Origin of the sequence: Micromonospora sp. NBC_01638 (assembly GCF_045209745.1) — a bacterium.
Lineage (GTDB): Bacteria > Actinomycetota > Actinomycetes > Mycobacteriales > Micromonosporaceae > Micromonospora.
This window is the reverse complement of the sequence record NZ_CP109273.1, coordinates 3887727-4810472: the sequence shown is the minus strand read 5'-3', so window position 1 is coordinate 4810472 and position 922746 is coordinate 3887727. Positions and strand designations below refer to the sequence as shown.

Annotated in this window: 844 protein-coding genes, 7 tRNA genes, 3 rRNA genes, 21 pseudogenes and 3 riboswitches (2 of these 878 running past the window's edge); of the genes and pseudogenes, 373 read left to right on the top strand and 502 right to left on the bottom strand. The window is 70.5% G+C overall.

The genetic code is table 11. The features are described 5' to 3' along the window. From OG811_RS22720 to OG811_RS22695, 6 genes are all read right to left on the bottom strand, one after another. Positions 1–267 carry the 5' portion of a hypothetical protein gene (locus OG811_RS22720; protein WP_406068522.1) on the bottom strand. The gene continues 123 nt to the left of window position 1, outside the view, so only the first 267 of its 390 coding nucleotides appear in the window; it begins with the start codon at positions 265–267; the stop codon falls past the left edge of the window. A 68-nt stretch (positions 268–335) separates the two neighbouring features. Continuing rightward, the gene (locus OG811_RS22715) at positions 336–479 is read right to left on the bottom strand and encodes a hypothetical protein (RefSeq protein WP_406068520.1); all 144 of its coding nucleotides are present in this window, start codon (positions 477–479) and stop codon (positions 336–338) included. Between the two features lie 287 nt (positions 480–766). Then, a complete protein-coding gene (locus OG811_RS22710; protein ID WP_406068518.1) occupies positions 767–1591 on the bottom strand; it encodes a transposase in 825 nt (274 codons plus the stop codon). A 41-nt stretch (positions 1592–1632) separates the two neighbouring features. Further along, on the bottom strand, positions 1633–2085 hold the full coding sequence (locus OG811_RS22705; RefSeq protein ID WP_406068516.1) for a transposase: 453 nt from the start codon (positions 2083–2085) through the stop codon (positions 1633–1635). Between the two features lie 164 nt (positions 2086–2249). Continuing rightward, the gene (locus tag OG811_RS22700; RefSeq protein WP_406068515.1) at positions 2250–3161 is read right to left on the bottom strand and encodes a superoxide dismutase; all 912 of its coding nucleotides are present in this window, start codon (positions 3159–3161) and stop codon (positions 2250–2252) included. 290 nt (positions 3162–3451) lie between these two features. Continuing rightward, a complete protein-coding gene (locus OG811_RS22695; protein ID WP_406068513.1) occupies positions 3452–4153 on the bottom strand; it encodes a hypothetical protein in 702 nt (233 codons plus the stop codon). Between the two features lie 10 nt (positions 4154–4163). Here OG811_RS22695 and OG811_RS22690 point away from each other — a divergent pair, with 10 nt between their 5' ends. Beyond that, the gene (locus OG811_RS22690; protein ID WP_406068512.1) at positions 4164–5243 is read left to right on the top strand and encodes an ArsR/SmtB family transcription factor; all 1080 of its coding nucleotides are present in this window, start codon (positions 4164–4166) and stop codon (positions 5241–5243) included. Positions 5244–5684: 441 nt separating this feature from the next. Here OG811_RS22690 and OG811_RS22685 read toward each other — a convergent pair whose 3' ends face one another. Beyond that, on the bottom strand, positions 5685–6275 hold the full coding sequence (locus OG811_RS22685) for a DinB family protein (protein WP_406068511.1): 591 nt from the start codon (positions 6273–6275) through the stop codon (positions 5685–5687). A 294-nt stretch (positions 6276–6569) separates the two neighbouring features. Continuing rightward, on the bottom strand, positions 6570–8495 hold the full coding sequence (locus OG811_RS22680) for a S9 family peptidase (protein ID WP_406068509.1): 1926 nt from the start codon (positions 8493–8495) through the stop codon (positions 6570–6572). Positions 8496–9367: 872 nt separating this feature from the next. Between OG811_RS22680 and OG811_RS22675 the strand changes: the two genes are divergently transcribed. The 4 genes from OG811_RS22675 (at position 9368) to OG811_RS22660 (ending at position 12788) form a co-directional block, all read left to right on the top strand. Further along, positions 9368–9730: a hypothetical protein gene (locus tag OG811_RS22675; protein ID WP_406068507.1), complete on the top strand. Its 363-nt coding sequence runs from the start codon at positions 9368–9370 to the stop codon at positions 9728–9730. 177 nt (positions 9731–9907) lie between these two features. Continuing rightward, positions 9908–10210: a hypothetical protein gene (locus tag OG811_RS22670; RefSeq protein WP_406068506.1), complete on the top strand. Its 303-nt coding sequence runs from the start codon at positions 9908–9910 to the stop codon at positions 10208–10210. Positions 10211–10861: 651 nt separating this feature from the next. Next, a complete protein-coding gene (locus OG811_RS22665; RefSeq protein ID WP_406068505.1) occupies positions 10862–11272 on the top strand; it encodes a hypothetical protein in 411 nt (136 codons plus the stop codon). Between the two features lie 331 nt (positions 11273–11603). Next, positions 11604–12788 carry an IS110 family transposase gene (locus OG811_RS22660; RefSeq protein WP_406068503.1) on the top strand — a complete coding sequence of 395 codons (1185 nt, stop codon included), beginning with the start codon at positions 11604–11606 and terminating at the stop codon, positions 12786–12788. 46 nt (positions 12789–12834) lie between these two features. Here the strand turns inward: OG811_RS22660 and OG811_RS22655 are convergent, their stop codons facing one another. Together OG811_RS22655 and OG811_RS22650 are read right to left on the bottom strand one after the other, a co-directional pair. Then, positions 12835–13185, bottom strand: coding sequence for a hypothetical protein (locus tag OG811_RS22655; RefSeq protein WP_406068502.1), 351 nt, complete (start codon positions 13183–13185; stop codon positions 12835–12837). A 370-nt stretch (positions 13186–13555) separates the two neighbouring features. After that, positions 13556–14041, bottom strand: a complete 486-nt coding sequence (locus OG811_RS22650; protein ID WP_406068501.1) for a hypothetical protein — start codon at positions 14039–14041, stop codon at positions 13556–13558. A 354-nt stretch (positions 14042–14395) separates the two neighbouring features. On the opposite strand from OG811_RS22650, the gene OG811_RS22645 reads away from it, so the two are divergent. Further along, positions 14396–15190: a hypothetical protein gene (locus OG811_RS22645; RefSeq protein WP_406068500.1), complete on the top strand. Its 795-nt coding sequence runs from the start codon at positions 14396–14398 to the stop codon at positions 15188–15190. A 983-nt stretch (positions 15191–16173) separates the two neighbouring features. On the opposite strand, the gene OG811_RS22640 is transcribed toward OG811_RS22645, so the two are convergent. Continuing rightward, positions 16174–16569, bottom strand: a complete 396-nt coding sequence (locus OG811_RS22640) for a hypothetical protein (RefSeq protein ID WP_406068499.1) — start codon at positions 16567–16569, stop codon at positions 16174–16176. 307 nt (positions 16570–16876) lie between these two features. Further along, positions 16877–17635 carry a hypothetical protein gene (locus tag OG811_RS22635; protein ID WP_406068497.1) on the bottom strand — a complete coding sequence of 253 codons (759 nt, stop codon included), beginning with the start codon at positions 17633–17635 and terminating at the stop codon, positions 16877–16879. A 255-nt stretch (positions 17636–17890) separates the two neighbouring features. On the opposite strand from OG811_RS22635, the pseudogene OG811_RS22630 reads away from it, so the two are divergent. After that, positions 17891–18615: pseudogene (locus tag OG811_RS22630) on the top strand (site-specific integrase); the annotation flags it as partial. A gap of 19 nt (positions 18616–18634) precedes the next feature. On the opposite strand, the gene OG811_RS22625 reads toward OG811_RS22630, so the two are convergent. Next, positions 18635–19771: an ISAs1 family transposase gene (locus tag OG811_RS22625; RefSeq protein ID WP_406068496.1), complete on the bottom strand. Its 1137-nt coding sequence runs from the start codon at positions 19769–19771 to the stop codon at positions 18635–18637. A 172-nt stretch (positions 19772–19943) separates the two neighbouring features. Here OG811_RS22625 and OG811_RS22620 point away from each other — a divergent pair. Further along, positions 19944–20237: pseudogene (locus tag OG811_RS22620) on the top strand (tyrosine-type recombinase/integrase); the annotation flags it as partial. A 587-nt stretch (positions 20238–20824) separates the two neighbouring features. On the opposite strand, the gene OG811_RS22615 reads toward OG811_RS22620, so the two are convergent. Beyond that, positions 20825–21076, bottom strand: coding sequence for a hypothetical protein (locus tag OG811_RS22615; protein ID WP_406068494.1), 252 nt, complete (start codon positions 21074–21076; stop codon positions 20825–20827). 7 nt (positions 21077–21083) lie between these two features. Beyond that, positions 21084–21242: an FAD-dependent oxidoreductase gene (locus tag OG811_RS22610; RefSeq protein WP_406068493.1), complete on the bottom strand. Its 159-nt coding sequence runs from the start codon at positions 21240–21242 to the stop codon at positions 21084–21086. Between the two features lie 681 nt (positions 21243–21923). Here OG811_RS22610 and OG811_RS22605 point away from each other — a divergent pair. Continuing rightward, positions 21924–22214, top strand: coding sequence for a DUF3040 domain-containing protein (locus OG811_RS22605; RefSeq protein ID WP_406068492.1), 291 nt, complete (start codon positions 21924–21926; stop codon positions 22212–22214). Between the two features lie 464 nt (positions 22215–22678). On the opposite strand, the gene OG811_RS22600 is transcribed toward OG811_RS22605, so the two are convergent. Next, entirely contained in the window at positions 22679–23809 is a 1131-nt protein-coding gene (locus tag OG811_RS22600; RefSeq protein ID WP_406068490.1) for a PucR family transcriptional regulator, read from the bottom strand. A gap of 138 nt (positions 23810–23947) precedes the next feature. After that, positions 23948–24361 (bottom strand): hypothetical protein, encoded by a 414-nt coding sequence (locus OG811_RS22595; protein ID WP_406068488.1) that lies wholly within the window; start codon positions 24359–24361, stop codon positions 23948–23950. 228 nt (positions 24362–24589) lie between these two features. Between OG811_RS22595 and OG811_RS22590 the strand changes: the two genes are divergently transcribed. From OG811_RS22590 to OG811_RS22555, 8 genes are all read left to right on the top strand, one after another. Beyond that, positions 24590–25714 (top strand): hypothetical protein, encoded by a 1125-nt coding sequence (locus tag OG811_RS22590; RefSeq protein WP_406068487.1) that lies wholly within the window; start codon positions 24590–24592, stop codon positions 25712–25714. A 672-nt stretch (positions 25715–26386) separates the two neighbouring features. Beyond that, positions 26387–26935 carry a universal stress protein gene (locus tag OG811_RS22585; RefSeq protein WP_406068485.1) on the top strand — a complete coding sequence of 183 codons (549 nt, stop codon included), beginning with the start codon at positions 26387–26389 and terminating at the stop codon, positions 26933–26935. 63 nt (positions 26936–26998) lie between these two features. After that, on the top strand, positions 26999–28000 hold the full coding sequence (locus tag OG811_RS22580) for an Acg family FMN-binding oxidoreductase (RefSeq protein ID WP_406068484.1): 1002 nt from the start codon (positions 26999–27001) through the stop codon (positions 27998–28000). A 92-nt stretch (positions 28001–28092) separates the two neighbouring features. Beyond that, positions 28093–30810, top strand: a complete 2718-nt coding sequence (gene aceE, locus OG811_RS22575) for a pyruvate dehydrogenase (acetyl-transferring), homodimeric type (protein WP_406068483.1) — start codon at positions 28093–28095, stop codon at positions 30808–30810. 256 nt (positions 30811–31066) lie between these two features. Next, a complete protein-coding gene (locus OG811_RS22570) occupies positions 31067–31399 on the top strand; it encodes a cupin domain-containing protein (RefSeq protein WP_406068481.1) in 333 nt (110 codons plus the stop codon). A 43-nt stretch (positions 31400–31442) separates the two neighbouring features. Further along, positions 31443–32039, top strand: coding sequence for a transposase (locus OG811_RS22565; RefSeq protein WP_406068480.1), 597 nt, complete (start codon positions 31443–31445; stop codon positions 32037–32039). A 147-nt stretch (positions 32040–32186) separates the two neighbouring features. Further along, positions 32187–32561, top strand: coding sequence for an META domain-containing protein (locus OG811_RS22560; RefSeq protein ID WP_406068479.1), 375 nt, complete (start codon positions 32187–32189; stop codon positions 32559–32561). Positions 32562–32897: 336 nt separating this feature from the next. Next, positions 32898–34127, top strand: a complete 1230-nt coding sequence (locus tag OG811_RS22555) for an ISAs1 family transposase (RefSeq protein WP_406068478.1) — start codon at positions 32898–32900, stop codon at positions 34125–34127. Between the two features lie 222 nt (positions 34128–34349). On the opposite strand, the gene OG811_RS22550 is transcribed toward OG811_RS22555, so the two are convergent. From OG811_RS22550 to OG811_RS22540, 3 genes are all read right to left on the bottom strand, one after another. Then, complete coding sequence (locus OG811_RS22550) at positions 34350–34595, bottom strand: hypothetical protein (protein WP_406068477.1); 246 nt, start codon at positions 34593–34595, stop codon at positions 34350–34352. 151 nt (positions 34596–34746) lie between these two features. Beyond that, a complete protein-coding gene (locus OG811_RS22545) occupies positions 34747–36150 on the bottom strand; it encodes an IS1380 family transposase (protein WP_406068013.1) in 1404 nt (467 codons plus the stop codon). Positions 36151–36253: 103 nt separating this feature from the next. Next, positions 36254–36547: a DUF6228 family protein gene (locus tag OG811_RS22540; RefSeq protein WP_406075869.1), complete on the bottom strand. Its 294-nt coding sequence runs from the start codon at positions 36545–36547 to the stop codon at positions 36254–36256. 39 nt (positions 36548–36586) lie between these two features. Here OG811_RS22540 and OG811_RS22535 point away from each other — a divergent pair, with 39 nt between their 5' ends. Beyond that, positions 36587–36997: a hypothetical protein gene (locus OG811_RS22535; protein ID WP_406068475.1), complete on the top strand. Its 411-nt coding sequence runs from the start codon at positions 36587–36589 to the stop codon at positions 36995–36997. A 173-nt stretch (positions 36998–37170) separates the two neighbouring features. Here OG811_RS22535 and OG811_RS22530 read toward each other — a convergent pair whose 3' ends face one another. Further along, positions 37171–37686 carry a hypothetical protein gene (locus tag OG811_RS22530; RefSeq protein WP_406068474.1) on the bottom strand — a complete coding sequence of 172 codons (516 nt, stop codon included), beginning with the start codon at positions 37684–37686 and terminating at the stop codon, positions 37171–37173. A 135-nt stretch (positions 37687–37821) separates the two neighbouring features. Here OG811_RS22530 and OG811_RS22525 point away from each other — a divergent pair, with 135 nt between their 5' ends. Beyond that, on the top strand, positions 37822–38496 hold the full coding sequence (locus tag OG811_RS22525) for an SMI1/KNR4 family protein (RefSeq protein WP_406068472.1): 675 nt from the start codon (positions 37822–37824) through the stop codon (positions 38494–38496). Positions 38497–38567: 71 nt separating this feature from the next. Then, positions 38568–38942 carry a RusA family crossover junction endodeoxyribonuclease gene (locus tag OG811_RS22520; RefSeq protein WP_406068470.1) on the top strand — a complete coding sequence of 125 codons (375 nt, stop codon included), beginning with the start codon at positions 38568–38570 and terminating at the stop codon, positions 38940–38942. Between the two features lie 195 nt (positions 38943–39137). Here the strand turns inward: OG811_RS22520 and OG811_RS22515 are convergent, their stop codons facing one another. Genes OG811_RS22515 through OG811_RS22505 form a run of 3 tightly spaced genes read right to left on the bottom strand, consistent with a single transcriptional unit; the run spans position 39138 to position 40323 of the window. Continuing rightward, positions 39138–39365: an integrase core domain-containing protein gene (locus tag OG811_RS22515; RefSeq protein ID WP_406068468.1), complete on the bottom strand. Its 228-nt coding sequence runs from the start codon at positions 39363–39365 to the stop codon at positions 39138–39140. A 23-nt stretch (positions 39366–39388) separates the two neighbouring features. Next, the gene (locus tag OG811_RS22510) at positions 39389–40024 is read right to left on the bottom strand and encodes an IS3 family transposase (protein WP_406068466.1); all 636 of its coding nucleotides are present in this window, start codon (positions 40022–40024) and stop codon (positions 39389–39391) included. Next, a complete protein-coding gene (locus OG811_RS22505; RefSeq protein WP_405433550.1) occupies positions 40021–40323 on the bottom strand; it encodes a transposase in 303 nt (100 codons plus the stop codon). Before OG811_RS22505 ends, OG811_RS22510 begins: the two co-directional genes overlap by 4 nt. 998 nt (positions 40324–41321) lie before the next feature. On the opposite strand from OG811_RS22505, the gene OG811_RS22500 reads away from it, so the two are divergent. Next, the gene (locus OG811_RS22500) at positions 41322–41912 is read left to right on the top strand and encodes a hypothetical protein (RefSeq protein WP_406068464.1); all 591 of its coding nucleotides are present in this window, start codon (positions 41322–41324) and stop codon (positions 41910–41912) included. 47 nt (positions 41913–41959) lie between these two features. On the opposite strand, the gene OG811_RS22495 is transcribed toward OG811_RS22500, so the two are convergent. After that, positions 41960–42106, bottom strand: coding sequence for a hypothetical protein (locus tag OG811_RS22495; RefSeq protein WP_406068463.1), 147 nt, complete (start codon positions 42104–42106; stop codon positions 41960–41962). 10 nt (positions 42107–42116) lie between these two features. Further along, positions 42117–43298 (bottom strand): NAD(P)/FAD-dependent oxidoreductase, encoded by a 1182-nt coding sequence (locus OG811_RS22490; RefSeq protein WP_406068461.1) that lies wholly within the window; start codon positions 43296–43298, stop codon positions 42117–42119. A gap of 139 nt (positions 43299–43437) precedes the next feature. Here OG811_RS22490 and OG811_RS22485 point away from each other — a divergent pair, with 139 nt between their 5' ends. After that, positions 43438–44184: a class I SAM-dependent methyltransferase gene (locus tag OG811_RS22485; RefSeq protein WP_406068460.1), complete on the top strand. Its 747-nt coding sequence runs from the start codon at positions 43438–43440 to the stop codon at positions 44182–44184. A 108-nt stretch (positions 44185–44292) separates the two neighbouring features. Then, on the top strand, positions 44293–45357 hold the full coding sequence (locus tag OG811_RS22480) for an integrase core domain-containing protein (protein ID WP_406068459.1): 1065 nt from the start codon (positions 44293–44295) through the stop codon (positions 45355–45357). Between the two features lie 21 nt (positions 45358–45378). Here OG811_RS22480 and OG811_RS22475 read toward each other — a convergent pair whose 3' ends face one another. Further along, positions 45379–45660, bottom strand: a complete 282-nt coding sequence (locus OG811_RS22475) for a hypothetical protein (protein ID WP_406068457.1) — start codon at positions 45658–45660, stop codon at positions 45379–45381. Positions 45661–46353: 693 nt separating this feature from the next. Here OG811_RS22475 and OG811_RS22470 point away from each other — a divergent pair. Beyond that, on the top strand, positions 46354–46545 hold the full coding sequence (locus tag OG811_RS22470; RefSeq protein ID WP_406068455.1) for a hypothetical protein: 192 nt from the start codon (positions 46354–46356) through the stop codon (positions 46543–46545). Positions 46546–46552: 7 nt separating this feature from the next. Then, the gene (locus OG811_RS22465; RefSeq protein ID WP_406068453.1) at positions 46553–47569 is read left to right on the top strand and encodes an HNH endonuclease; all 1017 of its coding nucleotides are present in this window, start codon (positions 46553–46555) and stop codon (positions 47567–47569) included. 400 nt (positions 47570–47969) lie between these two features. Here OG811_RS22465 and OG811_RS22460 read toward each other — a convergent pair whose 3' ends face one another. Beyond that, complete coding sequence (locus tag OG811_RS22460; protein WP_406068452.1) at positions 47970–48371, bottom strand: hypothetical protein; 402 nt, start codon at positions 48369–48371, stop codon at positions 47970–47972. A gap of 515 nt (positions 48372–48886) precedes the next feature. Between OG811_RS22460 and OG811_RS22455 the strand changes: the two genes are divergently transcribed. Further along, complete coding sequence (locus tag OG811_RS22455; RefSeq protein ID WP_406068451.1) at positions 48887–49090, top strand: helix-turn-helix domain-containing protein; 204 nt, start codon at positions 48887–48889, stop codon at positions 49088–49090. Here the strand turns inward: OG811_RS22455 and OG811_RS22450 are convergent, their stop codons facing one another. Beyond that, positions 49091–49330, bottom strand: coding sequence for a hypothetical protein (locus tag OG811_RS22450; protein ID WP_406068449.1), 240 nt, complete (start codon positions 49328–49330; stop codon positions 49091–49093). It lies immediately after the preceding gene. A gap of 207 nt (positions 49331–49537) precedes the next feature. On the opposite strand from OG811_RS22450, the gene OG811_RS22445 reads away from it, so the two are divergent. Next, on the top strand, positions 49538–50719 hold the full coding sequence (locus OG811_RS22445) for a tyrosine-type recombinase/integrase (protein WP_406068448.1): 1182 nt from the start codon (positions 49538–49540) through the stop codon (positions 50717–50719). Positions 50720–50833: 114 nt separating this feature from the next. Here OG811_RS22445 and OG811_RS22440 read toward each other — a convergent pair. The 9 genes from OG811_RS22440 to ald form a co-directional block, all read right to left on the bottom strand. Next, a tRNA-Pro gene (locus OG811_RS22440) sits at positions 50834–50907 on the bottom strand. A 186-nt stretch (positions 50908–51093) separates the two neighbouring features. Further along, positions 51094–52500, bottom strand: a complete 1407-nt coding sequence (gene der, locus OG811_RS22435; protein ID WP_406068447.1) for a ribosome biogenesis GTPase Der — start codon at positions 52498–52500, stop codon at positions 51094–51096. Next, positions 52497–53177, bottom strand: a complete 681-nt coding sequence (gene cmk, locus OG811_RS22430) for a (d)CMP kinase (protein WP_406075867.1) — start codon at positions 53175–53177, stop codon at positions 52497–52499. The genes der and cmk overlap by 4 nt, the downstream gene beginning before the upstream one ends. A 196-nt stretch (positions 53178–53373) precedes the next feature. Next, positions 53374–54144: a pseudouridine synthase gene (locus OG811_RS22425; RefSeq protein ID WP_406068445.1), complete on the bottom strand. Its 771-nt coding sequence runs from the start codon at positions 54142–54144 to the stop codon at positions 53374–53376. Next, positions 54131–55111, bottom strand: coding sequence for an SMC-Scp complex subunit ScpB (gene scpB / locus OG811_RS22420; protein WP_406068443.1), 981 nt, complete (start codon positions 55109–55111; stop codon positions 54131–54133). Before scpB ends, OG811_RS22425 begins: the two co-directional genes overlap by 14 nt. Next, positions 55104–56090, bottom strand: coding sequence for a segregation and condensation protein A (locus OG811_RS22415; RefSeq protein ID WP_406068442.1), 987 nt, complete (start codon positions 56088–56090; stop codon positions 55104–55106). Before OG811_RS22415 ends, scpB begins: the two co-directional genes overlap by 8 nt. A gap of 41 nt (positions 56091–56131) precedes the next feature. Further along, positions 56132–57055: a ParA family protein gene (locus OG811_RS22410; protein ID WP_124817891.1), complete on the bottom strand. Its 924-nt coding sequence runs from the start codon at positions 57053–57055 to the stop codon at positions 56132–56134. A gap of 179 nt (positions 57056–57234) precedes the next feature. After that, positions 57235–58227, bottom strand: a complete 993-nt coding sequence (locus OG811_RS22405) for a site-specific tyrosine recombinase XerD (protein WP_406075866.1) — start codon at positions 58225–58227, stop codon at positions 57235–57237. Positions 58228–58238: 11 nt separating this feature from the next. Beyond that, complete coding sequence (gene ald, locus OG811_RS22400; RefSeq protein WP_406068440.1) at positions 58239–59354, bottom strand: alanine dehydrogenase; 1116 nt, start codon at positions 59352–59354, stop codon at positions 58239–58241. Positions 59355–59581: 227 nt separating this feature from the next. On the opposite strand from ald, the gene OG811_RS22395 reads away from it, so the two are divergent. After that, positions 59582–59905 (top strand): TM2 domain-containing protein, encoded by a 324-nt coding sequence (locus OG811_RS22395; protein WP_406075864.1) that lies wholly within the window; start codon positions 59582–59584, stop codon positions 59903–59905. A gap of 98 nt (positions 59906–60003) precedes the next feature. Here the strand turns inward: OG811_RS22395 and OG811_RS22390 are convergent, their stop codons facing one another. The 9 genes from OG811_RS22390 to recN all read right to left on the bottom strand — a co-directional run bounded on the left by OG811_RS22390 (position 60004) and on the right by recN (position 72765). Next, a complete protein-coding gene (locus OG811_RS22390; protein WP_406068438.1) occupies positions 60004–60609 on the bottom strand; it encodes an NUDIX domain-containing protein in 606 nt (201 codons plus the stop codon). Next, entirely contained in the window at positions 60606–62357 is a 1752-nt protein-coding gene (locus tag OG811_RS22385; protein ID WP_406068436.1) for a CTP synthase, read from the bottom strand. Before OG811_RS22385 ends, OG811_RS22390 begins: the two co-directional genes overlap by 4 nt. A gap of 164 nt (positions 62358–62521) precedes the next feature. After that, complete coding sequence (locus OG811_RS22380) at positions 62522–64921, bottom strand: hypothetical protein (RefSeq protein WP_406068434.1); 2400 nt, start codon at positions 64919–64921, stop codon at positions 62522–62524. Further along, positions 64921–66090, bottom strand: a complete 1170-nt coding sequence (locus OG811_RS22375; RefSeq protein ID WP_406068432.1) for a glycosyltransferase family 4 protein — start codon at positions 66088–66090, stop codon at positions 64921–64923. Before OG811_RS22375 ends, OG811_RS22380 begins: the two co-directional genes overlap by 1 nt. Beyond that, positions 66087–67781: a murein biosynthesis integral membrane protein MurJ gene (gene murJ / locus OG811_RS22370; protein ID WP_406068430.1), complete on the bottom strand. Its 1695-nt coding sequence runs from the start codon at positions 67779–67781 to the stop codon at positions 66087–66089. The genes OG811_RS22375 and murJ overlap by 4 nt, the downstream gene beginning before the upstream one ends. A gap of 1 nt (position 67782) precedes the next feature. After that, entirely contained in the window at positions 67783–68649 is an 867-nt protein-coding gene (locus tag OG811_RS22365; protein ID WP_406068429.1) for a hypothetical protein, read from the bottom strand. Positions 68650–68737: 88 nt separating this feature from the next. Beyond that, positions 68738–69682 (bottom strand): copper transporter, encoded by a 945-nt coding sequence (locus tag OG811_RS22360; protein ID WP_406068427.1) that lies wholly within the window; start codon positions 69680–69682, stop codon positions 68738–68740. Between the two features lie 27 nt (positions 69683–69709). Then, the gene (gene steA / locus OG811_RS22355) at positions 69710–70888 is read right to left on the bottom strand and encodes a putative cytokinetic ring protein SteA (RefSeq protein ID WP_406068426.1); all 1179 of its coding nucleotides are present in this window, start codon (positions 70886–70888) and stop codon (positions 69710–69712) included. A gap of 119 nt (positions 70889–71007) precedes the next feature. After that, positions 71008–72765 (bottom strand): DNA repair protein RecN, encoded by a 1758-nt coding sequence (gene recN, locus OG811_RS22350; protein ID WP_406075863.1) that lies wholly within the window; start codon positions 72763–72765, stop codon positions 71008–71010. An 89-nt stretch (positions 72766–72854) separates the two neighbouring features. Here recN and OG811_RS22345 point away from each other — a divergent pair, with 89 nt between their 5' ends. After that, positions 72855–73874, top strand: coding sequence for a TrmB family transcriptional regulator (locus OG811_RS22345; RefSeq protein ID WP_406068424.1), 1020 nt, complete (start codon positions 72855–72857; stop codon positions 73872–73874). Between the two features lie 78 nt (positions 73875–73952). On the opposite strand, the gene OG811_RS22340 is transcribed toward OG811_RS22345, so the two are convergent. The 5 genes from OG811_RS22340 to OG811_RS22320 form a co-directional block, all read right to left on the bottom strand. After that, positions 73953–77675, bottom strand: a complete 3723-nt coding sequence (locus OG811_RS22340; protein ID WP_406068423.1) for a S8 family serine peptidase — start codon at positions 77673–77675, stop codon at positions 73953–73955. A 158-nt stretch (positions 77676–77833) separates the two neighbouring features. Next, positions 77834–78718: an NAD kinase gene (locus tag OG811_RS22335; RefSeq protein ID WP_406068421.1), complete on the bottom strand. Its 885-nt coding sequence runs from the start codon at positions 78716–78718 to the stop codon at positions 77834–77836. 91 nt (positions 78719–78809) lie between these two features. Further along, on the bottom strand, positions 78810–79673 hold the full coding sequence (locus OG811_RS22330; protein ID WP_406068419.1) for a TlyA family RNA methyltransferase: 864 nt from the start codon (positions 79671–79673) through the stop codon (positions 78810–78812). 38 nt (positions 79674–79711) lie between these two features. After that, a complete protein-coding gene (locus OG811_RS22325; RefSeq protein WP_406068418.1) occupies positions 79712–79951 on the bottom strand; it encodes a hypothetical protein in 240 nt (79 codons plus the stop codon). Next, on the bottom strand, positions 79948–80532 hold the full coding sequence (locus tag OG811_RS22320; protein WP_406068416.1) for a phasin family protein: 585 nt from the start codon (positions 80530–80532) through the stop codon (positions 79948–79950). Before OG811_RS22320 ends, OG811_RS22325 begins: the two co-directional genes overlap by 4 nt. A gap of 112 nt (positions 80533–80644) precedes the next feature. Here OG811_RS22320 and OG811_RS22315 point away from each other — a divergent pair, with 112 nt between their 5' ends. Beyond that, positions 80645–80983, top strand: a complete 339-nt coding sequence (locus OG811_RS22315) for an SCP2 sterol-binding domain-containing protein (RefSeq protein WP_406068414.1) — start codon at positions 80645–80647, stop codon at positions 80981–80983. A gap of 24 nt (positions 80984–81007) precedes the next feature. Here the strand turns inward: OG811_RS22315 and OG811_RS22310 are convergent, their stop codons facing one another. The 7 genes from OG811_RS22310 to tyrS all read right to left on the bottom strand — a co-directional run bounded on the left by OG811_RS22310 (position 81008) and on the right by tyrS (position 92173). After that, a complete protein-coding gene (locus OG811_RS22310; RefSeq protein WP_406068412.1) occupies positions 81008–82039 on the bottom strand; it encodes an HAD-IIA family hydrolase in 1032 nt (343 codons plus the stop codon). After that, positions 82036–83049, bottom strand: coding sequence for a hypothetical protein (locus OG811_RS22305; protein WP_406075861.1), 1014 nt, complete (start codon positions 83047–83049; stop codon positions 82036–82038). Before OG811_RS22305 ends, OG811_RS22310 begins: the two co-directional genes overlap by 4 nt. Before the next feature lie 20 nt (positions 83050–83069). Beyond that, on the bottom strand, positions 83070–84803 hold the full coding sequence (locus OG811_RS22300) for a hypothetical protein (RefSeq protein WP_406076014.1): 1734 nt from the start codon (positions 84801–84803) through the stop codon (positions 83070–83072). Positions 84804–85021: 218 nt separating this feature from the next. After that, positions 85022–85138 (bottom strand): 5S ribosomal RNA (gene rrf, locus OG811_RS22295). 84 nt (positions 85139–85222) lie between these two features. Then, a 23S ribosomal RNA gene (locus tag OG811_RS22290) occupies positions 85223–88334 on the bottom strand. A gap of 384 nt (positions 88335–88718) precedes the next feature. Next, positions 88719–90233 (bottom strand): 16S ribosomal RNA (locus tag OG811_RS22285). The 16S, 23S and 5S rRNA genes sit together here, the layout of an rRNA operon. A 647-nt stretch (positions 90234–90880) precedes the next feature. Further along, complete coding sequence (gene tyrS / locus OG811_RS22280; RefSeq protein ID WP_406075859.1) at positions 90881–92173, bottom strand: tyrosine--tRNA ligase; 1293 nt, start codon at positions 92171–92173, stop codon at positions 90881–90883. Between the two features lie 106 nt (positions 92174–92279). Here tyrS and OG811_RS22275 point away from each other — a divergent pair, with 106 nt between their 5' ends. Then, positions 92280–92663 carry a PaaI family thioesterase gene (locus OG811_RS22275; protein WP_406068410.1) on the top strand — a complete coding sequence of 128 codons (384 nt, stop codon included), beginning with the start codon at positions 92280–92282 and terminating at the stop codon, positions 92661–92663. A gap of 21 nt (positions 92664–92684) precedes the next feature. Here the strand turns inward: OG811_RS22275 and OG811_RS22270 are convergent, their stop codons facing one another. The 5 genes from OG811_RS22270 to OG811_RS22250 all read right to left on the bottom strand — a co-directional run bounded on the left by OG811_RS22270 (position 92685) and on the right by OG811_RS22250 (position 97399). Beyond that, positions 92685–94016, bottom strand: coding sequence for a hemolysin family protein (locus OG811_RS22270; protein WP_406068408.1), 1332 nt, complete (start codon positions 94014–94016; stop codon positions 92685–92687). 151 nt (positions 94017–94167) lie between these two features. Continuing rightward, positions 94168–94809 (bottom strand): hypothetical protein, encoded by a 642-nt coding sequence (locus tag OG811_RS22265; RefSeq protein WP_406068406.1) that lies wholly within the window; start codon positions 94807–94809, stop codon positions 94168–94170. Positions 94810–94818: 9 nt separating this feature from the next. After that, positions 94819–95319 carry a GNAT family N-acetyltransferase gene (locus tag OG811_RS22260; protein WP_406068404.1) on the bottom strand — a complete coding sequence of 167 codons (501 nt, stop codon included), beginning with the start codon at positions 95317–95319 and terminating at the stop codon, positions 94819–94821. 46 nt (positions 95320–95365) lie between these two features. Then, a complete protein-coding gene (locus OG811_RS22255; RefSeq protein WP_406068403.1) occupies positions 95366–96841 on the bottom strand; it encodes a serine hydrolase domain-containing protein in 1476 nt (491 codons plus the stop codon). A gap of 54 nt (positions 96842–96895) precedes the next feature. After that, positions 96896–97399 (bottom strand): ArsR/SmtB family transcription factor, encoded by a 504-nt coding sequence (locus OG811_RS22250; protein ID WP_406068401.1) that lies wholly within the window; start codon positions 97397–97399, stop codon positions 96896–96898. 125 nt (positions 97400–97524) lie between these two features. Here OG811_RS22250 and OG811_RS22245 point away from each other — a divergent pair, with 125 nt between their 5' ends. Further along, positions 97525–98409, top strand: coding sequence for a universal stress protein (locus OG811_RS22245; protein WP_406068400.1), 885 nt, complete (start codon positions 97525–97527; stop codon positions 98407–98409). Here the strand turns inward: OG811_RS22245 and OG811_RS22240 are convergent. The 5 genes from OG811_RS22240 to OG811_RS22220 all read right to left on the bottom strand — a co-directional run bounded on the left by OG811_RS22240 (position 98402) and on the right by OG811_RS22220 (position 102415). Beyond that, on the bottom strand, positions 98402–99034 hold the full coding sequence (locus tag OG811_RS22240) for an FMN reductase (protein WP_406068398.1): 633 nt from the start codon (positions 99032–99034) through the stop codon (positions 98402–98404). The genes OG811_RS22245 and OG811_RS22240 overlap by 8 nt on opposite strands. Next, the gene (locus OG811_RS22235) at positions 99031–100170 is read right to left on the bottom strand and encodes an LLM class flavin-dependent oxidoreductase (RefSeq protein ID WP_406068396.1); all 1140 of its coding nucleotides are present in this window, start codon (positions 100168–100170) and stop codon (positions 99031–99033) included. Before OG811_RS22235 ends, OG811_RS22240 begins: the two co-directional genes overlap by 4 nt. 153 nt (positions 100171–100323) lie before the next feature. Continuing rightward, a complete protein-coding gene (locus OG811_RS22230; RefSeq protein WP_406068395.1) occupies positions 100324–100602 on the bottom strand; it encodes a ubiquitin-like small modifier protein 1 in 279 nt (92 codons plus the stop codon). 2 nt (positions 100603–100604) lie between these two features. Then, a complete protein-coding gene (locus OG811_RS22225) occupies positions 100605–101690 on the bottom strand; it encodes a WD40/YVTN/BNR-like repeat-containing protein (protein ID WP_406068393.1) in 1086 nt (361 codons plus the stop codon). Between the two features lie 83 nt (positions 101691–101773). Continuing rightward, positions 101774–102415 (bottom strand): DNA-3-methyladenine glycosylase, encoded by a 642-nt coding sequence (locus OG811_RS22220; RefSeq protein WP_406068392.1) that lies wholly within the window; start codon positions 102413–102415, stop codon positions 101774–101776. A 100-nt stretch (positions 102416–102515) separates the two neighbouring features. On the opposite strand from OG811_RS22220, the gene OG811_RS22215 reads away from it, so the two are divergent. Together OG811_RS22215 and OG811_RS22210 are read left to right on the top strand one after the other, a co-directional pair. After that, positions 102516–102941, top strand: a complete 426-nt coding sequence (locus OG811_RS22215) for a DNA-binding protein (protein WP_406068390.1) — start codon at positions 102516–102518, stop codon at positions 102939–102941. A 250-nt stretch (positions 102942–103191) separates the two neighbouring features. Continuing rightward, complete coding sequence (locus tag OG811_RS22210) at positions 103192–103545, top strand: MmcQ/YjbR family DNA-binding protein (RefSeq protein ID WP_406068389.1); 354 nt, start codon at positions 103192–103194, stop codon at positions 103543–103545. Positions 103546–103588: 43 nt separating this feature from the next. Here the strand turns inward: OG811_RS22210 and argH are convergent, their stop codons facing one another. The 17 genes from argH to OG811_RS22125 form a co-directional block, all read right to left on the bottom strand. Continuing rightward, complete coding sequence (gene argH / locus OG811_RS22205; protein ID WP_406075857.1) at positions 103589–105052, bottom strand: argininosuccinate lyase; 1464 nt, start codon at positions 105050–105052, stop codon at positions 103589–103591. An 8-nt stretch (positions 105053–105060) separates the two neighbouring features. Further along, a complete protein-coding gene (locus OG811_RS22200; RefSeq protein WP_406068388.1) occupies positions 105061–106272 on the bottom strand; it encodes an argininosuccinate synthase in 1212 nt (403 codons plus the stop codon). Further along, complete coding sequence (locus OG811_RS22195; protein ID WP_406068386.1) at positions 106269–106784, bottom strand: arginine repressor; 516 nt, start codon at positions 106782–106784, stop codon at positions 106269–106271. Before OG811_RS22195 ends, OG811_RS22200 begins: the two co-directional genes overlap by 4 nt. Further along, on the bottom strand, positions 106781–107719 hold the full coding sequence (argF, locus tag OG811_RS22190) for an ornithine carbamoyltransferase (RefSeq protein ID WP_406068385.1): 939 nt from the start codon (positions 107717–107719) through the stop codon (positions 106781–106783). Before argF ends, OG811_RS22195 begins: the two co-directional genes overlap by 4 nt. Beyond that, positions 107716–108945: an acetylornithine transaminase gene (locus tag OG811_RS22185; protein ID WP_406068384.1), complete on the bottom strand. Its 1230-nt coding sequence runs from the start codon at positions 108943–108945 to the stop codon at positions 107716–107718. The genes argF and OG811_RS22185 overlap by 4 nt, the downstream gene beginning before the upstream one ends. Further along, entirely contained in the window at positions 108942–109847 is a 906-nt protein-coding gene (gene argB / locus OG811_RS22180) for an acetylglutamate kinase (protein ID WP_272617687.1), read from the bottom strand. Before argB ends, OG811_RS22185 begins: the two co-directional genes overlap by 4 nt. After that, positions 109844–111016: a bifunctional glutamate N-acetyltransferase/amino-acid acetyltransferase ArgJ gene (argJ, locus tag OG811_RS22175; protein ID WP_406068382.1), complete on the bottom strand. Its 1173-nt coding sequence runs from the start codon at positions 111014–111016 to the stop codon at positions 109844–109846. Before argJ ends, argB begins: the two co-directional genes overlap by 4 nt. After that, positions 111013–112014 carry an N-acetyl-gamma-glutamyl-phosphate reductase gene (argC, locus tag OG811_RS22170; protein ID WP_406068380.1) on the bottom strand — a complete coding sequence of 334 codons (1002 nt, stop codon included), beginning with the start codon at positions 112012–112014 and terminating at the stop codon, positions 111013–111015. Before argC ends, argJ begins: the two co-directional genes overlap by 4 nt. A gap of 199 nt (positions 112015–112213) precedes the next feature. Then, positions 112214–114760, bottom strand: coding sequence for a phenylalanine--tRNA ligase subunit beta (gene pheT, locus OG811_RS22165; RefSeq protein WP_406068378.1), 2547 nt, complete (start codon positions 114758–114760; stop codon positions 112214–112216). Between the two features lie 40 nt (positions 114761–114800). Further along, entirely contained in the window at positions 114801–115880 is a 1080-nt protein-coding gene (pheS, locus tag OG811_RS22160) for a phenylalanine--tRNA ligase subunit alpha (RefSeq protein WP_406068377.1), read from the bottom strand. A gap of 219 nt (positions 115881–116099) precedes the next feature. Beyond that, positions 116100–116897, bottom strand: a complete 798-nt coding sequence (locus tag OG811_RS22155) for a TrmH family RNA methyltransferase (RefSeq protein WP_406068376.1) — start codon at positions 116895–116897, stop codon at positions 116100–116102. 83 nt (positions 116898–116980) lie between these two features. Further along, a complete protein-coding gene (rplT, locus tag OG811_RS22150; RefSeq protein WP_272617677.1) occupies positions 116981–117373 on the bottom strand; it encodes a 50S ribosomal protein L20 in 393 nt (130 codons plus the stop codon). A gap of 34 nt (positions 117374–117407) precedes the next feature. Beyond that, positions 117408–117602: a 50S ribosomal protein L35 gene (rpmI, locus tag OG811_RS22145; protein WP_007458415.1), complete on the bottom strand. Its 195-nt coding sequence runs from the start codon at positions 117600–117602 to the stop codon at positions 117408–117410. 19 nt (positions 117603–117621) lie between these two features. Continuing rightward, positions 117622–118272, bottom strand: a complete 651-nt coding sequence (gene infC, locus OG811_RS22140; RefSeq protein ID WP_355171166.1) for a translation initiation factor IF-3 — start codon at positions 118270–118272, stop codon at positions 117622–117624. 687 nt (positions 118273–118959) lie between these two features. After that, the gene (locus OG811_RS22135; RefSeq protein WP_406068374.1) at positions 118960–119433 is read right to left on the bottom strand and encodes a PH domain-containing protein; all 474 of its coding nucleotides are present in this window, start codon (positions 119431–119433) and stop codon (positions 118960–118962) included. Between the two features lie 767 nt (positions 119434–120200). Continuing rightward, positions 120201–121046, bottom strand: coding sequence for an ATP phosphoribosyltransferase (hisG, locus tag OG811_RS22130; RefSeq protein ID WP_406068373.1), 846 nt, complete (start codon positions 121044–121046; stop codon positions 120201–120203). A gap of 46 nt (positions 121047–121092) precedes the next feature. Next, positions 121093–121374, bottom strand: coding sequence for a phosphoribosyl-ATP diphosphatase (locus tag OG811_RS22125; RefSeq protein WP_336298075.1), 282 nt, complete (start codon positions 121372–121374; stop codon positions 121093–121095). 126 nt (positions 121375–121500) lie between these two features. Between OG811_RS22125 and OG811_RS22120 the strand changes: the two genes are divergently transcribed. From OG811_RS22120 to OG811_RS22110, 3 genes are read left to right on the top strand one after another with little or no spacing between them, the layout of a single operon-like run. Next, a complete protein-coding gene (locus OG811_RS22120; protein ID WP_406068372.1) occupies positions 121501–122364 on the top strand; it encodes an ABC transporter substrate-binding protein in 864 nt (287 codons plus the stop codon). Then, the gene (locus OG811_RS22115; protein WP_406068370.1) at positions 122361–123206 is read left to right on the top strand and encodes an amino acid ABC transporter permease; all 846 of its coding nucleotides are present in this window, start codon (positions 122361–122363) and stop codon (positions 123204–123206) included. The genes OG811_RS22120 and OG811_RS22115 overlap by 4 nt, the downstream gene beginning before the upstream one ends. Before the next feature lie 2 nt (positions 123207–123208). Next, complete coding sequence (locus OG811_RS22110; protein ID WP_406068369.1) at positions 123209–123952, top strand: amino acid ABC transporter ATP-binding protein; 744 nt, start codon at positions 123209–123211, stop codon at positions 123950–123952. A 7-nt stretch (positions 123953–123959) separates the two neighbouring features. Here OG811_RS22110 and ribH read toward each other — a convergent pair whose 3' ends face one another. The 7 genes from ribH to rpe all read right to left on the bottom strand — a co-directional run bounded on the left by ribH (position 123960) and on the right by rpe (position 130252). After that, on the bottom strand, positions 123960–124460 hold the full coding sequence (ribH, locus tag OG811_RS22105) for a 6,7-dimethyl-8-ribityllumazine synthase (RefSeq protein WP_406075855.1): 501 nt from the start codon (positions 124458–124460) through the stop codon (positions 123960–123962). Between the two features lie 2 nt (positions 124461–124462). Beyond that, positions 124463–125728 carry a bifunctional 3,4-dihydroxy-2-butanone-4-phosphate synthase/GTP cyclohydrolase II gene (locus tag OG811_RS22100; RefSeq protein WP_406068368.1) on the bottom strand — a complete coding sequence of 422 codons (1266 nt, stop codon included), beginning with the start codon at positions 125726–125728 and terminating at the stop codon, positions 124463–124465. Positions 125729–125804: 76 nt separating this feature from the next. Then, entirely contained in the window at positions 125805–126491 is a 687-nt protein-coding gene (pnuC, locus tag OG811_RS22095) for a nicotinamide riboside transporter PnuC (protein WP_406068367.1), read from the bottom strand. Beyond that, complete coding sequence (locus OG811_RS22090; RefSeq protein WP_406068366.1) at positions 126491–127135, bottom strand: riboflavin synthase; 645 nt, start codon at positions 127133–127135, stop codon at positions 126491–126493. The genes pnuC and OG811_RS22090 overlap by 1 nt, the downstream gene beginning before the upstream one ends. Before the next feature lies 1 nt (position 127136). Next, positions 127137–128198 (bottom strand): bifunctional diaminohydroxyphosphoribosylaminopyrimidine deaminase/5-amino-6-(5-phosphoribosylamino)uracil reductase RibD, encoded by a 1062-nt coding sequence (ribD, locus tag OG811_RS22085; protein WP_406068365.1) that lies wholly within the window; start codon positions 128196–128198, stop codon positions 127137–127139. A gap of 166 nt (positions 128199–128364) precedes the next feature. Beyond that, positions 128365–128535: riboswitch (FMN riboswitch) on the bottom strand. A gap of 78 nt (positions 128536–128613) precedes the next feature. Beyond that, complete coding sequence (locus OG811_RS22080; RefSeq protein WP_406068364.1) at positions 128614–129642, bottom strand: response regulator; 1029 nt, start codon at positions 129640–129642, stop codon at positions 128614–128616. Then, positions 129572–130252: a ribulose-phosphate 3-epimerase gene (rpe, locus tag OG811_RS22075; protein WP_354993653.1), complete on the bottom strand. Its 681-nt coding sequence runs from the start codon at positions 130250–130252 to the stop codon at positions 129572–129574. Before rpe ends, OG811_RS22080 begins: the two co-directional genes overlap by 71 nt. 254 nt (positions 130253–130506) lie before the next feature. Here rpe and OG811_RS22070 point away from each other — a divergent pair, with 254 nt between their 5' ends. Together OG811_RS22070 and OG811_RS22065 are read left to right on the top strand one after the other, a co-directional pair. After that, the gene (locus OG811_RS22070; protein WP_406068363.1) at positions 130507–131397 is read left to right on the top strand and encodes a septum formation family protein; all 891 of its coding nucleotides are present in this window, start codon (positions 130507–130509) and stop codon (positions 131395–131397) included. An 83-nt stretch (positions 131398–131480) separates the two neighbouring features. Then, a complete protein-coding gene (locus tag OG811_RS22065) occupies positions 131481–132371 on the top strand; it encodes a septum formation family protein (RefSeq protein WP_406075853.1) in 891 nt (296 codons plus the stop codon). A gap of 48 nt (positions 132372–132419) precedes the next feature. Here OG811_RS22065 and OG811_RS22060 read toward each other — a convergent pair whose 3' ends face one another. The 18 genes from OG811_RS22060 to pyrR form a co-directional block, all read right to left on the bottom strand. Further along, positions 132420–133898, bottom strand: a complete 1479-nt coding sequence (locus OG811_RS22060) for an RsmB/NOP family class I SAM-dependent RNA methyltransferase (RefSeq protein WP_406075852.1) — start codon at positions 133896–133898, stop codon at positions 132420–132422. After that, complete coding sequence (gene fmt / locus OG811_RS22055) at positions 133853–134779, bottom strand: methionyl-tRNA formyltransferase (protein ID WP_406068361.1); 927 nt, start codon at positions 134777–134779, stop codon at positions 133853–133855. The genes OG811_RS22060 and fmt overlap by 46 nt, the downstream gene beginning before the upstream one ends. Before the next feature lie 5 nt (positions 134780–134784). Next, positions 134785–135342: a peptide deformylase gene (gene def, locus OG811_RS22050; protein WP_355009186.1), complete on the bottom strand. Its 558-nt coding sequence runs from the start codon at positions 135340–135342 to the stop codon at positions 134785–134787. Positions 135343–135476: 134 nt separating this feature from the next. After that, positions 135477–136460 (bottom strand): AAA family ATPase, encoded by a 984-nt coding sequence (locus OG811_RS22045; protein WP_406068359.1) that lies wholly within the window; start codon positions 136458–136460, stop codon positions 135477–135479. Between the two features lie 258 nt (positions 136461–136718). Continuing rightward, positions 136719–138635, bottom strand: coding sequence for a primosomal protein N' (locus tag OG811_RS22040; RefSeq protein WP_406068358.1), 1917 nt, complete (start codon positions 138633–138635; stop codon positions 136719–136721). 59 nt (positions 138636–138694) lie between these two features. Continuing rightward, entirely contained in the window at positions 138695–139888 is a 1194-nt protein-coding gene (metK, locus tag OG811_RS22035) for a methionine adenosyltransferase (protein ID WP_406068357.1), read from the bottom strand. Positions 139889–139975: 87 nt separating this feature from the next. Beyond that, on the bottom strand, positions 139976–141184 hold the full coding sequence (gene coaBC / locus OG811_RS22030; protein ID WP_406068355.1) for a bifunctional phosphopantothenoylcysteine decarboxylase/phosphopantothenate--cysteine ligase CoaBC: 1209 nt from the start codon (positions 141182–141184) through the stop codon (positions 139976–139978). A 14-nt stretch (positions 141185–141198) separates the two neighbouring features. Further along, a complete protein-coding gene (gene rpoZ / locus OG811_RS22025; protein WP_007075826.1) occupies positions 141199–141462 on the bottom strand; it encodes a DNA-directed RNA polymerase subunit omega in 264 nt (87 codons plus the stop codon). Between the two features lie 64 nt (positions 141463–141526). Then, on the bottom strand, positions 141527–142060 hold the full coding sequence (locus tag OG811_RS22020) for a guanylate kinase (protein ID WP_406068354.1): 534 nt from the start codon (positions 142058–142060) through the stop codon (positions 141527–141529). Between the two features lie 25 nt (positions 142061–142085). Next, entirely contained in the window at positions 142086–142403 is a 318-nt protein-coding gene (gene mihF / locus OG811_RS22015; RefSeq protein WP_124821254.1) for an integration host factor, actinobacterial type, read from the bottom strand. Between the two features lie 177 nt (positions 142404–142580). Continuing rightward, positions 142581–143417, bottom strand: a complete 837-nt coding sequence (gene pyrF / locus OG811_RS22010) for an orotidine-5'-phosphate decarboxylase (RefSeq protein WP_406068352.1) — start codon at positions 143415–143417, stop codon at positions 142581–142583. A 72-nt stretch (positions 143418–143489) separates the two neighbouring features. After that, complete coding sequence (locus OG811_RS22005) at positions 143490–144764, bottom strand: adenosylmethionine--8-amino-7-oxononanoate transaminase (RefSeq protein WP_406068351.1); 1275 nt, start codon at positions 144762–144764, stop codon at positions 143490–143492. 73 nt (positions 144765–144837) lie between these two features. Further along, a complete protein-coding gene (locus OG811_RS22000; RefSeq protein WP_406068350.1) occupies positions 144838–145872 on the bottom strand; it encodes a quinone-dependent dihydroorotate dehydrogenase in 1035 nt (344 codons plus the stop codon). Continuing rightward, positions 145869–149216, bottom strand: coding sequence for a carbamoyl-phosphate synthase large subunit (gene carB / locus OG811_RS21995; protein ID WP_406068349.1), 3348 nt, complete (start codon positions 149214–149216; stop codon positions 145869–145871). Before carB ends, OG811_RS22000 begins: the two co-directional genes overlap by 4 nt. After that, positions 149209–150408: a glutamine-hydrolyzing carbamoyl-phosphate synthase small subunit gene (carA, locus tag OG811_RS21990; RefSeq protein ID WP_406068348.1), complete on the bottom strand. Its 1200-nt coding sequence runs from the start codon at positions 150406–150408 to the stop codon at positions 149209–149211. Before carA ends, carB begins: the two co-directional genes overlap by 8 nt. Further along, a complete protein-coding gene (locus tag OG811_RS21985) occupies positions 150408–151685 on the bottom strand; it encodes a dihydroorotase (protein WP_406068346.1) in 1278 nt (425 codons plus the stop codon). The genes carA and OG811_RS21985 overlap by 1 nt, the downstream gene beginning before the upstream one ends. Further along, complete coding sequence (locus tag OG811_RS21980; protein ID WP_406068344.1) at positions 151682–152608, bottom strand: aspartate carbamoyltransferase catalytic subunit; 927 nt, start codon at positions 152606–152608, stop codon at positions 151682–151684. Before OG811_RS21980 ends, OG811_RS21985 begins: the two co-directional genes overlap by 4 nt. Next, a complete protein-coding gene (gene pyrR / locus OG811_RS21975) occupies positions 152605–153189 on the bottom strand; it encodes a bifunctional pyr operon transcriptional regulator/uracil phosphoribosyltransferase PyrR (protein WP_406068342.1) in 585 nt (194 codons plus the stop codon). The genes OG811_RS21980 and pyrR overlap by 4 nt, the downstream gene beginning before the upstream one ends. Before the next feature lie 290 nt (positions 153190–153479). On the opposite strand from pyrR, the gene OG811_RS21970 reads away from it, so the two are divergent. Then, on the top strand, positions 153480–153968 hold the full coding sequence (locus tag OG811_RS21970; protein WP_007458348.1) for a transcriptional regulator: 489 nt from the start codon (positions 153480–153482) through the stop codon (positions 153966–153968). Between the two features lie 67 nt (positions 153969–154035). Here OG811_RS21970 and nusB read toward each other — a convergent pair whose 3' ends face one another. The 5 genes from nusB to OG811_RS21945 form a co-directional block, all read right to left on the bottom strand. Next, positions 154036–154446 (bottom strand): transcription antitermination factor NusB, encoded by a 411-nt coding sequence (gene nusB / locus OG811_RS21965; RefSeq protein ID WP_184188983.1) that lies wholly within the window; start codon positions 154444–154446, stop codon positions 154036–154038. Between the two features lie 23 nt (positions 154447–154469). Continuing rightward, on the bottom strand, positions 154470–155027 hold the full coding sequence (gene efp, locus OG811_RS21960; protein WP_406068341.1) for an elongation factor P: 558 nt from the start codon (positions 155025–155027) through the stop codon (positions 154470–154472). A gap of 437 nt (positions 155028–155464) precedes the next feature. After that, a complete protein-coding gene (gene aroQ, locus OG811_RS21955) occupies positions 155465–155896 on the bottom strand; it encodes a type II 3-dehydroquinate dehydratase (protein ID WP_406068339.1) in 432 nt (143 codons plus the stop codon). Then, complete coding sequence (gene aroB / locus OG811_RS21950; RefSeq protein WP_406068338.1) at positions 155893–156972, bottom strand: 3-dehydroquinate synthase; 1080 nt, start codon at positions 156970–156972, stop codon at positions 155893–155895. The genes aroQ and aroB overlap by 4 nt, the downstream gene beginning before the upstream one ends. A gap of 10 nt (positions 156973–156982) precedes the next feature. Beyond that, positions 156983–157981, bottom strand: a complete 999-nt coding sequence (locus OG811_RS21945) for a helix-turn-helix transcriptional regulator (RefSeq protein WP_406068336.1) — start codon at positions 157979–157981, stop codon at positions 156983–156985. Between the two features lie 79 nt (positions 157982–158060). Between OG811_RS21945 and OG811_RS21940 the strand changes: the two genes are divergently transcribed. After that, a complete protein-coding gene (locus tag OG811_RS21940) occupies positions 158061–158789 on the top strand; it encodes an alpha/beta fold hydrolase (protein WP_406068335.1) in 729 nt (242 codons plus the stop codon). Between the two features lie 33 nt (positions 158790–158822). Here the strand turns inward: OG811_RS21940 and OG811_RS21935 are convergent, their stop codons facing one another. The 3 genes from OG811_RS21935 to OG811_RS21925 all read right to left on the bottom strand — a co-directional run bounded on the left by OG811_RS21935 (position 158823) and on the right by OG811_RS21925 (position 161018). After that, positions 158823–159326 (bottom strand): shikimate kinase, encoded by a 504-nt coding sequence (locus OG811_RS21935; RefSeq protein WP_406068333.1) that lies wholly within the window; start codon positions 159324–159326, stop codon positions 158823–158825. Then, positions 159326–160504, bottom strand: coding sequence for a chorismate synthase (gene aroC / locus OG811_RS21930; RefSeq protein ID WP_272617592.1), 1179 nt, complete (start codon positions 160502–160504; stop codon positions 159326–159328). The genes OG811_RS21935 and aroC overlap by 1 nt, the downstream gene beginning before the upstream one ends. Positions 160505–160589: 85 nt before the next feature. Then, positions 160590–161018, bottom strand: coding sequence for a hypothetical protein (locus OG811_RS21925; protein WP_406068331.1), 429 nt, complete (start codon positions 161016–161018; stop codon positions 160590–160592). A gap of 292 nt (positions 161019–161310) precedes the next feature. On the opposite strand from OG811_RS21925, the pseudogene OG811_RS21920 reads away from it, so the two are divergent. After that, positions 161311–161801: pseudogene (locus OG811_RS21920) on the top strand (transposase family protein); the annotation flags it as partial. 6 nt (positions 161802–161807) lie between these two features. Here OG811_RS21920 and OG811_RS21915 read toward each other — a convergent pair. Beyond that, positions 161808–163037, bottom strand: coding sequence for an ISAs1 family transposase (locus OG811_RS21915; protein WP_406068330.1), 1230 nt, complete (start codon positions 163035–163037; stop codon positions 161808–161810). Between the two features lie 145 nt (positions 163038–163182). On the opposite strand from OG811_RS21915, the pseudogene OG811_RS21910 reads away from it, so the two are divergent. Next, positions 163183–163482, top strand: a pseudogene (locus OG811_RS21910) (transposase family protein); the annotation flags it as partial. Between the two features lie 107 nt (positions 163483–163589). On the opposite strand, the gene OG811_RS21905 reads toward OG811_RS21910, so the two are convergent. Beyond that, positions 163590–164060 carry a hypothetical protein gene (locus OG811_RS21905; protein WP_406068329.1) on the bottom strand — a complete coding sequence of 157 codons (471 nt, stop codon included), beginning with the start codon at positions 164058–164060 and terminating at the stop codon, positions 163590–163592. Positions 164061–164096: 36 nt separating this feature from the next. Continuing rightward, entirely contained in the window at positions 164097–170087 is a 5991-nt protein-coding gene (locus OG811_RS21900; protein WP_406068327.1) for an RHS repeat-associated core domain-containing protein, read from the bottom strand. Positions 170088–170599: 512 nt separating this feature from the next. Here OG811_RS21900 and OG811_RS21895 point away from each other — a divergent pair. The 3 genes and pseudogenes from OG811_RS21895 (at position 170600) to OG811_RS21885 (ending at position 172851) form a co-directional block, all read left to right on the top strand. After that, positions 170600–170986, top strand: a complete 387-nt coding sequence (locus tag OG811_RS21895) for a hypothetical protein (RefSeq protein WP_406068326.1) — start codon at positions 170600–170602, stop codon at positions 170984–170986. Positions 170987–171236: 250 nt separating this feature from the next. After that, a pseudogene (locus tag OG811_RS21890) lies at positions 171237–171614 on the top strand (transposase); the annotation flags it as partial. An 82-nt stretch (positions 171615–171696) separates the two neighbouring features. Continuing rightward, the gene (locus OG811_RS21885; protein WP_406068324.1) at positions 171697–172851 is read left to right on the top strand and encodes a transposase; all 1155 of its coding nucleotides are present in this window, start codon (positions 171697–171699) and stop codon (positions 172849–172851) included. Positions 172852–173294: 443 nt separating this feature from the next. Here OG811_RS21885 and OG811_RS21880 read toward each other — a convergent pair whose 3' ends face one another. The 19 genes from OG811_RS21880 to OG811_RS21790 form a co-directional block, all read right to left on the bottom strand. Next, the gene (locus OG811_RS21880) at positions 173295–174182 is read right to left on the bottom strand and encodes a sulfotransferase domain-containing protein (protein ID WP_406068322.1); all 888 of its coding nucleotides are present in this window, start codon (positions 174180–174182) and stop codon (positions 173295–173297) included. Between the two features lie 13 nt (positions 174183–174195). Further along, positions 174196–175728 (bottom strand): lipopolysaccharide biosynthesis protein, encoded by a 1533-nt coding sequence (locus tag OG811_RS21875; protein WP_406068321.1) that lies wholly within the window; start codon positions 175726–175728, stop codon positions 174196–174198. Continuing rightward, positions 175725–177137, bottom strand: a complete 1413-nt coding sequence (locus OG811_RS21870; protein WP_355171232.1) for an O-antigen ligase family protein — start codon at positions 177135–177137, stop codon at positions 175725–175727. Before OG811_RS21870 ends, OG811_RS21875 begins: the two co-directional genes overlap by 4 nt. 127 nt (positions 177138–177264) lie before the next feature. Then, positions 177265–178206 (bottom strand): glycosyltransferase family 2 protein, encoded by a 942-nt coding sequence (locus OG811_RS21865; RefSeq protein WP_406068319.1) that lies wholly within the window; start codon positions 178204–178206, stop codon positions 177265–177267. Continuing rightward, positions 178199–179857 (bottom strand): hypothetical protein, encoded by a 1659-nt coding sequence (locus OG811_RS21860; RefSeq protein WP_406068317.1) that lies wholly within the window; start codon positions 179855–179857, stop codon positions 178199–178201. The genes OG811_RS21865 and OG811_RS21860 overlap by 8 nt, the downstream gene beginning before the upstream one ends. Positions 179858–180045: 188 nt before the next feature. Then, complete coding sequence (locus OG811_RS21855; protein ID WP_406068315.1) at positions 180046–181965, bottom strand: delta-60 repeat domain-containing protein; 1920 nt, start codon at positions 181963–181965, stop codon at positions 180046–180048. 223 nt (positions 181966–182188) lie between these two features. Continuing rightward, on the bottom strand, positions 182189–183130 hold the full coding sequence (locus OG811_RS21850) for a glycosyltransferase (RefSeq protein ID WP_406068314.1): 942 nt from the start codon (positions 183128–183130) through the stop codon (positions 182189–182191). A gap of 89 nt (positions 183131–183219) precedes the next feature. Further along, positions 183220–184050 carry a phosphatase PAP2 family protein gene (locus tag OG811_RS21845; protein ID WP_406068312.1) on the bottom strand — a complete coding sequence of 277 codons (831 nt, stop codon included), beginning with the start codon at positions 184048–184050 and terminating at the stop codon, positions 183220–183222. Between the two features lie 328 nt (positions 184051–184378). Beyond that, the gene (locus OG811_RS21840) at positions 184379–185629 is read right to left on the bottom strand and encodes a hypothetical protein (RefSeq protein WP_406068310.1); all 1251 of its coding nucleotides are present in this window, start codon (positions 185627–185629) and stop codon (positions 184379–184381) included. A gap of 107 nt (positions 185630–185736) precedes the next feature. Next, positions 185737–187242 (bottom strand): family 16 glycosylhydrolase, encoded by a 1506-nt coding sequence (locus OG811_RS21835; RefSeq protein WP_406068308.1) that lies wholly within the window; start codon positions 187240–187242, stop codon positions 185737–185739. A 204-nt stretch (positions 187243–187446) separates the two neighbouring features. After that, entirely contained in the window at positions 187447–188268 is an 822-nt protein-coding gene (locus tag OG811_RS21830; protein WP_406075850.1) for a shikimate dehydrogenase, read from the bottom strand. A gap of 160 nt (positions 188269–188428) precedes the next feature. Further along, positions 188429–189625 carry an endolytic transglycosylase MltG gene (mltG, locus tag OG811_RS21825; protein WP_406068306.1) on the bottom strand — a complete coding sequence of 399 codons (1197 nt, stop codon included), beginning with the start codon at positions 189623–189625 and terminating at the stop codon, positions 188429–188431. Then, positions 189625–190083: a Holliday junction resolvase RuvX gene (ruvX, locus tag OG811_RS21820; protein ID WP_406068304.1), complete on the bottom strand. Its 459-nt coding sequence runs from the start codon at positions 190081–190083 to the stop codon at positions 189625–189627. Before ruvX ends, mltG begins: the two co-directional genes overlap by 1 nt. Positions 190084–190155: 72 nt before the next feature. Continuing rightward, positions 190156–192834: an alanine--tRNA ligase gene (gene alaS / locus OG811_RS21815; protein ID WP_406068302.1), complete on the bottom strand. Its 2679-nt coding sequence runs from the start codon at positions 192832–192834 to the stop codon at positions 190156–190158. Continuing rightward, positions 192831–193136 (bottom strand): hypothetical protein, encoded by a 306-nt coding sequence (locus OG811_RS21810; protein WP_406068301.1) that lies wholly within the window; start codon positions 193134–193136, stop codon positions 192831–192833. The genes alaS and OG811_RS21810 overlap by 4 nt, the downstream gene beginning before the upstream one ends. 29 nt (positions 193137–193165) lie before the next feature. Next, positions 193166–193630 (bottom strand): DUF948 domain-containing protein, encoded by a 465-nt coding sequence (locus OG811_RS21805; RefSeq protein WP_406068300.1) that lies wholly within the window; start codon positions 193628–193630, stop codon positions 193166–193168. A gap of 152 nt (positions 193631–193782) precedes the next feature. After that, a complete protein-coding gene (locus tag OG811_RS21800) occupies positions 193783–194478 on the bottom strand; it encodes a hypothetical protein (RefSeq protein ID WP_406075848.1) in 696 nt (231 codons plus the stop codon). 2315 nt (positions 194479–196793) lie between these two features. After that, a complete protein-coding gene (locus OG811_RS21795) occupies positions 196794–198332 on the bottom strand; it encodes a replication-associated recombination protein A (RefSeq protein WP_406068298.1) in 1539 nt (512 codons plus the stop codon). Between the two features lie 74 nt (positions 198333–198406). Beyond that, the gene (locus OG811_RS21790) at positions 198407–198619 is read right to left on the bottom strand and encodes a hypothetical protein (RefSeq protein WP_406068297.1); all 213 of its coding nucleotides are present in this window, start codon (positions 198617–198619) and stop codon (positions 198407–198409) included. A 140-nt stretch (positions 198620–198759) separates the two neighbouring features. Between OG811_RS21790 and OG811_RS21785 the strand changes: the two genes are divergently transcribed. After that, the gene (locus tag OG811_RS21785; RefSeq protein ID WP_406068295.1) at positions 198760–199503 is read left to right on the top strand and encodes a GNAT family N-acetyltransferase; all 744 of its coding nucleotides are present in this window, start codon (positions 198760–198762) and stop codon (positions 199501–199503) included. A gap of 42 nt (positions 199504–199545) precedes the next feature. Here the strand turns inward: OG811_RS21785 and OG811_RS21780 are convergent, their stop codons facing one another. From OG811_RS21780 to aspS, 4 genes are all read right to left on the bottom strand, one after another. Further along, a complete protein-coding gene (locus OG811_RS21780) occupies positions 199546–200832 on the bottom strand; it encodes an MFS transporter (RefSeq protein WP_406068293.1) in 1287 nt (428 codons plus the stop codon). Then, positions 200829–201446: an ArsR/SmtB family transcription factor gene (locus OG811_RS21775; protein WP_406068292.1), complete on the bottom strand. Its 618-nt coding sequence runs from the start codon at positions 201444–201446 to the stop codon at positions 200829–200831. Before OG811_RS21775 ends, OG811_RS21780 begins: the two co-directional genes overlap by 4 nt. A gap of 71 nt (positions 201447–201517) precedes the next feature. Further along, positions 201518–201838, bottom strand: coding sequence for a hypothetical protein (locus tag OG811_RS21770; protein ID WP_406068290.1), 321 nt, complete (start codon positions 201836–201838; stop codon positions 201518–201520). Positions 201839–201934: 96 nt separating this feature from the next. Beyond that, on the bottom strand, positions 201935–203740 hold the full coding sequence (gene aspS, locus OG811_RS21765; RefSeq protein ID WP_406068289.1) for an aspartate--tRNA ligase: 1806 nt from the start codon (positions 203738–203740) through the stop codon (positions 201935–201937). A 155-nt stretch (positions 203741–203895) separates the two neighbouring features. Here aspS and OG811_RS21760 point away from each other — a divergent pair, with 155 nt between their 5' ends. Together OG811_RS21760 and OG811_RS21755 are read left to right on the top strand one after the other, a co-directional pair. Further along, positions 203896–204630 (top strand): DUF998 domain-containing protein, encoded by a 735-nt coding sequence (locus tag OG811_RS21760; protein ID WP_406068288.1) that lies wholly within the window; start codon positions 203896–203898, stop codon positions 204628–204630. 102 nt (positions 204631–204732) lie between these two features. Continuing rightward, positions 204733–205383, top strand: coding sequence for a DUF998 domain-containing protein (locus OG811_RS21755; RefSeq protein WP_406068287.1), 651 nt, complete (start codon positions 204733–204735; stop codon positions 205381–205383). A gap of 158 nt (positions 205384–205541) precedes the next feature. On the opposite strand, the gene OG811_RS21750 is transcribed toward OG811_RS21755, so the two are convergent. Together OG811_RS21750 and OG811_RS21745 are read right to left on the bottom strand one after the other, a co-directional pair. Continuing rightward, positions 205542–206588, bottom strand: coding sequence for a S1 family peptidase (locus OG811_RS21750; protein ID WP_406068285.1), 1047 nt, complete (start codon positions 206586–206588; stop codon positions 205542–205544). A gap of 408 nt (positions 206589–206996) precedes the next feature. Then, positions 206997–207149: a hypothetical protein gene (locus tag OG811_RS21745; RefSeq protein WP_406068283.1), complete on the bottom strand. Its 153-nt coding sequence runs from the start codon at positions 207147–207149 to the stop codon at positions 206997–206999. Positions 207150–207326: 177 nt separating this feature from the next. Between OG811_RS21745 and OG811_RS21740 the strand changes: the two genes are divergently transcribed. Further along, complete coding sequence (locus tag OG811_RS21740; RefSeq protein ID WP_406068282.1) at positions 207327–207581, top strand: PaaI family thioesterase; 255 nt, start codon at positions 207327–207329, stop codon at positions 207579–207581. Between the two features lie 102 nt (positions 207582–207683). Here the strand turns inward: OG811_RS21740 and OG811_RS21735 are convergent, their stop codons facing one another. The 3 genes from OG811_RS21735 to OG811_RS21725 form a co-directional block, all read right to left on the bottom strand. Continuing rightward, on the bottom strand, positions 207684–208619 hold the full coding sequence (locus OG811_RS21735; protein WP_406075847.1) for an acyl-ACP desaturase: 936 nt from the start codon (positions 208617–208619) through the stop codon (positions 207684–207686). A gap of 77 nt (positions 208620–208696) precedes the next feature. Next, positions 208697–210025 carry a histidine--tRNA ligase gene (gene hisS / locus OG811_RS21730; protein ID WP_406068281.1) on the bottom strand — a complete coding sequence of 443 codons (1329 nt, stop codon included), beginning with the start codon at positions 210023–210025 and terminating at the stop codon, positions 208697–208699. A gap of 71 nt (positions 210026–210096) precedes the next feature. Then, positions 210097–210813, bottom strand: coding sequence for an MBL fold metallo-hydrolase (locus tag OG811_RS21725; protein WP_406068280.1), 717 nt, complete (start codon positions 210811–210813; stop codon positions 210097–210099). A 270-nt stretch (positions 210814–211083) separates the two neighbouring features. Here OG811_RS21725 and OG811_RS21720 point away from each other — a divergent pair, with 270 nt between their 5' ends. Then, entirely contained in the window at positions 211084–211968 is an 885-nt protein-coding gene (locus tag OG811_RS21720) for a peptidylprolyl isomerase (protein ID WP_406068279.1), read from the top strand. A gap of 59 nt (positions 211969–212027) precedes the next feature. Further along, the gene (locus OG811_RS21715; protein WP_406068278.1) at positions 212028–212867 is read left to right on the top strand and encodes a peptidylprolyl isomerase; all 840 of its coding nucleotides are present in this window, start codon (positions 212028–212030) and stop codon (positions 212865–212867) included. 79 nt (positions 212868–212946) lie between these two features. On the opposite strand, the gene OG811_RS21710 is transcribed toward OG811_RS21715, so the two are convergent. The 8 genes from OG811_RS21710 to ruvC form a co-directional block, all read right to left on the bottom strand. Beyond that, complete coding sequence (locus tag OG811_RS21710) at positions 212947–215472, bottom strand: RelA/SpoT family protein (RefSeq protein ID WP_406068277.1); 2526 nt, start codon at positions 215470–215472, stop codon at positions 212947–212949. Positions 215473–215670: 198 nt separating this feature from the next. After that, complete coding sequence (locus OG811_RS21705) at positions 215671–216237, bottom strand: adenine phosphoribosyltransferase (protein ID WP_406068276.1); 567 nt, start codon at positions 216235–216237, stop codon at positions 215671–215673. 108 nt (positions 216238–216345) lie between these two features. Further along, entirely contained in the window at positions 216346–217542 is a 1197-nt protein-coding gene (secF, locus tag OG811_RS21700; protein WP_406068275.1) for a protein translocase subunit SecF, read from the bottom strand. 1 nt (position 217543) lies between these two features. Continuing rightward, positions 217544–219463 carry a protein translocase subunit SecD gene (secD, locus tag OG811_RS21695; RefSeq protein ID WP_406068273.1) on the bottom strand — a complete coding sequence of 640 codons (1920 nt, stop codon included), beginning with the start codon at positions 219461–219463 and terminating at the stop codon, positions 217544–217546. Positions 219464–219742: 279 nt separating this feature from the next. Then, positions 219743–220081 carry a preprotein translocase subunit YajC gene (yajC, locus tag OG811_RS21690; RefSeq protein ID WP_406068271.1) on the bottom strand — a complete coding sequence of 113 codons (339 nt, stop codon included), beginning with the start codon at positions 220079–220081 and terminating at the stop codon, positions 219743–219745. Positions 220082–220222: 141 nt separating this feature from the next. After that, positions 220223–221290: a Holliday junction branch migration DNA helicase RuvB gene (ruvB, locus tag OG811_RS21685; RefSeq protein ID WP_406068269.1), complete on the bottom strand. Its 1068-nt coding sequence runs from the start codon at positions 221288–221290 to the stop codon at positions 220223–220225. Between the two features lie 28 nt (positions 221291–221318). Beyond that, positions 221319–221921 carry a Holliday junction branch migration protein RuvA gene (gene ruvA / locus OG811_RS21680; protein ID WP_406068267.1) on the bottom strand — a complete coding sequence of 201 codons (603 nt, stop codon included), beginning with the start codon at positions 221919–221921 and terminating at the stop codon, positions 221319–221321. Continuing rightward, on the bottom strand, positions 221918–222445 hold the full coding sequence (gene ruvC / locus OG811_RS21675; protein ID WP_406068265.1) for a crossover junction endodeoxyribonuclease RuvC: 528 nt from the start codon (positions 222443–222445) through the stop codon (positions 221918–221920). The genes ruvA and ruvC overlap by 4 nt, the downstream gene beginning before the upstream one ends. A gap of 262 nt (positions 222446–222707) precedes the next feature. Between ruvC and OG811_RS21670 the strand changes: the two genes are divergently transcribed. Together OG811_RS21670 and OG811_RS21665 are read left to right on the top strand one after the other, a co-directional pair. Continuing rightward, positions 222708–223490 (top strand): 3-hydroxybutyrate dehydrogenase, encoded by a 783-nt coding sequence (locus OG811_RS21670; protein ID WP_406068263.1) that lies wholly within the window; start codon positions 222708–222710, stop codon positions 223488–223490. Between the two features lie 14 nt (positions 223491–223504). Further along, the gene (locus OG811_RS21665) at positions 223505–225424 is read left to right on the top strand and encodes a helix-turn-helix domain-containing protein (protein ID WP_406068261.1); all 1920 of its coding nucleotides are present in this window, start codon (positions 223505–223507) and stop codon (positions 225422–225424) included. Positions 225425–225579: 155 nt separating this feature from the next. On the opposite strand, the gene OG811_RS21660 is transcribed toward OG811_RS21665, so the two are convergent. The 7 genes from OG811_RS21660 to OG811_RS21630 form a co-directional block, all read right to left on the bottom strand. Next, on the bottom strand, positions 225580–226188 hold the full coding sequence (locus OG811_RS21660; RefSeq protein ID WP_406068259.1) for a TetR/AcrR family transcriptional regulator: 609 nt from the start codon (positions 226186–226188) through the stop codon (positions 225580–225582). 11 nt (positions 226189–226199) lie between these two features. Then, positions 226200–227768, bottom strand: a complete 1569-nt coding sequence (locus tag OG811_RS21655; protein WP_406068257.1) for an MFS transporter — start codon at positions 227766–227768, stop codon at positions 226200–226202. Between the two features lie 374 nt (positions 227769–228142). Further along, complete coding sequence (locus tag OG811_RS21650; protein ID WP_406068255.1) at positions 228143–229156, bottom strand: branched-chain amino acid ABC transporter permease; 1014 nt, start codon at positions 229154–229156, stop codon at positions 228143–228145. Continuing rightward, on the bottom strand, positions 229153–230034 hold the full coding sequence (locus OG811_RS21645) for a branched-chain amino acid ABC transporter permease (protein ID WP_406068253.1): 882 nt from the start codon (positions 230032–230034) through the stop codon (positions 229153–229155). The genes OG811_RS21650 and OG811_RS21645 overlap by 4 nt, the downstream gene beginning before the upstream one ends. Then, the gene (locus OG811_RS21640) at positions 230031–231281 is read right to left on the bottom strand and encodes an ABC transporter substrate-binding protein (protein WP_406068252.1); all 1251 of its coding nucleotides are present in this window, start codon (positions 231279–231281) and stop codon (positions 230031–230033) included. The genes OG811_RS21645 and OG811_RS21640 overlap by 4 nt, the downstream gene beginning before the upstream one ends. 49 nt (positions 231282–231330) lie before the next feature. Next, entirely contained in the window at positions 231331–232023 is a 693-nt protein-coding gene (locus tag OG811_RS21635) for an ABC transporter ATP-binding protein (RefSeq protein WP_406068251.1), read from the bottom strand. Then, positions 232010–232771: an ABC transporter ATP-binding protein gene (locus OG811_RS21630; protein ID WP_406068249.1), complete on the bottom strand. Its 762-nt coding sequence runs from the start codon at positions 232769–232771 to the stop codon at positions 232010–232012. The genes OG811_RS21635 and OG811_RS21630 overlap by 14 nt, the downstream gene beginning before the upstream one ends. Positions 232772–232995: 224 nt before the next feature. On the opposite strand from OG811_RS21630, the gene OG811_RS21625 reads away from it, so the two are divergent. Together OG811_RS21625 and OG811_RS21620 are read left to right on the top strand one after the other, a co-directional pair. Next, complete coding sequence (locus OG811_RS21625) at positions 232996–233853, top strand: SPFH domain-containing protein (RefSeq protein WP_406068247.1); 858 nt, start codon at positions 232996–232998, stop codon at positions 233851–233853. A gap of 104 nt (positions 233854–233957) precedes the next feature. Further along, complete coding sequence (locus OG811_RS21620; protein ID WP_406068246.1) at positions 233958–234200, top strand: hypothetical protein; 243 nt, start codon at positions 233958–233960, stop codon at positions 234198–234200. A gap of 587 nt (positions 234201–234787) precedes the next feature. On the opposite strand, the gene OG811_RS21615 is transcribed toward OG811_RS21620, so the two are convergent. From OG811_RS21615 to OG811_RS21605, 3 genes are read right to left on the bottom strand one after another with little or no spacing between them, the layout of a single operon-like run. Next, a complete protein-coding gene (locus OG811_RS21615; RefSeq protein ID WP_406068245.1) occupies positions 234788–235951 on the bottom strand; it encodes an alcohol dehydrogenase catalytic domain-containing protein in 1164 nt (387 codons plus the stop codon). Next, a complete protein-coding gene (locus OG811_RS21610) occupies positions 235948–237402 on the bottom strand; it encodes an aldehyde dehydrogenase family protein (RefSeq protein WP_406068243.1) in 1455 nt (484 codons plus the stop codon). The genes OG811_RS21615 and OG811_RS21610 overlap by 4 nt, the downstream gene beginning before the upstream one ends. A 57-nt stretch (positions 237403–237459) precedes the next feature. Continuing rightward, complete coding sequence (locus OG811_RS21605; protein WP_406068242.1) at positions 237460–238125, bottom strand: TetR/AcrR family transcriptional regulator C-terminal domain-containing protein; 666 nt, start codon at positions 238123–238125, stop codon at positions 237460–237462. A gap of 98 nt (positions 238126–238223) precedes the next feature. On the opposite strand from OG811_RS21605, the gene OG811_RS21600 reads away from it, so the two are divergent. Continuing rightward, positions 238224–239396: an acyl-CoA dehydrogenase family protein gene (locus OG811_RS21600; protein ID WP_406068239.1), complete on the top strand. Its 1173-nt coding sequence runs from the start codon at positions 238224–238226 to the stop codon at positions 239394–239396. A 7-nt stretch (positions 239397–239403) separates the two neighbouring features. Here the strand turns inward: OG811_RS21600 and OG811_RS21595 are convergent, their stop codons facing one another. Next, a complete protein-coding gene (locus OG811_RS21595) occupies positions 239404–240441 on the bottom strand; it encodes an aminotransferase class V-fold PLP-dependent enzyme (RefSeq protein WP_406068238.1) in 1038 nt (345 codons plus the stop codon). A gap of 384 nt (positions 240442–240825) precedes the next feature. Here OG811_RS21595 and OG811_RS21590 point away from each other — a divergent pair, with 384 nt between their 5' ends. Then, positions 240826–241698 (top strand): DUF4231 domain-containing protein, encoded by an 873-nt coding sequence (locus OG811_RS21590; RefSeq protein ID WP_406068237.1) that lies wholly within the window; start codon positions 240826–240828, stop codon positions 241696–241698. 70 nt (positions 241699–241768) lie between these two features. On the opposite strand, the gene OG811_RS21585 is transcribed toward OG811_RS21590, so the two are convergent. Both OG811_RS21585 and OG811_RS21580 read right to left on the bottom strand, forming a co-directional pair. Then, on the bottom strand, positions 241769–241954 hold the full coding sequence (locus tag OG811_RS21585; protein ID WP_406068235.1) for a hypothetical protein: 186 nt from the start codon (positions 241952–241954) through the stop codon (positions 241769–241771). Positions 241955–242103: 149 nt separating this feature from the next. Next, a complete protein-coding gene (locus OG811_RS21580; protein WP_406068234.1) occupies positions 242104–243315 on the bottom strand; it encodes a helix-turn-helix domain-containing protein in 1212 nt (403 codons plus the stop codon). A gap of 364 nt (positions 243316–243679) precedes the next feature. On the opposite strand from OG811_RS21580, the pseudogene OG811_RS21575 reads away from it, so the two are divergent. Continuing rightward, positions 243680–243856: pseudogene (locus tag OG811_RS21575) on the top strand (response regulator); the annotation flags it as partial. Between the two features lie 135 nt (positions 243857–243991). On the opposite strand, the gene OG811_RS21570 reads toward OG811_RS21575, so the two are convergent. Together OG811_RS21570 and OG811_RS21565 are read right to left on the bottom strand one after the other, a co-directional pair. Then, positions 243992–244306, bottom strand: coding sequence for a helix-turn-helix domain-containing protein (locus OG811_RS21570; protein WP_406068232.1), 315 nt, complete (start codon positions 244304–244306; stop codon positions 243992–243994). Beyond that, positions 244306–244698 (bottom strand): type II toxin-antitoxin system RelE/ParE family toxin, encoded by a 393-nt coding sequence (locus OG811_RS21565; RefSeq protein WP_406068230.1) that lies wholly within the window; start codon positions 244696–244698, stop codon positions 244306–244308. The genes OG811_RS21570 and OG811_RS21565 overlap by 1 nt, the downstream gene beginning before the upstream one ends. A gap of 269 nt (positions 244699–244967) precedes the next feature. On the opposite strand from OG811_RS21565, the gene abc-f reads away from it, so the two are divergent. Continuing rightward, positions 244968–246605 (top strand): ribosomal protection-like ABC-F family protein, encoded by a 1638-nt coding sequence (abc-f, locus tag OG811_RS21560; protein ID WP_406068228.1) that lies wholly within the window; start codon positions 244968–244970, stop codon positions 246603–246605. A gap of 41 nt (positions 246606–246646) precedes the next feature. Here abc-f and OG811_RS21555 read toward each other — a convergent pair whose 3' ends face one another. After that, positions 246647–247855 (bottom strand): beta-propeller fold lactonase family protein, encoded by a 1209-nt coding sequence (locus OG811_RS21555; RefSeq protein ID WP_406068227.1) that lies wholly within the window; start codon positions 247853–247855, stop codon positions 246647–246649. 57 nt (positions 247856–247912) lie between these two features. Continuing rightward, the gene (gene dnaE, locus OG811_RS21550) at positions 247913–251443 is read right to left on the bottom strand and encodes a DNA polymerase III subunit alpha (RefSeq protein WP_406068225.1); all 3531 of its coding nucleotides are present in this window, start codon (positions 251441–251443) and stop codon (positions 247913–247915) included. A 147-nt stretch (positions 251444–251590) separates the two neighbouring features. Here dnaE and OG811_RS21545 point away from each other — a divergent pair, with 147 nt between their 5' ends. From OG811_RS21545 to OG811_RS21515, 7 genes are all read left to right on the top strand, one after another. Beyond that, positions 251591–252211 (top strand): L-threonylcarbamoyladenylate synthase, encoded by a 621-nt coding sequence (locus tag OG811_RS21545; RefSeq protein WP_406068224.1) that lies wholly within the window; start codon positions 251591–251593, stop codon positions 252209–252211. A gap of 185 nt (positions 252212–252396) precedes the next feature. Beyond that, positions 252397–252738, top strand: coding sequence for a PadR family transcriptional regulator (locus OG811_RS21540; protein ID WP_406068222.1), 342 nt, complete (start codon positions 252397–252399; stop codon positions 252736–252738). Continuing rightward, positions 252735–253682 (top strand): permease prefix domain 1-containing protein, encoded by a 948-nt coding sequence (locus OG811_RS21535; RefSeq protein ID WP_406068220.1) that lies wholly within the window; start codon positions 252735–252737, stop codon positions 253680–253682. Before OG811_RS21540 ends, OG811_RS21535 begins: the two co-directional genes overlap by 4 nt. Before the next feature lie 123 nt (positions 253683–253805). After that, positions 253806–255143, top strand: a complete 1338-nt coding sequence (locus tag OG811_RS21530) for a sensor histidine kinase (RefSeq protein ID WP_406068219.1) — start codon at positions 253806–253808, stop codon at positions 255141–255143. After that, a complete protein-coding gene (locus tag OG811_RS21525; protein ID WP_406068217.1) occupies positions 255140–255859 on the top strand; it encodes a response regulator in 720 nt (239 codons plus the stop codon). The genes OG811_RS21530 and OG811_RS21525 overlap by 4 nt, the downstream gene beginning before the upstream one ends. 81 nt (positions 255860–255940) lie before the next feature. Next, positions 255941–256834 carry an ABC transporter ATP-binding protein gene (locus tag OG811_RS21520; protein WP_406068215.1) on the top strand — a complete coding sequence of 298 codons (894 nt, stop codon included), beginning with the start codon at positions 255941–255943 and terminating at the stop codon, positions 256832–256834. Beyond that, entirely contained in the window at positions 256831–257892 is a 1062-nt protein-coding gene (locus OG811_RS21515; protein WP_406068214.1) for an ABC transporter permease, read from the top strand. Before OG811_RS21520 ends, OG811_RS21515 begins: the two co-directional genes overlap by 4 nt. A gap of 313 nt (positions 257893–258205) precedes the next feature. On the opposite strand, the gene OG811_RS21510 is transcribed toward OG811_RS21515, so the two are convergent. Beyond that, the gene (locus tag OG811_RS21510; protein ID WP_406068213.1) at positions 258206–259291 is read right to left on the bottom strand and encodes a peptidoglycan-binding protein; all 1086 of its coding nucleotides are present in this window, start codon (positions 259289–259291) and stop codon (positions 258206–258208) included. Between the two features lie 249 nt (positions 259292–259540). Here OG811_RS21510 and OG811_RS21505 point away from each other — a divergent pair, with 249 nt between their 5' ends. Beyond that, positions 259541–260599, top strand: a complete 1059-nt coding sequence (locus OG811_RS21505) for a helix-turn-helix domain-containing protein (protein WP_406068211.1) — start codon at positions 259541–259543, stop codon at positions 260597–260599. A 131-nt stretch (positions 260600–260730) separates the two neighbouring features. Here the strand turns inward: OG811_RS21505 and OG811_RS21500 are convergent, their stop codons facing one another. From OG811_RS21500 to pgsA, 7 genes are all read right to left on the bottom strand, one after another. Continuing rightward, entirely contained in the window at positions 260731–261483 is a 753-nt protein-coding gene (locus OG811_RS21500; RefSeq protein WP_406068209.1) for a YebC/PmpR family DNA-binding transcriptional regulator, read from the bottom strand. 399 nt (positions 261484–261882) lie between these two features. Further along, on the bottom strand, positions 261883–262491 hold the full coding sequence (pdxT, locus tag OG811_RS21495; protein WP_406068208.1) for a pyridoxal 5'-phosphate synthase glutaminase subunit PdxT: 609 nt from the start codon (positions 262489–262491) through the stop codon (positions 261883–261885). Continuing rightward, positions 262488–263405 carry a pyridoxal 5'-phosphate synthase lyase subunit PdxS gene (gene pdxS, locus OG811_RS21490; RefSeq protein ID WP_406068207.1) on the bottom strand — a complete coding sequence of 306 codons (918 nt, stop codon included), beginning with the start codon at positions 263403–263405 and terminating at the stop codon, positions 262488–262490. The genes pdxT and pdxS overlap by 4 nt, the downstream gene beginning before the upstream one ends. Before the next feature lie 138 nt (positions 263406–263543). Continuing rightward, positions 263544–264047, bottom strand: coding sequence for a hypothetical protein (locus OG811_RS21485; RefSeq protein WP_406068206.1), 504 nt, complete (start codon positions 264045–264047; stop codon positions 263544–263546). An 81-nt stretch (positions 264048–264128) separates the two neighbouring features. Beyond that, a complete protein-coding gene (locus OG811_RS21480; protein ID WP_406068205.1) occupies positions 264129–265289 on the bottom strand; it encodes a glycosyltransferase family 4 protein in 1161 nt (386 codons plus the stop codon). A gap of 58 nt (positions 265290–265347) precedes the next feature. Continuing rightward, the gene (locus tag OG811_RS21475; protein WP_406068204.1) at positions 265348–266280 is read right to left on the bottom strand and encodes a phosphatidylinositol mannoside acyltransferase; all 933 of its coding nucleotides are present in this window, start codon (positions 266278–266280) and stop codon (positions 265348–265350) included. A 46-nt stretch (positions 266281–266326) separates the two neighbouring features. Beyond that, positions 266327–266956: a phosphatidylinositol phosphate synthase gene (gene pgsA, locus OG811_RS21470; RefSeq protein ID WP_406068203.1), complete on the bottom strand. Its 630-nt coding sequence runs from the start codon at positions 266954–266956 to the stop codon at positions 266327–266329. 250 nt (positions 266957–267206) lie between these two features. On the opposite strand from pgsA, the gene OG811_RS21465 reads away from it, so the two are divergent. Continuing rightward, positions 267207–269363 carry an elongation factor G-like protein EF-G2 gene (locus OG811_RS21465; RefSeq protein ID WP_406068202.1) on the top strand — a complete coding sequence of 719 codons (2157 nt, stop codon included), beginning with the start codon at positions 267207–267209 and terminating at the stop codon, positions 269361–269363. A 131-nt stretch (positions 269364–269494) separates the two neighbouring features. Here the strand turns inward: OG811_RS21465 and OG811_RS21460 are convergent, their stop codons facing one another. Further along, complete coding sequence (locus OG811_RS21460) at positions 269495–270544, bottom strand: aldo/keto reductase (RefSeq protein WP_406068201.1); 1050 nt, start codon at positions 270542–270544, stop codon at positions 269495–269497. A 97-nt stretch (positions 270545–270641) separates the two neighbouring features. Here OG811_RS21460 and OG811_RS21455 point away from each other — a divergent pair, with 97 nt between their 5' ends. After that, positions 270642–271124 carry a hypothetical protein gene (locus OG811_RS21455; protein WP_406068199.1) on the top strand — a complete coding sequence of 161 codons (483 nt, stop codon included), beginning with the start codon at positions 270642–270644 and terminating at the stop codon, positions 271122–271124. 49 nt (positions 271125–271173) lie between these two features. On the opposite strand, the gene OG811_RS21450 is transcribed toward OG811_RS21455, so the two are convergent. Further along, a complete protein-coding gene (locus tag OG811_RS21450; RefSeq protein ID WP_406075845.1) occupies positions 271174–271686 on the bottom strand; it encodes an HIT family protein in 513 nt (170 codons plus the stop codon). Positions 271687–271863: 177 nt separating this feature from the next. Between OG811_RS21450 and OG811_RS21445 the strand changes: the two genes are divergently transcribed. Beyond that, positions 271864–272592 carry a D-Ala-D-Ala carboxypeptidase family metallohydrolase gene (locus OG811_RS21445; protein ID WP_406068198.1) on the top strand — a complete coding sequence of 243 codons (729 nt, stop codon included), beginning with the start codon at positions 271864–271866 and terminating at the stop codon, positions 272590–272592. Positions 272593–272742: 150 nt separating this feature from the next. Here the strand turns inward: OG811_RS21445 and thrS are convergent, their stop codons facing one another. Next, positions 272743–274752, bottom strand: coding sequence for a threonine--tRNA ligase (thrS, locus tag OG811_RS21440; RefSeq protein WP_406068196.1), 2010 nt, complete (start codon positions 274750–274752; stop codon positions 272743–272745). 188 nt (positions 274753–274940) lie between these two features. Here thrS and OG811_RS21435 point away from each other — a divergent pair, with 188 nt between their 5' ends. Continuing rightward, positions 274941–275831: a DUF1775 domain-containing protein gene (locus OG811_RS21435; RefSeq protein WP_406068195.1), complete on the top strand. Its 891-nt coding sequence runs from the start codon at positions 274941–274943 to the stop codon at positions 275829–275831. 102 nt (positions 275832–275933) lie between these two features. Here the strand turns inward: OG811_RS21435 and OG811_RS21430 are convergent, their stop codons facing one another. Beyond that, a complete protein-coding gene (locus OG811_RS21430) occupies positions 275934–276854 on the bottom strand; it encodes an ADP-ribosylglycohydrolase family protein (protein ID WP_406068194.1) in 921 nt (306 codons plus the stop codon). Positions 276855–276927: 73 nt separating this feature from the next. Here OG811_RS21430 and OG811_RS21425 point away from each other — a divergent pair, with 73 nt between their 5' ends. Then, entirely contained in the window at positions 276928–277617 is a 690-nt protein-coding gene (locus OG811_RS21425; RefSeq protein WP_030489108.1) for a response regulator transcription factor, read from the top strand. A gap of 29 nt (positions 277618–277646) precedes the next feature. Continuing rightward, complete coding sequence (locus tag OG811_RS21420; RefSeq protein ID WP_406068192.1) at positions 277647–279050, top strand: ATP-binding protein; 1404 nt, start codon at positions 277647–277649, stop codon at positions 279048–279050. A gap of 249 nt (positions 279051–279299) precedes the next feature. Here the strand turns inward: OG811_RS21420 and OG811_RS21415 are convergent, their stop codons facing one another. Both OG811_RS21415 and OG811_RS21410 read right to left on the bottom strand, forming a co-directional pair. Then, entirely contained in the window at positions 279300–280325 is a 1026-nt protein-coding gene (locus tag OG811_RS21415) for an adenosine deaminase (RefSeq protein ID WP_406068191.1), read from the bottom strand. Next, entirely contained in the window at positions 280322–281116 is a 795-nt protein-coding gene (locus tag OG811_RS21410; RefSeq protein WP_406068190.1) for a trans-aconitate 2-methyltransferase, read from the bottom strand. Before OG811_RS21410 ends, OG811_RS21415 begins: the two co-directional genes overlap by 4 nt. Before the next feature lie 83 nt (positions 281117–281199). Here OG811_RS21410 and OG811_RS21405 point away from each other — a divergent pair, with 83 nt between their 5' ends. Next, positions 281200–282183, top strand: coding sequence for an aldo/keto reductase (locus OG811_RS21405; protein ID WP_406068189.1), 984 nt, complete (start codon positions 281200–281202; stop codon positions 282181–282183). Positions 282184–282271: 88 nt separating this feature from the next. After that, positions 282272–282466: a hypothetical protein gene (locus OG811_RS21400; protein ID WP_406068188.1), complete on the top strand. Its 195-nt coding sequence runs from the start codon at positions 282272–282274 to the stop codon at positions 282464–282466. Positions 282467–282597: 131 nt separating this feature from the next. Here OG811_RS21400 and OG811_RS21395 read toward each other — a convergent pair whose 3' ends face one another. The 7 genes from OG811_RS21395 to OG811_RS21365 all read right to left on the bottom strand — a co-directional run bounded on the left by OG811_RS21395 (position 282598) and on the right by OG811_RS21365 (position 287177). Beyond that, complete coding sequence (locus OG811_RS21395) at positions 282598–282801, bottom strand: cold-shock protein (RefSeq protein WP_030338233.1); 204 nt, start codon at positions 282799–282801, stop codon at positions 282598–282600. A gap of 288 nt (positions 282802–283089) precedes the next feature. Continuing rightward, positions 283090–283362, bottom strand: coding sequence for a DUF4235 domain-containing protein (locus tag OG811_RS21390; RefSeq protein WP_406068186.1), 273 nt, complete (start codon positions 283360–283362; stop codon positions 283090–283092). Further along, positions 283359–283766 (bottom strand): DUF3618 domain-containing protein, encoded by a 408-nt coding sequence (locus tag OG811_RS21385; protein WP_406068185.1) that lies wholly within the window; start codon positions 283764–283766, stop codon positions 283359–283361. The genes OG811_RS21390 and OG811_RS21385 overlap by 4 nt, the downstream gene beginning before the upstream one ends. Beyond that, the gene (locus tag OG811_RS21380) at positions 283763–284197 is read right to left on the bottom strand and encodes a phage holin family protein (RefSeq protein WP_406068183.1); all 435 of its coding nucleotides are present in this window, start codon (positions 284195–284197) and stop codon (positions 283763–283765) included. The genes OG811_RS21385 and OG811_RS21380 overlap by 4 nt, the downstream gene beginning before the upstream one ends. A 461-nt stretch (positions 284198–284658) precedes the next feature. After that, positions 284659–285846 carry a mechanosensitive ion channel family protein gene (locus tag OG811_RS21375; RefSeq protein WP_406068182.1) on the bottom strand — a complete coding sequence of 396 codons (1188 nt, stop codon included), beginning with the start codon at positions 285844–285846 and terminating at the stop codon, positions 284659–284661. Between the two features lie 83 nt (positions 285847–285929). Beyond that, complete coding sequence (locus tag OG811_RS21370; protein ID WP_406068181.1) at positions 285930–286751, bottom strand: DUF1206 domain-containing protein; 822 nt, start codon at positions 286749–286751, stop codon at positions 285930–285932. A 60-nt stretch (positions 286752–286811) separates the two neighbouring features. Further along, the gene (locus OG811_RS21365) at positions 286812–287177 is read right to left on the bottom strand and encodes a hypothetical protein (RefSeq protein WP_406068179.1); all 366 of its coding nucleotides are present in this window, start codon (positions 287175–287177) and stop codon (positions 286812–286814) included. 95 nt (positions 287178–287272) lie between these two features. Between OG811_RS21365 and OG811_RS21360 the strand changes: the two genes are divergently transcribed. Both OG811_RS21360 and OG811_RS21355 read left to right on the top strand, forming a co-directional pair. Next, on the top strand, positions 287273–288499 hold the full coding sequence (locus OG811_RS21360; protein WP_406068178.1) for a cysteine desulfurase-like protein: 1227 nt from the start codon (positions 287273–287275) through the stop codon (positions 288497–288499). Next, entirely contained in the window at positions 288496–288783 is a 288-nt protein-coding gene (locus OG811_RS21355) for a GNAT family N-acetyltransferase (protein ID WP_406068177.1), read from the top strand. The genes OG811_RS21360 and OG811_RS21355 overlap by 4 nt, the downstream gene beginning before the upstream one ends. 56 nt (positions 288784–288839) lie before the next feature. Here the strand turns inward: OG811_RS21355 and OG811_RS21350 are convergent, their stop codons facing one another. Next, the gene (locus tag OG811_RS21350; RefSeq protein ID WP_406068176.1) at positions 288840–290345 is read right to left on the bottom strand and encodes a glycoside hydrolase family 3 protein; all 1506 of its coding nucleotides are present in this window, start codon (positions 290343–290345) and stop codon (positions 288840–288842) included. Positions 290346–290485: 140 nt separating this feature from the next. On the opposite strand from OG811_RS21350, the gene OG811_RS21345 reads away from it, so the two are divergent. From OG811_RS21345 to OG811_RS21335, 3 genes are all read left to right on the top strand, one after another. Next, the gene (locus OG811_RS21345) at positions 290486–290611 is read left to right on the top strand and encodes a hypothetical protein (protein WP_255421242.1); all 126 of its coding nucleotides are present in this window, start codon (positions 290486–290488) and stop codon (positions 290609–290611) included. A 68-nt stretch (positions 290612–290679) separates the two neighbouring features. Beyond that, positions 290680–292311 (top strand): RecQ family ATP-dependent DNA helicase, encoded by a 1632-nt coding sequence (locus OG811_RS21340; protein WP_406068175.1) that lies wholly within the window; start codon positions 290680–290682, stop codon positions 292309–292311. 88 nt (positions 292312–292399) lie between these two features. Beyond that, positions 292400–292903, top strand: a complete 504-nt coding sequence (locus OG811_RS21335; RefSeq protein WP_406068173.1) for a hypothetical protein — start codon at positions 292400–292402, stop codon at positions 292901–292903. On the opposite strand, the gene OG811_RS21330 is transcribed toward OG811_RS21335, so the two are convergent. Next, the gene (locus OG811_RS21330) at positions 292893–294485 is read right to left on the bottom strand and encodes an MFS transporter (RefSeq protein ID WP_406068171.1); all 1593 of its coding nucleotides are present in this window, start codon (positions 294483–294485) and stop codon (positions 292893–292895) included. The genes OG811_RS21335 and OG811_RS21330 overlap by 11 nt on opposite strands. An 81-nt stretch (positions 294486–294566) precedes the next feature. On the opposite strand from OG811_RS21330, the gene OG811_RS21325 reads away from it, so the two are divergent. Both OG811_RS21325 and OG811_RS21320 read left to right on the top strand, forming a co-directional pair. Further along, positions 294567–295328 carry a TetR/AcrR family transcriptional regulator gene (locus OG811_RS21325; RefSeq protein WP_406068169.1) on the top strand — a complete coding sequence of 254 codons (762 nt, stop codon included), beginning with the start codon at positions 294567–294569 and terminating at the stop codon, positions 295326–295328. 9 nt (positions 295329–295337) lie between these two features. Continuing rightward, a complete protein-coding gene (locus OG811_RS21320) occupies positions 295338–296372 on the top strand; it encodes a helix-turn-helix domain-containing protein (RefSeq protein WP_406068167.1) in 1035 nt (344 codons plus the stop codon). A 168-nt stretch (positions 296373–296540) separates the two neighbouring features. Here the strand turns inward: OG811_RS21320 and OG811_RS21315 are convergent, their stop codons facing one another. From OG811_RS21315 to OG811_RS21280, 8 genes are read right to left on the bottom strand one after another with little or no spacing between them, the layout of a single operon-like run. Beyond that, on the bottom strand, positions 296541–297524 hold the full coding sequence (locus OG811_RS21315; protein WP_406068165.1) for a DNA topoisomerase IB: 984 nt from the start codon (positions 297522–297524) through the stop codon (positions 296541–296543). After that, on the bottom strand, positions 297508–298461 hold the full coding sequence (locus OG811_RS21310) for a glycosyltransferase family 9 protein (RefSeq protein ID WP_406068164.1): 954 nt from the start codon (positions 298459–298461) through the stop codon (positions 297508–297510). The genes OG811_RS21315 and OG811_RS21310 overlap by 17 nt, the downstream gene beginning before the upstream one ends. Continuing rightward, positions 298458–299159 carry an SDR family oxidoreductase gene (locus OG811_RS21305; RefSeq protein WP_406068163.1) on the bottom strand — a complete coding sequence of 234 codons (702 nt, stop codon included), beginning with the start codon at positions 299157–299159 and terminating at the stop codon, positions 298458–298460. The genes OG811_RS21310 and OG811_RS21305 overlap by 4 nt, the downstream gene beginning before the upstream one ends. Continuing rightward, entirely contained in the window at positions 299156–300580 is a 1425-nt protein-coding gene (locus OG811_RS21300; RefSeq protein WP_406068162.1) for a PfkB family carbohydrate kinase, read from the bottom strand. The genes OG811_RS21305 and OG811_RS21300 overlap by 4 nt, the downstream gene beginning before the upstream one ends. Before the next feature lie 16 nt (positions 300581–300596). After that, complete coding sequence (locus OG811_RS21295; protein ID WP_406075844.1) at positions 300597–301313, bottom strand: SIS domain-containing protein; 717 nt, start codon at positions 301311–301313, stop codon at positions 300597–300599. Further along, a complete protein-coding gene (locus OG811_RS21290) occupies positions 301310–302527 on the bottom strand; it encodes a glycosyltransferase (protein WP_406068160.1) in 1218 nt (405 codons plus the stop codon). Before OG811_RS21290 ends, OG811_RS21295 begins: the two co-directional genes overlap by 4 nt. Continuing rightward, positions 302512–303486: a glycosyltransferase gene (locus OG811_RS21285; RefSeq protein WP_406068159.1), complete on the bottom strand. Its 975-nt coding sequence runs from the start codon at positions 303484–303486 to the stop codon at positions 302512–302514. The genes OG811_RS21290 and OG811_RS21285 overlap by 16 nt, the downstream gene beginning before the upstream one ends. Beyond that, positions 303483–305156: an HAD-IIIA family hydrolase gene (locus tag OG811_RS21280; protein WP_406068158.1), complete on the bottom strand. Its 1674-nt coding sequence runs from the start codon at positions 305154–305156 to the stop codon at positions 303483–303485. The genes OG811_RS21285 and OG811_RS21280 overlap by 4 nt, the downstream gene beginning before the upstream one ends. Before the next feature lie 385 nt (positions 305157–305541). Here OG811_RS21280 and OG811_RS21275 point away from each other — a divergent pair, with 385 nt between their 5' ends. Continuing rightward, on the top strand, positions 305542–306330 hold the full coding sequence (locus tag OG811_RS21275) for a polyprenol monophosphomannose synthase (protein WP_406068157.1): 789 nt from the start codon (positions 305542–305544) through the stop codon (positions 306328–306330). 40 nt (positions 306331–306370) lie between these two features. Here OG811_RS21275 and OG811_RS21270 read toward each other — a convergent pair whose 3' ends face one another. Next, a complete protein-coding gene (locus OG811_RS21270; protein ID WP_406068156.1) occupies positions 306371–307978 on the bottom strand; it encodes a phytoene desaturase family protein in 1608 nt (535 codons plus the stop codon). A gap of 72 nt (positions 307979–308050) precedes the next feature. Here OG811_RS21270 and OG811_RS21265 point away from each other — a divergent pair, with 72 nt between their 5' ends. Further along, on the top strand, positions 308051–309484 hold the full coding sequence (locus tag OG811_RS21265) for an aldehyde dehydrogenase family protein (RefSeq protein ID WP_406068155.1): 1434 nt from the start codon (positions 308051–308053) through the stop codon (positions 309482–309484). A 67-nt stretch (positions 309485–309551) separates the two neighbouring features. Here OG811_RS21265 and OG811_RS21260 read toward each other — a convergent pair whose 3' ends face one another. Beyond that, on the bottom strand, positions 309552–309953 hold the full coding sequence (locus OG811_RS21260) for a ChaB family protein (RefSeq protein ID WP_406068153.1): 402 nt from the start codon (positions 309951–309953) through the stop codon (positions 309552–309554). Between the two features lie 176 nt (positions 309954–310129). Here OG811_RS21260 and OG811_RS21255 point away from each other — a divergent pair, with 176 nt between their 5' ends. The 4 genes from OG811_RS21255 to OG811_RS21240 all read left to right on the top strand — a co-directional run bounded on the left by OG811_RS21255 (position 310130) and on the right by OG811_RS21240 (position 312513). Continuing rightward, complete coding sequence (locus tag OG811_RS21255; RefSeq protein WP_406068152.1) at positions 310130–311113, top strand: YihY/virulence factor BrkB family protein; 984 nt, start codon at positions 310130–310132, stop codon at positions 311111–311113. A 101-nt stretch (positions 311114–311214) separates the two neighbouring features. After that, complete coding sequence (locus OG811_RS21250; protein ID WP_406068150.1) at positions 311215–311631, top strand: DUF2795 domain-containing protein; 417 nt, start codon at positions 311215–311217, stop codon at positions 311629–311631. 50 nt (positions 311632–311681) lie between these two features. Beyond that, a complete protein-coding gene (locus OG811_RS21245; RefSeq protein ID WP_406068149.1) occupies positions 311682–312143 on the top strand; it encodes an SRPBCC family protein in 462 nt (153 codons plus the stop codon). Between the two features lie 112 nt (positions 312144–312255). Next, complete coding sequence (locus OG811_RS21240) at positions 312256–312513, top strand: hypothetical protein (protein WP_406068148.1); 258 nt, start codon at positions 312256–312258, stop codon at positions 312511–312513. Here the strand turns inward: OG811_RS21240 and OG811_RS21235 are convergent. Then, positions 312471–313820 carry an MFS transporter gene (locus tag OG811_RS21235; protein WP_406068146.1) on the bottom strand — a complete coding sequence of 450 codons (1350 nt, stop codon included), beginning with the start codon at positions 313818–313820 and terminating at the stop codon, positions 312471–312473. The two genes, OG811_RS21240 and OG811_RS21235, sit on opposite strands and share 43 nt — an antisense overlap. Before the next feature lie 158 nt (positions 313821–313978). On the opposite strand from OG811_RS21235, the gene OG811_RS21230 reads away from it, so the two are divergent. Continuing rightward, the gene (locus tag OG811_RS21230; protein WP_406068145.1) at positions 313979–314188 is read left to right on the top strand and encodes a hypothetical protein; all 210 of its coding nucleotides are present in this window, start codon (positions 313979–313981) and stop codon (positions 314186–314188) included. On the opposite strand, the gene OG811_RS21225 is transcribed toward OG811_RS21230, so the two are convergent. Next, positions 314185–314634, bottom strand: a complete 450-nt coding sequence (locus OG811_RS21225) for a hypothetical protein (RefSeq protein ID WP_406068143.1) — start codon at positions 314632–314634, stop codon at positions 314185–314187. The genes OG811_RS21230 and OG811_RS21225 overlap by 4 nt on opposite strands. Positions 314635–314797: 163 nt before the next feature. Between OG811_RS21225 and OG811_RS21220 the strand changes: the two genes are divergently transcribed. Beyond that, a complete protein-coding gene (locus tag OG811_RS21220) occupies positions 314798–315151 on the top strand; it encodes a DUF6401 family natural product biosynthesis protein (RefSeq protein ID WP_406068141.1) in 354 nt (117 codons plus the stop codon). Between the two features lie 66 nt (positions 315152–315217). Here OG811_RS21220 and OG811_RS21215 read toward each other — a convergent pair whose 3' ends face one another. After that, the gene (locus OG811_RS21215; RefSeq protein ID WP_406068139.1) at positions 315218–316027 is read right to left on the bottom strand and encodes a mechanosensitive ion channel family protein; all 810 of its coding nucleotides are present in this window, start codon (positions 316025–316027) and stop codon (positions 315218–315220) included. A gap of 200 nt (positions 316028–316227) precedes the next feature. On the opposite strand from OG811_RS21215, the gene OG811_RS21210 reads away from it, so the two are divergent. The 3 genes from OG811_RS21210 to OG811_RS21200 all read left to right on the top strand — a co-directional run bounded on the left by OG811_RS21210 (position 316228) and on the right by OG811_RS21200 (position 320477). Beyond that, entirely contained in the window at positions 316228–318366 is a 2139-nt protein-coding gene (locus OG811_RS21210; protein WP_406068137.1) for a SpoIIE family protein phosphatase, read from the top strand. Positions 318367–318395: 29 nt separating this feature from the next. Further along, positions 318396–319073 carry an HAD family hydrolase gene (locus OG811_RS21205; protein ID WP_406068135.1) on the top strand — a complete coding sequence of 226 codons (678 nt, stop codon included), beginning with the start codon at positions 318396–318398 and terminating at the stop codon, positions 319071–319073. Between the two features lie 108 nt (positions 319074–319181). Then, a complete protein-coding gene (locus OG811_RS21200) occupies positions 319182–320477 on the top strand; it encodes a cation:proton antiporter (protein ID WP_406068134.1) in 1296 nt (431 codons plus the stop codon). 29 nt (positions 320478–320506) lie between these two features. On the opposite strand, the gene OG811_RS21195 is transcribed toward OG811_RS21200, so the two are convergent. Next, positions 320507–321445: an NAD(P)/FAD-dependent oxidoreductase gene (locus tag OG811_RS21195; protein ID WP_406075842.1), complete on the bottom strand. Its 939-nt coding sequence runs from the start codon at positions 321443–321445 to the stop codon at positions 320507–320509. Positions 321446–321748: 303 nt separating this feature from the next. Between OG811_RS21195 and OG811_RS21190 the strand changes: the two genes are divergently transcribed. Then, positions 321749–322336 carry a general stress protein gene (locus OG811_RS21190; protein ID WP_406068132.1) on the top strand — a complete coding sequence of 196 codons (588 nt, stop codon included), beginning with the start codon at positions 321749–321751 and terminating at the stop codon, positions 322334–322336. A 73-nt stretch (positions 322337–322409) separates the two neighbouring features. Here the strand turns inward: OG811_RS21190 and OG811_RS21185 are convergent, their stop codons facing one another. Beyond that, positions 322410–322607, bottom strand: a complete 198-nt coding sequence (locus OG811_RS21185; RefSeq protein ID WP_406068130.1) for a helix-turn-helix transcriptional regulator — start codon at positions 322605–322607, stop codon at positions 322410–322412. Positions 322608–322706: 99 nt separating this feature from the next. Here OG811_RS21185 and OG811_RS21180 point away from each other — a divergent pair, with 99 nt between their 5' ends. Continuing rightward, on the top strand, positions 322707–323015 hold the full coding sequence (locus OG811_RS21180; protein ID WP_406068128.1) for a hypothetical protein: 309 nt from the start codon (positions 322707–322709) through the stop codon (positions 323013–323015). A 25-nt stretch (positions 323016–323040) separates the two neighbouring features. Here the strand turns inward: OG811_RS21180 and OG811_RS21175 are convergent, their stop codons facing one another. Both OG811_RS21175 and OG811_RS21170 read right to left on the bottom strand, forming a co-directional pair. After that, on the bottom strand, positions 323041–323628 hold the full coding sequence (locus tag OG811_RS21175) for a DUF1684 domain-containing protein (protein WP_406068127.1): 588 nt from the start codon (positions 323626–323628) through the stop codon (positions 323041–323043). A gap of 35 nt (positions 323629–323663) precedes the next feature. Further along, on the bottom strand, positions 323664–324233 hold the full coding sequence (locus OG811_RS21170) for a TetR/AcrR family transcriptional regulator (protein WP_406068126.1): 570 nt from the start codon (positions 324231–324233) through the stop codon (positions 323664–323666). 48 nt (positions 324234–324281) lie between these two features. On the opposite strand from OG811_RS21170, the gene OG811_RS21165 reads away from it, so the two are divergent. Then, positions 324282–324770 (top strand): FBP domain-containing protein, encoded by a 489-nt coding sequence (locus tag OG811_RS21165; RefSeq protein ID WP_406068124.1) that lies wholly within the window; start codon positions 324282–324284, stop codon positions 324768–324770. 101 nt (positions 324771–324871) lie between these two features. Here the strand turns inward: OG811_RS21165 and OG811_RS21160 are convergent, their stop codons facing one another. Next, on the bottom strand, positions 324872–325405 hold the full coding sequence (locus tag OG811_RS21160; protein WP_406068122.1) for a GNAT family N-acetyltransferase: 534 nt from the start codon (positions 325403–325405) through the stop codon (positions 324872–324874). Positions 325406–325553: 148 nt separating this feature from the next. Between OG811_RS21160 and OG811_RS21155 the strand changes: the two genes are divergently transcribed. Together OG811_RS21155 and OG811_RS21150 are read left to right on the top strand one after the other, a co-directional pair. Continuing rightward, the gene (locus OG811_RS21155) at positions 325554–326036 is read left to right on the top strand and encodes a MarR family winged helix-turn-helix transcriptional regulator (RefSeq protein WP_406068121.1); all 483 of its coding nucleotides are present in this window, start codon (positions 325554–325556) and stop codon (positions 326034–326036) included. A 9-nt stretch (positions 326037–326045) separates the two neighbouring features. Beyond that, positions 326046–327032, top strand: a complete 987-nt coding sequence (locus OG811_RS21150; RefSeq protein ID WP_406068120.1) for a pirin family protein — start codon at positions 326046–326048, stop codon at positions 327030–327032. Between the two features lie 64 nt (positions 327033–327096). Here OG811_RS21150 and OG811_RS21145 read toward each other — a convergent pair whose 3' ends face one another. Beyond that, positions 327097–327225, bottom strand: coding sequence for a hypothetical protein (locus OG811_RS21145; protein WP_255508778.1), 129 nt, complete (start codon positions 327223–327225; stop codon positions 327097–327099). 133 nt (positions 327226–327358) lie between these two features. Between OG811_RS21145 and OG811_RS21140 the strand changes: the two genes are divergently transcribed. Then, complete coding sequence (locus OG811_RS21140) at positions 327359–328948, top strand: phospholipase D family protein (RefSeq protein ID WP_406068118.1); 1590 nt, start codon at positions 327359–327361, stop codon at positions 328946–328948. Here the strand turns inward: OG811_RS21140 and OG811_RS21135 are convergent. Continuing rightward, a complete protein-coding gene (locus OG811_RS21135) occupies positions 328897–329649 on the bottom strand; it encodes a hypothetical protein (RefSeq protein ID WP_406068117.1) in 753 nt (250 codons plus the stop codon). The genes OG811_RS21140 and OG811_RS21135 overlap by 52 nt on opposite strands. Before the next feature lie 375 nt (positions 329650–330024). On the opposite strand from OG811_RS21135, the gene OG811_RS21130 reads away from it, so the two are divergent. Further along, the gene (locus OG811_RS21130; RefSeq protein ID WP_406068115.1) at positions 330025–330849 is read left to right on the top strand and encodes a SigB/SigF/SigG family RNA polymerase sigma factor; all 825 of its coding nucleotides are present in this window, start codon (positions 330025–330027) and stop codon (positions 330847–330849) included. A 124-nt stretch (positions 330850–330973) separates the two neighbouring features. On the opposite strand, the gene OG811_RS21125 is transcribed toward OG811_RS21130, so the two are convergent. Genes OG811_RS21125 through OG811_RS21115 form a run of 3 tightly spaced genes read right to left on the bottom strand, consistent with a single transcriptional unit; the run spans position 330974 to position 333777 of the window. After that, positions 330974–331564, bottom strand: coding sequence for a GNAT family N-acetyltransferase (locus OG811_RS21125; protein WP_406068113.1), 591 nt, complete (start codon positions 331562–331564; stop codon positions 330974–330976). Continuing rightward, entirely contained in the window at positions 331561–333078 is a 1518-nt protein-coding gene (locus OG811_RS21120; RefSeq protein ID WP_406068112.1) for an APC family permease, read from the bottom strand. The genes OG811_RS21125 and OG811_RS21120 overlap by 4 nt, the downstream gene beginning before the upstream one ends. Positions 333079–333123: 45 nt before the next feature. Next, positions 333124–333777, bottom strand: a complete 654-nt coding sequence (locus OG811_RS21115; RefSeq protein ID WP_406075841.1) for a GPP34 family phosphoprotein — start codon at positions 333775–333777, stop codon at positions 333124–333126. 157 nt (positions 333778–333934) lie between these two features. Between OG811_RS21115 and OG811_RS21110 the strand changes: the two genes are divergently transcribed. From OG811_RS21110 to hrpB, 3 genes are read left to right on the top strand one after another with little or no spacing between them, the layout of a single operon-like run. Continuing rightward, positions 333935–334759: a helix-turn-helix domain-containing protein gene (locus tag OG811_RS21110; protein ID WP_406075839.1), complete on the top strand. Its 825-nt coding sequence runs from the start codon at positions 333935–333937 to the stop codon at positions 334757–334759. A gap of 41 nt (positions 334760–334800) precedes the next feature. After that, on the top strand, positions 334801–335001 hold the full coding sequence (locus tag OG811_RS21105; RefSeq protein WP_406068111.1) for a DUF397 domain-containing protein: 201 nt from the start codon (positions 334801–334803) through the stop codon (positions 334999–335001). A 28-nt stretch (positions 335002–335029) separates the two neighbouring features. Further along, on the top strand, positions 335030–337621 hold the full coding sequence (gene hrpB / locus OG811_RS21100) for an ATP-dependent helicase HrpB (RefSeq protein WP_406075837.1): 2592 nt from the start codon (positions 335030–335032) through the stop codon (positions 337619–337621). A gap of 8 nt (positions 337622–337629) precedes the next feature. On the opposite strand, the gene OG811_RS21095 is transcribed toward hrpB, so the two are convergent. Beyond that, entirely contained in the window at positions 337630–338355 is a 726-nt protein-coding gene (locus OG811_RS21095) for a PP2C family protein-serine/threonine phosphatase (protein ID WP_406068109.1), read from the bottom strand. A 262-nt stretch (positions 338356–338617) separates the two neighbouring features. Between OG811_RS21095 and OG811_RS21090 the strand changes: the two genes are divergently transcribed. Next, positions 338618–341227: a glycoside hydrolase family 9 protein gene (locus OG811_RS21090; protein ID WP_406068107.1), complete on the top strand. Its 2610-nt coding sequence runs from the start codon at positions 338618–338620 to the stop codon at positions 341225–341227. 65 nt (positions 341228–341292) lie between these two features. Here the strand turns inward: OG811_RS21090 and OG811_RS21085 are convergent, their stop codons facing one another. Then, complete coding sequence (locus OG811_RS21085; protein WP_406068106.1) at positions 341293–341949, bottom strand: HAD family hydrolase; 657 nt, start codon at positions 341947–341949, stop codon at positions 341293–341295. A 233-nt stretch (positions 341950–342182) separates the two neighbouring features. Here OG811_RS21085 and OG811_RS21080 point away from each other — a divergent pair, with 233 nt between their 5' ends. The 4 genes from OG811_RS21080 to OG811_RS21065 all read left to right on the top strand — a co-directional run bounded on the left by OG811_RS21080 (position 342183) and on the right by OG811_RS21065 (position 346016). Continuing rightward, a complete protein-coding gene (locus tag OG811_RS21080; protein ID WP_406068104.1) occupies positions 342183–343097 on the top strand; it encodes a hypothetical protein in 915 nt (304 codons plus the stop codon). A 122-nt stretch (positions 343098–343219) separates the two neighbouring features. Then, on the top strand, positions 343220–344470 hold the full coding sequence (locus tag OG811_RS21075; RefSeq protein WP_406068103.1) for a DUF222 domain-containing protein: 1251 nt from the start codon (positions 343220–343222) through the stop codon (positions 344468–344470). 42 nt (positions 344471–344512) lie between these two features. Further along, complete coding sequence (locus OG811_RS21070; RefSeq protein WP_406068101.1) at positions 344513–344650, top strand: hypothetical protein; 138 nt, start codon at positions 344513–344515, stop codon at positions 344648–344650. 88 nt (positions 344651–344738) lie between these two features. Beyond that, positions 344739–346016 carry an MFS transporter gene (locus OG811_RS21065; RefSeq protein WP_406068100.1) on the top strand — a complete coding sequence of 426 codons (1278 nt, stop codon included), beginning with the start codon at positions 344739–344741 and terminating at the stop codon, positions 346014–346016. Here the strand turns inward: OG811_RS21065 and OG811_RS21060 are convergent. From OG811_RS21060 to OG811_RS21040, 5 genes and pseudogenes are all read right to left on the bottom strand, one after another. Next, positions 345992–346249, bottom strand: a complete 258-nt coding sequence (locus tag OG811_RS21060; RefSeq protein ID WP_406068099.1) for a UBP-type zinc finger domain-containing protein — start codon at positions 346247–346249, stop codon at positions 345992–345994. The two genes, OG811_RS21065 and OG811_RS21060, sit on opposite strands and share 25 nt — an antisense overlap. A 236-nt stretch (positions 346250–346485) precedes the next feature. Beyond that, positions 346486–346677 (bottom strand): annotated as a pseudogene (locus OG811_RS21055) (cation:proton antiporter); the annotation flags it as partial. Positions 346678–346761: 84 nt separating this feature from the next. Then, on the bottom strand, positions 346762–347727 hold the full coding sequence (locus tag OG811_RS21050; protein WP_406068097.1) for a TIGR03885 family FMN-dependent LLM class oxidoreductase: 966 nt from the start codon (positions 347725–347727) through the stop codon (positions 346762–346764). 67 nt (positions 347728–347794) lie between these two features. Further along, entirely contained in the window at positions 347795–349210 is a 1416-nt protein-coding gene (locus tag OG811_RS21045; RefSeq protein ID WP_406068096.1) for an NADP-dependent succinic semialdehyde dehydrogenase, read from the bottom strand. Positions 349211–349222: 12 nt separating this feature from the next. Then, positions 349223–349486: a DUF6343 family protein gene (locus OG811_RS21040; protein ID WP_406068094.1), complete on the bottom strand. Its 264-nt coding sequence runs from the start codon at positions 349484–349486 to the stop codon at positions 349223–349225. A gap of 121 nt (positions 349487–349607) precedes the next feature. On the opposite strand from OG811_RS21040, the gene OG811_RS21035 reads away from it, so the two are divergent. Further along, a complete protein-coding gene (locus OG811_RS21035; protein ID WP_406068093.1) occupies positions 349608–350201 on the top strand; it encodes an antibiotic biosynthesis monooxygenase in 594 nt (197 codons plus the stop codon). 120 nt (positions 350202–350321) lie between these two features. After that, positions 350322–351173, top strand: a complete 852-nt coding sequence (locus OG811_RS21030; RefSeq protein WP_406068092.1) for a GDSL-type esterase/lipase family protein — start codon at positions 350322–350324, stop codon at positions 351171–351173. A gap of 17 nt (positions 351174–351190) precedes the next feature. Here OG811_RS21030 and OG811_RS21025 read toward each other — a convergent pair whose 3' ends face one another. The 3 genes from OG811_RS21025 to OG811_RS21015 all read right to left on the bottom strand — a co-directional run bounded on the left by OG811_RS21025 (position 351191) and on the right by OG811_RS21015 (position 353100). After that, positions 351191–351946, bottom strand: coding sequence for an EcsC family protein (locus OG811_RS21025; RefSeq protein WP_406068091.1), 756 nt, complete (start codon positions 351944–351946; stop codon positions 351191–351193). Between the two features lie 49 nt (positions 351947–351995). Then, complete coding sequence (locus tag OG811_RS21020) at positions 351996–352142, bottom strand: hypothetical protein (RefSeq protein ID WP_406068090.1); 147 nt, start codon at positions 352140–352142, stop codon at positions 351996–351998. Between the two features lie 106 nt (positions 352143–352248). Further along, complete coding sequence (locus OG811_RS21015) at positions 352249–353100, bottom strand: peptidase M23 (protein WP_406068089.1); 852 nt, start codon at positions 353098–353100, stop codon at positions 352249–352251. Between the two features lie 420 nt (positions 353101–353520). Between OG811_RS21015 and OG811_RS21010 the strand changes: the two genes are divergently transcribed. The 3 genes from OG811_RS21010 to OG811_RS21000 all read left to right on the top strand — a co-directional run bounded on the left by OG811_RS21010 (position 353521) and on the right by OG811_RS21000 (position 355676). Next, a complete protein-coding gene (locus OG811_RS21010; protein ID WP_406068087.1) occupies positions 353521–354441 on the top strand; it encodes a proteasome assembly chaperone family protein in 921 nt (306 codons plus the stop codon). Between the two features lie 41 nt (positions 354442–354482). Beyond that, complete coding sequence (locus tag OG811_RS21005) at positions 354483–355280, top strand: exodeoxyribonuclease III (RefSeq protein ID WP_406068085.1); 798 nt, start codon at positions 354483–354485, stop codon at positions 355278–355280. A gap of 78 nt (positions 355281–355358) precedes the next feature. After that, complete coding sequence (locus OG811_RS21000) at positions 355359–355676, top strand: antibiotic biosynthesis monooxygenase family protein (RefSeq protein ID WP_406068084.1); 318 nt, start codon at positions 355359–355361, stop codon at positions 355674–355676. 146 nt (positions 355677–355822) lie between these two features. On the opposite strand, the gene OG811_RS20995 is transcribed toward OG811_RS21000, so the two are convergent. Both OG811_RS20995 and OG811_RS20990 read right to left on the bottom strand, forming a co-directional pair. Further along, complete coding sequence (locus OG811_RS20995) at positions 355823–356521, bottom strand: class F sortase (RefSeq protein ID WP_406075836.1); 699 nt, start codon at positions 356519–356521, stop codon at positions 355823–355825. A gap of 187 nt (positions 356522–356708) precedes the next feature. Beyond that, positions 356709–357455 (bottom strand): hypothetical protein, encoded by a 747-nt coding sequence (locus OG811_RS20990; protein WP_406075834.1) that lies wholly within the window; start codon positions 357453–357455, stop codon positions 356709–356711. Between the two features lie 130 nt (positions 357456–357585). On the opposite strand from OG811_RS20990, the gene trmB reads away from it, so the two are divergent. The 4 genes from trmB to OG811_RS20970 all read left to right on the top strand — a co-directional run bounded on the left by trmB (position 357586) and on the right by OG811_RS20970 (position 363193). Next, positions 357586–358293: a tRNA (guanosine(46)-N7)-methyltransferase TrmB gene (gene trmB, locus OG811_RS20985; protein ID WP_406068082.1), complete on the top strand. Its 708-nt coding sequence runs from the start codon at positions 357586–357588 to the stop codon at positions 358291–358293. Positions 358294–358414: 121 nt separating this feature from the next. Beyond that, a complete protein-coding gene (locus OG811_RS20980) occupies positions 358415–360928 on the top strand; it encodes a DEAD/DEAH box helicase (protein WP_406068081.1) in 2514 nt (837 codons plus the stop codon). A gap of 462 nt (positions 360929–361390) precedes the next feature. Next, a complete protein-coding gene (locus OG811_RS20975; protein WP_406068079.1) occupies positions 361391–362035 on the top strand; it encodes a hypothetical protein in 645 nt (214 codons plus the stop codon). Between the two features lie 630 nt (positions 362036–362665). Further along, complete coding sequence (locus tag OG811_RS20970; protein WP_406068078.1) at positions 362666–363193, top strand: hypothetical protein; 528 nt, start codon at positions 362666–362668, stop codon at positions 363191–363193. Between the two features lie 147 nt (positions 363194–363340). Here OG811_RS20970 and OG811_RS20965 read toward each other — a convergent pair whose 3' ends face one another. The 5 genes from OG811_RS20965 to OG811_RS20945 form a co-directional block, all read right to left on the bottom strand. Further along, the gene (locus tag OG811_RS20965) at positions 363341–364288 is read right to left on the bottom strand and encodes an ABC transporter substrate-binding protein (protein ID WP_406068077.1); all 948 of its coding nucleotides are present in this window, start codon (positions 364286–364288) and stop codon (positions 363341–363343) included. Then, positions 364288–365259: an ABC transporter ATP-binding protein gene (locus OG811_RS20960; RefSeq protein ID WP_406068076.1), complete on the bottom strand. Its 972-nt coding sequence runs from the start codon at positions 365257–365259 to the stop codon at positions 364288–364290. The genes OG811_RS20965 and OG811_RS20960 overlap by 1 nt, the downstream gene beginning before the upstream one ends. Positions 365260–365279: 20 nt before the next feature. After that, a complete protein-coding gene (locus tag OG811_RS20955; protein ID WP_406068074.1) occupies positions 365280–366353 on the bottom strand; it encodes a FecCD family ABC transporter permease in 1074 nt (357 codons plus the stop codon). 110 nt (positions 366354–366463) lie between these two features. Continuing rightward, entirely contained in the window at positions 366464–367504 is a 1041-nt protein-coding gene (locus OG811_RS20950) for a FecCD family ABC transporter permease (protein ID WP_406068072.1), read from the bottom strand. A 60-nt stretch (positions 367505–367564) separates the two neighbouring features. Continuing rightward, positions 367565–367729, bottom strand: a complete 165-nt coding sequence (locus OG811_RS20945) for a hypothetical protein (RefSeq protein ID WP_406068071.1) — start codon at positions 367727–367729, stop codon at positions 367565–367567. An 85-nt stretch (positions 367730–367814) separates the two neighbouring features. Between OG811_RS20945 and OG811_RS20940 the strand changes: the two genes are divergently transcribed. Further along, positions 367815–368174: a YciI family protein gene (locus tag OG811_RS20940; RefSeq protein WP_406068070.1), complete on the top strand. Its 360-nt coding sequence runs from the start codon at positions 367815–367817 to the stop codon at positions 368172–368174. 78 nt (positions 368175–368252) lie between these two features. On the opposite strand, the gene OG811_RS20935 is transcribed toward OG811_RS20940, so the two are convergent. Next, entirely contained in the window at positions 368253–368669 is a 417-nt protein-coding gene (locus tag OG811_RS20935; RefSeq protein ID WP_406068069.1) for a cytidine deaminase, read from the bottom strand. An 85-nt stretch (positions 368670–368754) separates the two neighbouring features. Here OG811_RS20935 and hrpA point away from each other — a divergent pair, with 85 nt between their 5' ends. Next, on the top strand, positions 368755–372825 hold the full coding sequence (gene hrpA / locus OG811_RS20930) for an ATP-dependent RNA helicase HrpA (RefSeq protein ID WP_406068067.1): 4071 nt from the start codon (positions 368755–368757) through the stop codon (positions 372823–372825). A gap of 37 nt (positions 372826–372862) precedes the next feature. Here the strand turns inward: hrpA and rfbB are convergent, their stop codons facing one another. Together rfbB and OG811_RS20920 are read right to left on the bottom strand one after the other, a co-directional pair. Then, the gene (rfbB, locus tag OG811_RS20925) at positions 372863–373903 is read right to left on the bottom strand and encodes a dTDP-glucose 4,6-dehydratase (RefSeq protein WP_406068066.1); all 1041 of its coding nucleotides are present in this window, start codon (positions 373901–373903) and stop codon (positions 372863–372865) included. A 247-nt stretch (positions 373904–374150) separates the two neighbouring features. Continuing rightward, positions 374151–375080: a LysR family transcriptional regulator gene (locus tag OG811_RS20920; protein ID WP_406068064.1), complete on the bottom strand. Its 930-nt coding sequence runs from the start codon at positions 375078–375080 to the stop codon at positions 374151–374153. Positions 375081–375115: 35 nt separating this feature from the next. On the opposite strand from OG811_RS20920, the gene OG811_RS20915 reads away from it, so the two are divergent. The 6 genes from OG811_RS20915 to OG811_RS20890 all read left to right on the top strand — a co-directional run bounded on the left by OG811_RS20915 (position 375116) and on the right by OG811_RS20890 (position 383273). Beyond that, positions 375116–375847 carry a succinate dehydrogenase cytochrome b subunit gene (locus OG811_RS20915; RefSeq protein ID WP_406068062.1) on the top strand — a complete coding sequence of 244 codons (732 nt, stop codon included), beginning with the start codon at positions 375116–375118 and terminating at the stop codon, positions 375845–375847. A gap of 1 nt (position 375848) precedes the next feature. After that, positions 375849–377786: a fumarate reductase/succinate dehydrogenase flavoprotein subunit gene (locus OG811_RS20910; protein ID WP_406068061.1), complete on the top strand. Its 1938-nt coding sequence runs from the start codon at positions 375849–375851 to the stop codon at positions 377784–377786. Beyond that, on the top strand, positions 377783–378544 hold the full coding sequence (locus tag OG811_RS20905; RefSeq protein ID WP_406068060.1) for a succinate dehydrogenase/fumarate reductase iron-sulfur subunit: 762 nt from the start codon (positions 377783–377785) through the stop codon (positions 378542–378544). The genes OG811_RS20910 and OG811_RS20905 overlap by 4 nt, the downstream gene beginning before the upstream one ends. Positions 378545–378840: 296 nt before the next feature. Further along, positions 378841–380628: a cellulose binding domain-containing protein gene (locus OG811_RS20900; RefSeq protein WP_406068059.1), complete on the top strand. Its 1788-nt coding sequence runs from the start codon at positions 378841–378843 to the stop codon at positions 380626–380628. Between the two features lie 377 nt (positions 380629–381005). Continuing rightward, positions 381006–382010, top strand: coding sequence for a serine hydrolase (locus tag OG811_RS20895; protein ID WP_406068058.1), 1005 nt, complete (start codon positions 381006–381008; stop codon positions 382008–382010). Positions 382011–382133: 123 nt separating this feature from the next. Next, on the top strand, positions 382134–383273 hold the full coding sequence (locus OG811_RS20890; protein ID WP_406068057.1) for an MBL fold metallo-hydrolase: 1140 nt from the start codon (positions 382134–382136) through the stop codon (positions 383271–383273). A gap of 6 nt (positions 383274–383279) precedes the next feature. On the opposite strand, the gene OG811_RS20885 is transcribed toward OG811_RS20890, so the two are convergent. Continuing rightward, the gene (locus tag OG811_RS20885; RefSeq protein ID WP_406068056.1) at positions 383280–384791 is read right to left on the bottom strand and encodes a deoxyguanosinetriphosphate triphosphohydrolase family protein; all 1512 of its coding nucleotides are present in this window, start codon (positions 384789–384791) and stop codon (positions 383280–383282) included. 109 nt (positions 384792–384900) lie between these two features. On the opposite strand from OG811_RS20885, the gene OG811_RS20880 reads away from it, so the two are divergent. Together OG811_RS20880 and OG811_RS20875 are read left to right on the top strand one after the other, a co-directional pair. Beyond that, on the top strand, positions 384901–387396 hold the full coding sequence (locus tag OG811_RS20880; protein ID WP_406075832.1) for a Tex family protein: 2496 nt from the start codon (positions 384901–384903) through the stop codon (positions 387394–387396). Between the two features lie 419 nt (positions 387397–387815). Next, complete coding sequence (locus tag OG811_RS20875) at positions 387816–388283, top strand: hypothetical protein (protein WP_406068055.1); 468 nt, start codon at positions 387816–387818, stop codon at positions 388281–388283. Here the strand turns inward: OG811_RS20875 and OG811_RS20870 are convergent. Continuing rightward, positions 388213–388374 carry a hypothetical protein gene (locus OG811_RS20870; protein ID WP_406075830.1) on the bottom strand — a complete coding sequence of 54 codons (162 nt, stop codon included), beginning with the start codon at positions 388372–388374 and terminating at the stop codon, positions 388213–388215. The two genes, OG811_RS20875 and OG811_RS20870, sit on opposite strands and share 71 nt — an antisense overlap. Positions 388375–388623: 249 nt before the next feature. On the opposite strand from OG811_RS20870, the gene OG811_RS20865 reads away from it, so the two are divergent. The 6 genes from OG811_RS20865 to OG811_RS20840 all read left to right on the top strand — a co-directional run bounded on the left by OG811_RS20865 (position 388624) and on the right by OG811_RS20840 (position 395207). Then, complete coding sequence (locus tag OG811_RS20865; protein WP_406068053.1) at positions 388624–389688, top strand: GNAT family N-acetyltransferase; 1065 nt, start codon at positions 388624–388626, stop codon at positions 389686–389688. Positions 389689–389730: 42 nt separating this feature from the next. Further along, on the top strand, positions 389731–390366 hold the full coding sequence (locus OG811_RS20860; RefSeq protein WP_406068051.1) for a sugar transferase: 636 nt from the start codon (positions 389731–389733) through the stop codon (positions 390364–390366). Continuing rightward, positions 390351–391148 (top strand): GNAT family N-acetyltransferase, encoded by a 798-nt coding sequence (locus OG811_RS20855; RefSeq protein ID WP_406068050.1) that lies wholly within the window; start codon positions 390351–390353, stop codon positions 391146–391148. The genes OG811_RS20860 and OG811_RS20855 overlap by 16 nt, the downstream gene beginning before the upstream one ends. 134 nt (positions 391149–391282) lie before the next feature. Beyond that, entirely contained in the window at positions 391283–392422 is a 1140-nt protein-coding gene (locus OG811_RS20850; RefSeq protein WP_406068049.1) for a DegT/DnrJ/EryC1/StrS family aminotransferase, read from the top strand. Positions 392423–392530: 108 nt separating this feature from the next. After that, positions 392531–393898, top strand: coding sequence for a glycosyltransferase family 4 protein (locus OG811_RS20845; protein ID WP_406068048.1), 1368 nt, complete (start codon positions 392531–392533; stop codon positions 393896–393898). Further along, positions 393879–395207, top strand: coding sequence for a hypothetical protein (locus OG811_RS20840; RefSeq protein WP_406068047.1), 1329 nt, complete (start codon positions 393879–393881; stop codon positions 395205–395207). The genes OG811_RS20845 and OG811_RS20840 overlap by 20 nt, the downstream gene beginning before the upstream one ends. Before the next feature lie 144 nt (positions 395208–395351). On the opposite strand, the gene wecB is transcribed toward OG811_RS20840, so the two are convergent. The 4 genes from wecB to OG811_RS20820 all read right to left on the bottom strand — a co-directional run bounded on the left by wecB (position 395352) and on the right by OG811_RS20820 (position 400055). After that, complete coding sequence (gene wecB / locus OG811_RS20835; protein ID WP_406068045.1) at positions 395352–396476, bottom strand: non-hydrolyzing UDP-N-acetylglucosamine 2-epimerase; 1125 nt, start codon at positions 396474–396476, stop codon at positions 395352–395354. Between the two features lie 13 nt (positions 396477–396489). Then, positions 396490–397614 carry an NAD-dependent epimerase/dehydratase family protein gene (locus tag OG811_RS20830; protein ID WP_406068043.1) on the bottom strand — a complete coding sequence of 375 codons (1125 nt, stop codon included), beginning with the start codon at positions 397612–397614 and terminating at the stop codon, positions 396490–396492. Continuing rightward, a complete protein-coding gene (locus OG811_RS20825; protein ID WP_406068042.1) occupies positions 397608–398663 on the bottom strand; it encodes a polysaccharide biosynthesis protein in 1056 nt (351 codons plus the stop codon). Before OG811_RS20825 ends, OG811_RS20830 begins: the two co-directional genes overlap by 7 nt. Positions 398664–398759: 96 nt before the next feature. Next, complete coding sequence (locus OG811_RS20820) at positions 398760–400055, bottom strand: glycosyltransferase (protein WP_406068040.1); 1296 nt, start codon at positions 400053–400055, stop codon at positions 398760–398762. 456 nt (positions 400056–400511) lie between these two features. On the opposite strand from OG811_RS20820, the gene OG811_RS20815 reads away from it, so the two are divergent. Beyond that, positions 400512–401690, top strand: coding sequence for an O-antigen ligase family protein (locus tag OG811_RS20815; protein ID WP_406068039.1), 1179 nt, complete (start codon positions 400512–400514; stop codon positions 401688–401690). On the opposite strand, the gene OG811_RS20810 is transcribed toward OG811_RS20815, so the two are convergent. The 3 genes from OG811_RS20810 to OG811_RS20800 all read right to left on the bottom strand — a co-directional run bounded on the left by OG811_RS20810 (position 401592) and on the right by OG811_RS20800 (position 405307). Beyond that, the gene (locus OG811_RS20810) at positions 401592–402527 is read right to left on the bottom strand and encodes an NAD-dependent epimerase/dehydratase family protein (protein ID WP_406075828.1); all 936 of its coding nucleotides are present in this window, start codon (positions 402525–402527) and stop codon (positions 401592–401594) included. The two genes, OG811_RS20815 and OG811_RS20810, sit on opposite strands and share 99 nt — an antisense overlap. Positions 402528–402717: 190 nt before the next feature. Next, entirely contained in the window at positions 402718–403794 is a 1077-nt protein-coding gene (locus OG811_RS20805; protein ID WP_406068038.1) for a glycosyltransferase family 4 protein, read from the bottom strand. 175 nt (positions 403795–403969) lie between these two features. Continuing rightward, a complete protein-coding gene (locus OG811_RS20800) occupies positions 403970–405307 on the bottom strand; it encodes a lipopolysaccharide biosynthesis protein (RefSeq protein WP_406068036.1) in 1338 nt (445 codons plus the stop codon). 537 nt (positions 405308–405844) lie between these two features. Between OG811_RS20800 and OG811_RS20795 the strand changes: the two are divergent. Beyond that, positions 405845–406906: pseudogene (locus OG811_RS20795) on the top strand (glycosyltransferase); the annotation flags it as partial. 20 nt (positions 406907–406926) lie between these two features. Here the strand turns inward: OG811_RS20795 and OG811_RS20790 are convergent. Beyond that, positions 406927–407625 (bottom strand): acyltransferase, encoded by a 699-nt coding sequence (locus OG811_RS20790; protein ID WP_406068035.1) that lies wholly within the window; start codon positions 407623–407625, stop codon positions 406927–406929. Continuing rightward, positions 407625–408167, bottom strand: a complete 543-nt coding sequence (locus OG811_RS20785; RefSeq protein WP_406068033.1) for a DapH/DapD/GlmU-related protein — start codon at positions 408165–408167, stop codon at positions 407625–407627. The genes OG811_RS20790 and OG811_RS20785 overlap by 1 nt, the downstream gene beginning before the upstream one ends. Before the next feature lie 272 nt (positions 408168–408439). Here OG811_RS20785 and OG811_RS20780 point away from each other — a divergent pair, with 272 nt between their 5' ends. After that, positions 408440–411547, top strand: a complete 3108-nt coding sequence (locus OG811_RS20780; protein WP_406068032.1) for a M14 family zinc carboxypeptidase — start codon at positions 408440–408442, stop codon at positions 411545–411547. 102 nt (positions 411548–411649) lie between these two features. Further along, positions 411650–412558 (top strand): NAD(+)/NADH kinase, encoded by a 909-nt coding sequence (locus OG811_RS20775; RefSeq protein WP_406075826.1) that lies wholly within the window; start codon positions 411650–411652, stop codon positions 412556–412558. Positions 412559–412594: 36 nt separating this feature from the next. Here OG811_RS20775 and pgm read toward each other — a convergent pair whose 3' ends face one another. Together pgm and glgC are read right to left on the bottom strand one after the other, a co-directional pair. Next, positions 412595–414238, bottom strand: a complete 1644-nt coding sequence (pgm, locus tag OG811_RS20770; protein WP_406068030.1) for a phosphoglucomutase (alpha-D-glucose-1,6-bisphosphate-dependent) — start codon at positions 414236–414238, stop codon at positions 412595–412597. A gap of 31 nt (positions 414239–414269) precedes the next feature. Beyond that, positions 414270–415502 carry a glucose-1-phosphate adenylyltransferase gene (gene glgC, locus OG811_RS20765; protein ID WP_406068028.1) on the bottom strand — a complete coding sequence of 411 codons (1233 nt, stop codon included), beginning with the start codon at positions 415500–415502 and terminating at the stop codon, positions 414270–414272. A gap of 72 nt (positions 415503–415574) precedes the next feature. Between glgC and glgA the strand changes: the two genes are divergently transcribed. Genes glgA through OG811_RS20750 form a run of 3 tightly spaced genes read left to right on the top strand, consistent with a single transcriptional unit; the run spans position 415575 to position 417506 of the window. Continuing rightward, positions 415575–416780 carry a glycogen synthase gene (gene glgA, locus OG811_RS20760; RefSeq protein WP_406068026.1) on the top strand — a complete coding sequence of 402 codons (1206 nt, stop codon included), beginning with the start codon at positions 415575–415577 and terminating at the stop codon, positions 416778–416780. A gap of 58 nt (positions 416781–416838) precedes the next feature. Next, positions 416839–417084 carry a FitA-like ribbon-helix-helix domain-containing protein gene (locus OG811_RS20755; protein ID WP_406068025.1) on the top strand — a complete coding sequence of 82 codons (246 nt, stop codon included), beginning with the start codon at positions 416839–416841 and terminating at the stop codon, positions 417082–417084. Next, on the top strand, positions 417081–417506 hold the full coding sequence (locus OG811_RS20750) for a type II toxin-antitoxin system VapC family toxin (RefSeq protein ID WP_406068024.1): 426 nt from the start codon (positions 417081–417083) through the stop codon (positions 417504–417506). The genes OG811_RS20755 and OG811_RS20750 overlap by 4 nt, the downstream gene beginning before the upstream one ends. A gap of 92 nt (positions 417507–417598) precedes the next feature. Here OG811_RS20750 and OG811_RS20745 read toward each other — a convergent pair whose 3' ends face one another. After that, positions 417599–418822 carry a helix-turn-helix domain-containing protein gene (locus OG811_RS20745; RefSeq protein ID WP_406068023.1) on the bottom strand — a complete coding sequence of 408 codons (1224 nt, stop codon included), beginning with the start codon at positions 418820–418822 and terminating at the stop codon, positions 417599–417601. A gap of 421 nt (positions 418823–419243) precedes the next feature. Here OG811_RS20745 and OG811_RS20740 point away from each other — a divergent pair, with 421 nt between their 5' ends. Further along, on the top strand, positions 419244–419471 hold the full coding sequence (locus OG811_RS20740; protein WP_406068021.1) for a winged helix-turn-helix domain-containing protein: 228 nt from the start codon (positions 419244–419246) through the stop codon (positions 419469–419471). A 135-nt stretch (positions 419472–419606) separates the two neighbouring features. Here the strand turns inward: OG811_RS20740 and OG811_RS20735 are convergent, their stop codons facing one another. Further along, positions 419607–420062 (bottom strand): type II toxin-antitoxin system VapC family toxin, encoded by a 456-nt coding sequence (locus OG811_RS20735; RefSeq protein WP_406068020.1) that lies wholly within the window; start codon positions 420060–420062, stop codon positions 419607–419609. Next, positions 420052–420291 carry an AbrB/MazE/SpoVT family DNA-binding domain-containing protein gene (locus OG811_RS20730; RefSeq protein WP_406068019.1) on the bottom strand — a complete coding sequence of 80 codons (240 nt, stop codon included), beginning with the start codon at positions 420289–420291 and terminating at the stop codon, positions 420052–420054. The genes OG811_RS20735 and OG811_RS20730 overlap by 11 nt, the downstream gene beginning before the upstream one ends. 135 nt (positions 420292–420426) lie before the next feature. Here OG811_RS20730 and OG811_RS20725 point away from each other — a divergent pair, with 135 nt between their 5' ends. Continuing rightward, positions 420427–422667: a maltotransferase domain-containing protein gene (locus OG811_RS20725; protein ID WP_406068018.1), complete on the top strand. Its 2241-nt coding sequence runs from the start codon at positions 420427–420429 to the stop codon at positions 422665–422667. Further along, positions 422655–424757, top strand: coding sequence for a 1,4-alpha-glucan branching protein GlgB (glgB, locus tag OG811_RS20720; RefSeq protein WP_406068016.1), 2103 nt, complete (start codon positions 422655–422657; stop codon positions 424755–424757). Before OG811_RS20725 ends, glgB begins: the two co-directional genes overlap by 13 nt. A gap of 241 nt (positions 424758–424998) precedes the next feature. Here the strand turns inward: glgB and OG811_RS20715 are convergent, their stop codons facing one another. The 3 genes from OG811_RS20715 to OG811_RS20705 form a co-directional block, all read right to left on the bottom strand. After that, positions 424999–425526 carry a hypothetical protein gene (locus OG811_RS20715; RefSeq protein WP_406068015.1) on the bottom strand — a complete coding sequence of 176 codons (528 nt, stop codon included), beginning with the start codon at positions 425524–425526 and terminating at the stop codon, positions 424999–425001. A 458-nt stretch (positions 425527–425984) separates the two neighbouring features. Then, positions 425985–426353, bottom strand: a complete 369-nt coding sequence (locus OG811_RS20710; RefSeq protein WP_406068014.1) for a transposase — start codon at positions 426351–426353, stop codon at positions 425985–425987. Positions 426354–426608: 255 nt separating this feature from the next. Beyond that, positions 426609–428012, bottom strand: a complete 1404-nt coding sequence (locus OG811_RS20705; RefSeq protein ID WP_406068013.1) for an IS1380 family transposase — start codon at positions 428010–428012, stop codon at positions 426609–426611. Between the two features lie 200 nt (positions 428013–428212). Here OG811_RS20705 and OG811_RS20700 point away from each other — a divergent pair, with 200 nt between their 5' ends. The 5 genes from OG811_RS20700 to OG811_RS20680 are packed head-to-tail and all read left to right on the top strand — an operon-like array spanning position 428213 to position 440977. Beyond that, complete coding sequence (locus OG811_RS20700) at positions 428213–429070, top strand: DUF4132 domain-containing protein (RefSeq protein ID WP_406068012.1); 858 nt, start codon at positions 428213–428215, stop codon at positions 429068–429070. After that, the gene (locus OG811_RS20695) at positions 429067–434118 is read left to right on the top strand and encodes a hypothetical protein (RefSeq protein ID WP_406068011.1); all 5052 of its coding nucleotides are present in this window, start codon (positions 429067–429069) and stop codon (positions 434116–434118) included. The genes OG811_RS20700 and OG811_RS20695 overlap by 4 nt, the downstream gene beginning before the upstream one ends. Before the next feature lie 36 nt (positions 434119–434154). Further along, positions 434155–435345 carry an AAA family ATPase gene (locus OG811_RS20690; RefSeq protein WP_406068009.1) on the top strand — a complete coding sequence of 397 codons (1191 nt, stop codon included), beginning with the start codon at positions 434155–434157 and terminating at the stop codon, positions 435343–435345. Further along, positions 435342–439070, top strand: coding sequence for a vWA domain-containing protein (locus tag OG811_RS20685; protein WP_406068008.1), 3729 nt, complete (start codon positions 435342–435344; stop codon positions 439068–439070). The genes OG811_RS20690 and OG811_RS20685 overlap by 4 nt, the downstream gene beginning before the upstream one ends. Further along, entirely contained in the window at positions 439067–440977 is a 1911-nt protein-coding gene (locus OG811_RS20680; RefSeq protein WP_406068006.1) for a hypothetical protein, read from the top strand. The genes OG811_RS20685 and OG811_RS20680 overlap by 4 nt, the downstream gene beginning before the upstream one ends. Positions 440978–441003: 26 nt before the next feature. Here the strand turns inward: OG811_RS20680 and OG811_RS20675 are convergent, their stop codons facing one another. Next, the gene (locus OG811_RS20675) at positions 441004–442044 is read right to left on the bottom strand and encodes an App1 family protein (protein WP_406068005.1); all 1041 of its coding nucleotides are present in this window, start codon (positions 442042–442044) and stop codon (positions 441004–441006) included. Positions 442045–442164: 120 nt separating this feature from the next. On the opposite strand from OG811_RS20675, the gene OG811_RS20670 reads away from it, so the two are divergent. The 4 genes from OG811_RS20670 to OG811_RS20655 all read left to right on the top strand — a co-directional run bounded on the left by OG811_RS20670 (position 442165) and on the right by OG811_RS20655 (position 446535). Then, complete coding sequence (locus OG811_RS20670; RefSeq protein WP_406068004.1) at positions 442165–443784, top strand: hypothetical protein; 1620 nt, start codon at positions 442165–442167, stop codon at positions 443782–443784. Positions 443785–443849: 65 nt separating this feature from the next. Beyond that, complete coding sequence (gene yaaA / locus OG811_RS20665) at positions 443850–444647, top strand: peroxide stress protein YaaA (RefSeq protein ID WP_406068003.1); 798 nt, start codon at positions 443850–443852, stop codon at positions 444645–444647. Between the two features lie 106 nt (positions 444648–444753). Further along, positions 444754–445491 (top strand): hypothetical protein, encoded by a 738-nt coding sequence (locus OG811_RS20660; RefSeq protein WP_406068001.1) that lies wholly within the window; start codon positions 444754–444756, stop codon positions 445489–445491. 81 nt (positions 445492–445572) lie between these two features. Further along, positions 445573–446535 carry a TAXI family TRAP transporter solute-binding subunit gene (locus tag OG811_RS20655; protein WP_406068000.1) on the top strand — a complete coding sequence of 321 codons (963 nt, stop codon included), beginning with the start codon at positions 445573–445575 and terminating at the stop codon, positions 446533–446535. 12 nt (positions 446536–446547) lie between these two features. Here the strand turns inward: OG811_RS20655 and OG811_RS20650 are convergent, their stop codons facing one another. The 3 genes from OG811_RS20650 to tnpA (OG811_RS20640) all read right to left on the bottom strand — a co-directional run bounded on the left by OG811_RS20650 (position 446548) and on the right by tnpA (OG811_RS20640) (position 449238). Next, complete coding sequence (locus tag OG811_RS20650; RefSeq protein ID WP_406067999.1) at positions 446548–447984, bottom strand: sensor histidine kinase; 1437 nt, start codon at positions 447982–447984, stop codon at positions 446548–446550. A gap of 9 nt (positions 447985–447993) precedes the next feature. After that, positions 447994–448650: a response regulator transcription factor gene (locus OG811_RS20645; protein ID WP_406067998.1), complete on the bottom strand. Its 657-nt coding sequence runs from the start codon at positions 448648–448650 to the stop codon at positions 447994–447996. 171 nt (positions 448651–448821) lie between these two features. After that, complete coding sequence (tnpA, locus tag OG811_RS20640; protein ID WP_406067996.1) at positions 448822–449238, bottom strand: IS200/IS605 family transposase; 417 nt, start codon at positions 449236–449238, stop codon at positions 448822–448824. A 25-nt stretch (positions 449239–449263) separates the two neighbouring features. On the opposite strand from tnpA (OG811_RS20640), the gene OG811_RS20635 reads away from it, so the two are divergent. Beyond that, positions 449264–450493: an RNA-guided endonuclease InsQ/TnpB family protein gene (locus OG811_RS20635; RefSeq protein ID WP_406067995.1), complete on the top strand. Its 1230-nt coding sequence runs from the start codon at positions 449264–449266 to the stop codon at positions 450491–450493. A gap of 13 nt (positions 450494–450506) precedes the next feature. Here the strand turns inward: OG811_RS20635 and OG811_RS20630 are convergent, their stop codons facing one another. Beyond that, positions 450507–450818 (bottom strand): hypothetical protein, encoded by a 312-nt coding sequence (locus OG811_RS20630; protein ID WP_406067994.1) that lies wholly within the window; start codon positions 450816–450818, stop codon positions 450507–450509. A 98-nt stretch (positions 450819–450916) separates the two neighbouring features. On the opposite strand from OG811_RS20630, the pseudogene OG811_RS20625 reads away from it, so the two are divergent. Continuing rightward, a pseudogene (locus OG811_RS20625) lies at positions 450917–451027 on the top strand (DUF952 domain-containing protein); the annotation flags it as partial. 58 nt (positions 451028–451085) lie between these two features. Here the strand turns inward: OG811_RS20625 and OG811_RS20620 are convergent. The 3 genes from OG811_RS20620 to OG811_RS20610 form a co-directional block, all read right to left on the bottom strand. Continuing rightward, on the bottom strand, positions 451086–452843 hold the full coding sequence (locus OG811_RS20620; protein WP_406067992.1) for a CDP-glycerol glycerophosphotransferase family protein: 1758 nt from the start codon (positions 452841–452843) through the stop codon (positions 451086–451088). A gap of 226 nt (positions 452844–453069) precedes the next feature. Beyond that, positions 453070–455193 (bottom strand): DUF6077 domain-containing protein, encoded by a 2124-nt coding sequence (locus OG811_RS20615; protein ID WP_406067990.1) that lies wholly within the window; start codon positions 455191–455193, stop codon positions 453070–453072. Positions 455194–455316: 123 nt separating this feature from the next. Continuing rightward, positions 455317–455955, bottom strand: a complete 639-nt coding sequence (locus OG811_RS20610; protein ID WP_406067989.1) for a TetR/AcrR family transcriptional regulator — start codon at positions 455953–455955, stop codon at positions 455317–455319. A 178-nt stretch (positions 455956–456133) separates the two neighbouring features. On the opposite strand from OG811_RS20610, the gene OG811_RS20605 reads away from it, so the two are divergent. The 4 genes from OG811_RS20605 to OG811_RS20590 all read left to right on the top strand — a co-directional run bounded on the left by OG811_RS20605 (position 456134) and on the right by OG811_RS20590 (position 461223). Continuing rightward, positions 456134–457030: an ABC transporter permease gene (locus OG811_RS20605; RefSeq protein WP_406067987.1), complete on the top strand. Its 897-nt coding sequence runs from the start codon at positions 456134–456136 to the stop codon at positions 457028–457030. A 34-nt stretch (positions 457031–457064) separates the two neighbouring features. Then, on the top strand, positions 457065–457841 hold the full coding sequence (locus tag OG811_RS20600) for an ABC transporter ATP-binding protein (protein ID WP_406075824.1): 777 nt from the start codon (positions 457065–457067) through the stop codon (positions 457839–457841). 145 nt (positions 457842–457986) lie between these two features. After that, positions 457987–459519, top strand: coding sequence for a D-ribitol-5-phosphate cytidylyltransferase (locus OG811_RS20595; protein WP_406067986.1), 1533 nt, complete (start codon positions 457987–457989; stop codon positions 459517–459519). A 33-nt stretch (positions 459520–459552) separates the two neighbouring features. Continuing rightward, on the top strand, positions 459553–461223 hold the full coding sequence (locus tag OG811_RS20590; RefSeq protein ID WP_406067984.1) for a CDP-glycerol glycerophosphotransferase family protein: 1671 nt from the start codon (positions 459553–459555) through the stop codon (positions 461221–461223). A gap of 4 nt (positions 461224–461227) precedes the next feature. On the opposite strand, the gene OG811_RS20585 is transcribed toward OG811_RS20590, so the two are convergent. Beyond that, positions 461228–462019 carry an alpha/beta fold hydrolase gene (locus OG811_RS20585; RefSeq protein ID WP_406067983.1) on the bottom strand — a complete coding sequence of 264 codons (792 nt, stop codon included), beginning with the start codon at positions 462017–462019 and terminating at the stop codon, positions 461228–461230. A 111-nt stretch (positions 462020–462130) separates the two neighbouring features. On the opposite strand from OG811_RS20585, the gene OG811_RS20580 reads away from it, so the two are divergent. Then, positions 462131–463177, top strand: coding sequence for a hypothetical protein (locus OG811_RS20580; protein WP_406067981.1), 1047 nt, complete (start codon positions 462131–462133; stop codon positions 463175–463177). A 70-nt stretch (positions 463178–463247) separates the two neighbouring features. Here the strand turns inward: OG811_RS20580 and OG811_RS20575 are convergent, their stop codons facing one another. From OG811_RS20575 to OG811_RS20555, 5 genes are all read right to left on the bottom strand, one after another. Beyond that, complete coding sequence (locus OG811_RS20575) at positions 463248–464093, bottom strand: C39 family peptidase (protein ID WP_406067980.1); 846 nt, start codon at positions 464091–464093, stop codon at positions 463248–463250. Positions 464094–464330: 237 nt separating this feature from the next. Further along, a riboswitch (cyclic di-AMP (ydaO/yuaA leader) is annotated at positions 464331–464471 on the bottom strand. Between the two features lie 284 nt (positions 464472–464755). Continuing rightward, positions 464756–465526 carry a hypothetical protein gene (locus tag OG811_RS20570; protein ID WP_406067979.1) on the bottom strand — a complete coding sequence of 257 codons (771 nt, stop codon included), beginning with the start codon at positions 465524–465526 and terminating at the stop codon, positions 464756–464758. Positions 465527–465656: 130 nt separating this feature from the next. Continuing rightward, positions 465657–466061, bottom strand: a complete 405-nt coding sequence (locus tag OG811_RS20565; RefSeq protein ID WP_406067977.1) for a hypothetical protein — start codon at positions 466059–466061, stop codon at positions 465657–465659. Between the two features lie 92 nt (positions 466062–466153). Continuing rightward, positions 466154–467410, bottom strand: a complete 1257-nt coding sequence (locus tag OG811_RS20560) for an acyltransferase family protein (RefSeq protein WP_406067975.1) — start codon at positions 467408–467410, stop codon at positions 466154–466156. 219 nt (positions 467411–467629) lie between these two features. Beyond that, positions 467630–468412 (bottom strand): S1 family peptidase, encoded by a 783-nt coding sequence (locus OG811_RS20555; RefSeq protein WP_406067973.1) that lies wholly within the window; start codon positions 468410–468412, stop codon positions 467630–467632. A gap of 259 nt (positions 468413–468671) precedes the next feature. Here OG811_RS20555 and OG811_RS20550 point away from each other — a divergent pair, with 259 nt between their 5' ends. Together OG811_RS20550 and pseI are read left to right on the top strand one after the other, a co-directional pair. Then, positions 468672–469856, top strand: coding sequence for a glycosyltransferase family 2 protein (locus OG811_RS20550; RefSeq protein ID WP_406067971.1), 1185 nt, complete (start codon positions 468672–468674; stop codon positions 469854–469856). 121 nt (positions 469857–469977) lie between these two features. Beyond that, on the top strand, positions 469978–471030 hold the full coding sequence (gene pseI / locus OG811_RS20545) for a pseudaminic acid synthase (protein ID WP_406067970.1): 1053 nt from the start codon (positions 469978–469980) through the stop codon (positions 471028–471030). Positions 471031–471097: 67 nt separating this feature from the next. Here the strand turns inward: pseI and tnpB (OG811_RS20540) are convergent, their stop codons facing one another. The 6 genes from tnpB (OG811_RS20540) to OG811_RS20515 form a co-directional block, all read right to left on the bottom strand. After that, positions 471098–472555: an IS607 family element RNA-guided endonuclease TnpB gene (gene tnpB / locus OG811_RS20540; protein ID WP_406067968.1), complete on the bottom strand. Its 1458-nt coding sequence runs from the start codon at positions 472553–472555 to the stop codon at positions 471098–471100. Continuing rightward, entirely contained in the window at positions 472552–473127 is a 576-nt protein-coding gene (locus OG811_RS20535) for an IS607 family transposase (protein ID WP_406067881.1), read from the bottom strand. The genes tnpB (OG811_RS20540) and OG811_RS20535 overlap by 4 nt, the downstream gene beginning before the upstream one ends. 131 nt (positions 473128–473258) lie before the next feature. Beyond that, entirely contained in the window at positions 473259–473735 is a 477-nt protein-coding gene (locus tag OG811_RS20530) for a hypothetical protein (protein WP_406067967.1), read from the bottom strand. Continuing rightward, the gene (locus OG811_RS20525; RefSeq protein ID WP_406067966.1) at positions 473719–474474 is read right to left on the bottom strand and encodes an SDR family NAD(P)-dependent oxidoreductase; all 756 of its coding nucleotides are present in this window, start codon (positions 474472–474474) and stop codon (positions 473719–473721) included. Before OG811_RS20525 ends, OG811_RS20530 begins: the two co-directional genes overlap by 17 nt. Beyond that, on the bottom strand, positions 474467–475741 hold the full coding sequence (locus OG811_RS20520) for an AMP-binding protein (RefSeq protein WP_406067965.1): 1275 nt from the start codon (positions 475739–475741) through the stop codon (positions 474467–474469). Before OG811_RS20520 ends, OG811_RS20525 begins: the two co-directional genes overlap by 8 nt. Positions 475742–475746: 5 nt before the next feature. Next, entirely contained in the window at positions 475747–475998 is a 252-nt protein-coding gene (locus OG811_RS20515; protein WP_091401397.1) for an acyl carrier protein, read from the bottom strand. Positions 475999–476098: 100 nt separating this feature from the next. Between OG811_RS20515 and OG811_RS20510 the strand changes: the two genes are divergently transcribed. Then, a complete protein-coding gene (locus OG811_RS20510) occupies positions 476099–476608 on the top strand; it encodes a GNAT family N-acetyltransferase (protein WP_406067963.1) in 510 nt (169 codons plus the stop codon). Positions 476609–476710: 102 nt separating this feature from the next. On the opposite strand, the gene OG811_RS20505 is transcribed toward OG811_RS20510, so the two are convergent. Beyond that, positions 476711–478447 carry a hypothetical protein gene (locus tag OG811_RS20505; RefSeq protein WP_406067962.1) on the bottom strand — a complete coding sequence of 579 codons (1737 nt, stop codon included), beginning with the start codon at positions 478445–478447 and terminating at the stop codon, positions 476711–476713. A 362-nt stretch (positions 478448–478809) separates the two neighbouring features. Here OG811_RS20505 and pseB point away from each other — a divergent pair, with 362 nt between their 5' ends. From pseB to OG811_RS20470, 7 genes are read left to right on the top strand one after another with little or no spacing between them, the layout of a single operon-like run. Then, positions 478810–479796, top strand: coding sequence for a UDP-N-acetylglucosamine 4,6-dehydratase (inverting) (gene pseB, locus OG811_RS20500; RefSeq protein WP_272617064.1), 987 nt, complete (start codon positions 478810–478812; stop codon positions 479794–479796). Beyond that, positions 479793–480950 (top strand): DegT/DnrJ/EryC1/StrS family aminotransferase, encoded by a 1158-nt coding sequence (locus tag OG811_RS20495; protein ID WP_406067961.1) that lies wholly within the window; start codon positions 479793–479795, stop codon positions 480948–480950. The genes pseB and OG811_RS20495 overlap by 4 nt, the downstream gene beginning before the upstream one ends. Positions 480951–480960: 10 nt before the next feature. Continuing rightward, the gene (locus tag OG811_RS20490; RefSeq protein ID WP_406067960.1) at positions 480961–481809 is read left to right on the top strand and encodes a hypothetical protein; all 849 of its coding nucleotides are present in this window, start codon (positions 480961–480963) and stop codon (positions 481807–481809) included. Then, positions 481799–483628 carry a class I SAM-dependent methyltransferase gene (locus tag OG811_RS20485; RefSeq protein ID WP_406067959.1) on the top strand — a complete coding sequence of 610 codons (1830 nt, stop codon included), beginning with the start codon at positions 481799–481801 and terminating at the stop codon, positions 483626–483628. The genes OG811_RS20490 and OG811_RS20485 overlap by 11 nt, the downstream gene beginning before the upstream one ends. Before the next feature lie 20 nt (positions 483629–483648). Next, a complete protein-coding gene (locus tag OG811_RS20480; RefSeq protein ID WP_406075823.1) occupies positions 483649–484401 on the top strand; it encodes a cytidylyltransferase domain-containing protein in 753 nt (250 codons plus the stop codon). Beyond that, on the top strand, positions 484398–485456 hold the full coding sequence (locus OG811_RS20475) for a PseG/SpsG family protein (protein WP_406075821.1): 1059 nt from the start codon (positions 484398–484400) through the stop codon (positions 485454–485456). The genes OG811_RS20480 and OG811_RS20475 overlap by 4 nt, the downstream gene beginning before the upstream one ends. A 45-nt stretch (positions 485457–485501) precedes the next feature. Further along, complete coding sequence (locus tag OG811_RS20470; RefSeq protein WP_406067957.1) at positions 485502–486137, top strand: alpha-ketoglutarate-dependent dioxygenase AlkB; 636 nt, start codon at positions 485502–485504, stop codon at positions 486135–486137. 331 nt (positions 486138–486468) lie between these two features. Here the strand turns inward: OG811_RS20470 and OG811_RS20465 are convergent. From OG811_RS20465 to OG811_RS20450, 4 genes and pseudogenes are all read right to left on the bottom strand, one after another. Next, a pseudogene (locus OG811_RS20465) lies at positions 486469–488550 on the bottom strand (DNA gyrase subunit A); the annotation flags it as partial. Between the two features lie 393 nt (positions 488551–488943). Further along, a pseudogene (locus OG811_RS20460) lies at positions 488944–489591 on the bottom strand (LAGLIDADG family homing endonuclease); the annotation flags it as partial. A gap of 27 nt (positions 489592–489618) precedes the next feature. Continuing rightward, positions 489619–490239 (bottom strand): annotated as a pseudogene (locus OG811_RS20455) (DNA gyrase subunit A); the annotation flags it as partial. Between the two features lie 92 nt (positions 490240–490331). Next, complete coding sequence (locus tag OG811_RS20450) at positions 490332–492389, bottom strand: type IIA DNA topoisomerase subunit B (protein ID WP_406067956.1); 2058 nt, start codon at positions 492387–492389, stop codon at positions 490332–490334. A gap of 355 nt (positions 492390–492744) precedes the next feature. Between OG811_RS20450 and OG811_RS20445 the strand changes: the two genes are divergently transcribed. Further along, on the top strand, positions 492745–493500 hold the full coding sequence (locus tag OG811_RS20445) for a hypothetical protein (RefSeq protein WP_406067954.1): 756 nt from the start codon (positions 492745–492747) through the stop codon (positions 493498–493500). 5 nt (positions 493501–493505) lie between these two features. Here the strand turns inward: OG811_RS20445 and OG811_RS20440 are convergent, their stop codons facing one another. After that, positions 493506–493748, bottom strand: a complete 243-nt coding sequence (locus OG811_RS20440) for a hypothetical protein (protein ID WP_406067952.1) — start codon at positions 493746–493748, stop codon at positions 493506–493508. A gap of 134 nt (positions 493749–493882) precedes the next feature. Between OG811_RS20440 and OG811_RS20435 the strand changes: the two genes are divergently transcribed. The 4 genes from OG811_RS20435 to OG811_RS20420 all read left to right on the top strand — a co-directional run bounded on the left by OG811_RS20435 (position 493883) and on the right by OG811_RS20420 (position 497406). After that, entirely contained in the window at positions 493883–495139 is a 1257-nt protein-coding gene (locus OG811_RS20435; protein ID WP_406075819.1) for a hypothetical protein, read from the top strand. Between the two features lie 99 nt (positions 495140–495238). Next, positions 495239–496102, top strand: a complete 864-nt coding sequence (locus OG811_RS20430) for an alpha/beta fold hydrolase (RefSeq protein ID WP_406067950.1) — start codon at positions 495239–495241, stop codon at positions 496100–496102. Between the two features lie 133 nt (positions 496103–496235). After that, positions 496236–496865 carry a hypothetical protein gene (locus OG811_RS20425; RefSeq protein WP_406067948.1) on the top strand — a complete coding sequence of 210 codons (630 nt, stop codon included), beginning with the start codon at positions 496236–496238 and terminating at the stop codon, positions 496863–496865. A 169-nt stretch (positions 496866–497034) separates the two neighbouring features. Then, entirely contained in the window at positions 497035–497406 is a 372-nt protein-coding gene (locus tag OG811_RS20420) for a hypothetical protein (protein WP_406067946.1), read from the top strand. Between the two features lie 35 nt (positions 497407–497441). On the opposite strand, the gene OG811_RS20415 is transcribed toward OG811_RS20420, so the two are convergent. Continuing rightward, positions 497442–498359 carry a DUF72 domain-containing protein gene (locus tag OG811_RS20415; RefSeq protein WP_406067945.1) on the bottom strand — a complete coding sequence of 306 codons (918 nt, stop codon included), beginning with the start codon at positions 498357–498359 and terminating at the stop codon, positions 497442–497444. A gap of 159 nt (positions 498360–498518) precedes the next feature. Here OG811_RS20415 and OG811_RS20410 point away from each other — a divergent pair, with 159 nt between their 5' ends. Next, the gene (locus OG811_RS20410; protein ID WP_406067944.1) at positions 498519–499565 is read left to right on the top strand and encodes an NAD(P)-dependent alcohol dehydrogenase; all 1047 of its coding nucleotides are present in this window, start codon (positions 498519–498521) and stop codon (positions 499563–499565) included. A gap of 19 nt (positions 499566–499584) precedes the next feature. On the opposite strand, the gene OG811_RS20405 is transcribed toward OG811_RS20410, so the two are convergent. After that, positions 499585–500094 (bottom strand): DinB family protein, encoded by a 510-nt coding sequence (locus OG811_RS20405; RefSeq protein ID WP_406075817.1) that lies wholly within the window; start codon positions 500092–500094, stop codon positions 499585–499587. 77 nt (positions 500095–500171) lie between these two features. Here OG811_RS20405 and OG811_RS20400 point away from each other — a divergent pair, with 77 nt between their 5' ends. Both OG811_RS20400 and OG811_RS20395 read left to right on the top strand, forming a co-directional pair. Further along, positions 500172–500687, top strand: a complete 516-nt coding sequence (locus tag OG811_RS20400) for a 2'-5' RNA ligase family protein (RefSeq protein WP_406067943.1) — start codon at positions 500172–500174, stop codon at positions 500685–500687. A gap of 265 nt (positions 500688–500952) precedes the next feature. Beyond that, positions 500953–501138: a hypothetical protein gene (locus tag OG811_RS20395; protein ID WP_406067941.1), complete on the top strand. Its 186-nt coding sequence runs from the start codon at positions 500953–500955 to the stop codon at positions 501136–501138. A gap of 16 nt (positions 501139–501154) precedes the next feature. Here OG811_RS20395 and corA read toward each other — a convergent pair whose 3' ends face one another. Then, a complete protein-coding gene (gene corA / locus OG811_RS20390) occupies positions 501155–502285 on the bottom strand; it encodes a magnesium/cobalt transporter CorA (RefSeq protein WP_406067940.1) in 1131 nt (376 codons plus the stop codon). A 213-nt stretch (positions 502286–502498) separates the two neighbouring features. Then, positions 502499–502609: riboswitch (SAM riboswitch) on the top strand. A gap of 32 nt (positions 502610–502641) precedes the next feature. Between corA and OG811_RS20385 the strand changes: the two genes are divergently transcribed. From OG811_RS20385 to OG811_RS20370, 4 genes are all read left to right on the top strand, one after another. Then, positions 502642–502785, top strand: a complete 144-nt coding sequence (locus tag OG811_RS20385; RefSeq protein ID WP_406067939.1) for a hypothetical protein — start codon at positions 502642–502644, stop codon at positions 502783–502785. Between the two features lie 100 nt (positions 502786–502885). After that, complete coding sequence (locus tag OG811_RS20380; RefSeq protein ID WP_406067938.1) at positions 502886–503746, top strand: ABC transporter substrate-binding protein; 861 nt, start codon at positions 502886–502888, stop codon at positions 503744–503746. A gap of 39 nt (positions 503747–503785) precedes the next feature. After that, positions 503786–504568, top strand: a complete 783-nt coding sequence (locus OG811_RS20375) for an amino acid ABC transporter permease (protein WP_406067937.1) — start codon at positions 503786–503788, stop codon at positions 504566–504568. Further along, positions 504565–505308 carry an amino acid ABC transporter ATP-binding protein gene (locus OG811_RS20370; protein WP_406067936.1) on the top strand — a complete coding sequence of 248 codons (744 nt, stop codon included), beginning with the start codon at positions 504565–504567 and terminating at the stop codon, positions 505306–505308. Before OG811_RS20375 ends, OG811_RS20370 begins: the two co-directional genes overlap by 4 nt. Before the next feature lie 13 nt (positions 505309–505321). On the opposite strand, the gene OG811_RS20365 is transcribed toward OG811_RS20370, so the two are convergent. Together OG811_RS20365 and OG811_RS20360 are read right to left on the bottom strand one after the other, a co-directional pair. Then, positions 505322–506896 carry a Na+/H+ antiporter gene (locus tag OG811_RS20365; RefSeq protein WP_406067934.1) on the bottom strand — a complete coding sequence of 525 codons (1575 nt, stop codon included), beginning with the start codon at positions 506894–506896 and terminating at the stop codon, positions 505322–505324. Between the two features lie 113 nt (positions 506897–507009). Further along, positions 507010–510306 (bottom strand): BTAD domain-containing putative transcriptional regulator, encoded by a 3297-nt coding sequence (locus tag OG811_RS20360; protein ID WP_406067933.1) that lies wholly within the window; start codon positions 510304–510306, stop codon positions 507010–507012. A 145-nt stretch (positions 510307–510451) separates the two neighbouring features. Between OG811_RS20360 and OG811_RS20355 the strand changes: the two genes are divergently transcribed. From OG811_RS20355 to OG811_RS20345, 3 genes are all read left to right on the top strand, one after another. Next, entirely contained in the window at positions 510452–511321 is an 870-nt protein-coding gene (locus OG811_RS20355) for an alpha/beta fold hydrolase (RefSeq protein ID WP_406075815.1), read from the top strand. Positions 511322–511688: 367 nt separating this feature from the next. After that, positions 511689–511934, top strand: coding sequence for a hypothetical protein (locus tag OG811_RS20350; protein WP_406067932.1), 246 nt, complete (start codon positions 511689–511691; stop codon positions 511932–511934). After that, the gene (locus OG811_RS20345; protein ID WP_406067931.1) at positions 511931–512326 is read left to right on the top strand and encodes a hypothetical protein; all 396 of its coding nucleotides are present in this window, start codon (positions 511931–511933) and stop codon (positions 512324–512326) included. Before OG811_RS20350 ends, OG811_RS20345 begins: the two co-directional genes overlap by 4 nt. Positions 512327–512337: 11 nt before the next feature. Here OG811_RS20345 and OG811_RS20340 read toward each other — a convergent pair whose 3' ends face one another. After that, a complete protein-coding gene (locus tag OG811_RS20340) occupies positions 512338–513105 on the bottom strand; it encodes a TetR/AcrR family transcriptional regulator (protein ID WP_406067929.1) in 768 nt (255 codons plus the stop codon). A gap of 190 nt (positions 513106–513295) precedes the next feature. Here OG811_RS20340 and OG811_RS20335 point away from each other — a divergent pair, with 190 nt between their 5' ends. From OG811_RS20335 to OG811_RS20325, 3 genes are all read left to right on the top strand, one after another. Further along, complete coding sequence (locus OG811_RS20335) at positions 513296–514588, top strand: sensor domain-containing protein (protein ID WP_406067928.1); 1293 nt, start codon at positions 513296–513298, stop codon at positions 514586–514588. Continuing rightward, positions 514576–515241, top strand: a complete 666-nt coding sequence (locus OG811_RS20330) for a response regulator (protein WP_406067927.1) — start codon at positions 514576–514578, stop codon at positions 515239–515241. Before OG811_RS20335 ends, OG811_RS20330 begins: the two co-directional genes overlap by 13 nt. 101 nt (positions 515242–515342) lie before the next feature. Continuing rightward, positions 515343–516404, top strand: a complete 1062-nt coding sequence (locus tag OG811_RS20325; protein ID WP_406067926.1) for a Gfo/Idh/MocA family oxidoreductase — start codon at positions 515343–515345, stop codon at positions 516402–516404. A 133-nt stretch (positions 516405–516537) separates the two neighbouring features. Here the strand turns inward: OG811_RS20325 and OG811_RS20320 are convergent, their stop codons facing one another. After that, the gene (locus tag OG811_RS20320) at positions 516538–516759 is read right to left on the bottom strand and encodes a hypothetical protein (RefSeq protein ID WP_406067924.1); all 222 of its coding nucleotides are present in this window, start codon (positions 516757–516759) and stop codon (positions 516538–516540) included. A 123-nt stretch (positions 516760–516882) separates the two neighbouring features. Continuing rightward, complete coding sequence (locus OG811_RS20315) at positions 516883–517113, bottom strand: winged helix-turn-helix domain-containing protein (protein ID WP_406067923.1); 231 nt, start codon at positions 517111–517113, stop codon at positions 516883–516885. A 122-nt stretch (positions 517114–517235) separates the two neighbouring features. On the opposite strand from OG811_RS20315, the gene OG811_RS20310 reads away from it, so the two are divergent. Then, the gene (locus OG811_RS20310) at positions 517236–517478 is read left to right on the top strand and encodes a hypothetical protein (RefSeq protein ID WP_406067921.1); all 243 of its coding nucleotides are present in this window, start codon (positions 517236–517238) and stop codon (positions 517476–517478) included. A gap of 76 nt (positions 517479–517554) precedes the next feature. Here OG811_RS20310 and OG811_RS20305 read toward each other — a convergent pair whose 3' ends face one another. Beyond that, positions 517555–517776 carry a hypothetical protein gene (locus OG811_RS20305; protein WP_030335934.1) on the bottom strand — a complete coding sequence of 74 codons (222 nt, stop codon included), beginning with the start codon at positions 517774–517776 and terminating at the stop codon, positions 517555–517557. Between the two features lie 227 nt (positions 517777–518003). Then, positions 518004–519098 (bottom strand): NYN domain-containing protein, encoded by a 1095-nt coding sequence (locus OG811_RS20300; protein ID WP_406067919.1) that lies wholly within the window; start codon positions 519096–519098, stop codon positions 518004–518006. Between the two features lie 219 nt (positions 519099–519317). Here OG811_RS20300 and OG811_RS20295 point away from each other — a divergent pair, with 219 nt between their 5' ends. Next, a complete protein-coding gene (locus OG811_RS20295) occupies positions 519318–521354 on the top strand; it encodes a glycosyl hydrolase family 28-related protein (protein WP_406067918.1) in 2037 nt (678 codons plus the stop codon). A gap of 58 nt (positions 521355–521412) precedes the next feature. Here OG811_RS20295 and OG811_RS20290 read toward each other — a convergent pair whose 3' ends face one another. The 3 genes from OG811_RS20290 to OG811_RS20280 form a co-directional block, all read right to left on the bottom strand. Beyond that, entirely contained in the window at positions 521413–522069 is a 657-nt protein-coding gene (locus tag OG811_RS20290) for a CG0192-related protein (protein ID WP_406067917.1), read from the bottom strand. Between the two features lie 14 nt (positions 522070–522083). After that, positions 522084–523166 (bottom strand): cellulose binding domain-containing protein, encoded by a 1083-nt coding sequence (locus tag OG811_RS20285; protein ID WP_406067916.1) that lies wholly within the window; start codon positions 523164–523166, stop codon positions 522084–522086. A gap of 85 nt (positions 523167–523251) precedes the next feature. Beyond that, entirely contained in the window at positions 523252–524355 is a 1104-nt protein-coding gene (locus tag OG811_RS20280; protein ID WP_406067914.1) for a hypothetical protein, read from the bottom strand. Positions 524356–524707: 352 nt separating this feature from the next. Between OG811_RS20280 and OG811_RS20275 the strand changes: the two genes are divergently transcribed. The 4 genes from OG811_RS20275 to OG811_RS20260 all read left to right on the top strand — a co-directional run bounded on the left by OG811_RS20275 (position 524708) and on the right by OG811_RS20260 (position 527547). Further along, positions 524708–524980, top strand: a complete 273-nt coding sequence (locus OG811_RS20275; protein WP_406067913.1) for a hypothetical protein — start codon at positions 524708–524710, stop codon at positions 524978–524980. A gap of 271 nt (positions 524981–525251) precedes the next feature. Then, on the top strand, positions 525252–525659 hold the full coding sequence (locus tag OG811_RS20270) for a GntR family transcriptional regulator (protein WP_406067911.1): 408 nt from the start codon (positions 525252–525254) through the stop codon (positions 525657–525659). Positions 525660–525679: 20 nt separating this feature from the next. Continuing rightward, positions 525680–526570 carry an ABC transporter ATP-binding protein gene (locus tag OG811_RS20265; RefSeq protein WP_406067910.1) on the top strand — a complete coding sequence of 297 codons (891 nt, stop codon included), beginning with the start codon at positions 525680–525682 and terminating at the stop codon, positions 526568–526570. Then, positions 526567–527547, top strand: coding sequence for an ABC transporter permease (locus OG811_RS20260; protein WP_406067908.1), 981 nt, complete (start codon positions 526567–526569; stop codon positions 527545–527547). Before OG811_RS20265 ends, OG811_RS20260 begins: the two co-directional genes overlap by 4 nt. Before the next feature lie 47 nt (positions 527548–527594). Here the strand turns inward: OG811_RS20260 and OG811_RS20255 are convergent, their stop codons facing one another. Further along, a complete protein-coding gene (locus OG811_RS20255; protein WP_406067907.1) occupies positions 527595–528683 on the bottom strand; it encodes a DNA glycosylase AlkZ-like family protein in 1089 nt (362 codons plus the stop codon). Positions 528684–528844: 161 nt separating this feature from the next. Here OG811_RS20255 and OG811_RS20250 point away from each other — a divergent pair, with 161 nt between their 5' ends. After that, the gene (locus OG811_RS20250) at positions 528845–530455 is read left to right on the top strand and encodes a hypothetical protein (protein ID WP_406067906.1); all 1611 of its coding nucleotides are present in this window, start codon (positions 528845–528847) and stop codon (positions 530453–530455) included. Positions 530456–530480: 25 nt separating this feature from the next. Here OG811_RS20250 and OG811_RS20245 read toward each other — a convergent pair whose 3' ends face one another. From OG811_RS20245 to mmsA (OG811_RS20220), 6 genes are all read right to left on the bottom strand, one after another. Beyond that, entirely contained in the window at positions 530481–531383 is a 903-nt protein-coding gene (locus OG811_RS20245; protein ID WP_406067905.1) for an SWIM zinc finger family protein, read from the bottom strand. A 10-nt stretch (positions 531384–531393) separates the two neighbouring features. Then, on the bottom strand, positions 531394–534174 hold the full coding sequence (locus OG811_RS20240) for a DEAD/DEAH box helicase (RefSeq protein WP_406067904.1): 2781 nt from the start codon (positions 534172–534174) through the stop codon (positions 531394–531396). Between the two features lie 123 nt (positions 534175–534297). Next, complete coding sequence (locus OG811_RS20235) at positions 534298–535560, bottom strand: ROK family protein (RefSeq protein WP_406067902.1); 1263 nt, start codon at positions 535558–535560, stop codon at positions 534298–534300. A 103-nt stretch (positions 535561–535663) separates the two neighbouring features. Then, on the bottom strand, positions 535664–536767 hold the full coding sequence (locus OG811_RS20230; RefSeq protein WP_406067901.1) for a substrate-binding domain-containing protein: 1104 nt from the start codon (positions 536765–536767) through the stop codon (positions 535664–535666). Between the two features lie 50 nt (positions 536768–536817). Further along, positions 536818–538107 carry a multiple monosaccharide ABC transporter permease gene (gene mmsB, locus OG811_RS20225; RefSeq protein WP_406067900.1) on the bottom strand — a complete coding sequence of 430 codons (1290 nt, stop codon included), beginning with the start codon at positions 538105–538107 and terminating at the stop codon, positions 536818–536820. Then, positions 538104–539651 (bottom strand): multiple monosaccharide ABC transporter ATP-binding protein, encoded by a 1548-nt coding sequence (gene mmsA / locus OG811_RS20220; protein ID WP_406067898.1) that lies wholly within the window; start codon positions 539649–539651, stop codon positions 538104–538106. The genes mmsB (OG811_RS20225) and mmsA (OG811_RS20220) overlap by 4 nt, the downstream gene beginning before the upstream one ends. 595 nt (positions 539652–540246) lie before the next feature. Between mmsA (OG811_RS20220) and OG811_RS20215 the strand changes: the two genes are divergently transcribed. Both OG811_RS20215 and OG811_RS20210 read left to right on the top strand, forming a co-directional pair. Further along, on the top strand, positions 540247–541932 hold the full coding sequence (locus OG811_RS20215; protein ID WP_406067897.1) for an ATP-binding cassette domain-containing protein: 1686 nt from the start codon (positions 540247–540249) through the stop codon (positions 541930–541932). Beyond that, positions 541919–543388, top strand: coding sequence for an aminotransferase class V-fold PLP-dependent enzyme (locus OG811_RS20210; RefSeq protein WP_406067896.1), 1470 nt, complete (start codon positions 541919–541921; stop codon positions 543386–543388). Before OG811_RS20215 ends, OG811_RS20210 begins: the two co-directional genes overlap by 14 nt. Positions 543389–543504: 116 nt before the next feature. Here OG811_RS20210 and OG811_RS20205 read toward each other — a convergent pair whose 3' ends face one another. Continuing rightward, positions 543505–543903, bottom strand: coding sequence for a hypothetical protein (locus tag OG811_RS20205; RefSeq protein WP_406067894.1), 399 nt, complete (start codon positions 543901–543903; stop codon positions 543505–543507). A gap of 369 nt (positions 543904–544272) precedes the next feature. On the opposite strand from OG811_RS20205, the gene OG811_RS20200 reads away from it, so the two are divergent. Then, complete coding sequence (locus tag OG811_RS20200) at positions 544273–545526, top strand: family 16 glycosylhydrolase (RefSeq protein WP_406067893.1); 1254 nt, start codon at positions 544273–544275, stop codon at positions 545524–545526. A 167-nt stretch (positions 545527–545693) separates the two neighbouring features. Continuing rightward, positions 545694–546716: a DUF4331 family protein gene (locus tag OG811_RS20195; RefSeq protein WP_406067892.1), complete on the top strand. Its 1023-nt coding sequence runs from the start codon at positions 545694–545696 to the stop codon at positions 546714–546716. Positions 546717–546803: 87 nt separating this feature from the next. Here OG811_RS20195 and OG811_RS20190 read toward each other — a convergent pair whose 3' ends face one another. From OG811_RS20190 to OG811_RS20180, 3 genes are all read right to left on the bottom strand, one after another. After that, positions 546804–547034, bottom strand: coding sequence for a DUF2188 domain-containing protein (locus OG811_RS20190; protein WP_406067891.1), 231 nt, complete (start codon positions 547032–547034; stop codon positions 546804–546806). Between the two features lie 72 nt (positions 547035–547106). Next, complete coding sequence (locus tag OG811_RS20185; protein WP_406067890.1) at positions 547107–547334, bottom strand: M23 family metallopeptidase; 228 nt, start codon at positions 547332–547334, stop codon at positions 547107–547109. Positions 547335–547701: 367 nt separating this feature from the next. After that, entirely contained in the window at positions 547702–549000 is a 1299-nt protein-coding gene (locus OG811_RS20180) for a DUF1479 domain-containing protein (RefSeq protein WP_406067888.1), read from the bottom strand. A 90-nt stretch (positions 549001–549090) separates the two neighbouring features. Between OG811_RS20180 and OG811_RS20175 the strand changes: the two genes are divergently transcribed. Continuing rightward, a complete protein-coding gene (locus OG811_RS20175; RefSeq protein WP_406067887.1) occupies positions 549091–550263 on the top strand; it encodes an ROK family transcriptional regulator in 1173 nt (390 codons plus the stop codon). Between the two features lie 85 nt (positions 550264–550348). On the opposite strand, the gene OG811_RS20170 is transcribed toward OG811_RS20175, so the two are convergent. Continuing rightward, positions 550349–551005, bottom strand: a complete 657-nt coding sequence (locus OG811_RS20170) for a M23 family metallopeptidase (protein ID WP_406067886.1) — start codon at positions 551003–551005, stop codon at positions 550349–550351. Between the two features lie 120 nt (positions 551006–551125). Between OG811_RS20170 and OG811_RS20165 the strand changes: the two genes are divergently transcribed. From OG811_RS20165 to OG811_RS20155, 3 genes are read left to right on the top strand one after another with little or no spacing between them, the layout of a single operon-like run. Next, positions 551126–553528, top strand: coding sequence for a PEP/pyruvate-binding domain-containing protein (locus OG811_RS20165; protein WP_406067885.1), 2403 nt, complete (start codon positions 551126–551128; stop codon positions 553526–553528). Positions 553529–553555: 27 nt separating this feature from the next. Continuing rightward, entirely contained in the window at positions 553556–554026 is a 471-nt protein-coding gene (locus tag OG811_RS20160; RefSeq protein ID WP_406067884.1) for a hypothetical protein, read from the top strand. A gap of 51 nt (positions 554027–554077) precedes the next feature. Beyond that, positions 554078–554644: a TetR/AcrR family transcriptional regulator gene (locus OG811_RS20155; RefSeq protein ID WP_406067883.1), complete on the top strand. Its 567-nt coding sequence runs from the start codon at positions 554078–554080 to the stop codon at positions 554642–554644. A 312-nt stretch (positions 554645–554956) separates the two neighbouring features. On the opposite strand, the gene OG811_RS20150 is transcribed toward OG811_RS20155, so the two are convergent. Beyond that, positions 554957–555328, bottom strand: a complete 372-nt coding sequence (locus OG811_RS20150) for a TolB family protein (RefSeq protein ID WP_406067882.1) — start codon at positions 555326–555328, stop codon at positions 554957–554959. Positions 555329–555444: 116 nt separating this feature from the next. On the opposite strand from OG811_RS20150, the pseudogene OG811_RS20145 reads away from it, so the two are divergent. The 3 genes and pseudogenes from OG811_RS20145 to tnpB (OG811_RS20135) all read left to right on the top strand — a co-directional run. Further along, positions 555445–555633, top strand: a pseudogene (locus OG811_RS20145) (metallophosphoesterase family protein); the annotation flags it as partial. 124 nt (positions 555634–555757) lie between these two features. Continuing rightward, complete coding sequence (locus OG811_RS20140) at positions 555758–556333, top strand: IS607 family transposase (RefSeq protein ID WP_406067881.1); 576 nt, start codon at positions 555758–555760, stop codon at positions 556331–556333. Then, positions 556330–557787, top strand: coding sequence for an IS607 family element RNA-guided endonuclease TnpB (gene tnpB, locus OG811_RS20135; RefSeq protein WP_406067880.1), 1458 nt, complete (start codon positions 556330–556332; stop codon positions 557785–557787). Before OG811_RS20140 ends, tnpB (OG811_RS20135) begins: the two co-directional genes overlap by 4 nt. Before the next feature lie 238 nt (positions 557788–558025). Here the strand turns inward: tnpB (OG811_RS20135) and mmsB (OG811_RS20130) are convergent, their stop codons facing one another. The 17 genes and pseudogenes from mmsB (OG811_RS20130) to OG811_RS20050 all read right to left on the bottom strand — a co-directional run bounded on the left by mmsB (OG811_RS20130) (position 558026) and on the right by OG811_RS20050 (position 579876). Further along, the gene (gene mmsB, locus OG811_RS20130; RefSeq protein WP_406067878.1) at positions 558026–559276 is read right to left on the bottom strand and encodes a multiple monosaccharide ABC transporter permease; all 1251 of its coding nucleotides are present in this window, start codon (positions 559274–559276) and stop codon (positions 558026–558028) included. Further along, positions 559273–560811, bottom strand: coding sequence for a multiple monosaccharide ABC transporter ATP-binding protein (gene mmsA / locus OG811_RS20125; RefSeq protein WP_406067876.1), 1539 nt, complete (start codon positions 560809–560811; stop codon positions 559273–559275). The genes mmsB (OG811_RS20130) and mmsA (OG811_RS20125) overlap by 4 nt, the downstream gene beginning before the upstream one ends. Positions 560812–560891: 80 nt before the next feature. Continuing rightward, on the bottom strand, positions 560892–562034 hold the full coding sequence (gene chvE, locus OG811_RS20120) for a multiple monosaccharide ABC transporter substrate-binding protein (RefSeq protein ID WP_406067875.1): 1143 nt from the start codon (positions 562032–562034) through the stop codon (positions 560892–560894). 314 nt (positions 562035–562348) lie between these two features. Further along, positions 562349–564004 (bottom strand): glycoside hydrolase family 27 protein, encoded by a 1656-nt coding sequence (locus OG811_RS20115; RefSeq protein ID WP_406067873.1) that lies wholly within the window; start codon positions 564002–564004, stop codon positions 562349–562351. A gap of 242 nt (positions 564005–564246) precedes the next feature. Next, the gene (locus tag OG811_RS20110) at positions 564247–565233 is read right to left on the bottom strand and encodes a LacI family DNA-binding transcriptional regulator (protein ID WP_406067872.1); all 987 of its coding nucleotides are present in this window, start codon (positions 565231–565233) and stop codon (positions 564247–564249) included. 415 nt (positions 565234–565648) lie between these two features. Then, positions 565649–567742 (bottom strand): RICIN domain-containing protein, encoded by a 2094-nt coding sequence (locus OG811_RS20105; protein ID WP_406067871.1) that lies wholly within the window; start codon positions 567740–567742, stop codon positions 565649–565651. Positions 567743–568164: 422 nt separating this feature from the next. After that, positions 568165–569667: an L-arabinose isomerase gene (araA, locus tag OG811_RS20100; protein WP_406075814.1), complete on the bottom strand. Its 1503-nt coding sequence runs from the start codon at positions 569665–569667 to the stop codon at positions 568165–568167. Between the two features lie 26 nt (positions 569668–569693). Continuing rightward, the gene (gene yjfF, locus OG811_RS20095; RefSeq protein ID WP_406067870.1) at positions 569694–570683 is read right to left on the bottom strand and encodes a galactofuranose ABC transporter, permease protein YjfF; all 990 of its coding nucleotides are present in this window, start codon (positions 570681–570683) and stop codon (positions 569694–569696) included. Next, positions 570680–571750 carry an ABC transporter permease gene (locus tag OG811_RS20090; RefSeq protein ID WP_406067869.1) on the bottom strand — a complete coding sequence of 357 codons (1071 nt, stop codon included), beginning with the start codon at positions 571748–571750 and terminating at the stop codon, positions 570680–570682. The genes yjfF and OG811_RS20090 overlap by 4 nt, the downstream gene beginning before the upstream one ends. Next, positions 571747–573288 (bottom strand): sugar ABC transporter ATP-binding protein, encoded by a 1542-nt coding sequence (locus tag OG811_RS20085; protein WP_406067868.1) that lies wholly within the window; start codon positions 573286–573288, stop codon positions 571747–571749. The genes OG811_RS20090 and OG811_RS20085 overlap by 4 nt, the downstream gene beginning before the upstream one ends. 191 nt (positions 573289–573479) lie before the next feature. Continuing rightward, positions 573480–574484, bottom strand: a complete 1005-nt coding sequence (locus OG811_RS20080; protein WP_406067867.1) for an ABC transporter substrate-binding protein — start codon at positions 574482–574484, stop codon at positions 573480–573482. Between the two features lie 131 nt (positions 574485–574615). Beyond that, the gene (locus tag OG811_RS20075; protein WP_406067866.1) at positions 574616–575308 is read right to left on the bottom strand and encodes an L-ribulose-5-phosphate 4-epimerase; all 693 of its coding nucleotides are present in this window, start codon (positions 575306–575308) and stop codon (positions 574616–574618) included. Continuing rightward, positions 575305–576987: a ribulokinase gene (gene araB, locus OG811_RS20070; RefSeq protein ID WP_406067865.1), complete on the bottom strand. Its 1683-nt coding sequence runs from the start codon at positions 576985–576987 to the stop codon at positions 575305–575307. The genes OG811_RS20075 and araB overlap by 4 nt, the downstream gene beginning before the upstream one ends. Positions 576988–577676: 689 nt before the next feature. Next, on the bottom strand, positions 577677–578000 hold the full coding sequence (locus OG811_RS20065) for an ABC transporter permease (protein ID WP_406067863.1): 324 nt from the start codon (positions 577998–578000) through the stop codon (positions 577677–577679). 49 nt (positions 578001–578049) lie between these two features. Then, positions 578050–578399 (bottom strand): annotated as a pseudogene (locus OG811_RS20060) (ATP-binding cassette domain-containing protein); the annotation flags it as partial. Between the two features lie 33 nt (positions 578400–578432). Then, positions 578433–579275 (bottom strand): DUF4097 family beta strand repeat-containing protein, encoded by an 843-nt coding sequence (locus OG811_RS20055; protein ID WP_406067861.1) that lies wholly within the window; start codon positions 579273–579275, stop codon positions 578433–578435. A 73-nt stretch (positions 579276–579348) separates the two neighbouring features. Then, the gene (locus OG811_RS20050) at positions 579349–579876 is read right to left on the bottom strand and encodes a hypothetical protein (RefSeq protein ID WP_406067859.1); all 528 of its coding nucleotides are present in this window, start codon (positions 579874–579876) and stop codon (positions 579349–579351) included. Positions 579877–580093: 217 nt separating this feature from the next. Between OG811_RS20050 and OG811_RS20045 the strand changes: the two genes are divergently transcribed. Further along, positions 580094–582319 carry a hypothetical protein gene (locus OG811_RS20045; RefSeq protein ID WP_406067857.1) on the top strand — a complete coding sequence of 742 codons (2226 nt, stop codon included), beginning with the start codon at positions 580094–580096 and terminating at the stop codon, positions 582317–582319. Between the two features lie 200 nt (positions 582320–582519). After that, a complete protein-coding gene (locus tag OG811_RS20040; protein ID WP_406067855.1) occupies positions 582520–583173 on the top strand; it encodes a class I SAM-dependent methyltransferase in 654 nt (217 codons plus the stop codon). Between the two features lie 39 nt (positions 583174–583212). Here the strand turns inward: OG811_RS20040 and OG811_RS20035 are convergent, their stop codons facing one another. Further along, positions 583213–583752 carry an adenylate kinase gene (locus tag OG811_RS20035; RefSeq protein ID WP_406067854.1) on the bottom strand — a complete coding sequence of 180 codons (540 nt, stop codon included), beginning with the start codon at positions 583750–583752 and terminating at the stop codon, positions 583213–583215. A 171-nt stretch (positions 583753–583923) separates the two neighbouring features. Between OG811_RS20035 and OG811_RS20030 the strand changes: the two genes are divergently transcribed. From OG811_RS20030 to OG811_RS20015, 4 genes are all read left to right on the top strand, one after another. Continuing rightward, a complete protein-coding gene (locus tag OG811_RS20030; RefSeq protein WP_406067853.1) occupies positions 583924–585111 on the top strand; it encodes an RNA ligase RtcB family protein in 1188 nt (395 codons plus the stop codon). Between the two features lie 141 nt (positions 585112–585252). After that, positions 585253–586083 carry a PIG-L family deacetylase gene (locus OG811_RS20025; RefSeq protein ID WP_406067851.1) on the top strand — a complete coding sequence of 277 codons (831 nt, stop codon included), beginning with the start codon at positions 585253–585255 and terminating at the stop codon, positions 586081–586083. A gap of 283 nt (positions 586084–586366) precedes the next feature. Continuing rightward, the gene (locus tag OG811_RS20020; protein ID WP_406067850.1) at positions 586367–587560 is read left to right on the top strand and encodes an endo-1,4-beta-xylanase; all 1194 of its coding nucleotides are present in this window, start codon (positions 586367–586369) and stop codon (positions 587558–587560) included. A gap of 224 nt (positions 587561–587784) precedes the next feature. Next, positions 587785–588126: a helix-turn-helix transcriptional regulator gene (locus tag OG811_RS20015; protein WP_088947102.1), complete on the top strand. Its 342-nt coding sequence runs from the start codon at positions 587785–587787 to the stop codon at positions 588124–588126. 136 nt (positions 588127–588262) lie between these two features. On the opposite strand, the gene OG811_RS20010 is transcribed toward OG811_RS20015, so the two are convergent. After that, positions 588263–589882 carry an IS1634 family transposase gene (locus OG811_RS20010; protein ID WP_406067849.1) on the bottom strand — a complete coding sequence of 540 codons (1620 nt, stop codon included), beginning with the start codon at positions 589880–589882 and terminating at the stop codon, positions 588263–588265. Between the two features lie 901 nt (positions 589883–590783). Between OG811_RS20010 and OG811_RS20005 the strand changes: the two genes are divergently transcribed. The 5 genes from OG811_RS20005 to OG811_RS19985 all read left to right on the top strand — a co-directional run bounded on the left by OG811_RS20005 (position 590784) and on the right by OG811_RS19985 (position 595250). Then, the gene (locus OG811_RS20005) at positions 590784–591272 is read left to right on the top strand and encodes a nitroreductase/quinone reductase family protein (RefSeq protein WP_406067848.1); all 489 of its coding nucleotides are present in this window, start codon (positions 590784–590786) and stop codon (positions 591270–591272) included. Positions 591273–591279: 7 nt separating this feature from the next. Beyond that, a complete protein-coding gene (locus OG811_RS20000; protein ID WP_406067847.1) occupies positions 591280–591945 on the top strand; it encodes a class I SAM-dependent DNA methyltransferase in 666 nt (221 codons plus the stop codon). Positions 591946–592039: 94 nt separating this feature from the next. Continuing rightward, entirely contained in the window at positions 592040–592360 is a 321-nt protein-coding gene (locus OG811_RS19995) for a hypothetical protein (protein ID WP_406067845.1), read from the top strand. Between the two features lie 63 nt (positions 592361–592423). Further along, positions 592424–592816 (top strand): hypothetical protein, encoded by a 393-nt coding sequence (locus OG811_RS19990; RefSeq protein ID WP_406067843.1) that lies wholly within the window; start codon positions 592424–592426, stop codon positions 592814–592816. A 1-nt stretch (position 592817) separates the two neighbouring features. After that, positions 592818–595250 (top strand): DUF4132 domain-containing protein, encoded by a 2433-nt coding sequence (locus tag OG811_RS19985; RefSeq protein WP_406067842.1) that lies wholly within the window; start codon positions 592818–592820, stop codon positions 595248–595250. Between the two features lie 18 nt (positions 595251–595268). On the opposite strand, the gene OG811_RS19980 is transcribed toward OG811_RS19985, so the two are convergent. Further along, complete coding sequence (locus OG811_RS19980; protein WP_406067840.1) at positions 595269–595760, bottom strand: MarR family winged helix-turn-helix transcriptional regulator; 492 nt, start codon at positions 595758–595760, stop codon at positions 595269–595271. A 166-nt stretch (positions 595761–595926) separates the two neighbouring features. On the opposite strand from OG811_RS19980, the gene OG811_RS19975 reads away from it, so the two are divergent. From OG811_RS19975 to sodN, 7 genes are all read left to right on the top strand, one after another. After that, positions 595927–596100 carry a hypothetical protein gene (locus OG811_RS19975; RefSeq protein WP_406067838.1) on the top strand — a complete coding sequence of 58 codons (174 nt, stop codon included), beginning with the start codon at positions 595927–595929 and terminating at the stop codon, positions 596098–596100. Beyond that, positions 596093–597124 (top strand): LLM class flavin-dependent oxidoreductase, encoded by a 1032-nt coding sequence (locus tag OG811_RS19970; protein WP_406067837.1) that lies wholly within the window; start codon positions 596093–596095, stop codon positions 597122–597124. The genes OG811_RS19975 and OG811_RS19970 overlap by 8 nt, the downstream gene beginning before the upstream one ends. 38 nt (positions 597125–597162) lie before the next feature. Then, complete coding sequence (locus OG811_RS19965) at positions 597163–597879, top strand: NADPH-dependent F420 reductase (protein WP_406067835.1); 717 nt, start codon at positions 597163–597165, stop codon at positions 597877–597879. Between the two features lie 247 nt (positions 597880–598126). Then, positions 598127–598576: an iron chaperone gene (locus tag OG811_RS19960; RefSeq protein ID WP_406067833.1), complete on the top strand. Its 450-nt coding sequence runs from the start codon at positions 598127–598129 to the stop codon at positions 598574–598576. Positions 598577–598597: 21 nt separating this feature from the next. Next, positions 598598–599404: an inositol monophosphatase family protein gene (locus OG811_RS19955; RefSeq protein WP_406067832.1), complete on the top strand. Its 807-nt coding sequence runs from the start codon at positions 598598–598600 to the stop codon at positions 599402–599404. Between the two features lie 64 nt (positions 599405–599468). Next, positions 599469–600140 (top strand): HAD family hydrolase, encoded by a 672-nt coding sequence (locus OG811_RS19950; protein WP_406067830.1) that lies wholly within the window; start codon positions 599469–599471, stop codon positions 600138–600140. Between the two features lie 579 nt (positions 600141–600719). Next, on the top strand, positions 600720–601124 hold the full coding sequence (gene sodN, locus OG811_RS19945; protein WP_406067829.1) for a superoxide dismutase, Ni: 405 nt from the start codon (positions 600720–600722) through the stop codon (positions 601122–601124). A gap of 60 nt (positions 601125–601184) precedes the next feature. Here the strand turns inward: sodN and OG811_RS19940 are convergent, their stop codons facing one another. After that, entirely contained in the window at positions 601185–602708 is a 1524-nt protein-coding gene (locus OG811_RS19940; RefSeq protein ID WP_406067827.1) for a polysaccharide lyase family 1 protein, read from the bottom strand. Between the two features lie 496 nt (positions 602709–603204). Between OG811_RS19940 and OG811_RS19935 the strand changes: the two genes are divergently transcribed. Beyond that, entirely contained in the window at positions 603205–604518 is a 1314-nt protein-coding gene (locus OG811_RS19935) for a hypothetical protein (protein WP_406067826.1), read from the top strand. A 74-nt stretch (positions 604519–604592) separates the two neighbouring features. Here the strand turns inward: OG811_RS19935 and OG811_RS19930 are convergent, their stop codons facing one another. From OG811_RS19930 to OG811_RS19895, 8 genes are all read right to left on the bottom strand, one after another. Next, a complete protein-coding gene (locus OG811_RS19930) occupies positions 604593–605672 on the bottom strand; it encodes a hypothetical protein (protein ID WP_406067825.1) in 1080 nt (359 codons plus the stop codon). Between the two features lie 59 nt (positions 605673–605731). Then, positions 605732–606364: a hypothetical protein gene (locus OG811_RS19925; protein ID WP_406067823.1), complete on the bottom strand. Its 633-nt coding sequence runs from the start codon at positions 606362–606364 to the stop codon at positions 605732–605734. 27 nt (positions 606365–606391) lie between these two features. After that, entirely contained in the window at positions 606392–608779 is a 2388-nt protein-coding gene (locus OG811_RS19920) for a family 43 glycosylhydrolase (protein WP_406067822.1), read from the bottom strand. A gap of 239 nt (positions 608780–609018) precedes the next feature. Further along, a complete protein-coding gene (locus OG811_RS19915) occupies positions 609019–611466 on the bottom strand; it encodes a glycoside hydrolase 43 family protein (protein WP_406067820.1) in 2448 nt (815 codons plus the stop codon). Between the two features lie 323 nt (positions 611467–611789). Further along, positions 611790–612944: a serine hydrolase domain-containing protein gene (locus tag OG811_RS19910; protein WP_406067819.1), complete on the bottom strand. Its 1155-nt coding sequence runs from the start codon at positions 612942–612944 to the stop codon at positions 611790–611792. 3 nt (positions 612945–612947) lie between these two features. Further along, the gene (locus OG811_RS19905; protein ID WP_406067818.1) at positions 612948–613772 is read right to left on the bottom strand and encodes a carbohydrate ABC transporter permease; all 825 of its coding nucleotides are present in this window, start codon (positions 613770–613772) and stop codon (positions 612948–612950) included. Beyond that, entirely contained in the window at positions 613769–614740 is a 972-nt protein-coding gene (locus tag OG811_RS19900; protein WP_406067816.1) for a carbohydrate ABC transporter permease, read from the bottom strand. The genes OG811_RS19905 and OG811_RS19900 overlap by 4 nt, the downstream gene beginning before the upstream one ends. After that, positions 614737–616092: an ABC transporter substrate-binding protein gene (locus tag OG811_RS19895; RefSeq protein WP_406067814.1), complete on the bottom strand. Its 1356-nt coding sequence runs from the start codon at positions 616090–616092 to the stop codon at positions 614737–614739. The genes OG811_RS19900 and OG811_RS19895 overlap by 4 nt, the downstream gene beginning before the upstream one ends. A 373-nt stretch (positions 616093–616465) precedes the next feature. Between OG811_RS19895 and OG811_RS19890 the strand changes: the two genes are divergently transcribed. Together OG811_RS19890 and OG811_RS19885 are read left to right on the top strand one after the other, a co-directional pair. Then, entirely contained in the window at positions 616466–617491 is a 1026-nt protein-coding gene (locus tag OG811_RS19890) for a LacI family DNA-binding transcriptional regulator (RefSeq protein ID WP_406067813.1), read from the top strand. Between the two features lie 59 nt (positions 617492–617550). Continuing rightward, positions 617551–618519, top strand: a pseudogene (locus tag OG811_RS19885) (family 43 glycosylhydrolase); the annotation flags it as partial. Between the two features lie 63 nt (positions 618520–618582). Here the strand turns inward: OG811_RS19885 and OG811_RS19880 are convergent. From OG811_RS19880 to OG811_RS19855, 6 genes are all read right to left on the bottom strand, one after another. Then, entirely contained in the window at positions 618583–620976 is a 2394-nt protein-coding gene (locus tag OG811_RS19880; protein WP_406067811.1) for an RICIN domain-containing protein, read from the bottom strand. A gap of 78 nt (positions 620977–621054) precedes the next feature. Further along, positions 621055–621906 carry a sugar phosphate isomerase/epimerase family protein gene (locus tag OG811_RS19875; protein ID WP_406067810.1) on the bottom strand — a complete coding sequence of 284 codons (852 nt, stop codon included), beginning with the start codon at positions 621904–621906 and terminating at the stop codon, positions 621055–621057. A gap of 6 nt (positions 621907–621912) precedes the next feature. Then, positions 621913–623094, bottom strand: coding sequence for a substrate-binding domain-containing protein (locus OG811_RS19870; protein ID WP_406067809.1), 1182 nt, complete (start codon positions 623092–623094; stop codon positions 621913–621915). A 12-nt stretch (positions 623095–623106) separates the two neighbouring features. After that, entirely contained in the window at positions 623107–624090 is a 984-nt protein-coding gene (locus OG811_RS19865) for an ABC transporter permease (protein WP_406067807.1), read from the bottom strand. A 2-nt stretch (positions 624091–624092) separates the two neighbouring features. Continuing rightward, a complete protein-coding gene (locus tag OG811_RS19860; protein WP_406067806.1) occupies positions 624093–625067 on the bottom strand; it encodes an ABC transporter permease in 975 nt (324 codons plus the stop codon). Beyond that, a complete protein-coding gene (locus OG811_RS19855) occupies positions 625064–626575 on the bottom strand; it encodes a sugar ABC transporter ATP-binding protein (RefSeq protein ID WP_406067805.1) in 1512 nt (503 codons plus the stop codon). Before OG811_RS19855 ends, OG811_RS19860 begins: the two co-directional genes overlap by 4 nt. Before the next feature lie 522 nt (positions 626576–627097). On the opposite strand from OG811_RS19855, the gene OG811_RS19850 reads away from it, so the two are divergent. Next, on the top strand, positions 627098–630649 hold the full coding sequence (locus OG811_RS19850; protein WP_406067803.1) for a ThuA domain-containing protein: 3552 nt from the start codon (positions 627098–627100) through the stop codon (positions 630647–630649). A gap of 85 nt (positions 630650–630734) precedes the next feature. Here OG811_RS19850 and OG811_RS19845 read toward each other — a convergent pair whose 3' ends face one another. The 8 genes from OG811_RS19845 to OG811_RS19810 form a co-directional block, all read right to left on the bottom strand. Continuing rightward, positions 630735–631739, bottom strand: coding sequence for an aldo/keto reductase (locus OG811_RS19845; protein WP_406067801.1), 1005 nt, complete (start codon positions 631737–631739; stop codon positions 630735–630737). Next, on the bottom strand, positions 631736–632614 hold the full coding sequence (locus tag OG811_RS19840) for an amidohydrolase family protein (RefSeq protein WP_406067799.1): 879 nt from the start codon (positions 632612–632614) through the stop codon (positions 631736–631738). Before OG811_RS19840 ends, OG811_RS19845 begins: the two co-directional genes overlap by 4 nt. After that, on the bottom strand, positions 632611–633372 hold the full coding sequence (locus OG811_RS19835; RefSeq protein ID WP_406067798.1) for an SDR family oxidoreductase: 762 nt from the start codon (positions 633370–633372) through the stop codon (positions 632611–632613). The genes OG811_RS19840 and OG811_RS19835 overlap by 4 nt, the downstream gene beginning before the upstream one ends. Beyond that, positions 633369–634394 (bottom strand): zinc-binding dehydrogenase, encoded by a 1026-nt coding sequence (locus OG811_RS19830; protein WP_406067796.1) that lies wholly within the window; start codon positions 634392–634394, stop codon positions 633369–633371. The genes OG811_RS19835 and OG811_RS19830 overlap by 4 nt, the downstream gene beginning before the upstream one ends. A gap of 84 nt (positions 634395–634478) precedes the next feature. Further along, the gene (locus tag OG811_RS19825; protein WP_406067794.1) at positions 634479–635702 is read right to left on the bottom strand and encodes a mandelate racemase/muconate lactonizing enzyme family protein; all 1224 of its coding nucleotides are present in this window, start codon (positions 635700–635702) and stop codon (positions 634479–634481) included. 1 nt (position 635703) lies between these two features. Next, a complete protein-coding gene (locus OG811_RS19820) occupies positions 635704–636531 on the bottom strand; it encodes a carbohydrate ABC transporter permease (protein ID WP_406067793.1) in 828 nt (275 codons plus the stop codon). Further along, entirely contained in the window at positions 636531–637511 is a 981-nt protein-coding gene (locus OG811_RS19815; RefSeq protein ID WP_406067791.1) for a carbohydrate ABC transporter permease, read from the bottom strand. The genes OG811_RS19820 and OG811_RS19815 overlap by 1 nt, the downstream gene beginning before the upstream one ends. A gap of 4 nt (positions 637512–637515) precedes the next feature. Continuing rightward, the gene (locus tag OG811_RS19810; protein WP_406067789.1) at positions 637516–638778 is read right to left on the bottom strand and encodes an ABC transporter substrate-binding protein; all 1263 of its coding nucleotides are present in this window, start codon (positions 638776–638778) and stop codon (positions 637516–637518) included. A gap of 147 nt (positions 638779–638925) precedes the next feature. On the opposite strand from OG811_RS19810, the gene OG811_RS19805 reads away from it, so the two are divergent. Continuing rightward, positions 638926–639696 carry a FadR/GntR family transcriptional regulator gene (locus tag OG811_RS19805; protein ID WP_406067787.1) on the top strand — a complete coding sequence of 257 codons (771 nt, stop codon included), beginning with the start codon at positions 638926–638928 and terminating at the stop codon, positions 639694–639696. 90 nt (positions 639697–639786) lie between these two features. Here the strand turns inward: OG811_RS19805 and OG811_RS19800 are convergent, their stop codons facing one another. The 3 genes from OG811_RS19800 to OG811_RS19790 form a co-directional block, all read right to left on the bottom strand. After that, positions 639787–641172 (bottom strand): RICIN domain-containing protein, encoded by a 1386-nt coding sequence (locus tag OG811_RS19800; RefSeq protein ID WP_406067785.1) that lies wholly within the window; start codon positions 641170–641172, stop codon positions 639787–639789. A gap of 424 nt (positions 641173–641596) precedes the next feature. Then, a complete protein-coding gene (locus tag OG811_RS19795; RefSeq protein WP_406067783.1) occupies positions 641597–643063 on the bottom strand; it encodes an endo-1,4-beta-xylanase in 1467 nt (488 codons plus the stop codon). A gap of 455 nt (positions 643064–643518) precedes the next feature. Further along, positions 643519–644526 (bottom strand): PaaX family transcriptional regulator C-terminal domain-containing protein, encoded by a 1008-nt coding sequence (locus OG811_RS19790; RefSeq protein ID WP_406067781.1) that lies wholly within the window; start codon positions 644524–644526, stop codon positions 643519–643521. Positions 644527–644776: 250 nt separating this feature from the next. On the opposite strand from OG811_RS19790, the gene OG811_RS19785 reads away from it, so the two are divergent. Next, entirely contained in the window at positions 644777–646096 is a 1320-nt protein-coding gene (locus OG811_RS19785) for a PHB depolymerase family esterase (protein WP_406067780.1), read from the top strand. Between the two features lie 82 nt (positions 646097–646178). Here the strand turns inward: OG811_RS19785 and OG811_RS19780 are convergent, their stop codons facing one another. Together OG811_RS19780 and OG811_RS19775 are read right to left on the bottom strand one after the other, a co-directional pair. Further along, complete coding sequence (locus tag OG811_RS19780) at positions 646179–647765, bottom strand: arabinofuranosidase catalytic domain-containing protein (RefSeq protein WP_406067778.1); 1587 nt, start codon at positions 647763–647765, stop codon at positions 646179–646181. A gap of 184 nt (positions 647766–647949) precedes the next feature. Next, the gene (locus OG811_RS19775; RefSeq protein ID WP_406067777.1) at positions 647950–649785 is read right to left on the bottom strand and encodes an RICIN domain-containing protein; all 1836 of its coding nucleotides are present in this window, start codon (positions 649783–649785) and stop codon (positions 647950–647952) included. Between the two features lie 113 nt (positions 649786–649898). Between OG811_RS19775 and OG811_RS19770 the strand changes: the two genes are divergently transcribed. The 5 genes from OG811_RS19770 (at position 649899) to OG811_RS19750 (ending at position 654904) form a co-directional block, all read left to right on the top strand. Beyond that, on the top strand, positions 649899–650072 hold the full coding sequence (locus OG811_RS19770) for a hypothetical protein (protein ID WP_406067775.1): 174 nt from the start codon (positions 649899–649901) through the stop codon (positions 650070–650072). Between the two features lie 13 nt (positions 650073–650085). Further along, positions 650086–651324, top strand: a complete 1239-nt coding sequence (locus OG811_RS19765; protein WP_406067773.1) for an extracellular solute-binding protein — start codon at positions 650086–650088, stop codon at positions 651322–651324. Between the two features lie 151 nt (positions 651325–651475). Continuing rightward, complete coding sequence (locus OG811_RS19760) at positions 651476–652315, top strand: carbohydrate ABC transporter permease (RefSeq protein WP_406067772.1); 840 nt, start codon at positions 651476–651478, stop codon at positions 652313–652315. Next, entirely contained in the window at positions 652312–653136 is an 825-nt protein-coding gene (locus OG811_RS19755; RefSeq protein ID WP_406067770.1) for a carbohydrate ABC transporter permease, read from the top strand. The genes OG811_RS19760 and OG811_RS19755 overlap by 4 nt, the downstream gene beginning before the upstream one ends. A 55-nt stretch (positions 653137–653191) precedes the next feature. Beyond that, positions 653192–654904, top strand: coding sequence for an amylo-alpha-1,6-glucosidase (locus OG811_RS19750; RefSeq protein WP_406067768.1), 1713 nt, complete (start codon positions 653192–653194; stop codon positions 654902–654904). Between the two features lie 6 nt (positions 654905–654910). On the opposite strand, the gene OG811_RS19745 is transcribed toward OG811_RS19750, so the two are convergent. Further along, the gene (locus OG811_RS19745) at positions 654911–655924 is read right to left on the bottom strand and encodes a LacI family DNA-binding transcriptional regulator (RefSeq protein WP_406067766.1); all 1014 of its coding nucleotides are present in this window, start codon (positions 655922–655924) and stop codon (positions 654911–654913) included. A 225-nt stretch (positions 655925–656149) separates the two neighbouring features. Here OG811_RS19745 and OG811_RS19740 point away from each other — a divergent pair, with 225 nt between their 5' ends. Further along, positions 656150–657625 (top strand): arabinofuranosidase catalytic domain-containing protein, encoded by a 1476-nt coding sequence (locus OG811_RS19740; protein ID WP_406067764.1) that lies wholly within the window; start codon positions 656150–656152, stop codon positions 657623–657625. 141 nt (positions 657626–657766) lie between these two features. Here OG811_RS19740 and OG811_RS19735 read toward each other — a convergent pair whose 3' ends face one another. Continuing rightward, positions 657767–658321: an alpha/beta fold hydrolase gene (locus OG811_RS19735; RefSeq protein ID WP_406067762.1), complete on the bottom strand. Its 555-nt coding sequence runs from the start codon at positions 658319–658321 to the stop codon at positions 657767–657769. A gap of 111 nt (positions 658322–658432) precedes the next feature. Between OG811_RS19735 and OG811_RS19730 the strand changes: the two genes are divergently transcribed. The 4 genes from OG811_RS19730 (at position 658433) to OG811_RS19715 (ending at position 661419) form a co-directional block, all read left to right on the top strand. Then, a complete protein-coding gene (locus OG811_RS19730; protein ID WP_406067761.1) occupies positions 658433–659047 on the top strand; it encodes a class I SAM-dependent methyltransferase in 615 nt (204 codons plus the stop codon). A gap of 50 nt (positions 659048–659097) precedes the next feature. Continuing rightward, positions 659098–659964: an RNA polymerase sigma-70 factor gene (locus tag OG811_RS19725; RefSeq protein WP_406075813.1), complete on the top strand. Its 867-nt coding sequence runs from the start codon at positions 659098–659100 to the stop codon at positions 659962–659964. A gap of 93 nt (positions 659965–660057) precedes the next feature. After that, complete coding sequence (locus OG811_RS19720; RefSeq protein WP_265010371.1) at positions 660058–660414, top strand: DoxX family protein; 357 nt, start codon at positions 660058–660060, stop codon at positions 660412–660414. A gap of 285 nt (positions 660415–660699) precedes the next feature. Further along, positions 660700–661419 (top strand): VOC family protein, encoded by a 720-nt coding sequence (locus OG811_RS19715; protein WP_406067759.1) that lies wholly within the window; start codon positions 660700–660702, stop codon positions 661417–661419. Positions 661420–661474: 55 nt separating this feature from the next. Here OG811_RS19715 and OG811_RS19710 read toward each other — a convergent pair whose 3' ends face one another. Continuing rightward, positions 661475–662899 (bottom strand): hypothetical protein, encoded by a 1425-nt coding sequence (locus tag OG811_RS19710; protein WP_406067758.1) that lies wholly within the window; start codon positions 662897–662899, stop codon positions 661475–661477. Continuing rightward, entirely contained in the window at positions 662896–663426 is a 531-nt protein-coding gene (locus OG811_RS19705) for a SigE family RNA polymerase sigma factor (protein WP_406067757.1), read from the bottom strand. Before OG811_RS19705 ends, OG811_RS19710 begins: the two co-directional genes overlap by 4 nt. A gap of 210 nt (positions 663427–663636) precedes the next feature. Between OG811_RS19705 and OG811_RS19700 the strand changes: the two are divergent. Together OG811_RS19700 and OG811_RS19695 are read left to right on the top strand one after the other, a co-directional pair. Then, positions 663637–663765 (top strand): annotated as a pseudogene (locus OG811_RS19700) (alkaline phosphatase PhoX); the annotation flags it as partial. Positions 663766–663809: 44 nt separating this feature from the next. Continuing rightward, positions 663810–664025: pseudogene (locus OG811_RS19695) on the top strand (alkaline phosphatase PhoX); the annotation flags it as partial. A gap of 70 nt (positions 664026–664095) precedes the next feature. Here OG811_RS19695 and OG811_RS19690 read toward each other — a convergent pair. Together OG811_RS19690 and OG811_RS19685 are read right to left on the bottom strand one after the other, a co-directional pair. Continuing rightward, positions 664096–664266 carry a hypothetical protein gene (locus tag OG811_RS19690; RefSeq protein ID WP_406076012.1) on the bottom strand — a complete coding sequence of 57 codons (171 nt, stop codon included), beginning with the start codon at positions 664264–664266 and terminating at the stop codon, positions 664096–664098. A 31-nt stretch (positions 664267–664297) separates the two neighbouring features. Beyond that, on the bottom strand, positions 664298–664732 hold the full coding sequence (locus OG811_RS19685; protein ID WP_406067755.1) for a VOC family protein: 435 nt from the start codon (positions 664730–664732) through the stop codon (positions 664298–664300). A gap of 149 nt (positions 664733–664881) precedes the next feature. Between OG811_RS19685 and OG811_RS19680 the strand changes: the two genes are divergently transcribed. After that, positions 664882–665091, top strand: a complete 210-nt coding sequence (locus OG811_RS19680) for a hypothetical protein (RefSeq protein WP_406067754.1) — start codon at positions 664882–664884, stop codon at positions 665089–665091. 554 nt (positions 665092–665645) lie between these two features. On the opposite strand, the gene OG811_RS19675 is transcribed toward OG811_RS19680, so the two are convergent. Beyond that, positions 665646–665975 (bottom strand): TraR/DksA family transcriptional regulator, encoded by a 330-nt coding sequence (locus tag OG811_RS19675; RefSeq protein ID WP_406067753.1) that lies wholly within the window; start codon positions 665973–665975, stop codon positions 665646–665648. Between the two features lie 600 nt (positions 665976–666575). Here OG811_RS19675 and OG811_RS19670 point away from each other — a divergent pair. From OG811_RS19670 to OG811_RS19660, 3 genes are all read left to right on the top strand, one after another. Continuing rightward, complete coding sequence (locus tag OG811_RS19670) at positions 666576–667136, top strand: GNAT family N-acetyltransferase (protein ID WP_406067752.1); 561 nt, start codon at positions 666576–666578, stop codon at positions 667134–667136. A gap of 388 nt (positions 667137–667524) precedes the next feature. After that, positions 667525–668001 (top strand): hypothetical protein, encoded by a 477-nt coding sequence (locus OG811_RS19665; RefSeq protein ID WP_406067751.1) that lies wholly within the window; start codon positions 667525–667527, stop codon positions 667999–668001. A 70-nt stretch (positions 668002–668071) separates the two neighbouring features. Further along, positions 668072–669886, top strand: a complete 1815-nt coding sequence (locus OG811_RS19660) for a glycoside hydrolase family 15 protein (RefSeq protein ID WP_406067749.1) — start codon at positions 668072–668074, stop codon at positions 669884–669886. Positions 669887–670003: 117 nt separating this feature from the next. Here the strand turns inward: OG811_RS19660 and OG811_RS19655 are convergent, their stop codons facing one another. Both OG811_RS19655 and OG811_RS19650 read right to left on the bottom strand, forming a co-directional pair. Beyond that, positions 670004–670480, bottom strand: coding sequence for a hypothetical protein (locus OG811_RS19655; RefSeq protein WP_406067747.1), 477 nt, complete (start codon positions 670478–670480; stop codon positions 670004–670006). Continuing rightward, positions 670477–670878: a DUF6069 family protein gene (locus OG811_RS19650; protein WP_406067745.1), complete on the bottom strand. Its 402-nt coding sequence runs from the start codon at positions 670876–670878 to the stop codon at positions 670477–670479. The genes OG811_RS19655 and OG811_RS19650 overlap by 4 nt, the downstream gene beginning before the upstream one ends. A gap of 130 nt (positions 670879–671008) precedes the next feature. On the opposite strand from OG811_RS19650, the gene OG811_RS19645 reads away from it, so the two are divergent. Then, the gene (locus OG811_RS19645) at positions 671009–672169 is read left to right on the top strand and encodes a sensor histidine kinase (protein WP_406067743.1); all 1161 of its coding nucleotides are present in this window, start codon (positions 671009–671011) and stop codon (positions 672167–672169) included. Further along, positions 672148–672819 (top strand): response regulator, encoded by a 672-nt coding sequence (locus OG811_RS19640; protein WP_406067741.1) that lies wholly within the window; start codon positions 672148–672150, stop codon positions 672817–672819. Before OG811_RS19645 ends, OG811_RS19640 begins: the two co-directional genes overlap by 22 nt. 110 nt (positions 672820–672929) lie before the next feature. On the opposite strand, the gene OG811_RS19635 is transcribed toward OG811_RS19640, so the two are convergent. Further along, complete coding sequence (locus OG811_RS19635) at positions 672930–674006, bottom strand: GNAT family N-acetyltransferase (RefSeq protein WP_406067739.1); 1077 nt, start codon at positions 674004–674006, stop codon at positions 672930–672932. Positions 674007–674037: 31 nt separating this feature from the next. Here OG811_RS19635 and OG811_RS19630 point away from each other — a divergent pair, with 31 nt between their 5' ends. Further along, positions 674038–674556: a MarR family winged helix-turn-helix transcriptional regulator gene (locus OG811_RS19630; RefSeq protein WP_406067737.1), complete on the top strand. Its 519-nt coding sequence runs from the start codon at positions 674038–674040 to the stop codon at positions 674554–674556. A 162-nt stretch (positions 674557–674718) separates the two neighbouring features. On the opposite strand, the gene OG811_RS19625 is transcribed toward OG811_RS19630, so the two are convergent. From OG811_RS19625 to OG811_RS19615, 3 genes are all read right to left on the bottom strand, one after another. Next, entirely contained in the window at positions 674719–675138 is a 420-nt protein-coding gene (locus OG811_RS19625) for a hypothetical protein (RefSeq protein ID WP_406067736.1), read from the bottom strand. Then, positions 675135–675698 (bottom strand): PadR family transcriptional regulator, encoded by a 564-nt coding sequence (locus OG811_RS19620; protein ID WP_406067734.1) that lies wholly within the window; start codon positions 675696–675698, stop codon positions 675135–675137. Before OG811_RS19620 ends, OG811_RS19625 begins: the two co-directional genes overlap by 4 nt. Positions 675699–675862: 164 nt before the next feature. Next, positions 675863–676258, bottom strand: a complete 396-nt coding sequence (locus OG811_RS19615) for a VOC family protein (RefSeq protein ID WP_406067732.1) — start codon at positions 676256–676258, stop codon at positions 675863–675865. Between the two features lie 1002 nt (positions 676259–677260). Between OG811_RS19615 and OG811_RS19610 the strand changes: the two genes are divergently transcribed. The 4 genes from OG811_RS19610 to OG811_RS19595 all read left to right on the top strand — a co-directional run bounded on the left by OG811_RS19610 (position 677261) and on the right by OG811_RS19595 (position 680546). Further along, positions 677261–678274 (top strand): RNA polymerase subunit sigma-70, encoded by a 1014-nt coding sequence (locus tag OG811_RS19610; RefSeq protein ID WP_406067730.1) that lies wholly within the window; start codon positions 677261–677263, stop codon positions 678272–678274. A gap of 162 nt (positions 678275–678436) precedes the next feature. Then, on the top strand, positions 678437–678892 hold the full coding sequence (locus OG811_RS19605; RefSeq protein WP_406067728.1) for a DUF6069 family protein: 456 nt from the start codon (positions 678437–678439) through the stop codon (positions 678890–678892). Between the two features lie 447 nt (positions 678893–679339). Further along, on the top strand, positions 679340–680143 hold the full coding sequence (locus OG811_RS19600; RefSeq protein WP_406067726.1) for an SGNH/GDSL hydrolase family protein: 804 nt from the start codon (positions 679340–679342) through the stop codon (positions 680141–680143). A 184-nt stretch (positions 680144–680327) separates the two neighbouring features. Then, complete coding sequence (locus OG811_RS19595) at positions 680328–680546, top strand: hypothetical protein (protein ID WP_406067724.1); 219 nt, start codon at positions 680328–680330, stop codon at positions 680544–680546. Positions 680547–680628: 82 nt separating this feature from the next. Here the strand turns inward: OG811_RS19595 and OG811_RS19590 are convergent, their stop codons facing one another. After that, positions 680629–681861, bottom strand: a complete 1233-nt coding sequence (locus OG811_RS19590) for an RNA-guided endonuclease InsQ/TnpB family protein (RefSeq protein ID WP_406075811.1) — start codon at positions 681859–681861, stop codon at positions 680629–680631. Positions 681862–681883: 22 nt separating this feature from the next. Between OG811_RS19590 and tnpA (OG811_RS19585) the strand changes: the two genes are divergently transcribed. Continuing rightward, on the top strand, positions 681884–682300 hold the full coding sequence (tnpA, locus tag OG811_RS19585) for an IS200/IS605 family transposase (RefSeq protein WP_406067722.1): 417 nt from the start codon (positions 681884–681886) through the stop codon (positions 682298–682300). A 4-nt stretch (positions 682301–682304) separates the two neighbouring features. On the opposite strand, the gene OG811_RS19580 is transcribed toward tnpA (OG811_RS19585), so the two are convergent. The 3 genes from OG811_RS19580 to OG811_RS19570 all read right to left on the bottom strand — a co-directional run bounded on the left by OG811_RS19580 (position 682305) and on the right by OG811_RS19570 (position 683769). Then, on the bottom strand, positions 682305–682583 hold the full coding sequence (locus tag OG811_RS19580; protein WP_406067720.1) for a LuxR C-terminal-related transcriptional regulator: 279 nt from the start codon (positions 682581–682583) through the stop codon (positions 682305–682307). A 239-nt stretch (positions 682584–682822) separates the two neighbouring features. Further along, positions 682823–683326 carry a DUF1772 domain-containing protein gene (locus OG811_RS19575; protein WP_406067718.1) on the bottom strand — a complete coding sequence of 168 codons (504 nt, stop codon included), beginning with the start codon at positions 683324–683326 and terminating at the stop codon, positions 682823–682825. Beyond that, positions 683323–683769: a hypothetical protein gene (locus tag OG811_RS19570; RefSeq protein ID WP_406067716.1), complete on the bottom strand. Its 447-nt coding sequence runs from the start codon at positions 683767–683769 to the stop codon at positions 683323–683325. The genes OG811_RS19575 and OG811_RS19570 overlap by 4 nt, the downstream gene beginning before the upstream one ends. A gap of 92 nt (positions 683770–683861) precedes the next feature. On the opposite strand from OG811_RS19570, the gene OG811_RS19565 reads away from it, so the two are divergent. From OG811_RS19565 to OG811_RS19555, 3 genes are all read left to right on the top strand, one after another. Next, the gene (locus tag OG811_RS19565) at positions 683862–684047 is read left to right on the top strand and encodes a cupin domain-containing protein (protein ID WP_406067714.1); all 186 of its coding nucleotides are present in this window, start codon (positions 683862–683864) and stop codon (positions 684045–684047) included. A 135-nt stretch (positions 684048–684182) separates the two neighbouring features. Next, positions 684183–684554, top strand: a complete 372-nt coding sequence (locus OG811_RS19560; protein WP_406067712.1) for a hypothetical protein — start codon at positions 684183–684185, stop codon at positions 684552–684554. A gap of 22 nt (positions 684555–684576) precedes the next feature. Next, complete coding sequence (locus tag OG811_RS19555) at positions 684577–685131, top strand: TetR/AcrR family transcriptional regulator (protein ID WP_406067710.1); 555 nt, start codon at positions 684577–684579, stop codon at positions 685129–685131. A gap of 470 nt (positions 685132–685601) precedes the next feature. Here the strand turns inward: OG811_RS19555 and OG811_RS19550 are convergent, their stop codons facing one another. Further along, on the bottom strand, positions 685602–685826 hold the full coding sequence (locus OG811_RS19550) for a hypothetical protein (protein ID WP_406067708.1): 225 nt from the start codon (positions 685824–685826) through the stop codon (positions 685602–685604). Positions 685827–686071: 245 nt separating this feature from the next. On the opposite strand from OG811_RS19550, the gene OG811_RS19545 reads away from it, so the two are divergent. Continuing rightward, a complete protein-coding gene (locus tag OG811_RS19545; protein ID WP_406067706.1) occupies positions 686072–687337 on the top strand; it encodes a prolyl oligopeptidase family serine peptidase in 1266 nt (421 codons plus the stop codon). 478 nt (positions 687338–687815) lie between these two features. Then, positions 687816–689156 carry a carbohydrate-binding protein gene (locus OG811_RS19540; RefSeq protein ID WP_406067704.1) on the top strand — a complete coding sequence of 447 codons (1341 nt, stop codon included), beginning with the start codon at positions 687816–687818 and terminating at the stop codon, positions 689154–689156. Between the two features lie 147 nt (positions 689157–689303). Here the strand turns inward: OG811_RS19540 and OG811_RS19535 are convergent, their stop codons facing one another. The 4 genes from OG811_RS19535 to OG811_RS19520 form a co-directional block, all read right to left on the bottom strand. Continuing rightward, positions 689304–689495 (bottom strand): SDR family oxidoreductase, encoded by a 192-nt coding sequence (locus tag OG811_RS19535; protein ID WP_406067702.1) that lies wholly within the window; start codon positions 689493–689495, stop codon positions 689304–689306. A gap of 339 nt (positions 689496–689834) precedes the next feature. Further along, entirely contained in the window at positions 689835–690743 is a 909-nt protein-coding gene (locus OG811_RS19530; RefSeq protein WP_406067700.1) for a GlxA family transcriptional regulator, read from the bottom strand. Positions 690744–690750: 7 nt separating this feature from the next. Next, on the bottom strand, positions 690751–691308 hold the full coding sequence (locus OG811_RS19525) for a cysteine hydrolase family protein (RefSeq protein WP_406067698.1): 558 nt from the start codon (positions 691306–691308) through the stop codon (positions 690751–690753). Positions 691309–691557: 249 nt separating this feature from the next. Further along, positions 691558–692040: an RrF2 family transcriptional regulator gene (locus tag OG811_RS19520; RefSeq protein WP_406067696.1), complete on the bottom strand. Its 483-nt coding sequence runs from the start codon at positions 692038–692040 to the stop codon at positions 691558–691560. Positions 692041–692120: 80 nt separating this feature from the next. Between OG811_RS19520 and OG811_RS19515 the strand changes: the two genes are divergently transcribed. Further along, the gene (locus OG811_RS19515) at positions 692121–692867 is read left to right on the top strand and encodes a hypothetical protein (protein WP_406067694.1); all 747 of its coding nucleotides are present in this window, start codon (positions 692121–692123) and stop codon (positions 692865–692867) included. A 909-nt stretch (positions 692868–693776) separates the two neighbouring features. On the opposite strand, the gene OG811_RS19510 is transcribed toward OG811_RS19515, so the two are convergent. The 3 genes from OG811_RS19510 to OG811_RS19500 are packed head-to-tail and all read right to left on the bottom strand — an operon-like array spanning position 693777 to position 696063. Continuing rightward, positions 693777–694154 carry a DUF4267 domain-containing protein gene (locus tag OG811_RS19510; RefSeq protein ID WP_406067692.1) on the bottom strand — a complete coding sequence of 126 codons (378 nt, stop codon included), beginning with the start codon at positions 694152–694154 and terminating at the stop codon, positions 693777–693779. A gap of 11 nt (positions 694155–694165) precedes the next feature. Next, positions 694166–695539 carry an FAD-binding oxidoreductase gene (locus OG811_RS19505; protein ID WP_406067690.1) on the bottom strand — a complete coding sequence of 458 codons (1374 nt, stop codon included), beginning with the start codon at positions 695537–695539 and terminating at the stop codon, positions 694166–694168. Then, positions 695536–696063, bottom strand: a complete 528-nt coding sequence (locus OG811_RS19500) for an alpha/beta hydrolase fold domain-containing protein (protein ID WP_406067688.1) — start codon at positions 696061–696063, stop codon at positions 695536–695538. Before OG811_RS19500 ends, OG811_RS19505 begins: the two co-directional genes overlap by 4 nt. A 51-nt stretch (positions 696064–696114) precedes the next feature. On the opposite strand from OG811_RS19500, the gene OG811_RS19495 reads away from it, so the two are divergent. Further along, on the top strand, positions 696115–696663 hold the full coding sequence (locus OG811_RS19495) for a MarR family winged helix-turn-helix transcriptional regulator (protein WP_406067686.1): 549 nt from the start codon (positions 696115–696117) through the stop codon (positions 696661–696663). Between the two features lie 167 nt (positions 696664–696830). Here OG811_RS19495 and OG811_RS19490 read toward each other — a convergent pair whose 3' ends face one another. After that, positions 696831–697424 (bottom strand): hypothetical protein, encoded by a 594-nt coding sequence (locus OG811_RS19490; RefSeq protein WP_406067684.1) that lies wholly within the window; start codon positions 697422–697424, stop codon positions 696831–696833. A gap of 454 nt (positions 697425–697878) precedes the next feature. On the opposite strand from OG811_RS19490, the gene OG811_RS19485 reads away from it, so the two are divergent. Beyond that, entirely contained in the window at positions 697879–698250 is a 372-nt protein-coding gene (locus OG811_RS19485) for an antibiotic biosynthesis monooxygenase family protein (protein WP_406067682.1), read from the top strand. Positions 698251–699260: 1010 nt separating this feature from the next. On the opposite strand, the gene OG811_RS19480 is transcribed toward OG811_RS19485, so the two are convergent. After that, on the bottom strand, positions 699261–699935 hold the full coding sequence (locus OG811_RS19480; RefSeq protein WP_406067680.1) for an anthrone oxygenase family protein: 675 nt from the start codon (positions 699933–699935) through the stop codon (positions 699261–699263). Between the two features lie 60 nt (positions 699936–699995). Here OG811_RS19480 and OG811_RS19475 point away from each other — a divergent pair, with 60 nt between their 5' ends. Both OG811_RS19475 and OG811_RS19470 read left to right on the top strand, forming a co-directional pair. Further along, positions 699996–700286: an antibiotic biosynthesis monooxygenase gene (locus OG811_RS19475; protein ID WP_406067678.1), complete on the top strand. Its 291-nt coding sequence runs from the start codon at positions 699996–699998 to the stop codon at positions 700284–700286. 78 nt (positions 700287–700364) lie between these two features. Then, on the top strand, positions 700365–701180 hold the full coding sequence (locus OG811_RS19470) for an MMPL family transporter (RefSeq protein WP_406067676.1): 816 nt from the start codon (positions 700365–700367) through the stop codon (positions 701178–701180). Here OG811_RS19470 and OG811_RS19465 read toward each other — a convergent pair. Next, the gene (locus tag OG811_RS19465) at positions 701090–701377 is read right to left on the bottom strand and encodes a transposase (protein ID WP_406067674.1); all 288 of its coding nucleotides are present in this window, start codon (positions 701375–701377) and stop codon (positions 701090–701092) included. The two genes, OG811_RS19470 and OG811_RS19465, sit on opposite strands and share 91 nt — an antisense overlap. A gap of 291 nt (positions 701378–701668) precedes the next feature. On the opposite strand from OG811_RS19465, the gene gdhA reads away from it, so the two are divergent. Then, positions 701669–703015: an NADP-specific glutamate dehydrogenase gene (gdhA, locus tag OG811_RS19460; RefSeq protein WP_406067673.1), complete on the top strand. Its 1347-nt coding sequence runs from the start codon at positions 701669–701671 to the stop codon at positions 703013–703015. Here the strand turns inward: gdhA and OG811_RS19455 are convergent. Next, the gene (locus tag OG811_RS19455) at positions 703008–703559 is read right to left on the bottom strand and encodes a transposase (RefSeq protein ID WP_406067672.1); all 552 of its coding nucleotides are present in this window, start codon (positions 703557–703559) and stop codon (positions 703008–703010) included. The genes gdhA and OG811_RS19455 overlap by 8 nt on opposite strands. 301 nt (positions 703560–703860) lie before the next feature. On the opposite strand from OG811_RS19455, the gene OG811_RS19450 reads away from it, so the two are divergent. Both OG811_RS19450 and OG811_RS19445 read left to right on the top strand, forming a co-directional pair. After that, positions 703861–704751: an IS3 family transposase gene (locus OG811_RS19450; RefSeq protein ID WP_406067670.1), complete on the top strand. Its 891-nt coding sequence runs from the start codon at positions 703861–703863 to the stop codon at positions 704749–704751. Positions 704752–704832: 81 nt separating this feature from the next. Next, complete coding sequence (locus OG811_RS19445) at positions 704833–705111, top strand: integrase core domain-containing protein (protein ID WP_406067668.1); 279 nt, start codon at positions 704833–704835, stop codon at positions 705109–705111. Here OG811_RS19445 and OG811_RS19440 read toward each other — a convergent pair. After that, positions 705095–706243 (bottom strand): sensor histidine kinase, encoded by a 1149-nt coding sequence (locus OG811_RS19440; RefSeq protein ID WP_406067667.1) that lies wholly within the window; start codon positions 706241–706243, stop codon positions 705095–705097. The genes OG811_RS19445 and OG811_RS19440 overlap by 17 nt on opposite strands. A gap of 183 nt (positions 706244–706426) precedes the next feature. Here OG811_RS19440 and OG811_RS19435 point away from each other — a divergent pair, with 183 nt between their 5' ends. From OG811_RS19435 to OG811_RS19410, 6 genes are all read left to right on the top strand, one after another. Further along, entirely contained in the window at positions 706427–707077 is a 651-nt protein-coding gene (locus tag OG811_RS19435; RefSeq protein WP_406067665.1) for a hypothetical protein, read from the top strand. A gap of 259 nt (positions 707078–707336) precedes the next feature. Further along, positions 707337–707924 (top strand): hypothetical protein, encoded by a 588-nt coding sequence (locus tag OG811_RS19430; RefSeq protein ID WP_406067663.1) that lies wholly within the window; start codon positions 707337–707339, stop codon positions 707922–707924. 330 nt (positions 707925–708254) lie between these two features. Continuing rightward, positions 708255–708413 (top strand): hypothetical protein, encoded by a 159-nt coding sequence (locus tag OG811_RS19425; protein WP_406067661.1) that lies wholly within the window; start codon positions 708255–708257, stop codon positions 708411–708413. A gap of 183 nt (positions 708414–708596) precedes the next feature. After that, entirely contained in the window at positions 708597–709574 is a 978-nt protein-coding gene (locus tag OG811_RS19420; protein ID WP_406067660.1) for an MvdC/MvdD family ATP grasp protein, read from the top strand. Further along, positions 709571–710635, top strand: coding sequence for a TIGR04500 family putative peptide maturation system protein (locus OG811_RS19415; protein WP_406067658.1), 1065 nt, complete (start codon positions 709571–709573; stop codon positions 710633–710635). Before OG811_RS19420 ends, OG811_RS19415 begins: the two co-directional genes overlap by 4 nt. Next, a complete protein-coding gene (locus OG811_RS19410; protein ID WP_406067656.1) occupies positions 710635–712818 on the top strand; it encodes a peptidase domain-containing ABC transporter in 2184 nt (727 codons plus the stop codon). Before OG811_RS19415 ends, OG811_RS19410 begins: the two co-directional genes overlap by 1 nt. A gap of 204 nt (positions 712819–713022) precedes the next feature. On the opposite strand, the pseudogene OG811_RS19405 reads toward OG811_RS19410, so the two are convergent. Then, positions 713023–713628 (bottom strand): annotated as a pseudogene (locus OG811_RS19405) (YdeI family protein). 830 nt (positions 713629–714458) lie between these two features. On the opposite strand from OG811_RS19405, the gene istA reads away from it, so the two are divergent. Together istA and istB are read left to right on the top strand one after the other, a co-directional pair. Next, positions 714459–715685 (top strand): IS21 family transposase, encoded by a 1227-nt coding sequence (gene istA, locus OG811_RS19400; RefSeq protein WP_406067655.1) that lies wholly within the window; start codon positions 714459–714461, stop codon positions 715683–715685. Then, positions 715685–716473 (top strand): annotated as a pseudogene (istB, locus tag OG811_RS19395) (IS21-like element helper ATPase IstB). Before istA ends, istB begins: the two are co-directional and overlap by 1 nt. A 155-nt stretch (positions 716474–716628) precedes the next feature. Here istB and OG811_RS19390 read toward each other — a convergent pair. The 14 genes from OG811_RS19390 to OG811_RS19325 form a co-directional block, all read right to left on the bottom strand. Next, the gene (locus tag OG811_RS19390) at positions 716629–716787 is read right to left on the bottom strand and encodes a hypothetical protein (protein WP_406067653.1); all 159 of its coding nucleotides are present in this window, start codon (positions 716785–716787) and stop codon (positions 716629–716631) included. Between the two features lie 166 nt (positions 716788–716953). After that, the gene (gene denD / locus OG811_RS19385) at positions 716954–717967 is read right to left on the bottom strand and encodes a D-erythronate dehydrogenase (protein WP_406067651.1); all 1014 of its coding nucleotides are present in this window, start codon (positions 717965–717967) and stop codon (positions 716954–716956) included. Further along, complete coding sequence (locus tag OG811_RS19380) at positions 717964–719430, bottom strand: four-carbon acid sugar kinase family protein (RefSeq protein WP_406067649.1); 1467 nt, start codon at positions 719428–719430, stop codon at positions 717964–717966. The genes denD and OG811_RS19380 overlap by 4 nt, the downstream gene beginning before the upstream one ends. Then, the gene (locus OG811_RS19375) at positions 719427–720602 is read right to left on the bottom strand and encodes a DUF993 family protein (RefSeq protein ID WP_406067648.1); all 1176 of its coding nucleotides are present in this window, start codon (positions 720600–720602) and stop codon (positions 719427–719429) included. The genes OG811_RS19380 and OG811_RS19375 overlap by 4 nt, the downstream gene beginning before the upstream one ends. A gap of 41 nt (positions 720603–720643) precedes the next feature. Next, entirely contained in the window at positions 720644–721900 is a 1257-nt protein-coding gene (locus OG811_RS19370) for a CaiB/BaiF CoA transferase family protein (RefSeq protein ID WP_406067646.1), read from the bottom strand. A gap of 46 nt (positions 721901–721946) precedes the next feature. Continuing rightward, a complete protein-coding gene (locus OG811_RS19365; protein WP_406067644.1) occupies positions 721947–723503 on the bottom strand; it encodes an acyl CoA:acetate/3-ketoacid CoA transferase in 1557 nt (518 codons plus the stop codon). Positions 723504–723564: 61 nt separating this feature from the next. Then, entirely contained in the window at positions 723565–724326 is a 762-nt protein-coding gene (locus OG811_RS19360; protein WP_406067643.1) for an enoyl-CoA hydratase/isomerase family protein, read from the bottom strand. Continuing rightward, positions 724326–725102, bottom strand: coding sequence for an SDR family oxidoreductase (locus OG811_RS19355; RefSeq protein WP_405431166.1), 777 nt, complete (start codon positions 725100–725102; stop codon positions 724326–724328). Before OG811_RS19355 ends, OG811_RS19360 begins: the two co-directional genes overlap by 1 nt. Further along, positions 725099–725932 (bottom strand): ABC transporter ATP-binding protein, encoded by an 834-nt coding sequence (locus OG811_RS19350; RefSeq protein ID WP_406067641.1) that lies wholly within the window; start codon positions 725930–725932, stop codon positions 725099–725101. Before OG811_RS19350 ends, OG811_RS19355 begins: the two co-directional genes overlap by 4 nt. After that, positions 725929–726435, bottom strand: coding sequence for a MaoC/PaaZ C-terminal domain-containing protein (locus OG811_RS19345; RefSeq protein ID WP_405431162.1), 507 nt, complete (start codon positions 726433–726435; stop codon positions 725929–725931). Before OG811_RS19345 ends, OG811_RS19350 begins: the two co-directional genes overlap by 4 nt. Positions 726436–726481: 46 nt before the next feature. Then, entirely contained in the window at positions 726482–727546 is a 1065-nt protein-coding gene (locus OG811_RS19340; RefSeq protein WP_406067639.1) for an ABC transporter substrate-binding protein, read from the bottom strand. Between the two features lie 70 nt (positions 727547–727616). Then, positions 727617–728345 carry an ABC transporter permease gene (locus OG811_RS19335; protein WP_406067637.1) on the bottom strand — a complete coding sequence of 243 codons (729 nt, stop codon included), beginning with the start codon at positions 728343–728345 and terminating at the stop codon, positions 727617–727619. Positions 728346–728490: 145 nt separating this feature from the next. Beyond that, positions 728491–728949, bottom strand: coding sequence for a TIM barrel protein (locus tag OG811_RS19330; protein ID WP_406067636.1), 459 nt, complete (start codon positions 728947–728949; stop codon positions 728491–728493). Further along, positions 728865–729329 (bottom strand): hypothetical protein, encoded by a 465-nt coding sequence (locus OG811_RS19325; protein WP_406076011.1) that lies wholly within the window; start codon positions 729327–729329, stop codon positions 728865–728867. Before OG811_RS19325 ends, OG811_RS19330 begins: the two co-directional genes overlap by 85 nt. Here OG811_RS19325 and OG811_RS19320 point away from each other — a divergent pair. From OG811_RS19320 to OG811_RS19300, 5 genes and pseudogenes are all read left to right on the top strand, one after another. Beyond that, positions 729328–730293 carry an IclR family transcriptional regulator gene (locus OG811_RS19320; protein ID WP_406075809.1) on the top strand — a complete coding sequence of 322 codons (966 nt, stop codon included), beginning with the start codon at positions 729328–729330 and terminating at the stop codon, positions 730291–730293. The two genes, OG811_RS19325 and OG811_RS19320, sit on opposite strands and share 2 nt — an antisense overlap. A 141-nt stretch (positions 730294–730434) precedes the next feature. Further along, positions 730435–730731 (top strand): transposase, encoded by a 297-nt coding sequence (locus OG811_RS19315; RefSeq protein WP_091446604.1) that lies wholly within the window; start codon positions 730435–730437, stop codon positions 730729–730731. Beyond that, a pseudogene (locus OG811_RS19310) lies at positions 730707–731318 on the top strand (IS3 family transposase); the annotation flags it as partial. The gene OG811_RS19315 and the pseudogene OG811_RS19310, both read left to right, overlap by 25 nt. Before the next feature lie 56 nt (positions 731319–731374). Further along, positions 731375–731620, top strand: a complete 246-nt coding sequence (locus tag OG811_RS19305) for an integrase core domain-containing protein (protein WP_406075807.1) — start codon at positions 731375–731377, stop codon at positions 731618–731620. 53 nt (positions 731621–731673) lie between these two features. Next, positions 731674–732492 carry an aminoglycoside phosphotransferase gene (locus OG811_RS19300; RefSeq protein WP_406067635.1) on the top strand — a complete coding sequence of 273 codons (819 nt, stop codon included), beginning with the start codon at positions 731674–731676 and terminating at the stop codon, positions 732490–732492. Positions 732493–732678: 186 nt separating this feature from the next. Here the strand turns inward: OG811_RS19300 and OG811_RS19295 are convergent. Beyond that, positions 732679–732750, bottom strand: a tRNA-Val gene (locus OG811_RS19295). Positions 732751–732800: 50 nt separating this feature from the next. Beyond that, complete coding sequence (locus OG811_RS19290) at positions 732801–733442, bottom strand: TIGR02611 family protein (protein WP_406075806.1); 642 nt, start codon at positions 733440–733442, stop codon at positions 732801–732803. A gap of 294 nt (positions 733443–733736) precedes the next feature. Here OG811_RS19290 and OG811_RS19285 point away from each other — a divergent pair, with 294 nt between their 5' ends. After that, positions 733737–734168, top strand: coding sequence for an SsgA family sporulation/cell division regulator (locus OG811_RS19285; RefSeq protein WP_007457244.1), 432 nt, complete (start codon positions 733737–733739; stop codon positions 734166–734168). Between the two features lie 115 nt (positions 734169–734283). Here the strand turns inward: OG811_RS19285 and OG811_RS19280 are convergent, their stop codons facing one another. Beyond that, the gene (locus tag OG811_RS19280) at positions 734284–735060 is read right to left on the bottom strand and encodes a glucose 1-dehydrogenase (protein ID WP_406067634.1); all 777 of its coding nucleotides are present in this window, start codon (positions 735058–735060) and stop codon (positions 734284–734286) included. Positions 735061–735263: 203 nt separating this feature from the next. Between OG811_RS19280 and OG811_RS19275 the strand changes: the two genes are divergently transcribed. The 3 genes from OG811_RS19275 to OG811_RS19265 all read left to right on the top strand — a co-directional run bounded on the left by OG811_RS19275 (position 735264) and on the right by OG811_RS19265 (position 737034). Next, positions 735264–736253 (top strand): helix-turn-helix transcriptional regulator, encoded by a 990-nt coding sequence (locus OG811_RS19275; RefSeq protein ID WP_406067633.1) that lies wholly within the window; start codon positions 735264–735266, stop codon positions 736251–736253. 7 nt (positions 736254–736260) lie between these two features. Next, complete coding sequence (locus tag OG811_RS19270) at positions 736261–736716, top strand: RrF2 family transcriptional regulator (RefSeq protein ID WP_406067632.1); 456 nt, start codon at positions 736261–736263, stop codon at positions 736714–736716. Positions 736717–736854: 138 nt separating this feature from the next. Further along, the gene (locus tag OG811_RS19265; protein WP_030333600.1) at positions 736855–737034 is read left to right on the top strand and encodes a DUF4236 domain-containing protein; all 180 of its coding nucleotides are present in this window, start codon (positions 736855–736857) and stop codon (positions 737032–737034) included. Positions 737035–737102: 68 nt separating this feature from the next. On the opposite strand, the gene OG811_RS19260 is transcribed toward OG811_RS19265, so the two are convergent. Together OG811_RS19260 and OG811_RS19255 are read right to left on the bottom strand one after the other, a co-directional pair. Further along, positions 737103–737987 (bottom strand): hypothetical protein, encoded by an 885-nt coding sequence (locus OG811_RS19260; RefSeq protein ID WP_406067631.1) that lies wholly within the window; start codon positions 737985–737987, stop codon positions 737103–737105. Positions 737988–738012: 25 nt separating this feature from the next. Then, the gene (locus tag OG811_RS19255; protein ID WP_406067629.1) at positions 738013–738534 is read right to left on the bottom strand and encodes a VOC family protein; all 522 of its coding nucleotides are present in this window, start codon (positions 738532–738534) and stop codon (positions 738013–738015) included. 49 nt (positions 738535–738583) lie between these two features. Here OG811_RS19255 and OG811_RS19250 point away from each other — a divergent pair, with 49 nt between their 5' ends. Continuing rightward, on the top strand, positions 738584–739045 hold the full coding sequence (locus OG811_RS19250; protein ID WP_406067628.1) for a MarR family winged helix-turn-helix transcriptional regulator: 462 nt from the start codon (positions 738584–738586) through the stop codon (positions 739043–739045). 57 nt (positions 739046–739102) lie between these two features. Beyond that, positions 739103–740722 carry a tetratricopeptide repeat protein gene (locus tag OG811_RS19245; RefSeq protein WP_406067626.1) on the top strand — a complete coding sequence of 540 codons (1620 nt, stop codon included), beginning with the start codon at positions 739103–739105 and terminating at the stop codon, positions 740720–740722. 101 nt (positions 740723–740823) lie between these two features. Here OG811_RS19245 and OG811_RS19240 read toward each other — a convergent pair whose 3' ends face one another. Further along, on the bottom strand, positions 740824–742203 hold the full coding sequence (locus tag OG811_RS19240) for a sensor histidine kinase (protein ID WP_406075804.1): 1380 nt from the start codon (positions 742201–742203) through the stop codon (positions 740824–740826). A 74-nt stretch (positions 742204–742277) separates the two neighbouring features. Then, positions 742278–742934 (bottom strand): response regulator transcription factor, encoded by a 657-nt coding sequence (locus OG811_RS19235; RefSeq protein ID WP_406067624.1) that lies wholly within the window; start codon positions 742932–742934, stop codon positions 742278–742280. A gap of 95 nt (positions 742935–743029) precedes the next feature. On the opposite strand from OG811_RS19235, the gene OG811_RS19230 reads away from it, so the two are divergent. After that, on the top strand, positions 743030–744184 hold the full coding sequence (locus OG811_RS19230) for a LolA family protein (RefSeq protein WP_406067623.1): 1155 nt from the start codon (positions 743030–743032) through the stop codon (positions 744182–744184). 71 nt (positions 744185–744255) lie between these two features. On the opposite strand, the gene OG811_RS19225 is transcribed toward OG811_RS19230, so the two are convergent. Continuing rightward, a complete protein-coding gene (locus tag OG811_RS19225) occupies positions 744256–744891 on the bottom strand; it encodes an SGNH/GDSL hydrolase family protein (RefSeq protein WP_406067622.1) in 636 nt (211 codons plus the stop codon). A gap of 147 nt (positions 744892–745038) precedes the next feature. Here OG811_RS19225 and OG811_RS19220 point away from each other — a divergent pair, with 147 nt between their 5' ends. After that, on the top strand, positions 745039–747333 hold the full coding sequence (locus OG811_RS19220) for a HelD family protein (RefSeq protein ID WP_406067621.1): 2295 nt from the start codon (positions 745039–745041) through the stop codon (positions 747331–747333). 78 nt (positions 747334–747411) lie between these two features. Here OG811_RS19220 and OG811_RS19215 read toward each other — a convergent pair whose 3' ends face one another. Then, complete coding sequence (locus OG811_RS19215) at positions 747412–747834, bottom strand: hypothetical protein (RefSeq protein ID WP_406067619.1); 423 nt, start codon at positions 747832–747834, stop codon at positions 747412–747414. 76 nt (positions 747835–747910) lie between these two features. Between OG811_RS19215 and OG811_RS19210 the strand changes: the two genes are divergently transcribed. Together OG811_RS19210 and OG811_RS19205 are read left to right on the top strand one after the other, a co-directional pair. Then, the gene (locus tag OG811_RS19210) at positions 747911–748303 is read left to right on the top strand and encodes a glycerophosphodiester phosphodiesterase family protein (RefSeq protein ID WP_406067618.1); all 393 of its coding nucleotides are present in this window, start codon (positions 747911–747913) and stop codon (positions 748301–748303) included. A gap of 177 nt (positions 748304–748480) precedes the next feature. Beyond that, on the top strand, positions 748481–748861 hold the full coding sequence (locus OG811_RS19205; RefSeq protein ID WP_406067616.1) for a hypothetical protein: 381 nt from the start codon (positions 748481–748483) through the stop codon (positions 748859–748861). Positions 748862–748928: 67 nt separating this feature from the next. On the opposite strand, the gene OG811_RS19200 is transcribed toward OG811_RS19205, so the two are convergent. The 3 genes from OG811_RS19200 to OG811_RS19190 form a co-directional block, all read right to left on the bottom strand. After that, positions 748929–749891 carry a sporulation protein gene (locus OG811_RS19200; RefSeq protein WP_406067614.1) on the bottom strand — a complete coding sequence of 321 codons (963 nt, stop codon included), beginning with the start codon at positions 749889–749891 and terminating at the stop codon, positions 748929–748931. 313 nt (positions 749892–750204) lie between these two features. After that, positions 750205–750423: a DUF397 domain-containing protein gene (locus OG811_RS19195; protein ID WP_406067612.1), complete on the bottom strand. Its 219-nt coding sequence runs from the start codon at positions 750421–750423 to the stop codon at positions 750205–750207. Then, positions 750420–751292 (bottom strand): helix-turn-helix domain-containing protein, encoded by an 873-nt coding sequence (locus OG811_RS19190; RefSeq protein ID WP_406075802.1) that lies wholly within the window; start codon positions 751290–751292, stop codon positions 750420–750422. Before OG811_RS19190 ends, OG811_RS19195 begins: the two co-directional genes overlap by 4 nt. A 441-nt stretch (positions 751293–751733) precedes the next feature. On the opposite strand from OG811_RS19190, the gene OG811_RS19185 reads away from it, so the two are divergent. Both OG811_RS19185 and OG811_RS19180 read left to right on the top strand, forming a co-directional pair. Next, on the top strand, positions 751734–751991 hold the full coding sequence (locus OG811_RS19185; protein WP_406067611.1) for a DivIVA domain-containing protein: 258 nt from the start codon (positions 751734–751736) through the stop codon (positions 751989–751991). A gap of 95 nt (positions 751992–752086) precedes the next feature. Next, positions 752087–752317, top strand: coding sequence for a hypothetical protein (locus OG811_RS19180; RefSeq protein ID WP_406075800.1), 231 nt, complete (start codon positions 752087–752089; stop codon positions 752315–752317). A gap of 55 nt (positions 752318–752372) precedes the next feature. On the opposite strand, the gene OG811_RS19175 is transcribed toward OG811_RS19180, so the two are convergent. Beyond that, a complete protein-coding gene (locus tag OG811_RS19175; protein WP_406067609.1) occupies positions 752373–753149 on the bottom strand; it encodes a DeoR/GlpR family DNA-binding transcription regulator in 777 nt (258 codons plus the stop codon). Between the two features lie 37 nt (positions 753150–753186). Next, positions 753187–755178, bottom strand: coding sequence for a beta-galactosidase (locus tag OG811_RS19170; protein WP_406067607.1), 1992 nt, complete (start codon positions 755176–755178; stop codon positions 753187–753189). A gap of 283 nt (positions 755179–755461) precedes the next feature. Here OG811_RS19170 and OG811_RS19165 point away from each other — a divergent pair, with 283 nt between their 5' ends. The 6 genes from OG811_RS19165 to OG811_RS19140 all read left to right on the top strand — a co-directional run bounded on the left by OG811_RS19165 (position 755462) and on the right by OG811_RS19140 (position 761194). Beyond that, positions 755462–756790 carry an ABC transporter substrate-binding protein gene (locus tag OG811_RS19165; RefSeq protein WP_406067605.1) on the top strand — a complete coding sequence of 443 codons (1329 nt, stop codon included), beginning with the start codon at positions 755462–755464 and terminating at the stop codon, positions 756788–756790. A gap of 21 nt (positions 756791–756811) precedes the next feature. Continuing rightward, on the top strand, positions 756812–757768 hold the full coding sequence (locus tag OG811_RS19160; protein WP_406067603.1) for a carbohydrate ABC transporter permease: 957 nt from the start codon (positions 756812–756814) through the stop codon (positions 757766–757768). Continuing rightward, positions 757765–758646: a carbohydrate ABC transporter permease gene (locus OG811_RS19155; RefSeq protein WP_406067601.1), complete on the top strand. Its 882-nt coding sequence runs from the start codon at positions 757765–757767 to the stop codon at positions 758644–758646. Before OG811_RS19160 ends, OG811_RS19155 begins: the two co-directional genes overlap by 4 nt. Beyond that, a complete protein-coding gene (locus tag OG811_RS19150) occupies positions 758643–760775 on the top strand; it encodes an alpha-galactosidase (RefSeq protein ID WP_406067599.1) in 2133 nt (710 codons plus the stop codon). Before OG811_RS19155 ends, OG811_RS19150 begins: the two co-directional genes overlap by 4 nt. Positions 760776–760859: 84 nt before the next feature. Further along, positions 760860–761024 (top strand): winged helix-turn-helix domain-containing protein, encoded by a 165-nt coding sequence (locus OG811_RS19145; RefSeq protein ID WP_406067597.1) that lies wholly within the window; start codon positions 760860–760862, stop codon positions 761022–761024. After that, positions 761003–761194 (top strand): hypothetical protein, encoded by a 192-nt coding sequence (locus OG811_RS19140; RefSeq protein WP_406067595.1) that lies wholly within the window; start codon positions 761003–761005, stop codon positions 761192–761194. The genes OG811_RS19145 and OG811_RS19140 overlap by 22 nt, the downstream gene beginning before the upstream one ends. A gap of 177 nt (positions 761195–761371) precedes the next feature. Here the strand turns inward: OG811_RS19140 and OG811_RS19135 are convergent, their stop codons facing one another. Together OG811_RS19135 and OG811_RS19130 are read right to left on the bottom strand one after the other, a co-directional pair. After that, positions 761372–762832 (bottom strand): NAD(P)-binding domain-containing protein, encoded by a 1461-nt coding sequence (locus OG811_RS19135; protein ID WP_406067594.1) that lies wholly within the window; start codon positions 762830–762832, stop codon positions 761372–761374. A gap of 245 nt (positions 762833–763077) precedes the next feature. Continuing rightward, complete coding sequence (locus OG811_RS19130; protein ID WP_406067592.1) at positions 763078–763512, bottom strand: hypothetical protein; 435 nt, start codon at positions 763510–763512, stop codon at positions 763078–763080. Between OG811_RS19130 and OG811_RS19125 the strand changes: the two genes are divergently transcribed. Beyond that, positions 763511–763723, top strand: a complete 213-nt coding sequence (locus OG811_RS19125) for a hypothetical protein (protein ID WP_406067591.1) — start codon at positions 763511–763513, stop codon at positions 763721–763723. The genes OG811_RS19130 and OG811_RS19125 overlap by 2 nt on opposite strands. Before the next feature lie 437 nt (positions 763724–764160). Here the strand turns inward: OG811_RS19125 and OG811_RS19120 are convergent, their stop codons facing one another. Continuing rightward, complete coding sequence (locus OG811_RS19120; RefSeq protein WP_406067589.1) at positions 764161–765552, bottom strand: cellulase family glycosylhydrolase; 1392 nt, start codon at positions 765550–765552, stop codon at positions 764161–764163. A gap of 374 nt (positions 765553–765926) precedes the next feature. On the opposite strand from OG811_RS19120, the gene OG811_RS19115 reads away from it, so the two are divergent. Beyond that, complete coding sequence (locus OG811_RS19115) at positions 765927–766889, top strand: TIGR03557 family F420-dependent LLM class oxidoreductase (protein WP_406067587.1); 963 nt, start codon at positions 765927–765929, stop codon at positions 766887–766889. 121 nt (positions 766890–767010) lie between these two features. Here OG811_RS19115 and OG811_RS19110 read toward each other — a convergent pair whose 3' ends face one another. From OG811_RS19110 to OG811_RS19095, 4 genes are all read right to left on the bottom strand, one after another. Then, positions 767011–767826: an endonuclease/exonuclease/phosphatase family protein gene (locus OG811_RS19110; RefSeq protein WP_406067585.1), complete on the bottom strand. Its 816-nt coding sequence runs from the start codon at positions 767824–767826 to the stop codon at positions 767011–767013. Between the two features lie 7 nt (positions 767827–767833). Continuing rightward, the gene (locus tag OG811_RS19105; RefSeq protein WP_406067583.1) at positions 767834–769324 is read right to left on the bottom strand and encodes a phosphatase PAP2 family protein; all 1491 of its coding nucleotides are present in this window, start codon (positions 769322–769324) and stop codon (positions 767834–767836) included. A 70-nt stretch (positions 769325–769394) separates the two neighbouring features. Beyond that, positions 769395–770396, bottom strand: coding sequence for a YihY/virulence factor BrkB family protein (locus tag OG811_RS19100; RefSeq protein WP_406067581.1), 1002 nt, complete (start codon positions 770394–770396; stop codon positions 769395–769397). Next, complete coding sequence (locus tag OG811_RS19095) at positions 770389–771393, bottom strand: diacylglycerol/lipid kinase family protein (RefSeq protein WP_406067580.1); 1005 nt, start codon at positions 771391–771393, stop codon at positions 770389–770391. Before OG811_RS19095 ends, OG811_RS19100 begins: the two co-directional genes overlap by 8 nt. Positions 771394–771652: 259 nt before the next feature. Here OG811_RS19095 and OG811_RS19090 point away from each other — a divergent pair, with 259 nt between their 5' ends. The 3 genes from OG811_RS19090 (at position 771653) to OG811_RS19080 (ending at position 775841) form a co-directional block, all read left to right on the top strand. Next, complete coding sequence (locus OG811_RS19090) at positions 771653–772513, top strand: universal stress protein (protein WP_406067578.1); 861 nt, start codon at positions 771653–771655, stop codon at positions 772511–772513. A gap of 72 nt (positions 772514–772585) precedes the next feature. Further along, positions 772586–774979 (top strand): phosphoketolase, encoded by a 2394-nt coding sequence (locus tag OG811_RS19085; protein WP_406067576.1) that lies wholly within the window; start codon positions 772586–772588, stop codon positions 774977–774979. Positions 774980–774989: 10 nt separating this feature from the next. After that, the gene (locus OG811_RS19080) at positions 774990–775841 is read left to right on the top strand and encodes a universal stress protein (RefSeq protein ID WP_406067574.1); all 852 of its coding nucleotides are present in this window, start codon (positions 774990–774992) and stop codon (positions 775839–775841) included. 46 nt (positions 775842–775887) lie between these two features. On the opposite strand, the gene OG811_RS19075 is transcribed toward OG811_RS19080, so the two are convergent. Next, complete coding sequence (locus tag OG811_RS19075) at positions 775888–778233, bottom strand: heavy metal translocating P-type ATPase (protein WP_406067573.1); 2346 nt, start codon at positions 778231–778233, stop codon at positions 775888–775890. A gap of 232 nt (positions 778234–778465) precedes the next feature. Between OG811_RS19075 and OG811_RS19070 the strand changes: the two genes are divergently transcribed. Both OG811_RS19070 and OG811_RS19065 read left to right on the top strand, forming a co-directional pair. Beyond that, on the top strand, positions 778466–779461 hold the full coding sequence (locus OG811_RS19070) for an Acg family FMN-binding oxidoreductase (RefSeq protein ID WP_406067571.1): 996 nt from the start codon (positions 778466–778468) through the stop codon (positions 779459–779461). Positions 779462–779558: 97 nt separating this feature from the next. Continuing rightward, positions 779559–781235, top strand: a complete 1677-nt coding sequence (locus OG811_RS19065) for a GAF domain-containing protein (RefSeq protein WP_406075799.1) — start codon at positions 779559–779561, stop codon at positions 781233–781235. Between the two features lie 9 nt (positions 781236–781244). Here OG811_RS19065 and OG811_RS19060 read toward each other — a convergent pair whose 3' ends face one another. Continuing rightward, on the bottom strand, positions 781245–781883 hold the full coding sequence (locus OG811_RS19060) for a response regulator transcription factor (RefSeq protein ID WP_272616514.1): 639 nt from the start codon (positions 781881–781883) through the stop codon (positions 781245–781247). A gap of 235 nt (positions 781884–782118) precedes the next feature. Here OG811_RS19060 and OG811_RS19055 point away from each other — a divergent pair, with 235 nt between their 5' ends. Beyond that, entirely contained in the window at positions 782119–783096 is a 978-nt protein-coding gene (locus OG811_RS19055) for an Acg family FMN-binding oxidoreductase (RefSeq protein WP_406067569.1), read from the top strand. 112 nt (positions 783097–783208) lie between these two features. On the opposite strand, the gene OG811_RS19050 is transcribed toward OG811_RS19055, so the two are convergent. Further along, positions 783209–783283, bottom strand: a tRNA-Val gene (locus OG811_RS19050). Between the two features lie 48 nt (positions 783284–783331). Then, a tRNA-Gly gene (locus OG811_RS19045) sits at positions 783332–783404 on the bottom strand. 148 nt (positions 783405–783552) lie between these two features. On the opposite strand from OG811_RS19045, the gene OG811_RS19040 reads away from it, so the two are divergent. Beyond that, positions 783553–783795, top strand: coding sequence for a DUF6458 family protein (locus OG811_RS19040; RefSeq protein WP_406067568.1), 243 nt, complete (start codon positions 783553–783555; stop codon positions 783793–783795). 124 nt (positions 783796–783919) lie between these two features. Here the strand turns inward: OG811_RS19040 and OG811_RS19035 are convergent, their stop codons facing one another. Further along, the gene (locus OG811_RS19035) at positions 783920–784735 is read right to left on the bottom strand and encodes an isocitrate lyase/phosphoenolpyruvate mutase family protein (protein WP_406067567.1); all 816 of its coding nucleotides are present in this window, start codon (positions 784733–784735) and stop codon (positions 783920–783922) included. Between the two features lie 71 nt (positions 784736–784806). Here OG811_RS19035 and OG811_RS19030 point away from each other — a divergent pair, with 71 nt between their 5' ends. Continuing rightward, positions 784807–785787, top strand: a complete 981-nt coding sequence (locus tag OG811_RS19030; RefSeq protein ID WP_406067566.1) for a helix-turn-helix domain-containing protein — start codon at positions 784807–784809, stop codon at positions 785785–785787. An 87-nt stretch (positions 785788–785874) separates the two neighbouring features. On the opposite strand, the gene OG811_RS19025 is transcribed toward OG811_RS19030, so the two are convergent. From OG811_RS19025 to OG811_RS19015, 3 genes are all read right to left on the bottom strand, one after another. Continuing rightward, positions 785875–785949: transfer RNA gene (locus OG811_RS19025), tRNA-Val, on the bottom strand. Between the two features lie 13 nt (positions 785950–785962). Then, positions 785963–786033, bottom strand: a tRNA-Cys gene (locus OG811_RS19020). 34 nt (positions 786034–786067) lie between these two features. After that, positions 786068–786140 (bottom strand) — tRNA-Gly (locus OG811_RS19015). Positions 786141–786531: 391 nt separating this feature from the next. Here OG811_RS19015 and OG811_RS19010 point away from each other — a divergent pair. The 3 genes from OG811_RS19010 (at position 786532) to OG811_RS19000 (ending at position 787967) form a co-directional block, all read left to right on the top strand. Then, positions 786532–787134 (top strand): TetR/AcrR family transcriptional regulator, encoded by a 603-nt coding sequence (locus tag OG811_RS19010; protein ID WP_406067564.1) that lies wholly within the window; start codon positions 786532–786534, stop codon positions 787132–787134. An 82-nt stretch (positions 787135–787216) separates the two neighbouring features. Further along, positions 787217–787798: a TIGR03086 family metal-binding protein gene (locus OG811_RS19005; RefSeq protein WP_406067562.1), complete on the top strand. Its 582-nt coding sequence runs from the start codon at positions 787217–787219 to the stop codon at positions 787796–787798. Positions 787799–787826: 28 nt separating this feature from the next. Next, the gene (locus OG811_RS19000; RefSeq protein ID WP_406067560.1) at positions 787827–787967 is read left to right on the top strand and encodes a hypothetical protein; all 141 of its coding nucleotides are present in this window, start codon (positions 787827–787829) and stop codon (positions 787965–787967) included. 83 nt (positions 787968–788050) lie between these two features. Here the strand turns inward: OG811_RS19000 and OG811_RS18995 are convergent, their stop codons facing one another. Then, complete coding sequence (locus OG811_RS18995; protein WP_406067559.1) at positions 788051–788935, bottom strand: hypothetical protein; 885 nt, start codon at positions 788933–788935, stop codon at positions 788051–788053. A gap of 150 nt (positions 788936–789085) precedes the next feature. Between OG811_RS18995 and OG811_RS18990 the strand changes: the two genes are divergently transcribed. From OG811_RS18990 to OG811_RS18970, 5 genes are all read left to right on the top strand, one after another. Then, complete coding sequence (locus OG811_RS18990) at positions 789086–789754, top strand: class I SAM-dependent methyltransferase (RefSeq protein ID WP_406067557.1); 669 nt, start codon at positions 789086–789088, stop codon at positions 789752–789754. Positions 789755–789763: 9 nt separating this feature from the next. Next, the gene (locus tag OG811_RS18985) at positions 789764–790942 is read left to right on the top strand and encodes a cytochrome P450 (RefSeq protein ID WP_406067555.1); all 1179 of its coding nucleotides are present in this window, start codon (positions 789764–789766) and stop codon (positions 790940–790942) included. 35 nt (positions 790943–790977) lie between these two features. Continuing rightward, positions 790978–791820, top strand: coding sequence for a polysaccharide deacetylase family protein (locus OG811_RS18980; RefSeq protein WP_406067554.1), 843 nt, complete (start codon positions 790978–790980; stop codon positions 791818–791820). A gap of 89 nt (positions 791821–791909) precedes the next feature. After that, positions 791910–792842 carry an ATP-binding cassette domain-containing protein gene (locus OG811_RS18975; protein ID WP_406067552.1) on the top strand — a complete coding sequence of 311 codons (933 nt, stop codon included), beginning with the start codon at positions 791910–791912 and terminating at the stop codon, positions 792840–792842. After that, positions 792839–793609, top strand: coding sequence for an ABC transporter permease subunit (locus OG811_RS18970; protein WP_406067550.1), 771 nt, complete (start codon positions 792839–792841; stop codon positions 793607–793609). Before OG811_RS18975 ends, OG811_RS18970 begins: the two co-directional genes overlap by 4 nt. 37 nt (positions 793610–793646) lie before the next feature. On the opposite strand, the gene OG811_RS18965 is transcribed toward OG811_RS18970, so the two are convergent. From OG811_RS18965 to OG811_RS18950, 4 genes are read right to left on the bottom strand one after another with little or no spacing between them, the layout of a single operon-like run. After that, entirely contained in the window at positions 793647–794324 is a 678-nt protein-coding gene (locus OG811_RS18965) for a response regulator (protein WP_406067548.1), read from the bottom strand. Beyond that, positions 794321–795901, bottom strand: coding sequence for a sensor histidine kinase (locus OG811_RS18960; protein WP_406067546.1), 1581 nt, complete (start codon positions 795899–795901; stop codon positions 794321–794323). The genes OG811_RS18965 and OG811_RS18960 overlap by 4 nt, the downstream gene beginning before the upstream one ends. Positions 795902–795955: 54 nt before the next feature. Further along, positions 795956–796681: a dethiobiotin synthase gene (gene bioD, locus OG811_RS18955; RefSeq protein WP_406067544.1), complete on the bottom strand. Its 726-nt coding sequence runs from the start codon at positions 796679–796681 to the stop codon at positions 795956–795958. Positions 796682–796736: 55 nt separating this feature from the next. Beyond that, positions 796737–797873 carry an 8-amino-7-oxononanoate synthase gene (locus OG811_RS18950; RefSeq protein WP_406067542.1) on the bottom strand — a complete coding sequence of 379 codons (1137 nt, stop codon included), beginning with the start codon at positions 797871–797873 and terminating at the stop codon, positions 796737–796739. 154 nt (positions 797874–798027) lie between these two features. Here OG811_RS18950 and bioB point away from each other — a divergent pair, with 154 nt between their 5' ends. From bioB to OG811_RS18935, 3 genes are read left to right on the top strand one after another with little or no spacing between them, the layout of a single operon-like run. Next, positions 798028–799023: a biotin synthase BioB gene (gene bioB / locus OG811_RS18945; protein ID WP_406067540.1), complete on the top strand. Its 996-nt coding sequence runs from the start codon at positions 798028–798030 to the stop codon at positions 799021–799023. Positions 799024–799030: 7 nt separating this feature from the next. Next, positions 799031–799240, top strand: a complete 210-nt coding sequence (locus OG811_RS18940) for a hypothetical protein (RefSeq protein WP_406067539.1) — start codon at positions 799031–799033, stop codon at positions 799238–799240. Position 799241: 1 nt separating this feature from the next. Beyond that, on the top strand, positions 799242–799748 hold the full coding sequence (locus tag OG811_RS18935; RefSeq protein ID WP_406067537.1) for a GNAT family N-acetyltransferase: 507 nt from the start codon (positions 799242–799244) through the stop codon (positions 799746–799748). Position 799749: 1 nt separating this feature from the next. Here the strand turns inward: OG811_RS18935 and OG811_RS18930 are convergent, their stop codons facing one another. Continuing rightward, the gene (locus OG811_RS18930) at positions 799750–800280 is read right to left on the bottom strand and encodes a DUF488 family protein (RefSeq protein WP_406067535.1); all 531 of its coding nucleotides are present in this window, start codon (positions 800278–800280) and stop codon (positions 799750–799752) included. Between the two features lie 23 nt (positions 800281–800303). After that, positions 800304–801884, bottom strand: a complete 1581-nt coding sequence (locus OG811_RS18925) for an apolipoprotein N-acyltransferase (RefSeq protein WP_406067534.1) — start codon at positions 801882–801884, stop codon at positions 800304–800306. A gap of 205 nt (positions 801885–802089) precedes the next feature. Here OG811_RS18925 and OG811_RS18920 point away from each other — a divergent pair, with 205 nt between their 5' ends. Then, positions 802090–803388, top strand: a complete 1299-nt coding sequence (locus OG811_RS18920; RefSeq protein ID WP_406067533.1) for a sensor histidine kinase — start codon at positions 802090–802092, stop codon at positions 803386–803388. Continuing rightward, positions 803340–803984 (top strand): response regulator, encoded by a 645-nt coding sequence (locus OG811_RS18915; RefSeq protein WP_406067531.1) that lies wholly within the window; start codon positions 803340–803342, stop codon positions 803982–803984. The genes OG811_RS18920 and OG811_RS18915 overlap by 49 nt, the downstream gene beginning before the upstream one ends. A gap of 107 nt (positions 803985–804091) precedes the next feature. On the opposite strand, the gene OG811_RS18910 is transcribed toward OG811_RS18915, so the two are convergent. After that, the gene (locus OG811_RS18910; protein ID WP_406067530.1) at positions 804092–806992 is read right to left on the bottom strand and encodes a glycoside hydrolase family 9 protein; all 2901 of its coding nucleotides are present in this window, start codon (positions 806990–806992) and stop codon (positions 804092–804094) included. 501 nt (positions 806993–807493) lie between these two features. Here OG811_RS18910 and OG811_RS18905 point away from each other — a divergent pair. Continuing rightward, positions 807494–809059 (top strand): aldehyde dehydrogenase family protein, encoded by a 1566-nt coding sequence (locus tag OG811_RS18905; RefSeq protein WP_406067528.1) that lies wholly within the window; start codon positions 807494–807496, stop codon positions 809057–809059. Positions 809060–809187: 128 nt separating this feature from the next. On the opposite strand, the gene OG811_RS18900 is transcribed toward OG811_RS18905, so the two are convergent. Beyond that, positions 809188–809889 (bottom strand): amino acid-binding protein, encoded by a 702-nt coding sequence (locus OG811_RS18900; RefSeq protein WP_406067526.1) that lies wholly within the window; start codon positions 809887–809889, stop codon positions 809188–809190. A gap of 148 nt (positions 809890–810037) precedes the next feature. Here OG811_RS18900 and OG811_RS18895 point away from each other — a divergent pair, with 148 nt between their 5' ends. Both OG811_RS18895 and OG811_RS18890 read left to right on the top strand, forming a co-directional pair. After that, on the top strand, positions 810038–811117 hold the full coding sequence (locus tag OG811_RS18895) for a phosphotransferase family protein (protein WP_406067525.1): 1080 nt from the start codon (positions 810038–810040) through the stop codon (positions 811115–811117). Then, a pseudogene (locus OG811_RS18890) lies at positions 811117–812096 on the top strand (acyl-CoA dehydrogenase family protein). Before OG811_RS18895 ends, OG811_RS18890 begins: the two are co-directional and overlap by 1 nt. Before the next feature lie 32 nt (positions 812097–812128). Here OG811_RS18890 and OG811_RS18885 read toward each other — a convergent pair. Beyond that, on the bottom strand, positions 812129–812707 hold the full coding sequence (locus OG811_RS18885; protein ID WP_406067523.1) for a TetR/AcrR family transcriptional regulator: 579 nt from the start codon (positions 812705–812707) through the stop codon (positions 812129–812131). Positions 812708–812777: 70 nt separating this feature from the next. On the opposite strand from OG811_RS18885, the gene OG811_RS18880 reads away from it, so the two are divergent. Then, the gene (locus OG811_RS18880; protein ID WP_406067521.1) at positions 812778–813980 is read left to right on the top strand and encodes an FAD-dependent monooxygenase; all 1203 of its coding nucleotides are present in this window, start codon (positions 812778–812780) and stop codon (positions 813978–813980) included. Positions 813981–814024: 44 nt separating this feature from the next. Here OG811_RS18880 and OG811_RS18875 read toward each other — a convergent pair whose 3' ends face one another. The 6 genes from OG811_RS18875 to OG811_RS18850 all read right to left on the bottom strand — a co-directional run bounded on the left by OG811_RS18875 (position 814025) and on the right by OG811_RS18850 (position 820559). Continuing rightward, positions 814025–815071, bottom strand: a complete 1047-nt coding sequence (locus OG811_RS18875) for a LacI family DNA-binding transcriptional regulator (protein ID WP_406067519.1) — start codon at positions 815069–815071, stop codon at positions 814025–814027. An 82-nt stretch (positions 815072–815153) separates the two neighbouring features. Further along, on the bottom strand, positions 815154–816575 hold the full coding sequence (locus tag OG811_RS18870; protein ID WP_406067517.1) for a GH1 family beta-glucosidase: 1422 nt from the start codon (positions 816573–816575) through the stop codon (positions 815154–815156). After that, the gene (locus OG811_RS18865) at positions 816572–817414 is read right to left on the bottom strand and encodes a carbohydrate ABC transporter permease (RefSeq protein WP_406067515.1); all 843 of its coding nucleotides are present in this window, start codon (positions 817412–817414) and stop codon (positions 816572–816574) included. Before OG811_RS18865 ends, OG811_RS18870 begins: the two co-directional genes overlap by 4 nt. A 10-nt stretch (positions 817415–817424) precedes the next feature. Beyond that, positions 817425–818396, bottom strand: coding sequence for a carbohydrate ABC transporter permease (locus OG811_RS18860; protein ID WP_406067514.1), 972 nt, complete (start codon positions 818394–818396; stop codon positions 817425–817427). Between the two features lie 109 nt (positions 818397–818505). Continuing rightward, positions 818506–819795, bottom strand: a complete 1290-nt coding sequence (locus OG811_RS18855; RefSeq protein WP_406067513.1) for an ABC transporter substrate-binding protein — start codon at positions 819793–819795, stop codon at positions 818506–818508. A gap of 200 nt (positions 819796–819995) precedes the next feature. Continuing rightward, on the bottom strand, positions 819996–820559 hold the full coding sequence (locus OG811_RS18850; RefSeq protein WP_406067511.1) for a plasmid pRiA4b ORF-3 family protein: 564 nt from the start codon (positions 820557–820559) through the stop codon (positions 819996–819998). 150 nt (positions 820560–820709) lie between these two features. Here OG811_RS18850 and OG811_RS18845 point away from each other — a divergent pair, with 150 nt between their 5' ends. From OG811_RS18845 to OG811_RS18835, 3 genes are read left to right on the top strand one after another with little or no spacing between them, the layout of a single operon-like run. Then, positions 820710–821456 carry a pyrimidine reductase family protein gene (locus OG811_RS18845; RefSeq protein ID WP_406067510.1) on the top strand — a complete coding sequence of 249 codons (747 nt, stop codon included), beginning with the start codon at positions 820710–820712 and terminating at the stop codon, positions 821454–821456. Between the two features lie 37 nt (positions 821457–821493). Continuing rightward, positions 821494–821724 carry a DUF433 domain-containing protein gene (locus OG811_RS18840; RefSeq protein ID WP_406067508.1) on the top strand — a complete coding sequence of 77 codons (231 nt, stop codon included), beginning with the start codon at positions 821494–821496 and terminating at the stop codon, positions 821722–821724. Next, positions 821721–822095, top strand: a complete 375-nt coding sequence (locus OG811_RS18835) for a DUF5615 family PIN-like protein (protein WP_406067507.1) — start codon at positions 821721–821723, stop codon at positions 822093–822095. Before OG811_RS18840 ends, OG811_RS18835 begins: the two co-directional genes overlap by 4 nt. A gap of 65 nt (positions 822096–822160) precedes the next feature. Here OG811_RS18835 and OG811_RS18830 read toward each other — a convergent pair whose 3' ends face one another. Both OG811_RS18830 and OG811_RS18825 read right to left on the bottom strand, forming a co-directional pair. Next, positions 822161–822910 (bottom strand): hypothetical protein, encoded by a 750-nt coding sequence (locus OG811_RS18830; RefSeq protein ID WP_406067505.1) that lies wholly within the window; start codon positions 822908–822910, stop codon positions 822161–822163. Beyond that, positions 822903–823412: a SigE family RNA polymerase sigma factor gene (locus OG811_RS18825; protein WP_406067504.1), complete on the bottom strand. Its 510-nt coding sequence runs from the start codon at positions 823410–823412 to the stop codon at positions 822903–822905. The genes OG811_RS18830 and OG811_RS18825 overlap by 8 nt, the downstream gene beginning before the upstream one ends. A gap of 316 nt (positions 823413–823728) precedes the next feature. On the opposite strand from OG811_RS18825, the gene OG811_RS18820 reads away from it, so the two are divergent. The 11 genes from OG811_RS18820 (at position 823729) to OG811_RS18770 (ending at position 839405) form a co-directional block, all read left to right on the top strand. Continuing rightward, positions 823729–825483: an ATP-binding protein gene (locus OG811_RS18820; protein WP_406067502.1), complete on the top strand. Its 1755-nt coding sequence runs from the start codon at positions 823729–823731 to the stop codon at positions 825481–825483. Between the two features lie 19 nt (positions 825484–825502). Next, positions 825503–826651 (top strand): exonuclease SbcCD subunit D, encoded by a 1149-nt coding sequence (locus OG811_RS18815; protein ID WP_406067500.1) that lies wholly within the window; start codon positions 825503–825505, stop codon positions 826649–826651. Then, complete coding sequence (locus OG811_RS18810) at positions 826651–829125, top strand: AAA family ATPase (protein ID WP_406067499.1); 2475 nt, start codon at positions 826651–826653, stop codon at positions 829123–829125. Before OG811_RS18815 ends, OG811_RS18810 begins: the two co-directional genes overlap by 1 nt. Then, entirely contained in the window at positions 829122–830081 is a 960-nt protein-coding gene (locus tag OG811_RS18805) for a hypothetical protein (RefSeq protein WP_406067497.1), read from the top strand. The genes OG811_RS18810 and OG811_RS18805 overlap by 4 nt, the downstream gene beginning before the upstream one ends. 18 nt (positions 830082–830099) lie before the next feature. After that, positions 830100–830957 carry a spermidine synthase gene (locus OG811_RS18800; RefSeq protein ID WP_406067495.1) on the top strand — a complete coding sequence of 286 codons (858 nt, stop codon included), beginning with the start codon at positions 830100–830102 and terminating at the stop codon, positions 830955–830957. A gap of 128 nt (positions 830958–831085) precedes the next feature. Then, positions 831086–831778, top strand: coding sequence for a sigma-70 family RNA polymerase sigma factor (locus OG811_RS18795; protein ID WP_406067493.1), 693 nt, complete (start codon positions 831086–831088; stop codon positions 831776–831778). Beyond that, positions 831775–832557 (top strand): anti-sigma factor family protein, encoded by a 783-nt coding sequence (locus OG811_RS18790; RefSeq protein WP_406067491.1) that lies wholly within the window; start codon positions 831775–831777, stop codon positions 832555–832557. Before OG811_RS18795 ends, OG811_RS18790 begins: the two co-directional genes overlap by 4 nt. Before the next feature lie 203 nt (positions 832558–832760). Beyond that, positions 832761–833408: a hypothetical protein gene (locus OG811_RS18785; RefSeq protein WP_406067490.1), complete on the top strand. Its 648-nt coding sequence runs from the start codon at positions 832761–832763 to the stop codon at positions 833406–833408. Positions 833409–833806: 398 nt separating this feature from the next. Further along, positions 833807–835588, top strand: a complete 1782-nt coding sequence (locus tag OG811_RS18780; protein WP_406067488.1) for a stealth family protein — start codon at positions 833807–833809, stop codon at positions 835586–835588. Continuing rightward, a complete protein-coding gene (locus OG811_RS18775; protein ID WP_406067487.1) occupies positions 835585–836571 on the top strand; it encodes a hypothetical protein in 987 nt (328 codons plus the stop codon). Before OG811_RS18780 ends, OG811_RS18775 begins: the two co-directional genes overlap by 4 nt. Beyond that, on the top strand, positions 836568–839405 hold the full coding sequence (locus OG811_RS18770) for a Stealth CR1 domain-containing protein (RefSeq protein WP_406067486.1): 2838 nt from the start codon (positions 836568–836570) through the stop codon (positions 839403–839405). The genes OG811_RS18775 and OG811_RS18770 overlap by 4 nt, the downstream gene beginning before the upstream one ends. A gap of 21 nt (positions 839406–839426) precedes the next feature. Here OG811_RS18770 and OG811_RS18765 read toward each other — a convergent pair whose 3' ends face one another. Beyond that, complete coding sequence (locus OG811_RS18765) at positions 839427–841337, bottom strand: stealth family protein (protein WP_406067485.1); 1911 nt, start codon at positions 841335–841337, stop codon at positions 839427–839429. Between the two features lie 429 nt (positions 841338–841766). On the opposite strand from OG811_RS18765, the gene OG811_RS18760 reads away from it, so the two are divergent. Then, positions 841767–842687, top strand: a complete 921-nt coding sequence (locus OG811_RS18760) for a DNA-3-methyladenine glycosylase family protein (protein ID WP_406067484.1) — start codon at positions 841767–841769, stop codon at positions 842685–842687. 14 nt (positions 842688–842701) lie between these two features. Here the strand turns inward: OG811_RS18760 and OG811_RS18755 are convergent, their stop codons facing one another. Further along, the gene (locus OG811_RS18755; RefSeq protein WP_406067483.1) at positions 842702–843205 is read right to left on the bottom strand and encodes a DUF1990 family protein; all 504 of its coding nucleotides are present in this window, start codon (positions 843203–843205) and stop codon (positions 842702–842704) included. A gap of 96 nt (positions 843206–843301) precedes the next feature. Here OG811_RS18755 and OG811_RS18750 point away from each other — a divergent pair, with 96 nt between their 5' ends. Next, on the top strand, positions 843302–843796 hold the full coding sequence (locus tag OG811_RS18750) for a GNAT family N-acetyltransferase (RefSeq protein ID WP_406067481.1): 495 nt from the start codon (positions 843302–843304) through the stop codon (positions 843794–843796). On the opposite strand, the gene OG811_RS18745 is transcribed toward OG811_RS18750, so the two are convergent. Beyond that, positions 843771–844193, bottom strand: a complete 423-nt coding sequence (locus tag OG811_RS18745) for an SRPBCC family protein (protein WP_406067479.1) — start codon at positions 844191–844193, stop codon at positions 843771–843773. The two genes, OG811_RS18750 and OG811_RS18745, sit on opposite strands and share 26 nt — an antisense overlap. Positions 844194–844323: 130 nt before the next feature. Continuing rightward, entirely contained in the window at positions 844324–844536 is a 213-nt protein-coding gene (locus OG811_RS18740) for a hypothetical protein (RefSeq protein ID WP_099851492.1), read from the bottom strand. 135 nt (positions 844537–844671) lie between these two features. Between OG811_RS18740 and OG811_RS18735 the strand changes: the two genes are divergently transcribed. Then, positions 844672–845787 (top strand): ATP-dependent DNA ligase, encoded by a 1116-nt coding sequence (locus tag OG811_RS18735; protein ID WP_406067477.1) that lies wholly within the window; start codon positions 844672–844674, stop codon positions 845785–845787. Between the two features lie 58 nt (positions 845788–845845). Then, on the top strand, positions 845846–847417 hold the full coding sequence (locus OG811_RS18730; protein ID WP_406075798.1) for an alpha/beta hydrolase: 1572 nt from the start codon (positions 845846–845848) through the stop codon (positions 847415–847417). 419 nt (positions 847418–847836) lie between these two features. Here OG811_RS18730 and OG811_RS18725 read toward each other — a convergent pair whose 3' ends face one another. The 5 genes from OG811_RS18725 to OG811_RS18705 form a co-directional block, all read right to left on the bottom strand. Next, the gene (locus tag OG811_RS18725) at positions 847837–848043 is read right to left on the bottom strand and encodes a hypothetical protein (protein WP_406067476.1); all 207 of its coding nucleotides are present in this window, start codon (positions 848041–848043) and stop codon (positions 847837–847839) included. A 164-nt stretch (positions 848044–848207) separates the two neighbouring features. Continuing rightward, a complete protein-coding gene (locus OG811_RS18720; RefSeq protein WP_406067474.1) occupies positions 848208–848735 on the bottom strand; it encodes a polymorphic toxin-type HINT domain-containing protein in 528 nt (175 codons plus the stop codon). Between the two features lie 227 nt (positions 848736–848962). After that, the gene (locus OG811_RS18715; RefSeq protein WP_406067472.1) at positions 848963–849262 is read right to left on the bottom strand and encodes a hypothetical protein; all 300 of its coding nucleotides are present in this window, start codon (positions 849260–849262) and stop codon (positions 848963–848965) included. 24 nt (positions 849263–849286) lie between these two features. Then, the gene (locus OG811_RS18710) at positions 849287–849577 is read right to left on the bottom strand and encodes a hypothetical protein (RefSeq protein WP_406067471.1); all 291 of its coding nucleotides are present in this window, start codon (positions 849575–849577) and stop codon (positions 849287–849289) included. Positions 849578–849730: 153 nt separating this feature from the next. Then, the gene (locus tag OG811_RS18705) at positions 849731–850036 is read right to left on the bottom strand and encodes a hypothetical protein (RefSeq protein ID WP_406067470.1); all 306 of its coding nucleotides are present in this window, start codon (positions 850034–850036) and stop codon (positions 849731–849733) included. Between the two features lie 564 nt (positions 850037–850600). Between OG811_RS18705 and OG811_RS18700 the strand changes: the two genes are divergently transcribed. Together OG811_RS18700 and OG811_RS18695 are read left to right on the top strand one after the other, a co-directional pair. After that, positions 850601–851053 carry a GNAT family N-acetyltransferase gene (locus OG811_RS18700; protein ID WP_406067468.1) on the top strand — a complete coding sequence of 151 codons (453 nt, stop codon included), beginning with the start codon at positions 850601–850603 and terminating at the stop codon, positions 851051–851053. A 184-nt stretch (positions 851054–851237) separates the two neighbouring features. Continuing rightward, positions 851238–852239: a hypothetical protein gene (locus OG811_RS18695; protein ID WP_406067466.1), complete on the top strand. Its 1002-nt coding sequence runs from the start codon at positions 851238–851240 to the stop codon at positions 852237–852239. Between the two features lie 18 nt (positions 852240–852257). Here OG811_RS18695 and OG811_RS18690 read toward each other — a convergent pair whose 3' ends face one another. From OG811_RS18690 to OG811_RS18650, 9 genes are all read right to left on the bottom strand, one after another. Beyond that, positions 852258–852983 carry an ABC transporter ATP-binding protein gene (locus tag OG811_RS18690; protein ID WP_406075796.1) on the bottom strand — a complete coding sequence of 242 codons (726 nt, stop codon included), beginning with the start codon at positions 852981–852983 and terminating at the stop codon, positions 852258–852260. Positions 852984–852994: 11 nt separating this feature from the next. Further along, positions 852995–853990 (bottom strand): ABC transporter ATP-binding protein, encoded by a 996-nt coding sequence (locus OG811_RS18685; RefSeq protein ID WP_406067464.1) that lies wholly within the window; start codon positions 853988–853990, stop codon positions 852995–852997. Position 853991: 1 nt separating this feature from the next. Next, positions 853992–856697, bottom strand: coding sequence for an FtsX-like permease family protein (locus tag OG811_RS18680; protein ID WP_406067462.1), 2706 nt, complete (start codon positions 856695–856697; stop codon positions 853992–853994). Then, positions 856694–859879 carry an FtsX-like permease family protein gene (locus tag OG811_RS18675; RefSeq protein ID WP_406067460.1) on the bottom strand — a complete coding sequence of 1062 codons (3186 nt, stop codon included), beginning with the start codon at positions 859877–859879 and terminating at the stop codon, positions 856694–856696. Before OG811_RS18675 ends, OG811_RS18680 begins: the two co-directional genes overlap by 4 nt. A 125-nt stretch (positions 859880–860004) precedes the next feature. Then, a complete protein-coding gene (locus OG811_RS18670) occupies positions 860005–860220 on the bottom strand; it encodes a helix-turn-helix transcriptional regulator (protein WP_030336216.1) in 216 nt (71 codons plus the stop codon). Further along, positions 860220–860699, bottom strand: coding sequence for a DUF2975 domain-containing protein (locus OG811_RS18665; protein WP_406067458.1), 480 nt, complete (start codon positions 860697–860699; stop codon positions 860220–860222). Before OG811_RS18665 ends, OG811_RS18670 begins: the two co-directional genes overlap by 1 nt. A 40-nt stretch (positions 860700–860739) precedes the next feature. Further along, positions 860740–861375 carry a YdeI family protein gene (locus OG811_RS18660; protein WP_406067456.1) on the bottom strand — a complete coding sequence of 212 codons (636 nt, stop codon included), beginning with the start codon at positions 861373–861375 and terminating at the stop codon, positions 860740–860742. A 157-nt stretch (positions 861376–861532) separates the two neighbouring features. Continuing rightward, complete coding sequence (locus OG811_RS18655) at positions 861533–862783, bottom strand: DUF222 domain-containing protein (RefSeq protein ID WP_406067455.1); 1251 nt, start codon at positions 862781–862783, stop codon at positions 861533–861535. A 75-nt stretch (positions 862784–862858) separates the two neighbouring features. Then, positions 862859–863047: a hypothetical protein gene (locus OG811_RS18650; protein ID WP_406067453.1), complete on the bottom strand. Its 189-nt coding sequence runs from the start codon at positions 863045–863047 to the stop codon at positions 862859–862861. A gap of 88 nt (positions 863048–863135) precedes the next feature. On the opposite strand from OG811_RS18650, the gene OG811_RS18645 reads away from it, so the two are divergent. Next, positions 863136–863444: a hypothetical protein gene (locus tag OG811_RS18645; protein ID WP_406067451.1), complete on the top strand. Its 309-nt coding sequence runs from the start codon at positions 863136–863138 to the stop codon at positions 863442–863444. A gap of 11 nt (positions 863445–863455) precedes the next feature. Here OG811_RS18645 and ligD read toward each other — a convergent pair whose 3' ends face one another. Beyond that, a complete protein-coding gene (ligD, locus tag OG811_RS18640; RefSeq protein WP_406067449.1) occupies positions 863456–864493 on the bottom strand; it encodes a non-homologous end-joining DNA ligase in 1038 nt (345 codons plus the stop codon). Between the two features lie 47 nt (positions 864494–864540). Between ligD and msrB the strand changes: the two genes are divergently transcribed. Beyond that, positions 864541–864945 carry a peptide-methionine (R)-S-oxide reductase MsrB gene (msrB, locus tag OG811_RS18635; protein ID WP_406067447.1) on the top strand — a complete coding sequence of 135 codons (405 nt, stop codon included), beginning with the start codon at positions 864541–864543 and terminating at the stop codon, positions 864943–864945. Positions 864946–864983: 38 nt separating this feature from the next. On the opposite strand, the gene OG811_RS18630 is transcribed toward msrB, so the two are convergent. Together OG811_RS18630 and OG811_RS18625 are read right to left on the bottom strand one after the other, a co-directional pair. Beyond that, the gene (locus OG811_RS18630; protein WP_406067445.1) at positions 864984–865418 is read right to left on the bottom strand and encodes a DUF305 domain-containing protein; all 435 of its coding nucleotides are present in this window, start codon (positions 865416–865418) and stop codon (positions 864984–864986) included. 237 nt (positions 865419–865655) lie between these two features. After that, on the bottom strand, positions 865656–866402 hold the full coding sequence (locus OG811_RS18625; protein WP_406067443.1) for a lytic polysaccharide monooxygenase: 747 nt from the start codon (positions 866400–866402) through the stop codon (positions 865656–865658). Between the two features lie 176 nt (positions 866403–866578). Between OG811_RS18625 and OG811_RS18620 the strand changes: the two genes are divergently transcribed. The 5 genes from OG811_RS18620 to OG811_RS18600 all read left to right on the top strand — a co-directional run bounded on the left by OG811_RS18620 (position 866579) and on the right by OG811_RS18600 (position 870293). Next, a complete protein-coding gene (locus tag OG811_RS18620) occupies positions 866579–866839 on the top strand; it encodes a Prokaryotic metallothionein (RefSeq protein ID WP_272616433.1) in 261 nt (86 codons plus the stop codon). A 180-nt stretch (positions 866840–867019) separates the two neighbouring features. Continuing rightward, complete coding sequence (locus OG811_RS18615) at positions 867020–867964, top strand: DMT family transporter (RefSeq protein WP_406067442.1); 945 nt, start codon at positions 867020–867022, stop codon at positions 867962–867964. 60 nt (positions 867965–868024) lie between these two features. Further along, entirely contained in the window at positions 868025–868480 is a 456-nt protein-coding gene (locus tag OG811_RS18610) for a GNAT family N-acetyltransferase (protein ID WP_406067441.1), read from the top strand. A gap of 118 nt (positions 868481–868598) precedes the next feature. Continuing rightward, entirely contained in the window at positions 868599–869711 is a 1113-nt protein-coding gene (locus OG811_RS18605) for a lytic polysaccharide monooxygenase (protein ID WP_406067439.1), read from the top strand. A 93-nt stretch (positions 869712–869804) separates the two neighbouring features. Then, complete coding sequence (locus OG811_RS18600; RefSeq protein ID WP_406067437.1) at positions 869805–870293, top strand: GNAT family N-acetyltransferase; 489 nt, start codon at positions 869805–869807, stop codon at positions 870291–870293. A 52-nt stretch (positions 870294–870345) separates the two neighbouring features. Here OG811_RS18600 and hemQ read toward each other — a convergent pair whose 3' ends face one another. From hemQ to hemE, 3 genes are read right to left on the bottom strand one after another with little or no spacing between them, the layout of a single operon-like run. Beyond that, positions 870346–871047, bottom strand: coding sequence for a hydrogen peroxide-dependent heme synthase (gene hemQ, locus OG811_RS18595; protein ID WP_406067435.1), 702 nt, complete (start codon positions 871045–871047; stop codon positions 870346–870348). Next, complete coding sequence (gene hemG / locus OG811_RS18590; RefSeq protein ID WP_406067433.1) at positions 871044–872453, bottom strand: protoporphyrinogen oxidase; 1410 nt, start codon at positions 872451–872453, stop codon at positions 871044–871046. Before hemG ends, hemQ begins: the two co-directional genes overlap by 4 nt. Before the next feature lie 6 nt (positions 872454–872459). Next, a complete protein-coding gene (hemE, locus tag OG811_RS18585) occupies positions 872460–873557 on the bottom strand; it encodes a uroporphyrinogen decarboxylase (RefSeq protein WP_406067431.1) in 1098 nt (365 codons plus the stop codon). 149 nt (positions 873558–873706) lie between these two features. Here hemE and OG811_RS18580 point away from each other — a divergent pair, with 149 nt between their 5' ends. From OG811_RS18580 to OG811_RS18560, 5 genes are all read left to right on the top strand, one after another. Next, positions 873707–874279: a DUF3000 domain-containing protein gene (locus OG811_RS18580; RefSeq protein WP_406067430.1), complete on the top strand. Its 573-nt coding sequence runs from the start codon at positions 873707–873709 to the stop codon at positions 874277–874279. A 210-nt stretch (positions 874280–874489) separates the two neighbouring features. Continuing rightward, the gene (locus tag OG811_RS18575; protein WP_406067429.1) at positions 874490–875827 is read left to right on the top strand and encodes a ribonuclease D; all 1338 of its coding nucleotides are present in this window, start codon (positions 874490–874492) and stop codon (positions 875825–875827) included. Positions 875828–876124: 297 nt separating this feature from the next. Further along, complete coding sequence (locus OG811_RS18570) at positions 876125–877321, top strand: thiolase family protein (RefSeq protein ID WP_406067427.1); 1197 nt, start codon at positions 876125–876127, stop codon at positions 877319–877321. After that, a complete protein-coding gene (locus OG811_RS18565; protein WP_406067425.1) occupies positions 877318–879387 on the top strand; it encodes a 3-hydroxyacyl-CoA dehydrogenase NAD-binding domain-containing protein in 2070 nt (689 codons plus the stop codon). The genes OG811_RS18570 and OG811_RS18565 overlap by 4 nt, the downstream gene beginning before the upstream one ends. A gap of 169 nt (positions 879388–879556) precedes the next feature. Further along, positions 879557–880315 carry a hypothetical protein gene (locus OG811_RS18560; protein ID WP_406067423.1) on the top strand — a complete coding sequence of 253 codons (759 nt, stop codon included), beginning with the start codon at positions 879557–879559 and terminating at the stop codon, positions 880313–880315. Positions 880316–880388: 73 nt separating this feature from the next. Here OG811_RS18560 and OG811_RS18555 read toward each other — a convergent pair whose 3' ends face one another. The 5 genes from OG811_RS18555 to OG811_RS18535 all read right to left on the bottom strand — a co-directional run bounded on the left by OG811_RS18555 (position 880389) and on the right by OG811_RS18535 (position 883907). Next, on the bottom strand, positions 880389–880931 hold the full coding sequence (locus OG811_RS18555) for a levansucrase (protein WP_406067422.1): 543 nt from the start codon (positions 880929–880931) through the stop codon (positions 880389–880391). Positions 880932–881081: 150 nt separating this feature from the next. After that, positions 881082–881501, bottom strand: a complete 420-nt coding sequence (locus tag OG811_RS18550; protein ID WP_406067420.1) for a VOC family protein — start codon at positions 881499–881501, stop codon at positions 881082–881084. Next, on the bottom strand, positions 881498–881905 hold the full coding sequence (locus OG811_RS18545; protein WP_406067418.1) for a VOC family protein: 408 nt from the start codon (positions 881903–881905) through the stop codon (positions 881498–881500). Before OG811_RS18545 ends, OG811_RS18550 begins: the two co-directional genes overlap by 4 nt. Before the next feature lie 161 nt (positions 881906–882066). Then, positions 882067–883242 carry a sensor histidine kinase gene (locus tag OG811_RS18540; RefSeq protein WP_406067416.1) on the bottom strand — a complete coding sequence of 392 codons (1176 nt, stop codon included), beginning with the start codon at positions 883240–883242 and terminating at the stop codon, positions 882067–882069. Then, on the bottom strand, positions 883239–883907 hold the full coding sequence (locus OG811_RS18535) for a response regulator transcription factor (RefSeq protein WP_406067414.1): 669 nt from the start codon (positions 883905–883907) through the stop codon (positions 883239–883241). Before OG811_RS18535 ends, OG811_RS18540 begins: the two co-directional genes overlap by 4 nt. A 143-nt stretch (positions 883908–884050) precedes the next feature. Here OG811_RS18535 and OG811_RS18530 point away from each other — a divergent pair, with 143 nt between their 5' ends. Continuing rightward, a complete protein-coding gene (locus OG811_RS18530) occupies positions 884051–885202 on the top strand; it encodes a peptidase C39 family protein (protein ID WP_406067412.1) in 1152 nt (383 codons plus the stop codon). Here OG811_RS18530 and OG811_RS18525 read toward each other — a convergent pair whose 3' ends face one another. Next, entirely contained in the window at positions 885203–886474 is a 1272-nt protein-coding gene (locus OG811_RS18525; protein ID WP_406075794.1) for a PQQ-binding-like beta-propeller repeat protein, read from the bottom strand. 127 nt (positions 886475–886601) lie between these two features. Between OG811_RS18525 and OG811_RS18520 the strand changes: the two genes are divergently transcribed. Continuing rightward, the gene (locus OG811_RS18520) at positions 886602–888491 is read left to right on the top strand and encodes a hypothetical protein (protein WP_406075792.1); all 1890 of its coding nucleotides are present in this window, start codon (positions 886602–886604) and stop codon (positions 888489–888491) included. 12 nt (positions 888492–888503) lie between these two features. Here OG811_RS18520 and OG811_RS18515 read toward each other — a convergent pair whose 3' ends face one another. Then, positions 888504–890297, bottom strand: coding sequence for a hypothetical protein (locus OG811_RS18515; protein ID WP_406067410.1), 1794 nt, complete (start codon positions 890295–890297; stop codon positions 888504–888506). Next, entirely contained in the window at positions 890297–892120 is a 1824-nt protein-coding gene (locus tag OG811_RS18510) for a hypothetical protein (RefSeq protein WP_406075791.1), read from the bottom strand. The genes OG811_RS18515 and OG811_RS18510 overlap by 1 nt, the downstream gene beginning before the upstream one ends. A gap of 323 nt (positions 892121–892443) precedes the next feature. Here OG811_RS18510 and OG811_RS18505 point away from each other — a divergent pair, with 323 nt between their 5' ends. After that, a complete protein-coding gene (locus tag OG811_RS18505) occupies positions 892444–893637 on the top strand; it encodes a hypothetical protein (protein ID WP_406067408.1) in 1194 nt (397 codons plus the stop codon). A gap of 209 nt (positions 893638–893846) precedes the next feature. On the opposite strand, the gene dxs is transcribed toward OG811_RS18505, so the two are convergent. The 4 genes from dxs to OG811_RS18485 all read right to left on the bottom strand — a co-directional run bounded on the left by dxs (position 893847) and on the right by OG811_RS18485 (position 900480). Next, positions 893847–895793: a 1-deoxy-D-xylulose-5-phosphate synthase gene (gene dxs, locus OG811_RS18500; RefSeq protein WP_406067407.1), complete on the bottom strand. Its 1947-nt coding sequence runs from the start codon at positions 895791–895793 to the stop codon at positions 893847–893849. 161 nt (positions 895794–895954) lie between these two features. Next, positions 895955–897115: an anhydro-N-acetylmuramic acid kinase gene (locus OG811_RS18495; RefSeq protein ID WP_406067405.1), complete on the bottom strand. Its 1161-nt coding sequence runs from the start codon at positions 897113–897115 to the stop codon at positions 895955–895957. A 13-nt stretch (positions 897116–897128) separates the two neighbouring features. Continuing rightward, positions 897129–898406 (bottom strand): class I SAM-dependent RNA methyltransferase, encoded by a 1278-nt coding sequence (locus OG811_RS18490; protein WP_406067404.1) that lies wholly within the window; start codon positions 898404–898406, stop codon positions 897129–897131. Beyond that, positions 898399–900480, bottom strand: coding sequence for an APC family permease (locus OG811_RS18485; RefSeq protein ID WP_406067403.1), 2082 nt, complete (start codon positions 900478–900480; stop codon positions 898399–898401). The genes OG811_RS18490 and OG811_RS18485 overlap by 8 nt, the downstream gene beginning before the upstream one ends. Before the next feature lie 163 nt (positions 900481–900643). Between OG811_RS18485 and OG811_RS18480 the strand changes: the two genes are divergently transcribed. Together OG811_RS18480 and OG811_RS18475 are read left to right on the top strand one after the other, a co-directional pair. After that, on the top strand, positions 900644–901309 hold the full coding sequence (locus OG811_RS18480; protein WP_406067401.1) for a potassium channel family protein: 666 nt from the start codon (positions 900644–900646) through the stop codon (positions 901307–901309). Positions 901310–901312: 3 nt separating this feature from the next. Continuing rightward, positions 901313–902002 carry a potassium channel family protein gene (locus OG811_RS18475; RefSeq protein ID WP_406067400.1) on the top strand — a complete coding sequence of 230 codons (690 nt, stop codon included), beginning with the start codon at positions 901313–901315 and terminating at the stop codon, positions 902000–902002. Between the two features lie 25 nt (positions 902003–902027). Here the strand turns inward: OG811_RS18475 and OG811_RS18470 are convergent, their stop codons facing one another. From OG811_RS18470 to dut, 4 genes are all read right to left on the bottom strand, one after another. Beyond that, positions 902028–902711, bottom strand: coding sequence for a DUF3159 domain-containing protein (locus OG811_RS18470; RefSeq protein WP_406067398.1), 684 nt, complete (start codon positions 902709–902711; stop codon positions 902028–902030). Between the two features lie 25 nt (positions 902712–902736). Beyond that, the gene (locus tag OG811_RS18465; RefSeq protein WP_406067397.1) at positions 902737–903111 is read right to left on the bottom strand and encodes an OB-fold nucleic acid binding domain-containing protein; all 375 of its coding nucleotides are present in this window, start codon (positions 903109–903111) and stop codon (positions 902737–902739) included. Positions 903112–903225: 114 nt separating this feature from the next. Continuing rightward, on the bottom strand, positions 903226–903888 hold the full coding sequence (locus OG811_RS18460) for a DUF3710 domain-containing protein (protein WP_406067395.1): 663 nt from the start codon (positions 903886–903888) through the stop codon (positions 903226–903228). Positions 903889–903913: 25 nt separating this feature from the next. Beyond that, positions 903914–904450 (bottom strand): dUTP diphosphatase, encoded by a 537-nt coding sequence (dut, locus tag OG811_RS18455; RefSeq protein WP_406067393.1) that lies wholly within the window; start codon positions 904448–904450, stop codon positions 903914–903916. Between the two features lie 84 nt (positions 904451–904534). On the opposite strand from dut, the gene OG811_RS18450 reads away from it, so the two are divergent. Beyond that, complete coding sequence (locus tag OG811_RS18450; protein WP_406067391.1) at positions 904535–905071, top strand: DUF3093 domain-containing protein; 537 nt, start codon at positions 904535–904537, stop codon at positions 905069–905071. Between the two features lie 22 nt (positions 905072–905093). Here the strand turns inward: OG811_RS18450 and OG811_RS18445 are convergent, their stop codons facing one another. Both OG811_RS18445 and OG811_RS18440 read right to left on the bottom strand, forming a co-directional pair. Beyond that, positions 905094–905891 (bottom strand): hypothetical protein, encoded by a 798-nt coding sequence (locus OG811_RS18445; protein ID WP_406067390.1) that lies wholly within the window; start codon positions 905889–905891, stop codon positions 905094–905096. A 116-nt stretch (positions 905892–906007) separates the two neighbouring features. Further along, positions 906008–906304 carry a DUF4193 domain-containing protein gene (locus tag OG811_RS18440; protein ID WP_007075406.1) on the bottom strand — a complete coding sequence of 99 codons (297 nt, stop codon included), beginning with the start codon at positions 906302–906304 and terminating at the stop codon, positions 906008–906010. 433 nt (positions 906305–906737) lie between these two features. Between OG811_RS18440 and OG811_RS18435 the strand changes: the two genes are divergently transcribed. Further along, positions 906738–907253 carry a LytR C-terminal domain-containing protein gene (locus OG811_RS18435; RefSeq protein WP_406075790.1) on the top strand — a complete coding sequence of 172 codons (516 nt, stop codon included), beginning with the start codon at positions 906738–906740 and terminating at the stop codon, positions 907251–907253. 36 nt (positions 907254–907289) lie between these two features. Here OG811_RS18435 and OG811_RS18430 read toward each other — a convergent pair whose 3' ends face one another. Then, positions 907290–908111: an inositol monophosphatase family protein gene (locus OG811_RS18430; RefSeq protein WP_406067388.1), complete on the bottom strand. Its 822-nt coding sequence runs from the start codon at positions 908109–908111 to the stop codon at positions 907290–907292. A gap of 289 nt (positions 908112–908400) precedes the next feature. Between OG811_RS18430 and OG811_RS18425 the strand changes: the two genes are divergently transcribed. Together OG811_RS18425 and OG811_RS18420 are read left to right on the top strand one after the other, a co-directional pair. Then, positions 908401–909996, top strand: coding sequence for an RNA polymerase sigma factor (locus OG811_RS18425; protein ID WP_406067386.1), 1596 nt, complete (start codon positions 908401–908403; stop codon positions 909994–909996). A gap of 245 nt (positions 909997–910241) precedes the next feature. Next, a complete protein-coding gene (locus OG811_RS18420; protein WP_272616373.1) occupies positions 910242–910475 on the top strand; it encodes a hypothetical protein in 234 nt (77 codons plus the stop codon). A gap of 114 nt (positions 910476–910589) precedes the next feature. Here the strand turns inward: OG811_RS18420 and OG811_RS18415 are convergent, their stop codons facing one another. The 3 genes from OG811_RS18415 to OG811_RS18405 form a co-directional block, all read right to left on the bottom strand. Next, positions 910590–912323, bottom strand: a complete 1734-nt coding sequence (locus OG811_RS18415; RefSeq protein WP_406067385.1) for a DEAD/DEAH box helicase — start codon at positions 912321–912323, stop codon at positions 910590–910592. Positions 912324–912491: 168 nt separating this feature from the next. Beyond that, positions 912492–913154, bottom strand: coding sequence for a trimeric intracellular cation channel family protein (locus OG811_RS18410; protein WP_406067383.1), 663 nt, complete (start codon positions 913152–913154; stop codon positions 912492–912494). A gap of 39 nt (positions 913155–913193) precedes the next feature. Continuing rightward, positions 913194–913412: a DUF3039 domain-containing protein gene (locus tag OG811_RS18405; protein ID WP_088946800.1), complete on the bottom strand. Its 219-nt coding sequence runs from the start codon at positions 913410–913412 to the stop codon at positions 913194–913196. Between the two features lie 90 nt (positions 913413–913502). Between OG811_RS18405 and OG811_RS18400 the strand changes: the two genes are divergently transcribed. Continuing rightward, positions 913503–914438 (top strand): pseudouridine-5'-phosphate glycosidase, encoded by a 936-nt coding sequence (locus OG811_RS18400; RefSeq protein WP_406067381.1) that lies wholly within the window; start codon positions 913503–913505, stop codon positions 914436–914438. Next, positions 914435–915334 carry a carbohydrate kinase family protein gene (locus OG811_RS18395; protein ID WP_406067380.1) on the top strand — a complete coding sequence of 300 codons (900 nt, stop codon included), beginning with the start codon at positions 914435–914437 and terminating at the stop codon, positions 915332–915334. Before OG811_RS18400 ends, OG811_RS18395 begins: the two co-directional genes overlap by 4 nt. Positions 915335–915387: 53 nt before the next feature. Here OG811_RS18395 and OG811_RS18390 read toward each other — a convergent pair whose 3' ends face one another. After that, positions 915388–915747 carry a DUF3099 domain-containing protein gene (locus OG811_RS18390; RefSeq protein WP_406067379.1) on the bottom strand — a complete coding sequence of 120 codons (360 nt, stop codon included), beginning with the start codon at positions 915745–915747 and terminating at the stop codon, positions 915388–915390. Positions 915748–915851: 104 nt separating this feature from the next. On the opposite strand from OG811_RS18390, the gene OG811_RS18385 reads away from it, so the two are divergent. Next, complete coding sequence (locus OG811_RS18385; protein WP_406067377.1) at positions 915852–916139, top strand: hypothetical protein; 288 nt, start codon at positions 915852–915854, stop codon at positions 916137–916139. 13 nt (positions 916140–916152) lie between these two features. Beyond that, positions 916153–916464, top strand: coding sequence for a hypothetical protein (locus OG811_RS18380; protein WP_406075788.1), 312 nt, complete (start codon positions 916153–916155; stop codon positions 916462–916464). Positions 916465–916473: 9 nt separating this feature from the next. Here OG811_RS18380 and OG811_RS18375 read toward each other — a convergent pair whose 3' ends face one another. After that, the gene (locus OG811_RS18375; RefSeq protein ID WP_406067375.1) at positions 916474–917064 is read right to left on the bottom strand and encodes an HhH-GPD-type base excision DNA repair protein; all 591 of its coding nucleotides are present in this window, start codon (positions 917062–917064) and stop codon (positions 916474–916476) included. Positions 917065–917159: 95 nt separating this feature from the next. Here OG811_RS18375 and OG811_RS18370 point away from each other — a divergent pair, with 95 nt between their 5' ends. Both OG811_RS18370 and dtd read left to right on the top strand, forming a co-directional pair. Next, positions 917160–918644 carry a methyltransferase gene (locus tag OG811_RS18370; RefSeq protein WP_406067373.1) on the top strand — a complete coding sequence of 495 codons (1485 nt, stop codon included), beginning with the start codon at positions 917160–917162 and terminating at the stop codon, positions 918642–918644. A gap of 43 nt (positions 918645–918687) precedes the next feature. Further along, positions 918688–919110: a D-aminoacyl-tRNA deacylase gene (dtd, locus tag OG811_RS18365; RefSeq protein ID WP_406067372.1), complete on the top strand. Its 423-nt coding sequence runs from the start codon at positions 918688–918690 to the stop codon at positions 919108–919110. 192 nt (positions 919111–919302) lie between these two features. Here the strand turns inward: dtd and OG811_RS18360 are convergent, their stop codons facing one another. Further along, complete coding sequence (locus tag OG811_RS18360) at positions 919303–920091, bottom strand: sporulation protein (RefSeq protein ID WP_406075786.1); 789 nt, start codon at positions 920089–920091, stop codon at positions 919303–919305. A 229-nt stretch (positions 920092–920320) separates the two neighbouring features. Between OG811_RS18360 and sigB the strand changes: the two genes are divergently transcribed. Next, on the top strand, positions 920321–921337 hold the full coding sequence (sigB, locus tag OG811_RS18355) for an RNA polymerase sigma factor SigB (protein WP_406067371.1): 1017 nt from the start codon (positions 920321–920323) through the stop codon (positions 921335–921337). Positions 921338–921460: 123 nt separating this feature from the next. Here sigB and OG811_RS18350 read toward each other — a convergent pair whose 3' ends face one another. Then, a protein-coding gene (locus tag OG811_RS18350; protein WP_406067369.1) for a GNAT family N-acetyltransferase crosses the window boundary here: on the bottom strand, positions 921461–922746 show its 3' portion. Its footprint extends 1270 nt past the window's final position; the window shows 1286 of its 2556 coding nt (coding positions 1271–2556); its start codon lies beyond the right edge, outside the window — the gene reads right to left on this strand; it ends in the stop codon at positions 921461–921463.

Here is a 922746-nt window from a genome sequence, read left to right as displayed (position 1 = left end):
GACGAGCATCAGCTGCGCCAGCGATTCCTCGATCGTGACCAGCCGATCCGCCGCCGCCGCGTCGAGCCGGGCCCGAACGAGCTGGCGTACCTCCTCCCGCAGGGCTGGTTCCCGGTAGGCGGCGGTGACGAGTGCGAACAGTGCTGCGTCGGCGACCCAGTCCTCGACGCCGAAGGCGAGGTCCACCAGGACCTGACGCCGGGTCGAGGTGGGCCCCGGCTCCTCCTTGACGTGGTGCAGGATGCCGAGGCCCACCCATGGCTGCATCAGCCGATACCAGTACGTCGGCGTCGACTTGTCCAGGTGCTGCCAGCGCGCGTATCCGGCGCTCCAGGCTAATGTGCCAGCCGCCCGAGCAGGTCATCCAGGGGCAGCTCACCCAGCGGCGCGGCCTGCAGGTACGCGGACAGCAGCGACGGCCACGGCTCCCCCGCGACCTGGTGCAGCGCCTGGACCGCAGCAGCCGACGGCGCCGGCACGGCGGGCAGCGGCTCGGTCCCGTCGTACCCGCCAGACCACGTACCGGCCGGGCCGCACGGGCAGCCGGATGTCGGGGTGCGGGAAACTCGGCGATGCCGATCTCGACCGGACCGACGGTCCTGCGGCAGGCGGTCACGGCACTGGCCGGCTCCGCCGCAGACAGGCCGAGACCGGTGACCTAAAGCTGCTCGCCGCGCGCCCGACGCCCACCGAAGTCGCTGGCGATGTTGCAGATCGCCTCGCTCGGCATTGGTACCCAGCTCGGAGCAGGGACAGCGGATCCTGCTCATTGCGAACGTGCCGGTACGCGGACGGTCGGATTCCCAGCGGTGAGGTGGCGTTCATGTCTGCGGCCGGCGCGGTCGCGTTCGCCGACGTTGACGGCACCGACGGCACGGCGATCGCCATGGTCAACGGCAGCGGGTGGACTCCGACCTCGGTCTACGCGCAGTTCCAGGGGTCCGACTGGCAACCGGCCGGGGCGAGCGCCTCGGGCCACGCCGTGCCCGTGGTCACCCAGCCGTACGGCTCGGTGGTTTTCGACAGCACCTCGTGGCTGAAGCTCGGCTCCCGGGAGGAAGCCGTCGCCGTCGGCGACCTGGCCGGCGATACAAGTGGCTTGGGCGCCGGCCTCTGCGAGGATGCGCAGCGGTCGTAGCAGGGCCCAGATTTCGCGGGCGAGGAGTCGTTTCAGGCAGCGGATGACCTCGGCTTTGGTCTTGCCTTCAGCGGTGCGGCGGGCGACGTAGGCGCGGGTGGGTTCGTGGTGTTGCATGCGGACAATGACGGCGCGGTAGAGCGCGGCGTTGGCCTGGCGGTGGCCGCCGCGGTTGAGCCTGTGCCGGTTGGTCATGCCGGAGGAGGCGGGGATCGGTGCAACCCCGCACAGCCGGGCCCAGGCCGGTTCGGAGCGGACCCGGTCGATGTTGTCGCTGGCGACGAAGAGCATCTCGGCCGCGGTGTCGGCGCCGACGCCGAAGGCGGCGACCAACTGCGGCACGAGCTGGCCGGTGAGTTCCCCCAGCAGCGCCTCGTGGGTTTTGATCTCGTCGTTGAGCTGCTGCCAGCGACGTGCGATGGAGCGCAGCGTGTGCTTGGTCGCGGCGAGCACGGTGGTGACCGGGCCGGGACGCAGGCCGGCGCACCGCTCGATCAGGGCCATCTTCGACAGGGGTCTTTGGCAACCTTGATTTGGCGGATCATCTCCACCGTGCCGTCGTTGGTCTTCGGGACGCTGGTGGAGTTGCCGGCCAGCACCGAGCGGGCGGCGTTCTCGGCGTCGAGGGTGTCGCTCTTGCCACGTAGCCGCCGATCCCGGCGGTCGGTGCACAGGACCTCGATCACCCCGAGACCACGCCGTCGGACGGCGGAGATCAACCCTGCCCCGTAGGAGCCGGTGCCCTCGATCGCGAAGATGAGCTCCTTGGCGCCGAAGCCGGCGGCCCAATCGAACAACTGCTCGTAGCCGCCTTTGTCCGCGGGAAACGAGCGGGCGTCAAGGCGGCCGCCGATGTCGTCCAGGGCGACGGCGACGTGAACATGCTTGTGGGTGTCGACGCCGATGACAACTCGACGTCGACGCGGGTCGGGGCTCCTGCTTGACATCGCGGGCTCCAGCTCAGACCAGGGCGACAGGGGTTCGTGACGCTGGCCGGCCGGGTGGACGGGACTGTGATGGGACCTGCTGCGGCCGTGGCAGCGTTCGGGCCTTCCCGTCGGCTGCTGGTGTAGTAGTGGGCGCGTCGGTCGCGCCCACCACACGGCTTTCGTCAGGCGTTCAACCGAAGAATCGTGTACGCCGTGGTCGGCGTCGGCTCGACGTCGAACCGAGCGTTGACCGCGTACACATAGGGGCCGAAGAGATCGATGGTGGCCGGGACCGCCAGCCGCGCATCGGTGATCTCGTCGACGAGCACCGCGGATGCGGCATCTGGGGCCAGCTGGAACTTGGCGATGATGTTGTCGGAGTTGCGGCAGACGTGCAGGATCCTGCCGCGGCGTACGAGCCCGTCGCCGTTGAGGACGCTCGCGTTGCCGATGTCGACCTGCGCCGCAGTGCCCGTCTGTGGGTCGAAGGTGAACAGGCGACCGGCGAGCATCTGGACGATGATCAGCCGTCCGTCCATAGTGGTTTCAATGCCGTTGTTGAACGCATCAGCATCGCCAAGGCCACCGGGCAGGGTGATCGCCCGTACGGCGGACTGATCGGGCAGCCTGGCGCCAGCCCGCAAGGGTACGACGTACAGCTGGTCGGAGGGGGAATCGGTGAAATACACCGCCTTGGGCGTGGCGACCGCGTCGTTGACGAAGCCGCCACCGAAGGCGTACTCGGCCAGCTTCTCGCCGGTGCGGCCGTCGTAGACGATCGCACCGCCGCCCTCGCCGCCGCACGCCCAGATCCGGCCGCGGGTATCGACCTCCAGGCCGACGAGCTGGCCGCCGGCCCGGCCCGGTACGAAGATGCCGCCTTCCCCGGTCCGAAGGTCTCCGCGGTAGATCGCCCCGTCGGCGAGGGAGCCGACATAGAACGTGGTGCCCCGGCCGAGCGCGAGCCCTTCCGGGTTGAAACCGTCGGGCAGGCCGATGACCTCCGGCAGGGTGGCCGCCTGGGCCGGTGCCGCCGCGAGCAGGCTGGCGAACGGTGCGGCCGCGAGAGCCGCCACCATGGTCCTTCTGCGCATCGCTGTCCTCCTTAGACGGACCCCGTGCCCGCTGAGATAGAAACAACCCAGAACGGGACTGAGGTTGCCGCTTGCGCGGCGATGACTGTCCGAAGTCCACTTCGATGTCAGCCACGGGCGTGATTGTTCGGCTTTAGCTTGTTCTTTAGTCTCGGGTGTCTGCAGGTGGTGCCCCTGCCGAAAACCCCATCTGCCCTGGTCGGACCCGGTGCGTGGGGTGGACGGAATCTGGACACCTACTCCACGCCCTGCACGAATATGGGCGGCCGGAGCCGATCCCGCTTCGTCGGCTATTGGTCGTTGTATCTGCTGGTCCAGGACGAACACGACCAACCCTGCACGCAAACCCGCCAGCGTAGCTGGCTGCCTTTGAGGCCATAGAAGTTAGTGCTGCTGTGCTCGTAGTAGTCCTTGTTGCAAACGCCCCAGGCGAACTCGCTCAGAGTGTTGAGGTAACAACGCCCGGTGCGGTACAGCTCCCAATGAGAGCCGCCAAAAAAGGGGCCCGGAGCCAGTAGGTAATTTTCCCAATCGACGTAGACCTTCTCGCCGTACAAAGCATTCTGCGTCACCCACCACTCGTCGCCGTACCGCTTGAAGCAACCACCGGCGAACCTGGAGGTGGGGAGGCCCACCGACTCGCAGATCGCATCCGGCGGCTGGGGTCCCCGCACCGACGTCGCGGTGTTCTCCTCACCGTATGAGGGTGCAGCGTGTGCGGTGACCGTGGTGATCAGTGTCAGGGACATCACGGCGAGCGCTACGGTGCACACTCTTCGTACGGTTCTGGCCACTGTCATCAGTGCCACCTCCATCATCGACTGACTGGTATCGAAGTCCCGGCCCGGCCCACTGCCGGGGAGCGATCTACGACTATGGTTGGTCGTTGTTCCGGGGCGGGCAACACCTTTCGGTTCTGCCCGAAGGGTGCGCTCCGGGACTGCGCCGGGCGGAATCCCTTCGGTCGAGTACACCTCGACCGAAGCGCTCATCGGGGGGATCATGTTCCGTATCCATTTCACTGCGGACGACCTGGCCCGGGTCCGGCTGACCAGGGGGTGGGGGCCGTTGGTCGAGACGCACCTCAGCCTCGTCCGGTTGGGGCGGCGCGATCCGCGAGACGCGCTCGGGGGCTGGTCGGCGCGGGCCGGCCGGACGTCGCCAGGCCTGGCGCACCCGTGCGCCCCACTGTTGGACGACGGGTGGCTCGATCTGTTGACCGTCACCGGTCCCGTCGGGTCTCTCGAGGAAGGGCTGACGGCGCTGCTCGCGGTGCGCCCGGAACAATTCCGGGCCGAACTCGCCGCTGCGGCCGCCGCCGGAGGGTGGCACGGGGACCGGCTCCGCCGGCTAGCTGCGGCAGGCGACCCGGCCGGGAACCGGACCGATCGGCGGCGGCTGGTCACGTTCCTGCACGACCACCACCGCGTCGCCGTGGCGCCGTACTGGTCCCGGATCCAGGCCCGGCTGAACGCCGAGCACTCCGTCCTCGCCCAGGTGCTGAGCTCTCAGGGCGTGGAGGGCCTGCTGGCCCAGCTCGCACCGTTCGCCCACTGGCGATCTCCGGTGCTGGAGTTGGGCCACGGTCCGACGGCCAACGACATACGGCTCGACGGGCGGGGGCTGACGCTCGTACCGTCGCTTTTCTTCGACTCGGGGCCGGCCGTGTGGATCAACGGCATGGATGACCAGGCGCCGGTGGTGCTGCTGCTGCCGGCAACGCGGGGGCCCGGCGACCTCGCCGCTGTCCTGGTCGACCCGTGCGCGGCGGATCGGTTGGCCGCGCTGGTCAACCTCCTCGGCCGCACCAGGGCCTACGCCCTGGACAGCATCGCCGCCGATCCCTGCACCACCGGGGAACTCGCCCGTCGGCTGGCCATCTCCGCGGCCAGCGCGAGCGAACACGCCACCGTGCTCCGCGACGCTGGTCTGGTCACCACGACCCGGCAGGGGCGGGCGGTGCGGCATCACCTGACCGCGATGGGCGAACGACTGCTCGACGGAAGCCTCGGACCACCATTCCGCCCGGATCAGTCTGACCCGGGCGCAGGTGCGGCGCTTGCGGGCGCGATGGCGCGCTGACTGAGCCGGGCCTCCGCCTCCAAGGCGTGGAACCTCGCCGGCCTCAAGGTGGCGCTCGCTGTCGCGACGTCCGGCCTGGTCAGAGGATGGTTCGGGAGCCCATTTGTCCGTTGTGGGTTTGGCTGGTGGTTCGGGGTCCTGCTCGCTGGGCTACCGGGACGGCGTTGGCGGGGCGAGGATGAACAGGCCGGTTCGACCAGGATGTGGCGGGCGACGAGGCGTTTGAGCTTGGCGCGCAGGCCGATCGCGGTATCGCGACATTCTTCGGGGTGATTCCGCCACCTTCCTGAACGCGTCGCCCAGTTGAAGGGTTACACGGGCCTTGAGCATGCTGGATACGGACCGTGACGCCGACTGTCCACGACGGCTGGTATGCCAGTCATCCGCTTCTGCCGCAGATCGGATGCTGAACTCACCGACTGTACCGACGGGACCGGGCGGCTATCCGAAGCGGTCGGCCAGCTTCGTCAGCTTGGTGACGTACGCCGGCCAGTCATAGTCGTGAGGGATGTTGGTGTTTTCCCGCCGCAGGCCGATCGCCGTGTCGTGCTGCTCGCGCATGATGTCGGCGTGACCGGCGTGACGAGCGAGGTCGCAGGTCACGTGGACGATGATCCTTTGCAGCGTCACGGCCTGTCCACCTGGCCGCCACCACGACACCCGCCCCGGCGCGTCGAGCGGTAGCTGTTCGATCGTCTGATCCGCGAACACCCCGACACGGCGATACAGGTCGATCAGCCCATCCTTCGTCTCCTCCTCCCGCGCGTACCAGTCTGCCTGCGGGTCCTCCTCGAACGCCTGCATGGGGACCAGTTCCTCAGGCGTCGGGAACTCACGCCCGAAGGTAGGCCCGAAGTAGCCGGCTTCGACATTGAGGCAATGCTTAAGGACTCCCAGCAGGTTGTTGCCGGTCGCGGTGCGGGGCAGTCTGGCTTCGCGTTCGCTCAGCCCGTCGAGCTTCCAGATCAGGTCTTCGCGAGTCGCCCGGAGGTAGTGGTGCAGCGCAGCCTTCGCATCGCCCAAGTCAGCCATGCCCGCCAGTCTTCCCTATGCGCCGAGCCATCGTGCGAGGTGTCGTCTGCAAGATCAGCGCCCGGCTGAAGCGGTCGGCATCCTCATCTGCCGCGCGATGCTCGTTACACAGCGTTACCGCACGTGGTGCCGCCGGCGCCCGGATCTAGCCGAGCGGAGTGCGTGGCTGCTGTGGAACTTGGACGACGATCAGCAGCTGCGTCAACGCTTGCCGCTGCTTGCCGCTCTGCTTTTGGAATAGGTGGTCTGGCCTGCCGCGGTCGGTCGTGGCGGTCGTGGCGGTCGGATGTTGGGTCATAGGAGCCACCGGTCGAACCATGCGCGGGTGCGGCGGAGTACGTCGAGTTGGTGGTTGCGTTCGCGGATCGAGTGGTTCTCTCGGGGATAGACGACGTACTCGTGCTCGACTTCGAAGCTGCGTAGCGCGCGGTGGAAGAACTCCGCCTGTGATACCGGAACGTTCGTGTCGTTTTCGCCGTGCAGGATCAGCACCGGCGTGCGGACCTTGGAGGCGTACGAGATCGGGCTGAGCCGGTCGTGGCGGTGTGGGCCCGGTCCTTCCCAGCCGCTGCTGCTGCCGAGGGCAGCCTCGAACGGCCCCTGTTCTCCGGTTGCGGCGAGCATTCCCCAGTCGCTGATTCCGGCTCCCATCACGGCGGCCTTGAACCGGTCGGTCTGCCCGACCGCCCATGCGGCCAGGAAACCGCCGTGGCTCCAGCCGCCGATGCCCAGCCGGTCCGGGTCGGCGACGCCGTCGGCGATGAGCAGGTCGATGCCGGCGCTGATGTCGGTCCACTCGTCGAGGCCGACCGCACCGGCGACGCGTACTGCGAAGTCGTGGCCGTGCCCTTGGCCGCCGCGCGGGTTCGGCAGAAACACGGCGTAGCCCGCGGTCGCCAGCCACTGGCCGGACGGGTGCCAGCCGAGCATGAGCCGGTCGGCGTGCCGGTCGTACGGGCCGCCGTGAACCAGTGTCACTAGCGGAAACGGCCCGTCCTTGCGGGAGCGGCCGGCGGGCAGGATCAGCAGGCCGTCCAGCGTCAGCCCGTCAGATGCCTCGTACGACAGGCGTTCCTGGACACCCCACCGGATGTCGCGGAGTTCGGGCCTGAGATCGGTCAGGCTCGTCAGCGGCCCGCAAGTGGGGCCGGCGTGGACGTTCCCGGGCTCGTAGGACGTGCTCACCACCGCCGCGATGGCGTCACCGTGCCGGTTCGTGGTCAACGACGTCGCGAGGCCGTCGACCCGGGACACCTCGACGAGGTTGGGCCCGACCGGATCGAGCCGGTGGATTGCGGTATCGAGCCCGTCGGCGACCAGCACCAGTGGCAGACCGGCGTCGACCTGGACCAGGTTGCTCGGGCAGACGGTCGTGCCGGCGGTCAGGTTACGGTGCTCGCCCACCGGCCCGCTCGCTGGCACGGCGACATCGAGAACCGCGTGTCCGCCCACCAGAGCGGGCGGAGTCTTCGCGACATATGCCAGGTGCCAGCCGTCGTCGGCGGGCCACCAGACGAGCGACGACGCGTCCGCCGCGGCCGGGCCGAGGTCCCGCGTCACGCCGCTGTCCGGATCGATGAGGTGGAGACCGGGCTCCACAAGGCCCGGGTCCACGTCGGGGGTCGACCAGGTCAGTACCGCCAGGATTCCATCGTCGGGCCGCTGGGCCACCTCGACGACATGGCGATCGCCGAACGCATCCGGTGTCCGGATCTCGCGGCTCGGTACGTCGAGCAGCCGCAGCCGGTCCGGGCGCACGCGTTCGCCCCACACCCGAGCGTCGTCGCGCTCCCTGTCCCGACGTTCGTCCTCAGCGGACGGTTCATCGGCTGCGATCACGACGACCAGGTCGGGATCGGCCAGCGGGAGGTGACCGGACACCCCACCGGCCCAGGACGTGACCGCCTCCACGACACCGTCGACCAGCCCCACCCGGTGCAGTTGCGCCGTGCCACGCTCGGCCCGGTCGGAGAGAAAGTAGATCAACAGCGAATCCGCAGCCCACCGCGGCGCTGAATCGTACGCCTCACCCGAAGTCAATCGTCGCAGCGACCCGGTCCCGTCGACGGCGGCGACCCAGAGTTCGCTGACCGGGTGAACACCAGCCCGCCCGACCGGGGCGACCACGTAGGCGACCCACTTGCCCTCCGGCGACAGCGCCAATGCCTGCGGAACACGACCGTCAACCACCAACTCGGCGGTGAGCTGTGCACGGGCCACCGATGCACAGTAGCGATCAACCACCACGGCGGCCAACCGCTGCCGCAACGGTCAAAGAAGTTCCTGGTCTCTTCCCATACAAGGGCAGACAGCCTCACGGCGCAGCCGGGATAGCTCGTTGACCGCCGCCTGATGTTCATCGATCAGGATGGCTTTGCGGGCTCTATCACCGCCAAAAATCGTCGAGCCCGCCGACCTAGCGACACCTGGCAGCATCTGCAGCACTTAACGCGAAATCAAAGAAGCAACATGCCGATCCATCCGCGATCAGCGCAAAGCCGCAGGCCGGGGCGGGCGACGGCGCGGGAACCGGCGGCCGGCCAGTGGCGCGGTTACTGCCATCAAAGATCATCCGTTACCGGATGTTACCGCCGTTACCTGGGAAGATCTCCATCTCCCCAGGTCAACCGGTCGGGACGGCCGGATTCGAACCGACGACCCCTTGACCCCCAGGACGATTCGCCACACGTCCATGCACGTCACACACGCTATGCCCATGATCAAGGCGTGCTCCCGACGGCGCACCGCTTAGCATCGCGCACCACGTGTGGTCCCCGCCTGGTCCCCAGATGTCGAAACCTGGCGACGGCAGCCCCCGGTTTAGGAAGTGTCGATACGCTGCCGCATCGCGGGTCCATCACCAGGCTTGGCCTGCGCTACCCGCCCTGGTCCCCTGCACCGAACCTGACCGCAGCTGACTCCCGCCGACCGCCCAACCGGGCACGGCCCCGGCCCCGGCCTTGCAAAGATCAAGACTGCTGTCTGCCTGCGTCGGTGACTGCCGCTGACCTGCCCGCCGCGTCGCCCACCGTCGACCCTGGACCGTCTCGGTCGACGGGCTTGGCTGTACGGATGGCTGTACAGTCCCGGGCGTGGGCATGGACGTGGATCTGCTTCTCGGGATGGCCGGTCCAGATACGCCGCCCTCACTGGAGCGGTTCGCGCCGGAGGTCGCAGAGGTGCTCGGCGTCGAACTCGTCGAAGTGCCCAGCAGCCGGCGGACATTCTTTGGCCAGAGCGAGGAATTTCGGGCTTGGCTCGCCTTCCATCCGGAAAGTGAGGAGCCCAGCCTGAGCCACCCCTTCGTCTTGGAGCTTGGGGCCGAGATGGGCGCGGAGGTCGAGGTCGGCACGAGGGTGTTCCAGGAGCTGGCTGACAGCGGACGCTTCCGTGTGGTGCTTCTGTTGGACCATGACTGCGTGCGGTCGACGCACTTCCCGTGCGAGGACTGGTGACCTGGCGGTCCTGGTAGGGCCGTCTGACGGGATCGGACCGTTCGACCTACGCATTACGAGATCAAGTTACCCGACTCGCCTACCTGGCCCAACGTTGGTTGAGCTGCGGATTTGCCTTCCGGCATCTCTCACTGGCGGTGGTGGCGGCTCGGCGTCTTGAGGACTGGATGAGGACCGGTGGACATCGCCGATGTTGGTACGGTCGCGCTCGTGCATGCGGTGAACGTCGTCAGCAAGTTCGGTGATGACGGCTATCTTGAACGGTCGTGGGTCCTGCCGCTGGAAGTGATCGAACCGTTGAGATCCCACGTCCGCATGACGAGCGAGGGCTGGATCGTCAACGAGTGGGCGATCACCGACGCGACAGCCGCCATCGTTCAGCCGTGGGTAGACCAGGCGATCGACGTGGCATCTGACGCGTGGTGGGTTGGATCAGAGCAAGCTGATCCCTCGCACGTCTGGGCCATCCGTGTCCGCTAATCTCCGCACCGGAACGGCGGCAGTGGCCTTGGGATTAGAAGAAGATCGCGGATGGCTGGTCGGGTGAGGACTTCCCTGGCCAGGCAGTCCGTCGTCGTCCGTTGGTGTCGGCGGTTGGCGGCGGTCTTGGCTGTACCGATGGCTGTACGGCCACACGGTTTAGGAAGTGTGGACACGGATGGAAGTCATTCGGCAGTGACCCGAATTGACCTGCATCGCCATGCCGGCAGTCACGTCCAGGAGCTGACCGGCGTCACCCCTCGGGTCCCGTGCCTACGGGCACCATCGGGCACGACGATCGAAGCGTTAGCAGTACCGGTTTGGGGCGGACAGTACCGGGCGAATGTGCGCCGTACCGTGCGCGTCATGACGTTGCCGCTCCGGCCCACCGTGCCGGCCGTCGCCGATCCTCCAGTCGCCAGTACGGGTGCTACCAGAAGGGGAGGCGGCCGCCGACTTGCCATGCCCGATGCTCGTCTCCCGCAGACGCCCCCTGCGAGGGGCCGTTGGCGGCTCCTGGTCGCCGCGACGCTAGCAGTCGCACTGTGCGCTGGGTATCTGTCGGCCACCCTCGGCCATCGCCTCGATCACGGCAGCTCGTGGTGGCACGGGGCTGACGCGGAGTCCCGCACGGAAGGGCCGAGGACGGAGGTGCGGTTCTCGTTCAATCCGGGAGGGCAGATCACGTTCGGCGCGTCCATCCGCAATCCCGGTCCGTCGCCGGTCACGATCACCGGCATCGCGGTCGATGACGGTCCTGCCGATCAGCACGTGTTCAAGGTCGCGCGCTTGGCGGCAAACCATGCCGTCGACGACTCCACTGCCGTCGTGTTTTACCCGGCTACGGCGGCACCGTTCCGGTCGATCAGGGTGGGAGCGGGCATGGAACTGCCGGTCTTCGTAACGATCACGATCCCGGACGTAGAGCAGTCTCCCGGAGGAGGGCTGTTCTTCGATGACATCGCGGTCGACTACGACGTGCTCGGCCTGCCTCGCCACCAGCGGGTGCCGATGGGCTTCCGCTTGTTTGTCCACTCTCCAAAGGGCTACGTCTCCGACTGACCGGCGAAGGCCGGAAACCGCCCTGGGAGGTGGCAGGGTGATTGCGGCCTAAAGCGGATCTCCTCGTCGGGCAGTCGTAGACCGTCCAGCCTCCCCGGACGGGGCCAAGGTCGTTCCTTAGGGTTTCTGCGTCTGGATGGTGTTCCGGGCCGCCGGGTTGGTTGGGTGTGGCTCAAGGTCGTTTGCCGTCAGGTGGCCATGGACGAGCGGCCGCCCAGCCAGCCCAGGGCGCCTTGACCGCTGATTGAGATCTGCGAGTCGTCGCTTGCTAAGGAACTGCCGGCGGGGTGGTCCGAGGTGACCTGGACCTGGGTTGCATTGGGAGGATGACTTGGCGCAGGTATGGGTAGGCGTCGACGCGGGCAAGCAGGCTCACCACGCCGCGGCGGTGGATGTGTCCGGCCGGGTGCTGTGGTCGACGCGGGTGGCCAACGATCAGCAGGCGATTGCGGATTTGGTCGGCCGGGTCAGCGCGGATGACGAGGTGGTGTGGGCGGTCGACCTGGTCGGCTGCGAGACAGCGCTGCTGCGGGCGATGTTGGCGCTGGCGGGGCAACAGGCGGTTTATATCCCGGGCCGCACGGTCAAGACGATGTCCGCTGGGTTCGCCGGCGAGGCCAAGACCGACGCGCGTGACGCGGTGGTCATCGCGAACACCGCGCGGATGCGGCATGACTTCCTGCCGGTCGAGGCACCGACGGAACTGATCGCGAAGCTGGCGCTGCTGGTGGCGCACCGTGCCGACCTGGTCGAGGACTGGGTCCGCACCGTGAATCGGCTGCGCCGCCTGATGCTCGGAATCTCCCCGGTGTTGGAACGTGCGTTGACTTTCACCAACGTCGCGACGCTGATTTTGATCAGCGCTTATCAGAGGCCGGAGCAGATCCGTGCCGCCGGTCGCGACCAGCTCGTCGCTCATCTGCGCCGGCATCGGGCAGTGAACGCCGTCAAGGTCGCCGACCAGGCGTTGGCCGCCGCGGCTGAGCAGGATCTCACCCTGCCGGGACAGGACACCGCTGCTGAGCTCGCCGGTGAGTTGGCCGCTCACCTGCTGCAACTGCACCGACGGATGCGGGACACCGACAAAGCGATCGAGGCGGCCTTCAGCAGCCACCCGCAGGCTGTCATCATCCGTAGCCTGCCCGGAATGGGGGCGTTGGCGGCGGCGGAGTTCATCGTCGCGGTCGGGGACCTGTCGACCTTCGCCAGCCCTGATCACCTGGCCGCCTACGCGGGCCTGGCGCCGGTGGCCCGTGACTCCGGCAAGCGCGTCGCCAACCTACGCCGGCCGCAGCGCTACAACCGACGGCTGCGCCATGTGTTCTACATGTCATCGCTGAGCACCCTGCGGATGAACGGGCCTAACCGGGACTACTACCAGCGCAAACGCGCCGAGGGACGAAAACACCAGCAGGCGTTGATCGCTCTCGCCCGCCGACGCGTGAACGTGCTGTGGGCCCTGCTGCGCGACAACCGCTGCTTCCAACTCCAACCGCCAGTTGCGGCCCCCAGCTGAGCCCGCGCACGTTCCCCAGACCGGACACCGATGTGGTCGGCGAAGGTCAGCCCGGGGACGAGCTGTCCATCTCGTCGGCTCGACGCCTGAGTTCTTCGGCGTGATCGTCCCAGTCCGGCCCGTGAGAGTAGAGGTCCACGCCGGCCGCGCGGAGCAGTTCCGCGTCGTGGGGTCGCTGAAGGCATGCCAGACGATAGGCGAGGTTCCGCGCCCAGACCGGAAGATCCCCGGTGAGGTCCGGGATCGTCTCGTCGATCATCGCCATGATCGCGTCAGCGTCTGCGAAGGTCAGCACCTCGATGAAGTCCCGAGTGGCCTCGTTGAGGTGACTGCCCGGTCGCTCCGGATATTGAGGGTCAAGACAGAGATCTAGAGCGAGTTCCGTAAGACTCTTCACGAAAGGATCATCCCTCCACCCACCCTCAGCGGGGCGCTGCCCCGCACCCCCACCCTCCCTCGGAGACGGCAACGGGTCTCCTCGCCCGGACACCACAAGGGCTGCCCGAGAACCCCGGTCGGGAACACGCCTGCCCGACCGAGGAGACCCGCCCAGCTGTCAGCGCCCGCACAGCCGCACAGTCCGCTTGACAGCCGCCATTGAGACTCGTCCGGTCGGGCGCTCCACCTTGTCCCCGTCCGGGGAGGTCGGTAGCCCTTGTGGTGCCCGGCGAGGGGATCTGCGGCTGATCTCCTCTTCACTTGTCCGGTGCTGCGTCGACCCCGTCCAACTCCGTTGCTGTCACTCGTTGCTGTCACTGCGTCGTTCGTCAGTTGGCTTGGCTGACCCAATCGCCCAACCTCAAGTACGAAGTCAACGACGGCGGGATGGCGCCCTGTGCCAGAACCCACTCATCGCCGAGCGAGGCGACGACCAGGTCAAGGCGCTCAAATCTCATCAGGACACCGCCCACCGAAGGCATCGGCGTGTACCCCTGGATCAGCGCGGCGTTGAGCAGTCGTCGTCCCGGCAGATCGGCCAGCACGTCCGGCGCTGCCGGGGGCCCGATTCGCGTCTCCCCCTGGTCCTCCATGTCGTACGACCCGTACGGCTCGCTGAAACTCAATGACAGGTGCTCACCCACCCCGTGCATCATCAGCGGCGGGTTGCCTTCGAAGTGCAGCCAGAAGTGAAGCAGACTCTCGGCGTCGCCGTCCCTCACACCCTCGTGCCAGTAGCGGGCCTCGGTAACAGCCTCCAGGCTTCGGCCAACAACTCGCCGCTGGAGCTCTGCCGTCGCCGCTGGGCCATCCACGCTCGAGCACTACTGGCCCGTCCCGAGCCGCCCGCACGCTCAGTTTGGAAGAACGCGCTCAAGCGGTCGTGATGCCCGAAACGCCTGCGGCCGGCGGCGGAGGTTGCTACCTCTCATGCCCCCTCATGACCGCTGCGCGCCACCATTACTGGCCCATGGATGGCCCGTCACGGCCACCGGCTTGTATGGGCGACTGTCAGCTTGGGAATTGCGGATCTCCGGCAGGCCACCGGCTCGGCGGCCTGATCTCGGCAGTCTCCCGTGGCCTCGGCTGGCCCCTGATGTCCTCACGCTGGGCACTAGGGATGGATCGCGCAGGCTACGCTGTGCCGCACTGTGACAGGGGGTGGGCCGGTGGGACATCGGCTGCGGCACGTCGCGATGTTGCTGCTCGGCGCGGTGCTGCTGGGCACGGCCGGCCTGGGCGTCGGCTCCTGGTACGGCGGCCGGGGCACCATGCCGCTCAGCCCCGACCGACCTGAGAGCGTGGCGGAAGAGCTGCTCCCTGAGGCCGAGCCAACCGGCTCGGTGATCGTGCGCGGCTATCGGTACGGCGTCTTTCTGGCTACCGACGACTTCGGCGGGAGTCACCTGGACTTCCAGTACGGCAAAGGTGCCGACTGCACGCTCTCGGAGCAGCTGCGGCGCACCGCCGCGACGCGGGGGTGGCAGGAGCTCCGTCGCGTGCCGGGTGCCCCGTGCGACGGCTGGCGGGCCGAGAGAGACGGGCTGACGGTTACGCTCACCCACCGGGCGTACGGGTCGAGGCTGAGCATCGCACCGGCCGCGCCCGACGGGTTTCTCGCCGCCACGGTCACTGGCACCCTCCTCAGCGCCGCCGCCGGTGCGGCGCTGTTCTGGCTGCTGGCGCGGCGACGTCCGCCCGTACCCCGGCTGGTCGGCACGCTGGTGACGGTCGCCCTACTCCCGGGCGTCGCCCTCACCTGGACGGACCTGGCCGCGAACAGGCTCACCGAGCCGGTGTGGCCCATCTGGCAGTCACTCGCTCCCCTACTGGTGCCGCTGTGGCTTGTGCTCCTTCTGGTGGGATTGATCGTTCTCGCGAGGCGACAGAACCCGACCATCCCCGCCACCGACGCGAGGCCTACCGCGCGGGGAAGTAGCCCAAATGCCAGCAGGGGTGGCTAGCCGGCCGTGGACCGCCCGTCGAGCCGGGCGCGGACCGGGACCATTGCGTCCTAAGGGGCTGTGCGGCTCTCCTCGTCAGCAGTCATAGACCGTCCAGCCTCCCCGGACGGTCACCGGGCCGCATCGAGGGCACGTCTGGAACATCAGCGGCGAAGGCGCTACTCCGTTCGGAGCGGAGTTCGGTTCACCACTGCGGACCCGGGATTCGCTGGATGAGTCAAACACTGGGCCGCAAACGCCACTCTGCCTCCATCCCCCGGATAGGTGCTAAAGACTGCGGCGCCCGCTCGGGGTCAAGGGTGGCCGTAGGCCATCGGCGTGCCGACGCGCAGCGCCCTTGACGCCGAGCGGGTAACGTAGAGGATCGGGCACCCGGGGGATGGGCGCGCCCTGGTCCTCGTCGCCATCGAACCGCGGGCAGTCCACAGGAAACTCGGAGGCAAGCAGCTCCGCTGCGCGGCAGCGATCGCCCCAACCTCGATGGCGAGCAGCCCCGACCGCGATCGGCCCGCCTCAGCCTCGGTGCTCTTGGTGTTCCGTCAACTGTGGCCGGTCGGCCCGGCCGATGCCGGCCGGAGGTAGCCAGCAGGCCGGGGCCGGGCCGGCGCGGCCCGCTTGCGGGCCGCCTTGATACAGCAAGAGAAGAATTCGGCAATCAACCACACTGGCCGCACTGGCCGCACTGGCCGCTGAAGCTTGACCGGCGGTCAAGGAGCGCTACCGGACGACGCACTTGACCGGCGTGGTCCCCGGGAAGCCAGAATGGCCGACCCGATGTCTCGGACCAGCCCCCTGACCTGCTGTTTCACCTTGTCGGGACGGCCGGATTCGAACCGACGACCCCTTGACCCCCAGACCTCGGCAATGCGGTCTCGTTCGATCCGCTGCGCTCGCCGACGGCATAGAGACACCTTGTGCGGTCTCGTCAGGTGCCGTCGGTTGCTGTACTCCCCTGCTGTACTGGCGCACTTCCCGGCTGGCGCCTACTTGAAGAGCCCGACGACACTCACAACGGTCCCGACAACGAAGCTGAGCGTGGCCAGCTTGGCCTGGCCCCCCGTCCAAAGCCCTTCGCTCTTCTGGCGCCAGCCGAGAGACCACCAGTCGCGCCCAAACTTCTGCCACTTGTGCTGGCGTAGGTGGCATCCCAAGATCAGTCCGGTCGAGTTGTTCCGGCAGAACTCGACCAGGCTGCCTCGTCTACGGTTGATCGCTCCGCAATAGACCGGAGCCGTAAAGAGAACGAAGACGAGTAGCAGACCCAGCAGCACCAGGTAGACAGCGGGACCAAACCTCGCGCTACCAAGCGACAGTAGGAGCACTGCCAGAACGCCATAGCCCCAGTACTGCCACAGCTTCGACTTGCTACGCGACGCCATGGGCGCAAAGAGTACCGACATGAACGCGGAACGTGAAGATCTTGCCCTCGTCGCCGATCCGACAGTCATTCCACTTCCAGCGGTATTGATCGAGCCGATGGATGCAGTCGACCAAACCGGACGACCGCGGGTTTGAGCTGCTGCTATGCCCGACATGGATGGGATCCCGGTTGCGCCGAATCTGTGCCCGATGATCTTGTTGGAGCGGTCAGCAGTCCGCGCCTGGACCGCCAGCCTCGGCCGGGGCAGGTTGCTGCCGGTCCCCCGGCGACCCCGCTGGCCGCTCCAACCGACACGGCCCCTGGGGTCAGTGGAACTGGCTTAGCTGCTGAGTCGCCCGCTCCAAGCGTTCCACTAGGCGTGGCAAGACCTCGGCGGCCGTGGTGACGCTGCGGTCGAAACTTTGCGACTGGAAGACCTCGGCAGCGTAGGCCGCAGCGCTAGCGCTCTGATCGAAGGCACTCGCGCCAAACACCTCAGCCGCATAGGCCAAGGCCCGAGCGGTCTGCCCGCTGACTCCGTCCCCGACTGACAAGGTCGCGATGATTCCTCTGAGTTCGGCAACGGTCTCGGAGTTAGCAGTGCCGGTCTCCTCCAACCGTTTGGTTACCGCCTCAAGCCGCTGCAACGGAGGTTCGGCGAGTCCCGTCAACATCTTGCCGAGCGTTTCAGCGTCAGGCACACGCAGCCTGGCGAGCACCGCGCCGGCCTCGCCTTCGTGGCGAGCCTTCCAGGACTTCAACACCTCGGGCGTGTAACGGGTCTCGTCGCCATCCACCTCCTTGTGATGGGCAAGGCAGAGCAGGAGCAGGTTGGCGAAGGTGTCGCGTTCCCCTGCCGGCATTTCGCCCTGGAACCTAGCGGCATTCGGCCGAACGCCGTAGATGTGAGCTACTTGCGAGTTTTTCTGATACACGCCCGGACGAACCTCTAGCACTACCGGCATAGGGCAGTTCGGGGCGTAGCACTGCCCGTTGCTGACAGTCCAAAGGGCGGCCAACATTGCCGGAGGAAGATCTTTGCGCTCGCCAGCGCCCTCGGCGCGCGGCTTGGGTGTGGTAGTCATCGTGACACCTTGTCATCGGTGTACGACAGATAGCTACAGCCACTGGTGTAGATCCACTGTCTTCCAACCGACATGCGGCCTGCCCGTTTCCCGTGACTCTTTAGCCATCCCGTCGGCCTTCGTCCGCACATCGTGGAGCAGGTGTGGCCTGCCCGGTCAAGGTGGAGCACCCCACTGTCTGAACGACCTTGACCGGGCAGGCCACACCTGCTCGGCTTTGCCCGGACGGAGGTTGTCGGGATGGTGCCGCCATCCCAGACGCTGAGCCGGCTGTACATCGTTCCCGGCATCGGCGCCAAGCGACTCGACGGGCGGCTGTCAGTACGAGACGTTCAGACCTGGCTCAACAAGGTCGCAAAGACCTGCCAGTGCTGCGCGCAGGGGAAAGACGAACGCCGGCCGCCGAAGACCCGCAAGTGCTGCGCGGTCGGCCGATGCTGCCAGGACCTCCCCGCGGCTCGCACCGTCAAGGGAATCCGCGCCGTCCTCCGCTCGGCGCTCTCTCAAGCCGAAGTAGAGGAACTGGTCGCAAAGAACGTCGCTGCCTTGTGAAGCTCCCACCGATCCGTAGCCGCAAGGGCAAATCGTGGAGCAGTGAGGAAGCTCGGGCGTTCCTGGAAGCCTCCCGCGACGACGACGATTACCTCTACGCCGCCTACGTCCTGGTCCTCGTGCTCGGCTTACGAAAGGGCGAGGTCCTCGGTCTCACCTGGGAGCACATCAACTGGGATGGCTGGCAGAAGCCATGCACCACCCACGGCGAGACGTTCTGCGAGCACTGCCGCGACAACCACGACATCAGCCTCGTCATCGACAAGCAACTCCAGCGAGTACGCGGCCAACTGCTACACCGGGCCACCAAGACCGAGGAATCCGACGCTCCCCTACCGCTACCGGCCATCTGCATCGCCGCACTGCGGCACCGCCACCACCAACAGCAGGCCGCACGACAGAAGGCGGGCGACGCCTGGCACGACACCCAGGGCCCCGGCAAAGTCGTCAGGTGATGCCGAGTAGGGCCAGCGGGCGGGTGCTGTCGCGGGCGTGATGCCGGTTGGCGGCGGCGATGTTGGTGACGCCGGTGCTGCGGAGTGCGCCGATGGCGGCGTTGCGTAGGGCGGCCATGACTTGGGGTCCGGTGCCGGTGCGGATCTGGGAACGATCCTCGTCGTAGGTGACGTCGCGGACCCAGTGGACCTTGTTCTCAATCGACCAGTGACCGCGGACCCAGCTCGCGAGTTGCGCCGGCCTGGCCTGGTGGACGCGGAGGTCGGTGATCGCGTAGACGGTCTCGGTGGTGAACCGTTTCGGCTGGTCGAGGCGGCGTCTGCGGCGGCGGATCTGCAGGGCCTGGGCGGCATGCGGGAAGTCGATCCCGGTGGAGACGGTGAGGATCTTGCAGGTGCGGATCTCGCGGCGGCCGTGTCCGCGGTCGGTGTCGCGTGCGGCGTCCGGGACGGCCCGCCAGGGCAGGCCGGCGAGTTGGGCGTGCAGGCTGGGCTGGTTGGCCTTGACGGTCAGGATCCAGTGGGCGCCGCGTTCGGCGAGGTAGGCGACGTGCTCACGTTGGCAGTGCAGGGCGTCGGCGGTGATCACGGTGTCGCGGAGGTCGCTGATCTGGTCGAGCAGCGGCTGGAATCGGGTGATCTCGTTGGTCTTGCCGTCCACGTCGGTGCTGGCCAGGACCACGCCGGTAGCCTGGTCGCAGGCCGCGAGGACATGCTGGGCGGCGGTGTCGGACGTGCGGGAGCCGCGGAGTGTCTTGCCGTCCACGGCGATCGCCCGCCGCTCGGCTGGCGATGTCGCCATGGCCCGGGTGGACAGCCACCCGCTGACGGCCGCGGTGAGCAGGTCCGGGTCCAGGGCCTGCAACAACCGGCGGATCATCGCCTCCGACGGGCGCCGGTCCGGGGCGATACCTAACGCGACGACGGTCGCAGCGGGGACGTCAGCGATCCACTCGGCGATCGCGGTGTAGGAGCGGTAGCCGGCCACCACGGCACAGACCGCTGCGGTCACCACCACGGTCAACCGGTGCCGGACACCGCGACGGGCGCGAGGATCCGGCAGACCCGTCAACGCCGCGGGCAGCCCAGCAGCGGCTTCGTGCACGGTGACAGCCGGTGCGTCGGACACAGACGAGATCAGCGATGATGGCAGAGCGGGCATGACTCACTTCGGACGATCAATAAGGCGTAGGAACCTCGATGATCATCTGAACCGGTCATGCCCGCCCTGCTACCACCAGCAAGGGCGCGTCTACACCAACCACATCAAGCCGGGCACCCCCGCGACTTTGCCGGGGCCCTGGCACGACACCGGCATGATCTTCACGACCCGCTACGGACTGCCGGTCGAACCCCGCAACTTCAACCGCTCCTACGACAGCCGCATCGCCCGCACCGGAATCCCAAAGATCACCGTTCACGACGCCCGCCGCACCTGCGGTTCGCTGCTCGTCGACCTGGACGTGCACCCCCGGGTCGCGATGGCGATCCTGCGGCACGCGGACTTCTCGATCACGATGGAGATCTACAGCCAGGTCTCGTCCAAGACGACCCGTGAGGCTCTGCGGAGGCTCGGCGAAAGCCTCGATCAATGAGCCGTTGCTGTACTTCGCTGCTGTACAAGATCAGAAATGGCCATCCGGAAGATTCCGAATGGCCTCTGACCTGCGTCGGGACGGCCGGATTCGAACCGACGACCCCTTGTTACCAAACGTAGCCATCCCGACCTTGTCATTGACTGCCAGAAGTAGGCGCTGAGCTGCACAGACACGCTCAAGCATCGATCGCTTCTTGTCACTGATTGTCAACCTCGGGCAGGGGTTTTCGGGGGGGTAAACGGGGGGAGGCTGACAGGACGTCACCCGGTCCACCGCGCCCACTCGCCCGCCATCGGAACCTCTCGTCCGGACGAGAGCGACGTCTTCCTACCTATCGTGACCCGCCTACAGCAGGCATTGGGGGACGATGTCGATCGGTCGACATGAATCTCTGCCAAATGCCGATTGCCCCTCGTCGGCGCCATCCCGCTCGGTTGACCGTCAGCCAGCCTTGACGGGGCCCGAGCCCAGCCATCCGGACCCGTCTTGGCACGTGAGCCTCTCAGCCGGATGCGCCTCAGCAACCCGATCACGTGCACGCTCATGTCGATGACAGCGCATCTCCACACCTGGGACAACGGCTCCTACTGAGCTATGCGGACCGGCTCCCAGAGAGCCTCCTGCCAGGCGCGCTGCAGCAGACTGGTAAGTGCTTCGTCGCCGGGGAACGCTGTCTCGTCCACGGCAGCGATCGGCTGCGCTGAGCAGTGCGAGTTGGTCGCGGCAGCGGCTCTCATGCCGTTCAGTGATTCGCGCGTCAAGCGCCGTGTCTCGTCGGGAATGCCGAGCCTTCGCAGGCCCAGCCGAAGCACCTGCATGGTGATGCCGGCCAGCATCGGGGCTTCAGGCCAGATGACCCGGTCGCCGTCCCTGGTCCCGCTCGTAGCCGGTGACGCCCGCGCCGGCCCCCTGCAGGAACCAGGCGGTGGACAGGCCCACCATCCCCGCCCCGATGACGGCAACGTCGTCCGTAGGAACGTGCCCTTGATATGCGGATGGCATGCCGTTCCTCATCTCTGCGTTAGGCCACATCCACCATCTCCAGGCGCGCAGGCGAGCCGACAGGGTAGGCACCGGCGAACCTGCGGGCTCGCTTCCTGCTGGCGGCCGGCAACCAACTGTCAGGGCAAGCTGGGGAGCAGTGGTTGTTGCGGCCGTGGTCACGGCCTGCCTGTCGATGCCGCAGACACCTGGGATGGCTATCCGAACCGCAGGTCGTCGTCCCGGGCACCTTGTGTGGTGCGGTACCCCAGGACGTGGCCGGCCAGTTGCTCGAGCAGCCCAGGGCCCGGCGCGCTGGTCGCGTTCGTATCCGAGAAGCCGCCCCGCAGCGCCCGGCAGTGACGATCACCGCGGTGGTCTGTTCACAATGCTCACCGAGGTCGTCGCGCTTGGTTCAAACAGTGCCGGTGCGGACAGGCTGGTCGGCGAAAGCCCTCGGACCGCCTTACCGGAGCTCGGCAAATTACGACCATCGGATTGACCGTCCCATCGACTGTTCACCAGAGCTCGCAGCGTGAAAACTGCCGTTAGACAACGACGACTCGTGACCGATGGGCTTGTGTCCAGCGCCACCTCGTGATGCTGAACGCGTAGGAGACATAGACGCGTGCGCGGTCGGCGACGGGCAACCACCGCTTACGCCGCACGCGGTCACCCAGTGGGGAAAGGCAGGGCGACATCATGCTGAGCGACGCCGAGCAGCGAAAGCTGACCGAAATCGAGTTGAACCTGCAGACCGAGGATCCCCTCTTCGTGAGGAGCTTCAGTGATCGGAGTCGGTGGCGGTTGAGGCGGTGCGGCATGACTGGGCGCGGCTGGCTTATCATGAGTGCGCTGATCATGTGCCTCGCCGTGTTGATGATCAACGCATGGGTGGCCGCCTTGGCAGCGGCCATCGCCGTTATTGGTGCCGGTCTGCGGCTCAATGACTCCTGGCGACTCAGAATTCGGCGGCTCTCGGCGCGTCCTTGAACGCATCGAGAATTTTATGATCATCGCGAACGAACTCCGACCTACGCACAAGTTGCACGTTGCGGACGACCGGCAACTAAAGCACACTCAGGTGGTCGCTACGAGCCCATGCGCCTTCGAGGACAGCGGTCGCACAAGGAACGCGTCAGTGCCATAAAGTTGGCCATAACCGATCGCCGTCAGTCATACAAAGAAGTATAATTTTCGAAGTAATCTGCAACGGAACAGAAGGAGCGCGACAATGCCACTAACGTTTGGACACGACGAGGAACATCAGACCTTCTTGATCGGTGACCACGCGTTCGAGGCTTGTCCGCGTCCCGCGCGGACCGATACATTCTCCCAAGATTCAGTCGACGACGTCGTCGACGTGTGGGGTAAGGATTCCTTTCCAGCAAGCGATCCGCCGTCGAACTGGTGAGCCCCCGTAGCTGCGGTACGCAACGTTCTCGTTCCAGCTCTAGCTAGCCCGGCGTCGGTAGCTCTTGTTGCGGCCAGTTGAGGGCACGTGCCCCGAGCAGGGCTGCCTGCAAAGTAAAGCGGTGGGCCGGGTCGAACGGGTTGTATCCGGTGAGCATTTTGATACGTTGGAGACGATACGTCACCGTACGCACCGACACGTGTATGCGTTTTGCCGACTCCGTCGCCACGCCGCCCGTATCGAAATACGCCTCCAGTGTTGCCAGTAGTGACTCTCCCGCGCCTCGTGCTTGTGTGAGAGGGCTGAGCACCGCATGCACCAATTCAACGATTGCCGGCTGATCGCGCAGTAACACCCGATAGATGAGCAGGTCTCGTGCACTGACAACCGGGCTGCCCACCCGCAGTCGCGCCGCCATGGTCAAGGCCTCACGAGCCTCCTCGTAGGAACGAGCGATGCCGTACAGCCCTGGATGCGGACGGCCGACGGCTACCTGCCACGGCTGGCCGCGCGGCAGACGGCGCAGTTGGTCGTGCATCAAACGGCCGAGCTCCGTGGTCGCATCCCGACCCGACGGCATCCGCACCGCATCGATGGCGTCCGCGGGAGCCAAGACCACCAGGAGGCCATTCTTGGTGGCGACAAGCACGTCACGATCACCCAGCCGGTCGAAGATGACCGACTCGAGCGCCGTGATAGCGGCGTCGGTGTCGGGAAGCCGGCGACTTGGTGCGGCCAATGCCACTTGATGGACGCGAGCCAGGTCGAGACCGAACGGTTCAGCCCGATCGACCAGCGCACCCAGGTCGGGGTCGCCGCGAAGTAGGTCGTCGATCAGCTCGCGACGAAGGGTCTCTTCGCGACGGACGAGGTCCCGGCGAGCCGTCGCATAGCCCTCGGCAAGAGTCGCCACCGCATCGTCGATGACGTACAGCACGGCGGCCGCAGCCGCCCGGACCGCTTCACGGTCGCGGCTACGCACGACAATCGGCAAATCCTGCCACAGCCGACGTGCCGCCGACAGATAGAGCTGAACCACCCGCCCAGCCGAAACGCCCTGCTCCGCAGCCCTGCGTCCCAAGACCTCCACAGCATCCAGTTCAGACCGCTTCGGTCTCCGCCCCGTTATCGCCGCATCTGCCAACAGGCCGAGATAATCGCCGAGCAGTTCCACCGAGACACCTCCCGCGTCTTGGCTCGCCCCTGCTGCGACCTCGCGGAGCCAGTGGTCGTCCGATTCGGCCACCGAGGCTGCCGATGCGCTGTTCCGAAATCCAGATGCCATCACATTCCGCACTTTCTCGAGCGTCTGTCAGGCTTCGCTCACATCAACAACCAGGTCATCGACCCGGGCAATGAACTCACCGCTGCACGTATGTTCGGCATACGCACGAGATGTCGCCACCTGCCACCGGCGAACATCGACCAGCCGCCGCACACCGGCATCGACCAGCAGGCCCGTCCACTCCTCCTCGGTTACCGTGCCGTGTCCGACGGTAAGCAGTCGCACCGTCATAGCAAGCTCCTCGAACGCGCATACCCGACGGGCCGGTGACGCGCGACCGGCAGGCTCGCTGCCTCCCACCGAAGCGAATTCCTGAGCTCGCAGTCCACCTCCAGCGATGTCGTCGGACTCCACCTTGCCGCGCGGCGTCAGGTCTCTGTCAGAGCGGTCGACGGCGACGAGCGACTGTTCAGGTTGCCGACCTTCAGCAACGAAGAGCATGACGGAAGGAGACCCTATAACGAACTAGATCGATGTTGCAGCGTCTGTGTCGATCAAAGATTTCCTAGGGTCGGCAGTGTAGGTCTGCTTTATCTGGCCGTCACACGCCTGTTTCCCGTCCGGACCACCGGTGACGATGGGCGAACGCACAGAGTCCGGCAGCCGCCCACCGCCGGGGCACGTCCCGGACTCTCTTCGTACCGGTGCACGACCTGATGAGAGGCTGGGATGGATCTTTTCAAGAGGGCGGATCTGCTGAGGCTGGCGGACGACAGCGGTGGCGTACGGGTCTCGATGTTCCTGCCGACCCATCGCGGCGGGCCACAGAGCGACCGCAACCGCATCCGGCTTAAGAATCTGGTGCGCCACGCCCAGCAGGTGCTTCGCCACGAAGGTACACCCAGCACCGAGGTCGACGCGATCCTTGCACCGGCACGCGACCTCCTGCACCGCATGTGGTTGTGGCAGCGGCCGAGCGACGGACTTGCGTTGTTCCTCAGCGCCGGCTCGCTTCAGCCTGTCAGGGTTCCGATCCGGCTACCGGAATTGGTTACGGTCGGTGACCGGTTCGCCGTACGACCGCTGCTATCCCTACTCACAGCCGGCGGCCACTTCTACATCCTGGCCCTGAATCAAGAAGAGATCCGCCTCTTCCGTGGGTCACGCTTCGACGTTGACGAGGTGACGCTCGACGGTCTGCCGTTGGCCATGTGGCTGACCATGCCGCGCCGTCAGCCGATAAGGGCCCACGGGTTCCTTGTCGATCGCGGCGGCCCACACGCAGGGTTCCACGGCAATGACGCCGAATCGGCGCCGTTGATAATCGAACATTTTCGCCGCGTTGATCGAGCTCTGGCGGAAGTGCTCGCCGACGAGGACGCTCCCCTCGTGCTGGCGGGCGTACGATCCACGCAACAGCTTTACCGGCAGGTCAACACCCATCCCCGGCTCCTGGACACGGGAATCGACGCAAGCCCCTGGGACTTCAGCGCCGCGCAGCTACACCGACGTGCCTGGCCGCTCGTGGAGCCGACGTTACGCAGCGGTGAGGTTGCTGCCGTGGCGGCGTACCGGGCATTGCTCGGCAGCGACCGCACCCGTACCGAACCGGCCGAAATTCTCGCCTTCGCAGAGCAGGGACGCATCGAGACGTTGTTTCTCTGCGCCGACAGGGCCGGCGGCGGTACCTCGTTCCCCGCAGGACCGTCGGTCCGACTCACCTCGGCTTCGTTCCACGAAGAGCGTCTCGATCTCGCCGCCGTGGCGACACTTCGCCACGGCGGTGCGGTATATATGGTTTCACGATCACGGATGCCTGATGTCACGTCAGCCGCCGCGATGCTGCGATATTGAGGTCGCAGACCAGCACGGTGTGCCGGCCGGCCAGAGCGTGAATCGGACAGTTGAGCAGGTGCGTGCTCTCTGCGCTGATGTGGGGCGCGAAGCCGAGGTGATCGCGCACGTCGGAGATGCTCTCGCCCGGCTGGCTCGTCCGCGTCCGCGCGGCCGGCCGGGACCCGGTAGCGGGCGGTGCGCAGGCCGGCGTCCACGAGCTTGTCCAGGTGGAAGGCCGCGAGCCAGGTGGCGGCCTCGTTGAAGAGGCAGGGGCGCGGTCGGCACCGACCGTCGCCAGCGACAGCAGGCAAAGTCGTCCGCCGCTACCGTCAGTAGTTTCAGGACAACGCCGCTCGCTGCCGACGCCCGGCAAGAATCCCTGGTCACCGATGCAACGCCTCGAAGGCGAGTCGACTGCCCGTGCTGACCGGATCGACTTTGCCGATCCTCGGCAGATTCGTCTACCCGTATTGGTCATCGGTGGCTCTACCCACCGATCCGGGGGACGCGGATGCTGAATTCGAGGATCGGCCGAGGAACCCGAGGCCAAGGTGGTCGTGGGCGCTCGTGGGCTTGGGCCATCTGCCTCAAGCAGCGCGATAGATCAAAGAGCGTGCGCCAAAACAGCACGCTCCGTTCCTAACGCGCCAGGCATGGCAGCCGGACACCGGCCCCCAGGACAGGAGGCGCATGATGATCCACAACCGCAGTCCGCAGCAGCCGGAACAACGACCGATCGTCGTCGGCGTTGACGGTTCACCAGGTTCGAAAGCCGCTCTGCGATGGGCCTTGGACCAGGCGGAACGAACGACGGCCACCGTTGAGACGGTCATCGTGTGGGCACCGGAGGCAGCGTTCTACTACGGCTACGAGTGCGCATCGATGGCCGCCGCCGGCGAGGATCTGGCCGCCGCCGCGGACACAGTGCTGATGGACACCCTCGTGGAGGTCACCGACGAGCGCGGACGATCGGCACCGATAAAGCCGCGCGTACTGCAAGGTCGTCCGGTCGCGGAACTCCTGCATGCTGCCGGCTCAGCTCAGCTGCTCGTTCTGGGCGGACCCACCCACGGAAGGATCGCGGGGTTGGTACGGGGCTCGGTAAGTCACGAATGCCTACAACACGCCCCATGCCCGGTGCTGATCGTGCCGGCGACACCAGGCGTGCTTGCGGCGAGCGCCCACGCCGACAAACCGGGCAGGGCAGCTGCGCATCCGGCCGAAGGAATGACGCTCTAGCCGAGCCCGCCCCTGCCCCAGGGCATCGACCGCTGGAGATGACGCCACCACGAAGGACAAGAGATGAACTCCTCGACCTCGTACACCGAGCAACTGACCGATGCACTTGTCGACGCGGCGATTCAGGCCGTCCGCCATGCGCCGTCCGTGCTCAACACGCAGCCATGGCGCTGGCGCGTGCATCCTGCACGGTTGGAACTGTTCGCCGATCGCAGCCGTCAACTGAGCGCCATGGACCCGGACGGCAGGCTGCTGATGCTCAGTTGCGGAGTGGTCCTTGATCACGTCCGCGTCTCCCTCGCTGCTCAGGGCTGGGTATCGCACGTCCGTCGAACGTCGAGTACATCGACGCCTGAACTGCTCGCCACGCTGACATCCTTCGATCGCGTCGAGATCACTCCAAAGGCGCAACATCAGGCGCACGCCATGCGCAGGCGGTACACCGACCGGCGGCCCGTCAGCGAACAACCCCTCTCCCCAGCTGTCATCCGCGCCGTCGCCGCATCGGCCGGTGAGCGCGTACGACTGCACGTGCTATCCCCCGATCAGGTGTTTGACCTGTCGGCGGCCGCCTCAAGGGCCGTCACCGCGGCAGCGAAGGACGCATTCGCGCGCGCCGAACTGGAGTACTGGACCAGCAGAACGATGCCCGAGGGCTCAGGATTACCCGCTGCTGTACTGCCAGACCACTGTCCGCAGACGACGGTGCCAGGCTGTCGCTTCGGTCACCTAGGGACGCTACCCACCGGGTCAGGGCATGACCGCGCGGCGACCTACGCGTTGCTCTACGGCGACGAAGATGATGCCGAGCGCTGGCTGGAGGCCGGTGAAGCCCTGTCGACGGTGTGGCTCACCGCCACCGCGCTGAATGTGTCGGTGCTGCCGCTCAGCGATGTCGTCTCGGTGCCTGCCACCCGGGAAGCCCTGCGACGCATGCTGCGGACCTTCGACCATCCCTATCTGGCATTGCGGCTCGGCATTGCCGAACCGCAGTCCGGTACGCCGCCGCGTACGCCTCGCCTCCCGGCCGCTCAGCTCATCGACGCAGTCCCCTGGACGGCGTGACGCCCCACCGCAACAGCACTTTCTGATCCACCAGAGCCGATCGAGCGGGTCGCGTGCAGATGAGCCCGGCCGACGTCTAGAACAGGATGACGATGAACCACACGCCGAAACGGCGCCCGGTGATCAGCGACGGCCTGCCGAGCCAACTTCCGGACATCGACCCCGAGGAAACCCGCGAGTGGGTCGAGTCGCTCGACGGAGTCATCGACGAAGGTGGCGCCAAGCGCGCCCGCTACGTAATGTTGCGCCTGCTCGAACGGGCCCGGGAGCGACGGGTCGGGGTGCCGCCGCTGACGTCGACGGATTACATCAACACGATCTCGCCGGAGCAGGAGCCCTGGTTCCCCGGTGACGAGTTCGTCGAGCGGCGGATCCGGGCGTACATCCGGTGGAACGCCGCGATGCTGGTGCACCGCGCGCAGCGCCCGGAGATCGGTGTCGGCGGGCACATCTCCACGTACGCGTCGTCGGCAAGCCTCTACGAGGTCGGCATGAACCACTTTTTCCGCGGCAAGGACCACCCGGGCGGCGGCGACCACATCTTCTTCCAGGGCCACGCGTCCCCGGGCATGTACGCCCGCGCGTACCTGGAGGGCCGGCTCGGCGAGAACGACCTGGACGGCTTCCGCCAGGAGCTCTCGCACCCGGGTGGCGCCCTGCCGTCGTACCCGCACCCCCGGCTCATGCCGAACTTCTGGGAGTTCCCGACGGTCAGCATGGGTCTCGGCCCGCTGAACGCGATCTACCAGGCGCGCTACAACCGCTACCTGCACAACCGCGGCATCAAGGACACCAGCCAGCAGCACGTCTGGGCGTTCCTGGGCGACGGTGAGATGGACGAGGTTGAGTCGCTCGGCGCGATCGGGGTGGCGGCCCGCGAAGAGCTCGACAATCTGACCTTTGTGGTCAACTGCAACCTGCAGCGCCTCGACGGTCCGGTCCGCGGCAACGGCAAGGTCATCCAGGAGCTGGAGGCGTTCTTCCGCGGCGCCGGCTGGAACGTCATCAAGGTCGTCTGGGGCCGCGAGTGGGACCCGCTGCTCGCCGCGGACACCGACGGCGCGCTGGTCAACCTCATGAACACCACCACCGACGGCGACTACCAGACGTACAAGGGCGAGTCCGGCGCGTACGTGCGGGAGAACTTCTTCGGCCGTGACCAGCGCACTCGCAAGCTGGTCGAGAACATGACCGACGACGAGGTGTGGAACCTCAAGCGCGGCGGGCACGACTACAAGAAGCTGTACGCGGCGTACAAGGCAGCGACCGAGCACACCGGCCAGCCGACGGTGATCCTGGCCAAGACCATCAAGGGCTGGACGCTGGGCTCGCACTTCGAGGCCCGCAACGCCGCGCACCAGATGAAGAAGCTGACCCTGGACGACCTGAAGGGCTTCCGGGACCGGCTGCACCTTGAGATCAGCGACAAGCAACTGAAGGAGAACCCGAACCTTCCGCCATACTTTCACCCGGGCGAGAGGTCCGGCGAGTGGCAGTACATGATGGAGCGGCGCCGTGCGCTGGGCGGCTTCGTTCCCACCCGCACGGTGACAAGTCGACCGCTCAGCATGCCCGGTGGGGCCGCCTACGCGAGCGTGAAACGCGGATCAGGCAACCAGCCGGTAGCCACGACCATGGCACTGGTCCGGCTGCTCAAGGACCTGATGAAAGACCCTGAGATCGGCCACCGATTCGTGCCGATCATCCCGGACGAGGCTCGTACGTTCGGACTGGACGCTCTGTTCCCGACCAAGAAGATCTACTCACCGCACGGGCAGACGTACGCGTCGGTGGACAGGGATCTGCTGCTGAGCTACCGCGAGTCCCGCAGCGGCGTACTCCTGCATGAGGGGATCACCGAAGCCGGTTCCACCGCGTCGTGGACAGCCGTCGGCACGTCCTACGCGACCCACGGCGAACCAATGATCCCGCTGTACATTTTCTATTCGATGTTCGGGTTTCAGCGCACCGGCGACGGCTTCTGGGCGGCCGCCGACCAGATGACCCGCGGCTTCCTGCTCGGCGCCACCGCCGGCCGGACCACGCTCAACGGTGAGGGCCTGCAACACCAGGACGGCCACTCACTGCTGATCGCCTCCACCAACCCGGCCTGCCTGGCCTACGACGCGGCCTACGCGTACGAACTCGGCCACATCGTCCGCGACGGCCTGCGCCGCATGTACGGCGAGCCGCAGGAAAACGTCTTCTACTACCTCACCCTCTACAACGAGCCGATCCTGCAACCGGCCGAACCGGAGAACGTCGACGTAGAAGGGATCTTGGCCGGAATGCATCGCATCTGCGGCGCCGACGACGCCGATGGCCCGACGGCGCATATCCTGGCTTCAGGCATCACCGTTTCGGCAGCGCTGGCAGCACAACGCTTACTCCACGACGAGTGGGACATCCACACCGACGTCTGGTCAGTCACGTCCTGGACCGAGCTACGCCGCGACGCCCTGGACACCGACCAATGGAACCTCCTGCATCCCGACGAACCGATCCGTGTCCCTTACCTGTCCCGTCGCCTCCAGGAACACCCCGCCCCCGTGGTGGCCGTATCCGACTGGATGCGCGCGGTGCCGGATCAGATCGCTCGGTTCGTCCCCGACCGGTGGGCGTCGCTGGGCACCGACGGCTTCGGCATGTCCGACACCCGCGAGGCGCTGCGCCGCCACTTCCGTATCGATGGGCCTTCAATCGCGCTACGCGTGATCCAGGAGCTGACGGCGAGTGGAACACTGGAATCAGACACGCTCCGCAAGGCGTCCGCAACATTCGGCCCAATCCCCGACGACGACGCGGTATGAGCTTGCGGTTTCCCCGACTGTCAACGCCTTGTCAACAGTACGGACCGCGGTTGGGCAGCCGGCATGGCGGACGTGTCGGTACGCAGCGACAGAACGGATTCGTCGGTGTCGCACTGCGCAGCCTCGAGTTGCCCGAAGGGCAGGTTTCGCCGCCTCAGTACCGTCCAAGGCTACAGCGGACTGGTCAAGGTCACGACGCTACTGTCAGCCGGCGTGCTACTGCTCACCTGCTGAAAGACGGAGGAAGGCGTACCCCATGCAATCGGCCCACCTCGACACACTCGCAAACGAGCTTCTCGCCGCAGCGCGCGGCGCGCACAGCGGCCGCAGCGCTCACACCCTGTTCGGCCGCCACGAGCACAAGCTCCGCCAAACCGTCATCGCGCTGATCGCCGGTCAACGCCTCGCCGAACACAACAGCCCCGGCGAAGCCACCTTGCAGGTACTGCGGGGTCGAGCCCAGTTGACCACGCCCACACAGCAATGGACGGGCCAAGCGGGAGACCACGTCATCATCCCCCGCGAACGCCATGAACTGCTCGCCGTCGAGGACACCGCCGTGCTGCTGACAGTCGTCAGCGCACCGTGAACGCACCCGCAGAAAAGGAAGGTCTCCCGGATGCGCCACCGCGTTGAAAGGACCCGTCAAAGGCGTCTGGTTCAAATGCCACGTCATCATTGATATTTACTCCCGGTATGTGACCGGCTGGCTCGTCGCGGCCGCCGAGGACGCGATCGTGGCCCGCGATTTCTTGGCTGACGCGGTCACCGCCAACGGGATCGAGCCGCACACCATCCACGCCGATCGCGGCGGCGCCATGACCTCGAAACCGGTGTCGGAAATGCTCGTCGACCTCGGTGTCCTGCGCTCGCATTCCCGGCCACGCACGTCAAACGACAACCCGTACTCCGAAGCCCAGTTCAAAACGATGAAGTACATGCCCGACTTCCCCGCCCGGTTCGGATCCCTCACCGACGCCCGCACGTTCTGCGACGCATTCTTCACCGCCTACAATCACGAGCACCGCCACTCCGGGATCGGCTGGCACACGCCCGCGTCGGTGCACTACGGCACCGCCGACCAGATCCGCCGGCACCGCCAGACCACCCTGAACGCCGCCTACACGCAGCACCCTGACCGGTTCACCCGCCGGCCCCGCGCACCCCAGCTCCCCGAGAAAGCCTGGATCAACCAGCCAACAACCGAGGCACAAACCGTCTCAGTTTGACTTGACAAATTCCGGACCGCATACCAGTTCGACGGGGCGGGATTGCCCGTACTCCTGGACGGACGAGGGCAAGCGGTCGCCCGGCTGATCCCCGGGGCGACACCTACCCCCGAGCCCGACAAGGCCGACTCCGTGCTGGAGCCGCCGATGGTCACCGACGAAGCGCGACGGGCCCTGACACCGGCCGTCGCACTACCGGCGACGCTCGTCCCCGCCGATGAGCGCCAGTTGATAGGCCGTTGGGCGCCCAAGAGCGGACACAAGGCGGCCTACCTGGAGTTCACGGCCGACGGCGAGTGGCACGGATCCGACGGCTGTAACGACCACAGCGGTCGGTGGATCACCGCTGCCGGCGGCACCCTGCTCGCCACCGCAAGAGCAGCCACGCTCGCGTTCTGCGCCGACAGCGTGCCGATCGAACAATGGGTCACGACGGCCAGACGAGCTGGGTTCGACGGAAAAGTCCTCGTGCTTCTGAACGCCCACGGCTCCGAGACAGGCCGGCTATCCCCCACGAGCTGAACACCGTCCTGCAACCGCCGTTGCCACGGCTTCACCGGCCGCTTGCCATGGTGCCGATTCACCGCGCGCCTGGACCAGCTACTCCAGCGGCGAGCACGGCATAGCGGCGATCGCACCAGACCCGACGGCGCCGACCACGCGGTCGTCACGGCCTCAGCGTCGCTCGGCCTCGTTGTAGGTAGCCCCAGGGCTATTGCGTAGTCGGTTGAAGGGTGTTTGAGCTGGGGTTTGATGTGGGACCGGTCGAGGGTGGGTCCATGTAGGACGGGTACGGCCCGTTGGTGATCATGGTGTTTGCGAAGACCACATGACCCAGAAGAAGGACCGCACCCGCCGATGTCATCATCACCCACCGAGATCCTGCTCCCGCACCGACCCACCGGCACACTCCCCGCCGTGGTCACTGAAGGTGATCGTCAGGGCTTGTTCGAGGTGTTGTCCACGATCCCTGACCCGCGTGATCCGCGTGGCTGCCGTTACTCGCTGGTGAGCATCCTGGCGGTGGCGGTCTGCGCGGTGCTGGCCGGGGCGTGCACGTTCGCGTCGGTGACCGATTGGGTGCGTAATCAGGACCAGGAGGTCTGGGATCGGCTCGGTTTCAGCGACCGGGTACCGGCGGCCACGACGGTGTGGCGGCTGCTGATCCGCATCGACGCCGATGTGCTCTCACGGGTGCTGGCCCGGTGGCTGTTGGCCCGAACAGCGCCGGTCACCATGGCCGGGCGGCGGTGGCGGCTCGTGATCGCCGTCGACGGCAAGGTCGAACGGGGCGCCCGGCTCGCTGACGGGCGGCAAGTTCATCTGCTGTCGGCGTACGACACCTCCACTGGTGTCGTGCTCGCCCAGGTGCGGATCGACGCGAAGTCCAATGAGATCCCGGCGTTCACTCCGCTGATGCGTCTGGTCGCCGCCCAGTTGGGATCGTTGCAAGACGTCCTGGTCGTCGCGGACGCGCTGCACGCCCAGACCGGGCACGCGGAACTCCTCGCAGCCGACGGCGGGCACCTGATGGTCACGGTCAAGGGGAACCAGCCGACCCTGCACAACCAGCTCAAATCCCTTCCGTGGGCGCAGATCCCGATCGGTTCCCAGACCCTCGAGACCGGCCACGGCCGCAAGGAAACCCGCACCGTCAAAACCGTCACCGTGGCCACTCCCGGCGAGATGGCGTTTCCCCACGCGCAGCAGGCCGTCCGAATCACCCGGACCCGCACGATCAAGGGCAACACCAGCCGCGAAGCGGCATACCTGACCGTGTCCCTGCCCGCCGAGCAGGCTCAACCCGCCGACCTCGGCACCTGGGCGCGGTCTGAATGGCACATCGAGAACCGCCTGCATTACGTCAGAGATGTGACACTACGTGAAGACGCTCACCAAGCCCGGACGGGCAACGGCCCCGCCGTCTTCGCGACACTCCGTAACACCTCGATCGGTTACCACCGCACAAACGGCGCCACGAACATCGCCGAAGCCACCCGACGCGCCAACCACCGCCCACACGACCTGATCGACGCCGTGACCACCAGCAATCCTGCCTTGACCAGGGGCAACCCCACTACGCAATAGCCCTGGGAGCGACCCGTCGTACTGGAAGGTTGGCGGGTCGTCCTTGCCGTCACAACGAACATAGCGCTACTGCACGAGTGGGCAGGGGTGCACGCGGGCACCGAGATAGGCGCCGCTCTGCGGCAGGATGATGACCTGCGGAAGGAGCCCGTTCTCGTCAACCTCGATCGGGGTGATGCGGCCGTCGGCCGCTCCACCGAGCGCCGGCCGCCTTTGCGGCCCCTAGTCCCTGATCGATTCCGTGTCGGTTTGTAGGCGCAGAAGTCGAGACTGGCTGATCACCTTAACGGCGGCCATTAGGTTTTCGTCTAATGCCACCGTTGGTTCTTCGCCGGCTGCGGCCGCGGTTTGCATTTCGACGAGCACTACGGTCGCAAGCCTCTCAGAAGTGCCCATGAGGTCTGGCGGCGGCGGTGCGGCGAGGGGATCTTGCTGATTCAGTTCGGCTCGGTGCTTCTGCCAGTCCATGACTAGCCTCGGTCTTTCACTTGGACGTCAGCCGATAGCCGGGATTCGATGAGTTCGATTCGCGTGGTTGATGGCGTTTTGTTGGTACGCCAAGAGTCCGGCGCGAGGCCGGGTTCCTCCGTGCTGCTGGTCGAGGCGTGAGTTGTAAGGGTCAGCCGGTGGGCCGGGGCAACGCCATAAGCTTGCTGAATGCGCTGGTCAGGGCATCGGTCCAGGGCCAGTTCGCGGCGATAGCGACCCGGGTCCGCCGAGCGGTGCGGGTGATCCGGGCAGCGACGTGCAGCAGCCGGTAGCGCAGCTTCTTCGGTTCGGCGGTGGCCAGATCGCCGTCCAGTAGCAGAGCCTGGGTCCAGGCGAGCAGGTCGATGCCGGTCAGCGCGAGTTGGAGCCAGGCCTGGTTGATCGCGAAGATCCGGGACGGGAACCGGCCGAAGCCGGTGTTCTTGCCGGTGCGGATGCGGTCTTCGACGCGGGCGTGTGCCCGATGCCGGGCCTCCAGGTGCTGGATACTCCCGGTGCCGGGCGGGGTGTCGGTGGCCACGACCTGGTGCCGCCAGCCTTCGATGGTGTCGAACAAGCTCAGTTGGGCGCCGGGGTGCGGGCGTTCCCGGCGGACCAGGAACCGGGTGCCTTCAGGCCAGCCTGCGGCGTCGAACAGGCCGGTGATCTCGCAGACCTCGGCATGTTCACGCAGGTCACCACTGGTATCAACGGCGGGGACCCAGCCGGTCGCGGCCCGGATCGCAGCCCTGACTGGTTCGGTGATCGCGGCACCGACACTGAATCGGATGTCGAGGTGGTGTTCGCGTAAGGACCTGATGTGGGCGAGGAAGCCGTGACTGGAGCCGGCCGAATCGGCGCGGAGCAGGATCGGGGTGCCGTGCCGCTGAGCGTCGGGGATCTGGGCGAGGGCTTGGTCGAGGACGGTGATGTGGTCGGTGGTGGTGTTCGAGCCGGCCCGGCCCTCGCGCAGCAGGCCGGCGAGGGCTTCGCCGGTGTTGTCCAGGAAACACAGCAGCGGATGGAAGCCGAAGGTCTTCTTCCACGTGCGGGTGGCCGATTCCTTGTCGGAGTGGCAGATCACGATGGTCGCGTCGATGTCGAGGACCAGGCCGTCGACCGGTTGGCCGGCGACTGTCGGTTGTGGCAGGTCGCCGCGGGTGTCGGCGTGCTGGGCCCAGGCGATCTCGCGGGCATGAGCTCGGGCGGCCCGCAGCTCGGCCAGCATCGTGGCGTCGAGCTGCGATAACAGTCGCCACGCGGTCGGGTCGGACGCGATCGGCCCGAACAGGGCCGCCTGGTCACGCAGTACCGCCAGATCGGCGATGGCCTCGCCCCCGTCAGCGAGCACCACGGCGAGGTCGACCGCGATCCGGCCCGGGTCGTGCCCGCGCTGCCGCTGCCGCTGCCGTAGCCCGGCCAACGCTTGGCTGAATGCGCTGGTCAAACCAGTCGCGTCAGCGAGATCGGCGATCAGCCGGGCACCGGCGTGACCGACCACGCCCCGCCCGTCCCCGGTCACCGTGATCTTCGGACGTGTTGCGGTAGCCTTCACCCAGCAAGTGCCTTCCGTGACGGGTTAACAGGACTCTCGACAAGCCCTATTTTCCCTGATCAGAAGGCACTTCTGCGTTTCCGGCCCACTCCTTGGACAACCCTTAACGAAGGGCCGAGGCTAGTGACTCCCACGCTCGCACGTCGTCCCACCCCGCGTACGACTCAGCGAGCTCGGCTGCCCACGACAAGATCCCGTCACCATTGAGCGTCCGAACCCGGGCCAGAGCATTGACGCCGTCATCGGCCAACTCGCACCGCAGGTCAAGTACCTCGTCGTCCCACGGTCGCCCGGCGCAACGAAGACGGACCGACCCAAGCCCGGCCTCGGCGGTGATCTCGACTCCGTCGTCCAACTGCCTCAACACCGGAAGAGCATGCCACTGGCGCTTGCCCATGGCGAAGGCTCGCAGCAGCGGTGATCGAAGATATGAGGCATGAGCCACCAGCATCACACCTTTCACAATCCTCCGTCGGCTACGCCAGCCGATGTGCGGACTGCTCTCGATCGCGAAGACATCAGCGCTGCCCTGAATGCCATGGTGGGGTGCGCGTTATACGGCGACGGCGATTGGAAAGAGTCGCAGGATCTCTACCTGGCCCTGCTGGATCACAATGACCACCAGGTGCAGACGCTCGCCGCCACCTGCCTCGGACACCTGGCCAGGGTCTACGGTCGACTTGACGAAGGGCTGGTCGTCGCCGCCTTGCGTGAACGGCGTGTCCGCCCTCATGTTAAGGGTACTGCCACCGACGCCTTGGAGGACATCGAACTCTTCTTGCACCCTCAGCGTGCGCGCTGGCGTGGACGGCTGTGGCGACTCGCCCGCCCGTGGACTTGGTTCTGAAGCCGCCGACCAGAGGCGTGCTGAGCGCCCCATGCCGCGCCGCTCCACCGCACCCGTACCCACTGGACTTGGTCACCGCGCAACCACGACTCACAAGCTGCCAGCCTCGCCAGCTGTTATCCCCGGGTGCCACAGTCCGTCGTTACGCGTGCGGCGCCTTTCGTGCGTACTCGTCAGTACGCCCAAGGCGAGGGGCCTTGCTTCAAGACGTACACGCGGCGGTCTGCATCGGTCGGCCACATAGTGATTTGGTACTCCAGATGGTCACCCACACCTTCCAGATCAAACCTGGCTGGCCGGCGGTCTGTCTGCGCGTAGGCGACCCGAACCCGGTATCGACCTGCCGGCAGCGGCATAGGTTCAACCTCGCTCGGAAGCTCCGTGGCACCGGTCACTGCCATCTTCCCCGAGGGCACCAGAATGTCTGCTTCGACGACGTGGTCGAAGGCGTCGAGAGATTCATCCTCGGGAGGCGTATCCAGCAGTACCAGCCTCACCGGTACGTAGTCATAGCGGGCCGTTCCGACCACGATGGAGTGACGCTCTACAGAGATGCGCCAGGTGTCATCGGCCTTGTCCCAGGTGTCTCCGTCAAAGATGTCCTCGGTCGCCTCCGCGTCCGAAATGACAAAGGCCAGATGATCGGCGTAGGGCTCGAAACAGCGAACGACCGTGCGGTCATCAGTCACGGCCGAACGCTACCAAGATCGGTACCGATCGCGAAGGGTACTCTGCGTGAGTCAGGCCGCATCCGGATCTGCCGCAAGTCGCGCGCTGGTCCGGGGACCGGTGTCGGGAGTCGGCAACAGTGGCACACTTCGCTCGTGAACGCGACGGTGGCAGTCGGCCGGCTCTCGGAGATCCTGGATTCTCTCGCGGCGCAGGGCTTCGACACCCGACCGCTGGTGGTCGATTCGCCGGCTTCGCCGGGCGAGGTCGATGCGGTAGAGGGCCAACTGGGGTGCAAGCTGCCGACGTCGTTGCGCCACTGCCTGACGACCGTCGCCAGCCGGGTGGAGTTCGCCTGGTTCGCGCCGGCTGAGCACACCTTCCCCGGTCCGTTCCGCGAGATCTTTTCCGGAAACCTGTGTTGGTCACTCAACGGTCTGCCCGATCTGATGACAGCAGTCCGAGGATGGGTTGACGACGTGTTCCCGGACCCGAGTGACTCCTACGACAGGGTCTGGCATCACAAGTTGCCGTTTATGGAGGTCGGCAACGGCGACTACCTAGCGCTGGACTTGGACGATGACGCGCACGGCCGAGTCGTCTACCTCAGCCACGACGACGGTGAAGGCCACGGCCGGACCATGGCCACCTCCTTCGAGGACTTGCTCATCCGCTGGATCCCCCTGGCCTGTCCGGGAGCCGAAGATTGGCAGTGGCTGCCGTTCTGCGCACGATCAGACGGGGGCCTCGACCCCTCGTCCGCGATAGCCCGGGAATGGACTGCGCTCGTACGACTCAAGAGCGGCCCACTCGCAGTCGAGGGACTGTGAACGTCCGGATTTGCCGCGACGAGGGCGGGAGCCTTTCGTTGCAGGGGCTGCGGTGGCCATCATGGTCTCTCATGAGGTTCGAGACGCTCGTCATCGTGGACGTGGTGGGCCGACCGGCGAGCTACTCGTCGGCAGCCGAGGCTGCGTGGAAGGCCGCGGTCCGCGAGGCATTCACCAGGACTGGCCTGGGTCCGTGGGCGGAACGCTTCTCGGTTCTCGTCGAGTTTCGTACGCCTGAAGCGCGCAACGCCAACGAGGTGTGGGACCTCGACAACCTGATCAAGCCGACGCTGGATGCGATGGAGGGCGTCTTCGGGCGCCGAGAATGGGCCGGGCCAGCCCAAGCGGCAGACCACCGCGTCGATCATCTCGACGCGACCAAGCGCACCGTTCGGAGCGACGAAGTACCCGGCGCCCGGACCGAGGTTCGGCGCTTGGTTCAGTAACGCGAGGACGCGCACTCAAGTAGCCGCAGGCCGTGCATCATGATCGCAGCCGCGTGGCGAGTGGCGACGCGCGTACGTGCCGACGAGCGTGCGCAAGGGGACCGGAGGTCTTCAAGCCGGATTGTCATTGCGGGACGTGTCGAAGACTGATAGCGCTAGCCCTGAGGTTCCACCCCGGGACCGGACACCAGGGTTTCATGCCGCGAGGGCGTGGGTTTGACGGTAGCAGGCGCGCGTCTCGTGGGGCGTGTGGTGGTTGGGTGTCGAGTGTAGACGGTTGTGGTTGTAGTAGGTGAGGTAGGCGAAGACGTCTCGTCGGGCGTCGGCTCGGGTGGCCCAGACGCGGGTGCCGATCTCGGCTTTGAGGGTGGCGAAGAACGATTCGGCGACGGCGTTGTCGTAGCAGGAGCCGACCCGTCCCATCGACGGCCGCAAGTTCAGCCTGGTCAGGGTGGTGCGGAACTCGGTAGAGGTGTACTGGGGGATCCGCGGTCGGAGTGGAAGATCGCTTTCGGGTCGACCAGGCCGCGTTGGTGGGCGAGGGTGACGGCGTCGGCGACGAGGTCCGCGCGCATGTGTGCGGCCATGGCGTGGCCGATGACTTCGCGGGTGTGCAGGTCGATGGTGGTGGCCAGGTAGAGCCAGCCCTCAGCGGTGGGTAGGTAGGTGATGTCCCCGACGAGGCGTTGCCCGGGGGCGTCGGCGGTGAAGTCCCGCCCGATCAGGTCCGGCGCCGGCGCTGCCGTCTGGTCCTGCCGGGTCAGCGAGCGGCGTCGGCGGCGGGTGATCCCGACGATGCCCCGCTCGCGCATGATCCGCTCGACCCGTTTGCGGTTGACCCGCCGGCCACGGCGGCGCAGCTCGACGGCCACTCCCGGGGAGCCGTAGGCGCCACGGTGCCCGCCGTGGATGGCGGCGATCTCGGCGGCGAGCTGGTCCTCGGCCGCGGCACGCTGCTCACGGGCCGGCAGGGCGGTCAGCCACTCGTAGAAGCCGGGACGTCGTACCGCCAGGACGCGGCACAGCCGCTGCACGCCGTAGTCGGCGCGGTGCTCGGAGATGAACCGGTAGCGGAGGGTCATCGACCCATCTCCTTGGCAAAATAGGCGGCCGCCTTGCGCAGGATCTCCTTCTCGACCTGCAACTCGGCGACCTGCTTACGCAGCCGACGCAGCTCCTCACGCTCGTCGGCGCTCACCGGCACCTCGCCGCGACCGCGACCGCCGGCCTCGGCGGTCTTCGCGGCGTTCACCCAATTCCGCAGCGTCTCATGATTGACGCCGAGTTCCTGACCGACCTCACGCAGCGATCGACCCGACGAGCGGACCAGCTCAACAGCGTCCCTACGGAACTGCTCAGGGTACTTCGATGGACGTGGCACCAGGCCATCCTTCCCCAGACCACTGTCTGGGCTCAGGGTGTCCGGTCCGCAGGGGGAACCTCACCCAATCCCCTCCCCCATACAGGTCATAGGCCAGACTCCGCCGTTCGGTCTGCCATCGAAAGCCGCTGCGGCCAGCGTGACGGGACGCAGCGGGCTTCGGCGCCGATGGTGTCGACGAGTACCGACAGTCGCTTTCCGGGGCGGATGGTCAGACCAGCCTCCACGATCATTTCGATAAGGGGGCCCACCGGAACGAGCCGACGATCATCCATCCGCCGAATCGTGGCTCTTGGCGAATGCCTGGCCGCAAACGGGGTAGATCCGATCAACTGGGGCAAGGGGGCATGATGGCGGGATGGTGGCTGACGGGATCCTTGGCCGACGGCATCACTGACTGGCCAAGGGCAGTGCTCGTCGCCGTCAGGGCGGACAATGGCGCTGGTGACAGCGGCGTGTGCAGCGAGCTGTTGTTGACCGAACTGCGGCGGCTGGCAGACACCGACAGTTGTTGCCGTCGTAGCTGCCATCCTGCAGAACCGACACCGGCCGGACCCCAGCGCCTATGTCGCCACCCTCGCCCCTGCGGTCCGTCGGCTGAGGCTCGATGACATGGCCGCTACCTTGACCGACACCATCGCTTTCGTGCGTCACCTTCCGCACGAACTGGTCGACGCCGCGGCGCCGGACGCACTGATCCCACTTGCCACTGTGCACACCGTGCTGGGTGAGATCAGGCCGCGGGACGTACCGGAGCTCTTGCTGATGAACAACACGGACATTGCACCTCGCGACCGATCGACTGCATCGCGACGTGCCTGTCCGCACGCTCTACCAAGTCTCGCCGCCAACCGGCGCCGGCTTTGAAGAGCGCGGGCGGCCGTGACAGCACCGGTCAGCACGATCACGCAGAGCCCGGCGGGCATCGTCATGAGGAGTGGAGCGACATGACAGGCTCTCCTGCCCGGTACATATTGCGTCGGAGACGACCGCCGGCGATGACCGGAGGTCGTTCGCGGCGCGGTCGTCGCAATCGAAGCACCACAGAGCCCGCGGGGCGCCGCCCCCTGACGCGGCTGACCGTCGCCAGCCTGGCGGCACACGTCGTCTTCGAGCTGGGAGCTGGCGTCGGTCTGCCGCTCGCCTCGGTATTCGGTCCATACGCCGCCACGGGTTTCTGGACACTCGTTACCGGCGGCGTCTGGGTAGCGAGCGGTCGCGATGCGTCCGCTGACAAACTGTTGGCGGCGGCGAACGGCTTCGGGCTGGCCGCGAACTCGGCTCACCTGCTCGGCTGGCCGACTCGTGGCACAAAGGCAGGTCTGCCCTGGTTGGAGGATTGCGAGGGCCTGGGGCCCGAGCTGATGCCCTTCTACAACCCGATCCTCTACTTTTCCGGCGCGACGGGCCTGCTCGCCATCGTCCGTGAGAACCGCACCGCGCGCGTGCACATACCGATGGCAATGCTCGGACTCGTGCCGGTACTCATCGCGTTCCAGCATTGGGAGCACCGGCGATTGCGGAGGCAGGCCCACACCCGTCCCGCGTGGTGGAGCCGCCGGCTGCGGCGGCTGGCCTCCACACCATGACCCGGAACGCCCTCATTGTCGCGGCGCTTAACCACCGGTAAGTCCAGTCACCGACGATGGGGGCCGACGGCGATCTCGCTGACCGACGGGCCCCGGATCGGCAATGCCATGGGCAGCGCGTCGGCGGCAAGCCGGGTCAGAAGATCGCCGCGCTCCCAGCATCGGCGCGACGTGGCGATCACGTCGGCCGGCATGGTACACGTGCTAGCTCAGGCTGCGCTGAGCTGCGAAGGGCGTCGGTTCGGCCGGCGTGAACTGAGTCGCGAACCAGTTCGCCGCCGCACTGCGCCGGACAGCCGCACTGATGGCGCGCGTGGATGCCATCGCGAGCCGCCGGTGTCGGCTGGGTAGCGCGTCCGTGGCTAGGTCGTTCCAGTACAACCCCCACGCACCGGCGACCACCCGGTCAATTCCCGGCACCGACAGTACCCGCGATGTGACCGACACCGCGAGCGGATGCTTGACCATGCCAGCGTGCACCGGCGCGTTCGCGCGATGGTGGCGCACGGCGTTGTCGAGGTAGGTGAGGTAGTGGCGGCTGGCGTCGCGCGGTCCGGCCGCCAGGATGGCGTTCGCGGCGGCGCACCCGCTGGCCATGGCCTGAGCGATTCCCTCTCCCTGCAACGGGTTGATGAGACCGGCCGCGTCACCGACGAGAAGTACTCCCCGACCGGCCGGTACCGTGCCCAGCACACCCATCTTCAGCCAGCCGCCGGTACGGGAGCGCACGTCGGACCGGGGTACCAGCCCTTGGCGCGTGAGATGGGCGAGGAAGTCATCCAACTGCTCGCCGGCACGCCGGCTCGCCCCGCGATCGTTCCCGAACGCCAGGCCGAGGCCCACGTTTGCCCCGTTGCCCGACGTCGGAAAGACCCAGCCGTAGCCGGGGAAGAGGCGCCAGGGTCGAGGCTCCCACAGCACGATGTGCGGCAGGTCCACCTCCGCGTCCAGGTAGCCGCGCAGCGCGAACCCCCACAGCGCCTTCGCGGAGTCGACCAGCCCCGCCTGCTGTGCGACCGAACTGGTGGCGCCGTCCGCGCCCACGACCACGTCCCCCCGGATTGCAGCGCCGCCGCTCAACTGCACGCCGTCGACCACATCCTGCTCGTACAGGAGCCCGGTGACGCGCTTGTGCACGGCGTGGGCGCCAGCCGCGATCGCCATGTCGAACAGGCACGCATCGAACACTTCGCGCGTCACGGCCATGGCGTGGTCGGCGTAGTTGCTTCCAGGCAGGGCGGGCAGCAGCACCCGCTGGTTGTTCGGCGCAACGACGATCATGTCCCCGAGCGGCCGCGCGCCCGGAATCGAGACGCCCAACTCGTTGAGCAGGTGGACGCCGCGGGGGCCGACCAGGTCGCCGCAGGCTTTTTCCCGAGGAAACACCCGCCGGTCGACCAGCGCGACCTCGCCCCAGCGCGGGCCAGGACGAGCGCGACGATGCTACCGGCTGGGCCCGCGCCGACCACTATGGCGTCGTGACGTCGCATACAGTGAGTCATACCCCCGTGAGGGAGGAGGCGGTATGGACAGCCTACAGCGATCCCGCACCGAGCCGAACGTGTTCGCGAGGGAACTCTTCCAGGGACTGCCTGCCCGATACGACCTGCTCGCCGAGGTGCTCTCGTTCGGGCAGAACCATCGCTGGCAACGTGCGATGGTCGACGCCGTGCTGCGGATGAACGGCTCCTCGGGGCGGGTGCTGGACGTCGCCGCCGGTACCGCCGGCGTCTCGCTGATGCTCACCGACCGCAGCGATGTGACGACGACCGGCATCGATGTCAGCGCGGAGATGCTGCTCCGCGGTCAACGCCGCGTCAGCCGGCGCGAGCGGGACAACCGGATCCGTCTCGTGCTGGGAAGGGCCGAGCAACTGCCGTTCCCGGATGACAGCTTCGACGCCCTGACCTTCACCTACCTGCTGCGGTATGTCGCCGACCCGGCCGCCACGTTGCAGGAGCTGTTCCGCGTGGTGCGGCCCGGCGGGGCAGTCGCCAGCCTGGAGTTTCTTGTCCCCAGCAATCCGGTGTGGAAGGCCGGCTGGATCGGGTACACCCGCGCCGTGCTGCCCGTCGCGGGCTTCGTCACGGGTGGGCGCGAGTGGGCCGAGGTGGGCCGTTTCCTCGGGCCTTCGATCAGCGAGCACTATCGCCGCTACCCCGTCGAGTGGACGGTCGCGGCCTGGAAAGCGGCCGGGGCCGAGGACGTGACCGTACGCCGGATGAGCCTGGGCGGCGGGCTGGTGATGTGGGGAAGGAAATCCGGTGATTGACGAGCCACCCGCAGCGGACGCTCCGGACGTTGAAGGCGTGTACGGTGCCAATACCTGTCGCACCTGCTGTGAGCTGGGGCTTCGCGGGAATGAGGCACCTTCGTGGTCATGGTCTTCCAACTGATCTATCTGGTCGCGATCCGCCTGTTCGACGCTCTGCTCCTCGCGGCTCGCAGCGACCGCGCGGTGCTCGCGGAGCTGCTGGCCCTGCGCCACGAGGTCGCGGTGCTGCGCCGTCAGATCCACGGCCGACCACGACTGTCCTGGCCAGACCGGGCGATCCTGTCCGCGCTTACCCGCCGCCTGCCCCGCGCGGTCCGCATCCACCGGATCGTGACCCCGGCGACCCTGCTGGCCTGGCACCGCCGGCTGGTCCAACGCCGCTGGACCTACCCCCACCGCGGCGGCCGACCACCCGTCAGCGACGAGATCCGCGAGCTCATCCGCCGGATGGCCCGGGACAATCCCCGCTGGGGCCACAAGAGAATTCAGGGCGAGCTGCTCGGACTGGGCCACCGCGTCGGCCTCGGCACCATCCGCCGAATCCTGGCACGTGGCCGCCTCGGCCCCGCACCCCGCCAGACCGACACCTCCTGGCGAACGTTCCTGCGCGCCCAGGCCACCGGCCTGCTGGCCACCGACTTCTTCCACGTCGATACCGTGTGGCTGCGCCGGCTGTACGTGCTGGTCGTCATGGAGATCGCCACCCGCCGGGTACACCTGCTCGGCGTGACCGAGCACCCGACCCAGGCATGGGTGATCCAGCAGGCCCGCAACCTGCTCATGGACCTCGGAGAGCGCACCAGCGACTTCCGGTTCCTAATCCGCGACCGCGACACCAAGTACGGGCGGAGCTTCGACGCGGTCCTGACCGCAGACGGCATACGGGTGGTGAAGACGCCGCCGCGCACACCGAGGGCGAACTGCTTCGTGGAGCGCTGGGGCCGCAGCATGCGCGAGGAGTGCACAGACCACCTCCTCATCTACAGCGAACGGCACGCCAGGACGGTACTGACCGAGTACGTCCGACACTTCAATGATCACCGGCCGCACCAAGGCCACGGACAGATGCCACCCAACCATGACCCGGACGTCGTCGTGCCAATCGACGGCGTCGTCCGACGCCGACGGCGGCTGGGAGGAATCATCAACGAGTACCGCCGAGCCGCCTGAACGAATCCTTAAAACCGCTGGTCAGCAGCCGGAATCTAGTTTTGGCACCGTACAGGCGAACAGCTCGTGTTGCAGGTCGCGCAGGTCACTGTTCACACCGCCGGGCGCCTGGCCGGCAGACGCGGCGGCGACGGCGGCCTTCGCCGCGTAGCCCGTTGGAGTCAGCTGTGCAGCCGCTGCCGCCGCCTCGATCGAGGCCTTCTCTTCGTCGGAGAGCCGGAGCAGCACCGCATGCGGGCGGGCCGGCCGATTGTGCGCACGGTGCCGCGCCTTCCGGGGCCAGGCGGGCTGATCGCTGTCCATTGCCGCCACAGTGCACCCTGGGCGTTGCCGGCGACGTGAGCATCCGGGGCTACCGGCACCTGCCGGACTGTTGACGTACGGGTCGCATGCCCAACCCCGTACGACTGGACGGCCCTCAATCCGCCGTGCCCGCCCACGCCCCCCAAATCAAGAAGACCTCGACGTGGATCAGTGGTGCGGGGCCTGGCGTCGTGGCCCTGGAGGCCAAGCTGGCGCTCGCACGACCTGCCGGCGTCGATGCGGTTCTCGGCGAGCGCCCCGGTAGTGATTCGGGACCAAGCCGACCCGCACCGCAGCCGCGCAGCGGCGAGGAGCGGAAGCGGCGCGGTAGTAGGGGTTGTCCGGCTGCCTTCACGGCAGCGACGTGCACCAGGCTGAGGCTCAGGTGGCCTCGTTCATCCGTACCTACCTGGTCACGTGCTCCCGTACGCCGACGCGGGCACGGCCTCGCCTCCATTGCCGATCTGCGACCGCGCCCGGTCGCAGATCGATAAGCAATGGCCATATCTTGCTCCAACCACGGCGAGTTTCACCGGATGAACAGACGCCGTCGTACGCATGTTCAGTTCAGCATGGGACGGCTGCGGTCTCCGCGGCTTGTTAGTCGCGCCGGCGACCTGCAGCGTTGTGAGCCGGTCGGCGCGCTCAGCGATACCGCAGAGCAGGCGCTCGGCTTTGGCTATCATGCTCCGCATGCGCGTTCCCGGTTGGCTGAACGACACCCGGACTTCCGACGACACCGTGGCGGTTAGCTACGCCGGCCTGCTGCGGGACGCCCTCACCAGCGAGCCGTTCCAGCGGGCATCCAGGCACTCTTCGCCGAGCTGGTGCACGCTCAGGGAAACGGGCCGGTCGCCGATGCCGGCCGCGGTCCGGGCCGGATAACCGCCTAATGACCGCCCGCCGCCGCGCCCCGCGTGTCCGCTACGGCGGCGGCGACGACCGCCTGCTCAGGCTGGCGTTGCTGCAGGAGTGGGGTTGGCGCTGCTACTGGCGGAACGAGCCACTCACTGTCACCACCGCCCAGATCGACCACATCATCGCGCGCACCGTGAGTCCAGCTCGTCTCGCGGAGCTGATCGGCCTTCACAATCTGCCCGCCGGCTTCGACCTGCACACGCCCGAGAACCTCGCGCCGATCTGCGCCTCCTGCAACAACGAGAAGCGCGACGATGACTACCTCGAAGTGCCTGCCGTGTCCAGGTACCTCGAGAAGGCGCGACGGTGCGCTCCCCTAGTGGTCCGCCGGGTGCAGGACCACACTACGACCGTCGCCGTCGGTCGCGCTCTCACCGAAGCCGCGACCGCGGACCTGACGAGGCCGCAGGCCCGGCAGGAGTTCCTGGACCACGCTCCAGCGATCGTGCAGACCCTGGCCCTGCTTGATGAGGACAAAGCCGCCGACTACCTGGTTGACCGGAGCTTCGACATCAACGACACGACTGTGCCGCTCTCCCTCGACGCCCGTGGCCGCGCCGCCGAGGCCATCATTGCGTCGCTCTGCGGCGGCAATCTGGCCCACGCCGTGTCCACCGGCATGAATCAGTTGCTGGACGAGCTCACCGACAAGGTGACCCAACGGTTCCACCAGAGAGGGTCGGAGGACGCCGACTGGATGCCCGCCACCACAGACCGGCTCACGGTCTCTCTCGAACTCACCGACCACGCCCGTGACGGCCATCTCTTCCACGTGGACCTCACCGGGACCCTGTCCGCCGATTTCACTGCGACCGCCGTCCAAAGCGACCAGTGGGGCGACAGCCTGATACAACTTGACGCCTGGGCCGTCGAAGACTGCACCTTCATCCTTTCCCTCGTCTGGGACCTCCGGTTCACGGACGACCCAGACGGCGAGGTCACCATTGACTTCACCGAGCTCTATAGCGACTACACCGTCTCCCAATCCTGATCCCGCGCGACACAGCCCTAACCGGTCCTCGAACCCATTCTTCGAACGGATCCCGATCGAGGCCTGGACCGGCGCCGAACTTCATCACCTGGTCCAGCCCGAACCGGTCCTCCCGCCGGGCCTGCCACAACGCCACACCAGCAGAACGATCAACTCGTCCGGTCGTCGACGCGCAACTCGACCCTCCAGATCCGGCGCTTGCGCAGGTCATCGCGGAGTTCGCCGGGCTCGTACGACATGGCGTCCATACACCGGGCGTCCACGGCGCGGTGCCGCCGATCCAAAGATCGGATGGCGGCCGGAACGTCGTCCAGCCCGAGCCGTGGATGGGCATTACGCCGGCCAGGAAGACATCGATCGGCATCCCTAGAGTCGCCGCGCGACCGGCGGCCGCGGAGCCTCAACTAGGCGGGATGGTGAGCCGCCAGTTCACCGTCCGCTTGCTGTCGTTGCCGCTCTGCGCTAACCAACCGGTGAAGAACAGCCGATCCATCGATCCGGAAACCACTGTCGAAACAAACCGGTCGAACTTTAACGACCAGCTCTGAGGGTCTTCCTCGGTGCGCATGACCCCGGACAGGTGATGCTCGTACCACACGTCCGGCCGGAAGTAGAGCAGCTGGCCGCTCTCGTCGGCGGCAGCAGAAAGCCCCTCGCAAACGAAGTACATGGCGTCGTCGCCCTCGAACGCAATCCGTGTGTATTCAACCCAGTCCTCAGGGGCGACGAACACGGCGTCGACCAGGTGGCACCACCCCTCGTCGTCCTCCACCATGTCGGTGCCCTCGAAGTGCTCGACCATGTCCGCTCTTCCTCGCTCTCGCTGTCGCAGCACTCGGTCTCCCCGGTCGGCCGAGCACCTTTGCCAGAAGGGCTCGACCGGAAGGGGTCAAAATTCAGCCCGGAACCACGGGGTCAGTTTCAGGCGGAGCCAACAACCTCACCCTCGCGGGGGAGATCGTGTCGCTCGGCGAGATCGCGAGAGTAGGTGATCCTCGCCGACCGCCACATCACCCGACCTGGCGCAATCAAGCTGCCGAGCTGCCATCCCGTGAATCTGCGGCCAAGCCGGTTGCGCTGCCGTCAATGCTCTCGGTAGTGACGGTTGCCGGATGACGAGGCGCTACCAGCGCTCTGGCCTACGAGCCGAGGAGAGGTAGCGCCACAAGCAACACGCAGACCGGATGGTCGTGTCGAGGCATGCCAGACCGTAACTCTCCAGCCGGACGCCCCGGCGTCCGCTCCCCTCGACCTAAGGAGCAGGGTGATGACCGTCAGCACTCTCAACACCGGGACGAGCTACTCCAACTACCCGCGATGGTCGATCTCGCGACCGCCGCTCGCGCTCTCGGCGTCGGCCGCACGAAGGCATACGAACTGGCGAAGAGCGGCGCCTTCCCCTGCCCGGTGCTACGGATCGGAACCACCTACCGCGTACGCACGGCGGACCTGCTCAGGCTCGTCGGCATCGAACGGCAGCAGCCCGGCCGCGAGGACCCTCCAGCCCGGACGGACACCTGACTACGTCTCTCGCTGACGGCCCGCCTCGTCGGGCGCAGCGGCCGCCCACGCCGGCCGGTACCGCCCGGCGAGCACGTCGTCGACGAGCAGCGCGACAATCCCGGACGGCGTGAGGTCAGGCCGCATCACCGCCAGCCTTTCCATCTCGGAAGGTGTGAGCCGGATCTTGACCTGCTGATCCCGCTTCTCGCGCGCCGGCAACGGCGGCAGGTTCTCGGCGACAGGACGCTGTCGCGGCATGCCTCAACTCCTCGGCGAGCACAAACGGCTGGATGACGAGTTGAGGTTCCCACATCTCACATCGCCTATCACCAACCGCCAACGCGCGTGCTATCTCAGGCCCGCTATTTGGTACCGCTTTTAGGTACCATTGCATCAAGCTCGCTGTCGCCTCAAACACTGAAGGCAGGGCGCCAGCCCCAGCCCAGAGAAAGGAACAAGACCGACGTGAGCACCTCGGACCCGATCAAGAAGGTCACTCTTCGCAGCGGCAAGACCCGTTACCGGTTCGTCGTTGACGTCGGGCGCAAGCCGGACGGACGACGAGACCAGCGGACCTACACCTTCGACACCAGGAAGAAGGCCAAGGCGGAGTACGCGAGGATCAAGCACGAGACCGACCGCGGCACGTACGTCAAGCCCGGCAAGATCACCGTTGACGAGTTTCTCGACGAGTGGTTGACGTCCGCCACCCGCGATGTCGAGAAGGCCACCGCAGCGAACTACCGCGACGCGCTCCTCCCGGTTCGAGCCCGTCTCGGCAGTAAGCCGCTCCAGGACGTCACCGAGGCCGACATCGAGGCGCTGATCGACTGGATGCTGACGGAGGGGCGGCGCCGCGGCGGCAAGCCGGGAACCGGGCTGGGTGTCCGATCGGTGCGCCTGACTCTCGGTCGGCTCCGAACGGCACTGAACGTCGCGGTTCGCCGCCAGCTCGTGGTGCGGAACGTCGCAGCGTTCGTGGCTATCCCGAGGGCAGCGGCGAAGGCTGCTACTGAGGCACGGGCGGAGCGCAAGCCCTGGACCCAGGAGGAGGTGAAGGCGTTCCTAACCGGCATCACCGGCGAACGCCTGTACGCACCCTGCCTGCTGTCACTGATGGGCCTGCGACCCGCTGAAGTATGTGGCCTGCGCTGGTCCGATGTCGACTTCGAGGCCGGCACGATCGCGGCCGGGGAGAACACGCGGACGCTCGTCGACGGCGAGATCGAGGAGAAGGCGGCCAAGTCCGCAGCCGGCAAGCGCGGGCTACCAATGCCGGCGACGGTCACCAAGGCGCTGAAGTCGTTCCAGACCTTGCAGAAGAAGGAGCGCCTGAAGGCGGGCGACGTCTACGTCGACAGCGGCTACGTCTTGGTCAACGAACTCGGTCAGCCGCAACGTACCGACTGGCTCCGCCGCCGGGTGTACGAGCTGATGGCAAAGGTCGGGGTCCGCAAGGTCCGGCCGTACGACGCCCGGCACGCCTGCCTGACCTACCTCGCTGGCGCCGGAGTACCGGACGTCGTGCTGGCGGCCTGGGCCGGTCACGCGGACGGCGGCACGCTGGCCAAGCGGGTCTACGTCCACCCGGACAGCAGCCACCTGAAGGTGGCGGCCGAGCACCTCGAATCGGGCCTGTTCGGCTGACTCCCGTGACACGAAACTTAGCAGTACGCGCGTACGTGATGAATTGTGAGACGGAACAGCAAGAAGGCCTCGACCCACCGAAGTGAATCAAGGCCCTGACATGCTTTTTTACTGTCGGGACGGCCGGATTCGAACCGACGACCCCTTGACCCCCAGTCAAGTGCGCTACCAAGCTGCGCCACGTCCCGCCCTCGCGCGGTTTCCCCCGCGACAACCGCTACAGCTTAGCGCAGCAGCCCCAGGTCGTCCGCACAGGCCCCACCCGGATCGAGAGTCGCCCGAACCACCGCACAACCCCTACAGCATCCTAGGAGAGTGGGGTAGGAAATGCCGGATGGGCGCGAGGGCCCATCCGGCATTTTCCGACGTACGGGTCAGCCGTGCGCCTTGCCTCGACCGCCAGGGCCGACCTTCTTGCGGGGACGGACTGAGATCTCGATGGGGCTGCCCTCGTACCCGAATTCCTCGCGGAGCTTGCGCTCGACGAAGCGCTGGTAGCCGGCGTCGAGCGGGCCGGTGGTGAAGAGCACGAACCGGGGCGGCGCCACCCCGGCCTGCGTCGCGAACAGGATCCGCGGCGCGCGCCCACCACGCACGGGGTGGGGGGTGGCCTGCACCAGCGCGGTCAGCCACTGGTTGAGATGCGCGGTGGGCACCCGGGTTTCCCAGCTGGCCAGGGCCTTGTTCAGCGCCGGAGCCAGCTTGTCCACCGCACGCCCGGTCATCGCCGACAGGTTCAAGCGGATCGCCCAGGGGATGCGGCGCAACTCCCGGTCGATCTCCTTGTCCAGGTAGTACCGGCGGTCGGCGTCGACCAGGTCCCACTTGTTGAACGCGATGACCAGCGCCCGACCCGACTCGGTCACCATCGACAGGATCCGCTGGTCCTGCTCGCTGATCGGCTCGCTGGAGTCCAGCAGCACCACGGCCACCTCGGCGGCCTCGATCGCGCCGGCGGTACGCAGGCTGGCGTAGTACTCGGTGCCGCTGGCCTTACCGACCCGCTTGCGCAACCCGGCCGTGTCCACCAACTGCCAGGTCTGACCGCCGATGTCGACCAGGCTGTCCACCGGGTCCACAGTGGTGCCGGCCACCGAGTCGACGACCGCCCGCTCCTCACCGGAGAACCGGTTGAGCAGGCTGGACTTGCCCACGTTCGGCCGCCCGACCAGCGCCACCCGACGCGGTCCGCGCGGCCGGTTCTCCACGATCGTCGGCGCTTCCGGCAGCCCGGCGAGGATGGCGTCCAGCAGGTCGCCGGAGCCCCGCCCGTGCAGCGCGGAGACCGGGAAAGGCTCCCCGAGACCGAGCGACCAGAGCGAGGTCGCCTCCATCTCGATGGAGGTGTTGTCGGCCTTGTTCGCCACCAGGATCACCGGCTTGGCGCTGCGCCGCAGCATCTTCACCGCGGCTTCGTCCACGTCGGTGGAGCCGACCATCGCGTCGACCACGAAGAGAACCACGTCGGCGGTGACGACCGCCGTCTCGGCCTGCGCCGCGATGGCCGCGGCCCGGTCCTTGGCGTCCGGCTCCCAGCCGCCGGTGTCCACCACGGTGAACGCCCGGCCGTTCCACTGCGCGTCGTACGGCACCCGGTCCCGGGTCACACCGGGTACGTCCTCGACGACCGCCTGCCGGCGGCCGATGATCCGGTTGACCAGGGTGGACTTGCCCACGTTGGGGCGGCCGACCACGGCCACCACCGGCTGCGGGCCGGTCGGCTCCTCGACGGCGACGTCGGGCTCACGCAACTCGATCCACCCGGCACCCTCGCTACTCATGCGACACCCCGCTCGGTGAGCAGGTCGCGCAGCCGCGCCACGACCTCGTCGATGCCCAGCTCGGTGGTGTCCAGCACCACCGCGTCGGGCGCCTGCGCCAGCGGATTGACCTTGCGGGTCGAGTCGAGACGGTCTCGCCGCGCCAGGTCAGCGGCGGTGGCCGCCACATCGGCGGCGTCCTCGGCGCTGCGCCGGGCCGCACGGGCCGCCTCGGAGGCGGTCAGGAAGACCTTCAGGTCGGCGTCCGGCGCCACGACCGCGCCGATGTCACGCCCCTCGACCACCATCCGACCGGCGTTGACGATCATCTCGCGCTGGCGGGCGACCAGCAGCTCGCGGACCGCCGGCACCGCGGCGACGGCGGAGACCGCCCCGGTCACCTCTGTGCCACGGATCTCCGCGTCCACGCCCACGCCGTCGACGGTCACGCCGTACCCCTGCGGGTCGGTGCCGATGCGCAGGTCGGCCTCGCTGGCGACCTTGGCCACCGACGCGGCGTCGGCGAGATCCACGCCGGAGCGCAGCACGGCCCACGTGATCGCCCGGTACATCGCCCCGGTGTCCAGGTAACGCGCACCGATGCCGGCGGCGAGCCGCCGCGACACGGTGGACTTACCCGAACCGGACGGCCCGTCCACAGCGACCACACATCGCCCGGCCCGTACGTTTTCCTCCACCGTGTCCTCCTCAGCCCGTACCTCGCGGATCGCCCGGTGATCTGGCGCCGCAAGCGGTTGTCCATCGTCATCAATCATGCCCGGGTCCTCTGCTGGACCCGCGCGCGACACCGCCGGAGGCGACCCACGCCACCTCCAGCGGCCGCGTCTCGGCCGTCACGGAGCCTACCGGCAGCCGTACCCCGAACCCGTGGGCTCAGTCACTCACCGCTTCGAACAGGGCGGCGACCTCGGCGTTGGTCAACCGCCGGATCCGTCCGGTCCGCAGCTCGCCCAGCCGGATGGGCCCGATCGAGGTACGCACCAGCCGGGTGACCGGGTGACCGACCTCGTCCATCAGACGCCGGACGATGTGTTTGCGCCCCTCGTGCAGGCTCAGCTCCACCTGGGCGCTCTTGCCCAGGGTGTCCACCACCTTGAACGAGTCGACCTTGACCGGCCCGTCCTCCAGCTCGACGCCGGCCAGCAGCCGCTTGCTCAGGTTGCGCGGGATCGGCCCGACCACCTCGGCGAGGTAGGTCTTCAGCACCTCGTATGACGGGTGCATGAGCTTGTGCGCGAGGGTGCCGTCGTTGGTGAGCAGCAGCAGGCCCTCGCTGTCCGCGTCGAGCCGCCCCACGTGATAGACCCGCTGCTCCACCCGGTTGCCGATGAATTCGGCCAGCTCGTTGCGTCCCTTATCGTCCGCCATGGTGGTAACCACCCCGCGCGGCTTGTTCATCGCCACGTAGACCAGGCGAGTGTCGACCTGGAGGCGCTCGCCGTCCACGTGGATCACGGCGGTGGCCGGGTCGACCTTGTCGCCGAGCTTGGCGACGCGCCCGTCCACCGTGACCCGGCGACGGAAGATCAGGTCCTCGCAGGCGCGCCGGGAGCCCACGCCGGCGGCGGCGAGCACCTTCTGCAGGCGCTCAGCCCCCTCGTAGACAGGGGCGTCGGGTTTGGGGGAACGATTATCGGGTCGCATCAGCAAGCTCTTCTACGTCGTCGGGCAGGAAGGGTGCGAGGGGCGGCAGCTCGTCAACGGTGTTCAGCCCGAGCTTCTCCAGGAACAACGTGGTGGTCCGGTACAGGAACGCCCCGCTGTCCGTTTCGGTGCCGCACTCCTCGACGAGGCCGCGGGTGACCAGCGTACGGATGACGCCGTCGCAGTTCACACCCCGGATGGCTGAGATTCGCGAACGGGTCACCGGCTGCTTGTAGGCGACCACGGCGAGCGTCTCCAACGCCGCCTGGGTCAGCCGTACGGACTGCCCGTCCAACACGAACCGCTCAACGTACGTAGCGTATTCCGGCCGGGTGTACAGCCGCCACCCGCCGGCCGCCCGACGCAACTCGAACCCGTGCCCGGCCGAGGTGTAGCCGGCGGCGATCTCGTCGAGCATCGGCCCGACCCGTTCGGCTGGCTGCTCCAGCACCTGAGCCAGAACCAACTCGCTGACCGGCTCGTCGACCACCAGCAGGATCGCCTCCAGGGCGCCGCGCAACTCGGCGTCGGAAAGCTCGGGCGCGGGCTCCGGCACGACGGGCACCCGCCGCCGGACCGCCGGCTGTCGACGGGGTACGGCCTGAGCGCCCGCCGCCTCCACAGCGCTGCCGGCCGGGTCCCCACCGGCACCGCCCAGCTCAACGAGCTCGTCCGCCTCAAGCGACTCGACCGCTTCAGTCGGTTCACCCGGCTCGTCCGAAGATTCCGGCCCCTGCAGGGGCGGCTTCCCCCCGAGATCTGCCCCAACGGCGGGCGCGGCGGTAGCGGGCGTGGCGGTAACGGGCGGGTCCGTGACGGACGGGTCCGGCGGCACTTCGGCGCCGCTGTCGTCGTTGGCTTCGGCGGCGGTGGAAGCGGGCCGGCGGGGACGCTCCCACGGGGGGATCCAGGCGGCGGCCTGATCGGCCAGGGAATCCCCGGAGTCCCGGCGTTCCTCGTCACTCATCCTGAGCACCCTCCGTCGTTCCCATCGCGACCGATCCCCCGGCCTCCCCCACCGACACGCCGCCCACCTCCGACTCAGCCACCAAAGACTCAGCCACCACCACCGGCTCGGCCTCGCTGGTGGGCTCTTCGTCGGCCGGGGTGCCGGCGTACTCGTCGACGTGCAACTCGGTGTCGCCGTCGACCGGGCCCGTCCAGCGCACGGTCAGCTCCTCCAGGGCCTGCTCCTGCACGAACGACACCAGGCCCTCCCGATACAGCTCCAGCAGCGCGAGGAAGCGCGCCACCACCTCCAGCGTCGCCTCGCAGTCGGCGCAGAGCAGGGAGAACGTGGCCGTGCCGGCCCGGCGCAGCCGGGCGGTGAGGATCGCCGCATGTTCTCGGACGCTGACCCGGACCATGTGCACGTGGGCGATCGAGACCTCCGGCACCGGCTTCGGGGTCATCGCCTTCACGGCCAGCTTCAGCAGCCGTTGGGGGCCGATGCCGAGCACCAGGTCGGGCAGCGCTTCGGCGTACCGGGGTTCGAGGCTGACCGCCCGCGGATACCGCCGGCCGCCGACGGCCTCCAGCTCGGCGATGTGCGCCGCCGCTTCCTTGTACGCCTTGTATTGGAGCAGCCGGGCGAAGAGCAGGTCCCGTGCCTCCAGCAGGGCGAGGTCCGCCTCGTCCTCGACCTCGGCGGAGGGCAGCAGCCGGGCCGCCTTCAGGTCGAGCAGGGTTGCGGCGATGAGCAAGAACTCGCTGGCCTCGTCCAGGTCCCAGTTGTCGCCCATGGCCCGGATGTAGGCGATGAACTCGTCGGTGACCGTGTGCAGGGCCACCTCGGTGACGTCGAGTTTGTGCTTGCCGATCAGTTGCAGCAGCAGATCGAACGGGCCGGTGAAGTTTGCCAGCCGCACCGTGAAACCAGCTGGCTGCACGCCATCGACCACGGCCGGAGCAGCGGCCTCGGGCGGGTCGAGGGGTGGCGCGGTCACCGGACGACCGTAGTCCACGAGGCGGGCACCGGGCGGTCCGGCTACCGCTCCGACTGGGCGGCGATCACCTCGCGGGCCAGCTGACGGTAGTTGCGTGCCCCGGAGGACGCCGGGTCCATCGTCGTGATCGGGGCACCGGCCACGGTGGACTCGGGGAACTTCACCGTCTTGGTGATGACCGTCTGGTAGACCTTGTCACCGAACGCCTCGACGACCCGCTGGAGCACCTGCCGACAGTGTGTGGTGCGGCTGTCGTACATGGTGGCGAGGATGCCCTCAAGCTCCAGGTCGAAGTTGAGCCGCTCACGCACCTTGTCGATGGTGTCCAGCAGCAGCGCCACGCCACGCAGGCTGAAGAACTCGCACTCGAGTGGGATGAGCACACCGTGCGCGACGGTCAGCGCGTTGATCGCCAGCAGGCCGAGCGACGGCTGGCAGTCGATCAGGATGTAGTCGTACTCCTTGCGGACCGTGCGCAGCACCCGGGCCAGGGCCATCTCCCGGGCCACCTCGTTGACGAGCTGGATCTCGGCGGCGGAGAGGTCGATGTTGGCCGGCAGCAGGTGCAGCCCCGCGACGTCGGTCTTGATGACGACGTCCTCGGCGAGGATGTCGTCCTGCATGAGCAGGTTGTAGATGGACAGGTCGAGGTTGTGCGGGTTGACTCCCAGACCCACCGAGAGCGCGCCCTGCGGGTCGAAGTCGACCAGCAGCACCTTGCGACCGTACTCAGCAAGGGCCGCGCCCAGGTTGATGGTGGTGGTGGTCTTGCCGACGCCGCCCTTCTGGTTGGCCATCGCGATGATGCGCGCCGGGCCGTGCCGATCGGTGGGCATCGGCTCGGGGATAGGCTTGCGCATCGTGTAGGCAGCCGGGTCCGCAGGACCGAGGTCCGCGCCAAGCGTGGCCTGCTGCTCGCGGAGCTCCGACGTCCAGGTCTCGGCACGGTCACCGTTGCCAGCCATGTGCTCGTTGCCCCCTCCCGACGACCCACCCGGCGTCGGAGCCGTCCGACGTCCTTCGCGGCGCCGCTGCGCACCCCAGTCGTGTCGCCCCAGGAGGTCCGCGCCGATGCCGACTGTACGCCACCGACCAGCAGGGGGTTCGGCACCGGCCCGGCGTGTCGGCACCGACCGTGACCGGTTCAGCCCCGGGCGCGCGGGTGGGCGGTGGCGTACACCTCGCGCAGCCGCTCGACGGTGACCAGGGTATAGACCTGCGTGGTGGTCACCGACGCGTGGCCGAGCAGTTCCTGCACCACCCGCACATCGGCGCCGCCGTCGAGCAGATGGGTGGCGTACGAGTGGCGCAGGGTGTGCGGGGAAACGGCGGCGGGCCCGTCGACGGGCAGCCCGGCCCGGCCCGCGCCACGGCGCAGGATGCCCCAGGCGCCCTGGCGGGACAGCGCGCCGCCGCGGGCGTTGAGGAAGACCGCCGGGGTGCCTCGCCCGGCGGCGGCCAGCCCGGGGCGGGCCCGGACCAGGTAGGCGCGGACCGCGTCGACGGCGTACCCACCGATCGGCACCAGCCGCACCCGGCCGCCCTTGCCACGCAGCAGCACGGTGCCCTCGTCGGTGTCGAGGTCGTCCACGGCGGCGCCGACCGCTTCGGAGATCCGCGCGCCGGTGCCGTACAGAAACTCCAGCAGCGCCCGGTCCCGCAGCGCGAGGGGCGCGTCGTCGCCGGTCGCGGTGATCGGGCCGGCGGTCTCCAGCAGCCGGACCACGTCGTCGACCGGTAACGCCCGGGGCAGCCGGCGTGGCGGGGTGGGCGGGCGGACGTCGCGGCTGGGGTCGGCGCCGGCCAGCCCTTCGCGCAGGGCGAAGCGGTGCAGGCCGCGTACCGCGCTGGCCGCGCGGGCGGCGGAGGAGACCGCCAGCGGCGGGTGTGCGTCGTCGCCCGCGCGCAGCCGCGCCAGGTGCGATTCGACGAGGCCGGCGCCGACCGACGCGAGGTCGGCGACACCAGCCTCGGCCAGGGTCGCGAGATAGCGGTCCAGATCCCGACGGTACGAGGCCAGCGTGTTCGCGGACAGACCACGTTCGACGGTGAGGTGGTCGAGGTAGCCGCGGACGGCACGGCGCAGGGCCGGCGTGGGCTGTTCGCCCCCGCCGGCGGAGTCCGGATCGCCGGTCAGCCCGCCACCGCTCAGGCCAGCGCCTCGGCCAGCGGGAGCACGTCCATGCCGTGCGCCTCGGCGACCGGGCCGTAGGTGACGTGGCCGTCGTGGGTGTTCAGGCCCAGCCCCAGCGCCGGGTCGCGGCGCAGTGCCTCACGCCAGCCGTGGTTGGCCAACTCCAGGGCGTACGGCAGGGTGACGTTGGTCAGGGCGTGCGTGCTGGTGTTCGGCACCGCGCCGGGCATGTTCGCGACGCAGTAGAAGATCGACTCGTGCACCTTGTACACCGGGTCGGCGTGCGTGGTGGGGCGCGAGTCCTCGAAGCAGCCGCCCTGGTCGATGGCGATGTCGACGAGCACGCTGCCCGGCTTCATCCGGGAGACCAACTCGTTGGAGATCAGCTTCGGTGCCTTGGCGCCGGGCACCAGCACCGCGCCGATGACCAGGTCGGCGTCGAGCACGGCCCGTTCGACCTCGTACGCGTTGGAGGCGACGGTCTGCAGGTGGCCGCGGTAGATGGCGTCGGCCGAGCGCAGCCGGGCGACGTTCTTGTCCAGCAGCAGCACCTCGGACTGCAGGCCCAACGCGATCGCGGCGGCGTTCAGGCCGGAGACCCCGGCGCCGATGACCACGGTCTTGGCCGCGTACACCCCGGAAACACCGCCCGGGAGCACGCCGCGCCCACCGCCGGTACGCATCATGTAGAAGGCGCCGACCTGCGGGGCGAGCCGACCAGCCACCTCGGACATCGGGGCGAGCAGCGGCAACGACCGGTCGGGCAGCTCGACGGTCTCGTACGCGATGCCGGTGACCTTGCGGTTGATCAGCGCGTCGGTGCATTCCCTGGAGGCAGCCAGGTGCAGGTACGTGAAGAGCACCTGGCCTTCGCGCATCCGGTGGTGCTCCTCGGCGACCGGCTCCTTGACCTTGAGCACCAGCTCGGCGGTCTCCCACACCTCGTCGGCGGTGGTCAGGATCTTCGCGCCGGCGACGGCGAACTCCTCGTCGGTGATGCTGGAGCCGAGCCCGGCGCCGGACTCGATGAAGACCTCGTGGCCGCCGCAGGTGAACTCGTTGACGCCCGCTGGCGTGATCGCCACGCGGTATTCGTGGTTCTTGACCTCGCGGGGGATTCCGACCTTCACGATGCAGACACCTCTCTTCGGGGCTGCTCTCCCCCGACTGTCGGTGCCGCGATGGCCCCAGTGCCACCACGGTCCGCCGGTCCCCCCGGCGGCAGTCTAGGCGCGCCCGGTGCCGCCGCGAGCCAGCACAGTGGCATCCGGTAGCCGGGTGTCCTGACGGAATGTCAGGGCGACCGACCGGGCCCGACGGTGGGAGGCAACCTCAGCCGACAGGACAGTGTTAGCCCATTATCGTCCCATCTGGCGGATGCCGGTGCGGACAAAAGACGAGTGGATCACTAGCGTGTCCGCCCATGACCACTCCTCCTTACCAGCCGGGGTACGCCCCCGGTTACTCCGACAAGAGCAAGGTCGTCGCGGGCATCCTCGGCATCCTGCTCGGCACCTTCGGCGCCGGTCGGTTCTACACCGGACACACCAAGATCGCTGTGCTTCAGCTCGTGGTGAGCCTCGTGACCTGTGGTGTCGGCGCGCTCTGGGGCATCATCGACGGCATTTTGATCCTGGTGAACGGCGGCACCGACGCCCAGGGCCGGCCGCTGCGCGACTGACCTGACCGGACCAACAGCAAGGGGCCACGCGGCATGCCGCGTGGCCCTTTTGCGCGTACTCCTCGTCGATGCCACCTGTGCGGCCCCGGCGGCGACTCTCAGCGCGGCAGCGGCACGTCCGCGTGGCGCAGCGCCGACCAGCCGGTGTCCCGGGCGCGGGCCGCGGCCAGCAGCCCGGCCACCGCGGAGGCGTTGGTGATCTCGCCGGTCAGGACCATGCCGACCGCCTCGTCCAGGTCGATCCGGACGATCTGGAGGTCGGCCTCCTCGTCGCTGCGCTCGTGGCGCTCGTCGGCCGGCACGTCGGCCAACTCCCGGGCCAGGTAGACCCGGACCAGCTCGTTGGTGAACCCGGGCGAGCTGTGCAGGTCGACCAACACGTCGATGCGGCCGGCGGTGAGATCAGCCTCCTCGGCCAGCTCCCGCAACGCGGCGGCCGGCAACTCCTCACCGGAGACGTCCGTCAGCCCGGCCGGCAGCTCCCACAGGTGCCGCCCGACCGGGTGCCGGTACTGCCGGATCAGCACCACCTGGCCGGCGTCGTCGAGCGCCACCACGGCCACCGCCCCGACGTGCCGGACGAGGTCCCGCCGCGCGGTCCCGCCGCCCGGCATGGTCACCTCCTCGGTGACCACGTCGAAGATCCGCCCCCGGTAGCGCTCCTCGCGGGAACGCACCTCGTAGCGGTGCTCGACCTCGGTCACGACGCGGACGCCGCCTTCGTCGCGGCGCCGTTGCGGGCGGCCTTGTGCGTCGTCGGGGCCTCCGTCGCCGCGTCCAGGTCGACGGGCAGCTGGTCGGCCTGCGAGTACGCCACCGCGGCCTTGACGAACGAGGCGAACAGCGGGTGCGGGCGCGTGGGGCGGCTCTTCAGCTCCGGGTGCGCCTGGGTGGCCACGAAGAACGGGTGCAGGCTCCGGTCCAGCTCGATGAACTCGACGAGCCGGCCGTCCGGCGAGGTGCCGGAGAAGCGCAGACCCGCCTGGGTCAGCGCGTCCCGGTAGGCGTTGTTCACCTCGTAACGGTGCCGGTGCCGCTCGCTGATGTCGGTGCTGCCGTACGCCTCGGCGACGATCGAGCCCTCGGTCAGCGTCGCCGGGTACGCCCCGAGCCGCATGGTGCCGCCCAGGTCGCCCTTGCCGGCGACGATGTCCTCCTGGTCGGCCATCGTGGCGATGACCGGGTGCGCGGCCTGCTCGTCGAACTCCAACGAGTTGGCGCCGTCCAGGCCGGCCAGATGCCGGGCCACCTCGATGGTCATGCACTGCAGACCGAGGCAGAGGCCGAGCAGCGGGATGCCGTTCTCCCGGGCGTACCGGGCGGTGCCGATCTTGCCCTCGATGCCGCGGACGCCGAAGCCGCCGGGGATGAGGATGCCGTCCACACCGGCCAGGGCAGCAACGGCACCGGCCGGGGTGACGCACTCGTCGCTGGGCACCCAGCGCAGCTGCACCCGGGCCCGGTGGCCGAAACCTGCCGCCCGGATCGCCTCACTCACCGACAGGTACGCGTCGGGCAGGTCGACGTACTTGCCGACCACCGCGACGGTGACCGTGTGCCGGGGCCGGTGCACCCGCTCCAGCAGGTCGTCCCAGCTGGCCCAGTCCACGTCCCGGAAGGAGAGCCCGAGCCGACGCACCACGTACGCGTCGAGCCCCTCACGGTGCAGCACCTTCGGGATGTCGTAGATGCTCGGCGCGTCCGGCGCGGCGACGACCGCCTCGGTGTCCACGTCGCAGTAGAGCGACAGCTTCTCCTTGAGCTTCACCGGGATCTCCCGGTCGCTGCGCAGCACGATGGCGTCCGGCTGGATACCGATGTTGCGCAGTTGCGCCACCGAGTGCTGGGTCGGCTTGGTCTTCAGCTCACCCGACGGCGCCAGGTACGGCACCAGCGAGACGTGCAGGTAGAAGCAGTTGTCCCGACCGAGGTCGTGGCGGACCTGGCGGATCGCCTCCAGGAACGGCAACGACTCGATGTCGCCGACCGTGCCGCCGACCTCGGTGATCACCACGTCGGGAAGCTGGCCGTCCTCGTCCGGGTCGGCCATCGCCAGGATCCGGGACTTGATCTCGTTGGTGATGTGCGGGATGACCTGAACGGTGTCGCCCAGGTACTCGCCGCGCCGCTCCTTGGCGATCACGTCGGAGTAGATCTGGCCGGTGGTGACGTTCGCCTTCCCGGACAGCGCCCGGTCCAGGAAACGCTCGTAGTGCCCGACGTCGAGGTCGGTCTCGGCGCCATCCTCGGTGACGAAGACCTCACCGTGCTGGAACGGGTTCATCGTCCCCGGGTCGACGTTCAGGTAGGGGTCGAGCTTCTGCATCACCACGCGCAACCCGCGCGCGGTCAGCAGGTTGCCGAGGCTGGAGGCGGTGAGGCCCTTACCCAGCGAGGAGGCAACGCCCCCGGTGACGAAAATGTGCCTGGTCGTCCGTGCTGATGGGGCCAAGGCCTGCTCCCGTGTCGTCTGTCGGCGGTCATGCAGACCGCCGTGCTTGATCAGCTAAGTGATCACGCGATCCACGGGATTCGACGGTAACACCTCCCGGGTGGGTACCCGCAGGCCGCACCCCGCCTGCGGCACCTCCGGGTCATCCGGACGAGGCCCGGCGCTCAGGACGCGGCAACCTCGGTCGATGACCGGGTGACCTGCCGGGGCGGTACGACCACCGTCGGCGCGGCATCGGGCGTCGACCCGCTCGCGGTCGGCTCCGCCGGGTCGTCGGCGCCAGCGGAGGGGTCCGCGGGCGGCGCGACCGGCGCGGGTGCGCTCGCGGGCGGACCACTGATCGGACGCGGATGGACCGCCCCCAGAGGCCCACCACCGCCGGTCGGGCCGCCACCCCCACCGGCCGGGCCGATCCCGCCGGACCCCGAGTCGTCGTCGGCGCCGTCCGCGCGGAAGCGGCCCGGGACCGGGCGGGTCCGGTCGGCGGCGTGCCCGAGCACCCGCAGCGACGCCAGGGCGGCCAGCGGCACCACCAGCGCGGCGGCAGCACCCAGCACGTCCAGCGCCGCGCCGTCGAGCACACCACCGATCACCGCGGCGACCACGGTGCCGGCCAACGCGGCCCGGACCGCCGGGTAGATGCCGAACAGCCGCATCAGCCCGCCCCACGGCTGCAACAGGGCGAACCACACCAGCAACCCACCGGCCAGCGCCAGCACGGTCAGCGGGCTGTTGACCAACGTCTCGAAATTCTCCGTGCTGGATCGGTGCACCGTGAACCCGCCGGTGCCGTCGCCGAGCGCGGAGAGGAACCGACCCAGGCTGCCCCGCTCCACCGGCGGACGGCGCAGGTCCACCACGGCGAAGCCGATGCCGACCGCCAGAGCGGCCATGGTGGCCCAGGCCAGCCGGGTGATCGTCAACCAGCCGCCGGCGCTGATCACGGCGGCGACGCTCACCCCGGCGGTGAGCGCGATCGCGCCGACCTGGTCGGCACCCAGATACGGGCTGCCGACCACCACCACGGCGAGGCCACCCACGGCCACCATCACCGCCGGCCGCCAGCCACGGTGCACCCGTTGCGCGAGCCAGCCCCCGGTGAGCAACGCGCCGGCGAGGAACACTCCCAGCCCCACCGTGCTCAGCCCGGCGTATCGGCCACCCTGCAACGCGGAGTAGCCGACCACGCCGTTGAGCTGGAGGCTGGCCCCGGTGAGCACGTCCAGCCCGACGACAAGTGTGGTGAGACCGGCCACCGCGCCGACCGGGCCGAGGCTGCCCGCGTACCCGGGGGCGAACCGCACCGCCGTGGTGCCGGCGGCCACCAGCAGCGCGGTGATCCCGGCGAAGATCCACCCAGGGTGCTCGCCGCGCCACCAGGGCACCGCGTCGGCCAGCAGCGCCGCCGGCACCGTCAGCGCCGCGGCGACCAGCAGCAGCTCCACCACTGCCACGATCCGCCCGGAGACGGGGGTCGGGCCGCTGGGCCCGGCGTGCGGGCGGGCCCGGCGCAGCAGCGGCAGCATGGCGAGCGCCAGCAGCACCTGCACACCGGCGAGCAGCGTGAAGAACCGGCCGGAGACGTTCCGCTGGGCGGCCGCCTCCCGATCGGCGTCCGCCGGGACGTTGATCGCGTTGACCAGGTCGGCCGGACGGCCGCCGCTGCTGATCGCCGGACGCCCGAGGAAGAGTCGCTCCGGCATCGGCCGGCCCAGTGCCGCCAGCGCGGTCGGCGCCAGGTCGACGAGTTGCAGGTATCCGTCCCGGCCGGTGCTGGCCGAGGTGAGCCACCCCCGCTCCCAGCCCGGCCCGTCGGCCACCGCCACGTGCAGCCGCGACGTCTGGTCGGTGTCGGAGATCCCCGCGACCAGCACCAACGACCGAGGTGGCCGGGCGGCCAGCACCCGGGCCAGCTGGGCGTCCGCCGCTCGGGCCTCCTCGGCGCGGGTCGCCGGATCTGTCCCCGCGACCGTTCCGAGGTCGACGATGCTCAGCACGCACGAGCCGAGCAGCACCCGGGGATCAGCCGGCAACGCCGAGGCGTACCGGTCGACGCGGCCGAACGGTCGGGCGGCGGCCACCGCCGCACCCGGGCCCACGGCGACGGAGCAACGCACCGACTCCGACAGCGATCCGGGCACGGCACCCCAGGGCAGGCGCTGCTGGTTGTACTGGACCACGCTCTCCTGGTCGGGCAGGTTCGCGCCGATGCCGTCCGGTTGCTCCACGGCCACCCCGGTCGCTGGACAGCCACCGGCCGCCCGGCTGCCGTTCCACGCGGCGAAGCTGCCCGCCCCCAGGGTCAGCCAGCCGTCCACCGGGCAGGTGGGTCGGTGCGCGGAGCGCACCGACAGCGAGCCGATCGACCCCTCCTGGGCCATCCGCCACAACGTCGGGGTGCTCTGCGGACCCACGTCCTCCCACCGCAGCCCGGCGACCCCGGCGAGCACCACGAAGTCGGCGGTGCGTTGCGGGATGCCCTGGGGTGGGCGGGCGGCGAGCGCGGTGACGCCCAGCGCCACCACGAGCACGGTCAACAGGGCCGGAGCGATTCGGCGCAGCATCACCGGTGTCCCGTTCTCGGGGCGTCGGAGCCTGGGCCGGCCGCCGGACCGGTGGGGTCCGCGGCCAGCTCGGCGTAAAGGGCGACCAGCGCGGCGACGGTGTCCGTCTCGGTCGGCCACGTCGCCGCCCGTTCGGCACCGCGCCGGCCCAACTCGGCCCGAGCCACCGGGTCGTCCAGCAGCGCGCGCACCGCCGTGTCGACCGCGTCCACATCACCGGCGGGGACCAGCGTGGCAGCGTCGCCGACCAGCTCCGGCAGCCCGCCGACCGCGGTGGCGACAAGCGGTACGCCAGCGCGCAGCGCCTCCTGGGCGAACAGCTGCCGGGCCTCCCAGTCGCTGGTCACCACCGCGAGGTCGGCGCCGGCGAGCAGGTCGGCCACGTCGGTGCGGTGCCCCAGCAGGGTCACCGGCGCGCGGGCCGCGGAGGTCCGGGCAGCCAGCGGCAGATAGGCCGGCCCGCTGCCCGCGATCACCACGACCGGCGGCGGGGTACGCGTACGCCAGCGGGCCGCCGCGTCGATCAGCACGTCGTACCGCTTCTGCGGGTGCAGCCGACCAACCGAGACGATCAACGGCTGGTCCGGGCGGACCCCGAACTCGGCGCGTACCGCTGCCGGGCGTCGACGCGGCGTGGGCAGCGTCGGTGCGGCGACCGGGGCGAGCCGGGCGTCGGCGGCACCCAACGCGGCGGCCCGTTGCACCAGGTCCGTGGAGGCGCCGAGGGCCACCCGGGCACCCCGGGCCACCATCCGTTCGACGAGTCGGGACACCCCGCCGCGCAACCCGCCCGCGAGCACCGCGTTGTGCCAGGTGACGATCAGCGGGGCGGCGGGACGGGCCAACACGGCGACCAACCCGGCACGCAGGCCGTGGGCGTGCACCACATCGACCCGGGCGGCGGTGAGCACCCGCCGCAGGGCGAGCACCGCCCGGGCGTCGGCCGGGGTCGGGCTGGCCGGGATCTCCACCGGCTCGAAACGCGCACCGACACCGGTGAAGTCGAACTGTTCCTGGGTCGCCGCGGGCCCGCAGACCAGGACGGTGGCGCCGCCCGCGACGAGGCCACGTGCCACCGAGCGGACGTGCTGGCCGACCCCGCCGGTGCTGGACGCGAGCACCAACGCGACGGTGCCCGACCAGCCGGCAGGCAGAGCTGGCTCACTCATCGGGTTGCCGTCTCCTTCCCGTCGCCCCGCTCTGGCGGAACCGCGTCCGGCGTCGACGCACCACCGGGGCCCCGTGGCCCCCGCCGGCCCAGACGCCGCAGCACCCCGGCGAGCAGTGGCTGTACGTCCCGCCGGTCGACGAACCAGACCACGGCGAGGAACACAACCCCGACCAGAACCCCGGACAGCATGCCCTGACCGAGTGCCGCCGCCATCGTCGGGGTGCCGCCGCCCGGCGTGTCAAGCCATCGGGTGAGGCCCAACCCGGCGAGCGCGGCGAGCACACCGGCGAGGCCACCGGCCGCCCCGGCCCGTGCCGCGCCGGCCAGTGCGGGACGGCCGGCGCTGCGCAGCACCGCCAGGAGCAGCAACGCCCCGAGCACCAGCATCCCCACCGAGTTGGCGGACGTTACCGCGAGCACCCGGTCCCGCAACGGCAGCAGCGCACCGAACAGCAGGACGACGGCTGGCACCACCAGGAAGCCGACGGCGGTGGCGGCCGTCGCCGCCCGGGTCTCGCCCCGGGCATAGAGGGCACGGGTGAGCAGCGCGAAGAGGCCGTAGCCGACCAGACCCGGGGCGTATCCGATGATCGCGGCGGCGGCGGTCGAGGCCGTGGACGCGGGGAAGAAGAAGTGCCCCACCGGGCCCGCCGTCCCGATCAACGCGGCTGTGCCGAGGCAACTGAACAGGAGCACCCCGCGAACGGCCGGTGCCAGGGTCGCCCGGTAGGTGTCCTCGTCGGCGGCGGCCCGGGCCGCCGCCAGGGTCGGGTAGGCCGCGATGGCCAACGGCACCGCCAGCACCGCCCACGGCAGCAGGTAGATGCTCTGCGCCAGGTTGTAGACGCCCGGGTTGCTCCGCGCACCGGCGGTGACCTGGTTCAGGCTGACGATCAGGGCGATCTGCTGGGTGGTGACGGTGACCGCGCCGGCCACCGCCAACCCGCCGACCCGGGCCCGCGCGTCGGCGGGGAATCCGAACCCGGGCCGCAACCCCAGGCGCAGCTGGCGGACCGGGATCAGTAACGACAACGACAGCACCACCACGCCGAGGGTGGTGCCGGCGGAGAGCAGCAACTCGCCGCCGGGGCTGACCCCGCCGACGGTGGCGTACCGACCCTGCGTGGCGGTGAAGCCGAGGTAGACGACGATGACGGTGAGACTGGACAGCAACGGGGCGAGCACCGGCCAGGCGAAGCGGCGGTGCGCCTGGAGCACCCCGGTGAGCACGATGCCGACCCCGTACAGCGGTAGTTGCGGCGCGAAGACCCGCAGCATTCGGACGCCGCTCTGCTGCTGGGCGGTGGTCAGGTGGTAGCCCAGCGACTCGACCACCGGCCCCGCGAACAGCACCACGAGCAGCGCGAGCGGGACCAGTAGGGCCAGCGTCCAGGTCAGCAGGGCGCCGGTGGTCCGGGCGACGGCCGCCCGGTCGCCGGCCGCGACCGCACCGGCCAGCAGCGGTACGACGAGGCTGGCCAGCGCTCCCCCGGCGACGATCTCGAAAATGAAGTTCGGCACCGCGTTGGCCACCACGTAGGCGCCGCCGAGGTCGGTGGGTGCCAGGCTCCAGGTGAACACGGCGGTACGGCCGAAACCGGCGAGGCGGCTGGCCACGGTGAGGACGGCGATGAGCGCGGCTGCCCCGGCCAGCCGGCCGGCGCCGGCGAGGGGTGCCGGTCTGGTCACGTCAGTCGGCGCGCCGGCCCAGTGCGTCAAGCTCCCGTAGCCCCGGGGTCCGCTGGATCACGGAGGTGAAGCTGACCTTCTCGCTGGCGGCGGTGAGGCCGGCGAGCACCGCGAGCAGACCGGCCCGGCCGAGCGGGCCGGTCCGGGCGGCGAGCGCGACGCCGAGCAGCGCCCCGAGCGCGTTCGCGCCGCTGTCGCCGAGCATCACGTCCTCGGACAGGTCGTCGCGGAGCAGGCCGGCGGCGGCGCCGGCCGCACCGGCGGCGATCCCGCCGTGCGGGCCGCCGGTCAGCGGCGCGCCCATCAGCAGGCCAGCCTTGATGGCCCGGCCGGGCCGCAGGTCGAGCAGGTTGATCAGGTTGGCCGTGCCGGCGATCACCCCGGCGCCGAGCAGCACGTCGACGCCACGGCCGAACACGCCGTGCCGCTGGCGGCGCGGGTGCGCGGCGACCCGGGGATCGGCGGCGAGCAGCGCGGCGGCGCCCAGCCCGGCGGCGCCCACCCCGACGACCTTGACCAGGCCGGCGGTGACCCGCCCTTCGCGCAGCGCGGCGAGGTGGCCGGCGAAGCCCTTGGCCGTCTTCTGCTCCGGCCGAGCGCCGACCACGTCGTCGTACAGCCCGACGCCGCCAGCGCCGAGGCCGGCGACCAGGGCCGCGCCACCGGAGGCGGCACTGGTGGCACCGAACGCGCCGGCCGCACTCGCACCGACGGCGAGCGCCGGCCCGGCGGCCAGGGTCACCGTCCGGCCACGGAAGTTGGTGCGCTCCAGCGCCGGACCGGCAGGGGAGGTACGAGCCTCACGCAGCGCGTACCGGGCGGCTGCGGCACCGGCGCCCGCGATCAGCAGCCGGCTCAGCGCCCTCACGCCGCCACCTCGCTGTGCCTCAGGTTCGTTCGCTGCGCTCGCTCACGCGCCGCCTTGTTGGATCCGGACACGGGAGTACGTCGTTCGCTCACTGGGGCAGTCTAGGCAACAGGCCGGAGGCGGCGTTGTCGCCGACGCCGTATTGACCGGCCTTCTTCTCGGTGAGCTGCTGCACCAGGGCGAGGGTGGCGACCAGCTGGCCCTGCACGGTGTTGGCGTTGTCGACCGTGGAGATGGTCTGGGCGAGCACCGGGTCACCGCGGACCACGGACACCAGGTTGCCACCGACGGAGCCGTTGCCGGCCACCACGATCGCTGCGGTGCGGTCGAACTGCTCGGCGATCTTGACGACCGACTCGTCCCGCTTCTCGGAGTCCTTGTCGACGTACGGCTGACCGCTGACCACGACGATCGCCTCAGCCGAGCCGGTGACCTTGTTGTTGTCGGTGGTCAGGTAGCCGGCGTTGTTGTACGCGGCGAGCACCGCCCGCCGATCGGCGTCGCTGACCGGCTCGGTGCCCTGGGCCCGGTCCAGCAGGACGCTGGCCAGCATGGCACTGGAGGTCTCCACGCCGTGCCCGTTGCCCGGCAGGCCGGTGGTCTGCGCCGTCGGGCGGGCGGCGGTGACGGCCAACTCCAGCAGGTTGGAGTTGTTGTCCGGGTTGATGAACTTGTCCTGCAGCTCGACCCGGCCGGTGATGGTCGCCCCGGCGCGCTGGAGCTTCTTGAGCACGCCCTCGGTGTGGTCGCGCCCGTTGGGCAGGCTGAGCACCAGCACACGGCGCCCGGTGAGGGTGTTGGGCAGGAGGAGCTGGGAGGTCGCCTCGGCGAATTCCTCTTCCAGCGCGAGTTGCTTCTCCATGTTGCTGACCTGCTGGCGCCAATTCTGGTTGTCCTTGCGCAGCCCGGTGACCTGCCCCTGAAGCGAGTCGGCGACCGGGCCGTTGAGGGCGGCTGTGCCGACCACCAGGCCGATCGCCAGAGCCAGGAAGACCGCGGTGAGGGACACCACGTGGTAGCGGAAGTTGATCACGCTTGCAGCCTCTTGATCGGTCGGGAACTAGAAGAGCCGGTACAGCTGGAACACGAAATTGTCCCACCATTCGGCGACCACGCCCAGGTACGCCTTCCCGACGGTCGAAACGGCCACCGCGGACGCCATCGCCGCGATCGCCGACAACACCAGCAACAACAGCGACGAACCGGAGATGCTCTGCCGGTAGAGCCGGCTCACACCCTTGGCATCAACCAGCTTGCCGCCGACCTTCAGGCGGGTCAGGAACGTCGAGGCCATCCCGCCGCGGCCCTTGTCGAGGAACTCGACCAGCGTGGCGTGGGTGCCGACCGCGACCAGCAGCGAGGCGCCCTTTTCGTCGGCGAGCAGCATGGCCAGATCCTCGCTGGTCGCCGCGGCCGGGAAGAGAACCGCCGGCACACCGAGGCCGTTGACCCGGGGCAAACCGGGCGCCCGCCCGTCCGGGTATGCGTGCACGATCACCTCAGCGCCGCAGCGCAGCACGTCGTCGGTGACCGAATCCATGTCACCGATGATCAGGTCAGGGGTGTACCCGGCCTCGACCAGCGCGTCCGCGCCGCCGTCGACGCCGATGAGCACCGGCTTGAACTCCCGGATGTACGGGCGCAGCACGTCCAGGTCGGCCTTGTAGTCGTAGCCGCGCACCACGATCAGGCAGTGCCGACCCTGCATCTGGGTCTCGATGTCCGGCACGCCCACACCGTCGAGCAGCAGGTCGCGCTCTTGACGGAGGTAGTCCATCGTGTTGGCGGCGAACGCCTCCAACTGCACCGACAGACCCTCCCGGGCGTCGGCCATCGCCTTGGCGACCGACTCGGCGTCCTGCAGGCTGCCGTGGGCCACCGGCTCGTCACCGGCGAAGACCGTGTTGCCCTCGATGCGCACACGGTCGCCCTCGCGGAGCTGCTCGAAGACGCCCTCCCCCAGGTCGTCGAGGAGCGGAATGCCGGCGGCGATCAACACCTCCGGGCCGAGGTTCGGGTAACGGCCGGAGACCGACGGCTTGGCATTGAGCACGGCCGCGACACCGACAGCGACCAGCGAGTCGGCCGCCACCCGGTCCAGGTCGACGTGGTCGATGACCGCGATGTCACCAGGGCGCAGCCGACCGACCAGGCGTTTTGTCCGGCGATCAAGGCGCGCGGTGCCGAGGACTCTGCCCGGTTCGGAGTTTCGATTCCGGCGCAACGTGGGTAGACGCATCGTGACCATCCTGGCATGTGAGGCAGGCTTTTCTGTCGCGACATGCCTGAGCAGGGCCGCCTACCCAGGGAAGCACACGTCGGCACAAGCCGATGTGCTTGCGCTCACAATACGCGGCGTCACAACCGCCTTTCCTTGGCGGCCACTGCCAGAAGCTCCTCGGCGTGGGCGATACCCAGATCCGAATCGGGCAAACCTGCCAGCATCCGGGCCAACTCCCGGGCCCGCTCGGTGTCCTCCACGACCCGCACCCCGCTGGTCGTCACCGCGCCACCAGTGTCCTTCGCCACCACCAGATGCCGGTCGGCGAACGCGGCCACCTGCGGCAGGTGTGTGACGACCAGCACCTGGTGGCTGCGGGCCAGCCGAGCCAACCGCCGGCCGATCTCCACCGCCGCCTGACCGCCGACCCCCGCGTCGACCTCGTCGAAAACCAACGTGGGCGGGCCGCCCGAGCCGGCGAAGACCACCTCGATGGCGAGCATCACCCGGGACAACTCACCACCGGAGGCGCCGCGTTGCAACGGCAACGACGGCGCGCCCGGGTGGGCCAGCAACCGCAGCTCCACCTCGTCACCACCGTCGGGGGTGACGCCCACCTCGACGCCGTTGACCGACAGCGTCGGCTCGGCGCGCCCGGCCGGGCGGGGCAGCACCGCCACCTCGATCCGCGCGTGTGGCATGGCCAACCCGGCCAGCTCGACGGTGACCTGGTCGGCGAACCGGATCGCCGCCTCCTGCCGGGAGGCGGACACCCGCCCGGCCAGGTCGGCCACCTCGACGGCGAGCCGCTGGCCCTCCCGCTCCAACTCGTCGAGCAGATCGTCGGACATGTCCAGGTCCGACAGTCGGGTGCGAGCCCGATCGGCCCAGGCGATCACCCCGTCGACGTCGTCGGCGTACTTGCGGGTCAGGGCGCGCAGCGCCGCCCGCCGCTCGTAGACATGCTGCAACCGGGCCGGGTCCGCGTCGAGCCCCGCCAGATACGACGACAGCTCCGCCGACACGTCGGTGACCAGCGTGGCCGCCTCCTCCAGGCGGGCCGCCAGCTCACCCAGCGCCGGATCGGTGCCGGCCTGCGCCTCCAGTGTCCGACGGGCGGTGCCGAGCAGCACCGCGGCGTCGGGCGCCTCGTCGGCGGCCTCCGCGCCGCCCGCCACGCACTGCTGGGCGATCTGCGCGGCCGTACGCAGGCCCTCGGCGTGTTCCAGCCGCTGCGCCTCGGTCTTCAGCTCGTCGTCCTCACCGGGCTGCGGATCGACCCGGGTGATCTCGTCGAGGCCGAGCCGCAGCAGGTCGGCCTCCTGGCTGCGTTCGCGGGCGTTGCGCCGCCGGTCCGCCAGGTCGTCGACCACCCGCCGCCACCCGGTGTACGCCTCACGAAGCGCGTCGAGCAGCTTCTCGTGGGCCGGGCCGGCGAACCGGTCGAGTGCGGCCCGCTGCTCGGCCGGACGCAGCAGCCGCAGCTGGTCGGACTGGCCGTGCACGGCGACCGCCTGCTCGCCGACCTCACCGAGCATCGACACCGGCATGCTCCGGCCGCCGACGTGGGCGCGTGACCGCCCCTCCACCGTCACCGTGCGGCTCAGCAGCACCGTGCCGTCCTCGTCGGGCTCGCCACCGGCCTCGGTGATCCGGGCGTGCACCGCGTCGGCGACCCGCCCGGACAGGCGCAGCCGCCCCTCCACCACCGCCCGGCCGGGTTGGGCGCGGACCCTCCCGGCGTCGGCCCGGCCGCCGAAGAGCAGGCCGAGGCCGGTGACCACCATCGTCTTGCCGGCACCGGTCTCGCCGGTGATGACGTTCATCCCGCCGGTCAACGGCAGCGTGGTGTCGTCGATGACGCCCAGTCCGGTGATGCGCAGCTCTTCCAGCACAGCCACCGACAGTAGACGCGAGGCCCGACAGTTGACCAGCCGACGGGCCCGGGTGCGTCCGGCACCCGGCCGACGTACAGTTCTGCCCCGTGTTGGACGTGATCGGCCTGACCTCGGCTGAGGAGGAGCTCTACCGCTGCCTGCTCCAGCTCACCACGGCCCGCATCGACGAGTTGGTCCGTCGTCTGCACCGGCCTCGCGAGCAGGTCGTCGCCCAGGTCGAGGCGCTGCGTAGCAAGGGCCTAGTGCAGCCCACCGACACCGACCCGGACGCGCCGCTGCGCCCGACCGCCCCGGACGTCGCCCTCGGCGGGACGCTGCTGCGTCGGCAGGAGGACCTGGAGGCGGCCCGCCGACGGGTCACCCAACTGGCCGAGGAGTATCGGTCCGGGCTGCGAAGGCAGCACGTCGACCACCTCGTCGAGGTGATCACCGGCGCCCGGGTGCTCCGGGACCGCCTCCGCGATCTGCAGAATGCGGCGCGTACCGAGGTGCTCTGGTTCTGCCGGGCGAACCCCCTCGCCATGGCCGGCCCGGAGAACGTCGAGGAGTTCGACGCTCTGGCCCGCGGGGTGAGCTACCGGGCCATCTACGAGCGTGACCTGCTGCTGGAACCAGGCGCCCTGGCCGACCTGGCCAAGGGGGTCGCCGCAGGCGAGCAGGCCCGGGTCCTGGACCGGCTGCCGGTCCGACTGGCCATCGTGGACGCCCGCACCGCCATCTGCCCGTTGGTGGCGGACCGCGACGGCGGTGAACCGAGCGCCGCCGTGATCGGCCGCAGTCAACTGCTCGACGCGCTGCTCGCCCTCTTCGAAAGTCACTGGCGGGTGGCCACCCGGCTGCGACTCGACGACGCCGGCGTCGTTGCGGCGGCCGAGGGCCGGCGGCCGGACCCCGAGGGCCATCCGGGCGACGGTTACCAGCCGGACGCCGACGAGGCGCGGCTGCTGTCGCTGTTCGTGGCGGGCGTACCGGACAAGTCCATCGCCTCTCAGTTCGGCGTGAGCCGGCGGACCGTGCAACGGCGGATCGCCGACCTGATGGACGTCGCGGGCGTGGACACCCGGCCCGGGCTGGCGTTCCAGGTCGCCCGACGCGGCTGGCTCTGACGCCGAAAGGTCCCCCGTCGGCCGACGGGGGACCCTACCGGGGCGGGCGGGACGGCCTGGCCGCCCCGCCTGCCCAGGTCAGCGCAGCCCGTACGCCTGGAGCACCGTCTGGTCGATGGTGTTCCCGGCCCGGTCGGCGGCGTGCACCCGCAGCGATACCGTTCCGCGCCCGGCGGGCACGGTCGCGGTGTACCGGGTGCCCGACCCCGAGGTCTGCGCGTTGCGCCAGGTCACGCCTCCGTCGAAGGAGACCTGCACGCGGACGCTGGTGCCGGTCGGCGCGGACACGCCGGCCGGCTGACGCAGGGTCAGCCCCAGCTGGTGCGGGTGGTTGCCGCGTACCGTGCCGAGCAGGTCGACCGGCACCCGGTAGTCCACCTGCAACAGCGACAACGGCTCGGCGGCGTCGCCCGCCGGTCGGGCCGAGGTGAACTCCCAGGCCGTGTCGGTACGGGTGGCGTAGCGCCACTCGGCCGAGGATCGCTGCGTGGTCAGGTCCAGCCGGTACCGGGCCGACCCCGGGATGCTCGGCACCGGCGCCCACCCGCTGGACAGGTCGGCGATCTGCTTCCCGTTCCGACTGACCCGAGCCTCGACGGTGTCCGACTCCTCACTGTCGCCGCGCACGCTGTAGTGGCCGTCGGCGTCCACGAACTCGGGCACCCGCAGGTCCAGCTCGTCACCAGTCCGCGTGGGCACCGACGCCCCGCTGGCCGGCACGGCCGGGCGGACCACCGGCGCGTGCCAGGTCTCGGTCTCCCGGTCGTCGGCGGCGTACCGCCGGGGCTCCTGGATCAGGCCGCCGGTCAGCTGCCCCCACTGCTTGAACGTCGACTTGTGCAACACCCGGTGCTGCCACCAGTTGTCCCCGGCGCTGACGAGCTCCTGACGGGTGGTGCCGTTGCGGACCAACCGCTGGTCGTCGTTCCAGGAGTACTCCTGCCACGGACGCCAGCCGAACCGCTGCTCGGTGGCCCAGCCGGCGCCCGTGTCACCGTAGCTCGCGGTCACCTCGGCGGTGTTCTTCGCGGTCACGGTGTGCACGACGCGTTCCGGCACCCGTCCCTTCGACACCTGCCACACGTCGTAGAGGTAGGGGCTGTCCACGGTCAACGTCAGGTCCAACGTCGCCCGGCCCTTCCTGGCCGCTGCGATCAACCGCTGCCCGTCGTCGTACGCGACCACCATCGACGGGATCGGAAGCCGGTCTCCGGTCGGGCGCCACACCGTCCACGCGCTGAAGTCCGCCGGCCGGACGATCAGCACCTCGGCGGCGCCAGCGGCCGCGGCGGCGGCGACCTGCTCGTCCTCCGAGCGGTCCGGGTCGGCGGTCAGCAGCGCGGCGGCGTCCCGCACCCGGGTCAGCTCGGCGGGGGTCCCGGTGCCGGCCCAGACCAGCGGCAGCTTCCGCCGACCGGTCGGCGCCGGCGACGTGCCCATCAGGTTGATGTCCAGCGAACCGGACACTCCGCTGATCTTCGCGTCCACCATGGGTGCGACGAGCTGCCAACGCGAGGCGAATTCGAACTCGCCCTGACGCACCGGTCGGGTCGGCGTGACGTTGACCTGCTGAACAGTGCTGTAGGTCATCACGCCGTGGTCGACCTGTCGGCCGTTTCCGAAGACCCGGTGCTCGTAGAAACTGATCGTCGACCGCTGCTCGGAGGGCTTCGGCGTCTCGATCCGCACCGGGGTGCCCTTGCGCGGGTCGAGCACCACGGTGACGTCCCGGTCGACCATCAGCTCCGGGTCGGTGACCAGGGTGATCTGCTCGTCCAGCGGAGCGCCGTGCTCGATCAACGCCTGGACCAGGTACGGGCCCTCCTCGACCTGCACGTGAACCTCGCCGGCGACCCAGCCGAGCCAGTCGGACTCGGGCTGCTCGCCGAAGAGGGTGAGCACCGACGCGACACCCGGCTGCCCCTGCATGTCCAGCGCCCGCACGGTCACGGTGTGCAGCGGGCCGCTGAGGGTGAGCGCGACCGCGGTGCGCACCGCGACACCGTCCGCGCCGGTGGCCACCAACCACCCGCTGTGCAGGCCGCGGTCCAACTTCGCCGGGTCCGCACGTAGCGGAACGGCGACGCTGCCGCCGGCCGGCACGGTCACCTCCGCGCCGCCCACCGAGACCCCGTCGGTCTCGGCCCTGCGGGTGTCCAGGTTGCGCAGCTCCAGGGCCAGCCGCAGGGTCTGCGAGGCCGAAGTGCCGTTGGTGTACGTCACGGTTCGCTCGGCCGTCGCCGCACCGGCGCTGAGCCGGCCGAAGTCGGCGGTGCCCGACCCGTACACCCGCTGGCCAAGTGCCCGGGCCACGTCGACCCGGCCAGCGCCCTGTTCGAAGACGGTCAGGGCCGGGTTCGCCTTCGTTGTGCTGACCAGCGCGTTTTTGAGCTTCCCGGCGGCCCAGTCCGGGTGTTCCTGGGCGAGGATCGCCGCCGCGCCGGCCACGTGCGGGGTGGCCATCGACGTGCCGGACGCGGTCGTGTAGGCGTCGCCCACCGGCGTACCCATGGTGGTGCCCGCGGCCCGCGCGGCGACGATGCCGACGCCCGGCGCGGTGATTTCCGGCTTCAGTCCGTTGTCGCCGAGGCGCGGGCCCCGGCTGGAGAACTCCGCCAGGTTGTCGTTGCGGTCCACCGCGCCGACGGTGAGCGCGGCGGCAGCCGCGCCCGGTGCACCGACGGTACGCGCCGCGCCCTCGTTGCCGGCGGCGACCACGAAGAGGGCGCCGGTCTCGGCGGTCAGTTCGTTGACCGCCAGGCTCATCGGATCGGTGCCGTCGGTCGCGGAGCCACCGAGGCTCATGCTGACCACCTTCGCGCCGGCGCGGGCGGCCCACTCCATGCCCTCGATGATGGACGAGCTGTAGCCGGAGCCACCGTCGTCGAGCACCTTGCCGATCAGCAACTGCGCGCCCGGGGCGACTCCCTTACGCAGCCCGTTGGACGCGGCGCCGCTGCCGGCGATGGTCGCCGCCACGTGGGTGCCGTGGCCATGCCCGTCGCGGGCGCTGCCGCTGCTGGAGAAGTCCTGCGCCTCGGCGATCCGGCCGGCCAGGTCGGAGTGGGTGGCGTCGACGCCGGTGTCGAGCACCGCAACCTTCACGCCGGTACCGTCCCGACCGGCCGCCCAGGCGATCGGGGCACCGATGTGCGGCACGCTGTGCTCCAGCGTCGGGCGGACCTTCCCGTCCAGCCAGATCCGGGCGACACCGGCGCCGAGCGTGGCCGACGAGCCGGCGGCCACACGCTGCCCAGGCGTGCCCCGCAGCGACGTCCACAGACCACCGAGGTCACCCTTGCCGACCCGTAGCGCGGCGCCGTTGATGCTCTCCAACGGTCGCGTGTCGGTTGCGCCGGCAAGCGCCCTGACCCGCCCGGCGGCCGGCTCCTGATAGCGGACGATCAGCGGCAACGCGCCCTGCGCACCGTCGCCGTACCCGTCAGCGGCCAGCTCCTGCACGTCGAACAGGTCGGGGTCGAGCACCCCCGCGGAGAGGTACGGCACGACGTCGCTCGGCAGCACCAGCACCCCGCCGTCGACCTCGACGGTCTGGAAGGTGATCCGGTTCCGGCCAGGGCCGGGGCGGACGGTGGCGGTGACCCGGCCGGGCGCAGCCTGCACCAGGTCGACCTGGTCGCCGGTGATCAGGGTGATGCGAACGGGCGCGGCGCCCGGGGCGGGCGTGCCCGATTTCGGGCCGGTAGGCCGGGCGGGCGGGTCGGCGGACGCCGGTGCGGCGAGGCCGACCACCAACGCGCCGACCGCGCCGACGGCGAGCCAGCGTGGGGACCAGTGCATGCGATGTGCTCCTCTACTCCTCCAGGCCCGCCATCCGTGGATGAGGGCCGATCGGAGTCTGCGACGGAGCCTGTCACCAGGTCACTAGTCGCCAGCCGCCGCAGCGGCGACATGTCGTCAGGTGGACAACCGACGTCCACCGACGGTGTGCGCCACGGTCACCGGCGGCTGCCGCGCCAACCATGCACGGGAAGGTCGAACTTGGCGACCAGCCGGTCGGTGAACGGGCGGGGCCGCAGCCGCACGATGCGCACCGGCAGAGCACCCCGACGCACCGTCACCCGAGCGCCGGGTGGAAGGTCGTAGACCCGCCGCCCGTCGCAGGAGAGCACGGCGAGGGTGGTGAACGGGTCCACAGTGATCACGAAGGTGGACGTCGGGGCCGTGACCAACGGGCGGCTGAACAACGCATGCGCGCTGATCGGCACCAGCAGCAACGCCTCCACCTCCGGCCAGACCACGGGGCCCCCACCGGAGAACGCGTACGCGGTGGAGCCGGTGGGGGTGGCGCAGACGACACCGTCGCAGCCGTAGCGGGACAGCGGTCGCCCGTCCACGTCGACGAGCAGCTCGAGCATCTGCGCCCGCTCGCCCTTCTCGATGCTGATCTCGTTGAGCGCCCAGGACTCGATGGTCGGCCCGCCGTCGAACTCGGCGGTGACGTCCAGGGTGAGCCGCTCATCCACGGTGTAATGACGACCGACGACGTCACGGACCGCGGTGTCCAGGTCGTCGATCTCCGCCTCGGCCAGGAAGCCCACCTTGCCGAGGTTGATGCCGAGCAGCGGCGCCTTCGCCGGCCGGGCCAGCTCGGCGGCGCGCAGGAAGGTGCCGTCCCCACCGAGCGCGAAGACGATCTCGGTGCCCTCGGCGGCCTGCAGGCCGGCAACCGGCACCACCCCGGGCAGGTCCAGGTCCTCGGCCTCGTCGGCGACCACCCGTACCTCGAAACCCGCGGCGATCAGGTCGGCGGCGACCGACCGCGCGTGCTCCGTGCTGCGCCGACGGCCGGTGTGGGTCACCAGCAGCGCGGTCCGACTCATCGGGCCGCCCGCTCGTCCGGGACCGGGCGGCGTTGTCCCACCGTCGCCCCGCTACAACCGCGTGTCGTTCCGGTGCCCTCGCTGCACGCGTTCACCCTGCGATCTCCTCCGCCGCCGCCACGTCCGGCACGTCGCCGGCCGTCGTCGGGCCGTCCGGCCCGGCCGCCACCACGGCCCGCACCCGCTGCGGGTCGGCCGGTGGTGCGCCCCGGCGCAACCATACGAAGAACTCCACGTTGCCGCTCGGCCCGGGCAGCGGGCTGGCCGCCACGTCGGCAAGGCCAAGGCCGAGCCGCGCGGCCGCCGCGGCAACGTCCAGCACCGCTTCGGCGCGCAGCTCCGGATCGCGGACCACGCCGCCGGCACCGACCCGGTCCTTGCCGACCTCGAACTGCGGCTTCACCATCAACGCCAGGTCACCGTCGTCGCGGGTGCAGCCCGCCAACGCCGGCAGCACCAACCGCAGCGAGATGAACGACAGGTCGGCCACCGTGAGGTCGACCGGCCCATCGATCGCATCAGGATCGAGGGTACGGACATTGGTGCGTTCCAGAACGCGGACCCGCTCGTCGGTGCGCAGCGACCAGGCGAGCTGCCCATAGCCGACGTCCACGGCCACCACCTCTGCGGCGTCGGCGCGCAGCAGCACGTCGGTGAAGCCACCGGTCGACGCGCCGGCGTCCAGGCAGCGCCGCCCGGCGACGTGCAGCCCACCGGGGCCGAACGCGGCCAGCGCGCCCGCGAGCTTGTGCCCGCCCCGGGAGACGTACTCCTCGGTCGGGTTTTCGCCGGTGACCAGCAGCGGATCGGCGGGGTCGACCATCGCGGCGGCCTTGCGCGCGACCACCCCGCGCAGCTGGACCCGGCCGGCCTCCACCAACGCGGCGGCCTGCTCCCGGGAGCGGGCCAGACCGCGGCGGACGAGTTCGGCGTCCAGCCGGTTGCGACGTGCCATGGGGGGTTCTCCGGTCTGCTCAGGCCTGGTCGTGCCGCTCAGGTCTGGTCAATGGTGGCGAGGGTTTCCCGCAGCGTCTCGTAGGCCGCCTCGTACTGCGCGATCTGGTCGGCCGGGGCGAGCGTCGCCGCGTTGGCCATGGCCTGCACGGCGGCGTCCACCGCCGGGTGCCGCGCCTCGTCGGCCCCGACGTCCGGCAGTGGGTCGGGGCGGACACCCAGCGGAGGACCGGGCCGGCCCGGGAACGACCCGCCGGCCGGCGGACCGGGCCGGCTCATTCGGCGCCGTCCGGCGGCTGCTTGCGGACCGCCTTCTTGGCGGGCATGGCCGCTGGGGTCGGGGCATCGTCGGCGGTCCGGCTGATCGTCGCCGGCGGCTTCTTCACGATCGCCTTCTTGGCGACGGCCTTCTTCGCGACGGCCTTCTTCGCCACCGGCGCGGAGACCGGGGCAGCCGCCGAGGCGTCCGACGGCACGAGACCAGCTCCGGGCTGCGCGGCGAGGGTCGGGTCGGGTTGCTCCGTAGGCCCGGCGGTCGGCGCGTTCGCCGGCTCGGCGGCGCGCGCCTCGCGTAGCTGCCGTTCCAGGTCGTGCACCCGTCGGGTCAGCTCGGCCACCTCGTCAGAGGTGGCCAGGCCGACCGCGCCGAGGGCCCGATCGACCTCGAAGCGAACCAACTTGGTCAGCGCTTCCCGGTTGGCGGCGCCGGTGGTGATCAGCTCCTCGCCGAGGGCTTGGAGTTGGGCGGCGGTCGCGCCGCCGGAGCCGACGAGGCGACGGGCCACGTCCTGGGCCTTCTTTCGGGGCGCCTCCGCAAGGCCCATGGCCAGCTCGAGGTAGGCGCGCCACGCGTCCTGCATGCCTGAGTCCTTCCACGGGGGCGAGGTGTGTAGGTGTCACGCTACCGGGCACCCCGGACCATCCCGTGCGGTACGGTGCCGAGGACGGCGTGGCGATCAGCGAGGGGGAGATGTGGCCAGCGTGGACGAGTGCCGGCAGGCGCTACAGGAGCTGGCCGCCCGGCTGGATCGCAACGCCGAGACGGTGCGCGAACGGATCGACCTGGACCGCACGCTGGCCTGCCGGATCACCGATCTGGACACCGCGTTCCACGGCCGGATCACCGGTGGCCGCCTGGTCGAGCTGACCGACGGCGACGACCCCAAGGCGAAGATCGCGCTGAGCACGTCCAGCGACGATCTGCTCGCCCTGGTCCGCGGCGACCTGGACGTCACCGGCGCGGTGACGTCCCGCCGAGTGTCGATCAAGGCCACCCCGTTCGACCTGCTGAAGTTACGCAAGCTGCTCTGACGAACGTCGGTCAGGTGGTCCGGGTCACGCAGCGGCAGTCAGACCGAAGCTTTCCAACGCGTGGGCCGCATCCGGGCCGATCGGGCGAATCTTCGGCAGCGCCGGCGCCGGCGCCGACCAGGCCGCCGCGCAGAGCGCGGCCAGCGCGTCCAGTGGCCGACCTGACCCGGCCAGCTCCAGCGTGCCGTCGCGGTCGGTCACGGACCAGCCGCCGGTTGCCGCCGTGCCCGGGACCCGCACGGCCGCAGCCGGGTCGAAGAGCCCCGCCAGGTCCCTCGCGACGTACGTGGGACGACGCCGCGCTTCGGCAGCCAGCAGATCCGGTACGCCGCTGACGCCGGTGAGCACGAGCAGGCTGTCCAGCCCGGCCCGGCGGGCGCCCTCGATGTCGGTGTCCAGCCGGTCGCCCACGACAAGGCTCCGGCCACCGCCACTGCGCCGAGCGGCAGTCTCGAACAGCGCCGACTCGGGCTTGCCGACCACCACGTCGGGGTCCCGCTCCAGCGCCGTACGCAGCACAGCGACCAGCGAACCGTTGCCTGGCAACGGTCCCCGCCCGCTGGGCAGGGTCCGGTCGGTGTTGGTGGCGATCCAGAGCGCACCGGCCCGCACCGCGATTGAGGCTTCGGCCAGCTCGGCCCAACCGACCTGCGGGCCGTACCCCTGCACCACCGCGGCCGGGTTCTCGTCGGCTCGGGTCACCGGGGTCAATCCGACCGCGCGCAGCTCCGCGCGCAGCGCCTCCGCCCCGACCACCAGCACCGGCGCGCCGGCGGGCAGTCGGTCACGAAGCAGCTCGGCCGAGGCGGCGGCGGAGGTGAGCACCTCCTCCGGTCGGGCCGGCACGCCCATCCCGGTCAGCAGGTCGGCCACGTCGCTGGACCGGCGGGACGCGTTGTTGGTGGCGTACGCCACCGTCCGTCCCTCGGCGTGCAGCCGGGCCACCGCCTCGACGGCGCCGGGGATCGGCCGATCGATCAGGTAGATCACCCCGTCCAGGTCGAAGACCACCAGGGTGTACCCGTCGACCAGCCGCTCCCCCGCGCCCGCGTTCACCGCTGCGTCGACCCCGACTCGTCGTTCCGGGACTGAGCGGTCCCGTCGGCGTTCACCGCGTCGTCGGACGTCACGCTGCTGTCGGCAGCGGTGTCAGCGCCGGCGTTGCCGCCCTCGTCCGGGCGACGGTCCTCGTCTTCGTCTTCGTCGTCGTCTTCGTCTTCGTCGTCGTCGTCGTCGTCGTCTTCGTCGTCGTCTTCGTCTTCGTCGTCGTCTTCGTCTTCGTCGTCGTCTTCGTCGTCGTCTTCGTCGTCGTCGTCGTCTTCGTCGTCGTCGTCTTCGTCGTCGTCGTCTTCGTCGTCGTCGTCGTCTTCGTCGTCTTCGTCGTCGTCTTCGTCGTCGGCGGCCAGGTCGGCGTCAGGTTGGGCCGGCACCGCGCCGGGAGCGCCCGGGCCTGCGGCGATCTCCTCGGCGGCTTCGTCCTCGTCGTCGCCTTCGATGACCACGCCGTCGAGTTCCAGCAGCCGCTCGGCGGCGTCGGTCTCGCCCTCGGTGTCCACGTCAGCAGCGCGGGAGAACCACTCACGAGCCTCCTCGCGCCGGCCCACGGCGAGCAGTGCGTCGGCGTACGCGTAACGCAGCCGGGCCGTCCACGGCACCGTGGCCTCGCTCGTGAGGTCCGGGACCTGGAGCATCGCGACCGCCGCGTCCTTCTGACCGAGGTCACCCCGGGCGCCGGCGGCGACGATCAGCAGCTCGATCGCCACGGCCTGGTCCAACTTCTCCCGGTCAGCGCCGCGGAACAGGTCGATGGCCCGCTCCGGCCGCCCGAGAGCCCGCTCGCAGTCCGCGAGTACGGCCAGGTGGCTCTGCAGCCCGCTCATCCGGTGGTACGTGCGCAGCTCCGCGATCGCCGACTGCCACTCACCCGCGTGGTAGGCGGCCAGGCCGACCGCCTCACGGACGGCGGAGATACGCGAAGCGAGCCGCCGGGCGGCCAGCGCGTGCGCCAACGCCTCGGCTGGGTCCTCGTCGATCAGCTGACCGGTGGCAACCAGGTGCCGGGCCACCGTCTCGGCGACCGGCTTGTTCAGCGAGAGCAGCTCAGCGCGAACGTCCTTGTCCAGGTCGGTCGCGACGATGTCGTCCGGCAGCGCCGGGGCCGAGCTACGCCCGCCCTCGAACGACTCTGAGCCGCCAGCGCGGTCGTCGCGGCGGAACTCTCCCTCGCGACGCGGCCGCTCGTCGGCCCGGGGCGCACCCGCACGGTCGCCACCGCGGTAGCCACCGTCGCGGTCACCGCCACGGTAGCCACCGCTCTCACGCGGCCCACTCGGCCGGGAGCTGCCTCGGTCGCCGCCACGGAAGCCGCCCTCGCGGTCCCCACCACGGAAACCACCCTCACGCGGAGCGCTGGAACGGTCCCGGTCACCGCCACGGAAGCCACCCTCACGACGGTCACCACCGCGGTAACTGCCGTCGCGGTCACCGCCGCGGAAGCCACCCTCACGCGGAGCGCTTGAGCGCGAGCCGTCACGGTCACCGCCGCGGAAGCCGCCGCCCTCGCGGGGCGCACCAGGCCGAGATCCGTCGCGGAAGCCACCTTCACGACGATCGCCGCCACGGAAGCCACCCTCGCGGTCACCGCCACGGAAGCCACCCTCACGACGATCGCCGAAACCGCCCTCGCGCGGAGCGCTGGAACGGTCCCGGTCACCACCGCGGAAACCGCCCTCACGCGGAGCGCTGGAACGGTCCCGGTCGCCACCGCGGAAACCGCCCTCACGCGGAGCGCTGGAACGGTCCCGGTCGCCACCGCGGAAACCGCCCTCACGCGGAGCGCTGGAACGGTCCCGGTCACCACCGCGGAAACCGCCCTCACGCGGAGCGCTGGAACGGTCCCGGTCGCCACCGCGGAAACCGCCCTCACGCGGAGCGCTGGAACGGTCCCGGTCGCCACCGCGGAAACCGCCCTCACGCGGAGCGCTGGAACGGTCCCGGTCGCCACCGCGGAAGCCACCCTCACGCGGAGCGCTGGAACGGTCCCGGTCGCCACCGCGGAAGCCACCCTCACGCGGAGCGCTGGAACGGTCCCGGTCGCCACCGCGGAAGCCACCCTCACGCGGAGCGCTGGAACGGTCCCGGTCACCACCACGGAAGCCGCCGCCCTCACGCGGAGCGCTGGAACGGTCCCGGTCACCACCGCGGAAGCCACCCTCACGACGATCGCCGAAGCCACCCTCGCGCGGAGCGCTCGAACGGTCCCGGTCACCACCGCGGAAACCGCCCTCACGACGATCGCCGAAGCCACCCTCGCGCGGAGCGCTGGAACGGTCCCGGTCACCACCGCGGAAACCACCCTCACGCGGAGCGCTCGAACGGTCCCGGTCACCACCACGGAAACCACCCTCACGACGGTCACCGCCGCGGAAACCACCGTCGCGCGGAGCGCTGGAACGGTCCCGGTCACCACCACGGAAACCACCGCCCTCACGCGGAGCGCTGGAACGGTCCCGGTCACCACCACGGAAACCACCGTCGCGCGGAGCGCTGGAACGGTCCCGGTCGCCACCACGGAAGCCGCCGCCCTCACGCGGAGCGCTGGAACGGTCCCGGTCACCACCACGGAAACCACCGTCGCGCGGAGCGCTGGAACGGTCCCGGTCACCACCACGGAAGCCGCCGCCCTCACGCGGAGCGCTCGAACGGTCCCGGTCACCACCGCGGAAGCCGCCGCCCTCACGCGGAGCGCTCGAACGGTCCCGGTCACCACCACGGGAACCAGAGTCGCGGCCGCCGGCGTAGCCGCCACGGGCACCGCCACCGCTGTCACGGTCTCCCCGGTACGGGGGCCGGTCTCGGTCATCGCGGCGCGGGCCGCCGTCGCGTCCGCCCGCGCCGTCAGTACGGTCTTCGTAGCGACGGGGACGGTCTCCGCCCTGCGGTCCTGAACTCACAGGTACATCCTTCCTGATTGCGCCACCAATGGCGCTACGCAGTCGAGGGCCGACCCGGATGGGGCGGCCCTCGACTGGAAAGATTGTCCGGCGGCGTCCTACTCTCCCACACCCTCACGAGTGCAGTACCATCGGCGCTGGAGGGCTTAGCTTCCGGGTTCGGAATGTGACCGGGCGTTTCCCCTCCGCCATGACCGCCGTAACTCTATCGACATATCAAACAACACCACACACGTGGTCTGTTGTTCGTTTATCGAGAGTTGCACAGTGGACGCGTAGCAGCTTAGTAGTCAAGTCCTCGGCCTATTAGTACCGGTCAACTGAACCCGTTACCGGGCTTACATTTCCGGCCTATCAACCCAGTCGTCTAGCTGGGGGCCTTACCCCACCAAGGTGGGTGGGATACCTCATCTTGAAGCAGGCTTCCCGCTTAGATGCTTTCAGCGGTTATCCCTTCCGAACGTAGCTAACCAGCCGTGCCCTTGGCAGGACAACTGGCACACCAGAGGTTCGTCCGTCCCGGTCCTCTCGTACTAGGGACAGCCCTTCTCAAGTATCCTACGCGCGCGGCGGATAGGGACCGAACTGTCTCACGACGTTCTAAACCCAGCTCGCGTGCCGCTTTAATGGGCGAACAGCCCAACCCTTGGGACCTGCTACAGCCCCAGGATGCGACGAGCCGACATCGAGGTGCCAAACCATCCCGTCGATATGGACTCTTGGGGAAGATCAGCCTGTTATCCCCGGGGTACCTTTTATCCGTTGAGCGACACCGCTTCCACTCGCAAGTGCCGGATCACTAGTCCCGACTTTCGTCCCTGCTCGACCTGTCAGTCTCACAGTCAAGCTCCCTTGTGTACTTGCACTCAACACCTGATTGCCAACCAGGCTGAGGGAACCTTTGGGCGCCTCCGTTACCTTTTAGGAGGCAACCGCCCCAGTTAAACTACCCACCAGACACTGTCCCTGAACCGGATAACGGTCCGAAGTTAGATACCCAAATCAACCAGAGTGGTATTTCAAGATTGCCTCCACCCATACTGGCGTATGGACTTCACCGGCTCCCACCTATCCTACACAAGCTAATTCGAGTACCAATGTCAAGCTATAGTAAAGGTCCCGGGGTCTTTCCGTCCTGCCGCGCGTAACGAGCATCTTTACTCGTACTGCAATTTCGCCGGGCCTGTGGTTGAGACAGTGGGGAAGTCGTTACGCCATTCGTGCAGGTCGGAACTTACCCGACAAGGAATTTCGCTACCTTAGGATGGTTATAGTTACCACCGCCGTTTACTGGCGCTTAAGTTCTCCGCTTCGCCCCCGAAAGAGCTAACAGGTCCCCTTAACGTTCCAGCACCGGGCAGGCGTCAGTCCATATACATCGAATTACTTCTTCGCATGGACCTGTGTTTTTAGTAAACAGTCGCTTCCCCCTGCTCTCTGCGGCCATACAACGCTCCACCCGCGCGGGGCTTCACGTCTCCGGCCCCCCTTCTCCCTAAGTTACGGGGGCAATTTGCCGAGTTCCTTAACCACAGTTCGCCCGATCGCCTCGGTATTCTCTACCTGACCACCTGTGTCGGTTTGGGGTACGGGCCGCTAAGAACTCGCTAGAGGCTTTTCTCGGCAGCATAGGATCACTGACTTCACCTGAATCGGCTCGGCATCACGTCTCAGCCAACATGTGTTGCGGATTTGCCTACAACACGGCCTACACGCTTACCCCGGCACAACCACCGGCCGGGCTCAGCTACCTTCCTGCGTCACCCCATCGCTTGACTACTACCCATCAGGTTCCCACGCTCCCCACCATCAGTCCGAAGACATCAAGCAGCTCGGGTGGTTAGCACAACGAGGTTCATCAGGGACGCTCTTTCGCGGGTACGGGAATATCAACCCGTTGTCCATCGACTACGCCTCTCGGCCTCGCCTTAGGTCCCGACTCACCCAGGGCGGATTAGCCTGGCCCTGGAACCCTTGGTCATCCGGCGGAAGGGTTTCTCACCCTTCTTTCGCTACTCATGCCTGCATTCTCACTCGTGCCGCGTCCACAACTGGGTCACCCCGCTGCTTCACTCGCGGCACGACGCTCCCCTACCCATCCACACACCTGCACAAGGAATCAAGTCCAAGCAAGGTTAAAATGTGAATGCCACAGCTTCGGCGGTGTGCTTGAGCCCCGCTACATTGTCGGCGCGGAACCACTTGACCAGTGAGCTATTACGCACTCTTTAAAGGATGGCTGCTTCTAAGCCAACCTCCTGGTTGTCTGTGCGACCCCACATCCTTTTCCACTTAGCACACGCTTAGGGGCCTTAGCTGGTGATCTGGGCTGTTTCCCTCTCGACTACGAAGCTTATCCCCCGCAGTCTCACTGCCGCGCTCTCACTTACCGGCATTCGGAGTTTGGCTGATTTCGGTAAGCTTGTGGGCCCCCTAGACCATCCAGTGCTCTACCTCCGGCAAGAAACACGCGACGCTGCACCTAAATGCATTTCGGGGAGAACCAGCTATCACGGAGTTTGATTGGCCTTTCACCCCTAACCACAGGTCATCCCCCAACTTTTCAACGTTGGTGGGTTCGGCCCTCCACGCGGTCTTACCCGCGCTTCAGCCTGCCCATGGCTAGATCACTCCGCTTCGGGTCTAGGACACGCGACTGAATCGCCCTATTCAGACTCGCTTTCGCTACGGCTCCCCCACACGGGTTAACCTCGCCACATGCCACTAACTCGCAGGCTCATTCTTCAAAAGGCACGCCGTCACCCCGTAAGGCTCCGACGGATTGTAGGCGAACGGTTTCAGGTACTATTTCACTCCCCTCCCGGGGTACTTTTCACCATTCCCTCACGGTACTTGTCCGCTATCGGTCACCAGGAAGTATTTAGGCTTACCAGGTGGTCCTGGCAGATTCACGGCAGATTTCAGGGGTCCGCCGCTACTCGGGAACACCCACAGAAGGTCAGCAACTTTCACCTACCGGACTTTCACCGTCTACGGTCAGCCATTCCAGACTGTTCGACTAGCCACTAACTTTGTAACTTCTCGAACAAGTGTCAGCTTGTTCAGCAGGGTCCCACAACCCCGACCACGCAACCCCTGACAGGTATCACACGCAGCCGGTTTAGCCTCGATCCGCTTTCGCTCGCCACTACTCACGGAATCACTAAATTGTTTTCTCTTCCTGCGGGTACTGAGATGTTTCACTTCCCCGCGTTCCCTCCACACACCCTATGTGTTCAGGTGTGGGTGACACCACATGACTGGTGCCAGGTTTCCCCATTCGGACACCCTGGGATCACAGCTTGGTTGACAGCTCCCCCAGGCCTATCGCGGCCTCCCACGTCCTTCATCGGCTCCTGGTGCCAAGGCATTCACCGTTCGCCCTTGACAACTTGACCACAAAGATGCTCGCGTCCACTGTGCAATTCTCAACAAACGACCAACCCACAACCCGATCCGCCCCACACCAAGACCCGGCCAACCGCCGGCGGTATATGAGGCCAGGCCATGCCTGGCAACCTCGCAAAGCTATTACGCTTCACTCAAGGCTCTGAAACAACAACACAACGGTTGTTCCTTCAGGACCCAACAGGGTGCTTAGCGCCTCCACCCAGCCGCACCAAGACCAACCCGTTCCCACCACCCCAAAGAGTGGCTGTACTAGGAAGTCTCAGCCGTTGCCGAGGAAAAACTTGCCAGTGTCTCCGCCATCTGAGCACCCCAACCCAACACTATGTGGGCCGCGGGCTCCATACCGGCTTTCACCGGATGGTGCTCCTTAGAAAGGAGGTGATCCAGCCGCACCTTCCGGTACGGCTACCTTGTTACGACTTCGTCCCAATCGCCAGCCCCACCTTCGACGGCTCCCTCCACAAGGGTTGGGCCACCGGCTTCGGGTGTTGCCGACTTTCGTGACGTGACGGGCGGTGTGTACAAGGCCCGGGAACGTATTCACCGCAGCGTTGCTGATCTGCGATTACTAGCGACTCCGACTTCACGGGGTCGAGTTGCAGACCCCGATCCGAACTGAGACCGGCTTTTTGGGATTCGCTCCACCTCACGGTATCGCAGCCCATTGTACCGGCCATTGTAGCATGCGTGAAGCCCTGGACATAAGGGGCATGATGACTTGACGTCATCCCCACCTTCCTCCGAGTTGACCCCGGCAGTCTTCGATGAGTCCCCGCCATAACGCGCTGGCAACATCGAACGAGGGTTGCGCTCGTTGCGGGACTTAACCCAACATCTCACGACACGAGCTGACGACAGCCATGCACCACCTGTGACCGCCCCCGAAGGACCTCACATCTCTGCGAGTTTTGCGGCCATGTCAAACCCAGGTAAGGTTCTTCGCGTTGCATCGAATTAATCCGCATGCTCCGCCGCTTGTGCGGGCCCCCGTCAATTCCTTTGAGTTTTAGCCTTGCGGCCGTACTCCCCAGGCGGGGCGCTTAATGCGTTAGCTGCGGCACAGGAAACCGGAGAGGCCCCCCACACCTAGCGCCCAACGTTTACAGCGTGGACTACCAGGGTATCTAATCCTGTTCGCTCCCCACGCTTTCGCTCCTCAGCGTCAGTTTCGGCCCAGAGACCCGCCTTCGCCACCGGTGTTCCTCCTGATATCTGCGCATTTCACCGCTACACCAGGAATTCCAGTCTCCCCTACCGAACTCTAGCCTGCCCGTATCGCCCGCAGGCTTGGAGTTGAGCCCCAAGTTTTCACGGTCGACGCGACAAGCCGCCTACGAGCTCTTTACGCCCAATAAATCCGGACAACGCTCGCACCCTACGTCTTACCGCGGCTGCTGGCACGTAGTTGGCCGGTGCTTCTTCTGCAGGTACCGTCACTCTCGCTTCGTCCCTGCTGAAAGAGGTTTACAACCCGAAGGCCGTCATCCCTCACGCGGCGTCGCTGCATCAGGCTTCCGCCCATTGTGCAATATTCCCCACTGCTGCCTCCCGTAGGAGTCTGGGCCGTGTCTCAGTCCCAGTGTGGCCGGTCGCCCTCTCAGGCCGGCTACCCGTCGTCGCCTTGGTAGGCCATTACCCCACCAACAAGCTGATAGGCCGCGAGCCCATCCTAGGCCGAAAAACTTTCCACCCAACCTCATGCGAGACCAAGTAATATTCGGTATTAGCCCCCGTTTCCGAGGGTTATCCCAAAGCCTAGGGCAGGTTGCTCACGTGTTACTCACCCGTTCGCCGCTCGAGTACCCCGAAGGGCCTTTCCGCTCGACTTGCATGTGTTAAGCACGCCGCCAGCGTTCGTCCTGAGCCAGGATCAAACTCTCCAACAAAAAATTAGTTGAACAGCATCCTGACAACAAACAAATGTTGCCAAAGGAATCCCAACCAGCCAGACCCGAAGGCCCAACCAGTCCGGGGTATAAATCATAATTGGCACTGGCTTTTAAAGCACCCTGTTGAGTTCTCAAAGAACAACCACACACCGATCAGAAGCCCCACCACAGTGGAACCCCATCCCGGGGCCTTCCGCGCTGTGCCCCCGGCGCTTTCCAGCGCCAGGCACTTTTACTACGTTACCCGCTCGTTTCCGCCGTGTCAAACCGATGTTTCGCGGTTCGTCATGCTTCACCCGATAATGCAGGCACCATGTCTCGACCGGCTTGCGCCGCTCTCGTCACGGATTAGGCAGGCCGGCCGTCGCGACTTTCCGCGACCCGTCCGGTGCCCTGCCGGTTGCTAACCCTACCCGGTCGGTTTCGCCGCACCAAATCCGCCTCGCGGCGTTTCTGGCGGCACCTCCCGGTCCGGGATCCGGTGGGCATGCCCGCCTGACCCCGAGGCCGTTGGCCTGCGCTCCGGCCATTTCAGGCTTTCGCCTGTTTCGTCCGTCCCGCGCTGGCAGAGAGAAAGTTACGCGTCCGGCGGGATGATCGTCAAATCCACCGGACGCGTCCCCCGTCACATCGTCGACAGGCGGCTATTCCCCCAGCTCAACGCCAGCGAACGAACGTTTTCCGCGACGCAGCACCAGGTATCGTCCATGGAGCAGATCGGCCGGCGAGACCCCGGCGTCCACCTCGGTCACCCGATTGTTGTTGACGTAGGCACCGCCCTCGGCGATCACCCGGCGAGCCTCCTTGAGACCACTCACGAGCCCGGAGTCCCGCAGCAGGCCCGCCACATCCGGCAATTCGCCGGCGAGGCGCACCAGACCGGCCTCGGCCAGCGCCGCGCGCAGCGTCTCCGGGGCCAGGTCGTCCAACGATCCACGGCCGAAGAGCGCCTGACTGGCGGCGATCGCCTGTCGGGTCTCCTCGGGGCCGTGCACCAGGGTGGTCAGCTCCTCGGCGAGCGCCCGCTGTGCCAGACGGGCCGCAGGCCGCTCGGCGGTCGCCCTCGCCAGTTCCTCCAGGTCGTCACGCGTACGGAAGCTGAAGTAGCGCAGGTACCGGTCGACCTCTCGGTCGTCGACGTTGAGCCAGAACTGGTAGAACGCGTACGGGCTGGTCATCGTCGGGTCGAGCCAGACGGCGCCACCCTCGGTCTTGCCGAACTTCGTGCCGTCGGACTTGGTGACGAGCGGTGTGGTGAACGCCTGCACCGGCCCCGCACCCCGTCGGCGTACGTAGTCGACGCCGGCGGTGATGTTGCCCCACTGGTCGGACCCGCCAAACTGAAGTTGGCAGCCGTGCCGGCGGTGCAGCTCGAAGAAGTCGTTGGCCTGCAGCAGTTGGTAGCTGAACTCGGTGAAGCTGATGCCCGTCTCCAACCGCACCCGCACCACCTCCCGCGCGAGCATCTTGTTGACCGGGAAGTGCTTGCCCACGTCGCGGAGGAACTCGACCACCGACATCTCGCCGGTCCAGTCCAGGTTGTTGACCAGCTGTGCCGCGTTCTCGCCGGTGTACGACACGAACGGCGCCAACTGGTCGCGGATGCGCTCGACCCAGCCGGCGATCACGTCGGGCGGGTTGAGTGTCCGCTCGGCGTTCTCCTTCGGGTCACCGATCTGCCCGGTCGCCCCGCCGACCAGCAGCAACGGGCGGTGGCCGGCGAGTTGCAGCCGGCGGGCCATGGTGACCTGCATGAGCGAGCCGACGTGCAGGCTCGGCGCGGTGGGGTCGAAACCCACGTAGTAGGTGGCGGCACTCCCACCGTCGAGCAGCTCGCGCAGCTCGTCGAGGCCGGTCGAGTCCTGGATTAGGCCACGCCAGAGCAGGTCGTCGGTCAGGGAGTCCCGCCGGGTCGGCGGGAGGCTGCTGTCGGTCACGGTCACCGATTCTCCCCCATCGCCGGCACGGACCCGTACCGGGTTTGGCGCAACCCGCCCCGGTTAGGCTTGCGCCCCGTTGATCGAGGAGGGGTTTGCTGTGGAGATGCCGGACCTGACGGGTGGTTTCGTCACCCTGCTCGGCCTGAAGTTCGAGGAGGCGACCGCCGACCGGGTGGTCATCAGCTGGCACGTCCGACCGGAGTTGCACCAGCCGTTCGGCATCCAGCACGGCGGGGTGCACTGCTCCGTCGTGGAGACCGCGGCCAGCGTGGGTGGTTCGCTCTGGCTGGCCGACCGGGGCACGGTGGTCGGGGTGTCGAACCAGACCGACTTCCTGCGGGCCGTTCGGGACGGCGAGCTGACCGCGGTCGGCACGCCGGTGCACCGGGGCCGCAGTCAGCAGCTCTGGCAGGTGGAGATCACCGACGCCGACGAGCGGCTGGTTGCCCGCGGTCAGGTCCGGCTGCAGAACCTCTCGCGCGACTGAGTGGCGCGCGGTCCGGACGGCTCAGCTGCGGGCTTCGTCCAGCACCGGCTCCGCGGCCTGATCGGCGTCGGTGTCGGATGCATCGGGTACGCGGCTGAGCCGTACCTCGGTGATCGCCCGGTGGTCGATGCCGGCCACGACCAGCGCCCAGCCGTCCAGCGTGACGTCCTCACCGGCGACGGTGGGGATGTGCCCGAGTCGGGCCAGCACCAGCCCGGCGACGGTGGTGTAGTCACCGGTCGGGCGCGACGGCAGCTCGACGCCGATGTCCGGAAGGTCGTGCACCGGGAAGGTGCCCGGTAGCAGCAGGGCGCCGTCGGGGTCGTGGCGCACCGAAGACACGTCCCGGTCGGTCTCGTCGTAGATCTCTCCGACGATCTCCTCCAGGATGTCCTCCAGCGTCACGATGCCGTCGACGGCGCCGCGCTCGTCCACGACGAGCGCGATGTGCTGGCGCTCGGCCTTGAACTGTCGCAGCGCGTCCACCACGGGCAGCGAGTCGGGCAGGAGCATGGGGGGCCGGCCGATCTCGTCGACCGGGCGGTCGTCGGGCACCCCCACCAGGTCGCGCAGGTGGATCACGCCGACCGTGTCGTCCAGACCGCCGTGGCGCACCACCGGAGCGCGGGAGTGCCCGGTGGCGGCCAGCACGAGCCGCGCGGCCTCCGCGGTGGTCCCGCTGTCGAGCGTGAAGACCTGCAACCGGGGTACGAGGACCGCCCGCAACCGCCGGTCGGCGATCTCCACCGCGCCCGCGATGATGACGCGCTGCTCTTTGGTGAAGCCGTGGTTGCCGGCGACGATGTCGCGCAGCTCGTCCGGGCTGATCTCCTCCGGCTGGTGCTTGGGGTTCAGCCCGACGAGGCGGACCACCAGGTCGCTGGTGGCGCCGAGCGCCCAGACGGCCGGCCGGGTGAACATGGCGAGCAGGTCGAGTGGGCGGGCCACCAGCAGCGCCCACCGCTCGGCGGACTGCATGGCGATCCGCTTGGGCGCCAGCTCGCCGAAGACCAGGGTGACGAAGGTCAGCGCGAGGGTGACCACCACGATCGCCACTGTCTCGGCGGCGCTGCCGAACATCCCGAGCAGCGGTACGAGGGGCTTGGCCAGGGAGACCGCCGCGGCGGCGGAGGCCAGGAAGCCGGCGAGGGTGATGCCGATCTGGATGGTGGCCAGGAAACGGTTCGGGTCCTTGGCGAGCCGGGCCAGGACCCGCCCGGCCCGGCTGGTGCGCTCCAACCGCTGGATCTGGCTGTCCCGCAGTGACACCAACGCCATCTCGCTGCCGGCGAAGAGCGCATTGATCACGACCAGGATTCCGACCAGGGCCAGTTGGCTCCCGTAGCTCTGCACGCCCGGTTCGCTCCCTCGTGGTGGTGGCACCAGCCGGTGTGCCCGGCGCCCGCCGGTCGGCGAGCCCGCCCGGCGTAGGCGTGTCTTTGCCCCGTCCGGCGCCGGCCGAATCCTGCCCCACGACGCTACGCCGGATCGGTCGCCGGTGACGCTACACCGGATCGACGACCGGTGATGTCGGCAGGTCGAGGATGTACGAGTCACCCTCCGGGCGGAAGCCGAGCCGGTGGTAGTAGGGGGCGACCATTCGGGGCGGGCTGACCACCCGGTGGAAGCCCCGTTCGGTGAACAGGTGGCTGCGCCGGTAGACGAACTCGCCCGGGGTGAAGTCACGGAACTTCGGGGTCACGTAGTCCAGGTCGATCTGGGCGACTCCGCGCGCCTCGGCGTGCGACAGCACCACCCCGACCAGCTCATCAGCCGTGACCACCAGGAACGCGGAACGTCCCGACGCGTCCGGGTCCCAGTGGAAGTCGGGGTTGAACCGGGCGATGTCGGCCGCGTGCACCCGCAGCGTGTGCGCGAGGAACTGGTCGCCGACGCCGACCTCCACCACCTGGTAGGTCTTCTCGTCGTGCCGGGTGGCGAGCATCCCCCGCAGGTACCAGAGGTTGATCACCGTAAGCACGATGTTGAGCCCGACCATGGGCCAGACCTCGATCGCGGCGTTGTAGCCGATCAACACGAGGCAGCCGACGAGATTGAGCGCGCGCAGCCGCAGGATGCGCGACTGCAGCAGCGACCAGACCAGCACCGCGGAGCCGGCCCAGCCGACCAGATCCAACCAATTCACTCCGCGAGACTAGTGCCCGGCCAGGCCAGGACCGTCGGCGGGCAGTTCCAGCAACCACTCCTCGACGTCCTCGCCGCGGCCGTTGGCGTACCCCGAGTCTTCACCGACCACCACGAAGCCGCACTTGCGGAGCACCGCGAGGGAGGCGGCGTTGTCCTTGGCGACGCGGGCGTGCACCGGTCGGGGCAGCTCGCGCAGCAGGGCGTCCAGGGCCGCCGTGGCGTGACCCCGACCCCAGCGGGCCGGGTCGATCCAGTAACTGACCTCGGTCTGGTCGTCGACCGGAAAGGCGCTCACGTAGCCGACCACGTCGCCGTCGACCTCGACGGTGCGGACCACGTTCGCCGGGTCGGTGAGCACCCGGGCCCAGTGCCGGGCGAACTCCCGGTGGTCGGACGGGTCCTTGGGGCCGAACGCGGCCATCCGGTTGGCCTCCGGGTCCTGCTGGTGCAGAAAGAACTCGACGAGGTCGTCCTCCAGGACCGGACGCAGCCGCAGATCAGAAGTCATCGGGCGAGGGTACGCAACGGGGGTGTCAAAAAAGGGGGAGGCGGACTCAGCCGGCGACGGCCGCGACCGCCAGCACGGCGGCGACCAGGGAACTCGCCACCGACAGCAGTCGACGCCACGGCACCCGCGCGTCGACCACCGGCAGGGCACGCCACCGGGTCGCCGCCAGGGCCACCCCCGCCGCAAAGAGCCCGGCCCCGAGCGGCCACAGCCAGGCCGGCACCACCGACCAGTCCCCCATGCGGTGCGCCAAGCCGAGATAGGCGAACGCCCACACCGCCGCCGCCAGCAGCGTCACCCGGTCCAGTTCGCGGCGCCGGGCGGTGCCGAGCAGCGACAGGCCGCCGAGGAAGGTGAAGGCCAGTGCGAGGCCGGCGCCGGTCCACACCGGCGCCACCGGCGCCACCGCTCCGGCCGCCTCCTTCTCCGGCAACCCGAGCAGGCGCAGACCGATCGGCTCGACGCCCCGGTCGGTGTTGCCGAGCACCACCACCGCCCTGCCGGTGGCCCGTTCGAAGCCGATGTAGGACCGAAATCCGCTGGTCGCGCCGTTGTGCCAGACCACCTCGCGGTCGCCGTGTCGGGTGGTGAACCAGCCGTACCCGATGCGGGTGTCGTCGTCCTCGCGGAAGCGGGCGGTGGCGGCGTCGGCGCCGGGCGCGGTGCCGGCGAGGGTCGCGGCGAGCAACCTGCCCAGGTCCTCCGCCGTCGACCAGGGGCCGACGCCGGCCGGGGCGTACCCGGCTCCCATCCAGGGGTCGAGCGGCCGGCCGCTGGCCCGGCTGCCCTGGGCGCGACCGGCCGGCAGGTCGTCGTCGCGGGTGGCGACGACGGTGGCGGTCATGCCGAGCGGCCGGAGCAGCCGCGCGTGCAGCAGCTCGGGGTACGGAACGCCGGCCTTCGCGGCGAGCGCGTGGCCGAGCACGGACGGCCCGAGGTTGGAGTAGTGGACCGCGCCGCGCCCGTCGTCGGGGCTGACCCGGTCGGCGGCGCTGCGAATGGTGTCGACGCCCTGCCCGGCGTACGGGTTGCCGCCGGAGACGTTGGCCCAGAGGATGCGTGCCCAGCCCAGTACGGAGGCCGGGGCGAGGCGGGGCAGTCCGGCGCGGTGGCTGGCCAACTCGGCAAGCGTGCTGTCGCCGGCCGGGCCGGTGACCTCGGGCCAGGTGGTGCCGAGCCGGTCGTCGGGGCCGACGACACCGGCGGCGACCTGGTCGGCGAGGAGCATGCCGGTGAGCGCCTTGGTGACCGAGCCGATCTCGAACGGGGTGCCGGGCTCGACGGGTCGACCGGCGAGGTCCCGGTCGCCCAGGCCGGCGGTGCGGATCCGGCCGTCCTCGACCAGGGCGACGGCGAGCCCGCGGTGCCCCGACGGATCGGGCGTGGCCGACCGTGCGGCAGCGGCCAGGTCGCGATCGCCGGTGGTCTGCGCGCCGAGTCGGGGCACCCGGGGCATCAGCGCCACCCCGACCAGGCCGGCGATCAGCGCGACGACGAGGGCGGTGACGGTCGTCCGGCGCATGGTGGCTCCTCCGTGGGGGGTCGTCGGATGCGCGGCTGAGCCGCGGGGTGTGGGTCAGCGGCCAGCGGCGGTGAGGATGGCCAGCAGCGGCACCACGCGTTCGGCCGGGACCGCGTACCGACCTCGGCCGACGCTGCGCAGCCAACCGGCGGAGGTGATCTGGCGCAGGTGGTGATGGAGTTGACCGGTGGTGCCCAGCTCCTCGATCTCGGCGAGCTCGCTGGTGCTCTGCCGACCGCCGAGGACCTCCCGCAGCAGCCGCAGCCGGACCGGGTGTGCCAGCGCGGAGAGCGTGCTGGCCAGCTCCGTCCAGTCGACGGCGAGCAGGTCGTCCACGGTACGGCCGTACTGCCAGTCGTAGTGCTGGTCGGCGACGCGGACGGTGCCGGTGTAGAGGACCGCGCCCGTGCCGTCGGGCGGCAGTCGCTGCTTGAGGCCGTCGAGAGCCCAGAAGGTGCCCTCGGACGCGGGCGGTGCTGGCGGTGCCGCCGTCGGGCGCTCGCTCAACGCGGCGACCTGTGTCTCCAGCGCGGCCAGCCGCTCTTCTACGGTGCTCACACGTCGATAATACGAATGTACGTACTTCCGTGCAAAATCTATTGGCAGCCCATTGGTCGATCCGCGACGAGACTGATGCCTCAGAGGCAGCAAGATGACTCTGAGGCAGCAAACCGACCCAGGGAGTGCCGATGAACCGACCTGTCGTGGTGGGAGTGGACGGATCGCCATCCAGCCTCGTCGCCGCGGAGCACGCGGCCCGCGCCGCACTGCTCCGGTCCCGGCCGCTGCTCCTGGTGCACGGCTACCTGCATCCGCTCGGCTACGGCGTGCCGCTCAACCCGTACGACGTCGGGGTGCCGGTGCCCTCCGATGAGGCGCTGAAGATGTTGGAACGCACCGCGGCCGACCTGGCCGGCCGCTGGCCCGGTCTGGTCGTCGAGGTGCGCCAGGTCGCCGGCGGTCCCGGCATCACCATGATCGAGGAGTCCCGCCGGGCGGAGCTGGTCGTGGTGGGCAGTCGAGGGCTGGGCGGATTCGCCGGGCTCCTGCTCGGCTCGGTCGGCGCGCAGGTGGCCGCGCACGCGCACTGCCCGGTGCTGGTGGTCCGCCCGGAGGAGCAGCCGATCCCGGTGGACGCCCCGGTGCTGGTCGGCGTCGACGGCTCCGAGTCGTCCCAGCTCGCCGCAGGCTACGGCGCCGACGAGGCAGCGCTGCGGGACGTGCCGCTGGTGCTGGCGCACATTGGTCCACCCGACGGCGACCGGACGATGCCGGAGGAGATCGAGGAGTCGCGGGCCGCGTACCAGGCCGAGGCGGTGCGGCTGCTGGCCGACGCCTCCGCCGCGGTTCGCTCCGCGCACCCCGACCTGGTGGTGCGGGAGCATCCGGTCCGGGCGGCCGGCGCGGCCCAGGGGCTCATCGAGGCCAGCGGCACGGCGTCGCTGCTGGTCGTGGGCACCCGGGGCCGGGCCGGATTCATTGGGATGCTGCTCGGCTCGGTCAGTCAGGCGGCGATCCAGCACGCGCACTGCCCGGTGCTGGTCGCCCACCCGTACCCGGTCAGTTGACCGGACCGTCACCCCGACCGAGCATCTGCAGGAAGTCGGTGGTGAGGGCGAACGGATCGGCGGGGCCGCTGGCCGGCGGCCGACGCTCGACCTGATCGGCCAACTCCCCTGCCGCACGCCGGATCCGGGCCCGCAACGCGCCATCCGCGGTGCCATCGGACCAGTCCTCCGGGGCGGCGAAGACCGAGGTGGGGACCACCACGGCCCGCAGGTAGCTGAACATCGGACGGACGGCGTGCTCCAGTGCCAACGAGTGCCGGGCGGTGCCGCCGGTGGCCCCGATCAGCACCGGCCGGTCGACCAGCGACTCGGCGTCCAGCACGTCGAAAAAGGACTTGAACAGCCCGTTGTACGAGGCGCTGAAGATCGGGGTGACGGCGATGATCCCGTCCGCCCCGGTCACCGCGTCGATGGCGCCGCGCAGCGCGGCCGGCGGGAACCCGGTGAGCATGTTGTTCACCACGTCGTGGGCGTACTCCCGCAGGTCGACGACGCGCAGCTCCACCTCGGAGCCGCGCCGGACCAACTCGTCGCGGGTAGCCGCGGCGAGCTGGTCGGCGAGCAGCCGGGTCGACGAGGGCTGACTCAGCCCTGCGGAGACCACGGCCAGGGTGCGGTGGGTCATCGGGCCACCTCCGGCGCCTTGCCCGTGACGTCGTCGACGGCGTGCACGGTGCTGTCCTTGGCGCCGCCCGCTGCGGCGACCAGCGAGGCGTGCGTGGGCGCCTCCGGCACGTGCGCCGGACGCAGCCCGGCGAACTCCTTGCGCAGCACCGGCACGACCTCCTCGCCGAGCAGGTCGAGCTGCTCCAGGACCGTCTTCAGGGGCAGGCCCGCGTGGTCCAGCAGGAACAACTGTCGCTGGTAGTCACCGACGTACTCCCGGAAGCCCAGCGTGCGGTCGATGACCTGCTGCGGGCTGCCCACGGTCAGTGGGGTCTCCCGGGTGAACTCCTCCATCGACGGCCCGTGGCCGTAGACCGGGGCGTTATCGAAGTACGGCCGGAACTCCCGGACCGCGTCCTGCGAGTTGCGCCGCATGAACACCTGCCCGCCGAGGCCGACGATGGCCTGGTCGGCCGAGCCGTGGCCATAGTGCGCGTACCGCTCGCGGTAGAGCCCGACCATCCGCTGGGTGTGCTCCTTGGGCCAGAAGATGTGGTTGGCGAAGAAGCCGTCGCCGTAGTAGGCGGCCTGCTCGGCGATCTCCGGGCTGCGGATCGAGCCGTGCCAGACGAACGGGGGCACCCCGTCGAGCGGGCGGGGCGTCGAGGTGAACGACTGCAGCGGCGTGCGGTACTTGCCCTTCCAGTCGACCACGTCCTCACGCCACAGCCGACGCAACAGGTCGTAGTTCTCGATCGCGAGGGGAATGCCGGCGCGGATGTCCTTGCCGAACCACGGGTAGACCGGGCCGGTGTTGCCGCGGCCCATCATCAGGTCCACCCGGCCGTCGGAGAGGTGCTGGAGCATCGCGTAGTCCTCGGCGATCTTCACCGGGTCGTTGGTGGTGATCAGCGTGGTCGCGGTGGACAGCAGCAGCCGCTCGGTGCGCGCCGCGATGTGGCCGAGCATGGTGGTCGGCGACGAGGGCACGAACGGCGGGTTGTGGTGCTCGCCAGTGGCGAAGACGTCCAGGCCGACCTCTTCGGCCTTGAGCGCGATGGCGACCATCGCCTTGATCCGCTCATGCTCGGTCGGCTCCCGACCGGTGGTCGGGTCGACCGTGACGTCGCCGACGGTAAAGACTCCGAACTGCATGACCAGCTCCTCGCGTGTCAAACCGGGTCTTCCGTGATACCCCGGATGCACCTCTCAACTTATTTGACGAGTCAACTATTCCGTCAGCGATACGCCTCGCAGTGGCGTCGATCACCCCTCAGCACGCCGCGTTCGGTCGGTGTCCGGTCTCGCTCAGCCGCCCGCGACCGACGGCAGCACCTGCACCTCAGCGCCGTCGCCGACCGGGGTGGCCAGACCGCCGGAGTGCCGGCAATCCTCCCCGTCGACGAAGACGTTGACGTAACGGCGCAGCTCTCCGCGTTCGTCGCGGATCCGCCGGGACAACCGCGGATGACTGGCGGCCAGCTCGTCGAGGACCGCCCGCAGCGTCCCAGCGGCGGCGGTGACGCTCAGCCGACTGGCACCGCCGGCCTCGCCGCGCAGCGGGCCGGGCAGCAGCACGGTGACCACGCTCAGACCGCCGCAGCCCGAACGCAGAGCACGTCGGGCAGGTGCGCCGCCACCAAGGACCAGGAGTCGCCCTCGTCGCGGCTTGCGTAGACCTCGCCGGAGCGGGTGCCGAAGTAGACCCCGCCCGGGGTGGCGTCGTCGGCGCACATCGCGTCGCGCAGCACCGCCGGGTAGAACGGGCCCTCGGGCAGCCCCACCGACAGCGGCTCCCACTTGCCGCCGGCGTCCGTCGAGCGAAAGACCCGACAGCGGTGGTCGGTGGGGAACCGCTCGCTGTCGGCCACCAGCGGGAACGTCCAGACCGTGCCGCCGCGCCCGGGGTGGGACACCATCGCGAAGCCGAAGTCGCTCGGCAGCCCGTCGGCGATCGAGGACCAGGTGCAGCCGTCGTCGTCGGAGCGGTAGACGCCGTGGTGGTTCTGCGCGTAGAGCCGCTCGGGGTTGCCGGCGTCCCGGGCGACCTTGTGCACGCACTGGCCGAACTCCGGCCACTCGTCGGGCATGAAGTAGGCACGGATGCCGGTGTTGCCCGGCGCCCAGCTCGCCCCGGCGTCCTCCGAGCGGTAGACCCCGCCGGTGGACATGGCGACCAGCAGCCGGGCCGGGTCACGCGGGTGGGGCAGCACGGTGTGCACGGCCTGGCCACCGAACCCGGCCCCCCACTCGGGGCGGTGCGGGTGGTCCCACAGGGACCGAACCAGCTCGAAGCTGCGGCCGCCGTCGGTGGACCGGAACAGCGCCGACGGCTCGGTGCCGGCCCAGACCACGTCCGGCTCGTCGGGACCGGCCGGCATCAACTGCCAGACCCGCCCGAGGGTCGCGCCCGTGTCGGCCGGGAAGGCGACCGGGGCCTCGTCGGGCTCGTCCCACGAGGCGCCGAGGTCGTCGCTGGTGGCGACGCTGGGCCCAAAGTGTGAGCTGGTCACCCCGGCGAGCAGCCGCGGGGTGGGGCGCCGGGTGTCGACCGCGATCGCGTAGACACCGGTCATCGGGAAGTGCGGACCGGTGATCTCCCAGCTGCGCCGGTCATCGCCGCTGGTGGCGAGAAACAACCCCTTCGCCGTGCCGATCGCGAGCAGTGTTGCCATGACGTCCTCCGAATCGTCGGTGAGCAGGTGCGGCGATTATGGCCACACCCCCCGACACGTTCGCAGAACACACGCCCGGAGGGTCAGGGCCGGATGCGGGGCACGTGTCGCCGGTACGCGCTGACCGTCGGGTCGCCGTCGAGCCAGAACCGCCACGGCAGGTCGAGAGCGCCGGTCACGCCGACCCGTGGACCGGCGACCACCGCCTCCGGCGGCACCGGCCGCGTCGGCGGGCACAACCGGACCGGCCCGTCGCCCAGCAGGTACCCGCCGTACGCCGAACGGTCGATGCCGAGCGTGGCACAGAGCCGGGCCGGGCCGCGGGCCAGATCCACATCCCGGCGTACGGCCGGTCGGCGCTCCCGAGCCGCGGCCAGGCCGTCCACCACTTCCCCGGCGCGCACCAGCACCGCGGCAGCCTCACCCTCCACCCCGGTGACCACGTTCATGCACCAGTGCATCCCGTAGGTGAAGTAGACGTAGGTGTGCCCGGCCGGCCCGAACATCACCGCGTTGCGCAGGGTGCGCCCCCGGTGCGCGTGCGAGGCCGGGTCACCGGCCGTGCCGGCGTACGCCTCGACCTCGGTGATCCGGACAGTGACGCCGCCCGCGTGCAGTTGGCAGCCCAGCAGGCCGCGCGCGGCCGGCAGCAGCGGCCCGGCGAGCAGGTCCGCCAGCTCCGCCAGGCCGGCGTCGGTGGGGCGGTCACCGGGCAACAGGTCCATGACCCGACGGTACCCAGGCAATTCGCGAACCCCACGTGCGGGCACCCCCATCCTTCAACATTGTGTTGACAATCAATCGTTGATGAGGTGTGCTCGGGGCATGACGACGGACGATCCGTTCACGGCGCCCCACCCGGCCCGCGCCCGCGCCCACCGCACCCACGAGGCACTGCAGCGCATCAGTCAGCGGCACGCCGGCACCGACACCCGACGCGGGCGCTGGGCCCACCCGTACGTGCTGGATCCCTGGGAGGCGGTGGCGCTGGTCACCGCGCTGGCCGCGGGCGGAGCCGAGCGGGAGCCGGCCGAGGAACCGGTCGACGCCGCCGACCTCACCGCCGCGCTGACCCTGCTGCCGCACGTCCGCGCCGAACTGGATGCGCTGGAGGCCGGGCTGCTGACACTGGCCCGCGACCGGGGGCTGACCTGGCAGGCCATCGCGTACGGGCTGGGCCTGGGCAGCGCGCAGGCGGCCCGGCAGCGCTACGAGCGGGTCGCCGCCCGCTCGGCCGGGCCAACCGACTGACCGGCACGCCCCCGCTCGTACATGGAAGATCGTGCTCGAACATGGAAGTAGGGGCCTCACGCGGGGCCAAGGCCACTAGATCCTGGATCGAGCACGATCTTGCGGGGCGTCGCGCGGCGTGACGGGGGTGCGGCCAGGGGCGGGCGGCGCGGCGGGGGGCGGTGGCTCGGTGGTCCTGCCAAGCGGACCGGCACGCCGCGTGCCGGCGGGCGGTTGTCCGGGCACACTGTGCGCACGACGAGGAGGCACCATGGAGCGCGCGGAGATGCTGGCGTACTGCCTGGCCAAGCCGGGAGCGTGGCTGGACCGGCCGTGGGAGGGCGACGAGGTGGTGAAGGTGGGCAGCCGGATCTTCGCGTTCCTCGGCAACGGCGGGGGGAAGCCGACGGTCGGCATCAAGTGCGGGCCGACCCGGGAGGTGGCCGACGAGTGGCTGCACCGGCACCCCGACGACGCCCGGGTGATGGCCTACATCGGCCGGTCCGGGTGGAACACGCTGCGCCTGGACGGCGCAATCGACGACGAGGAGCTGACCGAGGCGGTCGACGCGTCGTACGACATGGTGGTGGCGAAGCTCCCGAAGCGGGAGCGCCCGACGGTCTGAACCGGCCGTGGCGCCGGCGGCATGCGCCGACGCCACGGTGAGGTCAGCGCGGGACGACCCGCTCGATGGCCCACTCCCGCCAGGCGGCCAACCGGTCCGCCGCAGCGGCGAGCTGGTCGGCGACCGGGCCAGGGCCGGTGGAGCCGGGGGTGGTCCGGGCTGCGAGGGCCGAACGGACCGAGAGCACGTCGCGCACCGACGGGTCGAGGTGACCGCTGACCGCGGCCAGGTCGTCGTCGGAGACGTCCTCCAGCTCGCACTCCCGAGCCGCGCAGAGCGCCACCAGCCGGCCGGTGATCTCGTGCGCGTCACGGAACGGCACGTGGCGCCGCACCAGCCAGTCGGCAACCTCGGTGGCGAGGGAGAACCCGACCGGGGCGGCGGCGACGAGCCGGTCCACCCGAACCGTCATCGTGGAGATCATTCCCGCGAGGGCCGGCAGCAGCAGCTCCAGGGTGTCGACCGCGTCGAAGGCCGGCTCCTTGTCCTCCTGCATGTCCCGGTCGTAGGCCATCGGCAGACCCTTGAGCATGGTGAGCACGGTCATCAGGCCGCCGACCAGGCGGCCGGACTTGCCGCGCGCCAACTCGGCGATGTCCGCGTTCTTCTTCTGCGGCATGATCGACGACCCGGTCGCGAAGGAGTCGTCGAGCTCCACCCAACCGAACTCGTGCGAGGTCCAGAGCACCACCTCCTCGCCGAGCCGGGACAGGTGCACCCCGATCAGGGCGGTGGTGAAGAGGAACTCGGCGACGAAATCCCGGTCGGCGACGGCGTCCATCGAGTTGGCGAACGACGTACGGAAACCCAGCTCCTTCGCCACGGCCAGCGGGTCTAACGGCAGCCCGGAGCCGGCCAGCGCGCCCGCGCCGAGCGGGCTGATCGCCGCCCGGTGGTCCCAGTCACGCAGCCGCTCCAGGTCACGCAGCAACGGCTGCACGTGCGCGAGCAACCAGTGCCCGAAGGTGACCGGCTGGGCGTGCTGGAGGTGGGTCATGCCGGGCGCGGCGGTGTCGATGTGCCGCTCGGCCTGCTCGACCAGCGCATCGGCCAGCTCCACCAGCCGGCTGGCCACGCCCCGGGCGTGGTCGCGCAGGTAGAGCCGCAGGTCGGTGGCGACCTGGTCGTTGCGGGACCTGCCGGCACGCAGCTTGCCACCGAGGCTGCCGAGGCGCTCCAGCAGACCGCGCTCCAGCGCGGTGTGCACATCCTCGTCGTCGATGGTCGGGCGGAACGCCCCGGAGGCGCAGGCGGCCTCCAGGTCGTCCAACGCGGCCAGGATCCGGCCCAGCTCCTCGGGGTCGAGCAGGCCAGCACCGGCGAGGACCCGGGCGTGCGCCCGGGAGCCAGCGATGTCGTACGGGGCCAGGCGCCAGTCGAACTGCACGCTCACCGACAGGCGGGCGAGCGCCTCGGCGGGGCCGCCGGCGAAGCGGCCACCCCACAGGCTCGTACGGTTGGTGGCGGCACTGTTCTCGGTCAGGCTCTTGTCGTCCACGCCGCCCATTGTGGGGGTCACTGCGCGGAACCGCCGAGCCGGGCGTCCCGAGCGGCGGCCATCCGACTCGGAAGCCCCCACAACTGCACGAAGCCCTTCGCCAGGGACTGGTCGAAGGTGTCGCCGGTGTCGTAGGTTGCCATCCCGAAGTCGTAGAGGCTCGCCTCAGAGCGCCGGCCGGTGACGGTGGCCCGGCCGCCGTGCAGAATCAGCCGCACCTCACCGCTCACGTGCCGCTGCGCGTCGTCGATGAACGCGTCCAGCGAGTCCTTCAACGGCGAGAACCACAGGCCGTCATAGACCAGCTCACCCCAGCGCTGGTCGACGCTCCTCTTGAACCGGGCCAGGTCGCGCTCCACGGTCACCGCCTCCAGCTCCTGGTGGGCGGTGATCAGCGCGATCGCGCCGGGAGCCTCGTACACCTCGCGGCTCTTGATGCCGACGAGCCGGTCCTCGACCATGTCGAGCCGGCCGATGCCCTGCGCGCCGGCGCGCCGGTTCAGCTCCAGGATCGCCTGGTACGGGGTCACCGTCTCACCGTCGATCGCCACCGGCACGCCGCAGTCGAAGGTGATCACGACCTCGTCGGCGTCGCGGTCCTGCGCCGGATCGGCAGTGTACGAGTAGAGGTCCTCGATGGGGGCGTTCCAGATGTCCTCCAGGAAGCCGGTCTCCACCGCCCGACCCCACAGGTTCTGGTCGATCGAATAGGGCGACCTGGCCGACACGTCGATCGGCAGCCCCTTCTCCTCGGCGAAGGCGATCGCCTTGTCCCGGGTCCAGGCGAAGTCCCGGGCCGGCGCGATGATCTTCAGGTCGGGGGCGAGCGCGTTCAGGCCCACCTCGAACCGGACCTGGTCGTTGCCCTTGCCGGTGCAGCCGTGCGACACGATCGTGCCACCGTGCTTGCGCGCCGCGGTCACCAGGTGCTTGACGATCAGCGGCCGGGACAGCGCCGACACCAGCGGGTAGCGGTCCATGTAGAGGGCGTTGGCCCGGATGGCCGGCAGACAGTAGTCGGCGGCGAACTCGTCGCGCGCGTCGACCACCTCGGACTCGGCGGCGCCACAGTCCAGGGCGCGCTGCCGGATCGCGTCCAGGTCCTCGCCGCCCTGCCCGACGTCGACCGCCACCGCGATCACCTCGGCGCCGGTCTGCTCGGCCAGATACGGAATGGCGACGGAGGTGTCCAACCCCCCGGAGTACGCAAGCACGACCCGTTCGGTCATGACGTGGTGTTCCCTTCAACGGTGTCTTCCCGGCGGGCCCAGCCGGCGAGCTTCTCGCCGAGCGCAGCCCCGCCGACGGCCTCGCGGGCCACGACGAGGATGGTGTCGTCGCCTGCAATGGTGCCGACGATCTCGGGCAGGCCCGCTCGGTCCAACGCACTGGCCAGGTACTGGGCTGCGCCCGGCGGGGTACGCAGCACGGCGATGTTGCCGCTGGAGTCGACCCCGTTGAGCAGCTCGTGCAGCAGCCGCACCAGCCGGGCCGGCGCGGCCTCGGCGTCGCGCAACGGCCGTTGGCCGTCCTCGGGGATCAGGTAGACGGCCGGGCCGTCGCCGCCGCGTACCTTGACCGCGCCCAACTCCTCCAGGTCCCGCGAGAGGGTGGCCTGGGTGACGCCGACGCCGTCGGAGGCGAGCAGGTCGGCCAGCTCGGTCTGCGACCGGATCGCCTTGTCGCGGATCAGCTCCACGATCCGGGCGTGCCGGGCCGCGCGGGTCAGCTGCGCGGTCATCGGGACTCCCCGATCCCGGTGCCCAGCAGGAACGTCAGCAGCGCCTTCTGCACGTGCAGCCGGTTCTCCGCCTGGTCGAAGACCGCGCTCTGCGGGCCGTCGAGCACCTCGTCGGTGATCTCCTCGCCACGGTGCGCGGGCAGGCAGTGCAGCACGATCGCGTCCGGTGCGGCCTGGCCGAGCAGTTCCTTGTTGACCTGGTACGGCAGGAACGGGGTGATCCGGTCCAGCCCGTCGGACTCCTGACCCATCGACGTCCAGGTGTCGGTGGCCAGCACGTCGGCGTCACGTACCGCCTGGGCCGGGTCGGTCAGCACCCGCACCGACCCGCCGGTGTCGGCGGCGATCTGGGCCGCCCGGGCCACCACGGCCGCATCCGGTGCGAAACCGGCCGGCCCGGCGATCCGGACGTGCATCCCGGCCAGCGCCCCGGCCAGCAGGTACGACTGCGCCATGTTGTTCGCGCCGTCTCCCACGTACGCCAGGGTGCGCCCGGCCGTGCCGCCGCACCGCTCGCGCACGGTCAGCAGGTCGGCCAGCAGTTGGCACGGGTGGAACCCGTCGGTGAGCGCGTTGATCACCGGCACGCTGGCACCCGCCGCCACCTCGGCGATCCGGTCGTCGCCGTGGGTACGCAGCACGATGGCCGCGACGTAGCGGGACAGCACGCGCCCCGCGTCGGCCAGCGACTCGCCGCGGCCGAAGTGGGTGACCTGCGTGTCCACGACCAGGGGATGTCCGCCCAGCTCGGCGATGCCGGCGTCGAACGAGATCCTGGTCCGCAGGCTCTGCTTGTCGAAGAGCACCGCCACCGAGCGGGGGCCGACCAGCGGCCGGTGGCCGAACCGATCCTCCTTCATCCGCGCCGCCAGGTCGAGGACCGTGGACTGCTCGGCGGGCGAGAGGTCGTCGTCGCGCAGGAAATGCCGGGTCATGGCGTCGTCCCCGTCGTGGTGGGCAGCCTGGGTGATTCGAGCTCCGCGCCGGCGGCTGCGGGGGCCGTCGCGTCCAGGGCGGCGGGCAGCGCCGCGAGGAAGGCATCCGCCTGGGCGGCGGTGAGGATCAGTGGCGGGGCCAGCCGCACGACACCCGACTGCACCGGGTTGACGAGGAAGCCGGTCTCCCGCAGGGCCTCGGCGAGCACCGACGCCACCGGCGCGGTGAGCGCCACGCCGAGCAGCAGACCGGCGCCGCGGACCCCGGCGATCAGCGGGTGGCCCAGCGCCTCGATGCCGTGCCGCAGCCGCTCACCGACCCGCGTGACGTTGTCGAGCAGGCCCTCGTTGGCGATTGTCGCCACCACGGCGAGCGCCGCCGCGCAGCTGACCGGGTTGCCGCCGAACGTGGTGCCGTGCGAGCCGGGGGTGAGCAGGTCCGCGGCGCGGCCGAAGGCCAGCGTGGCCCCGATGGGCAGCCCACCACCCAGCCCCTTGGCCAGGGTGATCACGTCCGGCTCCACGCCCTCGGCCTGGTGCGCGAACCAGTGCCCGGTGCGACCGATGCCGGTCTGCACCTCGTCGAGGACCAGCAGCGCGCCGTGCCGGGCGGTGATCCGCCGGGCCGCGGCGAGGTAGCCGGCCGGCGGCACGAGCACGCCGTTCTCACCCTGGATCGGCTCCAGGATCACCATGGCGGTGGCGTCGGACACGGCCGCCTCCAGGGCGGCGACATCGCCGTAGTCGACGTGGGTCACCTCGCCGGGCAGCGGCCGGAACGGGTCGGCCTTCGCCGGCTGGCCGGTCAGCGCGAGGGCACCCATGGTGCGGCCGTGGAAGCCGCCGTTGGTGGCCACCACGTGGCTGCGGCCGGTGCGCCGGGAGAGCTTGAACGCCGTCTCGTTCGCCTCCGCGCCGGAGTTGGCGAAGAAGACCCGGCCGGGCCGGCCGGCGAGCGCCAACAGCAGCTCGGCCAGGGCGACCGGCGGCTCGGCGACGTAGAGGTTGGAGACGTGCCCGAGGGTCGCGACCTGCTTCGACACCGCGGCCACCACGGCCGGATGGGCGTGGCCGAGGGCGTTCACCGCGATGCCACCCACCAGGTCGAGGTACTCCCGGCCGGCGTCGTCGACCACCACCGCACCGGCGCCGGAGACCAGCGCCAGCGGCGGCGTGCCGTAGTTGTCCATCATGGACTGGTTCCAGCGCTGCACCAGAGTGCTCATGCCCCGACCGTCCCGTCTCCCGGCACCACCATCGTTCCGAACCCTTCCGAGGTGAAGACCTCAAGCAACGTGGAGTGCGCCACCCGACCATCGACGACGTGCGCGGCGGGCACGCCCCCGCCCACCGCCCGCAGGCAGGCCTCCATCTTCGGCACCATCCCCGACTCGAGGCTGGGCAGCAGCTTCGCCAGGTCGTCGGTGGTGATCTCGGAGATCAGGCTGGTGGTGTCCGGCCAGTCGGCGTACAGGCCGGCCACGTCGGTGAGCACGACCAGCTTGCGGGCCCGTAACGCGACAGCCAGCGCGGCGGCGGCGGTGTCCGCGTTGAGGTTGTGCAACACCCCGTCGACGTCCGGCGCCACCGTGGAGATCACCGGAATCCGGCCGGCCTCGATCAGGTCGGTCACCGCGGACACGTCGACCGACTCGACATCCCCGACCTGGCCCACGTCGACCGGCAGCCCGTCCACGTACGCCGGGCGGCGCACCGCGGTGAACAGTCGGGCGTCCTCGCCGGAGAGGCCGACGGCGTACGGACCGTGCGAATTGATCAGCCCGACCAGCTCGCGGCCCACCTGCCCGACCAGCACCATCCGGACCACGTCCATCGCCTCGGCGGTGGTCACCCGCAGGCCACCCCGGAACTCGCTGGCGATACCGAGCCGGCCCAGCATGGCGGAGATCTGCGGGCCGCCGCCGTGCACCACCACGGGCTTGAGGCCGGCGTACCGCAGAAAGACCATGTCCGCGGCGAACGCCCGCTGCAATTCGGGATCGGTCATGGCGTTGCCGCCGTACTTGACCACCACCGTGGAGCCGGAGAAACGCGCCAGCCAGGGCAGCGCCTCGATCAGCGTCTCCGCCTTGACCTGGGCGCGGGTGAGGTCGGAGCTGAGGCTCATGAGGAGTACGCCGAGTTCTCGTGCACGTACGCGTGGGACAGGTCGTTGGTCCAGATCGTCGCGGCCGACGTACCGGCGTGCAGGTCGATCCGGATGGTCACGTCCCGCCCGGTCAGGTCGACCTTCGAGCGGTCCTCGGCGGCGGCGCCGCGCCGGCACACCCACACCCCGTTGACCGCCACGTCCACCTCGTCCGGCTCGAACGCGGCGGCGGTGGTGCCGACGGCGGCGAGGATCCGACCCCAGTTGGGGTCGTTGCCGAACAGCGCGGTCTTGACCAGGTTGTTGCGGGCCACCGAGCGGCCCACCTCGACCGCGGCGTCCTCGACCGCGGCGCCGACCACGTCGATGGCGATCTGCTTGGTGGCGCCCTCGGCGTCGGCCACCAACTGCTGGGCCAGGTCGTGACACGCCGCGGTGACGGCAGCGGCCAGCTCGGCCGGAGTCGGCTCGATGCCGCTCGCACCGCTGGCCAGCAGCAACACGGTGTCGTTGGTGGACATGCAGCCGTCGGAGTCGACCCGGTCGAAGCTGACCCGGGTGGCCGCGCGCAGCGCCTCGTCCAGCGTCGCCGGCCCGGCCACCGCGTCGGTGGTCAGCACGCAGAGCATGGTGGCCATCCCCGGCGCGAGCATCCCGGCGCCCTTGGCCATGCCGCCGACCGTCCAGCCGCTGCCCCGGGCCACCGTGGTCTTCGGCCGGGTGTCCGTGGTCATGATCGCCTCGGCGGCAGCCGGGCCGCCGTCACGGGACAGCCTCCGGATCGCCGAGCGGACGCCCGGAAGCAGCTTCGGCATCGGCAGCCGCTCACCGATCAACCCGGTGGAGCAGACCGCGACCTCACCGGCGCCGAGGATCAGCCGTGGGCTGACCGAGGTCAGCGCGGCGGCGGTGTGCTCGGCGGTGGCGTGGGTGTCCTGGAAGCCGGCCGGGCCGGTGCAGGCGTTGGCGCCACCGGAGTTGAGCACCACGGCGCGGACCACACCGCCCTGCACGACCTGCTGGGTCCAGCGCACCGGCGCGGCCTTGACCCGGTTGGTGGTGAAGACACCGGCCACACCGGCGTCCGGGCCGTCGTTGACCACCAGAGCGACGTCCGCCCCACCGCCGGCCTTGAGGCCGGCGGCGACTCCGGCCGCCCGGAACCCCCGTGGGGTGGTCACACTCATGGGCTGACTCCCCAGATCGACAGGCCCGTCGTCTCGCGCAGGCCGAGCATCAGGTTGGCGTTCTGGACGGCCTGACCGGCTGCGCCCTTGCCCAGGTTGTCCACGGCGCTGAGCACGATCAGACGACCCGAGTCGACGTCGACGGTGGCCTGCAGGTGGCAGGAATTCGAGCCCAGGGTGGCGGCGGTGTGCGGCCAGCGGCCCTCCGGCAGCACATGCACGAACGGCGTGTCCGCGTACGCCTGCGCCAGCACCTGCTGCGGGTCGACGCCGCGCGCCGGCACCGCGGTGACCGTGGCCAGGATGCCGCGCGGCATCGGGGCCAGGACCGGCGTGAACGACAGGCCGGTCGCGCCGGTGGCCTGCTTGATCTCGGGTACGTGCTGGTGGGTGCCCACCCGGTACGGCGACAGGTCCCCCAGCACCTCGCTGGCCAGCAGGTGCGGCTTCAACGCCCGCCCCGCGCCGGAGGTGCCGGAGGCGGCGACCACCACGACGTCGGCGGGGCTGGCCGCGCCGTCGGCGATCAGCGGCGCGAGCGCCAGGGTGATCGCGGCGGCGTAACAGCCGGTGTTCGCCACCCGGGTGGAGCCGGCGATCAACTCCCGCTGACCGGGCAGCTCGGGCAGGCCGTAGGTCCACTGCCCGGCGTGCGTGCCGCCGTAGTACTGCGCCCAGGCGTACGGGTCGGCCAGCCGGTGGTCAGCGCCCAAGTCGACGATTCGCACCTCGGCCGGGAGTTGGGCCGCGAGGGCCGCCGACTGGCCGTGCGGCAGGGCCAGGAAGACCAGGTCCGCGTCGGCCAGGGTCGTCGGATCGGTCTCGCCGAGCACCAGGTCGAGCCCGGTGAGCTGCGGGTGCACCACATCGACGCGGTGCCCGGCCTGGCTGTGCGCGGTGGCGGCGACCAGATCGAACTCCGGGTGCCCGGCGACCAGGCGCAGCAGCTCGCCCCCCGCATAACCGCTCGCACCGGCGACCGCGACTCGGATCCCCATACTCACCTCCGCATGACTATGCAGCGAAGGCTAGCAGCGGCGGCCGGATCACTGCAAGTTCATACAGAGCGCTGCATGGTGATGAGCACCCGCGCCAGCCCCCGCGATCTTGCACTTACTGTCCTCGCATGGCCGATAAAAGGTGCATATCGGCGACACGAACTGCAAGATCGCGGGGGTGGGGCGGCCCCGGTAAGCCTCAGGCGCCGCGCAGGGTCGCGCCGACACGCTCCGCCGCGACGGCGACCGCCGCGTCCCGTGCCGCAACCGCCTCCTCGACGGTGAGCGTCCGGTCCGGTGCCCGGAAGGTGAACTTGTACGCCAGTGACCGGCGGCCGGCGCCGAGCTGCGCGCCCGCGTACACGTCGAACAGCCGCACGTCCTCCAGCAGCTCACCGGCGCCCGCCTCCAGCGCCCGGCGCACCTGCTCCGCCGGCACCGAGTCGTCCACCACCAGGGCCACGTCGATCAGCGCCGGCGGGAAGCCGGAGACCGCCGGGGCGGGCGTCACCGGAGCCGCCGGCAGCGCGTCCAGGTCCAGCTCCATCGCGCAGGTACGGCGGGGCAGCTCCAACGCCGCGACCACCACCGGGTGCAGTTCACCCGCATGCCCGACGACCGAGCCGTCGACCCGCAGCTCAGCACAGCGGCCCGGGTGCCACGGGGCGTACTCGGCCGCCCGCACCTCGACCCGCTCGCCCGAGACACCGGCGGCGTCCAGCACGTCACGCACCGCCTCGATCGCGTCCGCCCAGCCGGCCGCTCGACCCGGCCCCCACCATCCGGCGGGGTCGAGGTCGCCGGACAGCACCACCGCGACGTGCACCGGCTGCGCCGGCACCACCGCGTCGGCGGCCGCGAACTCCGCGTCGGTGGGGCGCCGGTCCACGCCCATCGCCGGCGGGCTGCCGGCACCGATGCGCGGGTGGAAGACCGCGCCGATCTCGTAGAGGGCGAGGTCGCGGTGACCCCGGCCGAGGTTGCGCTTGAGGATGCCGAGCAGCGGGCCGAGCAGCGTGGTGCGCAGCAACGGCTCCTCCTCGGACAGCGGGTTGGCCAGCCGCACCGCCGACCGACGCGGGTCGTCGCCCGGCAGGCCGAGCAGGTCGGCCAACTCCGGCGACACGAACGGGTGCGCGAGCACCTCCACGTACCCCCGCTCCGCCAGCGAGACGGCGACCGCCCGGCGCCGACGCTGCCGCGGGGTGAGGCCACGGCCGGGGGGCGCGGTCGGCAGCACCGACGGCACCCGGTCGTACCCGTCGAGGCGGACCACCTCCTCGACCAGGTCGGCCGGATCGGTCAGGTCGGGCCGCCAGCTCGGCGGGGTGACACTCAGCACCGCCCCGGCGCCGCTGGCCACGCCGACCGCGCCCGGGTCCTCGGACAACCGGTCCGTGCCCTGCGCGACCGTGCAGCCGACCCGCTCCAGCAGGGCGACCACCCGCGCCGGCGGGTACTCGACCCCGACCCGCCGGGTCGGCAGGTCCGCCGGAAGGCTGATCGGGGTACGCGGCCGGACGTGGTCGATGTCCAGGATCTCCGCGCTCGGGGTACCCCCGCCGTGCTCGGTGAGCAGCCGCACGGCACGCTCCAACGCGACCAGCGCCACGGCCGGGTCGACGCCCCGCTCCCAGCGCTTCGCGGCCTCGCTGAACAGCTTGTGCCGGCGGGCCGTGCGCCCGACCATCGCCGGGTCCCAGTGCGCCGCCTCGAAGAGCACGTTGGTGGTGTCGGCGACGACCTCGCTGGTCTCGCCGCCCATCACCGCGGCCAGCGAGATCGGCCCGGTGGCGTCGCAGATGACCATGTCGTCGGCGGTGAGCACCCGGTTGACCCCGTCGAGGGTGGTCAGCTTCTCCCCCACCTCGGCGCGACGGACGACCAGCGCCCCGGCGATCCGGTCGGCGTCGAAGGCGTGCATCGGCTGACCCAGCTCCACCATCACGTAGTTGGTGATGTCGACCGGCAGCGAGATGCTGCGGATGCCGGCGGCGACGAGCCGCTGCTGCATCCAGGACGGCGTGGGCGCGCTCGGGTCGACCCCGCGGACGAGGCGGGCGGTGAACCGGTCGCAGCCGACCGTGTCACGGACCTCCACCGGGTACGCCGGCGACTCGGTGCCGCCCGGTGCGGGCACCAGGGCCGGGTCGCGCAGCGGCACGTCGAACGCGTGCGACAGCTCCCGGGCCAGGCCCCGCAGGCTCAGCGCGTACCCCCGGTCGGGGGTGATCTCCAGCTCGAGCAGGACATCGTCGAGGCCGACCACCGGGCGCGCGTCGTCGCCCGGCTTGGCCGTCACGTCCGGCCCCAGCACGATGATGCCGGAATGGTCGTCGCCCAGGCCCAGCTCCTTCGCCGAGCAGATCATGCCCGCGGAGTTGTGCCCGTACGTCTTGCGGGCGCCGATGGCGAAGCCGCCGGGCAGCACACCACCGGGCAGGATCACCACCACCCGGTCCCCCGGGGCGAAGTTGCGCGCCCCGCAGACGATCTCCTGCGGCTCACCGGTGCCGTTGGCGGCACCCACGTCGACCCGGCAGAACCGGATCGGCTTCTTGAAGCCGGTGAGCTCCTCGATCTCACGCACCTCACCGACGACGAGTTGGCCGGTGACGGTCTCGGCCAGGTCCACCACCGACTCGACCTCGATACCGAGGTCGACCAGGGCCTGCTCCAGGTCACCGGTGGGCAGGTCGGCGGGCAGGTCGACGTACTCCCGCAGCCAACTGACAGAAACTCGCATGACTTCAGACCACCGTTCCCGTGTCTCGTACCCGCATCGCCTACGCCCCGGTCCCGAGCGCCCGGCTGAACCGCACGTCGCCCTCGAAGAGATGGCGGATGTCGCTGACCCCGTGCCGGACCATCAGGGTCCGGTCGATGCCCATGCCGAAGGCGAATCCGGAGTAGACCTCCGGGTCGACGCCGCAGGCGCGCAGCACCCGCGGGTTGACCATCCCGCAGCCGCCCCACTCGACCCACTGCGGGCCGTCGCGGTGCTCCGGGAACCACACGTCGAACTCGGCCGACGGCTCGGTGAACGGGAAGTAGTGCGGCCGCCACCGGGTCTTCGCCTCCGGGCCGAACATCGCCCGGGCGAAGTGGTCGAGCGTGCCCCGCAGGTGCGCCATCGTGATGCCCTTGTCGACCACCAGGCCCTCGGCCTGGTGGAACACCGGGCTGTGGGTGGCGTCGATCTCGTCGGTGCGGTAGACGCGGCCGGGCACGATCACGTAGATCGGCGGCTTGCGGCTGAGCATCGTGCGGGTCTGCACCGTCGAGGTGTGCGTGCGGAGAACAAGGCCCGAGCCCGCGGAGCCATCGGCGGATGCGATGTGGAAGGTGTCCATCAACCCGCGCGCCGGGTGGTCGGCGGGAATGTTCAGCGCGTCGAAGTTGACCCACTCCAGGTCGACCTCTGGCCCCTCGGCCACCTCGTAGCCCATCCCGACGAAGAGGTCGCTGATCGACTCCATCAGGGTGCTCAGCGGGTGCCGGGCACCACGCGGACGCCGATCGTAGGGCAGGGTGACGTCCACCCGCTCCTCGACCAGCACCCGCTCGGCCTGCTCCCGCTCCACCACCTCGGCGCGGTCGGCGTACGCGGTCTCGATCGCCCGGCGGGCCTCGTTGACCCGCTTACCGGCGTCGGACTTCGCGGCCGGCGGCAACGCGCCGATCTCCCGGCGGGCCAGCGAAACCGGTGACCGGTCACCGAGATGCACCGAGCGCAGCGCGGTCAGCGCGTCCGGGTCGGTGGCCGCCGTGAACGCCTTCGTGGCGTCCGCGACAGCCTCGTCCAGGGCGGCGGGGTCGAGCAGGGCGACCTGCTTCGGGTCGTACGGATCGTTGCGGTAGCTCATGGCGTACGGGCACTCCCTCACGGCGGCGCCAGCCCTCAGCGGGGCGGCTAAGCGAGTCTACGGACGCGCGGCTGCGCCGCAGCCCGCCGGTAGGAGTTGTGCAGGGAGCAGGTCAGGCCCGCCGCCCGCCGACACCGGCGGGCTGGCTAAACGAACGCCGTGGCGCGTTCATGGACGGACGCTCTCCCCTGCTGTCAGTCGCGCCGGGTGCGGTCACCCTCAGCGCTGTGCTCTCGCTGAAGCGTACAGGCAGACGGCGGCGGCAGCAGCCAGGTTGAGGCTCTCCGCGCGCCCGTGCAACGGCACCCGCACCTGGGCGTCGGCCGCGGCGGTCAGCTCCTCAGGCAACCCGTGCGCCTCAGAGCCGAACAACCACGCCGTGGGCTGGGCGAGCCGTCCGGCGTCGGCGAGGTCGTCGAGGTCGCTGTCGCCGTACCCCGTGGTGGCGAAGATCGTCAGCCCGGCGGCACGGAGCGCTTCGACCGCCTGGACCGGGTCGGGGGCGCGGACCACATCGACGTGGAAGAGGCTGCCGGCCGAGGCCCGCACACACTTTCCGTTGTACGGGTCGACGGCGTCGCCGGCGAAGACCACCGCACCCGCCCCGGCCGCGTCGGCGGTGCGCAGCACCGTGCCGGCATTACCCGGGTCGCGGATCTCGGCGAGCACCGCCACCAGGCGCGGCCCATTCGCCAGGGCCTGCTCCAGCGGCACGTCCACGTGCCGGCAGACCGCGACCAGCCCCTGCGGGGCGACGGTCTCGGCCAACGCGGCCAACCCGTCGTCGGTCACCTCGGAGACCGGCACGTCGGCGTGCGCCGCCGCGGCGGGCAACTCCGGGTGTCGGTCGAGGGCGGTGGGCGTACCGAAAAGCTCGGTGACCACCCCCGGCCGTGCGAGGGCCTCGCGGACCGCCTGCGGGCCCTCGGCCAGGAACAGGCCGGTGGCCTCGCGGTCCCGGCGGCGCTGCAACCGGCGGGCGGCGACAACCCTGGGGGTACGCGGGGTGAAAGCCATGATGGGTGGTCCTCCGACACGATTGAGGCGCCCCCCGGACGGCGGTGCCGACACGGGAGACGCCTCGCTCTGGTGCGTGGGGATCAGGCGGCCTGAGCCGCCGCGCCACCGGTGCCCTCGGCCGTGACCGCGGCCCGGGCCAGCTCGACGATCGCCGCGAAAGAAGCGGCGTCGTTGACAGCCATGTCGGCCAGGATCTTGCGGTCGACCTCGATGCCGGCCAGACGCATGCCCTGGATCAGGCGGTTGTAGGTCATCCCGTTCGCCCGGGCGCCCGCGTTGATCCGCTGAATCCACAGCTGCCGGAAGTCGCCCTTGCGGTCGCGACGGTCCCGGTAGGCGTACTGCATCGAGTGCAGCACCTGCTCCTTGGCCTTGCGGTACAGCCGGGAGCGCTGACCGCGGTAACCACTCGCGGACTCCAGCAGGGTACGACGCTTCTTGTGGGCGTTTACAGCCCGCTTGACGCGTGCCATCTCAACTCCTAATTACGTGTAAAGGTGGCGCGCGTCAGCGGCCGAGCAGCTTCTTGATGCGCTTGACGTCGGCCTTGGCCAGCACGACCGTGCCGGTCAGCCGGCGGGTCTGGGTGGAGGGCTTCTTCTCCAGGTTGTGGCGGAGGCCGGCCTGCTGGGCAACGATCTTGCCCTTGCCGGTCACCTTGACCCGCTTACCCATACCCGTGTGGCTCTTCATCTTCGGCATGTGGAACGTCTCTCCCCTGTTACTCGCCGCTGGTATCGGCGGCGAGGCCGGTGTCACCGGCTGCTGCGGTCTCGCCGACCGCCGCGGTCTCATCGGCTTCCGGAGCGTCGGACTCGTCCGCTGCCCGGTCCCGAGGTGCACCGCGGGACGCCGTAGCGGCGACCGCGGAGGCCTTGACGGCCCGATGCGGAGCGAGAACCATGATCATGTTTCGGCCGTCCTGCTTCGGAGCGGCCTCGACGTATCCCAGTTCCGTGATCTCGGATTCGAGCCGGCGCAGGAGCCGGTAACCCAGCTCCGGGCGGCTCTGCTCGCGACCGCGGAACATGATCGTCACCTTGACCTTGTCGCCCGCCTTGAGGAACCGCACCACGTGACCTTTTTTGGTCTCGTAGTCGTGCGGGTCGATCTTCGGCCGAAGCTTCATTTCCTTGATGACGGTCTGCTGCTGGTTACGCCGCGCTTCGCGCGCCTTCAGTGCGCTCTCATACTTGAACTTGCCGAAGTCCATGAGCTTGCACACCGGCGGGCGCGCCATCGGCGCAACCTCGACCAGGTCCAGATCGACGTCCGCGGCCAGCTGAAGAGCGCGCTCCAGCGGGACGATGCCCACCTGCTCACCCTCTGGGCCGACCAGTCGGACCTCACGTGCCCGGATCTGCTCGTTCACGCGTGGTTCGACGCTGATGGGGCCTCCTCGAGTCGCTTCTGCTCTGTTGCCGACCCCTGCGGCCCCCGGGCGGGAACCGACCCCGAAAAGCAGAAGGCCCCGGCGCATGCCAGGGCCCGCTCGACCGGTCGGCACGATCACAGGATCGCGCATCCAGCGCCGGGACATGCCCGGAACCAGTGACCGGACCCGGACGCCGTAGCGGCGACTCGGGTGGGAGCAGGCGCTCCGCTTTACAAGGCTGCCTGCTCGCACGCGGAGACAGCCTGGTCGACTCGACAACAGTACACCGGTGCCTCGGCCGCCCTCAAACCGGGCACGACCAGGGGCTGAGGCACGGGCCTCCCGGGTCACCGTCGCGCCGTCACCCCGCCAAGATCCGCGCACCTTCCCCGAGTCGCGCCGTCACCCCGCAAGATCCGCATACTTTCCCCGAATCTGCTGCCTCCGGGCGCGCTGAGGCAACAGATTCGGGGAGGGTGTCCGGATCTTGGCGTGGCGCGCGGGGCTGGGGCGCGGGGCGGCGTGGCGCGCGGGGGCTGGGGCGGCGTGGCGCGCGGGGGCTGGGGCGGCGTGGCGCGCGGGGGCTGGGGCGCGGGGCGGCGTGGCGCGCGGGGCTGGGGCGCGGCGGCGCGCGCGGGGCGCGGGCCCGGGCGCGGCGCGCGGGTAAGCAGGTGCGGGGACGGGTTAGCGGCCGACGGCGCGCTCGGCGAGGCGGGCCTGGTGTGCCTCGTGCAGTCGCCGCAGCGCGCGGACCCCTTCGACGGCCAGTTCCTTGTCCGCGGCCTGCAGGGCGATCATCGGCAGCAGGTCGTCGTCGTGCAGCTCCAGGCTGGCCCACGGCGCGCCCCGGTCGAAGCGGACGCCCCGGACGACCTCCCAGGGCAGCTCGTAGGAGCTGATCACGTTACGCACGCGAATGCCACGCGCGTCGGCCTCGACCCGTGGGCGGGTGAACATCAGGAAGCCCAGTGCACCGAAGATGCCCAGGCCGATCATGGCGATCTGGTCACCGCGCTGGAAGCTGCCGTAGCCGTCGCCGGTCGGCCCACTCAACGAGGTGGCGACCAGACCGAACACCACCACCAGCGCGATCGCCGCCGACCAGCAGACCAGCCGGATGCGGCGGGGCTTCAGGCGGATCAGCTCGGTTTCACTCACCCCACCAGTCTGCCACCCGCACCCGCCCGTCGAACGCACCACCCGCCGAGCCACCGCCCACCCGGCGAGCCGAGCCACACCACGCCGACGCCCGTCCAACCCGCAAGATCGTGCTTGTTCCGGGATCTAGTGGCCTCGGCCGCACCTGGAGGCCCCTACTTCCATGTCAATGCCGTTGGGTTAGTCCTTGCTGCTTCGCTCCGCGAAGCGGCCCTAATCGGGAGGAAGTAGGTCTACTTCCGAGTTAGGCGGAGCGGCTGTCCGTCAACCCGTACCGCCTCGTCGATCATGGAGTTGTGGTGGGCGACACCGTTAAAGGCCAAGACCAGGCGCCACAACTCCATGATCGACGGGTCCGGGCTGCCCCTTTCTCGCGATCTTGCACTTTCTGCCTCGACTTAGGGGGCATTCCACGCATCTCGGCGATCGAAACTGCAAGATCGCCCGCGGCGGGGCGCTCTGGAGTGGCGAACCTGGGTGTCCGGAGTTCACCGTGCCCCGCTGGCCCAGCAACCGAACGCTAAACGCAACGGTGTTGACATCCGGGATCGTCAGGCGCGCTGCCTGCGCGGCCAGGCCCAGCAGACGGTAGATCCACTCCAGATCAACGAGGTGGGGGTGTCCTTGCGAGCGGACACCCCCACCTCGGCAATCCCGAGTTGATCAAGCGGTCAGACCCGCCACGGACGAGCCGCCAGCGGGCGCGGGTGCCGGCCCACAGCGGGCACGAGCACGAGCTGCCAGCGGGGTGCGGGTGGGATTTGCGGTTAGAGCCGGCAGGCGTGGATGTTGGTGACGAGGATGGCGCGGGCGCCCAACTCGTACAGCTCGTCCATGATGCGGTGGACGTCGTCGCGGAGCACCATCGCCTGCACCGCCACCCAGCCCTCGCGGTGCAGCGGCGACACGGTGGGCGATTCGATGCCCGGGGTGAGGCCGCTGGCCCGGTCCAGCAGACCGGCCGGCACGTCATAGGCGAGCATCACGTAGCGGCGGGCCACCAGCACACCGTGCAGGCGGCGCAGTAACTGCTCGGCCTGCGGGTGTGCGGGCGCGCTGGCGCGCCGGACCAGTACCGCCGACGAGCGCAGCAGCGGCTCGCCGAAGACCACCAGGCCCGCCTGGCGCAGGGTCGCGCCGGTCTCCACCACGTCCGCGATCACGTCGGCGACGCCGAGGCGTACGGCGTTCTCCACCGCGCCGTCGAGGCGGATGACGTCGGCCTTGACGCCCACCTCACCGAGGTGCCGCTCGACCAGCCCCGGGTACGCGGTGGCGATCCGGTGCCCGCCCAGGTCCTGCACGGAGGCGATGTCGTCGGGGCTTGCGGCGAAGCGGAAGGTGGCCTGACCGAAGGCGAGGTCGACGACCTCCTCGGCCGGCGCAGCCGAGTCGATCAGCAGGTCCCGGCCGGTGATCCCGAGGTCGAGGTCACCGGAGCCGACGTAGGTGGCGATGTCCTTGGGGCGCAGGTAGAAGAATTCGACGTCGTTGGCCTCGTCCCGGCAGACGAGGTCCTTGGGGTCGGTGCGCTGGCGGTAGCCCGCCTCGCGCAGCATCTGGGCGGCCGGCTCGGCCAGAGTGCCCTTGTTGGGAATGGCGACACGCAGCATGACGGAGTGCTCCTTCGATCCGGATGGCGATCAACGGGTGGGGCACTCACAAATGTCGGTAGACGTCCTTGAGCTCGAGACCGCTGGCGAGCATCAGCACCTGGACCTGGTAGAGCAGCTGGGAGATCTCCTCGGCGGTGCGCTCCGGCCCCTCGTGCTCGGCGGCCATCCACGACTCGGCCGCCTCCTCGACGACCTTCTTGCCGATGAAGTGCACCCCCTTGTCCAGGGCGGCGACGGTGCCCGAGCCCGGGGTGCCGGCGGCGGCCTTGGCCTGCAGCTCGGCGAACAACTCCTCGAACGTCTTCACGGAAGACGATTCTTCCAGCCGGCCGACCGACGCCCCGCGTCCGGGTCCGCCGGTACCCACCCAGCGGACATCGACGCGGCAATTCCCTATCGAGATGGTGGGACAATTGTCGATCGATGCCCATGGAGCTCTACGCTGTCCGCCATGGCCAGCAGCTCACGTCTTCTCGCGCTCACCCTCGCCGGTGCCGTCGTCGTAGCCACCGCCGGATGCGCGCCGGAGGAAAAGGGACCGACCCCCACTGTCACCGCATCGCCGTCCTGCGCCAAGGACAGCCTGCCTACTCGTACGCCGGGCAAACTCACCATCGCCACCGATCAGCCCGCGTACGAGCCGTGGTTCTCCAAGGACAAGCCGGACAACGGCGAGGGCTTCGAATCCGCCGTCGCGTACGCGGTGGCCGAGAAGCTCGGCTATGCCCGCGCAGACGTCACCTGGGCTCGGGTCAAGTTCGACACCGCGATCGCACCCGGGCCGAAGACCTTCGACTTCGACATCAACCAGTTCTCCATCACCGAGGAGCGCAAGCAGGCGGTTGACTTCTCCGCGCCGTACTACCTGGTACGGCAGACCGTCATCGCGTTGAAGTCCTCGAAGATCGCTGGCAGGACGTCGTTGGCCGACCTTCGCGACGCCCGGCTCGGCGCCCAGGTCGGCACCACCAGCTACCAGGCGATCACCGACGTGATCAAGCCAACCGCCAAGCCGCAGGTCTACAACAGCAATGACGACGCCAAGAAGGCGCTGCAGAACAGGCAGTTGGACGGTCTCGTGGTGGACCTGCCGACCGCGTTCTACATCACCGGAGCGGAGATCACCGACGCGACGATCGTCGGGCAGGTGCCGCAGGTCGGCACGCCCGAGGCGTTCGGGTTGCTGCTGGACAAGAACTCACCGCTGACCTCCTGCGTGACCGGTGCGGTCGGTCAGCTCAGTGAGGCGGGCACGCTGCAGCAGCTGGAGCAGAAGTGGCTCGCGCAGGTGGCGGGGGCGGCCGAGCTGCGGTGACCCTTCTGGCTCACGTTCCTTCCGAGGCGCAGCTGCGACGGTCCGCGTACCGGCGTCGGCAGACCGTCTACAGCGTGCTGGTCGCGGCCGTCTCGACGGCGGCACTCGGCACGCTGCTGGTCGTCGCGGTGACCGGTGCGCCGGGCTGGGACCGGGTCCGGCAGTCGTTCCTGGACCCGGCGATCGCCCGGGACGCGCTGCCGGCGGTGCTGAGTGGGCTCTGGCTCAACGTACGGCTGCTGGTCTGCTGTGCGGCCGGCGCGCTGGTGCTCGGGCTGGTGGTCGCGGTGCTGCGGACGCTGCGCGGCCCGATCTTCTTCCCGGTCCGGGCGCTGGCTGCCGGCTACACCTACACCTTCCGCGGCCTGCCGCTGATCATCGTGCTCTACCTGCTCACCCTCGGCGTGCCCGGGCTGCGTCTGCAGGGCATGCCGCCGGTGCTGGTGCTCGGTGGGCTCGCGTTGGTCCTCACCTACGGCGGCTACCTCGCCGAGGTGTTCCGGGCCGGCATTGAGTCGGTGCATCCCAGTCAGCTCGCCGCGGCCCGCTCGCTGGGCCTGACCTACCGGCAGACGATGCGGCACGTGGTGCTGCCTCAGGCCGTCCGCCGGGTGGCGCCACCCCTGCTCAACGACGTGGTGGCCTTGCAGAAGGACGTGGGGCTGGTCTCGCTCGCCGGGCCGATCGACGCGGTCCGCGCCGCCCAGATCGCCACCGCCCAGTCGTTCAACTACACGCCGTACATCGTGGCGGGGGTGCTCTTCGTGCTGCTCGCGATCCCGCTGATCGCGGTCACCGACTGGGTGACGCTGCGCGCGGCCCGTCGACAGTCGGGAGGCTGAGCATGGCACTGCTGCGCTGCCGGGGCCTGCGCAAGGAGTTCGCCGGCCACGTCGTGCTCGACCAACTCGATCTGACCGTCGCCGAACACCGGGTGGTGGCGCTGATCGGTGCGTCCGGGTCCGGCAAGTCCACCCTGCTGCGGTGTGTGAACCTGCTGGAGGAACTCGACGACGGCACCATCGAGTTGGACGGGGAGGACATCTCCGATCCCCGCGCGGACCCGGACCGGGTCCGTCGGCGGATCGGCATGGTGTTCCAGGCGTACAACCTCTTCCCGCACCTGAGCGTGTTGGAGAACATCACCCTCGCGCCGCGCCGCGTACACCGGCGGGCCCGGGCCCAGGCCGAGGCCCAGGCCCGGGACCTGCTCGACCGGGTGGGGCTCGGCGCCAAGGCGGACGCCTACCCGGACCGGCTCTCCGGCGGGCAGCAGCAGCGGGTGGCGATCGTCCGGGCGCTGGCGAACTCGCCTCGACTGATGCTGCTGGACGAGGTGACCTCTGCGCTGGACCCGGAACTCGTCGGTGAGGTGCTGACGATGATCCGGGACCTGAAGGCCGACGGCATGACCATGGTGCTGGCCACCCACGAGATGGGCTTCGCCCGGGAGGTCGCCGACGAGGTCTGCTTCCTCGACGCGGGGCGGGTCATCGAGAGCGGCCCGCCGGAGCAGGTGCTCGGCGAGCCGACCCAGCCGCGCACCCGGCAGTTCCTGCACCGGATCATCGAGGCCGGTCGCCTATGAAGAAGGGTCAGCCGCCGAAGCCGACCCGCTGGACGTTGCCGGCGGCCACACGTCGGACGGCCAGCGCGGCGTCGAGCGCGGCGACGGTGGCCGACCAGCCCTTGTCCTCCGCCGAGCCGGGCAGACCGGCCCGGTCGCGGGCCTGCTCGATGGTCTCCACGGTGAGCACCCCGTGCGCGACCGGCTTGCCCTCGTCCAGCGCCACCCGGGTCAGCCCGTCGGTGACCGAGCGGCAGACGTAGTCGAAGTGGGCGGTGGCACCGCGGACCACCACGCCGAGGGCGACCACCACGTCGCAGCGGCGCGCGAGGGCCTGGGCGACCACCGGCAGCTCAACCGAGCCGGCGACCCGGGCGACCACGGAGCGAGCCCCGCACGCCTCGGCGGCCGCCACCGCACGCTCCAGCATGTGGTCGGTCAACTCACCGTGCCACCGGGCGGCGACCACCCCGACGGTCAGCCCCGCGGCGTCCACCGCGTCGACTCCCGGCTCCCCGAAACCCGCCATCGTCATGCTCCGATCTCGTTGTTGGCGACCGGACGCCCCGACGGCGCCTCGGACACCTCGTCCAGCTCGTCCAGCAGGTGACCCATCCGGTCCCGCTTGGTGCGCAGGTAACGCAGGTTCTCCGGGTGCGCGCCGGCCGGCAACCCCTCCCGGCCGGTGATGGTCAACCCGTACCCCTCCAGCCCGGCCCGCTTGGCCGGGTTGTTGGTCAGCAGCCGCATCGAGCGCACGCCCAGGTCGTAGAGGATCTGCGCGCCGGTGCCGTAGTCGCGGGCGTCGGCCGGCAGGCCCAGGTCGAGGTTGGCGTCGACGGTGTCGCGGCCCAGGTCCTGCAACTGGTACGCCTGGAGCTTGTGCAGCAGCCCGATGCCGCGGCCCTCGTGTCCGCGTACGTAGAGCACGACGCCCCGGCCCTCCTTCGCGACCCGGGCCAGCGCGGCGTCCAACTGCGGTCCACAGTCGCAGCGCAGGGAGCCGAACACGTCCCCGGTCAGGCACTCGGAGTGCACCCGGACCAGCACGTCCTGGCCGTCGCCAAGGTCGCCCAGCACCATCGCGATGTGTTCGGCGGGGTCGTGCTCGGCGCGGTAGCCCAGCGCCCGGAACACCCCGTGCCGCGTCGGCATCCGGGCGTCGGCGACCAGCTCGACCTGCTTCTCGGTACGCCGCCGGTAGGCGATCAGGTCGGCGATGGTGATCAGCGTGAGGCCGTGCTCGGCGCAGAACTTCTCCAGGTCCGGCAACCGCATCATGGTGCCGTCGTCGTTAATCAGCTCGCAGAGCACGCCCGCCGGGCGCAACCCGGCCAGCCGGGTCAGGTCCACCGACGCCTCGGTGTGCCCCGGTCGGCGCAGCACCCCGCCCTCCCGAGCGCGCAGCGGCACCACGTGCCCGGGACGCGCCAGGTCGGTCGGGTCGGTATCGGCGCCCGCGAGCAACCGGATGGTGTGGGCGCGGTCGGCCGCGGAGATGCCGGTGCTGATCCCCTCCCGGGCGTCCACGGTCACCGTGTACGCGGTGCCACGCCGGTCCTGGTTGGTGTGGTGCATCGGCGGCAGGTCGAGCCGGTCGGCCTCACTCTCGGTCAACGGCACGCAGACGTATCCGGAGGTGTAGCGGACCATGAACGCCAGCAGTTCCGGGGTGGCCAACTCGGCCGCGAAGATCAGGTCGCCCTCGTTCTCCCGGTCCGCGTCGTCGACCACGACGACCGGCCGACCGGCCGCGATCTCCGCGACCGCCTGCTCGATACTCGCAAAGCTGCTCATGCCGCCACTCCACTCTGCTCCGTGACGTCATGAGGCACCATGGCGCTGGACCTGATGATTCGCTCGCTGCGCTCGCTCACGCGACGGCCTCCGTGTAGATGGCAGTTTGGGGGGCCGGCCTGGTGGCGCGCGACGTGCGCCACCAGGCGGCGAAGCCCCAGGCGCAGAAGGCGCCGTAGATCAGGTACATGACCGCCGACGGGTAGAACCCGCCGCGCAGCAGCAGCGGTACGCCGACCGCGTCCACCGCGATCCAGAGCAGCCAGAACTCCACCCAGCCGCGAGCCATGCCATACGTGGCCAGCAGGCTGCCGGTGAGGATCCAGGCGTCGGGGAGGGGACCCCACGACCCCAGTGCCGCGAGCACCGGGTACGCCGCAGCGGTGCCGACCACGGCGGCCAGCAGGATCACCAGTCGCTCCCGACCGGTGGCCCAGCGCGGGACGACCGCCGCCTGCCCGGCGTCAGCACGACGGTTGCGCTGCCAGCGCCACCAGCCGTAGACGCTGACCGCGAAGAAGAACGCCTGCCGGCCGGCCTGCCCGTACAGGTCGTGCTCCTGCGGGGTGGCGAACACCCCGCCGAGGAAGACGGTGAGGAGCAACGCGTTACCGATCATGCCGACCGGCCATGCCCAGACCAGTCGGCGCAATCCGAGCAGCGCGGAGCCCAGCCCGAACACGTTGCCGACGATCTCCCGGGCCAGGACCGGCGAGCCGGCCACGTGCACCTGGGCGTCCAGCAGCCAGCTGAGTGGGCCCATCAGGCCATCCCGCCCGTGCTCGAGGCCACCCCGTGACCGTCGGTGTCGGTGAGCCGGGCGCCGAGCAGCCGCTCGACGTACTTCGCCACGACGTCGACCTCCAGGTTGACCGGGTCGCCGACACCCTTCGCACCGAGCGTGGTCAGCTTGAGCGTGGTCGGGATCAGCCCGACGGCGAACTCGTCCGCGCCCACCTCGGCCACGGTCAGCGACACACCGTCGATGGTGATCGAGCCCTTCTCCACCACGTACCGGGACAGGGCGGCGGGCAGCCGGAACCGGACGGTCTCCCACTGCTCGGCCGGCTCTCGGGAGATCAGCTCGCCGACCCCGTCCACGTGGCCCTGCACCAGGTGCCCGCCGAGGCGGCTGCCGAGCGCGGCGGCCCGCTCCAGGTTGACCGGGTCACCGGGGCGCAGCGCGCCCAGCGCGGAGCGGCGCAGTGTCTCCCCCATCACGTCGGCGGTGAAGACCCCGTCGGCCACCTCCACGACGGTCAGGCAGACGCCGTTGACCGCGATGGAGTCGCCGTGCCGGGCGTCGGACGTGACCAGCGGACCGCGTACGCCGAGCAGCGCCGAATCGCCTGCCGTCGCCGTAACCCGGACGATCTCGCCCAACTCCTCGATAATGCCGGTGAACATGTCAGCCCTCCCTTTTGCGGGGCAGAGCGGTGATCCGGAAGTCCGGACCGATCTGCGTAACGTCGACGAACTCCAGATCGATGGCCTCAGCGATGGTGGTCACTCCCGCGTCGACCAGGGCGGCCGGGCCGGCGCCGAGCAACCGGGGCGCGACGTACCCGACGATCTTGTCGACCAGACCGGCTTCCAGGAACGCGCCGGCCAGCCGAGGGCCGCCCTCCAGCAGCACCGCGCGGACCCCGCGCTGGCGCAGCGCCGCGAGCAACGCCGGAAGGTCGACCCGGCCGTCCGGGCCGGCACCGACCTCGTCGGCGGTCGCGATCCACGTCGGTGCGGCGCCGTCGCGGACCTGGGCGTCGGCCGGGGTACGCCCCGAGCTGTCCACCACCACCCGCAGCGGCTGCCGGATGGCCAGGCTGCCGTCGCGCAGGTTGCGGGCGGTCAGCCGGGGGTCGTCGGCGAGCACGGTGCCCACCCCGGCGAGCACCGCGTCGACCGTGCCGCGCAACGCGTGCACGTCGATCCGGGCCGCCTCCGAGGTGATCCACATGCTGGTGCCGTCCGCCGCGGCGGAGCGCCCGTCGAGCGTGGCGGCGTACTTCCAGATCACGTACGGCCAGCCCCGGCGCATCGAGGTCAGCCAGGCGACGTTGCCGGCCTCGGCCTCCTCGCCGCGTACCCCCAGGTCGACCCGGACCCCGGCGGCGCGCAAGGTGGCGGCGCCGCCGGAAGCGACCGGGTTGGGATCGGGTACGGCAATGACCACCCGGTCCACCCCGGCCTGGACGAGCGCGGAACTGCAGGGGCCGGTGCGACCAATGTGATTGCACGGTTCCAGAGTGACGACCGCGGTGCCGCCCTTGGCCCGTTGTCCGGCCTGCGCCAGGGCGACGATCTCGGCGTGCGGCCCGCCGGCGTACGCGTGGAAGCCCTCACCGACGACCTGGCCGTCCTCGTCGAGCAGCACGCAACCGACCACCGGGTTGGGGCTGGTGGTGCCGAGCCCGCGCGCCGCCAACTCGATCGCACGCCGCATCGCCTCATCGACGGAGACGCTGGCCATCGCCCTGCCCCTGCCTCTCACTCGCCGGTCCGCGCGCGGGCGGTCAGGGAGGCTGCGGCCATGGGGCCACGGGCAGGCGGAGGCGGATCCCGGGAACGGCACAGCCGCCCCGGGCGGCTCGACACGGCGCGCCGAAGACAGCGGCCGGCTCGGACCCGTCCGTCCCGCGCGCTGTCTCCCATCCGGACTGTCTGGGCGCGGACGAACCGCCCCCAACCGTCGGCCCCGGATTTTCACCAGGTCCACCGGGCGGCAGAGCCGTCCGGGTCGCGGGCTGACCACGGTTGGACCGTGGATCACCGCCGGTTCGGAATTTCACCGAGTCCCGCCAGCGCGTGGTGGGTATACCGGCAGTCTTACACGCCGATCCGGGTGCACCGCCACCTAGGCGAGCTACTTCACAGCGTTATCACGCTCAGGTGACGCCGCGACGCCGGTCCACGGCCACATACGAGCCCGGTTGACTCTTGGCCACCGTCTTCATCTCCGAGGCCACCGCGATCACCTCAAGGGGGTCGGTGAACCGCTTGCCTTCGTCGGAGAGGGACACCCCGATGGAGAGTGTGACCAGGGCGGCGCGACGGATGTTGCCGCGCCGGTCCTTCAGCTCGACGAAGCCGCGCTCCCGGTCGGTCGCGTCGTAGAGCGTGTCGGCGGCCTTCTCGAAGTCCACCACCGCTCGGGACGTCAGTGAGCGGACCTGGTCCGGGGCACAGACGATGACGAAGTCGTCGCCGCCGACGTGGCCGAGGAAGGCCGGCGGCAGCCCCACCGCCACCACCGCCCGGTGCAGGCTGCGGGCCAGCGCGGAGATGAAGTCGTCGCCGCGGACGAAGCCGTACCGGTCGTTGACGCTCTTGAACCGGTCGATGTCGACGTAGCCGACCGCGTAGTCCACGCCCTGCCGGACCCGGTCGCTGATCTCCCGGCGGATCCGGCTGTTGCCGGGCAGCCCGGTCAGCGGGGAGACCTCCCGGAACTCCTTGTTCCGGCGCAGAGTGGACGAGACCCGGGCCACCAGCTCGGCGGTGTCGAACGGTTTCACCAGGTAGTCGTCGGCACCGGCGCTGAGCCCGTGCACCTTGTCGACGGTCATTCCCTTGGCGGTCAGCATGATCACTGGCAGGGCGGAGGTCATCGGGTCGGCGCGCAGCCGCCGGGTCAGCTCCAGACCATCGATCCGGGGCATCATGAGATCGACCACCGCGAGGTCCGGCCGCTGCCGCTCGATGACCTCCAGTGCCTCCTGGCCGTCGCTGGCGTGGATCACCTCGAAGCCGCGCAGGCGCAGGTTGAACTCGACGAAACGGGCGATGTCCTCGTCGTCGTCGACGACGAGGATGATGTCCTTACGGTCGCCGTCGGGGTCCACCTCAGGCCTCAGGCGCCGCGCGTTCCGCCAGCGCCCGCAGGTGCCGTACCGCCTCCGCCGGGTCGGCGGCACCGTACACGGCGGTGCCGGCCACGAACGCGTCGGCGCCCGCAGCGGCCGCCTGCTCGATGGTGTCGGCGGCGATCCCGCCGTCCACCTCGATACGCAACTCCAGGTGCCCGGCCGAGACGTGCCGGCGGGCAGTGCGCACCTTGTCCAGCAACTGCGGGACGAACCGCTGCCCACCGAACCCGGCCTTGATCGTCATGATCAGCAGAGTGTCGAAGCTGGGCAGCAGGTCCAGGTACGGCTCGATCGGGGTGTCCCGGTCGATGGCCAGGCCAGCCTTCGCACCGGCCGAGCGCAGGTCCTTGGCCAGCGCCACCGGGTCGTCGGACGCCTCCGCGTGGAAGGTGACGTTGTACGCCCCGGCGTCGGCGTAACCGGGGGCCCACCGACGCGGATCCTCGATCATCAGGTGCACGTCGAACGGCATCGCGGTGACAGCCCGCAGGCTCTGCACCACGGGCAGCCCAATGGTCAGGTTCGGCACGAAATGGTTGTCCATCACATCGACGTGCAACCAGTCCGCGGCGTCCTCGACGGCACGGACCTCTTCGGCGAGGCGGGCGAAATCGGCGGCCAGGATGCTCGGCGCGACGATCGGCGGCGGTACGGTCACGGGGCCAGTGTACGAACGTGGCCACCCGCCACCAGCACCGCGGCACCAACGGGGACGCGCTGTGAACCAGCAGTGACCAATGGTGCAGAATTGGCCGGTCCGGGCCCCTCAATCCGGACGAACAGACATCAGTAGCTGGCCGATCGACCGAAACGCGACGACACTCCAAGCGGGACGGTGTCATAGGCTGCACGCCCGCCGGGTTCTCGCCGCGGGACGCGGTGACCGGCCGCCAGCTCCCGAAAGGGCGGACGATGCGACGGTGGCTTCCAGCGCTGGTGCTGGCCGGCGTCACGACGGTGCTGCTGGCCGGCTGCACGCCGGCGCGCGGCGCGGACGGTGATCTCACCGACGACTGGCCGGCGCTGCGGGTCCCGAAGCCGTTCACCCCGGCCACCGACACCTGCCTGCCCCGGATCACCTCGGTCGTGCAGGCCGGCACATACGAAACGGTGGACTGCGCGCGCAACCACCTGGCCGAGACCATCCACGTCGGCACCTTCGTCGGGCCTGACGCGCTGACCGAGACCCGGCCCGGGGCCGGCGAGTCGGCGCTGCGCACGGCCCGCGCCGAGTGCGACCAACGGGCCCGGGAGGTGCTGGGCGGTGACTGGCACACGGCCCGACTCACCCTGTCCCTCGCGCTGCCCTCCGCACCCGCCTGGGCCGGCGGCGCGCGCTGGTTCCGCTGCGACCTCAGCGAGACCGGCAGCATCGACAACACGCGCCCGGTGAACCGCACCGGCAGCCTGCGCGGCGCGTTGATCGGCGACAACCCACTGACCCACCGCTGCTTCGACCCCAAGCTGATCGGCGACAACCTCAACTACATGGCGCCGGTGCTCTGCACCGAGCCGCACCGCGCCGAGTTCGTGGGCGTCTACGCGGAAAGCGACCTGAGCTGGGCGGCGTTCAGCAACTCGACCGAGCAGGCGCACAAACGCTGCATGGCGTTGATCGCCGAGTACGCGGCCGTGCCGAACAACAGCGACCTGCAGTACCGGGCCGGGTCCATCTACTACCCGCCGTCGCAACGGGAGTGGGAGGAGGGTGACCGTGGAGTGCGCTGTTTCCTGTGGAGCGACGACCGCAAGCTGACCCGCTCGATGCGCGGCGCCGGCCCGGAGGGACTACCCGCGATCTGAACATCGGTGCCGTATGCTGCTGCGCCGTGGCCATACCGACCGGCGGGGTCCGGCTGGAGGCCACCAGCGGCGGGAGGTCGGGGATGCGACGGTGGTTGGCGGCGTTCGCCGGGGGTGCGGCTCTGGCCCTGGCGCTGGCCGGGTGCGGCGCACCCGCCGGACTCGACCGTGACCTCATCGACGACTGGCCGGCGCCCGTCGCGGCGCAGCAGTTCGTCCCCGCCGCCGACGTCTGCCACCACTCCTCCCAGCAGGTCGGTTTCCTGAGCGGCTACAACCCGATGACGTGCGCCGAGGCGCACCGGGTGGAGACGATGCACGTCGGCACGCTCACCGGCCCGGGCGCCGAGGGCGGCACACCCCCGCAGCCCGGCTCGGTGGGCATGCGGGCCGCTCAGACCGCGTGCGACTCGGAGGTCAGCAAGGCGGTGGGCGCCGACTGGCGGTCCGGGCGGCTCGGCCTGACCGTCGTACTGCCGTCGCCGCAGGCCTGGGCGGGCGGGGCCCGCTGGTACCGCTGCGACGTCACCGAGATCGCCAGCATCGACGACACGGCGGTCGACCTGCGCACCGGCAGCCTCCGGGGTGCGCTGACCGGCGCGTCACCGCTGGCGTACCGCTGCTTCAACCCGAAGCTGGTCAAGGACAAGATCGACGAGATGGTGCCGGTCGCCTGCACCACCAAGCACCACGCCGAGTTCGTCGGGGTCTGGCAGGCTCCGGACGTCAGTTACGACGAGTTCTCCCGCACCGTCAAGCGGACCCACCGGGCCTGCCAGACGATGATCGCCAAATACGCCAAGGTGCCGGACAACTCCCAGCTCGACTTCCGCGCCGGGACGATCTACTACCAGCCGTACGAGGAAGAGTGGAAGAACGGCAACCGTGGTGTGCAGTGCTTCCTCTGGATCTCCGATCGGAACCTGACCCGTTCGATGAAGAACGCCGGCACCAAGGGCCTCCCGGTCACCTGACCGCCTCCGCATCCGGCCGGCCGCATGACCGGCCGGATGCGGGGCCCATCAGCCTCGGCGCAGAACGGCGAGGAACATCGCGTCGGTGCCGTGCCGGTGTGGCCAGAGCTGAACGGTCGGCCCGTCACCCAGACCGGGCATGCCGGCCGGCAGCAGCGGACGGGCGTCCACGAAATCCACCGGAACACCGCTACGGCGGGCCGCCTCGGTCACCGTCACGTGCGTCTCGACGGTGTGCGGCGAGCAGGTGACATAGGCGACCAGGCCACCCGGGCGAACCGCCCGCAGCGCCGCGCCGAGCAGCTCCCGTTGCAGCCGGGTCAGCGGCGGCAGGTCGGACGGTTGGCGGCGCCAACGCGACTCCGGCCGGCGCCGCAGCGAGCCCAGCCCCGTGCACGGGGCGTCCACCAGCACCCGGTCGAAATGCTGCTCCGGCAGCTTCGGGTCGGCGCCGACCTCACGGCCGTCCATCGTCAGCACGGCCACCGGCAGGCCCCGGGTCGCCAGTGAGACCAACCGGGCCCGGTGCTCGGCCACCTCCACCGCGGTCACCCGGGCACCACGCTGCGCGGCCAGCGCGCCGAGCAACCCGGCCTTGCCACCCGGGCCGGCGCACAGGTCCAGCCAACGCCCGTCCGGGCCGTCCAACGGCGCGTCGGCGAGTGCGGAGGCCACCAACTGGGAGCCCTCGTCCTGCACATGGGCACGGCCGTCAACCACCGCCGGGATGTCGCCCGGCGCGCCGCCGGGCAGATAGACGGCGTACGGCGAGAAGGCACCGGGCGCCCCACCGACCTGGTCGGCCAGCTCGATCGGGTCGATCAGCCCGGGCCGGGCGCACAGGTGCACCGGCGGGCGCTCGTTGTCCTCGATCAGGAGGCGGGCCGTCTCACCCAGGTCGCCGTTGAGCGCCTCGGAGAAGGCCCGCACGATCCACTGCGGATGGCTGTACGCCAGGGAAAGGTGCCCGACCGGGTCGGTCTCCATCGGTGGGGCGAGCTTCGCCACCCAGGCGTCCGAGTCACGGCTGGACACCTCGCGCAGCACCGCGTTGGCGAAGCCGGTGGCGCCCGGCGCGACCGAGCGGACCAGGTCCACCGTCGACGAGACCGCGGCGTGCGCCGGCACCCGGGTGTGCAGCAACTGGTACGCCCCGAGCCGCAGCGCGTCACGTACCGGCGGGTCGATCCGGGCCACGTCCCGGCCGGCCGCATCAGTCAGGATCGCGTCCAACGTGCCCAGGTGACGCAGGGTGCCGTAGGTCAGCTCGGTGGCGAAGGCGGCGTCCCGGCCGAACAGCCCCTCCTCCCGCAGGATGATGGGCAGCACCAGGTTGGCGAACGCGTCGTCGCGGTGCACCGCGGCCACCGCCTCGTACGCCGCGCGGCGCGGTCGGTCCATCGGTGGCCGGACCGGCCGACGGTCCCCGCCACGATCGGTCCACGAGCCGGAGCGCGTCGGGCGCGTACCCTCCGGGGCCGTCACGCGAAGTCCTCGCCGGTGCCGACGCGAACGCCGCGGGCCCAGTCGGTCGCGCCCATGGCCCGCTTGCCCGCGGCGCGGACCTCGCCGAGGCGCACCGGCATGGTCGCCGTGCCGGCCAGCACCCGGGACTTCTCCACCAGCAACTCCCCCGGTTTCAACTCTGGGCCGTCGGGCGCCGGCACGACCGGGCCGAGCTTCACCCGCTCGCCCCGGAACGTGGTCCAGCTGCCCGGCGCCGGGGTGCAGGCGCGGATCCGGCGGTCCACGGCGAAGGCCGGATCATTCCAGCGCACCCGGGCGTCGTCCACGGTCAGCTTCGGCGCCAGCGACACCCCGTCGGCGGGCTGCGGCTCGGCCCTGGCGGTGCCGTCGGCGATCGCGTCGAGCACCGCCACCAGCAACCCCGCACCGGATTCGGCGAGCCGCCCCAGCAGGTCACCGGAGGTGTCGGCGGCGCGGATCTCGTCGGTCAGCGTGCCGAAGACCGGGCCGGTGTCCAGGCCCTCCTCCAGGTGGAAGACGCTGGCCCCGGTCAGCTCGTCACCGTGCAGCACGGCGTGCTGCACGGGCGCGGCGCCGCGCCACGCGGGCAGCAGCGAGAAGTGCAGGTTGACCCAGCCGTACCGGGGGATCTCCAGGGCAGCCGGCGGCACCAGCGCGCCGTAGGCGACCACCGGCACGCAGTCCGGTGCGAGCTCGCGCAGCCGGTCGAGGAACTCGGGGTCGCGGGGGCGGGCCGGCGTGAGCACCTCGACACCGTGCTCGTCGGCCCACTCGCCGACCGGGGAGCGGGACAGACCGCGCCCGCGCCCGGCGGGTGCGTCGGGCCGGGTGACCACGGCGGCCAACTCGTGCCGGGAGGCGGCGACGGCGGCCAGGGCGGGAACGGCGACAGCCGGCGTACCGGCGAAGATCACGCGCATCCGGGTCACCGCCCCAGACCGAAGGGGTCGCTGATGTGCGGGCTGAGCTTGACCGTCGGCGGGGCCGCCCCGTCGTACCACTCGGCCTGGCGGATCGCCTTCATGGCTTCCTTGCGCCCCTCCGGATCCAACCGGTCCAGGAAGAGCACCCCGTCGAGGTGGTCGGTCTCGTGCTGCACGCAGCGCGCCATCAGGCCGGTGCCGACGATCTGCATCGGATCGCCGAACGAGCTGAAGCCCTTGGCGATGACGTTCTGCCGACGCTTGGTGTCGAAGTAGAGCCCAGGGATCGACAGGCAGCCCTCCGGGCCGTCCTGCTCCTCCTCGTCGGGAAACTCGAGCACCGGGTTGATCAGGTGCCCGAGCACGTCGTCGACGTCGAAGGTGAACACCCGCAGGCTCACACCGAGTTGCGGCGCGGCCAGGCCGGCGCCGTTCTGCTCACGCATCGTGTCGGTGAGGTCGGCGACGAGCCGACGCAGCTCGGCGTCGAAGTTGACCACCGGATCGGCCGGCGTGCGCAGCACCGGATCCCCAAAAAGACGGATGGGCTGGACGGTCACGCGGGACGGCTCCTTCTACAGGTGGGACGAGCGGTGCCGTACCAGTCTACGGAGTGCCCGGTTGCGCGCCGGCCGGCGTACCTCGATCGGCCGCCGCCGGTGTGCCCAGCGTCACCGGACGGCTAACGAACCCGTCAGGCGCTGGCGCTCGGGTCGCCGGCGAGCACCGCGTCGCCGCGGAGCAGTGCGGGCTCGGGCAGCGGCAGGCGGATCTTGTGGGCCGCCTCCCAGTCGTAGACCAGGCCGGGGCGCACCTGGGCGGCGAAGTAGTCGATCGCGGTCATCCCACCCACCACCGGCTCGTCGACCTCGGCGACCAGTTGGGCGGTGACCAGGGAGAATCCGCTCTGCAGGGCGGCGCTGAGCCGCCGGTGACCGTCGACGACGAAGAAATACTCGCCGGTGAACCCGATCTTCAGCGGCTCCAGCGCCTCGACGCCGGCCTCGGCCACGCCGCCGGCGAAATCGGTGTCCCACAGACCGCGCAGGGTGGCGATGTCCTCGGTCGGGTAGACCCGGGCCGGGTCCAGCAGCAGCAACGGCGGGCCATCGCGCAACACCTCGGCGCCGAGCGTGCCCTCGTACGCGGCGATGATCTGCTCGATCACCTCGGCGGCCGGGGCTCGGGTGGTGTCGCAGATCAGGTCGTAGTTGCGCAGTCGGGCCTTGTCCACCCCGTAGCGGATGATGAATCGGCTGCGCTCGCTCGCGCTGCGCTCACGGAGCTTGTCCTTGGCCTCCTCCAGGGAGGCATAGCTCTCCGCCGGCCCGGAGGGTCGGGCGAGCACCCGGCGGGCCGCCTCGCCCGGCTCGGTGATCATGTGAACCTTCAGCGCGTCGGTGAAGAAGTGCCAGGCCAGCCGGGAGTCCATGATCAGGGGCTCACCGGAGGCGGCGATGTCCCGCTGGAGCTGGTCGACGTAACCGTCGACGGCCTGGTCGAGCTCGGCGTGCAGGTTGAGCTGCAGAGCGGTCATCTGCCGCTGCTGAGCCATCTCCCGGTAGAGATCGCCCACACTGACCCGGCGCATCCCGAGCCGCTTGGCGATCTCCACCGACACGGTGCTCTTGCCGCTGCCGAGGTCGCCGTTGAAGACGATCGATTGTCGAACGGTCACGACTGGTCCACCCCTGATAACCGGCTGTTTGACATCATCGACATCGCGTCCGACCGCCACGTTCCCGCCACCGTCGCGCCATCCTGCGGCGACTTCAGCTCGGCCCGCCCGTCTGACGCGGTGCCGTGACCTGAGTCCGTCGTACGCCCGAGCATGACGGGCGATGCTACCACCCTGGCGCCAGCGTTCTGTCGGACGCGGTGTGCGAGGTCACCGCCGCGGGCCAGGGTTGCCGGGTGTCGGCACCAGCCGAAACAGTCAGAACAGGCTCAACGGATCGACCTGGAGACGGACCGGGTCCGCGGCCTTACGGGCGGCGCGAGCGCCAGCGGCCGAGTGCAGCGCCTCGGCGAGCGCGGCAGCCCGGGCCCGGGGCACCCGGACCAGCATCCGCTCCCGCCCCTCCTCAGCCGGCACCGGCCCCAGCACCTCGGCGTCGTCGGGCAGCCGGGCCGCGGCGAGCAGATCCGCCACCGCTGCGGCCGGGCCGGTGAGGCTCGCCATCCGTACGGCCGGCGGGAAGCCCAGCTCCCGGCGCTCGGCCAACTCCCGGCCGGCGAACCAGGCGGCGTCCCACCGCAGCAGCGCCTGCACCGGAGCGAGCGCGCCGTCGGCGACCACCACCACCCGACCGGCCGGTGCCGGACGGGCCAGGGCCGCCGCCGCCAGCCAGCGGCGCAGCGCCTCCTCGCCGGCACGCAGGTCCGCCCGGGTCAGCAGAGCCCACGAGTCGAGCAGCAGCACCGCGCCGTAACCGCCCTCGGCGACCGGCTCGGCACCGGGCGTGGCCACCACCAGGGCCGCACCGCCGGGCACGTCGGTCAGCACCTCCTCACGCCCCGAGGTGCGCACCGGCACGCCGGGGAACGCTCGGCCCAACTCCTCGGCGGTCCGCCGGGCGCCGGTCACCGCGGCCCGCAGGCGCCGCCCACCGCACTGCGGGCAGGCGTACGCGGCGGCCACCCGAGCGCACCACCGGCAGGCCGGGGTGCCGCCGGCCGAGGGCAGCGCGAGCGGGCCCGCGCAGTGCTCGCACCGTGCCGGGGTGCGGCACTGGTCGCAGGAGATCGACGGCAGGTAGCCGCGTCGGGGCACCTGCACCAGCACCGGCAGGTCCTGCCGGATGGCGTCGCGGGCAGCCGTCCAGGCCAGGCTGGGCAGCCGGGCGGTGGCCGCCCCGGGGTCGCGGGCCAGTTGTGGGTCGTCGCCGGTCGGCGCGATGGCCGGGATTCGAGCCCGCACGGTCGCCCGGTCGGCCACCACCTCCCGAGCCCAGCCGGTCTCCAGCAGCAGCTGCGCCTCGGCGGTACGGGCGTACCCGCCGACCAGCGCGCCCGCCTCGGCGAGCTGCACCCGGGTGAGCAGCACGTCGCGGGCGTGCGGGTAGGGAGCCCGGGGCTCGGAGTGCAGGTCGTCGCCGTCGTCCCAGACGGCGACCAGGCCGAGCCGGTCCACCGGGGCGAACATCGCCGCCCGGGTGCCGATCACCACCGGCACCTGCCCACGGCGGGCGGCGAGGAACGCCCGGTAGCGGCGGGCCGGCCCGAGCGCGGCGGAGAGGCTGACATGCCGCCCCGACCCGAGCACGGCGGTGAGCGCGGCGTCCAGCCGGTCGAGGTCTCGAGCGTCGGGCACCACGACCACCGCGCCGCGCCCGCCGGCGACGGTGGCGGCCACCGCGTCGGCGTAGCGGGCCGCCCAGTCCTCGCCGGGCAGCGCCGACCAGACCGCGCGGGGGGCCCGACCGTCGGTGAGCGCGCGCAGCAGCGCCGGGCCGGTCGGGTAGTCCCGCCACCCGCGCGGGTCGACCGCCTCGGCCTCGGCGGCGGCCGCTGGGCTGGGCTGGTCCTCGCGGGGTTCCTTCTCCACCCGCGCGTGCCGGGGCGGCACGGCGAGCCGGAGCACGTCGGCGAGGCTGCCCGCGTACCGGTCGGCGACCGCCCGGGCCAACCGGGCGACCTCGGGTGCCAGCACCGGCTCCGGCGAGACCACCTTCTCCAGGTACGCGAGGCGGCCGGTGTGCCCCGAGTCGTCGGCGCGGGACAGCAACCACCCGCCGACGAGCTGACCGGCGAAGCGCACCTTCACCCGGGTTCCGGGCACCGCCACCTCGTCCAGCTCCGCCGGCACCAGGTAGTCGAACGGCCGGTCCAGGTGTGCCAGCGGGACATCCACGCAGACGCGCGCGACCGGCGACCCCTCAGCGGGTCGCCGGTCGCTACGCCTGGTGGCGGTCAGGCTCCCGCGGCCGACTTGAGGTCGGCGGCCCGGTCGGTGCTCTCCCAGGTCAGGTCCGGCAGCTCCCGGCCGAAGTGGCCGTACGCGGCGGTCTGCTGGTAGATCGGGCGGAGCAGGTTGAGGTCCCGGATGATCGCGGCCGGACGCAGGTCGAACACCTCGGCGACGGCCTTCTCGATCGAGGCGACCGGCACGGTCTCGGTGCCGAACGTCTCGATGAACAGGCTCACCGGGTGGGCCTTGCCGATGGCGTACGCGACCTGCGCCTCGCACCGCTCGGCCAGACCGGCGGCGACCACGTTCTTGGCCACCCAACGCATCGCGTACGCGGCCGAACGGTCCACCTTGGACGGGTCCTTGCCGGAGAACGCGCCACCACCGTGCCGGGCGTACCCGCCGTAGGTGTCGACGATGATCTTGCGGCCGGTCAGCCCGGCGTCACCCATCGGGCCACCGATCTCGAACCGGCCGGTCGGGTTGACCAGCAGCCGGTAGCCGTCGGTGTCCAGACCGAGGCTCTCCAGTTCCGGGGAGATCACGTGGTCGCGCACGTCCGGGGTGAGCAGCGAGTCGAGCGAGATGTCCGCGGCGTGCTGGCTGGACACGACCACGGTGTTCAGCCGGACCGGGCGCAGCCCCTCGTACTCGATGGTCACCTGGGTCTTGCCATCCGGCCGCAGGTAGGGAATCGTGCCGTCCTTGCGCGCCCCGGCGAGGCGGCGGGCCAGCCGGTGGGCGAGGGCGATCGGCAGCGGCATCAGCTCGGGCGTCTCCGAGCAGGCGAAGCCGAACATCATGCCCTGGTCGCCGGCGCCCTGCGCGTCCAGCGCGCTCTCCGACGCCCCGGTACGCAGCTCGAAGGCATTGTCCACGCCCTGCGCGATGTCCTCGGACTGTGCACCGATGGAGACGCTGACCCCGCAGGAGGCGCCGTCGAAGCCCTTCTTCGACGAGTCGTAGCCGATGTCGAGGATGGTCCGACGGACGATCGTCGGGATGTCGGCGTACGCCTTGGTGGTCACCTCACCGGCGATGTGCACCTGGCCGGTGGTGATCATGGTCTCCACCGCCACGCGGCTGTGGGGGTCCTCAGTCAGCAACGCGTCGAGGATGCCATCGCTGATCTGGTCGGCGATCTTGTCCGGGTGGCCTTCCGTGACCGATTCGGACGTGAAGAGGCGGCGTGTCACGGCACTCCTAAGCATTTGAGGTCGTTCCGCGGCAGTGTAATCACCACTGCGGTCGGTGTCGGGATCGGTCGCGACCTTTACCACCCGTCAGGAGACGCCGGTCAGCCGCGCCACGACGAGATCCCAGACGGTGTCGGCCACCGCCTCCTTGGCCTGCTCGGGCAATCGGCTGACCGAGCCGTCCGCGCCGATGACCGTCACCGTGTTGGTGTCGGCCCCGAAGACCAGGTCCTGACCGACCTCGTTGATCACGATGAGGTCGGCCCGCTTCCGGGCGAGTTTCGCTCGGCCGTTGGCCTCGGCGTCGCCGGTCTCGGCGGCGAACACCACCAGCAGCTGCTCCGGTCGTTTGCGCTGGCCGAGCTCAGCCGCGATGTCCGGGTTCGTGACGAGCTCGATGGTGGGCGCGACGCCATCGTCCGACTTCTTGATTTTGCCAGGCGCGTACGTCGCCGGCCGGAAATCGGCCGGAGCCGCCGCCATCACCACCGCGTCGGCCTCGACGGCGGCCTTCAGCGTCGCCTCCCGCAGCTCGGCGGTGGTGCCCACCCGGATCAGGTCGACGCCGGCGGGGTCGGAGAGGGAGACGTTGGCCGCGATCAGGGTGACCCGGGCGCCCCGGGCGACCGCCGCGCGGGCGAACGCGTAACCCTGCTTGCCCGAGGAGCGGTTACCCAGGAAGCGGACCGGGTCCAACGGCTCCCGGGTGCCACCTGCGGTGACGACCACCCGGCGGCCGGCCAGGTCGGTGGGGGCGGAGCCACCCCGGGCCAGGACCCGACGGGCGACGGCGAAGATCTCGGCCGGGTCGGGCAGCCGCCCCTTGCCGGTGTCCACGCCGGTGAGCCGGCCGACGGCGGGCTCGATGACCAGGACACCCCGGGCCCGCAGCGTGGCGACGTTGGCCACGGTGGCCGGGTGCTCCCACATCTCGGTGTGCATGGCCGGGGCCAGCAACACCGGACAGCGGGCGGTCAGCAGGGTGTTGGTCAACAGGTCGTCGGCGAGCCCGTGCGCGGCCTTGGCGAGCAGGTCGGTGGTGGTCGGCGCGACCACCACCAGATCGGCCTGCTTACCGAGCCGGACGTGCGGCACCTCGTGGACGTCGGTCCAGACGTCGTCGGCCACCGGCTGACCGGAGAGCGCCGCCCAGGTCGGCGCCCCGACGAACCGGAGCGCCGACGCGGTCGGCACGACCCGAACCCGGTGACCCGATTCGGTGAAGAGTCGCAGCAGCTCGCACGCCTTGTAGGCGGCGATGCCGCCGCCGACCCCGAGGACGATCGAGGTGGACATCGGCCAGCGAGGGCTTACGGCTGGTCGGTCGGCTCGGCGGTGAGCAGGCCCGCGTTGATCTCGCGCATCGCGATGGAGAGGGGCTTCTCCTGCGGGGTGGTCTCGACGAGCGGGCCGACGTACTCCAGAAGGCCCTCACCGAGCTGGCTGTAGTAGGCGTTCACCTGGCGCGCGCGCTTGGCGGCGAAGATGACCAGCGCGTACTTCGACGTCGTCTTCTCGAGGAGCTCGTCGATCGGCGGGTTGGTGATGCCTTCGGGGTTGGCGATGGATCCCACGAATTAACCTCTGCGTCTTTCGAGCCGCGCGGACGCGGTGCTGAGTCTCAACGGCGGCCAGCCGTCAGCCGCGTACGCGCGACCAGGCCGGATCCGGATAAGAAGAACCGAGTAAGCCTACCAGCTCGTCGACCACCCGCTCGGTGAGGTCGTGGGTCAGCGTGCGCTCGACGGCGGCCGCCACGCTGGCGTCGGGTTGATACCCAGGTGGGCTCAGCAGCACCAGCCGGCAATCGGGCAGTCGCGCACGGACCAGCCGAGCGCCGCGCAGGTCGAGCGGGAGCAGCACCGGCTGCCCGGCGGTGAGCCGGGCACGCAGCGGTGGGTATGGAGTGCCCCGGCGGTACGAGCCGATCCGGGACCACTCCAACAGCTCGCCGGCCGCGAGCCGGCGATCGAACTCGGCGGGGGCGAGGAAGACGCGGTCGACCCCGTCGATCTCCGACTCCCGCCGCGGCCTGGTGATCGCCGGCACCGGGATCCACACGGACGGAAAACGCGCCCGGACGAGCTCGACGACACTCTCCCTGCCGGAACCCGAAGGTCCAGCCAGGACAGTGAGCCGAGCCGCCGGGCGCGCCTCGTCATCCGTGCTCACTGCTTGTTTCTACACGCTGCCAGGTTCAGTTGGCGGCGAACTCTCCAAGCAGTGCCTTGCGCTGCTGCTCACCAAGGCCGCGCAGGCGACGGCTGTCGGCGATCTTGAGCTTCTCCATGATCTGGGTAGCCCGGATCTTGCCGATGCCCGGCATGGCCTGCAGGACGGCCGAAACCTTGAGCTTGCCAACGACGTCGTCGCCCTCGGCGCGCTCGAGGACGGCACCGAGGGTGGTCTTGCCCTGCTTGAGCTGCTCCTTCAGCTGAGCACGGGCCTTGCGGATCTCCGCGGCCTTCTCGAGCGCGGCAGCGCGTTGTTCGGGGGTTAGTGACGGGAGCGGCACCAGTTCTCCTCAGGTCCCTATCGCGGCGGGCGGGACGCACCACCGCAGCTGTGAAACGTGGTGTCGCTGTGAACCAAGGGGTACATGGTTCCCAGCGCGGGGAAAACTAGCGGCCAACGGAGCTTTCGGCAACGTGGGGCCGCATGATCACCGTAGAGTGACCGAGCCGTCAGTCAGTCACCGGGCAGGCAGGACGGCCCGGCAGTCGACCAACACGCGGTCCGCGGCGGCCCGCAGGGCGGCGACATCGGGGCCTGCCGAGAGCACCTCCCGGGAGTACGACGGGAGCACCGAGGCGAGGCTCGAACCGAAGACGGTACGCAGATCGGCTGCCCCAGCACCTTGCGCGCCGAGCCCCGGTGCGAGCAGCGGACCCCCCACACCGGAGAGGTCGTGACCGGTGTCGCCAATGGTCGCGCCCACCACCAGACCGAAGCTCCCGAGCGGAGTCGCACCACTGTTGAGCTGCGAAATCTCGTCGATCACGGTCTGCGCCACGGTGCGGCCGTCGGCCGTGCGGGCCTGCTGCACGGCCGCGCCCTCGGGGTTGGAGGTGAGGGCCAGCACGAACACGCCGCCGCCGTGCTTGGCGGCCAGTTCGAACATCGGCGTCAGCGAACCGACCCCGAGGTAGGGGCTCGCGGTGACCGCGTCGACATACAGCGGGCTGGATGGATCGAGATACGCGGAGGCGTACGCGCTCACCGTCGAGCCGATATCGCCACGCTTGACGTCAAGCAGAACGAGCGAGCCAGCATCCCGCAACTGTCGGATAGTTGACTCAAGAAGCGCCACACCTCGGGACCCGAAACGCTCGAAAAAGGCCGACTGAGGCTTGACCACCGCAACCCGGTCACCGAGCGCTTCCACGACGGTCCGGGTAAACCGGTCAAGTCCCTGAACGTCGTCCGCGAGGCCCCAACGGGCCAACAGACCGGGATGCGGGTCGATGCCCACACAGAGTGGCCCCCGCTCGGTGATCGCCCGGTGCAGCCGAGTACCGAAGCTTTCCATCGGAGTGTTCCCCTCTCCTCGTCCGGACGGCAGCCCCGCCCGGGTAACCGTCGACCCGGTGACCGGGCCGACTCAGCCGGCCGCCACCGCCGCCGCCACCCCGGCCGCGATCCGGGCCAGGTCGACGTCGTCGGTGACGTACGGCGGCATCGTGTAGATCAGGTCGCGGAACGGGCGCAGCCACACCCCCTGGTCGACCGCGGCCGAGGTGGCCGCGCCGAGGTCGACCTCGTGATCGAGCTGGACCACCCCGATCGCGCCGAGGACCCGCACGTCGGCCACACCGGGCGTACCGCGCAGGGGCTCCAGGCCGGCGCGCAGACCGGCGCCGACCCTGGACACCTGTGCCGACCAGTCCCCGGCCCGCAGCAGCCCGATGGAGGCGTTGGCCACCGCACAGGCCAACGGGTTGCCCATGAACGTGGGCCCGTGCGCCAGTACGCCGCCGGCGGAGATGCCCCGGGCGACCTCCGGGGTGCAGAGCGCCGCCGCGAGCGTCAGGTAGCCGCCGGTGAGCGCCTTGCCCACGCACAGCACGTCCGGCGTCACCCCGGCGTGCTCGGCGGCGAACATCGCACCGGTGCGGCCGAACCCGGTGGCGATCTCGTCGAAGATCAGCAGCACCCCGTGCGCGCGGGTCACCTCGCGCAGCACCCGTAGGTAACCCGGGTGGTGGAAACGCATCCCACCGGCGCCCTGGACGACGGGCTCGACGATCACGGCGGCCAGTTCGTCGGCGTGGCGCTGCACCGTGTCCACCAACGCCGCCACGTACGCGTCGTCGGGTGGGTCGGTGAAGCCTCCCGGTGGGACCGGGGCGAACACCTGCCGGGGCAGCACGTCACCCCAGAGGTGGTGCATCCCGCCCTCCGGATCGCAGACGCTCATCGGGTGGAACGTGTCGCCGTGGTAGCCGCCCCGCCAGGTCGCCAGCCGGCGCCGCTGAGGCCGACCGATGGCCCGCTGGTACTGCAGGCACATCTTCACCGCCACCTCGACGCTGACCGAGCCGGAGTCGGCCAGAAACACGTGCTCCAGGCCGTCCGGGGTCAACTCGACCAGGGTCCGGGCGAGCTGCACGGCGGGCTCGTGGGTGAGCCCGCCGAACATCACGTGGCTCATCCGGCCGAGCTGATCGGTCACCGCGGCGTCCAGCACGGGGTGTCGGTACCCGTGGATCGCCGCCCACCAGGACGACATCCCGTCCACCAACTCCCGCCCGTCGGCCAGCCGCAGCCGCACCCCCTCGGCGCTCTCCACCACGTACGGCGGGTGCGCCAACGGCATCGCCGCGTACGGATGCCAAACATGCGCCCCGTCTGCAGCCAGGATCTCCTCGGGTGTCACGCGTGCGTCGTCCCTCTCCGCGTCGATCTAGGGCATCTTGTCGCTACTGGATCTCCAATCACGACGATCTGCCCTAGATCGACGCGGGAGGGGTCGACGCGGCGCGGCCGGCGGCGGCGCGGACCAGGGCGGGGCCCCGGTAGATGAAGCCGGTGTAGAGCTGGACCAGGGCGGCGCCGGCGTCGAACATCCGCGCTGCGTCGTCCGGGTTCAGCACGCCGCCTACGCCGATGATGGGCAGCCGGCCGTTGGTTTCCCGGTGCACGAAGGACACCACCTCCCGGGCCCGCTCGGTGAGCGGCCGACCGGAGAGACCACCGGCCTGGGCACCGCGCTCGGCGTCCACCGTGGCCAGCCCGGTACGGGCCAGCGTGGTGTTGGTGGCGATCACCCCGGCAGCGCCTCGGGCCAGACAGACCTCCAGCAGCTCGGCGATCGCCGCCTCGGTCAGATCCGGCGCGATCTTGACCAGCACCGGTTTCTCCCCCACCAGCGCGGCGAGCAGCGCGTCCAGGTGGGCGCGGTCCTGCAACGAGCGCAGCCCCGCGGTGTTCGGTGAGGACACGTTCACCGCGAAGTAGTCGCCATGCCCGCGCAGCGCCCGGTACGAGGCGAGATAGTCCTCGACCGCGTCGTCGAGCGGGGTCACCTTGGATTTGCCCAGCGAGATGCCCAGCGGCACCCCGAGCGGGCGCGGCAGCGCCGTCAGCCGGACGGCCAGCGCGGCGGCCCCGGCGTTGTTGAAGCCCATCCGGTTGACCACGGCCTCGCTGGCCGGCAGGCGGAACAGCCGCGGCCGGGGGTTGCCCGGCTGGGCGTGCGCGGTGACCGTGCCGACCTCGACGAAACCGAAGCCGAGCGCCGGCCAGGCCGGCAGCGCCACGCCGTCCTTGTCCATCCCCGCCGCAAGACCGACCGGGTTGGGGAACCGCACACCGAACACCGTGCGCGGCGCGCTGACCGCGTACCGGGCCCGCAGCGCCGCCAGCGCGGCCGGCTGCCGCGAAACGGCGCTCAACCGCCGCAGTGTCCACTCGTGCGCCGCCTCGGCGTCCCCGCCGCCGAGCCGGAACAGCCACGGCCGCACCGCCTGCTCGAACAGGGTCACTGGGCGGCCCGGAGGGTGGCGTGCAGGTCCTGCAGGGGGCGTACCTGCATGTCGCCGCGGATCCGCGCCTCGATGCCCATCACGGCCGCGGCGGCGCCGGGGACCGTGGTGATGCAGGGGATGTCCGCGGTGACGGCCGCGCTGCGGATCTCGTAGCCGTCGGAGCGGGCGCTGGCACCCGAACCCTGCGGCGTGTTGATCACCAGGGCCACGTGGCCGCCGCCGATCAGCGACACCGCGTCGTCCCCCTCACCAGCCTGGTAGTGCTTGCGGACCTGCTCGCAGGCGATGCCGTGCCGGCGCAGCACCTCGGCCGTACCGGTGGTCGCCACGATCTCGAAGCCCAGATCGGCCAGACGCTTGATCGGGAAAATCATGCCGCGCTTGTCCCGGTTGGCCACCGACACGAAGATCTTCCCGGCGGTCGGCAGCGAGCCGTACGCCGCCGACTGGCTCTTGGCGAAGGCGTGCCCGAAGTTGGTGTCGATGCCCATCACCTCACCGGTCGACTTCATCTCCGGCCCGAGCAGCGAGTCGATCCCCTTGCCGGCGCGGGTCCGGAAGCGCTTGAACGGCAGCACCGCCTCCTTGACCGCGATCGGCGCGTCGGCGGGCATTGTCCCCCCGTCCCCCGTCGGCGGCAGCAGGCCCTCGGCGCGCAACTCGGCGATTTTCGCCCCGAGCGCGATCCGGGCCGCCGCCTTGGCCAGCGGCACCGCCGTGGCCTTGGAGACGAACGGAACGGTCCGCGACGCCCGAGGGTTGGCCTCCAGGACGTAGAGCACGTCGTCCTTGAGCGCGTACTGCACGTTGAGCAGACCGCGGACGCCGACGCCCCGGGCGATGGCCTCGGTGTAGCGGCGGACCTCGGCCAGGTGCGAGCCCGCGAGGGTGATCGGGGGCAGGGCGCAGGACGAGTCGCCGGAGTGGATGCCGGCCTCCTCGATGTGCTCCATCACGCCGCCGATGTAGACCTCGCCGTCGGCGTCGCACAGCGCGTCCACGTCGATCTCGATGGCGTCGTCGAGGAACCGGTCCACCAGCACGGGGTGATTCGGGGAGATGTCGGTGGCCCGCCCGATGTAGTCGCGCAGCGTCGGGTCGTCGTAGACGATCTCCATGCCTCGCCCGCCCAGCACGTACGACGGCCGGACCAGCACCGGGTAGCCGATCTCGTCGGCGATCGCCTTGGCCTCGTCGTACGAGGTGGCCATGCCGTGCGCCGGCGCGCGCAGCCCGGCCCGGGCCAGCACCGCGCCGAACGCCCCCCGCTCCTCGGCCAGGTGGATCGACTCCGGGGAGGTGCCGACCACCGGCACACCGGCGTTCTTGAGCCGCTGCGCCAACCCGAGCGGGGTCTGCCCGCCGAGTTGCACGACCACTCCGACCACGCCCGGCCCGCCGGCCGCCCGGCCGGACGAGTCCTCGGCGTGCCAGACCTCCAGGACGTCCTCGAAGGTCAGCGGCTCGAAGTAGAGCCGGTCGGCGGTGTCGTAGTCGGTGGAGACCGTCTCCGGGTTGCAGTTGACCATGACCGTCTCGTAACCGGCCGCCCGCAACGCCTGCACCGCGTGCACGCAGGAATAGTCGAACTCGATGCCCTGCCCGATGCGGTTCGGGCCGGAGCCCAGGATCAGCACCTTCGGCCGGTCCGACGGCACAACCTCGGTCTCCAGGTCGTACGTCGAGTAGTGGTACGGCGTCGTCGCCTCGAACTCGGCCGCGCAGGTGTCCACGGTCTTGTAGACCGGGCGCACGTCGAGGCGGTGCCGCAGGGTCCGTACGCCGTCCTCGGCGGCCAGCTCGGGGCGCAGCGCGGCGAGCTGCCGGTCGGACAGGCCGGCCCGCTTGGCGCGGCGCAGCAGGTCGGCGTCGAGCACCGGCGCGTCCACGATCTCCGCGCGCAGCTCGATCAGCGCGGCGATCTGGTCCAGGAACCACGGGTCGATCCCGCCGGAGGCCTCGGCGACCTCGGCGATCGACGCGCCGAGGCGCAGCGCCCGCTCGACGGTGTACAGCCGGCCGTCGTGCGGGATCCGCAACGCGGCGAGAGTGTCCGCGAGGGTGGCGCCCGCCGGGTCCGGCACACTCCAGAAACCGGCTGACTTGGTTTCCATCGAGCGCATCGCCTTGTTCAGCGCCTCGGTGAAGTTGCGCCCGAGGCTCATCGCCTCGCCCACCGACTTCATCGTGGTGGTCAGCTCCGGGTCCGCGCCGGGGAACTTCTCGAACGCGAACCGGGGAATCTTCACCACGACGTAGTCCAGACTCGGCTCGAACGCCGCCGGGGTCTTCAACGTGATGTCGTTGGGGATCTCGTCGAGGGTGTAGCCGATGGCCAGCTTCGCGGCGATCTTCGCGATCGGGAAACCGGTCGCCTTGGAGGCCAGCGCCGAGGAGCGGGACACCCGGGGGTTCATCTCGATCACGACGATCCGGCCGTCGGCCGGGTTGACCGCGAACTGGATGTTGCAGCCGCCAGTGTCCACCCCGACCTCGCGCAGCACCGCGATGCCCAGGTCACGCAGGCGCTGGTACTCCCGGTCGGTGAGCGTCATGGCCGGGGCCACGGTGACGCTGTCGCCGGTGTGCACGCCCATGGGGTCGATGTTCTCGATCGAGCAGACCACCACCACGTTGTCGTTCCGGTCGCGCATCAGCTCAAGCTCGTACTCCTTCCAGCCGAGCACGCTCTCCTCGATGAGCACCTCGTGCACGGGGCTGGCGGACAGGCCGTCGCCGGCGATGCGGGCCAGGTCCTCCGGGGTGTGCGCCATGCCGGAGCCCAGGCCGCCCATGGTGAACGACGGCCGGATCACCACCGGCAGGCCCAGCTCGACGGCTGTCGCCTCGACCTCGTCCATCGAGTGGCAGACCCGGGAGCGGGGCACCAGGCCGGTCGGGTCGTCGACACCCAGGCGTACGCCGGCCTTCGCGACGATGTCCTTGAACAGCTGGCGGTCCTCGCCCCGGTTGATCGCGTCGATGTTCGCGCCGATCAACTCCACGCCGTACTTCTCCAGGACGCCGTTCTGATGCAGGGCGACCGCGGTGTTCAGCGCGGTCTGTCCGCCGAGGGTCGCCAGGATTGCGTCCGGACGCTCCTTGGCGATGACCAGCTCCACGAACTCCGGTGTGATCGGCTCGACGTAGGTCGCGTCGGCGAACTCCGGGTCCGTCATGATCGTCGCCGGGTTGGAGTTGACCAGGCTGACCCGGATCCCCTCACTGCGCAGCACCCGGCAGGCCTGGGTGCCGGAGTAGTCGAACTCGCAGGCCTGCCCGATGACGATCGGCCCGGAGCCGATCACCAGGATGTGCTTGAGATCGGTCCGCTTAGGCATTGCTGCGCCCCTTGCTGTGGGTCCGGCCTTCGATCAGATCGGCGAATCGGTCGAAGAGGTAGTCGGCGTCGTGCGGGCCGGCCGCCGCCTCCGGGTGGTACTGAACCGTGAATGCGGGCACGTCCACGGCCCGCAGCCCCTCGACCACGTTGTCATTGAGGCAGACGTGCGACACCCGAACGCCACCGAAGTCGGTGTCGATCACCTGGTCGGGGACCACCGCGCCGCCACCCGCACCGGGCACCTGCACCGCGCCGAGCCGCCGTTCGCGGCTCGACACGTCGACCGCGAAGCCATGGTTGTGGCTGGTCACCTCCACCTTGCCGGTGGCCCGGTCGAGCACCGGCTGGTTGATCCCCCGGTGGCCGTAACCCAGCTTGTAGGTGCCGAAGCCGAGCGCCCGACCGAGGATCTGGCTGCCGAAGCAGATGCCGAACAGCGGCACCTGCCGCCGCAGCGCCTCCCGGGCCAGCGCCACCGGAGCGTCGGCGGTGGCCGGGTCACCGGGGCCGGGCGACAGGAAGATCGCGTCGGCACCGGTGGCGAGCAGCTGATCGATGCTCGATGAGGCCGGCAGCACGTGGGTGGTCACCCCGCGCGTGGCGAGCCGACGGGGAACGTTGCGCTTGATGCCCAGGTCCAGGGCGGCCACCGTGAACCGGTGCTCGCCGAGGGCCTCGACGACGTACGGCTCGGCGGTGGTCACCTCGGCGGACAGGTCCGCGCCGGTCATCTGCGGCGCCTGGCGGACCCGGGCCAGCAGGCTCTGCGGGTCGTTGTCGACGCTGGAGATGCCGACCCGCATGGCCCCGCGCTCACGCAGGTGCCGGGTCAACGCCCGGGTGTCCACCCCGCTGATGCCCACCACACCCTCGGTGGCGAGGCGGTCCTCGAGACCGCCGGTGGCCCGCCAGTTCGAGCCGATCCGGGCCGGGTCGCGCACGACGTAGCCCGCCACCCAGATCCGGCCGGACTCGTCGTCCTCGTCGTTGACGCCGGTGTTGCCGATGTGCGGCGCGGTCTGCACCACCACCTGTCGGTGGTAGGACGGGTCGGTGAGGGTCTCCTGGTAGCCGGTCATGCCGGTGTTGAAGACCGCTTCGCCGAAGGTTTCCCCGACGCTGCCGTACGCCTCACCGGGGAACGTGCGCCCGTCCTCGAGCACAAGGATTGCGGGTCTGCGCTTGACCATTACTTGACAGCCTTTCCGTCCAGGACCGTCGGCTCGCCGCGCAGGAAGGTCGCCACGATGCGACCGGGCAGCGTCATGCGGGCGTACGGGGTGTTGCGACTGCGGCTGGCCAGCTCCGCCGGCTCGATGGTGCGGCGGGCGGCCGGGTCGATCAGGGTCAGGTTGGCCGGCACACCGGGCGCCGGGTCGACGCCGTGCCCGGTGAGCCCGGCGATCCGGGCCGGGGTGCGGGACATCCGCTCGGCGATCAGGTCCCACTCGGGACCGAGCACGTCCAGCGCGATGGAGAGGGCCGTTTCCAGGCCGAGCATCCCCGGCCGGGCGTACGCCCACTCGCACTCCTTGTCCTCGACGGCGTGCGGGGCGTGGTCGGTGGCGATCACGTCGACCACACCGTCGGCGAGGGCGGCCCGCAGCGCGGCGATGTCCGCGGCCGTCCGCAGCGGCGGGTTGACCTTGAAGACCGGGTCGTAGGTTTCCGCCCGCTCGTCGGTGAGCAGCAGGTGGTGCGGGGTGACCTCGGCGGTGACCCGTACGCCGCGCGCCTTTGCCTGACGCAGCACCTCGACGCTGCCGGCGGTGGAGACGTGGCAGACGTGCAGTCGGCTGCCCACGTGCTCGGCGAGCAGCACGTCCCGGGCGATGATCGCCTCCTCGGCGACGGCCGGCCAGCCGATCAGGCCGAGCCGGGTGGAGACCTCACCCTCGTGCATCTGGGCGCCCTCGGTGAGCCGGGGTTCCTCGGCGTGCTGGGCGATGATCCCGTCGAATGCCTTGACGTACTCCAGGGCCCGGCGCATCAGCTTCGGGTCGGCGACGCAGTGCCCGTCGTCGGAGAAGATCCGCACCCGGGCCGCGGAGTCGGCCATCGCGCCCAGCTCGGCCAGCCGCTCGCCGGCCAGCCCGACGGTGACCGCGCCGATCGGCTGCACGTCGACCAGGCCGGCCTCCCGGCCGAGCCGCCAGACCTGCTCCACCACACCGGCGGTGTCCGCGACCGGGGAGGTGTTGGCCATCGCGCAGACCGCCGTGTAGCCACCCAGTGCCGCCGCGCGGGAACCCGACTCGACGGTCTCGGCGTCCTCCCGACCGGGCTCGCGCAGGTGGGTGTGCAGGTCGACGAGGCCGGGCAGGGCGACCAGCCCGGTGCCGTCGATCAGGGTGGCGTCCGGCGCGGACAGGCCGGGGCCCACCCCGGCGACCACGCCGTCGCGGATCAGCAGGTCGGTCGGCGGGCCGCCGACGACACTCACGCTGGTGATGAGGTACGCGGTCACCGGTTGTTCCCTCCGAGCAGCAGGTACAGGACGGCCATCCGCACGGAAACCCCGTTGGTGACCTGTTCGACGATGGTGGAGCGGGGTGAGTCGGCGACCTCGGGGGTGATCTCCATCCCCCGGTTCATCGGGCCGGGGTGCATGACGATCGCGTGCTCGGGCAGCCGGCGCATCCGCGGGCCGTCCAGCCCGTAGCGGCGGGCGTACTCGCGCGCGGAGGGGAAGTAGGAGTCGTTCATCCGCTCCCGCTGCACCCGCAGCATCATCACGACGTCGACGTTGGGCAGCACCGAGTCGAGGTCGTAGGAGACGTCGGTGGCCGGCGCCAACGCTCCCGCGATGTCGACCGGGATGAGGGTCGGGGGGCCGACCAGGGTGACCTTGGCGCCGAGGGTGGAGAGCAGCAGCACGTTGGAGCGGGCGACCCGGGAGTGCAGCACGTCCCCGACCACCGCGACCGACAGGCCGGCGAGCCGGCCCAGCCGGGCCCGCATGGTGTACGCGTCCAGCAGCGCCTGGGTGGGGTGCTCGTGGGTGCCGTCGCCGGCGTTGACGACCGACCCGTCGACCCAGTTGGCCAGCCGGTGCGGCGCGCCGGAGGCGGGGTGCCGAACGACGACGGCGTCGGCGCCCATGGCCTGCAGGGTCAACGCGGTGTCCTTCAGGCTCTCGCCCTTGGTGACGCTGGACCCCTTCGCGGAAAAGTTGATCACGTCGGCGCTGAGCCGCTTCGCCGCCGCCTCGAAGGAGATCCGGGTGCGGGTGGAGTCCTCGTAGAAGAGGTTCACCACGGTCCGGCCGCGCAGCGCGGGCAGCTTCTTGATCTCCCGGCCGGCGACCGTGGCCATCTCGGCGGCGGTGTCCAGGATCTCGGTGGCGGTGGCGGCGTCCAGGTCCGCACCGGAGAGCAGGTGCTTGATCATGCGGTGGTCCCTCCGTACAGCCTGACCTCGTCGGCGCCGTCGGTCTCGGCGAGCGTCACCTTCACGCTCTCAACGAGCGAGGTCGGGATGTTCTTGCCGACGTAGTCGGCGCGGATCGGCAGCTCCCGGTGGCCGCGGTCGACCAGGACGGCGAGTTGCACGGAGGCCGGGCGGCCCACGTCGTTGAGCGCGTCGAGCGCGGCCCGGACGGTGCGGCCGGAGAAGAGGACGTCGTCGACCAGGATGACCCGCTTGCCGTCGATGCCGCCGGACGGCAGCTCGGTCGGGCCCACCGCGCGGGTGGCCTGCCGGCGAAGGTCGTCGCGGTACAGAGTGATGTCGAGCACACCGACCGGAACGGCGACGTCCTCGAAGGTGCTGATCCGGTCGGCGAGTCGCCGAGCGAGGGGGGTGCCACGGGTGGGAATCCCAAGAAGCACCGTGTCGGCGGCGCCCTGGGTCTTCTCCAGGATCTGGTGAGCGATGCGATCGACCACGCGTTGCACGTCGGCGCTGGCGAGGATCACCTTCACCGAGGGTTGTCGCGGTGGTGACGAGCGGGCAGCCGGTGGGTATGCCACGGCGGACCTCCTTCCCCGCCTCACGGGACGGGTCGTTAAAGGATGTCGGGCACCTCCGGCCGGACCGCGCAGCGGACCTGGGCCGGGGCTTTACGCCACGTTACCAGTGGTCACCGGGGCCGATGGACGGCGGCCGCTGACCACCGGATCAGGCCCACGAAATAGGGACAACTTCCCGGACGCTCCTCAACGGTAGTGTCACGACCACTTGACCAGGTGTCGCATTCCCCGTACCGTCACGCTCCGTAGCGATCGACGGGAGAACCCCGAGCAGCACTGGGAGTGTCCGAATGCCCTCTGAATACGCCAAGTCGCTGGGCGCCCGCCTGCGCTCCATCCGCCAGCAGCAGGGTCTTTCCCTGCAGGGTGTGGAGGAGAAGTCGAACGGGCGGTGGAAGGCCGTGGTGGTCGGCTCGTACGAGCGCGGCGACCGGGCCGTGACGGTGTCCCGTCTGGCCGAGTTGGCCGAGTTCTACCGCGTCCCCGTCTCGGAGCTGCTGCCCGACGGCAGTGGTGTCCGTCACGAGCCCACCAGCAAGATCGTCCTGGACCTGGAGCGGCTCTACGACGAGGCCTCCGAGGATCTGGCCTACGTCGCCCGCTACGCCCGCGCCATCCAGCAGCAGCGCGGCGACTACAACGGCCGGGTGCTCTCCATCCGCGCCGACGACCTGCGGGCGCTCGCGATCGTGTACGACGCCTCACCGTCGGGCCTGATCGAGCGGCTCACCGAGCACGGTGTGCTGGTGGCCGACCCCCGGGCGTTCTTCGCCTCCTGAACTGTCGCTCCACCGAAAGGGCCCGTGCCATCCGGCACGGGCCCTTTTCGTGTGCAGGAGCGTGAACTCAGCGGGTGGCGTACTCGGCGATCCGGCCGAGCACCCCGTTGAGGAAGCGCGGCGAATCGTCGGTCGACATCTGCCGGGCCAGCTCCACGGCCTCGCTGATCGCGACCGCGTCGTCGATCTCGTCGACGTAGAGCAACTCGTAGACGGCGATCCGGGCCAGATTACGGTCGACGACCGGCATCCGCTCCAGCGTCCAACCCTCGGCGTAGCTGGCGATCAGCTCGTCGATCCGGTTGAGGTGCTCGGCAACGCCCTCGACCAGGCCCACCGCGTAACCCAGGTGCTCCGGTCGGGGCTGCTCGATCCGCTGCACGTAGCCGGCCAGCACCTCCACCGGAGGCTTGTCCCGCAGGTCGGCCTCGTAGAGCACGTCCAGCGCCCGCTTGCGCGCCTTGCGGCGTGCCGGCATCTGCTGCTTGGAACCCTCAGCCATCAGGCGCGGCCGAGGTAACGGCCGTCGCGGGTGTCGACCTTGATCTTCTCGCCGGTGGTGATGAACAGCGGCACCGGCACGGTGGCGCCGGTCTCCACGGTCGCCGGCTTGGTGCCGCCGGTCGAGCGGTCGCCCTGCAGGCCCGGCTCGGTGTAGGTGATTTCCAGCACGACGCTGGTGGGCAGCTCGATGTAGAGCGGCACACCCTCGTGCTGGGCGACGGTCGCCTCCGCCTCGGGCAACAGGTAGTTGGCTGCCTCGCCGACGGTGCCGCCGGGCACGGTGATCTGGTCGTAGGTCTCCAGATCCATGAAGACGAAGTCCTCGCCGTCGGCGTACAGGTATTGCATCGTGCGCTTGTCCACGGTCGCGGTGTCGACCTTGGTGCCCGCGTTGAAGGTCTTGTCGACCACCTTCCCGGACAGCACGTTCTTCAGCGTGGTGCGCACGAAGGCACCACCCTTACCGGGCTTGACGTGCTGGAACTCGACGACGGCCCAGAGCTCGCCGTCCAGGTTGAGTACCAGGCCGTTCTTGAGGTCGTTGGTGGAGGCCATTTCCTGCCTTGATCATCAATTGGCGGACAGACCTTGAGAGTCTACTAGCTGCGTCGCGGTGCGTTTCCCGCCGCGGTTCGGGTGCCGGTCCACGACGGGCATTCCCGGCCTGACAACGGTGACAGAAAGTCACGTTCTGCCCACTAAGCGACCCCCACCCCAGCCCTTTGTTCTGCTTCAACCGGCGCAACAGCCACGCTCCGTACTCTGCGCACGAAGCCCTCCACCTCTGACGCACATCACATATCCGCAGCTCACTACCAGTGTCGCGTGCGTTAAAGCAGAGCAAAGGACCCGTGCAGGAGTGGTCTGCCCCCTTTGGGATGCCCTCGTCATGACGGCCGACGGTGGCGGTCAGCAATGAGGGCCACCGTCACGCTGAGTAACGTCAATTTGCTGGGGCGCAGGGCGACACGAGAGGCGGAATGCCCTGCTGCTCAGCCGGTCAAAGTGGCCAGGTGGTGCAGGGCGAGGCGATAACCGTTGACACCGAGACCGCAGATCACCCCGGTCGCCACCGCGGAGACCACCGAGTGGTGCCGGAACTCCTCGCGGGCGTGGATGTTGGAGAGGTGCACCTCCACCAGCGGCCCCCGCAGCATGGCGCAGGCATCCCGCACGGCGTACGAGTAGTGCGACCAGGCAGCCGGGTTGAGCACCACCGCGGCACCCTCGTCAGCGGCAGTGTGCAGCCAGCCGAGCAGTTCGTGCTCGGCGTCGGTCTGCCGGACCGTCACGTCCAGCCCCAACTGCTCGCCCGTGGACTCGCAGAGCGCCACCAGGTCGGCGTAGGTGGTCGCGCCGTACACGTCGGGCTCGCGGGTGCCCAGCCGGCCCAGATTCGGCCCGTTGAGGACGTAGACCCTCACGCCGCGGCCACCTCCTGGTAGGCGGCCTCCAGCAACGCGTCGTCCGGGCCCTCCAGCATCGCCGGGCGGGCCAGCCCGTCGAGCACCACGAAACGCAGCCGACTGCCCCGGGCCTTCTTGTCCACCCGCATCGCAGCCAACAGTTGCGGCCAGGCGTCGGCGGGGTAGCTCACCGGCAGGCCGAGCGCGGTCAGGGTGACCCGATGCCGGTCGGCGGTCGGGGCGTCCAGCCGCCCGGCGAGCCGGGCCAGCGCGGCGGCGTACACCAGACCGACGGCGACGGCATGGCCGTGCCGCCAGCGGTAGCCCTCGTTCTGCTCGATCGCGTGGGCGAGGGTGTGCCCGTAGTTGAGCACTTCCCGCACGCCCGACTCGCGCAGGTCACCGGAGACCACGTCGGCCTTGACCCGGATCGCCCGCTCGATCAGCTCCCGGCTCACCGGCCCACGGGGATCGGTGGCAGCCTCCGGGTCATTTTCGATGAGATCCAGGATCATCGGGTCGGCGATGAAACCGCACTTGACCACCTCGGCCAACCCGGCCGCCAGGTCGACCGCGGGCAGGCTGTCCAGGGTGGCCAGGTCGGCCAGCACACCGACCGGCGGATGGAACGCGCCCACCAGGTTCTTGCCGGCGGCCGTGTTGATGCCCGTCTTGCCGCCCACCGCGGCGTCCACCATGCCCAGCAGCGAGGTTGCCACCGGCACCCAGCGCACCCCGCGCAACCAGCAGGCCGCGACGAAGCCGGCCAGGTCGGTCACCGCGCCGCCGCCCACCCCGACCACCGCGTCGGTGCGGGTGAAGCCCGCCGCTCCGAGTCGGTCCCAGCAGGCGGCGGCCACGTCGATCTGTTTGCCCGACTCGGCGTCGGGCACCTCGATCGGCAGCGGCTCGACGCCGGCGGCGCGCAGCCGTTCGCCAAGCGCGTCCGCCAGAGCCTTGAGCGGGGGCGCGTGCAGCACCGCCGCCCGCGTCGCGCCGGGCAGCAGGCCAGGCAGCGCGCCCAGCAGGTCACGTCCCACCAAGACGTCGTACGGCCGCTCGCCGCCGACCGGAATCCGGGTCACCTCGTCCATCGCCGGCAGCCTAGTCGAGCGGGCGGCGTGGTGCGGGCGGCTGCCCACCTGCTGGCCGGGCCGCCCACTCGGCGAGCAGGCGGGCGTGCTCGGCCACCGCGGCACGCAGCGCGTCCGGGTGTCGCACGGTGAACGGGCAGCCCAGACCGGCAAGCAGCGCGGCCATACCGGGCAGGCTCTCCGCCCGGGCCCGCAGCAGCACCCCGTCGGTGGTGGCGGTCAACTCGGCCACGCTGGGCGGGATGCGGCGCCGGGCGGCGACCAGGTCGGTCTCCAGCAACACCTCGACCTCGTGCGTGTACGGCACGCCGGCCAGTGACCGGGTCACCCGGGCCACCGGGTCGAAGCCCTCCGGCACGGTGAACGTCGCCACGCCCGGCGTCACGGCGCCGATGCGGTCCAGCCGGAACGTGCGGATCTCCCCGCGCCGGTGGTCGTGGCCGGTGACGTACCAGCGGCCGGCGTGGAAGACCAGGCCGTACGGGTCGAGCTCCCGCTGTGACTGCTCGCCCCGCCAGGATCGGTAGTCCAGTGCCACCCGCTGCCGGTGCCGGGCCGCCGCGGCCAGGGTGAGCAGAGTGCCCGACGCCGGCCGCAACTCCGCCTCGGGGCGTCGCAGAGTGAAGCCGAGGTGTTCCTGCACGGCCGCGAGCCGGTCGGCGAGCGCCGCCGGCAACACCCGACGGATCTTCGCGAGTGCCGTGGCCGTGGCCGGCTGCTCGGTGGCCAGCCCGACCCGCTCGGCGACGACCAGGCCGAGCAGCACGGCCACCGCCTCGTCGTCGGTGAGCATAAGCGGCGGCAATCTGAAGCCGGGGTGCAGTCGGTACCCGCCGTAGCGGCCACGGTCGGCGGTTACCGGGATGCCCAGCTCGACCAGGGTGGCCGCGTACCGGCGCACGGTCCGTTCGTCGACGCCGAGCCGGCCGGCCAACTCGGCGGCAGTCGCGCGGTGCCGGGCCTGAAGCAACTCCAGCAGGGCCAGCACCCGACCAGCAGGATGTGACACGGGACACTCCTTCAAACCGGGCGGATCCTGTCCGGATTCGATCCTACGGTCTGTCGGTAACCGAGAGAAGGAGCGACAGATGGCGACGTTCGTGCTGGTACCGGGGTTCTGGTTGGGTGCCTGGGCATGGCGTGAGGTGACCGCGACCCTGCGTGCTCAGGGTCACGACGTGTACCCGATGACGCTGACCGGGCTGGCCGAGCGCGACCATCTCGCCGGACCGGAGGTGGGCCTGGACACGCACACCACCGACATCGTCCGGCTGATCGAGGTCGAGGCCCTCCGCGACGTGCTGCTGGTCGGGCACTCCGGCGGAGGGATGCCGGTCGCCCAGGCGGCGGACCGCATTCCGGACCGGATCGCCCGGGTGGTCTACGTGGAGAGTGGCCCCTTGCCGGACGGCACGGCGCAGTTCGACACGGTGCCGCCGGAAGAGCAGCAGCGGCTGCGCGCCGCGATCGGCACCGGGCACCTGCTGCCGCCGCCAGCGTGGGATCCGGCCGCCGACCCGACCAACCTGGCCGGGCTGGACGAGCCGACGCTGGCCCTGCTGCGTGCCCGGGCCACCCCGCAGCCGCTGCGGGCCGCCACCGACCCGGTGCGGCGTACCGGCGGTCGCCCGGTGCCGACCGCGCTGGTCGCCAGCACGTTCCCGCTGGCAATGGTGGAGCAGATGATCGGCGAGGGGCACCCGTACTTCACGGCGCTGGCCGGTGGTCAGCTGTTCGAGCTGCCCACCGGGCACTGGCCGATGCTCAGCGAGCCGAAAGCTCTGGCTGCCGTCCTCGACGCCGCCGCCCGAGGCTGAGGGGACACCCCGGGAACGGGCAACAGGCCAACGTCAGCGGGGTAGCAGGGCGGCGATCTCGGCGGTGATCGCCGCCGGGGTCCGGCCGTCGGTGACCACCGTCTCGGTGGCCACCTCGGTGTAGAGCGGCCGGCGCTGGTCCATCAGGTGCTTCAGGGTGGCCCGCGGGTTGATCGCCAGCAACGGCCGGCCGGCGCCGAGCCCGACCCGTTTCACCGCGTCGGGCAGCTCGACCGAAAGGTGCACCACCCGGTGCCCGACCAGCGCGGCCCGGGTCTCCTCCGCCAGGATCGCGCCGCCGCCGAGGGCGAGCACGCCCGTGCCGGCAGCCAGCGCCGCGGCCACCGCGGCCCGCTCCAAGGTACGGAAGTGCGCCTCACCCTCGTCGATGAAGATCTCCGGGATCGGCTTGCCGGCCATCTGTTCGATGTCGGCGTCGGTGTCGCGGAACTCCACCCCGAGGGTGGCGGCGAGCGCCCGTCCGACCGTGGTCTTGCCGCAGCCGGGCGCGCCGACCAGCACGACGACCGGTGCCATCAGCGGATGACCAGCGCGTCGAGGTAACCGGCCAGGTTGCGGCGGATCTCGGCGATCGAGTCTCCGCCGAACTTCTCGGTGGCCGCCTCGGCGAGCACCAGCGCCACCATCGCCTCGGCGACCACCGCCGCGGCGGGCACCGCGCAGACGTCGGAACGCTGGTTGATCGCGGTGGCCGGCTCGCCGGTGGTGACGTCCACGGTGGCCAGCGCCCGGTTCAGCGAGGAGATCGGCTTCATCGCGGCGCGGACCCGCAGCGGCTCACCGGTGGTGATGCCACCCTCCAGCCCGCCGGCCCGGTCGGTGACCCGGCGAACGCCGGTGGCCGACGGAATGATCTCGTCGTGCGCCTCCGAGCCGCGGGAACGGGCCTGCTGCCAGCCGTCGCCGATCTCCACGCCCTTGATCGCCTGAATGGACATCAGCGCGGTGGCCAGTCGGGCGTCGAGCTTACGATCCCACTGCACGTGACTGCCCAGCCCCGGCGGCACCCCGTACGCCAGCACCTCGACCACGCCCCCGAGGGTGTCGGCGGCCTTCTTCGCGGCGTCGACCTCGGCGACCATCAGGGCGCTGGCCTCCGGGTCGAGGCAGCGCAGCGGGTCCGCGTCGATCTGGGCGGCGTCGGACGGGGTGGGGCGCAGCCCGGGCTTCGCGGCCACCGGCCCCAGCTCGACGACGTGCGAGACGATCTCGATACCGAGCGCCTGACGGATCAGCGCCTTGGCGACCGCGCCGACCGCGACCCGGGCGGCGGTCTCCCGTGCGCTGGCGCGCTCCAGGATCGGCCGGGCGTCGGTGTGGCCGTACTTCTGCATGCCGGCCAGGTCGGCGTGGCCCGGCCGGGGCCGGGTCAGCGGGGCGTTACGGGCCTGCCGGGCCAGCTCGTCGGGGTCGACCGGGTCAGCGGCCATCACCGTCTGCCACTTCGGCCACTCGGAGTTGCCCACCCGGATCGCCACCGGGCTGCCCAGGGTGACGCCGTGCCGCAGGCCGCCGAGCACCTCGACCTCGTCCCGCTCGAACGCCATCCGGGCACCACGGCCGTAGCCCAGCCGTCGGCGGGCCAGGTCGTCGGCGATCTCGGTGGTGGTCACCTCGATGCCGGCCGGCACCCCCTCCAGCATCGCGACGAGGGCGGGGCCGTGCGATTCACCTGCAGTCAACCAGCGCAACACAGCGGTCAGTCTGTCACGGCGGGCCACCGACGCGGCGCGCTGCCCGCCGCGTCCCGCCCTGCGGACTCGGACGTCCGCAGGGCGGTCACCGGGACCGCGCCTGTTCCTGCCAACGCCGTACGTCGGCCAGCAGTTCTCGCAGCCGAACCACGTGCGCCGCGACGGGAAACCACGAGTACACGCGGGACGCGGTCAGCGGCGCCTCCCGTCCGTCCCGGAGCGTCAGGACCAGACAGTGACCGTCAAGGAAGCCACCAGGCTGGCCGAGATGCACCTCGGCCACCTCCGTTCGCTCGCACGTGCGCCGCGCGAAGAGCCGGACATCGGTGACCGAGGAGTCGGTGATGGAAACCCTGACGACGGCCGCCCGCCACGCCAGCAGCGCGAGAACCATGGCCGCCCCGACCCCCAGCGACCTTTCCAGTGCGTCCTCAGCCATCACTGCCGACGCGGTAGAGGCGACGGCGAGAACGAGCAGGAGCCCGACCTTGTACGGCTGCTCGGGTGAACGCAACTGCCTGGCCCCTAACTCGAAAATCGGACCGCACGTAGACGCGCGGCAGCATCTGGGCCAGCAGCCGGGCACCGGCGTGACCGACCACGCCCCGACCCCCACCAGAGACCACAAGCTTGGGACGCATACCGGTACGCTGCACCTTGAAAGTGCCCTTCCGTGATGGATGAGCCATTTTCATCGTGACGGCGCAGGTCACGGTAGTGGTCGATCCTGATGTCCACATGAGACGAGGCGGTCCCGGTAAGACAGCAGTCGACCAAGATCCGATGCCCCAACCGGGAGCCTCGCTGTGCTGTCTTACCCTGCCGCGATTCCGTTGTCCACCCGCAACCTGAACCACCTCAGCGGCCTCATCCGAGCCCACCGTGAGCAGCGACGATCCCGATGGCGGCGTCTCGACCCGGGCCGGCAAGCTCTGCTCGCCCTGGCCCACCTGCGTAACGGCGACACCCCGACCCGGCTGGCCGCCGGCTTCGAGATCGGCGTCACAACGGCCTGGCGATACGTCCAAGAGGCCATTGACCTGCTCGCCAAGACCGCCGACGACTTGGCCACGGCGATGAACAGGGTCCGGCTGCTCGCGTACGCGATCCTCGACGGCACCCTGATCCCGATCGACCGGGTCGCCGAGCAGAAGCCCTACTACTCAGGCAAGCATCGCCGACACGGCGTGAACAGGTCATCGCCGACCCGGCAGGCCGGCTCATCTGGACATCAACAGCCCTGCCCGGAGCCGTCCATGACCTGACCGCGGCCCGCACCCATCACATCATCGACGCCCCAGGGCTATTGCGTAGTGGGGTTGCCCCTGGTCAAGGTAGGATTGCTGGTGGTCACGGCGTCGATCAGGTCGTGTGGGCGGTGGTTGGCGCGTCGGGTGGCTTCGGCGATGTTCGTGGCGCCGTTTGTGCGGTGGTAACCGATCGAGGTGTTACGGAGTGTCGCGAAGACGGTGGGGCCGTTGCCCGTCCGGGCTTGGTGAGCGTCTTCACGTAGTGTCACATCTCTGACGTAATGCAGGCGGTTCTCGATGTGCCATTCAGACCGCGCCCAGGTGCCGAGGTCGGCGGGTTGAGCCTGCTCGGCGGGCAGGGACACGGTCAGGTATGCCGCTTCGCGGCTGGTCTTGCCCTTGATCGTGCGGGTCCGGGTGATTCGGACGGCCTGCTGCGCGTGGGGAAACGCCATCCCGCCGGGAGTGGCCACGGCGACGGCTTTGACGGTGCGGGTTTCCTTGCGGCCGTGGCCGGTCTCGCGGGTCTGGGAACCGATCGGGATCTGCGCCCACGGAAGGGATTTGAGCTGGTTGTGCAGGGTCGGCTGGTTCCCCTTGACCGTAACCATCAGGTGCTCGCCGTCGGCTGCGAGGAGTTCCGCGTGCCCGGTCTGGGCGTGCAGCGCGTCCGCGACGACCAGGACGTCTTGCAACGATCCCAACTGGGCGGCGACCAGACGCATCAGCGGAGTGAACGCCGGGATCTCATTGGACTTCGCGTCGATCCGCACCTGGGCGAGCACGACACCAGTGGAGGTGTCGTACGCCGACAGCAGATGAACTTGCCGCCCGTCAGCGAGCCGGGCGCCCCGTTCGACCTTGCCGTCGACGGCGATCACGAGCCGCCACCGCCGCCCGGCCATGGTGACCGGCGCTGTTCGGGCCAACAGCCACCGGGCCAGCACCCGTGAGAGCACATCGGCGTCGATGCGGATCAGCAGCCGCCACACCGTCGTGGCCGCCGGTACCCGGTCGCTGAAACCGAGCCGATCCCAGACCTCCTGGTCCTGATTACGCACCCAATCGGTCACCGACGCGAACGTGCACGCCCCGGCCAGCACCGCGCAGACCGCCACCGCCAGGATGCTCACCAGCGAGTAACGGCAGCCACGCGGATCACGCGGGTCAGGGATCGTGGACAACACCTCGAACAAGCCCTGACGATCACCTTCAGTGACCACGGCGGGGAGTGTGCCGGTGGGTCGGTGCGGGAGCAGGATCTCGGTGGGTGATGATGACATCGGCGGGTGCGGTCCTTCTTCTGGGTCATGTGGTCTTCGCAAACACCATGATCACCAACGGGTACCCGTCCTACATGGACCCACCCTCGACCGGTCCCACATCAAACCCCAGCTCAAACACCCTTCAACCGACTACGCAATAGCCCTGATCGACGCCCTGAACAGGGAAAAGGTGGTGACGTTCGCCGACAAGGCCTACCAAGGCACCCGCGGCAGCATCCGGACCCCGTTCAAACGCCACCGCTACCGGCCGAATCTCACCGCTTCGCAGAAGAAGGTCAACCGCGCCCACGCCCGCATCCGCGCCATCGGCGAACGCGCCAACGCCACCCTCAAAACCTGGAAAATCCTGAACAGGCTGCGCTGCAGCCCACACCAGGCGACCCCAATCGTGCAGGCCATCCTGGTCCTACACCACGTCGAGAACCCGGCCTACGCAGGATGAAAAAGGCTCGATGGATGAGACCCTAGACAAGTCACATCGTTCCAGATCAGAAGGCACTTTCGCGTCCCCGGGACAACCGCCACGCAGCCCTTAACCAAGGGCCGAGGTTAGATTCTTCTATCAACTTTGATTGTTACAGCGCCGGGCCGATTAATATTCACAAGGCGCTCCCCAAAATCTCTGCTAATGGCGCACATCACAAGGATGTCACCCTGCACGAACGGCATACCGCGCCGTCTGAAAATTAATATCGCAACAGGGTAGAGAAGCATGAGGAATGCAGCCGAGAGGAAGGCGGCGGCGCCAAGAAGTATGTGCCACGTCGACGCCTCGGAAATTGTGATCGCAAGAAACGCTACTTGCAGGACGAGCACAACCGGGATAGTTGACCGCCGAATTCTTTCCAGCCTGGATGTCTGCTGAATCATTTCGATTTGCAATGGATTCAGGGATACCCGGCTCCGAAGCGGCAGGAGTGGATCGATCAGCTCTGCGGGCATCATCGTCCGCGAGGATTGGTCGTGGGGGGCGGGGGCAGGCCACGTCAGCAACTCAAGATGCCTCAGCTTGATTTCCACGCGCACGCCCTCGCCCCACCACGACCTAAACATTACCTACCTCTTCTTTTTCTTATTACAGTCGGCACTGAAGCTGTATTTTGTCCTTTTTCCCGCCTTCTTGCGGACACCCACCTTATACCAGATGCCACTGGCTTCACAACGATCACTGTAGATCACAGTCGCGAATCCAAGCACACCCAAAAGAACGATGCTGTATACGACCAGTAGTAGGGAAAGTCCCACGCTCGGCAACGTTAAGATCGTGCCGACAGCCCCGGCTGCTGCAGCAGCAGCCCCCCCTATAGTCTGAGCCGCGCGCACTTCCCAGTTCTTTATAGTACAACGGACTGATATGTCGAAGTTGAGGCCGTACGGCCACCAAGTCCACCAGAACTTCTTTTTGCTGAATTTGCAACTAACCGCCCCTGAGGTGTCGACGCAGTTGATAGCGTCGCCTCTGCAGTACTCGTAGGCGTTGGCGTTGCCGCCATATACCGGATCCGATGACAAGAACCGCCCGGTTTCGGGATTGAATAGTCGGACGCCCATCAGCACCAAACCAGCAGGAGCATCGGCGGCGCGCTGAGTTGTGCCGAGCCAGCCGTAACGGCGTGTGCCAGAATCGCCGCTGTTCCGCGGTTTTCCGTACTCCGTGTATTCACTCGTGTACGCCAACCCCGTCCCGGACTCTGCAATGCCCGCGACGAAGTCGCCATGCAAGTTCGTGATCACCCAAGACGTGCCGCTTATGTTAGTGAAGATGCCCGCGATCCCAGCTAGGCCAACAACGGGTCGAGAGCTATTCCCGTTCCCTTCATCAGTCCAGGCGGGTTGATCGCTGTCGTCGCGGTAGTGGTTACGCTTCGTTACATTATTGGCCGAGTCGTCCCAGGACCGGAAACGGTTAGAAATAACATCCAAAGTGTAGGTCGACACGCGCGTTCCTTGCTGAATTGATCGCGTCATGTCATTAACGTAGTAGCCAATTTGAGCTCCGCTGGCTCCCGAGGCGGAATCTGCGGCTGGCTGAGTCAGCGTACGGCCAAGCGGGTCATATTGATAACCCTCGTCAGCGACGCGGTCCGCGGCGTCGTACGTCCAGTTCCTCGTCGTTTGCACGGTGCCCTGCTGACATGCCCCGCCAACGTTCGGCGCGTAGGTCGACAAGTCCGTCCTGTTCGTGGACTGGTCATAGCCATAGCTTCGGGTCGTGCACTCGCCGGAAACAGTATCTCGGACGCTTGTCAAACGGGCGGCCGCATCGTAACTAAAAGCCTGACCAGACAGGCTTGAGGTTCGAGAAGAGCGCTCATCGTGGGCGTTCAACAAGATGCTATCGGCATAGACGGTACAGTCACCCTGTCCGCACCCAGGCTTGGAGTAGTTGATTCCGACCGGGATGCTGACTTCATTCAGAGTAACGGTGCTGACTAAACCATTGGGCCATTCCTGCGTCAGGAGGCTGCCATCCGCGTTGTAACTGCCCACGAAGTTTCCGGTCTGGCTGTCCAGAACCTGCGTGGGGAGACCACGTCGCTCAGATCCTCCGTCGTACGAGAAAGTTTGCGTGCCTTTCCCATCAGTCACGACTGACTCTCGGGAAAGCAGGTCGTAGGACGTCGTAGAGACATTGCCATCTGCGTCCGTGTAGCTCGTAATCCTACCGAGAGTGTCAAAGACACGGGACACTTGAGAGGTCACTACACCGGAGCCATTGATCGTCTCTGTCCGGATCGGCTGCCCAGTTGACGGCTCATACACGTTGCGCCGTTTCTCCAACGGCTGCCCCACCCCAGCAGGCCCGAACACAGTGGTTTCAAGCTGACGTCCGGCATTGTCGTACATTAGCGTAGAGGTCCGTTGTATACCCGCACTGTTTTTCTCGACTGACGTCCGCTGTTGGCCATAGATATCATAGGTCGTGACTGTCGAAACCAAAGGCTGCCCAACCTCTGGCTGCCCTGCAGGCTGAGTGCGGCAAACGGCATCCGCCCATTCTGGTCTACTGCCACACTCAGGGAAAGTCGAGTTTGAGGCAGTCGAGTAGTAAACGGTCGAACGAGTTGCTGGCGTTGTTGCGGTCTCACCACCGCCCGGTGCAGTGATGGAGGTGATCGCACCGGATGAATCGTAGGCGGTTCTGGTGGTGAGGTTTGCGCCTTCGGGGTCGATCGTGACCTCGGTAGGCTGCTTAAGCGTCCAGTCGTACTTCGTGGTTGTCGTGCGTGTATCCGCGTCGATTGTCTGGCCGGCGTTGACGTAACTGACTGAGGTTCGCTCAGTCGTAGCGAGGTTGAAGGGCTCTGCGGCGGCCGTAGGAGCACCTTCGTCGTAACTGTAACGGGTATGGCTCCGGCCCCGAACTACCGATCCACTTGACAAAACAATGTCGTGTTCGGGTCCGAAAGTCTCCAGCAACTTCTGTCCGTCGGGCGAGAAGACGGCTGAGTTAGCCAGCTTTTCCGCAATTTGCGCTTCCGCCGACGCATTATCGGTGCCGGAAGCCTCCAAGGCCCGCTTGCGGTTGTCGGGGCTCAACTCACTGAGGACGTTTCCATAGTTGTCGTATGACGTCGCGGAGATGTGTCCGCCGGGTTGAGCAACGTTGACTGTTCGTGCGTTGGCGTCCAGGTAGAGGAGTGTGGAGCGTTCGTAGGAACCTGGCAGGACACCGGCCGATGGATCGCCCGTTGGAACCTGGTTCGGGGGGAAAATTGCGGTCGAGTCGGTCGGAGGTTCAGCCTGCGCCCACCTCGCGGTTTGGCTGCCTGAGAGGTCGTAGGGTGCGCCGGAACCGGTGAGAGGGATCCGGTATACCACGGTTTCCACGGCGGTTCCGGCACTCAACGCCGACCGAGTTACCTTATGCAGGCGCCCCTTACCAGGATCGTCGGGGAGGGTCGTGTACGCGAACTGCCATGGCTGCTGTCCGGGTGGAGTCATCGATGTGATGACGCCGTCACCGTTGTAGTAGTAGACCGATCGAATGGTACGAGGCCCGGTGCCGTCTGTATAGTCCAGACGCGGATCAGAGAAAGTCCGCAGTCGGCCGGTGCTGTCGTAGGAATAGCGGGCCACGGCGATGGTTCGCATTGCCGGCGTTGCCAGGTCCGGGTCCCATGCAGTGTAAGAGATTCCTGATACCCGGCCAGCGTAATTGCCCCACGAGCCGTCGGCCGTCCCCGTTGCGGTGGTGGTAGTGGCATAGCTGAAGGTGAGTGCGCGGCATCCCCTCACCAAGGTGGTACAGGTGACTCCCGTGGGAACCGGGGCAAGCATGCGAGTGGGGCGCATAACTTCCGTAGCGCCGACCGAGGCTTTCTCCCAGGAATAGGTGGCGGTGTCTCCTGAGCCAGGCACGATCGCTGCGGTTGGGCTATAAACGCCGACTGGGTCCGTTGAGTTTCGGGTGAACGTAACTACATTGCCCTCACCATCGGTTAGGGTGAACGCGTTGTTTGCCGAGTTGAATTTCAGTTTGTAAAGCTCGGCGCCTACCTGGGGTTGATAATCAGTCCCAGCGCTAGTTAGCTTGGTAAATCCGATTGTCGAGTCGTCCGGCAGCTTTACCTGCGCGAGGTTCCCATAGAGCGCCAATCTAGTGTAGGGCGCGTCTGCCTGAGAGATAATGAGCCCGGATACCCATCCGGGTCCGAACAGCGGATCGGCACCACCGGGCTTCCGACTATTGGTTGTACGCGAGATCGCCAGGCCAGGGACGGCGACATCCGTTTCACCAATCTTGTAGTTTCCTGTGATCGGGTTTACCGCGCCCGGACCTACCATTTCGGTGTCTGCTGAGGCAAGGTCGCGGTCGAAGGTGATGCGGTTGGTTCGCTCCCCGGCGTTGTTGAACTGCCCGCGGATCTCTAGAGGGCCATCTCTAGGGATGCCCAGTGAGTCGGCGGCTGCCAGAGTCGCCGCCACGTCCCAGCTCAATTTGGGGACAATACCATTCGAAACAGTGATGGGCCAAGCGGCAACTGGGCCACCCCCGACCGCATAAGTAACGTCGGAGAGCGGGATTGTCGTCCAAGCGTCTGCACCAGAGCGTCGCCACTGATACCGCACCTCGGTGATACTTGACGATGCAGTGGAGTTGATGGCAACTTTCGCGCCGGTGATGTCACCGCCCTTGGGAGAAGTGACCGCTGCGGATCCGACCTTGAACGGGTACGACCGCAGAGCAGATAGGTTGCCAGCTGCATCACGGCTTTGCGCGAACACCGTATGCCAGCCCGCCGTAGAGGGCGTCAGCGCGACGGTGGCAGGAGCCCCCGGAGCGGAGGCATTAACGACCTTGTTCGGAGGCTGAACATCAAGGCTATAAACGTAAGCAGCGACATCGGCGCTTCCATTTGGGTCGAAGGTGAAGTCACCGGCGACAGCGGCTTCTCCCCCCCACTCGTTCATCGGATACTTCGTTGAACTAATGCTCGGCGAGTTCACGAAAGCGGTGTCGATGGAGAACTCACAAAATGAGGACCAGGCGCCGTCAATTGAGCCGTCGTTGCCGCGCACCCGCCATCTATACGTCGCGCCGTTGGAGAAGGCACCCGCTGGAACGGTACCGACGAAATTATTGCCTGAGGGCCCAGTTGCGGTGACTACGCTGCCAAGTTTGGTGGTTCCGGTAAGGGTCCACCATTCGAACTCGGCCCTTACAGGTGAAGCCTCCCCGTCCGTGACGACTGACTTCAGCTGCGGCGTTAGGCTATTGATCAGCGGGCGGTTGCTGCCGGTGACGCAGTCCGAGTTCGGAGTTGTCGAACGGACGCCAACCGATGGGTACGAATTGTAGGTCACTACGGCGTAAGGGACCTGGCTGGAGTCGACCGCGTTGCGGGACCGCAGTTGCTTAAAGCTGTTGCCGTTGGTTTCATCGGTGCCTCGCACGCCCATGTAGGCGGTCGACTTTCCAGCGGTGGCAGCTCGCTGGAAGAAATTCGTTCCGCTGATGCTGACCCATCCGTCGTCACAGGTTGAGGAGAAACCCTTAGTCTGGGTCGAGGTAGCTTCTTTTTGGACCCAGGTGGGTTGCGTTCCCCAGCGAGTGGCCGAGGAAGCCTCTTCGGTTGTCCAGATTTCCCACGAATTGGAGGCACACGTGTTAGACCAAAAATTCCAGAAATAGACGTTTGCGACAGTGACTTGCTTGCCCGCTAGCCCCGCTACGGGCCAATTCAGAAAAGCTCTTGACTTCGCGGCTGGGGAGCCGGCAAGAAGCCCGATTTGCAGGTCAGTCGCACCACTGCGGCCAACACTGTCACCCTCCTTTACGTAAGTGTCGAAGGATGTGTAAAGAGGGTTGATTTGCGGGTCAATAGTAACCGGGAATTGTGTCGCAGGATTCTTCAGCCAGTTAATGTCCGGCTGAAGTCGCATCGTGATGCTATCGGCGGGGGTGCCAGTCCGCTTTGCTGTCCGCTCGGACTTGGCCACGACCACTCTTCGCCGGGTTGGCTCGCCCGAACCAGGCGCCCGTTGAGCGTCCCACATCTCAGGCGCTGGTACGGCTGCAATCGGAAGCCCCTGCGAGTTCTTTAGCGTCAGTTCGCCGTTACTGCCCTGACTGAACGACGACAAACTCTTAGCCGCCAGTGGCAAGGCCAAGTCCGGCAGATTATCGACCGCCTCGCGGTTCTTGACCGTGACAAATTGCGCGAATCCCGTTCGGGTGGCCTCAACTACTAAGTCAATTCCTGGCGCGACATCTGGGTACGTCGCTCGGTTGCCGGAGAGAATCGGCGCAGGTAACGCACCTTGCCAACCCATCGAGAGACGATTGTCGCCGGCTCCGACCGCGGCCAACTCCCCGCCGACGCCACGGGCACCGGAGATTTTCAGATCGAGAGGGTGCGCTGCAGAACGAATAGAGCCGTCCGGCGAGTTTCGAAGCGTTAAGTCGATTGGAATCCACTTGCTGCCGGTAAGCATCCTAACTGGTCCGGCATGGACTCTCGCTTCGACCTGGCCATTGGGAAGGGCTGTGTACTCAGCAGATTCGCTTGTTAGACCGGTAATTAGGACTTTCCGGCCGGTCATTCGGGCAGTAATTAGCGCGGCCATTTGGTCCGGTCGCTCTAGTGCCTTAGCCACGACTTTAGGCAGTGAGGCATGAGCTGGCCGGCTGGGGATTTCCTGCGTGCCCGTAAAGGCGATTACCGTTGCCAGGCTGGTGGTTAGGAGATGCCCGGGCCAGGATCGAAGGTATCTCTGGTAACCGACGAATTGGCCGGTTTTTAGACGCGCGGGAGCCACGAACGGCCCTCCCCCCGTTGTTGGAACATTTGAGTGAGGGGAAAGGTACGGCTGAGCGACGTCAAGGTCAATCGTAACTTTCTGCAATCTAGGGTCTTAATGTCCACATTGTGCACCTTGGTGTCATAGTTCAGGTCGACACAATGGACCTTTTGTCGAACTTGCTTCATTTGGTCGCTGCTCAGGTACTGGCGATCGTTGTATTGAGTCGAGCAACGGACACGGGAGATGGCCGCGCGGTTGCGTCAGAACCTGGTGGGCTTCGGGGGACGCACGACGCGGCAAGTACGGAGACCGTGAGCTGGGACGCGTTCAGCCCGTTCACCGGCCGGTCCAGCACCTATCTGCGACGTCTGGTGGCGACCAGGTTGCAACAGGTCCCGTCGCTGCGCGAGCAGATCGAACGGTTCGTCGGCCGGCGCAGCGAAGCCGTGGTGCTGGAGTACGACCGGCTCGACATCGCCCTGCGCCGGCGGATCGGCGAACTCCTGGAGGACCGCTTCACCGGTCTGGTCCGGGAGCACCGCGTTCTCTTCGAACTGCTGACCCTGCTGGAGTACAAGGCGCTTCCGGCACGAGTCGTAGCGTCTGCTGGCAACTACAAGGCTCGGGTCAGAGGCGGCCGACCGTCCGCTACGTCCGACCATGACCGCCACGGCTGGACAGGTCCCGCCCTCCCATGACCTCAAACGCAGATTGGGGGCATGGTCCTCCGTCCAGGGTGCGCAGACAGGTTGCCGGCGGTTACGGAGGGCACCAGCCCAGGCGGACGTGGCGCCGGCCGACGCCTTTTGACGTCCAGGGACAGGCATTGGTCTATTTCGGGCCGTCCTCCTGCTGCCTTGCCACCGCCGCTAGGTGACTGGTGTTAAACGATGGTTGCCATCGGCGTGGCGGCCATCGTTCTGCATCTATTTCAGGTAGTTTGCTGGGATGACGTTGGGCAGAGCGCCGCAGCAGCTGGACCTTCTCGATCCGGTCAGCCGGTTCTGCGCTGAGGCCCTTCCGGCGAACTCGATCTACGCGTTCCTGCATGATCACCGCGACCGGTTGTTCCCGGACAGCTTGTTCGCTGATCTGTTCGCGCAGGTGGGGCGGCGGTCGGTGCCGCCGTCGGTGGTAGCGACGGTGATGGTGCTGCAGCGTTGGGAAGGGCTGTCGGACCGCGAGGCCGTCGACCGGTTCGCGTTCGATGTCCGCTGGCGGTACGCGGCCGGGGCCGGTGGCTGGGACGGTGCTTCGCGGGCCGGGTTCGCGCACACGGTCCTGGTTGACATGCGCGAACGGCTGCGCCGCTCGGCGAACCCGGACCGGATTTTCGAGGTTGCTCTCGCGGCGGCGCGAGAGGCCGGGCTGCTGGGGCGGCGCCGGGTGCTTGACTCGACCCCTTTGTATGACGCGGTCGCCACGATGGGACACGATCACGCTGATCCGCTCGGCGGTCCGCGGGCTGCTCACCGCGGCCGGCCGCGACCTGGCCATCGAACTGCGGGCCGTGTTGACCAGCGGCGACGACTACGCCAGCACGGCGAAGCCGGTCGTGGACTGGGACGACAAGACCGCCCGGGAAGCATTGATCGACTCAAGGGCCCGGGACGGGTATGCCCTGCTCGCCGCCCTCGACGGCCGCAAGAAGCTGCCCGAGGCGGTCACCGAGGCGATGCGGCTGCTGGCCACGGTGCTGGGCCAGGACCTGGAAACCGGCGACGACGGGGTGCTGCGGATCGCTCGCAAAGTCGCCGCGGACCGAGTGATCTCCACCGTCGACCCGCAGGCCCGGCACGGGCACAAGACCAGCCACCGCGGCTTCGACGGCTACAAAGGGCATATCGCCGTCGATCCGGACAGCGAGATCATCACCGCCACCGAGGTCACTGCCGGTAACACCGGCGACGCCGGCCCGGCCGCCGACCTGATCGCCGACCTCACCACCCGGGCCAGCGATCAGGACACGCCCGGAGCCGACGCGGCGGTCTACGGCAATTCGGCCTACGGCGCCGGTGAAGTACTCGAATGCCTGCATACTGCCGGGATCGACGCCAAGACCAAGGTCCAGCCACCGGTCGCGCCGGGTGGCAAGTTCACCAAGGACCGGTTCACCATCGACCTCGCCGCCGGCACGGTCACCTGCCCGAACCAGGTCACGATCGCGATCCGCCCGATCACCGGTCACGACCGTCACGCCGGGAAAGCCGACTTCGGCCGGGCCTGCACCGACTGCCCGCTCCGCACGCAGTGCACCGAGTCGAAGGCCGGCCGGCAGATCACCATCAGCCGCTGGGAAACCCACCTCACTGCCGCCCGGACCCGGCAGACCGACCCGGCCTGGCGGGCCGACTACCGCGCCACCCGCCCCAAAGTCGAACGCAAGATCGCCCACCTCATGCGCCGCCGCCACGGCCGCCGCCACGGCGGCCGCCGCGCCCGCATGCGCGGCCTGCTCCGCGTCGCCGCCGACTTCAAACTCCTGGCCGCCGCCACCAACCTGGCCCGGCTCGCCACCCTCGGCCTCACCGGCAGCAGCCAGCTCGGCCGGGCCCCCGCCTGACCACCAGCAAGGACCCCGACCAAGCGTTATCCAGCCCGGCAACAGCCACTGAGCCCCACAGCCGCCCGCCGAACCACCGACCAGCCAGCCCAGCGACTACCCCCTTCACGCCAGCCAACGAGCCGTCAAACACACGGGTTGACCGGACCACCGATCAACCCGCGTTTAACACCAGTCACCTAGCGAATCTTCCCCAGTTGACCAAAGAAATCCCTGTGTGCGCGCGCACATGCCACTGCGGTCCCCCGTGTCTCAGGCTGAAAGGTGAGCCGGACACTACGGTCGACGATGACAGTGGTCAATAAGGACTTTGGGCGACGACCCAGGGCCCGGAGGAGCGGCCTACACCAGATGAAACGTGGTCGCAAACGGACTGGCAGTCACCCTCGGTGACGAACCGATCGACCACTCGCACATGTCCCTGAGCTGTGGTGCGGCAGTCGTCAGGACCAGTCGAATCGCATTCGGAGGCGTTCGGCCAGGGCCGCGTTGTGCGGGGCGAAGTAGGCGCACAGCTCGGCGCGAACGCCAGGGTCCATCGATCCGCTACGCCGGTGGTTGTGGGCCTCGTACGCCGCCAGCCGATGCGGCGGAAGTCCCAGAAACTCCAGCACGCGGGCATGGCTGGCAGCAGGCTCCGCATACAGCGTCTCGCTGGGCAGGATGAGCAGCTGCGCCGGATCGAAGCTCTCCAGCCACGGCTCCAGGTGCTCAAGATAGCGGCCACGGGCACGGTAGGTGTACCAGTCGTACGCCTCGCTGAAGTAGGTCGGATCGGCGATCAGCCTCTCCCGCTCCCCCGCCGTGCGCTCCTCCTCCCGGTCCAGCGCCACGGCGAAGTCCAGCGGCTCCTTTCCCTCGGTCCGGCGCTCCTTCCAGTGCGAGTACGCCCGCTCCACCGGGTCGCGGAGCAGGAAGACCAGCCGTACGTCGGGCAGCAGGTCGGCCACCCGCTGCGGGACGAGGGGATGGAACATGTAGAGCGGGGCCGCCTCGCCGACCCGGACCGGTCCACCGTGCCGCCGTTCCAGCGCTCGCCGGTGCCGCTCCGTCGGGAAGTGCGAGCGGTACCAGGCTTCGCCCCGGCCCCAGTTCTCCTCGAAGTAGTGGGAGGTCTTGGTGTTCCAGGCCGGGAAGAGTCTCGGCACCAGGGGGTGCTCCAGCAGGTACCGCCAGAGCGACGTGGTGCCCCCGCGCTTGGTGCCGGTGATCAGGAAATCGGGCAGCGGCCGCCGGTCGCTGGTCCGCTCCCCGTACCGGGTGAGGGAGCTGCGGACCTGGGTGGTGACCTGGTGCGGCACCGCCGCCTTGAGCCGGTCGCGGATCGTCATGCTCTTCCTCTCGTCACGCCGGTCTCGGCCTGATCATGGTCACGGCGGAACGGACCAGCCCCCGCACCCGGCGGTCCAGTAGTAGCCCGGCGACAGCCAGCACCAACACCACCAGGGCCAGGACGAGACCGGCGACACCCCGCCCAGCCAGTACCGCGCACAGCACCGCGACCACCGCGGTGCCCCCACCAGCCCCGGCCGCGGCCAGCCCCATCGACCGATTCAGCAGCGGCTCCCCGACCGCGACCCGGGCCGCCACCGCGGCCAGCACGTTCTCCGCGACTATGCCGGCGGTCCAGGCGTACGCGGCACCGAGAGCGCCGTGGGCGGGGATCAGCAACGCGCCGAGCCCGAGGGTGAGCGCCAGCCCGACGAGGGTAGCCAAGAGATGGCGGCGGCTGTTGCCGCTCATGAGCAGCATGGTCTGGACGATGCCGACCCCGGAGTTGACCATCATCGCCCCCGCCAGTACGGCCAACGGGGCCGCTCCGCCCGCGAACCCGCCGCCGAAGAGGCTCAGGAATCCCGGTGCGAAGACGGCCAGCAGCAGGTACGCCGGCCAGGACAGGATGATGATCACGATGGTGACCCGCCGGTAGACCAGCACCGCGTCCCCGGTACGCCCCTGCCCGAGCAGCCGGGACAGCTGCGGGGCCACCGCCACCCGGAGGCCCTGCATGATCAGCAGCCCGGCCAGGGCGTACCGGCCCGCCGCGGCGAAGATCCCGGACTGCGTCGCCCCGGCGAGCGCCGAGCAGAGCAGCACCCCGACCCACATGCTGCTGGCATCGATCGCCGCCGAGGCCGCCCGGGGCAGCGCGAACCCCCAGAGCACACGCCAGTCCTCGCCGGTCGGCCGCAGTCTCGCCCCTGCCGCCAGGCCAAGCGGACGAATCAGCAGCACGGCGGCGGCGACCACCGCGATGGCGACGGGCAGCAGCCACCCGCCGAAGCCGACCACCACGCCGGCACCGGCCGCCACGGCCGCCAGCAATAGCACGGGCCGGGCCAGCGGCATCAGGACGTACTGGATGCCGACGACCGCCCACATCGGCCGCAGCGCCCGGACGGCGGCCAGCAGTACGGTCATCGCGACCGTCACCGGCAGGGCGAGAAAGGCCAGGCGAAGCAGCGCCGGCCCGTCGGCTGAATCGAGCAGGACCGGCGCGAGCCACTCGGCAGCCAACGCACCAGCCGCAGCTACAACGACGCTGAGCAGCAGGGCGGGCAGCAGCGCCACCGGCAGCAGCCGGGCCGCGTCACCCCCGGCGCCGTTACGGCGCCGGGGCAGCGCCCAGACCAGCGCGGTGTCGGCCCCGAGACAGCAAACCGCACCGAGAATCGAGATCACTCCGATCGCGGCAAAGAGCACGCCCGAGCCGGCGGCACCGAACCCCCGAACGATCACCACGGTCAGCACGAAGCCCAGCACGCCGTTGACCCCGGCTCCGGCAAGCCCGACCAGCCCGTTGCGGGCGCTCCGGCGTACCTCCCGCTCCCCGGCCGACGGGTCGGCCGCCGCGACCGGCGCGGCTGGGCCGGTCATGCCGCCCCTCCCCGACCCGACGGTTCGATCAGCCGCTGCGGCGTCCCGGTGGACGGTTGCCGCGCCGCGGCTCCGTCGGTCGGCGGTGCGGTGCGCAATGGGACCGACGCGACGCCGGTGCCGACCGCGCTCGGCGGCCCGGCGGGCGGCACCGGCGCCCGGCCCACCCCCCGTGTACGCCAGGGCGCCAGCGGCGCAGGCTGCGACATGGTGGACGGGCCGACCGCGACCCGGTTGACTGGCCCGCTCACCGCAGCCAGCCCGACGCCGACGGCGAAGAAGATCACCGACAGGTTGGGGTCGATGTAGGCGTAGACCGGGATGACCACCAGCGCGATCACCGGCACTGTGCTCAGCCAGTACCCGGCCGGCGAGACCGCCGCGGCCAGCCTCCGGGCGACCAGCACCAGCCAGGCGAGGAAGACCAGCAGGGCGGGGATGCCGTGGCTGTAGAGGATCTGCCAGATCAGCCCTTGGGTGCCCAGCGGCTCCTCGGCGAGGGTGGTGTCCACGCTCTTCGGCGCGCCGTAGCCCAGCAGTGGGGACCGCTCCACCGCCTGCCAGGTCCGCACGTACAGGTCCACCCGGTCAACGTTGGTGTCGGTGCTGCTCACCCGGGCATCGATCATCTCCTGGACCGGCACGACCAGGCTGACCACCCAGACCAGCACCACCAGCCCGGCGATCGAGATGATCAGCCGCGCGTTGCCCCGGATCAGCGCGCGCAGCCCCAAATAGACCATGCCGGCGCCGAGGCCGAGGAACATCCCCCGGTTGAGGGTCATGAACGCCGGCACCACCGACAGCGGCAGCGACACCCAGAGTGCCACCCGGAACCGCCCGGTCCGCACCGAGGTCAGGTACGCCAGCACGCACGGCACCAGCAGGGCGTAGGCGGTGCCCCAGTTGTTGGTGTACGGATACGGCGCGGCGGTGCGGTAGATCGGCGCGCGCGACACCGGATTGAACTCGTTGGCCCGTACGTGGGTGAGTGCCTGGATGAACCGCTCGCCGGAGATCCCACCGGGCAGCGCCAACTCCACCGGGGTGGTCAGAGCGAAGGTGGGCATCAGCACGGCCAGCCAGCCCAGCGCCACGACGCCCAACCAGTACCAGCCCAGCGGGCGCAGCACCCGTTCCCAGGGCGTGCCCTCTCGGACCAAGGTGTAGACGTAGATGCAGACCACCAGCGCGGTGACCAGGAAACCGAACCGCAGGCCGAAGGTGAGGTAGGCGGTGGCCCGGTCCAGCCGGGTCGCGCTGAGCAGCACCAGCACCAGGAAGACCAGCCAGCAGGCGGTGCCGGCGGGCAGCGGCACCCGGCCCCGGGCCACCAGCAGGGCGAGCAGGGCCAGCCCGAACACCGACCAGCCGAGATAGAAGCCACCCAGCGCCCACCAGAGCGGCATCAGGCCGAACATCGCCGTCAGCGGCCAGACGGGCAGCGGCAGCGAACCCGAGGGTGGACGGGCCGCATGCCCCGGCCGCGCTTTGCTGCTTCCCGACCCCGTCCGCGCGGCGGCGCCGGGCCCTCGGTCAGACACCCCGCCCCGTCCGCTGGGCCAGCCGCAGCACCCGCTCGCCGGAGAGCAGGCCGAGCACCACCGGCACGGTGACCAACACCCGCTTCTCCCGTGGATTGAGCCGGAGCACCCGGCCGAGTTCCCGAACCGCCTCCCGGCGGCGCCGGCCAGCGGCCAGCGCGAAGGCGATCTGGCCGTGCAGCCGGGCCAAGCCGGTCCGGCTGCCCGCCAGCTCGGGATGCTTGTCGAGCAGGTAGCGGGTGGCCTCGACGATCACCGCCCAGCGGCCGAAGAAGAACGACCCGCCGTGCCAGTCGACCACCACCAGCACCTCGGGCACGATCACCACCGGACCGTACGCGGCCACCCGCAGCAGCCACTCGTAGTCCTCGCCGTACCCGCCGGGCAGCTCCTCGTCGACCGGCCCGACCGCGTCCCAGGTGGCGCGGCGGACCAAGACGGTGCTGGAATGCACCTCCATCACCCGGTCCTCCACGAAGTCGGGCAGCCGCACCTCGGCCCGGTCGAGCTGCCGGTCCTTGGCGATCCCCGGGCCCTCCAGCCGGATGCCGCAGCTCGCGGCGGCGGCGTCGGGCCGGCTCGCCAGCAGCTCGACCTGGCGGCGCAGCTTGGCCGGCAGCCAGAAGTCGTCGTCGTCGCAGAACGCGATCAGCTCACCGGTCGCTTCGTCGGCGCCGGTGTTGCGGCCGCCGGGCAGCCCCTTGGCGTGGGTGTTGACGGCGTACCGCAGCGAGCGGCCGGCTGGCACGTCGAGGTCGAGCGGGCGGATGTCGATGTGGTCGTAGACCACCACGCACTCCACCGGGCCGGGATAGTCCTGGTCGAGCACGGCCCGTACGGCCCGCTCCAGCAGGCCGGGCCGGTCCCTGGTGGCGACCACCACAGTGACCGGCGGGTATCCGGCGCGGGCCGCCGGGCGGTCGCGGTCAGTCACGTCCCTCTCCCGTCACCACGAACCCGATCGGCTCGGCGCCGACGGCGCGCAGCCGCTCGACCAGTTGGCCGAGTTGGGCGGTCCGGGTCCGGTCCCGGGCCGCGACCAGCATCGCCCGCCCTTCCCTGGCGGCCCGTACGCCCCGTTCGTCGTGCAGGGCGGGTGGCGCGTCGAGCACGGTGAGCCCCTCGGCCACCGGGGCGGTCAGGTCGACCAGGCGCACCGATCCGGTGCCGATCCGCAGCTCCGACCCGTCGGTCGCGGCGCCCTCCCCGGACGGCCGGGCCACCGGGATCACCTCGGTCTTGTCCGCCGTGGTGGTGGAGCGGTAGACCCCGCCGTTCTTCGCGTCCGAGGTGGGGAACGGCCGGGGCTTGCGGACCGCCGGGATCACCATGGTGTCCTCCGGGCCCCCGCTGGCCGGCCGGCCGGCCGCCGGGGCGGCAGGGGTGGCTGCGGGGGTGGCTGCGGGCGCCGGGGTGGCCACCGGCCGGGGCCGGGGGCGGACCGGCTCGACCGCCGGGTTGCGCCGCTGCGCCTCCAGCAGCAGTGCCTGGATCCGGTCCCGCATCTCCGGCGTTACACCGAGCCGCACGTCGTGGCCGTTCTGCGCCAGCGCCGCAGCCAGCCCGACGCTGATCTGTTCGCGTCCCTCATTCGTGCTGGCGGAGAGCAGCACCAGCGGGGTGCGCTGGGGCCCGTCCACCCACCGGCCCAGGGCCAGGGCCAGGTAGCGCAGGTCGGCGTCGTCCGGTCGACCGCCACGCAGCCGGCGCACCGTGCCGAGCAGGGGCGCGCCGACCACGGCGGCGGCCTCGCCGGAGGTTCGCACCCGCCGGTCCATCGACTCCCGGACGAAGGCCACCAGGCCGCCGAGCAGCAGGCCGCCGAGCAGCCCTGCGGCCAGCAGCAGCGGCGCGGCGTCGCGGCTGGAGGGCACCGGGGTACGGGCAGCGCTGGTGATCGCGCCTGGGCTCAGGTCGGCCGAGGCGACCTTGGAGCGCTGCTCGGCGAGGGTCGCGAGCTGGTCGTTGAGCGCCCGCAACTGGTCCAGCAGGGCGCTGGTGCGCGGGGACGGGTTGGTCGAGCTCTCGTTGGTCGGAAGCGACTTCTGGGTCGTCGCGCGCTGGGTGGTGACCAGGGCGATGGTGTCGTCGTACGACTTGAGCACCGCGGCCCGCTGGTTCTCGTAGATCCCGCGCCGCAGGTCGAGGTACGCCTGCGCGGCGCCGTTCGCGCCGTCGACCGCCTCGCCCTCGCTGTGCCCGGCGTAGCCGAAGCGCATCAGCTGACCACCGACCGGCGTCTCCACCTCGAGAGCGTCGGCAACGTCCTCAGTGTTCCGGCCGGTGATCGCGGCGACCTTGTCGATGACGTCGTTGCTGATCGCGATGCCGCTCTCGGCGGTCATGTTGACCGCCCGGTCGGCGCCACCGGAGGGCACCGAGAACGGGTCGGTGACCACGGCGCGGACCACCACGGCCGTCGTCGCGGTGTACGTGGCGGGGATGAGCGCGAGATAGCCCGCCACCGCTAGCAGCACCAGCGCGGCGCTGCCGGCCACCGTCCGCCACCGGCGCAATGGGATGCGCGCCAGCTCGACCAGGCCGACCGGGCGTTGCCGGGCGGGAGCGACGTCGGTCAGGTCCATCAGTCAGGTCCTCTTGCAATGCGAGTGGCGGGTCGGCGCGGGTCGGACGACCGCGACGCCGGGGACCGGTCGTCATCCCATTGTCGCCGACCGTTCACCGTCCGGTCGACAGCCGTCCGGTCCTTGGCGGACGGGCGGTCCGCCGGTGTCGCGGGGACACCAGTGGACCGCCCGGGCCGGTTCGTGGCTCAGGAGGTGGCGAACCACAGGGTCTTGCCGGACCAGTTCACGCCGGCGCCGGCCGCCGCGATCTCGACCGAGGCGGCGCCGTCGACGGCCGTCTCGTCGAACGGCACCGCGCGCAGCGAGCCGTCCGTGTTGCCATACACGATCTTGCCGGCGACCCAGGCCATGCCCCGTACGGTGCCCCAGGCCAGGCCCTGGCTGGGCAGCGTGAACTCGGTGCAGCCGACGATGTAGCCATCCGGCTCCAGGTAGCGGTAGAACAGCTTGTTGGTGCCGGCCTTGGTGTAGTACATCCGGCCGTCGAGGTAGAACGCTCCACTCATCGAGGCGGCGTTGAACCAGTTGTTGTAGCCGCTGCTGACCCAGGGCGCGCCGACCGAGCCGCCGGTGAAGATCGACACGTCCAGGTAGCTGCCGCTCGGCGCGCTCGCGTCCGTCTTCGACCAGTAGAGCTTGTTGCCGATCGAGAAGGCCGCGCCGGCCGCGGTGAGGCTGGGCTGGCTGGAGGCGACCGGGGCGCCCACCGTGGTGCCGTTGAAGGACACCTTGGTGGCCTGCCCGTCGGCGGTGCCGAGGTAGAGGTAGCCCGACGCCGCCGTCGGCGCGTTCACCGCCGGCACCGTCCGCCCACCGGCCAGCGGGAACAGACCGAGCCGGCCGTGGTACTCGTTGCCCAGGCCGTCGGAGTCGAAGCCGGCGTACAGGCCGGTGCTGCCCCGCCACAGCTCCCACATGATCGGGCCCCAGTCGGTGGTGCCCGCCGGCGCGCCGGAGCGAGTCGGGTTCCACACCAGCGGCAGCCCGTTGATCGGGTCGAGCGCGCCCAGGCCGAACCGGTTGATCGCCCCGGCCCCGGCGCTGTCGTTGCCGTTGGCGTTACTCAGCCAGCGGAAGTGCCCGCCGACGTAGACCACGTTGTCGGCCACCTCCACCGAGGTCACCGAGTCGGTGCCGGTGTAGTTGACCCAGGTGGCGTCGAGCGCGGCACCCCGGGTGGCGGTCTCGAACCGGGCGATGGCGTCGCAGTACGCGCCGTCGCCCCGGCCTCCGTCGGCGATGATGACGAAGTAGCTGCCGTCGTCGGAGAAGTCCACGTCACGGGCGTAGAACGGGAACGACCAGTTGTAGCAGGGTGCCACGTAGCGCTGGGTGCTCCAGTCGGCGACCGTCGGCGTGCCGGCGAGCTCGACGACCACCACCTGGTTGCGAGGCTGGCCGTTGACCTCGGTGAAGTTGCCGACCGCGACCAGGGTGTTGCCGTCCGGCGACACGGCCAAGCCCCAGACCAGCTCGGAGCTGGCCCGCGCGACGCTGGCGTCGATCTGGAAGGTCGGGTCGATGGCACCGGTGGTGGCGTCGAGGCGGGCGAGCAGGGAGTGCTGGGTGCCGTTGACCCAGTGGAAGGCTCCCGCGATGTAGAGCTTGTTGCCGACCACGACGGTCCGCCGGACCAGGCCGCCGTCGCTGCGGCCGACCCAGCCGGCAACCGTCGCGCCGGTGGTCGGTTCGAGCTGCACCAGGTTCTTGCGGCTCACCCCGTTCACGTTGGCGAAGGCGCCACCGACGATGAGCTTGCCGTCCGGGCTGACCGCGAGGGCGTGCACCGCCCCGTCGACGACGGGGGTGAAGCCGGTCTTCAACGCGCCGCTGGTCTTGTCGTATGCGAAGAGGTAGCTGCGCGCGGTCCAGCTCGCGTCGGCAGCGGCCTTCACCGAGGTGAAGGAGCCACCCACGTAGACGGTGTTGCCGATCTCCGCGAACGCCTTGGTGTCGCCGTTCTGCGCGTGCGGGATGTTGTCCGCCGGGTTCGCGGAGGTCAGGGTGCTGGTCACCGGCTGGAGGCCGTCCGCGCGGGCGGGCGCGGCGACCAGCCCCACGGCGAGCACCGGCGCGACGAGGGCGACGAGCCACCGCCCCCGCACCGGTCGAGACGACGATCTGAGCAGCACGGGCGCCCCCAATGACGAAGTGAGATCCTGCGTAGCTTGCGGTGCGCGGAGATTTCGCACCATCAACCGACCGGTCCGCCCGGTCGGCGCCTCGGTCCGGTCGGGCCGTACGGGTCGCGGCCGGACGGCCCACGCCGGACGAGAACCGGACACCGCCCGGTAGACCACCCGGCCGATTGAGCCGCCCCGGCCGGCGTCACGACGCCCACCGGAACGGGGTGACCGTACCGGTAGCCGCGATCGTCCACGATGCCGCCTCGATCAGGTCCTCGGCGGTGATCGCGTCGGCCTCCCGAGCCAGGACCAGCCCACGGCGGTTCAGCTCCCGGGCCATCTCCACCTGATGGTCGTCGACGTGCTCGCCGTGCCGGCGGCGGCGCGGCACGTAGATCGCCCGCCGGCCGGCCCGCATCGCGGCGAGCGCGGAGCCGACCCCGGCGTGCGTCACCACCACGTCGGCCTCCCGCATGGCCTGCTGCATCTCCGCGAACGGCACCTGCCGGCGGGCGCCGGAGGGCATCCGGGCGATCCGGGTCGAACCGATCTGCCAGAACACCTCTGCCTCCGGCGGCAGGACGTCGACCAGCCGGTCCAGCAGCCGGGGGAAGCCGAAGGTCTCATGGGTGCCGACCGCGACGACGATCCGGGAGACCGGCCGGGCCGCCGGCGCTGGGGTGGCCCGGTATCCGTCGAAGATGGACCCGCCATAGCGCCACCGGCCGTCGGCCCAGCCCGGGTACTGGGTGTAGAGCCGGGTGAACGGCACCCGGGCGACCAGCCGGCCGGTGAGCGACGGCCCCTCAGTGCGGGTGGCGCTCTCGATGTAGTGGCAGGCCAGTCCGCGCAGCGCGGCGGGCAGGATGAACGACATCGCCACGCTGGCACCGGTACTGATCACCTGGGTAAACCGGCCGCCGCGCAGCACCCGCCGGGCCGCCACCAGGTCGCGCAGCGCGCCGACCGCGTCGCGGGTGGTGGCCGGCGGGACGTGGATGACCTCCTGGCCGTCGAGCAGCGAGCGGCTCTGCGGCGAGTCGAAGGTGACCCAGACGCAGTCGTCCTGCACACCGAGCCGGGGAGCCAGGTCGTGCAGCTCGGCGAGGTGTCCGCCGGTGGAGGCGACGAGAAGGGTGGTCACGTCGTTGCCCGCCTTCCGTGTCGTGGGGTGGCCGGGGAGGCTCCAGGCGGCGCAGGGAGCGAGGGTCGCACGCGCCGGGAACCAGCGGGTCAACTACCGGTCAGGGCATCCGCGCGGGTCGCCTCGGGCCGCGCGGCGGGCGGGCGCAGCCGGCCCTCCACGACGAGCAACGCCAGCGCCATCACGCCGAGCAGCAGCGGGCCGAAGATCCACCCACCGATCACGTCCGTCAGCCAGTGCTTCTCGGCGTAGATGCGGGTATAGCCCTCGACCGCGGCCAACAGGGCAACGACCGTGGCCAGGGCGATCCGGCCACCGCGCGGGATCCGCCAGGTGAGCGCGGCGAGCACCGCGATGGTACCGAAGGTGAGCAGCACCCGGGCGCACCCGCCGGACGGGTAGGTGCCGAGGTCGGTGGGCGGGTGGCCGCGGTCGACCACCTTGGCCAGGATCTCCTGGGTGTACTGCTCCAGTACGAACTGCAGGGGCATCGCGGTCAGCGGGACCCACCAGCGCCGGCGCCGCCAGGCGATGGCGAACCCGATCGCGGCGACCGCGGTCACCCACTTGAGCGGGTAGCGGTCGCCCATCGGGGTGATGAACGAGGTGATCTCCGCCCAACCGGCCACCCGGCGGGCGTGCACATAGTCGAAGACCGGGTGGTCTACGTGCGGTTCGAGGCGGGACAGCGCCTCGCCCAGCGGCCAGCAGATCGTGACGACGGCCGCCGACCCGGCGAGCAGCAGGACAGCAGCGGCGCCGGGGCGGCCCAGCGCGGCGGTGAGGCCGGCGACGGTCGCCCGCAGCCGCTCGGCGGCCCGGCCGGCCCGGAGGCGCGGCACCCAGCGGACGACGACGAGCGGGACGAGCAGCACCGGGAGCAGCACGGACAACGCGCCGACCGTGTAGATGAGGGTCATCGGCCGGTGCCGCCGGCAAATCCCATGGCGGGCGCGGCGACGGATGCCCGCCCGGCCAGCCGTCGTCGCGGCACGAACACTGATCCCATCGATCCCCCTGACGCGCCGGCCGACCGCCGGACTGCCCACACCCTGCGGTCCGGTTGAGCCCCACGCCGTTCCGGACCGGATCGACCACGCCGTCGCCGGCAGGTGGTGATCGAGTGGTGACACTTTAGAGCAAGAGCCAGCCGCAGTGGTAGCGGCGAGCGGGATCCGGTGGCTTTTCCCCGGGTTTGCCGGTCGGGAGGCCGACAGTCGTACCGCCCGCCGGAACGCGCGACCGGGGTCAGCCGGCCGGGCCGGGCGCCGGCACCGACAACCGGGCGGCGAGCAGGTGCAGCAGCACGGGATGCAGCTTGCCGCTCCAGCCACCCCCGCCGGCGGCCAGTTCCGCCGTGCGCAACCACAGCTCGACGAGATAGGCGTCGGCGACGAGCCGGCGACGAGCCGGGTCGAGACCGAACGCGTCGCCGTGTCGCGCGAGCAGGTCGTCCATCGCCGCGGTCGCCTCCGCCGCTGGCTGGCCAGCCAGCGACAGCGCGCACTGGAAGCCCTGGTGGGCGAGGTCGAACCCGACCGGGCGATCAGCGCCGCTGTTCTCCCAGTCCCAGGCGACCAGCCGGCCCCGATGGGTGCCCAGGTTCCACGGCACCCAATCGCCGTGCCAGTGGCCGAATTCCAACGCTGTGGCGCCGTCCCGCGCGGCCAGCGCCGCCACCGCCGCGGCCACCGGGCCGCCGGCCCGCTCGGCCCGGGCGGTCAGGTCGGCCAGGAAGGGCGAACCGGCCAGTGGGCGCAGCGGCCGAGCCGGCCCGGCCCGGCGAGCCACCGCCAGCATCGCCGCCGCCCGCGGCCGTTCCGGCCGGGGCAGCCGGCGCACCCGGGCCGGCATCGGCTCGACCAGCGTCACCGCCAGGTCACCCCAGCGCAGCTGGCGCAGCAGCCGCGGCACGTCGGGGAAGTCGCCGCCGTCGCGGGGCAGCTCCCGCAGCGCGTCGGCCTCCGCCGCGACCATCGCCCGGGTCGCGTCGTTCCACCCGATCTTCGCGTATGCCCGGGCGAGGCCCCGGTCGTCGAAGAGCTGCAACGTCGGCTTGTGGTGCGGGTCCGGCGGGCGGATGCCAATCGCGGCGTGCAGCCGGCGCCCCTCGACCCGTCCGAGGTGCTCGGCGAGGAGCAGTTCCTCCGGCTCGACACCGTCCGGCACGGCGACGGTCAGCACCGGCATCCGGACCCGGCCGGTGGCGCCGAGACCGGCCAGCAGGCCGACGGCGAGCCGGTTGGCCCGCACCCGGGGCGGGCGCAGGGCGTTGTACGCCAGCGTTGACGCGGCGCCCACCCGGCGCGACGCCAACGGCAGCAGGAACTTCGCCCGCTTCACCGAGGGCACCACGGCGTACCGGGCGGCGGGACGGTGACCCCGGGGCACTGCGGCGGGCCCGGCGCCGACGTGCAACCACAGCCGAGGGTCGGCGAAGATCGCCCGGCTCACCCAGCCCAGCCCGTCCTGGCGTTCCCGTGGATCCGCCACCGTCATACCGCCCCCATTCGCCCGCGCGCGCTGGCGGACACGATAGGGGCAGCGGGCAAGGAACCGCCCGGCGGGCCGAGGCCCGCCGGGCGGTTCGCCGTCGCTGGGCCGAGTCAGCGCTGCCAGACGCGGACGTAGTCGACCCGGAAGTCGGCCGGGAATCGGGTGGCCGCGTCAGGGTCACCCAACCAGCCGCCGACCTGGAAATTCAGTCGCAGGTTGTACGGCTTGTTGAACGCCTCGTCGAACCAGGGCGTGGTACTCCGGTCGCGCTGCCAGACCTGCCGCCCGTCGATGTACCAGCGGATCACGCCGGGCTCCCACTCCGTGGTGTACGTGTGGAAGCCGTCTCCGGGGTAGCCGGTCGGTAGGTCCCAGCGCTGGTCCTGCTTCACCGGCGTGTAGTCGTAGAAGATTGCCTGGGTGGCCGCGTGGTAGTACTGGCTACCGCCGGGCAGCTCCACCACGTCGATCTCACCCTTGCCGCCGTCGTCGGGGCGCAGCCAGAACGCCGGCCACAACCCTCGCGAGTCGGTCGGCCCGTTGGGCGACTGGGCCCGCATCTCGAAGCGGCCGTACTGGAACGACTTCTTCCCGATGGTGTCGAGGTAGCTCTGCGTGTACTGCCGGGTCTGCGAGCTGCACACCGCGGTCTCACGTTGGGCGCGCAGGGTGAGCACGCCGCCGGAGACTAAGGTGTTGTCCGCGTCGTCGACGTTGCAGCCGCGGTCGATGCTGCGGCCCTCGTTGTCGCGCAGGTTCCACCGGGACAGGTCGACCGACGGTCCGTCGAACTCGTCCGCCCAGACCAGCCGCCAACCCGGGACCTGCGTGCCGGGCGGCACCGTCGACGTCGGCGAGGGGGCGGGCGGGGTGGTGGTCGGCGGGGCCGTGGTGACGGTCGGGGTCGGCGAGGCGGTACGGCTCGGCGACGGCGCGGGCGGAGTGGTGGTCGGCGGGGGCGGCGGGTGAGAGGGCCGCGCCGACGGTTTCCCGCTTCGCTCGTAGGTCAGCATCAGCTGCGGCCGGATGGCTGCCCGGCTGTTCTCCCGCGACGCGTAGTAGATGCGCCTGTTCCAATTCTCCTGAATCAGCGCGAAAGAGACCGAGCCGTTGCCGGTCACCGAGCGGGACACATCAAACTCGTTCCAGCCCTGCCGGATCTGATCGGCGGTGGCCAGCGGCGCGCCGATCGGGGGCCGCTGGTCCCAGGCACCCGCCCCTGCGGCGCTGCCCTGCGCCGGGTGCGCCCGCACCCGCGAGGCGAACTGCTGCCAGGCGTACACCCGCAGGGTGGCCCGGACATTCACGGCGTCGGCGGGCAGGCCGCGCACCGCAAACTCCAGCAGCGCGTCGCGCTGGCCGTTGCGGTTGCCGTCGCAGAGTCGCGGGCAGCTGGCCAGCGTCGTCTTGACGCCGTTGTCGCCGTCCTGCGGGACCTGCGTGGCGGTGGTGTCCGCCGCCGCGGTCAGCACGATCGGTGACACCTCCGCCGCCGTCAGCGGCATCATCGTGGCCACCACACCGGCGACCACGCCCGCACTCAGGACACTGAGGACGACAGCCTTGCGTCGCATTCCTACACCCGGTGCGGCGTGGTGGATTTCGTGCCTGCTCAAGGAACACTCCCTGTCTAGGCGGCGATTACCAGCAGCAGCGTATCGACCGGCGACACTCGTGGTGCGCAGGAAACCGAACCTACGACACGACTTAACCAAAGCATAAGAGAGGTCGCGCACAGGCACTCAGGGCCGGCAAACGACCTGACGGGCCCTCGGTTACGCCCACCTCGACGGCGGACCCGGACGGTGGCGCCGCACACCTCAGCGCCGGGCTGCGGCGAGCGCCGCACGCATCGCCTCGACCGGCGCGGGCACCCCGGTGAACTGCTCGAACTGGCCAACCGCCTGAGCGAGCAGCAGGTCCAGCCCGGACACCACCGGGCAGCCGGCGGCGAGCGCCGACGCGGCCAGCGGTGTCGGCCACGGATCGTAGAGCGCCTCGAAGAGCACGGTGGACGGTCGCCAGTGAACCGTCCTGACGAGCGGGTCGGCGACCCCCTTCGGCACGGTCGAGACCACGACGTCGGCGCCGGCCCGCGCGGCCGCGTGTTCCCAGGCCATTCCCGTCAGCTCCACCCCGACCGCCGCCGCCACCGGTCGCAGCTCGTCGACCGCCACCGCCCGCCGGGCCACCACGGTCACCGAGGTCGCACCGAGCCGGGCGGCTGCGGCGAGCGCAGCGCGGGCCGTTCCGCCCGCACCCAGCACCGTCACGGCAGCGCCGGCGGTCACCCCGGCATCGGTCAGCACCTGCACCATGCCGGCGACATCGGTGTTGTCCGCGTACCAGGAGCCGTCCGGACGGCGTACCAACGTGTTGGCGGCACCGACGGCGGCGGCGACCGGCGAGGCCTCCGCGGCCACCGCGAGCGCCGCCTCCTTGCCCGGCATGGTCACCGACAACCCGGCCCACTCCGGGCCCAGGCCGGCGACCAGATCCGGCAGCTCCGCCGCCGCGCACTCGATCCGGGTGTACGACCAGCCGGTCAACCCGGCGGCGGCATACCCGGCGGTGTGGATCACCGGGGAGAGGGAGTGTGCGATGGGCTTGCCCAGCACCGCAGCCCTACGGGTCGACACGATCACAACCGGTCACAGCCGAAGGGCCGGTCCAGATCCGCATCATTCCCCCGCTCTCCCGTACGTGTCGGAGCGACCCTACCCAGCACGCCGCCTGCGGCACCACCGAATCGGGCTGCGGCGATGTCGGGAAAGGGAGCCTTCATGTCGTGGGCGCGGGCCCTCAGATGATGCCAGCCTCCCGGGCCTTGCCCTTGTTTCGCTCGTGCTGCTCGGGTGTCTCGGCGAAAGCGGAGTGGCCCTGCTTGTCGATCGCCACGAAGAAGAACCACTTGCCGACCGGCGGGTCCATTGCCCCTTCCAGGGCTTCCTTGCCGGGGTTGTTGATCGGGGTGGGGATCATGCCCCGCAGTTTGCGGTTGTACGGGTTCTTCTGGTCGTCCAGCTCGGACTGTGTCATCTGCTTGGACGATTTGGTTGGTTTGCCGATCGACTCCAGGTAGTAGTTGACCGTGACATCCATCTCCAGGCAGTTGCAGTAGAACTCGCCGTACACCCGGTTGTAGGCCACCCGGGCGACCTTTCCCAGGTCGTCCTTGTTGCCCGCCTCCGCCTGAGCGAGCGAGGCCACGATCAGCGCCTCGTACGGGCTGACGCCACCCCGTTCCTTCTGCACCCGGTCGGCGAACTTCATCCCACCGGTCACCGAGAGGAAGTTGTCAACCATCAGCTTGAGGATGCTCTCCGCGGTGGCCTTCGGCGGGATCTCGTACGTGTCCGGGTAGAGGAAGCCCTCAACGGACTTGACGACCTTCTTGCCGTCCTCGCGCTTGAACCACCACTCCGGGACGCCGAGCGCCTCCGGGTCCTTCGCGGCGGTCTGAAAGTCCTTGACCGGGATCTTGGTCTTCTCGGAGAGCAGCTTGTAGATGTTGAAACTGGTGCGACCCTCGGGGATGGTGAGCCCGTTGACGATCTTGTTCTTCAGGTCGAGCATCGCGGTGACGGCGCTCGCGGCGCTCATCTGCTTACGCAGCTTGTACGTGCCCGGCTGGATGTTCTTGCTGCGCGAGTTGGCCTCGGCCGCCTCGACGAACGCCTTCTGGCTCTTCACCACATCGGCCTCGACCAGGGCGTCGGCCATGTCGGCGAGCAGCGCCCCGTTCTTGATCTCGACGGTGATCTCACCCGCCCCGGCGCCCTCGTAGTCGGGGGTGACGAAGTAGTTCTGGATGCGGTCGAAGCCGTAGAACGCGCCGCCGCCGATGGCGCCCAACAGGACCAGGGCCATCAGCAGTGCCAGGAATGTCTTGCCCCGGCCGCCGCCGGACCCGCCGTTGCGCTTGCGGAAGCCGCGCCGGTGCCGGCCCTTCTCCCCCCGCTCCGCTTCGTCGAACCCAAGGTCCAGATCGTCGATCATTACGTCCGCCTCCGCTGCGCATCCAGCCAGCTCTGCAGGATCTCCACCGCGGCCGCCTGGTCGACAACCGCACGTTGACGTTTACCTCGGACGCCACGCTCGGCAAGCCTACGAGAAGCGACCACGGTCGACATCCTCTCGTCGGTGAGCGTTACCGGGATGGGCGTTATCACATCGACCAGTCGGGCAGCGTACGCCTTCACATGGAGGGCGGCAGGACCGTGCTTGCCGGCAAGATTGACCGGAAGACCGACGACAACCCCGACGGCCTCATGCTCGACCACCAACGCCGCAAGCTCGGCAAGGTCGCTCGGCACCGCGTCCGGCGCCGCCGTGAGATCACGGGCCAGGGTGACCAGCGGCGTGGCCAGGATCCCGTCCGGATCCGAGCGGGAGATCCCCACCCGAACCTGACCGACATCCACGCCAATCCGCACCCCGCGCGTCAGTTTACTCACCGACGGTCACCGTGGGGACCATACGAACCAGGGCGGACCGATCGGTCCGCCCTGGCTGACAGCGATCGTCCATCACGCCTCAGTGATCGCCTTCTCAACGGTGATCAGCAGGTTCGGCGCCTCGGCCGCGGGCAGGCCGCCACCCTGGGCCAGGTCGGGGCTGCCACCGCCGCGCCCGGAGAACGCCGCCTTCACCAGATCCGACGCGGCCAGGCCCCGGTTGCGCGCGGCCGCGTTGACCGCCACCACCAGGGACGCCTTGCCATTCGACCGGGCCGCCACCGCGACCACCGCCGGCCGCGTCTGATCGATCTTGCCGCGGATCTCCTGGGCCAGCGTCCGCACATCGTTGCCGGCCGCACCCTCCGGCGCCTCGGTGCCCACGTACGCGACGCCGCGCACTTCCTTGGCCTGCGCCGCGAGCGCCGCCGCCCCGCCCAGCACCAGCTGGGCGCGCAGCTTCTCCAGCTCCTTCTCCGCGTCCCGGAGCTGGGTGACGGTCTGCTCCACCCGGTCGGCGACCTGGTCGTTGGGCACCCGGTACAGCTCGGCCAGCCGCGAGACCAGCAGGTGCTCGCGGGCCAGGAAGCCGAAGGCGTCCATGCCGACCAGCGCCTCGACCCGGCGGACGCCAGAGCCGATCGACGACTCGGAGAGGATCTTCACGAGGCCGAGCTGGGCCGAGCGGGCCACGTGCGTGCCGCCGCACAACTCCCGGGCGTAGTCGCCCACCTCGACGACCCGCACCTCCTCGCCGTACTTCTCGCCGAAGAGCGCCATCGCCCCGATCCGCCGCGCCTCGTCCAGCGAGGTGATGAAGGCGTGCACCTCCAGGTCGGCCAGGAGCACCTCGTTGACCTGCTGCTCAACGTCGCGCAGCACACTCGGCGACACCCCGGTCGGAGTGTTGAAGTCAAACCGGAGCCGGCCGGGCGCGTTCAGCGAGCCCGCCTGCGTGGCCGACTCGCCGAGGAAGTTCCGCATGGTCTGGTGCACCAGGTGGGTCGCGGTGTGCGACCGGGAGATGGCCCGGCGCCGGGTCGCGTCGATCTCCGCGTACCCGGTCTCGCCCGCCCGCACCTCGCCCCGGATCACCCGGGCCCGGTGCACAATCAGGCCGGGCACCGGCTGCTGCACGTCGAGCACCTCGACCTGCCCGCCACCCACGGTGATCATGCCCTGGTCGGGCTGCTGGCCGCCGCCCTCGGCGTAGAACGGGGTCGTGTCGAGCACCAGCTCGATGGTGTCGCCCTCGGTCGCCGCCTGACGCGGGCCGTCGGCGCCGAGCAACGCCCGCACCGTCGACTCGCGGGCCACCTCGCTGTACCCGGTGAACGTCACCGGGCCACCCGCGTCGAGCACCGACCGGTACGCCGACAGGTCGACGTGCCCCGTCTTACGGGCCTGCGCGTCGGCCTTCGCCCGGGTGCGCTGGTCGGCCATCAGTCGGCGGAAACCCTCGTCGTCGACCGCGAGGCCCTGCTCGGCGGCGATCTCCAGGGTCAGGTCGATCGGAAAGCCGTACGTGTCGTGCAGCTGGAACGCCTTCGCCCCGGACAACGCGGAGCCACCCGCCGTGCGGGTCTCGGCGATCGCCGTGTCCAGGATCGTGGTGCCGGCACGCAGGGTGGACAGGAACGCCTCCTCCTCCGCGTACGCGTAATCCGCGATCCGGTCGAAGTCGCTCGCCAGCTCCGGGTACGACGGGGCCATGCAGTCCCGGGCCACCGGCAGCAACTCGGGCAGCGCCCGATCCTGCCAGCCCAGCAGCCGGATCGACCGGATCGCCCGGCGCATGATCCGACGCAGCACGTACCCGCGACCCTCATTCGACGGAGTCACCCCGTCGCCGATCAGCATCAACGCCGTCCGCACGTGATCCGCGATCACCCGCAGCCGCACGTCGTCCGGGTGCGACTCACTCGCCACATGCCCGGAGTGCGCGCCGTACCGCTTCCCGGTCAGCTCGGCCGCCCGCGCCAGGATCGGCCGGACCTCGTCGATCTCGTAAAGGTTGTCCACACCCTGCAGAATCGAGGCCATCCGCTCCAGGCCCATGCCGGTGTCGATGTTCTTCGCCGGCAGGTCACCCAGGATCGGGTAGTCGTCCTTGGTCGTGCCCGGGCCCCGCTCGAACTGCATGAAGACGAGGTTCCAGAACTCCATGTAGCGGTCCTCGTCGACCGCCGGGCCGCCCTCGGCGCCGTACTCCGGGCCCCGGTCGTAGAACAGTTCGGAGCACGGACCGCACGGCCCCGGGATGCCCATCGACCAGAAGTTGTCCGCCTTGCCCCGGCGGACGATCCGCTCGGGCGGCACCCCCACCGACCGCCAGATCTCGTACGCCTCGTCGTCGTCGAGGTACACCGTCGGCCAGACACGCTCCGGGTCCAACCCGAACCCACCATCGGCCTGCGACCTGGTGACCAGGTCCCACGCCAGGGGAATCGCGCCGGCCTTGAAGTAGTCACCGAAGGAGAAGTTGCCGTTCATCTGGAAGAACGTGCCGTGCCGGCTGGTCTTACCGACCTCGTCGATGTCCGGCGTGCGGATGCACTTCTGCACACTCACCGCCCGCTGGTACGCGGGAGTCTGCTGACCCAGGAAATACGGCACGAACTGCACCATGCCGGCATTGACGAACAGCAGATTCGGGTCGCTGATGGCGGGCAGCGGAGCGGACGGCACCACGGTGTGGCCATTCGCCTCGAAGTGCGCGAGGTACCGCCGCTTGATCTCCGCCGTCTTCATCGCTGGTGTTCCTCCGGAAAAATGTCTCGATCGCCGATCCGCGGGTCTTCCCGCAGGTCGGCGAACTGATCGTCGAACGCCTCGCCCTGGGCGAAAGCCTGGTGGATCTCCTGCTCGCGTTCGGCCATCCCGATGCGGACGTCCTCCACGAAACTACGCAGCGACTCGACGAGCCCGCCAGCGGATTGCGTCACCGTGCTGGCGATGCCGGCCGGCGTGTACGCCTGGGCGGTCCGGGTCGCCTTGCGGACCACGATCACACCGACGGCCACCCCGATACCGAGCCAGAACAAACGCCTCATGTCTCGCTACCTCCTGGTGCGCGGGCCGGTCACTGGTTGCCGCGCCGCGCGGCCCGTCGCTGCTGCTTGATGGTCTCGCGCACCTCGCGCTCGGTCTCGGCGTGCCGGCGGCCGGCGGCGGCCTTGCGCACGCCGTAGCCGAACGCGGCCACCTTGACCAGCGGGTTGGCGGCCGCGGCGGAGACGACGGTGGCCAGGTTGGCGATGTTGGCGGTGATGTTCTGCGCGTGGCTGGTCATGGTGTCGACCTTCGCCAGCTGGAGGTTCACGCCGTCGAGCGAGGTCTGCACCTGCTCCAGCGCGGTGTTGACGTTCCTCACCGTGGTGTTCACGTCGCCGAGCAGCGGTGCGGTCCGATCGTTGAGGTCGTTGATCATCCGGGTGGTGGCGTCAACGGTGTGCCGCAGCCGCAGGATCGGCAGCGTCAGGATGAGCACCAGCACCGCGAACGCGCACGCCGCGATCAGCGCCGCGACCTCTCCAATGTCGCCCACGCCTGTCCTCCTCAAGAAGCAGTGTTCCGCAGGACCCGACGTCCCCGGAACGCACAACCGTGGTACCCGTACCGGACGCCAAGCCGTCGGCGGTCACCGGTAGTGGGCGTGCCCGCCAGCCCCAGACCCTACCGTCCGTGATGGAGACCGGCTCACGACGGTGAGGGTGTCAGCTCACCAAGCGGATCCCCACTGACCGTCGGGAACGGATCCTCTCCGGTCAGTGACGGGTCCGTGGTCGGCTGCGGTCTGGTCCGCTCGTCGTCGATCGCGTTGCGTACCTTCACCGACACCAACGAGCCGGTGCACTCCGTCGCAGCGGCCGACGGATCTCCAGACGGCACGATGGCCGGCTTGTCGTCGACCGGCGGCGGCACGCAGGTCGGCTCGCGGACCCACAGGTCGAGCGTCAACTCGTCGCGGCGCCAGCAGGTGTAGCTGCCCTTCGTCTGCTGCTCCGGGCATCGGCTCACCTTCCACGGCTGCCAACCGTCCTGGCGCAGCGCGTCCTCGTAGACCTGCGCCGTGTCCTTCGGCGACTTCTCCGAGGTCACGGTGCGCTCACGCAGCCGGCAGTCGAGCAGGCACCAGCGGCTGCCGCTGACGTCGTCGACCGTCTTCGTCGCGGCCCAGCCGGGCACGTTGAGCTGGTCCAGGTTGTCGAAGACCGGGTCACGGCTCAGCGTCCGGATGCCGAAGAAGAGCGGCACCGCACCGAGCAGCACGACGCTGACCAGCACCAGCACCGCCGCACGCAGGCGGCGCCGTTCACGCGACTGCCGGCGCAACTCGGACCGGGCACCCGGTGCGGCGTCGTCGTCAGGGGCGGCCTGACCGGCCGAGCGCAGCGCGGGCCCGTCGGACGGCTCCGGGGTGAGCCGGTCCACCGGGCCGGACGGGGAAGGCACCACGGCGGCGGCACGGGCCGCGCCGACGGGCTCGCCGGAGCGGCCGGGCGGTGGCACCGGGGCGACGCCGCTCGGCTCGGGACGGCCGGGCTCCCGATGTGGAGGCAGGGCACGCCCGGCGGCCTGCGCGGGTCGACCGGCTGGGGCACCACCACGAGTCGGCGTGGGGGACCCGGGACCGGCACCCGGCTCACCGTTCGCCCGATCGTCGCCGCCAGGCGGCTGCACGCCGCCGGGTGGTCGGACGGCGGCACGGGCAGGACCGTCCGGGCGGGCACGCGGCGGACCGTCCACACCCGGCACAGCGGCGGCGCGAGTGGGACCGTCCGGACGCGGTCGCGGCGGGCCGTCCGCACCTGGCGGTACGGCGGCGCGAGCAGGACCGTCCGGACGGGCTGCGTCCCGGGGTGCCGCCTCGGCACCCGCGCCGGGGCGGGATGGGCCGCCGGGGCCACGGCGCCCGGCACCCGGGACCGGTGCGTCACCCGGGATGGGCCGGGCCCGGCCGGGCGGCGTGGAGCGGGCGGCGCCCCGAGCCGGTGCGGCGGGACCGGCACCCGGCGCGGGTCGGCCACCGGCGTACGGGTCGTCGCCACGGTCGCTCGCGGGCCCGGGTCGACCCGGTCCGGCCGAGCCGTCAGGGCCAGGCTCGGCCGGTGGGCGTCGTCGACCGGTCGGGTCCGGGGTGGGCGTTCGGTCCGGGCTGGACCCAGCCGCCGCACGGCCGCGCCGGCCGGTGGGGTCCGTCGGGGGTGCTGCAGCGCCCCGGTCACGGTTGGGCCGCTCCCGGGATGCCGGCGGATAGGGCAGGGCCTGTTCTCCCGTGGTTCCCGGCGCGTCAGGCTGGACGACCCGACGACCGGTCGGTGCCTCCGCGCCCGGGTCAACCGGCGGCCCCGCGGGCCGGCGGCCGGCGGGGCGCTCGGCGGCCGGATCGGGCACGGCCAGCCGACCGGACGCGTGGTCGGCGAGCTCACCCGTGCCGGCGGTCGGCGCCGGACGGCGCCCTGCGGCGGGCGGGGTGCCGCCACGGCGGTTGACCACCGGCAGGCCGGGGTCGGTGTGCGGCAGGCGGCCGGCCTGACGCAGCCAGTCGGCGGGCCGCTCCGGGCGGTCCGCCCGGGGTTCGCCGCCGGCCGGCGTACGTCGCTCCGGATCGTCGGGGACGGCCCGGCGACGACCGGTGCTGTCGGCCGGGCCGACGGTGGGCGTGGCGCCGCTGTGACCGCCGGCGGCCTCGGGCACCGATGGCGCGTTGCCCGAGCGGGGCACCGCCGGCCCGTCGGGCTCCGCGGCACGGCGGCGGCCACCGGCTGCCGGACGGGAGCGCTCGGCGGGCCGGCGGCCGGCGGGCTCTGGTGCCCCGGGGTCGACCGGGCCTGGGTGACGCCGGGCGGTACGCGGGTCACGGTCGATGGCGGGGTCGGGCCGCAGGCCGTCCGTGACCGGCGGCACAGCGCCAGCCGGGGCGCCGTCGAACCGGGCCGGGCCGGAGGTGACGGGTGACCCGGCGGGCCGCGCCGGATCGGGCGCCGGTCCGGCGGCGCGTCGACCGGCGGGCGTGCCGTCGGCAGGCGGCAGTGGACGGCCGGGCTCGGTGGGCTCCGGGCCGGGTCGGCGGCCCTGCGGGCCGGCGTCCGGACGGCGCAGCGGCGGCATCGCATCCGGATGACCCCCGAGTGCGGGAGCGCCCGGACGGCGGCCCGCCGGAACGGCGGCCTCCGGACGACGATCGGTCGGGGGGCCCGAGGTCGGTGGCGACGACGGTACGGCGGCGCGGGCGCCGGGCGCCGGTTGCACCCCACGACGTGCTGGTTGGCCCGGTGCCGGTGCACCGGGGCTGGCGGCGGGTGACCGGTCATCCGGGCGGCGGCCCGCTGGTGGGGCCTCCCCCGGCCAGGGACCGTCGACCGGTCGACGCGCGGCGCCAGCGGGCGGCGCCGAGACCTCCGGCGGCACCGGCCCACCTCCACGCGCACCGGCCGGCGCTGCCGGCGCACCCGTACGGTGCCCGGCGGCTTCTGCCGGCGCACCCCCACGCGGGGCGTTCGACTCTGCCGGGGCGCCATCCGGGCCCAGCTCGGTGCGTTGCTGCTTGGCCGAGCGCAGGTCGTCGATCCAGCCGAACTCCTCGCCGGCGACCGGCTCCTCCGGCTCAGCCTCGGCCGGCCGCCCTCGGCCCCAGCGACGCGTCTTGGCGCGGGGATCGCGCCGCTCGTCCGGGCCCTCGTCCGGGCGGTCCCCACCACGCGATCTCACTGTTGACCCTCTCCTGCGGCGTCGGTGCCGCTGTCCTGCATCGTGCCGGCGGCGCCCGTGCCCGTCGTCGGGCGACCGGTCTCCCCGGGAAGCGCCGACGTGCTCGGCGCCGTTACCGGCGGCTCGGCGGTCGGAGTTTCCGGACGGGTGGCCGGGGCCGGCAGGCCACGCACGATCCGGCGCAGCAGCGGCAGCCGAGTGGCCACCGACCGTTCCGCGCCGTGCGGGCTGGGCTGGTAGTAGTCCGTGCCCACCAGGTCGTCCGGGACGTACTGCTGGGTGACCACCCCGCGCTGGTCGTCGTGCGGGTAGCGGTAGCCGGTCCCGTGGCCCAGCCCCCGGGCGCCGGCGTAGTGCGCGTCGCGCAGCCCGCGCGGCACCGGACCACCGCGACCGGCCCGGACGTCGGCGATCGCGGCGCCGATGGCGGTGGTGGCCGAATTCGACTTGGGCGCGGTGGCCAGGTGGATCACGGCCTGGGCCAGGGTGAGTTGCGCTTCGGGCAACCCGACGAACTCGACCGCGTGCGCGGCGGCGGTGGCGACGCTCAAGGCCCCGGGGTCGGCCATGCCGACATCCTCGCTGGCGAAGATGACCAGGCGGCGGGCGATGAACCGGGCGTCCTCACCGGCGACCAGCATGCGGGCCAGCCAGTGCACCGCGGCGTCCACGTCCGAGCCGCGCATGCTCTTGATGAAGGCGCTGACCACGTCGTAGTGGGCGTCGCCGTCGCGGTCGTAGCGCACCGCCGCCACGTCGACCGCCTGCTCGGCGGTCGCGAGGTCGATCCGCCCGGTGCCGAGCGCCGTGGCGGACGCCGCCGCCGCCTCCAGTGCGGTGAGTGCCTTGCGGACGTCACCGGCGGCGAGCCGGACCAGGTGGTCCTCGGCCTCGGCGGTCAGGGCGAGCGCGCCGTCCAGGCCACGCTTGTCGGCGACCGCGCGGCGCAGCAGACCCCGCACCGCCTCGTCGTCCAACGGTTGCAGGGTGAGCAGCACGCACCGCGACAGCAGCGGGGAGATGACCGAGAAGTACGGGTTCTCGGTGGTCGCCGCCAGCAGGGTGACCGTCCGGTCCTCGACTGCGGCGAGCAACGAATCCTGTTGGGTCTTACTGAACCGGTGCACCTCATCGATGAAGAGCACCGTCTGCGGGCCGCCGGAGCGGCGCTGGCGGCGAGCCGCCTCGATCACCGCCCGTACGTCCTTGACGCCGGCGGAGAGCGCTGACATGGCGACGAAGCGGCGGTCGGTCGCCCCGGCCACCAGGTGCGCGATGGTGGTCTTACCACTGCCCGGCGGGCCCCAGAGGATCACCGACATCGGGGCGCCGCCGGAGACCAGCTGTCGCAGCGGGGCGCCGGGGGCGAGCAGGTGTCCCTGCCCGACCAACTCGTCGAGGGTCACCGGGCGCATCCGGACGGGCAGGGGCGAATCGTCGGCCACCGCAGTGAAGCCGTCGACACCGGCGGGACCGTCGGGCGCGCTGCGCGACCCGGCGGGTTCACCGAGGGAGAAGAGGGCGTCGGACTCCATCACGAAGACAGTACCGGGCCGGGCCCACGGCGCCGGAATCGCGCCGCGGGCTCGCCACCGGTGATCGGTTCCGGTCAGCCGCGACCGGGGCGCCGGCCCCGGTACCAGCGGCCGCCGCCACCGCCGCGCGGGCCGTTGCCCACGCCGGCCAGGTAGAGCGAGAGCAGGAGCAGCCCGATGAGCACGAGGGTGTTCCAGTTGAACAGGTCCGGTGCTCCGAAGTCGGTGTTGAGCAGGTCGAGCAGCAGTGCGAAGCCAAAGACGATGGCCGCGAGAATGGCGAGCATGTCGGTCCTCCGGTGGGGGTTCCCAGTAGGTCGGCGCGTGATGTACCCAATCGGTCGGCTCGCCAATCTCCACGGTGGATTCGGCCGTCCAATCGTGACCGGGCGCCGACGGTGCACCCCCGGCTCCTAGGCTGACCAGCATGATCACCGACGACCAGGTGCTTGAGGACCGGACCGCTGTCCTGGCCGCCGTCGGCCACCACCCGTTCGCCCGGCACGCACTCGGTAGCCGCCCGCCGGTGCGCGGCTACCGGCGCGACGGCGCCGTGCTGTGGGTGGTGCCGGACGAGCATGGGCCGGCCGGCTGTGCGATCGGCCCGGCCGGGCCGGCGATCGAGGTCTGTGTCGCGTTGGTCGCGGACGGGGTGTTGCGCCCGGAGCAGCGGCTGCACCTACCCCGGCACGATCCCGCCCTGCTCGCGGGCCGACTGACGGTGACCGGCCACGCTGACTGGGACTTTCACTGGACCGACACGCCACCACCGGCGCAGGCGGACGAGCAGCGGGTGGTACGACTCACCGAGGCCGACCATCCGGCGTTGGAGACGCTGATCGACGAGGCGTTCCCCAGCACCACCTCCCGCCCGGGCGACCCACGGGTGGTGGACTGGTACGGCATCCGGGCCGGCGACCGGCTGGTGGCGTGCGGTGCGGACTGCAGCCAGGGTGACATCGGCTTCCTCGCCGGCCTGACCGTCGCACCCGATCAACGGGGTCGAGGTCTGGGCGCGTCCCTGACCGCCGGGATGACCCGGGCCCTGCTGGCGCGCCACGGCACCGTTGGGCTCGGCGTCTATCCGAGCAATGTCGGTGCGGTGCGGCTCTACCGTCGGCTCGGTTTCACCGACACGCTCCCCCTCAGCTCGTTCCGCCTCGGGGGGTGAGATGCGAGGAGGTGCCCCTTGGTGTTGACAAGGGGCACCTGCTCAACGGTTGCTGGCCGGTACGGGGACCGCGGTCGGCTCGGTGACGGTGGCAGGTCGACGGCTGGCCAGCCAGGCGGGCAGGTAGAGCGGGGCGGCGACGGCCAGCACCACCGCGCCGACCACCATCGCGGTGCCGACGCTGGTGGCGGCGGCGAGCGCGGTCAGCACCACCCCGCCGAGCGCGCCGGCCGGCTGCGCCATCATCGAGTTCAGGGAGAGCACGCTGGTTCGGTAGGGGCCGTCGACCTGCCGGTGCAGTAGCCCACTGTGCAGCGGGTTGGACGCGCCGTGCACGGCGTAGCAGGCCAGGTAGGCCACGAGCACTCCGACCGGCCCGGCGAACAGCCCCATCCCGACCACCGTGACACCCTGCAGGATGCGCAGCAGGGCCGCGCCCGGCGCGGCACCCAGCCAGCGCAACAGCAGCGGGGTCAGTGCCGCGCCGGCCGCCGAGGCGAGCCAGGCGGCCGAGTTGGCCGGCCCGAGCAGCGCGGCCGCGTCCTCCGGGTTGCCGATCACCTCGGCGAGGCGCACCGGCAACAGTGACTCGAAGGTGACCATGCCGAAGCCCCAGAACAGCTCCACGGCCACCAGGGCAAGCAGCACCCGGGACCGGCGCAGCAGCCCGATCGCCTGGCCGATCATCCGGGGCGCCTGGACCACCGAGGCCCGTAGTGCCGCGGCCCCGGTGGCCGGCCGCTGCTCGACCAGCAGGACGAGCAACGCGGCAAGCGCCGCCGCCTGCGCGAGGATGGCGACCAGCACGGGCGCCGTGAGCGCGCTGACCGGCCCGATCGGGCCGAGTGCGACCAGGCCACCACTGAGCAGCGCCCCAGCGCCGATGGCGCCGCCGATGACGGTGCCGGCGTACCCGAGGCCCCGTTCATACTCGGCATCCGGGTCGGCGGCCAGGGTGGCATCGACGTACCAGGACTCCAGCGGACCGCTGTCCAACGCCCGGTAGACCCCCTGCAACGCCCAGACCAGGAAGAACATCCAGAACGAGTCGGCCACCGCGAACAGCGCCAGCGAGGCGAGGTTGAGCGCTCCGGCGGTCAGCAGCACGGGTCGGCTGCCGAGGGCGTCGGCGAGGCCACCGGTGGGCAGCTCCAGCGCCAACACCAGCAGCCCCTGCGCGGTGCCGACCAGGCCGATCTGCGGCAGCGACAGGCCACGCTCCTGCATGAGCAGAATCATCACCGGGATCATCAGTCCGGTGGGCAGCCAGCGCAGGCCGTAGAGCGTGAGGTAGCGAGCCCGAACCTGGCGTACGGTCAGCGCGTTCATCGGGGGCCCTCCAGCAACGGGTAGGCGGCCAGGAAGACCTGCACCGGGCGGGCCTGCGGGTCGGCGGCGTGAGTGGAGTCGACCGGTTCGGCCTCGCGGCGGTATCGCTCCAGCACCTGCCACACCTCCGCCTGGAGCGCCTTCAGCCGGGCCGGCGGGATGGTCAGGAAGGTGTCGCCCATGCCGAGGGCGTCCCGCCAGGCGGGGGACCACTCGTGCTGGGTGGCGAACCACCGCTCGGCGTGCTCGGCGAGGAGACGCACCTGGTCGCCCTGGATCCACTCGATCGCGGCCCGGGCGTCTGGGTCGTCGTCGAAGTCGGTCGGTTCCCAGCTGGTGACGTCGTGCGCCGCCTGCCACCAGCGCTGCCGTCCGCTGCCCCGGTCGGGATCCTCGGTGACGAGCCCAACCTCGGCGAGTTGACGCAGGTGGTAGCTGGTCGCGCCGGTGTTGGTGCCGAGCAGCTCCGCCAGTGTGGTGGCGGTGGCGGGTCCGTTCACGCGCAGGGCCCCGACCAGCCGCATCCGCAGCGGGTGCGCCAGCACCCGGACCTGCTGTTTGTCGATTCGCACCTCGCGCGGCGCGGGTCGCGGCGTCGATTCCTCATTCCCCATGAGTGCACAATATCTCTGCACACTTTCTATGCACAAGAGTTGTGCATAGAAAGTGTGCAGAGATATTGGTCTCAGCGCGCCAGCAGTTCGCGCACCCCCCGCAGCCGGGTCCGCAGCAGGCCGGCGGCGCGGGTGGAGTCGAGGCGTACGTCAAGGGGACGCGACAGGCCGGTGGCCGCGCCGGTGGTGGTCGTGAGCCCGGTCGCGTCCAGGCCGAACCGCTCCGCGACCAGCAAACCCAGGTCGGCGCGACTGACGGCATCGGGGCCGGCCACGTTGAGCAGACCCGCGTACGAGGAGGCGACCAACTCCAGCACCGCGTCGGCCAGATCGGTGACGTCGACCGGGCAGCGCAACTCGTCGGTGAACAGGGTGGCCCGGCCGGCGAGCACGTCCCGGCACTCCCGTATCAACGGCCAAGAGGTTTGCGTCAGCTCGCCGGGGCGATGATGACGCAAACCTCTTGAGCGACCAAGCAGGTGCGGTGGTTACACCGGGTCGGCCACCGGGGCTGCCGGGCCGGCGGTGCCGGTGTGGGTGGTGGCTGAGGGCTTGGGCTTGGCGTCGATGCCGGCCTCGGTGCGCTGCTGGCCGGTGATCGGGGTCGGCGCGCCGGTCAGCGGGTCAAAGCCACCCCGGGTCTTCGGGAAGGCGATGACCTCACGGATCGAGTCCGCGCCGGCGAGCAGCATGCAGACCCGGTCCCAGCCGAAGGCGATACCGCCGTGCGGCGGGGCGCCGTACTTGAACGCCTCCAGCAGGAAGCCGAACTTGTCCTGCGCCTCCTCGGGGGTGATGCCGAGCAGGTCGAAGACCCGCTTCTGCACGTCGCCCCGGTGGATACGGATCGAACCGCCGCCGATCTCGTTGCCGTTGCAGACGATGTCGTACGCGTACGCCAGGGCCCGGTCCGGGGCCTCCTCGAACCGGTCGACCCACTCCGAGTTGGGCGAGGTGAACGGGTGGTGCACCGCCGTCCAACCGCCCTCGTCCGTGCGCTCGAACATCGGCGCGTCGACCACCCAGCAGAACGCCCAGGCGCTCTCGTCGATCAGGCCGGACCGCTTGGCGATCTCGATGCGGGCGGCACCGAGCAGCTCCTGCGCCTCCCGGGTGGTGCCGCTCGCGGCGAAGAACACCGCGTCGCCCGGCTTCGCGCCGACCGCGTCGGCGAGCCCACCCAGGTGCTCGGCGGAGAGGTTCTTGGCCACCGGGCCGCGCGCCTCGCCGGTCTCGGCGTCCAGCACCACGTACGCGAGGCCACGCGCACCGCGCGCCTTGGCCCAGTCCTGCCAGCCGTCCAGCTCCTTACGGCTCTGCGCCGCGCCGCCCGGCATCACGACCGCGCCGACGTAGCCGCCCGCGTCGATCGCCCCGGCGAAGACCCGGAACTCGGTGCCGCGCAGGTAGTCGGTCAGCTCGGTCAGCTCGACGCCGTAGCGCAGGTCCGGCTTGTCGGAGCCGTACCGGGCCATCGCGTCGTGCCAGGTGATCCGCGGGATCGGCGTGGCGATCTCGTGCCCGGCCAGGTCCTTCCAGAGCGCCGAGACGATCGCCTCGCCCAGGTCGATCACGTCGTCCTCGGTGACGAACGACATCTCGATGTCGAGCTGGGTGAACTCGGGTTGCCGGTCGGCGCGGAAGTCCTCGTCGCGGTAGCAGCGGGCGATCTGGTAATACCGCTCCATGCCGCCGACCATCAGCAGTTGCTTGAACAGCTGGGGCGACTGTGGCAGCGCGTACCAACTGCCGGGCTGGAGTCGCACCGGCACCAGGAAGTCGCGGGCGCCCTCCGGCGTCGAGCGGGTCAGCGTCGGCGTCTCGATCTCCAGGAAGTCCCGCTCGTGCAGCACGCCCCGAGCGAGGTGACTGGCGCGCGAGCGCAGCCGCAGCGCGTTCGCCGGGCCGCTGCGGCGCAGGTCCAGGTAGCGGTACTTGAGCCGGATGTCGTCACCGGCCTCGATCTGGTCGTCCACCGGCAGCGGCAGCGGCGCCGCCTCGGAGAGCACCTCCAGCTCGGTGACGGTCACCTCGACCGCACCGGTGGGCAGCTCCGGGTTCTCGTTGCCGGCCGGCCGGCGGGTCACCTCGCCGACGACCTTCACGCAGAACTCGTTGCGCAGCGCGTGCGCGTCCTCTTCGCGGAACACCACCTGGACAACGCCGGAGCCGTCGCGCAGGTCGACGAAGATGACGCCGCCGTGGTCGCGCCGGCGGGCCACCCACCCGGCGAGCGTCACCGTCGAGCCGGCGTCCGCGGCGCGCAGGCTTCCGGCATTGTGGGTACGGATCACAGCTGGCAACTCCTCATCGTGGAACAGTCCTCACCGGCATTCTGTCAGGGGTGGCCGCCCTGCCTCTGCGGCACCCGGCAGGCCGGTGCGATTCGCTGGTGGGGCGGTCTCGCGAACCCGACTCGGCCAGCAGCCATGCCGGTTAACGTGGCGAAATGCGCGCCGTACCGAACTGGGCCGTCGCCACGGCGGCGGCGGCGCCCGTGTTGCTGGTGGCCGGCTGGGCGGTCGCGGAGTCCCGGCAGCCCGCCGGGTACGACCCGATCCGGGACACCATCAGCCAGCTGGCCGGGCACGACGCCGCCGACGCCTGGATCATGGTCACGTCCCTGGTGCTGCTGGGCTGCTGCTACCTGGCGGTCGCCGCCGTGCTGCACGCCGCCGGTCTGCCCAGCCGTTTCCTGCTCGCCGTCGGCGGGGCGGCGACCATCGCGCTGGTCGCGTTTCCCCGGCCGACGGTGGGCGGCTCGCTCAGCCACGGCATCGCGGCGACCGTGGCCGTCCTCGCCCTGGCGCTGTGGCCGGCCGGGTCGGCGCTGTGGCTCCCGCGCGGCCGCGACACCGGGCACCCGACCCGGCCGGAGCCGCCGTGGGCGTTCCGCCGGGCGGTGGGGCTGAGCGCCACGGTGGTGCTGCTCGCTCTCTTCGGCTGGTGCGCGTTCGAGGTGACCAGCGGGTCCCGGACCGGGCTGGCCGAGCGGGTCACGGCGGTGGCGATCTCACTCTGGCCACTGCTGGCGGTCCTCTCCGCCCGGCGGGCGCACCTCACCTGGGCCGCCGGCGGCGTCGTGCGCATCGGCCCGGACCTACCGACAGTTGGCGTCGTAGGCCCGGATCCGCTTGAACCAGGTCGCGGGCCCGCTCCTCGACGGCCTGATCGACTGCCGTGAATCGTCGCCCGACCTGGTCCGGCGGCGGGACGTCGGCCCATCCGCCCGAGCGCGAGGCGTCGGCCCGGACAGTTCCTCCGGTCACATCGCTACGATCGCCCGATGTCTGTTGTTCCCCGCTGGGCCCTGCTGCCGGCTGGTGGCGCACCGCTGTTTCTCATCGGAGGCTGGACGCTGGCGCAGGCCGCCCAACCTGACGGGTCCGACCCGGTCCGGCAGACCATCAGCGCCCTTGCCGCAACGGGCGCGGACCATCGCTGGATCATGACCGTCGGGCTGGCCGGCCTGGGCCTCTGTCACCTGATGACGGCGCTCGGCCTGGTCACCGCCGCGCCGGCGGGCCGAGGGCTGCTCGCGCTGGGCGGGCTGGCCACCCTGGTGCTGGTCGCGTTCCCGCAGCGCCCAGGCGGTTCGACGACACACGTCGTCGCCGCTGGTGTGGCGTTCGGGGCGTTGGCTGTCTGGCCGGCGCTGGCCGTGCCCCGTCGAGCGGCGCTGCCCCTCGGCCAGGACGACCGCCATCCGCCGGACAGGTCGGCTCCGCGCGGTCCCGCACGCTGGGCACCGCTCGCGGTGGCGGCGGTCCTGCTCGGGCTGCTCGGCTGGTTCGCCGTCGAGTTCTTCGCCGACGGAGCACGGATCGGGCTGACGGAGCGGTTGTTGGCGGCCGTCGAGGCGGCCGTGCCACTGGCCGCCGTGCTCACCGCGCTGGCCTGTCAGCGGCGGCGGCTGGAACCGTCCGGGCCCCGCTGACCGCCGTCGCGGACACCGGACTCGCACGGCACCGGATCGCCGGGATACGCCTGCGCCGGTCCCGTCGCGCACGGGGTTGCCGAGCATCGCGGGGTTCGGGTGCCAGCACAGCGAACGGGCCGCCGGAGAGTTCCGGCGGCCCGCGAGCGGTGACTGGATCAGAAGACGCTGACGCCGTAGACGCTCAGGGCCTCGGTGACGGGCTGGAAGTAGGTCGTGCCGCCGCTGCTGCAGTTGCCGCTGCCGCCGGAGGTCATGCCCAGGGCGGTGCTGCCGCTGAACAGCGAGCCGCCGCTGTCGCCCGGCTCGGCGCAGACGTTGGTGCGGATCAGGCCGGAGACCGAACCCTCGGCGTAGTTCACCGTGGCGTTGGTGGCGTTCACCGAGCCGCTGCGCAGGCCGGTGGTGCTGCCGGAGCGCTGCACCGACTGGCCGACCGACGCGTTGCCGGCGCCGGTGATGTCGCGGTAGCTGCCGTTGTAGAGGTAGACGTTGCCGGCGGCGTTGGCGGAGTTGCTGTGCCGCACGATGCCGTAGTCGTTGCCCGGGAAGCTGGTGCCGGCCCGGGTGCCGATCAGCGAGGTCTGGCCGGAGTTCGAGTACCAGCTCGACGAGATGTTGGTGCAGTGCCCGGCGGTCACGAAGTAATAGGTGCTGCCGCTGCGCACGTTGAAGCCGAGCGAGCAACGCCCGCCACCACCGGCGTAGATGGCCTGGCCACCGGAGATCCGGGTGCTCAGCACGCCGGCCTCGGCCTCGACCCGGACCGCGCCGTTGGCGCGCGCGGCGGCGGCCTTGACCCGCTCCAGCTTCGCTCCGGTGACGGTGCTGTCCACGGAGACGACGACCTGGTTGGTGACCGGGTCGCTCCACCAGGCGGTGCCTGGGATCTTGGCGGAGCGCTCCAGCTCGGCGGTGGCCCGGTTGAGCTCGGCGGCACCACGGGTGACGTAGCGAACGACGGCACCGGCCTTGCTCGCCTTGCTGGCGGCAGCCGCGTCGGTCACCGTGACGACGGACTTGCCACTGGCGTCGATGTACGAGCCGGCGGAGCGGTCGCCGAGCTGAGCGGAGAGGGCGGCGGCGGCATCGGGCGAGGCGGCGGGGGCGGCCTGGGCGGGTGCGCCGATGAGCGTGCCGACGACCAAGCTTCCGGTCACGGCGACGGTGGCCGCGACGCGGAGTGATGACCTCGTGGGTCGCATGTAACAAACCTCCTGGGCGGGGGAACGGGTCTCGCCGGGGGGCGGCAGACCCGAGGGCAACCCGACCGATCTGGGGAAACCGGCCGAATGAAGTGAAGTATCTACATACTTGAGATCATTGACAAGGCTTGGTTTCGCCCGGATTTGCCGATCTTGGCCCGGCCGCATCGCCGCAACACCCCTGACCCGCTGGCGAACAACCACCGTCACATCGAATCCGTTTCGCATGAGCACGGTCACCGATGCCTCGAAGGCGCTGGATGGCGAGGGTGCCGCGCGTCAGGGGGTACGGCGACGGGCGCCGGGAACCGGGCGGGGCACCACATCGCGCACCTGACCCACGTCGTGCCCGTCGGCACATCGCAGTTCGACGCCTACCGGAGCGCCGCAGTCACGGTGGGTGATTGGTCAGCGGCGAACCCTCCGGATCGGCGAGGCACCGGTCGCGCCCCAGCCGAGCACGGCGACCAGCACCAGCCACAGGTCCAGGCCCTTGTCCGTCAGCCGGTACCCGTGGCGCAGCCGACTGCCGGGCTCCCGGTACGGCTCACGACTCAGCAACCTGCTGCCAGGCTGCGTCCATGACCCAGACGCAGGAACCGGCACGCACCCGTACCTTCACCTGGGCAGATCCGGCGGCCAACGCCGCCGAGGTCGGTCGACGCAGCGGCATCGACATGCTCCGGGCGACGATCGCCGGCGAGCTGGCCGCGCCGCCGGTTGATGCACCTCATCGACATGACCCGGATGGAGGCCGACGAGGGTCGGGTCGTCGTCGAGCTGACCCCGCAGGAGTTCCACTACAACCCCCTCGGCAGCGTCCACGGTGGCGTCCTCCCGACGCTGCTGGACACCGCCGCGGGGTGCGCCGTGCACACCACGCTGCACGATCGACAGCGGCACGCTGCGCTGCGAGGGCACGGTACTGCAACGCGGCCGGCGTACGGCCCTGGCCGAGCGAAGCCCGCATCCCCCCGCCATCACCCCCGTTGATCATGAAGTTATTGCTCCGACACGCCGGTGCGAGTGGCAATAACTTCATGATCAACGGGGGCGGGGCGGGGCGGGGGTGGGGATGGGGCGGCAGGGGTGGGCTTAGCGGAGGGCTAGGCGGGCGGCTCGGGCGTCGCGCTTCTCTTCGAAGCGGCTTGCGGCGTGCTCCAGGTTTTCCAGCTGAGCGGCCAGCTCCTCGCGGGCGGCTTCGCCGTCGGCGTTGAGGCCGTTCACGTTGAAGACGTCCCACTGGCGCAGCACCGGCTGCAGCACCTCGTCGCGGTGCTGGCGCAGGTCGTAGATGCCGGCCAGGGCGATCGCCACCGACTTGCGGGCGAAACCGTCGATGCCGCTGCCCGGCATCTGGAAGTCGGCCACCACGTCGGCGACCGCCCGCATGGCCTGGCTCGGGGCCAGCTCGAACGCGGCGGCGAGCAGGTTGCGGTAGAAGACCATGTGCAGGTTCTCGTCGGCGGCCACCCGGGCCAGCAGCGCCTCGCACGCGGGGTCGCCGGTGGCCTTGCCGGTGTTGCGGTGCGAGATCCGGGTGGCCAGCTCCTGGAACGAGACGTACGCCAGTGAGTGCAGCACCTCGTCGCCGTGGGCGTTGGTGTAGCCCTCCGACATGTGCGTCATCCGGGCCCGCTCCAACGCCACCGGGTCGACCGCCCGGCTGACGGTCAGGTAGTCGCGGATCGCGACACCGTGCCGGCCCTCCTCCGCGGTCCACCGGTGCACCCAGGTGCCCCACGCGCCGTCCCGCCCGAACAGGGTGGCGATCTCGTGGTGGTACGAGGGCAGGTTGTCCTCGGTCAGCAGGTTCACGATCAGCGCGGTGCGGGCCACGTCGGGGATGGTGGAGTCGGTCGGAGACCACGCCTCGCCACCGAGCGGCCCGTCGAAGGTGCGCCCCTCGCTCCACGGCACGTACTCGTGCGGGAACCACTCCTTGGCCAGCGTGAGGTGGCGGTCGAGGTTGCGGGCAACCACCGGCTCCAACTCGACGAGGAGTGCGGTCTGGCTCAGTGTGGTGCTCATGGTCACGAGAAACTCCCTACGGTGGCGTAACTTACGCAACCGTAGGTCCCCGAGGCCGTACGCGCCAGTCGTAACGCTCAACCGACCGTCGGCTTGAGGTCCTCCAGAGGTGGCATCCACTCCCCCGCAACGGCCGTGACCTGCTCACCCGAGCGGATGTCCTTCACCTCGTCCGGCGCTCCGTCGGCACCCGGGAACCAGACGTACGGGATGCCGCGGCGCTCGGCATAGCGGATCTGCTTGCCGAACTTCGCCGCGCTCGGCGACACCTCGGTCGGCACCGCGCGCCGCCGCAGCGCCTCGGCCACCCGGTTGCTGGCCGTGCGCTGCTCCTCGCTGGTCACCGCGACGAGCACGGCTGTCGGCACCTCGCGGGAGACCGACAGCTCCCCCGCGCCGAAGAGCAGCCCGAGCAGCCGGGTCACCCCGATCGAGATGCCCACCCCCGGGTACGAGGCAGCGCCGGCGGTGGCCAGGTTGTCGTACCGGCCGCCGGAGCAGATCGAGCCGAACTTCTCGTAGCCGCGCAGCTGGGTCTCGTAGACGGTGCCGGTGTAGTAATCGAGGCCGCGGGCGATCCGCAGGTCCGCCACGCAGAGTCCGGGCGAGTGCTCGGCGGCGGTCTCCACCACCCGGACCAGCTCCTCGATGCCCTCGTCGAGCAGCGGGTCGCTCACCCCGAGCGCCCGCACGGCGTCGGCGAACGAGGCGTCCGGAGCGGAGATCTCCGCCAACGCGAGGCACGCCTTCGCCTGCGCCTCGCTCGCTCCGGTGGTCTGAGCCAGCAGCTCGGCCACCTTCACCGGGCCGATCTTGTCGAGCTTGTCCACGGCGCGCAGCGCCGCCTCCGGGTCGGTCAGCCCGATGCCCCGGTAGAAGCCCTCGCAGATCTTGCGGTTGTTGACCTGGATCGTCACCGGCGGGATCGGCAGCGAGCGCAGCGCGTCCCCGATGACGAGGGGCATCTCCGCCTCGTGGTGCGGAGCCAGGGTGTCCCGGTCGACGATGTCGATGTCGGCCTGGACGAACTCCCGGTAGCGGCCCTCCTGCGGCCGTTCACCCCGCCACACCTTCTGGATCTGGTAGCGGCGGAACGGGAACGCCAACTTGCCGGCGTTCTCCAGCACGTACCGGGCGAACGGCACGGTCAGGTCGAAGTGCAGGCCGAGCTGGTCGTCACCGCCCGACCCCTCGGCGTCGGCGTGCAGCCGCCGGATCACGTAGACCTCCTTCGAGGTCTCGCCCTTGCGCAGCAGCTGGTCCAGCGGCTCCACGGCGCGGGTCTCCAGCGGCGCGAAGCCGTACAGCTCGAAGGTGGCCCGGATCTTGTCGAGCACGAACTGCTCGATCATCCGCTGGCCGGGGGTCCACTCCGGGAAACCGGAGATGGGCGTGGGCTTGCTCATCGGCGTACTCCTTGCGGTTCCGCGCCCGCGGCGCGGTGGTGTCGTGGGTCCGCGCGCGGCGCGGAGAAGGTCTAGAGGCCCCGGGTGGGCGCAGGTCGGCCGCCGCCGACCTGTGCCACCTCGATGAGGTACGGGTTGCTGGCGCGCTCGCGGCCGATGGTGGTGATGGGGCCGTGGCCGGGCAGCACGACGGTGTCGTCGGCCAGCGGGAGGATCTTGTCGCGCAGGCTGGTGAGCATGGCCGGCATGCTCCCGCCCGGCAGGTCGGTGCGGCCGATCGACCCGGCGAAGAGGACGTCACCGGAGAGGCACAGCTCGTCAGCCTCCCAGCCCGACCCGGCGCCCGGCAGTCGGAACAGCACCGACCCGCCGGTATGGCCCGGGGCATGGTCGACCGCGATCTCCAGGCCGGCGAGCGTGAGGGTGGCGCCGTCGGTCAGCTCGGCCACGTCCTCCGGCTCGGTGTAGCTCAGCCGGCCGCCGAAGAGCGCCGTCAGGTCGGCCGAGAGGCCCTTGGACGGGTCGGCCAGCATCTCCCGGTCACCCGGGTGCACGTAGGCGGTGATGCCGCGTGCACCGCAGACCGGCGCGGCCGAGAAGGTGTGGTCGAGGTGGCCGTGGGTGAGCAGCACGGCGGCCGGATGCAGGCGGTGCTCGGCGAGCAGCGCGTCGAGCTGGTCGAGCACCCCGATGCCGGGATCGACCACCACGCACTGCTCCCCCGGCGCGGTGGCAACCACGTAACAGTTGGTGCCGAAGGCGTCTGCGGGAAAGCCGGCCACGAGCACGGGCGCTGTCCTTTCCGTCGAGCAGCTGTCGTCCTGCCCAGCAGCCTAACGGGCGGGCCGAGCGAGTTCGCCGCGTCTGTCCCTCGCACCCCGTGGGGCACAGTGACAACGCCCGATAAGCGCTGCTCGGGATGGGGTGGACCTCGTACACCACATTCCCAGTCGCTAGCCGTACACTCTGGCGGGCGTGTGGCGCGGCACACGTGACGCCCGGACGGGCCGGGACGCCCGGCCGCCGGCGACGACCAGGCAGAGGAAAGGGGAGCACGGGTGGCTTCCAGCAGGGACCGGCAGCGCAAACTGGCGCGTGCCAAGCTCGACCGGCAGTTGGCTCGCCGGGCCGCCGCCACACGGCGCCGTCGGCAGATCCAGGCCGGTGTTGGCGCCGCCCTGATCCTCGTGTTGGTCGTGGCCGGCTCGGCCTGGGCGCTCGGGGCGTTCGACTCCGACCCGAAGCAGAACACGGCCACGGAGGACACCTGCCTCTGGACGCCGCAGGACGCGACGGCCAACACCAACCTCAAGGATGTCGGCACGCCGGAGACCAAGGGTCTGCCCACCGACGGCACCCGGGCGATGACCGTGACCACCAACCAGGGCGCGCCGATCACCGCGGAGCTGAGCCTGGCCAACTCCCCGTGCGCGGCGGCGAGCATCGCCCACCTGGCGAGCCGGTCGTTCTACGACAACACCACGTGCCACGAGATCATCGCCGACGGCGCGCTGCGCTGCGGCGACCCCAGCGGCACCGGCCTCGGTGGGCCGACCTACTCGTTCTACGACGAGGAACTGCCGACCGTGCCGTCGGCGTCACCGTCGGCCAGCCCGGCCCCCGGCCAACCGCCGACCTACCCGAAGGGCACCGTGGCGATGATCGCCAACCCGCCGGGCAACAACGGCAGCCAGTTCCTGATCTTCTTCAAGGACTTCACCACCACCGACCCGAAGTACCCGGTGATCGGCCGGGTGACCGGCGGGCTGGACGTCGTGGAAAAGATCGGCGCCCTCCCGACCGTGGACAATGGGACCGGGGCAAAGGTCAAGCCCAGCGCCGACGTGACGATCCAGAGCCTCACCGTCGGTGAACCGGTCACCGGTGCGGCACCGGCGCCGTCGGCCTCCGGCGCCCCGGCGAGCAGCCCGAGCGCCGGCTGACCGGTCGCCCCCACCCACTCAAGCGGCACTCAGCAGCAGACAGCCAGGAGGATCCAGGCGTGACGTCCACCAGAGAGCGCCAGCGCGCGGCGGCACGCGCCCGGCTCGAGAAGGATATGGCCGAGCGCTCGGCCAAGGCCCGCAAGCGCCGGCAGACGCAGGCGATCGTCAGCGCGGGTGCCGCGCTGGTGCTCGTGGTCGCCGGCACCGTCTGGCTGGCGATGACCCTCGGCGGCGACGACGACAAGCCCGACACCGCCGCTCAGGCGCCCGGCGCGTCCGAGTGCGCGTTCAACGCACTGCCCACGGAGCAGCGGCCCGCGCAGATCAAGGACGTGGGGCTGCCGAGCAACGAGCAGTCCGCCACCGGCGTGCAGACCATGACGATCGACACCAACCTGGGCCCGATCACCGCCAAGGTCGACCGGTCGCTGGTGCCGTGCACGGCGGGCAGCTTCAGCTACCTCGCGGAGAAGAACTTCTTCGACAACACCAAGTGCCACCGGCTTGTGACCGAGGGCATCAAGGTGTTGCAGTGCGGTGATCCCAGCGCCACCGGCAACGGCTGGCGGGAGACCGACGGCACCGGAGGCCCGAGCTACCGTCTGCCCGAGGAGAACCTGCCGACCGACAAGCGCCCGCCGTACCCGGAGGGTGTCATCGCGATGGCCAACTCCGGCCAGCCGGGCAGCACCGGCAGCCAGTTCTTCATCGTCTACGGCGACTCGCCGCTGGACCCGGCGTACACGGTGCTGGGCACCATCACCGGTGGCCTGGACATCGTCAAGGACGTGGCCAAGGCCGGCGACGACGGGGCGTTCGCCCAGCAGGCCGGCGGTGGCCACCCGAAGAAGGAGGTCGTCATCAAGGACCTCGTGATGAGCCCGCCGCAGGGCTGACACCCCGCAGACACGACGAAGCGCCCGCCGGCTGAGCCGGCGGGCGCTTCCGGGTCCGAGGTACGCGGTGTGCGGCGGGTCAGGCGCCGGAGGTGACCCGGTACGCGTCGAAGACGCCGTCCACCTTGCGAACCGTGGCCAGCAGGTGGCCCAGGTGCTTCGGGTCGGCCATCTCGAAGCTGAACCGGCTCACCGCCACCCGGTCGCGGGTGGTGGTGACGGTGGCGGAGAGGATGTTGACCCGTTCGTCGGAGAGCACCCGGGTGACGTCGGCCAGCAGCTTGTGCCGGTCCAGTGCCTCGACCTGGATGGCGACCAGGAACGTCGAGGCTGAGGTGAGCTTCCAACTGACCTCGACCACCCGCTCGCTCTGCGCCCGCAGGTCTTCGGCGTTGGCGCAGTCGTCGCGGTGCACGCTCACTCCGCCGGAGCGGGTGACGAACCCGAACACCGAGTCCGGTGGGACCGGGGTGCAGCACCGGGCCAGCTTGATCCAGACGTCGCTGACGCCTCGGACCACGACACCGGGGTCGCTGCTGCTCTGGCGGCTGCGCGGCGGCCGGGTGGCGACGGCGGTCTCGGCGATGTCCTCCGCCGCGCCCTCCTCGCCCCCATACGCGGCCATCAGCTTCTGCACCACCGACTGCGCGGAGACCTGGCTGTCGCCGACCGCCGCGTAGAGCGAGGCCACGTCGGCCAGGTGCAGGTCGCGCGCGATCGACATCAGCGCGTCGGAGGTGAGCATCCGCTGCAACGGCATGCCCTGCTTGCGCATCGCCTTGACGATCGCGTCCTTGCCGGCCTCGATCGCCTCCTCGCGCCGCTCCTTGTTGAAGTACTGCCGGATCTTCGTCCGCGCGCGGGGGCTCTTGACGAAGCCCAGCCAGTCCTGTGTCGGGCCGGCGGTCTCGGACTTCGAGGTGAAGATTTCGATCACGTCGCCGTTGGACAGCGTCGACTCCAACGGCACCAACTTCCCGTTGACCCGCGCCCCGATGCACTTGTGCCCCACCTCGGTGTGCACCGCGTACGCGAAGTCCACCGGCGTCGACCCGGTCGGCAGCGGGATGACGTCACCCTTCGGGGTGAAGACGTACACCTCCTGGCTGGACAGGTCAAAGCGCAGCGCGTCCAGGAACTCGCTCGGGTCGGCCGCCTCCCGCTGCCAGTCCAGCAGCTGCCGCAGCCAGGTCATCTCGTCGATGTGCGCGGGCGGGCCGACGATCTGGGTGCCCTTGTGCTCCTTGTACTTCCAGTGCGCGGCGATGCCGAACTCCGCGGTGCGGTGCATCGCGTACGTGCGGATCTGCATCTCCACCGGCTTGCCGGTGGGCCCGATGACCGTCGTGTGCAACGACTGGTACATGTTGAACTTGGGCATCGCGATGTAGTCCTTGAAGCGGCCCGGCACCGGCTGCCAGTTGGCGTGGATCACACCCAGCGCCGCGTAGCAGTCCCGGACCGTGTCGACCAGGATCCGCACCCCGACCAGGTCGTAGATGTCGTTGAAGTCACGACCCCGCACGATCATCTTCTGGTAGATCGAGTAGAGGTGCTTCGGCCGCCCGGTGGTCTCCGCCTTGATCTTGGCAGCCTTCAGGTCGACCTGCACCTTCTGTGTCACCTGCCGCAGCAGCGCCTCGCGCTGCGGCTGGTGCTCCCCGATCAGCCGGTTGATCTCCTCGTAGCGCTTCGGGAACAACGTGCCGAAGGAGAGATCCTCCAACTCCCACTTGATCGTGTTCATACCGAGCCGGTGCGCGAGGGGCGCCAGGATCTCCAGCGTCTCCTTGGCCTTCTGCTCCTGCTTGGGCCGGGGCAGGAACGTCAGGGTGCGCATGTTGTGCAGCCGGTCAGCCAGCTTGATCACCAGCACCCGCGGGTCCTTGGCCATCGCCACGACCATCTTGCGGATCGTCTCGGCCTTGGCCGCGTCGCCCAGCTTGACCTTGTCGAGCTTCGTGACACCGTCGACCAGCAGGGCGACCTCGCCACCGAAGTCGGCGCGCATCTGGTCGAGGCTGTATTCGGTGTCCTCGATGGTGTCGTGCAGCAGCGCGGCCACCAACGTGGTGGTGTCCATCCCCAGGTTGCCGAGGATGGTCGCCACCGCGAGCGGGTGGGTGATGTAGGGGTCACCGGACTTGCGGTACTGCCCCGAGTGCCACCGCGCGGCCGTGTCGAAGGCACGCTGAAGCAGGCGGGCGTCGGCCTTGGGGTGGTTGTCCCGGTGGCTCGCGATGAGCGGCTCGAGCACCTCGCTGACCTGCGAGGTCTGCCAGGGCGCGTTGAACCGGGCCAGCCGGGCCCGGACCCGCCGGCCGGTGGGCGCGTTGGACAGCCCGAAGCCACCGCTCGGCGACGGGTCGACACCGGCGTCACTCGGGAACGGCACCACCACCCCATCGGCGCCGGGGGACGCCTCGGCGCTGGGCGGGCCGCTGGTCGGACGCACCGCGCTCTCGCCCGGAGCCCTGCCGGAGGAGCCGTTGCCGGTGCCCGTCACCCGGGCTGGCGCGTCGCCTGTCCGGTCAGTCACCGAGCCGTCAGCGTCGCCTGTCGGGTGCACCGTGCCCTCCGCCGGAGGGACGACATCGTGGGACACCGGCCTCCTCACCGCTCGCCGGAAACACACCGGCCGAACATCGGCCGGCCTGGTCTCGCGCCGCCGGACGGCGTACCGCCGGCGTCAGCAAAGGGCAATGCTACCCGCACGGACGGCCCCCTGCCGCTCCGCCGGATGGTCGGCGCCGCCTCCGCCCGATGGGTCTGGGATCAACCGGTCGGCAGGGCGTCGGCCGGCTCAAACGGTCAGCAGGGCATGAACGGTACGGGGTGCCAGCCGCTCCCGCCCGCCCAGGAAACCGAGCTCCAGCAGCACGGTGAAGCCGGTGACGGTCCCACCGGCCCGCTCGACCAGGTCCAGCGTCGCCTCGGCGGTGCCGCCCGTGGCCAGCACGTCGTCGACCACCAGCACCCGGCGCCCCGTGGTGAAGGCGTCCTCGTGCACCTCAAGGGTGGCCTCGCCGTACTCCAGGGCGTAGGAGACCGAGTGCGCCGGACGGGGCAGCTTGCCGGCCTTGCGCACTGGCACCACGCCCACCCCGGTCGCGTACGCGATGGCCGCCGCGACGACGAACCCGCGCGCCTCGATGCCGACCACCACGTCGAAGGCGTCCCGTCCGTGGTGGGCGACGATCCCATCGATCACCTCGCGGAAAACCTTCCCGTCGGCGAACAGCGGCATGAGGTCCTTGAACATGACGCCGGGCTTGGGGAAGTCGGGCACGTCCAGCACCCGGCCGGCGACTAGTCGGGCGGCCTCCGGGCCGCTGTCTCCGCGCGCCTCGGTGCTGTGGGTCTCCGTCACGGCTGTTCCGCTTCCCTTCAACGACAACGGCGTCCGGCTAGGGGCTGTGTCAAAGCCCCTCGCTGCTCGCACAGCATGCCGGACGCCGTTCGGGTGTTTCCTGCCGGGTCAGCGCCGCTTGGCGCCACCCGGCCGGTTGCCGCCGCCACCCGGGCGACCGCCCCGGGCACCGGTGGTGGGCCGCTTGCCCGCCGGCCGAGCGCCCACCTTGGGGGCGGCACCAGCCAGCGCGGCAGCGTCCGCGTCGAGCGGCTCTTCGGTCGCATCGGCCTGGTCCGGGCTCACGACACCCTTACCGGTGACCTCGCCGCGGGCGAGGCCGCCCCGGCGGGTCAGGATGCGCTTGTTGTGCGCCTGGATCCGCGGGTCGTAGTTCTTCAGCAGCGCCAGCAGCGGGGTGGCCACCAGGATGGAGGTCAGGAACGCCACCGCCATACCGACGAACAACACCAGGCCGAGGTCCTTCAACGTGCCGGCGCCGAGCAGGCCGGCACCGATGAAGAGCAGACCGCCGACCGGCAGCAGGGCGACCACCGAGGTGTTCAGCGACCGCATCAGGCTCTGGTTGACGGCGAGGTTGGAGGCCTCGCTGTACGTCTGGTTGTTGTTGGCGGTGATGCCCCGGGTGTTCTCCTGGACCTTGTCGAAGACCACCACCACGTCGTAGAGCGCGAAGCCCAGGATCGTGAGGAAGCCGATGATCGTTGACGGGGTGACCTCGAAGCCGACCAGCGAGTAGATGCCGGCGGTGAGGATCAGGTTCGTGATCAGCGAGGCGACCGCGGCGACGGCCATCCGCCACTCGAAGCGCAGGATCAGGTAGACCATCACCAGCGCGAGGAAGATGACCAGGCCGAGGATGGCCCGCTCGGTGACCTGGCTGCCCCACGCCTCGCTGACCTGGTTGCCGCTGATCTGCCCCTCGTCGATGCCGAGATCCTGGGCAATCTTGGCCTTGACCGCGACGGTCTGCTCGGCGCTGAGCTGCCCGGTGCGCAGCTCGTAGGAGTCGCCACCGGGACCGCCCACCTTCTGCGCGGTGGCGACCTCGATGCCGGTGTTCTCGGCGGCGAGGGCCGAGTTGACCTCCCGCTCGGCGTCGTCCAGGGTGCCGACGCTGGCCGGCACCTGGAACGAGTTACCGCCGGCGAACTCGATGCCGAGGCTGAAGCCGCGCAACCCGAAGCTGAGGAACGCGATCAGGATCAGGGCCCCGGCGACGCCGAACCAGAGCTTGCGCCGGCCGACGATGTTGAGACCGGCCTCGCCGTTGTAGAGGCGGCTCGCCAGACCGTTTCCAGCCATCTCAGGCCTCCTTGGCGCGCGGGTTGCGGGGCTGAGTCTGCTGGGTGCGGGCCGGAAGCGCCCGGCCCAGACCGCTGACCCGCGGGGACAGGAACGCCCGGGTCCGGGCGAACATCGTCATGATCGGGTGCCGGAAGAGGAAGACCACGACCAGGTCCAGCACGGTGGCCAGGCCGAGGGCGAACGCGAAGCCCTTGACCGTGCCAACCGAGACCACGTAGAGCACCACCGCCGAGAGCAGGGTGATCGCGTTGGCCGAGATGATCGTCCGGCGGGCCCGGATCCAGGCGCGGGGCACCGCGCTACGCGGGCTGCGACCCTCCCGGATCTCGTCCTTCAACCGTTCGAAGTAGATGACGAACGAGTCCGCCGCCACACCGAGCGAGACGATCATGCCGGCGATGCCGGCGAGGGTGAGCGTGAAACCGATCTGCCGGCCGAGCACCACCAGCGCGCCGAAGACCAGCAACGCGGAGAGGATCAGGCTCAGGAAGATCACCGAGCCGAGCAGCCGGTAGTAGAAGAAGGCGTAGATGATGACCAGCAGCATGCCGATGCCGGCCGCGAGCAGACCGGCGCGCAGGTGGCTGGCACCCAGCGTGGCGGTGACGTTCTGCGCCTCCTGCTGCTCGAAGGTCACCGGCAGCGCGCCGTAGCGGAGCTGGCCGGCGAGAGTGCTGGCGTCCTTCTGGTTGAAGTTACCGGTGATCTGGGAGTTACCGGTCAGCACGCCCTGGATCTCCGGGGAGGAGACGATCTCGTTGTCCAGCACGACGGCCACCCGGCACTTGCCGTCCTGACCCAGCGCGATCGCGTCGCAGGCCTGGCCCGTGTTCTGGAACGACTCACGGGTCAGATCGGTCCACTTCCCCTGGCCTTTGCTGGTGAAGTCGAGGCTGACCACCCAGGCGTTGGTCTGGTCGAGCACCGCGTCGGCGTCGTTCACGTCGGTGCCCAGCACCTTGGCCTGGTCGAGCAGGTACTTCGAAACGCCGTCCTCGCAGGCGACGACCTGCTGCTTCGGGTCCGAGATCGACGCCGGCGGACGCTTGTCGAGCTGCGCGCAGCCGATCGTCGGCACGTTGAACTGCATCTGCGCCGGCAGCACGGCCACCTCTTGCGGCGACAGCGTGCCGAACGGCGTGAGCTTGTCGGCCAACGACGGGTCGGTGGCCAGGTCGGCCGGGGCCTGCAACGCGCTGGCGGCCTGCCAGGCGGGAGCGCCGACCTTCTGCTCGACGGCCTTGCGCTGCTCCTCGACGCTGGCCGGCACCGGCTCCGCGCTGGCGCTCGGCGTCGGCGCGGCGGCACTCGGCGAGGCGGACGCGGACGCCGAGGGGGTCGGCGTGGGCGAGGCCGGAGCCATTCCGCCCTGGCCACCGCTGGGCGACGAGCTCACCTTCGGCGCGCCACTGCCCGACGGGGTCACCTTCGGCGACGCGCTGCCGGACGGAGTCGGCAACGCACTGTCGGACGGGATGGGCGTGGCGGCCGGCGGGGGCACCGCGGCCGTTCCGCTGCCGTCGGCGGCCTTGAGCACCTTGCGGAAGCGCAGCTCGGCGGCGCTGCCCACGTCGGTGAGGTCCCGGTTTTCACCGGGCAGGGAGATGACGATGTTCCGGTTGCCCTCGGTGACCACCTCGGCCTCGGCCACGCCGAACGCGTTGACCCGGCTCTCGATGATCTGCCGGGCCTCCTCGAGGTTCTCCGCGGTCGGAGGCTTGCCGTCGACGCTGTTGGTCGCCTCCAGCGTCACCCGGGTGCCGCCGATGAGGTCCAGGCCGAGCCGAGGCTCGAGCCGGTCCTTCAAGCTGCCGCTGGCGCCGCCCGAGAAGAACACCAAAAGATAGAGGACCACGAAGATGAACCCGAGCACGGCGAGCTGCCGCCCGGGGCGCATCTGTCCCTGAGGTGGTGCCACGGCTGTCCTGTCTCCCTGTACGGTCGCGCCGCTGCGCGCAGCGGCGGCGGTGTCCGGCCGGGGGTCCCGGCCGACGGGTCTCACCTGAGCCGACGAGGTGCCGACACGAGGGCCGGACACACCGGCGTGGGACGCCGACGGTCACGGGAACGTGCCGACGCCCGGCGTCGACCCAACTATCCAGTTTTCACGTCTCGTCCGCTGCCCCGGCGGGGCTCGGCGGCCCGGAAGCCGGTCGACCGGCCGTACGCCGGGCTCACCACCCCCGGAGGGAAGGCGTCAGTCCTTGACGGCGTCCGCGTCCTCGGTGACCGGCTCGCTCGGCAGCTCCGCACGGGTGACCACCCGAGCGATGGCCGGGCGGGCGTAGCGGGTCTGGACACCCGGAGCGACCTCGATCAGGACGGTGTCGTCCTCGATGCCGGTGACCGTGCCGTAGAGCCCGCCGATGGTCACGACCTCGTCGCCGGGGCCGAGGTTGGACTGCATCGACTCCGCCTCGCGGCGGCGCTTCTGCTGGGGCCGGATCATCATGAAATACATGACACCGAAGAGCAGGGCGATCATCAGGATCGGCGTGAAACTGCCGGCCCCGCCACCCGCTGCTGCGTAATGCACGGTTACTGAACCTTCCCATTGGCCACCTGCCCGGCACCTGGGGTGCCGGAGCGGAGGCGGATTCTCACGTCCTGTACAGACCGCGGCGAAGTCTAAACCCTGCACCTGAGAACACCGAATGCGGCACAGATCACGTTCACATCACGGCTGATCGGTCTCCAACGAGAACAGATCGGGCACCGCCGGACCATCCATGCCAAATGTACCATTTGGCGGGGTGCGTCCCAGATGCCGCCAGGCACCCTCGGTGGCCACCCGCCCGCGGGGCGTACGGGCCAACAGACCAGCGCGGACCAGGAACGGCTCGCAGACCTCCTCCACCGTGTCCGGCTGCTCCCCCACCGCCACGGCAAGGGTGGACAGGCCCACCGGGCCACCCCGGAACGAGTCGACCAGCGCGGTCAGCACCGCCCGGTCCAGCCGGTCCAGGCCGAGCGCGTCCACGTCGTACACGATCAACGCGGCACGGGCGGTGGCGAGATCGACCACGCCGTCGGCCCGCACCTCCGCATAATCGCGGACCCGGCGCAACAGCCGGTTGGCGATCCGCGGGGTGCCCCGGGACCGGCTGGCGATCTCGGTCGCTCCTTCGGGTGTGATCGGCACACCGAGAATCCGCGCCGAGCGGTGCAGCAGCGTCTCCAGATCCGCCGGAGCGTAGAAGTCGAGGTGCGCGACGAAGCCGAACCGGTCCCGCATCGGCCCGGTCAACAGGCCCGAGCGGGTCGTCGCGCCGACCAGGGTGAACGGCTCGACGTCCAGCGGGATCGCGGTCGCCCCCGGCCCCTTGCCGACCACCACGTCGACCCGGAAGTCCTCCATGGCGCTGTAGAGCAGTTCCTCGGCCGGCCGCGCGATGCGGTGGATCTCGTCGATGAAAAACACGTCGCCCTCGGCGAGGCTGGTCAGGATCGCCGCCAGGTCACCGGAACGCTCGATCGCCGGGCCGCTGGTCACGCGGATGCCCGCGCCCAGCTCGGCGGCGACGATGTTGGCCAGGCTCGTCTTGCCCAGCCCGGGCGGGCCGGAGAGCAGGATGTGATCCGGTGGCGACCCCCGCCGCATCGCGCCCTGCAATAACAGGTCGAGCTGGTCGCGCACCCGGTCCTGGGCGATGAACTCGGCCAGCCGCCTCGGCCGTACCGTGGCCTCCGCGTCCCGCTCGGCATCACTGACGTACGCCGAGGCAAGCCCGTCGGTCTCGCTCACCGCGCCGCCTCCCGTCGCGGCCGGGCACTCATCGGGTACGACCGAGCAGGCGGATGGCCTGCTTGAGCAGGACCGGCACCGGCGGCGTCTCGCCCACGATCGTCTCCGCGACAGCGGCCACGGCCTGGTCGGCCTGACCGGCCGTCCAGCCCAGCCCGACCAGCGCCTGCCGGACCTGGTCGGGCCAGCTGCCGCCAGTCACCCCGGCCACGCCGTCGACGCCGATCGGCACCGGGCCGATCCGGTCGCGCAGCTCCAGCACCAGGCGTTCGGCGCCCTTCTTGCCGATCCCGGGCACCCGGGTCAGCGCCGCGGTGTCGGCGTTGGCGATCGCCTTGCGCACCGCGTCCGGAGTGTGCACGGCCAGCACCGCCTGGGCCAGTCGCGGGCCGACCCCGCTGGCGGTCTGGAGCAGCTCGAACAGCGACTTGGCGTCGTCGTCGGCGAAGCCGTAGAGAGTCAGCGAATCTTCCCGCACGATCAGGCTGGTGGCGAGCCGGGCGACCTGGCCGACCCGCAGCTCCGCGAGGGTCCCGGGGGCGCAGTGCACGGCGAGGCCGACACCGCCAACCTCGATCACGGCCTGATCCGGGCCCGTCGCGGTCACCGTGCCGCGCACGCTGGCGATCATCGTGCTCCTCCTCGTCGTGCCCGGTCGGCGGCCGCGGCCAGCTTGGAGCGGGTCCCGCCGCGCCACACGTGGCAGATGGCCAGGGCGAGCGCATCGGCGGCGTCGGCCGGCTTCGGCGGCTCGGCCAGCCGCAATAGGCGGGTCACCATGGCGGTCATCTGCGCCTTGTCGGCCTGACCGGACCCGGTCACGGCCGCCTTCACCTCGCTCGGGGTGTACGTCTGCACCGGCAGCCCGGCCCGCGCACCGGCCAGCACGGCGATGCCGCTGGCCTGCGCGGTGCCCATCACCGTACGCACGTTGTGCTGGCTGAACACCCGCTCGACGGCAACGCTCTCGGGCTGGTGTTTGGCGACCAGCTCGGTCAGTGACCGGTCCAGGTGCAGCAGGCGCAGCGCCAGGTCGTCGGCCGGGTCGGTGTAGACCACGTAGTAGGCGATGAGAGTGCAGGGTCGGCCGGGCACACCCTCGACCACGCCCACCCCACACCGGGTCAACCCCGGGTCAACGCCCAGCACCCGCACGCCGCCCCCTCCCCAGCCGTCAGCAGTACGTGTGTTCGACACCCTAACCGTCGGCCTTCCCACGGGCCCCACGGGACACGCCCTCGCATTCGTTGCGGCGTCTGAGCGCGTACGCAGTGCTTGCGCCGCCCGGCCATCCCAGGCCCAAACATCAGGGCCCGCGCCGGCTCGCCTGCTGCCGGGGGTGCCACACAGCTTTGCCCCGGAGTATGTGTCGCTGGCCCATGTGCCGGAGGCCACACAGCTCGTAACTTCTTGCGCCATGACGGCAGAACCCGTGGCGGTCCCCCACGTCGTACAGGTCGACCTCGCCGGTCGGACCGCCCTGGTCACCGGGGGCGGAAGCGGCATCGGGCGGGCGTGCGCCCTGCGGCTGGGCGCGGCCGGCGCCAAGGTGCTCGTGGTGGACCGCAACCTGGAGGCGGCCAAGGCGGTGGCCGCCGAGACCGGCGGCCGGGCCGAGGGCGTCGACCTGTCCGACGCCACGGCGGTGGACCGCCTCGACGTGGACGTGGACATCGTGGTGAACAACGCCGGGCTCCAGCACGTGGCGCCGCTGCAGGACTTCCCCGTCGAGCGCTTCGAGTACATCCAACGGGTGATGGTCGAGGCGCCGTTCCTGATCATCCGCCGCGCGCTCCCGCACATGTATGCCCGGGGCTGGGGCCGGATCGTCAACATCTCCTCGGTGCACGGGCTGCGGGCCTCGCCGTACAAGGCGGCCTACGTCTCGGCCAAGCACGCCCTCGAAGGGTTGTCGAAGGTGGTCGCCCTGGAGGGCGCCGCGCACGGGGTCACCGCCAACTGCATCAACCCGGCGTACGTGCGCACCGCCCTGGTGGAGAGCCAGATCGCCAACCAGGCGGCCAGCCACGACATCCCGGAGGCCGAGGTGATCGAGAAGATCATGCTGGCCCGGGCCGCGATCAAGCGACTGATCGAACCGGAGGAGGTCGCCGAACTGCTGGCGTACCTCTGCTCGTCGCCGGCGGCGTTCATCACCGGCGCGTCGATCGCCCTCGACGGGGGCTGGACGGCGAACTAGTGGGCCCGAGCACAATGTCGACCATGTCATCGCCGGTGGAGTTCCTGGAACTGCTCGCCCGTGAGGCCGCAGCGGTCGAGTTCGAGGGACCTCTGGTGGCCGCGCGGGCCGCCGGCCTGCCGCCCGACCGGCTGGCCGAGCTGGAGCAGGCAAAGTCGGTGGCGTTGCGGGTCCGCGCGCTGCTGGAGCGGCGCCGCCGCCGTGAGACCGAGCTGTCCGGCCTGTACGACACGGTCAGTGACCTGGCCGGGTTGCGCGACCTGGACGACGTGCTGCGGGCGATCGTGCACCGGGCCCGCAACCTGCTCGGCGCGGACGTGGCCTACATGACGCTCAACGACGACGAGCGCGGCGACACCTACATGCGGGTGACCGACGGGTCGGTCTCGGCCCGCTTCCAGCAGCTGCGCCTGCCGATGGGCGCCGGCCTCGGTGGCCTGGTAGCCCAGTCCGGCGCCCCGTACGTCACCGCCAACTACGGCGAGGACGCGCGCTTCCACCACACCGGTGAGATCGACGCCGGGGTCGGGGAGGAGGGTCTGGTCGCGATCCTCGGGGTGCCGCTGCGACTCGGCTCCACCTCGATCGGGGTGCTCTACGCGGCCAACCGTTCGGCCCGACCGTTCGTCCGGGAGGAGGTGACGCTGCTGGTGTCCCTCGCCGCGCACGCCGCGGTGGCGATCGACACCGCCCGACTGCTGACCGAGACCCGCTCGGCGCTGGCCGAGTTGTCGGCGGCGAACACCACCATCCGGGCGCACAGCAGCTCGGTGGAGCGGGCCGCGGCGGCACACGACCGGATGACCGCGCTGGTGCTGCGCGGCGGCGGTGTGGAGGACGTGGCGGCCGCGGTGACCGAGGTGCTGGGCGGCGCGCTGCTGGCGCTGGACGCCGAAGGCCGCCTGCTGGCCCGGGTGGGTGAGATCGACGAGCCGGACCGGGCGGACATCGTCGAGGCGGTGGCCGCGTCCCGGACCGAGGGGCGCAGCGTGCGCCGCAGTCCGCTCTGGTACGCCGCCGTGGTGGCGGGCGCGGAGAACCTGGGTGCCCTGGTGCTGCGCCCGGACGACGAGTTGGTCGACGCCGACCAGCGGATCCTGGAGCGGGCCGCGCTGGTGACCGCGCTGCTGCTGCTGTTCCGCCGGACGGTCGCCGAGGCGGAGGGGCGGGTTCGCGGCGAGCTGCTGGACGATCTGATCGCCCGCCCGCTGCGCGACACCGACGCGCTGCGCAGCCGGGCTCGCCGGCTCGGGGTGGACCTGGACGCGCCGCACGTGTTGGTGGCGGTGGGCGACGACGCGATCGCCGCGACCGGCTCGGCCCGGCAGCGGGTGCTCTCCTGGGCCACCACCTACGCCTCGGCGCGGGGCGGGCTGGCCGCGGCGCGCGACGGCCGGGTGGTGCTGATGCTGCCGGGGTTGGACGCCGGTGGCAGCGCCCGTGCGGTTGCCCGGGACCTGTCCCGGGTGACCGGCCGACCGGTGACGGCCGGGGCGAGTGGTCCGTCGAACACGCCGGCGGCGCTGGCCGGGACGTTCCACGAGGCGGACCGGTGCCTCACCGCGCTGGGCGCGCTGGGCCGGGCCGGTCAGGGGGCGAGCTCCGCGGAGCTGGGGTTCGTCGGGCTGCTGCTGGGCACGGTCGGCGACCGGGGCGAAACGGACGTGACCCAGTTCCTCAGCGCCACGGTCGGGCCGGTGGTCGACTACGACGCCCGGCGGGGGACGGCTCTGGTCAAGACGTTGGAGGCGTACTTCGGGGTGGGTGGCAGCCTGGCCCGGGCCTCCGAGCAGCTGCACGTGCACGTCAACACGGTGACCCAGCGGCTGGAGCGGGTCGGGCAACTGCTCGGCGCCGACTGGCAGCGACCCGAGCGGGCGCTGGAGGTGCAGCTCGCGCTGCGCCTGCACCGCCTACGCGCTCCGGCCAGCTGAGACGCGTCGATCTAGGGCAGATCATCGCTGGTTGATCTCCAACAGCAGCGATATTCCCTAGATCGGCGGGGCGGGGGGCGCGCGGGCGGCGCGCGGGCGGCGCGGCGCGGCGCGCCGCGGCGCGGCGCGGCGCGGGCGGGGCGGGGTGGGGTGGGTCAGCGGGTCTGGATGCCCTGCAGCACGGCGTCGACGACCTGCTCGGGCAGGGTGTGCTCGTCCAGGTCCGGATTCCATCGCAGCACCTGCTGAATCAGCATCGGCCCGGTGAGGAGAGCCATCGTCACCTCCACGTCGATGTCGGCTCGGAGCACCCCCTCGTCGATGCCGCGCCGCAGCACCTCGCGCATCAGCTGCCGCCGGGGCGAGATGATGTTCTGGTAGAGCTGGAACTGGTCCGGGCTGCGGTTCACGGCGGGCACCAGGCAAGGCATGATCTTCGCCGCTCGCGGGTCGACGTTCTTACCGATCGCACCGACCAGCAGCACCAGGTCGTCGCGGACGGAATGGCCCGCAGGCTGCGCCATGATGCCCTTGAGTCGGCGCAGGGCATCCAGCAGCAGCGCGTCCTTGTTGGCCCAGCGGCGGTAGATGGTGGCCTTGCCGACCCCGGCGCGGGTGGCGATCGCCTCGATCGAGAGCGCCTCGATGGTGCTGCCCTCGGCGAGCAGGTCCAGGGTGGCCTCGATGATCGCTTCGTCGGCGCGGATGCTCCGCGGTCGCCCGGGCGACCGCGGAGCATCGGCAGTGGACATCATGTCCGACATTGTCCCCGAACCTAGGCCGTGCCGGCCAACTCGGGCTCGGCGACGGGTGCCGCCGGGGCCTCGGTAACGGCGTCCCGACCGGGCATCCAGCGCAGCACCACCAGCATGCCGAGCGCCGCGATCACCGCCGAGAGGCCCGCCGCCCAGTGCATGGCGGTGACGAAGGCGTCGTTGGCCGCCGAGATCAGCGCCGGCGCCGCCGGGCCGAGCTGCCCGGCTGCGGCGTACGCCCCGGAGATCGACTCGTTGGCCGCGTCGCGGGCCTGCGCGGGCAGGCCGGTCAACGCGTCGCCCATGTCGCTGCGGTAGACCGCGGAGAGCACCGAGCCGAGGATGGCCACGCCGAGCGCGCCGGCCACCTGGCGGACGGTGTTGCTCACCGCGGAGCCGACGCCGGCCTTCTCCCGGGGCAGCGCCGACATGATCGACTCAGTGGCCGGCGGCATGATGTTGGCCATCCCGACGCCCTGGATGAAGAAGACCACCAGCACGATCCAGATCGGGGTGGACGCACCGACGAAGGCGAAGGCGGCGAGCGCCACCACGGTCAGCGCCAGCCCGACGGTGGCGACTGCCCGACCGCCGTAGCGGCGGACCATCGCTGCGCTGCGCGGCGCAAAGACCAGTTGGGCGGCGGCGAAGGGCAGGAAGAGCAGACCGGTCTGCAGCGGGCTGTAGCCACGCACCAGTTGCAGGTAGAACGAGCTGAAGAACATCACGCCCATCGCGGCGAAGAACACCAGGCCGACGATGGCCACCGGCGCGGCGAACCGGGGCACCTTGAAGAGCCGGACGTCCAGCGACGGGTGGTCGGTGCGCCGCTCATGCTGCACGAACCAGGCCAGCACCGCGACGCCGACCAGGATCGACCCCCAGGCCAGCGGGCGGCCGAAGCCGTGCTCGCCGCCGTCGATGATGCCGTAGGACAGGGCGACCAGGCCGACCACGGAGAGCAGGACGCCGAGCACGTCGACCCGACCCGGCCGCGGGTCACGCGACTCGGGGACCAGCAGTGCGACCAGGACCACGCCGGCGGCGACCACCGGCACGTTGATCAGGAAGACCGAGCCCCACCAGAAGTGCTCCAGCAGGGCGCCGCCGAGGATCGGGCCGATCGCGACAGCGAGGCCGACCGCGCCGGCCCAGACACCGATGGCCCGGCCGCGCTCGCGCGGGTCGAAGACGTTCGAGATGATCGACAGCGTCACCGGCATGATGGCCGCGCCGCCGACGCCCATCAGGGCACGGGCCGCGATCAGCTGGGCCGGGCTCTGGGCGTACGCGGAGAGCAGCGACGCCAGGCCGAACAGCACCAGACCGATCATCAGGAAACGCTTGCGGCCGGAGCGGTCGCCGAGCACCCCGAAGGTGAACAGCAGCCCGGCGAAGACCAGCGTGTAGGAGTTGATGGACCACTCCAGCTCGCCCTGGCTGGCACCGAGGCCGTGCACCGGGTCGGCCAGGGTGCGCAGGGCGACGTTGAGAATCGTGTTGTCGAGGACGACCACGAGGAGGCTGATCACCAGCACCCCCAGGATCGCCCACCTCCTCGGGTGTCCAGTGTTGTCGTGCAGCTCCATGCCCGTTCTCCCCCGGTTGCACCCGTCACGCAATACGATACGAGCCAGACTCGTAACTGCGGAGAGCTTAAGGCCGCCATTAACGATACGGTACGGATCCGTATCGTAAGTGGCCCACATCACGTTTCGTGGCGGCCATCGAGGGCCAACCTCCGCAGCCTTTGCTCTGCTTCAACCCACACGACGCTTCAACCCACACGACTATCTGGGACCGCGACTGTTGCGCGGCGTCGGCGACCAGAGCACGACGGTGTGCGGACGGGCGCGGTACACCGCGGCCTCCGCCGGCGTCGGATCAGTCAGCACCAGACGTACCCCCGGGTAGACGTTCCTACCCGGGGGTTCGCTGAAACGGCGGATGCGCCGTCGCGGGATTACCGGCGGCGGGCCGCCAGCCGGTGGGCCAGTGCGGCGACGCTGCCCCAGATGCCGCGCCGGAACAGCACCACGACGAGGACGAAGATGCCGCCGGTCACCAGGCCGATCGCCTCGAACCCGGAGAACGACAGCCAGTCCTCCAGCCGGACCACGATGCCGGCGCCGAGCACGCCGCCCCAGAGGGTGCCGATCCCGCCGAGCACCACCACGATGACCGCCTTGCCGGAGGTGGTCCAGTGCAGCACGTCCAGCGAGACGAACCGGTGGCCGACCGCGAACAGTCCACCGCCGAGGCCGGCGATGAACCCGGAGAGCACGAACGCGGTGAGCTTGTAGCGGTGCACCGGGTAGCCCAGCGCCCGAGCCCGGGCCGGGTTGTCCCGGATGCCGACCAGCACCCGACCGAACGGTGAGTGCACGATCCGCCAGGCGGCGGCCAGTCCGAGCAGCACGATCGGCAGAATCGCATAGTAGAAGAAGTAGTCGTCGGTGAGGTCCCAACCGAACAGCTCGCGAGGTACGCCCTGGAGGCCGTTCTCGCCCTGGGTCACCGAGCGCCACTCGTTGGCCACGTAGTAGACCATCTGCGCGAAGGCCAGGGTCACCATGGCGAAGTAGATGCCGGTCCGTTTGACCGCCAGGTAGCCGATCGGCACCGCCAGCACGGCAGCGGCGAGCGCCCCGGCCAGCACGGCCAGCGGGAACGGCAGGCCCGCGTGGATGGCGACCAACCCGGTGACGTACGCCGAGGTGCCCCAGAACGCGGCGTGCCCGAAGGACATCAGCCCGGTGAAGCCGAGCAGCAGGTCCACCGCCACGGCGAACAGCGCCCAGCAGAGGATGTCCACCGCGACCGCCGGGTAGAGGCTGTTGGGCAGCCATGCCGCGACGGCCAGCCCGACGGCGAGCAGCGCGTACCGCACCCAGCCGGGTGCCTGAGCCACGGCGATCAACCCGGACGGTGGCGTCGAGCGGGACGCGTCGGCGGGAGTGTCCACGGTGCTGGTCATGCGGGAGCCTCCTCACGACCGAACAGACCGGCCGGGCGCCAGAGCAGCACGACGGCCATCACGATGAAGACGATCGTCTGCGACACGATCGGAAAGTTGGACAGGTACGCCTCACCCCACGCCTGGACCAGGCCGATGCCGAAGCCGGCGGCGACCGAACCGAAGATGGAGCCCAGCCCACCGATCACGACCACCGCGAACACCACGATGATCAGGTCGGCCCCCATCAGCGGGTTGACCGCGCGCATCGGCGCGGCCAGCACGCCCGCCAGACCGGCCAACCCGATGCCGAAGCCGAAGACCGGCGTCACCCAGCGTCCGACGTCGATACCGAATGCCCGGGTCAGGTCGGGCCGCTCGGTGGCCGCACGGACCACCATGCCGATCCGGGTGCGGGTGAGCACCCACCACACCGCGACGCAGAGCAGCACCGCGAAGCCGAGGATGAACACCCGGTACGTCGGGAAGTCGAAGAGCCCGAAGTTCACCGTCCCGCTCAGGAGCGACGGGGTGGCGTACGGGCTGGACTGCACGCCGTAGCGCAACTTCACCAGGTCCTGCAGGATCAGCGTCAGGCCGAAGGTGAGCAGGAAGTTGTAGAGCGGATCGAGCTTGGTCAGCCGGTGGATCACCGCCCGCTCCAGCGCCATCCCGAGCAGGCCGAGCCCCACCGGTATGATCACCAGCGCTGCCCAGAACGGCACGCCCGCCTCGGTGAGCAGCACGTACGCGCCGAACGCGCCGAGCATGTAGAACGCGCCGTGGGCGAAGTTGACCACCCGCAGCATGCCGAAGATGACCGCGAGCCCGAGGGCGAGCAGGGCGTAGAACGCCCCGCTCACCAACCCGTTGAACGTGTTCTGCGCGAATCCGCTCATAGCTTGCAGTCCGCGGAAGGCGCGCGGAACGCCTCCGCGGCCGGGATCGTCTTGAGCACGTTGACGTAGTCCCACGGCTCGGTGACCTCGGACTGCGGCTTCACCTGGGCCAGGTACGCGTCGTGCACCACCCGGTGGTCCTCGGCGCGGATCTTGCCGTTGCGCAGGAAGACGTCCTCGACCGTCTTGCCCTCCAGGCCCTTGACGACGGCGTCCGCGTCGTCGGTGCCGGCGGCCTGCACGGCCTCCAGGTACTGCAGTGCGGCGGAGTAGTTGGCCGCGTGCGCGAAGGTGGGCCGGGTGCCGGCCTTCTGCTGGAAGCGGTCGGCGAACTCCCGGTTCTTCGCGTCGAAGTTCCAGTACCAGGCGTCGGTGTACGTGGTGCCGGCCAGCGCGGCCGGGGTGAGCGAGTGGATGTCGGTGAGGAACATCAGCCCCACCGCGAGGCCGACGCCCTTGTCGCGCAGCTTGAACTCGTTGTACTGCTTCACCACGTTGACCAGCTCCGCGCCGGCCTGCATGGTGCCCAGCACGTCCGGCTTCGGGTTCAGGTTCGGCGCCTTGAGCAGGAAGGTGGAGAAGTCGCCGCTGGTGTTCGGGAACGGCGCGCCGTCCTTGCCCACCACCGTGCCGCCGGCCGCCGTGATCGCGGTGGAGAAGCTCTTCTCCATGTCCTGACCGAAGGCGTAGTTCGGGTACAGGATGTACCAGTTCTTGCCGATCTGCTCGGTGGTGGTCTTTCCGGTGCCGTTGGCCAACATGTACGTGTCGTAGGCGTAGTGGAAGGTGTACTTGTTGCAGCTCTTGCCGGTCAGATCGGTGGTCGCCGCACCGATGTTGAAATAGAGCTTCTTCTTCTCCTTCGCCACGTCGGCAACCTTCAGCGCCGCCGACGAGGTGGGCACGTCCAGGATCAGGTCGACGCCCTTGCGGTCGTACATCTCCTGGGCCTTCGAGTTGGCCACGTCCGGCTTGTTCTGGTGGTCGGCGGTCTCCACGGTGATGTCCCTGGTCACCGCCTTGTCGCCGTACTTCGCGGTGAAGTCGGCGATGGCCATCTCCACCGCCGCCACCGAGTTCTTCCCGGACAACTCCGAGTACGCCCCGGACTGGTCGTTGAGCACGCCCAGCACGATCTTGTCGCCGGTCAGCTTCTGGTCGCCGCCCGACTGGGGACCACCGCCGCCGCAACCGGCGACCAGCACCACCGCGGCCGACGCCGCCGCCACACCCACCGTCCTGCGCATACCCACTCCATCCATCCCGTGCATCGTCGCGCGGGTCGTCGTTGAAAATTCAGATCCCGAGGTACGCGAGCAGTTCGCGTTCCCGCGAGCGCACCTCGGAGTTGTCCATCGCCTCGGCGACGCGTCCCTCGGCCAGCAGGTAATGCCGGTCGGCGACGCCGGTGGCGAAGTGCAGGTTCTGCTCGACCAGCAGCACGGTCACCCCGTGCCGCTTGGCTTCCCGCAGCAGGTCACCGACCTGCTGCACCAACAGTGGAGAGAGCCCCTCGGTGGGCTCGTCGCAGAGCAGCAGCCGGGCGCCCATCCGCAGCACCCGGGCCAGCGCGAGCATCTGCTGCTCGCCGCCGGAGAGCATGGTGGCCGCCGAGTCGCGCCGGGTGTAGAGGGCGGGGAACGCGTCGTACACCCGCTCCAGCGACCACGGGTCGGGGCCGACCGTGGGCGGCAGGGTGAGGTTCTCGGTGACGGTCAGCGTGGCGTAGCTGCCCCGGTCGTCGGGCACCCAGCCCAGCCCGAGGCGGGCCCGCTTGTGCGCGGGCAGCCGCCCGATGTCACGCCCGTCCAGCTCGACCGTGCCGCGCTGGCCGGGGTGCAGCCCCATCACGCAGCGCAGCAGGGTGGACTTGCCGGCGCCGTTGCGCCCGACCAGGGTGACCACCTCGCCGGCGTCGACCCGGAGGCTGACGTCCCGCAGCACCTGCGCCTCGCCGTAGGCGGCGGAGAGGTTCTCAATGCGCAGCATCAGCGGCTCCCAGGTAGGCGGTGATCACGCGTTCGTCCGCGCGGACCTGCTCGTACGGGCCTTCGACGAGGACCTTGCCGGCCTGCAACACGGTGACGGTGTCGGCGAGTCGGCCGACCACGCTCATGTTGTGCTCGACCATCACCACGGTCCGGCCCTCGCGGACCCGGCTGATCAGCTCGACGGTGCGGTCGACATCTTCGAGGCCCATCCCGGCGGTCGGCTCGTCGAGCAGCAGCACCTTCGGGTCCAGTGCCAGGGCGATGGCCAACTCCAGGGCACGCTTGCGGCCGTACGCCAACGCGTCGGAGGGGGCGTCCGCCAGCTCGGACAGCCCGACCATGGCCAGCAACTCGTCGGCCCGCTCGGTGTAGCGGCCCATCAGCTTCGCCGAGCGCCAGAACCGCCAGCCCAGCCCACCCGACGACTGCAGGGCCAACGCGACGTGCTCCCGGGCGGTCAGCTGCGGAAAGAGGCTGGTGATCTGGAACGAGCGGGCCACGCCGAGCCGTGCCACCTGCTCCGGGGGCAGCCCGGTGACGTCCCGCCCGGCCAGCTCGATCCGCCCGCCGCTGGGGCGGAGGAAGCCGGTGAGCAGGTTGAACAGGGTGGTCTTGCCCGCGCCGTTCGGGCCGACCAGCGCGTGCACACAGTCCGGCGCGACGTCGAGGTCGACGTCGTCGACCGCCCGGAAGCCCCGGAAGTCGCGGGTCAGCCCACGGGCCGACAGGAGCGCTTGCCCGGCCATCGCCTCATCCTCCGCACGGTCGCGGCGACGGTCGTTTCGGTGACTGTGGTCACAGGTCCGTCGCGTGGACGAAACCTACGGCGGGCCGCGCACGTCGAACCATGTCGATGACATCCATATTCGGCTGGCAGCGGACGTGCGCAGACACCACTCCCCCCTGCTGTCGGCTTGACCGGACCCCCTAGGTTGATGATCCACACAGCCCCACGAAAGGCCCCCACCCCATGCCTGTCGGCTTTACCATGGCGATCGTCTTCGCCGTCGTCCTGGCGGTCTGCGCCGTCCTGGCTCTCGTCGCCCCCAAGGGCTCGCTGAAGCGGACGGCCTCCCTCGCCGCGCTCGGCTTCCTCGCCCTCACGCTGCTGGTCGGTGTCGCCTCCAGCGCCCACTCGGTGCCCATCCGCTCGGTCGGCATCGTCACCAGCTTCGGTAAGCCCACCGGCGAGGTGACCGGCTCCGGCCTGAAGTGGGTGGCGCCCTGGCAGAAGGTCGGCGAGTGGGACGCGGGTCGGCAGAAGTACGACCACATCGGCGGCAACAACTGCGTACGGGTCCGCACCGGCACGCTCGCCGACGCCTGCGTCGAGGTGCTCATCGAGTGGCAGGTCAAGCCGGAGAACGCGCCGAAGCAGTTCATGGACTACAAGGGGGACTTCGTCAGCTTCCGGGGCCAGCGGGTGGGTGTGCAGCTCGACAGCGCGGTCAACGACGCCTTCGCCGCGTACAACCCGCTGGAGAAGATCGACGCCCAGACCGGCGACCTGAACGTCGACCTGAAGCCGTTCGCCGCGAACATCAAGACCAGCGGGGAGACCCGGCTCGCCACCGACGTGGACATCCTCTCGGTGACCATCACCCGGGTGAACCACGACGACAAGACCGAGGGCAACATCAAGGCGTTCCAGGACAAGCTGGCGCAGACCCGCAACCTGGAGCAGGACCGCAAGAACGCCGAGATCTCCAAGCAGATCACCGAGACGAACGCGAAGGTCGACAAGGTGACCCGCTGTCTGGAGATCGCGGAGAAGAACGGTGCCAACCCGGGGCTCTGCATCAACCCGGGCATCGTTACCGGCAAGTGAGAAGGAGCCGGCCCACCCGCAGCGGGTGGGCCGGCTGCCTTTCGCGCCGGCCTCGCTCGCGCCGACGCCGGCTCCGGGTAGACCGCTTGCGCAACATCACCGCGATGGCGCTGATCGCGGGGATCACCACCGGGGGCGACATTGCCCACCTGTTCGGCGCTGCTGTTTCAGCGTGCGTCCGGGTCCGCGTCTCGCGCCTGGTGGGGCCGGTGCTCGGTGATCCACGCTTCCACGTCTTCCACCAACCACACCGCTCCCCCGGCCAACCGATCGAACGGCTCTGGGAAGTCTGGTCGGCTGGTGATCTGCACGACGCGGGCGCGGGACACCTGGAGGCGTTCCTGTAGCTCGGCGCTTCCGTACAGCCTGCGGACCATGGGCCGGACGCTATGCGCACCCGTCAGTGTCATATGTGATAGCTGTCAGACTTGACACTGTCGGGTACGACAGGGCAAGGTCCCCCGTAGGGCCCACACGAACTGCAACCGACCAGGGCCTTTCGGTTAGCGGTCCGGCCACTTGATCAGGGATCGGTGGCCGGACCTGCCCATCCCCTGGAGGTGGAACCGTGGCCATGGACGACGGGCCCGTGACGCCAGCACTGGTCATCTGGACTGCGCAACGAGTAATCAGGCAGCACCAGGAGTCACCGAGCGAGCACCGGGTCACGGGCCGCTGCGCGCAGTGCCAGGACGGCCGGTGCGAGATGCTGACCTGGGCGCGGGACACGCTCAAGGCGCACCGCAGGTGATCGAGCGGGAGCTACCCCGGTCGGTGTGGGTGCCGATGCTGGCCCGGCAGACCATCACGCAGCACCGCGTGCACGGATCATGCCGGCGCTGCCGGCCTGGCGGGTGCACGGAACTGAGGTGGGCGCGCAACCGGTTGAAGGCGTACCGCGTGGCCGGGAACTGGGCACCTGACCAGCCTCGGTTCAGTCCAGGGTGACCACCCAGCGGGCGCCCTCACCCCGGGCCAGCCGGTCGAACGCCGCGGGCGCCTCGTCCAGCGGAATCGTGCCGCTGACCAGCAGGCGCAGATCGAGTGCGCCGTCGGCCAGCTCGGCGGCCAGCACCGGCACCTCGCGGTCCGGGTCGGACGAGCCGTACACCGAGGAGCGCAGCGTACGGGCGGAGTGGAAGATGTCCAGCGCGCCGAGGCTGACCATGTCGTCCTTGGCACCCATACCGACAACGGTCACCGCTCCCCCGCGCCGGGTGAGCCGCCAGGCAGCGCGGATGGTGGCGGCACGGCCGACGCACTCGAAGGCATGATCGACGCCCCGACCCTCGGTACGCGTTCGCACCTCCTTGGAGAGCCGGTCGTCGGAGAGCAGGAAGTCGGTCGCCCCGGCGGCGAACGCCAGGTCCCGCTTGGCCTCGGCGACGTCGATAGCGAGGATCGTCGTGGCGCCGGCCCGGCGGGCAGCGGTGAGCACGGCGAGGCCGACCCCACCGAGCCCGATCACCGCGACCGACTCGCCGGCAGCCACCCGAGCGGTGTTGTGGACCGCGCCGACACCGGTGAGCACCGCGCAGCCGAGCAACGCGGCCCGCTCCGGGGGCAGCCCGGCGGGGATCGGGATGACGGCGTTCTCGGGCACCACCACCGCCTCGGCGAGCGCGCCGAGGCCCAGGGTGAGGTGCAGCGGGACGCCGTCGTCGGTCTCGCCGCGCGGCACGGTCGGGGCCGTGGTGTTGGCGCAGAGCCACGGCTCGTCGTGCTGACACCACCAGCAGGCCCGGCAGGCCGGCGCCCAGTTGAGCACCACCGGGGTGCCGACCGCCAGCCGGCTGCCCGGCCCGGCCTCGGCCACCACCCCGGTCGCCTCGTGCCCGAGCACCAGCGGGAACCTCGCGGCGAGGGTGCCGTTCACCATGGACAGGTCGGAGTGGCAGATGCCGGCCGCGCGGATCGTCACCCGCAGCTCGCCGGGGCCGGGCGGGGGCAGGCGGACCTGCTCGACCCGCAACTCGGCGCCGGACCCGCGCGCGACAAGCGCTCGCACGGTGACCGGCGCTCCCGCCGAGGCTGGCGAGCCCGGCTCGGTCTGGCCCGCCAGGGCCGGCGCGGTCGGGGACAGCTCGGGGCCGGTCATCGCTGGATCGCCTTCAGCTCGCAGAACTCGGCGAGCCCGTGCACGCCCAACTCCCGGCCCAGGCCCGACTGCTTGTAGCCGCCGAACGGGGCGAGCGGGTTGAACGGGGCGCCGTTGATGTCGACCGCGCCGGTGCGCAGCCGCCGGGCCACCGCGAGCGCGGCGTCGGTGTCGGCGGACCAGACCGCGCCGGCCAGCCCGTACGATGAGTTGTTGGCGATGTCGACCGCCTCGTCAGTGTCGGCGAACGGGATGACGGCGAGCACCGGGCCGAAGACCTCCTCCTGGGCGAGCGCGCTGTCCGGGTGCACGTCGGCGAAGACGGTCGGGGCGACGAAATGCCCCTGTGTCGGCACCGGGGCGTCCGGGCCACCGGCGACCAGTCGGGCACCGTCGGCCAGTGCCCGGTCGATGTGACCGCGCACCCGCTCGGCCTGGGCGGCGGAGACCAGTGGGCCGAGCCGGGTGGCCGGGTCGAACGGGTCGCCGAGCCGGTAGCCGGCCACCGCCGTGGCGATCAGGTCGAGCGCTTCGTCGTACCGGTCGCGGTGCACCAGCATCCGGGTCCACGCGGTGCAGGTCTGGCCGGAGTTGAGCAGGGCGTTGCCGACGCCCACCTTGACCGCGGTGGCCAGGTCGGCGTCGGGGAGGATCACGTTGGCGGACTTGCCGCCCAGCTCCAGCGCGACCCGGGCGATCCGGTCGGCGGCGAGCCGCATGATCCGCGCGCCGGTCACGGTGGATCCGGTGAACGAGACCACGTCGACGTCGGGGTGCCCGGCGAGCGCCTCGCCGACCACCGGCCCGGTGCCGGGGACCAGGTTGAGCACGCCCGGCGGCAGCCCGGCCTCGGCGACCGCGTCGAAGAGCAGGTACGCGGTCAGCGGAGTCAGCTCGCTGGGCTTGAGCACCACCGTGCAGCCGGCGGCCAGAGCGGGCGCCAGCTTCGCCATCACCTGGTGCAGCGGGTAGTTCCACGGGGTGATCGCGCCGACCACGCCGATCGGCTCGCGGACGACCAGCGAGTTGCCGATGGTCTCCTCGACCGGGGGCCGGCCGGCGAGCGCGACGTGGTCGCGCAGCACGGTCAGCGGCAGCGCGACCTGCACCCGGGTGGCGAGCTTGAGCGGCGCGCCCAGCTCGACCGCGATGGTGTGGGCGAGGTCGTCGGCACGCGCGGCGAGCGCGGTGTGCAGCCGGTCGAGGTGGGCGGAGCGCTCGGCGGGGGCGGTGGTCGACCAACCGGGGAAGGCCACACGGGCCGCGGCCACGGCGCGGTCCACATCGGCCGGGGTACCGGCCGGCACCTGCCCGATCAGCTTTCCGGTGCTCGGATTCTCCACGTCGATCAGATCGGCGTCGGCGGGAGACGCCCATTCGCCGGCGAGGTGCAGGTGGCGCCGGAGGCGCAGGGCGTCGGGGAGCTGCGCTGGCGGGGCGGCGAGGTCCATGTCGTCCCTTCGGGGGGTGGGCGATGGGCGCTGAAACTAGCGCTGGGAGTTTCGACGCTACCCGCTGGGCCGGGCGGACTCCACCGGGTCGAGGGGGCCGACGGTGCGGGCGTACTCGGCGGCGAGGCCGTGCAGCAGCGCGTCCAGGCCGAGGGCGAAGGCGCCCTCGTCCACGCTCTGCTGGTGCTCGGCGAGCCGGTGCGCCTGACGCAGGTGCGGGTAGTGCGCGGCGTACAGCTCCGGGTCCTCGACGAAACCGCGGGCGAACGAGCCGAGCGCCGACCCGGCCACGAAGTAGCGCAGCGCCGCGCCGATGTGGGTGGCGCGGGCGGGCGGCCAGCCGGCGCGTACCAACCCGCCGTAGACCGCGTCGGCCATGGCCAGCGCAGCCGCCCGACGGCCCGGCCCCTGGGCCAGGTACGGCACGATGTTCGGGTGGGCGGTGAGCGCCCGCCGGTAGGACCAGGCCCAGTCACGCAGGGCGGTGGCCCAGTCCCGGCTGGCGAAGCCGCTGGTGTCGACGGCGGCGGTGACGGTGTCGGCGACCGCGTCGAGGATCTCGTCCTTTGTGGCGAAGTGGTTGTAGAGCGACGGCCCGCGTACGCCCAGCTCGGCGGCGAGCCGGCGGGTGGAGAAGGCGGGCAGGCCCTCGGCGTCGATGAGCGCGGTGGCTGTCTCGACGATCAGCTGCCGGGTGAGCCGGGGCTGGCGTGGTCGGGGCACTGCGCTCCTCGCGGGTCTCGGCCGTCAGGTCTGGACGCGGCAAAACTTGCACCGCTAGTTTAAAGGTGACCGGCAGCGTCGACGCCAGGAGGACCACCGTGGACTTTTCACTGACCGACGAAGAGCGGGCGGTGCGGGACACCGTCCGATCGTTCATCAGCCGCGAGGTGATGCCCCTGGAGGCGGAGGTGCTCCGCCGGGAACGGGCGCACCAGCCGGGCCTCGACCACTCCGAGGTACGCGAACTGCAGCTCAAGGCGCGCAAGTTCGGCTTCTGGGGCCTGGCCACCCCCGAAGAGTACGGCGGGATGAACCTGCCGGCGGTGCTCCAGTCGCTGGTCTGGACCGAGCTGGGCCGCACGTTCGTGCCGTTCCGCTTCGGCGGCGAGGCGGACAACATCCTGTTCCACGCCACCGAGGAGCAGAAGCGGGAGTTCCTCATCCCGACCATTGAGGGCGAGCGGCGCTCCTGTTTCGCGATCACCGAGCCGGGCGCCGGCTCGGACGCCGCGAACATCCGGCTCTCGGCCCGCCGAGACGGCGACGACTGGGTCCTCGACGGCGAGAAGACCTTCATCACCGGCGGCCACGACGCCGACTTCGCCATCGTGGTCGCGGTGACCGACCGGGAGAAGGGCGCCCGCAACGGCGGGGCCACCGCGTTCCTGGTGGACCGGGCGATGGGCTGGCGCTCGGAGTTCATCCAGACCATGGGCGAGGGCGGGCCCGCGTCGCTCATCTTCGACGGCGTACGCGTGCCGCACCGCAACATCCTCGGCGAGATCGGGCAGGGCTTCACGCTGGGCATGGAGTGGATCGGCAAGGGTCGCTACACCATCCCGTCGCACGCCATCGGCATCGCCGAGCGGGTGCTGCAGATGGCCATCGAGTATGCCAACACCCGGGAGACCTTCGGCGCGAAGATCGGCACCAACCAGGCCATCCAGTGGATGATCGCCGACTCGGAGACGGAGCTGGAGGCGGCCCGCTGGCTGGTGCTGCGCTCGGCCTGGACGGTCGATCAGGGCCTGGACCCCCGGCACGCCTCGTCAATGGGCAAGCTCTACGGCGCCGGCATGGTCAACCGGGTGGTCGACCGGGTGCTCCAGATCCACGGCGGCATGGGCTACACCCGTGAGCTGCCCATCGAACGCTGGTATCGGCAGGTCCGGCTCTACCGGATCTTCGAGGGCACCGACGAGATGCAGCGGCTGATCATCTCCCGCGATCTGCTGCGTGGATACACGAAGATCGGCGGTCACCTCGCCTGAGCCGGGCTCAGGCGGTCAGCGCCTCCAGGGCGGCGTCCACATCGGCCTCGGTGGAGTAGATGTGGAAGGAGGCGCGGACCCGTCCGGCGCGCACGGCCGCCCGGATGCCGGCCGCCGCCAGCCGCTGCTGCGCGTCGGGCACGTCCACGCTGACGATGGCGCTGTCCCCCGGCGGCCGACCCAACCCGGTCAGGAACCGGTTGGCCAGCGCCACGTCGTGCGCCCGGATCGCCGGCACGCCGATCTCGGCGACCAACTCCAGGGCGGGCGCCGCACCGACCCAGCTGAACCAGGCCGGTGAGATGTCGAACCGGCGGGCGTCGTCGGCCAGCCGCAGCGGCGGGCCGTAGTAGGAGGCGTGCGGGTCACGGCCCGCGTACCAGCCGGCGGCGTCGGGGCGCAGCCGGTCACGCAACGCCGGGGCCAGATAGGTGTACGCGGTGCCGCGCGGGTTCATCAGCCACTTGTAGCCACCCACCGTCACCACGTCGGCCCGGCTCCCGTCGAACGGCAGCCAGCCGCACGCCTGGGTGGCGTCCACCACCACCAACGCGTCGTGCGCGCGGGCCGCGGTCACGATCTCGTCGTACGCCGCGACGGAGCCGTCCGCCGACTGGACCAGGCTGAACGCGACCAGATCGGTGTCGGCGTCGATCGCGTCGACCAGCGACTCCAGCGGCACCGTACGGACTGTGACCCCGCGCTCCTCCTGGACCAGCCAGGGAAACAGGTTCGAGGTGAACTCGACCTCGGGAACAACCACGGTGGCCCCGGCCGGCAGCGCCGCCGCGACCGGAGCCAGCATCTGGGACACGGCCGCACCGACCGCCACGTCACCGACCGGCACCCCGACGAGGCCGGCGAAGGCGGTGCGGGCCCGGTTTACGGACTCGCTCCAGACCTCCCACGACGTACGGCCGACCTGCCATTCGGTGAGGGCCTCCTGCAGCGCCGTCCACGCCGGCTCGGGCGGCAACCCGTAGGTGGCGGTGTTCAACCAACCGGGCTCCGGCTGCCACAGCTTCTGTGCCTGCTCGATCTCCATGTCATCGACGCTAGGCGGGGCGGCATCGAACGGGCACGGCCAATCGGCGACCGGCGGCCTGGTCGCGGATGGGCAGGGTGGTCAGCGCGCTCCCGTGGCCCCGGTGGGCTCCCACCGGTGCTGACCAGTGGAGCACCGGATCGGTCAGATCGAGGGAAGAACCCGGGCGGCCATCTCAGGACGAGCCTGATGACTTTGCGGCATCAATATGACTCACCGGCATCACGCTCACGAGGATCCGCGCCCGCCCGGTGCCGGTCGGTGGGAGAGGGCGGTCCTGGTGGACAGCAACGTCTACTGTCTACAGCCTGCGTACCGACTGGCTCACCCGCGCCGGGGAGCCGTCCGCCGGCACGGTGGCCGTTCTCTCGAGAGGTCAACGACATGCTGAACGCCGAGGACTTTCCGCCGTTTCAGCGGGCCGTGTCCTACGAGTCGCAGCGCGGGCAGCGGGTGTTCTCGGCCCTGATCGCGCTGCGGCTGTCGCTGCTCCTGCTGGGCGCAGTCGCGGGAATCGCCACCTGGAAGCTTGACGATTTCGCGCTGGGTCCGGCGCTTGCGGCGGGTGCTTTCGCCGCCACCTCGATCGTCGAGGTCTTCCTGCTCACCAATCGCCCGAACGAGCGGTGGTATGTCGGGAGAGCCCTCTCCGAATCCATCAAGTCGCTGACGTGGCGATTCGCGACAGCTGCAGATCCCTTTCCCCGGTCGCGAGACGACTCGGAATCTGTCGAGGAATTCACCGGCCGACTGTTGGGCCTGACCACCGACATGTCGTCTGCCGGGCTGGCCGCCCCTGCGGTTTCTGGGCAACAAATCACCGAAGGAATGCGGACATTGCGCGCCGCCTCCCTTGAGGACCGCCGAGCCGCGTACCTGACCGGCCGCCTTGAGGCCCAGAGGGCCTGGTACGCCGAGCGGTCACTGTCCAACCGTGCGCGGGCGACACGCTGGTCGGTCAGCCTGCTCGTACTGGAGCTACTGGCGGTGGCCCTGGCCGTGTCGAGGGCTGCTGGGCTGACTGATGTCGACCTGCTCGGAGTAGCCGCAGCGGCAATCGCGGCCGGTGCGGCATGGACGCAGACACGGCAACACGGTGCGGTAGCGACCGCGTACGCCCTGGCGAGTCAGGAGCTTGCCGCCATGGGCTCGCTCGCCACACGGGTCAGCTCGGAAGCTCAACTGTCGCAGTTCGTGAGTGACACGGAGACGGCGATATCGAGAGAGCACACGATGTGGCGGGCACGCCGACGCTGAAGGACGTGTCGTACCTGCTGAAGGCGCTAACCACCTCCGCTCACCGCTTGGTGGAACTTCTCGTCGCCGGTCACTGCTCCTCCTCCGTCGGCCAGTGGCCACGGCTCATCGGGATGCGGTGCCGGACCTGACAGGGAAGGTCCGCGCCACACCGGCAGGCCCATCGCCACCGACGCCACGACCAGACCGGCCGGTGTCGGCGGGCGAGTGTCAGGGCGGCAGCAACGAGGTATTCCTCGTACGAGACGCGCCGCATGCGCCCTCCCTCGTCGACAACGAGGACGGTTTGGCCGCCCCGGATGAGAGGGACGCGGCGACCGGGCGGTCCCGCACCGCCCGCCGCATCCCGTGACGAGGAAACTACGGACGATCCCGGGCGGAACAGGTAATGTTCGTACCCCTGGATCAGGAGACGAGGCCGACCTTCAGCGCCAGGTCACGGGCGTCATCCCGGGTGGCACGCGGCCCGTTTAGCAGGTCCAAGGTGATCTGCCGGGCGTAGCCGTTGAAGCGGATTGTCTCCGGCGCCGACTCGTACGCCCGCCGGAGAGTCGCCACGGCGGCTCCCTTGTCGGTCTTGCCGTAGTGAGCACGAGCGACCTCGATGAGATGGCGCGCGCGGCGCGGCCGCGACGGGATGGCCGCCGCCTCGTGGCGACGCGCCTGCCGCACCGCCTCGCCGGACTTCTGCAACTCCACGGCCACCGTCACCGCGTGAGCACCCATGACGACCTGGGAAAACGACGTCTGCGGCTGGTAGAACCCCGGCGGCAGACGCCGCGCGACCTCATCCGCGCGGTCCCAGTACCGCCAAGCGCGGCCCTCCTCACCGGCGCGGGCAGCGGTGTAGGCGGCCTCGAAGTGCAACGCACCCCAGAGGGCGAGAAGGTTCGCGTTCGCATCGCCAACTCGCGCCTCCAAGGCCGAGACGATGTCGCGCGTCACCGCCATGGCGGTGTCCCAGTCTCCGGCATCCCGATGCACCTGGCACAGGAACCACCCGGCACCGGCCAGCGCCTCGGGGTCACCGGACTCCTGCGCGGCCACCATCGCGCGGTCCGCGACGCGCCACAGCAGCTCTGCGGCCGGCTGGTAGGCGAGAAACATCTGCGTCAGCCCCAGCGTCTCCGCCAACAGAGCCTGCGCCTGCCGACGTTCGGCACCCTCGTACGTCAACGCGGCAGCCTGCGCGTCGCGCAGCAGATCCGGCAACAACCCGCTCAGCACCGTGCGATGGTCCGGCGCCTGGTGTCGCGCCCGCCACGCCCCCGAGAGTCGATCTCTCAGACGGCTCAACGGCTCGGGAGCCGCATCGCCGGACGGCGTAAACCGGTTCACGGCATCGCGGACGGAGGCCAGCGCCGGATGCTCCGGCCCGTTCACGGCGGCCGACCGGTCGCTCAGCTCCCCGACCAGCGAGGACACGTCCACCCTGAGCGCACGGGCGATCCGGTCCAGCATGTGTACGCGCGGCGGCAGAATGCGGTCCGTCTCCACCGCCTTCACCCACTCGGCGCTGCGCCCAACCAGCCCACCGAGCACGGCACGCGTCTTACCTGATCGCTCGCGGTAGACCTTGAGACGCTGCCCAAAGGTCAGCTCCGGCATGGGGTCCATCACGGACCTCCTCATCGCGCGGGATGCGTCACCGGCCCGATGGCCGCCGTCGGCTCCCACGCTACCTACCAGGGTGGCCCGGATGAAGCGGGCTCGCCCCCACTCCTGACACGGGACCGGCCGCAGCAATACATCGACGTACCGGCCGCTGCCCGAAGATCGACTCGGTTTCAAGGGATATCGCGGTGTCCGGGCCGCCCGGATGCCCGGATTTTCGGGAAACGGAGTGGATCACTGCTGCGCGTGCCGACGTCCGTCGCTAAGAGCATCGTGGCCTCGTTGAACAGGTCGTCGCCGCTTAGCACCCCGACCGCGCGGTCCCGGTCGAACTCCCCCGGTCCAGGTCCCCACCAGCAGGGCGGCGATGGCGGCGCTGCGCGCCAACGACGGCGGCGACGTCGACCTCGTACTCCTGAATTTTCGGCTGCCCGACCGGCGCGGCCTGGACGTCTGCCGGGCGCTGCGGGCGGCCGGGAGCAGCGTCGACGTGCTCGCCGTGACGTCCGCGCGGGACCTGGCTGTGGTGCGCACCGCGGTGTCCCTCGGTGTGACCCACTACCGGCTCAAGCCGTTCACGTTCGCCGCGTTCCGCGACAAGCTGGAGCGGTACGCCGACTACCGCGCGCAGGCGCTCGCCGACCTACGGCTCCCGGCGAGCAGAGGCAGACGGGCAGGGTCAGGCGATCTGGCGGAGGTCGTCGCCGTAGTCGAAGATGATCCGCATCCGGGCACCGAGCGCTCGTGCATATCGGCTCAGCGTCGCGACCTCGTTGGCCTCCAGATCACCATTCTCGATCTGGCTCACTCGACCAGGCGTGACACCCATCAGCTCGGCCACCTGCCGCTGGGTCAGGCCCAGCCGCTTCCGCTCTTCGGCAAGATGGAACGCGCTGATCCATGCCTCGGTGCGGGCACGTTCTGCGTCGAGCGCTTCATCGTCTCCGTCGTGCAGCTCAGCCCGGATGTCGTCCCAGTCATGGAAGTCGCTCATCAGCCATCCCTCCGTTTCCTTTCAAAGGCAAGCCAGCCCTCGTACGCAATCTCAGCGACCGGAATCGCTTTCTCGTACCATCGATTCCAATCCCCTGCCTTGTTGCCCGCCACCAACAGCACCGCCTGGGACCAGGGATCGAAGACGAACAGCACCCGAACGGCGACGTCCCTTCCAGATCTCGGTCGGAGTTCCTTGAGGTTGCTGATGCTCGAACCTCTGAGCGTGTCGACCAGGGGCCGCCCCAGGCCCGGACCGGTTTCGGCAAGCATGTCGATCGCTACGTTGACCGACCGGTAGGTCGCGGGGTCCGCCTGGCGCAGGGATCGCAACCAGTCACGGACATCCGTTGTCGTCCTGATCGCCCAGCGACGTGGCGGCTCATGAGACATACGGAAACTATAGCTCAAGCTATACATGACGTCCTCAGGCGAGCGGGTCTGATCCGATCCGTTGTTAGACTCGGCCGAGTTGGGTTAGCGGTATGACGAGGAGACCAGACATGGCGGGTGACGACGACATCTCCGGGTGATACCGGATGTTTCGGGCCACCGTTCGGCGCGCGTCCGCGCAGCCGTTGTGGCCATGCCGTCGTTCCACCCGGTCCCCCGTCTCGTCGGGCGGCTTCGTCGCGCCCACTCCACCCCTTGAGGTCACTCGCATGTCTGATGCGTTCATCGTCTGCTCGAACCTGTCCTTCTCCTGGCCCGACGACACCCCGGTCTTCGCGGAGCTGTCCTTCACCGTTCCCGGTGGTCGCACCGGCCTGGTCGCGCCCAACGGCGCCGGCAAGAGCACCCTGCTGCGGCTGATCGCCGGAGAGTTGCGGCCCAGCGGCGGCAGTGTCACCGTCGACGGCCTGCTCGGCTACCTTCCGCAGACGCTGCCGCTGGCCGGTGAGTTGACCGTGGCCGAGGTGCTGGGCGTCGCCGAGCGGATCGCGGCGCTGCACGCCATCGAGGCCGGTGACGCCAGCGAGGAGCACTTCGCCACCATCGGCGACGACTGGGACATCGAGGAGCGCACCCGCGCGGAGTTGGACCGGCTCGGCCTGGGTGAGCTGTCCCTCGACCGGCGGTTGCACACCCTCAGCGGTGGCCAGGTGGTCTCCCTCGGCCTGGCCGCGCAGCTGCTCCGACGCCCGGACGTGCTGCTGCTCGACGAGCCGACCAACAACCTGGACCTGGAAGCCCGGCACAAGCTCTACGACGTCCTGACCGAGTGGTCCGGGTGCCTTCTGCTGGTGAGCCACGACCGGGAGCTGCTGGACCGGATGGACCGCATCGCCGAGCTGGACCGGGGCGAGATCCGTTGGTACGGGGGCAACTTCACCGCGTACACCGAGGCGGTGCAGGCGGCGCGTGAGGTGGCCGAAAGCAACCTGCGCAACGCCGAACAGGACGTCAAGCGGGAGAAGCGGGAAATGCAGCAGGCCCGCGAGCGGGCTGACCGGCGGGCCAGCAACGCCTCCAAGAACCTGAAGAACGCCGGGCTGGCCCGGATCGTGGCGGGTGGGCTCAAGCGCAGCGCGCAGGAGTCGGCGGGCCGGGCGCAGGAGACGCACTCCAACCGCGTCGGTTCGGCCCAGGCCCGGCTCGACGAGGCCGGCCGGGCGGTACGCGAGGAGGACAAGATCACCGTCGACCTGCCGGACACCACCGTCCCGGGTGGACGGACGGTCTTCACCGGTACGGGGATGCGGGCCCGCTTCGACGACCGGGAGCTGTTCGGCGGTGACGGCGCCGACCTGGTGATCCGGGGGCCGGAGCGGATCGCGCTCACCGGGGCGAACGGCGTCGGCAAGTCGACCCTGCTGCGCCTCGTCAACGGTGACCTCGAACCGGCCGGCGGCGAGATCAAACGAGCCGACGGGCGGATCGCGTACCTGTCGCAGCGGCTGGACCTGCTGGACCTCGACCGCACGGTCGCGGAGAACTTCGCCGCGTACGCGCCGAGCCTGCCGGACGCCAGGCGGATGAACCTGCTGGCCCGTTTCCTGTTCCGGGGCTCGCGGGTGAACCTGCCGGTCGGGGTGCTCTCCGGCGGGGAGCGGCTGCGCGCCACCCTCGCCTGTGTGCTCTGCGCCGACCCGGCACCACAACTGCTGCTGCTCGACGAGCCGACCAACAACCTGGACCTGGTCAGCGTCGCCCAACTGGAGAGCGCGCTGACCGCGTACCAGGGGGCGTTTGTGGTGGTCAGCCACGACGAGCGGTTTCTCGCCGAGATCGGTGTGCAGCGCTGGCTGCGACTGGCCGACGGCCAGTTGCGCGAAATCGCGGCACCCGACCAGAGCTGACCCGGCTTCGCGGCCCGGCCAGGCAAACGTCGACCGGGCCGCTAGCGGATGTTGCTGGTGTGGCCCAGGGAGTAGCGACCGGGCTGAGGCCAAACGGTGAGGCCGTGCGGGCCCTTGCCGACCGGGATCCGGGCCAGCAGTTCGCCGGTCGAGGTGTCCAGCGCGTACACCTCGTCGGTGAAGCGCCCGGAGAGCCACAGCACCTTGCCGTCGGCGGACAGGCCGCCCATGTCGGGGCTGCCGTTCGGGATCCGCCAGGTCGCGGTGCGCTTCAGGTTCGCCAGGTCGAGCACGGTCACCGTGCCCTCCTCGCGGTTGGTGACGTACGCCTGCCGGGCGTCCCGGCTGAAGTAGATGCCGTGCGCACCCCTGCCGGTGGGGATGAACGCGGTCTGCCGGGTGGCCAGGCCATCGAAGACGTACACCCCGTTGGCGCGCATGTCGGCGACGAGGAAGTGCTGGCCGTCCGGAGTCAGCCGGGTGTCCTGCGGCATCCCGCCGGGCGTCCGGGTGAGGCGAAACTCGCGCACCTTGCGCAGGGAGGCAGTGTCCAGCACCAGCATCCGGTTGGCGAACTCGCAACTGAACAGCATCGTCCGGCCGTCGGCGGAGTAGTCCATGTGGTTGATGCCGCCGCACTCGGGAAACCGCACCGAGCGCACCCGCTGCCAGCTGGCCAGGTCGTAGAAGTCCAGTCGCTGGTACGCCTCGGCGACCACGATCGCCTGCTTGCCGTCGGGGGTGAAGTAGAGGTTGTAGACGTCCTCGAGGTTGCGGAACTCGCCCGGCTCACCGGTCCGGGCGTCGATCGGGATCAGGCCACCCCGGGGGATCTGACTGGACGCCACGTAGAGCGTCCGCAGGTCGTAGGAGGGGACGACGTGTTGGGGCTCCGGGCCGCCGGGGAACTTCCCCACCACCTGGTACGTCCCGGGGTCGATCAACCAGACATCGTTGCTCTTGGTGTTTGGCACGTACACCATCGAGCGGTCGCCGCGTACCGCCTCGGTCAGCTGGTCGGGGCCGGCGGCAGCGTAGACGTTGCCGGCCGCCGGATAGGCCGGCATTCCCGGTGCCAGCGGGCCGAAGGCGGTCGGTGCCGGCCCGGCCGCAGTCGCCCCGGCTGAGGTCGGCCCAGCCGCGGTCGACCCGGCATCGGCTTTGTCGGTGGGCCCCCGGTCGGTGCAGGACACGAGGCCGGCCACTAGTGCCAGGGCGGGGACCACGGCCCGCAGGCGACGACACGACACCTTATGACAATAAGGGACATTTTCCCCGATGTTGGTGATTCCCCACGGCCAACCAGGTCAGCTCACGTTGGCCGGGCCGAGGACGCTCTTCAGGTCACCCATCAGCGCGGTCGTCGCCGCCACTCGGAACGGGCCCAGCCGCAGGGTGGTGGTACGCCCGCCGTTCTGCAGTTTGACGTGCACCTCGGTGTCGCCGGGGTGCAGCACCAGGGTTTCCTTGAGCTTCTCCATCAGCGGTGGCGTGCACCGGTGCACCGGGATGGTGAGGGTGACCGGCTTGTTGGTGGCGCTGGTGCTGACGTCCGGCATGGACATGTCCATCGCCATGATCCTTGGGGTGTCGTCGCGGCGGTCGACCCGACCCTTGACCACGACGATGGCGTCCTCGGCGATGTACTGCCCGATCACCTCGTAGGTGTTGGGGAAGAACAGCGTCTCCACCCCACCGGCCAGGTCCTCCAGGGTGGCCGATGCCCAGGCGCGGCCCTGTTTGGTGACCCGGCGCTGCACCCCGGAGAGGATGCCGGCGAGGGTGACGACCGCCCCGTCGGGCACCGCGCCGTCCTCGGCCAGGGAGGCGATGGTGGTGTCGGCCGCCGCGCCGAGGATGTGCTCCAGACCGAACAGCGGGTGGTCGGAGACGTACAGGCCGAGCATCTCGCGCTCGAAGGCCAGCTTGTCGCGCTTGTCCCACTCGCTGCTCGCGATGACCGGCATCACCGTCGTGCTGCCGGTGTCGGCGTCGCCGAAGCCGGCACCGAAGAGGTCGTACTGGCCGACCGCCTCCTTACGCTTCACATCGGCGTACGCGTCGATGGCGTCGGCGTGCACCGCGAGCAGGCCCTTGCGGGGATGGTCCAGCGAGTCGAACGCGCCCGCCTTGATCAGCGATTCAATCGTCTTCTTGTTGCAGACCACCGCGTCCACCTTGGACAGGAAGTCGTAGAAGTCGGCGTAGTCGCCCTTCTCGTTTCGGCACCGCATGATCGAGGCGACCACGTTCGCACCGACGTTGCGCACCGCCGCCAGGCCGAAGCGAATGTCCGTGCCGACCGGGGTGAACGGCCCGGCGGAGGTGTTCACGTCCGGTGGCAGCACCTGGATGCGCATCCGGCGACACTCGGACAGATAGAGAGCCATCTTGTCCTTGTCGTCACCGACGGAGGTCAGCAGCCCGGCCATGTACTCGGCCGGGTAGTGCGCCTTCAGGTACGCGGTCCAGTAGGAGACCAGGCCGTACGCGGCGGAGTGCGCCTTGTTGAAGGCGTACCCGGCGAACGGCACCAGGACGTCCCAGACCGCCTGGATCGCCTCGTCGGAGTAGCCGCGCTCGCGGCAGCCGTCCCGGAACGGGATGAACTCCTTGTCGAGGATTTCCTTCTTCTTCTTACCCATCGCCCGGCGCAGCAGGTCCGCCTGACCGAGGGTGTAGCCGGCGAGGATCTGCGCGGCGCGCTGCACCTGCTCCTGATAGACGATCAGGCCGTGGGTGGGCGCCAGGATCTCCCGCAGCGGCTCCTCCAGCTCCGGGTGGATCGGCGTGATCTCCTGGAGGCCGTTCTTGCGCAGCGCGTAGTTGGTGTGCGAGTCGACGCCCATCGGGCCGGGCCGGTACAGGGCCAGGACGGCTGAGATGTCCTCGAAGTTGTCCGGCTTCATCAACCGCAGCAACGACCGCATCGGCCCACCGTCGAGCTGGAACACGCCCAGGGTGTCACCGCGGGCCAGCAGCTCGTACGCGGCCGGGTCGTCCAGCGGCAGGGCCAACAGGTCAAGCTTCTTGTCGTGGTTGAGCTCGATGTTCTTGACCGCGTCGTCGATGATCGTCAGGTTGCGCAGGCCGAGGAAGTCCATCTTCAGCAGCCCGAGCGACTCGCAGGTCGGGTAGTCGAACTGCGTGATGATCGCCCCGTCGGCGTCGCGGCGCGACAACGGGATGTGCTCGATGATCGGCTCGGCGGACATGATGACGCCGGCGGCGTGCACACCGGTCTGCCGAATCAGCCCCTCGATGCCCTTGGCGGTGTCGATCACCTTGCGGACGTCCGGGTCGGAGTCGTACAGGCCGCGGATCTCGCCGGCCTCGGCGTAGCGGGGGTGCTTGGTGTCGAAGATGCCGGTGAGCGGGATGTCCTTGCCCATCACGGCCGGCGGCATCGCCTTGGTGATCCGGTCGCCGACCGCGTACGGGAAACCGAGGACCCGGGCCGAGTCCTTGATCGCGGCCTTCGCCTTGATCGTGCCGAAGGTGGCGATCTGGGCGACCTTGTCCTCACCCCACTTGTCGGTGACGTACTTGATCACCTCACCGCGCCGGCGCTCGTCGAAGTCGATGTCGACATCCGGCATCGAGACCCGCTCGGGGTTGAGGAACCGCTCGAAGATCAGGCCGTGCTGGATCGGGTCCAGGTCGGTGATGCCCAGCGCGTACGCGACGAGGGAGCCGGCGGCCGAGCCACGGCCCGGACCCACCGCGATGCCCTGGTTCTTCGCCCACTGGATGAAGTCGGCAACCACGAGGAAGTACGACGGGAAGCCCATCTGGTTGATGACGCCCAGCTCGTATTCCGCCTGGACGACGTGCCCCTCCGGGATACCGCCCGGGTAGCGGCGGGCCAGGCCGACGAAGGTCTCCTTGCGGAACCAGGACTCCTCGGTCTCGCCCTCGGGCACCGGGAAGCGCGGCATCAGGTTGTGGAACTGGAACATGCCGGTCGGGTCGACCTTCTCGGCGACCAGCAGGGTGTTGCGGCAACCCTCCTGCCACAGCTCCGACGAGTCCACCGCGCGCATCTGGTCGGCGCTCTTGATGAAGTAGCCGCCGCCCTCGAACCGGAACCGGTTGGGGTCGTCGATGTTGCTGCCGGTCTGCACGCAGAGCAGCACGTCGTGGGCGGTGGCCTGCGCCTCGTGGGTGTAGTGCGAGTCGTTGGTGACCACCGGCGGAATGTCCAGCTTGCGGGCGATCTCGGTGAGCCCCTCGCGGACCCGGCTCTCGATGGAGAGGCCGTGATCCATGATCTCCAGGAAGTAGTTGTCCTTGCCGAAGATGTCCTGGTAGCTGGCGGCGACCTTGAGGGCCTCGTCGAACTGGCCCAGCCGCAGCCGGGTCTGCACCGCACCGGACGGGCAGCCGGTGGTGGCCATGATGCCCTCGGCGTGCTCGGCGATCAGCTCCATGTCCATCCGGGGCCACTTGACGTAGTGCCCCTCCATGGACGCGCGCGAGTTGAGGGTGAACAGGTTCTTCAGGCCCTGCGCGTTCTTCGCCCACATGGTCTTGTGGGTGATCGCGCCGTTACCGGAGATGTCGTCGCTCTTCTGCTCCGGCCGACCCCACTTGACCCGCGCCTTGTGATAGCGCGACTCCGGTGCCACGTACGCCTCGACGCCCAGGATCGGGGTGATCCCGGCGGCCATCGCCTGGTTGTAGAAGTCGTTCGCGCCGTGCATGTTGCCGTGGTCGGTGATCGCCACGGCGGACATGCCGAGCCGCTTGGCCTCGACGAACAGGTCCTTGAGGCGGGCCGCTCCGTCGAGCATCGAATACTCGGTGTGCACGTGCAGATGCGCGAACGAATCGGCCATGCGTGGCGCCCCCCGGCGGTGTGGATCTTGATGGTCGGAGCCGACCGGGACCTACCCTACCGAGGTGATCTCGGAGGCTCCACCGCCCGCGCCGACGGCCGTGGCCCTCGTCTCCTGATCGCCGGGCGATGCGCCTAGTCTCGGAGGATGGCGAGGTACTACGACGTGCACCCGGAGAACCCCCAGCCCCGGATCATCGGCCAGGTCGCCGACCTGATCCGCGGTGGTGGGCTGGTCGCCTACCCGACGGACTCCTGCTACGCGCTCGGCATCCAGCTGGGCAACCAGGACGGGCTGGACCGGATCCGCCAGATCCGCCACCTCGACGATCGGCACCACTTCACGCTGGCCTGCCGGGACTTCGCGCAGCTCGGCCAGTTCGTCCAGATCAGCAATGCGGTCTTCCGCCTGGTGAAGGCATCCACTCCGGGCAGCTACACCTTCATCCTGCCGGCCACCCGCGAGGTGCCACGCCGGATGCTGCACCCGAAAAAGCGCACCGTCGGCGTCCGCGTACCCCGGCACACCGTCACCCAGGCGCTGCTGGCCGAGCTGGGCGAGCCGCTGGTGTCGAGCACCCTGGTCCTGCCCGGCGACGACGAGCCGATGACCCAGGGCTGGGAGATCAAGGAACGACTCGACCACCAGCTCGACGCGGTGCTCGACGCCGGCGACTGCGGCAAGGAGCCGACGACCGTGATCGACCTGTCCGGGCCCGAGCCGGAGATCCTGCGCCAGGGTGCCGGGGACGTGTCGCGCTTCGAGTAGCGCGCCCGACGCGATCAGCGCGTCGACGCAGACGTCACCAATCAGTCACCGCTCCCGGTGCCCTCCTGGCGCCCGGGCCGCTGTCGCGCGCGCGAGGACGTCGCGCCCTTCACCGCGAACCTGCCGAGCAGACGCAATGTTATTGGCGTAGACAACGCTGTGTGTCACACAGTATGGTGTGACACATGGCTAGCGAGGACGTTCTACGGACGCACCTACAGGAGCTGCGTCGAGGCACCGTCGTGGTGGCCAGCCTGGTCGCGCTGCGCCGACCGGACTACGGCTACGCACTGCTGCAACGGCTCACCGACCACGGCTTCCCGGTCGACGCCAACACGCTCTACCCGTTGCTGCGCCGCCTGGAGGACCAGGGCCTGCTGACCAGCGAGTGGAACACCGAGGAGAGCCGGCCGCGCAAGTTCTACCGGACCAGCGACGAGGGCGAGTCGATGCTGAGCCGACTCCTCGACGACCTCGCAGCCGTGCAGACCTCCATCACCGGGCTGATTCAAGGAGAAGACCGATGAACACCCTGACCGACCGCTACCTCGCCGCCACCTTGCGCTCGGTGCCCGCTCCGCGCCGCGACGAGATCGCCACCGAACTGCGCGCCTCCATCGACGACATGATCGAAGGCCGCACCAGCGGCGGCCAGGACCCGACCACGGCCGAGCGGGAGGTGCTCACCGAGCTGGGCAACCCCGACCAACTGGCCGCCCGGTACGCCGACCGCCGGTTGCAGCTCATCGGCCCGACCTACTACCTGGTCTGGTTGCGACTGCTGAAGCTGCTGCTCAGCTTCGTCCCGGCGCTCGTCGGGACGGTGGTCGCCATCGTCGACGCCGCCGACGGCAAGGGCTTCGGAGCCATCGGGACCGGCATCACCACGGCCCTGCAGGTGGCCGTGCAGATCGCATTCTGGCTCACCGTGACCTTCGCCGTCATCGAGCGGTTCCAACCGGCGGGGGGCCTGCCGGGCTGGACGGTCGACCAACTGCCCGACGCACCAGTACGCCGGGGCATCCCCCTCGCCGACACCGTCGCGTCGGTGATCATGCTGGTGCTGACCATCGCGTACCTGACCATCCAGCACTACCGGTCCTGGGTGAACGGCACCGACGGCGAGAACATTCCGATCCTCGACCCGGCTCTGTGGTCGTTCTGGCTGCCGGCGCTGATCGGGGTGCTCGTCGCCAGCGTGATCTTCGAGGTCGTCAAGTACCGGATCGGGCGCTGGACCTGGACCCTGTTCGGCATCAAGGTGCTGCTCAACCTGGCGTTCGCGGTGCCGCTGGTGGGGTTGGCACTCTCCGACCGACTGCTCAACCCGGCCCTGACCGAGCGCCTGAGCTGGCTGGCGGAGGTGGACAACCGCAACGTCCTCGGGGCGGTCATCGCGGTGGGTACGGCCATCGTCGTCGTCTGGGACGTGATCGACACCGCCCTGAAGACGCGCCGTCAGACGGCGTGAGCGACACCCCCGCACGGCGGCCCGGCGCGTACCCCGCGCCGGGCCGCCTCCCGTGGGCGCAAGTAGGCCGTCGCCTGCTTGTCCGGTTAGCGGACGCGGCGGCTGGCGTGGCATCGTTCGCTGATGAGCGTGACACAGCGTGACGGGTGGCGCCGCCCGGGTCCGACACCGGAGCAGCGCCGGATCGACCTCTGGATCGGGCTGGTGGTGACCCTGCTGGCACTGGTCAGCCTCACCCTGGCCCGCAGCACCGGGGCGTTCCTGCTGGGCCCGCCGCCGTCCGGGCCGGAGCAGCTGTTCTGGACGGTCGCGGTGACCCTGCCGCTGGTCTGGCGGCGGCGCTGGCCGGCCGCCACCCTGCTGATCGTCTCAGCGGCGTTCATCGGGGCGCAGGTGCGGTCGGCCCCGGAGACCCAGCTATCCTCGTGGGCGCTGTTCAGCGCCCTCTACACCGTCGGCGCCTGGGGGCAGGATCATCAGTTGGCCCGCCGGCTGCGGATCGGTGTGATCGCCACGATGTTCGCCTGGGTGGGCGTCTACTACGCGGTCAGCATCGAGCACATCCCGCGCGGCACCTTCGCCGACGCGGTCGGGCCGGTGCCGCCGGTGCTCGCTGCGATGGTCACCGGCGTCCTGATCAACGGCTTGTACTTCGGCTTCGCGTACTTCTTCGGGGAGACCTCCTGGGTGGCCGCGCGGCGCGAACACGAGCTGCGGGCCCAGGCCGAGGAGCTGCGGCGGTCGCAGGTCGAGGCCCGCGAGCGGGCGGTGCTCGGCGAACGGGTCCGCATCGCCCGCGAGCTGCACGACGTGGTCGCCCACCACGTGTCGGTGATGGGCGTGCAGGCGTCCGCCTGCCGCCGGGTGTTCGACCGCGACCCGGGCAAGGCCCGCACGGCCCTCACCGCCATCGAGCAGAGCGCCCGCACCGCCGTCGACGAGCTGCGCCGGATGCTCGGGGTGCTGCGGACCTCCGCCGGGGCCGACGCCGAGCCGCCAGCGGCCGGCGGCGTCGAACGGATCAACGAGCTGGTCGAGCGGGCCCGGGCCGCGGGACTGACGGCTACCCTGGGGGTGTACGGCGACCCGGTCGCCTTGCCCGAATCGGTCTCCCAGGCGGCCTACCGGGTGACGCAGGAAGCGGTGACCAACACGCTGAAGCACGCCGGGGCGGATCTGCTGGACGTGCGGGTCCGGTACCTGGCCCGTGAGGTGGAGGTCGACGTGACCGACGACGGCCGGGCCGGTGGCCAGGCCGACGCCGTCGGGCTGGGTCTGATCGGGATGCGCGAACGGGTCACCGCGCACGACGGCGAGCTGGAGGCCGGGCCGCGTGCCGGCGGCGGTTGGCGGGTACGCGCGCGCTTCCCGCTCGCGGCGTCGCCGAACCCTCCGGTCGGCGCGCAGCGTCAACCGGGTGACGGACAACAGGTGGTAGCCGGCGCGGAGCGCTCGGCATGAGCGCCACACCAGCCCACGACGCACCGGGCGAGGCTCAGCGGGTCCGGGTGCTGCTCGCCGACGACCAGCACCTCGTCCGCACCGGCTTCCGGGTCATCCTCGAGGTGGAGGACGACATCGAGGTGGTCGGCGAAGCCGCCGACGGCGCACGCGCCGTGGCCATGACCCGCGCCACCCGCCCCGACGTCGTACTCATGGACGTGGAGATGCCCGGGATGGATGGTCTGGAGGCCACCCGGCAGATCACCGCCGACGGGCCCGGTGCGCCCGCGGTGCTGATCCTCACGACGTTCGACCGCGACGACTACCTGTTCGCCGCGCTGCGGGCCGGGGCGAGCGGTTTCCTGCTCAAGAACGGCACGCCCGAGGAGCTGATCGAGGCGATCCGGGTGCTGGCCAGGGGCGACGGTCTGCTCGCGCCGGAGATCACCCGCCGAGTGATCTCCACGTTCGCCCGACCCGGTGACCCGACGGGCACCGCCCACCGCAGGCCGGACGCCGACGCCGCGCTGGGTGAGCTGACCCCGCGTGAACGGGAGGTGCTGGTGCTGCTGGCCAGCGGTTCGAGCAACGCGGAGATCGCCGCGACCATCCACCTGGGCGAGGCGACGGTGAAGACGCACGTGAGCCGGGTGCTGGCCAAACTCGGCCTGCGCGATCGGGTGCAGGCGGTGGTGTTCGCGTACGAGAACGGGGTGGTCCGACCCGGCGGGTGACCGGCGTCCGTCGCGAGGTGGACCCACCCGCTCAACCGCCGGGCGGACGGCGGGGCACCGTGTTCGATCTAGCGTGGGCGTGTGACCAAAACGCTTCGACTCGACGGCGTCGACCGCAGTTTCGGCGACCGGCAGGTGCTCAACAACGTGTCCTTCGAGGTGGCCGCCGGCCGGATGACCGGCTTCGTGGGCGCCAACGGCGCCGGCAAGACCACCACCATGCGGATCATCCTGGGTGTGCTCGCCCCCGACGCCGGCGAGGTGAGCTGGGGCGGCACGACGCTGACCCGGCAGGACCGCCGGCGCTTCGGCTACATGCCGGAGGAGCGGGGCCTCTACCCCAAGATGACCACCCGGGAGCAGGTGACCTACCTGGGCCGGCTGCACGGCCTGGACGCCCCCGCGGCCCGGCGTGCCACCGACACGCTGCTGGAACGGGTCGGGCTCGGCGAACGCGGCGACGACCTGCTGGAGACGCTGTCGCTGGGCAACCAGCAACGCGCCCAGATCGCAGCGGCGCTGGTGCACGACCCCGAGGTGCTGGTGCTCGACGAGCCGTTCTCCGGCCTCGACCCGCTGGCCGTGGACACCGTCGTCACCGTGCTGCGGGAACGGGCCTCGGCCGGAGCACCGGTGCTCTTCTCCAGTCACCAGCTCGACGTCGTGGAGCGCCTCTGCGACGACCTGGTGATCATTGGCGACGGGGTGATCCGGGCCGCCGGCAGCAGGCAGCAGCTGCGCGACTCGTACACCGTGCCCCGCTACGAGCTGGTGGTGGCGAGCGACGCCGGCTGGGTGCGCGACCACCCCGGGGTGACCCTGGTCGAGCTGGACGGCGCGCGAGTGGTCTTCGACCTGCCGGCCGACGCCGACGAACAGCCCGTGCTGCAGGCGGCCCTGGCCCGTGGCCCGGTCCGCGCCTTCCGCCCGGTCCGCCCCTCGCTCACCGAGATCTTCCGAGAGGTCACCCAGTGAACATCACCCAGGCCACCCGGCTGGTTGCCGAACGTGAGATCCGGGTCAAGCTCCGCGACCGTACCTTTCTGTTCGGCACGCTCTTCTTCCTGCTGATCGCCGCGGCAGGCACCATCCTGCCGCCGCTGCTCTCCGGCGGGCCGTCCACCGTCGCCGTGACCGAGAGCGCGGCCGGTCCGCTGCGCGCGGCCGGCCTGGAGGTCCGGGTGGTCCCCGACGACCGGGCCGCCGAGCGGGCCGTCCGCGACGACGACGTGGACGCCGCGGTAGTCGCCGGGCCAGCCGTCCTGGCCATGGAGGAGGCCCCCGACGACGTGGTGAAGGCGCTGAGCAGCCAGCCGACCGTACGCCTGCTCGATCCGGACGCGGTCGACCCGGTGGTGGCGTTCCTGGTGCCGTTCGTCTTCGCGTTCGTCTTCTTCCTCACCTCGCAGACGTTCGGTGTGCAGATCGCGCAGAGCGTCATCGAGGAGAAGCAGACCCGCATCGTGGAGATTCTGGTCGCCGCCGTGCCGGTCCGAGCGCTGCTGGCCGGCAAGGTGGTGGCCGGCGGCATCCTGGCGTTCGCACAGATCGCGCTGATCGCGGTGGTGGCGGTGATCGGCATGCAGATCGGCGACAGTGGCGGCCTGCTCACCCTGCTCGCCCCGGCGATCGGCTGGTTCGCGCCGTTCTTCCTGCTCGGTTTCGTGCTGCTCGCGGCGATGTGGGCGGCGGCCGGCGCCCTGGCCAACCGGCAGGAGGACATCGCTGCCGTATCGACCCCGGTGCAGCTCGCCGTCATGCTGCCGTTCTTCGCGGTGATCTTCCTGAACGACAACGACACCGCGATGCGGGTGTTGTCCTACCTGCCGTTCTCGTCGCCCACGGCCATGCCGCTGCGGCTGTTCACCGGTGACGCGGCCGCCTGGGAGCCGTTCGTCTCGCTGGCCATCCTGCTGCTCGCCGCCGGTGCGTTCGTGGTCGCCGGGTCCCGGGTGTACGAGGGGTCGCTGCTACGCACCAACGGCCGGACCTCCCTGCGCACCGCCTGGCGGGAGCGGGAGACGATCGGCTGAGTCGACGGTTCGCCCGCGCGGGCGTCGGTGTCCTGATCGGACGCCGACGCCCGCTGCCGTCCACCGCCTGTACGGCACCGGTCCGAACGCTGTTCGGCGGCTGCGAACAGGGCGAACGCCCCTACGGTGAGAGTCCATCCCCACCACGGCAATGACCTGCTCGTCGCTGGTCCCGAACCGGAAGGCTCTCGATGACCGCACCGCGACGGCGTGCCGTAAACACGAGCTTTCTCGACCTACGTGCCCGCGTCGGCCGATTGAACGGGGGGATGCTCCCCGCCGGGTCCACGGACCGGACGGGGAGCATCACCTGTCACGGCGACGGAACGCAGTGCCAGTGGCCGAAGCCGCCGGTACGCGACCAGACGTCCCGCGCCGCCTGGATGTTCCACACCGGGTCCAGCGCGGTCCGGCGGTCGACGCCGAACCGGGACAACTCCATGTCGCTGAACTGGAACAGCCCCCAGCGCCGCGACCCGTCCGCGACGACCTCCACCCGGTACGGGTCCAGCCCGGACAGGCACCGCGCCACCTGCACCGCCCCGGCCGGATCCTCCGGGAACATCCCGCGCAGGTACTTGCCGATCCGGTCCTCCGGCCAGGTGGTCGGCACCCTCGGATCGCCCGACAGCGCATCGAGGACCCGCGCGTCCGCAGTGCCGCTGACCGGCAGGCCACCGAGCGCCTGGAAGGCGATCAATCGGCTGGTGGTGTCCTGGCCGAACCAGCCGTCCACCGGCACACCGAGTCCGCCCGCCACCAACCGCTCCTGAAGGTCCAGCACACATGGGCCGTACATGCCTTGGCGCAGGACCAGCGGGCAGCCGTCGGTCGGCGAGCCGTCCACTGTGGGGGCGGCGCGCGGTAGCAGCGTCCCGGCCACGCCGACCGTCAGCACGCCGAGCAGCGCGAGCGCCGCCAGCCGAAGGCGACGACGCGCCGACCGGGGCACGTCGGGTCGCGACAGCTCCGGCGGAACCGGGCCGACCGCTGGGGCCGGGTCGACAGGCGGGGCTGGGTCGGCGGACGGGGGCGGGTCGACAGGCGGGGGCGGGTCGGCGGCGGGTGCCGTGGCGGTCCGCGTCCCCTGAGTCTCCCATCGGTCCCGCTCGCTGAGGCGGGCCTCAATGTCACGCCGCATCCCCAACCACCGCTCGACCTCACCTGCCGTCGTACCGCAGGCCGCCAGCAACGCCACGACGGTGCGTTCCCGGGGCAGGGTGCTCCGCCCCAGCATGCTGGCGAGAGTGCTCGGCGGCAGCCAGTGTCCGGTCGCCGAGGCCCGGCGGGAGATTTCCCGGTAGGTCAGGCCGGAGCACCGACGCGCGTCCCGGAGCAGCGCGACGTACTCCCCCGCCGTGGCCGCCTGCGGCACCGGATCCCGGGCAGCGTCATCCATCAAATCTCCCAGGTCGTTGATGTCGTCAGGCCCGGACCGGTGCCGGTCCGAGCCCGTCGGCCGTAACCGTCAGCGGCGTGGCCATCGAGAAATGACGCTAGATAAGCCGGTGGGCGAGAACAATGCCCTGGCCGCTGCGGTGGAATATCCACGCAGCTCCGGGCCGTCTGTCCGGGTCTTGTCCGACCATCTCGGACAGTCGCTTGGCGCCAGCTTGCCCCGCGCCCCCGGGGTATGCAGAATCTGGCGATGACCTTGGGGGAGCTACGACCGGACGAGGCGGCCGAGCCGGCCGAGTTCGTCGACATGCTGCGCCAGCTCAAGGACCGGTCGCGGCTCACATACCGCCAACTGGAGCAACGCGCGGCGGCGGCCGGTGACGTGCTGGCCCGTAGCACCGCCGCCGACGTCGTCCGCCGGTCCACCCTGCCGCGACCCGAGGTGGTGGCCGCGTTCGTCCGGGCCTGCGGGGCGGAGGATCAGGTCGAGGCATGGTTGCGGGCGCGGCACCGTCTCGCGGCGGGTCCGTACGCGTCGATGTCGTCCGCGCCGGGCGACGCGCCGGCCGGCGGCACCGCGCCGGACCACCAGCCGGCCGAGAACACCGCGCCGAGCCTGGCGCCGGTGGCGGGGCGCTCGACCGCAGCCCGGCCGCGCTGGTTCGCGCGACCCGCGCCGCTGGCACTGCTCGTCGTCGGCGCCCTGCTGGCCGCGCTCGGCGTGGGCGTCTGGATGCAGCGACCCGACGACGAGCAGCGAGCGGCCCAACTCACCGGCCCGACCGCAGCGACAGGTGTCGGGCCCTCGACCACGCCGGCCGGCAGCGCCAACCCGTCGATCGGCCCGCGCGCACGCCTGAGTCAGATCCGCCTCGCCCGCAGCCCGCAACTCTGTGTCACTGAAGGGCGTGACCGCACCGGCCAGTACCCGACGGAGATCGCGGTCCAGCGTCCCTGCGCGGACGCCACCCCACCGGACACCTACCTGGAGCCGGCGGCCGACGGGCTGTACTTCATCAAGTGGCACCACCCGGTGCACGGAACGGGCTGCCTCACAATCCGCGGGGACGATCCCGGCCGGAATCTGCTCGAACCCGTCACCGGCTGCCTCAAGACCAACTGGTCCCAGCTGTTCCGCTTCGAGCCGACCGGATCCGCGCCGGCCTCGTACCGCATCCGGCCGGCCCGCACGGACCTGTGTGTCGGTCTCCGCGACGATGACATCGAGGTGTCGGCCGAGGCGTTTGTCGAGCCGTGCACCAACGGCGCGGACCAGGTGTTCCTTGTCGACGAACTGCCGGGGCGCTGACGGCTCCTCGGCGGGCGGCCACCACTTCGCACACCTCCTCGATCGACTCCGTTTCACGGAAATCGCGGCATCCCCACGCGTGGAACACCCGACATCAGCGAAACCGAGTCGATCAAGCGGGCCACTGGCCCTCAGGCGTCGACTGCCGCCAGCACGTCATCGGAGACGTCGAAGTTGGCGTAGACGTTCTGCACGTCGTCGCAGTCCTCGAGGACGTCGATCAGCTTGAAGATCTTGCGAGCACCCTCTTCGTCCAGCGGGATGTTCATGCTGGGGATGAGGGAGGACTCGGCCGACTCATACTCGATGCCCGCGTCCTGCAACGCCGTGCGCACCGGGATCAGGTCGGTTGGCTCGGAGACCACCTCGTACGCCTCACCGAGATCGTTGACCTCCTCGGCACCGGCGTCGAGGACAGCCAGCATCACGTCGTCCTCGCTGGTGCCCTCCTTGGGCACGATCACCACGCCCTTGCGGGAAAACATGTACGACACCGAGCCGGCGTCGGCGAGCGAGCCGCCGTTGCGGGTCAGCGCGGTACGCACCTCGGTCGCCGCCCGATTGCGGTTGTCGGTGAGGCACTCGATGAGCATGGCCACGCCGTTCGGGCCGTACCCCTCGTACATGATCGTCTGCCAGTCGGCGCCGCCGGCTTCCAGGCCCGAGCCGCGCTTGACGGCGCGGTCGATGTTGTCGTTCGGCACCGAACTCTTCTTCGCCTTCTGGATGGCGTCGAAGAGCGTCGGGTTACCAGAGGGGTCACCGCCGCCGGTCCGCGCGGCCACCTCGACATTCTTGATCAGCTTGGCGAACATCTTGCCGCGCTTGGCGTCGATGACGGCCTTCTTGTGCTTGGTCGTCGCCCACTTTGAGTGGCCGGACATCTTCTACCTCCGTTGCTACCCGCCGTCTGCATCGACCGCACCGCTCACGCCTCGCTCCCGCCGGCGCACGCGGAGGTGCCGGTCAGCTCTGGTGGAAGCTGTGGCGGGCAGATGGCCCTGCCGAATCTCCGCAATCCTACCGACGTCCCCCGGGTCGCTGTCATGCACCGCGCGCGGCGGCATCGCACCGTCCGCCCGGACCGGGGCGGACAGTACCGAATCCTGGGACGACTACGACCCGGGCAACGCCCGGCGACGTGCTGGCCCGGAACGAGCCGTTCGACCTGCCGGCCCGCCCGTTCGACCTGCTCGACGGAACGCGACCGAACCTGACCTGGTATGTGCTGACCGACGAGCGAGCCCGTGCGCAATCGCCGGTTGACCTGCCGATTCACACCGTCAACGAGCGGCCCGCACCAGGTCCACAAAGTACGCGTGCACGCGCAGGTCGCCGGTCAACTCGGGGTGGAACGAGGTGGCCAGCAGGTTGCCCTGCCGGACCGCCACGATGCGGTCGGCGGCCGAGCCACCGGTCACCGCCCCGATCACCTGGACGCCGGCACCGACCCGCTCGACCCACGGCGCACGGATGAACACCGCGTGGAACGGCTCGCCCGGCACCCCGGCGATCTCCACCGGCGCCTCGAACGAGTCGACCTGCCGGCCGAACGCGTTGCGCCGCACGGTCATCTCGATGCCGGCGAAACCCCGCTGGTCGGGTCGGCCGTCGAGCACCTCGGTCGCCAGCATGATCATGCCCGCGCAGGATCCGTACACCGGCATGCCGTCGGCGATCCGCTTGTCGATCGGCTCACGCATCTCGAAGATGTCGGCGAGCTTGCTGATCGTGGTGGACTCGCCGCCGGGGATGACCAGGCCGTCGACCGCGTCCAGCTCGGCCGGACGGCGGACCGGACGGGCGTCCGCGCCCGCCGCGGCCAACGCCGCCACGTGCTCGCGGACGTCGCCCTGGAGCGCGAGCACACCGATCACGGGTGCGTTGCTCACCAGCCGCGCTCGGCCAGGCGGTGCGGCTGCGGGATCTCGTCGACGTTGATGCCGACCATGGCCTCGCCGAGACCGCGGGAGACCTTCGCCAGCACGTCCGGGTCGTCGTGGAAGGTGGTGGCCTTGACGATCGCGGCAGCCCGCTGAGCCGGGTTGCCCGCCTTGAAGATGCCGGAGCCGACGAAGACACCCTCGGCGCCGAGCTGCATCATCATCGCCGCGTCGGCCGGGGTGGCGATCCCGCCGGCGGTGAACAGCACCACCGGCAGCTTGCCACTCTCGGCGACCTCCTTGACCAGCTCGTACGGGGCCTGCAGCTCCTTGGCCGCGACGTACAGCTCGTCGGTCGGCAGCGAGGACAGCCGACGGATCTCCTGGCGGATCTTGCGCATGTGGGTGGTGGCGTTGGAGACGTCACCGGTGCCCGCCTCCCCCTTGGAGCGGATCATGGCGGCACCCTCGGTGATCCGGCGCAGCGCCTCGCCCAGGTTGGTCGCGCCACACACGAAGGGCACCGTGAAGGCCCACTTGTCGATGTGGTTCGCGTAGTCGGCCGGGGTCAGCACCTCGGACTCGTCGACGTAGTCCACCCCGAGCGACTGGAGGATCCGCGCCTCCACGAAGTGGCCGATGCGGGCCTTGGCCATCACCGGGATGGAGACCGCCTCGATGATCCCATCGATCATGTCGGGGTCGCTCATCCGGGACACCCCGCCCTGCGCACGGATGTCAGCGGGCACCCGCTCCAGGGCCATCACCGCGACGGCGCCGGCGTCCTCAGCGATCTTGGCCTGCTCGGCGTTGACCACATCCATGATCACGCCACCCTTGAGCATCTCGGCCATGCCACGCTTCACGCGGGCGGTGCCGACGACGGGGGCGGTACCGGTGTTCGAGGCGGTGTTTTCAGGCACGGGACATCGCTCCTTGAACGTGCTCTGGGGGTGGCAGCGAAAATGCTACGCCCGGGTCAACGCCGTACCGACAGCCAATCAGACCCCCGGTGGCCTGCACTGTGGCCCTGGTCACCGGCCCGCCCGTGACCTGGTGGGTCAGGCGGCTGGGACGTCCGCCGGGACGGTGAGGGTCGGATCGTCGATGTCGAAGTAGCGCGGCCACTCCCGGCCCCGCCCCATCCGCAACAACCGCACCAACGGCCGGCTGCGCGCCGAGCGGGCGTCCCGAACCAGGTCGGTGTGCACCTGCCGGGACAGCGCGAGCCGACGACTGGCGGCGATCACCGCCCCGCAGTCCGGATCGCCCGCATCCAGCTGGACGGCACGCAACTGCCGGGTGAGGTCGTTCTCCGCCGCCTCCCGCTCATCGGGGCTGGCATCCAGTGCGATCCGCGCCGCCGCGTACAGCTCGACGCCGAAGCGCCGCTCGGCCAGCACGGCGGCTGCCGCCGCCCGGCGCAGGAGGTGGGCGTCAAGAGCCCGGGCCGCCAGCTCCGCGCGGCCCTGCAGCCGCTCCACCCGGCCGGCGGTCCAGATGAGGTACGCCGCGACGAGCCCCACGACCACGCTCGCGGCCACCACCCACCACATGTGCGGCATCTAGTGCTGCTCCGTTTCGACTCCGTTTGGGCGCGGCCACGCCGGTCGCCCGGTCACCACCGCACCATCCGTCACATCGGTTCAGCCCAGCCCCACCCATTCCTGGTCGATGACCCGCCCGTCGGTTGCCTCGATCGCCGCTGCGTATACCTCCACAACGCGGCGAGCAACCACCGGCCAGTCGAAATTCGCCACCACCTGATCGCCGCTGGCGCTCAGCGTGGCCCGCCCGGCCGGGTCGTCCAACAGCTCGGTCACCGCGTCGCGCAGCCCCACCGGGTCACCCGTGGGGAAAAGCCGACCGGCGCGCCCACCGTCGAGCACCCGCCGGAACGCGTCCAGATCGCTGGCGACCACGGTGGTCCCCGCCGCCAACGCCTCGGTGAGGATCATGCCGAACGACTCGCCGCCGGTGTTCGGTGCCACATAGAGGTGCACACTGCGCAGCATCCGCGCCTTGTCCGGTTCGGTGACCAGGCCGAGGAACGTGACCCGCTCATGCAACTCGGCAGGGAACTGGTCGTACAGGTCGTCGGGGTCACCCGGGCCGGCGACGAGCAACCGCAGCCCGGGCCGGGTGGCGGCCAACGCCACGAACGCGTCGCGCAGCACCGGGAAGCCCTTGCGCGACTCGGTGAACCGGCCCAGGAAGCCCAGCGTGCCACCGGTGCCTGGGGCGCACTCCCCCGGCCAGCCCGGCAACGGCTCGGCGTCGGCGAACTTGGCCACCGCCACCCCGTTGGGGACCTCCACCGCGCCGCCGTCCATGTGCTCGACCTGCACCTTGCGGGCCAGCGCGCTGACCGCGATCCGGGCGGTGATCCGCTCCAACACGATCTGGAGCACACCCTGCGCGGCCGCGAGCACCCGCGAACGGGTCATCGCGGTGTGGAACGTGGCCACCACCGGGCCACGGGCGGAGAGCACGGCCAGCAACGACACGCTCAGCGTGAGCGGCTCGTGCACGTGCAGCACATCGAAGTCGCCGTTGATGATCCACCGCCGCACCCGGGCGGTCGAGACCGGGCCGAACGCGATCCGGGCCACCGAGCCGTTGTACGGCAGCGGCACGGCACGACCGGCGGACACCACGTACTCCGGCAACGGCGAGTCCTCGTCAGCCGGGGCGAGCACGCTGACCTCGTGGCCGAGCACGATCAGCGCCTCGGCGAGGTCCATGACGTGGTTCTGCACCCCACCGGGGACGTCGAAGGAGTACGGGCACACGATGCCGATCCGCATGCGTCAGCGCCCCCTGTCCACGACTACGGGACACCATCCCACCGTGCCCACCACCCCCTCAGACCTGACCGGAGGCCGCCCGGGGCAGCGCCGCGCCGTCCCCCGCCCCCCGCTGGTCCAGCCACATCCGCTGCAGCATGTGCCAGTCTTCCGGATGCCGGGCGATACCCGCCGCCAGACGGTCGGCGATCAGCTGGGTCAGCGACCGGACCCGCTGGTCCAAAGGCCCCACCTCGGGCCCCGGCACCGGCAGCGGGCCGGAGAGCGACGCGCGCGCCGTGTCCGGTTCGTACCACAACGAGGCCACGTAGAGCGGCGCACCGGTGTGCAGCGCGAGCAGCGCCGGCCCGGCCGGCATCCGGGTCTTCCCGCCGAAGAAGTCCACCTCCACCCCGCGAGCGGAGAGGTCCCGGTCGGCCAGCAGCGGCACCACCGCGCCGGCACGTACGCGGTCCAGCAGCACGTCGAACGCCGGACGTGGCCCGCCGTGGGTCGGCAGGATCTCCATCCCCAGGCCCTCCCGGAAGGCCACGAAACGCTCGTACACGCCCTCCGGCTTGAGCCGCTCCGCGACGGTGGTGATCGGCCAACCGGTGGCCGCCACCCAGGCGCCCGCGGCGTCCCAGTTACCGGCGTGGGGCAGCGCCACCACCGCGCCCCGACCGGCGGCCACGTCGGCGGCGAGCAGCTCGGCGCCATCGAGCCGGAAGCTGGACAGGATCTGCGCCCGGCTCAACGCGGGCAACCGGAACGCCTCCATCCAGTACCGGGCGTACGAGCGGAGCCCGCGCTTGACGAGATCGTCCAGCTCGGCCTCGGGCAGCTCCGGGCCGACCACCCGGCGCAGGTTCGCGCGCAGTCGGGCCGTACCCCCGCCGGGGCGGCGGTGGGCGCGGTCCGCGCCCGCCTGGAACGCCGCCGCCACCAACGGCCGGGGTAGCGCGCGGGCCACCCGCCAGCCGGCGACGTAGCCAAGCTCGGTGAGGTTCATGCGGCCCGGCCGCCGGTCGTCCGGCGCCGGGTCGCCGACGCGCCGATCACGCCTGGCCGTCCGGTTGGAGCTGCTGGGCCTGGCGGTAGACGTGCGTCATCCGCTGCCCCACCGTGAAGATCGACACCGCGGCGAGCAGCCACAGCGCGATCTCCAGCGCCGGCTTCACACCGACGCCGGTGAGGATCCCACCGACCCCGACGATCAGCAGCCGCTCGGTGCGCTCCGCGATGCCCACGTTGCAGGTCATGCCGAGCCCTTCGGCGCGGGCCTTCACGTAGGAGACCAGGCCGCCGGCGGCCAGGCAGACCAACGCGGCGGCCACCCCGGAGTGGCTGCCCTGCGTGGCCAGCCAGTATGCGACCGCACCGAAGACGGCGCTGTCGGCGACCCGGTCCATGCTTGAGTCGAGGAACGCCCCGAACCTGGTGGAGCCACCGCTCATCCGGGCCATCGTCCCGTCGAGCAGGTCGGTGAGCGCGAACAGGGTCACGATCAACGCGCCCGCGACCAGGTGGCCGCGCGCACCGAAGCCGAGCGCACCGACGAGCACACCAACGGTGCCCGCAACGGTGACGGCATTGGGGGTGACGCCCGCGCGCAGAAGGGCGCGGGCAATCGGCTCGACGACGCGGGTCATCCCCGCGCGGGCCGACACTTGGAAGATCTTCGCCATGGCGGTCCCCACGATAACGGTCCGCCCAGCTCCGGCGATACGGCCGGTCCCGCCGACCCGCCCAGGAGAAGCTTGTGCCTTGCCGACAACGGGTGTGAGATCGAGCCGGGAGGTGAGCCAGCTCACCCGTCCGCCCGTCCCGTTTCCGCTGTGCAGCAGACCACCGGAGGATATCGCCGCGCACTCGCCCCGGGCCGCTCTCCGTCGCGCGGCGATCGCCACCCACCACCGGCTGAGGGAGGTGCGCCCCATGGCGCAGAAAAATCATGAGAAGGGTTCCACCGGCGGTACGCCGGTGGTGACCGAGCCCGAGCGGGTTCGCAACGTGGTGCTCGTCGGGCACTCCGGCGCGGGCAAGACCACCCTGGTCGAGGCCCTGCTCGCGGCGACCGGCACGATCGGCCGGGCCGGCACCGTGGTCGACGGCACCACGGTCGGCGACCACGACCCCGCGGCCGTACGCCAACAGCGCTCGGTCAGCCTGACCTGCGCGCCGCTGCTGCACAACGGCATCAAGGTCAACCTGCTGGACACCCCCGGGTACGCCGACTTCGTCGGCGAGCTGCGCGCCGGGCTGCGGGCCGCCGACGCCGCGCTCTTCGTCGTCTCCGCGGCGGGCGGCATGGACGCCGCCACCGTCGCACTGTGGGAAGAGTGCGCGGCCGTCGACATGCCCCGCGCGGTCGCGGTGGCCCGACTGGACCAGCCCCGCGCCGACGTCGACGAGACGGTGGCGCTCTGCCAACGCCTTTTCGGCGACAACGTGATGCCCCTCTACCTGCCGATGCTCGGCGACGACGGGGTTTCCACCGACGGACTGCTCGGCCTGATCACCCGCCGGGTCTTCGACTACACCGCCGGGCTCCCGGCCGACGTACGCGACCCGGACCCGGAGCACCAGCCGGCCATCGACGAGTCCCGCAACGAACTGATCGAGGGGATCATCGCCGAGAGCGAGGACGAGACCCTCATGGACCGCTACCTCGACGGCGAGGAGATCAGCACCGAGGTGCTCATCGACGACCTGGAGAAGGCCGTCGCCCGGGGCCACTTCTACCCGGTGGTGCCGGTCTGCGCGGCGACCGGTGTCGGGCTGGACGTGCTGCTGGAGGTGCTGACCGCCGCGTTCCCGTCGCCGCTGGAGCACGAGTTGCCGGCGGTGACGGGCGTGGACGGCTCACCGCGTCCGCCGCTGACCTGCGACCCGGACGGACCGTTGGTCGCCGAGGTCGTCAAGACCACCGTCGACCGCCACGTCGGGCGGGTGTCGCTGGTCCGGGTCTTCTCCGGCACGCTGCGCCCCGACCAGATCGTGCACGTCTCCGGGCACGGCATGGCCGAACGCGGGCACCCCGACCACGACGCCGACGAGCGGGTCGGGCACATCTACACCCCGCTGGGCGCCACCCTGCGTGAGGTGCGCCTCTGCGTGGCCGGCGACATCTGTGCGATCACCAAGTCGGGCAGCGCCGAGACCGGCGACACCATCTCCGCCAAGGACGACCCGCTGCTGATCGCACCCTGGGAGATGCCGGAGCCGCTGCTGCCGGTGGCCATCGTCGCCCACAGCCGCGCCGACGAGGACGCGCTGGCCCGCAACCTTGCCCGTCTGGTCGCCGGCGACCCCACGCTGCGGCTGGAGCGCAACCCGGAGACCCACCAGCTGGTGCTCTGGTGCATGGGCGAGGCACACGCGGACGTGGTGCTCGACCGGCTCCGCGCCGGCGGTGTCGAGGTGGACACCGAGCCGGTCAAGGTGTCGCTGCGCGAGACGCTGACCGTGCCCACGACGGGGCACGGCCGGCACGTCAAGCAGTCCGGCGGCCACGGCCAGTACGCGGTCTGCGACATCGAGGTCGAGCCCCTGCCCCCGGGCAGTGGCTTCGAGTTCGTCGACCGGGTCGTCGGCGGCGCGGTGCCGCACAACTACATCCCGTCAGTGGAGAAGGGCGTCCGCGCCCAACTCGCGCGCGGTCTGGTCGGCGGACACCCGGTGGTGGACCTGCGGGTGACCCTGGTCGACGGAAAGGCGCACAGCGTCGACTCGTCCGACGCGGCCTTCCAGACCGCTGGCGCGCTGGCCCTGCGCGACGCCGCCGACCGGGGCCAGCCGACGCTACTGGAGCCCATCGACGAGGTCACCATCCGGGTGCCGGACGGCTCGGTGGGCACGGTGCTGGGCGACCTGTCCGGCCGACGCGGCCGAGTGCTCGGGACCGAACCGGACCCGGAGGCCGAGGGCCGCACCCTCGTCCACGCCGAGGTGCCGGCCACCGAGTTGCTCCGCTACGCCGTCGAGCTGCGCTCGATGACGGCTGGCACCGGCACCTTCCGCCGCCACTTCGTCCGCCACGACCCCATGCCCACCCACCTGGCCGACCAGGCCCGCAAAGAACACACCCCGTAACCCCCGACCCCCCGCGATCTTGCACTTTGTGTCGCTCAAATGTCGCTTTTGCGGCAGATACGCGGGGCCGAAAGTGCAAGATCGACGGCGAGGGTGGGGTGGGGTGGGGTGGGGATCGCGCTGCGGTTGGGTCAGGGGCGGGTTGTGGGGCGGGGCCAGTGGGGCCGCTCGGCGTCGCGGAGGGCTGCCGTGCGTAGGGCGGCAAGCTGGCGCTCCACCTCGGCGAACTGGTCCGGCGGCAGAGGGCCCCGGTGCAGCGCGGCGGCGTTCTCCTCGACCTGGGCGACCGTACGGCAGCCCGGAATCGGGATGGTGCGACCGCTGCGCGCCCAGATCCAGCCCAGCGACCCCTGAGCGAGGGTGCGCCCGTCGGCGGTGAGCGCGGCGCGGACCACGCCGACCCGGCGCAGCCACTCCGGTGCCGGCCGGCCACCACGGAACCACTCCAACCAGCCCGGGGCCAACCCGCGTACGTCGTCGCGGGGCAGTGTCGATCCGGCCGAGTACTTGCCGGTGAGCAGCCCCATTCCCAGCGGGCCCCGGTTGATGCTTGCCAGGTCGTACTTGTCGCAGACCGCGAGCAGCTCGGGGGCGTCCCGCAGCACCGACAGGGTGTGCTGCACGGCGGTGGCATTGGCGGCGGCGTGCCCGAACGCGGTGGCCCGGTCGGGGCGGTCGGTACTCCACCCGTACGCCCGGATGAGGCCCTCGGCGACCAGGTCCTCGCAGGTGCCGATCAGGGCCTCCGCCCGGGGCACCGACAGGTCGGCCAGGTGCAGCTGGTAGAGGTCGATCCGGTCGGTGCCCAGCCGGCGTAGCGATTCGGTCACGGCCCGTCGCAGGTACGCGGGTGACGCGTCCTCCCCGGTGGCCTGTCGGCTCACCTCGTCGAACGTGTAGCCCCACTTGGTGGCGATCACGGCGTCGTCCCGCCGGCCGGCGAGCGCCCGGCCGAGCACCCGCTCGCCGTGCCCGGCGCCGTACGTGTCGGCGGTGTCGAAGAGGGTGATGCCCTCCTCGAGCGCACAACGTACCGCCCGCACCGACTCGTCGTCGTCGACCGCGCCCCATCCCAGCGGCTGGGTGCCCTCCGTCCAGGGCCCGCCGATCGCCCAGCACCCCATGCCGAGGGCGCTGACTTCGATGCCGCTGCGCCCCAACGTCCGTTTCGTGACTGCCATCGGCCGATCGTGCCACCTCCGCCGGGTCGGGGCGTAGCAGATCCCGGTGCGGGATCGTGGATCGCGACGACGGGTCCGGTGCGGCAGGATCGTCCGCATGCGGAGGCTGGGTGTGGACATCGGCGGAGTGATCATCGAGCCGGCCGACGGGGACGCCGACACGTCGTTCTTCGGCGCGCACTACCTGCGTACTCCCCGCGTCGACGGGGCGTTCGACGCGCTCGCGGCGCTCGGCCCGGCGTTCGACGAGGTGCACCTGGTGTCCAAGTGCGGGGAGTCCACCGCGCGGCGCACCCGGGAGTGGTTGGCCCACCACGACTTTCCGGCGCGCACCGGCATCGCCATGGAGCGGGTGCACTTCTGCCGCACCCGACCGGACAAGGCGCCGATCGCCCGGCGGCTCGGGCTGACCCACTTCGTGGACGACAAGCTGGAGGTGCTCGGCTACCTCGACTCGGTGCCGCACCGCTTCCTGTTCCGGCCCCGTCCGGCGGAGGTCGCCGCACACGCCGCGCTGCTTGCCCGCGTACACCGGGTGGAGAGCTGGCCGGAGCTGACCCCGCTGCTGCGCGCCGACTAGCCGGACCGGCGCGGACGCCGTGCAGCCCGACGCCGCGCACCGGCGGCGGTCAGGACGGCCAGGCGCGGGCGAGCAGGTCGCGGGTGTCGCCGAGCAACTGCGGCAGGACCTTGGTACGGCCGATGACCGGCATGAAGTTCGCGTCGCCGCCCCAGCGCGGCACCACGTGCTGGTGCAGGTGTGCGGCGATGCCGGCGCCGGCCACCCCGCCCTGGTTCATGCCCAGGTTGAAGCCGTGCGCGTTGCTCACCTTGCGGATCACCCGCATCGCGTTCTGGGTGTACGACGCCAGCTCGGTGGTCTCCGGCACGTCCAGCTCGGTGTAGTCGGCGACGTGTCGGTAGGGGCAGACCAGCAGGTGCCCGGGGTTGTACGGGTAGAGGTTGAGCACCACGAAGACGTGCTCACCACGGGCTACCACCAGGCTCTCCTCCGGCGGCAGCTTGGGCCCCCGGCAGAAGGGGCAGCCGGTCGGCTTCTCGTAGCCCTCGGCCGGGCGGTCCTCGCCGGAGATGTAGGTCATCCGGTGCGGCGTCCAGAGCCGCTCCAGGCCGTCCGCCATGCCGCCGATGCCCGCGTCCCGTTCCGCCCCAGTCACGTGCCGATCCTACGGAGCCGCGCGGGCGGGCCGCGACACCTGTCGCCGGGAAAACTCCGTGCTGAAAGTTCTTGACGGATCAATACCGGAACATGAAAATTCCAATCATCCAGGAACTTCCATTTATTGATGGAGTGTTACATGAACCGACGGCTCGGCAGGTTCCTCGCGGCACTTGCGCTGGCTGCCGCCACCACAGTGGCCGGCATCACCCTCACCGCCGGCGCCGCACAGGCGGACGGCTGCTACACCTGGGGTCGCACCCTGTCCCAGGGGACGTCCGGCGAGGACGTCCGGCAACTCCAGATCCGAGTCGCCGGCTACCCCGGCTACGGTGCCGTGCTCACCCTCGACGGCGCGTACGGCCCGGCCACCCGCTCGGCGGTGATCCGCTTCCAGCAGGCGTACGGGCTGCCCGCGGACGGCGTCGCCGGGCCGCAGACGTTCAACCGGCTCTACGCCCTCCAGGACGACGACTGCACACCGGCCAACTTCAGCTACCCCGAGCTGAACAAGTGCAACAGCGACTGGTCCGGCGGTGCGGTCTCGGCGAGCACCGCGCGGTTCAACGCGCTCGTCTCGATGTGGAAACTCCAGGCCATGCGGCATGCCCTCGGGGACGTGTCCATCTCGATCAGCAGCAGCTTCCGCAGCTACGCCTGCAACAGCGCGGTTGGCGGGGCGTCAAACAGCCGGCACCTGTACGGCGACGCGGTGGACCTGGTCGGGTCCCCGTCGTTGTGCCGACTGGCCCAGCAGGCCCGCAACCACGGCTTCGGGCAGATCCTCGGCCCCGGCTACCCGGACCACAACGACCACACCCACGTAGCGTCGACCGGAGGCTGGTCCGCGCCTACCTGCGGCGTCTGACAGCAGACGCCGCCGCTGGGCGCGCCGCCTTCGGCGAAGATCGCGCTCGAACATGGAAGTAGTGGCCTCCGACATCCTGGAGGCCACTACTTCCTGGATCGAGCCCGATCATGCTGCAAGCGGACCGCGCACGCGTGCCGCGCGTCGCCGCTACTCCACGGCGGCCGAGGGGCCGATGTTGGTCCGCGAGCTGACCACGTCCAGGATGTGGGTCACCGCCTCGGCGATCGGCACCCCGTTGCGCTGGGAGCCGTCGCGGTAGCGGAAGGAGACCGTGCCGGCCGCCACGTCATCGTCACCGGCGATCACCATGAACGGGATCTTCTGCTGCTGAGCCGTACGGATCTTCTTCTGCATCCGGTCGTCACCCGCGTCCACCTGGGCCCGGATCCCCTCGGCGCGCAGCGCCGCGACGAAACCGTGCAGATAGTCGGTGTGGTCCTCGCGAATCGGGATGCCCACCACCTGTACCGGGGCCAGCCACGCCGGGAACGCGCCCGCGTAGTGCTCGGTGAGCACCCCGAAGAACCGCTCGATCGACCCGAACAACGCCCGGTGGATCATCACGGGCTGCTGCCGGGTGCCGTCGGCAGCCTGGTACTCCAGCCCGAACCGTGCCGGCTGGTTGAAGTCGACCTGGATGGTGGACATCTGCCAGGTCCGGCCGATCGCGTCGCGGGCCTGCACGGAGATCTTCGGCCCGTAGAACGCCGCGCCCCCCGGGTCGGGCACGAGCTCCAGCCCGGAGGTCGCGGCAGCGGTCCGCAGCGCCTCGGTCGCCTCCGCCCAGTCCTCGTCGGCGCCGATGAACTTGGGCGAGTCGTCCCGGGTCGACAGCTCCAGGTAGAAGTCGTCCAGCCCGTAGTCGCGCAGCAGGTCCAGCACGAAGCTGAGCAGCGTGGACAGCTCGCCGGCCATCTGCTCCCGGGTGCAGTAGATGTGCGAGTCGTCCTGGGTCAGACCGCGAACCCGGGTCAGGCCGTGCACCACGCCGGACTTCTCGTAGCGGTAGACCGTGCCGAACTCGAACATCCGCAGCGGCAGCTCCCGGTAGGACCGCCCGCGCGACCTGAAGATCAGGTTGTGCATCGGGCAGTTCATGGCCTTGAGGTAGTACTCCGCGCCTTCGAGCTGCATCGGCGGGAACATGGTGTCCGCGTAGTACGGCAGGTGCCCGGAGGTGTGGAAGAGCTGCGCCTTGCTGATGTGCGGGGTGTTGACGAACTCGTACCCCGCTTCCTCGTGCCGGCGCCGCGAGTAGTCCTCCATCTCCCGGCGGATGATGCCGCCCTTGGGGTGGAAGACCGCCAGGCCGGAGCCGATCTCGTCGGGAAAGCTGAACAGGTCCAGGTCCGCGCCGAGCTTGCGGTGGTCGCGCCGGGCGGCCTCCTCCAACAGCTTCAGGTACGCCTTGAGTTCATCGCGGGTCGGCCACGCCGTGCCGTACACCCGCTGGAGCTGCGGGTTCTTCTCCGACCCCCGCCAGTACGCGGCGGCCGAGCGCATCAGCTTGAACGCGCCGATCAGCCGGGTGGTCGGCAGGTGCGGCCCCCGGCACAGGTCCGACCAGCAGACCTTGTCCTCCTTGGCGTCGAGGTTGTCGTAGATGGTCAGCTCGCCGCCGCCCACCTCCATCACCTCGTTGGTGTCCAGGCCCTCACCCTTGACCTCGATCAACTCCAGCTTGAACGGCTCGTCGGCCAGCTCGGAGCGCGCCTCGTCGAGGCTGCCGAAGCGGCGGCGGCGGAACCGCTGCCCGGACTTGATGATCTCCTGCATGCGCTTCTCGAGCTTGCTGAGGTCATCGGGCTGAAACGGCTTGTCGACGTCGAAGTCGTAGTAGAAGCCGTTCTCGATCGGCGGGCCGATGCCCAGCTTGGCCTCGGGAAAGACGTCCTGCACGGCCTGGGCGAGCACGTGCGCGGTGGAGTGGCGCAGCACGTTGAGCCCGTCGGGCGAGTCCAAACTGACCGGCTCGACGACGGTCTCCTCGGCCGGCGCCCAGTCCAGGTCGCGCAGCTGACCTGACGGGTCGCGGACCACCACGATCGCCTTGGGGCCGTTCGCGGGCAGTCCGGCCGCGACCACCGCGTCGGCCGCCGTGGTCCCGGCGGCGACGACGACGGGGTCGGCCACGGCAGGGGTACGGGGTGCTGACACGGTGACTCCTCCAAGCAGTACGAAACGATGCCGATCCTCGGCTCCTGCCGATGCTATCGGTCCACCCACCCACGGTCGGGAAGGGCACCTTCCTGACGGCCGACGTTGAACCTTTCGCGCCCCGGAGCCGAACTACCAGGTGTGGCCGGAACCGGTGCCGGTCGCGTCGACACGGATGGGGGCACAAGATGGCGAGCACGCACGGCGGTGGGCGCCGGAGGCGGATCGCGGCGGTGACCGCGCTGACCGCCGCCGGGCTGCTGCTCTGGCCCGGTTCGGCGTACGCGGCGGACGTGCCGATGACCCCGACCGAGGCTCGGCAGGGCGACGCCGTACGCCTGGAGTTCACCGTGCCGGAGGAGCGTGCCGGCACAAAGACCCGCCAGATCGAGGTCAAGTTGCCGGCCAACGCGCCGATCGCCGAGGTCTACCCGATGTCGGTCGACGGCTGGGCACCCAAGATCAGCTCTCGTACGCTGGATCGTCCGATGGCCGGCATCCACTCCACCGGGGTGAGCACGGTGACCACCGCGGTGACCTGGGTCCGGGTCGGCGAGAGCCCGCCCGGCCCGGCCCGGCTGGCGCTGTCCATGGGCCCACTGCCGCAGGCGGAGCGACTCGCCTTCGAGGTCGTCCAGACGTACGCCGACGGCACGGTGATCCGCTGGGCGGACGCCGACGGCGCGCACCGGGCCCCGGTGCTCACCCTGCTCCCGGCGGCCGCTGGCGCGGCGGGACCGGTCGGGCACGTCGGCCACGGCGCCCCGGCTGCCGGGGCGCCAGCCGCTCCGGACACCAATGCCGACGGCGTGGCGGCGGGCGGCGCCGACGAGAAGTCCGGCAGCGCCGACGGGATGCTGGCCGCCGGGCTGCTGGCCGGGTTGGGCGGCGGCGCGGCGATCGGCTGGCTGGTCAGCCGCTGGCGCCGGCGCGACCCAGCCGAGGCCACGGCGCTCTCCGAGGTGACCGGCGATGCGGACGAACCGACGGAAGCCGGACCGACGACGGGGAGCCCGGTCAGGCCAGCGCCCGCCGACGCGGAGCCGGTCGCGGTCGCCGCCCCGGCCCGCACCGGCTGAGCCGCCCCCACGCCCCCACACCAACACCGCCTGGTCCCACCGCCAGGGGTCTCCCACGCGGCGGCCCAGCGGAGGCTGGCCCGGCGAGGCCGCAGCAGGTGATCAGGGCGTCCAGTCGGGTAGCGGCTCGCGGGCGGACAGCCACGGCTCGGGCACCCCGCCGGGAGTGCCGACGCCGGTGTACGCCGCGACCACCGCCCCGGCGATGGCGGCCGTGGTGTCCACGTCCCCGCCAGCCCGCACGCACGTCCGGATCGCCGCCGGATAGTCGTCGAGGTGGGTCGCTGCCACCCAGAGGGTGAACCCGACGGTGTCCTGGGCGGTCACCCGGGAGCCGTTGCCGAGCGCCGCCACCACCCGGGGCAACGGCCGACCGAGCAGCCCGGCCGCCCGGCTCACGCTTCGGTGTACCTCGGTGCCCGGGTCGAGCGCGGCGGCGATCCCGGCGAGCAACCGCTCCGGGGCCGGCCGGTGCCCGTCGAGGCGGGCCCGGGCGGCCATCGCGGCGGCAACAGCCACCGCGACAGCACCCGCGATCCCCTCCGGGTGCGCATGCGTCACCTCGGCTGAGGCGTGGGCCTGGGCCGCGGCACGCGCGGTCGAGTCGGCGAAGTACGCACCCAACGGGCCGACCCGCATCGCCGCGCCATTGCCGCAGGAGCCCTGACCGTCAAAGGCGGACGCGGCGGCCAGCGGCCACGGGGTGCCCGTGCGGATCAGCCGCAGGATCAGCATCGCGCCGGCGCCATACCCCCGTCGCGGGGCGCAACGCTCGGCGAAGGCCAGGGCCAGCCGGTCCCGGTCGATGCCGCCGGAGTCGGCCAGCTCGGCGAGGACCGAGCAGGCCATCTCGGTGTCGTCGGTCCACTCCCAGGGCGCCGGTGGCAGTGCGTCCACGTCGAGCTCCGCGGGTGCCGATCCGGACAGAAAATACTGCGCGCCGAGCGCGTCGCCGGTGGAGAGACCGGCGAGGCTGTCCCGGGCGAGCGCCAGGCGGGCATCGGCGAACAGGGTGAACGACATCGTCGTACTAGCTTGCCCGCTTGCCACGCACGTCGCAACGCGATCAACTTGCCAGGCCAAGTACGGTCTTGTCGTGGCCTCCGTGCTCCTGGTCGAAGACGATCACGTCGTACGCGGCGCGATGCTGCGGTCCCTCACCGACCGGGGGCATGCCGTGCACGCCGTGGGCACGGCGTTGGATGCCCTGCGTCGGGTCGCCGCGGAGACACCCGACCTGGTGGTCCTTGACCTCGGTCTGCCCGACCTGGACGGCTCGGACGCGCTGCGGATGCTGCGCGGCATCACCGATGTCCCGATCATCATCGCCACCGCCCGGGACGACGAACAGTCGGTGGTCAAGCTGCTGCGCGCGGGCGCCGACGACTACATGGTCAAGCCGTTCACCGGGGCGCACCTGGACGCGCGGATCACCACCGTGCTGCGTCGGGCCGGCCGGGCCAGCCGGACGGTGCAGCCGGCGGTGCACAGCGTCGGCGGGCTACGGGTGGACGTGGGCGAGCGCAGCGCCCAGCTCGACGGGGAGCCGCTGGCGCTGACCCGCAAGGAATTCGATCTGCTGGCGTATCTCGCCGCGCGACCCGGGCGGGTAGTGTCCCGCCGGGAACTTTTGGAGGAGGTATGGCGGCAACCATCGGTCGGCGAGGATCAGACCATCGACGTTCACCTGTACTGGCTCCGCAGAAAGATGGGCGAGTCCGCGGCGAAGCCGCGCTACCTGCGCACCGTGCGGGGGGTCGGGTTCCGGCTGGTGGCACCGGACTGAGGACGGCGCTGGCCCTGCTCACGGCCGGCATGTGCAGTCTCGTCGCGCTCGCGTTCCTGATACCGCTCGGGCTCAGCCTGCGTGAGCAGAGCCGGGACGAGGCGATCGCCGACGCGGCCAGGCGCAGCGCGCTGGTGACCGGCGCGCTGGCGGTGAGCACCGACCCGGTGGTCGTCGAGCGTGCCGTGGTCGCCAGCGCCGAGGGTGCACCGACCCGACCGGTGGTGCACGGGCTGGGGCTGGACGAATCCGTCGGTCGGGCCAGCGGCAGCGACCTGGACCGGGCTCGTGCCGACCGACGGTCGCACGTCGTCGACGTCGACGGCGGAGTGGTTCGACTCGACCCGGTCGTCCTCGGTGACCGGACGGCCGTGGTCGAGGTGTTCCTTCCGGATTCGACGCTGGGCGAGGGTGCTGGCGGCACGTGGCTGCTGCTGTTCGCGGTCGGCGCGGCGATGGCCGGTGCGGCGGTGCTGGTGGTCGACCGGGTCGCCGCCCGCGCGGTGGACTCGACCCGGGGTCTGGTCAAGGCCGCGCTCTCCATCGGCGACGGCGACCTGGGCGTACGCATCGAGCCGACCGGCCCCCGCGAGCTGGCCGAGGCCGGGTACGCCTTCAACCGGATGGCCGACCGGCTGGACGCGGCCCGCACCGACGAGCGGGAGCTGGTGGCCGACCTGTCGCATCGTCTGCGTACCCCGTTGACGGTGCTGCGGTTGGACGCGGAGGCGTTGGAGTCCGACGACACCAGCGTGGGTTCGTTCAGCCCGGCCGAGCTGGACCGGCTCCGCGGCATCCGGCGGATCCGGCAGGCGATCGTCACCCTGGAGGGTGAGATCGACGTGCTCATCAAGACCACCCGCAAGTCGGTGGCCCACGAGGCCGGGCCGGCCATGTGCGACGTCAGCGAGGTGGTCCGCGACCGGATGGTGTTCTGGGCCGCGCTGGCCGGCGACCAGAACCGGCCGCACCGGGTGAACGGCGCCCAGCTGCGCATCCCGGTGCCGGTGCCGCGGGCCGAGTTGGCCGCCGCGCTGGACGCGGTGATCGGCAACGTCTTCCGCTACACCCCGCAGGGCACCGCGTTCGAGGTCGCCGTGTCCCGGCGGGACGGTTACGTGGCGATCCGGATCGACGACGCCGGCCCCGGCATCGCCAACCCCGACCGGGCCCTGCGTCGGGGGACCAGCGACCAGGGTTCGACGGGGCTCGGCCTGGACATCGCCAAGCGGGTGGCGTTGCAGGCCAACGGCTCGGTGAGCATCGACCGCGCCCGGCTGGGCGGGGCCAGCGTGGTGATGCTGCTCGCCGACCCGGAGGCGACACCCCGGCAGGTCAGCCGCTTCGGTCTGGTCGGCCGGATGGCACGCGACGCACGGGACACGAAGGCCAGCGGACGTCGCTGGCCGCGCCAGCGCCCCACCGACGACTGACCCGGGCCGACCCCGGGCTGTGCGCCGGCGCAAGTCTTCCTTAGATCGCGATTAACGATCGCGTTGGATCGGCTGCGGACTGACAGGATCAGAGCACGAACCCACCAGTTCCACCGGTCGAGCGCACCACGCATCCACGGCTGGTGGAGCCGCGCGCGCGGCGGGAGTCTCAGGTCCCCCCACACCCACGCTCCCGCCGCGCGCCCTGCTCACCGACCAGCTCAGCCGCGTCCCGAGCGGCCGATCAGCTCAGCCGGCGGTGGTGGCGAGGTAGGCGTTGATCTCGGCCGTGATCCGCTGCTTTCCGGCGGGGTCGAGGAAGGACGCGGTCACCGCGTTGCGGGCCAACCCGGCCAGGCCCTCGGGACCGGCCCCGAGCAGACGGGCCGCCACCGCGTACTCGTCATTGAGGGTCGTGCCGAACATCGGCGGGTCGTCGGAGTTGATGGTGACCAGCAGCCCGGCCTCGACCAGTCGGGGCAGCGGGTGCTCGTCGATGGTGGCCACCGCCCGGGTCCGCACGTTCGACGTCGGGCAGATCTCCATTCCGATCTGCCGCTCGGCCAGGTACGCGAGCAGCTCCGGGTCCTGCGCAGCGGAGATGCCGTGCCCGATCCGCTCGGCGCCCAACTCGTTCAGCGCGTCCCAGATCGTCTGCGGCCCGGTGGTTTCCCCCGCGTGCGGCGCCGAGCGCAGCCCGGCGGCGCGGGCCTGGTCGAAGTAGGGCCGGAACTGCGGCCGGGGTACGCCGATCTCCGGGCCGCCCAGACCGAAGCTGATCAACCCGTCCGGGCGCTCCTCCACGGCGATGCGCAGCGTCTCCTCGGCTGCCGGCAGGCCCGCCTCACCGGGGATGTCGAAGCACCAGCGCAGTTCGATGCCGAAGTCGGCCAGGGCGCGCTTGCGGGCGTCCTCGATCGCCTCGCAGAACGCCGGTGCGGGGATGCCGCGCCGTACGTGCGAGTACGGGGTGATGGTCAGTTCCGCATACCGGACCTGTTGGCGAGCCAGCTCCCGGGCCACCTCGTGGGTGAGGATCCAGACGTCCTCCGGGTCGCGGATGAGGTCCACCACGCTCAGGTAGACCTCGATGAAGTGCGCGAAGTCGCGGAACTCGAAGTAGGTGGCGAGCGCCTCCGGGTCGGCCGGCACGGGGGTGCGTCCCTCGTGCCGGGCGGCCAGCTCGGCGACGATCCGAGGCGAGGCGGAGCCGACGTGGTGCACGTGCAGCTCCACCTTGGGCAGGCCGGCGATGAAGGTGGGCAGGTCGGTCACGGGTTCTCCTGGGCACGGTCGCCGGTGCGGGCGACGACGAAAACGCGGCGGAACGGGAAGTACACCTGACCCTGCCGCACCGGGTACTCGGCGGCGAGGCGTACCCCCAGCTCGGATCGGAAGGCGGACCAGCCGGCGGCGTCCAGCGCGGCCCGGACCGGGCGCAGCGCCGTGCCCTCCATCCAGGCCAGCACCGGGTGCTCGGCGGCCGGCCGAGCCGGCAGCAGGTGCACGTAGGTAGTCTCCCAGGCGTCCACCGCGCAGCCGGCGGCGGTCAGCAGCGCCGCGTAGTCGGCCGGGTCGTCGACCGGGTCCGCGCGCAGCAGTGGGGCGACCTCGGCGCGCCAGGCGGGCCGGCCGGCGACCTCGCGCAGGGCGCGATGCGACGGGGCGGCGAAGTTGCCGGGGACCTGCATGCCGAGCCAGGCGCCAGCGGGCAGCTCGGCGGCCCAGCGGCGCAGCAGCTCCTGGTGGCCGGGAACCCACTGCAGCGCCGCGTTGCTGACCACCACGTCCTCGTCGCCGGCCGGGCGCCAGTCGCGCAGGTCGGTGACCGCGAAGTCGACGGGAGCCCCCAGGGCTGCGGCCCGGTCGATCATCTCGGGCGAGGAGTCCAGGCCGAGCACCCGGCTCATCGGCCAGCGCTCGGCGAGGGTGGCGGTGAGCTGACCGGGGCCGCAGCCGAGGTCGACCACGGCCCGGGGCCGCTCGGCCGGGATCCGCGCGACCAGGTCGTAAAACGGTCGGGATCGCTCGTCACCGAAGCGCAGGTAGGTCGTCGGATCCCACATCGCCGCCTCCTAAACCGTACGTCCGTCTTGTTCAAGGTACGGCTCGCCTGGCCGGGTGACAACCCGATCACTAGGCTCGGGGCATGGAACAGCGCAGCTTCAACCGGCTCGGCCGGACCGTCGGCGCGGTCGGCCTGGGCGCCTGGCAACTCGGCGCGGACTGGGGCACCGTCAGCGAGGCCGACGCGATGGCGGTGCTCGCCGCCGCCGTGGACTCCGGGGTCACCTTCCTCGACACCGCCGACGTGTACGGCGACGGCCGCAGCGAGCAACTCATCGGCCGCTTCCGGCGCTCCCGACCCGACGCCGGGCTGACCGTCGCCACCAAGATGGGCCGCCGCGTCGAGCAGCAGCCGGAGGCGTACACCCTGGCCAACTTCCGGCAGTGGACCGACAGGTCCCGGGCCAACCTGGGAATGGACACCCTGGACCTGGTCCAGCTGCACTGCCCGCCCACCGCCGTCTTCTCCTCCGACGAGGTCTTCGACGGCCTCGACACCCTCGTCGCCGAGAAGGCCATCGCCGGGTACGGCGTCAGCGTCGAGACCTGCGACCAGGCCCTCACCGCGATCACCCGACCGGGGGTGGCGAGCGTCCAGATCATCCTCAACGCGGTCCGCCACAAGCCGCTGGAGCGTGTCCTGCCGGCCGCCGCGGCGGCCGGTGTCGGCATCATCGCCCGGGTGCCGCTGGCCAGCGGCCTGCTCTCCGGCCGGTACGACGAGCACACCGAGTTCCCCGCCGACGACCACCGCAACTTCAACCGGCACGGCGCGTCCTTCGACGTCGGGGAGACGTTCTCCGGGGTCGACTTCGAGCGGGGCCTGGCCGCCGTACGCCGGTTGGCTCCGCTGGTCGACGAGGACCGCACGATGGCGCAGTTCGCGCTGCGCTGGGTGCTGGACCAGTCGGGCGTCACCGTCGTCATCCCCGGCGCCCGCGACGCCGACCAGGCCCGGCGCAACGCCGCCACAGCGGCCCTGTCGCCGCTCAGCGACGGCCAGTTGGCCGCCGTACGCGAGATCTACGACGAGCTGATCCGCCCGCAGGTGCACGACCGATGGTGACCCGCGCACCCGGGGTGCTCGCGTGGCGCTGCCCAGCCGACGATGCTGAAGGGCGACGCGCCGCCCCGGGCGGCGGAAAGGGGACGCGATGAGGGGTTGGCTTTCGCTCACCCTCGGCCTGTTGGCCGTCGTGATCGGTGCGGTGTGGACGGTCCAGGGCCTCGGCTACGTCAGCGGCAGCGTGATGACCGACGAGAAGATCTGGGCGGTGCTCGGTCCGCTCGTGGCGCTGGCCGGGCTGGTGGTGCTCGGGCTCGGCCTGCGTTCACGCCGCCGACGCTGACCAGTCGGCCCGCCGTGGGTCCCGAGCCGGCCCGGACCTGTAGAAAGCCCCGCATCCCTTCAAGGGATGCGGGGCTTCACAACGACCCTGGCCGGATCGTCCCACTGGCCGGCGGGGGCCGGCCATCGTGCTCAGATGGGACGGACCTGCTCAGCCTGCGGGCCCTTCTGACCCTGAGCGATCTCGAACTCCACCCGCTGGTTCTCCTCCAGCGAGCGGTAGCCGCTGGTCTGGATGGCCGAGAAGTGGACGAACACGTCAGCACCCCCACCATCGACGGTGATGAAGCCGAAGCCCTTGTCAGCGTTGAACCACTTCACGGTTCCCTGAGCCATGTGTATCTCCCTCTAAAAACTGGTGGCCGTGCACGCCGTGCGGCCGATTGGCCGTTTTCGAGCAGCGGTGCCTGAGGCGGCCCCACGAAGGAGACTTCTCTCAACCCACGCCATCTCGCAACAGCGGGGACCAGCAAATCACGGACGCAAAAAGTCTGTCACGACCTCTCCGACGAATTTCTCCGACATGTGACCTGACGGATGCCTCTGGCCCACTGGGCGGCGTCCGATGCCACGCGAAAGCCCCCTTCCCATCGATGCGGGAAGGGGGCTGAAGTCGCTGTGTGGTCAGTCCGGCCAGCGGCCGGTCATCCGGCGGACGCCGACCGCGCTGCCCCGGTCCACGGCAGCCCGGACGACCGCGAAGATCGCCCCCTGCAACGCCGCGGCGGCCAGGATCTCGCCCCAGCGGCGATCCTCGTCGACCGCGCTGGGCGCCTCACCGTCGCCTGCGGTGACCTTCCAGACCTGCCGGAAGATCGCGCCAGCCACCGCGCCTGCGGCGATACCCAACAACACGCCGACCGGCCGGTACGCGACCCTGCCGATGCTCTTGCTCACCTACGCCTCCCCCGAACGATCATCAGCACCACCACGGCGGCCACCGCACCCGCGGCGATCGTCGCCCACGGCACCGGGTTGCGTCGCATCAACTCGCTCTTGTCGTGCGCCTGCGCGCGCACCAACTCGCCCTTCTCGTGCGCCTGCGCCCGCACCAGCTCGCCCTTTTCGTGCGCCTGCGCCCGCGCCATTTCGGCGCCACGCGCGGCCTGCCCGCGGACCCGGGCGACGGTCTGCGCCGCCTGCTCGCGCATCCGCTCCTTCGCCTGCCCGGCGGACACCTTCAGGCGCGCCTTGACGTCGGCCTTGGCGGCCAACGCCTCCACCGTCTCGCCCAACTCGACGCGGGTGCGACGGATCTCCTCGCGGAGCGCCTCCATGTCGCCGGTCCCGTTGCCCGTCATGACCGTCCCCTGTCCTTCACCGCGGCGGTGACGGTGTCCACGTCGGCCCGGAGGCTCCGGACCGTGGCCGCCGGCACCGGTGGGACCGCACGGCTGACCTGCTTCTTGCCCACCAGGGCGAGGACGCCGGCCACCAGGAAGAGCGCCACCGCCACGATCAGCGCGGCGGCCCAGGCGGGCAGCACCAGGTCGAGCAGCAGGATAGCCGTGACGACCAGCGCTCCCAGGCCGTAGAACGCCAGTGCCCCGCCGCCGCCGAACAGGCCGATCCCGATGCCGGCGTGCTTGCCCTTCTGGGTCAACTCCGCCCGGGCCAGCGCCAGTTCGTCCCGTACGAGGCGGGAGACCTGCTCGGTGGCTCGCTGCACCAGCTCGGCGGTGGAGGGCTCGCTCCCGTTCTGGGATGTGCGGGCGTTCGCCACGTCAGCCATGCTGTCCTCCTTTCCTCATCACCGCGCTGTATGCCCGGAGTCGCCGCCCGTCAATCCTAAGACGCGCCGAGCAGCTCACCGTCCCCGTTGACCGGACGCCGCGCCGCCGGCGCCCCGATCACGCCAGAGATGTCCGGCAGCACATCCCCCACCCAAGCCCGACCAAACCTCCCAACCAAACCCCCGTCCGCCCCCGCGCCCCGCCGCCCCCTGCTCCCCTCGTCCACCCCTCCCCCTCTGCCCCCACCCCCTTCCCTCGCCGACCCTCCCCTCGCCGACCCTGTCCTCGCCGACCCTGTCCTCGCCGACCCTGTCCTCGTCGACCCTGTCCTCGTCGATCTAGGGCATATCGCTGCTAATGGATCTCCAATCGCGACGATATGCCCTAGATCGACGAGGAAAGGGGGTGGGGGGAGGGGGAGGGGGCGGGGGGTGGGGCAGGGGAGGGGGCAGGGGGGTGGTTAGGGGCGGGGTTCTTCGGGGCCTACGAAGGCTTCGCTGCGGGCGTCGCCGTCGTCGCTGCCGCCGAAGACGCGCGCGCCGTCGGCGGCCTCCGTGTCGGTTGCGCGGCGCGTCGGCCGCCTCGGCTGCACCCACTGCCAGGGCAGGTTGCTGCTGGCGTCGCCCAGCTCGGTACGCATCCGGGGCATCGCGGTCGGGCGGTTGTCCCGGATCCAGGCGACCAGGTGCTCCCGGACGAGGCAGCGCAGGTCCCACAGACTGCCCGCGTCGGCGGCGCTGACCAGCGCGCGCATCCGGACCGTCCCGCCGGTGGCGTCGGTGACCTGCAGGACGCAGACCCGCCCGTCCCACAGCTCGGTGCCCTCGACGAGGCGGCGCAGCTCCTCGCGCATGGTCTGCACCGGCACCGCCCAGTCCACGTCGAACTCGGCGGTACCGAGCACTGCCGCCTCGGTCCGGGTCCAGTTCTGGAACGGTTTGCTGGTGAAGTACGAGGTGGGCAGGATCAACCGCCGGTCGTCCCAGATCTGCACGACGACGTAGCTGAGGGTCAGCTCCTCGATCCGACCCCACTCCCCCTCGACGACGACCACGTCGTCGAGCCGGACGGCGTCGCTGAAGGCGAGTTGGAGGCCGGCGAAGACGTTGCCGAGCAGGCTCTGCGCGGCGAGCGCGGCCACCACACCGACCACACCGGCCGAGGTCAGCACCCCGGCGCCGATGCCACGCACGCTCGGGAACGTCATCAGCATCACCCCGACGGTCAGGATGACGATCACCGCGATGGTCAGTCGGCGCAGCATCACCACCTGGGTCCGTACCCGCCGGGCGTGCCGATTGTCCGGCACGTCGACCCGGAACCGGGCCAGCGCGGTGTCCTCCACGACGACCAACAGGGAGGCGACCAGCCAGGCGGTGGTGGCGATGACGCCGAGGACGAGCAGGTGCAGAAACTGCTGCCGCCAGCTCTCACCGACCGCGTACCCGGTGTTGAAGCGGACGGCGAACTGCACGGCGACGACCGTGCCGGCGACCTGGAGCGGCCGGTGCGCGTGATCGGTCAGCTCGGTCATCAGCGTCGACCGGCGGCCGAACCGCCGGGTCAGCCGGTGGACGACCTCGACCAGGAACAGGGCGACCGCCGCCGCGACGAGCGCGACGACAGCCGTTTCGAGGTAACTCTGCACGGCTTCGATGCTTCCCTTCGACCACACGTCGGGCACTCCGGGCAAAAGCCCAAGAGTGCCCGACGTCCCCGGAACCGACCAGCTCAGACCTTGCGGTACCGGGACTGGAGGAAGCAGTAGACGCCGAAGGCGGCGATGCCGAGGGCGACCAGGGTCAGCAGGAACGTGCCGTACGACTGCTCGCGCAGCGTGTGCAGCGCGGCGTCCAGACCACGGGCCTTCTTCGGGTCGTAGTTCACGGCCGCCACGATGACCAGCAGACCGGTGATGCCGTACGCGACGCCCTTGGCGGTGTATCCGGCGATGCCGAGGCGGCGGGCCAGCTTGTGGGTCTTCGGGCTCATCTCGCCGGTCTTCAGGTGCTTCTCGAACTTCTTGAGGATGCCGTAGATGACCAGGCCGACGCCGATCGCGGCGAGCACCAGCCCGGCCAGGCCGACCAGCCAGCGACCCCCGCTGGAGTTCATCAGCTTGCCGGTCAACGCCTCCTGCTGGTCAGCGCTGTTCGACCCGACGTCCTTGAAGACCTTGAAGGCGGTCCAGGCGAAGTAGAGGTAGACGACAGTCCGGCCGGCCGAGGCGAGCCGCTCGGTGACCCGCTCCTTGCCCCGTTCGGCGCGGTGCCCGACCGCCGCCTCCAGCGCCTGCCAGATCGCCATCGCGAGCAGACCGACCGCGGTGGCGATGACCAGGAACTTACCCAGGGGCTGTTCGGAGAGGGTACGCAGCGCGCCGGACTGGTCGCCGTCGTCGGACGACGTGCCGAACGCGATCTGCAACGCCAACCAGGCGAAGAGAAGGTGGACGATGCCGTAGCCGATGAAGCCGGCCCGGGCGAGGAGTTCCAGCCATCGGCTGTCCGCCGTTCGGGAGGCGGTGGCTTCGGCGCTACGGGTGAGTGACATGGCGTCACAATCTCCGATTCGGAAGATTCCCAAACGTCGGCCACCGCCGCCCCGCCCAGGTCAGCTACCCGGGTTGCGCGATACGCGGATCTTGACCTGCTGGTCGGTCACGCTGTCCAGGGTGACCGCGAAGCCCCCGGCCTCGGCGGCCTCCTGGCCGGTGGTGAGGCTGAGCTGCTCACCGGCGACCTCGATGGTCACCTGGTCACCCTCCGCGCCGACCAGCTTGGCCTCGACGCCCAGGATGGTGGCGCTCGCTTCGACACCCCGCTCGAAGGTGACCGTGCAGGCGTCCAGCCCGCAGTCGGTGGAGGCGCCCTGCGAACTGCAACCGGCGAGCACGGCGAGGCCGAGCGCCAGACCGGCGAACAGACCGGCGGCGCGACGAATGGGCGGAATGGGCATGGTGGCGGGTCGGTTCGTCACCTCGCCAAGAATAGAGACGTCGGCGACGGTCCGGCCAAACGGTGATCCACTGGCTGCCGACCAGGGCACGAGGAGCACCGGCTAGGGTCGGCGACATGCCGTTCGACGTCGCCCGCACCCGGGCCGCCTATCCCGCCCTGGCCGAGGGCTTCGTCCACTTCGACGGGGCCGGGGGCACCCAGACCGCGGCCGGTGTGATCGACGCGGTCACCGATGCCATGCGTACGGCGGTCGGCAACCGCAGCGCCGCCTTCGTACCGGGTCGCCGGTCGTTGGAGCTGGTGGCCGAGGCCCGCTCGGCGGTGGCCGACCTGCTCGGCGCCGACCCGGCCGGGGTGGTGCTGGGGCCGAGCGCGACCGCGCTGACGTACACCCTGGCCCGCACGCTCGGCGCGAGCTGGCGTCCGGGTGACGAGGTGGTGGTCTCCCGGCTCGACCACGACGCGAACGTGCGGCCATGGGTGCAGGCGGCCGAGGCGGCCGGCGCGACGGTGCGCTGGGCCGAGGTGGACCGGCACACCGGTGAGCTGCCCGCAGCCCAGTACGCGGACCTGGTCGGTGAGCGGACCCGGCTGGTCGCGGTGACCGCCGGCAGCAACGCCATCGGCACCATGCCGGACGTGCCGGCGATCGCCAAGACCGCGCACGCCGTCGGCGCTCTGGTCTGCGTCGACGGCGTGCACTCGGTGCCGCACGGGCCGACCGACCTGGCCTCGCTGGGCGCCGACGTCCTGGTCACCAGCGCGTACAAGTGGTCCGGGCCGCACCTGGCGGCGATGGTGGCCGACCCGGCCCGGTGGGCGGCGCTGCGCCCGGCGAAGCTGGTGCCGTCCTCCGACGGGGTGCCGGAGCGGTTCGAGTACGGCACCCCGAGCTTCCCACTGCTGGCCGGTGTGACCGCCGCGGTGGATCACCTGGCGGGGCTGGACCCGGACGCGGTAGGGGACCGGCAGGCGCGGTTGCGCGCGGGGCTGGCCGCCGCCCAGGCGCACGAGGAGGCACTTTTGGACCGGCTGCTCGCCGGGTTCGCGGAGCGGTCCGCGATCACCGTCTACGGCTCGCCGGCCCGGCGCTGCCCGACGGTGTCGTTCCGGGTCGCCGGGATGTCACCGGCGGCCACCCAGGAGGCGTTGGGCGCTGCCGGGTTCTGCCTCTCCGTCGGCGACTACTACGCCTACGAGTACTTCCAGATGATGGGTCTGCGCGACAGCGGCGGCGCGGTGCGGGCCAGCATCTACCACTACAACACCGCCGACGAGGTGGACCGGTTGCTCGGCGAACTGGACGCGCTGACCGACGCCGCGGGGAGAATGGCCGGATGAGCAACCTGGTCGAGGACAACCCGGCGAAGCACCGCTTCGAGATCCTGGTCGACGACGCGCTGGCCGGTTTCACCGCGTACCTGGTGCGCGGGGAGATCCTGGTCTTCACCCACACCGAGGTGGACCGGGGATTTCAGGGCAAGGGCGTGGGCGGCACGCTGATTCGGGGCACCCTGGACCAGGTCCGCGCCCGTGGCACGAAGGTGGTGCCGCAGTGCCCCTTCATGGCCGCGTTCATCGACAAGCACCCCGAGTACGCCGACCTGGTCGCCCACCTCCCGTAACGCCGGCCGGTCGAACAGCGCCGGCCGGTCGAACAGCGCCGGCCCGTCAGCTCAGCTCAACGGACGCCGGTCAGCACCTCGGCGGCGGCCCACCCACTGGCCCGGGTGGCGCCGTGGGTGGCCAGGTGCACCGCTCCGGTGACCAGTTCGGGCACGCCCAGCTCGACCACGACCGCGTCCGGCCGGGCGACCAACGCGCGTTGCACGGCGGCGCGCATCCAGTCGTGCCGGTGCAGGTCACGGACCACCAGGACCAGTGGGCGGGCGCCCGCCCCAACGCCCGGGTCGGCCGGCACGTCGGGTTCGGCGTAGCGGACCGTGCTCGTGCCGGGCAGCAGCTCCCCTAGTGGCGCGCCGATGCCCCACGGGGTTTCCGCGCCGATGGCGATGTTGCGCAGCGGCTCGAACTCGACGACGTGCGCCGCGCGGGTCAGCGGCAGCGCGACCGTCGCGGTCCCGGCGGCGGTGACCCGAACGGCCCGGCGGGCGGCGACCAGCCCGACATCGGCGGCACCGCGCGTTCCGGCCGACCCGGCGGTGCGGGCGGCCACCGTCCAGGCGGCGAGTTGACCGACGCGCTTGGCCGCTTCGGCGAGGCGTTCCTCGGGCAGCTCACCGGAGACGACGGCGGCCACGATGGCGTCGCGCAGCTCGCGGGCCGCCTGCTCGTCGGCTCGTTCCCCGCCGATGCAGATCGCGTCGGCTCCGGCGGCGAGGGCGCGGACCGCCGCCCCGGCGAAGCCGTACCGGTCGGCGACCGCGCGCATCTCCACCGCGTCGGTCACCACCACGCCGGAGAAGCCCATCTCGTCGCGGAGCAGCCCACCCAGGATGCGCTGGCTCAGCGTGGCCGGCAGCTGCGGGTCGAGCGCGGGCACCAGCAGGTGGCCGGTCATCACGGCCTGCACCCCGGCGGCCACGGCGGCCCGGAACGGAGCCAGCTCGCAGGCGTCCAGCCGGTCCCGGTCGGCGGTGATCCGGGGCAGGTCGTGGTGTGAGTCGACGCGGGTGTCGCCGTGCCCGGGGAAGTGCTTGGCGCAGGCCGCGACGCCGCCGGCCTGGAGCCCGCGGACCCAGGCGGCGGTGTGCCTCGCGACCAGCGCCGGGTCGGCACCGAACGAGCGGACGCCGATCACCGGGTTGTCCGCGTTGGAGTTGACGTCGGCGTCCGGGGCGTAGTTGAGGGTCACCCCCGCCGCGGCCAGCTCGACACCGAGGTCTCGGGCGACCGCCTCGGTCAGCTCCGGGTCGTCGACCGCGCCGAGGGCGAGGTTGCCGGGCCGGGAGCTGCCGTGGACCGACTCGAGCCGGGTGACGTCTCCGGCCTCCTCGTCGATCGCCACGATGACGTCCGGCCGCTCGGCGCGCAGCGTCGCGGTGAGCGCCGCCACCTGCGCGGAGTCGACGACGTTGCGGGCGAAGAGCACCACCGAGCCGAGGCCCTCGCCGAGCCAACGGCACACCCACGGTGGCGGCGTGGTGCCGACGAACCCGGGTTGCAGGACGGCGGCGGCGAGCGCCGGAAGGTGCCCGCTGTCAACCCGCTGGTTGCGCTCGCTCATGCGGCCCCCGTACCCCCATCTCTCGCGCGCCCTCGGCGCACCGCCACCGGCAGGCGGTCCTGCCATGGTCACACCGGGAGATTCAATAGTCAATAAACCTTACAGTTGCCCGGCGGCCCGCATCCCGGGAGAGTGCGGGGATGGACCCCGCCCTGCTGGCCGACGCGACGAGCCCGGCCGACATCCCCGGCGTACGCCTGCTCGGCCTGGTGGTCGGCGCCCTGCTGCTGCTCGCCGCGATCCGGGCGATGTTCGGTCGGCGCTGACCAGCCACCCGGGGGTGATCGTCCGAATGAGTTTCGGCGGTCATGGGCTCGGGTACCCCCGGCTCTCGATGAAACTGTCCACGCATTCGATGACGTTGCGCCGCGCGGCCCTTAGCCTCTTCGGCTGGAAGGCGCTGCGGCCCAACCAACTGGCCGCCATGCGCGCGGTGATGAAGCGACGTGACGCCCTGGTGGTGCTGCCCACCGGTGCCGGCAAGTCGGCCATCTACCAGATTCCGGCCAGCCTGATCCCCGGCCCCACCGTGGTGATCTCCCCACTGCTGGCCCTTCAGCAGGACCAGATCGCGGCCCTCAACGAACGCCAGCGCCCCGAGCTGCGGGCGGTGCGGATCAGCTCGAACGAGTCGCCCACCCAACAGGCCGAGGCGATCACCGAGATCCGCGAGGGCCGGGCGGAGTTCCTGTTCATCACCCCGGAGCAGCTGGCCAACCCCGACCGGATGGCGGAGGTCGCCGCGCTGAAGCCGGCGCTGGTGGCGATCGACGAGGCGCACTGCATCTCGGCCTGGGGGCACGACTTCCGCCCCGACTACCTGGCGCTCGGGCACCTGATCGAGGGCATCGGCCGGCCGCCGGTGGTGGCGCTGACCGCCACCGCGTCCCCGCCGGTACGCGATGACATCATCGCCCGACTGCGCCTGCACGAGCCGGAGGTGGTGGTCTCCGGGCTGGACCGGAGCAACCTGTTCCTCGAGGTGGCGCACTGCCCCGACGAGGACTACCGGTGGCGGCGCCTGATGACGCTGCTGCGCGACGAGGGGCAGCCGGGGATCATCTACGTGCCGACCCGCCGCGCCGCCGAGGAGCTGGCCACGAGGTTGACCGACGCCGGCCTCCCGGCGCAGTTCTACCACGGCGGAATGCCGGCCGGCGCCCGCGCCGAGCTGCACGAGGCGTTCCTCGCCGACCAGGTCCCCATCATGGTCGCGACCTCGGCGTTCGGCATGGGCATCGACAAGCCGAACATCGCCTGGGTGGTGCACATGGCGCTGCCCGACTCGCCGGACAGCTACTTCCAGGAGATCGGCCGGGCCGGGCGTGACGGGCAGCCGGCCCGGGTGCTGCTGCTCTGGCGGGCCGAGGACGTGGGCCTGCAACGGTTCTTCAGCGGCGGCCTGCCGGACTCCGACGAGCTGCGTGACCTGGCGGCGCTGCTGCGCCGCAAGCCGGCCACCAGGACCGAACTGCGGGAGACCACCGGCCTCGGGCCGCGCAAGCTGGGTCAGTACCTCTCCCTGCTGGAGCAGACCGGCGCCGCCGAGCCGCGCGCCCGGCAGCGCATCGGCGCTCCCCGCTACTCCCCCACGCCGGTGGACGCCGCTGCGGCGGCGCTGGCCGAGGCGGAGCGGCAGCAGACGGTGACCCGGTCCCGCACCGACATGATGCGGGCCTTCGCCGAGACCCACGCCTGCCGGGGGCAGACCCTGCTGGCCTACTTCGGCGAGCAGATGACCGAGGTCTGCGGGCACTGCGACAGCTGCCACGCCGGCACCAGCGTCGCCGACCAGGGCGCCGTCGGGCCGTTCCCGGTGCACAGCCAGGTGCGGCACCCGGAGTGGGGGCACGGCATGGTGCTGGGGTACGAGGAGGACAAGATGACGGTTCTCTTCGATGAGGTCGGGTACAAGACGTTGTCGGTGCGCGTGGTGTCCGAACAGGGCCTGCTGACCCTGGACTAGCCTGACCCGGGCGCCGGCGTGGGTCCCGGTGGATCGACCGAGCAGGGCACCGATTGACCAAGCAGAGCAGGGCGGAAGGGGCATTGCCGTGATCGAGCAGCCGGCGTACACCGGATTCGGTTTCTCCGATGGGGAGTGGGGGCTGCTGGTCGGCCTGCCGCAGTCGGTTCTGACCGCGGCGAGCGCCGCCGAGTCCGACGGCACCCGCCGGACCATGGCGGAGACCGCAGCCGGGTTGGAAACCATCGGCGCCGGCCGGGAGTCGGCCAGCCCGCTGGTCGCCGCCGTGGCCGGCGAGATCGTGACCCGGGTCGGTGACCCGGACACCGGCGAGGAGCTGCCGGCCATCGCGCCCGCCGACCCCCGGGCGTACATCGACGACGTGCTGCTGCGGGCCGGCGAGGCCGCCGCGTTGCTGGCCGCGCGGGTCGACGAGGGCGAGGCCGGCGCGTACAAGCACTGGCTCGTGAAGATCGCCGAGCAGGTGGTGGGCGCCGCGTCCAGCGGTGGGCTGCTGGGCATCGGCGGCGAGTCCGTCAGCGACTCCGAGCGGCGCTTCCGCGACCGCCTCGCGCACGTGCTCATCGACTGACGGACGACAACGACGTACCGGCCGGACCGGTCGGTTCGGCAGCCAGCGCCGCCGAATCGGCCGGCCGGACGCCGCGTAGCGTGACCAGCGCGGTTACCGCGCCCAGCAGCATCGCCACCATGGCGGCGATCGCGGCGAGGTGCAGCCCGTCGGTGAACGCGACCCGGGCGGCGTGCAGCACCGCGTCGGCCAGATCCGCCGGCAGCCCCTGCGCCACCGCGAGCGCACCCCCCAGGGTCTCCCGGGCCGCGTCGCCGGTGTCCGCGGGCAACCCGGCCGGCAGGCCGTCGAGGATCTCGCGGCGGTAGATCGCCGCGCCCACGCTGCCGAGGATCGCCATCCCCAGCGCGCCGCCCAGTTCGCTGCTGGACTCGGCCAGCGCCGAGGCGACACCGGCCTGCTCGGGCGGCGCCGCGCCGAGGACCAACTCGGTGACGAGTGACATCACCATTACCAGGCCACCCGCGTAGACGCTGGCGCCGACGAGCAGCAGCCACAGCGGCGTCTCCGGTGTGACCCGGGTCAGGACCGCGAAGCCGAGCACGGCGATCCCGAAACCCGCGCCGATCAGGTACGCCCGTTCGACGCGCTGGGCGAGCGCGGCGGCGGCCGGCGCGATGCCGCCCACCGCCAGCGACGGCACGAGGCTCCACAGTGCCGCCCGCAGCGGGCTCAGACCGAGCACCAACTGGAGGTGCTGGGTGGTGAAGATGGCGAAGCCGACCAGCGCGAACATCGCCAGCAGGTTGACCGCGAGCGACCCGGCGAAGCCGGGGCGACGGAACAACCCAAGATCGATCATCGGGTACGCCCGGGTCCGCTGCCGGAGCAGGAACAGCGCGCCCACCAGCAGGCCGGCGACGATGGCGAGCAGCCGCACCGGGCTGAGACCGTCGCGGGCCATCTCCTTGATGCCGTAGATCACCGGCAGCAGCGCGCCGAGGGACAGCGCCGCGCTGATCAGGTCGAACCGCCCGGTCGCCGGGTTGCGGAACTCGGGCACCAGGATCGGCGCGAGCAGGAGCAGCATGAGCATCGCCGGGATGTTGATCAGGAAGATCGAGCCCCACCAGAAGTGCTCCAGCAGGATGCCGCTGAGCACCGGGCCGATCGCGATGCCGCCGGTGAGCGTGGCGGTCCAGATGCCGATCGCGGTGCCGCGCTGCTTGGCGTCGTGGAACATGTTGCGCACCAGGGCAAGGGTGGACGGCATCAGGGTGGCCCCACCGACGCCGAGCACGGCGCGTGCGGCGATCAGCGTCGGTGCGCTGTCGGCGTACGCGGCCAGCAGGGACGCCGCCCCGAACGCGGTGGCGCCGATCAGCAGGAGCCGGCGTCGGCCGATCCGGTCGCCCAGAGCGCCCATGGTGATGAGCAGCCCGGCCAGCACGAAGCCGTAGATGTCGAAGATCCAGAGTTGCTGGGCACCGGTGGGGCGCAGTTCCGCACTGATGAACGGGACGGCGAAGTAGAGCACCGACACGTCCATCGAGACCAGGAGCAGCGGCAGCATCAGCACCGTGAACCCGATCCACTCCCGTCGGCCCGCCCGTGGCACCGGTGTGGTGGTCATCGTCGTCATGATCATTTCCTTTCTGCGTATGACGTACGCTGTTATGCGTAGACCATACGCAGAACTAGGATGACGAAGCAAGGAGGAAAAGTGGCGGCGAAGACAGACGACAGCGGGCCCGTGCTCCCGCCGGCCATCGAGAGCGCCTGGGGGCTGCGGGAACGGCCACCCAAGGGCCCGCGGCCGGGGATGAGCGTGCAGACCATCGTGGACGCGGCCGTCCGAGTGGCCGACGCCGACGGGCTGGCGGCCGTCTCGATGAGCCGGGTGGCCAAGGAACTGGGCGCCGCCACCATGGCCCTCTACCGCTACGTCGGCTCGAAGGACGAGCTGCTGATGCTCATGGTGGACACCGGGTACGGCCCGTCGCCCGGTCCGCCCCCGCCAGAGGACGACTGGCGCGCCGGGCTGAGCCGGTGGGCCTGGGCCCAGCACGACGTGCTGCGGCAACGATCCTGGCTACTGCACATGCCGATCACCGGCCCGCCCATCACCCCGCAGCAGCTCGGCTGGATGGAGGACGGGCTGCGCTGCCTCGACGGCACCGCGCTCGCCGAGGGCGAGAAGATGTCAGTGCTGCTGCTGATCACCGGCTACACCCGCAACGAGGCCACCCTCACGTCACAGGTCGTCGAGGCCAGCCGGGCGGCCGGCGTCGCGCCGGGTGAGATGATGCCGGCGTACGGTCGGATGGTGGCCCGGTTGATCGACCCGGCCCGTTTCCCGGCGCTGCACCGGGTGCTGACCTCCGGAGTGCTCAGCCAGGACGACGACCCCGACGACGAGTTCACCTTCGGCCTGGACCGGATCCTCGACGGCATCGAGGCCCTGATCCAGCGCCGAGCGGGTTGAGGGAGCCGGATGCTGCCGAAGGACACCATCGACACCACCATCCTGCCACCCCGGGAGCGGTTCGGGATGTGGCTGGACCTTGTCGCGCGCACCTCGGCGCCGATGCGGATCCAGTCCGCGCACGCCGACGACTTCGCCGCCCGGGCCGGCTTCCTCGACCTCGGCCCAATCCAGCTGGCCAATTACCACTACCCGTCGCTGGATGCCACCCGGACCGCCAAGCTGATCCGCCAGTCGGACCCGGAGCTGTACGTGCTCGCCCTCACCACCGGCGGCGTCGGCACGTCCAGCCAGGACGGCCGATGCAGCGAGATCCGCTCCGGCGAGTTCACCTTCTACGACGCGTCCCGGCCGCACAACGTCGGCCACCAGGCGACCGATCCGGAGCGGGTCCAGGCCACCTCGATCATCACGATGATCCCGCACGCCGCACTGCCACTGCCGCCACAGCGGATGGCCACGCTCTACGGCGGCCGACTGTCCGGCAGCGAGGGGGTCGGCGCGCTGTTGGCGCAGTTCCTGACACAGGTGACCGGGCACCCCGAGCAGTACCACGCCGCCGACGCCAGCCGGCTCGGCTCCGTGGGACTCGACCTGGCCACCACCATGCTCGGCCGGCACCTGGTCGCCGAGGACGCGGTGCCCACCGAGGTCCGCCGACGGGCACTGCTCACACAGGTGCAGGCGTACGTCCACCGGCACCTCGGCGAGGCGACGCTCAGCCCACAGGTCCTCGCCGACGCCCACCACATCTCGGTGCGGTCGCTGCACCGGTTGTTCGAGGACGAGGACACCACGGCAGCGTCCTACATCAGGGAGCTGCGGCTGACCCGATGCCGGCGCGACCTGTCCGACCCGGCGCTGCGCAACCAGCCCGTGCAGGCCATCGCGGCGCGCTGGGGGTTTCCCGACAAGGCCCATTTCAGCCGGGTGTTCCGGGCGGCGTACGGGATGAGCCCACAGGAGCATCGCGACGGCGGCTCGGATCCGACGCGGATCGTCAACCGCGCGGCGTCCATGGTCAACTCGTTGGGGGCAGACTGACCCCAACGTGGCCGACCGTCGCCCGCACAGCGGGCCCACGGCGGCCCGCCAACGGGGGCCGTGGCGAGGCGCCCGCCGCGCTCGCGGCGGGCGGCCGCCCGGTGGGCCCCGGTCACACCTGATGCCCCGGCTCCGCCGCTGTCCCCCCAGGACCCTCGGCGGGGCCGGTCAGGTTTCCTCCAGCAGCTCCCGGACGACCCTCTCAGCCTCCTCGCGTGGCGCCTGCGGGTCCACCGACGCCACCACCCCGTCGTGGTAGAGGTCGACGACCCGAGGATCCACGTAGGACGCCCGGGCCACCGTCGGAGTGTTGCCCAGCAGCTCGGCCACCTCGCGCATCACGGCGACCACCGCCTTGCGCCGGGCGGTGACCGATCGGGCCGGGCCTGCGGTGGCCAGCTCGGTGGCGGCGAGCACGGTGGCGTGCCAGGTGCGGAAGTCCTTCGCGGTCATCTCCCCACCGCTGGCGTCGCGCAGGTAGCCGTTGACCTCGTCGCTACGCACGTCGCGCCACTCCCGGCCGTCCCAGTAACCGAACAGCCGGTCCGCCTGCCTGCGGCGCCGGCGCAGATTGATCAGCACCTGGCACAACTCCGGGTCCTCGATCCGGCGTACCTGCTCAATGCCACCCTTCGCGGGAAACACGAAGACCACGCAGCCACCCCGGGACCGGGCATGCTCGGGGCGCAGGGTGGACACCCCGTACGTCGGGTCGTCGCCGGCCGCGTACTGGTCGCTGCCGACCCGGAACATCCCCATGTCCAACAGTCGGACCACCGTCGCCAGCACCCGGTCCCGGCCCAGCCCTCGGCCGTCCAGGTCACGCCCCACCCGCTCCCGCAGCACCGGCAACCGCCGGGCCACCTCCAGCATGTGGTCGAACTTCGCCTCGTCCTGCTTCTCCCGCCACAGCGGGTGGTAGACGTACTGCTTGCGCCCGGCCGCGTCGATCCCGATCGCCTGAATGTGCCCGTTCGGGTGCGGTGAGATCCAGACGTCCTGCCAGGCCGGAGGGATGACCAGCTCCCGCAGCCGGGCCAGGACATCCGGATCCCGGACCGGAGCGCCGGTCGGGTCGACGAAGAGCCAGCCCCGCCCACGCCGGCGCCGTCCGTACCCCGGTCGACCCGGGTCGCTACGCCGCAACCGCACCGGAGACCCGCACCACTCTTTCCACCTCAGCCACGGCGGCCAGCACCTCGTCGAGGCGCAGAGCAGCCATCGTCGGGTGGCTTCCGACCCCGTCCCACCTGGGCCAATCCCCCTCGCCGGCCCAGAGCACCCGGTGCCGGGGCCGGTCCGGTGGCGGCCCCCAGTGAGCCGGCGGCACCGGCCCGAAGAGGACGACCGACGCGGTGCCGTACCCGGTGGCCAGGTGCGCCACCCCGGTGTCTGCGCTGATCACCAGCCGGGCGTAGGCCACCAGCGCGGCAAGCGCACCGAGGTCGGTCCGGCCCGCCAGCACGGAGTCGGGTGCCAGGCCGGCCGCCTCGGCCACCCGGGCCGCCAGCGCCCGTTCGTCGGCCGAGCCGGTGAGCAGCACCCGATGTCCCTGGTCGGTGAGTGCCCGGGCCAGCGCGGCGAACCGCTCGGCGGGCCACCGCTTGGCGGGGATCTTGCTGCCGGGATGCAGCACGGTGACTCCGGTGGGCGACCCCGCCGACCCGGGCCGGCGCAGGCCGAGGTCGGTGCGGTCGGCCGGAATGTCGTACCAGGACAGCAGCCGGCACCACCGGTCCACCTCGTGCTCGTCGACGGCCCACCGCGGGCCGTCGACGAAGCCGGCGTCCAGGTTCGCGAAGGCGAGCAGCCGGCCGGGCCGGGTGGCCGCGAGCAACCGGTGCGACTGCGGGCCGCGCCCGTGCAGGTTGACGGCGACCTGCGGGGCCGACCCGACCCGGATGGGCCGATCCAGCCCGGCGGTGTCCACCAGCCGGTCGATGCCGCCGACCAGATCGACCAGCGGGGCCAACCAGGCGGGCGCGGCGAGCGCCAGCTCCCGACCGGGGTACGCGGCCCGCAGCGCCCGCAGCGCTGGCACCGCGGTGACCAGGTCGCCGACGCCGAGGGCGCGCAGCACGAGGATCACGGGTACGACGTCTCCTGCTCGGCGCAGACCACCATCTCACGGATCGCGCAGCCAGCCGGCTGGCTGAGCGCGAACATGATCGCCGCAGCGGTGTCGGCGGGATCGTTGAGGACCGCGTCCGGCCCCGGCTTGTACTGCGGGTCGCGTTCGTCGAAGAACGAGGTACGCATCCCGCCCGGGATGAGCAGGGTGACGCCGACCTGACCGGCGAGCTCAGCGGCAAGGGCGCGGGTGAAGCCGACCACGCCGAACTTCGCCGCGCAGTACGCGGTGGCGTCGCTGACCGCCTTGACGCCCAGGGTGGAGGCGACCGTGACGATGCGGCCCCGAGACGTCAACAGGAACGGCAGCGCGGCCCGGATCACCGCCGCGGTGGCCAGCAGGTCGACGGTGACGATCCGGTCCCAGGTCTCCCCCGGCACGTCGGCGAGTCGACCCGGTACGTCCGTCCCGGCGGCGGTGACCACCGCGTCCAGGCCGCCGGCCTGCTCGGCGAGGTGCTGGGTGGCCACCTCGGCGACCCGGGTGTCGGCCAGGTCGCACTCGGTCCAGGACACCCCGTCCACCGGCGGCTGCCGATCCAGCACGAGCGGTCGACCACCGGAGGCGGCCACTGCCGCGACCACCGCGGCGCCGAGCCCGCTGGCGCCGCCGGTGACCAGGACCGTGGGCCCGGCGCCGGGCCGCGTGGCGGTCATCGGGTCCGCTCCCCGATGGAGCGAACGATCATGTCGGTGGTGGAACGACCGTCCAGGTAGGGCACCACCACCGTGTTCCCGCCCCACCGGCGCAGGACCTCCGCCTCCGGCAGGGTGGCGGCGGCGTCCCCGCCACCGGTGGCGTAGTCGCCGCCCTTGACCCAGATGTCCGGTCGTACCCAGGACAGCGCCGCGTCCGGGGTCGGCTCGTCGAAGACGAGGACCGCGTCGACGCAGCTCAAGGCGGCCAGCAACCGGCTGCGGTCACCCTCGGACATCACCGGTCGGTCCGGCCCCTTCAACCCGGCCACGCTGACGTCGGAATTCAGGCAGACGATCAGGCAGTCGCCGAGCTGCCGGGCGGCCTGCAGGGTGGCCACGTGCCCGGCGTGCACCAGGTCGAAGCAACCGCCGGTCGCCACCACCGTGCCGCCTGCGGCACGTACCTCACCAAGGAGCGTGGCGGCCGCCGCGACTCCCACCCGGTCACCACCCCGGCCGACCACACCGGCGGTCATGGGAGGGACCGGCGGAGGTAGCGCCGCCGCGACTCCCCCACCGGCCACGTACGCGGACGCCTCGGCGACCGCCGCCTGCACCGCCTCGGACACCAGCGCGCCCTGGGCCAACGCGAGGCTGGCGGCGGCGGCGAACCGGTCGCCCGCCCCGCAGGTGTCCCCCTCGGCGCTGCCCGGGGTCGGCACGACCAGCGGCGTCGACCCGGCGTGACAGAGCAGCGCGCCGTCACCGCCCAGCGTCACCGCGACCGCACCGGCCCGCCAGCGCCGCCGCAGCCCCTGCGCACCACGGGAGGCGGTGGCCAGCCGGGAGGCGCCGGGCAGTGCGGGGACCAGCTCGCGCACCTCCGACTCGTTCGGGGTGGCCAGATGGATGCCGGGCACCGCCGCCGGGCCGCGCGGGTGCGGGTCCCACACCACCGGCGCGCGGGTGGCGGCCAACGCGTCGCGCAGCGCGGGCTGCCGGGCCACCCCCCGGCCGTAGTCGCTGACCAGGACGGCCGACGCCGCGCCGATCACCCGGAGCACCTCGTCGGAGGGCTGACCCGGCTCCCCGGACGTGCCGCCCCGGTCGTGGCGCAGCAACACCCGGCCCCGGGCCCGCAGCCGAATCTTCTCCGGCGTCGCCCCGGACAGGGCCAGTGGGTACACCTGCACGCCGGCGGCGGCGAGCAGCGCGCTCAGTCGGGCCCCGCCGGCGTCGTCGGCGAGCGCGGTCACCAGCACCACCTCGGCGCCCTGCGCGGCGGCGAACACCGCCGCCAGACCGGCACCACCGGGTCGGTCGGTGGCCGAGGTCTCGTCGAGAACGGGCACCGGGGAGTCCGGGCAGAGCCGGCTCACCACCCCTTCCACGTCCCGGTCGAGCAGGGCGTCCCCAAGCACCACCACAGGTCCCCTCACGCTTGCCTCCCCATCCTCACGCGTCGACCTGCTGTCCGGTCCCACCGTCGAGCACCACTTCGACCCCGGTCCGCACCGGCCCGGACGGGAGCCGACCGGCCGGTGCGGGCTCCTCCGGTACGCGCTCGACAACCGCTGGGTCGCTGGCGGCGGCCAGTGCGGCGGGCAGTTCCTGTTCGAGGTACTCGCAGAGCAGGTGACTGGTCACGAGGTGCAGTTCCTGGACGACCTGGGTGTCGGGGGACGCGACGACCAGCACGTCGTCGCAGGCGTCGGCGAGGGGATTGGGGGCGGCCCCGGTGAGCGCCCAGGTGGTCAGACCGACGGCACGGGCGGCCTGCGCGGCGGTGACCAGGTTGGGGCTGGTGCCGCTGGTGCTGAGCAGCAGCAGGACGTCACCGGGGCGGCCGTGGGCGCGCACCTGGCGGGCGTACACGTCGGTGTAGCCGTAGTCGTTGGCGATGGCGGTGAGCGCGCTCGTCTCGGCGTGCAGCGCGATCGCGGACAGCGGCTGACGGTCGTGATGGAGCTTGCCGACCAGCTCGGCGGTGAGGTGCTGGGCTTCGGCGGCGCTGCCGCCGTTGCCGGCGACCAACAGGCGGCCCCCGGCGGCCAGCCGGTGGGCCAGGTCCGCACCCCAGCGGGCCAACTGCGGCTCGCAGCGCCGGTACGGCACCAGCGCCGCAACGAGATTCGTCAGGTGGGTGTCGAGCAGGCTGCCCGCCGGCATCAGGCCACCACCCGGGCCGGCCGGCGCACGGCGGCCACCTCGCTGTAGACCTCGACCAGCCGCTCGGCGGTGGCCGCCCACGAGTACCGCGCCCGGGCCCGCTCGCGCGCCGCCGCCGCGTACGCGAAACGTCTGATCCGGTCGTCGAGCAATCCCTGGATCGCGGTGGCCAGGGCATGCGGGTCCCGCGCCGGCACGAGATCACCGGTCGTCCCGTCGACCACGGTGTCCCGGATGCCGCCGACGGCGGTGCCGACGACCGGCACCCCGCAGGCCATCGCCTCCAGCGGAGTCAACCCGAACGGCTCGTACCAGGGTGCGGCGACCAGCAGGTCCGCCGAGCGGTACCAGCGGCCCATCTCCTCCCGGGGTACCGCGCCGACCAGGTGCACCCGGTCAGCCACCCCGCACGACTCGGCCAGCGCCCGCAGCCGCCGGGCGTACGGGTCGGTCTCCAGCAGGCCCTCGGGCGGACCGCCGACCACCACGCACTCGGCGTTCGGGACCAACGCCATCGCGCGGATCACGGTCTGGAAGCCCTTGCGTTCGACCAGCCGGCCCACGGTCAGAATCCGGGCCCGACCCGGCTCGCGGTCGGCGGCCGGCCCGAGGGGGGCGAACGTGGCGAGGTTGACCCCGGAGGGCACGACGGTCATCCGGGACCGGGGCACACCCATCCGGACCAGTTCGCCCACCTCGTCGCGGCACTGCGCGATGATCCGATCCACCGAGCGGCCCAGCTCCCGCTCGTAGGACACCCGCCGGGCCGGGCTGGTGTCCTGCACGCCCTGGTAGCGGCGTTTCACCGTGCCCAACGCGTGGTACGTCTGCACCACCGGCACCCCGGTCTGCCGTCCGGCTGTCAGCGCCGCCAGGCCACTCATCCAGAAGTGCGCGTGGATCACCTCGGGCACCCACTCCCCGCCCCGCCAGCGCTCGATCAGCCAGCGGCTGAACTCGCGCATGTGTGGCAGCAGCGTGTCCTTGGCCACCGGCTCGGCCGGGCCGGCGGGCACGTGCACCACGTCGTACCCGTCCGCGCTGCGCACGGTCACCGGCAGGTCGAGAGCGTCCCGGCGGGTGTAGACCCGCACCTCGTGCCCGGCGGCGACGAGCGCGGCGGACAGCTCCGCGACGTGCGTGTTCTGGCCGCCGGCGTCCTCCCCTCCGAGGACGGCGAGCGGGCTGGCGTGCTCCGAGATCATCGCGATCCGCATACTTCCTCCTCCAGCAGCCGGTCCCAGTCAGCGAGGAAACGGTCGAGGCCGTACTTGTCGCGGGCGGCGGCTCGCGCCGCCGCGCCGGCCTGACGCGCGGTAGCCGGTTCGGCGATGAACCGGCGGGCGGCGTCGAGCAGGGTGTCCGTCCGGGTCGCGAGGGCACCCGCCTCCGGAGGCACCGCCGTCACCGCCTCGGTGGTGGCGAGCGCGACGACCGGCATGCCGATCGCCATCGCCTCGATGAGGCTGAGCCCGAGCGAGGTCCAACGGCACAGGTGCAGGTACGCGCGACGGCGAGCCAGCTCGGCGTGCATCCGGTCCTGGGGTACGTCGTCGTGGCTCGTGAGCCGGTCGGCGGGCAGCCCCAGGTGGTCGGCGAGGCCGGCGACGCCCATGCCGAACACGTCCAGTGGCGCGATCTCGGCGAACTGCGGCAGCAGGTCGGTGCCGGTGACCCGTCCCCGCCGCACCGGCTCGTTGATCACCACGGCGAACCGGTCCAGTTCACCGGTGTAGGACGCAGAGGGGGCGACGATGCCGTGGTCGACCACCGTGGTGCGGGTGGCGCCGGTGTCCCAGAAGATCTGATTGAACCCGGTGACGTGGGCGATGAGCAGGTCGTCGCGGTCGGCCATCGGGTGGCGGGTGTTGGGCACGTCGCCCTTGGGGGTGTTGTGTTCGACGTAGATGGCGGGAACGTCGCGGCCAGGGCGGCGGCGCAGCCACTCCTCGGCCCGGTCGATCTCCTCGGGGCGTTGCAGGATGACCAGGTCGAGGTCGGTGCCCGGCAGGTCCTCCGGGGTGATTTCGACCGCGTTGTCGGGCCACGGGTAGGTGCGGGCCCGGCCGAGGCCGTACGGGCCGCGGTCGGGTGTGGTCGGGATCAGGTAGCGATGGCTGCCGTGCACGAACGACGTGGTCCAGGAGCCGTGCACGTGCCAGAGCAGGATGTTCATCGGCCACCACCGCTGACGGCGAGAGTCCGTAGCGCGTCGACCACCTCGTCCGGGTCGATGCCGCTGAGGCAGGGATGCCCGGGGACCGGGCAGCTGGCTGCCCGGGTGTCCCGGCAGGGTGCGGCGGCATCGCCGAGCCGGACGGTGGGCACCCGGTAGGGCCCCCACTGGCCGAACGGCACAGTGGGCGCGAAGAGACTCACCACCGGCACACCGGCTGCGGCGGCCAGGTGCGCGGGTCCGGTGTTGCCGACCACGACCGCGCCGGCGTCCGCCACGATCCCGGCCAGCCCGGCCAGGTCGGTTCGGCCACCCAGGTCGGTGCCACCGGCCGCGGCGACCCGGGCGGTGATCCCACGCTCGTCGGAGCCGCCGGTGACCAGCACCCGGTGCCCGGCGGCGGTCAACGCCCCGGCGATCCGGGTCGCCAACTCGGGCGGGCAGGCCCGGCTCGACGCGGCCGACCCGGGGTGCAACACCACGTACCCCGGGTCGCCGAGAGCGGCCGGGCGCGGCACCACCGCGTCGCGGCGGAGCCGGAGCACGGGTTCGTCGCCGTCGGGCAGCCGGTGGCCTGCGGCGGCGGCGAGGGAGAGGGCACGTTCGGGTTCGGGGACGCCCACCGGCACCCGGTGCCGGACGTCCAGCAGCGAGCCCGGGTAGTCGTCGCTGATCGCCGCGATCCGGCCGATCCCCGCCATCCGCAGCAGCAGCGCCAGCGGCAGGGCCGACTGGTGGAACGAGGTGAACACCACCGCCTGGTCCGCACCGACCGCGCCGAGGCGCGCGGTCAGGCTCCTCATGGCCTCCGGGTGGATCGGCGCCGGCATGGGGTCGATCCACGGCAGCGGATGCTCGATGATCTCGTCGACGCCGGGCAGCAGGTCGGCCGCGGCACGGCCACGCGGCCCGCACAACAGCACCACCCGCTGCGCCCCGGCCGCGACGGCGCGGATCGCCGGCCCGGTGACCAGCAAATCCCCCGCCGAATCGGACCGGACCACCAGCGCTGTCCGCACCGGGCCGCCGGGCCGGGTCGAGGGTTGCACAGCTTGTTGGCGGCGCAGAATCTCGTCCACCGCCGCCGGCAGATCGGTGGCCACCCAACCGGCGGCGGCGATCTCCTCCGGGCGGGTCACCGGGGTGGGCACCAGCACTCCCGCAGCCCCCGCGGCCAGCGCGGCGGCAACGTCCCGGCCGATGTCGCCCACCATCGCGCACCTGGACGCGGTCGTGCCCAACTCCCGGGCTGCGGCGTAGACCAGGCCGGGCGCGGGCTTGCGGCAGCCACAACCGTCGGCATCGTCGTGCGGGCAGATCAGCCACGCGTCGAACCGGCCCAGCAGCTCCTCGACGCGGGCGTGCACCGCCCGCATCTGCTCACCGGTGAAGTAGCCCCGGGCCAGGCCCGACTGGTTCGTCACGACCGCCAGCCGTAGCCCGGCCGCCCGCAACCGGTCCAGCGCCGCCCGCGCTCCCGGCACCGGTCGCACCTTCTCCGGGTCGCCGTTGTAGGGCACGTCCTCGATCAGGGTGCCGTCGCGGTCCAGCAACACCGCGTCGTACAGGACGGGGCGGGGGCTCCCGACGGGCCCGGAACCGGCGCGGTCAGCAGCGGCGTACACCCGGACTGACCTGCGCTGATACGGATCCTCCTGGTCCTGTCGCACAGCCGGCGGGTTCCCTGCGCCCCGAGGAGTAAACGTCGGCGGGGAGGCGGTGGGCCAGCGCCGCCAGCGGTGCCCCGGGTCGGTCATACCCGCCGCACCGGAGAAGCTAACCCGCCGGCTGTTAGCCCCACGGCGGTGCGGGTAGGGCAGCTCAGTGGCGATTGTGGAGCAAGTGATCGACGACGACGCCTGGCCCCGGGTGGGCAGCCAACTGCACCACCGAGCCGGGTGACGCCGACCGGCGCCGCCCGTGACCAGCACAAGTAGCCCGAATGTCGCAGAACACGGCGGTCTGTGACGCTCCGGAGGGGTGCCTCCTTCAAACCAGAGGCATCAACTGGATACCCTTCCAGGAGCCCTTGTCCGCAAACCGAGGATGTCCGACATGATCAAGCCCGTGCAGCTGCCGTCGCCGTGGCGGGACGCACGCCTGACCGTCGTCGTGCCCACCTACAACGAGGCGGGCAACCTCCCTGCGCTGGTCGAGCGGCTGCTCGCGATGCCGCTGCCGGGGTTGCGCATCCTCGTCGCCGACGACAACTCCCCCGACGGCACCGGGGAGGTGGCCGACAAGCTGGCGATCGAACACCCCGACCGGATCGAGGTCGTGCACCGCGCCGGCAAGGAGGGCCTCGGCCGGGCGTACGTGGACGGGATGAGCCGGGCGATCGAGGGCGGCGCCGAGTACGTGGCGCAGATGGACGCCGACCTCTCGCACCCGCCGGAGGCGCTGCCGGGGATGCTGGGCGCGCTGCTCTCCACCCAGGCCAGTGTGGTGATCGGTTCCCGCTACGTGCCCGGCGGCGAGCTGGACGAGAACTGGCCGCTGTACCGCCGGGTGCTCAGCGGCTGGGCGAACCTCTACGTGCACACTCTGCTGCGGGTGCGGATCCGGGACCTTACCGCCGGCTTCAAGATCTGGCGCGCTGACGCGCTGCGCGACATCGACCTGGAGCGGGTGCAGTCCAACGGCTACAGCTTCCAGGTGGAGATGCACTACCTCGCCACCAAGCTGGGGCACACGATCCTGGAGGTGCCGATCCGCTTCGAGGAGCGGCGCGACGGGGTCTCCAAAATGACCACCGCGACCAAGGTGGAAAGCGCGCTGATGCCCTTCCGCCTGAAAAGCAAGCACCGCAACATCACCCGCTCCAGCCCCACCCCCGCACCCTGATCAAGAGGTTCGCCTTGATCACCACGGGCTGGCGGCGGGTTTAGTTGGAGTAGATCGCGCGGTGGGCGGTGGCGATGGCTGCGGCGTAGGCGCGCCCGGTGAGTGCGCGGTCACGGGCCAGCGCCGCGCGGGCGGCGTTCGCGCCGGGAGCGCCGTGCACCCCGCCGCCGGGATGCGCTGACGCGCTGGCCAGGAAGAGCCGGTCCACCGGGGTGTCCGCGCGGCCCAGGCCAGGGATCGGGCGCAGGAACAGCTGCTGGTACGCGGCGGCGGTGCCGCCGCCGAGCGTGCCGCCGACCAGGCTCGGGTTGCCCTTCTCCAGGTCGGCCGGCCCGGCCACGTGTCGGCCGACGACCAGTTGCCGGAAACCCGGGGCCGCCTCCTCCAGCACGTCCTCCATCCGCTGCACGTGCCCGGCGACGTCCTCGGCCCGCCAGTCCCGACGGAACGGCAGGTGGGTGTACGACCAGAGCGACTCGGTGCCCGGCGGAGAGTGGCTCGGGTCGGCCACGGACATCTGCCCGAGCAGCAGGAACGGGTTTCGGGGCAACTCGCCACGGGCCAGCTCGCCCGCGTACCGGGTCAGGCCGTTCAGGTCCGCGCCGAGGTGCACGGTGCCGGCGCCGGCCAGTTCCCGGTTCGTCCATGGCACCGGCGCGGAGAGCGCCCAGTCCACCTTCAGCGTCGAACCGTCCCACCGGAAGTGCGCCAGGTCCTCCACCAGCCGCGACGGCAGCGCGGCCGCGCCGACCAGATCGAGGTAGAGCGCTGGCGCCGGCACGTCGGCGAGCACGGCGCGGCGGGCCCGCCACAGCGTGCCGCCCTCCGTGCGTACCCCCATCGCCCGGCCCCGGGCGGTGAGCACCCCCTCGACGCGGGCGCCGTAGAGGATCGTCCCGCCGCGCTCCTGCAGCCGGGTCACCAACGCGTTGGTGATCTGCTGGGCGCCGCCGTCGGGCACCGGCCAGCCGACCTGCTGGCCGAGCATGGCCAAAAGCCAGCCGTACACTCCGGAGCCGGCCTCCTCCGGGGACAGGTCGGTGTGCAGGGCGCAGCCGGCCAGCAGAGCCGGCCCGCCCGGGCCGTCGAAGAGTTCGTCGCCAAGCTTGCGGACCGGCACCACCAGGCGCCGGGCCAGGCGCAACGCGCCGGCGACGTGCAGTCGACGCAGCAGAGCCAGCCCTCCGCGTACCGGCGGGAACGGCGTGGTGATGGTCGCCAACATCGGCTCGGACACCTCGAGCCAGTCGGTGTACGCGTTGATCCAGCGCTTGCCGTCACCGGGAGCGAACTGCTCCAGCGAGGCGGCCGTGACGTCCGGGTTCCGGTTGATCACGGCGGCCCGACCGTCCGGCAGCAGGTGCGCCAGCACGTCCGGCGAATGCCGCCAGGACAACCCGTACCGGCCCAGGTCGAGGCCGCCCAGCACGGGTGAGGCGTAGCCCAGGGGGTAGAACGAGCTGTAGAGGTCACTCAGATAGCCGGGCGCGGTCACCTCGGCGGAGCGGACCGCGCCGCCGGGTGCCGCGGTCGCCTCCAGCACCACCACCTCCCAGCCGGCGTCCGCCAGCAGGTTGGCCGCCACGAGACCGTTGTGACCGGCCCCGACGATGACGGCGTCCACGCTCGACGTGGCGGTGGTGGTCATCCGATCCGCCTACCCGGCGTGCAACCGGGCGAAACGCGTTTGCCTCGCCAGGGTCGGGGCATCCAGCGCCGCATGTACACGGTTGCGCAGTTGGTGGGCGGGGTGTGGGGCGCGGGCGGCGACGGCGGCGAACTGGTCGTGCATGATCCGGCGGACGGCTCGCCGGTCAGCACGGTGCCGGTGGCCACGGCGGACGAGGTTGGCAAGGCGACACAGGCGGCACGCAATGCGGCGGCCCGGTGGGCGGCGACCGCGCCGGCCGAGCGGGCCGCGGCGCTGCACCGGGCCGCGGACGCGGTGGCGGCGGCCACCGAGGACCTGGCCGCGGCGGTCACCGCGGAGATGGGCAAGCCGTTGGCGGATGCCCGCGGCGGCGTCGAGGCCGGCATCGGGACCCTGCGGCAGTACGCGGAGCTGGCCCCGCTGCGCGGCGGGCGGACGCTGAACGGCCCAGCGGACGCGCTGGACTTCCTGACCCCGCAGCCGCGCGGTGTGGTGGCCGCCATCACCCCCTGGAACGACCCGGTCGCGGTCTCCTGCGGGCTGCTCGGCGCGGCCGTGGTCACCGGCAACGTGGTGCTCTACAAGCCGAGCGAACGGACACCCGCGACGGGTTGGCTGTTGGCCCGGGCGCTGGATGAGGCGCTGCCGGCCGGTGTGTTGTCGCTGCTCACCGGCGGCCCGGAGGTCGGTGCGGCGCTGGCGGCGCAGGAGGTCGACGTGGTGGCCCACGTGGGCTCCACCGCGACCGGGCGGGCGATCGCCGCCGCCGCGGCCCGCACCGGCGCGAAGGTGCTCCTGGAGAACGGGGGCAGCGACCCGTTGATCGTCGACGCGGGCGTCGACCCGGAGTGGGCGTCCGGTCAGGCCGCGCTCGGTGCGTTCGCCAACGCCGGGCAGATCTGCGTGGCGGTGGAGCGGATCTACGTGCACCGGGAGGTGGCCGAGGACTTCGTGGCCGCGCTGGTGCGGCGCGCCGAAGCGCTGCGGGTCGGGCCGGGCCGGGACCCGGGCACCGAGCTGGGCCCGTTGGTCGACCGGAGGCACCGGGACCACGTGCACGGGCAGGTGGCGGCGGCAGCGGCGGCCGGCGCGCGGGTGCGGGTTGGCGGCGAGGTGCCGGACGGGCCGGGGGCGTTCTACCCGGCCACCGTGGTCACTGACTGCCGGCATGACATGCCGTTGGTGCGGGAGGAAACGTTCGGGCCGGTCGCCCCGGTGGTGGTCGTCGACTCGTTCGACGAGGCGCTGCGCTGCGCTGCGGACTCTCCGTACGGGTTGGCCGCCACCGTGTTGACCACGTCGATGAGTCACGCTCAGCGGGCCTGGCGGGAGCTGCCGGTGGGCACCGTCAAGGTCAACGCGGTGTTCGGGGGTGCGCCCGGTGGCGCCGCGCATCCGCGCGGGGCCAGTGGGCAGGGCTTCGGGTTCGGCCCGGAACTGCTGGACGAGTTCACCGCCACGAAGGCGGTGCACATCGAGGCGCCGGGCGGCGGGCACTGGTGAACAGTACGGGCGGACGCAGGTGGTGCGTCCGCCCGTACCACGTCGGTGTGCTCCGGTGCCGCGGCGATCAGTCGCCGCGAGCCTTGCGGGTGGCCCGGTCGTTGGCCTTCTCGATCGCCGTGACCAGCTCCGGCTTGGTCATGCTGGACCGGCCGGGCACGTCCAGTTTGCGGGCCACCGACATCAGGTGGTCCTTGGTGGCGTTGGCGTCAACTCCACCGGCGGTGGGTGCTCGTCGTGCCGGCCCGCCACCGGCGGCCTGTTGGTCGCTCGGGCCCTTGCGGCCCTTCGGCTCCCAGTGGTCGCCCACCTTCTCGAACTGATGCTTCACGGCGGCGAAGGCGGTGCGGTGCGACCGCTCCCCCTCGCCGTAGGTCTCGACTGCCGAGTCGTGCGTCTTCTCCCAGGTGCGCTGCGCCTTATCCGGAGAGCGCCGCAGCGTGCTGGGCAGGTCCTCGCGCCCGGGCATCTCGTCCTCCTCCGCGTCGACAGGGTCACCACGACCGTTCCCCTGTGCCGCGGCGGCAAACCATCCGCGGCACCCGCACGCGCTGGGCTGGTTTGTCGATTTCGCGATCCGGGTACTGGCGGGCCAGGCCTGACCGGACGACCGGTCATCCGGTGGCCGGGGCGCAGGGAGCGGGCATGACGACCACGGAGCCCGGTACGACGATCGGCGGCGCACATGGCACCGGAGTTCCTCGGATGCGGCAGCTGAGCTGGCGGACCTGGCGTGGCGTGCTGGTCCGCAGCGTGCAGGGCTTCGTCAACGACAACTGCTCCGACTGGGCCGCCGCGCTGACCTACTACGGAGTTCTGGCACTCTTCCCGTCCGCCATCGTGGTGGTGGCTCTGGTTGGTCTGGTCTCCACGGGCGAACAGACCGTCGACACGGTCGTCGACCTTGCCAACCAGGTGGGTGCCGGGTCGGTGCTGACCGACGACGAGGGCGGCGTGGTCGCGGTGATCCGGTCCGTGGTGCTTGAGCAGAGCAACCCCAAGCTGCTGCTGAGTTTCGGCCTGCTCGGGGCGCTGTGGTCCGCGTCGGGCTTCATCGGCGCGTTCACCCGGGCCTCCAACGCCGTCTACGGGGTGAGCGAGGGCCGGCCGGTCTGGAAGCTCCGGCCGCTGCAGATCGGTCTGGCGGCGATCACGCTGGTGCTGCTCGCGGTGGTCGCCCTCGCGTTGATCGTCAGTGGTCCGGTCACCGACGCGGTCGGCGACCTGATCAATGCCGGTGGTCTGGCCCGCACGGTGTGGAGCGTGGCGAAGTGGCCCGCGCTCGTCATGATCATGATGGTGCTGCTGTCGCTGCTGTTCTGGATCGCCCCGAACGTCCGGCAGCCCCGGTTCCGCTGGCTCACCCCCGGCGGCGGGGTGGCCCTGCTCGTCTGGGCGGTGGCCTCCTTCGGCTTCGGCCTCTACGTGGCCAACTTCGGCTCGTACGACACCACCTACGGCAGCCTGGGGGCTGCGATCGCGTTCCTGGTCTGGCTCTACCTGTCCAACTCGGCGCTGATGCTGGGCGTGCAGATCAACGCCGAGGTGCAGCGCGGGCGGCAGTTGCAGGCCGGCGACCCGGACCCGGAGGATCCGGTGCTGCCACCGCGGAAGCCCGCCGACGACTGAGCCCCGGTTCGGCCTCGGATGTCCGGTCCGGAGCCGGGCCATGGGCCGGTTCATGGCCCGGTGCCGGTTTACCGGGCGGGGTGCCGGGTAGCGCAGATGGCATGGAGCGTGGCAACAGCAAGCACGGACCGAGGATCGACGAGCAGATGAGTCAGGAGGTCAGCGGCCTCGTGCAGGGGCCGGGGACCGGTGGCTCTCGGGTCGATGAGTCGCGGGTGCCGGAACCGGCTGGCGAGGACCAGCCGGAGACGACCACCGCCCCGGCCGGCGACCTGCGCACCGGCACCCCACAGGGAATGAGTTCCACGGACGTCGAGCAGCGCAGCCGGCTCGGCCGGTTCATCTCGATGAGCGCGCTGCCGGGCGACCGCCTGGTGCTCATCGCCAGCGCCCGCGAGAACGAGGCGCCGGACGACATCGTGGCGGCGCTGGAACGACTGCCCGAGGGCACCCTCTACCAGACGGTTTCCGAGGTGTGGGCCGCGCTCGGCAACAGGAACGAGACAACTCGCTGGTGACCGGGTCGCCCCCGATCCGGGAGACCACCAGCGGCTGAAGGAGGTTCCCAATGAGTGGTGTTACCGAACATGTCGACGTTTCCGTGCCCGTACGCACCGCGTACGACCAGTGGACGCAGTTCGAGGAGTTCCCCGAGTTCATGGAGGGCGTGCAGGAGGTCCGGCAGCTCTCCGAGACGATGACCCACTGGACGGTGGACATCGCCGGGGTGAAGCGCGAGTTCGACGCGGAGATCACCGAGCAGCTTCCCGACGAGCGGGTCGCGTGGCGCTCGACCGACGGCACCCAGCAGGCCGGCGTGGTGACCTTCCATCGGCTTGACCCGGACAAGACCCGGGTCACCCTGCAGCTCGAGTTCGAGCCGCACGGGGTGGTCGAGCAGGCCGGCGACAAGCTCGGCATCGTCGATCGGCGCGCCAAGGGCGACCTGGAGCGGTTCAAGACCTACATCGAGCGGCGCGGTCAGGAGACCGGCGCCTGGCGCGGATCGGTGAATCGCCCGCAGCCGTGATCCTGAGCAGCGACATCAGATGGCCGCCGGACTCTCCCGGCGGCCATCGCCGTCGCTGAGCCTGGTCGCGCGCCGCCGTTTGCGATCATCACGCCCGGGTACGGCTGATGGCATGACCGACGACAACAGGGTGTGGCGCAACGAGGAACGGCTTTCGTTGGAAGAGCTGGAGCGCGCCGTCTCAGGCTCCAGCCTCGACGGGCAGGCCGACGACGTGACCGGCAACGACGCCGGTGAAGAGGCTGCGTTCGGGCACGGGCCGGCAGCGGCGGACCGGGGCGGGCAGGCCCAGGGCGGCGGCCGTGAGCCCACCGACCCGGAGCGTGCCTACCGCCCGTCCACCACCGGCCGGACCGGGCCGGACGTCTGACCCTCCCCGTCAGGCTGAGCGGGCACCGGCGGCCCGGCCAGCTCTGCGGTGGGCCGGCCGGTCGATCGGCGCGCGCCCCACTCGTACAGCACGATCAACGCCAGCGCGAGCACCACCAGGGCCGAGCCCAGCACCTGCACCGACGTGTGGCCGATCAGCACGCCGAGCCCGGCCGGGACGAGCGCCGCGCCGACGCCGGAGGCACCGATCTGGAGCCCGATGGCCCGGTCCGCGTGCGCCGCGCCGACCCGGTCGGCGGTGGTGAGGGTGAGCAGCGGGAACACCGGCGCGGCGGCGAAACCGACCACGACCAGGCCGAGCACCGCCAGCGCGGCCGGCCCGGGGACGGCGATCAGCGCCGCGCCCACGGCCATTCCGACCAGACTGACGCGCAGCACCAGCCCGGCACCCAGCCGCTCGGCCACCACACCCTGCACGACCCGGCCGACGAACAGGCTGCCCCAGTACGCGGAGACGCAGCCGCCGGCCACCGCCGCGCTCAGCCCACGCCCCTCGGTCAGCAGCAGGAACGCCCACAGGCCGGCGGACACCTCGATGGCGACGTACAGGGCGAAGGCGAGCGTCCCCGACCAGACCGCCGGCAGCCGCAGCGTCGCCCGGACCGGCACCCGGACCACCGGCGACGTCCCGCCACCCGCGGCAGCGGGTGCGGTCCCGACGGCGGCGCCCACCTCGGTGGATCCCGTTTCGACGACGGCGCCCGCCTCGGTGGCGGCCGGGACGCGTTGCCAGGCCCGCACGGTGAGGGCGAACGCGATGGCGAGAACGAGCTGGGCGGCGGCGACGATGCCGTACCCCCAGCGCCAGGCCAGGCCGGCGCTCAGCACCCCGGTCATGATCAGCGGGCCGATCGCCACACCCAGGCCGAAAAAGGCGTGCAGCCAGTTCATGTGACGCGGCCCGAAGGCCCCGGCGGCGTACGCGTTGAGCCCGGAGTCGACCGCGCCGGAACCGAGCCCGAGCAGCAGTGCACATCCCACCAGCACGGCCAGCACAGGGCTCACGGAATAGCCGGTCAGCGCCAGGCTGGCCAGCAGGGTGCTGCCGGCGAGCAGCGCACCCACGCCAACGCGAGCCAGCGTGAACCCGGCCAGCACGCTGGAGGTGAGATAGCCGATGGTGCCCGCGGTGAGCACCCACCCGACCGCCTCGGTCGGTACGCCGAAGTCGCCCCGGATCGAGGGCCAGCCGACGCCGAGCAGGCCGTCGGGCAGGCCGAGGCTGACGAACGCGAGGTAGGCCAGCAGGAGCAGCGAGGCGCGGGGACGCGGGGACGCGGTGGACACGAGACACCATCCTGCCGCAGGGGCACCCTAGCGCCGTAGGCACCCGCTCGCTCGCGGCGCAAAGAAGTCGTGTCCGAACAGTCGAGAAAACGGACAGCTCATCCAGAATCGGCCGATCGGAGGACGGCAAGCCGGCTGGTTCGCGTAAGAATTTCGGAATGCATCAAGGCTCCGGAATCCTCTCCACGCGTCAGCGCCGGCTCGCCTGGCTCGGCTTCCTGCTCGCCGCGCTGCAGGCGCCCGTGTCGGCATCGCTCGTCGCCGACGAGTCGTGGCTGTTCAGCCTCTGCGTCGCGCTGATGGTGGCGACCGTGATCATCGCCGACGACGCAGCGCGGCGACGCCCAGCCGGCGCGACCGGCGACTAATCTCCGCTGCCGGGCCGGGCTTCGTGCCCCGGACGGCCCCGGCTGCGGCGGCGTTCCTTCATTTCCGCCTCGTAGAGGTGGCGCCGCCCGCCCACCAGCTCGTCGCGGGCCTGCTGGTCCAACCTCCGGAACAGCGCGTGGTAACCGTCGTCGAAGTCCTCAACGATCTGGAACGTCCACCGCCCGGCGATGACGTTGCGGCCCAGCAACTCCGCGTCGATCCGGTCGGCGAGCTGCGGATGCCCGGCGGCGCGAAACTGCTCCACCGCATCGTCGAGCATGAGGTCGGCGTGCCCGATCAACTGGTGCAGTGAGTACAGATGCCCCCGGGCCCGCTCCACGCACTCCAGCGCCTCGCTGAGCTTGCCGAGTGCCGCGACCGTCTCGTCACTGACGCCGGCCGGCCGCCGGTGCTGCTCGTCTGGTCCGTCCGCCTGCTGTCCCATCCGCGCCTCCGTGCCGTGTCCCGCCAGCTACGGGTGGTTGTCCTACTGCCCCGTCTGTGCCGGATCAACCCCCGCGGTCAGCCCTGGTCGCCCCAGTTGCCCAGCCGACATCCGCCGAGCGGCCGAGGCCGACGCCGTTACCGGTCGGTTAGCCTCGGTCACCATGCGTGTGTCGTTCAACCGTGTCGCCTCCCGTACCGCCGTCGACTCGGCGCGGTCCACCCTGGCCGCCCTCACCGTCTCCGTCGGCACTCTCGGGCTCGCCGCCGCCGCCGCGCGCCCGGAGCTGCTGGCCCTTGTCGACCAGCACGCGGCAGCGGTACGGGAGAGCCTCGACGGGGACCGCAAACCGCTGACCGCCGCGGCGCTCGCCGGCTACGCCGAGGGGGTCCGCGCGGCCGCCCTGGAGCACGGCTGGGCGCCGCCGGACGGGCCGGTGGACTGGAGCCGCCCGGAGTGGCTGCTCACCCGACTGCTCGCGGTCTGCGCGCTGGCCCGCTCGCTCGACCGGGCCTGACGCGCGGGGAGGGCACCCCGCGTCGTACGCGGAACACCCTCCCCACCCGCAGTGCCGTAGCGCCCGCTACGAGCGGTATTGCTGGGCCTCGTCCACCTGGGGCATGGCCTGGGTGTGCTCACCCCCGCGGTCGGCCATCTGCCGCTCCACGTCGCTACGCCCAGCCGCCGTGGCCTGCCGCTGCTCCTGCACCGCCCGGGCCTCTCGGGCGGCCCGGTCCAGCCAGCCGTCCCAGCGGTTCTGCATCGGCTTCACGAGACCACCACCGACACCGATGATCAGGATGCCGGCCACCGTGGCGAGCACCGCGATCAGCACCGGAGTGGTCACCGTGGTGGCGATACCCACCTGGTTCAGCGCGGCGATCACGCCGAGCGCGATGATGAAGATCGCCGTCAGGTCGGCCAGCACCTTGCCGTAGGAGAGTCCTCCCAGCGCCCCGGTGACCAGATCCCGGACGGCGTTGGCGATCGCGGCCGCCACCACCACGATGATGATCGCGATGAACGCACGTGGCAGCCAGGACACCACGCCTCTGATCAGGTCACTGATCGCGTTGGGCCCCCAGACTCCGAAAGCGAACTGCAGGGTGAACAGCAGTACGGCGTAGTACGCCAGTCTGGCCAGAATGTCGCTGGCGTCGTACTTCGTTCTCTCCAGCGCCCGTTTGATGCCGCCGCGTTCGACCGCTTGGTCGAAACGCACCCGTTCCAGCACCGTATCCACGATCTTGAGGACGGCCTTGGCGATGAGCCAGCCGACCACGAGGATGACGATGAAGGCCACTGCCTTCGGGATGAAGAGCAGCACCGACCTCCAGGTGTCGGCGATGGCATCGCCGAGGTCCGCCTGACGGACCGCGAGGGTTTTCAGCATGATGTCCCTCCTGTCGCATGGACTGCGCCGAGCGCATACCCGCCAACTGGTCGGGCAGTCCGGGCAACGCGCGGCGTTTTTCGCCACGAGCCGCCGGACCGGGGCCGTGAACTGCCTGAACGGGCCACCACGAAAAGGGGTGGTGACGGCCCGCGGCCATGATCGGATGCCTTTCCCGGTCGGCCGACTAGGCTGCGAACATGCCAGGAACGGTCGGGCGAGTCCCCACGCCAGCAACTCCCGGCCCAGGCGCATCCACCGAGCCCGGTGCGGCTGCCGCCGTGCTCGCCCACGACTGGGCCGGCACCTCGCTGGGGCCACGCGAGGGCTGGGACGTCGCGATCCGGGCCGTGGTCGAGCTGATCCTCGCCTCGCCGATGCCGATGGCCCTGGCGTACGGCGACGATCTCGTCCTGCTCTACAACGCCGGTTACGCCGAGTTGCTGGGCACCAAACACCCGAGCGCCCTCGGACGCCCGGCCGCCGAGGTGTTCGCGGAGATCTGGGCGCTGCCCGGTGTCGGTGAGGTGATTGAGCGCGTCTACCGGCAGGGCGTGCCGTTCCTGGAAAAGGAGTCCACGCTGCCGCTGGTCCGTGGGCACTCCGCGACGGTGGAGCAGGCGGTCTTCACCCGGGGCTACTCGGCGGTGCGCGACAGCGCCGGGCAGATCGTCGGCATTCTGACGGTCGCGGCCGAGACCACCTACGTCACCGAGCAGTTGCAGAGCCTCAGCGAGGTGGCCGCGGCGCTCGCCGGCACGCTCACCCTCGACGATGTGGCCCGGGTGGCGTTGCGGTACGCGATCACCACGTTCGACCTCGACCAGGTTTCGTTCGCGGTCGACGAGGGCGGCGGCGGGTGGCGCATGGTGCGCCGGGTCCGCGGCGAGTTGCTGGACGCGGCCGACGAGCGGCTTCCCCCGCTCTGGCGGCGCGCGCCGGCGGACTGGTCGGCCCCGGTGGTGCAGGCGGCGCGCTCCGGTGGCCCGTCGTTCACCCACGACGGGCAGCCGCTGCGGGAGACCGCGGTGGATCGCCACGACCAGAAGATCCGCGCGATGGCCGCCCTGCCCCTGGGCACCTCGGTGGTCCGCGGCGGGCTGGCGGTCGGCTACCAGATTCCGCACACCTGGTCGCCCGCCGAGCGGGCCCTGTTGGCCGCCTCGGCCGAGCTGATCGGCCAGGCCGCAGAGCGGGCCCGCCGGTTCGAGACCCAGCACGGCACGGCCCAACTGTTGCAACGCAGCATGTTGCCGGAGCACCTGCCGGACCTGCCCTGGTTGCGGATCGCGGCCCGCTACGACCCGGGGGTGGACGGCAACGCCGCCGGTGGCGACTTCTACGACGCGTTCCTGCTGCCCAGCGGCGCGCTCGGCGTGGTGCTCGGCGACGTCGCCGGGCACGACGTGCAGGCCGCCGCCCGGATGGGGCAGGTCCGGGCCGCGCTGCGCGCGCTGGCCCTGGCCGACCCGGCGCCCGACGCGGTGCTGGCCGGGCTGGACCGGCTGGTGACGAGCCTGGGAGCGGAGGCCGGCACCCACGAACTCTTCGTCACCGTGGCGTTCGGGGTGATCGACGCGGAGCGGCGGGAGCTGACCCTGGCCAGCGCCGGTCACCCCGCTCCGCTGATCCGCCGCGGCGGCCCGGAGGGCCGCTCGCACGCCGAGTACGTCGACGTGCCGGCTGGTCCCCCGCTGGGTCTGGGCGGCCGGCCGGGCACCACCACGGTCGCGTTCCGTCCCGGCGACACCCTGCTGCTGTTCAGCGACGGGGTGGTGGAGCGTCGCCGGCAGAGCCTCTCCGCCGGGCTGGCCACCCTCGGCGACGCCGTCGCCAAAGCCGGCAGTGGCGACCCTCGCGCGCTCTGCGCGGTGGCCACCGCAGCGGTACCGGGCGGCACCGAGGACGACGTGGCCGTGCTGGCGGTCGAGCACGCGCTCAAGCCGAGTCGCTCGGCCAGCATGCAGGTGCCCGCGGAGCCGACCGCGCCCAGCCGGGTCCGGCACTGGATGACCGGCCAGCTCACCGAGTGGCAGGTGCCGGAGTCGGTGATCGGGGCGGCGGTGCTGTGCACCAGCGAGCTGACCACCAACGCGTTGCTGCACGCCGGCACTGCCGCCCGGGTGGAGATCGACCTCAGCCCCGAGCGGCTGCTGGTCTCGGTCGCCGATTCCGGCACCCGGGGCACCGTGACCCGGACCCGCACCGACACGTTGAGCAGTCGTGGGCGCGGTCTCGGCCTGATCGAGGAGCTCAGCGACGCCTGGGGCACCGACCCGTCAGTCCGGGGCTCCACGGTCTGGTTCGAGATCCTCACACCGCCGGCCTCGCGTCCCTGAGACCACCCGAACGGGCAGGAAGGCGTCCATTGCGTACCGACGGGCCCGCCGGAATCCTCTTCGACGTCGACGGCACCCTGGTCGATACCACCTACCTGCACACCGTGAGTTGGTGGGAGGCGTTGCGGCAGACCGACCAGCCGGTGCCGATGGCGATGGTGCACCGCTCGATCGGGATGGGTTCGGACAAGCTCCTCGACCACCTGCTCGGCCCTGAGCGGGACCGCGACGCCGACACGAAACTGCTCGACGCGCACGACACCCTGTACGCCGAGTACTGGGAACGGCTCACGCCGCTGCCCCGGGCGGCGGACCTGCTGCGCGCCTGTGCCGAGCGCGGGCTGCGGGTGGTGCTCGCCACCTCCGCCTCCAAACCCGAGGTGGGCGCGCTGCGTCGAGCGCTGGCCGCCGATGACGTGATCGACACAATCACCTCCTCGGCGGACGCCAAGCAGAGCAAGCCGGCACCGGACATCCTGGTCGCCGCGCTGGAGCAGTCCGGGTTGCCCGCCGAGCGGGTGGTTTTCGTCGGAGACTCGGTCTGGGACGTCGTCGCGGCCGGCGCGTTGAACATCCCGTGTGTGGGGTTGACCTGCGGCGGCACCAGCCGCGGCGAGCTCGCCGGCGCTGGCGCGGTGGCGGTGTACGACGACCCGGCCGCGCTGCTGGGCGAATGGGCGGACTCGCCGCTCACCCGGCCAAGGTGAGGCTCACTACGGTTCGCCGGCCCGTACGCGCATAGCCGGTCGCCCTGCGGGGCATGGTCTGACACCACCTGCCCCCGCGCCTCGCGGGTGCGGCTGAAAGGTGGAGCCGTGGAGCCGGTAGACGTGGCGTTCGCGCTGGTGGGCGTGGGCGCTCTGCTCGCGGGCATCCTGCCGCGGGTGCTGGAGCAGCGCCCACTGTCCATGCCGATCGCCTTCCTCGCTCTCGGCATGCTGGTATTCCTGCTGCCGGTCGGGCTGCCGACACCGGACCCGCTGGCGCACCCGGAGCTGACCACCCATTTCACCGAGATCGGGGTGATCGTCGCGCTGATGGGCGCCGGCCTCAAGATCGACCGGCCGTTGAGCTGGCGGGGGTGGTCGTCCACCTGGCGACTGCTGGCGGTCGCGATGCCACTGTGCATCGCGGCGGTGGCCCTGCTCGGGTGGTGGTGGGCGGGGCTGGTGCCGGCCGCCGCGCTGTTGTTGGGTGCCGCGCTGGCACCGACCGATCCGGTGCTCGCCGCCGACGTGCAGGTCGGCGAACCGACGGACGTCGAAGACTCCGAGGACGAGGTCCGCTTCGCGTTGACCTCCGAGGCCGGCCTCAACGACGGGCTGGCGTTTCCGTTCGTCTACGCCGCCATCGCCATCGCCTCGACCAGCCTCGCCCCGAGCGACTGGCTGGCCGAGTGGTTCGCCGTGGACGTGCTCTGGAAGGTGATCGTCGGCGTCGGCGGTGGCCTGCTCATCGGCTGGCTGCTCGGCAAGTTGTTCTTCCGCGCGCCCAGCGAGCTGCGGCTGGCCCGGCACGCCGAGGGCTTCCTGGCGCTGGCCGCCACGTTCCTGGCGTACGGGCTGGTCGAGGTGGTCGGCGGGTACGGCTTCCTGGCGGTGTTCGTGGCTGCCCGGGCGATCCGGGCGGCGGAGCGGCCGAGCGAGTTCCACTCGGTGCTGCACGACTTCTCCGAGCAGGTCGAACGGCTGCTCACCCTGGTGCTGTTGCTGCTGCTCGGCGGCGCGATAGTGGGTGGCCTGCTGGTTCCGCTGACCTGGTCGGCGGCGGCCGTCGGGCTGGCGCTGGTGCTGGTGGTCCGGCCGCTGACCGGCTGGTTGTCACTGCGCGGCGCACCGGGACGGCCGGCCGAGCACTGGGTCATCTCGTTCTTCGGCATCCGCGGCGTCGGCTCGTTCTACTACCTCGCGTACGCCACCACGAAGGGCGACTTTCCGCAGGCCGAGCTGCTCTGGGCGACCGTGGGGCTGGTGGTGCTCGTCTCCGTGGTGCTGCACGGCGTCACGGCGACCCCGGTCATGCAACTGCTCGACCGGGCGGGCGAGCGGACCTCCGACCCGACCGAACGTGACACCGACGCCCGGCCCGTGGCCGCAGCCGGACACGCCTGAACGCCCGACCGGCATGTCAGACGAGCCGATCAGGCCAGGCGGGCCGCCAGGGCACGGCCGAGGTCCCGACCGGAGCGCCAGGCGCTCTGCACCCGGGGCTTGCCGAACGCGTCGCCGGCCAGGCCGATCCCGTCGGCGTCCAGGTGGTGGGTGGCGTCGGCGGCACCGCTGGTGGGCTTCGCGTACGTCCAGCGGTGCACGCGCACGTCGACGGCCTGCTCGGGCAACCCCAGCAGGTCCCGGACGGCCTGCTCGATCGCCGGGCCGGCCCCGGTGGGCTGGGCCAGGTGCCCGGCGGCGAACTCCGGCACGGTGTGCGCGACAAGCACCGGCGCGCCGTCACCGCGCCGGTCGCCGTCGTCGCAGACGAGATTGAGGACCGGGTGGTCGTTGACGAACGCGCCACGGAAGTCCGGCCAGCGGCGGGTCGGGAAGCGCAGCACCGCCGCCAGTGACGGAGACCAGTGCTGCGCCTGCACCACCCTGGTGGCGTCGGTCAGGGCCGGGTCGAGCAGCAGCGCGGCCTGCGGGCCCGGCATGGCCAGGGCGACCGCCGCGCACGGCTCACCGTCCACGGTCGGCCCGGGCTCCACCATGAGCACCAGTCGGTCGACGGTCACCGGCACCGCACCGGCCAGGTGCTCGACCAACGAGCGCAGCCCGCGCGGAGCGGCGAAGCGCATCGGCCCGGGCACGTCGTGGCGCCCGGTCCGGTCGTATGCCTGGAAGGTGTCGGTCCATTCGCGGACCAGGCCGGCGGCGCTCCACTGCTCGACCACGGCGGTGAAGTCCGGGTCGGTGGCGGTGAAGTAGGCGGCGCCGATGTCCGCGGGCCGCCCCTCGAAGCGCTTGCTGGCCATCCGACCACCGCAGACGTGCCCCCGCTCCCGCACCTGCACCGGCACCCCGGACCTGGTCAGCTCGACCGCACACGCCACCCCGGCGATTCCCGCCCCGACCACCACCACACTCGACCGGTCCACATTCACCCGATGATCGTAGGTGGCGTCTGTCCCCACCCCCGCGATCTTGCACTTCCGGTCCCGACAAAAGCACATACAAGGCGCAAGCCATCGACAGCAAGTGCAAGATCGTGAGGGTGGGGTGGGGTGGGGGGTGGGGTGGGTGGGGGTGGCCTGGTAGTCGGCGCGGACGGCCGGACTTCGCCCGTCCGGCGCCCATTCCCCAGGCGGGGATGACACTCAGCGTGTTGGCTGGCGTTACCGGTCGGCGTGAGCGGGAACCCCGGGAGCTGACGAGGGAGGATGCTCATGACGTCAGCTTCGGGGCCGGCCGCCGCGTGGCGGTCCGGCACACAGGATGGCGGCCTGCTTCCATCCGGTCCGGCCGGCCGCCTGTCGACACCGGCCGGTGACGGCCACGGGCCGGAAACCGGCCCGCCCACCGTGGCGATCGGCTCGTATCCGGACTATCCGGCCGCGCAGCGGGTGGTCGACTACCTGGCCGACAACCGCTTCCCGGTGGAGCACACCGCCATCGTCGGCACCAACCTCACCCTGGTGGAGACGGTGCTCGGGCGGATGACCACCGGTCGAGCTGCCCTGCTCGGCGCCGGGACCGGTGCCTGGTTCGGGCTCTTCATCGGCCTGCTGTTCGGCATCTTCACCGTCGGCAACTGGCTGGCGGTGATCCTCGTCGGGCTGGTCATCGGTGCGATCTGGGGTGCCGTTTTCGGCGCGGTCGCACACGCCATGACGGGTGGGCAGCGTGACTTCACCTCGGCCAGCTCACTGCGTGCCGGCCAGTACGCGGTGACCGTCGACGCGCAGCTCGCCGACCAGGCCCGACAGCTGCTGGCTCGGATGCAGATGCCCAGCTCGGCCACGAACGCCCGCTGAGCAACGATCGACCGGCCGTCCCGGCAGCACGCCGGGGCGGCCGTTCAGTGGTGCCGGTTGTGGCGTAACGGCTTCAGGCTTCGCCGTCGTCCAAGTTTGGCCGATGAAGCCGAATCCAGGCTTCAATGTCCTCGGTCCGCCAGATGCGGCCGGTGGCCAGGGTTTCATACGGCACGGGCCAGTCAGGGCGCTTCATGAGCTGCTCCACCCGCTGACGGCTCACACCCAGCCGCGTACGGATCTCGTGCGCCCCCATCAAATGCCGGCCCATGGATACGACGCTAGACACTGCCCTACTAGTCAATACCCTAGTTGGGCAACCACCTACTAGGGTATTGACTAGAGGTTAGCCTGCCAACACGATTGATGGATGACCACGCCAGACACCCCGCCCATTGCTGATCACCAGCCGCTGAGCAACCTCCACCCGGTGCATCAGCACCTACCGCGCCGCCCCCTCTGGCTTTGCCGGGTCTGCTCTGCCCGCTGGCCGTGCGCGTTCGCTCGAATGCTGTTGCGAGTCGAGTACGAGGCGGATCAGGTCGCGCTGTCGATCTACATGGCCAGTCAACTGTTCGACGCGACGGCGGATCTGTGCGCGCTCAACCCTGACCCGGGACCCGATCCGGGGGAGCTGTTCGACAGGTTCCTGGCGTGGACCGCCAGACCCCGGATGTAGTCCCGCCGACAGCTGATCAGTGGCGCTATGGTGCGTACGCCAGTTCGCCGGCCCGCAGCGGCACGTCCACCCGGTTCTCCGGCGGCGCCAGCGGGCAGGCCCAGCGGTCGTCGTACGCGCAGCTCGGGTTGTAGAGATAGTTGGCGTCCAGCCGGACCCGGTCGCCGGGCAGCAGCGCGACTCCCCGGCCGAAGGTGCCCTTCACGGTGTCGGTGAGATACCGGCCTCCCCCGTAGGTCTCCCGCCCGCAGGTGCCGTCGCGCAGCGGTACGAACAGCCCACCCCCGTACGCCTCGATCCACCACAGGGTCGGCGGCCCCCACGGGGTCTCGGCCACCGCGACCCGGCGGTACGCGACCACCCCGTCGGGGCCGCCCGTGTCGATCCGCAGCTCACCGCTGGCCGATCGCAGTGGCGCCTCCACCACGGCGTCCGGGTTGGCGGGGAAGTAGCGCACTCCGGAGAAGCCCGCCCGCTCCGTCGGGGGGATCGGACTCTGCGGGTGGGTGGAGAAGAGCTCGTCGCGGCCCGCCCGGAACCCGGTCAGGTCGACGTCGGACAGGTACAGCCGGGCCGTCCGCTCCCGCCAGTCGGCCAGCTCCAGATCATCCACGCCACCGAGCCTATGCCGTCGCGGTGTGTGGCAGCTCAGCGTGGCGGCCAGTTGGTCAGGATGGCGTCGAGGGCGTCCAGGGTGCGGGACCACGAGTCGTCGGTGGCGCGCGGGGTGTGGCGGAAGCCGCCGGTCTTCTCCAGGCTCACGAACCCGTGGAACGTGCTGTGCATCATCCGTACGGCGTCGGTCTGGTCGGGCTCGGAGAGCCGGTAGCCGCGCAGGATCGCCCGGGTCATCTCGGCGTGCCGGACGCCGGCGCTCGCGGCGGCCGTCTCCGGGTCGAGGTCGATCTGCATGGCGGCGTACCGACCCGGGTGCTGCCGCGCGTAGTCGCGGTACGCGTTGGCGAAGGCCACCAACGCGTCCTTGCCGGCGCGGCCGGCCAGCGCGGCGGCGACCCTGTCGGCCAGCTCCGCCAGAGCCAGCAGCGCGATCCTGACACGTAGGTCCTGCGCGTTCCTGATGTGGAAGTACAGGCTCGCGTCCTTGACACCGAAGTGGCGCGCGAGCGCGGCGACGGTCACGTTCTCCACGCCCACCTCGTCGGCCAGCTCGGCCGCGGCCAGCGTCAGGCGCTGGGCGGTCACCCCTGCACGTGCCACGCAGCACACTCCCCTAGCTTTTTGCCTAGGATGACTAGGCTACAACCTATGTTAGTCGTAACTGAGTCCGTCATCCGCGCGTCCTTCGTCAACTGCACGCAGGGTGAGGCGAAGCGGCTGGCCGTGCCGCACGATCTTGAGATGCGCCCCTGGGACGACCTCGACTTCCTGGGCTGGCGGGACCCCGCAGCGCCGCAGCGGGCCTACCTGGTCGCCGAATCCGACGACAGGCTCATCGGGGTGGCGCTGCGGGCCGCGCCGCAGCAGACCGGACGCGTCCGACGCAGCATGTGCTCGTTCTGCCTGACCACCCACACCGGCGACGGCGTCGCACTGATGACAGCCCGCAGGGCCGGGCGGGATGGACGACAGGGCAACTCCGTGGGCGCGTACATGTGCTCCAACCTGGCCTGCTCGCTCTACCTGCGCGGCAAGAAGCACGCGGGGCCACGCATGCACGAAACGCTGACCCTGGCGGAGAAAATCGACCGAACCACGACGACCCTCGCGGCGTTCCTCCGCAAGGTCACCGAGTGACCCGTTGATCCACTCGGTATCGGTGATGTCGGGGCCACTGCGCGCAGGGACACCCCGACATCACCAATCCGGTGTTGATCATGGCCAGAAAGGTGCTCAACCTAGCGGTCGGCGGCCAGGCGGGCGTGCAGGTGCTCGTCGTAGCGCCGGCCGTCGCCGTACTGGTACGACTCGCGCAGCGTCCCCTCGGCGAGGAAACCGGCCCGGTCGGCCACGCGACAGGAGGCCGGGTTGGCCACCGCGTGACACAACTCCACCCGGTGCAGCCGGAGGTCGGCGAACGCCCATTCGGTGAGCCGGACGACGGCGCGCACCGCCACCCCGCGCCCGCGTGCCGCGGGCACCGTCCAGTAGCCGATGGAGGCGTCGCCGCCGTGGATGCCGTGCAGCGACACCGAGCCCAGCAGTTCGCCATCGACCGCCGAGGTCACCGCCATCGACGCGTGACTGCCAGCGGACCAGTCGGCCCGGCGGCGAACCCAGAGCAACGCGACCTCGTCGTCGATCGGGCCGCCACCCTGCGGGTTCCACTGGGCGATCGCCGGATCGCGTAGGGCGTCGCGCACCGCTGGGGCGTCCTCGTCCCGCCAGGGGCGCAGCAACAGGTCGGCGGCGGCGAGTTCCACGTGTTCCACGAGGCCGGAGTCTGGCACATCGTGTCGCCACTTCGCCTCTGGATTGGCGCCGCGTTCCTTCAAAGCTGCACGAACGGCGGCGAAGAAGTGACCCAGGCAACGCTCATCGCCACTAGTTAAATTTTGAACTAGTGGTACCGTCGTGGACATGACCGAGAGCCTGGACAGCACCCGAGAGGCCGCCTGGCGCGCCTACATCGAGGCCAGCCAGCGTCTCTTCACCCAGCTCGAAGAGGACCTGCGCGCCGACAGCAGTCTCAGCTTCGCCGACTACCACGTGCTGGTCCTGCTCTCCGAGGCGCCGGGGCAGCGGCTGCGGATGGGCGAGCTGTCCACCCGACTCATCTTCTCGCCCAGCCGACTCACGTACCAGATCTCCTCGATGCAGCGTCGCGGCATGGTCAGCAAGGAGCCCTGCCCGGACGACCGACGCGGCAGCGAAGCGGTGCTCACCGCCGCCGGGCTGCTCGCCCTACGGGAAGCCGCACCGCACCATCTTGCGTCGGTGCGTACCCACCTGATGGACGACCTCGACGATGCCGAGGTCGCCTGCCTCACCCGGGTTTTCGACCGGATCGGTGACCGCCTGCGGGCATCCCGGGCCGGCTCGACCACCCACGCCACGAGCTAGGAGCCTTCGATGCCCGCGATCACCGTTGACAACGTTCTCGTCCTTCCCCGCCTGCCCCGGGTGGACGAGTCCACCACGTTCCGCCCGGTCCGCACGGTGACCACCGCACCCACCGGCTTCGAGGGTGAGGGCTTCCCGGTCCGTCGAGCCTTCGCCGGGGTGTCGACCACCGACCTGGACCCGTTCATCCACCTCGACCAGATGGGCGAGGTCGACTATGCGCCGGGCGAGCCGAAGGGCACCCCGTGGCATCCGCACCGCGGCTTCGAGACGGTCACGTACATCATTGACGGCATCTTCGACCACCATGACTCGAACGGCGGTGGCGGCACCATCACCGACGGCGACACCCAATGGATGACGGCCGGCAGTGGGCTGTTGCACATCGAAGCGCCGCCGGAGCACCTGGTGGTGAGCGGCGGGCTCTTCCACGGCACTCAGCTCTGGGTCAACCTGCCCCGCTCGGCCAAGATGAACCCGCCCCGCTACCAGGACATCCGGGGTGGGGAGTCGGCACTGCTCACCACGCCCGACGGCGGCGCGCTCATCCGGGTCATCGCCGGTGAGATCGCCGGGCACCGCGGCCCGGGTTCGACCTTCACCCCGATCACCATCACGCACGTCACCGTGCAGCCGGGGGCGCAGGTCGACCTGCCCTGGCAGCCCGACTTCAACGCCCTGGTGTACGTGCTCGGCGGTCGCGGCACCGTCGGCGCCGACCGGCGGCCGGTGGGCACCGGCCAGCTCGCGGTGCACGGTCCTGGTGACGCGCTGCGGTTCAGCGCCGACAGCGAGCAGGACAGCAACACCCCAGCGCTGGACCTCTACATCATGGGTGGCAAGCCGATCCGGGAGCCCGTGGCACAGTACGGCCCGTTCGTGATGAACACCCGGGACGAGCTGGTCCAGGCATTCGAGGACTTCCAGGCCGGCCGCCTCGGAGTGATCCCCACCGAGCGGCTGCCGCACACCGGCGGCCAGGGCGCCCGGCCCTGACCACGCTCGACCACTGAGATCGGCGCCGACGCCTCCGGTTCACCCCGGGGGCGCCGGCGTCGCCTCAGGAGACCGCAAAGATGCCCGCGACCCCCAGAATCACCATCACCAACACCGCTACCAGCGCACCCCGCTCGCTCTCCACCGCCGGCTCGCGGTACTCGGTCACGGGATTCGTCGTGTCGCGGGGCATGGTGTGGCCTCCTCGGCTGTTGTCGCGTCGCTTCCGATGGCGTTGGCCAGGTCACGGGTCTGCCGGCCTGGCGTGCGGACCCGCGTCCGGGGTCCTACCGTGAGGACGTTGCCGACCTCAAGGGGGCTGGACCGTGCCGTTGCAGGACTGGTTCCTCACCGCGCAGGAACGCGCCAACCCGGTGTCTGGGTTACCCGTTTGGACCACGGGAAACCTCGCCGAGCCGTTGATTCACGGTTCCGCGTACTTCGACCGGCTGGTCGACGAGGTGGAGGCCCTTGGGGCCGGCGACCACCTGTTCTTCACCGACTGGCGCGGTGACCCGGACCAGCGGCTGCGCCCGGACGGCCCCACCGTGGCCCAACTCTTCGCCCAGGCCGCCCAACGCGGCGTGGTGGTCAAGGGGTTGATCTGGCGTTCCCACCTCGACGTGCTGGCCTACAGCGAGGCGGAGAACCGCGACCTCAGCGAAACGATCTCAGCGGCCGGCGGCGAGGTGCTGCTCGACCAGCGGGTCCGGCGCGGCGGCTCGCACCACCAGAAGCTCGTGGTGTTGCGGCACCCGGACGCACCGGAACGGGACATCGCGTTCGCCGGCGGGATCGACCTGTGCCACAGCCGTCGCGATGACGCCGCCCACCACGGCGACCCGCAGCCGGTGCAGATGTCCCCCCGGTACGGGCCCAACCCGTCCTGGCACGACGTGCAACTCGCGGTGCGTGGTCCGGCGGTCGGCGCGTTGGACACCCTGTTCCGGGAGCGCTGGACGGACCCGATGCCACTGGACTCGGAGAACCCGATGGCCTACCTGCGGGATCGGCTGCGCGGCGCGGACCTGCGCCCCGACCCGCTGCCCGAGCAACCGGCCGATCCGCCGCCCTGCGGCCCGCACCAGGTTCAGGTGCTGCGCACCTATCCCGCCGTCCGCCCGCGGTACTCGTTCGCACCCGACGGAGAGCGGACCGTGGCCCGGGGTTACACCAAGGCCGTACGCCGCGCTCGCCGATTCATCTACCTGGAGGACCAGTACCTCTGGTCGGCGGAGGTGGCGGACCTGTTCGCGCGCGCGCTGCGGGACAACCCGCAGCTGCGCCTGATCGCCGTGGTGCCCCGGCACCCCGACGTGGACGGCAAGCTGGCGCTGCCGCCGAACGTGGTCGGGCGCGAGCAGGCGCTGTCGCTGTGTGAGCGGGCCGCGCCGGACCGGGTGCACGTGTTCGACGTGGAGAACCACGCCGGCGACCCGGTCTACGTGCACGCGAAGGTGTCCGTGGTCGACGACGTCTGGGCCAGCGTGGGCAGCGACAACCTGAACCGCCGATCCTGGACGCACGACAGCGAGTTGTCCTGCGCGGTGCTCGACGACACCCGCGACCTGCGGGAGCCCACCGACCCGGCAGGCCAGGGCGACGGTGCGCGGGCCTTCGCCCGAGACCTGCGACTCCGGCTCTGGCGTGAGCACCTGGACCGTGACCCGGGCGGCGCGGATGACGCCGACCTGCTCGACCCGGCGGACGCGATCGCGGCCGTCACGGCCGCCGCCGACGCGCTGCAACAGTGGTACGACGACGGCCAGGTGGGCGAGCGTCCGCCCGGACGGCTGCGCCCGCACCGCCCGGAGCGGCTGCCGTGGTATACCCGCGCCTGGGCGCTGCCGGTGTACCGGCTGGTCTACGACCCGGACGGAAGGCCACTGCGAGCGAGGCTGGCCGGCACCTGGTGAATCGATCGGGCCGGCTCCGGCTCGACGACGACCGGGTGCACGCTCAGCCCGCCGGGGTAGGCGAACGAGGAGCGCGGCGAGTAGTAGCCGAAGCCGATGGTCAGCGGGTTGGCCGGGCGGAGCGCGTAGATCGGATGCCCGGGCTGGAGGAACTCCACCGACTCGATCTCGAACGGGGCTACCGGCTCGGCGACGAACGGGTAGACCGAGCTGAGCAACTGGCCGTCGCGGCGGGTGATGTAGCGGTGGTGCCCGCTGCTGATCACGTGCCCGGTGTCCCCCACTCGACATTGCGCCCGGATCAACGGCACCCTGTCGATCTCCGTCTCGGAGGCCAGGGCCTCACCGCTGACCTCGATCCGGGTCCGGCCGGCGAGCACCGGGGCACCACGGGCGACCGCGTACTCACGAACCCGCCGGCTGGAGGCGACGTAGTGGGTCCACCAGCCGCCCGGGTTGAGGCCGCCGGGCGCGTCGACGCCCAGCAACGAGACGCCGAGGTAGGTCAGTGAGTACGCGCCGAAGCCGGAGGTCTGCGTCTCGTCGTCGACGATGTACTGGTTGAGGAACACCTGGTGGTCGGGGCGGGGGAACAGCCCGGGTGGGACCAGCGCGGCGACCGCGTCGGGATCCGCCGGCAACCAGCTGAAGTAGAGGGTACGACTGTTCACGACGAGCTGGGGAGCAGCTGGATCGAGCACGGTGCCTCCGAACCGGATATGTACAAGCGACGCTACGGCCGGTCCCGCCAGCGGGACAACGACGGATAGTCGACACTGCTGCCCAGATGTCGGATTTCATGTTGACCGCTCGGCGCACGGCGGGGGCCGACCGGCCGGGACGGATGGATGACCGGGTGGCGAGGCCATGACCGGAAGACAGGCATGGATCCTCACAGCCACCTTAAATTCCGCCCCATTTGCGCCCTTCATGATGGTGTACACCTTAGATCCATCAGCCTTTCGGCTAGATTTCGGGGAGACCATCAGGTTAAGGTGACTTCCGAACGGCCTATTGGAGGCGAAACCAAAGCGTCACGTCTTTTGTCCGCGGACGAGGTGTAGGGAGGACCACCCATGACCGCGCCAACGATCACGGAACAGCCGAGCACCGCTGCCAAGGCGACCACCAAGCTCGACCCGCGCGCTCTCACCAACAGCGCAGCCGACCTGCTCAACGCCATGGCCGCACTGCCCGCCAGCCACCCCTCGCGCGCCGCCCTGCGGGACCGGGCGATCGAGGCCTGGCTGCCGCTGGCCAACCACCTGGCCCACCGCTACAGCGGGCGCGGCGAGCCGACCGATGACCTGGCCCAGACCGCCGCAGTCGGCCTGATCAAGGCCATAGACAAGTTCGACCCGTCCCGCGGTGTCGACTTCGCGGGATACGCGATCCCCACCATCATCGGTGAGCTCAAGCGGCACTTCCGTGACCGCACCTGGGACATCCGGGTGCCCCGCCGGCTCCAGGAGCTGCGGCTGGCCATCTCCGACGCCAACAGCTCGCTTCTGCAGACGCTCGGGCGCTCGCCGACGGTCGCCGACATCGCCGCCCATCTCAAGCTCACCGAGGAAGAGGTGCTGGAGGGCCTGGAGGGCGCACGCGCGTACAACGCCGTGTCGCTGTCCACCCCGACCGGTGACGGCGAACGCGCCACCGAGCTGGGCGACATGCTCGGCGGCGAGGACAGCGAGTTCGAGCTGGCCGAGCTGCGGGTCGCCCTCGGCCCGGCACTGGCCACCCTCGACGAGCGCGAGCAGAAGATCCTCACGCTGCGCTTCTACGGCAACCTGACCCAGTCGCAGATCGCCGACCAGATCGGCGTCTCGCAGATGCACGTCTCGCGGCTACTGACCCGGGCGCTCAGCAAGCTGCGCGGCCAGCTCGACGGCACGTACTAAGTAGTTGACGAAAGAAGACCGGGTCGGCCGACCCGGTCTTCTTTCGTGTCCGCACTGTCACGTCAGTGCGACAGCGCGGTCCGCCAGGACGTACCGGCTGGGCGCTTCGACCCGGCCAGCCCGGTCAGCGGCCGACCGGCTCCCGCCACATCGGCCAGAACGGCGTGCCGTCGGGCACCCGGAACGGCTCGCCGGCCCGGTAACCGTGCTTCGCGTACAGATCCCGGCCCAGCGGGCTGCTCGCCTCCAGGTACGCCGGCATCCCGTTGGCGTCCAGCCAGGCGTGGTGGTGCCGCATGAGCGCGGAGCCCAACCCCTGACCCTGCCGGTCCGGCTGGGTCGCCAGGAAGGCCAGGTGGTGGTGATCCGGATGAGGGTGGTTCGCCGCGAACAGCTCATCCAGATACTGGAACCGGTCGGTCCACTCGCCGCAGGCGGCAGCCAGCCGGGCGTCGTACTCCGGCGGCGGCGGAGCCGGCTCGCCGACCGACGGGAACCAGACCGCGACCGAGGCCCGGTCCGCGGTGGCGTGGACGATGCCGTGCCGCATCGCGTGCCCGACCAGAATCTCGAAGTCTCCGGTCAGCACGGCCTCCCGCTTGCTCGCGTCGGGCACCAGCCATCGCGTCACCTCCAGAACGGTGAACGCCTCAGCGATCCGGGCAGCCACGAGGGTGGTCTCCTCCGGCCCGAGTTGCTCGATGACCACACTCATCGGGTCACCGTCGCATCGGCCGGCACCTCCGGTTGGACGGCAGCAGCGGCGCTCGCCGCGCCGAGACCGATCCGGGCGTACGTGGTCGGGCGGTTGCTGCGCAGCACCAGCGCCCAGGCGATGCCCAGCGCGGCTGCCACCGGGTACACGGCGGGCAGCGCCCAGCGCAGGGTGGAGTCCGGCTCGACGCCGAGCAGGTTGGCGAAGTTCGACACGGCCAACCAGATGATCACGAAGAGCGCGATGGTGGCCAGGCCCGGTGCGATCGCCCGCCGCCAGAGGTTCTCGCCGCTGTCGCCGTGAGAACGGGCGAAGTAGGCGAGCACCGCCACCGAGGTGGTGGCGATCAGCAGGAGCACGCCGAACCCGCCGGTGGTGCCGCCCCAGAAGAACAGTTGGACGACCGGGTCCCAGCCGTTGACCGCGTACAGCAGGATGACCACCAGACCGAGGACGCTCTGCGCCACCGAGGCGGCCCGCGGCGCCCCGGTACGGGCCGAGGTCTGCCCGAACACCGCCGGCAGCACCCGCTCGCGACCGAGCGCGAACGTGTAGCGGGCCGTGGTGTTGTGGAACGAGATCATCGCGGCGAGCACCGAGGTCAGGAAGAGCGCCTGCCCGATGGTGACCGCGGTGTCTCCGAGGTGCGCGGCGGCCAGGTTGAAGATCAGCCCGACGCTCTGCTCGCCGGCCGCGGCGACGATCTTGTCGGGCCCGACGGCGACCGTCATGGTCCAGGACGACAGCGCGTACAACCCGGCGATGATCGCCACCGAGAGGTACGTGGCCAGCGGCACCGTCCGCTTCGGGTCCTTGCTCTCCTCGCTGAAGACCACCGCGGACTCGAAGCCGACGAAGCCGAGGATGGCCAGCACCAGCACCGCGCCGACGCCCGGCACGAAGAGGTTGTCCGGCGAGAACGCGGCGAAGCTGACCTGACCGTCGGCCGGGTTGCCGATCTGTCCCAGGTCGAAGATGAGGATCACCACGATCTCGGCGACCAGCAGTGCGGCCAGGACCTTACCGTTGAGGTCCACCCGGAGCAGGCCGAGCAGGCCGACCAGCGCCCACGCCACCAGGGCCACGATGGCCCAGTGCGGGTGTCCGCCGAAGATCCGGTCGAGCACCGGCTCGGCCGCCACACCGATGGTGCCGTACAGCCCGACCTGCAGCGCGTTGTACGCGATCAGCGCGACCCAGGCGGCGCCCACGCCGGCCGGTCGACCCAGACCGCGGGAGATGTAGGCGTAGAAGGCGCCGGCGTTCTCCACCCGGCGGGACATCGCGACGTAGCCCACCGAGAACAGGGCGAGCACGGCGGCGACCAGCAGGAAGGCCAGCGGGATGCCGGTCACCCCGACGACGCCGTAGCCGGTGGTGACGACGCCGGCCACCACGGTCAGCGGCGCGGCGGCGGAGAGTACGAAGAAGATCACCGAGGGGATGCCGAGGCGGCCTCGGGCCAGGGCTTCGGAGACGTTGCTGGGTCTGTCGACTGTCGATGTCGGGCGCATACGACTACTCCGATCGAGGGGGAGGGTTGGGAGTTACCTGGGGGATCAGGGAATGCCGCGGAGCACGGCGGCGCCGACGGCAGCCTCGGTGTGCCCGACGAGTTCCTTCAGGGGTGCCGGCAGCGCGGGGATGAGGACGTTCAGCCGGTGGTGGGCGCGGGGGCCGGCGCTCCACAGCACCTCGCGGGTCAGCCCCGCGGCCACGACCAGGCCGAGCAGCAGGGCGTCCGGCACGCTCGGAGGGTCCGGCCGGTCCAGTAGTGCCCGCAGCCGGGTGGCCGGCCAGGCCACCGCGTTGAGGTCGATCGGCAGGTAGCTGACGGAGGTACGCAGCAGCCGACGGCTCTCCTGGCGGCGCAGCACGCCGGCGCGGGCCAGCCGCTCCCCCACCGAGGTCGTCGCACTCTGCGCCAGGAAGCTGAGCCAGGTGCGCAGCTCCCGGTGCTGGGACTCGCCGATCAACTGGTCGAGCACGGTGTGCGCCAGCGCGTCAGCCGGGGGGCGCCGGTCCATGACGGTGACCTGCCCCGCCGACACGGTGATGTGTCCATAGAGGAGCAACTCGCCGAGCAGCCCGCTGGCCAGCCCGAGCCCGGTCGCCGCCGGATGCAGTTTGGCCTTGCCACGACTGTCGTTGTGCGCCATCAGGAAGAACTCGTCGGCGATGAGCAACAGGTCCTCCCACACAGCTGCGTCCATAGTGATCACGACCGGGAAAGGATGCACCGACAGCTACTGCAACGCAACTCCCAGATTTGAAAGTTGCACTCTGTACAGGCCCGACCTGCGGATCTTGTCGTGGCAGACTCGGACGGTGACCGCCACCCCCGCCATCCGACCCGCCGCCAGCCCGACCGTGCGCCGTCGACGCATCGCCAGGGAGCTCCGCCAACTCCGGGAACGCGCGGGTATGACCCTCGACGTGGCCGCCCGCCAACTCGACATGTCGAAGAGCAATCTCTCCCGGATCGAGACCGCGCAGATCGGCATCAAACCCCGCGACGTCCGGGCGGCGCTCGCCCTGTACGAGGTCACCGGTTCGGACGCCGAGGCGCTGATCGAGATCGCCCGAGGGGCACAGCAGCGCGGCTGGTGGCAGAACTACAGCGACGTGCTGCCCGAGTGGTTCGAGTTCTACGTCGGATTGGAGGCCGAAGCGGCGGCGCTGCGCACGTACGAGGCCGAGTCGGTGCCCGGGCTGCTGCAGACCGAGGCGTACGCCCGGGAGATCTTTCGGCGCACCGCGGGCGAGGACGGCCTGGAGCGCAAGATTGCCGCCCGACTGCACCGACAGGAGGTGCTGCGCCGCGACAACCCGGTCCAGTTATCGGTGGTGCTCAATGAGGCGGTGCTGCTGCGCCCGGTTGGCGGCACCGCGGTGATGGCCGAACAGTTGATCCATATGAGCAGGATCGCGCAGTTACCCAACGTGACAATTCAGGTACTTCCATTCGCGGCCGGCGGGCATCCGGCGATGAGCACCCCGTACGTGATCCTCAACTTCGCCGATGCTGCCGACGCGTCCGTGGTTTACCTGGATAACCTCACGATGGGACTGGCTCTGGAAGAAGTCGATCAGGTGCTCGGGTATAGCCTTCTGCACGAGGAGCTGTGCCGGATGGCGCTCGATCCGACGGCGTCGGTGACCCGTCTTGAGCATGCTTCTCGTTACTTTGCGTGACCGCTTCGGCGGCACGCCGACGCAGACGAGAGGGACCCCGGATGACGGCGTTCGACCTGACCCGAGCGGACTGGCGCACCAGCACGCGCAGCAGCGGCAACGGCAACTGCGTGGAGGTCGCGACAGCCGCCGGTCAGGTCGCCGTCCGGGACAGCAAGGACCGCTCCGGCCCGGTGCTCGCCTTCGGCCCGGCGGCGTGGCGGTCCTTCGTGCTCGGCGTCGGCGAGGTCCGTCGCCACTGAGGCACCCGCGCCGGTGCGAGACTGGGCCGTGCTCTCCGACGTAACCCTGGACCTGCCGGTACGCCCGGTGCTGCCGGCGCTGGTCGCGGCACTCGACGCGGCCGGCGCCGGCGTCCTGGTGGCCCCGCCGGGCACCGGCAAGACCACCCTCGCGCCGCTGGCCGTGGCCGACCGGGTGACCGGTCGGGTGGTGATCGCCCAACCTCGCCGGGTGGCGGCCCGCGCCGCCGCCCGGCGAATGGCCGAGCTGCTCGGCGAGCGGGTTGGCGAGCGCGTCGGCTACGCGGTCCGCGGCGAGCGCCGGGTCGGCCCGGCCACCCGCATCGAGGTGGTCACCACCGGCCTGCTGGTCCGGCGGCTGCACCACGACCCGGAGCTGCCCGGCACCGGGGCCGTGCTGCTCGACGAGTGCCACGAACGGCAACTCGACGCCGACCTCGCGCTGGCCTTCACCGTGGAGGCGCGGGCCACCCTCCGACCGGACCTGTGGCTGCTGGCGATGTCCGCGACCCCGGACACCGACCGGTTCGCCGCGCTGCTCGGCGGGTCCGCCCCGGCCCCGGTGGTACGGGCCGATTCGGCGCTGCACCCGGTTCAGCGGATCTGGGCGCCGCCAGCGCGCCCGATCGCCCCGCCCGGGGCCGGACCGGTGGACCGGGCCCTGCTCGACCACGTGGCCGCCACCGTCCGGCGGGCGCTGCGCGAGCACGACGGCGACGTGCTGGTCTTCCTGCCCGGCGCGGGCGAGATCGCGGCGGTCACCGGCCGGCTGACCGATCTGCGGGACACCGTCGCGCTGTTACCGCTGCACGGCCGTCAACGTGGCGCCGAGCAGGACGCCGCCCTGCGTCCCGCCGATCGACGCCGGGTCGTGCTGGCCACCGCGCTGGCCGAGACCAGCCTGACCGTCCCGGGCGTCCGGGTCGTGGTGGACGCCGGGCTGTCCCGGGTGCCCCGCATCGATCTGGCCCGCGGACTGGGTGCGCTGGTCACCGTGCCGGTCTCCCGTGCCGCCGCCACCCAGCGGGCTGGTCGGGCTGGTCGGGAGGCCCCCGGGTACGTCTATCGCTGCTGGTCGGCGGCGACCCACGCGCGGCTGCCCACCCGAGCCGAGCCGGAGATCGCCACCGCCGACCTGACCGGCTTCGCGCTGGAGCTGGCCGCCTGGGGTCGGCCGGACGGCGTCGGGCTCGCGCTGCCTGACGCGCCACCGGCCGCCGCGATGACGGTGGCCCGGGACACCCTGCAAACCCTGGGCGCGGTCGACGCCGACGGCCGGATCACCGCACGGGGGCGGGCGATCGCCGCCGCCGGGGCGCACCCCCGGCTGGCCCGGGCGCTGCTCGACGGCGCCGGTCGGGTCGGCGCCGACCGGGCGGCCGAGGTGGTGGCCCTGCTCGCCGAGGAGAGCACGGCCGGCCCGGGCGACGATCTGGTCGCCGGCTGGCGTCGGCTGCGCACCGGCGTCGACGCGGGCGCGACCGCCCGCTGGCGCACCGAGGTACGCCGGCTGCGTGCCGCACTGCCGGTCGACGCCCCGCACGGGGGCCGCACCAGATCCGGCCAGGGCGGCCGAACGGCCGGACCGGGAACCGGCGGACGGGCCGACTCCACAGGGCGGGCCGACGCTGCTGGGTTGAGCGACGATCTCGCCGCCGGGCTGCTCGTCGGTCTGGCGTACCCGGAACGGTTGGCGCGGGTGCGGCGGCCGGGCGGCTCGGCGTACCTCATGACTGGCGGGACCGCCGCGGAGCTGGCGGCCGGGTCGGGGCTGGCCGGGTCCGACTGGCTGGCGGTGGCTGTCGCGGACCGCACCCCCGGCGCGCCGTCGGCCCGGATCCGCCGGGCCTCGCCGCTGGACGAGGCGACGGCCCGGGAGGCGGCCGGCCCGCTGCTGCGCACGAGCCGCGAGGTCGGCTGGTCCGACGGGGACGTGGTGGCACGGGAGGTGACCCGGCTGGGTGCGATCGAGCTGATCCAGCGGCGACTGGACCGGCCGGACCGGGCGGAAGTGGCCGCGGCGTTGCTGACCGGTCTGCGCCAGGAAGGGTTGCAGCTGCTGCCCTGGACTCCGGCGACGCGGGCACTGCGCGAGCGGCTCGCGTTCCTCCGGCACCACCTGGACGCCCCGTGGCCGGATGTGAGCGACGAGGCGTTGCTCGACGCCGCGCCGAGCTGGCTGGGCCCGGAGCTGGCCGCCGCCCGGCGCCGGGCCGACCTGGCGCGGGTGGACGTGACGTCGGCGCTGCGCCGGCTGCTGCCCTGGGCGCAGGCCGCCCGCCTGGACGAGCTGGCCCCGGAGCGGATCGAGGTGCCGAGTGGCTCTCGGATCCGGGTGGACTACACCGATCCGGGGGCGCCGGTGCTCGCGGTGAAACTTCAGGAGACGTTCGGCTGGGCGGCGGCCCCACGCGTCGGCGACGGGCGGGTGCCGGTGTTGCTGCACCTGCTCTCCCCCGCCGGCCGGCCGGTGGCGGTCACCGCCGATCTGGCGTCGTTCTGGCGTACCGGCTACCCGCAGGTCCGCTCCGAGTTGCGCGGGCGCTATCCCCGGCACCCGTGGCCGGAAGATCCGAAAACGGCGCCGCCCACCCGGCATGCCACGCCACGCCGGCGCTGAGCGCCGGCCTACTCCTGCACGACGTCGGCCACCACCACGGTGACGTTGTCCGGTGCGCCGGCGTGCAGTGCCAGATCGATCAGCTTGCCGACGCAGGCGGCCCGGTCCGGATAACCGGTGAGCACCTCGGTGAGGGTGTCCGGGCGGACAACGTTGGACAGGCCGTCGCTGCACAGCAGCCACCGGTCGCCGGCCCGGGGCACCATCGTCGCGTACGACGGGGAGACCTCCTCGCCCTGCAACGCCTGGGTGACCACCGCGCGGCGCGGGTGGCTGCTGGCCTGGTCCGCGGTGATCACACCCTGGTCCACCAACATCTGGACGAACGTGTCGTCCCGGGTGACCTGCTTCAGCACGCCCTCGCGGAACAGGTAGGCCCGGGAGTCGCCGACGTGCGCGAGGGCCAGGCAGCTGCCGGTGCGGGCGAAGAGCAGGGCGGTCAGCGTGGTGCCCATCCCCTGGCGCTCGGGATCCTCGGCGACCGCCTGACGGATCCGGGCGGTGGCCAGCGCGATGCCACCCTCGAGCGCGGCCACCAGGACGTCCTCGGGGGTCTCCACGTCCAGCGGGGCGAACGCGTCGATGGTGAGGGCGCTGGCCAGGTCGCCGGCGGCCATCCCGCCCATGCCGTCGGCGACTGCGACGAGCCAGGTGCCGGCGTGCAGGGCGTCCTGGTTTCCGCTGCGGATCAGCCCACGGTCGCTCGTTCCCACGGAACGCAGCTTCAGGGTCATGGGAGGCAGCCTGCCAGGCGGAGGGCGCAGTTGTCTCTAGGAGATCACGGCGATGGCGCGTGGCGCGGCCAATCTCACGTTCACGTGTCGGCGCGTCGCAGCGCACCCGCCGGGCCGGCCGCCCTCGGCGGATGTCACAACCCATCCAACCAGATCAATTGACAGGACGTACCGGCACTGGAAGCATCGAGCCCGTTACCTGGGAGCGCTCCCAGCTAACGGGCACCACCACCGTCCCCTTTCCGTCCCGGAAGGACTCCCCGTGACGCCATCTCGACGCCGCCTCCTTTTGGCCGCGGCGACCAGCCTGGCCCTTACCGGCGCGGGCGCCGGCGCGGCCCACGCCGACCCACCACCGGACGCCCCCGAGCAGATCGACAACGGCGACTTCAACGCCGGAGTGAGCCCCTGGTTCTCCTTCGGCACCGGCCCGCTCGCGGTCACCGACGGCCGGCTCTGTACCACCGTCGCGGGCGGGCTCGCCAACCCGTGGGACGCCGGTATCGGCCAGGACGGCGTACCGCTGATCGCCGGCGCCGAATACACCCTCGGCTTCGCCGTCTCCGCCACCCCCGGCGCCGCGGTCAAGGCCGTGCTGCAGCTCGGCAGTGCCCCGTACACCACGTACGCGGCCGTGGACGCCACCGCGACCGGCACCGTCCAGCGGGTCGAGCAGACCTTCACCGTCCCGGACGACAACCCCAACGCCCAACTGATCTTCCAGGTCGGCGGCGCCGCCCAGACGCAGACCATCTGCCTGGACGACGTCTCGCTGCGCGGCGGCGAGCCACCCGAGCCGTACGTGCCGGACACCGGGCCACGGGTGCGCGTCAACCAGGTCGGCTACCTGCCCGGCGGCCCGAAGAACGCCACCGTCGTCACCACGACCACCGCACCGCTGCCCTGGCAGCTGCGCTCGTCCACCGGCGCCGTCGTGGCGAGGGGCACCACCACCACGCGCGGCGTCGACGCCGCCTCCGGGCAGACCGTGCAGACGGTCGACTTCTCCAGCTACCGCACTCCGGGCAGCGGGCTGACGCTCACCGTCGACGGTGAGACCAGCCACCCGTTCGACATCTCCGGCGTCCTCTACGACCGGCTGCGCTCCGACTCGTTGCAGTTCTTCTACGCCCAGCGCAGCGGCATCGCCATCGACGGCAGCCTCATCGGCGACGAATACGCCCGACCCGCCGGGCACCTCGGCGTGGCACCCAACCAGGGCGACACCAGCGTGCCCTGTCAGCCGGGAGTCTGCGACTACTCGCTGGACGTGCGCGGCGGCTGGTACGACGCCGGCGACCACGGCAAGTACGTGGTCAACGGCGGCATCGCCACCTACCAACTGCTGAACACCTTCGAGCGGACCAAGACGGCGGCCACTGCGAAGGGCGGCGCCGGCCTGGCCGACGGCACCCTGCGGGTGCCAGAGCGCAACAACGGCGTGCCGGACATCCTCGACGAAGCCCGGTGGGAGCTGGAGTTCCTGCTGCGTATGCAGGTGCCGGCCGGCAAGCCGCTCGCCGGCATGGTCCACCACAAGATCCACGACCAGAACTGGACGGGTCTGCCGCTCGCCCCGCACGACGACGCGCAGCCGCGCGAGCTGCACCCGCCGTCGACCGCGGCCACCCTCAACCTGGCCGCCACCGCCGCCCAGTGCGCGCGGCTCTACGCCCCCTACGACGCGGCGTTCGCGGCCCGCTGCGCCACCGCGGCGAAAACGGCGTATGCCGCGGCCAAGGCACACCCAGCGGTGTACGCCAGCCCGACCGACGGCACCGGCGGCGGCGCGTACGACGACAGCAACGTCACCGACGAGTTCTACTGGGCGGCGGTCGAGCTGTACCTGACCACCGGTGCGCAGAACTACCTGACCGACCTCACCGCCTCGCCGCACCACACCGGCAACGTGTTCGACTCGCGGGGCTTCGGCTGGCAGGGCGTCGCCGCGCTGGGCCGCCTCGACCTGGCCACCGTGCCGAACGGGTTGCCCGCCGCCGATCTCACCCGGGTCCGCGCCTCGGTAACCGCCGCCGCCGACGCGTACCTCGCCGAGCTGCGCCGGCAGGCGTACGGGCTGCCGATGCCCGGGGACGCCGGCAGCTACTTCTGGGGTGGCAACAGCAACGTCATCAACAACGCCGTCGTGCTGGCCACCGCCTTCGACCTGACCCGCGGCGCCACCTACCGCGATGGCGCCGTGCAGGCGATGGACTACCTGCTCGGCCGCAACGCGCTCAACATTTCCTACGTCACGGGCTGGGGCGAGCACGCGGCGCAGAACCAGCACAGCCGGATCTTCGGCCACCAGCTCGACCCGACCTTGCCCCGACCGCCCGCCGGATCCCTCGCCGGTGGCGCGAACGCCGCCCTCCAGGACCCGTTCGCGGCGAAGTTGCTCGCCGGCTGCGCGCCGATGTTCTGCTACGTCGACGACATCAACTCGTACGCGACCAACGAGGTGGCGATCAACTGGAACTCGTCGCTGGCGTGGATCTCCTCGTTCCTGGCCGACCAGGGTGACGCCGGTGCGGTGCCGGCCACCACCTGCTCGGTGCGCTACGACAACTACGGCGCCTGGCAGGGCGGCACCGGGTTCACCGCGCAGCTGACCATCCAGAACACGGGTGCCACGGCCGTCAACGGCTGGAGCGTGCGGTTCGCGTTCACCGGCGACCAGCGCGTCCGTGAGGCGTGGACGGCCAAGGTCACCCAGGCCGGCGCGACGGTGACCGCGCGCAACGAGTCGTACAACGCCAAGATCGCGCCCGGCGGCACGGTGATGTTCGGCTTCAACGCGACGACCACCGGCGGCGCCAACCCGAGTCCCGGCCTGGTGACCGTCAACGGAGCTGCCTGCTCGTTGAGCTGAGCCCGGTCCTGGTGGCCGCCCGGGGAAGGCGGTCACCAGGACCGCACCATCACGCGGCCGGCGGGTCAACCGCCGGCCGTGTTGTGCTTCGCGACCAGGCCGGGAAGTGCGTCCAGCGAGTCGAGCCGGAACAGGCACCCCTCGGCCACCGTGGTGGGGTCGAGGATGTGCCCCCACGGGCCGCGCCGGATCAGGCACGTCTTCATGCCCGCCTCCAGGGCCGGGCGCACGTCGTTGTCGGGCCGGTCGCCGACGTACAGGATCGACGACGCGACACCACCGCCCGCGGCGACGACCCGCTCGAAGAACGCCGGTGCCGGCTTCGCGACGCCCCACCCGTGCGACGTGCCGATCATGTCCACCGGGAGGTCGAGAGCGCGCAGGATGACCTCCGCATGAGCTGGCTGGTTGCCGGCCAGGCCCACGAACAGGCCCTGGTCCTTCAAGGACTTCAGGCAGCCTCGCGCGTCCGGGTACAGGTCCTCCTCGGCGAACGACTCCGGCTGGCCGGCAGCCGCCCGGCGCTCCAGCTCGGTCGTGAGATCGAAATCGGGGCGGAAGACCCGGAACGTCTCCTGATAGTCCAGACCCCGGGCGATCACCGCGCCGAAGACGGCCGAGAACGTGTGCCGGGGCACACCGAGCCAGTCGGCCCAGGCAGCGAACTCGTGAGACTCGTCGAGAATGGTCCCACCAACATCGAAGATGACCGTGTCAATCATGTCCATCCCCCGTTGACGCTCGCACCGTCGGTGAAGCATAGACGGGTGCACGAACGCCACAGGCTCCCATGATCATCTACGGCGCGCGGCGGTGTGCCGCTCCGCAGGACCGTTCGGGGCGAGCGGGGCGGGGTGCCTGGCGGGTGACGCTGTCGAGCTGATGACGTGAACGAATCACCGGGCACGCCGTAAAAACGATGGATCGGTCGCGCCGAGTGAGCCATGGTGACGCCATGGATGGCGACGAACTGGCTGGCGCGGAGCGTCGGGTGTGGGCGGCGATGCCGGCCGGGACGCGAACCGCGTTGGCCGGGCTGTCCGGCGCGGACCTGCGCAGTCTGCTGTTGAGCGTGGCCCACGACCGGGCGGCCGCCGTGCGTCCACCCGAGGTGGTACGACGGTGGCGCGAGGACCGCTTCGTCCGCCCGGCCCGCGCCGACCCACGCGTGCTCGCCCGGGTGGAGGCCCGGATGTGGCAACTGCTGCCCGCCGACGTCGCCGGAGTGGAGCTGTCGCCGGTCGTACCGGTCGGCACCTGCTCGGCGGTCGGACCAGTCAGCCAGAACAGGATCGTCACCACGATGCGCGCCAGCGAGGTGCTGAGCGACCCCACCAACGCCCTCGCCATCGAGGCGGCCGTGCGTCGTCGCCGAAAGAGCGAGGTGCACCTGGCCGCCGCCCATCGGGTGCTGAGGGCGCAGGATTTCGGCAGCGGCGCGTCGGCGCACTTCCGGCTCTTCGCCCTGGTGTCCAGCGCCCGGGACACTGGCTCGGGCGGCACGCAGGCCCGGCTGCTGGTCCGGCACCTCACCTACTGGCGGGCCGTGCTCGCCGAGTTGGCACCGACGGCCGGGCCTCGGCTGCACGTCACCACCTTCGACGACCGGGTGGTCCGGGAGCGGCTGGTCGACACCGTCCGACCAGCGCTCGCCGGCGATGTGGTGCCGCTAATGGACGAACCGGAGCGGTCTCGTGGTCGCGGCTACTACACGGGGTGTGCCCTGCGGATCACCGTCCTGGGCGGCAGCCTGGAAATCGGCGACGGCGGCCTCACCGACTGGACCGCCCGGCTTAGCGGCGACGCCAAGGAACGGTGCCTCGTCTCCTGCCTCGCCACCGAACGTCTGGTGGACAGCATCAGCCGCTGAGTCCGGCTCAGCCAAAACCTTGTTCACCTTGCGAGTGTCACTCGTTGCCGCCGTCCGAAGCAGCCGAACCTGGCCCGCCGAGCGAGCCCGAAACTGTCGTACACCTGTTCTATCGTCGGTCCATGTTGCAGGAGTTGACGCAGGCGGAGGCGGCAGTCGCCGACTGCCTCGACGCGTCGGCGTGGGCTCTTCCGGAGCAAGATCTCATCGCGGCACTCGACGCCGCTCACCGGCTTGAGCAACGTCTGGCCGCGGTCAAGCTGACTCTCGTCCGGGAGCTTGACGGTCGAGGCACCGCGACCGCGCAGGGCGCGTCCTCGACTACCGTGTGGTTGCGGAACCGACTGCGGCTCGGGGTTGGTGCCGCCCGTCGTCTGGTCGAGCTGGCGGCGACGCTCGATGCCGCCCCAGCCGGTGTGCGGGACGCGTTGGCCGGTGGAGCGGTCGACGTGGAGCAGGTCCGGGTCATCGCCGACACGGTTGAAACCGTCCACACCGCCGCCGGGGCAGAGGCCGCCGACAAGGCCGTCGGCGTCCTCGTCGACTGGGCGGCGCAATTCGACGCCACCCTGTTACGCAGGCTCGGCACCCGCATCCTCGACCACGTCGCCCCAGAGGTCGCCGACGCCGCCGCGCAGGCGGCGTTGCGGGCGCAGGAGGCACGCGCCGCCCGCGACCGGCACGTCACCATCAGCGAGCAGACCGACGGCCGGCTGCGCCTCACCGGCATCCTCGACACCGAAGCCGCCGCCCTGCTAGGCGCCGCCATCGACCCACTCACCACGCCCACCGGGCCCGACGACACCCGCACCCCGGGGCAACGCCGCCACGATGCCGTCGCCGATGTGTGCCGGCTCGCGCTGCGCACCGGTCAGCTACCCGAGAACGGCGGCGACCTCGCTCAGGTCGTCGTCACCACCACCTACGACGGATTGACGCGGCAGTTGGGCAGCGGCGCTCTCGACATCGGCCCGCACCTCACACCCGAGGCCGTGCGCCGGCTGGCTTGCGACGCCAACATCCTGCCCGCCATCCTCAACGGCGCCGGTCAGGTCCTCGACGTCGGCCGACAACGCCGACTCATCACCGGACCACTCCGACGCGCCCTCGTCCTGCGCGACCGCGGCTGCGCCTTCCCCGGCTGCGACCGACCACCCCGCTGGTGCGACGCCCACCACATCCACCACTGGACCGACGGCGGCCCCACCAGCCTTGCGAACGCCGTCCTGCTCTGCGGCCACCACCACCGACACATCCACCACAGCGACTGGGCCGTCCAACTCGGCGGCGACGGCCACCCCGAGTTCATCCCGCCAGCCTGGCTAGACCCCGACCAACTACCCCGCCACAACCATTACCACCGACGGACGTGACCACGACCCACACACGGGCATGACTACGGCACCCGCGGCAAGGTGCACGGCGGAATTGACGTCCACTCCTCGGTCCGCTTCTACGAGGGCTGTGGCTTCACCACCACCCACTCGTTCAGCATCGTGCGCCCGGGACGCGACCCGTGGCCCGGGCAACTCCTCATCCGCCGGCTCCGCTGAGTGCTCGTCCGGCACATAGACGGGCTCCCACCTGTGCGGCGCACCGCACGGGGCACCGGTATGCGCGCCTCGGATCTAGCGTCGAGGCATGCGTACCGAGGCGAAGATTCGCGGCCGATTGTCGCCGCTGCCGCCGCCCGGTCGACTGCGCACCCTGTCGCTGGCCACCCTCGCCAACACCGTCGGCACCGGGCTGTGGGTGACCGGCGTGGCGCTCTACCTCACCCGCGCCGTCGGGCTGAGCCCGACGCAGGTGGGGCTCGGGCTCAGCATCGCCGGCCTGGTCGGGCTGACCGCCAGTGTGCCGCTCGGCGGGCTCGCCGACCGGCGTGATCCACGGACCCTCCGGGCGGTCCTCCAACTGGCGCAGACCGCCGTCGCCGCCGCGTACTTGCTGGTGGGCTCGTTTCCGGTCTTTCTGCTGGTGGCCACACTGGACGCGCTGCTGATCTCCGGCAACCTGGCGGTCCGGGCCGCGCTGGTCGCCGCGGTCGGCGGCCCGGACGGCCGGGTGCACGCGTTCGCCACTCTGCGCGCGGTTGCCAACCTGGGCGTGGCGTTCGGCGCTGGGCTGGCCGCGTTCGCGCTGGTGGCGGACACCGGGTGGGCGTACCGGCTGCTGGTGCTCGGCAACGTCGTGACCTATCTGGTCTCGGCGGCGCTGATCATGCGACTTCCGTCGTATCCGCCGGCCCGGCGGCCCCTCCGGCCGGGACCTGGCCGGGCGTTGCGCGACGGGCCGTTCCTCGCGGTGGCCGGAGCCTCGGCGGTGCTCTCCCTGCACTCGGTGGCGCTGACGGTGGTGCTGCCGCTGTGGGTGGTGGCCCACACTGATGCGCCGCTGGTGACGGTGTCCGCCGTGCTGCTGGTCAACACGCTGCTCACCGTGCTGCTCGCGGTACGACTGAGCCGGGGTGCCCGGCACGCGCTGCCGGCGGCGGCGGCGATGCGCCGGGCCGGGCTGGTGCTCGCGGCCGGGATGCTGCTCTGGGCCGTGACCGGCGCCGTACCTACCGCGGTGGCGATCGGCCTGCTGCTGGGCGCAGCCGTGGTTTACACCCTCGGCGACCTGTGGCATGCCGGAGCCGGGGCGGCGCTGGCGTACGACCTCGCCGCCCCGGATGCCATCGGCGCCTACCAGGGGGTGGATGCTCTGCTCGCCGGGCTGGCCCGTGCGGCGGGGCCGGCGCTGCTGACCTGGCTGATCCTCGACGGAGGCCCGATCGGCTGGCTGGCCCTGGCCGGGCTGCTCGCCGCCACCGGTCTGGCCGTGCCGCCGCTCACCCGACGGGCTCTGGCCGGCCGTGCCGCCGACCGTTCACCGCGAGGGACGGTCAGCGATCAGCCGATCTCCTCGTCGACGTAACACCAACGCCAGGTCTCGCCCGGCTGCACTGAACGGATCACCGGGTGGCCGGTGGACTCGAAGTGCTTCGTGGCGTGCTGGTACGGCGACGAGTCGCAGCAACCGATGTGCCCGCAGCTGAGGCAGGCCCGCAGGTGCACCCAGTCGGCGTTGCCGATGGCGACGCAGTCGGGGCATTCCTCGGTGGTGCGCGGCTCCACCGCGTCCGCCTCGGTCAGGTGCTGACAGCTCACTTCTCGACCTCCCGCAGCAACGACTCCTCCAGGTCCAGGTCACGATAGGCCCGTACCAACACCTCCTCGGGGACCGCTCGGCGCAGCCGGTCCACTGCGGCCGCAGGGGCGCTCTCGGCCAACTCGTCGAGGCGGTCCTGGGCGGCCCGGCTGGCCTGTTGCTGCACCCCGGCGGCCGACAGCGCGTCCTGCACCGGGTCGTCCTGCGCCAGTTTCAACCGGCGGGCGACCAGCGGCAGGGTGGCGCCGAGGGCCAGGCAGATCGCGAACGGCAGCTGCGGCAGCAGCAGGTGCAGCACGAACCCGACCACGAACGCGGTGAACAGCACCAGGCCGACGGGGAGCAGCAGGATCGGCCGGATGTTGTTCTTGAACGCCGGCACCAAGGTTTCCAGCGCGGCGACGTACAGCAGCGGCGGCAGGATGCCGGGTGGCGATCGCCAGGAAGACGACGACCGGAAACAGGCTTTCCATGGGGTACGAGCCTAGGGGCCCGCCGGCCCGAACCTCGATCAGCCAGCCGGGCGCAGCTTCGGCAGCACCTCCGCGCCGAACGCGTCGATGAACCCGCGCTGCTCCTGCCCGACGTGGTGCAGGGCGATCTGGTCGAAGCCGAGCTGCACGTATTCCTCCAGCCAGCCGACCTGCCGGCCCAGGTCGGCCGAGATGTTCACCACCTCGGCGACCCGCTGCTTCGGAACGTCGGCCGAGACCACGTCGAAGTGCTCGACGGTGTCCAGATCCCAGCAGACCGGCGGGGCGAAGACGTTGCTGCGCCACTGGTCGTACGCGAGTGCCTCGGCCTGCGCCTGCTCCGGCGCCCAGGAGACGTGCACCTGCAGGTGCAGCGGCCCGCGCCCGCCGGCGTCCCGGTACGCGTCGATCATCTCGCGCAGGTGCTCCACCGGGGCGTTCACAGTGATCAGGCCGTCCGCCCATTCGGCGCACCAACGGGCGGTGGCCACGCTGACGGCGGCGCCGACCAGCGCGGGCGGCTGCTCGGGGCGGGTCCACAGCCGGGCGCGATCCACGCGTACCAGGCCGTCGTGGCTGACCTCCTCGCCGGCCAGGAGCGCCCGGATCACGTCCACGCACTCCCGTAGCCGGGCGGCGCGTACGTCCTTGCGTGGCCACGGGTCGCCGGTGATGTGCTCGTTGCTGGCCTCGCCGGTGCCCAGCGCCGCCCAGAACCGGCCTGGGTACATCGCGCCGAGGGTGCCGATCGCCTGCGCGATGATCGCCGGATGATACCGCTGGCCGGGTGCGTTGACCACGCCGAACGGCATGCCGGTGGCCTGCAGCGCGGAACCCAGCCAGGACCAGGCGAAGCCGGACTCGCCCTGCCGGGCGCTCCACGGGGAGAAGTGGTCGGAGCACATGGCGGCGTCGAAGCCGGCCCGCTCGGCGTGTATCACCGCCTCCAACAGGGCGCGCGGACCGATCTGCTCGTGCGAGGAGTGAAAACCGAACAGCGTCATGCCCGCACTTCCTACCCACGGCCGCTCCCGCTGATGCCTGCCCCGGCGCGAGCTGACCCGGCGTGCGTTACTCGGCGTGCGCGGCCGCGCCGGCCGAGGCGGCGCCTTCGCCCATCCAGACCGTCTTGGTGTTGCAGAACTCCCGCATGCCCAGCGCGGACAACTCCCGCCCGTAACCGGAGTTCTTCACACCGCCGAACGGCAGCTCCGGGTAGGACGTGGTCATCCCGTTGATGAAGACGTTGCCCGCGTCCAGGTCGGTGGCGAAGCGCTCCTGCTCGGCCGGGTCCCGCGTCCAGGCGTTCGAGCCGAGCCCGAAGCTGGTGCCGTTGGCGACCTCGATCGCCTCCTCGTACGACGACACCCGGAACAGGCCGGCCACCGGCCCGAAGACCTCCTCGGACCACATCCGCATCTGCGGGTTGAGGTCGGTGACCACGGTCGGCGGGTAGAACCACCCGTCACCGGCCGGCAGCTCGCCGCCGCACAGCACGGTCGCGCCGCTGTCCGCCGCGTCGCGGACCTGGGCGTGCACCTCGTCGCGGCCACGCTCACTGGCCAGCGGCCCCACGTCGGTGTTCGGGTCCATCGGGTCACCGACCCGCAGCGCGGCCATGTTCGCGGCGAACTTCTCGGCGAAGGCGTCGAACACGTCGGTGTGCACGATGAACCGCTTCGCGGCGATGCAGGACTGGCCGTTGTTCTGACAGCGGGCGGTGGTGGCCACCTCGGCGGCCCGGTCCACGTCGGCCGACGGCATCACCACGAAGGGATCGCTGCCGCCGAGTTCGAGGACGGTCTTCTTCAGCTCCCGCCCGGCGATCTGGGCGATGGAGCGACCGGCGGGCTCACTGCCGGTGAGCGTGGCAGCGCGCACGCGGGGGTCGCTGAGGATCCGCTCGACGGCGTCCGAGCCGACCAGCACGGCGGTGAAGGCCCCCTCGGGGAAGCCGGCGCGGCGGAACACGTCCTCCAGCAGCAACGCGGTCTGCGGCACGTTCGAGGCGTGCTTGAGCAGACCGGTGTTGCCGGCCATCAGCGCCGGTGCGGCGAAGCGCATCACCTGCCAGAGCGGGAAGTTCCACGGCATCACCGCGAGCACGACGCCGATCGGCTGGTAGCGGATGAACGCCTGGATCGCCTTCACGGCGGCCGCGTCGGCCGGCTCGTCGGCGAGGAACGCCGGTGCCCTGTCCGCGTAGAAGCGAGCGGCCGCGGCGCACTTGGTCACCTCGGCCTGCGCGGCGACGTAGGTCTTGCCCATCTCCGTGGTCATGATCCGGGCGATCTCGTCCCGCTCGGCGTCCAGCAGGTCGGCCGCGGCGTTCATCCACCGGGCACGCTGGTCCACGGTGGTCTCCCGCAGCTGCTGGTACGCGAGGTCGGTGCGCTCGATGGCACCGTCGAGTTGCTCGGTGGACATCGCCTCATAGGTCTTGAGCACCTTTCCGGTGGCGGGGTTCGTGGTGGCGATGTGGGGCATCTCGTCCTCCTGTCACTCGAACAACGAGTGCTTGACGCCCGGCTCCTCGCGATGGCGGGCGGCCCGACGGCGCTGGATCACGACCAGGTCGACCACGGCGACCACGGCGAAGATCGCGCAGAGTACGCCAAGCCAGGCGAGGCCGGCCCAGAACGCCAGCACCGCGAAGAGCACCATGGTCACCAACCCGAAGCTGGCCAGGGTGAGCCGGAGGTTCAGCGCACTGTTCGCGTGGCCGACCGTGCCACGGGCGCGCCGGGGCTGCGATCTCGTCATACTCCCCGACCTACCCCCGATCGGCCGGGTTAACCGGCGCCGCGCGCTCCCACACCCTTCGGCGCGGTGTGCTCCGGCACATCCGTTCGCGCCGCGGCCCCGCCGGCCGCAGGATGGGCGTATGTCAATGACCCTCGCCGTGCCGGTGACCGTCGCCATCGCCCGCCGTGTCGATCCGGCCCGGGCCAGCGAGATGGTGGCCTGGATGCGGGCCGGCACCGCGCTGGCCGAGGCGTTCCCCGGGTTTCTCGGCACCGGCTGGGTGCAGACCGGCCCCGGTTCGCCGGAGTGGCACATGCTCTACCGCTTCGCCGACGCCGAGACGCTGCACCGGTGGGAGGAGTCGCCGCAGCGGCACTGGTGGCTCAGCTCGGCGCAGGGCATCGTCGAGCACACCCGGGTCGAGCGGCGTACCGGGATCGAGGGCTGGTTCGACCCGCCACTGGCGCATTCGGTGGACCCGGTGGAGCCGATCCCGCCCGCGTCGCCGCCGAGGTGGAAGCAGGCGGTGACCATCTGGCTGGCGTTCTTTCCGCTGAGCCTCACCGCCACCCTGCTGACCAGCCGCTTCCTCGACGCTGTGCCGCTGGCGGCGCGGGTGCTGCTGATGACGATCTGCCTGACCCCGCTGATGACCTACCTGGTGCTGCCCCGGATCACCCGGGCACTGCACTGGTGGTTGCACGGCCAGCCGGCGCCCTGGCGGGGCTTATAACACCCCGCCGCCGCCAGCGTCGGCGCTCTGCCGCATACCCGACAGCAACTTCCCGGAAAGCCCTGTTCTACGCATAGAGTTACCGCGCTGTCGCTCTCTGCTGCGGGAACGGGGAATGCCATGCCTCGACGCTGGGTCGCCGCCCTGGCCTGTCTCGCGGCGCTCGTCGCGCTGGCCTGCGAGGGCGGCACCTCCGCGGCACCCCGCCCCACCGCGAGCACCCCGTCGTCGAGCGGGCCGGGTGGCATCGCCGCGCTCGGCGACTCGATCAGCACCGGCTTCGCCTCCTGCCTGGTGCTCACCTCCTGCGAGCGCAACTCCTGGTCGACCGGGGACGGCCTGCGCGTGCGGAGCCACTACCGGCGGCTGCTCGACCAGAATTCGGCGATCCGCGACCGGACGTACAACCACGCCCGTCCCGGCGCCCGCGCGGACGCCCTCGAAGGCCAGGCCCAGGCAGCGGTACGCGACCACGCCGACTACGTCACCGTGCTGATCGGCGCCAACGACGTGTGCCGGGGCGGGGTGGACGCGATGACGCCGGTCGCGCAGTTCCGGGCGGACGTCGACCGGGGCCTACGGGTGCTGCGGACCGGCCGGCCGAAGGCCCGGGTGTTGGTGGTGAGCATCCCCGACCTCTACCGGCTCTGGGAGGTCGGGCACGACGACCCCCGGGCGGCACGCGCGTGGCGGCGGGGCATCTGCCCGGCCCTGCTGGCCGAGGCGACCTCGACGGCGCCCGCCGACCGGGCGCGCCGGGCCGCCGTCCGGGACCGGATCGACGCGTACAACGCCCAGTTGGTGGCGGCCTGCCGGGCGTACGGCTCACGCTGCCGCCACGACGGCGGCGCGGCGCACAAGGTCCGGTTCACCCTGGATCTGCTCAACCCGCTGGACTGGTTCCACCCCAACGCCACCGGCCAGGGCCGGCTCGCCGAGGTGACCTGGCGCGCCTCCGGCATGGCCGACTGACCAACCGGAAAAGCCTGTCAGGGGTGGCGGGGCTCCGGGACGGAGGTGCCCCGTGAGCGGTAGACGGCGCGGGAACGCTGCGCGAGGTCCTTCGTGGCCGACGAGTTGGCCCAGGTGCCGAGCACGATGGCCGCACCGGGGACGATCTTGGCGACCATCCGCTTGGCGGCCCGGACGCCGGCCATCTGGGCCAGCCGGATACCGAGTTGCAACATGACCCGACCGAACGGGCGCTGCCCGCCCAAACCAAAGAGCGCGTCGGCGCGTTCCCGGCCGGCGGCCACTCCGAGCGCCAGCCGGGCGCTCTCGGCGACCTTGTGCACGCGTTGCAGCACGAGCAGCTCGGTGGCCCGGTCGCTGTGCACCGGGTCGACGTCGTACGCGGCGGCGATGTGCAGCACCATCCGCGCCTGGGTCCAGGCCAGCACGCCCACATCGATCACGGCGCCGGGCAGCCCGGCAGCTCCGGAGACCGCGCCGGACAGACGGGCCAGGTTGACGAACTTGCGGGCCGCCTGGTCGGCCAGGACGTCGGCTGACACCCCCGGCTGCTCGGTCCGGGCCCGGCCGGCCCACTGCACGGCTTCCGGCCCGAGCCGGCGCACCGCCTCGAGGGCAAGGTGCTCGGGGGCGTACTGCGGGTCGCCGCGCATCCGGTCCCAGAGAGGGGCCGGCGGACCCTCGGGGGCGTCCACCGGCCCGGTCGGCAGGCCGACGGACGGCGCAGGAGTGGGGGCGGCGGGCTGGCCGCCGACGGGCGGGGTGTCGGTCACCGGGTCTCCCCTGGGGTGGGAACGGCGGACAGGGCGGCCGATGCAGCGGTCAGCGGCGGCGGTTGGACAGCCGGGCGGCCAGACCCTTGAGCTTCTGCTGGTTGCCGGGCTTGGCCATCTCCCGACGGCCTCGCTCGATCAACTGCTGCCCCTTCGGCGATTTCAGGAACGTGGTGATCCGCTGCACCAGTGACATGGCGTCCTCCTGTCGGTGATCCCTCTGTCATGTGTACCCCGACCCCACAACACATGTACCCGGGACGCGACAGCCGCAACCCTGACCGTCCATAGTGGGCGGAAGGTTACCGCCCCGCCGGCACGATGGCGTCGACGACCCGGGTGGCCCGCCATTCGTGCTGCTGGTAGTGCTCGGGGTACGCGGAGATCTGCACCGCCTGGGCCGCATCGGTGAGCCGCATCCGCTGCCAGCCCGGCACCTGCTCCAGCGCGGCGAGGAACTGCCGGGTGGCGAACTCGGGGTCCATCAGCTGACCAACCGGGCCCCAGCCGCTGCTGGAACGCTGCTGGAACAACCCGACCGAGTCGTGGTCCCAGCCGATGCCCTGGTGCGGGTAGTCCTGTGACTCGGGCAGCACACCGCTGGCCACGTTGTAGAGGTTGCTCTCCTGCATGGCGGTGGCCACCGCGATCACCAGACCTCGGCGGGGGACCCCCATCTCGCGGCCGGTGCGGACGATCGCCTCGGCGTTCTCCATCTGGTCCTCGTCCAGCCCGGCGACGGGCGCCGGGTCGGTCGGGCTGGCCGAGGCGACCTTCGGGGCCGGCGCGGTGGTGTCCGGGTCGACGGGGGTCGCCACCGCGGACGGGGCAGCGGCCGGGCTGGTCGGGGCAACTGCGCGGTCGAGACCACGGGAGGCGGGCTGCTGTTCGGCGCGCTGCGCCAGCTCCGAGCTGGGGAGCGGGTTACCCGCCGCGCCGGTCTCGTCGCGGACCTGCGCGACAGCGGCCAGGCCGAGGCAGCAGACCACACCGGTCGCCAGCGCCACCTGCGCCCGGCGTCGGCCGCTCAGGTTCCGGGCGTACGCCCGGAACCGACTCGCGGCGTTTGTCCGTTCGGCTGAGGTGCCATCCTCCGTATCGGCAGTGGGGCTGCTCGGGGCGTACGGGTCGTCGAGAGTGCCGTCGTCACGCATCAACCGAGGCTAGGCAGGCGGAAACCCTGAACACGCACGGTGATCATGTGGTGCTCGCCACAGATCGGGCCGGTACTGGTGGACGACCGGGACGGGTCGACGCGCCCGGGGAACGTACCTCGCGTACCGGATGAAGCTGGCGGCGCACGCAGGCGGACACGGCGGGTGACAGGCCCGGACATCGGGCCACCCGGCCTGACATGATCGACAAACTCGGCCTTTGAGCCGAACCAGCCCTCGGCCGATCGGTCGACGGGACCAGCCTGGCGGCGTAATCAGATGATTCGTCCGGTCATGCCCATCGCCCGGGCGACCGATCGCCCCGCGCAGGAATGCACCAGGATGGCGGGTAGTTTGCCCGAACGGGTGCCCTCCATCGTGTCGGCATCCCGCAGGCACATTTCAGGGAGGTCCGCACCGGTGCTCGACCCACATGAGCTCTACCAGCTCACCGACGATCTGCCCGACCTCGGGCAACCGGTCCTGATCCAGGCCCTCACCGGGTTCGTGGACGCCGGCAACGCCAGCCGGCTGGCGCGCGAGCAGTTGCTCACCTCGCTGGGGGGCCGGCCGATCGCCACCTTCGACGTCGACCAACTCTTCGACTATCGGTCGCGACGACCGGTGATGACCTTCGTCGAGGACCACTGGGAGAGCGTCGACGCGCCCATGCTGGAGCTGCAGCTGCTGCACGACGACGACGAAACCCCATTCCTGCTGCTCACCGGCCCCGAGCCGGACCTGCAGTGGGAGCGTTTCGTGGCCGCCGTGGCCGGGCTCGCCGCCCGACTGGACGTCCGGCTCACCGTGGGGCTCAATTCGATCCCGATGGCGGTGCCGCACACCCGGCCGGCCGGCGTGACCGCGCACGCCACCCGCCCCGAGCTGATCAGCGGGTACGAGCCCTGGCTGCAACGCGTCCAGGTGCCCGGCAGCGTCGGTCACCTGCTGGAGTTCCGCCTCGGCAAGCAGGGCCGCGACGCGCTGGGCTTCGCCGCCCACGTGCCGCACTACGTGGCGCAGACCGAGTACCCGGCCGCCGCCGAGGTGCTGCTCGCCTCGGTGTCGCGCAGCACCGGGCTGCTGCTGCCCGGCGACGGACTGCGCTCGGCCGCCGAGGTGGTTCGGGTGGAGATCGACCGGCAGGTCGCCCAGACCGAGGACGCCGCCGCCCTGGTCCAGGCCCTGGAGGAGCAGTACGACGCGTTCGCCCGAGGTCGGGGCGAAAAGAACCTGCTCGCCCCGGATGCCGGGCCACTGCCCACGGCCGACGAACTCGGCGCGGAACTCGAACGGTTCCTGGCCGAACAGACCCGTCCTGGCGACACCCCGGGCAGCTGACTGACCCGGCGTCCCGGGGGCGGATGCGGCAGGCTGGGGGCATGCGCCTGGCGACCTGGAACGTCAACTCGGTGAAGGCCCGCCTACCTCGGCTGCTGGAGTGGCTGGCCGACACCGGGCCGGACGTCGTCTGCCTGCAGGAGACCAAGTGCCCCGACGGCGCCTTCCCGGTGACCGAGGTGGGCGAGCTGGGCTACACCGTGGCCAGCCACAGCGACGGCCGGTGGAACGGGGTCGCCATCCTGTCCCGGGTCGGGCTGGACGACGTCCGGGTTGGGTTCGCCGGTGACCCCGGCTTTCCCGACCCGGAGGCCCGTGCCATCTCCGCCACCTGCGACGGGGTGCGGCTCTGGTCGGTGTACGTGCCCAACGGCCGGACGCCGGACGACCCGCACTACGCGTACAAGTTGGCCTGGTTCGCGGCGCTGCGCGACGCGCTGGAGGCGGAGTTGGCCAGCGGGCTCCCGCTGGCCGTCAGCGGCGACTTCAACGTCGCCCCGACCGACGCCGACGTCTGGGACCCGGCGGTCTTCACCCACTCCACGCATGTCACCCCCGCCGAGCGGGCGGCCCTCGCCGCGCTGCGCGACCTGGGCCTCACCGACGTCGTACCCACCCCGATGAAGGGGCCACACCCCTACACCTACTGGGACTACCGGGCCGGGATGTTCCACCAGAACAAGGGCATGCGAATCGACCTGGTGTACGCGTCCGCGCCGTTCGCTAGGGCGGTTCGCTCGGCGTACGTGGACCGGGAGGCCCGCAAGGGCAAGGGCCCCTCCGACCACGCGCCCATCGTGGTCGACGTGGACCTGGTGCCGGTGGTCGAGGCGTTCTGAGCCGCTGTTCCGTCCCGTTCCGGTGCCACGGGTGGTGGCTTGGCTTCTGGCGCCGCGGGTGGTGGCTAGGGTGGGCAGATGGCAGTCGTGAAGATCAACGCAATCGAGGTCCCGCCCGGTGGCGGCGCGGAGTTGGAGAAGCGGTTCGCCGCCCGAGCCGGCGCGGTGGAAAACTCCCCCGGCTTCCTCGGCTTCGAGCTGCTCCGGCCGGTCGCCGGCGAGACCCGCTACTTCGTGTACACCCGCTGGGAGACCGAGGAGGCCTATCAGGCCTGGGCCGCCGGCCCGTCACGCGCCGCCCACGCCACCGCCCCCGGCGAAAAGCCGCGCCCGCCGGTCGCCACCGGCGCCAGCCTCCTGGAGTTCGAGGTCGCCCTGCACGTCCCGCAGCCCTAGCCAGCCCTCGCGACCCTTGCCAGCGCCCTCGCAGCGCTTGATCCACTCGGTATTGGGGAAATCGGGGTGTCCGAGCCCGTGGGACAACCCGGCATCAAGGATCCCGTGTCGATCTTGCAGGTCGGCGGCGGTCGGGCGGGGTGGGATCAGGGCTTGCGGGAGGACTGCAGGGTGGCGAAGGCGATGACGTTGTCGGCGTAGCCGGTGCGTCCGCCGATGAACTGCCCGCCGCAGGTGATCAGCCGCAACCCGGGTGGCCCGCCGTGGCCGTAGATCCGTTCGCCGGGCAGCTGGTCCTTTGGAAAGTGCTCGACGGTGTCGACCCGGAACACCACCACCGATTCGTCCGCCCGGGCCACCTCGATCAGGTCGCCGGGGTGCAGCTTGCCAAGGTCGTAGAAGACCGACGGGCCGGTCTTGGTGTCGACGTGCCCGACGATCACCGCCGGGCCAGGCTCGCCGGGTGTGGGCCCGCGGTCGTACCAGCCGGTCTCGTTGTGCCGCTCCAACGGCGGTACGGCGATCGAGCCGTCCCGTGCCTGCCCGACGGGTGCCACCGGCGCAGCGACCTTGATCGCCGGTACCGAGAGGCGCACCGGGCGACTGGCCGACATCGCGACCGACTCGCTGCGGGCCGGCCGGTCACCACCGGTCGGGGCCAGGTCGAACGGGCCGACCGACCGGCCGAGGCCCGCCCCGGTCGCGAAGACCCCGGCCAGCACCAGCACCACAGCCAACGGCACCGACCAACGGCTACGGTCGGAAAAACGCCCGGGTGGACGGCTACGCCGAGGCGCGACGGCGGTCGGGGGGCGAGCGGCCACCGCCGGACGACCGGAGGTCAGCGGGCGGTCGTCGTCCCGGCCCTCGTCGTCCAGCGGCCAGCCGTCGTCCAGGCCCTCGTCCAGCGGGCGGTCGAGCGGTGAGCGGCCGTCGAGCGGTGAGCGGGCACCAGCCGGAGGCGGGGACCCGGAAGCAGCTGGCCGGCGGGAACCGGGGGGCGGCGGGGGGTGAAAGATCTCCATGGCAGGTTCAGCGGCGCGCAGTGCCACGGACGGGACGCGGCCGCCGCAGCGCCACCACGCCGAGGATCAACCCGGTGATGGTCAGCGCCGCGCCGCCGGGCAGCAGCAAGCCGCTGGCCACCCCGCCGGCACCCCCACCGAAGCCGGTGGCCGGACCGCGACTGGGCTGCACCGGAATCTTCTTGACCACCTGGAGCATGGTCGACGCGGTCTCGCCGTCACGGCACTCCAGCTTGACCCGGTAGTTGCCGGGTCGGGTGCGCTCGCGCACCATCGGCGCGGCGGTGAGCACCCCGCCCTGCGGCTGCACGCCGACCGCGCCGAAGGCGTCGGAGACAACGGTGGCCCCCGCCGAGTTGTCCCGGCAACTGGCGCGGATGCCGACCAGGTAGCCGGGCTGCACCGTGCTGGGACTCACCTCGACGAAGATGTCCACCGCCGGGGGCGGCTGGGGCGCGCCCCCCGGCGGGCCTTCGGGCTGTAGAGCGGGTGCGACAGCGGCGGGCTGGACGGCGCCGAGCGCCGGGCGCACGAGGCCCTCGGGTTGGACGGCGGCGGGCGCCGGGCGCACCAGGCCCGCGGGCTGGACGGCGGAGACGGTCACGGCCGGAGAGAACGCGGCCACGATCGCGGCCGAAGAGGTCGACGCGGCGGCAGGCTGAGGCGCGGCAAGTGCGGGGGCAGCGGCCAGCAGGGGGCCGACGAGCACGGTCACCACGGACAGGGTCACGCCGCCACGGGTCACTGTCACGATGCCCCCTCTCGACGCCGTGCGGCCGTGTCGGGCAGTGGGGCACCCGACCTGCCGTACCAGTTGGATCCTCTCATTTCCGGTCGCACATCACATCCGATCCGACGGCGGCGTCGCGTACGCTCGGGTCGCTGTGACCGCCACCGACCATGACCCCGCCGTCCCGCCCGCGAGCCGGACGATTCGCACGTTCCACCCCCGCCGGGGTCGGATGAGCGACCGGCAGACCGACGCGCTGGTCCGGCTGTGGCCCGCGTACGGCCTGGATGTGCCGGACGGACCGGTCGTGCCCGTCGACCTGGCCGACCTGTTCGGTCGCCGGGCGCCGGTGGTGCTGGAGATCGGTTCGGGCATGGGCGACAGCACCGCTGCGATGGCTGCCGCCGACCCGGATCGAGATTATCTGGCGGTCGAGGTGCACACGCCGGGAATCGCCAACCTGCTCGACCTGGTGGACCGCGGCGGCCTGAGCAACGTACGGGTGGCGCAGGGCGACGCGTTGTCCCTGGTCAACGGCTTGCCCGAGGGTGTGCTGGACGCCGTACACATCTTCTTTCCGGACCCGTGGCCGAAGGCCCGCCACCACAAGCGGCGGATCATCCAGCCGGCGCACGTGGCGCTGCTGCGGTCCCGGCTGCGGCCCGGCGGCACGCTGCACTGCGCGACCGACTGGGCCGAGTACGCCGAGGCGATGCGGGAGACCCTGGAGGCGGACCCGGGGCTGGTGGACGCGTACGGCGGCTTCGCGCCGCGTCCGGCGCACCGCCCGGTGACGAAGTTCGAGCGGCGGGCGATCACGGCCGGCCGGGCGGTCGCCGACCTGCTCTACCGCCGACGGTGACCGCCGGGGGGTCCGCAACGGCCGGCAGCCGGTCCAGAGAGGCGTTCGGGACGCCCGGACGGGGGTCCGGCGGGGGCCGGGTTGGCGCCCGAGGGCATGATCCAGGCACCATGGACAGGCTATGACGCTCACCGCCGCGCTGCCGCCAAGCGCAGACCCCGACACCCTCTTCGACGCGTTCGCCGGTTGGGCGAAGGAGCGCGGCCTCGACCTCTACCCCCATCAGGAGGAGGCGGTCATCGAGATCGTCTCCGGCGCCAACCTGATCATGAACACGCCCACCGGCTCGGGTAAGAGCCTGGTGGCGGTCGCCGCGCACTTCGCGGCCCTCGCGGACAGCCGGACGACCTTCTACACCGCGCCGATCAAGGCGCTGGTGTCGGAGAAGTTCTTCGCCCTGTGCGAGGTCTTCGGCGCCGAGAACGTCGGCATGCTCACCGGCGACGCCAGCGTCAACGCCGATGCCCCGATCATCTGCTGCACGGCGGAGATCCTGGCCAACCTGGCGCTGCGCGAGGGCGCGAAGGCCGACGTCGGCCAGGTGATCATGGATGAGTTCCACTTCTACGCCGAGCCCGACCGGGGTTGGGCCTGGCAGGTGCCGATCATCGAGCTGCCGCAGGCCCAGTTCGTCCTGATGTCCGCCACCCTGGGGGACACCACCCGCTTCGTCGACGACCTGACCCGGCGTACCGGGCGGCCGACCGCCGTCGTGCGCTCGGCCGAGCGGCCGGTCCCGCTCATCTTCTCGTACGCGATGACGCCGCTGCACGAGACGCTTGAGGAACTGCTGGAGACCAAGCAGGCCCCGGTGTACGTGGTCCACTTCACCCAGGCCGCCGCGCTGGAACGCGCCCAGGCTCTGATGAGCGTCAACGTCTGCTCCCGCGCCGAGAAGGACATGATCGCCGAGGCGATCGGCGGCTTCCGGTTCACCTCCGGCTTCGGCAAGACGCTGTCCCGGCTGGTCCGGCACGGCATCGGCGTGCACCACGCCGGCATGCTGCCCAAGTACCGCCGTCTGGTGGAAACCCTCGCCCAGGCCGGCCTACTCAAGGTCATTTGCGGCACCGACACCCTCGGTGTCGGCATCAACGTGCCCATCCGCACCGTGCTGTTCACCGGCCTGTCCAAGTACGACGGGGTGCGTACCCGGCTGCTCAAGAACCGGGAGTTCCACCAGATCGCCGGGCGGGCCGGCCGGGCCGGTTACGACACCATCGGCCGAGTCGTGGTGCAGGCTCCCGAGCACGTCATCGACAACGAGAAGGCCCTCGCCAAGGCCGGCGACGACCCGAAGAAGCGCCGCAAGGTGGTCCGCAAGAAGCCGCCGGAGGGCTCGATCGGCTGGGGTCGGCCCACCTTCGACCGACTGGTCGACGCCGAGCCGGAGCCGCTGACCTCCAGCTTCCAGGTCAGCCACTCGATGCTGCTCAACGTGATCAGCCGCCCCGGGGACGCGTTCGCCGCGATGCGGCACCTGCTCACCGACAACCACGAGGATGCCGCCGCGCAGCGTCGGCACATCCGCCGGGCGATCGCCATCTACCGCGCGCTGCGCGCAGGCGAGGTGGTCGAGGAACTACCTGAGCCGGACGAGACCGGCCGGCGGGTCCGGCTCACCGTCGACCTCCAGCTCGACTTCGCCCTCAACCAGCCGCTCTCCCCCCTCGCCCTGGCCACCATCGAGCTGCTCGACGCCGAGTCCCCGTCGTACGCCCTGGACGTCCTCTCGGTGATCGAGTCGATCCTCGACGACCCCCGGCAGATCCTCTCCGCGCAGCAGTTCAAGGCGCGCGGCGAGGCGGTGGCCGCGATGAAGGCCGAGGGCATCGAGTACGAGGCCCGCCTCGAACTGCTCGACGAGGTGACCCACCCGAAGCCCCTCGCGGAGCTGCTGGAGGCCGCGTACGAGATGTACCGGCAGAGCCAGCCGTGGGTCGCCGACCATGAGCTCTCCCCCAAGGCCGTGGTCCGCGACATGTACGAGCGGGCGATGACCTTCACGGAGTACGTGCAGTTCTACGGGCTGACCCGCTCGGAGGGCCTCGTCCTGCGCTACCTTGCCGACGCGTACAAGACGCTGCGGCAGACTGTGCCCGAGGACGCCAAGACCGAGGAGCTGATCGACCTCATCGAGTGGCTGGGCGAGCTGGTCCGCCAGGTCGACTCCAGCCTCATCGACGAGTGGGAGCGGCTGCGCAACCCGTCCGACGTGGCCGAGGTGGCACAGGCGCACGCCGCCCTGACCGATCGGCCACCGGCGGTGACCCGCAACGCGCGGGCGTTCCGGGTGCTGGTGCGCAATGCGCTGTTCCGCCGCGTCGAGCTGGCTGCGCTACGCCGTTGGGATCTGCTCGCCGAGCTGGACGCCGGCGACGGCTGGGACTACGACGCGTGGGCCGACGCACTGCGGCCGTACTTCGAGGCGTACGACTCGATCGGCGTCGGGCCGGACGCCCGGGGGCCCGCGCTGCTCATGATCGAGCAGGGCCGGGAGCGGTGGACGGTCCGACAGATCTTCGACGACCCGGACGGCGACAACGACTGGGGCATCAGCGCCGAGATCGACCTGGTCGCCTCGGACGAGGTCGGCGCGGCGGTCGTGCGGATCACCGATGTCGGCCAGCTCTGACGTGCCTGCCCTTGTGCGCCCGTCCGATGCCGACCGGCCTTGGGCCGAGCGGTGCCGGGCAATCCAGCGGATCGCCTGGGGCCAGGACGAACAGGGTCGCACCCACGACCAGCAGCAGACCCGCGCCGAGGGCAGTTGGTGATCGCCGTCGCCACGATCGGATCTTGATCATGGGCGCTCCTGCGCTGAGGTGAGCCGGAGTGAGTCGACTCTGCCGGCGCGACGCCCTGATGGCGATCACGGGTGCCTGCCGCCGCGTCACTCGGAGGCAGAAACGGCCGGTGGGCCTGGGGCAGCTGCTGTCGGCGGCGACGTGCCTGCGGTGGCCCCGTGACACCCGCCCCACAGGGCGAATCGTCCGGTCATCCGGATGCGGCCCGCCCCCTCGACTTCGCTGGGCAATGTCAGACCCGTCGATTAGAATGTATGTACTAATCAAGATCCTGACCTGGGAGGACGCCCATGACTGCGCCCGCCTCCACGCCCCTCACCCCCTACGCCACACTGCTCGGTTTCACCCGCTACGTCGACCGCACCGGCCCCACCAAGGCGATTTTCGTGGGCGGGCTGCGCAAGCAGCGCGCCAGCCGGTCCGGCTTCAACCCGCACGGCCAGTTCGTCAAGGCGCTCAAGGCCGACATCGCCTTCCACACCGGCGGCACGCACCTGACCGGGGTGGTCGACGTGGTCAAGCCACGGTGGCGTCCGCTCTACCAGGCGCTCGTTCCCGGCGCCACGACCTGGCTGCACTCCCTCGGCGAGCCGGCCGCCGTCGACCTCGCCCAGACCCGCGACGCCCTGGCCATGCTGGGTGACCTGCCCGTCAAGATCAACCCCCACTTCGGGGTACGCCACGCCGACGGCCGCGCCGAAGCGGTCCGCCTGCACTTCGACGAGACCCCACCGAGCGAGGAGTCGGTGCTCGCCACCCTGCATCTGATGGCCCGACACATGGACGCGGTGCTCCCGCACGCTGAGCCCGTCCTGGTCGACGTGCGCCGCGGCCTGGCCCACCGCATGCCCAGCGACGCCAAGCCCGACCAGATCGAACGTTGGCTGTCCGGCGAAGCCGCCGCCTTCCGCGCCATCTGGTCCACCGCCGCCTAACCACCACCCGCCAGCCCCGCGCCAACCCACCTGCCCGCCTGCCCGCCGGGACGGCGGGACGCCTGCCCGCCGGGGCGCCGGGCATGATCACGCTCGATCCAGGGATGTAGTGGCCTCGCGTTCTCGGGAGGCCACTACATCCACGTTCGAGCGTGATCATGGGGACAGCGGCGTGCACCGACGCGAGGTGGGATCCATGGTTATCCACAGGGGCAGCGTCGCGTGCGGGTCATCGACCAGCCTGGAGCCATGCCGAAAGCTCCTTGACGGCCGCCGCAGTTGCGTGGTCGGGTCTTCCGCGGCTCAGTCGCGGTCTCGCGCGGTCTGCTGACCCGAAACGACCTGCGTAGCTCAGCGTGGCGGCCACTCTTCCGAGACGTCTATGCCGATTCCCAGGTCAAAGTCACACACAGGGTCAGGCGCGCCGCCGTCGGGCGCTGGCTGATCCCACCCGGAGCGGCCATTGCGGGGCGCTCTGCAGCGGCCTTGTACGGCTGCGCGGCACCGACTCCGAGCGAGCCAGTCGACGTGCTGGTTCCCAGCGAAGCCCGAATCGGGGCGACTACCGGCCTGCGGGTCCACCATGGGCAGATCGATCCCGGCGACACGACGAACCGGGCAGGGCTCAGGGTGACCAGCCCCACGCGGACCTGCTGGGATCTCGCCCGTTGGCTTGATGTGGTCGAGGCGGTGGTCGTCATCGACACCATGCTGGCCAGCCGGCTTACCGACGTGCCAGCCCTGCGCGAGTATGCGCTCAGTCGGGCCGGTCGGCGTGGCTGGCGGTCGCTGCTGCGTGCGGTCGATCTGGCCGACGCTGGCGCGGAGTCACCCCAGGAATCCCGCACACGGGTGCGGTTGGTGCTCGCCGGCCTGCCCAGGCCTCAGACGCAGTGGGTCGTAGCCAACCAGGGCCGGTTCGTGGCCCGGCTCGACCTGGCCTGGCCACAGTTCAAGGTCGCGGTGGAGTATGACGGGCTCTGGCACAACGATCCCGAGCAGCTCCATCGGGACCGCCGACGGCTCAACCGACTTCTCGGCGGCAACTGGATCGTGCTGCACGTGACTGCCAGGCGCCTCCGGGATGACTTCGACGGATTCCTCGCCGAGGTCAGGGCTGCCCTGCGAACGCGCTCCCGCTCGCCCTGGGCACAATGATCGCGCTCGAACACAGAAGTAGTGGCCTCCCAATCGGTGGAGGCCACTACTTCCTGGATCGAGCGCGATCACGCGCCGACCCGGCGCCGGCACGGCCGGCGCGGGGTGCGCGGAGGCTCCGTGTGGGTGGCACGGAGCGCTGAGAGGTCAGGCGGCGGGGAGGTACTTGGTCAGGTCTTCGAGGATCTTGTTGGCGGCGCCGACGCCGATGCCGGTCATCCAGACCTCGTCGGAGACGGGGTACGCCTTGCCGGCCTTGACGGCGTTGAGGCCCTTCCAGAGGGTCCCGCCGGCCACCTTGGTCTGCTCGGCAGCGGCCTTGTCGCCGTACGCGGTCACGAAGATGACGTCACCGTCGACCTCGTTGATCCGCTCGGGGCTGACCAGGTCGAAGCGCTTGTCCTCCTTGTTGGCGAGCAACTGTCGCTCGGGACGGCCCAGACCGGTGTCGCCGATGACGATGCCGGAGAACGAGTCCGGGCCGTACACCCGGATGTTGCCGGGCAGGAACCGCACGATCGACACCTTGAGCGCGGCGGCGTCGCCGAGGGTGGCGCCGAAGTCCTTGGCCCGCTTCTCGTACGCGCCGAGCAGGTCCTTGGCCTGCTGCTCGCGGCCGAGCGCCTTACCGTCGAGAAGGAGGTTGTCCTTCCAGGTGATGCCCACCTTGTCGGTGAACACGGTCGGCGCGATGGCGGCCAGCTCGTCGTAGAACTTCTCCTGGCGGAACTTGCTGCCGAGGATGAGGTCCGGCTTCAGTGCGTTGATCGCCTCCAGGTCGGGCTCGGTGAGCACCCCGACCTCCTTGATGCCGGCGAGCTTGTCCGCGCCGAAGTACGTCGGCCAGCTCTTGGCCTCACCGGCGGTCGCGGCGCCAACGGGCGTGATGCCCAGCGAAAGCGCCGTGTCGATCTTGTCGGTGTCGAGCACGACGACACGCTTGGGCTCGGCCGGGACCTTGGTGGTGCCCATGGCGTGGGTGATCTCCCGGGTCTCCCCGGTGGTGGAGCCGGCGACCGGGTCGCTCTCACCGCAGGCGGTGAGTCCGACGCCGAGGGCGGCGGCCGCGGCGAGAGCGGCGACGAGACGACGCATCAGAGTCCTTTCGAGGGGTAGGAGCCGGCGAGCAGGGTGGCCGCATCGCCGCTGGCGGGTCGGGCGTCCGGCACGGACGCCGTCGACGAATCGGGGCCACCCGCGTCGGCAGACGCGACGACCGGGCCATCTGCGTCACCAGAGGCGACAGCCGGGACGGCAGCGTCGGCGGACGGGGTGACCGGGGCGGAGGGGCCCCCGTTGTACGCGGGCACCACCAGCGGCGCGCCGGTCACCGGACAGGGCACGACCACGCAGGCCAGCCCGAAGACATCGCGGACCAGGTCGGCGGTGAGGATCTCCCGGGGCGGTCCGGCGGCCACCACGGCACCGTCGCGCATCGCGACCAGATGGTCGGCGTAGCGGGCGGCCTGGTTCAGGTCGTGCAGCACGGCGACCACGGTCCGGCCCCGCTCGACGCGCAGCCGGTGCAGGAGGTCCAGCACCTCCACCTGGTGTGCCAGGTCGAGGAAGGTGGTCGGCTCGTCCAGCAGCAGGGCGTCGGTGTCCTGGGCGAGCGTCATGGCGATCCACACCCGCTGCCGCTGGCCGCCGGAGAGGCTGTCCACCGGCCGGTCGGCCAGGTCGGTCACGTCAGCCAGGGCCATCGCCTGCTCCACCGCCGCGCCGTCCTCCGACGACCACTGCCGCCACCAGCGTTGGTAGGGCTGCCGGCCGCGCCCGACCAGGTCTGTCACGGTGACGCCCTCGGGCACCAGCGGGCTCTGCGGCAGGACGCCGAGCCGCCGGGCGACGTCCCGGGTCGGCAGGTCGCGGATCGCGGTGCCGTCCAGCAGCACCGTTCCCCGGCGCGGAGTGAGCAGCCGGGCCATCGTGCGCAGCAGGGTGGACTTGCCGCACGCGTTCGGTCCGACGATCACGGTGAACGCGTCGGTCGGCAGGTTCAGGTCGAGCCCGTCGAGCACGGTCCGCTCGTCGTAGCCGGCGACCAGGTCGCGGGTGGAGAGCATCACACGACTCCTTAGAGGCGTCACGACGACCGCCGTCGGCCGCGCAGCAGCAGGAAGATCAGGTACGGGCCACCGATCGCGGCGGTCAGCACACCGGCGGGCAGTTGGGTGGGTGCGAACAGCCGGCGGCCGGCCAGATCGGCCAGCACCAGCAACAACGCGCCGAGCAGCGCCGCGCAGACCAGTGGTGGCCGTTCGGCGCGGACCAGCCGGCGGGCGACCTGCGGGGCGACCAGCGCCACGAAGTCCACGGCGCCGACCTGGGCGGTGACCATCGCGGCGACGAGCACACCGGTGCCGGCAAGGCCGATCCGGCGGGCCGCCGGGCGCAGCCCGACGCCCCGGGCGGTGTCGTCGTCCAGGGCGGTGCTGTTCAGCGCCCAGCCGGCCCAGGCCAGCACCGGCAGCAGCACCAGCAGCGTGCCACCGATCCAGGCGGCCTCGGTCCAGCCTTTGCCGGCCAGGGTGCCGATCAGCCAGATCTGGGCGCGCAGCCCGTCGATCGGGTCGGCGGTGAGCATGACCACCTCGGTGAGCGCCCGGAAGCCGAAGGCGACCGCCACCCCGGCGAGCACGAACCGCTGCGCGGCCAGCCCGTGCCGGGCACCGAGGGCGAACAGCAGCACCGCCGCGAGCAGCCCGCCCACCAGCGCGGTGGGCGCCACCAGCACCGCGGCCATTCCGCTGGTCAGGGCCACGGTCGCGGCGAGACCGGCGCCCTGGGTGATGCCGATGACGTCCGGGCTGGCGAGCGGGTTGCGGGCCACGCTCTGGATCAGCGTGCCAGCCACGCCGAAGGCCGCGCCGGCCACCGCGGCCAGCACGACCCGCGGCAGCCGAAGGTGAAGGACAACCAGGTCGTACGGGGTGCTGGCACCGGAGAGGGCGCGCAGCACGTCGGCCGGGGCGACGTACGGGGTGCCCAGCGAGAGGCTGAGCACGACAGCCAGCAGGAGCAACCCGGTCAGCACGGCGGCCACCAGCACTGCGCGGCGGCGGATCAGCAGGCTGACCGGACCGATGCGCAGCTGCGACCGCCCGGGCAGCCGGGCGTGGTCGGCCCCAGGCGAAACGGCGGCCGCGATGGCCGACAAGCCAGAGAGGCCGGGCGAGCCAGGCAAGCCGGAAGGGCCGGGCGGGTCAGAGGGGCCGGGGTCAGAAGGGCCGGACCGGTCAGAAGGGCCGGACGGACGGTGGGTGGCCGTCACGCGGTCACCACCCGGGCCCGGCGGACCAGCACGGCCAGCAGCGGCGCACCGATCAGCGCGGTGACGATCCCGGCCGGGATCTCGCCGGGCGGGGCGACGAGCCGGCCGATGATGTCGGCGCCGAGCAGCAGCGCAGGCCCGAGCAGGGCGGAGACGGCGAGGGTCCAGCGGTGGTCCGCGCCGACCAGGGCGCGGGCGAGGTGCGGCACGGCCAACCCGACGAAGGCGACCGGCCCGGCCGCCGCCACCGCAGCCCCGGTCAGCAGCACGGCGGCGAGGCCGCCACCGAGGCGGACCAGGCCGATCCGGTGGCCGAGACCGCGGGCCACGTCGTCGCCGAGGGCCAGCGCGTCCAGACCTCGGGCCACCAGGGCGGCCAGCACCAACCCGACGAGGACGAAGGGCAGCACCTGCGCGACGACCGACAGGTCCCGACCGGCCAGCCCGCCGACCACCCAGAACCGGTACTCCTCGAAGGTGCGGGCGTCGATGCTGAGCAGCGCGTACACCCCGGAGGCGAGGCTGGCGTCGAGGGCCGCGCCGACCAGCGCGAGGGTGACCGGGCTGGCGCCCTCGCGGGCTCGGGTGGCGATGGCGAAGACCAGCAGCCCGGCGATCAGCGCACCGGCGATGCCGAACCAGACGTACCCGGCGAGCGTGCCGATGCCGAAGACGGAGATGGCGAGCACCACGCCGAACGACGCTCCCGCGCTGATGCCGAGGATGCGGGGCTCGGCGAGAGGGTTGCGGGTGAGTGCCTGGAACAACACGCCAGCCACGGCGAGCGCGAGCCCGACGGCGAGGCCGAGGGCGGTACGCGGCATCCGCAGCTCACGAACGATGGTGCTGGCGTCGCTGCCGTCCGGCGCGACGAGAGCGTGCCAGACCTGGTCGACGCCGAGTTGCCGGCTGCCGAGCGCGAAGCTGGCCAGCACGGCGAGCAGCAGCACCAGCGCAGCCCCGACGGTGACGGTCACCCGACGCCCGGTGCGAGTGCTGGCCAGACTCCGGGTCGGCCGGCTGGCGAGGGTGGTCACGAATCTCCTGCACGATCGGGCTTAGGTTCGCCTAACCTTAGCCGACCTGCGGAAAGTGACCTAACCGGCGTCGGTCGATGCCGTCCCGGTTTCGGGCACGCCCAACGAGCCGCCGTCCCCGGCCACCGCACCGCCGCGCGGCAGTACGTTCAGCGGCCGCATCATCTCGTTGTCCTCGTGTTCCAAGAGGGCGGCCTGCCCGAACGTCGCTCGGCCGAGCCGCATGACGCGGACGGCAGCAAGGGCGACAGAAGGTGAATCATGCCCATAGGAGGGACATACTGATTCAGTAGGGCCATAGGGTGTCGACATGCGATTCGACCAGCACACGGTCGTCCTCCTGGTTCGACCGTCGGATCCGCCGGAGCTGCCGCAGGACGCGATCGACCGCTTGCAGGACGCGCACCTGGCCCACCAGGCGGGGCTCGTGGAGCAAGGGCTGGTGCTCGCGACCGGGCCGTTCCTGCACCCCGACGACGACCGGCTGCGGGGCTTCATCGTGCTGTCCATCGCCCCGGACGAGGCTCGCACGCTCTACGCCAACGACCCGGCCGTGCGGGCCGGCCGCCTGTCCGTGTCCGTGATGAGCTGGCTGGTCCCGGAGGGCAACGTGCGGTTCGAGGGTGTGCCGATCCCCCGGTCGATGCTGGAGGCGGCGGCCGGCGACTGACCGGCCGGGCCGAGCGGGCCGATCCGGTCAGTCGCCGGCCGACCGGCCGGGCCGAGCGGGCCGAGCGGGCCGGTCCGGTCAGCTGGCTGCGGGGCTCGGGGGCAGCTCTCCGATCGGGACCACCCGCAGGGCGTCCATCTCGCCGACGATCACGCGCAGTGACGGGAAGTAGTCCCGCAGCACCTGCTGGCACCGGTCACACGGCGGGACGACCTCGCGTCCCCGGTCAGCGACCGTGACGATCGTCTCCAGCCCGGTCACGCCCTGCGTCGCGGCCGTGCCGATCACGACCAGTTCCGCGCAGGATCCCCCGGTGACGTGGTGGACGTTCACGCCCGTGAAGACCCGCCCGTCGGCGGTCCGGGCCGCCGACGCGACGGTGTGGTGCTGGCTGCGGCAGCGCAGTTTGGAAACCGCCGTGGCGGCCTGCACCAACGCCCGGTCGGTGTCCCGCAGCTCCATCCCGGCCCCCCAGCGCTCGACGTCGGCCGCCAACTCTAGGTCCCGCGGCCGTCGAAGGACCGGCCGGGCGGTAACCCGCGGGCGGTACGACGTCGGGCTGCCTATCCTTGCGTACGACATGCAGAATCCAGCCGCATCCGCCGCGACCGACACGGTTCGCGAGCTGCACAGCCGCCTCACCCCTCTGATGTTCCGCGACCAGCGCCGGCTCCAGCGGCGCCTCGACGGTGCCCGCAAGCTGCGCGACCCGCAGCGCCGGGAGGCGGCACTGACCGAGATCACCGCCGAGCTGGTCCGGGCCGAGCAGCGGCTCGCCACCCGCCGGGCGGCGGTGCCCGTGATCACGTACCCGCCGGGGTTGCCGGTCAGTGAGCGCAAGGACGACATCGCCGCCGCCATCCGTGATCACCAGGTGGTGATCGTGGCGGGCGAGACCGGCTCCGGCAAGACCACCCAACTGCCCAAGATCTGCCTGGAGTTGGGGCGCGGGGTGCACGGCCTGATCGGGCACACCCAGCCCCGACGGTTGGCCGCCCGGACGGTGGCCGACCGGATCGCCGACGAGTTGGGCACCGAGTTGGGTGACGTGGTCGGCTACAAGGTGCGCTTCAGCGATCAGGTCAGCGAGCGCAGCCTGGTCAAGCTGATGACCGACGGCATCCTGCTGGCCGAGGTGCAGACCGACCGGATGCTGCGCCAGTACGACACCCTGATCATCGACGAGGCACACGAACGCAGCCTCAACATCGACTTCATCCTCGGTTACCTGCGGGAGCTGCTGCCCCGACGGCCCGACCTCAAGGTGATCATCACCTCGGCGACCATCGAGACCGACCGGTTCGCCCGACACTTCGCCGGGCCACCGACCGCCGACGAGCCGGAGGGCGTAGCGGCGCCGGTGGTCGAGGTCTCGGGCCGCACCTACCCGGTGGAGGTGCGCTACCGGCCGCTCGTCGAGCTCGCCGAGGACGAGGAGGACAGCGACGGTGACGAGGAGACCATCCGCGACCAGGTCCAGGCGATCGGTGACGCCGTCGCGGAGTTGGCCGCCGAGGGCCCTGGCGACATCCTGGTCTTCCTCAGCGGTGAGCGGGAGATTCGGGACACCGCCGACGCGCTCGGCAAGCTGGTGCAGACGAAACGCTCGCTGCTCGGCACCGAGATCCTGCCGCTGTACGCCCGGCTGTCCAGCGCCGAACAGCACCGGGTCTTCGCCGCGCACAGCTCACGCCGGGTGGTGCTCGCCACCAACGTCGCGGAGACCTCGCTGACCGTGCCCGGCATCAAGTACGTGGTGGACCCGGGCACCGCGCGCATCTCCCGCTACTCCAGTCGGCTCAAGGTGCAGCGGCTGCCGATCGAGCCGATCTCCCAGGCGTCTGCCAACCAGCGCAAGGGCCGCTGCGGCCGGACGTCGGACGGCATCTGCATTCGCCTCTACGACGAGCAGGACTTCGGATCCCGGCCCGAGTTCACCGATCCGGAGATCCTCCGCACCAACCTGGCGTCGGTCATCCTCCAGATGACCGCGATCGGGCTCGGCGACCTCGCCGCGTTCCCGTTCATCGACCCGCCGGACAAGCGCAACATCACCGACGGCGTCAACCTGCTGCACGAGTTGGGCGCGTTGGACCCGACCGAGGCGGACCCGGCGAAGCGGCTCACCGCGCTGGGCCGTCGCCTGGCGCAACTGCCGGTCGATCCGCGACTGGCCCGGATGGTGGTCGAGGGCGAGCGCAACGGCTGCGCCACCGAGGTGCTGGTGATCGCCGCCGCGCTCTCCATCCAGGATCCGCGCGAGCGGCCGGCGGAGAAGCAGGCCCAGGCAGACCAGGCGCACGCCCGGTTCGCCGACAAGGAGTCGGACTTCGTCGCCTTCCTCAACCTCTGGCGCTATGTGCGGGAGCAGCAGCGGGAGCTGTCCTCCAGCGCGTTCCGCCGGATGTGCAAGGCGGAATACCTGAATTACCTGCGGATCCGCGAGTGGCAGGACATCGTCAGCCAACTGCGCCAGGTGCTACGTACCCCGCAGGAGGGTGACCGGCGTGGCGGACGGCCGGCGCGCGACACCCCGGGCGACGCGGACGCGGGCGGAGGTGCGAGTCGCCGCGGCGGTGCCGACCTGCCGGAGGAGATCGACACCCCGAAGGTGCACCAGTCGCTGCTACCCGGCCTGTTGTCACACGTGGGCCTGAAGGATGCCCAGAAGCACGAGTACCTGGGCGCGCGGGGCGCGAAGTTCGGGCTGTTCCCCGGCTCGGCGCTGTTCAAGAAGCCGCCGCGCTGGGTGATGGCCGCCGAGTTGGTGGAGACCTCCCGGCTCTGGGGCCGCATCGCCGGCCGGGTCGAGCCGGAGTGGGTCGAACCGCTCGCACAGCACCTGGTCAAGCGCAGCTACAGCGAGCCGCACTGGGAGAAGAAGCAGGCCGCGGTGATGGCCTACGAGAAGGTCACCCTGTACGGCGTCCCGCTGGTCACCTCCCGCAAGGTCAACTTCGGGCGGATCGACCCGACGCTGAGCCGGGAGTTGTTCATCCGGCACGCCCTTGTCGAGGGCGACTGGCAGACCCATCACCAGTTCTGGGCGGACAACAAGCGGCTGCTCGCCGAGATCGAGGAATTGGAGAGCCGGGCCCGACGTCGGGACATCCTGGTCGACGACGAGACCATCTTCGGCTTCTACGATCAGCGGATCCCGGCCGACGTGTCCTCCGGCCGGCACTTCGACAGCTGGTGGAAAACGACCCGCCGGGAGCGGCCCGACCTGCTCACCTTCACCCGTGACGTGCTGGTCAACGACGGCCGGCCGGGGGTCGACGAGGACGACTACCCGGACGAGTGGCAGACCCAGGGGGTGACTCTGCCACTGACGTACCGGTTCGAGCCGGGCACGCCGACCGACGGCGTCACCGTGGACATCCCGCTGCCGCTGCTCAACCAGGTGCCGGCGGAGAGCTTCGACTGGCAGGTGCCGGGGCTGCGCGAGGAGACGGTGATCGCGCTGATCCGCTCGCTGCCCAAGGCGGTGCGCCGCAACTTCGTCCCGGTGCCGGACTTCGCCCGGGCCGCCCTGGCGGCGATCACCCCCGGCGAGGAGCCGTTGCTGGACGCGCTCACCCGGCAGCTGCGCCGGATGACCGGCGTCACCGTCCCCCGAGACGCGTGGGAGCCGGCCAAACTCCCGGCCCACCTGCGGGTCACCTTCCGGGTCCTCGACGACGAGGACAAGCCGGTCGCCGAGGGCAAGGACCTGCCGGCCCTGCAACGCCAGCTCCGCCAGGAGGTACGCCAGGTCGTGGCGGCCGCCGCGCCGGAGGTGGCCCGGACCGGGCTGCGCGAGTGGAGCATCGGCACCCTGCCGCGGACCATCGAGCAGGTTCGCGCGGGCTACGCGGTGACCGCGTACCCGGCGCTGGTCGACGAGGGCGCCGCGGTCGGGGTGAAGGTGTTCGACTCCCCTGCCGAGGCGGAGGCGGCGCACTGGGCCGGCACCCGCCGACTGCTGCGGCTCACCGTGCCGTCCCCGGCGCGGTTCCTGCAGGGGCGGCTGAACAACGAGGCGAAGCTGGCGCTGAGCCGCAACCCGCACGGCGGCGTGCAGGAGCTGATCGAGGACGCGGCGGGCGCGGCCATCGATCGTCTGATCGGTGCCGCCGGTGGGCCGGCGTGGGACGCCGAGGGGTTCGCGGCGCTACGCGAGAAGGTCCGGGTCGACCTGGTCGACACCGTGGTCGAGGTGATGGACCGGGTGCGCAAGGTGCTCGCCGCCGGGTACGCCGTCGAGCAGCGGCTCGGCGCCACCCGCAACCTCGCCGTGGTGGCCGCGCTGGCCGACATCCGTAACCAGCTCGCCGGGCTGGTGCACGCCGGGTTCATCACCGAGACCGGATACTCGCGGCTGCCCGACCTGCTGCGCTACCTCACCGCCATCGAGCGCCGGTTGGACCGCCTCGGCGGCAACCCGCAGCGGGACCGCCAGCAGCAGGACCGGGTCGCGGTGGTGCAGAAGGAGTACGCCGACCTGCTCGCCGCCCTGCCGCCGGCGCGTCGGCAGGAGACGGCCGTCCGGCAGATCCGCTGGATGATCGAGGAGTTGCGGGTGAACGTCTTCGCCCAGGCGCTGGGCACCCCGTACCCCGTCTCGGAGCAGCGGATCTACCGGGCGATGGACGACGTCGAGGGCCGCTGACCCGGCCGGGCCGGGTCAGCGGCCGGAGCCGGGACGGTCAGCGAGCCTGGACGGAGTACACCCTGGCGGCCGGGACACCGCGGACGGCGGTGGCCAACGGCGCGCTGCGGGGCTCCGCGGCGGTGAACGCCCACCAGGCTCGGTTCTCCCGGTACCAGTGGAAGACCTCGCTCAGCCCGTCCTCGAACCGGATCTGCGGCTCGAAGCCGAGCTCGTCGGAGATCTTGCGGTAGTCCAGCGAGTAACGCTTGTCCTGCACCTTACGGTCCGGCACGTGCCGGACCCGGTCCCAATCGGCACCCGCCAGCCGGAGGATCTGCTCGGCGAGGTCGCGGTTGGTGAGCTCGATGTCGCCGCCGATGTTGTAGACCTCGCCAGCGCGACCCTTGGCCAGCACCAGCGCGATGGCCCGGCAGTGGTCGTCCACGTGCAACCACTCACGGACCGCGCTGCCGTCGCCGTGCAAGGTGATGTCCTGGCCGGTGAGCAGGCTCGTGACGAAGCGCGGGATGACCTTTTCCACGTGCTGGTACGGCCCGTAGTTGTTGGCGCAGCGGGTGATCGACACGTCCACGTCGTAGGTACGCCAGTAGGAGCGGACCACGTGGTCGCTGGCGGCCTTGGACGCCGCGTACGGGGAGTTGGGCTCCAACACGCAGCTCTCGTTCCAGGAACCCTCACTGATCGAGCCGTACACCTCGTCGGTGGAGACGTGCACGACTCGGCCGACGCCGCTGCGGGCACACGCCGCCATCAGGTGATGCGAGCCCATCACGTTGGTCTCGAAGAACGGCGACGGATCGTCGATGGACCGGTCGACGTGGGACTCGGCGGCGAAGTGCACCACGGCGTCGTGCCCTGGTACCACGTCGGCGAGCAGCTGTCGGTCGCAGATGTCCCCGCGGACGAACGTCAGGCGGGGGTGCGTGGCCGGCAGGTTGGCCCGATCACTGGCGTACGTCAGCTTGTCGATCACCGTGACGTCGCAGTGCTCGAACCCGGCGTAGCACCCGCCGAGCAGACTGCGCGCGAAATGCGATCCGATGAAGCCAGCACCACCGGTAACCAGGATCCTCATGTCTAGCCTCCCTGCCGGCGAAACGCCCGCCGGTGAGCCGTTACAAGATGAATGAGTGTTTTGCCCTATGCAAGACTCCACCCTAGGTGACCGGACCGGACATTGAGGCCGATGTTGCAAGCTTAAGGTCGAATTAACCCAGCAAGGACGAACGGGACGATCAGGGCGACTGGTCGGTCAATCGATACGGACTGCCCGGCCGACGCACACCCAGCGATCGGCGGGTGACGGGCCGACACCCGCCGGTCTAACGAGGCTCGACACCGGGCGGAAGCTCACCCCGGTCGATCGCCGACTGGATGTAGTCGAGCAGGATCCGCCGCAGCTCCCGGCCGGCGTGGGTGGGCACGACGTCACGTCGGCGTGCCACCGCGATGGTCCGCCGCACCCCGGGCGGCGCGAGGGGGGTGATCCGCACGCCCGGCCGGCGGGCCACCACGATGCCCGGCACCAGCGCGATGCCGAGCCCCGCCTCGACGAAGCTGAGCACCGCGTCCATCTCGCCGCCGTCCACCGCGAAGGTTGGCTCGAAGCCCGCCTCCCGACACGCCTGGATGGTGGCGTCGCGCAGGTCGTAGCCCTCGCGGAACATCACCATCGGCTGGTCCCGCAGGTCGGTGATGCGCAGCTCCCCGGTTGCCGACGCGGTCGGAACCTCCCCCACCGAGGCCACCACCAGGCTCTCGCGCAGGATCTCCTCAACGCGCAGACCCGGGTCGGCACCCTGGGCCGGCATGATGATCAGGGCCAGGTCGAGGTCGCCGCGGAGCAGGTCGCGCACCAGGTCCTGGGATCCGCTCTCCTCGACGCGAAGGTCGATGGTGGGGTGCGCGTCCCGAAACCGGCGCAGCACCGGCGGGGCGAGCGAGGTGGCCAGACTCGGGGTGGCGCCGAGCCGGATCCGGCCCCGGCGCAGCCCGACCAACTCCTGGACCTCCCGGGTCGCGGTCTCCACGTCGGCGAGGATCCGGGTGGCCAACGGCAGCAGCACCTCACCCGCCGCGGTGAGCGCGATGTTGCCCCTTAGCCGCTCGAACAACGGCGCCCCGAGGTCGGCCTCCAGAGCGTGAATTTGCTTACTGAGAGACGGCTGAGTTATGCCAACGATGTCGGCGGCCTGGGTGAAATGTCGTACTTCGGCCACCGCAACGAAGTACCGGAGCTGATGGAGCTGCATCTAAATAGCCTACGGCTATCAACACTACGGGTTTGATGCATTGGACGACTAATCAGAGTGCTCCTAGCGTCGGTCTCGTGGTAATCACGAAAACTCGGTCGCCCATCCGCTCGAACGTCGGCCTCAAAGCCGTCATGGCGGTGACGGGCATCCTGCTGGCGCTGTTCCTGATCGCCCACATGCTCGGAAACCTGAAGGTGTTCACGGGGGAGACCTCGTTCGACCACTACGCGCACTGGCTGCGCGACATCGGCAAGCCGCTGCTGCCCGGCGTCTGGTTCCTGTGGATCCTGCGCACCATGCTGGTGGTGGCCGTCGTCGCCCACATCGTGGCCGCCACCGTGCTGGCCATGCGTGCCCGTGCCGCCCGCCCGGTCAGGTACGCCCACCGCACGAAGGTCAACGGCAGCTACGCGGCCCGCACGATGCGCTGGGGTGGAGTGATCATCCTGCTCTTCGTGATCTACCACATCCTGGACCTGACCACCGGCACGCTGAACCCGGTCGGCGACGCCAGCAAGCCGTACGGCAACGTCGTCGCCGACTTCGCGCCGGAGCGCTGGTACGTCACGCTCTTCTACACGCTCGCCATCCTCGCGGTGGGTTTCCACCTGCGGCACGGCGCGTTCAGCGCGTTCCGCAGCCTCGGCCAGCAGACGCCGCGCGGCGAGCGCCGAGCGCGCGCCGCAGCGCTGATCTTCGCCGTGGTGCTCAGCGCCGGGTACCTGGCGGTCCCGTTCGCCGTACTCACCGGATTGGTGTCCTGACATGGAACTCTTCACCGAGGGCGACCCGATCGCCGACACCAGGGCTCCCGCCGGCCCGGTCGAGAAGCGTTGGGAGACCCGGCGCTTCGAGGCCAAGCTGGTCAACCCCGCCAACCGCCGCAAGATGACGGTGCTCGTGGTCGGCACCGGCCTGGCCGGCGGCTCGGCCGCGGCGACCCTGGCTGAGCAGGGCTACCACGTCAGGTCCTACTGCTACCAGGACAGCCCGCGCCGGGCGCACTCCATCGCGGCACAGGGCGGCATCAACGCGGCGAAGAACTACCGCAACGACGGCGACTCCGTACACCGGCTGTTCTACGACACCGTCAAGGGCGGCGACTTCCGCTCCCGGGAGTCGAACGTGCACCGGCTCGCCGAGGTCTCGGTCAACATCATCGACCAGTGCGTCGCCCAGGGTGTGCCGTTCGCCCGTGAGTACGGCGGACTGCTGGACACCCGCTCCTTCGGTGGCGCCCAGGTGCAGCGCACCTTCTACGCCCGGGGCCAGACGGGCCAGCAGCTGCTGCTCGGCGCGTACCAGGCGCTGGAGCGGCAGATCGGCCTGGGCAACGTGGAGATGAACACCCGGCACGAGATGCTCGAGCTCGTCCTCGTGGACGGCAAGGCCCGGGGCATCGTCGTCCGGGACCTGGTCACCGGCGAGATCAGCACCGAGATGGCCGACGCCGTGGTGCTCGCCTCCGGCGGCTACGGCAACGTCTTCTACCTCTCCACCAACGCCAAGGGCTGCAACGTCACCGCCACCTGGCGGGCGCACCGCAAGGGCGCGTACTTCGCCAACCCCTGCTACACGCAGATCCACCCGACCTGCATCCCGGTCTCCGGCGACCACCAGTCGAAGCTGACCCTGATGAGCGAGTCGCTGCGCAACGACGGCCGGGTGTGGGTGCCGAAGACCAAGGGCGACGACCGCAACCCCCGCGACATTCCGGAGAACGAGCGGGACTACTACCTGGAGCGGATCTACCCGTCCTTCGGCAACCTGGTCCCCCGGGACATCGCCTCCCGGGCCGCGAAGAACGTCTGCGACGAGGGCCGGGGCGTCGGGCCGACCAAGCTCGGCGTCTACCTCGACTTCGCCGACGCGATCAACCGGCTGGGCCGCAAGGCCATCGAGGCCAAGTACGGCAACCTCTTCGAGATGTACGAGCGGATCACCGGCGAGGACCCGTACGAGGTGCCGATGCGGATCTACCCCGCCGTGCACTACACGATGGGCGGCCTGTGGGTCGACTACGACCTCCAGTCGAGCATCCCCGGCCTGTTCGTGATCGGTGAGGCAAACTTCTCCGACCACGGCGCGAACCGGCTCGGCGCCTCGGCGCTGATGCAGGGCCTCGCCGACGGCTACTTCGTGCTGCCCACCACCATCGCCAACTACCTGGCCTCGGGCCCGTTAAAGAAGGTCGACGCCAGCCACCCGGCGGCCGTCGAGGCACGCACCGACGTCGAGAACCGCGTCCAGCGGCTGCTCGCAATCGACGGCGACCGGACCGTGGACTCGTTCCACCGGGAGCTGGGCCAGATCATGTGGGAGCACTGCGGCATGGAACGCAGCGAGGCCGGGCTGCGCAAGGCGATCGACGAGATTCGCGCCCTGCGCGAGGCGTTCTGGCAGCGGGTCAAGGTGTCCGGCACCGGCGAGGAACTCAACCAGTCGCTGGAGAAGGCTGGCCGGGTTGCCGACTTCTTCGAACTGGCCGAGCTGATGTGCATCGACGCCCTGCACCGCGAGGAGTCCTGCGGCGGCCACTTCCGGGCCGAGCACCAGACCCCCGACGGTGAGGCGCAGCGCGACGACGACCGGTTCGCGTACGTGGCGGCCTGGGAGTTCACCGCCGAGGGCAAGCCCTCGGTGCTGCACAAGGAAGACCTGAAGTTCGAGTACGTCCACCCCACGCAGCGGAGTTACAAGTGAACCTGACCCTGCGCATCTGGCGCCAGAAGGGCCCTGAGGACAAGGGTCGGATGGTGACCTACCCGGTCGACGACGTATCGCCGGACATGTCGTTCCTGGAGATGCTCGACGTGCTCAACGAGCGGCTGATCCTCGCCGGCGAGGACCCGGTGGCGTTCGACCACGACTGCCGCGAGGGCATCTGCGGCATGTGCGGCCTGATGATCAACGGTGACGCGCACGGGCCGCAGCGCGGCACCACGGCGTGCCAGCTGCACATGCGGCAGTTCTCCGACGGCGAGACGATCGACATCGAGCCGTGGCGGGCCAGCGCCTTCCCGGTCGTCAAGGACCTGGTGGTCAACCGGAACGCCTTCGACAGGATCATCGCCGCCGGTGGTTACGTCACCGCGCCGACCGGCAGCGCGCCCGAGGCGCACTCGACCCCGGTGGCCAAGGCCAACGCGGACGCCGCTTTCGAGTCGGCGGCCTGCATCGGCTGCGGTGCGTGCGTGGCGGCCTGCCCGAACGGCTCCGGCATGCTCTTCACCGCCGCCAAGCTCACCCAGCTCTCGCTGCTGCCGCAGGGCCAGCCGGAGCGCTACACGCGGGTGATCGGCATGGTCGACGCGCACGACGAGGCCGGCTTCGGCGGCTGCACCAACGCCGGTGAGTGCACGGTGGTCTGCCCGAAGGGCATCCCGCTGAACACCATTGGTCGACTCAACCGCGACTACCTCAAGGCGACCGCCATCCGCGGCGACACCCCGGGCTCCTGAGCCGACGGCGGGGTCCCCGCCACGATCCGCGCCGAGGCCGCCGTACCCCCATCGGGAGTGCGGCGGTCTCGGCGTTTGCGCGTCCAACCCGCAGCAGTGGTGGGAGCGCTTCCAGAAATCGCCGCACATCGATTGACGAAGGGAAATGTTATCGATAACACTGACGGGATCCTGCCGTCTGGCGACATGACACCCCGTCCGCCCCCGCCGTCCGTCGCCGGCAAGGCCGCACCCACCACCCAGCGGGTGCCCCGGCCCCGGTCGGGCACCCCGCGCACGGGAAGGCACCCACCACCATGCTCCGTATTCCCAGACGCTGGCTCGCCGCCGCGGCGGTGCCCCTGATCTGCGCCGGCGCCGCCGTCGTGCTGCACCAACCCCAGGCGTACGCCGCCACGACCGCCACCATCGACGGCACCACCAGCTACCAACCGATCGACGGCTTCGGCATCTCGGAGGCGTTCGGCCGGACCAGCGTCATCCGGTCCATGTCCACGACCAACCAGCAGCAGGTGCTCGATCTGCTGTTCAGCCGTAGCACCGGCGCGGGCCTGAGCATCCTGCGCAACGGGATCAGCTCCACCGGCAGCTCCATCCAGCCGACAAACCCGGGCGGCCCGAACGCCACCCCGCGCTACGTCTGGAACGGCGACGACGACGGCCAGGTGTGGCTGTCCAAAAAGGCCCAGGAGTACGGCGTGGACCGCTTCTACGCCAACGCGTGGAGCGCCCCGGGCTACATGAAGACCAACAACGACGAGGCCAACGGCGGCTCGCTGTGCGGCCTACAGGGCGCATCCTGCGGCAGCGGTGACTGGCGCCGGGCATACGCGAACTACCTGATCCAGTACACCAGGTACTACGCCCAGGAGGGCATCCCGATCACCGACCTGGGGTTCACCAACGAGCCCAACTACACCACCGACTACTCGTCGATGCGGTTCACTCCGGCGCAGGCCGCCGAGTTCACCAAGATCATCGGGCCGCTCGCCGGCGCGGCGGGCCTGAAGCTAGCCTGCTGCGACCCGGTGGGCTGGAACGACCAACGCTCCTACGCCTCGGCGATCATGGCTGACTCGGAGGCGAACCGCTGGGTCACCACCCACACCGGCCACCACTACAGCAGCGCGCCCACCTCGCCGCTCTCCGTGGGCGGGAAGCGCACCTGGATGTCCGAGTGGTCCCCCGGCGGCAGCTCCAGCTCGTGGAACACCAACTGGGACGACGGCAGCGGCATCGACGGGTTCACCGTCGCCAACTCCCTGCACACCGCCCTCACCGCGGGCAACGTCAACGGATACGTCTACTGGTACGGGGTGTCCACCAACAACACCCGGGCCTTCATCCAGGGCAACGGCAGCAACTACACCGTGTCCAAGCGGCTCTGGGCGATGGCCGGATACAGCCGCTACATCCGCCCCGGCGCCACCCGGATCGGCGCCAGCTCCCCGGACAGCAACCTGCGCCTCTCGGCGTACCGCAACACCGACGGCTCGGTGGTGGTCGTCGCACTCAACGCCGGCAACAGCGCGCAGTCGACCGCGTTCACGCTGCGCAACAGCGTGACGGGCGGAAGCGCCACCGGATACCTGACCAACAACTCCAACGGCATGACCCCACAGTCGGCCGTCGGGATCAGCAACGGAGCGTTCAACGCCACGGTGCCGGCCCGGTCGATGGTGACCTACCGGATCACCGGCGACACGACGCCACCGCCGACCACCCCGCCGCCGACCACGCCGCCCCCGACCACGCCGCCGCCGACCACCCCGCCGCCCGGCGGGAGCGGGTGTGCCGCCACCTACCAGGTCACCAACAGCTGGCAGGGCGGCTTCCAGGCTGACGTCAGCGTGGCCAACACCGGGGCCAGCACCACCAGCGGCTGGCGGGTGAGCTGGACGCTGCCCAGCGGCCAGAGCATCAGCCAGGCCTGGAACGGGACCCTGACCACCAGCGGCAGCACGGCCACCGTGACCAACGCGAGCTACAACGGCTCACTCGCACCCGGTGCCCGCACCACCTTCGGGTTCATCGCGAACGGCTCACCCGGTTCCCCACCAACGCTGAGCTGCACCAGCACCTGATCCAACTCACGGTGACGCGCGGATGGCGGCCACCGACAAGCCCAGAGACCGCCGTCAAGCGCAACCGGTTCAACGCCCCTCCCCCGGGTAGCAGTCAGGCAGCGACCGAGGGAGAGAAGACGGACATGAAGGCGTTGACCCGGCAGGGCAAGCGGGACGTACGGGTCGAGGAGGTGCCGGACCCCCGAATCGAGGGAGCCGACCGCGATCGGCGGTAACTCGTGTTAGGTGCGGTGGGTGCCGCTCTGCGCCGACGGCTCGGCTGAACTGTTCGGGACTGTTCGGGACTATTCGGGGGCATCGTGCATCGATCAACTCGTCTAGTGTGGTGGGCCGGCAAGCGCTCCGGCGCACCACTATGGGGGAGACGATTGACCATGCGACTGAACCGCAGGAACGCACTCGGGTTGGGGACGGTGGCCACCGCCGGTGTAGTGCTGGGTGCCGCTGCCCCGGCGAGCGCCGCCGAGAGCACCGAGGCCGCCCCGACCACCCCCGCCCGGGCCGCCCGCCGGGTCGCCGCCCTCTTCAGCAAGCACAGCACCGAGGCCGGCGGTAACTGGCAGGCGTACGTCAGCGTGGCCGATCCGGCCGGCCCGCCGGCGGTCGCGGTGGAGGCCGACGCGGACCGGCGGATCGAGGCGTACAGCGTCAACAAGATCGCGGTCGCCACGGCGGTGCTCGACAAGGTCGACCGGGGGCTGCTCACCCTGGACCAGCAGGTCGAGGTGAGCGCGGCGATCGTCGTACCGGGCGGTGACGGCATCTTCAGCCTGGACGGCGCGTATCCGAGCGCAGTGACCATCGGACACGTGCTGGCCAACCTGCTGACCGTCTCGGACGACACGGCGGTTCGGCTGTCCGGGCTGGTCTGCCCGGCCGCCGAGATCAACTCCATCCTGGTCGCCAAGGGCTTCCCGAACACCCAGGTCCAGCCGGTGGCCAACCCCAACCGGTTCTTCCTCGGCACCAGCACCGCGCGCGAGACGCACGACCTGCTGCGCGCCCTGGTCGGCGGCACCCTACTCTCCCCCGCCTCGACGACGTACCTGCTGGGCATCCTGCGTTCCCCGGTGGCGTTCACCGACGGCATCCGGCGCACCATGTCCTCCGACGATCGGGCGCGGATCGCCACCAAGGCCGGCTGGTACGCCGACGCCCGGCACGAGGCCGGCGTGATCTTCGACCGCTCGGGCGCGGCGGTGCTCACCTACGCGCTCTTCGCCGACGGGCAGGCCAACCCGGAGGACTTCGGCGCCACCCACCCGGCGGTGCAGGCACGGGCCGCCATGGGCCCCCGGTTCCTCGCCGCGGTGGACCGGATCGCGGGCGTGGGCAAGACGTTCCGGATCACCGCCCGGCGCCCCAGCAACGGCGGCTAGGCCGCGCCTCGAACCGTCCCGGGTCGGTCGCCGCTGCCGGCGACCGACCCGGCGTGCCGACCAGCGAGGCACAGGCCGGCCCGGGTGACTACCGTGTAGAGCGGACACGGCGGAGGGACGGCAATGGCACGAGTGCAGAGCACGGACGTCAAACGGTCACTCGGACGGCGGATGCGCGGCGCGGCTGGGCTGGCCGCGCTGGTGGGCCTGGCCTGGGTCGCCCGGGACGTCCCCGCGGCGCTCGGTGGCCGGCTCAGCGGGGCCCGGGCCGAACGGGCGGCCCGGTCGCCCCAGTTCCGCGAGGGCACCTTCCACAACCAGGCCGGCACCCGCACGATGGTCGCCGACCCGGGCCGCAACCTGCTCCGCGAGCTGATCTTCGGCAAGCAGAAGCGGCACCCGAGCGCACCCGTGCCGTTGCTGCGCCCCAGCGCACCGCAGGCCGCCGACACCGACGAGCTCAACATCGTCTGGTACGGCCACGCCTCGACGCTGATCGAGATCGAGGGCCGGCGGGTGCTGCTCGACCCGGTGTGGAGCGAGCGGTGCTCCCCCTCGGGCCTGGTCGGCCCCCGCCGGTTGCACGAGCCGCCGGTACGCCTCGACGAACTGCCCCCGCTGGACGCCATCCTGATCTCGCACGACCACTACGACCACCTGGACATGGCCACCGTGCGGGAGCTGCTCGTCGGGCAGTCCGCACCGTTCCTGGTGCCGCTCGGGGTGGGCGCGCACCTGGACCGCTGGGGCGTACCCGCCGAGCGCATCATCGAGCTGGACTGGTCCGAGTCGCACCAGGTCGCCGGGCTGGAGATCACCGCCACCGCCGCCCAGCACTTCTCCGGCCGGGGGCTGCGGCGCGACGGCACGCTCTGGAGCTCGTGGGTGGTGGCCGGGGCCCGACGCAAGGTCTTCTACACCGGCGACTCCGGTTACTTCGACGGGTACGCGGCGATCGGCGCCGAGCACGGGCCGTTCGACGTGACGCTGATGCAGATCGGCGCGTACGACCGGGCCTGGCCGACGATCCACATGTTCCCCGAGGAGGCGGTCGACGCCCACCTCGACCTGCGCGGCGGGCTGTTCTTCCCGGTGCACTGGGCGACGTTCAACCTGGCCCTGCACGACTGGTCCGAGCCGGTCAACCGGCTGTGGGCCGAGGCGAAGGCCCGCGACGTGCGGCTCGCCGTGCCCCGCCCCGGCGAGCGGGTGGTGGTCGACGAGCCGCCCGCCGTCGACGGTTGGTGGCAGGCCATCGCCTGAGTCAGGTCAGAGCACGAACGCGTCGGTCCAGAGGGCACCGGACCGGCCGGAGAGCACGTCCAGCATGGCCACCGCCTGACCGTCGGTGAGCTGCGCGACGAAGTCCACGATGGCCCGCCCCCGGGCTCGACCGATCCGGTCCGGGGTACGCGGGTGCAGCTCCGCCTCGGCCAACTCGACCAGGTCGTGCAGCCGACGTGGCAGTCGGGACTCCTCCTCCGGGTCGAGCAGCCACTCCCAGAGCGCCTCGACCAGGGTGCCCAGCAGCCGGGCCTGGCCGCGCTGGTGCAGGGCGAGATCCGGGCGGGCCAGCACGAACCGGTGGTGCACGAACTTGAGCACCTGCACCTCGTGCCACTGCGCGCAGCCCAGCAGCACATGCCCGGTGCGCACCGACGGTTGGTCGGTCACCGTGATCGCCTCGACGAACCGGGTGGACCAGCGGGCGGAGAACCGCGCCACGTACTGCTCGGCCTCGATCGAGCCGTCGAACGGCATCGCCAGCAGCCCGTCGACCAACTCCTCGCGGACGTGCTCGACGGCGGCGGCGAACGCGTCGTCGTCGGCGACCCAGGCGTCCTTGCGGTGCAGTTGCCGACGCAGCCGCTCGATCGCCGCCCCCGGGCGCCGGGCCGCCGTGGCCAGCGCCGCGTCGGTGATCGCCCGGAGGTGCCCGCTCTCGCGCTGCCAGGCCATCAACTCCGCGGAGACCGAACCCTGTTGGAGCACGCCGACCCGGTAGAAGTCCTCCACGTCGTGGATGGCGTACGCGATGTCGTCGGCGGTGTCCATCACCGACGCCTCCACGGTCTGCTGCCAGTCCGGGATGCGGCCGGCGAACGGCTCCCGGGCCTGCCGCAGGTCGTCGAGCTCGGTCCGGTACGCGCCGAACTTCGACGAGCCGCTCTCCGGGTCGTCCGGTGGCGGGGTGGCTCCCCGCGGCGGTGGGTCCATCGTGCGTGGGTGCGGGTCGGGGTGGTCCAGCCGGGTCCACGGGTATTTCAGCATCGCCGCGCGGACCGCGGCGGTCAGGTCCAACCCGGTGGTGGCCGCGCCGCGGATCTCGGTGCTGGTGACGATCCGGTACGACTGCGCGTTGCCCTCGAAACCGTCGGCGAGGCCGAGGCGCTGACGGGCCAGCCGGTCCAGCACCCGCTCCCCCAGGTGCCCGAACGGCGGGTGGCCGAGGTCGTGGGCGAGCGCTGCGGCCTCCACCACGTCGGGGTCGCAGCCGCCGAGTTTGTCCAGCAGGCCCCGCGAGGGCTCGTCGACGCTCAGCCGCTCGGCGACCGCTCGGGCCACCTGGGCGACCTTGAGACTGTGGGTGAGTCGGTTGTGCACCAGCAGCCCGGAGCCGACCGGGCTGATCACCTGGGTGACACCGCCGAGGCGGGCGAAGAACGGCGAGCCGACGATCCGGTCCCGGTCGGCGCGGAACGGGTTGGCCGTGAGATCGCCGAGGGCCCGGGCGCTGCCGCCGAAGAGCCGCCGGGCGCGCGGCTCCGCAGCAGTTTCCATGATCGCCACGCTAGCGCAGGCCCGACGGGACCGCCGCCAGTCAACGCCGCCGGCCGTGACGGATCAACCCGGCCGGGCGCGGCGACAACGGCTGGGGCCGACCGGCAGAATGCAGGCGTACCCGCTCTTTGAAGGCGGATCGAGTCGAAGGCGGATCGAGATCGTGACCCAGTCTGTTCATCAGCGGATCGCCGACGAGCTCGGCGTGGCCGAGCGTCAGGTGCGGGCGGCCGTGGACCTGCTCGACGGCGGTGCCACCGTGCCGTTCATCGCCCGTTACCGCAAGGAGGCCACCGGCCTGCTCGACGACACGCAGCTGCGCACCCTTGAGGAGCGGCTGCGCTACCTGCGCGAGCTGGACGAACGGCGGGCCGCGGTGCTGGAGTCGATCCGCGGGCAGGGCAAGCTCGACGAGGCCCTCGAGGCCCAGATCATGGCCGCCGACTCGAAGTCCCGGCTGGAGGACATCTACCTCCCGTACAAGCCGAAGCGACGGACCCGGGCGCAGATCGCCCGCGAGGCCGGACTGGCGCCGCTGGCCGAGACGCTGCTGGCCGATCCCAGCCAGGACCCCCGGACCACCGCCGCCGGGTTCGTCGACGCGGAGAAGGGCGTCGCCGACGCCGCCGCGGCGCTGGAGGGCGCACGGGCGATCCTCATCGAGACCTTCGCGGAGGACGCCGACCTGATCGGCACGCTGCGCGAGCAGATGTGGTCGCGGGGGCGCCTGGCTTCCCGGGTACGCGAGGGTCAGGAAACTGCCGGCGCCAAGTTCGCCGACTACTTCGACTTCTCCGAGCCGTACCCGAAGCTGCCCTCGCACCGGATCCTGGCCATGTTCCGGGGCGAGAAGGAGGGCATGCTCGACCTGACCATGGAGTCGGAGGAGGCTGGTCCGGCGGACGCCGTCCCGACCGGCCCGAGCCTGTACGAGGCGGCCATCGCCGGCCGGTTCGGGGTTTCGGACGCCGGCCGTCCGGCCGACCGGTGGCTGGCGGACACGGTCCGTTGGGCGTGGCGTACCCGGATCCTCATCCACCTCGGCGCGGACCTGCGGATGCGGTTGTGGCAGGCGGCCGAGGAGGAGGCGATGCGGGTCTTCGCCACCAACCTGCGTGACCTGCTACTGGCCGCGCCGGCCGGCACCCGGCCCACGATGGGCTTGGACCCGGGCTTGCGGACCGGCGTGAAGGTGGCCGTGGTGGACGCCACCGGCAAGGTGCTCGCCACCGACACCATCTATCCGCACGAGCCGCGTCGGCAGTGGGACGCGTCGGTCGAGACCCTCGCCCGGCTGGCCAGGGCACACGGGGTGGAGCTGATCGCGATCGGCAACGGCACCGCCTCGCGGGAGACCGACAAACTGGCCGGCGACCTGATCACGCGGCATCCGCAGCTCAACCTGACCAAGGTGATGGTCTCCGAGGCCGGCGCGTCGGTCTACTCCGCCTCCGCGTACGCCTCGCAGGAGTTGCCCGGGATGGATGTGTCGCTGCGCGGCGCGGTCTCCATCGCCCGGCGGCTCCAGGACCCGCTCGCCGAGCTGGTCAAGATCGACCCGCGGTCGATCGGGGTCGGCCAGTACCAGCACGACCTGTCCGAGGTGAAGCTGTCCCGGTCGCTGGACGCGGTCGTGGAGGACTGCGTCAACGCGGTCGGGGTGGACGTCAACACCGCCTCGGCGCCGCTGCTGACCCGGGTTTCCGGGATCGGTGCCGGGCTGGCCGAGAACATCGTGCTGCACCGGGACGCCAACGGGCCGTTCCGGTCGCGTACCGAGCTGAAGAAGGTGGCTCGGCTCGGCCCCAAGGCGTTCGAGCAGTGCGCCGGCTTCCTGCGGATCCCCGACGGCGACGACCCGCTGGACTCCTCCAGCGTGCACCCCGAGGCGTACCCGGTGGTGCGCCGCATCCTCTCCAGCACCGGGCAGGACCTGCGCTCGGTGATCGGTAAGAGCGGAATCCTGCGCGGGCTGCGGGCCACCGACTTCGTCGACGACCGGTTCGGTCTGCCCACCGTCACCGACATCCTCGCCGAGTTGGAGAAGCCGGGCCGTGACCCCCGGCCGGAGTTCCGCACCGCCACCTTCGTCGAGGGCGTGGAGAAGATCGGTGACCTGACGCCCGGCATGGTGCTGGAGGGTGTGGTCACCAACGTGGCCGCGTTCGGCGCGTTCGTGGACGTCGGGGTGCACCAGGACGGTCTGGTGCACGTCTCGGCGATGTCCCGCACCTTCGTCAAGGACCCCCGCGAGGTGGTGAAGTCCGGTGACGTGGTCAAGGTCCGGGTGCTCGACGTGGACGTACCCCGTAAGCGCATCTCACTGACCCTGCGCCTGGAGGACGAGCCGGCCGCTGGCGACGCCGGCCGGACCGGCCAGGAGGGGCGCGGCGGCCCGGCGCAGCGCGGACCGCAGGGCGGTCGCGGCGGACCGGCTGATCGCGGCAGTGGGCAGAGCGGTCGCGGCGGGCAGCGCGGTCGGGGCGGACAGGAGGGCGGTCGCGGCGGACAGGGCGGTCGTGGTGGCGGCCAGCAGCGGCAGAGCCCGCCGCCACCGGCCAACGACGCGATGGCGGACGCCCTACGCCGCGCCGGACTGGCCTGACCGCCTGGCCGGGTGGTCCACGGGCACTGTCGAGCTGCCCCGCCCCTGGGGCCATGCACGCCGCAAACCTCGCCGGGGGGACCGCACGCCCGCATCGGTCTGACGCCCTTTGCTCTGCTTCGCCGGGCGCAACACCACCTATGCGGTTGCAGCGCCGGGCTGAGGGCTCGACCACCGGGCCATGAGGCCGCGTGATCGTCACCACCGTTCAGATCTTGGACAGTTTCCGTACACGGATAACGGAAACTGTCCAAGATCTGCGGTCGCGAACGTGGTGACGCGCTGGTGCATGGCCGATTCTGGCGGAGCGCGCTGCGTGACAGCCCCGACAGGCGCAGCGTGACAGCGCCGACAGGCGAACCGCGCGGTACACGCTGCGGGCCGTACTTGAGTGAACCTGTTCGCGTACCGTCGGCGTCGTGATTGAGCAGGACGGCCGGGAGTGGCGGGACCAGCAGCGGCAGGCGGTGCGGGCACACGCCGCCGAGGACGCGCGGCGGCGGGCCGCCGAGCACGCCGAGGCGGCGGACCTGGTGGCCTGGTTCGTGGCCGAGGCGACCCGGCGCGGGCTGCGCACCACCCGGCTGGTCGCGCGGGGCTACGACGGGCGCGGGCGCTACCGCACCCGGTTGAACGGCTGGTACGTCGACCGGGCCGAGACGCGGGCAGTGGACGTGGACGGCCGGTTCCATCTGCTGACCGTGCCGGGCGGCCTGCGAGCCCGACTGTTCGGCGTCGACCCGCAGGCCAGCCCGGCACCGCTGGTCGTCGGGGCGGGTGGCCGCGACGGCGAGTCCATCCCGTTGCGCACTCTGCTCACCCGGCTGCTGGACGACGGGTCCGGCGAGCCAGGTTCCACCACCAGGCCTGCTGCACCAGGAGCGTGAGCAGCCCGGCGAGGACGATCGCACACAGGTTGATCACGAGCTGGAGTGCCGAGCCGCCCGCCTCGTCCCACACTCCGTAGGCAGCGGCCACGGCCACGTTCGCCGCGGCCGGCACCGTGGTCACCGAGATGAGCACCCCGACCCCGGATCATTTCGGAGCGGTCAAAGCACGGCAAAGGGGGGGCTTTAGTCCCGACAAAGGCGAACCCGTCGTCATTCTGCTTCGTTGAGCCTCCCGGGGACAGGCGGAGGCGACACCGCCGACGCCGAGCCGTCGGGAGGCGGCAGCCATTGGGCAGATCCGGGGGGAGCAATGAGCAGTCAAGCGAGGATCTCGGGCTTGACCGATGCCCACTCACCACCCGATGACCGCTGCCCCGATGTCTACTTCACGCGAGGCTACGGTGCGGCAGCCGCCAAGGCGGAGAATGCCACCTGGCGCATGACGCACTGCGGGGACGTCGTCCTGGCCCCCTTCCTTCAGCGACGCATCGACGAGCAGTGGTCCGACGGGATCAGTCCATACGGATATGCCGGCATCCATGTCGGGCCGTCGTGCAGCCGGCACGACGTGGAAAGAGCTTGGTCGCAGTTCGTCGATTGTTGGCGTGCGGCCGGCCTCGTCTCGCTCTTTCTTCGATTCTCACCGCTCGACACTCGCTCGGCAGAGTTCACCAAAGAGCTGCCAGGGCTGAACTTCTCATGGCAGGGTGAAAGTGTCATCGTGCCCGTGCACCACGGTCCCGATGCCGTCTGGAAGCAGCTCGACGGGCGCGCTCGAACCGCTATTCGGAAGGCTGAGCGGACGGGCTTGACCGCTGAGGTCCGCTATGTCGACCCCGCCGACCTGGCCCCCCGCAGCAGCTTTCGTCGACTGTATGAGCAGACCATGACACGAATTGGCAGCGACACAAGATACTTCTTCACCGATGCCTATTATCAGGCGCTGCTCGACGGCCTCGGCAAGAATTTGCTCGTGGCCGAGGTGCGAGACGAGATCGGAGCGCCGATCGCGTCGGCGTTGGTCATGCGACACCTGGAGCTGGCCCATTATCACCTTGCCGGGTCCACTGCCGAGGCTGGCCGACGAGGCGCAAACAATCTCCTGGTCTGGTCGATTCTCCGCTGGTCCGCCGAGAACGGATGCCAGCGGGTTCACCTCGGCGGCGGCATTAGCGCCCGAGACGACGACAGGCTGCTGATGTTCAAACGCTCGTTCGGCGGCAGCAGAGCGCCCTTTTGGACGGCCTCCCTCGTCATCGACGAAGGCGCATATGAGCTGCTGGTGGAAAAGGCGGCTGGCCGACGGGGGCGGGCCGCATCAACCCTGCACGCCTCTGGTTGGTTTCCGGCCTACCGCTACGCCTCAACCGAGGACGACACCGAAACGGTGCCACCGCTCTGACCTGACACGTACGAAAGCAACGACGATGGCTAAGGCGAAGGCATGTCGATAAGTGCGCAACACCGGGTAAAGCGCTTGCTGGACATAGTGCTCGCCCTGCTGATCCTGATCCTGTCTCTACCGGTGCTGGCGACCGCCATGCTGCTGGTCCGGATCCAACTGGGCGCGCCAGTCCTGTTCGTACAGGAACGCAGTGGACGCTGGCAGAAACCCGTTTGGATCTTCAAGATACGCACGATGTCCGACGAACGTGACGCTGCTGGCAATCTGCTGCCTGACGGGCTCCGGTGTGGCCCGGTCGGTCGTCTGCTACGTCGCCTGAGCATCGATGAGCTGCCCCAGTTGGTCAACGTCCTCAGGGGCGATCTCAGCCTGGCAGGTCCACGACCGCTCCTTTCTCGGTACGACGCCTGGTACACCGATCGGGAACGGCGACGCTTCGACATGCGTCCGGGGCTCACGGGGCTCGCGCAGGTCCATGGACGCAACAGCGTCGCCTGGGACGAACGCCTGGCACTCGATGTGCAGTACGTCGAACAGTGGAGCCTGTGGATGGATCTGCGAATTCTCGTCGCGACGGTCGCCATGGTTCTCTCCGGAAGGGGCGTGGCGGTCGACCCCAGTGCCGAAATGCTCGACCTGGACAAGGAACGAGCGCTGATGTGGCTCCCGTCCTGACCGCCGTCGCCGTCGACACGCTCGACAACCCCGACGATCCGGCCCTCGTCGAGGCGACCGACCTGCTGGCGTCGTCCGTTCCCGAAGCATGTCGCGGACTGGTCGCGTATCACGCCGGCGGCTACAGGTCGTTCCTGGCCGCGGCGCTGACGCCTGCGGCGGACGCTCGCACGGTGATTCTACGCGCCGTGCGCGGTCCAACCGGCCTGCGGGCCGTGGCCGACTGGCGACTGCTGCCCGGGCACCTGCTCCTCAACGGGATCGCGGTGCGCGGTGACGAGCGCGGGCAGGGCCTGGGCAGCCGCCTGCTCCGTGACGGACGTGAGCTGGCCGTACGGCTGGGCTGCCCGGGACTGCTGCTCGACGTGTCCCTCGACAACCCGGCCGCTCACCGGCTGTACCTGCGCCACGGCTTCACGGAGCTGACCCACTCCAGGTGGTGCGACGTCGTCGGCCCGAGGGCTTCGACTCCGGTCTCCCTCCGGCTTGTGAACTGGCCGACCTTCGCCGCGCACCACACCGCGTACGGCTTCGGTGACCTCACCGTCCGCACCGCCATCGAGGAGATCAACGTGAGGGTGATCGGCACGGCCCTCCGTGTCCCGGGCGCGCCCACCGCCGCGGCCCTCGCCACCGCCATCGGTCCGCTGATCAAGATTGACCGCTGCTTCTCCGCAGCGACTCTTACCGATGGGCGTCCGGCAGACACCGGCCCGGAACTGGCACGATTCGTCAGAATGCAGTGTGAGCTCCCGGCACCACCGCGTCTGGGCCAGCCGTAGCCTCGCCAAGAGACACGCCGGAAGGCGCTTCAATACCGACAAAAGCACCCTTTGCTAGCGAAGATGTCGAAACTCTCCGCAGATTGAATCGTTGAGCGGTGCGTAGGCGACCGACCTGCTGCGAGGAGTTCCTCATGCCCATGCGTGCGCCCATCTACCTGTCCCCTCCCGATGTGGGACCGGCCGAGGAGGCTGCTGTCCTGCGCGCGCTGCGCAGCGGCTGGGCGACGCCGTTCGGTCCGGAGGTGGACGCCTTCGAGCAGGAGGTCGCCCAGCGGGTCGGGGTGCCGTACGCCCTGGCCCTCAACTCGGGCACCGCTGCCCTGCACCTCGGCCTGCTCTCCTGCGGCGTTGGTCCGGGACAGATCGTGCTGGTGCCGACCGTGACGTTCGTGGCGACCGCCAACGCCGTGCTCTACACCGGCGCCACCCCGGTCTTCGTCGACTGCGACCCGGCCACCGGCAATGTGGACGTCGGCCTGCTGAGTGAGGTGGTCGCCGACCTGCGCCGGGCTGGACGACGGATCGGCGCGGTGATGCCGGTCGACATGTTCGGTTCCTGCGTCGACTACGACCCGCTGCTGGACCTCTGCCGGGAGGCGGAGCTGCACCTTGTCGAGGATTCGGCGGAGGCGCTGGGGTCGACGTACCGGGGGCGCTGCGCGGGCTCCTTCGGAGACGCCGGCGTGCTCTCCTTCAGCCACAACAAGATGATCACGACCTCGGGCGGTGGAATGCTGCTCTCCCATGACGAGCAGGTGATCACCCGGGCTCGCCACCGCGCCAACCAGGCCCGCATTCCGGCCCAGCACCACGAGCACGACGAGATGGGCTTCAACTACCGGTTGAGCAACGTCCTGGCCGCGTTCGGTCGGGCCCAACTGAGTCGGCTGGACGAGATGACCGCCCGCCGGCGTCGAATTCGGGAGCACTATTCGAAGCTGTTCGCCTCGGTCGACGGCGTCGAGGTGCTGGCCGAGAGTGACCCGGGTAGCAACTGCTGGCTCACCGTCATCACGGTGGACCCGAAGCTCAGCGGGTGGCAGGCCGCAGACCTGGCCCATCACCTCGCTCAGGCCGACATCGAGACCCGGCCGGCCTGGAAGCCGATGCACCGGCAACCCTTGTTCGCCGCTGCCGAGGCACGCCTCACCGGCGCCGCGGATCGGCTCTTCGCCCGAGGACTGACCCTGCCCAGCGGATCGTCACTCGACGATACGCAGATCGACCGGATCACCGGCGACATTCACAGCTTTCTGCACCAACACTCGTGAGCACAGAGGACCGGGATCGGTGGCCCGCCCTGTCGGCCAGAAAGGCGCAGCCGTACGCGGGCCTTGTCCTGGCGTGCTGCCGGGGCACCGGTCGACAGGAGGAACGTGATGAGTGACCTCGATCAAGGCGATCAGGCGCCGGAAAGCGCGGCATCTGGTCCCGCCCGACGGCCGCAGGGGTCGGCCTCCGGGGTGAAGTGGGACCGGCCTGACCGGGTCACGCTGGTGAGCCAGTGGTTCCCTCCCGAGCCCGCAGCCCTCGCCCAACGCCTGACCACGTCGCTGCGCCAGCAGGGTTTCGTCACCGATGTGCTCACCGGCGTGCCGAACTACCCGAGGGGCACCGTGTACGACGGCTACTCGGCGCGGCGCCGCAGCGTCGAGGTGCACGACGGGATGCGTGTTCTCCGCACACCGCTCTACCCGAGCCACGACCGGTCGGCGTTCGGCCGGACCGTGAACTACGCGAGTTGGGCAGCATCCTCCTCGCTGCTCGGCGCCAGCGCACTGCGGGACGCGGACGTGGCTCTGGTGTATTCCTCGCCGGTGACCGCCACCTCGGCGGCGATGATGGCGAAACTGCGCTGGCGGACGCCGTACGTGACGATGGTGATCGACCTGTGGCCGGACAACGTGTTCGCGACCGGCTTCCTCACCGAGGGGCCAACCCGGCGTGTCGCCGAGGCGGTGCTCAACCGCTTCACCGACCGGACCTACCGGTGGGCCGATCATGTGACGGTTCCTACGCCAGGGCTACGGGACATCGTCATCGACCGGGGAGTGCCGGCCGAGAAGGTGTCACTGGTCTACCTCTGGGCCGACGAGAAGATCATGCAGCCGACCGAGCCGGAGCTTGGCCTGCGGAGCCGCCTGGGTCTGACAAACGACGACTTCCTGCTGATGTACGGGGGCAACCTGGGCGCGGCACAGCGACTCGACGTCGTGGTCGACGCGATGGCGCGGCTGCAGGACCTGCCGGACGTCCATCTCGTCCTGGCCGGCGACGGTGTGGAGAAGGACAGCTTGGTCACCCGGGCGGAGCGCAATCGGCTGGGCAACGTCCACTTTCTCGACGCAGTCCCGCCCGATCGCATGGCTGCCCGCATGGCCGCCGCCGACCTCAATCTGATCTCCCTGGCGGACGAGCCGCTGTTCCGGATCACCCTGCCCAGCAAGACCCAGTCCATCCTCGCCTGCGGTCAGCCCATGCTCGCCTTCGCGCCCGGTGACGTGGGGCGCATCGCGCGCGACGCCGAGGCCGGCTTCGCCGCCCCGCCGGGCGACGCCGAGGCCCTGGCCGCGGTCATCCGGTCAGCCAGGGCCACGCCACGGCACCGACTTCGGGCCATGGGCGAGGCGGGACGCCAGTATTACCTGACCCACATGAGTGAGGCGAGCAATGCCCCGCTCCTCGCCGATCTGCTGACCCAGGCGGCCCGACGGGGCAGGAACGCGCGTGGGAACAGGAGACCGTGATGGTCCGAGGCGGTCGTCGACCCGGGACTCGCTGGTCGCCTCCTGCACAAACCTGCTGAACGGGCTGTTGAACGCCGCACTGCTCGCGTTCAGCGCACATCACGGCCAGACGGACGAGATCGCGACGTACGTCGCTGTCTCGGCGGCCCTGGCCCTGGTGGCCATCGCCGTGGCCGGTGGCTCACCTCTGCTCTACATCAGCGGGGATGCCGAGCAACGCCGGGCGGTGCGGAGCCAGTGGGTCTTCGTGACAGTGCCGTGCATGATGCTCGGCACTGTCGCCATCGGATCCTTTTACAGCCGTTCCGGCTACGGGTGGCCGGCCATGCTGTCGATCGCGTTGGTGGCCATTGGCAACCACCACGCCAACTTCCAGCTCGCGGATCTGGCGCGCGAGCTGCGGTTCGTCAGCATCGCGGTGGCCGCCTGCGGGTGCAAGGTCCCGGCTCTGGTGATGGTCGCCCTCGGGGGGCAACTCAGCAGCGCACTGCTGACCGCGGCGGTCATCCAGTTCCTGGCCGCCGAAGCGTTCCTCGGCAGACGATCCTGGCTGCGCCCCCGTTTCCTGGCCGAGTTGTCGCCACGGCACGCCTTCTCTGCGTTTCGGATGAACCGCCATCTGTTCACGTACAGCATCGCCGAATACTGGGGTGCCCGGATGACGGCGGTCCTGCTGTCGCTGCTGGTCACCCCACAGGTGATGGGGGCGTTCGGCGCGGTGCTCAGCGTGTACCAGGCGCAGGCCAGCGTGCTGACCGCCGCGCTGCGGGTGTCGTTGGTCGGACGGGTACGGCACCGGCAGGGCCTCGGGGACGCCGGCAACGGTCGGCAGGGAGAAGTGGTTGCCATCGCCGGTGCGGTGACGATCACGGTGGTGAGCATCCTCGCCGCCCCGTGGATCGTCGACGACCTGCTCCGGCTTCCCCCGGACGGCCCGGCGTTGTGGCTGATCCTCCTGGCCGCCGCCCTTCCCTTCATGACGATTGTCCGGGCGGTGACGCTGAATCAGATCGGAGACGCGAGTTACCGACAGGCGACCCGGATCATGGTGCTGAACGCCGCGCTGATCACCCCGGTGGCTCTCGCGGCAGTGCCACTGGCAGGTGCGACCGGAGCGGCCAGCGCGACCCTCGCCGCCGAGGTGCTCACCGGTGCGGTACTCGGCCTGGCCCTGCTACGCCGGCAGGGCCGGCTGTCCGCCGTGTTCCTGGGGCCGGCTGGCGGAGGTCTGCCCGCGGTTCCCGCATCGGAGCCGGCCCCGCCGGGGAAGATCAGCACCTCATCAGGGCCGGGCGTGTTCCGCGGCTGACCAGCGGGCAAGCCAGCAGCCCGGCAGGGGATGCGGCCACGTCCGAGGCGTCCGTCGTACCGATCATTTCGGCACCGCCGCAAACGGCCGGGTTCGGTCGTGGCGACCGAACCCGGCACGGGTGTCTGCGGAGGCACCGGCGGATCAGTGCCGGATGCCGGCCCAGTCGTGATGCCGGCGCACGGTGGAGAGGATGAAGTCGACCACCCGGCGTGAGGTGTCGGGGACCTGGTAGTCGGCCGGGCATGGAACGCCATCCGCCGCGACCTGGTCGACCACCACCCGGATCGCCTCCAGTACGCCGTCCGGGTCCAGCCCGGTCATCACGATGCCGCCGGCGTCCAGCGCCTCCGGGCGTTCGATCGAGTCGCGCAGGGTCACCGCCGGGAACCCGAGGATGGCCGACTCCTCGCTGATGGTGCCGCTGTCGGAGAGGGTGCACCGGGCCCGGGTCTGCAGCCGCACGTAGTCGAGCAGCCCGAACGGCTCGTGGAAGGTGATGCCGTCGAGTGCGAGCGCGTCGTCGGCCAGCGCCTCCAGCCGCTTTCGCGTGCGGGGGTGTGTCGACACCAGCACCGGTAGCCCCCAGGTGTCCCGGACCGCCCGCAGGCAGTCCAGCATCCGGCGCAGCCGGTCTGGTCGGTCGACGTTCTCCTCCCGGTGGGCGCTGACGACAAAGTAGTCGCCGGCGGTGAGCCCGAGCTGGTCGAGGATCGTCGACCGTTCGACGCCTTCCCGGTAGTGCTCCAGCACCTCCCGCATCGGGGAGCCGGTGTGCAGGATCCGACGCGGATGCAGCCCTTCGGCCAGCAGATTGCGCCGGGCATGCTCGGTGTAGACCAGATTGAAGTCGGCGACGTGGTCGACCATCCGCCGGTTGGTCTCCTCAGGCACATTGAGGTCGAAGCAGCGGTTGCCAGCCTCCATGTGGTAGACCGGCACCCGCATGCGGCGGGCCATCAGCGCGGCGATGCAGCTGTTGGTGTCGCCGAGCACCAGCAGGGCGTCCGGGCGCAGCTCCTCGATCGCCTGCTCCATGCCGATGAGCACTCCGCCGAGCACCCGGCCGAGTGAGGAGGTGTCCACATGGAGGAAACGGTCCGGTTGGCGCAGCCGCAGCTCGGTGAAGAAGACGTCCGACAGCGACCGGTCCCAGTTCTGGCCGGTGTGGACGAGGACGTGGTCCACGGTCCGGTCGAGGCGGTCCAGCACCCGGGCCAGCCGGATGATCTCCGGCCGGGTGCCGACCACCGTCATCACCCTGGTCATGTCAGCTCCTCCGTCACGCCACCACCGCCGGGACCGACTGCTCCGCCGTTACCCGCTCCGCATAGGTGTCGGGGCGGTCGGGGTCGAACAGCTCGTTGACCCAGAAGAGCGTGAAAAGTTCGTCCGACCCGGTGTTGACGATCTTGTGCGCCCACATGGTCGGCATGTCCACCACCACGGGTTCATCCCCGCTGACCTGGAACCGCACCACCGTGTCCTCGCTGACCCGACGCAGGCTGATCTCGGCGCTGCCACGCAGCACCACGAACCGCTCCACCTTTGCCAGGTGGAAGTGTTCACCCCGGGCGATGCCGGGACGGGTGGTGGAACAGAACGTCTGCCCGGCCGTTCCGTGCGCCCGTACCGCCTCGACCAGCTCACCGCGTGCATCGGCGTGCCTGGGCAGCGGTAGCGGGTAGTGCGCCGGGAAGCACTGCGAACGGTAGGTGTTGAACAGGCGCACGTCGTGTCGGTCGACCAGTTGCGGGATCTCGCCGTTGCGGTAGATGTCGGCGAAGCCGGTCAACCGGTTGGCGAGTTCGCGTACGCCGATCCGCAGCATCGGCATCGACGGGTCCCACGAGCCGTCCGCCGGGATCCCGAGCAGCCGGGCAGCGGCGTCGGTGACGTTCACCAGCTCCATCTGCCGGTCCTCGTGCACCTGCGGGGTCCGCCCCTCGGCGAGCAGCCGGCAGAACGTGGCCACCACCGAGTTGTAGTGCGGCCGACCATGCTCGCCGTACAGGTTCGGCAGCAGTACGTCGATCAGGTCGGGCCGGGCCGCCGCGAGGGTGGCCGCGGCGACAGCCTTCGCATCGCCGTACGGGGTGCCGTTGCCCGCCTGCACCGAGTTGGCGAAGACGACCGCGCCCGGCGGTGTGACGCACCGGCGCAGCCCGCGGGCCAATGCGGCGGCGACGTCGACGTTCGCGGTGGCCACCTCGACCGGATCACCCCGGTTGACCCCGGCCAGGTGCAACACCCGGTCGACGCCGTCCAGCCGGGCGGCGAGCGCCGTCTCGTCGACCAGATCCCCTCGGCTGATCACCACCGGCTCGGGCCAACCGAGTGCCCGGGCCAGGACGCGCACGTGCCAACCGAGGAAACCCCCGGCGCCGGTGACCGCGATCCTCAGCACGACAGCACCGGATCGCGCAGGGCCAGCTCGGCCCGGATCTCGGGCAGCGTCTGCAGCAGCTCCACGACCTGCGGTACGTCCAGACGCCGCGCGTTGGCGGAGTTGAACTCCTCAGCCGGCGCCTCGCCCAGCCCTCCCTCGGAGACGTAGAGCGCGTAGTTGAGGTCCCGGGCGTCGACCGGCACCCGGTAGAACTCGCCGAAGTCCTCGGCCTGCGTCAACTCCTCGCGGCTCGCGAGGGTCTCGTGGTGCTTCTCACCATGCCGCACGCCGATGGTCTCGATCTTCGACGGCGCGTCGAAGAGTTCGCACACCGCCGTGGCGAGGTCCCCGACGGTGCTCGCCGCGGCCTTGCGGATGAAGATGTCCCCGGGCCGGGCGTGCTGGAACGCGTGCTCGACCAGGTCGACGGAGTCGACCAGGGACATGAGGAACCGGGTCATCGTCGGGTCGGTCACCGTCGGGGCGCGCCCGGCCTTGATCTGCTCCACGAAGAGCGGGATCACCGAGCCGCGGGAGTACATCACGTTGCCGTACCGGACGCAGGAGACGACGGTGCGGCTGCGCGGGTTGTTCCGGGCGTACGCCTGGGCCACCTTCTCCATCAGCGCCTTACTCATCCCCATCGCGTTGATCGGGTGCACGGCCTTGTCCGTGCTGAGCACCACGACCGAGCCGACCCCGTTGCGCTCGGCCGCCTCGATGACGTTGCTGCTGCCCAGGATGTTGGTGCGCACCGCTTCCAGCGGGAAGAACTCGCAGGAAGGCACCTGCTTCAGGGCGGCGGCGTGGAAGACGTAGTCGACGTCGCGGGTGGCTCGAAGCACCGAGTCGGCGTCCCGGGTGTCGCCGACCAGGTAGCGCACCCGATCGTCGCCGAGCTGCCGCCGCATGGCGTCCTGCTTGGCCTCGTCCCGGCTCAACACCCGAACCTCGCCGACGTCGCCGTCGAGCAGGCGACGGGCCATCGTCCGACCGAAGGATCCGGTACCGCCGGTGATCAAGACCCGGCAACCGGCAGGTACAGCGCTCACAAGCACTCCGTTCATTTATGACAAGCCCGGCAGTGAGGTGGCCGGACACACTCGTTCGGGTCAACGAGCAATCAACCCAAGGGGTCGTGGGAAATTTTGCATTTCGGACAATCAGCCACGATCGGAACTGCCGGCGGTGGCGCGAGACCGGGAGTCGCGGCCGGTCACGGCCTGCCGCGTTGTCGACCCGGGATCGGCGGACCTGTCGGTGAGCCCGCCCAGGAAGTCCCGCATCCGTTGGCCCTGCACGGCGCGGTTGCGGGTCGCGACGACGAAGTCACGTCCCGCCGCCCCGAGAGCCGCAGCCTCGCCCGCCGGCATGTCGAGCACCCGCTCGATCGCCGCGCGCAGCCCCTCGGCCGTATCTGTCGCCGCCTGGACGAGGTACGGCCGGTAATCGGCTGGGATGCTCGGCAAACTCGTCGTCACGACCGGCACGCCGATCGCCAGGTATTCGATGATCTTTGATGGGAACGAGTAGGGGACGAAGTACTGGTCGACGGGGCGGGGATTGACCAGCACCGCCGCGCCCGCCAGGCGTTGGCCGAGCCGGGACCGGTCGATCAGGTCCGGTGGGGCGATCCGGGGGTCGGCCATCGCCTGGTCCCGGAGCCACGGCTCGAGTTCACCGCGGCCGAAGATGGACAGCCGCAGGTCGGGGTCAGACAGCCCACGGAATGCCTCCACCAGGCGGTCGACACCGTAGGAGCGGCTCAGCCCACCGGCATAGATGATCTCCCGGGTACGGCCGCGGGCCGGCGTGCCGACGACCTGTGGTGGGGTGCAGATGCCCTCCATGATGAGACTCGGACGGCCGGGGGCGAAGTCCTCGGCGAGCGGGCGCGTCAGGGCAATCACCCCTGAGCAGCGCCGGAGAGCCGCCCGGACCAGCGCCACGTCGAGCCCCCGCAGCAGCCGCATCGCACGTCCCTCACCCGGCCGTCCCACTCCTGGGGGGTCCGTCAGGATCGGCACCACCGGGATCTTGCGCCGGCGGGCCAGTGCCCACCCACACCAGAGGAAAGGCGTGTGCACGCCGTGGACCAGGAGGACGTCGATCGGGTCCCGTCGGGTCGATCGGCCACCGTGCCACCAGGCAGAAAAAAACCGGCTGAGGTGCTTGATGCCCAGGACGTTCAGGAAGCCCAGTTGCTGGCCGTCTATCCCGTCGTGGTGGAAACGGTCGGCGCGGAACCGGATCCGACGATTGCGCGGGTAGTTCGACACCGGCGCGGCGGAGAGCAGGCGTACGGTGCAACCGGCGTCGCGCAGGCCGTTGACCACGGCCCACGCGAAGGTGTGGGTCTGTGTGGCGTGGGTGGCGTCGCCGGTCATCACCCGGCTCAGCACGTCATCGGGCAGGGTGAAACCGAGCAGCGCGACCCGCAGGATCCGATCGTCGGACATGGCGTCACTCCCCCGGGGTCCGGCGGTGCGTCGACCGCCTCGCAGCAATAACCCTCGGCGACGCCCGATGGTTATGCAGGCGAGACCGTTGGGCCAATCAGGAATGTCAGACCTTTTCCATTTTGACGGGTTGCAGGCCTTATGGTGGTTTGACTGCAGCCGCCAGGAAGGGCGACGAATGCTGGACAGGACGAGGACCGTGGCGACGCTTGCGACCGCCCCGGGACGGCTCAGGTGACCGCGGTCCTGCCCGATCGGCCAGGGCGCCACGCTCTCACGCCCTCCTTGGCTGGGGCCCGGACCGCCAGACTCCATGCGGGCGGGGCGGCGCCCGCGCCCAGGGACCGATCCCTGTCGGCACGCCACGTTCCCGGGCTCGCGCTCGTCTGCGCGATCGCCTTCTGCACGCAATGGGCCACCAGCACCACGAACCGCTATGGTGCGGCGGCCGCGCTGGTGGCCATCCTGGTGAGTTGCCGGGCTCCTCGACTCCGTGCACCCGATCTGCTGGCCGCCGCCACGGGGGTGTGGGTCTGCGTCACGCTGCTCTGGGCGGCGGACCTCGACGCCGCGATCCGCATGGCCTATCTGTACGGGGCGGCCTGTGCCATGTTCATCGCCGTCCGTCACGTCGTCCGCACCCGAGCCGCGTTCTTCGCCGTCGGCTACGCCTTCCTGGCCGGCTGCGTCTGCACAGCCCTCAAGCTGATCAACAACCCCATCCCCAACTCGCTGAAGGCTCGCGACTCCGTGATGGACTTTTCGATCCGCTACGGCGTCGAGGGGGTCAACTACAACTACACGGCGTACAGTCTCGCGGCTGGCGTCGCACTCGCCGGTGTGCTGATCCTGCTGGGTCCCTCGACGAAGGTCGAGCGGCTGTGCATCATCGCGGCGGCTGCCGTCCTGTTCTGGGGAGTGCTCCTCACCGGGACGAGGGGAGCGCTGATCGCGATACTGGTCGGCGCCACCTACCTGCTGCTGAGCACGGTGGCGGTGCGGTTGGCGCGGGCGTTGGCTGTCGTCATCGTGCCCATCGTCCTCATCGCGGTGCCGCTCGGCTTCTACCGGGTGCTCTCCTCCGAGATGCTCTGGCTCGACGGCGCCTTTGCCGGCCGGGAAACCGGGGACCTGTCCGGGAGGCTGTACATCTGGCCGTACGCGTTGTCGTCCTGGGCCGAGTCACCACTGCTCGGCATCGGTCCCGGCATGCTGACCGCCACGGGCGATCTCGGGGTGGGAGCGCACGATCTCCTGTTGAGCTTGGGCAACGACCTGGGGCTGGTCGGGGTCGTTCTCTACGCCGGGATGCTCACGTTCGCGCTGGCCGGCCCCTTCCGGCATGCCTCTCCCGTCTGCTCCCGCGTGGCGGGAGTCTTGCTGGTCAGCCAGACACCGATCTGGCTGACCGGCCACTGGGAGGTCTCACCGGTGTGCTTCGTGGCCCTCGCGCTCGTGTCCGTCGCGCCCGTGGCGTTACGGCCTCCGACAACTCACAGCGGCCGGACAACGGTGCCGCGGCCCACCGCACAGGCCCTAGTGGCCGGCGAGCACGTGACCGGACATCCAGGACACGGTCTGCTCGAGACCGGTGCGCAGCGGCACCGGCCACACCGAGGGAAACAGCTCCCGTAGCCGGGCGCAGTCGGCCTGCGAGTCCCGCACGTCGCCGGGGCGTGGCGGCTCGTGCACCACGGGCAACGGCCGGCCCAGGATGTCCTCCAGCTCGGCGATCAGGTCGAGCAGCGAGATCCGCGCGCCGAAGGCCAGGTTGACCACGTCGGTGGTGGACACCCGGCGGACGATGGCGTCGACGAGCACCGACGTGACGCTGCCGACGAAGGTGAAGTCACGGGTCTGCCGGCCGTCGCCGTGCACCCGCAGCGGCTCACCGGTGAGCGCGGCGGTGATGAACCGGGGCAACACCGCGGCGTACGCGTGGTGCGCCGCCTGCCGGGGCCCGAAGACGTTGAAGAAGCGGAACGGCAACACGGCCAGGTCGTAGCAGGAGGCGTAGGCGACCGCGTACGCCTCGGCGGCCAGCTTGGAGACCGCGTACGGGGAGACCGGGACGGGGCGCAACGCCTCCTGCCGGGGCAGCACCGGATTGGCGCCGTAGACCGACGAGGACGACGAGAGAAGCACCTGCTGGACGCCGTGCCTGCGGGCCGCCTCCAGCACCATCAGCGTCCCGGTGGCGTTGGCGTGGTGGCTGGGCAGCGGTCGGTCGATGGAGCGCGGCACCGAACCGAGGGCAGCCAGGTGCACCACGCTGGCCGCACCGGCAAACGCCTCGTCCAGCAGGTCCGGGTCGAGCACGGTGCCCTGGTGCAGCCGGACCGGCTGGCCGTGCAGGTTGTCCAACAGGCCGGTGGAGAGGTCGTCGACGACCACGATCTCGCTCACCCGTGGGGCCGCGTCCAGCGCCCGCACCAGATTGGCGCCGATGAAACCGGCACCCCCGGTCACCACTACCTTCAACGTGTCTCCCTGCTCGGTCCGGCCTCCGAGCGGGCGGGCGGCGCGAATGCCCGCCCGACGGCACGGTGACAGCGACCGCCCAGCGGCCACCAGTGGGACAACGAGCGCCGGTCCCGCACGTCACGCGAGACGGCCGTCGCGCCGCGACACCTGCGCCAGGCGGCGGGTAGCTGCGTCACCCTCACTCGTTGATGATGCGCTGGTAGACCCGGTCGAGGGCGCCGAGCATGACATCGAGGCTGTAGCCCTCAGCTACCACCTTGCGGCCCAACTCGCCCAGGTGGCGCCGTTCGGCGGGATCGTTCAGCAGCGGCGAGAGCGCCCGGGCCAGGGCGTCCGGATCACCCCCCGGCACCAGCCGACCGCCGCCCGAACGCAGCACCTCGACGTTGCCGCCCACCGCCGACGCGACGACCGGCAGCCCGTGTGCCATCGCCTCCAGCAGCGCGTTGGAGAGGTTCTCGTGCAGGGTCGGAAAGACGAAGACGTCCGCCGCGGCGAGCAGGTCGGGCACGTCGAGTCGGTTGCCGAGCAGACGCACCTCGACCCCGTCGACCCCGGCCAGGACCGCCGCGACCGCGTCCCGGTCGGGTCCCTCACCGGCGACCAGCAGCACCCGGCGGACGGTGGACGGTGGCAGCCGGCGCAGCGCGTCGGCGAGGACGCCGTAGCCCTTCTCCCAGGTCAGCCGGGACACCGCGATCATGGCCACGTCGTCGGGGCGCAGGCGCAGCTCGGCGCGGACCCGATCCCGGGACGCGCGGGGATGCGCCGGCAGCGGCACCCCGTTGGGGATCACCCCGACGAACCTCCCGCCCAGGCCGCTGAGGAAACTCCGGCCGGCGGCGTACTCGCAGACGGTGCCGACGTGGCTGGCCAGCCGCAGCGTCGCGGGCTCGGCACCGTGCACGAGCAGCCGGTGCCGCCACGGTCGGCCGGGCTGACGCAGGTCGCGTACCGTGCCGTGCACGGTCACCAGGACCCGGGGGCAGCCGGCGAGGCGGGCCGCGAGCACACCGTGCAGGCCCTCGTTCTGCAATCCCCGTACGTGCACCAGGGCGGGTCGGACCCGCCGAAGCATGCGCACCCACTCCCGCAGCAGCGGCACGTTCAGGCTTCCGTTGCCCGCGCTCTGGTGCATTCGGACGAACTCGTACCGGTCGGCCAGGGACGAGGCGAGCACCCGCTGCACGGCGGTCAACGGGCCGTTGGCGCCGGGGGTGCCAGCGGAGTGCTGCACCACCACCGGCCGGGTCACCGCGCGACTCCGACCGACTCCGGGCGGCGCGGGCTGTCGCGCACGGTGAAAGGCTGCATGACCCCTCATTCCAACGGCAGCTTGGCGACGAGCCGATCCGGGTGCACCGACCGGCACCACGGTTGCTAACTGCGGCATCAGCGGCGAGGTGACGCGACGCCGCAGGGTTGCGCGCTCACGTGCCCACGGCGGCCGCGATCCCAGCGTGTCGGCCGGACGCCGATTTTGCTCCGGCCACCGCGCGTCGGTAGCCGAAGACGGCGGCCGGCAACACCGTCAGCGCGTACGTACCAGCCGAGACCAACGCCACGCCGGACAGACCCACCCGAGCGGCCAGCACGATCTTCAGGGGTACGGCCAGCAGCAGGCAGGCCGCCCAACCGACGAACTGGGGGCCGAGCAGACCGATGCTGTTCTGCACCATGAACAACGGCGCCGCGACGGCCAGCAGCACCGACCAGACGGCGAGCGCGGCGAGCAGGGTGCGGGGCACCGGCGCAAGATCGGTTGAGCGCACCCAGAGTCGCAGCACGTCGTTGCCGACGAGCACGAGCGCAGCCCCCGGCAGGGCGACCACGGCGGCGGACAGGTAGACCATCCGGGGCGTCGTGCGCTGCACCCAGGCCAGATCACCACGCGCCAACGCCTCGCCGTTGGCTGGCCACAGCGGCAGGTTCACCAGTGTGATGAAGAGCGTCAGCAGGGCGAACAGTCGCAGGACGACCGCGTAGGTCGCCGCTGCGGGTAGGCCGAGAACCCGGCTGATCAGAAAGCCGTCGAGGTTGAGCACCACAGAGGAGAGCACCGAGAGCAGGAAGAACCGGGCGCCCAGCCAGAGCAGCCCCCGGGCCACCGCCACCCGTACGTGCCGGAGGCGGGGCCGCAGCTCCCGTTCCTGCCAACCGAAGTAGCAGACGGCGTTGGCGAGGTTGACCGCCGGAACCGCGAGCACGGCGGCGGCAATGACCAGCAACGGGTCGGCCCGGGCGGTGACCGCCACGTAGACCAGGGCGACCGAGACCAGACTGCCGCCGGCCTGCCAGAGGTTGCTCTGGGCCACCTGCTGCTGGGCGTACTGGACGCGCTGGATCAGGGCGAGGGGGATGTTGGCCAGAAACGCGCCGAAGCAGAGCAGCACCACCGGGCGGGCATCGCGGACGACGGCCGGGTCCGCCGCGTTCAGCAGCGCCGGCCACGGCACCCGCGGCAGGGTCGTCGCCAGAAGGACGAGCAGCAGTACGGACACCGCGCCGAGCAGTGCGTAGGCGCTGGAGACCTCCCGGGCAGCCGCCCGCCGTTCGCCGGTGCCGCGCAGCCTGGCCAGTCGGGTCAGCAGCCCGTTGCCGAGCCCGAAGTCCGCGAAGAGCGCCATGCCGGTGAGCGAGGTGACCGCCATCCAGAGGCCGTACCGCTCGGCCCCCAGGTTGTGAAACGCCAGCGGGGTGATCAGTAGGGGCGCGGCCAACCCGACCGTCTTGCCGGCCAGAGAGGACACGATTCCGCTGGCGAGCACCCGGCTCCGGGACTTCCGCGCCCCGGGCGGGAAGGCCCGGGATGATCGTCGCCTGGCCGGACCGGCGCGGTGCGACCGCGGCGTGCCAGTGACCGCCCGATGCCGCCCGATGGTCGATGTCGGCTCGGTCTCTTCGACAGCCCCGTGACGGGCCGGCATCAGACCCGCCGGGGCGCTGACCGGCAGAGCCTCGCCGGCTCATCGATCGCGTTGTGCCGTCGGCGGACGGCGACGCACGCCCTTGCGGTGATCGGTCGTCGCATGTGGTGCCGCCTCCACGCCCCCGTCGACAAGTCATTCCTACAACGACGGTCACCAGCACGCGGTGACGAAGAGTGGCTGACGCGACACGACGGATACGCAGCGTAGGACCAGGGGGGACAAACTAGACTAAGCGCTCAAAACGCCAGCAGCCCGATTCCCAGGGAGCAGCTCGTGGGCCAGCCCACCACCACCGCGCACCTCACCCCGCTCCGGTCCACCGCGACGCCACAGGTGCTGGCGCTGGCCGCGTACCGGTTCCCGCACGGTGACGCGATGTCCAACCGCCTGCTGCAACTGGCCCGGTCCGCCACTCCGGCGGGTGGGGTGACCGTGGTGGTCAACGACTGGCCCGACGACGGGTCGCGCCCGCCCAGCGCCCCGGACCTGCCACCGGACGTGCGGCTGATCACGTTGCCCCGCCGCCGCATCGGCGGTGGTGTCCTGGGCCGCTTGCTGCACCAGCGCCTCCGCCCGCTGCGGGTGCTCGCCGCACTGCGCCGCGCGGGCATCCGCCCGGGTGGGCTGGCCGGCGTGTACCTGCCACTGGGTCTGTGGAACCTGCTCACCTGGGTGGTGCTGCGCACGGCGGTGCGCTGCCCGGTGACCGTGGACGTGCTCGAACGGCACGACCGGGCGCAGTTCCCCCGGGGCTGGCTCACGCCGTACTTCCTCCGACACCGATGGGCGTTCTTCCTGGCCGGCCGGCTCGCCGACCGGGTCATCGCCATCTCCGAGATGCTGGAGCGGCACTTCGTCGGCCTGGGCCGACCGACGCTGGTGGTGCCGCCACAGGTGGACTGCGCCGGCTACGACGACCCCGCCCCGCCCTCGCTCGACGACGGGCTCCGGGTGCTCTACGCGGGCTCGGCCGGCGCCAAGGACCAGCTGGCCGTGGTCCTGGAGGGCATCCGCAGCCTTGCCTCCGAGGACCGGGCCCGGGTGCGCCTGGTGATCGCTGGAATCAGCCGTAAGCAGGCCGGCAGCCTCTCCGACCTGGACGAGGCCAGCTCCGGCGACCTCGACGACCATGTGAGCTTCCTCGGTTGGGTGCCCCGCGACCGGGTGCTCGCCGAGCTGCGCCGGGCGCACTTCTCGGTGCTGGTCCGCCCACCGGCTGGTTATGCGCAGGCGGGCTTCCCGTCCAAGGTGCCGGAGAGTCTGGCCGCTGGCTGCCCCGTGCTGCTCAACCACACCAGCGATCTCCGCAGGTACATCGTGGACGGCCGCGAGGGCATCGTGCTCGACGGAGCCGGGGTGGACGACGTCCGGCGTGGGCTGGAGCGGGCGCTGCTGCTCGACGATCCGGGGTGGGGGGCGATGAGCCGGGCGGCCCGCGAGCGGGCGCACTGCTTCGACTACCGGGCCTGGCGACCGGTGGTCAGCGACTTCGTCACCGGTGCCGGCCGTGGCTCGGGCACCGGCAGACCGGCCAGACCGGCCAGTTCGGCGGAGGTCAGTCGGCGCTCCGGAGGGTAGAGCTGCCGCTCATGGTCGTGAATGGTCTCCAGCGGCCACCGCAGTCGGATCACCCGGGCCGGGTTGCCGGCTGCCACCGCGTACGGCGGCACCGACCGGGTGACGACCGCGCCGGCGCCGATCACCGCGCCCCGACCGATGATCACACCGTGCAGGATCACCGCCCGGGTGCCCACCCAGACGTCGTCCCCGATGATCACTCCCCGGTCGTGGGTCACGTCGTCGGGTTCCTTGCCGACCGCGATCATCGGTACGCCGACCTGGTCGATGCGGTGGTTGCCACCCCGGACGGTCACCTCGGGGCCGAACATGACGTTGTCGCCGATCCGGATCCGCGCCCGAGCCGCCATCAGGATCGGCCGGTGCCCCAGGTCCACGTTGTGCCCGACCTCGATCGTCTCGCAGGTGTAGACGCCGTCGGGGTCGAAGGTGAAGTTGTCCCCACGGGCGGCGAACCGGCCGGCCAGGGCGTGGCCCCGGACGGCCCGACGGGCCCGGGCACCGGTGCACAGGAGACGATCCAGCGCCACGGCCACCGGGCCGAGGAGGGCGCCGGGCCGGCCGGCAGCCACTCGCATCAGAAACCCGCCCGGCCGGCACCGGCCTGCTCGGGCACCCCGTAGATCTGGCGGATCACCGCAGCCTTCTCGGCCGCCGGCAGGTGCCCGCACCCCAGCGATCGGGCGCGCATCCGGTCGAGATACTCGTCGACGCTGCGGATCACCCGGGCCGGAACGCCGGCCGCGACGCTGTTGTCCGGGATGTCCCGGGTCACCACCGAGCCGGCGCCGACGATGCAGCGGTTGCCGATCGTCACTCCGGGCAGAATGGTCGTTCGCACGCCGAGATAGACGTCGTCCCCGATGGTGATCGGTGCGGTCCACTCCAGATCGGGCACCTCCTTGCGGAGGATCAGCGTGCCACCGTCGTGGGTGATGAACTGGACCCCGGCGGTGATGTAGACGTTGTCGCCGAGGGAGACGAGCCACGGCTCGGAGCCGAACATCGCCCGGTCGATGCCGTAGAACCGGACCCGGCCCCGCAGGTCGACGCCGAGGGACCGGGCGAATCCCTCCGGGTCCCGGGCGGCGGCCCGCCGGTCTCGCAGGGCTTTTGCCATGCCGCGCACCATGCTGAGCAACGCTGTCCCCCGGTTCTCGCTGTGGGTGGGATTGATCGCGCGGTCCGAAGTGTAATTCGACCTACTCACCAGCATTGCCGCAATCGCCGAAATGCCGGACAGAGGATGGCAACCAGCACGACACCTGCCCCGGCCAGCACACCAGGCAGCGACGCCGACACGGTCAGCCACCTTGCACCCACCGAAGTATTGACATCAATCACGCCACGCCGAAGGCTCGCGCCTACAGGTCCTTCACCCAAGGAGGCGCGATGAGACCAAGACGACTGGCGATCGCCAGCGTGGTCACCCTACTCGGCGCACTGGCACTGGCCCCACCGGCCAACGCGCGGCCACCGTCCGAACCGGACGCCCGTGACAGCCTGGAGGTCTACGTCGGCACGGTCGACGCGAAACAGCGGGATCAGCTGCGCGCGGCGGGGGTCGATCTCGGCCACGACGCGAAGACGGACTCGACCGGCCGCACGGAGGTCGAGACGGTGCTCAGCCGCCGGCAGGCGAAGCGGCTGACCGACAAGGGCGTCCCGCTGTCGGTGAAGAAGGTGCGCGGCAAGGACGCGTCGCAGGCACTGCGGGAACAGGCCGCGGCCGGCTGGACGGCGTTTCGCCCCTACGGTGAGCCGGGCGGCCTGAGGGACGAGCTGAACGCCACCGCCGCCCGATACCCCAAGCTGACCAAGGTGGAGACGATCGGCCGCAGCCAGCAGGGCCAGCCGATCCTCGCCGTGAAGGTCACCAAGAACGCGCGGACCGTCACGGACGGCCAGCGGCCGGCGGTGCTCTACGCCGGGGCACAGCACGCCCGCGAGTGGATCACGCCGGAGATGACCCGCCGACTGATGCACCACGTGCTGGACAGCTACGGCACCAACAGGGAGATCACCCAACTCCTGGATACGACCGAGCTGTGGTTCCTGCCGGTGGCCAACCCCGACGGCTACGACTACACCTTCACCCCCGGCAACCGTCTGTGGCGCAAGAACCTGCGGGACAACAACGGCGACGGGCAGATCACCTCCGGCGACGGCGTCGACCTCAACCGCAACTTCGCCTACAAGTGGGGGTACGACAACGAGGGCTCGTCGCCGGAGCCGAACAGCGAGACCTACCGGGGCCCGGGTCCCAACTCCGAGCCGGAGACCACAGCCCTGGACCGGCTCTTCAAGCGCGTCGGGTTCGAGTTTTTCGTCAACTACCACTCGGCTGCCGAACTGCTGCTCTACGGCATCGGCTGGCAGGTGAGCACCCCCAGCCCGGACGACGTGATCTACGAGGCGATGGCTGGCGACGACGCGCACCCGGCGGTGCCCGGCTACGACCCGGACATCTCCGCCGAGCTGTACACCACCAACGGTGACACCGACAGCCACGCCACCGTCCGGTACGGCGCGTTGGGCTTCACCCCGGAGATGTCCACCTGCGAGGCCGCCTCGGCCGTCGACCCGGACGACGAGTGGCGTCCGGAGGACTGCGTCAGCGGCTTCATCTTCCCCGACGACGAGGCGCTGATCGCCGGCGAGGTGAGCAAGAACCTGCCGTTCGCGCTGGCCGTGGCGCGGTCTGCCGCGGATCCCGACGACCCGGTCTCAGTGGTCGGCCGGAGCACCCCGGACTTCGTGGTGGACGCCTTCGACACCTCGTACGGGCGCACCCAGCAGGTCGCCTCGATCACCCGTCGGGCGTTGAAGAACGTGCGGATGCACTACGTCGTCAACGGCGGCCGGCCGAAGACGGTCGCGGTCCGCGAGTGGCGCGGCGGTGAGCGGTACGGCAACACGAACGACGACTACTACGCCGAGTTGCGCGGCACGGTCACCGGCACGAAGCCCGGTGACCGGGTGGAGGTCTGGTTCACCGGGAACAAGCCCCGTGCCGGGGTGGTGGCGAGCGAACACTTCACCTACAAGGTGCACAGCGATGTCGGCGGTGACGTGCTGGTCCTCGCGGTGGAGGACGTCACCGGCCTCAGCCCGGCGCAGACCGGCACCACCGCGAAGTACGCCGACGAGATCGCGGCGTCGCTGACCGCCGCTGGGCGCAGCAGCGACGTCTACGACTTCGACGCCATGGGCCGCAAGGCGCCGCACCCGCTCGGCGTGCTGTCGCATTACCAGGCGGTGGTCTGGGAGACCGGCGACGACGTGATCCTGCGCTCGCCCGGCCAGGTGCCCGGCACGGCGGCCAGGGCGGCACTGGACACCGAGCTGGCGGTCCGTGACTACCTGAACGAGGGCGGCAAGCTGCTGGTCAGCGGCCAGTACGCGTTGTTCGCGCAGGGCGCCAACGGCTCGTACGTCTATCACCCGGACGCACCGCCAGAGTGCACCGACGCCGAGGACCCGAGTTGTCTGCCGCTGTTGAACGACTTCCAGCAGTACTGGCTGGGCGCACACACCTACGTCAGCGACGGCGGAACCGCCCCGGAGGGAGAGCCGTTCCCGGTCGCCGGGACCGACGCGGCGTTCACCGGCTTCAGCGGGCAGCTCAACGCGCCCGGGTCGGCGCAGAACCAGGCGCACACCGTGTCGTTCCTGACCACGTCGAGCTTCCTGCCACCGGACGAGTTCCCGCAGTTCGCCAGCTCCGCGCCGGTGGGCTGGACCCGACCGGGTGCCGCGCCGTTCGATCCGCGTACGGGTGAGTGGTACCTGCACAGCGGGCAGACCGACGAGTCCTACAAGCGGCTCAGCCGCACGGTGGACCTCACCGGGGCGACCAGCGCAGAGTTGCGCTTCTTCACCTCGTACGAGATCGAGCAGAACTGGGACTTCCTCTTCGTCGAGGCGCACGAGGTGGGCAGCGACGACTGGACGACCCTGCCCGACGTCAACGGCAAGACCAGCACGGTCACCGGGGACAGCTGCGTCGAGGGTTGGGTGGCGCAGTTGCACCCGTTCCTCGCCCACTACCAGGGCGCGGACTGCTCCCCCACCGGGAGCACCGGCAGCTGGAACGCGGCGACCGGGACGTCAAGCGGCTGGAAGGAGTTCGTGGTCGACCTGTCGGCGTACGCCGGTAAGCAGGTCGAGCTGTCGATCTCGTACGCCTCGGACTGGGGCACCCAGGGTCTCGGAGTCTTCCTGGACGACACCCGGGTGCTGGTCGACGGGGCCACCGTGGCGGAGACCTCGTTCGAGTCGGCCGACCTGGGCGGTTGGACGGTGGCCGGGCCGCCGGCCGGCTCCGGCGGCAACGCCAACGACTGGTCGCGCAGCCAGCAGGCGTTCGAGGAGGGCTCAGTGGTGGTCACCGGAGACACGGTGTATCTGGGATTCGGGTTGGAGGGCCTGGCCCCGGCGGCCCGCGACGATCTGGTCGCCCGCTCGCTGACCCACCTCCTCGGCCGGCCCCGCCGCTGACCGGCAGTGTGCGCCGGCGGTCTTCCGGACCGCCGGCGCGCACCTTCGGCGGTACGCCGGACGCGTCCGATGCCGATGTGGTGAGCTGTACGGGTGTCGGGGCTGGGACTGGTGTTGCACCCCACCCGGGATGTCACCGAGGTGGTCGGGATCATCGAAAGGTGGGCGACGCGCCACCACAAGTCACTCATGGTGCGGGCGGAGGACAAGCACCGCGTGCCGGCCAGTGTGGAGCCCGTGCCGGGCAACGAACTGGCCACCCGCTCCGACGCATTGATCAGCATCGGCGGTGACGGCACCATGCTGGGTGCGCTGCGCTCCGCCGTCCTCGACCCGAAGCCGGTGCTCGGCGTCCACCTGGGCCGACTCGGCTTCCTCGTCGAGATCGAGCCACCGGGCCTGCCCGAAGCCTTGAGCCGACTGCTGTCGAAAGACTTCACCATCGAGTCGCACGCGTGCCTCGCCTGCGACGTCTGCGGCGACGACACCGTGGCGTTCAACGACATCGCGCTGGTCCGCCAGCCCGGCTACGGCTTCGTCACCGCAACCCTCGCGGTCGACGGCCAGCAGTACGGCTACTACCGCGCCGATGCCGTGGTGGTCAGCACGCCGACCGGTTCCACGGCGTACAGCTACGCCGCGGGCGGCCCGCTGATCTCCCCTGCGGCGGACGCGGTGGTGGTGACGCCGTCGGCGCCGATGGCCGGCATCGCCCGGTCGGTGGTGCTCTCGCCGGACGAGAAGATCCGGCTGGAGCTGGAGCCCAACTCGTCGGCGGTCGTGGTGGAGATGGACGGGTTGGTGTTCCGGGACGGGGCGACCGAGGGGGCCGTGGAGATCAGTTACCGCCGCAACGCGGGCCTGGTGGTCCGCTTCGACCCGTTGCGCTACCAGGAACGCAACCAGTTGAAGATGAGCCTGCTCGACCTGCCGTTCCTGCCCGAGCAGCTCAGTGAGCTACTCCCCGATGAGCTGCGACGGCGCCAGCGGGAGCTGCCGCCGCCCTGCTGACCGAGCCCAATCAACGAGGAGGGCCGGGGTCAGCGCTCAGGCCTGGCCGAGCACTCCGTCGACCAGGGCCTTCGCCTCCTGTTGGATTTGCTTCAGGTGGTCGGGGCCCTGGAAGGACTCGGCGTAGATCTTGTAGACGTCCTCTGTGCCGGAGGGTCTCGCGGCGAACCAGCCGGACTCGGTGCTGACCTTGAGGCCGCCGATGGGCGCACCGTTGCCGGGCGCGGTGGTCAGCGTCGCGGTGATCGGCTCACCGGCCAACTCGGTGGCGGTGACCTGCTCCGGGGAGAGCTTGGCGAGCACGGCCTTCTGCTCCCGGCTGGCCGGGGCGTCGATCCGGGCGTACGCGGGTGCGCCGAACCGGTCGGCCAGCCCCGCCCAGTGCTCGCTCGGGCTGCGACCGGTGGTGGCCAGGATCTCGGCGGCGAGCAGGCAGAGCAGCAGGCCGTCCTTGTCGGTGGTCCAGGTGGAGCCGTCACGGCGCAGGAACGACGCCCCGGCGCTCTCCTCACCGCCGAAACCGACCGTTCCGTCCAGCAGCCCCGGCACGAACCACTTGAACCCGACCGGCACCTCCAGCAGCGGCCGGCCCAGGTCGGCGGCCACCCGGTCGATCATCGACGAGGAGACCAGGGTCTTGCCCACCGCGGCGGCCGGACCCCACTCGGTGCGGGTGCGGAACAGGTGGTCGATGGCCACCGTCAGGTAGTGGTTGGGGTTCATCAGGCCGGCGTCCGGGGTGACGATGCCGTGCCGGTCGGCGTCCGCGTCGTTGCCGGTGGAGATCTGGTAGTCGGCGCGGGCGGCGATCAGCGACGCCATCGCGTTCGGCGAGGAACAGTCCATCCGGATCTTGCCGTCGCCGTCGAGCGTCATGAACCGCCAGGTCGGGTCGACCGTCGGGTTGACCACGGTCAGGTCCAGCCGGTGCCGCTCGGCGATCTCCCCCCAGTACGCCACGCTCGCCCCACCGAGGGGGTCCGCGCCGATCCGGACCCCGGCGTCGCGGATGGCGTCGATGTCGATCGCCGCGGGCAGGTCGTCGACGTAGTTGGCGAGGAAGTCGTACTCCCCGGTGGTGTCGGCGGCCCGGGCCCGCGCGTAGGTGATCCGACGGACCTCCTTGAGCCCGGCGGCGAGGATGGCGTTGGCCCGGTCCTGGATCCACCGGGTCACGTCGGTGTCGGCCGGCCCGCCGTTGGTGGGGTTGTACTTGAAACCGCCGTCGTCGGGCGGATTGTGCGACGGGGTGATGACGATGCCGTCGGCGAGCCCGCTGGTGCGCCCCCGGTTGTGGGTGAGGATCGCGTGCGACAGCGCCGGGGTGGGGGTGTAACCGTCACGGCTGTCGACCAGGACGGTGACCCCGTTGGCGGCGAGCACCTCCAGGGCGTCCACGGCGGCCGGCGCGGAGAGCGCGTGGGTGTCCCGGGCGAGGAAGAGCGGACCGTCCAGCCCCTGCTCGCGCCGGTAGTCGCAGAGCGCCTGGGTGACCGCGAGGATGTGGTCGGAGTTGAACGCGTTGCGCAGGCTGGAGCCGCGGTGACCGGAGGTGCCGAAGGAGACCTGCTGCGCCGGGTCCGCGGGATCTGGATGCTCGGCGTAGTAGGCGGTCACCAGGCGCGGCACGTCGACCAGGTCGGCGGGCTGTGCGGGCTGGCCGGCACGGGGGTGGGTCACTGCGGGATCCTCCTCAAGAAGTGCGGGTCGGTCACAGCTCGACCTTCTGGCCCTTGCCGATCACCACGATGCCATTGTCGGAGACGGTGTAGCGCTGCCGGTCCTTTTCCAGGTCGACGCCGATCTCGGCGCCCTCCGGGACGAACACGTTCTTGTCCAGGATGGCCCGCCGGATCACCGCGTGCCGGCCGATCTCGACACCCTCCATCAGCACCGAGCCCTCGACGTGCGCCCAGGAGTGCACCCGCACCTTCGGCGAGACGATCGAGTTTTCCACCAGCGATCCGGAGATCACCACACCCGGGGAGATCATCGACCCGACCGCCCGGCCGACCCGCTCACCCCACTGGTGGACGAATTTCGCCGGCGGCCACGGCGGCTGCTCGGTGTAGATCGGCCAGTCGAAGTTGTACATGTTGAACACGGGGTGCACGTTGATCAGATCCATGTGCGCGTCGTAGAACGAGTCGAGCGTCCCGACGTCGCGCCAGTAGCCCCGGTCCCGGTCGGTGCTGCCCGGCACCTCGTTGTCACGGAAGTCGTAGACGTTCGCCTCGCCCCGTTCGACGAGCATCGGGATGATGCTGCCGCCCATGTCGTGCTTGCTGGTCTTGTCTTCCGCGTCTCGTTCGACCGCTTCGCAGAGCGCCCGAGTGGTGAAGACGTAGTTGCCCATCGAGGCGTAGATCTCGTCCGGTGCGTCGGGCAGGCCGACCGCGTCGGTGGGCTTCTCGCGGAACGCCCGGATCCGCTTGCCGTCCTCGCCGACCTCGATGACGCCGAACTGGTCGGCGGTCGACAGCGGCTGGCGGATGCCGGCGACGGTCACCGCGGCGCCGGAGGCGATGTGGTCCTCCACCATCTGCCGCGGGTCCATCCGGTAGATGTGGTCGGCGCCGAAGACGATCACGTAGTCGGGCTGCTCGTCGTTGATCAGGTTGAAGCTCTGGTAGATGGCGTCGGCCGATCCGGCGAACCACCACGGGCCACGACGCTGCTGCGCGGGCACCGGGGTGACGTAGTTGCCGAGCAGCGTGGACATCCGCCAGGTTTTGGTGATGTGTCGGTCGAGGGAGTGGGACTTGTACTGGGTCAGCACGACGATCTTGAGATAGCCGGCGTTGGCCAGGTTGGAGAGGACGAAGTCGACCATGCGGTACATCCCGCCGAACGGGACGGCCGGCTTGGCCCGGTCTGTGGTGAGTGGCATCAGGCGCTTGCCCTCCCCACCCGCCAGGACGATCGCGAGCACCTTGGCAGCCATGCCCCGACGCTATCCACCCGCGTCGGACTTCACCACTCGTACGGGGACTCTTCTGCACTAGGGTGCGGGGTCATGACGGAACCAACCCCGCTGCGCGTCGATCTGCTCACCCGCGAGTACCCGCCGGAGGTCTACGGCGGCGCCGGCGTGCACGTCGAGTACCTGGCCCGGGAGTTGCGCCGCCGCACCGACGTACGGGTGCACTGCTTCGGTCTGCCGCGCACCGAGCCGGGCGTCACCGCGTACGCCGAACCGCCCGGCCTGACCGGCGCGAACGCCGCGCTGCGCACGATGGGCGTGGACCTGGAGATGGCCGCGGGCACGGCCGGCACCGACGTGGTGCACAGCCACACCTGGTACGCGAACCTGGCCGGGCACACCGCGAAGCTGCTGCACGGGGTGCCGCACGTGGTGACCGCGCACAGCCTGGAGCCGCTGCGGCCGTGGAAGGCCGAGCAGCTCGGCGGCGGCTACGCGCTCTCTTCCTGGATCGAGCGCACCGCGATGGAGGCCGCCGACGCCGTGATCGCGGTCAGCGGGGGGATGCGCAACGACGTGCTCGCCGCCTACCCGCAGATCGACCCGGCCCGGGTCCGGGTGGTCTACAACGGCATCGACACCATCCAGTACGCGCCGGACCAGGGCACCGACGTGCTCGACCGCCTCGGCATCGACCCGGCCCGGCCCAGCGTGGTGTACGTGGGAAGGATCACCCGGCAGAAGGGGCTGCCGTACCTGCTGCGGGCCGCCCGGGAGCTGCCGGCGGACACCCAGCTCGTGCTGCTCGCCGGTGCGCCGGACACCGCCGAGATCGCCGCCGAGGTGGAGGAGCTGGTGGCCGAGCTGCGGGCCAACCGCTCCGGCGTGGTCTGGGTGGCGGAGATGCTGCCCAAGCCCGAGGTGATCCAGGTGCTCACGCACGCCACCGTCTTCGCCTGCCCGTCGGTGTACGAGCCGATGGGCATCGTCAACCTGGAGGCGATGGCCTGCGAAACGGCGGTGGTGGCGACCGCGACCGGCGGCATCCCCGAGGTGGTGGCCGACGGCGAGACCGGTCTGCTGGTGCCCATCGAGCAGGCCACCGACGGCTCCGGCACGCCGCTGGCCCCGGAGACGTTCGTCGCCGACCTGGCGGCGGCGATCAACACGCTGCTCGCCGACCCGGCGCGCACCGAGCGGTTCGGCCTGGCCGGCCGGCGGCGCGCGGTGCAGCACTTCTCCTGGGAGTCCATCGCCCAGCAGACGATCGACGTGTACCGCTCGGTCGGCGCGGCCTGACTCGCCCGATGATCGCGCTAGCATTGCTATCATCGGGCAGGCAACAGGAGGAGAGGACATGGCGGCTCTCAGCATCCGAGACTTGGACGATGGTGTGAAGGAGAAGATCCGCATCCGTGCCGCCCGGCACGGTCGATCGATGGAGGCCGAAGTCCGTGCCATCCTGACCTCCGCCGTTGCCGACGAGTCACCCCAGACCGACCTCTTCAGCGCGCTGACCGAACGGTTCACCCAGCTCGGTGGCATTGACCTGAACCTCCCCGCCCGAGCCACCCGACCCCGCGCGGCGGACCTGCCAGAATGATCATCCTGGACACCAACGTCGTCTCCGAACTCATGCGCGCCGAGCCAGCACCTGCCGTGCTCGCGTGGCTACAGCAGCGTTCTGGCGGCGGTCTGCACACCACCACGGTCACCATCGCCGAGATCCGATACGGCATCGCCCGTCTGCCCGACGGCCGCCGCCGGGAGTCTCTGCAGAAGGCCGCCGATGAGATCTTCGCCGCCTTTCCCCGTCAGGTTCTTCCGTTCGACCTTGCCGCAGCCAATACCTACGCCGATGTCGTCACCGGCCGCGAGACCATCGGCAACCCGATCGATGGTTTCGATGCCCAGATCGCCGCCATCTGCCGGTCCCAGGGGGCCACCCTCGCCACCCGCAACACCAAGGACTTCACCGACACCGGCATCGCCCTCGTCAACCCCTGGCGCGAAGCAGCCGACTGAGTCCTCGACGTGCCGGCGGCGCAACCACTATCACCGGCGCAGACAGCGCTTCCCGGATCGAGGTCAGCTGATACCCACGACGGTGACGTCCGTCAGGTGACGCGGAGGTTGGCGGCGAGCTGGCCGATGCCGGCGGGCGCGTCGGCAGACCGCCACACGACGGTGACCAGCTTTCGTACCGCCGGGCGGTCGTGCACCTCGCTGTGGGCGGTGCGTTCCGCGTCGAGCAGCGTCCGGCCGGCCCGGAGCAGGTCGCCGGTCAGGGCGTATGCGCGGGCCACATCGAGGAGATACGCGGCGCGGTGCTCGGGCGGCAACCACCGCCACTCCTCTCCGGCCACCAGCCGCTCGTGCCGAGCCGTGGCCGTGGTGACGTCGCCAAGAGCCGCCTCGGCCACCACCCGGGCGGCCTCGACCACCGCCCGGCCGAAACCCCCGCCGCCCAAGCCCGCGCCGGGAGCGCCCGCGTCACCGGTACCGCCGTCAGGCCTGTTGCCGTCCGCACCGAACTCCCGAACGATCTCCGTGGCCTGGTCGAGCGCCCGGCGGGTGCGGGGTTGGTCTTTGCCGCCCGCAGCGGCGAGCGCAGCCTGGATCAGTAGCGTGCCCCGAAGCGATGAACCGACCGGAGAGCCATCGCCGGCCTGGAGCGCACCGATGCGGTCAGCGGCGACGAGCGCGGCATCCAGAGCGGACCGCCGTCGACCACGCGACCGCAGGGCCTGACTCAATGACACGGTGGCAATGCCGGCCACCTGCGGGTCGTGGGTCGCCAGGGCGACGGTCATGCCACGGTCGGCGGCCAGCCAGGCCAACTCCCCCTGATCGACCTTGACCAGCACCAGCGCGATGAGCGCGTACACCGACACCAGCAGCGCGTCCGTCGCACCGGGGCGAGCGGCCTGCGCTTCGCGGGTGGCGTCGAGCAGGCCGGGCAGCAGCGCCAGCAACGCCGGGTAGCGGGCGTGCCGATAGCTCTGCTCGGCATGCTCCAGCCGGGCAGCCAACTCCTCCACCAGCGGCGGTCGGTCCGCGCCCGGTAGGTGGTAGCGGGCCAGCGCCGTCCGGATCCCGTCCACCCCGGCGGCAACCGGGGTCGGCCGCACCGGCCGGGCCACCAGCAGGACCTCCACGTCGATGCGGAGCGTCTCGGCGACCTCCCGGAGGTTGGACACCCGCTCCAACCGGCGTACCCCACGCTCGACCTTGTCGACCCAGCTCTTCGACTTGCCGAGACGGTCGGCGAACTGCTGCTGCGTCATGTTCCGCCGCACCCGCCACTGGGCGACCCGGCGACCCACCGGCAGCTCGTTCACCGCCGGCCCGTCGCGCTCACCGCAGGACCCCAACCACAAACAGCACGAGTACGACCACCGCGATCACGAGTCCGTAGGCATACTGCCGCCGGGTGAGCGGCGCCCGCGTCGGCTGGGGCGGACCGGGCACCCGGTCCCCGTCCGGGTACTCACTGCACTCTAGGTTGGATTTGAAGGTTCTCTCGTCAGCAGCGGAGTACCTCCATCCGGGGCGGGGTGGTTCCCCCGTGCCACCCCGCCCCTGACCTGCATGTCCTTTCGCCGCGAGGAGGCACAGAGTTGGACGAGCGTTTGCCGGACGGGCCGCTGCCGCCCGCGCATCCCGTCCCCGGGGCGCGGCCTCCGCAGAGAGTCAACACAGGATGCACAGAGTGTCATGTTCGGTGGCATGCTCAGAGGGCTGACGAGAGGTGGCCCTGCCATGCCGAGACAACCCGTATACGAGCAGGTCATCGATGATGTGATCCGCTCGATCCAGTCCGGCACACTTCAGCCCGGCGACAAGTTGCCGTCCATCGCGGAACTCGGCGAGCAGTACCGAGCCAGCGCCACGCCGATCAGGCTGGCCCTGCGGATCCTCGACGAGCGGGGCTGGATCGAGGTGCACCAGGGCAAGGGCTCGTTCGTGGCACCGCAACCGCCGGCCTGAACCTGCCGAGGCCGCCCGCACCGCGAAGATCCACACGACTTCCAGGAAACCGCTGCATCCTGGCGCATCGATACCGCGGTTTCACTGAACGCGTGTGGATCTTGAGGTTCGGCCGGACGACGGGCCCAGCGACGGTCAATCGGGTGGCGTGATCAGCGTCAGGGTCGGGAAATACGTGCGGTAGCGCGCCCCATCACGGGTCAGCAGGTTGTATCGACAGACCGCCGCGTGCGCGCCGATGTAGAAGTCGGCCACCGGCGACCGCTTCGCGCCGCCCAGTTTCCGGTACCGCGCATAAGCCTTACCCGCGAGGAAGCCCGCCAGGTAGGGCAACTCCTCGCGGAGGAAGTCCCCGGCAGGCAGCGCCTCGTCCAGCTCTTCGATACGGGCGAAGCGGACGGACACCTCGGCGTACACGATGGGGTTGATCACGAGATTGCCCGCGTCGCGGGCCTCGGCGAGGGCGGCCCCGGACCACTCCCCCCACTTGGGGTCATCGGTGAGGATGTCCAGCAGCACGTTGGTGTCGACCAGGGTCGTCACCGCGTCGGATGGACGCGGCGGCACTGCGCGGAGCTGGTCACTCGCCACGCAGCAACTCCATCAGCTCCTCGGTGGACATGTGCTCGGTCTCCTTGGCGCTGCCCCGACCCCGCATATGACCCACGAGGCGCTGGCCGCGGGTTGCGGCACCGTGCACGCGGATGATGCGCAGAGCACCGCCCTCCTCGACCACATCGACCTCGTCGCCCTCATGCAGGTTGTACCGAGCCCGCAGCGCCGCCGGGATGGTCACCTGGCCTTTGCTGTTCAACCGCATGCTCTGACCCTCCGTCACGTAATACCAACGATACGCGACACCTCTCGATACGCGGTCCGAGTTATGTGACCGCGGGGAGCAGCACCTGGCGTGCTTGGCCGCGCGCGAACGGATCTCGCGCAGTAGGTTGGCGGGGTGACTGGACGGTTCCCGATCGAAGACGTCTCCCCCGTCGTCTCGTGCGGGCGATACCCGGCCAAGGCGGTGGTCGACGAACCGATTCCGGTGTCGGCGCGCGTCTACCGGGAGGGGCACGACGCGCTGGGCTGCAACGTGGTGTGGGCCGGCCCGGACGACGCGCAGCAGCCGTTCACCCGGATGCGCCCCGGCGAGCCCGGCCAGGACCGCTGGCACGCCACCATCGCACCGGACGCCGTCGGCTCCTGGACCTTTGCCGTCGAGGCGTTCCAGGACCCGTATCTGACCTGGCAGAACGCGATGACCAAGAAGATCGCCGCCGGGCAGGGGCCGGAGGACCTGGCCAACGACCTGGCCGAGGGCGCGCGGGTGCTCGCCGCCGCCCGGGACCTCGTCCCGTCCGCCGACCGGCCCCGGGTCGCCGACGCCCTCACCGCGCTTGTCGACACCGACCTGCCGCTGCCGGAGCGGGTCGACCCGGCGCTGGCCCTGGCCGACCTGCTCTGGGAGCACCCGGTGCGGGAAATGGTCACCGTCGGTGACGCGTACTCCCTCTGGGTTGACCGCAAGCGGGCGCTCTACTCGGCCTGGTACGAGTTCTTCCCCCGCTCCGAAGGGGCGGTGGGTGATCGATCCGGGACCTTCGCCACGGCCACCGAGCGACTGCCCGGCGTGGCCGCGATGGGCTTCGACGTGCTCTACCTGCCGCCGATCCACCCGATCGGCCGGGTCAACCGCAAGGGTCGCAACAACGCGCTCACCGCCGGGCCGACCGACGTGGGCTCGCCGTGGGCGATCGGCGCCGCCGAGGGCGGCCACGACACGATCCACCCCGACCTGGGTACGCCGGCAGACTTCCGGGCGTTCATCGACGCGGCGGCGACACAGGGCCTGGAAGTGGCGATGGACCTGGCGTTGCAGTGCGCGCCGGACCACCCGTGGGTCACCGAGCACCCGGAGTGGTTCACCACCCGGGCCGACGGCAGCATCGCGTACGCGGAGAACCCGCCGAAGAAATACCAGGACATCTACCCGGTCAACTTCGACAACGACCCTGAGGGCATCCGGGCCGAGGTGCTGCGGGTGGTGCTGCACTGGGTCGGCGAGGGCATCCGGATCTTCCGGGTGGACAACCCGCACACCAAGCCGTTCGACTTCTGGCACTGGCTGATCGCCGAGGTGAAGGCGGTCGACCCGGACGTGCTGTTCCTGGCCGAGGCGTTCACCCGGCCGGCCATCATGCACGGCCTCGGCAAAATCGGCTTCACCCAGTCGTACACCTATTTCACCTGGCGCACGACGGCCGCCGAGATGCGGGCGTACTGCGAGGAGCTGATCGAGGCGGCCGACTACATGCGGCCGAACTTCTGGCCGAACACGCCGGACATCCTGCATGAGTCGTTGCAGCACGGCGGCCCGCCGATGTTCAAGATCCGGGCGGTGCTTGCCGCGCTGCTCTCCCCCTCCTGGGGTCTCTACGCGGGCTACGAGCTGTTCGAGCACGTGGCCCGGCCGGGCGCGGAGGAATACCTGGACAACGAGAAGTACGAGCTGCGGCCCCGGGACTGGGCCGGCGCCGAGGCGCAGGGCCGGTCGCTGGCGCCGTTCCTGGCCACCCTCAACCGGGTACGCCGGGACAACCCGGCCCTGCACCAGCTGCGCAACCTGCGCTTCCACGAGATCGACAACCCGGCGCTGCTCTGCTGGTCGAAGCACGACCCGGAGACCGGCAACACGGTCATCGTGATCTGCTCGTTCGACCCGCGCGTCGTGCAGTGGGGCAACACCACCCTCGACATGCCGGCGCTCGGCTTCGACTGGCACGAGCGGTTCACCGTGTACGACGAGCTGACCGGCACCAGCTACGACTGGGGTCAGCGCAACGCGGTCCGGCTCGACCCGTACCTGCAACCAGCGCACGTGTTGACCGTGCGCCGCCCGACCCCACCCGCCGCACCGGCGCCCGCCGCAACCGTCGCGGCAGAGCTGGCCGTCGCGGACATCCCCGACGACCTCTCCGGCGGCACCGCGCCGACCGCGCCCGCGCCGACTACGCCCGTGCCGACCGCGCCCGCGCCGACCGCGCCTCGTCGGTCCACCCCCGTCCCGACCCCGCCCCGCCGGTCCGGCTCCCGCACGCCCGCGTCCCGCAGGCTCACCGGAGCACCGGGCGACGCCGCCCGCACCGATACCGCACCGACCGACGCCGCCCCGAAGGACGCCAGATGGACGAGCTGATCACCGGCGCGACGCACGACCCGCACGCGCTGCTCGGCGCGCACCCCGCCGACTCCTCGACGACGATCCGCACCATGCGCCGGGGCGCCGGCGATGTGGTGCTCCTCCTCGGCGACGAGCGGCACCCGATGAAGCGGGTGCACGACGTGGGCGTCTTCGAGGCGCAGGTCGACGGCACCGTGCTCGACTACCGGGTGGAGGTCGACGGCACCGCGCACGACGACCCGTACCGCTATCCGCCGACCCTCGGTGAGCTGGACCTGCACCTGATCCGCGAGGGACGGCACGAGCGACTGTGGGAGGCGCTCGGCGCCCGGGTCTTCGACGAGGGCGTGGCGTTCAGCGTCTGGGCGCCCAACGCCCGTGGAGTGCGGGTGGTCGGCGACTTCACCGGCTGGGGGCCCGACGACGGCTGGCCGATGCGGTCACTCGGATCCAGCGGGGTGTGGGAGCTGTTCGTCCCCAACGCCCGGGTCGGGGCCCGCTACAAGTACCGGGTGCTCGGCGCCGACGGGCAGTGGCGGGACAAGGCCGACCCCCTGGCCGCGTACGCCGAGGTGCCGCCGGCCACCGCCTCGGTGGTGCACCACTCGACGTACCGGTGGAACGACGCGGACTGGCTGGCCCGACGGGCCGAGCGGCAACCGCACCAGGAACCCATGAGCGTCTACGAGGTGCACCTCGGCTCGTGGCGGCCCGGCCTGGGCTACCGCGAGTTGGCCGAGCAGCTCACCGCGTACGTCACCGAGCTGGGCTTCACCCACGTGGAGTTCCTGCCGGTGATGGAGCACCCGTTCGGCGGTTCCTGGGGCTACCAGGTCACCGGCTACTACGCGCCGACCTCCCGGTTCGGCGACCCGGACGACTTCCGATACCTCGTCGACCAGCTGCACGCCGCCGGCATCGGCGTACTCCTGGACTGGGTCCCCGCGCACTTCCCCAAGGACGAATGGGCCCTCGCCCGCTTCGACGGCACCCCGCTCTACGAGCACCCCGACCCGCGGCGCGGCGAACACCCCGACTGGGGCACGTACGTGTTCGACTTCGGCCGCAACGAGGTGCGCAACTTTCTGGTCGCCAACGCGCTCTACTGGTGCGACCAGTTCCACGTCGACGGGCTGCGGGTCGACGCGGTCGCCTCGATGCTCTACCTGGACTACTCCCGCGAGCACGGGCAGTGGGCCCCGAACAAGTACGGCGGCCGGGAAAACCTGGAGGCCCTCGCGCTCCTGCAGGAGGTCAACGCGACCGTCTACAAGCACCACGCCGGCGTTGTCATGATCGCCGAGGAGTCCACCGCCTGGCCGGGTGTCACCCGCCCCACCGCCGACGGCGGGCTGGGCTTCGGCTTCAAATGGAACATGGGCTGGATGCACGACACCCTGCTCTACACCTCGAAGGACCCGATCTACCGCCAGCACCACCACCACCAGCTCACCTTCTCCCTGGCGTACGCCTGGAGCGAGAACTACGTGCTGCCGATCAGCCACGACGAGGTGGTGCACGGCAAGGGCTCACTGGCCGGCAAGATGCCCGGCGACACCTGGCAGCGACTGGCCAACGTGCGGGCGCTGCTGGCGTACATGTGGGCGCACCCGGGCAAGCAGTTGCTCTTCATGGGCTCCGAACTGGCCGACGACCGGGAGTGGAGCGAGGAGCGCGGCCTCGACTGGTACCTGCTCCACGACCCCGCCCGAGCGGGGGTGCAACGGCTCGTCGGCGACCTGAACCGGGTCTACCGGGACACCCCGGCGCTCTGGGCACAGGACACCGAACCGGCCGGGTTCCGCTGGATCGCCGGCGACGACGTCGCCAACAACACCGTGTCGTTCATCCGGATCGCCCCGGACGGCTCGACGCTGGTCTGCGTGGCGAACTTCTCCGCCCAGCCGCTGCACGACTACCGGATCGGGTTGCCGGCCGGCGGCACCTGGACCGAGGTGCTCAACACCGACGCGCACCACTACGGCGGGTCAGGGGTCGGCAACCTGGGCGAGGTACGCGCCGAGGACGTGCCATGGCACGGGATGGTGGCGTCGGCGGCGCTCCAGGTGCCGCCGCTGGGCGTCATCTGGCTCCGCAAAAACTGAGAAGGGCACTTCAGGATTCACTCTTATTTGGATCCTGCGCACTAGCCTTCTTACTTAAGCGTGTACGGCTCGACCGACTGTCGCCGGCAGGACCGACGTTTGGTCCTGCCGGCGACAGCGGGCACTTTGTCAACGCAAAGCCCGCACACTTCGACCCAGGCGAATCGCAACGCGAACTACCCGCTGCAACTCTGTCTTATTGAGTGATGGCGGGAACACTGCAGGGAGCTTCTTGATTACCTCACGGCTGAAGCAGGCGAGCTAGAACCGGGATCCCTCCAGCAAGCACGGACCAACCGACGGCGAACCAGAGCAGATGGCGAACCCAAGGCACCTCCGAGTGAATTTCGCCACCAGATACCCGGTCGGCATTTTTCTTTCTCCACGCCTCGATAGCCTCAGCTGCACCAGCATTCCTCCGACTGCCCCACAGCTTTCCCAACAGTGAGCCCTGGAAGGCGTAACAGGCCACATCTCGATGACCTATCGCGCTGACCACTAACCCGTTCTCTGCGTCAACGCCCTTAACCCGACCCCATGGCACGATTACCCTCGCTCCAGGGTTGACTATCTGGAGCGATTCACGTGTCGGTTTAACGAACGAGAACATCGTTGTCAATGAGATCAAGTAGCAGATTACCGCGAAGAAGCTGGCGACAGCAATAAGTCCGCCCCGCCCGTTCGCTGAATTCAGGCTGAACATGAGCATCATGAAACCGAACAGCAGCCAAAGCAGGAAGCCGCCCAGCCAGTTCAGCTTATTTCTCATACGTGTCTCAGTTCCTCACCAGATGTCCGCACCGTTCGCTCCGGCTCACATACTGGCGTTGGCAGACAGGCCAGTCATGCTAGCACCAAGATCACAGTTGCTTACCACCTGCTTGGTTCGAGCGGAAGCGTAGCTCAGAGCAGGGAAGGCGGCGCTCGGCGTGCTCTGGCTGCTCAGGAAATAGAACCTTTCCCTCATGCTAATCACTCAACAGGTGCTGCCCACCGGCAACCAGCATCACGAATCCCACTGGAACTATCAATATTCCAATAAATCTGTCCAACAGGACAAACCACTTTCGACGTCTAACGAGTCGCTCGTCCTGCCACTCCATCTTTTTGGACGACGTCAGAGGACGCACGACACTCATGGCAAGCGCAATGTGCTTCGTCGCAATTCCTCGATAATCCAGCGCGAGGACTGGCCCTATTGCAACGAAGAGCAGGCCCAACATGACGCTAATTACCGCTCGCCACATTACTACGCCTCCCTGATTCAATCCTCTTCCAGGCGGCATCCACCAGCCGCCGTCGCCGCCGATTTGTGTTCCCAAAGCGGACCGCGGATTGCTTGAGCACATCGCGCTCCATCGCCAGCTTGGCGTTCTCCTTGCGCAGACGAGCCAGCTCGGCGCGTTCGTCCTCACCGAGACCGCCAGCGGCGGCCTCACCCCGAGCCCGCCGGTCCTGCGCCACCCAGTTGGCCAAGGTGCCATCGTTGATCCCCAGGTCCCGAGCGACCTGCGCGATCGGCTTGCCCGTCTCCCGCACGATCCGCACGGCGCCCTCTCGGAACTCCCGGTCGAACCGCCGCCTCGTCTCAGCCATGACCATCTATCCCCTTAGGTCCGGCCTCCACGCTATCGGGGGAACCTCAGCCCCGGTCCCCCACCGCCGCCCGGCCAACGGGTTCCTGGCGTGTCGGTCACTGCTGTTAGCCTCGGTCTTTCACTTGGACGTCAGCCGATAGCCGGGATTCGATGAGTTCGATTCGCGTGGTTGATGGCGTTTTGTTGGTATGCCAAGAGTCCGGCGCGAGGCCGGGTTCCTCCGTGCTGCTGGTCGAGGCGTGAGTTGTAAGGGTCAGCCGGTGGGCCGGGGCAACGCCATAAGCTTGCTGAATGCGCTGGTCAGGGCATCGGTCCAGGGCCAGTTCGCGGCGATAGCGACCCGGGTCCGCCGAGCGGTGCGGGTGATCCGGGCAGCGACGTGCAGCAGCCGGTAGCGCAGCTTCTTCGGTTCGGCGGTGGCCAGATCGCCGTCCAGTAGCAGAGCCTGGGTCCAGGCGAGCAGGTCGATGCCGGTCAGCGCGAGTTGGAGCCAGGCCTGGTTGATCGCGAAGATCCGGGACGGGAACCGGCCGAAGCCGGTGTTCTTGCCGGTGCGGATGCGGTCTTCGACGCGGGCGTGTGCCCGATGCCGGGCCTCCAGGTGCTGGATACTCCCGGTGCCGGGCGGGGTGTCGGTGGCCACGACCTGGTGCCGCCAGCCTTCGATGGTGTCGAACAAGCTCAGTTGGGCGCCGGGGTGCGGGCGTTCCCGGCGGACCAGGAACCGGGTGCCTTCAGGCCAGCCTGCGGCGTCGAACAGGCCGGTGATCTCGCAGACCTCGGCATGTTCACGCAGGTCACCACTGGTATCAACGGCGGGGACCCAGCCGGTCGCGGCCCGGATCGCAGCCCTGACTGGTTCGGTGATCGCGGCACCGACACTGAATCGGATGTCGAGGTGGTGTTCGCGTAAGGACCTGATGTGGGCGAGGAAGCCGTGACTGGAGCCGGCCGAATCGGCGCGGAGCAGGATCGGGGTGCCGTGCCGCTGAGCGTCGGGGATCTGGGCGAGGGCTTGGTCGAGGACGGTGATGTGGTCGGTGGTGGTGTTCGAGCCGGCCCGGCCCTCGCGCAGCAGGCCGGCGAGGGCTTCGCCGGTGTTGTCCAGGAAACACAGCAGCGGATGGAAGCCGAAGGTCTTCTTCCACGTGCGGGTGGCCGATTCCTTGTCGGAGTGGCAGATCACGATGGTCGCGTCGATGTCGAGGACCAGGCCGTCGACCGGTTGGCCGGCGACTGTCGGTTGTGGCAGGTCGCCGCGGGTGTCGGCGTGCTGGGCCCAGGCGATCTCGCGGGCATGAGCTCGGGCGGCCCGCAGCTCGGCCAGCATCGTGGCGTCGAGCTGCGATAACAGTCGCCACGCGGTCGGGTCGGACGCGATCGGCCCGAACAGGGCCGCCTGGTCACGCAGTACCGCCAGATCGGCGATGGCCTCGCCCCCGTCAGCGAGCACCACGGCGAGGTCGACCGCGATCCGGCCCGGGTCGTGCCCGCGCTGCCGCTGCCGCTGCCGTAGCCCGGCCAACGCTTGGCTGAATGCGCTGGTCAAACCAGTCGCGTCAGCGAGATCGGCGATCAGCCGGGCACCGGCGTGACCGACCACGCCCCGCCCGTCCCCGGTCACCGTGATCTTCGGACGTGTTGCGGTAGCCTTCACCCAGCAAGTGCCTTCCGTGACGGGTTAACAGGACTCTCGACAAGCCCTATTTTCCCTGATCAGAAGGCACTTCTGCGTTTCCGGCCCACTCCTTGGACAACCCTTAACGAAGGGCCGAGGTTAGCGTCCCCCCTCGTTGATCAGTCTCGGCCAAATCGCCATGAAATCCGGCCGGCCTACCACTGTGGAGGGTGTTCCTGATGGGCTGGCTAGCGGTCGGAGACTCCTATGAGGTCACTCTCGTGGACGGAAAGGTGGCGGCCCGATCCACCGGCTCACGGGCCAGCGGTCGTCCACTGAAGACACTGCCGAAGGCGCTGCGCGACGACCCCGAGGTGGACCGGTTGCGTCAGCTCGGCCAGTGGCTGGATCGGCACACCGCCGACTGCCTGACGCGGGTCGACGCCTGGGTGGTGTCCTCGCTGCCGGTGCCCACCGGGCTGCTGGCCCGGGTCTGGCCGGACCCGGCCTGGCAGGGCGCGCTGCGCGACCTGGTGGTGCTCGGGGACGACCCGGCCGAGCCGGGCTTCCTGCGGGACGTCACCGACGCCGGTGACCTGCGGGTGGTCAACCTCGACGGGGACACCATCCGGCTCTCGCCGGCCAGCGCCACGCTGCCCCACCCGGTGCGCGTGCCCGATCTGGCGGACCTGCGCGAGTTCGCCGACGAACTGGACGTCACCCAGCGGGTCGAGCAATTGCACCGGGCCACCTGGGGCAGGCCGGCCCACCTGAAGGACCGGGATACCACGATCAACGACTTCCACGGCACCACGGTCCCCAACCGGCTGGCCGCCCGGGCCGCCACGCTCGGCTTCCGGGTCTCCGGCTCCCAGGTCAAGTGCCGGGTCTGGGAGGCCGGCCGCACGGTCGAGGCCGCCATGTGGTTCAACGAGGACTACTGGGACTCCGAGGCGACCCTCGGCAGCCTCTCCTGGTCGGTCGTGGACGGGCCGACGCTGCGGTTGACCGAGGTCGGGCCGGTGGCCTGGTCGGAAGGAATACGGATGGCGACGGCCCTGTCCGGCGCCCTGACCCGAACGGGGGAAAAGGCGTGACCGGGATGACGACCAGGTCGGACGGGGAATTGGCGCAGAGCCTGCTGGCCGCTGGCGCGGTGCTGCCGACCGGCACCACCGGCGTCGGCGACCAGGCGGTGCCCCTCACCGCCCGCACCTACCGGCACCCGGCCCTCGACGACCGGCCGGTGGTCCGCCTGATCGACGCGGCCCTCGGCGAGGGCGAGGACATGGCCGTCGGGTTCCTCGGTCTGACGCCGGGCGCCGAGCCGGCCGTCGTCGGGCTGGGCCCGCGCCGCCCGCTGGCCTTCCCCGAGTGGGTGCTGGTGCACCACCCGGCGGACGGCCGGCACGCGTTGGCGGTGGTGCCGGAGCTGCAGAAGGTGGCCAAGCAGGTCCGGTCACGGCCGAAGGCCGCCCTGGACGGGCACCAGAGCCTCGCCGACCGCCTCGCCCGTACACTGCCGCACTTCCTGCCGACGTTCTTCGAGCAGGCGGCGCGGGTGTTCCTGGCCGCCGGGCAGGACACCTACGCGACGCAGTTGTTCAACAAGGCGCGCAAGGCGGAGGCGCAGCACGGCCTGCCGGTCGACCTGAACCGGTTGGACGAGGTCTACGTGGAGTTCGCGGCGGCCAAGGTGGTCTCCGCGACCGCGCTGGCCGGCCACGCGAAGGAGTTGTCCGCCCAGTTGCCGGCCGACGAGGCGCTGGAGCGGTTCTGTCGGCTGGCGCTGCGGGCAGCGGCCGCCGGCGTGGTTCCCTCCGCGCAGTCGGCCAACGCGGTGCAACGGCTGGTCCGGGCTGCCACCAAGGCCGCTGGCGCGGGGGGCGCCGCCGCCGTCGCCGACCGCGAGGCGGCCTACCTGGCCGAGCTGCTGCGGCTTCCGGTGGCCGCCGAAGCGCCGGCCGGCTGGTGGAAGGCGCACCTGCCGGCGGTGACGGCGCTGGCCGGAAGCGACCCGGCGATCCGTGGCCGCCTGCTCGATGTGCTGCCCGCCGACCGGAACAACCTGGTCGGGTGGCTGGCCCTGTTGGCCGACACCGGTGCGCTCGCCGGGCTCTCCGACCCGGAGGTGCCGGCCGCGGCCCGTCCGCAGGACGGCTCCGTCGGCTGGCTGCGCCGCTTCGTGAGTCGGGCCAACCTGGACCGCTACCAGCCAGTGCGGGAGCTGTACCCACTCGTCGAGCGGATGGCCGCCCGGCTGCGCGCCGAGCTGGCCGACAGCGGCGAGTCCCTCGCCGTCGCCGGCGACCTGGACCTGCTCGACCTGCTGCTCGCCCTCGATCTGCCGGTGGCACCGCCGAAGGAATGCGACACCCTGGACCTGGCGCGTTGGGTGAATGCCAAGGGGGAACGGGAACTGCTCGCCCTGGCCGGCGACGACCGGTTCACCGGGGCTCTGCGCCGAGGCCTCGACCAGGTCGACGACCAGCAGCAGGCCCAGCGCCGGCTGGCCGGGACGCGGGGCGTCCGCCCGTTGCTGACCGACTGGCTGCGGGCCCGGATCCGCGACCGGTTCACCACCGGGCTGCCATACCTTCCAAAGGCGGTGAAGTGGCTGGGCAACCTCCCGGTCGAGGCGTTGCGCCTGGTCCTCGACGACCTCGACGGGCCCGCCGCGCAGGCTGCGGGCGGCGAGCTCAGGCAGGCCCTCGACGTCGACCTCGCCGAGCACGTCGCCCGCAGCCTGCGCGGCGGGCTCCTCGACGAGCTGGGCTGGCCGGACTGGGAGCAGGCCTGGCAGGAGGTGACCGGCGGCGACCGCCGGGTCGAGGTGACCCAGCAGGACGCCTGGCCGTACGTGATCATGGGCGGGCCGACCACGGTGCGCGTGCTCGGCGCCGAGGGCATCGTGCTCCGCCACGACCTGCGCATCCCGGCCGGCGACATGTGGCGCCAGCCCGGTTACCACTACGTCGACGGCCAACTGCTGGTCTTCTGGCATTCCCAGTCGTTCAACTACGATCTGCGCGGCTACTGGCACTCGTCACCCGACGAGTTGCAGGCCATCAACGGCACTCTCCGCGGCCAGGGGCGCCGGAACGAGATCACCCTGCCGCTGGCCGGCGGCGGGCGGACCACCGGTGACGGCGTGCTGCACCCCCGTGACACCGCCGTCCCGGTGGAGCTGCCGGTCATCACCGACGGCACCTCCCACTGGGTCTACCGCTCCGACGACGAGAACAGCGACTACGGCTGGCGCGAGTACGACCCGGCCAGCAACACCCATGGCCGGCGCAGCCTGCCCCGGTTCCTGGCCGAGCTGCCGGTGAGCGGAAGCCGCCTCCAGGAGTCGGCCAGCTGGCTGCGGCCGGCCCTGTCCGAGCGGGTCACCCCGGCCGCCGCTCCGGTGGACGGTCTACTCGGCTGGCGGGTGGTCACCCTGCCGGGCGGCACGGTGCGCGGCGAGGACCTGGCTGGCCGTACCGTCACCGTGGCCCCGGGACAGGAACCGATCGCGGCGCTGATGCTGCCCGGCGACGACCGGCCACGGGCCGTCCTCGAGGGTTTCGTCCTGGTCGACCCGGACGGTGTGGTGTCAGCCACCGCCGGAGGGTCGTCCGGCCGGCCCTACACCGCCAGGGTGGTCCCGCTGCCGAGGCGGGAGTTCCTCGGCAACATGCGGCACCGGGATCCGGCCGGCTCCGCGGCCCTGCGCCGGGTGGACCAGGACACCGCCGCCACGCTGTTCAAGGCTGCCCTCGACGAACGCCGCGCCGCCCTGGCCGAATCGGCCGCGCGGGCCGCAGCCAAGGCGGCGACCCGGTCCGGGTTGACCGCGGCCACGCAGGCCATCACCGGCCTTCCCATCGCCCTCCAGGGGTCCGTGGTCGGCGCACCGGCCGGCACCGCCAGCGCCACCGCTGGTGAAGACGAGAAGGATGCGTTGGTCGAACTGGTCCGCTCGACGTTGCCGACAATCAGCCATGACGCGCTGCTGGCCGGCGTGGCCGGCGTGCTGCGGCTGGCCGCCCAGGTGCGCACCGACCTGGAGGCGGTAGGCGAGCGGCTCACCACGGCGCTGTCCGCCCCGAAGGCGGTGGCACCGGCGGCCACCGTGAGCGGGCCAACCGACGAGCAGCTCAAGCTGGCGCTGAACGGTCTGCACTCGGCCGCCAGGGCGAGCAGCTCGACCCACGCCTTCACCCAGTTCCAGGTGATCGCCGCCCAGCGATCCGCCGCCACCGGGAGCGAAGCCGCCGTCCGGCCGCACCTCGACGGGCCGTCGCTGCCGCTCACTCTAGACTGGTGGGACCTGCTTGGCGCTGTCGCAGCCGTCGCCTACCGGGCAGTCGTGGCGGTCACCCCGGACGAACACCGGGAGACGCTGCGCGCCCTGCTCATCGAGCTGGACCGGCTCGACTTGAGCGCGAGGGCCGAACCAGCCCGCTGGCGTCGATTCTCGCTGTACCTGCCGGACGACGACCTCACCAACCTCGACGGCGCACGCCGATCCCCCCGGCCGGGCATCCTGCCGTTGCCCGACGGGGCGTTCATCGCCGTGCTCCACCACTTCGGCACCGCCGGCGGTCACCTCTTCGACGCGCTGTACCACGACCCGGCCGGCGTGTTCGCCGTGCCCGAGCCGTACACGGTGCGCTCCTCGGCACCGGTCGGTGACGAACGGCCGGCCGGCTGGCTGGCCGGTTTCCTCACCGAGTGGACCGCGCGCGGCCCACTGCCCTGGCGGTCGGAAGCGGCCGAGCAGTTCGCCGAGCTGACCGGCGTCACCCCCACCGCCGCGAAGCTGGTGCTGGCCGGCCTGCCGTACGCGGACTCGGCGAACACCCTGCCGCCCGAGCTGCGCAAGGCGCTCGGAGTCAAGCAGGTCGGCGAGGTCAAGCTGGCCTTCGGGATGCTGCACGAGGCCAACAGGAAGCTCCGGCGGGCGGTGGTCTCGGCGCTGCTGCCGGACGACCCGGCCCGGCTGTGGACCGACGGCCCGGACGTGGCCGCCGCTGCGGCGGTCTGGAACGCGGCCCTGGGACGCCGGGTGGCGGTGCCCGAACAGTTGCTCGCCGAGGCGGTGCGCGCGATCCGCACCGACTGGGGACCCGCGAAGGCGTTGCCGGCGCTGCTCGGCCCCGCCCGTTCGGCCGAGCTGGGCACCGATCTGGCCTTCGAGATCAGGGGCGACCGGGCCCAGCCGGTCGACGGCCAGGCAACGGGCTTCACCGGTTGGGTGCTGCTCTCCACGGTCACCCTGGCGGCCTGGGTCGCCCACCACACGCCAGCCGGCGACCCGTGCCGGGCCGCGCTGCCGGCCGCGCTGGCCGTGATCCGGGACCGGCTGGCCAACCCCGACCTGCTGCTCGACCTCAACGAGTACGTCTCCCTGCCCGCGTTCCGCCAGGTGGCCGGCACCCCGTCGGCGACCGGCTCGGGCTGGGAACGCTACGGCGCCATCGTCCTGGCCACCGCCGACACCCAGCCCTCGCCCGCGCTGCGGCCGGACCTGCTCGACGTCGACGGGGCGGACCCGTACCTGCCTGCGCTGCGGGCAGACGCAACCAAGCCGTACCCGATGGAGGTGGCGCTGCGGCTGGTCCGCGACCCACGCTTCGCGGCGCTGCTCGGCGATTCGGGGGAGCCGGGCGGCGGCGCGCGGGCGGCGGACGGGACCTGGTGGCCGCAGGATCCGACCCGGTCGGTGCCCGACCTGGTCGCCGAGGCAGCCGGGGAACACGGCCTGGGCGTCGACGCGGCGGCGGTGTACCTGATGCTGCTGGCCATGCCGGACCCGACCGACCGCGACACGACGAAGTGGACCGGCTGGAAGCCGGCCCGGCTGAAGGCGGCCCGCGCCGAACTGGCCGGCACCGAACTGGTCGTCGAGGGCAGCCGGTCCCGGGCCGGCCGGTCGCTGTTCCTGCCCGGCCCGTGGCTGGAGCGCGGACGCGGGCAGAAACCGATCGAGGGCTGGAAGACCACCCTGTTCGGCCTCGCACCAGACGGTACGGCCGGGCTCGGCGTGACCGTCCCGTTCGAGCCTGCCGCCGACCTCTACCGGCGGGCCTGGCAACGCCTCCGCGACGGCGACCGGCCCCGATTCGACAACCTGCCCACCCGCGGCACCCGCCGCTGACCCTCGCCCGAACCACAGAGAGATCGAGGAACATCAGTGACCGTGACGGAACACGTCCGCCCCACCGTCGTGCCGGGGACCGCCGCCCAGGTCCTCTCCGCCGAACAGCGGTACGCCGACGAGTTGGCCTTCCTGGCCGCGTACGACGACGGGGCCCGGCCGCCGGGCTGGGCGTTGACCCCGCGCGCCGTGGTCACCTTCATCCGGGGCAGCGACGGCGAGGCGCTGAAGCTGCCCGCCGACCGGCGCACCGGCCCGGCCGACACCGAACTGCCGGCCAGCATGACCATCCCGGCGAAGTTCGTCGGTGAGCGGAGCCTGGTCGAGCGGTGCGTGGTCACTCTGGCCGGCGAGCGGGGCCTGCTGCTGGTCGGCGAGCCCGGTACCGCCAAGTCCATGCTGTCCGAGCTGCTGGCCGCCGCGGTCTGCGGCACCAGCGCGCTGACCGTGCAGGGCACCGCCGGCACCACCGAGGACGCCTTCCGGTACGGCTGGAACTACGCCCTGCTGCTCGCCCAGGGCCCGACTCCGCAGGCGCTGGTCGACTCGCCGGTGCTGACCGCGATGCGCACCGGCCGGGTCGTCCGGATCGAGGAGATCACCCGCTGCCTGCCCGAGGTGCAGGACGCGCTGGTGTCCCTCCTGTCCGACCGGCGGATGAACGTGCCGGAGCTGAGCGGCACCGAGGACGGCCTGATCCGCGCGGCACCCGGGTTCACCGTGATCGCCACCGCCAACCTGCGGGACCGGGGCGTGTCGGAGATGTCCTCGGCCCTCAAGCGCCGGTTCAACTTCGAGACCATCCACCCGATCTCGGACGTGGACACCGAAACCGACCTGGTACGCCGGCAGGCCACCGCCGCCGTGCAGCGCGCCGGCGCGGCGTACACCGTGGACGACGCGGTGCTGGATGCCCTGGTCACCGTGTTCCGCGACCTGCGTTCCGGCCGGTCGGGCGAGGGCTGGGACGTGGAACGGCCCGGCACGGTGATGTCCACCGCCGAGGCGGTGCAGGTGGCGGCGTCGCTCGGGTTGGCCGCCGCGTACCTGCCCGGCGGGGACGCGCTCGACCTGGTCCCCGGGCACCTGCTCGGCGTGGTCCGCAAGGACGACCAGAACGACCACGCTCGGCTGCTCGGCTACTGGGACGGCCCGGTCCGCCGCCGCGCCGAGGACGGCTCGGCGATGTGGCGCCGGCTCTGGGATCTGCGGGAGAACCTGCGGTGACGACCGTGTCCCGCACGTCGCCCGGTGGGGCTCCGCCGACCGTCGACCCGGTGGCGGCCGGCCCGTCGACGGTCGATTCGACGTCGGCCGACCCACGGGCCGTGGTCGACGCGCTCGCCGGTTGCATCCGGCCGTACCTGATCGGGGTGCGGCATCACAGCCCGGCTCTGGCTGCGGTGCTCCCGGCGCTGCTTGACGCCGCCGCGGCCGAGGTGGTCTGCATCGAGCTGCCGGCCGACTTCCAGCGCTGGCTGCCGTACCTTTCCGACCCGGCCGCCCGGGCCCCGCTGGCCCTGGTCGGCAGCCACGGCGAGGACGGGCCGACGGGCTTCTACCCGTTCGCCGATTTCTCCCCGGAACTGGCCGCGATCCGCTGGGCCCGACAGCGTGGCGTCGAGGTGGTCTGCTGCGACCTGCCGCTGACCGACCCCGGCTGGAGCGCCGACACCATCGACCCGGCCACCGACTCCGACTCGAGCGCCGGGTCCGAGCCGGACGCCGGTGGTGACCCGGACGCCGGTGAGCCGGTGCGCGGCCCGCGCCGGTCCGGCTACGCCGCCGCCCTCAGCGCCAGCGGCACCGGCCGCGACGGCGACGACCTATGGGACCGGGTGGTCGAGGTGCGCGCCCCGGGCTGCCCGCCGGAGGCGGTCCGTCGGGCCGCCCTCGGCGTCGGCTGGGCGATGCGTACCGACAGCGCCAGCGGCGACGGCATACCGGCCCGGGATCTGGCCCGCGAGCGACACATGCGCCGGGTGCTGGCCGAGGCCGGCGCGGACGGCCGGCGGGTCGCCGCCGTCATCGGCGCCTTCCACGCCCCGGCCCTGCTCGCCACCCCGTCGACCGTCGGCCCCGCCCCGACGGCCAGCACGGCCGGCGGCGCCACCCAGGCCGGTCCGGTCCGGTCCGTGACGACCCGGCCCGGGCCGGCCACCAAGGGCGGCGGCACGGCGATCACCTCGCTGGTGCCGTACGCGTTCGACCTGCTCGACTCCCGCTCCGGCTACCCGGCGGGGATCCGTGACCCGCGCTGGCAGCAGTCCGTCTTCACCGCTGCCGGCGACCCAGAACACGTCCGGGCCGCCGCCGCCCGGGCGGTCACCGACCTGTGCCGGGAACTCCGCTCGGCCGGTCACACCGCCGGTACCGGCGAGGCCGCCGAGACGGTACGGCTGGCCGGCGACCTGGCCCGGCTGCGGAACCTGCCCGCCCCCGGCCGGGGCGAGGTGCTGGAGGCGGTGACCACCGTGCTCGGTCAGGGTGAACTGCTCGGGCGCGGCCGGGCGCTGGCCAAGGCGCTGGAGATCGTGCTGGTCGGCGCCGAGCGCGGCCGGATCGCCCCCGGTACGCCGCGGTCCGGCCTCGGTCCCGCCGTCGAGGCGGAACTCACCACGCTGCGGCTGCCCAACCCGGACAGCCCGAAGTCCCGCGAGGTCCGGCTGGATCCGCTGCGCACCGAGCTGGACGGGCGGCGGGAGATTCTGCTGCAACGCCTGCAGATCTGCGGCGTCGGCTACGGCGAGCCGATCACGGTCTCCGGCACCGGTGACGGCGCAGCCCTGACCACCCGTTGGCAACTGGCCTGGACGCCGTCCGTGGCGGCCCGGCTGGACCTGGTCGGCGTACGCGGGGTGACCGCGGCGCTGGCCGCGACCGGCACCCTGCGGGACCGGTTCCGCCGGGGGGCCGCCGACGGCGGCCCCACCGCCGCGCAGTTGCTCACCGGGCTGCGCGACGCCGCCCGTTGCGACCTGCCGGAGCTGGTCACCGACCGGCTCGAGCTGGCCACCGTGGTGCTGCCTGGCACCGGCACGCTGCCCGAGCTGCTGGCCGCCCTGGACCTGCTGGAGGCCCTCCGCCGCGAGCATCTGCCCGGCACCACCGCCGACGGCCGGGCCCGGGCTGCCGAGCTGGCCGTCGTGCTGCTGGACGCGGCGGTCCGCGGGCTGCCGGGCCTGGCCGGCAGCGACGCCACCACCGACGCCGCCGCGCTGGTCGACCTCGCGGTCCGCGCCGGCGAGGATCGGATCGGCCTGCGCCTGGACGAGGCCCTCGGCCACCTGGCCCGGGCCGGTTCGCCGCTGATCCAGGGCGCCGCACTGGCCGCCCGGGCGCTGCTCGACCTGACCAGCCTGGAGGTCCTGGGCAACCGGGTGGCCGGCTGGATCGACGCGGCGACCGGACCGGACACCCGGCGGCAGCTGCACCGGCTGCTCGGGGGTCTGCTCACTGCGGCGCATCCGCTGCTGCAGTCTGCCCCGGCCGCGCTGGACCCGCTGCTGGAGCGGATCGAGCGGCTCACCGACACCGAGTTCCTGGACCGGCTGCCGGCGCTGCGGGGCGGATTCGACGTGCTCACCCCCGCGGCCCGGGACCGGCTGCTGCACACCGTGGCCGACCGGCTCGGCGATCGGCTCGATGTGGCACTGTCCGTCCCGCCCGAGATGCTGGCCCGCTGGGCCGCCGCCGACCTTGCCGGTCGGGCCGCCCTGATCGCCCGCCACATACCGATCCCGGGCACGCCGAGCGGCTCCGCCGACACCGAACCCTGGCCGGACACGCCGAGCGGCTCCACCGACGCCGAATCCAGCCCGGACACGCCGGCCGTCCAGCTCACCCCCACCGACCGGTGGCGGCTGCTGCTCGGCCGCCAACCCGACCGGTTGCCGGCTGACGCCCGCCGCTACGCCCGCGCCCTGGACGAGCTGTACGGGGCGGGCCAGGGCGAGGGCGCCACCGACTTCGGCCAGGCGGCCGGCGGTGGTGGCCAGGAAGCCTCCTTCCCGACCGCACGCGAGTGGGCCGACGAACTCGAGGCGCTCTTCGGCACCTCGGTACGCGAGGAGGTCATCGCCCGGGCGGCCGAGAACGGCCGTACCGACGTGCTCACCGAGCTCGACCCGGCCGCGGTACGCCCCTCGATGGAGCTGCTGACCTCGGTGCTGTCACTGGCCGGCGGACTGCCCGAGGGGCACCTGGCCAAGCTGCGGCCACTGGTCCGGCGGCTGGTCGAGGAACTGACCAAGCAGTTGGCCACCCAGGTGCGTCCGGCGCTGACCGGGCTGACCAACCCGCGTCCGTCCCGCCGTCCCGGCGGCCGGATCAACCTCGCCCGTACCCTACGGGCGAACCTGCAGCACACCCAGCGGCTCGACGACGGCCGGACGGTCGTGGTGCCGGAACGCCCGGTCTTCAACACCCGGACCCGCAAGGAAGCCGACTGGCGGCTGGTGCTGGTGGTCGACGTGTCCGGCTCGATGGAGGCGTCGGTGGTGTGGTCGGCGTTGACGGCCGCCGTGCTGGGCGGGGTGCCGACCCTGTCCACCCACTTCCTCGCCTTCTCCACCGAGGTGGTCGACCTGACCGACCGGGTCGACGACCCGCTGTCGCTGCTGCTGGAGGTGCGCGTCGGCGGCGGTACGCACATCGCCGCCGGGCTGGCCCACGCCCGCTCGCTGGTGACCGTGCCGAGCCGCACCATCGTCGCGGTGGTCAGCGACTTCGAGGAGGGCTACCCGCTGGCTGGGCTGCTCGGCGAGGTCCGCACCCTGGCCACTTCCGGTGTGCATCTGCTCGGCTGCGCCGCACTGAACGACCGGGGCGCGCCCTGCTATTCGGTACCGGTCGCCGAGCAGCTCGTCGCGGCCGGGATGCCGGTCGCCGCTCTCAGCCCGCTCGAACTCGCCCGCTGGGTGGGCGATCGCATCCGCGGAGGATCACGTTGACGGACCGCACACCCACCGACCTGTTGCCGTCGGTGCTGCCAGAGGTCGCCGCTGCGGCGGTGGCCGCCCTGCCACCCCGGCTGCACAAGCGGCTGGACGCCACCGTCGGACGGCTGGCCGGGGTACCGGTCGACCGGGTCGACGGCGGCGTATCGGTCGACTGCGGCGCCGAGGCCCTGGTCACCCTCACGCCCGGGCCGACCGGCGCGGTCACCGAAGGGCACCAGGCGCGGTGCAGCTGCCTGCTGGCACCCCGCTGTCTGCACCGGACCGCGGTCCTGGTCGCCTGCCCGGTCGCCGATCCGGCCACCCATCCCGACCCGGCGTCCGCCGGCGCGTCGTCCGCTCCGGACAGCCATGGCGCGAAAACCGGCCGGACCGGGCGAACCGCGAGATCGGCCGCCGGTCGTGCCGGCCAGAACACGGCACCGACGAAGGCGCAACGGGCCGCCGCCGGTGCGCTGTGGCGGGCCGCCGCCGCAGTGCTCGCGGCCGGCGTGCCGGCCGCCGGTGCGGTTCCCCAGGCCGAACTGCTGCGGGCCGCCCACAGCGCCCGGCTGGCCGGCCTGCCGCGGGCCGAGAGCGCCGCGCTGCGCACGGTCCGTGGCCTGCGCGCCCACCGGGAACGACAGGCCGGCCACCGGCTGGCCGAGCTGGTCGAGGTGCTGCACGACCTGCTGTACGTGGTCGGCCGGCTGGCCGCCGGCGATCCCGACCCGGCGCTGGTCGGCATCCTCCGGCGGGCCTACCAGCCGGACGGAACGCTGGAGGTGTACGGCGTCTGCCGGGAGCCGGTGATCAGCGCGAACGGATACGCCGGGGTGGTCACCCACCTGGTCGCCGCCGACGGGCGCCAGCTCTCCTTCGGCGACGTGAAACCGGGCGGCCCGGAGCGGGCGCGGGACTGCGCCCGGGCGGTCACCGAGATGGGCGCCGTCGCGGTCAACCACGCGGTGCTGGCCCGCGGCGGCCTGCGGATCACCGGCACCACCGTTTCCCCGGACGGCCGGCTCGGCGCCGGCAAGGGGGTCCGCGCCAGCCCGCTCACCGAGACCGACTGGGCCACCGGACCGCTGGCGGAACTGTTCGCCCGCCCACTCGCCGAGGTGGTGACCGCCCAACTCGCTGCCGACGACCCGGACGACCCGATCCGGGCCGGCACCGCGCTGGTCGGCGGTGACCTGATGGTCCTGGGTGCCGTCGGCGACCAGGTGCTGGCCCGCGAGCTGGCCCCCGCCACCGACGCCGGACCTGAGCGGGTGCCGGTGCCGGACGGGCCGGTGATCCGGCTGGCACCGGTCAATTCCCACCCGATGCTGGCCCACGTGGCCAACCTGCGGCGGCTCGCCTCCCGGCCGGGCCTGCGGATCCGGGTGGTCGGCCGGCTGGACCCGGACCGGGCCAGCACGCTGCGCCCGCTCGCGGTCGGCCCGGTGCCCGGTGCCGCCACGACGCTCCGGCTGCCGGCGGACTGGCACGGCCGGGCGGACCTCGGCTACGACGAGATCCAGGGCGGTCACCTGCCGCCGCCTGACCCGGCCGCGATGACCGAACCGGTCCTCGCCGTCGGCGTCGACGCGGTCGCGGAGTCCCCGCTGTGGCGGGTTCGCCGGCTGGTGGAGCTGTCCGTCTCCGGCGGTCGCCGCGCCGTCGTCGAGGCGGCCCGCGGCGAGGGCACCGGGCTGACCGGTCCGCTGCGCCGCGCCGGCTTCACGACCGCCGCCACGGTGGCCGCCGCGCTCGCCGACGAGTCCGACCGGCGCGGGCGGGATGCGTTCGGTCGGCGTACCGATCCCGACCCGGACCGGTACGCCTGGGCCTGGCTCGCCACGACTGCCCACCTCGCCGCCACCGAGCGAGAGCTGATCCGCTCATCCTGGGACACCCCAGGTTCGGTTGATTTCTGACCGGCGTAGTGCCTCGGGTATCCCGGTCAGACCAGGCCGGCTTCGCGGAGCAGTTGCCACAGGCCGGCGCCGTCGGGCGCGGACAGCCACTTCTGCCCCACCGGCCCCGATGACGGCAGGCCGGCCGGGGCGGGCAGGCTACCGGCCAGCACCGACTGGGTTGGGGAGAGCCGGCGGATCGCCACCCCGGCGACGTTCTCCGGGTGGGCGGCGGCGAACTCCCGGTAGATCTCCTGGTCGTGTTGGCCGTCGTCGCCGACCAGCAGCCAGCGCACGTCCGGGAACTCCTTGGCCAGCCGGGCCAGGGTGCTGCGCTTGTGTTCCATTCCGCTGCGGAACCAGCGGTCGGCGGTCGGGCCCCAGTCGGTGAGCAGCAGCGGCCCGGCGGGGTAGAGGTGCCGCGACAGGAAGCGGGTCAACGTGGGCGCCACGTTCCACGCGCCGGTGGAGAGGTAGAAGACCGGCGCACCGGGGTGCGCGGTGACCAGCCGCTCGTAGAGGACCGCCATGCCGGGCACGGCGTTGCGGGCGTGTTCGTCGAGCACGAACGTGTTCCACGCGGCGAGCAGCGGCCGGGGCAGCGCGGTCACCATGACCGTGTCGTCGATGTCGGAGATGATGCCGAGCTTCACCTCCGGGTCGAGGATGCGCACCGGTGCGTCGACCGGCTCGGCGTCCGGGACGCTGAGCCGGACCGTGCCCCACCCGGGTGGCAGGTCTGCCTCGACGAGCGTGTCGACGAAGCCGCTGCGGTCGGCCTGCGTCTCGTGTCGCACCCCGCCGGCCTCAATGGTCACGGTGACGTGTTTGTTGGGCAGGGTGGCGAAGCTGCGCCAGCCGCGGACCTTGTCCAGCCGGCCCCGCTGGCGGGTGTCCGGTCGGCCCAGCAGCACCCGGCACATCACCCGCACCCAGCCCGGGGCGCCATAGCCGGTGTACGCGACGATGTTGACCCGCCAGCCGGTGCGCCGCAGCCGACGCTGGACGAGCTGGTGCACGGCGTCCTCGATCCGCGCAGCCCGGTGCAGGTTCGGAACGGCCAGCTGGCCAGCGGGAGTGGGTGGCACGCGCCAACCCTGCCACACGCAGACGGACACGGCCACGCGAGCCGGCCGGCTGAGCCAATCCACCTCGGCGGCCCCGCCAAACGTGAAACACTCCGTCGGGACGACGACGGGGGCGTGGTCGTGTCACATCCAGAGCAGCACCGTGGGCGATGGCGTCCGCGACTCGACCGGCCGGCGCTCGTCGCGCTGCTGTTCGGGCTCGCCGGCGTCGGGTATCGGCTGGTCCTGACGCTGTACACGGTGCCGGTGTCGAACAGCGACGAGGCGACCTTCGGCCTCGCCGCGCTGCACATCGGGCAGGACCGGGAACGCCCAATCTTCCTCTACGGCCAGCACTACATGGGGATGCTGGAGTCGTACCTGGCCGCTCCCCTGGTGGCGGTGGCCGGGCCGAGCTGGCCGGTGCTGCGGCTGCCGATGCTCGCGTTGTACGCGGCCTTCATCTATCTGATCCACCGGCTGACCCGCCGGCTCTGCACACCCTGGTTCGCGACCTTCGTCGTGGGCCTGCTCGCGCTCGGAGGAGAGCGGGTGGTGCGCGACCAACTCACCGTGGTGGGTGGTCGGCCCGAGGTGAAGCCCGCGGTGCTGTTGATGCTGCTGATCACCGTGGGCCTGGCCGCTCGCACGGTCCACCGCCGACGGCTCGCGGCCGCCCTGTTCGGCCTGCTCGCCGGGCTGGCCGTCTGGTCGGACTGGCTGATCCTGCCGTACCTGGCGGTGGCCGGGCTTGCCCTGGTGTGGGCGGTGCGGCGGGAACTGCTCGGCTGGTCCGGCCTGCTGCTGGTGGCGGGGTTCGTCGTCGGGGTGGCACCGATGATCGTCGACAACCTCCGGGCCCCGCCCGGCGAGGACTCACTGTCGGTGTTCCGGGAGATCAGCACCAAGGCCGGGCCGCTCCCGCCCTGGTCCGACCGGGTCCGGGGCGGCCTGCTGGAAGGGGTGCCGTTGGCGCACGGGCTCTGCCCGGTCAACGGCTGCGGACGCTGGCAACAGTGGTTCGGCCTCCTGTACCCGGTGCTGCTGCTGGCCGGTGCGGTGCTCGCGGTGCTCGCGTACCGCCGCGCGGCCGGGGCGCCGCGCGGGGAGCGGGTCGGGCCGGTGGTGCAGCTCGCGCTGGTCGCCGGTGCGGCGTTGACCCTGCTGTCGTACGTGCGCAGCCCGCTCGCTGCGACCAGCCCGCTGGGCAACGCCCGTTACCTGTCGGTGCTGCAACTGTCCCTGCCGGCGGCGCTCTGGCCGCTCTGGGTGGCGGCGGTGGCGTGCTGGCGGGGCAGGGTCGGTGCGCTCGGCCGGCTCACCGGCGCGCTGTCCACCGCGGTGCTGGCGGCGCTGACCGCGATCACGCTGGTGGTCACCGTGCTCTTCGCGGTCACCGGCGCCGCGGCGGCACGGACCGAGGAGCGCCAGGCCCGGGAGCTGGCCGCCGCGTTGCGCGCCGACGGCCCCCGCGAGGTGTACGGGGGCTACTGGACCTGCAACCGGTTGATCTTCAACACGGACGAGGAGGTGGTCTGCGGCGTGCTCGACGGCGACCTGTCCCCCGGGCAGAACCGCTACCGGCCGTACTGGCGGCAGGTAGGGCGGGCCGAGCGGCCGGGCTACGTGGTGGAGATCGGCTCGCCGATGGAGCGGCGGCTGCGCAGACTGCTCGCCGACCGGGCCGACGCCGCACTGGTGCGGGAGGTCGGCGGCTATCGCGTGTACCACCCCGACACCCCGGTGCGGCCCTGGCGGTAACGGCGGGTCGTACGCTGGCCGGGCCGGCGCGCGGGGCGCCGCCGTTCCGCGCGTCGAGGAGACCAATGCTCATCCTGCTGCCGCCCTCGGAGGGAAAGGCCGACGCCGGCACCGGGCGACGCTGGGCTCCGGACCGGCTCTCGCTGCCCGCGCTGAACCCGGCCCGCGAGCGGGTGCTGAACGCTCTGGTGACGCTGAGCGCCGGGCCGGACGAGGCGACGGCGCGGGCGGCGCTCGGCCTCAGCGAGGGCCAGCGGGGCGAGCTGCGCCGCAATGCCCGACTGCGGGAGGCGGCCACCGCGCCGGCCGAGCGGCTCTATACCGGGGTGCTCTACGAGGCGCTGGATCTGGCCTCGTTGCCACCTGCCGCGCAGCGGGCGGCCCGCCGGTCGATCCTGATCAGCTCCGGGCTGTGGGGCGCGGTCCGACTGGCCGACCGGATCCCCCCGTACCGCTGCCCGATCGGCGCTCGTCTGCCGGACGTCGGGGCGTTGTCGGCGTACTGGCGCACGGAGCTGGCGCCGGTGTTGGACGACGCCGCCGGCAGGGGTCCGGTACTGGACCTGCGCTCCGCCGCGTACGCGGCCACCTGGACGCCGCGCGGGGAGCTGGCCGAGCGGACCGTCACCGTACGGGTGCTGCACGAGCGGGAGGTCGACGGTGTGCCGGTACGCTCGGTGGTCAGCCACTTCAACAAGGCGACCAAGGGGCGGCTGGTCCGTGACCTGCTCGTCGCCGGTGCCCGGCCGCGAACCGCCGCGGAGCTGATCGGCACACTGCGGGAGTTGAAGCACACCGTCGTGGAGCAGGCCACCGCGTCCGGCCGGGTACGGCTGGTGGATCTGGTGGTCACCGACCTCTAGCGAGGGGGCAGCCGCAAGATTTGCTCAAGGCTGGGCCGGACCCGTTCCGTAACGGCGACGCAGGGGCCACGGTTGGACAACCCAAACTCCGACAAGGAAGCCTTCGTTGACCCGCGAACCTGCCCTGCTCGACCGGCCCCGCTCCCCGGCGCCGCCATCCCCGCTGGACTGGCTGACCCTGGGCGACGCGTTCGAGGCCGCCTGCCTGCGGCGCTGCACGCCGCCGCCGACCGCCGCGCGCCCGAGCGCCGCATTTCCCGCGCACGCACCCGGGGTGGTGGAGTTCAACCGGGAGGACGCCGCGCAGCGGATGCGGCAGCTGCTCGCCCGGCTGGACATCCCGGTCACTCACGAGGTGGCGGTCGGGGGCCTGCGCCGCCGCTACGAGCTGCACCGGCTCTGGGTGCCCCGGGAGCACCAGGGCGCGTACACCCGAATGTTGGACGCGGGCTGGTGGCAGGGGCGGCGTGAGCTGCTCGGCGGGCCGCTGCCCGGGGCCTCGCCTGCGCGCCGACGGTTGGTGACCCGGCTCGCGGCGGCGGCCTGGCGTTCGGCGCTGCTGGCCGCCGGGCGGCACGTTCGCCGGCACATCCTCGGCGTGCGACTCACCGACCGGGAGCTGGCCGCGGTGCTGATCCGCAGCGCTGCCGTGCTCGACGTGCCGGCCCGACTCCGCCCGGGCACCGGCTGCTTCCTGGTCAGCGTGGCCGACGGCCCGGACCGGGCGCGAATCATGAGCAGCGCGGCGCTGGAGCCGGCGCGCGCGGCGGCGACGGCGCGGGGCGCGGCCCTGCCGTCGGCGCGCGGCGTGGTCGTGGCGCCCGCGCGTCGCCCGGCCTGCTGATCGGTGCTCGGGGCGCACCCGCCCGGCACACCACCTCCAAGGGGGTTGCGCGCACCGGCCCGACGGCGCACAGTGCACCGCGTGAGTCGTACCTCGTCCGGCCCGCCCGGTCGCCACCGCGCGGGGACGGCAGCCCTGTTGACGGTGCTGCTGGTCGCGAGCCTGAGCGCCGCCGGCTGCCGGGACGCCCCGACCGAGCCGATGTCGATCCGGATCGCCACCGGCAGCCCCACCGCCGTCTACTACGCGTTCGGGCAGTCCCTGGCGGCCATCCTCAACCGGGAACTGCCCGGCGTGCGGGCCAGTGTGGTGATCACCGCCGCCTCGGCGGAGAACGTCCAGCTGGTCGGCTCCGGCGGCGCCGAGCTGGGCTTCACCCAGGCCGACGTGCTGCCCACCACCACGGCGGGAAACCCCTCGGTCGACGCTGTCGCCCGGGTGTACGACGACCAACTGCACCTGGTCACCACGGGCGGCGGTCCGGTCCGCACGGTCGCCGACCTGCAGGGCCGGCGGGTCTCCGTCGGCGCACCCGGATCAGGCACCGAGATCACCGCGACCCGGCTGTTGGAGGTGGCCAGCCTCGGCGGCGACGAGGTGCGCCGGGAGCGGCTCGGGCTGGACGACTCGTTGGCCGCGCTCCGTTCCGGGCGGATCGACGCGTTCTTCTTCTCCGGCGGGTTGCCGGTGCGGGGCATCAAGGAGCTGGCCGGGCGCAGCGCCACCCGGATCGTGGACCTCAGCGACTGGACCGAGCCGTTGCGCGCCCGCTACGGCCAGGTCTACGTCTCCCGGGACATCCCCCGCTCGGTGTACGGGGTGGACGCGGTGACCACGGTGGCCAACCCGAACTACCTGATCGTCCGGGCCAACCTGCCGGAGCGGTTGGTCCGGCAGGTGACCCGGCTGCTGATGGAGCGCCGGGCCGAACTGGCCGCCGCGCACCCGGCGGCGGGGCGGATGAGCCCTCGCTCGGCGATCGTCACCGCGCCGCTGTCGCTGCACCCCGGGGCTGCCTCCTGGTACCGCGCCGCCAAACCCTGAGCAGGCCGGGTTCTACCGCGCCGGGGTGGGCCGCAGGTCGGCGGCCACCTCCTCGTCCGCAGGCTCCGGTGACGGGTCAAGCTCGGGCGCCGGGAACCACAGGGCGGCGATCAGCCCGCACGGCTCCCCCGGACGCATGGTGAGCCGCCCGTCGGACGCGTCCACCAGCACGGCGGCGATGGTCAGGCCGAGCCCCGCGCCGTCGACGTTCTGCGCGTCCGGCGCCCGCCAGAACCGCTCGGTCGCCTGCCCGAGCTGACTCTCGGTCATGCCCGGCCCGGAGTCGCGCACCTCCAGGGACACCCCGTTGTCGCGGCGGGCCACCGTCACCGTCACCGCTCCGCCAGCCCCACTGAACTTCACCGCGTTGTCGATCAGAGCGTCCAGCGCCTGGTCGACGGCGGTCGGCACAGTCTGGGCGTACGCCGGGGCGTCGGTCGCGGCCAGTCGCAACGCGATCGAATGGTGCCGGGCCAGCGGCGCCCACGCGGCCACCCGGGACGCGGCCACCGCAGCGGCGTCCACGGTGACCCGCTCGTTCTCCTCCCGTTCGGCCCGGGCGAGGGTGAGCAGCGCGTCGAGCACCAACGCCAACCGGTCGGTCTCCTCCAGTGCCAACCGGTGCTCGGATCGGCCGTCCGGGTCGGTGAGGCTGGGGCCCAACTCCTCCACCCGCAGCCGCAGCGCGGTGAGCGGGTTACGCAACTGGTGGCTGGCGTGCGCGACGAAGGCGCGCTGCCGGTCCATCACGTCGGAGACCACGTCGGCCATGTGGTTGAAGCTGGCCGCGAGCCGGCGCAGCTCCGGCGGGCCCAGGCGGTGCTGCACCCGGGCACCCCGGTCGCCCTCGGCGATCTCGTGAGTCACCGCGTCCAGTTCGGTGACCGGGCGCAGCACCCAACCGGCCAGCCCGAACGCGGTGAGCACGCAGGCCAGCACGGCGAGCAGACCAGCCAGGGCGAGAAGCAGCCACCACGCGATGACAGCTCGGCGGATCGGGCCGGCCGGGGTCACGATCACCACCGCGCCGAGCACCTCACCACCGTCGTTGATCGGCACCGCCACCACCACCGGGCTGGTCGTCCAGGGCCAGACCGACTCGGGGTCGCTGGTCTGCTGCCCGGACAGCGCGATGTCCAGAACCGTTGCGGTCCCCGGGCCGGGCTGCCACCTCGGCGACGCGACCGGGGTGCTCCGGTCCCGGTCGACGACCGCCGCGCCGATCCCGTACAGGTTGTCGTAGCTGGTCAGCTCCGACTCGATCGGGCCCGGCCCGCCGTCGCGTAACGCCGGCCCGGCCAGCGAGGCGAACCGGGTGGCGTCAGCGAGCCGGTCGGCACGGATCCGGTCGGTTTCGCGGCTGGCCATGGTGGCGGCCAACGGTGTCTCCAACGCGATGAGGACGAGCACCATCAGCAGCAGATAGCTGATCACCAGTCGCCGGCGCACGTCAGCTCCTCACGAGTCGCGCAGCCGGTAGCCGATGCCGCGTACGGTCTCCACCAGGCGGGCGTCGCCGAGCTTGCCGCGCAGCGACCCGACGTGCACCTCGACCGTGTGCCGGTCGGTCCAGGTGGTGCCCCAGGCGTCGAGCAGGATGCGATCACGGGGCACCGCCACCCCCGGCTGGCGGGCCAGCGAGAGCAGCACGTCGAACTCCTTGCGGGTCAACGTGACGGCCCGGCCGTCCACGGTCACCGTCCGCGCGGCCACGTCGATGCGCACCGCACCGGCCTCGATGAGGTGCCGCTCCGGCGCGGCGTTCGCGGCCCGGCGCAGCACCGCCTCGATCCGGGCCTGCAACTCCACCATCGAGAACGGCTTGACGACGTAGTCATCCGCGCCGAGACGCAGGCCCAGCACCCGATCGCGCTCCTCGCCCCGCGCGGTCACCGCGATGATACCGAGTTGGCTGCTCCGCCGGCGCAGCTCCCGGCACAGGTCGGTGCCGTCACCGTCGGGCAGGGTCAGGTCGAGCAGCACCAGGTCGCACGGGGCAGCGGAGAGCGCGGCGGCGACGGTGGCCGCGTGCTCGACCTCGTACCCACGGCGGGTGAGGGCGGAGGAGAGCGCAGCGGCCACCCGGCGGTCGTCCTCCACCAGCAGGATCCGCACCCGTGCCCCCCTCCGTCGCCGCGCCGTTCTGCGAATGGTGGCAGAAGTCTGCGCCCAGCGGGAGGCCGCCTGCCGCGACGGGCCGGCTACCGGGTCGCGGGCCAGTGCTCCGCCTTTCAGGGCGGGGGTGAAGGCCCGTGCTGGGAGGGCCGCCAATGCCCGAGTAGTGCCTTAAGTCGGGCGGTTCTGCTGCTCGATGTACTGACGCACGACGCTCAGCGGTGCTCCGCCCATGGAGCCCGCGAAGTACGAGCCTGACCAGAGCTTGTTGGCCCGGTAGTAGTGACGCGCGAGGTCGGGGAACTCCTGGCGCATCCGCCGACTCGACACGCCCTTGAGGGAGTTGACCAGCTTCGCCAGGGCCACCTTGGGCGGGAAGTTGACGAGCAGGTGGATGTGGTTGTTCTCCCCGTTGAACTCGACCAGTTCGGTCTCGAAGTCGGCGCACACCGCCCGCATGATCTCTTCCATCCGGGCGAGGTGCCGGTCACCGAACACTCTGTGCCGGAACTTCGTCACGAAGACCAAGTGAGCATGTAAAGCAAAAACACAGTGCCTACCAGTGCGGATGCCATCAATGTCTGCCATAGACCAACATGGGACACTCGGTCTCGTGCAGCTTCGTTACAACTTCCGGGTCTATCCGGACGCCGTTCAGCGCACCGCGTTGGCGAGAGCGTTCGGGTGTGCCCGGGTGGTGTTCAACGACGGGCTGCGTCTGCGTCAGCAGGCACGCGAGGCTGGCGAGGAGTACGTCTCGGACGCCGACCTGTCCAAGCGGGTCATCACCCAGGCCAAGGACACCCTGGAACGGGCGTGGTTGGGTCAGGTGTCCGCCGTGGTCTTGCAGCAGGCACTCGCGGATCTGAACGTGGCGTACCGTAACTTTTTCTCCTCGGTCACCGGCAAGCGCAAGGGCCGCAAGGTGGCACCGCCGCGGTTCCGGTCCCGCAAGGACAACCGGCAAGCAATCCGGTTCACCAGGAACAGCCGGTTCAAGGTCCTCGACAACGGCCGACTTCGGCTGCCAAAGATCGGCGATGTGCCGGTTCGGTGGTCGCGCGGCCTGCCGTCCGAGGCCAGCTCGGTCACGGTGATCCGGGACGCGGCCGGGCGGTACTTCGCCTCGTTCGTCGTCCACACCACCGACGCGCCGCTCCCGGAGACGGACTCCGAGATCGGTATCGACCTGGGCCTGACCCACTTCGCGGTCATGTCCGACGGCACGAAGGTGACCGCACCGAAGTTCCTGCGCCGCGCGGCCCGCAAGCTCAAGCGGTTGCAGCAAGACCTGTCCCGCAAGACCAAGGGCAGCAACCGCCGCAAGAAGGCCGTGGTCAAGGTCGCCCGCGCTCATGCGCGGGTGGCCGACACCCGACGGGACTGGCAGCACAAGCTCTCGACATCGATCATCCGCGACAACCAAGCGGTGTACGTCGAGGACCTGTGCGTGGTTGGTCTCGGCAGGACCCGGCTCGCGAAGTCCGTGCACGATGCGGGGTGGGCCAGTTTCACCGGCATGCTGGAGTACAAGGCTGCCCGGTACGGGCGCACGTTCGCCCGGGTGGACAGGTTCTTCCCGTCGACCCGGATGTGCTCCGACTGTGGCCGGGTCAACGACAAGTTAACGCTGAACGTCCGAGCGTGGGACTGCCCGTGCGGCGCAGCCCACGACCGGGACGTCAACGCCGCGAAGAATGTCAAGGCCGCCGGACAGGCGGACTTCAACGACCGTGGAGCGCAGGTAAGACCAGCATCCGTGCTGGCACCGCGCGGCGAAGCGGTAACCCACCCGGACGCCGCGTGTTCCACGCGCAGCGTGGAGGGAATCTCCGTCCTTTAGGACGGCGAGGATGTCAAAGACCGAAGACGTCGTCGGCGGTGGCGTCCCGGACGCCGTCGGTAAAGCCGCGGAAACCCGGGTCCTCGTGGCTGGCCGGCACGCTGGTGACGGTGACCCCGCTGGCCTGGGTGACCGCGTCGACGAGGGGCGGATAGTCGATCTCAGCGTCGGAGAAGGCACCATCGTCCGCCTCGGCCAGGTTGATCACATGCTGGACGCCATCGGACGGAGTGTCCGGGTCCTCGGCCCACTCGCCGCCAGCCCGGTAGCACTCGTCGTACAGCGCGCGCTGACTGTCGGTCCAGTCGTCGTCGTAGCTCTGCATCGCCCATCCCTCCGCGGCCGTTGACCTGAGCATGCCCGGCGGGGGGCGACGGGCGCGGCGGTACCGGCGAAACCCGGGCGAGGGCGGCGGCAGCACCGCGCGGCGGGCAGCTCTTCCCGCACGTGTACGGCCCGCTGCCGGTCACGGCGGTGGTGGCACTACCGGCGGACACGTCGGCCGCCGACACGGTGGCCGCCCTGCTGGGCTGACAGGGATACGCCCGGCCCGAGAGGTGTCGGACCGGGCGCGGAACGCCGTGCGCGAGGCTCAGCGGCAGAGGCGGTCGATCTCCTCCTGGAACCGGTCCATCGGGTTCGCCTCGGCGGGGCCGAGCAGGTAGGTCTTCAGCTCCCGGCGGGCCTCGGTCATCGGGTCGTCGCCGGCCCGGGTCACCGCCACGATCTTCTCCAGCTCACCGCAGTCCTTGGAGAGCAGGTACGCGGCCCGAGCCGTCGGGTACTCCCGGCGGAAGTCGTCCTCCGGCAGGCCGGCCGGGTTGGCCACCACGTACGGCCGCTGGCTCTGCACGAAGTCGGAGACCACACTGGACACGTCACTGATCAGCAGGTCGGTCTGGTTGAAACAGTCGAACAGCCCGGGCGTACGGCCGGTGACCACCAGGTGCGCGGTGCCGTCCAGGGAGGACGCGTTCGGGTTGCCGCCGGCGGCGCGGATGGCCGCGACGACCCGCTCGTGCACGGCCCTGGCGGCCCCGGACCGCGACCCGGTGAGCGGGTGCGGCTTGTAGATCAGGCGCAGCCGAGGTTCCGTGGCCAGCAGCCCCTTGACGATCCTCTCACCCATCAGCACCAGCGAGGTGTGGTACGGGTCGTCGTCGAGCCAGCCCTCCCAGGTGGGGGCGTAGAGCACGGTGAACGTCCGGTCCACCGACTCGGCGCCGAAGGTGTGCACCCCGGCCAACTGCGGTCGACCGATCTCGACGATGTCCGAGTCGAGCACCCCCACACCGGCCCGGGCGTAGCGCTCCCGGCCGGCCAGGCCGGCGACCCAGACCTCGTCGTACACCTTGCTGTACGGGTTGACGCTGGCCTGCTTGTCACTGTCGCCGTGCCCGATGAAGACGTGCTTCGTGCTCGGCTCACGGAGCATGTGGATGTTCGCACCGACGTTCGCGGAGTAGAGCGCCGCGCGGATGCCGCTGAGTTCGAGGTTCATGAAGTCGACCCCGGTCGGTACGCAGATCACCGGCAGCCGGGTGTCGGCCAGTTCCAGGAACGCGTCCCGGCTCCGCATCAGCACCACCGCGCGCTGCTGAAGCGCCTCGGTCGGGGCGAGCCACATGTTCGCCTGGTAGACGTCCTTGGCCGGGCCGGCGAAGTAGAGCGCCACCTCGGGCCGGTTCGTGTCCAGCCAACGCTGGACGGCGGGCAGCAGCGGGTCCTGCCCCGCGCCCCGACCCCGGAGCCAGGTCAGCGCGATGATGGCGCCCACCACACCGGTGGCCACGACCGCCACGGCAGCGGCGACGAAGAACGGCGTCGGATCGTGCTGCACCGCGGCTGCCACGGCGGCCGGCACCAGCAGCAGATTGAGCAGGGGCATCCGGTCACCGGCAACAGCCGCCGCCCAGGCCGGCGGCTGGGGGGCGGCGGACAGCGGACCCAGCTCGATGTTGCGCACCATGGCGGAGAGCGGATTGCGACGCTCGATCATGGTGGAGAACGCCCCGGCGAAGACCGACACGACCCACACCGCGGCGGGCAGCACCAGCAGCAGGGTCAGCTCACCGCCGCTGAGCCGCACCTCGGCGGCGACGAGCAGCACGGCCGCGAGGTCCCGGGCCAACTGCCGGTACGACCAGTGCAGACCCACCTTCTCCAACAACAGCTGTGACGGCGGTGACCAGCGGGCGATGGCGAACTCGCCGATGATGGCGGCCAGCCCGGCGACGGCGAACAGGCCGACCCAGCCGAATACGCCACTGACGAGCATGACCAGGTAGGCCAGCACCAGCAGCGCACTGTGGGCGGCCACTCCGAGACGACCTGTCAACGTGCCGAACAAACGAGTTCGCTCCCTACAAGATTTCGTTGCGGGCTGTGCCCGTGCTGAATCGACGTCACTCACCGTCGCGCAGCGGTCGACCGCGGCCGGCTGCGTGTGACTGCGACTTTAACGCGAGAGGACAGCTCGGTGTCGCTCGGGTATCCGGCACCATTTCGGTCAAAGCTCCGCGCCTCGGTGCACCAGGCCCCGCCACCGAGGTCGGGCTGCTCGGCGGGAAAAGCGCTCAGGCGACCCGCCGCAGGCAGGTCATCGCCCCGGGCGCCGGGCGCGTCGCGAACTCCTGGTAGCCGAGCTGCGGCGCGGTGTCGCGGGCGTATTTGTTGCCGTTGTAGACGCAGATGGTGCCCACGTCCAGGCGGTCCAGTGCCGGCGCCAGCTCGGCCGGCGCCGGGGTGGTGGCGCCGTCGGCGAAGCCGGCGAGCAACAGCCGGTCCTTGGAGAACTGGGACTTGAGGTCGTACTCGAGGAGGTAGAAGTCGCGGGGCAGGACGACCCGGACCTCGCTGGTGACAATCAGCGAGGTTCGCATGATCGTCTTCGGGGCGAGCAGCATGCCCTCCGGGCGGTCCAGCCCCTTGATCCAGAACGCGATCGCCTGACGCTGCTGCGGAAGCTTCCAGGTGGGGCGGTCGTGCACGTCGACCCAGCTCTTCGACGACCACATCGGAGTGGCGAACAGCGCGAACGAGGCGACCAGCAGCACCGCGATCCCGCCGGCCGCGGCGCGGCGCAGCGCCGGTGTCGGTGCCGGCAGGCGCACGGTGCAGAGCAGACCGATCAGCGTCGGTAGGGCGAGCAGCCACGGCACGCGCCAGAGCACCACCGAGATGCCACTCAACGCGCTCAGCACCTCCAGCACGCCGGGCATGAACAGCACGCTCATCGCCAGGGTGGCACCGGCTGCGAGCAGCGCGGGCGTACGCCGACGGGCGAGCAGTGGACCGCACCACAGCGCGAGACCGCTGATCACCCCGACCACACCGAACAGCAGGGTCCGCCGGTAGGTGGACGCCGCGTCGAAGAATTCGTCGTCCGCGCCGGTTGCGGTCATCCCGCCGAGGAGCAGGCGGGAGCCCACCAGCGAGCCGATCGGGTACGCGAGGGCGGCGACGGCGGCGACGATGGCGGCCTTCCACCGGCCGACCAGCAGCATGGCGAAGCTGGCGGCGCCGACCAGCATCGGCAGGATGATCGCCGCGGTGTTGGTGAGGCCGATCGCGGTGATCGAGAGCGCCACGATGAGCAGCAGGCTGCGCCGCGACCGGCTGTCGAACCACTCGGTCAGGTAGAGCCACATCAGCGGGATGACCGCCGAGACGAACATGCCCTTGCCCTCGTGGAGCCGGATGAGGTGGAACGTGCCCAGTGCGGCGTCATCGCCGGCGACGAGGTACAGGTACACGACCGCCACGGTGAAGGCGAGCATCGGACGGCGCGGGGCCCACCGGTGCGTCAGCCGCCAGAGTGCCAGCACCGCGAACACCGCCATGATCGGCAGCAGCACGAACCAGAGCGCCGAGCCGGCGTGGATGCCGACGACGTTGGCGAACGCGCCGACGAAGACCTCGAACGACGGGATCGGCGGCTGCGAGCCCATGGGCGGCAGCACGTTCTCGGAGAACAGGAAGTCGTTGAGCGGAATCAGGTCACGCTCGGCGATCCAGACCGACTTGCCGACGTAGTAGACGTCGTCCGGGGTGTTGCGGGCCATGAACAGCGAGGAGATCGCGACCAGCACCGAGACGGCCAGCGCGTACGCCGACTGCACCGCGGTGGGCGCCGGGACGGCCTGGGTGGAGACCATGCCGCTCAGCCAGACCCGGCGCACCAGCAGGATCCCGCCGATCGCCGCGAGCAGGCCGGCCACCGCCGGGATCCACCACGAGACGTCGACTCCGGTCCCGGCCGCACCGGCGGTGACGGCGGCCACGGCCGCGGCGACCAGCACCCCGATCAGGAGGCGGCGGTCGACGGCGGGCTGCGGGCCGGCCGGCTCGACGGTTGCCGCCCGCTCGCTGTCGGCCGGGGTGTCGGCGCCAACTCCCCGGGTGTCGGCGAGCCGGCGGCGGGCGCGCAGCAGGGCCACGACCGCGAGCACCACGCAGACGACCAGCCAGATCCGGAAGGTCACCGACGGACGCAGGTCCCCCAGGAAGGCCACGTGGTAGATCACGGTGAAGAGCGCGAACGCGAGCACAGCACCATCGGTGAGCACCGCCGGGGCGACGGCCACCAACGCGCGTACCCGGGACCCCGCGGCGCGACGGTCGGCGGGCCGGGTTGCCTGCTCAGCCCGGGACGTCGGATCCGAATCGGGCGCTACGGCGATGCTGTCGACGTTGGCCACGTGCGTCCTTACTCGTCAGGTGGTTGAGGGATTTCGGCGCGGTGACGGCCGGGTGTCAAGGTGGCAGCGTAGCGGAATTGGGCCGGAGGACCGCTCCTGCGGCGGCGGGTGTCGGGTGCCTGTTCAGCCCGACATCGGGGCCGCCCGGGGACGGGGTACGGCACTGTCGGCGCCGAGCCCGGCGGCCACGGATTCGACCAGATTGTCGAGGTAACCGTCGGTGAGCGGGAGTCGGGCGATGGCGAGCCGCCAGTAGAGCGGGCCGACGATGAGGTCGATCGCGGCGTCCGGGTCGATGTCGGCCGGCAGTTCGCCGCGTTGCACCGCACGGGCTACCAGGCGACCGCCGATCTCCTGCTGTCGGGCGTGCAGCACCTGACGCAGGGTCGCGTCGATGCTGGGGTTGCGAGCGGCCTCGGCCAGCAGGTCCGGGATGATCTGCGACGCCAGTGGGTGGCGCAGCGCGTGCGCCACCGCCTGGAACAGCAGCGCGAGGTCGCCGCGCAGGGTGCCGGTGTCCAGCGCGGGCAGCTTTCCCTGCGCCGCCGCGGCGACGATCTCCAGCACCAGGTCGAGCTTCGAGTTCCACCGCCGGTAGATGGCGGTCTTGCTGACGCCGGCCCGCCGGGCCACCGCCTCGATGGAGAGCCGGCCGTAGCCGACCGCGGCGAGCTCCTGCATCAGCGCGCGCCGGATCGCCGTGGTGATCTCGCCACGAAGCACCGCCGCTCCGGCCGGGGCCCGCCTCTTTTCGGTCGTCATCGAGGGCTCTTATCGCAGGTCACGGCGACCAGAGTAGCGCAACGACGATACGGTTGCGTCCCGACGTGTTTCGGACTACTGTCCACCCAGCGACGAGGCGGCGCCCCGCACACACTTCCCACTAGGATCCCATCGTCGCGAGCAACCCGTCTGCACGAAAGATCGGAGCGCCATTTCCATGGCCACCACCGCGCTGGTCGACCCCGAAACGGGCCTGACCCAGGCGCAGCTGGCCGCTCGGCACGGTCTACGGATCGCCGGTGAGCGACCCAGCCTCGCCGAGTACAGCCGCCGACTATGGGCCTACCGGCACTTCATCGCCGCATACGCCAACGCCAAGCTTGTCGCCTCGTACAGCAATGCCAAGCTGGGTCAGCTCTGGCAGGTGCTCACCCCGTTGACCAACGCGGCGGTCTACTACCTGATCTTCGGGGTGGTGCTGGCGCAGAACGACAAGATCCCGAACTTCATCGCCTACCTGACCACCGGGCTGTTCATCTTCAACTTCACCCAGAGCGCGGTCCTGGCCGGCACCCAGTCGATCAGCAGCAACCTGGGGCTGATCCGGGCGCTGCACTTCCCCCGGGCCAGCCTGCCGCTGTCCACCACGATCACGCAGTTCCAGCAACTGCTGGCCTCGATGGTGGTGCTGATCGGCATCGTTCTGGCCACCGGCGAGCCGCTCACCCTGGAGTGGTTGCTGCTGCTGCCGGCCCTGCTGCTGCAGGCGGTGTTCAACGCCGGCGTGGTGCTGATCGTGGCCCGGTTGGGCTCGAAGGCGAGCGACCTGAAGCAGGTCATGCCGTTCATCATGCGCACCTGGATGTACGGCTCCGGCGTCCTCTACAGCGTCAGCCTGTTCGAGCGGCTGCCCAGCTGGGCGACGACGCTGGTGCAGTACAACCCGCTGCTGGTCTACATCGAGCTGGCCCGGTACACGCTGCTCGAAGAGGCACCGCTGCTCAATGAGTCGCTGACCCAGCTCTGGCTGGTTGGCGCCGGTTGGGCGCTGGTGGCCGGGATCGGCGGTTTCATCTACTTCTGGCGCGGCGAACAGGAGTACGGCCGTGGTTGAGCAATTCGACGCTCCCGTCGAGGCGAACGCGACGATGACCCGGACGCAGGAGCGCATCCCGACCGTGGTCGTGGACGACGTGCACCTCATCTACCGGGTGCACCAGGGCGCCGGCGGTGGCACCACGCCGGTGGCCGCGCTGCGCCGGCTGGTCAAGCGCACCAACGCGCCGAATGTGCGGGAGGTGCACGCGGTCAAGGGCGTGTCCTTCACCGCGTACCGGGGCGAGGCGATCGGGCTGATCGGCAGCAACGGCTCCGGAAAGTCCACCATCCTGCGGGCCATCGCCGGTCTGCTGCCGGTCAACCGGGGCGCCATCCACACCCAGGGCCAGCCGTCGCTGCTGGGCGTGAACGCCGCCCTGCTCAACGACCTCTCGGGGGAGCGCAACGTCGTCCTCGGTTGCCTGGCCATGGGGATGCACCCTGACGATGTGGCCAAACAGGCCGCGGGGATCATCGACTTCTCCGGGATCAACGAGCGGGGCGACTTCGCGAGCCTGCCGATGCGCACATACTCGTCCGGCATGGCTGCCCGGCTGCGGTTCTCCATCGCCGCCGCCAAGAAGCACGACGTGCTGCTCATCGACGAGGCGCTCGCCACCGGCGACAAGGGCTTCCGCAAGCGCAGCGAGCAGCGCGTACGGGAGCTGCGGGAGGGCGCCGGCACGGTGTTCCTGGTCAGCCACCAGCTCTCCTCCGTGCGGGACACCTGCGAACGGACGATCTGGCTGGAATCGGGTGTCCTGCGGATGGACGGGCCCACCGACGAGGTCATTCGGGCCTATGAGGCGTACGCGAACAGCAAGTAGCACACCGGCGCACATCCGGCATCGGCACAACGCCATGGACCGCGTCGCCCGCGTTGGGGCGACGCGGTTCGCGCGTTAAGGTTCATTCCGTCGCCGCTCGGGCGGAACCTTCCGTTAACGCATCCCTGAGAGTGAGGATCCGGCAATGACGCAGGACCAGACCACTGGCCCGGACGCCGCTGCGGAGAACCCGGCGCCGTGGCGGCCCTCGCGGACAGTGGCCGTGGTTCTGGCCGGGGGCACCGGCACCCGGCTGGGTCTCGGCATTCCGAAACAACTGCTGAAGATCGCCGGCAAGCCGATCATCGAGCACACCCTGGCGGTCTTCGAGACGGCGCCGGAGATCGACGAGATCATCGTGCTGATGGCCACCGGCCACGTCGACGACGCCAAGCAGATCGTCGAGAAGGCCGGCCTGCGCAAGGTCACCAAGGTGATCGAGGGCGGCGACACCCGCAACGCCACCACCCGGATCGCGCTGGACGCGGTCGGCCCGGCGGACTGCAACATCCTCTTCCACGACGCGGTACGCCCACTGCTCAGCGGCCGGATCGTGCGCGAGTGCGTGAACGCGCTCTGGACCTACGACGCCGTGGACGTGGCCATCCCGTCCGCGGACACGATCATCCAGGTGGACGACAACGACTGCATCACCGACATTCCGGTGCGGTCCCGGCTGCGCCGTGGGCAGACCCCGCAGGCGTTCCGCTCCCCCACCATCCGCGAGGCGTACCGGATCGCCCAGGATGACTCGAACTTCGCCGCCACCGACGACTGCGGTGTGGTGCTGCGCTACCTGCCCGGCACCCCGATCAAGGTGATCGACGGTTCGGACGAGAACATCAAGGTCACCCACCCGGTCGACGTGCACCTGGCGGACAAGCTCTTCCAGCTCGCCGCGGCGCAGGCGCCCCGGCTGACCGACCACCGCAGCTACAGCGAGGAGCTGACCGGCCGCACCATCGTGGTGTTCGGCGGCAGCTACGGCATCGGCCACGAGCTGACCGAGCTGGCCCACCGCTACGGCGCCCAGGTCTTCCCGTTCAGCCGCTCCAGCACCGGCACCCACGTGGAGCGGGCCGGGGACGTCGAGGCCGCGCTGACGACCGCCTTCGAGGCCACCGGCCGCATCGACCACGTGGTGGTCACCGCCGGAATCCTGGAGAAGGGCGCCCTCGCCGAGATGGACGAGGAGACCATGGACCGGGTGCTCCAGGTCAACTTCGTCGGCCCGGTGACCATCGCCCGCCAGGCTCTTCCATATCTCCAGCAGACCAAGGGTCAACTGCTGCTCTACACCTCCAGCTCCTACACCCGGGGGCGGGCCCGCTACGCGCTCTACTCAGCCACCAAGGCCGCCCTGGTCAACCTCACCCAGGCGCTCGCCGACGAGTGGGCCGACGTCGGCGTACGCGTCAACTGCATCAACCCGGAGCGGACCGCCACCCCGATGCGGACGCGGGCCTTCGGCGAGGAGCCGGAGCACACCCTGCTCGCCGCGGAGGCTGTCGCCCAGTCGTCGCTGGACGTGCTGATCTCCGATCTGACCGGCCAGGTCATCGACGTACGCCGGGCACCCGGTGACGGGCCCACACCGACCGGGCCGGCCCAGTCCGTGCCGGCCCAGTCCGGGCCGGCTCGGGTGGAGGCGCCGGCCGGCGCCTCGACCGCGAACTGACGACGACGGCTGCGGAACCACGAACGGAGCGACATGCGCGGCGACCTGGTCCGAAAGCTGGCCGCCCGGTGCCTGAGCATCGGGTTGGCCGTGCTGGCCTTCGTCGTGCTGGCGCTCACCGGCGCCACCGGGTGGGGGCTGGCGCTGGCCGTCGCCGCGCTGGCCGCCTCAGCCGCCGAGCAACGGGTCCGGCCCAGCGCTGACCTCGTCGCGGAGACGACGCTGATCGCCGCCGCGCTCCTGGTCGGTTACTCCCGGCGGCTGGACGACGGGCTCAACCTGGCGCTGGTCGCCACCGCACTGGTCCTGCTGGGGTTGGTGCTGCTGGTGGGGCCCCTGCGGGCCGCCGGCAACCTGGAGATCCGGGCCGCCAACCTGCCGGTACGCGCCTGGACGCCGCTGGTCGCCGATCGGCTCGGCACCGCCCTGCTCGGGCTGCTCGCCGCCGTGGCGCTCGCTGCCGCGCTCGCCCTGCCGGCCGGCGTGGCGCTGGCCGCCAGTCTGCTGGTCGGCGCGGGCGCCGGTGCGGTCGCACTGGACCTGGCCCGGCGGCGGTTCCGGCCGACGGCTGGTGGCGGGCCAGTGGCCCGCGCGCTGCGCCGGCACCAGCCGGAGTTCCTGCTCTACTTCTCGGCACCTCCCGGGTCGGAATACCAGGTCACCATGTGGCTGCCCTACCTGGAACGGATCGGCCGGCCGTTCATGGTCGTGCTGCGCGAGCCGGAGTTCCTGGCCCCGATCGCCGCGGCCACCGACGCGCCCGTGGTCTACTGCCCCACCCTGCGGGCGATGGACGAGGCGCTGGTGCCGAGTCTGCGGGCCGCGTTCTACGTCAACCACGGGGCGAAGAACAGCCACTGCATCCGCTTCACCCAGCTCACCCACGTCCAGCTGCACCACGGCGACAGCGACAAGGCACCGAGCGCCAATCCGGTGTCGGGGATCTTCGACCGGATCTTCGTGGCCGGTCCGGCGGCCATCGACCGGTACGCCCGCGCCGGGGTGCAGATCCCGGCGGACAAGTTCGTGGTGGTGGGCCGCCCGCAGGTCGAGTCGATCGAGGTACGCCCGGAGCCGGCGCACGGGTTGGCGCACCCGACCGTGCTGTACACCCCGACCTGGACCGGGCACCACGCCGACGCCGACTACTGCTCGCTGCCGGTGGTCGAGGGTCTCCTGCACCGGCTGCTGGAGCGCGGCGCGACCGTGATCCTGCGAGCCCACCCGTACACCGCGCAGAACCCGGCGTCGGCACGCCAACTGGGCCGCCTGACCGAGTTGCTCCTCGCCGATCGGGCCCGCACCGGTCGTCAGCACGTGGTCGGTGCGGCGGCTCGGGAGCTGAGCCTGACCGAATGCGTCAACTCATCGGACGCGCTGGTGTCCGACGTGTCCGGGGTGATCTCCGACTACCTCTACTCCGGCAAGCCGTACGCGCTCACTGACATGGGCGACGAGGGTGACCGGTTCGTGGAGCGTTTCCCGTTGGCCGGGTCGGGTTACGTGCTGCGCCGGGACATGTCCAACATGGACGAGGTGCTGAACGCACTACTGGACACCGACCCGCTCGCCGAGGCCCGCTGGGCCACCCGCCGCCGCTACCTGGGTGACTTCCCGGCCGACTCGTACGCCGAGGCGTTCCTGACCGCGGCCCGCCGGGAGCTGGCGCCCACGAAGGAACTGACCGCGTCCGCAGCGGTGTAGCCGGTCAGCGGTACGGGTCCAGCAGCGCCAGCACGGCCGCCGGGTCCTCCACGTGCGCGTTGTGGCCGAGACCGGGCAGCGTGGCGACCGGCACGCCGTACTCCTTGAGCTGTTCGTCGGTGACCATCGGGTCGTGTTCCCCGCGCGCCAGCACCACCGGCACGTCGGTCGCCGCCAGCAGAGCGGCCAGGTCGGGCTCACCGACCGCGAAGGTGGTCGGGTCCATGGCGAGGCGCCACCGGCCGTCGACCTGACGCAGCCCGGCGGCCACGACCGGGTCATCCGGCGAGACCAGGCCGACCAGGCCGGAGACCCGCAGGTAGCGGCGAGCCGCCTCGGCGCGGCTGGCGAACCAGCTCACCGGGCGCGCGGCCAGCTCGGCGGCGCGGGTCAGCTCGGCGGGTGACCACGATGCCTTGATGCCCAGACCGACCACCGCGTCCACCGGCAGCCCGGCGGTGCGGGCGGCCAACGCGAGGCCGACCACCCCACCCAGCGAGTGCCCGAGCACGACGAGCCGGTCGTCGGCGGCGAGGCCGTGGGCGATCCGGCCGGCGAAACCCGCAAAGGAGTACGACGACAGCGGCGCCGCCCAGCCGTGACCGGCGAGGTCCGGTGCCAGCCACCGCCCGGGCCAGCGCTGCTCAAGATACGGCGCCGAGGGCAACCACACGTCACCCGTCGCCCCCATGCCGTGCAGCAGCAGCAGGACCGGCCTTCGATGAGAGTGACCACCCGATTCATCCACCACGGCCGCAGTCTCCCACGGTTCACGGCCGGGTACGAGGGTCGTCATCGGCGTCACTCGCGGGACACCGGCCAAGCAAGGTCCATTGTAGAGTGCGGTGCCTGGACGGGGAGCGTCACGTGTCGATCCCCTCGCGCAGAGGAGCCCACAGTGTTCAGGATGCTCGGATCAGCACTGGCCGCGACCCTGGCGGCCGTCGCGCTCGGCGCGCCGCCGACCCACCCCGCGCTCGGCACACCCATGGACGTCTCCACCGGCGACGGCGGGTCGGGTGTCGAGGCGGTCGCGGCAGCCGACCGGGTCCTACGGGTCTACAACAACAACATCGAGAACCTGGTGGTGAACAACTCCGACGGGAGCTGCACCCGAATCTCCGGGCCGGACCACCTGACCTCGATCCTGGTCGACGACGCCGGTCGCACCGGCACCAGCGCCGTGGTGGCGCCCGACATCCTGATCGTGCAGCAGGTGCGCGGCACCGGCCAGGCCGAGGCGTACGCCGACCAACTGTCGGCGAAGTTCGGCTACCCGGCGGGCACCTACGGGGCGATCGTGGCGTGGAGTGACCCGGAGCCCTGGGGTGGCACGCACAAGTGCAGCTCGCAGTCGCTCGGCGACCTCAAGAAGAAGCAGACCAACGGCATCATCTGGAACAAGCAGACGCTCAACCTCGCCGCTGGCGACATCTCGAAATACTGGAGTGCTGGCTGGCTCAAGCCGGGCACGGCGTACGCCAACGGTGCCGGATGCACGCTGTACAAGCCGCCGAACAGCGATCCGGACAGCACCGACTACCACAAGTGGAAGCGGACCAGCGCCATCGCGGCCCGGTTCACCATCAAGGCGACCGGCACGAGCGTGTTCGCCGCGACCATGCACCTGCCGCAGGAAAACCGGCAGAACGCCTGCGCCGGCGACGGCGACCGGGGCATCGCCAACAGCGGCATCCACCTCGGCGCGGACGCGACCAGCCTGCTGAACGCCTCCACGGTCCGCGTCGTGGGGATCGACGCGAACCGTACGGGCATCGCACCCGGCACGCTGAGCGGCTACGGCATGACCGGCTACGGGTCGGCGGCCACCAACGGCTCCAGCAAGATCGACTACCTCTTCGTGAAGGGGACCGTCCAGCCGTCCAGCATCGGCCACACGGTCAGCGGAACGAAGTCGAACCACCTCGCGCTGTACGGCTTCATCACCTACTGACCGCACCGACAAAGACGACGCGGGCGCCGGCCCCTTGTGGGGGACGGCGCCCGCGTCGGCTGCGCCCAGGTCAGGCGGAGTAACCCCGGTTGGCGATCCAGTTGGCCAGATCGATCGTGGTCATCCAGTACGACGGGTCGGCCGCGTTCGCCGAGTCGGCGATCCGCACGGTCCGGCCGTTGTCCTTGTAACCCACCACGGCGACGTAGTGCCCGCCGCCGTAGGAGCGCCAACCGCCGTTGGTGTCGGTGGCGTCGCCGACGACGTTGGCCACCACGCCGCGGCCGTCGGTGATGGCCTTGACGACGTCGGCCTGGAGCCGGTCCATCTGCGCCGGGCTGGGCGCGCCGGCGAACATCCGGGTCCGGTACGGGGAACCCTTCACCTCGGCGTTGAGCACCCGGGTGGTGTCCTGGGCCGAGTTGGTGCCCATCTCGGTGGTGCCCAGTTTGGCACCGAGCTCGTTCTGGGTGCGGTCGATGCCGGCGGCGCTGAGCGCGTTACGGGTGGCTGCCGGGCCGCAGTTGTAGTACGTGTTCTGCGCCTCGTAGTCGTAGTCGAGCATCTTCGTCGCGGGCGGCTTCGGCGGGGCCGGCTTAAGGCTCAGGTCCGGGTTGCTGCTGGCGTTGGCCGCGGGTGACGCGGCGGTGGTAGCCGGGGCGGTGGTCGGCGCGGCGCTGGCCGAGGGGGACGCGTCGCGCGCCTCACCGCGGGAGGCGGCGGTGTCGCTGCGCATCTCGGCGACCGTGGTCGCGGTGCGCTGGCTGGCCGGGTCGTCGTCGGCGACGGCGACCAGCCCACCGGTGGTGGTGGCGATCGCGAGGGCCGCGGCGGAGGCGGCAACGATCTGGTATGGGCGCTCGGTGGCGAAACGGCGGAGCTGACGCTGCAGGGTGTGCTTCACGGGGTCCTCCACGGATCCGGGGGGAGAGCGGCACACCGGGGCCGGACCGGTATATCCGGGCAGGCGCCAGCGCGCGGACCGTGGTCCGCGGATGGTGAACCGCTCAGGGGAACGCCCGGCGCTGCCGGGCGGGATAGGCGATGACCCGGGGGGGTCAGCTCACCGTCACTGGACGAATGAGCGGGGGCACCGCTGCGCCGTGGAGGCGAGGGAACAACCGAGGGGTGGAAAGGTGCTGCACGAGGATGGAACTCCTTCCGACACCGCCTACCGGGTTAGCTGACGGATTCGGGCGGGAAGATCGCCCTACCGCGGGCCATGGCTCGCGGATTCACCCCGGACTTACTGGTGGGTCCCCGGTTCGTTTTCACGATTGAGCGGGTCGGCGCGGCGTCGCCTCTTGCGATCGGTTACCGCACCGGACGAGACGACACTACTGGCCGGTCCGCACCCTGCCAAGCCAGGTTCACCTGCGTAAACCCCGATCGGCGCGACAATTTCTGCGCGTATTGCCGATGATGTGACTCGATGGGACAAGCGGTTATGGTGACGCCTGCGGGCGACAACCGGACAGGCCGCCGATAATACGGTCACAATCACCGGAAAAATCGAGCCGATCGCGCCGGACGCCCGATTTCCCAGTTACGTGACCGGGCTCACATCACGGATCGGGCTCAACCTGCTCGGGCCGGACGCCAGCGTGCCACGACGGCGGGACGGCACGTCCCGTTCGCCGCCCGGCGAGCGGGTACCAGGTTCGGCCGCAGCCGGGCCACTGCCGCGTACGCCTCGTCGGCGAGGGTGCGAGCCGCGTCGGCGGCCAGTTCCGCATCCCGCCACGCGGCCCGCTCCCGGGCGGCGGCGGCCTCGTAGTCGGCCCGTCTCGCGTCCCGGATCGCCCGACTGAGCACCACCTCCTGCTCGACCGGGTGCCGCCGGGGATCCCAACCGCGCCGGTGCCCGAACACGTCGCCCAGCTGCGCCATGGTCAGGTCGCCCCGCCAGTGCGCCGCGGTCGCCGCGCGGAGCAGGTAGCGCTCCCGGAGGGCGTACTCGGCGGGGGTGCGGGGGGTATGCGGGGTGGGCAGCGCCCCGGCACCCGCGAAGCGACGGGCCGCGATGTCCGCCTCGTCGTACCCGTTCCAGGCCCGCTCCATCTCCTCCTGAGCGGTCAGCCAGGCCGCGCGTCGCCGCCGCGCGGTCGTGGCCGCGCCGGCCGCCGCGACGGCCACCTCCTCGGCGTACCGGCGCAGGTCGACGGCCTCGGCCTCGGCCACCTCCCGAGCGGTGGGTGCCGCCGGGAGCGGGTCGTCCGTGGGCCGGTCCCGCTCGGGTCGGGCGACCAGCACGGCGAGTACGCCCAGTGTCAGCAGGAACAGGGCCGACCAGATGGCGGCGGCCTGCGGAACCTCGGTCACGAACTGGTAGAAGACAACGGTCTCCATGGTCGGCACCTCGGGGAGAGAGCAATGCGGTGGAGCCCGACCGGCAACCTGGCCACGGCGGGCCACGGATCGGCGGGGGCGGAGCTGGTGGGTCGACAGGGCGCGGCGACGGGACGCTCATCCCGGTGGCTCAGCGCCCGGGTGGGGCCCGGGGCGCCCGGCTGCTCGGACCGCCGACGAGGGGCAGCCGGTCGGACCCGGGGGCGCACACCGGCAGCACGCCGGCCACGACGGTGACCTGGCCGCCGGGCAGCGAGTCGACCGACCAGGTCGGGGACTTCTCGGCGGCCCGATCAGGGACCGCCTTGGCCGTTTGAGCGGGCCCCTGCGCCACGGTGGGCCGGCACGACGTCGCCGGCGATCCGGCGGCGAACGGGATTGGCACTGCGCTCGGCGCGGCGCTCAGCGTTGGTGCGACGGCCGTGGCCGGGCCCGCGCCAAGCGCCAGGGCCGCGACGACGGCGAGGCTGGTCAGCACCCGTGTCGCCCAGCGCGCCACCCACCACAGCGGACAGGTGAGCGCGACCGGAAGCACCTCCCCACGCTACCGGCGTGCCGGCCCGGACGCACCGACCACGGGCGTGTCGGCGCACGCCGCGCCGATCCCACCGACCAGGGTGGATGGTGTCAGCGCGAATCCACGTACGTTGATCGGCTGTCGGCCGGGTCGGCCCCGCCGGCCCCGGCTTGAGGCCCGACGCCAGCGGTGTTGGGGGCCTCGGTGCTGGGGGCCTCGGTGCTGGCCGTGCGCGGTCGGGGGACGGACGCCGGTCCGGGGACGGACGCCGGTCGGGCCGGACGACGCGGCGCGAGTCGGCGCATCATCGGGGTCTCGACGAAGCGGTGCAGCAACCCGGCGAGGACCAGGTTCACCACCAGGAAGCCGAGCACCACGGCCGGGCCACGCCAGCCCTCGAAGCCGGTCCCCCAGTCCCCGCTCCAGCGCAGCACGCTCGTCATAACCAGCACATGAACCAGGTAGAAGGCGAAGGAAACCTCGCCGAGCCAGACCAACGGCCGCGACCGCCACGGCGAGCGCCTACCCCGCACGTCCGCGTCCGCGGCAGCGGTGATCACCAGCAGGTACGCGACCGCGAGCAGAGTGGTCCACAGTTCGGCGCGGATAAACTCCGCAGCCGCCACCCAGGTGGCCAGGAAAATCCCGCTGGCCACGGTCAGCCCCGGGCCGCGCCAGAGGCCACGGCGCATCAACTCGGCCGCCACCGCGCCCAACCAGAACTCCAGCGACCGCACGGGTGGGAAGACCTGGGTGAACCACCATCGGCTCACTTCCGGCACCAACTGCTGGGCCGGCCAGAGCGCGAGGATCAGCAGCGGCAGCGCGACGATCAGCACCCACAGCAGCTTCGGCCGGGCCCGACGCAGCAGGGGCAGCGCCAGCGGCAGACACAGATAGAAGAAGAACTCGCAGGAGAGCGACCAGCTCACGGTGTTGATGCTGTAGAACCAGCCCGGCCGGGGGTCCCAGGCCTGCAACAGCAACAGGTTCTCCAGCGCGGCCGCCGGGAGGACCGGGTCGGCGAACCACCAGGCGACCAGCAGCGCCGCCCCCCACAGCACCAGGTGGTTCGGGTATATCTTGGCGACCCGTCGTCGCCAGAAGTTGCGCCGGGAGTCACCCGCGCGGGCCGACCAGACCAGCACGAAGCCGCTGAGGATGAAGAAGAACTGCACCCCGGACAGGCCGAGGGTGAACAGCGTATCGACGACGGCCTTGTAGTCCGGCTCGGCGATGATCCGCATGGTGCCCGCGTGGAATCCGAAAACCAGCAACGCGGCGATCCAGCGCAGCCCGGTCAGCGAGGGCAGCCGGGCTGGTGCGGGGGCCGGCTGGGCAGCCGGCACGGCGGCGGCGCTCGTCATGCCGGGATCCCGAAGCTCGGCAGGGTCACCAGCACGTTCGTATCCTCCTCGGCGCGGCGTCGGACGACGCGACGGCGACGCCCACGACGGCCCGGCAGGGCCGCACCCGGGGCACCCTACCGGGGCCACTACCGGGTAAACCGGACGCGTCCCACGCGCACTGAGCGCGAAGCGGGCCGGCCCAGGATCGGGCCGGCCCGCTCATTGGTCGACGTCGTCCTAGACGGTGGCCATCACGTCCATGATCCAGTCCCGGCTCTCCGGCACTGTCCCCCAGTAGGCGGTGCCGGTGCAGCCGGAGCTGACCATGGACAACACGCCCACCTGGTAACGCAGGCCGTCGACGAGCTTGAACAGCGGACCACCGGAGTCACCGAAGCAGGAGTCGCCGTTCATCCCGGTGGTGCGAATGGCCCGGCCACCGTGGTAGTCGGTGTCGTTGATGGAGGTGACGTTCTGCGTCGCTCGGCGCAGAATCGCGGACGGAGCGCACGTCGCGCACGTCCGACCCCAACCGAAGGCGTAGGTGGTGGCGCCGACCTTGGTGGTCGCCGTGGGCAGCCGGACTGGCTGGGCGTTCGCGGACCGGTTGAGCTTGAGCATCGCGATGTCGTGGTTGGTCCGCACCCGGGAGTCGGCGACGTTCACCACGCCACCACCGGTGTAGTAGTAGATGCTCTTGACCCGGACGCTGATCCGGCTGTCGGCGATCCGGGTGCTGCCCGAATAGATGCAATGCCGCGCGGTGAGCACCCAGTAGTTGTCGACGATCGAGCCGGAGCAGTTGTACTGACCGTCGATGAGCACTGCTGCGAGCCCGTCGGCGTCGGTCTGGGTCTCACCCCCGATGATCGGCGCGGGCGCCGCGGCGGCCGACCCGGGGGCGACAAGCGGGGCGGTGACCAACAGTGCGGCGAGCAGAACGGCGGCGCGTGCGATGCGACCGCCTCTGGTGTGACCGGCTCCCCCCGTGGCCTGGAACACTGCCGTCAACCTCTTCATGAAACCTCCATTGATCGGGACAGGTGTCGACGATCTTCGCTCGATGCCGACCTTCCGCGCAGCCCCGTCTGCCGTGGGTGTCCCAAAAACAGGCTGGCGACCCAGCCTCTGCCCACCGGACCGGTCTTCGGGTCTCCCAGACTCTGGGACCCCCGCCGACTGGCGTTAACCTTCCGCTGGGCGGGAGTTCAGCGACTCCACCATCGGTGGCCACGTCAGGTTCCGTGGTCGGCCACCCGGGTCGTCGAAGGTGGCGGGCGTGGTCAATGAGCCGACGCACGCACCGCTGCTGAGCATCGTCGTGCCCGTGTACGGCGTCGAGGCGTACCTGTACCAGTGCCTCGAGTCGATCCGGGCCGACGTCCCGGCAGGCGAGTCGAAAACGGTCGAGCTGATCGCCGTCGACGACGCCTCTCCGGACGGCTGCGGCGACATGCTCCGCTCGTACGCCGTCAGCCGCGACGGCGTCCACGTCGTGCACCTGCGCAGCAACGTGGGTCTGGGCCTGGCCCGCAACGCCGGACTCGACGTGGCCACCGGCCGGTACGTCTGGTTCATCGACAGCGACGACTGGTTGCCGCCGGGCACGATCGCGGCGGTGCTGGACCGGCTGCGCCAGCACCAGCCCGACGTGCTCATGCTGGACCACCTGCGGGTGCAGGAGGACGGCCGGCGGGAGGTCGACGCGAGCAGTCACCTGCTGCGCGGAATCCCCGGCGTCACCCGGCTGGCCGACCAACCGCAGCTGCTGCGGGTGCAGCACACCGCCTGGAACAAGGTGGTCCGCCGCGACTTCCTGGACGAGCTGGAGCTGCGGTTCTTCCCCGGCTGGTACGAGGACATCCCGTTCAGCCACCCGCTGCTGATCGGGGCGGAGAAGATCTCCGTGCTGGACCGGATCTGCTACCTGTACCGGCAGGGCCGGCAGGGCGCGATCACCTCCACCCGCAGCGGCCGGCACTTCGACGCATTCGCCCAGTACGAGCGGCTGTTGGACTGGGTCGCCCGCAAGCACCCGGACGAGCATTTGCAGGCCGAACTGTTCCAGCTGATGATCAACCACTACCTGGTGGTGGTGGGCAACGACGACCGGCTGCACCCGCACCTGCGGCGGGCCTTCTTCCACCGGGTCGCCGAGCACTACCGCCGCTACCTGCCCACCGGTGGCTACCCGATGCCCTCGGGTGCGGTCGGGCTCAAGCATCGACTGGTCGGGCGTGGTGACTGGTTGGCGTACTCGGCGCTGCGCCAGGCGCACCGGGTCGCGGGTCGGCTGCGCCGGTCGGGCCCGGCGGGTGGCACCGACGAGAGCAGCGGCTCGGCCCGGGCCGACGAGGACCCGGGCCGACCGGCGGACGCCGCCGGCGGGTCGGATGCCGGGCACGCCGTCGACGACGCCACGACGGACCGGCCCAACGCGCTGGTCGGGGTACGCCTGCCGTGACCACCCGCGCCGGGAGCCAGGTCGGCTCCGGCGCCCTGGTTTTCCAGGTCGTCCCCCGCCGGGTGGACGACGACAGCACCACCGCACCCCGGTGCGGAGACGTACCTGAGCAGAGGTCGGAATGACGGCGACAATCAAGATCGGACCGCACGCGATCGGTGCCGGGGAGCGACCGTTCGTGGTCGCCGAGATGTCCGGCAACCACAACGGCGATCTGAACCGGGCGCTGGCCATCGTCGACGCGGTGGCCGAGAGCGGGGCGCACGCGCTGAAGCTCCAGACGTACCGACCGGACACGATCACGATCGACGTCGACACCCCGGCGTTCCGGATCTCCAGCGGGCACGAACTGTGGGGCGGGGAGAACCTGTACCGCCTCTACGAGCGCGCCCACACCCCGTACGAGTGGCACGCCCCGATCTTCGAGCGGGCCCGTGCGCGTGGCCTGACCGTCTTCTCGTCACCGTTCGACGCGACCGCCGTGGCGCTGCTGGAGTCGCTGGACGCACCCGCGTACAAGATCGCCTCGTCGGAGCTGGTCGACCTGCCGCTGATCCGGCTCGTGGCCAGCACCGGCAAGCCGATGGTGATCTCCACGGGAATGGCGACGGTCGCCGAGATCGACGCCGCGGTGCGAACCGCCCGTGACGGTGGCGCGGCGGGCATCGTCCTGCTGGCCTGCACCGCGTCCTACCCGGCGCCGCCGGCCGACAGCAACCTGCGCCGACTGCCGGTGCTGGCCGACGCGTTCGACGTGCCGGTCGGGCTCTCCGACCACACGCCCGGCATCGGGGTGGCGGTCGCCTCGGTGGCGCTCGGCGCCTGCTTCATCGAGAAGCACGTCACGCTGGACCGGGCCGACGGCGGCGTGGATTCGGACTTCTCCCTGAACCCGGCGGAGCTGACGGCCCTGGTCGCCGAGTCGGGCCGCGCGTACGCGGCGCTGGGCGGCACCGCGATCGGCCCGACCCCGGCCGAGCGGGAGGGGCTGCGGTTCCGCCGTTCGCTCTTCGTGGTCGAGGACGTCCGCGCGGGCGACCCGGTGACCGCGCAGAACGTTCGCTCGATCCGGCCAGCCGGCGGGCTGGCCCCGGTGGACATCGACCGGGTGCTGGGCCGCGCCTTCGCCACCGACGTCCCGCGCGGCACCCCGCTGAGCTGGGACCTGATCTGACCGTTGCTGATTCCGTAGTCGGATGTCAGCAATCCCAGCCTTTCGGCTGGAAAGGTCCGTAACGGTGTCACCGGAGCGCGGGTTGCGTTTCGGTGTCCTGATGACGGTCTCGCGTTTCCTGCTGCCGTTGGTGTGGCAGGGTTTCGCCACCTGCCCGCCCACCCGCGGCCTTGCGGCTGCGGGTGGTGGTGCGGGTCTTCTGGTCGGCTCCACGCGGTTTCGGCGCTTGCACGCCCGGGTCTCCGGCCACTCCGGTACCCGTTGTCTCTGCCGCGGCGAGGGCGGCGAGGTTGCGGGCTGCGTTGGCGCCCCGGTCGATAACCAGGTCGCAGGCATCGCAGGTGAACACTCGGACGTGCAGCGGCAGCTTGGCTTTCACGGCGCCGCAGGCCGAGCAGGTCTTGCTGGAGGGATACCAGCGGTCGGCTACTAACCGCCGACCGCCGTTCCATGCGGTTTTGTACTCCACCTGCCGGCGGATTTCCGCGAAGCCGGCGTCGGCGATCTTGCGGGCGAGGCGTCGGTTGCGGAGCATGCCGGCCACGTTGAGGTCTTCGACCACGACGGTGCCGTACTCGGCGGTGATGTCGGTGGTGAGCTTGTGTAGGGCGTCGGCGCGTAGATTCGCCACCCGATGGTGCACGCGGTTGCGTTCGGTGTTCGCGGCGAGCCACCGCCTGGACGGCCGCTGCCCGGTGCGCCGGTCCGGCCCCTGGCGGCGGGAGACCCGCCGGGACAGCCGTTTGAGTTGCTTGAGCGCGCCGTCGTAGTGCGCCGGGTTCGGCACGAACCGCACCTCGCCCTGGCTGTCGGCGATCACCGCAAGGCACGTCACGCCCAGGTCCACACCCGCGACCACATCCGGGCGCGCCGCAGCGCGGTCGGCGGCGCGTTGGGTCTCGACCTGGAAGGAGACGAACCACCGGCCCCGCTCGAACCTGACCGTGGCGGACAAGATGCGGGCGGTGCCGTTGGCGATGCGGCGTTCCAGCTTGCGGGTGGACTCGTGGGTGCGGATCACCCCGAGCCGTGGCAGCGTGACGTGCCGCCGGTCCGGCTCCACCCGGATGGTGCCAGTGGTGAACCGACAGGCGAGCCGCGCCTTGTGCTTGGACTTCTGCCGGGGCATGCCCACGCGCTTGCCTCTACGCTGCCCGCGCTTGGACCTGGCGTAGTTGTCGAACGCCGCCGCCGCGTTCGCCAGGCCCGTGCTGTACGCCTCCTTGGAGTTCTCCTGCCACCAGCCGGCGAAACGCGGGTCGGTCTTCTTGACCTCGTTGAACACCTTCCGCAACGCCAGCAACGACCACGGCCGCCACGGCGTCAACTCCTCCTCGGCGATGCCGTACGACCCTTCCGCCTTCCGCTGCCACCACGACGCCATCACCCACCAGACAGCCCAGTTATAGGCGGCGCGAGCCGCACCACAGTGCGACCGCAGCCGCTGCTCCTGCGTGACGTTCGGATCCAACGCGAAACGGAACGCCTGGACCACGAAACCGGGCCGCGGCTCGAACTTCTTCACACCAACGATTCCTCGCCGGTCGCGGCGACCAGAGCGCGAGCGGCACGGTTCTTCGCCGCCCGCTGCCCATACAGCCGGGCACACATCAACGTCAACACGTCGGCCATATCCTTGACCAGGTCGTTCGTGGATTCCTCCGCGTCCAGAACCACCAGGCGACGCCCGGTCGCAGCGAGCGCGGCTTGCAGGTACTCCACACCGAACCGGGCCAGCCGGTCCTTGTGCTCGACCACGATCACCGCCGCAGTCGGGTCGGCGAGGAGGCGATGCAGCTCGCGGCGCTTGCCGTTCAGGCCAGAGCCGATCTCAGTCACGATCTCCGCCACGGCGAGGCCCTGCGCGTTTGCCCCCTCCACAACCCGCACGGTCTGGCGGTCCAGGTCACCCTTCTGATCACTGGAGGACACGCGGCAGTAAGCGACCACGCGACCGGCTGCGCACCGCGCCTCTTCCACGATCCACGTACCCGACGGCGCCTGACGGACAGGGACGGGCATCTTGCCGTCCCTCACCCACCGCCAGGCGGTCTGATAGGTCACGCCCTGCTCGCGTGCCCAGTCTGAGAGCTTCACACCCCCACAATACATGTAAATGTCCGACTATAATTGCCCATAAAATCCGGAGCTGTTGCTAACCCCCGGCCCGGCCCACCTGACCCGTCGATCAAGGAGCCCTGGCGGCGATCTTGCAGTTGCTGTCGGGATCAAAGGCGTGTAAGCCGTGATTCGGAGTCAGAAAGTGCAAGATCGCGGGGAGGGCACGTCGGGGCGAAGCCGACGGTGATCACCAGGTCGGTTACGCGCAGGGTTCGCCAGAGCGCCGATCCGTCGGCCGGCGCACTGAGCCCGTGGCGACGCCACCAGGCCGCCACCGGCACGTCGGTCAGCTTGCAGCAGCACTCGGCGCGGGTCCACCGCGCCCAGAAGTCCTCCACGCCGAACCGGCGGGCCAGCACCGGGGGCACCGGAGCGTCCGCGCGTTCCGCGTCGATGGCCACCCGCCACCCGGGTGTCGGCGGGCCGTACCAGCCGACGCAGCGTCCGTCGTCGAGGTGACTGCGGGTCACCGCGTCGGCCAGGTCGGCGGGGACGCCGATACGCAGATGCCGCTCGGCGGCGGCGAGCAGCCCCGGCACCGGACGGGGCCGGGGCTGCCGGGCCAGGTCAGATGGCGGCGGCACCGTCCACCACGATGACCTGGCCGTTGATGTTGGTGTGCTCCCGCAGCAGCATCCGCACCACCGGCGTGACCTCCACCGGCTCGGTCAGGTGACCGGTCGGGGTGCGGCGCACGATCTGGTCGAGTTGAGTCGGGCCGAGCACGGCGGACATCTCCGAGGCAAAGAAGCCGGGGGCGACCGAGTTGACCAGCATCCGACCGCCCAACTCCCGGGCGAGCGAGCGCGTGGCGGCGTCCATGCCGCCCTTGGTCGCCGAGTACGCGACCAGGCCCGGGAAACCGCGCTGCCCGCAGATCGAGGTGATGTTGACGATTCGCCCGCGCAGCCCCTTGGCGAGCATCCGGCGGATCACCAGCCGGGTCAGCTGCAGCGGGGCGGTCAGGTTGGTTTCGATGATCCGGGCGATGTCCTCGGTGGCGGTGTGCGCGTGCAGCGAGTCCTGCCCCATCGCGGCGTTGTTGACGATGCCGTCGATCGGGCCGAGGCGCTGCTCCACCTCGCGGACGAAGCTCTGCGCGGCGCGCAGGTCGGTGACGTCCACCGAGCCGACGTGCACCCGGTCGGGGTGCTCGGCGGCGAGCTTCTCCAGCTCCGGGGTGATGGTGCGAGCGAACGCGGCCACCGTGACGCCCGCGTCGAGCAGGTCGGTGACGATAGCCAGGCCCAGCCCTCGGGAGCCACCGGAGACGAGAACCACGGAGCTGGGCGGGACGAGTTGGGTGTCGGCGGGGTCAGACATCGCTCTTCAGGGTCTCCTTGACGGGAATCTCGGTCAGCACGCGGATCCGGCGTGGCACGGCGTGCTCGGGAAGCCGGTCGGCGCACCAGCGGACCAGCGCGGCCTCGTCGGTGTCCGGGCGGTCGGCCGGATCGGACGGGTTGGCGGGAGCGAGGACCACCTCGGCGACCACCATCCGGCCGAGCACCGGGGCGCGGCGGCCGGTCACGCGGGCCCAGGCAACCGCCGGATGCCCGGCCAGCACATTGCGGACCACGCCGGCGGAGACCTTGCTGCCACCGACGTTGATCTCGTCGGAATCCAGCCGGCCGGTGATCAGGACCCGGTCGTCGAGCATCTGCACCCGGTCGCCGGTGCGGATCGGGCCAGCCAGACCGGCCCCGTGGTATGGAGAGGTGACCACCAGCTCGTCATCGCGGACGGAGAGCGTCGGCCGACCGGGAGTTTCCCGGTCCAGCCAGTCGACCGGGAACCCGGCCCGCCCGTCGTGCACCACAATGGACGCGCCCACCTCGGAGGACGCGTAGATCCAGGAGATCCGGGCCGTGGGGAAGACCGCCCGCAGCTGGTCCAGGATCGCCTGGTCCACCGGCTCTCCGCCGAGGGTGATCTGGCGCAACGGCACCCGGGCCAGCGCGACGGCATCGCGGTAGAGGGTGCGACGCCAGAAGGTCGGGGTGCCGGAGGCGGCGTCGACCCCGCAGGCGGCGGCGACCCTGGGCCAGTCGTCCAGCTCGTCGGGCTCGACCACCACCAGGTGCTGGCCGGGCTGGGTCAGTGACAGGGTGACCACCTGCCACCAGGCGTACGTGCCGGGGGCGTACGGACAGAGCCAGGTCCGATCGGGCTGGTCGGCCCGGACGGTGGTCAGCGTGTCGAAGGTGTGCCCGACCCGCTTGGGACGCCCCGTCGAGCCCGAGGTCAGCAGCCAGAGCCGGCCGGGCTCGGCGGCTCGCGGCTGGGCCGGGACGCTCGGCTGCACTCCGTCGTCGTCGAGGACGCTGACGGTGAACCCGGCCTCCAGCAGCTCCGTACGCATCGCCGTGTCGACCCGACTCGCGCTGCTGAGCAGCAGCTCGGTGCCGTGCACGGCGTGCTGCCGAGCGGCGGTGAGCGCGTGCACGGCGGAGTGGGCGAGCACCGCTGCGGGGTCGGGCAGCGCCGGCGTCGGCAGCGAGCGCCAGGTCAGCGTGGCGCCACCGACGACGAGCCGGTTGTCGGCACCAGCCGGCTCCGGGTGCGCGGCGGCGGGGTGGCGCGACGTCACGACGGTCACTGGTGCTGGAGCTCGACGAGGAAGTCGAGGACGTCCCCGACGGTGGCGATGCGGCGCAGGCCGGGTGCGTCGAAGTTGAGCTCCTCCCCCGTCTCGTCCTCCACCCGCAGGGCCAACTCGGAGAAGTCGAGCGACCGGAACCCGATCTCCCGCAACTGCGCCGCGTCGTCCGCGGGCAGCTCCTTGTCCTGGTTCTTCAGCACCTGAGCCATGAGGTCGCGGATCTGCGCGCGACTCAATTCGTTCATGCGCCGCAGTCTACAGCCCCACGAATGGATATCTGATTTCCCGGTAGGCCCGGGTAAGGTGCCGGGACCCGACGTGAACAGATAAGAAAGCGAGACGCACGTGCTGCGCGAAGCGACGGCGGACGACGTTCATCTGATGTTGTCCTGGCGTAATCAGGAGACCAACCGCCAGGTCAGCAAAACCAGTCACGAGATCACCGCCGAGGAGCACGCCCGGTGGTGGTCGACGGTCCGTGTCGACCCGTCCCGGCGGGTGCTGGTGTACGTCCGCGACGACCTGCCCTGCGGTGTGGTCACCTTCTTCGACCTGCGGCTGGACGGCCCGCGCACCGGCGCGTGGGGCTTCTATCTGGATGCCGACGGGCTGGACGCGCGGGGCGAGACGCTGCCCGCCTGGCTGGGGGTCATGCGGGAGGCCGTCGAGTACGCCTTCGACGGGCTGCACCTGGACCGCCTCGACGGCGAGGTGCTCGGCCACAATACCGTCGTACGACAGATGAACCAACGTTTCCGATTCGTGGAGGGCACCCCACGACAGGAGCTGTCCGACGGTCGGGAAATCACCGTCATCCCGATTTCCCTGGCTCGGGCAGACCGCCGTCAGCGCTGATTGCCCAACGCATTTCCGCCGTGGACGACAATCATTAACCGACCGTGTTCCCGGTGGACATCCGCCGTTCACGAATAGCGGTGTCAACCGGGGCGTGGCGGGTCAGGCCCGCCGCCAGGCCGCCCAGTGCTGCTGCGGGTTGCCGCCAAGTCGGACGAAGCCGTACGCCGTGCCGTCCCAGTCGTCGGCCTGGCCGGGTGCCCAGCGGGCGAACACCACCTGAGCCGCGGCCGGCGGCTGCTGGTCGCCGAACCATCGAACGTCGGCCCAGGCCACCTGGTGGCTGAGGTTGAACCGCAGGACGTAGTGCACACCCGTCGAGGCCCACACCCGCTCGCCGGGGCGTACGCCGACGTCGGCCACCCGGGGCGTCGGGGCGGCGGTCGCGACGGCCGGCCGCACGATCCGCTGGTCGATCACCTGCATGGTGACGAGGTTGACCACGACGAGAACGCCGAGCATCGGCAGCCGCAGTCGGGGCACCAGGACGGCGGCGACGAGCAGCAGACAGCCGGCGACGCCGACCAGCGACCCGATCACCGGCCGCATCTCCCGCCAGCTCCCGGTCAATGCCGCCAGGTCCGGGGCGCTGAAGCCGCCGTAGCGCAACCGGTGGCCCTGGCTGGCCGCGTACGCGAGTCGGACGGCGATCAGCGCACCGCCGCCGACCAGCAGGGCCACCGCGACGGCCGCTCGGCGCAGCACCACCCGGCGCCCGGAGGTGAGGACCACCCCGAGCCCGACCAGCAGCCAGAACGGCGCCAGCATCTGCACGTAGCGGCCGTAGATCGCGTCCAGCGGCTTGCCGGTGATGCCGGCCAGGATCACCGACGCGCCGCCGGCCACCCCGACGGTCACCACCAGCGCGACGCCCATCGTCCACCGGGCGGCGTCGCCGTGCCGTGGGCGCCACAGCTCGCGGACGGCGGCGGCCCAGGCCACCCCCGCCATCCCGAACGTGATCACCACGAGGTACCAGAGTTGGGTGGCGATGGCCGCGCTGGCGCGACCCACACCCTGCGCGGAGGCGACCGCCTCGAACGTGCTGCCATCAGGGGTGCTGCCGAGCAGGTAGACCTTGTTGCCGAGGTAGCGGATGGCGGCCTCGTTGACGAGCGCCATGGCGAGCACCGGCAGCAGCGCCGCGAGCACCGCGAGCGGGCTGATCCGGCGGCGGATGAACAGCAGCAGAACCAACCCGGCGTGCACCGCCACGATCACCAGGCCGCGGGAGTGCAGCAGGTGGAACCCGCCGACCAGCAGGCCGACGGTGGCGGCGGCGAGCGGGCCGGGCCGAGCGATCCAGCGGTGCACGGCGAGCAGCCAGGCGACCACCAGCGGCGCCATCACCGTGTCGATCATCGCGATGCCCGCGTAGAAGACGGTGGCTGGCAGGGTCGCCGCCGCGACCGCACCGAGCAGCGCGTACGACCGGCGCAGTCGGAGCAGGTGGCGACCGAGCAGGTACGCCAGCGGCAGCAGCGTCGAGTTCGCCATCGCGTTGATCAGTTGGACGATGCGGTAGCTGTCGGCGAAGTCCCGGTCCCCGAGGAACGCCGGCGAGATCAGCATCGGGTAGCCGACCCGGCGCAGCAGGTCGTTCTCACTACTGAAGCCGCCCGGGCCACCGGCGAGCGCGCGGGCGGTGTTCAGGTAGCTGTCCTCGTCGGTGTGCGCGATCGGCAGCACGATGTGCCGGGACAGCCACATCCGCCAGGCCACGCTGAGCACCCAACCGACGACCAGCAGCAGCGGCACCAGCCAACGTCGCGCGGGTGCGGAGCCCGGCGTCCCGGCCACCACGGCCGGCCGTTCGATCACGTCGCTACCGGATGCCATCAACGCCTCCAGAATTGCTGGCCGCACCGGGCCCGCGCGGACCGACGGCACGTGAACCCGCGTCGGTGACGCTCGGGGTGACCCGCTCGCACCGAGCCGGTGCGGATGTCGGGTGGACGCGGAGACCGGTGCGCGCAGGGTCGCCGGGTCGCTCGCGCGGTCACTGTAACGGTCTAATCGGGCCAGGTCAGACCGGTTACGGGCTGGCCGAGAGTGTTTGCCTACGCGGTGCCTGGCATTCACAGGAGCAGGGGTCGTGATTAACCCGCGAGCGTCGAGGAGTTAACCGGCCATGGCTAGCGTGTCACCCCGGTCAGCCGGCCCAGGGCCGCTCGTTCATCCACGAACACGGGAGCATCAAATTGAGTGAGTTGAATGGATCGTCCATTCTGATCACCGGGGGAACGGGTTCCTTCGGCAGGACGTTCCTCCGGCACATCCTCAACGAGGCCGACCCGGCCCGCGTGGTGGTGTTCTCCCGCGACGAACTCAAGCAGTACGAGCTGCGCCAGCAACTCGGTGACGACCCACGGCTGCGGTGGTTCATCGGTGACATCCGGGACCGGCACCGCCTCACCCGGGCCATGCACGGTGTGGACCACGTGGTGCACGCCGCCGCGCTCAAGCAGGTGGACACCGCGGAATACAACCCCTCCGAGTTCATCGCCACCAACATCACCGGTTCCCAGCACGTGGTGGACGCGGCGATCGAGGCCGGTGTCAAGAAGGTCATCGCGCTCTCCACCGACAAGGCGTCCAGCCCGATCAACCTGTACGGCGCGACGAAGCTGGTCGGCGACAAGCTGTTCGTCTCGGCCAACCACTACGCCGCCCAGCACCCGACCCGGTTCTCCGTCGTCCGCTACGGCAACGTGGTGGGCAGCCGCGGCTCGGTGGTCCCGCTGTTCCGCCGGCTGGCCGCCGAGGGCAAGAGCCTGCCGATCACCGACAAGCGGATGACCCGCTTCTGGATCACGCTCGACCAGGCCGTGCAGTTCGTCATGGACTCGTTCGACCAGATGCAGGGTGGCGAGCTGTTCGTGCCGCGCATCCCGAGCATGCGCATCCTCGACCTGGTCGAGGCCGTGGCCCCGGACGCCACCACCCACGAGATCGGGATCCGGCCGGGCGAGAAGTTGCACGAGGAAATGATCGCGCCCGACGACAGCCGGCGGACGCTGCGCGCCGACGGCCGGTTCATCGTTCAGCCGACCATCGCCACCTGGGGCTACCAGCCGCCGGTCGACTGCGACCCGGTGCCGGACGGCTTCGCCTACCAGTCCGACACCAACGACGAGTGGCTCACCGTCGAGCAGCTGCGCGACATGCTCGGTATCACCGGCGCGTGACCGCGATGCTCCCGTACGGGCGGCAGTCCGTCACCGACGAGGACGTCGCCGCGGTGGTCGACACGCTGCACAGCGACTGGCTCACCACCGGTCCGCAGGTGGACGCCTTCGAAGCCGATCTCGCCAGGTGGACCGGCGGGGTCGGCGTCACCACCGTCTCCAATGGCACCGCGGCACTGCACGTGGCGTACGCGGCTGCCGGGGTGGGCCCGGGTGACGAGGTGGTCGTACCGCCGATGACGTTCGTGGCGACCGCCAGCAGCGCGGTCGCCCTGGGCGCGACGATCGTGTTCGCCGACGTCGAGGACGAGACCTTCTGCCTCGACCCGGCGGCCGCCGCTGCGGCGGTCACCTCGCGGACCAAGGTCGTCGCCGCGGTCGACTACGCCGGCCACCCGGCCGACTACGACGCCCTGCGCACGTCGGTCGACGGCAGCGACGCGCTGTTGCTGGCCGACGCGGCGCACTCGATCGGCGGGACGTCCCACGGCCGACCGGTCGGTTCGCTGGCCGACCTGACCACGTTCTCGTTCTTCCCCACGAAGAACCTGACCACCGCCGAGGGCGGCGCGGTCGCCGCACTGGACCCGCGGGTCCTGGAGCGGGCCCGCCGGTTCCGCAGCGTCGGCGTGGTCCGCGATCGCGACGAACTGCGCTTCCCGAACGAGGGCGGCTGGTACCACGAGGTGCACGAGTTCGGGCTGAACTACCGCCTCCCCGACGTGCTCTGCGCCCTGGGCCGCAGCCAGCTGCGCCGACTCGGCGACTTCGTCGCCCGCCGGAGCGCGCTGGTGGCCCGGTACAACGACGCCCTCGCCGACCTGGACGGCGTACTGCTGCCGGCCCGCAAGTCGTGGGCCGACCCGGCCTGGCACCTGTACCCGATCCGGGTGCTCGACGGGCGACGCCGCGAGGTGTACGACCGGATGCGCGCCGCCGGCATCGGTGTCCAGGTCAACTACATCCCCGCGCACTGGCACCCGGCCTTCGCCGACCTGGGCTACCGGCGCGGATCCTGCCCGGTGGCCGAGTCGTTCTACGCTCAGCAGCTGTCGCTGCCGCTCTACCCGGGACTCAGCGACGCCGACCAGGACCGCGTCATCGACGCGCTCGCCGCGGCCCTCCGGGTCGGCACGGTGCGTTCCGCCGCCTGATGGGAACCTGATGCACCACGCCAACCACTTCTACGGCCACGCCCACGTGCTGGCCCGCTACGCCGGCCTCGGCGACCGGCACCCCCCGCGGATCAACGGGTACGTGCAGCACGGCTGGAACATCGGGGACGGCCTCGCCCCCGGCCACCCGTACGCCGAGCGCACCCCGAGCCTGCTCTGGTCGGAACAGACCCGTCGTCGGGCCTGGTCGGTGGGGCGGCGCAACGTGGTCGTGATCGGAGCGCCGTTCGTCTACCTGCTGGCCATGCGCCCCGAGGAACCACCGGCCGAGGAGCGGGAGGGCACCATCTGGTACCCGTTCCACGGCTGGGAGGGCCAGCACGTCAAGGGCGACCACCGCAAACTGATCGCCCTCATCCAGGACACCGAGCCCGGCCCGGTCACGGTGTGCCTCTACTGGCACGAATACCGGATGCGCAACGTTCGACGGCTCTACGAGCGCGCCGGGTTCCGGGTGATCTGCCACGGCTACCGGGGGCACTGGTGGAAGGACACCGACCCGGAGTTCCTCGACAAACAGCTCACCGAGCTGCGCCGCCACCGCCGGGTAGCATCCAACCGGCTGACCAGCGCGATCTTCTACGGCATCGCGGCGGGGTGCGAACCGGCGGTCTACGGCGACCCGATGATCCTGTCCAACGAGGACCCGACGTTCGGCGGCACCGCCCGCATCCGGCGGCAGTGGCCGCAGCTGCACGGCGCCGCGGTCGACCTGCCCACCGCGGTCCAGATCGCCCGCGCCGAGCTCGGCACCGACGACCGCTGCACCCCGGCCGAGCTGCGCGAGCTGCTCGGTTGGGCGCACCTCCAGGAGGAAGAGGAAGACCGTGACGACTAAGACGGCACCCGCCGGCCGGATCACCCTGCCGGGCGGCGAGATGCTGGCCTGGTCGGACCTGCCGCAGGAACGGTTGTCCGACGGTGGGCCCCTCGCCGCGCTGGCCGCACGGCTGGTGTCGCCGGGCGCCCGGGTCCTGGTGGCCGGTCCGCACGACCCGGCGCTGCTCGACCAGCTGGCCCACGCCGAGGTGACGTGCCTGCTGCGCAGCCATCCGGACGCGGTGGCGCTGGCCGAGCGGGCCGCCCACGTGGTGGTGGGTGGCCCAACCGGGCTTCCCGCTGACGAGACGTACGACCTGGTGATCGCCGGTGCCGGGCTGGACCCGGTGGAGTCGGTGGAGGGCACCCGGCTCGGCTGGGACGGTGTGCTGGCCCGACTCGTCGACGCGGTGCGACCCGGTGGCGCGTTGCTGCTGCGCCTGGACAACCCGCTCGGCCTGCACCGGCTGGTCGACACCACCCCCTGGTACGCCGGCCGCGACGATGCCGCCTGGATGATCGGCGGCGTGCTGGACCGCGCCCACCCGGCCAACCGGGACCAACTGCGCGAGCGGCTCACCGCAGCGGGGCTGCGGCCGGCCGCGTGCTGGGCCGCGTACCCCGACATCAGCACCCCGACGGCGCTGCTCGACGCCGACCACCTCGACCGGGACACCGGCTCCGGCCTCTTCGACGCGGTGCTGCACGGCGCCTGCGCCGGAGGTTTCACCAGCGCCACCGTGCTTCAGGACCCGGCCCGGCTGGCGGTGGACGCACTGCACGCCGGACGCGCCGCCGACCTCGCACCCGGCTGGCTGATGCTCGCCCAGCGGCCCGCCGGCCCTGCGGACCCGACCGCACCGGCCACCGACCGGGACCTGCCGGTAGCTCTCATGCAGACCGGGCGTCCCGGGATCGGCGTGCTGGAGGTGCTGCACGGCCCGTCGGGGTGGCGCTGGGGGCTCACCGCGTCCACCGGCACGAACAGGCCGGGCGCCGCGCCGTTCGCCAGCCGCGAGGCCGCGTACCGGGACGCGGACGCGCTGGCCGGGCCGGTGCCGTCCGGCCGGCTGCTGCGTACCCTGCTGCTCGACGCGGCCCTCCGCCGCGACCTGGCGACCCTGCGCACGCTGCTGCACGGGTACGCGGTCTGGCTCGCCGACCAGGCCGACAGCGACGGCCGGATCGCCGGCGCGGCAGCGTTGGCCGGTACCGACAACGTGGTGCTCGACGGCGAGCGCTACGCGGTGCTCGACCCGAGCTGGCGGGCCACCGTCGCGCTGCCCGCCGACGTGGTGCTTGCCCGGGGGCTGTGGCGCTTCGCGGCGGGCCTGCTCACCGGCGGGTACGCCCACCCGTGGTCATCCACCCTCGACGTCGCGGGCCTGACCGTCGTGCTCGGCGGCCTCGCCGGCAACGACCTCGACCGCGCAACCGTCGCCGAGGCGGTGCAGGCCGAGGCGGCCATCGCCGCCGCGCTGCACGGGCTGGACGCCGACGGCAGGGTCAACCTCGCCACCGAGCTGCACGCCGTCGCACCGACCGACCCGCCGGTCGGGGGTGCGCAGAGCTACCAGCAGCTGCGCGAGGCGTGGCTGCGCCAACGCGAGGAACTCACCCGGCTGGCGGCACTGACCGCGTGGACCGAGGAACTGCTCACCTCGCGGGAACGGGCGCTGCGCCGCGCCGAGACGACGATCGGCCTGCTCAGCGGGTCGCTCAGCTACCGTGTCGGCCGGCTCGCCATCACCCCGGCCCGGCTCGCCAAGCGGGGTGCCCGCGCCGCAAAGCGCCGGGCCACCGCCGTGCTCGCCCCGAAGCAGGAGGAACAGCAGTGACCGGCGTACCGGAGCCCGGGCTGGCCCCGACGGACGACGCGGGGCCACGCATCGTCGGCATCGTGCAGGCTCGGATGGGTTCGTCCCGGCTGCCCGGCAAGGTGCTCCGCCCGCTCGCCGGGCGTTCCGTACTGGGCCGGGTGGTGCGCGCCGCCCGCGACAGCGGCGTCCTGGCCGATCTGGTGGTCGCCACCAGCACGGACGCGGTCGACGACGCGGTGGTGACCGAGTGCGAGCGGCTGGGCGTGCCGTGCCACCGCGGGCCGGTCGACGACGTGCTGGGTCGATTCGTGGGCGCTCTCGCGGCGCACCCGGGGGACGCGGTCATGCGATTCACCGCCGACTGCCCGCTGCTCGACCCGGAGATCATCACCCTGGTCGCGTCGGTGTACCGCGCGGTCCCCGGGCTGGACTACGCGAGCACGTCGATCGCCCGCACCCTGCCCCGAGGGCTGGACGTCGAGATCATTCGAGCGGAGACGCTGCGCACCCTGGGCCGGCTCGCCACCGATCACCACCGGGTGCATGTGACCTCGTACGCGTACACCCACCCGGAGCTGTTCCGGGTGCTCGGCGTGACGCTCACCCCGGACCGCTCCGCGCTGCGGCTGACCCTCGACACCGAGCAGGACTGGGCGCTGGTCAGCGCGGTCATCGACCACTTCGGAGACGTCAGCGTGCCGCTGGCCAAGCTCGCCGACTGGCTCCACGGGCAGCCCCAGCTGCGCGCGCTCAACGCCGACGTGCGACAGAAGCAACTGGAGGAGTCCTGAGCACCCTCCGGGTCGGGGTGCGCTGCGACGCCGGGCCGCAGCGCGGCGTCGGCCACCTCGTCCGCTGCCTGGCGCTCGCCGAGGAGTTCCTGGCCCGTGGCGCCGACGTCACGGTGTTCGGCACCGTCGAACGGCTCGACTGGGCCACCGCGGAGCTTGCCGCGCGGAGCATCCCCCTGCGCCCAGGCCCGGATTCGCCGGCTGAACTGGTCGAGACAGCCCGCCGCCACGAGCTTGACGTGCTGGTCCTCGACTCCTACGAGCTGGACCCGGCCGGGGCGGGCGCCCTGCGCGACGCCGGCGTGTTCACCCTCGCCGTGATCGACGGGGACAGCCGGGGCCAGGTCGCCGACCTCTACCTCGACCAGAACTTCGGCGCGGAGCTCCCGGGGCTGCCCGGTCGCCTGCTCGCCGGCAGCGGGTACGCCCTGCTGCGCGACTCCGTGATCACCGCCCGACCACCGGTCCCCCCGCCCGCCACGGCGGTCAGCCGACCCCGGGTGCTGGCCTTCTTCGGCGGCACCGACGCGGTCGGCGCGGCCCCGGTCCTGACCCGGGTGCTGGTGGCCACCGGCCACCCGATGGACCTCACGGTCATCGTCGGCAGGCCCGAGATCGAGGCCGAGGTCGAGGACGTCGAGCCCGGTCGTGGGCAGATCATCCGGCCGGTCCCGCCCACCACCTTGCTACCGAAACTGATCACCGAAGCCGACCTGGTGGTCAGCGCCGCCGGCACGTCCACCTGGGAACTCTGCTGCCTCGGCGCACCCGCCGCGCTGGTCTGCGTGGTCGACAACCAACGCGAGTCGTACACCCGGGTGGTGCGCCACGGACTGGCCGCCGGCCTCGGCGAGTTGCCGGAGCTGAACGCCGCCGGGGTGCCCGGACGAACCGCCCGCGCGACGGCCGCGCGGACCCTGCACGGGCTGCTCAGCTCGCCGCAGCGGCGCGCAACGCTCGCCGCACAGGCCTGGTCCACCGTCGACGGGCAGGGCCGGGCACGAGTCGTGGACGCGGTGTTCGACTCCGTACGGCCCGCCGCCGTCACCGGCTGATCGCCCATTGGCACGGGTGTACGAAAGTGCTGTTAGGGTGACCGCATGACGCAGGCCGCCTACCAGCCGTCGATGCTCGACCTGGCCGACGCCGGGCCGACCCTGGGACCACTGCCCGGCCAGATCCGGCGACACCAGCTCAGCCGGGGCGCCTGGGTCGACCACCTTCCCGGCTGGGTGCGGGGCTCCGACTCCGTCCTCGACACCCTGCTCACCGAGGTGCCCTGGCGTGCCGAGCGGCGCACCATGTTCGACACCGAGGTCGACGTGCCCCGCCTGCTCTGCTGGTATGACGGCGACAGGCAACTCCCCCATCCCGTGCTCACCGCCGCCCGGGCCGCGCTGACCCGGCACTACACGCCCGAGTTGGGCGAGCCCTTCGTCACCGCCGGCCTGTGTCTCTACCGAACCGGTCGGGACAGCGTCGCCTGGCACGGTGACACCATCGGCCGCTCCGCACACAGCGACACCATGGTCGCGATCGTCTCCTTCGGAGCACCCCGACCGCTGCTGCTGCGCCCACGCGGCGGCGGCGACAGCCTGCGCTTTCCGGTAGGCCACGGCGACCTGATCGTCATGGGCGGCTCGTGCCAACGCACCTGGGAACACGCCATCCCGAAAACCACCCGCCCAGTGGGCCCCCGAGTAAGCGTCCAGTTCCGCCCCATAAACGTCGCCTAATTCCCCGCCCCCGCTCCCGCCCCGACCCGACGTCCCCGCCGATCTTGCACTTTCGGACCCTGAAATGCCCCTTTCGCGTGGATTGCCGAGGCAGTAAACGCAAGATCGGCGATCGGGGGGCCAGAGGAGGGCAACGTGTTGCCGCGCGCCACGGCCCAGCCAGGTTGATCATGAAGTTATTGCCGGAAACGCCGGCGTGTCACGGCAATAACTTCATGATCAACAGGGGTGGCCGGGTGGGACCGGGGCGGGGGCGGGGGCGGGGGGTTAGTCCTTGCTGCTTCGCTTCGCGAAGCGGCCCTAATCGGGAGGAAGTAGGTCTACTTCCGAGTTAGCCGCGTTCGATCAGGTGGCCTACCACCGTTGGGCCGAGCATGACCGCGAAGCCGGAGCCGTCACGGCGTGGATCCGCCGCGGGCAACTCCACCGGGTCACCGGTGCCGGTCGCGCCGACCGGGCGCGGACCAACCCAGGCAACGGCCACGTCCGTCTCACCCTTGAGGAAGCGGTGTGCGCGCACGCCGCCGGTCGCCCGGCCCTTCGGCGGGTACGCCTTGAACGGCGTCACCTTCACCGTCGCGCCGGTGGAGGTGACCACCATCGGCTCGCCATGCCCCGGGTCGTCGGTGCGCACCGCCCCGAAGAACGCCACCCGCGCTCCGGCCGGCAGGTTGATGCCGGCCATACCGCCGCCCTTGAGGCCCTGCGGACGAACCAGATTCGCGGGAAAGCGCAACAGCGACGCCTCCGAGGTGACGAAGGTCAGCGTCTCGTCGCCGTCGGTCAGCCAGGTCGCCCCGACCACCTCGTCGCCGTCACGCAGACCGATCACCTCGAACTCGTCGGAGCGGACCGGCCACTCCGGAGCGCAGATCTTCACCGCGCCCTGCCGGGTGCCCAGTGCCAGCCCCGGTGAGCCCTCCGCCTGCCCGCCCAGCGGGGCCAGGCCGACGACGGTCTCCCCCGCCTCCAATGGCACCAGCTCGGCCGCGGACATACCACCCCGCAGCGACACCGTGCCGGCCTGCTCGGGCAGCACCGGCAGCGGCAGGACGTCAACCTTGAAGGCCCGGCCGGCACTGGTCAGCAACAGCACCCGACCACGGGCGGTGGAATGCGCGATCGCGCGTACGGTGTCGTGCTTGACCCGGCCGTTGCGCCGGCGCCCCTCGGCGCTCTCCTCCGACTCGGCTGCGGTCCGGGCGACCAGCCCGGTCGCGGAGAGGATCACCTGGCACGGGTCGTCGGCGACCTCCAGCGGGCCGGCCGGCGCGGACGCAGCCAGCACCTCCTTGAGGTCCCCGTCGACAAGCGTCGTACGCCGTTCGGTGCTGAACTGTTTCACCACGGCCGCCAGCTCGTCCGAGACCAGCTTCTTGAGCACCCGCTCGTCGTCGAGGATCGCGCTCAGCTCGGCGATCTCGGCGCGCAGCCGCTCCTGCTCGGTCTCCAGCTCGATCCGGTCGAACTTGGTCAACCGGCGCAGCGGAGTGTCCAGAATGTAGGTGGCCTGAATGTCGGAGAGACCAAACCGGCTCATCAGCCCGTCCTTCGCGGCCTGCACGTCGTCGCTGCCCCGGATCAGCCGGACCACGTCGTCGATGTTCAGCAGAGCGATCAACAGACCGTCGACCAGGTGCAGCCGCTCCTGACGCTTGCGCCGACGGTACGAGGTGCGTCGGGTGACCACCTCGTACCGGTGGGCCAGGAAGACCTCCAGCAGCGCCTTCAGCCCCAGCGTGCGCGGCTGCCCGTCGACCAGGACCAGGTTGTTGACGCCGAACGACTGCTCCAGCGGGGTCAACCGGTAGAGGTCGGCGAGCAACGCCTGCGGGTTGACCCCCACCTTGCACTCGACGACGAGTCGGGTGCCGCTCTCCCGGTCGGTAAGGTCCTTGACGTCGGCGATGCCGGTCAGCCGCTTGGTCTTGGTGACCTCGTTGGTGATCGCCGCGATGACCTTCTCCGCGCCGACGCCGTAGGGCAGCTCGACCACGGTGATCGCCTGGCGACCCCGACTGCCCTCGATCGGGCCGATCTCCACCTTGCCGCGCATCCGCACCACGCCGCGGCCGGTCTCATACGCCCGACGCACCTCGTCCAAGCCGAGCAACACGCCGCCGGTGGGCAGGTCGGGGCCGGGAACGAACTCCATGAGCCGGTCCAACGTGGCGTCCGGGTGGTTGATCAGCCAGCGGGCGGCGGAGACCACCTCGGCCAGGTTGTGCGGGATCATGTTGGTGGCCATTCCGACCGCGATCCCGGACGCGCCGTTGACCAGCAGGTTGGGGAAGGCCGCCGGCAGCACGGTCGGCTGGGTCAGTGACCCGTCGTAGTTGGGCTCGACATCGACGGTGTCTTCGCCCAGCTCACCGACGAGCAGCATGGCCTCGCGCGACATCCGGGCTTCCGTGTTGTGGTTGACGAAACCGCCGGCGAGGAAGGAATGGTCCTCGGAGTTGACCCGGACCGAATAGACCTCCGCCGGCTCGCAGGACGTCACCTCGGTGACGCGCTCGAACCGGTACCCAGAGTCCATGATCGGAAGGATGGTCGCCAGGAGTTCCGGTTCTTTGATGCGATCGATAATGCGAAGGCGTTCGGTCTCCCACCGTTCGACGCGATCGAAGTTGTGCGTCGTCAACCACTTGCGTCCGCTACCGCGCCGGTCGAAGTCCAAGGCGTCGCGCACGTATGTGGCAATGAAGGGAACGTGGTCCTTGCTCAGCCGGTGCGGACGCAGCGGTGCGTGTCGCAGAACCTTGTCCAGCTTTGCCTGCTTGGTGCGGAGGAAGCCCACCCGATTGGCGAATGCCTTGATGTTTCGCAGACCGGAGATCACCAAGCGGTGCTCGACCGAGCCGCTGGGACGTGTGTAACGGCGCCAGCAGGCAAAAACGCCGAATTCGGTGAGCAGCTCCTGGACCTCCCTGCTGAGCCGCTCGCTGTAACTCGTGTACTGGATGGTGAAGCTGTCCTTGGCGACCCGCACCCCGCCGTCCCCTTCGAAAAGGGCCATGAGGAAGGCACGCTTGACGCCCCAGCCACCGTTCCAGACGAATTGCGGGACGAACTTGTCCCGGGCCTGATGCCCGATGAACTCCACCATTGGACTTGCCCGGAAAGCGTCCATACCGCCGGCATGGATCTGAACATCGATTTCCTGGATGCGCTTACGGTCACGACGGGTCTGCCTGTCACTGACGTAACGCCGACCACCGACCACCTGATCGTACGCGTGCAGGACCTCACCGAAGAAGTGCTCGTCGGTGTTGTTGAACCCGGCCCTGGACTCACTCGCGAAGCCCTCGGACGCCCATGCGCCGCCGAGGACGCCCAGCGAGTACTCACGAGCGGTCGGAATGACCTGTGACCAGGCGTTCCGTGCCACACAGACGATCGAGCCGACCGCGAGCTCGTCGAGCCGTCGCCACTGGAAGAGGGGAACGCCCATGGGTGACTCAAGACAGAGCACCAGGTGATTCTCGCTGCCTCGAAGCGAGAAACCGGCCTCCGTGCCGATCCGGACCGTCGGATGAACGCCTGAATTGAACACCTTGTCGACCTGGACAGCTTTACCGTCCTTGTCGAGCACCTCGAAGTCGACATCGGCTTCGCTGTCCGATGGAAGGTTCACCAGGTCAGCAATTCGAGGGCTGGTGCCGTCAGCAAGTCGAATGCGGGTGTCTCCGGTAACGCAGTATCTCGACGCGGCCGGGCCATCGTCCGGAGACCCGAAGTTGCCATGCCCGTCGATGAGGGGCACGTTGAGGGAGAAGTCCTGCGCGAGGCGGACCATCGCGTCGTAGATCGCCGTGTCGCCGTGTGGATGGTACTTTCCCATTGTATCCCCGACAATTCGGGCAGACTTCACGTGCCCACGGTCGGGGCGGTAGCCCTGCTCGTACATCGACCAGAGGATGCGCCGGTGCACGGGCTTGAGACCGTCGCGGGCGTCGGGCAGGGCGCGGGAGTGGATGACCGAGAACGCGTACTCCAGATAGGAGTCGGAAACCTCGGTGACCAGCGGGTTGTCGAAGACCCGCGCGCCGGCCTGGTCGAACGAGGAGAGGTCGACCTTGTTTTCCTTACGGCGTGCCATGACTCAGCTCTCCATCGGAACGGAACGGGCGCTCATGCCGTCGCTTCGCAACGGCACGAGGCGCCATCGCGATGTATCGAAAACCCGCTCGCTCATGCATCGATCGCATCCCGGTCGACGCGGTCGGCGGAGTCGATGAGCCAGTTGCGGCGCGGCTCGACCTTCTCGCCCATCAGCAGTTCGAGGATCCGCTCGGCGGCATCGACGTCGTCGAGGGTGATCCGGCGGACGGCACGGGTGGCCGGGTTCATCGTGGTGTCCCACAACTCGTCGGCGTCCATCTCACCGAGACCCTTGAACCGTGGGATGGGCGTGACGATCTGCTTGCCGGACTTCTCCAGCTTGCGGACCGTCGCCTCCATCTCGGCCTGGGTGTAGGTGTAGACCGTCTGCGGGTTACGCCCCTTGGTAGTGATCTTGTGCAGGGGCGGCATCGCGGCGTAGAGCCGACCGGCCTCGATCAACGGGCGCATGTACCGGGCGAAGAGGGTGATCAGCAGCGTCCGGATGTGCGCGCCGTCCACGTCGGCGTCGGCCATGATCAGCACGCGGCCGTAGCGCAGCGAGGAGAGGTCGAACGTACGGCCCGAGCCGGCGCCGAGAACCTGCACGATGGCCGCGCACTCGGCATTGTCCAGGACCTGCTGGAGGTTGGCCTTCTGCACGTTGAGGATCTTGCCTCGGATCGGCAGCAGCGCCTGGTATTCGGAAGAGCGAGCCATGCGGCTCGTCCCGAGGGCGCTGTCGCCCTCCACGATAAAAATCTCACTACGGTCGATGCCGGTAGCTCGGCAGTCGACAAGCTTCGGCGGCATGGACGCGCCCTCCAGGGCGGTCTTGCGCCGGGCAGCGTCCTTCTGCTGCTTCTGGGTGAGTCGCACCCGGGCCGCGTCGACGACCTTCTGCAGGACGACGCGGGCCTCGGCCTTGGTGCGCTTGTCCTCCAGCCACGCCTTCACGTGCGCGTCAACCAGGGTCTGGATGACCTTGGTGATGCCGGTGGTGGAGAGCTCGTCCTTGGTCTGCGAGGTGAACTGCGGCTCGGGGATCCGCACGTGCACCACCGCCGTCATCCCCTCCAGGACGTCGTCCAGGGTGGGCGGCTCTTCCTTGGCCTTGAGCAGACCGCGGGTGCTGCGGACCGCGTCGGCGAGGGCGCGGACGAGGGCCCGCTCGAAGCCCTTACGGTGGGTGCCGCCGTGCGCGTTGCGGATGGTGTTGGTGAAGCACTCGAGGGTGCGCTCGTAGCCGGTGCCCCACCGGAACGCCACCTCGACCTCGGCGCGCCGTTGCACGTTGGACTGCATGACACCGTTGGCGTCGGCGGCGTTCTCCCGGTAGGTCCCCTCGCCGTTGACCAGCAGGGTGCCGGAGACCGGCCGGTCGCCGGCCGGCGCAAGGAACTCCACCATGTCGCTGAGCCCGTTGGGGTAGTGGAACCCCTCCTCGACGGGTGCCTCGCCGGTCAGGTCCCGCAGCAGGTAGGTCACGCCGGGGACCAGGAAGGCGGTGTTGCGCAGCTTCGTACGGACCGCGTCGACGTCGAGCGCGGCGCCCGTCTCGAAGTAGCGGGCGTCGTGCCACCAGCGGATCGAGGTGCCGGTGCGCTGGCCGCGCTTCATCGCGCCGACGACCTGGAGCCCGGGGCCGGCGGTGAAGGGCGCTTCCGGCCCGTCGCCGTCGAAGATGCCCGGGACGCCGTGTCGGAAAGACATCGCGTGGATCTTGCCAGCCCGGCGGACGGTCACGTCGAACCGGCGGGACAGCGCGTTGACCGCCGAGGCGCCGACGCCGTGCAGGCCGCCGGAGGTCTTGTAGCCGGAGCCGCCGAACTTGCCGCCGGCGTGCAGTCGGGTGAGCACCAGCTCGACGCCGGAGATGCCGGATTTGGCGTGCACGTCGGTGGGGATGCCCCGGCCGTCGTCGTCGACCCGCACCGAGCCGTCGGCGTGCACCGTCACCTCGACGTTGCCGGCATGACCGGCGACACCCTCATCGGTGGAGTTGTCGAGGATCTCGTTGACGAGGTGACCCACGCCACGGCTGTCGGTGGAACCGATGTACATGCCGGGCCGCTTACGGACAGCGTCCAGCCCCTCAAGGTGGGTGAGGTCATCGGCCCCGTACAGGGTGTCAGGCTCTGCGGTCAACTGGTCGTACTCCCCGGTCTCGGCGGTGTGCAGCCGGTCACCGGCGACATCAGCCGGCGTGGCGCGCCGCAGCGAGCCTAGCCCGAGCCTGAGACATCATCCGTAGGCCCCGCACGACCCGCCGGGCGGTGGCCCGGCGGACGTGAGCGGGACAACAGGCCGCCGCCGGCACGGATCGGGTGGTCCGGCGGCCGTTGCGGGACCACGAGCGTGCCGCTCGGTCGTTACGCTGACCCGTGATCGCGCCCGGCCAGAGCGGCGGCGCGGGAGCGGGGGTCGCGGTGCTTCACCTCAAGATCCAGCACCAGATCGAGGTACGCCGCCGGCGTGCCGAATTCCGCCGAGCGGCAGCCTGGTGACCGCGCCGGGACAGTCGGACGAGGCGGGCACCACCGCCCGTCCGGAGGCCGTCGTGGTCGACGGGACGGGTCGTGACCCTCTCCGCCGCGCCATCGGTACGCCTGGCCGCCGTTGGCTGCTCGCGATCACCCTGCTGCTGGGTCTGCTCGCCGCCGTGGCGTTGACGGCTGCGGCGGCTCCCGCCGACCGCACGTTCGCCGCGCTCTCGGACACGGTGCAGAGCCTCATGTCGGTGCTGACGCCGCTCTTCGGCGTCCTGCTGGTGCGCGACCTGCGGCGGGCGCCCGGTGCAGCCGGGGTCACCCGGACGGTGTTCGCGGTGGCGGTGCCGGCCGTCGTCATCGGCGTTGTCGGGGTGCTGATGTGCGCCGTGACGCTCGCCGTCGCACCTACGGAGATCGCGGATGACCCGTGGCGGCACGCCGGGACCGTGGCGGTGGGCAGCGTGCTGGTGCAGGTCGTCGCCGGCCTGGTGGGCACCGGGCTGGGCCTGCTGATTCGCTCGCCGGTCGTCGCGTTCGTCGCCACGATCGTCCTGCCGTTGGGCCTGTTCGCACTGCTCGGCGGCGTCGACGCTCTGCGTCCCGCGCAGGCGTGGCTCACCCCGCTCGGCAGCGTGCGGCACCTGCTCTCGGGTGAGATGAGCGTGCTGCGGTGGGTGCAGTGGCTCTGCGTGCTGCTGATCTGGGGTGTCGGTCTGAACACAATGGGCGCGGCCGCGCTGCGACGTCGTCGGCAGCCCGGCCGGTAGGTGGCTCAACCCGGCAGCAGCCGAGGTTGGGTGACGTCGGCGTTGTCGACGATCACGTCGACCCGCGACGGCAGGTCCGCCTCGGCCAGATAGACGCGCTGCGCGGCGAGGTAGCGGTCCCGGTGCAGTGCCTCGGCCGCGGCGGCGCCTTCCCGGTCCCCGTCGCGGGCTACCCCGCGCCGCACCGACAACTCCGCGCGCACGTCCACCTGGATCCGGTAGTCCCCGGGGCGTTTGAAGTCGTCCACGCTGGCTCGTCGCACCGGCCGGCCGACGTGTCGTTCATCGATCGATGAAGTTACGGGCCATTGACGCCCGTCGCACCAAGGTGATCTGATCGCGCTCTCAGAGAATCTTTCATCTTTCGATGGAGGGGAGCCCCATGCCCAAGTTCCGGCGTACCGCGCTCGCCGCGGCACTCACGATTGCCATGGCCGCGCTGTCGACCGCCGTCGCGCTGCCCGCACCCGCCACCGCGGCGCTGCCCACCGCAGCGGTGGCACTTGGCGACAGCTTCATCAGCGGCGAGGGGGCTGGGGCGTACACCTCGGTGGTCGACGTCAACGGGGTCGCCCAGGGCTTCCCCGGCTGGACGGCGGCGAACAGCAACGCGTTCTTCTGCCACCGATCCGCGAACGCCTCGCTGAACAAGGCCAACCTGCCGGGCATCCAGAACCGGTTCAACCTGGCCTGCTCCGGCGGCCAGCCACGCGACATCGCCACCGCCTCCGCCGCCCGGGAGAAGGGCCGCACGGTGGCCGCGCAGCTCGACCAGCTCCGCGTCGTCGCACAGACCCAGGACATCGACCTGGTGCTGATCGGCCTCGGGTCCAACAACAGCTCGTTCACCTTTGGCAGTGTCGCGGAGAAGTGCGCCAACCGGTTCATCGCCGACGCCTGGACCGGCTGGTGGGAGTTCTGGGCGTATCTGGGCGGCCCGGTGGAGCAGAAGCCGTGCAGCGACGCGGACCTGGCCACCCCCGCGCAGGTCAGCGCCGCCACCGCGGAGACCATCGCCGCCGTACGCCAGCTGCTGACCACCCTCGACCAGGTGGACGCGGACGGGCAGCACCGGGTGGTGTTCCAGGACTACACCAACCCGCTGCCGCTGGACCTGAACCCGCAGTTCCACGAGGAGGACAGCCGGGACGACACCCGGGACAAGTTCCGCGACCTGGGTGCCGAGCGGTACGCGGCCGGCTGCCCGATCCACCGGGCCAGCCTCGCGCCCGGGCACCGCTTCTCGCAGGGTCTGGGCACCATCGTGAAGACCACCCGGGACACGCTGGCCGCCGAGTTTCCCGCCGACGATCTGGTCTATCTCAACGTGCAGCGGGCCTTCGACGGCGCCCGGCTCTGCGAGTCGACGACCAGCCCGACCGGCTCGCTGGCCACCCCGATCCGCCTCCAGGACGGGGCGAACGGCACCTTCGTCACCAGCCTCGCCGGCAAGGACAAGATCGACATCCAGCGGATCGCGAACACCTGCGTGAGCTACTTCCAGACCTGCCAGGAGTCGTGGCACCCGAACGCCACCGGGCACCAGGTGCTCGGCCAGTGCCTCGCGGGCGCCGCCGCCACCGCCGCCCGAGCGGTGTCCTGCGTTCGCGCGGGCAACGGGACGATCTCCGTCTCCTGACCGGACTCGTCGTCGGAGGCCCCGCCGGGCGGCGGGGCCTCCGACGCGTCCGACCACCCGCGGCTACCCGTCGGTAATGTCGGGCCGTAGGCTGGGCCGGTGAACGGGGACCCGGAGTACGCGCAGGAGTTCGTCGACGTCGACGGCGCCCGGCTGGGTGTGCAGATCTATCCGGAACCGGCCGGAGTGACGGGTGCGCCCGTGGTGGTGATCTGGCCGGCGATGGGGGTCCGAGCCCGCTACTACCGGCCGTTCGCCGCCGCGCTGCGCGCCGTCGGGCTGGCCGTGGTCGTCGCCGACCTGCGTGGCACCGGGACGAGCACCCCCGCGCCGAGCCGGGCAGACCGGCACGGCTACCCCGAACTGGCCGACGACGTCGGCGCCGTCCTGGCCGCGCTCAAGCCCCGCCTGGACGGCCGTACCCGACTGCTGCTCGGCCATTCACTCGGCGGGCAGGCCGCGCTGCTGCACCTCGCCCTGGACGGCGGCGACGCGGTCGACGGGTTGGCGCTGATCGCGGTCGGCATCCCCTACTGGCGGAGCTACCCGGGCCGACGCGGGCTCGGCGTGCTGCCGTCCACCCAGGGGATCGCCGCCACCGCGGCGCTGCTCGGGGTCTGGCCCGGGTGGGGTTTCGGCGGCCGGCAGGCGCGCGGCGTGATCCGCGACTGGGCGTACACCGCACGGACCGGCCGTTTCCCCCGGCTGAACGGTACGGACACCGAGGCGGCCGTACGCGCGGTGCGCCACCCGGTGCTGGCGATCAGCGTGGACGACGACCAGTACACGCCGCACGAGATCATGGACCACCTCTGCGCGAAACTCACTGCCGCGCCGGTGACCCGGGAACGGTACACAGTGGCTCAGGCCGGTGCGGCGCTGGACCACTTCACCTGGGTCCGCGCGGGTGCCCCGGTGGCGCGGCTGATCGCCGGTTTCGCCGCCGACCTGCCGCCCCGCTGAGCCGTACCGACCGGTCGCCGACGGCATGGACGTCCCAGGTGCCCGATACGACGTGCATCGACCCGCAGGGGGCGGGGTTAGCCGCCCGACCGGCGGGTAAGCCGCACCGCCCAACACGGCGGAAGGGGATCAGATGTCCGAACGGCATACCGCACTGCGCTCGATGCACGATCTGGGCTTGGCGGCCTGGTTCGGCGGCTCCCTCATGGGGGCCTTCGGCGTCAACGGCGCAGCGGGAAAAATCAGCGACTCGACCCAGCGACTCCCGGTCGCGTCGGCCGGATGGTCCAGGTGGACCCCGGTCAACGCCGCCGCCATCGGCGCGCACCTGGCCGGGGCGGTCGGCGAACTGGTGACGGAGAGCCCACGCATGGTGGCTCAGGCCGGGGTCGGCCGCACCAGCGCCATCAAGACGGCGTTGACGATCAGCGCGCTCGCCGTGACCGGCTACAGCCGGTTGATCGGCATGCGCCTGGAAAAGGCTGGTGCCTCGCCGGTCAGCGGCATTACCGAGCCGAACCACCAGACCCCGGCGAGCGTGGCCTCATCGCAGCGGCAGATGAAGCTGCTCCAGTGGGCCATCCCCGCGCTGACCGGGACCCTGGTCGTGGTCACCGCGTACATGAGTGAGCAGCAGAAGCCCGGCCAGATGTTCAAGGGGATTCTCGGCCGGAGCGGCGGGATGAAGAGCGCCTCGAGGAGCATGATCAAGATGCCGGGAATGAGCAACGGCAAGCGGTCGATGGCGATGGCCGGGCGCTGAACGTCGGGCCGGCCGGCGTCCCGCCGCCACCTCGACGGCGGGGCGCTGGCCGGCCCTACGCGCCCACCGACGTGACAACGCACGGCGTGCGGCGACGTCGGGCGGGCAGACCCGGCCCGAGGACGGCACATCGTCCGCCACCAGCGGCGGACCGACGAGCGGGGTGGCCATGACGGCACACGAGGGACGCAACGGCGACAACGACCGGCTGGAGCCGGAGGCGACCAAGCCGTGGGGCACCGGCGACGGCTTCGACGCCGACGCGCCCTGGGGCACGGGTGAGGACTCCCCGATGGACGAGGGCAGTGAGGAGACCGCAGTGCCCGAGGGACGACGCGGTGAGCAGCGCGGGGGTGCCCCGACGGGCCGGTCAGAGCAGGCGGGGCGACACGGCTTCGGCTCGGTCGAGCCGACCCGTACGACAATGGCCGGACCGGGCGCCCCACCCGACCCGGCGCCCAGCGGGCGAACCTTCCCGGACGACGCGGACGTCGGCGAATCGTCGCAGGACGCGTTGCGCACCCGGGGCCGGCGCTCCTGACACCACCCACGGCTGCCGTGCCCCGGGCAGGACCGTCAACGGGTTGACGTCGCCGGGGCCGGCACAGCCTGCTCGACGAGCATCCTCTCGGCGAGCAGTTGCGCCAGCCGGGTGGCGTCGCGTTGTGCCTGACCGGCACAGCAGTTGTTGAACAGCACGTGCAGGTCGTCGGCCGGGCCGGAGAGCTCGGCCAGCAGTCCGGCCCAGTGCCGAAGCTCGTCCTCGGCGTACGCGTACCGGAACTTGTCCTGCTTGTCGCCGTCGCGCCAGGCGTCGCTGTGGCCGTGGAACCGGACGATCGCCGGCTCCGCCGTCCTGATCAGGATCGGTGGCACCGACGACGGATGCCCCTGCGGCATGTCGACGCAGACCAGTGACAGGTCGTGCGCCCGCAGCAGGTCCAGCGTGTCCGGCGCGGCCGGGCCGTCGAACCAGGACCCGTTCCGCAGCTCCACACCGACCCGCCACGGCCGGCAGCGCTGCGCCAGCTCGACGATCCGGCGTTCGGCAGCGGCGCCGCGTGCCAGCCACGGCGGGAACTGCACCATCACGACACCCAGCCGGTTGGCCGCCGCGATCGGGTCGAGGGCCGCGCGGAACCGGGCCCACAACTCGTCGTACGCCCGTTCCGGCAGGTCGCGACGGCGGATCCGGCTGGGGCCGCCGGTCGGACGCAGGTCCCGAGGCAGCGCGGCGACCGGCGTCGGATGGCCGGTGAAGAGACTGAACGCCTTGACGTCGAAGGTGAAATCGTCCGGTGTGGCGTCCACCCAGGCCTGCGTGGTTTCCGGTACGGGGATGGCGTAGTAGGACGTGTCCACCTCGACCAGCGGGAACCGGCCGGCGTAGAAACCCAGCCGGCCGGCGGGTGTGTTGGCCGAGCGCGGGTACCACCCGGAGCGCAGCAGCGACTGGTCCGCCCAGGACGACGTGCCCACCTTGATCACACCCATGTCATTCAGTGGACCGCTACCGGCGCGGATCGGCAACCGCTGGCGGCGGCTGCCGCTGGGTTTCAGCGGAGGCGGTGGCGGCGCACGTCCACGCGCGGGCGTTTGCTCGGCGGGGAGGCGGGGAGCCCTCGGTCAAGCCAAGAAGGATGGGAGAACCGGATGCGCGCGCTGCGATTGCGGGAGTGGAAGTCAGAACCGGAATTGGTTGAGGTCCCTGAGCCGACTCCCGGGCCGGGCCAGGTGGTGGTCCGGATCGGCGGTGCCGGCGCCTGCCACTCCGACCTGCACCTGATGGACGAGTTCGAGCCGGGCACCATGCCCTGGAACCCGCCGTTCACCCTCGGCCACGAGAACGCGGGCTGGGTGCACGCGCTCGGCGACGGCGTCACCGGCCTGACAATCGGCCAGCCCGTCGCCGTCTTCGGGCCGTGGGGCTGCGGCACCTGCGCCCGCTGCCGCGTCGGCGTCGACCCGTACTGCGAGAACCTGGCCGGCGCTCCGGTGCCGGGTGGGGGCGGCGGGCTCGGCCTGGACGGCGGCATGGCTGAATTCGAACTGGTCCCGGACGCGCGACACATCGTGCCGTTGCCGGACGGGTTGGATCCGGTGAATGCCGCGCCGCTGACCGACGCCGGCCTCACCCCGTACCACGCGATCCGGCGATCCTGGCCGAAGCTGCCGCCCGGCAGCACGGCCGTGGTGATCGGGGTCGGCGGGCTGGGGCATGTGGGCATCCAGATCCTCAAGGCCACCACGGCCGCCCGCATCATCGCGGTGGACACGCGCGCCGAGGCGCTGCGGCTGGCGCAGGAGTGCGGCGCCGACCAGACCGTCACCTCAGGCCCCACCGCCGCCGAGGAGATCCGGGAGGCCACCGGCGGCCGGGGTGCCGACGTGGTGCTCGACTTCGTGGGCGTGGACGCCACCCTGGCGCTCGGCGTGGCGGTGGCCCGCACCGTGGGTGACCTGGCGATCGTGGGCATCGGCGGGGGCACCGTGGGGGTCTCGTACTTCTCCGTGCCGTACGAGGTGAGCATCGCGACCACCTACTGGGGCAGCCGTCCGGAGCTGGTCGAGGTGCTGGAGCTGGGTGCCCGGGGTCTGGTCCGGCCGAAGACCACCACCTTCGCGCTCGACGACGCCCTCGACGCGTACCGCCAGATGCGCGACGGGACGCTGGAGGGCCGGGCCGTGATCGTGCCGTGAGCCCGGCGGACGCCGCCGGTCAGTCGGCCTCGACAAGGCCGCGGACGTAGGCGGCCTGGCCGACGTGCTGCTGGTCGTCCTCGACGATGCTGACCAGCCGCACACCGAGGGTGACCGGGGGGTCCCACGCCTCGTCGACCACGCGGTCCAGGCCCGCCGGGCCCAACCCCGCCAGCAACGTTCCGGTACGCGACGCGACCGCCTCGTAGTAGTCGATCAGCGCCTGCGCGCTCTCCGGCCGTACTGCCGCGACCTGCGCCGGTGAGTGGCCGTAGCCGGTGTCGTCCGGGTCTGCGGTGAGCCCGAACCGCCCCGCCCAGTCGCCGCTGACCCAGACCTGCTCGGCGTCGAGCAGGTCGGCGACGTGATGGTCCTGGACCCGGGTCAGGTGCCACACCAGCCAGCCGATCGAATTGGCGCCCGGGCCGGGCTGCCAGCGCAGCTGCTGCGGGGTGAGGCCGTCGACCGCCGCGCGAACGAGGTCGGGCAGCCGGTCGTACGTCTCGGTCAGCAGGTCGCTCACGTCCATGGTCACGCCTCCTGGTTGGTTTCCGGTCAGGTACCGCCGATGCGGGCGATCAAAACCTCGGCCACTACGGTGATCACGTGGTCGCCGCGTTGGAGCTGTATCTGGACCCGGACGCCACCCGGCGGATCCGGGTGCTCTGGGACGCGCTGGAGGCCGAGGGCGTGCAGAGCATGCGGTCGCTGTGGGAGCAGCGCCACCGGCCACACGTCTCGCTCGCGGTGGCGCCCCGCTTCAACCCCGAACAGGTCGCCGAGGCGCTGCGCGGGACGGTCGTGGCCGCCCCGCTGCGACTCGACTTCCAGCACGCCGGGCAGTTCGTCGGCCGGGTGCTCTGGCTCGGCCCGGCACCCACACCGGAGCTGCTGACCCACCAACGGCTGGTGTACGACCGGCTCGCCGCCGCCGACATTCCCCTGGACGAGCACTATCAGCCGGGCCGTTGGGTGCCGCACTGCACGCTCTCCATGCGAGTGCCGAACGCGCTGATGGCCGCCGCGGTGCGGCGCTGCCTCGAGGTGTTGCCGCTGGTCGCGACCGTGGTCGGCGCGGCCCTCACCGACCACGCACGCGGCATCGCCCACCCGCTGCCCTGACCACCCGCAGCCCTCGACGACCCGGCGGCGTCCGGTCCGCGGCGACCCGTCCGGGCGCCGCCGCGGGATGCGGGAGGCGGGATGTCCGGTTTGGCAGGCGACAGTCGGAAACCCGAAAACAAGCGGTGCGGAGGCGGCCAGGCGTGGGAAGGTTCGAGGTGGCTGTCGTACCGGTGGCGACCCGCTCCCGTGCGGTTCGCCCGGCCGGCGGCGCGGGCGTATGTCGCGCCGCCCACGGCGGCTTCGACGAGGAGAGGCAGGGCCCATGCAGGCTCAGCGCAGGCCATCACGCACGGAGCGGAGCCAGACCCGGGACGACCGGACCGGCGGCGGCATGACCGGGGCGGCCACGCCACTGACGATCTGGGCCGCCGCCGTTCTGCTCGGCCGGATCGGTGCCGGCGACGACGACGTCGAGGACGAACGGCACATCCTGCGCGGCATCGAGTGATTCCCGGCCGCGCGGCTCACAGCCAGCCGCGCCGCTTGAAGATCACATAGAGGGTGCCGCAGACCAGCAGCATCAACAGCAGCGCGAACAGATAGCCGAAGCGCCAGTGCAACTCCGGCATGTGGACGAAGTTCATCCCGTACACCGTGCCGATGAGCGTCGGAGCGAACAGGATCGCCGCCCAGGACGAGACCTTCTTCAGCTCCTCGTTCTGCGCGTAGCTGGCCGCGGTGAGGCTGCGCATCTCCTCGTTCTGCTGCTGTGAGACGAGGGTGGCGTTGACGGTCAGGATGCTCTGCAACAGGTGCCGGAAACCGTCCACCCGCTCCACCACCTGGGTCAGGTGATCGCTCACATCGCGCAGGTAGCGGCGCAGTTCCTCGTCTCCGCTGGCGGTGCCCGCGCCCTCGGCCAGCGCGTTGAGCACGGCGAGCAGTGGGCGGGCGGCCCGCTGAAACTGGATGACCTCGCGGCTGAGGCCGTAGATGCGCCGGCTCGCGTTCGGGTCACCGCCGAACACCTGGGTCTCGATCTCGTCGATGTCGTTCTCCAGACCGGCCACCACCGGCGCGTACCCGTCGACGACCTGGTCGAGGATCGCGTACAGGACCGCCTCCGGGCCCTGGGCGAGCATCTGCGCCTCGGTCTCCATCCGCCGCCGCACCGCGGCCAGATCCGGTGCCTCGCCGTGCCGGACGGTGACCACGAAACCCGGCCCGATGAACAGGTGCAGTTCGGAGAACTCGACCTCCTCCCGCAGGTCGTCGTAGCGGGCGGCGCGCAGCACCACGAACAGCGTGTGCCCGTACCGTTCCAGCTTGGGTCGCTGGTGGGCGTTGATCGCGTCCTCGACCGCCAGATCGTGCAGCCGAAACTCCCGGGCCAACGAGGTGATCTGGTCGATGTCGGGCCGGTACAACCCGATCCAGGCCATCGCGCCGTCCTGCTCCTGCAGGCAGCGGTACGTCTCGGCGAGGCCGGACGGCGAGGCGAACCGGTGCCCTCGGATGTAGACCGCGCTGTCCACCAGGCCACTGGCGGGCGGAGTGGGCGGCTCCGTGGACGGCGGCACGCCAACCCTTGTCTCGTACTCGTCGAGTTGGCGACCGAAGCCATCACCCGGGCGGGAGCGGCGGCCACCGACCATGCCCTGTCCCCTCCCCCGGTGACGTCCGGTCCGGCGCTCTTCCGCCAACCGCGGGGCGCTGCTTCCCCTCTGTCGTCGACCCGAAACCCGCTGTGGCGCCGCCGGCCGCACGTGCATGCCGGCTGACCTGCGCGCCGGGCACTTTGTCGCGGACGGTGAGCGTGGTCATAAGGACTGGACGACCCACCCGGTCCTGCTGCTAGCCTCGGCACAGGTCATGAGCGCCAGCGCGAAGCCCCGGCTCGCTGGCCGGCAACCCTCCTCCGCGGTGGGGTGCCCCGGGTGAAGACCAGGCACCGGCACGAGTCGGTGCAAGCGTGGCCTGGCACCCAGGTCAGCACAGACCCGGGAGAACCATGCGCATTCTCAGCAACACCATTCCATCGGTCGACGCCGCGGATTCCCGCACCGGCTGGCCACCACCGGCACTGACCCGGCGGCGGCACGTGGACATGATGCGGGTGTGCAGCGCCGCCTGTCCCGGCCGCGCCGCGCACTAGCGCACCCCTTCCCGACCCCATCCCAGCGGTACGCCCCACCGGGCGCACCGCCAGCGGCGCACATCTGTGCCCGCCGCTGCGCAACCCTTCGGAGACACCTGTGCGATTCCTTCCTGCCCTGACCCGTGCCGCGGCCCTCGGCGCGGCCACCATCCTGGCCGCCACCGCTCTCACCGCCTGCGGCGACGACACCTCGTCCGACGCCGCCGGCAATCCGTACGGTCTGGCGCAGCCGGGCGTGCTGCGCGTCGGCACGCTGACCGACGCGCCGCCGAACATTTACCTCAAGGACGGCAAGTTCACCGGCTTCGACAACGACCTGCTGACCGCGGTGGCCAGCAAGCTCGACCTGAAGGTGGAGTTCGTCGGCACCGACTTCTCCGCGCTGCTCTCCCAGGTCAACAACCGCAAGTTCGACGTTGGCAGCTCCTCGATCACCATCACCGAGGCGCGGAAGAAGACGGTCGACTTCGGCAACGGCTACGACTTCGGCTACTTCGGCCTGGACGTCCCGGCCGGTTCGCCCATCACCGGTTTCGACCAGCTCACCGGCAAGCGGGTCGTGGTCGTGCAGGGCACCGTCCAGGACGACTACGCCACCGGCAAGCAGCTCGACCCGGTGCGGGTGCCGGACTACAACGGCGCGATCAACCAGCTCAAGGCCGGCACGGCCGACGCGTGGATCGCTCCGGCGGAGATCGGCGACAAGTCGGCCGCCGACAGCAACGGCAAGATCACCGTGGCTGCCAAGCAGCTCAGCCCGACACCGACCGCGTACGCGGTCGCCAAGGGCAGCGACAAGCTGCGCGAGGCGCTGAACAAGGGCCTCGACGAGGTCATCGCGGACGGCACCTGGAGCCGGTTGCAGGCGCAGTACTACCCGGGCCGGCCGATCCCGGCGGACTTCAAGCCGGGCAGCGGAACGGTGACGCCGTCGGCGTCCGCGTCGGCCGTGTCCTGAACGGGTGACGAGCGAGCAGTGCGGTAGGAGAGGCGACCAATGGATCCGTTGAGCACCCTGTGGGAGACGTTCTTCGACTGGGACGCGATGCGCGAGGCGCTGCCCGAGATGCTGACCGTCGGGTTGCCGAACACGCTGATCCTGGCGGTCTCCGCCGCCCTGCTCGGCTCGGTGCTGGGCCTGCTGCTGGCCGTCGCCGGGATCTCCCGCAGCCGGTGGCTGCGCTGGCCGGCGCGGGTCTACACCGACGTGTTCCGGGGGCTGCCGGCCGCAGCGACGATCCTGCTGATCGGCGTCGGGCTGGCCCCGTTGGGCATGCAGGTCTGGGGACCGGACCCCTACCCGTTGGGGATTCTGGCGCTGTCGCTCATCGGGGCGGCGTACATCGGGGAGATCTTCCGCTCCGGCATCCAGTCGGTGGAGGCCGCCCAACTGGAGGGCGCCCGTGCTCTCGGCTTCTCCTGGGCCGACGCGATGCGCTTGGTGATCATTCCGCAGGGCATCCGGCGGGTGCTGCCGGCCTGGGTGAACCAGCTCATCGCGCTGATCAAGGACTCCAGCCTGGTCTATTTCCTCGGCCTGGTGGCCAGCCAGCGGGAGCTGTTCCGGATTGGGCAGGACTACGCGGCCACCACCGGCAACGAGTCCGCACTGCTGCTGGCCGGCCTCTTCTACCTGGCGCTGACCGTCCCGCTGACGCACCTCGTCAACTGGATCGACCGGCGGCTGCGCAACGGTCGGCCGGCCACCGCGCCGACGGACGAGGACGACGACGACTTCGCGTCGGCGCTGCCCGCCGCGACGGAAGGAGACCGGCGATGACCACTGCCACGACCACCTCGGTCAGCCTCGACGTCCGCGACGTGCACCTCGCCTTCGGGCCGAACCGGGTGCTGCGCGGCGTCGATCTCACGGTGCCGCGCGGCGCGACGGCCTGCGTGATCGGCCCGTCCGGGTCGGGCAAGTCCACCCTGCTGCGCACCATCAACCGGCTGATCGAGCCGGACCACGGCGATGTGTTGCTGGACGGGCGCAGCGTGCTGGGCGACGACCCGGACGCGCTGCGGCAGCGGGTCGGGATGGTCTTCCAGCAGTTCAACCTCTTCCCGCACATGAGCGTGCTGCGCAACATCACCCTCGCGCTGCGCCGGCTCCGCAAGCTCGGCGAGGACGAGGCGGAGGCCGTCGCCCGGGCCCAACTGGAGCTGGTGGGGTTGGCCGCCAAGGCCGACGCGCGGCCGGCGCAGCTCTCCGGCGGCCAGCAGCAGCGGGTGGCGATCGCCCGGGCGCTGGCGCTGCGGCCCGAGGTGATGCTCTTCGACGAGGCCACCTCGGCGCTCGATCCGGAGCTGGTCAAGGGCGTGCTCGGGGTGATGGCCGACCTGTCCGCCGCGGGTATGACCATGGTGGTGGTCACCCACGAGATGGGCTTCGCCCGGCAGGTCGCCGACACCGTCGCCTTCATGGACCGGGGCGTGGTGCTGGAAGCTGGCCCCCCGGAGGCGATCTTCGAGCGGGCCGAACATCCCCGGCTTCGCCGGTTCCTCGACCAGGTGCTCTGAGCCGCGCGGGCGTTCACTCGTTGGGCCCACGTCCCAGCAGCCGGATCTCCTCGTTGTCCAGTGCGGCCTGGAGCTCTTGCAGCACGAGATCGTCGATCTCCCGGTTGTCCCGCAGCCGGGTGACCTCCCGCCGCTTGTGGGCGAGGACCCCGAGGCGCAGCCGGCGTTCCAGTCGCCACTCCTCGGCGGTGCTTCCGCCGCTCTCGTTGCCGTCCTCCAGGTGCCGTTGGTATTCGGCTCGCAGCCGGCGTACCGAGTCCTCCCGGGCACCGACCTCGGCGGCGACCTCGGGCAGAGCGGCCAGGCCCACCTCGGTGGCCCGTCGGCGGGCATTGCGGGCCTCGTCGACGCGTTCAGGGTCGCCGACCAGCCCCGCCCAGCGCACCACCAGCGGCAGGGTGGTGCCCTGGACGAGCATGATCAGCACGATCACCAGCGCGGTGACGAAGATGATCAGATCGCGTTCGACCACCGGTCGGCCGGCGACGGTCACCGTCGGGACGGCCAGGGCTGCGGCCAGTGACACGGCGCCCCGGAAACCGGACCAGCCGGCGACGATCCCCACCCGCCAGCCTGCGGAACCTTGGCCGTCGTCCACCATCCGGCGGCGCCGCAGCCGCGCCGATTCCGCGGTGAGGTAGATGAAAAGCAGTCGGGTGGCGAGGACGACCAGGGTGACCACCAGCACGATCACCAGAGCACGCCCCGGCGAGATGCTGGAGACGCCCTTCACCGCCCGGGGTATCTGGGTGCCGAGCAGGACGAACAGCCCGCCGTTGATCAGGAATGTGGACAGGTCCCAGAACGCGTACGCCAGCACCCGGGACCGGGCGCGGATCACCCGTGGGCCGGCGTAGGACAGCACCAGGCCGGCGACCACCACCGCCAGCACACCGCTGGCGTGCACCGAGTCGGCGAGCAGGAACGCGGCGAACGGCGTCAGCACACTCAGCGCACCCTCGCGCAGCGGATCGTCGAGCCGCTTGCGGATCAGCACCACGGCGGCCCCCACCAGCAGACCGGCGAGCACGCCACCGGCACTGGCCCCGACGAACTCCTCGCTGATGCCCAGCGCGCCCGGTTCCCCGGCCCCGCTGAGCAGGCCCACGGCCACCGCGAAGATCACCAGGGCGGTGCCGTCGTTGATCAAACTCTCCGCGTGCAGGGTGGTGAGGAGCTTCCGGGGCAACCGTTTGGCGAGCCCGCTGACCGCAGCCGCGTCGGTGGGCGCGAGGACCGCGCCGAGCACCCAGGCAGCGGCGGGGTTCACCCCGAACGCCTGCGCGGTGAACGACACCGTGACCATGGTGAGCACCACCAACACCACGGCGAGCAGCCCGATCACCGGAAGATTGGCCCGGATCTCCCGCAGGCTGATGCTGAAGCTCTCCCGGTACAGGATCGCCGGCAGGAAGATCAGCAGCACCAGGTCCGGTTGCAGGGTCAGCCCGGACAGCGGCGGCGTGAGCCCGAGCAGCACCCCCAACGCGATGAGCAGGATCGGCGGGGCGACCCGGTACCGACCGCCGAGGGTGGTGCCGACCAGGACGGTGACGCCCAGCACCACGATCAGGACGAGCACCTCCACGCGTACCCCCTCGAACCGTGGCCGGCGGTGGATGCGCCGGTGGCTCCATCTGACCGCACCCACCCGCTGGTTCCGACGAATATCGGCAAGTCGCCGCGGGCAGTGGGCGGCGGTCAGGGCGAGGAGGTGGCGGCGCGAGCCGTACGACGGTGCCCGGCCGCCTCCTCGTCGCGGCCCAGCGCGCTGGCCAGGTCGGCGAGGTGCGCGGCCACCGGGCCGACGGTGAGCACCCCGCTGCCGGCGGCCAGTTCGTCGGCGGCCGGCAGCAGATCGACGTAGACCCGTTCCATGGTGACCCGGTCGCCGAGGGCGCGCGCCGCCCGGCCGACAAGGCAGAGCCGCACCTCCCGCAGCAGATCGTGCGGCCCGTCCGGCACAGTCCGCAGGGCGGCTGCGGCCGCGTCCCGGTCGCCGGCGGCGAGCAGCAGCAGCGGCCGTACCCACGGCTCGTGCGGACCCCAGTCCAGGCCCGCCCAGTCCGCACCGTCCGGCCCGGGCACGGGCTGGTCGGCACCGCCGGCGGTTTCGGCCAGACGCAGGCCGAGCAGGGCGAGCGGGAGCAGCCCGCGGGTCAGGCCCGGCATGGCGTCGACGGTCAGCCGCTCGGCAGCCGCCCGGTACGCGTCCGCCGCCGCGGCCGACTTGCCGTCCAGTGCCAGGCGCAGTGCGGCGTACCACCGGGTGAAGACGCCAACCAACGGCAGCTCGTACCGTTCGGCGAGGCGATCGGCGGCGCGGGCGTGCGCGTCGGCGCCGGGCCGGTCGACCAACGCACAGTTGGCCTGGACCAGGATGAGGTGGCCGAGCACCTCGAAGGTCACCAGCTGGTGCCGGGCGGCCAGGTCGACGAGTTCGGCGCCGATCCGGGCCCGTGCACCGGCCAGACCGACGCGTTGGAAGGCGTGCATGAAGCGGGCGTTGAGCGCGAACGCCAGCAGTCCGGGGTCGTCGACGGTCCGGGCGATCGTCTCGGCCTCGTTCGCCGCGTCTCGGCCACGGTCGGTGGTGGTGCCGCGCAGCTCCAGCGCGAGGGTGCTCAGCAGCCGGCTGCGCTGCGCCGAGCCGGTCGAGCCGAGAGCGGTCAGGGCATGCTCGGCGGCTCGGACGATGTGCCCGGAGAGCAGATCGTCGTCGTTGCGCGTCCAGATGGCGGGCACGTCGAAGCCCGCCAGCACCTCCTCGATCAGCAGGGGATCGCCGACGGACTCGGCGGCGGCGATCGCCTCGGCCCGCCGCCGCCGCGCCTCGGCCAGCCGGCCCGTCACCGCCAGCGCGCGCCCCAGGCCCAGCAACGCGGTCAACCGCTCGCGCTGCTCGACCCCACCAGCACGGTCGTACGCGTCGATCGCCTGCCCCCACAGGCGGGCCGCCTCGTGCGGGTTGCCGCCCCGTTCGGCGCGCTCGGCGGCCGTGCGGGCGTACGCCGCAGCGCGACCGGCGGCGACCGGCCCACCTGCGCGCAGCAGGTGGTGCGCGAGGGCGGCGGGATCGATGGGTTCGCGGTGTCGCAGCACCTCGGCGACGGCCGCGTGCCAGGCGGCGCGGCGCGGCGCGGACAGGTCGGCGTAGAGCGTGTCGCGGACCAGGATGTGGGTGAAGTGCAGCCGCCCGTCGGTCTCCCGCTCGGTGAGGAACCCGGCCTGCAGTGCGCGGTCCACGGCGTCCAGCACAGCCGACGGGTCACCGGCCAGCGCGCTGAGCACCTCCGGGTCGAGGTCCCGCCCGAGCACGGCCGCCTGCCGCAGCACGGTACGGGTCGGCGCGGGCAGCTGTGCCAACCGGTGCCGGATCACGTCGCGCACCCCGGGCGGCACCGCGGCCAGTGCCGCCTCCCCCTCACTTGCGTACAACTGGGCCAGCTCGCGGACGAAGAACGGGTTGCCGCCGCTGCGGTGGTGGATCAACTGGGCGGTGCCCGGGTCCAGGTCCGCCCCGGCGACGGCGCGGGCCAACTCGCCGGTCGCTGGCGCGGACAGGCCGGCGAGATACTCCCGGATCGGCTCCAACCCGGCCGCGCGTGCCAGGGCGGCGGTCAGCTCCGGGCTGATCTCGGTGGCCCGGTAGGTGCCGAGGATCAGCACCGGACCGGTGGCCGGCTGCGGGCCGGTGAGCAGGGCGGTCAGCAGGTCCAGGGTGTCACCATCGGCGCGGTGCAGGTCGTCGAGGACCAGTAGCACCGGCGCCCGGTCGGCGACCGCCGAGATCAGCGACGCCACCGCGCGGTGCCGGCGGAACCGTGCCCCGGCGGGGTCAGCCGAGCCGTCGGTCGGCCCGACGGCCTCCACGGCGTCCGCCGGCCCGGCGAGGCCGTCGGTGACCTGAGTCCACGGCCAGGCAGCCGGGGCGCCCTCGTACTCCGGGCTGCGTCCCCACGCCGTGGTCCAGCCATCGGCGGCGAGCTGCTGAGTGAGGGTCTCGGCCAGCGCGGTCTTGCCGGCGCCCGGGTCACCGCTGAGCAGGGCGAGGGTGGGCTGCTGGCGTCGGGACGCGGCCTCGACGGCCCGCCGCAGCCGGTCCAGCTCCGCGTCGCGGCCGACGAACGGACGCCGCCCCGTCGAACCCGGCCCGGCGGGTCGCACAGGTCCCGCGAGGCTCGGGGTGGCGGCGCCTTCGAGGGGTGGGCTGAGGTGCGGCGCCTGGGCCAGGATGTCGGCTTCCAGCCGCCGCAGCTCAGGCCCCGGGTCCACGCCCAGCTCGGTCACCAGGACGTCCCGGGCCGCACGCAGCGCGGCCAGCGCGTCGCCCTGCCGGCCGGCGCGGTACCGGGCCACCGCGAGGAGCCGCCAGGCGTCCTCGCGCAGCGGATAGCTGGCCAGGTGGGCCGGCAGGTCGGCTGCGGCCTCGGCCGGCCGACCCAACGCCAAGAGCGCCTCCGCCCGCCGCTCGACGGCGAGCATCCGCAGCTCGTCCAATCGATTGCTCTCCGCGACCGCCCAGGCCTCGTTGACACAGTCGGCGTACGCGGGCCCGCGCCAGAGCCCGAGTGCCCCGTCCAGCGCGGCCAGGGCCGGCGCGGGACGTCCCGCCGCCAACAGCTGGCCTGCCGCACCGACGGCCGCCTCGAACTGTCCGGCGTCCACCGTGTCCGGGACGGCCCGCAACACGTACCCGGGTGGCTCGGTGACCAGGACCCGGGGTGGCTGCCGGGGTGGTCGATCGGGCTCCAGTGCCCGGCGCAGGTCGGCGACGAAGGTCCGGATCGCGCCCACCGCGCCGTCCGGTGGGGCCTCCCACAGGTCGTCGACGAGACGATCCACCGGCACCACCCGACCGTGCGCGATCAACAGCCGGGCCAGCACCAGGCGCTGCCGGTGCCCCCGGAGCGGGACCGGGCCACGCTCGGTCGCGGCGATCACCGGCCCGAGTACGCCGAAGGTCACCGTGACAGGTGCCGTCGGCTGCCTGGTCATGGCACCAATCTAGGCGGGTCGGTCGGCCCGCACTGATTCGACGCTAACCACCTGCTGATCACCTCCGGGCAGGCTCGACGACGTACGACGGCGACGGCAACTGCCCAGCCGGCACTGCTCACCAGGAAGGTTCCCCGTGGACCTGATGATCAACGGATTCGACTACCGGCGCGTGACCGTCGCCGACGGTGTGACCCTCAACGCCGCCGTGGGTGGCTCCGGGCCGGCGATCGTGCTGCTGCACGGTTTTCCGCAGACCCACCTCATGTGGCGGCACGTCGCGGCCGACCTCGCTGCGGACCACACGGTCATCTGCCCGGACCTGCGCGGCTACGGCGACAGCGACAAGCCCCTCGACACCGATGGCGGCGGGTACGCCAAGCGCACCATGGCCGCCGACATCGTGGCGCTGGCCGGCGCGCTCGGCCACGAACGGTTCGCGCTCGCCGGGCACGACCGGGGTGCCCTGGTCGCGTTCCGGGCCGGACTCGACCATCCGGCGGCGATCAGCCAGCTCGCCCTGCTCGACGTGCTGCCCACCCTGGACATGTGGGACGTGCTGCACGGCACCACCGCCGCGGTCGCGTTTCACCTGTACCTGATGGCGCAGCCGCCCGGCCTGCCCGAAGAGCTGATCGGCGCCAGCCCGGACGCCTTCTTCGGTCACTTCCTGGACATCTGGACGCGTGATCCGGAGGCCCTGCCGGCGGACGTGCGGGCGGTATACCTGCGCGCGTCCCGGAACGCGGTCACCTCGATCGTCGCCGACTATCGGGCGTCGGCCGGGATCGACGTCGCCCACGACACCGCGGACCGGGCTGCCGGCAATCGCCTGCGCATGCCGGTGACCGTGCTCCAGCAGGACTGGGGCGCGGCGCTGGGCTACGACGCAGCCGCGGTCTGGCGGGCCTGGGCTCCGGACCTGGAGCACCGGACCGTCACCTGTGGGCACTTCATGGCGGAGGAGGCACCGGCCGAGGTGGTCCGGGCGCTGCGCGCCCTGCTCGCCCGTTGACCGATCGGCGGCCCGATCGCATCGATGCCACCTCAGAAGATATCTGACACTCGCTGTAACTGAGGTGTCGGTGCGACCGGGTCGCCGCGCTGCGCCCGACATTGCCCACGCCGGCCGCTCCTGATGGGCTCTGAGCTGCGGTAATGCGACGCCACACCAGGTGGACGACAACCGGTAATCGGTGCTACACAGTCAGCTATCGGCCAGCCAACGACGGCGAGTCGCTTCACCTCCTCAACCAGACGTCCACCCCGCACCGCACCACCGGGCTTCGCCGCACGGACCGCCGCACCACGGTCGCGACCCACTGAACGGCAACGGCCCACCGGCTGCTGCTGGATGACGGTCCTCGACCAAGGAGTTAGCCGTGGGGCACCTACGTTTCCGGTCCCAGCGCCAGCCGTACGAGGCGTCGGTCCTGATGCTCGGCACGATCACCAGCAAGTACGCCGTGACCGTGTCGGTCCGACAATCCGTCGCCGAGGTGCCGTTGGTCGTCGCAGTGACGGTCGGGTCGCTCTGGCGGGCCGCGCAGATCGCCGTCGACCTGCACCGCCTGGCCCGAGCCTGTGCATGTGTGAACTACAAACAGCTACCGGCAGGTGTCACGTGAATACCTCCACCGCGCCCCCCGCGCCGGCCTGGCTGCAGGTGGCGCTCAGTCTGCTCGGCATTCTCGGCGGAGGCACCGGCCTGGCCGCGATCGCGACCGTGGTGGTGCAGCGGGGCAAGTTCAAGGCCGACGCGGCCGACACCCTCACCGAGGCCGCTCTCACCCTGGTGCAGCCGTTGCAGACACGGATCACCCAGTTGGAGGGCGAGGCGCGCAACGCACGATCCGAGCTGGGTGTGCTCCGCGAGCAGGTCAACCAGTTGCAGTTCGTGGTCCGGGTGCTCAACCGGACGCTGGACCATTGGCGTGCCGCGATCCACGCGCCCGACGCGACCCTGCGTAAGGTCCGAGCGACAGTGGTGGAGACCGACCGCACATCCGAGGAACCCTGACCAGCGCGGGGCTAGCCGGCGGTCGCCCGCTCGGCCACCACCACCGAGATCCCGTCAAGGACGCGTTGCAGGCCGAACTCGAAGGCGTACTCCGGGCCGTACGCGGCACCGTGCTGCTGGCCGGCCGCGGTGCCGACCCGGGAGGCGGTCGGGTAGTTGCCGGCCGTCATGAACCTCTCCAGCCACGGCGCGTGCGACTGCCACCACTGGCCGTCGGTCATGCCGGTCTCGCGCTCCAGGTCGACCATTTCGGAGGCGGCCCGGGCGGCACTCTTCACGTGGCCCAGGACGAGCGTGAGCACCGCGTCCATCTCGACGTCGGTGAGCCCGATGTCGACGACCGCCCCGAGCTCGTAGTCGTACTTGGCCACCAACTGCGGGCCGAGCACCGGTCTGGTCGTCTCGGCACGCAGCATCCAGGGATGCCGCTGGTAGAGCGCCATGTTGTCGCGGGCGATCCGCTCCAGCCGGGCCCGCCAGCCGCCCTCGACGGCCGGGCGCGGCATCTCGCCGTACGCGGTGTCAAGCATGACGTCGACGAGTTCGGTCTTGCCCGGCACGTAGGTGTAGACCGACATGGTGCCGACACCCAGCGCCTCGCCGACCCGGCGCATGGTCAGCGCGTCTAGACCCTCGGTGTCGGCGACGTCGATCGCGGCTCGGACGATCCGGTCGACACTGAGCCCGGGCCCGGCGCTGCGGCTGGTCGGCTCCCGGGTGCGCCAGAGAATGGCCAGGCTGCGGGCCGGGTCCGCGGTCGCCTTGCGCTCACTCGCCATGGTGCGGCCATCCTAACAACGCGGGCGTACGCGGTACGCCACGCGCCGAGCGTGGCCGTTCTTCCCCATTCCGGCCGCACCGCCTTCGTTCGCCCGGACCGCCGTGAGCGGCGACGGTAGGGCTGGGCATACCCCGGAAGTGGATCTGGACGGCTGGGGCAGCCCGGTTGTCCTGACTAGCGTCTGCGACATGACCTCGGAACACCCTCCTCACCTGGCTGAGGCGCTGCGCCGCCGCGACTGGTTGATTTCCGCCTGGCCCTGGCGGGCACTGGCCTACCTGATCAGCACCGTGCCAATCGCCGGCATGCTCACCGTCGGGCTGCTCGTCATCGGCGCACCCATGCTGGCCGCCGCCAACGCGTCTTGGCAGCACAGCCGACCGCCGAGCATCGCGCTGCTGCTGTTCCTGGCAGCCGGCAGCCTCATCCTGCTGGCGCTGGCCCCGATCGCGAGCTTCCCGGTGGCCGCCATCGAACGGTGGCGACTCAGGCTCGTGGACGGCCGCCCACTGCCCGCGTCACCGTGGCCGGGCCTGGCAGCCCGCTACCGTGCCGCCGCGACCTGGCGGGAGGTGGCGTACCTGTTCTGGCTGGGCGGGTTCGCGCCGGTCGCGTACTGGGTCTTCCTGCTGCTCGTGCTGCTCGACCTCGGCATGGTCACCAGCCCCTGGCTGGCCGGAGACGCCAACCAGCCCGTCGTGATCTGGCGGACGGTGCACACCCCCGGTGAAGCCGTTCCATACGCGATCGTGGGCGTGCTGCTCATCCCGGTGCTCTGGTATGCGGCCGGGCTCCTCGCCGCCATCCAGGCCGCCGTGGCTCGATGGGTGTTGGCCCGACCGGTGGACGCGGCGGCGCTGCGCGAGGTCGCCCGGTCCCGGAGCCGGCTGGTTGGCGCGTACGAGGCAGAACGGCGCCGGATCGAGCGTGACCTGCACGACGGCGCACAACCCCGGCTGACCAGCCTCACCGTCCAGTTGGGCCTGGCCCGGCTGGACGTACCCGAGGACTCCCCCGCCGCCCGACCTCTCGCCGTCGCGCACGACCAGGCCCGGGGCCTGATGGTGATGCTGCGGCAGTTGGTGCACGGCATCCGGCCGCAGAGCCTCACCGATCTCGGCCTGACCGGCGCCGTACGCGAACTGGCCGACGCGGCCACCACTCCGGTCACCGTGCACACCGACCTTCACGGCGAGTTGCCGGAGTTCGTCGAGACCACCGCCTACTTCGTGGTGTCCGAGGCGCTGGGCAACGTCGCCCGGCACGCCGAGGCGACCCGCGCCGAGGTACGCCTCACCCGGGCCGGCGGGGACCTCGTCATCGAGGTGTCCGACGACGGACACGGCGGTGCCGACCCGGCCCGGGGCACCGGGCTGACCGGCCTCGCCGACCGGGTCGCCGCCGCAGACGGCCGGCTGTTGCTCGCCAGCCCGCCCGGCGGGCCTACCCTGGTCCGGGTGGAGCTTCCGTGCCGTCGGTGACCCGGGTGGTGCTCGCGGAGGACGAGGTGCTGCTGCGCGAGGGCCTGGTGGCCCTGCTGACCCGCTTCGAGTTCGCGGTGTGCGCCGCCGTCGGCACCGCTCCCGAGCTGCTGGACGCGGCTCGCGAACACCAACCGGACCTGGTGCTGACCGACATCCGGATGCCGCCGGGCCGCCGCGACGACGGGCTGCGCGCGGCGGTCGCGTTACGCGCCGAGCGACCCCACCTGCCGGTCGTGGTGCTCAGCCAGTACGTGCAGACCGGGTACGCGGCGGCACTGTTGGACAGCGGCGACGGCCAGCGGGTGGGCTACCTGCTCAAGGACCGGGTGGCGGAGGTCACCGAGTTCGTCGACACGCTGCGCCGGGTCACCGCCGGCGGCACCGCCATCGACCCGGACGTGGTCCGGCAACTGCTGCACCGGCCACGCGACCCGCTCGCCGCGCTCTCCACTCGGGAACGCGAGGTGCTGGCGCTGCTGGCGGAGGGCCGGTCCAACGCGTCGATCGCCGCCCGCCTCTGCGTCAGCGAGGCGGCGGTCGGCAAGCACGTCGGCAACATCCTGCTGAAGCTCGACCTGCCGCCCAGCGACGACACCAACCGTCGGGTGCTCGCGGTGCTCACCTACCTACGGGCCGACCCGGTGGGCTGACCAGCGCCGGGCCGAGGTCGGGCGGGGCCGCCGAGGGCGTAGATTCCCCTCAGCGGTACCGCCGTCACTCAGGGCGCGGACCGGGAGAACAGGGGTACGGCATGGCGGAGGCGCTGCGGGTCGGTCTGCTGGGGTACGGGTTGGCGGGCCGGGTGTTCCACGCACCGCTGATCGCTGCGACCCCCGGGCTGCGGCTCGACGCCATCGTGACCCGCGATCCGCAGCGGCGCGAACAGGCCCGGCAGCACCACCCCGACGCCCGCCTGGTCGACGACGCCGACGAGTTGTGGCGTACGCCGGACGCGTTGGACCTGGTGGTGGTGGCGACGCCGAACCGGCAGCACGTGCCGATGGCCCGGGCGGCGCTCGCTGCCGGCCTGCCGGTCGTCGTCGACAAGCCGCTGGCCGCGACGGCGGCCGAGGGCCACGCGCTGATCGACGAGGCGACCGAGCGTGGGGTGCCGTTGACGGTGTTCCAGAACCGACGCTGGGATGGTGACTTCCTGACCGTCCGCCGCCTGGTGGAGCAGGGCGAGTTGGGGAAGGTGCTGCGCTTCGAGTCCCGGTTCGAACGTTTCCGTCCGACGATCAAGCCGGGCTGGCGGGAGCTTGCTGGTCCCGAGGAGGCCGGCGGTGCCCTCTTCGACCTCGGCGCACACCTCGTTGACCAGGCCGTGCAGCTGTTCGGCCGGGTCGATCGCGTCTACGCGGAGGTGGACCGTCGCCGCGCGGGTGCGGCTGTCGACGACGACGCCTTCGTGGCGTTGACCCATGCCAACGGGGTGCACTCCCACCTGTGGATGGGCGCTGTGACCGCACAACTCGGGCCCCGGCTGCGGGTGCTGGGCGACCGGGCCGGCTACACGACGTACGGGCTGGACGTGCAGGAGGCGGCGCTGCACGACGGCGGCCGTCCGGACCAGCCGGGCTGGGGCGAGGTCCCGCCGGAGCGGTACGGCATGCTCGGCGTCGACGGTGAGCTGCGGCCGGTGCCGACCGAGCCCGGCGCGTACCAGAGCTTCTACGCGCAGGTGGCGACGGCCTTGCGCGACGGCGTGCCGATGCCCGTTGACCCGCGCGACTCGGTCGCCACGGTCGAGTTGATCGAGTTGGCGCACCGGTCAGCGGTCGAGGGCGTCGTGCTTCCGGTCCCGACCGCCTGACCGCTGCGAGGTCGTGGGGCGAACAGGGCACGATTCTGGCCCGACGGCTGTCGGAGGAGACCAGCGCCGAGGTCGTCTACCAGCTGGATCACCGCAAGGTTGATCTCGACTGCCCGCACTGCGGTAACGGCGGTCAGCTCTGCCGGTCACCCCTTACTCGGACAGTCCTGCTCTGGTCTGCGTCCTGCCCGGAAGCCTGCCCGGCGTCCTGCTCGGAGGGGGCGTCGTCCGGGGCCCGGGCGTCCTCGTCGGTCAGCGCGTCGTCGGATTGGCCGGTGAGGTTGCCGAGCTGACGCTCGGCTTCCCGGACCTCCTCGTCGATCCTCGGGTTCTCCTCGTCGGGACCCTGCGACATGAGCGACCTCCATCGAGCGTCCCCTAGGCTTACCCCGACTGACGCCGGAAACACGAGACGCATGCAGTGATCAGGTCAACACCAGGCAGAGCCAGGGCGAGGGGCCTCCGGACCGAGCATTGATCAGGTCGGTGGGTCTTCAGTAACCCACAGGCCCCGACCCTGAAGACCCACCACCAGACCACGGGTCTGAAGCACGATGATTGCCCTTTGAACAGTGGTCACGCTGACCTTGTAGAGGTCAGCGAGTTCGTTGTAGGTCGGCAGGCGTTCCCCTGGCGCGTATTCGCCGCTCTTGATGCGAGCGGCGAGATCCTCGGCCACCTCGCGATATCCGCTGGTAGGTATGGGCATGTGAAGGTTCCTTCGTTCGGCAAGCGGCTGCCCGCGCCACGAACCTTCGCCCAGAGGGGCACAGCGGACAGGCCCAGCCCCTCTGGGCGGGACCACTCAAGACCTCGCGGAAAGGTGCGGACATGCCGATCGACGAGCCTGTATCCAAGGCGACCGAGTTGTTCACGGCCGAACGAGTACTCGACGCACACTGGAGTCGGGCTATCGATACTCCATGGCGAGCAGGCGGATGCATGGAGTGCAAGGGCCGCGACAACTGCTCGCAGCTTGATTGGGGCGTCGGCAGTTGTGGCAGATGCCGCCTCGGTCATGTTTCAGAAGCGGTGACCTACGAGCGTTGGCAGGTGATGTCTGCGGCGAGGTGAAAACCGAGCGCCGGGCCGGCCGGGGAGCGCACCGGGCTGGAGCCCAGGAGCGTTGCCGGCCCGGCCCGGTGCCGGATCAGCGCTGCTTCAGCTCGCGCCAGGAAGGGTGAGTGCCGCGCCACGCGTCGGCGAGAATGGCCGCCGAGGCCCGGCTGGGGCACTGCTGCACCCGCTCACGACCCGACGCCCCACCGATCTGGGCGCGGACCTCCCAACCCTGCCCGTCAGTACGGATGTACACGTCCCGGCGTCCGCGCGGAGTCGTGTCTCCGTTCCACCAATGCTCCTCGACCTTCATTCGCCGACCGTATAGCAATTTTTGCGTCGAGGGTACGGCGCAGCTAGGTGTATACCAGGGCGATAGCCGCAATTCAGGCGCACTTCGACCTATGCGTTGACGGGGAGGAACCGCGACGGCGACTCCTTCCCGTCCTGAGTAACGAATCAGGGTGCAATTCCTGCCGTTGAGCACACCGGCGAGGGTGGCCAACGCGTCCGGCCGCGAGGGGTCACCGAGGGCCGCGCTCACCCCTGCGTGGTGAGCAGGTAGTCGTCGGCTTCGGGGCTCCATCGGAGGTCGACCACTCCACCCGTGGCGGCGGCCTTGCAAAACTGGAGGAAGCTGCGGTAGCCGAGCTTCTTCTCGCTGAAGTCGGGCCGGGCCCGGCGCAGCTGGTTCTTCAACCCGGACAGCGCCACCGGGTTGCCGCTGCTGCCGAGATCCGCCACCACGCCACGGAGCAGGCCGAAGGCCACCTCCCGGTCGCCGTGCTCGGGCAGTGAGACCTCGGGGTCACCCTTTGCGGGGCCTTCGGCCAGCTCGATCACGGTGTGCACGGCGAGGTGCCGCAGCAGCTCGCCGAAGGTACGGAAACCGTAGTCGGACTCGCTGAACGTCGGGTCCTTGCGGAGCAGGGTGCGCTTGAGCCGGGACGCGGTGACCTCGCCGTTGGCGCTGCCCTGCAGCCCTGCCACTGTCTGGGCGACCAGCACGGCGAGGGCGTCCACGTCACGGCCGGGCTCCTCCCCCGTCGGCCGCCGCTCCTCCTCCTGCTCGCGCTCCTGCTCCGGCTCGGGCAGCCGCTGGTCCGGGCCGGGCTGCTCCCGTGCCGGGCGGCCGCGCCGGGCGCGGGTCGGCGGGATGTCCACACCCTCCAGGCGGTCGTAGTAGAGGAACTCGTCGCACGCCGGCGGCAGCAGCCCCGAGGTCGACCCCTCGACCCCGACACCGATGACCCGCTTGTTCAGCTCACGAAGCTTGTGCACCAGCGGGGTGAAGTCGCTGTCGCCGCTGCAGATCACGAAGGTCGAGATGTAGTCGCGCTCGAAGGCCAACTCGATCGCGTCCACGGCCATCTTGATGTCGGCCGCGTTCTTGCGGGAGGCGCCCATCTTCTGCGGGATCTCGATCAGCTCGACGTGGGAACGGGTGAGCATCCGTCGATCCTCGTCGAAGTACGACCAGTCGGCGTACGCCCGACGGACCACCACCCGACCTCGTTCGGCCAGCGCGTCGGCGATGGGCCGGAAGTCGAAGTCCGCGCCGCCACGGTGGTCGCGGGCTCCCAGCGCGAGGTTCTCGTAGTCGAGGAAAAGGGCGATCCGGTCTTCTTGATCCACGCGGAACAGCCTACGCCGGCCGTGAGCTGCTGGGGGCAGGCGACGCGCGCCACCTCAACTCGACAACCGTCCATTTCTTGCGGCCTGATTGTCGCTTCTTTTCGGAGTTCGATTGTTGTCTTGCAACGCAGTGTTCGGTGCTGGCATCATGACGATCAATGTCAGGCGTCAGGGGCGCCGGGCGGACCTCCCACCACCACCCACCGAGGAGGGTCACCGATGTTTCGGACCATCATGCCGGCGCGGGGACACCCAGGCCGGCCGTCCGCCATCACAGTTGCGCTCGCGGCCGGCCTTACCCTGCTGGTCATCGGCCCCGCCGTGGCCGTCGCCGGCCCACCCGCGTCCTCCGGCGCGGCGCCGGTGGTCACCCGTGCCGCTCTCGACCCGGCACTGGTCGCCGGACGCGGCGCGGACGTCGACTTCGTCGAGCAGGAGGCGGAAAACGCCAGCACCAACGGCGAGATCATTGGGCCCGACCGGTCCGCCTACACACTGCCCGCGGAGGCTTCCGGCCGCCGGGCGGTCCGGCTCACCCCCGGCGAGTACGTCGAGTTCGTCCTGCCCAGCGCGGCGAACGGGATCACCGTGCGGTACAGCATCCCGGACGCGCCGCAGGGCGGTGGGATCACCGCGCCGCTGGGGGTCGCGGCCAACGGCAAGCACGTGCACACCATGACGCTGACGTCGCAGCACTCGTGGCTCTACAACCAGTACCCGTTCTCGAACGACCCCCAGGCCGGGCTGCTGCACCCGGACTGGTGGATCACCGAGTGCCAGTGCGTGCCGTCGGCCACCACGCCGTACCCGAGCATCAGCACGCCGTTCCGGCCCACCCACTTCTACGACGAGCAGCGACTCCTGCTCGGACGCACCTACCGGGCCGGTGACAAGATCCGGCTCACCGCGCCGCCCGGCAGCGCCGCCGCCTGGACCGTCATCGACCTGCTCGACTCCGAGCTGGTCGCGCCGCCGCGCATCCGGCTGCTCGCGGCAAACGTGCTGGCCTTCGGCGCCGACCCCACCGGCCGGCGGGACTCCGCCGACGCACTGGACCGGGCCATCGCCTTCGCCCGGCGCACCCACCTGAAGGTGTACATCCCGCCGGGCAGCTACCAGGTCAACCGGCACATCATCGTCGACGACGTGACCATCGAGGGCGCCGGCAACTGGCACACCATCATCAAGGGCCGCGAGGTTGCCCTGCCGACGCCCGCGCCGGACGGCTCGCTGCACACCGGCGTCGGGTTCTACGGCCGGGACGCCGCCGACGGCGGCAGCCGCAACGTCCACCTCTCCGGCTTCACCATCGCGGGAGACGTCCGGGAGCGCATCGACACCGACCAGGTCAACGCGGTCGGTGGTGCGATGAGCGACTCGACCATCGACGGGCTCTACGTGCAGCACACCAAGGCGGGTCTGTGGTTCGACGGGCCAATGCGGAACGTCCGGGTCACCAACAACATCATCGTCGACCAGATCGCTGATGCGCTCAACTTCCACACCGGTGTGACCGACTCCGTCGTGGCGCACAACTTCGTCCGCAACACCGGTGACGACGGCCTGGCCATGTGGTCGGAGAAGACGGCCAATGCGCGGAACACCTTCACCCACAACACCGTGCAGTCACCGACCCTGGCCAACGGCATCGCCATCTACGGCGGCACGGACACCACCGTCTCGCACAACCTCATCGCCGATCCGGTTCGCGAGGGCAGCGGCATCCACGCCGGTTCCCGCTTCGGCGCAGAGCCGTTCACCGGGCACCTGCAGATCACCAACAACACCACGGCCCGCGCCGGCACGTACGAGCTGAACTGGAACATCGGGCTGGGCGCGATCTGGATCTTCGCCCTGGACCGGAGCATCGACGCGAGCATTCAGGTGACCGGCGACGCGTACCTCGACAGCACGTACAACGCGATCATGCTGGTCAGCGACTGGCCGGTGAAGGACCTCTACTCGATCCACAATGTGCGGTTCCGGGACATCCGGGTCGACGGCACCGGCACCTCGGTGGTCAGCGCCCGCTCGGCGGGGTCCGCCTCGTTCGCCAACGTGGACGCCCGCAACGTGGGCGCGGTCGGGGTCAACAACTGCGGTTCGTTCCACTTCACCCCGGCCGGTTCGGAGTTCACCCTGACCGACCTGGGCGGTAACGACGGCGGATGGCTCGCTCCGTGGCTGCTGCCCAACACCATCACCTGCGACGACCGGCCACCCGTGTCGCCGCCCCCGCCTCCGGCGCAGTGGTGAACGCGGTGGGCGGCCCGAACCTTCGGGCCGCCCACCGCACACTCAAGGCACGCGCAGGTCAGAGCCTTTTGGCGTACGCCAGCGGCACGGTCGTGGGCTGACCGTCCCACCTGCCGCTCAGGGTGACCCCGGCTGCCCCGGCGGCCCCGGCGCCGGGCCGACGGACGACGACCAGCTCGACGGAATCGGTGTCGATGAGCGTGCGGTCCTCGTCGACCACCCGTCGCACGGCGCCGACCGGGGGCACGTTGAGGTCGCCGGCGCCGCTGACGAGGATCGTCACCGTCGGCTCACGCACTTCCCGCCGGCCGTCGACCTCGAAGTACTGCTCGGCCTGGCCACTGCCGGTGAGGATCGCGTGGGCGAGCGCGGCGACGTACACCGGGTCGACGCAACCGTCGTACACCCAGCGCGGGCCGAGCACCGAATGCTCGGTGGTGCCGACCAGCCAGTCGTCGGCACCGTCGAGGGGCGCGGCGCGGTAGGTGAGCGGAACCTGATGGACCGGCCCGTCCGCGACGCCGACCAGCATCGTCTCGATACCGACCTCGCCGGCCGGGTCGTCGAAGCGGTAAGCGCCCCGGCTCACCACATCGACGCCGGCCGGCTCTGCGGAGACGCCGGTCGGCCTGGCGAACCAGGGTCGGCCGGGCAGCCAGGCTGCCAGCAGGTCGAGCTTCGTGGGGTGCAAGGTCGCGCGGTGCAGCAGTGCCATGACGGCAGCCTAGGTCAGAGGCCGGTACAGGGGTTACCGCCCACGGTGCAGGTCTCCGGTCCCCTGGCCTTCGGCCGGTTGTCGCGGACGTCGAAGCGGAACGTCTGCGACCCTCCGGCCGGCACGGCCGCCCCGGTGAAGGTCACGGACTGCCCGTTCTGTCGCCAGTCCGCGCCGTCGACGTCGTCGACGGTGCTGCCTTCGGCGAGGTTGACCACCACGACCCAGTCCCCCACCGGTGTGCCAGTGGGGTTGCCGACCACCACTTTGCCGGTGTAGCCGAACAGCCGGCTGGAGTCGGTGTCGTAGCTGGCGGTCAACGGAGGCGGAGGCGGGGGCGCCGACGCGGGGGTGCGCGTCGGCTTCGCCGACGGGCTCCGGCTCGGTCGGGCGGTCGCCGACGTGGGGGTGCGCGAGGGGCGCGTCGAGGTCGTCGCCAGCGGCGTGTCGGTAGGCGCGGCGGCCGTCACGGAGGGCGATGGCGACGTGGGTGGTGCGGCGCTCTGGTTCGAGTCGACCGGGAACGCTACCCACGCGGCCAGTCCTCCAATGACCACCACTCCGGCCAGCACCGCGGCCATCCGGCGGCGACGCCGACGCGCGCGGGCGGGCCCGTTGCCGAACACGCTGATCAGCGGCAGTTCGGCGGTCATCCCGCCATCGCCGCGGTGCAGGTCGACCTGCTGGAAGGCGAGCCAGTCCAGAATGGCCGGCAGTCGCACGGTCAGCGCCTGCCGGAGTTGCTGCTCACGTGGTTCGTGCTGCTCGGCGGACCACGCCCCGTGCCTGGTGACCTCCCGCACCTCCAGCCGGCAGCCCTGCTTCGTGGCCGTGACCGTGCAGGTCAGCTCGCTGAGCCGGCCGGCCTCGTCGCAGGCCAGCACGAGGAGTTCCCGCGCCTGCCGCTCGGTCACCTCGACCTCGACGTTGGCCTCGAAGCCGGGCAGCCCGGCCGAGTGCAGCAGCAGCCGGTCCGGTACGCCCTCCACCAGCTCGGCCTCGGCGAACCACCGGCCGAGCACCTTCCGATCGGTCAATGCGAGCCAGACCCGGTCGGGCGGGTGGGACAGGTCGACCTGCGCACCGATCTCGATCACGGCGAGACTCTAACGGGTTCCCCGCCCGGCCTGTCCCGCCCGGGCCGGTTGCCCACAGGTTCGCGACCGACGCGTCCCCGTTCGCTCACCGGCGCGCGGTGTGCCTCCAGCGCAACACACCGGCCAGCCCGAACAGGGCCAGCAGCGCCCCGGCACCGGCGGCCAGCGGCCAGGTCAGGTCGCCCGCTCCGCCGACCTTCTCGGCGGCCGGACGTGCTGCCGTGGGCGCCACCGCGTCAACGGAATCCGTCGGGCGTACGGCGGTGGCCGTCGCGGCCGTGGCCGGGTAGCGCAGGATCGCCGGTCGGGTGCCCGGTGGTTGGTTGGCGGATTCGGAGACGGTGAGCAACGACCGGCCGTCGCGACTGTAGGTGATCGACTCGCCCTGGGGTTCGTCCGGCAACGGGGTGATCCGCGGGGTGCCGGAGGTCAATGCGGCGACCACATCGCCGTCGGGCACGTCGTACTCGAAAGCGTCGGCATAGCTGCGCAGCACCACCCGACGGCCGTCCGGTGCGCTCGCCGCACCGGTGATCACACCCCGACCGAGGAACGAGAACGGGTTGCTGGTGCTGGTCGTCGGTAGGGTCACCTGGCCGACCGAGGCCAGCGCCGTCGTCGCGGTCGGCCGCAGCGCAGCGGTCGGCGCGTACAGGAAGACGGTGCCGCTGCCGCCCTTGGTGATGATCAGGGGCCGGTCGTCCGCGTCGAGCAGCAACGCCTCCGCGTCGTGCGGGCGGTCCGGGTACGCCAGCCGGTACAGCACCGGCTTGTCCCTCCCGGGTGCGAGCCGCCAGATGGCGACCGTCGGTCGGGAACGGTCGTTGTCGCCGATGTCGGCGACCCAGATGGTGCCGTCCCGGCCGATGGCCAGGTCCTCGGTGTCGCGGGGCCGCGACGGGTAGGCAACCGTCCGGACCACCGCGCAGCGTTGGTCGAGGAAGAAGATCCGGCGACGGGCCTCGTCGTCGGAGCCGTCGTTGACCACCACGTACCCGGTGTCCGTCGCGACCATCCCGGACAGCTCCTTGAGCCGGTCGTCCCGCACCTGGCACACCGGCGTCCCGGCCCCCGGCGCGCCGGCCACCGCCGTACCCGGCGCCAGCGCCACCGCGCCGGTGAGCAGGGCGGCCAGCGCAGCTCCGGCACGGACGCGCCGCACCCCGGTGACCCACTCGCGTACCCGCATCGCCCGCCTTCCTCATCGCGGCCGTTGCCCGGCCGCCTCGCCCATCCTGGCCGATCCCGGCCACCGCCGGTGGCCGTTGACGCGGACGCGACCCCATCCTTGCCCATGCATCGATGATCTATCTATACCGCACCGGACCGGGCGTTCAGCGGATCGGTGTCGTCTGCGCCAGGGCAATGCGCCAGTCGTCGCCCCTGCGGGTCATGACGTAGGTCATGGCACCGGCCGAGGGCAGCTCGGAACTCAGGTTGAGATCAACTCCTTCCGCCGGACCATATAACGCGTGAGTGCGACGGCGGCGGGTAGGCAGCGGCCCGGCGGCATGTCGACACCCGCCGGGTAGGAGGCTCCGATGAGCACGTACCGGGACGAGCAGGGCGACACGTTCCCCCCTCCGGAGGCGGATGCCCTCGAGCAACGGCAGAACGCGGTCGACTACGGGCCGCCGGACCGAGTGTCGGGTGACGTCGACCCCGAAGCATCCGAGGCGGATCTGGCCGAACAGGGCGCCCTGCCAGCGGGGACGCTTGAGGAGGTCACGACGCTGCCGGCCGACGCCAACCCGGCGGACGCTCTCGAGCAACGCCAGGAGATCCCGAGCCGCGACGAGGGTCGCCGGACCTGACCCAGACCCACTCCGGCCACCCACGCCGGGTCCGGCTCGACACGTTCCTCAACGAGCGTGATGCCGGTGAGTCATCAAAATGACTCACCGGCATCACGCTCGTGCGGACGTCCGCACCTAGTCGGCCGGCTCAGCCGGCGACACCGACCAGCCGGCGCAGCAGCGGCCGGCGGCCAGCAACACGCTGTGCGTCCCTTGACAGCAGCCGGGTCGCCCAACCAAGCTGTCTATTAGTCCTACTGTCGTAGGACAACAGGAAGGATCATCTCGAGTGATCGAGTTCGTGCTGGACAGCCGGTCGAAGGTGAACACCTACATGCAGCTCGTGCAGCAGGTGAAACAGGCTCTGCGGGTGGGCCTGCTGGTGCCGGGCGACCAGTTGCCAAAGGTCCGGGACGTCGCGCAGTCCCTGGCGATCAACCCGAACACGGTGTTGAAGGCGTACCGGGAGCTGGAGATCGAGGGTCTGGTCGGTGGCCGACCCGGGGTGGGCACGTTCGTCCAGCGCACGCTGGCCGGCGCGTCCCTCCCCAACCAGGCCGAGCTGCGCGACGACCTGGTCGCCTGGCTGCACCGGGCAGAGGCCGCAGGCCTCACGGCCGAGGACGTCATCGCCCTGGTGGAGACCACGCTGCGCGCCACCCTCGCCGACGACACCCCACAGAAAGAGCCCGCGTGAGCGGAACGAGAGGACAGAGGATGGACATGGCCTTAGAGGCAGACCGGCTGGGCAAGCGGTACGGCAGCGCCTGGGCGCTGCGGGACTGCTCGCTGCACCTGCCGGCCGGCCGGATCGCCGCGCTGGTCGGGCCGAACGGCGCGGGCAAGAGCACACTCCTGCACCTGGCCGTCGGGCTGCTCAAGCCCGACGCGGGCGCGGTCCGGGTGTTCGGCAGGTCACCGTACGGCGACACGGAGGGTCTGGCGGACATCGGTTTCGTCGCCCAGGACACCCCGCTGTACCGGGATTTCACCGCAGCCGAGCTGGTCATCGCCGGCGGCAAGCTCAACCGGCGGTGGGACGCGGCGCTGGCCCGTACCCGGCTGGCGCAGCTCGGGATACCGCCGGACCGGCCGGTCGGCAAGCTGTCCGGCGGGCAACGGGCCCAGGTTGCGCTCGCGCTGGCGCTGGCCAAGCAACCCCGGCTGCTGCTGCTCGACGAACCGGTCGCCAGCCTCGACCCCCTCGCGCGACGGGAGTTCCTCCAGTCGCTGATGGGCAGCGTCGCGGACTCCGGCACCACCGTCCTGCTCTCCTCGCACCTGCTGGCTGACCTGGAACGGGTCTGCGACCACCTGATCGTGCTCAACGCCTCCCAGGTGCAGCTCACCGGCGCGGTCGACGACCTGGTCGCCGAGCACCGCCAACTGGTCGGCCCACGGCACGACGGCGGCGCTATCGGGGGCGTCGCCGCCGTGATCCGGGCCAGCCACACCGACCGGCAGTCCACACTGCTGGTCCGCACCGACGGCCCGATCACCGATCCCGGCTGGACGGTGCGCGAGGTCAGCCTGGAGGACGTCGTCCTGGCCTACCTGGCCGACGGCAACACGCAGACCAGTCACAGCGAGTGGGGAGTGCCGGCATGATCTGGCTGACCTGGCGGCAACACCGCAAGCAGGCGTTCTACACCCTGCTCGGATTCGCGGCGCTCGCCGCCCTGATGGTGCCCATCGGCCTGTCGATGCGGCACACCTTCGCCGACCTGGGGCTGGCGGAGTGCATCCGGCCGGTCGCCATCAGCGAGGCAGCCGCGGAGACCTGCAACGCGAGCTTCCACCGCTTCTCCAATCAGTACGGCAGCCTGAACCTGGTAGCGGTGCTACTGATCACCCTGCCGGTGCTGGTCGGCCTGTTCTGGGGCGCGCCGCTGGTCGCCCGCGAGGTGGAACAGGGCACGCACCGGTTCGCCTGGACCCAGGGCGTCGGCCGGAACCGCTGGGCACTGGTGAAGTTCGGGCTGGTCGGCGTGGCCACGGTGCTCCTCGCGGTCTGCTACGGCCTCGGCATGTCCTGGTGGGTCACACCGCTGACCCAGGCCGCACAAGAGGGCCGACTCGGCGCGATCGTCTTCGACCTGCAGGGCATCGCTCCGATCGGCTACACCCTCTTCGCCGTGGCGCTCGGCATCTTCGCCGGCACCGTCTGGAAGCGAGTGCTGCCCGCCATGGGCATCACCCTGGTCGGGTTCATCGGCGTACGGGCGGCGGTCGAGCTCCTGGCCCGACCGCACTACCAGCCCGCCCGCACCCAGACCTTCCCGATCGAGGGGGCCGGGATCCCGGAGGGAAACCGGGGTGACTGGGTCCTCTCCATGGGCATCCGAAACCCCGACGGGACGATGGTGGCCGAGGACACCCGGATCCAGTGCCCACCGGGTGGCAAGGGCCCGGACGGCCGGGTCTGCGGCGCCGAACTGGGCCTTCAGCCGGGCGCGTACAACTGGGAGCTGTACCAGCCAGCGGACCGGTTCTGGCTGTTCCAGGGCATCGAGACGGGCATTTTCGTCGCCCTCGCCCTGCTCCTGCTCTACCTCGCTGTGCGTCGGGTCCGCCGGATCGCCTAGCCGGGCGACGGGTGCTCGTCGAGGCACGGGGCCTCGGCGAGCACCCGTCAGCGCAGGCCCTCGGCGCTCAGTTCGAGCCAGGCCGCGAGGTCGCGCAGCTCGTCGTGCACGGCCCGGGTCAGCTGCGGAGTGAAGGGCACGTCCTCATGGATGGCGTGCACCACGAGCGAGCCGCGCCGGCGGTCGGCCGTGGCGTCGACCTTCCCGACCAACCGGTCGCCGTGCAGGATCGGCAACGCGAAGTAGCCCCACCGCCGACTCGCTTTCGGTTTGTACATCTCCAGCACGTACTCGTACTCGAAAAGCTCTGCGAGGCGGGCCCGGTCGTGCACCAGCCGGTCGAACGGCGACAACAGCGCCGTACGCCCGGTGAAGGGCTGCCCGAGCGCGGCCGGGTCCACTCGCCAGACGCCTGGGACGCCCTCGACCACCGCCTGCTCACCAGCGTCACCGACCTCCGCCGGCTCGCCGGGCACGGCCGCCGCCTTCGCCCGGGCAATGCCCAGCGCGCGCAACCGGCGCTCGTTGCGGACCCGATGCGCCTGCTCCAAAGGGACCACCGGCGTGCCCGCCGGATAGACCCGCTCGGCCACGTCCCACAACCGCTGTCGGCCCTGCCGACCGGCGACAGCGACCTCGCCGCGTAGGACCAAGAACTCCAGCATCTGCGTGACGTTGCGGTTGTTGGTCCAGCCCGACGATGGCCAGGGCACCGGGCACGTGTCCGGGATGTCGCGGGAGAGCAGTGGACCGGAGCTGCCGAGCAGGCGGAGCACGTCACGCCGGAACGCGTCATTGGCGCGCAGCCACTCGCGCTGCCGCTCGTAACTGGGCCACACCGCCATCGCCGCGAGATAGAGCCCCAGATCGTCCATCGGTCGCAGCATCGCCTGGTGCTCGAAGAGCGTCCGATCCTGCTCAAGCGCCTGCCGCAACTGCGACGGCTGGTACGACGAGCCGAGCCGGCTCCAGCAGACCAGATCCGCGCTGGGCGCGACGGCGGCTGTCGGGTCGATCTGCACCAGCGTCAGCTGACGCACCACTGTGAGCAGGTCGGTCGGTCGCGAATCGCCCAGCAACTGGGCCCGCACGGCGATCCGTCGTGCCTGCACCCGATCGAGTTGGTGGGTAACCACGCCGCGAGCCTAACGGTCACCACCGACAGGGCGCCGACCAGCCGAGTCGGATTCCCGGCCCGTCGCCAACGCGACCGAAAGCGCCCACCCGAACACCATGGGTGCTCCGATGTGGACCGCAGGGCTCGCGCCGGGCGGGCCACAGGGATGGGAGCGCACGCGTGAAGGTCAAGATTTTCCGTCGGGTCGCCGCGTCGACCGTGGCGCTCGCCTGCGCCGTACTGGGCGCGGTGGCACTGCCTGCCGCCCCGGCGGCCGCCAGCCCGATCCGCAACGCGACCGCGTGGTCGGTGCTGCTGTGCAAGTTCAGTGACAAGCCGGCGGAGCCACAACCGCCATCGCACTTCGCCAACTTCCTCACGGCGGCCGGCACCGGCACCGGCGGGGTGGCGGACTACCTGGCCGACCAGTCCGGCGGGCGGGTGTCGCTGGCCGGCTCGGTGGTCCGGGGCTGGTACACGATGCCGTACACGCTGGCGCAGTTCCAGACGACCGACCGGTGGACCCGGACCCAGCGCTGCGTGGACACCGCGGCGGCCGCCGGCTACGGGGTGCCCGCCGGCAACCGGATCGCGGTCATGCTCAACGACTGGGTGGATTCCGGCGCGGCCGGCGGCCGGGTGCTGCTCGACCCGGGCGCCTGGAACGTCGGCTTCGCCGCGCACGAGATGCTGCACGGCTACAACCTGGGCCACTCGTTCTCCAACGACACCACGTACCAGAACGCGCCCTGGTCCCAGCCGGGCGAGTACGACGACCCGTGGGACGAGATGAGCGCCATGCACATTTACGCGTTCAACACCGCGAACTACAGCACCAGCGCGGTCGGGCTCAACGGGCCTAACCGCGACGAGTTGGGCTGGCTGCCAAAGAACCGGGTCTTCACCATGGCCGCCGACGGGGTCGGCTCGCGCGCACTCACCCTGGCGCCGCTGGAGGTGCCCGCCGCGAGCGGCCCGCAGCTGGTCCGCATCCCGTTCGACCCGGCCGACCTGTTCCACTACTACACCGTCGAGTTCCGCCGTAAGACCGGCTGGAGCGCAGCAATCCCCGGTGACACCGTGCTGCTGCACGAGGTTCGCAACGGCACTCCCACCCTGTTGCGCACCGGCCCCGGCGGCGGGCCCGCGCAGTCGCTCAACGCCAACGGCGTACAGATCGGGGTGAACTGGGTTTCCGGCGACGCCGCGTCGGTGACCGTGACCACCGACGTGGTCAACCGCTGCCTGCAGGGCTACGTCTGGCGGGAGGCCCGTCCCGGCGACCTCGTCTGTGTCACCGGCGCCACCCGTAGCCAGGTGTGGGCGGACAACGCCGCCGCGGCGAGCCGCTGGGTGAGCGGCCCGTACGGCCCGCACACCTGCGTCGCCGGCTACGTGTGGCGCGAGGCGTACGCCGGAGACGACGTCTGCGTCACCGGCACGCAACGCAGCCAGGCCGCCGCGGACAACGCCGCCGCGGCGTCCCGGCGCAACCCGGCCCGACTGGTGTCCGGCCCGAACAGTTGCGTCAGCGGGTACGTCTGGCGCGACGCCGACCAGTCCGACTATGTCTGCGTGACCGGCACGACCCGATCCCAGGTGCTCGCGGACAACGCGGTCGCCGCGAGCCGCTGGGTCAGCGGCCCGTACGGCCCGCACACCTGCCTCGCCGGTTACGTGTGGCGCGAGGCGTTCCTCGGCGACGATGTCTGCGTCACCGGGACGCAGCGCAGCCAGGCCGCGGCCGACAACGCCGCCGGCCCGGGCCGGGTGCTGCGCCCGGCCGGCTGATCCGATGGCGCGCCCCGGTGGTCTGTCACCGGGGCGCGCCGCACGTCCGGACGAGGAGCTCCGCGCGGGTGGCGGCGAGCAGGTGCCGGGCCCGGGAAGCGGCGTCGGCGGCGAGCAGCCCGAGCGCCTCGGCATCTACGCCGGGCGCAAAGTGTCCGGCGAGGATCGGGGCGAGCGCCAGCGGTACGCCGGGCAGCGGCGCGGGTGGGGCCGGTAGCGGGGCCGGGGCGGCGGCCCAGGCTTCCTCCGCCGGGGTGCCGACCGGCGGGGCGTCGTCCGCCACCGCGATCTGCCGCCGGGCGTTACGGCTGCGCAGCTCCTCGACCAGTTCGGCCTCGGCCCGCCCACGCATCAGCAGCAGCACGAACGGGTCGCGATCCAGCAGCCAGGACATCTGGTAGGCCAGCGCCACGGCGTGCCGGCAGGGCTGGTCCCAGGACGGGCAGTCGCACTCCGACTCCAGGTCGCCGTAGTCGGGCAGCAGGCGTACCCCGGCGTCCTCGGCGGTGTCGACCAGCTCAGCCGGCATCTCCCGATCGAGCAGCGCGGCAATGTGCCCGGCCTTCGCGGCGAGCGCGTCGAGCAGCCGGTCCCACTGGCGCTCGGAGAGCGGGCCGATACGCACCACGGTGTCGTGCGGAAGGTCCGGGTCACCGTCGTGGACCGGGGCGGAGATCCGGCCCGGGCTCACGGTGATCGGGCCGACCTGACCGCCGGTTGCATACCGGCGACCCCGGCTCAGCTGCCCACGGTCGAACGCGGCCCGCTCCAGGGCGTCGATCCAGGCGGTGCCCCACCAGGTGGCGGCGAACGTCCGGCCGATCCGGCGGTCCGGTGCGAAGGCCGGGAAGCTGCGGGCCCGTCCGTCGTCCCGCACCGGTTCGGCGTCGTCGTCCCACAGGTCGTCGAAATCCTCGTCGCCGGTCACGTTCCTCCCCTCATTCCTGGTCGCCGAGCCGGACGAGCCGGAGCAGCTCGGCGTCGGACAGCTCGGTCAGGGCCGTCTCGCCGCCGGTGAGCACGGCGTCGGCCAGGGCTCGCTTGGTCTCCAGCAGGGCGGCGATGCGCTCCTCCAGGGTGCCCTGGGCGATCAGCCGGTGCACCTGCACCGGCCTGGTCTGCCCGATCCGGTGGGCCCGGTCGGTGGCCTGTTCCTCCACGGCCGGGTTCCACCAACGGTCGTAGTGGATGACATGGTCGGCCCGGGTCAGGGTCAGGCCGGTGCCGGCCGCCTTGAGCGACAGCAGGAAGACCGGCACCTCGCCGGCCTGGAACCGGCGGATCAACTCCTCGCGCTGCGGCACCGGTGTGCCGCCGTGCAGCAGCTGCGCCGGTACGCCCCGCTCGGTCAGGTGCCGGGCCAGCAGCCGGGCCATCCGCACGTACTGGGTGAAGACCAGCGCACCGCCGCCCTCGGCGAGGATGGTGTCCAACAGGTCGTCGAGGAGGTGCAGCTTCTCCGACCGGCCGCGCAGCGGACCGTTTGTCTCCTTCAGGTAGTGCGCCGGGTGGTTGCAGACCTGCTTCAGCCCGACCAGCAGTTTGAGCACCAGGCCGCGCCGGGCGATGCCGGTGCCGCTGGCCCGGATCTCGGCCAGCACCTCGTCGACCACCTTCTCGTAGAGGGCGGTCTGCTCGGCGGTCAGCGGGACCAGGTGGTCGGTGACCGTCTTGGGTGGCAACTCCGGGGCGATGCCCGGGTCCGTCTTGCGGCGGCGCAGCAGGAAGGGGCGGACCAGGCGGGACAGCCGGCCGACGCTCGCGGAGTCCCGGTCCACCTCGATCGGCCGGGCCCAGGTCGCGCGGAACTTCCCCGCCACGCCCAGCAGGCCGGGCGTGGTCCAGTCGAGGATCGACCACAGGTCGGTGAGGTTGTTCTCCACGGGGGTGCCGGTGAGCGCCACCCGGGCCGGGGCGGGGATCGTCCGCAGGGCCTTCGCGGTGCCGCTGAGCCCATTCTTCACATATTGCGCCTCGTCGGCGACCACCAGCCCCCAGCGCGCGGTGGCGAGGGTGTCGGCGTCGAGGCGCATGGTGCCGTAGCTGGTCAGCACGATCCCGTCGGCCAGCTCCGCGAGCGACCGGTTGCTGCCGTGGAAGCGGCGTACGGGCGTGCCAGGGGCGAACCGCCGGATCTCCCGCTCCCAGGTGCCGAGCACCGAGGCCGGGCAGACCACCAGGGTCGGGCCGGCGGTGGCCCGGTCGAGCTGGCGGCGCAGGTGCAGGGCCACGACCGTGACCGTCTTGCCCAGGCCCATGTCGTCGGCGAGGCAGCCGCCGAACCCGAGCGAGGTCATCCGCTCCAGCCAGCGCAGCCCACGCAGCTGGTACCCGCGCAGGCTGGTGCCGAGCGCGGCCGGCGGGGTCAGCGGCTCCGGCCCACCGTCAGGGTCGGCGAGCCGTTCGCACAGCGCGCTCAACCACCCGTCGGCCACCACGTCGACCCGCTCGCCGACCACTTCGGTGCTGCCGGTCAGGGTGGCCGCCAGGGCCTCGTACGCCGGGCGCGGGGTGAGCCGGCGCTCGGCGGCCCGGCGGGCCAGCTCCGGTGCAACCGCAACCCACCCGTCGCGCAGCCGGACGATCGGCCGGGCGCCGGCGATCAGGTCCGCCTCGGCGTCGGTCAGCGGAACCCCGGCGAGGGTCAGCTGCCAGCTCAGCGGCATCGGTGCGGCGGAGCGGAAGAAGGCCGCCGGATCGGCGGGCTGCTCCGGTGGGGAGCTGACCAGCACCCGGGCAGTGAGCGCGCGGGAGAGCTGCGCCGGCCATTCGATGTCGATGCCGGCCGCGACCAGCCGCGCCTCGGCGCCGTCGAACAGGTCGACCAGGTCCTCGTCGAGCAGCTCCAGCTCGACCGGCGCGGCCTCGTCGAGGAGGCGTTCCAGCGGCGGCCACAGCGCGGCGGCGCGTCGTACGGCGAGCATCGCCTCCACGGTGGCCCGGTCGCCGAGACCGTGCTGGTCGCCTGCCCAGAGGGCGTCGGCGTCGCTGACCAGGGTGGGGTCGGCGAGACTGCGCAGCCGGACCACGGCGCGGGGCGCGGTGGTGGCGAGGTCCCCCCGCATCTCCACTCGCAGCGCCACCCGCAGGCCCGTGTCCACCCCGGCGGAGACCTGCCCGGCCCAGTCGCGCAGTTCCTCGGCCGGCTGGGGCGCCAGGGCGGTGAATCGGGGGTCGCCGGTGAGCCAGGGCGCGGCCGGGGTGCGTGGCAGCGTGTCGGCCACCGCGTCGAGGAAGGCGCGGACCAGTTCCTCCGGGTCGGGGAGGACCAGCCGTCGCGCCGTGAGGTCGAGCGGCACCGCGCGCGCCGTCGGGGGCATCGCGGAGGCCAACGCCCGGATGCGGCGCACGTCCTCGACGTCGAACGGGCCGGCCCGCCAGGCGTCGTACCCCTGCGGGGACACTCCGGGCAGGATTCGTCCTCGGGCGACGAGGTGGAGCCCGGTGACCGCGACCGCCGACCAGAACGCGGCGGCCGGGTCGACCTGGTCGGTGTTGCGCAACGCCACCAGCCGGCGGACCGCGTCGCCCACGCCGATGGACCTGACCGCAACGGTGCACAGCTCCGGCCGACCGTCGCGCGGGAGGACCAGCCCAAGTTCGCCGCCCTCGCCGAACCCGTCGAACTCCTCAGGCAGCGCGTCGCCGCTCGGATGGTGGACGTGCACCGCGCCGGTCCGTGGCGGGTCGCCCGGGGTGAAGACGACCACGAACGGCACTCTGCCTCCTGATGGATCGTCGGTGGGCGGCCGCCCACCGACCCGACAATCGTGGCCTACGACGGTCGACAAGCCCCGGTTCAACCACTATCGTACGTCGTACGGTAGCACGCACGGGAGCAGCTACGCCGGGTCGGCGGACCGCACCTGGCCGACGACGCCGACGTTCAGCGGGTCGGCCAGCAGCTTGTCGAAGGCCAGCTCGGCCGCGCCGATCAGGACGGCGTCCGGGCCGAGCACCGCCGCCTCCAGGCGCAGGTGCTCGCGGGAGACCGCCAGCGGCATGGCGTCCAACCGGCTGCGGACCGTGGCCGCCCCGGCGGTGAAGATGTCGCGCAGCGAGCCGCCGAACACCACGGCGTCCGGGTTGACCACGTTGACCAGGTTGGCCACGCCGAAGCCGAGCCAGTCGGCGACCCGCTCGACCGCCTCTCGCGCAATCTGGTCGCCGTCCACCGCCGCGCGCAGCACCTCGGCCACCGCTGCACGGTCGCCGGGTTCCCGCCCGGCGTGCCGCAGCAGCGCGGTCTCACTGATCTCGGTCTCCCAGCAGCCGCGTGAGCCGCACCCGCAGGGCAGCCCGTTCGGGTTGACCACCATGTGGCCGACCTTGCCGCTGTGGCCCCGGTGCCCGATCACCAGTCGGCCACCCATGATGATGCCGGCGCTGATGCCCAGGCCACCGTGCAGGTAGATGAGATCGTCGACGCCCACCGCCACGCCACGGACGTGCTCGGCCAGGCCGGCGATGTCGGCCAGATCGCCGGCCACGAAACCCGGGCCGGCGGAGAGTTCGGCATCGAGCGCGGCGCCGAGGGTGCCGTCGATGCCGACGATCCGGATCCTGTCGTCCGCGTCCCGGGTGGTGTCGGTGACCGCGACCGCTCCGCCGACGAGCAGCGCGTCGGCGGCCACGCCGCGCTCCATGTCGCGGACGAGGTCGGCGAGCGGCCCGACGGCGTCGACCGTCGACATGCCGCTGGGGCGGGCGACCTCGCGCAGATCGAGGATGCGCCCGCCGAGCCCGACCCGGGCCGCGCGCAGTCGGTCCGCGTCAATGCTCAGCGCCTGCGCGTAGACCCGGTCGGAGCGAGGGCTGACCACGAGCGAGGGGCGGCCGGCGCGACGGGCGGTGGTCGGCACCTCCTCGGTGACGAGGCCACAGGCCACCAGGTCGGCCGCGAGGGCGCCGATGGTGCTGCGGTTGAGGCCGAGCCGGCTGGTCAACTCGGCCCGGGACGTCGGCCCGTGCAGGTGGACGTAGCGCAGCACGCCGCCGAGGTTCTGCCGTCGGATCTCCTCCTGGCTGGCGCCGGAGACCGACGGCAACGGGGATTCGGGGTTGCGGCCGACGCCGGCTGACCTGGACCGTACGGGTGTCGCCACGGTCAGACCTCCTTCCGGGTCGGTGCCAGGGGTGCCAGGACGACGATGGGTCCCGGAACAGGAGATCCGGGACCCATCGGCGTTGCTGCCTACCGTGCGGTGATTACTTGGTGAGCGGCGCGAGCTTCGGGTCGTTGGCGTACGCCTCAGCCGCGTTCGCCTTGGTGACGGCGACCGGCGGGAGCAGGTACGTGTCAACGACCTTGCTGCCGTTGTTGTAGGACTTGGTGTCGTTCACCTGCGGGGCGTTACCGGCCTGGAGAGCCTTGACCATGTTGATGGTCTCCTTCACCAGGTTGCGGGTGTCCTTGTTGATCGTCATGTACTGCTCGCCAGCCACGATCGACTTGACCGACTCAACCTCGGAGTCCTGACCGGTGACGACCGGGGTCGGCTTGCCAGCACCCTTGACCGAGGTCAGGATGGCGCGGGCCAGCGTGTCGTTCGGGGAGAGGACGCCGTCCAGCTCCTTGTTGCCGTAGGTCGAGGTGAGCAGCTGGTCCATACGGGCCTGCGCACCCTCGGCCTTCCAGCCCTGGATGGCGGTCTGCTTGACGTCGGTCTGCTTCGAGGCGACGACGACGTTGCCCTTGTCGATCTCCGGCTTGAGCACGTCCATCGCGCCGTTGAAGAAGACACCGGCGTTGTTGTCGTCCGGCGAGCCGGAGAACAGCTCGATGTTGTACGGGCCGTTCGGCTTCTTGGCCTTCATGCCGTCCAGCAGGGCCTGGCCCTGGAGCTGGCCGACCTTGAAGTTGTCGAACGCGACGTAGTAGTCGAGGTCCGGCGTGTTGGTGATGAGCCGGTCGTACGCGATGACCTTCACGCCGGCCGTGTGGGCCGCCGCGACCTGGGTCGACAGCTGCGCGGCGTCGGTCGCGCCGATGACGATGACCTTGGCGCCCTTGGTCACCATGGCGGTGATCTGGGCCTGCTGGTCGGCGACCGTGGTCGACGCGCCGGCGTACTGCACGTCACTCTGGAAGCCGGCCTCCTTGAGGCCGCTGGTGAACAGGTCACCGGCGAGGACCCAGTTTTCCGAGGTCTTGGCCGGGAGGGCCACGCCGATCAGCGAGTTCGCCGCGAAGCCCTTGGCGGCCTCGCCCTTGGTGTCGGAGTCGCCGTCACGGCCGGAGCCGCAGCCGGCGAGGGCCAGCATGGCGGCGGCGCTGACGGCGACCACCGACGTGCCAAAGAATTTACGCATGTGAGGACTTGCCTTTCTAAGGTTGGAACGGGTGGAGAGGTCGGTGGCCGTCAGCCGGACACCGCTGCCTTGGCGGGCTCGCGCTCCGCGTTCGGCGGTGAGGCGGAGTCCTCGCGACGGAACGGTCGCATCAGACTCCCGATGATGGAGAACCGCCCCTGCTTCTTGTTGTAGACGTCGATCGCGACGGCCAGCAGCAGGACCAGGCCCTTGATGATCTGGACGCGGTCGGTGCCGACGCCCATCAGTTGCAGACCGTTGTTGAGCACGGCCATGACGAGACCACCAACGATCGAGCCGCTGATGGTGCCGATACCGCCGGAGACGGCCGCGCCACCGATGAAGACCGCGGCGATGGCGTCCAGCTCCCAGCCGTTGCCGTCCTGCGGTCCGGAGGCCGCCGAACGGGCCACGAAGATCATGCCGGCCAGCGCGGCCAGGACGGACATGTTCATCATGACGAAGAAGTTGACCCGCTTGAGCTTCACGCCAGACAGCTCGGCCGCCCGGGAGTTGCCGCCCACCGCGTAGATATGCCGGCCACCGGCCGTGTTGCGGGTGTAGAAGGAGTATGCGATCACCAGGACCAGCAGGATGATGCCGGAGATCGGGAAGCTGGTACCGACGCGACCGCTGGCGAAGCGCAGCGCCGCGAAGGCGATCACCCCGACCATGATGGCCATCCGCAGGATCGAGATCCACATAGGTGCCGGGTCGGCGTCCATCGCCCGCCGGGTCTTGCGGGCCTGGATCTCGCGCCACACCACTGCCACCGCCGCGGCCAGGCCGAGCAGCAGCGTGGCGTTGTTGTAGCCGGTGTTCGGGCCGAACTCGGGCAGGAAACCGGAACCGATCTCCCGGAAGCCCTCCGGCACCGGGATCGTGTTGGCGTTACCGATGTACTGGTTGCCACCGCGGAACAGCAGCATGCCGGCCAGGGTGACGATGAACGCCGGGACCCCGATGTAGGCCACCCAGAAGCCCTGCCAGGCGCCGATGAGCGCGCCGACCCCGAGGCCGAACAGGATGGCGACGGGCCAGGGCAGCGACCAGTCGGCCATCGACTTGGCCACCAGGATGCCCGCGAAGGCGGCGACTGAGCCGACCGAGAGGTCGATGTGCCCGGCGACGATCACCATGAGCATGCCGATGGCCAGAATCAGAATGTACGAGTTCTGCTGGAACAGCGCGATCAGGTTGTCCGACCGCAGGGTCAGGCCGTCGGTCAGGATCTGGAACAGGACGACGATCGCCACCAAGGTGAAGATCATCCCGAACTGGCGAGCGTTGGAGGTGGTGCCTCCGAACAGGTTCTTCTGAAGGTCCTTCAATCGGCTCATCGTGTCAGCATCTTCTTCGTCGAGGTCATCTGCTTCATGAGGTTTTCCGGGGTGGCGTCCGCCCGGGCGATCTCGCCCGTGATGGCGCCTTCGAACACGGTGTAGATGCGGTCGCAGAGCCCAAGCAGCTCAGGCAGCTCCGAGGAGATGACGACGACGCCCTTCCCCTGGTCGGCGAGCCGCTGGATGATGCCGTAGATCTCGTACTTGGCACCCACGTCGATGCCGCGCGTCGGCTCGTCGAGGATCAGCAGGTCCGGGTCGGTGAACATCCACTTCGCCAGGACGACCTTCTGCTGGTTGCCGCCGGAGAGCTTCGAGACGCTCTCGTCGACCGTCGGGGCCTTGGTCCGCAACTCCTTGCGGTACGCCTCAGCCGCCTGGTATTCCTCGACCTCGCTCAGGACGCCGCGGTGCGAAATCTTGGACAGCTTGGCCGCCACCGTCGACGTCTTGATGTCGTCGAGCAGGTTGAGGCCGATCGCCTTGCGGTCCTCGCTGACGTACGCGAGCCCGTTGTCGATCGCGTCCGCGACCGACTTCAGAACGATCTCCTTGCCGTCCTTGATGATCGTGCCTGACTCGAACACCCCGTAGGAGCGGCCGAAGACACTCATCGCCAGCTCGGTGCGGCCCGCGCCCATCAGGCCGGCGAAGCCGACGATTTCGCCGCGGCGCACCACGAAGCTCTCGTTCTTGCAAACCAGCCGGTCGGCGGAGATCGGGTGCCGGACGTTCCAGTCGCGGACCTCGAAGAAGACCTCACCGATCTTCGGAGTGTGGTCCGGGAATCGGCTGCCCAGCTCACGGCCGACCATGCCCCGCACGATCCGGTCCTCGTCGACCCCGTCCGCCTTGACGTCCAGGGTCTCCACGGTCCGGCCGTCGCGCAGGATGGTGATCTGGTCGGCGATCGCCTCGATCTCGTTCAGCTTGTGCGAGATCATGATCGAGGTGATGCCCCGCGAGCGGAAGCCGCGCAGCAGGTCCAGCAGGTGCCGGGAGTCGGCCTCGTTCAGGGCCGCGGTCGGCTCGTCCAGAATGAGCAGCTTCACGTCCTTGGCGAACGCCTTGGCGATTTCCACGAGCTGCTGCTTGCCGACCCCGATGTCCTTGATCAGGGTGTCCGGGTCCTCCTGCAGACCGACCCGGGCCATCAGGTCCAGCGCCATCCGGTTCGCGGCCTTCCAGTCGATCGCGCCCCGCTTGCGCGGTTCGTTGCCGAGGAAGATGTTCTCGGCGATCGACATACCCGGAATGAGCGCGAGCTCCTGGTGGATGATCACGATCCCGGCGCTCTCGCTCGCCCGGATGTCGGAGAACTTGCTCTCCGACCCCTGATAGACGATCTGGCCGTCATAGGTGCCGTGCGGGTAGACCCCACTGAGCACCTTCATCAGGGTGGACTTGCCTGCGCCGTTCTCGCCGCAGATGGCATGGATCTCGCCGGCGCGAACCACCAGGTTGACGTCGGAGAGGGCCTTGACTCCGGGGAACTCCTTGGTGATGGAACGCATCTCAAGGAGGATGGGCACGTCGCTCATCGCTCGCACCACCTCGCCAACGTCATCGTTGCCTCCGGAAGGTTTGACCTTCACTCGGTTTTGTTGTTGACGGCAACGTATTGCGGCGGACGGCTCATCTGCAAGGCGAGGGCCTGTTGAAAATGTAACAATCCGGCAATATAGACGCCGTACAGTGCTCGCCCGTCACAGTCGCCCCGGCAGCCCCTCCCGGAACCTGTGCCCGGCCGTGGCAACGTTGTCGACCGGCGACCACACGTCGATCAGCTCGGGTCGCTGCCGATGGGCCCCCCACCAGGCACAACCCGCGACGGGCCGGACGAACGGCAGCGAACCGCGCCCCCGCCACCATCGAATGATCTTGATTGGGCACCCGGCCCCAGCGCCGCAGCCAGGACGCCACGACGAGCGCCGCCGGTTCGTGTGACCCACGCCTCTGCCGGCGGGGTGGATCGACGATGAGCACGTGGACACGCCAGACACCAGGAGACGGTCAGCGCCTTAACGTCCCTTAAGTGCGGATCGGGACCGTACGGCACACTGTTCCGTTGTTCAGTAACATCGGCGAGGCACGATATTCAGACGGACCACTCACCGACCGGATCGGGACTTCGTCATGACGACCGAGCAGACCACGTCTCCCTCACGTGCCGGCGTCGGCATCGCTGCCGGTGGTCTGAGCCAGAGTGTCCGGGGCGGTCTTCAGATCCTGGACACCATCTCGCTGGCCATCGCACCGGGCGAACTGGTGGCGATCATCGGCGCCAGCGGCGCCGGTAAGACCACCCTGCTGGAGATACTCGCCAGGGTACGGCGACCGACGGCGGGCGCCGTGACATACGACGGCGTCGCCGGAGCTGGCGCGATCGGTTTCGTCCCGCAGGACGACATCATCCACCGGGAGCTGCCCCTGGCCCGCACCCTGCGGTACGCCGCCCGACTGCGCCTCCCCTTGACGACCGGGTCGATCGAGGTCAGCGAGCGGGTCGCGGAGGTGCTCGCCGAGCTGCGGCTCACCGAACGGGCCGCAGTGCCGGTGGGCCTGCTCAGCGGCGGTGAGCGCAAACGCGCCAGCATCGCCGTCGAGTTGCTCACCCGGCCCGGTGTGTTCTTCCTGGACGAGCCCACCTCCGGGCTGGACCCGGCGATCGCGGTGGAGTTGCTGCGGGTGCTGCGCACGCTCGCCGACGCGGGGACCACCGTCGTGCTCACCACCCATCAGATCACCGACGTGGACCGCTGCGACCGGGTCGTCGTGCTGACCCGCCAGGGCCGTCTGGCGTTCACCGGCACGCCGGCCGCCGCCCGGGAGTTCTTCGGCCTGCGGTCCCTGGTCGAGGTGCACCTGCGGCTGGACGAGGCGACGCATCCGGCCGAGTGGCCCGATCGCTTCGCCGCGCAGCGCGACGCCGGCCCGCCGGCCGGCACGATCGACGATGGTGGCATCGCCGCGCCAGCGCCCAGGCAGGTCAGGCGGCTGCGCCAGTGGGTCGTCCTCACCGTGCGCAACGCGGAGATCGTCGTCCGCAATCGGCTGACCCTGGCGATCCTGCTCGGCTCGCCGCTGATGGTGCTCGGCATGTTCGCGCTGCTGTTCCGTCCAGGAGCGTTCGAGCCGACACGGCCGAGCCCGACGGTGACCGTGATGATCCTGTTCTGGATCGCGTTCGGCGGCTTCTTCTTCGGGCTGACCTACGGGTTACTGCAGATCTGCACCGAGCTACCGATCCTGCGTCGGGAGCGGCTGGCGGGTGTCCGGCTGGTGCCGTACCTGATGGGGAAGGTCACGGTGCTGCTGCCGCTGCTGGCCCTGGTGGACCTGGCCCTGCTCGGGGTGTTGCGCGGAACCGACAGGCTGCCTCCGGTCGACGGCCCCGAGTTCGCCGCCCTGTACGCGACCTTGCTGCTCTCCTCGGCGGCAGCGCTCGCTCTCGGTCTGCTGTGTTCCGCGGCCGTGTCCGACGCGGCCCAAGCGACGCTCATGCTGCCGATGCTCTGCTTCCCGCAGGTGCTGTTCGTCGGCGCGATCCTGCCGGTGCCGGCCATGGCGGTCGGCGGGCAGTGGCTCAGCTACGCGATGTCGAACCGATGGGCGTTCGAGGGCCTGGGGCACACCGCAGGGGTGGAGCGGCTCTGGCGCGATGGTAATTCCCCGCTCGGCCCGCCGCTGCTGGCCACGTACGGCGACACCTTCTCCCGGCCGGTGTGGGTGAACTGGCTGGTGCTCGGCGGCTTCGTGGTGCTCTTCCTGGGCGCCACCTGGGCGGTGCTCGTGCGACGGGACTCCCATGGTGCGACCTGAGCCGGCCCCGCACACCTCCCCCACGGCGCTGCCGGGATACACCGCCACCGCCCGGATCGACGACCTGCGCGCCACCGAGTACCGACACCTGGACCGGGACGGGCAGGTGTACCTCGACTACGCCGGGGCCGGGGTCGCAGCACAGGCCCAGGTGCGCGAACATCACGACCGGCTGCTCGCCGGCCTGTACAGCAACCCACACTCGGAGAACCCCACCAGTGCGGCGGCTGGCTCGCTGGTGGAGTCGGCCCGACGCGCGGTGCTCGACTTCTTCCACGCGGACCCGGCCGAGTACACGGTTGTCTTCACCCCCAACGCCAGCGGCGCCTGCCGACTGGTCGGCGAGGCGTACGACTTCGGCCGGGCCTCGCCGTTCGTGCTGACCTGGGACAACCACAACTCGGTCAACGGCATCCGCGAGTACGCCCGGGCGTCCGGCGCGTCCACACGTTACGTACCGCTGAGTGGGTCGGAGCTGCGGGTCGCCGAGTCGGACCTGGTCACGGTGCTCGACGCCGGCCGGGGCGGGCTGACGGGGCGGTGGGGTCGGACGGGTCGCCGCGGCCTGTTCGCCTACCCGGCGCAGAGCAACTTCTCTGGGGTGCAGCACCCGCTGAACTGGGTGGAGTTGGCCCACCAGCATGGCTACGATGTGCTGCTCGACGCTGCCGCCTTCGCGCCGACGAACCGGTTTGACCTCAGCGTCGTCCGGCCGGAGTTCGTGTGCCTGAGCTGGTACAAGCTCTTCGGCTACCCCACCGGGGTCGGCGCGTTGCTGGCCCGCCGCGACGCGTTGGCCCGGTTGCGCCGCCCGTGGTTCGCCGGCGGCACGATCCGGGCGGTCAGCGTGCAGGGCGACTGGCACCGATCGATGGACGACGAGTCGGCGTTCGAGGACGGCACGCTCAACTTCCTGAGCATCCCGGACGTGGAGTTCGGACTGCGTTGGCTGGACTCGATCGGCGTGGACCTCGTCCACTCCCGGGTCGGTCTGCTCACCGAATGGCTGCTGGAGCGGTTGACCACACTTCGGCACGACAGCGGCCGACCGCTGGTCCAGGTGTACGGGCCGACGGCGGGCGCCGGGCGCGGCGGCACGGTGACGTTCAACCTCCGCCACCCGGACGGCACCCTGGTCGACGAGCGGCTCGTCGCGCGGGAATCCGCGGCGGCGGGCTTCGCTCTGCGTACCGGCTGCTTCTGTAACCCGGGCGCGGCGGAGGGCGCCTTCGGGATCAGCCGGGCATCGATGCGACGGCGACTGCTGGCGCGGGTCGACACGATCGACCAGTACCTCGCTGCGCTGCGCCTGCCGACGGGTGGTGCGGTCCGCGTGTCCTTCGGACTGGCCTCCACGGCGACCGACGCGGAACGCCTTGTCGCCTTCGTCCAGTCGACCTATCTGAACCGTGACGTCGGCACCGACGCACCTCTGCCGCCCCGGCTGCGCTGCTGACCTGCCCAGTCGTCGTGCGTCCGGCACGCCTGCGGGTGGGCGAGGATGTTCAGGACGTGGCGGCTCGGGTCCCGGACGAAGAACCGTAGAAGGCGGTCGCCTCCGCGATCGAGGCGCTAGCTGACCTGGGCCACCGGCACCGAGCGGTGCTTGATCTCCTCCATGAACGGGAACCGGACGGGGAGCTCGGCGATCGTCATCCCGGCCTGCCAGGCCGCCGCCACCCGGGCGACCTGCACCAGGTCCATGACGTCGCCCCGCGCGAGGACCTCGCCCGCGATCCGAAGGTCGATCATGAAGTATCGGGCCTGTGATCCCAGCCCCACGCAGACCACGCCCTGGTCGGAGTGCAGCTCGGCACAGGTGAACCGGGCCCGCCCCTGCTCGGGGGCGGTCACCCGACCGACGTCGAGCCCGTGGCGGGTAGCGGTTTCGAGGAGCGCGGGGGCCAGACCACCCCGCTCGACCAGGTCCGGGTAGAGGCGCACACCCAGTGCCGTCGACGCGTCGCTCATGACTGACTCCCACTTCCTTGTGACAGAGACCAGCAGCGCGCAGGTTACGAGGAGGTTTCCGGCACGCCTCGCCATCCTGTCCCGGGTGGACGCCCCACGGCAATAGGAAGGGTCGATTCGACCGCTATCGAGTAACACTCGGACGGATCGGACTTTTTCGATGCAGCACCGTCGTCCACCTCGGAAACATCGATCGACACCACGCCGACGCACACCATTGCCCACTGGCCGGCATCGGGCGGTGACGGACGGTCGCGCTATTGGCAACACTCTTGACAAAAAGACATCATATCGACATGCTTCACTTTAGAGAGCGCTCTCTGACCCCCGTACGCAGCCACCGCCACCCTCCACGCTGAGGAGCCTCCCGTGTTCACAGCCCGACCCAGCCTCCGCTTTCGCCCCCTCGTACTCCTGGCGGTCGCCCTCGTCGCGACCGCGTCGGCGCTCGTCCCGGCGCATCCCGACCGGGCCGAGGCCGCCATCGGCCCGATCACCTGGCAGGACGAGTTCAACTCCCCGGCTGGCACGCCCGTCGACCAGAACAAATGGCGGTTCGACATCGGCGGCGGGGGCTGGGGCAACAACGAGCGGCAGTACTACACGAACAGCACCAGCAACGCCGTCCACGACGGCCAGGGCAACCTGGTCATCACCGCCCGCCGGGACAACCCCGCCAACTACCAGTGCCACTACGGGCGCTGCGAGTACACGTCGGCGCGGCTGCTGACGGCGGCCACCTTCACCCAGACGTACGGGCGATTCGAAGCCCGGATCAAGATCCCGCGTGGTCAGGGCATCTGGCCGGCCTTCTGGATGCTCGGCACCGGCGGCGGTTGGCCCGACGCTGGCGAGATCGACATCATGGAGAACATCGGCCGGGAACCCAACACCGTCTACGGCACCGTGCACGGTCCCGGCTACTCCGGCGGCGGCGGCATCACGGGCAGCCGCACCCTCGGCGCTCCGCTCGCCGACGCCTTCCACACCTACCGGGTGGACTGGGAGCCGAACGTGGTCACCTGGTACGTGGACGGGGTGCAGTACCACCGGGTCGACCCCGCCCGGCTCGGCGGTAACCGCTGGGTGTTCGACCACCCCTTCTTCATGATCCTCAACGTGGCGGTCGGCGGTAACTGGCCCGGCTACCCGGACGGCTCCACCCAGTTCCCGCAGCAGATGCTCGTCGACTACGTCCGGGTGTCCAGCTACACCTCGGGTGGGGGCGACCCGGCTCCCGGCACCAGCCGGATCAGGGGAGCGCAGAGCGGTCGCTGCATCGACATCCCCGGCGCCAACCCGGTCGAGGGCGCCAAGCTCCAGATCTGGGACTGCAACACCACGGCAGCCCAGAGCTGGACCTTCGCCTCCGACGGGACCATCCGCGCGATGGGCAAGTGCATGGACCCCGCCTGGGCCGGCACCGCCAACGGCACCGAGGTCAACCTGGTCAGCTGCAACGGCAACACGGCGCAACGGTTCACCCTCAACGCCGCCGGCGACCTGGTCAACCTCAACGCCAACAAGTGCGTGGACGTGCGGGAAGCCAACCCCAACAACGGCGGCAAGCTGCACCTGTGGGACTGCATCGGCGCCGCGAACCAGAAGTGGTCCCGCATCTGACGACGCGGGCACGAGTGCGTGGGCCGTCCGGGAACAGCTTTCGGGCGGCCCACCGCCGTGCGCTCCCTCTCTGCTGAGGCCCCGATTAGTCCAATGAACGGAGACAGCAGGCTTACACCCACTATGTTCGGATTAGTCCAGAATCCGGCAGTTCCGGGAGTAAGTACATGTCGCACCATCTCGACACGCCCCTCGCCGCCCAGGGCGGTCAGCTGTACATCGACGACCTGTACGTCTTCAACGGCGACCGCGCCACGGTGTTCGTCATGGACGTCAACAGTTCGGTGACCAAGGCCGACATCAAGCGCGGCTTCCACGCCGAGGCGCGCTACGAATTCAAGATTCACATCAACGGCGCCGAGATGGAGGATCTGACCTACCGATTCGCCTTCGGCGAGCCCGACGGCGACGCCAAGCAGACCCTCCAGTTGTACGAACTCACCGGAGCGGACGCCCGCGACGACGCCGCGATGGGCACTCCCATCGCCGAGGGGCGGACCGGTGAGGTGTCGACCGGCGGCAACGTCCGGATCTGGGCCGGGCGGATCACCGACCCCTTCTTCGTCGACCTCGGCGAACTCGCCACCATCAACGGCGCGGTCAAGAACGGTTCACGGGTCGACCGCTCAGCGTGGCGGGTCGACCAGGCCAAGAACAGCTTCGCCGGCACGACCGTCGAGTCGATCGTCCTTGAGGTCTCCCACGACGAGCCGCTGCTGCGCGACGGCACCGAGATCGGTGTGTGGTGTCGCACGCTGCTTGCCACCGACGCCGGCGGATGGCGTCAGATCAACCGCGCCGGCCACCCGATGATGTGGCCGATCTTCTGGCCGCACGACACCGACTTCTCGGATCCGGCCAACTTCCGACACCCCGGTAGCGACCTCACCGAAGGCGGCGAGGAGATCGCGCACGCGGTCGCCGGTGTCGTCGCGGCGAACGGCACCGCACCGGACCCCCAGGCGTACGGCTGGAGCGTCGCCCGGCAGCTCTACCCCGACCTGTTGACGTACAAGGTCGGCACGGCCGCGAACTACGGCTTCGCGGTCCGCAATGGCCGCACGATGGCCGACAACGCGCCCGAGGTGATGTTCTCGCTGGTCCTCAACACCGGCACGACGTCGGGTCTCACCTCGGACGTCACGAAGGCCGCCCGTGCCGCCGCGTTCCCGTACGTGGTCCCGGCCTGAATCTGCTGGGCTGGCTGGCGGACCCGCGAAAACGGACTGACCCCCTCGGCGTCGCCGAAGAGATCAGTCCGTCGGAAGCGGAGGCGGTCAGCCCTCGATGTCCCGGGGGTCACGACTGCGGGGGTAGGTGTTCTTCTCACCGATCGTGCCGTCCTGCTTCTTGATCACGTGTTCGACGCCACGGTCGGCCGCCATCTCGCGGCCCTGGGCCTGCGCGTCGGCCTTCACGTCATGCGTGCTGCTGGCCCGCTGGTGGCCCTCCGGCTTGTTCTTCCACTGCCCGTCCTCGTGGTACGTGTCGACGTCACCCTTGGCCATGGCTGGCTCCTCCCTGCGTCTGAACTGTCCCCCGAATCAGTGCCCAGAGCCGGGCCGGACAAACCGCAGCCCTCAGGAGACGACCGGGCAGTTGCCGCTCGTCCGCTTGACCGTGTACTCGCGATCGTCGGTGGTGATGCCCGACGGCTCGCCGTCGAAGTGGGTCTCGACCTTGTCCCAGCCGCGGCGCTGCTCGTAGTGCAGATGCGGCGCGCCGGAGTTGCCGGTGCTACCGAGCCGCCCGATCTGGTCACCCTGGGCGACCTTCTGACCGACCTTGACCAGGGACGGTTCGAGCATGTGCAGGTACTGCGTCTCCCACTTGCCACCTGGTCGATCTTCACCCAGTAACCGCCGCCGCGCCCCCGTGGGCCGTCCGGGTCCTCCGAGGTACGGCCACCCAGCGACCCGTTGATGCCCGCCACCGTGACCGTGCCGGCGTACGACGCGAGCACCGGCCGCCCCCATGCCTCACCCTCGGTCGGGAAGAGATCGACGTCGTAGTCGTCGTGGCCCGGGTAGGTGCCGAGTTGCCACGTCTCGCCGCAGCCGACCGGCATCTGAAAGAGCGGGCGCGGCCCGCCGGTCGCAGCAGCGGCACCACTACCAGTGCGATGCCGAGCACGGCGGGCCCGCCGCGAACGGGACCGCGTCGGCTGGTCGGCGATCAGTCGAGGCCCAGGCCGCGCCGCCCGGTGGGGTTGAGGTCGCCGGGCTGGAAGCGGTTGGGCCAACTGCGCTCGTAGTGCTCCGCCGGGAAGTCCGTCGGGCTGGACCCGGCCTGGAACGCCTCCCGGACGGATACCGAGTACCGCTCGTTGCGCGGGCACCACGGGGCGGCAGGGATGTACATGACGTTGCCCCAACCCTGTTGGCCCTGGACCGGTGCCACGCCGTGGATCATGTCGCAGTGCCACCAGACGGAGTCACCGGCCTTGACGTCGGGGATGCCGGCGATGGCCTGCATGAGCAGCGGGTGCCACGCCTCGTTGGCGGGGAAGACCTGGTTGACCGTGACGCCGCACATGTCGTCCTCGGGCACGTCGGCGAGCAGCGGCCGGAGCATCAGGTAGGCCATCGCCTCGGGGATCGGGACGGTGTGCAGCACCCCCTGGTCGTGGTCCATGTCGGAGAGGGCCGTCCAGCCCTGGAAGGTGCGGAAGGCCGAGCACATGGTGGTGCCGGGGTACTGCGGTCCGGCGGTGCGGTGGGCCGCATCCCAGGGGTCGTACTGCTCGACGGTGCCGTCGAAGAGGTGGCGGAAGGCCTTCTGGTACGCCTCGGTCATCCACAGGTCGAGGGTGCCGGGATCGAGGTGGGTGCCCAGGCCGTTGGAGTCGGCGCCCGGCGGCCGGCGGCGGATCCGGTCCGGGTAGAGCGAGTCGCGATTCGGGTCGAACCACCGCACGCCCTCGGACTCGTGCTTCCACTGCCGGTTGAGGAATGCCTGCACCCGGGCCATCCGGTCGCTCTGGCGGGCCTGCATCTGGGCGGGCGACCAGTAGATCGGGTAGATCTCGGGCGTGGATCCCACGCTGCCGAAGAAGTCGTCGGCGGGGCCACGGTAGGCGTCGGTGAACCCGTTGCTGTCCACGTAGTCGACGATGTCGCGGTCCCAGTCGAGGGCCTGCTGGCGGTCGAAGTGGCCGCGGACGACGAGGCAGCCGCGCTGGCGCAGTTTCGACAGGGCCTCCGCCGGCACGGTGCCGGCCTCGATGTCCGCGTAATCGATGACCGGCCAGATCGTCTCGCCGCGATCCCTGGCGGTGATGATCTCGTCGACCTTCGTCTGGACCCGCCGTTCGACGACCGCGAACACCTCTTCGACCGTACGGCCGGAGGCCTCGATCCGCTCCTGCAGCGCGGCCTTGACCTCGCGGATGGCAGCGGGGAGGTCGTCCGGGGTCGACTCCCAGTGCGGCAGGGGTGGGAGCGGGGCGACGGCCGGGGCAGGCTGGGCGTTCATGGCGCGACTCCTTCTAGTTAGGGCTCCTTCTTACAAAGATTGTATGAGTCGGGCACCCTTCTAGGCAAGACTCCTGCCTAGAATCGGGGGGTGACCATCGCCAAGCCCTCGCTGGAGCTGCTCCGCACGCTGACCGACGAGCACGTACTGCGGGAGTTGATGCGGGCGCGGCGGCTGACCCGCGCCGACCTGGCGGCCCGCAGTGGCCTGTCCAAGCCCACCGTGGGCGAGAGCGTGCGCCGGCTGACCGAGGCCGGCCTGGTCGTGGACACCGGGGAACGGACACCCGGCGGGCGCGGCCGGGGTCGCGTCGGCTCGTACTACGCCCTCGCCGACACCGTCGGCACCGCCCTGGCCATCAGCATCGCTCCCGACGGCGTGGCGGTCGAGCGGATCGGTGCACACGGCGACGTCCTCGGACGGACCCGGCACGACATCAGTCGACCGGCCCGGGCCGAGCAGGTGGCGGACGCCTTGCGCACCGCCGTCGCGCAGGCGCGGGAGGGCACCGGTGACGCCATCCGACTGGCGGTCGTCAGCGCCGCCGACCCGGTGGAACGCGCCAGTGGCCGCCTGGTCCGACTGCCCGACGCACCGTTCCTGCTCGGCGACCTCGACCCGGTCGAGGTGCTGACGCCACAGGTCGCCGGCCCGGTCGTCGTCGACAACGACGTCAACTGGGCGGCGCAGGCCGAACGCGACACCGATCCGACGGGCCTGGGCGACTTCGCCTACGTGTTCCTCGGCGAAGGCCTGGGATGCGCGATCGTCAGCGACGGCGAGGTACGCCGCGGCCACTCCGGAGTCGCCGGCGAGATCGCGCATCTGGTGACCATCGGCCCCCGCGGCCAGGCAACCCGGTTCATCGACGTGTTCGCCGACCTCGACCTGCGACGCGCCGGCACGACGGCCATCGACGTCGATCGCGTCCGTCAGCTCGCCGGAGCCGATCGTCAGGCGCTGGGGCAGGCCGTCAGCGGCGTGCTCGCCGCCATCGTCGCGCTCACCGATCCGCGACTGGTCCTCATCGGCGGCCCCTGGGGCAGCCACCCGGCGATCCTCGACGCCGTCACCACGGCCTTCACCCGGATGCCCCGCCATGTCGAGGTACGCCCGGCACGGCTGACGGAGGAACCGTCGCTGGCCGGCGCCCGCGCCGAAGCCCTCGACCGTCTCCGCTCGGCCATCATCGCCCTCCCCCAACGAACGGCACCCTCGGCGCCCCTCCGGTTCCCCGACCAGCAGGACCACGAATTCGGCTGATGACGTGAGGGGTGTGATGGTGGCCGCTCGGTGACAGAGCACGTGGCCGATGTCGTCCTCAGGAGACGGTTGGCGGCGCGGGCGGTCACCCGGATGCGCAGTTGTTGCTCGCCCGCTTGAGGATGAGTTCGCGATCGTCGGTGGTGATACCCGACGGCTCCCCGTCGAAGTGGGTCTCGACCTTCTCCCAGCCGCGGCGCTGCTCGTAGTGCAGATGCGGCGCGCCGGAGTTACCGGTGCTGCCGAGCCGCCCGATCTGCTCACCCTGGGCGACCCGCTGCCCGACCTGGACCAACGGCGGTTCGAGCATGTGCAGGTACTGCGTCTCCCACTTGCCACCGTGATCGATCTTCACCCAGTAACCGCCGCCGCGACCGCGCGGGCCCTCCGGATTTTCCGGGGTGCGCCCGCCCAGCGACCCGTTGACGCCCGCCACCGTGACCGTGCCGGCGTACGACGCGAGCACCGGCCGCCCCCACGCCTCGCCCTCGGTCGGGAAGAGGTCGACGTCGTAGTCGTCGTGGCCGGGGTAGGTGCTGAGCTGCCACGTCTCGCCACAGGCCACCGGCAGCTGGAAGAGCGGGCGCGGCCCGGCCGGTCGCAGCATCGGAACCGCGACGATCGCGATGCCAAGGAGGGCCGCCACCGCGACGAGGGCGAGAAGGAGGCGGAGGGTCCGGCTTCGCGGGCGGCGGTGGGAACGGGCTCTGGTGGGGCGGCCGGTCGTCACCGGCCCGAGCATGGCAGATCCCGGCAACAGCCCGGCTCCGGGCCGCACCCGAGCAAGGAGACATTGCAGTCGCATCGTTAAACGGGTACGGTCAGATACAATGCAGTTGTATTGCAACGAGAGTGGGCTCCCATGCACGTGATCGCGTTGTCCGAGGTGGCCGCCGACATGATCGACCTGGTCGGCGGCAAGGCGGCCGGGCTGGGCGAGCTGATCCGGCACGGCGAACGGGTCCCCGACGGCTTCTGCGTCACCACCGAGGCGCACCGGCTCGGCGTCATCCCCCTGGCCGAGGTCGTCGCCGCGTACGAGCGACTCGGGGCCGGCCCGGTGGCGGTGCGTTCCAGCGCCACCGCCGAGGATCTGCCCGACGCGAGCTTCGCCGGGCAGCAGGACACCGTCCTCGACGTCACGGGCACCACCGAGCTGATCGCCGCCATCGAGAAGTGCTGGGATTCGCTGCACACCGACCGCGCGATCGCCTACCGCGACGCCCGCCAGATCGATCATCAGGCGGTGCGGATGGCCGTCGTCGTGCAACGCATGATCACACCTGTGGTGGCGGGAGTGCTGTTCACCGCGAACCCGCTGACCGGGCGCCGTGACGAGATGGCGGTCGACGCCGCTCCGGGCCTCGGCACCACAGTGGTGGATGGCGCGACGGCCGTCGACCACTACGTCCTCGACGATGTCACGCGCCACGACTCCGGATGCCTGACGTCCGCACACCTGGCGGACCTCCGGGCCACCGGCGAGCGGTTGCAGGCTCACTTCGGCTGCCCGCAGGACGTCGAGTGGGCGATCGACGCGGACGACGTCCGGTGGCTGCTCCAGTCCCGGCCGATCACCAGCCTGTTTCCCCTCCCACCGGAGACCGACAAGCCTCTCCCCCGCGTCTACCTGGAGTTCGGGCACGTCCAGGGCATGCTGCAGCCGGTCACCCCGATGGGCATGTCGACCCTGCGGGCGCAGATCGCCGCGATGCTCGCCACGCTCGGCGTACGGGTCGAGATCGTCGACATCGGCGGCCGCCTCTACGGCGACCTGACCGACCTGGCGCGGGACAGGTCGTCCCGCAAACGACTGGTGAAGCTCCTGGCGGTCGACTTCGGGCCGCGCGCCCAGGCGGTGATGCAGCACGTGCTGGCGGACCCCCGGTTCGCCCCGACCGGCAACCGCGCGACGCGCGGCGGGGCGCCGGGGGCCGCGTCGCTGCGGACGGCCGGCCGCGCGGTGGTGGGGATCCTGCGCGCGCTGGCCCATCCCGAGGCCGCGCGGGCCCGGATGTTCGAGGCGATCGAGCAGATCAGAGTACGATCAGCCGCCCCCGCCGACCTGCGGACCGCCGCCGACCGACTGCGCTTCCTCCAAGCGCGCGACGCCGACGACAACGCCGACGCGATCATGTGGCCGATCGTCGCGGGGATGCTCGCCGCCGCGCTGCCGACCGCCCTGCTCAAGGGTGTCGCCGGCCCGGACGAGATCCACGCCGTGCTGGGCGGCATGCCGCACAACGTCACCATCGAGATGGATCTGGCCCTGTGGCGGCTCGCCCAGGGCGTGGGCGACCACCGCCAGCTTCTCCTCGACACCCCACCGACCGAGTTGGCCACGCGTTACCTGCGCGGAACGCTGCCCGACATCGGCATGGCGGCCTTCCTGGACACCTACGGTCACCGGGGCGCCGCCGAAGTCGACCTCGGCGTGCCACGCTGGGCGGAGGACCCGACACCCGTCTTCGCCGCGGTCGCCAACTACCTGCGGGTCACCGATCCGCAGCAGGGTCCCGACCAACGCTTCGAGCGGGCCGCCGCGGCAGCGGAGAACGCGCTGCGGGAGCTGGTCGCGCGAGCCCGCCGTCGGCGGCCGGTGCGGGGCACTCTCGCCGGTTTCCTGCTGCGCCGGGCGCGGTCGTTGGCCGGCCTGCGGGAGGCCGGCAAGTTCGCCGGGCTGTACCCGCTGCGCGAGACGCGCCGCCAAGTGCTGCTCATCGGCGCCGACCTGCACGACGCCGGGCTGCTGGAGCAGCCCGACGACATCATGTTCCTGACCCTCGACGAGGTGCACACCGTCGTACACCAAGGTGTCGACCTGCGCGGGACGGTCACCTCCCGACGGGCGGTGCACCGCCGGGAGCTGCGGCGTCGGACCGTGCCGGTGGCGCTGCTCTCCGACGGCACGGATGTCGAGACCGTGCTGCCGGGGGCGCCAGCCGCCGATGGGACGCTCACGGGCGTCGGCGCGTCGGCGGGCCGGGTGACCGGCCCCGCCCGGGTCGTCCACGACCCGGGCACCGCGCACGTCGAACCGGGCGAGGTCCTGGTCGCCGCGACCACGGACCCCGGCTGGACCCCGTTTTTCCTCACCGCGTCGGCGCTGGTGACCGAGACCGGCGCGATCATGGCGCACGGCCCGACGGTGGCCCGTGAGTACGGCATTCCCGCCGTCATCTGCGTGCCGGACGCCACCCGGAGCATCTCCACCGGGCAGCTCGTCACCGTGGATGGCGGCGCCGGAACCGTCACCGTCCACTGACCGCCGGCCCTGGCGACAAGGACGACCATGACCGACACGAAGGCACCGACCAGGGCGCGGGTGGGCCCGCTACTGCGCCGTGCGGGCGAGGCCGAAGCCGCTACGTGGCGCAGCCTGTACGTGTGGGCGCGACGCCGCCCACTGCCGCTGGAGCCCGGCGACGAGCCGTTCGGCTACCTCCGGGGCCTGCGGGTACGCCTCAGCTCGGGCATCGACCCCTGGATCCCGTGGACCGACATCGAGGCCCTGCGCAAGCGCTACCGCTCGCTGCCGTCGAGCAGATCGGTGCAGGCCGAGCAGGAGGGCGACCGTCGGGTGGTGTCCATCGCGGTCGGCAGCCAGACGAGCATCGACGTCCTGCTGCGCCGGCCGCTGACCTTCGACCTGCCGAAGGGCGGGTCCGCGCCGACGAACGAGCTGCGCCTGTACGCCGACGACCCGGACGGCCTGCTGCGCAGCGCGCGGGGCACCCCCGCGAGCCACACCGTCAGCCGGTGACCCGCCGCCGGCGGAGGTGCCCGGGTCACCCACTGTGAAACGATCGAGGCCATGCCCAAGAAGGTCGATCACCACGAGCGACGCACCCTCATCGCGGACGCGTTGATGCGGGTCGCCGCGGATCAGGGCCTGGAGGCGGTCAGCCTCCGTCACGTGGCCGCCGAGGCCGGAGTGTCCGCCGGCATGGTTCAGCACTACTTCCGGACCAAGGACGAGATGATGGCGTTCGCGTTGAGCGTGGTGCGTGAGCGCAGCCAGATCAGGGTCACCGACGCGGTGGCGCGGCTGGGCGAGAACCCGGCGCCCCAGGTTCTGCTGCGGACGATGCTCGCCGCGCTGCTGCCGCTCGACGAGCGCACCCGCGACGACGGGCGGGTGGCACTCGCCTTCCTCGCCTACACGGCGGTGCGACCGTCGGCCGCGCCCGGCCTGCACGAGGACACCGCGCAGTTCAACGCGTTCATCGCCAGCGTCCTGCCCGACGACCATGGCGCCGCCGCCGCGGCCGGTCTGCTGGCGCTGATGGAGGGGCTCGGCGTCTACCTGCTGGGTGGGCAGTACACCGCCGAACAGGCGCTGGGCGCGCTGGACGCCCACCTCGACCTGCTCTTTCGCTGATCGGGTCGCAGCTGCGCGTTGGCCCCGGACGCGCGGAGGCACCGACCAGGATGAGCGGATGAGCCGCGTCCCCCGGTCCCGGGTCACCGGACGCCACACCGAGTTCAAAGGGGTACGGCACCGCGGCGCGGGCACCCTGGCGGGGTGTCACCGCGACGCCGGCGGTCACGAGTCCGCTGAGGACGAAGATGCAGCGACTCAGCCTTGTCATGGTCAACAGCCTCGGGAACGTCGATGAACGGCGATGGGTGCGGCGCGGAATCCGGCATGACGGGATGCTGTCCGCACCAAGGCGTTCAGGTGTCCTGGCCGTCAGGTGAGCGGCGACGGGGACTCGGCGCCGGGGATCGTCAGCTTCGGCGTACCGGACCCGTCCGCCGGGACACTCCAGACGTCCGGTTGGCCGTCGTCCTGGCGCAGCGTGTAGGCCAGCGTCGCGTTGTCCAGCCACGCGGCCTGGTCGTCCACGCTGCCGGTCTCGCCCGTCGCGGTGACCCGCATGGTCGCCAGGTCGAGGACCGACAGCCGCCAGCCCTTGGCCGGATCGGCGTCGATCGCCTCCTTGAACGCGAGCCGGGTGCCGTCGGGTGACAGCGACGGGCACTCGACGTTCTCCTTCAGTGTCTCGACCGTGCGGGCGGCCAGGTCGCCCCGGACGAGGTACCTCTTGCTCTCGGTCGACATGGTCGCGTAGAAGCGGTTGTCGTCGGCGGTGACGGTGACGCCCCAGTAGTTGACGTCCGGGTTGCGGTAACTCCGGCCGTCTCGCGTGATCGCAAACGCTGAACTCGAACATCAGCATGTCGGCCGGCTCGACCCAGGAGGCGTGGCTGCGCGCGGACCTGGCCGCCAACAGCAAGCCGTGCACGCTCGCGTACTGGCACCACCCGCTGTTCACGTCCAGCTCCAACCACGCGCCGTCGACGTCGACGCGGCCGCTGTACCAGGCGCTCTACGACTACAACGCCGACGTCGTGGTGTGGGGGCACAACCACGTGTACGAGCGGTTCGGGCCGATGAACCCGGCCGGGGGTTTCGACGCCAACCGGGGTTGGCAACAGTTCCGGATTTTATGGGCAATTATAGTCGGACATTTACATGTATTGTGGGGGTGTGAAGCTCTCAGACTGGGCACGCGAGCAGGGCGTGACCTATCAGACCGCCTGGCGGTGGGTGAGGGACGGCAAGATGCCCGTCCCTGTCCGTCAGGCGCCGTCGGGTACGTGGATCGTGGAAGAGGCGCGGTGCGCAGCCGGTCGCGTGGTCGCTTACTGCCGCGTGTCCTCCAGTGATCAGAAGGGTGACCTGGACCGCCAGACCGTGCGGGTTGTGGAGGGGGCAAACGCGCAGGGCCTCGCCGTGGCGGAGATCGTGACTGAGATCGGCTCTGGCCTGAACGGCAAGCGCCGCGAGCTGCATCGCCTCCTCGCCGACCCGACTGCGGCGGTGATCGTGGTCGAGCACAAGGACCGGCTGGCCCGGTTCGGTGTGGAGTACCTGCAAGCCGCGCTCGCTGCGACCGGGCGTCGCCTGGTGGTTCTGGACGCGGAGGAATCCACGAACGACCTGGTCAAGGATATGGCCGACGTGTTGACGTTGATGTGTGCCCGGCTGTATGGGCAGCGGGCGGCGAAGAACCGTGCCGCTCGCGCTCTGGTCGCCGCGACCGGCGAGGAATCGTTGGTGTGAAGAAGTTCGAGCCGCGGCCCGGTTTCGTGGTCCAGGCGTTCCGTTTCGCGTTGGATCCGAACGTCACGCAGGAGCAGCGGCTGCGGTCGCACTGTGGTGCGGCTCGCGCCGCCTATAACTGGGCTGTCTGGTGGGTGATGGCGTCGTGGTGGCAGCGGAAGGCGGAAGGGTCGTACGGCATCGCCGAGGAGGAGTTGACGCCGTGGCGGCCGTGGTCGTTGCTGGCGTTGCGGAAGGTGTTCAACGAGGTCAAGAAGACCGACCCGCGTTTCGCCGGCTGGTGGCAGGAGAACTCCAAGGAGGCGTACAGCACGGGCCTGGCGAACGCGGCGGCGGCGTTCGACAACTACGCCAGGTCCAAGCGCGGGCAGCGTAGAGGCAAGCGCGTGGGCATGCCCCGGCAGAAGTCCAAGCACAAGGCGCGGCTCGCCTGTCGGTTCACCACTGGCACCATCCGGGTGGAGCCGGACCGGCGGCACGTCACGCTGCCACGGCTCGGGGTGATCCGCACCCACGAGTCCACCCGCAAGCTGGAACGCCGCATCGCCAACGGCACCGCCCGCATCTTGTCCGCCACGGTCAGGTTCGAGCGGGGCCGGTGGTTCGTCTCCTTCCAGGTCGAGACCCAACGCGCCGCCGACCGCGCTGCGGCGCGCCCGGATGTGGTCGCGGGTGTGGACCTGGGCGTGACGTGCCTTGCGGTGATCGCCGACAGCCAGGGCGAGGTGCGGTTCGTGCCGAACCCGGCGCACTACGACGGCGCGCTCCACCAGCTCAGACGGCTCTCACGGCGGCTGGCCCGCCGCCAGGGGCCCGACCGGCGCACCGGGCGCAAGCCGTCGAAACGGTGGGCGATCGCCAACGCCGAACGTAACCGCGTGCATCACCGGGTGGCGAACCTGCGGCAGGACGGCCTGCACAAGCTCACCACCTCCATCACCGCCGAGTACGCCACGGTGGTGGTCGAAGACCTCAACGTCTGCGGGATGCTGCGTAACCGCCGCCTGGCCCGCAAAATCGCCGACGCCGGGTTCGGTGAGATCCGCCGCCAGATCACCTACAAGACCGGCTGGGTCGGCGGCGCGACCGTCGTCGCCAACCGCTGGTACCCGTCGTCGAAAACCTGCTCGAACTGCGGCGCAGTGAAAGCCAAACTACCGCTGCACGTCCGAGTCTTCATCTGCGACGTCTGCGGCCTGGTCATGGACCGGGACGAGAACGCAGCCCGCAACCTCGCCGCCCTCGCGGCGGCCGTAACAACTGGTACCGCAGTGGCCGGAGACCAGGACGCGCAAGCGTCGAACCCGCGTGGAGCCGACCGCAAGACCCGCGCCACCACCCGCAGCCGCCAGGCCACGGATGGGCGGGCAGGTGGCGCAACCCTGCCGCACCAACGGCAGCAGGAAACGCGAGACCGTCATCAGGACACCGAAGCGCAACTCGCGCTCCGGTGACACCGTTACGGACCTTCCCAGCCGAAAGGCTGGGAATGCTGATACCCGACTATGGAATCAGTAACGGTGCTGAAGTTCACCCTGCACTCCGACAGCTACGACTGGCAGTTCGTGCCGGTGGCGGGGCAGACCTACAACGACAGCGGCACCGACAACTGCCACTGACCGCTCGATCCCGCGGACAAGCGCGTGCCCCTGCTCACCAGGCGAGCAGGGGCACGTTCGTACCGTCGACAGGTCAGCGGGCCGTGCCGGCCCGGCGCTTGTTGTAGACGTCGAAGGCGACCGCGACGAGCAGGACGAGGCCCTTCACCACCGACTGGGTCGACTGGTCGATGCCCATCAGCTGCATGCCGTTGCTCATCACCGCCATGATCAGACCGCCGACCATCGCGCCCACCACGGTGCCCACCCCACCGGTGACCGCGGCGCCGCCGATGAAGGCCGCCGCGATGGCGTCCAGCTCGAACATGTTGCCGGCGGCAGGCTGGGCGCCGTTCGACCGCGAGGAGTAGATGACCCCCGCCACCGCGGTCAGGAAGCCCATGTTGACGAACATCCAGAAGTTGACGGTGCGGACCTTCACCCCGGACAGCGCCGCCGCCGACAGGTTGCCGCCGATCGCGTAGACCTGGCGACCGAACACGGTACGCCGGGTGAGCAGGCCGTACACCAGCACGAGGACCGCCAGAATGATCAGCACGATCGGCAGCCCTCGGGCGTGCGCCAACTGCCACGCGAAATACATGAGGACCGCGCCGACCACCACGACCCGGGCGACGAACAGCGGGAACGACTCGACGGGCTGCTGGTAGCGGATGCGCGCCACGCGGGTGCGGAAGCCACTCACCGCGTACCCGGCCACGGCGAGGGCACCGATCAGCACCGTGAAGGCGTCAAAACCCTGCCCGCCGAGCAGCCCGTTGAGGAAGCCCGCCGCGACCTTCTGGTATTCGGCCGGGAACGGCGACAGCGAGATGTTGTCGAGCACCCGCAGGGTGAGGCCCCGGAACAGCAGCATGCCGGCCAGGGTCACGATGAAGGCGGGAATGCCCGCGTACGCCACCCAGAACCCGTGCCAGGCGCCGACCGCGACGCCGACGGCCAGGGCCGCCAGGACGCCCACCCACCAGGGATAGCCCTGCTGGATCACCAGCACCGCGGACACCGCTCCGGTCAGCGCGACGACCGATCCGACCGACAGGTCGATGTGCCCGCCGATGATCAGGATGACCATCCCGATCGCGAGCACCAGGATGTACGAGTATTGAAGGACGATGTTGGTGATGTTGCCGGGGCTCAGCAACACCCCGTCGGTCAGGAGCGCGAAGAGCGCGACGATGACGACCAGGGCGACGTAGATCCCGCTCTGCCGCAGGTTGTTCAACACCAGCGCCCGCAGGTCGCTCGTCCCGCTGTGCAGGGCGGCGGCGGGCGCGCTGTCCGGGGGCGTCGGGCGCTCCGTCGAGGGGGTCTTGATGCTGGTCACGCGACGAGCTCCTTGTCCTTGGTCATCAGCTCCATGAGGCTCTCCTGAGTCGCCTCATCCACCGGCACCTCTCCGGTGATCCGGCCGGCGGCGAGCGTGTAGATGCGATCGCACATGCCCAGCAGCTCCGGCAACTCGGAGGAGATCACGATCACCGCCTTGCCTGCGGCAACCAACCGATTGATGATCGTGTAGATCTCATACTTTGCACCGACGTCGATCCCCCGGGTGGGTTCGTCCAGGATCAGGACATCCGGGTCGGTGAACAGCCACTTCGACAGCACGACCTTCTGCTGGTTGCCGCCCGAGAGCTTGCCGACCACCGCCATGACGCTGGGCGTCCGGATGTTCATCTCCCGTCGGCTCGCCTCGGCGACCTTGATCTCCTCGTTGCCGTTCACCCAGCCCAGGCGGGACAACCGGTCCAGGGCGGCGGCGGAGACGTTGCGCCGGACGTCGTCGATGAGGTTCAAGCCGTACCGCTTGCGGTCCTCGGTGACGTAGGCGATGCCGTTGTCGATCGCCTCGGCGACAGTGCGCGCGTGCACCTCACGCCCGTGCACGAAGAGCCGGCCCCGGATGTCGCGCCCGTAGGACCGACCGAACACGCTCATGGCCAACTCGGTCCGCCCGGCCCCCATCAGACCCGCGATGCCGACGACCTCACCGGCGCGTACGGACAGGCCGACGGCCTCGACGACCATCCGGTCCTGGACCGGGTGCCGCACCGTCCAGTCCTCGATCCGGAGCACCTCTTCGCCGGGGGACGACTCGCGGCCGGGGTAGAAGCTGTCCAGGTCGCGCCCGACCATGCCCCGGATGATCCGCTGCTGGGTCACCTCGTCGGATTTCATGTCGAGGGTCTCGACCGTGCGCCCATCGCGGATGACGGTGGTCGAGTCGGCGATCGCGGTGATCTCGTTGAGCTTGTGCGAGATCATGATGCAGGTGATGCCCTGGTCCTTGAGCGCCCGCAACAGATCGAGCAGGTGAGCCGAGTCGATGTCGTTGAGGGCGGCGGTCGGCTCGTCCAGGATGAGCAGGCGCACCTTCTTCGACAGCGCCTTGGCGATCTCCACCAGCTGCTGCTTGCCGACGCCGAGCTGGATGACCGGGGTGACGGGGTTCTCGTGCAGCCCGACGGACGCCAGCAGCTGAGCCGCTTCGGCGTTGGCGAGGTTCCAGTCGATCAGCCCGCCGCGGCCACGCCGCTCGTTGCCGAGAAAGATGTTCTCCGCGATCGACAGGTACGGCACCAGGGCAAGCTCCTGGTGGATGATCACGATGCCGTTGGCCTCGCTGTCCCGGATGCCCCGGAACTGCATCGGCTTGCCGTCGAAGAGGATCTCGCCGTCGTACGAGCCGGACGGGTGGACGCCGGACAGCACCTTCATCAGGGTGGACTTACCGGCACCGTTCTCACCGCAGATGGCGTGGATCTCCCCGCGGCGTACCGCGAGGGTGACGTCCTCCAGCGCGGTCACGCCGGGGAACGTCTTGGTGATACGACGCATCTCGAGGATGGTGTCGTCCATGGTCACTGTCCTCCGTCAGGTCTGGACCTGGTACGCCCAGGCGTCGGGCCCGGCGGCGACCGCCGGGCCCGACGAGTGGGTTACTTCTTGGCCTGACCGGCGGCGACCTCTTCCGCCGTCCAGTAGCCGGAGTCGATCAGCGCGGCCTTGATGTCGTCCTTGTAGACCGTGACGATCGGCAGCAGGTACGCCGGGACGACCTTGACACCGTTGTTGTACGTCTTCGTGTCGTTGGCCTGCGGCTCCTTCTTCTGCAGGAACGCCTCGGAGGCGTTCACGGCCTGGTCGGCCAGCAGGCGGGTGTCCTTGAAGACCGTGGAGCTCTGCACGCCGTCATTGATCAGCTTGATCGAGGCGATCTCCGCGTCCTGGCCAGTCACCACCGGGATCTTCTTGCTCGCGGTGCCGTAGCCGGCGTTCTGCAGGGCGGTGATGATGCCTCGGGAAATGCCGTCGTATGGCGACAGCACACCATCGACCTTCGAGCCGTCGTTGTAGCTGGAGGTGAGCAGGTTCTCCATCCGCTTCTGCGCGGTCTCCTGCTGCCACCGCAGGGTGGCTACCTGCTCGATGGTGGTCTGCTTGGACTTGACCCGCAGCGTGCCGTCGTCGACGAACGGCTTCAACGTGTCCATCGCGCCGCCGAAGAAGTACTGGGTGTTGTTGTCGTCGAGCGAGCCCGCGAAGAGTTCGACGTTCAACGGGCCCTTGGCCGTGCCCTTCGAGCCGTCCTTGTTCTGCAGGCCGAGGCCGACAAGCAGCGCGGTGGCCTGGGCGACGCCAACCTTGTAGTTGTCGAAGCTGACGTAGAAGTCGACGTTCTTGCTGCCCCGGATCAACCGGTCGTACGCGATGACCGGGATCTTCGCGTCGGCGGCAGCCTGCAGTTGGCTGCTGAGCGCCGTGCCGTCGATCGCGGCGATGACCAGGACATCCGCGCCCCGGGTGATCATCTGGTCGACCTGCTGGGACTGCGTGGGGATGTCGTCACCGGCGTACTGGAGGTCGACCTTGTAGCCCTTGGCCTCCAGTTTCGACTTCACCGCGTTGCCGTCGGCGATCCACCGCTCCGAGGTCTGGGTCGGCATCGACACACCGATCGTCAGGTCGCCCGGCTTGTCGCCGCTCTTGTCGCCGCCGCTGCCCGCACCCTCGCCACTGCATGCCGCCAGACTCAGCGCCAACACCGCGCCGCCGAGAGCAACCAGGAATTTCCTGCCCACGGGCTTCTCCTCTCTGGACTCCCCCGCCGACTGCCGGGGCCAACTGTCACCTTTCGGGTAGTGTTAGCGCTCACATACGATGCGTCAACACCTGATCCGAAATACCGGTGTCACGGTCTCGTAACGGAGGCACCAGGCGAGCGTAACCAGAGGACGATCTTTCCGGAAGCGGCAAGGTCGCGGCGATTCCACCGTCGTGGGTGGAGGCCCCACAGGCTGATGCCCGCGGGCGACGGTTGTCGTCCGCGGGCATCAGCACGGCGGGCCTGATCAGGTGGGCTGCCGCGACCTCATCGGGCGGCGGACCCGGTCAGCTACCGCTGCGACCACCGCTGGTTCGCCGCCGCGGTGCAGGTCCAGAGGAGCACCGTGGTGCCGTTGGCGGTGCCGTTGTTGTTGACGTCGAGGCAGAGCCCGGACTGCACACCGCTGATCGTGCCGTTGGAGTTGATCGTCCACCGCTGGTTGGCCCCACCGTTGCAGTCCCAGATCTGCGCCCGGGCACCGGCCGTGGCGTTGAGGGGTGCGTCCAGGCACTTGCCCAGCGACTGCAGGGTCTGACCACTGATGGTCCAGCGCTGGTTGGCAGCACCGCTGCAGTCCCAGATCACCGGCTGAGTGCCGTTGGTGGTGTTGCTCGCCGGAACGTCGAGGCAGCGGCCGGAGGCGGCACTGACGAACGCGCTCGACGTGGTCGGCGGCGGGGTCGTCGGCGGAGTCGTCCCGCCGCCGCTGACCCGGAACACCACCGTGCCGTGCGCCGGCACGCTGGCGCTGATGGCCCCGCCGGTGGAGCTGGTGGCACCGGACCACGCGTCGACCAGCGTGAACGAGGTCCCGGACTTGCCGACGGCAGCGGCCGTGGTCGAGATCGTCGTCGTCGACGCGCCCTGGTTGAGCAGGGCGACGGCGACATCACCGTTGGCGAGCCGCTTGGCGAGCACCCGACGGGTGCCGTCGAACGAGACCTGCGTTCCCTGCAATCCGAGCGAGTCCTGATTGATCGCGATCAGGTTGCCGTTCTTGAGGATGGTCTGGGTGGCGGAATCCATGTTGCGCACGTCGTTGCCGGCGATCAGTGGCGACGCCATGATCGCCCACATCGCGAAGTGACTGCGCATCTCCGTGTCGTTCATGCCACCCCGGCCGATCTCCATCATGTCCGGGTCGTTGAAGCTGCCCGGCCGCGCGTACGACGCCAGCGGAACGGTCACGTTGATGATGTTCTGGATGCCCATCGGGTAACCGTTGGTCTGGCCGGTGTTCCACGCGTTGGTGATGTCCTCGGTGGTACGCCACATGTTGGCCACGTCGCCCCAGTTGCGCTGGGGGCCGGTCTTGGCGTGGATGCTGTTCGAGTTGATGCTGTAGACGATCGGTCGACCGGTGGCGGCCAGCGCGTCACGCATGCGGGCGAAGGTGGTGACCTGCTCGTCGATGCTGCCTTCCGGAGAGCACCAGTCGTACTTGAGGAAGTCGACGCCCCAGGCGGCGAACTGGCGGGCGTCCTGCGCCTCGTGTCCTCGGCTGCCGGTCGCTCCCGGGTAGGAGCCGAAGTACTGCGCGCAGGTCTTGTCGACCGGCACCTGGTAGAGGCCGAACTTCAGGCCCCGGGCGTGCAGGTAGTCGCCGAGCGCCTTCATCCCGCTGGGGAACCGACCCGGGTCTCCCTGGATGTTGCCGGAGCCGTCCCGGTTCGGGTTGAACCAGCAGTCGTCAACCACGACGTACTGGTAACCCAGGTCCTTCATCCCACTGCTGACGATCGCATCCGCGGACTGCCGGATCAGCGCTTCGTTGATGTTGCAGCCAAATGAGTTCCATGAATTCCAACCCATGGGTGGCGTGCGGGCCACCCCGTTGTCCAGTGCCTGCGCCGCTGGGGCGCGGAGGCCAACCAGAGCGGCGGCGAGCAGCAGTCCGGCCGCCAGTACGCTTCCCCAGCGACGACCTCGAGTGATGCGGTTCATCGAGCCTCCTTGTCGGTGGCGCCCGCCCGGAACTACGATCTGGTTGCTGGGCCGATAACTGGACGCCGAGTTTTGTTAGCGTTAACAGAGACGTCCATCATGTTACGACGACATTTCATGAGGTTCAATACCTTCCCGTCTCGACATTGCCTGACATCGATCAGCGACGCATGGCTCGATTCAGCGACGTCTGATCAGCCGGGATGGGCCAGAAATTGACGCAGGCTGATGGTGTGCCGCTGTCAGTGACGTGGTGGCGCGACGCTCTCACGGGCGACCAGGGCTGGGGCGATGGTCTGCCGCAGTGCCCCGCCGGTGCCCGACTCGATCTGGGTCAGGAGCATCTGCAGGCTTGCCCGCGCCACCGCGTCGAAGTCCGGACGGACGGTGGTCAGTGGCGGAATGAAGTACGCCGCCTCTGGCACGTCGTCGAAACCGACCACGCTGATGTCGTCCGGCACCCGCCGGCCAAACTCGTGCAACGCCCGCAGCACGCCCAGCGCGAGATGGTCGTTGGCGGTGAAGACCGCGGTGACCTCTGGCATCCGCGCCAACATCTGCCCGGACCGGTAACCCGAGGCGGCGGACCAGTCCCCCGGCATCAGCGGCGGCGGAACCACCCCAGCCGCCAGCAGTGCCTCGCGCCAACCGTCGATCCGGCCGACGCTGTCGAACCAGTCGGACGGCCCCGAGACATGCCAGACGGTGCGATGCCCCGCGTCGAGCAGATGCTGGGTCGCCGCCCGAGCGCCCGCCACCTGGTCGACCGTCACCAACGGAACCGGCCCACTCGGGTCACCGTCGACCGTGACCAGCGGGACGTCCTTGGGCAGGCGTTCCAGAGCCTCACCGGCCGACTCCACCGGTGCGATGACCACGATGCCGGCGACCCGGTGCGACAGGTGCCGCTCAACGGCGGCCGAGATGGAACGGTGGTCCAGGTTACGTACGCTGCCGACACTGACCGCGAAACCCTCTGCCGCGGCGGTCTGCTCCAACGCGGCCAGCAATGACGCCGGACCGTAGAGCGTCGTGTTCTGCGCGACCACGCCGATGACCTGCGATCGACCGGTCACCAGAGTGCGAGCCGCGCCGTTCGGGCGGTAGCCGAGTTCGGCGATCGCCGCCCGCACCCTCAGCCGGGTCTGCTCACGAACGTTGGGGTGCCCGTTGAGCACCCGCGACACCGTCTGATGGGAGACACCGGCCAGACGGGCGACGTCTGTCATCGCGGGACCGTGGACGGCCATTGCACTCCCCCCGCTACGTCTCCGGCCCGCGGCCCGTCGACGTCGACTGGAGCGGCCCGGCCCGATCCCCCTCGCTCAGCCACCACGCCGGTGCTGAATCCCGGTGACCAGCGCTGGATCGCCGCCAGTCTACGCCAGCCACCGCCGGGAACATGGCATGCCTGTGCGGGGGACTGTGGGACGCGCCCATGCCACACGACGCATTCCCCGCGCCACCGTACGCGGCCAAGTCGGCGTGCGGCACGGGCCCCGGTGGCACGCCGGCCTGCTCCACACTCCTGGACTGAGCGTGGAGCAGGTCGGCGAGGACTTGACCCGGTGGCGCGGGCCGACGTGCCGGGTGGGCATGCGCTCGCCCGCGCCACCGGTCAGACCGATCGCGGTGTGACTGGCGTCACGGTGCTGTCAGATCGAATCGGCGTACCGTCACCGCGCCGCCGAGCGCCTGGGTGGCGTGGTTGAAGATGGCGAATCGGTAGCCCATGAAGAACTGCCAATTGCTGTCCAGGGTCAGAGCGTTGCCGAACGAGGTGAAGGTGACCCCGTCCGTGCTGTACGAGAAACGGGCCTGCCGGCCGGACCCGGGTCTGATGTCGGCGTTGGCGCGCAACCAGATCCGGCCACCGGAGACGGCGGTGCCCGCCACCTCGCTGCCGGTGCTGGTGGTGTTCCAGTTGCCGTCCATCGTGAGGCCGTTCTGCATGACCAGACGCGTGGACCCGTTGTCCCGCCGGACCCCGATCCAGGCGGACGAGTTGCGCAGCACCGCCAGGCCGGTGCGATCACCGTCGCGCATGGTGGAGTAGTCCAACTCGATGGTGGCCGTGGAGCTGGGGCCCTGGATCCGGTGCGTCAGCGTGTTGCGCGCCCCGTACAGGTCGCCGGTGACGGTGGCGGTCTGCAGGCTCAGCCCGTTGTTCACCGACCATCTACTGTTGTCCGGGTTGTGGTTCCACTCCCACTGCGGGCCGAGGGTGGTGCCGGCGAACGTGTCGGTGCCGGTGAGCGGCTTCACCGCCCGGGGTGGCGCGGGCAGGTTCGGCTTCGGGTACGAGCTGCCCCACGCGCCGTTGACCGTCTGCAGCACGGGCCAGCCGTCGCTGGTCCAGGTGATCGGCGCCATGGCCGGCATCCGACCACCGGGGTACGCGTCGACGAAGGCCATGTAGTACCAGTCGCCGTTCTGGGTCTGCACCAGCCCACCCTGGTGCGGCACACCGCCGCCGGAGATCGGGCCGGGCAGGTTGAGCAGCACCTGACGCTGCTCGTACGGGCCGAAGGGACCGTTTGTCGACTTCAGCACGTACTGGCCGTTGGCCGGGCGGGTGAGCCAGATGTAGTAGGCGCCGTTGCGCTTGTAGAACCGGGCCCCCTCCAGGGTGCCGATGCTCGACGGCGTGGTGTACACCTGCTGGGCGCGAACCTGGGACCGCCCATCGGCGGAGAGCTGTGCCACGCTGATGGCCCCGTTGCCGTACGCCACGTACATGGTGTCGTTGTCGTCGATCAACATGCCGGCGTCGTAGTAGCAGTTGGGGATTGTCGTGTGCCGGCTCCAGGTGCCGTCGACGGCGGACGCGGTGTAGATGTGGGTCTGCGCGAAGTCGATGCACCCCGCCCAGTAGAACGTCCGGTTGCTCGGCCGGTAGTTCAACGTCGACGCCCAGATTCCGTCGACGTAGGCCCGGCCGCCGCTCATGTCGTATTTCGACCCGAAGTCCAGCCGGGGCACGGAATGACCGGCGAACTCCCAGTTGACCAGGTCGTACGAGCGCAGCACCGGAGCGCCCGGTGAGTAGTGCATCGTGGACGCCGACATGTAGTAGACGTTGTCCACCCGAATGATGTCGACGTCGGCGAAGTCCTGCCACACTGTCGGATTCGAGTACGACGTGCCGGGGTTGCCGCCGCCCCCGACGGGGACGAGCTGCCACTGCTGGTTGTTGCCACCCCAGTCGTCGTACTGCACCACGTTGCCACCATCGGCCGTCGAGGCGCCCTGCACCTCCACCACCTTGTTGCTGTTGCGGTTGATCAGCCGCACGTAGCCACCGGCCGAATCCGCCAACCGGAACTGCTGGTTGGTTCCGTTGCCGTCAGCCCACTGCACCACCGCGGCCCCGTTCGCGGTGGAGAAGTTGTAGATGTCGAGAACCTTGCCCGAATGCCGCGACTTCAACCGGTAGTAGCCGCCACCGGAGTCCACGAACTGCCACTGCTGCCACGCACCGTCGTTACGCGCCCACTGCGTGATCCGCGCACCGTCATTCGTCGCCTGGTTGTACACGTCCAGCGCCTTGCCGCTGTTGCGGTTCACCAACACGTACCACGCGTTGGTGTCCACGGTCGCCGCTGACGCGGCCGTCGGCGCGACCGCCGCCAGAGCGCTGCCGACCACCACCGCGACCGCCGAGGCGACGACCCGCGACAGCCACCCACGCCCCCGCGCGGATGGCGCTCTCCAGGGAACCCGACCGATGGCAACCATGATCCTCCTTCGCTGGCCTGAGGTGCCGGACGTTCTGGGCCGGCATCCGCATCGCCGGTCGGCGCAACTGGCCAGACCATGAATGTGATCGCTAACAGCAGCTTCTGCCATGGTGCGGCGATCACTCGACCTCGACAGGGTGGCGCGGATCAGAGCCGTCGTAGCACAGGCATCGAGTTGTTTAGATGCTTACTGTTATCGATAACATGACCGTAGTCAAGACGAAACATGGTTCAACGGTTGAGCTGATCAGGCAGACAGCGAAGGACCCGCTGGAGCCGCGAGGCGCTTGGCGACGTGGCGTGCGCTTGTCACCCAGGTCGGCGAGCGGGCCTGAGCCGCCACAAACAGGCGCGAGGCGCCCGCCCCTGTGCCTGGGGCGGGCGCCTCGCTGTGCCCGGGGGGCCGCGGCGGCTGGGGCCTCAGAAGCCGCGGGACAGCCGGTAGTAGGCCTGGTTCCAGCGGATCTCGTCGGCAAAGCGGCGGGGCTCCGTGTTGGCGTCGATGACGACGAGTTCGGTCTTGCTCATCTCCGCCAGATCGTGCAACTCCTCCACACCCACCGCCTGCGACAGCACCGTGTGGTGCGGCGCGCCAGCGGTGATCCACGCCTCGGCCGAACCGGGCAGGTCGGGTCGCGGACGCCAGACGGCCCGCGCCACCGGCAGCCGGCGCAGCGGTTGCGGCGGAGACACCACGTCGATTTCGTTGGCCACGAGCCGGAAGCGCTCCCCCATGTCGGCCAGGCCGAGCACCACCGCCGGACCGGGCGCGGCGTCGAACACGAGCCGGACCGGATCCTCCCGACCACCGATGCTCAGCGGATGGATCTCCACGTTGGGTACGTCGGACGCGATGGTCGGGCAGACCTCGAGCATGTGGGCACCGAGCACCAGCTCCTCGCCCGGGGTGAGGTCGTAGGTGTAGTCCTCCATGAACGACGTGCCGCCGCTCACGCCCACCGACATCGCCTTGAGGGTGTGGACCAGGACGGAGGTCTTCCAGTCGCCCTCGCCGCCGAAGCCGTACCCGTCCGCCATCAGCCGCTGCACGGCGATACCCGGCAGCTGACGCAGGCCGCCGAGGTCCTCGAAGTTCGTGGTGAAGGCCCGGAACCCGCCAGCGTCCAGGAAGGCGCGCATGCCGAGCTCCAGGCGCGCGGCGTACCGCAACGAGTCGTGCTGCTCACCCCCGGGCAGCAGCTCGCCGACGATGCGGTAGGTGTCCTCGTACTCCTTGACCAGGTCGTCCACCTGCGCGTCGGTGACCTCGCCGACCACCTCGACCAGGTCGTTGACGCCGTAGGTGTTGACCGACACCCCGAAGCGCAACTCCGCCTCGACCTTGTCACCCTCGGTCACCGCCACGTCGCGCATGTTGTCGCCGAAGCGGGCCAGCCGCAGCGACCGCATCGCCGACCAGCCGAGCGCCGCGCGCGCCCACGCCCCGACCCGGGTCGTCACCCGCGGGTCGCTGACGTGCCCGGCCACCGTCTTGCGGGCCACACCGAGACGGGTCTGGATGTACCCGAACTCGCGGTCGCCGTGAGCGGCCTGGTTCAGGTTCATGAAGTCCATGTCGATGTCGTTCCACGGCAGCAGAACGTTGGCCTGGGTGTGCAGGTGCAGCAGCGGCGTCTGCAGCGCGTCCAGACCAGCGATCCACATCTTCGCCGGAGAGAACGTGTGCATCCAGGCGATGACCCCGATGGCGCCCTGGGCGGCGGCGTCCCGGCAGACCTGCAGGATCTCACTGCTGTTGGTCAGGACAGGCTTCCAGACCACTCGGGCGGGGATCTGCGGCGAGTCGTCGAGCGCGGCCGCGATCTGGCGGGACTGCTCGGCGACCTGCCGGAGCGTCTCCTCTCCGTACATGCCCTGGCTGCCGGTGAGGAACCAGATCTCGGGTTCGGTGTGTGGTGCCATGGAGTTGCCTTCCGCGAGAGGGGCGGTCATTTGTAACGGATTCCGATGAGGCGCTGCAGGAGGATGAACGCGAAGAGCAGACCGCCGATCACGATCTTCGTCCACCAGGAGTTCAGGCTCCCATCGAAGGTGATGAGGGTCTGAATGACGCCCAGGACCAGTACGCCCAGCACCGTGCCGAAGACGTAACCCGCGCCGCCGGTGAGCACGGTGCCCCCGATGACGACGGCGGCGATGACATCCAACTCCATGCCCACGGCGATCAGGGGCGCGCCGGAGAGGGTGTAGAAGGACAGCAGGATCCCGCCGATCGCGGAGCACAGGCCGCTGATCGTGTAGACGGCGATCCGGGTACGCCCCAACGGCAGACCCATCAGCAGTGCCGACTGCGAGTTGCCGCCGATGGCGTACACGTTGCGCCCCAGCCGGGTGTAGGCCAGCGTGTACGCGGCGACGGCGACCACGACGAAGGCGATCAGCACGCTGATCGACACGAAGTTGCCCCTGGGGTCACCGATCCGTTCCTGCGACATCCTGGTCCAGAACCCGTCGGTGATCGGGATGGACGAGCCGGAGATGAACGTACACAAACCCCGGGCGAAGAACATCCCGGCGAGCGTGACGATGAACGGCTGGATCTCGAAGAAGTGGATGGCGCAGCCCATCAGCAGGCCGAGCGTCGGGCCGATGAGCAGGGCGATGACGAGCACCAGTGCCGCCGGCAGCCCCTCCTGGAGCAGCCAGGCCGACACCATGGCCGTCATGGCGACGACGGACCCGACCGACAGGTCGATGCCGCCGGTGAGGATCACGAAGGTCATGCCCACCGCGACGACGAGCAGGAAGCCGTTGTCGATGAAGACGTTGAAGATGACCTGCACGTTGGAGAACGCCTGGTACTGCGACACCCCGATGCCGTACAGGACCAGCAGCAGGACGAGCGTGGCCAGGACCGGTATCTGCCGCCTCGGCAGCCGGGACCTGACACGGCCAGCGGTGAGCGATCCAGTGGTCATGCCGGCACCTGCTCCTTCGGCTTGTCGGCGACGGTGGCGGGCGGCGGGGTGTTACGCCTACGGCGGGTGAACCGGGCCCGGAAGGCCGGCGCCTGGATGAGGCAGACGGCGATCACGACGACCGCTTTGAACAGCAGCGAGGTCTGCGGTGAGATGTTCATGGCGTACACCGTGGTGGTCAGGGTCTGGATGATCAGCGCGCCGAGGATGGTGCCGCTGAGGAAGAACCGGCCACCGGCGAGGGACGTACCGCCGATGACGACCGCGAGGATGGCGTCCAATTCCACCCAGAGGCCGACGGCGTTGCCGTCGGCACTGGAGACGTTGGCCGTCATCATGAAACCAGCGACCGCGGCGCAGACGGCGCTGAGGACGTACGCGAGGAGAATGACCCGGCCGGAGCGGATGCCGGCGAGTCGGCTCGCCTCGGCGTTACCGCCCACCGATTCGACGATCATGCCGAGTGCGGTGCGGCGGGTGAACGCCGCGACGAGCAGTGCCGCGGCGAGGGCGATGAAGATGGCCAGCGGCAGGGTCAGCAGGTGGCCCAGCCCGATCGCCCGGAACGGCTCGGAGTTGATGGTGATGATCTGACCCTGGGTGATCAGCTGGGCGAGGCCCCGGCCGGCCACCATCAGGATCAGGGTGGCGATGATCGGTTGGATCCCGATCACGGCCACCAGCACCCCGTTCCAGGCGCCGAGCACGAGCGCGACCCCCAACGCCATCGCGAGGGCGGTCAGCACCACGGCAAGGCTGTTCTGGTCGGTCTGCTTGCTGATGTACATGCAGGCGATCGCGCCGCTGATCGCGCACACCGAGCCGACCGACAGGTCGATGCCACCGGTCGAGATGACCAGGGTCATGCCCAGTGCGACGAGGATCAGCGGCGCGCTCAGCCGCAGGATGTCGATCGGCGAGCCGTACAGGTGCCCGTCCTTGAGCTCGATGGACAGGAACCCGGGCCGGTAGATCGTGTTCGCGGCGAGCATGACGACCAGCACGGCGGCGGGCCAGAACAGCCGGTGACCGACCACCGTCCGGTAGCGGCCCATGGTGTCGTTCATCGGTCTGCCTCCTCCCGGTGAGATCCACTCGCGATGGTCTGCATGATGCGGTCGGCGTCGAGGCTCTCGTCGTTGGCGAGCTGCGCGACCATCTGCCGGTCCCGCATCACGGCCACCTTGTGACTGAGGCGCAGCACCTCCTCCAGTTCGGCGGAGATGAACAGCACCGCCATGCCGCCGTCGGACAACTGCGTCACGAGCTTCTGGATCTCGGTCTTCGCGCCGATGTCGATGCCCCGGGTCGGTTCGTCGAGGATCAACAGTCGTGGCTCAGTGATCAGCCACCGGGCCAGGAGCACCTTCTGCTGGTTGCCACCGGAGAGGTTGCGTACCGGCACCTCCGGGTCCGCGGGCCGGATGTTGAGTGCCTTGATGTACTTGTCGACCAGTTCGTCCTGGCGACGACGCGGGATGGGCCGCAGCCAGCCGCGCGCGGCCTGCATGGCCAGGATCATGTTCTCGCGGACCGACAGGTCGGCGACGATGCCTTCCGCGCGGCGGTTCTCCGAACAGAAGCCGAAGCCCTGGTCGATGGCCTGTGCAGGGGTGCGCAGGCTGCTCGCCGCGCCGTCGAGCGCGACCTGACCGCCGTCCGTCCGGTCGGCCCCGAACAACAACCGCGCAACCTCGGTACGCCCGGAGCCCAGCAGACCGGCCAGGCCGACCACCTCGCCGGCGTGGATGGTGAGGCTGAACGGCTCGACCGCGCCCGCCCGGCCAAATTTCGACACCGCCACCAGGGGGGTGCCCTCCTCCAACGCGGCCAGATCCCGGCGGGAGTGCTCCTCGATGCCCTCCAGGACGTCGAGTTCCTTGCCGATCATCTTCTCAACCAGGGAGAGCTGGGGCAGCTCGGCGGTCTGGTACTCGCCGACGAGCCCGCCGTTGCGCAGCACGGTGATGCGGTCGGCGATCTCGTAGACCTGGTCGAGGAAGTGGGTCACGAACAGGATGGCGATGCCCTCGTCGCGCAGTTGCCGCATGATGCGGAACAACTGCGCCACCTCGCCGGCGTCGAGACTGGACGTCGGCTCGTCCAGGATCAGCACCCGGGCCTGAATGTCGATCGCGCGGGCGATGGCGACCATCTGCTGGATCGCCAGGGAGTACGAGCCGAGCGGTGCGCTGACGTCGAGGTCGAGGTCGAGGCGGGCCAGCAGGGCTCGGGCGCGGCGGCGGACCTCACCCCAGCGGACGGCACCCAGCAACCGGGGCTCACGGCCGATGAAGATGTTCTCCGCCACCGAGAGGTTGGTGCAGAGGTTGACTTCCTGGTAGACGGTGCTCACCCCGGCGGCGTTCGCCTGCATCGGCCCGGTGAAGGACGCCTGCTCGCCGTCGAGGGTGATCGTGCCCTCGTCGGTGTCGTAGACGCCGGTCAGCACCTTGATGAGGGTCGACTTGCCGGCGCCGTTCTCGCCCATCAGGGCGTGCACCTCGCCAGGAAAAAGCTGAAAGTTGACGTTGTGGAGTGCGCGCACCCCGGGGAAGGACTTGCTGATCCCGGTCATCGTCAGGACCGGACGGCTATCCGTCATCCCATCAGACCTCTTCTGGGTTGTCGACACGGAAGGGCCGCTACGCTCCCGCGACGCCCGCCCGGTCGACCCTGGGGGTCGCTCGGGCGGGCGTGGTACGGGGGTCGCCGCGGGCCAAGCCCGGTCCGTTTCGGGTAGGGAAGCGACGCGGCGGGGCCGCCACGCGAGCGCGGCGACCCCCCCGGCGTCGATCAGTACTTGCGGTTGGGCAGAGCTTCCTTGGCCTGCTCAGACGTGAAGGTGGTCTCCTCGGTCTCGATCCGAACAGGCACCTCCTCGCCCGCGTGGACCTTCTTCGCCAGGTCCATCAGCTGCGGGCCGAGCAGCGGGCTGCACTCCGCGATGAAGTTGAACTTCCCGTCGGCGAGAGCCTGCATGCCGTCCTTGACCGCGTCGACCGTGATGATGGTGATGTCCTTGCCGGGCACCTTGCCGGCCGCGGTGATCGCCTCGAGCGCGCCCAGGCCCATGTCGTCGTTGTGCGCGAACAGCACGTCGATCTTCGGGTTGGCCTTGAGGAACTGCTCCATGACCTGCTTACCGCCGGCCCGGGTGAAGTCGCCCGTCTGGGAGGCGATGACCTTCAGGTTCGGGTTGGTGGCGATCGCCTCGGCGAAGCCCTTCTTGCGGTCGTTGGCCGGCGCCGCGCCGGTGGTGCCCTGCAGCTCGACGATGTTCACCGGACCCGAGGCGGTCTTCTTCTGCTCGACCAGCCACTCACCCGCGAGCCGGCCCTCCTTGACGAAGTCCGAGCCGAGGAAGGTCTTGTACAGGCTCTTGTCGGCCGAGTCGACCGAGCGGTCGGTCAGGATGACCGGGATCCCGGCGTCCTTGGCCTCCTTGAGCACGGTGTCCCACCCGGATTCCACCACCGGCGAGAAGGCGATCACGTCGACCTTCTGCTGGATGTAGTTGCGGATCGCCTTGATCTGGTTTTCCTGCTTCTGCTGCGCGTCGTCGAACTTCAGCTCGATCCCCGCCGCCGTGGCGGCGTCCTTGATCGAGGTGGTGTTCGCGGTACGCCAGCCGCTCTCGGCGCCGACCTGCGAGAAGCCCATCGTGATCTTGCCGTCGTCCTTGGTGCCGCCGTCGCCGGTGTCGCTGTTGCCGCAGGCCGCCACGCTGCCGACGAGCAGCACGCTGGCGAGGACCGCGGCAGCGCGCCACGGAGCGGACTGCGTTCGCATCTTTCTCATCAGATCTCCTTGGCTCAGTGTGGTGGGTGACCGCGCCAGACCGCCGAGGTGCAGGGAGCGGCATACGCGGGTGGTGCGTGCTGCTACTTACGTGGTGCAGACCGACGGTTTCCGGCATGGCCGGCAAGCGGTCAGGAACCCGCCGGTGGGACTGGTTGTTGACCGTAGACGTTCTGGTAACGGTCATAGAGAGCGTCGATGTCCGCCTGCGCCATCGGCACCGGCTGCCCGAGTGCGCGAGCCAGGTGCGCCGTACGGGCAACGTCCTCACACATGACCGCGGCCTTGACTGCCGCGCGGGCGTCCCGGCCGATGGTGAAGACGCCGTGGTTACGCATCAGCACCGCGGGTGAGCGGTGCCCGGCGAGCGTGCCGACGATGCCCTTGCCGATGTCGTCGCCGCCGATCAGGGCGAACGGACCCACCGGAATCTCCCCGCCGAACTCGTCAGCCTGGGCGGTGAGGTGGCAGGGAATCGCCTCCCCTCGCGCGGCCCAGGCGGTGGCGTACGAGCTGTGCGTGTGCACGACCCCACCGACCTCGGGCATGGCCCGGTAGACGTATGCGTGGGCGGCGGTGTCGCTGGACGGGGCGAGATCCCCCTCGACGAGGACACCATCGAGGTCACACACGACCATGGTCTCCGCGGTGAGATCGTCGTAGCCCACGCCGCTCGGCTTGATCACCATGAGGCTTTGGCCGGGAACCCGCGCGGAGATGTTGCCGGCCGTCCAGGCGACCAGGCGGTACCGGGTGAGCTCGGCGTGCAGGCGGGCGACCGTCTCGCGCAGCTCGTCGATCTGTCGGGTCACCTCGGCGTTCATGCGACCACCTCCAGCGCGGTCTCGTGCGGGGCCGTGACGGTCTCGGCCGCCGCGTTCCGGATCGCCCGCAGGCGGAGCATGACGTCGTTGCCGCCGCGACCGAAGTGGTCGTGCAGCGTCCGGTACTCGGCGTACAGGGCGTCGTAGGCGCGCGCCCGGTCGGGATCCGGTCGGTAGACGGCCTCGTGCACCCGACCCATCGCCTGCGACGCTTCCTGGATCGAGGGATATTCACCGGCGGCGACGGCGGCATGGATCGCCGAGCCCAGTGCGGGCCCCTGGGCGGAGGCGATGATGTTCAGCGGCCGCTGGGTCACGTCGGCGTAGATCTGCATCAACAGGTCGTTGTTGGTGAGACCACCGGCGATCACCAGGTCGTTCACCGCGACTCCGGCCTCGACGAACGCCTCGATGATCATCCGCGTGCCGTAGGCGGTGGACTCCAGCAGCGCCCGGTAGATGTCCGGTGGCCGGGTGGCCAGGGTCATTCCGACGATCATCCCGCTGAGGTCGTGGTTGACCAGCAGCGAGCGGTTGCCGTTCCACCAGTCCAGCGCGATCAGTCCGTGCGCGCCGACCGGTTGGCTCGCGGCCAGCTCGGTGAGCTGTTCGTGCGAGGCGACGCCAGCCGGGGCGGCGTGCTCGACGAACCAGCCGAAGATGTCCCCGACACCGCTCTGCCCGGCCTCGTAACCCCATGCGCCGGGGCTGATTCCGCCGTCCACGACACCGCACATCCCGGCCACTTCGGCGAGCTGCGCGCCGTTGACCACGTGGCAGGTCGAGGTACCCATGATCGCGACGAGCCGACCGGGCTCGACGGCCTGCGCGGACGCCGCGGTGACGTGCGCGTCGACGTTGCCGGCGGCCACCGCGATCCCCTCCGGCAGGCCGGTCCAGGCGGCGGCTCGCGCGGTGAGCGTGCCGGCCCGGGCACCGAGGGACAGCAACGGACCATCCAGCTTGGCCACGAAATCGCCAAAGCCTGGGTTGAGCGCGGTCAGGAAGCCCTCGGAAGGGTACTGGCCGTCCTGCAGGATGCCCTTGTAACCGGCTGTGCAGACGTTGCGGGTCTCGGTGCCGCTGAGCTGCCAGACAATCCAGTCGGCTGCCTCGATGAAGCGCTCGGCCCGGTGGTAGACCTCGGGGTCCTCCTCCAGGATCTGGAGTCCCTTGGCGAACTGCCACTCGGCGGAGATCTTGCCGCCGTACCGGCCGATCCACGGTTCTGCCCGTTCGTGGGCCAGCGAGTTGATCCGGTCGGCGTGCGGCTGCGCGGCGTGGTGCTTCCACAGCTTGACCCAGGCGTGCGGCCGGTCGCGCAGCTCGGGATCCTCGCACAGTGGAGTGCCCTCGGCGTCGGTCGGCAGCACCGTGCAGGCGGTGAAGTCGATGCCGATGCCGACGACCGCGGCGGGGTCCACCCCTGCGGCTGACAGTGCCGCCGGGACGGCGTACCGCAGCACGTCGCGGTAGTCCTCCGGGTTCTGCAGAGCCCAGTCCGGGGGCAGCGCTCGGCCTCCCGGAAGCGTCGTGCTGATGACGCCGTCGCCGTACTCGTGCACCGCGGTCCCCAACTCGGCACCATCGCCGACACGGACCACCAGAGCTCGCCCGGACAGGGTGCCGAAGTCGACACCGACGACGTAGCGGTCGTCAGCTCCATCCACACGGTTCATGTTCACCTCCACCGTTAACGGGGATAGTGTTAACGCTCACATCAAGCCTCGTCAAGACATCTACCCGCAACAGCTCCGTAACGGAACGCAGAAGCCGGGGCCGACTCGGGCGCGTCGATATCGGACCGGTGCAAACTGTGCCATTTCCGGAACCGACCGCAACGTGCAGCGACCGAATGAGTCGCCATCCGGTCCCGCCGCCGACCCGGCACCGCATCGGCAGGCCGTGCGACAGGCCCTGCATCCCACGCGGCGGTGGGGCCACCGTCCGATCACGACCGCTCGTCGGCCGGCGAGAATGTCAGCGATAACATCAACAGGGCTGCCCCACCCGGATGATCGGATCAGCGGAACGGCAGTCGGCCACCACCGGGCTCAGGATTGAGCCGCCCGGGGGCCGGCACGCGCCGCACCCAGCCAGACGCCAGGACCGTGTTATCGATAACATTCAACGTCTCAAGGGTCGCCTCGGCGCGGCTGCGAGCCTCGCGCGCCGGGCGCCCCCGGTTGACCGACTCGTGATCCGTGAAAGTCGTGGTGTCAGAGGCACGGCGACAGACCGACTTCACGGAATCCGAGCGATCAAATTGGCCGGCGCCCACGCCCACGGACACGGACAGCTGACGGCCCGGCCCACCGGGGCCGGGCCGTCGGTCGTCGCGATGGCGGAACGTCGAGCGCCGGTCGGATCAGGCGGCCCGATTGCGGTTGTACAGGGCCTTGGCCCAAAGGAAGCAGAGCACGCTGATGACGACGCACCAGACGACCGCGATGATCCCGTTGGCGCCGATCCCGGTGCAGAGGAGCAGGCCGCGAAGGGTCTCCATGACGGGCGTGAAGGGCTGGTAGTCGGCGAACCACCGAACCGGGGTCGGCATCGAGTCGGTGGGGACGAACCCGCTGCCGAGAAACGGCAGGAGCACCAGCGGCATGGGTAGGTTGCTGGCCGTCTCGACACTCTCGCTCACCAGGCCGAGGGCCACCGACAGCCAGGTGAGCGCAAAGGTGATCATGGCGAGGACGCCAATGGCGGCGAGCCACTCGACCGGGTTGGCCGTGAGCGCGGATGATGTGCCACATGGCCCGGCGGCTGCGCGGGTCGAGGCCGTTGGTCGGCTCGTCGAGGAAGATGACGCGGGGGTCGCCGACCAGGGTCATCGCGAGATCGAGCCGCCGGCGCATGCCGCCGGAGTACGTCGACACCGCTTGCCCGCCGCCTCGGTCAGGTCGAACTGGTCGAGCAGGTCGGCGATCCGTCGCCGGCCGGCGGCCTTGTCGGCGCCGTTGGGGCCGAGCAGGGCGAAGATCGTTCCCTCGGTGATCATGAGGTCGATGCCGTCCAGGACGACCTTGTCACCGTAGGACTTCCGGAGGTTGGTGGCGACGATCGCGGGCTGCATGGGGCTGGTCATGGTCTCCTCCTCAGTGGTCTGTGTGGTCGCAGATCAGGCGCGGCGGATCATGATGTCGCCGTAGGCGGTGTTCGCCCGGACCTCGACCATCTCGTCGGTCTGCGCCGGGCTGTCGGTCGTCTCGAGGGCGTTGTGCACGCGGCCGTGCTTGGAACTGACGTCGAGCCAGGCGGCGGTCCCGCCACGGATGCCGACCTCGATGGCCCCGTACGAGGTGCTCAGGTCGATCGCCCCCCGGACGACCTCGCCCAGCCGGACGTTGCCGTACGCGGTGCGTGCCGTCACCGAGGCCATCGGCGCGCCGACGGTGATGTCGCCGTACGCGGTGTTGACCCGGACGTCTCCGCCGCTGTGGCCGATCCAGCAGTCGCCAGAGGAATTCTTGATCTCGGCGGGGCCGTCGACCGCACCGATGCGCACCTTGCCGGACGACACCTTCACCCGGGCGGAACCCGTGACGCGCTCCACCGCGACCTCGCCGTGGCTGCTGTCGATGTCCAACGGTCCGGTCTCGTCGAGCCGGATCCCACTTCCGGTCTTGATCCGGCATTCGCCGAGCCGACCCTCGCAACGGAACGCCGCCCACGACGACTCGGCGTGCACCCGCGACCCGCTCGGCAGCTCGATCAGGACATCGACCGACGGCCCGGGGCCGAAGCCGTAACGGCGCCAACTCTTCGGCACCCTGATCACCAGTTGCCCGGCGGCGTACTCGACGGTGGTCTGCTCCGCGGCGCTCACGTCGGCCTTGCTCGACGGGTCGCGGGGCCGCACCGTCACCACCGTGTCGGTGCGGTCGGTCGCGCTGATCCAGGCATCCCCGACGGGCAGCTCGACCTGGACGGAAATGGGCTCTGGCGTTTCGAAAATAGGCATGGTGGTCTCCCGGAAGGTGGTCGGCGAATGTCGCCGCTGGTCAGCGGCGCGAAGAAAGAGGGGGTACGGGGAGTTAGCGGGCCCAGCCGGTGAAGTGCTGGCCGGAGCGCGGCTCTGCCCGGCGGGGCGGGCGCCGCTCCGTTTCGCCTGCCCCGATGGCGCCGGCGACAGCTCGCACCAGCCACGCGTTGACCGAGAGCCCGGCGCGACCAGCGGCCTCCTCGACGCTGGCCTTCAGGTGGTCGGGGAGCCGGAGGTTGATCCGGGAGGTGCCGCCGTCGTCACCGTCGGGCGCGAGCACTGGCACCGACAGCGTCGGCGGGCCGCTGGCCTCGCCCACCCCCTCATTGACCGACGGGCTGGCCGGCGCCACCACGAAGTCCGGCTCGCGCCCACGCAACCGGACGTGCACCGAACCCGGCGCGAGCTCACGGGTGATCTCGTCAGCCGCGTCGGACAGCGCCTCGAGCAACGTGAGACGGGTTGCCGCCTCCAGCTGCGCGAAGAGCCGTTCGGCCAGCATTCGGGCCTCCGGATCGACGCCCTCCGCAGCCACGGCGAACTCGTTACGCAGGTTCTCGACGTATGACCTCAGCTCCATGGCACCATGGTGGCACCACTTTGGCTCAGACCGCAACCCTCATGGCTCATGGCGGCACCAAAGGTCACGCGATTGAGCCCGTCCGATTCGGGTAAACCGCGGTCTACCGCGCCGTCGGGTGACGGCGCCGCCACCTGATGGCGGGGCTGGCCTCGGGCAGATCGCGGGACAAGGACTGCCGAGACGCCTCGGGGGGACGTCGGATGGATCAACGCGGTTGAGCGGGCCGGACACCTCCGGGGAGGTCGTGGAGCTGCGGGTGCACGGGGTTTCCGGCGCGAGCGCCGGAGAGGTGCTGGGCCTGCAGCAGACTGCGCAGGTCGCGGGTGACCGCAGTGGTGGCTTCTACCGACCACGCCGCCGGTGTTCGGAGACCATCGGCGCGCCTGGGGTGACGCTGGAGGCGTACCGCTGGGGTGACCTGCCCTCCGGCACCGCGGCCCGCACCCTCGCGGTGGTCTTCCTGCTGCCGTTCATGCTGGTCAACGTAGCGATCTGGATGCGCCCGGCGAATCCCGGTTCCGCGGCCACGGTCAAATCTCTGTGCCGGGTGCTGGCGCTCACGCTCACGGTGCTGTACGTGCTCGCCGTCGCCGGTGTCGCCCTGGATCTGATCGGCTGGAAGTGCCTGTCCTCGCCACGCTGCCCGGCCGGGCGCAGCTGGTTGGCCTGGCTGAATGAACGGCCGGTCGGACCGCGCCTGGCGGTGCTCGCGCTGGTCCCGGCCGCCGCGATCGGCCTGATCTGGCGGATCAGCAACAGCCCCGGGCGGACGTTGGACGCGTTTCGCGCGCCCGATCAGTCCGGCTCCGTGTCTCGGCTCGGCACGGTCGGTCAGTGGAACGCCAACCCGCTGGTGGGCCGGTTGCGCTCCATTCACGTCGCCGCCGCGTTCGCGACACTGGACCTCACTCTGCTCCTGGCCCGAGCCGCCGGCGGCGCCTCGGCGGCCACGATCGCGTTGACGGTGGCCACCGGGGTGACATTGGCGAGCTGTGTGGGCCTGCTCTGCACGCCCCCGCTGATCGACCGGGCCGCTGACGATCGACGGCTCGACGGGGTCACCCATACGCTCCGGATCGCTGCCATCGTCCTGACCGTCGTCGTCGTGGCCTACCTGCTGGCCAGCCCGCAGCCGTGGCACGAGGGGCACGGGCTGCCCGGCTACGACGCGATCCTGGCCGGGTTGTTCGTCGCCCAGACGACGCTGTTGGTCGCCCTGGGCGTGGTGCTGCTCTGGCGCCGGGACCGAGGCACTACCCCGCTGTTCGGGCTGGGCGCGCTCGTGATCGCGGCCGCCGGGATCAGCCTGGGGGTGGCGTACTCGGCCGAGTTGATCTACCGGGTCGCGGACTTCCTGGATCGCGACGTGCCAACCGGGGAGGGCATCGCCACCGGTCCGCCCCGGGCATACACCTGGGCGATCTACGGCTTCTTTCGCGCGGTGCTCGTCACGCTGATCGTCGCGGGCCTGGTAAGCCTGATCTCCCGCCGCGGTCGGCGCCGCGCTGCGGCGGCGATCGTCGCGCGCGACTACCCGAACCCACCGGCGGAGGCCAGGCCCCGACTGCGGCAGGTCCGAGACGCGATAGCGCGGGCTCGGTTCACCGAGAAACTGGTGCCGCTGGCCGTGCTCTACAGCTGCCTCGCCGGGCTCGGCACGGCCACCACCACCATCGGCCTCCTGGGGCAGTTACCGAGCGACGTCATCGAGCGGAACGCCGGGCTGTCGGCGGGCGCGGTCATCTTCGGCATCTCGGCCGGCAGTTGGGTGATCGCGGCCATCATCCTGGGCCTGATCATCGGTGGTGTCTTCGCCTACCGGACCGTCCCGTACCGGCGGCACGTCGGCGTCCTCTGGGACCTTGGCACCTTCTGGCCCCGGGCCGCCCACCCCTTCGCACCACCCTGCTACGCCGAACGCGCCGTGCCGGAGCTAGCCCGCCGAATCACCTACCTCGTCGAGAGCGGCCATCCGGTGCTGCTCACCGGGCACAGCCACGGCTCGGTCCTGCTCGCCGCCACGGTGCTCCAGTTGCCGCCGCAGGTCGCCAGTCGGGTCGCCCTGCTCACCCACGGGTCACCCCTGCGCCGGCTCTACGCGCGGCTCTTCCCCGCCTACGTCGACGACGCCGCACTGCACGAGATCGGCCGCCGGGTCGGTTGGCGCTGGGTGAACCTGTGGCGCGACTCCGACCCCATCGGCGGCTGGATCTTCTCCGCCCACCGGTCACCCGCGCCGGCCACCACCAGCGACCCGGCCGCCGCGGTGGATCGCCGGCAGCGCGATCCCCGCGACGTCGTGACGCCCCCCAGCGACAGCATCCCACCGCCCATCCACGGGCACTGGCCGGACGAATCCGACGAGCCGTTCACCGCGATGGTGCGGGAGTTGGTGCAGCGCCTCGGTGGGCGAGCCGATCCGCCCGTCACACCGACGTAGCGGGCGGGGTCACTTTCCGCGGCTCGCCCGCGTACGCCAGTCGTCGAGGCGCGTACCGTCGCTGCGCGCGCCGTCGGCCGGGACGAGCGAGCGTTCGCCCGAAGCCGGTCGGAACCCACGTAGGACGGAATCCGTGCGCTGATGCAGGACAATCGCCGGAGAACAGTTCGACGAGATCACCCCAACCCCAGGAGGTCGACGTGGCCGCGGTATCCCACCCGGTGTTCGCCAGGGTCTACGAGCGGCTCAGCGTCGCCATGGACCGCGCCGGCACCGCGGAGTTCCGGCGGGACCTGGTCGCCGGCCTGTCCGGCCGGGTGATCGAGATCGGCGCGGGCAATGGGCGGATGTTCTCCCACTACCCGCCGGGGGTGACCGAGGTCGTCGCGGTCGAGCCGGAACGACGGCTACGTGCCGCTGCCGAGCGCGTGGCGCCGACCGCGCCGGTTCCGGTCACGGTCGTCGACGGTCTGGCCGAGACGCTGCCCGCCGGGGACGGCGACTTCGATGCGGCCGTGGTCGCGTTGGTGTTGTGCACCGTGTCCGATCAGGCGGGTGCGCTGGCCGAGGTCAGCCGGGTGCTGCGCCCCGGCGGCCAGCTACGTTTCTTCGAGCATGTCGCCGCCGAGAAGCCCAGCAGTCTGCACCGAACCCAACGACTTCTCGACGCGACACTGTGGCCGAAGTTCTTTGCCGGCTGCCACACCAACCGCGACACCGTCGCCGCCATCGGGATGGAAGGGTTCGTGATCGAGGAACTGCGCCGGTTCCGTTTCCCAGCCACCAGCAACAGCCCGTCCTCGCCCTGCGTTCTTGGACGGGCGATCAGACCAGCCCCGACCGCCCTGCGATAGGGAAACGAAGACGCGAAAACCACCCTCATCTGCGACGGTTCACGCGGCGTCAGCGGCGGGCAGGGCGGCCAGCCAGTCGTCGAGGTCTGCCGGGGAGCGCAGTAACACCACGGTCGGCGCGGACGGGTCGGCCTGCCAGGCCCGCATCCGCCGTCGAGCCCGGCCGAACGCGGTGATGTGCCACACCAGGATCGAGTCCCGGGACAGCACGCTGCTCAGTGATTCGCGGTTGCCGTTGCAGATCTCCTCGCCCGTCACCACCCGGCGGACGGTGCGCCGTAGCAACCGCCCGTAGGAGCACCACCGTGGATAGTCGAGGCCGACGACGAGATCGGCACGAGCCATCGGTACGTCCCGCCAGCCGTGGTACGCCCCGTCGATGATCCAGCGGTCCCGTCGGCAGATCCCCTCGATCCGGCTGCGCTGCTGGGCGACCGGCACCTCGACCCAGCCCGGCTGCCAGAGCAGATCGTCCACCGGATACCAGGGCAGCCCGAGGTGTTCGGCCAAACGCGCCGCGAGGGTGGACTTGCCGGAGCCGTACACGCCGTAGACCAGGATGCGACGCGGTGCGCTCATCGCGGCAGCGTACGTCGTGAGGAAAAATCGCTTGTCGTTCCCGACGTGCTCCGCGAGAGTGACGTCCATGACGTACTGACGGACACCACCCCTGCTCCGCGCCCCCGAGTGACGCCTCCCCGGGGCCGTGCCGCCGTCCGTTCCTGCGTTCTCAGCGAGAAGCGAGCAACCTTGTCCCCGCACCACGCCCCTCGTAAGCCCCTGCCCAAGTCCACCCCAGCCACGGTCACGGTGTTCGCCTCGCCCGCGAGCTGGATCGAGTCCGATGCGCTCGCGCAGTGTCAGCAGGTAGCCGCCCTCGACGGCATGGTCCACGTTGCCGCGATGCCGGACCTGCACCCCGGCAAGGGCGCGCCCATCGGTGCGGCCATGGCGTCAACGGTGTTGTACCCGTTCCTGGTGGGCTCCGACATCGGCTGCGGCATCGCCGTGTTCCCCGTCAAACTCAAGCGTGCCGTACCGGAGCGGCTCGCCTCCCGGTTCCCCGACCTCGACCGTGCCCTGGACCCGGAGCAGGACGCCGACGACCCGGCCTGGTCCATCGTCCAGGATGACGTTCCGGCCGGTCACTGGGACGGCCTCGGGACGGTCGGCCGAGGCAACCACTTCGTCGAGCTGGCACGCGTCGACACGATCATCGACTCGACCCATGCGAGTCGACTCGGGCTGGACGCCGGCGATCTCGTGCTCATCGTCCACAGCGGTTCCCGTGGTCTGGGCGAGCGGATCCTGCGGGCGCACACCGAGGTCCACGGCGCCGGTGCCGCCCCCGATCCCGCCGCCTACCTGACGATGCACGACGACGCCGTGCGTTGGGGATCGCTCAACCGCCGGGTGCTGGCCGCCCGGGTCGCGTACGCGCTGGGGGCCGAGCCCGCCGCACCGATCGTGGATGAGTGCCACAACCTGGTCGAGGTGCGCGACGGGGTCTACCTGCACCGCAAGGGCGCCGCGCCGGGTGACGGCCGCGACGTCCTCGTCGCCGGTACGCGGGGCACGGCGTCCTACCTGGTGGCCGCCCATGCCGGCTCGGGCGCCAACTATTCCGTGGCGCATGGCGCTGGCCGCAAGATGTCACGCGCCGACGCCCTGCGGCGGGGCCGGGCCAAGCACACGGTCGAGGAGCTACGCCGCACGCCGGTGGGCTCGCTGGTGGTGTGCGGCGACCGCCAACTGCTCTTCGAGGAGGCGCCCACAGCGTACAAGCGCATCGAGCAGGTGATCGCCGACCTCGTCGAGCACCAGTTGGCCACGCCGGTGGTCAGCACGACTCCCCTGGTCACCTACAAGACGCCCGAGCTCGGGTCCACCGCACGGCCGCAGCGGCGGGGCCACCGCGGCGGGCGAGGCCGGTCGTGAGCGTGCTCCGTGATCGTGTCGTACTCAGTGGTCGGTGTGACGAGGACCGCCTCGTTCCCGGTGGAGGTCGTGGGGCCGCCGGGTGACGGTCGCACCCCGCCCACCGCGACCCTGGGCGAGAAACGACCGTAGGGTGATGGCATGGCTGAGCGACCTCTGACCCTGATGGCGGTGCACGCCCACCCCGACGACGAGGCGACGAGCACCGGTGGCGTCCTTGCCCGCTATGCCGCCGAGGGGATCACGACGGTGCTCGTGACCTGCACCGACGGGCGGTGCGGTGACGGCCCTGGTGGGGTCAAGCCGGGTGACCCGGGGCACGATCCGGCCGCTGTCGTGGCGATGCGCCAGGCCGAGTTGGAGGCCAGCTGCGCGGTGTTGAAGGTCAGCCACCTGGAGATTCTTGGTTACGCCGACTCCGGGATGATGGGCTGGCCGACCAACGACCTGCCCGGCGCGTTCTGGACGACGCCGGTCGCGGAGGCGGCGGGCCGGCTCGCGGAGCTGATCCGGCAGTACGAACCAGACGTGATCGTCACGTACGACGAGAACGGTTTCTACGGCCACCCGGACCACATCCAGGCTCATCGGATCACCATGGCCGCTGTCGAGATGACGGACAGCCCGGCGAAGGTGTATTGGACCACTGTGCCGCGTACGGCGTTCGAGGAGTTCGGCCGGATCATGCGGGAACTCGGCGTCGATTGGGCCGAGCCGGATGAGGCGGCGGAGCCGGCGCCGCAGCTCGGCCTGCCCGACGACGAGATCACCACCTGGGTGGACACGAGCAGCTACGGCGCACAGAAGTTCGACGCGCTGGCCACCCATGCCAGTCAGACCGAGAACATCTTCTTCCTGCAACTGGGCCGGGAGCGGTTCACCGAGCTGATGGGTGTGGAGACCTTCGTCCGGGTCGGTGACCGGACCGGCGCGCCGACACCCGAGGACGACCTCTTCGCCGGTCTGCGCTGAACGGAACGACCGGCCTGCCGCCATCGACCTTCGAAAGTTTCGCGGGCGGCGCGCGAGGGGTTCCGCAGCTCATCTGACCAATTTCCGGAAGTTTTCAGCGTTGACGTGCTGACATCGACAGCCTTAACGTTTCGAGCAAGTTTCCGGTTTCCGGCCGGAACTACCGGCCCCGCCCACCATCAGCCCCAACCCCGGGCGCCCGAACGCGTTCCCCACCCGCAGCAGCCGGACCCGCAACTTCTTGATCGACAACTGTCTATCGATGATGTGGAAAGGAAGGCAAATGAAGCTGAGACAGTGGACGACCGTCGGCGTGGTCGCCGTCGCGACCGTCGCGGCGCTGAACACGGTGCCGGCCACCGCGAGTCGGCCGTACGACCCCACGGCGCAGAGCCTCGCGACCCTCGGCCAGCGCCACGGCCTCCAGATCGGCACCGCCGTGAGCGGTGAGGCGCTCAACGACGCCAGTGACCCGCAGTACCGCAAACTGGCCTCCTCCGAGTTCTCCTCGGTCACGGCCGAGAATGCGATGAAGTGGGAGAGCCTGGAGCCCACCCGCGGCACCTACGACTGGGCGGCAGCCGACCAGCTCATCGAGTTCGCCAAGCGCAACCGGCAGAGCGTGCGCGGTCACGTGCTGGTCTGGCACAACCAGCTGCCCGGCTGGCTGACCGCCGGCGTCGCCGACGGCTCCATCAGCAAGCAGGAGCTGCGCGAGTTGCTGCGCAAGCACATCACCACCGTCGTCAACCACTACAAGGGCAAGATCTGGCAGTGGGACGTCGTCAACGAGGCGGTCAGCGACCCGTGGGACACCCCGTCGACCCTGCACTACAAGGGCTTCTGGGCACAGAACCTCGGGCCCGGCTACATCGCCGACGCGTTCCGCTGGGCGCGGGCCGCCGACCCCAAGGCCCTGCTGTTCTACAACGACTACAACATCGAGGCGTTCGGCTCCGGCAACCCGGCGGACGACAAGACCCAGTTCGTCTACGACATGACCAAGGGCCTGCTCGCCCAGGGCGTCCCGATCGACGGCGTCGGGTCCCAGGGGCACCTGGGCACCCAGTACGGCAACTACGACACCCTCCAGGTGACCGCCGCGCTGAAGAAGTTCAGCGGGCTCGGCGTCGCCACCGCGTTCACCGAGGTCGACGTCCGCAGCCAGATGACGGCGGGCGTCCAGGCCGGCAACTCGGAGGAGATCAACCCTCGGCTGCAGGCGTCGGCAGCCAACTTCAGCGTGCTGATGAAGGCGTGCCTCGCCGTACGAAGCTGCCTGTCGTACACGGTCTGGGGTTTCAGCGACAATCATTCCTGGGTGCCGGGCTGGTTCAACGACCCGCCGGAGGGCCTGGCCACCATCTACGACGAGAACTACCAACCCAAGCGGGCGTACCACGAGCTGAAGTCTGACCTGATCTTCGCTGGACCGCCGTACGTCCTGCCGCGCATCGCACCCAGGCCCCGGCGCTGACCCGTAGGCTCGGCTGATCCGACGGCGCGGACACAGCCGTGCGGCCGTGTGGGGCTTCCCGAAGCCCCACACGGCCTGTTTACCACCACAGACGTCGAAGTTCGACTCACGTTCGGCCGTCCCGCCCAGCCGTACGGACGCCATCGGATTACTGGTGCCGGTTCTACCGGCATATCGATGCAGTTGGTGTAACTATGGCAGGCGTGGGAACTGCGAAAACTGCCATGCCTGCGATTTCGCCGCTGACCGGCGATCCAATCAAGCGGGCCGATGCCGAGCGGCTCGCCGGAGTGCTGAAGGCATTCGCCGATCCAGCGCGACTCCGACTGCTGAGCCTGATCCAGTCCGCGCCGGAGGGTGAGGCGTCCGTCAGTGACCTCACCGCGGCGCTCAACCTCTCCCAGCCGACCGTGAGTCATCACCTTCGGATCCTCACCGAGGCCGGCCTGCTCGAGCGCGACAAGCGAGGCGTCTGGGCGTACTACCGCCTGGTGCCCGCCGCGATCGCGCAGATCGCCGACCTGTTGACGCCGCCCCGAAAGCGGGCGACGAAGAAGGCCCGCTGATCAGGCGGGGTGGCTGACCCGACATCACCCGCACGTCACATGCGCTCAAGGGTTCGGATGCCGAGCAGGTGCAGCCCCTGCCGCAGTGTCCGTGCCGTCAGCCCGGCTAGCCCTGCATTCCGCATGTCGGCGATCGTCAGCACCATTCCAGCGGATTGACGTCGAGCAGGTCGAGGATTTCGAGTTGCAGGGGTGTGGGTTGAGGGATGGTGTGTGGGTTGCCGCTGGTCGCGGGGATGAGTCTCATGCTGGCGAGGGCTTGGAAGATCAGTCGGGTGGTGGGGACGGCGGGCCGGCGGGCGTAGAGGCCGGCGACGGTGGTCCGGCCCTGTGCGCGTAGAGCTGCTCTGACCTGGCGTTCGATGAGGCTGAAGATGAGCAGCGCGAGGCAGACCACGGTGATCATGGCGGTGATCCGGCGGTTGGTCTTCAGGTAGATCGCGGCGACGGCGAGGGTGCCCTTGAACGCGGAGTAGCGGCGTTCGACGGCTTCCTGGCCCTTGTAGTGCAGCAGGACCTGGGCGGCGTCGGCCTGGTCGGCCTCCAGGTTGGTCAGCAGCGCGTACCAGCCGTCGCCGGCTGCTTCGGCATCGATCGCTTCTTGGTCGAAGTGCCAGCTCAGGGTGGGCTTGCCGGTGTCCGGATCGGTGCCGGTGGTCGTGCGCAGGTAGGCGACGACCCGGCGGGTCTTCGCGATCACGGCCAGCCGGGTTTCGACCGCGGCGGTATCCGGGTAGTGCCGTGAGCCCAAGCCCCGGGTCAGCCGGGCGAGGTCGTCGGTGGCCCGGTCGAGTTTCTTGGCCCGGGCCACCGTCGCGGCCTGCGCTCGGGCGCTGGAGTGCACGAACACCCGGCGCAGGGTGAGCACGGGATCCTTCTTGCGGGGCCCGGCCAAGGTCATGGTGTCCTCGTACACGTGCCACGTTCCCAGCGTGGCGGGGTCTTTGCCCTGGTCACGGGCAGCGACGTAGTCGACCGGGGTGGCCAGGTCCAGGTCCAGGCCGGCCAACGTTTCGGCACTGACGTACACCTTCGACGCCGGCGCCACGAACGTCACCTTGTCGGCGTGCATCGCGGCCAGGTTGTTGTAGGAGACCAGCTTCGTGTCCCCGACGATCAACAACCTGCGGGTGGTAGCGATCTCCTGCAACGCTTTCATCATCGGGATCACCTGGGCGACCTCACCCGCACCGCCGTCATACGCCCGGTGGAACACCGGAACCCCGCCGTCCGCGGCTACCGCGAGCCCGGCCTGGACCTGCTTCAAGTCAGGCCGTCGGTCTTTCGGATGCCCGAACTTCGGCACGGCGTACTCCTGCTCGGCATGCTCGTACTCGCCATACACCGAGAACGACGTCATATCCCAGTGAATTCGGGACACATCGATCCCGAACACCTCGATCGCCTGCGCGCCGACCGACCCGACGATCGAATCCACCTGCGACGCGATCGCATCCAGCGCCCGGCCGACCCGGTCATCGTTGAGCTGCTGCGGCCGCACGCCGAAGACCTCTTCGACCGCGTACCCGCCCGCCCAGTCCTGGACCCGCACAAGCGGTTCCGGCGAGGTCAACCGGTTCGCTACCAGGGCCTCGATCACCTGCCCATGCGTCAACTCCGACCGGTCATCCACCGGGCACAACCCATCGATGACATCCCGGATCCGCAACCGGGCAGCGAACGCCGCGACCACCGGCAACGACCCCAACGCCTTCTCCACCGACGGCACCGCGCCGTACCGCGCACGCTCTCTCACAGCCCGGCACGCTGCCACCGGCCGCCCTCACGACCAACCCGCCGCGCCGAACCCCACCCACGATCACCGACGTGCGGAATGCAGGGCTAGCGCCAGCGCCGCGTCGGACTGGACGTCCGCGCGCGGAGACCGCCGCACGAGCGGGTCGACCGGGCCGCCGGCCACCCGCCGCGAACGCCGGCGCCAGCCGGTCGGACAACAACCTTTCAAGATCCATGGGTACGCCGATCTCACTCGGACCCGCGCTGTCACGCGAGCCGTTGAAAGGCGGGAGATGCGGGCGAACCGAGGACGACCAGCGAGACTGACCGGCGGCTCGATCCGCCGGTCGCAGGAAACAGGTCAGCGGATGCCCTGCCCAAGCTGTGTGGCAACGAGTTCAGCACCGGAGGCCGACAGGCCACCGCGAGCGCGGCAATGACCGTCACCTACAAGAAGGCCGACGAGCCGCCGACCAACGTGCCGCAAAGGATGATCCACCAAACCATCTTCACCTTCGACGGCGACGGCGCCTCGGGGTAAATGGGGCGTCTCCGCACCGCCGTGGAGGCATGCCCCTCCTACGACCAGTCCGGAAACCCCGTCACCGTGAAGGGCCAGGCCCTGCCCGGCCTGAACGGAGAACGCACTGGCGGTAATGCGTCCAGCCAGATCGCGTGGCACGCGTCGACACCACGGTGACGGTGTTCCACGATCAGGGGTGGGAGGGCACCAGCGGCAACCCCGCCATTAGGTGGCGTGGCCGTTCGGCGCACGGACTCAGTCGAACGGTCCAGTCCTTGTCGGATCATGGACAACAGGATGCGCTCTGCACTCGTACGCGGAGACTGTGATCCCGATCCATCTGCCCGCAGCCGCGACTCACCACGACCGCATCACGTCACAGGTGTAGGAGGTCATCATGTCGGACGGTCCAGGGACGAAGATGCCGAAGCTTCCGCCCCGTTGGTTCATCCGTCTGGCCTGGTCGGTGCATCGCGGCCTGTACCGGGTCTCGGGCGGCCGGTTCGGGCTGTGGCGTCCGCGCCCCAGCGGCTGGGGCACGCTGCGGCTGACCACTACGGGCCGTCGCAGCGGTCAACAGCGCAGCGTCATCATCGGATACCTCGAGGATGGCCCGAACCTCGTCACGCTGGCGATGAACGGGTGGGGTGCGGGTGAGCCCGCCTGGTGGCTCAACCTGCAGACGCATCCGGGCGCGTCCATCGAGCTGGTCGACGGGCGGCGACTGGTACACGGGCGCGCCGCCACCGACGGCGAGCTATCGCGACTGTGGGCACGCTGGTGCGAGGTCGACGCGAACATCGCGCTCCACGCGACGCGGAGGCCGTCGGAAACCGCAGTGGTGGTGCTGGAGCCCAGACCGGGTGGTGCCTCGCCGGTGCAATGATGCGCCCGTGACTTCCCCGCCCTCAGATCCGCTCGACTTCCGCGGCGTCCGACGTGCCTACGACACGGTGGCCAGAGACTACGCCGCCTATCTGCCGCACACGCGCGCCGAGGCTCCACTCGACCTCGCCATGATCGACGCGTTTGCGGAGGCGGTGACGTCGGGAGGCGACGCACACGTCCTCGACGCCGGGTGCGGCCCCGGCCGGATGAGCAGGTACCTCACCGAGCGCGGGTGTCTGGTGCAGGGAGTCGATCTGTCTCCGGGCATGGTCGCCATGGCCCGACGCGACCACTCCGACCTAACGTTCACCGTCGGCTCGTTGGCCGCCCTCCCCTACCGTAACGACCAGTTCGCCGGTGTGCTGCTGTGGTACTCCACCATCCACACACCTCCCACCGGGCAGGCGCGCATCTTCGCGGAGGCGGCCCGGGTCCTCCGCCCATCCGGCCATCTGCTCGTCGGATTTCAGGCAGGTGACGGTTCGCGCGACGTGGGTGCGGCGTACCGCCGCTTCGGGCACGAGATCCACCTTGAACGCCACCGTTACACGGCGGACCAGGTTGCCGCCGAGATTGAGGCCGCGGGCCTGCGAGAAGAGTGCCGCTTGGTGCGGCGCCCTCGCGGCACGGAGCGCGACGATCAGGCGTTCCTGCTGGCCAAGGCCCATTAATTCACCGCCTACGCCGTCAGGTCCCACTTTGCGGGTTGGCGAGCACCCTCAGTAAGGCAACACGACGCGGCACACCGGTCCTATGATCGGCCGCATGCCGTCCATCGACGATGACGCACTACTGGGCATCCGACAGAGTTCGACGTACCGGGCCGCGATCTGGTTTGCCCGGGTGGCCAACCTCGTAATACTCCCGGTTGTCGCCTGGGGCGCCGCCTCCGCCGTGCCGAGCGTGCCCACGCTGCCGGACTCGGTCTTCCTGGCGGCCTGGGCGGTCGGGTGCTCGACACTGCTGCCGGCGGTGGTGCTTTTCTACCGCTCCGGCGTCCCCTTCGAGCGCAGGGTTGGCGCCTGGGTCACCGACCGGCGGACCAACAACACAGTCCTTCGGGATATTTTCTGGCTGCGTCACTGACGAGCCTTCTGTCGGATGCCCGTGCCATGATGCCGCTCACCTCAAGGCAAGGAGCATGGCGGCATGGCCACGGCGATTGTGCGGGACGAGACAGCGACCGGGAAAGCCATCGACCACTGGCCGTTGACCGGCGTGCCGGACCGCATCTCAGCGCGAGAGTTGGTTCGGTTGCGGGTACGCGAGGAGGTCGCCCGGTTCAACTCCCACCAGTCTGAGCACTTCCGCGGGCTGGTGCAGCCGACCGACACGGAGGCCACGTTGAACGGCTACCGGGTCGCCCGGGGCCGGCGGCTCGACTGGGAGCAGCAGGCGGACGCGGCCTGTGCCGCCTTCGCCCGCAACGGCTTCCTGCTGCTGGTCGGCAGCCGCCAGATCGAGGACCTCGACGAGGAGATCGACCTGCTCGCCGACCCGGATGTAGCTTTCGTGCGACTCGTCCCGCTGGTAGGTGGCTGACATGGGTGATTGGACCGAACTCCTCCCCGGCCTGACCGATGCGGACCGACGAGACGTGGAGACCGGTCTTACCGAGGCCGATGCGCGGATCAGAGCTGTTCTGCACATCGCGAGCAGGTACCACTGGAGGTTCTCGGTAACCAACGTGCCGGAGTGGACCGCCGTCGGGTCGTGGCCGGCCGAGGAGCGCCGCAGCGCCGCGCTGGCCATGCACCGCGAGTCGGTGGCCAGCTCGAATCCTGGTGGGCTCAACGATGTGGTGCGGAGTCTGGCCGACGGGGACCTGCCCTGGACGCGGGCGGACCTCGTGTGGTGTCTGGAGGTCGTCGCGCGCGGAGACTTCTATGACCTCGGTGCTCACCTGGAGCTGCCGGCCGTGATCGCCGCACGCCTGGCGCCCACCGAGCTGGCTGGCCTGGTGCCGGCCCTCGACGCCCTCCTCAGCGAACTGACCAGCGGCTATTTCATCGCGGCGGAGCCTCGACGGCATGCCGTCGCACTGCTCGGCGCGGCCCTCGATCATGCCACCGGTCGTCGTTTGCCGTCCTGGCTGTTCCACCGTGGAGACGGGTTCGGGCCGCTCGTCCGTGCCGAGATGAGTGGCGTCCTCGCCGCGCCGGGCGTGCCGGAGCTGCTGGCGCACTGCGTCTCGCTGGCGAAGCCGGCCGCACCGGTGAAATGGCAGCGGCGCCTCGACGAGTTTCTCGCCACCACACCGGGCGGCGCTGAGGCCGTCCGGTCGGTCCTGGAAACATTCGTCGCGTACGGGCGGCGCCTGCACGACGATTCGGACCGGCTCCTGCGCGGGCTGGTGTGGGCGCTGTCGCGGCAGCCCGACGAGTCGGCGACCGACCTGTTGGCACGGGTCACCGCCGCTGCGGCGGCGGCACCGCGGCAGGCGTCGGGCTTTCCCCATGCCCAACGGACGGCTGTCGCGGCCGTGCAACTGCTCGCGGGCAGGAGCGGCGAGGTGCCGGTGCGGACGCTGGCGAGACTGGCCGTGACGGTCAAGAACAAGGCGGTGCAGAGCCGCGTCCAGACCGCACTGGCCCGCATCGGCGCGCTGCGCGGGTGGTCGCTCAGCGAGGTGATGGAGCTCGCCATCGACGACCACGGGCTCAGCCCCGAGGGGCGACTGCACACCCAGGTCGGGCCGTACGAGGCGACGGTCCAGGTCGTCGGCGAGAAGGCGCGACTGACCTTCACTCGTGACACTGCCCCGCTCAGGAGCGTCCCGGCCCAGGTCAAGCAGGCGTACGGCGACGAGCTCAAGCAGTTGCGTGACCTCGTCAAACGCGTTGGCGCGACGATGACCGCCGAGCGCCAGCGGGTGGAGGGGCTGCTGTCCGAGGAGCGCACCTGGTCGTACGCGGACTGGTCGTCCCGATACCTCGAACACCCGATCACCGGGACCTACGGGCGGCGGCTGCTCTGGGAGACCAGCACCGACAGCCATCTCTGGTCCGCGGGCCTGCCCCGACAGGACAACGACGGTTGGACGATTGTCGATCGGGACGGCCGGGTCATTGCCGGCGACCGGGTCAGGCTGTGGCATCCCGCCCGCGCGACGACGCACGAGGTCCTCGCGTGGCGTGAGCACGTGCTCGCCACTGCACTGACGCAACCGTTCAAACAGGCCTTCCGTGAGGTCTACCTGGTCACGCCCGCCGAGGAGAGGACACAGCTCTACTCCAACCGGTTCGCCGCCCACATCCTGCGCTACCGCCAGGCGAACGTCCTCATGCGCACGCGGGGTTGGCAGACCGGCTACCTCGGCACCTGGGATGGTGGTTACGACAGCGAGGCCACCAAGCTCCTCGGAGGCGGTGCGTGGCGGGCGTCCTTCCACCACCAACTGGTCGACAACCCGGATCCATCCACCTACGACGTCGAATACTGCTCCACCGACCAGGTGCGCTTCGCCCGGCGCGATGGCGCGGACTGGCAGCCGGCGGCGGCCGTCGACGTGCCACCGCTGGTCTTCAGTGAGGCCATGCGTGACGTGGACCTGTTCGTCGGCGTCACGTCGATCGCCACCGACCCGCAGTGGGCCGATCGCGGCGAGGATCGGTTCCAGGCCTACTGGCACAGCACGGTCAGCGCGGCACTGACCCCGTCAGCGGAAGTACGCCGGGACGCGCTGGCTCGGCTGCTACCGCGAACGAAAATCGCCGAGCGGGTGGACCTCTCCGACCGGTACCTGCACGTCCATGGAAACATCCGCACCTATCGGATCCACCTCGGGTCCGGCAACATCATGATGGAGCCCAACGACGCGTACCTGTGCATCGTCACGGCGCACGACCGCACCGGCCGGCTTCACCTGCCGTTCGACGACGACCCCATGCTGTCGACGATCCTGTCCAAGGCAATCATGCTCGCCGCCGACGACACGATCACCGACACCACCGTGCTCCGGCAACTCGCCAGATGACCGGCGAGGCCCTGGTGGTCATCTGGCGCGCAGGGCGTCGAGGTGCGCTCGCAGCGCTGCGGCGATCTCGCCTGCCGCGAGGATCTGCTCGGGCGTGAGGGCATCGACGAAGAGCTCACGAATGGCGCGCAGGTGCGGAACGGTAGCTCCCCGGAACGCTTCGGCCCCGGCCGGCGTGAGCAGCACCTCCGCCCCTCGGGGAACAGTTGCGCACTCCTGGCGGCGGATCAGGCCGCGCCGCTCCATTCGCCCCAGGTGGTGGGAGAGCCGGCTCCGCTCCCAACCGATGTGTGACGCGAGTTCGGAAGAACGCATCGCCTGGTCCTGCGCCTCGCTGAGAGCAAGCAGTACGGCGTAGTCCCCCGTCGACAGCGAGCAGTCGCTCTGCAGGTGGGACTCGAGCCGGGAACCGAGCGCTGCTGTCGTCTCGATGAAGGTCCGCCAGATCCGTAGCTCCTCCGCAGTCGGGAGTTGGCGTCCTCCCCGCCGGCCGGGTGTGGCCTCCGTCATCTCATCTCCTGGAATTGACGTGTCAATCAACACGTTAGCATCGTTGACACGTCAACCGGCAGGTCCGCTCCCGTGGGGCGCCGGCTACAAACATCGAGGAGCAGACCATGCGGATGGGGGCCGGCGAAATCGACCATGGGGGCTCGTCGTCGGGTCACCCGAGACGGTGGCGCGGAAGATCGCCACGGTCGCCTGCGACCTGCGGCTGAGCCGCTCCGATCTGAAGTACGACATCATGCACCTGCCCCGCGAGGCACGCGCGCGCACGATCGAACTGCTGGGCAGTGCGGTCGCGCCGCGAGTCCGGGAGCTGCTGGCGAAGGAGCCCACCAATGTCTGACCTCTTGTTCGGCCTCGACACCTTCGGCGACGTGCCGGAAGACGACGCCGGCAAGCTCGTTTCTCACGCTGCGGCGATCCGGCAGGTCGTCGACGAGGCGGTGCTCGCTGACGAACTCGGCGTCGACGTCATCGCCCTGGGCGAGCACCACCGTCCGGAGTATTCGGTGTCGACGCCGGAAACGGTGCTGGCGGGAATCGCCACCCGCACCTCGCGGATCCGGCTGGCCTCCGGGGTGACCGTGCTGAGTTCGGACGACCCGGTCCGGGTGTTCCAGCGCTTCGCCACCGTGGACGCGCTGTCGCACGGCCGGGCCGAGGTCATCCTCGGTCGCGGCTCGTTCACCGAGTCGTTCCCCCTCTTCGGTTACGACCTGCGCGACTACGACACGCTGTTCGAGGAGAAGATCGAGCTGTTCGTGAAGTTGCTCGACGAGAAGCCGGTCACCTGGAGCGGCACCCTGCGTGCCCCACTGGACAACGCCGACGTCTTCCCGAAGACCGAATCGGGTCACCTGAGCACCTGGGTCGGCGTGGGAGGCTCGCCGCAGTCGGTCGTGCGTACCGCCCAGTACGGCCTCCCGCTCATGCTCGCCATCATCGGCGGTGCTCCCGAACGCTTCGCGCCCTACATGGACCTCTATCGCAGGGCCGCCGATCAGCTCGGTACGACCGCGCACCCGGTCGGGATGCACTCGCCAGGCTTCATCGCCGACACCGATGAGGAGGCCAAAGAGGTGTTCTGGCCGCACTATCGGGTCATGCGGAACCGGATCGGCAAACTGCGGGGTTGGCCGCCGATCCGTCGCCAGGAGTTCGACTCCGAGGTGGAGAACGGATCCCTCTACATCGGCTCACCGGAAACCGTGGCCCGGCGGATGGCGCGCGCGATCCGCAGTCTCGGCGTCGGGCGATTCGACCTCATCTACTCGGCCGGAGCGCAGCCGGTGAGCGCCCGGATGCGGGCGGTAGAGCTGTACGGCTCCAAGGTGATCCCCATGGTCCGTGACATCCTCGCCAGCTGAACAACGCTAACGGACGCCCTTGGTCCCGGAAGGAAGTCATGAACGACAACGACCGGAGCCGGCCCCAGACCCTCGGTGTCCTCGGGGCCGGCAAGGTGGGCACGGTGCTCGCTCGGCTCGCCGTCGCCGCCGGCTATCGGGTGCTGGTCGCCGGCTCCGGCGACCCGGCGAAGATCGCCCTCACCGTCGAGGTGCTCGCACCAGGAGCAGCAGCAACCACCGCGGTTGACGCTGCCACTGGCGCCGACATCGTCATCCTCGCCCTTCCGCTAGGCAAGTACCGCAGCCTTCCCGCTGAGGCGTTGCACGGCAAGCTCGTCGTCGACGCCATGAACTACTGGTGGGAGATCGACGGCATCCGTGACGACCTCACCGACCCGCGTACCTCGTCGAGCGAGATCGTCCAGGCGTTCCTGTCCGGCTCCCACGTCGTCAAGGCGTTCAACCACATGGGCTACCACGATCTTGAGGACGAGGCGCGGCCAGCTGGAGCACCGGGCCGCAAGGCCATCGCGATCGCTGGCGACAGCGCCATTGATCTCACCGCGGTCGCGACCCTGGTGGACGCGCTCGGCTTCGATCCGGTCGTCGCCGGCCTCCTCGCCGAGGGCATCCGGCTCGAACCGGGCAGCGAGTTGTTCGGCGCCAACGTGAGCGCCGACGAGGTGCGTGCCATGCTCGACCGCTTTCCCGAGTCCGAGCGTGGACGGACGATCGCCGCTGCCCGAGCCTCGACAACGAACGAGGCGGCGTAGACCCCGCGTCGCGCCGCGTCGATCTTGCAGTTTCGGTCGTCGAGATGCGTGGAATGCTCGCTACGTCGGGGCAGCAACTGCAAGATCGCGGGGCCTGGGGTCGGGCATGGAGGTTTTGTGCGCGTCACGTCGGGCTACCCGGACCGATCAGGAATCAAGAAGCCCGACGGTGTCGTCCGGCCTAGCCTTTCCCCAGGTAGCCGACATCACGCCGGACCTGATCCGCACAACGAGAGGGAGCCCGAGAATGCCCGCGAAGACCTCCACGACCGAGTCCGACGGTTTCAGCCCCGAGGAGCGGGCCGCGATGAAGGAGCGCGCCACCGAGCTACGCGCCGAGGGCAGGAAGGGTGCCAAGAAGGCCGACGGGCTGCAGGCGATCCTCGACAGGATCGCGCAGATGGAGCCGGAGGATCGTGCGCTCGCTGAGCGCGTCCACGTGGCGGTGACCGCTGCCGCCCCGGATCTGTCGCCGAAGACCTGGTACGGAATGCCCGCCTACGCGAACGCGGACGGCAAGATCGTCGTGTTCTTCCAGGACTCCGGCAAATTCAACTACCGGTATTCGACCCTGGGCTTCCAGGACGCGGCGAACCTCGACGACGGGGACCTGTGGCCGGTGGCGTACGCGCTGCAGAAATGGAGCCCCACGGTGGAGAAGAAGGTCATCGAACTGGTGCAGGCTGCAGTTTACTGAACGGGCTCCTATGGTTCGTGCATGTCGATCGCAGACCATGCGCTGGCCATCGAGGCGGCGGAAGCCGGAGCCGCAGTCGTCCGCTCTCAATACGGATCATCGCTGACCCGCTTCATGAAGACCGCTGGCGACTTCGCCACCACCGCCGACGTCGAGGCGGAGAAGGCCATCCTCGACGTCCTGCGCCCGGCGCGTCCCGACGACGTCGTGCTGGCTGAGGAGAGCGGGCGGACAGGCACCGGCGGCAACGGACGGATGTGGCTGGTCGACCCGCTGTGCGGGACATTGAACTACGCCGCGCGGACCATGCTGGCCTCCGTCAACGTCGCCCTGCGAACCGGGACACACGTCACCGTGGCCGCCTCGGCGGACCCGTTCAGCAATGAGGTGTTCTGGACCGACGGCATCGCCGCGTATGTCCGGCGTGCTGGGGAGGACGAGCGACTCGCCCCGTCGGCCGGGTCGACGCTGGTCGACGTCAATCTTGACCCGCCGTTTCCCAACAGGAACGTCTTCCTGGCCGCCCACCTGCTGGCTGACGACGGCTTCATCGAACAGTTTCGGCCACGCGTGGTCTCCACCAGCCTGGCCGTGGCCTGGGTCGCTGCCGGTCGTCGCGCCGCCTACATCACGGATGGCCACCACCTGCGCGACACCGTCCACTTCGCGGCCGGGATCGCCCTCTGCCAGGCGGCCGGTTGTGTGGTCACCGGGATCGATGGCCAGCCGCTGCACGCCGGTGGGAACGGACTCGTCGTGGCCGCGGACGAGCGGACGCATGCCGCCCTGCTGACTCTCATCCGCAATCAGCGCACCAAAAGGGATTGAGGCCCGCCCCCGACCGCCCCGACCAGCTGGCACACGGGGCGGCCAGGACCGGATACTGGCCGCTGTGACGACCAAGGCGCTGATCCTCGACTTCGACGGTCTGCTGATGGACACGGAGACCACGCTGCTGCAGAGCTGGCATTGGGAGTGGCGGCGGCACGACCTGCGGCTCGACCCGACAGGTTTCTTCGCCGACCATGGCGGCGACGCAAACGAGGCTCGGTACACGGCGCTCCAAGCGGCCGTCGGGCCGGCCTACGACCGTCCGTCCAGCCATGCGCTGCGGATGGCGTACCGCGCCGAACTGAACTCGGCACTGAAGCCCGCGCCCGGCATTGTCGGGTGGTTGGACCGGGCCACGGAGCTGGGGCTGCGGCTCGCGGTGGCGAGCAGCTCCCCGATCACACACGTCGGCGCCCTGCTGGACCAGGCGGGGCTGCGGGCGCGGTTCGAGGTGCTGGCCACCGGCGAGGAAGTGCCCGCGCACAAGCCGGATCCGGCGGTCTACCTGTTGGCGCTGAATCGGCTCGGGCTGCCTGCGGATCAGGCGGTCGCGTTCGAGGACACCGCGCACGGCGTGGCGGCGGCACAGGCCGCTGGGCTTCGCTGCGTCGCGGTGCCGAACCCCCACGCGGACCACGCCCGCTTCACGGCCGCGGACCTTGTGCTGCGCAGCGCTGCTGACCTATCCCTGGACACACTCCTGACCCGACTGGCTCGGGCGAGCAGTCGCTGAATGAGCGAGAGTCAGCGCCCACCGGCGAACTCACAAACGGCATGACTCTTGACATGAAGTACGGTTCAGGTCCTAGCGTCCCGTTGTGGATCACAACGCGTTGCGTTAAGGGCGGGGGTCGGCGTGGCAACCCTGGTGCGGTGAGAAGGGACCTCTGGGTCTTCTTGCGGGAGGTCTGTCGGTGTTCGTGTGTGTCGTCGGCTGGTGGCGAGGGTGTTCGGGTGTTCCTTTGCTCTGCTTCAACGGAGGCAACACCCGGTGTCCGGATATCGGACGCCTGGTGTTGCGTGGGTTGAAGCAGAGCAAAGGCCGCGACACGGGGATGCCTACCCCTCCTCCGACACCAGACGCGTCCCTGCGTCCACGCGGCCGAGCTACCGCTCCGCGGAACACCTCGCTCGACACACGCCGATCCACCGTGGGTGCCGATCTCAACCCCACAGGACGTTGCCATGCCGACCCCCGCCCTCAACGCAACGGCGTTGTTGTGGATCAAGTAGCGGCTCGGGAGACGGACCGGCAGCCGCGCTGTCACGCCCAAAAGTTCGTCACCTCAGCACTGTTCTCGGAAGGATTCTGATGTACCTGCCACGCGTTCTCCGCCCGCGCACCGTCGTGAGCGCACACTGCGATCTCCCCTGCGGCGTCTACGACCCGGCACAGGCCCGCATCGAGGCCGAGTCGATCAAGGCAATCTCTGAGAAGTACCAGGCCAGCAACGATCCGGAGTTCCGGACCCGATCGCTGCTCATCAAGGAGCAGCGCGCCGAGCTGGTCAAGCACCACCTCTGGGTCCTGTGGACCGACTACTTCAAGGCGCCGCATTTCGAGAAGTACCCCCAGCTGCACGGCCTCTTCAACGAGGCCACCAAGCTGGCCGGCGCCGGCGGCGCGAAGGGAGCCGCCGACCCGGCGGTCGCGGAGCGACTTCTCCAGAAGATCGAGGAGATCTCGAAGATCTTCTGGGAGACGAAGCAGAGCTGACATGGCGTCGCGCACGCGGGCGGGAGCGACAGTGTCTGCCGCCCCCGCCCGCGCCGGCTGCTAGCTGGCGTAGGTCTCGAACTCACCGACTCGCGGCGTACCGCTGGAGCTGTTGATTTTGAAGGTGATTTTGCTCAGCGACGTCGCGGAGAAGCTGATGGAGCCCGCGCCGCTACCGGAGGCCAGGACGCCCCCGGTGTCGTGGTTGATGAGCTGCCAGGACCCGATGGAACCCTGGGTTCCCGACGGCTCACGGATGATCACTCGAGACACCCGGGTGGTGGAGCCCCACTTGATCGAGATGGAGCCGGTCGATCCGTCCGGCGACCAGTAGGTGCTGATGCTGCCGTCCTTCACGTTGCCGTAACTCGTCCCGCTGGCCTTGCTGGAGCCGTCGGCACCGGCGCCGAGACTCAGGTTGGTCCCGCTGGGCGGCGGGGGCGTGGTGGGCGGCGGGGTGGTGGGCGGTGGGGTCTGCGGCGAGCAACCGCCGTTCGACACCTTCAGGCCCGTGTTGGCGCCCACCGTCTGACGAACGATGTCCGGCACGCAGCTCGCCCCGTCGAGGGTGTACGAGTACGGGATGCTGACGGTGGTGTTGGACGTCGGGTTGGGGCCGGCGGGGTAGTTCTCACTGCCGGCGGTGGACCAGGTCACGTTGTCAAAGACATTGCCGCTGACCTGCCAGTAGCCGCGCTCGTTGGTGTAGAAGGTGCCGAGGACGTCCTTGGAGTCGCGGAAGTAGTTGTTCTCCACCTTGGCCTTGGCCCCGGCCCGGGAGTTGATGCCGGACTCGTGCAGGCTCACGTAGTGGTTGTTGTAGATGTGGGCCGTCCCGCCGCGCAACAGCGGCGTACGGGAGTCGATGTTCTCGTAGAGGTTGTGGTGGTACGTGATGAAGCCGTTCGAGAGGTCGCTCTCGCTGGACCCGACGAGGCCGCCGCGACCGGAATTGCGCAGGATGCTGTAGGACAGCGTCACGTACTGGGTGTTGTCCTTCATGTCGAAGAGGCCGTCATACCCCTCCGACTCCCCGCCCGAGGCCTCCAGGGTGACGTGGTCGACCCAGACGTTGCGGACCGTGCTCTCCATGCCGATGGCGTCCCCACCGTTGGAGATGGGCGAGCCCGACTTCTTGACGTTTCGGACGGCCACGTTCTGGATGATGATGTTGCTGGAGTCGCGGAGGTGGATGCCGAGCTGGTCGAAGACGGCTCCGCTGCCGACGCCGATGATGGTGACGTTGCTGATCTGCTTGAGCTCGATCACGCCCGCCGCGGTGTTGCAGCTCGAACCCGACACCTTGCTGGTGTTGCCGTGGTTGATGGTCCCGGTGACCTCGATGGTGATCGGGGTGCTGCTGCTGGCCCGACCGCACAGCGCCGCATGGATCGCGGTTCCGGTGGTGGCCCGTACCGTCTGCCCGCCCGCGCCGCCGGTGGTCCCGCCGTTCTGGGTGGCGTAGCCGGTGGCGCTGCCGGCCGCCGCCGACGCCTGGGGGGTCGGCAGGGCCACCCCGATCGCGATCCCAACGGCTGCCGTGGCCAGTGCTGCCTGAAGTCGCAACGCGACTGGTCGTCTCATCTCGCCTCACCTTCGCATTCGAAAGGTCTTTGCCTGTGGCGGTCCTTGCGACCGCACGCCTGATCGGTCGAAAACGCTCTCGACCACTCAGGAAATGACGGGAATCAATCGCTGAAGATCCCTCGGCATCTCTCTCGCCCTGGTCAGCGCAGGGATGAGCCACGCAAGCGGCGCGTCCCCGGCGGCGTTGCTCGATGTGCGATCGCCCGGCTCATGAATGAAACATCGATGCCACGCAATCGTAGGAAAGCGGTTTCCCCGAAGGCAAGGGTTAGCGCTTGCAGGTTTTTTGCAGTGCTCACCGGACAGTCAGCGCAGCCCGCCGAAGCCGGGCAGGGCGGTTCGAGGACCCGCGCACCCGGCTCCCGGCCTGTCGCAGGTTCGGTATTGACACGGCCGGACCCACCATCGATGCTCTGCTAAATCAGTTTAGCGACCGCCTCGCCCCTTCCCCCGAGATCGCTGACTGAGCGCACCATCCCGAGAAAGGACTCGCATGAGACTGCGAAAAGGTCTGGCTCCGCTCGTCGCCGCCCTCGTTCTGGCTGGCGCCTCCGGCACGGCCTACGGCAGCGCGAACGGCAGCCGGGGCACTGAGGACAGCATCCGCAGCATCACCCCGATCACCACCGTCTACACGTACGGTCAGAAGGTCTCCGCGGTGGCGATCGAGTACGGCGCGGCGGTCAATCCCCGCACCCTCGACACCGCCACGTTCTCGGTGACCGACACCATCTACAACTTCCGATTCAACCCCATCGAGGATCTGCCGAAGCTCGCCGACCGGCGGATCACACACACCTACACCAACGGCGTGCCGGGCACGCGTACCGACCATCGGTCGGCACCGGGCCGGTACGTCATCGTCGAGCTCGACCCCGCCGACACGGGCGGCTCGACGGTCATGGTCTCCAAGTGCCCGACCTTTCTCTGCACCGTCAAGGTGAATCCCGAGCTGCCGACCCGGGTGGTGCAACGCAAGGACGTTCACGGCCAGCCCGGCCACGGGTCCGGCAAGGGGCCGGTGCTCGCCAGAGCCACCCCGCGCGAGTCCCGTCCGGTCACCGAGAAGCCCGTCAACCAACTGGTCGACGAGTTCACCTACGGCTCATTCCTGAGCGGCGGGATGGTGCTGCCCTACCACTACCACCTGCCGAAGAACTACCAACCCGGCCGCAAGTACCCGCTCATGGTCGTTCTCCCCGGCCACGGGATGGGCTGGGACGGCGACAATCTCGGTGTCCAACTCGCCGCCGACATTCCGGCGACCGCATGGCTCCAACCACGCTGGACCGGCACCTCCGAGGACGTGATCGTCCTGGCGCCCCAGCACCAGCGTGTCGGTGGGGCCGCCGAGGCCGACCTGCTGATCAAGCTGCTCGACCAGTTCGTCGGCCAGTTCGCCGTGGACACCGACCGGGTGTACGCGACCACGGTGTCGTACGGCTCCCAACTGCTGTGGGCGGCGTTCGCCAAGCGGCCGGACCTGTTCGCCGGTGGCCTGGTGACCGGCGGCTTCCCGGTCAACGCCACGCAGGCAACCGCCATCGCGACGGCCGAGGTGCCGGTCTGGATCACGCACGGCGAGCACGATCACCTGCTCAACGTCTCGGGCGCGCGGAACTCCACGGCGCTGCTGCGGCAGGCGTACGAGGCCCGGGGCAAGAGCCCGGAGCAGGCCGCTGACCTCGTTCGCTACACCGAGTACGCCGACGGAGCGTTCTCGTTGCCGGACTACCACGCGGCGTTCGGCCCGACCTACGAGGACAGCAGCATCCTCCGCTGGCTGCTCAACCAGACGAAGCCCTGACGCCGCGGCACACGGTGTGGGGCCGGGCGACGCATCGCCACGATCCGCCAGCGCGATCTCATCGCGCCGGCGGGTCACCGGCGAGCGTCGCCCGAGTCGGGCTCACCGGCGGGCGCACTCCCCACGAGCACGGACTCCTCGCCCTCCTGCCGGCCCTCCTGCCGGGCGCGGGCGAGCAGCCCGGCCAGCCGACGCCGGCGGTGCCGGGTCGCCGCCCGCAGGCCGATGAGCAGTACGGCGAGAAGACCCAGCAGCGCGAGCTGTGCCCACGGCACGACCCAGGTGGTGACGGTGGCGGAGGCCGGTCGGAGGTCTGCCCCGGCCTGGCCGTCGCCGAGCAGGGCCGGGGACGTGGTGACCGTCGTGCGTAGTCGTCCCAACGCCCAGACGCCGTCGGCACGGGTCTCCACCTTCCGGCTGCCGCCCGGGAGCAGTTCCTCGACAGCGCTGGTGGCGTCGTGGCTGGTCCGCCCGAAGAGGTCCGACACCGCCACGCGGCTCGTTCCGCTGACCCAGACGTTGCCGTCGTTCTCGACGGTGTAGCGGACCCGAACCGTGCCACTGGCGAAGGGATTCCACGACGGCGTGTACGCCGCAGTGAGGCCCCGGACGGGCAGAGCCGCCTGAACGCTTCCGTTGACCCGCACCATGACCCGGAACCCCACTCGGCTCTCGACGCTGACCGTACCTCCGGTGCTGGTGACGGTCGCGGCGATGCCGGCCGGGTGGTCGCCGGGCGTGGCGCCCTTGGGCACCGTGATCGTGAACGGCACAACCCTCGTCTCGTTGGGGCCGACGGTGACCCTCTCCTGCACGTCGATCCAGGTGCCACCGTCGACCGAGGTACGGTCGGACGACAGCATGTTGAAGCGGCCCTTGTCGGTGAGGTAGCCATCGGCGGCCTTCAGGGAGAAGGCCACAGCGTTGCGGCTGAAGTTTCGGACCGCCAGGTGCTCGGTCACGGCCGCCCCCGGGTCGAGGCTGGCGTTGATCCACCGGCGTTGGTCCGGCCCGCTCGGGGTGGCCGGCTGAACCGTCCAGGTCAGGGCCTTCGGGTCCGGTTCCGCCGCCGCCGCCACGGTCGGCGCGGTCGCCACCGTGAGGGCCGCGACGGCGAGGACGGTGAGCGCCCGGCGCAGCGGGGTGACGGTCATGACGACGGCCCTTCGGGACTGGGCTGGCGGGGGCCTGTCTCCAGGCCCCCGCCAAGCCACTACTCGAACAGTGAGAGCGTGAGCGTGGAGCTGTACTCGCCGGCGACGACCTCCGCCGGGGTCCGCAGATACAGGTCAGCGTTCACAGAGTACGAGTCGCTGACGACGGCTTTGGAGTCGAAGGCCGAGACCAACAGCTCCTGGTCGACAAGACCGACGTTGTTGCCCGGGGAGGTCTCCTCGTCCAGAATGGTCACAACCTCCTCGCCCTCGGTGACCAGGCCGGTGTCCCCGCCGTCGATCAGGCGCGGCTTCCAGCCGAAGTGGTCGGCGGTGATCGGCGCCTGGCCGGAGCTGCCCGCGAAGTCGGTCGCACTGCCGAGCACCGCCCAGCTGGCACCGTCGGGCACCTCGTCGGCGACGCGGGTGTCGGTGACCGTCACCGTCGGCAGCGTACCGACGAACTGGCGGACCAGCAGGGTCGAGCCGTCCTCGGACAGCGCGACGGCGTCGCCGGCGATCGACAGGGCGAGTACGCCCGGTTCCCTGATCTCGTCGATGTCGACCGTGACCCGCACGCTGGCGTCGTCGCCGGGCTCGGCCATGGCGGGCGACGGCAGCACCGCAGCCCCGACCAGAACCGCGCCGACAGCGCAGGCCGCGAGCATCCGCCGCCGTTTGTCGTTGTTCATGTGATCTCCGTTCTCATCCATGAAGGGTTATCCGCCGCACGCGCTGGCGGGATACTCGACGGTGCGTACGGTCGTCACGTCCGTGCCGCCGATCGCCCCGGTCACCCGCACCGTCGCCGACCCCGCCGGGGCAGACGACGCACGCGTGTTGAACGACTGGTAGGCACTCGCGCCCGGCGCGACAGCCGCGAACGACCGCTCGCCGTACGGCGTCTGCAACGTGATGCCAACCGGCGCGTCGTGGTCGTTGCGCGCCTGCACCGCCACGTACGCCTTGCCACCGAGGCAGCGCGTCGACGCGGTCACCGTGACGGGCAGCTCAGGCTGGCCCGTTGCTGCGGCGAAGGCCCAGGAGTCGATCTCGAAGAGGTCGGCACCCGTCGGGCCGGTGAAGGTGAAGTAGACGTCGTGCACGCCGGTGACGCCTTCGAGCTCGGCGGTCACCTCAGCCCATTGGCCGGACGGCGTGTCGACCGGGATCGTGCCGACGACGGGACCGGCGACGTCGTCCAGCCGTACCTGGATCTGCGCGCCGGCGGCGAGCGCCCGCACCTTCGCCGTCACGCTCTGCGCGCCGTTGTCGCCGAAGTTCACCGACGACAACGCCGTCCAGTCGCCATTGTCGATGTCACGTACCACCAGGTTTGGCGCCGCACCACCGAACTGGGGGGAGCTGCCGTCGACCTTCGCGGTCGCGACGCCCTTGCTCCAGCCGAAGGTCTCGGCCTCGAAGACGCGGTACGGATCGAAGTTCCGGACCTGGTCCACGCCGGCGTAGGTGCCGACGACCTGCTGGACGGTGCCGTCCGGGTTGAAGGCCATCTCCTGGATGTGCGGGCTGCGGTAACCCTGGGTCGTGTTCCCGTTGATGCGCTTGTTCAACGTCGGGGCGTGGTAGGTGAAGTAGTGCTTGCCCTCGAACTCGAACACCGACTGGTGGTTGTTGCCACCGGTGCCAGAGCCGAAGAACTGTGACTGGTTCGGGAAGAGCACGCCGGCGTAGGTCTCCTTCGGCCACGACATCGGGCTGTCGGAGATCATGTAGCCGATCTGGCCACCACCGGGGTAGCCGGGAAGCGTCGGCTGGTTGCCACCGAAGTCGTTCCCGCCGAAGTGCGAGGAGTACGAGAAGTAGTACTTGCCCTCGCGCTTGAAGACGTGGCCCGCCTCGAAGGCGACCGGGGCGTCGACCACCGCGGCCGTTCCCTCGGTCGAGACCATGTTGTCGCCGAGCTCGATCGCCCGGATGTTCTTCGGGTTGTTGAAGCGCTCGGCCGGCGGCATGCTCGTCGACGCGGGACCACCACCGAAGTAGAGGTACGGCTGGCCGTCGTCGTCCACGAACGGTGCCGGGTCGAACTTCCAGGCGACGTCCTCGGCACCGGGGGTGCGGCCATCGATCAGCGTGCTGGTGCGCTCGCTGGTCCACGGACCGAGCGGCGACGCGCCCGTGATCACGTTGCTGGAGCCGCCGCCGTTGGCGTAGTAGAGGAAGAACTTCTCCGCACCGTTCACCACCTTCTTGGTGATGCCCGGCGCCCACGAGTTGCCGGTGAACGGTGCCACCCCGTTGGGACCGGCGACCTGAATCTCGCCGTGGTCCGTCCAGTTCACGAGGTCCTCCGAGGAGATCACCGTGATCTGGTTGATGTTGCCGTAGTTGATGCCCGGCGAGACACCCGTGACGGGGTCCGGGGCGTACCCCTGGGTGTCGTTGGTCATGTACATGTACACCCGGCCGTCGTGCACCAAGCCGAAGCCGTCGGCGCCGAACTTGTGCCCGATCAACGGGTTGTGCTCTCCGGGCAGCTTGCCGACGACCTCGATCGTCTTCGACGCCGGCGCGGGCGGCGCGGCGCCGACCACCGACACCTCGTCGAGCTTGAAGTCCATGAGGTGCAGGTCCGGGTCGGTGGACGGCGTGCTCGTCCACGGGGTCTCGAAGAACAGGCGCGCCGTCGACACGCTCTGCCCCGCCGGGATCGTGAACGTCCCGTTGAACCGCGCCCACTGGCCCTTCGTCGCGGTCACACTGACGAGGTTGGTGTAGGTGCTACCGCCGTAGTGCATCGTGGCGAAGAACTGCTTCGTGGCCGGTCCGCTCGGGTTCTCGTACTTGATGCGGGCCGTGAGGGTGTAGGCCTGGCCGGCCTGCACCTTGCCGCTGAGGTCCTGCATCGGCCCGGATCCGGTCGTCGTCCGGCTGGTGACGAGCGCGGCGCTCGACCCGGCGTAGGCGTCCGACGTGGCCGACAGTTGGGCGCCGTCGGCGGAGTTACCGTTGTTGACGAACCAGTTGGCCACGCCCTCCTCGAACCCGCCGTTGACAATGAGATTCGTGTCGGCGGCCTGGGCGGGTGCCGGCCCGGCTCCGAACCCGGCGGCCAGCATCAGACCGACCGTCGCGATCACCACGACCCGTCCTCGGGTCACCCGTCGCCTTCGTTCTTCCACGAGACATCCTCCTTCATCTCTGACATGCGGTCATCGGTGTGCGGGGATCAGTGGAGGTGCGTCCTCGGGCAGGCTGACGTCGGGTCGGTCACCTGCACCGGCTCGACCACGGCCGGCGGCGCAGGACAGGTCCGCTGTACTACGCCGCCCGTACCGGACGCCGACAGCGGCGACCGGTGAGCCGAGGACTTGTGGTGGGGTTATCCGCCGCAGGAGACGGCGGGGTGCTGCGCGGTGTGTTCGGTCATCACGGCCCTGCCGCCGATCGACCCGGTCACCCGGACCGTCGCCGTACCGGCCGGGACAGACGAGGCGCGCGTGTTGAACGACTGGTAGGCACTCGCGCCCGGTGCGACAGCCGCGAACGACCGCTCCCCGTACGGCGTCTGAAGAGTGACACCCACCGGCGCGTCATGGTCGTTGCGCGCCTGCACCGCCACGTACGCCTTGCCACCCAGGCACCGCGTCTGAACGCTGACCGTGCCGGGTAACGCCGCGAGCACGCCGAGCCGGGCCAGTTGGTAGCTGAGTGCCCGCTCCGGTGCGTCGATCTGGTTCTGGGTGCCGAACTGTCCGGCCCGTGCCGACGTCGCCGCCGCGAGCGCGGACTGTGCCGCGGCCCAGGCGTCGGCTGGGTAGTGGCGCGGGTCGAGCGTCCCGGCGTACGCGATGGCCGCTTCGAGGGCGCTGGTGTCCAGCGGGCGGGACTGTGCGGTCAGTGTGTCGCTGAGCAGGTAGTTGTCGAAGTCGACCCGCCCGCCGGTCTCCTGCGTCGCGTAGTTGAACAGGCCTACCCGGTGACCCATGAAGTGCGCGAGGCTGCCGTCCAGCGACTGCGGACCGACACGGTTGCCCAGTCGGGTCCACGCCAACCCGTCCAGGCTGTAGTAGAACGTCGTCCACAACTGGCCGACCGGCGAGGAGAAGTCGAGGTCCGCCTTCACGTGCACCTCGGTCGCGTCACCCAGGGCCACGGTCGTGCCCGCCACGAAGGTCTCCAGCGTGGACTGGTCGAGGTCGACCGCGAACGGCTGCGACCGGTTGACCACGCCCACGGTGTTGACACCACCGACGCGCTTGACCGCCACGTACGAGAATCCGCGGTTGTAGGCGGCCAGGCCGGCGACGTCCCCGTTCTTCATCGCGGAGATGTCCATCCGGGTCTCCACCGACTGTCGTGGCCCGAACGTCCGCTGCGAGAGCGTGTTGCGGGCCTCCTCGAACCAGGCCAGCTCGGCCCGGTTGGACAGCTTCGTGTAGATGTACTGACCGGTGACCACCTTGCCGGCCGTCAACCGCAGCCATCCGTCCCGGTCGGTGAGTGACCAGTACCGGTTGTCGGGGGCGTGGTTCCATTCCCACGCCAGGTCCAACCGCGACCCGTTGGGGGCGATCTCGGCCTCGTCGAGCGGCGCCGGGATCGTCCACTGCTCGTCCTGGTAGGCCTTGTGCGGCGCGTCGTTGGCGAAGTCGTCCGAGGCGACGATGCCCTTCTGGCGCTCGAACACCTCTTCGGCCGGGCTGAGCTGGATCGGCTTGTCGAACAGGCCGTTGACCGGCACGACCCCGTTGGTGCCGAAGGTCGGCCACCCGTCCCGCCAGACGGCGGGGATGAGCGCCGGGACCCGCCCGATGGGGAACGTGTCGCGGAAGAACATGCCGTGCCAGTCGGTCCGGCCGTCCTCGCGGCTGATCGGCACCAGGCTGCCCTGCGCGAAGCCGTTCGAGTTGAGCACACCGCGCGCCTCGTAGGTGTTCACCCCACCGGCGGAGGTGTAACGCCCGAGCAGCTCCTTGGAGCGCAGCATGACGACCTGGCGGCCCTGCCCGGACGGCCAGGTGATGATGACGGCGTAGTACCAGCCGTCGATGTGGTAGAACTGCGCGCCCTCGAACAGACCGCCGATGAACGGCTGCCCGGCGTAGTTGCTCGCCGTGAAGATGTTCGGGTAGTCCTGCGCGATGGCGGTCAGATCGGCGTTGAGGCGGACGGCGCTCGTGCCGCCGGAGCCGTAGAAGATGTACGGCGTGCCGTCGACGTCGAAGAAGAGCGACGGATCGTGCAGGCCACGGCCGAGAGCCGTGCGCTGCCAGGTGCCGTTCTCGATGTCGTCGGTGCGGTAGAGGTAGGCGCCATTGAGGTTGTTGGTGTTGAAGGCGACGTAGAACATGCCGTCGTGGTAGCGCAGCGACGATGCCCACTGGCCCTGGCCGTACGAGTTCTGGCCGTTGCGCAGCGAGAAGGAGTCGCCGATGCTCGCCCGGTCGAAGACGTAGTTGACGATCTCCCAGTTGACGAGGTCGTACGACTTCATGATCGGCGCACCCGGGCTCAGGTGCATCGTCGTGCTGATCATGTAGTAGATGTCCCGGCCCTCGTCGTTCTCGGCGGCCGGTACGCGCTCCACGCTGATGTCCGGCACGTCGGCGTTGAGCAGCGGCACCGAGTACGTGCCGGCGCCGGTGTCGGTCGAGGTGTATGACGGTCGGGGCGACCAGGCCTCGGCGGCGTGCGCGACGGCGGGCGTAGCGACCAGGCTGGCGCCGAGCAGCAAGGCAACCGATGCGAACGTGCACAGTGGATTGGACCGACGCGGCTGCATCGTGGAGGCGATCCTCGACATCGTGCCGACGACGCGGTGGGTCACTGCGTTGAGGCTGTTCAGAGCGAATGCGCGGCGAGGGTTGACAACACGCGAGCGGACCGACACGACCAAGGCGAGCTCCAAACGCGAGAGCGGCGTGAAGGCCATAGTGTTATCGCTAACAACGCCTGTCAAGGCAATCGATGAAACGTGCCCGAAGTGTCCCCGTAACACCTTCGGCACACCACAGTGGACAGTCACGCCATGCCACGAGTGCGTGGTCGGGAGCCAACGATGGGCGGTCTCCCGACCACGGCAGGCTCCCCGGTATCGCCAGGGCGACACCGGGGAGCCGAGCGCGGTGCGATCGACGGGGGCCGGCCGCCTCAGGCGTCGAGGCAGGCGCCGACGGCGGCAGTGAGCCGATTGGAGCGCTCGTCGCCCATTCCACGCATCTGGTTGACCACGTAGCCGAACCCCACCTGATGCTGGGCGTCAGCGAAGGCCAGGTTCCCGCCGGCGCCATCGTGGCCGAAGCTGCGCTCACCGAGCAGTGGCCGGGCCGGCGGCGAGTGCAGCAGAAAGCCGCTGCCCCAGCGCTGCCCGGTGTCCGGCGGCCCATGTCGCTGCTGTCCCCGCGAACGGACGACGACCGCGTCGTCCACCGACGCGGCCGTGAGCAGAGGCCCGCCCTGGATGTCGGACACGCAGGCCGCATAGAGGCGGGCCAGGCCCTCCGCGGTGCTCACCGCGCCCGCGCCGGGGACGCCGGCGGCCCGGATGGCGGGGTCGTTGAAACTGACCAGGCCATCGCTGTCGGCGGGAAAGGCGAAGGCGCCACCCATGGTGATTCCTCGTTCGGCGACCGGGTCCACGAACGGGTCGGCGTCCGGAGGTGGCGCCAGGCCCCATGCGACGGTGTCGCTCTCGGCGGCGGGGAGCCCGAGCCAGGTGTGCAGGCCGAGCGGGTCCGCCACGGTGTCGCGGAAGAACGCGCCGGGTAGTTGGCCGGTGATGCGGCGGATCACCTCTCCGACCAGCCACCCGTAGGTCATTGAGTGGTAGCCGTGCGCGGTACCCGGCTGCCACAACGGGGCCTGCGCCTCGATCGCTGTGATGACCGGGTCCCAGGCCAGGACCTCGTCAAGGGTCAGGGGTCGGTCCAGCGCGGGCAGGCCGGCCTGGTGCGTGAGCAGCCAGCGGACGGGGATGTCTGCCTTGCCGTGCTGTCCGAACTCCGGCCAGTAGCGCGTCACGGGAGCGTCGAGGTCGAGCCGGCCCTGCTGGACCAGCAGGTAGGCGCAGATCGCCAGGATTCCCTTGGTGCAGGAGAAGACGACGACCGACGTGTGCGCGTCCCAGGGCCGCCCGGTGCGGGTGTCGGCGACCCCGCCGTACAGGTCGACGACCTTGCGGCCCCGTACGTAGACGGTGACCGCGGCGCCGACCTCTCCCCCAGAGGTGAAGTTGTCGCGGAAGACGTCGGCGACGGGCCCGTAGCGTTCGTCGACGTCGCCGTGGATCTGCGGCTGTGTAACCACTGCCTACCCCTTCACTGATCCCTGGATCAGGGCCTTGATGAACTGTCGCTGGAAGATCAGGAACACGATGAGGGTGGGGGTGAGGATCAGCAGCGACCCGGCGCACAGCAGCACCAGATCGGTGCCCCACTGGCCCTGGAATGCCCCGAGCGCCCCGGCCATGGTGCGTTTGGTGGCGTCGTCGACGAGGACGATGGCGAGGAGGAACTGGTTCCATGTCCAGAGGAACATGAGAATCGTCAGCGAGGCGATCGCCGGCCGGGCGAGTGGCACCTGGACCCGCCAGAACAGCTGCCACGTGCTGCTGCCGTCCACCCGGGCCGCCTCGGACAACTCAACCGGCACATTGGTGAAGTGCGCCCGCATCCAGAACACCGCGAACGGCATGTACAGGCCGATCAGCGGCAGGATGATGGCCCAGCGGGTGTTGAGCAGGCCGAAATCCTGCATCTGGTAGTAGAGCGGGGTGACCACGGCCTCGAAGGGCAGGGTCAGCCCGAGCAGGAGAAGACCGAAGACGAGTCGGCCGCCGGGCACCCGCAGCTGACCGAGCCCGAACCCGGCCATGGTGGCGATGAGCACCGACACCGGCACGACACCGGCCACGATGAGCAGGCTGGAGCGCAGCAGCGCACCCATGTTGGCGGCCGTGAAAGCGTCGGCGAAGTTTCCCCATTGCGGGTCGGACGGCCAGGCCAAGCCGCTGGGCACGGTGCCGCGGGGCTGCAACGCCGCCGAGAGCATGCTCACGAACGGCAGCAGGGTGACGAGGATCAGGACGATCAGGAAGACCCGGCCGGTCACCTGTTCACGTCGGCTCAGGTTCACGGCTTCTCCCCTCGGGTGAGTCGCTGGATCGGCAGCACGCAGGCCAGCACCAGCAGCATGAGCACGACGGCGAGCGCCGAGGCGAGCCCGACCTGACGCTGCGAGAAGGCCAGTCGGTAGATCTCCAGGCCGGGCACGGTGGTCTGGAGGCCGGGGCCGCCGCTGGTGGAGATGTAGACGATGTCGAAGCTGGCCAGGGCGGCGATGATCGTCACGGTGAGACAGACCCCGATCTCCTGGCGCAGGCTGGGCAGGGTGACGGCGAGGAACTCGCGCACCGGCCCGGCACCGTCCAGGCGAGCGGCCTCGTAGAGCGCCGGATCGATCTTGCTCATACCGGTGACCAGCAGGATCGTGCAGAGGCCGAGCAGGACCCAGGCCCCGATCACACCCACGGCAGGCAGCGCCGTGTCGAAGTCGCCGAGCCACGCACGGGCCACGCCGCCCAGGCCCACCGCGCGCAGTACCTGATTGATCAGGCCGTTCGACGAGAGCAACCAGCTCCACGCGATGCCGGCCGCCACCAGAGGGATGACCTGCGGCAGGAACAGGATGGTCCGGACGACGGTCCCGAACGCGCCGGTGGTGATCCGGCGAACCATGCTCGCCACCAACAGACCGAGCGCGACGGGGATGAAGCTGAAGAAGATGATCAGGATGACCGCGTTGCCGATGATTTTCAGCAGGTCGCTGTCGGTGAACACCGTGAGGTAGTTGTCCAGGCCCGCCCAGCGGGCCAACCCGATCCCGTTCCAGTCATAGAACGAGTATTGAATGGTCAACGCGAGGGGGCGGAGGACGAACACCGCATACATCACCAGGGCGGGCAGGACGTACAACCAGCCGGTCCCGGCCGCGCGGGCCCACCGAAGTCGGTGAGCCCGCGCGGGGGTGGGACGGGCGGGACGAGCCGCTGACGACACCCGATCGTCGCGCCCGGTTGGTGCGCTGCCGAGGGCAGACGTCATCGGGACAGTTCCTTCGCGTACTCGGCCTGGACCGCCTTCACGTACCCCTCGGGCGTCTGCTGGCCGGCGACCAGCTTCTGCAGTTCCGGCGTGATCGCGGCGGCAAAGATGCCACCGGTCGCGTTCGCGGTGAAGTCCACCGCCCCGTTCTCCGCCCCGAGCTGCTGCGACGCCTTGAGGGTCTCCGCCAGGACGGTGTTCGGGGCGGCGGCCGGCACCGGCAGGTCACTCGGGCCGCCCGGGCTGGAGCCCCCGACCGTGACCGCGATCTCGCGCGCCTTGGCGTTGGTGTGGACCCAATTCAGGAAGAAGGCGGCGGCGTCCGGGTTCTTGGCCTTCGCGGAGACGCCGAAGGTGTTGGGGGCGGACATCGCCACGTGCTTGCCGCCGGCGGACTCGGTGGGGAAGAGGAAGAAGCCCACATTGCCGGACATCGCCTTGTCGAGGTTGGCCGACTCCCAGTCGCCGTTGAACATGAACAGGCCGTTGCCCTTCTGGAACTCCCCCACCATGCCCGCATAGTCCAGCGCGTTGGCGTCCTTCGGGAAGTAGCCGGCCTGTGCCCACTTCTGGATGGCCTGGGTCGCCTTCAGAGCGGCCGGGGTGTCGAACGTGGCGCCCGGCTTCTGGAAGATCCAGTCGGCGACCTGGGTCGGGTCGCCGAACTGGTTCTGCAGCGCCTGGTGCGGGAAGTTGATGCCCGCGGTGTTCTTGTTGAACTGCATGATCGGCTGGACGCCGGCGGTCTTCGCCTTTGCCAGCAGTTGCTCAAACTCGGCGACGGTGGCCGGCGGCTGGGTCATGCCGATCTGAGTGGCCAGCTTCTTGTTGTAGAACACGCCGGTGACGCTGTAGCCGAGCCCCATCCCGTAGAGCGATCCGGTGCCCCGGGTGTTGTCACCGACGCGCAGCTGCATCAGCTGCGAGGCCGGGAACTTGTCCCAGCCGTACGCGGTGAAGTACGGGTCGAGGTTCTTGAGCAGGTCGTCCTTGACCAGGTCGACCATGGTGGGGAGACGGATGATGTCGGGCGAATTGTCCGACGCCATCACGCGCGGCGCGTTCTCCACGATCACCGTGAACTGATCCTCACGGATGTTGAACGTGACGTTCGAGTGCTGCTTGGAGAACTCGTCCGCCAACGCCTTGGCCAGGGGGAAGCCGGTCTCGGCGTACATCTCCAGCGTGACCGGAGCGGTCCCGAGGTCGGTCTTGACGGCGGCGTCGGACTCCGGGTTGGACGACCGGTCCTTCCCCGGCGCACTGCAGGCTGTCGCGGTCATCCCGATCGCCAGCAGCGATGCGAGGATCACCGTTCTCCGGCGCGGGAACTTTGTCGGCAATTTTGCCATTTCATGACTCCTTGACATCTCCGCGCGTCCCGCGACCCATGGTCGCGCGACGACTCCACCGAAACCAGCGCAGCGGGGGTGACAGCCACGACACGTACGTCGTGACCATTCGCCCGAGCGCAGCACCCGTACCGTCAACACAACGAACCCGGCACGGCCACCGAAGGCGCCGCTGGATGCACCGGAAGTGGTCGCTAAACTGATTTAGCAGAGCATGCGCGTGGCGCGGGAAGCTGTCAAGGACAACTTGGCAACGGTGCGGCAACGTCGGGTTCACACCACGCCCGGCCGGACCGGCGCTGGACTCCGGGTGGCGACGCATCATGATGGGCGGGAGCGGCGCCTGTGGCACCGCGCCTGATTCGGAGGACTGATGGGCCGCAACAGAGCAACCCTGGCCGATGTCGCGCTGAGAGCCGGGCTGTCCAAGACCGCCGCCTCGATGGTGCTCAACGGCAGGGAGGGCACCCGGCTCTCGGCCGAGGCGCACCAGCGCGTGTTCGCCGCCGCCGAAGAGCTCGGCTACCGGCCCAACCTCGCCGCGCGCAGCCTACGTACCCGCAAGACGGCCACCATCGCGTTCGTCTCCGACATCGTCGCCACCACCCGGTTCGCCGGCGACCTCATTCGTGGCGCCCTCGACGCGGCCCGCGAACGGGACCACGTGCTCCTCATCACCGAGACGCAGGGCGACGCCACCTTCGAGCAGTACGCCATCGAGGCCGTGCTCGACCGGCAGGTCGACGGGGTGATCTACGCGGCGATGGCCACCCGACGGCTGATGGTGCCCCCGGCCATCCTCGGCGGCCCGGTGGTGCTGCTCAACGCCACGAGTGACGACGGCCTGCCCAGCGTGCTGCCCGACGACGACCGGGCCGGCAGCGCCGTTGCCAGCGCCCTGCTCGAACTTGGCCACCGCGACGCGATCGCGCTCATCGGCCGTAACCGGCTCAAGGAAGACGACCCGGAGGTCTCCCTCGCCGCCCGGGCACGTCTGCACGGCATCCAGCGGGCGCTGGTCGAGGCTGACGTCACCCTCCTGGCCGAGTGCTTCTGCACCGAGTGGTTGCCCGAGCACGGCTACGCCGCCATGCGCAGTCTGCTGAACCGGCCGACGCGACCCAGCGCGATCATCTGCATGAACGACCGGCTGGCGTTCGGCGCCTACCAGGCGCTCGGCGAGGCGGGGCTGACCGTCCCGGAGGACATCTCGGTGATCTCGTTCGACGACGACCCGATCGCCGCCTGGCTGCGTCCCAGTCTGGCCACCACGGCACTGCCGCATGAGCAGATGGGACGACGTGCCGTCGAACTGCTCCTGGACGGCGGCGCCACCGAGCCGTCGCTCGTGCCGATGCCCCTGCGCCGACGCAGGTCCCTGGCACCTCCGGCCGGGTGACCACGGGCTGAGGAGCCGTCCCGGGGAGCCGGCCTTGTCCACCGCTAAAACGGTTTAGTGCTAGGTTTCCGGCCATGCTTCGCCTACCCGACCACTGGGTGTGGGACAGCTGGTACGCCCGGGACGAAAACGGCCTCTGGCACGTGTTCTTCCTGCGCGCGTCCCGCGCCCTGCACGACCCGCACCGCCGCCACCGCCGGGCCACGATCGGCCACGCCGTCTCGACGGACCTGCACTCGTGGCGCCTGGTCGCCGACGCCGTGGTCCCCGCCGACGCTCCCAGCTGGGACGACCTGGCGACCTGGACCGGCTGCACCGTCCGCGGGCCGGACGGACGGTGGTATCTGTTCTACACCGGGGTCGGCCGCGCCGAGGACGGGCTCGTCCAACGCATCGGCCTCGCCGTCTCCGACGACCTGACCACCTGGCATCGGCACGGCACCGAGCCGATCGTCCAGGCCGATCCGACCTGGTACGAACTGCTCGACAAGGACCAGTGGTACGAACAGGCCTGGCGTGATCCGTGGGTGTTCCCCGATCCCGACGGCGAGGGCTGGCACATGCTCATCACCGCGCGCGCCAACACGGGACCGGCGAACACCCGTGGCGTCGTCGGCCACGCCACGTCCACAGATCTCGTCACCTGGACCGTTCAGCCACCGCTGTCGACACCGGTCGGGTTCGGCCACCTCGAGGTGCCCCAGGTCGCGGTCATCGACGGGCAGCCCCTGCTGCTGTTCTCCACCGACGCCACCGGCAGCGCCCGGCGCGACGACCACCGGATCTGGGTGGCGCCCGGCGAGACCGTCCTCGGCCCCTGGGACATCGCGTCCGCCCGGCCGTTCACGCACCCACACCTGTACGCGCCCCGGCTGGTCCCCGGACCCGCTGACGGCTGGTCGCTCATCGGCTTCCTCGACCACGTCGACGAGACGTTCGTCGGCGAACTCACCGATCCCATACCCGTCCGCTACGAGGCCTCGACCGGGTTGATCGTGGACACGGCGAGGACGGCCGAGGAGCAGTGACCGCGCAGGTCCGGGCTGAGGCGTGTCGCCCCGGCCCGGACCTGTCGGTGTCCAGCTCCCAGGTCAGCTGCGCAGCTGCCACTGCTGGTTCGTGCCGCCGTTGCAGGACCAGAGGATCAGCTTCGTACCGTTCGCCGTCCCGGCGCCGAACGCGTCGAGGCAGAGGCCCGACTGCGCGCCCGTGATGGTGCCGTTGGCGTTGATGTTCCACTGCTGGTTGGCCTGGCCGTTGCAGTCCCAGATCACCACCGTGGTGCCGTTGCTGGTGCCCTGGCCGGAGGCGTCCAGGCACTTGGTGCCGTAGACCATGAGCTGCCGGCTGGAGGTGGAGGTCCACCGCTGGTTGGTGGCACCGAGGCAGTCCCAGATCTGGGCCTGCGTGCCGTTGGTCGTGCTGGAACCGCCGATCTCGGCACAACGACCCGACTGGACACCCACGATCTGCACGTTCTGCGGGTTGGTGCTGCCGCCGCTCTGGACGCCGGCGGCGTTGATGATCGTCTGCGCGCCCGACGGCCAGTTGCCACCGGCGACCGTCACATTGCCGGAGACCACGTTGCCGCGATCGCCGTTGGTCACGTTCGTGCTGCCGTTGGTCGACCAGTTGTTGGTGACGGTGAAGTTGCCCATGTTCTCCGCGAACCAGTAGTTGGCGGTGGCCCAGGTGCCGGTGGAGGAGAACACGTTGTTGCGGGCGGTGTAGTAGCGGGAGCCCTCGTCGAAGTAGAGCCCGAACCAGCCGTTGGTCCGCAGGCAGTAGTTCTCGTTGATGGTCCCGCCCGGGTTCGCCGACAGCGTGTAGATGCACCCACCGTCGGTCATCTGCTGCATGACGTCGTGCACGTAGTTGCCGATGACCTGGTTGTTGGCCGCGGTGGTCGCCGTCGTGTACCGCGGCTGGTAGTTGTACAGGCCACGGTTCGCGTAGTGGGTGCTGCCGCCGGCGTCGTTGGCGCCCCAGCCATAGCCGACCGACAGGCCGGTGTACGGCATGTTGTAGACCTCGTTGTGCGAGATCAGTGCGGTGTTCACGTAGGTGGCCAGGATCGAGACGACGCCCCGGTACTCCAGGCCGAGATCGTGCACCCGGTTGTTGCTCACGGTGATGTTCCGGTTGACCATCCGCTGGTCGCTGGGGTGGTGGGCGTCGGCGCGTACGCCGCCGACCACGATGCCACCGGCGGAGTTGCGGGCGATCTCGGAGCGGGTGACGGTGATGTTGCTGGCGCCCAGGCCGACGCCGCTGGCGTGGGCGTTGGCGTCGTTGCCGATGCCGATGGCCGTCTGTCCGAGGTTGACGAACTGGGAGTCGCTGAAGGTGATGGTGTTGGCGGCGGAGACCTGCACGGCGGCGGGCATCTGGTTCCAGTTCGGCCGGGTGGCCTCGAACTGCGGGCAGCCCTCCTGGCAGGAGGTCAGCGCGTCAGCCGGACGGGCCCACGTCCCGGTGATGTGGGCACCGGTCTGCTGGTCGGCGAAGCCGTTGCTGCTGCTGGGGCCGAGCCAACTGGTGCCCGTGAAGGTGATCCCGCTGAACGAGATGTGGTGCGCGGGCGCGTCGTAGGTGCCGCCGACGTTGACCAGGGACTGCAGCTGCGGCAACTCCACGCTGACGGTGCTCATGTTCTGCCCCGCGAGCGGGATGTAGTTGAGCTGGCCGTTGCCGGGGTTGATGTACCACTCCCCCGGTGAGTCCAGGAACTCGTACGCGTTGGTCAGGTAGAAGGGACCCGCGCGGTGGGGGCTGGAGAGCGTGTCGAACCCGAAGGTGTTGTTGTTCCACGCGGGCTGCTGCATCGTGAGGAGGTTCCCACTGATGCTCTGCACCGGGGAGTACCGGTCGGTGAACGAGCCGACGCTTTCCACCTCGACCCGATTCTGGTTACCGAGGTTGTTGAGGTAGTTCAGAGCGCTGTTGCTGAACCGCATGCCGGTCGTGGAGAAGGTGAAGTCGGCCCGGTTCACGGCGGTGCGCGCCCGCGTGGCGATGGCCCCGTTGACGTAGAGCTGACGACTGTCGAGCCCGGCTCCGACGTTGGCACGCCAGATGTTCTTCCCGGAGTCGGCGAGTGACCACCCGGTGACCGTCCGGGCGCCGGTGATCGTCGGACGGGCGGAGGCGGCCGCCCGCCAGATCACCTGGTAGCCGTTGTTTCCCGAGTCGGCGGCAGTCAGTCGCAGCGGCGACGAGAGGCGGTACACGCCGTCGGCCAGCTCCACGACGATGTCACCGGACATCGCGCTGTTGCTCGCCCGCACCGCGGCCTGGGCGGCGGTCAGGGAGCACGGTTGGCTGGCGGAGCAACTGGTGCCGGTGCCGGAGGGCGACGCGTAGAGGGTGGTGGTGGCCGCGAGGGCCGGGGACGCCGAGGCGGTCACCGCGACCAGAGCGGTCAACGCTGTCGCGGCGGCGCCGGCCAGCATTCGCCGCAGCGGCGGAATGGACGAGACGGACACGGGACGGTGCTCCTCACATGAGAGAGGGGTGGGGGTGAGCGGAACGCCTCGACGAGGCGGAGGTGCTGCCCGCGGCTGTCACCCGAGGATCTCCCGGAGATAGCGCAGGCCGTCCGTGGCGAGACGGTCCTGCGAGGCGGCCAACGGACGCCAGATCGCCGCGGCGGTGGCGATGGTCTCGTTCTCCGCGGTAAACGACTCGATGCAGATCGCGCCCTGGTAGCCGGTGTCCCGCAGGAAGGTGAAGAAGCGGGGCCAGTCGAAGTGGTCGGCACCGGGAGCGCCCCGGTTGGTGCCGCTGACCTGGACGTGCTTGATGTGCCGGCCAGCGACGGAGAGGGCCGCGTAGGGGTCGGCCTCCTCGATGTTCATGTGATATGTGTCGATCATGATGCCGACGCTCGGAGGCAGACCGTCGATCAGCTCGACCGTCTGCTCGATCGTGTTGACGACACTCGTCTCATAGCGGTTCAACGCCTCGACACCGATGCTCACGCCCCACTCGCCCGCCTGCTCGGCCACGGGCGTCAAGGCCCGCCGGAAGTCCGCGTAGCAGGCCGCGCGAGCCGCCGGTGACATCCGCCAGGTGCGGCCGACCGAGGCGTACACCGGACCGCCGACGCACGGCGCGCCCACGGCCGCCGCGCTCGCCACACACCCCATGAGGTACGCGACGGTCGACTCCACGACGGCCGGTGCGGCGTTCACCAGGTCCCGTCCGGGCGGGGTGACCGCGCAGACGCCGGCGGCGACGAGGCCGTGTGCCGCCAGCAGGTCCCGGGTGCGGACCGGGTCCCAGTCACCGGGCTGCTCGATCGGCAGTTCGACCGCGTCGAAGCCGAACGAGGCGATCCGCGGGATCAGCTCGGTCAGGGCCTCGTCGTCGACTGGCGAGGTCCACACCCAGGGGTTCACGCCGATGGCGTACACCGGAGCCTACTTCCAGCGCTGCGGATAACCGGGCAGGTCGGTGCAGCCGCACATCGCATAGTGCAGCGGCGGCATGCCCGGATCGAGGTACCGGTCCAGGTTGTCCTGGGTGACGGTCGGCTGCGGCAGCTTCCACGGGTTGGACACCTGCTGGCCGTCGAGGATCCGCAGCGCCGCGATGATCGGCGTACGCCACTGGTAGGTCGGGTAGGTCGGCGCGATCGCGGTGAGGTTCTTGTCCTTCCAGATCTTCAGGAAGTCGAGCTGGTCCTCGCCGTTCATCGGCGGAACGGGCTTGCCCGCGTCCTGGAACGCCTCCACCGCCGCGACGGCCACCGCTCCGGCGTCCATCCAGACACCGTCGATCGTGCCGTACCGCTGGATGTAGTCGTCGACGATCTTCTTGGTCTTGGCCGGATCGCCGTCGGTGAACTCGACCCCCACGACGTCGACCTTCGCCTTGTCGAACGCCACCTTCGCCGCCGACCAGCGGGTCTCCAGCACGTCGACACCGGGCAGGATCCGCAGGGCGAGGACCTTACCGCCGGGCTTCATCTTCTGGCTGACGAACTCGGCTCCGACGTGACCGAACCCGTAACCGCCGATGGGGTTGATGAACGTCACCGGGCACTTCGTGTTGACACCACGGTCGAAGACGACGACCGGCAGCCCCGCCTTACAGGCCGCTTCGACGGCCGGGGTGAGCGTGGCGGTGGTGTTCGGCGAGACGATGAGCGCGTCACAGCCCTTGCCGAGCAGGTCGTTGATGTCCGCGATCTGCTTCTGGTCCTTGCCTTCGGCGTCGACGTGCACGAACTCCTTGATGCGACTCCGCTGCGCCTCGACCTCGGCCTGCATGGTCTTGAAACCGACCTGTCGCCAGGGGTTGTTCAGCGCCGCGTTGGAGAAGCAGATCTTGTGCGGACCGCTCTTCTTGAACGTGGCGGTGTCCACCATCGTCGGGTTGAGCACCTGCTCCCACGGCTTGTCGGCCGGGCCCGTCGGGGCGGCGTCGAGCAGCGCGAGCTCGGCGTCGTAGTCGGCCTGCACAAAGAACTTCGACTGGTCCCCGGTGCCCGATCCAGCGGCGGGGGCACTGCCCGAGGGGCTCGCTGCGGGATCATCGGTGGCACAGGCGGCGAGGGACAGCAGGGTGACAGCGGCCAGTGCCGCCATGAAACGTCGCACTATGATTCCCCTTTATCTCGATGAAGAACGCGTTGCTGAGACCGCCACGGCGAGCAGGATGATCCCGCCCTGGACGGCCGACCTGAGGGCGCCGGAGACGCCGTAGAAATTCATGAGGGCGAACAGCAGTTCGAGGGTCAGCGCACCGAGCATCGCGCCGACGACCGAGCCGCGACCCCCGCCCAGCGCGACGCCACCCAGGACGACCGCGGTGATCGCACCGAACTCCAGGCCCGCGCCGGCCTGGAACGAGACGCCGCTGTAGCCGCCCAGGAGGATCGCCGCCACCGCCGCCGCGAGGCCGCTGAGGATGAAGGCGGCCGTCCGGGTACGCCACACGCGCACCCCGCTCATCTCGGCGGTGCGCGGATTGTCGCCGACGGCGACCAGCGTCCGACCGAAGTCGGACCGCATCAGCAGCACGGCCACCGCCGCCAGAACCACCAGGACCACCAGCGCGTACGGCACGCGGTCGAGCAGCGGCACGTCCTCGAAAGCCCGCCGGCCGAACCGCCGGAACTCCTCGGAGAGCCCACCCTTCGGGGCGCCGTCGGACCACAGGTAGACCGCGCCGACGAGGATCAGGAACATGCCGAGGGTGGTGATGAACGACGGCACCCGTAGGCGGGTCGTGATCAGCCCGTTGACCAGCCCGACGAGCGCTCCGAAGGCGAGCAGGAGCACCACCACCGGCCAGGTGCGCGTCGGGTCGCCGTCGATCAGCCGGGCGGCGACGACCACCTGCGCGGTGACCAGAGAACCGACGGAGAGATCGAACTCGCCGGAGACGATCACGAAGTACTGGCCGGCGGCGAGCAGGATGATCGGCGCCGAACGGCCGAGGAAGGACATCAGCGACGGCGGGGCGAGGAAGTCGGGCTGCCGAACGCCGACGAGCACCACCAGCACCGCGAGAATCACGAAAATCGGCAGGACGCCACCGGGACGGACCCGCGGGAGACGCAGCGGCAGCGTACGGCGCTGAACGGTCTGCATGGCTAGGCAGCCGCCTTTCGCATGGCCCGGCGGGCGTACACGGCGACCGCGGCGATGATGATGACGCCCCGGATCACCTGCTTGAAGAAGGCGTCGACCTCGAGCTGGTTGAAGATGGCGTCGATGCTGGCGAGCAACAGCACCCCGCCGACCGTGCCGATGACGCCGCCGCGCCCACCGGCGAGGGCGGTCCCCCCGATCACCACGGCAGCGATCGACTCCAGGTCGTAGAGACCCTCGGTGCCCACCCGGGGTGCGCCCGAGCCGAGCCGGCTGGCGAGGTAGATGCCGGCGAGCCCGGCGCACATCGAGCACAGCACGTGGGCGGTGACGAGGATCCGGTCGTTGCGGACGCCGGAGAGCCGAGCCACCTCCGGGTCACCGCCGACGGCGACAAGATGGTGACCGAAGCGGGTTCGCGTGAGCGCGAACCAGGCCGCCGCGGTCACGGCGACCAGCAGCAGGAACGACAGCGGCACCGGGCCGACGCGCTGGTAGCCGAGAGACTGCACGAGCGTGGGTGCGGTGGTGCCGGCCGGGCCGTCGTAGCCGTTGTCGAGGTATCCCTTGAGCAGCAGCCCGACGCCGAGAGTCGCGATGAACGCGTTGACCCGGAGCTTGGTGACAAGGAGCCCGTTGAGAAGACCGACGCCGGCGCTGACGGCGAGCGCCAGGCCGATCGCCGGCAGCAGCGCGCCGTCGCTGCCGTTCATCGTCTCGGCCGCGACGAGAGTGCTGAGGCTGATCACGTACGCCACGGAGAGGTCGAGCGAGCCACCCAGGATGACCAGGGTCTGGCCGACGGCGACGAGCCCGAGGCCGGCGGCGACGTGCAGCAGACTCACCGTCGTGGACTGGTTGAAGAGCTGACCGCCGTCGACCAGGACGACCAGCCAGCCGATCGCCAGGGTGAGGGCCAGGGCCACGAACACGCCCGGTACGGGTCGGCGGGCCGGCAGCAGCGACAGGGCGCTCACTGGGCGGCCTCCCGCACGGTCCCGACCGCCAGGGCGACGACGTCCTCCTCGGTCGCGCCGGCGGGCAACTCTCCCGCGATGCGGCCGTCGCGCAGGACGACGATCCGGTCGCTCATCCCCAACAGCTCGGGCAGATCGGACGAGATCATCAGCACGGCCGCGCCGTCGCGGGCGAGCCGGCGGACGAGGTCGTGGATGGCTGACTTCGCGCCCACGTCGATGCCCCGGGTCGGTTCGTCGAAGAGCAGGATCCGTGGGTTGAGCGCGAGCCATCGGGCCAGCACGACCTTCTGCTGGTTGCCGCCGGACAGGAAGCGGATCTCCTGGTCGTCGCCTGCGCCGCGGACCTCCACAGCGGCGAGCAACTCGCGCACCCGAACGGTCCGGGCGGCGCGGCCGGACCGAGCAGCGAAGACGGCCCGGCTGGCAAGCAGCGCGTTGTCGAGCACCGACTGTCGGGGAACGATCCCCTCGCCCTTGCGGTCCTCGGTGACGTACGCGATGCCGGCTCGCATCGCGGTACGTGGCGAGCGTAGCCGGACCGGCCGGTCGTCGAGCGTGACGTCGCCGGTCGTGAACGGGGACACTCCGAAGAGCGCACGGGCCAGCGCCGAGCGCCCGGAGCCCTGTAGGCCGCCGACGCCGAGCACCTCGCCGGCACGCAACTGAAGGCTCACGTCCCGCAGCTTTCGGTTTCCCGCGTCGCGGAGGGTGAGTCGCACCGGACCGCGGTCCTCGGGGGCGGCCCGGTCCGGGTAGTAGCTGGACAGTTCCCGGCCGACCATGTGCCGCACCAACTCGTCAGCGGTCGTGTCCACGGTGTCGACGGTGGTGACCCGACGGCCGTCCTTGAGGACCGTGATCCGGCCGGACAGGTCGAAGACCTCCGCGAGCCGGTGTGAGACGTACAGCAGGCCGATGCCGCGATCCTGAAGTCGGCGCACCAACCCGTAGAGCAGCTCGACCTCATGGTCGGCCAGCGCGGCGGTCGGCTCGTCCATGATGAGCAGCCGCGCGTCCAGGGCGAGCGCCTTGGCGATCTCGACGACCTGCTGCTGTGCGACGCCGAGCTGCCCCACCCGGGCATCGGCCGGCAACGTGGTCTCCCCGATCGAGGCGAGCAGCCGCCCGGTGCGGTCGAGCATGCCCCGACGGTCGACAAGTCCACGGCGGACCGGCTCGTGCCCCAGGTAGACGTTTTCCGCGACGGTGCGCTCCGGGAGCAGGTTGAACTCCTGGTGGATGATGCCGATGCCGGCCCGCTGCGCGTCGCGCGGACCACGGAACGCGCGTGGTTCACCGGCGAACTCGACGGTGCCCTCGTCCGGGGCGTACGCGCCCGAGACGATTTTCATGAGGGTGGATTTTCCGGCGCCGTTCTCACCGACGACGGCATGCACCTCGCCCGGCGCGACATCGAGGTCGACACCGTCGAGAACACGTACGCCAAGGAAGGACTTGCCGATGCCCCGAAGGGTGAGTAACGGCGCCGGCCGTGGGTCTGACATCCCGAGTGCCCTCACAGATAGTAGTCACCGACAAGATCCATCCATCGAAGCCCGGCCCGTCCGGAGTGCTGACAACGAACTTTCGCAGCTGGCTGCGGAGGCTTACGTTTTTATGTTGCGAACATTCCCTTGACATCGACGAAACATCACACGTATGAAGATAGATGTTTGGATGCGGGTCCGCAATCCTCGACCTGAGGCGACTGCCAGGCTCGCCACTCGATCGGCAGCGACGCCGCAGCGAGGGAGTCAGGCATGGCCACCCCCAGCCTGGCCGAACGCCCGGCACCCTTCATTCATTGACAGTCATCGATCTCTAGCTCATCCTGACCCCGTGGACCATGGGACGAGAACCACGGTCATCGTCACGCTGCGTGACGATTTGCGGTGTTGACTGCCGTTTCGGCGAACGGCACGAGGACCGACCAACGCACTCGTGCCCACGCACGCGTCCAGGCACAACCTGACGCACCGTGGGGCCCGTGGTCGCAATCCCCCTGCCCGCCCAACCTAGGAGACGGCATGCGTCGCAACACATTGATCATCGCGGTGATCGCCGGCCTGTTACTGGCGCTCGGACTCGCACCACCAGCGTCAGCGGCCCCGGCCTTCCGGGCCCTGTTGTTCACCAAAACCGCCGGCTACCGGCACGACTCGATCCCCGCCGGGATCGCGATGTTCCAGCAACAGGCGGCGGCCAACAACTTCGAACTGGTGCAGACCGAGGACTCCAGCGTCTTCACCGCCAGCAACCTGGCGACCTTCGACGTCATCATCATGTTCCAGACCTCCGGCATGGTCTGGACCTCGGCCGCCCAGCGCCAGGCCGTGGAGGGCTACCTCGCCAGCGGCAAGGGCATCGTCGGCATCCACAACGCCACCGACATGGGTATCGAGAGCGAGTACCCGTGGTGGGACCAGACCATCAACGGCGGCGCGCACATGCCCGAGCACTCCCCCGGTGTGCTGCCCGGCACCGCCATCGTCGCCGACAAGCAGCACCCGTCGACGGCGGGCCTGCCGGACCGGTGGAACCGTAGCGAGGAGTGGTACAACTTCGACGCCAACCCGCGCGGCAACGTGCACGTGCTGGTGACCGCCGACGAGCGCACCTACAACCCGGGGTCCCGGGCGATGGGCCCGGACCACCCGATCTCCTGGTGCCGCAACGCCGGCGGCGGGCGGGTGTGGGCCACCGCGATGGGCCACGCGATCGGCTCCTACAGCGAGACGAACTTCCGTAACCACGTGCTCGGCGGCGTGCGGTGGGCGGCCGGCAACGTGGCCGGCGACTGTGGCGGCACCGTCTGGGGCAACTTCGAGAAGCGCACCCTCGACAGCAACACCGTCGACCCGATGGCGATGGGGGTGGCGCCGGACGGCCGCGTCTTCTACGTCCAGCGCGGCGGCCAGGTGAAGATCTTCAAGCCCTCCACCAACAGCACCGTGACCGCCGGCACGCTCAGTGTCTACACCGGCGGTGAGGACGGCCTCACCGGCATGGCGCTGGACCCCAACTTCGCCAGCAACGGGTACATCTACCTGTACCACTCGCCGGCCAGCAGCAGCACCGACGTCAACCGGGTCTCCCGCTACACGGTCAGCGGTGACACGCTGAACACGTCCAGCGGTGTGACGATCATCGACATCCCGGCGTACCGGGACCGCACGTTCCCGGAGCCCGGCCACACCGGCGGGTACATCGAGTTCGGCCCGGACGGCAACCTCTTCATCGGCACCGGCGACGACACGCCGCCGAACCTCGACCCGAACTGGCAGGGCTACGCCCCGCTGGACTGGCGCTCGGGCAAGTCCAACCTGGACGCGGCCCGCAGCGCCGGTAACACCAACGACCTGCGCGGCAAGCTGCTGCGCATTCGCCCCTCGGCCAGCGGCGGCTACACCATCCCGAGCGGCAACCTCTACCCGCAGGGCACGGCGCAGACCAAGCCGGAAATCTACGCGATGGGCTTCCGCAACCCGTTCCGCTTCTCCATCGACCCGGCCAACGGTTGGGTCTACCTGGCCGACTACGGGCCGGACCGGAACCCGCCCACCACAAACCGGGGCCCCGAGGGCCTGGTCGAGCTCAACGTGATCAAGACGCCCGGCAACTACGGCTGGCCGTTCTGCCACGGTGACAACCAGCCGTACGCGCCGTACAACCCGGACACCGGTGTCGTCGGCGCGAAGTTCAACTGCAACGCACCGGTCAACAACTCGCCCAACAACACCGGCCTGACCAGCCTGAAGCCGGTCGTCGCGCCCAACATGTGGTACGGCTACGGCACCTCGCCGACCTTCCCGGAGCTGGGCTCCGGCGGCTCCGCGCCGATGGGTGGGCCGATCTACCGCTACGACCCGGCGAATCCGTCCGCGACGAAGTTCCCGCCCTACTACGACGGCGTGCACTTCTTCTACGAGTGGGCGCGTAACTACGTCAAGGAGGTGCACTTCGACTCCTCCTCGGCGGTGACCCGCACCAACCCGTTCCTGCCCAACACCCGGTTCAACAAGCCGATGGACATGGAGTTCGGCAAGGACGGCTCGCTCTACCTGCTGGAGTGGGGCACCAACTTCGGTGGCGGCAACAGCGACTCCGGGCTCTACCGGATCGACTACATCCAGGGCGGTCGGTCGCCGATCGCCAAGGCCACCGGCACGCCCACCAGTGGTAGCGCACCGCTCAACGTGCAGTTCAGCAGCGCCGGCACGGTCGACCCGGACCCGGGCAACACGCTCAGCTACCAGTGGACGTTCGGTGACGGCACCACCTCCACCGCGGCCAACCCGTCGAAGGTGTACACCGCCAACGGCAACTACACCGCGCAGTTGAAGGTCACCGACAACACCGGCAAGACAGGCTTCGCCAACGTCCAGATCACCGTCGGCAACAGCGCGCCGGTGCTCACCATCACCACCCCACCCAACGGAGGCATGCTCACCTTCGGCGACCGGGTCCCGTACCAGATCACGGTGACCGACCCGGACGGCGGAACCGTCGACTGCTCGAAGGTGTTCCTCAACCCGGCGCTGGGTCACGACGACCACGCGCACGAGACCACCGAGTACCCGGGCTGCTCGGGGACCATCTCCACCGACCTGCTCGGTGGGCACCCCGACGGCGCCAACCTGTTCTACGTGCTGAACGCCCGGTACACCGACAGCGGGGGTGCGGGCGGCGCGTCCCCGCTCACCGGCACCGCGCAGGCGATCCTGCAACCGAAGCACAAGCAGTCCGAGTACTTCAGCAGCCAGTCCGGGATCCGGGTCGTCGACCAGGCGGCGGCGGAGAGCACCAAGCGCGTCGGTGACATCTCCAACAACGACTGGATCGCGTTCAACCCGATGAGCCTGTCGGGCATCTCGACAGTCAGTTACCGGCTGTCGTCGCCCTCGGGTGGCGGCTCGATCGAGCTGCGCGCCGACTCGCCGACCGGCACGCTACTGGCCACCACGACGGTGCCCAGCACCGGTGGCTGGGACAACTACCAGTCCACGACACCGGTCAGCGTCGCCGCCCTCAGCGGCACGCACACGCTCTACATGGTGTTCAAGGGCAGCAGCAACAACTGGTTCGATCTGGACTCGCACACCTTCGGCGGCAACGGCATCGGGACGCCCTCCACCGGCGGTGGCGGTCTGGCGGGTAAGACCTACACGGTCACCGCGCAGCACAGCGGCAAGCTGATGGACGTCAGCGGGGTCTCCACCGCCGACGGTGCCCAGATCACCCAGTGGGCGGCCACCGGCGGCAACAACCAGAAGTGGCAGGCGGTCGACGCGGGCAGCGGTGCGGTTTACCTCAAGGCGCTGCACAGCGGCAAGTGCGTCGAGGTGGTGGGCAGCTCCACCGCGGCGGGGGCCTTCCTCCAGCAGGCCACCTGCAACAACGGCAACCAGCAGAAGTTCACCGCGACCGCGACCGGAACCTCCGGCGTGTACACGGTGCGCAGCGTGCTGAGCGGGCTCTGCGTGGACGTCAACGGCGCGTCCACCGCCGACGGCGCCCGGCTGTTGCAGTGGACCTGCCACAGCGCGACCAACCAGCAGTGGCGGTTCACCGCGGTGTGATCCGCGGGCTGTCGCGGTAACACCTGACGTCCCGGTCGGGGCCGGTTTCCGATGATCGGAGCCGGTCCCGGCCGGGACGTCGACGTCAGCCCGGACGGACCGTCGAGCCCTCGGCCGGCGCGGCGAGCAGCCCGGCCTCGACCAGGGCGTCCCACAGGACCTCCGGTACGGCGGTCTCCGACCGTCGCACCGTCTCGGCCACCTGCGAGTCGTTGCGGACACCGACCACCGTCGACACCACGGCCGAGTGCCGCCGGACGAAGGCGAGTGCCGCCTGCGGCAGGGTCACGCCGTACGTCTCGCAGACCGCGGCGACCCGCCGCGCCCGCTCGATCAACTCCCGTGGTGCCTGCTGGTAGTCGTAGAGCGCGTCAGCCGGTGGTCGGTCCCGCGACAGCAGCCCCGAGTTGTAGACGCCGGCGATGACCACGCCCACTCCTCGGCTCTCGGCAACGGGCAGCAGGTCATCCGCCGCCCCCTGCTCGAGCAGGGTGTACCGCCCAGCGCACATGACCACGTCGATGTCGGTTTCCCGCACGAACCGAGCCAGCATCGCCGACTGGTTCATGCCGGCGCCGATCGCACCCACGACACCCTGGTCACGCAGGTCGACCAGGGCGGGCACGGCTTCGCGTACGGCCCGCTCCCAGTGGTCGTCCGGGTCGTGCAGGTAGACGACGTCGATCCGGTCCAGCCCCGTCCGGTCGAGGCTGGCCTCGATCGAGCGGTGAACGCCGTCGCGACTGAAGTCCCACACCCGCCGGTGGCTCGCGGGAACATCGAACCCGTCGGAGTCGCGCAGGTGCGCGTCCTGGGGTGAGGGCATCAGGAGTCGCCCGACCTTCGTCGACACGACGTACTCGTCGCGCGGCCGGTGTCGCAGCGCGGCGCCGAGGCGGCGCTCGGACAGCCCGAGGCCGTAGTGCGGCGCGGTGTCGTAGTACCGGACGCCCGCCTCCCATGCCGCGTCGACCGCCGCCGCGAACTCGTCGTCTGTCGTCGTCCGGTAGAGGTTGCCGCCCTGGGCCGCGCCGAAGCCCAGCTCAGTGAGGCGTACCTCCGGGCGATGCGGCAACGCGTGCGCCCTCACGACGCCTCCAGCCCGTAGACGCGGCGCGCCGTGTCGCCCCAGACCGGCGCCCGGTCGGCCCCGTCGTGGTCCCCCAGCAACTCCGCCAGTGCCTCGACCCAGCGCAGGTATGAGCTGGCGAGCAGGCAGACCGGCCAGTCCGAGCCAAACATCAGTCGGTCCGGCCCGAACGCGTCGAGCGCCTCCTCGACAACCGGTCGGAGGTCCCCCGGCGTCCAGTGCGACCGCGGCACCTCCGTCACCAGTCCGGAGAGCTTCGCCGTCGTGTTGGGCGATTCCGCCAACGCTCGCAGGTCCCGGCTCCACTCCGCCATCTCCGGACGGCCCAGCGCGGGCTTGCCGAGGTGGTCGAGAACGAAACTCACCTCGGGAAGGTCATGGGCCAGACGCGCGGCCATGGCTAGCTGGTGCTGGCGGACCAACAGATCGAAGACCAGGCCGGCGGCTCCCACCGCCGCGATCCCCCGACGGACGTCCGAACGGTCCAGGTACGCCGGGTCGGTCTCGCCCTGCACGAGGTGGCGGATGCCGACGAGGCGTTCCCCGCCCCGCGCGGCCCGCAGGCGTCCGATGCGGTTGGCGACGTCGGCGGCGGTCAGGTCGACCCAGCCGACGACCCCACGGACGAGGGTGTCCTCGGCCGCCACGGTCAGCAGGTCCACCGTCTCCGCCTCGGAGGCGATGGACTGCACCACCACGGTCGCGCTGACCCCGGCCGCGCGGGCCAGCGGCGCGAGATCGGCTGGTTCGAAGTCCGCATCGATGGCCGCCATGGTCACGGGGTCGATCCATGGCTGTGGGTGCCGTGCGCGGACCCAGAGGTGGTGGTGTGCGTCGACGATCCCGGCCCGCCCGGGCGCCTGTTCGCCCGTCATCGGCCCAGCCAGCCGCCGTCGACGGGCAGCACGATTCCGTTGACGTAGTCCGACGCGGCCGACGCCAGGAACACCGTGGCACCCCCCAGATCGTCGGCGCGGCCCCACCGGCCAGCCGGGATCCGGGCAAGGATCGCCTGGTTGCGGTCGGGGTCGTCGCGCAGCGCCTGCGTGTTGTCCGTGGCGATGTAACCGGGGGCGATGGCGTTGACGTTCACCCCGTGGGCCGCCCACTCGTTCGCCAGCGCCTTGGTGAGCCCGGCCACGCCCGATTTCGACGCGGCGTAGCCGGGAACGGTGACGCCGCCCTGAAAACTCAACAGCGACGCGGTGAAGATGATCTTTCCTCGGCCACGCTCGACCATCGTTCGGCCGATCTCGCGACTCAGGACGAACTGGCTGCTGAGGTTCACCTCGATCACGTGGTCCCACATCTCGTCCGGGTGCTCAGCGGCCGGAGTACGGGCGATCGTGCCGCCGTTGTTGACCAGGATGTCGACCGGCCCGAGAGCGATGAGGTCCCCGGCCAGCCGGCGCACGGCGGCCCGGTCGCCGAGATCGGCCCGCAGCCCGGTGAACCGGCGGCCGGCGGCCCGCACCCGGCGTTCGACCTCGCTTCCATCCGGTTCGAGCTGGGCGGAGACGCCGACGATGTCGGCACCGGCCAGGGCCAGGGCCTCGGCCATGGCGAGGCCGATACCGCGCCGGGCCCCGGTCACGACGGCGGTGCGTCCGGACAGGTCGAACAGGGCCGTCACTGGTTGCCCTCCCGCAGATCGAGCAGCACCTTCATCACGCCGCCGCCCTCGAGCGCCGTGAACGCGGCGGCGGCCGCCTCGACCGGCTCGACCCGGGAGATGAGCTGTCGCGCCGGGATCGCACCCGAGGCGACCAACCGGATCGCCTCGACCATGTCGTCGCGCTGGTACAGCCGGGCGCCGAGGAGTTCCAACTCACGCCAGAAGAACCGGTGCAGGTTGACCTCCCGGGGCTTGGGGTGGATCGCCACCATCACCAGCCGGCCGCGGGTGGTGAGCACGTCGACCGCCGTGGTGACGCCGGCGGCGGAGCCGGACACCTCGAAGGCGATGTCGGCGCCCGCACCGTCGGTGCGGTCGTTGACCAGCGCCACGACATCGGCTGATCCCGGGTCGACGACGTCGATCCCGATCCCGCCCGCCACCTCGCGTCGGAACGGGTCCGGCTCGACGAGGAGGACCCGCGCGCCGCGCCCCTGCGCGACGATGGCGATGAGAACGCCCACCGGCCCACCACCGACCACGACCACCTGGTCGTCGGCGGTCACGTTCCCTCGCCGGACGTCGTGTACGGCGACCGCGACCGGCTCGACGAGCGCCGCGTGGTCGAGCGGCAGTTCCTCGGGGAGCGGCAGGACCAGTTCCGCCGGCACGTTCCAGTAGGACTGCATGGCGCCCGGTGCGTCGATGCCGAGGAAGTTCATGGCATGGCAGATGTGGGAGTTCCCGCGCTGGCAGGCAGCGCACTGTCCGCACGCTCGGGTCGGCAGCACGGTGACGGCCTGGCCGACACTCCAACCGGTGACGTCCTCGCCGACGGCCGCGATCCGCCCGGACATCTCGTGCCCGATGATGGCCGAGTCGCCGACCCGGGCATCCATGTCCCCGTGGTAGATGTGCAGGTCGGTGCCGCAGATCCCGGTGTAGGCCACCTCGATCCGCACCTGGCCAGGACCCGGTGGCACCGGGTCCTGCTCCTCGATCCCGAGGTGTCGTGCCCCTCGGTAGACGACTGCCTTCATCGATCCTCCGTCTCGACGGTCGGCACATCGGTCGTGCCGACCGGGCATGGTCGTGGGTGCTGACGGTCAGCTCACGCTGCTGTCTCAGTGCCGCGCGGTGGGCGACACGTCGTTGTGGGAGTGCAGCGCCACGACGGGCACCTGCCGGACGGGGATGACCCCGTCGACCCCGGCCAGCAGCCGCCGTCCGGCCCGCTCCGGCCGGACGTTGGGGCTCTCGGCGGTCTGCGCCTGCGGGCGGCGGTTGGCCATCCGGATTCGCTCCTCGTCGATCCGGACACCGAGCCCGGGTGAGTCGCCGAGGATGAAGGCGCCGTCCTCGACGTGCAGGTCGATAAAGACACCGACCGGTGGATGCAGGTCCTGCAGCTCGCTGGTCAGGTGGTTCGGCACCGAGGTCGCGGCGTGCAACAGCCCCACCGGGCTGTTGCCGATCGGGCTGACCGGCAGGTCGTGGGCGTGAGCAAGGGCGGACGCCCGCAGGAAGTGGGTGACCCCCCAGACGGCAGCCATCTGGACGACGTCGATCGCGCCGGCGGCGATCAGCGGACGGTACTGTTCGAGCCCGGTGAGGTTCTCCCCGGTGGCGACCGACGCGTTCACTCCTCGGCTGACGGCGGCAAGGCCCTCGGCATCCCAGCGCCGGACGGGCTCCTCGATCCAGATGAGGTCCAGGGTGCGTTCGAGTTCGCAGACGTGCCGGACGGCCTGCTTGCGGGTCCATGCCTCGTTCACGTCGAGCATCAGACCCGGCCGCCGGCCGTGCCCGGCCTCGGTCAGGACCTCCTTGACCAGGCTGAGGCGGTGCCGGTCGCGCTCGATGTCGAGGCCGCCCTTGAGCTTGGCGGCCCGCAGGCCGTGGCTGGCGTAGACCTCGTACTCCGAGACGAGCTCATCATCGGTCAGCCCGATGTCCAGGCCGGAGGCGTAGGCGGAAACCCGCCGGTCCCGTCCGCCCAGCAGCCGCCACAGCGGCTCACCGGCAGCCTGGGCCTTGATGTCCCAGAGCGCGGTGTCGAGGGCGCCGATGGTGCCGAACACCGGGCCCGCGTGGCCCGCCTTGAAGGTGTGCCGCAACATGCGGTCGTACAGGGTCGTCACGGCGCGAGGGTCCTCGCCCTCGATGGCCGCGAAGATCCGCTCGATCTCGACGTGCGGCCCGAGGCCGACTCCCGAGATGCCCTCGTCGGTGTCGACGATGACGATCGAGACCGGGACCACCCCGTCGGCGAACACTCCGTTGGCATCGCCGACGGGGCGCCCCCATTCCTGGACCGTGGTGAGCGTCCGATATCCCGTGATCCGCATGTCAACCCTTCGTGGAACCGGCGGCGACGCCGTCGGCAATTTGGCGCTGGAGGAACAGGTAGACCAACAGGACGGGTATCGCGGCGATCAGCACCCCGGAGGCAAAGGTGGGGATGTTGTCGGAGTACTGCCCTCGCAACGAGGTCACACCGACCATGAGCGTCCGGTGATCGGCCGAGGGCATCATCACCAGCGCCATGAGGACGTCGTTCCAACAGAACAGGGCGTTGAGGATGCCGACCGACAGCAGCGCCGGGGTGCCCAGGGGCAGCATGATCCGGCGATACACGCCGTACACGCTGTTGCCGTCGATCCGGGCGGCGTCGACGATCTCCGGCGGGATGCCCCGGTAGTAACTCGTCATCAGGAAGACGGTGAAGGGCAGGAACTGGGCCACATAGACGAGGACCAGGCCGGGGTACGTGTCGATGAGCGCGGTGTCGGCCATTATCCGGGCGAGCGGCACCATGATCACCTGAAACGGGATGAAGAGTCCCGCGAGGCAGCCCAGGAACAACGCCGACGAGCCACGGAACCGCAGCTGGCTCAGTGCGAAGCCGGCCATCGACCCGAGCAGCAGCAGGAGGACCACCGACGACGTCACCACGAGCAGCGAGTTGACGAAGTAGCGGCCCATGCCGACGCTGTTCCACGCCGTGCTGATGTTCTCCCAGCGCAGAGTGTTGGTGAGGGAGAACCGGTCGAGGATGTAGTCCCGGCGGGTCTTCATCGCGACGTTGGCGGTGAACAGCAGGGGGTAGATCGTCGCCAGGGCGAGCAGCGACATGGGGATGGCGATCAGCCACCGTCCCAGGCGGAGGTGGGACATCAGTCCTCCTTTCCGGATCGTTCGAGCAGCTTGATCTGCAACAGCCCCACCACGAGCATGATCATGAAGAGGATCGTCGACGCGGCCGACGCGAGAGCCGGACGGTTCATCTGGCCCTGCTGCTTCCAGATGTAGAACTCCGGCAGGTACGTCGCCCCCTCCGGTCCGCCGCTGGTCATGACGTAGAGCAGCCCGAACATCGAGGTCAGCATCCCGATCATCGTGGTCACGAAGACGAACTGGATGGTGCGCGAAAGGCTCGGGATGATCACGTGCCAGACGACCTGGGGCAACGACGCGCCATCCACCCGGGCGGCGTCGAGCAGCGCGGCGTCCAGGGTGGCGAAGCCGGCGAGGAACACCACCAGGGCCATGCCGAAGGTGGCCCAGATGTGCACACCGACCACCATGAACATCGCGATGCCCGGGTCGCCGAGCCAGTCGATCGGACCGACACCGACCGCCCCGAGGACGGCGTTGAGGGGGCCGTCGAAGGCGAGCAACAGGTTGAAGATCGCGCCGACGATGACCGGGGACAGCACCGCGGGAAAGAAGTAGACGCTGCGGTAGAAGCGGTGCCCGGGTACTCGCAGGTAGATGAACGTGGCGAGCAGGCCGGGGATCGCCACCGCCACCGGCAGCAGCAGCACCAGCAGCCCGACGTTGCGCAGCGCGGTCCGGAACAGCGGGTCCGCGAACAGCTCCCGGTAGTTGCCGAACCCGACCGCCGTTCCGTTCTGCGCACCGTCGCCGGTGAAGGAGAAGTTGACCCCGAGGACCAGCGGATAGAGCCGCAGCAGGACGATGATCAGGACGGCCGGGGCGACCAGGATGTAGGGGGCGTAGCGCTCGGCCCCCAGGCCGCCACGGGTGCGACGGGGCCGTGCGCCAATCCGATGGGCGGCGGTGGCGGCCGCCGGCCCGTCGGCCCGCCCGGCCGGAGCCGGGCGGACCGACGGTTGCGTGTTTCCGATCGGCACGTGCTCAGCCCGCCTGGTCGGAAGCGGCCAACTGCTTCACCACCTCGTCGACGGTGATCGAACCGCTGAGCAGTTGCTGGGAGAGCCGGCCCATCAGGTCGATCGTCTTCGAGGAGAGCGCCACGTGCAGAGCGGGCTTACCGCTCTTGAGCTCGGTGACGATCGTGGCGGCGGCCGGACCGGCCTGCGACACGTCGATGGTGGTGTCGGCGACGATCGCGCCCGCGCCGGAGTAGAAGGCGTTGAGCGCCTCGGTCGACGTCAGGGAACGCACCAGGTCGGCGGCCACCTTCGGGTCCTTCGTCCACTTGGCGACCGCGTAGCCGATGCCCCCGTCGTACGGGAGGCTCGGGGTGGTGCCGGCGGTGACGACCGGTGCCTTCATGACGCCGAGCTTCTCCGGGGTCAGGAACTCGTTGAAGTCCTGCCAGTGCCCGACATCCGACATCAGGCCCATGACGTGGGCGGCCTTGCCGGACTGGAAGAACGCGAAGGAGTCGTTGAACATCGCGGTCGAGTTGGCCCCGTCGCTGTTCATCTTCCTGTCCCCGGCATCCTTCCAGAGCTGGAAGATCCGCTTGACGTTGGCTGAGTTCCAGTCGCGCTTGCCGGCGATCCAGGCGTCGTACTCCTGGGCGGTGAGGGTGGTCGAGCCCAGGCTGGAGAGCCAGAACTGGATGCCGACGCCCTCCTTGTTGCCGAGGGCGAAGCACTTGGCGCCGGCCTTGGCGATGGTGGCGCAGTCGGCGACGAACTTGTCCCACGTGGTCGCCGGGCTCGCCGGGTCGAGACCGGCCTTCTCGTAGATCGCCTTGTTGTAGTAGATGGGGTAGCCCTGCAGTGTCACCGGGCCGCCGTAGATCTTCCCGTCCTTGGTGAACGCGTCCCAGCCGGCCAGTCGCTGCTTGTCCTCGGCCACGTAGTCGGTGATCGGCACCAGCGCGTCCACCCGGTCGCGGATCTGGCCGCCGCCGTTGAACATCATCACGTCCGGGCCCTTGCCGGACTGGATGGCCGCGCCGAGCAACGTGTAGTACTGGTCGAACGGCTGCGCGACGAACTCGACCGTGACATCCGGATGCTTGTTTTTGAAGTCCGCCTTCGCCTTGTCCAGATAGGATTTGGCGAACGCCTCACCGGACTTGAAGTCCCACACCACCAGCTTGCCGTCCGAACTGGTGGTCGCACCCGAATCGCTAGCACTTCCACAGCCGGCCAAGGCCAGGCTCACAACGAGGACGGCCGACCATATTGCGCGCTGTCTCATCAGTTGTCACCTCTGAAAGTGGGGTGGCCGACGGACATGCCGTCTGGCCAATATTGGTCGGAACGTAACTCGTATGACGTGTGACGTCAATAGTCGGCCGTACACTGAGCCAGACGTCGTGCCACGGCGAGCCTTTCGGAGGGGGACATGACGCCATCGCAGGAGACAGCCCTGAACAACCCGGTCACCCCGGAGTGGGTGCGGCGGCCGACCAACCTCGCCAGGGCGGTCACCGCCGAACTGGTGGAACGCATCGTCCGTGGCGTACACCCGTCCGGGACGTCCCTGCCCCCCGAGCCGATCCTCTGCGAGACCTTCTCCGTGAGCCGGACCGTCGTCCGAGAAGCAGTGAAGATCCTTCAGGAGAAGGGGCTGGTGCAGGTCCGCCAGGGTGCCGGCACCATGGTCACCCCCCCATCGAATTGGGACATGCTCGATGAGCTCGTCCTCGGGGCCACCATCGCCGAGGACGACAGCCTCGCCATCCTCGACGACCTCGTCGTCACCCGGCGGGTGCTGGAGTCCGACATGGCGAACGTCGCTGCCCGCCTCGCCGACGCGGAGACCATCGACCGGCTGCGCGACATGGTCGACCGGATGGACGAACTCGTTGACGACCACGTCACCTACCACGAGCACGACCGGGCCTTTCACGACGCGGTCATGCAGGCGTCCGGGAACCGCATCGCCCGCGGCGTCGTACGGGCGCTGGAGAGCCAGGTCATCAACACCGCCCGCTACATGGGCCGCACCGAACGCTCGCTGTGCGTGGCGTCCAACAAGGGCCACCGGCGCATCTACGAGCGCATCGCCGCCCATGACTCCCACGGCGCCGCCGAGTCGATGTTCACCCACATCACCGAGGCCTGGCTGGTCCGCCGCAGCGGCTCGGGCAAGCCGGTACGCCTGCAACGCTGACCAGACCACGACCGGCCGAGCGGGCAGCAGCGCCCACTCCCAGGTACTGGAGCAGGCGCTGCCGCCCGACGTCAGCGCCGGCGACGGGGGTCAGGAGAACTGCGCGAAGAACCTCCAGATCTCACCCTTGGTCCAGGTCGTGATGCCGCTCTCGGCATAGGTGCCATCCACCGGACCGGGCATGTGCCCGTTGTCGTACGCGGCCCACTGCACCGGGTACCCGGCCCGGCAGCCCGAGTAGGTGGTCGTGATGTGCGCGCGGCTACCCGCCCCCGGCTCGGGCGGGTTCTGGGCGGTGCAACCGTTGTTCCGCACGAAGGTGTCGCGCAACGCCCGCCCCTGGGAGATGCTCAGGACGTTGTCCGAGATGCCGTGCAGGCCGAAGTACGCGATGGGCTGCGTACCACCGCTGCACCCGCTGATCTGCCCTCCGGAGATGACCGCGACGGCCCGGAAGACGTTGGCCCGCGCGCAGGCGACGGCGTAGCTCATGCCACCGCCCCAGCTGAAGCCGAGGGCGAACCGCTGCGCCGGGTTGACACAAAGGCTGCCTTCGATCTGCCTGATCATGTCATCGACGAAGGTGATGTCCTCACCGCCGGCATTGCCCCACCCGTTGCCGAACCCCTGGGGCGCGACCAGGATCGCACTGTTGTTCGACTGCTCCTGCTGCCCGTAGTAGGACCAGGCGGTCCCGCTGGTGCCACCGGAGGAGATCTCCTGCATGGTGCCACCTCGCCAGTGGAACGCGAAGATCAGCCGGTACGGGTTGTTGTTGTTGTAGTTGGCGGGCACCCGCAGGATGAAGGAGCGGCTCTTGCCGTTGCTCTGAATCGTGTGCGTGCCGCTGGACAGCGTCGGCGCCTTGCCGCACCCGTTCCCACCCGACGGCGGCGGGTTACCGCCATCGGTGCGGACGAGCTGCCACTGCTGGTTGGTGCCATTCCAGTCGGAGTACTGCACGATGTTTCCGCCGTCGGCGGTGGAGGCTCCCTGCACCTCCACGACCTTGCCGCTGTGTCGGCTGATCAGCCGGACGTGGCCGCCGTCCGAGTCGGCCAGCCGGAACTGCTGGTTTGTTCCGTTGAGGTCGGCCCACTGCACGATCGCGCCACCGTCGGCGGTCGAAAAGTTGCTGACGTCGAGGACCTTGCCCGAGTGCCGCGACTTGATCCGGTAGTAGCCACCCCCCGAGTCCACGAACTGCCACTGCTGGTTGGCGCCGTTGTTGCGCGTCCACTGGCTGATCCGTGCGCCGTCGTTGGTGGCCGAGGCGTACAGGTCCAGCGCCTTGCCGCTGTTCCGGTTCACCAGGACGTACCAGGCGTTGGTGTCCACGGTCGCTGCCGCCGCGGGCGCCGCGCTGACCGCGACGAGTGTGCTGGCTGCCATGATCGCGGCCGCCGCCGCGGCCAACCCTGACCGCCAGCGACGTCTCTGTCGAGAGGCGGGACGAGCCTCACCGAGGGTTTTCATGGTCCACTCCTTCGATCGGGGTCACCCACGAGCAGAACGCCCGCGCGTGCCCTGGCGTGTGTGCCGGCGTCTGGTGGTGGCGTCAGCACGTCTGGGGTGTTGTGCGGGCAACCTGCGGCCAGCGGCGCACGTCGATGGCGATGCCACGATCCGGGCTTCGGAGCAGGCCCGCGCCCAACCGCGCGGTGCGACGTCCTGGCCTCCGGCAGCCGCGTGGCCCGCGGGTGAAAATTAGCGGTAAAGACGTCATACGTCAAACGACTGGCATCGATCCAAGCGATCGCCCGGCAGCGGCAATCTGACGGTCACGGTGGCCCGCCCCGGACGGGGCGGGCCACCATTCATCACACCTCGTCCGGGCGGGCGCCGGCCGGATCCCGATCGGCCGGCAGCCCCCTCTCCCCCAGGTCGACGGTGGCGGTCGCTAGCCGATCCGGACCAGTTGCCACTGCTGGTTGTTGCCGCCCCAGTCGGCGTACTGAACGACGTTTCCGCCGTCGGCGGTGGACGCGCCCTGCACCTCGACGGCCTTGTTGCTGTTGCGGTTGATCAGGCGCACGTAGCCGTCGGCCGAACTCGCGAGCCGGAACTGCTGGTTCGTGCCGTTGAGGTCGGCCCACTGCACGATCGCACCGCCGTCGGCGGTCGAGAAGTTGCTGACGTCGAGCACCTTGCTGGAGTTGCGGGACTTCACCCGGTAGTAGCCGCTCCCCGAGTCGACGAACTGCCACTGCTGGTTGGTGCCGTTGTTCCGCGTCCACTGGCTGATCCGCGCCCCGTCGTTGGTGGCCGAGGCGTAGACGTCCAGCGCCTTGCCGCTGTTTCGGTTCAGCAACACGTACCAGGCACTGGTGTCCACCCCGGAGCCCGGCGGGGGCGTGGTGGGCGGGGTCGAGCCGCCGTTGAGGGCGTCCAGGACGGCGGTGTACGCGGCCTTCTTGTTGCCGTTGCAGTCGAACAGCAGAGCGTTGTCGGACCCACGCCAGGAGTCACAGTCCCGCACGCCCCAGGTGGTGATGCCGGTGCAGCGCGAGACGGCCAGACAGGCGCGGGTGACCGAGCCGAAGATGTTGGCCTGGTTGCCACCGGTCATCACGTCCAGCTCGGTGATCTGCACATCCACACCGAGATCAGCGAAACGCTGCAGGTTGGCCTGGTAGTCACCGGCCAGCGAAGTGCCCAGGTGCGACTGGAAGCCCACGCAATCGATCGGCACGCCACGAGACTTGAAGTCCCGCACCATGTTGTAGATGCCCGTCGACTTCGCGTTGACCCCGTCGGTGTTGTAGTCGTTGTAACACAACTTCGCACCCGGATCGGCCGCTCGCGCCGCCCGGAACGCCGCCTCGATCCAGTCGTTACCGGTGCGCTGCAGGTTCGAGTCACGCCGCCCGCCACCGCCACCGTCGGCGAACGCCTCGTTCACCACATCCCAGGCATAGATCTTGCCTCGGAAGTGCGTGGCGACCTGGGTGACGTGGTTGATCGCCGCGTTACGCAACGCGCTACCCGACATACCCTGCGCCCAACCCGGCTGCTGTGCGTGCCACAACAACGCATGACCGCGCACGCTCATGCCGTTGGCCTGCGCGTGACTGACCAGACGGTCACCACCGCTGTAGTTGAACTGGCCCTGCTGCGGCTCGGTGGCGTCCCACTTCATCTCGTTCTCGGGCACGACACTGTTGAACTCGCGGTTCAGGATGGTCGTGTAAGCGCCGGTGGAGAGCTTGCCCGTCGCGACAGCGGCGCCGAAGTAGCGGCCCTTCTCGGCAGCCGCCGCCTTCAAGGTCGTGCCGGCACCGGCTGCGGGAGTCAGCGCCACCGTCATACCGGTGGTGAGGGCGACGGCGATGGTCGCCGCCGCCAGCATCGTTTTCATGGGTTTCATGGCGTTCCTTTTCAGTGGTTGCATCGGTGGTGGTGATGTGCCACTTCGCTCGGGGCAACTGATCGGGCCGGTCATCCTGGCCGCCCGGCATCAGCACGCACAGTCCGAGAGGGCTGTCGCCGGCAACTGCCGGGTCCCGAGGTGACGTCCGCATGCCCATGGGGACGTCGTGATCGGAGGTACGACCCGTGCGGCTCGCCCGGTGAGCCACACAGCGATCCTCTTCTATATCGAGAGTGAGCGATAACATGCCGTTCGTCAAGACGTAGCGGGCCGTTCACGCCGATCTCCCAGAACGCCACGTTCGCTCGGCACCAAACGCCCAGAGCAACGGTGCTCAGTCGCCGCGCGACCAGCCGACGAGTCGTACCAACGCGCCGCGGGGGTCGCGCCGAACAGCAATCCTGTTATCGCTCACAGTCGTCGACTGACAGCGACCGCAGGCTCCTCGCGGTTCACGAGCACCCGGTAACCGAGCTACTCGGAGACGGCTGCGCCGTTTTCACGTCGGCGCGTATTCCGGCGACCAGGTCGGCGGTGGTGTGTGCCTCGACGCCGGGCAGCGCGGCGTCGGCGAACCGCTCGACGACCGCCCGGACGTGTCGCTCCGCGGGTGCGGCGAGGCCGTCGTAGATGGCCGCGAACAACTCCCGCGCCGGACGCCTGAGCCATTCCCGTGGCAGGAGCTCCACGGGCAACTGCGGATCGAGGACGGGGAAACGCCGGAAGGTGTCCATGACCTCGGTGCGGGCCCGCACCGCGGCGGCACCGTCGACCTGCCCGGACACCACCGCGGGCAACAGCGGCGTCCAACGCCGGAGGAACGCGTCGTAGCTCCGGCTGATCGCCTCGATGTCCCAGGCCTCGATCGGTGCACGGTGAATGGTCGAGGCGAGCGCGCTCTGCCGTCCGCGAAACACCGTCACGGCGCCGAGGGTGAGCCGATCGAGCTCGGCCCGAGCGGCGGCAGTCAGCTCCTGCGGCGAGATCCACAACCCGTCGTACAGCGGCGCGTAACCGAGCCACCGGAGTTGCGCCCGCAGGGCTCGGCGCTGCGTACTGCGATCCTGCGGCAGCGAGAACGCGACGATCGTCCAGCACCCGTCCCACCGCGCCGTCGAGGTGGTGGAGGCGAGAATCCAGTGCCCTCCGGCGGAGAGGTTGGCGGCGGCGGCGCGGCTGAGCCGGTAGGAGCTGCGCCGCCCCAGTCGACTGCCCTCCAGGACGCCACGGCGGGCCAACCGGCTGATCGCGGTCCGCGCTCCGGCCGTCGTCACGCCGGTCTCCCCGAGCAGCGCGACGATGGCGGCGGACGGGAGGGCGACACGGGTCCGCAGCGTGTAGTCGGCCAACAGGGTCACCGCGACACCCTGGGGCGAGTTGCCGACCTGCCGGCGGGGCAGCTGGAGTGGGTGGTCTCCGTCGTCCGGATAGATCTCGTCGATGTCGAAGAGGCTTGCCACAGGCGCTCCGTGCTCCTCGGGGAGGGTACGACGACTGTAGACGGACCGCCGCGACTCGCTACAAATAGAGGATCCTCGATTGACACTTGCTGGTCCGGAGGGAACACTAATTGCCACGCGACGCCATCCGAAGCCGGGCTGGGCGAGCCACAGGTAGCGGGCATCGTGCGATCACCGCGGGAGTCGGGCAGACCCGCGACCGGATCGCACGGCCAATCCAGCCTGCACAGGCAATCGAAGGAGTCGTGCGGTGAAAATCAGAAGGAAACTGCTACTCGCCCTGGCCGCGTCGCTGGTGGCGACCGGCCTTGTGGTCCCCACGGTCGGGCCCGCGTACGCGGCGTCACTGACCGAGGTGACCAGCTTCGGCGACAACCCGGGCCGGATGCGCATGCACGTCTACGTGCCGGACAACCGCCCGGCCCGGCCGGCGGTCGTGGTGGCCATGCACGGCTGCGGCGGGTCCGGCCCTGGCTTCTACTCCGGGAGCGAGTTCGCCAGCCTCGCCGACCGCTACGGATACATCGTGATCTACCCGTCCGCCACCCAGCAGGCCGGGTTCGGCAACTGCTTCGACGTCTGGTCGGACGCCGCCAAACGACGTGGCGGCGGCAGCGACCCGGTTTCGATCGTCTCCATGATCCGGTACGTGCAACAGCAGTACTCGGCCGACCCGGACCGCGTCTACGCCACCGGCAGCTCGTCCGGGGGCATGATGACCAACCACATGCTGGCCCTCTATCCCGACCTGTTCAAGGCCGGCGCCGCGTTCATGGGCGTGCCGTTCAACTGCTTCGCCAATGCGGCGGACTACCCGCCCACCAGCAGCCAGTGCACCGGCGGAAACATGAACCGGACCCCGCAGCAGTGGGGCGACGCGGTCCGTCAGGCGTACCCCGGCTACTCCGGGCCCCGCCCGCGGGTGCAGCTCTGGCACGGCACCAACGACACGCTCGTGCCGTACTCGTTGTTGCAGGAGGCGATCGAGCAGTGGACCAACGTGTTCGGGCTGAGCCAGACACCCACCTCCACCGACACGCCGCAGGCCAACTGGAACCGGCGTCGGTACGCCGACAGCAGCGGCACCGTCCAGGTCGAGGCGTACAGCATCCAGGGGGCTGGGCACAGCCTGCCCTCCGGCGGCATGGCCGCGTCCGCCATCGCGTTCTTCGGACTGACCAACCCCACGACGCCGCCCCCGACCACCCCGCCGCCGACCACGCCGCCCCCGACCACCCCGCCCCCGGCCTCCGGCGCCTGCCAGGTGACCGTCGCCGTCAACGCCTGGAACACCGGTCTGACCGAGAACATCACCGTCACGAACACCGGCACCAGCGCCGTCAACGGCTGGTCCCTGGTCTTCACCCTGCCGAGCGGGCAGACCATCACCTCGGGCTGGAACGCCACCTACTCGCCCAGTTCGGGGCAGGTGACGGCCCGGAACGTCGCCTACAACGGCGGCATCCCCGTCAACGGCTCGGTGAGCTTTGGCTTCCAGGCCACCCACACCGGTAACAACGCCCGACCGTCCTCGTTCACGCTCAACGGCGCGTCCTGCACGGTCGCCTGACACCGGGTCGACGTCCACGCGAGCGTGCGCCGGTCACCACCTCATGGTGACCGGCGCACGACTCGTTCGGGCGTCGCCCGGATCAGCGGTAACCGGCGGTCACCACGTTGGCCTGCACGGCGCTCTCGGTCGCGTCGGACGGGTAGCCGGCGACCATCGCCCCCTCGTAGAAGGTGCCGGCGCTCAGGTTGGCGCCACCGTCGGGCTTGCAGCAGTCACCGCCACTGCCCAGGATGATCGCGCCCTGCTTCTTCATCGGGCTGTAGCCCGACGGGAGCGAGCCGTCCCACAGCGTGTAGAGGCTGCCGGACTGAGCGTCGCTGCCCTTGATGGCGAAGCGGGACGTGCCGTTGTTCTTGAGCGTCGCGGTGACGAACTTGCTGGTGAACGCGCGTTGGTTCGGGTTCCAGGAGCTGCTGCCGCCCGGGAAGAGACCCCATTCGAGGTCGGCCTGCACCCAGGGTCCGCTGCCGGAGCAGCCGCCGAACCAGCACTGCTTGCCGAAGTTGATGGCGTCCATCGCCCCGGCGGCGTCGGCCTTCCTGGTCGTCTCGCTGTTGCCGTAGTCGAAGCAGCAGCCGCTGTTGACGTGGGTCCCGCTGGTCACCATGTACATGCCCTCGGGCGCCGCGCCGGTCGGCACGCCGGTGAGGTGCCCGTCGCGCCAGTAGCTGTTGCCGGGATTGATGTAGAGCGAGTACGCCTTCGCGCCTCCCACGGTCAGCGACTCCGAGGTGGCGATCGCCGGCTTGCTCTGGGGGGAGCCCGGCACCACGCTCGACCCCTGGTACCAGAGGTCGTTTCCGCGCCCGGACTGGTCGAAGACGACCGTGATCACGCAGGTCGTGCCGGTGCAGAACGAGTCCTGCGTGGCCGCGTTGGCGGTGCCGCCGGTACCCGTGAGCCCGATGTTGCGGGTCGTGTTGTCCGACGAGCGTCGGACCTGGTAGAGGTTGCCGGCGTACGCCTCATAGAGCGCCCGCGTCGTGCTGTGCGCCGCGATGCACGGGGTGCCACCGGAGGCGTAGATGTCGCACGGGCGCGCGCCGGTCGGCGGATTGGTCGGCGGCGGGGTGGTCGGCGGCGGGGTGGTCGGCGAGGCCCACTGCTGGTTGGCGCCGCCGTTGCAGGCCCACAGGATGATTTTGGTGCCGTTCGCGGTGGCGGCGCCGTTGGCGTCGAGGCAGAGCCCGGACTGAACGCCGGTGATGGTGCCGTTGCTGTTGACGTTCCACTGCTGGTTGTTCTGGCCGTTGCAGTCCCAGATGATCGCCTGGGTGCCGTTGGTGGTGCCTCGGCCGGAGGCGTCCAGGCACTTGTTGCCGTACACCTGTAGTTGCTTGCTCGACGTCCACGTCCAGGTCTGGCCGGCACTGCCGTTGCAGTCCCAGAGTTGCGTCTGGGTGCCGTTGGTGGTGCTGGAGTTGGGCACTTCGAGGCAGCGGCCGGACGGGGTACCGATGATCCGGGTGCTCTGCCCCGGTTCGATGGCGGCCGCCATCGGGGCAGCGGCTGCCTCGGCGGTTGGCGACGGGGCACCGGGGGTGGCGCCGATGCCGACGAGAACGCCGACCAGAGCACTCGCCAGGGCGGTCAGACGTCGGGCGCGATGACGTCTCGGGATGAGATCACGGGCTGTTCCTGGCCCGATGGGGGACGGGTTTCGCACGAGGTGGCTCCTCGAAGTCGTGGAAGCGCGGGGGTGTCGACGCGCCACGGGGGGTGGTGGCGATGGCGAATCGATTCGCAGCGAATCGTATGACCTTTGTTTAATTCATGTCAATGAATGTGAGTGCCGGGGCGATGCGCTGGCCGTTGGGCGGACGGCCAGCGCAGCACCTCCCCCGGGACGTCTACCGCCCCAGAATCCGCCACGTCTGGTTCAACGGGCTGCCCTGGTTGACCGCCTTGCAGGTCCACTGGTGGACCAGCGCGCCGGCCGCCGTGGAGACCGCGTTGACATCGACACACTTGCCACTGTGCCGGGCGACGAGTTGGTAGTCGTGCGAGTCGTTGCCCGAGTAGGTCACCTTGCGCAGCGTGAACTGCTGGTTGAGGCTGTTCAGGCAGGTCCACTGGTGCACGGCCGCGCCGTCGGCGGTGGACACCCCGCTGACGTCGAGGCACTTGCCGCTCTGCTGGTTGACCACGGTGTAGGTGTTGGCCACGCCGGCCACCGGGACGAAGTTCCAGAGCTGCTGGTCACCGCCGTCGCAGTAGTTCTGCTGTTGGACGTTGCCGTCGGCGGTGCTCAGGCCGGGGTTGTTCAGGCACTGCTGGGAGTGCTGGGCCACCGCCACCGACTGGAAGCCACCGTCCGAGGGAGGCAGCAGCGTGACGGTGTAGGTGTCGGTCTGGTTGGTGTACGGCAGGGTCACGGTGGCGTTGTTGTTGGACACGCCGACCACGCTGTTCGAGACCGTGATCGGCCCCGCCACCGCGCCGCCACCGTTGTGCGGGATGCGTTGGGTGAGGACCCGGACCTGGTTGTTCTGCACGATGCCGCTGGTCGTGTCCAGGCGTTGCAGGTTGACGGTCAGGTTCCCGGTGGTACGACCGCCACCGACCAGGACCTTCGCCGTGCCGGCCGTCTTCGTGGCGAACGCGTCGTACGACTGGCTGGGGGTCACCGCGGCGATCTCCCCGACCTGGGAGGCGTAGAAGCGGTAGTTCCACCACTCACCCTTGGGCTGGTGCTGGCCGGCCGAGTTACGGATCAACAGGTTGCCGAGGTCGTTGTGCAGGCTGCCGCCGCTGGCCCAGTTCGCCCGCAGGCCGTCGGCCCGGGCCCGCTCCAGACGAGCGATGTACCAGGCGCCGTCGGCCGGGTTCTGCTCGTCGGGCGCGCCGTACTCGTTGATCTGGTATGGACGGGGGTGGGCGATGCCGCGCGGGTCGAGGGTGGCGTTGGCGGCGTTGACGTTCGCGACCGGGTCACCGGGCAGCGAGTGCCAGCTGATGATGTCCGGCACCGTGTTGGTCGAGCGGACGAAGTCCAGGTACTGGTTCCAGAAGGTGTGCGTGGTCGACGGTACGCAGGCACAGCTCGGCCCGACGATGAGCTGGCTGGGGAACTCCGCCCGGATGCGCTGGTAGGTCCGACGCCAGAGTTCGAGGTACTGGGAGATCGGCCGGTTCCAGAAGATGGTGATGTTGGGCTCGTTCCAGATGTCCCACTGCACCGACAGCCCGGACGCCCGGACGTCGTTGATCAGGCGGGTCAGGAAGTTGTCGTAGTCGGTCCAGTTGCCGTTGTCACCGGGGAAGCGGGAGATCCCGGCGCCGTCGGCACCCCAGAGGTCATGCGGCAGGATGATGAACTTCCCGCCGAGGGCAGTGGTCCGCCGCGCCTGGGCGAGGGTGGAGTTCCAGCGGCGGTCGTAGGTTCCGCCGACCCAGCCGCTCCCCGCGAGCTGCGCGCCGCCGGCGCGCATGTACTGGAACTTGACGTCCCGGTAGAAGTGGTCAGCCGGACCGCTGGCGTTCTCGGTCATGCCGTAGATCCAGCCGGACGCGCGGTAGGTCGGCGTACCGCTGGTCGTGGAGAAGTTGACACTGATCGACTCGTCGGCGGCCTGAGCCGGAGACGCGGCGACGGTTACGGCGACAGCGGCGGCGAGCAGGCCGACCATGAGTCGGGTGACGAGCGGGCGGGCTCGTCCTGACCTGCCGCGGGACGGGGTTTTCACGGGCGGCTCCTTGGTGGGGCGTGGGGGGACGCTCTCCGGAGGCTGCGCTTGCGAATCGATTCGCACGGATCGTAGGACCGGAAACTCACCTGTGTCAATGGAGTGACGACACGATGAAGCTCGTGTTTCCCAGCAGGTCCGTCAGCCTGACCGACGATCTCTTGACCGGTGGGCATGGACAGACCTATCTTCGTGCGAACCGTTTCGTCGAATCGATTCGCCTCATGATCGGACCGCATCCGGCCCGCGACGGTCAACCCGCACATGCCCACCTGACGATCGACTGAAGTGAGGCAATACATGACAGGACTCAGTCGTCGGCGACGCCTGGCCGCCGTCGCCGTGATAGCGCTCGCCGCAGCCGCAGGCAGTGCCTGCTCATCGTCTGCCGACGGCCCCACCGGCGGTGGCGCCTACCTCCTCTGGGACCCGTACCCGCAGTTCGCCGACGACTCCGAATGGGTCGCACTGCTCAAAAAGTGCGGCACCTCCGCGGGGGTGACCGTCGAGCGGACCGGTTACGACACCACCGACCTGACCAACAAGGCGCTGCTCGCCGCGCAGCAGCGGAACTCGCCCGACGTACTGATCGTGGACAACCCGGTCATCTCGACACTGGCCGAGGCCGGCGCGCTCACCACCACCGACGACAACAAGCTGGACGTCTCGGCGATGGAGAAGAACCTGCTCGGCGCTGGCCAGAGCGAGGGCAAGACGTACGGGGTGCCGATCGGGGCGAACACCCTCGCCCTCTACTACAACAAGGATCTGCTGACCGCGGCCGGCGTCGACCCGGTCACGATCAAGGACTGGACCTCCCTGACCGCGGCGTTGACCACGGTCAAGGCCGCGGGGAAGAAGGGCATCACCTTCTCCGCGATCGGCACCGAGGAGGGCAGCTTCCAGTTCCTGCCCTGGTTCTGGGGATCGGGAGCCCAACTGACCAGTCTGGACTCGCCGCAGGCGGTGTCCGCGCTGACGCTCTGGACGGACTGGCTCAAGCAGGGCCACGCCCCGAACTCCGTCATCAACAACACCCAGACGACAAGCTGGCAGGAGTTCGCCACGGGCGACTACGCGTTCGCCGAGAACGGCACCTGGCAGCTGGCCAACGCGGAGAAACTCGGCTTCTCGTACGGCACCATTGCGATCCCAGCCAGCGCAGGCGGCCCGGCGCCGGCGCCCACCGGCGGTGAGTTCGTCTCCATCCCCGTGCAGAAGAACACCGGCCGGTACGACACGTCGCAGAAGCTCGTCGCCTGTCTGACCAACGCCGACAACCTGCTCACCACCGACACCACGCTGTCCTACGTCGCACCCGTCGCCGCCGTCCAGGAGCGGCAGGCGGCTGCGGACCCCAAGCTCAAGGTCTGGGTGGAGGCGGTCCGGGCAGCCAAGGGCCGCACCGGCGACAACCTCGGCACGAAGTACCCGAAGATCTCCGAGTCCCTGTGGACCGCGGTGCAGGCAGCCCTCAGCGGTGGGAAGTCACCGCGCGAGGCGCTGACCGCCGCGCAGGCCGCAGCGACGACCAGGTAAGCACGCCCCAACCGCCACCATGCCGTCCACGACACAGACTTCCACCACCGCACGAGACCAGGGTGGGGCGGCGGCGGCCGCCCCACCCGGGCCTCCCCCGTCCCGCGTACGCCGGCCCAGCCGATGGCTGACGTGGGGCTTCCTGGCACCCGTGACCGTCTACCTGATGGCCTTCTACGCCTACCCGCTCTACCGCAACGTCGAGTTGAGCCTGCGCGAATACACCGTTCGCTCGTTCGTGCAGGGCGACGCGCCCTTCGCCGGCCTCGACAACTACCGGACGGTCCTGACCGACCCGGCCTTCGGGCCAACGCTGGCGCACACCCTGATCTTCACCGCCGCGTCGCTCGCCTTCCAGTTCAGCATCGGCATGGCCCTGGCGCTCTTCTTCCATCAGCACTTCCCGCTGTCGCGCACGCTGCGGGCGCTCATCCTCGTACCGTGGCTGCTGCCGTTGATCGTGTCGGCGTCGACCTGGTCGTGGCTGCTCAACAGCGACTCAGGTCTGGTCAACGCGGCGCTCGGCGTCGTCGGGATCGGCCCGGTCAACTGGCTCACCTCGCCGGGCTGGTCGCTCACCTCGGTGATCATCGCGAACGTCTGGATCGGCATCCCGTTCAACCTGGTCGTGCTGTACAGCGGCCTGCAGGCGATCCCCGCCGAGATGTACGAGGCGTCCGCGCTCGACGGCGCGACGGGATGGCAACGGTTCTGGTCGATCACCTTCCCGTTGCTGCGCCCCGTCTCCACGATCACGCTGCTGCTGGGGCTGATCTACACGCTGAAGGTTTTCGACATCATCTGGATCATGACCAGGGGTGGCCCGATCGGCTCCTCGGCAACGCTCGCCACCTGGTCGTACCGGCTCGGCTTCGGCAACCTGCTGCCCGAGTTCGGCCCGGGTGCGGCCATCGGCAACCTGCTCATCGTGATGGCCCTGATCGCCGGGCTCGTCTACATCCGGATCGAGCGAAGGCAGCACCTGAGATGACCACCTCAACGCCTCGGGCCTGGTGGAAGACCGGCATCGGCCTGGTGCTGACCGGGCTGATGCTCTTTCCCGTCTATTGGATGGTCAACGTGTCGTTCACCCGGGACCAGGACATGCGGGCCAGTCCCCCGCACCTGATTCCGACCAACGGCACGTTGGACGGCTACCGTGCGGTGCTCGACCAACAACTGCCGTACCTCGGCACCAGCTTTCTGGTCGGCCTCGGCACGGTGGCGCTGACCGTGGCGCTGGCGGCCCCCGCCGGATACGCGCTGGCGAAGCTCCGGCCGCCCGGCGGCCCGGCGCTGAGCTTCGTGCTGCTGATCGCGCAGATGATCCCGGGGATCATCATGGCGATGGGCTTCTACGCCAGCTATCTCCATCTCGGCGTCCTGAACACGCTGCCCGGCCTGATCCTGGCCGACACGACACTGGCGGTGCCGTTCGGCGTGTTGATCTTCACGGCGTTCATGTCCGGAATTCCCGACGAGCTGCTCCAGGCTGCCGTGGTCGACGGCGCCGGTCGGCTACGGACCTTCTTGTCGGTCGTGCTGCCGCTCAGCCGCAACTCGATCGTCACGGTGTCGCTGTTCGCGTTCCTCTGGTCCTGGTCGGACTTCATCTTCGCCTCGACCCTCGCCGGCGGCGGCGACCACCAGCCGATCACCCTCGGCATCTACCACTACATCGGCAACAACAACCAGCAGTGGAACGCCATCATGGCCACCGCTGTCGTCGCCTCCGTCCCCGCCGCCGTGCTGCTGATCCTGGCCCAGCGGTACGTCTCGATGGGCGTGACCGCCGGCGCCGTCAAGGACTGACCACCCGCGCGGTCAGCAACTGACCACCCGCACCACAGGAAGGCACCCGCCACCCATGACCGTCTCCCCGTCCGGTCCGGAGTTTCCCATCCAGGACATCCCGTTCAGCTACCGCGGATCCTGGTTCAACATCTCTCCGGTGGTTGCCGAGAAGACGTACGCCGACGATCTGCACCTGGTCTCCCACCAGACCGGGCTGCATCCGGTACTGCGCCTCACCCCCGCGGTCGCCGGCACCACGGTCGTCGCCACGCCCGCGCTGCTGACCTGGCGCAGCGGCGCCGACCGGATCGAGGCCGTCTACGACGGGCCGGACACCCTACGGATCCGGGGCCGACGGCTCGGCCTGCGGGTGACCGCAGCCGCGAGCACCCTCACCCCGTTCAGCGGCACCTACCTGTACGTCGACCCGGTCGACGGGTCACACGTGTTCACCTCGTACGAGACCGGTCGCCGCTACCGGATCACGGTGCTCTCCGGTGCTCTTGCGCGGACCGCCGGCGCGGAGGCGCTCGGCACCGCCGACCGGTCCCTGGACCTCCCCGGCGACCAACCCTGGGAAATCGCGATCGAGGAGTACGCCACCGCCCGCCGCCCGTACGCCGGATCCGTCACCTTCGAGCAGTTGTGCCGCGGCCGGATCGTCGAGTTCACCGCGTTCGTCGACGCGATCGCGCCGTGGCGCGGCGCGGACACCCCGGCCGCCGAGCTGGCCGCGTACGTCCTGTGGTCAGCCACCGTCGCTCCGGCAGGCTTCGTCACCCGCCCGGCCGTCCTCATGTCCAAGCACTGGATGGACAAGGTGTGGAGCTGGGACCACTGCTTCAACGCGATCGCCCTGGCCAGCGGCGAGCCGGAGCTGGCCTGGCACCAGTTCCACCTGCCCTTCGACCACCAGGACGAGTCCGGCGCTTTACCCGACTCGATCGCCCACTCCGAGGTCCTGCACAACTATGTCAAGCCCCCCATTCACGGCTGGGCGCTACGCCACCTGCGCCGACGCCTTCCTCAGCCGCTGGACCGGACGGCGCTGGCGCAGACGTACGACCGGCTCGCCCGGTGGACCAGGTTCTGGCTCGACGCGCGCCGAGCCCCCGGCCACGACCTGCCCCACTACCAGCACGGCAACGACAGCGGCTGGGACAACGCGACCACGTTCGACGGCGGCCGGGTTCTCCAGACGGCCGACCTCGCCGCGTTCCTGGTCTCGCAGCTGCGCTGCCTGGCGGACCTCGCCGCCGAGCTGGGCGAGCCCGCCGACCAGTGGTCCCGGGAGGCCGACCGGATCCAGGGCGCCATGCTCCGGGACCTGTGGGACGGCGAACGTTTCACCGCCCGCAACCCTCGCACCGGGCATCGGCGAGCGAGCCGCAGCCTGCTCGACCTGATGCCCGTCGCCCTCGGGGCCGACCTGCCCACCCCGGTCGCCGCCGCACTGGCCCGGGGCGCCGAAACGCACCTGACCACGCACGGGCTGGCCACCGAGCCGACGGACTCGGCCCACTACCTGGCCGACGGCTACTGGCGTGGCCCGATCTGGGCGCCCTCCACGGTTCTGGTCGAGGATGGCCTGCGCCGGGCCGGGCAGACCAGGATCGCCGACGACATCAGTCGACGATTCCTCGCGCTGTGTGAGAAGTCCGGCTTCGCGGAGAACTTCGACGCCGAAACCGGCGCCGGGCTCAGGGACCGCGCGTACACCTGGACTGCCAGCAGCTATCTCATCCTCGCTGCCGCCCAGGAGGAACGGCGAGCCGCGGGTGGGTAGCCACACTCAGCGGCCCCGGACCGGACCGGTGCTGGAGCGCAACGAGATGGGCGGGTTGTAGAGCCGGTGGCGGGGCACAGCTCCGGGCGCGGCGATGATCTCCAGCAGCAACGACACCGCCTCGGCGCCCATCTCGACCATCGGAACATCCGCAGCGGTCAACGGCGGGCGGAAATCCTCCGCCCAGTGCTGGGCGGCGACGCCGGTGACGGAGAAGTCGCCCGGCACGGACAGCCCGGCACTGGTCAGTGCGCGCTGCATTCCGGGCAGCGCGGCCTCGTTGATGGTGGCCACCGCGGTGATGTCCGGATGTGTCGCCAGCAACTCTTCCACGCACGCCTCGCCGGAGACCGTGTCGTCGCCGCAGCAGACCTCCACGCCGGTCACGCCCCGCTCCACCGCCGCCGCCCGGAAACCCGCCTGCGCTCGATGGCTGGGGCCGTAACCTGCGGCCACCAACTCCGCAGAGCGGTTCACGAGTGCCACGTGCCGGTGCCCCAGATCGGCCAGGTGGTGCACGCACCTGGCGATCAGCCCGGCGTAGTCGATGTCGATCCAGCTCATCCCGTGCGGCTCGGCGGTCCGCCCGATCGTGACGAACGGCAGGCCGGCCTTGGTCAGCCGAGTCACCCGGTCGTCCTTCAACCGGATCTCCATCAGAACCACACCGTCCACCCGACGCCCGGTGACGATCCGCTCGAACGACCGGTCATGGTCGCCGCCGGACGGGGAGAGCAGCACATCGAGGTCATGGCGGGCGGCCGCCTCGACAACGCTGGCGACGAAGCCCAACTGCATGTCGGTCAACCGCTGGCTGGCCGGAGGGATCACCAGCCCGAGGGTGCGGGTGCGTCCCTCCTTCAGAGCGCGGGCGCTGGCGTTCGGTCGATAGTCCAGCTCGTCAATGACCGCCTGGATCCGCTGCCGGGTCGCCTCGGACACGGCCCGCTTCCCACTCAGCACGTAGGACACGGTGCTGCGTGACACCCCCGCCCGGCGGGCGATCTCCCCGATGTTCATAGACCGCCTCGAATCGATTGTTGCCCCGACGGGGAGGCGCCATGCCCCGCCGACGAGCATATCCGTCCTGAATCTGGCCCTTGGATCGGTAATGGCTCCACGGCCGTTACGTACGCGGAACAGGTAGCGCGGAGGCATGGATCGCCATTAATGTCATTGGTACGACGTATGACGTTGACAGCAGCTCTGACCACCCCACCACCACCGCACGCCGGAGAGGATTCGATGAACGTGAAGAAAAGGCTGAGCCGCCTCTTGGCCGCCGCGGGGACCCTGTTGGTCCTCGTCGTCGGCGCTGGCATCTACGTGGTCTCGGACGCTCCGGGCGTCGCCCACGCCGCCGGCACGGGCCCGTGTGACATCTACGCCTCGGGTGGCACGCCCTGCGTAGCCGCGCACAGCACCACCCGCGCGCTGTACGGCGCGTACAACGGCCCGCTCTACCAGGTCCGGCGCTCGTCCAACAACGCCACCCAGGACATTGGTGTCTTGAGCGCGGGAGGGCTCGCCAACGCCGCCGCACAGGACTCGTTCTGCGCCAACACGAGCTGCGTCATCACCGTCATCTACGACCAGTCCGGTCGGAACAACCGCCTCACCCAGGCGCCTCCCGGCGGCTTCTCCGGCCCCGCTCCCGGCGGATACGACAACCTCGCCGACGCGAAAGCGGCCCCGATCACGATCGGCGGTCAGAAGGCGTACGGCGTCTACATCGCCCCCGGCACCGGCTACCGCAACAACAACACCAACGGCATCGCGACCGGCGACCAACCCGAGGGAATCTACGCGGTCGTCGACGGCACGCACTACAACCAGTGGTGCTGTTTCGACTATGGCAACGCCCAGACGAACAGCCTCGCCGACGAGCGCGCAATCATGGAAACCGTCTACTTCGGCGCCAACAAGCAGTGGGGCTACGGGGCAGGTAGCGGCCCCTGGATCATGGCCGACCTGGAGTGGGGGCTGTTCTCCGGAGTGAACGCGGGTTACAACAACATCGCGTCCATCAACCACCGCTTCGTCACGGCCATGGTCAAGGGCGAGCCGAACCACTGGGCGATCCGAGGCGGAAACGCAGAGTCGGGCAGCCTGACAACCTACTTCGACGGGCCGCGCCCCAACGGCTACCACCCGATGAAGAAGGAGGGTGCCATCCTCCTGGGCATCGGCGGCGACAACAGCATCACCGGCCGCGGCACCTTCTTCGAGGGCGTGCTGACCTCCGGCTACCCATCGGCGGCCACCGAGAACGCCGTCCAGGCCAACATCAACGCCGCCGCGTACGCGCCCGCCGCGGGCGGCAACCCGCAGCAGAACGTCCAGGTCGTGGGCGGACAGTCCGGCCGCTGCATCGACGTACCGAACGGCACCACCACCAACGGCACCCAGGTGCAGCTGTGGGACTGCACCGGCGGCGCACCCCAACGTTGGACCTACACCGCCACCAAACAACTCCAGGTGTACGGCAACAAGTGCCTCGACGCCAACGGTCAGGGCACCACCAACGGCACCCAGGCGATCATCTGGGACTGCCACGGCGGCACCAACCAACAGTGGAACCTCAACGCCAACGGCACCATCACCGGCGTCCAATCCGGGCTCTGCCTCGACGCCAACGGCGCCGCCACCGCGAACGGCACAAAACTCATCCTCTGGGCCTGCAACGGACAACAGAACCAGCAGTGGTCCACCCGCAGCTGATCACGCCGCACCAGGTCGGTCGTGCCGCCTCCGCGAGGTCTGCGGAGCCGGCACGACCGACGATCCCCTGAAGGACCGACGCCTTCGCCGCTGCTCCCGATGTGCGCCCGGCGCAGGCCGCACAGACAAGCTCGCTACCGGCTAGTCGCGCCCGATCACCGTCGCGACCTCGCTCAGGTCATTGTCCAGTTGGTGATCGCGCCCGGACAGCCGGTGCAGTTGTGCCTGCGGAATGACTCTGGCGTACAGGTCGGCGTGCGACGGTGGAGCGGTTTCGTCCTGGAGTCCATGGAACACGTGGACCGGCACCCCTCGCGGCAGCCTCGCACCGAGGTCGTACGGCAGCTCGAACTCGTCGCCGGGCCAGCCGCCCGGACCGACGAACGGGGCGGCGATCAGCACGATGGCCGTGAGCTCCCGCACCGGTGGCCGCTCGGCGAGCGCGTGGACGAGGATCGTCGCGCCCACTGAATGGCCCACGACGACAGCCCCGTCGGCCAGAGCCGCGATCTCCCGCCGGATGGCCGCGCTCCACGTGGCGTAGCTCGGGTCGTCCTCCTCGGGCATGCGCGGGTAACGGATTTCGTACCCGTTCCCGAGCCCCCGCCTCAAGCTGTCAACCAGCTTGTTGTCCCACTCGTCGTGCGTGCCGGCGCCGGCACCCTGAATGAACAAGATCTGCGGGGTTCCCACCATGACGATCCTCCTCCACACCCTCGCTAACCCGGTACACCGCGCCGTCGGCCCGTCCGCTGACTGGTCGGCGGGATCCCCGAGCGACGATTGGTGAGCTCGTATAGTTTGGCGGTGAACGGGGAAAAGGTCCGGCAGGCATACGGGTCCATGGCAGAGCTCTACATCGGGCTGTTCGGCACCACCCAGCAGGTGAATGCCGACGACCTCGCCTTCATCAGACGACACCTGGCGAGTCGGCCCGGCACGGTGCTCGATCTAGGATGCGGACCCGGTCATCTCACCGGCTATCTTCATTCGCTGGGCATCGACGCCACAGGGATCGACCTGGTTCCCGAGTTCATCGCCCATGCGCGGGCGGCCCACCCGAACGTCGAGTTCCACCTCGGGTCGCTGGAACGCCTGGACGTCGCCGACAACTCCGTCGACGGCATCCTGGCCTGGTACTCGTTGATCCATCTGCCGCCGCAGGAACTCGACGGCGTGCTCATCGAATTCCGGCGAGTGATGGCCCCGGCCGGAACGTTGGTGCTGGGCGTCTTCGACGCCGACGAGGTCGCCGCCTTCGACCACAAAGTCGTGACCGCCTATCGCTGGCCCATCGACGAGATCTCCGAGCGACTCAGCCGGGCCGGTTTCCTGGAGGTCGAACGCCTACCACGGCCCAGCGACGGCACTCATCGACCGCACGCCGCCATCGCGGCGATCGCAGTGGACGGGGCGAGGTGAGCGCGGACCGCTCGGATCGCGGCAGAGCGGATGCCCCCGTGGCCGGGAACATTTCAGGTGACCAGCATGAGCCGCCCTTCGTAGAGCACCGTGGGTTGTTGTACGCGGTCGCGTACCGGATGCTCGGCAGCGTTAAGGAAGCCGAAGACGTAGTGCAGGATGCCTGGCTGCGGTGGAGTCGCGTCGAACTGGCCACCGTCGTGGACGCCGAAGCCTTTCTGGTTCGAGTGACCATCCGGCTGGCGATCGATCAGCTGCGCAGCGCCCGTGTGCGGCGTGAGTCGTACATCGGCCCGTGGCTGCCTGAGCCCATCCTCACCCGACCGGACATCGCCGACGATGTGATCCTTGCCGATTCCGTCTCCACCGCGCTGCTGCTCGTCCTGGAGACGCTGTCTCCGTTGGAACGCGCGGTGTTCGTGCTGAACGAGGCGTTCGGATACCCGTACGCCGAGATCGCGCAGTTCCTGGGACGTGGGGAGCCGGCGGTACGGCAGCTTGCGCACCGGGCCCGAAAGGCGGTTGAGAGCCGCCGGCGCCGATATGACAGCGACCCCGTGACCCGGCAACAGGTGACCGAGCGATTCCTGGCCGCCTGTTCCGGTGGTGACATCACCGCACTGATCGAGGTTCTGGCACCGAACGTGACGATGGTCAGCGACGGCGGCGGCGTCACCGGTGCGCCACGCAAGCCCATCCACGGTTCGGACCTCGTGGCCCGGGCCATCGTCGTCCTCACCCGGCAACAGCCGGTGGGCTCGACGGCCGGGGTGCTCCACCTCAACGGTGGCCCCGGTGTCGTCGTCCACTGTGACGGAACGCCGGTGCTCGCTATGACCCTGCACATGGTGGAGGGTCTGGTTCAGACCATCCACGTCGTCAGCAACCCACAGAAGCTGGCAGCCACAGCGCTGTGATCCAGAACACTCAACACCGTGTCACACATCGGAGTCACCACCTCGTCCGTGAGCGACTGGTCAGCCACCGCTCTCACACGTACGGAGACGTCGATGTTCGCCATCTATCTCACGGTGACCCTGCTCGCCTCAGCCCTCAACGGTTCGGCCGCCATCGCCAACGTGATCGGCCACGAATACCCAAAGACGGAGGCGGACCGCAATCGGATACCCCGATCGTGGGTACGACCATTGGGAATGCTCCTGGGCGCGGGCGCGCTCGGCCTGCTGGCCGGGTTCGTCGTGCCGGTCGTGGGTACGCTCGCGGCAGCCGGTCTGGTCTTGTACTTCCTCGGCGCGCTGGGCGCACATATGCGGGCGGGTAATTTCCGACTCGGCGCCTGGGCACTTTTCTTCGGACTTGCTCTGGCCGCACTCACCGTCAACCTCGCCTACCACCCGGACGCTTGATGTACTGGTGGGTGGGGGTCAGCGCTGGAGGTCATGTCGGCGTCGGCGCCTACCAACGTGTCTGGCAGCTTGAACCGCCGCACTCGCGTCCGAACCGGCACGTCGCCGGCGGACGGGCGGTGCGCCATGCCGATGAGCGAATGGCATCCGCTGCGCCTGATCGATGCGGCACAACGCTCGCTGCGACCCCATGGAACTGACTGTGCTTGGCCGATCGGACGGCTGGAGGCGATGATCGGCTTTTTCCATGTGCGCCGGGTACCCCGCGACGCCTAGGAAGGAGCCATGACCAACGAGGTGACCGTTCCCCTGCTGCCCTGCGCGTCCATCGACGACATCGTCACCTTCTACGAGGTTCTCGGATTCAACACCACGCACAAGCAGCGCAAGCCCAACCCGTACGTGGCGTTGCAACGCGAGGATCTGCATCTGCACTTCTTCGAGATCGCCGGATTCGACCCGGAGCAGTCCTACGGCTCCTGCCTCGTACTCACCTCGGACATCGGGGCACTGCACCGGGCGTTCGCTGCGGGCATGCGGACCGCGTACGGCAAGGTGCTGGTGTCCGGGACGCCGCGGATGACCCGGCCCCGGGCGCGAAAGAACTACGACGGGGTGGGCGGGTTCAGCGTCATCGACCCAGGCGGCAACTGGATCCGCGTCGTTCAGAAGGCCGCCACCACGCGTACGCCGGCGACGACGTCTGCCGGGCGGCTCGCGAAAGCCCTGGCGAACGCCGTCGTGCAGGGCGACTCCAAGGGTGACGTCCAACAGGCCGTCCGAATCCTCGACAACGCGCTGGCCCGGCCGCAGGCGGACGACGATCCGGTCGCACAGGTGGAGGTCCTCGTCTACCGCGCCGAACTGGCCATGGTCCTGCACGACCAAGAGACTGCAACGGAGATGCTGGGCCGCGTCGATCGTGTCGTGCTCAGCGCGGACGAGACCGAACGGGCAGCGCCCACGTTCGAAACCGCCGCCGACCTCGCAGCGGCACTGCGCTGAGACGACGCGGCGTGGCCGAGCCGTCGTCGGACGGCTCGGCCACGCTTCCGGTTCGTCAGGGAGTCACCCGGGTAGCCGGGCTGTCACCCGGCAAGCCCGCCATGTCGGCTTCGACCGGCGGCACTGGGGTGGTTCCGAGGACACCGCCGTCCTTGGAGTACGCGGTGAGGGTGGCCGGCCGGTCCGGCGGTGTCCGGGTGGTGCCGGCGTTCGACGCGTCGAGGGTGACGGTGGCCGGGGGTGCGCCGCCGACCGTGACCGTGACGCGCGCCGCGTCCGGAGGGGCGATCACCCGCACCTGGTCCGTCGGCGTGCGGGGGCCGTCGTCGGCCCGGATCCGCCAGCCGATCGGTCGCTGGTCGACGCCCTCGGCCGGCAGCAGCAGTCCCAGGTCGGTCCACCAGCCGGTTCGCACGTCACCGTGCATGGCGTACGCGATCACCCCGCCGCCGGCGGGCTGCACGGTGAGCAGCGCCGCGGCCTGGCCGCGCTCACTGCCCGACCACCGCACCCGGACCGTCGTGCCGGCAGCAGAGAGGTGACTGTCGAGGAGTGCCGATTCGACGAAGTTGCGCAGGTTGGCGTCGTCCAGCGGCGTACCTCGGGCACCCCGGCGGGCGGCAGTGACCAGGGCGTCCATCTCCGGCCCGGTGGGATCGATCCCGGCGTACGGGCCGCCACCGAGGCCGCCCAGGAAGAGCACCTGGTTGCCACGGCTGACCCGGACGACGGGTTCGTTCCGAAGCGGCGCGGGGGGCAGGACGGCGAACCCAACCCCGCTGCCGTCCGCTCTGGCAAGGTCCTGGTACTCCAGGGTGCCCCCCGGCGTGTACCGCGGGTCGCCACTGATCATCACGGTCGAATCGGCCGGCCCGACGACGACCGCGAATCCGCCCCGGTCAGGCTCGGCCTGCATCAGGGTCATCACCGGGCTGTCCATACCCTCGCTGTGCCCGCCGTAACGCATCTGTTGGGCGCCGGCCCCGGCCGGACCCACGTACCAGACCAACGCCTCCTTGGTCAGCAGGCCGAACCGCAGCGGCACCGCGACCAGCGCGACCCGGTGGCCCGGCTGGTCACTGCCGTAGATCAGCTGAATCCGGTCGCGATCGCCGACCTTCCAGCCACCTAGGCGGGTGTCGATTCTCACCGGCGGATCGGTGCTGATCCTCGCCCGCAGCATGTCCAGCCAGGCGTGATCGCCGGCCAGCGTGCCCCGGGGCGGCGCGTCGAGCAACGCAGTCGGGGCGGCGGCGACCGCAATGCCCGGCGCCCACCCCGGCAGGGGCACCACGTTGGTCTGGACCCCGACGAGCGTCACCGCGACCACGGCGGCCATCGCCGCCCGGATCAGCCGCGTCCGCCGGTGCCGTCGCTCGCGCCGGGCGAACCCCGACCACGGGTCCTCAGGTACGTCGACACCATGCGCGGCCTGCCGCAGCGCAGGCCTGAGTGTCGAATGCGCGAAGCTCTCGGTCATGCCAGTTCCTCCTCGAGCCGTACCGGGGACTGAGGGGCGGTCGGGGCGAACTCGGCCCGCAGCCGGGCCAACCCGCGCGACGCCTGGCTCTTCACCGAGCCGATGGAGCAGCCGAGAACCTGGGCGGCGTCCGCCTCGCTGAGGTCCTCGAAGTAGCGCAGCACCAGAACCGCCTGGGTCCGGGGCGGTAACCGCCGCAGCGCGGCGAGGAGCAGTTGCCGCTCCTCCACCTGCGCGTACGCGTCCGACGTCGGCGCGCTGTCGGAGGTCAGCAGCGGCACCTCCAGCGGCCGCCGCCGACGCCGCCAGGAGATCGCCGTGTTGACCATCACCCGGCGTACGTAGACCTCAGGGGCGTCCCTGCGCAGCACCCGCCCCCAGCGCCGATGGGTCTTCTCCAACGCCGACTGCGCCAGGTCCTCGGCTGTCCCCCGGTCGCCGGTTAGCAGGTAGGCCGTGCGGAGCAACGACCCCCACTGTCTTTGCACGAACAGCCGGAACTGTTCGTCGTCGTCGTACCGGCTCACGCCACCTCCAGGTCACGTCCGCCTCGCGTTCACGGGCGGATGCAGAGTGAGACGCGATCGGCGGCGTTCGGGTTGAGTAGGAGATGCACCCGTCGACCTGTCTGAGCATGGGCGTCGTCCCGGCGATTCCGTCCATGCCCGCCGTGTCCGAGCAGTGCCTGTTCCGCATCGACTCGCTGGACGAACTTCCGAGCCTGGTTGCGAAGCACAATGCGGCGAGCGGCTAGCCGAGTGGCGGCCCGTCACGTCCGGCACCCGACGCGGGTGGCCAGCGCAGACGAGTACGCCCCCTCGCCGGGCACCATCTCCAACTGCGCCGGCGGGCCGACCCCCTGGGGGACCTGGCTCGCCTGCGAGGAGACCGAGGACCGGGCCGGCGACACGTGGGATGGGACGGCCACTCCGGCGTCTACCAGAGGGACCACGGCTACGTCTTCGAGGTGCGGGCCGATGGCAGCGCCGACCCGAGGCCAATCAAGTGCCTGGGCCGCTATTCCCACGAGGCTCTGGCGGTCGACAAGGATCGCCACCGGGTCTACCTCTCCGAGGACGCCGACGAGCCCAACGGCCGCTTCTACCGCTGGACGGCGCCGCGCGGCGTCAAGCTGGGTCCCGGCGTGCTCACCCACCTCGCACCGAACGCCGGTGTCCTCGCCCCGATGCAGATCATCATGGACGACGGCTCGGTTCTGCGGGCCGACCTTCACCGCCGACGGCAAGGTGCTCTTCGTCAACATGCAGGACCCCGGCCTCACCGGCGGCGATGGTCAAACGGTCGTGAACGTCCACATCAAGTTCCAGGTGGAACACCACGTTCGGGGCAGCGCCGATGACGGACACGATCTCGATCCACCGTCACGTTCGCGGCGGCTCAGGCGAGACAGAACTCGTTGCCCTCGATGTCCTGCATCACGAGGCACGACTCGTTGTCTTCATCGGCAAGCAGTAGTCGCACGCGTGCCGCGCCGAGCGCGACCAGTCGTGTGCATTCGGCCTCAAGCACGGCCAGGCGCTCTTCACCCACGAGCCCGGTGCCGACCCGCACGTCAAGATGCACCCGATTCTTGACGACCTTGCCTTCGGGAACGCGCTGGAAGAACAGTCGCGGGCCCACACCTGAGGGATCAATGCATGCGAACGCTGAACCCTGCTGCTCAGGCGGCAGCGCGCGATTGAAATCGTCCCAGGTAGCAAACCCCTCCGGTGGCGGCGGCACGACGTACCCCAAGACTTCACACCAGAAGCGAGCGACGCGCTCAGGTTCTGCGCAGTCGAAGGTGACTTGGATCTGCTTGACCGACGCCATCGGACCACCATAGAGGCGGGTTCATTCACCGTCTCCACGGGCCACCTCTGACCGCTCCTGCGTCCAGCAGCATTGCGCACAGCTGGCGAAGGTGGCAGTCACCTGACGCGGATGTGGTCGACACTCTGGGCGATGGCTATGGTTACGGCATGCACGATCCGCGCACCCTTCGGCGCGTCGGCGAGCGTGTGCCGCTGCCGACGATGCTGGTGCTTGCCGTGGTCGTGATGGTGCTCCCCGCCACCCGGTCGATCGGGCTGTGCATCGTGTTCTGCTCCGCACGGCGGGCGATCCCTGGTTGTGTGCCTGCCTGGTCGGCGGATCGTGCTCCGCCGCACCACGCGCGCGCCTTCGCCTGACCCACTCGCCCCGGCTCGCGCCGGTCTCCGCCTGGGAGCATCGTGCCCACTTCGTGCCATTACGCATGCCCGTCTACGCCCTCGACGCGTGCCGCCAACCCAACGCTCTGGCGGTGCACATGCTGACCCCCGGCGCGTACGTCCGTTTGGGCGTACGGCGTCCTCTCGATCTCGATCTGAGCACGTCGACCGTGCGGTCGCTGCTGAGCCGCCGCGCAAATTCCGCCGCATCGCTGCTGGAGTCATCATGATTGTCGAACTGACCCCGCTGCCCGGTATCGGGGAACGCCGCATGTTCACCACCGCTGACGGCCGCCGTGTGGGCGTGGTCACGCATTATCCCGGAGGGCGGCGAGATCTCGTATACGAGTCCCACGATGATCCCGACGCCACCTGCTGTCTGGCCTTGACCCGATCCGAGGCCGTAGCCCTCGCCAGACTCCTGGGCACCCTCGACGTCTTGGACGTCGTCACCGACGCGGAATCGTCTCCCGCGTAACGACGTGCGGCTGCCGTGCCGGGCCACAAGCGCGGCACGGCAGCCACACCGGGCGTCACCCGTTGTGCTTTTCCTGGCACGACACGCAGAAGCGAGCGTGCGGGAGAATTTCAAGACGCTCGGCGGGGATGGTCTGGCGGCACTTCTCGCAGGCACCGTAGGTGCCGTCGCTGATCCGGCTCAGCGCACCGGTGATCTGCTCGATGTTGCGGCGCGTGGCCACCAGCAGCGCGGCCCGGTTGTGGGCCTCGCCTGGGTCGCCGGTGTCTGCGTTGAGCTCGGTCAGTTCCCGCAGCCTCGCCGTCTGCGTGGCGAAGTCGTCCGCCAGGGACGCTCGCAGCTCAGCCAGCCAAACTTGATCGACAGATCGGTGATCGATGCTCATGGTCCTACCTTTCACAAGGGGCATAAAAAGAAAAGGGCCGAAGCTTCGATAGCTTCGCCCTGGCGGTCGTTCCGGGATGCAACGATTCCGCGGGAGGGCCTCGGCCGGCTCGCGGCAGGCTCGACAGCTTGTGCATGTGCGCGATGTGCAGCGCGCAGACAACCGACACTCGCATCCCGGCCATCAGGCGCGCCGCCGTTGCCACACGGGCAGCCCCGATTACCGTCACGTCAGTGACGGCAGGAGAGCGGAACGTAACCGTGGGCATGCCTCCCACCATAGGCCGTGACTGCACTAACGCCAACGCCTGCCGGCGGGACCTCCCTCGGACCACGATCCGCCTCGTGAGCCTGGTGATGAGGTGGCCCTGCTTACCCCGGTAGCCGCCCCAGTTGCCCCTGTGCGCGCCAAAGCCATCGAGGCTCAAAAAGGCATCAAAGTGTAGGTAACGGTCATGATGCTCTCCATGTCCCGTGTTAGTTCGGTACGACGGGTCGGGTCGAGCCGGGTCGGGCGGCGCCTCACAGGCGAGCCGTGTCTGGCCGGACGGGCCGGATAATCGGGCGTCTCGCCGTGGTGCGTCCGCTAACGTGCCGCCTCATGGAGAACACCACCTTGCGTACCGGACGCCTCGTGCTTCGCCCGGTGCGTGACGAGGACGTCGACCGGATCCTGGAGTACCGCAATCTGCCAGAGGTCACGCGCTGGCTGCTACGCACGGAGGTCGACCCTGCGTCCCACCGGGCGGCGTGGCGGCGCGCGGCCGCAGACCTCGACGACCACAGCGTGGCGGCCACGCTTGACGGCGTGGTGATAGGAACAGTTTCACTCGATGTCGTCGACGGCATGGGTCAGCCCGGCATGCCACCGCGGACGGAGGCCGAACTCGGCTACATCTTCGATCCAGCCTACGGCGGCCATGGCTACGCGACTGAGGCGGTCACCGCGATGGTGGCACACGCGTTCGACCGGTTGAATATTCGAAGGATCACCGCCGGCTGCTTCGCGGACAACCTCGCCTCGGTGCGCATCCTCGAGAAGGTCGGCATGCGCCGTGAGCAGCACGGCGTCGGTGATTCCTGGCACGCCGAGCTGGGCTGGGTGGACGGCTACACGTACGGTCTGCTCGCCGAGACATGGCGTCGAGAGGTAGCGCCGTAGGGGTAGGCGACGACCATGAGGCGGGCACGCCCTGTCTGGTTCGACATGATCGGACGTCGCCTGCCTTTTGGGCGGATGTCTCGGCGAGCAGGCCAAGGCGACAGGTCCGGTGGCTTATGGTGAGAAACCGGGCGGCACTGTCGTCGTATGTCGTGTGCGACGGGTGTCCGGCCCAGACCCGCAGGATCTTCACGTTGTCCAGCCGGAGGTGAACCGATGGCCGAGAGCCCCTCGGCGTCGACGGCTGGGAGCCGCTGTTGGGCGGTTCACACCCGCCTACTTGCGCGGCTGACCGAGGCCGGCGTCGGGAGACCTGGCGTCCATGGCGCTTGCGCCGCCCACGCGGCCGTACCGACTGAAAACGCCCGCGACGTCAACCACTGCTGAGATGGACTGGGCCGGATGGGCGTTGTTCGGGTTGGTCGCCACCGCGGCGCTCACCGCGGCGATGATAACCGCTCAACTGGCCGGCCTCACTCGGCTCGACCTTCCCCTGGTGCTCGGGACCCTCGTCACCGAGGATCCCGATCGGGCCCGAGTCGTCGGGTTCTGCCTTCACCTCTGCGCCGGTCAGGGTTTCGCCCTCGGCTACGCGGCCACCTTCGCCCTGTTGCACCGCGCCACCTGGTGGATCGGAGGGCTGCTCGGGATGCTGCACGTCGGGATTGCGCTGACGGTGATTCTGCCGCTGCTTCCAGGTGTCCACCCGCGCATGGCCTCGCAGCGGGCGGGGCCGGCCAGCACGGCCGTGTTGGAGCCGCCCGGCCTGTTCGCCCTCAACTACGGCATCCAGACCCCCCTGGTCGCTGCTGTCGTCCACGTCATCTACGGGGTCTTTCTCGGACTGCTCCTCCAAGGCAGGTGACCCGTACCCCGCTGGTGTCCCCGCCGGATGGGCTGTGTTCACCAGCGCGACTCGTTGGGAAGCGATCTTTATGACTGGTGGGCCCGACACGACGTCTCCCCGGCCCTCGGCGCCGATCAGCGACTACGGCCTGCTGAGTGACACCCGCACCGCTGCCCTGGTCGCGAGTGACGGCGGGATGGACTGGCTCTGCGTGCCCCGCTTCGACGGCGAGCCCCTGTTCGGCCGGCTGGTCGGAGGCCCGCAGGCGGGAACGTTCCGGGTCGGACCATCCCGGCCGGCAGCGGTCGTCGAACGACGTTACCGGCAGCACACCGCCACCCTGGAGACCACCTGGGCGGTGGGCGGCAGCCGGCTCAGCCTCACCGAGGCCATGGTGGCCGAGGTCAGCGGCCGCCTGCTGCCCACGACACTGATCGTGCGGCGTTTGTCGGCCGAGCACGCGGCGGTCGACGTCGTCGTGGAGTTCGACCCCCGCCTCGGCGCACGGCACCGCGGGCCCCGAGTCCACCACCGGCGCCAGGCCCTCGTGTGTGAGTGGGGGCCGCTCGCGGTTTCGCTGGGCAGCACGCCCGAACTCAGCATCGAACCGGGTCGGCCCACCTCGATCACGGTCCGGCCAGGCCGTCCCGTCACCCTCGTACTGGCCGTGGCCCACCGCGAACCGCTCATCCACGTCGAGCCGGGAGCCGCCTGGGAACTGCTCAGCGAGGACGAGACCCGATGGCGGGCCTGGGCTGCGGAGATCGACGAGAAGCTGCCTTTCCGCGAACACGTCGTACGAAGCCTGCTCACCCTGCGTCTGCTGACCTATTCGCCCTCGCGAGCCCCGGTTGCCGCACCCACCACGTCATTGCCCGAGGATCCCGGCGGGGGACGGAACTGGGACTACCGCTATGTCTGGCCCCGTGACGCCAGCATCGGCGTCAGCGCCTTCCTCAGCCTCGGCAAGACAGACGAGGCCCGCGGGTTCCTCGCGTGGCTGTTGCACGCCAGCCGGCTGCAGCGGCCACGCCTGCCGGCACTGCTCACCCTGCACGGCCGCCACGTGCCAGCGGAGCGGGAACTACCCAACTGGCCCGGCTATCTCGACAGCCCCCCGGTACGGATCGGCAACGGCGCGGCCAGCCAACACCAGCTCGACGGCTACGGCTGGGTGATCGACGCCGCCTGGGCATTCGCTCAGGCCGGACACCGCCTCTACACCGAGACGTGGCGGACGGTGCGCGGTTTCGCCGACGTGGTCGCCCGCTGTTGGCAGGAGCCCGACGCCGGTATCTGGGAGGTCCGCGAACCCGCCCAACACGTCCATTCCAAGCTCATGGGCTGGCTCGCCCTGGACCGCGCCCTGGCCATCGCCGACACTCACCCCCTGTCGGACCGCCAGCGCCGACGCTGGCAGAAATCCCGTGATGCCATCGCCGCCGAGGTTCGGACGCGCGGCTTCGACCCGACGGCGGCCAGCTACGTCCGCAGCTACGGCTCCCAGGATCTCGACGCGGCCCTGCTCGTCCTGCCGCTGCTCGGCATGGACAACATCGGGTCGCCCCGGGTACGCGGCACCATCGACGCCATTCGGGACAGGCTCTCCGCCGGCGGTCCGCTCCTCTACCGCTACCCGCCGGGACGTGACGGCCTACCCGGCACCGAAGGCGCGTTCCTGCCCTGCTCATTCTGGCTCGTTCAGGGCCTCGCACGCACCGGGCGCCGCATCGAGGCCGTCGAGCTGTTCCAGTCCATGCTCGACTACGCCAGCCCACTCGGCCTCTACGCCGAAGAGTTGGACCCCGCGACGGGGGCCCACCTCGGCAACTACCCGCAGACACTGACCCACGCCGCGCTCATCCAAGCCGCACTCGCCATCCGGGACGCCCCCGACTGCTGATCCTGCGTCCGCCTGGCGCCGTCGGCGACCGGCGCGGGGTCGAGGACGAGAAGGTCCGTCGCGTACCCGTCGGCGATCACTCGTCCTCGTCATCACCTGCTGCCGGACACGCTCGCGTCAACCCATGGGACCGCGACTGGCGGTGCTGACGACCGCCATCATGATCAGGGTGCGCTGCCGCCGTCGACTCAGCAGCGCGAAGCAGGCAGTGAGCGCCACCAGCTCCACCTCGACCCATTCGCCGGTGACGTCAACGCGGATCGGCCCGCCTGGCCGGCCGGGGAGGTGCACCGCGAGCCGATGCCCGTCGCGTACCAACTCACCGCCGCGGCGACCGGGCGCCCAGCGCGCCACCCCGCCGGGCCCCGGCACGTGCGACCGGCGCGGGTCGAGCCGCACCGCGGCGCCGTGCTCGGCTTGGGCGGTGGCCCCGATGCGTCGGTGGTCGGTCGGCTCGACCGTCCAGAGGCCCGCGTCGGTGCGGATCTCGCCGCACCGCCAGGTCCAGCCGGTGGTACGCAGCGAGGCGCGAGGCCCGGCACCGGAGTCGAGGACGAAGGCGCCGTCCTGCTTGCGTATGGTCAGCGCGGTCATCGGTTCAGCCCTTCCGGGCGCGGCCGGGGCAGGCCGAGGATGAGGACGACGCCGACGCTCAGGTGTAGCAGCGCGAGAGTCGCCTTCGCTTCCCCGCCGACGCCGCCCGGTGGCCCGGCCAGGAGCGACAGCAGCAGGACCGTGACCGCGATCGAGGTCCACCAGACGCGGGCCCGGTTGGTGAGGCGTTCCAGCACCGCGAGCAGCGCCCAACCGGCCAGTGCCGCGACCGCGGCGGCCACGACGACCGCGGCCACCGTAATCTGCCGGGTCGAGTTTCCGGAGTTGGCCGCGAGGTCGACGCCGGCCGCCGAGCGCAGGGTCGCGAACTCGGCCGCCGCCACCAGGATCGCCCCGGCCGTCACCGCGGCTCGGCGCAGGAGAAGGTTGTTCGTCATGCCCTGAGTCTGTGGACCGGCCCGGGTCGGGCACGTCGGTCCGGACGCCGCGGTGCGTACATCCGTCGGCGGCACCGCGTACTACCAAAGGAGGTGGTCCGGCCCTCCGCGAGCCCAGTAGCCTGCGCTGGTGGAGGCGGCGACGTGCGACGTGGACCCGCCGCGGGCGTGGCGTTCCGTCCCGGTGGGAGTGGCGACCGTGGCGATGGGCGTGCTCATCGCGACCGTACTGTGGTCTGCCACCCGCTCCGGGTCGACCGCCCTGGTCCACACCGATGTCGCGCTGGCGGTGGCCGCCCTGGCCCTCGTCCCGGTGGTCGTCCGCCGCCCGGAGGTCGGTGGCGTGCTGGCCGGTCTGCTGGTGGCGCTGTCGCCGGTGGCCACTCCGGTGGCGAGCTTCGCGGTGCTGTTCACCGCCCGCAACCGGCCGTTCCGGCAGGCCGCAGTGGTGGCGGCGGTCGGCGTGGCGGGCGAGGCGGTGCAGGCGCTCTGGCGGCCGGTGCCCAGCCTGCCGTACGGGTGGCGGCTGGTGCTGATGACGGCCGCGTACGCGGCCCTGCTGGGCTGGGGCACCTGGGCGCAGGCCCGGCACGCCCTGCTGGCGGCGCTGCGGGACCGGGCCTGGCGGGCTGAGCAGGAGCAGGAACGGCGGGTCGTCGAGGCGCGGGCCGCCGAGCGCAGCCGGATCGCGCGGGAGATGCACGACGTGCTGGCCCACCGGCTGTCGCTGCTGGCAGCGGCCGCCGGCGCGATGGAGTACCGGCCGGACGCGCCGCCCGAGCGGCTCAGCGCCGCCGCCGGGGTGATCCGCGCCAGCGCACACCACGCCCTCGACGAGCTGCGCGAGGTCATCACGCTGCTGCGCAGCGACGACGCCGAGTCGCCGGCGGACGCACCACCCGGGCAGACCCTCGCCGACCTGCCGCGCCTGGTCGAGGAGGCTCGGGCCGCCGGGCAGCACATCGAGGTCGACGACCCGCTCGGCCCGCCGGTCGAGGTCCCCCCGACGGTCGGCCGCACCGCTTACCGAATCGCGCAGGAGGCGCTGACCAACGCCCGCAAGCACGCCGCCGGGCAGCCGGTCCGGCTCGTTTTCGACGGCGCGCCCGGCTCCGGCCTGAGCATCGCGGTAAGCAATCCGACCACGCCCGACAGCGGTGCCACCGGGGACGGCGGCGCCGGCCTGATCGGTCTCGCCGAACGGGCCGCCCTCACCGGCGGTCGCGTCACCCACCACATCGACGCCTCGGGTCGGTTCCACCTCACCGCATGGCTGCCGTGGCCGACGTGACGGGCACGGTCCGGGTCGTCATCGTCGACGACGATCCCCTCGTACGGGGAATGCTGACGATGATGCTCGACGGCGCCGACGGGATCGTCGTCGTGGGCGAGGCCGCCGACGGCGGTGCGGCGATAACCGCGGTGGACCGGCACATGCCCGACGTGGTGCTGATGGACATTCGGATGCCCGGTGTCAACGGCATCACCGCCACCGAGCGCCTGCGCCGCCGTCACCGGCCACCCGAGATCATCGTGCTCACCACGTTCGACACCGACGAGCACGTGGTGCGGGCCCTACGGGCCGGCGCCAGCGGCTTCCTCCTCAAGGACACCCCGCCAGAGCAGATCAGCCAGGCGGTCCGCGCCGTCGCGGCCGGCCACCCGATGCTGTCGCCGGGCGTGACGCGCCGCCTCATGCAGCGGGTGGCGTCCGGGGCCGAGTCCTACGAGCAGGCGCGCAACCGGCTGGCCCTGCTCACGCCCAGGGAACGCGACGTCGTGCTGGCCATCGCGCACGGACGCTCCAACGCCGAGATCGCCACCGAGCTGCTGATGAGCGTGACCACGGTGAAGGCCCACGTCTCGCACATCCTGACCAAGCTGGACCTCGACAACCGCACCCAGATCGCCCTGCTCGCCCACGACGGCCGGCTCGCCTGACCAGGTCCCCTGCGCCCCGCCCATGCCGCGGGCAGGAGGGTGCCGAGTGCGTCGTCGGTGTAGGTGATCTGGACGGGGATGGCCTTCTCGGGTTCAATAGACCGGCACCGTCAGCGCTGCCCAACGGATATGTCTTTGGTAAGGCAGGTGGTTCCGTCAGGGCCGGCGAGTGGCGCCGACTGGTATCCCTCGCTGTGGTAAAGGTCGATGTTTCGCAGGCTTTTGGCGCCGGTGACCAGCAGGATACGACGGCAATCGGGGCCGGCGGCGGCTTCGGCGGTGCGCAGCAGCCACCGGCCCAGCCCCTGGCCTCGCAGATCAGGCACGACGGCGAGTCGACCCACGTGCCAGTCGGTGTCGATGCGACGGGTCCGAACCATGCCCAGTAGTCGGCCGTCCAGCCAGATGCCTGTGGTGTGCCAGGTCGCCAGCCACTCGCGCACCTCCTCCGGCGACTCGTGCAGGGCCGGAATGTCCATGGTGTGGTTGACGACGGCCTCGTCCACCCAGCAGCACCGCTGCAGTACCGTGACCTGGGGCGCGTCGTCGGGGGTCAGCCGTCTCGCGTAGGACGCTGGCAGCGGGCCGGGCTGGGCCCCGGCTTGTGCGCGTTCGCGCAGTGGCCGTAGGGCGTTGGCGACCCGGACCAGTTCGTCCAGCAGGCCGATACCCGCCGTGTCGCGGGCGGCGTCGGGCCGCAGTCGCCCATTCTCCGTTGCGTCACCGATGCGGATCGCGACCGTGGCGCCCAACGGAACCAGGCGCAGCGTGGTCACCACCTGCTTGGCGTGTTGAACCGACCGGGTGCCCGCCGACGTGTTGCCGTAGCTGACGAAGCCGATCGGCTTCCATGCCCATTCGCGGCTGAGGTAGTCCAGCGCGTTCTTCAGGGTCGCTGGCATCCCGTAGTTGTATTCCGGTGTGACCGCGATGAACCCGTCCGCCCCGTCGACGATCGCGCTCCACCGACGTGTGTGCTCATGCTGGTAGACACCCGACGACGGATGTTCCTCTTCGTCCAGGAACGGCAGGTTCAGATCGCCGAGGGCCACCGGTACGACCTCGACGCCGAGCTCCGCGGCATGAGGGGCGATCGTTTCGGTCAGCCACTGTGCCACCAGGGGGCCGAGGGCGCCTGGGCGGGTGCTGCACACCAGGGCAAGGACGCGGACCGGTTTCGTTAACATGGAAACAAAGTGTAGGTGCTAGAATGATTACATGTCAACGAAACCGTCGACGGGGACCGCACGTTGGTTGAACCCTGACGAGGAACGGGCGTGGCGGGCGTTCCTGCGCGTAGTGGTCGCCGTCCAGACCGGCACGGCGCGCGACCTGGCCGCGATCGGGCTCTCCGAACCCGACTACGAGGTGCTGAGCACCCTGTCGGAGCGGACCGGCCACACCAGCAGCCTGGGGGAACAGGCCGACAAGATGGGCTGGTCACGCAGCCGGCTGTCCCGGCACGCAACCCGGATGGAGGCGCGCGGTCTCTTGAGCCGCACACCAGACCCGGCCGACGGCAGAGGTTGCTTCCTCGTACTCACCGCGCAGGGTCTGGAAGCACTCGAGAACGCCGCACCGGCTCACGTCGAGTCGGTACGACGCCACTTCATCGACCGGCTCGCCCCAGAAGACCTCATCGCCATCGAACAGATCGCCCGGAAGTTGGAAGAACCCCAAGTCGGCGACGACCGACCACCCAGACGCCTACCTGTCGGCATGATCGTCGATGGGTGAACAAAACAACGCCGTTGCGTTGGGGACGTGGTCGGCATGGCAACGCCCTGTGGGGTCGAGGTGATCCGCCGAGCGGTAGCTCGGCCGCGTGGACGCAGGGACGCGCGTGGTGTCGGAGCAGGGGTGGGCACCCCTGTGTCGCCGCCTTTGCCGCCGCCGCGATCAGGTCCCGTCGCTGCGGGCTGCCAGGAAGCACAGGCCGGCGAGGATCAGCGCGTACGGCCCCCAGAGGTATCGCTCCCAGACGCTTGAGGACGCGACATTCATCAGAGCGCCAAGGAGCAAGAGTCCGAAGAGGATCCACGTGCCCCAGCGGGCCACGGCCTCGGGCATCCCGAGCAGTCCCATCCCGCCCCGACGGAGCACGACCAGCGCGGCGAACGTCCAGACGATGACCGCCACACCGCTTGCGACTCTCCACCCGGTGGGCAACGGGCCCACGTGAATACCGCCCCATGCGGCGCGCCCCAGCGGCGCCCCCACAGCGAGGGCGAGCTGGAACAGCGCGATGCCGACCAACCCGACGGCGGCTGCCATCGGCGCACCCTTTACCAGAGTCCAGCCCATCGTTGTCGCGGTCATGCGGTGTTCTCCTGTCGCGAGGGATCGATGTCGTCGAGCGCCGCGAGGCATTCCTGCGCCCAGGCAATCGCCGCGTGGGCACTGTGGCGGCCTGCTGAGATCGTGAGTTGCCAGAAGGGTGCGTCGTCGGCGTACTGCGGCTCTCCGGCAATTTGGACGGCCAACTCGTCGAACTGGAGCAGCCGCTGTTGTGCCTCGGCCTCGGCCTCGGCGATGAGGGCACGGCACACCTCAACACCCAGGGTGCGGCCAAAGAACAAACGCAGGAGCAGGCCGTTGCGGGCCGGCACCGCTTGGATCGGCTGGGCGAGCAGCTCGCGCAGGCGGCGGGTCCCCGACGGAGTGATGGCGAATGTTGACGAGCCGGCCTTGGCCGACCCGCTCCGCCTAACAAACCCGTTGCGCTCCAGCTCGGCAAGCGCCGGGTAGATCTGCCCGAAACTCTCGCTCCAGAAGTGCCCGAGAACATCGCGGATCGCTTCCCGCAGCGCGTAACCAGTCATTGGCTCGGTGCTCAGCGCCCCGAGCACGGCCATGTCGGTCTGACTCGAACGCGCCATCGTCGTTGCCTCACACTCGGTGGGACTATCTGACAGATATATCTACTAGAGATGTGGCACCGCGTCAAGGCTCGCAGTGAGGTGCACACATCTCGGCAAAGTCACGCAACCAGCGGCCGATCAGGATGGGTGACCTAGCGCCTCAGCTGGCAGGTGCGGCGACGTCAGCCGGCCCCAAGCAGGTCCCACCGGTTGCCGGCGATGTCGAGGAAGACCGCGACCCGGCCATAGGGCTCGGTCCGCGGTTCCCGGACGAAAATGACACCGGCTTCGGTCATCCGCCGGTAGGCGGCGTCGAAGTCGTCGACGCGGAAGAAGAACCCGACTCGGCCGGCTACCTGGTTACCGATTGCGACGCGTTGCTGTTCTCCGTCGGCGCGAGCGAGCAGGATCCCGGTCTGGGCTCCCGGCGGCCGGACGACCACCCACCGCTTCGGTCGACCGTCACTGGTCAGCGATGGGGAGTCCTCGACGAGGTCGAAGCCAAGTACGTCGGTGAAGAACGCGATCGCGGGATCGTACTCGTCGACGATCAGGGCAACCAAGTCGATCTGCACCACGGCAGCGTACGCGGGAGGGTGTCCTGCTGGGGTGCTGCCGTCTTCGGGTCGGCCGAAGAGGTCTCGAGATGTCCACCTGCCTGAGGTAACACGGGGTGGCCCCACGTTCACCCATGTCGCCCGGCCCCTGCTCTCCCAGCCCAAGGGACCACGCGCCGAGCACACGAACCCCGTTTTGCGACCGACAGTCGGTCACGGTGACCCGCGCTGGCATCATCCGCACCGACTCCGGCCCTCCAACCACCCCTGTGGGTCGGGGGTCAACCCAGCTCCCCGCCGCCGCGCCTCCGACGCCTCACCGACCCGGATGCTGCCTCCCGGCACCTGTCTACGCCGGCTCCGGCGGCATGGTGGCCCTGACGTACGCGGTCGGTGTGGTGGTGCTGACAAAGGGCTCCACCAACGGGTCAGCCGCTTCGCCGGTTACCCCACTGGCGCGGGCTCTGGACCGAGCTCCGGCCGCCGAGGTGCTGACCCTTTCCATACGGTTGAGGCGAGGCGACCTTGCCCTTCGCGCGTCGGGCGGCCCGATTTGCGTGAACGGCAGGCAGGTCGGTCTCGGCCGTGGGTGCGGTGTCGGCATCCACTAAATGGGCGTCTTGAACGGGCTCAGGCTCCGGCATCGGTTTCTCCCTGGATTCGTGGGGTGCCCTGCGGACCATCGACCGCCGACGGACGCGGACTACTCGACGCCGGTATGGGCACCTTGACGGTATCGCAACGCCGAGCCCGTCCGATCGACGGTCCGTAGCCCGCGTGAGGGTGGCAACCGTCTGTGGCAGCTACGCGACCGCGAGCTGACCGGAAGGGCTGTCCCAACCGCCCGACTGACCTTCAACTGCCGAGCGCACGGCCCGTCGGTTGCGGCCCGAGAATCGAGGCGCAAGCGTCGACGCCGCGTGAAAACTGACCCCCGCGGTTCCGAGCAACCCTAGTGATGAGTTGTCGCGCCCGCACCCGTCACACCTACGGCAGGACACGACGAGACGGAAGGATGGCGTGATGAGTGCGGACACGCGGCTGGAAAAGCTGGGCGTGAGCGGTCTGGGCGGGACAGGTCTGGGCGAGGTCGACGAGCCGGCGTTCGCGGGGCTGGCGGAGCGGCACCGGCGGGAGCTGCACGTGCACTGTTACCGAATGCTCGGCTCGTTCGAGGATGCCGAGGACACCGTGCAGGAGACGCTTCTTCGTGCCTGGCGGCGGCGGGAGACCTTCGAGGGGCGGTCGACGTTCCGGGCCTGGCTGTACCGGATCGCCACCAACGCCTGCCTGGACCTGCTCGCGAAGCGCCGCCCGGAGCCCGCGACCGGCGGCGAGGTGCTGTGGCTGCAGCCCTACCCGGACCGGCTGCTCGACGAACTGCCCGCCGACAATGCGGACGAGCCGGAGACCGTCGCCGTCGCGCGGGAGACGATCGAGCTGGCATACCTGATCGCGGTCCAGCACCTCGCGCCGCGCCCGCGGGCCGTGCTCATCCTGCGGGACGTGGTCGGCTGGCCGGCGAAGGACGTCGCGGACCTTCTCGGGGACTCCGTCAACTCCGTCAACAGCGCGCTGCAGCGGGCGCGCGCAGGCATGCGGGAGCACCTGCCCGCCGAGCGGCAGGACTGGACCGGCGGCGAGGAGGACGCCGCGACGCGCGAGCTGGTGCGCCGCTTCACCGACGCCAGCGTGGCCACGGACATCGACCGGCTCTCCGCAATGCTGCGGGACGACGTCCGGTGCTCGATGCCGCCCACGCCGGGCCTGCACGCCGGCCGCGACGCGGTGGTGAACGACTGGGTGGAGAGCGGCTTCGTGGGCATGAAGGGCCTGCGCACCGTCCTCACCTCCGTGAACCGGCAGCCCGCCGTCGCCTTCTACCTCTGGCAGGAGCAGGAGGACGCGTACCTCCCGTTGACGATCGACGTCCTGCGCGTCACCAGCGGAGCCATCACCGAGATCGTCATCTTTCACGACGACCAGTTCCCGCGGCTCGGCCTGCCGGAGCGCCTGCCGGCGGACGGGACGCAGTAGCCCCGGTATGGACGCTCGCGCTGCGCGGTGGCGTGCGTGTCGCCGTGGTCGCGGCCCAGTGGTGCGACGCGTTCGGCGTCGTCACCCGCAGGCGGGTGCCAGGACCGTCACGGGCCAGTCAACACACCCCGTACGCCAGGCACCGACTGATGGAGAATCGACATGAACCGCATGAGTGACACCGGGGTCGCCGCAGGTCCGGCGTCGGGCCAGCCCAGCCACACCCACCGACTCCGCGGGCTCGCCGGCACCGGCTTCATTGCCACGCTCGCAGCGATGGTGGCCACCACCCTCGCCGCTACGCTTGCCCAGGCCGTTGGCGTCGACTTCGAGGTCCCCGATGGTGGCGAGACGATCCCCTTGGCCGGGTTCGCCGTGGTGACCGGCTTCTTCTCGGTCGTGGGCATCGTCATTGCCGTCGCTCTTCTTCGTTGGAGCGCTCGCCCCGCCGAACGATTCGTGTGGACGACAGTGTCGCTGACCGCGATCTCGTTGGTCCCGCCCTTCCTCTCCGCGGCAAACACCGCCACCACCATCGCCCTCCTCGGGCTACACCTCGTCCCTGCGACGGTGATGATCCCCACCCTGGCGCGGAGCCTCCGCGCCCGGACCGATTGACGATCCCGTCGCAGATACGGCGCGACGCTCTTCGCGGCGGTGACCGCTTCGCCGACCGGCACCCCGTCCGCTCCCACCGCAAGCCCGGCCACCACGCCACGTCCTTACGGCCCTGACCTGCCCACACTCCCCCACCAGCCAGATTAGACAGCAGCCGAAGTCCGTTCGAAGCCGTTGAGCACTGCTCCTGAAACAGGACGCCGCACCCTCTCCGACCTGGGCAGACGTGGCGCCGCAGGCCGGGGTGGGTGCAGTTGAGGGCCGCTCGATTCCGTTGGGCGCAGTTCAAGCCTCGCCACGTGCGCCCTGTGTGCGGGCGAGGCGCAAACCCGGGCGGCGAGCACTGTCGACCGAGTCGCATACGCGGGACTCGCAAGACTCTTTTCAACATCGATATTTAATGATATCTATCTCACACCGAACCTCCTACCCCCACCGGAGCGCGACGTGCGGAGATCCCGTCTGACAACCCTCGCCCTGAGCCTGGTCACGGCCCTGGGCGCCACCCTCACTCTGGCAGCGCCCGCCCAGGCGGCTCCCGGCGACCATTACGTCGCCCTCGGCGACTCCTACTCTTCCGGGGTTGGTGCCGGCAGCTACACCGCCGAAAGCGGTTCCTGTCAGCGCAGCACCAACGCCTACCCGGCGCTGTACGCCACCAACGTGCGACCCGCGTCGTACCGCTCGGTTGCCTGCTCCGGTGCCACCACCGCGAGTGTGACCAACACGCAGCTCGGCGCGCTCAGTGCCACCACGACCCTGGTCAGCGTCACGGTCGGCGGCAACGATGTCGGATTCGCCAACATCATGACCACCTGCGTGCTCTACGGGACCACCGACTGCGTGGCCGCCGTGCAGGCCGCCGAGGACAAGGCCCGGGCCGACCTCGCCAACCTGCTGCGCACCGTTTACAACGGAATTCGCACCCGAGCGCCCTCGGCCCGGGTGGTGGTCGTCGGCTACCCGGTCTTCTACCAACTGGGCACCACGTGTGTCGGACTCAGTGCCACCTCGCGTGCGAAGATCAACGAGGGCATCAACCTGGTGGATGACATCACCCGAAGTGCCGCCCTGGCCGCCGGCTTCACCTTCGCTGACGTCCGGTCGCAGTTCGTCGGGCACCAACTGTGCAGCTACGGCGAGAAGTGGTTGCACGCCCTGAACTTCGCCAACCTCGGCATCTCCTACCACCCGACCGCAGCCGGTCAGTCCGGCGGCTACTACCCGGCCTTCCGCTCCGTCGCCGGCTGACGTCGGGGGCGCGCGGGGCTTTGTCCGGTGCCCCGCGCGCCCGGCGTCTTCCCGTCGAGCCACACCGGGTATCCGCCCCGGGCGCGTGGTCTCATGCGCGGCGCTGACAATCCGAAGTGTTCGATCGCAGCGACCTCACACCCCGCGAACGACTCCTCGCCGTCTTCGACATCCACGCGCCCCTGTGCCCGTTCATCGCGGCGGCCGTCGACAACTCGGCGAACAACTGGCGCTGCTCCTGGATGGCGCCTCGGCCCGCAGCCGAGTCCTCAACACCGAGACCTTGGCCACCGCCGCCGCCATCGCAGCCGTCCTCGTCGACAACGCCATCCCCACGGCGGCGGTACCGGCCGGCGCAGGCGGGAACCAGTCAGCCGGACAGGCCACCCACACGCCAGCCTGAACCTGAGGTGCCACGGGTTCTCCGGACAGGGACCCCAATGCGGTCTTGCTGAGGATGGTGCTGAGTTGACGATCTCTCCGCGCTAAAGGACGGAGGTTCCCTCCACGCTGCGCGTGGAACACGCGGCGTCCGGGCGGATTCCTGCTTCGCGGCGCGGTGCCGGCACGGGTGCCGGTCTTACCTGCGCTCCACAGACGTTTAGGCTCTCGGCGCGTCCCGCCGCGAGTATGTTGATGGCCGCGTTGACGTCCCGGTCGTGGGTCGATCCGCATGGGCAGGTCCACGATCGGAGGTTGAGCGTCATCTTGTCGTTGATCCGGCCGCAGTCGGAGCACATCCGGGTGGAGGGAAAGAACCGGTCCACCCGGCCGAAGGTCCGCCCGTACCGGGCGGCTTTGTACTGCAACATGTCGGTGAAGCTGGCCCAGCCCGCATCGTGCACGGGCTTCGCGAGTCTGGTTCGGCCGAGACCGGTCACGCACAGGTCCTCGACGTATACCGCTTGGTTGTCGCGGATGATCGTCGTGGACAGTTTGTGCTGCCAGTCCCGCCGGGTGTCGGCCACCCGGGCGTGCGCCCTGGCGACTTTCACGACGGCTTCCTTGCGGTTCTGACTGCCTCGCTGCTTGCGGGACAGGTCCTGCTGCAACCGCTTGAGCTTGCGGGCCGCGCGGCGCAGGAACTTCGGTGCGGTCACCTTCGTGCCGTCGGAAAGGACGGCGAAGTGGGTCAACCCGAGGTCGATGCCCATCTCGGACTCGACCGGCGGCAACGGCTCGTCTGTGGTCTGCACAACGAACGAGGCGAAGTACCGGCCCGCAGCGTCCCGGATCACCGTGACCGAGGTGGGCTCGGCCGGCAAATCCCGCGACCAGCGCACGCTCAGGTCACCGACCTTCGGCAACCGCAGCCGGCCATTGGCACAGACCTTGAACCGGCTGTTCCTGGTGAACCGGATGGCCTGCCGGTTGTCCTTGCGGGACCGGAACCGCGGCGGAGCCACCTTCCGACCTTCGCGTCTGCCGGTGACCGAGGCGAAAAAGTTGCGATACGCGGTGTTCAGGTCCGCGAGGGCCTGCTGCAGCACCACCGACGACACCTCGGCCAGCCACGCCCGTTCGGGTGTGGCTTTGGCCAGGGTGATGACCTGCCTGGACAGCTCCCCGTCGGTGACGTACCGCCGTCCGGCGTCGCGGGCTTCCTGCCGCGCGCGCAGTCCGTCGTTGAACACCGCCCGCGCGCACCCGAACGCCCGAGCCAACGAATGCCGCTGACTCGGCGTCGGGTAAACGCGGTAGTTGTAACGGAGCCACACAGACACAACTCACCATTGGTCTATGACCCAGATCGAAGACATCCGCACTGGCAGACACTGCGTTTTCGCTCTACACGCTCATTTGGTCTTCGTAACGAAGTTCCGCCACGACGTGTTCGCCGACCGGCACCTCACCCGGATAGAGGAGATCCTGCAGACGGTATGCACCAACTTCGAAACCGAGTTGGTCGAATTCAACGGCGAGAACAACCACATCCACCTACTCGTGAACTTCCCGCCCAAAGTCGCCCTAGCGAAACTGGTCAACTCCCTCAAAGGCGTGTCCAGCCGACGGATGCGGCAGGAGTTTCCCGACCTACGGCGGCACTACTACCAGGCCAACAAGCTCTGGTCGGGATCATACTTCGCAGGCTCCGTCGGCGGGGCACCGCTCAGCGTCGTACGCCAATACATCGAGCAGCAAAACCGTCCGGTCTAGAGCACTACTCAGGCCAAGCGGCCCCCCACCGCGAGCCTCCACCCCCGCCCTGAAGAGCGGAGCACTGGCCCGCAACCCGGTAGCCCATCACGGTCGGGACGGTCAGGGTGAGGGCGGCCGCGATGTCGGCGTTCGACTTGCCGTCGGCGACGGCCTTGGCGACCTGGCTCTCACGAGCGCTGAGATGTTGGAGGCGTTCTCGTGCCGCCAGTTGGTCGGTGTCGTGGCTGGTGCTGTTGGCGACCATGGTGATGAGCCGTCGGGCGATCTCCGGCGACAGCATGCTGTCCCCTTGGCGTGCCGACCGGATGGCGCGAACCCCGGCGGCGATACGCCAGATCGCCCACCGGGCACGGGCGCACGTCGCCCGCCGCGCCCGGAAATCACACGCGGCCACCAGATCCACCACGCCAAGGAACTCTGAGTCGCCCCGGTGAATTGGAGGCAGCCCCGGCACACCCCCGTAGCGCATTCCCCCCGACCGTCCTGAACTGGGCACCCCCGCCGGCACCGGAGGCGACGTCATCGGGACGGGCCCCAGAGGTAGACACCGAGACCGGCCAGCAACAGGCTGATCAGGCTCGCACCGGCGCGTACCGAGTTCCACCACGTCCAGCCGGACGAGTAGTCCGCCCACACCCGGACCGCCTCCGCCGGGTCGGTCGGCACGCCCGCGGCGTCGAGCGTCTCGTTCATCGGGACGTTGACGACCACCGTCGGGATGAACGCGCCCACCACGTACACCCCCGCGGCCACCAGGAACAGCACGCCCGCTGGCCGGCGACCGAGGATCAACAGCATCACACCGGTCACCGTGGCGGCGACGATCGGGCCGAGGAACGTGACGAAGAACAGCGGATTCTGGATCTTCTGGTTGATGCTCGTCATGGCCCGGATCGCGGTGCCGGCGTCGACGGCGTTGAGACCGGGCATCACCGACACCGAGAAGGCGTAGTAGACACCGGTGATCGCACCCGTCACCGCCAGGGTCACCGCCGCCGACCAGGCAGCCAGGGTGGCGGTCATGCCCAGTCCGCCCATTTTTCACCAGGCGAGGTGTCCCACGCGCCAGCGGCGGCGGCATCCCGGGCATAGTCGGCGAAGCCGCGGGGCTTGCGCCCCAGCGCCCGTTGCACACCATCGGTGAGCTGGGCGTTGCGGCCGTCCAGAACCTTGTCGAACAGCTCGGTCAGCACCGCCGCAAGCTCGGCTGGTACGTCATACCCGGCCACCCCGGCGGCGTACTCCTCGGGCGGAACCGACCGGTAGCGGATCTTCCGCCCGAGCGCGTTGCCGTCCAGTACGGGTGCCCAAGTGCGCTGGTCGGTCCGGTCGAACGGCGGCACGCCGGAGCGGGAGCCGACCCGTACCGGCCGGTCGAGCTTGATGAGCCGGTCCAGCACCCGGCGGCCGGTCTTGCCCGTGCCGCCCAGTCCCAGAATCGGCTGCTCATACACGTTCTCTGTCATGCCACCAGTCAAGTCGGGGGCGACGGCACCGGGAATGGGCGAGGCTCTCGACCCCATGTTCCGACGTCTCAACCGTCCAGGTCCCAGGGGCTATGGATGCCCTCGCATGGCTGCTGGACGGGCCGAGAGCGCGCGGTGCGTTCCTGATGCGGTCAGTGTTCGACCCGCCGTGGTCGGTACGGATCCAGGATCACGCGCCGCTCACCCTGGTCACCATGCTGCATGCCGCGGCGTGGGTGGCACCGGACAGCGCTGCCCCGGGGACGACTACCGCTTGACGCGGCTAACACTGTTAGCTTACGGTCAGGCTAACGCCGTTAGCCAGGAGGAGGGTTATGATCACCAGCAGTTCCGCGTTGTCAACCCGCGCCGCGCGGGCGCCAGGATCTGGTCGCGATCGGATCGCAAGGATCATGTTGTGGTTCGCCGCCGTCGGCGCCGCCGGCGCCGCGCTCACCGCGGCCGCCACGGTTTGGGACGCCGATGGCGGGACCAAAGTCGTCGAGACCTGGCGAGCCTACGGCCTCGTCGTCTTCGCTGGCCTGTTCCTGCTGCTTTCGCTGGCACCGCGCGGCTACCGAGGCGTGTGGGAGCTGGTGATCTTCCACAAGGTCGCGCTCACGGTGACCGCCTTGTTCTACGCCGCCCACGGCGGCATCGCCGACACCGCAACGATCGTCGGTTGGGATGGCACCGTCTCGGCGCTCCTCATCGGTGCCTACGTGTTGAGTCGCGGTTGGACGTCGTCCCCGGACCGTCGCGGCACCGCCCAACGCGCCGGATGAGAGCCCTGGTAGCGATCCCGGCTTGCCCGAGGCGCTGGTGAACCGCCGCGCCGAGGTGGTCAACGCGGCCGAGCGGATCCTGGAACGTGAAGGCCCAGACGCGGTAACCATGCGGCGCCTCGCCGACGAACTACGGATCCAGGCACCCTCGCTGTACAAACACATAGCCGGCAAGACCGAGATCGAAGCTGCACTGCAACAGCGCGCGCTGGAGAGGCTCGGTGCTGTGCTGGCCGGGGCCAGAGCCGACCTGGCCACGCTCGTCGCCGCCTACCGGCGATGGGCGCTTGAGCACCCTCGTCTCTACGAGTTCAGTGCCCGCCAGTCCCTGGATCGTCCACGTCTCGAGTCCGGCGTCGAGGCTGCGGCGGCTGCGCCCCTGTTGAAGGTCACCGGCGGCAACATCGCAGCCGCGCGTGCCATCTGGGGCGTCGCACACGGCCTTGTCGATCTTGAGCTGGCCAACCGATTCCCACCCAACGCCGACCTCGACGCGGCGTGGGCGCACGCGATCAACGCGTTCGCCATCTATTGCACGCCAAGCGAAGGAAACCCGGCTTCGGGGGTGGGCCCGTAGAAGGCCCTGGGCGCTGCGTCCGCTGGCGGCTGCCGCCGGCGCTCAAGACGCGGATGGCTCCTCGTGACGGTTGAGCCATCGGACGAGAGCGCGTTCGATGTGTCCTCGTTGCCGCATCCATCGGATCAACAGGGCGATGCCGAGTGACAGGACCAGGCCCGCCCACTTGGGTGCACCCGCTTTCCACACCAGCCCGCCAGCGAGTCCGGCGATCAGAAGCAGAACCCACTCCGTCCTTCCAGGGGTCACCCACCTGGCCGACCTTGTGCGAATCACGAGCACATCGAAGCACATATCCGGTCTGTGACCTCCTCGTCTCGAAAGAACTATCACCAGCGATTCACCTGGGGGGAAGTGCTGCATGAGCTGGCTGGCCCGTCCTTCACCGTCCATGGACGTCCACCCCTCGTTCGCTTCGGTCGTCACTCGGTTAGTCACCTATCAAGGCGGATAGGTAGCCGGAGCTGCCGTCAGGACGACGCAAGCTCCACTCGCAGCCCCTGGCCATACTCGTCCGCTTCATCATCCGTGACGACAGCGAAGGCCCCGGGTGGAACCCCGTGGAGCTTTGCGACTCGAGAGGCGACAGCCAACAGGGCTGGCTCGTCCGCTCCGCCAATGAAGAAGATGTAGACATCCTCGGGCACCACCGGCCCGCGCTCCGGGCGGCGGCACTGCGACAGGGTCTGGTTCATAAAGGACCGTCGTCGGAGGTCAGCACGCGGGTACACCTGATGCTGGCGACTTCGCCGTTGACCGGTAGCCAGTAGAACGGAATGAACGCGGCGACTGCGATCAGGCAGGGGCGTCCTCCCGTTAGCTCCAACGACCTCGGGTGCCCTGATCACCCGTGGCGGCACCGGTTGCCAGCGGATCTCTGCGGCCGCTAGATTGACATTTCATCGATGAACGTCTACCTCGCAAGGTACCGGGAGTCCGCATGTCCACGTCTGTCACTCGCCGCACCGTCCTGGCCGGTGGCGCCGGTGCCGCCATCGGCCTAGCGCTGCCCGGCCCCGCCGCCCACGCCGATGGCCACCATCCCACCAGCGTGACCTTCACCCTCGACGCGAGAACGCTCGACGGCGGTGAGCAGGTCACCTCGGTCACTCTCGACACCGGCCGGCTCGGGCCGATCGACGCCGCCGGGCTCACCCCCGGCACGTTCACCGTGCATGCCAAGGCCACCAGCCCGATCCCGATCGCTCCCGGCGATCTGATCTTCAGCGAGTACGACCTGGACCGCACGGTGACCGCGGCCCGGCTCGACCGGCACGGAAACATTGTGCTGGAGCTGAGCTACGCCGAAGGTCAACTCGGCGGTGGCACCCTCGGCTACATCGTTAGCAGGGGCCGCAACGTCCGGCTGGACGTCGTCTACACCATCAGGCATAACACCCCGCTCGTCCGGCGCAACGGCTCGCCGTTCACCATCACTCGCTTCGTGCAGGGGCGGCTGTCGAACCCCGAGGTGGACGCCTTCAGCCACCACGTCTCGGGCTCGGTCCTGAAGTACCGGTTGTACTCCCCGGAGCGTTCGCCCCGCCACGGTCGGCTGCCGCTGATCCTCTGGCTGCACGGCGGCGGCGAGGGTGCCTCACTGCCCGACGGCTACTACGACAACGAGACCACGCTGCGCGCCAACCGCGGCGCGCTGGGCTTCGCCACCCCGGAGGCTCAAGGCATCTTCTCCGGCGCGTACGTCGTCGCTCCGCAGAGCACGTCCTACTGGATGGAGGACGGCCCCCGGTTCGCCCCGCTGATCCGCGAGATCGTCGAGGACCTCGTACGCCGCAAGCGTGTCGACCCCGACCGGATCTACGTGGCCGGTTGCAGCAACGGCGGCTACATGTCCCTGGAGATGACCGTTGCCTATCCCGACCTGTTTGCCGCGTCGGTGCCGATCTGCGGCGTCGTCGAGCCGCTCGGCGAGGAGGGCCCGCCGCTGATCACCGACGCGGAGCTGGCGAGGATCCACACCCCGACCTGGCTGGTCACCTCGCGCGACGACGACACCGTGCCACCCGAGACCAACACCATCCACGCCCACGACCTCATCCCGGGATCACTGATCACCCTGTACGACCATGTCGTCTGGAACGGCTACCAGTTCCCCGGTCACTGGTCCTGGATCTACGTGGCCCGCAACGACCCGAGCCGCAACGGCACCCACATCTGGCAGTGGTTGGCCCGCCGTCGTCGGTGATCCGCCGCTCAGGGTCAAGCGAGCGGGCCCGACACCGTCAGCACCGGCCGAGCCAATCCCGGATTCATGGCGGGGTTCGTCCCAGGTTCGTCCGGGCCATGGACTCTACGAGACCATCCACCGCCGGGACGTCGCGATCTTGCACTTTCTGCCTCGACTTAGGGGGCAATCCACGCATCTCGGCGACCGAAACTGCAAGATCGGCGCGGCGGGGCGCTGCGGCGGGGCGCTCTGGAGTGGCGAACCTGGGTTCGGGAGTTCGCCGTGCCTCCTTGGCCCAGCGGCCGAACGCTGAACGCAACGGTGTTGATCTGGGGATAACGTTTTGATCTTGCTGGGTTGCACCATCCGACGTCTACAGCTACCGACCTCCGCACTCCCCCAACTTTCCGGAATCTGTAAACAACCCTTGATATTAAACCTCACGAACGTCAATATGTGTGGAGGTCGCGGGTCGCCGAAGCCTGGGGAGTGAGCCATGAGAAGCCGTCGGATTTTCGCAGTGGTAGCCGGGGCGGCGATGACCGTCACGGCCACCATCGCCTTCGTCCCCAGCAGCACGGCGGCCGTGTCGTCGGCCAACGCCGTTCCGATGGTCGCCTGCACCGCCCCGGCCTGGGCCGAGGGCCCCACCTACCAGGCGGGCGCCCAGGTCACTTACGGCGGCCGGCTCTACCAGGCTCTGGTCACCCACACCGCGTACCCCGGAGCCGGATGGAACCCCGCCGCGACCCCGTCGCTGTGGCGTGACTTGGGCGCGTGCTCGGGAAGCACTCCGCCGCCCACCACGCCACCACCGACGACCCCGCCGCCCACCACGCCGCCCCCGACCACACCTCCCCCCACCACGCCGCCGCCAACCGGTGGGACCTGCGCGGTGAAGTCGCGGCCCGCCGGCAAGGTATTGCAGGGCTACTGGGAGAACTGGGACGGCGCCTCCAACGGCGTACACCCCGGACTCGGCTGGATCCCGATCACCGACAGCCGGCTCAACCAGCACGGCTACAACGTGATCAACGCGGCGTTCCCGGTGATCCGCTCAGACGGCACGGTGCTCTGGGAAAACGGCATGGACGCTGGCGTGAAGGTGGCCACCCCGGCCGAGATGTGCCAGGCCAAAGCGGCTGGCGCCACCATCCTGATGTCGATCGGTGGGGCCGCTGCGGGCATCGACCTGAGCTCCAGCGCGGTCGCCGACCGGTTCATCGCGACGATCGTGCCGATCCTGACGGCCTACCACTTCGACGGCATCGACATCGACATCGAGACCGGCCTGACCGGCAGCGGCAACATCAACACCCTGTCGACGTCGCAGGCCAACCTGATCCGGATCATCGACGGAGTGCTGGCCCGGATGCCGTCGAACTTCGGCCTGACCATGGCACCGGAGACGGCCTACGTCACCGGCGGCAGTGTGGTCTACGGCTCAATCTGGGGTTCGTACCTGCCGATCATCAAGAAGTACGTGGACAACGGCCGGCTCTGGTGGCTGAACATGCAGTACTACAACGGCAGCATGTACGGCTGCGCCGGCGACTCGTACCCGGCGGGCACCGTGCAGGGCTTCACGGTGCAGACGCAGTGCCTGAACAACGGCCTCACCATCCAGGGCACCACCATCCGCGTGCCGTACGACAAGCAGGTCCCGGGCCTGCCCGCGCAGAACGGGGCAGGCGGTGGCTACATGTCGACGGCGTTGGTCACGCAGGCCTGGAACTCCGTGCCCGGTCTCAAGGGCCTGATGACCTGGTCGGCGAACTGGGACGGGTCGAAGGGGTGGACCTTCGGCGACAACGTGAAGCGCCTGCAGGGCCGCTGACAGGTGCTGGCGCCCAGGTCGGGGAGGAAGCTCCCCAGCCAGCCGAGCGCATCCAGTGACCACTCGTCGAGTGTCCCGTGGAAGGTCGGCCGAGCACACCGCCCGCGCACGCCGAGGATCGACCCGCGCGGGCGGTGGTGGGTGAAACTACGCGGCGGCTCCCCCGTCGAACACCAGGTCGGTGCCGACGGCGAAGCCGGCGTCGGGCGAGGCCAGGTACAGCACCGCTGCGTCGATCTCGTCGAGGGTGCCGACGCGGCCGATCGGCAACTGTGCCGCCATCCGGTCGGCGCGGCCGGCTGGGCTTTCCCCGGGCAGGAGAGACATCCCGGTGTCCATGGGGTTCACAGGGACCGCCACACCAGCGCATGGCCCGGCGCGTGGTGTGACTCCAGAGCAGATCGAGTAGGTGCGTCCACGGCTGGTCGAGTTCACCGCGCAGATGCTGCAGGGTGCGGTTCGGCGGTCGGATCAGCGCGTGCTGGCCCGTCGCAAGCAGTGCCGGTACGCACGTGGCACTTGCCATCCCCTTGATGCATCCAATCGGCCAACATCGGCGGGCTTGCTGCCGTCAGGCTGCCCGCGCTGTCGTCGCCCCTGCTGTCAGCCGGTTCGACGAACCAGCGGCACCGCTTTCAGTCGATGTGCGGCGGTGGCCGATCGACAAGGATCGCCGGATCAGCCGCTCTCCGCCTGCTTCCTGGCTCGTAGGGTGCGCAGCATCCGCGCGTCCTGAAACCCGACCGCACGGGCCGCAGCATCCGCAGTCGCGCCATGATCGATCAGGTGCTCGGCTCTCTCCAGACGCAGGACCTGCTGGTACGCCAAGGGGGTGGTGCCGGTCGCCCGCCGGAACAGGCGCGTGACGGTCCGCTCGCTGCATCCGGCGGCTTCAGCAAGCAGACGTAACGGCAGCCGCTCGGTAAAGCGGCTGTCGACCAGGTCCTGGATGCGGTGCACCGCTTCGTCGACGTGCGACCGGTGGCGCAGGACCGAGCTCAGCTGCGGATCGCCGCCCTCGCGGCCGACGTGGACGACCATGGCCCGCGCGATGCTGGCGGCCACGGCCGGTCCGTGCCGGACGCTGACCAGGTGCAGGGCGAGGTCCGTCGCACTCGCCACCCCCGCGCAGGTGACGACCCGGTCGTCCGAGACGAAGAGGACGTCCCGCACGACCACTGTCCCCGGGTAGGTCCGTGCGAGTTCCTCCTGTATCGCATGGTGGGTGGTGCAGCGGCGCCCCTCGAGCAGACCTGCCCGACCAAGGGCATCGACTCCGGCGCAGATGCTGACCACCGTTCCGCCAGCTGCGTGGTGCTCACGCAGCCGACGGGCGTTCGCGGCGCTGATCATCCGGTCGGGTCCGCGCCATCCCGGTACGACGACCAGGTCGTCGGCGGTGAGGGGTGGCCAATCGACGTCAACGTTCAGGGACAGCCCCTGCACGCTGCACACCTCAGCTTCGTCTGACACGTAGTGGAGCCGGTAGTCGTGGCCGAAATCGGTGGCGATGGAGAACACCTGAGCCGGTGCCGCCACCTCCAGCAGGTGCACCGAGGGGACGAGGAGGAAGACGACGCGCGGCATGGCAGGTTCAGCGTAGCGGTGTGCCTGTCAGCTCAGCCACCGTCCTAATGGTCGCGAACCGTCCGGACAGCGCGTACCGGGTGCGCTCGATGATGTCCCGTACCCCCAAGGCAGACCCGCCGTCCAAGTCCGGGATAGGGCAGGTAGCCGTCGCGTCGATCGCGAAGGTGACGTCGAAGCCTAGGTCGGCGGCCACGCGGGTGGTCGTCTCGCAGCACTGCTCGGTCTTGATGCCACACACCGTCAGTTCACGTACACCCCGCCGAGTCAGCATCTGGTGAAGGTTGGTGGTGGTGAACGCGTTGTGCGCGGACTTGACCAGCACCGGCTCGTCGGTTGCCCGGTCCAGGCCGTCCATCAACCGGACGTACCCTCGGGCGGGATCGAAGACGGTACCCGAACCAGCGCGTGACCCGAGAACCCAAATGACGAGGTCGTCCTGCGCCCTGGCCAGGCTCACCAGCCGGTTGACCTGACCGACGATGTCGGGCTCGGAGACCAGCTCCCAGTCGGGCAGCTGGCGAAACGACTCCTGCACATCGATGACCAACAGCGCTCTGTTCATCCATCCAGGGTGCAACCTGCTTCTGCCCTGCCGAAGACCGGAACCGGCCAGCTTGCGGATCGATCCGGACAGCCTGTGGCCAGGGCGAGCCCTAACTACGCATTGGAGATCAACTCCCGGAGAGCGCTCGATGGCAGCAGCGCTGCTGGGGTCAGAGGGGCGAGGGCAGGACGAACGCCGCGACCTCCGGCCGCTCGGCGTGTAATGCGTCGCTCGCCATAGTTGATCAACGCTTGGCGAAGACCAAGGTTAGCTCTCAGGCGCTGCGGGGAGCGGCACACCGGCCCACGGAATGGGCAGGGGGTGCCGCTGCAGCAACGTGTCGAGCACGTCGCGGATCGTGTGTCGGGACAACTCGCCGACGACGACCTGGGCCACGCGGTCGTAGATGCCGTCCAGGACGGGCGCGATGCCGTACCCGACCGGGCAGTCCTGGCGGGGCTGATGCGGGTGCAGCACGAACACTGAGCCCGACTCGACGACGGCGTACACGTCGGCAAGGGTGATGGCGGCGGCTGGCGCCCGCAGCGACCACCCGCCGCCGGGACCGACGTCGGTGGTGACCAGGCCGGCATCGCGCAATGGGCCGAGGGCGCGGCGGACGGCGGCCGGATTGCTGTCCAGGCTGGCGGCGATCTGGTCGCTGGTCAGCCCGGTGTGGCCGTGCCGTTCTGCCAGCGCGAGCCAGCACAGGGCATGAACGGCCACGGTGAGGCGACTGTTGCCGGCCATGAGGTCTCCGTTCAGGGGGTTGCGCTTTTGGTTCCCACCACGATAATACGTAACAGGTTCTGTTACAGATAGGGGCTCGCGTGCAACCTTCCGACTTCACCAGCTGTGCCGTAGTGGAGATGCGGCGCTACGCGTTGCGACCAGGGCACTTCGACGATCTGCAACGGGCCTTCCAGCCGTGGTTCGTCGCGGGCCAGGAGCAGGCCGGGATGCGGCTGGGCGGACAGTTCCGGGATCGGAACGACCCGGACCGGTTTGTGTGGTTTCGAGGCTTCGCCTCTATGGACCAGCGTCGCGAGGCGCTGGAGTCCTTCTACTTCGGGCCGGTGTGGCAGGCGCACCGCGACGCGGCCAACGCCACAATGATCGACAGCGATGACGTGCTCCTGCTGCGCTCGACCGAGCCGGCGCACCACCCGGGTGCGCCGGTGACCCCCGGGCAGCCGGGACCGACGGCTGCCCCGACCTGGGCGGTCGCCCAGGTGTGGTCGCTGCCAGCCGACGCCGACCTGGAGGCGTGGCTGGCCACCGCCGGACACGCGGTTCTCCAGCGGGTTCTCGGCGTACCGGTGGCCATGTGGCGCACCGAGCCGGCGGAGAACACGTTCCCACGGCTACCGGTGCGCGACGGCCACTTCGTGGTGTCACTGGCGGTGTTCGGAGACGGGGAGCAGTGGTCCCGGGCAGCGGCCCGGCTCGATGACGACCTCGACTGGCGCCGGTTCACCGACCGCCTGTCGGATGTCGGGGTGACAAGCGAGGTGAATCACCTGCAGCCGACGGCCACTTCGAGCCACCCGATGCCGGTGGCCGCACCAGCCCACTAGAGGGTGGCTCGATGATCGAGCCGTGAAGCATCGACGGGCTACCACGCCGCACGGCGGGATTCGACTTCCTCATCGGATCGTGGCGGGTCGACAACGAGCGCCTGCGTGAGCCGCTGAGGCGGCCGGCAGGAGGATATTCCATACCGGCGTCCGCGTGGTCGACCAACCTGCACAACGGCGCGATGAGTGTCGACGAGATGTGGTAACCGGACGAGGACTTCGCGGGCACCTCGATCCGACTACACGGCCAGCAGCGGCACGTGGACGACCTAATGGGTGAACAGCAGCACCGGCCGACTGCACGGTCCCGTCGCCGGGCGCTGGGTAGGGCCCGGCAAAGTCGTGGGGGTGCCCGGCTTGATCAGTTTGGTGTAGACGCGCCCTTGCCGGTGGCAGCAGGGCGGGCATGACGGCCCGAATGATCACCGAGGTTCCCACGCCTTGTTGATCGTCCGAAGTGGCGCCTGGGCGTGGGCGCTGCGCATTGGTGAGCAGGTCCGGCACCAGGTCGACCACTTGCGGGTAGCGGGCGTACTCGAACGTCGTCCACGCGTACTCCACATCCCGCAGCGCCCGGTCCACCGGCACCACCGGCCGGCGGTCCGCCGGCTTGCCTAACGGGATCTCGTAGCGGGAGAGCGCGGCCCTGATCCGATCGACGCCCCCGACGCGATTCGTCGCTTGGACCGACGCGGCGTCCCGGCCAGACCTTCGTCCAGCGTGGTCGCCCAGATTCGTTCGGCGATGGACCTGGGTTGGTTAGCGCGCTGCCTGGCCTGTGTCGCGTGCCGCGGCGAGGCTGCGGAGAAGCGCGGTCGGCGCCGCGGGCAGCGGTGGCAGCCTGCGGCGTCCGGACCTCACCGATCCGTTAGCGGACCGAATACCCGGCCAAGGCGGCTTGATGAGTGGTTACGCGATGAGCAGGAGCGCGCTGATCGCCAGCATCACCGCTGCGGTAGCGCCGTGGATGCCGTAGACGGCCGCCTTGGGGCCGTTGCTGCGCAGCACGATCACCGCGTCGCCGACGGGTATGACGGTGGCGGCCAGCAGGATCCAGCCCAGCAGGTGGGTTGTCCCGCCGATCAGCACGATCAAGATGAAGAGCCCTGAGGCGATGTCGCGGACGCCCTTGACGGACAGCCAGGCTTGGAAGGCCCGGTCTTCGGTCGGCGTGTCGGGGATCCCGAAGCCGCCCGCGCCCTGCGGGGCCCAGAAAGAACTGGTGCCCATGAAGATGACGGCCGCGCCGATCAGTCCGGCGAGCACGGTGGCGATGTTGCTGAGCATGAGGTGTTCCCTCAATCCTGGATTGGCCCTCGGGCGGGCGGGATGTTGTGGTTGAGGCGGAAGATGTTCTCTGGGTCGTAGACGGCTTTGAGGTCGGTCAGCCGCCGGTAGTCCGTGGCGTTGTAGGCGGAGCGGACCTGCGTGGCGGCGTTCTCGCCGTTCATGAAGTTGAGGAACTGGCCGCCGGTGCTCCATGGCGCGATCGCCTCGAACATGCGCGCGTGCGCCAGCCGGATCTGGGTGATGTCGGCGCGTTCCAGCCGGGACACCACGTTGAACAGGTATCGCGCATCGCGGTTGCCGACGGCATTGTTCACGGCGGGCGGGTGGGCGAGTCTGCCGCCGAGGTGGCGCAGTTCGACGATGTGCGGCACCGGCGCATGGGGGCCGGCCAGGTCGAGGATGGCTTGCACGGCGGTGGCGTCGAGTTCGCCGAGCATGGCCGTGCCCGACTCGACCGCGCCCGGCGCGACGGGGTCGTTGTGGATCGACCCAGCTTCTGTGTAGGCCAGCTTACCGAGAGTGTCGCTCATCGGGCCGATCGCCCGCAGTGGCGCCACCAGGCGCTCGCCGGTTCCGGGATCGCCGGCCGCGCAGGCGATCCGGATGTGGATGGTGCGACGGCCGCGCAACGGCTCCGGGATCGCTGGAACGTCCGGCAGGGAGATCAGCGCGATCGAGGAGTTCATCGCCTCCGGCACTGTGGCGGCCCATTGCAGGTAGGTGCCGAACACATCGGCGGCCTTCTCAACGGGAAAGACCAGTGCTCCGCCATACAGCGTGGTGACCGGCATCAGATCGATCTCCATTCCGGTCACCACGCCGAAGTTGTCCCGGGCGCCGCGCAGAGCCCAGAACAGGTCCGGCTCGCAGTCCCGGGTGACGTGCCGCAGACGGCCGTCCGCCGTGACGACGTCGAGGCCGCGCACGTGGTCAGCGGCGTAACCGAAGGTCCGGGACAGCAGGGCCAGGCCACCGCCGAGGGTGTAGGAGACCGCGCCCACGTGCGGGGCCGAGCCGGACAGGGGTGCCAGCCCGGCCGCTGCTGCCCTGTGGATCACCTGATCCCAGCGTGTTCCCGCGGCCACCCACGCGGTGCCGGCATCGGCGTCCACCCGGACGGCGCTCATCCGCGCGGTGGTGATCAGCACTCCACCCTCGGCGGCGACGGCGGCCAAGGCATGCCCGGTGCCCTGCACCGCCACCGGGAGCCCGCGACCGCTCGCGTACGTCACCGCCGCCTGCAGGTCGGCGGGCCCGGCGGCACCCACCACCAGGTCGGGTCGATGCCGGCGGGCGGTCTGCCAACCGGCGCGTTCCTCGTCGTATCCCTCGTCGCGGGGCACAAGTACCGGCCCCATCACCTGATCGGCCAGCCGGTTCATGCTTCCTCCTTGTCGCCGCCGAGCCTGGTGGCCAGGAACAGGCCTGCACGCTCCAGCGCCGCTGCCGACTCGGCCGATTCGGCGTCGAGCTGGAACACGTGCGGTTGACGCGGAACCACCTCCAACGTCACCTCGACCTCGTCGGCCCCGGCACGTCCGGCGAGCCGTACGGCGTCGTCCAGCAGGAGCTCGCTCGAGCCGACCTGGATCAGCAGGGGCGGCAGCCCGGTGAGATCGGCGAAGACCGGGCTCGCCTCCGGTGCCGCACCGTCGCCGCCAGCGAGGTCCCGGTCGAAGAGCCATTTGAGATCGGCCGGAGCGAAGAACGGGTCCACCCCGTCCTTGGACCGCATGCTCGCGCCGCTGAGGGTCAGATCGACCGCCGGCGAGAACAGGACCGCCGCAGCCGGCATCGGCAGACCCGCGTCCCGGGCGCGCATCATGGTGACGACAGCCAGGGCGGCGCCGGCCGAGTCGCCCGCGACCACCAACCGCTGCGGATCAACACCGGCAATGTTGAGCACTTCCGTTCCTCCAAAGTTAGTCAAGCTCCCTGACAGTCAGGTGACCTTACCATGCTGGTTGGTACCGTCAAGCGGCCTGACGAACTCGCCTGGGAGGAGGAACGCACGACGATGACAACGCGTTCAGGAACGCCGGAGCGGCGACACAAGCCGAAGCTGCCACTCCCCACCCTGCTCACGCAGGCCAGGGACATTGCGCTCGAGGGACTTCACCAGCAGTTGGCCGACGAAGGGTTCGAGGGGATCCGGTTCGCCCACGGCTCGATCTTCCGATACATCGACGCCGAAGGCGCGCGGCTGACCACGCTCGCCGAACGCTCCGGACTCACCAAGCAGGCGATCAGCGAACTTGTCGGCGAACTAGAGGATCGCGGCTACCTCGAGCGGGTCACCGACAAGGCCGACCGCCGCGCGAAGATCATCCGACTCACCAACCAAGGCAGGGCTGCTCAGGGCGCAGCCGCCCGGATCCTCGCCGACGTCGAGCAGCAATGGTCTCGGCTTCTCGGCAGGGACCAGGTCGCCATGCTGCGGCGGACTCTGGAACTGGTCATCGCCAACGAAACGGTCAACACTCCGACCACGTCCCCCCCGCAGTAGGCGTGCCGGCGCGACGCCGGGTGCACTGCGCCAGGATGCACAAGTGGATGCGGCGGTCAGCGGGTATCCCGTCGACGTGATGCGGGGTATCAGCCCCGCCCCGGTCCTGAACGCCCCGCCGGGCCGGTCGAACGCGAACAACGCCGGGCCCTGGGCACCCGCCGGGGTCAGGAGGCGGGAAAGAGGCCGAGGGCGGTCAGCAGCATCGGGACGGCCAGTAGGATCACGCCCAGCAGCACGGGTGCGCCGAGCACGCCGAGGACGACAACGCCTTTCCGGAGCTCGAAGCGCCGCGAGTAAGAGACCGCCAGGACACCGTAACCGGCTGCATACAACAGGAAAAAGAGCACGTAACCGATTCCGGCCATGTCGATCTGGTCGGCGGTGCCCGTCAGGCCCGAGGCCATGCCGACCGCTTGTGCCACGTTGCCGACGGCGTACACGCCGAGCATCGCAAACGCTCCCCACAGCGACACGCCCAGAAGCGCTGGAGGAAGAAACCTCGGGCGTTTGACGATCGACAGCAGTGCCACAGCCGCCCCTGTCACCTTCAGCCCGGCGACGAGCAAGTTCATCACGGCGATCCCGGAAGCGGACTCGGCATGGGGGCCGTCGGCGAAGTGGTCGGTCATCTCGTAGAAGACGTTGACCGCCGCAAACCCGATGCAGGCCAGAACCACCAGACCACCTGTCACGGTGACGCCGGCGCCGGGTCGCGCAGGGGCTTGGGGACGATCGGTTACGAAAGCAACGGAAGCCATGCCCGCCAGTCAACGCGCACCCGGCAACCGAGTTCTCCCTCGCGAGGGGGAAATCGACGTTGCGGACTAACGCTGGAGTGGGAGTCACGGTATGAGCTGGCGGGAGGGATTCCGCGCCTGGGTCAGCGGATGAGATGGGCGCGGGTGCGGCGGGAGACGTACGTGGGGACTGGCTGCCCGAGCCGGTTGTCGTGCCCGCCGACGGGTCGGGGCCGGCCGAGCACGCCTTGCTGACCGACTCACTGTCCATGGCGTTCCTGGTGCTACGACCGCCACGTCGGCTCCAACGCCTACACCAACACGGTCACCGGCTACACCGATCAGTACGCCCAACCGGTACCACCGTCACCATCCCCGCCGCCCAAGGCGCCCTCGCCGGCACCTACACCACCAGCGCCACCTACCATCCCGATCGCGGATGATCAGTTCGCCGGGTGAGCAAGTACCATGAGCCGTGACCACTCCTTACTTGGCGCGGCCTGAGCCGCCGTACTATGTCGCCGTCTTCACGATCACGCCGAGCGGAATTGATCCCGAAGGCTACGCCGAGATGAACAAGCGGATGTTGGAGCTGGTCGAAACTCACCCTGGCTACCTGGGCCGGGAGTCAGCGGTCCTGCCGGACGGCAGGGACCTCGTCGTCATTTACTATGCTGACGCCGAATCGATCCGCGCCTGGAAGCGGAACCCTGAGCATGTGGTAGCACAGCAGCTCGGCCGGCAGAGGTGGCTCGCGAGTTACCGTGTTGAGGTAGCGCGTGTCGAGCGCGCCTACGAGTTCGCGGCAGGCTCCAGTGTAGATGCGGCGCCGGACGGCGATGGATAGACCTGCGGGCCAGTGTCGATCAACTCGTGCTCCCGGGTAGGCGTACGACCGGTCGACAATCGCCCGCGCGACCTCGGGCGAGACGGAGGAGCGCCCGGCCCGAGCACGGTGAACGGTGCTTTCGGCCCCGGTTCACGTACACGCATCTGCCGCCGACAGCGCGTGCGAGACGACCGGATCTGCCGCCGACCGTGCGCGCTGTCTCAGGACATCGGTCACATTGAGTGATCATGCCCGTAAGAGCCCGGTGGGTGAGAACCGGCGTCGTAGCGCCGAGGCGCTCTTGGAGACGCTGTCCGAGAGCGCGGACGACACGCCGCGTCCGGGCAGGAGGCGCTGAACACGGCGTTCGACGAGCTGGTGCCGCTGCTGGGTGTGGCTGGGGCGTGTCGGTTGACCGGCCGGTCCCGCGCCACGCACTACCGGCGCCAACAACCTGCCATGGTGTCGCGACCGCTGCGGCCGAAGACGCCCCCGCCGTCGACGCTGAGCGAGGCCGAACGCCGCGCGGTCCTGGGTGTGTTGCATCGGGATGAGTACGCGGAGATGTCCGTGGCGCAGGTGTGGGCCCCTGAGCTCGACCAGGGTGCGTACTGGTGCTCACCGTCCACGATGTGCCGGATCGATCCTGCGCGAGGCGGGCGAGAGCCGGGAACGCCGACGGCAGGCCGCCCACCCGCCACGCACCATCCCGCAGTTGGCCGCCACCGGGCCGTCGTAGGTGTGGTCATGGGACATCACCCGCCTGAAAACCATGGCGCGGGGCGTCCGACCCGAGGTCCTGCACGCCGACCGGGGCTCGTCGAAACCACGAACACCGCCGCTCCGGGATCGGTCTGCACACCCCCGCCTCGGTGCACTACGGCACCGCCGCCGACGTGCACGACCAGCGGCAACGCACCCTCGACGCCGCCTGGCGGGCCCACCCGGACCGGTTCACCCGCCGCCCCCGACCCCGGCCCTGCCCGACACCGTGTGACTGTCCGACAGAGACGGTGGAAGAGGTGTCCTCACGCCCGTGCCGGCAGTTCGGGCTGGTGGCCGGCCTGCCGGACACGAGTGGTCCGGAGGGCGAGCGTGATGATGAGCACGAACGCGGCGAGCGCGGTGAGCGTGCGGGCGACGTTGAACATCTCCCACCGCTGGAGGGTGGCCGCGTAGTCGGCGGGTGGGGTGGTGACTGCCCAGACCTTGATCTGGCCGTTGATCGGGACGTTTCCGAACCTGGTGATCAGGAACGAGGCCACGGCCAGCGCACCGGCCGCGCCTGCCAGGAATCGCGGCGTTCGTCGGGTCAGCACGGCCAGCGCCAGGGAGCTCAGTGCGGCCAGTGCCATCGTGGTTTGCATGACGGGGCCGTTCATCTGCATGAGGGCCGAGTGGAAGGTCAGGCGCACGTCGAGCGGTACCGCGTTGAAGGTGGTCTGGACGTTTACCGCGCCGTACCCGAACGCGCCCGCGAGCAGGCCGGTGGACAGCAGCGCAAGTCCGGTGACGGGCCGGACCGACATGATGGTTTTCATCCTTTCGGTCTCGGCCGCCAAGGCGTCACGAAACCAGGGTCGTTTCATCGTTGCGGCCGGCTCGTCGTCCCCGACGAACAGGTTGCGAGCGGCCTCGAGGATGCGTCGCCGCGTCTCCGCAACCTTCTGAGTCCGCTTGTTCACTCGCTTGACATCGGTCATGGTTATAACGTACCTCTAGAGGTGATCACTAGTGAACGACTTTAGAGAGCGACTTTAGGTATGTCCGTTGTCACGATCACCCGATTCAAGATCGATCCCGTCAACGCCGAGGAGTTGCGGGCCAGGCACGCCCCACTGGTCTCCGCCATCAGGTCGGCGGTGCCCGGACTCGCCGAGGCGCGGCTCGGGAAGCTAGACGACGAGACGTGGATCGGCATCTGGCGGTGGGAGTCCGCCGAGAGCATCCGGATGGCCCGCGAGGTCGGGCCGGACCGACCCGAAGCGACTGCGGCGTTCTCGCTGACCAGGGACGTCACCGTCGAACAGGCGGAAATCGTCGATGAGCGATGACCTGTCCATGCCGACCGGCCGGCGTCCCGGACCGGTCGGCCCACACGTTCCGATCGATGAATCTGCATGGGGGTTCCCTTGTCCACGCTCACGCGCTGGTGTTTAAATCACCGGCTCATCGTCGTCCTTCTGTGGGTGGCGGCCGTCATAGGTCTAGGGGTGACGACCGGCGCGGCGGGCACGGCCTACGACGACGATCTCTCACTGCCCGGCACGGACTCGGCCAAGGCACTCGAACTGCTGCAGGAGAACCTGCCCGACCAGTCCGGTGACTCCGGCACCATCGTCTGGCAGACCACCTCCGGCTCCGTGCGCGACGCGGCCGTGAAACAGCGGATGACCGCGGCGCTGGACCAGGTCGCCAAGCTGCCGCACGTCGCCTCGGTCACCGGCCCGTACGTCCTGGAGGGCGCCGGCCAGATCAGCAAGGACGGCCGCACGGCCTATGCCCAGCTGGCCTTCGACGGGCAGGCGCAGGACGTGCCCGTCGGCGACGTCAAGCAGGTGATCGACACCGCGCAGCTGGCCCGCACCGACGGCCTGCGGGTGGAGCTCGGCGGCAACGCGATCGCCCAGGCCGGGCAGCCACCTCCCAACACCGCCGAGTTCATCGGCATCGCGGCCGCCGCGGTCGTGCTGTTCATCGCGTTCGGCTCGCTGTTCGCGATGCTGATGCCGATCCTGACCGCAGTAATCGCGCTCGCCGCGGGCCTGATGTCCATCGGTCTGTTGAGCAACGCGTTCACGATCGGACATTTCGGCCCGGTCCTCGGTGCGCTGATGGGGCTCGGCGTCGGCATCGACTACGCGCTGTTCATCGTGAGCACCGTCTCGGTCCGGCTGCCGTTACGCGTGTTCCCGCCGCCCCGACCCGCAGGGTCGTGCTTGTCGTAGCCGACGTGGTCGGTGATCTCCCCGTCCAGGGCCGATTCGAGGACCCGCTTGGTCAGCTGTTGCAACAGCCCGCCCTCGCCGGTCAGCTTCAACCCGTCACCACGAGCCCGATCGACCAGCATCGCGATCAACTGCTCATCCGTGGTCCCGGCCACCGACCCGGCGGCCGGCTGTCCCACAGTGGTCTCGGCCGTCATCTGGCGTCTCTCCCTTGATCGGTCGATCAGCCGTTAGTTGTACACACCCGATAACGGACCAGCAGCTGGGAATGTCACACTGAACGACGACGAAGCGCCGGCAAGGACAAGGCCCGTGAAAAAGACCTCGTCCTGCCGAAGCTTCTCGCTCAACACGCCGAAGCAGCCGTACCACGACAAGTCGTTACCTGCAGCAACGTTGCTCTTGAAGCGGTCGTACGGTGTGGGTGACCCGTGGGTCGCCTGGGGTGCCGACGCAAACCGGCCATGGTTGCACACCGAGGAGTATTCGTGTCGGTACAGGACAAGCTTGAGTCGATCTTCATTTCGGTGGTGCGGCGCAACCCTGGCGAGGACGAATTCCACCAATCGGTGCGGGAGGTGCTCGACAGTGTGGCGCCGGTCCTGGAGAGGCATCCCGAGTACGCCGAAGCGAAGATCATTGAGCGGATCTGCGAGCCCGAGCGGCAGATCATCTTCCGGGTGCCATGGGAGGACGATCGCGGTGAGGTCCACATCAACCGCGGCTTCCGGGTGGAGTTCAACAGCGCCCTGGGCCCGTACAAGGGAGGCCTTCGCTTCCACCCGTCGGTCTATCTGGGGATCGTGAAGTTCCTCGGTTTCGAACAACTGTTCAAGAACGCGTTGACTGGCATGCCGATCGGCGGCGGCAAGGGAGGGTCGGACTTCGACCCCAAGGGCCGCTCCGACCGGGAGGTGATGCGGTTCTGTCAATCGTTCATGACCGAGCTGTACCGGCACATCGGCGAGTACACGGATGTGCCAGCCGGCGACATTGGAGTCGGTGGCCGAGAGATCGGTTACCTGTTCGGGCAGTACAAGCGGATCACCAACCGGTACGAGTCCGGGGTGCTGACCGGCAAAGGCCTCAGTTACGGCGGTGCCCAGGTGCGCCGGGAGGCTACCGGCTACGGTGCGGTGTTCTTCGCCCAGGAGATGCTACGCGCCGATGGCGGCGACAGCCTCGACGGAAAGCGGGTGGTGGTCTCCGGCTCGGGCAACGTGGCAATCTACGCGATCGAAAAGGTGCATCAGCTCGGTGGCACCGTAGTGGCATGCTCGGACTCCTCTGGCTATATCCACGACGAAAAGGGAATCAACGTCGAGGTGCTCAAGCAGGTCAAGGAGGTCCGCCGGGCACGGATCGACGAATACGTCGCGGCCCGTCCGCACGCCACGTTCGTCACCGGTCGCCCGGTCTGGGAGGTGCCCTGCCAGGTGGCGATCCCCTGCGCGACGCAGAACGAACTCACGGCCGCCGACGCGCTCAGCCTGATTGCGGGTGGCTGCACCACCGTGGTGGAGGGGGCCAACATGCCCACCACGCCGGAGGCGGTGCGGGGTTTCGCCGAGGCCGGGGTGCGGTTCGCACCCGGTAAGGCAGCCAACGCCGGCGGAGTCGCGGCAAGCGCGCTGGAAATGCAGCAAAACGCCAGCCGCGACTCGTGGACCTTCGACCATTCTGAGCAGCGGCTGCGGGAGGTCATGCGGACCATCCACGCCCGCTGCTACGCCACCGCCGACGAGTACGGCATGCCGGGCAACTACGTCGCTGGAGCCAACATCGACGGCTTCCGGCTCGTCGCCGAGGCGATGCTCGCCCACGGGCTCATCTGAGACGGCGGCGTACCCGTAGCGAGGCGCGGATCAGCGCGACGCGGCCGAGGCCGCTGAGCGACTCCCGCAGCGTCGGGTCGGCTCGCACCAGCACGGCCTTGAGCTGGTTGATGGCCTGGGTGCGGGCCTTGACCGCCGAGTCCTTGGCGATCTTGAACATGCGGATCATCTCCACGGCGCCGTCGCCGCTCTTGGCCAGGCCGGTGGCCTGACCGGACAGCACCGCCCGGGCGGCGTTCTCCGCGTCGATCGCGTCGGTCTTGCCGCGCCGGCGTCGCACGGCCCGGTCGGGTCGGTTGACCTCGATGACCTGCACGCCGTTGCGATGCAGGTGGCGGGTCAGTGCGGTGCCGTGCGAGCTGCTGCCTTCGACGCCGGCGCGGTGCAGTCGGCCGTGCTCGCGGGCCCAGGTCAGCAGGTCGGTGTAGCCGGCGGTGGTGGTGGGGAAGGCGCGGGTGCCCAGCAGGGCGCCCAGCACGGTGATCACCGCGGCGACGTGCGTGTCGTTGTGGGTGTCCACGCCCAGGATGATCTCCTCATCCACGGTATCGGAATCGGTCGAGGTGACGGTGAACAAACCGGGGATTCCTTCGGTGCGGGGCCAAGGCGGTGACGTCGACCGGACGCGGTGGTCAGGACTGTGACGGTGCCCATCGGCGAGGCCCCTATCGGGACACAGCCACGCCCGGCCGGGTCGGTGCCGCCCGCGGCGAGGTCGACGGGTCGTCACGAAGGCACCCGCAGGGCCAGTCTCAAGCTGAGTCAAACCCCGCCGCCGGGCGGCACCCGTCCATCCTCACAGTGCTCAAGCGATCTGTGGTCCTGTGGGTCAAGGAGGCGACGAAGTGAGTGTGGCCCGTTTCGTCGCCGCTCAGAGGACCGAGCACGCCGTGCCGCACGCGGTCACCTGCCGGGCGCTGGGTCTGTCCGAGTCGTGGTTCTACAAGTGGCGCGACCGTAAGCCCACCGCACGGCAGACCCGCCGCGATGAACTCGATGAGGCGATCCGGGCCTCCTTCGACGCCTCCGGCGGCACGTACGGCTCTCCCCGGGTGATCCAGGTCCTGCACGCCGGCGGGTGGCAGGTATCGGTCAACACCGTCGCGGCGCGGATGGCCGCGCTCGGCCTGGCCGGACGCACCCCGCGACGCCGACGCAGCCTCACCAAGCAGGGCAAACGCCCCGTGGCGCCGGACCGGGTGCGACGGCAGTTCACCGCGGTCGCGCCGGACGTGCTGTGGTGCGGCGACATCACCGAGGTCACCACCGACGAGGGCAAGCTCTACCTCGCCACGGTGATCGACCTGTACTCCCGCCGGCTGCTCGGCTACGCCATGAGCGCCCACCACGACGCCGAACTGACCACGGCCACCCTGAGCATGGCCGCGGCGACCCGCGGCGGCACCGTCGACGGAGTGATCTTCCACAGCGACCGCGGCGGGGAGTACACCGCCGCCGACTACGCCAAGGCCTGCCGGCGCCTGGGCCTCCTGCAGTCCATGGGCCGCGTCGGCTGCGCCCTGGACAACGCCGCCGCGGAGGCGTTCAACTCCACCATCAAGGTCGAATACATCCACCGGCAGCGATTCCGCACCCGCGCCGAGGCACGACTCAAGATCGCCACCTGGATCGTCGACTTCTACAACACCCGCAGACGTCACAGCGCCTGCGACGGCATGTCACCCATCGACTACGAACGTTTTATCGCTGACGCGCGTCGGGCCGAAGCAGCTTAAACAACCCTCCACGCTTCCAGGGGATTGACAGTTCGACGTTCTCAAGGACGCGGGCATCGACGTCGTCCTCAGGACGCCCAGATGCCACGAATGAATTCCATCATGGAACGGTGGGTACAGACCTGCCGCCGAGAACTCCTGGACCGTACTTTGATCTGGAAGCAGCAGCACCTGCTCCACGCCCTGCGCGAGTTCGACCAGTTCTACAACGGGCACCGCCCACACCAGGGCATCGCGAACGCACGCCCGCTGCACCCGTTGAGGGACTGGTCGTCGGCAATCACCACCCGCACGGGCCTGCCGTTCCCAGAGCCCGATCCTGCATGCCCGCCAGTTGGGTGGCTCATGCGGCCACCTTGATGGGCACTGCGGCTTCGAGGCGGAAGCGACCCGGCGGCCGCGTCGTCCGCAACCACCCACCACATGAACGTGCCCGCTCTTCCATCCCGATGAGGCCGAATCCTAGATCATGCGAACCCTGCTCGCGGCGGTCACTCGCCCCGGCGTCGTCCACCCGGTTGTCGATGATGATGTGCACGAGGCCGGCCTTGGACTCGAGCCGCACCCGCACGTCTCCCGATCCGTGACGGACGGCGTTCGTCAGGGACTCCTGGACGATGCGGTACGCGGCCAGATCCTCGGCGGGGCCGAGAGCTGGCAGTTGGTCGTCTCCGTCCAGACGCACGTCCAGTCCTGCCGAGGTGAGCTCGTCGACGAGGCCGGCGACGTCCACCAGGCGTGGTGTCGGTCCCGTGCCGAGGGTGCCGGGTTCCTCGCGGAACAGCGTGACGAGAGTGCGCAACTCGTCCATGGCCTCCTTGCCCGTCGACCGCGCGGCCCGGAGGGCCAGACGTGCCCGGGTCGGGTCGCGGGTGAACGCGTGGTCCGCGGCGCCCAGCTGCATCACCATGACGGCGAGCGAGTGACCGAGCACGTCGTGCAGATCCCGAGCGATCTCGGTGCGGCTCGAGGCGATTGCGTCGCGGGTGTGTCGCTCGCGTTCGTTGATGAGCCGAAGGTTTTCCGCAACGACATGGTCGCGACGTTCGAGACTGGCGCGGACGGTATACCCCGCGGCCCATGGCGCCCCCACGATAACGGTCGTGAGCAGCAGGCTCGGCACGTCCGTCGGATCGTTGATGAGCACGCCCACCCACGTGAAGGCGAGCGCCAGGGCGAGGCCGGCGAGTTGCTCCCATCGATGCCCGTGCCTCGCGACGGAGTAGACGGTGAGGACCAGGGCCAGGATCGCGGCATAGCCCTCACTCGTGACGTCGTGCTCCAGGCCGTCGCTCACGAGCAGGACACCCCAACCGAGTGCCACGGCAGGGAGCGGATGGCTCCGGCGCGCCACGACTGGAAGGGCCACGCACGCAACTCCCACCAGCGCGACCCATCCGCTGCGCTGCAGGCCAACCTGGAGGGCGCCGAGCGCAAGGAGGCCGAGTGCCAGTGTCACGTCCTGGCCGACGGCGTGCCGGTCCGCTCTCACGATCGCAAGGCTAGGACAGAGGGGTCGGGGAACACGTCGCCCTCACGGTGGATGAGCCTACGTCGCGAGGGGTATGCGGCCCGCTCCCGTCGGCGCGTTCCTGACGCCGTGAGGGCGACGCGCGAGCCGTGGGCAGGTCCCTACGGTCGGAAGGTCCGTTCCACCCCGCTCACGGAGGTCTCGATGTCCAGCTCCACGTCTCGCCCGGCGATCTGTCTCACCGCCGGTGCCGCCCTCGGGCTCGCCGGCGTCGTCCTCATGCCCCGGCTGGTCGGCTCCCAGGTCGAGAACCTCGAGGTGATCGAGGCGCACTCGGGGCGGTTCCTCGCAGCGTCGGCGCTGACGTTTGTCTCGGCGATCCTGCTCGCGGTCGGCTTCGCGCTGCTGGGAGGCGAGCTGGCCCGTGGTGGCCATCGTCGGGCAAGCGTGCTGCTGTTCCTCGGCTCCGTCGGGTGGTTGCTCCACACGGCGGTGATCGCGGTCAACGCCGTGATGTCCGAGCTCGCCTCGTCCACTGCGCGTGCCGAGATGGCCGAGCTCGCAGACCAGATCTTCGCGGGTCCGGTGTTCCTGGGGCTGCTCATACCGATGATGCTGGCCACCGTCATCGGGATGATCGGCACCGGCATCGTCCTCTGGCGAACTGGTCGTGCCCCCGCCTGGATCGGCGCGGCCATCGCGATCGCCCTGTTCCTCGACTTCGTCACGCCCGAACAGCTCAGTGGCATCCCGATGTTCGCCCTGCTCGCGGTGGCGTTCGGTGCCTTGACCGCACGGAAACCTCTTGGCCGTCCCGCGCAGTCGCACGCGATCCCGGCCAACGCAGGTCGATGAGTGAAGCCGACGTCGCTCGGTGCGCCAGATGTTGGTCCACATGGTCCAGCCACAGCGGTCCGGCGCCACCACACGTCCATGGGGTCAACCGTAGGAGACGGGAATGCCGAAGACATCAGTCCGGAGTTGACATGTGCCGACCACTTTCGGCCGACTACAGCGACGGGTCGGTCAGGCTTGACTGTCGCACATGACACGACAACTTCGGCTTCTCGTAGCGGTCTGCCTCCTTGCGTTTGCCCTGCTCAGCGTCGGCTTCATGGCCTTGCAGCCCGAGCTGCCCGATGACCGGGCGCAGTGGCTCGCCACGATCGCTGACGCACGTGCGGGCGCGTCGGCCGCCGCCCAGATGTTCCTCTGGTCCCAACTGCCGTTCGCGGTCTCGATCGTGGGGCTGGTCGCGTGGCTACGGCCGAGGTTCCCGCGGCTCACGATCATCGGTGGCGTGTTCGGGGTGCTCGGCGCGTTCGGCCACACCGTCGCCGGCAGTTGGACGATCACCCAGCTCGTGATGGCCGACGAGCCTGCCCATCGTGACGCCTACTCCCAACTGATCGCCGCACAGGAGCAGTCGGCCCTGATCGTCCCGTTCCTCGTGATCGGTGTGGTCGGCACCGTGGTGGGCATCCTGCTGCTGTCGATCGCCCACTTCCGTTCGCACGTGCATCCGCGATGGGTCGGCCCGGTGCTGTGGGTGTGGCTCGTGGTGGAGTTCGTCGGCAGCGGCATCAGCCCGTGGGCGACGTACCTGTCCGGCCTGCTGCTCCTTGCCGGTTGCGGCGGGCTCGCGGCCGGCCTGCTCGCCGCACGCCAGGACGACCGCGCAGGGCTAGTCACCGCCGCCTGACGCACACCGCTGCTGATATCGACAGCGATCACGCACGACCGTACGACGGACAACTCCATGAATGACCAGACCACTCGCACCCGCCTAGGTATTCGGGCAAGAACGCCCGACCGTTCAGGACTGAGAGCCCTTGGTCTTGGGATATCGGGACGTGCAGAGTGCGACCTGCACCGATGAGGAATCGACCGAAAGCCGGCGCGATCCACTACGGAGTGCCCGGACAACGACGTTTCCGATGCTGACCTTGTCGGCAGGTTCTATTTGTGCGGCCCGGCGCCGCCGGGCCGTTTCAAGGGCGGCGATGAGCCGCTGAACACTGAGGAGGAATAAATGGGCAAGTCCATCATCCGCATCGACGACATTCCGGCTGACGGGGTCGAGCTCACCGAGGACGACCTCGCCAACCTGATCGGCGGCCTCCCGAAGCGCGGACCGTCGAAGACCCTCAACTTCGACGAGGGCTACTGCGACGTCGACGAAGGCTTCTGATCTCGTCATTGAGTTGAGTCCAGCCAGCCGGCGCTCCGCGTTTCGAGCATGGTCGCCGGCTGGCTGGCCCGCTTACCGGCCCAGCTACGCCGAATCGGCTGTTGACGCTGGCGAGAACTTCCAGCCCCTTTTCATGATGCCCGGGCGGGCCCGCATCGAACCCGTCCGCACCACAGGAGAACCATGATTCTGATCCTGACCGAGGCCAACGACGTGCACGCGGACGAGGCCGAGGCGGAACTGGGCCGCCGCAACGCCCGATGGCTTCGATTCAACCCTGCTCTGGTGCCCACCAAGGCGAGCATCGCCTTCCGGATCACCGACGGGCGGGTGCGGCGGACGTTGCACCACGACGGTGGGCAGGTGAACCTCGACGAGGTCGCCGCCGTGTGGTTCCGTCGGCCCGGCCGGCCGGTGCCGCCCGCATATCTGGGCGGACACGTGGCCGACTTCGTAGCCGACGAAAGCGCCACCTTCGTGAGCGACGTATGGGAGACGCTCGAAGCGTTGGCCGTGCCGGCGCCACGGCCTGTCGTCCTACGTGCCCAGTACAAGCTACGGCAGCTGCAGCTCGCGGGTCAGCTCGGCTTCGAACTGCCAGAGACCGTGGCGGGTAACGTCCCCGATGCGGTCCTCGACCTGTTCAACGCCCACGGTGGGCATCTCATCAGTAAAAGGGTCGGGCTGACCAGCCTGGGCGACGGGCTGGTGCGCTACACCGACCCGGTACGCCGCCGGGACCTGGTGCACCTCGACGGCATCCGGCAGTGCCCGTTGATCATCCAGTCCTACGTGCCTAAACGGCTGGAGCTCCGCGTCACCGTCGTGGGTGAGAGGGTCTACGCCGCCGCCATCGATTCACAGCGTGCCAACCACACCCGCCACGACTGGCGTCGCTATGACGACAAGAACACCCGGATGTGGCCCTGGGCCCTGCCCGAGGACGTCGCCGACCGATGTGTCCGGCTGACCCGGCAACTAGGTCTGTGCTACGGCGCCATCGATCTCGTCCTCACCCCCGACGACCGATACGTGTTCCTCGAGATCAACCCGAGCGGCCAGTACCTCTGGGTCGAGGACGCCACCGGTCTGCCCATCACGGCCGCGATCGTCGACCTGCTGCTGTCGACGGCGGCCATTCCGACAGGAGAAAAGTCGTGACCAGCACCATCGACAGGACGCCGGTGAAGCAGACGGCATCACCGGATGCGGCGCTGCTCGCCGACGCCGTCGAGACGGTGATTCAGTTGTCGCAAGCCACGGTCGATGACAACGGCGCCAGCGACCAGGCCGCCTCGGCGATGGCCCGGTTGCGCCTCCGGTGGTCCGACGTCCGACTCGACCTGCTCCACGACCGCGAAGTGGACGGCACGGTCAGCTACGACCTGCTGATCCGCGGTTCCGCCGGTACCGTCTCCGTCGCGTTCAGCCCCGCACCCGCCGCACCGTGGCCGCTACGCGGCGCGATGCACTACACCGAGAACAAGCTGCTCCGGGTCGGGACCACCGAACTCGGCGTCGGCGAAGCCGTGGGCGCGTTGGACTACCTGTGGGACAACGCTGGGGTGCTGAGCCGGCTGATCGACACCTGCATCATCAAGGCCGAACTCGAGCGTGAACCGATCCACCTCGACGACACCCAGATCCAACAGGCCACCGATGCGTTCCGGCGGGCCAAGGGTCTGCTCACCGCCGAGCAGACGACTCGATGGCTCGACGCCGTCGGGCTGGACCAGAACGGCTTCGTCAAACTGGTCACACACGCGGCTACGGCCGCTGCCCTCCGGCAACGCGTCACCGCCGGCCGGATCGAGTCGTGGCTCGCCGAACACCGAGACGAACTGGCCACCCTCACCGTCGCCTGGATCGCCGCGACGGGCCCGGACGGATCGGCGCCGCTGCCGGCTGACCGGACCGCCGCGCTGACCGTCGTCGCGGAGGCGATCCAGCACGGACAACCCGCGGGGGTGCTGCACATGTCGGCCGGCGAGGCTCCCCAGGAGCTGCGTTCAGTCACCGTCGGCCAGCCCGTCACGACGGCCGTGCACGGAACGCCCGCCCGCGCCGTCGTACTCGAACGCCTGCCCGCCGAACTCGACGACGATGCCCGCCGGTATGCCGAGCGGGCGATGTTCGACCAGTGGCTCGCCGATGTCCGCGCACGTGCCGACATCGAATGGTTCTGGCTGGACATCGAACGTACCGCCGCAGTAGCGCCCTGATGAGCCGTCGGGTACCGGTGATCCTGCAGACCGCGGCCTCCGACTGCGGCGTCGCAGCCCTCGCCATGATCCTCGCGGCGCACCGGCGACCGGTATCCGTCGCGCACCTCCGCGACGCCCTCGACGCCGGCCGCGACGGCCTCCCCATGCGCGACCTGCGAGCGGCAGCCATCGACCACGGCCTACACTGCCGGGCCATTGCGCTGCACGCCATGCGTACCCGGCCAGAACGCATTCGCGAGCTCGCACTGCCGCTGATCGCCCACTGGCGTGGGGATCACTACATCGTGGTGGTGCGAGCCCGGCGCCGCCACGTCGAGGTGGTCGACCCGGCCGCCGGCAGGCGTCACCTCACCCTCGACGAGTTCGCCTCCGGTGTCACCGGTGCCGTCCTGCTGTTCACACCCGACGGCCCGGCACCGGTGCCGTCGGCCCCGCCAGCCAGCGCCGTCCGCCTGCTCGCCGTGCCGCTGTTACGCCGCCATTGGCGACTGCTCGCCCTCCTCGGCGCCGTCTCAACGCTCATGGCAGCCTTCGGCCTGGCCGTGCCACTGGCCACCAAAACGATCGTCGACAGCCTCACCCGACACGAGGCACCGCAGAGTGTCTGGTTCGTCGCCGTCGCCGCACTCGCACTGGCCACGGGCTCGCTGGCATTGTCCCGCGGCCTGTGTGTGTCCCTGCTCCAGCGACGCATCGGCGCACAGCTGGGCCGGGATACCGTCGAGCATCTGTTCCGCGTCAGTTACCGGTTCCTGGAACGACGCTTCGCCGGAGACCTCGTGGACCGGGTCCAGTCAGCGCTCGGGATCCCTCAACTGCTGGCCTCCCAGTTAATAGCCAGCGGAATCGACGCTCTGCTGGCAGTCGGCTACCTGATCGTTGTGGCGGTCCTTGCCCCGGCCGTCGCCGCGATCACGGCGGTCAGCATGGTCGTGCAACTCGTGGTCGCGGCGTGGCTGTCCCATCGGATCGCCGGACTGCAACGGGAGGAGCTGCTCGCCAGCGGCGAGCAGGCCAGCAAGCTCAGCGACGCGCTACACGGAATCGCGACCATCCGGGCGGTCGGCGCGGAAAACCGCGTCCTGCAACGTTGGTCGCGGGCCTTCGACCGTGGCCTGGACGCCCAGTACCGCAAGAGCCGGATGGACGCCGTGTCCACAGCGGTGCTTTCCGCCTGGCAGATTGCCAGCCCGATACTGATCCTGCTGGTCGCCGCACGCACCACCACCTCACCCGGTACCGCCGTCGGACTGGCCGTGCTCGCCGGCGCCGCAACCGCTCCGGCGGCGATGCTGGCCACGCGGCTGCCGGCGTTCGCGGTACTCGCGCCCACCCTCGAACGGCTGGCGGACATCGCCCAGGCCCCGGCGGAGCAGCCCCGTCAACGGCCCTCAGCCCCACGGCTGACCGGCCAGATCAGCCTGGAGGGGGTCAGCTTCCGCTACGACCGACGCTCGCCGCAGGCCCTGACGGACATCACGGTGACCATCGAGGCGGGCATGAAGCTCGCGGTGGTCGGCGGCTCCGGCAGCGGCAAGAGCACCCTGGTGTCCCTGCTGACCGGTCTGCACACGGCCACCGAAGGGACGATCCGCTACGACGGGCACGACGTGGCCGACCTTGACCTGCCGACACTGCGCCGCCAGCTGGGAGTCGTGCTGCAGGACCCCTATGTGGGAGCGGGCACCATCGCGGAGGCACTCACCCTCGCCCGCCCGGACGCCACCGCTGAGCAGATCGACCGCGCGCTCACCCTGGCCGCCCTCCGCGATGAGCTGTACGCCCTACCGATGGGTCTCCAGACACAGCTCGGCGACAGCGGCACCGGCCTCTCCGGTGGACAGCGTCAGCGGCTCGCCCTGGCCAGGGCACTACTGGACGAACCAGCCGTGCTGATCCTCGACGAGGCAACCAGCGCCCTCGACGTCGTGACCGAGGCAACCGTCGAGCGAAACCTACGATCCCTACCGATGACCCGCGTGGTCATCGCCCACCGGCTCTCCACGGTCATCGACGCGGATCTGGTCCTTGTCCTCGAAGGCGGCCGTCTGGTCGAATACGGCCCTCCGGCGCAACTCATCGCCGTCGGTGACCGGTTCGCCGCCATGGTTTCCGCCTCCGGGGCACCCGCGCCGGCAATGCTTCCGCCCAGACGGGCTTCCTACACTGGCGGCCGGTAGCCCTACACGACCGGCGACCAGCCGCACCGCGCCTCGGTCACCGAAGGTGGTGTCACGCGAATCGTTCGTCAACGAGCGCTGTGGCTAACACCCGCATTCAAACGGCCACCCAACTCGGCGGACCGAGCGTTGCGACATCGGGTAGCCAGCCACGGCCCGTAGGCCCGGTCGGCGGATGAGTGCACATGATCATGAAGATGTCGATTACGGCGAGTTCGGAGGCTTGGCCTTCTGCGGGTAAATCGTCTCGTGACGGGCCAGCATGGCAACGAACTCGCCGATCTTCCGCTCGCGGGTCTGCGCCCGTTTGACGGCATTGACGCGGTGGATGAGAGCGAACCGGTTGGTCTTGGTGAGTACGTCGAACATGGCCTGGGCGGCGGGTTCGGCAGCGATGGCGGCGAGGAGGTCGGCCGGCACCTCGGCCTCCGACGGCGGGGCGTAGGCGGCCGCCCACTGTCCGTCCGCCTACGCGGCTTCTACCGAGGCGCGACCTGGGGGCAGCATTCGCCCCTGCGCTTCCAGCCGGGCCACGTGGGCGACATTGCGTTGTGACCAGGAACTGCGGGGCCTGCGAGGGGTGAACCGGATCCAGGAGGTTTCCTGATCCCGTTTACGGGCCTGCCCGTCGATCCAGCCGAAACACAGGGCCTCGTCGACCGCCTGCTGCCAGGTCAGCGCCGTGACTGTGCCGCCCTTCCTGGTCAGGGCGAGCCAGACACCGGGCGACGCGGTGTGGTTGGCCGACAACCACGCCCGCAGCGCGTCGGCGTCCGCGACGATCAACTCATCCAGTTCGGCGCTCCCCATGACGGCAGGCTACCGCTGCGCCGTTGCCGCAGCCTTTGCCTGTGGGCCAGACCGACTCGCCGGGCTCGGGATTCGAGTCTCAGCTCCCGGGATCCACGCCGACGCCACCACAGCGCCACCCAGCGCCATGCGTCGATGCAGCGAAGCCCTGTTGGCTGACGCCAGCAGGCTTCGAGACGACAGCCGACACCAGCCAGACGGGGAGCAGCGAAGCGTGACCACTTCGGATTCGCCTGGGAGGTCACGCCGCACCGCTCGACCTCATCACCGCAGGTCAAAGCCCCTCGTCTCTGTCCGGCGTCGGTGAGCACTTCGGTCGCAGTGACCTCTTCGCCAACCTGCACCCGATCTGCTCCCAGTTGCAAGGCCAAGCCAACCAACGGCTCCTTACCGCGTTGACCTGCACACCCTCCATTGCCAGGCGACATAGAGCCCTGTCGACTCCTCGGCAGAACCGCGGAGCACTCCTCGGGAAACAGGACGCTGCACAGACCTGCAGAAACGAGAAGCCACAGGTGGGGGCAGGTGCAGTTTGGCGCCGTTGTGCGCTATTGGATGCAGTTCAACGCCGTTCAGGACACCCGGCTGCTCCCACCCTGCTCCCCCAATCCTGGGCACGCGGCCGTGTCGCCCGGGCGCCTGAGGGCTTCGCTTTGGCACGTCTTCTTCATGGAGCAGCACGAGGCCGACGTTTAGTCAACGCGACCGGGGCGCCGAGGCGCGGCGTCGCGCACGGTCGGCGGCATGAGCGCGCATCGGTTGTCGGTTCCGCCTGAAAACTGACCATGTGGTTCCGGCTGAATCGGGACCACCTCCTGAAGCATCGGGAGGTGCTGAGCGTGGAGGACTGGGCGGAGATCCGGCGGCTGCGGCGGTCGGAGGGGATGGCGATCCAGGCCACCGCACGGCGATTGAGGATGTCTCGTAACACGGTGAAGAAGGCCTTGGCCAGCGACGAGCCGCCACGGTATCGGCGGGCGGCGAAGGGTTCGATTGTGGATGCGGTGGAGCCGGGGAGCCGGGTGTTGTTGGCGGAGTTTCCGGACATGCCCTCGACGGTGATCATGGAGCGGGTCGGATGGACTCGCGGGAAGACGGTGTTCTGCGATCGGGTGCAGCAGTTACGGCCGTTGTTCCGCCGTCCCGACCCGGCGCAGCGCACGGAGTATCTGCCGGGTGAGTTGACGCAGTGTGATCTGTGGTTCCCGCCGGCGGACGTGCCGTTGGGTTTCGGGCAGGTGGGCCGACCTCCGGTGTTGGTGATGGTGTGCGGCTACTCGCGGTGGTTGTCGGCGGTGATGATCCCGTCGCGGCAGTCACCGGATTTGCTGGGTGGGCACTGGACGTTGATCTCCGGGTGGGATCGGGTGCCGAAGGCGTTGGTGTGGGACAACGAGTCCGCGGTCGGGCAGTGGCGGGCCGGGCGGCCGCAGTTGACCGAGACGTTGAACGCCTTCCGTGGCACCTTGGGCATCAGGGTGATCCAGTGCCGGCCGGCGGACCCGGAGGCCAAGGGTCTGGTCGAGCGGGCCAACGGCTATCTGGAGACATCGTTCCTGCCCGGGCGGCGGTTCGGCTCACCGACCGATTTCAACGCCCAGCTCGCCGAGTGGGTGGTGCGGGCGAACAACGGCCAACACCGAATGTTGGGCTGCCGCCCGACGGACCGGTGGGACGCCGACCGGGCCGCGATGTTGTCACTGCCGCCAGTGGCGCCGGTGGTTGGCTGGCGACAGACCACGCGCCTGCCGCGTGATCATTACGTGCGTCTGGACAGCAACGACTACTCGGTGCACCCGGCGGTGGTGGGCCGACGGGTGGACATCGTCGCTGACGCCGATCGGGTGCCGGTGTTCTGTGATGGCCGCCAGGTCGCCTCGCATGAGCGGTGTTGGGCCAAGCATCAGAGCATCACTGACCCGGCCCATCGTCAGGCCGCCGCCGACCTGCGCACGGCTGCCCGGCAGGCACCGGCGCCGGCGGTCACCGCTGAGGTCGAGCACCGGCGGCTCAGCGACTACGACCGGATGTTCGGCCTGGACCAGGTGGCAGCCTGATGGCCACCAAGACCAGCAACCGCAACGTCACCTCGGAGATCGCATTCCTCACCCGCGCGCTGAAAGCGCCCTCCCTGGCCGCCTCCGTGGAACGTCTCGCCGAACGGGCCAGGGCCGAGTCGTGGACGCATGAAGAGTTCCTGGCCGCCTGCCTGCAACGTGAGGTCGCCGCCCGGGAGGCACACGGCGGTGACGGGCGCATCCGCGCCGCCCGGTTCCCGGCACGCAAGAGCCTGGAGGAGTTCGACTACACCAACGCTCCTTGAAACGGGAGACCATCGCGCATTTCGGCACCCTGGACTTCGTGGCGTCGAAGGAGAACGTGGTGTTCCTCGGCCCGCCAGGCACGGGCAAGACCCACCTGTCCATCGGCCTCGGGATCCGGGCCTGTCAGGCCGGACACCGGGTCGCGTTCGCCACCGCAGCCCAGTGGGTGTCCCGCCTGGCTGATGCCCACCACGCCGGCCGACTGCAAGACGAGTTGATCAAGCTCGGCCGGATCCCGCTGCTGATCGTCGACGAGGTCGGCTACATCCCCTTCGAAGCCGAGGCCGCGAACCTGTTCTTCCAACTGGTCTCCAACCGCTACGAACGCGCCTCGCTGATCGTCACCAGCAACAAGCCCTTCGGTCGCTGGGCGTGAAGTCTTCGGCGACGACGTCGTCGCCGAAGCCATGATCGACCGCCTCGTCCACCATGCCGAAGTGATCTCCATGAAGGGCGACAGCTACCGACTCAAAGACCGCGACCTTGGCCGGGTCCCACCGGCCACCAAAACGAACGACTAAAGATCAACCAACCCAAGGTGGTCCCGTTTCAGCCGGACCACGGTGGTCACGGTTGGGGCGGCGTTGACATCGGTACCCGTACGCGTGCCGAGCAAACGGTTACGGCGTTCGCGAGGACTCGACCGGGCGGCTGCTGGCGTTGTATGAGCTAGGAATCAAGCCCCCTTGACCTCAAGCTCAGCCAACAGTCCGGTGACGAAATCGGCCGCTGCCCGCCGCTGCTCGCCGCGGGCAAACCGTGCCGCGAACGTGTCGATCACCAGGACGTTGATCTGCTGCCACCGAGCAGCATCTACGCTGTGGCTCTCGGCCACCGCAAGGTCTGATGTTGTGTCCACAACGCACAGACGATCATGCGGTGGCCGTCCTCGTTCCCGCAGGATCCGAGGTCACCTTACGAACGGCGGCTGCCGTACTAGCCAGCCCTCAACTACGGCGGCACAGCAAGGAACAACGCCGGGCCCTGGGGTCGGGTCAGGTTCAGGCGCCAGGCCCACCGACCCGCGCCGGGTCAGCGTCACTGCCAGCGATGGTCGAGAGGTACTCGCGGATGACCGCGTCGAAGTCGGGAGGGGGCAGCAGGCCTAGCGATTCCGCGCGTTTCGTGATGAAGCGCGCGGGCCAGCTGCCGACGATGGCGAAGACGGCGGGGTCTTCGGTCCAGTCGATCAGGTCGCTCGCGCCGGCACCGACCACGCATTCCAACGCTTCTACCATCTTGCTGGGCGTGGTGGTGAGCGCTGGGAGGTTCAGCGCGGTACGGCTACCCCAAGTCACGTCGTCGGCCTCAGCAGCCCGGATCAGTCCGTCGATCGTGCGGCCTGGCGAGGAAAGGGCGATGGGGGTGTCGGGTGGCACCGGACAGTTGGCGCGTTGCCCCGCGATCGGCTCTCGAATGATCCCGGACAGGAAGCTCGACGCTGCCGCGTTCGGCTTGCCCGGTCGCACGGAAACGGTCATCAGGCGGACACTGCGTCCGCGGACGAACCCTTTGCGGGTGTAGTCGGCGAGGAGTTGCTCGCCGATGAACTTCTGCGCCCCGTAGCTGGATTGCGGTGTCGGCAGGGTGTCGTCCCGCACGGTCTCGACTGCTTCGCCCGCGGGGTTGGTGCCGAAAACTGCAAGCGAACTCGAGAAGACCAGTACCGGAGGCGCGGAAAGCCGGCGAGCCCATTCGAAGAGGGCGCGAGTGCTGTCCACGTTCGTGCGCATGCCGAGGTCGAAGTCGGCCTCTGCGGCACCGCTGACGACGCCGGCGAGGTGGAACACGAGGTCGGCTGTGCCCACGGCGGGCAACTGCGCCTCCAGCTCGCCGGTGATCGGTACCACTCGCGGGTCTGCGAGGAGGTCCGGTTGGGGTGCTACCAGATCGACCAGCAGAAGTTCCTTGACTGCACGCGGTGCTGCGCCACCGACGCCGACCTCCCCGCAGAGGAGGCGGCGCGCCAACAGGGTGCCGAGGAATCCCGATCCCCCCGTGATCATCACTCTCATGCCGGTTTCTCCGATCTATTAGATGCCTTTTCCAACCGCTCGACGACGTCAGCCAGCGAGGTGTCATCGCCGACGTTGCCGGCGAACACCACGTAGGGCAGATCGGCGGCGAAGCCGCTGGCCGCCTCCCACAGCGACACGATGCCGTCGAGGATCGGCCCTCTGATCCAGGCCCGATCCATGCGAAGAGCCTGGGTTGCCACGTCGGAGGACGTGATGCCCCCCTTGGCGACGACAAAGGACGGGCGGCGTTGTCCGACGATCCGGGCGGTCGCGTCCACCAGCGCCGAGCTCACCGTCCGAGCGATGCCGAGGCTCCCGTTGGCATCGACCCCGGTGACGAGTTGCCGTGATGTGCGCAGCACCACCAGGTTGTCCGCCAATGCTGTTACTGCCTGCCGCACCAGCTGCTCGACGTGCCAGGCCCGGTCCGCCGGATCCATCACCGTTGCGACGTCGAGTTCGAGCTCGGTGGGGGAACGACGCTGTCGCAGCACGTCGAGCTGCCGCGTGGTCAGGCCCACGTGCGAACCGACGACGACCAAGCCGTGGGCGTCGGGATCGACCAGTTGGGCGAGGCGCTCGTCGTCGATGCGTGAGCCGTCCTCCTGTCCGAGTCGCGCGCGTACGAACGACGGCCCGACCCGTTGGACGATGCCGACTTCGGCGCGTTCGGCCGCGAGGATGTCCAACACCGCCGAGCGCAGATCGTCATCGGTGGCCGCGTCGATCGCCACGATCTGGCCGTCCTGCGCTGCGGACAGGGCAGCTCGCAACGCCCCGCCGCCCGCAGCCCGGATGTCCGGGAGGTGAACCTCGGCCACCTGGGCAGCACGGAGACGACCGCCGCTCTTCTCCTCTACCCACTCCGCGAGGCGCGATGAGTGGTATCCGAACGTTGCGTCGCGCGCGTACTCGCCGTCGGCGATGGGCGCGAGACCGGCCGGCCCTGCCGCCCAGTGGACTCCATCCACGGTGACACGCCCGGCGTCGATGTACGCCGGCGCGAGGAGCACCGCGTCCGTGTGTTGGCCGTGTTCCGCGAGGACCTCGGCCAGCACATCCGTTTCGAGGGGAAAGTGTCCGCGAAGCGTGGAGTCCCCCCGACTGGCGAAGGTGAGCCGCACGTCTTCGAGTCGGGCTGCCTCCAGGCACGCCTTGGCCACTTCGCGGTTGCGTTCGGCCGCCGCGGCCGGGGAGAGACTTCGGGTGTTGGTGAGCACGTAGAAGCCAGGTGTTCCCTGGCGCAGCGCCCACCGCACGTCCTCGACGTCCCATCGCGTGAGCACGGGGACGTCCCGGACGGTCTGCGTGCCGGTCGGGTCGTCATCGAGCACGACGAGCCGGCGTGCCCCGCTGAGATGGGCGCGGATCTCGGCTGCGGTGACGCCGCGGGCCGGGGGTAGCGCCTCGGCCCAGTTCGCGTCGCGTGGGGCGACGAGCTGATCGCCGGACCCCGTCATTCGACGCCGCTCGCAGCCAGGAGCAGCCGCATGCGGTGCGCCGCCAGTGCGGGATCCGGGAACAGGCCGATCTCGTCAGCGAGCACGAAGAGATCAGTGAGGTGCTGCAGCGAGCGGAATCCTTCCCGACCGGTGACCATCCGGAAGTGGTTCTGGTGCCCGGACAGCCAGGCGATGAAAACGGTACCGACCTTGTAGCGGTCGGCCGGCGCCTCGAACATCTTGACCGCGATGGGGATCGAGGAATTCATGGCCTCGACGAAGCCCGCCTCGTCGCCCCGGTCGAGCGCGGCGAAGCCCAAGGACGCGACAGGGGCGATGGGGTCGAGCACACCGAGGAGCCCGTGGCTGTGGTGCTCACCATCCCCCAGCAGGAGGTTGGTGTACCCGTAATCGTCGCCGGTGTAGACCTTCACGCCTTCCGGCAGGCGCCGGCGGAACTCCATTTCGAGCTCCTCGTTCAGCAAGCTGAACTTGATCCCGTCGAGGCGCGCCGAGTTCTCCTCAGCCATGCGGACGACGACATTCATCGCCTCGACGGGGTCGGCGTGTCCCCAGTATCCGGCGAGCGAAGGATCGAATCCGGTTCCGAGCCAGTGCACGATGGCGGGCTTGTCCACCTGGGCGAGGACCTGGCCGTAGGCCTTGAGGTAGTCATCTTCGTTGCGGGCGGCAGCGACAAGGGCGTGGCTGGCGCGGATCACCGCGGCGCTCCCTTGGGCCTGGACCCAGTCGAGCTGCTCGAGATACGCGTCGACGATCTCGCCCAGACCGGGGTCGCGGGACGTGATCTGGTCGGTGCCCACGCCGGCCACGACCGCGGCGCCTTCCTCCCTCGCGGCGGCCACGCCCAGTCGGATCAACTCCTTGGCCTGCCCCCACTGGAGGCCACCAGGACCGCGCTCGGAGGTGTCCATGCCTTCGGCGATGCCCACTCCGTAGCTGAACAGGTGCTTGCGGAACGCGATCGTGGCCTCCCAGTCGATGGGAGTCTGCTCGCCCGGGTTGTAGTCGGCACGAGCGTCCGCGACGACGTGTGCCGCGGCGAGCACGGTTCGGGAACTGAAGGGCCCCGGGTGGCGCGGGTAGTCGATTGGTTCGTGCATGAGGTGCACTTTGGTTCCGCCGTCAGCGGTGGGAATGGTGAGCTTGGCGGTCGTGTGCGTGTCCACGAATTCTCCTCGAACGAAGCGTTTGGTAGTTGGGTCGTCAGTCAGGACCAGGCGGGCCGCCCGCCCGCCGCCTCACGATCCGACTCAGAGCCGATGACGCCGGCCGACTTCAGCTTGGCGGTCTCGTCGGGGCTGAAGCCGGCCGCACGGAGGACTTCGTCGTTGTGCTGGCCCACCTTGGGGGGCACCATGCGCAGGCGGGCCGGGGTCTCGGAGAGCGAGATCGGCATGCCGACGAAACGTACTGCTCCGATTCCGGCGACTTCCGCCTCGATCACGAGGTTGTTGTGCCGAACCTGCGGGTCGTCGAAGACGGCGTCATAGTCGTGGACGGGCGCTACGAGGATGCCCTCCGCCTCGAACCGAGCCATGATCTCGTCACGTGGGAAGCGCGCGATCGCGTCCGCCAGCAGGTCGCGGGTCTCGTGGACGTGTTTGGTCAGCCCCTCGATGCTCTGGAAGCGGGGGTCGTCGATTTGCTCGGCGGTCAGGCCGCAGGCGCGCGCGGCCCTTCGCCACTGCTCGTCGACGTAGTACTCGCCGATGAGCGTGAACCACAGGTCGTCGGCGGCCTTGTAGTAGCCGTAGAGCGCCGTGTTGCGTGAGTGGGCGATGTTGGCCGGCGGGCGGGGATAGCGCTGGCCGGTGTTCAGGAACGTGGTGCCCTCTTGCAGGTGCGTCGTGATCGCGGCGTTCATCAGGTTCGAGTCCACGACCTGCCCGCGGCCCGTGCGTTCCCTGGCCGCCAGCGCGGCCATCATGCCCAGGGCGAACTGCATCGAGGCGACGTAGTCGATCATGAACGTGCCGGTCGGCATCGGGCCGCTTTCCTCGGTGCCGGACAGGGCCATCAGCCCACTGATGGCCTGCGCCGCCAGGTCCTGCCCGCGCCGGTGGGTATACGGCCCGCTAAGGCCGTACCCCGAGGCATACGCGACGATGATGCGTGGATTGACAGCTGACAGGGCCTCGTAGCCCAGCCCGAGGCGGTCCATGACACCCGGCCGGAAGTTGCTCGCCACGATGTCGGCGTCCTTGGCCAGGTTCAGGATGAGCTTGCGGCCATCGGCCGACTTCACGTCGACGCTGATGCTCCGCTTGTTCCGGTTCGTCGCGGACCAGTGCGGGCTGTATCCATCACCGATGAACGGGACCTGGCTGCGCCCGATCTCACCCACGTCGATGCGCTCGATCTTGATGACGTCGGCCCCGAAGTCGGCGAGCATCTGGGTCGCGGACGGGCCCTGTTCGAGCTGGGTGAAGTCGAGGATGCGGATTGCCTCGAACGCGTCAGTCACGATGAGATCAACCTTTCTGTGTCTGCGGCCGGGAAAGGAAGGCGGGTCATCCGAGGCGGCGCGGAGGCAGGCAGCGCAGCCCCGCCGGCTCCGGACGGAACAGTCGCCCGTCCATTTCTCGAAGTGGCTCGCGGATGATGGGGGTGAAGCCCATGCGTGAAAGGACGTGGCGCTGCAGTTCGACTCCGGGCGCGATCTCGATCAGTTCGACACCGTCAGCGCCGAGCCGGAATACCGCCCGCTCGGTGACGTAAAGCACGCGTTGCCCCGCACGGCGCGCTCGTCTGCCGTCGAAGGCGATGCGCTGGACCCGATCGACCAGCTTGCCGTAGCGGCCGTCTCGTACGATCTCGAGGCGGCCCTCCCCGACGCGCACGTCGAGGTCGCCACCGCGGAAGGTGCCGCAGAACACGACCGTCTTGGCCTTCTGACTGATGTCGATGAAGCCACCGGGACCGATCGGCGTTCCGTCCACGCCCGCCACGTTGACGTTGCCTTCGGCGTCAATCTCAGCGAACGCCAGACCCGCAAAGTCCAGGGCACCGCCGTCGTACAGGTCAAACTGGCTCGACATGTCCACGATCGCCGTCGGGTTGATGGCCGTTCCCGAATCCAGGCCCACGCCCGGCAGGCCACCGAACACACCCTGCTCGATGCTGAGGGTGAACCGGTCGAGGAAGCCCTCCTCGAGTGCCACGTATGAGATGCCGTTCGCCATCCCGACACCGAGATTGGCGAGATCGTCTTCGTGGATCTCCTGCGCGGCTCGACGCGCCACCACCTTTCGGTGGTCGAAGGGCAGCGGGGTGATGGCCGTGGGCCGGTTCGGCTCCACGCCAGTTCGCCGGGGGTCGCTGCGGGTGATGGGGGTCTGATTCGGCCAGTCGGTGATCACGACGTGATCCACGAGTGCTCCGGGTACCTTGACCCGCCCGGCGGGGAGCTCCCCTGCGGCGACGATCTGTTTCACCTCGGCGACCACCGTGCCGCCGCTGTTGTGGACGGCCTGGGCTATGGCGAGGTTGTCGCTGAAGGCGGCCTCCTCGTCCATCGCGAGGTTGCCGTGGACATCGGCCACCGTGGCGCGCAGCAGCCCGAAGTGCACGTCGAAGCGGGGGTAGAAGAGCCACTCGCGTCCCGCGAGGGTGATCAGCTCGCTGAGACCTTCACGGGTACGGTCGTTCATCCGCCCCCACTCCTGACGGGGGTCGACGAACGTTCCCAAGCCGATATCCGTGAACAGCCCCGGTCGTCCGCCAGCGATCTCCCGGTACAGCAGCGAGATGGTGCCGGCGGGCAACCCGACCGCCTCGACCTGGTTGCCGGCAATCGTTTTCTGCTGGCGGGGCGAGAGCACGAAATGCGAACCGACAAACCTGCGCACCAATCCGGGAATGGCGATGTGGTCGATCCCGCGGCCCTGGAGGTCGCCGAGGCCCATGACGTGCACGACGGTCAGGTCGTTGGGCGCCCGCTCCTTGCCCCAGCGCTGTTCGAGGGCAGCGAGCAGCGTCTCGGGCACCTGCAGGAGAGAACCGCTGCCGCCGACGGCGACAGTGACGCCCGACGGGACCAGCGCCACCGCATCCTCAGGCGTCAGCACCAGCCCGGGGCGCGGAGGGCCATCTTCTGGAACAGGCTTGAAGGTAAGCATCTTGTACCGACTAATCCTCTTTGGTCAGGAATCTCGTGACGCCTTCGCTCAGTTCACTACTTGCGAAGATCTGCTCCAGAGCATCTGACGCACGCACCAGGCCCGCGTTGAGCGGCAGGTCGGTCGCCTCATCGACGAGCTGCTTTGCCAGCTGAAGCGACAACGCACTGCGGGATACGAGAAGGTCGGCGAGTTCGACAGCGCGCTCCCACGCGGAGCCGTCGACGACCTCGGTCGCCAGCCCCCAACCCAGGGCCGTTGCCGCGTCGATGGTTTCCCCGGTCATGAGCAGCTGCTTGGCCCGTGCCGGTCCGACGAGCCTCGTGAGCCGTTGACTCCCGGTCGCGGCGAGCGCGCCGATCTTGACCTCCGGTAGCCCCAGGCGGACGTCGTGTCGGACCACTCGCAGATCGCACGCGAGGGCAAGCTCCAGGCCGCCGCCCAGCGCCGGTTGGTCGATGGCGGCGATGGTGGGGAACGGCAGCTTGGCGAGCATCCGCAACATGCGGTCCTCGACGAGAATCTTGCGCTCAGCGGCTTGCTCGCCCAACCCCGCGAACTCACGCATATCGCTGCCGGCGCAGAATGCTCGCCCACCGGCTGCACCCAGGATGAGGACTCGTGCGTCGGATTCGGCTGCACGCCGGAAGGCCTCGGCCAGCTCGGCAAGCATGTCCAGCGTCATCAGGTGTAGCGGCGGATTGTCGAGTCGCACCAGCCACACGGGGCCGGACCGCTCGAGCCGGACCGTCGAGGGCGCGGTGCCGCCCATCAGAGCATCACGTCCCCGCCGCAAACATTCAGCGTCTCCCCCGTGATATAGGAGGCGTCGTCAGAGGCGAGGAACGCCACAGCGGCCGCCACCTCCTGGGCCTGGCCGGTGCGGCCGAGCGGGATGGTGGCAACGCGGTTGGCCAGCATCAGCGCCGGATCCTTGTCGACCATGCGGCCGAGTTCGACGTTCGCCCGCTGGGCCAGCGGCGTGTCGATCCGGCCAGGAGCAACCGCGTTGACCCGAATTCCCCGTGGCGCCAGCTCAGCGGCGAACGTCTTGGTCGTGCTGATGACCGCGGCCTTCGACGCCGCATAGTTCGCCGACATCACATTGGGCAACACAGCCTGGATCGAGGCCACCGTCACGACGCTGCCGCCGTTCGACAGGAGCCGCGCCGCGAGTTGGAGGGTCAGGAACGTACCCCGAGCATTCACGGCCAGTACGCGGTCCCAATCCTCCACGCTCAACTCCAGTAGCGGTCCGAAGGTCTGGATACCGGCGTTGGCGACGACGACATCAACCTGACCTAAAAGGCCGCCGAGCGAGGCCAGCGAGGCTGAGTCCGAGACGTCGACCGTCGCGGACTCGGCGGAGCCGCCGGCGGCCCGCAGGACGGTCGCCGCTTCTCGCGCCAGGTCCTCGTTCACATCAGCAACGACGACATGTGCGCCCTCCGCGGCGAGCCGCTCGGCGATGGCCCGTCCGATCCCTTGGCCGGCTCCGGTCACCAGCGCGCGGCGATCCACGAACCGGAATGCGCTGCCGACCGTCATGACTTCGCGTTCGGCAGTTCGATGCCGTGGAGCACGCCCAGCCGCTCGAAGTGCTGGTAGATCCGGTCGGCGTACTTGCCGAAGGCAGGAGATTCCCCGAGCGCGATCGGCCGCGGACGGGGCAGGTCGACGACGATTTCATCGACGATTTCTCCCGGGCTGGGGCTCATGACGAAGATCCGATCGGAGAGCCCGACGGCCTCCTCCACGCTGTGGGTGATGAACAGGACCGTGGGGCGCCGCTCCATCCACAGCGCCTCGAGGTCGGTACGAACCTGCAACCGGGTCAGCGCGTCGAGCGCACCGAAGGGCTCATCGAGCATGAGAACCGACGGGTCGTGCACGAGCGTCCGGATCAGCGACACCCGCTGGCGCATCCCGCCGGAGAGCTGACGGGGGTACTTCTTCATCGCCGTGGTTAGCCGCAGTCGCTCGAACAGCTGCTCTGCGCGACTGCGGATCTCCCGCTCGGGTAGCCCGCGGATCGTCGCCTGCAGCATGACGTTGTCGAGAGCGGTACGGAACTCGAGGAGAAGGTGATCCTGGAACGCGATACCCACGTCCGTGATGGGTCTCTTCACCAGTTCGCCCCCGACGCGGATGTCGCCGATCGTGCGGTCAAGCAGTCCGGCGACCATGAGCATGAGAGTGCTTTTGCCACATCCGGAGGGGCCGACGATGGAGATGAACTCGCCGGGCTTGATGTTCATGTCGATCGGCTTCAGCGCCTGGAACGGGTGCGGGCCGTCCAGTCCGAAGGTCTTGCTGACGGACTCGATGGAGATCGAGGCTTTCGTCCGAGCGTCGGCCGCGGTTGCGCGTGCGATCATGACTGTGCCTTCCCACTTGCATCGACCCCGCCGAGGGGCACCTTGGACAGAAGCTCCACCTTCTGCCCCTCCTGGCAGACGCGGCCGTCCTGGTCGACGACGCGCACATCGAAGGTCACGATCGCTTGAGTCGGCTTGGACGCACTGTCGCGCATCTCGGCAACCGAGTACTCGACGAAGATCGTGTCGCCGATGAAGATCGGGGCCTTGAACCTCCAGTCCTTGATTCCGAGAAATGCGACGGCGGTGTCCCGCAGCATCTCGGTGCGGGGCCACATCAGGCCGTGCGCGTAGGCCAGGCCCAGCATGCCGTGCGCGATCCGTCGACCGAATTGGCTGGCTTTCGCGTAGACGTCGCTGGTGTGCACCTCGGAGAAGTCACCGGTCAGCGCGGCGAACCCGAGAACGTCGGCGTCAGTGATGGTCCGTCCCGGGCTGCGGAACGCAAGTCCGACGTACAGGTCCTGGTAGATCAGTCCTTGCCGCGGAATGTCGTGTGGCACGTGATCCCTCCTTTCCACAGATCAGTGAGAGGTGTTCGCTGCGGGCTCACTTCGCGGCCAGCGGCACCGGCTTGCCGTCCTGGCACTGCTGCATCTCCGCCTCGGCGGGAAGGAAGTCGTTCGAGTAGTACGTGGCGGCGTCCGTTCCGGCGGGCAGGAGCCCGATCGAGGAGAGCAGGTCCTGGGTGCGGGTCCAGCTCTCGTCGGTCGCCTTGCCGACGGCCTTGGCGCCGCCGGCGCAGAGCAGCGGAAGGACTGCGTTGAGCTCAGCGAGGCTCTGCTGCTCGTTCGAGTTGGGGAAATACTTCTTGACCGCCGCGGCGCCGGCCTGCGGATCGGCGGCGACAGCCGCCCACCCCTTGAGGCTGGCCCGGATGAAGGCCTTGACGTCGTCGGCGTTGCTCTTCAGGTATTCCGCGTTGGCGAACACGCTGGTGCTGACCGTCGGGACCCCGTACTCCGCAAACGTCCAGTTCTTGGTCTGCGCGCCCTGCTGCTCCAGCTGTACGCCGTACGAGTCGGTCGAACCGAGGATGGCATCGACACGCTTCTGCAGCAGCGCCTGAACCAGGGACTCCTTGGGCAGGCCCACCTGGTTAATGTCCGAGGGCTTCAGACCGTTCTTCTCCAGCAGGATGGGCAACATCGCCGTCTGCGAACCGCCGGTCGGCACGCCCACACTGCGGCCCTTCAGATCCTGAACCGCGTTGATGCCGCTCGACGTCAGGGTCGTCACCTGGTTCGGGCTGGACTGGTAGAGCGTCATGATGGTCTTCATAGGGGCGCCCTTGGCGACGAGGGCGCTCGTGGTGGGCGCCTCCGCGAATCCGATCTGAGCCTTACCCGATGCGACCATCTGGGCGGTGACGCTGGAGCCGGCGCCCGGAATGATCTCGACGTCCAGCCCCTCCTCCTTGTACAGGCCATGGACGGCGGCGTACTCGAAGCCCGCGTTGAATCCGCCCGCAGTGAAGTTGAGCTGGAGGCTGAAGGGCTTGGGGCCGGCGGCGCCGGCAGACGAGGAGTCGCCCGAGCTGCCGCAAGCGGTGAGCGCCATGGAGGCGGCCAACACGGACGCGACCAACGCGATTCGCCGAGGGGTGTGGCGCATGTCTTTCCTTTCCGGGATCGTCGTCGATCCCGTTTGGTGACGTGGTGGGTGATGGGAAGGGGGTGGCCGATCAGCTGTCTCGCGCCCGCTGCCAGGGCGTCAGCAGCCACTCGACAAGTTCGACGAGGTAGTTGAGGGCGATTCCAATGACGGTTAGCACGACGAGGACCGCGAAGATCAGCGTGGTGTCCAGGGTGCTCGTGCCCTGGAGCAACAGATAGCCCAACCCGGTGTTGGCTCCGACGAACTCGGCGACGAGGGCTGCCGTCGCGGCGAGCGTCGCCGATGTCTTCAACCCTGAGAAGATCACCGGCAGGGCGGAGGGGAAGCGCAGGTAGCGGAACGTCTGCCAGCGCGACGCACCCATCGACTTGGTCAGATAGAGCATCCGGTCGTCCAGAATCCTGAAACCGCTGATGCTCGCCACCAGGAGCGGGAAAAAGGTCATCAGCATGGTGAGCAGGATCTTGGACTCCATGCCGAAGCCGATCCACACCACGAAGAGGGGGGCGATCGCGATCTTCGGCACGAGCTGCATGAAGACGACCGGCGGGTACACCACCTGCCTGGCAACGCGACTGAGCGCGATCATCAGGCCGAGTGGGATGGCCGTCACGATGGTGATACCAAGACCGACCACAATCTCGGACACCGTGACGCCGGTGTTCTCCCATAACAGCGGGAAGTCGCTGACGATGCGGGCGAACGTGTCCTGCGGACTGGGCAACAGGTACGAGGGGATGTCAAACGCCTCCACCGCGCCGGCCCACAGCGCGACGATGGCCGCGAAGACCCCCACCGGGATGAGGTCCCAGGCGAGCTTGCGGATACGGCGGGGCCGATACGTCGTCGCCGCGGAGGTCCCCGGCGCCGCGGCTGCCTTCGGAACCCCGGCGGTCGTCGGGGAGTCGGTGTGCATTGACATCGTGGGCCTTTCGTTTGAATCAGCAGCTCAGCCGGCTAGCGCCGGAGGGGCGGTCAGCGTCTGTCCCGAGGATCGACTCGATCGATGACCTGAGCAGCCGGGCGGTGGAGCGCGCGGGCTGCCCGTCGAAGCGGTCCGTGAGAACTTCGACCTCGAGCGGTCCCGCGAAACCCGCATGTCGGGCGGTCTTTACGAACGCTGCGAGATCGATGACCCCTTCGCCTGGCACTCCGCGCACACAGGCGAGGTTGACGGTGGGCACTAGCCAATCGGATAGGTGCACCGCGAAGATGCGGCCGTCGGCGTGCGCGAACTGCACCGCTAGATCCGGATCCCACCAGAGGTGGTAGGAGTCCGCCGCGATGCCGACCCAGCGAGAGTCGAACGCCTCGATCATGCTGAGCGCCGCGCGAAGAGTGACGAGCGCGGACTTCTCGGCTGCGAACATGAGGTGGAAGGGCTCAAGAGCAAGGACCACCCTCGGTCTTCGGCTTCGGGCAGCAGCGCCTCCGACGCCCGAGCGGCTCGCTCGAGCGTCGCGCCTGCACTGTGCGCTACCGGGCCGACAACGACGAGATGAGCGGCGCCCAGCTCTGCGGCGTCGTCGAGAGATCGCAGGCTGGCGTCGTCCGCCGCCCGTTGGTCGGGCTCGACGAGATACCCCTCGCGACAGACGGCGTGAACCGAGAGGCCCGCACGGAGCGCGGCCATGCCTACGGCCGACGCCGACCCGAAGCCCGGGGCGTGTCGCCAGACGTCCAGGGCGTCGCAACCGGCGAACGCGGCGGCATCGGCGAACTCGTCGACCGACACCGACAGGAAGGTGCGCTGGCTCAGGACCGTGCGGTGGGTGCGCATGTTCGCCATCATGAGGCCCCTCCAACCTGAACACTGGAACACCATTGCTGATCGGAACCGTATTCCAGTAGTGTCGACAACGCAAGGGGCACGTGGAAGATTGGGCTACGTCGACCTCGCCACGACCGAGGCGGGCGTGTGCCATAGAAAGCGGTGGATAATGGTTGCTGCTGGGACCCTGTCACGTGGCTTGGCGGTGCTCTCCTGCCTTGTAGGTGAGGTCGAGGGCGTACCCCTGGCTCGCATCTCTGACCAATTGGGACTTCCCAGGAGCGCGACCCATCGGATCCTCGCGACACTCACGGACGAAGGCTTCGTCTTTCAACTCAAACCGTCGGGCAACTACGCGCTTACGCTCCGTGTCGTCGGCCTGGGGTTACGACACCTGGCGACCTCTACCATCACCGGGCTCGCCAAACCTGTCCTGGTCCGCCTCGCTCGCACCTCAGGCCAACTCGTCCGCCTAAGCCTGGTCGACAGGGAGCAGTTGATCTGGGTCGCCAAGGAGCAGGGCGCAAAGTCCGGACTCCGATACGACGCTGATGTGGATCACGGCCACGTGATTCCCCTCGACTCGACCGCGACGGGGATCGCCTGGCTGTCCGCGCTTCCCGAGGACCGGGCCCTACGGCTCGTCGCCCGGCAGGAGCCGCCGCGACGGCACCCGGTCGGGCCCGGCATGCCGCGCAGCCTCACCGACGTGACGGCCCGCATCCGCGAAGCGCGAGAGCAGGGCTGGGCGCGCGTGCATGAGAGCAATGAACGAGGGATCTCAGCGATGGCCATGCCGCTGGTGGATGCGCACAGCGGCGAGGCGCTCGGAGCGGTGAGCATTGCCGGACCGAGCATTCTCCTGACCGAGGACCGGGTGCGCGAAATCGTCCCGGCTCTGCAACAAACTGTCGACGAGCTCGGGGGCATTGCCGCAGCACTGGCGGGCGAAGCCCATCGCAACGAGTCGTAGGGCTCTGTTGCGTTGAGCGTTGGCAAGGCCGAGTGGCCCAGAGCGGTACATCGATGTGGCCGACTCTCTTCAATGGCGCCTGAAACCACACCTGAGGTTCCCCCGTTAGCGTGGAGGCCGGACCTAAGGGGATAGATGGTCATGGCTGAAACGAGGAGACGGTTCGACCGGGAGTTCCGTGAGGGCGCCGTGCGGATCGTGCGGGAGACGGGTAAGCCGATCGCGCAGGTCGCTCGGGATCTGGGTATCAACAGCGGCACCTTGGCGAACTGGGTGGCGCAGGACCGACGGGATCGGGGTGAGGCCGCCGCCGGCGGGCTCGGTGAGGACGAACGCGCCGAGCTGGCTCGTCTGCGCAAGGAGAACGCCGAGCTGGCGATGGAGCGTGATGTGCTCAAGCGATCCGTGGTCCTGTGGGTCAAGGAGGCGACGAAGTGAGCGTGGCCGGGTTCGTCGCCGCCCAGAGGACCGAGCACGCTGTGCCGCACGCGGTGACCTGTCGGGCGCTTGGGCTGTCGCAGTCGTGGTTCTACAAGTGGCGTGACCGGCAACCCACCGCGCGGCAGACCCGCCGCGATGCCCTCGATGAGGCGATCCGGGCAGCGTTCGACGCCTCCGGCGGCACTTACGGCTCCCCGCGGGTGACCCTCGACCTGCACGCCGACGGGTGGCAGGTGTCGGTCAACACCGTCGCGGCCCGCATGGCCGCCCTCGGCCTGGCCGGACGCACCCCCAAGCGCCGACGCAGCCTCACCCGGCAGGGCAAACGCCCGGTGGCACCGGACCGGGTCCGCAGGCAGTTCACCGCCGTCGCGCCGGACGTGTTGTGGTGCGGCGATATCACCGAGGTCGTCACCGACGAGGGCAAGCTGTACCTGGCCACGGTGATCGACCTGTACTCCCGCCGGCTGCTCGGCTACGCGATGAGCGCGCATCACGACGCCGACCTGACCCAGGCCACGTTGAGCATGGCCGCCGCGACCCGCGGCGGCACCGTCGACGCAGTGATCTTCCACAGCGACCGCGGGTCGACGAGTACACCGCCGCCGACTACGCCAAAGCCTGCAAGCGCCTCGGCGTCCTGCAATCGATGGGCCGGGTCGGCTGCGCCCTGGACAACGCCGCCGCCGAGGCGTTCAACTCCACCATCAAGGTCGAGTACATCCACCGGCAGCGGTTCCGCACCCGAGCCGAGGCCCGACTCAAGATCGCCACCTGGATCGTCGACTTCTACAACGTCCGCCGCCGCCACAGCGCCTGCGACGGCATGTCACCCATCGACTACGAACACTTCATCGCCGAAGCCCGCCGGGCCCAGGCAGCTTAAACAACCTCCACGCTTCCAGGGGATTGACAGGCAAGTAGCAGAGAAGAGAACCGATGCGTAGCGATTGGACCGCTCTGCCGGAGAGTGTCACGGCAGGGATCGCCGAACGGGTCGGCGGAACCTTTGACGTCGCACAGGCTTCCAGTGGCGACCACGCTGAGATCGCCTCGACGGTGACCGGACCAGCCGGACAGATCTTTGTCAAGGCGGCCTCCGGCGAGTTGAGCGTTCGGTCGCTGCGCTACGAACTGGCGGTAACCCGGGCCATCGACCGGCACCCGCCCGCAGTCCTGTGGCAGTTCGAATCCGATGGCTGGCTGGTGGTGGGGACCGAGCATCTTGCCGGTCCCCACCCCGACCTGTCTCCTGGCAGCACGAATCTCAATCTGCTCCTAGCCGCACTGAAAGCACTTCAGGAGACGCCGGCGCCCGGCGAGACGTGGTTCACCCCGGCGACCCGGCTCGGGTTCGCGCACCCGGCGATGGACGGCGGGACACTTATCCATTCGGACCTCAATCCGGCGAACCTGATCGTGACGCCACTCGGCCTACGCATCGTGGACTGGGCGTGGGCAACCAAGGCCGCCGCATGGGTCGAACTCGCGTTGCTCGTCCCATGGCTGATCGGTAGCGGCCACAGCGCCGAGCAGGCAGAAGAGTGGATAGCGCACCTTCCCGCCTGGACCGCGACTGACCAACAGGTCTTGGACGACTTCGCGTCAAAGAACGCAACGAAGTGGGCGGCCAAGTCCCGGCAGAACACCGAGCGCTGGGTACGCGACCTCGCAATGTGGACCGGCGAGTGGGCGGATCACCGGACCGACGGCCAGCAGTCAGCCCGTGAGCCACAGCGCGGGGGCACCCTCTCGTGATGTGGGCGCCAGCCAGCAAGCCCGCTCGGGACCGCAAATCAGGTCACTCAGCCGGGCAGGTCCATGGCCGTCCGAACCGAGAACCAGCCGCGCTGCTCCCAATCTGCTCCGATGTAAGCCACACATACGGCAAAGCCCGTTACCGATGACTCCAGCAACGGGCTTCTGACCTGCAGAAACTGAGAGTGGGCGATGCTGGTATCGAACCAGCGACCTCTTCGGTGTGAACGAAGCGCTCTCCCACTGAGCTAATCGCCCTCAGCGCCACTGACTCTACCCGATCGTGGAACCGGACCGGAAATCCGGGGTCAGTGCGTCGCGAGGTGCTGCATCGCCTTCGCCACCACGTCGATGCCGAGGCTGTATTTGAGCGACAGCCAGGCCACCGTGGCCACGAAGACCAGGCCGACGGAGCCGAGCACGATTCGCACTGGCAGTGACTGCCGTGTGACCCACTGCGTCCAGCCGTGAACGTGTCGGCGGGTGAAGCCGAGCAGCCGGCGCGCCCAGTGGTATTCGACGGCCCAGATGCCCAGCCCGGCGATCACCAGCAGCCAGCCCGGTCCGGGCAGTGGAATGAGGGCGATGCCGATGGTCACCACGAGCGCCCCGGCGATCGCGATAAAGATCTTGAGGGCGATCCGGCCGGTGGGGTTGGCTCGGATGAGGTCGAAGGTCATCGAGATCCGCTGCCGCCAGCGCGGGCGGCGCGGGGGGTCCTGCACGACAGTGATGCCACCGCCACGTCCAGGGCCACCGAACGACCGCTCTGCGCCACTGTCGCCACCCGGACCGCCGATCGACTGGTCCGCGCGGTCGCCGCCCGGCCGACCGGCGTCGTACGCCGGCCGACCGGCCCGTTCGGGCTGCTCCATCGGCACTCCGTACCCCCGCTTTTCGGCTGCTCGGACCGCGACGTTCGGCGGGCCGGGCGCCTCCGCCGGATCCATTGAGGATCGCTTCGTCACCATTTCACCCCCCAGTGTCGCTCGGGCCCGTCACTGCAACGGCCGACTGGACGTTACCGGAGTAAGTCGACGACTGAACCACCCGATGCCGGGCGGGATCACGCACTGGGCAGAACCGGAAATCCTACATGAATCCTCACATTCACGCGGCCTTTCCGTCCCCCTTCCCACCACTGGGTGAAGTCAGCGTATGGCGGAGCGTAGCCAGGAGTAGCACCTGAGTATGGGAAAAGCGGGACACGCGCGTTCCGCAGCGGTGCCGGGGGGAGAACGTCCATGAGTGTCATTCGACCGACGACCGTAGAGGTCGAGACGTCGCTAAGGCTCGTCGCACCTGATGCCACCGCCTTGCCGGTGCGTGCCAGTCTGCGTTACGACCCTGCTGACCCGTATGCGGTCCATGTCCTGTTCCATGCCGAATCGGCCGGGGGCGAGGCGGTGAGCTGGTCTTTCGCCCGCGAGCTGCTGGTCACCGGCCTGGACGAGCCGGCCGGCATCGGGGATGTGCGGGTCTGGCCCTGGGCCACACCGCGCGGCGACTTCGTCGCGTTGGCCCTCTCGTCACCGGACGGCAACGCCCTCTTCGAGGTGCCGCGCAGCGTCCTGGTGCGTTTCCTTCGACGGACCTACGTCGTCGTCCCGCGCGGCCGTGAGGCCGAGCACCTGGACGTCGACACGGCGGTGAACCGGCTGCTCGCCGGTCGCTGACCACCGCCCGAACGGGCAACACCGGCCAAACCGGGGCCGCGCGGATCTGCCGAGTCCGCGCGGCCCCGGCACACCCTGGGGTACGCGGGCACGCCCGCCCTGGGCCAACCGGTGCTCAGCCGTGCGTGGTGATGCCGCCGTCGACGGGGATGACCGCACCGGTGAGATACGCGCCGGCGCGCGACGAGAGGTAGATGGCCGTACCGGCCATGTCCTCCGGGCGCCCGATGCGGCCCAGCGGCACCTGCTGCTCGATGGCGGTCCGGCTCGCGGGGTCGTCCAGCGCGAACGCCATCATCTTGCTCTCGAACGGGCCGGGCGCGATCGCGTTGACGGTGATCTGGTCGCCGGCCAGTTGGTGGGCCAGACTGCGGGTGAGCATGTGCACGGCCGCCTTGGTGGCCGAGTACGCGTACACCTCCATCCACGGCACGCGGATGCCGTCGATCGACCCGATGTTGATCACACGGGCCGGGTCATCGGCGCTGGCGGCGGCGCGCAGCGCCGGCAGCAGCGCGGTGGTGAGCCGGAAGACGGCCTTGACGTTGACCGCCCAGAGCTTGTCGAACGCCGCCTCCGGGTAGGTCTCCAGCGGTGCGCCCCAGGTCGCGCCCGCGTTGTTGACCAGCACGTCGAGGCGGAGAAAGCGCTCGCGCACGGCAGCGGCCAGCGCCTCGGCGCCGGCGTCGTCGCCAAGGTCGGCGGGGATGGCCTCGCAGCGACCCTCGGCGGAGAGTTCCTTGGCTACCGCCTCGCAGACGTCGGCCTTGCGGGACGAGATGATCACGTGTGCCCCGGCCCGGACGAAGCCCTGGGCGATCATCAGACCGATCCCCCTCGACCCGCCGGTGACCAGGACCGTCTTACCTTCGACCGAGAACAGCTGCGTCATGCCCATCCCATCGCGAGTCGGCGAGGCCGCCGACCGGTGAGGCTGCCGGCGGGACGCCGGGCGGACCGCGGACCAGACGGCGCTACCGTCGGGTAACGTAGCCCGGCCGTCGGGATCGCGACAAGCCTGTGCCTGCGCACAGATTCCGCTACGCACGTCGACCGGGATGCGATGACCTGCGGTTCGGGCTACCGTCGCAGGCGATGGTCTCCACCGATTACTCCCCCGCGCCATCCACCGGCACGGCATCTTCCGTGCCCGACGAGATCGCCACGTTCGCGCTGGCCGACCTTTCCGGTGCTCCGGGCTGGCGTCGGCCGGTGATCGTCGACCGTGAGTTGCTGATCCTCACCACCCGTGGGCACGGCGACGCGGAACTCGACTTTCACCTGCTGCCGTGCCGGCCCGGCACGCTGCTGCGGGTCCATGCCGGCCAGGTGCTGCGCTGCGCCGGCCCGCAGTTCGATGCCACCGTTGTCGCCTGGGAGCCGGAGGCGCTGCGCGACTTCGACATCGACCTGGACACGGCGGTGACCTGGCGGCAACTGGCCGGTGAGGACGAAGACGCGGTGATCACCGAGGTGAGCCAGTTGGCAGTGGACTGCCAGCGGCACCCCGACAGCCTCACCGCCCGCGCGCTGCTCCGCCACCAACTGGCCGTGTTGGTGCTGCGGCTGGCCCTGGCCACTGCTGGCCGGTCGACGTCCCGGCCCGAGGATGAGACGTTCCACCGGTTCCGCCGGGACGTGGAGCACAGCTATCCGCACACCCGTCGGGTGGAGGACTACGCCGCCGGGCTCCGCTGCTCGGTGCGGACCCTGACCCGGGCCTGCCTGGCCGTCACCGGTCGCAGTGCCAAGCAGGTCATCGACGAGCGGGTCGCGTTGCAGGCCGGCCGGCTACTCGCCGCGACCGACCAGCCGATCGCCCAGATCGGCCGGCACCTCGGCTTCTCCGAACCCACGAACTTCGGCCGCTTCTTCACCCGCGAGATCGGCGTCAGCCCCGGCGCGTTCCGGGCCGCACGGGATCAACCGGCCGCCCGAGTGGTCCGGCCCCGGCCGCCGGCCGAGCCGACGGGCGCCAACGGCGGCAGATTCCGCCCCGGGATCCCCGGCGAACCAGCCAACGACGGCCACGCCGGGCGACCCGGGTCGCCCGGCGGGCCTGCGGGCGGCACCGGCCGGGCATGATGACAGGGTGCAGATCTCCGCGCGCGGCGACTACGCGGTACGGGCAGCTCTGAGCCTCGCCACCGCGTACCCCTCGCTGCTGTCCACCCAGGCCATCGCCGAAGAGCAGGACATGCCCCGCAAGTTCCTGGAGGCGGTCCTGGCGGATCTGCGCCGGGCCGGCGTCGTGCGCGCCCAGCGCGGCGCCGAGGGTGGATACACGTTGGCGCGCCCGCCGCGCGAGGTGACCGTCGGCGCGGTGCTGCGCGCCGTGGACGGCCCGCTGGCCGGGGTACGCGGCCTGCGCCCCGAGGAGACCCGGTACGAGGGCTCGGCCGAGAACCTGCCCGGCCTGTGGGTGGCGGTGCGCGCGGCGGTGCGACGCGTGGTCGACGAGGTGAGCCTCGCCGAGATCATCAGCGGTCGACTGCCCGCCCACGTCCGCAAGCTCACCGCGCTGCCCGACGCGTGGGAGTCACGCTGACGCCCGGCGGTGGCCCCGCAGCCGGCGGTAGCGGTGAGCAGAGCGTCCAGAACGGACACTGAGAGGGTTTCGGCAGTTGCCGGTGCGGGCATGTTCGATCTCGACACGGCAGGGAACGGTGACGAGGGGAGTCCTCCGATGGGCCTCATGTTTCGCAAGCGCAAGAAGTACGGTCCGATCATCCTGAACTTCACCGAGAACGGCTTCTCCTCGTGGAGCATCAAGATCGGTCGCTGGTCCTGGAACTCCAAGGCGCGGGCGCACCGGGTCGACCTGCCGGGTCCACTGTCCTGGAAGCAGGACAAGTCCCGGTCGTAGCCTCCCGGGAGTCGAGCGGGGTGCCGGTGAATCACCGGCACCCCGCTCGGCGTCTGTGGGTGGGGCGCTCAGCGCACCAGTGTGATGATCTCGTCTCCGGCGAGCCTGCCGGACTCGCGGTCGCGCCGCACGTCACCCGAGTCGAGCAGGTCGGCGAGCGCCTGGTTGGCGTCGGCGGCACGGTAGACGGTCGCGGTGAGAGTGTGCCGGCGCAGCTCGGTGACCGGCCGTGACCCGCCCCCACGCAGCTCGGCCAGCAGCTCGCGGGCCAGTGGTTCGAGGTCGGGATCGCCGGCCACGTCGACCGTTGTGCCCGTCGGGTCGAGCGGGTCGCGGTAGCGCACGCCCAGGTCCGCACCGACCGCCCAGAGCGCGTCGCGGACCGCCTCCAGACTCCGGTCGGAGCGGCTGCCGAACGCGATCACACCGGCTGCCTCGCCGTCGGGCAGCACCGGCGCCACCTCGGCGACAAGGGGGAAACCGGCGGAGATGAGCGCGTCTCGGGCGCTGCCGCCGGTGTGCAGCAGCAGCTCTCCGGTGCGGCCGTTGGTCGCGGCGGTGAGCAGCTTCGGCGTCACCGCGCCGGGCAGGTCCACGAAGGAGAACAGCGGGGCCCCGGCCGCCCCGGCGGCCTTCACCGCGACCGGAAGCCGGTAAGGGGCACCGGGCAGCAGGTGCACGGTGACCTCGGCGGGCAACTCCGCCTCGATCGGGCCGAGTCGGGCCGGCAGGTCGGCGGCGTCGTCGGCCAGCACCAGCACCGTCACCTGCCGGCCGCGCACCTGGTCGCCGTGCGCGGCGACCAGCCGCAGCGCGGCCTCCGCGCTGCCCGCTCCGGCACCCGCGAGTGCGACGGTGGCCCGCCGGGAGCGGTGCAGGGCCGCGGGCAGCCAGGTCGTCAACTGGCGAACCAGCAGCTCGCGGAGGAAATCAGTGGTCCGGTCGGTCGGCATCGGTCCGTTCTACCGTATGACCTCCTCAGGCCGGGACGGAGATCCCCACCCCGCCCCGGGTCTGCCCGCCATAGCGCTGCCGCTCGGCGTCCAGGTCAAGCCGACCGATCTGCTTGCGGGCGGCCAGCGCGGCGTCGTCGAGCAGGTCGGCGGGGATCAGCCAGACCACCTCGAACTCCAGACCGTCCGGGTCCTTCCCGTAGAGGCTCTTGGTCGTGCCGTGGTCGGAGGTGCCGACCAGGGCGCCGGCGGCGGTGAGGCGCTCGGCGGTGGCGGCAAGCTCGTCGAGGGTGTCCACCTCCCAGGCGAGGTGGTAGAGGCCGACGGTGGCCCGGCCGGCGGTCGACCGCCCGGCAGCGGCACCGATCTCGAACAGGCCGAGGTCGTGGTCGTTGGTGGAGTCGGGGGCTTGGAGGAAGGTGGCACCCCGGAAGCCGTCCGGGGTCATCGCCACCGGGCGGAAGCCCAGCACGTCCCGGTAGAACGCGACGCTGCGAGCGAGGTCACTGACATAGAGGACCGCGTGGTTGAGCCGGTGGATACCCATGACCCGAGACTAGCGCGTTTTAGTTGAACGCTCAACTACTGGGAGTACGATGACGGTCATGACCCGCTGGCTCGACTCCGACGAGCAGCGCACCTGGCGCGCGTATCTCGCCGCCTCCCGGGCGCTGATGGACACGCTCGACCGCGAGCTGCAACGCGACGCGGGCATGCCGCACGCCTACTACGAGCTCCTGGTCCGGCTCTCCGAGTCCCCCGGCCACCGCCTGCGGATGAGCGACCTGGCCGAGGCCGTCGGGTCGTCCCGCAGCCGGCTCTCGCACGCGGTCGCCCGGCTGGAGGCGGCCGGATGGGTGCGCCGCGAGGAATGCCCCACCGACCGGCGTGGGCAGGTCGCGCTGCTCACCGACGAGGGTTTCGCCACCCTCGCGGCCGCCGCGCCCGGCCACGTCGAGGGGGTACGCCGGCACCTGTTCGACGCGTTGAGCCCGGCCCAGGTCGACCAACTGCGCCGAATCAGCGAGACATTGGCCGACCACCTGACCGGATCCTGACCAATCGACACCGGCGCGGGTCTTGTACTTACCGTCGTCAGATGAGCACGATGGGGCGTGTCCTCCGGCTTCGGCGAACTGACTGATCAGGCGCACCACCTCGTGTCATCCGGCGATCTGGCCGGCGCGCAGCAGCTGCTCTCCGACGCGCTCACCGACGCCGACCCCCGCCCGGCCAACGCCACCCCCGAGCTGGCCGAGGCGGCCAGCCTCCAGGCGCGGGTGCTCGTCGCCCTCGGTGAGCCGCACTCGGCCCGGGGATGGGCCGCCTTCTCGTACGCGGCCACCACCCGACTGCACGGCCGCTCCGACCCGCGCACGGTGGCCGCCGCGGCGACCCTGGCCGCAGTGCTGCACCGGGTCGGCAGCCGCTCCCGGGCCGCCCGGCTCTACCAGGAAGTCATCATCGAGCTGACCGCGCAGGACGGCCCGGAGTCGCTGCGGGTGCTCGCCGCCCACGCCGACCTGGCCACCGTGGAATACGCCCGCGGCCAGTGCACGGTGGCCCGGGACCGGCTCCAGGACGCCTGGGAGCTGCACCGCGAGGTGTACGGCGACGGGCACCCGAGCGGCATCAAGATGCTGGCGCGGCTCGGGGCGATGCAACGGGACTGCGGGCAGTTCGCCGAGGCACACGACAACCTGGCCCTGGCCCGCGAGCTGTGCCGGCAGCACCTGCCCGTTGACGACCCGCTGGCAGCGCAGGTAGCAGCTCTGGCCCGGGCGGCGGCCAATCCCGACCACGTCTGCGCCGACAACCCACCCATGGCCCGAGACGCGCCGGTGGTGCCGGCCGCTCGCAACCCCCCGCACGACGATGGGCCGACCCGGTCCGGCTACCACCCGCCGACGTCTCCGCCACACCACGCCGGGCCGGTGGCGGCCGGCGGGGCGGTTCCGAATCCTCGAACGCCAGCCGACGAACCAGTCGGGTCGACGGGCACGAGGTGGCCACCCGAACCGGTCGACGAGCCCGCGCCGCACCCCACCGACACCCCGGTGCCCCCGTCGGTGGTCGGGCTGGTTGGCGGCACGGATGAGCAGTCCGGGGTGTACCGGCTACGCCGCCCCGCCGCACCGCCCGACCCGTACACGTCGTCCGAGCCGTACACGCCGCCTGGCTCGTACGCGCCGCTCGAGCCGTACACGCCGTCCCGGCTGCTGCCGGTGCCCGTGCACCGGGCGCCGCCGACGCAGCGCAACCGGCTGGTGCCGGTGCTGGTGGCCGGCGTGGTCGTGGTGCTGCTCGGCGCGGCGGCGGTGATCGCCGGGGTGGCCCGGGTCGGCAACGACGACGAGCCGACCCCGCCGCCGGCAAGCGGCTCCCCCGCCGCCGGCGCACCGGCCACCACCGCGCCCACCTCGGGCGGTGCCGCGCCCCCGTCGGCCGGCGCCGCGGCGCCGCCCGGCAGCCCGCCCAGCGCGGTAACCCTGCGCGACACCCGGGACAGCATCGCGCTGCACTGGACCTACCCGGCCGGCAGCGAGGGCCCGGTGATCATCGCGGGTGGCCGCACCGGGCAAAACCACAACATCTTCGCGACCCTGCCTGCCGGCAGCACCAGCTTTGTCATCTACGCGCTCAACCGCACCAACGACTTCTGCTTCACCGTCGCCGTCGCCTGGTCCACCGACACCGTGGCCAGGTCCCCGCAGGTCTGCACCCGCCGCCGCTGATCCGGACAGACGCTGACCTGCCGACCGGCGCAGGCCGGGCTGCCTCACCTACCGTTGAAGCAGAGCAAAGGCCACGACCAGGTAGGTGGGCACCGCCGCGATCACGACGCGTCAACTGTCGGCTCAGGGCGGACGTCCTCGACCGGCGACGCCGGCAGCAGCAGGCACACCCGCAGCCCCTGCTGCTCCTCCGCGTCAGTCAGGCTGATGCTGCCGCCCGCGCGGCGGACCAGTTCCCGGACGATGGCCAGCCCCAGGCCGGCGCCACCGTCGTCGCGGGCGCGCCCGTCATCCAGGCGGGTGAACCGGCCGAAGACCCGCTCCCGGTCCGCCGCCGGGATCCCCGGGCCGTCGTCGGTCACCGTCACCAGGTGGTACGCCCCGAGCGTCGGCCCCGCCGTCGACGTCGCCTCGGCGGCGAGCACGACACTGCCGTACGCGTGCCGGACCGCGTTGTCGACCAGGTTGGCCAGCACGCGACGCAGCTCCTCGACGTTGCCGGTCGTCCAGATCGGGCCCGGCGGCAGCGCCACCCGCACCGGCGGCGACGGGTAGCGGGCGGCGACCTCGGCCAGCAGCGCGCCCAGCTCCACCGGGCCGGTCCCCCGCGCCGGTGGAGCCTCGTCCAGGCGGGCAAGCAGCAGGAGGTCGTCGACCAACCGGCTCAGCCGGTCGGTGTCGGCGAGCAGGTTGGCGGTCACCGCCGTCCAGTCCGTCCGGTCGGCGAGGCGCTCGGCCACCTCCAGCTCGGTCCGGATGTTGGTCAACGGGCTGCGCAGCTCGTGTGCGGCGTCGGAGACGAACGCCCGCTGGCGGACCCGGGCGGATTCCAGCCGGTCCAGCATGCCGTTGAGGGTGACCGCCAACCGGTGGATCTCGTCGGCCGATGCGGGCACCGGCAGGCGGCCGGTGCCGGCCCGTCCGGTGATCTCCTCAGCACCCCGGCGGAGCGCCTCGACCGGCCGCAGAGTCGCGCCCACCACCCGCCACGCCACCCCGGCCAGCACCGCCACCAGCAGTGGGAACGCCACCAGCAGAATGGCCCGGACCACGTGGGTGCTGTGCCGCACGTCGGCCATCGAGCGGGCCACCAGCACGGTGAGCGGGTCGGCCGCGGTGCCGGCGGGTACGGCGACCACGCGGACCGGGCCGGCGAGCCCGACCCGTTCCGCCGGCACCTCCAGCCGCTGCCGGCGGTCGCGGTCCAGCCGCTCCGGGCGAACTATCGGCACCAGCCGGTCAGCGTCGATCGAGGCGGCTCTGATTCGCCCCTGCGCGTCGACGACCTGCACGCGGACCTGTCCGCCGGCCACGGGCAGTGGGTCGGGCAACGCGTCCTCGGCGGCGAGCAGGGCCACCGCGTCGGCGGTCCGGAACGCCTCGGTGTCGACCGTTCGCTGGAGCACGAAGCCGAGAGCGCCGAGCAGCACCACACCACCCACGGCCAGCCCGACGGCGAGGCCGAACACTCCGATCGCCATGAGCCGCCCCCGCAGCCCGAGCACCGGCATCCACCCGCGCCAGGTCCGGCGGGCGGGCGCCGGGCCGTCGGCGGTCACGTCGCCAGCCGGTAGCCGGCACCCCGGACCGTCTCCAGCCGGTCCCGGCCGAGCTTGCGGCGCAGGTAGCCGACGTACACCTCGACGGCGTTCGGCGCGGTCTCCAGGCTCGCGTCCCAGACGTGGTCCAACAACTCGACCTTGGAGATCACCTGGCCGGGCCTGCGCATCAGGTAGTCCAGCAGCGCGAACTCCCGCGCGGTCAGCGCCACCTCGGCGTCGGCCCGGGTCACCCGTCGGCGGGCCGGGTCCAGCCGCAGGTCACCGACCGCCAGCACCGTCGGGCGTTCCGGCGCGCCCCGGCGCAGCAGCGCCCGCAGCCGGGCCAGCAACACCACGTACGAGAAGGGTTTGGTCAGGTAGTCGTCGGCGCCGCAGTCGAGGCCGTCGGCCTGGTCGTACTCGCCGTCCTTGGCGGACAGCATCAGCACCGGCAACCAGTGCTGCTCCGCTCGCAGCCGCCGGACCAGCTCGTAGCCGGAGAGGCCGGGCAGCATCACGTCGAGGATCATCGCGTCGTACCCGCCGTGCCGGGCCGCGTCGAGGCCGGCCGGGCCGGTCCCCGTCACATCCACCGCGAACCCCTCCGCCTGCAGACCACGTTGCAGGGCGGCCGCCAACCGGGCCTCGTCCTCCACCACCAGCAACCGCACAGCTCAAGGGTGCCACCCGGGTCAATCGTGACGGTTCGGCGTCCTCAGCGCGTTCACAGGGGCGAGGGGGCAGGATGGCGGCAGGAGGTGCCACCATGTCCGTCCTGAGAAGTCGTCCCGTCCTTCGTTGGCTCGTTCCGGCCACCGCCGCCGTCGCCGTCATCGGCGGAGGCGCGGCGATCGGCACATTCGCCGCCGAGGCCGAGCCGAGCCTGCCGCCGCGTACCGCCGCCCAGCTCCTGGTCGATCTACAGACCTCCCGGCTGGAAGGGCTGTCCGGGACCGTCGTGCAGCGCGCCGACCTCGGCCTGCCGCCGCTCGTCGGGCTGGTCCCCGGCAACGAGCTGACCACCCTGCTGACCGGCACGCACACCCTGCGGGTCTGGTATTCCGGCCCCGAGCGGCAGCGGGTCGCACTGCTGGACACCCTCGGTGAGCAGGACGTCATCCGCAACGGCCGGGACCTGTGGACCTGGCAGAGCCGCACCAACACCGCCAGCCACCGCACGCTCGGTGCCGCCGGGGCCGAAAAGCCGGCTGTCGAGGCGGGGCCGCAAATGCCGGCCACACCGCAGCAGGCCGCCGACCTGGCACTGGGCGCGATCGACCCGAGCACCGAGGTCAGCGTCGGCCGTTCGGCCACCGTCGCCGGCCAGGACGCGTACGAGCTGGTGCTCGAACCGCGCGACGGTGCTTCGCTGGTGCACCAGCTGCGGATCGCCATCGACGCCAAGCAGCACGTGCCGCTGCGCTTCGAGGTCCTCGCGAAGGGCAGCGACCAGCCGGCGTTCGAGGTGGCCTTCACCCAGGTCGACTACCGCCGCCCCGACGCCGACCAGTTCACCTTCAACCCGCCGCCCGGCGTGACCGTCACCGAGGAAAAGGCCGAGCGGCCGGCCGCGGGCAAGCCCGGCCACGTCGCGCCGGCGGGTGACCCGCAGGTCCGCGCGGTCGGCACCGGCTGGACCACCGTGCTGGTCGCCCGCCTCGACGGGGCCCTCGGCGGCAAGCCGGCCGACGCGAAGCCGGCCGTGCCGACGACTGGCGCCAAGCCGGCTGTGCCACCGGCTGGCGGTCCGCCGAACGTGGACGTGTCCAAGCTGCTCGGCGGGCTGACCGCGGTCAGTGGCGACTGGGGCAGCGGTCGGCTGCTCACCGGCAAGCTGTTCAGTGTGCTGCTCACCGACGACGGCCGGGTGCTCGCCGGCGCGGTGACTCCGGAACGGCTCTACCAGGCCGCTCGCGGCTGATCCACCGATGTTCGCGCCGGGTCGACCTGACGGTCGGCCCGGCGCGTCGTCTTCTCCGGCCAGCGGCGCAGTCAGTGGGCGGCGGTCACGCCGAGGGCGCTGAGGTACGCGTCGGCGAGGACCGCGTGGCCGGGCAGGTGGGGATGTACGCGGTCGTCGGCCCAGCGCTTCGCCGGGCTGACCGCCAGCACCCGGTCGAAAGCCGCCTGGTTGGGCACGTGCACCGCGTCGAACTCGGCGGCCAGCCCGGCCACCACGGCCGCGTACCGATCGGTGTCGGCGCGTTGCGGTTCGCTGCGGTCCGCCTCGATCAGGAACGGGTCACCGAGGATCAGCCGGCAGCCGGTGGCGGCAACCGCCCGACGAAGCAAATCGCGCAGGGTGCGCTCGTATTCGTCGATTGCGACGGCCTGATCCGGCTGGTCGCCGTAGCGCCGCCAGATGTCGTTGATGCCGATCAGCACGGAGAGCCAGTCGGGGCGCTCGGCGATGGCGTCGTCATCCCAGCGGACGGCCAGGTCCCGCACGGTGTCGCCGCTCACACCCCGGTTGACCCACTCCAGCTCCAGCTCCGGGTGCCGCGCGCCGACCAGGGCGCGTACGAGGCTGACGTAGCCACTGCCGTAGGGCGCGGCGTCGTCGCGCCGACCACAATCGGTGATGCTGTCGCCGATAAAGACCACCCGTTGCCCGGTCCGCAGGATCATCCGCCGCCACCTCGCGATCACCGGCGCGCCGACCTGCCCGGCTTGGTGAGAACCGGCGGAAGGCGCTATCTTCAACAGTTCGAGGGCACAAAAAAGAACGGCCTTAAAGCCGTTCCTGCAAACGATTCTATTCTTTAGGGAGACGGCTTGTCAAGGCACTCCGGCGGTTCCGGCGAATTGCCGCTCGACGACGAGATCGGTCGCGAGCAGGAGTACGTCTCGATGCTCTACGACCGGCTGGACGGGTTGCGCGAGCAGGCCGCCCACCGGCTCACCGCCGAGCTGCGCAACACCGGCGGCACCCTGCAGGACCGCTCGCAGCGTGACAGCTCGGTAGCGATGTACGCCGATCAGGTCGAGCAGTTCTCCGCCGTGGAGAACGGGCTCTGCTTCGGCCGTCTCGACGGCGATGACGACTCCCGCCACTACATCGGCAGGATCGGCATCTTCGACACCAGTGGTGACTACGATCCGCTGCTGATGGACTGGCGGGCCCCCGCCGCCCGCCCGTTCTACCTCGCCACCGCCGCCAACTCGCAGGGCGTACGCCGCCGTCGGCACCTGCGCACCCGGCAGCGCAAGGTGACCGGCCTCAACGACGAGGTGCTCGACATCGACTCGGCCTCCCCGGGCGCCCACGAGGAGCTGACCGGTGAGGCGTCGCTGCTCGCCGCGCTCAACGCGGGCCGTACCGGCCGGATGCGCGACATCGTCGAGACCATCCAGGCCGAACAGGACGAGATCATCCGCGCCGAACTGTCCGGCGTCATGGTGGTCCAGGGCGGCCCCGGCACCGGCAAGACCGCAGTCGCGCTGCACCGGGCGGCGTACCTGCTCTACACGCACCGCCGCGAACTCTCCAGCCGGGGCGTGCTGCTGGTCGGCCCGAACGCGACCTTCCTGCGCTACATCTCCCAGGTGCTGCCGACGCTGGCCGAGACCGGCGTGCTGCTGCGTACCCCGAGCGATCTTTTTCCCGGGGTGAACGCCCAGCGGACCGAACCGGCCGAGACCGCCGCCCTCAAGGGCCGGGCGGTGCTGGCCGAGGTCCTGGCGTTGGCCGTCCGGGACCGGCAGTGGGTGCCCGACGAGCCGCTGGAGATCGAGGTCGAGCGGGAGGCGCTGAACCTCGACCCGGAGACCGTGCGCACCGCCCGAGACCGGGTCCGCCGGGTCGACCGGCCGCACAACCTGGCCCGCGCGCTGTTCGACGTGGAGATCGTGCACGCGCTCGCCGACCAGGTGGCCGAACGGATCGGCGCCGACCCGCTGGGTGGGGAGAACCTGCTCGACGAGGCCGACCGGGCCGAGATCCGCCGGGAGCTGCGCGACGAACCGGAGATCCGGGCCGCCCTCGACCGGCTGTGGCCGGTGCTCACGCCGCAGCGCCTGCTCGCCGACCTGTACGCCGACCCGGACCGGATCGCCGCCGCCGCGCCGATGCTCACCGACGGCGAGCGGGCGCTGTTGCACCGCGAGCCGGGTGGCTGGACGCCGGCCGACGTGCCGCTGCTGGACGAGGCCGCCGAGCTGCTCGGCGAGGACGAACGGGCCGCCGCCGCCCGGCGGGATCGCCTCCGGATGATGGAACGGGAGTACGCCGAGGGTGTCCTCGAAATCGCCCGGGGTTCCCGCTCGATCGACGTCGAGGACGAGGCCGAGGGTGGCGAGATCCTCGGCGTGACCGACCTGATCGACGCGGACCGGCTGCTGGAACGGCAGGAGGAGGCCGAGCGGCTGACCACTGCGCAGCGTGCCGCCGCCGACCGGACCTGGGCGTTCGGCCACGTCATCGTGGACGAGGCGCAGGAACTGTCCCCGATGGCCTGGCGGCTGCTGATGCGCCGCTGCCCGAGCCGGTCGATGACGATCGTCGGGGATGTCGCACAAACCGGCGCGCTCAGCGGCACGCCGTCCTGGGCGGACGCCCTCGCCCCGTACGTCGCGCAGCGGTGGCGGCTGGCCGAGCTCACGGTCAGCTACCGCACCCCCGCCGAGATCATGGCGGTCGCCGCCGACGTGCTGGCCGAGATCGACCCGGCGCTGCGACCGCCGCGCTCGGTGCGGGAGAGCGGCGTACCCCCGTGGGACCGGACGGTGCCCGACGAGCAGCTGGCGACGGAACTTGTCGCGGCAGCCACCCGGGAGGCGACCGGGCTGACCGAGGGCCGGCTCGGTGTGCTCGTGCCGGCCGGGCGGGTCGGCGAGTTGGGCACGGCGGTCACCGCCGCCCTGCCGGAGGCCGCCGTGGGCGAGCATCCGGAGCTGGAGAGCCGGGTGGTCGTGCTGACCGTCGCGCAGGCCAAGGGGCTGGAGTTCGACTCGGTGCTGGTCGTCGACCCGGACCGGATGGTGGCCGAGTCGCCGCGCGGGCGCAGCGACCTGTACGTCGCGCTCACCCGCGCCACCCAACGCCTGGGCATCCTGCGCCCCAGCAACTGACCCGCCACCCCGACAAACCGCGCCGCCCCCACCGAGTGGTTGCTCGGCGGGGGCGGCGGGGCGAACTCGCCCGGCGGGTCAGTCGCTGGTGGACCGGTCCCGGACGGTCTTGCCCGGACCAGTCGCGGACGTGGACTGGTCGCTGGTACCACCGCTCATCGGAGTGCTCAGGCCGCCGGTGGTGGCGTCGCCGGTCGTCGTCGGGGCGACCTTGCCCCGGTGCCGCTCCGGCTGCCGGGCGACCCGGCGCACGCTCGCCGGACCGGCGGTGCCGCCGGTGGTCGTCACCGCGCCCTGCCCGCCGACAGGGCCGCCGTCGCGCAGCACCTGCGGATCGACCCGTTCGTGGGCCGGGTCGAGCGGATCGTCGCGCTGAATCTGGCTCTGTACGTCGGTGCGGGGCACCGTCACCTCGTCGACGGCGCCCTTGCCGTACACGCCGCCAGCGATCCGATCCTCGGCCTGGCGGGCGGCATCCTGCCGCATGTCGTCCTCACGCACGATCATCACCTCGCAGAAGCTGTGGAACTGACTGCGTGCCCGGCCACCGGTCGGCCAAACCCAGCCCGACCGGGAGGTGGCCCACGGCGGCATCATCACCGACTACCCGGACCGGCTGCGCGGGCTGTTGGCGCAGCGCGGCTACCGGTTGCCGAAGGCGTACGCGGCGCCGTTCGACATCCAGGCGCACCGCGGCGGTCGGGCGACCCGGCCCGAGAACACCCTGCAGGTACACGACCCCCACCAGGGCACCGTCGCCTCGGCCGACTGGTACCTGCGGGAGAACCCGGCGTACTTCCACGGACCGGACGTACGCACCCTGCAGACGCGGTACGGCCTGAAGGTGATCCCGTACACCGTCGATGACGCGAAGGTCATGCAGCGGGTCATCGACCTGGGCGTGGACGGCATGATCACCGGCGACCCGGACCTGCTGGTGAGCGTGGCGATTCGCAACGGCCTGCGCTGACCCGCCGGCCACCCGACCGCCGGCCGGATTTCCGGCCGGCGGTCGGTGTTACCTGCTCCGGGGCCTCGGGTAGTCGGGGGGTGTCCTCGCCATGAACGCGAACCGTGCCGTGGCCGAAACGCGGTAGCGGGGCGAGGGAACGCAGAGTACGACTCATCGCATCCTGAGGAGGACCAGATGAGCACGCAGGCTGCTTCCACCCGGCCGATGAACCGGCCAATGTCGGACGTGCAGAATCCGGCGTCGATGCAGAATACGCCGACCCAGCAGATGCCGGCCATGCACGACGGGCATCGGGAACCGATGCCGTCGCCGGGCACGGAGACCAAGCAGGCGTTCCTGACGACGGAATTCTGGATCTACGCCGCCGCGGTCGCAGTCGTGGTGATCGCCGCGTTCTGGCGGGGCTCCGCCACCAACGGGCTGAACATCAACAACCCGAACCAGGCCTGGTGGTACCTGACCATCCTGACCGGTGGTTACCTGGTCAGCCGTGGTCTGTCGAAGGCCGGCTCCGCGCGGCGGTCCGGCAAGGAGCGGAACATGCGACGGCGCTGACGCGTCGTGCGTGAACGTGGCCTCCGGGAGGATCTCCCGGAGGCCACTGTCGTCGTGTGTGGACTGCTTACTCGTCGCCGCCGAAATCGCCGCCGAAATCACCCTCGAACGCGTCCTCGATCAGCTCGCCGGCGATCATGCCGCCGGCGACGCCGAGCGCCGCACCGGCCACCATGCCGCCCATGCCCATCCCGCGGCTGTGACCGTGCCCGTGCCCATGCCCGTGGCTCGGGCCGTACTGGGAGCGCAGGCTGCCGTAGCGGGACGTGGTCTCGCCCAGCCAGCCATCAACGACCTGCGCCCAGTCCACCCGGTCAGCGTCGGTGTGCGCCACCTGGTAGCGGCCGAACGCGTCGTGCCCGGAGCTGAGGAACCCACCGCGCTTGTCGCACTCCAGGATGACCTCGACGCCGCGCTGGCTGGTCACGAAGGTCAACTCGACCTCACTGATCGTGTTCGAGTATCGCGGCGAGGCGAAGAACTCGATCTCCTGATAGAACGGCAGCGTCTGCTGGACGCCCCGGATGTGACCACGCTCCAGGTCGGCGTGCTTGAACCGGAAACCGAGCTGCTGGAACGCCTCGAGGATCCGCTCGTGCACCGGCAGCGGGTGCACCGCCACTTGGTCCAGGTCGCTCTTGTCGACCGCGCGGGCGATCGCCAGCTCGGTGCGCAGGCCCATCGCCATGCCGTGCAGGCGCTGGCCGTACACGTCGGTGATCGGGGTTTCCCACGGCACCGGCAGCTGGAACGGGATCGAGAGCTGCTGCTTCGGGGCGAGTTGGAGCCGGCCGCTGACCACCATCCGGTGGAACTCCATCGTGCCCGCGTACTCGGTGTCGTGCCCTTCGACCTCGACCCGGGTGACCAGGCCGATCACCACCTGCTCGATGGCTGCCTCGGCGTCGCCGCCGACGAGGTTGACCTGCCCGTCGAGGGTCAGGCCGGGGCGGGTGTTGGGGTTGGTCAGCACAGTGTCCACACTGGGACCGCCCACGCCGAACGCGCTCAACATCTTCTTGAAAACCATCGAAACTCCTGTGCGACAGCCGACCGCTCCAGGTTGGAGTCGGACATTGACTCGACCGGCACCCTATCCAGCACCCCTGTGAGATGGCTGTGAAGCGCCACGTCGGCGCGTCGCGCGTGATCGACTCGGGTTCAAGAAAACCGGGGTGTCCGCACGACCAGGACACCCCTACTTCACTGAACCTGAGTCGATCACGATGGACCTGGTCAATTCCCCGTCGTTCGACAAGTTCTGGCGCGAGGCAGAGAAGTTGATCTCGTGATCGTGGTGGAACCCCCTGGGGTGCCACCACCCGAACACCCCGCAGGGGCGATCAGTTTGAGGACAAGTGGAACTTGCCGTTCTTGACGCCGCCGACAAACGCTGCCCACTCATCGGCCGTGTAGATGATCGTTGCTGCGTCACGGGCCTTGCTGTGCCGGACAGCCACCCGGCCGGACCCGTCGAGAAACGGCCCAGCCTCGACGCAGTTACCCCCGTTGTCGGGGCTCCTGGTGCTGATGTGCCACGCCACGTCAGGCGTCTCGCTCATGACAGCTCCTCCGCGAGTGCTGAGATCAGCTTCGCCGACTCGCTCGCGCTGAGTGCGGCCTCTCGGAGGCGATCGTACGCTCGGACGTAACGCAGAGCCTTGTCCGACTCCATGAACAGCCGCCCGCCCAGTGTCTCAGCGTGGGCCACGTCAGCGTAGGGGGGCGGCATCTTGAAGAGCCAGAACGTCCCGTCCAAGCCGGCGTGCAGTCCAAGAGCGGCGGGCAGGACCCGAATCTCGACCGTCGATTTCCTCGCCGCCTCAACGAGGTGCGCGAGCTGGCTCGCCATCACTCCCCTGCTCATCACCGGGCGACCCACCGCAGCCTCCTCGATGATGACCGCGAGCCTGGTCGGCGACGGCCCGTCCAGCAGCCGCTGGCGGTCCATCCGCAGCTGAACCCACTTGCGGATCTGGACCTCGCTGGTCGAACTCGATTCGGCGTTGCGGATGACCGCCTCGGCGTAGTCCCTGGTCTGAAGGAGCCCGGGGATCAGCAGCGAAGCATAGGTGCAGATCTGTTCGGCCCTCGACTCCAGCCAAGGAAAGTCGATGAAGGACGTGTCGTAGATCGTCTTGTCGAAGTCGTTGTCCCACCGATCGACGCGCCAGGCGTCCTGGGCGAGTTGGATGAGGCGGTCGCGCTCCCGCTCGTCGTAGACGCCATACAGGTCCAACAGCTCAACGACCAGGTCACGACGGAACGGCCACTCGGCCCGCTCGTATCGCGCCAGCGACGAGAAGTCCCGCTCCAGGAAGCGTGCGACGTATTTGAGCGTCAAGCCACGCCGCTCCCGTAGCTCGCGCATCTGCTGGCCAAGCCACTGAGCACGCAACGTTCGGACGAAGGCTTCTCTTCTTGCCGCCATGCTCACCTCTCCGGCTACCCGTGGAAAAGGATTCCGTTGGTGTCGTTGCACCAATGCCGAGGCCACTGGAAATGTGGCCTTCGGGTGAGGTGATCACCGGCCCCCGGGGACGCCCGGTGCAAGCGCAGTAACCGCGGCTGTGCCAACAGCCGAGAAGGTGACGAGAGACGGCCTCGCGGGTGGCAGCCGCATACCGAATCTCGTCGGGTCTCCACATGGAACCGCGCGTCACGCACGCATTCCGGCTCCGACCGGCTTGCTGAATACCTATCACGGAGACGGGAGTCTTCGCGACCCTGACCTGCCCGAAATCAGCACCATCCACCGGCAGCCCGGTGGCCGTACTCGCCGAATGAGGGCTGCGGTCGTCGGGCGGGGCGGCCCTGCCCGGAATTCCCCTCCGCCAGGGCCGCCCCATCCAACAAGCACAGGAGGCGACCGATGACCCGAGGCACCATCTACGGCGGCAGCTTGTCATCCCGGCTGCACCCGAGCCTGGTCCGCGACCACCAGTTCGCCACCGCCGGCTTCGGCCGTCGGGGCATCGACCCCCAGGAGGTACGCCGCTTCCTGCACCGGGTCGCGCTGGAGTTGGCCACCCTGCACAAGGACGTGGAGCGGTTGACCGACGAGAACATCCGGATCAAGCGGGCGCTGCGTGGCTGGCAGAGCGCCCAAACCAACCGGCGTCAGTCGTGAACCCGGAGGCAGCGCCCGGCCCGGACGCGGTCTTCGCGCCGATGCCCCTGGCCGCCGTCGAGGCCCTGGCCGGAAAGGATGGCGCCCCGCGCTACGTGGTCCACCTGCCCGTGGCGGTCGCCGACCTGGCCGAGGCGCTGCGCTTCGCGTACACGCTGGCCCGTTCGCTGGCGTTGATTCCTGGGGTCGAGGCCGCCGGCACCACCATCTCCGCCGAGGACGCCCAGCACGTACGACACTGGGTGTTCTGCGACCGGATCCTGCCGGACCGCCGCCGCTGCGCCCGCCGGGTCGACCACGACGGCCCGTGCGACCCCGGCGGCTGAACGCCCTACCCGTGTGGGGCCGCCGCCCGCTGCGGCGCAGCGATGTGTCGGGCCGCTAACCGGCCTCGACGACGATCAGCTCGCCAACCTGTTCGCCAATTGTGGTGCGCGCCTCGGCCGGCAATCCGACGTCGGTGATCAGCACGTCGGCGGCCTCCAGCGGCGCGATGGTGGCGATGCCGATCGTCTCCCACTTGGTGTGGTCGGCGAGCACCACGAGCCGACGGGCCGCGCTGATCAAGCACCGGTTGACCCCGGCCTCCAACAGGTTGGGCGTGGTGAACCCGGTGCGTGGGCTGAGGCCGTGCACCCCGAGGAACAGCAGGTCGACGTTGAGCGCGCTGATCGCCGCCTCGGCCACCGGCCCGGTCAACGCGTCCGACGGGGTGCGGATGCCGCCGGTCAGCACGACGGTCTGGTCGGCGCGCGGGTTCTGGTAGAGCGCGTCGGCCACCGGGATCGAGTTGGTCACCACGGTCAGCCCGCGTACGTCGGAGAGCAGCGTGGCCAGCGCGGCGGTGGTGGTGCCGGCGGAGAGCGCGATGGCCATCCCCGGCTCCACCATCCGCGCCGCCCGCTCGGCGATGGCCCGCTTCTCCGCCTGCTGGCGGATCGACTTCGCCGCGAAACCGGGTTCCTCGGCGGAGCCCGGCCCGGCGAGCGTCGCGCCGCCGTGCACCTTGTCGACCAGGCCACGTTCGGCCAACACCTCCAGGTCCCGCCGGATCGTCATGTCGGACACGCCGAACCGGCTGACCAGGTGACTCACCCGCACCCCGCCACGTTGGCGGATCAGATCGAGGATGGCGGTCTGCCGCTGCTGGGCGAGCATCTGGGGAACCTCCTTCGTGCCGTGCCTGTCATGCGGATCAGGCCCGATCCTCCCGGATGACCGCCACCTCACCGGCGGGCACCGTCAGCTCACCGGCACATGGTGCCCCGGTCAACAGCTCGACGCCGTGCGCCGGCAGGCGTACCTCGGTGTCGGTGTGGTTGATCGCGAACAGCCAGGTCCGGTCGCCGTCGCGTCGGCGTACCACCTCCGCCCCGGACGGCGCGTCCGCCGCCGGGCGGACACCGGCCTCCGCGAGCAGCCGGGCGACCAGCCGATCCGTGGCCGGCTCGTCCAACCGGGTGCCGACATACCAGGCGGCGCCGTCGCCCACCGGACGCCGGGTCAGCGCCGGCACGCCCGGCAAGGGCCCATCGGTGTACGACGCGAGCACCTGCGCGCCCTCGGGGTGCAGCCACTCGGTCCACACATCGGCGGTGCTGCCGTCGTCGAGGCGAACCTGCTCCCCCTCGCGCAGCGGGAAGAACTCCTCGGTCCGGACGCCGAGCAACTCCCGGAACGCGCCCGGGTAGCCGCCCAGCCGGATGTGGTCGTTGGCGTCCACGATGCCGCTGAAGTAGGTGACCGCCGCCGTGCCCCCGGCCTCGACGAATCGGTGCAGCGCGTCGACGTCGGCGTCCCGAACCAGGTAGAGGGTCGGCACCAGGACCAGCCGGTAGCCGCTGAGATCGGCCGACGGGTGGACGACGTCGGCGGTCACGCCGGCCCGCCACAGCGAGCCGTACAGGGCGTTGAGACGGTCGGCGTAGGTGACGTCGACGCTGGGGTGCGAATCCAGCTCGACACCCCACCACGCCTCCCAGTCGAACAGGATCGCCACCTCGGCGTCCACTCGGCTGCCGCGTACCTCGGCCAGCGCCTTCAGGTCCGCGCCGAGCTGGCAGACCTCGCGGAACACCTTGGTGTCCGGCCCGGCGTGCGGCACCAGCGCGGAGTGGAACTTCTCCGCGCCGGCCCGGGACGCGCGCCACTGGAAGAAGAGCACCCCGTCGGCACCGCGGGCGACGTGCGCGAGACTGTTGCGGCGCAGCTGCCCGGGCAGCTTGGCCACGTTGCGCGGCTGCCAGTTGACCGCGCTGGTGGAGTGCTCCATCAGCAACCACGGGTCGCCGCCGGCGACGCCCCGAGTGTGATCGGCGGCGAGCGCCAGCCCGAGGTGCGCCTGCGGGTCGGCGGCGGTCAGGTAGTGGTCGTTGGAGACCAGGTCCACATCGGCGGCCCAGGAGTGGTAGTCCATGTGCTTGACGCCCAAGCCGATCATGAAGTTGGTGGTGACCGGCTGCCGGACCAACGTGCGCAGCACCTCGCGCTCGGCGCGTAGCTGGGCGCGCTGCTCGTCCGAGGAGAAGCGTAGGAAGTCCAACTGCTGCGTGGGGTTGGCGAAGGTCGGCGCGGTGCGCGGTGGGTTGATCTCGGCCCAGTCGCCGTAACGCTGACTCCAGAACGCGGTGCCCCAGGCGTCGTTGAGCCGGTCCAGGTCGCCGTAGCGCTCACGCAGCCAGCCGCGGAACGCCTCGGCGCTGACGTCGCAGTAGCAGTGCACGTTGTGGCAGCCCAGCTCGTTGGAGATGTGCCACATGACCACGGCGGGATGCTCGGCGTACCGGCCGGCGACCTCGCGTACCAGCTCCAGGGACCGCTCGCGGAACACCGGGGAGCTGGGGCAGTACGCCTGCCGCCCGCCCGGCCAGAGGATCGCGCCGTCGGCCCGGCGGGGCAGCGTCTCCGGGTGCGCGCGGGCCAGCCACGGCGGTGGGCTGGCGGTGGCGGTGGCCAGGTCGACCTGGATGCCGCCGTCGTGCAGCAGGTCCAGCACCCGATCCAGCCAGCCGAACTCGAAACGTCCCGGGCTGGGCTCCAGCAGGGCCCAGGAGAAGATGCCGACGGACACCAGGTTGACCCCGGCCCGACGCATCAGGTCGACGTCCTCCGACCGGGTCTCCTCGGGCCACTGCTCGGGGTTGTAGTCGCCGCCGAAATAGATGCCATCACCCTGCCATCGCCGCATGACAGCTGAGGGTGCACCCGCTGGTCCACGGAAGTCAACAGGTTCCAACATCGAGCTTCTTGCCAACGTTTACCAGGTAACGACCGTGTCACGACTGGGTTATCAGCGGCGAACAGCCCTCTTGACAGCGCCCGACTGAGGGGTAACTTGAGGCCCCAATGGCCGTTCGTGTTCGCCAATGTGGATTCTCGGTGGATCTCAATGTGTGATCACGGCGCCGGACCTGCCTTCACCACCCTGATGGCCCTTGGACGTAGCACCTCTTCATCCGCAGGAGGCACAGATGTCCCGTCCCCAATCCCAAGCCGAGTACCTGGCTCGGCTCGTACCGCCCTCAGTCGCCGGCATCAACCGACGGTCGTTGCTGGCCGGCGCGGCCGGCACGGGCGCGCTGCTCGGCACCGGCCTGCTCGCCGGCTGCGGCGACGACTCCGGCTCCGGCGGGTCCACCAAGGACGTGTCGCTCGGCTCGAACCAGTCGGACCCGAAGCCCAAGGACGTCCTCGCCAAGGTCACCGACGGCTTCAAGACCTCGTCCGGGGTGCAGGTCGCGGTGAATACGGTCGACCACAACACGTTCCAGGAAAACATCAACAACTACCTACAGGGCAAGCCGGACGACGTGTTCACCTGGTTCGCCGGCTACCGGATGCGCTTCTTCGCCCAGAAGGGCCTGGCCAGCGACATCAGCGACGTGTGGAGCAAGCTCTCCGGCTACTCCGACGCCTTCAAGAAGGCATCCACCGGCGACGACGGCAAACAGTACTTCGTACCGGCGACGTATTACCCGTGGGCGGTCTTCTACCGCAAGTCGGTCTGGCAGCAGCACGGCTACCAGGTGCCCACCACCCTGGACCAGTTCACCGCGCTCGGCGCGCAGATGAAGAAGGACGGCCTCACCCCCATCGCCTTCGCCGACAAGGACGGCTGGCCGGCGATGGGCACCTTCGACATCCTCAACCTGCGCATCAACGGCTACCAGTTCCACGTCGACCTGATGGCCGGCAAGGAAGCCTGGACCTCCGACAAGGTCAAGAAGGTCTTCGACACCTGGGCCGGCCTGCTCCCCCTGCACCAGCCGGACAGCCTCGGCCGCACCTGGCAGGAGGCGGCGCAGTCGTTGCAGCAGAAGAAGAGCGGCATGTACCTGCTCGGCCTCTTCGTCGGTCAGCAGTTCAGCAACGACGAGCAGGACGATCTCGACTTCTTCACCTTCCCCGAGATCGACCCGGCCATCGGCGCCAAGGCGCTGGACGCCCCGATCGACGGCTACATGATGGCGCGCAAGCCCAAGAACGAGGACAACGCGCGCAAGCTGCTGGAGTACTTCGGTGGCAAGGCCGCTGCGGACATCAACCTCAAGAACGACCCGGCCGTCCTCGTCGCCAACAGCGGCGCGGAGGTCGGCGGCTACACCGCCCTGCAGAAGAAGGCCGCCGAACTGGTCGGGTCGGCCACCGAGATCGCCCAGTTCCTCGACCGGGACACCCGGCCGGACTTCGCCTCCACGGTGATGATCCCGGCGATCCAGCAGTTCATCAAGAACCCCAAGGACATCGACGGGCTCACCTCGTCCATCGAGAACCAGAAAAAGTCGATCTTCACTGACTGACGGCGGAAGGGGGAGGACATCGTGTCCGACCTGCCCCTGATCCAAGCGGATCGCGCCGTGCCGCCGCCGGCAACGACCACCTCCACGGGTGGTCGTCGCCGGCGGCTACGGCTCCTGTCCCGCACCGATCGCGTGGTCATCACGCTGATGGTGCTCGTCCCGCTGCTGCTCGTCACCGGCTTCGTCTGGTTGCCGGCGGCGGCCACCGTGCTGCTCTCCGGCACCAACTGGGACGGCATCGGCCCCCTCAACGAAATCGAGTTCGTCGGCGCGCGCAACTACCACGACGTGGTGAACATCTACCCGCCGTTCGTGCCGGCGATCCAGCACAACCTGCTCTGGCTGGCGGCGCTCTTCGTGGTCGCCACCCCGTTCGGCATGTTCCTGGCCGTGCTGTTGGACAAGGAGCTGCGCGGCAGCCGCTTCTACCAGACCGCGCTCTACCTGCCGGTGGTGCTCTCGCTGGCGCTCATCGGCTTCGTCTGGCAGCTGCTCTACTCCCGGGACCAGGGCCTGATCAACGCCGTCTTCGGCACCAACATCGACTGGTACGGCGACTCGAACGTCAACATCTGGGCGGTCATGATCGCCTCCGGATGGCGGCACGTCGGCTACATCATGCTGCTCTACCTGGCCGGCCTGAAGGGCGTCGATCCGTCGCTGCGCGAGGCCGCGGCGGTCGACGGCGCCTCGGAGAGCCGGACGTTCTTCCGGGTCGTGTTCCCGGTCATGCGACCCATCAACATCATCGTGCTGGTGGTGACCGTGATCGAGTCGCTGCGCGCGTTCGACCTGGTCTGGGTGGTCAACAAGGGCCGCAACGGGTTGGAGCTGATCTCCGCGCTGGTCACCCAGAACGTGGTGGGTGAGGCGAGCCGGATCGGGTTCGGCTCGGCACTGGCGACGATCATGTTGGTCGTCTCGCTGGTCTTCATCACCATCTACCTGGCGACCGTGATGAGGGAGGACCGGCAATGAGCGTCGACACCCCGGTTCGCCGTCGCAGACTGACCCCGCTGCGGATGCTGCTGCACGGCTTCCTCATCGCCGTGTCGCTGGCCTGGCTCTTCCCGATCGCCTGGGCGGTTCTGTCCTCGCTGCACTCGTACGACTACACCGCCGCGAACGGCTACGTCTCGTTCGGCGGCTGGACCTTCGACAACTACGTCACCGCCTGGCAGACCGCGGACTTCGGCAAGCACTTCCTCAACTCGGTGTACATCACCGTGCCGGCGGTGCTGCTCACCCTCTTCCTCGCCTCCTGCGTGGCATTCGTCATCGCCCGGTTCAGTTGGAAGCTCAACCTCGTCCTGCTCGGGATCTTCACCGCGGCCAACCTGCTGCCCCAGCAGGCGCTGCTCATCCCCCTGTTCCGGCTGTTCACCGAGGTCCCGCTGCCGGAGTTCATGAGCGACTCGGAGCTGCTCTACGACAGCTACTGGGGTCTGATTCTGATCAACGTGGCCTTCCAGTGCGGGTTCTGCGTCTTCGTCCTCAGCAACTACATGAAGGCGCTGCCCCGCGACCTGTACGAGGCGGCGATGGTCGACGGGGCGAGCATCTGGCGGCAGTACTGGCAGGTCACCATGCCGCTGTGCCGCCCGGCCCTGGCCGCGCTGGCGACGCTTGAGGTGACCTGGATCTACAACGAGTTCTTCTGGGCCACCGTCCTCATGCGTACCGGCGACAAGTTCCCGGTGACCAGCTCACTCAACAACCTGCGCGGTGAGTTCTTCACCGACAACAACCTGGTCTCGGCGGGCAGCGTGCTCGTCGCGATCCCCACCCTGGTGATCTTCTTCATGCTCCAGCGGCACTTCGTTCGGGGCCTGACCTTGGGAGCCTCCAAAGGATGACCATCCTGCACCTGCGCCGCGCGCGGACCAGCCTGGTGCTCGACGCGCGCGGCCCGGGGCTGCCCCGGGTCGTGCACTGGGGCGGCGACGTCGGCGACCTCGACGACGATGGCCTGCGCCAGCTCACCGACGCGACCGTACCGCCGGTGGTGCCGAGCAGCTTCGACGAGCCGACGGTGCTGTCCCTGCTGCCGGAGGCGAGCGCCGGCTGGAGCGGACGGCCCGGGCTGGCCGGGCACCGCGACGGGACCGACTGGTCCACCTCCTTTCGCCTCGACGGGGTGGACGTGCGCGACCTCGGCCCCGCCCGGGTGACCGTCCGGGCCTCGGACCCGGCCGCCGGGCTGGCCCTGACCACCGAGATCACGCTCGACCCGTATGGCCTGCTGACCCTCCGGCACCGGCTGCGCAACGACGGCGACAGCGGGTACGAGCTGCGGGAGCTGACGCCGGTGCTGCCGGTGCCGGCGGTCGCCACCGAACTGCTCGACCTGACCGGCCGGTGGTGTCGGGAACGATCCCCGCAGCGCCACCCGTGGCAGCACGGCGCCTGGGTCCGCGAGGGCCGGCACGGGCGCACCGGGCATGACGCCACGCTGCTGCTGATAGCCGGCACCGCCGGGTTCGGCTTCGGCCACGGCGAGGTCTGGGCGGTGCACACCGCGTGGAGCGGCGACCACGTCACGTTCGCCGAGCGGCGGCCCACCGGCGAGTCGACCCTCGGTGGCGGCGAGCTGCTGGCCCCCGGGGAGGTCCGGCTCGGCCCCGGCGAGTCGTACGAGACTCCGCTGCTCTACGCGGTCTGGTCCGACGCCGGGCTGGACGGCCTCAGCGACGTGCTGCACACCCATCTACGGGCCCGACCCGGGCACCCGCGCTCCCCCCGCCCGGTGACCCTCAACGTCTGGGAGGCGGTCTACTTCGACCACGACCTGAACCGGCTGCGGGCGCTCGCCGACCGGGCCGCGCAGATCGGCGTGGAGCGGTTCGCGCTCGACGACGGCTGGTTCCGCGGCCGACGCGATGACACCGTCGGGCTCGGCGACTGGTACGTCGACGAGGGCGTCTGGCCCGACGGCCTGCAACCTCTCATCGACCACGTGACCGGCCGGGGCCTCCAGTTCGGCCTCTGGGTCGAGCCGGAGATGGTCAACCCCGACTCGGACCTGTGCCGCGCGCACCCCGACTGGCTGCTCGCCGTGCCGGGGCGGCTGCCACCGTCCTGGCGTCACCAGCAGGTGCTCGACCTGGGCCGCCCCGAGGCGTACGACTATGTGCTGGAACGCCTCGACACACTGCTCAGCGACCACCCCGGCATCCGGTACCTCAAGTGGGACCAGAACCGGGACCTCACCGAGGCGGGGCATCACGGCCGCCCCGGGGTGCACGGGCAGACCCTGGCGGTCTACCGGCTCCTCGACGAGCTGCGCGGTCGTCACCCGGGCGTGGAGATCGAAAGTTGCTCGTCCGGCGGGGCCCGGGTGGACCTGGCCATCCTGGCGCGTACCGACCGGGTCTGGGCCAGCGACTGCAACGACGCCCTGGAACGGCTCAGCATCCAGCGCTGGACGGGGCTGCTGCTGCCACCGGAGCTGATCGGCACGCACATCGGCCCGCACCGCTCGCACACCACCAACCGCGTCCACGACCTGGGTTTCCGGGCGGCGAGCGCGCTCTTCGGCCACCACGGCATCGAGTGGGACGTCGCGTCGATCAGCGACGTCGAGCAGACCGAGCTGGCCGCCTGGGTGGCGCTGCACAAGCGGCTGCGCCCGCTGCTGCACGCTGGCCGGGTGGTCCGGGTCGATCACCCGGACCCGGCCATCTGGGCGCACGGCGTGGTCGCGGGCGACAAGAGCCGAGCGGTGTACGCGGTGGCACGGCTGACCACCTCCGTGACGCAGGTGCCCGGCGCGGTGCGGCTGCCCGGCCTCGACCCGGGCCGGCGGTACCGGGTGCGACAGGTGTCGGACGTACCGGCCCCGGCGACCATCGACCTGTCCGCGCCGACCTGGCTGGCGGATGGTGGTGTCACCCTCACCGGGGCGGCGCTGGCCCGGGTGGGTGTGCAACTGCCCGCGCTGCACCCGGAGCAGAGCCTGGTGCTGGAGGTCGACGCCGTCGACTGACAAGATTCTGGAGAATCTTCGACCGGGGTGTCGAGAACGGCGGGGCCAGCTTCTACCTCAGGGTGAGAGCACCGACGAGGTGCGGTGATCGAGCGCCGTTTCGGCGTCTCCTACACGCTGCGCGGGGTGTCCTATCTGCTGCATCGCATCGGGTACAGCCAGCAGGTTCCCAATCGTCGGGCGATCGAACGCGATCCGGAAGCGATCGCCGGCTGGCATCGCGGGCGGTGGCCGTCGGTAAGAGGTTAGCGGCGGCGCAGGGCGCCAGGATCTGCTTCCAGGACGAGGCGGGCCAGGTCATGCGACCGCCGGTGGCCAAGACGTGGGCCCGGCGCGGGCACACGCCGGTGGTCGAGGTCTGCGGCAAGGGCTCCGGCTGGGGCACCGGCATGACCCTCGAACCCGAACCACCGAGATAGCTCGAACCTTGGCCTTTCAACCTCTGTAGCTATCTCACGGACGAGGCGATTGCGGAGGGTCTTCGCAGGGCTGCGGCTCGATCCCCACCACTCACACACAAGCCATCCGGCACGGCCCACTCCCCCCGGCAACCGGCAACCGACATCCCCCAGTTGTACCCACCCCCTGGATACGGGTCAGGGGCCCGCAGTGAGAGCTGCTGGGCCCCTGACTCGTAGTGGGGTCCGACCTCGACCTCGGGGAGTTACGCCGCTGCGCTGGAGCTCAGCGTTCTGCGGGGTCTTGGCGGGATCCTCGGCGAGGTAGCGCTCGATCGAGTCGTCGAGTTCTTCGAGCCACGGTGTGTGGTGCTCGGCGGCCAGGGTTCCCGTCATGACCGAGCGGTAGACACGGTCGCGGTAGCCCATGATGTCGGCCTTCTTGTCGCGCTTCCACGCGAGGAAGATCTCGACGACCCGGTCGAGGTCGAACTCGGGGTAGTCCGTCTGCCGCAGCAGATCACGCACGTAGTCGGCCTGGAAGCGGATCTCTTCGGCGTCCGAGGAAAGCTTTTCGAAACGTTCCCGCCACTCGGCGATGGACGCCGAGCGTTCGGCCTCCGACGGCAGCTCGGCGCGGCCCAGGATGAGGTCGCGTACGTACCAGGCCTGCGCGTCGAACATGTTGAAGGTGAACCACTGGTCCTGCGCGCCGAGGTAGGCCAGACGCGGGTTGTCCTGCCACACGACACCGCGGTAAAGGCCGTCCGGGTACACGTTGTTCGGGGAGGCCAGCGCGAGCTCGTCGGGCAGGAACGGGTACTTGTGCAGGTAGCCGGTGCACAGGATGATGGCGTCGATGTGCTTCGAGGAGTCGTCTGCGAAGTGGACCGTGTTGCCCTCGATGCGCCTGATGGCGGGGCGTTCCTCGAAGCCCTCGGGCCAGTCGTAGCCCATCGGCGCGGAGCGATAGCTCGCCGTCACCGAGCGTGCGCCCATCTTGAACGCCTGGCTGCCGATGTCCTCGGCCGAGTAGCTGGAGCCGACGACGAGGACGTCCTGCCCCTTGAAGGCTTCCGCGCCGCGGAAGTCGTGCGCGTGGGCGATGTACCCGGGGAAGGTCTCGATGCCAGGGAATTGCGGCACGTGAGGGAAAGAGAAGTGGCCGCTGGCGACGACCACATGGTCGAACTCCTCGGTCGTCGTTTCTCCGGTGGGGAGATTCTCGGCCGTGAGCGTGAAGACCTCACGCTCGGCGTCGTATTCCGTCCAGCGCACGACGGTCTGGAAACGGATGAAATCGCGCACGTTCGTCTTCTTCAGCCGGGCGGCGATGTAGTCCCACAGAACCGGGCGCGGCGGGTATGAGGAGACGGCGCGACCGAAGTGCTCGTCGAAGGTGTAATCAGCGAACTCCAGCGCTTCCTTCGGCCCATTCGACCACAGATTGCGGTACATGCTCGAGTGCACGGACTCGCCGTACTCGTCGAGTCCGGTGCGCCAGGTGAAGTTCCACTGGCCACCCCAGTCAGCCTGTTTCTCGAAACAGACAACCTCGGGGATGTCCGCCCCCGCGCGCGCTGCGGTCTCAAAGGCCCGCAGCTGAGCCATGCCCGAGGGGCCGGCACCGACAATCGCAACTCTTTTTCCGTTCGTCACGTATGTTCCTTTTCTTTCGCCATGCGGCCCCGTACCCACCCTAACGGGCAGGACGGAGCCATCCGGTCGCCAGAATCCGCACGTATCGACCGGTTCAGACAGACAGATTTCTCCTGACCGTAGCAGAATTGTCCCAGTTTCGCTAATTTGCTGTCGCAATCAACGGCGTCAACCCGTCGGAGGTGCGGGCCGCGACAGCCGGTCCGGCCGTGCGGCTACAGGTCGACATCAATCCCTGCATGTCTTCACCCTTTGAACTTCACGGTCTGCGCAATCTCATTCCTCATGGTCGAGCATCCCGCCATACACGCACCGGAATTCTGGCGCGTGAAAAGGCGGCGCGCATCTTTCGTGATCTCTTCCCGGACGACGAACCCGCCGGAAACGTTGATACCTATTCGCTGGGGCAGGCTGACAGCGGGCAGGCGCATCGTTCCGCAGCCTCCATAAAGGCCAGCAAGGCCGCTCAGACGCGATGGAATCGCGCTGGTGAACGGCGGACCGTCGTGCACAAGCGCCGAGATCGCTCCGGACGTAGAGAACGCCAGCGGACGCAGCGCCTCATGTCTGACGCGCGCAGCGGGTGGCCGGCGGCGCGACGGCCGGGCTTGACGGTCCGGGCGTTCATAATCGGGCGCACCTCCGCTGGTCAACGGTACCGGCCGGGTGGCTGCTGCCATGTGCGGACCCTACAGACTGGCCGGGCACCACCGGCTGCCCGCCGCCCGTGCACACCTGCACGAGATGGCCGGTGACCGGGAGCGCGCGATCACGGACTACCGGGCCGCCGCAGCGCGCACGAGCAGCCTGCCTGAGCAGCGCTACCTCACCATGCGGGCCGCCCGGCTCGCCGCCGAACCAGCACCGATCACCCCCGAAACCGAACCCTGACAGAGAAAGTGGCGCGGTCGGCGCGGGTCGGGGTCGGCGCGGTCGGTAACGCCGCCCGAGGGCCGAGGGAGGTGCTCGGAGTGCCTTTGGAGCTGATGTCGTAAACGAATCACCCGCCGAACTCCGGTCGAGCCTGATCGGGAGACCAGCGCGAAGGATCCGACCCAGGCAGGCGGGGCTGGGCGGGGCAATCTGATTCGTTTACGACATCAGCTCCAAAGGGGCCGGGCTACACGTGCCCGGGAGGCTCAGGCGCCCGTTCCGGCACCGATGAGGCCCGCACGCTGGCGCTCGCGGATGTCGAGCAACGCCTGGGCCGGGTGCCGGCGTTGGCCTGATCATCGCCGGGGTGGTCATCGTGAACCTGGCCGGGGAGCATTGACCACGGTAGGTTCCGGTGGCCGGGCCCGTCGCGGACCCGACCACCGGTCCTGCCGTCAGCTCGCGGTGCAACTCACCGCCGGCTTGGCGTTGCTCCCGTTCCAGCCGCCGATGAACCCGAAGCTCGTGCTGGCGCCGGCGGCCAGCCGGCCGTTGTAGTCCACATTGCGCGCGGTCACCGTTGCTCCGCTGCTGGTCAGCGTCGTGTTCCAGGCCTGGCTGACGCTCTGGCCGTTGGCGAAGGTCCACCGGGCGGTCCAGCCGGTGATCGCGGTCGCGCCGGCGGTCACGCGTACCTCACCCTGGAAGCCGCCCTGCCACTGGTTGGTGACCGTGTACGTCGCGGTGCAGCCACCGGCCGGTGGCGGAGTCGTCGGCGGGGGCGTGGTGGGCGGCGGAGTGGTCGGCGGGGGCGTGGTGGGCGGGGGCGTGGTGGGCGGCGGAGTCGTCGGCGGAGGGGTGCCGCCGAACACGCTGGCCTCCCGGGCGGTCTGCCGGATGCCGTTGGCGCCGTTGAAGAGCCGCTGGCCCCAAGTGGTCAGGTTGGCCGGGTTGAAGGCGGTGGCCAGGTCGAGATACTCCACGCCACCGCCGTTGCCGCTCCACGACCAGCCCAGCCAGCCGATCCCGTTCGCCTGGCTGTACGCGAGGATGGTGTCCTCGTCCGGGTTACCGTCGGAGTGGTTGAAGCCGAACTCACCAACCACGATGGGCAGCCCGGCGGTGCGGAACCGGCCCAGGTAGTCGCTGATCTCCGCGGCGGTGTCGAAGACCCCGTACATGTGAATGGAGAAGACGGTGTTGCGGGCCGGGTCGGCGGCGAAGACCGACGCGGCGTTGTCGCGCATGGTGAACGACCAGTCCTGCCCCCAGTTCGGCGCGTCCACCATGATCGTGTGGGTCAGCCCGCCGGTGCGCAGGCGCTTGATCGCGTTGGCGTTGTCGGTGGCCCAGGAAGCGTAGTTCTGGTTGCCGTACGGCTCGTTGCCGATGTTGACGATGACGTATCTTTCCTGGCCGGCGAGGACGTCGGCGATGCTGAGCCAGTAGTCGACGGCGCGGGCGAGGGTGATCGCCCCGCTCTGCTCGCCGTACCCGGTGGTGTCGTGCACCTCCAGCACGCAGATCAGCCGGTTGGCCTTGCAGAGCGAGATGACGTTGGCGACGTCGGCGTTGGTGTTACGGGTCCACCGGTCGCCGCTGGAGAGGACCACCCGCACGGTGTTCGCGCCGAGTGCCTTGACGTCGGCGAACGAGCTGGTCTGCTGCGGGTACCAGGTGTGCGCGTGGTTGACGCCGCGCATGATGAATTCGGTGCCGTTGGCGTCGTACAACTTGCCGCCCGCGACGGAGAAACCGGCCGCGGCGTGCGCCGGCTGGCCGAACGCCAGCACGGCGACGAGCAACGCGAGCAGGGTCGCGCCGGCGGCGGAGAGTCGAGTTTTCATGGCCTTCCTCAGGGAGGACCCCCGGTGCCCGACAGGGGTGGGACGTGACAGGAAAGGCGACTGCAGCCCGGCAGCCGCGCCCGACTCCCGGCGCGCAGGCATCAGCGTAGGGCGATGGATTGGTCTTCGCAACCGGTTCAGTTGGCAGGCCCGGGCTCCGGACAGCCGCAACGGCCCACGAGGACGCGGGCCGTCACGGGGCGATCATCCCCACCACAGGATGTGCGCCACACCCGGCTCTTAACCGGTTAAGAGCGACGGTAGGCAGGTCGCCGCCATCCGTCAAGCACCACCGGGGCCGAACCGGACGGGAGGGTTGACCGCCGCCGACCTGGGTATCCCGAGACGATCCGTCAGTGGAAGGGGATACCAGGATGGTCAGCGTCGGCTACACCCTGTTGAGCGAGCAGGCCGGTCCCAAGCAGCTGGTTGACCATGCGGTACGGGCCGAGGCGGCCGGCTTCGACCAGCTGGTGATATCCGATCACTACTACCCCTGGCTGGACTCCCAGGGCCACTCCCCGTACGCCTGGTCCGTGCTCGGCGCGGTCGCCCACGCCACCTCCCACACGCAGCTGATGTCCTTCGTGACCTGCCCGATCCGCCGCTACCACCCGGCCGTGGTCGCGCAGAAGGCCAGCACGATCGGGGCGCTCTCGGACGGTCGGTTCACCCTCGGCCTGGGCGCCGGGGAGAACCTGAACGAGCACGTGGTCGGCGGTTGGCCGCACGTGCAGCAGCGGCACGAGATCTTCGAGGAGGCGTTGCAGATCATCCGGCCGTTGCTCAACGGGGAGACGTTGACCTTCTCCGGCAACCACTTCGACGTGCCCGACGCCTACATCTGGGACCGACCGGAACAGCCGGTGCCGATGGCCGTCGCCGCGTCCGGTCGACAGTCCGCGACGCTGGCCGCCGAGTACGGCAACGGCATCATCTCCACCGAACCCGACCGGCGCATCATCGAGATGTACGACGACGCCGGGGGCACCGGCCAGCCCCGCTACGGGCAGGTGGCCATCTGCTACGGCCCAGACGAGGCGGAATGCCGCAAAATCGTGCACGACCAGTTCCGCTGGTTCGGGATGGGGTGGAAGGTCAACGCCGACCTGCCCAGCCCGGAGTCCTTCGCCGCCGCCACCCAGTTCGTCCGGGAGGAGGACGTCGCCGAGGGCATCTCCTGCGGCCCGGACGTCGAGGCGCACGTCGAGGCGTTCCGCAAGTTCGTCGACGCCGGCTTCACCCACGTCGCGATCGTGCAGGTGGGTGGCGAGACCCAGCCGATGTTCCTGGACTGGGCGCAGGAGCAGCTACTACCCCAACTGCGCGAGCTGTGAGCCGACAGTGGAGATCCGCCCGCTCGGCGGCGGCCTCGGCTGCCTCCTCATGATCCTCTTTTCGATCCTCGCCTCGGTGGTGCTCACCGTCCTGCTCAACGTGGTGGTGCGCTGAGAGCACTCAACGTGGAGTGGAGGCCAGGTCCAGGTCCATCAGCAGCGGATAGTGATCGGAGGCGATGTCCGCCATCCCGCCTCGGATGACCCGGCAGTCCCGGACCCGCTCGGCCAACGCCGGGGTGCCGAGCAAATAGTCCAGCCGCATCCCGGCGAACTCGGCCCCACCGAGCCGGGTGGGCACGGTGAGCCCGTCGGCCTCCGGTGCTCCGACATTGAACGACGGCCAGAGGTCGACCAGGCCGGCGCCGAGCAACCGGGCGATCGCGCGGGTGTCCACGGCGTCACCGGCCCTGCGCAGGTGCCGCCTCCGGTAGAGAGCGGGCATGCCCGCCAGTTGAGCGGTGTGGTCGACGGTCGGATCGAGCGAGTTGAGGTCACCGGTGACAAGCGTGAGCGGCCCCTCGGCGCGTCGCGTCGCGGCGACCAGCCAGTCGACCTCCAGTCGCCGCCGTCCCCCGGAGTACGGGTGGAGGTGGGTGCCGAGCACGGTGAACGGGCCGGCCGAGGTGGCCACCACGACGCGGGCGGCGGCGTGGTGGAACGGCCGGCGCAGCGTCCCCGCGTCGATGACCCGCCACGGCGGCCGGACCAGCACCGCCACCGGCTGCCCGAAGCAGGACCGGGCCAGGTGGGGAGTCATCCCCACCCGACCCGCCACCTCGGCCATGAGCCCGCCCCGGTCGAAGTCGCGCAGCTCCTGAAGGGCCAGCACGTCCGGCGCCTGCTCGTTGACGACCTGGAGCACCTGATCCAGCCGGTCGGGACCGCCGCGATCCCGACCGCCGGTGCGGATGTTCCAGCTCATCACCCGCAGCACGGCGCGCTCAGTCGGCTCGGCCGGCCCGCGCCAGCTCGTCGTCGAGGGTGTCCACGTCCGCCGACTCGATGGCCGGCTGGTTGCCTTCCTTCAGGTCGGCGTTCGGGCGGATGACCAGGCAGAGCAGCCCGATCCAGAGCGCGGAGAGCAGGATCGCGCCCATGAAGTCGGTCGGGTGGTGCATCCCCCGGTACATCCGGGAGGTGGCCACCCCGACCGGCATGATCACGGCCAGCGCCACGAAGATCCAACGCCACCACCGGTGGGTACGAGGAAACACGATGACGGTGATCGCCAGCCACACGCAGATCGTGGCCGCGATGTGCCCCGACGGGAACGACGAGGTGGGCATCTGCCCGTCGAGATTCTCCACCGCCGGGCGCGGCCGGTCGACTGCCCGGGCCGAGGCGAGGAAGAGGGTCAGCTCGCCCACCATCGCCAGCACCACGAACAGCACCGGACGCCAGCGCCGCCACACCGCCAGCACCAGCGGGCAGAACACCAGTGCGATCAGCAGGATCGCGTGGGTGTCACCGAACTTGCTCCACCACCAGCTCACCTCGGTCAGCGCCTCGGTGTGCCGGTCGGCGAACCAGCGCGGCACCTCGGTGTCGAGGGTGTCGAAGAAGGTGCCCTTGGCGTGGTAGCTGACGTACATGCCGAAGCCGTACAGCGCCCCGAACACGAGCACCCAGCCGACCAGCAGCTCGGCCACCGCCGAGCGGGGGTGGGCCAACACGTGCTCCTCGGCCGGGGCGGGAGCGATGTCGTGCCCGGCCTCCGGCTCCAGGCCCTCGGTCAGCGGCGGCACCGGGCGCCCCCGCTCGCGCCGCCACAGGCGGAAGGCGTACGCGGTGACGCCCAGCCAGGCGGCGCCGAGCAGCCAGCCGGCCAGCACGTCCGAGACGTAGTGCACGCCCAGCGCGATCCGGGTCAGGCCGATCAGCGCCACCAGCACGCCGACGCCGACGATCGCCGGTTTGCGCCAGCGGGGTGCCATCGCCGGCAGGAACACCAGCAGCAGAGCCCCGTACGCGACGAACGAGCCGAGTGCGTGCCCGCTGGGGAAGCTGTTGCCCGGGGCGCTGGCGATCGGCACGTCCACGACCGGGCGGAGCCGGCCGACCAGCGTCTTCAGTGACGGGTCGAGGATCAGGCCGCCAACCCCGGTGATGATCAGGTAGACGGCGAGTCGTGGCTGGCGCCGGATCAGCAACCCGACCACGGCGATGGTGACCAACCAGATGAGGATCGGCCGGCCGCCCAGGTCGGTCACCGCCTCCAGGACGGTGACGAATGCGTGGTGCGGGGCGACGAGCCCGTTGAACCACTCGGCGGCGGCGTGGTCGGTGTCCTCCAGGAGGCCCCACCGCACCCGGACGAGCAGCAACAGCAGCCCGAACGCCACCCCGGCGCCGGTGACCGCCACCAGACCAGCGCCGCTCCGCTCGGCGAAATGACCGATCGGACGCCGTGCCACCTCTTTGACCGCGGTCACCCCGCACCTCCCTTGTCTGTCTGGCGAGGCGTTTTACCCGATCCGCGTCGCGCATACACCAAAGGTGCCGCTAGAGCGCCGTCATGTCCCCGGTGTCGAGGACCTCGGCGCGGTCGGTGTCGGGCTCCCACAGGTCCGGTTGGGCGGGCTCCTGCACACCGATGCGCAGCGCCTCCAGTTGGGCGGCGAAGGCCAACCCACCGAAGAGCGCCACCCCGGTCAGGTTGGCCCAGAGCAGCAGCGCCATCATGCCGGTCAACGCGCCGTAGGTCTGCCCGAAACCGTCACTGAACCGCACGTACGCGGCGAGCAGCAGGCTGGCCAGCCACCACAGGGCGGTGGCGATGCCGGCGCCGAGGAACAGCCAGGACAGGCCGGGCTGGTTGCGGCGCGGCGCGTGCCGGAACAGCACGGCGACGGCGACGACGGTCAGCCCGAGGCTCAGTGGGAAGCGGACCACATCCCAGATGCCGTTGGCGAGGGCACCCCACTCGTAGTGCTCGCGTACCGAGTCGCCCATGGCGCCGCCACCGACCAGGATCAGGAAGCCGGCGAGCGCGGGCACACCGGCCGTGACGGCCAACACGGCGGCGCGAACATATTTCTGCAGTGCGGGGCGGTCCCGCTCGACACCGTAGATGCGGTTGGCGCCCCGCTCGATCTGGGCCATCGTGGTGGTCAGCGCGAACAGGCCGGTGAGCAGACCGAGGGTGAGTGCCAGCTCCCCGGCGTCCTCGACGCGTTCGCCCTCGCCGAGCAGCTCGCCGACCACCTGCGCGCTCTGCCCGGGGGTGAGCGCCAGGACGGTGTCGGCGACCACCTGGCCGCCCTCCTCGACGCCCAGCTCGCTGATCAGGCCGGTGAGGGCGATCAGGAACGGCACCACGGCGAGGCAGAGTTGCAGCCCGAAGGCGCGGGAGTGGCTGAACCCGTCGCCGTAGCGGAAGCGGATGAAGGCGTCGCGCAGCAGGTGCCAGCCGCCCTGCCGGCGCAGTGTGTGCCAGGCGTCGTCGGCGGACAGCTCCTCGTCGGCCATCAGCCGGGTCTCCGGCACGATCCGAGTGCTACTCATGGAGCGCTTCCTCGATCAGCTGCTCGCCCCGCTCTCCGGCGCTTTGCGCATCGACTGCCAGGTCGGGGGCGTCCTCGGGCTGGGGGACGCAGAGCCAGAGCGCCTGAGGCCGGACTTCCGCCTTCAACTGGCGGCCCGGGGAGATGAGGTCGCCGTCCAGCTCCCGGGGTTGAGCCCGGTTGCTGGTGACCACCACGCGGCGGCCCCGGAACACCTCCAACTGTGGCACCTGGCCGGCGCGGCGGAGCACGGCCCAGCCGAGCGCGAGCCAGTGCCGCAGGTTGCGTGGGGTGAGCACGGCGACGTCGAGCCAGCCGTCGTCCGGTTTGGCCTCGGTGAGCAGGTGTACGCCGCCCTGGAGCCGGCCGACGTTGGCGATCAGGACCGAGCGGGCTCGGCGACGCACCGGCGGGCGGTCGTCGATGCGGATCTGCACCCGCATCGGCCGGTCCCGCAGGTGGCGGGCGGCACCCACCACGTACGCCGGCCAGCCGATGCGGGCCTTGGTGGTCTCGGAGGTGGCGGCGAGCATCTGGGCGTCGAAGCCCATGCCGGCCATCACGGTGAAGTGCTGGTCCTCGACGGCGCCGACGTCGAGCAGCCGTCGACCCCGTTCGATGGCGACCTGCAGACCGGCGGCCAGGTCGGTCGAGAGACCAAGGTTGGCGGCGAGCAGGTTGCCGGTGCCCTGTGGCAGCACGGCGAGGGCCACGTCCGTGCCGACCAGCCCGCTGACGCAGGACATCACGGTGCCGTCACCGCCGCAGGCGAAGACCAGGTCCACGCCGGCCTTGACGGCCTGCTCGGTCTGGCCACGGCCCGGGTCGTCGACGGTCGTCTCGTACCACTGCGGCGCGGGCCAGCCGGCCGCGGTCAGGGCGCCGTCGACGGTGCGGCGCAGTTCGTCGAGATCGTCGATCTTCACCGGGTTGACCACCACGGCGGAACGCAGCCCGCCGTGGCCGCCCGCGGGCCGCCTGTCCTGTCCAGGATCCACGGCGCCAGTGTGCAGCAGTCCGACGGCTTCAGCGACCCGGCGAGCGGCCAGCGTCGGAAGTTCCACAAACAGGTTTCAACACGGTCGCACCCGTCAGGCCGCCGCCCGTAGCGCGAGCTCCACCCGTCGGCGCGGATCGTCGAGATCGACCCCCGACTCGGTGAGCAGCCCGATCCGGCCCGCCGCCGCGCCCATCCGACTACCCTCGGTCAGGGACAGCTTGGTCGTGCCGGGCGCGACGCCCGGGAGGTGATATCGGATGGCCGCACCCGCCGACGCAGCGGTGCTGGTCGGCCTCGGGTCGGATCACGACCTCCCGGTGGTCGAACAGGCCGCGCAGGAGGCCGCCGGACACGGCCGGCCACTGCACCTGCTGCACACCTTCGACTGGCAGGCGGCCTTCGCCGCGGACACCGTCGCCGCACCCCGGGACCACGCCGAGGATCTGATCACGCGGGGCGCGCAGCTGGCCCACGGGATCGAACCGGAGCTGACGGTCCGCGGCGAGATCGTCGAGGGCGGCATGTTGCCCATCCTGATCCGTCGATCGGAAGCGGCCTTCCTGCTCGCGGTCGGCGACAGCGGGATGTCCGGCAGCGGCAGGTGCATTCCTTCCGACACGTCCGCCGTGCAGCTGGCCGCGCGGGCCGGCTGCCCGCTGCTGGTGGTCCGCCAGCAGCCGCCGCCGCCGGGCCCGGTGCTGGTCGGGGTGGACGGATCGCCCAGCTCGACCCTCGCTCTGGAATGGGCCTTCGAGTGCGCGGCCCGGCGCTGCGCACGGCTGGTGGCGCTGCGGGTGTTGGAGCCCGACCAGGACACCGACACCGACACCGAGCAGCTGGCCGAGGTCGTGGCCCGGTTCTCCGCCCGTCGGACGGACGTGCCGGCCGAGTGCCGTGTCATCCGTGGCGATCCCGGCCAGGTGCTCGTCGACGTGTCCCGCTCGGCGCAGGTCGTGCTGGTCGCGGCCCGGGGCGGCGAACCGGGCCGCGGGATGCTCGGGGCGGTCGCCCAGTCCATGCTCTACCACTCCCCGGCCCCCGTGATCGTCGTCCGAGGGCTGGCCGAGGCCCCACTCACCGGGCCCGACGCCCGCCCGAACCGGGACCAACGGCCCTGACCTCGGGGCGCAGGCGACGGCGAGGCTGGACGTCGGATGCCCCACTCCCCGATCTGCGAGAGGCTCAGCATTATGGACACCGCGCTCGACGTGCACCGCGCCCTCACCGATGACGAGCTGCGCCGGCTGGACGCCTACTGGCGTGCCGCGAACTACCTCACCGTCGGGCAGATCTACCTGCTCGGCAACCCGCTGCTGCGCGAGCCGCTGACCCGCGACGACATCAAGCCTCGGCTGCTCGGGCACTGGGGCACCAGTCCCGGGCTCAATCTGATCTACGCCCACCTCAACCGGGTGATCGTGGCGCGCGATCTCAACGCCATGCTGGTCACCGGCCCCGGGCACGGAGGCCCGGCCATTGTGGCCAACACCTGGCTGGAGGGCACCTGGTCGGAGCGTTACCACGACGTGGCACGCGACGAGGTCGGGATGTCCAGGCTCTTTCGCCAGTTCTCCTTCCCGGGCGGTATCCCCAGTCACGTCGCGGCGGACGTGCCGGGTTCGATCCACGAGGGCGGCGAGCTGGGGTACGCGTTGAGCCACGCCTACGGCGCCGCGTTCGACCACCCGGACCTGGTGGTGGCCTGCGTGATCGGCGACGGCGAGGCGGAGACCGGGCCGCTGGCCGGCAGCTGGCTCTCCAACGTGTTCCTCAACCCGGCGCGCGATGGTGCGGTGCTGCCCATCCTGCACCTCAACGGCTACAAGATCGCCAACCCGACCGTGCTGTCCCGCATCCCCGAGACCGACCTGCTCGACCTCATGCGCGGATCGGGCTACCAGCCGTACGTGGTGGCCGGCGACGACCCCGCCCAGGTACATCGGACCCTCGCCGCGACGATGGACCGCGCGTTGGACGAGATCGCCGAGATCCAGCGGCGAGCCCGCTCCGGGGGCGTCGTCGAGCGTCCCCGCTGGCCGATGATCATTCTGCGGACGCCGAAGGGCTGGACCGGCCCGCGCGAGGTCGACGACACCCAGGTCGAGGGCACCTACCGCGCCCACCAGGTGCCCCTGTCGGGGGTACGCGACAACCCGGCGCACCTGGCCGAGCTGGAGCAGTGGCTGCGTAGCTACGGGCCGGAGGAGCTGTTCGACGCCACCGGCGCGCCGGTGGACGAGTTGCGGACGCTGCCGCCGCGCGGCGACCGACGGATGAGCGCCAACCCGGTCACCAACGGCGGGGTCGTGCTGCGCGACCTGGCCCTGCCCGACTTTTCCGACTACGGCGTGGAGGTCCCCGAACCGGGCACGACGATGGCCAGCGCGACCGGGGTGCTCGGCCCGTGGATCCGCGACGTCATCAGCGCCAACCCGCAGACGTTCCGGCTGTTCGGCCCGGACGAGGTCGCCTCCAACCGGCTGGGCGCCGCGTTCGAGGTGACCGACCGGGCGTGGGTGGCCGCCACCGTGCCCGACGACGACCACCTCTCCCCCGACGGCCGGGTCATGGAGGTGCTCTCCGAGCATCTGTGCCAGGGCTGGTTGGAGGGCTATCTCCTGACCGGCCGACACGGTGTCTTCACCAGCTACGAGGCGTTCATCCACATCGTCGACTCGATGCTCAACCAGCACGCCAAGTGGCTGAAGGTGACCCGGGCCATCCCCTGGCGGCAGCCCCTCGCCTCGCTGAACTACCTGCTGTCCAGCCACGTCTGGCGCCAGGACCACAACGGCTTCTCCCACCAGGACCCGGGCTTCATCGACCACGTGGTCAACAAGAAGGCCGAGGTGGTGCGGGTCTACCTGCCGCCGGACGCCAACACCCTGCTCGCCACGATGGACCACTGTTTGCGCAGCCGGCACTACATCAACGTGGTGGTGGCCGGTAAACAGTCGGCACCCAGCTGGCTGACGATGACCGAGGCGATCCAGCACAGCCGGCGTGGCCTGGGGATCTGGGAGTGGGCCAGCAACGACGGCGGCAGCGAGCCGGACGTGGTGCTCGCCTGCTGCGGGGACGTGCCCACCCTGGAGGCGTTGGCCGCCGCCGAGCTGCTGCGCCAACACCTCCCGGAGCTGAAGGTGCGACTGGTCAACGTGGTCGACCTGATGCGCCTCCAGCCGGACACCGAGCACCCGCACGGCCTGCCCGACAACGAGTTCGACACCATCTTCACCACGGACCGGACGGTCATCTTCGCCTACCACGGCTACCCCTGGCTGATCCACCGCCTCACCTACCGCCGCACCAACCACGAGAACCTGCACGTACGCGGTTACCGGGAGGAGGGCACCACCACCACCCCGTTCGACATGGTGATGCTCAACGACCTGGACCGCTTCCACCTGGTCATCGACGTCATCGACCGGGTGCCCGGGCTGGCCGCCCGCGCCGCGCACCTGCGTCAGCGGATGGTCGACGCCCGGCAGTCGGCCCGCGACTACACCCGCCAGTACGGCGAGGACGACCCCCAGGTCGCCGAATGGCGCTGGGTCCGCGAAACCGACCCGACCAACCCCTGAGGAGGACGACGTGCGCAACGCGGAGATCCTGGTCGGCTACGACGGCTCCACCGATGCGTCCGTGGCCTTGGACTGGGCGCTGGAGGAGGCTCGGCACAGCGGCCAACCGGTGCGGCTGGCGTACGTCTTCGAATGGCTGACCGTGGCCGGCTGGGTCGGCCCGGGCGTGGCGCCCGGGGTCTGGCCGGACGACACCGCCCGCCGGCAGGTCGAGGACCTGGTCCGCAAGGCCGTGACGGACGCCGCGCACCCCGGGCTGACAATCACCGGCCAGGTGTACGACGGGCCGCCGGCCCTGGTGTTGCAGGAACGCTCGGCCGAGGCCGGGATGCTGGTGCTCGGCAGCCGAGGCCACGGCGGATTCGGTGGCCTGCTGGCCGGGTCGACGGCGGTTTCGGTCGCCGCGCACGCACACTGCCCCGTCGTGGTGGTCCGCGACGGTGCCGGCAGCGCCCCGACCGACGCGTCGGCCGGCCCGGTGGCCGTCGGCGTGGACGGCTCGGAACCGTCGCTCGTGGCGCTCGGCTTCGCGGCCGAACGGGCGGCGCAGCGGCAGGTGCCACTGCGCGTCCTGCACGCCTGGACACCGGGCCCCGGCGGGGCCGCCGGGGTGCCCGACGAGCGGGCTGCGGTGGAGCAGGCGCTGGAACCGTGGCGGCGGACGTTCGCCGACCTGGCCATCACCGTCGACCTGGTCCCGACCAGCCCGGCGGCGATGCTGATCGAAGCGAGCCGCGACGCGCGGCTGGTGGTGGTCGGCAGCCGGGGCCGGGGCGGGCTGGCCGGGATGCTGCTCGGCTCGGTCAGCCAGCAGCTCATCCAGCACGCCAACTGCCCGGTGGCGGTGGTCCGGGAACGCTGACGTCCGCCAACCTGGGGCGCCGCGGGCAGGGCACCCCCGGCCAGGGTCACCCCCGCGCGGGCGCCGAGTCGGACGGGTCGAGGGAGAAGAACTCCTCCTCCTCCTGAGCCAGGTGCAGGCGGAGCACGGCGTCCAACCCGTAGAGGGTGGCCAGCAGGTCGGGCAACTGGTCCGGGCGTAGCCGACCGTCCTCGGTCTGCGCGAGCTGGGCACCGAGCAGGTCGACCTGGCGGCGGATCTCCACGTGCGCCCGACTCATCGTCGAGGTCGCCTCCCCACTGCCCAGCGGGGAGGCCAGCTCGGGGTAGAGCTGTCGCTCCTCGGCAGCCTCGTGCGGCAGCACCTGTTCGGTCAACCGGTGGTGCGTCTCGCGTACCGCCGGCAGGCACCGCGACGATCCCGGGTCGGTGGCGACCAGGTCGGCGGTGTCCCGCAGCCCGGCCAGCACGTCCCGCACCGCCTGGTGCTCCCCGGCGTAGCGGGCGAGCAACTCCCGGGTAGGCGGCGGCACGTCGCGGCGACGCAGCCCTCCGCCGAGTGCCCGCAACGCGTTGAGGATCACCAGCACGTCGATGCCCTCCTGGAGGAACGCGCCGGCGACCGGGGGCAACCGACCGGCCGCCGCCACGAGCATCGCCAGCACGGCCAATCCCATCCCGACGGTGGCGCTCTGCACCGCGATCCGCCGGGCGTACCGGGCGATCTCCACCGCGTCGGCGAGCCGGTCCAGCCGGTCCACCGTGAGCACCGCGTCGGCCACGTCCGCCGAGGCGTTCGCGCCGGTCGCACCCATCGCCACGCCCACGTGCGCCTCGGCCAGCGCCGGAGCGTCGTTCACCCCGTCGCCGACCATCACGGTCACCGCCCGGTCGGCCTCCGCCCGGACCCGGGCCACCTTCTCCTGCGGTGTGCAGCGGGCGAGCACGTCGTCCACCCCGACCGCCGCCGCGACCTGCGCGGCGGTGGCCGGTTGGTCGCCGGTGACCATCACGATCCGCCCCAGGCCGGCCGCGCGTAGCCGACGCACGGTTCGGCGGGCGTCGGGGCGTACCGGGTCCTCCAGCAGGACCGCGCCGAGCGGCCCGCCGTCGTCGCTGACCCACACGGCGGACCAGCCCGCCAACTCGGTGCGGACCCGCGCCCGATCCGCCCACTCCGGTAGCTCTCCGGTGAACTGACCGACCCGGACCAGTCGCCCGCCGACCCGGCCGCTGACCCCCCGCCCCGGCTCCTCGGTGACGCCGGTCGGCTCGGTCAACGTCAGCCCCCGGTCGCGGGCCTGCCGGACCAGCGCGGTGGCCAGGACGTGCGGGGACAACTGCTCGACCGAGGCCGCGAGGCGCAGCACCTCGTCACGATCGCCACCCGGGGCGACGACCGTCTCGGCGGCGCGCGGGCGGCCGACGGTCAGCGTCCCGGTCTTGTCCACCAGCAGGGTGCGGGCCCGGCCGAGCAGCTCCAGCGCGCTGCCGTCGCGGACCAGCACCCCACGCCGGGCCACCCGGGACAGCCCGGACACGATCGCGATCGGGGTGGCCAGCAGCAGCGGGCAGGGAGTGGCCACCACCAGCACCGCCACCGCCCGGACCACGTCGCCGGAGAGCAGCCAGCCCAGCCCGGCCAGGACCAACGTGAACGGCACGAACGCGGCGGCGTACCGGTCGGCCAGTCGAACCATCGGGGCCTTGCGGGCGGTCGCCTCCTGGGCCAGCCGGACAATCCCGGCGTACGTGCTCTGCCCGGCGGTCTTCGTCGCCCGCATGCCGAACCCGGCGCCGGCATTGACCACGCCGCTGGCCACCGCCTCCCCGGCCGCCCGCTGGGCCAGCCGCGACTCCCCGGTCACCACCGACTCGTCCAGGGTGGCCGCCTCGTCGACCGTTCCGTCGACCGGCACCACGTCGCCGGGACCGACCAGCAGCCGGTCCGCCACCGCCACCCGGTCCAACGGCACCACCTCGATCCCACCGTCGGGTCCGCGCCGACGGGCGGTACGCGGGGCGCGTGCCAGCAGCGCCCGCAGGTCACGGGTGGCCCGCCGCTGCGCGTACGACTCCAAGGACTGCCCGGTCGCCAACATCACGGCGATGACCGCCCCAGCCAGGTACTCCCCGACGCCGAGCGCGCCGGCCAGGGCCAGCACGGCAATCACGTCCACGCCGAAGTGCCGGTGCCACAACGAGCGCAGCATCGACCAGGCGGCGGGCAGCAGCGCGACCACCGTGACGGCCGCCCAGACCAGGTCCGCCACGCCCGAGTGGCCGACAATTCGCAGCACCACGCCGGCCAGCACACCGATGCCGAGCCCGAGCAGTGGCGTCCACGCCCACCACCGTCGGACGCGGCTGCGGGCCGGCTGCTCCGGTACACACTCGGTCGGCTCGGCCCCCACCTGCGCATCGTCGCAGGCCGTGGGCCAACGCCGGCCGGACACCAGGCGATTCGCCCGGCGGACGGACGTCGCACCGGCGCGGCGAACCTGGCTCGGTGGGCGTAACGTCCCAGCGGAGTCGGGACCTGCGGCCCCTGCGGGCGCACCACCGATTGCACAGGATGGAGCGGCAACCCCGGCACAGCGGCGGGCGCCGTGCGGCACGATGAGCAGAGACGGAAAGGTCGTGACCATGAGTCAGGAGAGCCAGCTGACCACCGCGCTGGCGGAGGCTGCCGCAACCGCCGGCCACGCCCCCTCGGTGCACAACACCCAGCCGTGGTGTTGGCGGGTGCTGCCCGACGCGCTGGAGCTGCGCTCAGTCGCCGACCGGCAGCTCGCCGCCACCGACCCGGAGGGCCGACTGCTCGCGATCAGCTGCGGCACCGCCCTGCACCACGCGCGGCTCGCGCTGGCGGCAAAGGGGTGGCGTACCGTGGTGCAGCGGTTGCCCGACCCGGGCGACAGCGAGCTGCTGGCCCGGCTGACCGACCTGAGCCAGATCGCGGCAGACCCGGACGCCATGCACATGGTGCAGTGCATGCAGGTCCGGCACACCGACCGGCGGCCGGTCAGCGACGAGCCGGTGCCGCCCTCGGCAATCGAGGAGATCACCCGGGCGGTGAGCGCGGAGGGTTGCCGGTTGCAGATCCTCGACCGCGACCAGATGCTGGAGCTGGCCGCCACCGCCGGGCACGCCGACACGGTCGAGGCCGAGGACCCGGAGCTGCGCGCCGAGCTGGCCTACTGGACCAGCCGTGCCGGCGAGGGCACCGGCCTGCCGGCGGAGGTGCTGCCCGAGCAGCCTGCGCAGACCACCGTGCCGGGCCGCGACTTCGGCCGTCCCGGCAGTTTGCCGGTGGGCCCCGGCCACGACCGCATGGCGGTGTACGCGATCCTGCACGGCGACGAGGACGAGCGGGACAGCTGGCTGCGCGCCGGTGAAGCGCTCTCCGCCGGGTGGCTGACCGCCACTCGGCTCGGCGTGTCCGTGGTGCCGCTCAGCGCGGTGGTCGAGGTGCCGGGCACCCGGCAAACCCTGCGTCAGCTGCTCTCCGGGATCGGCTTCCCCTACATCGCGCTGCGGTTGGGCATCGCGGACCCGGCGCACGCCGGCCCACCGCACACGCCGCGGCTGGCCACCGCCCAGGTGGTCGACACCTCCGCGGTCCGGGGCGAGCACGGTTGACGGGTCCGGCCAGGAAGGTCACCGGCGCTACCATCTCCCGGTGACCAACAGCGCGCCGCAACCCCGTCGGGAATCGCCGGCGCCCCCGTCGCTCGGGCTGAGCCCGCTCTCGCGGGTGCGCCTCGACGAACTGCTGCAGGAAATGCTGGTCCGGGTCGGCGAGGTGGTCACCAGCCGGGAGCGGCTGCGCGCCCTGCTCGACGCGGTGGTCGGCATCGGCACCAACCTGGATCTGCGCACCACCCTGCAACGCATCGTGCAGGCGGCCTGCGAGCTGGTCGGCGCCCGGTACGGCGCGCTGGGTGTGGTCGGCCCGGACCGACTGCTGCACGACTTCATCGTGCACGGCATCACCCCCGAGCAGCACGCGCAGATCGGCGACCTGCCCCACGGGCGGGGGGTTCTCGGCCTGCTCATCGACGAGCCCCGGCCGCTGCGGATGCCGGACATCACCCAGCACCCCCGCTCGTACGGCTTCCCGGCCAACCACCCGCCGATGCACAGCTTCCTGGGCGTGCCGGTGCGCATCCGCGACCAGGTGTTCGGCAACCTCTACCTGGCCGAGAAGCAGGGCGGTGCGCAGTTCACCGAGGACGACGAGGAAATCGTCGGCGCGCTCGCCGCCGCCGCGGGCGTGGCCATCGAAAATGCCCGCCTGTACGCCCTGGCGCACCGGCGGGAACGCTGGCTCGCCGCCACCGCCGAGATCACCACGGTGCTGCTCGGCGAGGTACGCCGTACCGACGCGTTGGCGTTGGTCGCCCGCCGCGCCCGGGAGGTCGCCGAGGCCGAGCTGGCGCTGGTGCTGCTCTACGACACCGACGCCGCGCAGTTCACCGTCGAGGTGGTCGACGGCGCCGACGAGCAGGCCCGGGCGCTGATCGGCACGGTCCTGCCGGTCGCCGACACCAGCTTCGGCGCGGCAATCGCCGAGGGCCGGCACGACCAGGTGAACGATCTGGCGCACGCCGCGCCCTGGCCGGCGCTGCTGCACACCGGCCCGGCGATGATCTCACCACTGACCACCGCCGCGACCCTGCACGGCGTGCTGATCGTGGCACACCGACCGGAACGCGGTGGCGGTGCCAGCGAGGAGGACCTGGCCCTGCTGGGGAGCTTCGCCGGGCAGGCCGCGCTGGCCATGGAACGGGCACGCGGCCAGGAGGAACGGGAGTTGCTGGTGGTCCTGGAGGACCGCGAGCGCATCGCCCGCGACCTGCACGACGTGGTGATCCAGCGGCTCTTCGCCACCGGCCTGCAACTGCAGAGCGCCGCACCGATGGCGACCCGCCCGGAGGTGACCAAGCGAATCAACGCGGCCGTCGACGACCTGGACGCCACCATCCGCGACATCCGCCGGACCATCTTCGAGCTGCGTACGCCGATGACCGCCGCGCTACGCACCGAGATCCGTGAGGCGATCGAGGTCGCCGCGGAGTCCCTGGGCTTCAAGCCGCACCTGGAGCTGACCGGCCCGGTGGACAGCGCCGTCCCGGACACCATCCGCCCGGACCTCACCGCCGTGCTGCGTGAGGCGCTGTCGAACGTGGTCCGCCACGCGCAGTGCACCCGCGTCGACGTCGCCGTACGCCTCGACGCTGGCCACGTCACCGTGACCGTCACCGACAACGGGGTGGGCTGCGACCCGGCTGCCGCCCGGGGCGGCCTGGTCAACCTGCGCGAACGCGCCAACCGCCTCGGCGGCACCTGCGCGATCCGCGCGGTCGAGCCGCACGGCACCGAGCTGCACTGGGCAGTGCCACTGCGCGACTGACCGGTCGGGTCAGGGGGTCTTGCCGAGCAGTCGGGTGGCCAGGACAGCGGCCTGCGTGCGGCGCTCCAGGCCCAGCTTGGCCAGCACGCTGGAGACGTAGTTCTTCACCGTCTTCTCCGCCAGGAACATCCGCCCGGCGATCTCCCGGTTGGTCAGCCCCTCCGCCACGTACTCCAGGATCCGCCGTTCCTGCTCGGTGAGCGACTTCAGCTCACGCGGCTGCTCGACGCCGTTGCGGATACGTTCCAGCACCCGGGCGGTGATCGCCGGATCGAGCAGGGACTGCCCGGCCGCCACCCGGCGCACCGCGTCGACCAGGTCGGTGCCACGGATCTGCTTGAGCACGTACCCGGCGGCACCCGCCATGATCGCCGCGAACAATGCCTCGTCGTCCTCGTACGACGTGAGGATCAGGCCCTTGATGGACGAGTCGACGGCGCGGACGTCGCGGCACACGTCGATGCCGTTGCCGTCGGGCAGCCGTGCGTCGAGGATCGCCACGTCGGGCCGCAACGCCGGGATGCGGCGAGCCGCCTCCTGCGCGGAGCCGGACTCGCCGACCACCTCGATGTCGCCGCTGCTCTGCAACAGGTCGGCCAGGCCACGGCGGACGACTTCGTGGTCGTCGAGGAGGAACACGCGGATCATCCCTCGTTTCTACCCGCACCGTGCGTCAAGTGCACGGGCCAAAGGTCCCGATCAGGCGAGGCTCGGGTCGGGAGACTGCTCGACTGGCGCGACGGCGGGCCCCGCCCAGGGCGGTCGGGCCCGCCGGATCGGGACGTACGGCCCTGCTGGGCACCCACCCGGCGGGCGGAGTGTAGGGGGTGGCCAGCCATCGCGGCGTTCCCCGCCGCCGGCCCACCGGGAAGGGAGCACCGCCATGGACATCGTCGGCTACACCGCGGACCACCTGCGGGCCGCCGCCGTGGACGCGGTCCGGGCACCGTCGTTGCACAACACCCAGCCGTGGCGGCTGCGGCTGCGCGACGGTGGCATCGAGGTGCTGGCCGACCCGACCCGCCGGCTGCCGGCGACCGACCCGAGCGGCTGGGGTGTCCGGGTCGCGTGCGGCGGGGCGCTGTTCAACCTGCGGATGGCCCTGGCCGTGGCCGGCATCCCGGCGCGGGTGCGGCTGCGGCCCAACCCGGCCGAGCCGGACCTGCTGGCCCGGCTGGTGCCGGACATCCCGCGCCGACCCTCCCCCGCCGAGCAGAGCCTGTACGCGGCCATCCCCCGCCGGTTCAGCAACCGCATGCCGTTCTGGCCGGATCCGGTGCCGGCCGACGCCCGGTGGCGTCTCGGCGACGCGGCCCGCGCCGAGCAGTGCTGGTTGGAGCTGCTGATCGGGGTGAGCGCGGTTGCCGCGTTCGGCGAGATCGCCCGCAGCGCGCACCGGGTGCTGGATCGGGACCCCGCGTACCGGATCGAGCGCGAGCAGTGGCTGCGCCGGGAGCCCGCGCCGGACGGCGTGCCCACCTCAGCCGGGGGGCCGCAGAGCGAGCCGCAGGATCTGCTGCCGACGCGTGGCTTCGGCGGGCGGGACCGGGCCCCGGGCCGGGACTTCGAGCCGGAGCCCCTGGTGGGGGTGCTCGGCTCGGTCGGCAACACCGCCGTGGATCAGGTGATTGCCGGGCAGGCCCTGCAGCGGCTGCTGCTCACCGCCACCGACGCCGGGCTCAGCGTGTCGATGCTCTCCCAGCCGATCGAGGTGCCCGCCGCCCGCGAGCAGCTACGACTGTCGCTGGGACGGTTCGGCACGCCGCAGATGGTGCTGCGGGTCGGGTACGGCCAGCCGGGCCGCCCGACCCCCCGTCGGGGCGTCGAGGAGGTGCTGGACCTGCCGGTGGTGCCCGCCTGAACTCGTCGGCTCTCGCACAGGTCAGAGTCGCGCAAGCTCCGATGAGGACCGACACCGGATTGTGCACGGAAACGGCTCGTCACCGGGTATCCGGTAACGAGCCGTTCTGCTCTGGTGGGCGATACTGGGTTTGAACCAGTGACCTCTTCCGTGTCAGGGAAGCGCGCTCCCACTGCGCCAATCGCCCGTGGTGACCATCTGAACCGGCGGCCAAGCCCCGTTGGGGCGAATCGCGAGCGGACGACGGGATTCGAACCCGCGACCCTCACCTTGGCAAGGTGATGCGCTACCAGCTGCGCTACGTCCGCACGTCCCCGGCAAGCGTCGGCGACAGGTGAACACTACCCGATGCCAAGATCGCTTGGCGCGGCACCCTGGGCGGCGGCGGTTGCGCTGGTCCGCAGCGGGGTACTGAACGCCTCGACAGCACACCACATCCCCCTTAAGGAGGCTGTCGTGGGTATCGGCACCAGCATTTTCCTGATCGCGCTCGGCGCGATCCTCACCTTCGCGCTGGACGCGAGCGTCGGCGGCATCAACCTCGACGTGGTCGGCTGGATCCTGATGGGTGCCGGCGTGCTCGGCCTGATCATGACCACGCTGATCTGGAGTCGCCGCCGCGAGGTGGTCACCACCACCGAGCAGCCGGTGGAATACCGGCAGGTCGAGGAGCGGCGGGACATCGCCCCGCCGCTGTGACACGACCACCGTCCACCGCCAGCAGGTCACGCGATCTCGGACCGGCCACCTCGGATCAAGGCGGCCGGTCCCTCGCGCCCCTGCGCGCCGCACGAGGCTCCGGGCGCGGCGCAACCCGCACCGCTCACCGCATCAGCGCGTTGAGCGTGCCGTAGTCGAGGGCGTTCGCCAGCGCGCCGTACGTGCCCGCACCGAACGCCTCATCCGCCGCCCGGCGGGCAACCGCGTACGCGGCCTCCGCGACCGACGAGCCGAGGCTCACCCGGGCCACCCCCAGCCGGGCCAGCTCCCCCACCGAAGGCGCACCCGGCCCGGCGAGCACGTTCAGCGGCGCCGGCACCGCCTGCACCAGCGCGCCGATCACCACCGGGTCGACCACACCGGGTACGAAGATGCCGTCCGCGCCGGCCGCGAGATAGGCGGCGGCCCGGGCGACGGTCTCGTCGACGTCCTCGACACCGCTGAGGAACGTGTCGATCCGGGCGTTGACGTAGAGCGGCAGACCTGCCGCGTCGGCCGCGCCCCGCACCGCGCGGATCCGGGCGCACTGGTCGGCCACGTCGCGCAACGGCGGGCCGGCCGCACGTCGGGCGTCCTCGACGTTCACGCCGACGGCACCGGCATCGAGCACCGCGCGGGTGGTCACGCCGACCTCCGCCGGTGTCGCCCCGTACCCGGACTCGATGTCCGCGGTGACCGGCAGCGACACCGAGGCGGTAATCCGGCCGACCAGATCGACGGCCGCGTCGCGGTCGAGGATGTCGCCGTCGGGCGCACCCAGGCTCCAGGCGACGCCGGCGCTGGTGGTGGCCACCGCGCGGGCGCCGGCGGCCGCCACGATGCGGGCGCTCGCGGCATCCCAGGCGTTGACCAGGACCAGCGGCGACCCGGGGGTGTGCAGGGATCGGAACAGTTCAGCTCGGGTGTGTTGTTCGCTCACCCGGCGAGTCTCGGCTGGCCCCGGCCCCGGCGGTAATGTTTCAGTCCCAGCTGAATCCACCGGGGGGTGCCGTGGTCGCCATCAGCTTGTCAGCGGGGGCGGTCGCCCGCATTCGGTTCGCCGTCTCCTGCCTGTGGGAGGTCGCCGCGAGCGTCCGGGTGCTGCGCGACCCCGGGGACCATGCCGTCCACCTGCCCTGGGTACGCCGGGTCCGTCCACCGCTGGTCGAGGCGGGGTTGGTCGGCCCGGACGGCGGGCTGCTCTGGCAGCTGGTGCCGGCCCGGCCCGGCTACCTGGCCGATTTCCTCACCCCGCCGCCCGCCGGTCTCATCCCGGACCTGGCCGCCGAACTGGCCGCACTGCGCGCCACCCCGGCCGACACCGTCCGCACGCATCTGGACCTGTACCCGGGCGACCGCACGCCGGCGCTCGCAGGCCTGTACGTCGACCCTCCGGGCGGGCTGCGCCGGCTGACCGAGGAGATCGCGGCGTACTGGCGGATCGCCCTGGCCCCGCACTGGCCACGGCTGCGGCTGCTGCTCGACGCGGATATCACCGCCCGCGCCCGCATCCTCGCCGAGGACGGCGTGGCGGTGCTCCTCAACGACCTGCACCGGCAGGTCCGGTGGGAGGACGACACCCTGCGCGTCGCGCAGCGGCACTGCCTGGCTCCGGACGTCACGGACGGCCCGGGCCTGGTGCTGGTCCCGTCCGTCTTCGTGTGGCCGTCGGTGGCGAGCGTGTCCGCCGGGACCGCGCCGCAGCTCGCCTATCCCGCCCGTGGGCTCGGCACCCTCTGGGAGCGCCCGAACGGCGTCCCGGAAGCGCTGGCCGCAGTGATCGGTCGCGGGCGGGCCCGACTGCTCACCGAACTGACCTCGCCGGTCAGCACCACCGAGCTGGCCCGGCGTAGCGAAATGTCGCCCGCCGGGGTCTCCCAACACCTCACCGCATTACGCGCGGCCGGCCTGGTGGTGACCCACCGGCGGGGCCGGACGCTGCTCAGCGCCCGCACCGACCTCGCCGAGGCGCTGCTCTCCGCGACCGGGTAGCACAAGGGAGAGCAGTGGTCGACGACGTGTCCCTCGTCAAATCAGAGCGGCTCGTTACCGGAATCCGGTAACGAGCCGTTTACCTGCTGGTGGGCGATACTGGGTTTGAACCAGTGACCTCTTCCGTGTCAAGGAAGCGCGCTCCCACTGCGCCAATCGCCCGTGCTTGTTGCCGAGGTGGGGACGGGATTTGAACCCGCGTAGACGGCTTTGCAGGCCGTTGCCTCGCCTCTCGGCCACCCCACCGAGGTTGCCCCCGTCACACGTGGCGGCAGCTCCGAGCGGACGACGGGATTCGAACCCGCGACCCTCACCTTGGCAAGGTGATGCGCTACCAGCTGCGCTACGTCCGCACGCCCCCGGACGTTCCCGGGTGACGGATGAGAACTTTAGCCGAGCCGGTGAGCGACTGCCAACTCGGGGTCGCCCCGGCGCGTCCCACCCCCGTCCGGGAGGCACGGTCGGGACCACCGTCCGCAGGCTTCCTAGGGGGCTGGTCTGGTGTCCCGGTTCGTTGCCGGCCGTCACACTCCGGCATCGCTGGCCGATGACCACCAGCACCGCGTCGCCCTGCGGCCGACGGACGTCCGCGCAGGCCAGCCCGGGGTGACGGACCTCGGTGAACGCTCTCAGCAGAACGACCGACAGCACCATGAGGAAGTGTCCGGCTTCCGACTGTCGCATCGCGGATCAAGCCGCGGTGGTAACTGTTCGTGTTCACTCGGATGGGCTACGGTAACGGTCGTGACGAGACGTGCGGCCGAAATCCGCCTGGATGCCCTGCTGCGCACCGCCTGCGACGTGATCGTCGAGCGCGGTCTGGCCAACACCCGAACAGCGGACGTGGCGCAGGCCGCAGGCGTAAGTCAGGCGCTGGTTTTCTACCACTTTGCCACGAAGGAGCGGTTGCTCGCGCAGGCTTTCGCGTACGCGGTCGAGCAGGATCTGGCCCGGCTGGACGCGGTGATCCGCTCCTCGGCCCCACCGCTGACCAAGCTCCGCCGGATCCTCAAGCTCTACACCCCGGCCGGGCGGGCGACCTCCTGGTCGATGTGGATCGACGGCTGGTCCGAATCGCTGCGTACCCCGGAGCTGGAAAAGGTCTCCCGCCGGCTCGACCTGCGCTGGCGGCAGGACCTGGCCGCGGTGATCTCCGCCGGGGTGGCCGACGGCACCTTCCAGTGCGCCGACCCGGACGGGGCCGCCTGGCGGATCAGCGCGGTCATGGACGGCCTTGCCGTACAACTCGCCGTACACGACCGGGTGATCTCCCGCCGCCAGTTCGGCGAGTGGGTCCGGCTGGTGACCGCCCGGGAGCTCGGCCTGGACGTGGCCGACCTGGACTGAGCGTGCAGCCCACCAACCTTCGCCCCGCACCAGGCCGGGCAAAACGGCTCCGCTCGCCCCGCCGACCGGAACAATCGGCAGCATGGATCTACTGGAGGCATACCGCCGGAGCCTGGCCGAATTCATCGACCGGGTGGACCAGGTCGAGGCCGGCCAGTGGTCCGACCCGACACCCTGCCCGGACTGGGACGTACGCACGCTGGTCAACCACGTGGTGAATGAGGACCGGTGGAGCGTCCCGCTGCTCGCCGGCCGAACCGTCGACGAGGTCGGCGACCGGCTCGACGGCGACCTGCTCGGCGCAGACCCGATCGCGGCGGCGCGGGAGGCGGCCGCACAGGCTGAGATCGCGGCCACCCATCCGGGGACGATCGACCGCACCGTGCACCTTTCCAGTGGCGACGCCCCGGCCGCCGAATACCTCCAACAGCTCCTCGCCGAGCACCTCATCCACGGCTGGGACGTGGCGGTGGCGATCGGAGCGCAGCCGCGGCTCGACCCGGACGCCGTGCACGCGGCCGCTCAATGGTTCGCCGACCAGATCGAGAGCTACCAGCGCAACAACCTGGTCCAGACCGGGGTGCAGGTGTCCGACGACGTCGACGAGCAGGACCGCCTGCTGGCCGCCTTCGGCCGCGACCCCGACTGGGCTCCGGGCCGCTGAACACGCACAGCGTGCCGGGCCGCTTGAGGTGCTGGCGAGCCAGTGCACCGGCGGCCCCCAGTACGCGGGCGAGCAGGACGACGACCCGGCCACGACGACGGACTGCGCGACCGCCAGCCCGGCTCGGGGCCAGGTCAGAATCGCCGAGTTCCAGGCGTTCTCGAAGTGACAACGGTGGGGCCGGCGGACCTGCCGCCGGCCCCACCGGCCCGACAAGCTCCGCCGGCCCGACAAGCTCCGCCGGCCCCTCGCTCAGCGGCGGGCCGGGTGCCAGCGGCCGGGTGGTGCCGGGCGCTCCCAGGTCCGGTCCACCGGTGGGTCGTCGGCCGTGCCGGCCGCAGCCCGGGTCAGGTGGCGCAGCCGCAGCAGCAGCCCCAGCCCGAGTGAGAGCAGCAGCCCACCGAGCAGGAACGCGGCCGGCACCACGCCGAACCCACCGGACTGGGAGACCGGGCGTCCAGCACCGGCTGCGGGAGGCGGCGCCGCGTCATACGTCTGGCCCGCGACCGGCTCCTCCGCCTCGGTGCTCTCCGCCTCGCTCGCCGTCGCAGTGGGCCGTGCCTGCGTGGCGGTCGGCTTCGGCGTACGGGTCGGGGTGCCACCCGCACCCACCACCGAACGGGTGGCCGTCTGCCGGGCCAGCAGGCGCGCGTTGGCGTCGTACGCCTCAGCGGCGAGCGTGACCCGTCCCTGGGTGACGTCCTCGGCGAAGGCCAACCGGTAGCGGGCGGTGACCGTGCGGTCGCGGCAGAGCGTGCCCGGGTCGAGCTGCCGGTCGGTCAGCCGGGCCACGTCGCCGTCGATCTGGATCTCCAGGGGGAAGTCCCCGTTGTCCTCCACCCGATCCATCTTCACCTGGTCGAGTCGGAGGCCCTGGACGCTGAGCACCATCGACCAGCGCACCTTCACGCAGCCGCCGCGCTGGTCGGTCCGCGAGACGACGGCGGACACCGTGCGCACCTGCTCGCCGGCGGTGAACTGGGCCGGCAGCCCACTCAGCTCGGTGGCGAACGCCGCCTGTGCCGGAGCGACCAATGCCAGCTCCACCCCGCTCAGACAGGCCAGCACCACCCCTACCCGCAGCGCATACCGCCACACCGTCACCACCACCGCCGCCCTTCGTTCGGTTGCCTCCACTGGGCAACGCTAGGAGTGGCGCGTCGACCCGACCAGACGGGTGTGTTCGCACCGGGCGGCAAGGAGAGCACGGCTTTTCACCGACCGTGGTGAACCGGTCACCGCCCCCCGCGACACGCCGCGATTCGGGCCGCTGGGACAATTGGCGTCGTGTCCGAGCTCTCCAGCACGTTCGTCCGGCTGCACGCCCGGCTGGCCCCGGTCCCCTTCGTCCCCGAGGTGCGACTGCACCAGGCGGACGAGCCGATCGGGCTGTGGGAGCTGACCGAGGGCGAGTTCTCCAGCGACCGGCCGCCGCCGTTCTGGGCGTTTGCCTGGGCTGGCGGGCAGGCGCTCGCCCGCTACGTGACCGACCACCCGGAGCTGGTCGCCGGCCGCCGGGTGCTCGACCTCGCCTCCGGCTCCGGCCTGGTGGCCATCGCCGCCGCCCGTGCCGGCGCGGCGTCGGTGCGGGCCGTCGAGGTGGACGAGCTGGCGGTGGCGGCGGTCGCCCTCAACGCCGAGGCCAACGGGGTACGCGTCGACGCCGAGTTCGGCGACATCCTCGACGGCGACGCCGGGGACGCCGAGGTGGTGCTCGCCGGCGACGTCTTCTACAGCGACGCGCTGGCCCGCCGGGTGCTGCGGTTCCTGCTCCGCGCCGCCCGGGCCGGCGCACCGGCGCTGGTTGGCGACCCCGGCCGCGCGTTCCTGCCCCGGGACCGCTTCGACGAGTTGGCGGCGTACGACGTGCCGGTGCCGGAGGCGCTGGAGAGTGTCCGGGTGAAGCGCACCACCGTCTGGCGGTTGCGGGCCGGCCTGCCGGGGGCCTCCGGCTAGCGTGTCCGGGTGCTGTTCCACAGCTGGGCGCAGGTGGCCGACCCCGCATGGCCGGACGTGGCCCGGGTGCCGGACCGCGTCGGCGGCACCCACCTGGTCATCACCCGGCACGCGCTGGTTCGTCAGGTCCTCGCCGACCCGGTCACCTACCGGCCGGACAACGCGCTGGACGCGGTGACACCGATGCCGGTGACCGCACTGCGGGTGCTCGCCGAGCACCGGTTCCGGCTGCCGCCGACCCTGGCGAACAACTCGGGCGTCAGCCATCCGCAGATCCGGGCGGTCGTCGCGGACGCGTTGCACCCCACCCGGGTCGCCGCGCAGCGGCCCTGGCTCACCACGCTGGTTCGGGACCGGGTCGCCCGGCTCGGCGCCACGCTCGACAGCGGTGAGCCGGTCGACCTGTACGCGGACCTCGCCGCCGACCTGCCGCTGCTGGTGCTGGCCCGGCTGGTCGAGCTGCCGGACGCACCGGTCGGCGCGGTCAAGGAGTTCGCCCGCGCCGCGCTGGAGTTGTTCTGGGCACCGTTGGACGCCGACCGACAGCTGGCACTCGCCGCCGAGGTGGGCCGGTTCCACCGCGTACTGCGCGACTTCGCGGCGACCGGCGGCGGGTTGGCCGCCGAACTGCGCGCGGCCGGACACCCGCCGGAGGTGGTGGTCGGCGCGCTCTTCTTCCTGCTGGTCGCCGGCCAGGAGACCACCTCGCAGTTCCTCACCCTACTGCTGCACCGGTTGGCCGACGAGCCGGCGGTACGGGCCGGCCTGCGCACCGGCGAGGTCGCCGTGGCCGACGTGGTGGAGGAGGGGCTGCGGCTGGAACCGCCCATCGTCACCTGGCGGCGGGTGGCGGCGACGGACAGCACGCTGGGCGGGACGGCGGTGCCGGCGGGCAGCAGCCTCGTGCTGTGGCTGGGCCGCGCCGGTCGGGACCCGGAGGTGGTGGAGTCGCCCGACGAGTTCCGTCCGGGTCAGCGTGGATCGCGCCGGCACCTGGCGTTCGGGGCGGGCGCGCACCGCTGCGTCGGCGACGTGCTGGCCCGGATGGAGGCGGCCGTGGTGGTGGCCGAGACCGCGCCGCTGCTGGACGCGGTGACCGTGGTCCGCCCGCCCTGGTGCCCGGACAATCTCACCTTCCGGATGCCCGACGCGTTCGTGGTCCGCCGCTTTACGGGGGCACCGGGCTGACCGGATCCTGACGTCCGCTCGGTATGTTTCCGGGCGTGTCAGCCACCCCCACTCGTCGGATCCCTGCCGTCGTACCACTGCTGGCCCTGCTGGCGTTGACCGGCTGCACAGTCGGTCCCGCCCACCCGGCACACGCCCGACGGATCACCGTGCCCCAGCCGACCGCGTCCGCCCCGTCCCCGTCGGCCTCGCCGTCGGCGACCGCGAAACCCCCGTTCAAGAGCCTGGCCTGGTACGTCGCCCAGGTGCCGACCTTCCCCGAGGCGCCGATCCCGCAGCCGGTGCCGCTGCCCACCACCGGCACGGCGGCGTTCTGGCACCGCCTGCCGACCGACCAGAAGGTCGCCTTCATCACCATCGACGACGGTGGGCTGGCCCGCCCGCCGGGGGCGATCGACTTCATCTGGGCGGCGCGCATCCCGGTCACGATGTTTCTGAACTCACCGGCAGCGGTGGAGCACACCGACTACTTCCGGCAGATCCAGGTGGCGGGCGGGATGGTCGAGAACCACACAATCAACCACACCTCGCTGGCCGGCCGGTCGTACGCCTACCAGAAGCAGGAGATCTGCGGTGCGGCGGACAGGCTGGAGGCGCTCTTCGGCACGCGATCGACTCTGTTCCGCCCCCCGTTCGGCGAATACGACTCCACCACCTTGCAGGCCGCGCACGACTGCGGCGCCAAGGCGGTGCTGCACTGGACCGAGACGGTCCACGAGGGGAAGGTTCGCTACCAGACCCCGGAGAAGGTGGTACGTCCCGGCGACATTCTGCTGATGCACTTCCGACCGGCGCTGATGGACGACCTGCTCGCAGCGCTGAAGGCGATCCACCGGGCCGGGCTCACCCCGGCTCTCCTGACGGACTACGTACGGTGACGGCCCTGTCGCTGGCATGACGAAAGTCAGGGTCGGGTGGTGCCGATCGGGCGCAGTGGAGCAGCGGTCCGCGCGCCTAGCGTCAGCGCATGATCACATTACGTGGGTTGACGAAACGGTTCGGGGCGACCGTTGCGGTCGACGCGTTGACCGTCGACATCGCGCCCGGCCGGGTCACCGGCTTTCTCGGCCCCAACGGCGCCGGCAAGTCCACCACCATGCGGATGATCCTCGGGCTGGACCGCCCCACCGCCGGGCAGGCCCTCGTCGGCGGGCGCGCGTACCGGGAGTTGCGCCGACCGCTGCACGAGGTGGGTGCGCTGCTCGACGCCCGGGCCATCCACCCGGCCCGGTCCGGCCGGGCGCACCTGTTGGCCATGGCCCGCAGCAACGGCATCCCCACCAGGCGAGTCGACGAGGTACTGGACACCGTCGGGCTGGACGGGCGGGCCGCCAGCAAAGAGGGGCGGACCCTCTCCCTCGGCATGGGCCAGCGGCTCGGCATCGCCGGCGCGCTGCTCGGCGACCCGCCCGTGCTGATGTTCGACGAACCGGTGAACGGCCTCGATCCGGACGGGGTGCGCTGGGTGCGGCAGCTGATGCGCTCACTGGCCGACCAGGGGCGGACGGTCTTCGTCTCCAGCCACCTGATGAGCGAGATGCAGCTCACCGCCGACCAGCTCGTGGTGATCGGCCGGGGACGACTGCTCGCCGACGCGCCGGTCGACGACGTGATCGCCGGCAGCACGGTCGCGGTTCGGGTCCGCAGCCCCCACCCGGACGGGCTGGCCACCCTCGCCGCGCGCCTCACGGCCGCCGGGGCGACCGTCGAGGCGGCCGACCGGAACGAGCTGACCGTCACCGGCGCCACCGCGGACCGGGTCGGGGACCTGGCGTACGAGCTGGGGGTACGACTGCACGAGCTGAGCCCGCACGGCGCGTCGCTGGAGCAGGCGTTCATGGAGCTGACCGCCGACAGCGTCGAGTACGCGGGTGGCCCGACCGAAGGTGGGGCACGATGAGCACCAACAATCGTGGTGGCGCAGTGGCCGCCGAGTGGACCAAGCTCTCCTCGGTGCGGAGCACCTGGTGGACGGCGCTGGCCGGGCTGCTGGTGATGGCCGCGAGCGCCGGCCAACTGGCCATCTATGCCGCCAATGACAACACCAACGACGACCCGGTCGACGACCGGGGGATCGTCACCGTCGGCAGCGTGCTGATCGACTCGGTCGAGCTGACCCAGTACGTGGTCCTGGCGCTGGGTCTGCTGGCGATCACCGCCGAGTTCACCAGTGGCACCATCCGGACCACGCTGCAGTGCACCCCGTCGCGCGGTCGTGTGCTGCTGGCCAAGGCCGTCGTCGCCGGCACGGTCACCTTCGCCCTCGGGCTACTGCTCGGCGGCGTCGGCGCCCTGGTCGCCCGGCCGGTGCTCGGCGAGTGGGGCAGCGCCCCGGCCGCCGGCACGATCGGCGACATCGTGGCGGTGGCGACCTACCTGGCGCTGGTCGGCGTGCTCGCCCTGGGCCTCGGCGCCGCGCTGCGTAGTGCGGTGCTCACGATCACCGTGCTCCTCGCCACCCTGATGATCGTGCCGCTGTCATTGCAGGAGCCCAACATCGAGGTGCTGAACCGGATCGCCGACGTGTTCCCCGGCGTGGCCGGCGGGCATTTCCTGGCCGGCGACACCGAGCCGTACCCGAGCCTGGTCGGACTGCTCCTGCTCGCCGGGTGGGCCGGCGCCGCGCTGCTGCTGGGCCGGGCCGCGCTGCGTCGCCGCGACGCGTAATTCGTGCGGGCTGAGTGGGGGCCGTGGAGGCCCCCGCTCAGCCGTCGACCAGCCCCGCCTCGTACGCGAGGATCGCCGCCTGCACCCGGTTGCGCACGTCCAGCCGGGTGAAAATGCTGGTCAGGTAGCTCTTCACGGTGCCCTCCACCAGGTGCAGTCGGCGGGCGATCTCGGCGTTGGACAGCCCCGCCCCGACCAGGGCGAGCACCTCCCGTTCGCGCTCGGTCAGCCCCGCCGTACGGTCCCGCGCGGCAGGCCGGCGGGCCAACCGCCCGGCGCCCAACTCGATCACCCGGCGGGCCACCCTCGGCGACAGGTACGCACCGCCGTCGGCGACGGCGTGCACACCGGCGAGCAACTCACGCGGGTCGCCGGCCTTGAGCAGGAACCCGCTGGCGCCGTGCCCGAGTGCCCGGGCCACGTGGTCGTCCTCGCCGAACGTGGTCAGCATGATCGTCGCGGTCTCCGGCACAACCCGGCGGATCTCGGCGGCGGCAGCCAACCCGTCCAGTCGCGGCATCCGGATGTCCAGCAGCGCGACCCGAGGCCGGTGCGCACGGACCAGCTCCACCGCCGCGCGTCCATCACCGGCCTCGGCGATCACCTCGATGCCGGGATCGGTGGCGAGGATCGCTCGGACACCGGCCCGGATCATCGCCTCGTCGTCGGCCAGGACCACCCGGACCGGCGGTGCCCCGCCCCTGTCGGTGTTCACCACGCGACCCATTCCTTGCTGGCCAGCCGGCCGTCCGTGAAGCAGAGCCGCCAGGTCGGCTGCGCAAGCGGGAAGTTCCCGTCGGTGTAGTACTCGCATTCGGCCCGGTCAGCCGCCATGGGACGTGTCAACTGCCGCCGAGGCAGCCCGGTCAGCTCCGACCGGGCCGTGCCGACGCGCATCTGGTCGAAGGTGGCCCGGTCCAGCACCGTCCCGGCGGTCACCACCGGGTAGTAGACGAGGGAGAGCACCAGGGCGAAGCCGACCGGCGCCACGAGCGCCACGAGCAGACTGCGCCGGACTCGTCGGCGGGCGTCGTGCAGCCGCCGCTCCGCGTCCACGGGCCGCTCCACCGGACCGGGCTCGCCATCGCCGGAGGGTGACGCTCGGCCCACCCCAGGGTCCGCCGACTCTAGGACCTCCAACGGCGGTGCGGTGACCGGCAACGCCGCCCGTACGACGAAACCGCCGTCGGCGCGGGGGCCGGCATCGAGCGTCCCACCGGCGAGGCGGACCCGCTCGGCGAGTGCGAGCAGCCCGCTGCCCTGCGATGACGGAGCGGGCAGCGGCCCAGCCGGCGGAGCGCCGTTGACGACGGCCACCGCGATCCGGTCACCGTCGCGGGTGAGGTGCACATCGACCGAAGCGCCCGGTGCGTACCGGGCAGCGTTGGTCAGCGCCTCACGGACGATCCGGTGGGCCGCGTGGCCGGTCATCGCCGGTAGCTCCGCGACGGCCGGGGCGGCGTCCAGCCGTACCGCCATGCCGGCCTCCCGGGCACCCTCGACCAGGTCGGCGACGGTCTCCCCGCTCGGACGAACCGAAGCGCCGCCCTCCTCGCGGAGCACCCCGATGATCTCGTGCAGTCTCTCGGTGGCGGCGGAGACACTGGCCCGCAACTCCCCCGCCGCGGCCCGGTGCCGCACGTCGAGGTCGGCGGCGACCTCCAGGGCGGCGGCGCGCAACGCGATCAGGCTGAGGTCGTGACCGAGCGAGTCATGCATCTCCCCCGCGATCCGAGCCCGTTCCCGCAGCCGGATCCGCTCGGCGGCACCGCGCTCCTCGCGGGTCAGCGCGTCGACGTGCCGGCGACCGGCGTCGGCCAACTCCTGCTGCTGGCGCCGGTACCGGCCGATCAACCAGGGGAACACCGCGGCGAAGAGCAGCACCGAGGCGAGCAGGAACCAGGTGGCCGCGCCGGTGCCGAGCAGCCCCAGGTTGAGCGCGGTGCCGCCGGCCGCGATCAGCACGAAGACCACGGCCGCCGGGCCCGCGGTGGCGCTGCGCCGCCCAGCGAGATAGCTGAAGACCGGAATGGCGAACACGAAGTTGCCATCGACAACCGACCCGAGCACCGCCAGCACGAGGGCGACCACCGGTCGGCGTCGACTCGCCACCACCGCCGCGCCAAGCAGCAGCAGCTTGCCGACCAGCAGTGGCAACGCGTACCGCGGATAGGGCGGGGTGACCTCGGCGTAGCCGACCGGGGCGGCGATCACCGCCCAGAGCAGCGCGTCCAGCAGCAGGCGACGCCGCCGGTGCAGCCAACCTGGCGGCCAGGAGTCGAGGATCCGCACGGCGGTCAGGCTACCCACGCGCGACCTGCGCGGACACCGACGAAAGTCAGGTGTTCAGCCGCTCTCCTCGGCCCAGACCCGCCAGTCGTCGAGCACACCGTGCAGGGCCGGAGTGAGCCAACCCGGCGCGGAGCGCCGGAACACGCCGGGGTCCATCGCGCCGGCGCCGTCGGGCACCGCGCCGAGCAGGTTCGGCACCAGGTCGGTGAGGTTGGTCCAGTGCACCAACTCCGGTCTGGCCGGCCAGGCGCCGATCACCACGCCCGCCGGCACGGCACGCCGGTCGAGTGCCTCCAGGGTCAACGCGGTGTGGTTGAGCGTGCCCAACCCGGCCCGAGCGACCACCACCGCGGGCGCACCGAGCGACACCGCCAGGTCGGCCACCGTCCACAACTCGCCCGACGGACGCAGCCCCATCGGCACCAGCAGCCCACCCGCGCCCTCGATCAACACCAGGTCGTGCTTGTCCGCCTCGTCACGGACGGCGTCCACCGCCGCGTACAACTCCAGCGGCGGCAGGTCGGCGACCCGGGCGGCGGCCAGCGGGGCGAGCGGGTCCGGATAACTGGCCAGGGTCCGGCCGGTCAGCGGGGCAGCCAGCCGGTTGACCGCGTCCACGTCGCCGGGCTCACCGCCGGCCGTGCCGGTCTGGCCCGGTTTGACCACGGCCACCCGCAACCCGGCAGCCTGCGCGGCGGCCGCGATCGCCGCGGTCACCACCGTCTTGCCGACCTCGGTGTCGGTCCCGGTAACCAGAACCGGCCCCTCCCACCCGCTCACCGGGCCACCTCTGTTCGCGACTGCGGGGCTCGCAAACCCGGCTCACTCCTCGCGCTCACGGCGCACATTCCACGATGACGTCCAGGGCCCGCTCGAAGGCCGCCCGGGGCACTCCGGCGCTTACCGTGAGCCGCAGGCGGGAGCGACTGTCCGGGGTGGAGGGCGGCCGGAAACAGCCCACCGCGACACCCCGGTCCCGGCAGTCGGCGGCCCAGGCGGTCGCCGCCTCCGGCCCGGGGGCGGTCACCGAGATCACCGCCGCGTCCGGCGCGGAGACGGTCAGCCCGGCCGCACGCAGTCGACCGACCGCCAACCCCACCCGGTCGGACAGCTCCGAACGCAGGTCGTCGCCGACCCGGGCCAGCCGCAGCGCGGCGAGCACACCGGCGGCGACCGCCGGTGGCAGCGCCGTGTCGAAGATGAACGTGCGCCCGGTCTCGACCAGATGCCGGACGAACTCAGCCGGGCCGGCGACCACTCCACCGGCACCACCGAGCGCCTTGGACAGGGTGGCGGTGACCACCACGTCCGGCTCGCCAGCCAGCCCGGCGGCGGCCACCGCGCCCGCGCCGGCCGGACCGGTCACGCCGAGCGCGTGCGCGTCGTCGACCAGCAGCAACGCACCGTGCCGGCGGGCCACCGCGTGCAGCCGGGCCAGCGGGGCGAGGTCACCGTCGACCGAGAAGACCGACTCGGTCACCACCACCGCCGGACGGCCCGGAGCGGCCACGAGTGCGGTGGCGACCGCGTCCACGTCGCCGTGCGGGGCGACCACCGTCTCCGCGCCGGAGATGCGGCAGCCGTCGATCAGGGAGGCGTGGTTGTGCGCGTCGGAGACGAGCAACGTCCGAGGTTGGACGAGTGCCCGCAGCGCGCCGAGGTTGGCCAGGTAGCCGGAGGAGAAGACGAGGGCACGGTCGGTGCCCAGCCACTGCGCCAGCTCGTCCTCCAGCACCTGGTGGGCGTCCGTGGAGCCACGCACCAGGCGCGACCCGGTCGCCCCCAGCCCGTACGCCGACAGTGCCGCCGTGGCCGCGGCGGTGACCTCCGGGTGGGTGGCCAGGCCGAGGTAGTCGTTGCCGGCCAGATCGGTCATCTGATCGTCGGCGGGACGCGGGTGCAGTCGCCGGGTCAGCCCGGCCTTTGCCCGCAATTCCGCGCGGCGGTCGAGCGCCGCCAGCCAATCCGCCACCGTCACCCCTTCGCCGCTGTCCGCGCCGGTCAGCCCGACACCCGCCGGGCGAAATTACCACCCGCCACCATCGGCCCGCCGAATCCACTCGGTGCGAGGGTCGACGGCTGCCAGGTCATTCCGGCTGATCGGGGGGCCTTGTAGGGTACGAGCCATGCCAGAGATCCTCGACCAGGCCCGGACCCAGGTCCTGGGTGACGGTGTCGGCCTCGATCAGGCCGGCATCCTCGCCGTGCTGAACCTGCCCGACGAGCACCTGCCCGCCGCCCTTCAGCTCGCCCACGACGTGCGGATGCGCTGGTGCGGCCCGGAGGTCGAGGTCGAGGGAATCGTCTCGCTCAAGACCGGCGGCTGCCCGGAAGACTGCCACTTCTGCTCCCAGTCCGGTCTGTTCACCTCCCCGGTGCGCTCGGTCTGGCTGGACGTCCCGTCGCTGGTCGAGGCGGCCAAGCAGACCGCCAAGACCGGGGCGACCGAGTTCTGCATCGTCGCCGCGGTGCGCGGCCCGGACGCCCGGCTCATGAAGCAGATGCGCGAGGGCGTCGCCGCCATCAAGGCGGAGGTCGACATCCAGGTTGCCGCGTCGCTGGGCATGCTCACCCAGGAGCAGGTCGACGACCTGGTCGACATGGGCGTGCACCGCTACAACCACAACCTGGAGACCTGCCGGTCCTACTTCCCCAACGTGGTCACCACGCACACCTGGGAGGAGCGTTGGGAGACGCTGCGGATGGTTCGCGACTCCGGCATGGAGGTGTGCTGCGGTGGCATCCTCGGCCTCGGTGAGACCGTCGAGCAGCGGGCCGAGTTCGCCGCGCAGCTCGCCGAGTTGGCCCCGCACGAGGTGCCACTCAACTTCCTCAACCCGCGCCCCGGCACTCCGCTCGGCGACCTCCCGGTGGTGGAGGGCAAGGACGCGCTGCGGGCCATCGCCGCGTTCCGGCTGGCCATGCCGCGCACCATCCTGCGGTACGCGGGCGGCCGGGAGATCACCCTCGGTGACCTGGGCACCCGCGCTGGTCTGCTCGGCGGCATCAACGCGGTGATCGTCGGCAACTACCTGACCACGCTGGGCCGGTCCACGACCGACGACCTGAAGCTGCTGGACGAGCTGAAGATGCCGGTCAAGGCGCTGTCGGCGACCCTGTGAGGTTGTGGTGACCGAGCTTGTCGAGCCCGCGGCGGCGCAGCGCTGGTGCGACCGCTGCGGCGAGCCGGCCGACGCCGGCGCGCACGAGGCGTGCGCGGCGGCCCGGGCATTGGAGCCGCCGCGCTACTGCGCGCACTGCCGGCGGCGGATGAAGGTGCAGGTGGTGCCGACCGGCTGGTCGGCGGTCTGCGTCGAGCACGGCGAGATTCGGGGCTGACGTGCTCAAGGGGCGGGCGGTGACGTTGCGACCGGCGACGGACGCGGACGTGCCCGCACTCGCGGCGATCCGGGCCACCCCGGAGGTCCGACGCTGGTGGCGCGGCGGCGACGACCTGGCCGGGGAGATCCGCGCCGACCTGGCCGACGACGAGCTGACCGTCTACGCCATCGAGCACGACGGCCGGGTGGTCGGCGCGATCCAGTGGTCCGCCGAAACCGACCCGGACTACCGGCACGCCAGCCTGGACCTCTTCCTCGACCCCGAGGTACGCGGCGCCGGCCTGGGCGGGGACGCCATCCGCACCCTGGTCCGGCACCTGATCGATGAGCATGGCCATAACCGGTTCACCATCGACCCGGCGGCGGCGAACACCGCGGCGATCCGCGCGTACGCGAAGGTGGGCTTCCGCCCGGTGGGCATCATGCGCCGCTACGAACGCGGCGCGGACGGTCGCTGGCACGACGGCCTGCTGATGGACCTCCTCGCCGACGAACTGGCCGACTGAGTCAGCGGTCCCAGACCAGGTGGCCGTCGGGGAGACGGCGGGCGCCCTCGGCCGGCCGGTGCGGGCTGAGCCGGCCGTCGGGCATGAGGTGCCGCACCGGGACCCCGCGACCGAGCACCGCCACGTCGGCGATCAGCCGGCGGTGGCAGCGCCACCAGACGCTCTCGCTGCACATCACCACCGTGGCCCGCCGGGCCGCGTCGGCGAGCACCGCGTCCAGGGCCGCGGTGAAGTCGGGGGTACGGGTGTACGCGGCGTACGCCCGGAACGCGGCGACCGTCCACCAGGTGTCCGGCTCCGGTTCCCCGGCCCGGACGTGCCGGCGACCGCCGAGGCGGGGCTCCCAGCGGTAGTCGATGCCCCGCCCCGGCAGCCAGCGCTCGAGGGCCTCCCGCCGCACGTCCGGGTTGGTCCGGCTGGCCGGGTACCGCCGCACGTCCACCACCAGCGCGACCCCCGCGCCGGCCAGCAGCTCCCCCAGCCGCGCCTGGTCGGCCGCCCCGTGCCCCACCGTCAGCAACACCCGCTCCACCAGGTCAGCTTGCCCCGGATCGCTCAGGGAGAACCCACCGATGCTCGTTTGGCTACGGCGGGTCGGCCGGCAAGGGGCCGCACGGGCCACCGCACGGCGCGGCGGGCGGCTACGCCGACCAGCACGGCCAGCGCCGCGACGCACAGCCAGGCGAACACGTCACCGACCGCGGCGTAGATCGTGCGTACTCCCTTGGACGGCACGTACGCGACCATGGTCTGCTGGTCGCTCGTGAAGTAGTTGGACGAAGCGAGGACCCGGCCCTGGTAGTCGACCGTCTGCGCCAGCCCGTTGGTGTCCTGCCGGACCAGCGAGTAGCCGTTCTCGATCGCCCGGAGGGTGGCCTTCTCCGTGTGCGCCTCGCCGAATTCCCGCCAGTCGTTGGACGGCACCAGCATCAGGTCCACCCCCTGGCTGCCGCCCTGCCGCGCCAGGCTGGGGAAGTCGGCGTCGAAACAGATCAGGTTCCCGAGCCGACCGTACGGTGTGTCGACCGTCGGGACCACACCGTCGCCTGGCGTGAGTTCCTCCAGGCCCGGGACGGGGTGCGCCTTCTCGTAGGTCCAGACCACCTGGCCGCGTGGGTCGATGAGGACGGCCTGGTTCCGCACGTACGGCTGCTGGCGGGACAGCACCCCGAGACCCAGCTCCAGATACACGCCGTGGGCGCGGGCGAGTACCCCGACCCGGGTGATCAGTTCGGCCCGGTCGCCGGTCAGGACGCCCGCGCCGGTCTCCGGCCAGACGATGATCCGTGCTCCGGCGCGGGCCTCGCGTTCGCTGGCCGCGAGCAGGTCGTCGGTGACGGTGGCGAAGACCGGGCGGAGCAGCGCGGGGTCAGCCTGGGCCAACTGCGACAGGGAGGCGAAACTGTCCAGCATCGCGGTCCGGTGGGCCAGGGCCGAACGCGTCGGGCTGACCCCCGCAACGCGGACGGTGCCGGCGGAGGGCGGAAAGAGCGCGAGCCGGACACCCCCGCCGATGACGACCATGCCCAGCACCACGCCGTACGCCAGAACCGGGATGCGGATTGCCGGCCAGGAGAACCGACGCTCCCAGACGCCGGCGCAGACGGCCGCGAACCACGCGATCAGGAAGCTGACGCCGTAGCTGCCGGTGACCGCGGCGACCTGCAGCAGTGGCCGGTTGTCGTGCTGGGTGGCGGCGAGCGACCCGAAGATGCTACCGGCCGGGCTGAACATGGCGTTGACGTACTCGGCGCAGACCCGGGCCAGTGGAAACACCAGCGTGGCGACCAACGCGCCCGGTACGCCCAGCCGCGGCGCGAGCAGCCGGTCGACCAGGTACGGCACCGTCAGCACGGTGCTCAACGCGAGGCACAACAACAGGATCGGGCTGAGCACGTCCACACCCGACTCGTACAGCCAGAACGCGGCGCTGACCGCCGATGCCGCCCAGACGCCGACGAACCCGACGAACGGCCGGCGGGTACGGGTGTAACGCAGCAGAAAGACGCCGTACAGCCACGCCGCCACGGGCACGTCCCAGCGCCCGTGCACCGCGAACAACGACAGGACGGTGCCGATCCCCAGCCACAGGTAGCCGAGCCGATCGGCCGGTTGCGGCAAGCGCGATCCTCGCATCGTTTTGTCCTCACCTTCCTCGGATAGGGCAGGCGGCAGGAGCCGCTGACGGAAAGGTAGGAAAATGACGTCGTCGGGCCCATCCGGCCAGCCCCCGCAACCGTGGTGGAGCTGAACCCCCGCACGGGTCCGGGTCCCAGGGCCCGTGCGTCGGGCCCGGCTCGCCTGAATACTGGGCGAGACAACGTCCGACGGGGAGATGACAATGCGCAACCAGATCGCTGAACGGGGCCGCCGTGGTCTGGTTGCCGCCGGACGAGGGCTGGTCCTGTTCGGACTGTCGCTGCAGGCGGTCCTGCTCACGGTGCTGTTGACCGTTGCCGTCGGCACCGTCCTCTTTCCCGGCGTCTTCCTGGTCCCGGCGACGATCATGGCCATCCGGAAGCTGGCCGACCACTCGCGACGTCTCGCCGACACCTGGAGCGGGGTGGAGATCCCCGTACCGTACCGGCCGCGACCGCCGATCGCCGCCGGTGCAAAGGGGTGGTGGCAGCGCTGGGCCTGGCTCCTCACCGACCCGGCGACCTGGCGGGACCTGCTGTGGCTGCTACTCGCCCCGATCGTCGGCGCCTCCGTCGCGGTCCTGCCGGCGGCGGTCCTCGCGTTCGGGCTGTTCGGCCTCGCCCAGCCGATCGTGTGGCGACCCATCGTCGACGCGGGCGGCAACAACTGGTACGTCATGATCCACGTCACCGGCCCGGTCACCGCATGGTCGGCGGCGGCGCTGGGCGCGGCCATCGTGCTGCTCGGCCTGGCCATCGGCCCCCGGTCACTGCTGACCCACGCCCGCTTCACGCGCTGGCTGCTGGCACCCACACCCCACACCGCCCTGGCCCTGCGAGTGCGGCGCCTGACCGAAACCCGCACGGATGCGCTGGAAAGCCAGGCTGCGGAGCTACGCCGGATCGAACGCGACCTGCACGACGGCGCCCAGGCCCGGCTGGTGGCCATGGGCATGACCCTCAGCGCGGCCGAACAACTGCTGGATCACGACCTGCAGACCGCGCGGGCGCTTGTGGGCGAAGCCAGGACGGCATCAACAAAGGCGCTGAACGAGCTGCGCGACCTGGTCCGGGGCATCCACCCGCCCGTGCTGGCCGATCGTGGGCTGCCCGACGCGGTGCGGGCAGTGGCACTCGACAGCAGCCAGAAGGTGACTGTCTCGGCCGAGCTGCCCGGCCGGCTGGCGCCCGCGGTGGAATCCGCCGCGTACTTCGCGATCTCCGAGGTCCTGGCCAACGCAGCCAAGCACTCCGGCGCGGAGCGCGTGTCGATCGACATCCGGCACCGCGACGGCATGCTCCGGGTGACCGTCGCCGACAACGGGCGCGGCGGCGCGGAGATTGGGCGCGGCACCGGGCTGCGCGGAATCCAGCGGCGGCTCGCCGCCTTCGATGGCACCCTCACCCTGAACAGCCCACCAGGTGGACCCACGACAGTGACCATGGAGCTGCCATGCGAGTTGTCCTCGCCGAAGACCACGCTCTCCTGCGCGACGGACTGACCCGGCTGCTGCAGGCACACGGCATCACCGTCGTCGCGGCCGTCGACAACGGTCCGGCGCTGCTTGAGGCGCTGTCCGAGCAGCGACCGGAGGTGGCCGTGGTCGACGTGCGGCTGCCCCCGTCGTTCACCGACGAAGGACTACAGGCAGCCCTGACGGCACGCCGTCGAATACCCGGCCAGCCGATTCTGGTGCTGTCCCAGTACGTCGAGCAGCTCTATGCCCGCGAGCTGCTGACCGACGACGCCGGTGGCATCGGCTACCTGCTCAAGGACCGGGTCACCAGCACGGACGAGTTCCTCGACGTGCTGCGCCGGGTCGCCGCCGGCGGCACGGCGATGGACCCGACAGTCATCTCCCGGCTGCTGGCCCGCACCGCGAAGGACGAGCCGCTGGCCCGGCTGACCCGGCGGGAGCACGAGGTGCTCGCCCTGATGGCCGAAGGCCGCTCCAACGCCGCCATCGCGCAACGGTTGGTCATCGGCGACGGCGCCGTCGGCAAGCACATCGCCAACATCTTCAGCAAGCTCGACCTGCCGCCCTCCGACGGCGACAACCGCCGGGTACGCGCCGTGCTCGCCTACCTCAACGGGTAGGGGCCAGGGTCGCCGGTGAGCCGGCGTCGAACGGCGGCTTCGGGGCGTACTCGTGGCCGGTCACCGTCCGTGCGGAACGGTGACCGACCACGATCCGGTGGGCGCCGTCAGGAGACGGTGCAGGGGGTGCCGTTGAGGGTGAAGGACGTGGGCTTCGGGTTGGCGCCGGTGTGGGTGCCGTTGAAGCCGAAGCCAATCGACGCCCCCGGCGCCAGCGTCCCGTTGTACGACAGGTTCGTCGCGGTGACCGCCGTGCCGGTCTGGGTGTAGTTGGCCGACCAGCCCTGGCCCACCTTCTGCCCGGTGCTCGGGAAGGTGAAGGCGAGGGACCAGCCGTTGAGAGCGGTCGTGCCGGTGTTGGTGAGCGTGAGGTTCGCGGTGAACCCGGTGTTCCAGTCGCTGGTCGCGTACTCGACCTTGCACGGCGCGGTGGGCTGGGCCGGCGCCGTGGTCACCGTGACGGTGGGCGACGGGGCCGAGGCGTTGCCGGCGGCGTCCACCGCGACCACGTAGTGCCCGTACGTGGTGGCGGGGGTCAGCCCGGTGGCGGCGTACGTGGTGCCGGTGACCGTGGCCACCAGGGTGTCGACGGGCCAGGTCTGCCGGTAGACCCGGTAGCCGGTGACGCCGACGTTGTCGGTGGCCGGCCCCCAGGTGAGGGTGAACCCGTTCGGGCCGACCGCCGAGGCGGTCGGGATGCCGGGCGAGGTCGGCGCGGTGGTGTCCGAGCCACCCCCGCCCGGTGTGGTCACCTGAACCGCCGCCGAGGGCGCCGACCGGTTGCCGGCGCCGTCGCGGGCGCTCACCCGGAACCGGTACGTCCGGGCCGACGCGAGCGAGCTGATGGTCAGGCTGTTGGTGCTGGTCGGGTACGACACCACCGCGTCGCTGCCGACCGTCTCCTGGCTGACGTCGTAACCGGCCAGGCCGCTGCCGCCGGCGTCGGTGGAGGGGGACCAGGTCAGCGTGACGGAGGTGGCGGTGAGTCCGGACGCGGCGGGGGTGCCGGGCACGGTCGGCGCGGTGGTGTCCGGCACGGTCGGTCCCGGCTCGTCGCCCCAGACCCGGGTGGTGCCGGAGTAGAGCGGCACCTTCCGGTTGGGCCCGGCGGTGGCCTGGTACGACGGGTCGTTGGTCGGGTCCCAGGTGCCACCCTCCGGCACGCCGATCTTGAACTGGACCTCCATCCGGTGCTGCGACTGCCCGGCGGGTGCGATGGTGTAGCCGGTGCAGTTCACCTCGACATACCAGATGTCGCCGCTGAACTGCTTGGCGGTGGTCGGAGACGGGCAGCCCTGGGTGTAGCCGGCGGTGACCTGCACCGGGCCGGTGCCGTCGGGCCGGAAGTAGTAGCGGAACCGGCCGTCGGTCAGTGCGCGCGCCGGGAACGCCGACTTGTTGTAGACGATCGCCTTGAGCCCGGTGGCCCGTGGCTCGGCCTGCATCACCGTGGTCTCCACGGTCAGCTCGTCGATGTCCGGCGTCTCGGCGACCGGGAAGTTGGCGAGCGGCGTGCCACCGTACTCGGAGGTCAGCCGGACCAGCGCGGACGTGAAGCCGGCGTTGTAGTCGGTGGCGACCTCGTTCATCACATAGTCCGACCGGCTGTCGCTGTACGCGTCGTTGGCCGAGGACGGGCCGCCGACCAGCGCGCCGTAGAGAGTGTGCCGGGTCTCGACGGGCACGGTCTGGCTGTCCCACCAGGACCCGTGCGCGGTGCGGTGGTGCGGGTTCTTCGGTGCGTTGGCGCCGAACCCGATGACGTAGCTGGAGTTGCGCGGGTTGTCGCCGAGCGCGTAGTTGATCTGCCGGACGGCGAAGTCGTGGTAGCGCGCCTTGCGGGTGGCGTCGGTGGTCTTGTCGCTGTAGACCAGCGCGGCGAAGGAGGTGTTGGCGGCGTAGCGCAGCGCACCCCAGGAGTCGAGCACCGCCATCCCGCCCGGCGAGTACGGCACCCGCTGCCCGTTCACCCCGACGGTCCAGTAGTCCAGCCAGCGGTTGGCGTCGTCGACGTACTTCTGCTTGCCGGTCAGGTTCGCCAGCAGCACGTACGCCCCGAACTGCTTGTTGTCCCAGGCGATGGTCCACTTGTACGAGCGGGTGGTGGACTGGTTCTCGGTGCCGAGCTTGTCGTACTCACTCTCGGCCTTGGCCAGGTAGCTGGCCTCGCCGGTGGCCCGGTGCAGCCAGATCGCGGCCCAGACCAGCTCGTCCTGCCAGCCGCTCCACGACCGGTAGAAGCTCGTCGCGTCGGTGATGCACTCGTGGTAGGACTTCCGCACCGTGTCGGCGAAGGTGTAGAGCTGTCGGGCGTGCCCGAGCAGCCGGTCGGCGTAGGCCGCGTCGGTCGGCCGGAACACCATCGAGGAGGCTGCCATCGCGGCGGCCGTCTCCCCCGCCAGGTCCGCGCCGCCACAGCTCGCATCGATCTTGTACGCGGGCCGCGCCATCGCCATCACCTCGGCCGGACCCCACCACTTGTGGTCGTCGTCGCCCTTGCCGACCTGCCCGTAGAGGACGTTGGCCGACGGGTGTGCCTTGATGAAGTAGTCGTTGACGTAGCGCAGGTTGTTGAGCAGGTGTGGCAGTTGCCCGGATGCGGTGTAACCGCTGCGGTATTCCACCGCGCCCCAGGCGAGCATTGTGGCGCTGAACGCCATCGGGAAGCCGAACTTGACGTGGTCGCCGGCGTCGTACCAGCCGCCGGTGAGGTCCAGTCCGGCGTCGGCGCCATCGGTGAGAGCGCTGTTGCCGCGCCAGGAGACCCGGTTCCAGTCGGGCAGCCGACCGGACTGCTGCGCCTCGTAGAAGAACAGCGACTTCTGCAACGCCTCGGCGTAGTTGTAGGCCGGCGCGGCGGACGCGGGCCCGGCCGGCGGCGCGGTGACCGCGAGGGACAGCCCGGTGAGCAGGGCGACGCCGGCGGCCAGCAACCGCCGGGGCCAGGGCTGGTCGGCAACCGGCGACCGGCCGGGGTGGCCGGTGGACGGCCGGGTCAGGTGGCGCATGAAGGGCTCCTGTCGGAGGCGCCGCCGGCGGTCGCACCGACGCGGGACGGCGTGGGGGCGGCACGGCCACCGGCGACAGCGGGGTGGCGGTGTGACCACGGGCAGGCGTGGAAGCGCTCCCATGGATAAACGACAATGTAATGTGCACGTCGTCGATTGGGAAGCCCGTGTTGCGCCATCGCTCCGGGAGCCGGTCGTGGGCGTTTCGCATACCTCGCGCTCCTCCACATCGGACGTCCCCGACCCACGTCCCGACCCGCCTTCCGTACTGGCGGGTAACCCAGCCAACAACGTCACATCATTCATGTGGGCCGATGAGTTGACTGCCGTACTCGCTGGTCATGACCCTTCTCTCGGAGTCGGCCATCGAGCGACTTCGGTCGACCGGAATCCAGCCAGACAAACGTACGGTTGCTGACCGACTACCGTGCGCGAGACAGTACCGACCATCAGCGGTGCCGTCGACGCCGCCGCTCCCCGGTCAACCCTGAGGAGAACGCGATGGCACTACGACTCGCCGACGGCACCGCCTGGTCCGACGTCCTGGCCCGCGCGGTGGCCGCCACCCCGGAGGCGTTCGGCGCCGAAGTGGACGGCGTCACCACCCTGCACAACCTGGTCGAGGGCGACTGGCGGGCGGTCGGCCAGCCCACCCCGGTCCGCACGCCGGTGGACAACACCGTCGTGATCAACCTGCCCCGGCTCGACGCCGACTCCACCCGCGCTGCGGTCGCGTACGCCGCCGCCGCGCACCGGGCCTGGGCCCAGACCCCGCTGGGCGACCGCAAGGCCCGGGTCTGCGACGCCCTGGACGCCCTCACCGCCCACCGTGACCTGCTCGCGCTTCTGCTCGTCTGGGAGATCGGCAAGCCGTGGCGGCTGGCCTGCGCCGACGTGGACCGGGCGCTCGACGGCGTCCGCTGGTACGCGGGCGAGATCGACCGGATGCTCGCCGACGGCCGCGAGCCACTGGACGGTCCCGTCAGCAACATCGCTTCCTGGAACTACCCGATGAGCGTCCTGGTGCACGCCGAGCTGGTCCAACTGCTGGCCGGCAACGCGGTCATCGCCAAGACCCCGTCCCAGGGCGGCGCGGTCTGCCTGACCGTCGCGCACGCGCTGATGCGCCGAGCCGGCCTTCCCGCCACCCTCGTCTCCGGCAGCGGCGAGGAGTTGTCCGAGGTGCTCGTCCGGGCGCCCGAGATCGGCGCGGTCGCGTTCGTCGGCGGCCGCTCCAACGGCGGCAAGGTGGCCGCCGCGCTGCTCGACAGCGACAAGCGGCACTTCATCGAGCAGGAGGGCCTCAACGCCTGGGGCATCTGGAACTTCTCCCAGTGGGACCTGCTCGCCACGCACCTCAAGAAGGGCTTCGAGTACGGTAAGCAGCGCTGCACCGCGTACCCCCGGTTCGTGGTGCAACGCGACCTGGTCGACGAGTTCCTCGACATGTACCTGCCGGTCGTGCGCTCGGTCCGCTTCGGCCACCCGCTCGCCGTCGGCGACGACTGGGCCGCTGGCGACCCGCTGCCCGAGCTGGACTTCGGGCCGCTGATCAGCGCCGCCAAGGCCGACGAGTTGCGCCGTAAGGTCGACGAGGCGGTCCGCGGCGGCGCGGTGCCGCTGCACCGGGGCAAGCTGACCGGAGCGCCGTTCCTGCCCGGGCAGGACACCTCGGCGTACGTGGCGCCGTCGGTGCTGCTCGCCCCGCCCGGCCGGTCCCGGCTGATGCACGCCGAGCCGTTCGGGCCGGTCGACACGATCGTCGTGGTGGACACCAGCGACGAGCTGCTGGCCGCGATGAACGCCTCCAACGGCGCACTGGTGGCGTCGCTGGCCTGCGATGACACCGACGAGGCCGGCAAGCTCGCGGTGGACCTGCAGGCGTTCAAGGTGGGCATCAACAAGCCGCGCTCGCGCGGCGACCGGGACGAGCCGTTCGGCGGCCGGGGCGCCTCCTGGAAGGGCGCGTTCGTCGGCGGCGACCTGCTCGTGCATGCCGTCACCGTCGGTGGCGACAGTCGGCTCTACGGCAACTTCCCCGACTACAACAGCTATCCCACCACCTGACCGAGGCGCAGGGAGGGCCCTTCCTGACGCCCCGGGCGTCAGGAAGGGCCCTTCCCCGACAAGAGCCTCACCCCAGCCTGTTGCCGCCCGGTTGCCCAGCGGTGTCAGCCCGGGAACTCCTCGGGCGCTCAGGGGCCGGCGACCACCGGAGGCGCGCCGACCAGGTCCAGCCGGTCACCGAGGATCACCGCGCTGGCCCGGACGAGCTGGCTGAGCCGGTCCACCTCGGTGCTGTGGAACGCGGCCGCGGAGAGGGTTTCGCTGTGCTCGCGGGCCACCACCAGCACCAGGCCCGCCCGGCCGAACGGCGCGATCGCGTGGTGGGTGCCGTCGGGCGTGGTCGTCGACCGACCGCGCAGCGGGGTCACCTCCGGCAACCGCAGGGGTGCGGGGGTACGCCAGCTCGCGTGCCCCACGGTCGCCCCGCCACCCCCGGTCCGCGAGGCCCAGTCGACCGGCACCACGGCGACGACGGCCCAGTCGGCTGCCAGCAGCCCGGGCACCGCGTCGACCAGGGTGGCCAGCCCGTCGGCCGGGTTGGCCGCGACCTGGGCCAACAGCTCCGCGTCCTGGCCGGTGGTGGTGGGCGCGCCGATCGCCCGCCACACACCGTCCACCCGCACGCCCGGAATCGCCGCGAGGCCAGCCAGCAGCCGCTCCACCCGCGCCGCGCCCGGCCAGACGACCGTGAAGTCGTCCACGGCGCGCCCGCCGAGTCGTTCGAGGACCACCACCTGGACGATGTCCGCGCCGGAGATGCCCAACGTACGAGCGACCTGACCCAGCGTGCCCGGACGGTCCGGCAGGGTGACCCGAACTCGCAGCAACATGTCTGTCCCTCCGCTCGGCGGGCCGGCAGAAGCGGCCGGCAGGCTGGACCCAGCCTGGTCGTTGACCATTTCGTCCCTGTTGCCGGGCCATGTCCTGAGGGGAAAATCTGACCTTGACACCGTGAGCGAGCTGCCATCAACTAGTCGGATGAGCGATCCGGCCGTCGATGCATCGCGGCCGGAGGCCGTTCCAGTCTCCCCCGCAGGGCTCGCCCTGGACCGGCTCGCCGACTATCTGGCCCAGCACCGACCCGAGCTGGCCGTCGGGCCGCCGCGTGCCCACCTGATCGCGGGCGGCAAATCCAACCTCACCTACCTGCTGCACCTCGGCGACCGCGAGGTCGTGCTGCGCCGCCCCCCGCTGGGGCATGTGCTGGCGACCGCGCACGACATGGCCCGCGAGTTCCGGGTGATCTCGGCGCTGGCGTCGACCGAGGTGCCGGTCCCGGGCGCGCTGCTGCTCTGCACCGACCCGGAAGTGATCGGCGCGCCGTTCTACCTCATGGAGCGGATGCCCGGCGAGGTGTTCCGCACCCGCGCACAGACCGACCCGCTGGGCGACGAGCAACGCCGGGCCCTCGCAATGGCGATGATGGACACGCTCGCCGCGCTGCACACCGTCGAGCCGGCCTCGGTCGGGCTGAGTGACTTCGGCCGCCCGGAGGGCTACCTGGCCCGACAGGTCCGCCGCTGGGCCGGGCAGCTCGACCGCTCGCGCAGCCGCCAACTGCCCGGCATCGACGAGCTACGTGACCTGCTCGCGGCGACCGCCCCGGAGGGCGCGAACGCCGGCCGGATCGTGCACGGCGACTACCGGCTGGACAACCTCCTCGCCTCGGCCGACCCGGTGGCCGTGCACGCGGTGCTCGACTGGGAGATGGCCACCCTCGGCGACCCGCTCGCCGACCTGGGGCTGCTGCTGACGTACTGGGATGTGCTGGGCGGCGACGACACCGCCGCAGGCAACCCGGTCGCCGACGGGCTCGGCCCGCGCGCCGGCTTCCCCACCGGCACCGAGCTGATCGACCGGTATGCCGGGCGCAGCGACGTGGACGTCGGGCCGCTGCACTGGCACGTGGCGCTGGGCTGTTTCAAGCTCGCGGTCATCTGCGAGGGCATCCACTACCGCCACACGCTCGGGCAGACGCTCGGCGAGGGCTTCGACCGGATCGGCGAGATGGTGGCACCGCTGGTCGCGCACGGGCTGACCGCCGCCAGGAAGCGGTGATGGACTTCGCATACGACACCCGGACCGAGGAGTTGCGCGACGAGCTCACCCGGTTCCTGACCGAGCACGTCTTTCCGGCCGAGGCCGTGCACGCCGAGCAGGTGGCCGCCGGCGACCCGTGGTCGCGTACCCCGGTGCTGGCCGAGCTGAAAGCGAAGGCCCGCAGGCGCGGCCGGACGTCGCCTCCTCCGACGCCACCAACATCGCCACCCGGATCACCCGTGACGGCGACGAGTACGTGATCAACGGACGCAAGTGGTGGTCCTCGGGTGCGATGGACCCACGCTGCGAGATCTTCATCGTGATGGGCAAGACCGACCCGGGCGCCGACCGGCACCGCCAGCAGAGCATGGTGCTGGTCCCCCGGGACACCCCCGGTGTGGCCGTACGCCGGGGCATGACCGTCTTCGGCTACACCGACGGTTCACACGGTGGGCACGCCGAGATCGACTTCACCAACGTCCGGGTGCCGGCGGAGAACCTGATCGGCACCGAGGGCACCGGTTTCGCCATCGCCCAGGCCCGGCTGGGTCCGGGCCGGATCCACCACTGCATGCGGCTGATCGGGATGGCCGAACGGGCACTGGAACTGCTCTGCCGCCGGGCCAACGAGCGGATCGCGTTCGGCCGGCCGCTGGCCGAGCAGGGCGTGGTCCGGGAGTGGATCGCCGAGTCGCGGGTGCGCATCGAGCAGGCCCGCTTACTGGTGCTCAAGACTGCCTGGCTGATGGACACCGTCGGCAACAAGGGCGCACACACCGAGATCCAGGCCATCAAGATCGGCACCCCGGCGATGGCGGAGTGGGTGATCGACAAGGCCATTCAGGGGTACGGCGGCGCGGGCGTCAGCCAGGACACCCCACTGGCTGCCCTCTGGGCACAGACCCGCACCCTGCGCCTGGCCGACGGCCCCGACGAGGTCCACCGCAACTCGCTCGCCAAGCGTGAACTCCGCCGCTGGTCCACCCCGACCCGATAGGGGCGTGCCAGGCCGGGTCGCTGGGCCCGCGTTCAGAGGGTCTTGTCGTTCTCGGTCAGGACGGTGCGCATGGCCTCGAGCAGGTCGCTGCCGGAGAGTGCACCGGCCGGGTCGGCGAGCCACTGGGCCGCCAGGCCGCCGAGTAGGACCTGGTAGAAGGCTCCCATCCGCAGCGCTCTCCGCTCGTCGTACGCGGCGTCGTACCCGAAGAGTTCGGCGAGACCGAGTCTGGCCTGCCGGTGCGCGTCAGCGAGCGTACTGCGCAGCTCGGGCGTCCGTTCGATGTGCGCCAGCAGCTCGAACTGGACCTCCCAGAGGGGGCGGGTGGCGGCGAACGAGTCGATCACCTTCGTCCAGGTCCTGGCGAATCGGTCCCCCGCCAGGCCGGCCTCGGCCTCGGACGTCAGCAGCCGCGCCAGGTCGCCGCCCCACTCCTCGATCGCCTGCTGCAACGCCGCGTTCAGCAGCGCCTCCTTGGACCCGTAGTGATAGCCGATCGCGGCGAGGCTGACCCCTGCGGCGGTGGCGATGTCGCGGGCGGTTGTCCGGGCGTACCCCTTCTCGTAGAGGCAGCGTTTCGCGGCGACCAGCAGGTCCTCTCGGTTTCCCATGACCGCAGCCTACACAAAGTTTTAGACATCCGTCTTGCACAAACGTCTAAAACACTTGTACCGTCGGGGCATGACGAAGAACAAGAGCGTTCTGATCTCCGGTGCGGGCGTCGCCGGCCTCACGCTCGCCTACTGGCTGCACCGGCACGGCTTCACCCCGACGGTCGTGGAGCAGGCACCGGCGATCCGCGACGGCGGATACAAGGTCGACGTCAGGGGCGCGGCGCTGGACGTCGTCGAGCGGATGGGCGTGCTGGACGAGATCCGCCGGCTCCGCACCGACGTGCGGGCGGGCTCGGTGGTCGACGCGACGGGCAAGCGGATCGCCAGCATGGATGGCGACACCTTCGGCGGACGGGTCCACGGCGACGCGGAGATCCTGCGCGGCGACCTCAACCGCCTCCTTTACCGCGTGACCGCCGGCGACGTGGCTTACCGCTTCAACGACTCCATCGCCCGGTTGACCCACGCCGACGACGGCGTGGCGGTCACGTTCGACAGCGGCGACAGCGCCGTCTACGACCTGGTGGTCGGCGCCGACGGATTGCACTCCCACACGCGGGCGCTCGCCTTCGGGCCCGAGAGCCAGTTCGTCCGCGACCTCGGCTACCACATCTCGATCTTCAGCGTCCCCAACCATTTGAAACTGGACAGGGAGGAGTTGACCTACGTCGGTCCGGGCCGGACCGCCCTGATCTACAGCACCGCGCGGGACGCCACCGCCAAGGCGATGTTCCTGTTCAGCGCCGGGTCACAGCCGCAGGGCCGCCAGCACCGCGCCGAACAGCGGCGGCTGGTGCGAGCGGCGTACGCAGGCGAGGGCTGGGAGGTGCCCCGCCTGCTCGCCGGCCTGGACAACGCCCCCGACTTCTACTTCGACTCCCTCAGCCAGGTGCACATGGACCGGTGGTCGACCGGGCGGGTGGCGCTGACCGGTGACGCCGCCTACTGCGCGTCGCCCGCATCCGGGCAGGGCACCAGCCTCGCGCTCGTCGGCGGGTACGTCCTCGCCGGGGAGCTCGCCGCCGCCGACGGAGACCACCACGCGGGGTTCGACGGCTACGAGCAGCGGATGCGGCCGTTCGTCGCGCGGAACCAGAAGCTCGGACCGGCCAACGTCAAACGCATGGTCATGCGCACCCGGGGGCAGGTGCGGCTCTCCATGGCACTGCTCTCGCTGATGGCGCGGCTTCCGGGCAAGGACCGCCTCATGGCGAAGATGATCGAGCCGATCCACAAGGCGGCCACCGCCATCACCCTCCCGGTCTACTGATCATCCCGGCGCCGCCGGCCGAGGGGCCCAGGGCCGCGTGGGGTTCAGGCGGAGGCGCGGTGGACCAGCTGGGTGTCCAGGAGGATGTGTGGGGCCGGGAGGTCCTCGCCGCGGATCCGGGCTACCAGCAGGCGGGCCATCTGCCGGCCCATCTCCTCCACCGGCTGGAAGACCGTGGTCAGCGGCGGCTCGGCCTGTTGGGCGATCGTCGCGTCGTCGAAGCCGATCACCGCGACGTCCTCGGGCACGCGCCGGCCGGCCTCGCGCAGGGTCCGCAGCGCGCCGAACGCCATGAGGTCGGACGCGACGAAGACGGCGTCCAGGTCCGGGCAGACGTCCAGCAGCCTGCGCATGCAGGCCGCGCCGCTGCTCTCGCTGAAATCGCCGTACGCGATCAGGTCGGGGTCGACGCCGGCTCCGGTGGCCTTGATCGCCTCGGTGTAGCCGGTCAACCGGGCCAGGCCGACGCCCATGTCCTGCGTTCCGGCGATGGTGGCGATGCGTCGCCGCCCCTGCCTCGCCAGATACTCCACCGCCTGCCGGGCTCCGCCAACGTTGTCCACGTCGACAAACCAGGCCGGTTGGGCGCCGGGTTGCAGCATGCGGGCGGGCCGACCGCCGAGCACGGCGGGCAGGCCGCGCTCCTCCAGCAGCGTCGGCAGCGGGTCGGAGTCGTGCAACGACAGCAGCAGTACGCCGTCGACGTGCTGGTTGGTGAGGTGGTGCTCGACCCGCTCCCGCTCCACCGGCGACTGTGCCATGGCCAGCCAGAGCTGCATCGGCGTCTCCAGCAGCCCGGAGCTGATCCCCCGCACGATCGCGGCGAAGAACGGCTCGGTGAAGACCCGCTCGCCGGATTCGGACACCACCAGCGCGACGGAGTCGGTCCGCTGGGTGACGAGCGCACGGGCGGCCCGGTTCGGCACGTACCCCAGCTCGGCGATGGCCTGTTGGACCGCGGCCCGGGCCTCCGGGCTGACCTGGGGCGAGCCGTTGACCACGCGGGAGACCGTGCCCCGCCCCACGCCGGCGCGCGCCGCGACCGCATCGAGGGTCGGGCGCCCGAGCGACCGGGTGCGCTGCGTTGTCATCGTCTGCTCCTCCGACGGCGGGCGGACCCGGCGCCACCTGCGGGAGGTGGACGCCGGGGCCGTCCTGATGGCTGGCCCGAGCCTACTGTGCGGCCAGACCGTTGCGCCGGATCACCGAGGCGTACCACTTGGCGCTGGATTTGGGGATGCGGACCTGGCTGTCGTAGTCGACATGGATCATGCCGAACCGCTTCGTGTAACCCCAGGCCCATTCGAAATTATCCATCAGCGACCAGGCGAAGTAGCCCCGCAGGGGCACCCCGGCGTCGATCGCCTCGTGGGTGGCACGCAGATGGGCGTCGAAGTAGGCCAACCTGTCGACGTCGTCGACCTGCCCGTCGACCACCGTGTCGACGAACGCGGAGCCGTTCTCGGTGACGTACAGGGGGAGATCGGTGTAGTCGTGCACCCGGCGCAGCGTCTCAAGCAGGCCCGGAGCGTCGATCTCCCAGCCCATGTCGGTGACCGGGACGCCCCGGGTCACGAACCGGACGTCCTCGCTGCCCGGCCAGCACGAGGGGGCCGACGCCGCCTCGTTGCCACCGGTCGGGGCGGCGACCACGTGCCGGCTGTAGTAATTGATCCCGACCAGGTCCAGCGGTGCGGAGATGGTCGCCAGATCGCCGTCGTGCACGTGGTCGAAGTCGGTCACCACGCTCAGGTCGGCCACCAGATCCTCCGGGTACGACCCGCGTAGCAGTGGGTCGAGGAAGAACCGGTTGGCCAACCCGTCGATCCGCCGGGCCGCGTCCACGTCGGCAGGGGCGTCGCTGGCCGGGTCGACCGGGTAGAGGTTGACCGTCACACCCACCTCGGCGGTCGGCCGGGCGGCCCGCAGCGCCTGGACGGACAGGCCATGACCGAGCATCAGATGGTGCCCGGCGCGGACCGCGTCCGCCCCGTTGGTGCGACCGGGGGCGTGCACGCCTGAGCCGTAGCCGAGGAACGCGGAACACCACGGCTCGTTCAGCGTGGTCCAGTAGCGCACCCGGTCACCGAGCGCGTCGGCGACCAGCGTCGTGTAGTCGGCGAAGCGGGCCGCGGTGTCCCGGGCCGGCCAGCCGCCGGCGTCCTCCAGGGGCTGCGGCAGGTCCCAGTGGTAGAGGGTGAGCCACGGCTCGATGCCGTTGGCCAGCAGGTCGTCGACCAGCCGCCGGTAGAAATCCAGGCCCTGCGGGTTGGCCGCGCCGGTGCCGCCGGGCTGCACGCGGCTCCAGGAGACCGAGAAACGGTACGACTTCAGGCCCAGCTCGGCCATCAGCGCGACATCGCCGCCGAGCCGGTGGTAGTGGTCGCAGGCCACGTCGCCGGTGTGCCCGGCGACGATCCGACCGTCGGTGTGGCTGAAGGTGTCCCAGATCGACGGGGTGCGGCCGTCCTCGGCCGCCGCCCCCTCGATCTGGTACGCCGCGGTCGCGGCCCCCCACAGGAAACCGGGTGGAAAGGTCAGCCCGGGGCGCTCGTCGAGGACATCCACGGCGAGTGGGCTGGCGGGGTTGCTCACGACTTGACGGCACCTTCCATGATCCCGCCGATGATCTGGCGGCCAAACACGAGAAAGACGAGCACCAGGGGGATGGTGCCGATCGCCGTGGCGGCGAACACCTGGGAGTAGTCGGTGTAGTAGGCGTACGAGAGGAAGGAGAGTGAGACCTGCAGGGTCGGGTTCTCCGGGGTGAGGATGGCGTACGGCCAGATGAACGAGTTCCAGGTCTCCATGAAGGTCAGCAGACCGAGGACACCGGCGGCGGGGCGCAGTGCGGGCAGCACGATGCTCCAGTAGATCCGGAACGTGCTCGCCCCGTCGACGCGGCCAGCCTCGATCAGCTCGTCGGAGATCGCCTGGCTGGCGTACTGCCGCATCATGAACACGCCGAAGGCGCTGACCAGGAACGGCACGGTGACCGCGTAGAGGGTGTCGTACCACCCCAGGTCCTGCATCATGCCCCAGAGCGGGATGAGGCCCATCTGGGTCGGGATCATCATGGTGATGATGATCGCCAGCAGGAGAGCGTTGCTGCCCCGGAACTTCAGCTTGGCGAAGGCGAACCCGGCCAGCGAGCCGGTGAGCACCACCGACAGGGTGACCACCGAGGAGACGATGATCGAGTTCATCATGCCGGTGAGGAAGTTGGCGGCGTCGTTGTCGAGCACGCGCCCGAAGTTGTCACCGAACGCGCCACCGGGGGTCAGCGGCGGCGGCACGTCGTTGATGGAGTCCAGGCTGCGACTGCCGATCACCATCATGTAGTAGAACGGGTAGATCGACAGCAGCGCCGCCAGGACGAGTGCCACGTAGGTCAGCGGGCTGGTGCGCCACAGGCGCTGGGAAGCCGAGATCATCGATCTCTCCTCACTTCGCCGAGCGGCGGACGAGTAGGAAGTTGAACAGCGACACCACGACGATGATCATGAAGATCGCCCAGGCGACCGCCGCTCCGTAGCCGGCGGTGTTCAGGTTCACGATGCCCATCTCGTACATGTACATGGCCAGCGTCTGGAACTCCCGCTGGTTGCCGCCGATGATGCTGCCGTTGCCGAAGAGCAGGGGCTCGGTGAAGAGCTGCATGCCGCCGATCGTGGACAGGATGACCACGAAGATGAAGGTGGGCTTGAGCATGGGCAGGGTGATCTGCCAGAACTGCCGCCACTGGCTGGCGCCGTCGATCGCCGCAGCCTCGTAGAGGTCCTTCGGAATCGCCTGCATGCCGGCGAGCAGGATCAGGGTGTTGTACCCGGTCCACCGCCAGTTGACCATCGAGGAGATGGCGAACCAGGAACTCCACCGCTGCCCGTCCCAGTCGACCGGGTCGACACCGACGAGGCTGAGCAGCCAGTTGAAGAGGCCGAACTCCCGCTGGAACAGCATTCCGAAGACGATCGCGACCGCGGCCACCGACACCACGTTCGGCATGAAGATGGCCATCCGGAAGAAGGTCTTGGCGCGCAGGAAGGCCCGGTTGAGCAGGTTCGCCAGGAAGAGGGCGAGCAACAGCTGCGGGATGGTCGACAGGGCGAAGATGCCGAACGTGTTGACCAGCGCGTTCCAGAAGTACTCGTCGGACGCCAGCCGGGTGTAGTTGTCGAAGCCGATGAACGAGCGGTCGCCGATCATGTCCCAGTCGTGCAGCGACATCCAGGCGGTGCGCACCATCGGGTACAACCCGAAAGCGCCGAAGATCAGGAAGAACGGGGCGATGTAGAGGTACGGCGAGTACTTGACATCGAGGCGGTTGAATAACCTTTCCCGGCGACGTCGGGAAGAGACATCGGGAGAAGGCGGTGCTGCTGGCGACGGCGGTGCCGTCGTGGCCGACAGGCTCATGCGAGTTTCCTTTTCCGGCGAGGCCCGGGGGCCCTCGCGCAGGGCGCTCCGCGGAGGGGACCGGCCGGTGGCGTCCGGGAAGTCCCGAACGCCACCGGCAGGGAATCACTCAGAAGGCACCCTGAGTCTTTGCGTCCTTCGTGAACTGCTCCCAGGCCTTCGCCTTGTCGGCCTGCCCGCTCTCGAACGCCCGCAGGGCCGGCTCGAGCGCGTTCTCCTTCACCGCCTGGTGCTTCGGGCCCAGGTGGACCGGCTGGATCTTGGCGACGCTCTCGCCGAAGATCTTGCCGGTCGGCGCGTTGCTGAAGTACTCGTTGGTGTAGCTGAGGAACGCGTCGTTCTTCAGCGCCTCCAGGTTGGTGGGCAGCGGGCCCTTGAGCTTGAAGGCCTCCACCTGGCTCTTCGCGTTGGTCAGGTACTCGGCGAGCTTCGCCGCCTCCTTCGGGTACTTGCTCTGCGCCGGAACCGCAAGCCACGAGCCGCCCCAGTTACCGCCGCCACCCGGCACGGCCGCGACATCCCACTTGCCCTTGTTGGCCGGACCGGAGTTGTCCGAGACGATGCCGAGCATCCAGGACGGGCAGAAGGTGGCCGCGAAGGTGCCCTGCTTGAAGCCACCCGACCACTCCGGCGACCAGGTCTGCGCCTTGGCCGAGATGTCCGCCATCGAGGTGGCGGTGTCCCAGGCGTTCTTCACCGCGGGGCTGGTGTCCGCGATGATGTTGTCTTCCTTGTCGTAGAACAGGTCACCGTTGCCCTGGAAGAGCACACCGCTGGAGACAGCGGTGATCGAGTCGATGAACGCCTTGCCGCCGCTGCCCTGCTTGTACTTCAGGCCGGCCTCGTGGAAGCCCTTCCAGTCCGACCAGAGCGCCGACACCTGGTCGCGCTCGGTGGGCAGGCCGGCCGCCTGGAACAGGTCCTTGCGGTAGCAGACGGCGAGGCTGCCGACGTCGGTCGGCAGGCCGATCAGCCGGCCGTCCGGCGCCTTGCCCAGCTCCCACTTCCAGGGCAGGTATTCCTTCGAGTGGTCGGCGACCAGCGGCGTGAGGTCGGCCCAGTTGCGCGCGTTGGGCTTGAACTCGTTGAGGATGCCCTCTTCCAGGGCGGTGACGTCCGCCGCGCCCTTGCCGGTGGCCAGGTAGCGGACCAGCTTCGGCCGGTACTCACCGAGCTGCGCGGTCTTGCGCAGCTCGACCTTGATGCCGGTGTCCTTCTCGTACTGCTTGACGAGCTCGTCGTAGCCCATCTCGCCGAAGGTGTCGACGACCAGCTTGGCCGGCTTCTCGCCGGCAGCCGGCTTGTCGTCGTCGTTGCCGCAGGCCGCGAGACCGCCGATTGCGGTGATCGCAGCCAGGGCAGCGGCCGCCAGGCGGGTACGCCGCGTGGTGACACTCATGCGCTGACCCCTCTTTCCGGTGGTGAGGCTGAATGGGTGTGGTGGGGGGTACTCATCGCGCCAGGCCGGGGATGCGTGAGTGATCCATGCCACCTCCGGGAGCGCTCCCATGAGATTGCCGGCGGGTACCAGGAGTGTCAATAGAACGATGGGAGCGTTCCCAGATCGTTACCGCCCCTCAACCCCCGAATGGGGTGGGGTCAGCAGAAGCGGCGGAGCAGGGTGGTTGCGCGGTCGGGGTCGAAGCGGGACGGGTCGAACGTGGAGCCCGCCCAGTCGAGCAGCAGCGCGTGCCGCGGGTTGGCGAGGTCGGCCGGGCCGGCATGGTCGTCGAGCGCGACCAGGAGCGCCTGATAGCCCGACGGCCCGCCGACACCCTCCGGCGGGCAGGCCTGCTCGCCGTCCAGGCAGACCGGGTACCGCTCGTCCGGGTCGACCGTCAGCGCGTCCTCCACGACCAGGTCGTGCTCCCACCAGTCGCCGAAGTCGTACGTGTAGGAGAACCGGCTGCCCTTGCCGAGCACCGCGTCCAACCGCACGTCCAGCTCGTCATGCAGCGCCAACTCCCCGTCCGGGTCGGGCTCGCCGTACTGCATGGCGTCGATCTCGAACGAGTGCAGGTGGCAGTCCCGCCAACCCATCGCGTGCTGCACCACCCGGTGCAGCCGGTCCAACGTGTAGCCGGCCGGGACGAGCACCCGGCGCCACACCGGCGGACGGACACCGGCAAGGGACATCTTCAGCTGGAAGATCTGACGCGGCATGCTGTCCTGTCCTCCCGCGGCTTAGGCTGCGAGCATGATCTGCCGAGCGTGCCGGGCCCGGCGACACGACGACTGCCCGGGCCGGAACTGGTGCGACTGCCAGCACCGTACCGCCGAACCGACCCCTCCGGTCACCGGTCCGGCCGGCGAATGACCGTCGGAATTCCGATCCGACGGCTCTGGCCCGAGCCGTCGACGCAGCCGCTCGACGACGCCGCGCTGACCGCCCTCTACGGCCGCGCCGACCGGCCTCGACTACGGGTCAACTTCGTCACCAGCCTGGACGGCGCGGTCACCGTGGACGGCTACTCCGCCGGGCTCTCCGGCGAGCCGGACAAGCGGGTGTTCGGCCTGCTACGGATGGTCTGCGACGCGCTGGTGGTGGCGGCCGGCACGCTTCGCCACGAGGGGTACCGGGCAATCCGGCTGAACGAGAAGCGCCGCGCCTGGCGCCGTGACCACGGGCTGGCGGAATACCCGACACTGGTGGTCGTCTCCCGTTCGCTCGACCTGGACCCGGCGCAGGCGGCCTTCGCCGACGCGCCGGTCCGCCCGATCGTGCTCACCCACGCCGACGCCGACCCGCCGCCCGGCCTGACCGACGTCGCCGACCTGCTGCGCTGCGGCACCGAGCGGGTCGACCTGGCCGCTGGCCTCGCCGAGCTGCACCGACGCGGGGTGACCCAGCTGCTCTGCGAGGGCGGGCCACACCTGTTCGGCGCCCTCACCGCCGCCGACCTGGTGGACGAGCTGTGCCTCACCGTCTCACCACTGCTCGCGGGGCCCGGACCGGGCCGGATCACCGCCGGCGAGCACGTGCCGCCCCGGCACCTGCCGCTACGGCACGTGCTCGCCGCCGAGGACGGCGTCCTCCTGCTCCGCCACGCCCGCCCATAACACTGGAGCAAGCAGGCAACGCGACTACGATGGTCGGATGAGGTTCGAACGAATTACCATCGATGCCTCGGTCATGGGCGGTATGCCCTGCATCCGCGGGCTGCGGATTCCGGTCGCGACCGTCGTCACGATGATCGCGGACGGTATGACGACCGAGGAGATCGTCACCGACCTTCCGGATCTCACCCCGGCCGACGTCGAGGAAGCCCTGCGGTACGCCGCTGAGGCGGTGCGGGAACGGGAACTGCCCTTGCGACATGCGGCATGAGGTTCCTGGTCGACAACAACCTGTCACCGAAGGTCGCGGCAGGGCTGACGGGGGCGGGCCACGAGGCCACACATGTTCGCGAGCACGGCCTGAGTGCGGCCCCGGACGAGAAAGTGATGGCAAAGGCCCTCGCGGACCGAAGCGTCCTGATCTCGGCTGACACTGATTTCGGCACTCTCCTCGCCGCGTCCCGGGCACCTGGTCCGTCGATCCTGCTGGTTCGCCGCATCAGCAGCCGTCGTGCCGACCAGGTCGTGTCAATTATCCTCGCCAACCTGCCGCCAGTGCTGGATGACCTTCAGCGGGGAGCCATTGTCGTTCTCGGTGAGGATTCGGTCCGGGTTCGTTCGTTGCCGATTCTGGGCCGCTGATACAGCGACCAGATGCCACATCGTTGCGATGACAGATCCGGGCAGCCATGCCTGAAGGAGCTGCCTCAGTCGGTGAGCACGGACCCGGGCGCCCACACGATCCGATAGCGCCTGCCGTCTGCCAGGGTCACCCACACCTGCACCTCGTCGTACGGGTCGTCGGCGACCACTTCGACCACCGCACCGTACGACGCCGCACCGACCGGTTGTCGCACGCCGTTGGCGACCACCTCGACCGCACGACCCTCGGGCGCCTGCGCCAGGACGAAGAGCCGACCGCCCACCCGGCGGGCGACCGCAAGCCCCAGCCCGCCGCCGGTGGACCGGACGTCCGCACAGACCTGGTCACCATCAGGGCAGCCCAGGTCGTACGAGAGGTAGTCCACCGACCGGCGCGGGTGATCTCCATCGGCCGCGATCCACACCTCGGCCGCGCGACCCCCACTCGCCGTCTCCTCCGCGCGCGCGGTACGGCGCAGCACCACCACCGTCTCCGTTCCGGTCCGGCCCACCGCGACTACCTGCTCACCCGTGGCCGGCCTACCGTCGGAGCCGACGATCCCGGCCAGGACGTCGGGCTGGACGCTCGGGCCCGCGACGCTGATCCCATCACCGCCGCTGCGGCTGGGCGGTCCAGTCGGTGGAAACAGCAGGGTTCCCATCGCCACCACGACAACCAGCGCAACGCCGGAGAGCAGGAGACGTCGCCGTCGCCGGGCCCGACTGCCGACGATGACCCGTGTGGTGAAGCCGGGTGGCAGCTCGACGGTCGCGACGGCGTGATCGAGCAGTCGGGCAACATCGTGGTCACGCATGGTTCTCCTCCGCGACGTCGATGGGGGTCGCACCGCCTTCCAGACGGGCCCGAAGGCGGTGCAGACCACGGGATGCCTGGCTCTTCACCGAACCGGCGGAGCAGCCCAACTCGGCGGCCGTCTCAGCTTCGGAGCAACCGAGCCAGTACCGGAGCACCACGACGGTCCGCATCCTGGGCGGGAGTTGACGCAGCGCGTCCAACAGCAGTTCGCGGTCGTCCACCCGACTCGATTCGTCCGGCTGCGCGGGGTCGTCCGGCAACTCGGCGACCCGACGACGACTCCACGGCGAGCGCCAGCGGCTGATCAGACGGTTGGTCATCGCTCGGCGCAGGTAGGCCTCCGGCTGCCTTTCCCGCACCACCCGCCAGCGCGGATACGCCTGCACCAGGACCTCCTGCAACAGGTCCTCGGCGTCCGCTCGTTGGCCAGTGATCAGAACGGCGAAACGCAGGAGCCGGGGACCACTGGTCGAGACGAAGGCGTCGAAGTCGTCATTCATGCGGGCTCCATGTCTGGATAACGCGACCGCCGGCCTTGAGGTTGAGTGGTCAGTGATCGTCGTACCCGAAGAACAGCGGACCGGGGAGCCTCCTGGCGGCCACCGTTCCGCACCCGCTCACGCTCCGTGACACCGGTTCGTCCTTGACCGGTGATGGCCGAGACAGCGACACGATGTTCCCGGCCGGGCACCCAGCGTCATGCGCGTGACGGGCCATGGTGTCGTCCGCCGCGTCGCGTGGCGACCTGTCGTACTCCTCGGGCAGGATGCAGGGCATGCGCGCCGACCGTGATGCCCGACCGACCCGAGTCGCCCGATGACCGACGCCGACCTCGACAGTCCTGGCGAGGCGGTCGGGCGGGTGCTGGGCACCGCCGACGCCACTCCGTTGCAGTTCTGGACGGCCGTGGCACCCGGCAGCTACCTCCAGCTCGACGACGTGGTGGTCACCCGGCGCGAGCTGCCCAACCGGGAGCCGGTGACGATCGCCGGGGTGGTCACCCAGGTCCGCGCTCGGCACGAGGGCGCCCAGTTCGACTCCGACGTGTTCGCCATCGCCGATGGCACGCTGCCCGCGCAGGTGCAGGAGGCGGCCGAGATCACCACGACGCGGGTCGATCCGGAGCTCTACGTGCCGCCGACCCCGGGTGCGGTGGTGCACCGGGCCGAGGGCGACGCCCGGGCGCGCGCGCTGCACTTCGACCGGATGGAGCGGCGCATTCCGATGGGGATGGGTCGCGACGGGGTGCCGGTCTACCTCAACGCCGACTTCCTCGACGGCAGCCGGGGCGCGCACGTCTCCATCTCCGGCATCTCCGGGGTGGCCACCAAGACCAGCTTCGCCACCTTCCTGCTCTACTCGGTCTTCCGCTCCGGGGTGCTGGGTGGCGACGCGGTCAACGCCAAAGCGCTGATCTTCAACGTCAAGGGTGAGGATCTGCTCTTCCTGGACCACCCCAACACCCGCCTCGACGAGCCCACCCGCGCGGCGTACGCGAAGCTCGGGTTGAGCGCCGGAGCCTTCCCCGACGTCCGGGTGTACGCCCCGCCCCGGGTCGGTGACGCGGCCGGCACACCGGATGTGAGCAGCCGGCTCACCGGGGTGGATTCGTTCTACTGGACGCTTAGCGAGTTCTGCGCCGACCGGCTGCTGCCGTACGTCTTCGCCGACGCCGACGACGAGCGCCAGCAGTACACGATGGTGGTCCACTCGGTGGCCGCGCACCTGGCCCGCTACGCCCAGCCCGCCGACGGCGGGGTGAGCATCGACGGGGTCCGGCTCGGCTCCTACGGCGATCTCGTCGACCACATCGTCGACCAGCTCAACGACGACGAGACCCGCTCCGACTGGGCGGGCAGCGCCGTCGGTCTGGGCACCGTCAACGCGTTCGCCCGACGGTTGATCGGCAGTAAGAAGGACCTCGCCCGGCTGATCCGCGGTGACCTCGCCACCCGCCGTCCGCACTCGATCAACACCAGCGAGTCCGCGCAGGTCACCGTGGTCGACCTGCACAACCTTCCGGACCGCGCCCAGCGGTTCGTGGTCGGCGTGACGCTCAAGAGCGAGTTCGAGCGCAAGGAAAAGTCCGGCACCGCCAAGCCGCTGCTCTTCGTCGTCCTCGACGAGCTCAACAAGTACGCCCCCCGGGAGGGCTCCTCCCCGATCAAGGAGGTCCTGCTGGACATCGCCGAGCGGGGCCGCTCGCTCGGGGTGATCCTGATCGGGGCGCAACAGACGGCGAGCGAGGTGGAGCGGCGGATCGTCACCAACTCGGCGATCCGGGTGGTCGGCCGACTCGACCCGGCCGAAGCCTCCCGCCCGGAATACGGTTTCCTCCCGCCCGCGCAGCGACAGCGGGCGCTGCTGGCCAAGCCGGGCACCATGTTCGTCAACCAGCCGGACATCCCGGTGCCGCTCTGCCTGGAGTTCCCGTTCCCGGCCTGGGCCACCCGGGTCTCCGAGGCGGGCCGGGCACCATCGGAGACGCTGCGCTCGATCACCCAGTCCGCCGACCCGTTCGCCGTGGTGGGCTCCGGTGGCGGCAGCACCGACGACGACATCCCGTTCTAGGTAGGGGCCGGCACAAGCCATGAAGATCCTGCACACCTCCGACTGGCACGTGGGCAAGGTGCTCAAGGGGCAGTCCCGGGCCGAGGAGCACAAGGCCGTCCTGGCCGGGGTGATCGACATCGCCCGCGCCGAAGAGCCGGATCTGGTGATCGTCGCCGGCGACCTCTACGACACCGCCGCGCCCACCTCGGAGGCGACCCGCCTGGTCACCCGGGCGTTGACCGCGCTGCGACGCACCGGCGCGGATGTGGTCGCGATCGGCGGCAACCACGACAACGGCCCGGCGCTGGACGCGCTGCGGCCGTGGGCTGATGCCGCCGGCATCACCTTGCGCGGCGGGGTGCGGGAAAATCCGGACGAGCACGTGATCGATGGCACCACCGCCGGCGGTGAGCGGTGGCAGCTGGCCGCGTTGCCGTTCCTGTCGCAGCGGTACGCGGTGCGCGCGCTGGAGATGTACGAGCTGACCGCCGCGGAGACCAACCAGACGTACGCCGACCACCTGGGCCGGGTGCTGGGGCGGCTGACCGAGGGTTTCACCGAACCGGACCGGGTGCACCTGGTCACCGCGCACCTGACGGTGACCGGCGCGGCCACCGGCGGCGGCGAGCGCGACGCGCACACGGTGCTGGGCTACGCCGTCCCGGCCACCGTCTTCCCGGCCACCGCGCACTATGTGGCGCTGGGCCACCTGCACCGGGCGCAGCGGGTCATCGGCCCCTGCCCGGTGCGCTACAGCGGCAGCCCGCTCGCGGTCGACTTCGGTGAGCAGGAAAACGTCCCCTCGGTGACGCTGGTCGAGGTGACCGCCAGCACCGCCGCCCGGGTGCGCGAGGTGCCGGTGACCGCGGCGAGCGCGCTGCGGACGGTGCGCGGCACCCTGGCCCAGCTCGCCGAGATCGAGGCGCCGGACGCCTGGCTGCGGGTGTACGTGCGGGAGCAACCTCGCGCCGGCCTGCGCGAGGAGATCCAGGAGCTGCTCCCCCGGGCGCTGGAGATCCGGATCGACCCGGAGCTGCTGGCCGCATCCGGCAGCGGCGCCCGCATCGCGCAACGCTCGGGGCGTTCGCCCCGGGAGTTGTTCGCCGACTACCTCGACAGCCGGGGCCATGCCGACGAGGGCGTCCGGGAGCTCTTCGACGAGCTCTTCGAGGAGGTCGAACACTGATGCGTCCGATGCGGTTGGACATGGCCGGGTTCACGGTCTTCCGGGACGAGACCACCGTCGATTTCACCGACGCTGACTTCTTCGCGCTGATCGGTCCGACCGGTTCGGGTAAGTCCACCGTGCTGGACGCCATCTGCTTCGCCCTCTATGGCATGGTGCCCCGCTGGGGTGGCGCCCGAGGGTTGGCGAACGCGCTCGCGCCGTCGGCGACCGAGGCCCGGGTGCGGTTGGTCTTCGAGTCCGGCGGGGCCCGCTACGTGGCCACCCGGGTGGTACGCCGGGACGGCCGGGGCAACGTGAAGACCGCGAACGCCGGGTTGCAGCTGATGCCGGCCGGCTTCGACGTGACCAAACTGGACACCGGGTTGAGCCCGGACGACCTCGGCGAGGTGGTGGCCGGCACTCCCGCCGAGATGGAGCAGGCGGTGCTGGAGGCGGTCGGGCTGCCGTACGAGCAGTTCACCAGCTGTGTGGTGCTGCCGCAGGGGCAGTTCGCCGACTTCCTGCACGCCAAGCCGGCGACGCGGCAGCAGATCCTGGTCAACCTGCTCGGCCTCGGTGTCTACGAGGACGTGCAGAAGCGGGCGACCGCACGCGCCGCGCAGGCGGACGCCCGACTCGACGCGGTCGATCAGCTGCTCGCCGGGCTGACCGGCGTGGACGACGAGGCGCTGGCCGAGGCCGACGCCCGGGTCGACCGGATGGTCGAGCTGGCGGCCGCGGTGACCGTCGCGGTGCCGGAGCTGGCGAAGGCCCGGGCCACCGCGCGGGAGGCGGCGGTGGCGCTGACGGCCCTCGACGACGAGCTGACCGTGTTGACCGGGGTGCGCGCGCCGGGCGGGGTGGCCGAGGTGGCCCGCGCGATCACCGCGGCCCGGGCCGAGGCCGAGGCGGCGGCGGCCGGAGTGTCGCTGGCCGAGGAGCGGGAGGAGAAGCTGCGCGGTGAGCTGGCTGGCGCCGGCGACGAGAGCGCGGTGCGACTGCTGCTGCGGGCGTACGACGATCGGGACCGGCTGTCCGGCGAGGCCGACACGGTCCGCGCGACGGTGAGTGCGGCGAACGACGAGCACGCCGCGGCGGTGGTCGCGCTGGGCGCCGCCCGTGCGAACGCCGAGCGGGCCGACACCGAGCTGGAGGCGGCCTTCCGGGCACACGAGGAGGCGAAGGCCACCGACCTGGCGGTCAGCCTGCGGGTGCACCTGCAGGCCGGCGCGGCCTGCCCGGTCTGCGAACAGCCGGTGGCCGAGGTGCCGGCGGTGCCGGCCGATTCGGCGGTGGCCGCCGCCACGGCGGCCGGCAAGGCGGCGCGGGCCGCGACCAAGGCCGCGCAGGCGACCGTGCAGCAGCGGGACGCGGCGGCGCGTGACCTGGAGCGGCTGCTGGTGCAGGCGCGGGCCCGGCAGGAGCAGTTGGAAGCCCGACTCGCCGAGCTTGATGGGCAGCTCGCTGGCGTGGCCGAGCCGGCCGTCCTGCGCCGGGAGTTGGCCGAGCACGCCCGGTTGCGGCGCGCACTGGAGGAGGCGGCGACCGCGGTCCGGGCCGGCCGCGAGACCGCTCGCCAGGCCCGGGCCGGGGTGGACGCCGCCGAGGAGCGGCTGCGGGCGACGTGGCGGGCCTTCGACACCTCCCGCGACGGGCTGGCCCGGTTCGGCCCACCCGCGACCGATCGGGACGACGTGGCTGCCGCGTGGGCCGCGCTGACCGGCTGGGCGACGACCGAGGCGGATCGCCGGCGTGCCGACCGGGCCGGCCGAGCCGTCGCCGTTGCCGAGGCCGAGTCGGTGGCCGACGCGGTGCAGCGGGATATCACCGGTTTGTTCGCTGTCGCCGACGTACCGGTCGGTGACGACCCGGTGCACGCCGCGACGGTGGCGGTGGAGCGGGCCGACGCCGACCGGCGGCGGTTGCGGGAGCGCCGCGAGCAGGCCGGGACGCTACGCGAGCAGCGCGCGGGCCACGAGCGGGAGGCGCAGGTGGCGCGGGCGCTCGCCGGGCACCTGCGGGCCAACAACTTCGAGCGGTGGTTGCTGGCCGAGGCGTTGGACCTGCTGGTCGACGGCGCGTCGGGGATCCTGCGGGAGCTCTCCTCCGGCCAGTACGAGCTGGTGCACGACAAGGGCGAGTTCTTCGTGGTCGACCACCACGACGCGGGGCTGCGCCGGGGCGTACGCACCCTTTCCGGGGGTGAGACGTTCCAGGCGTCGCTGGCGCTGGCGTTGGCGCTCTCGGAGCAGTTGGCCGGGATGTCGACCACGGCGGCGAGCCTGGAGTCGATCGTCCTGGACGAGGGCTTCGGCACGCTCGACGCGGCCACCCTGGACACGGTGGCCGCCACGCTGGAAAACCTGGCCGCCCGGGGCGACCGGATGGTCGGCGTGGTCACGCATGTGCCGGCGTTGGCCGAGCGGATCCCGGTCCGCTTCGAGGTGCGCAAGGATGCCCGGTCGGCGCGGGTCGAACGGACCGGCCGGTGAGCGACGCCACGTTCTTCGTCGACTCGTGGGATCCGGCGTACGGGGCGTCGTTCGAGGCGTCCGCCGCCGGGCCGGCCGCGCCGAGCAGCGCGCAGGTCGACGCGGACGTGGAGTTGCCCGCCGTGGACTGGCGGGCGATCGGGGTACGCCCGGGGGTGCGGGCGCCCGACGTGGTGCTGATGGTCGACGGGGTTCGCCGGATCGACGCGAGCATCTGGACGGCCGAGACCGACGGCGGGTCGTTCCCCGGGTTGGCCGCCTCGTACGCGGCCGGGGTGGTGCGGTGCGACCTGGGTCGGGGTGCGGCGCAGCTGGCCGGCACCCGGGTTGGCCGGGGGTTGTTCACGGCGAGCCCGTCGGCGCAGGACGTGGTGGCGGGCCAGATCCGTTACCCGGTGCACCGGGTGGGTGGCACCGGTGAGCTGGCGAAGCTGCCGGCCGCCGTGCAGGGCCCGCTGACCGCGCTGGAGGTGGCGGTGTCCGACGCCGCCCGGGTCGACGATGACCTGCTGGTGGTGGACGGCCCGTTGCGCAGTCGCCGGCAGTTGCCGCGCACACTCGGGTACATCAAGACCCAGCACAGCCAGTACCTCGATGCTCGGCTGACCGCGGTGGTGACCGGTCTGGCGTCGGGCGAGCGCTCGCCGGTGTTCCGGCTCGGCACCGCCTGGGGTGGCTGGTCGTGGTATTTACGGCTGCCGGTGGCGATCGGCGCGCCGTGGGCGGGCATCGTCCGGGTGGAGTGCTCGGCCGACCTGCCCGTCGAGGCGGCGATCGAGCTGGCCGACCTGTCGCTGGTCACCCTGCCCCGCTTCGCCTCCACCCCGTACAAGGATCCGCGGGCCCCACAGAATCTGATCCCGATCGCCGGCCTGGAGCGCCGACTGCGTGCTCTGCTCGGCGATTCCCGGCTGCTGCACCGCGCGTTGACCGCTGCGGCCCGCGCCGCCCGCTGAACGCGGATACTGGTTGCGATGGGACGCAAACGGGCGGGTGACCGGGTGGTCGAGCAGGTGGACACCGGGCAGGCCGAGCTCGTTCCGGACCCGGACCGGGCCGGTTCGTGGACGCTGCTGCTGGACGGCGCCCCGCAGTCGCACGTCGACCTGACCGACCCCACCCACCTGGAATTCGAGTACGTGCGGCGGCTGGCCGCCGCGGTGGACCTGATCGCACCGGCTGGTGAGCCGCTGCGGGTGCTGCATCTGGGCGGCGGTGCCCTGACCCTGCCCCGGTACGTGTCCGCCACCCGGCCCGGTTCGACCCAGCGGGTGTCCGAGGTGGACGGTGCTCTGGTGGAGCTGGTCCGTCGAGCGTTGCCGTGGCCGTCCGACGTCCGGCTGCGGGTCCGTGTCCAGGACGCGCGGGCCGTGCTGGCCTCCTCCCGGGACGCCAGCTACGACGTGGTGGTCGCCGACGTGTTCGCCGGTGCCCGCACCCCGGCCCACCTCACGTCGGTGGAGTATGTGGCCGAGGTGGCCCGGGTGCTCCGCCCCGCGGGCTGGTATCTGGCGAATGTGGCCGACGGACCGCCGTTGCGGCACGCCCGTGGGCAGGTCGCCACGGTCCGCGCGGTGTTGCCGCAGGCTTGTCTTGTGGGGGACGCGGCGGTGCTGCGGGGTCGCCGGTACGGAAATCTGGTGCTGGTCGCCGGACGGGCCACACCGCCGGTGCCCGAGCTGAGCCGGCGCGCAGCCGGCGACTGGTTCCCCGGCCGGGTGGTGGCCGGCGACGAGCTGGACCGCTTCGCCAGCGGCGCGCAGGTGGTCCGGGATGCCGACGCCACCGGCTCCGATCCCCCACCGCCGGGCCTGTTCTCCGTACGCCGCTGACCGTCCACCGGGGACAGCGGCGCGCAAACTTTTTTCGCCGTTTGTTGATCCGTTCGGGGCGGTGCTGCGTACCACCGGGCGGCCCGCCTCGTGGGCTGACGTTGGTAACGGACACCCCGGAGGTCTGCATGCATGCGGTGGCGGCCGGTTGGCATGGCGACGCGGTCCGCCCGGACTGGTTGTCGGCGCGGCCCTCGTCGCGGCCGACTTCGTCTGCCCGGGGGGTCGACGCGCGCGCGTCGTCTCGCCAGAATGGTCCGGTGACGCCGCGACCGGCGCCCGGGCGCCATCAGGCGACGTCAACCGAGGCGAGCCACTCCGACCAACTGATCCGGTTGCTCTATGCCGAGCACGCCGGTCCGTTGCTGATGTTCGTCATGCGCCTTACCGGGGGGGACCGGCAGCGCGCGGAGGACATCGTCCAGGAGACGCTGCTGCGGGCCTGGCGCAACGCGCACCGCCTGGGCACACAGGGGCAGGGTTCGTTGCGGCCGTGGCTGGTCACGGTGGCCCGCCGGATCGCCATCGACGAGCACCGCAGCCAGGAGGCCCGGCCGCCGGAGACGTACGACCGGGACCTGACCGCGTTCGCCGAGGCGGACAGCACCGACCGGGTGCTGCGCACCATGACGGTGGCGGACGCGCTGCGTACGCTCAGCCAGTCGCACCGGGAAATCCTGATCTCGACGTATTTCCGGGGGCGGACGGTGCCGGAGGCCGCCGAGGAGTTGGGGCTGCCGCTTGGCACCGCCAAGTCGAGGGTCTACTACGCGCTGCGCGCGCTGCGCACGGCTCTGCAGGAGCGGGGGGTGACAGAATGAGCCGGCCGGACCACATGGACGTCGCGGCGTACGCGCTCGGCGTGCTCGACGAGCAGGACACTGAGCGGTTCGAGGAGCATCTCGCCACCTGTTGGGCGTGTGCGGCCGAGTTGGAGACGATGGTGCCGGTGGTCGGGCTGCTGTCCGACATCGACGGCGAGACGATGATGGCGCTGGAGCAGACCGCGACCGACCCGGCGCTGCTGGACCGGACGCTGGGTGCGGTCCGGGCCGACCGGCGGCGTACCCGGTTTCGTCAGATGCTCGCGACCGCCGCCGCGGTGGTGGTCCTCGGCGGTCTGACCGGGTATGGCTTCGTCAGCGTGACCGGCAACGATCCGCCGCCGGGGGTGCTCGCCGATTCGACGCCGAGCGCACCGAACGACCCGGCGACGGGCGGGCCGACGGCTCCGCCGAGCGGCCCGGGCGTCGGCGGCACCGAGGAGGAGGGCGACCAGGTCGAGGCCACCGACCCGACCACCGGTGTGCAGACCACCATGTTCCTGGTGAAACGGGAGTATGGCACGCGCATCAATTTCAGTCTGCGGAAGCTGCCCGGCCCACGCACCTGCCGGCTGGTGGTGGTGCGAAAGAACGCCAGCACCGAGGTCATCTCGACCTGGTCGGTGCCGAGTAGTGGCTATGGCACCAACAACCGACCGCAGGGCCTTGAGTTGAGTGCCTCGACGTCTGCTCTGGTGGATGACATCAAGCAGCTCCAGGTGCAGTCGGTGGATGCCAACGGTGTGGCGAGCCCGCTGGTCACGGTGCCCCTGTAGGCTCTCGTACCGCATCGGCGCCGGTCATTGCCACAATGACCGGTGCCGATCTGTCGTTACGGGAGGCACCCCGTGCGCGGGCGTACGCATGGCCGCCCGGATCGGTTCAATCAACAGAAGTGAAATTGACCACTGTTACTACTTCAACCTTGACAGCCCGCCCGCCGTACCTATGGGTGAACTGTCAAGAATGAGGAGGGCACGTGGCAAAGATGAAGCGGACCGTCATCGTCGCGAGCGCGATGGTCGCACTAACGGCCTGCGCTCCCGCAGGTTACGACGGGGCGAACTCGAGCGCGGTTGAGCCGGTCGCCGTCGCCGCGGCCGAGCCCACCGCGACGGTTGAACCCGAGGCCTCGGCGTCCGCGGAGGCGCCGGCCGCCGACGCGCCGCCCGCGAACGTCGACCTGACCGAGAAGTTGGTCGGCAAGAGCGTCGCCCGGATGGGCAAGGTGGTCACCGACCAGGACGGCTGGATCCTGTACCGCTTCGACAAGGACACCGCCGACCCGCCCTCGTCGAACTGCGTCGACAAGTGCGCCGACGTGTGGCCTCCGGCGCTGACCGACGGCAACCCGGAGCTCAAGGGCGTCTCCGACGACAAGGTCAGCAGCGTGACCCGCCAGGACGGCACCCGTCAGCTCACCATCGCCGGCTGGCCGGTGTACCGCTACATCGGTGACAAGAAGCCCGGCCAGTGGAAGGGCCAGGCTGTTGGCGGCACCTGGTTCGTGGTCCAGCCGGACGGCAAGAAGAACCTCAGCTGCCTGCCCACCTCCACGCCGAAGGCGGTCGCACCGCCGGCGGACAGCGGCTCGAACGACGCCGGGAGCTCGGGCTACTCGTACTGAGCCCGTTCGCCACGAGGACACGGTGGTCGGTCGTCGCCAGGGAGGGCGCGGCCGGCCGCCGTCGTGTCCAGGAACGTCGTGAACCATAAATGCACGATTTGCCCGATGTGATCCGAACGGACAGTTACCCCGAGGTGAGGAGAGGGTGTCCGGGCGGAGATCACACTGGTACCTTTCCGCTGCGCGACCGGCGTGGCTCAGCCGGCCGCCCGTGCGGCATGCCCGCACCGGCGATGGGACGACGTCGACCTCTCAGCGGTTGACAACTGGGAACGGGGGCACGGGGTGCGAAGCAGGGTGATCGCTGCCCTTCCGCGGTCGGTACGGAGTGGCCCGGCCGGCCCGTGCCACCGGATCGCGGGTAGCGCGCGGACGCGTCGGAACGGCGGTCGAGGATGATGCTGCGTCCCCACCGTGTGGTGCCGAAGGCGTACCGGGAGCGACTCATCCAGCTTGTGCCGCCGGAGCGGCAGCTCTGGCTCGTCCGTCGGCTGACCCGCGTCGCCGTCCGCCGGTCCCGGTCCGCGCCCGGTGAGGTGCGACAGGTCCGGGATGTCGACGGCAACCGGGTGGATGCTCGGGTCGTCGAGGAGGCGACGCCGCTGGCCCTCCGGCAGCGCAACCTCGACCTGGTGACCCGGGCGCTCGACGAGGCCGGGATCGACGGTTTCCACGTGCGTCACGCCGACGACCTGCGCAGCGCCATCGCCGTGTCGCACAAGCACAGGGCGAAGGTGCTCAAGGTGCTCGGCCGGGCCACGTCGACCGACGGGATCACCCTGCGCCTCGTCAACCCCGGCCGCCGCGAGGCCAGCGCCAACGACCCCGACGCGATCGCACAGGTCTTCCATGCGGTCACCGATCCCTTCGGGCACACCGTCCTCGGCAGCGCTTACGCCTGTGAGGTCGAATTCTGGAGCACGGTTTCGCCCCAGGAGAAGCCCGAGACGGCTCTCGTCGCCCCGCGCGGAAACCAGGTCGCGGCGGCCGTGCCGGAGACGGGCGAGACGATCCGCGTCCCGGCGTCCCAGCTCAGCCGCTTCGTGCCGGCCGGCGGGCCGGCCACCTACCGCACCCGGGCCGAATTCGCTGGCCTCGGCCACGAGCACGTCACCTTCCCCATCGACGTCGTCTACACCTGGGTGGACGGTGACGACAGCGACTGGCAGGCCCGGAAGAACGCGGCCCTGCGCGAGCACGGTCAGGCCGAAATCAATCTGGTCGGCGCGCACGCCTCCCGCTACGCCAGCCGCGACGAGCTGCGGTATTCACTGCGCTCCGTGGTGTCGTTCGCGCCGTGGGTCCGGCAGATCTATCTGGTGACCGACGACCAGGTCCCGCCGTGGCTGGACGTCGAGCACCCGATGGTGCGGGTGGTGCGCCACCGCGAGATCTTCGGTGACACCGGCCTGCTTCCGACCTTCAACTCGCACGCCATCGAGTCCCGGCTGCACCGCATCCCGGGCCTCAGCGAGCACTTCATCTACGTCAACGACGACATGTTCTTCGGGCGCCCGCTGCTCCCGACCACGTTCTTCCACGCCAACGGCATCGCGAAGTTCTTTCCGTCGCCGGCCCAGTTGGACGTCGGCCCGGCGACCGTCTACGACGCACCGGTGACGGCGGCCGGCAAGAACAATCGCCGGCACATCGAGGAACGGTTCGGGCGCACCATCACGCAGAAGATGCGGCACGTCCCGTACTCGCTGCGCAGGAGCGTCCTGGAGGACATCGAGCGCCACCTGCCGGCCGAGGTGGTGGGCACCGCCGCGCATCAGTTCCGCCACCCGAACGATCTCTCGATCCCGTCCTCGTTGCAGCACTACTGGTCGTTCTTCTCCGGCCTGGCGGTGCCCGGGTCGATCCGGTACACGTACGCCGACCTGGCCCACCCGTCCACCCCGGTGAAGCTGGCCAATCTGCTGACCCGGCGGCACTGCGACGTGTTCTGCCTCAACGACACCGACTCGGGCGAGGTCCTCCTCTCCGAGCAGATCGCCATGCTGACCGACTTCCTTTCGGCGTACCTTCCGTTCCGGGCGCCGTTCGAGCTTCCGGCCGAGGTCGAAGCGGAGCGGGCGAGGATGACGGCGACGCAGCGGGCGGCGAAGTACCTCCCCGAGGCCCCCGCGCCGGGCGGCGTCGACACGGCGTTCAACCGACCCGGGTGGGTCCGGTGACCCCGCCCAACCGGTCGACACAGCCCCGCCTGTTGCAGGCGATGTACGGTGCCCGCCGCCGCGCCGGTCTGGTCACCGACCGGCTCGTCGAGCGGGTCACCCGACTACGGCACGATCCGGTAGCCGGCCTACCTACGGCCGACTGCGACTTCTTCGCCGTGCTCGACGGGCGCACGCTGCACGTGCACGCGGTGCTGCCAGCCGGCACCGAACCGGCAGACCAGGCTGAGATCTTCTTCGTTCACGACGACGACACGCTCCGCTGCCCGGCCACGGTCCGCTGGGAGCACGATCGGCTCGCCGTGGAGGTGATGGCTCGTCTCGGTGACGCCGCCGACGAGATTCCGCTGAGCAAGGGCACCTGGTCGCTGGGGCTCGCGGTGGACGCGGGCACCGCAGGTGAACGTCACTTCTCCCTGACGGTCGACGAGACCCCGGAACGAGACGGACCGACCGTGGGCAACCCGCCGCACCCGGTGTCCGGGTGGCTGTACCAGCCAGGGCTCAGCGGAGACGGGCTCGCGCAGCTCACGGTCAGAGGGGCGCGCGCCCGGGCCGAGGTGGTCCAGCTCGCGACCGGCCACACCGAGGCTCGGATCCGGGCCCGGTTCGTCGGCGTACGGCCGCAGGACGCTCCGGCGGTGATCTTCACGCCGCGGGGCGACGGCGCCGACGTCGTCGTGCCCATCGCACCGGTCGACGACGGCTTCGAGTTCGTGGTACCCCTCGCCGACCTGGCACTGGGCCAGCCGGGTGAGGAGGTCATCTGGGAAGCGTGGGTGCGGATCTCCGCCACCCGCGTGGTCCGGCTCGGCCGGTTCCTGCACGACCTTGCCGACCCGCGTACGGTCCTCCGCGTCAGCCGGGCCGTCCTGCCTCTCGACGGCGACGAGTTCGCTGGTTACCGCCCGTACTACACCCCAGCCGGCAATCTGGCGGTGGCCTGCCTCCGCTTCACACGTTTCACGGGGACACCGAGTTGAAGATCACATTCCTCCTGCTGACCGCCGACGCCATGGGCGGCACGGAACGCGCCATCCTCACCCAGGCCGATCATCTCGCGCGGCGTCACGAGGTCGAGGTGATCAGCGTCTACCGCACGAGCGACGAGAGCTTCTTCCAGGCCGACGAGCGGGTACGGATGCGCTACCTCGTCGACCTGACCGGCCCAACGCCGCGACCGACCCGACCGTCGCGCGTCAGCGACGAGACGTACGAGACGCTGTACCGCAGCCGGAGCCTGTTGATGCCGGCTCGTTGGGAGAAGCAGGGCAGCCGCCTGGCTGACCTGGAAATCGACCGGGCACTGCGGTCGCTCGAGACCGACGTGCTCGTCTCCTCCTCGCCGGCGCTGATGGCCATGGCCGTCACGCTGGCACCGCCGTCCGTGGTCACCGTGCACCAGGAGCACCGGCCGTCGCAGTTGCGGGGCGGGACCGGCGAGCCGCTGTTCCAGTTCGCGCCTCGACTGGACGCGCTGGTGGTGCTGACCGATCGCACCCGGGACTGGTTCGTCGACACCTTCGCGGCGTCCGGTCCGCGGATCGAGGTCATCCCGAACAGCATCCCCGATGGCTTCCGGCCCCGGTCCAGCCTCCGCAACCCGGTGGTGAGTGTGGCGGGTCGGATGGTGTCGGAGAAGCGCATCGACCACGCCATCCGCGCCTTCCGCACGGTCGCCGACAACTATCCGGACTGGACGCTGCGGGTCTTCGGCGACGGCCCGCTGCTCGGGGAGATGCGCGGTCTCGCCGCCGACCTCGGTCTGAGCGACAACGTGCAGGTGCTCGGGCCGACCAGCCGGATGGTCGAGGAGTGGTCGAAGACCAGCATCGCGTTGCTCTCCTCGCGCGACGGCGAGGCGCTCCCGCTGGTGCTGCTGGAAGCGTTCGCGGCCGGCGTCCCCGCGGTTGCGTACGACATCGTGACCGGTCCAGCCGAGATCATCACCCACGGCGAGAACGGGTTCCTGGTCAACTCCGGCGACGTGGACGGTCTGGCCGAGGCGATGATGAGACTCATCGCGGATGAGCGGCTGCGGCAGGACTTCGGGGCCAGCGCGCTGCGCGCCGCCGAGGACTACCGCATCGGGCCGATCATGCGGCGCTGGGAGGAACTCTTCGCGGAACTCATCGCGGCGCGCGATGACAACGGAGCGGCCGGCACCGACCGGCTCGCCGCGTGGATCGGACGCACCGGCGGATCCGGCTTCGCTCCCGCGGCCTCCCGCGCCGGCCAGATCACCAGCGGGCCCGACGTGGCGACCATCGAGGCGCGTATCCAGGAGACGGTCGCGGGGCTGGTCCGCTGCGGCGGTCGCTTGAGCATCGTTCGGGACGACATGACACCCGCCGATGTCGCGTACGCCAACTTCGCGACGGTGACCAATCTCCTTGAACGGCGCAACATCCCGTACTGGGTGGCACGCGACCACGGCGTGCGGCATCGGGTGGTGGTCGCCCCGGAGCTTCGCAGCGCGGTCATCGACGTTCTCGCGGAGGAGTTCGCCGCCGCACCCGTCTACGCCGAGACCCTCGCCCAGCGTGCCAGGGTCACGGCCGTGACCCTGGCAGCGTGCCTGACCACCGAGAGCCGGGCCGCCGAGGCCGCCGGTCTGCGGGTGTTCCAGCCGGTGGTGTCGTCGTCACGGAGCCTCCGTTACGGTCCCGCATTCGGCTGCGACGTGGAGTTCTGGAATCTGTCGCCGGACGAGTCCACACTGGTCGCCACCCGCGCCACCCTGCTCGGCTCCAGCGTCCCGCTGGCGGCCGTGACGCCGGCCACGCTGACCGTGCGGGGGCGGCAGTTCCCCACCATCGAGCCCTTCAACCACCGGCTGATGTCCGACCTGGACTTCCCGATCGACGTCGTCTACACCTGGGTGGACGGGGACGACCCACAGTGGCGCGCGGCCAAGGACCGGGTCCTCGCGGAGCTGGGCCGGGAGCCGCTCGCAGCGGCGGACGGGTCGGCCCGTTTCCGGGACCGGGACGAGCTGCGGTACTCGGTGCGCTCCATCGACATGTACGCCCCCTGGGTGCGCAACATCTACGTGGTGACGGCTGGGCAGACCCCGACCTGGCTCGACACCGACCATCCTCGGATCCACGTCGTGGATCACCGCGAGCTGTTCGGGGGGCGCGGCACCCTGCCGACGTTCAACTCACACGCCATCGAGTCGCAACTGCACCACATCGACGGCCTCGCAGAGCACTTCATCTACTTCAACGACGACTTCTTCCTGGGCCGCCCGGTCCGGCCGACGATGTTCTTCGATCCGACCGGACTGGCGAAGTTCTTCTTCTCGCCGACGCCGATTCCCATGCTCGACGTCGACGCTGAGGACGACTTCAACTTCAGCGCCGCGAAGAACAACCGCCAGCTGATCCGGAACGCGTTCGGTCGTACGCTGACCCATGGCCTGCTGCACGCGCCGTACGCGATGACCCGCCGCGTCGGAATGGACCTGGATCGCCAGTTCGCCGACGAGGTGAAGCTCACGGCCGCGTCCCAGCTGCGGTCCCACTCCGACGTCTCGGTCGCGTCCTCGTTGCACCACTACGTCGGCTACCTCACCGGGCGGTCCGTGCCGGGAAGCATCCGGATGAGCTACGTCAACACCGGCGAGCCTTCGGAGCACCCGCAGCTGACTCAGATCATGACGACCCGGAGCTACGACACGTTCTGCCTCAACGACACTCACCACGGTCTGCTCGACGCCGAGGAGCAGAGCCGGATCGTCATGACCTTCCTCGAGAGCTACTTCCCCGTGGCCAGTCAGTTCGAGCGGGCCAGCATCCGCAACCGGGCCCGCTGAGCGGAGCCTCGACACCGACCCCTAACGCGGCGGAAGGTCCGGTCTCGGGCGGCGCGCCTCCGTCTGGTGGTCGACCGGTCGACCGGCAGCGATGCGGCCCGAGGGCAGAGTGGGCGCGTCCAGCCGGGGACCGACCCGGGGTTTGTGCACCACCGCGTCCGCGTGCCTGCCGACCCGGAGCGCGGGGGTCGTCGGCGCGTCCAGTTGCCTGCCGCGCCGGTCGGCACCGCGAGCCTGTCGCCACCGGTCGGTGGCCCCGAGTTTCCGGCGTTCGGTAATCACGTCGTCGGGCAGCTCGAACGGGGCCGGGAAGGGCAGATAGCGCGGCAGGAAGTCGGCCAGCATGCTCTCCTGCTCCTCGAACACGTTCGGGTCCGAGTCGGTGTCGTTGAGGCAGAAGACGTCGCGGTGCCGTCGAGCAAGCAACTCGGCGAGGCGAGCGGGCGTCGAGGGATGACCGAGGTCGGCGTACTCGTACTCGATGTCGCCCGGGACCGCCTGTGCCGTCAGGTACGCCCAGTACTGGTGCAGCGACGACGGGATCGAGAGGTCACCGTGGTGGCGGAAGCGGTGCTGCGCGGTGGCCGTCACGTCCGCCTGCAGGGTGACCTCGATCTGCCGCATGATGCTGCGCCGGAGTGCGAACGGAGTGTGCTTCATCTTCTGGGTGATCGTGACGCCGAATTGCCGCTGGATGTGCCGGCGGTTGTTCTTGCCGGCAGCCTTCACCGGCGGGTCGCTCGGCTTCGCCTCGCCCAGCCCGAACTGCGCCGGTGACAGGAAGAACTTCGCGATCCCGTTGGCGTGGAAGAAGTGCGTCGGCAGCAGTGGCCGCCCCAGGAAGACGTCGTCGTTGAGGTAGAGGAAGTGCTCTGCCAGACCATCGATGCGATGCAGCCGGGACTCGATGGCGTGGGAATTGAACGACGACTGACCGCCGAGGTCGGCGAAGAGTTCGGCGTGCGACACGACGGTGACCATCGGGTGGCCCGGGTCGAGCCAGTTGGGCAACTGACTGTCGGTGATCAGGAAGATCCGGCGTAGCCACGGCGCGAAGCTGTGCAGCGAGCGCATCGAGTATCGCAGCTCGTCCCGGTTGTGGTAACGCGACGTGTTCGCGGCGATCGCGTGCAGCGGACCATCGGGGGTACCGAGCGCGGCCATCTTCCGCCGCAACCACTCCGGGTCCGAACCGTCCACCCAGGTGTAGACGGCGTCGATCGGAAAACCCACCCGGTCCGGGGCACGAACGGTGAGATCGCGTCGGGTGCGGTACGTGTGGTCGTCGGCCTCCGGCACGAAGTGGCTGAGCAGCGCGGCGGCGACCCGGACCGGCTCCGCCTCGGTGGGCGCCTCGTCGATCACCGCGTTGTGCCGAGGTGCGCGGACCACGTCGTGGTGTCGCGTCCAGAACTCGACCTCGCAGGCGAACTGCGCGCCGAGGACCACTCCCGCCCGGGCGTCGGTCACCGGGAACCAGATCTGGAACACCTCGGCCGGCGCTGCCTCCGGCTGATCCCGGGTCGGCAGCACCTCGACGGTCCGGACGTGCGCGCCCTCGAGCGCGGGTGCCGAACGCATCAGCCGGGTTACGGCGGCACGGTGGTCGTCGAGAACCGCGATCGAACTGCGGAGGTAGTCGTCATTGCGCAGGCAGTGGTAGTCGATGCCGGCTGACTCCAGCACGCTCGTGACGGCCGTCAGGTTGCGGTGCCACAGCTCCAACGGCGTGGCCGCGGCGACGACCTCGGCGCGGATACGGACGCCGCCATCGGACACCGTCACCCGAGCACCCAGCGCGTGGACGGTGGCGCTACCGCCCGGTCGGGAGAGGGTACGCACGACCGCCATCCGCCGGTGCGCGGGAAGCAGGTTGACCAGTCGGCGCCGGAGGGGTGGGGGCAGCGCGCGGTAGATCCGTAGGGCGATCATGCGGCAGGCCGTTCTGACCGGACATTCACTCGCGCAGCCAACACTGCATGCCTCTCCACAGCTCCCCGTGACGCTGCGCGACGAGCCGGGCATGGCTGAGGCGCACGCTGCGACTGCCGCGGATCCCCGATCACCACCCAGCCCCGGGCCCGGCCCTGCCCGTTCCGGACGGTTGCGGCCACCGCAGGTGAGCCCGAGGCAGCATGTTCACCTACTGGCCATCAAACAACCACACGATCGGTACCCGGCCCACCGGCAATCGTTACATATAACGGTCTTGCACCATTTAGCCCGTTTAATTCTGGCCGTTCGGTGGGCACGAATGCGGCACAAAGGTCGACAGAAGGTGTCTTCACGCTGCTGCCGGATCCGGCAGCGCGCCGGTATACCGGCCTCCGGCTCCGCCTCGACGCCTGGCACAGTGGCCTGGTGACCACAACCGAGCCCGCCGCGACCCGGGTGCTGCACCCGCCGGTCGGTTACCGGCTGGCCGCTTCGGTCCGCGCGCTCACCTTCAGCCCGTACGACCCGTGCGCGCGCGTCGCCGCCGGCACCTTCTGGTGGGCCACCCGCACCCCGGACGGACCGGCCACTCTCGCGCTACGGCCCGCCGGGGGCGAGTTGCTCGCCGAGGGTTACGGGCCGGGCGCCGAACATGTCCTGGCCCGCGCCGACGCGATCGCCGGGCTGCGCGACGACCTGACCGGTTTCGCCGAGCTGGCGGGGGCGCACCCGCTGGTCGCCCGGCTGGCCCGGGAGCACCGGGGGCTGCGGATGCCCTCGACCGGGCAGGTCTTCCCCCGGCTGCTGCGCGCGGTCTTCGAGCAGAAGGTCACCGGCAAGGAGGCGTACCGGGCCTACGCGGCGACCGTGCGGCACTTCCGGGAGCCGGCGCCCGGCCCGTTGCAGCCGCTGCTCCTGCCGCCCGAGGCCGCCGCGGTGGCCGCCACTCCGTACTGGGTGTTCCACCCGTTCGGGGTGGAGCAGCGCCGGGCCGACACGCTGCGTCGCGCCGCAGCGCTCGCCGACCGCCTGGAACGCAGCGCCGACGCCACCGAGGCCACCCGCCGGCTGACCGCGATCCCCGGCATCGGGCCGTGGACGGCCGCCGAGGTGGTCCGGATCGCGTACGGGGACCCGGACGCGGTCAGCGTCGGCGACTACCACATCCCGAACACGGTGGCCTGGGCGCTCGCGGGTGAGCCGAGGGGCGACGACGCCCGGATGTTGGCCCTGCTGGAGCCGTTCCGGGGCCACCGGGGCCGGGTCTGCCTGCTGCTGGAGGCCGCCGGCCTCCAAGCGCCGAAGTACGGCCCGCGCGCCCCGATCCGCTCGTTCGCCCGCTTCTGACCACTGCGCGGAGGTCAGCGGCCCGCGCAGAGCCGGCGCAGGGTGCGGCCGAGCCACCACGCGTACGAGTGCTGCACGACCCGGACCACCGGGCCCCCGGCGCGGGTGAACCAGCGGTCCGGCAGGCTGAACGCGCGCACCTCGAACCAAACCGCGCCGGCGTCGTCGCGGACGACCTCGAACGCCTCCTCGCCCCGCTCCGGGTGCCCGGCCAGGGTGCCGTAGCCGAAGCCGGCGAGCGTGGGCGAATCCGCACTCCAGACCACCTGGCACGGCCCCCAGAGGCGCGCCGGGCCGACGCCGAGACCGGCGGTCACCGACACACCGTCGGTGGCTCGCGGGGCGTCGGTACGCATCCGGACGCCGGCGGCGCGGTGCAGCCGCCAGCTCAGCACCGCCTCGGCCGCGGTCTCGAAGCAGCCGTCCGGCAACGGATACCGGTGGCGCAGGTGGTGGTACCCGCCGGGCAGCGGCCCGTGCCGGGTCGACCCCACCTCCGGGTACGTCAGCTCGGCCACCGCTCCCCCTCGACCTCGACCGGACACCGGCAGGGTACGGGCCGGCGCGGCCGGGCCGCCCGTCGGTGGCGACGGCAGCTGTGGTGTGCTGCCCCGATGAGCGTCGAGGCGAGCATCGTCCCGGCCGGTGTCGCGGACGCCGGCGAGATCCTCACCGTGCAGTGGGCCGCGTACCTGAGCGAGGCGCAGCACTACAGCGATCCGTTCCTGCCACCGTTGACCGAGACACTGGACGAGGTCGCGGCCGTGCTGGCCGGCCCGACCATCGTGCTCGCCGCCCGGTTGGGGCACCGGCTGGTCGGCTCGGTGCGGGCTCACCTGGACGGTGACATCGCACACGTCGGGCGCCTCTCGGTCGCCCCGGACCAGCAGGGGCGGGGCGTCGGGGCGCGGCTGCTCGCCGCGATCGAGGAGGCCTGCTCCGGCCGGGTGGCCCGGTTCACCCTCTTCACCGGCGCGGGCAGCGCGCGCAACCTACAGCTGTACCAGCGGCACGGCTACCGGATCGTGGCGCACCGGCCCGACCCGAACGGCAACCCGTTGGCCGTGCTGGAGAAGTCGGCCGTCAGCCCTGCTCGCAGCGACGCCTGAGCCCGTCGGCTTCCATCCGCACGTAGCGGCGCAGCAGCCCGCCGTACAGCCAGCCGATCAGGCCGGCCAGCGGCCCGGACTGACTCACGGCCAGCTCGACCCGGGTACGCCCGTCGGGCAGCGGCAGCAGCCGGTGCTCCGCCGTGGTCCGCACACCGGGGGTGTCGGAGACCCAGACGAACTCGCGCTGCCCGGTCAGCTCGGTGACCCGCCACACCGCCGGCCGTAGCTTCGGCTGGGTCAACCGGGCAGTCGCGCCGACGCTGAGGGAGCCCGGCTCCCCCCGCTCGGCCCGGGACACCGAGGCCGTCCACTCCGGCCAGCGCTGCACGTCGACCAGCACCGCCCACACCTGCTCGACGTCGGCAGCGATCTCCGTAGCGGCTTCGAACCGCATCGCGTCCCCTTCCCGGCGACGCCGTCCGGCGCCCGCCACGCATGCAGACGAGGCTGCCGGGTGGATCGTGATGCCGGCATCCGCCGGTTGGCCGATCATCAGCCGGGCCGCGGCCCGCCGGCGAGCGGGATCAGGCGGCTTCGCGCAGGTCGGCCAGGCTCAATGGGGTACGCCGACGCAGCAGCTCCTCCAGCTCGGGCACCGAGCCGACCTCGCCGAGCACGTTCCGGCCGCCGCCGAACCGCTCCGGGTAGCGGCGGGTCAGCCGGTAGCGGTAGCGGCCCCGGATCAGCTCGACGCTCACCCGCCACCGCCCGCAGCAGTCACAGACCCACTCGGACACCTGGCGAAAGTAGCTCTGACCTGCGGTTATCCGATTCGCCCGGTTGGGACGAGCGGCGCGCGGACGGACACGCCGCCCCGCCGCCCACGGTGATCTGCCTCACGACTGTCGGCACCGTCTGGTTGACTTGTCGCCGTGGACCTGCCGATCAACCCGCCGGTCGAGCCGATGCTGGCCAAGAGCGTTCCCAAGTTGCCCACCACGCCCGGCGTGACCTACGAACCCAAGTGGGACGGGTTCCGGTGCATCGTGTTCCGCGACGGCGACGAGGTCGAGCTGGCCAGCCGGGGCGGCAAGTCGATGACCCGCTACTTCCCCGAGGTGGTCGAGCAGGCCCGCCGGCAGCTGCCCGAGCGGTGCGCGGTCGACGGTGAGTTGATCGTCATCCGGCGCGACGGGCCGAGCGGCCAGCCCCGGTTGGATTTCGAGCTGCTGGCCCAGCGCATCCACCCGGCCGCGTCCCGGGTGAAGATGCTGGCCGAGACCACACCGGCCGACTTCGTCGCGTTCGACCTGCTGGCCATCGGCGACGAGGCGCTGCTCGACCAGCCCTACCCGCGTCGCCGGGAGCGGTTGGTCGAGGCGCTGGCCGGGGTGCGCCCGCCGGTGCACGTCACCCAGGTCACCACCGATCCGGACACCGCGCGCCGGTGGTTCGACGTCTTCGAGGGCGCCGGGTTGGACGGCCTGATCGTCAAGCCGGCCGACCTGCCGTACGAGCCGGGCAAGCGGCTGATGTTCAAGGTCAAGCACGCCCGTACCGCGGACGCGGTGGTCGCCGGCTTCCGCTGGCACAAGTCCGGCCCGGTGGTGGGTTCGCTGCTGCTCGGCCTGTACGACGACGCCGGGGTCCTGCACCACGTGGGGGTGAGCGCGTCCTTCAGCATGGCCCGCCGCGCCGAATTGCTCGACGAGCTGGCGCCCTACCGGGACATCGACGGCGAGCACCCGTGGGTGCATGGCGATCACGAGCGCGGCCAACGTATCCCGGGCGGGGTGAGCCGGTGGACCGGCACGAAGAACCTGGAGTGGGAGCCGGTGCGCCCGGAACTGGTGGTCGAGGTGGGCTACGACGCGATGGAGGGCGAACGGTTCCGGCACACCGCCCAGTTCGTCCGTTGGCGCCCGGACCGTGATCCCCGATCCTGCCGCTACGACCAGCTCGACCGCCCGATCCGCTTCGATGTGGACCAGGTGCTGCGCGGCGATCCGGCGGCCACCGTGGACCGGGCCGCCGCCGGCTCCGCGTAGCCTGGCCGTCGACCCGACCTCGGAGGACCACGTGACCCGCACCGCCGACCAGCCTCGGATGGCGACCAGTCGCCGGGTCCGTCGCACTCTGGCCGCCTTCGCCGTGGCCGCGCTGCTCACCGCCGGTTGCACGCTGCCGGCCTTCGCGCCGCGCACCGAGGTGGAGGGTGCGGCAGCGCCAACCGGCAGCTCGCCGACCTGGCGGCCCTGCCCGGAGGTGCCCGACGATCTGGTCGGGCGCGGCGCACCGGGCATGCGCTACGAGTGCACCCGGATCGCGGTGCCCCGCGACTGGGGCACCGGCAGCGGGGCGAGCACCGGCCCGGGCGCCGGGGAGACCTTCGAGATCGCCCTGCTGCGTGCCCGGTCCACCAAGCAACGGGACCGGGTCGGCTCGCTGGTGATCAACCCGGGCGGCCCCGGCGGCTCCGGCGTCGACACGGCCGTCTACCTCTCCTTCGGCACCCAGTTCGGTGGGCTGCCCACTTCGATCACCGAGCGTTTCGACATCGTTGGCTTCGACCCGCGGGGGGTCGCCCGGTCCAGCCCGGTGAAGTGCATCTCCGACGCCGACCTGGACGCCAGCTTCGGCTTCGACCCGGACCCGGCGAGCCAGTCGGCATTCGACGGCTTCGTCGGCCTGAGCCAGCGGATCGGGCGCGGCTGCGGCGACCGCTACGGCGACCAGTTGCCGCTGTACGGCACCGAACAGGCCGCCCGCGACATGGACGCGGTACGCGCCGCCGTTGGCGACGACAAGCTCACCTACCTGGGCTACTCGTACGGCACCCTGCTCGGTGCCACGTACGCCCAGCTCTACCCGCAGCGGGTGCGGGCGCTGGTGCTCGACGGCGCGGTCGACCCGCAGCAGCGGCTGGTGGAGGGTTCGGAGAGCCAGGCCCGCGGCTTCGAGCGGGCCTTCACCAACTTCACCCGCTGGTGCGCGGCGAACGCCGGCCGCTGCCCGATCGCCCCGGACGCCCGCGCCGCGGTCACCTCGGCCATCGACAAGGCCAAGGTCTCCCCGGTCCGCGGCGCCGACGGGCGGGAGGCCACCGCCGGCTGGGTGTTCTACGCGGTCATCTCGTCGCTCTACACGGAATCCGGTTGGCAGGAGCTGGCCCAGGCGATCGACAAGCTGGCCGAGGGCGACCCGAAGGACGTGTTCCGGCTCGCCGACGCGTACGCCGGCCGGGAGGACAACGGGCACTACTCGAACCTGTTCGACGCCAACCTGGCCATCAACTGCGCCGACGAGACGGAGAAACCGAGCCGGCAGCAGATCCGGCAGTTGCAGTCCGAGTGGCGCGGGAAATACCCGCTGTTCGGGCCGGCGTTGGCGGTCGGCATGCTGAGCTGCGTCGAATGGCCGGGCGGGCGTGACCCCTACCCGACCGGGAAGGCGAACGGCGCACCGCCGATCGTGGTGGTCGGCACCACCGGCGACCCGGCGACGCCGTACGAGCAGACCCCGCGCCTCGCTTCGATGCTGGGCGTCGGTCGGGTGCTCACCTGGGAGGGCGAGGGCCACACCGCCTACCCGCAGACCTCCTGCATCACCAACGCGGTCGACGCCTACCTGCTCGACCTGACCGTCCCCAGTGAGGGAAAGCGCTGCCCGGCCCGCTAGCCTTCCCGCGCGCCGGTCAGATCGCCTCCCGCTGGCCGCCGGACTTTACCGACAGGCTTGGTTGGCCGCCACGGCGTCACTCCCGCTCCGCCGCAGTCCCGGATCTGGATGGTTCGCTGCGGATTGCTGCGAAGAGTACGGCCGCCGTGGCTGCATACCGATTAGGCAGCCCCTGAACCATCTGCCGCCCGGCCAGGGACCCAAGCCATGACGACATTCTGTCAAAGTAGTCTTCTAGCCGCCCCCCTCGATCTTCATCCCCATCGACCTCCGCCGAGAGCTTAAATAAGAAGACCGCAAGATCTCGATCCGACGTGACCGACTCGGCGAGTCGTCTGAACTCGTGGTCGGCAGACCGATCGGCGCCCAAAAAGTGCTCCAGGCCCCTCGGGTCGTCGGATAACCAGACTTCAATCTCGTCACTCATATATTCGTCCCGCGAAAAGCGCATCGGCAATCTCCGCCCACCGTTGCTCGTGGACGATCAGGTCACCTTTGTTCAAGGATCCTTCAGAGGACGCCGCGATCGATTCCAAATAGCCCGCGACATGGCTGTTTGCCCAGGCGTCAGGCTGCTCATTCAGGTCACTTCGCAGCACGCTGACGAAGACCATCAGGTCATCCAACGACCGCACTTTGTCCGCCGGGGACAGCACCTCCCCATCACTTCCTAGGAGGAATGCCTCTAAGCGCGGAAGTCGTAATGGCGATGCCACCACTTGTTCACCCCTCTAATCCTGATCATGTTTCACCGTCTTTTTCTGTGTTCTTAGGCCTTTTATTCTTCGGGTCAGGGCGCTCCCGGAAAACCTCGCGCTCCTTCGCCCAGGTAGCACGGATCTTTCTTTTGGGCGATCTGGAAGGCAACCGGACGCTGATTATCGAGGGTGAAAGTCTTACCATTCTCTCGGAAGATCCGGATTGGTGGAATAGAATCCGCTCGCACGTCCCCTCGCCGCAACTGCTCGGCAAGTTCCAACACTGACCCACGACCGTCCTGGAAATCGTTCTTGATACTGTCCTGCGTAAATCGAATGGCACTTGGGTCCAGTTCACAAATCTCATCCGCACCGCCCTGGTTGTGAACGAGGACGTCGGTGTCGCCGACCAGGACGTAGTAGGTGTGGATGTCGTCGACGGTGAGGTTGTGGACAGTCGCGACCGCGCCGTAGGCGACGACCGCGATGACGCTGACCCGAGCACCGTCTGGGCTCAGTAGCAGATCACCCGGGTTCAAATGGTCAGCGCGCAGCCACTCCTGCTTGTCATCGACCCAGAACGGGTGGCCATCGGTCGCGGTTACCGTACCGTCGGCCATGCCGTCCCGGTCTGCGTCGATGCTGATGTCGACAAGCGTCTTCTGCCCGTCGCCAGCAAGTAGCGCCGGCCCATCTGCCGCAAACTACCGATGCCTGGCTTCTTCCAGAGGCAAACCCGCCACCCGCCAACAACGCTCCTTAACACATCCGACCAACCCAAAAGTGAAACGCCTTACAACACCCACGAGACAAGATTTCAGTGTCTACATGACAAGGCGACGTTCCATCATCCACGTTTGACGATGCCGGCATAGAACGCCGCCGCCATTGCCGGAAATTCGTTCGAATACGCGGCCATACGTCGTCGACCCTCCGTCGACCGCAACCAGGAAAGGAGCCCGTCCAGGTACCCCTCGATCGACCCCTCCCAGTCCGTAAAGTGGTCATCTCGCAGGAGCGCCTCCAAGAATGCGAGGAAATCAGCGTCGGACGTCACCGTCTCATTTAGCCGATCGAACTCGTCAGCAGCTTGCCCGGTCGACCCGAGGAAGTGGTCGATACCTGACTTTCGCGAATCAGCGCTCAAGGCCCTGATCACCTCCGTTCGCCTTTACTCGTAGTTCCGTCCGACCCACAGCCAGCCAGCTGTGTCGGCCCAACGATCGGGATCATCATATTCATCTCCCACCATGTCTCGGAAAGCTCTCGCGATGGACCCGAGATAGTCCCCTACATTCCGGTTCTCCCACTTCTCCCGCCGCTCCACCAGGTCGCTCCGTAACGCCACCACGAACTCAATCAGTTCGTCGTGTGAGCGCACAGTCTCACCCAGGCCCACGAGCTCGCCCGATGGGTCGACGAAAAAGCGTTCTACATCATCCATTCCAATCTCCTGTGCCATGGCCGCTGCCACTCCGGATTTCTGGTCGAGGATTGCAGCGTGATCCGGTTACCACCACCGACCTCCGTGTTCTTTCTCCTCTTCCTACTCGGATTGAATCGCTCGTTGAAGACCTCACCCCGGGTCGCCTTGACAGTTCTGATCGGTCCCACGTCAGCGGAGCCGCCCACGACGTACCGCGTCTCCCGGACCGCCGGGTTCCTGGCCGCGCCCGCGGTCTTGACCACGAGCAGGTAGGAGAACCCACCTCTCGGCCCAGACCACCAGATCGACGTCGGGCAGGATATTGGGGTAGGTGATCATGTCCCGGTCGATGACGCCCGACGGAAGTGGGCTCGGCCAGCCGAGCGAGAAGGTGGCACCGGCACCCGTCATGGTGGCGAACGCGCCCGCCCCGTCCATCGAGAACGCCACGTCGGCCGTCGACGCGACCAGGCGCACGAGCCCGTCAGCTCCCACGACCAGCCTCGTGTCAATCTCCCGCCACGCACCGCCGGCGATACCCCGGCGGGACAGGTATCCGTCCGCGCGGCAGCGGCAGGTGATCACATCACCTGAAGCACGGACGCCAACACGGCGGAGGACACTGTGGATACAAGCCAGGCAGAACGAATTGACGGCACTGCCAAACCCCCGTGAGGCAAGGTGATCAACGAACGTTCGGCTCAAGTTACAGAGAGATCGACGCCGACGCCATAGTCCAGAACGATCGATACGTTCCATCAACTGGTCTCACCGCGTAGCTACCGGGACGCGCCGCAAGCCAGGCCGTAACGGGCGAAGCCGTGCGGTGCGGTGGATCGAAGGATAAGAATCGGCAGAAGTAGGAGCAGGCGTACAACCAGGCCTTGCCATGGTTGGCGCTTACCTACCCCGGCTATGCGCACGTCACCTCGATGACCCTGAGACCCTCGCCACCGCAAGCGGCGGGCCTGGTGAGCTTCGTACGCGATCAGGAACCTGGCCAACCACGGCATGCGGTCGGGCGGGGTCGATTCCCGTCGCTGTGGGATTCTCACCGGCATGACCGATGTGATCTACCGGGAGGCGGTCCGGGCCGACCTGCCCGCCGTCATCGCCCTGCTGGCCGACGACGTCCTGGGCAAGGCCCGCGATTTCACCGAAATTGACGAGGCCTACGAGCGGGCGTTCGCGGACATCAGCGCCGACCCGCGCAATCAGCTGATCGTGGCCGAGCAGGGCGGTGAACTGGTCGGCTGCCTGCAGATCACCTACATCCCGGGCCTCGGTCGGCACGGCGCGGAGCGGTCTCTGATCGAGTCGGTCCGGGTCCGCTCCGACCTGCGCGGCCAGGGGTTGGGCCGGGACCTGATGACCTGGGCGGTCGACCAGGCCCGGCAGCGCGGCTGCGCGCTGGTGCAGCTCACCACGGACAAGACCCGCGAGGACGCGCACCGCTTCTACCTGGGCCTCGGCTTCGTGGCCAGCCACGAAGGCATGAAGCTCGCGCTCTGACCGCCCGCCAGCGGTGTCCCCCGTGACGCCCGCCCCGGCAGTCCCCGCGCCCAGGGGGACCTGGGAGGACCCGGTGCGACCTGGGCGGGGAGCCGGCCATACGTCGATGGGCCCCCTCCTGTGAGGGAGGCGAATGGCTCGACGGCGGGATCTGATTCGGCCTCACCATCGGCAGACTGACATCATGAATGCCGACACGAGCGACCTCGCCTGGGACGGCGCGGCCCTGACCACCAGTGGGGCCACGTCACAATTGACGAAGTTGCGCAGATTCTCCGGCTACGGCGTCGCCATCGCGGTGACGCCGTATTTGCTGATCAAGATCGCCTGGGCTGTCGGCCTCTTCCTTCCCACCGAGCAGATGGGTGAAGCCAGCTGGCGCGCGATCAATGCGGCGACCGCGGCTCTCGCCGCGGTCGCCATTCTGCTGGCGATGGCGTTCTGCAGGCCGTGGGGTGAGCGGCTGCCCGCGTGGCTGGTGGCTTTGCCCGTCTGGGTGGGCACCGGCCTGCTCGTTCCCACGGTCTTGCTGGCGCCGGTGCTGGGCCCCGCCGCCATCGCCCGGGACAGGGAAGCAGGCGCCGCCGACGTCTGGGCTTTCGAGCAGATCCTGGTCATGGTGTCGCTGGTCGGAATCGGCATCGGCCTCCCGCTCGCCTTGGCGGGCTACGTCAAGGCGAGGTGGCCGGAAGCGCTGAGTGGTCCCCTCGACTTCACGAATCGGCCGGGACACACCCAGCAGCTACAGATCAGCCTCGCCCGGCTCGCCGCGGCCGGCTGCATCCCGCTCGGCGTCACCAAGGTCTACTGGGCGACCGGCGGCACCCTCGGCATCGATTCGGGCATGTTGGATCACCGCGACGTGTGGTGGCACCTGCTGTCCTTGAGTACCGGTGTATGGGCACTCGTGGGAGCCTGGGGCCTGCTGGTCTTGACCACCCGCCGCGGAGCGCCGAGGTTCTTGGCGCCGATGGCGGCGGCATGGACCTCGTCAGGGGTGCTCTTCTCTCAGAACCTGTACAGCAGCCTGTCCGCCACTCGCTCTGATGCGCAGCCTGTTCCGGAGTACCCGCTGACTCGCGTCCTGACCAGCGAGGCTGGCCTCGTCCTCGGGGTGCTGATGGCGACCATCATCCTGCTCGTGCTGCACGACCGCCGAGGTGCCCTGCGAGGCGAGAAGCGTTAACCCAAACCCGCAGTCGGGTCACGCGTCGACCAGGCGGCCGTCGCGCAGGGAGAGCACCCGATCGGCGAGGTCGATCAGGGCCGGGTCGTGGGTGGCCACCAGTGCCGTCATGCCCTGGGCGTGCACCACCGCGCGCAGCAGGTCCATGATGGACCGTCCGGTTTCCGAGTCGAGCTGGCCGGTGGGCTCGTCGGCGATGAGCAGGTCGGGCTCATTGGCCAGGGCCCGGGCCACCGCGACCCGCTGCTGCTGCCCACCGGAGAGCTCGTACGGGCGCTGCGCCGCGTGCCCGCCCAGGCCGACCAGTTCCAGCAGCACCGCGACCCGCTGCTCCCGCTCCGCGGCCGGCACCCGCGCCAGCCGCAACGGCACGCCCACGTTCTCGGCGGCGGAGAGGATCGGCACCAGCCCGAAGGTCTGGAACACGAAACCGACGGTGCCCCGGCGCAGCTTCAGCAGCTCGGCCTCGCCGGCCGAGGTCACCTCGTGTCCGGCCACCGTCACCTGACCGCTGTCCGGCCGGTCCAGCCCGCCGATCAGGTTCAGCAGCGTGGTCTTGCCGGCCCCGGACCGGCCCCGGATGGCGACCAGCTCGCCGCTGTCGGCCGTGAACGAGACGTCCTGCACCGCGTGCACGGCGTGCTCACCCCGGCCGAAGGTCCGGCTCACGCCACTGACCCGGACCACCTCGGCCGGGTGCGCCGCCGGCACACCGCCGGACCCGGCCGCACCGGTCACCACCATGTTCCGACGGCTCACGCCCGTGCCCCCCGCTCGTTTGAGGCCCGGTCGCCGGGCCGTACCTGCACGTGGTCCGGCTCCAGGTCGAGCCGGACCCGCTCCTTCAATGCGAGCGCGTCGACGAACGCAGCCGGTAGCTGCATCCGGCCGTTGCGGTCCAGCACCGCGTACTCCTCGCTGATCAGCTCGGTGTTGCCGTCCGCGTCGATCCGAGCGGTCCGGCGTACCTCGGAGGCGGTCCGGCCGTCACGGATCGCGACGGTCCGGCGGACCTGCGTGGCCACGGCGTGGTCGTGGGTGACGACCACGATGGTCACGCCCAGCTCGGCGTTGATGGTGCGCAGCGCCGCGAAGACGTCCGCGCCGGTCGCCTCGTCCAGTTCACCGGTCGGCTCGTCGGCGAAGAGCACCTCCGGGTCGTTGGCGACCGCCACCGCGACCGCGACCCGCTGCTGCTCGCCGCCGCTGAGTTGCCCCGGCCGCCGGTCGGCGCAGTAGCCCACGCCGACCAGGTCGAGCAGTTCCCGGGCCCGCTGCCGGCGGGCCTTCCGGCCGCGTTTGCCGGCCAACTGCATCGGCAGCTCGACGTTCTCCAGCCCGCTGAGGTACGGCAGTAGGTTGCGGCCGGTCTGCTGCCAGACGAAACCGACCAGCTCCCGCCGGTAGCTCAGCCGTCGCTTGGCGGACAGCGAGAGCAGGTCGTACTCGGCCACCCGGGCGATACCGGCGGTCGGCGTGTCCAGGCCGGACAGGATGTTGAGCAACGTCGACTTGCCCGAGCCGGAGGCGCCCACGATCGCCACCAGCTCACCCCGGTCGATGACCAGGTCGAGCCCCTGCAGGGCGACCACCTCCACCCCCTCGGTCTTGAAGATGCGCACCAGGCCGTCGCAGACGATGTGTCCGCGCAGGCGGTCCTGCCCGCCGGCCCGCTCGGCGGCGCGTTGCGCGGCCCGCTGTTGCAGGGCGGCCAGGTCAGGCACCAGTGGAGTCTGGGCGGTAGCGGTCATCTCAGCTCTCCTCTCCGAGCCGGAGCACCTCACCGAGGCGCAACCGGCGGTTGTTCAGGGCCTCGACGGCGACCGCGAAGCCGAGGGCGACCGCCCCGAGGGCGAGCACCGCAGCGACCAGACCGGGCTCGAAGGCCACCCGGACCGGCACACCACTGGTGAACGCGGACAGGCCGAGCACCGGGTTGAGCAGCAGGGGCAGCACCGCACCGACCAGCGCACCGGTCAGCACCGACACCGCGACCAGCGGAGCCAACTCGACCAACAGCAGCCCTCGCCACTGCCGGCGGGACAGGCCGAGGGTCCGCAGCCGGGACAACACCTGACCCCGGGCTCGTGCGCCGGCCAGCACGGTGAACGCGATGGCCAGCAACCCGAGCACGGTGCCACCGACGGCGCCGGCCACGAACCCGAAGGCCAGCACCCCGTTCGCGCCGCCGTCACCCAGCTCCCGTCGAACGTCCGCCCGGGTGGCGACCGTCACCCCGCTCGGCCGTTCCCGACCGGTCACCGCACCTGTTTCCTGATAGCGCAGCTGCCCCTGGTCACCGGCCTGCCGCAGCACCTCCGCGTCCAGCCGGTCCCCGGCGACCAGCACGCTGGTCGGCACGGGCGTGGTGTTCCGCGCGGGCAGCGCCTGCCAGGGCAGGATGACGAACCGGCTGGTGTCCGCCGACAGCAGCGGGAAGCTCTCCGCGGTGTCGGCCACCCGGAACTCGTACCGCTCGCCCTGCACGGACACGAAGGCCGAGCCGTCCAGTCCGACGCGGGCCAGGTCGGCGGCGACCGCCGGGGAGACGATCGCGGGCAGCGGCCCCGGTTCGGCCCGGGCGGTGCGCAGCGCGGGCGACACCGGCAGGTCCACGCCGGACTCCCGCGTCACCGTGACCAACCCCGGGACGTCGACCAACAGCACGGACGCCTGCCCGATCCGGGCGTCGGTGCCGATCGCGTCGGTAGCGAGCCGGTCAGCCGGCTCGTTCAGCACCCCGGTGGCGGCCCGGACCCCGGGCAGGCGGCCCAGCTCGTCGATGGTGTCCGGGGCGAACCGTTCACCCCGGATCAGCGCGTCGGCCGGGACCGTCTGCTCGGCGGCCCGGTCCCGGCTCGCGTCGACGCCGGCGGCGACCACCGCGCAGAACGCCGCGGTCCCGATCGCCAGCACCACCACGACCAGTGGGGCGGCGACGGCGGACCGGCCGGCCCGCGCGGTGCCGAGGAAGGTCACACTGCCCCGGGTCCGCGCGGCCAGCCGGCTGACCAGCAACAACGGCCAGGGGTACGCGCGCAGCGCGAGCACCGCCGCGGCGATCGTGAACAGCACGGGCACCGACACCAGGAACGGGTCCACCTCGCCGAGGGTGAGGCCACGCCGACGCAGCAGCACCGTGGCGAGTCCGGCCAGCAGCAGCAGGAAGACCTCGACGGTGAGCCGGCGGGCCGAGGGGCGTACCCGGATCAGGTCGCTGCGGGCCGCCCCGCCGGCCGGCACGGTCAATGTGGCCAGCGGCAGTGCCAGGGTGACCAGCACGGTCGCCACGATGGCGTACGGCGCGGTCGGGTCCGGGGCGCCGGGGAACAGGGTGCCCAGCCACCAGCCAAGGACAGCGGCGATCGGCACCACCAGCAGTGACTCGGCCAGGCTGCGCCGGGCACCTGCGGTGGCCGCGCCACCGCGGGCGCGCAGAAGCGCGAACTCGGCGCGGCGCCGCCGGGCGGCGAGGATGGCCGCGAGTACGACGAGCCCGGCCAGGGTGGCCAGCACCCCGGCCGAGATCACCGCCAGCAGGGTCCGGGCGGCGTTCACCTCTGCGGCGAACGCGCGCAGCGGAACGTCGACGCCCTGGGTCAGCGTGAGTTCCGGGTTGGCGTCGCGTTGCAGCTGTTGCAGGCCGTCGATCAGCTGGTCCAGCTGGCGCGCGTCGATCCGGTCGATGCCGAGGCGGTAACGCCAGTCGGAACGCACCGGCCAACCCGCCGCGGCCCGCTTGTCGATGGTCACCTCGGCGACCACACCCACGGCGATCAACGGCTCGCCGTCCAAGAGCGGTTCGATGACCCGCAGCAGCGATGGCAGTCCGTCCCAGATGCCGTCCGCGCGGTCGGCGGGGCGGAACAACCCGACCACCACCACCGGGGCCCCGTCGGTGATACCGGTGTTGGCGGGTTTGCCGATCTGCAGTTGGCTGCCGGCCCGCAGGTTCAGCTTGCGGGCCACGTCGGCGTCGAGCGCCACCTCGGTCGGCCGGTCAGGGAAGTACGTCTCGTTCGGCCACGTCCCCTCGACGAGGGTGCCGGCCTCCCGGACGCCGGGCATGGCACGCAGTCCCAGGTTGACCAGCAGGTTGCGCGCCTCCAGGTCGGGGCCGACCACTCGGCTTGGCGCGGCGTCCACGCTGTACCACCGCTCGGCCACCGCCGATCGCACCGGCGGCGGCATCTTCTCGGCCATGGCCTCGAACTGCCCTCGGGCGCTGCCCATGACCGAAAGCGTGGACGGGGTGGTCAGCACGCCGGAGGTGTACGAGATGTCCCGGCGCGCGGCCGGCTCGCTGGTCAACTGCGCCCGCAGGCCCTGTTCGGCGAGCCGATTGACGAGCCTGGGTACCCCGCTGACCAGCAGCGTGACCACCAACGTCAGCACCGCCAGGAGCAGGAACTGCCCGCCGTACGTCCGGACCCGCCGGACGGCCGCGCCGACGCTCATCGCTCTCCCCCGATTCGCAGCTGCACCGCGGCCACCCGCTGACGGATGCCGGTGGCGATGAACGCGCTGAAGGCGAGCGCCGCCAGCAGCAGACCGACCGCGGTCAGGCCGATCGGCACCCAGGGCAACACGAACGTCGCCGGGGGAATCGGCCGGCCGGCGGCCGGGGTGAGAATGACCAGTGGGGCCATGGTCGCGCCGACCGCGGCGCCGAGCAGCAGCCCGACCCCCACGCCGATGCCGGCGAGGAAGGTCTGTTCGGCCAACAGCGCCCGGGCCAGCAGCCGGGGCGTGGCGCCGAGGGTGTGCAGCACCGCGAACTCGCCGAGCCGGTGCCGGGCGGTGGCCCACACGTCCACCATCAGGCCGACGAGGGCGAGCAGCACCGCGCCGAGCGCGGCGGCGAGCATTCCGGTACGCGAGCCCCGCCAGTACGGGTCGTCGGCGGCCGACTCGATCGCCGCTTCCCGGTTGAGCACGGTGACGCCCGGCAGCTCGCTGGCCGCTCGGGCCGCGGCCGTCGCGTCGTTGGCGCCGACCCACCACTCCGGTACGGGTCGCACCGCGCCCCTGTCCCGAATCAGCTTGTCGACTGCCGCGGGCAGATCCAGCAGCACGCCTTCTCCGGTGCTCGCCGGCACGGCGGTCAGCTCACCGACCAGGTGGACCCGCAGCGTCGCACCGGAGAGCGTCAGGTCGACGTCGTCGCCGACGCGCAGGCTCAGTGCCTCGCGTACCCGAGGGGTCATCAGCACGGGTACCGGCCGGCTCTCCCCGCCCGGCACGACGGCGAACCCGGTGGGCGGCTGGTACGCGAACTCCCCGCCGGGAAACACGTCCACCGCTTGGGCCGCGGCGAACCCCGTGGGGGTGGTCCGCACCGGTTTGGCTTCCTTGCCGGGGGCCGTCACGACCCAGTCACCGCTCAGCCCGGCGGGCCGGGTCCTGCCGTCGGCACCGACCACCGTCAACTCGTCCATCTGGAGCTGGTACGAGTTGCCGGCGGCCAGCCCACCGTCGGCTTCGAACCCGGCCAACCGCAGTCGGGCCCCGCCCACGTCGGGCAGTTCCACGGTGAACCGGGTGGCCCGACCGTCGCTGCTGGCGTTGGCGGCCGGCAGCCGCAGGGCGTACCCGTCGGAGCTGGTGACCAGCAGCGTCACCGCGATCTGGAGAGGCCGGCTGGCTGCAGTCACCGGGGTTCGGACGATTCCGGTGATCGCGCGCGCGTCGGCGGCCAACTCGACACCCCCGGGGGCTCCCCGCGCGGCGATCATCCGCTTGTACTGTTCGGTCGCAGGATCGTCGCTCAGGCCCTCGGCGAGTCGGACGACCCCGGGAGCGCTGGCCGGGTCGAGACCGATCACCGTCACCGGCAGGTCCTCCCGGCCGACCCGTACCTCGTCGCGCCACGCCGGCAGCACCCGGTTCACGCTTGGCAGCGCGGCGAGTTGAGCCGCTCGGTCTGGCGGGGCGACCCCGGCTCGTTCGGTCACCCGGAGGTCGGCACCGACGGTGTGCCCGGCCTGTTCGACCTGGGACCGCTCGCCGGTGCTGATCAGGGACCAGGCCAGGGTGCTGCCACCGACGGCGAGGGCGAGCAGCAGCACCGGGCCGGCGTGGGGACGCCGACCGGCCTGCCACATGCCGAACATGGTGGCCGTCCAGGGACGTCGGTCGACGAACCGCTCGGCGAACCGGGTGAGCGGCGGGAGAATCCGCAGCGCCAGCACGGCGCCGGCCAGCACACCGAGCGTCGGGGCGGCGACCAGCAGCGGGTCGAGCCCGAGCCGGCCGCCCGAGCCGGCCAGCGGGGAGGCGTACCGGCGTAGCTGCACCCAGGCGAGCACGGCGAGCGCCACGAGCACCAGGTCGATACTGGCGCGCTGGACGCTCGCCGCCCGGTTCGGCCGGGACCGGGCGGCCATGTCGGCCACGTACGTGCCGGCGTTGCGCAGCGTCGGAAGGACCATGGCGACGAGGCAGCCGGCCGCGGTAGCCGCGGCTGCCGCCCAGACCAGGGTGGTGTTGCCGCCGACGTTGGGGAGGTCGTCCGGCCCGCCAGGTCGGATGTACCGCAGCACCACGCTGGCGATCAACGGCCCGAGCACGGCGGCCGGGGCGACCACCAGGGTCGCCTCGCGGGCCGCCAGGCCGGCCAACTGCCGGCGGGCAGCGCCGCGGGCACGCAGCAGCGCGGTCTGCGGGCGGCGGTCCTCGTGCAGCAGTGCGGCGACCAGGACCAGCGCGTACCCACCGAGCACCAGGATGAGCAGCAGCGGGGTGGCCAGCGAGGAGCGACCCACCAGGTCGGCGCGGGCGATCCGGTCCAGCAGCTGCTCCATTTTCGTCACCGACTGCCCGGAGCTGCCCAGTTGAGCGGCCTCGGGCACCGCCGAGGCGGCCTCGGTGAGGGCTTCCCGCACGGCGGGCAGGTCGGCGGTGTCGACGCCGCTGAGGTTCGGTGTGGCCAGCCAGGACGCCGACACCGAACCCGGGAAGGTGGCCGCGAAGTCGGCCGGGTCGAGCACGAACGGCCCGTACGAGGTGCCCGAGCCGACGCTGCCCGCCCCCACCCCGGGGGCCAGCAGCCAGTACGCGTCCGCCGGGTCGCGGGGCCGCCAGGTGCCGGCGAGCAGCAGTTCGCCGCGCCGTTCGGTGGCACGGTCGCGCACCGGGACACGCTCGCCGACGCTCAGGCCGAGCGCGCCGGCAACCCGCTCCGGCAGGCTCACCTGGATCGGGTCCGTCCCGGCGCGGGGCCAGGCTCCGCTGGTCAGCTCCGCGTGGCCAGCGAGGTCTTCGAGCGTGGCCAGGTTCGCGAAGACTGGTTCGTCGTCCGGACGGGTGACCTGCCCGAGGTCGCCGGTCAACTCCCGGCCGGTGCCGTATCGGGCTGCGGCGACGCTGACCGGGGCGCCGGCGAGCCCGTCGGCGAACTCGGCTCGGACCGCCTTGTCCCGGGCCGCGAACTCAGCCGCGTCGCGTCCGCCTGAGCCACTGACCAGTAGGCCACGCTCCTCGGCCGGCGAGGCGGCAACCAGCGCCCGCTGCCCGGCGTCCACCGCCCGACGGTTGTAGTCGGACAGCCCGGTGACCAGCGCGACGGCGACGAGGGCGGCGATCACCGCCGCAACCAAGAGTCCACGCGCCTCGCGGGCCCGTCTCCACACCAGCTTCATCCGACGCCTCCCCTGGCCCTGGTGGGCCGACGACCTTCAAAACAGGTCACCTACCGGGAAAGGTTCGCGCCCGTTACTTGATCGTTATCACGGGAGGGTCAGCGCGACGGCTGTCAGGGCGTACCTCATGGGGTCTCCTCCTCGACCCACTCGAGCAGGTCCCCGGGCTGGCAGTCGAGCACCCGGCACATGGCTTCCAGCGTGCTGAAGCGGACGGCCTTGGCGCGGCCGTTCTTCAGCACCGCCACGTTGGCCGGCGTGAGCCCGACGCGCTCGGCGAACTCACCGACGCTCATCTTGCGCTTGGCCAACTCGACGTCGATGCGGACGACGATGGGCATCAGATCACCGCTTCCATGTCGGTCCGCAGCGTGGTTGCCTGCCGCAGCAGCGCACGCATCACCACCATGAGGAGCCCCAGCACGGTGACGCCCACCGTCAGCAGGAACAGCAGGAGTGGCACTCCCGGGTCATCCGCGTTGAACCCGACCCAGAGGAAGACACCCACGAGCACCACCCAGGCGGCGGCGACGGCCCACACGATCGCGTCCACCCACTTCAGGGACGCCTCGGTGAAGATGCGGTCGTTCTTGACCAGGCTGAGCAACTTCCAGGTCGCGACGATGACCACCTGGACGCACAGCACCCAGAACACCGTCACGGCGGTCGCCGGCCAGCGCAGGTAGGCATCCTCGGGCGACTCCTGGGCCATGTACGCGAACTGCCCGGGCAGCGAGAGGGTCTGGAACACGATCAGGACCCCGAACAGCACCACCAGGAAGACTCTGAGAGCGGCAACCGCTCGATGCTCCGTGACCATGCATCGAGTTTCGCTCGCTACCTATCGAAAGTCAATCGGTTCACTGGTCGCCGCTCCCGGGCGTGGCCGCGTCGCCCGCCGACACCGGCCTGGCTTTCTGCGGGTAGATCGTCTCGTGACGGGCCAGCATGGCCACGAAGTCGACGACCTTCCGCTCGCGGGTCTGCGCCCGTTTGACGGCATTGAGGCGGTAGATGAGAGCGAACCGGTTGGTCTTGGTGAGCACGTCGAACATGGCCTGCGCGGCGGGGTCGGCGGCGATGGCGGCGAGGAGGTCGGCCGGCACCTCAGCCTCCGACGGTGGGGCGTAGGCGGCCGCCCACCGCCCGTCCGCCTTTGCGGCTTCCACGGCGGCGCGGCCCGGTGGCAGCATTCGTCCCTGCGCCTCCAGCCGGGCCACGTGGGCGACGTTGCGTTGCGACCACGAACTGCGGGACCGGCGCGGGGTGAACCGGATCCACGAGGTCTCCAGATCCCGTTTACGGGCCTGCCCGTCGATCCAGCCGAAGCACAGGGCCTCGTCAACCGCCTGCTGCCAGGTCAGCGTCGTGACCGTGCCGCCCTTCTTGGTCAGGGCGAGCCAGACACCGGACGACGTGGCGTGGTTGGCCGACAACCATGCGCGCAGCGCGTCAGCGTCCGCGACGATCAACTCATCCAACTCTGCGCTCGCCATGCCGGCAGGCTATCCGCCGACCCTGACCGCCGGTGGCCGCCGTGGGACGCGACCAACGCGCTTTGCGACGATTTCAGCAGGTGGGCACCGCGCCTCGATCCTCGGCTCGCCTGCCCGTGAGTCAGCTTTCGACAAGGATTCAGGGGCGCTGATCGGCCTACGTCCGTCGGTGGTAGTGGTTGCGGCGCGGGAGCTGGTCGGGGTCAAGCCAGGCCGGCGGCACGAACTCCGGGTGGCCGGCGTCGCCGAGCCGGACAGCCCAGTCGCTCTGGTGGACGTGTCGATGGTGGTGGCCGCAGAGCAGCACCGCGTTGTCGAGGCTGGTCGGGCCGCCGTCGGCCCAGTGGCGGATGTGGTGGGCGGCACACCAGCGGGGCGGGCGGTCGCACCCCGGGAAGGCGCAGCCGCCGTCGCGGAGCACCAGCGCCCGACGCAGCGGACCGGTGATGAGCCGACGCTGTCGACCCACGTCGAGAACCTGGCCGGCACCGCCGAGCACGGCGGGCAGGATCGCGGCGTCGCAGGCGAGCCGGCGCACCGTGGCGGGGGTGAGGCGCAGGCCGATGTCGAGGGTGCCGGCGCCCAACTGCGAGGCCAGCCCGTCGTAGCCGGTGGTGACGACGAGCTGGGCCGGGTCGCCGCCGTTCTCGGGTAGTTCACCGGTGCGCAGGGCGAGCCGGCACACGTCGGCGAGGGCGTCGTGGCGGCGCTGGCCGGCGCAGCGGGTGTCATCAGGCCCGGAGGGGGCGCTGAGCGGGTCGATGACGGCGCGCAGCAGCGCGGCGGCCTCCGCATCGAGGGTGCCGCTGAGGCGTAGCCGCCCGCCGGCCTGTTCGGAGATGGTGACGTGCCGGTCGCGGGCGGCCCGGGCGGCCTCGGCGTCCAAGGCCGCCGAGGCGGCGGCGTCTGCCAGGTCGGGAGCGACGTGGTCGAGAATCCGGGTGCCCATCCGGCGCAGCAGTGACGGGTCGAACTGCGCGGCCCACTCGACCAGCACGCCGACGGCCTTGTCGGCCACCTCGACGCCCGCCGAAGCCGACACGGCGGCGGCCGTGTCTGCGATGACCCGGGCCTGCTCCACACTGACCGCCCCGCTCGCCAGGGCTTCCCGCACGCCATGCGGGGCGGCGTCGACGCAGGCGGCGAGGCTGACCAGCCGACGGGCGGCGGCGACGTCGAGTCGCAGGCGGTGGCGCAGCCACCCGGCCGTCGACGACGCGCCCTGCGCGACCGCGGTGCCCCGCCCGTCCAACTCCCGGACGACCGCCAACTGCACCGCCGCCAGCCGCTGCTGGAGCCGGTGCGTGGCATCGAGCGCCGCGATCAGATCATGCTCGGCGAGGGCCCAGGCGGCGGCGTCGGCGCAGGCAGCCACCGCACTCTCCGCCCGCGCCAACTCATCGATCACAGGCAAATTCTAGAACAGGTGTACGACACTTCTCGGCCGCGCAGGGGTCATCGGATCACCCGCCCAGAGACTTTCTCAGCCTTCGGCCAACTCCGGACGGTGCTCCCGAATCCAGGCCACCACGTCCGACTTCCGCCAGACCTTTCCCATCGCCAGCACGGCAACCGGCTCAGGGAAGTTCCGCTGATTGGCAATCACGGATGCACGCTGCCGGGACACGTTCCCCAGCATCTCCCGAATCTCCGACACGCCCACCAGGTCCACCCATTGACGATGACAGCGGCACAGTCGCCACACTGCGACAACTACGCACACTGTTGACGCAGACAACAAGTGGCGTCACGCTTGTCGGATGACTACGCCGAAGGCCTCCCCCAGCCACGACCATCAGCCACTGAGCAACCTGCACCCGGTGCACCAGCACCTGCCGCGCCGGCCGCTCTGGCTCTGCCGGGTGTGCGCCGCCACCTGGCCGTGCGCAACCGCACGGATGTTGCTGCGGGTGGAGTACGGGACTGACCGGGTGGCGTTATCGATCTACATGGCGGGTCAGTTGTTCGACGCGACGGCCGACCTGCACAGGCTGAACCCCGATCCAGCACCTGACCCGCAGGAGCTGTTCAGCAGGTTCCTGGCGTGGACTGCCCAGTCACCTGCCTGAGGCGAGGCTGGTCAGGCGCTGTCGTCGCCGGGGGCGTGCTTGGCGCGGCTGGGCTGGACCCGTTTGGGCTCGCCGGGCATTTTCGGGTGGTCCGGCGGGTACGGCAGGTCGCCCTGACCGGCAGCGGCGTCCCGTTCGGCCCACTCCAGCAGCGGGGTGATGTCCCACGGGGCGTCGTCGATGCCCGCATGCGGGTCGCCGCGCTCGGCCAGCCGGGCCGGGACGGTGCGCAGGTCGAAGTCGTCCGGGTCGACGTCGGGCAGCTCGTCCCAGGTGACCGGGGTCGAGACGGTGGCCCGCGCGTTGGCCCGCAGCGAGTACGCGCAGGCGATCGTGCGGTCCCGGGCCATCTGGTTGAAGTCGACGAAGACCCGGCTGCCGCGCTCCTCCTTCCACCAGGCGGTGGTGACCAGGTCGGGGTGGCGGCGCTCCACCTCCCGCGCGAGCGCGATGGTGGCCCGGCGCACCTCGGTGAACGTCCAACGGGGCTGGATACGCAGGTAGACGTGCACGCCCCGGCCGCCGGAGGTCTTCGGCCAACCGCTCACTCCCAGCTCGTCGAGGAGGGCGCGGACCTCCCCGGCGGCCCGCGCCGCGTCGGCGAAGTCGGTGCCGGGCTGGGGGTCCAGGTCGATGCGTAGCTCGTCGGGCCGGTCGACGTCGGCGGCGCGCACCGGCCACGGGTGGAACACGATGGTGCCCATCTGCGCCGCCCAGGCCACGTGCGCGAGATCGACCGGGCAGAGCTCCGCCGCGCTCCGACCGCTCGGGAAGGTGATCTCCGCGGTCGTCACCCAGGGTGGCACGCCCCGGGTGGGCACCCGCTTCTGGAAGAACGCCTCACCCTCGATGCCATCGGGGAAGCGTTGCAGCGTGGTGGGCCGGTCCCGCAGGGCGCGCATGATCCCGTCGCCGACCGCGAGGTAGTAGTGGAAGACGTCCGCCTTGGTGAAGCCCCGCAGGGGGAAGATCACCCGGTCCGGACTGCTCAGCCGTACGATGTGCCCGGCCACCTCGACCTCGGCGACCGCTGCCTTGGTGCCACCCATCCCGCGACCTTATGCCACGCCCCCGACGTTCGACGTACCGTTGACGGGTGAGTCTTGACGACAACGAGCTGCCCCAGACCGAAGACGAGTGGCGGGTCCGCCTGACCCCCGAGGAGTTCCACGTCCTGCGGGAGGCCGGCACCGAACGCCCGTGGACCGGCGAGTACGTGGACACGAAGACCCAGGGGGTCTACCACTGTCGCGCCTGCGGGCTGGAGCTCTTCTCCAGCGACACGAAGTTCGACTCCCACTGCGGCTGGCCGAGCTTTGACGACGCCATCCCGGGCCGGGTCAAGGAAATCGAGGACCGCAGCCTCGGCATGCCCCGTACGGAGATCCGCTGCGCGCGCTGCGACAGTCACCTCGGGCACGTCTTCCACGGCGAGGGCTTCACCCCGAAGGACACCCGGCACTGCGTCAACTCGGTCTCCATCCGACTGGAATCCCGCTGACCTGAGCCGGCCCCGCCGCGCCGGCGGCGTACCCCGGCTCAGCCTGGCCCGGCGAGCAGCTCGACCTCGGCGGTCCGGGACTGCTCGATTCGTCGGGCCAGGTCGCGGACCCGCTCGTTGCGGCCGACGCCGACCTGGGCTCGGGCCAGGTCGGCCGCCGATCGCTGGTGGTCGGCGAGCACCTCGCGCAGCACCCGGTCGACGTCCGCGTCCGGCGTGGTCCGCAGCCGGTCGAGCGCGGCGTCGTCACCGTGCCCTTCGTGATGGTGTGCGGCCGCGCTGGCGCCCGGCCCGGCCGTGGGCAACCAGCCGCGCATCGCGGACAGTTCGTCGGACTCGGTCGCCTCGATGGCGGCGGCCAGGGTACGCAGCCCGTCGTCGCGCACCCGGTCCCGGGCCAGTCGGACGATCTGCAGGGTGCGTTCGCTGTGCCCGACCATCGTGCTCAGGAACACCACGTCGATTCCGCTCATCGCGTCTCCGTCGGCCGAGGATCCGGCCACCGTGGACCGGGCCACCGTGGACCCGGCCGGGGAGGCGGGAGCTGGTTGTGGCGCGACTGACGGGCTCGACGTGGGCGACCCGGCGCAGGCGCTGGTCAGCAGCACAGCGACGACAAGGGACACCACAGGGGTACGACGGGGCATGCCGGGTGCTCCGTTCACGCGAGGGTGGCGACACGGGTGCGGCCAGCGGCCGCACCCGTGCGGTCAGACCTGAAGCCAGAGCGCCGGTACGTTCGGCGGCTCCCACCCGGGGATCGCCGTGTGCGCCTGCCGGCAGCGGTACGTCAGCCCGCCGTAGGTGACCTGGTCGCCGACCTGGTACGCCCGGCCCGCCGTCCAACTGCCGCCCGGGGCGGGAGTGGTCGGCGTGGTGGTCGGGGTGGGCCGTGGAGTGGGTGAGGCGGTGGGGGTCGGGGTGGGGGTTGGCGTCGGCCCGCCTCCGCCGCCGATCTGCACGTCGATGCAGGAGTAGAAGGCGTTCGCCGTGTCGGCGATGTTCCACACCGCGAGGATCTTCTGCCGGCCGGAGAAGCCGCCGAGGTTGACGTTGTGCGAGACCGTGGCGCCCGGCTGCTGGCCGTTGCCGTTGACCACGCCGACCCGGGTGTTGCCGATCCAGTACTCCCAGTTGCTGGTGGCGTGCCGGGCGGTGTTCACCCAGGTGAAGGTCAGCGAACTGCCGACCGAGGTGGCCGGCCAGCCCCGGCCGTCGTCGTTGAGGACGGCGAACTGGGCGATTCCGGCGTTGCAACTGCGCAGGCCCTTGGGCCCCTCGACGCTCTGCGGCTCGTACTTGATCTGCCCGCAGTCGGGCACCCGGCCCTGCGCGCAGAGCGCCTGCCGGCTGGGCGGGGCGGAGACGTAGCCGTGCGCCTGCGCGGGGGCGGCGACGGTGAGGGTGGCGGCGACAGCACCCGCCGCCACCAGCGGGACGGTCATTCTTCGACGCATCGGGGCAGCTCCTTCTCCAGGTCCGGTGGGTGCCCCTCAAGGTAATTTAAACATTGTTAACAGTAAAGACCCCTATCGATAAATCCATCGATGGTGGCGAGTTTTCTCGTTTCCCCCCGCCGCCATCCTGAACTGAGCGATCCTGTAGGCACTTGTCCTGATATTGGAGGTTTTCCGTGGCAGCGTGCGAGGTCTGCGGCAACGACTACTGGATGGCGTTCGAGGTGCACACCGTCAGCGGTGACGTGCACACCTTCGACTCGTTCGAGTGCGCGATCCACCGAATGGCACCGATCTGCGAGCACTGCCAAGTCAAGATCGTCGGGCATGGCGTCGAGGTCAACGGCCGCTTCTTCTGCTGCGGACACTGCGCTCGCGCCGTCGAGGGCACGGTGGGCGCCGAGATCCGCGACGCCGTCGGCGCACGCCCAGCCTGACCGCGATTCTGCGGTACGGTCCTCCCCATGCGGCCATTCCAGGGCGTCCTGCCCCCGCCGCGCTCCTGAGCGGAGCGCCGTCGCCTTCCGCCGAGCGGGTAACTGACCCGGCTCGGCTACTTTGCCGTACGCGCTCCGTCGACGTCGTCCCGTCAACGACTCACCCTTCGGAGCGCATCCGTGTCCACCTCCCGTACCGCGCGGCCGGCTGCCCCGGCGCCGGCCGTCACCCAGGCCCGCACCGGCCTGATCCAGATCACCGTCACCGGCGTGCTGTGGGGCACCACCGGTGTGGCGGTGCAACTCCTGCGCGAGAGCACCGGGCTCAGCCCGGTGAGCATCGGGTTCCACCGCCTCGCGATCGCCGCGCTCGTGCTGCTGGCGTGCACCGCCGGCCGGCTCGGCACGATCCTGGCCGCCCTGCGCACGGCGCCCGTACCGCTGCTGCTCACCGGCGTCGGCCTCGGCCTCTACCAGGCGCTCTACTTCGTCGCCGTGGCGTGGGCCGGCGTCGGCGTGGCCACCGTGGTCAGCCTGGGCCTGGCCCCGGTGCTCGCCGCGATCTGGGAGTCGGTGCGCGCCCGACGGCTCCCCGGCCCGCTGCGACTCGGCACGCTGGCCGCGGCCGTGGGCGGTCTCGCCCTGATCACCGGCGCCACGGCAGACCCCAGCGCGGCAGCGCCCGCCCCGCTGCTCGGCCTGCTCGCGGCGGCCGGCTCCGGCCTCGGGTACGCGGTGACGACCCTGATCAGCCGGCAGGTGTCGCGCCGCGCCGCGCCGATGACGCTGACCACCATCTCCACCACGGTCGGCGCGCTGGCGCTCGCGCCGTTCGCCCTGGTCGCCGGGGTCGGCGTGCCGGTACGCGTCGACACCGTGGCGCTGCTGCTGCATCTCGGCGTGGTCACCACCGCAGTGGCGTACGCGTTGTTCTACGCCGGGCTGCGCACCACCCCGGGCAGCGTCGCCGCCGTGCTGACCCTGCTCGAACCGCTCACCGCCGCGGCGCTGGCGGTGGCCCTGCTGCACGAGCCGCTCCCACTGCCGGTGATCGTCGGCGGCGTACTGCTGCTCACCGCCGTGGCGGCCACCTACCTGGCACCCACCCGCGCCGACGCACGCTAGACCGGCGGCCGGGCGGGACGCACCCGAACCCGCCCGGCCGCACGACCTACCATCGGTGCCGTGCCCCAGCAGACCACTGAGATCCGGACAGCCTCCTTTGCCGACCTGAACGCCCGCACCTTTCACGACCTGCTCAAGCTGCGCATCGACGTGTTCGTGGTGGAGCAGCACTGCCCGTACCCGGAACTCGACGGGCGGGACGTGGAGCCGGGCACGCGGCATCTCTGGCTGACCGACGGCGGCGCGCCGCTGGCGTACCTGCGGATCCTGGCCGACCAGGACGGCAGCGCCCGGATCGGTCGGGTGGTGGTGGCACCGGCGGCGCGGGGCGGCGGGCACGCCGGCCGGCTGATGACCGCGGCGTTGGAGGTGGTGGGCAACCGGCCGTGCGTGCTGGAGGCCCAGTCGCATCTAGTCCCGTTCTACGCCCGGCACGGCTTCGCCCTCAGCGGCCCGGAATACGTCGAGGACGGCATCCCGCACACTCCCATGCGACGCGCAGCCATTGACGCTTGACGATCGGACTGGCATGGTGCCGGGTAGAGCCATCGCGGGAGCCAGCGAATAGGCACGGGAGCGGGCAACTCCCGGCAGTCCGGGTGTCGTCGTCCGACCTCATCCCCCCGGGGGCTTCATGTCCACTCTTGCCCGATCACGACGCGTGCTCTGGTTGTTCGCCATCGCGGCGGCCAGCACGCTCCTGTTGACGACCGCGCTGACCACCATGCTGGTCCAGCCCGCCTCCGCGCACGGGTCGGTCGTCGACCCGGCCTCGCGCAACTACAGCTGCTGGCAACGCTGGGGCAGCGACTTCCAGAATCCCCGGATGGCCACCGAGGACCCGATGTGCTGGCAGGCCTGGCAGGCCGACCCGGCCGCCATGTGGAACTGGAACGGCCTGTTCCGCGAGGGCGTGGCAGGCAACCACCAGGGCGCCGTCCCCAACGGCCAGCTCTGCAGCGGCGGACGCACCCAAAGCCCCCGCTACAACGCGCTGGACACCATCGGCGCCTGGAAGACCACCTCGGTGTCGAACAACTTCCGGCTCCGCTTCTTTGACCAGGCCAGTCACGGCGCCGACTACATCCGGGTGTACGTGACCAAGCAGGGCTTCGACGCGGCCACCCAGCCGCTCGGCTGGAACGACCTGGAGTTGGCCGGCCAGATCGGCAACACCCCGGCCTCGCAGTGGAATCCGGACACCGGTGGTGTCTCGATCCAAATCCCGGTCAGCGCGCCGGGACGCACGGGGCGGCACATCGTCTACACCGTCTGGCAGGCCAGCCACCTGGACCAGTCGTACTACCTGTGCAGCGACGTCACCTTCGGCGGGACGAGCACCCCGCCACCGACCACGCCGCCGCCGACCACGCCGCCGCCCACCACCCCGCCGCCCACGACTCCCCCGCCGACCACTCCCCCGCCGACCACCCCGCCGCCGGCCGGGGCCTGCACGGCGACGTACCAGGTCACCGGCCAGTGGGCCGGCGGCTTCCAGGCTGAGGTGAAGGTGACCGCCGGCGGTTCACCCACCCGGGGCTGGTCGGTGAGCTGGAACTACGGCAACGGCCAGCAGGTCGCCTCGTCGTGGAACGCCACCGTCAGCACCAACGGCACGCTGGTGACCGCGCGCAACGTCAACTACAACGGCACCCTCGCCGCCGGAGCGAGCACCACGTTCGGTTTCCTCGGCTCGTGGAACGGCAGCAACCCGGTCCCGCTGGTCTCCTGCACGACGACCAGCTGACCCCCGTCCGGTGCCGCACCCGGGCGGGGGTGCGGCACCGGCCGGCGGGATATCCAGTGGTGGGTCCGCGCCGACTCCCGGCATCATTCCCGCATGATCGAAATGCGGGTGCTCACCCCCGACGACTGGCCGACCTGGCGCGAACTGCGGCTGGCCGCCCTCACCGAGGCGCCGGAGGCGTTCGGATCCCGGCTCGCCGACTGGCAGGGCGACGGCGACCGTGAGCAGCGCTGGCGCGACCGGCTCGCCATCGCCGGCTCACACAACCTGGTGGCCGTCCTGGACGGGCGTCCGGTCGGGATGGCCAGCGGCGTACCGACGCCAGACCCGCTCGTCGTGGAGCTGATCTCGATGTGGGTGCATCCCGAGGCGCGCGGCCGCAAGGTCGGCCACCTCCTGCTCGACGCGGTGGTGCACTGGGCCCGGGGGCGCGGCGCGGACCAGCTGCGCCTCACCGTCATGCCGGACAATGCGCGGGCGAAGGCCCTCTACCTGCGCGCCGGCTTCAGCCGCGCCAACGAACTGGGCGATCTCCTGCCCGACGGCGTGAGCCGCGAACAGGTCATGCTCCGCCCCCTCTGACCCCACCCCCACCCCCGCGCCCCCGCCCGCGCGGGGCGCGGGGCGCGTCCGCTCAGACCAGGCAGTTGACGATCTCGGCTACCGAGCGGCGGCGGCCCGTGTAGAACGGGACCTCTTCGCGGACGTGCCGGCGGGCGCCGGAGGCGCGCAGGTCACGCATCAGGTCGACGATGCGGTGCAGTCCGTCGGCCTCGAAGGCGAGCATCCACTCGTAGTCGCCCAGCGCGAACGAGGCCACCGTGTTGGCCCGTACGTCCGGGTAGCCGCGGGCCAACTTCCCGTGCTCGGCCAGCATCTCGCGGCGCTCGGCGTCGGGCAGCAGGTACCACTCGTAGGAGCGGACGAACGGGTAGACGCAGATGTAGGGGCGGGCCTCCTCGCCGGCCAGGAACGCCGGGATGTGGCTCTTGTTGAACTCCGCCGGCCGGTGCAGCGCCATCTGTGACCAGACCGGGGTCAGCGCCCGACCCAACGTGGTGCGACGGAACCGCAGGTACGCGTCCTGCAACGCATCGCTGGACGCGGAGTGCCACCAGATCATCACGTCCGCGTCGGCGCGAAGACCGGCGACGTCGTACACGCCCCGGACCACCACGTCCTTGCCGGCCAGCTCCTCGAAGAGGGACACGACCTCACCGGTGACGTTGTCCCGCAGCGACGGCAGCGGGGCGGTGGCCCGGAACACCGACCACATCGTGTAGCGGATGCTGTCGTTCAGCTCCCGCAACCGGGCCGCGTTGGTCTGCTCGGTCATCTCGCCGATCCTCCCAGTGCTGTGATGATCTCTTCGGCCGCCGTCTCGCCGGAGCGGACGCAGACCGGGATACCGACGCCGTCGTAGCCGGCGCCGGCGAGGACCAGGGTGGGGTGCACGGCCCGCAACGCCGTCCGCGCGGCGGCGACCCGGTCGGCGTGCCCCGGGGCGTACTGGGGCAGCGCGCCGCCCCAGCGCTGCACGTGCCCGTCGACGGGGGCCGGCAGCGGGGTGCCGAGTACCGCCGAGAGCTCTCGATGCACGGTGGCCGCCAGGTCCGCGTCCGGGCGCTGGAGATACGCCTCCTCGCCGTACCGGCCGACCGAGGCACGCACCAACGCCAACCCGTCCGGTCGGCGCAGGTGCCCCCACTTGGTGGTGAAGAAGGTCGCGGCCTTGATCAGCAACCCTTCGGTGCTGGGCACCAGAAAGCCGGACAATTCGGGCAGTTGCGGCTGCGGCACCGCCAGGGTCACCAACGCGACGCTCGCGTAGTCCAACTCGCCGACACCCGCCGCGGCAACCGGTGCCGGACCAGCGAGCAGCCGGGCCGCCGGTCGGGCCGGCACCGCCAGCACCACGGCGTCCACGTCGACCTGCTCGGGGTCACGGGTCGGGCCGACGGTGAGCCGCCAACCCGTGTCGGTCGGGGTCAACTCGCGGACGGCGGCGTCCCGGCGTACCGTCGCGCCGCTGGCCGTAACCGCCGCCTCGACCAGGGTGCTGAGCCCACCGACAAGGGTGCCGAAGACCGCAGCGCCGGGCGCACGCGGCGCGGCGGCCTGCGCGGCCCGGACCGCGCCGGTCAGGGTGTGCTCCACCCGGGCCGCACGGGCCAGCGCCGGCATCGTCGTGACCAGCGAAAGATCGTCGGCGCGGCCCGCGTACACGCCGCCCAGCATCGGGTCGACCAGCCGCTCGACCACCTCGTCACCGAAGCGGGACCGGACCAGCGCACCCACCGAGACGTCCGCGTCGGGCCCGACCAGCGGCCGACCACCGTCGGTGTCGGCGTCCGCGACCGGGCGGGCGACCGTGGTCACCCGTTCCAGATCACCGGGTACGCCCACCAGGGTGCCGCCCGGGATGGGGCGCAGCCCTCCGTCGATGACCAGCGCGGCCTGCCCGACCGTGGGGTGCACGATCCGATCGGCCAGCCCGAGCCGGCGGACCAGCGCCACCGCCCCGCTCTCGGCCCCGGTCGGGTCGCGCAGCAGGAACGACTCGGCGCCAAACTCGACCGGCTGGCCAGCCAACTCCCCGGTGCGCAGCTTCCCGCCCAGCGCACCGGACTGCTCGTACACCGTGATCTCGGTGCCGGCCGGTGCGCGGTCGCGCAAGCGGACCGCGGCGGCCAGCCCGGCGATCCCGCCGCCGACCACCGCCACCCGCCAGGGCTGCCGCATCGCCGGTCAGCCCTGGTCGGCCCGGCGGCTGGAAAGCTCGTGCACCAGCGCGACCACCCGGGTCAGCATCTCCGGGTCGGTCTCCGGCAGCACACCGTGGCCGAGGTTGAACACGTGTCCCGGGGCTGCCTTGCCCTGCTCCAGAATACGGCGCACCTCGGCCTCCACCACCGGCCACGGCGCGAGCAGCACGCACGGGTCCAGGTTGCCCTGCACCGCCTTGTCCGGGCCGATCCGGCCGGTGGCCACGTCCAGCGGGGTACGCCAGTCGACGCCGACCACGTCCGCGCCGGCCTCGCCCATCGCGCCGAGCAGCTCAGCGGTGCCCACCCCGAAGTGGATCCGCGGCACCCCGGCGTCGACCAGCCCGCTCAGCACGGCGGTCGAGTGCGGCAGCACGAAACGGCGGTAGTCGGCCTCGGAGAGCGTGCCGGCCCACGAGTCGAACAGCTGCACGGCGGACACGCCGGCCTCGATCTGCACCCGCAGGAAGGTGAGCGTCATGTCGGCCAGCCGGCCGCAGAGCGCGTGCCACAGCTCCGGGTCGCCGTACATCAGCGCCTTGGTCTTCGCGTGGGTGCGCGACGGCCCACCCTCGACCAGGTAGCTGGCCAGGGTGAACGGCGCACCGGCGAAACCGATCAGCGGGGTGTCGCCCAGCTCGATCACCAACTGCCGGACGGCCTCGTCCACGTACGAGACGTCGTCGCGAGTGATCGGGCGGATCCGCTCCACGTCGGCGGCGGTGCGGATCGGCTCGGCGACCACCGGGCCGGTGCCCGGCACGATGTCCAGATCGACCCCGGCCGCGGCGACTGGCACCACGATGTCGCTGAACAGGATCGCCGCGTCCACCTTGTGCCGGCGGACCGGCTGGAGGGTGATCTCGGTGACCAGATCCGGGCGACGGCAGGACTCCAGCATCGGCACGCTCGCTCGGATCTCCCGGTACTCCGGCAGGGAGCGGCCGGCCTGGCGCATGAACCAGACCGGGGTGTGCGGGCTGGGCCGGCGTCGGCAGGCCCTGATGAGGGGCGAGTCGGCCGGTCCGCCGGGGCGAGGTTCTCCGTCTCGGGCGACAGGGCCCGTGGTGTCCGTGGTCATTGCCGCAATCGTGCCACGCCCGCCACCCCCATCCGGGCGGGGGTGAGAGGAAGGGCACCGTTCCTTACGCCCGCACCGCAGCCAGGGCCCCTCGGTGAGCGTCGGCGCGCCGCCGAAGCGGGGGCCGGGCGTCGGCATAGGCTGCCGACATGGCCCCCCCGATCGCGCTCCCGGAGACGTTCGCCCGCGCGGTCGCCGGCCTGCAGTCGGCGGCGCCCCGGCCGGAGATCACCCTGGAGGAGGTCGGCGCCCCCCAGCGGCTGGCCCCGTACGCGTTCGCGCTCTCCGCGACCGTGCTGCGCGACGGCGACGAGGTGGCGAGCGGTCGGCTGATCCTGCTGCACAACCCGGCCGGCCACGAGGCGTGGCAGGGCACCCTGCGGTTGGTCACCTACGTGACCGCCGAGTTGGAGGTCGACCTGGCCGCCGACCCGTTACTGCCCGGTGTCGGCTGGACGTGGCTGACCGACGCGTTGGACGCCCAGGACGCCGGCCACCGGGCGATCGGCGGGACAGTGACGCAGACCATGTCGACCCGGTTCGGCGACCTTGCCGGCCCACCGACCGTCGGCGACATCGAGATCCGCGCCTCCTGGACACCGGTCGACGATGACCTGACCCCCCACCTGCTCGGCTGGTGCGCACTGCTCGCCTCCACGGCCGGCCTGCCGCCACCCGGGGTCACGGCCCTGTCCGACCGCCGCCCCGCCGGCGCAGCCTGACCCCACCGAACGACGTGCCCAGGTGCTGAGAAAAAGCTGCCCGGAGCATTTCTTACCTACTTTTCCTCATCTGATCACCGCAGACGCCTGCACGGACGGGCTTTGCCTCCCCCAATGTCCGGGATCCGGAAGGACACCTCGCGGACACCTGACCGACACACGCCGGACCGGCTGCACCCGCCGGATCCCCGCGCGCACTAGGGTTGGCAGGTGACCGACGAACCACCCCTGCGCCGTCGGCCCGCCGAAGAACTTCCGGGAAACGCACCCCAGCACCCGCCGTCGGCCCAGCCGCAGCCGGCGGGCGAGGGCGCCGACCCGGCCAACGGTGGGCCCGTTCCGCTGATCGCCCCGCGTGACGGCACCCCTGATCCGGTAACCGCTCCGGCCGAGCTCGCCGAGGTCGTGGCCCGCTTCGCCGCAGGCACCGGCCCAGTCGCCCTGGACGCCGAGCGAGCCTCCGGATACCGCTACAGCCAGCGCGCGTACCTGGTGCAACTGCGCCGGGCCGGCTCGGGTACGGCGCTGATCGACCCACTGCCCCTACCGGACCTCAGCGCATTGGACGCGGTGATCGGCGAGGCCGAGTGGGTGCTCCATGCGGCCAGCCAGGATCTGCCCTGCCTGGCCGAGGTGGGGCTGCGCCCACGCCGGTTGTTCGACACGGAACTTGCCGCTCGGCTGGCTGGATTCGAGCGGGTCGGGCTGGCGGCGCTGACCGAGCAGTTGCTCGGGTTCACCCTGGAAAAGCACCACTCGGCGGCCGACTGGTCGAGCCGACCGCTGCCGGAGTCATGGCTGACGTACGCCGCTCTCGACGTGGAACTGCTCACCGACCTGCGTGACGCACTTGACGCCGAACTGGCCCGACAGGGCAAGTCGGAGTGGGCCGCGGAAGAGTTCGCCGCGCTGGTCCGCACCGGGGCACGCCCGCCGCGGGTCCGCGCGGAGCCCTGGCGGCGCACCTCCGGCATCCACCGGCTGCGGGGGGCGCGGGCGCAGGCCCGCGTCCGCTCGATGTGGTACGCCCGGGACCAGATCGCGGCCCGGCGGGACGCCGCGCCCGGTCGGGTGTTGCCCGACTCGGCGATCATCGCTGCGGCCGAGTTGGATCCGAAGGACGAGAAGACCCTGCTGACCCTGCCCGGTTTCGGCGGTCGGTCGGTCCGCCGGTTGGCCCGCACCTGGCTCGCCGCTCTCGACGACGCCCGGCAGTTGCCGGAGGACTCGCTGCCGGTCACCCCGGCTGTGGAGGGGCCGCCCCCGCCGCACCGCTGGGCCGAACGGGACCCGGTGGCGGCCGGTCGGCTGGCCCGCTGCCGGGAGGCGGTGATCCGCATCGCCGGTGAGCACAACCTGCCGCCGGAAAACCTGATCACCCCGGATTCGGTCCGCCGGCTGGCCTGGACCCCGCCGGAGAAGCTCACCGAGGAGACGGTCGCGGACACGCTGCGCGGCCTCAACGCCCGCGAATGGCAGATCGCCCTCCTCCTCCCGCACCTGACCCCGGCCCTGTCCCCGGAACCCCCCACCCCCACCCTCTCCTGACCACCCCGCCCCCTCCACCTCCCACCCCCTCCTCCCCGCCGCCGCCTCGGTTGATCATGAAGTTATTGCCGTCCGGGCCGGCGTGTCGTGACAACAACTTCATGATCAACCGAGGGGGTGGGGGTGCGGCAGGGGCCGGGGCAGGGTGGTGTGGGGTGGGCCACAACGGGGGGTGGGGACGAGGTTGGTTACTGGCGAGTAGCATTCGGGGGAACGTGCCCGTGTCGGCGACCCTCATTCGATCCGAGTGCCGCCTGCCGGCGCGAAGGCCGAATCACGGTCGAATAGGAGGCTCAAGTGCCCCGTGAAGTTCGAGATGTCGTCTTCGTCGACGGCGTCCGTACCCCGTTCGGCAAGGCGGGTGGCATGTACGCCAACACCCGCGCCGACGACCTGCTGATCCGCTGCATCCGTGAGCTGCTGCGTCGCAACCCGCAGCTGCCCCCCGAGCGGGTCGAGGAGGTCGCCGTCGCGGCCACCACCCAGATCGGCGACCAGGGCCTCACCATCGGCCGTACCGCCGCCCTGCTGGCCGGTCTGCCCAAGACCGTGCCCGGCTTCGCCATCGACCGGATGTGCGCCGGCGCGATGACCGCGGTGACCACCGTGGCCAGCGGCATCGCGATGGGCGCGTACGACATCGCCATCGCCGGCGGCGTCGAGCACATGGGCCGCCACCCGATGGGTGAGGGCGTCGACCCCAACCCGCGCATCATCGCGGAGAAGCTGGTCGACCCGTCCGCGCTGGTCATGGGCTCCACCGCGGAGAACCTGCACGACCTGGTCCCGCACATCACCAAGGCGCGCACCGACGCGTTCGCGCTCGCCTCGCAGCAGAAGACCGCCAAGGCGTACGCCAACGGCAAGCTCCAGGACGACCTGGTGTCGATGTCCATCCGCGACGCCGAGGGCGCCTGGGGCCTGGCCACCGTGGACGAGGCTCCGCGGGACACGTCGTTGGAGAAGCTCGGCACCCTGAAGACCCCGTTCCGTCCGCACGGCAAGGTCACCGCGGGCAACGCGGCCGGCCTGAACGACGGCGCCACCGCGAGCCTGCTCGCCGACGAGGCCACCGCGCGCGAGCTGGGCCTGCCCGTGGCCATGCGGCTGGTGTCGTTCGGGTTCGTGGGCGTGGAGCCCGAGGTGATGGGCATCGGCCCGATCCCGTCGACGGAGAAGGCCCTGCGTCTCGGCGGGCTCAGCATCGACGACATCGGTCTGTTCGAGTTGAACGAGGCGTTCGCCGTGCAGGTGCTCGCCTTCCTCGACCACTTCGGCATCGCCGACGACGACGCGCGGGTCAACCCGTGGGGCGGCGCGATCGCCATCGGCCACCCACTGGCCTCCTCCGGCGTACGGCTGATGACCCAACTGGCCCGTCAGTTCGCCGAGCACCCCGAGGTCCGCTACGGCCTCACCGCCATGTGCATCGGCATCGGCATGGGCGGCACGGTCATCTGGGAGAACCCGAACTGGGAGGGTGGCAACAAGTGAGCGCGCTCGCCGCACCGAACGAGGTCGTCACCAGGGCGCTGCTGCGCCAGGTGAACGTGCCAGGACTGGACCGACCCGCCGCTCTGATCACGCTGGACAACGGCTTCGACCACACCAAGCCGAACACCTTCGGCCCCGGCGGGCTGGCCAGCCTGGACGAGGCGATCACCACCGCGCTGGCCGCCGACCCGGCGTTCATCGCGGTCACCGGCAAGCCGTACATCTTCTGCGTGGGCGCGGACATCGTCGGCCTGCCGCAGCTGGCCGACCGTGCGCAGGCGTTGGAGATCGGCCGGCTCGGTCACCGGGTCTTCGCCCGGCTCAAGGACAGCACCGTCCCCACCTTCGCGTTCGTCAACGGCGCGGCGATGGGCGGTGGCCTGGAGCTGGCGCTGCACTGCCACTACCGGACGCTCTCCGGTGGCGCGGCGGCCCTGGCCCTGCCCGAGGTCTCCCTCGGTCTGGTGCCCGGCTGGGGCGGCACCCAGCTGCTGCCGAACCTGATCGGCATCCCCGCCGCGACCCAGGTGATCATCCAGAACCCGCTCATGCAGAACAAGATGCTCAAGCCGAAGCAGGCTGCCGAGCTGGGCATCGCGGACGTCCTGCTGGAGCCGGCCGACTTCCTGGAACGATCCCTGGAGTGGGCCGCCGGCGTGGTCCGGGGTCAGGTCACCGTGACCCGGCCCGAGGTCGACAAGGACATGTGGGCGGGCGTGCTCTACTTCGCCCGGCAGACCCTCGATGCGCGGCTGCACGGCGCGGTCCCGTCCGCGTACAAGGCACTGGACCTGCTGGAGACGGCGAAGGACGGCGACTTCGCCGCCGGCACCGCCGCCGAGGACGAGGCCCTCGCGGACCTGGTCTTCTCCGAGGAGCTACGCAGCGGCCTGTACGCCTTCGACCTGGTGCAGCGGCGGGCCAAGCGGCCGGCCGGAGCTCCGGACAAGGGACTGGCCCGCACGATCACCAAGGTCGGCATCGTCGGCGCCGGCCTGATGGCCAGCCAACTGGCGCTGCTGTTCGCCCGCCGTCTCCAGGTGCCGGTGGTGATGACCGACCTGGACCAGTCCCGCGTGGACAAGGGTGTCGGCTACGTGCACACCCAGATCGAGAAAGCCGTCACCAAGGGCCGAATGGACAAGGGCACCGCCGCCAAGCTGTACGGCCTGGTCAGCGGCACGGTCGACAAGAGCGCCTTCGCCAATGCTGACTTCGTCATCGAGGCGGTCTTCGAGGACCTGGGCGTCAAGAAGCAGGTCTGGGCCGAGCTGGAGAAGATCGTCTCCCCGGAGGCGGTGCTGGCCACCAACACCAGTTCGCTGTCGATCACGGAGATGGCCGCCGAGCTGGAGCACCCCGAGCGGGTGGTCGGCTTCCACTTCTTCAACCCGGTGGCGGTGCTGCCGCTGCTGGAGATCGTCCGGGGCGAGCGCACCGACGACGCCACCCTCGCGACCGCGTTCGCGGTCGGCAAACAGCTCAAGAAGTCCTCGGTGCTGGTCAAGGACGCCCCGGCGTTCGTGGTGAACCGGCTGCTCACCCGCTTCCTGGGCACCGTCTTCGCCGCCGTCGACCAGGGCACCCCGCTGGACGTGGCGAACAGCGCACTGGACCCGCTGGGCCTGCCGATGCGCCCGCTCGCCCTGCTCCAGTTGGTCGGCCCGGCTGTCGCGTACCACGTGGGCGGCACCCTGCACGCGGCGTACCCGGACCGGTACGGCGTCAGCGAGAACCTCAAGCGGATCGCCGACTCGGGGCAGCCGATCGTGGTCGACGACCAGGTCAACGACGAGGTCGCCAAGCTGCTCGTCGTCGGTGACCAGCCGCTGACCGCCGAGCAGGTACGGCAGAACGCGCTCGACGCGCTCGCGCAGGAGATCCGGCTGATGCTGGACGAGGGTGTGGTCGCCGAGGCGCAGGACATCGACCTGTGCATGATCCTCGGTGCTGGTTGGCCGTTCCACCTGGGCGGCGTCACGCCGTACCTGGATCGGACCGGCACCTCCGAGCGGGTCACCGGCCAGCGGTTCCTGCCGCGCGGGGCGGCGAGCCTGCCCGCCTGAGGAGATCGCCGCGCCACCGTCGCGGTGGTCGGACCGTCCCTCGTGGGCGGACCGGCCACCGCGTCCGTTTGTGATCAACCGGCCGTCGGAGGGGACCTGCGCTGAACACCGTCGGAAGCTTCACCGGGTTAAGATCACGCGCTTTGCACACCCAACTTGGGGCTGAACAATGTCCCAGCCGCCGGCCACCCCCTACGGCCCGCCGCACGATTCCCCCACCCCGCCGCAGCAGCCAGGCCAGCCGCAGCAGGGCGTGGGCTGGACGCCGCCGCAGCAGGGCTTCCCGCCCGCGCAGCCGGGTCAGCCCTATGGTGACCCGAGCCTGCCCGCCGGCCCGCCGCCAGCGAAGAAGTCGAAGGTCGGCAAGATCCTGCTGATCGTGCTGTCCGTGGTGCTGGTGCTCTGCCTCGGCGGCGTGGCGGCCATCTGGTTCACGATCAAGGACGACGTGGGCGAGGTCGTCGACGCCACCAAGACCCGGGTGACCGCGCCGGCCACCCTCGCCGGCCGGCCGAAGAACACCGACCCGCAGCTGCAGTCGGCCGCCGACCTGATGGTCACCGAAATGAAGTCGACGGTGCAGGGGGAGAGCAGCACCGTCGGTGCCTTCTACGGCGACCCCGCCAAGCAGGACCTCATCATGATCGCTGCCGTGTCCGGGCTGCTTTCCGACCCCAAGAAGGAGTTGGACGCCTTCGTGACCGGGCTCTCCACCGAGCTGGCGGTGACCAACATGGCGTCGGTCGAGCCCGGCCCGCTCGGCGGTGAGGCACGCTGCGGCGACGGCAAGGCCGAGGGCCTGGCGCTCGGCGTCTGCGTCTGGGCGGACCGGGGCAGCGAGGGCATGGTGGTGATGTACTTCAAGTCCGCCGAGCAGGCGAAGGCCGAGTTCGTCACGATCCGGGGTCAGGTCGAGCAGCGCTCCTGACCGTCAGCGACCGGGGCCCCGGCCACCTTCGGGTGGTCGGGGCCCCGGTCCGTATGCCACGGACCGCTTCGCGTCAGGCCACCGGGAAGTACGCGTTCAGCTTGCTGCGCAGGTGGGCCGCGTAGATGATGCCGAGGGCCGGGCTACCGCGGTACGCGGCGGCCGCGCCGGTGCCCGCGTCCACTGCCACCGGCCGGGCGAGCGCGGCGAACTTCACCCGCTGCTTCTCCTGCGCCCAGGCCGACGCCGCCGGCTCGATCTGGGTGCCGACCAGTGCGGGGATCACCGCCACCCCGTTCTGGAAGCCGCGCAGTTGCCCCTTGCGGGCCAACACGTAGTCCATCGCCGAGGTGCTGAACGCCTCCAGGGTGGCGGCCGTGACCAGCGTCGCGGGCGCGGCGATCGTGAACAGGTGCAGCTTGGTCGCCATCCACCGCAGCTTGAAGTCGCCACGGTAGCCGACCAGCACCGGCACGCCGCCCCAGTCCTCGATTTTCACCTCGCAGCCGTCGGCCCGCAGCCGCTCACCGGTCGCGGTGAGATACGCCTGCACCGGCTCTGTCGCCGTCGTGTCCATCTGCCCACACGCCTTTCGCCCGCTGCCCTGGCCGCTCATCTAACACCACCGCGGCCCGCCCCGCCGCCCCTGTCGATCATGGACCAGGTGCCGGGTCAAGCAGGGTTCCGGACCCAGGCTTTCGGGGCGGCGGCAGGCCCCGGCCACCCGAAGGCGGCCGAGGCCCGCTGCCGTGCCGTGCGCCGACGGTCAGGCCGGTTCGGCAACTCCCGCTGCGGCCCGCGCCGCCGCTGCCGCCGCCCGCTCGGCCGGGTTGCCAAGCACGCAGAACTCGTTGCCCTCCGGGTCGGCGAGCACCACCCAACCCCCGCCGGTCGGGCTGACCTGATCGGCGACGAGCGTCGCACCGATGCCGAGTAGTCGCTCGACCTCCTCGGCCCGGGTCCGGTCGGCGGGTTGCACGTCCAGGTGCAGCCGGTTCTTCACCGCCTTGCCCTCGGGCACCGCGATGAACAGCACCTCCGGACCGCCCGGCGGCAGGAGCATCGCCTCCGGGTCGCCGGGGAAGTCATCGGGCTGCCGAGGGCAGTCGAAGACCTGCGACCAGAAGCCGGCCAGTGCGTACGTGTCGTGACAGTCGATGCTGATGTTATGGATGATCGAACTCACAGCTGGTCCTCCACAGTGGTGGTAGGGACACGTTCGCCGGCGCTGCGGACCACGCAGAACTCGTTGCCCTCCGGGTCGGCGAGCACCGCCCAGCCCGTCCCGTCGGCGCGCCGTCGGTCGGCGACCATCGTGGCCCCGAGGCCGAGCACCCGCTCGACCTCCTCGTCCCGGGTCCGGTCGACCGGCTCCACACAGATGTGCAGCCGGTTCTTGGTCACCTTGTCTTCCGGCACCTCTTGGAAGAACAGGTTCGGGATGGTCTCGTCCTGCGGCAGCAGGGCCGCCTCCGGATCACCCGGGACGGCCTCGGAGTGCCGGGCGTACCCGAGCACCGCCGACCAGAAACCGGCCAGGGCGTACGTGTCGTGACAGTCGAAACTGATGTTGCGGATCCGTGGATACACGGGTGTTCCCTCCGTGCTGGATGGGGACGCTCCGCCTCCGGGGGTCAGCCGAGAGAAACCCGGGGCGCGGAGCCAGTGTTGGTGGACATCGACGCACCCCCCTTCAATCTCGAGCTGACAGAGTGATCTTGCCATCGGCTGAGGGCCGCCCGCAACCCCGTTCAGCCGATGGCGGGCACCGGACCGGGCACCGCCGGGGCGTCCGCCGACGGCAGGGTGACCGTCACCTCCAGGCCACCGCCAGGCTGCGCGATGACCCGTACCGTGCCGCCGTGCGCTGTGCAGACCGCCCGGACGATGGACAGCCCCAGACCCGAGCCGCGGGCGCCGGTGCGTTCCCGGCCGCCACGCCGGAACGGTTCGAACAGCCCCGGCACGTCGGCCTGGTCCACCTCGAAACCGGTGTTGCCCACCACGAGCCAGGACCGGTCGCCGTCGGTGCCGGTACGCACCCAGAGCCGGCCGTGCAGGTGGTTGTAGCGGACCGCGTTCTCGATGAGGTTGCCGGCCAACCGGTCGAGCAACCCCGGATCACCGACGACCGGCGCGGACTCCAGCGACGTCTGCACCCGCAGCCCGATCCGCTCCACCTCGCGGCGCATCGCCGACAACGCGTTCGCGGTGCCGGCCGCGAGGTCACACTCGGTACGCCGGCCCAGCTGCCGCCCGGCCTGCGCCTCGCTGCGGGCCAGCACCAGCAGCGCGTCCACCAGGCCGTTGGCACGCTCGGACGCGTCGCGGACCACGGTCGCCATCCGGCGGTACTCGGCGGCGTCCGCGTCGTCGTCGCTGAGCGTCACGTCGATCTCGGTCCGCATCACCGCGAGCGGGGTACGCAGCTCGTGCGAGGCGTTCGCCACGAAGCGCTTCTGCGCCTCGAACGCGGACGCGATCCGGTCCAGCATGGCGTCGAACGTCTTGGCCAGCTCGGCCACCTCGTCGTCGGCGCCCGAGTAACCGATCCGCTGATCCAGGGTCGCCTCGCCGAGCCGCTGCGCGGTCGCGGTGACCTGGTGCAGTGGGCGCAACGCCCGACCGGCCACCGCGTACGCGCCGGCCACCCCGACCACGCTGATCGCCAACAGCGCGACCAGGCCCTTGGCCAGCAGCTCCCCGGAGGCGGCGTCGACAAGTTGCCGCTGCCACTGGGCGGCGTCCATCTGCCGACCGTCGGAGAGCAGCACGATCGTGCCGGGCAGCAACTCGTCGGTGGGTCGCAGCGCGTCGCGGACCAGCAGCCAGGCCAGCAGCACGAGGATCGCTCCCGCGCCGATCAGCAGCACCCCGTTGAGCAGGGTCAGCCGCAACCGCAGGGTGGGCCGCAACCGGCGGCTCATGCGCCCACCTCGGCGGTGCGGTAACCCGCGCCGACCACCGTCTCGATGAGCGGCGGGTCACCGAGCTTCTTGCGCAGCGTCATCACGGTGACCCGGACGATGGTGGTGAACGGGTCGGTGTTCGCGTCCCAGACCCGTTCCAGCAACTCCTCGCTGGAGACCACCGCGCCGCGCGCCTTGAGCAGCTCACTGAGCACCCCGAACTCCTTGTTGGTGAGGTCGACCGGCACCCCGGCGCGGGTGACCGCCCGGCGGGCCGGGTCGAGCACCAGGTCGGCCAGTTCGAGCACCGGCGGCGCGGCCGGGGTGGCCCGCCGGCCCAGCGCCTGCACCCGGGCGACCAACTCGTCGAAGGCGAACGGTTTGGGCAGGTAGTCGTCCGCGCCGAGCTGCAACCCCTCCACCCGGTCGGCCACCGTGCCACTCGCGGTGAGCATCAGCACCCGGGTCAGCGTGCCGGAGGCGGCCAGGTCGGCGCAGATCTGGTCACCGTGCACGCCCGGCAGGTCGCGGTCCAGCACCACCACGTCGTACCGGGTGACGAACGCCGCCTCGTGGCCGGCGTCGCCGTCGTACGCCACGTCGACCGCCATCCCCCGCTTGCGCAACCCGCGCGCGATCGCGTCGGCGAGGTTGCGCTCGTCCTCCACCACCAGTACCCGCATCCCCGGCCTCCTCGCTGCTGACCACCGCCAACCTAGTGCCGGCCGGCAACCATCGTCCCTCGCCGCCCGCGCCGGTCGACGTTGCGGGCCATTGCGGCGTACGCGATGCTGTCCGGCGGCACCGAGCGACGGACGGACCGGACATGACGATCGCGGCACCACCCACCCGGCGGGACATCGCCTACCGAGGCTTTCACCTGCCGGCCGACACGACGGCCGGCGGCGACGGCCTGCTCGCCACCGATCGAGGGCTGGCCCTTGACGGTGCCGGCGAGCGGGGCACCTGGACGTCTCCGCCGGTGCGGGTCGGCTTTCCGGTCGCCGAGGTGGTGCCGTCCTGGACCGCCGACAGCCCGGACGGCTGCTGGATCGAGATCGAACTGCGCGGCTGGCACGGTGACGCTCCCGCCACCGACTGGTACCGGCTGGCCCGCTGGGCGGCCGACGACCACGCGGTGCGACGCACTTCGGTCCCCGGGCAGCGCGACGGCGATGCCCGAGTCGACACCGACACCCTGATCGTGACCGGCGCGACGGTCAGCGGTTGGCAGGCGCGGGTGACCTTGTGCCGGCCGACCGGCACCCCGACCAGCCCGGTGCTGCGCAGCATCGGCGCGGTCGCCACCGGGCCCACCCCGACCGGGCCGACCGGGCCGGAACACGGCGCGGACTCGGCCGCCGCCCGTGGGCGGGTGCTGGACGTGCCCCGCTACTCGCAGCGGCTGCACGCCGGCCAGTACCCACAGTGGGGTGGTGGTGGCGACTCCTGGTGCAGCCCCACCTGCACCTCGATGGTGCTCGCCTACTGGGGTGCCGAGCCGGCGCCGGAGCGCTACGCCTGGGTGCAGCCGTCCGGCCCGCGTCCGGTGGTGGTGCACGCCGCCCGGCACTGCTACGACCACGCGTACGCCGGGGCCGGCAACTGGCCGTTCAACACCGCGTACGCCGGTCTGCACGGCATGGACGCGTTCGTCACGAGGCTGCGATCGCTGGTCGAGGCGGAGGCGTTCGTCGCCGCCGGTATCCCCTTGATCGTCTCCGCCGCGTTCCGAGCCGACGAGGTGCCGGGGCTCGCGTACGACACCGGGGGGCACCTGATGGTGCTGGTCGGCTTCACCACCGACGGCGACCCGGTGCTCAACGACCCGTACGCCCCGGACGACGACTCGGTCCGTCGTACCGTCCCCCGAGGACGGTTCGAGGCGGTCTGGCAGCGCGGCAGCGGCGGTGTGGCGTACGTGCTTCGCCCCCCGTCGGTGCCGCTGCCCCCACCGCCCGCCCAGGCCAACTGGTGATCAGTCGGGCAACTGCCACAGTCTGAACGAACCGTCCACGTGCCGGCACTGCAGTTGGTCGACGATCACCTGACACTCCCCGGTGGCACCTGGCAGCACGTCCAGCATGCGCGCCGTCCCGGCCGGGACGTCCAACTCCGCGACGAGCAGCCCACCGTCCGGGTGCCGGCGCACGCCGATCAGCGGGCCGTCGAAGCCGAACTGGGCAGGCTCCCAACGGCCCAGTTCGGCCAACACCCGACCGGTCATCGGATCGAGCACGACGAACTCCCGTAGAGCGGTGTCCGGGTTGTTCGACACGCTGGTCAACAGCCGTCCGCCGATTGGAGTCACCCACGCCCAGCGGCCGCGCCACCGCACCTCGCCGGTCGCGACGTCGACCGCCCGCAGCCCGGCGGAACGGGTCTGCAGACACAGGACCGGGCCGCAGTCCTCCACGAAATCGACTCGGCCGAACGTGCTGCTCCAGCGCCGGTCCAGCCGGTCCAGCCCGTAGGCGGTGACCGTGACCGGGTCCTCACCGATGGTCAGCAGGAGATCGTTCACCACTTCCACGTACCCGAGCGTCCCGCCGTCGGGTGGGCGCAGGTCGGCCCGGGCCAGCACCGCACCGGTGGTCGCGTCGCGTACCTCGGTCGGGCCGTCCACCTGGTTGAGCACCACCCGGTCCACCCCGGGGCCGGTGTCCCGGACGTTGATGTAGGTGGCGGCGTCGGGTAGTTGCCAGCGCACGGTGCCACAGCAGGGATCGACCGCGCGCAGGCTCTGCGGCTCGTCATCGCCGCCGGACTGCAGCAGCAGGTTGCCGTCGGCCAGCCTTCTGGCGCTGCCCGGCTGCTGCCACCGGTACGCGCCGGTCGCCCGGTCCAGCGCCACCGTGAGGGTGCCCTGACCCTCCGGACCGATCTCGTACCCGGTGGCCAGCAGCATCCCGGCCAGTGGTGCGACTCCCCAGTACCGGGCCACCGTTGGCAGCGACGCCTGCCAGACCGGGTCGCCGCTGGGCAGCCGAAACGCGGCCAGCCGCTGCGGCTCCTGCGCGTTGGTCGTTTCGGTGACCACGAGCAGGTCATCGATGACCACGACCTCAGCCCCCGCCGAGCCCGGCAATGTCACCACGGCCCGCCGGGGCGGCGGCACGGTGGCGGAGGCGAGGGTGGCCAGCACGATCAGGAGGACCAGCGCGCAGCGCAGCGGCCGACCGTGCGCGCGGGGTGGGCGGGGCAGCGGGGCCGGATCCGGCCCGTGCCGCAGCTCACCAAGGTCGATCACCGACAACGATCGTCCTTCCGTCACCGAGTACGGCTGGCCGACGCGTCGACGTCCGGCAAACCGACCGTGGGCGCACCGGCCCGGCAAAAGCGACGCACCCCCGCCTGTACGATGGCGCGTCGTGGCTGTGCCGGTGGTAGACCCTTCGCTGAATTTCGTGACCAACGCCGACCCGGCCGAGGTCGAGCCGACCCGGCGGCCTCGACGCCGCCCGGCCCGAGCCGATCTGTTGGCCCTCGGAGCCTATGTGCTGCTGGGCATCTTCGTCTGCCTCAACTACTGGGGTGACGTCACCGGCCGGGTCTCCTCGCACCTGCCCACCGACCACAGTTGGTTCGAGTGGCTCTTCGCGCATGGCGCGTACTCGGTGCGGCACCTGGAGAACCCGCTGTTCACGGCCCAACAGAACGCCCCCGCCGGGGTGAACATGATGGCCAACACCTCGCTGCTCGGGGTGACCCTGCCGCTGGCCCCGCTGACCATGCTGCTCGGCCCCCAGGTGATGTACGCGCTCTATCTGGGTGGTGCGCTGGCGGCCACCGCCGGCACCGGCTACTGGATGCTCTCCCGCCACCTGGTGCGCTCCCGGGCGGCGGCCTTCGTCGGCGGCGCGTTCCTCGGTTTCGCGCCGGGAATCATCCACCACGCCAACGGCCAGCCCAACTTCGTGTCCAACTTCCTGCTGCCGCTGATCGTGGTGCGGGTGCTGCGCCTGAGTGAGCCGGGCCGGTGGCGGCGCAACGGGCTCGTGCTCGGGGCGCTGGTGACGTACCAGATCTTCATCAACGAGGAGATGTTGCTGCTCACCGCGCTGGCCTGCCTGGTCGTCGTGCTGGCGTACGCCGTGCAGAGGCCGAGGGCCACGCGGGCCGCCGCCGGCACGTTCCTGGCCGGGCTCGGTGTCGCCGGCGGTCTGGCCCTGGTGCTCTCGGCGTACCCGATCTGGTTCCAGTTCAACGGCCCGCAGTCCTACCGTGGGCTGCAGGGTGGCGTCTTCCACAACTGGGGCGAGGACCTGGCCGCCTTCGTCACGTTCGCCCGGGACACCTGGGCCGGTGACCCGGCGGTGGAGAAGACGATCGGGCTGACCGAGCAGAATACCTGGTTCGGCTGGCCGCTGGTGCTGCTCTCGCTGGTGGCTCTGGTGCTGCTCGTGCGCCGGTCGCTGGCCACCCGGATCGTCGCGGTGCTCATCGTGGTGTTCACCGTCGCTTCGATCGGGCCGTGGGTGCGCTTCAACGGTGTGGAGACCGGTGTGCGCGGCCCGTGGTCGTACGTGCCGGACGACCTCCCGCTGGTCGAGATGATGATGCCCACCCGGTTGACGCTGGTGGTCGCCGCCGCGGTGGGCGTACTGCTCGCGTTGACCTGGGACGCCGCGTACCGCCAGGGGCGCCCGGTGGCCGACCGGCCGCGGGTGCCGGCCCAGCGCACGGGCGAACCAGCCCCGGCGACGTCCGACGAGCCGGCCGCGCCGGCCGCGGCGCGCCGTCGGTGGCTGCGCCCGGTGGGGTACGCGGCGGTCGCCCTCGCCGTCCTGCCGCTCTTCCCCCGGCCACTGCCCGCACAGCAGATCGATCCGCCGCCGCACTTCATCAGCGCGGGCGGCTGGCGGCCGTACGTGCCGGCGGGCCGGACCCTCGTGCCGGTGCCGATCCCGAGCAACGTGCACGGCCTGCCGACGTTGCGCTGGAGCGCGCTGACCGGGCAGGAGTTCCCCGTCCCCGGCGGCTACTTCATCGGCCCGAACGAGCTGGGCGAGGGCGTCTTCGGCGCGCCGAACCGGCCCACCAGCAGCCTCATCTACTCCACGATGGACCGTGACGCGGTTGCGGTGCTCACCGACGAGAACCGCCGCCAGGCCGTCGAGGACCTGCGGTTCTGGCGGGCGTCGGTGGTGGTGCTCGGAGCCCACCCGCGCGAGGCGGTGCTGCGCGAGCTGGTCACCGGTCTGCTCGGGCCGCCGCAGCGGGTCGACGACGTCTGGGTCTGGGACGTCCGCGCCCTGGTGGGTTAGCCGATGTGTGGTTCAGCCGACGCGGTCCCGGACGTCCCACACCCACCCGCCGTCGACCGGTCGACCTGGGCCGATCAGGTCATCGACGGTTCGGCGCACCGGGTCACCGTGCTTCAGCCGGCCGAGCACCACCACCGCGGCACGCCAGTGCCGCAGATCCTCGACGGCCTGGCGGCGGTTGTCGTCGGTGAGCACCGGCACCGCGCCGGTCTCGGCCACCCGGCGTAGCAGCACCGACGTGGGCCGGTCCGGCGCCCCCCAGCGGGCCGTCGGGTCGTCCGGGCCGCTGGGGCCGATGAAATAGCCGCCCGGCGCGGGAAACGCCAGACCGGTCCGGGCGGACCAGAGCATCGCGGGGCTGCGCCCGGCACCGGTGACCGGGGGCACCGCGACCACCGTCCGGCCGGGCGGCACCAGCGGACGCCAGCCACCGTCGGCGACGAACGCCGGCACCGGCGCGACCGGCACCACACGGATCGGCGTGGGAACCAGGGGCAGCAACGCGGCGGCGACCGCGCCGGCCCACAGCAGCCGCACCGGCAGGCCCGGGGCAGTCGTCGGCCCGTGCGCGGCCCGGACCCGGTCCAGGGACAGCGCCACCAGCACACCCAGCACCGGTACGCAGACCAGCGCGAACCGGGCCGGCACCGCGAGGTCGAGCAGCGGCAGCTCGGCGACCAGCCGATACGGTCCCGGGATGCCGGTGGCGTTGCCGTCCACCCGCAGCTCGTTGCCGAGCGACAGCAGGGCGAAGACCACGCCAAGGCCGCCCAGCGCCCGGACCAGTGGTCGTCGCCACTGCCAGCTCACGATCACCACGGCGAGCACCAACAGCCCCGGGCCGAAGAACGAGTTCTCCTCGGTCGGATTCGGCGAGAGCAACCCCGGCAGCCAGTCGTCACCGAGCACGGTCTGCCGGGCCGACGCGGTGAAGGACGCAGCGTCCAACTGGAAGCCGTGTGTGGCGAACGCCATGCCCGAGTAGTGCTGCGGGCCGTGGAACTGGAACCACAGCGGGTACGCCAGCGGCACCACCGCCACCCCGGCCGCCACCGCCAGCCGGCCGAAGAGGGCCGGCGCGAGCCGCCGGGCGGCCACCCGATCGGCGAGCGCGTAGCCCAGCGCGAAAACCCCGGCCGCCAGCGCCAGGAAGACCAGCACCTCCTCGCCGATGAAGACCTGCCAGGCGAGCAGCAGCCCGAGGCCGACGCCGGGCCGCCACACACTGTCGTGCGCCGCCGCCGAGGCGGGCCGGAACACCAGGGCGAGGATCGCGGGCACCAGGAACTGTGCGGCGATGTGCAGGTGCGCGCCCGCCTGAGCGATCATGCCCGGGGCGAAGCCGCAGATCAGCCCGCCGACCGCCGCTGCGGACCGGGCGCCGACCAGGCGGCGGCGCAGCAGCACGTACCAGGCGGCGGCGGTGCCGGCGAGGCAGCAGACGACCGCCACGCAGAACGCCACCTGCGAGCCGAAGAGCACGGTGACCGGGGTCAGCGGGACGCCCAAGCCGAGCACCGAGGTGTTCGCCATCAGGTTGACCCCGTCGGGCGCGTTCAACCCGGCACTGTAGAGCGGATTCTCCCCCTCGATTACGGCGTGGGCAGCGTGGGCCAGCATCCACTCGAAGAGGATCTGGTCACCCGCCTGGTGGAACAGCCGCCACGGGTGACCCCACTGGGCGCTGGTCAGCACCACGGCGAGCCCCAGATAGCCGGCCACCACCAGCACGTCCCGAAGCCAGGCAGGCCGGGACGTGCTGGCCGTCGCCGGGGACTCCGCCGGGGACGACGTCCCGGTCGTCATCAGACCGAGCGGTCGGTGAGCACCCGGACGTCCCAGACCCAGACATCCAACTCCTGGCGACCCGGGCCGACCAGCTCCTCGACCGTACGGCGCAGCGGCTCCGCGTGCTGCTGCCGCACCGGCAGCACCAGGATCGCCGCCCGCCAGTGCCGCAGCTCGTCGGTGAACCGGCGGCGCTGCCGGTCGTCGAGCTTGGGCGTACGGCCGGTGGTCGCCACCTCCTCCAGCATCTGGCCCACCCCGCTGGGTCGCCCGCCGAACCGGCCCGCATCACCGGTGTTGCCGTTTCGGGGTGCGAGGAAGTAACCACCGGGAATCTTGAAGTCCAGGTTGGTGGCCGCCGCCCAACGCATGCCGTGCGTGTTGCCCATGCTGGGCACCGGGATCGGCACCAGCGTCTGGTCCGGCCCGACGTAAGCCCGCCAGCGGTCGGCGGTGATGAAGTCCGGCACCGGCGGCCGGGAGACCATCCGCAGCGGCATCGGGGCGATCGGCAGCAGCGCGAACGCCAGGCCGGCAGCGGTGAGCACTCGTACGGTGCGCCGGTCGGCCGGGCGCAACGCCCAGGCGCGCTCGACGGCGAGGGCGAGCAGCAGACCGATCACCACGCTGGTGATCAGACCGAACCGGGTCGGCACCACGGCGTCCAGCAGCGGCAGGTGGACCAGCCACTGCCACGGCCCGCCGATCAGCTCCCGGTCCCACCAGGAGACCCGCTCGCCGAGGGAGAGCACGGCAAAGAACACACCGGTCACCGCGAGGGCCCGAACGATCAGCTCCCGGCGCAGCCAGACCACGATGCCGATGGCGAGCAGCGCCAGGCTCCAGCCGAAGAAGGCGTTCTCCTCGGAGTAGTTCGGCGCCAGATTGATGTTGGCCCGCTGGTTGCCGCCGAGGGTGGGCGAGCCGGGGGCGAAGAAGGCGGCGACGTCGTTGCCGTAGTCCTGCACCGCGTCGCTGAGCCCGTGGTAGGCCATCGGCCCGGCGAACTGCACATACAGCGGGTACGCCAGCAACGCCCCGGCCAGCAGCGCGCAGACCGCCACGCCGACACCCAGGGGCCGCCACGCCGCCCGCCAGCGGGCCGGCTCCTGAGCGAGCACCGCCACCAGGAAGACGCCGCACGCCAGCGCCGTGAACAGCAGAATCTCCTCGTTGATGAACGCCTGCGTGGCAACCAGCAGAGCGAGTAGCGCCCCGTCACGAACCGGCCGGCGGGACCGGGTGAGCGCCAGCACCCGCCAGACGATGAACGGCAACAGGAACTGGCTGATGATGTTCGGGTGCCAACTGGCGTGCGAGAGCATGGCGGGCGAGAATCCGCAGAACCAACCGCCGACCGCGGCCGCGAGCGGGGTACGCACCAGGTGGCGGGAGAGCATGAGGTACCAGGCCATGGCGGTGCCGGCGAGGCCGAGCGTCACCAGCACCACGAACGAGACCGCCGGCCCGAACAGCAGTGTCACCGGGACCATCGGGATGCCCAGCGCCAGCACGGCCGTGTTGGCCATCAGGTTCACGCCGTCGGGATAGTTGAACTGCTCGGTGTAGAACGGGTACTCACCGTGCAGCACCACACGTACCGAGTGGGCGAGGAAGAACTGCACCTGGGCCGGGTCACCGGTGTAGAGCGAGGCCACCCGGCCGGACGGGTCCAGCCAGATCCGGCCGGTCACCCAGACCGCGGCGATGAGGAACAGCCCGCCCACCGCCAGGTGCTGCCGCCGCCGAGTCCACCGACGCCACCACGCCCGCGTCGGCACGGCCGCCACATCCTCGCCTGGCACGTCGGCTTCGGCCCGCGCATCGGGCTCGGCCCGCACATCGGCTTCGGCCCGCACATCGGGCTGGGCCGGTGCGGTGGAGGAGCGGGTCTGCGCGGCAGGGCCGGCGAGGAGGCCGACCGGTGTGCGATAGCTCGCGATCTCGTCGGAGTCGGCTACCGCCTCCGGGTGCGGCGCGGGCAGGGCGCGGGACTCGGCAGGCGTCACAGTCGGCGGAGTCTACCGGAGCAATGAAAACGCCCTAAAGCCCCGGTGGTGTCCAATGTGGTGGGTTCGGGGACGGCCACCTGAGGCCCCGCATCCGACATCTCGTACTATGGCGCTTTCCCACAGCGACGGCGAGGCGATCGGGGGCGGGCCAGGTGACTCCAGGCCGTCGGTACGGCAGGGCGCTTCCCGTCCTGCTGAGCGCACTGCTGACCACCACGGCCTGCGGTCCGGTAGCCGACCGGAAGGCACCGGACCTGCGAGTCGGGTACGACAGCCTGGATGGCACGCTGACAGTGTGGCCGCCCCGAGGCGACCTCTCGGGCGACGCCACGGCCACGGCGGCGGTCACCAGGGCGGTCCGTGACTGGCGCTCCCCGGCCGATGACCGCGCGCACCTGCCCTCGTCCGGCATCCTCTTCTCCGGTCGGGTCGACGCCGCCCCGGTGGCACTCGTGGCCGCCGACGTGCCCGGCGAGAGCGCCTCCTGGCTGCTGCAACTCACCCGCGACGGCGACCGGTACGCGGTGACCCGCGCCACCGAGTACACCGACCCGGGTTACCTCGTCTACTCCGACGTGCTGCCGGTGCAGACCGCCGGCGGTCGGCGTTACCTGGTCTCCGCCCGGGTGCAGACGCTGGTCGGGCCACAGGACCGGACGTTGACCGTCGCGGACGGCCTCAGCGCGCCGGTCGACGTGCCCTCCTGCACGGCTGTGGCGTTGACCGCGACCCTGCGCACCACCGAGTCGCTGCCCCGCGGGCGGGCCGCCGACCGGCTGCTCGACCTGGGCACCGGCACCGTGGATCCGCGCTACCCGCTGGTCCGTGACGAGTCGGGCACCGGCCGACGGGCACTCACCGGCCTGGACACCTGCGTGCTGGCCGGCGACCGGGGGCCGTTCGGCAGCATCCCGCGCCGGATCGGTGACCGGGATGCCCCACGCTCGGTGCCGACGTCCTGGCCGATGGCGAAGCTCACGATCCGCTCGCTCGGCGAGGTCGCCCTCGGCGGTGGCGAGCCAGCCGAGTTGCAGCAGCTCAGCTGGGACACCGACGCCGGTGCGATGACCGCGGTGGTCTACCGGCCGGCCGACGGGGGCGCGCCGGTCGTCTCGCCCGCCGACCGGGCCACCCCGTTGCAGGCGTACCAACTGCCGGTGCCCGGTCAGCCGCTGGTGGTGCTCAGCTGGCGGGCCACCCGGGACAGCTCCCTCTCCGTCCCACCGGGCACCCCGCTGCTGGTCGAGCGCCCGGGCCTCGCGGTGGTGCCGGCGCCCGAGCGCACCGTGACGTTCAGCCTCGCCAACACCGACAAGACCCACTACCGCTCCGTAACACCGCACTAACCCCCACCCCACCCCACCCCTCCCCACCCCTCACCCCCGCGATCTTGCACTTTCTGCCTCGGCAAATAGTGCAGAGCACGCATCGGGGCGACCGAAAGTGCAAGATCGCCGCAGCAGTGGGCGGGGCGGGGGCAGGGCCGGGCCGGGGTTTACGACGACGACGGCGGCGGGCGTCCCTGAGAGGGAGCGCCCGCCGTCGTTCGTTCTCGTCAGTTCTGCGCGGCCGCGTCGCTGGGGGTGAGGCGGTCCGGGGTGGCGTCCAGGCCGGAGATCCAGCCGGTGACGTTGCGGGCCACGTCCTGCGCGGTCAGGCCCAGGTCGGCGAGGATCTGCGCGCGGGTGCCGTGCGGGTGCCAGTCGGCCGGTACGCCCAGGTCCTTGAGCGGCACCCGCACGTCGGCGTCGCGCATCGCCTGGGCGAGCGCATCGCCCACCCCGCCGACCCGGACGCCGTCCTCGACGCTGACCACGAGCCGGTGGCCGGCGGCCAGCTCGACCAGCTCCGGCGGGATCGGGCGCACCCAGCGGGGGTCGACGACGGTGACCCCGTAGCCCTGCTCGGCGACCCGGGCGGCCACCTCCATGCCCAACTGGCCGAAGGAGCCGACGGCGACGAGCAGCACGTCGGTACGCGCCGACTCGGCCAGCACGTCGACCGGACCGACCCGGCGCAGCGCCGGCAGGTCTGCGGCGACCGCACCGGTCGGGAAGCGCACCACGGTCGGGCCGTTGTCGACGGCCACCGCCTCGCGCAGCTCCTCCCGCAGCGTGGCGGCGTCGCGGGGAGCGGCGATCCGCAGCCCGGGCACCACCCCGAAGACCGACATGTCCCAGATGCCGTAGTGGCTGGGGCCGTCCGGGCCGGTGATGCCCGCACGGTCCAGCACGAAGGTCACCGGCAGCTTGTGCATCGCCACGTCCAGCAGGACCTGGTCGAAGGCGCGGTTGAGGAAGGTGGCGTAGACGGCGACCACCGGGTGCAGGCCGCCCAGCGCCAACCCGGCCGCTGAGGTGGCGGCGTGCTGCTCGGCGATGCCCACGTCGTACACCCGCTCGGGGTACTTGCGGGCCAGCTTGGCGATGCCGGTCGGCTCGGCCATGGCGGCGGTGATGCCCACCACGTCCGGGCGCTCGTCGGCGACGGCCAGCAGCTCGTCGGCGAAGACGTGCGTCCACTTCACCGCCGGGGCGGCCAGCAGCGCGCCGGTCTCCACGTCGAAGGCGCCGCCGGGGCCGTGCAGGCAGTCGGCCTCGTCCTCCTCGGCCGGGCGGTAGCCGTAGCCCTTGCGGGTGACGGCGTGCACGATCACCGGACCGCCGAAGTTCTTCGCCGCGCGCAGCGCCGACTCGACCGCAACCACGTCGTGCCCGTCCACCGGGCCGACGTACTTGATGCCGAGGTCCTCGAACATGGCCTGCGGGGCGACCGCGTCCTTGATGCCCTTCTTGACCGCGTGCAGCACCTCGTACATCGGCTTGCCGACCAGCGGCGTGGAGCCCAGGGCGTCCTTGACCGTGTCGAGGACCTTCTCGTAGCCGGGGTTGAGCCGCAGCGAGGAGAGGTGGTCGGCGAGGCCGCCGATGGTCGGCGAGTAGGACCGCCCGTTGTCGTTGACCACGATGACGAGCGAGTTGCCGGCGGTGGCGATGTTGTTCAGCGCCTCCCAGCACATGCCGCCGGTGAGCGCGCCGTCGCCGACCACGGCCACGACGCTGCGCGCCTCACCCCGCAGGGCGTACGCCTTGGCCAGGCCATCGGCGTAGGAGAGCGCGGTGGAGGCGTGCGAGTTCTCGATGAGGTCGTGCTCGCTCTCCGCCTGGCTGGGGTAGCCGGAGAGGCCACCGCGCTGACGGAGCTTGTCGAAGCCGGCCTGACGCCCGGTGAGGATCTTGTGCACGTACGACTGGTGGCCGGTGTCGAACAGGAGCCGGTCCCGGGGCGAGTCGAAGACTCGGTGCATGGCCAGCGTCAGCTCGACCACACCGAGGTTGGGCCCCACGTGCCCGCCGGTGCGGGAGACCTTGGCGATCAGGAAATCCCGGATCTCGGCAGCGAGGACCTCCAGTTCCTCGACGGACATCCGCTTGACGTCCTGCGGACCGCGTACCGTCCCCAGCAGCCGGCCGTGGTTGGCCGTGTCCTCTTCAACACTCATGACCGGAGAGTCTATCGGCCGTGCGGTACTCCGCAGTCCGGCCCGAGCCCCGAGCGTCCGGGCCGGGCCCGGGTCCGGCGGCTGAGCACCCGGTCAGGCAGCGACAGGAGGGCACCCGGACGACCGGCGGCACGCCTGATCAGGCCCGACTGCGCAGCTGGTCAGGCCCGGATGCGCAGCCGGCGCGGCGGGTTGGTCGGGATACCCGGGTACGCCGGACCGGCCGGTGTCCACGAGCCGAGCACAGCGCCCCGGGTGGCGCCGGTCACCGACGGGATCGACCCGGGCAGCCCGTGCCAGGACAGCCAGCCGAGCAGCGCGAAGGCGTACGCCTCCTTGGCCTGCGCGGGGACGCCCAACTCGTCGGCGCCGCGCAGCCGCCACCGGCCGGCGCCCAGGGCGGCGAGCCGACCCAGCAGGGTGGGGTTGCGCACCCCACCACCGGCGGCGATCACCTCGACCACGGCGTGCTGGTCGCACTCGGCGGCCACCACCCGCGCGGTCAGCTCGGTGAGCGTGGCCAGCAGGTCATCCACCGGCACGGGCTCGCCGAGCGCGGCGAGATGCCGGTCCAGGTAGCCGGCGTGGAACAGCTCCTTGCCGGTGGACTTGGGGGGCGCCGCCGCGTAGTACGGCTCGGCCAGCAGCCCGGCGAGCAGCCCGGGATGCACCCGGCCGGCCGCCGCCCGCTCGCCGTCCAGGTCACACGGCCGGCCCAGGAAACGCTGGGCAGCCGCGTCCAGCAGGGCGTTGGCCGGGCCCACGTCGTACCCGAGCACCGGAGCTCCCGGCGCGACCACGGTGAGGTTGGCGATGCCGCCGAGGTTCAGCGCCGCGCGTGGCCCGGCGGCGCCGTCGAGCAGCAACGCGTCGAAGACCGGCACCAGCGGCGCACCCTGCCCACCGACGGCGATGTCCGCCGAGCGCAGGTCACTGAGCACCGGTACGCCGATCCGGGCGGCCACCCGGGCCACCGCGCCCAGTTGCAGGGTGCCCAGGGCCACCCCGTCGGCCACCCAGTGGAAGACCGTCTGACCGGGCGAGACCACCGCGTCGGCCCGCCCACCGGCCAGCTCCAGGCCGACCGCCGCCGCCTCGGCGAAGACCTCGCCAAGACGGTTGTCGAGCCGGCAGACGGCCTCGATGCTGGTGGCCGCCGGGGGCAGCAGCGCGGTGATCTCGGTACGCAACCGCTCGTCGTAGTCCAGGCCACGGTGACCCAGCGGCCGCAGCCACAGGGTGTCCCCCTCGACGTCGAACTCCGCCGCGACGACATCCACCCCGTCGTACGACGTCCCCGACATCAACCCGACGATCTTCATCGGGCCAGGGTAGTCAGGCCGGCGGAAGCAGCAGCCCGACCTGCTCGACGTGCTGCGTCATCGGGAACAGGTCGAAGCCCCGCAGCGCTGCCAACCGCCAACCGAGTTCGGTGAAGGTGCGCACGTCCCGGGCGAAGGCGGCCGGGTCGCAGGCCACGTACGCGACCGCCCGAGGGCCGGCGGCGGCCAGCGCGCGGACCACCTGGGCGCCCGCGCCGGAGCGCGGCGGGTCGAGCACCACCACGTCGACCGGGCCGGTGATCCGTCGGCGGGCCAGCGCGGTCTCCACCCGGGCCGACACCACCTCGACGGAGGGCAGGTCGGCAAGGTTCTGCCGGGCGGCGGCGACGCCCTGCGCCGCGGCCTCCACCAGGGTCACCCGGCCGGTCGCACCGACCCGGGCGGCCAGCCCGGCGGCGAACAGCCCGGCGCCGCCGTAGAGGTCCCAGGCAATCTCACCCGGCTGTGGATCGAGCAGCTCCAGCACCGCCGTGGACAGGGTGTCCGCCGCGGCCGGGTGCACCTGCCAGAACGCGGACGCGGGCAGCGTCCAGTCCCGTCCGGCGGCCACCTCGCGGACCTCGGTCGGGCCGCTGACCGGGCTGGGTACCCCGTCGCGGACCTCCGTGACGGTCACGTCCCCGCCGGTGCTGGCGATGGTCTCCACCGCCTCGGCGGCCGGCCAGCTCGCACCGGTGGAGGGGAGCACCGGCAGCTGCTGAATGGCCGGGTGGGCGATCCGGCAGCGGTCGATGGGCACCACCTCATGCGAACGGTGCTTGAGCAGGCCGGCCCGGTCCGCGGCGTCCACCGCGTAGCGGACGCGGGAGCGCCAGCCCAGCAACCCGCCGGGCAGCGCCTCGACCCGGACGCCCAGCCGGTCCAGCTCGACGTCGGTCAGCCCGCCGAGGCGGACCAACTGTTCGCGTACCACGGCGGTCTTCCAGGCCAGTTGCGCGTCCGGGGCGACGTGCTGCAGGTCGCAGCCACCGCAGGCACCTGGCTTCGCGTACGGGCAGGGCGGCTCGACCCGGTCCGGTGAGGGTTCCAGCACCGTCACCGCGTCGGCCCGGACGAACCCCCGGTGCACCTCGGTGACCTCGGCGATGACCCGTTCACCGGGCAGCGCGTGCCGGACGAAGACCACCTGTCCGTCCACCCGTGCCACGCAGTGCCCGCCGGGGGCGACCGCGTCGACGGTCAGCTCGACGCGGTCCGCCTCGGCGAGGCCACGTTCGGGTGCCGACGACGCCGGAGCGGTCGCGGTCCGCTGCCCGCCCGGCTCAGCCACGGTCGTTCCCGACCGTGCCACTGTCCGCCGGGCCACCCTCGTCGGGCGGTGCGACCACCGGCGGGGCGGCGACCAGCGGCGGCACCGTACGCCGCGGCCCCCGGGCCGGCGTCCGGGACAGCGTGGCGTCCAGCCGGTCCAGGTTCTTGTTCGCTGTCGAGGCGAGCTGCCACGGCACGCTGACCACCATCACTCCCGGTTCGAAGAGCAGCCGGCCCTTGAGGCGCAGGGCGCTCTGGTTGTGTAGCAGGTTTTCCCACCAGCGGCCGACCACGTACTCCGGGATGAAGACGGTGACCACGTCCCGGGGTGACTTGCGGCGGGTGGAGGCGACGAAGTCCAGGATCGGCCGGGTGATCTCCCGGTACGGCGAGTCGATGACGGTGAGCGGGATGGCCATCTCCCGCCGCTCCCAGTCGACCTGCAGGTCCCGGGTGTCCTTCTCGTCCACGTTGACGGTCACGGCGGTCAGCGTGTCCGGCCGGGTGGCCCGGGCGTAGGCGATGGCCCGTAGCGTCGGCTGGTGCAGTTTGCTGACCAGCACGATCGCGTGGTTGCGGGCGGGCAGCACGGCCCGGCCCTCGTCCGGCGGGGTCAGCTCGACGGCGATCCGGTCGTAGTGCCGGCGGATGGCCAGCATCAGCAGGTAGATCAGCGCCATCGCGACGATGGCGATCCAGGCGCCGAGCAGGAACTTGGTGATCAGGACGATCACCAGCACCGCGCCGGTCAGGCCCATGCCGAACGTGTTGATCGCCCGGGAGCGGTACATCCGGCGGCGTGCCTCCGGGTCCCGCTCGGTCCTCAGGTGCCGGTTCCAGTGCCGGATCATGCCGGCCTGGGAGACGGTGAACGAGACGAAGACCCCGACGATGTAGAGCTGGATGAGCCGGGTCACCTCGGCCTGGAAGCCGACGATCAGCACGATCGCGAAGAGGGCCAGGAAGACGATGCCGTTGGAGAACGCCAGCCGGTCGCCCCGGGTGTGAAACTGCCGGGGCAGGTAGCGGTCCTGGGCGAGGATCGAGCCGAGCACCGGGAAACCGTTGAATGCGGTGTTCGCGGCCAGGAACAGGATCAGGGCGGTCACGCCGGCCACCACGTAGAGCAGAATCGACCCGGAGCCGAAGACCGTCTCGCCGAGCTGGGTGGTGACGGTCTTCTGCACGTACCCCTCGGGACCGGAGACGATCTGGAGGGCCGGGTCCTCGACGAACTTCAGGTGGGTCAGCCGGGCCAGCCAGATGATCCCGACCAGCATGCTCACCGAGATGGTGCCGAGCAGCAGCAGCGTGGTGGCGGCATTGCGACTCTTCGGCGCCTTGAAGGCCGGCACCCCGTTGGAGATCGCCTCGACTCCGGTGAGCGCGGCGGCGCCCGAGCTGAACGCCCGCAGCAGCAGGAAGATCAGCGCGAAACCGGTCACGCTGTGCTCGGCCCGGATCACCAGATCGGCGCTGGGCGCGCGCAGGTCGTCGCCGAGGATGAAGACCCGGACCAGCCCGGTGAGCAGCATCGCGCCCATCACGATCACGAAGCCGTAGGTGGGGATGGCGAAGGCGGTGCCCGACTCGCGCAGGCCGCGCAGGTTCACCGCGCTCAGCAGCACCACCGCGATCACCGCGATCATGACCTTGTGGGTGGCCACGAACGGCACCACCGAGCCGAGGTTGGCCACCCCGGAGGAGACCGACACCGCCACCGTGAGCACGTAGTCGACGAGCAGGGCACTGGCCACCCCGACGCCGAACTTCGGGCCCAGGTTGACCGTGGCCACCTCGTAGTCGCCACCACCGGAGGGGTAGGCGTGCACGTTCTGCCGGTAGCTCGCGACCACGGTGAGCATGACCACGACCACGGCCAGCGCGATCCACGGGGAGAACAGCAACGCCGAGGCGCCGGCGATGGAGAGGGTCAGCAGGATCTCGTCGGGCGCGTACGCGACGCTGGACAGCGCGTCGGAGGCGAACACGGGCAGCGCGATGCGCTTCGGCAGGAGGGTGTGCTGCAGCCGGTCGGACCGGAACGGTCGACCGAGGAGAAGCCGCTTCAGGAGCGACGTGGGACTGGCCACGAGCGCCAAGAGTACGACCACCACGCGGGGAGCGCGGGGGTGGGCGATCACCGCTGCTCGCAGCGGCGGGGTACGGTCGGTCCCCGCTGTCCGCCGGGACGTGGCAGGCTCGCACTCGGAGGCCATCGGCAACGGGAGCGGTACGCACCTTGGGAGGGACAGCGTGCACGTCGTGATCATGGGCTGTGGCCGGGTCGGGTCGACCCTCGCCCACAGCCTGGAGTCCCGGGGGCACTCGGTGGCGGTGATCGACCAGGACGCCGACGCCTTCCGCCGGCTCGGTCCCGACTTCGCCGGAATCATCGTGACCGGCGCCGGCTTCGACGGCGACGTGCTGCGCCAGGCTGGCATCGAGCGAGCGGACGCCTTCGCGGCGGTCTCCAGCGGCGACAACTCCAACATCATCTCGGCGCGGCTGGCCCGGGAGACGTTCGGCGTGTCCCGGGTCGCGGCACGGATCTACGACCCGCGCCGGGCACAGGTCTACGAGCGGCTGGGCATTCCCACCGTGGCGACCGTGCGGTGGACGGCCGACCGGATGCTGCGGCACCTGGTGCCGGAGGGCAACGTGGAGGTCTTCCGCGACCCCACGAGCACCGTGTCGATCGTCGAGGTCCCGGTGCACAAGGACTGGATCGGCCGGGCGGTACGCGCGCTGGAGGAGGCGTCCGGGGCCCGGGTGGCCTATCTGATCCGCTTCGGCATCGGCACCCTGCCCACCGCCTCCAGCGTCCTGCAGGAGGGTGACCAGGTCTTCATGCTCGTCAGCGACGACATCGTGGAGACGGTCACGTCGGTGGCGGCGACGCCGCCGGAAGGGGGGCGCTGAGCCATGCGGGTCGCCATTGCGGGTGCGGGCAACGTGGGCCGCTCGATCGCTCAGGAGCTGATCGACAACGGCCACCAGGTGATGCTGATCGAGCGCCAACCCAAGATGCTGCGTCCGGACCGGGTGCCGGCCGCCGAGTGGGTGCTGGCCGACGCGTGCGAGCTGAGCAGCCTGGAAGAGGCCAACGTCGCAGGGTGCGACGTGGTGGTCGCGGCGACCGGCGACGACAAGACCAACCTGGTGCTGTCGCTGTTGGCCAAGACCGAGTTCGCGGTGCCCCGCGTGGTCGCCCGGGTCAACCGGGCCGAGAACGAGTGGCTGTTCAACGAGCAGTGGGGCGTGGACGTCGCGGTGAGCAAGCCGCGGGTGATGGCCGCGCTGGTCGAGGAGGCGGTCACCGTCGGCGACCTGGTCCGGCTGATGACCTTCCGGCAGGGTGAGGCGAACCTGGTCGAGATCACCCTGCCACCGACCGCACCCTACGTCGGTCAGCCGATTCACGCCGTGCCGCTGCCCCGCGACTCCGCGCTGGTGGCGATCCTGCGCGGCAAGCGGGTGCTGGTGCCCAGCCCGGACGACCCGATCGAGGCCGGCGACGAACTGATCTTCGTCTGCACCGCCGAGGTGGAGGACGAGGTTCGCGCAGTGATCCTCGGAGCGGACAGCGTCGAGCGGACCCGCGGCTCACGCTGACCCCTTGCCGGCTGCCCGGCGCCGCTCAGGCGCCCGGCAGCGGGGTCGGCTGCGGCTCCCGGGTGATCCGGCGCACCGTCCAGACCGTGATCAGCAGCAGCAGCGCGTACGGCGGGTAGCCCAGCGCCAGCCGGGCCACGCCCAGCGCGGTGTCCTGGTGGGCCAGGTAGAGCCCGGCCTGCACGCCCACCTTGGCCAGCCAGACCACGCCCCAGAGCACGGTCAGCTGGGTGAAGACGCGCACCAGTTTCGGGTCGTCCCGCCACTCCGAGCGGCCCTTGGCGACCAGCACCGACCAGATCCAGCCCACCAGCGGCTGCCGGATGACCGCCGAGATCAGCAGGGCGATCCCGTAGCCGATGCCGTAGAGGATGCCGGGAAGGTAGAAATCGCGCTCGTCGCCGGTGCGCCAGGCGATGGCCGCGCCGACGCCGACGCCGAACAGCCCGTTGATGGCGTGCCGGATCGGTCGGCGCTGAGCCAGCCGCAGCCCGGCGATCAGCACAGCGATGGACACCGAGGCGATCACCGCCGGCCGCAGCTCACCGATGATGTTGGCGATGACGAACACCACGACCGGAATGCTGGACTCGACCAGCCCTCGCCAGCCGCCGAGCTGGTCGGCCATCTGCTCGGCGATCGTCGGCAGTCGCTCCTCGTCCTGAGGGCCCGTCCCCGGCTGTGCCGCCCGGTGCTGTCCCGTCGTCATCGCCGGCCTTCCGTCCGCAGCGCCGTCACTTCGGCGAGTCCAGCTCGTAGTAAGGGTTGTAAATGACCTTGCTGTCGTCGCGCACCGCCACCCGGCCACGCGCGGTCAGGTGCCGGCCCGGCTCGATCCCGGCGATGTGCCGTCGACCCAACCAGACCAGGGTGACCACGTCGGTGCCGTCATACAGGTCGGCCTCGAGGGTGGGCAGGTTGGTGCGCGGCGTGTAGACCACCGTGCGCAGCCGACCAGCGACCGAGACCAGCTGGCCCCGGGAGCACTGCTGGGCCGGGATCCCGCCGCACTCGGCGCTCTCCCGACGCAGCTCCTGCGCGTCGATCTCGGCCTCGCTGGCGGTGAACCGTTGCAGGATGCGCCGCACCCGGCTCTCGTCGGTCGTCATGACCTCCGCGTCACCCTCTCCACGCTCGCCGACCCCGGCCGGCCCCGGCGACGCCGGAACCGTCCCGCCAGCGTACGCCGACGGGGCTGGTTCCGGCGGGCCGGTGCGCGCGGGTCAGACCTGGCGCGGCTCGGCGGCGGCGTCGCCCACCTCGTCGTCGGCCTGGTCGGCGATCTCCCGGGGCAGCCGCAGCGGCAGCGGCTCGCGGACCGGCTTCGCCTCCTGGCCGCGGTCGACCACCAGGCCGTCCAGGCACTCGACGAGCGGCCCGGCCACGGCCGGATCGGTGGCCACCGGGCCCTGGAACACGCCCCGGACCATCCAGCGCGGCCCGTCGATACCGACAAACCGCAGATTGGTCGGGCCGTCCGGGGTACGCACCTGGGCGTGCAGCTCCGGGCCGTACTCGCCGTCGATCTCCTGCGCGCTCGCGCCGTCACGCAGCAGCGACTGGCGGATCTCCTCGCGCACCTCGTCCCAGATCCCCTCGGACCGGGGGGCGGCGAAGACGCCCAGCTGGAGCGCGTTGTCCCCATGCACCAGCACCACCTGCTGGATCACACCCTGCGGGTCGGCCTGCACCCGCACCTCGACGTCGGCGATCGCCGGGATGTGCAGGCCGCCCAGGTCGAGCCGCTGCACGTCGTCGTAACTCTCGGAGATGTCGTACGGGCCGCGCACCAACGTCGGCGCCGCATCGCCCTGGTCCGGGAGATCGGTGGCCCGCTCGTCACGGGTGTGCCCCTCGGCATCGGCCCGCTTTCGGGAGAAGATCACTGCGCCTGCCCTCCGCTGTTCACACTCACCCTGCCACCTCTTCCGTCTGCCCGCGGCCCGCGTCGTCCGGCCGCTGCTCGACCCGGTCCTGGCCCGCCGGCGACGACACCAGCCCGGCGTGCCCACCGGTGGACCCGTGCCCGCCGGTCCCGCGCCGGGACGCGGGCAGCTCAGCCACCGGCTCGAACCGCGCCCGTGCGACCTGCTGGACCACGAGCTGCGCGATCCGGTCGCCGCGGGAGATCTTCGCCGGCACATCCCGATCATGGTTGATCAGGTTGACCAGGATCTCACCCCGGTAGCCGGCGTCGACCGTACCGGGCGCGTTGAGCACCGTCACGCCGAGCCTGGCCGCCAGACCGGAACGGGGATGGACCAGGCCCACATACCCCGCCGGAAGCGCGATGGCCACACCCGTGGGCACCAGGGCGCGGCCGCCGGGCGGCAGCTCCACGTCCGCGGCCGCCACCAGGTCGGCCCCGGCATCGCCGGGATGGGAGTACGTGGGCAGCGGCAGCTCGGAGTCGAGCAGCTGCACGGGCACGGGTACGACGTCGGTCACAGGTCCCCTCTTCGGTCCGGTTCTCGGGGTGACCCTGCCATCCTGCCGGTTCGTCGAGCCGCCGTGCGCCGTACCCTCGCAGGAGTGAGCATGTCGCCCTCCCCGTCCGCCGATCAGCCGCCGGTCGCCGTCCGCACGGCGTATGCCGAACGGCTGGATCTGCCCTGGTGGCTGTGGCTGGTCGGGCTGGTGGCCGCCGCGCTGCTGGCCGTCGAGATCTGGATGGGCGCCTCCGGCGTCCGCGCCTGGCTGCCGTTCGCCGTGCTGCTGCCGCTCACCGCGGCCGGGTTGTGGTGGCTGGGCCGGATCCGGGTCGGTGTCGTCGACGCCGAACTGCGGGTGGACGACGCCCGCCTGCCGGTGCGCTTCGTGGCCGACGTGGTGCCGCTGGACGTCGCGGGTCGTCGTGAGGTGCTCGGGGTTGGCGCGGACCCGCTCGCCTTCGTGGTGCAGCGCCCGTGGATCAGCGGCGCGGTGCAGGTGGTGCTCGACGATCCGGCCGATCCGACCCCGTTCTGGGTGGTGAGCACGCGGCACCCGGTCGAGCTGGCCGAGGCGGTGCTGACCGCGCGAGACGCCGCCCGCCGGCTCGTCGACCGCCCGGCCGACGAGCCGGCCTGACCAACCACGTCGTACGCGCCCGTCAGGTGCCGGTCGGCGGGCCCGGCAGGGCCGCCGGTGGCGCGGGCCGGGCGATGCCCTGCCGACGCAGGTCCACCTGAAGCTGGTCGGCCATCTGCTGGGTGGCCCGACGGTTGAGGAAGCTCGCCACCGCCGCGCCGGTCAGGAACGGCCCGAGCGTGGTGAGGTTACGACCGAAACGCCGCAGCAGCATGTCCCGCAGTTCCTTGCGGACGGCGGTGCCGAGCACCGCGCCCACTCCCACGCCGGGCACCATCGGGTTGACCCCGCGCTGGGTGGACCAGGAGTGCACCAGCGCGACCGCCCGTTGGCTGCTGCCGGCCGGCAGCGCCACCCCGTGGATCTGGTGCAGCTCACCGACCAGTTTCAGCTCCACGGCCACCACGGCCACGGTCTCGGCGGCGAGCAGCACCGGGGCGGAGAGCAGAGTCGGTGCGACCGTCCACTCGACGGCGGCGACTCCCCCACCGGCCGCGCCGATCGCGGCGGTGGTCCGGGACGCGTTGCGGATGAGCCTGTCGGCCAGTGCGGCGTCGTCCAGACCGGGGAAGTGCCGGCGCAGAGCGTCCAGGTCCCGCACCGGTATGTGCGGGGCGACGTCGGCGACGGCGTCGACCATCCAGCGGATGGCGGCACGGGGCTTGAACAGGTCGGCGACACCCCGGGCACGGGCCTGCCCGACCAGCCGGGTCAGCAGTTGACGGCGCCGGGCTGGCTCGATGTCGTCCGCGGTCAACGCAGCGACGGTGGCGCCGAGGTCGTCCGCGCCGCCGTCGGTGGTGCCGCCTCGATCGCTCATCGGACCTCCCGGTGCTGTGGCTACCCGCTACGAGTCAAGCAGGTACCCACCGCCGCCGCACGCCTACACCGGCAGCGGCGACCCTGTTCAGGAGGCCGCCGCCGGTGTCGCGGTTGTCAGACGCACTCGCGGCAGATCAACTCGCCGTTACGCTCGACCGCCAGCTGGCTACGGTGATGGACCAGGAAGCAGCGGGCGCACCGGAACTCGTCCTGCTGCATCGGAAGCACCTTGACCGTGAGCTCCTCGTCGGCCAGATCGGCACCGGGCAGCTCAAAGCTCTCGGCCACCTCGGCCTCGTCGACGTCCACCGCGCCCGACTGTGAGTCGACGCGCCGGGCCTTGAGCTCTTCCAGGCTGTCCTCGCCGAGGTCGACCTCATCGCGACGCGGGGCGTCGTAGTCGGTGGCCATCGGTTTCACTCTCCCATATCGATGTTGTCGCTTCCGGTTGTAACGCCGGACGACGCTGTTTCGGTTCCGTTGGCCGGCCACCACTTGTGTCGGGCACCCGACCCGAGGACCGAACGGGTCGAGCTCGCTGAGGCAACACCCCTGCGAGCGCGGAACCTTACCCCCCATTGGGCGAGGCATGTATACCGCCCTTGTGGCTGGATGTACGCCCCCGCACGCGAAGTTGTTCCCGATGTGATTCAGGCGACACGAAGATAGGGGTAGTAGTACCTGGTTCACGGTCGGCGCGCCGGCATGTCGGGCTGTTTCCACGCGACGGCCGGACAACCGTTAACCTCAGCGGCGTATTCGACGGCCGACGGCCAGTCCGATCGGTGCCGGCCGCCGCCACCCACCTGAGGTCCCAGGGAGTGCCCAGATGAGTTTTGCGCGAGTGCGAGCACTCGTCGTCGTCGGCCTACTGGGGGTGCTGGCCCTGGCGTTCGTGGTCACCGCGATCGTCCGGGACAGCCAGGGGAAGGCAGGCACGGCCAAAAGCTGCCCGGAGGGCTGGCCGCTGGCCGACGTGACTCTGCACGAGCCCAAGGACGTCAAGATCAATGTTTTGAACGCGACCGACGAGCCCGGCCGGGCCGGCAGCGTCGCGGACGACTTCCGCAACCGCAAGTTCCAGGTCAAAAAGGTCGGCAACGCCCCCAAGGGGATCGACGACGTGGCAATCCTGCGGTACGGCCCCAAGGGTGTCGGGTCCGCGCACCTGCTGCAGGCGTACTTCCTCAACAACGCCGAGCCGGGCTACGACCCGCAGCGCACCGACGACGTCGTGGACGTGGTGCTGGGCAACCGCTTCCAGCAGCTCGCCACCACCACCGAGGTCAACCAGTCCCTCGGTGACATCGGCGCTCCGCAGGCACCGAAGGGCTCCTGCCCGTCCCCGGTCGCCAGGTGACGGCGTAACCGACCTGCCCCAACGGGGGGCGGTCGGTCAGGGGCCGCCGGCGGCGTCCAGCTCGGCCAGTCGGTCGTGCAGCGGCGCAAACAGCGCGGGCGGGGCCGCGACCACCAGGTCCAGCCCCGGCGGCCGACCGGCCAGGCCGGCGACTCGTACACCCGCCTCGGCGGCCACCAGTCCGCCGGCCGCCAGGTCCCAGGCCTCGAGGCCCTTCTCGAAGTACGCGTCGAGCCGGCCCTCCGCGACCAGGCAGAGGTCCAGCGCGGCGGCACCGAGCCGGCGGATGTCCCGTACGTGTGCGATCAGCCCGGCCACCACCTGGGCCTGGTGCGTGCGGCGCCCGGCGTCGTAGCCGAAGCCGGTGCCGACCAGCGCCTGCCCCAGGTCGGTCTCGCCGGAGCAGCGCAGCCGGACCCCGTCGCGCCAGGCACCGCCCCCGACCGTGGCCGTCCACTCCTCGCCGGTGCTCACGTTGCGCACCACACCGGCGACCACCACCCCGTCCACCTCGGCGGCCAGCGACACCGCGCTGTACGGCAGCCCGTAGAGGTAGTTGACGGTGCCGTCGATCGGGTCGACGATCCAGCGCACCCCGCCCGGCGTGGCCGGCCCGGTGCCCCCCGTGCCATATTCCTCGCCGAACACCGCGTCGTCCGGCCGCAACTGCTTCAGCGCGTCGAGCACCTGCCGCTCGACCGCCCGGTCGGCGGCGGTGACCACGTCGGTGACCGTACTCTTGGTCGCGGCCACCGAAACACCTTCGACCCGCATCCGGTACGCGGTGGCCGCCGCATCCCGCGCGACATCGAGCGCTGTCGCCAGAAGTTCCCGAGGTGACGATGCCGAACGGTCCATTCCAACGTCCCCTTCCCCGCACGACCGGGTGTTCCGGCTCAGGCGCGAGTACCATCCTTACAAAGTCCACATCAGCGCCGAATCGGCGGTCCCACCGCCGTTACGCAGTGCGGCGCAGGAAGATCGCGGCAGACGGCGTTACAATTCACCCCTGCCCACGCGCCACGGACCGCCGAACATCGCCGGTCCGGGACACGAGGGTTCCTCAACCACATCGCCCGGCCCGGTTGACCCACGCATGTGCCGGACGACCCCGCCGTGCCCGCTCTTCGCCTCCGGAAGGTCATTCGTGACAGAACCCCGCCAGACCGGCGCCGACGTTCGCTCGCTCACCGACACCCTGATCGCCCACGCCCAGAGCGCCGGTGGCCAGCTCACGTCGGCCCAGCTCGCGCGCACCGTCGAGTCCGCCGAGGTGACGCCGGCCCAGGCCAAGAAGATTCTGCGGGCGCTCTCCGAGGCGGGAGTGACCGTGGTGGTGGACGGCTCGGCGAGCACCCGCCGCCGCGTCGCCGCAGCCCGCTCGACCACGCCGGCGTCCCGGGCCACCACCGCCAAGACCACCAAGAAGGCCGCCGCGCCGGCCCCGAAGCAGGCCCCCGCCTCCGACGATGCGCCGTCGGCACCGGCACCGCGCAAGGTGGCCGCACGCAAGGCCACCGGCAGCCCTGCTGAGGGCGCCGCTACGCCGGCGAAGGCCACGAAGTCGACCCGGGCCACCAAGGCGACGGTCGCCGCCGCTGGCGCCAAGGCCGGCACCAAGGCCAAGGGCGAGGGCGCCGAGGGCGAGATCGACCCGGAGGAGCTGGCCGCCGTCATCGCGGACGTGGTGGTCGAGGAGCCGGCCGAGCTGGCCCAGGCTGCTGAGACCGACGCCGCCGCCTCGGCGACCGACAACGACTTCGAGTGGGACGACGAGGAGTCCGAGGCCCTCAAGCAGGCCCGGCGGGACGCCGAGCTGACCGCCTCCGCCGACTCGGTTCGTGCGTACCTGAAGCAGATCGGCAAGGTTCCGCTGCTCAACGCCGAGCAGGAGGTGGAGCTGGCCAAGCGGATCGAGGCCGGGCTCTACGCCGCCGAGCGGCTGCGCGCGGCCGACGAGGGCGAGGAGAAGCTCGTCCGGGAGATGGTCCGTGACCTGGGCTGGATCTCCCGTGACGGCGAGCGGGCCAAGAACCACCTCCTGGAGGCGAACCTCCGACTGGTGGTGTCGCTGGCCAAGCGGTACACGGGGCGCGGAATGGCCTTCCTCGACCTGATCCAGGAGGGCAACCTCGGCCTGATCCGCGCGGTGGAGAAGTTCGACTACACCAAGGGCTACAAGTTCTCCACGTACGCCACCTGGTGGATCCGGCAGGCGATCACCCGCGCGATGGCCGACCAGGCCCGCACCATCCGGATTCCGGTGCACATGGTCGAGGTCATCAACAAGCTCGGCCGCATACAGCGCGAGCTGCTCCAGGATCTGGGCCGCGAGCCCACTCCGGAAGAGCTGGCCAAGGAGATGGACATCACACCGGAGAAGGTGCTGGAGATCCAGCAGTACGCCCGGGAGCCCATTTCTCTGGACCAGACCATCGGCGACGAGGGCGACAGCCAGCTCGGTGATTTCATCGAGGACTCCGAGGCCGTGGTCGCGGTCGACGCGGTATCGTTCTCGCTCCTGCAGGACCAGCTCCAGCAGGTGCTGCAGACGCTCTCCGAGCGTGAGGCGGGTGTGGTGCGCCTACGCTTCGGCCTGACCGACGGCCAGCCGCGGACGCTGGACGAGATCGGCCAGGTCTACGGGGTGACCCGGGAGCGGATCCGACAGATCGAGTCCAAGACGATGTCCAAGCTGCGTCACCCGTCCCGGTCGCAGGTCCTCCGGGATTACCTGGACTGAGCGGGTTTCGTCAACCGAACGTGTCGTTTTGACCACCTGGTGTGCAACACCAGATGGAGATCGTTCGGATGCACGAATGTGATCGTTGACGTGGCACCCTGGGTGCACGGCACACTGTCCCTGCCAGGTGTGACCTCGGTCCCCCGCGGGCACACAGGGAAGGCAGTGCCTAGCAAGGGTGTTGCACGATAGGTGAGCAACGACCGAAGAGATTGTTCATCGGTGACGACCAGAGGAGGAAGGCGATGAACTCGACCCTCACGCCGCCGCCCGAGACGGTGGCGTCCCCAGCCGCCGATGAACGGTGCGACCGCTGCAATGCTGCCGGGAAGCTCCGGATCACTCTGACGGGTGGGAGTGAGCTGGTGTTCTGCGGGCACCACGCGAACAAGTACGCGGAGGATCTCGTGAAGATCACCGAGCGGTTCGCAACGGAGCCCGACTTCAGCTGGCGTGGCGCCGATCTGATGGCGAACTAGATCCGCAAACCGACATAGCCGACCGGAGACATCCCGAGGGATGTCTCCGGTCGGCTTTTCGCTGTCTCCCCGCAACACCCAAGATCCGCGAATCTTGCCCAACGAGGGGGCGGGTCAGAGGGTTTGCACGGTGGCGATGCGTTCCTCCAGCTGCTCGATCGTGGCCTGGGCGCTCGGAGGGCCGCCGCAGAGTCGGCGCAACTCGGCATGGATCTTGCCGTGTGGTTGGCCGGTGCGGTGGTGTCGGGCGGCCACCAGAGCGTTCAGCTGGCGCCGGAGCGCCACTCGACGCTGGGCGGCACTCATAGGTGCCGGCGGCGCCGCAGTGGGCGCAGCGGCCGGCTGAGCGGCCCCGTCGGCGGTACGACGACGCTGGGCGGCGAGCTGGGCGGCCTGCCGCTTGGTCAGCAGCAGGGAAACCTGGTCGGCGGTGAGCAGGCCGGGCAGGCCGAGGTATTCCTCTTCCTCGGGGGTGCCGGCCTGAGCCGCAGTGCCGAACGACGCACCGTCGAAGATCACCTGGTCCAACTCGGCGGTGGCCGAGAGCGCGGCGAACCGCTTCTCCAACTCCCCGCTGGCCTTGTCGTCGCGCTGTGCCCGTTCCAGCAGGTCGTCGTCGAGCCCGTCGGATTCCTTGGGTTTACCGAGCACGTGGTCCCGCTCGGTCTCCATCTCGCTGGCCAGCCCGAGCAGGTGCGGCACGCTGGGCAGGAAGACCGACGCGGTCTCCCCGGGCCGGCGGGCCCGCACGAACCGGCCGATCGCCTGGGCGAAGTAGAGCGGCGTGCTGGCGCTGGTGGCGTAGACCCCGACCGCGAGTCGCGGGATGTCGACCCCCTCGGACACCATCCGCACCGCGACCAGCCACCGCTGGTCGGACGCCGCGAACGTCGCGATCCGGGCGGACGCGCCCAGGTCGTCGGAGAGCACCACGGTGGCCTTCTCGCCGGTCACCTGCTCGATCAGCTTGGCGTACGAGCGGGCGGTCTGCTGGTCGGTGGCGATGATCAGACCACCGGCGTCGGCCATACCGGCGTTGCGCAGCACGGTGAGTCGGGCGTCGGCGGCCCGCAGCACCTGTGGCATCCAGTCCCCGGCCGGGTCCAGGGCGGTGCGCCACGCCTGCGCCACCAGGTCCTGCGTCATCGGCTCACCGAGGCGGGCGGCCAGTTCCTCCCCGGCATTGGTCCGCCAGCGGGTCTCCCCGGAGTACGCCAGGAAGAGCACCGGCCGGACCACCCCGTCGCGCAGCGCGTCGGCGTAGCCGTACACCGAGTCGGCGCGAGAGCGCAGCAGCCCGTCTCCGCTCCGCTCGTAGCTCACGAACGGGATCGGGTTGTCGTCGGAGCGGAACGGCGTCCCGGTGAGCATCAGCCGGCGTACGGCAGGCTCGAAGGCGGCCTTGACCCCGTCGCCCCAGGACCGGGAGTCGCCAGCGTGGTGGATCTCGTCGAGGATGACCAGGGTGCGTCGGGTCATGGTGCGCCGCCGGTGCACCTGCGGGGCCATCCCCACCTGGGCATAGGTGACCACCGCGCCGTGGAAGTCGGCTGCGGAGTGCAGATCGGCGTTGCGGAAGGCGGCGTCGAGTTGGATGCCCACCCGGGCCGCGGCGTCGGACCACTGGTTCTTCAGGTGCTCGGTCGGGGCGACCACGGTGACCGCCTCGATGGTGCCGTCACCGAGCAGCTCGGCCGCGATCCGCAGGGCGAAGGTGGTCTTGCCGGCACCCGGCGTGGCGACCGCGGTGAAGTCGTCGGCACGCCGGCGCAGGTACTCCACCAGCGCCTTGCGCTGCCAGGCGCGTAGTGCCGGGAACGTCTCAAGCACCGGCGTCCGGGCTGCCACGCGAAGCTCCTCTCCGACCGCACGACGGCGGACCCCGGGCGAGGGCCACGAGTGCCGCCGCCCATGAAAACGCCTCCGCGCAGAAGCTGCCGCGAAGGCCGACTCAGCATAACCAGCGCCGGGCACACGGCCCAGACGACGCCACGCTGGTCACATCTGTCGACCGCTTCACCACTCCCGGTCGGTGCGGGGATCCGCCCCGCCGGTACGCGGCGGGCGCAGCGTGGCCACCGGGGCGGACCAGCGCCGACGCAGCGCGATCAGGCGCAGCCCGAAGACCAGGACGGCGGCGGCGGTGAGCGGCACGGGCCCGGTCTGCCTGGTGACGTACAACAGCACCACCATGACCGCGCCGGCCAACGCGGCCAGCGCGTAGATCTCCCGGCGCAGCACAACGGGGATCTCGGCGGTGAGCAGATCGCGGCCGAGACCGCCGCCGATCGCGGTGAGCATGCCGATCAGGCAGGCGCCGACCGCCGGCACCCGGGCGTCGAGCGCCTTGAGCGTGCCGGTCACGGTGAACAGCGCCAGGCCCGCCGCGTCCAGCACCAGGACGGTGGTGCGCAGTCGGACCAGTTGCGGATGCAGCCAGAAGACGGCGAGTGCGGTGATCGCGGCGGTGGCCGCGTACCGCCAGTCGGCGAAGGCCAGCGGCGGCACCTCATCGATGACCAGGTCCCGGAGTATCCCACCGCCGAGGGCGGCCACGAAGCCGACGAACGCGACTCCGAACAGGTCCAGCCGCTTGGCCACCGCCGCCGAGGCCCCGGATGCGGCGAACACCGCAACCCCGGTCAGGTCGGCGAGGAGCAGGGCGGTGGAGGTGGTCACCGCCGCAGGCTACGTCGCCGGCCGGACACCGGCCGAGGTTCACTCGCGGTACGAGTCGTAGATCTCCTTGCACTTGGGGCAGACCGGCGAACCCGGCTTGGCGGCCTTGGTGACCGGGAACGTCTCACCGCAGAGCGCGACGACGTAGGTGCCCATGACGGCACTTTCGGCGATCTTCTCCTTGCGGACGTAGTGGAACATCTCGGGACCGGTATCGGCGTCCTTCAGCTCCGGACGCTCGAGAACCTCTGTGCTCACGTCTGCACCTCCGACCGACAAGTTTGGCAGGTCATCACGGCTGGGTCCACTTGAGGCCGGCTGGGGGCCGACCACGTACCGTTGTCAAATGTGACTGACTTTCGCATCAACTACGGCACCGACGTGGCCAACGCCCTGCACGACGGGCGGCCCGTCGTCGCCCTGGAGAGCACCATCGTCTCGCACGGCCTCCCCCGGCCGCAGAACCTCCAGGTGGCCCGGGAGATCGAGCAGGCGGTTCGGGACGCCGGAGCGGTGCCGGCGACGATCGGCATGATCGGCGGCGAACTGGTGGTCGGTCTGGACGATGCGCAGCTGACCCGGCTGGCCACCGTCGACGGGGTGACCAAGCTCTCCGTCCGCGACCTGGCGGTGGCGGCGGCGACCGGCGCGGACGGCGCCACCACGGTCGCCGCGACCAGCGCGGTGGCCGCCGCGGCCGGAATCGGAGTGTTCGCCACCGGCGGTCTGGGCGGGGTCCACCGGGAGGCCGCGCAGACCTTCGACGAGTCGGCGGACCTGATCACCCTGGCCCGGACCCCGATCGCGGTGGTCTGCGCCGGGGTCAAGTCGATCCTCGACGTGGGCGCGACGCTGGAGCGGCTGGAGACCCTCGGGGTCGCCGTGGTCGGTTACCAGACCCGCCGGTTCCCGGGCTTCTACCTCACCGACGGCGGCTTCGACCTGGACTGGTCGGTGGACTCGCCGGAGCAGGTCGCCGCCGTCCTCGCCGCCCGCGACCAGCAGTCCGTGCACGCCGGCGGTCTGCTCGTCGCGAACCCGCTGCCAGTCGACGAGCAGCTCGACCCGGAGCTGCACGACCGGACCCTCGCCGACGGCCTGGCCCGGCTGGGTGCGGACGGCGTGACCGGCAAGGCGGTCACCCCCTACCTGCTGTCGCACTTCCACTCGGCCACCGAGGGCGCCAGCCTGGCGGTGAACGTCCGGATCATCCTGCGCAACGCCGACCTGGCCGCGCGGATCGCGGTCGCCGCAGCCGCCCGCACCACCGCCGTTTCGGCATGACGCACCGGCCGCGGGTGGTCGTGGTCGGCGATGTGATCACCGATGTGGTCGCGGTGCTGTCCGGGCCGGTCGCGGCCGGATCGGACACGTCAGCGGAGATCAGCATCGGTGGGGGCGGCCAGGCGGCCAACACCGCCGCCTGGATCGCCGCGCAGGGGGTGGACGTCACGCTCGTCGGCGCGATCGGTGACGACGACGCGGGGCGGGACCGCCTGGCCGAACTCGACCGGGCGGGCGTCGACTGCGCGGTCGAGCGGGTCGAGGGCGTCCCGACCGGAACGGTGATCGTGCTGGCCACCGACGGCGAGCGCACCATGGTCAGCCAGCGGGGCGCGAACCTACGGCTGAGCGTCGCGCACGTCGAGCAGGCCCTCGCGGCGGTGCCCGACGCGGGGCATCTGCACCTGTCCGCGTACACCCTCCTGGACGCCGGGTCGCGCGGCGCGGGGCTGCGGGCGTTGGCCGCCGCCCGCGAGCGCGGGCTCACCACCAGCGTCGACGCGGCCTCCGCGGCGCCGCTGCGGCGGGTGGGCGCGGCGGCGTTCCTGAGTTGGGTACGCGACGTCGACCTGCTGCTGGTCAACGCGGACGAGGCCACGGTGCTGGCCGGCGGACTGGACCCGGCGGCGCAGGGGCGGGCGCTGTCGGCGACGGCCCGGCGGGTCGTGGTCAAGCGCGGCGCGGCCGGCGCGGTCTGGGTCGACCGCACCGCGGCTGTCAGCGTGGCGCCGGCCCGGCGGGTGGCGGTGGTGGACGTCACGGGGGCGGGCGACGCCTTCGCGGCCGGCCTGCTCACCGCCTGGCTCGCCGGTGCCACCCCGACCGCGGCACTGAGCCGCGCCACCGACCTGGGGGCGCTGGCCGTCTCCACCGTCGGCGCACGGCCACAGCCGTAACCGTCGGCGCACGGCCACAGCCGTTGCCGGTCGACCCATGGCCCGCTCGCGGGTCAGGGTTCGGCGTCGATGATTTTGTGCGGGCGTTCCTCCGCGGTAAGGCTCATCGGCGGGGTGTCGTCCTGATGGCGGGGGTGGAAGCGGTTGGCCAGCCGGTGCTGCTCCTTCGGCGGCCGGTCGTTGGCCAGCAGCACGGCCAGCCAGGGGATGAGCACCATGCCGAGGCCGCACAGCGGCAGCCAGAGCCAGAGCAGTGGGGCGTTCGCACCGACCAGGACCGCGCCGGCGATGATGCACACCACCCGGATGCCCATCATCAGGACATAACGGCGCTGACGACTGTTGAGCTGATCGTCCTGGCTGCGCGAGGCGTCGGTGATCAGAATCGGCTGGTACGCCTGACGCTTCACCATGGACCTCCTCGAGGGGATTACGCCTCATCCTGTCACCGCACGACCGTGATCAGGGAAATTCGAATCATCCCGCTACGTGTTACGTTCGTGGTACGCTCCGCGACGTGGGCAGCAGGTTCAGCTTCACCGACGAGGCGTTGGCCAACCTGATGGTCTACGACGTCACGCCCGGGGAAGTCTGGGAGGCGCTGCACAGCGCCCGACGGGTCATCCGCCATCTGGGCGACGACGTGATGGTGGTTTACGCCGCCGCCCGCCGGGGCCGCCGACTGGCGGTGCTGCTCGCCGAGGCCGATGGCACCGACAACGACTGGGACATCCTCTCCGCCCGTGAGCTGAGCGACGTCGAGTCCAAGCGCTACGACGAGGCCGTGCGGAGATCGCGCCGATGAGGAGGCCGTGACGATGCACCGTAACGACGCGACCAAGCAGTTCCACAGCGGCGACGACCGGATCGCCGAGCTGATCGATGAGAGCCCGGCGGTGGATCTCCCCACCCCCGACACCGACGTGCCGATGGTGAGCCGGTCAGTCCGGCTGCCGCTGGACACCTACGAGCGGGTGCGGGCCGCCGCCGACGCCCGGGGCATCGGGGTCACCACGCTGATGCGCCAGTGGATCGACGCCGGCCTGGCCGACCTGGACGACTCCGCGACCGTCTCACTCGCCGACGTGCGGCGCGCGCTGGCCTCGCTGGCGCACCCCACCGCCGCCTGAGCGACCGGCTCAGCCGTCGGCGGCCTTCGCCTTGGCTGCCGCCTTCATCTGCTGCTTGTACTCCCGCACCCGGCGCAGCGAATCGACGTCGGTGACGTCGGCCACGGACCGGTACGCGCCAGGGTCGCCGTACCCGCCGGCCGCCTCCCGCCAGTCCTGCGGGGTCACCCCGAACCGCTTGCCGAGCAGGGCCACGAAGATCTGCGCCTTCTGCTTGCCGAAGCCGGGCAGCTCGGAAACCCGGCGCAGCAGCTCCGGCCCGTCGGCGACGTCAGACCAGAGCAGCGCCGCGTCGCCGTCGTAGCGCTCCATCAGGACCTGGCAGACCTCCTGCACCCGGGCCGCCATCGCCTTCGGAAACCGGTGCAGCGCGGGCGGCTGGGCGAAGAGCGCGACCAGGGCTTCCAGGTCGTACCCGGCCAACTCCGCCGCGTCCAGGTCATGCCCGAGCCGCTGCGCCAACACGTACGGCGAGGAGAACGCCTTCTCCATCGGCACCTGCTGATCGAGAACCATGCCGAGGAGCAGGGCCAGGGGGCTGCGCTCCAGCAGCCGGTTGGCCTCCGGGTCGATGGGCAGCACAAGCGTCATGGCCACCATCCTGCCTGGCTCACCGGGCCGGGCGGACCCCGACGCTCCGACGTCTTCCGGCGGGTGGCGACGAGCCGGGAGGCAACGGGAGGCAGGATGACGGCGTGGACGAACACGACATGCTGCTCTCCCCCGCCGGCGTCGACGCGCTGCGGACCGCGCTGAGCCGGACCGGGTTCACCGGCAACGGCATCGCCGAGAGGCTGGGCGCGCAGGCAACCGCCGCGGTCGCCCGGAACGACTACCGGGCCGCGCTGCGCGCCACCGAGGACGGCGACCCGCTCGCCACCCTGACCCGGGTGTTCATCTGCGACCAGACCGAGCCGGAGGCGGCGGTGGCCGCCGCGCTGGCGCCGCTGAGCCTAACGGAGGCGCTGGCCGGCGGGCTGGTCGAGCGGTACGGCGATGGCCTGCGTGCCGGCGTCGACCTGGAGCCGTACGGGGACGACTGGTGGGTGCTCGCCGACGTGCCAGCCAGCGCCCGGCCGGGCCGACCGTTGCACGCCGAGCACGTCCTCGGCATCGGCGGGGCCACCCACACCCTGATCGGCGCGACCATGCGCCGGCCGGTCGACACCGCACTGGACCTGGGCACCGGCTCCGGCGTCCAGGCCCTGCACCTGGCCACCCACGCCAGGTCGGTGACCGCCACCGACCTCTCCGAGCGGGCGCTGCGCTTCGCCGCGACCACCGCCGCCCTCAACGGCCAGGACTGGGAGCTGCTGCGCGGCGACATGGTCGCGCCGGTGGCCGGGCGGCGCTTCGACCTGGTGGTGAGCAACCCGCCGTTCGTGGTCGGCCCGGGCACCACCACGCACGTCTACCGCGACTCCGGCCGGGTCGGTGACGCGATCGGCGCCGAGCTGGCCGCCGCCGCCCCCGGCCTGCTCACCGAGGGCGGCACCATGCAGTACCTGGCGAACTGGGTGCACGTCGCCGGCGAGGAGTGGGACGAGCGGGTGGCCGGCTGGTTCGCCGGGACCGGCCTGGACGCCTGGGTGATCCAGCGCGAGGTGGCCGACCCGATGGCGTACGTCGACCTGTGGCTCACCGACGTCGGCGAGACCGCCGACCCGCAGCGGATGGCCGCCTGGCTGGACTGGTTCGACGCGCACAAGGTGGAGGGCATCGGCTTCGGGATCGTGTCGCTGCGCCGGGGTGGGCACGCCGACCCGGTGGTCCGCGTGGAGGACCTGCGCCAGCGGGTGCAGCCGCCGCTGGGCGACCAGATCGCCGCCTGGTTTGACCGCCAGAACTTCCTCACGGTACGCGACACCGAGGCGCTGCTCGCCGAGCGCTACCGGGCCGCCGAGGGCCTCCAGCTGCGACAGGAGGCCACCATGGGCGACGAGGGCTGGGCGGTGGACCGGCAGGTCCTCGCGATGCCGCACGGCCCGCGCTGGACCGAGGAGATCGACCCGCTGGTGCTGGCACTGGTCGGTGGCGCCGACGGCCAGCTCCCGCTGCGCGATCAGCTCGCCCTGCTCGCCGCGGCGCACAACGTCGAGCCCGACGAGATGGCCGAGGCCGCCGGCCCGATCGTGGCGCACCTGGTCGAGCGCGGCTTCATCGAGCCGGTGACCACCTGATGCGGGTCGTACCGGCGGCGGGTTGTGCGGCGGTGGTCTGCTGATGCGTGCGGTGGTGCAGACCGTCGGACGGGCGAGCGTGACCGTGGACGACGAGGTTGTCGGCGCAATCGGGAACGGCCTGCTGGTGCTGCTCGGGGTGACCCACACCGACACCGCGGAGACCGCTCAGACGATGGCCCGCAAGGTGCACGAGCTGCGCATCCTGGACGACGAGCGATCGGCCGCCGATACCGGCGCGCCGATCCTGGTGGTCAGCCAGTTCACCCTCTACGGAGACGCCCGCAAGGGCCGCCGTCCGAGCTGGACCGCCGCCGCCCCCGCCGAGGTGGCCGAGCCGTTGGTGACGGCAGTCGTCGATGCGCTACGCCAGCGCGGCGCGCCGGTCGAGACCGGCCGCTTCCGCGCCCACATGCTCGTCGAGAGCACCAACGTAGGCCCCCGAACCCTCCTCCTAGACCTCTAACTCGGAAGTAGACCTACTTCCTCCCGATCAGGGCCGCTTCGCGAAGCCAAGCAGCAAGGACTAACCCCACCCACCCACCCACCACCCGCCCCGCCCCGCCCCGTTGATCATGAAGTTATTGCCCGCCGCAGCGGCGTGTCGGGGCAACAACTTCATGATCGCGCGAGAGAACGTCCGCGGGGGTGGGTCGAGTTAGGAGAAGAGGCCTCGGCGGGTCAGGGACTGGCGGAGCCAGTTGTCGAGTTCGGCGGTCCAGTCGGTGCGGTCGGCGGTGGCGTGGTCGACGGTGAAACGGCCGAAGGCGTCCCGACCCTCGGTGAAGACACCGCCGCGCTTGTCGACCTCCAGCACCACCTGCATCTGCTGCGCATCGGCGATGAAGGTGACCTCCAACTGGTTGATCGAGCGGGCGTACTGCGGCGCCGGGTTGAACTCGATTTCCTGATAGAACGGCAACGACTGCCGTACGCCATAGATGTGACCACGCTCCACATCGGCGCGCGCGAACCGGAAGCCCAGCCGCAGCAACGCGTCCAGCAGCCGCTCCTGCGCCGGCAGCGGGTGCACCGACACCGCGTCCAGGTCGCCCTTGTCGACCGCGCGGGCGACCTCCAGCTCCGTACGCAGGCCCATCGTCATGCCATGCAGGTGCTGCCCGTACAGCTCGGTGACCGGTGTCTCCCACGGCACCTCGAAGCGGAACGGGATGTCGTAGCGCTGCCCTGGTTCCAGCTGGAACGCGCCGGTGACCTGCTGGCGGTGGAATTCCTGAGTGGTGTCGTAGTCGTTGTCGCCGCTCTCGACCTCGACCCGGGTGACCAGGCCGAGGGTCACGTGGTCGATGTCGACCTGGTGGTCACCGCCGAGCACCTGGATGCGGCCCTCCAGCTGACCGCCCGGGCGGCAGTTCGGGTTGGCCAGCACCGTCTCCACCGACGGGCCGCCGACCCCCATCGCCTTCATGAGCCGTTTGAAGACCACACCGTCCTCCAACTTCTGTCCTCGACGACCAGAGGTGGCCGACCGTCCGCAACGTAGCCGTGGCAGGCAACCACACACCGGGACGACACACCGCACCAGCGATCCGACCCAATTCCTGTCGGGTGCCCGATCGCCTCACTCCCGTTTTACGCCCCGCCCGCCAAGCTGTGTGCACACCGGCGCCACTGGGCCGGAGACACGGCACAGACGTGGAAACGGGGAGACAGAGATGGTCCTGCAGATGACGGAACACCGGACGCGCCCGGCCACCACGACGGACACCGACGGGGCCTCCGAGGTCCTCGCCGACCTGGACGCCACCGACGAGCGCGGCATCTCCACCGACCTGGTCCGGGCGTACCTGAACGGGATCGGCCGGACAAAGCTGCTGACCGCCGCACAGGAGGTCGATCTGGCCCGGCGGATCGAGGCCGGCCTGTTCGCCGACGAGAAGCTGGCCACCTGCACCCCGGTCTCCCCGGAATTGCGGGCCGACCTGGAGCTGATCGTCGCGGAGGGCCGGGCGGCCAAGGACCACCTGTTGGAGGCGAACCTGCGGCTGGTGGTCAGCATCGCCAAGCGCTACACCGGACGCGGCATGGCGTTCCTCGACCTGATCCAGGAGGGCAACCTCGGTCTGATCCGGGCGGTGGAGAAGTTCGACTACGCCAAGGGCTACAAGTTCTCCACGTACGCCACCTGGTGGATCCGGCAGGCGATCACCCGCGCGATGGCCGACCAGGCCCGCACCATCCGCATCCCGGTGCACATGGTTGAGCAGGTCAACCGGATGGTCCGGGCCCGCCGCGAGCTGTCGGTGACGCTGGGCCGCGAACCGACGGTCGCCGAGGTGGCCCGCGCACTGGAGATCCCCGAGATTCAGGTCATCGAGCTGATCTCCTACGACCGGGAGCCGGTCAGCCTGGATCAGGCCGTGGGCGACGACGGCGAAAGCGCGCTCGGCGACTTCGTGGCCTCGGTGGACCCGCGCACCGAACCGGGCGACGCCGCCGCCCAGGGCGAGTTGCGCAACGAGGTCAGCATCGTGCTGGCCACCCTGTCTCAGCGGGAGCAGGCGGTCATCCGGCTCCGGTTCGGTCTGGACGATGGCCGGCAGCGCACCCTGGACGAGGTGGGCCGTGAGTTCGGCCTGTCCCGGGAGCGGATTCGGCAGATCGAGAAGGTGACGCTGCTGAAGCTGCGCGCCCCGGAGCGGGCCCAGCGCCTGGAGGCGTACGCCAGCTGACGCACCCGGTTCCCATGGAAGGCCCTGGCGGTTCGCCGGGGCCTTCCCTGTTGTCGAGGTGCTTGGCGGGGGCGCTGATCCGCGATACACAGCAGATCTCCAGCCGCGCCTGACCCGACGCACTCACAGGCGACGGGGGCCGGTGTCCGGTCGGGCGGCCACACCGCCGACCCGCACCTGAGCGTGCAGGACCGAGATGCCGTCGGGGCGAGCGAGCACCGGGTTGAGGGTCAGCGACCGCACCCGGGGTTGCTCGTCGGCGAGCTGACCCACCCGCAGCAGCAGGTCGGCCAGGGCCGCCCGGTCGACCGGTGCGGCACCCCGGTGCCCGCGCAGCAGCGGCGCCGCCCGGGGCTCGTCGACCAACTCGGCGGCGTCCCGGTCGGTCAGCGGCACTGCCCGCCAGGCCCGATCGCCGAGCAACTCGGTGGCGACCCCGCCGAGACCGAAGCCGACGACCGGCCCGAACGCCGGGTCTTCCACCAGCTCCACCACGCAGGCCACCCCGGGCGGGACCATCGGCTGGACCAGCGCGTCCGCGCCGAAGGCCGCCGCCAGCTCGGCGTACGCGCGACGGAGGGCCGGCTCGTCCGGCAGGTCGAGCCGGACCGCGCCGAGGTCGAGTCGGTGCCGCAGCCCGGGGGCGGCCGCCTTGAGCGCCACCGGGAAACCCAGCCGCGCCGCCGCGTCGACCGCCGCGCCGACCGAGTCGACGGGCACCGAGGCCACCACATCGATGCCGTACGCGGCCAGCAGCGCACCCGGATCGGTGGCGTCGGAGCGGAGCGCGGCCTGCGCGGCGGCTCGATCGATGTCGGGCAGCTGAGGCGTCACCCCGGGCGGGCGGCGGAGCCACTCGGCATACCGGTGCACCCGGGCCAGAGCGCGCACCGCCTCCTCCACGCCGCCGTACGCGGGCACCCCCGGCGGCAGCCGGCCGACCAGGAACGTCGCCACCGTCGGCTTGCCCAGCGCGAGGGCGGCCGGCAGCGCGGCGGTCACGTCGGCGTCCACCTCGGTCAGTTGGCCGGGCAGCGGCGGGGCGAAGACCACCACCAGGGCGTCCACCTGGTCGTCGCCGGCCGTCTTTGCGAGAGCGGCGGCGAACTCGGCGGCACCGGCGCTCGGCCCGACATCGCGGGGATAGCCGTCGGCGACGGTGAGGCCCTGCCCCACGCAGGCGGTGGCGGCAAGGCCGGTCAGGGCCGACGAGTTGCCGACCACACCGACCCGGCCGCCGACCGGCAACGGCTGGTTGGCGAGCAGCACACCCACGTCGAGCAGCTCCGGCACCGTATCCACCCGGATCACCCCGGACTGGGCGAAGAGGGCGGCCACCGCCACCCCGTCCGGACCGGCGGTGTCACCCACCCCGACCGGGCGGGCCGGCGAGGCCAGCGCGACGACCG

Bases quoted from the DNA above. Each gene is read 5' to 3' on its own strand.
- OG811_RS22705 (WP_406068516.1), bottom strand. From the start codon at position 2,085: ATGTCAAGCAGGAGCCCCGACCCGCGTCGACGTCGAGTTGTCATCGGC.
- OG811_RS22700 (WP_406068515.1), bottom strand. From the start codon at position 3,161: ATGCGCAGAAGGACCATGGTGGCGGCTCTCGCGGCCGCACCGTTCGCC.
- OG811_RS22695 (WP_406068513.1), bottom strand. From the start codon at position 4,153: ATGAGCGCTTCGGTCGAGGTGTACTCGACCGAAGGGATTCCGCCCGGC.
- OG811_RS22690 (WP_406068512.1), top strand. From the start codon at position 4,164: ATGTTCCGTATCCATTTCACTGCGGACGACCTGGCCCGGGTCCGGCTG.
- OG811_RS22685 (WP_406068511.1), bottom strand. From the start codon at position 6,275: ATGGCTGACTTGGGCGATGCGAAGGCTGCGCTGCACCACTACCTCCGG.
- OG811_RS22640 (WP_406068499.1), bottom strand. From the start codon at position 16,569: ATGGCGTCGCGTAGCAAGTCGAAGCTGTGGCAGTACTGGGGCTATGGC.
- OG811_RS22635 (WP_406068497.1), bottom strand. From the start codon at position 17,635: ATGACTACCACACCCAAGCCGCGCGCCGAGGGCGCTGGCGAGCGCAAA.
- OG811_RS22615 (WP_406068494.1), bottom strand. From the start codon at position 21,076: ATGCTGGCCGGCATCACCATGCAGGTGCTTCGGCTGGGCCTGCGAAGG.
- OG811_RS22610 (WP_406068493.1), bottom strand. From the start codon at position 21,242: ATGCCATCCGCATATCAAGGGCACGTTCCTACGGACGACGTTGCCGTC.
- OG811_RS22605 (WP_406068492.1), top strand. From the start codon at position 21,924: ATGCTGAGCGACGCCGAGCAGCGAAAGCTGACCGAAATCGAGTTGAAC.
- OG811_RS22595 (WP_406068488.1), bottom strand. From the start codon at position 24,361: ATGCTCTTCGTTGCTGAAGGTCGGCAACCTGAACAGTCGCTCGTCGCC.
- OG811_RS22590 (WP_406068487.1), top strand. From the start codon at position 24,590: ATGGATCTTTTCAAGAGGGCGGATCTGCTGAGGCTGGCGGACGACAGC.
- OG811_RS22585 (WP_406068485.1), top strand. From the start codon at position 26,387: ATGATGATCCACAACCGCAGTCCGCAGCAGCCGGAACAACGACCGATC.
- OG811_RS22580 (WP_406068484.1), top strand. From the start codon at position 26,999: ATGAACTCCTCGACCTCGTACACCGAGCAACTGACCGATGCACTTGTC.
- aceE (WP_406068483.1), top strand. From the start codon at position 28,093: ATGAACCACACGCCGAAACGGCGCCCGGTGATCAGCGACGGCCTGCCG.
- OG811_RS22570 (WP_406068481.1), top strand. From the start codon at position 31,067: ATGCAATCGGCCCACCTCGACACACTCGCAAACGAGCTTCTCGCCGCA.
- OG811_RS22560 (WP_406068479.1), top strand. From the start codon at position 32,187: ATGGTCACCGACGAAGCGCGACGGGCCCTGACACCGGCCGTCGCACTA.
- OG811_RS22555 (WP_406068478.1), top strand. From the start codon at position 32,898: ATGTCATCATCACCCACCGAGATCCTGCTCCCGCACCGACCCACCGGC.
- OG811_RS22550 (WP_406068477.1), bottom strand. From the start codon at position 34,595: ATGGACTGGCAGAAGCACCGAGCCGAACTGAATCAGCAAGATCCCCTC.
- OG811_RS22540 (WP_406075869.1), bottom strand. From the start codon at position 36,547: ATGGGCAAGCGCCAGTGGCATGCTCTTCCGGTGTTGAGGCAGTTGGAC.
- OG811_RS22535 (WP_406068475.1), top strand. From the start codon at position 36,587: ATGAGCCACCAGCATCACACCTTTCACAATCCTCCGTCGGCTACGCCA.
- OG811_RS22520 (WP_406068470.1), top strand. From the start codon at position 38,568: ATGAGGTTCGAGACGCTCGTCATCGTGGACGTGGTGGGCCGACCGGCG.
- OG811_RS22515 (WP_406068468.1), bottom strand. From the start codon at position 39,365: ATGGGACGGGTCGGCTCCTGCTACGACAACGCCGTCGCCGAATCGTTC.
- OG811_RS22510 (WP_406068466.1), bottom strand. From the start codon at position 40,024: ATGACCCTCCGCTACCGGTTCATCTCCGAGCACCGCGCCGACTACGGC.
- OG811_RS22500 (WP_406068464.1), top strand. From the start codon at position 41,322: ATGACCGGAGGTCGTTCGCGGCGCGGTCGTCGCAATCGAAGCACCACA.
- OG811_RS22495 (WP_406068463.1), bottom strand. From the start codon at position 42,106: ATGCCGGCCGACGTGATCGCCACGTCGCGCCGATGCTGGGAGCGCGGC.
- OG811_RS22485 (WP_406068460.1), top strand. From the start codon at position 43,438: ATGGACAGCCTACAGCGATCCCGCACCGAGCCGAACGTGTTCGCGAGG.
- OG811_RS22480 (WP_406068459.1), top strand. From the start codon at position 44,293: ATGGTCTTCCAACTGATCTATCTGGTCGCGATCCGCCTGTTCGACGCT.
- OG811_RS22475 (WP_406068457.1), bottom strand. From the start codon at position 45,660: ATGGACAGCGATCAGCCCGCCTGGCCCCGGAAGGCGCGGCACCGTGCG.
- OG811_RS22470 (WP_406068455.1), top strand. From the start codon at position 46,354: ATGCGCGTTCCCGGTTGGCTGAACGACACCCGGACTTCCGACGACACC.
- OG811_RS22465 (WP_406068453.1), top strand. From the start codon at position 46,553: ATGACCGCCCGCCGCCGCGCCCCGCGTGTCCGCTACGGCGGCGGCGAC.
- OG811_RS22460 (WP_406068452.1), bottom strand. From the start codon at position 48,371: ATGGTCGAGCACTTCGAGGGCACCGACATGGTGGAGGACGACGAGGGG.
- OG811_RS22455 (WP_406068451.1), top strand. From the start codon at position 48,887: ATGGTCGATCTCGCGACCGCCGCTCGCGCTCTCGGCGTCGGCCGCACG.
- OG811_RS22450 (WP_406068449.1), bottom strand. From the start codon at position 49,330: ATGCCGCGACAGCGTCCTGTCGCCGAGAACCTGCCGCCGTTGCCGGCG.
- der (WP_406068447.1), bottom strand. From the start codon at position 52,500: ATGAGTAGCGAGGGTGCCGGGTGGATCGAGTTGCGTGAGCCCGACGTC.
- OG811_RS22425 (WP_406068445.1), bottom strand. From the start codon at position 54,144: ATGCGACCCGATAATCGTTCCCCCAAACCCGACGCCCCTGTCTACGAG.
- scpB (WP_406068443.1), bottom strand. From the start codon at position 55,111: ATGAGTGACGAGGAACGCCGGGACTCCGGGGATTCCCTGGCCGATCAG.
- OG811_RS22410 (WP_124817891.1), bottom strand. From the start codon at position 57,055: ATGGCTGGCAACGGTGACCGTGCCGAGACCTGGACGTCGGAGCTCCGC.
- OG811_RS22380 (WP_406068434.1), bottom strand. From the start codon at position 64,921: ATGCTGCGCCGAATCGCTCCGGCCCTGTTGACCGTGCTCGTGGTGGCG.
- OG811_RS22375 (WP_406068432.1), bottom strand. From the start codon at position 66,090: ATGAGTGAGCCAGCTCTGCCTGCCGGCTGGTCGGGCACCGTCGCGTTG.
- steA (WP_406068426.1), bottom strand. From the start codon at position 70,888: ATGCGTCTACCCACGTTGCGCCGGAATCGAAACTCCGAACCGGGCAGA.
- OG811_RS22340 (WP_406068423.1), bottom strand. From the start codon at position 77,675: ATGCACTGGTCCCCACGCTGGCTCGCCGTCGGCGCGGTCGGCGCGTTG.
- OG811_RS22335 (WP_406068421.1), bottom strand. From the start codon at position 78,718: ATGAGTCGGACCGCGCTGCTGGTGACCCACACCGGCCGTCGGCGCAGC.
- OG811_RS22330 (WP_406068419.1), bottom strand. From the start codon at position 79,673: ATGGCACGTCGCAACCGGCTGGACGCCGAACTCGTCCGCCGCGGTCTG.
- OG811_RS22325 (WP_406068418.1), bottom strand. From the start codon at position 79,951: ATGAGCCGGCCCGGTCCGCCGGCCGGCGGGTCGTTCCCGGGCCGGCCC.
- OG811_RS22320 (WP_406068416.1), bottom strand. From the start codon at position 80,532: ATGCAGGACGCGTGGCGCGCCTACCTCGAGCTGGCCATGGGCCTTGCG.
- OG811_RS22275 (WP_406068410.1), top strand. From the start codon at position 92,280: ATGCCGGACCTGACGGGTGGTTTCGTCACCCTGCTCGGCCTGAAGTTC.
- OG811_RS22260 (WP_406068404.1), bottom strand. From the start codon at position 95,319: ATGACTTCTGATCTGCGGCTGCGTCCGGTCCTGGAGGACGACCTCGTC.
- OG811_RS22255 (WP_406068403.1), bottom strand. From the start codon at position 96,841: ATGCGCCGGACGACCGTCACCGCCCTCGTCGTCGCGCTGATCGCCGGC.
- OG811_RS22240 (WP_406068398.1), bottom strand. From the start codon at position 99,034: ATGACCCACCGCACCCTGGCCGTGGTCTCCGCAGGGCTGAGTCAGCCC.
- OG811_RS22235 (WP_406068396.1), bottom strand. From the start codon at position 100,170: ATGCAGTTCGGAGTCTTTACCGTCGGCGACGTCACGGTCGACCCGACC.
- OG811_RS22225 (WP_406068393.1), bottom strand. From the start codon at position 101,690: ATGGCAACACTGCTCGCGATCGGCACGGCGAAGGGGTTGTTTCTCGCC.
- OG811_RS22220 (WP_406068392.1), bottom strand. From the start codon at position 102,415: ATGGACCTGTTGCCCGGTGACCGCCCCACCGACGCCGGCCTGGCGGAG.
- OG811_RS22215 (WP_406068390.1), top strand. From the start codon at position 102,516: ATGACGACGGACGATCCGTTCACGGCGCCCCACCCGGCCCGCGCCCGC.
- OG811_RS22210 (WP_406068389.1), top strand. From the start codon at position 103,192: ATGGAGCGCGCGGAGATGCTGGCGTACTGCCTGGCCAAGCCGGGAGCG.
- argH (WP_406075857.1), bottom strand. From the start codon at position 105,052: ATGGGCGGCGTGGACGACAAGAGCCTGACCGAGAACAGTGCCGCCACC.
- OG811_RS22200 (WP_406068388.1), bottom strand. From the start codon at position 106,272: ATGACCGAACGGGTCGTGCTTGCGTACTCCGGGGGGTTGGACACCTCC.
- OG811_RS22195 (WP_406068386.1), bottom strand. From the start codon at position 106,784: ATGACCGCGCAGCTGACCCGCGCGGCCCGGCACGCCCGGATCGTGGAG.
- argF (WP_406068385.1), bottom strand. From the start codon at position 107,719: ATGACCCGGCATTTCCTGCGCGACGACGACCTCTCGCCCGCCGAGCAG.
- OG811_RS22185 (WP_406068384.1), bottom strand. From the start codon at position 108,945: ATGAGCACTCTGGTGCAGCGCTGGAACCAGTCCATGATGGACAACTAC.
- argB (WP_272617687.1), bottom strand. From the start codon at position 109,847: ATGAGCCTCAGCTCCGACCTCACCCGCGCCCAGGTCAAGGCGGAGACG.
- argJ (WP_406068382.1), bottom strand. From the start codon at position 111,016: ATGAGTGTGACCACCCCACGGGGGTTCCGGGCGGCCGGAGTCGCCGCC.
- argC (WP_406068380.1), bottom strand. From the start codon at position 112,014: ATGGGGATCCGAGTCGCGGTCGCCGGTGCGAGCGGTTATGCGGGGGGC.
- pheT (WP_406068378.1), bottom strand. From the start codon at position 114,760: ATGCGAGTTTCTGTCAGTTGGCTGCGGGAGTACGTCGACCTGCCCGCC.
- pheS (WP_406068377.1), bottom strand. From the start codon at position 115,880: ATGAGCTACCGCAACGATCCGTACGACCCGAAGCAGGTCGCCCTGCTC.
- OG811_RS22155 (WP_406068376.1), bottom strand. From the start codon at position 116,897: ATGGCTTTCACCCCGCGTACCCCCAGGGTTGTCGCCGCCCGCCGGTTG.
- rplT (WP_272617677.1), bottom strand. From the start codon at position 117,373: ATGGCACGCGTCAAGCGGGCTGTAAACGCCCACAAGAAGCGTCGTACC.
- rpmI (WP_007458415.1), bottom strand. From the start codon at position 117,602: ATGCCGAAGATGAAGAGCCACACGGGTATGGGTAAGCGGGTCAAGGTG.
- hisG (WP_406068373.1), bottom strand. From the start codon at position 121,046: ATGCTGCGTGTCGCCATTCCCAACAAGGGCACTCTGGCCGAGCCGGCC.
- OG811_RS22120 (WP_406068372.1), top strand. From the start codon at position 121,501: ATGGCCAGCAGCTCACGTCTTCTCGCGCTCACCCTCGCCGGTGCCGTC.
- OG811_RS22110 (WP_406068369.1), top strand. From the start codon at position 123,209: ATGGCACTGCTGCGCTGCCGGGGCCTGCGCAAGGAGTTCGCCGGCCAC.
- ribH (WP_406075855.1), bottom strand. From the start codon at position 124,460: ATGGCGGGTTTCGGGGAGCCGGGAGTCGACGCGGTGGACGCCGCGGGG.
- OG811_RS22100 (WP_406068368.1), bottom strand. From the start codon at position 125,728: ATGAGCAGCTTTGCGAGTATCGAGCAGGCGGTCGCGGAGATCGCGGCC.
- pnuC (WP_406068367.1), bottom strand. From the start codon at position 126,491: ATGGGCCCACTCAGCTGGCTGCTGGACGCCCAGGTGCACGTGGCCGGC.
- OG811_RS22090 (WP_406068366.1), bottom strand. From the start codon at position 127,135: ATGTTCACCGGCATTATCGAGGAGTTGGGCGAGATCGTCCGGGTTACG.
- ribD (WP_406068365.1), bottom strand. From the start codon at position 128,198: ATGGCCAGCGTCTCCGTCGATGAGGCGATGCGGCGTGCGATCGAGTTG.
- OG811_RS22070 (WP_406068363.1), top strand. From the start codon at position 130,507: ATGCGACGGTGGCTTCCAGCGCTGGTGCTGGCCGGCGTCACGACGGTG.
- OG811_RS22065 (WP_406075853.1), top strand. From the start codon at position 131,481: ATGCGACGGTGGTTGGCGGCGTTCGCCGGGGGTGCGGCTCTGGCCCTG.
- fmt (WP_406068361.1), bottom strand. From the start codon at position 134,779: ATGCGCGTGATCTTCGCCGGTACGCCGGCTGTCGCCGTTCCCGCCCTG.
- coaBC (WP_406068355.1), bottom strand. From the start codon at position 141,184: ATGTCCACCTCGATCGTCCTCGGGGTCGGCGGCGGCATCGCCGCCTAC.
- pyrF (WP_406068352.1), bottom strand. From the start codon at position 143,417: ATGGAAAGCTTCGGTACTCGGCTGCACCGGGCGATCACCGAGCGGGGG.
- carB (WP_406068349.1), bottom strand. From the start codon at position 149,216: ATGCCTAAGCGGACCGATCTCAAGCACATCCTGGTGATCGGCTCCGGG.
- carA (WP_406068348.1), bottom strand. From the start codon at position 150,408: ATGGTCAAGCGCAGACCCGCAATCCTTGTGCTCGAGGACGGGCGCACG.
- OG811_RS21980 (WP_406068344.1), bottom strand. From the start codon at position 152,608: ATGATCAAGCACCTGCTCTCCGGTGCGGACCTGGACGCCGCCACCGCC.
- OG811_RS21970 (WP_007458348.1), top strand. From the start codon at position 153,480: ATGCCCTCTGAATACGCCAAGTCGCTGGGCGCCCGCCTGCGCTCCATC.
- nusB (WP_184188983.1), bottom strand. From the start codon at position 154,446: ATGCCGGCACGCCGCAAGGCGCGCAAGCGGGCGCTGGACGTGCTCTAC.
- efp (WP_406068341.1), bottom strand. From the start codon at position 155,027: ATGGCCTCCACCAACGACCTCAAGAACGGCCTGGTACTCAACCTGGAC.
- aroB (WP_406068338.1), bottom strand. From the start codon at position 156,972: ATGGACGAGGTGACCCGGATTCCGGTCGGCGGCGAGCGGCCGTACGAC.
- OG811_RS21940 (WP_406068335.1), top strand. From the start codon at position 158,061: ATGGCGACGTTCGTGCTGGTACCGGGGTTCTGGTTGGGTGCCTGGGCA.
- OG811_RS21935 (WP_406068333.1), bottom strand. From the start codon at position 159,326: ATGGCACCGGTCGTCGTGCTGGTCGGCGCGCCCGGCTGCGGCAAGACC.
- OG811_RS21915 (WP_406068330.1), bottom strand. From the start codon at position 163,037: ATGTCATCATCACCCACCGAGATCCTGCTCCCGCACCGACCCACCGGC.
- OG811_RS21900 (WP_406068327.1), bottom strand. From the start codon at position 170,087: ATGACCGGCCGGAAAGTCCTAATTACCGGTCTAACAAGCGAATCTGCT.
- OG811_RS21885 (WP_406068324.1), top strand. From the start codon at position 171,697: ATGACGCGGTCGCCACGATGGGACACGATCACGCTGATCCGCTCGGCG.
- OG811_RS21880 (WP_406068322.1), bottom strand. From the start codon at position 174,182: ATGACGATCCGCGACCGGCTCAAGGCGGCGGTGCCGCACCAGGTCACC.
- OG811_RS21875 (WP_406068321.1), bottom strand. From the start codon at position 175,728: ATGACCGGCCCAGCCGCGCCGGTCGCGGCGGCCGACCCGTCGGCCGGG.
- OG811_RS21870 (WP_355171232.1), bottom strand. From the start codon at position 177,137: ATGCCGCTCTGGTGGGCGCTGGGTGGCTTCTATCTCGGCTGGTCGGTG.
- OG811_RS21860 (WP_406068317.1), bottom strand. From the start codon at position 179,857: ATGGACCTGACCGACGTCGCTCCCGCCCGGCAACGCCCGGTCGGCCTG.
- OG811_RS21845 (WP_406068312.1), bottom strand. From the start codon at position 184,050: ATGACCCTCATCTACACGGTCGGCGCGTTGTCCGTGCTGCTCCCGGTG.
- OG811_RS21840 (WP_406068310.1), bottom strand. From the start codon at position 185,629: ATGACGGTGGCGGATCCACGGGAACGCCAGGACGGGCTGGGCTGGGTG.
- mltG (WP_406068306.1), bottom strand. From the start codon at position 189,625: ATGATCGACGATCTGGACCTTGGGTTCGACGAAGCGGAGCGGGGGGAG.
- alaS (WP_406068302.1), bottom strand. From the start codon at position 192,834: ATGAAGACGGCGGAGATCAAGCGGCGGTACCTCGCGCACTTCGAGGCG.
- OG811_RS21810 (WP_406068301.1), bottom strand. From the start codon at position 193,136: ATGAGGCGTTTGTTCTGGCTCGGTATCGGGGTGGCCGTCGGTGTGATC.
- OG811_RS21795 (WP_406068298.1), bottom strand. From the start codon at position 198,332: ATGGAGTCCGACGCCCTCTTCTCCCTCGGTGAACCCGCCGGGTCGCGC.
- OG811_RS21790 (WP_406068297.1), bottom strand. From the start codon at position 198,619: ATGCTCGCCATTCTCGCGGCCATCGTCTTTGGCTTCGCACTGCTGCTC.
- OG811_RS21785 (WP_406068295.1), top strand. From the start codon at position 198,760: ATGATCACCGACGACCAGGTGCTTGAGGACCGGACCGCTGTCCTGGCC.
- OG811_RS21780 (WP_406068293.1), bottom strand. From the start codon at position 200,832: ATGAACGCGCTGACCGTACGCCAGGTTCGGGCTCGCTACCTCACGCTC.
- OG811_RS21775 (WP_406068292.1), bottom strand. From the start codon at position 201,446: ATGGGGAATGAGGAATCGACGCCGCGACCCGCGCCGCGCGAGGTGCGA.
- OG811_RS21760 (WP_406068288.1), top strand. From the start codon at position 203,896: ATGCGCGCCGTACCGAACTGGGCCGTCGCCACGGCGGCGGCGGCGCCC.
- OG811_RS21755 (WP_406068287.1), top strand. From the start codon at position 204,733: ATGTCTGTTGTTCCCCGCTGGGCCCTGCTGCCGGCTGGTGGCGCACCG.
- OG811_RS21750 (WP_406068285.1), bottom strand. From the start codon at position 206,588: ATGCGACCCACGAGGTCATCACTCCGCGTCGCGGCCACCGTCGCCGTG.
- OG811_RS21740 (WP_406068282.1), top strand. From the start codon at position 207,327: ATGACCCGGATGGAGGCCGACGAGGGTCGGGTCGTCGTCGAGCTGACC.
- OG811_RS21735 (WP_406075847.1), bottom strand. From the start codon at position 208,619: ATGAGCACCACACTGAGCCAGACCGCACTCCTCGTCGAGTTGGAGCCG.
- hisS (WP_406068281.1), bottom strand. From the start codon at position 210,025: ATGAGCAAGCCCACGCCCATCTCCGGTTTCCCGGAGTGGACCCCCGGC.
- secF (WP_406068275.1), bottom strand. From the start codon at position 217,542: ATGGCTGGAAACGGTCTGGCGAGCCGCCTCTACAACGGCGAGGCCGGT.
- ruvA (WP_406068267.1), bottom strand. From the start codon at position 221,921: ATGATCGCCAGCGTGCGCGGCACGGTGACCGCGACGGGCCCGGATCAG.
- OG811_RS21670 (WP_406068263.1), top strand. From the start codon at position 222,708: ATGACGGCAGAACCCGTGGCGGTCCCCCACGTCGTACAGGTCGACCTC.
- OG811_RS21665 (WP_406068261.1), top strand. From the start codon at position 223,505: ATGTCGACCATGTCATCGCCGGTGGAGTTCCTGGAACTGCTCGCCCGT.
- OG811_RS21660 (WP_406068259.1), bottom strand. From the start codon at position 226,188: ATGTCGGACATGATGTCCACTGCCGATGCTCCGCGGTCGCCCGGGCGA.
- OG811_RS21655 (WP_406068257.1), bottom strand. From the start codon at position 227,768: ATGGAGCTGCACGACAACACTGGACACCCGAGGAGGTGGGCGATCCTG.
- OG811_RS21650 (WP_406068255.1), bottom strand. From the start codon at position 229,156: ATGACCAGCACCGTGGACACTCCCGCCGACGCGTCCCGCTCGACGCCA.
- OG811_RS21645 (WP_406068253.1), bottom strand. From the start codon at position 230,034: ATGAGCGGATTCGCGCAGAACACGTTCAACGGGTTGGTGAGCGGGGCG.
- OG811_RS21640 (WP_406068252.1), bottom strand. From the start codon at position 231,281: ATGCGCAGGACGGTGGGTGTGGCGGCGGCGTCGGCCGCGGTGGTGCTG.
- OG811_RS21635 (WP_406068251.1), bottom strand. From the start codon at position 232,023: ATGCTGCGCATTGAGAACCTCTCCGCCGCCTACGGCGAGGCGCAGGTG.
- OG811_RS21630 (WP_406068249.1), bottom strand. From the start codon at position 232,771: ATGGCCGGGCAAGCGCTCCTGTCGGCCCGTGGGCTGACCCGCGACTTC.
- OG811_RS21625 (WP_406068247.1), top strand. From the start codon at position 232,996: ATGCCTGTCGGCTTTACCATGGCGATCGTCTTCGCCGTCGTCCTGGCG.
- OG811_RS21620 (WP_406068246.1), top strand. From the start codon at position 233,958: ATGGCGCTGATCGCGGGGATCACCACCGGGGGCGACATTGCCCACCTG.
- OG811_RS21615 (WP_406068245.1), bottom strand. From the start codon at position 235,951: ATGACCGGCCCCGAGCTGTCCCCGACCGCGCCGGCCCTGGCGGGCCAG.
- OG811_RS21610 (WP_406068243.1), bottom strand. From the start codon at position 237,402: ATGGACCTCGCCGCCCCGCCAGCGCAGCTCCCCGACGCCCTGCGCCTC.
- OG811_RS21595 (WP_406068238.1), bottom strand. From the start codon at position 240,441: ATGGAGATCGAGCAGGCACAGAAGCTGTGGCAGCCGGAGCCCGGTTGG.
- OG811_RS21590 (WP_406068237.1), top strand. From the start codon at position 240,826: ATGCTGAACGCCGAGGACTTTCCGCCGTTTCAGCGGGCCGTGTCCTAC.
- OG811_RS21585 (WP_406068235.1), bottom strand. From the start codon at position 241,954: ATGCGGCGCGTCTCGTACGAGGAATACCTCGTTGCTGCCGCCCTGACA.
- OG811_RS21580 (WP_406068234.1), bottom strand. From the start codon at position 243,315: ATGGACCCCATGCCGGAGCTGACCTTTGGGCAGCGTCTCAAGGTCTAC.
- OG811_RS21570 (WP_406068232.1), bottom strand. From the start codon at position 244,306: ATGAGCGACTTCCATGACTGGGACGACATCCGGGCTGAGCTGCACGAC.
- OG811_RS21565 (WP_406068230.1), bottom strand. From the start codon at position 244,698: ATGTCTCATGAGCCGCCACGTCGCTGGGCGATCAGGACGACAACGGAT.
- abc-f (WP_406068228.1), top strand. From the start codon at position 244,968: ATGTCTGATGCGTTCATCGTCTGCTCGAACCTGTCCTTCTCCTGGCCC.
- dnaE (WP_406068225.1), bottom strand. From the start codon at position 251,443: ATGGCCGATTCGTTCGCGCATCTGCACGTGCACACCGAGTATTCGATG.
- OG811_RS21545 (WP_406068224.1), top strand. From the start codon at position 251,591: ATGGCGAGGTACTACGACGTGCACCCGGAGAACCCCCAGCCCCGGATC.
- OG811_RS21540 (WP_406068222.1), top strand. From the start codon at position 252,397: ATGGCTAGCGAGGACGTTCTACGGACGCACCTACAGGAGCTGCGTCGA.
- OG811_RS21535 (WP_406068220.1), top strand. From the start codon at position 252,735: ATGAACACCCTGACCGACCGCTACCTCGCCGCCACCTTGCGCTCGGTG.
- OG811_RS21530 (WP_406068219.1), top strand. From the start codon at position 253,806: ATGAGCGTGACACAGCGTGACGGGTGGCGCCGCCCGGGTCCGACACCG.
- OG811_RS21525 (WP_406068217.1), top strand. From the start codon at position 255,140: ATGAGCGCCACACCAGCCCACGACGCACCGGGCGAGGCTCAGCGGGTC.
- OG811_RS21510 (WP_406068213.1), bottom strand. From the start codon at position 259,291: ATGGATGACGCTGCCCGGGATCCGGTGCCGCAGGCGGCCACGGCGGGG.
- OG811_RS21505 (WP_406068211.1), top strand. From the start codon at position 259,541: ATGACCTTGGGGGAGCTACGACCGGACGAGGCGGCCGAGCCGGCCGAG.
- OG811_RS21500 (WP_406068209.1), bottom strand. From the start codon at position 261,483: ATGTCCGGCCACTCAAAGTGGGCGACGACCAAGCACAAGAAGGCCGTC.
- OG811_RS21485 (WP_406068206.1), bottom strand. From the start codon at position 264,047: ATGCCGCACATGTGGTGGGTGGTGGCCGCGAGCGTGGTCGTGGGGCTC.
- OG811_RS21480 (WP_406068205.1), bottom strand. From the start codon at position 265,289: ATGCGGATCGGCATCGTGTGCCCGTACTCCTTCGACGTCCCCGGTGGG.
- OG811_RS21475 (WP_406068204.1), bottom strand. From the start codon at position 266,280: ATGAACCTCACCGAGCTTGGCTACGTCGCCGGCTGGCGGGTGGCCCGC.
- pgsA (WP_406068203.1), bottom strand. From the start codon at position 266,956: ATGGCGAAGATCTTCCAAGTGTCGGCCCGCGCGGGGATGACCCGCGTC.
- OG811_RS21465 (WP_406068202.1), top strand. From the start codon at position 267,207: ATGGCGCAGAAAAATCATGAGAAGGGTTCCACCGGCGGTACGCCGGTG.
- OG811_RS21460 (WP_406068201.1), bottom strand. From the start codon at position 270,544: ATGGCAGTCACGAAACGGACGTTGGGGCGCAGCGGCATCGAAGTCAGC.
- OG811_RS21455 (WP_406068199.1), top strand. From the start codon at position 270,642: ATGCGGAGGCTGGGTGTGGACATCGGCGGAGTGATCATCGAGCCGGCC.
- OG811_RS21450 (WP_406075845.1), bottom strand. From the start codon at position 271,686: ATGGCGGACGGCCTGGAGCGGCTCTGGACGCCGCACCGGATGACCTAC.
- OG811_RS21445 (WP_406068198.1), top strand. From the start codon at position 271,864: ATGAACCGACGGCTCGGCAGGTTCCTCGCGGCACTTGCGCTGGCTGCC.
- OG811_RS21435 (WP_406068195.1), top strand. From the start codon at position 274,941: ATGGCGAGCACGCACGGCGGTGGGCGCCGGAGGCGGATCGCGGCGGTG.
- OG811_RS21430 (WP_406068194.1), bottom strand. From the start codon at position 276,854: ATGTCGTTCACCCTGTTCGCCGATGCCCGCCTGGCGCTCGCCCGGGAC.
- OG811_RS21420 (WP_406068192.1), top strand. From the start codon at position 277,647: ATGTGCAGTCTCGTCGCGCTCGCGTTCCTGATACCGCTCGGGCTCAGC.
- OG811_RS21410 (WP_406068190.1), bottom strand. From the start codon at position 281,116: ATGTGGGATCCGACGACCTACCTGCGCTTCGGTGACGAGCGATCCCGA.
- OG811_RS21405 (WP_406068189.1), top strand. From the start codon at position 281,200: ATGGAACAGCGCAGCTTCAACCGGCTCGGCCGGACCGTCGGCGCGGTC.
- OG811_RS21400 (WP_406068188.1), top strand. From the start codon at position 282,272: ATGAGGGGTTGGCTTTCGCTCACCCTCGGCCTGTTGGCCGTCGTGATC.
- OG811_RS21395 (WP_030338233.1), bottom strand. From the start codon at position 282,801: ATGGCTCAGGGAACCGTGAAGTGGTTCAACGCTGACAAGGGCTTCGGC.
- OG811_RS21385 (WP_406068185.1), bottom strand. From the start codon at position 283,766: ATGACGGGCAACGGGACCGGCGACATGGAGGCGCTCCGCGAGGAGATC.
- OG811_RS21380 (WP_406068183.1), bottom strand. From the start codon at position 284,197: ATGGCTGACGTGGCGAACGCCCGCACATCCCAGAACGGGAGCGAGCCC.
- OG811_RS21370 (WP_406068181.1), bottom strand. From the start codon at position 286,751: ATGTCACTCACCCGTAGCGCCGAAGCCACCGCCTCCCGAACGGCGGAC.
- OG811_RS21360 (WP_406068178.1), top strand. From the start codon at position 287,273: ATGCCGTTCGACGTCGCCCGCACCCGGGCCGCCTATCCCGCCCTGGCC.
- OG811_RS21355 (WP_406068177.1), top strand. From the start codon at position 288,496: ATGAGCAACCTGGTCGAGGACAACCCGGCGAAGCACCGCTTCGAGATC.
- OG811_RS21350 (WP_406068176.1), bottom strand. From the start codon at position 290,345: ATGAGCGAGCGCAACCAGCGGGTTGACAGCGGGCACCTTCCGGCGCTC.
- OG811_RS21345 (WP_255421242.1), top strand. From the start codon at position 290,486: ATGGACCCCGCCCTGCTGGCCGACGCGACGAGCCCGGCCGACATCCCC.
- OG811_RS21340 (WP_406068175.1), top strand. From the start codon at position 290,680: ATGAAACTGTCCACGCATTCGATGACGTTGCGCCGCGCGGCCCTTAGC.
- OG811_RS21330 (WP_406068171.1), bottom strand. From the start codon at position 294,485: ATGACGACGATGACCACCACACCGGTGCCACGGGCGGGCCGACGGGAG.
- OG811_RS21320 (WP_406068167.1), top strand. From the start codon at position 295,338: ATGCTGCCGAAGGACACCATCGACACCACCATCCTGCCACCCCGGGAG.
- OG811_RS21305 (WP_406068163.1), bottom strand. From the start codon at position 299,159: ATGACCGCCACGCGGCCCGGCGCCGGGCCCACGGTCCTGGTCACCGGC.
- OG811_RS21290 (WP_406068160.1), bottom strand. From the start codon at position 302,527: ATGCGGATCGCGATGATCTCGGAGCACGCCAGCCCGCTCGCCGTCCTC.
- OG811_RS21285 (WP_406068159.1), bottom strand. From the start codon at position 303,486: ATGAACATCCTGCTCTGGCACGTGCACGGCTCCTGGACCACGTCGTTC.
- OG811_RS21275 (WP_406068157.1), top strand. From the start codon at position 305,542: ATGATCAAGCCCGTGCAGCTGCCGTCGCCGTGGCGGGACGCACGCCTG.
- OG811_RS21270 (WP_406068156.1), bottom strand. From the start codon at position 307,978: ATGACCACCACCGCCACGTCGAGCGTGGACGCCGTCATCGTCGGGGCC.
- OG811_RS21265 (WP_406068155.1), top strand. From the start codon at position 308,051: ATGTACACGGTTGCGCAGTTGGTGGGCGGGGTGTGGGGCGCGGGCGGC.
- OG811_RS21260 (WP_406068153.1), bottom strand. From the start codon at position 309,953: ATGCCCGGGCGCGAGGACCTGCCCAGCACGCTGCGGCGCTCTCCGGAT.
- OG811_RS21255 (WP_406068152.1), top strand. From the start codon at position 310,130: ATGACGACCACGGAGCCCGGTACGACGATCGGCGGCGCACATGGCACC.
- OG811_RS21250 (WP_406068150.1), top strand. From the start codon at position 311,215: ATGGAGCGTGGCAACAGCAAGCACGGACCGAGGATCGACGAGCAGATG.
- OG811_RS21245 (WP_406068149.1), top strand. From the start codon at position 311,682: ATGAGTGGTGTTACCGAACATGTCGACGTTTCCGTGCCCGTACGCACC.
- OG811_RS21240 (WP_406068148.1), top strand. From the start codon at position 312,256: ATGACCGACGACAACAGGGTGTGGCGCAACGAGGAACGGCTTTCGTTG.
- OG811_RS21230 (WP_406068145.1), top strand. From the start codon at position 313,979: ATGCATCAAGGCTCCGGAATCCTCTCCACGCGTCAGCGCCGGCTCGCC.
- OG811_RS21225 (WP_406068143.1), bottom strand. From the start codon at position 314,634: ATGGGACAGCAGGCGGACGGACCAGACGAGCAGCACCGGCGGCCGGCC.
- OG811_RS21220 (WP_406068141.1), top strand. From the start codon at position 314,798: ATGCGTGTGTCGTTCAACCGTGTCGCCTCCCGTACCGCCGTCGACTCG.
- OG811_RS21215 (WP_406068139.1), bottom strand. From the start codon at position 316,027: ATGCTGAAAACCCTCGCGGTCCGTCAGGCGGACCTCGGCGATGCCATC.
- OG811_RS21210 (WP_406068137.1), top strand. From the start codon at position 316,228: ATGCCAGGAACGGTCGGGCGAGTCCCCACGCCAGCAACTCCCGGCCCA.
- OG811_RS21190 (WP_406068132.1), top strand. From the start codon at position 321,749: ATGACGTCAGCTTCGGGGCCGGCCGCCGCGTGGCGGTCCGGCACACAG.
- OG811_RS21185 (WP_406068130.1), bottom strand. From the start codon at position 322,607: ATGGGCCGGCATTTGATGGGGGCGCACGAGATCCGTACGCGGCTGGGT.
- OG811_RS21180 (WP_406068128.1), top strand. From the start codon at position 322,707: ATGACCACGCCAGACACCCCGCCCATTGCTGATCACCAGCCGCTGAGC.
- OG811_RS21165 (WP_406068124.1), top strand. From the start codon at position 324,282: ATGTTAGTCGTAACTGAGTCCGTCATCCGCGCGTCCTTCGTCAACTGC.
- OG811_RS21155 (WP_406068121.1), top strand. From the start codon at position 325,554: ATGACCGAGAGCCTGGACAGCACCCGAGAGGCCGCCTGGCGCGCCTAC.
- OG811_RS21150 (WP_406068120.1), top strand. From the start codon at position 326,046: ATGCCCGCGATCACCGTTGACAACGTTCTCGTCCTTCCCCGCCTGCCC.
- OG811_RS21145 (WP_255508778.1), bottom strand. From the start codon at position 327,225: ATGCCCCGCGACACGACGAATCCCGTGACCGAGTACCGCGAGCCGGCG.
- OG811_RS21130 (WP_406068115.1), top strand. From the start codon at position 330,025: ATGACCGCGCCAACGATCACGGAACAGCCGAGCACCGCTGCCAAGGCG.
- OG811_RS21125 (WP_406068113.1), bottom strand. From the start codon at position 331,564: ATGAGTGTGGTCATCGAGCAACTCGGGCCGGAGGAGACCACCCTCGTG.
- OG811_RS21120 (WP_406068112.1), bottom strand. From the start codon at position 333,078: ATGCGCCCGACATCGACAGTCGACAGACCCAGCAACGTCTCCGAAGCC.
- OG811_RS21115 (WP_406075841.1), bottom strand. From the start codon at position 333,777: ATGGACGCAGCTGTGTGGGAGGACCTGTTGCTCATCGCCGACGAGTTC.
- OG811_RS21105 (WP_406068111.1), top strand. From the start codon at position 334,801: ATGACGGCGTTCGACCTGACCCGAGCGGACTGGCGCACCAGCACGCGC.
- OG811_RS21095 (WP_406068109.1), bottom strand. From the start codon at position 338,355: ATGACCCTGAAGCTGCGTTCCGTGGGAACGAGCGACCGTGGGCTGATC.
- OG811_RS21085 (WP_406068106.1), bottom strand. From the start codon at position 341,949: ATGATTGACACGGTCATCTTCGATGTTGGTGGGACCATTCTCGACGAG.
- OG811_RS21080 (WP_406068104.1), top strand. From the start codon at position 342,183: ATGGATGGCGACGAACTGGCTGGCGCGGAGCGTCGGGTGTGGGCGGCG.
- OG811_RS21075 (WP_406068103.1), top strand. From the start codon at position 343,220: ATGTTGCAGGAGTTGACGCAGGCGGAGGCGGCAGTCGCCGACTGCCTC.
- OG811_RS21065 (WP_406068100.1), top strand. From the start codon at position 344,739: ATGCGTACCGAGGCGAAGATTCGCGGCCGATTGTCGCCGCTGCCGCCG.
- OG811_RS21050 (WP_406068097.1), bottom strand. From the start codon at position 347,727: ATGACGCTGTTCGGTTTTCACTCCTCGCACGAGCAGATCGGTCCGCGC.
- OG811_RS21045 (WP_406068096.1), bottom strand. From the start codon at position 349,210: ATGCCCCACATCGCCACCACGAACCCCGCCACCGGAAAGGTGCTCAAG.
- OG811_RS21040 (WP_406068094.1), bottom strand. From the start codon at position 349,486: ATGACGAGATCGCAGCCCCGGCGCGCCCGTGGCACGGTCGGCCACGCG.
- OG811_RS21035 (WP_406068093.1), top strand. From the start codon at position 349,608: ATGTCAATGACCCTCGCCGTGCCGGTGACCGTCGCCATCGCCCGCCGT.
- OG811_RS21030 (WP_406068092.1), top strand. From the start codon at position 350,322: ATGCCTCGACGCTGGGTCGCCGCCCTGGCCTGTCTCGCGGCGCTCGTC.
- OG811_RS21020 (WP_406068090.1), bottom strand. From the start codon at position 352,142: ATGTCACTGGTGCAGCGGATCACCACGTTCCTGAAATCGCCGAAGGGG.
- OG811_RS21015 (WP_406068089.1), bottom strand. From the start codon at position 353,100: ATGCGTGACGACGGCACTCTCGACGACCCGTACGCCCCGAGCAGCCCC.
- OG811_RS21005 (WP_406068085.1), top strand. From the start codon at position 354,483: ATGCGCCTGGCGACCTGGAACGTCAACTCGGTGAAGGCCCGCCTACCT.
- OG811_RS21000 (WP_406068084.1), top strand. From the start codon at position 355,359: ATGGCAGTCGTGAAGATCAACGCAATCGAGGTCCCGCCCGGTGGCGGC.
- OG811_RS20980 (WP_406068081.1), top strand. From the start codon at position 358,415: ATGACGCTCACCGCCGCGCTGCCGCCAAGCGCAGACCCCGACACCCTC.
- OG811_RS20975 (WP_406068079.1), top strand. From the start codon at position 361,391: ATGACTGCGCCCGCCTCCACGCCCCTCACCCCCTACGCCACACTGCTC.
- OG811_RS20965 (WP_406068077.1), bottom strand. From the start codon at position 364,288: ATGCGTCGTCTCGTCGCCGCTCTCGCCGCGGCCGCCGCCCTCGGCGTC.
- OG811_RS20960 (WP_406068076.1), bottom strand. From the start codon at position 365,259: ATGCTCTCCACCCGCGACCTGGTCGCCGGCTACGACGAGCGGACCGTG.
- OG811_RS20945 (WP_406068071.1), bottom strand. From the start codon at position 367,729: ATGCGGCTCGGCCGAGCGACGTTCGGGCAGGCCGCCCTCTTGGAACAC.
- OG811_RS20940 (WP_406068070.1), top strand. From the start codon at position 367,815: ATGCGATTCGACCAGCACACGGTCGTCCTCCTGGTTCGACCGTCGGAT.
- hrpA (WP_406068067.1), top strand. From the start codon at position 368,755: ATGCAGAATCCAGCCGCATCCGCCGCGACCGACACGGTTCGCGAGCTG.
- rfbB (WP_406068066.1), bottom strand. From the start codon at position 373,903: ATGAGGATCCTGGTTACCGGTGGTGCTGGCTTCATCGGATCGCATTTC.
- OG811_RS20920 (WP_406068064.1), bottom strand. From the start codon at position 375,080: ATGCAGCTCCATCAGCTCCGGTACTTCGTTGCGGTGGCCGAAGTACGA.
- OG811_RS20915 (WP_406068062.1), top strand. From the start codon at position 375,116: ATGCATTGGACGACTAATCAGAGTGCTCCTAGCGTCGGTCTCGTGGTA.
- OG811_RS20910 (WP_406068061.1), top strand. From the start codon at position 375,849: ATGGAACTCTTCACCGAGGGCGACCCGATCGCCGACACCAGGGCTCCC.
- OG811_RS20900 (WP_406068059.1), top strand. From the start codon at position 378,841: ATGCTCCGTATTCCCAGACGCTGGCTCGCCGCCGCGGCGGTGCCCCTG.
- OG811_RS20895 (WP_406068058.1), top strand. From the start codon at position 381,006: ATGCGACTGAACCGCAGGAACGCACTCGGGTTGGGGACGGTGGCCACC.
- OG811_RS20890 (WP_406068057.1), top strand. From the start codon at position 382,134: ATGGCACGAGTGCAGAGCACGGACGTCAAACGGTCACTCGGACGGCGG.
- OG811_RS20885 (WP_406068056.1), bottom strand. From the start codon at position 384,791: ATGGAAACTGCTGCGGAGCCGCGCGCCCGGCGGCTCTTCGGCGGCAGC.
- OG811_RS20880 (WP_406075832.1), top strand. From the start codon at position 384,901: ATGCAGGCGTACCCGCTCTTTGAAGGCGGATCGAGTCGAAGGCGGATC.
- OG811_RS20860 (WP_406068051.1), top strand. From the start codon at position 389,731: ATGTCGATAAGTGCGCAACACCGGGTAAAGCGCTTGCTGGACATAGTG.
- OG811_RS20850 (WP_406068049.1), top strand. From the start codon at position 391,283: ATGCCCATGCGTGCGCCCATCTACCTGTCCCCTCCCGATGTGGGACCG.
- OG811_RS20845 (WP_406068048.1), top strand. From the start codon at position 392,531: ATGAGTGACCTCGATCAAGGCGATCAGGCGCCGGAAAGCGCGGCATCT.
- wecB (WP_406068045.1), bottom strand. From the start codon at position 396,476: ATGACCAGGGTGATGACGGTGGTCGGCACCCGGCCGGAGATCATCCGG.
- OG811_RS20825 (WP_406068042.1), bottom strand. From the start codon at position 398,663: ATGAACGGAGTGCTTGTGAGCGCTGTACCTGCCGGTTGCCGGGTCTTG.
- OG811_RS20820 (WP_406068040.1), bottom strand. From the start codon at position 400,055: ATGTCCGACGATCGGATCCTGCGGGTCGCGCTGCTCGGTTTCACCCTG.
- OG811_RS20790 (WP_406068035.1), bottom strand. From the start codon at position 407,625: ATGCGAGTGGCTGCCGGCCGGCCCGGCGCCCTCCTCGGCCCGGTGGCC.
- OG811_RS20785 (WP_406068033.1), bottom strand. From the start codon at position 408,167: ATGGCAAAAGCCCTGCGAGACCGGCGGGCCGCCGCCCGGGACCCGGAG.
- OG811_RS20780 (WP_406068032.1), top strand. From the start codon at position 408,440: ATGAGACCAAGACGACTGGCGATCGCCAGCGTGGTCACCCTACTCGGC.
- glgC (WP_406068028.1), bottom strand. From the start codon at position 415,502: ATGGCTGCCAAGGTGCTCGCGATCGTCCTGGCGGGTGGGGAGGGCAAG.
- glgA (WP_406068026.1), top strand. From the start codon at position 415,575: ATGACGGAACCAACCCCGCTGCGCGTCGATCTGCTCACCCGCGAGTAC.
- OG811_RS20755 (WP_406068025.1), top strand. From the start codon at position 416,839: ATGGCGGCTCTCAGCATCCGAGACTTGGACGATGGTGTGAAGGAGAAG.
- OG811_RS20750 (WP_406068024.1), top strand. From the start codon at position 417,081: ATGATCATCCTGGACACCAACGTCGTCTCCGAACTCATGCGCGCCGAG.
- OG811_RS20740 (WP_406068021.1), top strand. From the start codon at position 419,244: ATGCCGAGACAACCCGTATACGAGCAGGTCATCGATGATGTGATCCGC.
- OG811_RS20730 (WP_406068019.1), bottom strand. From the start codon at position 420,291: ATGCGGTTGAACAGCAAAGGCCAGGTGACCATCCCGGCGGCGCTGCGG.
- glgB (WP_406068016.1), top strand. From the start codon at position 422,655: ATGGACGAGCTGATCACCGGCGCGACGCACGACCCGCACGCGCTGCTC.
- OG811_RS20715 (WP_406068015.1), bottom strand. From the start codon at position 425,526: ATGAGAAATAAGCTGAACTGGCTGGGCGGCTTCCTGCTTTGGCTGCTG.
- OG811_RS20710 (WP_406068014.1), bottom strand. From the start codon at position 426,353: ATGGCTGAGACGAGGCGGCGGTTCGACCGGGAGTTCCGAGAGGGCGCC.
- OG811_RS20700 (WP_406068012.1), top strand. From the start codon at position 428,213: ATGGGCTGGCTAGCGGTCGGAGACTCCTATGAGGTCACTCTCGTGGAC.
- yaaA (WP_406068003.1), top strand. From the start codon at position 443,850: ATGCTCATCCTGCTGCCGCCCTCGGAGGGAAAGGCCGACGCCGGCACC.
- tnpA (WP_406067996.1), bottom strand. From the start codon at position 449,238: ATGGCAGACATTGATGGCATCCGCACTGGTAGGCACTGTGTTTTTGCT.
- OG811_RS20630 (WP_406067994.1), bottom strand. From the start codon at position 450,818: ATGCAGAGCTACGACGACGACTGGACCGACAGTCAGCGCGCGCTGTAC.
- OG811_RS20610 (WP_406067989.1), bottom strand. From the start codon at position 455,955: ATGACGACCGAAAAGAGGCGGGCCCCGGCCGGAGCGGCGGTGCTTCGT.
- OG811_RS20605 (WP_406067987.1), top strand. From the start codon at position 456,134: ATGGCCACCACCGCGCTGGTCGACCCCGAAACGGGCCTGACCCAGGCG.
- OG811_RS20600 (WP_406075824.1), top strand. From the start codon at position 457,065: ATGACCCGGACGCAGGAGCGCATCCCGACCGTGGTCGTGGACGACGTG.
- OG811_RS20595 (WP_406067986.1), top strand. From the start codon at position 457,987: ATGACGCAGGACCAGACCACTGGCCCGGACGCCGCTGCGGAGAACCCG.
- OG811_RS20590 (WP_406067984.1), top strand. From the start codon at position 459,553: ATGCGCGGCGACCTGGTCCGAAAGCTGGCCGCCCGGTGCCTGAGCATC.
- OG811_RS20585 (WP_406067983.1), bottom strand. From the start codon at position 462,019: ATGACGACCCTCGTACCCGGCCGTGAACCGTGGGAGACTGCGGCCGTG.
- OG811_RS20580 (WP_406067981.1), top strand. From the start codon at position 462,131: ATGCTCGGATCAGCACTGGCCGCGACCCTGGCGGCCGTCGCGCTCGGC.
- OG811_RS20570 (WP_406067979.1), bottom strand. From the start codon at position 465,526: ATGGAGACCGTTGTCTTCTACCAGTTCGTGACCGAGGTTCCGCAGGCC.
- OG811_RS20560 (WP_406067975.1), bottom strand. From the start codon at position 467,410: ATGACGAGCGCCGCCGCCGTGCCGGCTGCCCAGCCGGCCCCCGCACCA.
- OG811_RS20555 (WP_406067973.1), bottom strand. From the start codon at position 468,412: ATGAAGAGGTTGACGGCAGTGTTCCAGGCCACGGGGGGAGCCGGTCAC.
- pseI (WP_406067970.1), top strand. From the start codon at position 469,978: ATGACGGCGACAATCAAGATCGGACCGCACGCGATCGGTGCCGGGGAG.
- OG811_RS20525 (WP_406067966.1), bottom strand. From the start codon at position 474,474: ATGTCTGACCCCGCCGACACCCAACTCGTCCCGCCCAGCTCCGTGGTT.
- OG811_RS20515 (WP_091401397.1), bottom strand. From the start codon at position 475,998: ATGAACGAATTGAGTCGCGCGCAGATCCGCGACCTCATGGCTCAGGTG.
- OG811_RS20505 (WP_406067962.1), bottom strand. From the start codon at position 478,447: ATGGCATCCGGTAGCGACGTGATCGAACGGCCGGCCGTGGTGGCCGGG.
- OG811_RS20490 (WP_406067960.1), top strand. From the start codon at position 480,961: ATGCACCACGCCAACCACTTCTACGGCCACGCCCACGTGCTGGCCCGC.
- OG811_RS20470 (WP_406067957.1), top strand. From the start codon at position 485,502: ATGACGCAGGCCGCCTACCAGCCGTCGATGCTCGACCTGGCCGACGCC.
- OG811_RS20435 (WP_406075819.1), top strand. From the start codon at position 493,883: ATGCCCAAGTTCCGGCGTACCGCGCTCGCCGCGGCACTCACGATTGCC.
- OG811_RS20425 (WP_406067948.1), top strand. From the start codon at position 496,236: ATGTCCGAACGGCATACCGCACTGCGCTCGATGCACGATCTGGGCTTG.
- OG811_RS20420 (WP_406067946.1), top strand. From the start codon at position 497,035: ATGACGGCACACGAGGGACGCAACGGCGACAACGACCGGCTGGAGCCG.
- OG811_RS20415 (WP_406067945.1), bottom strand. From the start codon at position 498,359: ATGGGTGTGATCAAGGTGGGCACGTCGTCCTGGGCGGACCAGTCGCTG.
- OG811_RS20410 (WP_406067944.1), top strand. From the start codon at position 498,519: ATGCGCGCGCTGCGATTGCGGGAGTGGAAGTCAGAACCGGAATTGGTT.
- OG811_RS20405 (WP_406075817.1), bottom strand. From the start codon at position 500,094: ATGGACGTGAGCGACCTGCTGACCGAGACGTACGACCGGCTGCCCGAC.
- OG811_RS20395 (WP_406067941.1), top strand. From the start codon at position 500,953: ATGCAGGCTCAGCGCAGGCCATCACGCACGGAGCGGAGCCAGACCCGG.
- corA (WP_406067940.1), bottom strand. From the start codon at position 502,285: ATGGTCGGTGGCCGCCGCTCCCGCCCGGGTGATGGCTTCGGTCGCCAA.
- OG811_RS20385 (WP_406067939.1), top strand. From the start codon at position 502,642: ATGCGCATTCTCAGCAACACCATTCCATCGGTCGACGCCGCGGATTCC.
- OG811_RS20375 (WP_406067937.1), top strand. From the start codon at position 503,786: ATGGATCCGTTGAGCACCCTGTGGGAGACGTTCTTCGACTGGGACGCG.
- OG811_RS20370 (WP_406067936.1), top strand. From the start codon at position 504,565: ATGACCACTGCCACGACCACCTCGGTCAGCCTCGACGTCCGCGACGTG.
- OG811_RS20360 (WP_406067933.1), bottom strand. From the start codon at position 510,306: ATGACCAGGCAGCCGACGGCACCTGTCACGGTGACCTTCGGCGTACTC.
- OG811_RS20355 (WP_406075815.1), top strand. From the start codon at position 510,452: ATGATCAACGGATTCGACTACCGGCGCGTGACCGTCGCCGACGGTGTG.
- OG811_RS20340 (WP_406067929.1), bottom strand. From the start codon at position 513,105: ATGGCGAGTGAGCGCAAGGCGACCGCGGACCCGGCCCGCAGCCTGGCC.
- OG811_RS20335 (WP_406067928.1), top strand. From the start codon at position 513,296: ATGACCTCGGAACACCCTCCTCACCTGGCTGAGGCGCTGCGCCGCCGC.
- OG811_RS20325 (WP_406067926.1), top strand. From the start codon at position 515,343: ATGGCGGAGGCGCTGCGGGTCGGTCTGCTGGGGTACGGGTTGGCGGGC.
- OG811_RS20320 (WP_406067924.1), bottom strand. From the start codon at position 516,759: ATGTCGCAGGGTCCCGACGAGGAGAACCCGAGGATCGACGAGGAGGTC.
- OG811_RS20315 (WP_406067923.1), bottom strand. From the start codon at position 517,113: ATGCCCATACCTACCAGCGGATATCGCGAGGTGGCCGAGGATCTCGCC.
- OG811_RS20310 (WP_406067921.1), top strand. From the start codon at position 517,236: ATGCCGATCGACGAGCCTGTATCCAAGGCGACCGAGTTGTTCACGGCC.
- OG811_RS20305 (WP_030335934.1), bottom strand. From the start codon at position 517,776: ATGAAGGTCGAGGAGCATTGGTGGAACGGAGACACGACTCCGCGCGGA.
- OG811_RS20295 (WP_406067918.1), top strand. From the start codon at position 519,318: ATGTTTCGGACCATCATGCCGGCGCGGGGACACCCAGGCCGGCCGTCC.
- OG811_RS20290 (WP_406067917.1), bottom strand. From the start codon at position 522,069: ATGGCACTGCTGCACCGCGCGACCTTGCACCCCACGAAGCTCGACCTG.
- OG811_RS20280 (WP_406067914.1), bottom strand. From the start codon at position 524,355: ATGCGGGTACGCGAGTGGGTCACCGGGGTGCGGCGCGTCCGTGCCGGA.
- OG811_RS20275 (WP_406067913.1), top strand. From the start codon at position 524,708: ATGAGCACGTACCGGGACGAGCAGGGCGACACGTTCCCCCCTCCGGAG.
- OG811_RS20265 (WP_406067910.1), top strand. From the start codon at position 525,680: ATGGACATGGCCTTAGAGGCAGACCGGCTGGGCAAGCGGTACGGCAGC.
- OG811_RS20260 (WP_406067908.1), top strand. From the start codon at position 526,567: ATGATCTGGCTGACCTGGCGGCAACACCGCAAGCAGGCGTTCTACACC.
- OG811_RS20230 (WP_406067901.1), bottom strand. From the start codon at position 536,767: ATGCGTAAATTCTTTGGCACGTCGGTGGTCGCCGTCAGCGCCGCCGCC.
- mmsB (WP_406067900.1), bottom strand. From the start codon at position 538,107: ATGAGCCGATTGAAGGACCTTCAGAAGAACCTGTTCGGAGGCACCACC.
- mmsA (WP_406067898.1), bottom strand. From the start codon at position 539,651: ATGAGCGACGTGCCCATCCTCCTTGAGATGCGTTCCATCACCAAGGAG.
- OG811_RS20215 (WP_406067897.1), top strand. From the start codon at position 540,247: ATGACGACCGAGCAGACCACGTCTCCCTCACGTGCCGGCGTCGGCATC.
- OG811_RS20210 (WP_406067896.1), top strand. From the start codon at position 541,919: ATGGTGCGACCTGAGCCGGCCCCGCACACCTCCCCCACGGCGCTGCCG.
- OG811_RS20205 (WP_406067894.1), bottom strand. From the start codon at position 543,903: ATGAGCGACGCGTCGACGGCACTGGGTGTGCGCCTCTACCCGGACCTG.
- OG811_RS20195 (WP_406067892.1), top strand. From the start codon at position 545,694: ATGTCGCACCATCTCGACACGCCCCTCGCCGCCCAGGGCGGTCAGCTG.
- OG811_RS20190 (WP_406067891.1), bottom strand. From the start codon at position 547,034: ATGGCCAAGGGTGACGTCGACACGTACCACGAGGACGGGCAGTGGAAG.
- OG811_RS20185 (WP_406067890.1), bottom strand. From the start codon at position 547,334: ATGCTCGAACCGTCCCTGGTCAAGGTCGGTCAGAAGGTCGCCCAGGGT.
- OG811_RS20180 (WP_406067888.1), bottom strand. From the start codon at position 549,000: ATGAACGCCCAGCCTGCCCCGGCCGTCGCCCCGCTCCCACCCCTGCCG.
- OG811_RS20170 (WP_406067886.1), bottom strand. From the start codon at position 551,005: ATGCTCGGGCCGGTGACGACCGGCCGCCCCACCAGAGCCCGTTCCCAC.
- OG811_RS20165 (WP_406067885.1), top strand. From the start codon at position 551,126: ATGCACGTGATCGCGTTGTCCGAGGTGGCCGCCGACATGATCGACCTG.
- OG811_RS20160 (WP_406067884.1), top strand. From the start codon at position 553,556: ATGACCGACACGAAGGCACCGACCAGGGCGCGGGTGGGCCCGCTACTG.
- OG811_RS20155 (WP_406067883.1), top strand. From the start codon at position 554,078: ATGCCCAAGAAGGTCGATCACCACGAGCGACGCACCCTCATCGCGGAC.
- OG811_RS20150 (WP_406067882.1), bottom strand. From the start codon at position 555,328: ATGTCGACCGAGAGCAAGAGGTACCTCGTCCGGGGCGACCTGGCCGCC.
- mmsA (WP_406067876.1), bottom strand. From the start codon at position 560,811: ATGGACGACACCATCCTCGAGATGCGTCGTATCACCAAGACGTTCCCC.
- OG811_RS20115 (WP_406067873.1), bottom strand. From the start codon at position 564,004: ATGAACCGCATCACTCGAGGTCGTCGCTGGGGAAGCGTACTGGCGGCC.
- OG811_RS20110 (WP_406067872.1), bottom strand. From the start codon at position 565,233: ATGACAGACGTCGCCCGTCTGGCCGGTGTCTCCCATCAGACGGTGTCG.
- OG811_RS20105 (WP_406067871.1), bottom strand. From the start codon at position 567,742: ATGGTTGCCATCGGTCGGGTTCCCTGGAGAGCGCCATCCGCGCGGGGG.
- araA (WP_406075814.1), bottom strand. From the start codon at position 569,667: ATGGCACCACACACCGAACCCGAGATCTGGTTCCTCACCGGCAGCCAG.
- yjfF (WP_406067870.1), bottom strand. From the start codon at position 570,683: ATGACCACTGGATCGCTCACCGCTGGCCGTGTCAGGTCCCGGCTGCCG.
- OG811_RS20090 (WP_406067869.1), bottom strand. From the start codon at position 571,750: ATGAACGACACCATGGGCCGCTACCGGACGGTGGTCGGTCACCGGCTG.
- OG811_RS20085 (WP_406067868.1), bottom strand. From the start codon at position 573,288: ATGACGGATAGCCGTCCGGTCCTGACGATGACCGGGATCAGCAAGTCC.
- OG811_RS20080 (WP_406067867.1), bottom strand. From the start codon at position 574,484: ATGAGAAAGATGCGAACGCAGTCCGCTCCGTGGCGCGCTGCCGCGGTC.
- OG811_RS20075 (WP_406067866.1), bottom strand. From the start codon at position 575,308: ATGAACGCCGAGGTGACCCGACAGATCGACGAGCTGCGCGAGACGGTC.
- araB (WP_406067865.1), bottom strand. From the start codon at position 576,987: ATGAACCGTGTGGATGGAGCTGACGACCGCTACGTCGTCGGTGTCGAC.
- OG811_RS20065 (WP_406067863.1), bottom strand. From the start codon at position 578,000: ATGATCACCTTTGCGCTCACCTGGCTGTCGGTGGCCCTCGGCCTGGTG.
- OG811_RS20055 (WP_406067861.1), bottom strand. From the start codon at position 579,275: ATGCCTATTTTCGAAACGCCAGAGCCCATTTCCGTCCAGGTCGAGCTG.
- OG811_RS20050 (WP_406067859.1), bottom strand. From the start codon at position 579,876: ATGGAGCTGAGGTCATACGTCGAGAACCTGCGTAACGAGTTCGCCGTG.
- OG811_RS20035 (WP_406067854.1), bottom strand. From the start codon at position 583,752: ATGAGCGCACCGCGTCGCATCCTGGTCTACGGCGTGTACGGCTCCGGC.
- OG811_RS20025 (WP_406067851.1), top strand. From the start codon at position 585,253: ATGGCTGAGCGACCTCTGACCCTGATGGCGGTGCACGCCCACCCCGAC.
- OG811_RS20020 (WP_406067850.1), top strand. From the start codon at position 586,367: ATGAAGCTGAGACAGTGGACGACCGTCGGCGTGGTCGCCGTCGCGACC.
- OG811_RS20015 (WP_088947102.1), top strand. From the start codon at position 587,785: ATGCCTGCGATTTCGCCGCTGACCGGCGATCCAATCAAGCGGGCCGAT.
- OG811_RS20005 (WP_406067848.1), top strand. From the start codon at position 590,784: ATGTCGGACGGTCCAGGGACGAAGATGCCGAAGCTTCCGCCCCGTTGG.
- OG811_RS19995 (WP_406067845.1), top strand. From the start codon at position 592,040: ATGCCGTCCATCGACGATGACGCACTACTGGGCATCCGACAGAGTTCG.
- OG811_RS19990 (WP_406067843.1), top strand. From the start codon at position 592,424: ATGGCCACGGCGATTGTGCGGGACGAGACAGCGACCGGGAAAGCCATC.
- OG811_RS19985 (WP_406067842.1), top strand. From the start codon at position 592,818: ATGGGTGATTGGACCGAACTCCTCCCCGGCCTGACCGATGCGGACCGA.
- OG811_RS19980 (WP_406067840.1), bottom strand. From the start codon at position 595,760: ATGACGGAGGCCACACCCGGCCGGCGGGGAGGACGCCAACTCCCGACT.
- OG811_RS19970 (WP_406067837.1), top strand. From the start codon at position 596,093: ATGTCTGACCTCTTGTTCGGCCTCGACACCTTCGGCGACGTGCCGGAA.
- OG811_RS19965 (WP_406067835.1), top strand. From the start codon at position 597,163: ATGAACGACAACGACCGGAGCCGGCCCCAGACCCTCGGTGTCCTCGGG.
- OG811_RS19960 (WP_406067833.1), top strand. From the start codon at position 598,127: ATGCCCGCGAAGACCTCCACGACCGAGTCCGACGGTTTCAGCCCCGAG.
- OG811_RS19955 (WP_406067832.1), top strand. From the start codon at position 598,598: ATGTCGATCGCAGACCATGCGCTGGCCATCGAGGCGGCGGAAGCCGGA.
- sodN (WP_406067829.1), top strand. From the start codon at position 600,720: ATGTACCTGCCACGCGTTCTCCGCCCGCGCACCGTCGTGAGCGCACAC.
- OG811_RS19940 (WP_406067827.1), bottom strand. From the start codon at position 602,708: ATGAGACGACCAGTCGCGTTGCGACTTCAGGCAGCACTGGCCACGGCA.
- OG811_RS19935 (WP_406067826.1), top strand. From the start codon at position 603,205: ATGAGACTGCGAAAAGGTCTGGCTCCGCTCGTCGCCGCCCTCGTTCTG.
- OG811_RS19930 (WP_406067825.1), bottom strand. From the start codon at position 605,672: ATGACCGTCACCCCGCTGCGCCGGGCGCTCACCGTCCTCGCCGTCGCG.
- OG811_RS19925 (WP_406067823.1), bottom strand. From the start codon at position 606,364: ATGAACAACGACAAACGGCGGCGGATGCTCGCGGCCTGCGCTGTCGGC.
- OG811_RS19900 (WP_406067816.1), bottom strand. From the start codon at position 614,740: ATGACGTCTGCCCTCGGCAGCGCACCAACCGGGCGCGACGATCGGGTG.
- OG811_RS19895 (WP_406067814.1), bottom strand. From the start codon at position 616,092: ATGGCAAAATTGCCGACAAAGTTCCCGCGCCGGAGAACGGTGATCCTC.
- OG811_RS19890 (WP_406067813.1), top strand. From the start codon at position 616,466: ATGGGCCGCAACAGAGCAACCCTGGCCGATGTCGCGCTGAGAGCCGGG.
- OG811_RS19865 (WP_406067807.1), bottom strand. From the start codon at position 624,090: ATGCAGACCGTTCAGCGCCGTACGCTGCCGCTGCGTCTCCCGCGGGTC.
- OG811_RS19855 (WP_406067805.1), bottom strand. From the start codon at position 626,575: ATGTCAGACCCACGGCCGGCGCCGTTACTCACCCTTCGGGGCATCGGC.
- OG811_RS19850 (WP_406067803.1), top strand. From the start codon at position 627,098: ATGCGTCGCAACACATTGATCATCGCGGTGATCGCCGGCCTGTTACTG.
- OG811_RS19840 (WP_406067799.1), bottom strand. From the start codon at position 632,614: ATGACGGGCGAACAGGCGCCCGGGCGGGCCGGGATCGTCGACGCACAC.
- OG811_RS19830 (WP_406067796.1), bottom strand. From the start codon at position 634,394: ATGAAGGCAGTCGTCTACCGAGGGGCACGACACCTCGGGATCGAGGAG.
- OG811_RS19825 (WP_406067794.1), bottom strand. From the start codon at position 635,702: ATGCGGATCACGGGATATCGGACGCTCACCACGGTCCAGGAATGGGGG.
- OG811_RS19820 (WP_406067793.1), bottom strand. From the start codon at position 636,531: ATGTCCCACCTCCGCCTGGGACGGTGGCTGATCGCCATCCCCATGTCG.
- OG811_RS19810 (WP_406067789.1), bottom strand. From the start codon at position 638,778: ATGAGACAGCGCGCAATATGGTCGGCCGTCCTCGTTGTGAGCCTGGCC.
- OG811_RS19805 (WP_406067787.1), top strand. From the start codon at position 638,926: ATGACGCCATCGCAGGAGACAGCCCTGAACAACCCGGTCACCCCGGAG.
- OG811_RS19800 (WP_406067785.1), bottom strand. From the start codon at position 641,172: ATGAAAACCCTCGGTGAGGCTCGTCCCGCCTCTCGACAGAGACGTCGC.
- OG811_RS19795 (WP_406067783.1), bottom strand. From the start codon at position 643,063: ATGAAACCCATGAAAACGATGCTGGCGGCGGCGACCATCGCCGTCGCC.
- OG811_RS19770 (WP_406067775.1), top strand. From the start codon at position 649,899: ATGAAGCTCGTGTTTCCCAGCAGGTCCGTCAGCCTGACCGACGATCTC.
- OG811_RS19765 (WP_406067773.1), top strand. From the start codon at position 650,086: ATGACAGGACTCAGTCGTCGGCGACGCCTGGCCGCCGTCGCCGTGATA.
- OG811_RS19755 (WP_406067770.1), top strand. From the start codon at position 652,312: ATGACCACCTCAACGCCTCGGGCCTGGTGGAAGACCGGCATCGGCCTG.
- OG811_RS19750 (WP_406067768.1), top strand. From the start codon at position 653,192: ATGACCGTCTCCCCGTCCGGTCCGGAGTTTCCCATCCAGGACATCCCG.
- OG811_RS19745 (WP_406067766.1), bottom strand. From the start codon at position 655,924: ATGAACATCGGGGAGATCGCCCGCCGGGCGGGGGTGTCACGCAGCACC.
- OG811_RS19740 (WP_406067764.1), top strand. From the start codon at position 656,150: ATGAACGTGAAGAAAAGGCTGAGCCGCCTCTTGGCCGCCGCGGGGACC.
- OG811_RS19735 (WP_406067762.1), bottom strand. From the start codon at position 658,321: ATGGTGGGAACCCCGCAGATCTTGTTCATTCAGGGTGCCGGCGCCGGC.
- OG811_RS19720 (WP_265010371.1), top strand. From the start codon at position 660,058: ATGTTCGCCATCTATCTCACGGTGACCCTGCTCGCCTCAGCCCTCAAC.
- OG811_RS19715 (WP_406067759.1), top strand. From the start codon at position 660,700: ATGACCAACGAGGTGACCGTTCCCCTGCTGCCCTGCGCGTCCATCGAC.
- OG811_RS19710 (WP_406067758.1), bottom strand. From the start codon at position 662,899: ATGACCGAGAGCTTCGCGCATTCGACACTCAGGCCTGCGCTGCGGCAG.
- OG811_RS19685 (WP_406067755.1), bottom strand. From the start codon at position 664,732: ATGGCGTCGGTCAAGCAGATCCAAGTCACCTTCGACTGCGCAGAACCT.
- OG811_RS19680 (WP_406067754.1), top strand. From the start codon at position 664,882: ATGCACGATCCGCGCACCCTTCGGCGCGTCGGCGAGCGTGTGCCGCTG.
- OG811_RS19675 (WP_406067753.1), bottom strand. From the start codon at position 665,975: ATGAGCATCGATCACCGATCTGTCGATCAAGTTTGGCTGGCTGAGCTG.
- OG811_RS19670 (WP_406067752.1), top strand. From the start codon at position 666,576: ATGGAGAACACCACCTTGCGTACCGGACGCCTCGTGCTTCGCCCGGTG.
- OG811_RS19665 (WP_406067751.1), top strand. From the start codon at position 667,525: ATGGACTGGGCCGGATGGGCGTTGTTCGGGTTGGTCGCCACCGCGGCG.
- OG811_RS19660 (WP_406067749.1), top strand. From the start codon at position 668,072: ATGACTGGTGGGCCCGACACGACGTCTCCCCGGCCCTCGGCGCCGATC.
- OG811_RS19655 (WP_406067747.1), bottom strand. From the start codon at position 670,480: ATGACCGCGCTGACCATACGCAAGCAGGACGGCGCCTTCGTCCTCGAC.
- OG811_RS19650 (WP_406067745.1), bottom strand. From the start codon at position 670,878: ATGACGAACAACCTTCTCCTGCGCCGAGCCGCGGTGACGGCCGGGGCG.
- OG811_RS19640 (WP_406067741.1), top strand. From the start codon at position 672,148: ATGGCTGCCGTGGCCGACGTGACGGGCACGGTCCGGGTCGTCATCGTC.
- OG811_RS19635 (WP_406067739.1), bottom strand. From the start codon at position 674,006: ATGTTAACGAAACCGGTCCGCGTCCTTGCCCTGGTGTGCAGCACCCGC.
- OG811_RS19630 (WP_406067737.1), top strand. From the start codon at position 674,038: ATGTCAACGAAACCGTCGACGGGGACCGCACGTTGGTTGAACCCTGAC.
- OG811_RS19625 (WP_406067736.1), bottom strand. From the start codon at position 675,138: ATGACCGCGACAACGATGGGCTGGACTCTGGTAAAGGGTGCGCCGATG.
- OG811_RS19620 (WP_406067734.1), bottom strand. From the start codon at position 675,698: ATGGCGCGTTCGAGTCAGACCGACATGGCCGTGCTCGGGGCGCTGAGC.
- OG811_RS19610 (WP_406067730.1), top strand. From the start codon at position 677,261: ATGAGTGCGGACACGCGGCTGGAAAAGCTGGGCGTGAGCGGTCTGGGC.
- OG811_RS19605 (WP_406067728.1), top strand. From the start codon at position 678,437: ATGAACCGCATGAGTGACACCGGGGTCGCCGCAGGTCCGGCGTCGGGC.
- tnpA (WP_406067722.1), top strand. From the start codon at position 681,884: ATGACCCAGATCGAAGACATCCGCACTGGCAGACACTGCGTTTTCGCT.
- OG811_RS19580 (WP_406067720.1), bottom strand. From the start codon at position 682,583: ATGCTGTCGCCGGAGATCGCCCGACGGCTCATCACCATGGTCGCCAAC.
- OG811_RS19575 (WP_406067718.1), bottom strand. From the start codon at position 683,326: ATGACCGCCACCCTGGCTGCCTGGTCGGCGGCGGTGACCCTGGCGGTG.
- OG811_RS19570 (WP_406067716.1), bottom strand. From the start codon at position 683,769: ATGACAGAGAACGTGTATGAGCAGCCGATTCTGGGACTGGGCGGCACG.
- OG811_RS19565 (WP_406067714.1), top strand. From the start codon at position 683,862: ATGGATGCCCTCGCATGGCTGCTGGACGGGCCGAGAGCGCGCGGTGCG.
- OG811_RS19560 (WP_406067712.1), top strand. From the start codon at position 684,183: ATGTTGTGGTTCGCCGCCGTCGGCGCCGCCGGCGCCGCGCTCACCGCG.
- OG811_RS19550 (WP_406067708.1), bottom strand. From the start codon at position 685,826: ATGAACCAGACCCTGTCGCAGTGCCGCCGCCCGGAGCGCGGGCCGGTG.
- OG811_RS19545 (WP_406067706.1), top strand. From the start codon at position 686,072: ATGTCCACGTCTGTCACTCGCCGCACCGTCCTGGCCGGTGGCGCCGGT.
- OG811_RS19540 (WP_406067704.1), top strand. From the start codon at position 687,816: ATGAGAAGCCGTCGGATTTTCGCAGTGGTAGCCGGGGCGGCGATGACC.
- OG811_RS19535 (WP_406067702.1), bottom strand. From the start codon at position 689,495: ATGGACACCGGGATGTCTCTCCTGCCCGGGGAAAGCCCAGCCGGCCGC.
- OG811_RS19530 (WP_406067700.1), bottom strand. From the start codon at position 690,743: ATGCCGCGCGTCGTCTTCCTCCTCGTCCCCTCGGTGCACCTGCTGGAG.
- OG811_RS19525 (WP_406067698.1), bottom strand. From the start codon at position 691,308: ATGAACAGAGCGCTGTTGGTCATCGATGTGCAGGAGTCGTTTCGCCAG.
- OG811_RS19520 (WP_406067696.1), bottom strand. From the start codon at position 692,040: ATGGCCGGCAACAGTCGCCTCACCGTGGCCGTTCATGCCCTGTGCTGG.
- OG811_RS19510 (WP_406067692.1), bottom strand. From the start codon at position 694,154: ATGCTCAGCAACATCGCCACCGTGCTCGCCGGACTGATCGGCGCGGCC.
- OG811_RS19505 (WP_406067690.1), bottom strand. From the start codon at position 695,539: ATGAACCGGCTGGCCGATCAGGTGATGGGGCCGGTACTTGTGCCCCGC.
- OG811_RS19495 (WP_406067686.1), top strand. From the start codon at position 696,115: ATGCTGGTTGGTACCGTCAAGCGGCCTGACGAACTCGCCTGGGAGGAG.
- OG811_RS19490 (WP_406067684.1), bottom strand. From the start codon at position 697,424: ATGGCTTCCGTTGCTTTCGTAACCGATCGTCCCCAAGCCCCTGCGCGA.
- OG811_RS19480 (WP_406067680.1), bottom strand. From the start codon at position 699,935: ATGACCGATGTCAAGCGAGTGAACAAGCGGACTCAGAAGGTTGCGGAG.
- OG811_RS19475 (WP_406067678.1), top strand. From the start codon at position 699,996: ATGTCCGTTGTCACGATCACCCGATTCAAGATCGATCCCGTCAACGCC.
- OG811_RS19465 (WP_406067674.1), bottom strand. From the start codon at position 701,377: ATGACGGCCGAGACCACTGTGGGACAGCCGGCCGCCGGGTCGGTGGCC.
- OG811_RS19445 (WP_406067668.1), top strand. From the start codon at position 704,833: ATGCCACGAATGAATTCCATCATGGAACGGTGGGTACAGACCTGCCGC.
- OG811_RS19435 (WP_406067665.1), top strand. From the start codon at position 706,427: ATGTCCAGCTCCACGTCTCGCCCGGCGATCTGTCTCACCGCCGGTGCC.
- OG811_RS19430 (WP_406067663.1), top strand. From the start codon at position 707,337: ATGGCCTTGCAGCCCGAGCTGCCCGATGACCGGGCGCAGTGGCTCGCC.
- OG811_RS19425 (WP_406067661.1), top strand. From the start codon at position 708,255: ATGGGCAAGTCCATCATCCGCATCGACGACATTCCGGCTGACGGGGTC.
- OG811_RS19420 (WP_406067660.1), top strand. From the start codon at position 708,597: ATGATTCTGATCCTGACCGAGGCCAACGACGTGCACGCGGACGAGGCC.
- OG811_RS19410 (WP_406067656.1), top strand. From the start codon at position 710,635: ATGAGCCGTCGGGTACCGGTGATCCTGCAGACCGCGGCCTCCGACTGC.
- denD (WP_406067651.1), bottom strand. From the start codon at position 717,967: ATGAGAGTGATGATCACGGGGGGATCGGGATTCCTCGGCACCCTGTTG.
- OG811_RS19380 (WP_406067649.1), bottom strand. From the start codon at position 719,430: ATGACGGGGTCCGGCGATCAGCTCGTCGCCCCACGCGACGCGAACTGG.
- OG811_RS19360 (WP_406067643.1), bottom strand. From the start codon at position 724,326: ATGGGCGGCACCGCGCCCTCGACGGTCCGGCTCGAGCGGTCCGGCCCC.
- OG811_RS19355 (WP_405431166.1), bottom strand. From the start codon at position 725,102: ATGACGGTCGGCAGCGCATTCCGGTTCGTGGATCGCCGCGCGCTGGTG.
- OG811_RS19350 (WP_406067641.1), bottom strand. From the start codon at position 725,932: ATGATCGCACGCGCAACCGCGGCCGACGCTCGGACGAAAGCCTCGATC.
- OG811_RS19340 (WP_406067639.1), bottom strand. From the start codon at position 727,546: ATGCGCCACACCCCTCGGCGAATCGCGTTGGTCGCGTCCGTGTTGGCC.
- OG811_RS19320 (WP_406075809.1), top strand. From the start codon at position 729,328: ATGTTCGCCATCATGAGGCCCCTCCAACCTGAACACTGGAACACCATT.
- OG811_RS19325 (WP_406076011.1), bottom strand. From the start codon at position 729,329: ATGCGCACCCACCGCACGGTCCTGAGCCAGCGCACCTTCCTGTCGGTG.
- OG811_RS19315 (WP_091446604.1), top strand. From the start codon at position 730,435: ATGGCTGAAACGAGGAGACGGTTCGACCGGGAGTTCCGTGAGGGCGCC.
- OG811_RS19300 (WP_406067635.1), top strand. From the start codon at position 731,674: ATGCGTAGCGATTGGACCGCTCTGCCGGAGAGTGTCACGGCAGGGATC.
- OG811_RS19290 (WP_406075806.1), bottom strand. From the start codon at position 733,442: ATGGATCCGGCGGAGGCGCCCGGCCCGCCGAACGTCGCGGTCCGAGCA.
- OG811_RS19285 (WP_007457244.1), top strand. From the start codon at position 733,737: ATGAGTGTCATTCGACCGACGACCGTAGAGGTCGAGACGTCGCTAAGG.
- OG811_RS19280 (WP_406067634.1), bottom strand. From the start codon at position 735,060: ATGACGCAGCTGTTCTCGGTCGAAGGTAAGACGGTCCTGGTCACCGGC.
- OG811_RS19275 (WP_406067633.1), top strand. From the start codon at position 735,264: ATGGTCTCCACCGATTACTCCCCCGCGCCATCCACCGGCACGGCATCT.
- OG811_RS19265 (WP_030333600.1), top strand. From the start codon at position 736,855: ATGGGCCTCATGTTTCGCAAGCGCAAGAAGTACGGTCCGATCATCCTG.
- OG811_RS19260 (WP_406067631.1), bottom strand. From the start codon at position 737,987: ATGCCGACCGACCGGACCACTGATTTCCTCCGCGAGCTGCTGGTTCGC.
- OG811_RS19255 (WP_406067629.1), bottom strand. From the start codon at position 738,534: ATGGGTATCCACCGGCTCAACCACGCGGTCCTCTATGTCAGTGACCTC.
- OG811_RS19250 (WP_406067628.1), top strand. From the start codon at position 738,584: ATGACGGTCATGACCCGCTGGCTCGACTCCGACGAGCAGCGCACCTGG.
- OG811_RS19240 (WP_406075804.1), bottom strand. From the start codon at position 742,203: ATGGCGATCGGAGTGTTCGGCCTCGCCGTCGGGCTGGCCGTGGGTGGT.
- OG811_RS19230 (WP_406067623.1), top strand. From the start codon at position 743,030: ATGTCCGTCCTGAGAAGTCGTCCCGTCCTTCGTTGGCTCGTTCCGGCC.
- OG811_RS19225 (WP_406067622.1), bottom strand. From the start codon at position 744,891: ATGATCCTGCGGACCGGGCAACGGGTGGTCTTTATCGGCGACAGCATC.
- OG811_RS19205 (WP_406067616.1), top strand. From the start codon at position 748,481: ATGAGCACGCAGGCTGCTTCCACCCGGCCGATGAACCGGCCAATGTCG.
- OG811_RS19200 (WP_406067614.1), bottom strand. From the start codon at position 749,891: ATGGTTTTCAAGAAGATGTTGAGCGCGTTCGGCGTGGGCGGTCCCAGT.
- OG811_RS19195 (WP_406067612.1), bottom strand. From the start codon at position 750,423: ATGAGCGAGACGCCTGACGTGGCGTGGCACATCAGCACCAGGAGCCCC.
- OG811_RS19190 (WP_406075802.1), bottom strand. From the start codon at position 751,292: ATGGCGGCAAGAAGAGAAGCCTTCGTCCGAACGTTGCGTGCTCAGTGG.
- OG811_RS19185 (WP_406067611.1), top strand. From the start codon at position 751,734: ATGACCCGAGGCACCATCTACGGCGGCAGCTTGTCATCCCGGCTGCAC.
- OG811_RS19175 (WP_406067609.1), bottom strand. From the start codon at position 753,149: ATGCTCGCCCAGCAGCGGCAGACCGCCATCCTCGATCTGATCCGCCAA.
- OG811_RS19170 (WP_406067607.1), bottom strand. From the start codon at position 755,178: ATGCGGCGATGGCAGGGTGATGGCATCTATTTCGGCGGCGACTACAAC.
- OG811_RS19165 (WP_406067605.1), top strand. From the start codon at position 755,462: ATGTCCCGTCCCCAATCCCAAGCCGAGTACCTGGCTCGGCTCGTACCG.
- OG811_RS19155 (WP_406067601.1), top strand. From the start codon at position 757,765: ATGAGCGTCGACACCCCGGTTCGCCGTCGCAGACTGACCCCGCTGCGG.
- OG811_RS19150 (WP_406067599.1), top strand. From the start codon at position 758,643: ATGACCATCCTGCACCTGCGCCGCGCGCGGACCAGCCTGGTGCTCGAC.
- OG811_RS19125 (WP_406067591.1), top strand. From the start codon at position 763,511: ATGTGCGGACCCTACAGACTGGCCGGGCACCACCGGCTGCCCGCCGCC.
- OG811_RS19130 (WP_406067592.1), bottom strand. From the start codon at position 763,512: ATGGCAGCAGCCACCCGGCCGGTACCGTTGACCAGCGGAGGTGCGCCC.
- OG811_RS19120 (WP_406067589.1), bottom strand. From the start codon at position 765,552: ATGAAAACTCGACTCTCCGCCGCCGGCGCGACCCTGCTCGCGTTGCTC.
- OG811_RS19115 (WP_406067587.1), top strand. From the start codon at position 765,927: ATGGTCAGCGTCGGCTACACCCTGTTGAGCGAGCAGGCCGGTCCCAAG.
- OG811_RS19100 (WP_406067581.1), bottom strand. From the start codon at position 770,396: ATGAGTAGCACTCGGATCGTGCCGGAGACCCGGCTGATGGCCGACGAG.
- OG811_RS19090 (WP_406067578.1), top strand. From the start codon at position 771,653: ATGGCCGCACCCGCCGACGCAGCGGTGCTGGTCGGCCTCGGGTCGGAT.
- OG811_RS19085 (WP_406067576.1), top strand. From the start codon at position 772,586: ATGGACACCGCGCTCGACGTGCACCGCGCCCTCACCGATGACGAGCTG.
- OG811_RS19070 (WP_406067571.1), top strand. From the start codon at position 778,466: ATGAGTCAGGAGAGCCAGCTGACCACCGCGCTGGCGGAGGCTGCCGCA.
- OG811_RS19060 (WP_272616514.1), bottom strand. From the start codon at position 781,883: ATGATCCGCGTGTTCCTCCTCGACGACCACGAAGTCGTCCGCCGTGGC.
- OG811_RS19055 (WP_406067569.1), top strand. From the start codon at position 782,119: ATGGACATCGTCGGCTACACCGCGGACCACCTGCGGGCCGCCGCCGTG.
- OG811_RS19005 (WP_406067562.1), top strand. From the start codon at position 787,217: ATGGATCTACTGGAGGCATACCGCCGGAGCCTGGCCGAATTCATCGAC.
- OG811_RS18975 (WP_406067552.1), top strand. From the start codon at position 791,910: ATGATCACATTACGTGGGTTGACGAAACGGTTCGGGGCGACCGTTGCG.
- OG811_RS18970 (WP_406067550.1), top strand. From the start codon at position 792,839: ATGAGCACCAACAATCGTGGTGGCGCAGTGGCCGCCGAGTGGACCAAG.
- bioB (WP_406067540.1), top strand. From the start codon at position 798,028: ATGCCAGAGATCCTCGACCAGGCCCGGACCCAGGTCCTGGGTGACGGT.
- OG811_RS18925 (WP_406067534.1), bottom strand. From the start codon at position 801,884: ATGCGAGGATCGCGCTTGCCGCAACCGGCCGATCGGCTCGGCTACCTG.
- OG811_RS18920 (WP_406067533.1), top strand. From the start codon at position 802,090: ATGCGCAACCAGATCGCTGAACGGGGCCGCCGTGGTCTGGTTGCCGCC.
- OG811_RS18915 (WP_406067531.1), top strand. From the start codon at position 803,340: ATGCGAGTTGTCCTCGCCGAAGACCACGCTCTCCTGCGCGACGGACTG.
- OG811_RS18910 (WP_406067530.1), bottom strand. From the start codon at position 806,992: ATGCGCCACCTGACCCGGCCGTCCACCGGCCACCCCGGCCGGTCGCCG.
- OG811_RS18905 (WP_406067528.1), top strand. From the start codon at position 807,494: ATGGCACTACGACTCGCCGACGGCACCGCCTGGTCCGACGTCCTGGCC.
- OG811_RS18900 (WP_406067526.1), bottom strand. From the start codon at position 809,889: ATGTTGCTGCGAGTTCGGGTCACCCTGCCGGACCGTCCGGGCACGCTG.
- OG811_RS18895 (WP_406067525.1), top strand. From the start codon at position 810,038: ATGAGCGATCCGGCCGTCGATGCATCGCGGCCGGAGGCCGTTCCAGTC.
- OG811_RS18885 (WP_406067523.1), bottom strand. From the start codon at position 812,707: ATGGGAAACCGAGAGGACCTGCTGGTCGCCGCGAAACGCTGCCTCTAC.
- OG811_RS18880 (WP_406067521.1), top strand. From the start codon at position 812,778: ATGACGAAGAACAAGAGCGTTCTGATCTCCGGTGCGGGCGTCGCCGGC.
- OG811_RS18875 (WP_406067519.1), bottom strand. From the start codon at position 815,071: ATGACAACGCAGCGCACCCGGTCGCTCGGGCGCCCGACCCTCGATGCG.
- OG811_RS18865 (WP_406067515.1), bottom strand. From the start codon at position 817,414: ATGATCTCGGCTTCCCAGCGCCTGTGGCGCACCAGCCCGCTGACCTAC.
- OG811_RS18860 (WP_406067514.1), bottom strand. From the start codon at position 818,396: ATGAGCCTGTCGGCCACGACGGCACCGCCGTCGCCAGCAGCACCGCCT.
- OG811_RS18855 (WP_406067513.1), bottom strand. From the start codon at position 819,795: ATGAGTGTCACCACGCGGCGTACCCGCCTGGCGGCCGCTGCCCTGGCT.
- OG811_RS18850 (WP_406067511.1), bottom strand. From the start codon at position 820,559: ATGCCGCGTCAGATCTTCCAGCTGAAGATGTCCCTTGCCGGTGTCCGT.
- OG811_RS18845 (WP_406067510.1), top strand. From the start codon at position 820,710: ATGACCGTCGGAATTCCGATCCGACGGCTCTGGCCCGAGCCGTCGACG.
- OG811_RS18840 (WP_406067508.1), top strand. From the start codon at position 821,494: ATGAGGTTCGAACGAATTACCATCGATGCCTCGGTCATGGGCGGTATG.
- OG811_RS18835 (WP_406067507.1), top strand. From the start codon at position 821,721: ATGAGGTTCCTGGTCGACAACAACCTGTCACCGAAGGTCGCGGCAGGG.
- OG811_RS18830 (WP_406067505.1), bottom strand. From the start codon at position 822,910: ATGCGTGACCACGATGTTGCCCGACTGCTCGATCACGCCGTCGCGACC.
- OG811_RS18825 (WP_406067504.1), bottom strand. From the start codon at position 823,412: ATGAATGACGACTTCGACGCCTTCGTCTCGACCAGTGGTCCCCGGCTC.
- OG811_RS18820 (WP_406067502.1), top strand. From the start codon at position 823,729: ATGACCGACGCCGACCTCGACAGTCCTGGCGAGGCGGTCGGGCGGGTG.
- OG811_RS18815 (WP_406067500.1), top strand. From the start codon at position 825,503: ATGAAGATCCTGCACACCTCCGACTGGCACGTGGGCAAGGTGCTCAAG.
- OG811_RS18810 (WP_406067499.1), top strand. From the start codon at position 826,651: ATGCGTCCGATGCGGTTGGACATGGCCGGGTTCACGGTCTTCCGGGAC.
- OG811_RS18800 (WP_406067495.1), top strand. From the start codon at position 830,100: ATGGGACGCAAACGGGCGGGTGACCGGGTGGTCGAGCAGGTGGACACC.
- OG811_RS18795 (WP_406067493.1), top strand. From the start codon at position 831,086: ATGCATGCGGTGGCGGCCGGTTGGCATGGCGACGCGGTCCGCCCGGAC.
- OG811_RS18790 (WP_406067491.1), top strand. From the start codon at position 831,775: ATGAGCCGGCCGGACCACATGGACGTCGCGGCGTACGCGCTCGGCGTG.
- OG811_RS18780 (WP_406067488.1), top strand. From the start codon at position 833,807: ATGCTGCGTCCCCACCGTGTGGTGCCGAAGGCGTACCGGGAGCGACTC.
- OG811_RS18765 (WP_406067485.1), bottom strand. From the start codon at position 841,337: ATGATCGCCCTACGGATCTACCGCGCGCTGCCCCCACCCCTCCGGCGC.
- OG811_RS18750 (WP_406067481.1), top strand. From the start codon at position 843,302: ATGAGCGTCGAGGCGAGCATCGTCCCGGCCGGTGTCGCGGACGCCGGC.
- OG811_RS18745 (WP_406067479.1), bottom strand. From the start codon at position 844,193: ATGCGGTTCGAAGCCGCTACGGAGATCGCTGCCGACGTCGAGCAGGTG.
- OG811_RS18730 (WP_406075798.1), top strand. From the start codon at position 845,846: ATGGCGACCAGTCGCCGGGTCCGTCGCACTCTGGCCGCCTTCGCCGTG.
- OG811_RS18720 (WP_406067474.1), bottom strand. From the start codon at position 848,735: ATGGCCGACGGTACGGTAACCGCGACCGATGGCCACCCGTTCTGGGTC.
- OG811_RS18710 (WP_406067471.1), bottom strand. From the start codon at position 849,577: ATGGCACAGGAGATTGGAATGGATGATGTAGAACGCTTTTTCGTCGAC.
- OG811_RS18700 (WP_406067468.1), top strand. From the start codon at position 850,601: ATGACCGATGTGATCTACCGGGAGGCGGTCCGGGCCGACCTGCCCGCC.
- OG811_RS18695 (WP_406067466.1), top strand. From the start codon at position 851,238: ATGAATGCCGACACGAGCGACCTCGCCTGGGACGGCGCGGCCCTGACC.
- OG811_RS18690 (WP_406075796.1), bottom strand. From the start codon at position 852,983: ATGGTGGTGACCGGTGCGGCCGGGTCCGGCGGTGTGCCGGCGGCGCAC.
- OG811_RS18685 (WP_406067464.1), bottom strand. From the start codon at position 853,990: ATGACCGCTACCGCCCAGACTCCACTGGTGCCTGACCTGGCCGCCCTG.
- OG811_RS18680 (WP_406067462.1), bottom strand. From the start codon at position 856,697: ATGAGCGTCGGCGCGGCCGTCCGGCGGGTCCGGACGTACGGCGGGCAG.
- OG811_RS18675 (WP_406067460.1), bottom strand. From the start codon at position 859,879: ATGAAGCTGGTGTGGAGACGGGCCCGCGAGGCGCGTGGACTCTTGGTT.
- OG811_RS18670 (WP_030336216.1), bottom strand. From the start codon at position 860,220: ATGCCCATCGTCGTCCGCATCGACGTCGAGTTGGCCAAGCGCAAGATG.
- OG811_RS18665 (WP_406067458.1), bottom strand. From the start codon at position 860,699: ATGGTCACGGAGCATCGAGCGGTTGCCGCTCTCAGAGTCTTCCTGGTG.
- OG811_RS18660 (WP_406067456.1), bottom strand. From the start codon at position 861,375: ATGGCGAGCGCAGAGTTGGATGAGTTGATCGTCGCGGACGCTGACGCG.
- OG811_RS18645 (WP_406067451.1), top strand. From the start codon at position 863,136: ATGACTACGCCGAAGGCCTCCCCCAGCCACGACCATCAGCCACTGAGC.
- ligD (WP_406067449.1), bottom strand. From the start codon at position 864,493: ATGGGTGGCACCAAGGCAGCGGTCGCCGAGGTCGAGGTGGCCGGGCAC.
- OG811_RS18630 (WP_406067445.1), bottom strand. From the start codon at position 865,418: ATGAGCGGAATCGACGTGGTGTTCCTGAGCACGATGGTCGGGCACAGC.
- OG811_RS18625 (WP_406067443.1), bottom strand. From the start codon at position 866,402: ATGCGTCGAAGAATGACCGTCCCGCTGGTGGCGGCGGGTGCTGTCGCC.
- OG811_RS18605 (WP_406067439.1), top strand. From the start codon at position 868,599: ATGTCCACTCTTGCCCGATCACGACGCGTGCTCTGGTTGTTCGCCATC.
- OG811_RS18600 (WP_406067437.1), top strand. From the start codon at position 869,805: ATGATCGAAATGCGGGTGCTCACCCCCGACGACTGGCCGACCTGGCGC.
- hemQ (WP_406067435.1), bottom strand. From the start codon at position 871,047: ATGACCGAGCAGACCAACGCGGCCCGGTTGCGGGAGCTGAACGACAGC.
- hemG (WP_406067433.1), bottom strand. From the start codon at position 872,453: ATGCGGCAGCCCTGGCGGGTGGCGGTGGTCGGCGGCGGGATCGCCGGG.
- hemE (WP_406067431.1), bottom strand. From the start codon at position 873,557: ATGACCACGGACACCACGGGCCCTGTCGCCCGAGACGGAGAACCTCGC.
- OG811_RS18580 (WP_406067430.1), top strand. From the start codon at position 873,707: ATGGCCCCCCCGATCGCGCTCCCGGAGACGTTCGCCCGCGCGGTCGCC.
- OG811_RS18560 (WP_406067423.1), top strand. From the start codon at position 879,557: ATGTCCCAGCCGCCGGCCACCCCCTACGGCCCGCCGCACGATTCCCCC.
- OG811_RS18555 (WP_406067422.1), bottom strand. From the start codon at position 880,931: ATGAGCGGCCAGGGCAGCGGGCGAAAGGCGTGTGGGCAGATGGACACG.
- OG811_RS18540 (WP_406067416.1), bottom strand. From the start codon at position 883,242: ATGAGCCGCCGGTTGCGGCCCACCCTGCGGTTGCGGCTGACCCTGCTC.
- OG811_RS18535 (WP_406067414.1), bottom strand. From the start codon at position 883,907: ATGCGGGTACTGGTGGTGGAGGACGAGCGCAACCTCGCCGACGCGATC.
- OG811_RS18530 (WP_406067412.1), top strand. From the start codon at position 884,051: ATGACGATCGCGGCACCACCCACCCGGCGGGACATCGCCTACCGAGGC.
- OG811_RS18515 (WP_406067410.1), bottom strand. From the start codon at position 890,297: ATGACGACCGGGACGTCGTCCCCGGCGGAGTCCCCGGCGACGGCCAGC.
- dxs (WP_406067407.1), bottom strand. From the start codon at position 895,793: ATGAGTGTTGAAGAGGACACGGCCAACCACGGCCGGCTGCTGGGGACG.
- OG811_RS18495 (WP_406067405.1), bottom strand. From the start codon at position 897,115: ATGAAGATCGTCGGGTTGATGTCGGGGACGTCGTACGACGGGGTGGAT.
- OG811_RS18475 (WP_406067400.1), top strand. From the start codon at position 901,313: ATGCGGGTCGCCATTGCGGGTGCGGGCAACGTGGGCCGCTCGATCGCT.
- OG811_RS18470 (WP_406067398.1), bottom strand. From the start codon at position 902,711: ATGACGACGGGACAGCACCGGGCGGCACAGCCGGGGACGGGCCCTCAG.
- OG811_RS18465 (WP_406067397.1), bottom strand. From the start codon at position 903,111: ATGACGACCGACGAGAGCCGGGTGCGGCGCATCCTGCAACGGTTCACC.
- OG811_RS18445 (WP_406067390.1), bottom strand. From the start codon at position 905,891: ATGAGCGATCGAGGCGGCACCACCGACGGCGGCGCGGACGACCTCGGC.
- OG811_RS18440 (WP_007075406.1), bottom strand. From the start codon at position 906,304: ATGGCCACCGACTACGACGCCCCGCGTCGCGATGAGGTCGACCTCGGC.
- OG811_RS18430 (WP_406067388.1), bottom strand. From the start codon at position 908,111: ATGGACCGTTCGGCATCGTCACCTCGGGAACTTCTGGCGACAGCGCTC.
- OG811_RS18420 (WP_272616373.1), top strand. From the start codon at position 910,242: ATGAACTCGACCCTCACGCCGCCGCCCGAGACGGTGGCGTCCCCAGCC.
- OG811_RS18395 (WP_406067380.1), top strand. From the start codon at position 914,435: ATGACGCACCGGCCGCGGGTGGTCGTGGTCGGCGATGTGATCACCGAT.
- OG811_RS18390 (WP_406067379.1), bottom strand. From the start codon at position 915,747: ATGGTGAAGCGTCAGGCGTACCAGCCGATTCTGATCACCGACGCCTCG.
- OG811_RS18380 (WP_406075788.1), top strand. From the start codon at position 916,153: ATGCACCGTAACGACGCGACCAAGCAGTTCCACAGCGGCGACGACCGG.
- OG811_RS18375 (WP_406067375.1), bottom strand. From the start codon at position 917,064: ATGGTGGCCATGACGCTTGTGCTGCCCATCGACCCGGAGGCCAACCGG.
- dtd (WP_406067372.1), top strand. From the start codon at position 918,688: ATGCGTGCGGTGGTGCAGACCGTCGGACGGGCGAGCGTGACCGTGGAC.
- sigB (WP_406067371.1), top strand. From the start codon at position 920,321: ATGGTCCTGCAGATGACGGAACACCGGACGCGCCCGGCCACCACGACG.